Here is a 922,746-nt window from a genome sequence, read left to right as displayed (position 1 = left end):
AGCCACAACCGAAATTCTCACGCGCTAACAAAATGGTTGCACCCAGATAGCGGGGTTGGTTCAGCACAAATTCAGGGTTTGGCACTTTGCCTGCGTCGTCGAGAAAACGCCAATCGTTAAACAAGTGTTGGCCAAAGCCAGTGCGCGTCACTTTTTGTAAAAATTGTTTTGGGATAATCGCGTCGGTATCGACGTTTGCCGCATCCAACGGAGCAACCAAACCCGTGTGTTGAGTAAATTTAGCCATAATGGTGTCTCCGGTTAGTGGGTGGCGGCTTCTAAGTCGCGAACATCAGCAAAATGACCACTGACAGCGGCGGCGGCGGCCATTGCCGGGCTAACCAAATGTGTGCGGCCACCACGGCCCTGACGGCCTTCAAAGTTACGGTTGCTGGTGGAGGCACAACGCTCTCCGGGTTCCAGACGGTCGTTGTTCATCGCCAAACACATGGAACAACCAGGCAAACGCCACTCAAAACCGGCCTCGATAAAGATCTTATCCAAACCTTCCGCTTCTGCCTGCGCTTTTACCGGGCCTGAGCCGGGTACCACAATAGCTTGCACGCCAGTCGCGACTTTACGACCTTGCGCCACCGCTGCTGCGGCACGCAAATCTTCAATGCGTGAGTTAGTGCAGGAACCGATAAAGACTTTATCAATGGCTACCTCGGTCAACTTAATGCCGGGGCGCAAATCCATATATGCCAACGCTTTTTCCGCCGAGGCACGTTCAACGGGATCACTGAAGGACTCAGGCGCAGGAATCATGTCATTAACCGCAATAACCTGGCCCGGGTTGGTGCCCCAAGTGACTTGTGGCGCGATGTCGGCGGCATCCAGGGTGACGATAGTGTCAAATTTAGCATCAGCATCAGATTTCAAGCTGCGCCAATAGGCCACGCCTTGTTCCCACTGCTCGCCAGTTGGGGCGAACTGACGACCTTTCAGGTAGTCGAAAGTGGTGTCATCCGGGGCGACTAAACCGGCTTTAGCACCCATCTCGATCGCCATATTACATAATGTCATCCGGCCTTCCATGCTCAGCGCTGCAATCGCGCTGCCACAGAACTCCACAACATGGCCGGTGCCGCCCGCGCTGCCGGTTTTGCCGATAATCGCCAAGACGATGTCTTTGGCGGTAATCCCTGCACCGACAGTGCCGTTAACTTCGATTTTCATGGTTTTGGCACGGCCCTGTTTCAGGGTCTGGGTTGCCAGCACATGCTCAACTTCTGAAGTGCCGATACCGAAGGCCAATGAGCCGAATGCACCATGGGTCGCGGTATGTGAGTCACCACAGACGATAGTCATGCCCGGTAAAGTCATACCTTGTTCAGGGCCAATCACATGGACGATGCCTTGGAACGGATGATTCAGGTCATATAAAGAGACACCGAACTCAGCACAGTTCTTAATCAGCTCCTGCATCTGAATCCGCGCCATTTCGCCGCTGGCATTGATATCTTTGGTCTGGGTTGAAACGTTGTGGTCCATCGTGGCAAAGGTTTTACCCGGCTGACGCACCGGACGACCCATGGCGCGCAAACCATCAAAGGCTTGCGGCGAAGTAACTTCATGCACCAGATGGCGGTCGATGTACAACAATGGGGTTTCATTTGGCGCTTCGTAAACGATGTGCGCATCGTACAATTTTTGATATAAGGTCTTGCCCATTTTACACCCCCTCCATCACGAATTTAGCGATAATATCGCCCATTTCGTTGGTACCGATGGCTTTACCTTCGCCTGCCAAATCAGCCGTGCGATAGCCTTGTTCCAATGCCTGATTGATCGCATGCTCAATAGCATCGGCGGCATCGTCTTTACCTAAACTGAAACGCAACAGCAGAGTTAATGACAAAATCTGGGCAATTGGGTTGGCGATATTTTTGCCCGCGATATCGGGTGCGGAGCCACCTGCGGGTTCGTATAAACCGAAACCTTGTTCGTTCAGGCTGGCCGACGGCAACATCCCCATTGAACCCGTTATCATGGCGCACTCATCAGACAAAATATCGCCAAACAAGTTAGAACACAGCAATACATCAAACTGGGCAGGGTCTTTGATCAACTGCATGGTGGCGTTATCGATATACATATGGGACAACGCAACATCTGGGTAATCGGCCGCAATGGCAGTTACCACTTCACGCCACAGAATAGAGCTTTGCAACACATTGGCTTTATCAATAGAAGTAACTTTGCCACGACGTTTACGCGCAGATTCAAAGGCAATACGGGCAATACGTTCAATCTCAAAGCGATGATAAACTTCGGTATCAAAAGCACGCTCGTGCTGGCCTTGGCCTTCACGGCCTTTGGGTTGGCCGAAGTAGATACCGCCGGTTAATTCACGCACACACAGAATATCAAAACCTTTGGCAGCAATATCGCTGCGCAATGGGCAGAAGTCTTCTAACCCTTGATACAACCGCGCCGGGCGCAAGTTGCTGAATAATTTGAAGTGCTTGCGCAAAGGCAACAACGCACCACGCTCGGGTTGTTCAGCCGGTGGCAAATGTTCCCATTTCGGGCCGCCTACCGAGCCAAACAAGATAGCATCAGCCTGCTCACATCCGCTGACTGTCGCTGCCGGTAACGGGCTGCCGTGACGGTCGATGGCTGCACCACCTACATCATAAACGCTAGTTGAAATCTTGATGCCGAAACGTTGACGCACCGCATCCAATACTTTATTTGCCTGAGTCATTACTTCAGGGCCAATACCGTCTCCGGGCAAAACGGCAATATGATAAGTCTTAGTCATGTTCACACCATTTCCTGATTATTTTGTTGCAAGCGCTGCTTCTCAATCTCTACCTGATGAGCGCGGCAGATGTTATTTAATACGTGAACCAACGCTTTAGCGGATGACTCGACAATATCTGTTGCCAGACCCACGCCGTGGAAGCGGCGGCCCTTATGATCAACCACGATATCAACCTGACCCAATGCGTCTTTACCCTGACCGTTGGCAGACAGTTGATATTTCACCAGTTCAATTTCATAACCGGTAATGCGATTGATGGCCTGATACACCGCATCAACCGGGCCATTACCTGTGGCCGCTTCTGATTTAATGTCTTCGCCACAGACCAATTTCACGGATGCTGTTGCCATTACGCTGGAACCCGACTGCACGCTGAAATAGTCTAAACGGTAGTGTTCCGGCTCTTCCTGTTGTTTATTAATGAAGGCTAACGCTTCTAAATCGTAATCAAATACCTGGCCCTTTTTATCTGCCAGCTTCAGGAATGCGTCGTACAAAGAGTCCAAATTGTAATCTTTATCCTGATAACCCATCTCTTCCATACGGTGTTTGACCGCCGCGCGACCAGAACGGGAGGTCAGGTTCAACTGCACTTCTTTCAAGCCAATGGATTGTGGTGTCATGATTTCGTAGTTTTCACGATTTTTCAGCACGCCATCCTGATGAATACCGGATGAGTGAGCGAAAGCATTACTGCCGACAATGGCTTTGTTAGCGGGTATTGGCATGTTGCATAACTTACTGACCAACTGGCTGGTGCGGTAAATCTCTTGATGATTGATATTGGTATGCACGCCCAACATCTTTTCACGCACTTTGATAGCCATGATCACTTCTTCCAGTGAACAGTTACCGGCGCGTTCGCCCAAACCATTAATCGTGCCTTCTACCTGACGCGCACCGGCTTGTACTGCGGTGATGGAGTTGGCAACGGACATGCCCAAATCGTCATGGCAATGCACCGAGATAATGGCTTTATCAATATTTGGCACCCGCTCATACAAGTCGGTGATAATTCCGCCGAATTGATAAGGAGTGGTGTAACCGACAGTATCAGGGATATTGATGGTAGTCGCGCCGGCATTAATCGCAGCTTCTACGATGCGGCACAGGTTATCAATAGGGGTACGGCCAGCATCTTCACAAGAGAATTCAACATCATTGGTATAGTTGCGAGCGCGTTTCACCGAGTGCACTGCCATCGCCAACACATCATCAAATGAGCGCTTTAATTTGGATTCGATATGTAAGGTGGATGTCGCCAAGAACACATGAATACGGAAGGCTTCAGCAATACGTAAAGCTTCGGCGGCGACATCAATATCTTTGTCTACACAGCGAGCCAGAGCACACACGCGGCTGTTTTTGACTTGCTGAGCGATGGTGCGCACTGACTCAAAATCGCCAGGGGAGGAAACCGGGAAACCGACTTCCATTACATCGACACCCATTCTTTCCAGTGCAAGCGCGATTTGCAGCTTCTCTTTAACACTCAGGCTGGCTTGCAATGCTTGTTCACCGTCGCGCAATGTTGTATCGAAAATAATGACTTGTTGGCTCATGGGTTGTTCCTTGTCGTGTTTACATTTGCGCTTAGCGGGTAAAAAAAAACCCGCGCATTTGCGCGGGCTTGTTAATCTTGATGACTGAATCAGTTCTGATTTCCGTCCACCAACATACCGCGCAAGTGAGATGCGTTAAGTAGTAGGCTTAGTAGGCGGGTTGAGTAGAACATAATTTTTCAGTTTCTCATGGGTTAAAATAGTGCGTTGCCTAAATTGATACGTGAATTTTGTGGTCATGTCAACTTTTGTTTAAAATGGCCAGTTCAACTGGTTGCACGGGTTATCAATTCCTTATAACGACACAAAAAACCTAAAAATTAAAAATATAGGATTTTTAATCTAAAAATAGATGCTGATGATTTTGTTTTATTTGGCATAGTCTTAATAATATGGATTATTGTGCTTTTTTGATATTTGGATCATAAATTCTCTAGCTAGAGAGGTGAACATCAGTTTTGGGACGTTATATTTAAGTCTCCCAGAGATGGAATGAGGTAAGTAAGAGTAATCCATAATTATAAATTCACAATAAGCCTTATTATCTTCCTATTATATATTTGTTGAATATAAATATTCATCACTCTAATAAATGCTATTATTTATTGGCTTTAGATGTTATGAATATGGCGTGAATTCATACTTAAGTGTGGTTAGATCTAATCCACTATTTAATATATTCATACTAATAAATAAGAACTAATAAGTTTCAATTGATGAATTTATTATTTATTAATGGCATAGTTGTCAACTATCCCATTTTGTGATGTGATCATCTTGTTGATTTTATTACTGGTGCTTATAATTTGATGGTTTGATATTCCTGATGTAAATTACTGTATGAGCATATATAAGATACTTTATGTGAATATCTTGTTCACGCACTTATCTATGGGCGTTATTGACTGAAAGGTAGGGAGGGAATTAATACTTTTGCATTTATACAAGGATGAGACTCATTTTACCTGACAAGAGTAATGATGAGAACATTGGCATCGTTAATAGTAAGAGAATAAAGATATTTTGAGGTATGTAAAAGTATCAGCAGGATTCTTCTATTAATCATGTCATCTGCATAAAGATCAGTGGAGTTAAGCATGCTTGAACACAACTTAGTAGCCGACGACCAAGTAACTAAAAAAGAAGGTAGTGATGTTCACTTAAGAAGTGTCGATCTCAATTTATTAACGGTTTTTGATGCGGTGATGCAAATGCATAATGTAACACGTGCAGCCCAGTCACTGGGGATGTCCCAGCCTGCGGTGAGTAACGCAGTCGCTCGCTTGAAAGTGATGTTTAATGATGAGCTGTTTGTTCGTTATGGCCGTGGTATCCAGCCTACCGCCAGGGCTCGTCAGTTGTTTGGCCCGGTTAGACAAGCTCTGCAATTAGTTCAAAATGAGTTACCCGGTGCGGGCTTTGAAGCCAAAAAAAGTGGGCGAATCTTTAATCTATCTATTTGTAGCCCGTTAGATATTAGATTGACGGCACAAATAATAGAAAGTGTTAAGCAATTAGCGCCTAATGTTCAACTCATTATCAAATCCTATTTGAATGATAATATTGAGCATCAGTTACGTTATCAAGAGACCGAGTTTGTGATAGGTTATACCAAGTTTGAGCGCCCAGACTTCCATTACTTATCAATATCTAATGATGAGTCCGTTTTGGCGGTCTCAAAAAATCACCCCCGTATTGATAATTCAATTACGCAAGAACAGCTCCTTTCAGAGTCACACGCGGTAGTGTCATTGGATAAAGTAGGTTCTTTCAGTGAGCATTATTATGAATCAGAGATAAGTGCTCAAACTATTGTATATGAAAGTACCGATATGAATAGTGTGCTTAATATTGTATCCCAAACTTGCTTTGTGGCGATTGCTCCTCGCTGGCTTGTTCAAACATACAGTGAAGCACTTAATCTGAAACTTATCTCTTTACCTTGGAAGGAAACATGCCGCCCATGTTATCTCACGTGGCACGAATCTACTGATAGAGATAAAGGCCATCAGTGGATGAAAGAGTTACTCAGCCAATTGGATACTCCTGAGTAATTACTTTTGTTAACCCCTGCTGCTGGAATCATATTATTTTCAGTGGCAGGTAAAGGTAACAACTAAATTAAAACATGTTTTGTTTCCAGCCATTGGTCAGTTCAATACAACGTTATTGCCGTGTTTACCCCTCACTCTTATGGTTCTAAACGCTCTCTTTTTCATCAAAGTCAATTTCAGCTCACACTTCTACTCTGAATTTTGTTTGCCATAGCCAATAGAGCAGGTAGACTGCGCGAAAAAAAGTGAACACATGTAAGCTGAATGCCAATTAGTGGTAAGTTACAGTACACTTTAATGAATAATCAATACCCAATAGATTTCAAGGTGTAGCAAGGCGGTAAATGAAAGGCTCCCAATGAACGGACTCCGTCATGTGATTTGGATGAGCACCCGCCATCACACAGTAGCAACTTGGAAGACAGCAAGTATATAGCGAGCGGCGATGTTATGACCCACACATTAGAGCAATACCACCTTGTGCGCCGTCTGCGCCAACAAATCAGCCACCGTGCTGACCAGATAGCTTTGCGTGAATGGTCACCCGAGGGTGAAAAACAACTAAGCTGGCAGCAGGTTGACACGCATGTCACCCGGATTTCAGCAGCTTTGTTATCCCTCGGGGTTGCCATTCAGGAGCGTATTGGGATTTTTGCCAACAACAGTATGACTTGGTCGTTGGCGGATTTAGCTATTTTACAGTTGCGTGGCGTCAGCGTCCCACTGTATGCCACCAATACCAGCACTCAGGCTGCTTATGTGCTCAATGATGCCGATGTGCGTATTTTATTTGTCGGTGGACAGACACAATTTGATGTTGCTGCAACACTAAAGCCGCTGTGCCCGCAACTTGCTCAAATTATTGTATTAGACCCCGCAGTCGATTTGCGCGGTTGTGAATATGCCCAACACTTAGCTGATTTTGAGCAACAACCTGATGCGGTCCAACAGCACCTACTCACTACGCGTATAGATAGTTGCGACTTAAATGATTTATTCACACTGATTTATACCTCGGGTACCACGGGTGAACCTAAAGGTGTGATGCTGGATTACCGTAATATGGCAGCCCAGCTTTATTTGCACGATCAGCGCTTAACCCTGACAGCAGAGGATGTCTCTCTTAGTTTCCTGCCGTTATCCCATGTGTTTGAGCGGGCGTGGAGCTTCTATGTAATGCATACCGGCGCGCAAAATGTCTATATCAGCGACACTGATTGGGTGCGCTCGGCAATGCAGGCAGTAAAGCCGACAGTGATGTGTGCCGTCCCTCGTTTTTACGAGAAGGTATTCAGTGCCATCAATGACAAAGTTGCTCTGGCAAAATGGCATCGCCGGCTATTGTTTCGCTGGGCGGTAGGTCGGGGTGAGCGCAAATTCCAAAGCCTGCAACGTGGGGAAACATTATCATTGCTATCCGAACAGATGTACCAGTTGGCGGATCGTCTGGTGTTGAGGAAATTGCGAGGGGTGTTGGGGGGTAGAGTGCGCTTTTTACCGGCCGCCGGTGCTCGGTTAGATGACAATATCATCCTGTTTTTCCAGTCCATCGGTATCAACATTAAGTACGGCTATGGCATGACCGAAACCTGTGCCACCGTCTCTTGTTGGGAAGAGCACGACTTCCGGTTCGGCTCTATCGGTAAGCCATTACCGGGGATTGATGTGCGTTTGGGCGCAGAGAATGAAATTCAGGTACGTGGCCCGATTGTGATGCGTGGTTACTTTAATAAACCGCAACAGACGGCAGAGTCGTTCACCGAAGATGGTTGGCTCAAAACGGGGGATGCCGGGGCGTTGGATGCTCAGGGTAATTTGTTTATCACCGAACGGCTGAAAGATTTGATGAAAACCTCCGGCGGCAAATACATTGCGCCGCAAATGATTGAGGGCACACTCGGTCAGGATCGTTTCATTGAGCAGGTCGCGATTATTGCCGATACGCGCAAATTTGTCTCAGCGCTGATTGTGCCCTGTTTTGAATCACTTGAAGAGTATGCCCGTTCGATAAACCTGAAATACCATGACCGGTTAGAGTTGTTACGCCATAGCCATATTGTCGGTTTGTTTGAACAAAGACTGAAAGATATGCAAAAAGAGTTGGCGATGTTCGAGCAGGTTAAGCGCTTTACGTTGTTACCACAGGCATTCACCATGGAAACCGGTGAACTGACACCGACGATGAAATTGCGTCGCAAAATCATTCTCCAGCGTTATCAGAATGAAATTGATTCGATGTACCGTGATTAATCGATAGTGTTATTACGTTGCTGTCTGTTGTTAACAGGCAGCCGCTGTTTTTCTGAACGTTCAGCACTTTCGCCACCTGGCTCGGTATCGCCCCCTGTTTTTCTTCCTCCGATGCATAAAAATTATCAGCCTAATTAAGTTCTATGATTGGTCATCTTGGCGGTGTTTAAACTAAGGTCACTCCTTAACAGGCAGTGTTTTATGTTTGGAATGTAAGCAAAAACAGAGCACGACCAACAGAATTGTCTTTAGCGCAGCGAATTGCCATTTGCCTGCCAGAAAATCTGACGTTATGTTAATAAGTTGGTTACGTTAAAAATAATAAATATAGGAATCAGGGCGTAGTGCCTTTCCTACAGGATCCCGTGGAAATGACTTCCCGTTATCCAATGAGCAAACAAAGCCTGGAGGCAAAACCCATGGAGATGTTGTCAGGAGCCGAGATGGTTGTCCGGTCGTTAATCGACCAGGGCGTGAAGCATGTATTCGGTTATCCCGGCGGGGCCGTACTTGATATCTACGATGCCCTGCATACGGTCGGCGGCATCGATCACGTGCTGGTACGCCATGAACAAGGCGCGGTTCACATGGCCGATGGTTATGCTCGGGCAACCGGTGAGGTTGGCGTGGTGCTAGTCACTTCCGGCCCTGGGGCGACCAATGCCATTACCGGTATTGCTACCGCGTATATGGATTCTGTACCGATGGTGGTGCTTTCCGGTCAGGTACCTAGCTCATTGATAGGTTACGATGCTTTTCAGGAATGTGACATGGTGGGGATCTCCCGACCAGTGGTGAAACACAGTTTTCTGGTGAAGCGCACTGAAGATATTCCAATGGTACTGAAAAAAGCCTTCTATCTGGCATCGACTGGCCGCCCAGGTCCGGTCGTTATAGATTTGCCAAAAGATATCGTTGGCCCTGCGGTAAAAATGCCTTACGCCTACCCGGATCAGGTTAGCTTGCGCTCTTATAACCCCACGGTACAAGGCCATCGTGGGCAGATTAAACGCGCGCTGCAAACTATTCTGACGGCTAAAAAACCCATCATGTATGTCGGCGGTGGGGCGATTAATTCTGCCTGCCACGAAGAGCTGCTAGCTCTTGCTGAGCAACTGAATTTGCCGGTGACCAGCTCTTTGATGGGGCTGGGGAGCTTCCCGGGCACTCATCGCCAAAGCGTGGGTATGTTGGGGATGCACGGGACATTCGAAGCCAATATGGCGATGCACAATACGGATCTGATTTTTGCCGTTGGCGTGCGCTTTGATGACCGAACCACCAATAATCTGGCGAAATACTGTCCGAATGCCACTGTGGTACACATTGATATCGACCCGACTTCAATTTCGAAAACCGTAAATGCCGATATTCCGATTGTTGGTGATGCCAAACAAGTCTTGGTACAGATGCTGGAGCTGCTGTCTCAGATTGATTGCACACAAGATTGCGATAGTTTACGTGATTGGTGGCAATCCATCGAACAATGGCGTGCCCGTAATTGTCTGAGTTACAACAAAGACAGTGGAAAAATCAAGCCGCAGGCAGTGATCGAAACCCTACATCGCCTCACCAGCGGTGATGCTTATGTCACCTCTGATGTCGGTCAACACCAGATGTTCGCCGCACTTTATTATCCGTTTGATAAACCACGCCGTTGGATTAACTCAGGAGGCCTTGGGACGATGGGCTTTGGCCTGCCGGCAGCGCTTGGCGTTAAACTGGCGTTACCAGACGAAACGGTAGTTTGCGTTACCGGTGATGGTAGCATCCAGATGAATATTCAGGAGTTATCTACTGCACTGCAATATAACTTGCCAGTGCTCGTGCTGAACCTGAACAACCGCTATCTCGGCATGGTGAAACAGTGGCAGGATATGATCTACTCTGGCCGCCACTCACAGTCTTATATGGATTCGCTGCCTGACTTCGTCAAATTGGCTGAAGCCTATGGTCATATTGGTGTTTCCATCCGCACGCCGGATGAGTTGGAAAGCAAACTGGCTGATGCCCTGACACAATTATCCGAGACCAAGCGTTTGGTATTTGTAGATGTGACGGTTGATGAAACGGAGCATGTTTACCCGATGCAGATTCGTGGTGGTGGCATGGACGAAATGTGGCTTAGCAAAACGGAGAGGACATAATTATGCGCCGCCGGATTTTATCAGTTCTACTGGAAAACGAATCAGGTGCCCTCTCAAGAGTGGTGGGCCTGTTTTCTCAACGTGGTTATAACATTGAGAGTTTAACGGTTGCGCCGACCGACGATCCTACACTTTCCCGCATGACGATTCAGACTGTAGGTGATGCCAAAGTTCTGGAGCAGATAGAAAAACAGCTACATAAATTGGTGGATGTACTGCGCGTCAGTGAGCTGGTTTCTGGCTCGCATGTTGAACGTGAGATTATGCTGGTAAAGTTGCAGGCCAGTGGTTACGGGCGTGAGGAAGTGAAACGATGTGCGGAAATATTCCGTGGGCAAATTGTGGATGTTACCGCCACGCTCTACACCGTCCAACTGGCGGGCACCAGTGATAAACTGGATGCATTCCTCAATGCGGTGCGGGAAGTGGCAGAAATTGTTGAAGTTGCCCGCTCAGGCATTGTCGGTGTGTCACGTGGTGACAAGATTATGCGTTAATGAAACTTATTAACACTGACTAATCTCCAATAATCAGGCTCGGCAGGTGTGTCGGGCTTTTTTTTTCTTATTTTTTAACCGAGATAGCGTTATAGGGCGGTTAAAGCGGTTGCTCAATAGTGAGTTCTGCGGTTAGATCTACGTTGTGCTATATCCGTAGTTAAACTATGTCTATAAATCGTGTGTTTTAGCCTGTAACACTGCGGTTTATTGGCGTATTGAGAAATGCTGGGATATTTAGCTCTGGCAGACATCATGCCTTTCATCACTTTATTGGGTTTATAAGGGGTTAATGTGAAACTGGATGAAATCGCGCGTCTTGCGGGTGTTTCGCGTACAACGGCCAGTTATGTCATTAATGGCAAAGCGAAACAGTACCGAGTCAGCGATAAAACAGTAGACAAAGTTATGGCGGTTGTCAGGGAACATAACTATCACCCAAATGCTGTTGCGGCAGGATTGCGCGCGGGCAGAACCCGCTCCATCGGTTTGGTGATCCCGGATCTTGAGAATACCAGCTATACCCGCATTGCAAATTATCTGGAACGCCAGGCGCGCCAGCGCGGTTATCAACTGTTGATAGCCTGCTCGGAAGATCAACCAGATAACGAGATGCGTTGTATCGAACACCTGTTACAGCGTCAGGTTGATGCCATTATCGTTTCTACCGCATTGCCCCCTGAGCACCCTTTTTACCAGCGCTGGGCTAATGATCCATTGCCAATAATTGCATTGGATCGGGCGCTAGATCGGGAGCATTTCATTAGCGTCGTCGGCGCGGATCAAGAAGATGCACTGATGTTGGCACAAGAACTGCGTGCCTTCCCGGCGGAATCTGTATTGTATTTAGGCGCGCTGCCGGAACTATCAGTCAGTTTCTTGCGTGAGATGGGATTCCGTGAGGCGTGGAAAGATGATCCACGTAAAGTCGATTACCTGTATGCCAATAGCTACGAGCGCGAAGCTGCCGGTGTGCTGTTTGCGCAGTGGCTTAAGACCCACCCAATGCCACAGGCGTTGTTTACCACCTCATTCCAGCTACTACAGGGCGTTATGGATGTTACCTTAAAGCAAAGTGGGCGTTTACCCAGTAATCTGGCGATTGCTACTTTTGGTGATAACGAGCTGCTGGACTTCCTTGAGTGCCCAGTACTGGCGGTGGCACAGCGTCATCGCGATGTTGCCGAGCGCGTACTGGAGCTGGTATTAGCCAGTCTGGATGAGCCACATAAACCGAAACCGGGTTTAACCCGTATTCGCCGCAACTTGTTCCGCCGTGGCAGTTTGAGCCGCAAGTAACCGGGTAATAAACATTTCGGTTAGGACGCTTAATACCCAATAGATTTTATGGTGCAGGAGGCAGCAGCGGCCTCAATGAGGTGAGGCCCATGGATGGGCCGAATAGTGAGCACAGCCAACACACCTGCACCATGAAAGATGGCGGGTATTCAAATATAGCCCGCCACGCGGAACAATCGACGGCAATATTCCAGGAAATAGCCGTAAGCCACACCCATCGCCATTGAAACCAACGCGTTACTGGTAACCGCTGTAGTGATTTGCTCTAAATCAGCCCCGACCGACCACAAAATTATGGCATAAACTGGAGACTGGAAGCTGACATAGGCCAGTAAGTCTGCCAGATTCCTTGCCCAAAAATACTTGCCGGCATGATGACGCGCAAAGCGGATAAAAGCATCCCGATACACCCCATAAGGCCAGGCAATAAGGATATTGACCGGTATTGAAACCAGGCGAGAAGAAAGAGACTGCTGGAAGGTCATTCCCGAGATCACGATTTCAATTATCATGCCGATGACAAAACAATACACTACCAGTGCAAAAGTATCGGCTGCGGCACTACGCAGACGGGACCCAGTTGAAAACATTGTCATTAACTCCCTACTTGGGGGAAAAATCTGCCAAAACGCCAATTGATGAGATTATTGGCAGGGTTTATATATTGCTAATCATTTTAATGGCAGGTGATTGTATTGCTTTTTTGCTTTTAATGTAGTTTACAGTGCTATTGTTTGTAATATAACCAGCTCAAAATTTTTATTTTTAACATTTGGCTGATTTTTATACTTTGTACTGTGAGGAATTGAGCTTTTGGTGGTTTTTTAAATGGTAAGGTATCTTGTTTTACTTTAAAAACAGATAGTTGTGTTTCTCCGTTATCAGCAGAGGGGGGCCGGCAAAGGTCAGTCAAATTTAAAATAATGAGTGAGACAAAAACTAAATCATTCAATTTTGCTAATTTAAGATTTATCTGTCTGAAGGCATTCATATTTCAGTGATACTCGGAAATAGACACCAATAATTTATTTCAAAATAGATTAATCCCCGTCGGTTAATTGAAGTAAAATGTCGCGCCAGTAACACTTGTTGTTCTCAAGGTTATTATTGTGTTGCTGTGGGTTTTGCCGTCGATTACCGCTGTTTTTCCTTAGGAGACGCCAGCGGCAGCGGGTTTTGTGCTCAGGCTGTTTATTTTTAGACCGTACAATTTTCATACTAAAAATGAGACATTCCTTGCAGAAGGAAATAATGAGACAATTAATCGACAATTAATTATTTATTTAAGTAGCTGGAATTACTGGCGGAAAAATAGCCCGTTTATCATGACGTTAATTTCTATTACAACCACTAAAATAGCCCCTTCTACGAGATATATCTCAAAAACGGCCCATAAATATTGTCAAAGCGCATCGGCTCTGGCTTGACAAGGTTTTCATACCATCCGTAAACTCTTTAATGTGGGGATTTGTGGGGTAAAGTGGCGAATTGGGTCATGAAGGGGTAACTCAGTCATGTTTCGTGGTGCAACGATGGTTAACCTCGACAGTAAAGGGCGGCTTGCCGTACCTACCCGTTATCGGGATTTACTGAATGAGGAATCGCAGGGCCAGATGGTCTGTACCATAGACCTTCACCAACCATGCCTGTTGCTTTATCCACTCCCTGAATGGGAAATCATTGAACAAAAATTATCCCGTCTGTCGAGCATGAATCCGGCTGAACGTCGGGTTCAGCGTTTGCTGTTAGGGCACGCCAGTGAATGTCAGATGGATGGTGCTGGGCGCTTACTGATCGCAGGAACACTGCGACAGCATGCCGGGCTGAATAAAGAAGTGATGCTGGTTGGGCAGTTCAACAAGTTTGAACTGTGGGATGAACAGACCTGGTATCAACAAGTCAAGGATGACATCGACGCAGAACAGTCCACTCAGGAACCATTGTCTGAGCGGCTACAGGACTTATCGCTATAAGCATGGTAGATAACAACAAAATTGTAGATAACAACTACAAGCATACAAGCGTATTGCTGGATGAGGCGGTAAATGGCCTGAACATCCGCGATAACGGCATCTATATTGACGGAACTTTTGGCCGTGGTGGCCATTCGCGTCTGATTCTGTCCCAGCTTGGGCCAGAAGGGCGTCTGATTGCAATTGACCGTGACCCACAAGCTATCGAAGCGGCAAAATCTATTACAGATCCGCGTTTCTCTATCGTACACGGTCCTTTTTCCGAGTTAGCACATTATGTGCGAGAGCTGGACTTAGTGGGCCGGATTGACGGTGTATTGCTGGATCTCGGGGTTTCATCACCACAGTTGGATGACCCTGAGCGTGGTTTCTCTTTCATGCGTGACGGGCCGTTGGATATGCGCATGGACCCCTCCCGTGGATTATCAGCTGCTGAATGGTTGATGAAAGCCAGCGCTGATGATATCGCGTGGGTGCTGAAAACCTTTGGTGAAGAGCGTTTTGCCAAGCGTCTGGCCAAAGCCATTGTTGAGCGCAACCTTACTCAACCGATGACTCGTACCAAAGAGCTGGCGGATTTGATTGCCAACGCCAGCCCATTTCGCGAAAAGCACAAACATCCTGCTACCCGTAGCTTCCAGGCTATTCGTATCTATATCAATAGTGAGTTGGAAGAGATTGAGCGCGCACTTGATGGAGCACTTGAAGTCCTGGCCCCTGCGGGCCGTTTGTCAGTAATTAGCTTCCACTCTCTTGAAGATCGTATTGTTAAAAACTTTATTCGTCATCACAGCCGTGGACCACAGGTGCCGGCGGGGTTGCCATTGACGGAAGCGCAGTTGCGCAGCATGGGTGGGCGCACATTGAAATCGGTTGGCAAGATGATGCCTCCAGATGCTGAAGTGGCTGAAAACCCACGGGCACGAAGCTCGGTATTGCGTTTTGCCGAGAGGATTAAAGAGTGATAGGCAGCGAACGCCACGGTTTAGTTGGGGTCATCGGCGGTGATTTAATCCGCAATGCGAAGATCCCGTTGATTTTACTGATCGCGGTGTTGGTATCTGCTGTTTTCGTGGTAACCACCGCCCACCGTACACGCTTGTTGACCGCAGAGCGTGAGCAGTTGGTGCTGGAGCGGGACGCGCTCGATATCGAGTGGCGTAACCTGATTCTGGAAGAGAATGCGTTGGGTGACCACAGTCGTGTGGAAAGTATCGCGACTGACAAATTGAAAATGCAACATGTTGATCCATCACAAGAAAATATTGTGGTTAAACAATAAATTTCTCCAATAAATAAAGGAATGAGTCGCCACCATGACGCCTAGCAGCCAAGGTAACGGATGAAAGCAACGCGCCCCGGGAAGTTAAAGCGCCAGGAAGAACAAGCCAGCTTTATTAGCTGGCGTTTTGCGTTGCTGTGCGGCTGTATTTTATTGGCATTGGTCGGTTTGATGTTACGTACTGCATACCTGCAAGTGATTAACCCTGACAGACTGGTGCGTGAGGGTGATATGCGCTCGTTACGGGTACAGGAAGTGCCGACAGCCCGTGGCATGATCAGTGACCGTTCAGGTCGCCCGTTGGCGGTTAGCGTGCCGGTTAATGCGGTTTGGGCAGATCCGAAAGAGCTGACCGAGCGCGGGGGTATTACGTTAGATACTCGCTGGAAAGCGCTATCGGATGCACTGGAAATCCCACTGGATCAATTGGCGGCCCGGATTAATGCTAACCCGAAGGGACGTTTCGTTTATCTGGCGCGTCAGGTTAATCCCGCGATTGGCGACTATATCCATAAACTGAAACTCCCCGGTATCTATTTGCGCCAGGAATCACGCCGTTACTATCCGGCAGGCCAAGTGATGGCACACATTATCGGTGTGACCAACATCGATAGCCAAGGTATCGAAGGGGTTGAGAAAAGCTTTGACCGTTGGCTTACCGGGCAACCGGGTGAACGTACGGTACGTAAAGACCGCTATGGCCGTGTCATTGAGGATATCTCTTCTGTCGATAGTCAGGCAGCACATAATCTGGTGTTGAGTGTTGATGAGCGTTTACAGGCGCTGGTGTATCGCGAATTGAACAATGCGGTGGCATTCAACAAAGCAGAATCAGGCACTGCGGTGCTGGTAGATGTGAGTACCGGCGAAGTATTAGCCATGGCGAATAGCCCGTCTTATAACCCGAATAACCTGACCGGAACGCCGAAAGATGCTATGCGTAACCGGGCGATAACCGATATTTTTGAACCCGGCTCCACAGTGAAGCCCATGGTAGTGATGACGGCATTGCAGCATGGCGTTGTGAAAGAAAACAGTGTGCTGAACACCTTGCCGTACTTTGTTAACGGTCACCAGATTAAAGACGTGGCCCGTTATGCAGAACTATCTGTGACCGGGATCTTGCAGAAGTCGAGTAACGTCGGCGTTTCTAAGCTGGCGTTAGCGATGCCATCCTCAGCGTTAGTAGATACTTACTCACGGTTTGGGTTTGGGAAAGCGACCAATTTGGGGTTGGTCGGAGAAAGCAGTGGCTTATATCCTAAAAAACAACGGTGGTCTGACATAGAGAGGGCCACCTTCTCTTTCGGCTACGGGCTAATGGTAACACCGTTACAACTAGCGCGAGTCTATGCAACCATCGGCAGCATGGGGATTTATCGCCCGCTGTCGATCACTAAAGTTGACCCGCCAGTGGCCGGTGAACGCGTTTTCCCAGAACCGTTGGTTCGTACCGTGGTTCATATGATGGAAAGCGTGGCATTACCTGGCGGCGGGGGCACCAAAGCCGCCATTAAAGGCTACCGTATTGCCATTAAAACCGGTACCGCCAAGAAAGTTGGCCCGGACGGTAAATATATGGACCGATACCTCGCTTACACCGCCGGCGTAGCGCCCGCGAGTAACCCTCGATTTGCTCTGGTTGTGGTCATCAATGACCCGCAGGCAGGGAAATATTACGGTGGTGCGGTTTCTGCACCGGTGTTCGGTGCCATCATGGGCGGCGTCCTGCGTACCATGAACATTGAGCCAGATGCGTTACCCACCGGTGATAAAAGCGAATTAGTGATTAATACAAAAGAGGGTTCAGGTGGCAGATCGTAACTTGCGCGACTTACTCGCTCCTTGGGGGCTAGACGTCCCGGAGCGGGCGCTACGGGAAATGACATTAGACAGCCGTGTTGCCGCTGCCGGGGATTTGTTTGTCGCCATTGTCGGCCACCAGACGGACGGGCGTCGCTATATCCCGCAAGCCATTGCACAAGGTGTTGCGGCAGTGGTCGCTGAAGCCGATGGTGTAGCGCCGGATGCCAGTGTGGTAGAGATGCACGGCATTCCTGTTATTTATTTGCGTAATTTGAATCAACATTTATCCAAGCTGGCGGGGCAATTCTACCATCAGCCGGGTACAGCATTACGTTTGGTCGGTGTGACGGGGACCAACGGCAAAACCACCACCACCCAACTACTGGCACAATGGAGTCAGGCACTGGGGGAAACCAGCGCGGTAATGGGTACAGTTGGCAATGGTCTGTTAGGGCAAGTGATTCCGACGGAAAATACCACCGGTTCAGCGGTTGATATTCAACATTTACTGCGCAATTTGGTTGAGCAAGGGGCTACTTTTGCGGCGATGGAAGTTTCTTCCCACGGTTTGATTCAGAACCGCGTAGCCGCATTGCCGTTTGCAGCAGCAGTGTTTACTAACTTAAGCCGCGATCATCTGGATTATCACGGTAATATGGCGGGTTATGAGGCGGCAAAATGGTTGCTGTTCTCCACCCATCAATCCGAACATAAAATTATCAATGCTGATGACGAAGTCGGTCGCCGCTGGTTAGGGCAGTTGCCGCAAGCTGTTGCTGTCAGCATGGAAGACAAAGTTCCTACGGGCTGGAATGGCCCATGGTTATCGGCGAGTAACGTTGATTATCACGATAACGGTGCCAGCATCACTTTTGACTCAAGCTGGGGCGAAGGCCAATTAGAAAGCCGTCTGATGGGGGCGTTTAACGTCAGTAATCTGCTGGTGGCACTGTCAACCCTCCTTTCTCTGGGGTATCCGTTAGCACAATTATTAGCAACAGCACCAAGCCTGCAACCGGTGTGCGGGCGTATGGAAGTGTTTAACGCGCCCGGTAAGCCGACGGTGGTCGTGGATTATGCCCACACCCCGGATGCCTTGGAAAAGGCCCTGGCTGCGGCCCGCTTACACTGTAAAGGCCAGTTGTGGTGTGTGTTTGGTTGCGGTGGTGATCGTGACAAAGGTAAACGCCCACTTATGGGCGGTATCGCAGAACAACTGGCGGATCGGGTGGTCATCACCGACGATAACCCGCGCAGTGAAGAGCCGCAGGCTATCGTGGCGGATATTCTCAGTGGCTTGCTGGATGCCGGGCATGCATTGGCAATTCATGGCCGTGCTGAAGCGGTGACCAGTGCCATTATGCAAGCCAAAGAAGAAGATGTCGTGCTGGTGGCGGGTAAAGGACATGAAGATTACCAATTAGTGGGTAATCGCCGCTTGGATTATTCAGACAGAGTTACCGTCGCCCGTTTATTGGGGGTGATGGCATGATTAAGGTCTCACTGCATTTCCTGTCTACGCTGCTTAATGCTGAATATATTGGCAGTGAAAACGTCGACATCACCGAAGTGACCATTGATACCCGTAAGGTCACACCGGGGTGTTTGTTCGTGGCGCTGAAAGGCGAGCGTTTTGATGGGCATGATTTTGCAGAAGATGCTGTTGCCGCAGGTGCAGGCGCTTTGCTGGTAAGTAAACGCTTACTGGTGGGAGCCCCTCAGTTAGTGGTCAAAGACACTCGTCTGGCACTGGGGCAATTTGCTGCGTGGGTGCGTGAGCAAGTGCCTGCTCGGGTGGTGGCTTTAACCGGCTCATCCGGTAAAACCTCGGTAAAAGAAATGGTTGCCGCCATTTTGCGTCAATGCGGCAATGTGCTGTATACCGCCGGTAACTTCAATAACGATATTGGGGTGCCACTGACTTTACTGCGTTTGACGCCTGAACATGATTTTGCCGTGATTGAGTTGGGTGCTAATCATGTGGGCGAAATCGCCTACACCACGGATTTAAGCCGCCCTGAAAGTGCTTTGGTTAATAATTTAGCGGCCGCTCATCTGGAAGGTTTTGGTTCACTGGCAGGGGTGGCGAAGGCCAAAGGTGAAATTTTTGCCGGGTTGCCTGCTAACGGGACGGCAATTATTAATGCTGACAGCAATGACTGGCCGCATTGGCAGGAAATGCTGCACAACAAGCGCGTTTGGTATTTTTCACCTCGCGGCGCAGAAGATATCGATTTCTATGCCAGTGATGTGCGTATTACACCACAGGCGACACATTTTACCCTGCATTCGCCATTTGGCACTATAGCCATCGAATTACCACTGCCGGGGCGGCACAATATTGCTAACGCCTTGGCTGCAACGGCGTTAGCCATGTCGGTTGGCGCTGATTTAGCTGCCGTCCGCCAAGGGCTGGCACAATTACAAGCTGTACCGGGCCGTTTATTCCCGATTCAATTATCGGCAGGTAAATTGCTGCTCGATGACTCCTACAACGCCAACGTCGGTTCTATGACTGCCGCGGCCCAAGTGTTGGCAGATATGCCCGGCTACCGTGTGTTGGTGGTGGGGGATATGGCCGAATTGGGTGATACCGCTGTGGATTGTCATCGCCAGGTGGGTGAGGCGGCCAGACAGGCGGGAGTCGATAAAGTGCTGAGTGTTGGCACATTGAGTCAAACACTGAGTGATGCGAGCGGTAACGGCGAACATTTTCAGGATAAGAACACATTGGCAGCCCGTGTGAGTGAATTGCTGCTCGAACATCCGGTTATCACCGTCTTAATTAAAGGTTCACGTAGCGCCGCCATGGAAAATGTCGTGCGTGCGTTACAGGAGAATGCATCATGTTAGTTTGGTTGGCTGAATACTTAGTAAAATTTTACTCGGGCTTTAACGTCTTTTCCTATTTGACGTTCCGAGCGATTGTCAGTCTGTTGACGGCACTGTTTATTTCTTTGTGGATGGGGCCGCACCTGATTGCTTATTTGCAGAAATTGCAGATTGGCCAGGTAGTACGTAACGATGGGCCAGAGTCACACTTCAGTAAACGCGGCACGCCGACCATGGGCGGCCTGGTGATTCTGTTCTCTATCACCATTTCAGTGCTGATGTGGGCTTACCCCTCCAATCCGTATGTCTGGTGTGTACTATTCATTCTTATCGGTTATGGCATCGTCGGCTTTATCGATGATTATCGCAAAGTAGTGCGTAAAAACACTAAAGGGTTGATCGCCCGCTGGAAGTATTTCTGGCAGTCAGTGATTGCCCTAGCTGCAGCATTCGCCATGTACAGCATCGGTAAAGACACCGCGGCTACCGAGCTGGTGGTGCCATTTTTCAAAGACGTCATGCCGCAACTGGGTTTGATGTATATCTTGCTGGCTTACTTTGTGATTGTCGGTACCAGTAACGCGGTGAACCTGACTGACGGATTAGATGGTTTGGCCATTATGCCGACCGTGTTCGTCGCCGGTGGTTTTGCCTTGGTTGCCTGGGCGACAGGTAACGTGAATTTCGCCGCATACCTGCACATTCCTTATCTACGCCATGCCGGTGAACTGGTGATTGTCTGTACCGCGATTGTGGGGGCTGGGCTGGGCTTCTTATGGTTTAACACCTATCCGGCACAGGTCTTTATGGGGGATGTCGGCTCGTTGGCCTTGGGCGGTGCGTTAGGCACCATCGCGGTGTTACTGCGCCAAGAGTTCTTATTGGTGATTATGGGCGGGGTATTCGTGGTTGAAACGCTGTCGGTGATCCTACAGGTAGGTTCCTTTAAGTTGCGTGGGCAGCGTATTTTCCGCATGGCCCCGATTCATCACCATTACGAACTTAAAGGCTGGCCAGAACCACGGGTTATCGTGCGTTTCTGGATTATCTCGCTGATGCTGGTGCTGATTGGCCTAGCGACGCTGAAGGTGCGGTAATTATGGCTGATTATCAGGGTAAAAAAGTAGTCATTATCGGGCTGGGGCTAACCGGCCTTTCCTGCGTTGATTTCTTTATGGCGCGTGGTGTTACGCCGCGTGTGATGGATACCCGTATTAATCCACCAGGCCTGGATAAATTGCCTGAAAGCGTTGAGCGCCATGTCGGTGACCTTCATCAGCAGTGGTTATTAGATGCAGATTTGATTGTGGCCAGCCCAGGCATCGCGCTGGCACATCCTGCCTTGAGTGACGCTGCCGAGGCCGGTGTCGAGATTGTCGGCGATATCGAGCTGTTCTGCCGTGAGAATCAGGCGCCTGTAGTGGCGATTACCGGCTCTAACGGTAAAAGCACGGTGACCACGCTGGTGGGCGAGATGGCTAAAGCGGCGGGCTGGCAGGTAGGCGTCGGTGGCAATATCGGTGTTCCGGCACTGACGTTATTGAAACAAGAAAACCAACTGGTAGTACTAGAGCTGTCGAGCTTCCAGTTGGAAACCACTTCAAGCTTGCATGCCAGTGCGGCCACCATCTTGAACGTAACAGAAGATCATACTGACCGTTATCCGTTCGGTTTGCAGCAATATCGCGCAGCTAAACTGCGAGTTTATGAAAACGCTAAAGTCTGTGTGGTGAATGCCGATGACGCGCTTACCATGCCGGTGCGTGGCGCTGATAGCCGCTGTATTAGCTTTGGTGTGGATGTGGGTGACTACCATCTGAATAAGCAGCAGGGAGAAATCTGGCTGCGGGTTCGGGGTGAAAAAGTCTTGAATACCCGCGAAATGAAATTGACCGGTCGCCATAACTATACCAATGCGTTGGCAGCACTGGCGCTGGCTGATGCTGTGGGGATTCCCCGCTCGTCAAGTTTGAAAGCATTGACCACCTTTACCGGTTTATCACACCGCTTCCAACTGGTGTTTGAGCACAATGGCGTGCGTTGGATTAATGACTCTAAAGCCACCAATGTTGGCAGTACGGAAGCAGCGTTGGATGGCTTGCAGGTTGACGGTACCTTGCATTTATTGTTGGGCGGCGACGGTAAATCCGCTGATTTCTCTGGGTTGACGCGTTTTCTACAAGGCGACCATATCAAAATTTACTGCTTTGGCCGTGATGGTGAGCAACTGGCTGAACTGCGCCCTGAGGTCTCTCAGCTTACCGAGACGATGGAACAGGCCATGGTACTGCTGGCGCAGAGACTGGCTCCGGGGGATATGGTGTTGCTGTCTCCTGCTTGCGCCAGTTTGGACCAATTCCGCAGTTTTGAACAACGTGGTGATGAGTTTGCTCGCCTGGCAGAGGAGTTGGGCTGATGCGCATGCCGGGGCTGGGGCTGTTTAATACCGTAAAACATTTTGTGATGGGATCGCGCGAAAGCGACACCACCAGCATGGTGCTTTACGACAGAACCTTGCTGTGGCTGACATTCGGTTTGGCGATTATCGGTTTTGTGATGGTGACATCGGCATCAATGCCGATTGGTCAGCGTCTGGCTAGTGATCCCTTCTTATTTGCCAAACGTGATGCTCTCTATCTGGCACTGGCATTGGGTTTGTCGCTAGTGACATTACGTATCCCGATGGAGGTTTGGCAGCGCTATAGCAATATTATGTTGCTGATTTCGATAGTAATGTTGCTGGTAGTGTTGGTGGTGGGTAGCTCGGTAAACGGGGCATCACGCTGGATTTCATTGGGGCCGCTGCGTATTCAGCCAGCGGAATTATCCAAGCTGTCACTGTTTTGTTATCTGGCCAGCTATCTGGTGCGTAAGGTTGAAGAGGTTCGCAGTAATTTCTGGGGCTTCTGTAAACCGATGGGGGTCATGGTTATTCTGGCGGTGTTACTGCTGGCACAGCCTGATCTAGGCACGGTGGTGGTGCTGTTTATTACCACGCTGGCGATGCTGTTTCTAGCTGGCGCGAAAATGTGGCAGTTTTTGGCGATTATCGGCTCTGGTGTGTTTGCGGTTTGTCTGCTGATTGTTGCTGAACCCTACCGTATGCGCCGTGTGACATCCTTCTGGAATCCATGGGCGGATCCGTTCGGTAGTGGTTATCAGTTAACCCAGTCGCTGATGGCTTTTGGCCGTGGTGAATTCTGGGGGCAAGGCTTAGGTAACTCAGTGCAGAAACTGGAGTATTTACCGGAAGCGCATACCGACTTTATTTTCTCGATTTTAGGCGAGGAGCTGGGGTATTTCGGTGTGGTTCTGGCACTGTTAATGGTATTCTTCGTCGCTTTTCGTGCTATGTCCATCGGCCGTCGCGCGTTGGAGATAGATCAGCGATTTTCTGGCTTTTTGGCTTGCTCAATTGGCGTCTGGTTCAGTTTTCAGGCTCTGGTTAACGTTGGGGCTGCTGCCGGAATGTTGCCGACTAAAGGGTTGACCTTACCACTGATCAGTTACGGTGGTTCGAGCTTGATTATTATGTCAACGGCAATTGTGCTGTTGCTACGCATTGATTTTGAAACACGCCTGGCAAAAGCCCAGGCGTTTGTAAGGAGTGCCCGATGAGTGGCAAGACCAAGCGTTTAATGGTGATGGCTGGTGGCACCGGGGGGCATGTCTTCCCCGGATTGGCCGTGGCACATCATCTGATGGCGCAAGGCTGGCAGGTGCGTTGGCTCGGCACCGCAGACCGAATGGAAGCGTCATTGGTACCCCAAAATGGCATTGAGATTGATTTCATCCAGATTTCTGGTCTACGCGGCAAGGGGCTAATGGCGCAACTGATGGCACCAGTGCGGATTTATCGTGCGGTGCGTCAGGCCAAGAAAATCATGCGTGACTACCAGCCGGACGTGGTGCTAGGCATGGGCGGTTATGTTTCCGGTCCCGGTGGTTTGGCGGCATGGCTGTGCGGTATTCCAGTGGTGTTGCATGAGCAAAATGGCATTGCCGGTTTGACTAATCGCTGGCTAGCCAGAATTGCCAAAAAGGTGTTACAGGCCTTCCCCGGCGCATTCCCAAATGCTGATGTGGTGGGTAATCCGGTTCGTACCGATGTTCTTGCGCTGCCATTGCCGGCGCAACGTTTGGTCGGCCGTGAAGGCCCGGTTCGTGTGTTGGTTATCGGTGGTAGCCAAGGCGCGCGGGTGCTAAATCAGACAATGCCGCAGGTTGCCGCACAGTTGGGTGAGAAAGTCACGCTGTGGCATCAGGTAGGTAAAGGCGCATTGCCAGAGGTATTACAGGCATACCAGCAAGTCGGGCAGGGCGATGATAAGCATAAAATTACTGAGTTTATCGACGATATGGCAGCCGCTTATAGTTGGGCCGATGTGGTGGTGTGCCGTTCAGGTGCGCTGACGGTCAGTGAAATTGCCGCCGCAGGTTTACCGGCGATTTTTGTGCCGTTTCAGCATAAAGACCGGCAGCAATATTGGAATGCACTGCCTCTGGAAAAGGCCGGTGCGGCCAAGATTATCGAGCAGCCGCAATTTAGCGCCGAGGCGGTCAGCAGCTTATTGGAACAGTGGGATCGAGCAACCTTACTGACTATGGCTGAACAGGCAAGGTCCGTGGCTATCCCGGACGCTACTGAGCGCGTAGCTGCTGAAGTGGTCGCGGCCAGTAAGTAATAGTAAAAATAGATAATGAACAGCAGGTAGTTAGGTTAATGCGGGCTGTGAATATGCAACAGACAAAAAAGTGAAGAGAAACGTGAATACACAACAACTGGCGAAACTACGAACTATCGTGCCCGAGATGCGTCGCGTCCGGCACATTCACTTTGTTGGCATCGGTGGTGCCGGCATGGGTGGTATCGCTGAAGTGTTGGCTAACGAAGGTTATCAGATTAGCGGTTCAGATTTGGCACCTAACCCGGTCACTCAGCATTTGGCCTCTTTGGGCGCACAAATCTATTTCCATCACCGTCCTGAAAACGTTCTGGACGCCAGTGTGGTCGTGGTTTCAACTGCAATCTCTGCGGATAATCCAGAGATAGTTGCGGCTCGCGAGGCGCGTATTCCGGTGATCCGCCGCGCAGAAATGCTGGCAGAGTTGATGCGTTTCCGTCATGGCATTGCGGTTGCAGGCACTCACGGCAAAACCACCACCACGGCGATGGTTTCCAGTATCTATGCTGAAGCCGGTCTGGATCCAACCTTTGTTAACGGCGGGTTGGTGAAAGCGGCAGGGACCCATGCTCGTCTTGGGTCCAGCCGTTACCTGATAGCAGAAGCCGATGAAAGTGATGCGTCATTTTTGCATCTGCAACCGATGGTGGCGATTGTCACCAATATCGAAGCCGACCATATGGATACTTATCAGGGCGACTTTGAGAACTTAAAACAGACGTTTATTAACTTTTTGCATAACTTGCCATTCTATGGCCGTGCGGTGATGTGTATTGACGATCCCGTGGTGCGCGAGTTGCTACCGCGAGTAGGCCGCCACATTACCACCTACGGTTTCAGTGATGATGCCGATGTGCAGATCGCCAGCTACCGGCAGGAAGGCCCACAGGGGCACTTCACGCTCAAACGCTTGGATAAGCCATTGATGACGGTGACCTTGAATGCACCGGGTCGTCATAACGCGCTGAATGCAGCGGCGGCGGTGGCTGTGGCGACAGAAGAAGGTATTGAAGACGAAGATATTCTGCGCGCGTTGGCAGGGTTCCAGGGGACTGGTCGCCGCTTTGATTTCCTCGGCAACTTCCCGCTGGCACCGGTCAATGGCAAAGAAGGCAGTGCGATGCTGGTTGATGACTACGGCCATCATCCAACTGAAGTGGATGCCACTATTAAAGCTGCGCGCGCGGGTTGGCCGGATAAGCGCATCGTGATGGTTTTCCAGCCGCACCGTTATACCCGTACCCGTGACCTGTACGACGACTTCGCCAATGTGTTATCGCAGGTTGATGTGCTACTGATGTTGGATGTGTACGCTGCCGGTGAACCGCCGATCCCTGGGGCTGATAGCCGCTCGTTGTGCCGCACCATCCGTAATCGTGGCAAGTTAGACCCAATTTTGGTTTCAGACAGTGAAACCGTGCCTGAAATTTTGGCGCAAGTGCTGAACGGCGATGACCTGATTCTGATTCAGGGCGCAGGTAACATTGGTAAAATTGCCCGTAAATTGGCTGAGCTTAAATTGCAGCCACAGATAAAAGATGAGGAACATCATGGCTGAGAAAGTCGCGGTACTGCTGGGTGGTACCTCCGCTGAACGTGAAGTGTCATTGCTATCAGGTCAGGCGGTATTAGCGGGCTTGAGAGAAGCAGGTATCGATGCCCATGGGATTGATACCCGAGACTTCCCAGTGACTCAGCTTAAAGAACAGGGCTTCGATAAGGTCTTTATCGCTTTACATGGCCGTGGTGGTGAAGATGGCACCTTGCAAGGGGTACTGGAATTCCTGCAACTGCCTTATACCGGCAGTGGCGTGATGGCGTCAGCCCTGACGATGGACAAATTACGCACCAAATTGGTGTGGCAGGCTTCAGGTCTGCCGATTTCGCCTTATGTCGCGTTGAATCATCAACAGTTTGAAACACTTTCGTCAGAGGAATTAGCGGCGGGTGTCGCTAAGCTTGGCCTGCCATTAATTGTTAAGCCAAGCCACGAAGGCTCCAGTGTTGGCATGAGTAAGGTTGATCACGTCGATCAATTGCAGAGTGCCTTGGTTGAAGCTTTCCGTCACGACAGTGATGTGCTGATAGAGCAATGGTTGAGTGGCCCGGAATACACCGTCGCGATCCTCGGTGATGATGTTTTACCATCAATCCGTATTCAGGCCCCCGGCGTGTTCTATGATTATGAAGCCAAGTATCTGTCTGACGAAACACAATATTTTTGCCCAAGCGGTTTGAGCAATGAGTTGGAGCAACAATTGGCGACGCTGGCATTGCAGGCTTATCAGGCGCTGGGTTGCAGCGGTTGGGGCCGGGTAGATGTCATGCAAGACAGTGACGGCAGTTTTTACCTGCTTGAAGTGAACACTTCACCGGGTATGACTAGCCACAGTTTAGTGCCGATGGCAGCCCGCCAGTCAGGGTTGAGTTTCTCCCAACTGGTCGCTCGAATTTTGATGTTGGCTGACTGATATGTCGCAAGCTGCCCTGAATGCGCGTGAACGTGCGGCTGAAAACAGCGTGGCCCGACGCAGTAACGGAGGCCAACTAGCAGGTCTGATTTTCCTGCTAATGGTTCTGGGTACCATGCTCTGGGGTGGGTGGGTCGTAGTGGGGTGGATGAAAGATGCCAGCCGACTGCCACTGTCAAAACTGGTGGTGACCGGTGAGCGCCATTACACCACCAATGATGATATTCGCCAGGCAATTCTGGCATTAGGCGCACCGGGTACCTTTATGACGCAGGATGTGAACATCATCCAGCAGCAGATTGAAAGGTTGCCTTGGATTCAGCAGGCCAGTGTGCGTAAACAGTGGCCGGATGAGCTGAAAATCCATCTGGTGGAGTATGTGCCTTTTGCTCGCTGGAATGATTTGCATATGGTTGATGAGCAAGGGCGGTCATTTAGTGTGCCGTCCGAGCGGGTCGGCACACAGAAATTGCCATTACTGTATGGTCCGGAAGGCAGTGAACAGGATGTCCTGGAAGGCTACCGGGCAATAAATAAGGTGTTAGCGGCCAATAAATATCAGCTAAAGATGGTGGCGATGAGCGCCAGGCATTCTTGGCAGTTGGCCTTAGATAATGATGTTCGGCTGGAGCTGGGACGGGATGACCGGATGGGGCGTTTGCAACGTTTCATCGAGTTATATCCGATGTTGCAACAGCAGCCAGATAAACGAGTCAGTTATGTTGATTTGCGATATGAGACAGGGGCTGCAATAGGTTGGGCTCCGGTATTTATCGGCAGTCAGGGTGGTGAGCCACCAATAAATGGCCAGCAGAACAGTAATCCGCAACAGAATCAGGCACAGGCAAAACAACAATGATCAAGTCGACGGACAGAAAACTGGTAGTAGGTCTTGAGATCGGCACGGCAAAGGTCTCCGCATTGGTAGGGGAAGTTCTGCCCGATGGCATGGTCAATATTATTGGGGTCGGCAGTTGCCCATCCCGTGGCATGGATAAGGGTGGGGTTAATGATCTTGAATCGGTAGTGAAATGCGTGCAGCGCGCTATCGATCAGGCTGAGTTAATGGCGGATTGCCAAATTTCATCTGTTTATTTGGCGTTATCGGGTAAACATATCAGTTGCCAGAATGAAATAGGGATGGTTCCTATTTCAGAAGAAGAAGTAACTCAGGAAGATGTAGAGAACGTAGTGCATACCGCGAAGTCGGTGCGTGTGCGTGATGAGCATCGTATCCTGCACGTTATTCCACAGGAATATGCCATCGATTATCAGGAAGGCATCAAAAATCCTGTTGGTCTGTCTGGCGTGCGGATGCAGGCTAAAGTGCACCTGATTACCTGCCATAACGATATGGCGAAGAATATTGTTAAAGCGGTGGAACGTTGTGGTCTGAAAGTGGACCAACTGATTTTCGCCGGTTTGGCAGCAAGTTATGCAGTATTGACTGAAGATGAGCGTGAGCTGGGGGTCTGTGTCGTTGATATCGGCGGTGGCACCATGGATATGGCGGTTTATACCGGTGGCGCTTTACGGCACACCAAAGTTATCCCTTACGCCGGGAACGTGGTCACCAGCGACATAGCTTATGCTTTTGGTACGCCGCCTACAGATGCGGAAGCGATTAAAGTTCGGCACGGCTGTGCGCTCGGGTCGATAGTCAGCAAGGACGAAAGTGTAGAAGTGCCAAGTGTTGGCGGACGCCCTCCCCGTAGTCTGCAAAGACAGACACTCGCTGAGGTTATAGAACCACGCTACACCGAGTTGCTGAATTTAGTTAATGACGAGATTTTACAATTGCAGGAGCAGTTGCGTCAGCAAGGCGTGAAGCATCATCTGGCAGCCGGTATCGTGCTGACTGGCGGTGCTGCACAAATTGATGGGCTGGCTGAATGCGCACAACGGGTGTTCCATGCCCAGGTTCGTATCGGTCAACCGCTCAATATCACCGGGCTGACGGATTATGCACAGGAACCTTATTACTCCACTGCTGTTGGGTTATTGCATTACGGTAAAGAATCTCATCTCAGTGGTGAGTCAGAAGTAGAAAAACGTGCCTCAGTGGGCAATTGGTTTAAACGTATCAATAGCTGGCTGAGAAAAGAGTTTTAATGTTTCAACAAAGAGATCATGCTGAACATATTTTTTGATCTCGAAGCGACAGGCACAAAACGGAGAGAAACTATGTTTGAACCTATGGAACTAACCAATGACGCGGTGATTAAAGTCATCGGCGTCGGTGGTGGCGGTGGTAATGCCGTCGAACACATGGTGCGCGAGCGCATCGAAGGTGTTGAATTCTTCGCCGTTAATACAGACGCTCAGGCGCTACGTAAGACGGCTGTTGGCCAAACCATCCAAATTGGTAGCGGTATTACCAAAGGGTTGGGTGCTGGCGCGAACCCAGAAGTGGGTCGTAATTCAGCCGAAGAAGACCGTGAAGCTCTGCGTGCAGCTCTTGAAGGCGCGGACATGGTCTTTATCGCCGCAGGTATGGGTGGTGGTACCGGTACTGGTGCTGCTCCTGTTGTTGCCGAAGTGGCAAAAGAACTGGGTATTCTGACAGTCGCCGTGGTTACCAAGCCTTTCAACTTCGAAGGCAAGAAACGCATGGCATTTGCTGAGCAGGGTATTGCTGAGTTGTCCAAGCATGTGGACTCACTGATCACTATCCCGAATGACAAATTATTGAAAGTTCTGGGGCGTGGCATCTCTTTACTGGATGCATTCGGTGCAGCGAACGACGTATTAAAAGGTGCTGTTCAGGGGATCGCCGAATTGATTACCCGCCCAGGCCTGATGAACGTTGACTTTGCCGACGTGCGCACAGTTATGTCCGAAATGGGTTATGCCATGATGGGCTCCGGTGTGGCTTGTGGTGAAGATCGTGCAGAAGAAGCAGCAGAAATGGCTATCTCCAGCCCGTTGTTGGAAGATATCGACCTGTCTGGTGCTCGTGGTGTGTTGGTTAACATCACTGCTGGTTTCGATTTACGTTTGGATGAGTTCGAAACTGTGGGTAATACTATCCGTGCATTCGCGTCCGACAATGCCACCGTTGTTATCGGTACATCGTTAGACCCGGAAATGAACGACGAACTGCGCGTAACTGTTGTTGCGACCGGTATCGGCATGGATAAACGCCCAGAAATTACGCTGGTTACCAACAAGCAGACTCAGCCTGTGATGGACCATCGTTACCAGCAGCATGGCATGTCACCTTTACCTCAGGAAGTTAAACCTGCGGCTAAAGTGGTCAATGACCCGACTGCTCAAACCAATAAAGAGCCCGATTATTTGGATATCCCGGCATTTTTGCGTAAGCAAGCCGATTAATTTTCGAATATTTGGAATCTCCGCTCTTTGTGCTAAACTGTCCCACCGATCTTGTTATAAGCTTGGTCGGTAGGATGGATAACATTGCGAGATAAAACGATGATCAAACAAAGGACTTTAAAACGTATTGTTCAGGCGACTGGCGTCGGTTTGCACACCGGTAAGAAAGTCACGCTGACAATGCGACCCGCGCCGGCTAATACCGGGGTCATCTATCGTCGCACTGACTTGAATCCACCGGTTGATTTTCCGGCAGATGCAAAATCCGTGCGTGATACCATGCTCTGTACTTGCCTGGTCAATGAGCATGACGTGCGTATTTCTACTGTTGAGCATCTCAACGCTGCTTTGGCAGGGTTAGGGATTGATAACATTATTATTGAAGTTAACGCTCCCGAAGTGCCGATTATGGACGGTAGTGCCAGTCCATTCGTGTACTTGCTGCTGGATGCCGGTATCGAAGAGTTAAACTCTGCGAAGAAATTCCTGCGTCTGAAAGAGACTGTGCGGGTTGAAGACGGTGATAAATGGGCTGAATTGTCTCCATTCAATGGATTCCGTTTAGATTTTACCATTGATTTTAATCACCCGGCGATTGACTCAAGTACTCAGCGTTACCGTCTGGATTTCTCGGCCGATTCATTCGTCCGTCAAATCAGTCGTGCGCGTACTTTTGGTTTCATGCGTGATATCGAATATTTACAGTCCCGTGGTTTGTGCCTGGGCGGTAGTTTCGATTGTGCCATTGTGGTAGATGATTACCGCGTGCTTAATGAAGATGGCTTACGCTTTGAAGATGAGTTTGTTCGTCACAAAATGCTGGACGCGATTGGCGACCTGTTTATGTGTGGCCACAATATTATTGGCGCATTTACTGCGTTCAAATCGGGTCACGCCTTAAATAACAAGTTGTTGCAGGCTGTTTTAGCTAAGCAAGAAGCTTGGGAATTTGTGACGTTCCAAGACGAAGCCGAAATGCCACTGGCATTTAAAGCTCCGTCTACAGTATTAGCTTACTAAGTACTTTTGTACCCAAACTCATTGGCATTACAGCCAGCTAACATCGCTGTAAGTTCAAGTGTGAAGGGAAAAGCTACTTATCACTTTTGGTTGCGTTGGCACTCTCTCCGGCCAACGCAGCCAATCGTTCCAATATTATCCTAAGTTTTTCAGGGCTACGGCTCGCTAATCCTCTTAATTCCTTAGCACTTTCCAGACTTAAATGACGTAATGGCGGCGATTTTTCAGGATCTTGCGCCGATTTTGCCACATCTTGCGTAATGTTATGGCCCTTGGCCATTAACGACGGATTAATCCTGATGTCGATTGAAGACAATGATGGTAGAATTTGTGCTCGTAGTGCAGAGAGCAGAGCGGGTTGTTCATAACGTAAGCGCATTAACCAGCTAGCGTTCGCAGTCTCTAGCACTAAAACACTCTGTCGATAGTTAGCGACACGGCACCACGGCTGCATTTGTGAAGGGAGCAATCCTTTTACCGCACGGTTAAGTTTTAACAGTGCAGTAGCGCGTTGTTGTACGTTATGTAGCGGTCCGTTTTCTGCTGCAATGGCATCATCGAACAGAACATCTAATAATTGTGGGCGGTTTTCACGCATTGACAAGGCTCCGGCGGATTTTAAACTTGTGATCGGTATTCTAAATCGTTGGCGACAATTTGGTAGACGTTATTTCTGGCCGCATCTCTTGTTAGGGATGGTAGCGGCGAGTCTTGGCGTGCCATCAAACCTGTCTGGCGTTCCAGATCAAACTGCAATACCGAATACATCATCAAGCCAAAGCCGTCAGAATTACGGTGTGACAAACTTTAACAGTTTGGCATTGTTGCATGATATGCATCGCCGTCCTTCATTCAGCGTAGACTACTGGCAACAGCATGCACTGCGCACGGTTATTCGTCACCTCTCATTTGCGTTGGCACCTCAGGTCGCTTATGCGCGGGTGCAAGAAGTTACAGCAGTCGAGCAAGCTCAGCCATCACAAATTCAGCAGCTTGCACTGTTGGATACCCTCAATGCGCTGTTGACACATGAGTTTAAGCCACCGGCTATCATTCGTTACACCGAGCAAGTTAAGCGGCCTGTTCTTTCGTTACACAAACCTGGACTCTGGCTTGCACAAGTGCAAGGCATCCGTGCCGGGCCTCCTATCCTATACCTTAAATAATTCGAGTTGCAGGAAGGCGGCAAGCGAGAGACAAATAGGTCCGGAACCGATTTGAACAGCATTTATGCTAGCCCGTAGGGTGAACCTCATTAATCTCGATGAGCTTACATAAGTAAGTGATTCGGGTGATTGAATGTAGCCAACGCACATGCAGCTTGAAGTATGACGGGTATAAGCTAATTATTCTCTTGGTTTACCTCAATTTTATACAACCTTTGGCCGCCGGTTTGGTGGTCTTGTAAGAGATATTAAGAATCATGCTAATCAAATTATTAACCAAAGTCTTTGGCAGCCGTAACGATCGTACTCTGCGCCGTATGCGCAAAGTGGTTGATCAAATCAGCCGTATGGAACCAGAAATTGAAAAACTGACCGATGCTGAGTTGCGTGCCAAAACAGATGAATTCCGCGAGCGTCTGGCAAAAGGCGCGGTGCTGGAAACCTTGATCCCTGAAGCTTTTGCGGTTGTTCGTGAATCAAGTAAACGCGTGTTTGGTATGCGTCACTTCGACGTGCAGTTGCTCGGCGGTATGGTATTGAATGAGCGTTGCATCGCAGAAATGCGTACCGGTGAAGGTAAAACGCTGACTGCAACGCTGCCAGCTTACCTGAATGCGTTGAGTGGCCGTGGTGTTCACGTGGTTACCGTCAATGACTATTTGGCTCAACGTGACGCCGAAAATAACCGCCCATTGTTCGAGTTCCTCGGTCTAAGCGTCGGTATCAACTTGCCGAATATGACAGCACCAGCCAAGCGTGCCGCTTATGCTGCTGACATCACTTATGGTACTAACAACGAATACGGTTTTGACTATCTGCGCGATAACATGGCTTTCAGCCCGGAAGAGCGTGTGCAGCGTAAATTGCACTATGCGCTGGTGGATGAGGTTGACTCCATCTTGATCGATGAGGCCCGTACCCCGCTGATTATCTCTGGTCCGGCGGAAGACAGTTCCGAGATGTATATTCGGGTTAACAAACTTATTCCAAAACTGATTCGTCAGGAAAAAGAAGACTCGGACACCTTCCAGGGTGAAGGCCACTTCTCGGTCGATGAAAAATCACGTCAGGTTCACTTAACTGAACGTGGCCTGATTCTGATTGAACAAATGTTAGTGGAAGCGGGCATCATGGAAGAAGGCGAGTCGCTGTACTCTCCAACCAACATTATGCTGATGCATCACGTCACGGCCGCGCTGCGCGCCCATGTGCTGTTTGCCCGTGATGTTGACTACATTGTGAAAGATGGTGAAGTTATCATCGTCGACGAACACACCGGCCGTACCATGCAAGGGCGCCGTTGGTCAGATGGCTTGCATCAGGCTGTTGAAGCAAAAGAAGGTGTGGAAATCCAGAACGAAAACCAAACACTGGCTTCCATTACCTTCCAGAACTATTTCCGTCTTTATGAAAAACTGGCCGGGATGACCGGTACGGCGGATACCGAAGCGTTTGAATTTAGCTCAATCTACAAGCTCGATACCATTGTTGTACCCACTAACCGCCCAATGATTCGTAAGGATTTAGCTGATTTGGTCTATATGACTGAACAGGAAAAAATTGGTGCGATTATCGAAGATATCCGTGAGCGTACTGCGAACGGTCAGCCAGTATTGGTTGGTACTATCTCGATTGAGAAATCTGAAGTGGTATCTGCCGAATTGACCAAAGCGGGCATTGAGCACAAAGTTCTGAACGCCAAGTTCCATGCCATGGAAGCAGAGATAGTCTCTCAGGCGGGTCAACCAGGTGCGGTAACTATCGCTACCAACATGGCTGGTCGTGGTACCGATATCGTGTTGGGGGGGAGCTGGCAGAGTGAGATTGCTTTGCTGGAAGATCCGACCGAAGATCAAATTGCCGCCATTAAGGCCGCCTGGCAGATTCGCCATGATGCCGTGCTGGCATCTGGTGGTTTACACATTATTGGTACCGAGCGTCATGAGTCACGCCGTATTGATAACCAGTTACGTGGTCGTGCGGGCCGTCAGGGTGATGCCGGTTCTTCACGCTTCTACTTATCAATGGAAGATGCCTTGATGCGTATTTTTGCCTCTGACCGTGTGTCTGGCATGATGCGTAAATTGGGTATGAAACCGGGCGAAGCCATTGAACATCCATGGGTGACGAAGGCCATTGCTAACGCACAGCGTAAAGTTGAAAGTCGTAACTTCGATATTCGTAAGCAATTGCTTGAATATGATGATGTCGCCAGTGATCAGCGTCGTGCCATCTATAGCCAGCGTAATGAACTGCTGGACGTATCTGATGTTAGCGAAACCATTAACAGCATTCGTGAAGATGTATTCAAAACAGTTATCGACAGCTACATTCCTACCCAGTCACTGGAAGAAATGTGGGATGTTGAAGGCCTTGAACTGCGCCTGAAAAATGATTTCGACTTGGATATGCCAATTGCACAATGGTTGCAAGATGAGCCACAACTGCATGAAGAAACGTTACGTGAGCGTATTCTTCAACAAGCAATTGAGGTGTATCACCGCAAAGAAGAAGTTGTTGGCATCGATATGATGCGTAACTTCGAAAAAGGCGTGATGCTACAAACGCTCGACTCCTTGTGGAAAGAACACTTGGCTGCAATGGATTATCTGCGTCAGGGGATCCATCTACGTGGTTATGCGCAAAAAGATCCTAAACAGGAATATAAGCGTGAATCTTTCGCCATGTTCGCTGCCATGTTGGAATCACTAAAATATGAAGTGATCAGTGTGCTGAGCAAAGTACAAGTGCGGATGCCAGAAGAGGTAGAAGCGCTGGAAGTACAACGTCGTGAAGAAGCCGAGCGTTTGGCGAAACAGCAGCAACTAAGCCATCAGTCTGACAACAGTGCCTTGATGTCAAAGGATGAAGTCAATGTAGCCGCTAGCCTTGAGCGTAAAGTGGGTCGTAATGATCCGTGCCCATGTGGTTCAGGCAAAAAATACAAACAGTGTCACGGCAGCCTACAGTAATACTTAAGGCCATTGGTAATACTGAAAATGAGGGCGGCTTAAAAACCGCCCTTTATTTTGTCATTCTTTTTAGGACAGATACCAAGAGGCCATATAACTTACTGTTTATGCTCTGATCAGGAGAAAGAGAATTGAAACATTTACAGATAGCGGTAGGGATTATCCGCAACGCCCAGCAGGAGATTTTTATTACTCAGCGCGCTGCTGATTCTCATATGGCAGGTTTTTGGGAGTTTCCCGGTGGTAAGGTTGAGCAGGGTGAAACAGCGGAACTTGCTTTAAAACGTGAGCTGTCAGAAGAAGTAGGGATCGTGGTACAAGAGGCTGTGTTACTCAACGTCTTGGAGCATACTTTTACCGACCGTATCGTGACATTAAGTTTCTATATGGTTGAAACGTGGGATGGTGAACCCTTTGGCCGCGAAGGGCAACCCATTCGCTGGGTTAGGCAATCCGAATTGGTTGCCGAGGAGTTTCCGCCAGCGAATGCCGCAATCATTGCATTACTCACCCGATAACTCCGTGTTGCGCTTAATAAAATTTTAATTAATATAATGGGAAGGGAGCAAAATAGGATTGCTCCCCAATGATATGCGCATCAATGCGTTGGGGGTTCTTCCTCACTCCATTCATCACTGTCAGATAACTCGCCATGGCTTGAAATACGCTTTTCTTCGTCAGCCCACTCGCCTAGGTCGATCAGTTGACAGCGTTTGCAGCAGAAAGGGCGATATGGGCTTTGCTCTCCCCAGATAACGATTTTCCCACAGGTAGGGCAGTTAACTTCGATTTCTTCTAAGTCCATATTCTCTCCTTAAAAACCAACTGATTGATTGCCACATCAGCAGCAGGCTAATTCAAACGATAAACGGGCCGGAACGGTACCATTTTCACTGTCGAGCGGTAAAAAGCGAATAGCATACCGTGTTTTATGACCAGAAATTTGTGGGTATAGTTGTGGGTCTAATGGCAAGCGCAGCCGGAGTAGGTCAGCACCTTCGGCATTATCTTGAAAGAATCCATTCAAGCTGATTTGTGCCCGTAACGGACCCGACTGGCGAATTAAATCTAAAATGATGGTCAGAGACTGATTGAGTGGCGCTAAGCTTACCAGCAATTTATCAATATGTTGGTCACGCTGCTCCTGTGGTTGATGTAGCCAGGTATGTAACGTGGGTAAATCAAAGCTACAGTAGCCACCGGGAATACTAAGACGTTGGCGAACGACAGCGATTAAGCGGTCTTCTTTTAATGATTGCCCGATACGTGGCGCGGACATTAATACTGTGGCATGGCTTTTTAGTTTACTGCGCAAGGAGTCCACTCGCGACATATCCACACCGGGTATATCGGCCCATTGCTGTAACTTCTGTTGTTGGCGCTCAAGCTCTTTGAGCAAATCAGTGCGGACTTCGCCGCGATCCAAAACTTCAATCAAATCGCATGCGGCGCGAAAAAACGTTAATGCAGTGGCAATATTATCTAACGAACGTTGGCTTTCTAATTGTTGTAATAAAAATTCTATTCTCAGCCAGGTACGCATTTTTTCATTCAGCGGATGTTCAAAAAGTATTGTTGAGGTGAGGTCACTCATTGGTGTAGATCCTGTTGGGCCGCGGCTGCCAATATTAAATACTGTTGGTGTAATGAAGCAACTTGCGAGGCGATAATGGATGGATCGCCGCTATTGTCAATAATATCATCGGCACAGGCTAGCCGTTGTTGCCGCGAAACCTGTGACGCTAAAATATGTTCTGCCTGTTGGCGGGTAATACCATCTCTTGCCATCGTGCGCGTGAGTTGTATTTCAGGTGCTACATCTACCACTAACACACGATTAGCACGGTGCTGTAAACCATTTTCAAGCAACAAAGGAACAATCCAAAGTGCATATGGTTTATCAATATTCGCTAATTGGTGCTCAGTTTCTTGCTGAATAAGTGGATGCAACAGTGAATTTAACCATGCTTTTTCCTGCGGCTCACTGAAAATTTTTGCGCGTAATGCACTTCGGTTTAATGAACCATCTGCTTGCAAAATAGTTTCGCCATAGCGGGATGCGATAGCTGCCAATGCTGGCATACCCAGTTCAACAACCTGGCGAGCGATAATGTCAGCATCAACAAGGGGCACCCCAAAATCGGCGAATGCATCTGCTACGGTACTTTTGCCGCTGCCAATCCCGCCGGTGAGAGCCACAATATAGGTCATTGCCTAGCCTTGTATACTGTCAGTGAGTGGTCGAATTGTATCTGAAAGCAGGTGGGAAGAGATAGTAAGGTATGCATTCTGTTTGAGCTACGTGGAAAAATAAGTGAAGTGAACGCGCAGATAAAAGAGTAGTTGCTATTCTCCAAGTAATTTGTGGGATTATAGCGTAAATAAAGGTGGATTCGCAGTCTTGCCGTAGAATTATTCATGCGTATGATAGCTTCACTGGGATGGCGTGATTTACGCCCGATCACTTTTTGCGATCTATCGCCACTAACCAGGAAATAATAAGCCATGCGTATTGAAGAAGGTTTGAAATTAGGTTTTAAAGATGTGTTAATCCGCCCTAAACGTTCCACACTGAAAAGCCGCTCTGAAGTAGAGCTCGAGCGCCAGTTTACCTTCAAACATTCAGGTTGGAATTGGTCTGGTGTACCTATCATCGCTGCTAATATGGATACTGTTGGCACCTTCCGCATGGCTGAAGTTTTGGCATCATTTGATGTGCTTACCGCAGTTCATAAGCACTACACGGTTGAACAATGGGCTGAATTTGTAAAACGGGTTCCTGAATCTGTATTGCGTCATGTCATGGTGTCGACAGGGACTTCCTCTGCCGATTTCGACAAAATGAAGCAAATTCTGGCATTATCACCGGCACTGAAATTCATCTGTATCGATGTAGCTAATGGCTACTCTGAGCATTTTGTTTCCTTCCTGCAAAAAGCTCGCGAAGCCTGCCCGGACAAAGTGATTTGTGCTGGCAATGTGGTGACTGGTGAGATGGTAGAAGAGCTTATCCTTTCTGGTGCAGATATTGTTAAAGTGGGTATTGGTCCAGGTTCTGTTTGTACCACGCGAGTTAAGACCGGTGTTGGTTATCCACAGCTATCTGCTGTGATCGAGTGTGCCGATGCTGCTCACGGTTTGGGTGGACAGATTGTCAGTGATGGCGGCTGCTCTGCACCGGGCGATGTGGCTAAAGCTTTCGGTGGTGGTGCTGATTTCGTGATGCTGGGTGGCATGCTAGCAGGGCACGATGAGTGTGAAGGCCGCGTGGTGGAAGAAAATGGCGAGAAATTCATGCTGTTCTACGGTATGAGTTCAGAGTCTGCTATGAAACGCCACGTAGGCGGAGTCGCTGAATATCGCGCCGCAGAAGGTAAAACAGTTAAACTGCCATTACGCGGTTCCGTTGATAACACGGTGCGCGACATTATGGGTGGCTTGCGTTCTGCTTGTACCTACGTGGGTGCTTCGCATTTAAAAGAACTGACCAAGCGCACCACCTTTATCCGAGTTGCAGAGCAAGAAAACCGCGTTTTTGGCAGTAACTGATTACGGATGGAAACAGGGCGTTATTTAACGCCCTGTTTCGACCTCCCTTTCCCCACGATACTTCGCCCTTAATACCCGTATTACCCAATAACATCCCCTAGTTGAAATATCGGTAAATACATTGCGATCACTAGAACCCCGACGATGCTGCCAATAATCAACATCAACAGTGGTTCCAACATTTGTGTGAGATTATCGGCTAAATCCTGTGTTTTTTGCCGATGCCAACCTGCTAGTTTTTCTAATAACACATCCAACGCGCCAGATTCTTCCCCCACCCGAACCATTTGTTGGCATAGCGGCGGGAATAGATGATGTTGTGCAAGAGCGATATGCAGAGGCTCACCTTGGCTGATCTGTTGTTGAATATGTTTTAATGCTTGCTGATAGGTACAGTTATTGATGGAAAGGAGTGCGGCATCCAATCCGGCAGTTAGCGGTAATCCGGCATGTTGAGTGATAGCTAATGTTTGAAAAATTTGGCTAAGGCAACTTCCTCGGATTAATGTGGAGATGAGTGGGAGACGTAATAACAGTGTTTGCTCCCATTGTTGCACGTGCGCCTGACGCCGCCGCGCATAAAGGTATCCTATACATATTGATGTTAATAACACCGCAATATATGGCCCGTAAGTAGTAAGAAATACTGACATCAGCAGCAGCGTGGCAGTCAGTGTGGGTAATGGTGTATCAAATGATTGATAGATTTGTGCAAATTCAGGCAGCACCATGACCAGCATAACGAGGCTAACAACCATCGCGATAACGCAGACAAATATTGGATATTTGAGTGCCTTAATTACTTTCTTTTGTAATTTTTGTTGCCGTTCTTGGTGCTGTACCAACTGAATACAGCACTGTTCAAGGTTACCTGTCAGCTCCCCCATTGCAATCACTGGGGGGTATAATCGGGGGAACGTGTGTGGGTAACTCGCCATCGCTTCAGATAGTGATTGGCCCTGTGAAACCAGTTGGCTTATGTCCTGCAATAAGCAGCGCCACGGTAATGCATCTATCTCTTTCGCTAGCAGTTGCAGGCTATTAACCAAAGGCAGTCCGGCTTGCAGTAGTGTCGCCAATTGGCGAGTAACAGCCACCAGGTGCTCACCTTGCCAATAACTCATTGATAATCGCTTACCACCCTTAACGTTTAATGGTTGTAACCCTTGGCGGAACATTTGTTCATAAACAATATTTCGCTCTGTTGCCAATTGTGCTCCAGTCTGTAACTGTCCTGTAGTATCAATGGCTTTCCAGTAAAATAAACGTTGATGACTCACAGGATTGCCTCGAATTCTTTCAGAGTTCCCACAACACGATTAATTTCACTAAGCGTAGTAACACCGCTTTCAACTAATGCCAAACCAGCAGAAAGTAATGTTACTTGTTCTTGCTCTTGTGCAATCTGAGTGAGCTTTGCCGGGCTGACATTGTTGAGCAAAGCTTGCTGGATTGGCGGGGTGACACTTAACATTTCGTAAATACCTGTGCGACCATAGTAACCTGCGCAACAGTGTTCACAGCCCACGGCGAGATAATGTTGCAATGGACTCGCCCAAACACCTGCCGGAACCTGAAAAAGAGTGGGAGATGCCTGGCGACAGTGCAGGCAGAGCCTGCGAACCAGTCGTTGGGCGATAACTAACGTCAGGCTCGATGCAATTAAGTGACGTTCTATTCCCATTTGTGTCAGGCGTATTAGGGTTTCAGATGTTGAGTTGGTATGCAGTGTTGAAAGTACCAGATGCCCCGTTAATGCGGCCTTAACCGCTATCTCGGCAGTTTCATTGTCGCGAATCTCGCCGAGCATAATCACATCAGGATCCTGGCGTAGCATCGCGCGTAATACGCAAGAGAAATCCAATCCAATTCTATTGTTAGTCTGAGTCTGATTTATGCCATCAACCTGGATCTCTATAGGATCTTCAACACTACAGATGTTTCTTTGCGGTTGATTGAGTTGGTCTAAACTGCAATAGAGCGTCACAGTTTTTCCACTTCCGGTAGGCCCAGTCACCAGAACTAAACCTTGCGGAGCAGATAATGCGCGCGTGAGTTGTTGGTGGGCCATGGTTGTCAGACCCAGACTGGCCAGCGTTGGTTGTTGATGAATATTCAGTATACGCAGTACCACTTTTTCACCGAACTGTACGGGGAGGGTGGCTATTCTTATGGAGTAGCGGGTGCCATTTAACACTAAAGCTAGCTGGCCATCCTGCGGTAACCGTTTTTCCGCGATATTCAATTTAGCCATAACTTTTAGGCAACTGCTGATACGGCTGGTTAATTCAGTTGTTGGAGGTGGGGATTCGTGTAAAACACCATCAATTCTTAAACGAATACGATAATGATGCTGATAAGGTTCAAAATGGATATCTGAGGAACGTTTCTGAATCGCCAATCTGAGTGTTTGCGTTATAAATTGAATAACGGGAATATCACTTTCATTATCCAGCAACGTCTCATCTAAATCCTGTTGTGGCAGAGAAGCTGAGCCTCCTCCTTGTCGTTTCCTCTCTTGTCGCGATACGCCTTGGCTATTTTCGGTAGATTCTACTTCTAGGTTTAGGTGCTCTTTTGCTGATGGCTCAAGGTTTAATAACTGTTCAATCTTAGCCTCAGGCCAGTATTCTACGGTAATTTTACGACCACAGGTAAAACGCAGAGCAGTTAATAATTCGTCATTCACTGGTTTGGATGACGCTATAGCGAGGTTTTTGCCATCGAGTTTTAAGGCTATTGCCCTATAACGACGACAGAGTTTGTGTAATTCAGCGCTGATTCGCTCGGGTTGGTGTGCCATGAATTCAGTCATTGGATTAGGCCTTATCATTGAAACGGAACACGGTCTTACAGCTATCAGCAAGGTTGTTATCTACGGTGGTACATGTTCTGGTCCAGACAATATTTCCACTACTACTAAGTGTGGGGGTCATCGAGAGAGTCAGGTCAGCAAGGGTATGTTGACCCGTAAGTGTAATCACACCTTGATCAATGGTTGTTGCACTGACATAACGCGATGGTTGCCCAGCCGGTACGCCGTTATTGCCCGCATTACAGCTATCGAACTTGGCATGCTCCAGAGCACAAAGTTCTACCGCCATTTTGTAGGGCACGATGGCTTGTAACATATCGGTGAGGGCTGCTTTTTGGATATAGCGCTGATAGGAAGGAATACCAATACCGCTAAGTACAGCAATGATGGCGATGGCAACCATTAATTCAATTAAGGTAAAACCCTGTTGCTTATTCATTTGTCACTCTCCTTGTGTGTGAGAAAACAAGGGAAGGGTGCAACTTTTTAATTGATGGCAACAGGGGCATTACATTGATTTGCGAAGCAGGCTGTCGAATATTTAGGTTGTTACAGTGAAGTCACAGATAACTTCGGCGATGCTCGCAAAAACAGAATTAGAGTCTGCTAATGGCTATCATCGGCCGAAGATAATTTGGTAGGCTTATTTAAATCGCATGGACAGGTCTAAAGCTGTCACGTGTTTTGTTAGTGCACCGACTGAGATGAAATCAATACCGGTTTCGGCATAGCTTCGCAGTGTTTCTAGCGTAACGTTGCCAGAAACTTCCAGTTGAGCACTCTCTTGGGTCTTAGCCAACTCATTACGCATGTGCACAGCATCACGCATCATTGGAATGGTAAAATTATCCAACATAATGATATCGGCACCAGCGGTTAATGCTTGTTGCAATTCATCAAGGGATTCAACTTCAACTTCGACGGGAACATCGGAATGAATCCAAAATGCTTTAGCAACAGCTTCTTTGATAGAGCCAGCAGCAATAATGTGATTTTCCTTGATAAGGAAAGCATCAGATAAGCCGAGTCGATGATTATTACCGCCACCGCAGAGGACGGCATATTTTAAGGCGGTACGCAGCCCTGGCAAGGTTTTCCTGGTATCGAGTAATTGTGTATGCAACCCAGAGAGCTCCGCCACATAACGGCTGACCTCGGTAGCGACACCGGATAAGGTTTGCAAGAAATTAAGTGCGGTGCGTTCACCGGTAAGTAGGATACGGGCAGGGCCAGTCAGATGGCAAAGTGTCTGATTAGCTATCAACTTGTCTCCATCGTTGACTAACCATTCAACTGTCACTTGGGCGCCAAGTTGAATAAACACTTCATTTAGCCAGCGCTGACCACAAAAGATACCAGCTTCGCGCGTAATAATCGTGGCATTAGCCTGTTTATCTGCTGGGAGTAATTGTGCGGTGAGGTCGCGATCTGCATTGACCTCACCACCCAGGTCTTCGCTCAAAGCTTGGGCAACAGTGAAAGGGATATCACATTGAATTCGTTCCAATAGCTCGGCACGGCGGCTGTCGGCATTATAGCTGCGGGTCGGCATATAAAACTCCGAAATGGCGGATAGATAATAGTTCAAACATGCTACTCTGTTGCTGGCTGAAGTGCCATAAAAGAGCCAGTTGAAGTGTACTATTAGGGGGCTTAGATAAACAATGCAGTTAGAAAATGGCTGGATTTTAGGGGTTAAACGGGTCGTTTCTCCCCATTTTGATCAACGGCCAGAATGCGAGGTACCTTCGCTGCTGGTAATTCATAATATCAGTTTGCCCCCTGGTGAATTTGGTGGCCCATATATCGATCAGCTTTTCACTGGCACACTAAATGCCGATGAACATCCTTATTTTGCTGATATTGTTCACTTGCGAGTTTCAGCCCACTGTCTGATTCGTCGTAATGGTGAAATTATTCAATATGTTCCGTTTGATCAACGCGCTTGGCATGCTGGAGTCTCAAGCTTTGGCGGGCGTGAGCGGTGTAACGATTTTTCTATTGGGATCGAGCTGGAAGGAACGGATGTGTTACCGTTTACGCCCGCACAATATCGGAGTTTGAATGAGATAAGTGTGCTGTTATTTGCTCATTATCCGATAACTGTTGATCGGGTGACGGGCCATAGTGACATTGCGCCACAACGTAAAACCGACCCTGGCCCCGCTTTTGATTGGGCTTTGTATCAGCAGAGTTTAGTGAAGTTAACATCGCCATCGTGATGCTGGTGATTCAGTCTTCACCACAGGTTTGTTGTCGAGCAGCTCAGCTGCTTGTTGCCTGGTTTTATAGTGTGGTTTATACATGCCGGGAGGCATATGCCCTGTTTCCAGGGCTGGTTAAGTGCAAAGGGAGAATAAGAGCTAATGACACTGTTTACGCTGTTGCTGGTGCTAGCATGGGAGCGCTTGTTTAAACTCGGCGAACATTGGCAGTTAGACCACCGCCTTGAAGTCGTATTCACGCGTTTACACCGTTTTTCGTTGGCACAAACTATTTTGCTGACTGCCGTGTGGATGGCCTTGGTATGGCTGATTTTGCAGTTAGTGCAGAATATCTTGTTTGGTTTCCCCCTGTTGTTGATTTGGATTCTGATTTGCCTGCTATGCATTGGTGCCGGGGGGATTCGTAAACACTATCGAGCCTACCTTAAAGCTGCCCGCCAAAATGATGCCCATGCCACCGATAAAATGGCAGAAGAGTTAGCATTAATCCATGGTTTACCCATGGATAGCGGAGAGAAAGCTCGCTTACAATCCCTACAAAATGCCTTGTTGTGGATAAACTTCCGTTACTATTTAGCGCCTATCTTCTGGTTTGTTGTATGTGTTAACTATGGCCCCGTGGCGCTAGCAGGCTATGCGATGTTACGCGGATATCAAACCTGGTTAGCCCGACACCATACACCTTTACAGCGTTCTCAATCTGGTATTGATCGTCTGTTACATTGGCTGGACTGGATACCTGTGCGGTTGGTGGGTGTGGCATATGCCTTGTTGGGGCACGGCGAAAGAGCATTACCAGCTTGGTTTGCCTCATTAGGCGATTTCAGAACTCAGCAGTATCAGGTTCTGACCCAATTAGCGCAGTACTCTTTGGCTCGTGAGCCTCATTTAGACCCAGTACAGACGCCAAGGTCTGCGGTCTCGTTAGCACGAAAAGTGACACTAACGGTGATTGTAGTAGTGGCTTTACTGACCATTTATGGTGCACTAGTTTAGTTTTCTGATTTATGGCACTGGCCGGAGAGTTTGTGCTCGGCCAGTACGGTCTTAACGAAATATGATTAATTAGCCCGCATACCTCATCCCCATCTCATATCTGATCTTTTCCTTCACTATTAGTTCTGTATTCATGGATATTCTCTCCGTTTTGGATCAAAAACAGTCATTGAAGATGGATTATTGCTGTTCAATCGGGGAGATATCAGAAGTTAATGGTTATAGAGATGCACAAATGTACCATCGCCATCAAAGTCTGAACCAGACGGCAAAAAAGGAAACGTGACAAATTCAATACATAAGTAATATCAAACTGTTCATTATCTGGTTTGTACTGTTGGGGCGCACAGCACTATAGGATCAATGGGTTATGGAAGATGGCGAGTCAGTCGAACACGGTTTTGTTAAACAATAAAATAAACGGGTCAGCGCTGTGGCTGACCCATTAGCTATGATGTCGTCAGATTCCCGAGAGAAATCTGCTATCAGGATTTGGCGCGTTGGTTACGATTTTTCAGGATGTAGCCAATAGCCAGTAGCAATACCCAAGCTGGAATCAATAGCACAGAAATCTGGATACCCGGTGTCAGATACATAATGACCAAAATGCCGGTGAGGAACAGCAAGCACAGGTAGTTGCTGAACGGATACCAGAAGGCTTTGAACTGTGGGATCACACCTTGGCGGTTTTTAGCGGCACGGAATTTAAGGTGCGCAAGGCTAATCATCGCCCAGTTGATCACCAGCGCCGATACTACCAGTGCCATCAGTAATTCGAAGGCTCGGCCTGGGATCAGATAGTTAATCAGTACGCAGAAAGCGGTGGCAAATGCAGAGACGGCGATAGCAATAACAGGTACCCCGCGACCATCGACTTTTAGCAGCATTTTCGGGCCGTTGCCTTGTTTGGCTAAACCAAACAACATGCGGCTGTTACAGTAAACACAACTGTTATAGACCGACAATGCTGCTGTCAGTACCACGATATTCAATACAGTTGCGACCACATTGCTGTTCAGTGCATGGAAGATCAGTACAAATGGACTACCGCCTTCGACCACTTTTCCCCACGGGTAGAGTGATAATAAGATTGCCAGAGAACCAATATAGAACAGCAAGATACGGTAGATAACCTGATTGGTTGCTTTGGGGATGCTTTGGGCTGGGTTTTCGGCTTCTGCGGCGGTAATCCCGACTAACTCAAGGCCACCGAAGGAGAACATGATCACCGCCATTGCCATAACCAAGCCCATGACACCGTTAGGGAAGAAGCCGCCTTGTGCCCACAAGTTAGTCACTGTGGCTTCCGGGCCGCCTTGCCCGCTAAGTAGTAACCATCCACCGAACAGAATCATTGCAATGATAGCGACCACTTTAATGATGGCGAACCAAAACTCCATTTCACCATACACTTTGACATTTGCCAGGTTGATGGCATTGATAGCTAAGAAGAATACTGCCGCTGACACCCATGTTGGGATCTCCGGCCACCAATATTGTACATAGATACCTACGGCGGTCAGTTCGGCCATCGCCACTAACACATATAGTACCCAGTAGTTCCAACCAGAAGCGAAACCGGCAAAGTTCCCCCAATATTTGTAAGCAAAGTGGCTAAAAGAACCCGCGACTGGTTCTTCGACTACCATTTCTCCTAACTGGCGCATAATCAGAAACGCGATAAAGCCGCCGATTGCATACCCCAGTAGCACTGAAGGCCCCGCCATTTGAATGGTTTGCGCGATACCAAGGAATAATCCGGTACCAATTGCGCCACCTAAGGCAATAAGCTGTATGTGGCGGTTTTTAAGCCCCCGCTTTAGCTCTGCACCTTCCTGTTGAACACTCATTGTTGCATCCTCTGTCGTTGTCACTTTTAGCGGGCAAACCCGTCATCTTTCAAACTGCAAATATATTGGCTGTACTCGTTACTCAGCCCATCCTTGGAATAATCTCTTACCGCCTTCCCGCAACTTGAAATCTATTGGGTATAAATAGGTGCCGCTTGCTATGCGTAAGGTTTTGATTACATTATTTGTATTATTTTGTTTACGGTGTCTTTTCTGGGAATTTTCTCTTTAGGCTACCGTTTAAAAGAGAATAGTGGTAGGCGAGAATTATTGCATCTGCTTTTTATTTTAATCGGTGAAGTTTTAGCCAAAACAGCAAGAAAAATGTTGATGCGTGATCAAGCTGTTGTTTTGAGGAAAAGCAGGAATGTGCTTTTTTGGGTTGAAAAGCCACCAGTAAGCCATTTTTATAATGGTCATACCAGTTTTAAGGCGAGAGACAGAGGGATACAGACTTCTCTTGTTTTTGTTTGAATATAAATTCAAATTTACAGGATTTATATTCACAAATAAAATCACTTTAACGCTTCAGCTTGCCTAATTACCCGTTTCATAAAAGTTAAAACTCGAGGCTGCCAGGTAATGGTATTACCACTGCTACGTTATCACTTTGCATTGCTTTATCAGTGAAGTTGTTAAAATGTGCTGGGTTTCATGATTTTGGTCAAGGTCCGTATGGACAGCTAGTGAATACTTTGTTACTTTATCGTCACGTTTTTGAAATTGGTATTACCAATTGACTCCGCGCTACTCGCAGAGACGATTCACTCAATACGGCTTACAGCGCGACTTACAACAAATTATGGCCTACAACAAAATACGTCAGCCCAAATTATCAGATGTCATCGAGCAGCAGCTCGAATACCTGATCTTGGAAGGGACGCTGCGTCCGGGGGAGAAATTACTGCCTGAACGCGAGTTGGCGAAGCAATTTGATGTTTCCCGACCTTCTTTGCGAGAAGCAATTCAGCGCTTAGAAGCTAAGGGACTGCTGTTGCGTCGTCAGGGGGGCGGGACTTTCGTGCAAACCAATCTGTGGCAAAGCTTTAGCGATCCGCTGGCAGAGCTACTGGCTGACCATCCAGAATCACAATTCGATCTGTTAGAAACCCGTCATGCTCTCGAAGGTGTTGCTGCCTATTATGCAGCATTGCGCGGCACTGATGAAGATCTGCAACGTATCCGTGAATGCCATACTGTTATTCAGCAAGCGCAGGATAACGGCGATTTAGATGCTGAGGCAGATGCCGTTATGCAGTATCAAGTGGCTGTCACAGAGGCTGCGCATAATGTGGTTTTGCTGCATTTACTGCGTTGCATGGGGCCGATGCTGGAACAAAACGTAAGACAGAACTTTGAATTGCTTTACTCGCGCCGCGAAATGCTGGCAACAGTAAGCAGTCACCGCGCCGGGATTTTTGAGGCGATTGTGGCACGCGAGCCAGAGAAAGCCCGCGAAGCTTCACACCGTCACTTGGCGTTTATCGAGGAAATTCTGTTGGATCTTAGTCGGGAGCACAGTCGCCGTGAGCGATCTTTGCGTCGGCTCCAACAGCGCAAGGACTAGAAACGAATCATTCAGGTTGCGCCTCTGCAAGACCTCAATAACTCGTTTTATACCCCTCGTACTTGAAGCTACAGGGTTGTCAGCTGCGTGAACTCACCCGAATCACTGACTTGGGTCAGCTCATCGAGATTCGTTCTCTGGCAGCGCTGCCGTAACTCCAATTTCGTTGGGTAGTTATTCTCATTTGAGAATTATTAGCGGCAACTATACCCAAAATAATTCGAGTTGTAGGTAGGCGGCAAGGGAATGACAAATCGGTCGTAGGCCGATTTGAACAGCATTTATGCTAGCCCGTAGGGTGAGTCTCAAAGAGACTCATTAATCCTCAGGAGCTTACTTGGGTAAGTGACTGGAGTGAGAGAGTACAGCCAACGCCTCTACAGCTTGAAGTATGACGGGGACAAACTGATGGGCCTATCTTCCGGTGTTTTCACCAGGGCACGTGCTTTAGCCTGGGGTTAAAGCACAGGAAGATAGGCTCCAAATAAACCATTAGAAACAGATAAGGAATACCACCATGTCAGAACGTTTAAATAATGACGTGGATCCGATCGAAACCCGCGACTGGCTACAGGCGATCGAATCGGTCATCCGTGAAGAGGGTGTTGAGCGTGCTCAGTATCTGATTGATCAGGTTTTGGGCGAAGCCCGTAAAGGTGGCGTGAGCGTTGCGGCAGGTTCTGCCAACCGTGATTACATCAACACCATCGCGGTAGAAGACGAACCCGCTTACCCTGGCAACCTGGAGCTTGAGCGTCGTATTCGTAGCGCTATCCGTTGGAATGCTGTGATGACCGTGTTGCGTGCGTCGAAGAAAGATCTGGATTTGGGCGGCCACATGGCATCCTTCCAGTCTTCCGCTACCTTCTACGAGGTTTGCTTCAACCACTTCTTCCGTGCTCGTAACCAAAAAGACGGCGGCGATCTGGTTTACTTCCAGGGCCACATTTCTCCAGGTGTTTACGCGCGTGCTTTCCTTGAAGGCCGCCTGACTCAAGAGCAAATGGATAACTTCCGTCAGGAAGTCGATGGTAAGGGTCTGTCTTCTTACCCGCATCCGAAACTGATGCCTGAATTCTGGCAGTTCCCAACTGTATCGATGGGCCTTGGCCCAATCAGTGCAATCTATCAGGCCAAGTTCCTGAAATACCTCCATCACCGTGGTCTGAAAGACACTGCAGCACAGACCGTGTACGCCTTCTTGGGCGACGGCGAGATGGATGAGCCGGAATCCAAAGGTGCGATCACCATCGCGACCCGTGAAAAACTGGATAACCTGGTCTTCGTTATCAACTGTAACTTGCAGCGCCTGGATGGCCCGGTTACCGGTAACGGCAAGATTATCAATGAGCTGGATGGTATCTTCAATGGTGCTGGCTGGCAGGTTCTGAAAGTGATTTGGGGTAGTCGTTGGGATGAGCTGCTGCGTAAAGATACCAGCGGTAAACTGATCCAATTGATGAACGAAACCCTGGATGGCGACTACCAGACCTTTAAATCCAAAGACGGCGCTTATGTCCGCGAACACTTCTTTGGCCGTTTCCCTGAAACTGCTGCATTAGTGAAAGACATGAGCGACGATGAGATCTGGTCTCTGAACCGTGGCGGTCATGATCCGAAGAAAGTCTTTGCCGCACTGAAGAAAGCACAAGAAACCACCGGTAAACCAACTGTTATCCTGGCCCACACCATTAAAGGTTACGGCATGGGCGAAACAGCAGAAGGTAAAAATATTGCTCACCAGGTGAAGAAAATGAACATGGAAGGGGTTCACCACTTCCGCGATCGTTTCAATGTACCAGTTGCCGATGCTGATATCGAAAAACTGCCTTACATTACCTTCGAGAAAGATTCCGAAGAGTACAAATATCTGCATGAACGTCGTCAGGCGCTGGAAGGCTATGTGCCAACCCGCATGCCTAAGTTCACCGAGAAGCTGGAAATCCCTGCGTTGTCAGATTTCAGCTCCTTGCTGGAAGAGCAGAACAAAGAGATCTCTACCACTATCGCCTTCGTGCGTGTGCTGAACGTGATGCTGAAGAACAAATCTATCAAAGACAGAATTGTTCCAATCATTGCTGACGAAGCGCGTACTTTTGGTATGGAAGGTCTGTTCCGTCAGATTGGTATTTACAGCCCGAATGGTCAGCAGTACACCCCGCAAGACCGTGAGCAGGTTGCTTACTACAAAGAAGACGAAAAAGGCCAGATCCTGCAAGAAGGGATCAACGAACTGGGTGCTGCCTCTTCATGGCTGGCTGCTGCGACCTCATACAGCACCAATGATCTGCCAATGATCCCGTTCTACATCTACTACTCCATGTTTGGTTTCCAACGTATCGGTGACCTGTGCTGGGCTGCGGGTGACCAACAGGCGCGTGGCTTCCTGATCGGTGGTACTTCAGGTCGTACTACTCTGAATGGCGAAGGTCTGCAACATGAAGATGGTCATAGCCACATTCAGTCACTGACTATCCCGAACTGTATCTCTTACGATCCGGCCTATGCTTATGAAGTTGCTGTCATCATGCATGACGGTCTGGAGCGTATGTACGGTGAAGCGCAGGAAAACGTCTATTACTACCTGACCACGCTGAACGAAAACTACCACATGCCAGCAATGCCACAGGGCGCAGAAGAAGGTATCCGTAAAGGTATCTACAAACTGGAAACTGTTGCAGGTAGCAAAGGCAAAGTGCAGTTGATGAGTTCAGGTGCAATCCTGCGTCACGTTCGCGAAGCGGCTCAGATTCTGGCTAACGACTACGGTGTTGGTTCTGACGTGTACAGCGTAACTTCATTCACTGAACTGGCTCGTGACGGTCAGGATTGTGAGCGTTGGAACATGCTGCACCCAACAGAAACGCCACGCGTTCCTTATGTGGCTCAAGTCATGAACGACGCACCAGCAGTTGCTTCAACTGACTACATGAAGCTGTTCGCTGAACAAATTCGTAACTTCATTCCTGCCAGCGAGTTCCGCGTTCTGGGTACAGATGGTTTCGGCCGCTCTGACAGCCGTGAGAACCTGCGTCACCACTTCGAAGTTGATGCTTCTTACGTTGTGGTTGCAGCTCTGGGTGAATTGGCTAAACGCGGTGACATCGACGCCAGCGTAGTTGCACAAGCAATTACCAAGTTTGGTATCGACGCCGATAAAGTTAACCCGCGTCTGGCATAAGAGGTAAAGAACAAATGGCTATTGAAATTAACGTACCAGACATCGGTGCAGATGAAGTGGAAGTCACCGAAATTATGGTGAAAGTAGGCGATACCGTTGAAGCGGAACAGTCGCTTATCACCGTTGAAGGTGATAAAGCTTCCATGGAAGTCCCATCACCGCAGGCGGGCGTAGTTAAAGAAATCAAAATTGCAGTTGGCGATACTGTCGCGACCGGCAAACTGATGATGATCTTCGAAGCAACAGGTGCCGCTGCGGCGCCTGCAACAGCCGAAGAAAAGCCAGCAGCCCCGGCTCAGGCAGCGGCTTCTGTGGCCAGCGCGGCGAAAGACGTTGCGGTGCCGGATATCGGTTCTGACGAAGTTGAAGTCACCGAGATTATGGTCAAAGTGGGCGACACTGTTGCGGCTGAACAATCGCTGATCACTGTAGAGGGCGATAAAGCCTCTATGGAAGTGCCAGCGCCATTCGCCGGTACCGTTAAAGAGATCAAAATCAGCACTGGCGATAAAGTCAGCACCGGTTCTCTTATCATGGTATTTGAAGTAGCAGGTGCTGCGGCACCCGCTGCGGCAACTGAGTCAGCACCGGCAGCAGCACCGGCGGCGGCAACAGCCTCTGCGGTTAAAAATGTCGACGTGCCAGACATCGGCGATGATGAAGTTGAAGTGACTGAAGTGATGGTTAAAGTCGGGGATAAAGTTGCCGCTGAACAATCACTGATCACCGTTGAAGGCGATAAGGCTTCAATGGAAGTGCCAGCACCATTTGCCGGTACCGTTAAAGAAATCAAAATCAACACTGGCGACAAAGTTAAAACCGGCTCGCTGATTATGGTGTTCGAAGTGGAAGGCGCAGCCCCTGCTGCCGCGCCTGCCCAGCAAGCGGCTCCTGCTGCTGCACCGGCTAAAGCGGCCAGCGCTCCTGGCGCGAAAGCTGAGAGCAAAGGCGAGTTCGCTGAGAATGACGCTTACGTGCATGCCACGCCGGTTATCCGCCGTTTAGCGCGTGAATTTGGCGTAAACCTGGCGAAAGTGAAAGGTACCGGCCGTAAAGGTCGTATCCTGCGCGAAGACGTTCAGGCCTACGTGAAAGATGCGGTCAAACGTGCTGAAACAGCACCAACTGCTGCCACTGGCGGCGGTCTGCCGGGCATGCTGCCTTGGCCGAAAGTTGATTTCAGCAAGTTCGGTGAGATTGAAGAAGTTGAATTAGGCCGTATCCAGAAAATCTCTGGTGCGAACCTGAGCCGTAACTGGGTCATGATCCCACATGTAACTCACTTCGACAAAACCGATATCACCGATCTGGAAGCGTTCCGTAAGCTGCAGAACGACGAAGCTGCCAAGCGTAAGCTGGACGTGAAGTTCACCCCAGTGGTGTTCATCATGAAAGCTGTTGCTGCTGCTCTCGAGCAGATGCCACGTTTCAACAGCTCACTGTCCGAAGACGGTCAGAAGCTGACACTGAAAAAGTACATCAACATCGGTGTCGCGGTAGATACGCCAAATGGTCTGGTCGTTCCGGTATTCAAGGATGTGAACAAGAAAAGCATCACTGAACTGTCCCGTGAACTGATGGCTATCTCCAAGAAAGCTCGTGATGGTAAGCTGACCGCTGGCGAAATGCAGGGCGGTTGCTTCACCATCTCCAGCCTGGGCGGTATCGGGACAACTCACTTCGCGCCGATTGTTAACGCGCCGGAAGTGGCTATTCTGGGTGTATCCAAGTCTGCGATAGAGCCAGTCTGGAACGGTAAAGAGTTCCAGCCGCGTCTGATGATGCCGATGTCGCTCTCCTTCGACCACCGTGTGATTGACGGTGCTGATGGTGCGCGCTTTATCACCATCATCAACAACATGCTGGCCGACATTCGTCGTCTGGTGATGTAATCGTCAAGGCCGGCTTAGCGCCGGCCTTGTTATACCTTTCGTTCTTGAAGTCGCAGGGGTGTTAACGCGCCTACAGTTTGAAAGATGAAGGGTATTTCGCCGGACAAACAATTAAGAGGTCATGATGAGTACTGAAATTAAAACTCAGGTCGTGGTACTTGGGGCAGGTCCAGCAGGGTACTCTGCTGCTTTTCGTTGCGCGGATTTAGGTTTGGAAACCATTCTGGTTGAGCGTTACTCTACTTTGGGTGGTGTTTGCCTGAATGTGGGTTGTATCCCTTCCAAGGCATTGTTGCACGTTGCCAAAGTTATCGAAGAAGCTAAGGCGCTGGCTGAACACGGTATCGTTTTTGGTGAGCCTAAAACTGACATTGATAAAGTCCGTGTCTGGAAAGAGAAAGTTATCAATCAGTTGACCGGTGGTTTGGCAGGTATGGCTAAAGGCCGTAAAGTCAAAGTGGTTAATGGTTTTGGTAAATTTACTGGCGCGAATACCTTAGTGGTTGAAGGCGAAAATGGCCCAACTACCATTACCTTCGATAACGCGATTATCGCGGCCGGTTCTCGCCCAATCCAACTGCCATTTATTCCTCATGAAGACCCACGTGTTTGGGACTCAACTGATGCACTGGCACTGAAAACCGTACCTGAACGTCTGCTGGTTATGGGCGGTGGCATCATCGGTCTGGAAATGGGTACGGTTTACCATGCGCTGGGCTCGAAAATTGATGTGGTAGAAATGGCTGACCAGGTTATTCCGGCTGCTGATAAAGACGTGGTGAAAGTTTTCACCAAGCGCATCAGCAAGCAGTTCAACCTGATGCTGGAAACCAAAGTGACGGCGGTAGAAGCCAAAGAAGACGGTATCTATGTCACGATGGAAGGCAAAAAAGCGCCAGCAGAACCACAGCGCTATGATGCCGTTCTGGTGGCTATTGGCCGTGTACCTAACGGCAAATTGCTGGATGCCGGTCAGGCTGGTGTAGAAGTTGATGAGCGTGGCTTTATCCACGTTGATAAACAACTGCGTACCAACGTGCCGCATATCTTTGCTATCGGTGACATCGTGGGTCAGCCAATGCTGGCACATAAAGGTGTGCACGAAGGTCATGTTGCTGCTGAAGTTATCTCCGGCCTGAAACATTACTTCGATCCGAAAGTCATTCCATCTATTGCGTACACTGAACCTGAAGTCGCATGGGTGGGTCTGACTGAGAAAGAAGCGAAAGAAAAAGGCATCAGTTTTGAGACCTCCACCTTCCCGTGGGCGGCATCGGGCCGTGCTATCGCTTCAGATTGCGCAGACGGTATGACTAAACTTATCTTCGACAAAGAAACTCACCGTATCATCGGTGGTGCCATTGTTGGGACTAACGGTGGTGAACTGTTAGGTGAAATCGGTCTGGCGATCGAGATGGGTTGTGATGCGGAAGATATCGCGTTGACCATCCATGCTCACCCTACCTTGCATGAATCTGTCGGTCTGGCTGCGGAAATCTACGAAGGTAGCATTACCGACTTGCCTAATCCGAAAGCGAAAAAGAAATAATTTTCGCTAATACAGCAAGATAATGAAGCGGCTCCTTAACAGGGGCCGTTTTTTTGTTTAAAGGTTTTTATCACTCAGGTATTTTTTATCGATCAAAAATCGATCCCGCCCGTAGTTGACTGGGCGAGATATGAAAGGTCCGCCGCAGTGCGGTGGCAAAGTTGGCTGGGCTGGTATAACCAGCAATGGCGGCGGCTTGATCGATACTGACTCCTTCTTTCTGTAATGCCAGCATGGCCCGCTTTAAACGACAATGGCGCAGATATTCAAATACCGTAATGTGGTAACTTTCACGAAAACGTCGCTGCAAGGTACTCTGGCTCATATTCACCAGACCGGCTAATTCACTCATCGATAGGTGGTCAGCCTCACCACTTTCCAGCCAGTCACGTACCTGCTGGACTCGGTTCAATCCACGTAATGAGATTTTATTTTGCTGTTGAGCTTGCTGCTCCAGTGAACTGAACGCTTCAATGATCAGCCCAATACATTGTGTTTCCCATTGCAACCGCTCCAGCGGCGTTGAAAAGGGTGGGGCGCTCGCTATTTTCTGAGCAATGGCTTGCGAGTGAACTGATGGGCGCCATAAATGAATCGCCAGATGCTGTTGGGTAAAGTTATACAACGTATCCCATGCACCGGCTTGTGGCAGCAAATCGCCATACAGCCATTCACGGTCAAAAGTCAGTGTTAATGTGCGCTCGTGACTGTTGTTTTTACCGTGGCGAGTAAACAGGGTGCTTTCAGTTAATGAGACCAGCGAGGCATCGCCTTTTTCCTGCAAATGCAACTGTTGACCGCCGAATGAGATATGCGCGCTGCCACTAACCACAATAGCCAGTTTCAGTGCTGGATTAAGCCGGTTTTGTGTCTTGATATCACAGAGGTTGGTGACATTCGCGGTATGTAAAATCAGATGTGGGTTCAGACGCAATACTTGAAAGTCGCCAAACAATACCGGGTCAGTGGACAATGATTTCACGCTGCTCAGTTGATAATCACTGGCAACCAGATTCGATTGTTGCACAATTTGTTCACGATAAATCGGTTTGGATGAGGGAGAGACATTGCGTAATTTGTTTTGCTTCACCGTCGACATGACGAACTCTCTACTGACATTATGACAACATTGACGTTCTGACAAACAGATTTGCTGTTTGCACAAACCTTTTCCCTATATGCAAATGTAACAATTAACGCGATGAATTGATAATGGAAATAATTATCAATCTTGTTCGCCTTTATCGCCCAACGAATAGATTGCCAGAGATTTTACTCTGCGGATATTTGCTGTGGGCTTTTTTGCATCAGGGGAAAGTGTAATGAAAGTAAAATGGCAACGGCGTTCTCTGACGACATTGATCGGTATTTGCATATCGACTCCGCTCTGGGCACAAACTCAAGCGACAAATCAAGCTGAGTCCACAGCAGCGACACAGACGACAGCGCAAACAACCGCCACCACATCGCAGCAAGAGCCTGCTGTGGCCGGTGGGTCGGCAACCACCGGAGATACGCTGGTGGTGACCGCTCAACAGCAAGTTCGTCAGGCGCTGGGGGCATCCACTATCACCGCAGAAGATATCCGCAAACGGCCACCCGCGAATGACCTGTCCGAAATTATCCGCACCATGCCGGGTGTTAATCTTTCCGGTAACTCTGCCAGTGGTCAGCGTGGCAATAATCGCCAAATTGATATTCGTGGCATGGGACCTGAAAATACGCTGATTATGATTGATGGCATACCGGTCTCCAGCCGTAATGCGGTGCGTTATGGCTGGCGTGGTGAACGTGATACCCGTGGTGATACCAACTGGGTTCCCGCGAATATGGTTGAGAAAATAGAAGTTTTACGCGGGCCGTCAGCGGCACGCTATGGCAACGGTGCAGCCGGTGGTGTAGTGAATATCATCACCAAACAGCCGGACAAAGAACTACATGGTAGCTGGAACGCCTACATGAACCTGCCGCAGCACAGTGAGGAAGGCGCGACTCGTCGTACCGATTTCAGTCTGTTGGGGCCGCTAAGTGATACCGTCAGTTTCCGCTTGTATGGCGGATACAATAAAACCGATGCTGATGATTGGGATATTAACCAAGGCCATGAATCTGCCCGTACCGGTAACCAGGCCGGTACACTGCCTGCTGGCCGTGAAGGGGTACGAAATAAAGATATCAACGGGTTACTGCGTTGGGAATTTGCCCAAGGCCAATCTCTGGAGTTCGAGGCAGGTTATAGCCGCCAGGGAAATATTTATGCCGGTGATACACAAAACACAAACAGCAATGCCATAGTTCGCAGCTTATACGGTGCGGAAACTAACGTGATGTACCGCGATAATTTCTCGCTAACACACCGTGGCTTTTGGGATAACGGCGTCAGTACAACCTCCTATTTTCAGTATGAAGATACGCGCAACTCACGAATTAATGAGGGGCTGGCGGGCGGTACAGAAGGCATATTCTCAAATAAATATTTCAGTACTATCAAGCTGGACAACTATCTGGCCCACTCCGAGGTTAACCTGCCATTTGAATTGGGCGTTAATCAGGTGCTGACCGTGGGGGCGGAATGGAATGACCAGAAAATGAACGATCCAAGCTCTAATACCCAAACGACGAGTGAGGGTGGCAGTGTCAGCGGCTTGACGGGGACTGGGCGTAATACTCGTAGCTCGGCGCAGATAGCCTCGGTATTTGTTGAGGATAATATCGAGTTGACGGATACCACCATGCTCACCCCAGCACTGCGCTTTGATCATCACAGCACCGCGGGAAGCAACTGGAGTCCGGGCCTGAATCTGTCACAGGAACTGGGTGATTACTTCACCATGAAAATGGGTATTGCCCGTTCTTATAAAGCGCCAAATCTCTATCAAACCAACCCTAACTATCTGTTATATAGCCGTGGTCAAGGTTGCTATGGCGGTGGCGGCAGTTGCTACCTGATGGGTAATGATTCTCTGTCTGCTGAAACCAGCGTAAACAAAGAGATCGGGTTCGAGTTCCACGATGACGGCATTATTGCCGGTATCACTTACTTCCGTAATGATTATCGTAATAAGATCGAGCCGGGTTTGGTCTCCCTCGGGACTGCCAGTGGTGGTACCGGTGCTTATGCTAATTCCGATATCTTCAAGTGGAGTAACGTGCCGAAAGCGTTGGTGGAAGGGTTGGAAGGTAATCTGACCGTGCCCTTCACTGAGACAGTACAGTGGAGCAGCAATCTGACCTACATGCTGGAGTCGAAGAACAAAAGCACCGGCGATTACTTATCGATCACGCCGGAGTTTACTTTGAATAGTTCACTGAACTGGCAGGCAACTGATGATTTGTCACTGCTATCCACGGTGACCTGGTATGGGCGTCAGAAGCCGAAAAAATATGACTATCAAGGTCTGCCGGTTACGGGTACGGCACGCAATGAAGTCAGCCCATATGCCATCTTTGGTCTCAGTGCTAGCTATACAGTGACAAAAAATGTCAGTGTCACCACTGGGATTGAAAACCTGTTCGACAAACGCCAGTTCCGTGCCGGGAATGCTCAGAGCGTAGCCGGTATCGCGGGTGCAGGGGCAGCGACTTACAATGAGCCGGGCCGGACCTATTTTGTTAGCTTGAATACCCAATTCTAAATGCCCTTCATACTTGGGGCATAGAGTCTTTTATCAAAGCAGAAACAGTGGTTATCGGCTGTTTCTGCTTCATTTATCGCCACAATATCTTCCCTTCGTTATTTATCACCCTAAAAGTCATATCAATAGCACGAGATTCTCATAGAGAGATGGTATCCATTCATTTACTGTGGTTATCATACAGCGGTGTTTTTGCGGATATTGCCCTACGGTGAGAGGCTAACTGAGAGCCATTATCAATACTTCAGGTGATTACACTGCGCTCAACGATTCAGCAAAAATTTAATGTTGCTTTTATGTGAACGAATTAACACTGAGTTCAAATACTGGTATGCTGGCTGGGCAAACTGGGCATCTTACTTACACCTACTGCATCAGTGATGATGGCTGGTGGCTACTGATAGCCTGGAAATATACCCAATAGATTTCAAGGTGCAGGAAGGCGGCCAACGAGAGAGTCCCGATGAGCTTACATAAGTAAGTGATTCGGGTGAGCGAGAGCAGCCAACACATCTGCGGTTTGAAAGATGATGGGTATAAATGACAATAAAAGCGAGGAGAGAGTCGTGCTAGAAGAATACCGTAAGCACGTAGCCGAGCGTGCTGCTGAGGGTATCGTCCCCAAGCCATTAGATGCATCACAAATGGCCGCGCTGGTTGAATCATTAAAAAATCCGCCGGCGGGCGAAGAAGAATTTTTGTTAGATCTGCTGATCAACCGTGTTCCACCCGGTGTTGATGAAGCAGCCTACGTTAAAGCCGGTTTCCTGGCGGCGATTGCCAAGGGTGAAGCCAACTCCCCTCTGATTAACGCTGAAAAAGCGATTGAACTGCTTGGCACTATGCAGGGCGGTTATAACATTCATCCGCTGATTGATGCGTTAGATAACGAAAAGCTGGCACCGATTGCGGGCAAAGCGTTATCTCACACCTTGCTGATGTTTGATAACTTCTACGATGTGGAAGAAAAAGCCAAAGCGGGTAACCCACACGCCAAGAAGGTGATGCAATCCTGGGCTGATGCCGAATGGTATCTCTCCCGACCGCCTTTGGCCGAAAAAATCACGGTCACCGTATTCAAAGTAACCGGTGAAACCAATACCGATGATTTGTCCCCGGCGCAAGATGCCTGGTCGCGCCCTGATATTCCACTACATGCCTTGGCGATGCTGAAAAATGCCCGTGAAGGCATTCACCCAGATCAACCGGGTAGCGTTGGCCCGATCAAACAGATCGAAGAACTGAACAAAATCGGTTTCCCGCTGGCCTACGTCGGTGATGTAGTCGGTACCGGTTCTTCCCGTAAATCCGCCACTAACTCGGTGCTGTGGTTTATGGGCGACGACATCCCTTACGTGCCGAACAAGCGCGGCGGCGGTGTGGTGCTGGGCAGCAAAATTGCCCCGATCTTCTTTAACACGATGGAAGATGCCGGTGCTTTGCCAATCGAAGTGGATGTTGCCAATCTAAACATGGGCGACGTGATTGATATCTTCCCGTATCTCGGCGAAGTACGCCGCCATGATACTGGTGAGATACTCGCGACCTTCGAGCTGAAAACTGACGTGTTGCTGGACGAAGTCCGTGCTGGTGGGCGTATTCCACTGATTGTTGGCCGTGGCTTGACCACTAAAGCTCGTGAGTCGCTGGGTCTGCCAGTCAGCGAAGTATTCCGTGTGGCGAAGCCGGTTGCCAAAAGCAATAAAGGCTTCTCGCTGGCACAGAAAATGGTTGGCAGCGCATGTGGTGTTGAAGGTGTGCGCCCAGGCGAATACTGCGAACCTAAGATGACCTCGGTCGGTTCACAAGACACCACCGGCCCGATGACCCGTGATGAACTGAAAGACCTGGCCTGTCTGGGCTTCTCCGCTGATTTGGTGATGCAGTCATTCTGTCATACTGCCGCTTATCCTAAGCCCGTTGATGTGACCACTCACCATACTTTGCCTGATTTCATTATGAACCGTGGTGGCGTATCGCTGCGTCCTGGTGATGGCATCATCCACTCGTGGTTGAACCGCATGCTGTTGCCAGATACGGTTGGTACCGGTGGTGATTCCCATACTCGTTTCCCGATTGGGATCTCCTTCCCGGCAGGTTCTGGTTTGGTGGCCTTTGCGGCCGCAACAGGTGTAATGCCTTTGGACATGCCTGAATCGGTGCTGGTGCGTTTTAAAGGTAAAATGCAGCCGGGTATCACTCTGCGTGATCTGGTGCATGCAATTCCTTACTACGCGATTCAGGAAGGCCTGCTGACGGTTGAGAAGCAAGGCAAGAAGAACATCTTCTCTGGCCGAATTCTGGAAATTGAAGGCCTGCCAGAGCTGAAAGTCGAGCAAGCGTTCGAACTGGCTGATGCCTCTGCTGAGCGTTCTGCTGCCGGTTGTACCATTAAACTGGATAAAGCGCCGATTATCGAATACCTGCAATCCAATATCGTCTTGTTGAAGTGGATGATTGCGGAAGGCTACGGTGACCGTCGTACGTTGGAGCGCCGTGTTAATGGTATGGAAAGCTGGCTGGCGAATCCAAATCTATTGGAAGGCGACGCCGATGCGGAATATGCAGCGGTGATCGAAATCGATCTGGCTGATATCACGCAACCTATTCTGTGTGCGCCAAACGATCCAGATGATGCCCGCTTATTGTCTGATGTGGCGAATAGCAAGATCGATGAAGTGTTTATCGGTTCTTGCATGACCAACATCGGCCATTTCCGCGCGGCAGGTAAGTTGCTGGATCAACACAAAGGCCAATTGCCAACACGTTTGTGGGTTGCACCGCCGACCAAAATGGATGCCGCGCAGTTGACCGAAGAGGGCTACTACAGCGTCTTTGGTAAGAGTGGTGCCCGTATTGAGATTCCGGGCTGTTCACTGTGTATGGGTAACCAGGCTCGTGTGGCTGATGGTGCGACAGTGGTTTCTACGTCAACCCGTAACTTCCCGAATCGCTTGGGGAATGGGGCAAATGTCTATCTGGCGTCGGCTGAACTGGCGGCGATTGCATCACTGCTGGGGCGTCTGCCAACGCCTGAGGAATATCAAACTTATATGGCTCAGGTTGATAAGACCGCAGAGGATACTTATCGCTACCTGAACTTCGATCAGTTGAGCCAATATACGGACAAAGCTGACGGTGTTATCTTCCAAACCGCAGTCTAAACAGCTATACCCTTTGTCTTTGGAGTTACAGGGCTGTTAGCTTGCCGCCTATCTGTAACACCAATTACTTTGGGTATGATGTATAATACGTATCTGACGGGAGGCCTATGGCCTCCCGTTTCTATTTTAAACAAACCGTCTGGTAGTGAAATCTTAGTGGTATTTACCGGCTTTGCGAGCTTGCGCCAAGTGGGTGGGCTAAATACGGTTACAATAATTATAAGAGCATCAGGAGGGCATGCTATGGACTATGAATTCTTGCGTGATTTAACAGGGCAAGTGCTGGTCAGATTCTCCATGGGACATGAAGTGATCGGCCATTGGCTCAATGAAGAGATTAAGGGCGACCTGGCGAAACTCGATCAAATTGAAGCTGCCGCTATGGAAGTGAAAGGCAGTGAGCGCCAGTGGCAGTTGACCGGCCATGAATATACCTTGTGGCTGGATGGGGAAGAAGTGATGGTGCGTGCCAATCAACTGGATCTAGACGGCGATGAGATGGAAGAGGGCATGAATTACTATGATGAAGAAAGCCTCTGTCTGTGCGGGTTAGAGGACTTTCTGCTGGTATTGAAAGGCTATCGTAACTTCATTACTTCTAAATAAAATATTTACTCAAAGAACTTGGAGTTGCTGCCAACCTGCGGCTTCAAGTCCGAAGGGGATTGCGGCTGGCAGACCAGCACAGCAGAGAACCTACCACCACCATCGCCACTCCAGGCCAGAAAGCGGCTGAGGGCAGGGTATTGAGCCACAAGCTGGCAATCAATATCGATAGCAGTGGTGTGAAGTAGGATAGAGCAGCCACTAATGTGGCATTGCCCTTTTTCATGGCAATATCCCAACACAGATAGGCCAGCGCAGTGTTGGCTCCCATAAGTAACAGTTCAAATGTTGCCCGTGTGGTGAAATGCAACTTGCCGGGGGTCAGCATAAAGAACATGACCCACAAACACAGGGCGCAGGCGAGTAAAAACAGCGGCAACGCCCCTGGTCCACGGCTGTACAAACGGACCAGATTGGAATAAGCCGCCCAGGTAAACGCCGCGATGAGTGCCAGGCTGTAGGCCAGAGGGTTACTGCGAACATTGGTGCTCAATACGTTGATATCTAGTCCGTTTCCACCGCTGACTACCCAGATTACACCGAATAGAGCAAGTGCAACTCCCAGCCATAACCACCAACGGGCACGCAGCTTAAGTAATGGAACCGCTAACAGCAAGGTTAAACTCGGCCACAGGTAATTGATCAAGCCAATTTCCAGTGTCTGCTGACGGTCATTAGCCATACCAATAGCCAAAGCGAACGCCACCATATACACCACAAATAGTAAACCACAACCGTACAGATAAGCTGGATGCTGTCCACGTAACGTAGGTTTACCCGCCACCAACCACACCAAAACTCCACTCAGGCTGTAAATTGCCGCTCCGGCCCCAAACGGACCCAAGGTTTCAGATAGTCCGCGCGTTAAAGCGACACTCATGCTCCAAAGCAGGATTGCAATAATGCCATATAGGGTGGGGAGGCGGTTCATTCGCGGGGTCATTCCTTGAGTTGGAGGTATTAACCGGGCAAAAAGAGTTATGCCCGATTAATCGGTTTCTTGTCTGACTTATTACTGATTAATAACATATAAATACAGTGGTATTACCGGCAACGTATCACATTTCTGGCACATTGCGGCCATAGTAGATTTCCTGCATCTCTTTATATAACAGGCGAGTAATACGTTCTCTTTCTGCGGCACTCAGCTCTTCCGGCTTGGCGTTAAACAGATAATGCTTCAAATCGAAGTCTTTCAACATCATCTTGGTATGAAAGATGTTTTCTTGATAAACATTCACATCCATCATGTGATACAGCGACTTCATATCGTCAGACATGAAATTCTGAATCGAGTTGATCTTATGATCGATAAAATGCTTTATCCCATTGATATCACGGGTAAAACCTCGCACGCGATAATCCATCGTAACAATGTCGGACTCCAACTGATGGATAAGGTAATTCAGGGCTTTCAGCGGTGAAATCACTCCGCAGGTAGAGACTTCGATATCTGCGCGGAAAGTGCATAACCCCGCTTCAGGGTGGCTTTCTGGGTAGGTATGAACGCAGATATGGCTCTTGTCCAAATGGGCAACCACTGCATTTGGCAGCGGGCCGGGGTGCTCAGAGGTATCAACATCGCGCGGATCGACCGGTTCTTCGCTGACGAGAATGGTAACACTCGCCCCCTGAGGGTCGTAATCCTGACGTGCGACATTCAATATATTTGCGCCAATGATCGAGCAGGTTTCGCTCAAGATCTCGGTCAGGCGGTTGGCGTTGTACTGTTCGTCAATGTAGGCGATATAGCCATCGCGGTCGTCTGCGGTCTCGGCATAACAAATATCGTAAATACAAAAACTCAGGCTTTTGGTCAGGTTGTTGAAGCCGTGTAGTTTAAGCTTGGACAATTTAGTTCACCTCCTTATTTGGCTGTTAAGGCATCCAGCAGATACTGCGGCAAGGCAAAGCTGCCGACATGAATGGCTGGGTTATAGTAGCGGCAGTTTAGGCCTGCTTCAGCAAAACGCTGTTGTAGCGTGGCAAGATCCAACTGACGCAGCGAGGGGTTCTGAGTCGCCCACGCGAAGGTCATAATACCGCCATAATAGGTCGGAATTGCGGCCTGATAAAAACTGACATCACTGAAATAGTGGTTAAGCTTATTGTGGCTGCCGACGGCTTCATCCTGTTGTAGGAAGCATACGCCGTTTTGCGCCACAAAAATGCCGCCTTGGTTCAGGCTACGGGCACATCCCTCGTAGAAAACTGAGGTAAACAGGCTTTCTCCTGGGCCGATGGGATCGGTACAGTCGGAGATGATGACATCGAATTTTTCAGTGCTCTGGTTAACGAAATTAACACCATCATCAATAACTAATGTGAAACGAGGATCGTCATAGGCACCCGCACCGTGATTCGGCAGATATTGGCGGCAGAACTCCACGACACCGGCGTCAATTTCCACCATGGTAATCTGTTCGATATTTTTATGGCGGCTGACTTCACGCAGCATGGCACCATCACCACCACCGATGATAAGTACCTTCTTCACCTGACCGTGGGCCAGTAACGGCACATGAGTCATCATTTCGTGATAGATAAACTCATCGCGCTCGGTCGTCTGAACCACGCCATCCAGTGCCATGACACGGCCCAGCACGGGATTTTCAAAAATCACCAGATCCTGATGCTCGGTTTTCTCGTGGTACAGCACATTTTCTACTGAAAAATACTGACCGAAGTTGGCATGCAATGTTTCATACCATAGTTCTTTCTGTGACATGTTCGGGGCTTCTCCTTCGCAGTAACAGCCATGAAAAATGGGGGCAACATCATAGCCAACTCTGGATGAGGTTGCACGGTGGAATTTCAGACTGAAAGGATAAAGGCGGGATTGTTAGTTCGCGTAAGCCAATAAACTCAACGAGTCACGGGCCAGAGACTTGCATTTGGTAGGAACTGGAATAGCAATACCACGCAGGTCGCGATAACTCTCTTCGCCCAACGCTTTCATATTAAAGCTATTATAGTTACGCAGGTCCCAGCGATTTTGCTGAGCAAAATAGACGATAGCCCGTTTGATTTCGTTATTGGGTAATTCGTTATAACCACAATCATTTTTCAGATAGACAAATACCGCAGTCAGATCCGCAAGATCTTCTGCTTCGGATTCACTTAATGCAGAACTGGCAGATGAAAATCCGCACAGAGTAAGCAGCAGCATAACTAACGTTGTTCTTTTCATAGCGGAAACAGGCTTGTTCATTGTTAACAGACGTTATCACACTGTGATGGTTCAGAGTAAATTTTATTATACCCTTCGTAGTTGAAGCCGCAGGGTTGTTAGCGATGCAGGTGACTCTCCCGCACCATGCGCCTTGCCAGGCGAGGTTACTGCAAGCAGATTTATCACCAGAATCACTTACCTGATTTGGATTGATTCACCAAGTGATTGATTACGTCTTGACCTTCCTGTAAGGGGAGGGTTTAAGCTCACAGACTGCTGTTTTTGTGTCTTGCAGGCACTCACTCATTATCAAGATGGAGACGACCATGCATCGCCGTGATTTTATTAAGTTAACGGCAGCTCTTGGAGCCGCCACTTCACTGCCGTTATGGAGCCGCGCGGCCTTGGCCGCAGATTTCTCACCACTGCCTATTCCACCTCTGCTCCAGCCCGATGCCAATAGCAAAATTAATTTGAATATCCAGACTGGTACTGTGGCCTGGCTACCCTCCGCAGCAACGCAGACCTGGGGTTATAATGGCAATCTACTGGGGCCTGCCATCCGTTTGCAACGAGGCAAACCGGTCACTATTGATATCACTAATTCCCTACCAGAAGCGACCACGGTGCACTGGCACGGACTGGAAATCCCCGGCGAAGTGGACGGTGGTCCACAGGCACTGATTCAACCCGGCACAACCCGGCAGGTTGTTTTTAGTGTCGATCAACCGGCGGCTACCTGCTGGTTCCATCCCCACACTCATGGGAAGACTGGCCAGCAAGTGGCCATGGGCTTAGGCGGATTGGTCCTGATCGATGACAGTGAGAGCGAGAAACTTCCTCTGCCAAAGCTGTGGGGTGTAGATGATATTCCGGTTATTTTGCAGGATAAATTACTGGGTAAAGATGGGCAGATTGATTATCAGTTAGATGTGATAACGGCGGCTGTTGGTTGGTTTGGCGATCGGATGTTTACCAATGGAGCACACTATCCGCAGCAAATCACCCCACGCGGTTGGGTGCGGCTAAGGCTGCTCAATGGCTGTAATGCCCGCTCCCTTAATTTGGCACTCAGCGATGGCCGCCCGATGTATGTGATTGCCAGCGACGGTGGCTTACTGGCCGAACCGGTAGCCGTGCGTGAGTTGCCAATACTGATGGGTGAACGTTTTGAGGTGCTGGTGGATACCGCTGATGGTAAGCCGCTTGATCTGGTTACTTTGCCAGTGAAACAGATGGGTATGACCCTGGCCCCGTTCGATAAGCCATTACCGGTATTGCGCATTCAGCCATCACTGGCCGCCGGTAGCAAGGTGCTCCCGGATTCGCTGGTTGTGGTACCGGCATTAGCCGATGCCACTGGCCTGCAAGAGCGCTGGTTCCAACTGATGATGGATCCGAAATTGGATATGTTAGGGATGCAAGCGCTGATGAGCCGTTATGGTATGCAAGCAATGGCTGGCATGAACATGGGTAACGGTGCCATGAATGGCATGGATCACAGTAATATGGCCGGTATGGAGAGTGGCAATATGAAAGGCATGGCGAGTGGCGCGATGAAAGGTGCGGCAGCTTTTGATTTCAGCCATGCCAATATGATTAACGGCAAACCGTTCTCGATGACTGAACCGGCGTTTGACGCGAAGCTCGGGAAATTCGAGAAGTGGACCGTTTCTGGTGAAGGCGACATGATGTTACATCCTTTCCATGTCCACGGGACACAGTTCCGTATTTTGACAGAAAACGGCAAACCACCGGCAGAGCATCGCCGTGGCTGGAAAGATATTGTACGAGTGGAAGGTGCTCGCAGTGAGATATTAGTGCGTTTTAGTCACCTCGCACCAGCCAGTATGCCTTATATGGCCCACTGCCATCTGTTGGAACATGAAGATACTGGCATGATGTTGGGTTTTACCGTCAGCGCTTAGGGGGTATCAACAGGTTATGTGTGCGGCGGGTGAGTCCGTCGCAACATCGCTTAGGCTATGGTAAACTCAGCGGCTTTCTTGTGGCAAGTAACGTAAAAAAGCGACGTAAATACTTATGAAACACACTGTAGAAGTCATGATTTCCGAGCAGGAAGTCAAAGCCCGAATTGCCGAATTAGGCCGCCAAATCTCCGAACACTACCGCGACAGCGGCAGTGAAATGGTGCTGGTCGGGTTGCTCCGTGGCTCATTTATGTTTATGGCTGACTTATGCCGTGCCATTGATGTTTCCCATGAAGTCGATTTTATGACGGCCTCCAGCTACGGCAATGGCATGAGTACCACGCGAGATGTGAAAATCCTGAAAGATTTAGATGAAGATATCCGTGGTAAGGATGTGCTGATTGTTGAAGATATAATCGACTCCGGTAATACATTAAGTAAAGTGCGTGAAATTCTGCAATTGCGTGGGCCAAAATCATTGGCTATCTGCACGTTGCTGGATAAACCAGAGCGTCGCGAAGTTCAGGTGCCGGTTGAGTGGGTCGGCTTCGCCATTCCTGATGAATTTGTGGTGGGTTACGGTATCGATTATGCTCAAAGATATAGACATCTTCCTTATGTAGGAAAGGTTGTCATGTTTGACGAGTGATCAGGAACGGCTACTGTGCGTCGCCATTTTGAGATTACGCAGTACTTAGAATCCTCACGTACTACGTGTACGCTCCGGTTGTTGCGTGCTGGGCGCACTCAAACTGACTTAGCTCGCTACGCCTTATTTGCCGCTGGTCACTGCACGTCAATATTTTGAGTTCGAGTGTCTTTAGCAGCATTTAGGGATGGGAGAGGGTGTGCTTGAACACCCTCCCTGGCGACTGTTCAGTCTTTTCTATTAGGTTGCAGTAACTTTGCCATCGCTTCACGGTAAAGGACTTCAAGGCTACTGAGGCTGGTGGCCGAGACTTTCAAATCAGTCAGTTTGCCATCTTCAATACCATAGACCCAGCCGTGAATCATGGCTTTCTGCCCACGCTTCCAGGCGGACCGGACAATAGTCGAATGACCCAGGTTATAGACTTGTTCTACGACATTGATTTTACATAACATATCGCTGCGTTCTTCTTGTGGTAGCTCACCCAGCAGTGAGCTGTGCTTATACCAAAGATCACGAATATGCAGTAACCAGTTATCGATAAGGCCCATCTCTTCACCTTTGATCGCCGCTTCGACACCGCCACAACCAAGGTGACCACAGATAATGATGTGTTCGACCTGCAAAACATCGATGGCGTATTGCACCACGGACAAGCAGTTGAGATCCGTATGGATAACCAGATTGGCTACATTGCGGTGAACGAATAATTCACCCGCTTTTAGACCAGTTAGTTGCTCTGCGGGGACGCGGCTGTCTGAACAGCCAATCCACAGAAAACGGGGTTTCTGGGCTTGCGCCAGGTGTTCAAAAAAATCGGGGTCATCTTTACTGATAGAGTTTGACCACATGTCATTGTTCGCGAGGAGCTTCTCTATTTCTTTCATTAATGTAAATAGCCTGTAATGAACGGATTGCGATAAGATAATATACGGCAAGGATGACGATTTTGAAATCGGAACAGTGACCCTGTTGATCGCGCAATTTTCGTCTGCGTAACATCTTCTCGGTATCGACCCATGATCCCTTCTGCTCCCCGTAACTTGCCCTGACAGGCGAGCTAAGCAAGGCATGGGTATGCTGTTATCGCTGAGAAACTCATAGAATAAGGTTCTTTTTTACTTATGACATATGCACTGGAAATAACGCAACTAACCAAAACCTATGCAGGTGGCGTTCAGGCACTACGTGGCATTGATCTGCGCGTAGAGGCAGGTGATTTTTATGCCCTGCTTGGGCCGAATGGTGCGGGTAAATCGACCACCATTGGTATTATCAGTTCATTAGTGAACAAAACGTCCGGTAAGGTACAAGTTTTTGGTTACGATATTGATAACGATATCGTGAATGCCAAACGCCAACTTGGGTTAGTACCACAGGAGTTTAACTTCAACCCATTCGAGACGGTGTTGCAGATTGTGATTACCCAAGCGGGGTATTACGGCGTCACGCGGCGTGAGGCGTTACAACGTGCCGAGAAATACCTCACTCAGTTGGATTTGTGGAGCAAACGCAATGAGCGCGCTATCCGGCTGTCGGGCGGGATGAAGCGCCGTTTGATGATTGCGCGTGCGCTGATGCATGAGCCGAAGTTGCTAATCCTTGATGAACCTACCGCTGGGGTGGATATCGAGTTACGCCGCTCGATGTGGGGGTTCCTGAAAGAGCTGAATGCGCAGGGGACCACCATTATTCTGACTACTCACTATCTGGAAGAAGCAGAAATGCTGTGCCGTAACATTGGTATTATCCAGAATGGTGAACTGGTGGAAAATACCACCATGAAGCAGTTGCTTGGCAAACTTGAGTCAGAAACCTTTATTTTTGATTTGGGTATTAAAAGCCCGCTACCTAAGCTGGAAGGTTATGGCTATCGTCTGACGGACACCTCAACGCTGGAGGTTGATGTTAAGCGTGAGCAAGGTCTGAATGGTTTATTCAGTCAATTGAACGCTCAGGGAATTCAGGTACAAAGTATGCGCAACAAGGCTAACCGTCTGGAAGAGCTATTTGTCACCTTGGTTAATGGTAACGGGGGAGAGAAAGCATGACCCGCCTATATTGGGTAGCATTACAGAGTATTTGGATCAAAGAAATCACGCGTTTTGCTCGTATCTGGATTCAAACACTGGTACCACCGGTGATTACTATGTCGCTCTATTTCGTTATTTTCGGCAACCTGATTGGTGCCCGAATTGGTGATATGGGCGGTTTTAATTATATGCAATTTATCGTTCCCGGCTTGATTATGATGGCGGTTATCACCAACTCATATGCCAACGTCGCTGCATCGTTCTTTGGTGCTAAATTCCAGCGCAGTATTGAAGAGTTGCTGGTAGCACCGGTACCCACACATATTGTGATTATCGGTTATGTCGGTGGTGGGGTCGCCCGTGGGATCTGTGTCGGTATTCTGGTAACGATTATCTCACTGTTCTTCGTACCGTTGCATGTCCACTCTTGGTCAATGATTGCACTGACATTGATGCTGACGGCCATTCTGTTTTCCCTCGGTGGGTTACTGAATGCGGTATTTGCCAAAACGTTCGATGATATCAGCCTGGTGCCTACTTTTGTGCTGACCCCCTTGACGTATCTGGGCGGGGTCTTTTACTCGCTATCATTACTGCCCCCTTTTTGGCAGGCGGTATCGAAACTAAATCCCATTGTGTACATGATAAGCGGGTTTCGTTATGGCTTCCTTGGGATTTCTGATGTGCCATTGGTATTGACCATTGGTGTTTTGGTGGTATTCATCGCGGTGTTTTATGCGTGGGCTTGGTATTTGATAGAGCGTGGTCGTGGGCTACGCACCTAATACCCTTCGGCCTTGACGTTACAGCGGTGTTGGCTACGTTCACTTACCCGAATCACTTACTACTGTAAGCTCATCGGGATGCGCTGACTTGCCGCCTTGCTGTAACGCCAATGACTTTGGGTATTCTTTTCGGCCTTGACGTTACAGCGGTGTTGGCTACGTTCACTTACCCGAATCACTTACTGCTGTAAGCTCATCGGGATGCGCTGACTTGCCGCCTTGCTGTAACGCCAATGATTTTGGCTATTAGCAGAGATTGATCGTGAATTATTAGTTAGTTAATTGTTGTTAATACTGGAATTTAAACGTAATAAATAATGTCCCCATCTAATATCGTCTTTCTCAACTTCTGGCGTCTCGTGCTATGCTGGCGCACCAGATTTTCCCCTTTTCAATTCAGCGCCAAATGCGCATAAGTAGAACGATAATGTGGCATAAAAACAGAATAGCTATTGGGATGCTACTCGGTCTTGTCATGTCGGTAATGATACCGGCAACCCATGCAGATCTCTTACCTGATGAAGCAACACTTACGCCTAAATATATGGTTGCACAGCGTGATAGCGAAATATATTCACTGGTTGGTGAGAAGGTCATTCCTGTCGGTGAGATTAAAGAAGATCAACTTATTCAGGTTTTACCCGCCGCGGCAGAATACTATGAATTTAAATTTGGTAATGGCATCGGCTTTATTGATAAGGACGATTTAGAAGATATCAACAAAGCACGAAAAACCAACGATATCTTGGGTGATTTGAATAAACCCCTGCCCAATCAAAATATATTGATCAAGCGCGAAACTCCTGTCTATCTGGCGGCGGATGTGCGCAGTGAGCAGTTTGCTACGCTGGTAGATAACTTGCGTTATCCTATCGTGGGTAAATTGAAAGACCGGTTAGGGAATACCTGGTATCAGGTCAATATTGGTGATCGCTTAGGCTATGTCAGTAGCGTCGATGCTGAAATCGATAACGGCATCCCGATCCTGACCTATCACCATATGTTGAAGAATGAGGAGAATAAACGTTTCCTCAATACATCAACCACCACCTCTGATGCGGCATTCAGTAACCAGATGACCTATCTCAAGCAGACAGGTTACGACACGATTTCGCTCTATCAGCTTGAAGGTTATCTCAATAACAAGATTAATCTGCCCGCAAAAGTTGTAGTACTGACCTTTGACGATGGTCTTAAATCGGTCCACCGCTACGCATATCCTATATTGAAAGAAAATGGCTTCCGGGCTACGGCGTTTATTATTTCATCACGAATTAAGCGCCATCCACAAAAATGGAACCCTGATTCATTACAGTTTATGAGTATCTCTGAATTGAAAGAGATTCAGGATGTATTTGATGTTCAGTCTCATACTCATTTTTTACACCGGACTGATAATAAACGTAACCCTATCTTATTGAGCCGTTCTTATCACAATATTGTTTTTGATTTTGAACACTCACGACGAGCGTTATCTCAATTTAATCCGCACGTGATCTTTCTGTCATATCCCTTTGGTGGCTTTAACCAAACCGCTATCGATGCGGCTAAAAATGCCGGTTTCCATTTGGCGGTGACCACCATACAAGGCAAGGTTAAACCCGGTGATAATCCGTATACCCTCAAACGGCTTTATATTCTGCGTACTGATTCAATACCGACTATGGCAGAGCGTATTGCCAATGAACCTGGCCAGCCGGTTGCCCCTGCACCTGCGGTGATGGAGTCGGATTAACAACTCGATGGTATGAAGAGGATATGAAAGATGGTGCTCTGGTAAGGCACCATTTTTTATCTTGAAAGACCAAGAATACAGGTGAGCAAACGTGGCTAACCTGAGCCTTCAGTAAGAAGGATATTACCCAAAGTAATTGGAGTCGCAGGTAGGCCAGCAAGTAAACGCATCCCGAGGAGCTGACTGAAGTCAGTGATTCGGGTAAGTGAACGTAGCTAACACCCCTGCGGCTTCAAGTACAAAGGGTAATTAAGCGACTTGAACCGGTACCGCTTTAGCTTTGCGTTGCAGTTGATTCTGACCTTCAAAATACGCCACTTTAGGGTGGTGCAATCGGGCATCAGCATCAGACATCTGTACGTAGGAACAGATGATCAGCTTATCACCGACACAAGCACAACGCGCCGCGGCACCGTTCACCGAGATAATCCGTGAACCGCGTTCGGCGGCGATAGCATAAGTGGAAAAACGCTGACCATTATCAACGTTATAAATATCAATGGCTTCGTATTCCAGAATGCCAGCGGCTTCCAGAAAATCCTGATCGATAGCGCAGGAACCTTCATAGTGCAAATCAGCTTGAGTGACTTTGACCCGATGCAGTTTGCCTTGCAACATAGTGCGTATCATAACTCTTACCTTTGACCCCGGTTATTACCCAGAATAAGTCTGGCATCCTATCCCATCATCGATTGATTTAGGGAGAAGCATCCAGTTTTGCTGATTTTATACCGCTTGTCTATGGCTCAGCGATTGAGTGATAAAAACAGGAGACTAAAACGGGTCTGCGGCTAGCGGAACAGGGACTTGCTATCAAGCCCCCGATCCCATCGGTCTATCGGTTGCTTGTGCAGACTTTGGTCGCAGATATAGGCATACTGGGTCGCCACTAGGGGTGGAGATTGTGTATTTATTGGTGTTAATGTTCATTCTTATATTTAATATAAATTCGTCATTTTTATCAGTAATAGTGAAATGTTGCTCTTGGTTATTAGACCCCTTAGGCTGAGAAAATCTCTCTTCATATCCTGGTGCTGCTAACTGTTTTAATTGATTAAATGCTTTTGCTATGTTGCCGCGAATTTCCTCCGGGTTCATTGCATCGGTATTATTCAGAGGATGGTACAGTTGATAGAGACAATCCAATGCTTCAGCATGATGGGTACAACAGAAAAAGTCCTTTATTATCTCCCATAAACTCATCGATGGTGGTAGTGTTTTTTCCGCTATATTTGCGATGACTGAGTGACTAATCTCAGTGGAAAACAGATGATTTCCAACCCTAATTCCCATCTTCAACCCCCTTTTATTTATGCGATGTATTACATACAAAAGGCAGAGAAAATGCTTTCGGGTTAACACCTTGTTTGGTGAAGAATAAGAGGAGCAGGGAAGGGGGATGTGCGGTGAAAACCGGGCTCGGCCGCTATTCACCGCAGTCAGGGGTTAACTACGCAAATCAACCTGTTGGTTATCAATCAGGCGTGCTTTACCCAGCCAGGCGGCCAGCAGGATAACGGCTTGTTTACTGTCGATGGTCAATGGTTGCAAAGTGTGGGCATCGCGGATAAACAGTTCATCCGGGGTAAAACCGGCATGACGTAATTGCTCTGCGGTGTCAGCCAGCAAATCATCAATCTGCCTTTCACCCAAGATCAGTTTCTCGGCCAGAGCTTGCATTATCTTATTGAGCTGCGGGGCGATTTTTCGCTCTTCAGCCGTCAGATAGCCATTGCGGGAACTCAGTGCCAGACCATCTTTCGCCCGCACAATCGGCACCCCGACAACATTGATGTCATAGCCCATATCCGCCACCATTTTACGGATCAGTGCCAGTTGCTGATAATCTTTTTCACCAAAACAGGCAACATCTGGTTGCACCAGATTGAACAGTTTGCTGACGATAGTGGATACACCACGGAAATGACCAGGGCGACTGGCACCTTCTAAAATAGTAGACAGGGCAGGGACGTCGACATAGGTCTGGCTTTCCAGACCGGATGGATAGACATCGACTGCCGCAGGGGCGAATACCAGATCCACACCGTGACGGGTCAACTTCTCGCAATCTTCCTGCAAAGTGCGTGGGTAGCGAGCTAAATCATCCGGGCGTTCAAATTGCAGCGGATTGACAAAAATACTCACGACCACCACATCGGCACGGGTTTTGGCATCTTCCACTAATGTCATATGCCCTTCATGCAGGTTACCCATGGTTGGTACCAGTGCAACTCGCTTTCCTTCCTGACGCCAACGGCGAATTTGCTGACGCAATAGCGGCAGGGTTTCAATAATCAGCATTCTTCTCTCCGATACCGGTCATCTTTCAAATTGCAGGTGTGTTGGCTGCGGTGATTACTCGACCCATTCATGGGCCTCGCCTCTGCTTGCCGCCTTCCTGCATCTTGAAATCTATTGGGTATAAATAGGATGTAATAGCAGCGTATTATCCGCAAAATTTACTGGAATGTATGTTCTTCCGCCGGATATAGGCCACTTTCAACTTCCTGAATATACAGCTTAATGGCGGCGCGAATATCACCGGCACTTTGTGCCAGGAAATTCTTACTGAATTTAGGGGTATGACCGCCAGTAATGCCCAGCGCATCGTGCATAACCAGTATCTGCCCGTCAGTGACATTACCAGCACCAATACCAATCACCGGAATAGCCAGCTCTTCGCTAACCCGTTTTGCCAGTTCTACTGGCACGCATTCCAGTACCAATAATTGCGCCCCCGCGAGTTCAAGTGCCAGTGCATCTTTCAGTAGCTGATTTGCTGCTACTTCTTCGCGGCCTTGTACTTTGTAGCCACCGAAGATATTAACTGACTGCGGGGTTAATCCCAGATGCCCGCATACCGGAACGGCACGTTCAGCGAGCATGCGCACGGTATCACATAACCAGCTACCGCCTTCCAGTTTGACCATATTGGCGCCGGCGCGCATCAACTCTGCGGCATTAGTAAATGTTTGCTCTGGTGTGGCATAACTCATGAAGGGCATATCTGCCAATAATAGGCAATGAGGCGCACCTCGGCGCACCGCACGGGTGTGATAAGCCACATCCGCGGTGGTTACTGGCAGAGTCGAGTCGAAGCCTTGTAACGTCATACCGAGCGAATCACCCACCAGCAGTACCTCAATACCTTGCTCGACAAACAACTGGGCAAAACTGGCATCATAGGCTGTCAGTGTGGCGAACTTACGCTTTTCTTGTTTCCATTGACGCAAGTGGCTCATGGTGGTGGCTTTCATCACTCTTTTCTCCTGAGACAAGGGGTTAAGATGGTGGGGATATCAGATAGGGATGCTATATGTTGAATTTGGCAAGTATGAGTTACCAAGGCACCAGACCGTTTTTATCCACCCATTTAAGGCGTTCTGATAATGCTTCGCCATCGGGGAAAATCAGGTCAGGTGCGATATCAGCCAGCGGATAGAGCATAAACTCGCGCTCTTTCAAACCATAGTGCGGCACAGTCAGGCGATCGGTTGTTATCACCTGTGAGCCATACAGCATGATATCCAGGTCCAGCGTTCGTGGCCCCCAGCGTTGTTCTTTCCTTACCCGGCCCTGATTGCGTTCAATGGCTTGAGTGTGGTCCAGCAGTTGCTCGGGTGGTAGTGAGGTATCTAACGCTACCACGGCATTAAGAAAATCTGGCTGATCTTGTGGGCCTAACGGTTTGGTGCGATAAAATGGCGAACATGCAACTAACCGGGTGCGTGGCAGATGCTCCAACGCTTCCAGGGCGGTTTTAACCTGTTGCAGTGGCATAGCCTGATTGCTGCCTAACGCGATATAGACCCGGATCATGATGCGAATTATGCCCCTTCTTTACGTGGTGCTGGCTTACGTGGGCGGCGGGGACGAGAGCGTCGTGGTGCCGGATCAGCCCCTAACGTATTCAGCATGGTTTTCTGCTGTAGCGGTGTGGCTTCCTGGAACTCCCCCCACCATTGTGTCAAACGCTGCAACTCATGGTTATTTTCCACTTCAGCCCGCAGCGCTAACAGATCATAAGCAGCACGGAATTTCGGATGTTCCATCAACTTGTGCGCACGTTTACCCTGACGGCGAGACAGGCGCAGTTGCAGCAGCCAGATATCTCGTACCAGTGAGGTAATACGTTTTGGAACGGCCAGCGAACGGCACTCTTCATCCAGCACATCATTCATTGCCAGCGCAAAGGCATCGTAATACGCCAAACCGCTTTCCTGCGTCAGTTTTTGCGCATGTTCAATCAACGGATACCAAAGCATAGCCGCAAATAAGAACGCTGGGTTGACGCGTTGATCATTATGCAAACGATGGTCAGTATTTTTTAGTACCTGAACCAGAATGCGCTCCATCGGAGAGTCATGCTGCTCAGTGAAATTGCGTGCAATCAATGGGAATAATGGTTGGAACAACTGATATTCACACAGTTTTAAATAGGTTTTATAACCATAACCCGATTGCAACAGTTTGAGTGATTCTTCAAACAGGCGCGCTGGCGGGATCTCGTGCAGTAATGAGGCCAGACGTGGGATCGGCTCAGCGGTTTCCTGGCTGATCGTCATATCCAATTTGGCGGCAAAACGCACTGCACGCAGCATGCGCACGGGATCTTCACGGTAACGAGTTTCAGGATCACCAATCAGCCGGATAATGCCTTCTTTCAGATCACGCAAGCCACCGGTGTAATCACGCAGGGCAAAATCAGAAATACCGTAGTAGAGGCTGTTAATGGTGAAATCACGGCGCTGAGCATCATCTTCGATGGTGCCAAAAATATTGTCACGCAGCAGCATGCCATTTTGCGCTTGCTGGGAAGAGTTCTTGTCGCTATCTTCCGCCGGTTGTTGCTCATGGTGACCACGGAAAGTGGCAACTTCAATGATCTCAGGGCCAAACATGACATGGGCCAGGCGAAAACGGCGGCCAACCAGACGACAGTTACGGAATAATTTCCGCACTTGTTCTGGTGTCGCGCTGGTGGTGATATCAAAATCTTTCGGTTTTTTGCCCAGTAACAGGTCGCGGACGCCGCCGCCAACCAGATAGGCTTCATAGCCTGATTTATTCAGGCGATAGAGAACCTTCAGCGCATTATCGCTGATTTCTCTACGGGAAATATTGTGCTGATCTCGCGGAATAATCGTCATCGCACTCTGTTGTGAAGCAGGCACCGCATGATTCTTGCGGCCAGTATTTGTTCTGGCAGGCCTTTTCTCTTTGCGGGCCACGCTATCTTCACCGGGCACTTTATCTTTACGGGCACTACCATCACGGGCCGTATCATCACGGACAGCTTTGTTATCGCGTTCTGATTTATCATCGCGAATCAGTACCTTACGGCAGAAATTGGCTACTCGGGTAAAAATGGTACACCTCGATAGTGGCTAATAAATAACAGAACTACAGAAAAACAGCGGCTAATCATAGCTCACCGTGCTTACTTTGAGAATGCCGTTGTGTTTTCAGTGACTGCTATTGTCCCGTGAAGCGGAATTGCTGCCAACGTCCAATTTTCGACTGCAAAACGTAATAATAACGGTAAATCAAGATCTTGCCAGCATTCTGGCAGCGGTTGATGTAAAAACTTCAATGCATCAACCAAAATCGGGCGCGGATCGCCATCCGGTAGCGGTGTTGCATGGTTTTGCTTGGATAACTTATTACCGTCATGATTCAGTGCCAATGGCAAGTGCAAATAGCTCGGAACGGGCTGTTGTAACTGTTGGTAGAAGGCTATTTGGCGCACGGTAGGTTCAATCAAATCAGCCCCACGCACAATTTCTGTCACGCCTTGAAAAGCATCATCAACCACCACAGCTAAATTATAAGCAAACAAGCCATCTCTGCGGCGGATAATAAAATCCTCTTGTGCCAGCGCAGATTCAACATGCAACTCACCCAGTAATTTATCATAAAAGGCATAAATCGGCTGTGTCTGTCGCAAACGAATGGCGGCACTATCAGCAGGTAAATGGCGGTCACGGCAATAACCGTCGTAGAATCCCCCTAGCTGTTGAATGCGGCTGCGTGTACACGTGCAGTAATAACTCAGGCCCTGCTGTTTCAACCAGTCTAATGTGGCGCGATAGGCTTCATGACGCTGGGACTGATAGATAACCTGACTGTCCCAATGGAGGCCATAGTGATCTAATGCCGCCAGGATACGGGAAGCAGCTCCGGGAATTTCTCGAGGGGGGTCAATATCTTCAATGCGAACTAGCCAGTTCCCGCGTTGAGCACGGGCTTGCAGGTAACTTCCGAGTGCGGCAATCAGTGAACCAAAATGTAAATCACCAGACGGGGATGGGGCAAAACGGCCCACGTACTTATGTTGCCGAACATCGTGTTGCTGAACATAATGTTGCAGCACACTGGGCTGTTGAGTACTGATATCTTCGGACATAAAAAGGGAAGGGAATTCCGCGTAATAGATACGGTGCCGGAGGTGACTCTGGCACCGTGTTATACCCTTCATATTTGGAGTTGTAGGGTTGTTAGCTACGCCTCTCGCCCGAATTACTTACGTTTGTTAGCGCATCGGGATTCGTTCGCTTGCTGCCTATCTACAACGCCAATTTCATTGGGTATGCAGTTAGCCTGCCATCTGCTTTTCGCGGATTTCGGCCAGGGTTTTACAGTCAATGCACAAATCTGCAGTTGGCCGTGCTTCCAGACGACGGATACCAATTTCTACGCCACAAGACTCGCAGAAACCGAAATCGTCATCCTCGACTTTTTTCAGCGTTTTTTCGATCTTTTTAATCAGTTTACGCTCGCGGTCGCGGTTACGAAGTTCAAGACTAAACTCTTCTTCCTGCGCAGCACGGTCTACCGGATCAGGGAAATTAGCGGCTTCGTCTTGCATGTGCGATACAGTACGATCCACTTCATCCCTGAGCTGGTTGCGCCATGCTTCAAGAATCAGCTTGAAATGCGACAGCTGGGCGGCATTCATATACTCTTCGCCTGGCTTCTCTTGGTACGGTTCTACCCCAGCGATGGCGAGAATGCTCAAGGACGAGGTTTTACGTTTTTGCCCTTCTTGCATGATGCTTCTCCTACATTCATACGCACTATCGAAATCCCCAATACGGGGAAAAATCAGGCCGCTATAAATACCAGAAGGAAGGTAGGTTAGCAATTATTCCTGTCGCCTGCTTGACAATGGTGTGAAGGAAGGCGTATTTGGCGAACAACTTTCTCCAATAATCGCTTCTTTATTCAGCGCTTGTTGGTGAGAGCGTTTCAGCCAGTAATAACGGTATGCGGGCGTCCAGCGCAATACCGTCAGGCGATAGTTGAAAACCGTAGCAAATAACCTCCACTCCTGCTTGCTGAGCCTGGGCCAGCAATTCTGCATAGCGATTGTCAATGTGTCGGGCCGCAGCGACTTGCCTGATGCCCGTATGCAATACGGCAAAAAAAAGTACCGCCCGGTGACCGTCGGCAACCATGCTTTGTAACTCCCTGAGATGCTTCTGACCCCGTAGGGTGACGGCATCCGGGAAATACCCACACTGTTGCTGTAATAAGGTAACCGACTTGACTTCAATATAGCAGTTAGACCTATTTTCTGCCTGCAATAACAAGTCTATACGGCTGTTCTCGTCTCCATATTTAATCTCTCTTTTGACAGAAGTGTAACCAGATAATTCAACAATATGGTTTTTATCTATCGCAGAGCTGACTAACTCATTGGCCCGTAAGGTATTTACGCAAATCCAATCACCACTTTGGGTGTGCGTTAACTCCCAACTGTGGGGATACTTACGTTTCGGGTTATCTGAGGTCGAATACCAAACTGTATCACCGGGCGTCGCGCAACCCGTCATTGCCCCAGTATTAGCGCAATGAATGGTTAATGATTCTCCAGCGGGTGTCACAATATCAGCTAAAAAGCGTTTATACCGCAGGATAAGTGTGGCGGGCTGTAACCGTGGGTTAAAAGATAACAATTGAGGGTTAGACGTCATCAAATTTCCTTTCGCCGCCAGCCAGCGGCCAGCTTTGTATCAGGGTATAGCGGGTGCGACCGCGCACCAATACTGACTCATACAGTGAGAAGTGGTCTACGCACAAGCGTTGATTATTGGTTTTGGCCGGTATAGCTACCGGGCGGGTAGCGCCACGCAACAAGGTCACATGGGGGTGGAATGGCAGTGATGTTTGGGCGCAACCACTGCGCGCAGCCTGAGATCGCAGCAACTGCGCCAACTGCAACAGGCCCCGGGGCGGATTTTTACAGCCAAGCCATATCACGCCCGAACCAGGCCAATGGCCGACATCATCTAAGGTTACGCTGAAGCCAGTCTGGCTGATACGCCCGGCTTGCTGCTGCAATACCTGTGCTTTAGCGGCACTTATATCGCCAAGAAATGCCAGTGTCAGGTGCATATTAGCGGCTTCGATAGGGCGACCGGCCTCGGGTGGGAAGCTCGCCGCCCGCCATTGCACAATATCCTGCTGCATGGTTTCAGGCAGTGTCAGGGCAAAGAACATGCGACGGAAACTTGTTTTAGTTTTATCAATGGTATTTATCATCTGGTTGGCATAATCACTCGGCTAAATACGCTCTACGGCCATGATGTTACAATGACTGATGATGAAAGTAGAGCATGGAGACAAATGTGGTGGTGAACCAGAAAGAGCGTGATGCGACAGTGATTGCTTTACCGGTAAGTGAAGTGCTCAGCGAGATACTCTCTGCGTTGCAAACCTCATCGCAAGTCTTACTCCATGCCCCGACCGGCGCGGGAAAATCGACCTGGTTACCGCTGCAAATCCTGCAATACAGTGGGTTGCCAGGGCGGATTATCATGCTGGAACCACGGCGGCTGGCGGCGAAAAATGTGGCTTACCGCCTGGCGCAACAACTGGGGGAACAACCCGGCCAGACGGTAGGCTATCGGATGCGTGCTGAAAGCAAAAGCGGGCCAGATACGCGTTTGGAAGTAGTAACCGAAGGCATTTTGACGCGCATGCTCCAGCAGGATGCTGAGCTAACGGGCGTCTCGCTGGTGATCCTCGATGAATTCCATGAACGCAGTTTGCAAGCTGATTTAGCGCTGGCGCTATTGCTGGATGTACAGCAGGGGCTGCGCGATGACCTAAAACTGTTAATCATGTCCGCGACTCTGGACAACCAGCGTCTTTCCTCGCTACTTCCTTGCGCGCCAGCCATTGTCTCGGCTGGGCGCAGCTTTCCCGTCGATCGTTGCTATCAGCCGCTATCAAGCCATGAGCGGCTTGAAGATGGGGTTGCCAGTCGGGTTAAGCGTTTATTAAATGAGCAAACCGGTTCTTTATTACTATTTTTACCCGGTGTCGGTGAAATCCATCGCGTGATGGAGCGCTTGCACGGTGCCGTAGCCAACGACACAGATCTTTGCCCGCTGTATGGTGCGCTGCCGCTCAATGAACAGCAGAAAGCGATTCAACCGGCTCTCGCCGGACGGCGCAAAGTGGTGCTGGCGACTAATATTGCCGAAACCAGTTTGACCATTGAAGGTATTCGGCTGGTGGTGGACAGTGGCCTGGAGCGGGTAGCGTGTTTTGATGTGAAAAATGGCCTGACCCGATTAGTCACCCAGCGTATCAGTCAGGCCTCAATGATTCAGCGTGCCGGGCGTGCCGGGCGGCTGGAACCGGGTATCTGCTGGCATTTGTTTGCTAAAGAGCAAGCCGATCGAGCAGCGGAATACAGTGAGCCGGAAATCCTCAACAGCGATCTATGCAGCTTATGGTTGGAACTGCTGAATTGGGGCTGTCAGGATGTGGCACAACTGAGCTGGCTGGATCAACCGCCGCAGGCGGCACTCATTGTCGCGCGCGAATTATTGATGCGACTCGGGGCCATCGACACCCATGGCCACCTTAGTGCTACGGGGCGCAGTATGGCGAGTTTAGGTTGTGAACCGCGTTTGGCGGCCATGTTGTGCTTTGCCGCTGAACAAAGCCCCGATGCGTTGGCAACGGCGGCATTGCTGGCCGCCATTTTGGAAGAACCACCCCGTTCTGGTCAGATTGATTTACACGATTGGCTTAGTCGGCCGCAACCTCACTGGCAGCGCCGGGCACGGCAATTGACGCAAAGAGTCAACCGCCGTTCAGGCAACGTGGACAGTAATCTCGCCGGCCAATTGCTGGCACTGGCTTACCCTGATCGCATCGCGCAGCAGAGAGGGCTGGATGGTCGCTACCTGTTGGCTAACGGTATGGGGGCTGCAATGGCTCAGGATGAGGCGCTGTCACGTACCCCCTGGCTAGTGGCCGCCAACTTATTACAAAGCAACAGCGGGCCGGATGCGCGTATTTTGCTGGCATTGCCGATTGATGTTGAACAACTGGTAAAACAATTACCCCGGTTAGTCGACGAGCGGACGGTGGTGGAATGGGATGAAGAAAAGGGTACGCTGCGGGCCTGGCGACGCTGGCAAATCGGGCGTTTGACCTTACGGGCGCAACCGTTAGCCAAGCCGAGCGATGAGGCATTGCAATCGGCATTACTTAACTGGATACGCGAGCAAGGGTTGCAGGTACTCAATTGGGATGAGCATGCCGAGCAGTTACGCGTTCGATTACAATGTGCTGCCCGCTGGCTACCTGAGGAGCCTTGGCCTGCGATGGATGATGACAGTTTGCTGAGCAAACTTGAGCTGTGGTTACAGCCGTCGCTGTCCGGCGTGCGGGCTTTCCGCGGATTGCGGCAAGTGAATATTAGCGAGGCATTAACCCGCTTGTTGAGCTGGCAGTTACGTCAACGGCTGGATACTGAGCTGCCAACTCATTACACTGTGCCCACGGGGAGCCGCCTGCCAATCCGTTATTATGTCGAGCGGCCACCGGTACTGGCGGTGCGTTTGCAGGAGGTCTTTGGCGAACAACACAGCCCGATGCTGGCCTGCGGGCGGGTGGCGGTGGTGTTAGAACTGCTCTCCCCGGCACATCGGCCATTACAGATTACGGGTGATCTAGCCGCTTTCTGGCAAGGCGCATATCGGGAGGTACAAAAAGAGATGAAAGGGCGTTATCCCAAACATGTCTGGCCGGATGACCCTGCCAATACCCGGCCAACCCGCAGGACCAAGAAGTATCAGAGCCAATAATTTCAGATGTTTCCCCTTTCTATTCGATAAATTGGGGAACACATTAAGCCGCAATAATCGCCAATGCGCGTGGAGATAAATACATGTCTGGGGATGACCGCGAGCCAATAGGGCGCAAGGGCAAGAAAGCCCTACCCAAAGTCGCATCGAAACGGCCACTGCGCCGGCGGCGTGATGAAGATGAGTTCGAAGAAGAAGACTATTTAGATGACGAAGAGCACGACGATGATGACTACGATGACGAGGAAGAGCCGATGCCAAGAAAGGTAGCATCACGTCCGCCCCGTAAAAAACGCCGCTGGCTCGGCTTATTTATCAAACTGTTTTTAGTCGGTGCCGTGGTGCTGGCTATTTATGGGGTTTACCTCGATTCGCAAATTCGCAGCCGCATCGATGGCAAAGTTTGGCAACTGCCAGCCGCTGTGTATGGCCGCATGGTTAACCTTGAACCGGGGATGTCCTACAGCAAAAAAGAGATGGTCGATTTGCTGGAAGGGATGCAATACCGGCAGGTTACCCGTATGACCCGTCCAGGTGAATTCACGGTTCAGGGCGATAGTATTGATATCTTGCGCCGCCCATTTGATTTCCCTGATGCGAAAGAGGGCCAGATCCGCGCGCGTTTGGTGTTTAAAAACGATCGTCTGGCCCAGATCCAAAATCTGGATAATCAGCGTGATTTCGGTTTCCTGCGCCTTGATCCTAAGTTGATTACCATGCTGCAATCACCTAACGGTGAACAGCGTCTGTTTGTGCCGCGTGCCGGTTTCCCTGATTTGTTAGTCGATACTTTGCTGGCAACCGAAGACCGCCATTTCTATGAGCACGATGGCATCAGCCCGTACTCCATTGGCCGCGCAGTAGTCGCTAACCTGACTGCCGGTAAAGCGGTGCAGGGCGGCAGTACCCTGACGCAGCAATTGGTGAAAAACCTGTTCCTGACCAACGAGCGTTCACTGTGGCGCAAACTTAACGAAGCCTATATGGCTCTGTTGGTGGATTACCGTTACAGCAAAGATCGGATTCTGGAACTGTATCTGAACGAAGTGTATCTCGGTCAAAGTGGTAGCGATCAGATTCGTGGTTTCCCGCTGGCAAGCCTGTATTACTTTGGTCGCCCGGTAAATGAACTGAGCCTTGATCAGCAAGCGATGCTGGTGGGTATGGTGAAGGGGGCGTCGCTGTATAACCCATGGCGTAACCCAACGCTGGCACTTGAACGTCGCAATCTGGTGTTGCGCCTGTTACAGAATCAAGGTGTGATTGACGCAGAGCTTTACACCATGCTTAGTGCCCGCCCGCTGGGGGTACAGCCAAAAGGCGGTGTTATTACTCCCCAGCCAGCCTTTATGCAGATGGTGCGTCAGGAACTGCAACAGAAACTGGGTGACAAGATTAACGATCTATCTGGTGTGAAGATCTTCACCACACTGGATCCAGTTTCACAAGATGCAGCAGAAAAAGCCATTGAAGACGGCATTCCGGCGCTGAAAGCCGCTCGTCATTTGGATGATCTGGAAGCGGCGATGGTGATTGTTGACCGCTTCAGTGGCGAAGTTCGTGCCATGGTGGGCGGCGCACAGCCGCAGTATGCAGGCTTTAACCGTGCAATGCAGGCTCGTCGTTTAGTCGGTTCTCTTGCCAAGCCACCCACTTATCTGACGGCATTGAGTGAGCCAGATAAATACCGCCTTAACACTTGGTTATCTGATCAACCGTTGTCGATCAAATTACCAAACGGTTCATCATGGCAGCCAAAAAACTATGATCGCCAGTTCCGTGGTCAGGTGATGTTGGTTGATGGGCTGGCTAACTCGCTGAACGTGCCGACGGTGAATCTGGGAATGTCGGTTGGGTTGGATCAAATCAGTGCGATGTTGCAGCGATTAGGGATCCCGAAAGCCGCTATTACTCCAGTTCCGGCCATGTTACTGGGGGCGATTGACCTGACTCCGGTTGAAGTGGCACAGGAGTATCAGACTATCGCCAGTGGCGGTAACCGTGCACCGTTATCGGCGGTGCGTTCGGTTATTGCCGAAGATGGCACCGTGCTGTATCAGAGCTTCCCACAGGCGGAACGTATGGTACCTGCTCAGGCGGCCTATTTGACACTTTATGCGATGCAACAAGGGGTGGCCCGTGGTACCTCTCGTTCGCTGTCAGTGAAATTCTCCAAATACACACTGGCGGCCAAAACCGGTACTACCAACGACCTGCGTGATAGCTGGTTTGCCGGTATTGATGGTAAGGAAGTGGCGATTGCCTGGGTTGGTCGTGACAATAACGGCCCGGCAAAACTGACCGGAGCTAATGGTGCGCTAACCTTGTATCGCCGCTATCTGGAGAACCAGACTCCACTGCCGTTGGTGTTGCAACCACCGGAAGGGATTAGCGAGATGAGCATTGATTCGGCGGGTAACTTTGTCTGTGGTGAGGCTGGTGGTATGCGCACCATTCCTGTCTGGACTGAAAACCCACAGGGGTTGTGTAAGGCGGCTCAGCCCGCTTCGCCACCACAAGCCGAAGGCGACGGTGTTGCCGGCTGGATAAAAGATATGTTCGGCCAGTAACAGTTAACCCACTGGCACGGTTATCGCGACCGTGCCAGTCTATTCATGCTCCACAGCTCCACTGTTTTGCCTCCGCACCTTATCCCCTCATTTCTTACTACTCAATCGGCTGGCTTAGCGCTTGCAGTTCGTCGCAGGTTACGCATAAACTACCTGCTTTGATAATTATTTCACTTTGATAATTATTATCGTTTCGATTCACTTTCTCGCTATTTTTCGATAACGTTCGGGTCGCAATAATTGTTAAACCCGTTAACTTTTAATCGCAGGGCACCATCTTGGACCAACAGGCAAGCCAATCCAGCACCTTTATCCTCCGTGAGCTGAGTTTTTCGGTTCCCGGCCGAACCTTATTACAGCCACTGTCACTGACATTCCCACAAGGCAAAGTCTGCGGACTTATCGGCCATAATGGTTCCGGTAAATCAACACTATTAAAAATGCTGGGTCGCCATCAGCCACCATCAAGTGGCGAAGCCTTACTCAATGATGTGCCATTAGCACTGTGGGACAGCAAAGCGTTTGCCCGTGAAGTTGCTTATTTGCCACAACAGTTACCGGCGGCTGAAGGGATGACGGTACGTGAATTGGTGGCGATTGGCCGCTATCCGTGGCATGGCGCGTTAGGCCGTTTTCGTCAGGAAGACCGCCAACAAGTGGAAGAGGCAATTGCATTGGTCGATTTAAAACCCTTGGCTAGCCGGTTGGTTGACAGTTTATCCGGTGGTGAACGGCAGCGTGCCTGGTTGGCCATGCTGGTGGCACAAAATAGCCGCTGCCTATTGCTCGATGAACCGACTTCGGCACTGGATATTGCGCACCAGGTAGAGGTATTAGGGTTAATTCAACATCTCAGTCGTGAACGCGGATTGACGGTCATTGCTGTGTTGCATGATATCAATATGGCCGCCCGTTATTGCGACCACTTAGTGGCATTGCGTGGCGGGGAGATGATTGCACAAGGGCCGGCTGACAGCCTGATGCAGGGAGAGGTATTGGAGCAAATCTACGGTATCCCAATGGGGATATTACCGCATCCGGCCGGTGGTGCGCCGGTAAGCTTCGTGTACTAATGACAACACATTTATCCATGGTTGAATCTCATTGCGCGATGCCAGATCACTCTCGGCGCAGACTGCTTACCGCATTAGCACTATCGCCGTTACTGCTGTCATTGCCCAGTTGGGCGCAGAATAGCGGCAAGATTGATGCTAATCGAGTTGTCACGTTAGAGTGGTTACCCACTGAGTTACTGTTGGCATTGGGGGTTACACCTTATGGTGTGGCTGACACCCATAATTACCGACTATGGGTTGAAGATCCTGAATTGCCTGCCAGTGTTATTGATGTGGGGCAGCGTACTGAACCTAACCTGGAACTGCTACAGCAAATGGCACCGTCGCTAATCCTGATGTCGCAAGGCTTTGGCCCTTCGCCGGAAAAACTCGCTCCTATCGCTCCCTCGATGAGTTTTGCCTTTAATGAAGAGGGCAGTTCACCGCTGGCAGTTGGCCGGAACTCATTGCGCACGCTGGGCCAACGGCTAGGGCTAGAAACGGTTGCGGAGCAGCATATTGCTGACTTTACCCACTTTATGCAGGTAGCTCGTCAACGTCTTTATCACACCAGCCAGGCACCACTACTGATGTTTACTCTGTTGGACACTCGCCATGCGCTGGTTATCGGCAAAGGCAGCCTATTCCAAGATGTATTGGACCAATTGAAGATTGAAAATGCCTGGCAGGGAGAAACCAATCTCTGGGGTAGCTCGGTTGTGGGTATTGAACGTTTAGCGACCATAAAACAGGGGCGCGCCATCTGCTTCGATCATGGTAATCGTGAAATGTTACAACAGGTTGCTGGCACTCCGTTGTGGCAATCTATGTCATTTGTGCGTCAAAACCAATTACGAATATTGCCGCCGGTGTGGTTCTACGGCTCAACGTTGTCTGCCATGCGTTTTGTGCGTCTTTTGGAGCAGGCATGGGGTAATGCATCATGATGGCAACCCATCCACGCAAGAGCGGGTTACTGCCCATTGGATTACTTGGGCTGTTATTGATAATTGCCGTGGCACTGACTCTATATAATCTGCGCCAATTATTGCCCGTTTCATTATGGGCTGAAGCGTTATGGCGGCCAGACAACAATGATGTGCGCCAGATGTTATTCCATTACAGCCAGTTACCTAGGTTGGTCGTCGCACTGCTCACCGGTGCTGGGTTAGGGTTAGTCGGTGTTTTATTCCAGCAAGTGCTGCGTAATCCATTGGCCGAACCCGCCACACTCGGTGTCGCGGCGGGTGCCCAACTTGGGCTGACAGTCGCTACCCTATGGATGTTACCCGGTGGCGAATTGACCCGCCAACTGGCAGCAATGGCTGGTGGTATGGTCATCGGTGCGTTGGTATTTGGTGTCGCTTGGGGAAAACGACTCTCGCCTGTCACTCTGATTCTGGCTGGCCTGGTTCTTGGTTTGTACTGTGGTGCAGTTAATGGTCTGTTGGCACTATTTAACTATGACCAGTTGCAGGGGCTGTTCTTATGGAGCAGTGGCGCACTGAATCAGCAGGATTGGAGTACGGTGCAATTTATTCTGCCACGCTTAGTGATTACCTGCATATTGGCAGCTTTACTGATACGCCCATTAACCCTATTGGGGCTAGATGATGGCATTGCTCGTAATCTAGGACTGGGGTTATCACTGGCGCGGTTGAGTGCGCTGGGCGTGGCAATTATTTTCAGTGCGATGTTAGTTAATGCAGTCGGAGTCATTGGGTTTATCGGTCTATTTGCGCCACTGTTGGCGAAAATTTTTGGTGCGCGGCGGTTATCTCAGCGCTTGATACTGGCACCGGTAGTCGGGGCGTTACTGCTCTGGGTTACCGATCAGAGCATCATCTGGCTGACGCAAGTCTGGCGGGAGATCCCTACCGGTGCGGCGACCGCCTTGATTGGTGCACCACTACTGTTGTGGCTACTACCACGTTTACACAGTGCGACCGCACCCAATATGGATTTTGGCGATAATGTTCCTGCTGAACGACAGCATTTAGGATTATGGATAAGTGTTGGTTTGCTGTTACTGCTGGCTGGGTTGACGGTAGCGCTTATGCTCGGCCGCGACAATCAGGGCTGGAGTTGGATTACCGGTGATGAACTTCAGGCAGTGTTACATTGGCGCTGGCCACGTGTGCTCGCGGCATTATCGGCCGGTATGATGCTGGCGGTGGCGGGGACCTTAATCCAAAAACTGACGGGTAACCCAATGGCTAGCCCCGAAGTTCTGGGTATCAGCTCTGGTGCTTCTTTCGGGGTGGTGGTCATGATGTTTATCGTGCCAGGTAATGCGTTGCTATGGTTGCTACCCGCCGGGAGCTTAGGGGCTGCGGCCACGTTATTGTTGATTCTGGTGGTTGCTGGTCGTGGCGGGTTCTCTCCAGGCAGAATGCTATTAGCAGGGATTGCACTGAGCACCGCCTTTACCACGGTAATCACTATGTTACTGGCCAGTGGCGACCCACGTATGCGCGGCTTGCTGGCGTGGATTTCTGGCTCTACCTACTCGGTTAATGGAACACAGGCAGTAACAACCGGTTTAGTTGCTTTGGTGCTGATTACATTAGCGCCACTGTGCCGCAGATGGTTAATGATTTTGCCATTGGGCAGTGTCACAGCCAGAGCACTGGGTATGGCGCTTGCACCTAGCCGGTTAGCCATTTTGTTATTGGCTGCCATCTTAACTGCCGCGGCTACCCTGACAGTTGGACCTTTAAGTTTTGTCGGGCTGATGGCACCACATATGGCGCGTATGATGGGCTTTCGCCGAGCCATTCCACAACTGTTTATCGCGGCTATTTTAGGTGGACTGCTGATGGTATTTGCCGACTGGTGTGGCCGCATGCTGTTGTTCCCGAACCAAATCCCCGCAGGGTTGTTGGCAACATTTATTGGTGCTCCTTACTTTGTTTATTTATTGCGTAAACAAGGGCGGTAAGCGGTTATTATGTCAATAATCTGCTTCGTTTGAATATGGATTCTGAACTGTAGTTAGATTTTTTATCAAATATATCATCGAGCTATTAATTATGAGTCGATGATATAGAGGATATTGGGTTAATTTATAGTAATATTATTTAATGATTATTGTATTTAAAATTATTATAAATAAAAATACTACATGCATTGTTAATTATATTTAAACTCAGTTAAATTTAATAAGTAATAAAGTATTGCTCATGAGTTTTTATATGATAGTGTGAAAGAATCAGGCAGAAAATCCACCGCGTTACTTAGACGCTAATTGTGATTGTCAATTTGATAGTTACCTGTATATTATCAAACTAAATAATGCAATGTAAATTATTTTTAAGTTATTAGTTTGTCTGATTATTCTACTCATTATTTAGTGGTAATTAAATTGGAGAGAAATAAGATGACTGAATTAATTCATGAAAAAAGTAAGTTTTTTCTGCATGGAGTTAATGACAAGGTGTTGATTAATATCTTGTTAATATATGGCCTGATAGTGACAGGCTTTGGTGTGTTACTCATTTCCGATGTATTAACTTTTTCTCTGACGACGCACATTGATACTGTTCAACCAGTAACCCGTAATATAATAGATTATCACCCAGTTGAAGTTAAAATGCCTACACTTCCTATGGGGCCAAGTTGGAATGGTAGTAGTGGTGGTGATATTCCACAGTATGTAGAAATATCAGAATTACTTTATACCGTTAATCGGCATTAAATTAATTAAGCGCATTAAACCTCTGGGCTTTAATTTATAACCACCTCCAGCGTTTTGGCGGTGGTTATAGTATCTATAGATATTAAAGTTTGGCAAAGCACCGGCGGGCAGCATCGACGGTTCTCTGGATATCCTCTTTGCTATGTGCGACGGACATAAAACCGGCTTCAAACGCAGAAGGGGCCAGATAGACGCCTTCTGCCAGCATCAAATGGAAGAAACGTTTAAAGCGTTCAACATCACAATTCATGACATCCTGATAGCAGGTGACCGTTGGTGAATTGCTAAAGAAGATACCAAACATGCCACCAACGTGGTTAACCACCAGCGGGATATTCTCTGCTTGTGCTGCATCGAGCAGGCCAGTTGCCAGTAAATCGGTTAACTCGGTCAGGGTTTCATGAATACCTACCTGTGCCACTTCAGTTAAACAGGCATAACCCGCCGCCATAGCGATAGGGTTCCCGGAGAGAGTTCCCGCCTGATAAACTGGTCCAGTCGGTGCCAGTGCCTCCATGACATCACGGCGACCACCGAAAGCACCCACCGGCATACCACCACCGATAATTTTCCCCAGACAGGTTAAGTCAGGAATGACATGGTAGTAATCCTGCGCCCCGGCTAATGCCACCCGGAAACCCGTCATGACCTCATCAATAATCAGCAATGCACCAAATTCATCACATAGATCACGCAGCCCCGGCAGGAATTCTGGCTGCGGTAGTATGCAGTTCATATTGCCAGCGACAGGTTCAACAATGATACAGGCGATTTCTTGTGGGTATTGCTCAAAGGCTTCACGTACAGAGGCGAGATCGTTATAAATACAGGTCAGAGTGTGCTTAGCGAAATCAGCCGGTACCCCCGGAGAGTTTGGCTGACCGAGGGTCAATGCGCCAGAGCCTGCTTTTACTAATAGGCAGTCGGCGTGGCCGTGATAGCAGCCTTCAAACTTGATGATTTTATCGCGCGCAGTGAAACCTCGGGCTAGACGAATGGCGCTCATGGTGGCTTCGGTACCGGAGTTAACCATCCGTACCATATCCATGGTTGGCACTAATTCTGTCACCAACTCAGCCATTTTGACTTCCATCGCTGTCGGTGCGCCAAAGCTTAGGCCGCGCTCGACTGCTTCAATTACGGCCTGACGAATGGCGGGATGATTGTGACCAAGCACCATCGGACCCCAGGAGCCGACATAATCGATGTAAGCTTTACCATCGACATCAAATAGATAAGCGCCGTCAGCACGTTCAATAAACAATGGAACGCCACCGACACCGGTGAATGCACGCACCGGAGAGTTAACCCCGCCTGGGATCACCTGCTGTGCCTGGGCATACAGACTTTCGGACTTACTCATAAACTGGCTCCTGAATTGGGCTTGATGACATTGGCTGAGATGATATTATATTAAATAACAGTGAGTTATATAAAATTAATGTTGTTAACATCAGCTATGACCATAGACAATGGTGCCTATTCTAAAGAACTGGCCGCGGTTATCAAATGATTGGGCATAATTAACTGCTAGCTTGCGCGACGTGCCGCATATTCGAAACTTTCATCGCTAAACTTACATTCTAAGCCAGAGTGTTTCATCGACGTTTAAGCAGGCACATCATGATGATGTAGTCTAAACTCAGACTACTGTTCATTTGTATTACTTATTATTCAATTGATAAATAGACTAATCATGACTGATTCAACGCAACCAATGCCTGCTGAAGGCGTTACTGAACTCAAACGGGGTCGTTTTATCCGAGCATTGGTTAATCGTGATAAAACGCCGTTGGTTATTCTTATTATGGCTGGTGTGGTCGGGGTTGTTACCGGTTTGCTGGCTGTGGCTTTTGATCGCGGCGTCGATTGGATCCAACAACAAAGGTTGGCAACGCTGGCCAAAGTCGCGGATTACGCAATTTTGGTATGGCCGTTGGCTTTCGTTATGTCGGCGTTGCTGGCGATGGTAGGTTATTTTTTGGTGCGTCGTTTTGCTCCTGAGGCTGGTGGTTCAGGTATTCCTGAAATCGAAGGGGCAATGGAGGAGATGCGGCCAGTGCGCTGGTGGCGGGTTATTCCGGTTAAATTTATTGGCGGCCTTGGAACATTAGGGGCGGGCATGGTGTTAGGCCGGGAAGGGCCGATGGTACAGATGGGGGGTAATAGCGGGCGGATGATTGTCGATATCTTTCGTCTGCACAGCCCTGAAGCACGTCACTCATTGCTGGCAACAGGTGCAGCTGCCGGGTTGTCTGCGGCCTTCAATGCCCCGCTGGCGGGGATTTTGTTCGTTATTGAAGAGATGCGCTCTCAGTTCCGCTACAGTCTGGTGTCAATCAAAGCCGTATTTGTCGGGGTGATAACATCTACTATCGTCTACCGCTATTTTAACGGTGAACATGCGGTTATTGATGTCGGTAAAATGAGCGAAGTGCCACTGGACACATTATGGCTTTACCTTGTGCTGGGGATTATTTTCGGTGCCATCGGTGTGATGTTCAATGCGTTAATATTCCGCACGCAGGATATGTTCATGCGTTTCCACGGTGGTGATTGGCGCAAGTTAGTTTTGCTTGGCGGCCTGCTGGGAGGAATGTGTGGTTTATTGGCATTGTTTCATGGCGAGGCTGTGGGGGGTGGTTTTGCATTAATTCCTATTGCGACAGCCGGTAACTTCAGTATCGGCATGTTGCTATTCATTTTTATTGCTCGAGTTATTACGACACTATTGTGCTTTGGTTCTGGTGCACCTGGCGGGATATTTGCCCCAATGTTGGCTTTAGGAACTATTTTGGGTACTGCTTTTGGTTTGTCCTGCGCGTATTTTTTCCCCGAATACGGCATTGAGGCCGGGACTTTTGCTATTGCCGGGATGGGGGCGCTGTTTGCTGCATCGGTACGTGCACCACTGACTGGGATAGTTTTGGTGTTGGAGATGACCGATAATTATCAGCTTATTTTACCAATGATAGTGACCTGCTTGGGCGCCACATTAATAGCACAATTTATGGGGGGTAAGCCCTTGTATTCAGCTATTTTAGCCCGCACATTACAAAGACAAGAGCAGGCTGCATCTGCGAGTGAACAACAACAACCGGTGGTTGAAAATGATACTCAAACAGGTAGATAATATATAACATTAGCCAGCAATACTTGAATGAATTACTCAGGTATTAGATAATTGATGATTAGATCAGGCTGCCATTGTAGTAACCTGCAACTCGAACACCGGTTGGGAGTGATGAGTATGAGCGATGAAACAGTACTGCCCCTACAGTTTACTGAGGCAGCAGCTAAGAAAGTTAAACTGCTGATTTCTGATGAGGAAAATCCGAATCTGAAGCTGCGGGTTTATATTACCGGTGGCGGATGCAGCGGGTTCCAGTATGGTTTTACTTTCGATGATCAAATCAACGATGGGGATATGACCATCGAAAAGCAAGGCGTGGAATTGGTTGTTGATCCGATGAGCCTGCAATATCTGGTCGGCGGTGCGGTGGATTATACCGAAGGGTTGGAAGGCTCACGCTTTATTGTGACGAACCCGAATGCGAAAAGTACCTGTGGTTGCGGTTCTTCTTTCAGCATTTAATTTATCCTGTGTCCTTGATGCTACAACGACGTTAGCTGTATTCACTTAACCGAACCACTGAATTGCAGCTCATCGGGATTAGTGAGCCTCATTTTGAAGGCACACTCTACGGGCTAGCATCAATGCTGTTCAAATCGCTTCTGACTGATTTGTCGTTCGTTTACTGCCCTGCTGTAACACCAATGACTTTGGGTATAATTAGTCCACTCAATTTCCGATAAAAAACCGCAACTTTAATAGTTGCGGTTTTTTTCATCTGAATATTACCATTCTACAGTGATCAACTGTGTCATCTGGCTGTTACTGGTTTGGCTGAGTAATGAGCCATCTGTCGCAATAAAAGAATGGCTGATTTTAGGTTCGCTAACCAAGCCACCTCCTCGTTGGCAGTGTATTTGTGGATAATTTACTTTTGCATCGTTAGCTATGTGTTCATTTTGATTCGGTGATTGCACCTGACAAGATGGCACGATAGTTAAGCTTAATTCTATTGTGCCGCTTAGCCAGCGACGGACTGGCAATGAATGCCAGCCAAAACGTAAACAAAAAATATTTCATGATTTATGACTGCATTTTTATCTGTCGGTGTCCCATTCAGCCAGCTAAATGGGGATATCCTGCTTATTGACGCCGCAGCGTTGTTAGCTATCAGGGCCAATTATTTTGGATAGATATATCGGCTAATTATTTAAAAACTTGAAGATTTAGATCATACAAATTAGACCAATCACTCTATTAGTGCTCTATTTCAAATGTGGGTAGTTTTAAACGCCAGCGGATAGCTGCAAGCCGGATACCGAGCGTAATCACCATGCCCAGCATCATTGCTTGTTGTAAGGGCATACCAAAAGTATAGAACGCGGTAGCATGAACGATACCACCAATAATGCAGGCGGTAGCATAAATTTCAGTGCGCAGGATCATTGGGATCTCGCGGGCTAATACATCGCGGATAATCCCACCGCCGACTCCGGTTATAACACCCATACAGATAGCCACTAACGGGCTGGCACCAGCCGCAAAGGCTTTATTGACGCCGATACCGACGAATACTGCCAGACCAATAGCATCAAGCACCGGCAGGATCCATTTAGGTGTTCGACGAGGTTGACGCACCAACAAAATGGTTGCCAGACAGGTCACCATTGCAACCACTAAGTCAGTAGGATCTTTCACCCAAAAAACCGGGCCATTGGCCAAGGCCATATCGCGGATTGTTCCCCCACCGACAGCCGTCACCACCCCTAAAACCAGCACACCAAACGGGTCCATACGCAACTTCCCCGCTAGCAATACACCAGAGATAGCAAATACCGCAGTACCTAAAATATCCAGCCAATAAACCAGCATTAATGTGACTCCGCCACGGGGGATTGAAAGCTGGCCATTTGTTGGCACAACTGTTCAGCGGCCAGCAGGATACGCGGACCCGAACGATTAAACCAGTCCTCATTCAGCGTTATAACAGGAATTGCAAGCTGAGGTTGCCAGAAGGCTCTGACATTATCAGCTTGTGGCTGGTCACCGCTGACTACGATCACCTGTGGTTGGCGTGTCATGACTTGTTCCCGACTGACTTGAGGCCAAGGAACACGACTGCCAGCAAAAATATTTTCTCCACCACACAGGGAAATAACCTCACTTTGTAACGTATGCCCAGAGCTGGTAAACAGCGGCTGAGTACCAAACTGTAAAAAGGTACGCAAGGGCGTGTTACGGGCATTGTGGCGACGTAATTCAGTAACCTTCTGACGGAGTTGAGCTGCGGCTTGGTGGGCCTGTTCAGGATGCTGGCTGTATTGCGCCAATTTATCCAGATCACCAGCAATTTGATCAATATTTACCGGATCAGAATAGAAGATTGGAATACCAAAGGCGGCGAGTTGATCAAGCGGGCGTTGTGGATTACCGCCACGCCACGCGAGGATCAAGTCTGGCTTTAATGCCAAAATACGTTCGACATTCACGCCTTGCCAGGATGCAACTTGCTCAAGCTTTTTAGCCGCTTCCGGGTAATCAGAGTAAGCACTTACTGCAACCAGTTTATCGCCTAATCCCGCGGCATAAGCCAGTTCAGTGGTGCTGGGGGATAAGCTGATAATCCGCTCTACTGCCACTGCGTATGGTGCAAACAGGGCAAACGAAAACAGGCCGAGCAACAACGTTATTGCTGCTCGTGATAGGGAGAAAATACGGGAACGGACCATTAATTGCGGTTAGCCAGTGTGGTTAACATGGCTTCGATCATAAGCGTCGACTGCTGAGCGGCGACCACTAAGAACTCTTCAAAGCTCAGATGAGACTCCTGATCAGCCACATCAGAAATCGCACGAACCACAACGAAAGGTGTCTTGAACAGATGACAAACATGGCCGATAGCGGCGGCTTCCATCTCGACTGCTGCCACCGACGGGAAGGCCGCGCGGATACGGGCCAGGGGGGCTGAACCATTAATAAAGGCATCGCCGCTGCAAATCAGGCCGCGTACTGCATGTAAGTTCAATTGATTAATGCAGCTTTCTGCCAGTGCAATCAACTCAGCATCAGCAATGAAAGCGGGAGGGCAACCGGCCATTTGGCCTGCTTCATAGCCGAATGCGGTCACATCAGCATCGTGATAGCGAACTTCGTTAGAAACAACGATATCACCCACTTTCAAACTGGAGGCTAAACCACCCGCAGAGCCGGTATTGATTACCACGTCTGGCTGGCAATGCTCTAACAGCAATGTTGTTCCCATGGCCGCAGAGACTTTACCAATGCCGGATTTTAGTAATGCGACATCAACGCCATTGAGTTTACCGGTGTAAATTTCGCAACCTGCTCGTGTCAAGGTTTGGCGATTTTCAATTTTATCACGCAGCAACGTAACTTCTTGCTCCATCGCACCAATAATGCCTACTTTCATATGGATACCCGCTGATTTTAAAGAGTGGATTAGGTTGTAATTATCAACGCACAGTTTATCAGTTAAGTGAGATATCCGGGTAGCTCAGCAAAGATAATGCGTAATGTGCCGCAGTTCATGCGTAATCAATTGCATCTGTTGGCGGGAGTCGGTATCACTGTTTATATTAAATGATCAGGGGGATAACATGTCCGGGATCGACTTTAAGCAGAAAATCAGTTTTCAGCGGCCGTTTGGTAAATCCAGTTCGGCGGAAGATGAATATGAGATTACCCGAGTATTTGAAAGTGATCGGGGTCGGATTGTGAATTCTGCCGCCATTCGGCGTTTGCAGCAAAAAACACAGGTCTTCCCACTGGAACGTAATGCCGCTGTTCGTAGCCGTTTAACCCACTCGTTGGAAGTGCAACAAGTGGGGCGTTATATTGCCAAAGAGATCCTTAATCGGTTTAAGCAGGATAAAAAAATCACAGCTTATGGGCTGGATAAGCTGCTTGATCCCTTTGAAAGCATAGTGGAAATGGCTTGCCTGATGCATGACATCGGTAATCCTCCCTTTGGCCATTTTGGTGAATCAGCTATCAATAACTGGTTTACAAAACAGATGGACCCTAACGGCGGTGGTGCGGAACCTCGTGGTAAGGATCATTGTCAGGTTAATGCATTAAGGCTGCGGGAAGGGGAAACAGAACTTAATATCCTGCGCAGTAAAATCCGCCATGACCTAAGCCAGTTTGAAGGTAACGCACAAGCCATTCGGTTGGTTTACAGTTTATTAAAACTGAATCTGACTTATGCTCAGGTAGGATGCATTCTTAAATATACCAAACCGGCGTATTGGTCAGGCGATATTCCTGCTTCTCATCACTATTTGATGAAGAAACCAGGGTTTTATCTGGCTGAAGAAGACTATGTTAAAGATTTACGTCGTGAACTCAATATGGGAGAGTTCAATCGTTTCCCTCTGACATATATTATGGAAGCTGCGGATGATATTTCTTATTGTATTGCTGACTTAGAAGATGCAGTAGAAAAAAGTATTTTCAGCGTTGAACAACTTTATGATCATATGATGCAAGAGTGGGGCGAAGTTACCCATGGCGACTTGTTTGATAAAGTTGTTGGTGGCGCATTCCGGCAATTAGGTCGCGGGCAAGGCCGGCGCAGTTCGGAAGATCAATTCTTTATGTATTTACGGGTAAATACTGTCGGGAAGTTAGTTCCCCATGCAGCACAACGGTTTATTGAAAATTTACCCACGGTATTTTCTGGCTCGTTCAATCAGGCATTATTAGAAGACTCCAGCCCCGCGTGTAAATTACTGCAAATTTTTAAAAAGGTGGCAGTAAAACATGTGTTTAATCATCCTGAAGTAGAACAGCTTGAATTACAAGGATATAGAGTTATTAGTGGGCTACTTGATATTTACAGCCCATTATTATCTATGCCGCAAACGGCCTTTACACAGTTAGTGGCAGAAGACAGCCACCGCCAGTATCCTATTGAGACGCGGTTGTTCCATAAATTGTCTACTAAGCATCGCTTGGCTTATGCGGAATCGACAGAGCGGTTACGTAATTTATCGTCAGAACAACATGAGATCTATGAATATTATTATCGTGCTCGTTTAATTCAGGATTATATCAGTGGGATGACGGATCTTTATGCTTATGATGAATATCGGCGATTGATGGCTGCGGAATAGTATCCAAGCAAAGTGAGTTGTCCGTTTAATTAACTGTAGTTTTGTAAAGACGGACAATATTTTTTACTATTCCGATTATTGGTTCTATGAACTTCATCCCCCATATTTAATCTTACTATGCAAGACGGCTATATCCTTCTCTTGGCGTTGCCGCGTAGTGAGTGGCTTTCGTTACTCGACCCATCCCTATCGTTGAGCTTTAGTTCGCTCATTAGGATTCGCGCGATTGCTCACTGACTGCTACGTCAATTATTTTGGATATAAGTCAGTTATACCCTTTGTCTCTGAAGCTGCTAGGTTGTTAGCCGCAACTTCAATTTCTTTGGGTATATATACCATTTATTGACCCCTTATTAATTGTACAGCGAGAACCAGAATACATGAAAAAAACAACTTTAGTGTTAAGTGCACTGGCATTGAGCATCGGTTTAGCCATGGGGCCGGTTTCTTCTGCTATTTCGGCAGAGACGGCCTCTTCTAGCAGCCAGCAGCTCCCTAGCCTGGCGCCAATGCTAGAGAAAGTGATGCCTTCTGTTGTGAGCATCAACGTGGAGGGTAGCACCCAGGTTAGCAACTCCGGTGCTGGTGGCGTGCCACCACAGTTCCAGCAGTTCTTTGGTGATGACTCGCCGTTCTGTCAAGACGGTTCACCGTTCCAAGGCTCCCCGATGTGTCAGGGCGGGCAGGGTGGCAAAGGGGGATCACCTAGCAAGCAGGATTTCCGAGCGCTCGGTTCAGGTGTCATTATTGACGCTGCCAAAGGTTATGTCGTTACCAATAACCACGTGGTAGATAATGCGACTAAAATCAGCGTTAAACTGAGCGATGGCCGTAGCTATGAAGCAAAAGTGATCGGTAAAGATCCGCGAACTGATATCGCGTTATTGCAGTTAAAAGATTTTAAAAATCTGACTGCAATTAAAATCGCAGATTCTGATCAATTGCGTGTGGGTGATTATACCGTTGCTATCGGTAACCCATATGGTCTGGGTGAAACCGTAACATCCGGTATCGTGTCTGCTTTGGGGCGCAGTGGTCTGAACGTGGAAAACTACGAAAACTTTATCCAGACTGATGCCGCGATTAACCGTGGTAACTCCGGTGGCGCATTGATCAACCTGAACGGTGAGCTGATTGGTATCAACACTGCGATCCTGGCACCAGATGGCGGTAACATCGGTATTGGTTTCGCTATCCCAAGTAACATGGTGAAAAACCTGACATCTCAAATGGTTGAATTTGGTCAGGTGAAACGTGGTGAATTGGGCATTATGGGCACCGAACTGAACTCTGAGCTGGCCAAAGCCATGAATGTTGATGCACAGAAAGGTGCCTTTATCAGTCAGGTCTTGCCAAAATCTGCGGCGGCCAAAGCCGGGATCAAAGCTGGTGACGTGATTGTCAGCATGAATGGTAAAGCAATCAATAGCTTCGCAGGTTTCCGTGCTGAGATTGGTACTCTGCCAGTGGGCAGTAAAATGACCTTAGGTCTGCTACGTGACGGTAAACCTGTCAATGTGGAAGTGACCTTAGAGCAGAGCAGCCAAACTCAGGTTGATTCCGGTAATCTCTATACTGGAATTGAAGGTGCGGAGCTGAGCAACTCTGATGTTAATGGTAAAAAAGGTGTGAAAGTTGATAGCGTGAAAGCCGGCACTGCCGCTGCACGTATTGGCCTGAAAAAAGGCGATATCATCATGGGGATTAACCAGCAGTCAGTTCAAAATCTGGGTGAGCTGCGGAAGATTCTCGATACCAAACCATCAGTGCTGGCGCTGAATATTCAGCGTGGTGACACTTCACTCTATTTATTAATGCAGTAATCGGCATTAATAACGCCAAAAGGGCGCAGTTCATTATGACTGTGCCCTTTTTTTATGTTGAAGCGGGGGTGTGCTAAGCAGTACCTAAATAGCTTTTGGCAGCATAGCGAACATTCTCTATCTCATCTAATAATTCAAGCCATTCAGGTTGCAAGCCTTGTAAATCTGTTTGCTGGCGCAATTGCTGCTCAATTGTCATGCACAATTGCTTCAGTCGCGGCACACCGCTACATGCACAACTGCCATGGAACTTATGAATTAGGTTCAGAATATCGTTGTCATGACTACCTGCCAATATAGCCTGCACGCGACCTATCACTTGCGGCATAAATTCTAATAACATAGTTAACAGGTCTCTGGCGAGAGCCTCTTTATTGGCTGCTTGCCTGACTGCCAGTGGCCAATCTATCGCCCCGTCACATTCAGATTGAAGTACCGGCAAGTGAGCAGCCTGCACCAGAAGGGGGGCTGAACTATCATGCTGAAAGCGGGAAAGTGCCTGAATTAATCGAGCTTCATCAATCGGTTTTGCCAGATAGTCAGCCATCCCCAGTTTTAACAACTGTTCTTGCTGGCCTCTTACGGCGTGGGCGGTGACTGCAATAATGGGGGTATCCAGATGATGGGACATCTGATGAATGACTTCGCTGGCACGGATACCATCAATTTCAGGCATTTGAATATCCATTAAGATGATATCCAGCGTGTTTTCTCGGGCATAGGCAATGGCTTTTGCGCCACTGTCACACAACACGGTCTCTTCGACCTGTTCTTCAAGCAGGGTGCCAATGAGTTTTAGGTTAGCTGGATTGTCGTCAACTGCCATTACCTTAAACGGTAATTTAGCCAACTTGTCCGCTTGCTCCACTACGGGTAATTCACTGTGAGGTTCTTCAGATAACAGCAATGGAATCAATCTATTCGATGACAAAGGTTTGACCAGACATGCTTTGGCACCGAGCTGTTTAAGTTGCTCAGCCTCCACCTGTGACTGGCTTGGTAGAGCCAGAATTACGCGCTCGGAAATTTTCAGCGCCGCTACCAGTTTATCTTGATGAACCGCCATATTATTACGGAACGGAATGGGTACCCCCACCAGCAGGAAATCATAATGTTGGCGCGGTAATTGCGCTAACGTCGGGCTATGAGTGACCTGCAAGGGCGTGACACTCAGAATATCTAGCGTGGCCCTTGCTGCACAAGTATTGCGCTCAACATAGGCGAGTGTTTTCCCCTCTAAGTACGACATATCAGGATGGCGATAAGAGAGGGTTTCGTTAAGATCCAGTGTGAGATGGAACCTAAAGGTTGAGCCGCGATCTACTTGGCTGTGAAAGCTAATATCGCCCCCCATCTCTTTGACCAATCTTTCGGTAATGACCAATCCAAGGCCGGTCCCTCCGTGTCGACGCGAGATACTGGCATCCGCCTGACGAAAAGCCTGGAATAGCTGAGCCTGTTGGGATTCAGAAATACCAATGCCCGTATCGTGAATCTCTACTACCAGAGTGACTTGTTGTGCTGTCTTCGCCTGCACAGCAACCAGAATATCGATATTGCCCTGTTCGGTGAATTTAATCGCATTACCGAGCAAGTTCGTGACAATTTGCTGCAAACGCATCGCATCCCCGACTACCTGCTCGGGGACATCATTATTAACATGCAGTGTCAGCTCCAGCCCTTTCTCATGTGCGGTGTGTGCCAGTAAGATAATGACTTCATCCAGTGCACCACGTAGTGGGAAGGGAATGTGTTCAAGAATGAGTTTTTCGGCCTCCAGTTTGGAGAAGTCGAGAACATCATTAATGATGCATAACAGGTTGTTGGCTGAACGTTGGATAGTCTGCAAATAGTCAGTTTGTGTGGGGGTTAGCGAAGTTTTCAACGTTTGGCGCGTAAAACCAATGACACCATTTAGCGGAGTTCGTAGCTCGTGAGACATGTTAGCCAGAAACTCCGACTTAATGCGTGCCGCTTCCTGTGCCCGCTTTTTTGCCAGCCCCAGCTCAACATTTTGTATCTCCATCTGTTCCAGTGTTTCGCGTAAATCAGATGTCGCTTGATCGATATTTTGCTGCATCTCTTCGTGATAGGCCGCCAACGACATCGCCATCGAATTGATACCATTTTTCAGAATATTCAGCTCGCCGAGCATATGTCCTTCGACCCGGCTATCCAATTGCCCTCGACGAATACGGTCAACAGCATTCACCATGTTACGGATTGGGCCGGTAACATCGCGCATCAAACGATAAGCAAACAAAATCGCTACACACATGCAAAACAGCAACAGCAGGGTTGAAATAAAGATCTCTTTGTATTGCTGCAAACGCACCGATTGTAAATCCAAATCTATGGCGATATAGCCTAGTGGCTGATGGGTTATATCCGAATCCGAGACTCTGTCACTGGATAAGTTGGATTCCGAGACAATAGGCATTCGCATAATCAGCGAGTCGCCGCGATAAGAGAGCATCAGCGACTCAGGGATAGAATCACCTTTAGGTAACCTTAATTGTGAGGAATTGTAATTATAGTTAGATGTGACAAAAAGATTGTTATCTGCGTCGAAAACGGATATTGACCGAACAATATTCGAGTGACGGCGATGAAGCAGGTTAATCAACTGACGGACAGTATCGCGGTTACGAAAGGTCATGCCATATTCACTGGCAACCGCCAACGGTTCGATAATATTAGTGCCTGCATTAACTATTTGTTTTTGAAGCTCATTATAACGATTTACCATAAAGGAAGTACTGAGTAACAGCCCAAGAAGCAGCGTGGGGGCCAGGATTAAAATCATCATGCGCGCGCGAAGACTGTATTTGGTCATGGTATTCCAATGTGGGAGAATCGGCAGCTTACAAAACCAGTGCTTGATCAATCAATATGGCGCAATTCTACTCTCCAAACCGACGTGTGACGACCCGACAAACGATAACTGTGACAGTAAATTCTCTTGATCCCTTTGGTCAGGGGGTTGCACGCGATAAAGGCAAAGCTATTTTTATCCCCGGGGTTCTACCGGGAGAGCAAGCTGAAATTGAGCTGATCGAGCAAAAACGCCAGTATGGTCGCGGTAAACTTAAACGTTTGTTGAACCAATGTAGCGAAAGAGTGGTTCCTCCTTGCCCTCACTTTGGAATTTGTGGAGGCTGTCAGCAGCAGCACGCTTGTAGCCAATTGCAACAAGATAGCAAAGTAGATTCGCTCAGGCGACTGCTGGTGCAGGCAACGGGGGGTTGCCCTGCATTAGACTCGGTTATCTGTGGGCCAGAGTATGGTTATCGGCGGCGGGCGAGGTTGGGGTTGCTCTATCAGCCAAAACAGCAGCGATTACAAATGGGCTTCCATCAAACTGAATCTCACGACTTGGTTAGCATAAAACATTGTCCCGTCCTGCGGCCTGAATTGGAGCGCCTGCTACATCCGCTCTATCAATGTTTATCTGCCTTACAGGCTGTGCGCCGGTTAGGGCATGTGGAACTGGTACTGGCTGATAATGGGCCGTTGCTGGTTTTACGCCACCTTGATACCCTTAATGAGGTAGATCGTGCAGCGCTTATAGATTTTGCTCTGCGGGAGGGGGTTGCCGTTTATCTGGCTGCCGACAGCGAGAATCTGGAAAAACTCTTTGGTGAGGACCCCTATTACCAGATAGACGGTCTACGCTTAGCATTTCATCCACGGGATTTTATTCAGGTCAATGATACGGTCAACCAACAAATGGTGGCTCAGGCTCTGGCATGGCTTGATGTACAACCTGACGAGCGGGTACTGGATCTCTTCTGCGGTATGGGTAATTTTACATTGCCGCTAGCAAAGCGTGCGCGTGAAGTTGTCGGGGTGGAAGGAGTTGCGGAGCTGGTGGCGAATGGGCAGTATAATGCGCAGAACAATGCATTAGCCAACGTGTCATTTTTTCATGAAAATCTGGAATCCGATATCAGTCGTCAGCCGTGGGCGATACAAGGATTCGATAAAGTATTATTAGACCCCGCTCGCGCAGGTGCTGCCGGGGTGATGTCACATATAGTCAAACTGGCGCCAAAGCGGGTGGTGTATGTTTCGTGTAATCCCACTACGCTGGCACGGGATAGTCAGGTGTTGTTAGCCGCCGGTTACCGTCTTGCTCAGGTGCGAATGTTGGATATGTTTCCCCACACCGGGCATCTTGAATCTATGGCGCTGTTCATGCAGGAGCCAGGGGTCGCAAAGTAGGGAGAAGTTATGGTTGCGGTACGAAGTGCACATTTGAATCCGGCGGGTGAGTTTGCTCTCGACGACTGGATCGCCAGCTTGGGGCTTCCTAATCCGCAGTCAGGTGAGCGATTGGCCGAAACCTGGCGTTACTGTGAGCAACAGACGCAAAACCATCCTGATGCCTCGTTATTGTTGTGGCGCGGTCTTGAAATGGTTGAGATTCTTTCCACTCTGAGCATGGATAACGACAGTATGCGCGCGGCGCTACTGTTCCCGCTGGTGGATGCCAATGTGGTGGATGAAACCACCCTGACTGAGCAATTTGGCAAGGGTATCACCTATCTGGTGCATGGCGTGCGTGACATGGACGCTATCCGCCAATTAAAAGCGACTCACAACGACTCCATGAGCTCTGAGCAAGTGGATAACGTGCGCCGTATGCTGCTGGCGATGGTGGAAGATTTTCGCTGCGTGGTCATCAAACTGGCTGAGCGTATTGCTCATTTGCGTGAAGTGAAAGATGCACCGGAAGACGAACGCGTGCTGGCGGCCAAAGAGTGTTCCAATATTTATGCCCCGCTGGCTAACCGCTTGGGTATTGGTCAGATTAAGTGGGAGTTGGAAGACTTCTGCTTCCGCTATCTGCATCCCGATGAATATAAACAAATTGCTAAATTGCTTCATGAGCGTCGTATTGATCGTGAACAATTCATTGATGATTTTGTCGCTTCATTGCACAAAGCAATGGCGGATGAAGGTATCAAAGCTGATATTTATGGCCGACCAAAGCATATCTACAGTATTTGGCGCAAGATGCAGAAAAAGTCGTTGGCCTTCGATGAGTTATTCGATGTGCGCGCTGTGCGAGTGGTCGTCGAGCGTTTGCAGGACTGCTATGCCGCATTGGGGATTGTGCATACTCATTTCCGTCATTTGCCTGATGAGTTTGATGATTACGTCGCTAACCCTAAACCCAATGGCTATCAGTCAATTCATACTGTAGTCCTCGGGCCACGTGGGAAAACGCTGGAGATTCAGATTCGTACCCGCCAGATGCATGAAGATGCTGAATTGGGGGTTGCCGCCCACTGGAAGTACAAAGAAGGTGCTGTGGCGGCGGGGCGTTCTGGCTATGAAGGGCGCATTGCCTGGTTACGTAAGCTGATTGCCTGGCAGGAAGAGATGGCAGATTCTGGCGAGATGCTGGATGAAGTGCGCAGTCAGGTATTTGACGATCGGGTCTATGTGTTTACCCCGAAAGGCGATGTTATTGATTTACCTGCCGGTTCTACCCCACTCGACTTTGCTTATCATATTCACAGTGATGTGGGGCACCGCTGCATAGGTGCTAAAATCAGTGGCCGAATTGTGCCGTTTACCTATCAGTTACAGATGGGTGATCAGATTGAAATTATCACCCAGAAGCAACCCAACCCAAGCCGTGACTGGCTGAATCCTAACCTCGGTTATGTCACTACTAGTCGTGGGCGATCCAAGATCCATAACTGGTTTAGAAAACAAGATAGAGACAAGAATATTCTTGCTGGCCGGCAGATGCTGGACAACGAATTGGAACATATGGATATCAGCCTAAAAGAGGCTGAGAAGCTGCTAGTTCCGCGCTATAACATGAATTCGATGGATGAAGTGTTGGCGGCCATTGGCGGTGGTGATATTCGTCTGAATCAGATGGTCAACTTCCTGCAAGGCAAGCTGAACAAACCAACAGCGGAAGAGGCTGATTTAGAGGCATTGCGCCATCTGAATAATAAGCATCAGCCACCACCACGCAACGCCAGCAAAGACAGCGGGCGCATTGTGGTCGAAGGTGTTGGCAATCTGATGCACCATATTGCCCGTTGCTGCCAACCGATTCCCGGTGATGAGATTATTGGTTTTATTACCCAGGGGCGGGGGATATCCATTCATCGTGCTGATTGTGAACAACTGGCTGAATTGCAGTCTCATGCACCAGAGCGGATTGTTGATGCGGTTTGGGGTGAAAGCTACTCCAGTGGCTATTCATTAGTAGTGCGGGTGACCGCCAATGATCGCAGTGGCTTGTTACGTGATATCACCACCATACTGGCGAACGAAAAGGTCAATGTATTAGGGGTTGCCAGCCGCAGCGATACTAAAAAGATGCTCGCTACCATCGATATGGATATCGAGATTTACAACTTGCAGGTGCTGGGCAGGGTGTTAGCCAAGCTGAATCAGTTGCCGGATGTGATAGATGCCCGTCGGCTCCACGGCAATTAAGTTTTTGATCTGGACGGCTACTGCGCTTTGGCATATTGATATTGGGCAGTGCTCGCCCTCCTCACGTACTGCGTGTACGCTCCGGGGGCTGTGCGCTGGCCGCAATCAATCTGCCTGCGCTCGCTACGCCTCGAATTTTAAACAGCAAAAAAGTGAATAAATTGAGATGACCCAGCCAGTAACTACCCCTGATATCACCGCCTTAGCTCTGCAACGTTTGTTGGATATTATGCGTACCTTGCGTGACCCGGAGCACGGCTGTCCGTGGGATCGTAAACAGACGTTTGACACCATCGCTCCCTATACATTAGAAGAAACCTATGAGGTGCTTGACGCGATTCAGCGCAAGGATTTTGATGATTTACGTGATGAACTGGGCGATTTGCTGTTTCAGGTGGTGTTTTATGCCCAAATGGGGCAGGAACAGGGGTTGTTTGCGTTTGATGATGTTTGTCATGCCATCAGCGACAAACTGGAGCGTCGTCACCCGCATGTATTCCCTAATGCTGCGCTAAACGCCACTGACGTAGCGATTGGCAGTGAAGCGGCGCTGGCGGGTTGGGAATCGCGTAAAGCCGAGGAAAGAGCGGAGAAAGCCCTGTATTCGGCACTGGATGATATTCCCGATGCACTACCAGCATTGATGAAAGCCCATAAAATCCAAAAGCGCTGCGCAGTGGTTGGTTTTGATTGGGACACACTTGGTCCGGTTTTGGACAAAGTCTATGAAGAGATCGATGAAGTGATGTTCGAAGCTCGCCAAGCGGTGGTGGATGAAGAAAAACTGGGGGAAGAAATTGGCGATTTGCTGTTTGCTACGGTTAACTTATCTCGTCATTTAGGCCATAAAGCTGAAAATGCCTTACAGGCAGCTAACCGCAAGTTTGAACGTCGTTTTCGTCAGGTAGAACAAATAGTTATGGCATCAGGGAAGAGCATGGAGAGCGCGACGCTGGAAGAAATGGAAGCCGCCTGGCAGCAAGTTAAAAAGCAAGAAACTGAAATTTAAGGTGTTTTAATTCATTTGGCGGATGGTTGTTGGATTTTAATTACGTTAATATATTGAATTATAATGGATAGCAAGACGATGTTCCGTGCGGTTTTGGTAGCGAAAATGGCCACTGGCGCGGAGATAGTTTGTAGCGAAACCAAGGTTCGAGTATACTACTTTCCCGTCTTGGTTCTTCCATCGTCTTTAAACCTAAACTCTCAGGTTCAGCATGACAACTAATTATATTTTTGTGACCGGCGGGGTCGTATCCTCTCTGGGTAAAGGCATTGCCGCAGCCTCTCTGGCGGCTATACTTGAAGCCCGTGGCCTCAACGTTACCATCATGAAACTGGACCCGTACATCAACGTGGATCCGGGCACCATGAGCCCGACTCAACACGGGGAAGTTTTCGTCACCGAAGATGGTGCTGAAACCGATCTGGATTTAGGGCATTACGAGCGTTTCATTCGCACCAAAATGACCCGTCGTAACAACTTCACCACTGGCCGTATCTATTCTGAAGTTCTGCGTAAAGAACGCCGTGGCGACTATCTGGGTGCGACTATCCAGGTTATCCCTCATATTACCAATGCTATCAAAGAGCGCATCATCGAAGGCGGCGAAGGCCACGATGTGGTTTTGGTTGAAATTGGTGGCACCGTGGGCGATATCGAATCCTTGCCATTCCTGGAAGCTATTCGCCAGATGGCAGTTGATGTTGGCCGCGAGCACACGCTTTATATGCATCTGACGTTGGTTCCTTACCTGGCAGCTGCCGGTGAAGTGAAAACTAAGCCAACGCAACATTCGGTAAAAGAGCTACTTTCCATAGGTATTCAGCCAGATGTGCTGATATGCCGTTCTGATCGCGCAGTTCCTGCTAATGAACGGGCCAAAATTGCCTTGTTCTGTAATGTGCCAGAAAAAGCGGTTATCTCCCTAAAAGATGTTGATTCCATTTATAAAATCCCAGGGCTATTGAAATCACAGGGCCTTGACGATTATATTTGTAAACGATTCAGCTTAACTTGTCCTGAAGCAAATCTTGCTGAATGGGAACAGGTATTATACGAAGAGTCGAATCCAGGTGGCGAAGTGACCATCGGGATGATCGGTAAATACGTAGAATTGCCGGATGCTTATAAATCTGTGATTGAAGCACTCAAACACGGTGGGCTGAAAAATCGCCTGACTGTGAACATCAAGCTGATTGATTCGCAAGATGTTGAGACACGCGGCGAAGAGATGCTGAAAGGACTGGATGCTATTCTAATCCCCGGTGGCTTTGGTTACCGTGGTGTGGAAGGCAAGGTTCTGGCAGCGCGTTATGCCCGTGAACACAATATTCCTTATCTGGGTATTTGCCTGGGTATGCAAGTTGCACTGATGGAGTTTGCCCGCAACGTAGCGGGGATGGAAAACGCAAACTCCACCGAATTTGTGCCAGACTGTAAGTATCCGGTGGTTGCATTAATCACCGAATGGCGTGATGAAGACGGCAACGTTGAAGTACGCACGGAAGAGAGCGATTTGGGCGGTACCATGCGGGTGGGTGGGCAACAATGTCACCTGACCGAAGGTAGCCTGGTACGTCAGATGTATGGCGAACCTACCATCGTTGAGCGCCATCGTCATCGCTATGAAGTAAACAACATGTTGTTGAAGCAGATTGAATCCGCCGGGTTACGTGTAGCAGGGCGTTCTGCGGATAACAAACTGGTGGAAATTATTGAGTTACCAAACCACCCGTGGTTTGTAGCTTGTCAGTTCCATCCAGAATTTACTTCGACGCCACGTGATGGTCACCCGTTGTTCGCCGGCTTTGTTAAAGCGGCTGGTGATTATCAGAAGCGCCAGGTGAAATAAAATATTTGGTAGAAGGGGCGGCAGTGATGTCGCCCCCTCTGTCTGGAGTTTTAGTTTAACTTGTACTGAGGAAAATCTAATGTCCAAAATCGTTAAAGTCATCGGTCGCGAAATCATCGACTCCCGTGGTAACCCAACTGTAGAAGCTGAAGTTCATCTGGAAGGCGGTTTTGTTGGTTTGGCTGCGGCACCATCAGGTGCTTCTACCGGTTCCCGTGAAGCACTGGAACTGCGTGACGGTGACAAATCCCGTTTCCTGGGCAAAGGCGTTCTGAAAGCCGTTGCAGCAGTAAATGGCCCAATTGCTCAGGCAGTTATGGGTAAAGATGCTAAAGACCAGGCTAACATCGATAAAATCATGATCGATCTGGATGGTACTGAGAACAAATCCCAGTTTGGTGCTAACGCCATCCTGGCTGTTTCTCTGGCAGCAGCGAAAGCAGCAGCAGCGTCTAAAGGCATGCCTTTGTACGAGCACATTGCTGAACTGAACGGCACCCCAGGCAAATTCTCTATGCCACTGCCTATGATGAACATCATCAACGGCGGCGAACATGCTGATAACAACGTTGATATTCAAGAGTTTATGATTCAGCCAGTAGGCGCGAAAACTCTGAAAGAAGCGGTTCGCATCGGTTCAGAAGTGTTCCATACTTTGGCTAAAGTTCTGAAGTCTAAAGGCATGAGCACTGCGGTAGGCGACGAAGGCGGTTATGCACCAAATCTGGGTTCTAACGCCGAAGCACTGGCTGTTATCGCTGAAGCGGTAAAACAAGCAGGCTACGTGTTGGGCAAAGACGTTACTCTGGCTATGGACTGTGCGGCATCTGAGTTCTACAAAGATGGCAAATATGTTCTGGCTGGTGAAGGCAATAAAGCGTTCACTTCTGAAGAGTTCACTCACTTCCTGGAAGACCTGACCAAACAGTACCCAATCGTCTCCATCGAAGATGGCTTGGACGAATCTGACTGGGCTGGCTTCAAATACCAGACCGAAGTTCTGGGCGACAAAATTCAGCTGGTTGGTGACGACCTGTTTGTAACCAACACCAAGATCCTGAAAGAAGGTATCGAGAAAGGTGTTGCTAACTCTATCTTGATCAAATTCAACCAGATCGGTTCTCTGACCGAAACTCTGGCTGCTATCAAGATGGCGAAAGATGCAGGTTACACCGCGGTTATCTCTCACCGTTCAGGCGAAACCGAAGATGCTACCATTGCCGACCTGGCAGTAGGTACCGCAGCAGGCCAAATCAAAACTGGTTCAATGAGCCGTTCTGACCGTGTTGCTAAATACAACCAGCTTATTCGGATTGAGGAAGCGCTGGGTGACCGCGCACCATTCAACGGTCTGAAAGAAGTGAAAGGCCAGTAATTACTGCGCGTTACCTTCAGTAAAACAGTTTGTTGATAAAGCCCGCCTTAATAGGCGGGTTTTTTTATGGGATATGGCGGGGCAAGCTTCGGTAATATGCTGGCCGTGAGCTGTCATTGTTACAAATTAGCCTGTTATTACCACTTACTTACCTCTGCGGGATTAATCTGAATCTCACCCACCCCACACATCGGCTTCACATCTCTTACACCGCTGCCGTGCAGATAATTCATCACCCGTTATCATTAATGTGTACCCGAATGATTCGACAATAATGCATAAAGGAAGATAACGGATGAAACTGAAATACTTAATGTTGCCAGCGATGCTTTTTACCAGCAGTGTGCTGGCTGCAGGCGTTACTGTGACCATGAACGAAGCACTCCCTGAAGGTAATGGTAAAGCTCTGGGCACGGTGACAGTGACTGAAACACCTTATGGTTTATTGTTCACGCCCAATTTGACCGGGCTGGTGGCGGGGATTCATGGATTCCATCTGCATGAAAACCCAAGTTGTGCACCAGGGCAGAAAGACGGCAAACCCGTGCCAGCCCTTGCTGCTGGCGGCCATTTTGATCCACAAAAAACTGCCGTACACCTTGGCCCTTATAATGACAAAGGGCATCTGGGGGATTTGCCGGGACTGGTTGTGAATGCTGATGGCAGCGCGACTTATCAGGTATTGGCTCCACGGCTGAAATCACTCTCTGAACTGAAGCAGCATGCCCTGATGATCCATGCCGGTGGCGACAACTATGCCGATCATCCAATGCCGTTAGGCGGTGGTGGTGCGCGCATGGCTTGTGGCGTGATTGAGTAATACTCTGATACAGACAAACTGGCAGCATAAGCGTTGCCAGTTTGGTCACAGTCAGAGAATCTGCGATAATCGCCGATTGGCTTGAATGAATATAGAGAAACTGATGCTGTACCCGATTAATGAGATGTTCCAAACCTTGCAAGGCGAGGGTTACTTCACCGGTGTACCGGCGATCTTTGTGCGTTTGCAGGGCTGCCCGGTAGGTTGTAGCTGGTGCGATACCAAACACACTTGGGAAAAGGAAGCCGATCGGGAAGTCGATATGCAGCGCATTATGGTTAAAACCGCAGAAAGTGATGCCTGGGGGGAGGCCAGCGCACAGCAGCTATTAGATATTTTCTCTCAGCAGGGATATACCGCACGCCACGTTGTCATCACTGGTGGAGAACCCGCTATTTACGACTTGTTCCCCTTAACCTCATTGTTGGAGCAGGCCGGTTATAGCTGCCAGATTGAAACCAGCGGCACGCATGATGTGCGGTGTTCAGCGACGACCTGGGTGACGGTTTCGCCAAAAGTGAATATGCGCAGTGGCCTGAAAGTATTGCCTCAGGCATTGCAACGCGCCGATGAAATCAAACATCCGGTTGGCCGCATGCGTGATATCGAGGCATTAGAGGCACTGCTTGCCACGCTGGATGACGACAAAAAGCGGATTATTGCGCTACAACCCATCAGCCAGAAAGACGACGCCACTAAGCTCTGTATCGAAATTTGTATTGCCAAGAATTGGCGGTTGTCGATGCAGACGCATAAGTATTTAAATATCGCTTAATCCCCTTCGTCCTTGCCGCCGCAGCCGTGTTGCGGCGCTCATTACTCGGCCCGTCCATGGGCCTCGCCTCTGTGAGGCCGCTGCAAGCAGCGTTCAAATCTGCTCCCGACAGATTTGTCACCCAAATCACTTACTCATGTAAGCTCATTGGGATTATGAGCCTTATAACAGGCTCACCCTGCGGGCCAGCGCATGCTGCCTTGCTGCAACATCAATGACTTTGGGGATCGATTTATTCGCCGCGATAAACGCAGCCCGCAGAACAGGTCTCTTTCACCATTACTGCGCTCAGTTCTGGTAGCTGCGGTTTAAGCTGTTGCCAAATCCAACTGGCCAGCACTTCACTGGTCGGGTTTTCCAAACCAGGAATATCATTCAGATAGTAGTGATCCAGTCGTTCCCAAATAGGTTTAAATGCTGCTTTCAGATCAGCAAAATCCATCACCCAGCCGGAGTGATCATCGACTTCACCGGTAACCTCGATACGGACCATAAATGAATGACCGTGCAAACGGCCACACTTATGACCTTCCGCAACATGGGGCAGTCGGTGAGCGGCTTCAAATTGAAAATCTTTAAATAGGGTGGTGCTCATAGTCCTGACCTTATTGACTCAAAAAACCGCCGCATAGTACCGGAAAGCACCTCTGCTGGCTATGAAAGCGCACAACGGGGAGCGCTTCTTGGCCCCTGCCAATCCAGTCTTTTACCCGTAGCTTACTGATTTATATGTAGACGTAGTAAATTAATAGCTTGATATGGGTTAGTGAAAATTTTCTTAATAAGTTGAACACTTTAACTCATATCCATTACCTGAAAAACCGCTTAGTCGTTTTGGTTATTTATTATTTCTATCGCTTCTTTAATTGTTATTATCGGGATGGTTAACCTTACAAACATTAAGAAATATGTGCTGAAAATAGATCGACTGACACTGGCTAAAGCTTAAGGGAATGCGTACTGCAATGACGACTCAGGTTCCTCCTACTTCTTTACTTCCGCTATCGCCGGAGCAGTTAGCCCGCTTACAGGCGGCGGTTGGTGAGTTTTCCCCAACCCAAATGGCATGGTTGTCCGGTTATTTCTGGGGCATGGTTAATCAACAGCCAGGTGTGGCTGCAACCCCAGCGGCAGTGGCTCCGCCAGCGCTGACGATTACCCTTATTTCTGCCTCTCAGACAGGTAATGCACGCCGCTTGGCGGAACAGCTACGTGATGACCTTCTGGCGGCTAAACTTAATGTCAATTTGGTCAATGCGGGTGATTATAAGTTTAAGCAAATTGCACAAGAACGCCTATTAATTGTCGTTGCCTCCACTCAGGGCGAAGGTGAACCCGCGGAAGAAGCGGTTGCATTGCACAAATACTTATTCTCTAAAAAAGCGCCTAAGTTGCCGGAAACCGCCTTTGCTGTGTTTGGATTAGGGGACACCTCTTACGAGCACTTTTGCCAAGCAGGTAAAGATTTCGACAGCAAATTGGCGGAACTTGGTGCTCAGCGCTTATTGGATCGTGTCGATGCGGATGTGGAATATCAGGAATCGGCACAGCAGTGGCGTCAGCAGATCGTTGCAGTGTTACAGGCTCGGGTGCCGGCACAATCGGCAACTGCGGCGGCGGTAACGCAAAGTGGTGTCGTGGATGAAATAACGTCCAGCCCATACAGCAAAACGGCACCACTGACCGCGCAATTATCGGTACAGCAGAAAGTGACAGGCCGTAACTCCGAAAAAGATGTCCGCCACATTGAAATAGATTTAGCCGATTCAGGTCTGCGTTACCAACCCGGTGATGCACTGGGGGTCTGGTTTGATAATGACCCGGCCCTGGTAGACGAGCTACTCGCTCTGTTGTGGCTTAAAGGCGACGAACAGGTCAGTGTCGACGGGCAGAATCTGCCACTGGCACAGGCATTGCGCAGCCATTTTGAACTGACACAAAATACGACGCTGATCGTTGATAAGTATGCGGCACTTTCCCGTGATGAGAAGCTGATTGCGCTGCTGGCAGATAAACCGGCGCTGCAACAATATGCCAAAAATACCCCGATCGTTGATATGGTTAGACAGGCCCCGTCTGATCTCAATGCTGATCAGTTGATTGCGCTGTTACGGCCACTGACGCCGCGTTTGTACTCCATTGCTTCCTCACAGGCTGAGACTGAAAACGAAGTACATATCACTGTGGGTGTGGTGCGCTATGACATTGATGGGCGACCACGTACTGGAGGGGCGTCAGGGTATTTGGCTGATCGGCTGGAAGTGGAGGGTGATATTCGTGTCTTTATCGAACATAACGATAACTTCCGCCTGCCTGCTAACCCGGAAACGCCAGTTATCATGATTGGCCCCGGTACCGGTATTGCACCTTTCCGCGCCTTTATGCAACAGCGTGAGGCCGATGGTGCGAGTGGCAAGAATTGGTTGTTCTTTGGCAACCCTCATTTCACCGAGGATTTCCTCTATCAGGTTGAATGGCAGCGCTATGTTAAAGACGGCTTGCTGACCCGCATTGATCTGGCTTGGTCGCGCGATCAGGCCCATAAAATATACGTACAAGACAAACTGCGTGCACAGGGCGCAGAACTGTGGAACTGGATACAACAAGGTGCCCACATTTACGTCTGTGGCGATGCTAACCGCATGGCCAAAGACGTTGAGCAGGTTTTACTGGACGTGGTGGCTCTGCACGGTGCAATGGATACCGAGCAGGCTGATGAATATTTAAGTGAGCTGCGCCTGGCGCGCCGTTATCAGCGGGATGTGTACTGATGAATGAAAAACACCCAGGACCATTAGTCGTTACTGGAAAACTGTCTGATGGCGAACGTATGAAGTCGGAAAGCAATTTCCTGCGTGGGACCATTGCCAAAGACTTGAATGACGGTCTAACGGGTGGTTTCAATGGCGACAACTTCCTGTTAATCCGCTTTCACGGTATGTACCAGCAGGATGACCGTGATATCCGCGCCGAACGCGCCGAGCAGAAGCTGGAACCACGTCATGCCATGATGCTACGTTGCCGCTTGCCGGGGGGGATTATTACCCCACAGCAATGGTTGGGAATTGATAAGTTTGCGGCGGATAACACCTTATACGGCAGTATCCGTATCACCAATCGCCAGACATTCCAGTTCCATGGCATTCTGAAAGGTAATGTTAAACCGGCCCATCAGTTGCTTAATCAATTGGGGCTGGATGCGTTGGCGACGGCAAACGATGTAAACCGTAATGTACTGTGTACGTCGAACCCGGTGGAATCGGTGCTACATCAGGAAGCCTACGAATGGGCGAAAAAGATTTCTGAGCATTTGCTGCCGCGTACTCGCGCTTATGCCGAAATTTGGTTGGATGCGGAAAAAGTGGCGACCACCGATGAGGAGCCGATTCTCGGCGCGACCTATTTACCGCGTAAATTTAAAACCACAGTTGTTATTCCGCCGCAAAATGATGTGGATCTACACGCCAACGATCTCAACTTTGTGGCTGTCGCTGATAAAGGCAAACTGATTGGTTTTAACGTGTTAGTAGGCGGTGGGTTATCCATTGCTCATGGTGATAAGAATACCTATCCCCGTAAAGCGAGTGAATTTGGTTACATTCCGCTGCAACACACGCTGGCTATCGCTGAAGCGGTTGTTACCACGCAGCGGGATTGGGGCAATCGTACTGATCGCAAAAATGCTAAAACCAAATATACGTTGGAGCGAGTAGGGGTAGAAACGTTCAAAGCGGAAGTTGAAAAGCGCGCAGGCGTCAGTTTCGGGGCTATTAAACCTTATCAATTTACTGGTCGTGGCGATCGTATTGGCTGGGTCAAAGGGATCGATAAAAAATGGCATTTAACCCTGTTTATCGAAAATGGCCGTTTGCTAGATTATCCTGGCCGTAGCCTGAAAGCCGGTGTGGCAGAAATTGCTAAAATCCATCAGGGTGATTTCCGCTTAACTGCGAATCAGAACCTGATTGTGGCAGGGGTGCCGGAAAAAGATAAAGCCCGTATTGAGGCGCTGGCCCGTGAGCATGGCTTGATAGATGACAGTGTCAGCCCGCAGCGTGAGAACTCCATGGCGTGTGTTTCATTCCCAACCTGCCCATTGGCTATGGCAGAAGCTGAACGCTTCCTGCCAGAGTTTGTTACCCGTATTGAAGGTATTTTGCAGCAACACGGTTTGCCCAATGAACATATTGTGATGCGAGTTACTGGCTGCCCGAACGGCTGTGGCCGTGCTTTACTGGCAGAAGTAGGGCTGGTGGGTAAAGCCGTTGGTCGTTATAACCTGCATCTGGGTGGCAACCGGGAAGGCACTCGGATACCGCGGATGTATCGTGAAAACATCACCGAAGATGAAATTCTGTCAATTACCGATCAGTTGGTTGGGCGCTGGGCAAAAGAGCGCCATGCTGATGAAGGTTTCGGTGACTTTGTGATTCGCGTTGGTGTGATTGCTCCAGTGATTGATTCAGCCCGTGATTTTTATGACGTACAGGAGGCGGTGTGAGCCAATTTAACTTGAGTGAACTTAATGCCCTGCCGAAAGCAGAACAAGCGGCGGCACTGGCACTGGTTAACGGTCAACTTGAGCATTTAACCGCGCAAGAACGGGTGAGCTGGGCATTGGAAAATCTACCGGGCGAGTTTGTACTTTCTTCCAGCTTTGGTATTCAGGCCGCCGTTTGTTTGCATCTTGTTACGCGGCAACGTTCTGATATTCCAGTAATTATTACTGATACCGGTTACCTATTCCCAGAAACTTATCAGTTTATTGATGACTTGACTGAGAAGCTTCAACTTAACTTACAGGTATTTCGTGCCCCTCATAGCTCGGCTTGGCAGGAAGCCCGTTACGGTAAATTGTGGGAGCAAGGAGTCGAGGGTATTGAACGTTACAATGACCTGAACAAAGTGGAACCCATGAATCGGGCGTTGGAAACGCTGGGGGCTCAAACGTGGTTTGCTGGTCTTCGCCGTGAACAATCAGGCAGCCGGGCGCAGCTACCGGTGTTAGCCATTCAGCGCGGTGTCTTCAAGTTGCTACCGATTATCGATTGGGACAATCGGCAGATTTACCAATATCTGACTCAAAATGGCCTGAGCTATCACCCTCTTTGGGAACAGGGTTATTTATCGGTCGGGGATACTCACACCACCCGTAAATGGGAACCGGGAATGAGCGAAGAGGAAACTCGCTTCTTTGGTTTGAAACGCGAATGCGGCCTGCATGAAGGCTGAGGCTAATATCAACGCTATTGATAGCCCTGTGAGTGTTACAGCTCAGTGAGTGAAAAGTAGACCGCCCCCGATGGGCGCTCCGGCGATTGATGCGTAACGGCTACACCCAACTGCACGTTCTCCCTTTATTTGAATTTGTCTGTGGTCTGAGGGCGCTGCCTGCGCCCTCATTTTCATTATCTATTAGCTGATGATTCTCTCACGTGCCAATTCAGCCAGAAATTGGCTACGGTTCTTATAACCCCGGTGTGTGGCGATAAACTTATCAATGGCGGTCAGCAGATTTTGCGACATGGTCAGATTGAATTTGACCGCCTTACTTTCATATTTGGCCGGATCAATCTCAACAAACCCCAAAATCCCCCCTTCTTCTTTTAACCGGGGATCCCCAATGTAACGTTGTGGATCTTTCGGGGGCGTGGGTAATGGAAAACCTTCATCCATCAGTGCTTCAATATGAACAGCAAAGGCTTCTTCGGCATTTTTACTGATATCGGCAAAGGTATTGCCAGCAAAGAAACAACCGTCAAGATCGGGAAAATATCCATCGAATCCTTCAGTGGTACTGAAAATAAAAATAGGGTAGATCATGGTTAACTCCCTAAGCGTTTATACCCGCCATCATTCAAACCGTATGTGTGGAGGCGGTTCCCAGTGGGTGATTTCACACCTTCCAGCAACTTGAATGATTTAGGGTATGCGGCTTTGTTTAAATCAATTTAATTCCGGCAATCTGCTGAGCCTGCCGCAGAACACCTTTGGATGTATCCTTGCGCGGATGGGGCAGCGTAATGATCTTGCGTACACCCGGTTTGCACATCGTGACATGGCTACCGCCATTGGTTTTTTTACAACCCCTGATTTGCCAGCCCGTATCCTGCAATCGCTTTATTAATTCGCCACTCTCCATGTGACCTCCTGGTGAGTCGCTGGTGGGTATCATACCTACCAGCGAGATTGAGTCAATTAATTATGGGTGCCATACCCACCAAGAGTTATACGTGAAAAGCACGAAAAAGGGCGATCATAATGATCACCCTGACGTTGAATTTATTGGTTTTTATCGGTGTTTTGCGCGAAGTTACGCAAAGCCCATATTATTTTTTATCGGCAGCGAGCGCTTGTATCAGGGGCAACAATATTTTCACACTATCGTGTGAACGTTTACTAATACGACCCGGTAAGTACTTATCCAGATAATTTAAGTTATCTAGCTGGCTTTGATGACGGGTTATACCTTGAGGAAAGTGGCTACTGATGGCCCGTTGCTGACAACCCTCTTTGTTACCCAGGCTGTAGTTGCTTGCTTCGACAGACAACACCGGTAATCCGGCGCTATAGAAGATATTTTTATCCGCCCTACAGGGGGAGCTAATCTGGTTTTTAACTGTGGCGGCAGTAATGCCATACCGACGTGCCAACGCAAGTGCTTGATCCCTTGCAGCAATGGCTGTGGGCTGGTTACTGGCATTAAAATAGAGCCGGTCACCGGTTATCAGACTATCTAAGTTGATCACTAGCAGTGTGTTGGCTTTCTCCGTTTTACTCATTCGTTGCAGATAGTTCTCGGCACCTTGTGCACCTATCTCCTCGGCGCTGAGTGCCACAAAACGCAAATCATAGCGCAATGGTGTGTCTTTCAGATGTTCAGCCAGTTCCAGCATAACGCCGACCCCTGCCGCATTGTCATCGACCCCTTGTAGCGTCAGCCCACCCAGATTCTTATCTAAATCTTTATCACTTTGCGGTGTGTAGGTATCAAAGTGCGCCATGATAATTATCTGTTTCTGGTCATCCGCTTTGCCAGTCACCTGCTTTTTATCGAGAGTTGTCATGTTGCGAGCGGCAATCACCGAGGTGGCAGTCAGTGTGTGCCAGCTTGGTTTACCGTTTTTACTGGTATACAGATAACGGGTATTAAAACCCCGCAGGTTGCTTTGATAACCCATTTGCTGAAAACGGTGGTTGATATACTCAGCAGCCAGTAATTCTGCCGGGCTACCCGCCATACGGCCGGGAAAGTAGGTGCTGATATGGCGGATTTGTTGTTCAGCGATTCGACCAACGGCCTGAGTCGTAGCGGCATGCAACGGTAAGACGGTACTGAAACACAGGTTGAATAGTGCCCACTTTAGGCGACGGCGGGAAAACATACCGAAATATCCTTGTTATAGTCTGGGCCATGCCTCGCAGCATGGACAATACAGCTCTTTCCGGTGCTTAGTATGAAACTGTCTACACCAATAGACAATTTGTATACTTCCTAAAGTGTAGAAATTTTATGTCAGTAAGTAAGAAAATCGCCCTGAGTGCGAATTGGCTAACTTAGCTGCAAGCCATGCTGTTACGCCTATATATCATTATGGAACTTGTAATTACTTTTCGTCATTTCATAAGGCCATGCCCCCCCCCTATAGTCACCCTACGCTTTATCATGTAATTGAAGGACGTTGTGGACTATCTACCTCTATTTGCCGACTTGAAACAGCGCCCAGTATTGGTTGTTGGCGGCGGCGAAGTCGCTGCGCGAAAAATTGAATTACTCCACCGCGCGGGTGCACAGGTGAGGGTAGTGGCACAGACTCTTTCATCTGAACTGGAACAACAGCATCAGGATGGCCGCATTAACTGGCTGGCAAAGGTTTTCTTGCCGGAACAGTTGGATGATGTTTTTTTGGTGATTGCCGCCACGAACGATACCGTGCTGAATGCCGCTGTTTTTACTGCTGCGGATCAGCGACATCTTTTGGCTAACGTGGTTGATGACCAACCCCGCTGCTCGTTTATCTTCCCGTCGATTGTCGATCGCTCCCCTCTGGTGGTGGCTATCTCCTCTGCCGGTCAAGCTCCGGTGCTGGCGCGTTTACTACGTGAGAAGTTAGAGGCCCTGCTACCGGCCAGCCTGAGTGATATGGCCGCCGTTGCCGGGCGCTGGCGTGGTCGGGTTAAACAGCATATCGCCTCGATGGGAGAGCGCCGTCGCTTTTGGGAAAATGCGTTTAGTGGCCGCTTTGCGAGTCTGATTAGCCGTGGTCAGTTAGCCCAAGCCGAAGAGGAATTACAACGAGAGCTGGAGGGGCAGCGCAGCACTCAGGGTGAGGTTGCTTTGGTGGGGGCGGGGCCTGGTTGTGCAGGTTTGCTGACATTACGTGGTCTGCAAGTGATTCAGCAGGCTGATGTGGTGTTATATGACCATTTAGTCAGCCCGGAAGTGTTGGATCTGGTACGGCGTGACGCTGAACGTATCTGTGTCGGCAAACGGGCAGGAGCACACTCGGTAGCACAGGAAGAAACCAATCAATTACTTGTCTCGCTGGCGCAGCAGGGGAAACGGGTAGTGCGGCTGAAAGGCGGTGATCCGTTTATCTTTGGCCGTGGTGGTGAAGAGCTGCAAATGGTGGCGCGTGCGGGCATCGCGTTTCAGGTGGTGCCGGGAGTGACGGCGGCAAGTGGGGCGACAGCCTATGCGGGTATCCCCCTGACGCATCGTGACTATGCTCAGAGCGTGACCTTTATTACCGGGCATTGCCGCGCCGATGGCGATGATTTGGATTGGCAGGCACTGGCTCGAGGCCGCCAAACTTTGGCGATTTATATGGGAACAGTGAAAGCCGCCGAGATTAGCCGTCAGCTCATAGCCCATGGTCGGGCAAGCACCACCCCTGTAGCGGTAATTGGACGGGGAACCCGTGCTGACCAACAAGTTCTGACGGGCACACTGGCCCAACTGGAATCATTAGCACATCAGGCGCCGACCCCAGCACTGCTGGTTATCGGTGAAGTGGTGGATTTACATCACCAAATCGCCTGGTTTGGGCAACAACCACAGACTGAACAGGCTATCAGCCCGTCAGTCGTGAATTTGGCATAAAGGATCTGTTATGGACGAAAAACGACTCACTCATTTGCGGCAATTGGAGGCGGAGAGTATCCATATCATCCGTGAAGTGGCCGCTGAATTCGGTAATCCGGTGATGCTCTATTCTATCGGTAAGGATTCCTCTGTGATGCTGCATTTGGCGCGCAAGGCATTCTTCCCCGGTAATTTGCCATTCCCGTTATTGCATGTGGATACCGGTTGGAAATTTCGCGAGATGTATGAATTTCGCGACCGTACCGCTAAAGCATTTGGCTGCGAGCTACTGGTCCACCGCAACCCGGAAGGGGTAGCGATGGGCATTAACCCGTTTGTTCACGGCAGCGCCAAACACACTGATATCATGAAAACCGAAGGCTTGAAGCAAGCGCTGAACAAATACGGTTTTGATGCTGCATTTGGTGGCGCCCGGCGTGACGAAGAGAAATCCCGCGCCAAAGAGCGTATTTATTCGTTCCGTGACCGCTTCCATCGCTGGGATCCAAAAAATCAGCGCCCGGAACTGTGGCACAACTACAACGGCCAAATTAACAAAGGCGAAAGTATCCGCGTGTTCCCGCTGTCCAACTGGACTGAGCTGGATATTTGGCAATATATCTTCTTGGAAAAAATCGACATTGTTCCACTGTATCTGGCAAAGCCTCGTCCGGTGGTTGAGCGTGATGGCATGTTACTGATGGTGGATGACGACCGAATTGATTTACAACCGGGTGAAGTCATTACTCAGAAGATGGTGCGTTTTCGCACCTTGGGCTGTTGGCCATTGACTGGCGCGGTAGAGTCCGAGGCTGAAACTTTACCTGCCATCATCGAAGAGATGCTTATCTCTACTACCAGTGAACGCCAGGGTCGAATGATCGACCGTGACCAATCCGGCTCGATGGAGCTTAAAAAGCGTCAGGGATATTTCTGAGGAGCGCCCAATGAGCACGAAATTACAAGATCAGCCCGTTGTTGATGAGCTGCCAGTTTCAGAGAACAAATCGATGATTTTACAAAACACCTCTATCGCCCAGCAGATTGCCAACGAGGGGGGAGTAGAAGCTTACCTGCATGCCCAACAGCATAAAACGATGTTGCGTTTTCTGACCTGCGGCAGTGTTGATGACGGTAAGAGCACCCTGATTGGGCGTTTACTGCATGATACCCGCCAAATCTATGAAGATCAGTTATCAACGCTGCACACTGACAGTAAACGTATTGGCACTCAGGGTGAAAAATTGGATTTGGCGTTATTGGTTGATGGCTTGCAGGCCGAGCGTGAGCAGGGCATCACCATTGATGTGGCTTATCGCTATTTCTCAACCGAGAAACGCAAATTTATCATCGCAGATACGCCTGGGCATGAGCAATACACCCGCAATATGGCGACCGGGGCTTCTACCTGCGATCTGGCGATTTTGTTGATCGATGCCCGCAAAGGGGTGTTGGATCAAACTCGCCGTCACAGCTTTATCGCTACATTGCTGGGGATCCGCCATTTGGTAGTGGCGGTGAATAAGATGGATTTGGTGGAATATCAGGAAAGCGTCTTCGAACAATTTAAAGAAGATTACCTGAGTTTTGCCGAGCAATTACCCACGGATCTCGACATCAAGTTTGTCCCTCTATCTGCGCTGGATGGCGATAATGTGGCATCACCGAGCGAGAAAATGAATTGGTATTCCGGCCCGACACTACTGGAAGTGCTGGAAAGTGTTGATGTGGTCAATGCCAGCCGGCAGCAGCCGCTGCGCTTCCCGGTGCAGTATGTTAACCGGCCAAACCTGGATTTTCGTGGTTATTCTGGCACCTTGTCTGCCGGTGTGGTGCGCGTTGGGCAGAGAGTAAAAGTGCTGCCGTCCGGTGTGGAATCAAGTGTGGCGCGCATTGTTACTTTTGATGGTGACTTGGAGCAAGCCATCCCTGGCGAAGCCATAACCTTGGTGCTGACTGATGAAGTGGATATCAGCCGTGGCGATTTATTGGTTGATGCCAGTGAAACCTTAACAGCGGCGCAAAATGCGCTGGTGGATGTGGTGTGGATGGCGGAACAGCCGTTAGTGGCTGGACAAAGTTATGACATCAAAGTAGCGGGGAAAAAGACCCGTGCGCGGGTGGAAAATATTCAATATCAGGTGGAAATCAACTCATTGACCCAGCGGGTAGTTGACAGCCTGCCGCTTAATGGTATTGGTTTGGTTGAACTGGCATTTGATGAACCGCTGGTGCTCGACAGCTATCAACGCAACCGGGATACCGGTGGCATGATCTTTATTGATCGGCTGACTAATGTCACTGTTGGTGCGGGGTTAATCCGCGAAACGCTGGCGTCGGTTTATCAGGAAAATACTGAATTCAGTACGTTTGAGCTAGAACTGAATGCTTTGGTTCGCCGCCATTTCCCACACTGGGGCGCGCGTGATCTGTTAGGGGGTAAATAACTTGTACGCCGATCCGTTGAAAACGCATGATGTTAATGAATCGGGCGCTCTGCCAGCTGATGAGAATATCATCTGGCATCCCCATGCGGTGACCCGAGAGGATCGGGAGCAACAGCATGGGCACCAAGGGGTGGTGCTGTGGTTTACCGGTTTATCTGGCTCAGGGAAATCTACCCTTGCCGGTGCGCTGGAACAGGCACTGTTTGCTCGCGGTGTTAGCACTTACTTACTGGATGGCGACAATGTGCGCCATGGTTTATGCCGTGATTTGGGTTTTTCTGATACTGACCGGCGCGAGAATATTCGTCGCGTCGGGGAGGTGGCCAAACTGATGGTAGATGCCGGGTTGGTGGTGCTGACGGCGTTTATCTCACCTCATCGGGTTGAGCGGGAAATGGTGCGCGATATGTTGGCATCAGGCCAGTTTATTGAGGTATTTGTCGATACACCGTTGGCTATTTGTGAGGCCCGTGACCCTAAAGGTTTGTACAAAAAAGCCCGTGCTGGCGAGCTGAAAAATTTTACTGGCATCGACTCTATTTATGAATCACCCGAACACGCTGATATTCATTTGCCGGGTGAACAATTAGTAACAAATTTGATTGAACAATTGTTAGACGTACTGCGTGGTCGAGCTATTATCAAATCCTAAATGATACCCTTTGTACTTGAAGCTACAGGGCCGTTAGCTGCACGCATTCACCCGAATCACTTGACTGTGTAAGCGCATCGGGATGTATTAGCTTGCTGCCTACCTGTAACGCTAATTACGCTGGGTATCTATACTAATGGCTATCGGCAAAACGCCCTTAGAGCGTGCTGGTAAACTGTGCCCACAGGATTGCTATGCAGAATATCACCCAAATTATTATCGACGAACAGCGGGAAAGGGAGGAGCCGTCATACTCCTTTCTCGGTGGCGTTACAGGCTTTGTTTTCTATTGGCTGGCGTTTGCGATACCTTTCTTTGTCTATGGTCCCAATACCGTCTTCTTCCTGCTGTACACTTGGCCGTTCTTTCTGGCCCTGATGCCGGTTTCAGTGTTGGTAGGTATTGCCTTGAGTGTGTTATCGCGCGGTAATCTCTTATTTACCATTGGTGGGAGTGGTATTGCAGTATTGTGTTTATTCTGGATGCTGTTTTCATTTCTTACTGGTTGGTGAGCAAATCGGCGGGCTATTCGGTTTCACCTGATAATAACCCGCTTCAATTTGTAACATCTTCAATGGGTAACCGTTTACCCTTGCGCTGAAAGCACCTTACTGAGAAATGCCTGAGTTCGCGGATTAGTAGGGGCGGTAAAGATTTTTTCCGGTTGCCCCTCTTCCTGTATCACCCCTTGATCAATAAACAGCACCCGGTCGGCCACATCTCGGGCAAAGCCCATTTCATGAGTCACTACCACCATGGTCATCCCTTCCAGTGCTAATGCTTTCATCACCGCTAGCACTTCACCGACTAACTCCGGGTCCAGCGCTGAAGTCGGTTCGTCAAACAACATGATTTTAGGTTCCATTGCCAAGGCTCGGGCAATGGCAACGCGTTGCTGTTGACCGCCAGAAAGACTGCTGGGATAGGCATCAATCTTATCGAGTAATCCCACCTTGCGTAACAACAATTCAGCCCGTTCTATGGCTTGTGCTCGTGGCAGCTTTTTAACATCCATAGGTGCCATGGTTAGGTTTTCCAACACCGTCATATGAGGGAAGAGATTAAAACGTTGGAACACCATGCCGACACTTTCGCGCATCCGGTTGAGATCGGTTTTCGGCTTATGGATCTCAAAACCATTAACGGTTATTTCTCCCCCGGATAACGTCTCCAACGCATTAATACAGCGCAAAAAGGTGCTTTTACCCGAACCGGATGGGCCAATGATGCAAACCACTTCTTTTGGCTGAATGTCGCAAGAAATGCCACGCAACACATGGGTTTCGCCAAATTGTTTTTGTAGGTTATGTACGTGAATCACTTTTACCGAACCTCTTTTCCATATGCCGCACTAATAGCGAAAGTAAGAATGTGATAACCCAATAAACCAGTGAGATAGTCAGGTAGGGTTCCCAATAAGTCGCATAGGCACCAGAAACGGTGCGAGCAGCATAGGCTAAGTCAGCCAGGCCAATCGCAGAGGCCAGCGATGAATCTTTTACGATAGCGATGGCATTGTTACCCAGTGGCGGTAACATCCGGCGGAAAGCCTGAGGCAGAATAACCTTGCGCATCGTTTTGCCGTAGCTCATTCCCAATGAGCGCGAGGCTTCCATCTGGCCGCGATCAATTGACTGAATACCCGCGCGGAAAATCTCAGAAACATAAGCACCCGCGTTCAGCGTGATAGCCACGACACAGGATAAAAAAGCACCGTAATCTGAGCGCAGCATTCTGGCAAAATCAGAAGACATAATGCCATTGGTGACCAGAATGCCATCCCGTGGGTTAATAAACAGTGGCACCAGCGCGAAATGCACCACCATTATCTGCACAAATAAGGGGGTGCCGCGAATAGCACTAATATAGATGCGTACTGGCCATTGAACGAAATAGTACAATACTGGCTTCCAGATACCGTGAGGCGCTTGCGCCAGACGGCCCAGACCGAGGGTTAACCCCCAGGTTGTGCCCAAAATCACACAGATAATGGTGCACTTAATTGTCATCCAGGCACCGTCCATAAATAGTGGGGCGTATTCCTGAATGATTTCCCAACGAAATCCTGACATAGGGTGATCCGGTCAATCAAGCCACCGCGCATTCACGCAGCGGTGGCGTATATAAGAAAGGGTTATTTTGCTGGCTGGGTTGCGGCTGGCAGTGTTGGTACCTGTGCATCAAACCATTTTTCATAGATTTTGGCGTAAGTGCCGTCAGCAATGATTTTCTGCAAACCACTGTTGATTTTGGTGCGCAATTCTTCATTACCTTTCGCCACCGCAATACCGAAATATTGGCGCTCAAACTTGGTATCGGAAACCAGTTCAAATTCTTTTTCCGGGTGAGTTTTCAGGTAGAACTTGGCGACACCTACATCACCTACGGCGGCAGCGATGCCATCTTCGTAGAGTTCTTGCAGCATCAGTGGCGTGTTATCAAAGCGTTTGATCGCAGTGCTGTTTTTACCCAGAACATCGGATACCACGATGTCGCCGGTGCTTGAGTTCACCACGCCAACATTCAGATCTTTCAGTGCCGCAATGGAATCAACTTTAGAGCCTTTAGCCACGACGATAGTTTGTTCGGCAGGGAAATAAGGATCTGAAAAATCAACCATTTGTTTACGTTTATCGGTAATGGTGATACCCGAAATGATGATATCGCGATCACCGGAGCCTAATGTGGCAAAAATCCCTTCCCAAGGCGTATTCACCAATTTGACCTGAAAACCTTCAGCTTTACCGATAGCTTTGATGATATCTATATCAAAACCTTCCAGTTGTTTTTGGCTATTTTCATACTCAAATGGGCGGTAGGTACCACCGGAACCGACAACATAAGTCGGCTCGGCTGCAACAACGCTACCCGCAGACAATACGGCGGCCAGACAAGTTCCGACCAGCATTAAACGTTTAAACATGTGAATCTCCCGGTAAAAAGTAGCAACGAGTTAAGGTACATTTTTTATTTATGCAGTTTGAGTGCATAAAAATAAACTTTTATACATATAAACTCAACTGTAATGGGGTTTATTTGTTTTTGACGAGATTAAATATGCATTTTTAACTTGAGTGTTGGTATAAGCTAATGCCAAAAACAGTTTTTGCAGTGTTTATCTCTGCATGATTTGCAGTGGGGCAATAAGAGGTAGTGACAGCAGGACTTACCGTGCACTCAAAACCAGCAACTAATGACATTTTGTAGATTTGCATGGTATTTTTGCCGGAAATCATCCTTAATCTGAGCTTTATGACCTATTTCCTTCACAGAGTGGAGTCCGACGAAAAGTTGTGGGATGATTATACCCGTCATACTTCAAGTTGCATGTGTGTTGGCTGTCTTCGTTCACCCCAGTCACTTACTTGTGTAAGCTCCTGAGGACTCGCTCAGTTGCTGCCTTCCTGCAACTCGAATTATTTACGGTATAGGCAGTTTTTCAGGGGGCGGGAATGGGAAAACTTACACTACTATTGCTGATTTTACTTGGCTGGTTACAGTATTCACTGTGGTTGGGCAAGAATGGTGTTCATGATTTTGTTCGGGTTAAGGATGACGTGGCGCTGCAAGAGGCCAATAACGGCAAACTTAAAGCTCGGAACGATCAGCTATTTGCTGAAATTGATGATTTAAATGGTGGTCAAGAGGCTATCGAAGAACGCGCACGTAACGAACTGGGCATGATCAAGCCTGGCGAAAGTTTCTATCGTCTGGTTCCTGACCAATCCAGACGTAATGCGGGTATCCCTTCGTCGTCAAATAACGCGCAATAATAAATAATGAGTAATTTTGCAGTTTCCCTTCCTGATATCATTGCGGTATTACCGGCTGCAGGTATTGGCAGCCGTATGCAGGCTGATTGCCCTAAACAGTATTTAACTGTGGCTGGCAAGACAATCATTGAACATGCTATTTTTTCTTTGCTTCGGCATCCACGTGTCCAGCGGATTATTGTGGCAATACATCCTCAGGATACGCAGTTTTCAACGTTACCTATTGCGCAGGACCCGCGGATCACGCTTGTTCACGGTGGTGAGCAGCGGGCTGATTCGGTGATGGCTGGCTTACAATGTGCAGGGCAGACTGAGTGGGTGCTGGTTCATGATGCGGCTCGTCCTTGTTTGCATCTCGATGACCTTGAAAGGTTGTTGTCGATTATCGACCATAGCCATGTCGGGGGTATTCTGGCAGCACCAGTACGTGACACCATGAAGCGCAGTGAGGCCGTTGTCCAAATTGGCGATCATCCGGCCATTGCCCATACTGTAGGTCGTCAAGCGCTGTGGCATGCCCTGACACCTCAACTTTTCCCGCTTGAGTTATTAAAAACATGCTTGGCCCGCGCCTTGCGCGAAGGGGCGGTGGTCACTGATGAAGCTTCTGCATTAGAACATTGCGGCTATCATCCGATATTAGTGTCTGGTCGTTCGGATAATATCAAAGTGACGCGCCCTGAAGATCTGGCCTTGGCCGAGTTTTATTTAACCCAACGTCAATAGCCCAATTAATGGGTGTTGCAGCCAGTAAATTCCAGCAGGCTTGGCCCAGTCATTGTGATTCTGGTGAGTAAGAGCGGCTAATGCTGCTGCAACCTCAAGTAATAAAGGCATTATAAGGAGTGCAATTAATGCGAATTGGTCATGGTTTCGATGTTCATAAATTTGGCGGAGCTGGCCCACTTATTATCGGCGGTGTGCGTATCCCATATGAGATGGGCCTATTGGCACATTCCGACGGTGATGTCGCATTACATGCTGCTACCGATGCAATATTGGGGGCGGCTGCGTTAGGTGATATCGGCAAATTATTCCCTGATACCGATCCGGCATTTAAAGGTGCTGATAGCCGTGCTTTGCTGCGTGAAGCTTATCGCCGTATTCTGGCGAAAGGCTACCGGCTGGGTAATCTGGACATTACCATTATTGCCCAGGCACCTAAAATGGCTCCCCATATCCCGCAAATGCGCGTGCATTTGGCGGAAGACCTACAATGTCATATGGATGATATCAACGTAAAAGCTACCACCACGGAACAACTTGGTTTTACTGGCCGTGGTGAAGGTATTGCATGTGAAGCAGTGGCGCTTTTGGTTAAAGCATAACAGGGTTAAGGCATAACGATGGACATGGAAAATCTAACCTGGCTGCACGGCAAACCCAAAGCGAGTGGCATTTTAAAAGCCAATCCCGAAGATTTTGTGGTGGTTGAGGACTTAGGCTTTGAACCTGATGGCGAAGGCGAACATTTGCTGATCCGTATTCGCAAAAATGGCTGTAATACGCAATTTGTTGCTGACTATCTGGCGCGTTTTGCCAAGCTTCATCCGCGTTTAGTGAGCTATGCGGGTTTGAAAGATCGCCACGCTGTCACAGAGCAGTGGTTCTGTTTGCACCTACCGGGCAAAGAAGCACCGGATCTCGCTACGTTCGAGCTGGAAGGGTGTGAAGTGCTGGAAGCTGTGCGGCAGAAACGTAAGCTGCGTATCGGTTCACTGAAAGGCAATGCTTTTACCCTGGTGTTGCGTCATATCACTGATCGTCAGGATGTAGAACAACGGTTGCAGCAAATTGCCGCACAGGGAGTGCCCAACTATTTTGGCAGCCAACGGTTTGGCCGTGGTGGTAATAATCTGGTGCAGGCTCGTCTGTGGGCGAATAATGAGATTCGGGTCAAAGAGCGCAGTAAACGCAGCTTTTACTTGTCCGCTAGCCGTAGTGCAATGTTCAACCTGATTAGCAGTTGCCGTCTGGCGCAACAGCAAGCAACCACGGTGCTGACAGGCGATGCTTTACAGTTAACTGGTCGTGGCAGTTGGTTTGTGGCCAGTGCTGATGAATTGGTGGCGTTACAGCAGCGTGTTGATGCGGGTGAATTGAATGTGACGGCCCCACTGCCAGGCGACGGCGAACTGGGTACGCAGGATGAAGCATTGGCTTTTGAGCAGTCATGTATAGCGGATCAAAGTGAATTACTGGCGTTGATTAAGCGTGAACGTGTTGAGGGTGCTCGCCGGGCTGTACTGCTAAAGCCACAGAATATGGTGTGGAGCTGGTGGGATGACGTAACCCTTGAACTCAGCTTCTGGCTACCCGCGGGCAGTTTTGCCACCAGTGTGGTAAGGGAAATAATGAATCAGGATAATGCCGATGCTGCGGATATTGCTGAGTAACGACGACGGTATTTCTGCGCCAGGGATACAAGCGCTCGCCGCTGCATTGCGCGAGTTTGCGCAGGTACAAATCGTCGCCCCAGATCGTAATCGCAGCGGTTCTTCCAATGCACTGACTTTGGACTGTGCATTACGCATTACCACATTATCCAATGGCGATATTGCCGTGCAGCAAGGTACTCCGACAGATTGTGTCTATCTCGGAGTAAATGCGTTAATGCGCCCCCGGCCCGACATTGTGGTTTCCGGTATCAACGCAGGCCCGAACCTGGGGGATGATGTTATCTATTCCGGCACGGTGGCCGCCGCAATGGAAGGGCGGCATTTAGGCTTTCCTGCTCTGGCCGTGTCACTCAACGGTCATCAGCATTATGCTACGGCAGCAGCAGTCACTTGCCGTTTATTGCGTGCTTTACAACAAAAGCCGTTGCGTACCGGTAAGATACTTAATATTAATGTACCTGACTTACCCTTATCTGAAATTAAAGGTATTCGAGTCACACGTTGTGGTAGTCGCCATCCAGCAGAGCAGGTATTTTGTCAGCAGGACCCACGGGGGCAAGATCTCTATTGGATTGGGCCGCCGGGGGAGAAATTTGATGTAGCACCGGACACTGATTTTGCTGCGATTGAACAAGGTTATGTTTCTATAACACCACTTCAAGTTGATTTAACCGCCTATGCGGCGCAAGACGTGGTTGAAAACTGGTTAGCCAACATTACTGGTTAAAACACCTAGGGTGACGAGGAATGGTAAATAAACGCATGCAGACATTGTTGATGCTGTTACGTCAGCAAGGTATTCACGACGAGCGCTTGTTACAGGCGATCGAAGCGGTGCCGCGCGAGCGTTTTGTTGATGAGGCGTTGTCCCATAAGGCATATGAGAATACAGCTCTACCTATAGGTTCAGGGCAAACTATTTCTCAGCCGTACATGGTGGCACGGATGACCGAATTGTTGCAATTGACACCGACTTCTCGGGTATTAGAGATAGGTACCGGTTCTGGCTATCAGACCGCAATTTTGGCGCATTTAGTCGAACATGTCTGTTCAGTTGAACGAATCAAAGGGTTACAGTGGCAGGCAAAGCGTCGCCTAAAGCAACTGGATCTGCATAATGTCTCCACCCGCCATGGTGATGGCTGGTTAGGTTGGGCATCACGCGGGCCATTTGATGCGATCATTGTCACAGCAGCTCCACCAGAAATTCCAAGTGCCTTACTTGAACAATTGGATGAAGGTGGGATATTAGTTCTTCCCGTTGGGGAGCAGGCTCAAACCTTGAAATGTGTGCAACGCCGTAACAATGAATTCCAAATTGAGACGGTAGAGGCCGTGCGTTTTGTTCCTTTGGTTAAAGGTGATTTGGCCTGAATAAATGCCTTTAGACCCATCATACTTCAAGCTGCATGTGCGTTGGCTGCGCTCAATTGCCGCCTTCCTGCAACTTGAATTATTTAGGGTGTATTTCAGTCTTAATCTTTAACTAAAGTCGAAGTGCAGTTTTTTTGTGCTAAAGATTGGCCGAAAATCAGTAATATAAATTTTATGGTATGGCAGGCGCGGTATTGATAGCATGCGCGCTTCTGTATCTTGTTTCTTCAGTGCGAGTCAGCATGTGTCTTGGCCTGCACTGTGGAACCTTTTAATACTCGAAAATGAGTGGAATAGTCATATTCGGCATGGCGTTTTAACAGTCGTTAACTGACCACTTTAACTACAGTGTAAAAGGTATTTTGGATATATCGCTTATTATTGCTGTCATGGGGGAAGCATGAGCACGGGAAGCCCAATGATTACATTACGCCGGGTAGCGGCATGTACGGTTATGAGTTTATGGTTGGTAGGTTGTAGTAATGACTCCTCAACATCTGCGCCAATCAGCAGTGTTGGCGGTGATCGTTCAGGGACCATGCTAAGTGGCTCGGATACGAATAGTTCCGGTAGCCGCATCGTTTATAACCGTAGTTACAACAGTATCCCCAAGGGAAGTTACAACGGTAATACCTATACCGTTAAGCGTGGTGACACGCTGTTTTATATTGCCTGGATAACCGGGAATGACTTCCGTGATCTGGCAGCAAAAAACAATATTGCTGAGCCATATAGCCTGAATGTTGGACAATCTATCCAGTTGGGTAATGGGTCGGGTGGTGGAATGTTAGCCGCGACCGATGCCACATCAGGTGGAATGACAAAACCGCCGGCAAATATTCAGAACACAACTACAACGGTTGATTCTCAATCAACTAGCGCGTATTCTGGAAACTCGGGTAAACAGAATGTTGGTAAAATGTTACCAGCGTCAGGGGCAGTTGTCGCATCGACCGCACCTGTTACCGCGCCAAGCAGTACCATCAGTGATCCAACCAGTAATGGTGGTCCAGTCAGTAGCTGGAAATGGCCAACTGAGGGTAAAACGATCGATAGCTTCTCGGCTTCCGAAGGGGGCAATAAAGGGATAGATATCGCCGGTTCTCGTGGGCAACCCATCTTCGCTACAGCAAACGGGCGAGTTGTGTATGCTGGGAACGCACTGCGTGGTTACGGTAATCTTATTATCATCAAACATAATGATGATTACCTGAGCGCCTACGCTCATAACGATACAATGCTGGTCCGGGAACAAGAAGAAGTGAAGGCGGGTCAAAAAATAGCAACCATGGGTAGCACCGGAACCAGTTCAGTTAGATTGCATTTTGAAATTCGTTACAAGGGGAAATCCGTAAACCCGCTGCGTTACCTTCCGCAGCGATAGATTGGGCAGAATACGCTGTATTCTGCTCGCCGGATTCACGGGTAGGAGCAGCATATGAGCCAAAATACGCTGAAAGTTAACGAGTTGCATGAAGATGCTGATTTTGATGAAAACAGTACGGAAACTGAAATTTTCGACGAAAAAGCATTAGTAGAGGATGAACCTACTGAAAGCGAGTTAGCAGAAGATGAGCTGTTGGCGCAAGGTGTTACCCAGCGAGTGCTGGACGCGACGCAGCTCTATCTTGGTGAGATTGGTTATTCGCCGCTGTTAACCGCAGAAGAAGAGGTTTATTTTGCCCGGCGTGCATTGCGCGGTGATGTGCCTTCACGTCGGCGTATGATTGAAAGTAACTTGCGGTTGGTGGTGAAGATCGCCCGCCGTTACAGTAATCGCGGTTTAGCACTGCTGGATTTGATTGAAGAGGGAAACCTCGGTCTTATTCGGGCGGTGGAAAAATTTGATCCTGAACGCGGTTTCCGTTTCTCCACTTATGCCACTTGGTGGATTCGTCAAACGATTGAACGGGCGATAATGAACCAAACCCGGACCATCCGTTTACCTATCCATATCGTTAAAGAATTAAACGTTTATTTGCGTACTGCACGAGAACTTTCTCATAAATTGGATCATGAACCGAGCGCTGAAGAGATTGCTGAGCAACTCGACAAACCGGTTGATGACGTGAGCCGTATGTTACGTCTGAACGAACGTATCACTTCTGTTGATACACCGTTAGGCGGCGACTCAGAGAAAGCCTTGTTAGATATTCTGTCCGACGAAAATGAAAATGGTCCAGAAGATACAACGCAAGATGACGATATGAAGCAAAGTATCGTTAAATGGCTGTTTGAATTGAATGCTAAACAGCGCGAAGTGCTGGCCCGTCGTTTTGGTCTTTTAGGATATGAAGCAGCAACGCTGGAAGATGTTGGCCGTGAAATTGGTTTGACGCGTGAGCGTGTCCGCCAGATTCAGGTTGAAGGCTTACGTCGTTTGCGGGAAATTTTGCAAACACAAGGCTTGAGCATCGAGGCGTTGTTCCGTGAATAAATTTACCCGCCTTTCTGCAACACGAAATAGTTAGGGTATAGATAGTTATTCTTATAAAACACAAAAACGGTGAACAGATGTTCACCGTTTTTTTATGCCCGTTTACACCATATTCTTCAGGCGATAAATCCATTCCAATGCCTGACGTGGTGATAGTGAGTCTGGATCCAGTGCTTCCAATGCTTCAACCGCAGGTGGTGTCTCTTCATTTAACAATGTCAGTTGTGAGCCATCAATCTTGCTGGCTGCGGCATTATTAGACAATGACTCGAGCTCTTTCAGTTTTTGCCGTGCCCGCTTAATCACATCACGTGGTACACCGGCCAGGGCTGCGACTGCCAGACCATAACTTTTACTGGCTGCCCCATCCTGCACACTGTGCATGAAGGCGATAGTTTCGCCATGTTCCAGAGCATCAAGGTGGACGTTTACCACACCTTCCATTTTTTCCGGTAGGGTGGTTAACTCAAAGTAATGAGTGGCGAACAGCGTCATCGCTTTAATACGGCTCGCCAGATTTTCAGCACAAGCCCAGGCCAATGAAAGGCCATCATAAGTGGATGTACCGCGACCAATCTCATCCATCAGCACCAGACTTTGCTCCGTGGCGTTATGCAGGATATTGGCTGTTTCCGTCATTTCGACCATGAAGGTGGAACGGCCTGAAGCCAGATCGTCAGCGGCACCTACGCGGGTAAATATGCGATCAACCGGGCCAATGATAGCGCTTTCCGCTGGAACATAACTCCCCATGTGTGCCAACAAAACTATTAAGGCTGTTTGGCGCATATAGGTACTTTTACCCCCCATATTCGGGCCGGTAATGATCAGCATCCGCCGCTGAGGTGATAACGTCAGCGGGTTAGAAATAAAGGGCTCACTGAGAACCTGCTCGACGACCGGATGGCGGCCAGCGGTAATTTTAATCCCCGGTTTATCACTCAGGGTTGGGCAGTTGTAGTTAAGTGTTTCCGCTCTTTCAGCCAGATTCGCCAGTACATCCAGTTCCGCCAACGCATTAGCACTGATTTGCAATTCAGGCAGATGTGGCAACAGAAGATCGAAAATCTCTTCATATAACCCTTTTTCAATCGCCAGCGCTTTGCCTTTAGAGGTCAGAACCTTGTCTTCATACTCTTTCAGTTCTGGAATGATATAGCGCTCAGCATTCTTCAGGGTTTGTCTACGGACATAATGAATCGGAACCAAGTGGCTCTGACCACGACTTACCTGAATGTAATAGCCGTGGACGCCATTAAAACCGACCTTCAGTGTATCCAGGCCCAGCTTTTCACGTTCACGGATCTCCAGCCGATCCAGATAATCGGTAGCACCATCGGCCAGAGCTCGCCATTCATCGAGTTCAGAATTATAACCCGGCGCAATGACACCACCATCACGTACTAACACTGGCGGTGCTTCTACAATTGCCCGCACCAACAGATCCTGTAATTCATCAAACTGACCGACTTGTGACAACAAATTTTGCACGTGGGGAACATCCACCGATTGCAGTAGATGGTGAATCTCCGGCAATTGCTGGAAAGCATGGCGCATCCGCGCTAAATCTCTTGGGCGCGCAGTGCGCAGCGCCAAACGAGCCAGAATACGTTCTAAGTCGCCTACCTGACGCAACGGCGTTTGCAGTTCGGCGGTGATATCTTGTAAGCCGCCGATTGCTTGTTGGCGATCGCTTAATACCTTGATATCGCGAACCGGCATATGCAGCCAGCGTTTTAGCATGCGGCTGCCCATTGCGGTCACACTGCAATCGAGAATAGCAGCTAACGTATTTTCAGACCCACCAGACAGGTTCTGGGTCAGTTCAAGGTTACGACGGGTCGCGGCATCCATAACAATGCCATCTTGCTGGCGCTCCATGGTTAAACCGCGGATATGGGGTAGAGAGGTACGTTGGGTATCTTTGACATATTGCAGTAGGCAACCCGCAGCGCGCAGTGCTTGATGGGCTTGCTCTACACCAAACCCGATTAAATCACGGGTGCCGAATTGCAGATTAAGCTGCTGACGGGCGGTTTCTAGCTCAAACTCCCATAATGGACGGCGGCGCAAGCCATGCCGGTGTTCTATCAACGACATCTGCTCAAAGTTTTCTGGGTAAAGTAACTCTGCGGGATGCGTTCGCTGCAACTCGGCAGCCATGGTTTCAAGATCTGCGGGTTGTGCAACCCTAAAACGACCGGAGCTGATATCTAACGTCGCATAGCCAAAACCGCGCGCATCCTGCCAGATAGCCGCCAGCAGATTATCCTGACGTTCTTGTAGCAGAGCTTCATCACTGACAGTACCTGGTGTCACGATACGCACTACTTTACGCTCAACTGGCCCTTTACTGGTGGCGGGATCACCGATTTGCTCGCAAATTGCGGCAGACTCACCTAACTGGACCAGCTTCGCCAGATAGTTTTCTATCGAATGATAAGGTACCCCAGCCATCGGAATAGGCTCACCTGCGGAGGCTCCGCGTTTAGTGAGTGAGATATCCAGTAGCTGTGAAGCTCGCTTGGCATCACTGTAGAACAGTTCGTAAAAATCCCCCATCCGGTAGAACAATAGAATGTCAGGATGCTGGGCCTTGAGCCGAAGATACTGCTGCATCATCGGGGTGTGAGAATCGAGTTTATCGGTATTATTCATGTGGTTATGATTTATAGTCCATTGAATTTAAAGTTAATTGTGATTTTTATTATTATCGTTAGCTATCACATGATTTTACGGTTAACACGGAAATCTCGCTATCAATGCCGGCACAACAGCCGATAAAAATAAGCTATGAGCTTGAAACAGAAGGGCTGTAATTACAACCATTCATCAAGTCCTTTTTCCAGCCGATATACTAGCCCAGCAGCCCCAAAACTGACATAGGTAAAACTCGAGGCTGCCCGCAAACGGTGTAATAAGCCCCTTGATTTAGGGGCCAGGTGATTTGTGATTGCTGATAAGGTCGGCGTTATTGAAAGGCTGGGTTGGCGGGGAATAAAGCGCGAGCAGTTTGGTACAACTGATCGGCGTAAGCTGTTTCCTTCTGATACCGAGCAATCATGATCAGACTTTGATAAACATTCGGATCATTGTGTAATTGAATATACTGCTCGGCCCATACCCTAAATTGGCGCAATAACATGGGGTCAGGATGCTGGTTAAATCGCAATAATAGATTAACATTTCTTATATATTGATACCTTTCCCACTGGATATAGGGATTGGTCAGGCTATCTAAAGGCTGCATGTTAACCAAGCCACTTCTCTCGGCCAGTGTGAGTACCCGGCCAGTTTTAAAGCCTGTCACCATAAACACCAGTGTGCATAGCGCCGATAAAATCACGGCAGTGTGCAGCCAGCGTTGCCAGCAAGTTGGCTTCGATGTGGTGGGTTGCAGCATATCTTCTGTAACCATCAGGCGGCCAAGTAAAATCAGCACCAGCCAGTGGGCTGCTGATTGATAAAGAGGGAACTCCGTCATCAAATGCAACGCGATCGGCAACGTGAGAACCCACAGAGGGAAAACGGTTTTTGGTTGCATTAAGAGTGGCTTCACATAGCCGATAGCCAATAGCAACATCCCGATCAGTGCGGCAATGCCACCCTCAACCCAACCATAAAGCACTTCATTATGAGGGTGGGAAGGATAGGTTAAGTAAGTCGGTACCCGCCAGTGCTGCGCCAATTCATGGGCAAAACTTGACTCAAAGCTACCATATCCCCAACCCTGCCATGGGTGCTGCTGTATCATCTGCCAGGTATATTGCAGTATCAGCCAGCGCTCGGTGTTGCTGGCATCTTTGGATACATGCATACCGATATTCATCTGTTCCAACAGATAAACGGCGACCAGTAAACTCAGCAGGCTACTCAGCCACACCCAGGCTATCTGTCGCTGACGCCAGTAATATAGCGACAGTAATAGCAAGGTTGTTATCCCGCCAACCCAACCGATCCTTGATTGCAACAGCACCAATAAGCCTGGGAATAGCAGCAGGGTAAGTGTGCTGATGCCTCGAACGGCCCGCTTGCTTGATAACATAAACAGATAGATTGCAATGCTATAACCGGTTGCCAGGTAACTGGCCAGTACATTGGTTTGCTGGAATATGCCATAAGGCCGCTGTGCACTATCAAATTCCATCCAATTATCGGATGTAAAAACAAAAAATTGCAACAGAGTCAGCACAGCTTGCCCCCAGGCCGACAAGAGGATGATCACCAGCCATCTCTGTCGCAGGGCTACATTCAGTTTCAGGCGGAACAACCCCAGTAGCAGTATTATCCCACCCCACAGGCCTAAAATCCGCGGTAACCAGGCAACGACATGCGGTAATGAGGCAGGAAATAGCCCCGGCAGGCTTATCATCAAGGCGCCAAACAGCAGCCACAAACGGCCAGGAGAATTTACAAGCTGAGTGGCTTCAGTATGGGGTAAATAGAGTGTTATCGTCAGCAGTGCCATCATGGCCCAGATGATTATATTGGCAGGAAGATGAAGCCCAGCCCCTCCTCGGTTGATTTCATAGTGCATCATGGTGACAAAGGTAATGGACATCAGCGCCATAACAACAAGGTTGAGCACTGGTACTGAAAGAGTGGGTCTTATAGATGGGGGTAAACAAAGTTTCATTTTTCTATCAACAAGTTACATATATAGCTAACATCCTGTTGTACGGAAACAGGTTAACTAATTGTCCAATATTGGGGTTATAACAGCTCAATGGGATAGTGTCTGGCAGCAATTAAAGCTGAATCTTTATTGCTATTCAAATTTATCTCGTTGAAAAATAATGTTTTTATTCTAAGATGATGGCCATTTCATTTTTTTTCTGGCTGAGTAACAAACCAGCGTAATGAGTTCATCACTTTGGTTTCTGACATTCTGGCCCTGTCTTCCTCGACTAGCTTCATTAATACCAATCTTGCCGTATAAATATCCAAGTGCGCTTTATCGGCAAGTTCTCTGGTTTTTGGCCAATTGATAACAGGTGGTGGCGACTCAGTAAACTGCTCCATTAACGAATTACAGTGGTTCTCCAGAATACCCATCACTTCTTCTTTTCTCTGATTCTTCGGTTTCATTGTTATTTACCCTATTAAATTTATATGTTGAGAATGTATAACTTTAAATTTCCTATATTCTTTATTTCTAATCAGTGCTTCCTACATATTATGTGGATATTTCCTACGCCATCGGTAATTGTTCTTACATTAACGTGGTTGTGTTCTCATTCCTTTTTATATGTTTTTATATTCTGTATTTTGTCACCCAGTATCTTACGCTCAGAATTTAACTTTTTGTCATTTTTGCCGCATAAGGAAAATAGGGTTATTAATTTGCATGTGAAATAAATGATATTTTAAGTAATTTAATAAAAACCTTTAAAATCAATCTATTGATTTATTTTTTATGGGTTTTGTTGAGATTTAACATATAAAAAAACCAAGCTAACCTAAGAAGGAATCAAAGGGTTCTCGGGTGTTTATACCATTATTACTAAGGTTTTTCTGCTTCTTAGGCTGAAATGTTAAGGATTTAATGTCGATTATAGATTGGGTCATGAAATAAGCAATCATTAATTTTGAAAAATCGCTCTTTAGCGATCAAATGTGTCGGGATGCTTATTTTTGGAGTGTTATATGTCGAGGGTATAATGTTTATCGATCAATCTTATCGATTTTATTTAGTTACTGTAATCAATTAAGTTAAACACTCTGAATTATAGTTATTTGAATTAAATGACTATCAACTAGATGCCTATATTTGTATTATCTGCCTCGAACAAAATAAGGGCTTTAAACGTTATTTGAATTTTTTTCTTAATGTGCAGGCGTTACCAATGCCTACATATTGACTTTATGGCTCTGTGCAGTTCTCAGCTTGTCCTTTGGTATTTTAACGGCAAGAAGCAACATGCATTTGTATTTTAAAACAACTTCTACGCGGTATTTACTTTGATTTTTTCAAAGCAAATCAGTGTATTAAATTTTAATTGTGTATAAAGGAATCACGTAATGAAACTGAATAAAACAATCTTGGCTGCTGCTCTGGTATTAGGTTTTGCTTCTATGGCTAACGCTGCTGATCAAGGCCAGGGTACTGTGACTTTCAATGGTTCAATCATTGATGCACCTTGCTCAATCGCATCAGGTTCTGATTCTCAGACTGTTGAAATGGGTCAGATCTCTAACGTACTTCTGCAGAATGGCGGCAAATCAAACCCTGCCAAAAAGTTCGACATCAAACTGGAAAACTGTGACATCGCTACTCTGAAAACTGTAACCACTACTTTTAGCGGTGCAGAATCAGAAGCAGTACCTGGCCTGCTGGGCATCACTGGTCTGGCTGAAGGCGCTGGTATCGCCATCGTTGATGGTACTGGTTCTGTTGTGAAACTGGGTCAAGCAACTGCTGAACAGACTCTGATCACCGGCAACAACACTTTGGCATTCTCTGCTTACCTGCAGGGCAGCACAGCTTCTGACGCTATCAAACCAGGTAGCTTCTCAAGCGTAGCTAACTTCATGCTGGCTTACCAATAAGCCCCCCTTTTTTAATTGGACATGCGGATTTATCCGCATGTCTTTTCTCTTGAGAAAGATACGTATTGGATGAGTTAGGTGATTTATGTCCAGGTCTTTTTTTTTGATAGTGCCTCCTTCCTTACTGATGGCGTTATTGCTGAGTTTACCGGTAACGGCAGATCCCATGAAAACAGCCTGGGGCCGCGTGAGTATGGAAGGAAGTATTACTGATACTGCTTGTGCGATAGAGCCCGGAAGCTTGGAACAGACCATCGATATGGCGATTTTGCCTATTGGTAAATTGGTTCAGAACGGTGCAGGGGATGAACACCCGTTTGAGATTCGGTTGCTGCATTGCACGATAGCTCACCCTGATCCAGATAAGTCGAACCAGCAGCATTTTGTTGTGACATTTGACGGTGCCGCAGACGGTAATAATTTTGCAGTTAATGGTGAAGCCGAAGGAGTGGCAATGCAAATTATTGATGATAAAGGCAATGTTTCGACGCCAGGGGTGGCATCACCGGAGATCAATATAATTCCTGCTGATATGAAACTCAATTATGCCCTGCGGTTAGTGGGCAATGGTAAGACACTGCGTGCTGGAACTTATCATTCTAGCGTTCGTTTCAAATTGGATTATTACTGATTTCAATGAGTAAGGTGACATATCCCATGGTATCCGCTCGTTCCATCACCTCCGGTTTTGCCCGTCGTGATTTATTGCGAATTTTGATTGCAGTTGCATTAAGTGGCAATGCTTATGGAGCGCAAGCCCGTGATGATATTCAGTTTAATACCGATGTGCTGGATACCAAGGATCGCGCTAATTTTGACCTGAGTCAGTTCTCCCAACGCGGCTACATCATGCCTGGGCACTATAACTTATTGGTTAGTATGAATAAGCAGGAGCTCAGCGAACAGCCGGTTGTGTTCTACGTCTCAGAAAAAGATCCTAATAAAAGTGAGGCCTGTTTAACACCCCAGTTAATTGAGTTGCTGGCATTGAAAGAAGACAGCTTCCAAAAGCTGACCTGGTCGCGTAATGGGGAGTGTCTCGATATCAGCAGCTTACCCGGTCTGACCGTGGAAGGTGATTTGGCGAAGTCAGCACTGTACCTGAGTGTGCCGCAAGCCTGGCTGGAATACAGCGAACCCGATTGGGATCCCCCTTCTCGTTGGGAGGATGGTATTCCCGGAGTGCTGTTCGATTACAACTTGTTAGGGCAATTGAACCGCCAGGAAACGAACAATACCAATAACAATACGTTAAGCGGAAACGGGACCACCGGCGCTAACTTGGGTGCCTGGCGATTCCGTGCTGATTGGCAAACGCGGGTTGACCAATCATCGGGTTCATCGACTGAGCGTCAGTGGGATTGGAGCCGCTATTACGCCTATCGCGCTATCCCGAATTTGGGTGCCAAGTTGACGCTGGGTGAAGATTTTCTGAACTCCGCCATCTTTGATAGCTTCCGCTTTAGCGGCGCTAGTCTGGCGACCGATGACAATATGTTACCGCCTAATTTGCGTGGCTATGCCCCTGAAATTACTGGTGTTGCCCGTACCAACGCGCGAGTTGTTGTGAGTCAGCAAGGGCGTGTGTTGAGTGAAACACTGGTCGCGGCCGGTCCTTTCCGTATTCAGAACTTGAACAGTTTTGTTTCCGGCACGCTGGATGTGCGAGTCGAGGAACTTGACGGACAAGTTCAACAATTCCAAGTGAATACCGCCAGTATTCCTTATCTGACCCGCCCTGGCATGGTGCGCTATCGCATGGCTGCCGGTAAGCCTTCGGATATCGGACGTCGGTCTGAAGGGCCAGTATTTGGTACCGGGGAATTCTCCTGGGGGATCAATAGCGGCTGGTCATTGTTTGGTGGTGGGATCAGTGGTGAAAACGAATATCAAGCGGCATCCATCGGGGTTGGCCGTGATTTGATGGAATTTGGTGCCGTATCGGTTGATATGACCCAATCTTGGGCCAATTTACCCGAGCAAGGTACGTTGAGTGGCGGCTCTTACCGAGTCAACTATTCGAAAAACTTTCAGGAAACAGGCAGTCAGGTGACATTTGCTGGCTATCGCTTCTCTGAACGTAACTTTATGAGCATGACTGAATATCTCGACGCGCGTTATCGCAACAATGACGTGGGTGGCAATAAAGAGATGTACACCATCAGCTTCAACCAGCAATTTCAAGATCTGGGGCTGAGCGCGTATCTGAACTATAGCCATCAGACCTATTGGGATCGCTCGGCGAATGACCGCTATAACCTGTCGCTCTCGCGTTATTTTGATATCGGTAAAGTGAAAAACGTCAGTTTGACCTTCTCGGCTTACCGTAACCGCTATAACGAAAGCAATGACGATGGCGTGTATCTCTCCATGTCGATGCCGTTTGGTAACAGCGCAACAATCAGTTATAGCGCGACGGTGAGTGGCCGTGAACACAGTCAGCGAGTGGGTTATACCGATCGTCTGGATGCTCACAACAACTACCAGATCAATACCGGCGTAGCACGTAGCGGCGCGCTAGTCAGTGGTAACTATAACCACATAGGTAATAGTGCGGATATCAATGCCAACGCCAGCTATCAGGAAGGACAATACTCTTCTGTTGGTTTAGGTATTCAGGGCGGGGCAACTATCACCCCTGAAGGCGGGGCTTTGCATCGGGTTAATACCCTTGGCGGCACTCGCTTGTTACTCGATACCCAAGGGGTATCCGGCGTTCCGGTTCAGGGATATGGCTCATCGATACGGACCAACCAGTTTGGTAAAGCTGTGGTTGGTGATGTGAATAGCTACTACCGCAATCGGGCCAGTATAGATATCGATAACCTGGCAGACGATGTTGAAGCCAGAGGAACCATAGCCCAGGTCACATTGACTGAAGGTGCTATTGGTTATCGCCGCTTTAATGTGATTTCCGGCGAAAAAGCGATGGCCATGATACGTATGGCAGATGGCACATCACCGCCATTTGGGGCCACCGTGTTAAATGAAAATCAGCAAGAGACCGGCATTGTTAATGACGACGGTTCCACCTATCTCAGTGGGATCAAAGCCGGTGAAACCATGTCAGTACACTGGAATGGGAAGGCGCAATGCAGCATCACTCTGCCGCAGGCTCTTTCTCCAGCAATACTGGCGAATCTACTGTTGCCTTGCCAGCCAATAGCGACGGGGGATAAACCTCCGGTGTCGCAGTAGAAAGGTTTGGTAATGAACCTGCGGGTAACCGCCCGTTCAGCTAAGTGAAAACGATCGGCGCCACCAGGTTCTGACAAGATTAATTCGAAGGAAAAGGTAATGAAATTGAATAACAAACTGCGTATCACCGCGATTTTGGTGACGGCACTTATGGCTCAGCAAGCAACAGCAGCGATTGCACTGGATAGAACCCGGGCGATTCTTAATGGCGGCGATAAGTCGATCAGCTTGAACATCAGCAACCAGAATAAGGAGCTACCTTATCTGGCGCAGGGATGGATTGAAGATGAGCAGGGTAACAAAATCAATTCACCGTTGACGGTAGTTCCACCGGTTCAGCGAGTAGAGCCTGGCGCGATGAGTCAGTTAAAAATACAAAGCTTGCCTGCTGTGAGTCAGTTGGCGCAAGACCGGGAAACCTTGTTCTATTTTAACCTGCGTGAAATTCCACCGCGGTCGGACAAACCCAATACTTTGCAGATTGCACTGCAAACGCGCATCAAACTTTTCTACCGCCCAGTTAGCATCGTGCCACAAAAGGCTGATATGTCGACACCTTGGCAAGAGAAGTTACAGCTGACTCGTCAGGGTGATCGTTATCAGGTTAATAACCCAACGCCGTATTACATCACGTTGGTCGATGCCAGTGACGACAAAGCCGGGAAAACAGCAGCCGACTTCAAGCCGCTGATGATCGCACCAAAAGCGCAAAGCATGTTGGATGTCAGTGCCGCCGCATTGGGCAGCAAACCGGTACTAACTTATGTCAATGATTTTGGCGGTCGTCCCAAGCTGATATTTAGCTGTTCGGGGAGCACGTGTTCTGTGGTTGAAAGCATCAAGTAACGGTGTATTTCAGGGCGCTGCATAAGAAGAATACTGGGCGGGTGTCAGGCTGAACGATGAATAAGGAATATGGGATGACTCTTGTTTGTAAGGGAATAGTTACCCGGCGGGCCATGACGTCCATCTTTGGGATGACAGCCATCGTAGGGACAGCGGCCGCAGTGATGACTATGTTGTTAAGTAGCTCAGCATGGGCATTAAATAAGTCTGCGACAGTCAATGTCTCAGTCACTATTTTTGCCGCACCGCCTTGCGAGATTAACGGTAACAATACTATCAACGTTAATTTTGGCGATACCGTCCTGACATCAAATATTGATGGTAGCAACTACATGCAGCCGGTGAATTATACGTTGAACTGTACTTCGGCCGCCTCTAATGCACTGAAATTAAGCATTAATGGTAATGGGGCAAATTTTGATACCAGTGTCTTGAAAACGAGTAATTCAGGTCTGGGGATCAAGTTGATACGTAATGGGCAGTCATTCCCACTGAATACGGCATCCAACTTTACCTATCCGAATGTTCCTGTATTGCAGGCGGTACCGGTTAAACAAACAAATGCAACGTTGAGCACGGGCTATTTTTCCGGCTCAGCGACCCTGGTTGTGGAGTACCAGTAATGAAAATTAATTCACTGATTTCACGCTGTTCCATTGCGGTGGTACTGACTCTCGGCAGTACGTTGGCCTATGCGGACAACATGCTGTTCTCCGGCACATTAATTAATCCTCCGCCCTGCGTGATTAACAATACCGGCACTATCCTTGTCGGTTTTGGCAATGATGTTCTGACTTCGCGGGTTGATGGCACTCAGTATATGCAGCCGGTGACCTATACATTGAATTGTACTGGGGCTGTATCCAATGCGCTGAAAATGACAATTAAAGGAAATGGTGCTGGTTTTGATTCCAGTGTCTTGAGCACGAATAATTCGGCGCTGGGGATCAAATTGCTACGTAATGATCAAGCATTGTCACTGAATAGTGCTTTCACCTTTTCCTATCCGACTATCCCGGTGCTGAAGGCCGTACCGGTCAAACAACCCGGTGCAACGTTGAGCGCGGGAGATTTTTACGGTACAGCGACCATGGTTGTGGAGTATCAGTAATGAAAAACGGATCACTGATATCGCGTTGTTCCATTGCGGTGGTACTGACACTGAGTAGCACGCTGGTGTATGCGGATGACGTATTGTTCACGGGGACATTAATTAACCCCGCCCCTTGTGTGATTAATGGGGGAAATACGATAGATGTGCCTTTCGGGGAAAATCTGGGCGTGAACAAGATCGATGGTATTAATTATACCCGGGATGTGCCTTACAGCATGACCTGCGAAACAACCAGTAGCAGTTTGGAATTAGGTCTAACGATTGTCAGTGCATCGGTTACTACATTTGACTCCGCAGCGATACAAACCGATGTTCAGGATCTGGGTATTCGTTTACTGAAAAACGGTGTTCCTTTTGCACTTAATACCCGTGTTGCTTATGACAAAAATAACCCACCGGTACTTAAGGCCGTACCTGTTAAAGCTGCTGGGGCAACATTAAGTGAAGGAAGTTTTGAGGCTACCGCTACTTTATTAGTGGATTATCAATAGGATCAAATGATGACTAATTTAAATCTGCTGATGCGCCGTGGGCGAGCTATTTTAAGTATTCTAATTCTGAATTTATTTTGGATGATACCGGTATCGGCCGCTGACAATATGCGTTTTCATGGTGCCTTGGTCGCAGAGCCTTGCACTATTCGTCCCGGTGATGAAGCTATTAGTTTGAATTTTGGCACTATCGTCGATAAATATCTGTATTCGAATCAGCGTACATCAGGTAAACAGTTTCAACTACATCTGGTCGATTGCGATATCAGCTTAGGTACGACAGCCAATATTGTATTTACTGGTAATGATAGTGTTAATTTACCTGGGTTATTGGCGGTTGATGGCAGTGATGTTGGAATCGCCATTGGTCTTGAAACAATGGCGGGGACACCTCTGTATCTGAATCAGTCGAGTGACGATATTGCACTTGATACAGGAAATAACGTTATTACCTTGAAAGCTTATGTTCGGGGTGAACCCGAGGCGATATCTCAACGTACTATTAAGCGCGGTGAGTTCAATGCGGTCGCAACATTTAATCTGCAATATTATTAATGGGATCTCCCCTCTAATCTTATTTCAATACGAATATGTTAACGCTGAAAATCATTATCAACAGCTTAAATGCCGATATGCGGATAGAGACAATGGAACTTAAACGAATGACAAAGCCTAATATGCGACTAAGTCATAAATATTGCTGGCTAATTGCTTGCGTACTGTTTTTATTTCCGCTTTATAGTCAGGCCAGTGCCTGGGTTTCGACGCAAACACGAACCGGCGGTCAATATACCGGAACATTCTCCTGGCCGACGGAGGAGTTGAGCAACGTACTTTGTACCTCCTCATCTTGTTCTGTGGCGATATGTCACTACTCCACTCTTGAAGCTGAGCGGTGTGTTAACCCGAGTGGGGCATCAACGCGAGTCATTGTTTCTCAAGGAGCAACGGCGCAGACCATGCGAGATGCGTTTGTCAGTCGCAATGGCGCTTCTGGAAGTTGGAGCACCACGACCCCGGTTTTGAGTTCATCAAACACCTGTTTTGGCATTCTCTATTGGCAAGGGGTTGGTGATTTAAACTTTACCGGTAATCAGATCCCAGGCTCTTATTGTGGTGCGGTTCCTCCAACGCCAGAAACCTGTGAGGTTACCAATGATGTCTATATCAACCACGGCTCGCTTAATCAGCAAAATGTCGATGGTGCGATAAAAAGTGAACCGCTCATTATCAACTGTACAGCCAGAACATCGGTGAAATTAACGCTGGTCGGCGGGAAAAATATTAATCTTGGGCAAAATGGCAATCTGACTTCGACCTTAAAAGTGTCAGGGCAAGACTTATCCAATGGCGTGACGGTAACGGCAGCGATAGGCAACACCCCTTTCCAGATCGAATCAACACTTCATGCGCCAGCATTGCCTGACGCAGGTACATTTAGCGGGAGTGGAGTGGTTATTATGTCCTATCTCTAAATGTAGAATTATATGCATTCATTATTTGAGTGCATGATGATTATGAATATGAAATAGTGTTTTAAATTCGCTATTTTCATATTCATAAGTTGGGTGGTTTTACTGTTGTTTATATATGGCAGGGGGCTCCCATGGCATTTATTTATATATTATTTGAAATTAAATAAATGTTATCTTTAAGTTGTAATGTGTTGTACTAATATAGTATAACGCTGTTGCGTTAGATTAGTTAGGTATTAGGCTATAACCTAAATAATTCGAGTTGCAAGAAGGCAGCAAGGGAGATAATCCCGATGAGTTTACATGAGTAAGCGATTCGGGTTATTGAGCGTAGCCAACACACATGCAGCTTGAAGTATGACGGGTATACAACCTAAAAATGAAACGCATACTTCAATGGGCTATTAAATAAATAGGCTATAAATTTTTCTTTTAAGGATTTTCTCATGAAAAAAATGAACATGGCAGTTGCAAATACAATCGTTGGCGGTACTGGTCAAACTTGTAAAGATACTTTCCAGTGGCAGACTAGCGGTACAACTGCAACTTGCATGGCAGTAACTACTTGTACTGACAAACACGGTAAAGTATTAAGCACTACTTCTGCACCTAGCAACATTGCTAACTGCCGTTAATTAAGTATTTGTTAATTTTTATCGATATTTAATAGTATCCCAGGCAAGTGCGGGAGGGATTTCTGTACTTGCCTGACTTATTTATTCAAATGTGTCATCGATGCTTAAATTCAAGAATTTTCGCATTAATTGAATGTTAGAAAGATTATTTCGTGGGCATAAATGTTATTTGATTCTGTTTATGTCTTACCTGAACTCTGATTGTGAATAGAACTGAATCTATGTCTACTGAAAAAAATATGTTTAGGAGTAAGGGATTTTTTATAGGCTATACACTGTTAGTTATCCTTATTTCTTCATTGATAACAACGGCCTATTTCCACTATTTCGTTCTTAATCAGGATGAACAGGAAACCCTATTCGCTGTCAGCAACAGTGAAGTTGAAAACAGCCCAATCAAAGACGATAAAACTATTATTGAGATCTTCTCTTATGGCTGCCATTACTGCGCCATCAATGAAGAGAATGTCACCCAATTAGAAAACCGCATGCCAGAAGGGACGCGTTTTGTTCGCCTGCATATCAGCAGTGATAAAACCACCGGCTTGGGGCGTTTTGCACCTATTTTCGCCACTTTATCCGTCATGGGTATTGAACCGCAGCATCGCCAAAGTGCCTACAAAGCGGTACTGGAAGACAACATTGACCTGAGTGATAACAGCCAACTCGAAACCTGGCTAAAAGCCAATGGCATTGATGTTGCCCAATATCAGCAAGTAAGCCAGTCAGCTGAAGTTAAAGAATTGATCGCGTATATGACGGCAGTGACTGCGCATTACAAGATAGACGCCACCCCGAGCTTTATTGTCGGTAAAAAATGGATAGCGTTGCAGGACAGGGAATTCCCAGCGTTCTCAGATCATCTCTTGTCATTACTCGAGCACGATAAGGCGCTGGAGAAATAATGAGACTGTTAGCCGTATGGGGTTACTTTGCCTGGAGAAACCAGCTCGACAAGCTGGCTTTGAGTGGGCGGTTACTTGCCCGCGGGCAAGCCAGGCTGGCTTGCTGGCTGTTACGGCACGGTGATTATCGTTTCTTACTGATGCTCGGTGCTTTGCGCCGGGCTTTAGGCTTGATGCCAAAGCGACAGAAGAATCTGGCGCGAGTGGCGGCGGCGAACAGCCAGTGTTTATTGAATGGTGACAATAGTCCATCAGCACAGAATTTTATGCGTACCGCCCAGCGCCGTCAGGTATTGGAGCTGGCAGCGACTTATGGCCAAAACCGGCGGGTTTTAGCTCAGTTAGCAGCATGTACTCAGCAGTTAGATAGCCAGGTTCGTGCACTGCATGAGGCCGGCTCACCGGTTATTTTAGCGCCGCTGCATATGGTTTCTGATGTGCTCGCTGGCATGGTGGGGGCTAATGCTTATCCGGGGCAGGCGACCGTGGTGGTATCAGCCAGTGCCGAGGCGTATGAAGAGCAGGCGCGGCAGATGGGCGGGGTAAATATTTCCTATTGTTCCATCCATGCTGACAGCCGTGCAATCGCCGGTAACTTGATGGAAGCCATCATGGAAGCGGCCGAGCATAAGCGCAATATTATGATTTTCCCAGATATTACGCCGGATTACACCGTCAATAACCAGATGGCTGAAACGGCAAAAATACCCTGCCAATTGTTCAACCGCCCAGCCAATTTACACAGTGGCATTATTCGCCTTGCCAGAGCACTTTCAGCGCAGGTGGTTTTTTATTATCTGTACTACGACAAAGAAATAAAAATAAATATTTATCCTGCACTTAGCGCGCGAGAAGTGAAAAGTAAATTACCCGAATTGATTGAAACATCAATGACGCAACATCCGCAAGATTGGCTGTTATGGCACTCACATTCGTTATTTTTTATTAACGAATAATGGCACTCATAAAGAATAGTAGAAAATGGAAAAGATAATCCCGACCCAGGTTTTTCAAAGCGAAACCAATGAATGCGGTTTAGCCTGTATTGCGATGCTGGCACAGACGCAAGGCATCAACGCGCCGTTGGAAAGCTTACGGGAGCGTTATCCTGCCTCGGCGCATGGCACCTCATTGGCTACGCTTTGTACTATTTTATCTGAATTGGCGATACCCGCTTACCCGGTGGTGTTTGAACATCAGGAGCTGTCTGCCTTACCACTGCCCGCCATTCTGCATTATGGCGCGAACCACTACGTGTTACTTGCTTACCGTAAAGGCAACTATGTCTGTGTGATGAATCCGGCAATCGGTCAGCAATTGTTGCCAATGGATGCTTTGAAAGCGGAAATTAGCGGTTATGCCTTGGTGTTGGATCCAGAAACACCGGCAGACCCAGAGGCGGTGAAGAAAATTGAACACAGTACGCGATTGAGCGCACTGGACTGCATGAGCTTGAAAGAGACCGCCAGTGTTCGTGGCATCTACTGGCTGATGACGCTGGCATTTTTGATCTCGCTGACGCTGTTTATCATGCCGACCATGGTCAGTAGCGCCATTAATGACGTATTTTCTTCTGCAGGTGATAAAGACTTCCCCTATTTCTATTTCCTATTGGCTTTTGTGGTCTCAACGTCACTTGCTTTTTGCGTGCGATACATCACCGAGCGTTATATCAAACACTTTGTGGTGCTAAATAGTGTCGCCGGCTTCTCCCGTTTGCTCAGTCATTCACTTAACTTTTTTGATAAACGCGCACCGGGTGATATTTTCAGCCGCTTCTCCAACTGGCAAATGGCGGCTACGCAAAAAATAGAACTGGATAACGGCCTGCGTACCGACTGGATAATCGGTGCTATTGCGCTGGCGGTGATGTGCTATATGAGTCCGGTGCTGGCGATGGTTTCTGCCGTCGGCGTGATGCTGATGGGGCTTATCAGTATTTGGGCCATCTACCGTGACCGTTATTACACCCAACAGTTACAAGTAAAAGGTGCTGAGCAAAGTGATTTTATTCTGGAAACCATTCAGGGATTTTCCACTATTAAATCAGCCGGTTTGGCCAGTCAACGCCAAGGGGTGTTTGCCGGTCTGGCACTTTCATTATTCAGTGCGTTACAGAAGAAAAAAATTTACGATCAGGTCAAAAATAGTCTGTATCAACTGATCGGCAGCCTGGAAATGGTGTTCTTTATGCTGCTGGCGTTGCCGTTGTTGAAGCAGGGGACGCTGAGTTTGGGGGAATTCTTTGCCTATAGCTTTGTCCGTGAGATCTTTACCTCGTATATCACCAAGATCTTCTATGCGATTTTGCAGAAAAACCAACTGCATGTCATTGATATCCGTGCCCGTGATCTGTTCCCTGCTGGGGAGGCAACACCCTCAAGCAGCGATTCACCGATCCCACCGGCGATCCCGGCATTTACCCGCCAATTGGTCTATCAGAATATCCGTTTTGCCTATGACGCCAGTCAGCCGGTATTGCGCAATTTGTCGCTGTCACTGACGCGTGGGCAAAGTGTGGCGATCATCGGGGAATCTGGTGCGGGCAAAAGTACTTTGTTGAAAGTGATGGCGGGGTTGATGCCACCACAGCAAGGGCAGGTATTGGTGGATGGGGAGCCGGTAGATTTTCAGCAGGCCCATGCCTTGTTCTTCCTGCAAAGCCAGGAAGATATCCTGTTTAATGCCTCGGTATTACAAAACATCACTTTGTTTGATGGGCATGTCGATGCTGAAAAACGTCAACGTATTGAACGTTCACTCCAAGGGCTGCAATTAACCCCGGTTATCGATAAGTTGCCCGGTGGCCTCAGCGCTTTGGTACGTGAAAGCCATGCCGCACTCTCTTTAGGCCAGCGTCAGCGGTTATTGCTGGCCAGAGCGATGTACAGCGATTGCCCGGTATTGGTGTTAGATGAACCTACTGCCAATCTGGATGAAGATACCGCCCATCAGGTGATGCAGACCTTATTGGCACATTGCCAGGAATATCAGAAAACACTGATCACCGTGACACACAGTGAAAGTGTCTTACCCATGTTTGACAGTGTTTTCCGCTTAAATGACGGTCAGTTGGCGCGTTTTGCGCAATCTGCGGCATTAAGCCGCCTGACACCGGTTGCAGGTTAATTATGCGTATAAACATAGTGAACAACAGACCACGGTTACTCTTGATCCTGCTTATTACACTGCTGTTAGTTATCGGCGGTGGGGTAGTGCTGTGGTTATCTAATAGCGAGCAGGACGTACCGCAATTAAGCGAAACTATTGGTCGCGGTGATATCGAACGAAACGTCATGGCAACCGGCAGCTTAAAACCCTCATTGCAGGTGAATGTCGGCGCGCAGGTCAACGGGCAGCTAACCAAACTCTATGTTAAACAGGGCGATCGCGTCACTCGTGGCCAATTGTTAGCTGAAATAGACCCGACCTTGCAGCAAAACGAGTTACGTAAATCGGAAGCTGAATTACAGAGCGCGCAGGCACAAAAGCAGGCAAGCCAAGCATTGTTACGCCAATATCTACTTGAATTTCGCCGTCAACAGACTTTGGCAACGGAAGGTTCTGGTGTGAAAAGTGCGCTAGAAAAAGCACAGGCGCAATACGACAGCCAGTTAGCACAATTGCACGTTAACGAAGCGCAAATTGTGCAAAGCCAAATGTCACTGGAAACCGCCAAAGCCAATCTGGGTTTTACCCGCATCATGGCGCCGATTGACGGCGAAGTACTGGGGATTGTCACCAAAGAGGGGCAAACCATTGTTTCCTCGCAAACCGTGCCGACAATTTTGGTGCTGGCGAATGTCGATACCATGACGGTTCACACCCGTATTTCAGAAACCGATATTCTCAAAGTCAGCGTTGGGCAGCCACTATGGTTCTATGTGGTCGCTGACCCCGAGCGCCGCTATGAGAGCCGGATGGATGCTATTCAGGAAGCGTCGGCAGAAAGCTTGCGCGAAGAGAGTTCCGTCACATCTAACAGTCAGCAACCTTCTGCCGTCTATTACAACGGCATATTCAGCATTGCCAACCGTGAGCGACTATTGCGCACATCAATGACGGCGCAGGTATTCATTATCACCGCGCAGGCGAAAAATGTGTTGCGAGTACCGCTATCAGCGCTGGGGAGTCAACAGTCAGATAAACGCTATCAGGTTCAGGTCATCCAAGGCAAACAAACGGTGGTTCGTGAGGTATTGCTCGGTCTGCGTAATGATCAATATGCCGAAGTAAAAGAAGGCTTACAGCCAGGTGATCAGGTGGTGCTAATGGGTGCACCTTCGGGAGTCACTAATGCGCGCTAATACCATTGATTCACCATGTCCGTTGATCGAACTTAATGGCATTTATCGCCATTTTGCGTCGGGTAGCCAATCGGTCGCGGTCCTTAAAGATATCTCGCTGTCTATTGGTAGCGGCGAAATGGTGGCGATCATCGGTGCTTCCGGGTCAGGTAAATCGACGCTAATGAATATCATTGGTTGCCTTGATAAGCCAACGCAGGGGGAGATGTCGATTCATAACATCTCTACCCGGCAGGCCAGCAGTGAGCAACTGGCGCAATTAAGAAGCCAGTACATCGGTTTTATTTTTCAGCGCTACCACCTGATGCCATATCTGACGGCAACGGAGAATGTGGTCATTCCGGCACTTTACACTGCTATGCCATCTGCTGAGCGTCAGGAGCGTGCGACCTATTTATTGCGCCGCTTAGGCCTTGGTCAGCACCTGTTACACAAACCAGCACAGCTCTCGGGCGGGCAACAGCAGCGTGTCAGTATTGCCCGCGCTCTGATGAATGGTGCCGGTATTATTTTGGCCGATGAGCCGACCGGTGCGCTCGACAGAGCCAGTGGGCAAGAGTTGATGGGAATATTGCATGGCCTGCATCAGTCCGGCCACACCATTATTATCGTGACCCATGATCGTAATATCGCTAATCAGGCCCAGCGCATTATTGAGATAAGCGACGGTGAAATCATTGCTGATCGCCATAATGAGGCGTCTGAGACGGAGGCTGTTCACGCCGCGTTACCCGCCACACTGGCAACGGGTCGGCCACACTGGTGGTTGAGTGTCAGGGAAGCTATCAAAATGGCCTGGCGCTCACTGCTCGGGCATCGTATCCGTGCTTTCTTATCGATGTTGGGCATCATTATCGGCATCTCATCGGTGGTCTCTTCCATGGCGGTGGGCGAAGGTGCGCGTCAAGAAATTCTAAGTGAAATCAGTCAACTGGGTACCAGTAATCTGGATATTCGTCCCGGATTGGGCTGGGATAAACCGCGCCCTGATTTTGAGCGCGCACTCACGCAGGCAGATGTGGCATTACTTAGCCAACAACCCTATGTCGATAGCGTGTCACCGGTGGTGAGCAAGATGGTTGCCGCGGTGCGTGGCGACAAACAAGTGATGATTTCGCTCTCTGGGGTCAGTAACGGTTTCTTTCAAGTAAAAGGGCTAAGTTTTACTGTGGGCGATGGTTTTACCCAGCACCACGTCAATGCGCGTGAGCCGGTGGTTATCTTGCAACCTGAACTCAGTGACACCCTGTTTGCTGTTGGGGAAAATCCGATTGGCGAAATTGTTCAACTCGATGGTATTCCTCTGCGGGTGATCGGGATCGCCAAGCGTAATGGTTCGTCATTTGGCGGGTTATTGGCCGCTTGGATGCCTTATACCTCACTCACCGAGCGCATTTCAGGTGATATTCCACTCGAATCAATCACCGTGCGGGTACGTGAGGGTTACAACCTGAATGAGGTGCAGCGCGAGGTTGAAACGCTGCTGGATATGGCCCACGGCCAGCGGGACTTTTTCATTCTAAGCAATGACCAGATGAGCAAAGCGATTCAGAAAACCTCTGATTCGATGACATTGTTAATCACTTCCATTGCCGCGATTTCGTTGCTGGTGGGTGGGGTTGGGGTGATGAATATTATGCTGGTGTCAGTGACTGAACGGACCCATGAAATTGGTATTCGCTTGTCAGTTGGTGCTCGCCCCAGCGACATCATGATCCAGTTTCTGATTGAAGCGGTGGTTATCTGTACTCTCGGCGGCTTGATTGGGATTATCGGTTCGGCGCTGGCGGGGGTGATTTTCTCGTGGGTTACCCAAGAATTTACTATGATTTTTACCTGGCCGCCGTTAGTGCTGGCGTGCAGTTTCTCTGCGCTTATCGGGCTAGGGTTTGGTTTTTTCCCGGCGCGCAATGCCGCCCGTTTGCACCCAACCGAGGCACTGGCACGAGAATGAGCAGACTGATTAATGTAGGACTTATCATGCTGCTGTTAACCGGCTGCGGTTCATCACTGAAAAGCGATTATCAGCGCCCCATGCTGTCGGTTCCCGAGGAGTGGCGGGTTAAAGATACTGGCGGGGGTTACCTGCATCACAGTGTGCACTGGTGGGAAAATTTCGATGATCCACAACTGTCTGACAGCATCAGTCGGATGTTGGTCAGTAATAATGACTTAGCTGCTGCTGGCCTGAAGTTACAGCAGGCGCGCCTGACGGCAGGGCTGACCAATACCAATTTGACACCGGATATCACCATGACCGGTGCGGGCAGTAATACCCGTTCGCTGAATGAAAATACCCAGCCGCGAGAAAGCTATAGCACCTCGCTTGGTCTGAGTTACGAGCTGGATTTGTGGGGCAAACTGGCCCGCGCCCGTGAGCAATCCGCCTGGCTGGTCAATGCGACCGAACAAGATCGACAAGAAACTGCACTGTCACTGATTGGGACCACTGCGGATCTCTATTGGCAGATTGCTAAATTTAACCAGCAGTTGGGCTACCAACAGGCGGCGTTAGCTATTTCGCAAGATACGCTCAACATTGTGCGCTCGCGTCTGGCGGCGGGGGATGCCAGTGAAATTGAACTATTGCAGGCACAACAAGCCCTGCTGGATAGACAAAATCAGTATCAAAATCTCGAACAACTGCGGGAAGCTGCACGTAATGCCATGGCACTGCTGTTTAACCGCGCGCCTGATTATCGTCAGGCCGAACGCAAGTCATTGGATTTACAACAGCAAGTTGCGATAGCGGAAAGTTTACCGTTACAGGTGATTGCTCAACGGCCTGATGTGCAGGCTGCCGAATGGCGCTTGCGTGCAGCCTTGGCCGGATCTGATGTTGCCAAGCTGAATTTCTACCCGACCCTTTCGCTAGGAGCGAGTTTAGATGCCGGTAGCGCGGTGTTTTCACAATGGTTTAGCAACCCGAGCCGGACACTCAGTGTCAACAGCGCGCTGCCTTTCCTCCAGTGGAACACTGTGCAGCTCACCATCGAGCAGTCAAAGCTGGAAGTGAAATTGGCGGCTGTTGATTTTCGCAGCAAGGTTTATAGCGCCTTGAAAGATGTCGATGACGCGATGACGGCACGGCTGAGCTATCAGCAACAAAAACAGAATCAGTGGCAAAACCTGCAACTCAGCCAACGTCGGCTAATCCTGACTAACAGCCAATATCAAGCAGGTGCCGTCTCATTTCAGACCTTACTGGATGCGCAGGATGCCCTGCTGACCAGTGAAACCAATTTGCTCGAACTTCAATATAACTACCTAAATGCCACCATGAAACTGTGGTTGGCGCTAGGGGGGGGTGTTGATAACAGCAGGGAAAGTAAAGGAATTAAATCATGACAAATACAAATAAACAGCGCCGCGTGGTGGTAACCGGCTATGGCAGCGTGACCCCGATGGGCATGACGGCACAGCAGAGCTGGGCGGCGATTATGGACTATCAATTGGGTTATCGTTATTACGATAAATCTGAGCAGGGTATCAAGTCGCGCTTTTTTGGTTTGCTTGAGGCTGAGCCGAATCTGAAATCAGTGCCTGCGGCTATCCGCCGCCGCCTACCGCGTTATGCCCGTTTGGTACTGGCGGCAGCGAAAGAGGCGATGGGGATGGCCTTCGCCGAGCAATCTCCTGAGGCTTATTATGACTTGTTGGACTGCGGAACCATCATTGGTAGCGGTTGGGCGGGGCAGGATGAAACACATGATAACTATGAAGGTTATCTGGCAACCGGGCTGGGTACGCCTTTTGGCTGCTTCCTCTCAATGCCTAATGCGGGCACTGCGGCGTGCAGCCTGTACTGGGGGTTACGCGGCTATCAGAACTCCCCGATTGCTGCCTGCGCTACCGGGACCATTGCCATCGGTGATGCATTTGAAATTATCCGTAGTGGTCGGGCGTCAATGATGCTGGCAGGGGCGGGTGAATCATTGCGCAGCGATGCCGCAGTATGGAATATCGATATTCTGGGTGCACTGGCGCGCGAGCAAGACGATATCACCAAAGCCAGTTGCCCGTTTAGTTTGGATCGCAACGGCTTTGTGCTGTCTGAAGGTGCGGCGGTACTGTGCTTGGAAGAACGAGAAGGTGCGATTGCACGCGGTGCGACCATCCTCGGTGAGATCAAAGGTTACGGTAACTACTCTGATGCATTTGATTTCACCGCACCGGCGGAAGATCGGGTGGCGCGGGTGAAGACTATCCGTCACGCCTTGCAACAGGCCGGTTTGAGTGCTGATGAGATTGATTATGTGAACTTGCACGGCACCTCGACCCAGCTTAACGATCTCAATGAGACTCAGGCCATTAAACAGGCCTTTGGCGAAGCGGCTTATACCACGCCACTGTCCAGTACCAAATCTTATTCCGGCCATCTGATTGCGGCGGCGGGCAGTTTTGAATCCATTATCTGTCTGCAAGCGCTTGAGCATCAGATAATGCCCGCCACCTGTAATTTGAAAAATGCTGATCCACAGTGCGACCTTGATTACATCAGCGAGGGGCATCGACCTAAAGCACTGCGCAATACCCTAAACCTGAGTTTCGGTTTTGGGGGCGCCAATGCCGCCTTGGTTATCGGGCTGGATTGAGCATGATATTCAACTACACCCTCAGTGATGCACAGCGTTGGGCTGCGTTTTCCGGCGATTACAATCCGATCCATTTTGATCTGCAACATGCACAACGGTTCGGCCAACAGGCACTTACCGTACATGGTATGCGTGCGATGTTAGATATCAAATATCAGCTCAGTGCTGGGTTATTACCCTGCTTGCCTGCAACGGATTTTCTGCGTTTTAACACCCGTTTACGTCAGCCGGTTCTGTGCAATACCCCCTACTACCTGCAACTCGAGCAAGGGGCTAGCCAGGCCAGTGGCAATCTGGTGGATATTGGCAGCGGCGAAAACTGTTTTAACAGCAAATTGCGCAGCGCACCGGCGTTGGTATTGTCAGAAAGCGAGCATTGGTCGGTCCTCTCGGCGGATAACCTTCATCAGTTAAGCCAACAGTATCCAGGAGATGCCACGCAACCTGCTGAATGTTGGGGTTTTTTCGATACGTTGCTGTTTAAGTTATTAGTCGCCGCCCCACAAACACTAGCCACCGCAAAACAGGTGTTACCGGGCATTCAGGCTGACACCTTGATTGATGTCTTTAAGCATGTGCCAGTCATCCAGACTCACCATGACGTGCATTTCAGTGCTGAATTTATGGGCGTCAATAACCCAAATTTATTTGTCCGTGGCGCATTGCGCTACAGCATCGAGCCAACACTTATCGTCGGTAATGCCGATGATGGTTGGGTATTGCGCGCCGCTATTCAGGCCCGCTTAGATGCTGGGGCATTAATTACCACCGCTGTAACATTAAAAACGTGGCCATTAGCCGCGCACTAAATAAGGATAAGACCATGGAAAAGTATCAACACGTCTATGACACCGTTTGTGAAATGTTATCTGACGCCAAAGATCTGGAAATGTCGGCATTGTCGCCGGATATGCCGCTGCATCAGCTAAAACTCGACAGCCTTGATTATGTCGAGCTGATGGTGCTGGCAAAGCGCGAATTCGGGGCGACGCTGAATGCGGAAATGTTTATGGAAAATCCAGATATGACTTTAGGCGAGCTTTGCCAGAAGTTGGCAGAACAGAAGAAATAATATTATGAGTAGGCAATGGGTATTAATTACCGGTGGCAGTCGTGGTATTGGCCGTGCTTTGGTCGAAGAACTGGCCAAAGAGTGGAATGTGGTCTTTACCTGGCGCAGCGGTGAGCAACAGAGTCACGATGTGATAGAAAGCTGTGCCGGCCTGCCTGGCTGGGTAACCCACTATCGTTGTGATGGTAGCGATGAAGCGGATGTCGACCACCTCGCGCCACAACTGCTGGAGAAGTATGGTGCGCCCGGCGCGGTAATCCATAATGCGGGTATTACTGGTGATGGCCTGCATATTCAGCAAAATGGCGATAACTGGCGCAATGTGATGAACACCAATTTGAACGCTATCTTCTATTGGAATAAGCACCTATTGCCGCCGATGATCATGCAGGGCGAGGGCGCAGTTTTGCTGATGTCGTCGGTAACCGCTATCAAAGGCAATGTCGGGCAGAGCGCATATGGTGCCAGTAAAGCCGCAATGATTGGCCTTGGTCGCTCATTGGCGCTGGAGATGGGGCGTTTTGGTATTCGGGTTAATTGCCTGCTGCCGGGGATAATCGACAGCGATATGACGCGCGCGATGCCTGCCGATGCCTTAAAAGGCTTACGTAAACAGATACCACTACGGCGTTTAGGTGATGCGCAAGAAGTCGCCCGTGTCAGTGCTTTTATGATAGGCAATGACAGCCGCTATATGACCGGGCAAACACTGGTATTGGACGGCGGATTGACCGCCTAATTCAGGTAGCCTGTTCAAATACACTTGGCCTGACCCCATCTTGAATTTCGTATGGATGGCGGGCAAAATCCCACTTTTCGCGGTGTTGTTATCAACGTGTTTGTTGGGTAATCGGGGGGCCAGCCCCCCTTTATATCGTAGGTCGACACAGGATAACGGCGGTTACACCCAACCCTGGGTGCGGAACATTTTTAGCACCGAGACAAAGGCCATCATCTCTTCCGGCGTCCCTAACGTGAGGCGGTTCCAACCCACAGCGGGGGGAAATTCACGCCCGACAAACACGTGATATTGTTTCATGCGGTTTTGATAGGTTTTCACATCCCCGTTCACCTGATGAAAAACAAAGTTTGCCTGCGACGGAACATAGGATAATTTCAGTTCGTCCAGGGTCTGAGTAACAATTCGACGCGCCTGATCGGCTGACTGGCGGCTGTATTGTACAAAGGCTTTGTCTTGCAACGAGGCTAAAGCCGCCGCTGCGCCGGCGGTATTGGTGTTATCCAGCGAAACAAAGTTTTCCACCGCGGCTATCAGTTCTGGATGCGCGATACCATAACCTACCCGAAGGCCCGCTAGCGCGTAAATTTTGGAGAATGTCCGGGTGACCAACAGATTTTTGTGGCCGGCTTGAACCAGCCCGATAGCACTGCGAAATGCAGGATCGCTGACAAACTCGGCATAAGCCTCGTCGATGATAAACAAGGTTTCCGGTGAGGCATTTTTAATCCAGGCTTCAATAAGGTTTGCCGGGGTAATGGTCGCGGTAGGGTTATTCGGATTACACAGATAGACGATTGAACGCCCTTTGAAGCTGGCGACTTTCTGCTGCATTACAGGCAGGTCAAATGCCATTTCTTTGGTCAGAACGACTTTCTCAATGGGAATGTCAAAAGGCTTGGCATAGAGTTCGGCGTAGTTAAATGTAGGGTCCGGCACCACGAGCTGGATTGGTGTATTCGCAAGTTCAGCTTGGCGGATAACCGCTTGAATGACGGCCTGAATCGTCTCTGATGAGCCATTCCCCAGCGAGATATTCTCGGTTTTGAGTTGGTATTCTGTGGCGATATTAGCAATCAATTGTTCGCGGGCAGCATCGGGGTAGCGAAATGCAGTCGGCAACGCGGCGATAATAGCCTGATGCGCTTTTGGTGACATTCCTAACGAGTTTTCATTAAAATTCAACAGCAGTGGCTGCTGTTCAGTAGGGATCCGCGGTTGTGCGTTTATCTTAGAACTTTTGGCCTGAGCCGTTGAAATAAAGTTACCCAGTGTTAATCCGCCCAGTAATAGACCGGATGATTTTAACAGTGTACGACGATCCATGCTAACTTCCCCTGTATACCCCTTTACTTGTAGTTATAGGTGTATTAGCGACGTTCACTCACCCGAATGGCTTACTGACGTAAGTTGAACTGGATTAATGAGCCTTTTTGAGATTCACCCTACGGGCATGGCATACATACTGTTCAAATCAGTTCATAACCGATTCTCCCTTCACCTACCGCTCACCTGCAACTACAACTTCTTTGGGTATAACGCTCTGTTACATTTTGTTATAAGTGGGATGAGCATAGCCTGAGGCCTTATTTTTAAGCAATAACTTTTATCATAAACTCATTTTTTACCAGTAACTTACAAGATTATTCTTATCACTATCGGCGAATTCAATTTAGTTTGGGTTATTGGCTATTCATGGCGAAGATATCCGTTACAAAATGGATAATAGCCCCTCAACATACCAACGGGTATTGCGGGGGTAATACTCGTTATTGACGCGGAATATATCCCCCTATCGGCCTTTTCCGACCCGTCATCGTGATGCTGCTCACAATAATTTGTGCAGTTGCCTAAAAAAACACGCCTTTATTGCCAATTTTGCAGCCAATCTCCTAATGACTAATGCAAGGTTATCTTCAATACTGATAAGGTGAAATGACATTCCATTTAAATAGATCCGATGTTTTATTATTTTAAGTGAGCTAAATCATCATAAAAAATAGGGGTTTACTGCGTTAACTGACCAGAGACTCAATGAATTATAAAGGCAGGTAATCAGGTGAAAATAATATCAGTAGATGTAACCGTTTTTTCTTATCCGACTCGGCGTGTTTCTGATACCGCAGGGCACTCGCATCCAGGCGCAGAGTCCTTAGCCAAAATGGCCATGCTGACGCTGACCACTGACGAAGGTGATTGCGGTTATGCATTTGCACCACCGGAAGTGATTCGCCCGCACATCGTCAATAGCTTCTTTAAAAAAGTTCTGATTGGGCAAAACCCGTTTGACCGCGAACGGTTATGGAATGATCTGGTGCATTGGCAGCGCGGCAGTGCCAATCAGTTAACCGACCGGGCGCTGGCCATTGCCGAGCAAGCTATTTGGGATTTGTTGGGGCGCAAACTGGGCCAGCCAGTCTATAAATTACTGGGCGGATATCGCGACAAAGTATTGGCTTACGGTAGCACCATGTGTGGTGATGAGTTAGCTGATGGATTGTCGACCCCGGATGAGTATGCGCGCTTTGCCGAGCAACTGGTCGCCCGTGGCTATAAGGGTATTAAGCTGCATACCTGGATGCCGCCAGTCTCTTTTGCGCCAAGTCCGCAGATGGATGTTCGTGCTTGTGCGGCGGTGCGTGAAGCCGTCGGCCCGGATATTGCTTTGATGCTGGATGGCTACCATTGGTACAGCCGCAGTGACGCCCTCTATATTGGTCGCGAACTGCAAAAACTTAATTTCAGTTGGTTCGAAGAGCCGATGGAAGAGCAGAGCATGGCCTCTTACTGCTGGCTGCGGGAAAACCTACAAATTGACATTATCGGACCTGAAAGTCTGGCCGGTAAATACTTTAGCCGCGCTGATTGGGTGAAGGCCGGTGCCTGCGATATTTTACGCGCTGGCGTCCAAGGCGTGGGCGGTATCACACCTTGTCTGAAAGTGGCTTATCTGGCGGAATCGTTCGGCATGGATTGTGAAATCCACGGCAATGGTGCGCCGAATCTGGCGGTAGTCGGTGCAATCCGTAACTGCCGTTGGTATGAGCGTGGGTTGTTGCATCCATTCCTGGATTATGACGAGCCTGCCGCTTATCTCAACAGCATCATTGACCCGATGGACAGTGATGGCTATGTCTCTCTGCCAACGAGAGCAGGCTTGGGCGAAGATATTAATTTCGATTATATCGCCGCCAATACCCTTAGTGCTTGAAGCCGCGGCGGTGCGAACTGCCTACCTGCGACTCCAATCACTTTGGGGATAACTCTATTGTATCGACCTATAAAAACAAGCATTCAGATCTAGCCTTTTCTTACCGGAGATGGTCCATGAACGCGATAATAATAGTAAGAACACTCCTCTTTACCCTACTGATCACCCTGACGTCGACCGGCGTCAGTGTCGCTAAAACACCTGATGACCAACTGATTGTTGGCATGAATATGAATAACCTGCTGTCGCTCGATCCGGCAGCCATGACCGGCAATGATGCTGTCGCTATCATTGTTAACCTGTACGACTCTTTGGTGGAACTGGATCCACACACTCCCAGTAAGGTGCTGCCCGGTGCTGCCACCGAGTGGAAAATCAGTGACGACGGCAAGTTGATCACCTTTACGTTGCGTGAGGGTATGAAGTTTCACTCCGGCAATCCCGTGACGGCGGCAGATTTTGCCTGGTCGATGAACCGCTTGATGCATCTGAATCTGGCACAGGCCACCACCTGGAAATCCTACGGTTTTACCGCCGATAACGTGGAGCAATTGATCCGCGCCAAAGATCCACTGACGGTAGAAATTGAGTTACCGAAACCCACCGATCCCAAGCTGGTAATTTATTCATTAGGTACCTTAGGCAGTGGGTCGATTCTTGATCGCGCCACCGTCATGCAGCATGAGAAAAACGGTGACTGGGGTAATGGCTGGCTAACCACCAATGAAGCGGGTTCTGGCCCATTCAAACTGGATGTTTGGCAGGCAAAAGATGTGTTACGTATCAGCCGGGTAGATAATTACTGGCAAGGTGACGCCAAAATGAAGCGGGTGATATTCCGCCACATGACTGAGTCGCAGGCGCTGCGCTTAATGATTGAAAAAGGCGATATCGATATCGCCAGTGGGATGTCGGTACCGGATATCAATGCGCTGAAAAGTAACCCGCAAATCCAGGTTGATGAGGTCCAGCGTGGCACTATTTATTATGTCGCGATGAGCCTGAAAGAGCCGCATTTCGCTAACCCTAAAGTACGAGAAGCTGTGCGCTATCTTGTTGATTATGATGGTATTAATAAAACGATTATGCCAGGTTATGGCATCTTCCATCAGCGGCCAATCCAGAAGGGTATGGATGTCACGCTACCGGATCCCGGCTACAAGTTGGATGTGGCTAAAGCTAAAGCATTGTTAGCGGAAGCCGGCTATCCCGACGGTTTCACCACCACCCTGCGGGTATTGTCTGATCCGCCGTTTATTAATGTCGCCACCTCGGTTCAATCGACACTGGCACAGGCAGGGATTCAGGCCAAAATTCTGACGGGCACCGGTAATCAGGTGTATGGCGCAATGCGTGATCGTCAGTTCGATATGCTGGTGGGTCGTGGTGGTGGTGGTGTCGATCCGCACCCGCACTCCAGCCTGCGTTCCATTGCTTATAACCCCGATAACAGCGATGCCGCCAAACTGACCAACTTCCAGGGTTGGCGCACTTCATTCTATGATCAACAACTCAACTCGCTGATCGACAACGCGTTAATCGAGAAAGATCCGGCTAAACAGAAGCAGATGTACATTGAAGTTCAGCAGCGTTATGACGCGCTATTCCCAGCCATTTTGCCGATTTCCCAAATGGTTGATTCGGTCGTCGTGCGTAAAGACGTGATGGATTATGTACCACATCCGTCGACCACAACCCGCCTGTTACAGGTGTATAAGCAGCGTTAAACCGCTGCATGTTGGGGGAGATAGCATGAATGTTTCAGATTGGATGGCTCCGCACGGGATCGTGCGGCGTTTATCGAAGCGCTTTTTGCAGGTGGCCGTAACCTTATTCGGTTTATTGATTCTTACTTTTATTATTGGTCGGGTGATGCCGATTGATCCGGTACTGGCGATTGTAGGTCAGGATGCGGATCAAAGTACCTATCAGCAGGTCTACCTGCAACTGGGGCTGGATAAGCCGCTATGGTCACAGTTCTTTATCTATTTTAACTCACTGATCCACGGTGATCTGGGCAATGCCTTACTCACCGGCCGTCCGGTAGTGGATGACATTATCCGGGTCTTCCCAGCCACCATTGAGCTGGCAACCATGGCGATTCTGGTCGGGGCTGGTCTCGGTATCCCGTTGGGGGTCATGGCGGCAGCACGTCGCGGCAAGTTTGCCGACTATGTGGTGCGGTTTATTAGTCTGGCGGGTTACTCAACTCCGATTTTCTGGGTGGGCATGATGGGCCTGTTGGTGTTCTACGCCTGGCTAAACTGGGTGGGGGGGGCAGGTCGGGTAGATATGGCCTACGACGGTTTAGTTGATCGCCGCACTGGCTTATTGTTGATTGATTCGGCGCTGGCAGGGGAGTGGGAGGTGTTTCGCAGCGCGGTAAACCATCTGGTGCTGCCCGCTACCATTCTCGGTTTCCACTCGCTGGCCTATATCAGCCGTATGACCCGCAGTTTTATGCTGGCGCAGTTGTCACAGGAATACATTATTACCGCCAAAGTGAAAGGATTGTCGGAGTTTCAGGTGCTGTGGGGCCATGCATTCCGCAATATTCTGGTGCAATTGCTGACCGTGGTGGCACTGGCCTACGGCTCATTACTGGAAGGCGCAGTCTTGATCGAAACCGTCTTTTCATGGCCCGGTTTTGGCTCTTATCTGACGGGCAGTCTGTTATTGGGTGACATGAATGCGGTGATGGGCTGTGTATTACTGGTGGGGCTGATCTTTGTTTCACTGAATTTACTGTCTGACATGCTGTATCAGATCTTCGACCCGAGGACGAATCAATGATGCTTTCCTCCGAACCCGATAATGTCGTAGCGCGCCCTGAGATGAAACCTCAGGGATGGAAGCGCGGGCTACGGCGGGTAGTTAATTTCTTCCGTTTGTTAATGGGTAACCCGCTGACGGCTATTGGTGTCGCTATCATCGGTTTGCTGTTAGTGGTGGCATTCTTGGCTCCATGGCTGGCGACCCATGATCCATTGGCGCAAGATCTCAATAACTCACTACAGGCACCCGGTAGCCAACATTGGTTTGGCACCGATGAGTTTGGCCGTGATCAGTACAGCCGGTTGATTTATGGTGCCCGTACCACGCTGTATATCGTGGCGCTGGTGTCAGTGACTGTGGGACCAATCGGCCTGTTATTGGGGGTGGTAGCGGGTTACTTCGGCGGTAAAGTCGACAGTATCCTGATGCGTATTACCGATATTTTTATCTCATTCCCGAGCCTGGTGTTGGCGCTGGCTTTTGTCGCGGCATTAGGCCCCGGTCTGGAGCATGTGGTTATTGCTATTACCCTGACGGCATGGCCGCCGATTGCCCGTCTGGCAAGGGCGGAAACCCTCTCTTTGCGTAATGCGGACTTTGTTTCTGCGGTGAAATTGCAGGGCGCGTCGCCACTGCGGATCTTGCTGCGTCACATTGTGCCGCTGTGCCTGCCGTCGGTAATCATCCGTATCACCATGAATATGGCCGGTATCATTCTGACTGCTGCTGGTCTGGGCTTCCTTGGTTTGGGGGCTCAGCCACCGGACCCTGAGTGGGGAGCGATGATCTCCAGTGGCCGCCGTTACATGATGGAGTGTTGGTGGCTGGTGACAATTCCTGGTCTGGCGATTCTGCTGAACAGCCTGGCATTCAACTTCCTAGGAGATGGCCTACGTGACATTCTTGACCCCAGAACAGAATAAATCAGTGCCTTTGCTGGAAGTGGATGACCTGCGGGTTAGCTTCGTCAATGGCAAACAGGTGACCGACGCGGTGCGTGGTGTTTCGTTTTCCCTTGGTAAGGAGAAACTGGCGATTGTCGGTGAGTCCGGCTCGGGTAAATCTACGGTTGGGCGGGCGCTGCTCAAGCTGCATCCGGCCAGTGCACAGATCCACGCCAATAGGTTGCGCTTTGCCGAAGTGGATTTGCTGAAGGCCAGTGAAGCCCATATGCGTGAAGTGCGCGGTAAGCGTATGTCGATGATTATGCAGGATCCAAAATACTCGCTCAATCCGGTGGTGTGCGTGGGTGATCAGGTGGCAGAGGCCTATCTGGCGCACCATAAAGTCTCGCGACAGGAAGCGCGCGAGCGCGTATTGGCGATGTTTGATGTGGTGCGTATCCGTCAGCCACAAAGGGTGTATCACCTCTATCCACACGAGGTATCCGGCGGGCAGGGGCAGCGCATCATGATAGCGATGATGCTGATAACCGGGCCGGAAATGGTGATCGCCGATGAGCCAACCTCGGCACTGGATGTCTCGGTGCGTTTGCAGGTATTGGCGATGCTGGATGATTTGGTGCAAGAGCGTGGCTTGGGGCTGATCTTTATTAGTCATGATATCAATCTGGTGCGCAGTTTCTGCGATCGGGTGCTGGTGATGTATGCCGGTAGGGTCGTGGAGTCGATCGCGGCCTGTGACCTTGATCAGGCGCAACACCCCTATACCCGTGGTTTGCTAAATGCATTACCGGATATCGGTAACCGCCGTGATCGCTTGCCGGTTATGGTGCGTGATCCGGCCTGGATGAATGGTTAAGGAGCCTGTTATGTCTGCAAATGCGATGATTGAAATCAATAACCTTAACCTTATTTTTGGCGAAGGCAGCCAGCAGAATCAGGTGTTGTTTGATGTTAATCTGACGGTGAATAACGGTGAGATTTTTGGCTTGGTTGGGGAGTCCGGTTCGGGTAAAACCACAGTGCTGAAATGCCTGGCGGGGCTGTTTAACCATTGGAGCGGTCAGCTAACCTTGAATCAGATCCCCTTGGCACACCGGATTGAGCGTGAGCGCTGCCGCCATGTTCAGATGGTGTTTCAGGATCCCTATGGTTCGCTGCACCCGCGTCATACCATCGAATACATTTTGTCTGAGCCACTGATTATCCATGGCATTGGTGATCGCGACCAACGGATCGACACTATTTTAGATAAAGTGGGCCTCAACCGGCAGTTTCGCCAGCGCTATCCCCATCAGCTCTCGGGTGGGCAGCGCCAGCGCGTCGCCATTGCGCGGGCATTGATTCTTGAGCCGCGGGTATTGCTGCTGGATGAACCGACCTCGGCTCTGGATGTGTCGGTGCAGGCAGAGATCCTAAATCTGCTGGCTGAGTTGCAACAGCGGGAGAAACTAACCTATCTGATGGTGACTCATGATCTGGGGGTCATTGCTCACCTTTGCCATCGGGTTGCGGTGATGCAACATGGCCGGATTCTGGAAACACTGAACACTGAGGATTTGACCACTGATTGCGAAAAAACCGCTTATACCCATATGCTGGTAGATGCCAGCCGCCACTATAGCCGTGATTTGGCGCAAAAAGCTGCCGAGATGTCGTAATCGCGTCAGGCGCTTCTGCGAGGGAGCGCCTGCGCCTCAGGACTCATCAGCCATCTTCTTAAGCCACTGAATAAAGGCGTTAATCTTCGGCCATTGCCGGTCGGATAATGTTGAAATGTAATAGCGTTGTTCACATCTGACTTCCATGTCGGGGAACGGCATAATCAACTCTTGGTTTTCCAACCGTTTATTGACCAGCTTTTTACGGCCCATCGCCACCCCAACATGATTTATGGCTGCGATAATCGCCAAATCGGAGCGATCAAACCCCATGCTGCGCTGGGTGGGATCAAGATCAAAACCGATTTGCTGACTCCAGCTATTCCACTCACTGCGATCGGAATCATAGCTCCAGGCTTGCCGATCGTGCAGTAAGGTGCACTGCCGCAGATTGATCAGATTGCCGTGTAACTGATGTTTTTCCGCATATTCCGGGCTGCATACGGGGACCATCGATTCATCCATCAGGTGCTGATATGACAGTTTCTCCGGCGTTTTATCATCGAAATAAATCGCTAAATCAATGCCGCCGCCCTGAAAGTTAACATTCTCATTGCCGGTCAGAATATTCAGGCTAATGGCCGGATAGCGATGGGCAAAGTCCGCCAATTTTGGTACCAGCCAACATTGGGCGATGGATGGCCGGGAATAGACGGTTAATGTACCGGACAACTCCTGATTTTTTATCTCCAAAATTTCCTGATTCAGGTACTCCAGCGACGATTTAAGTACCCAAAAGACGCGTTCCCCCTCGCTGGTGAGTTCCACTTTACGATGAAAACGCTGGAACAGTTTGAACCCCAACTCCTCTTCCAAACTATTGATCCGGTGGCTAACGGCACTGGGGCTGATGGATAACTCATCAGCCGTCAGCGCAAATGAGCTGTGCCGCGCGGCAATTTCAAAGGTATAGAGTTTGGATAGCTGATAACCATTAAGCAGCTTATTACGGGTGATATAGCTTTTTTCCGGGTACATGGCGGCGGCTCAGATAATCATTTTTGACTCAATAGCATATCGTATTTATTGCTGGAGCAGATATTTAGGGTTATCTAATGTGATGCAAACCTGAGTAAATCATAAAACTTTGACTGATATTACCTATTTGGGTCAATCTAGCTCATCTTAAGCTGGATTTTCATCATTTGTCAGCCCCGGCTAATTCTTATTCAATAGTGATAGAACTTATTATTAGATGAGGTTGGCTATGGACTCACAAATATGGGTAGTGGGTACGTTATTATCAAGTATCATTATTATCATCTTCACCATTGTAAAACTGAAAATACATCCTTTTCTGGCGCTATTATTAGCCAGTTTTTATGTCGGGCTATTAATGGGCATGAATCCCATTGAGATGGTTAATTCCATTGAAAGTGGGATTGGCGGGACGCTGGGCTTTTTAGCCGCAGTGATCGGGCTGGGCACCATTTTAGGCAAAATGATGGAGATATCGGGTGCGGCAGAGCGTATCGGTATCACCTTACAACGTTGCCGCTGGCTATCACCTGATGTCACGATGGTGTTAGTTGGGTTGATCTGTGGCATTACGCTATTTGTTGAAGTGGGTGTGGTGTTATTGATTCCACTGGCTTTTTCCATCGCAAGAAAGACCAATACTTCGCTATTAAAACTGGCAATCCCGTTGTGTACGGCGCTAATGGCCGTTCACTGTGTGGTACCACCGCATCCGGCAGCCATGTATGTCACCAATGCCTTAGGGGCTGACATTGGCACTGTGATTGTCTACGGGCTGGTGGTTGGGCTGTCAGCATCATTAATTGGTGGGCCGTTATTCTTACGGCTAGTGGGTAATCGACTGCCCTTTAAAGCGGTACCGCAAGCGTTCTCTGAAATTAAAGTGCGCAATGAAGATGAATTACCCTCTCTGGGGGCAACTCTATTTACCGTATTACTGCCCATTATTCTGATGTTGGCGAAAACCGCCGCAGAACTGAATATGGAAAAAGGCACTCCGTTATATTCAGTATTATCGTTTATCGGTAACCCCATTACCGCCATGTTTATTGCCGCGTTTGTGGCCTACTACATGCTGGGCATTCGCCAAAATATGGGTATGAGTGCGCTGCTGGCTAAAACCGAAGATGGTTTCTCCTCGATTGCTAATATCCTGTTGATTATCGGTGCCGGTGGGGCTTTTAACGGCATATTAAAAGCCAGTGGTTTGGCAGATACGCTGGCAGTGATTTTATCCAATCTGGATATGCACCCGATTCTACTGGCCTGGTTGGTGGCCTTGATTCTGCATGCGGCGGTTGGCTCGGCTACGGTAGCAATGATGGGGGCGACGGCGATAGTGGCACCGATATTACCAATGTATCCCAATGTCAGCCCAGAAATTATCACCTTAGCGATTGGCTCCGGTGCCATTGGTTTCACCATCGTCACTGACTCGCTATTCTGGTTGGTAAAGCAATACTGCGGTGCCACCCTTAATGAGACCTTTAAATATTACACCACCGCGACGTTCATCGCCTCGGTGATCGCATTAGGTACGACCTTCCTACTTTCTTACATTATATGACCGAAAAGAGACATGCTATGAAACACACTGAAATTGATAAATTAATTACCGACTTTCCTTTGGTCAAAAAGCTTATCAATTTAGAGGAGGTCACTTGGTTTAACCCGTTATCGACCACATTGGCAGAGGGATTGCCATATGTTGGATTAACGCCGTGGGATGTGGCGGATGCCGAGGCACGGTTGCAACGCTTTGCGCCCTATCTGTGTCAGGCATTCCCTGAAACACAAAAAACCCACGGTATTATTGAATCTGATATCGTGGCGATTCCCACCATGAAAGAGACGTTGCAACAGCGATACGGCGTTGAAATTAGCGGTCGACTGCTATTAAAAAAAGATAGCCACCTGCCGATTTCTGGTTCGATTAAAGCGCGTGGCGGCATTTATGAAGTGTTAACCCATGCTGAAAAGTTGGCGCTACAGGCTGGGTTATTGGCCGAAACCGATGATTACAGCAAACTGTTCTCAGATGATTTCCGCCAATTTTTCAGCCAGTACAGTATTGCGGTGGGGTCTACCGGTAATCTGGGGATGTCGATTGGCATCATGAGTGCCAAGCTGGGGTTCAGTGTCAGCGTGCATATGTCTGCCGATGCGCGTGAATGGAAAAAACGCAAACTGCGGGAACACGGTGTAAATGTAGTTGAGTATGCACAGGACTACGGCGTGGCGGTGGCACAAGGGCGCAAAGAGGCAGAATCTGATCCGAATTGCTTCTTTATCGACGATGAGAACTCGCCAACACTCTTTTTGGGCTACTCGGTGGCAGGCAGCCGGCTGAAAAAACAGTTTGCCGAGCAGCAGATTGTGGTTGATGAAAACCATCCGCTGTTCGTTTATCTGCCTTGTGGGGTTGGTGGTGGCCCTGGCGGGGTTGCTTTCGGCCTGAAGCTAGCGTTTGGTGACCATGTGCACTGCATTTTTGCCGAACCGAGTCATTCGCCGTGCATGCTATTAGGTGTCTATACTGGCCGGCATGATGGTATCTCCGTGCAGGATATTGGTATCGACAACATCACCGCCGCAGATGGTTTGGCGGTAGGGCGGGCATCAGGATTTGTTGGCCGCGCTATGGAACATTTACTGGACGGTTTCTATACCTTAAGTGATGCTGAGATGTACGATCTGCTCGGCTTGCTAAATCGCGATGAAGGTATTCAGTTGGAGCCTTCGGCACTGGCTGGAATGCCGGGTGCGGCGCGGGTAAATCAGTGTTCTGACTATTTAAGTAATAACCACTTTAGTGCTGAGAAAATGCAGAATGCGACCCATCTGGTTTGGGCTACCGGCGGTGGGATGGTACCTGCCGAAGAGATGAAAAAGTATCTCGCAACAGCAAAGATTTGATTTCATGAGATGATAACAATATAAAAACGGGGTAAATGATTACCCCGTTTTTATATGGGGGATTATGTTATCGGCTGGGCGTCGCCAGCGATGGGAGATAGATCAACATCGTTGCCGCCTTCTTACATCATAAAAGCAATTTGATCATGATAGCTCTCAGGGATCTGTTTGGTCGGTTATTGCGTTGCGGTAATGTGTGGTGCGACATCTTTATATCTATATTATTGATAGGGGAATTTAACTAAATCATCGCGCCATGGCGGATGAAAAGGTAAAGGGATGTCGCAATGGAAAGAATGGCGTTAGCTGCCGGTGGTGTCGCTGCTCAAAAATCGCCCGGTAGAATTATGCTCGCGGGCGGCGCGCTTGGCGTGGTTTTCGGCGATATCGGTACCAGCCCTCTCTATACACTGAAAACCGTCCTGTTGCTGTCAGGAAATAACCCGACACCTGCAGTGATAATGGGTTTGTTATCACTGATTATCTGGACACTTATTCTGGTTACCTCGGTAAAGTATGCCGTTTTCGCCATGCGTATTGATAACAATGGTGAAGGGGGCATTATGGCCTTAATGTCGCTGTTGGTACGTAAGGGGAAGGGGAACAAGTGGGTTATTTTTTCTGCTTTACTCGGAGCGGCATTAATTTACGGTGATGGTGCCATTACGCCAGCGATATCTGTACTCTCAGCCCTTGAAGGTCTGAAAATTGTTCTCCCAGACGCTCAACCCTATATTTTACCTGTGACAGTTATTATTTTGGTTGCGTTATTTGCTCTTCAGCCTTTTGGTACCGCAAAAATAGGCAAAGTTTTTGGCCCCATTATGGCACTGTGGTTTTTCGCTATTGCGGGGCTGGGAATATGGGGGATAGTTCAACACCCAGCAGTGTTGCTGGCTATTAATCCATACTATGGCATCAAGTTCTTGTTTTCCCATGGCTTTGCCAGCTTTCTGGTATTAGGCGGTATTTTCCTGTGTGTCACGGGGGCGGAAGCCTTATATGCGGACATGGGGCATTTTGGTAAAAAACCTATCTGGATGGCGTGGTTCGGTTTGGTTTTTCCCAGCCTGTTACTTAATTATGCCGGTCAGTCGGCGCTGATTTTAGCCGGTGCTGATATTTCACATAATATCTTCTTCCGCTTGTGCCCGCCGATAATGCAACTTCCGTTGGTGATTCTGGCGACACTCGCGACCATTATTGCCAGTCAGGCGATTATTACCGGCGCGTTTTCCATGACTCGCCAAGCGATTCAATTAGGGTGGCTACCTCGTTTGCGGATTAAGCAGACAGCCGCTGAGAGCTACGGGCAAATTTATATTGGCACGATCAATTGGCTATTAATGATAGTGACTATATTTCTGGCTGTATTCTTTAAATCCTCTGAAAACCTGGCCGCAGCTTACGGTATTGCAGTGTCGTTAACGATGTTGATGACGTCTGGTTTGTTATTTGTCGCTATGCGCAAGATATGGCGTTGGAATTTACCAACCAGTATGTTAGTGGCGGGGGGATTTCTGATTATCGATACCAGCTTTTTAATCGCTAATCTCATCAAAGTGTTGGACGGCGGTTATATCCCGCTGCTGCTGGCGACCGTGGTCTGTACAGTGATGTTGGTATGGCACCGAGGGGTTAAAGCAACCTCACTCGCTATCAGCGAGAAAGTGGTGGGAAGCGATGAATTCTTTAGTAAAATCCGCGATAAAAATATCCCTCGAGTATCGGGTTCTGCGGTGTTTTTGACCCGCACTCAGAATGAGATTCCCCCAGTCATGCGCTGGCATGTGGCCCGTAATCGCGCCCTACAGCAGAAGGTGTTATCACTGACGATCACTATTTTGAATGTTCCACGGGCGGAGGCGGCAGAGCGGCTGGTGATGACCGAGCAAGCGCCAGATTATTGGCGCGGAACGGCACAATACGGTTTTATGGAGCGGCCGCATATACCGGCATTATTACAACGTATTGCCGATATGGATTGTCAGTTTGAGCTGGATGATGTGACCTATTATTTAGGCCATGAAACCATTGTGGGCCGTGAAGATGGCAGGGGATTACCGGCATGGCAACGAAGCAGCTTTGCTTTTATGGTCAGAAATTGCACTCATGTGACTGATTACTATCATTTACCCAGCGATCAGGTGGTAGAGATTAGCCGGCGGGTCGCTATCTAGCCAATTAAAAGCCGCCAGCGTAAAATTTTCCACTGGCGGCTGAGTATGTTACTGCGGTTTAACGTTTAGCCCTTACTGCCCCGGGCGGCAATAATCGTATCGGCGACATTACGTGGTGCTTCAGCATAGTGCTTGAACTCCATGGTATAGGTGGCACGGCCTTGCGACATGGAACGCAGCACGGTGGAGTAACCGAACATTTCGGATAACGGCACTTCTGCGCGGATAATCTTCCCGCCGCCAATCATCTCTTCCATGCCTTGTACCAAGCCACGGCGAGAAGAAAGGTCACCCATCACGTTACCGGCGTACTCTTCCGGTGTTTCTACTTCCACACTCATCACCGGTTCCAGAATCACTGGTGACGCCTGTTTGACCGCTTCTTTAAAACCAAAGATGGCGGCCATTTTAAACGCCAGTTCCGATGAATCCACTTCGTGATAGGAACCGAAAGTCAGTGTTACTTTCACATCCACTACCGGATAACCGGCCAATACACCGGTATTGGTGGCTTCGAGTACACCTTTCTCTACCGCACCGATATATTCACGCGGGACCACACCGCCTTTAGTTGCATCAACAAACGCAAAGCCGCTGCCCGCTTCCTGCGGTTCGAGGGTAAAGACCACATGGCCATATTGCCCCTTACCGCCAGACTGCCGCACAAATTTGCCTTCGACGTCAGTCACGGTTTTACGCACAGTTTCACGGTAGGTCACCTGTGGTTTACCGATATTGGCTTCCACACCGAACTCACGTTTCATCCGATCGACAATTATCTCCAGATGTAGCTCGCCCATACCGGAAATAATAGTCTGGCCTGATTCCTCGTCAGTACGGATACGGAACGACGGATCTTCTGATGCCAACCGTTGCAATGCGATCCCCATTTTCTCCTGATCGACTTTGGTCTTCGGTTCAATCGCTTGCGAAATCACTGGTTCGGGGAACTCCATCCGTACCAAGGTAATCACGGCATCCGGGTCACATAACGTCTCGCCGGTGGTGACATCTTTCAAACCGACACAGGCCGCAATATCACCGGCGCAGATTTCATCGACTTCAATGCGGTTGTTGGCATGCATCTGAACAATACGGCCAATACGCTCTTTCTTGCCGCGAATCGGGTTATAAACGCTATCACCTTTTCGCAACACACCGGAGTAAACCCGCACGAATGTTAACTGGCCGACGTAGGGGTCAGTCATCAGTTTAAATGCAAGTGCCGAGAATTTTTCATTATCATCGGCGCGGCGACTGACTTCATTGCCCTCTTCATCAGTGCCACTGACCGGTGGGATATCGACCGGTGACGGCATTAGTTCAACCACCGCATCCAGCATCCGCTGCACACCCTTGTTTTTAAAGGCACTGCCGCACATCATGGGCTGTATTTCGCCCGCAATGGTACGGATACGCAAACCTTGGGTGACCTCTTCCAGCGTCAGGTCACCGGTCTCCAGATACTCGGTCATTAGCGCCTCAGAGGCTTCAGCCGCTTCAGCGACCATCTTTTCGCGCCACTCATTGGCGGTTGCCAGCAAGTTTTCCGGGATCGGGGCGTAACTGAATGTCATACCCTGAGAGGCTTCATCCCAGATAATGGCCCGCATCAAACGAAGATCTACCACACCGATAAAGTGCTCTTCACTGCCGATCGGAATCACAATCGGCACTGGATTGGCCTTCAGGCGGTCAATCATCATCTGCCTAACGCGGAAGAAATCAGCACCTGGGCGGTCCATCTTATTGACGAAAGCCAATCGTGGCACGCGGTATTTGTTGGCCTGACGCCAGACCGTTTCTGATTGTGGCTGTACGCCACCTACCGCGTCATACACCATGACTGCACCGTCGAGTACCCGCATGGAGCGTTCCACCTCAATGGTGAAATCCACGTGCCCGGGGGTGTCGATAATATTAATACGGTGTTCCGGTAAGGTACGGTCCATACCTTTCCAGAAGCAGGTCACGGCAGCCGATGTAATGGTAATGCCACGTTCCTGCTCCTGAGCCATCCAGTCAGTTGTCGCGCCACCATCATGTACTTCACCCAGCTTATGACTGACGCCGGTGTAGAACAGAATACGCTCAGTGGTGGTTGTTTTACCGGCGTCGATGTGGGCGGAGATACCGATGTTGCGATAGCGCTCGATAGGAGTTTTACGTGCCATATTAAGTCCTTAAAAGATAATGGCAATTTCGGGGCGGGCGGTTTGCTGCTCTGCCGGGAAGTTGTTAAGTTATGATCTTGGTTGATCAATCGGTCGAGAGCAGTATAGTCCAATTGTACGAATATACACGTACAATTTGATTATTTGTTCTTAAAATATGCAATAATGGCGGCGTACAACGGCTGAGGTAGCTTTCAGCATGGCATGAGAATTAATTGTAGGGTCGAGATGGCGTATAGGCTATATTGCGGCGCGCTAAGCTGTGTAGCGGTAGCCAAATCAGGCGTGCTGGCCTGTCACTTATCTATAGGAATACTATGATTGCAAATCACCCTGAGCGTGAGCAGATCCGGCTGGAAAATGTGCTGACGGCTTTAGGTAATCCGCTGCGGTTAGCGGTAGTACGTAGGTTGGCGGCTGGTGGGGAGCATGCATGTGGCACCTTAGTGCAAGGGTTGTCTAAATCCACCCTGACCCATCATTGGCGCGTATTACGGGAAAGCGGTGTTATCTGGCAGCGGCCTTGCGGGCGCGAGAGTTTACTATCACTGCGACGCGATGATATTGATGCCCGTTTCCCCGGTTTATTGGATGTGTTGTTGAGCGCGGTGGAGAATGATGCAACCACCGATGAATCAACGGCGAAGCATCTGCCGGAGTGAGTTGAGGGCGACAGTGGCTATTTGCCGCCCTTAGTCAAAAGGTTAAATCTCTTGGGCGTGCGCCAAAACAAAATCTTCCGCTTCTTTCGACCACAAACCGTCGGTTTTACGCAAAATAGCCTGGAGTTGCTGTAATAACGGCAGCTCTTGTGATTGACTCATCAACTCACTTAATGATGTCAGCGGGATATTTTTACCGGTATAGACCAATTTCTTACCACCAATAATCTGCGGTAGATTTAAGGTGGTCTCTGCCGCGTCATTTAAACCCAGAATATGGGAGACCACTTTGCCGGCATTCACCTTCTTCGCTTCAATTAATTTTACTGCTTCGCGCATATCATCGGTATTACCGCCAGAGGTACCGACATAATGGGTAAATGAATAATGGATATCGTAGAAATTAACCGATGCCATAAAATTCTTATCCTGCGGGCCGGCAAAGAAATTAAAGCAGCCGTCCGGTGCCAATAAGCTTGAAGCCAGGGTGACTAATTCTGCGGAGGGTACGAAGACAAATATATCGTCGTAGCCTTTTCCGCCAGTCAAAGCCATTAAACGTTCAAACTGATCCTCTGTTTGTTTGGTATTGAGATAATGTACTGCTGTTGATGATTCGCTCGGATACAGGCGGGCGGCATAATCTAGTTTTTGCTGGTGACGGTCAGTTATCACCAGTAATTGTGGATTGACTGGCCCGTGCAGCGCGTAATCAATGGCCAATAATCCCATCGGACCAGTACCGCCGAGAATTAGCACATTCCCACCAGGTTTTATGCCCATCTTATGCTGGTATGTGCCGGGAATAAGATGGTAATTGGCGTTAAATGCGCCGATAACACAAGAAAGCGGTTCTACCAAGGATCCTTCGAAATAGCTTTCACCTTCATAAGGCAGCAGACAGTCTTGTTCCATCACCTCATTAGGGATAACCACATGGGTGGCTTCGCCGCCGACATAAGGGAATGAATAGCCTGGGCAGTCAGGGCGGTCGGGTAATTGCAAGTTGGCTTGAATCACATAACGGCTGCCGGGTTTAAATTTATGCTGCCATTTTTTACCCACTTGTAAAATATCGCCGCAAAATTCATGGCCGATAATAATCGGATTTTCTGCCACATTATCCGGCACCTTTTTATGCTCAGCCCCCAGATTGGCCTCTTTCCACGAAGAAAGACAAATACTGTCGGTCACTACCGTGGCCAGAATTTCATCATCATTTATTTCCGGTAAGGTGAAGCTTTCCAGTCGTAGGTCATTCTTACCATATAAACGCAATGCTTTGGTCTTCATTTGGAACCACCTCAATCATTTTTAAATATAAAAAAACAGCAGATCGAATAAAAAATCTCCCCGGCATAAATCAGGAAAGAATGCCAAGCCATGAGCCTAAAATACCAAGGCCAAACAAGGAGAAGATAAGCCAGATAGGGTTAATTTTACGTTTGAGTAATCGCATCATTAACAGGGTTAGTGCCAGTGCCAACAGGCCGGGACAGAGCTGATCCAGAATGTTTTGCACCGTCATGGTTACCGTGCTGCCGTCCTGTGCCGGTGTTTTCGAAATCACCAGTGGCACATTGATGCTGGTCCATTTGGTGACCAAAACCCCCATGATAAACAGGCCCAGAATGGACGCGCCTTCCGTCAGCTTTTGTAGCAGATTGCCGCCAAGGTCTTTGACGATATTGACCCCCTTGGTAAAGCCGTATTGCAGGCCGAACCATTTCAATGCCAGACGAACAGAGTTGAAGGATAAGAAGAACAGTATCGGGCCTAGTACATTGCCATTTAGCGCCAGCGAGGCCCCCAAGGCTGCGGTGATTGGGCGTAAGGTTCCCCAGATCAATGGGTCACCGACTCCGGCCAATGGCCCCATTAGCCCGACTTTCAGACTATTAATTGCCCCTTCATCAATGTCGGCCCCATTGGCTCGCGCTTCTTCCATCGCCGCCGTCACCCCGATAACCGGGCCACAGACGGCGGGAGTGGTGTTGAAGAACACTAAATGACGTTTTAAGGCAGCAACCTGATCTTCTTTCAGTGGGTACAAACGCTTGATTGCGGGCACCATGTCATAGCAAAAACCTAAGCCGTGGATACGTTCATAGTTAAAAGAGGCTTGTTGTAAGTTACTGCGTAAGAACATTTTAAACAGATCAGAGCGAGTTAATTGTTTGTGAGGTGTGCTCATTTCAGCGTCTCCTAATCTTCTAATTCATCAAGTTTGGCGTGGCTGGCTGACGTCGCAGGAGCCGCCGGTTTCTGATACAGAGGATTTAACTGGATATATAGCAAGGCAATAATCAGGCCGATGCCACCGAAGGCGAGCAGGCTGAAACCAAGGTAGCCACCGACAATAAAACCGAGGAAGAAGAAGGGCATAAGGTATTTCACGCCCATCATGTTGAGTACCATGGCATAACCGACCACCACAATAAATCCGCCCGCGATTTGTAACCCATGGGTGACTACGGTTGGAATCGCGCTGAGCATGTGACTGACGGTATCGGCACTGACAAAGATGGATACGATCAAAACCGGTATCGCCACGCGCAGAGCCTGAACCAGTAGGGCTGAGACATGCATTAAGTCGATCATGGCAAAGTTGGCTTTTTCTGCGGCCCTATCTGCTGCGTGCTGGAAAACCACGGTAATGGTACGGGCGAACACTGTCAGCACCTGACCGGCTGCCGCCACGGGTAGGGCGATAGCAATCCCGGTGGCAATGTTTTGATGGCCGACAATCACCAGAATGGTTGAGATAATACTGGCGAGGGCGGAATCGGGGGATTGCGCCGCACCGACGTTCATCCACCCGAGGGCGATCAATTCCAAGGTACCGCCGAGAATCACGCCGGTGGTCATATCACCGAGGATCAGGCCAGTAATGGTACAGGCGATTAATGGCCGATGAGTTTGAAATTCATCCAGCACACTGCCCATACCGGCGATGCATGAGAAAATAAAGATTAAGATTATCTGTACTAAACTTATTTCCATGGTGGACCCCTTTCGGCAATATACTCCTATTAACCCTGGCCACTATCGCCATGGATTATCATTAAATAGTTTCATTGCCCAGGTTGAGTAAGCGGATTTAAATTTTTAATAAAACCTGAGTTATTATTTGTCGGTTGTGTTAAATGTCGTTATTTAGACTCCAGTTCACGTATTTTTTTAATCACATCTACCTGAGGGTCGGAAGTGACTACCCGTAAATCCAAATGTACGCCACGTTCAGCTAATGCATAAAAGGCTTTAATATCCTCCTGGTCAACTGATACTGCTTTAGTTAATTGCCTTTTACCTTGTTTAAATGCCATGCCACCAATATTAATAACTTCAATCTTCACGCCTTGATCCACCAGGCGCAAAACATCGGTCGGATTGGTAAATAAATAAAAAACCGTATCATTACTGTAATTAGGATTGTGGTAAACCGCGACGGCTTTTTCTATATTAACCACGTTTACTTTTATTCCCGGAGGTGCTGCCTGTTTTAATAACGTTTTACGAATATCATCGTTATAGACTTCGTCGCTACAGATAATAATCCGCCCAGCTTTGGCCTCTTTCGCCCATACCGTGGTGACCTGACCGTGAATCAGCCGGTCGTCAATTCTTGCCAGATTGATTTTCATATAAAGTCGGCCTCTTCTTCTTCGACATTCTGTAAGTGATGGAATGACTGCACACACTGCGCGCCGATTTCCAGTAAGTAATCAGCCAGTTCTCTTACTGCCATCGAGTGCTGGTTATCGGCAATCTCCAGTGCCAGTGGTAGTGATAACCCACTGATAACTTGAATGTTGTGATTGTTGAATGCCAACCGTGCGGCAGCGTTGTATGGGCTGCCACCTTGCAAATCAACCGCAATCAGCCAAGAGCAACTGTCACTATGTGCCATCACATCCTGCATTTTTGTCACTAAATCTTCGGCATTTTCACCACGGTTAAATAACAGCGGGGTAATATTTTGTGTTTCGCCATACACCATATTGACGGAGTTAAGCATTGAAACCGCTAAATCACCATGAGCACAAAAAATGACACTAACCATCATACCTCCTGTTTAGCCTCGGGTTTTACCACCGGCAATGTTGTAGGTAACGCCGGTAATATAGCTGGCACGTTCGGATAATAAGTAAGTCACAAAATCAGCCACTTCTGATAGTTTTCCAGCCCGGCCAATTGGAATGGCATTCTTGGTATAACCGTCACGTAACTGCTCAACTGTTATATTACGGGTGTAGGCCAGTGCTTCTTCATAATCCAGGGTGCGCAAACCGGTTTTCTCCAAAATACCCGGCGCGACGCCCACCACACGAATACCGTATTTTCCCAGTTCTTTGGCCCAGGAGCGGGTAAAACTATATAGTGCGGCTTTAGTTGCGGCATAACAGCTTTGTCCTTCAGAGCCTTCTAATCCACTTTCCGACGTGAGATTAATAATGACACCGCGTTTGTTCTCAACCATATTGCGTGCCACGGCTTGTGACATCAGATACACCCCTTTCTGATTCACATTTACCATTTTTTCAAATTCGTTATCTTTCAGCTCATATTGGCTGTGGCTCTGTTTCGGATCGACCAGCAGACGGGGGAGATTAATCCCGGCATTATTAACTAATGCATCAATATGCCCATGTTGGGTTAGAATATTATCAATTGCAGTCTGTACACTGCTACGGTCTGAAATATCCAATTGAATAAAACTCAGCTGTGGATTATTTTTAATGTCACCGTCAAGTTTATTAACATCGGCTAATTGCACCTTGGCACCTGCCGCCAGTAACTCTTCCACAATAGCGTAGCCAATCCCTGATGCACCACCGGTTACAATGACAACTTTATCTTTTAAATTAAGCCAATCGTTCATAGAATTTCCCTGCTGTTCTGAATTTTGCTAATACTCAGCCATACACCCTAAGGCGCAATTAATTGAGTTTTTTGATATAAAGAGGAAAAGTTAATCATGACTGACAGTAAACTTTTCCTCATGGTATTTCTTTAGCTGAACTTTATGCCGTTAGTTTGAGTATCTCCTCGGCAGTTTCTTTCGTGGTCACCAGACTATTAATATACTTTCCTTTAATTGCTCCGATGATCCCGCTGATTTTTTCATGGGAATGCGCAATACCGATGGAATAACGGGCTTTTTTAATTTTCTCTAAGTCGATAGTGATCGTCTTATCGCTAATGTAGGTTTCCACCGGGTTGCCCTGCAAATCGTAAAAACGCGAACAAATATCGCCAGCAACCTGTCGGTCATTAAAGTGATCAATAACATCACTGCCATAAAAAGCGCGCCAGGTGGAATTCCCCGAGATATTGGGTGAACCAATACCGAATATAGCGATATCCAGCCGCTGCCAATAGTCAGCGATAGCCTGATAATGCTGAGATTGCACAATGCCATCACGGATAACACTTTTCTCCAGAATTGCCGGGAAATCGATCAACAATGACTCGCCTTTTAATTTCATTGCGGCGCTATAAACCAGGGTATTCACATGATAACGGCTTTCCAGTTTACCTGAGGGGCCACCCACCATCGGGATACAGGTTAACTGACGCGATACCGGTGATATATCCATTTGCTCAATCAGGGTGGCAATCGCACTGCCCCAAGAGAAGCCGAGGATATCGCCATTTTCAATAATTCGGTTTAACAATGCGGCACACTGTTTTGCCATTAATATCAACTGATGTTCTGGCGATTGATCATGTTCTGAAGAGACGACAATCGCCTCACGTAATTTAAAACGCGACTTCAACTGCTGTTCCAGTAACAGATTCTCGTTATAGTTATAATTGATTGAAATAGTAACAATGCCCTGTTCGCGTACTTTTTTTAGCATTCGGCTGATACTGGTGCGATAAATACCGAGCGCGCGTGCTATCTCCGCTTGCGTGAAGTTTTGCTCGTAATACATTTGTGCAATTTTCACCATCAGGCGCAGATCGTCGCTCTTTTCCATTTTCAACCTCTTGCACATTTGTGCAAATGTCATTAAGTTATCTATGGCTTGATATAATCACTTTCCATTTTTGAAGTCAAAAGCACAATATAACGAATAACTCTCAATATCTTCCATAAAAAACCAATTCAAGCGCTATTACCCACTTTAGTTATCGCACAGATGTGCATTCATATTTAATGAATTGATTTATATTAAATAAATTGAAATAGGGTTTTTGTGTGCCGCAACGATCTTGACGACAAAATTTGGATTGTGATCACATTTTTATTTTGTGTGATATGGTTGGTTTTGCACATATGTGCAAAATGGCGCGGTTATAGCACTAACCCCGGTAATACTTATCCGAGGTTAGTCAGGGAAAGGGACTAATTCAGTAACGGTTTGTAGTGATGGGGCTGGCGCATGGTGACCAGATCTTTACGGCGCACGACATTGGTTGGGTAGGGGCTGCCGGCGAGAGACGCGGTATTAATGGTTTGTGTTACGGCTTGCGTTTCTTGCCACAGCAGCCGCTCAAGACGTCGGAAAGTGAAGGTTTCCGGCCCGAATATTCCGCTATATCCTCCTTGCTGATTGAGGTCATCGACAGCATTGGCAAAGGCCAAATAAAGATTATTTTCCCCCGCGCGGGTTCTGAATAAGTGCCAGTGTAGCGGGTCGGCTCCCATTGGAATCGGATAATTTTGCACCACGACACTGCCCGCATGCGCAGCAGTGAACCCCGCAGGAAGTGCGGCGGAACAGGCGATAATATCGCATCCCATCAGGGCCAAAATACGCGCTGATTCGGGCAACAGTGCATCATGGCCCAGTAGCAATCCGACCCTTCCGAGCGCAGTATCAAATACGCACCAGTGCTCCCCAGCGCTAGCCCACGCTTGATGTGCTCGAGACAGATGTATTTGCCGATAGGTGCCAATGACCCCCTCCGGCCCCAACAGAATCTGGGTGTTGTAGCACTTATCTTGCTGTTTTTCGGCCATTCCTACTACCAGATATACCCGTAACTTTATAGCCAGACGAGCCAGCGCCTGCACCGCGGGACTTTCTGATGTTTGGGCCTGAACCGCACCCGCGAGATAACCGGTCAGGGATAACTCCGGGAACACGATAAGCTCACTGCCTTGCTGTAACACCGCCTCTTCTGTCAGGGCGGTAATTGCTGCCAAATTATCCTCCACCCGTTCTGTTGGGGAGAACTGCGCTACCGTGATCCGGCTCTGCTTACCGGGCGGCAACGGCCGTTGCCCGTAAAGCCCAAAGAAATCCTGTGGGTTCCACAAAAAACTGTCACTTAATAGCGCGTGATAATAGTCAGGGCGGCGCTGGTCAAACACTAACTCGCCTAACACTTGACGCTGACGGCTACGGCTGATGTCAATTTCGGCATAAGCAATCCCATCGCCGCCATCCACCACCGCAGCAATGTTGCCATCAGGCTCAATGATGCAACTGCCACCGCTAAATTGCACGCCGCGCTCTAATCCCCAGCGGTTGCTTTCCAACAGATAGCAGCCATTTTCCATGGCCCGGCTGATCCAGTAAGGGGCCGGAGTGCGCTCTGCCAGCCAGTTGCTGATATGGCAAATGACATCAACGCCATCCAGTGCCAGCAGACGGGCCGTTTCGGGAAAATGAATATCCATACACACCAGCATGCCAATACGTCCCAGCGGTGTATCAAACACTTGATGCCCGACGTCACCCGCAGCAGCCCATTTAGGCTCTGAAATATAGGGGTGGCTTTTGCGATGGCAGCCAATCACCCCCTGCGGCCCGATGAGTACTGCACTGTTGTAATACAGCGCTGTTTGCGGATCCACTTCTGGCATCCCTAAGACGATATAGCATTGATAACGCTGCGCCAGTTGCGCAAAGCGAGCGGTGCTCTCACCGGGGACGGTTTCGACCATGGGCGCAATCTCTTGTCGATCAAACCAACAGTAACCGGTGGTCGCCATTTCTGGCGTGGTAATCAGACGAGCACCTTTCTGTGCCGCCTGTTCTACCAATGCCAGTAACTGACGCAAATTCGCTTCTTTGGCAAACATTAAGGGTTCAAATTGAATTGCGGCTGCAAGAAAAGGCGTTATCGACATGATGATCCTCATAAATAATAAATTTTAGGTTCGGCATATAGCGGCAATTAAACTCAATTCTTCCGGTGATTGGCAGCCGCTGGTGTGGTCCAAGAGAAAATATCGTTGGCTTGAATCAATGCGCACGAGATCTCTTCGACGGTAATGCGCTTATCCATGGCCTGATGGCGCAGGATGTCGTAAGCCTGCTCTTCACCAATGCTGTGCATCCGCATCAGGATCGCTTTGGCCTCACTGACCTGGCGAACCCCCAGCACTTTTTTCTCCAGCCGTTCGATTCGATCACTCATCAGCCGCTGCTGTTGGGCATGGTGTAAAGCAAACACCATGGCTGACAATAAGCCTGAGGCGCGAATGGGAGTGGTTATCGAGGTGCCCGCGCCCATATTGAGTGCTTGATCAATAAATGTCGGATTTTCATAGGTAATAACTGCTATCAGGGCATGTTTGTTAGGGTTGAGCCATGACACATCTGGTTCCGGGTTATCTGACTGTAATGCATAGAAAATCAGATCCGTATCGGCGGGGAGTTGCTCAGGGATAGGCCAGAAAGCCTGAACCTTAAACCCCATTCGGCGTAAATGATTGGTGAGGGTGGCACCGTCTTCGTCGTCGGGATGTAACACCACACAACGGATCCCACGACTGAGTAATAGGGCGGTTGCACTGATTCTGCTATCGCTAGGTCGCATGTGGATACCCCACGGTCGTTAACTTCGTGACCCAATCGCCCTGAATCTGATTAGTCATATAGGGGTCGGGTTCGACGATACGGCGAGACTCCTGCACGACGGTAAATTGCCCATGCTCATTCGCCATACTAATGCGTGGATACAGTCCGGTATGTTGATTCAGCGGGTCAATACGAATGCGGCCTTGAGGGGCATCAAATTGGCTCCCACGCAGTGCGGCAGACAGCGGGAAGATATGGTCGCTGCCGCATTCTGCCATGGCTTTGGCAAACAGATGCACCTGGCTGTAAGTGGCTTCCCAATTCATGTCGGTGGTGAGTTCCGGCCCGAATTGTTGATGGAATTGTTTAAGTGCTGATTGATTTGCTTTGGTGCTAATGCTTTGGAAATAGGGAGCTGAACTGAAATGGCCCTGTGCCACTTGTGCCCCCATAATGGCAATCTCGGTTTCTGATGTATTCAAGCTGCCAATTGGCATGCGGCCAGGATCCAGCCCCGCAGCCTGATAAGCCTGATACAAAAAGGGGACTGTTTGACCTACCACGGTACTGAAGATGAAGTCGGGCTGCTTTTTGGTTATCTCCTCAATGATGGGCAGAAACGCCTCATAAGGTGCATTCAGATCTAAATAGCGCTCGCCAATAACCGCGCCATCGTGGCGTTGCAGAATTAACTCCTGCATGTTGCGATTACATTCATAAGGGTAAATATAACGGGAGCCAATCAAATAAACCCGCGCGCCAAACTGCCCGGTGAGATAGTCCGCCAGTTGTACACAGTTTTGATTAGGTGCCGCGCCGCCGTAAAAGATATTCTCCGAAAACTCAAAGCCTTCATACAGTTGTGAGTAGAACAGCAGCCGACGGTACTTTTCGACGATGGGTGACATGGCTTTACGGCTACTGGAGGTGTAGCCGCCAAAAATCACATTAACCTCATGTTCGACGATCAATTGTTCGGCCAAGGCACGGAACTGCGTATCGTCAGATTGTGGGTCAAAATGAATCGCATTCAGTGGCCTGCCGTTGATGCCGCCATTTTGGTTAATTTCGGCAATAGCCTGTGTTGCTCCCCGCCATTGCGACAGCTCTTGTGCCGCCGTCACACCGCTGAAGGAGTACAGTAAGCCAATGTTGACCGGTGTATCTGAACTCATAGGCACCTGCTTATCCAAACTCGATGAATACCCGTCATACTTCAAGCTGCAGGGGTGTTGGCTGCCCTCGTTACTGGGCCTCGCCTCTGCGAGGCCGCTGCAAACAGCGTTCAAATTGGTTCCTGACCGATTTGTCACTCACTTGCCGCCTTCCTGCAACTCGAATTATTTAGGGTCTAGAATTTTTACTGTGCTAGCTGTTTTTACTGCGCTAAAAGTTCTTTGTTAAGCATCGCGCCGACGGTGTATTTCGGGTCGACCATGTTGCCCAGCCGCACTTTGCCGCATTGGCTCAGTAACATGTAGGCATCCCACTGTTCGAAGCCAAAATCGGCCACCAGCCAGTAAATCAGGTCGCGATAAGCAATACGGGTGGCATCCTCTAACGGGCGCGCACTGCCGATACTCATGATGGTTTCGGCGTTCTCCATTCGTGGCCAGGAGAGTTGCCAGTTCTTAATCAAATCCACTTTGATGGTGGTGATTGAGGCGAACTCCACCGCGGTGCCGCAAATCTCCCCATCCCCCTGACAGGCATGAGCATCACCAATAAACAGGCGTCCTCCGGGGGCGCGCACCGGCAGATAAGTAATGCTCCCCGGCCCGATATCCGGGACATCCATATTCCCGCCGTGATTATCCGGCGTGAGTGAATTGATTGAGTCAATTTCTGGCGACACACTTAGGGTGCCAATGTGGGGTTTATAGGGCAGGGTATGGCGCTCGCTCCAGTAGACCTTTTCGCTATCGAGCTTAATCATGCGCACTTTTTCTGGTAGTGGGTCATTGAGCATGGCGGTTAGATCTGTTCCGGTCAGCCCGCCAAAATGGGGGATCATCGCACAGATGCCGTGCGGGTTAACGCCACGCGGCAACATGGATTCGATATAAACTGCGATCACATCCCCTTTCTCGGCACCATTGACCATGATCGGGCCATTTTGTGGGTTGAGAAAGGGCATTTTGAGCAGTTGGCTCGGAATATCTTGCTCTGAGCTAATGGCACCTTCAAAGGCATCGCGGGTATCGACAATCACCCGATCACCGGGTTCAATGGTCAGCACCGGTGTTGAGTAGGGGCCGATAGTATAGTGAAACTCTTTTTGCATCTCTTCGGTCAGATGATGGGTCACCGGTTTACGTCCAGCACCGACACCGCGTTTGACCATGATTGATTCTTCCAGCCATTTCATTAGCAATTCTCCACGTAATATACTCGTCATACTTCAAGCTGCATGTGCGCTGGCTGCCATCACTCACCCAATATATTGATTTATCTAAACTAATTGGGTTGGTTTCGTTGCCACTTTCCTGAAGCTCGAACTATTTAGGGTATAGCGGCATCCGGTTACAAAGCCAGATGACGGCGCATTAAAAGATCATCAGAAAGTTGTTGTTGGGTCAGGTTTTCTACTATTTGGCCTTTGTCCATCACTGCGCACCGTTGTGCGGCCCGCTGGATCATTGCGATATCCTGTTCAACCAGAATCACTGCCACATGCAGTTCGCGGGCAATGCGCACCAGAGTATCGGCAATGATATTGACGATAGAGGGCTGAACACCTTCCGAGGGTTCATCCAACAGTAATACTTTGGGTGAGCCGACCAAGGCTCTGGCGATAGCCAATTGTTGTTGCTCGCCGCCACTCATGGTGCCGGCTTTTTGTTTGAGTCTTTGGCGCAAGATGGGGAAGTAATCCAGCACCCGCTCCAGCAAGTCTTTAGCAAACTCACGGTGTTCTCGTACAAACTGCATGCCGACTTGCAGGTTCTCCGCCACCGTCAGACCAGCAAACACTTCACGTCCTTGCGGGACGTAACCAATCCCCAAGCGGGCACGGCGCTGCGGTGAGGCTAGGGTGATGTCAGTCTCGCCCAACAAAATGCTGCCTTGTTTCGTCGGTACCGCACCAATTAAAGTGCGCATCAGTGTGGTTTTCCCCACCCCATTGCGGCCAATCAAACCTAAGACTTCTGCGGCGTGCAGTTGCAGTGTTACGCCATTAAGCACTTGCCCACCGCCATAACCGCCGGTCAGCCCCTCTATTTGCAACACCACGTTATTCATACCGCTTTCCCCAAATAGATATCCGCCACATCCTCACGGGCCAGCACGTCGGCGGCATTGCCGTCAGCAAAAACCTGCCCGCCATGGAGGACCGTGACTTGTGAGGCAATCTGGCGCACGAATGTCATGTCGTGTTCCACGACCATCAGCGTCAGACCATCACTCTGCATCTGCTTAATCAGCTCACCAGTGAGATAGGTTTCATCAATAGATAAGCCTGCCACTGGCTCATCAAGCATTAGCAACGTCGGTTGCAGCGACACGGCCATCGCAATTTCCAGCCACTGTTTTTTGCCGTGAGACAAGTTACCGGCCAACTGATGGTATTCAGAGCTGAGCTTAAAGCGCTCGAGTAGCTCATCGACACTGACCGCTTGTGAGCGAACCTCTGGGCGTAAGTGGCTGAGTGATAATTGCAAATGTTGCTCAACGGTCAATTCAGGGAAAATACCGGGGATCTGAAACTTAATGCTCATGCCCATCCTGATGCGCTGGAAGGGGGCTAAAGTATTCAGCCGACGATTGAAGAAACGGATATCCCCATCACTTGGCGTATGTTCACCAGTCAGTAATTTGAAAAAGGTACTTTTACCGGCGCCATTCGGGCCAATGACACAGCGCACTTCACCGCGACGTATTTGCAAATCGACCTTATTGATAACCTGAATGCCACCGAAGCGCTTACTCAGCCCACGGGTTTCGAGGATCAGATCCTGTGATGCCTGATTCATAGCGATTCCCCTTTCTTCTGACGTGCGGCAGATAAGCGGGTGATTTTTTCTGCCAGCCAAGGTAATAGACCATTAGGGGCGGCCAGCACGACAAACAGCAGAATGGCCCCCAGCAGGATCATGGCGTATTCGCTGCCATAGATAGCCAACCATTGGGATAACCACACCAGCAGGGCTGTGATGACCACCGTGCCGAAAATGTTTTTACGCCCAGCGGTCGCTACCCAGATAACCGGCATCGCGGCGGCAGTTAGCCCCATGGAAGAGGGGGTAATGTAAGAACCCCACAGGGTATAAAGTGCGCCGGATAACCCGGAGAGCACGCCACCCAGCACGAACACCAGTAATTGGTAGCGGCGGATATCAATACCGAGCATTTCTGCCCGACGTGGGTTCTCACGAATAGAGGCCAGTGTCAGGCCAAAATCGGAGCGCAATAAGCGCCGAACAGCCCAATAAACCCCCGCGAGCAGCACGATAATCAGGTAGTAGAACGCATTGCCTTCCAGTGTCAGTAATTCGCCGCCAAACCACGGTAGGGAGAGTGGCGGCATACCTGACATACCATTAAACCCATTCAGTCGCGCGCTGCCGATAGCCCATTGCGGGCCTGCGGTCTGGGACATAAAGGTTTCCAATACCAGCGTGAAAGAGAGCGTCACAATGCCGATAAAAATACCGGTCACCCCGCCGTAAAACATCAGATAGCCCAGTGCCGCCGCCACGGTGGCAGCCACTAGCAGTGCCATGACCAGCCCCGACCAGGTGGAGAGTACCCCATCGCCAAAATTCAGCGTCATCACGCCATAGGTGTAACCGGCAAGGCCAAAGAAGGCGGTCTGCCCGAAAGATAAAATGCCGCCATGCCCCCACATTGCGGCCAATCCGATGGCACAGAAGGTCCAGAGTAGGAAGTAGGAGAAGTCGCCTATCATGGCGCTATCGACCACTAACGGCAGCGCGAGTGCGCCGGCCAGAATTAACATTGCCGCCAGCCGAGTGGTGGAGGGCGTGCGTTGCTTCACCGTCGATAAATTAACAGAGGTCATTGTCACATTAGGCTCCTAGCGGTTACGGGTAAACAGGCTGCCAATACCGTTAGGCAGTAAGCGGATAACCAAGACAGCGGTGACCAGTAAGCCAATTTGCCCCGCCAGTTGCCCATACCAGGAGTTCAGCCCGGTTTGTATCGCACCTAAGGCAATCGCTGCAGGAATGGTGCCAACAAGTACATTGGCGCCACCGACCACTACCGAAACAAAGGCTTGAACAATAAAGCTGCTGCCCATGGTGGGTACGGCGGTTAGCGTCGGGGCATAAATGGCCCCTGCGAGCCCCGCCAGCCCTGCGCCCAGCGCGAATGTCAGGGTATAAATACGATCAGTTTCTAACCCCAGGCAGGAGGCCATGCGGGCGTTTTGAATGGTAGCTCTGGCACAGACGCCGTAATTGGTGTGGAAGAACAGCCAATAGAGCACCATTAATATGGCAATGGCGAAAAAGGGCAGTAATGCGCGGTAAGTGGCAAACGAGTATTCGCCAAGGGTGAAAGAGCCGAAAGGCGTAGACAATCCCTCCAGTGATGGACCGGCGATCAGCAACATACTTTGCTGCACAATCAGGCTGATAGCCCACGTCGCCACCACCGAATCATACAAACGGCCATAGAGATGGCGCACCACAAGGCGCTCGACCACCCCGCCGAAGAACGCCGCCGCTAAGGTACCGGCGAGCATGGCAAAAGGCAGTGGCAAGCCTGCTTTGTTCATCAGGATGGTGACATAAGCACCACACATAATGAATTCGCCATGTGCCAGATTTATCACGCCCATCATGCCAAAAATAACCGCCAGCCCTAGTGCTGCCAGCACCAGATAGGCGAAGTTATCGCCAAACTGATAAATCACCGAATAGAGAAAGGATAGCGTTAACATCGTTTGGCAATCCCTGGTGTCCTGATTGACACTATTGAAAATGGATAACACAGGGAAGCCCGCTCAAGCGGCGACTTCCCTATAAAATAGCCCGTTCAAACTGCTGACAAAGTCAAATGAAGGGGAAACGTGCCGCTGGGATCGCTCTTAGTTTCAAATACAAGTGCGTAAGCCACCGGAGCGCCCCGAGGTGTGGTCCCCCCTTCACTCACCAAGCTATCAATAGCTTTGTCATTAGCGTGGTTTAGGCCTTTTTCGGCGGAGATGATGGTGTGTATTGGCTGTTATCCGGTTTCACCGGCAAGTTACAACCGGCCTCACCCAACCAATACGGTTTGATATCGGCCCACACTTTCGGGATCTCGATTGAGTGGTCATCTTTGACATGAGCCAGATAGATGGTGTGGCTCAAATGATGGCTTTTCGGATCGATACAGACTTTTCCTGAAGGGCCATCAGTACAGATATCACCACTTTCCAGTGATTTACGCACCGCGTCCATATCGGTGCTGCCCGCTTTTTCTACCGCCGCTTTGTACAGATAAACTGCGTCGTAGGCATTGGCCGCTTCCTGATTGATGTACGGTTCATTCGGGAATTTGGCGTGAAAACGCTGTTTGAAATCATTACTGGCGGGGCTATCCACCTCTTCAATGTAGTTAGCCGTGATATACATATCTTTCAGTGCCGGGGCTTTAAAGCGTTTGTGCTCATAAGCTTGGCCGACGTTAACTGAACTCCCCATCGGCAAGTTCAATTTTGCTGCGGCTTGTTGCTCGTAATAAGAAGATTGGTTCGCTCCGACCAGCAAAGTCATCACGAAATCAGGTTTGGCTTTCTGGATGTTCTGAATGGTTTGACCAAATTGCGAAACACTCAGCGGAATAAACTCCTCACCCACCATGGTGCCGCCATTCTCTTCCACAATTTTGCGTACCCATTCAGCTGAGATTTGCCCGAAGTTATAGTCGGCAGCAATGGTGTAAACTTTTTTGCCGTACTTCTCCATCATCCATGGGATCAGGGTTGAGAACTGCTGTTCAGGCACGGCGCCGGTGACGAAAACATTGGAGTCACACACGCCGCCTTCATACTGATTGTTATACCAGTAGAGCTGCTTTTCACGGTCCATTATCGGGCGGATAGCTTCGCGTGAGGCACTGGAAAACGCCCCGAATATCACATCTACTTTGTCATTTTTAATTAAGCGGCGAGCCATTTGTTGAAAGCGGGTGTTATCGGATTGCGTATCGTATTTGACCAACTCGATTGGGCGTCCGAGTATGCCGCCTTTGGCATTGATTTCTTCTACTGCCAGTTCTGTAGCATGAATTTTGGGAATAACCGGCAAAGCAAAGTTACCGGAAGCATCTTCCAATAAACCAATTTTCACCGGTTTTTCTGCCGCGATCGTCATACCTGAGTAGGTCACGGCAAATGCAGTTGCCAGCGCGATTGAGAGCGCAGCGTAATGACATTTTATTCTTGACCGTTTTATTCTGGACATAAGTACCCCTGATATTGGTTAAAAAAGTGGGTCTGAAAAAAAGCCAAAAAAAAAGCCCGGCAAAGTCAGATGACATTGCGAGGGCTCTATTGCCATAACCACAAGCCGACAACGTTGGCGTTCTTGCGGAGAAGTCAGGGTCACTATAAAAAGTAATCAGAGTTATTGTCAACGAAGAATTTCCAATAAAAATCAAATAGTAAAATTGAAATTCGTTGCACTAAATCAGGGCTTTACGTTGCACGTAAATGGTTCATTCGTTTGGGGCTGGTGGGGGGCGCTAACTGTGGATGATGAAAAGCAAAATGGCGAGATTATCCATGTAGAGCATAGTGAAGAGAATGGCGGAGGTTAATAAATTGCACCAGTGGGGTGCTTAAAAACTATTCGAAATTTTATCTGCTTTTTATCTGTAAATTTTTTATTTGTAAACTTTTTATTTGTAATAAATCCAACCCCGGCGAAACCACCGAGGTTGGATTTTAATGTTAACCGCAGCGGTTACATCTTGATGCCTGGATCTGTTGGAAGAAATCATTACCTTTATCATCTACCAAGATAAAGGCTGGGAAGTCTTCCACTTCAATTTTCCAGATGGCTTCCATACCCAGTTCAGGATATTCCACACACTCCAGACTCTTAATGCTGTTTTGTGCCAATACTGCGGCTGGGCCGCCAATGCTGCCCAAATAGAAGCCGCCGTGTTTGTGACAGGCATCGGTCACTTGCTGGCTACGGTTGCCTTTTGCCAGCATGATCATGCTGCCGCCGTGGGATTGCAGGAGGTCCACGTAGGAATCCATGCGGCCCGCGGTGGTTGGCCCGAGGGAGCCTGATGCATAACCTTCTGGCGTTTTGGCCGGCCCGGCGTAGTAGATCGGATGATCTTTAATGTATTGCGGCAAACCTTCACCGTTATCCAACCGTTCTTTTAATTTTGCATGGGCAATATCACGGCCAACAATAATCGTCCCACTCAGTGACAGGCGGGTTGATACCGGATACTGAGACAGCTCTTTTAAGATATCGGCCATTGGGCGGTTAAGGTCGATTTTAACCACTTTGCCTTCGGTGCTCTGGCGCAAATGCTCAGGAATATATTTCCCTGGGTTTTGCTCTAGCCTTTCCAGCCAAATCCCTTTGCGGTTAATCTTGCCTTTAATATTACGGTCGGCAGAGCAGGAGACCCCCATCCCGACAGGGCAGGATGCACCATGACGTGGCAAACGCACCACCCGCACATCATGAGCAAAGTATTTGCCGCCGAACTGCGCGCCTAAACCTAAGTCCTGTGCCGCTTCCAGTAGCTCTTGTTCCAGCGCGGTATCACGGAAAGCTTGCCCGTGCTCATTCCCTTCAGTCGGCAGACCATCATAATATTTGGTTGAGGCTAATTTGACGGTCTTGAGGGTACTTTCAGCCGACGTCCCACCAATCACAAAGGCGATATGGTATGGCGGGCAGGCCGCGGTACCCAAGGTGCGCATTTTCTCGACCAGATACTCTTTCAGCTTGCCCGGAGACAGCAGCGCCTTGGTTTCCTGATACAGATAGGTCTTGTTGGCTGAGCCACCACCTTTGGTGACGAACAGGAATTTGTAGTCCTCGCCTTCAGTGCTGTACAGGTCAATTTGTGCTGGCAGGTTGGTGCCGGTGTTCACTTCTTGGTACATATCCAGCGCCGCGTTTTGCGAGTAGCGCAGGTTATCTTCAATAAAGGTGTTATACACGCCGCGTGACAGGGCTTCTGCGTCATTGCCACCGGTCCAAACACGTTGGCCTTTTTTGCCGACGATAATTGCGGTGCCGGTATCCTGACAGGTCGGTAAAATCCCTTTGGCGGAAATTTCCGAATTACGCAGGAATTGCAGAGCAACATATTTGTCATTTTCGCTCGCTTCTGGGTCATCCAAAATAGCGGCAACTTGCTTTTGGTGAGCGGGGCGTAGCAGGAATGAGGCGTCGTGGAAAGCGTGTTGGGCGAGGAGGGTCAGGGCTTCTGGCTCGACTTTTAGCATGTCGTGGCCTTCAAACTGGGTAACCGAGACGTGATTATTACTGACAAGGTAATACTCAGTATCATCTTCCTTTAACGGGAAGGGATCCTGATAGTGGAACGGTTTGTTTGACATATTTTTCTCACATTCAACATCAGTTAGCGAAAGCGTTCGATAACAGAAACAATCGTTAGTAATCGATAGAAGAACCAAGCCGATATTTTTTAGTATGACTTTAACAAGAATTTTACTATAGATTGTCAGTGCGAGGCGACGGCTCCACCCTCTTTATAAAGGGTGGATCTCATTTTCCGCACTTATCGGTGGTTCTGGCAGGATGATGGTGGGACACTATTATATCCTTCATACTTGAAACTGCCGGAGTGTTAGCTACGTTCACTCACCCGAATCACTGACTTATGTCAGCTCATCGGGATTCGCTTTCTTGCTGCCTACCTGTAACTCCAATTATTTTGGCTATAACTTGATGATGTTATTGTGTTTTTCACTAAATTCTGCCTGTGATGCAACTACATGACTCTGCTTAACGCCTCGGCAATGCACTTAAACTTGTCAAAACGCGCTCTCAATATCTGGTGTTTTTCAGCATTGGGTAGCAGGCGAGTGATAGGCGGCGGGCTGGCAGTGATGGCGTCCTCAAAACCGCGATAATAGCCGCTTCCCACTGCCGCACACAGGGCCGCAGCCCGGCAACCGGATTGCTGAATATCGACAATTTCTAATGGCAAATTACTGGCATCACAAAACATTTGCATCCAGATGGCCGAGTGAGTGGGGCCGCCGCTGAAACGGATGCAGTCGGTGTTATCGCCCAGCGCCAGAATCTGGTCCTGATGCAACAGATGCGAAAAAACAATCCCCTGATAAATCGCGTAAACAATATCCTGGCGAGTATGGTGCCCGCTCAGCCCTAACAGACCGCCGCTAAGATTGGCACTGTAATTGGAGCCGTATAGCCACGGGAAAAACAGCAAATCTTCCGACTTCGCATAACCCAACTCAGCCCATTGATTGAGTGTTTGATAGCTGTCGGGCAAATCTGGTAGGAATTGCTGTACAAACCACGCCAGATTACTGGCGGAGGTTGGGCTGCCTTCGTGAACAAAGTAGGTACCGGGGATGCAATATTTCCCCCACACATAAGGGTAGTCAGATGGCTGTACGCCTTCGAATACCCGGGTAGCTATTGACCAGGTTCCTGCCACAGCACTGAGCTGGTGGCTATCATGCAAGCCGGAGGTTAACGCCGCACCGACTACATCAAACATACCACCGTATACCGCAATACCGGGTCTTAAGCCACAGGCCTGTGCCGCCTGTTGACTGACATAGCCTGCCAGATCCGCAGAGCCAATAATCGGTGCGGTTTTCTCGGCGACTTCCTCAATGGCGAATATCTTCATCAGTTGCGGATCAAAATTGCCGCTGTATTGGTTATAAAGATTACTGCCAGAGATATTAGTCTCTTCAATGGTGAACTCGCCTGTCAGGCGATAGCGGATATAGTCATGTGCCATTAACACATAACCGCTGCGGTGATAGTTTTCCGGTTCGTTCTCTTTAAGCCAACGCAGTAGGGCTGCCGGATGGGATGGCCACAGTTGTTGTAGGCTGAGTGCATAAGCTTGGTTTGCTTTGCCTTCTTTTTGCCAGCGGCTAACCAAAGTTTGCGCGCGGGAATCGGAAGAAACAATGCCATGGCGCACCGGTTGGCCCTGTTTATCTACCAAATACAATCCTTTACCGTGAGCAGAGAAGCTGATGCCGTGAATTTGCTCGGCCGCCACACCAGCCACCGCCTGCGCATTATTGAGGGTCTGGCGGATAACCTGGCAAGTCGCCGCCCATAGTGCTTCCATATTGCGCTCACAAAACCCTACCTGTGGGCTAAGCACCGGCAAAGCCTGCTCTGTAACCGCAATTTCGCACCCTTCGGCGGTATAAATCCCGGCCTTGGTTACCGTGCCGCCAAGGTCAATGCCGAGAAAATAGTGGCTCATTATGGCTCCTTAGCATGCAGCCGGTAAGGTATCGTTACCCCAACCAGCCAGCCGCATTTTGTCTTCAATCCAGTGGCGGGCATGGATGATGTCTAGCAACGGTTCGGCTGATTTCTCGGTCCACATTTCAATCAGAAAGGTGCCGCGATAGTTCAGACGCCGCAGGGTTTTAAACAGACTAACAAAGTCGACACAGCCTTCACCGAAGGGCACATCACGAAACTGACCAGGGCAATCTGTGGTGACGGCAAAAGTATCTTTCAGATGGATAGCCGCAATTCGGTCAATGCCACTTGCCAGTTCAGTATCCACTTCATTGCCCCAGGCGGTGAGGTTGCCAATGTCGGGATACACGGTAAACCACGGCGAGCCAATTTTGCGGTCCAACGCCTTCCACTTGCTGATGGAATTCATAAACTGTGTGTCCATGATCTCTACCGCACACATCACTTGTGCCGCCGCTGCCTGCTGTGCTGCCCATGCCATACCTTGTTCAAAACGGCGGATGGTTTCGCTGTCTTGTGGCTCGTAATAAACGTCATAACCCGCCAGTTGAATGGTGCGAATACCCAGATCTTGCGCCAGCCGGATGGCTTGCAACATGATAGTGTGTGCTTGCTCACGGGTGGCAGCATCACGGCTGCCAAAGGGATAGCGGCGATGTGCCGACAGGCACAGTGTTGGAATTCTCACCCCGGTTTGCTGGATAGCGCTAATAACTGCCATGCGCTCCTCGCGGCTCCAATTTAACCGGGCCAGCCGCTCGTCGCTTTCATCAACCGACATCTCGACAAAGTCGAAACCGCAGGACTTTGCTACCGCCAGCTTTTCAACCCAACTGGTGCCCACAGGCAGTGCTTTTTCATAGATTCCTAATGGGTGAATTCGCATTATTCTGTTTTCCCTATGGCCATCTTACTGAAATTTTTCAATCGGTTATTTTTCATGGCACGTTTGGCTTTCCATTTCTCTTTGAAGAACTTAAAGGCCAGCGCGAAGATAAGCGTGATCCCCCAAACCGCCAGATTGAAGTGCAGGCTGACACCCAGTAGGCTCAGGCCGGTGGCGATGACCTGCAATACCAGTAGCGCACAAAACACATGGCTAACTTTCCCTACTCCGCCGAACGGATTGGTCCCACCCAGCACGATAGCCAACACGGTCAGTAACAGATAAGAGTCGCCATATCCCATGCGTGCTGAGTTAAAACGCGACATCATAATCAGGCCGGCTAACACACATAACAGGCTGGAGATGGAGTAGATAGCAATCATCACGCGGTCAGTACGGATACCACTGAACCAGGTGGCGTTGATATTACTGCCGCACATATAGATAGTTTTACCTAGCCGTGTTTTACCTAATATCAGTGCCAACAGCAGTGAGGCGACGACAAAAATAATCATCGGGATAGGGATGCCCATCACCACCTCTGATCCCATGCTGCGCACAATGGGCGGCATACCACTGAGTGCGGCCCCTTTGGTCAGATAAACACCGATCCCGCTAATAATGGTCATGCTGCCCAATGTCACCAGAATCGGGTGCGCGCCGATGCGAGCGATCATCAGCCCGGTTAGCGTGCCGATAATGACGGCAATCAGCGCCGCCCCCAACAGGGCAATCACCAGCCACATCAATTGTGTCGCGGTGCTGGCATCCGCCGGAACATATTGAATAAGCAACCAGGCCATAAACAGGCCGGTGAGGTTAGCTGTGCCGATGATGGACAGATTTAGCCCGCCGCTGAGCATCGGCACAAACATGGCAAAGGTCAGCAGCCCTAACTCCGGCAATTGGAAAGCGATGCTCAAAAAGGTGTTCGTGGTAAAGAAGTGACCGGGCATAGCCAGACTGAAAGCCAGTGTTGCCAGACAGCAAATACTCAGTAAACCGGAGATGGTGCCGTCGATATGGAAAAACGTGTTCTTTTTCATAAAAAGCCCCTGTCAGACAAAGCCAACATCAGTTTCTTTGCGTTTCTTGTAATGGGTGACGCAAATGGCGGCGACGATCACCACGCCAATCACAATGTTGACGAAGTAACTGGAAACGCCGATCAGGTTGAGGCCATTTTTCAGAATACCAATGAGGAAGACGCCCATCAGTGTGCCAACCACCGAGCCGCGCCCACCAGACAAACTGGCACCCCCTAACACGGCTGCGGCCAGAACATCCAACTCGCCGCCCACCAGTGCACTTGGTACCACCTCACTCATTCGGTAGGTCTGCAACATGCCACCGATTGCTGCCGTTGCCCCTAAATAGCCATAGGCGAACAGATAAAGCAGTGACACGCGAATACCGATACGGCGCGCGGATTCAGGGCTACCGCCGACGGCATATAATTGACGACCAATATGAGTTTTATTCAGTAGCAGCCAGGTGAGTAGGGCAATAGCGAGCATAATGACCAGCGGCAAGCCAATTTGGTAACTCTCGCCATCAACGCTAAAGGGCAGAATGGATCGCTGGGTTATCCACCAGTCCGGCAAGTCATAAATACTGTGGCCGTTGGTTATCCACATCAGGATGCCAAACAGTACCGATTGCATACTGATGGTGATAATGATGGAAACGATATTTAGATAGTAAATCAGTATCGCATTAACGAAACCGAGCAACACGCCGATGGAGATAGCGATAACCAGGCACAATAGCGGGCTGGCAATCACGTCATTGAGTAGCAGTGATGCCACCACGTATTGCACCACCGAGGCCACGGCAGCAAAGGAAATATCGATACCGCCGGTCACCAGTACTACAAAAAGCCCGAGGGCAAAGACGCCGGTGACGGCATAGCTTTCCGTCAGATCCAGCAGGTTTTGAATGGACAGAAACTCACTGCTAAGCAGGGAGAACAGGGCCAGCATAATGACGATAACCCAGGCTAGCCACCCTTCAACGGATTGCGGTTTGAGTCTGCTGATATTAGGCATTGATGGCCTCCGCAAGCTGTTGCTCAGTCATTTGATTCGGGATCAATTCATTGACGATGCGCCCCTGTTTCATATGCAGGATGCGATCACAGTTGTAATAGGCTTCTGGCACTTCGTCGGAGATAAGCAGTACCGAAATACCGACACCTGATAGGCGGTGAATTAGCTTGTAAATACTGTCTTTCGCACCGATATCGACGCCCACGGTAGGGGAGTCAAGAATCAGTACTTTCGGTTTGGTCAGAATCCATTTGGCCAGCACCACTTTTTGCTGATTACCGCCGGATAATGTTGACAGTGGGTTATCGGGGTTGGTGACTTTAATGTCTAAATCTTTTACCCATTCCTGCACCAGCGCCGCTTTTTTCGTTTCATCAAGTAGGTAGAGCGGGGTGCGAATACGTTGCAATATTGACAGCATCATGTTGTCGGCGACCGATTGCGGTAGCACGGCGCCGAGTGTCAGGCGGTCTTCAGAGACGTAACCAATCCCCAGCTCGATGGCGCGGGTATTATCTTTGATGTGAACCGGTTTGCCATCAATAGCAATCTCGCCGCTATCAGGGTGGGTGATGCCAAATAGACTCAACGCCAGTTCTGTGCGCCCGGCCCCGAGCAAGCCACAAAGCCCTAGCACCTCACCGCGATGCAGACTAAAGGAAATATTCTCAAACTGCCCTTTGCGGCTGAGCTTATCTAACTGCAATACCACTTTGCCCAGTTCGGCATTCGGTAATTTCTGCTCATGGGTAATGGTTAAACCGGTCATCAGCTCGGTAATCCGCCCCACGGAAAGAGTGCTTGCCGGCCAGGTTCCCACTTTCTCGCCATCACGAATGACGGTAATTCGGTCCGAAATCTCTTTCACTTCATCCAACCGGTGGCTGACAAACACCACGGTGATGTTCTTGTCGCGCAGGTAATTCACCGTGCGCAGCAACTGATTCACTTCTGTTCGGGTGAGAGACGCAGTTGGCTCATCCATAATCACCAAACGGGCATCAGCAACCAATGCGCGACAAATAGCAACCTGCTGACGTTGAGCAATAGGTAAGTTTTGTACCAGCGCATCGGGGTCGATGGTAAAGGCCAATTCTTGTAAAACCTGGCAAGCTTTCTGTTTGAGTTTGGTTTTGCTAAACCAACCGAAGTAACCTTTCAGGTTGTATTCGAAAGCAATGTTTTCCGCCACCGTCAGGTTAGGGAACAGCGACAAGTCTTGATAGATAACCTGCACCCCCAAATCGCGAGCGCGATCAGGGGTTAAACGCGGGTACGATTTATCGTCGATAATAATTTCACTACCGTCATCAGGGGCATACACACCACTGATGGTTTTTATCAGCGTACTTTTGCCACAGCCATTGGCCCCAGCTAAACAGTGCACTTCACCTTTATTCAACGTCAGAGTGATATTTTTGAGTGCCTGATGTCCGCCAAAGCTTTTTGATAGCTCTTTTAGCGTGATAAGCGGCACTCCTTTATCAGCATCAGAAATATTAGTCATAGTGCTGTTCCCCGGAAAACGGCCTCAATGCTGCGGGCCGAAATAAGCACCGAGCAGTGCCCGGCGCTGTTTTTTAGTTTGGATTGTGTTTACAGACCAAGTTTGACCAGACGCTTGGTGTTTTCTACATCCAGTTTTTCCGGGTTATCACTGAGGATGGTATTCCCCTTGGTTTTGATTTCACCCATATCGCCCAGTTTGACGCCGTCTTTAATTGGCTCGCCGTTCATCATGGCGGTGGCTACCTGCACGAATACCTTACCGGCCACCATTGGATTGGAAATATAACCGCCATCAATCGCACCTTTCTCTAACAGCTTGATACCTTGACCCGGAGTAAAGGTACCGAATACGCAGGTGGTGTCGTTTTTCTTACGTTTATCAATCGCGCGGCCAGCGCCAATCGGACCTTGTGAACCGAAGGACATAATACCTTTTAGATCTTTATGTTTAGAGAGCAAGTCATTGGCGGTACGCATGGAGTCATCCACCGACTCAGCAACGCCGAAACGGTCTTCAACCAGGAGCATTTTTGGATAATGTGCTTTTTGATAAGCAATCGCGGCATCGGCCCACTCATTCACCAGTGGCACAGTCAAACTACCGACAAACATGGCATATTTGCCTTCCTCACCCATGCATTGCGCCATATCTTTCATATGGTTAGCGCCCATGCTTTGGGTGTCTAATAGCTCAAAGTCCCAGTCGGCATTGATTTGGCCTGGTGATTCGTGAGTAATGACTTTAATGCCTGCTTCCTGCGCCCGTTTCAGTACTGGCTCCAGCACTTTGGCATCATTTGGCACCACACCAATCACATCGACTTTTTTGGCAATCAAGTCTTCAATAGCACGAACTTGCTCGGCGGGGTCTGCGGTGGTTGGCCCGACTTGCCAGGCATTGACGCCGAGAGCCTGACCTTCTGCTTTAATACCCTGTTCCATCACATTGAACCAAGGAATACCCCCCACTTTAACCACTACCCCCATAGTGAATGGTTTATTGGCTTTTTGTGGCACTTTACTGTCATCCGCCCAAGCGGCATGGGAAGCAATTAATGTGGTTATTAAGCAGGGTAAGATTAACTTTTTCATTATTAAATCCTCTGAAAGAACAATTTTAGAAAGCATCAAGACGTCCTGCTTTGTATATATAAAGAGAGAAAACAAAGCAGCTTGGCTTATTCTTATTGTGTGACTGTTTCACTGGTGTTGACGCTATTATTCCGATGAATAATTTTGTTATTTATCTGATTCAATAATATTTAATTTTGGATTGTCACTGCGATAGTTTTGCGAACTTAATCTATTAGTAATAAGAATATCGACTTCATCTAACATGCATATTTTACAAAATGCATACTGGTCAAATTTACTAGAGTCGGCCAATAATATTTTTTGGCCCGAGACTTGTAACATAACTTGTTTTAACTTGGCGTTAATGTCGTTGCCATCACGCACCCCACTTTCCTGATTAATCCCTTGGCAAGAGAAGAAAAAAGTATTGATCTGGAAATTGCGGATAGCATTCTCCGCCACCGGACCATGGAAGTCATCATGGCGGGCAGAATACTCACCGCCAATACCAATGATGCGCACTTTGTCACGGCAGGCCAGTGCCTGGATAATCTTCACTGAGTTGGTGACGACGGTAATCTCAATGTCTGGGATTTGGCGTGCCAGAAACCAGCAAGAGCTACTGTTATCCAGTAAAATACAGTCGCCCGGATGGATAAATTGTAATGCTGCTTTAGCAATTTTCATTTTAGTATCAGGGTGTTCCTCCGTACGTTTACGGAAGGATTCGGCCCGATCAATAGCATTAAGGCTGTAGTGGGTCTCTTTAATATCAATGACGGAGAGATCAGGGCCATCCAGTGCCACCGCGCCACCAAAGCTACGGATCAGTTTTTGCTTTTTTTCCAGCACCGTCAGGTCACGGCGAATAGTTTCTTGCGAAACCTGGCATAATACCGATAACTCAGTTACCAGCGCCGAGCCTTGCTGCTGCACATGGCTACAGATGATTTTATAGCGTTCGGCTTGTAACATATTTACCTCAAAAATTGTCTTAGCGCTTAATGCTAAAAAGCACCCGTAGCACTCATGCTGCTATACCTGAAGTTGTTGGTATTGCAGGTAGCACGTCTGCGGCTTCAAATACGATGATGATATATTGGTATTTATCTGCTGTTTATACAGTGACTGAATTCAAGTATTGCTTTAAGGGGTGTTTTCCTCTGAGATTGTGTGGTGAGAATCACATATATTAATATGTTATTCATTTAATTATCATAAATAATGTGATTCATGCCTCATGTTAAGGGCTTCTTTGCCTTACGAATGGTCAATACTGGTAATAAAAACACACATTCGGGCATGACAATAATGCCCGTTTGTGACCGAATTCAACCGATTCTTTTTGTTTGATGATTAACTCGCCTTTCATCCTCTTTAATTTAGCGATAAATAGAGTTAGGTTAGTTTGCAGCTAGATATTATTTTTGGGGATAGATAAAGCCTGGGCTGAAGAATAGATTTTGAATGACGGATTTAAGTTGGTTATTTTTAATTAACAGTTTTCTTATTTATTAAGCTCATTACCAATGATGGCTATTTATAGCGAGTTGCTTGTTTAATCACGGCCATTAAATAATCTAACGACATCATGTGCGTTATTGGTGATTGTTAATTGCCGTACTGAATATTATTTCATGAGGTAGCATCATGTTAGAACAGTTAAAACAACAGGTTTTTGACGCTAATTTAGCATTACCAAAATATAAACTCGTGACTTTTACCTGGGGTAATGTCAGCGGTATTGATCGTGAGCTCGGGTTGGTGGTAATTAAGCCCTCTGGTGTTGAATACGAGGCCATGAGTGTGAATGACATGGTGGTGGTGGATTTGGCAAGCGGTAAGGTGGTGGAGGGAAATAAAAAACCGTCTTCCGATACCGATACCCATCTGGTGCTATACCGGGCCTTTCCCGAAATAGGTGGTATTGTCCACACCCATTCTCGCCATGCCACCATTTGGGCGCAGGCGGGTAAGTCGCTCTCAGCATTAGGCACCACTCATGCTGATTATTTCTATGGCCCCATCCCATGCACCCGCCTTATGACTGATGCCGAAATTGCTGGCGACTATGAGTATGAAACCGGCAATGTCATTGTCGAAACCTTTGCCCATCAGGCGTTAAGTGCGGGGGAAATACCGGCGGTTTTGGTCAATGGTCATGGCCCGTTTGCCTGGGGTAGCAATGCGGCCAGTGCGGTGCATAACGCGGTAGTGCTGGAAGAAATTGCTTATATGAACCTGTTTACTCATCAACTTCGGCCTGCGGTGGCTAATATGCAGCAAACATTGTTGGATAAACACTATCTGCGCAAGCATGGCGCAAAAGCCTATTACGGTCAGTAAGGTGAATGGCAGCTTAGTGGCGTAGAGCAAGTCTGCGCCATCAGTTACTCTGCATCGACATTGGAGATGACCTGTTCTACATCATCCAGCGTCCCGATTTTTACCTCTCCCGTTCGGCACATTTTACTTTTGTCGATCAGTAAGATGGATTGCGTGGCCCGTTTTAACAGCATGGTCTTGAATTCGGCATTAAACGGGTTTGAATCCCATAAGGTGCCGTCGGCATCAATACCTTCGCACGAGAAAATAAACAGATCAATTTCGATGGTTTTTAGCAGTGAAAAGAGTGCGGGATTAACGTAGCAGGCATATTTACGTTGTAAGCGACCACCGGCACTGATCAACTCAATATTTTGGTGTTTCACCAATTCCTGGCAAATCCGTACACTATTGGTAAACACCGTTATATCGATATCGGGCAGCTTTTTGGCTAAATACCAGCAGGTGGAACTGGCATCCAATGCGATCACCATGCCACTGTCAATCAGTGACAGGGCATGGTCGGCAATGCTGGCTTTGCTGGATAGGTGACTTTTTAGCCGGGTGGTGAAAGGATCGCCGCTGTCTTTGGTGGCACGCTTAATGCTTTTGGCGCGCCCGTGCTGGCGGATGATCAGCCCTTGCGCCTGTAACTCGTTCAAGTCACGGCGAATGGTCTCTTGGCTGACCTCAAGTAACTGAGCCAGATCTGCGGTTGTCAGCGTTTCATGCTGTTTGATATGTTGCAGGATTTTCTGGTGACGAGATGCTTTCATGATCCTCTCCGTCAGCAAAGCCATGTATACATTGATTGATATTAATATATTGGTTAATACCAACACATCGGTTAATACCAACAAAGAGTACATGGCTAAAGGGATGAGGTTACGTGATCACGGGTTTAAAAAACAGGCGTCACCCCCTTCTTTAATAGAATATTACCGTATTTGGCGGTCTCTCCGGTGATGACGATGGCATAGGCTTGCTGAGCGCGCTGATAAAACGCAAAACGATCAATACGTTCCACTGGCAACGCTTCCTGGCTACCAAACAGGGCATGTAAATAGCGTTTTTCAACCGCGGCATCAAGGGTGTCGCCTGCCACCGCGGCCATCATTACCAATGGTGGTGCGTAGCTGTCCAGTTCAAATAACGGAATAGTGGCCGCTAGCAATGCGCTAACAGATAAACCATCGGCATGAATCACCAACGGGCCACCGTTTTTTCCAATCGCGTGCGCTGGGAAATGGGCATCCGAAAAGATTATTTCATCACCGTGCCCCATCTCTGCCAGCGTTTTTAGCAGTTGTGGTGACAGTAATGGCGAAATGGTTTTAAGCATGAATGGCTCCTTCAGTAATGGGATATGGGCTGTCGCTCAGTGCCTGATAAAGCGGTTGTTGCTCGCCTGGCTGATAGTATTGATAGCGGTAATTGACCTGCTCCCGCGCTTGTTCAGCACTGCGGTAATAGCCAGTGCCACTCCAGACAAACAACGCCGCCCCCAGAACCGTGGTTTCAGCTTCATCAATTACTTTGATGGGCAGATTGAGCACATCGGCTTTGATCTGGTTCCACAAGGTATTACGGCTACCACCACCAACCAGCAGCAGTTCGCGGGTACGGAATTCACCAATCTCTTCGAGTAATGACAGATTGCTTTTTAACTGCCAGGTAAGGCTTTCCAACGCAGAACGGTAAAAATGCCCGCGCCGCGCCGCCAGCGAGACCCCTTGCCAGCCGCCCGATTGATGATGCTGAGCACTGCCCAGTAGGTTGCAATTCATACGTATGCCGTTTGCCCCAGGTACGATAGCCTCAGCTTCACTAATCATTTGCTGGTAGACCTCGGCACTGGCTTCGTTATGCCAATACAACTGCCGCACCCATTCCAGTACCCCTGAAGCTAGCCATTGCAAACCTGGGTTAAACAACCTTGGGCAGCTATCAAGTTCACAAGTGGAACCGGCAAATTGTGGCAATAGTGTCGTATTCACTTTTGGGGTCCGAACCATCAGGATTTCCCAGGTACCGGATGACAGTACCGGTTGATCCAAATCAGCACCCGAACCAAATAGTGCAAACTGAGTATCGTGACCGGCTGATATCACCGGCAAACCCGCGGGTAACCCTAACTCAGCGGCGATATCTGGCAGTAGCTGACCAATGATTTCACCGGCGGCCACCATCGGTGGGAATAAATCAGCGTGAATACCGATCTTTTGTAAAATCGTGCTGCTGAATTGCTCACGTTTGACATCCAACAGTTGGCTGGTGCCAGCCATGGTGCGGTCGGTGGTAAATTCCCCGGTGAGGCGATGGTTGATTAAAGATGAAATAAACAGCCAGGCATGGGCTTGTTCAACTAAATCGGGTCGATTTTCCTGTAGCCAAATCAACTTGTATAAGGTGTTAAAACTGAACTGACCGATACCGGATATTTGTTGTAACTTTTCTGCAGACATATAGCGGGAGATACTCTCCATCACCGCCACGGTACGTGGGCATTTCCAACTGATAATGGGGTACAGCATTTTGCCGTTGGCATCCACCAATGCACCGTCTACGCCGAAGGTAGTAACAGTCATGCCATGGATCTTATCCTGATGAATCTGTGGCAGTAATTGGCGGCAACACTGAGCGAAACTGTGCAAGATGCCATCGAGCGGCCACAACTGCCATTGCGGATTAGCCGGATCGGGTTGGCTGTGGTTCGGCATCACAGCTTTCGCCACCACCACACCTTGAGGATCGACTGCGATCGCCCGGATATTAGTTGCGCCGCAATCTAAAACAATGACCACATCGCGCTTCATAAATGCTCCTGTTACTGCTGTTAGGCAGAAAATGTCTTGCCACGGGGGCGGATAACGCGGAACGAAGGGAATATGGGGCGTCGAGGCGGTAACGACATGAGCCGCTAAATCCTCGGGGCACGATAAACCCTTCGTTCACCTTGCTGACAGCAAGGGTTGTTTTATGACTCAGGTAAGGAGTGCTCCACACCTGAGACCCTGCTCAAACATCACATTATCTTTTGTATAGTGGGCCGTAATTTTGGCAGGCACGGTAATCCTGCCCTTCGATATCCATACCGTGCGCGCCCCACGCAGTTGGCCGGTAAACACTCTCTTCTTCGACGTTATGCATGCATACCGGGATGCGTAACATCGAGGCGAGTGTAATCAGGTCCGCCCCGACATGGCCGATGGTCAGCACGCCATGGTTAGCTCCCCAGTTCGCCATTACCGAATAAACATCGCTGAATGGCCCTTTGCCGGTCAGGCGTGGAGCAAACCAGGTGGTTGGCCAACTTGAATCGGTTCGCTTGTCCAGGGTGTCGTGAACGGATTTCGGTAATTCGACACTCCAGCCCTCGGCAATTTGCAAGACCGGCCCGACGCCTTTAATCAGATTGATACGGCTCATGGTGAATGGCACCCCACCACGGGTCAGGAAACGCGAAGAGAAGCCACCGCCACGGAAGTATTCATGGATAGCAGGGCACCATTCGGTTGCCGCCAGACAAGCATCGGCTTCTTGCTGGCTCACTTGCCAGTGCGGTTTGATGGTCGGTTTACCTTGCGCATCGTTTTGGCGGCAAGTGCCGTCCAACGCGGCAGAGCCGGAGTTAATCAGATGGATAATGCCGTGTTCGGCAACCCCCTCCAGTTGGTGGCCGGTAACCCGCTGTACCGCTTCCGGTGACCAGTAGGTACGGACATCCGCAAAGATCTGCGCGGTGCCGGTCAGGGTATGGCCAAATAGCATCGCCACGCCGTTCAAACTGTCGTTTTCGGTGGCGACAACCATCGGTTCGCGCACGCCGTTCCAGTCGAACGAACTATTCAGCAAGGCTTCAGCGGTATCGCCATTTGGATATTGATCGGTCCAGTGGCGCTGACCCTGGAAACCGGCAGCAATAGCGTTATAGCCTAAGGCTTCTTCACCAAAACCTTTCGTTGCCAGTGTTGGATTACCTTGCATCATGTCGCGGATACATAACGCCATTTGCAGGCTTTCACGCAGTACCGCGCGGCTGCTTTCCGGTGAACGGCGGTATTGTTCTGCGTTTTTATCCGGTCCGTATTTGAAGTTTTTATCTGCCCATGACAACGCCAGTTCTAGCTCTTGCTCGTCATAGATTTTTTGATCAATGCGGCGGCGCAACTCTGTCATATCGACCGCTTGCACTTTCATTCCTAACCAGGATTCAAAGAAGTTATGGTCAACAATGGAGCCGGCAATCCCCATGGATACCCCACCGAGAGAGAGGTAACTTTTGCCCTTTAAGCTGGCAACGGCTAAACCTGCGCGAGTAAAGCGCAGCAGTTTTTCCTGCACATCGGCAGGGATGCGGGTGTCATTAGCATCCTGCACGTCATGGCCGTAAATGGAGAAGGCTGGCAATCCTTTTTGATTGTGCGCCGCCAGTGCTGCTGCCAGATAGACCGCGCCAGGGCGTTCGGTACCATTAAAGCCCCAAATAGCTTTCGGGCGGAACGGGTCCATATCAATGGTTTCGCTGCCGTAGCACCAACAAGGTGTCACCGTGATGGTTAGGCCAATATTCTGTGCGCTGAATTTATCGTCACAGGCGGCGGATTCTGCCATTCCGGCAATGCAGGTATCAGCAATGACACATTCAACGGGCGTGCCGCAAGGATGGTGTACCACCTCTTGCAGAAACTCTGCGGTGGCACGGGCCATTTTCATGGTTTGCTCTTCCAACGATTCACGCACACCCATTCTGCGTCCATCAATGACTGGGCGAATGCCAATTTTAGGTAATTGAATTGTCTTTTTCATTATTAGTCCTTGTGTTCAGTAGCAAAAATTTAATGTTAATTTGTCCGTTACCCGTATTATTAATTAACAGGAACTGTTTTGTACTTGGCGAAAATAAATATAATGGCAAAACATAAAGCAGGAATAATTTCAGCCGTAGGTATATTCCCTGCCGCATCGCTAACTAATCCCATGATCGGGGTGACGATACCACCACCGACAATGGTCATAACAATAATAGATGCGCCATATTTAGTGTCTTGATTTAGATTCTTAATGCCTAATGAGAATATGGTTGGGTATTGGATTGACATAAACATACTGCACAGGGTAAGTGCTAATAATCCAATGTGTCCGCCGAAGGCCGCAGAGATAATACATAACAACATAGAGATAAATGCATAAGCCGCTAAAACTTTCTCTGGTGCGAAACGAGTAATTAACCAGGTGCCACTGAATCGACCGATAAAGAAACATACCATAGTGGCCGTTAAATAATTAGCCGCATATCCCGGTGTGATATTCGGTAACTCTTCAATGGCATAACGAATTAAATAGCTCCAACATGCGGTTTGTGCGCCGACATAACAGAACTGTGCTAATACCGCCCAGCGCCAATGTGTTATCTTTAATAACCGTGGTAGTGATGCAAAGAAAGAACCGTTATGCGAATCATCCGATTCACTTTTTATTGCCGGGAAACGAGTGATTAAAATTAATAGCGCAACAAAAATAACGACCGCAACAATAATCAGATAGGGTAATTGAACAGCTTTTACTAAACTATGATGATAGCTATTCAAATCCTCAGCAGACAATTTATCCAGCACTTCCTGTGTTTGGTGGGGCACATTGGAGAGTATTAAACTTTGGCCGAACACTACCGCAATAATGGCCCCGAAAGAGTTAAAGGTCTGTGCCAAGTTAATACGGAAGTGACCGGTTTTTTCTGGCCCCAATACAGTGACAAAAGGATTGGCAGCCGTTTCAAGGCAACCTAAACCGGCAGCGATAATAAATAATCCGATTAAAAACAAGGTGTAATTCATCGTTTCGGCCGCAGGCCAGAACAATGCCGCCCCGAAGGCATAGAACAGTAATCCAGTAATAATCCCCGCCTTATAGCTAAACCTTTTCATCAATATCCCGGCAGGTATTGGGATTAAGAAGTAGCCAAAATAGAAGGAGGATTGAATCAGCCCTGCTTGAAAGTTGGTCAGGGTGAAAGCCTGTTGAAATTGAGGTAATAAAATATCATTTAGGTTGTTTGCTACTGCCCAAAGGAAGAACAGTGAACACAGTAATGCGAAAGGAATCAGATACCTTTTTTTATTTTCTGCCTCGTCACTTACCGAGGCGGAAATTTTAGTGCTATCTGTTTGTATTAAAATATTTCCCATGATGCCCTCGTCAGATACTTCACTAGTCCGAAAGTTTGTAATGTTCGACGGAATTATTTTTGTTTAATGAGTGATACTTTCTCTGGCGAGCCACAACTGCCTGAGTGACAAATTTAAATATCCTCATTGCGATAAGTCCCGTTCTTTATAAGGTAAAAATCGCTAAAAAGTATGAGCTGAATCACATTGGTAACTCAATGCTGATATTTTGTGATGATAGTCACTTTAAATAAAAACATTTCATGACCGTTTGAAATGAATTGTGTTTCAAACACACATAGGTAATGACCGATTTTTCTATTTCTGTCACAAACGGTCAGTTGTCGAGAAATATCCCGGCATTTAATCATTCAGCGTCACTTGACCGTTTGCCCATATTGTTTTTTCAAACGGACATTTAATGAAAATAAATAAGATCTAAATTACGATGAAGTCATGAATAGTCATGACATGGCTCACATTTTGGTGTGCTTTATTTTTCAGTTGAATTAAATGAGCGAAAGATATATCCACAGTTGTTAACGCTTATTCGCCTACATCCATTATTCAATGCATTTTTATATTTAGGTATTTGCATCTTAAGAGAGGAACAAATGAAGAGAGAAGCACTGGCGCGCGATATTATCAATACTTGCCTGGAAATGACCCGTTTAGGGTTGAATCAAGGGACTGCTGGCAATGTTAGTGTGCGTTACCAGGATGGATTTTTGATTACGCCCTCCGGTATTGCCTACGACAAACTGACGGAGTCGCATATTGTTTATATCGATGCCAGCGGCCACCATGAGCCTGGCAAAGTCCCTTCCAGTGAGTGGCGTTTTCATCAGGCGGTTTATCATACTCGGGCAGACGCCAATGCGGTGGTACACAACCACTCAGTCCATTGCACCGCAGTATCGATTCTTAACCGCCCGATCCCGGCGATTCATTACATGATTGCCGCTGCCGGTGGCGATGATATCCCCTGTGCGCCCTACGCCACTTTTGGTACCAAAGCGCTGTCTGAACATGTCGCCGTGGCGATGAGGCACCGCAAGGCCACGCTGTTGCAGCACCATGGCCTGATTGCTTGTGAGGAGAATTTGGCCAAAGCGTTGTGGCTTGCTCATGAAGTTGAGGTGTTGGCAACACTGCTGCTGGCTATCTTGCCGATTGTCGATGAGGTGCCGGTGTTATCCAAAGAAGAGATCAGCGTGGTACTGGAGAAATTCAAAACCTACGGTTTACGGGTTGAAGATTAGCGTGCGGGTTAAAATACCGAGAGGAATCAGTCATGAACAGAATGATTTTAAACGAAATGGCGTGGTTTGGGCGCGGTTCACTGGATGCGCTCACCGATGAAGTGACACTGCGGGGATATAAAAAGGCGTTAGTGGTCACCGACAAAATACTGATGGAGTGCGGTGTTGCGGCTTGCCTAATCAGCCGCTTGCAACAGGCCGGTCTGGATTTTGCTGTCTTTGATGCGGTAACGCCCAACCCGACAATCGCCATCGTACAACAAGGTGTGGCTGTTTTTCGCCAAAGCGAGGCGGATTATCTCATCGCGCTGGGCGGCGGTTCGCCACAAGATACCAGCAAGGCCATCGGCATTATTATCAATAATCCTGAGTTTGCTGATGTGCGCAGTTTGGAAGGGGTGGCTGACACCCGCAACGTTTGTGTACCTATTCTGGCCATTCCAACCACCGCCGGTACTGCGGCAGAAGTGACCATTAACTATGTAATTACTGATGAAGAGCGGCGGCGCAAATTTGTTTGCGTCGATCCTCATGCTATTCCGGCAGTGGCATTTATTGATGCTGACATGATGGACAGTATGCCAGCGGCCCTGAAAGCCGCGACCGGAGTTGATGCGTTGACCCACGCCATCGAAGGTTATCTGACTAAAGGGGCTTGGGAACTGACGGATGCTTTGCATCTTAAAGCCATTGAAGTCATCAGTCGTTCATTGCGGGCTTCCGTGCAAGGTGATGCCGCCGCCACCGAAGATATGGCTCTTGGGCAGTATATCGCTGGAATGGGGTTCTCAAACGTAGGGCTGGGGTTGGTTCATGGTATGGCACACCCTCTGGGGGCGTTTTACAACATGCCACACGGTGTCGCCAACGCCATTTTACTGCCTTATATCATGCGTTATAACGCCGCTTATACCGGTGAACGCTTGCGTCAAATCGCGATGGCGATGGGCCTCGACAATGCCCTGAGTGGGTCATTGGCACAGGTTCGTGAGCAAACCATTCAGGCAGTAATTGAATTGAACCGTGATATTGGCATTCCGTCATCCCTGAGTGCGGTGGGTTTGCTGGCTGATGATATTCCCGCGCTGGCAGCAGCAGCCTTCGCGGATGTATGTACCGGCGGGAACCCGCGTGAAGCGTCGATTGATGAAATTATGGCGCTGTATCATCAGGCTTGTTAAACCGAACGGTTATTTGTCACAGATTCATCATAAAGCAGTGAGGAGAAGGCAATCCCCACTGCTTTATTGATACCAGACAACACCCGCACTCCCCATAAGAGGTAGGCTCATAACTGCGGGGAGAACTGTTTATCATCCTAACTATAATAACTGCTGTAGCTGGGCCACTGCGCTCTCATTCATGACACAACCTCTCCCGCAGAATTACTCATTTTTTTGAATTAATCGGATTTCATCTATCACAGATGTTGTCCATTTTCTGGAATGCAACCAAGTGGGAATCTTATGAAAGAGACCAACGAATCCCGGCTATTAACGGCAGAAGTCACGCGCCGAAAACTGGTCCAAACGACGCTTATCGGCAGTCTTGCCATGGCAACCGGGGCCTTTTCGCTCCCGTTCTCCCGCGCCGCCCGTGCGGTGCAATCGGCAATAAATCCGCTCAATGATGACAAAGTGATCTGGAGTGCTTGTACTGTCAACTGCGGTAGCCGCTGCCCGCTACGTATGCATGTCGTTGATGGCGAAATCAAATATGTCGAAACCGACAACACTGGCAATGATGATTTTGATGGCTTGCATCAGGTGCGTGCCTGTTTGCGTGGCCGCTCCATGCGCCGCCGGGTATACAACCCTGACCGTCTGAAATACCCAATGAAGCGTATTGGCGCGCGTGGGGAAGGCAAATTCAAGCGCATCTCATGGGAAGAGGCATTCGACACCCTTGCGGGCAGCATGCAAAGTATCATTAAGGAATATGGTAACGAAGCTATCTATCTGAATTACGGCACCGGCACTTTAGGTGGCACCATGACCCGCTCATGGCCACCGGGATCGACGCTATTGGCGCGGCTGATGAATTGCTGTGGTGGCTACCTTAATCATTATGGTGACTACAGTACTGCGCAAATCGCTGCTGGCCTGAATTACACTTATGGTGGCTGGGCTGATGGTAACAGCCCGTCCGATATCGAAAACAGCAAGCTGGTGGTGCTGTTTGGTAACAATCCGGCTGAAACGCGCATGAGTGGTGGTGGGGTCACCTACTATCTGGAGCAAGCGCGGGAGAAATCCGATGCCAAGATGATAGTGATTGATCCACGCTATACCGATACCGCAGCAGGTCGGGAAGATGAATGGATCCCGCTGCGGCCCGGTACCGATGCGGCACTGGCATCGGCCTTGGCCTATGTGATGATTAGCGAGAATCTGGTCGATCAGCCGTTCCTCGATAAATATTGTGTCGGTTATGATGAGAAAACCTTGCCGGCAGATGCGCCAAAAAATAGCCACTACAAAGCCTATATTTTAGGGCAGGGTGCAGATGAAACCGCCAAAACACCACAATGGGCGCAAGCCATCACCGGTGTTCCAGCCGCAAGAATCATTAAACTGGGGCGTGAAATAGGGTCGGTGAAACCGGCTTATATTGCGCAAGGGTGGGGGCCGCAGCGCCATTCCAACGGCGAAAATACCAGTCGGGCCATTGCCATGTTGGCTATCCTGACGGGGAACGTTGGCATTAATGGCGGTAATTCAGGTGCCCGCGAAGGCTCTTACGGTTTGCCGTTTGTCCGCATGCCAACACTGGAAAACCCAGTTAAAACCAGTATCTCGATGTTCCTGTGGACTGACGCGATTGAGCGCGGGCCAGAAATGACCGCTACCCGTGATGGTGTGCGCGGTAAAGATAAGCTGGATGTACCGATCAAGTTTATCTGGAATTACGCCAGTAACTGTTTGATTAATCAGCATTCAGAAATCAACCGTACCCACGACATTCTGCAAGATGATAAAAAATGTGAAATGGTGGTGGTTATCGATAATCACATGACTTCGTCAGCCAAATACGCCGATATCATCCTGCCTGACTGTACCGCCTCTGAGCAGATGGACTTCTGCCTTGACGCTTCCAGCGGCAATATGGCGTATGTGATTTTTGCCGATCAAGTCATCAAACCGCGTTTTGAATGCAAAAATATCTATGAAATGACCACTGAACTGGCAAAACGCATGGGGGTGGAGCAGCAATTTACCGAAGGGCGCACGCAAGAAGAGTGGTTGCGTCATCTCTACCAACAATCGCAACAGGCCATTCCTGAACTGCCTTCTTTTGAGGCGTTCCGCGAACAGGGTATCTTTAAAAAACGCGATCCGGCGGGGCATCATGTTGCCTATAAAGCGTTCCGCGCAGACCCTATTGCCAATCCGTTAACCACACCATCGGGAAAAATTGAGATTTACTCTGCCGAACTGGCACAAATTGCCGCCACGTGGGAACTGCAACAAGACGATGTTATCGATCCGCTGCCGGTCTATGCCGCAGGTTTTGAAAGCTACGATGACCCGCTCAATCAGCAGTATCCATTACAGTTAACGGGTTTCCACTACAAAGCCAGAACCCACTCCACCTACGGCAACGTCGATGTTTTAAAAGCGTCCTGCCGTCAGGAGATGTGGATTAACCCAATGGATGCCCGCGAGCGTGAGATCAAAAATGGCGATATGGTGCGTATTTTCAATGGCCGAGGCGAAGTTCAGATTAACGCCAAAGTCACGCCGCGCATGATGCCGGGGGTTGTGGCACTGGGTGAGGGGGCATGGTATAGCCCAGATGAGAAACGCATTGATCGCGCGGGCAGTATTAACGTATTGACCACTCAGCGACCTTCTCCGTTGGCGAAAGGGAATCCATCCCATACCAACCTCGTTCAAGTTACCAAGGCATAAGGAGCTGACTGATGACAACGCAATATGGTTTTTACATCGACTCCAGCCGTTGCACTGGGTGCAAAACTTGCGAGTTGGCTTGCAAGGATTTCAAAAACTTGTCTACCGATGTCAGCTTCCGGCGTATCTACGAATATGCCGGTGGGGATTGGCAGCAAGATAACGGCGCATGGCACCAAAATGTGTTCGCTTACTATCTCTCTATCGCCTGTAATCACTGTAGTGATCCCGCCTGTACCAAAGTATGTCCGAGTGGCGCAATGCATAAGCGTGATGATGGTTTCGTTGTGGTAAACGAAGACATTTGCATCGGTTGCCGCTATTGCCATATGGCATGCCCATACGGTGCGCCGCAATATGACGAAGCAAAAGGGCATATGACCAAGTGTGACGGCTGCTATGAAAGAGTCGCTGCCGGTAAGAAACCGATTTGTGTCGATTCTTGCCCACTGCGGGCACTGGATATGGCCCCTATTGATGAATTACGCGAGAAATACGGTGATTTGGCCGAAGTCGCACCATTGCCAGCAGCCCATTTCACGCTGCCGAATATCGTAGTGAAACCTAATGCCAACAGCCGTCCGGTCAGAGATACCACCGGTCATCTGGCAAATCCGAAGGAGGTATAATATGGGCATGGGATTGCATGAATGGCCACTAATGGTCTTTACGGTACTGGGGCAGTGCGTGGTCGGCGGCTTTATAGTGCTGGGGCTGGCGCTGATATTCGGTGGTTTGAGTCACGGGCAGCAACAGCGAATTCACCGCAGCATGTTGGTACTGTGGGTGCTGATGGCACTGGCTTTTATCGCCTCGACACTGCATTTAGGCTCGCCAATGCGAGCATTCAATTCATTAAGCCGCATTGGCGAGTCGGCGCTCAGTAATGAAATAGCCGCCGGTTCACTGTTCTTTGCGGTGGCAGGTTTTTACTGGTTGTTGGCCGTATTGGGTAAAATGCCAGCGGTACTCGGCAAAGTCTGGCTAGTGGTCGCCATGGTGCTGGGCGTGGTATTTGTCTATGCCATGTGTCGAGTCTATTCCATTGATACTGTTCCTACTTGGGACAACCTCTATACTCCGCTAGGTTTTGTTCTTACCACCTTGATTGGCGGCCCGATGTTGGGTTATTTGTTGTTACAACTGGCCGGGATTAATGGGCGAATGATGCTGCAACTACCGATGATCAGTGTATTGGCACTGATTATCAGTATTGCCAGTGTCATTATGCAGGCGGCCAGTTTGTCGACGATTTACAGCTCGGTACAGCAAGCTTCAGAGCTTATTCCCCACTATGGCACACTGATGGTATGGCGTTTGGTGCTACTGGTTCTGGGGCTGGGTTGCTGGATTTGTCCGTTAATCAGAGGCCGCACACCGACGACGCTCGGCATGGTCTTCGCTATGCTGCTTATCTTTGCGGGTGAGCTAATTGGCCGTGGCGTGTTTTACGGGTTGCATATGACAGTCGGAATGGCAATCGGAGGTTAAATATAGCCTGATGGCGACTGAGCAAAGCCCATGCTGGGTTTACGTCCAACGTGGCTTTGTTCGCAATGCTTCACCCGTTTGATGGCGAATTGATCGCGCTCCTGAGGTAACAAAATGGTTGAAAACAATATGACTTATCAACAAATTGCGCTGACTGGCCACGTATTGGGTGCGCTGTTTTATTGTGAACCGGACAGTCCGGCGTGCGGTGATATTGTGGCGCAACTCAGCAGCGATGAGTGGGTAGCCCAGTGGCCTTATGGCCTGGAAACTCAACTAATGCCCATTGCCGCTTTATTGGCGCAAGACAAGTCAGATGAAACCCTGGAAGAGGCTTGGCAGCGGCTGTTTATTGGCCCATATGCACTGCCCGCTCCCCCGTGGGGATCGGTTTATCTGGATAAAGAAAATGTCCTGTTTGGCGACTCGACGCTCAAACTGCGTGATTGGATGGCGCAGCAGCAAGTGGAGGTGACACTGGAGCAGCAAGAGCCAGAGGATCATTTCGGCTTATTGCTGATGATGGCCGCCTGGCTGGCAGAACATCAACCAGCGGATTTACCGGTTTTACTGGCAGAGCACCTGTTGCCGTGGGGGTATCGTTACCTCGCCTTGCTGCAATCTGATGCCAGACACCCGTTTTATCAGGGGCTAGCTGAGTTAACGACCCTGACATTGACCCACTGGCAACACGAATTACAGGTGACGCCTGCGGTGATTGAGTTATATCGCTGAGTATTAAGAAAATATAGCCTTGTTATTAATATAGATATTATTTTCAGTATATTAACACTGGCTTTCTTTGGTCCAGTCTTCTATTAGGAGGGCTGTAGCCATTGAAAAAGCTTTGTCGTTTGTCACCAAAATGGCTCCAAGGCTGAGTGCATGGGCTGCAATTAATTGATCTAGAGCTCCCATGATATGTCCCTTTTTTTCCATTTTTGCACGTAGTTTGCCATAGCATTCTGCAGCTTCGCTATCCCACGCTTGCAGGGTTACCGAGTCCAGAAAGGCTGCTACCATCGTTTTTAGCGCTTTGTTTTGACGTTTTGCTACTCCGTAGAGCAATTCAGCTTCTGTAATACTGGAAATACAGACATCAGAAGGTTTCACGTGCTGTATGCTGAGCAAAACATTAGGATGACGTCGAAATAAATGGTTCACTGTATTGGTATCAAGCATATACATGGCGCTACTTTATCCCGTCGAATGGGTCACGGTTTGCTGTACCTTGCTGACGTTCATTGATACTCAAGAAATCAGCAGGTACGCGTGTTTTATTGATTAACTGAAGCAGTTGGCTCCAGTCATCCGGTTTAGCTGGTTGCTTCGATAAGATTATATTTCCATTTTCGTCACGGCGAATATAGACTTGATCAGTATCAAACTCGAACTCAACGGGTAACCTAACTGCCTGATTTCTACCATTTTTAAATAACTTCGCAACTCTATCCATCATTTACTCCTTGTTTCTTGGCCTATGCCTTAGCACATGCTCGTTTTTGTTCTGTGCCAAGGGCTAAATTGCTTTTCCCTAATATGTAATTTCTCACTTATCTTTTAACTCTCTTTTTGACTAATTTGTGACCGGCTTCTACTTTCCTTGCACTCACATTGGACAAGCTGCGGGGCGTTTGTATTATTACATTGAATATAAATTTAATAGTGAATATATATTCAATGCGGAGAAAAATAATGAAAAATACCCTACTGAAATCCTGTCTTACCGCAGCATTGATCTCAATGGCGGGTGTTGCTGGTGCCGCCAGTAACGGCCTGATCGCCATTATCACCCCATCCCACGATAACCCGTTCTTTAAAGCGGAGGCGGAAGGTGCTAAAGCCAAAGCGACGGAACTGGGATACACCGTACTGGTGGCTTCCCATGATGATGATGTGAACAAACAAAACCAACTGCTGGAAACTGCCATCGCTCGTAAGGCTAAAGCGATCATTCTGGATAACGCCGGATCAGATGCCACTATCGGGCCATTGAAAAAAGCCAAAGCGGCCGGTATTCCGACTTTCCTGATTGACCGTGAAATCAATGAAACCGGAATCGCAGTATCGCAAATTGTGTCGAACAATTATCAGGGTGCGCAACTCGGCGCTGAGAAATTCGTTACGTTGATGGGGGGCAAAGGCAAATATGTTGAATTGCTCGGCCGTGAGTCCGATACCAACGCTCATGTTCGTTCACAGGGTTATCACGACGTGATCGACGAACATAGCGACATGAAGATGGTTGCCCAACAGACTGCAAACTGGAGCCAGACTGAAGCATTCAACCGTATGGAGTCCATTTTGCAGGCTAACCCAGATATCACTGGGGTGATTTCCGGCAACGACACCATGGCACTCGGTGCAGAAGCGGCATTGAAAGCTGCGGGGCGTAATGATGTCATCGTCGTCGGCTTTGACGGCAGTGACTATGTTCGCGACTCCATCATCAACAAAGGCAATATCAAAGCCACTGTATTACAGCCGGGTTGGGCACAAGCTCAGATGGCGGTGGTGCAGGCTGATAAATATCTGAAAACCGGCAAAACCGGGTTGGAAGAAAAGCAACTGATGGATTGCGTATTGATTGATGAAAACAATGCCAAGAATCTGAATGTCTTTGCACTGAAACAATAATCGCGACTGAAACACCCATCTTATAATCACCGGTTATTAAAACCATGGTTTAAGAATGAGGGGCGTAATCGCCCCTCCTGACAGGAGGCAGTATGTGGTTCAGTGCCTTATCGAAAGCAGGCGGTTTGTTGGTTATCAGTACGGTGCTGGTGGCTTGTACCGTGGTTGATTTGGATGAAAACGGTAAACCGATTCTGCCAGTCGATCCTAACGCGGTGGTCAGTGACTATAACCAGCCACCGGACAAAGTCGCCTCCACCATTTGGGTGAGTAAAGTTATGCCGTTTGCCAATAGCAATGCGCTCAGTTGGCAGCAGGTAAAGCAGCAACAAAGTCAGCCAGCAGCAGGGAAAAATAGCCAAAGTCGTTTTGTTCGTTTTAACGGCAAAGTGGTGGCGGTAGACACAGAAGGGCGGGAAGGGTTGATTCGTTTGGCCATTGACGGTGATGAACAAGTGCTGCAAGTGGGGCCAATCGTCAAAGGTAATGCCATTCGTGATGCATCAACGTTTATCCGCTTCGAAGATTTTAAAAATCAGGTGCAATACGCCCAGCTCTCTAAAGCATTAAGCAAGCGTGCTTTGCAGGATGTGGCAAAACCCGATGCCAGTTGGGTCGGGCAGCAAGTCGAGGTATTGGCAGCGGTGACACTCACCCCTACCGGTCTGAGCAATGGTGTGCCGCTCAGTTTGAATAAGGAGAGCCACTAATGGATCACAGACCTGACATCGTCATGCGTGCTGAGGACATTTCAATGCGTTTTCCTGGCACATTGGCGCTAGATGCCGTCAGTTATAACGTTTATCGCGGCAAAGTGAATGTGATTATCGGCGAAAATGGCGCCGGAAAATCTACCTTAATGAAGATCTTGGCTGGGGTACAGCAACAAACATCCGGCCAAATCTACCTGAATGGTAACGCGGTGAGTATTGCCAATACTCGTGAGGCTGCGGCGCTGGGTATTGGCATGGTTCATCAGGAGCTGAACCTGTCGGAAAACCTCAATGTTGCGGAAAACATCTTTCTGGGGCGTGAGATTCAGCAAGGCTTGAAACCCATTAATCAGGCAGCGCAGGAGCTGATTGCTGAACAGTTAATGGTGCGTCTTGATCAGGTTATTTCGCCGAAAGAAATGGTATCAAACCTGAAAGTAGGCCAACAGCAATTGATTGAAATCGCCAAAGCACTGGCAGAACAGGCGGATATTCTGATTCTGGATGAGCCGACGTCGGCGTTGAGTAAAACCGAAGTTGATATCCTGTTTCGGGTTATTCGCGAACTGACGCGACAGGGTGTTTCCATCGTCTACATCTCACATCGTTTGGAAGAGTTGATGGCGATTGGTGACTACATCACTATTTTGCGTGATGGCCGTTTTCAGGCTGAAGCTGCGGTAAAAGATATTGATGTACCGTGGATTGTGCGTGAAATGCTGGGCAGTGACCCGGTTTCCAGTTTTCTTCACCCGGACCGTACATTTGGTGCGCCGATGATGGAGGTTGATAACGTCACGTTAATCAATGAATCCGGCAACACGGTAGTGAATCAGGTCTCATTGCAAGTGCGGGCGGGTGAAATTGTCGGCATCTATGGGTTGATGGGGGCCGGTCGTACCGAATTGTTTGAATGTTTGCTGGGCACGCAGCAGAGCTATCTTGGCACTATCCGGCTCAATGGCACGTCGATTAATGCCAAGACCTCAACCGCAGAGCGCATTCGTCTGGGAATGAGCCTGGTACCGGAAGACCGTAAAAAAACCGGTATTTTCCCTGTGTCATCGGTGGCCAATAACCTGACCATTTCCAGCTTATGGCGTCGGTTAAAACACAGCTTCACTATCTGGCAAGAGAGTGAGTCACAAGTGGTGGCATCGGTTATCGGGGATTTGTCGATCAAAGTCTCTTCACCGGAAGTAGAGATTCAGGCTCTCAGTGGCGGTAATCAGCAAAAGGTGGTGATAGGGCGCTCATTACTGACCAGTCCAAACATTTTGCTGTTGGATGAGCCAACGCGAGGCATTGATGTCGGTGCGAAAGCTGATGTGTTTGAAATGATGGTGAAACTCTCTGAGCAGGGGATTGGTATTTTGTTCTCAACCTCTGATCTGAAAGAGATCATGGCGGTATCTGACCGCATACTGGTGATGTCGAATGGCAAGCTGACCGCGAACTTATCCCGTCAGTCGGCCAGTGAATCGGCATTGGTTACGGCAAGTGCACAAGGGTTCGAATGATGAAAGCAACAACTGGCACTGCGTTGGCGAGTCACCGGCCCGGTGGCGCGTCGTGGTCACGGGAAAATATGCTGCTGCTTCTGCTCAAGATGCGCACCTTTATTGCCCTGTTTTTGATTCTTGGTTTCTTCTCCGTGATGGTACCGGGCTTTCTGGCGACAGGCAGCTTGATCATTATGGTGAAGCATATCGCTATCAATGCCTTCCTCGCACTGGGCATCACGTTTGTCATTATCACCGCAGGGATTGACCTCTCTATCGGGGCAACCTTGGGGTTGTGCGGCATGATTGCGGGCTGGATGATCACCCAAGGTATTGTATTACCGATGTTTGGTATTGCCATTTTCCCCAGTGTTTGGGTGGTGGTCCCGGTGGTATTGGTCATCGGAGCACTGATTGGCGCGGTCAATGGTTGGATCATAACCCGCTATAACGTCGCGCCGTTTATCTGCACCCTCGGCACCATGTATGTGGTTCGTGGTGCGGCGATGCTGATTTCTGGCGGTGAAACCTTCCCAGGCTTACAGGGCAATCCACAACTTGGAAACACCGGTTTTGATCTGCTCGGGTCCGGCACGTTACTGGGTTTGCCGATCGCTATCTGGATCATGTTCATTTTGGCTCTGGTGATTGCCTATGTAGCGCGTCGCCTACCTTTTGGTCGCCATGTCTACGCTATCGGTGATAACGAGAGAGCAGCCGAACTGTCTGGTGTCAAAGTCCGGCAGGTCAAAGTTTGGGTTTACACCATTTCCGGTTTCTGTGCGGCAATTGCCGGGATCATTGTTTCCGCTCAATTGGTGGCCAGCCACCCTGCGAACGGCAGCGGCTTTGAGATGAATGCGATAGCGGCCGTGGTATTGGGGGGAACTTCTCTGGCCGGTGGCCGTGGCACCATCCTCGGCACACTGATCGGCGCATTTGTTATCGGTATTTTGGCTGACGGGCTGGTGATGATGGGGGTCAGTGAATTCTGGCAAATGGTTATTAAAGGTATCGTAATTATTGTGGCTGTGATTATCGACCAGATGCAAAACCGTATGCAGCATAAAGCAGCAATTGTGTCGCAAAAAGCCAACGTAGTTGCGCAAGTGGGCAAAAGCGAGCAGGCATAAAGAACCCATAACGGCTAATGGGCTGATGGGGTAACACCGTGCCCTAAGCCGCAGAACACTGAAGAGGTAACGCCGGAGGAGGCTTTCCGGTCAGGCTTGATGAAAGCTATTTTTTAGCACCATCAAGAATAAATATTCGCCAATGAGTAAAAATTCAATGGCGAAGGAAAATATAAGAGAGGTAATGTCATGAATCCGTATTCACTGTCAATCGATGAGCTGGTGAGAAAGGCGCGGGCTATCCGCCGCCGGATCGTCCTGCTTAATGCGAACAGCCCCGCAGGGGGGCATACCGGTGCTGATCTTTCGCAGGTAGAGATTCTGACCGCACTCTATTTCCGCATCCTTAATTGCGCACCTGACCGGTTAACTGATCCTGAGCGCGATATCTATGTGCAATCTAAGGGCCATGCCGTTGGCGGCTATTACTGTTGTCTGGCGGAAGCGGGTTATTTCCCAGAGGAATGGTTGGCAACTTATCAACACGCTAACTCTCATCTGCCGGGCCATCCGGTAAAACACAAAACGCCGGGGATCGAATTAAATACCGGCGCGCTAGGACATGGTTTGCCGGTCGCAGTCGGGATCGCATTAGCGGCAAAACGCGCCAACAGCAAACGCCGAGTGTTTGTTCTGACCGGCGACGGTGAATTAGCCGAAGGCAGTAACTGGGAAGCGGCATTAGTGGCTGCTCACTATCAGTTAGACAATCTGATAATCATTAACGATAAAAACAAACTCCAACTGGCGGGCACCACCAAGTCAATTATGAATACCGACCCGTTGGCGGATAAATGGCGTGCATTTGGTTTAGAAGTAACGGAATGCCAGGGTAATAACATGCAATCGGTGGTGGAAACACTGGAGGCATTACAACCCAAGGGTAAACCCAATGTGGTGATTGCCAACACCGAAAAAGGTGCCGGTATCTCCTTTATTCAAGGGCGCGTGGAGTGGCACCACCGGGTGCCGAAAGGTGCTGAAATTGATCTGGCACTGGAGGAATTGAGCGATGAGTAATGCAGAACATTTGGCCTCAGTGATGGTTGAGCAGTTTATCAAAGCCGTGGATAACGGTGTTGATCTGGTTCCGGTGGTGGCTGATTCCACTTCGACGGCGAAAATCGGGCCGTTTACTGCTCGCTTCCCTGATCGTGTGGTTAACGTAGGTATTGCCGAACAAGCGATGGTCGGCACCGCCGTGGGCTTATCCATGGGCGGGAAAGTTGCAGTAACCTGTAATGCCGCGCCATTCCTGATTTCACGCTCCAATGAGCAGCTAAAAATCGATGTTTGCTACAACAATAGCAATGTTAAGTTGTTCGGTCTCAATTCTGGCGCCAGTTACGGGCCGCTGGCCAGTACTCATCACTGTATCGATGATATTTCTATCTTACGTGGTTTTGGCAATATCGAAATTTATGCTCCCTCTGACCCACAAGAGTGCCGTCAAATAATTGATTATGCTATCGCCCATCAGGGACCGGTCTATATTCGTCTGGACGGCAAATCCTTGCCACAACTCCATGATGAGCACTACCACTTTGTTCCGGGGCAGATTGATGTCTTGCAGGATGGTCAGGATATTGCTCTGGTAGCGATGGGTTCTACAGTGCATGAGGCTGTAAGCGCTGCCGCGATACTGGCGGATAACAACGTTTCTGCTGCGGTGGTCAACGTTTCTTCTATTCGTCCGTGTGATACTCAGCAACTGTTAGCCATTCTCCAGAAGAGTCAGCGGGTGATTACCATCGAAGAGCACAACATTAATGGTGGTGTGGGCAGTTTGGTGGCTGAAGTGTTGGCCGAAGCGGGCAGTGGGATCCCATTGGTGAGATTAGGTATTCCTGATGGCGGCTATGCGATTGCTGCCGACAGGGCAGATATGCGTGCCTATCATGGTTTTGATGCGGCAGGCATTGTAGCGCATGCTCTGCGGTTTTGCCGAGGAGAGTAATCATGTCAACGCCGATTATTCTGGCTATTGATGAAGGCACCACCAATGCCAAAGCCATTGCAGTGGACACTGCCGGGCAGATTCTGGCGAAGGCTTCAGTGCCTCTTCTGTTGAATCACCCAAGGCCTGGTTGGGCAGAGCAGGACCCGCTGGCTATCTGGCAGGCGGTCTCTTTGGCAATCGAAGGCTGTCTGAACCAGTTGGCAGGTGCGCGGGTGGCCGGTGTTGCCATCAGTAACCAGCGTGAGTCGGTGCTGATTTGGGAGCGGGAGACCGGCACACCACTGACGCCAGTGGTGAGTTGGCAATGTCGGCGCTCAGAGCTTTTCTGTCAAACGCTGAGCCAGTTACCGGAGGCGGCAATGATTGCCGAACGCACTGGATTGCCGATTGATCCGCTGTTTCCGGCCGCCAAGGTTCACGGCATGCTGGCAGAAATCCCACGTGGTGTGGAACGTGCGGCTCACGGTGAACTGTGCGTCGGAACCATCGACTGTTGGTTAACCTGGCAGCTCAGTGGCGGCCAAAGTTTCTCGACCGATTTCTCCAATGCAGCCCGTACCCAACTGTTTAATATTCATTCCGGCCAATGGGATCCTGACCTGCTGGCGCTATTTGGTATTCCCAGTCTTTGTCTGCCTGCGGTATTACCCTCGGCGGCTATCCACGGACATACCGGTAATCCCGGTATTATTGGCTTGCCACAGGGGATACCGATTGTGGCACAAATCGGCGACTCCCACGCTGCACTCTATGGGCAGGGCGGTGACCGTGCGGGCGAAATCAAAGCGACCTATGGTACCGGCTCTTCCCTGATGACTACCGTGAAGCAGGCGGTAACACAGAGCAATGGCCTGAGTACCACCATTGCCTGGCATGACGGTGAACTACGTTACGCCCTCGAAGGCAATATCACGCATACCGGTTCGGGGGTGGCGTGGGTTTCACGCATGCTAGGTATCACGGATTTAGCGCACTTGACCGAGATGGCGCAAAGTCAGTCAGGTAATCAGGGCGTCTATTTTGTTCCAGCCCTCTCGGGATTAGGGGCGCCTTATTGGGATAGCCAGGCTCGTGGTCTGTTCTGCGGCTTGACCGATGCTACCACCCCTGCGGTATTAGCCCGCGCCGGGTTAGAGTCGGTCGCCTACCAAATAGCCGACGTCTTTTTTGCTATGGAGCGGGCTGGCAACCATCGTCTTGAACGGCTGCGGGTAGATGGTGGAGCGACCAGCAACCGCTGGTTGATGCAATTTCAAGCCGACCTGTTGCAGCGCACGTTGATACGCAACCATACCGCCGAAGTATCGGCACTGGGGGCGGCATATTTAGGCGGGAAAACCCTTGGCTGGTGGCAGGATAACCAGCAATTAGCCGCACTTCCCCGTGAAGTGGAATACATCGAACCGCGCGCTCAAAGTGCGGAGATGCAAGATAACTATAGCCTCTGGCAAACGGCCATCGCGCGTGCGCGTTTTCAGCCGAAATAACCCACACTAGGAGTAAGCATATGTCAGCAATACCTCGTAAGTTAACTTTCGCGGTGATTATCGGCAACCGGGGGTTTTTCCCAAGCTATCTGGTGGCTGACGCGCGCCGTGATGCTCAGGCGCTGTTTGATAGACTGGGCATCAACATCATTATGCTCAATGAAGAGCAAACCCCCTTGGGGGGGGTTGAAAACTGGCGTGATGCCAACGTGTGTGCCGAGTTATTCCGTAAGCACAGCGAAGAGATCCATGGTGTAGTGGTGATTCTGCCCAACTTTGGTGATGAAAAAAGTGTCTCAGATGCTATTCGCCTTTCGGGCCTTAAAGTACCGGTATTAGTACAGGCTGAAGAAGATGCGCTGGATAAAATGGGGCTAGCGACGCGTCGCGACAGCTTCTGCGGCAAAATCTCGTTATGTAACAATCTGCGCCAATATGGCATTCCATTCACATTGACCAAGCAGCATGTTTGTAGTCTAAACAGCGAAATATTTAGCCACGACGTCGAACAATTTGTACAACTGTGCCGTGTGGTGCATGCCATGAAACGGGTGCGTGTCGGGGCTATTGGTGCTCGTCCAACTAACTTTAATACTGTGCGCTACAGCGAGAAGTTATTGGAGAATTTGGGCATTACTGTTGAAACGCTCGATTTATCCGAAGTGTTCTTCCGCGTCGCTAATCTCAGTGATAACGATATTCGTGTTGGTGAAAAACTGGCGCTGTTAAAAGCCAACGGTGACACCAGTGCCATCCCACAAGATAAGTTACACAAAATGGCGAAACTGTTTGTGGTTATCAGTGAATGGATCATCGCCAACGATATCGATACCACCGCCATGCAGTGCTGGACCTCGCTGCAACAGAATTTGGGTATCAACGTCTGTTCCATTATGAGCGTGATGTCCGGGCAACTGATGCCAAGTGCCTGTGAAGTGGATGTAATGGGGGCACTATCGATGTATGCACTGGCGAGTTGCTCACTGGCGCCGGCCTCAATTGCTGACTGGAATAATAACTTTGGCGCAGAACGTGATAAATGTGTGTTATTTCACTGTGGCAACTTTGCCAGTGAAAGTCTGGAAAGCTCAACCATGGGCACCGCTGATATTATCGGAACAACTGTAGGTTGCGAGAATACCTGTGGTGCTGTCCATGGCCGCATGAAATCCGGGCCATTGACCTATTTCCGCCTCTCTTCTGATGATTTTACCGGTCGGGTTCGGGCTTATGTCGGTGAAGGCCGTTCTGTCAGTGACGAGTTAGATACCGTGGGTTGCCGTGCGGTAGTGGAAGTGCCACAGCTGGAAAGCTTACTTACGCATATCTGTAATAATGGTTTCGAACACCATGTGGCAATGAACCATTCAGCGACGGCTCAGGTATTGCAAGAAGCATTCAGTAAGTATCTGGGAGTTGATTGTTACTGGCATGGGAAGTCGCCGCTTTAGTTTCAATGACATTATCAAATGCCGCACCAGGGAGGGCGCGGTGAATCATTATGGTGATTATTAACCGAGCACAGTCGCTTTAAAGTAAGGTTTCGGCGGTTAACCTGTCGGTAATCAATACATCAACATAGTTACCCGTCAGTGCACCACGAATGGCAGCACTTTTCCCTACCCCTCCTGCCAGCGCTACCACTCGGGGGCAGGCACGCAGTTGTGGTAGCGACATACCAATCACTGGATCTTCTTCATCGCTAAGTACCGCATCGCCAGCAGCATCAAAATAATGCAGACATAAATCACCCACGGCCCCACGCTCTGCCAGTAACTTGAGCATCTCTTCGTGATAATAGTTACCGGAGTTTCTCAATAGCTGTGATGGCTCCAGATCACCAATTCCCACCAATGCCAGATCAACTTCGGCAAATTTATTCACTACATCGGCAACTTCACCACTGGATATCAAGCGTGCGCGGTCTTCTGTCGAACGTTCAATACTTTGAGCGGGCAGCAAGTAAGCCGGACAATTTAAAATATTGGCTAATGCTTGAGTTAACAAGGTGGCTTGCACATTACCATTGGGGCCAACCCCTCCCAGTAATTGGATAACCCCGCTGGTTTTGATGTTAAGCGGATGAAGATTATCAACCATCGCCCGGATAGTGCTACTCCACGAAGAGATCCCCACCATATCGTTTGGGCGAATACTGGTTTGCATGTAATGGGCAGCAGCAGAACCAATAGCTTGCTTTATTTGGACTGGGTTGGCGTCATCAGCAATATCCACCACAATGGCCTGATCGATTCCATAGTGTTTTTGAATCCGTGATTCGATACCAATAAACATATTGGCAGGCTGAATCACGCTGATTTTCACCACTCCTTCTTTAACGCAGCGGGTGATCGCTCGGGAGACAAAAGATTGAGATAAATGCAGGCTGTCAGCAATTTCAGATTGCTTCATACCTTCGCTGTAATACAGCGTGGCTATTTTCACCAGCAACCGTTGCTCATCTTGTCTCGACATGGTTCCGTCCCGCTAATTATCTGATGCTGGTATTTTTATTCAAAGCTGAATAAATAACAAGCTGTACCGAATTTTAACGTCAGAGAGGCTGTACAAACAAACTGATACCCCTATGACCCCGAGTTACGGGGCGTTAGGTGTGTCTGTTGCAGACGATTCCTCTGTTTTTTCTACTTCTTCTTGTTGGTCAGGAGGCGGCATAACATCGTGGATCATTTGCTCGTCAAAGCTAGGGTTCAGCGCTGGTGACAGTGGGGAACTGACCAGGCTGTCCGGTATTGCCATGTGTGGAACCGGGGCATCGTTAACGAATTCGTCCTGATCTTGTTTCACCGTTCTGCTCAGTGTTATCAGGCTCACACCACACAGTACGAAGAATGCATATAGAATATTGCCACCCAATGGCTGAATCAGGGCACCTACAGCGAGCGGCCCAATACTGGCGCCAACGCCAAATGACATCAGTAAGCATGCCGCCAGTGACACTCGCCGCTCTGGTGCAATCAGGTCATTAGCCAGAGCGACCACCAGTGGGTAGAGGGTGAACTGCAACATGCTGACGACAAACCCCAGACCCAGTAAAAAATGGAACGAGATATGGGGCACCAGGGCCAGCGGCAGTGCAGTTAATGCCAGTAATAATGCGTTAATACGGATCAGTAGCGTGCGGTTATAGCGATCGGACAACCAACTGAGAGGAAGTTGGGCCACTAAACCGGCAAAGATAGATAATGCCATAAACAGGCCGGTCTCCTGCGTTGATAGCGATTGCAGGCTGGCATAGACCGGTGCCAGACCATAGAAGGAGCCGACAATCATGCCAATTACCAAAGTTGATGCCAGTATTTTGGGAATTGAACTGATAAAGAATTTCAGCTCCATAGGGGCTGGGGACATTTGTTGGGCATTACTGCGCGTTGTTAGGGCTACAGGCACCAGGCAAAGGGCAAAAAATAGCGCAATAATCATCAGGGTGCTCAGACCCAACTCAGGTTGGAGCATTAATACCACCTGACCTAACGCCATACCGGCATAGGTTGCAGCCATATAAACACCAAACACGATACCGCGTTGATTAGAGGCTGCCTGATCATTGAGCCAACTTTCCAGCACCATAAACTGACACATCATACAGAGGCCAATAATCAAGCGCAGAACTACCCATGCGGGGATGTATTCAGTAAGTCCATGGCTTAACACGGCTGCCGTGATAATACCGGCACAGGCGACATAAGCGCGAATATGGCCTACGCGGGCAATCAGAAAATGGCCAACCTTGCCACCGATCACCAGACCAATATAATTTGCGGCAATAATTGCCCCAATTAATGCACCTGAGACATGGATGGCGGTCAACCTTAGCGAAATATAGGTCGTCAATAAGCCTGAACCCAGCAACATCAAAACGGTTGCACTATAAAGTGGGAAAAAGGCGTTAAGCGTTTTTTTCACTATCTCGTCCTTAGTTCATCATCCCGGATAACTATCCAGTACCCCTGATGCAACTTGCCGCATCCTACGTTGCCGATAAATTCAAACAGCCCTTTTGATACTAACAGCTAAGCCTGTGAGGTAAAGCTTTGTACGGGAAAGCGCTTTTTTTCATTCCTCCTTGCGAGAGGTTTCGCATAACTGACAGTGGTTGTCGTTACGGGCTAAAGAAGTGCTACTATCGGCGGCGGGAGATTTTATTAGAGTAGGGGGCAACAATGAGCGAGAAACAATTACGCCAGCTCAGTATTGCAATCGGGAATAAGCTAAAGGCCCGTGGTGCCTGGGTGACCTGTGCTGAGTCCTGTACAGGGGGTTGGGTGGCCAAAGCATTAACTGATATTGCGGGGAGTTCAGCGTACTTTGACCGTGGTTTCGTGACATACAGTAATGCAGCCAAACACGATTTGCTCGGTGTGGACGAAATCACGTTAGCAAATTATGGTGCTGTGAGTGAAGCCGTAGTACGAGAGATGGCGCTCGGAGCATTGAGAGAAGCGAATGCTGACTTCGCGGTATCTATTAGTGGCATTGCCGGGCCTGATGGTGGCAGTGCGGATAAACCGGTTGGTACGGTATGGTTTGCTTTCGCGGCACGTGAAGGGCAGATTTTGGCATGCAAACAGATTTTCCCCGGTGATCGCGATGCAGTAAGGCTGCAAGCGGCTGTTTTCGCGCTACAAACACTATTCGATGATTTTCTGTAAAAATAGGCTTGATACTGTATGATTGTACAGTATAATTAGCGGTAATTTCCTGCATAAAACAACATTCAGTGGTAATGGTAGGGGTAACCCCTGCATACCAGAGAGGGAGTAAAAATGGCTATTGATGAGAATAAACAAAAGGCGTTAGCAGCAGCACTGGGCCAAATTGAAAAACAATTCGGTAAAGGCTCTATTATGCGCCTTGGCGAAGACCGCTCAATGGATGTTGAAACCATCTCTACCGGTTCCCTTTCTCTTGATATCGCATTGGGAGCCGGTGGCTTGCCAATGGGGCGTATTGTTGAGATTTATGGTCCTGAGTCATCAGGTAAAACAACGCTAACGTTACAGGTTATTGCTTCCGCACAGCGTGAAGGCAAGACTTGTGCATTTATCGATGCTGAGCATGCTCTTGACCCAATTTATGCCAAAAAATTAGGTGTAGATATTGATAACCTGCTTTGTTCTCAGCCAGATACTGGTGAGCAAGCATTGGAAATCTGTGATGCATTGACTCGTTCTGGTGCTGTTGACGTTATCATCGTTGACTCGGTTGCTGCATTGACGCCTAAAGCCGAGATTGAAGGCGAAATCGGTGACTCTCACATGGGCCTTGCGGCACGTATGATGAGCCAGGCTATGCGTAAGCTGGCGGGTAACTTGAAGAATGCGAATACCTTACTGATCTTCATTAACCAGATTCGTATGAAGATCGGCGTTATGTTTGGTAACCCTGAAACTACCACCGGTGGTAACGCACTTAAATTTTACGCGTCTGTGCGTTTGGATATTCGCCGTATTGGCGCAGTAAAAGAAGGCGATGTAGTTGTTGGTAGCGAAACTCGCGTTAAAGTTGTGAAAAACAAAATTGCAGCGCCATTTAAACAAGCTGAATTCCAGATTCTGTACGGTGAAGGCATCAATATTAACGGCGAACTCGTTGATTTGGGTGTTAAACACAAACTGATTGAGAAAGCAGGTGCATGGTATAGCTACAACGGCGACAAAATTGGTCAAGGTAAAGCGAATGCCAGCAACTATTTAAAAGAAAACCCAGCGGTTGCGGCAGAGTTGGATAAAAAACTGCGTGAAATGCTACTTAACGGTGGGAACGGCGAACAACCTGTAGCAACAGCAGCATTTGCCGATGAGACTGATGAAACTAGCGAAGAGTTTTAATTAATAAGGTTAAAACAGCGCGTTAGTATCAGCAGATTAAGTAGTTAACAAGCGGCCCATTAATTGGGCCGCTTGAGTAAGTAAATAGCAATTCGTATTCAGCTCTCCACTCCTGCTCATATCCAAAATAATCAGAGCCCGTACCTACCTGCAACGCCGAGAGAGAAGGCTGTTACCCAAAATAATTTGATTACAGCAAGGTAGCCAACGAATGAGTTCCGATGAACTGACCCTTGTCAGTAATTCGGGCGAGTGAGAGCCGCTAACACAGCAGTAACCTCAAGTAAGAAGGGTATATGAATGACCTGTTAAGCCGTGCCATGAGATTACTCTCTCAGCGTGATCATAGTGAATCGGAGTTGCGCCGTAAGCTTGCAGCCCAGCCTTTTTCGGCAAAAGGGAATTGGGGTAGGCGCACCAGCGGTGAAAATAGCAAACCTGTCGAAGATATTGATCCTCAAGCTATCGAACAAGTTATTGCTTATTGCTATCAACACGATTGGTTAGACGATTCCCGCTTTGCCACCAGTTATATTAATAGCCGTAGTCGGAAAGGATATGGGGCACAGCGCATCCGTTCGGAATTGATGCAAAAAGGGGTCGATAAAGAACTAATTCAAGCTGCTTTTGAAATCAGTGAAATCGACTGGTGTCTGCTCGCAAAAGAAGTCGCACAGCGTAAATTTAGTGAAACTTTACCTCTTGAGTGGAAAGAAAAGGCGAAAGTTCAGCGTTATCTCCTCTATCGTGGCTTCTTCCAAGAAGAAATTCAGTCGATTTACAATGATTTTGTCGAATGAATGCACGCGGGATTTTACTTCCCCTCGAAGAAAATTTATCTTATTCCCACTTTTTGTTCGTGAGCTTACCCACTGCGTTATCAATAATTGATGCGCAATATGCTTGCGGGCCATTCTTTTAGCTTGTTTCCGGGGCAATTATGAGCAAGAGCACCGCTGAGATTCGTCAAGCGTTTCTCGATTTCTTCCATAGCAAGGGACACCAGGTTGTATCAAGCAGCTCTTTGGTTCCCAATAATGACCCGACGCTGTTGTTTACCAATGCGGGGATGAACCAGTTCAAGGACGTTTTCTTAGGTTTGGATAAACGGGCCTATTCTCGTGCAACGACCTCTCAACGTTGTGTGCGTGCAGGTGGTAAGCATAACGATCTGGAAAACGTAGGTTATACCGCGCGTCATCACACATTTTTCGAAATGTTGGGTAACTTCAGCTTTGGTGATTATTTCAAACATGATGCTATCAGTTTCGCTTGGGAATTATTGACCAGCGAACAGTGGTTTAACTTACCAAAAGAAAAACTTTGGGTAACCGTCTACGAAACCGATGATGAAGCCTATGAAATCTGGGCTAACGACGTTGGTGTTCCTCGTGAACGTATCATTCGTATCGGTGATAACAAAGGTGGTGCTTTTGCGTCAGATAACTTCTGGCAAATGGGTGATACCGGTCCATGTGGTCCATGCACAGAGATTTTCTTTGATCATGGTGACCATATCTGGGGCGGACCTCCTGGGTCGGCAGAAGAAGATGGCGATCGCTATATTGAGATCTGGAATCTCGTCTTCATGCAGTTTAACCGCCAGTCAGATGGCACTATGCTGCCATTGCCTAAGCCCTCGGTTGATACCGGTATGGGGCTTGAGCGTATTGCTGCGGTATTACAACACGTTAATTCTAACTATGAGATTGACCTGTTCCGCGATTTGATTAAAGCGGTGGCGCAAGCCACTGGTGCAACCGATCTTTCCAGCAAGTCGCTGCGTGTCATCGCTGACCATATTCGATCTTGTGCCTTCCTGATTTCTGATGGGGTTATCCCGTCAAATGAAAACCGTGGTTATGTTTTGCGTCGTATTATTCGCCGCGCTATTCGCCATGGCAACATGTTGGGGGCTAAAGAGACTTTCTTCTACAAATTAGTTGCTCCGTTGATTGCCGTGATGGGATCTGCTGCTGCTGAATTGAAACAACAGCAGGCGATGGTTGAACAAGTTCTGAAAACTGAAGAAGAGCAGTTTGCGCGCACCTTAGAGCGTGGCTTAGCCCTGCTGGATGAAGAGCTCAGTAAATTGACCGGTGACACCCTCGACGGTGAGACGGCTTTCCGCTTATATGATACTTACGGCTTCCCGGTTGATTTAACTGCTGATGTTTGTCGTGAGCGTAATCTGAAAGTGGATGAAGCTGGTTTTGAACAAGCGATGGAAGCTCAGCGTCGTCGTGCCCGCGAATCCAGTGGTTTTGGTGCAGATTATAATAGTATGATCCGTGTTGATAGCGCGAGCCAGTTCTCGGGTTATGACCATGTTCATCAACAAGCTACCGTTACCGCATTGTTCCGCAACGGGGTAGCCGTTGATGAAATTAATGCCGGTGAAGAGGCAGTTGTTGTCTTGAATCAAACACCATTTTATGGTGAGTCTGGTGGTCAGGTTGGTGACAAAGGCGAACTTAAAAATGCTACCTCCACCTTCGTGGTTGCGGACACTCAGAAATACGGTCAGGCTATCGGTCACTTGGGGCAATTGACTCAAGGCACTCTGCGAGTTAACCACAGTATTGATGCTCAGGTTGACGTCGCACGTCGTAATCGCATTCGGTTGAACCACTCCGCAACCCATTTACTGCATGCGGCATTGCGTAAAACGCTGGGTGAGCACGTAGCTCAGAAAGGCTCGTTAGTTAACGACAAGTATTTGCGTTTTGACTTCTCTCATTTTGAAGCGATGAAGCCAGAACAAATTCGTCAGGTAGAAGATCTGGTCAACGAGCAGATTCGCCGTAACTTGCCAGTCCAGACAGAAGTGATGGAACTGGATGCGGCCAAAGAAAAAGGGGCGATGGCCCTGTTTGGTGAGAAGTATGACGACCAGGTACGAGTATTAACCATGGGCGATTTCTCAACTGAGCTGTGTGGCGGTATTCACGCCAGCCGCACTGGTGATATTGGCTTGTTCCGCATCCTGTCTGAATCAGGTACGGCGGCAGGTATCCGCCGTATCGAGGCAGTCACTGGAGAGGGGGCTATTGCACTGCTACACCAGCAAACTGACCTGCTGGCGGATGTTGCTCATCTGGTGAAGGGTGATACCCATAATTTGGCAGATAAAGTCCGTGCCGTGTTAGATCGCAGTAAACTGCTGGAACGTGAACTCCAGCAACTGAAAGATCAACAAGCCGCTCAAGAAAGTGCGTCATTGTCATCAAGTGCGAAATTGGTTAACGGTGTGAAGTTACTCGTTAGTCAGTTAGACAATGTTGAACCAAAAATGCTGCGTACCATGGTTGATGATCTTAAAAATCAACTGGGGTCGGCCATTATTGTGCTGGCAACAACAGCGGATGATAAGGTCAGCCTGATTGTTGGTGTAACCAAAGATCTTACCGGAAAAGTAAAAGCAGGTGAGTTAATCGCAGATATTGCCCTGCAAGTGGGCGGTAAAGGCGGTGGACGGCCTGATATGGCACAAGCGGGTGGTACTGATGTTCTGGCATTGCCAGCGGCATTGGCAAGCGTAGACGCTTGGGTAGCTTCCCGGTTATAAGCAAGTAATGACCTATTAAATCAATACGCCATATCTCTATGCTGGGTATGGCGTTTTTCAATTTTCATGTCATAGTTCGAAAACAAAGTTAAACGCAAAGTTGTTTGCTTCAGCTAAACTTGTATTAGTTAGATACTCGACCAAGCTACTTACATTTTATGTGAATGTGATGGCTTACGTTTTCACGGTGTATGATGGATAATGGCGGGGAAACTGAGAGACCCGACTCTTTTAATTTTTCAAGGAGCAAAGAATGCTTATTCTGACTCGTCGAGTTGGTGAAACACTCATGATTGGCGATGAGGTTACGGTTACTGTATTAGGGGTTAAAGGCAACCAAGTTCGAATTGGTGTAAATGCTCCGAAAGAGGTTTCTGTTCACCGTGAAGAGATCTACCAGCGCATCCAAGCAGAAAAGTCTCAACCGACGACTTACTGATTTTGAAGCAGCGTCTCGTGTTATACGAGACGCTACTGCTGTCTATTCTCCTCAGTTCTGCTGTTTTATCTCCTTTTAACCTTCTTCTCCCTGTAATAATTTTCTATTTTCAATCTCTTTAATTGGCCGCTGGTGAGAGTTTTATTTTTTCCTCTATCGAATTACGCCGCAATAAACACTATCTTGCCTGTTGATAAAACACTCTTTTTGACGTCAAACTGGTCATGTTGTGTGTGAATTGTGCAAATGAACGTGAGTTGGGAAAAATTGTTTGACTTATAAGTGCGGGAAAGTAATATGTGCGCCACGCAGTGCCGATGAGCTTCTTCAAAAGCAAGTCAGGCACAATTCGAAAGAAGCGTATGGTGAGGTGGCCGAGAGGCTGAAGGCGCTCCCCTGCTAAGGGAGTATACGGTCAAAAGCTGTATCGAGGGTTCGAATCCCTCCCTCACCGCCATTTACTATGCACCCATAGCTCAGCTGGATAGAGTACTCGGCTACGAACCGAGCGGTCGGAAGTTCGAATCTTCCTGGGTGCACCATATTTTGCAGTATGGTGAAATAGTCAAATGAACATCAGGTAGTGTCAAAGAATTAATTGCACCCATAGCTCAGCTGGATAGAGTACTCGGCTACGAACCGAGCGGTCGGAAGTTCGAATCTTCCTGGGTGCACCATCTTCTAGGTCATACATCTTGTTGTTAAGTTTCACTTGCTGAAACGCCTCCGTAAAATTAGAAATGAAAATCGCACCCATAGCTCAGCTGGATAGAGTACTCGGCTACGAACCGAGCGGTCGGAAGTTCGAATCTTCCTGGGTGCACCATATTAAGAAACCTCGCTACGGCGGGGTTTTCTGCTTTTTAGCAGCAGATAATTCGTAGAACCGAGCGGTTGGAAGTTCGAGCCGAGCGCAGCGAGACAACGTTGCTTTAGCAACGGCCCGTAGGGCGAGGCGTAAGCCGAGTCATCTTCCTGGGTGCACCATATTAAGAAACCTCGCTACGGCGGGGTTTTCTGCTTTTTAGTTTTTGCTTCATGTTCCCTATAGCCCAGCAAAACGAAATACCTGAATTCTCTTATCTCGTAATCAACGCTTCAACTCATTGGTTTCTTCTATATCAAATAGCAACTTTATTAAGCTGAATTTATTATTTATCAAGTAAATTCATGCAATTATACAGTAAGCGACAATTTAGTTAGTTTGCGATAAAGTAGCTTTTCATTTATTCCTAGGCGCGGGGCCACGATGTACGATCGCTACGAAGGCCTGATTTTTGATATGGATGGCACCATTCTGGACACTGAGTCCACACATCGTCAGGCCTGGCGTCAGGTGCTAACGCCTTATGGTATGCATTTCGATGATCAAGCGATGGTGGCTTTGAATGGCGCACCGACTTGGCGAATTGCCCAGGCAATCATCGCTAATCATCAATCTGATTTGGATCCTCATTTATTGGCCACTGAGAAAACAGCATTAGTGAAGACGATGCTGTTGGATAATGTGAAGCCTCTACCGCTCATAGACGTGGTTAAAGCCTATCATGGGCGTATACCTATGGCTGTAGGGACAGGAAGCGAGCATGCTATGGCAGAGATGCTCTTGTGTCATCTGGGTCTGCGCGGTTATTTCGCGGCCGTTGTCGGTGCTGATGATGTCACCAAACATAAACCAGAGCCTGAGACATTTTTACGCTGTGCGCAGTTACTCGGCGTGCAGCCAGATAAATGTGTCGTCTTCGAAGATGCTGACTTTGGTGTTGAAGCGGCTAAAAGGGCCAATATGGCAATAGTTGATGTGCGCCTGTTGTGAGTAGTACGCTAGCTATTGCTTCTTTATTCGGGAGTAGCTTCCTCAGTGCGACGCTCTTACCCGGAAATTCTGAAATTCTGTTAGTCACTCTATTAACGGCAGGTAGTGCGCCGGCAATGATGCTGGTGTTATCTGCCACTGTCGGAAATACCCTTGGGGGGCTAACAAATGTTGTTATAGGACGTTTATTACCGGAGCTAAAGCCACAGCGGGGGATGAGTACAGCATTAGGCTGGCTCCAACGTTTTGGCCCAGCGGCTTTGTTATTGAGCTGGCTACCGATAGTGGGCGATTTGATGTGTGTGTTGGCAGGCTGGTTGCGAATGCCCTGGGGTCTTGTGGCTTTTTTTCTGTGTTTGGGAAAAGCATTACGTTATATCGTATTAACGGTAATTACGTTGCAAGGAATCGCCTGGTGGCAGTAAAGAATGTGACAAACTTACATAGTCACCTCGATGCAGTTTCAGTATGCTGGCGAGTTATGGTTTTCAAGAGCGGGAGGTCGATTTGATCCCGGATGTATCACACGCGCTAACTTGGCTGGAAGCGCACCCTAAAGCCCTGAAAGGGATCCGTCGCGGTATCGAGCGGGAAACATTGAGAGTGACTGCCGATGGCCAATTAGCCTCGACGGGTCATCCAGAGTCATTGGGTGCAGCCCTGACACATCAATGGATTACCACTGATTTTGCTGAGGCATTGTTGGAATTCATTACTCCAGTCGATGGTGATATTGACCATTTGCTGACTTTTTTACGTGATATCCACCGTTATACGGCACGTAAACTGGGTGATGAACGTATGTGGCCGCTCAGTATGCCTTGCTTTATTGAGGCTGAGCAGGATATTGAATTGGCTAAGTATGGTTCTTCTAATATTGGCCGTTTCAAAACACTTTACCGTGAAGGTTTAAAAAACCGTTACGGTGCGTTGATGCAAACTATCTCTGGAGTGCACTATAACTTCTCTTTGCCGCTGGAGTTTTGGCAGGCATGGGCAGGTGTCACCGATGAAAAAAGCGGTAAGGAAGAGATCTCAGCGGGCTATTTCCGACTGATTCGCAACTACTACCGTTTTGGTTGGGTTATTCCATATCTGTTTGGTGCTTCACCGGCGATTTGCTCATCGTTCCTGCAAGGGCGCGAGACGGCATTACCCTTCGAGCGTAATGATAAGGGGATGTGTTATTTGCCCTATGCCACCTCTTTACGTCTGAGTGATTTGGGTTATACCAATAAATCACAAAGCAATTTGGGTATCACGTTTAATGACCTGCACACCTATGTTGCTGGGCTGAAACGTGCGATCCAAACGCCATCAGAAGAGTACGCAGCACTGGGGCTAAAAGACGGTGACCGTCATCTGCAATTGAATACCAATGTATTGCAGATTGAAAATGAATTGTATGCCCCTATTCGGCCAAAACGGGTTACCCGGGCTGGCGAATCACCGTCAGATGCTTTGCTACGTGGCGGCATTGAATATATCGAAGTGCGCTCTCTGGACATTAACCCATTCTCACCGATTGGCGTTGATGCAGTACAGGCACGGTTCCTCGATCTATTCCTGATTTGGTGTGTATTGGCCGATGCGCCTGAAATGAGCAGTGATGAACTACTGTGTACCCGTAAGAACTGGAATCGGGTTATTTTAGAAGGGCGTAAGCCGGGGCAGACGATTGGCAGGGGATGCAACGATACCCGTGAACCGCTGGAAAAGGTCGGAAAAGATCTGTTTGCAGACCTGCGCCGTGTTGCAGAAGTGCTGGATGGCAAAGACAGTACTGAATATCAACAAGTTTGTGATGAGCTTGTGGCGTATTTTGATGATCCAAGCCTGACATTCTCCGCGCGTATTTTGCAAGCGATGAAAGAAGGTGGTATTGGTGGTATTGGCCTTGAACTCGCGGAGCGATACAAGGAGATGCTGCAAAATGAACCATTGGAATTACTGACAGAAGAGCAATTAAGCGCAGAGCGAGATGCTTCATGGCAGCGCCAGCGTGATCTGGAACTCAAAGATCAACTAAGCTTTGAAGAATATTTGCTGCTTCATGGCGGCCAATAAAAAGAAAAGGCCACATTGCTGTGGCCAAATTAACATCTCTGATAACAGGGATGATGATAACAAATGCGCGTCTTTCACATATTAAGACGCACAGGATTCGAAAAAGTTTCACGGATTGCGAAAAAAGATCAGATAAAAAATTATTTTTTTATGAGGAGGTGACTAAATGCCATTATTGGATAGCTTTACCGTAGACCATACCATTATGAAAGCACCGGCTGTGCGTGTTGCTAAGACGATGAAAACCCCTCATGGCGACGAGATAACTGTATTTGATTTGCGCTTCTGTGTGCCAAATAAAGAAGTGATGCCGGAACGCGGGATTCATACACTGGAGCATCTATTTGCCGGTTTTATGCGTAACCACCTCAATGGCAACGGTGTTGAGATTATCGATATCTCGCCAATGGGATGCCGTACCGGTTTCTATATGAGCCTGATTGGTACGCCGGATGAGCAACGTGTTGCTAATGCCTGGAAAGCGGCAATGGCGGATGTGTTGAAGGTAACCGACCAACGGAAAATTCCTGAACTGAATGAGTATCAGTGCGGTACTTATCATATGCACTCACTGGAGGAGGCTCAGGCGATTGCCAAAGGTATCCTTGATCGTGATGTACGTATCAATCACAACGAAGAACTGGCGCTGCCGAAAGAAAAACTATCTGAATTACATATTTAGTTTTCGATAGGCTAATGCAAAAAAGACGCTGATAAGGCGTCTTTTTTATGTTCGCTAGCCGCATTGGTTACGCAGTTATGCGGAGCTGCCTTGAGACACTATGGGGGCGACTCGCACCTGTTTAATCATGTTCTCTTGTACATCCAGAACATCAATTAGGTAATTGCCGATACGGACCTGAGCACCTACCTGTGGGATCTCTTGTAGCTCTTCCAGCAGCATGCCATTGATGGTACGGGCATCGATCGGAAGTGACCAGTTGAATGCTTTGTTCAGTTCGCGAACGCTGGCGCTACCATCAATGAGTACTGAACCATCGCTTTGCGGATTGACCTCTTCTGCCAGTGTTGGGGACATTGACGTGGTAAAGTCGCCAACGATCTCTTCCAAAATATCTTCAACTGTCACCAACCCTTGAATATCACCATATTCATCGACAATCATGCCGACTTTCTCTTTATTTCTCTGGAATTTCACCAGTTGCACATTCAGTGGTGTGCCTTCTGGAATAAAGTAAATTTCATCAGCTGCGCGCAGCAAATTCTCTTTATTGAACTCTTTTTTCTCCGTCATCAATCGATAGGCTTCCCGCACACGTAACATGCCGATGGCATCGTCCAATGACTGGCGATACAACACGATGCGCCCATGTGGTGAGTGGGTTAACTGGCGCATGATTGACTTCCAGTCATCATTGATGTCAATACCGACCACTTCATTGCGTGGCACCATGATGTCGCTAACGGTAACTTTTTCCAAGTCCAGTACCGATATCAACATATCTTGATTACGGCGGGATATTTGTGAGTGGGATTCATTCACAATACTGCGCAATTCATCTTTGCTGACGGCATCGCTTCTGTGAACATTCCCTCTAATGCCACACAGACGCATCAGCGCGCGCGTAATGGTATTTAACAACCATACCAGTGGCAGCATAATTTTCTGTAGGGGAACCAGTAAGAAACTGCTGGGGAAGGCGACACGTTCAGGATAAAGTGCCGCGATAGTTTTCGGCATCACCTCAGCAAAAATCAACACCACAAAAGTCAGCACTCCGGTTGCTATTGCGACTCCGGCATTCCCGTATAAGCGGATACCAACAATAGTTGCCAAGGCGGATGCCAAAATATTAACCAGGTTGTTGCCGATTAACACCAGACTTATCAGGCGGTCGGGACGTCTTAGTAGTTTCTCAACTCGCCGTGCGGCGCGATTACCCTGTTTGGATAAATGGCGCAAACGATAGCGGTTAAGGGTCATCATACCGGTTTCGGAGGCAGAAAAATAAGCCGAGACCACGACCATAATGACCAGAATAATGATCAGCGTGCTAGTTGATACGTGATCCAACACTGTATTCCTTAATGGCGATGGTGGCTCTGTCAGTTCAACTGATCCATACGCTGATGATGGAGAGGATGATTAAGGAACTATAATTTCCTGCACCAAGCGGCTGCCAAAATAGGCCAGCGTAAGTAGAAATGCACCAGCGAAGCTGAACCAAATCACTCTACGCCCACGCCAGCCTTCATGGTAATGGCCCCATAATAGAACAATATAGACAAACCAGGCCATGATCGATAACACCGCTTTATGGACGTTTTCTTTACTAAATATGTTGTCCATATAAAGTAAACCAGTACACAGCGTCAGTGTCAGTAATACCACCCCAATTTGGGTGATATGGAACATTTTACGCTCAATACTCATTAATGGTGGCATGTCTGCATTAAATGTCAGTTTTTTATTCTTTAACTGATAATCGAGCCAAGCCAGTTGTAATGCATATAACGCTGCGATAATAAGTGTCGCGTAAGCAAAAAGCGCCAACCCAATGTGAACGAATATGGTGGGGCTGGTTTCCAGATGAGTAATAAACTCGCCCGGTAGCAAACTGGCAAGGGCCAGGTTGATCATGGCGAAGCTATAGACAATCGGCAGCAAGAACCAACCGCGCCCCCGTGAGGCGACGATAGTCATGATAGTGCAGATCATCAACCCCACGATGGAGCCAATATTCAATAAAGTGAGGTTTTGGCCCCCACCGACATCAAAAATCTGATGCTTCAGAGCAATAGCATGGCACACTAGAGCCACGACGGCTGAAACCAGCGCTAACCGCCGGTAAGCACTATTTTTCTGCACCAAGCTTGGGACAATCAGGCCCAGGCTGAGCAAATAAGCGATCAAAGCCAAAATGGAGAACACGGGCATAGCGGTATATGAGCATCGGCTAAGTGAATTAGATAGCCAGTATAGCGTTGAGCGCGTTCCTCTCCAACCGTTCTCCGACGTGAGAGCAGAGATCGTTTAAGCTTCGTGTTATAATCCCCCCATTGTGTCGCCAGAGCGGCCTGTTTCCACGTTGAGTATGAGACAATGTTTGAGAACTTAACTGATCGATTGTCGCGCACACTGCGCAATATCAGCGGCCGTGGCCGGCTGACAGAAGAAAATATTAAAGAAACGCTGCGTGAAGTGCGCATGGCGTTACTGGAAGCTGACGTAGCCCTGCCGGTGGTTCGTGACTTTATCAACCGGGTAAAAGAGCGTGCTGTCGGGCATGAGGTGAATAAAAGCCTCACACCAGGCCAAGAATTCGTCAAAATAGTTAAAAATGAACTTATCACCGCCATGGGTGAGGTCAATAACGAACTGAATCTGGCAGCTCAACCGCCAGCAGTGGTGTTAATGGCCGGTCTGCAAGGGGCGGGTAAAACCACCAGTGTGGCCAAACTGGGTAAGTTCCTTAAAGAGAAACAGAAGAAAAAAGTGCTGGTTGTGTCTGCCGACGTGTATCGCCCTGCGGCGATCAAACAGTTGGAGACGCTGGCCCAGGGTGTTGATATTGATTTCTTCCCGTCTGATGTACAAGAAAAGCCGATTGATATTGTTAATCGTGCCCTGCAACAGGCAAAACTTAAGTTTTATGATGTTCTGATTGTCGATACCGCCGGTCGCTTGCACGTCGATGAAGCGATGATGGACGAGATCAAACAGATTCATGCCGCGATTAATCCGGTTGAAACCTTGTTTGTCGTCGATGCAATGACCGGTCAGGATGCTGCAAACACGGCGAAAGCATTCAACGAAGCGTTGCCGCTCACGGGTGTGGTGCTGACCAAAGTTGATGGTGATGCTCGTGGTGGTGCGGCTCTGTCTATCCGCCATATTACCGGCAAGCCGATTAAATTCTTGGGCGTGGGTGAAAAGTCCGACGCACTGGAACCATTCCACCCGGATCGCGTGGCTTCACGCATTCTGGGGATGGGCGACGTGCTGTCGCTGATTGAAGATATCGAAAGCAAAGTTGACCGTGCACAGGCGGAGAAACTAGCCACCAAGCTGAAAAAAGGTGATGGTTTCGATCTCAACGACTTCCTTGATCAGTTGAAGCAAATGCGCAATATGGGCGGTATGGCCAGCATGTTGAGTAAAATGCCGGGTGCCGGTCAGTTGCCAGAAAACGTGAAATCGCAGATGGACGATAAGGTGACGGTACGTATGGAGGCCATCATCAATTCGATGACGCTGAAAGAACGTGCTAAACCAGAGATCATCAAAGGCTCGCGTAAGCGCCGTATTGCTACTGGTTCTGGCGTGCAGGTACAGGATGTTAACCGCTTACTTAAGCAGTTTGATGAAATGCAGCGCATGATGAAGAAAATGAAGAATGGTGGCTTGGCTAAAATGATGCGTGGCATGAAGGGTATGATGCCACCGGGTTTCCCAGGCCGCTAAACGTCATACCCAAAGTGATTGGGGTTTCAGGTAGGCGGCCAGTAAACTAATCACGATGAACTTACTCAAGTAAATGATTCGGGTTAGTGCGCGCAGCCAACAACCCTGTGGTTTCAAGTACGAAGGGTATATTTCACGCAGTGGTGTTAACCGTGTGAGATGAGTAATGATTTCCCGCTGAAAACGGCGGTAAACGAAGAAAACTGTACTCATTCCAAAACTAGCGCACAGGAATCTACGCTTTAGATTGCTTTTTGCGCCAAAATGAGTAAAATTTTCGGGCTTTTTATATTGCAACTGGACCCCGTTCCCCGATGGGGTCCAGTTGTTTTATTAACTAAAGAGGATGTTATGGTAACAATTCGTTTGGCTCGTGGCGGCGCTAAAAAGCGTCCGTTCTATCAAGTAGTAGTGACCGACAGCCGTAATGCTCGTGACGGTCGTTTTATCGAACGTGTAGGCTTCTTTAACCCGATCGCAGCTGGTCAGGCTGAAGCTCTGCGTTTGGACCTGGACCGTATCGAACATTGGGTTGGCCTGGGTGCAACAGTTTCTGATCGCGTATCTGCGCTGATCAAAGACGCTAAGAAAGCAGCTTAATCTGTCGCGGTGGTGGTTATTATGAGCAAGCAACTCAATCCAGTGGTTCCCGATCAGCCGATTGTACTCGGTAAAATGGGTTCAACTTACGGCATTCGCGGTTGGCTCAGAGTATTTTCATCCACCGAAAACGCCGAAAGCATTTTTGATTACCAGCCGTGGTTTATCCAGCAGGCCGGTAAGTGGCAGCATGTCGAGTTGGAAGACTGGAAGCGCCACAGTCAAGATCTGATCATCAAAGTTAAAGGTGTTGACGATCGGGATGCCGCGAATTTACTGACTAATTGCGAAATTATCGTAGATTCCAAGCAACTACCCGCACTAGAAGAGGATGATTACTACTGGAAAGACCTTATGGGCTGTCAGGTAGTAACAACCACGGGTTACGAACTGGGTAAAATCATCGATATGATGGAAACCGGTTCTAACGATGTGATGGTAGTGAAGGCAAACCTGAAAGATGCATTCGGTATGAAGGAGCGGTTGGTCCCGTTTCTTCATGGGCAGGTTATCAAGAAAGTCGATCTCACTGCTCAACGTGTTGAGGTAGATTGGGATCCTGGTTTTTGACCTCCGAATTAAACGGCAAAAGTGAGTGGAACAAAACGATGTGGATCGGTGTTATTAGCCTGTTTCCCGAGATGTTCCGCGCAATAACCGATTACGGGGTAACTGGCCGGGCAGTAAAAAATGGCCTGCTGAGCGTGCAGTGTTGGAGTCCTCGTGACTTTACCTACGATCGGCATCGTACCGTGGATGACCGCCCATACGGCGGTGGCCCGGGAATGCTGATGATGGTGCAACCGCTAAGGGAAGCCATTCATGCAGCAAAAGCAGCGGCAGGCGAGGGAGCAAAGGTGATTTATCTGTCACCTCAAGGGCGCAAACTGGACCAACAGGGTGTTTGCGAATTGGCTACCAATCAGAAGATGATTCTGGTATGTGGTCGGTACGAAGGTGTTGATGAGCGCGTACTGAAAACCGAAATTGATGAAGAATGGTCAATTGGTGATTACGTTCTCAGCGGTGGAGAGCTGCCGGCAATGGCTCTGATAGATTCAGTATCCCGCTTTATCCCGGGAGTGCTAGGTCATCAGGCTTCAGCAGAGGAAGATTCCTTTGTTGATGGATTGCTGGATTGCCCACACTACACTCGTCCTGAGGTGTTAGAAGGGATGGAAGTTCCGCCAGTATTACTGTCGGGCAACCATGCCGAGATTCGTCGCTGGCGCTTAAAGCAGTCGCTGGGCCGTACCTGGCTTAGAAGACCTGAACTTCTAGAAAGCCTAGCTCTGACTGACGAGCAAATGGTGTTGCTGGCTGAGTTCCAACGGGAACACAAGCCCTGAAGCAACAGAACTATGAAAGGAGTGTTGTGCCGCGTGCCAACTTCCTGATATATCAGTTTACCTAGGGTAAGAGACTTATTATGAGCAATATTATCAAGCAAATCGAACAAGAGCAGATGAAGCAGGACGTACCTGCATTCCGTCCGGGTGATTCCGTGGAAGTGAAGGTATGGGTTGTTGAAGGTTCTAAAAAGCGTCTGCAGGCATTCGAGGGCGTGGTTATCGCTATTCGTAACCGCGGTCTGCATTCTGCGTTCACCGTTCGTAAAATTTCCAACGGCGAAGGTGTTGAGCGTGTATTCCAAACTCACTCCCCAGTAATCGACAGCATTACTGTGAAACGTCGTGGTGCCGTTCGTCAAGCGAAACTGTACTATCTGCGTGAGCGTACTGGTAAGTCTGCTCGTATTAAAGAGCGTCTTAACTAAGATACAGCTAGCGCTGCATCCAAAAGTTAATAGTTATGAAGGGGTTAGCCATCGGCTGACCCCTTTTTTTATTTCAATGATGACAAAAAAACGACAGAGATTTCAGCGCGATAAGTGGGGGAAGGCGAACTGAGATAATTAGCGTGGCATCACACCACGCTAAAGAGACTAATAGATGATTACAGGCCGTAAACCAGAGTTATTGATGTTGTGGTATCAGTATTTTTAGGCGCGCTGGCAGGTGGCTTAGTGTTATAAGTCACAACATAAGCCAGGCGCAGTGCGAAACTTTTATTGATGGCAACATTTAACGCAGTTTCAGAGTTCAGTGTAGTTTCTTCGTTCGCTAATGCGGAAACCCCTTCGCTAAACACCGTATTATCAGTTAGTTGATAGGTATAGTTCGCACCGCCATAAGCCAATGCTTTAGTGGCTCGACCACCACCATAAAATTCATCGTGGCGAACACCGGGACCAAATTCCACCCGTAGGTTGTGCAACGGTGTGGTCATAATCTGGCGGCCATAACCGGTAGTTAATACCGACCGGGAATCAAAACCGTTGTAGCGATCATTCAGCCAACTGGCTTGCCCGAACAGGTAGTTACTGTCAGTCAGATTATAGCGGGTACGCCCGCCTAGCTGGTAACGTTCGGAAGAGCGTTGATTGTTAGCGCTGGTATTACGTGCGGCTCCCCACAAACTATAGGCGGTGTTAGGTTGGAACCAGGTTAACGTTGAGTTAGCGGTCAACGTTGAGTTAGTGGTATTACCTGATTGTGCGGTATAGCCAGCCTCGACAGTACCATCAAAGCTCTTCTTGGCTGTAGCTGGATCATCTAAGGCAGTAAAAACAGTCCCATCAGCAAGAACTGAAGTGCTGATGAGGGATAAAGCGATTGCGCTGAGATAAAACGGCAACGCCCTGGTATGACGCAAAGAAAACATAATAGGCCCATGGTGAAAAAAATGATTTTTGTGCTGCGGCCCGCATTGTAGCAGTTGTGATCCAACTAAATCAGAAGATATTTCGGATTGAATAATTAATTATAATAAGAAGGTTTTTCCGATGAGTTAATTCTTAAAATGTAATAAAAAGAGTGTATCAACTTTTTACTGTGAGTAATAAAATAATAAAAACAGATATTTTGTTCACAGCATGAAATTCTTATGCCACAAAATTAAAGAGGCCAGTTCACAATGGACTGGCCTCTTTGCATATCATCTGTATACCGAGTAATTACATAAAGGTCGTTACCAGTAGGTAACCGGTGATACACGAGCTAATAACACCGATAAGACCTGGGATGATAAAACTATGGTTAATGATAAATTTACCAATCTTGGTGGTACCTGAACGGTCAAAACCGATGCAAGCAAGGTCGCTTGGATAAGTTGGCAGAACAAAGTAGCCATAAGCTGCAGGGAAGAAGGCAATCAACATTTTAGGATCAACACCAAGTTGCAGGCCCATTGGTGCGATGGCGGCTAATGCTGCCGCTTGGCTGTTTACCAGTTTGGAAACCAAGAACAGAACAATGGCATAAGTCCAAGGCTTACTTTTCACGACATCTTCCAATACCAGTTTCAAATCACCCATATGGGCTTGGAAGAAGGTATCACTCATCCAGGCAACACCGAATACCGAGAAGATAGCAACCATGCCAGCTTTAAATACGGCACCGTTAGAGATATCACTGGGTTTAACTTTACAGCCCATCAATATAACCGCACCAGCTATCAGCATCATCATCTGAATAACCAGGTTCATTGACAGTGACTGCAATTTGCCCTTAACTTCAAAGGCTGGTCGCAGATCAGCAAAAGCGCCCAGTAATACCACTATTGCGATAGCTGCGAAGAATATCCAGGTAGACCAGTAGGCTTGTTTCGGGAAAACCTGATTCAATAATGTATCTGTTGAACCATAGATAAAGGAGCGTTGCTCTGGATCTTTAATTCTCTCTTGAAAATCAGGGTCTTTATCCAGGTCTTTACCACGACGCAGACTCCACAAGGCTGCCATTAGTACCCCAACTAAAGAGGCTGGGACTGATACGGCCAGAATCTCCAGAATGCTGTAAGCATGGCCGATACCGTGGTTGGCACCAATAATTGATACTAATGATACGACAGCTACCGATACGGGTGAGGCGGTAATAGCCATTTGTGAAGCAACGGATGCAACAGCCATTGGTCGTTCCGGGCGAATACCTTTCTTAATGGCAATATCAGAAATAATCGGGAACATGGTATAAACAACGTGCCCGGTGCCACATAAAAAGGTTAATGACCAGGTTGTAAATGGAGCTAGTAGCGTAATATGCTGAGGGTGCCGACGTAATAAGCGCTCGGCAAATTGCATCATTACATTTAATCCACCGGCAGTTTGTAATACAGATGCACAACCAATAACAGCTAATATGGTGAGCATGACATCTACTGGTGGTTTCCCTGGTTCAAGCCCAAAGATAAAGGTTAGAATAAATAAGCCGATACCACTTATTAACCCCAGCCCCATACCTCCGTAGCGTGTCCCCAGTAGTAGACATATAATTATAATTATAAATTGTAGTGTTATCATAACGTTCCCTTGCTTCCAACATGAATGAAATTCGGTTAGGTATTTGCTGGTTTTAAGCAATGAGCATGGCTCTTACTCGACTTTCTCTATCAGAGCACAGATTGTATTGATTAAAACTTGGCTAATATCAAGGGAGTATTGTTTAGTTATGTAATTAATTAAATCTGAGATCTGCCTCTATTTTTATATCAGCCCAGACTTTTCTAATTAATTAAAGTGGCGTGAGGAGGGAATTATGGGATATATGGTCTGATTGTGAAAATAATGTATAAATATTGTATTCAATTAATGTGTTAATTTTCTAATAACACTTATTATTTCCCGTTTTAACACATTAATATTATCAATTGGATCATAACTTGAGGGCGGTTTTCCTTTTGCGTTGGCACCGCCATGCTGTTAATGATTGGCATGCATTGATAAAGCGTACAATCGGTCGGGGAATTTTCTGTGATTTTTAACTGCCACATCTCTCAACTAATACCTAATTTCTCCTTCAGTGATTTTAAGTAGCGGCGACTCACCGGGATATGCCTACCGCTACGGGTAATCACTTCGGCTGAGCCGTTATCCATCAGTTGAATTTCTCCCAGTTGTTCAGTATTCACCATATATTGACGGTGGCAGCGGATAAATGGTGTTTTTTCTTCGAGTGTTTTGAGTGACAACTGGGTATAGCCTGATTGCACTGTCCCGACGACATGCACCCCGCTAAGCTCAGAGCTTAGATATTCTACTTCTTCAATTTTCAGCAAAAAAATACGGTTATGACCGGAACAGGGGATATGCCGCAGCATGGGTTCAGTGATTTTATGTAAATTATTATTTACGGTAAGGCCGCGTCTTAAGCGTATTAGCGTTTTTGCCAGCCGTTGATAATCGAGTGGTTTTAACAGATAGTCAAAGGCGTGCTCTTCAAATGCACGGATAGCATATTCATCGTAAGCGGTAACAAACACGATGTGTGGCATGTTTTCTGGATTCAACATTGATGCCAATTCCAGGCCATTAATTCTTGGCATTTGGATGTCGAGAAACACCACGTCGGGCTGTAAGCGCTGGATTGCAGGGATTGCTTCCAGTGCATTACTGCATTCGGCGACGATCTCAATATCGTGTTCTTCACTTAGTCTTTCGCGTAAATCTTCACGCGCAGGTTGCTCATCGTCGACGATGATGACTCTTAACATACAGCCTCCACAAATTTTCCGCATTCTATCATGGCCTCCGAGGGAGGTTGGGACCATCTGCGGAAACTGCGACTTACCGCAAAAGTCGGACAGAAATAGGGCGGTAAAAGTGTGGTAATTATTTATTTACACATATGGATTGAAAACTTTACACGCCATGGTATTGTGTACCCCATCAAACGATAAATACGCTAAACGACATCCGCTAAACAGAGATAGGGTAAAGAATATGATCATGCAAAAAGATGCGCTCAATAATGTCCATATCAGTGCTGAACAAATACTGATAACCCCGGAAGAACTGAAAAACCAGTTTCCTTTGAGCGACAATGATCAGTATGCGATTGAATCCGCTCGCAAAACCATTGCTGACATTGTTCAAGGACGAGATCCACGTTTATTAGTCGTTTGTGGCCCATGTTCGATCCACGATGTGGATGCTGCTCTGGATTATGCGCGTCGTTTGAAAACACTCTCTGCGGAGTTGAGTGATAGCTTATATATCGTTATGCGTGTCTATTTTGAAAAACCAAGAACTACTGTCGGTTGGAAAGGCCTTATCAACGACCCGGCAATGGATGGCTCTTTCGATGTGGAAGCTGGCTTACATATTGCCCGTCGATTACTGCTGGATTTAGTGGGTATGGGGTTGCCGTTGGCAACTGAGGCACTGGATCCGAATAGCCCGCAATACCTGGGTGATTTGTTCAGTTGGTCAGCAATTGGTGCGCGTACCACTGAATCACAAACTCACCGTGAAATGGCATCTGGTTTATCCATGCCAGTTGGATTCAAGAATGGTACTGATGGCAGTTTGGGCACCGCAATCAATGCAATGCGTGCTGCGGCTATGCCACATCGCTTTATGGGAATTAACCAATCCGGTCAGGTTTGTTTGTTGCAAACCCAGGGCAATCCACACGGTCATGTGATTTTACGTGGTGGCAAAACCCCTAACTACAGTGCACAAGATGTCGCTCAGTGTGAAAAACAGATGCAGGATGCGGGACTCACTCCATCCTTAATGATAGATTGCAGTCATGGTAATTCGAATAAAGACTACCGTCGCCAGACTGCCGTCGCTGAATCTGTGGTTGAACAGATCAAGGCGGGTAATCGTTCTATCACCGGTGTGATGTTGGAAAGCCACATCCACGAAGGGAATCAGTCATCTGAACAACCCCGTACTGCTATGCACTACGGGGTTTCAGTGACCGATGCCTGTATTAACTGGGAAAGCACCGAAACCTTGTTACGTGGCATGCATCAAGAATTGCGTTCAGTGCTGGCGGCACGGACTGTAGAGGAAGAGTAAGTATGGTGGCTGAACTGACCGCTTTACGCGATCAAATTGATGAAGTCGATAAAGCCCTGTTGGACTTGCTGGCTAAACGCCTGCATTTAGTGGCAGAAGTAGGTGAAGTTAAAAGCCGTTATGGTTTACCTATTTATGTTCCAGATCGTGAGGCTTTGATGTTGGCCTCACGCCGACAGGAAGCTGAGGCTTTAGGTGTACCGCCGGATTTGATTGAAGACGTATTGCGTCGGATAATGCGAGAGTCTTATACCAGCGAGAATGACAAAGGTTTTAAAACCTTGTGCCCACAATTGCGGCCCGTAGTCATTATCGGTGGGCAAGGGCAGATGGGGCGTTTATTTAGCCGCATGCTGGGCTTGTCTGGTTACCAGGTGAAAACACTGGAGCAAGAGGACTGGCCACAGGCTGAGTCCATTCTGGCGGATGCTGGTATGGTGATTGTTAGTGTACCCATCCATATCACTGAAGAAGTGATTGGGCGATTGCCAAAATTACCGCCAGATTGCATTTTATTGGATCTCGCTTCGGTGAAAAACAAGCCGCTGCAAGCCATGCTGGCTGCTCATGAAGGGCCGGTTGTGGGTCTGCATCCGATGTTTGGCCCTGATGTGGGCAGTCTGGCGAAGCAAGTGGTGGTGTATTGTGATGGTCGCGACCCGCAAGCATACCAGTGGCTGTTGGAGCAGTTACAGGTATGGGGGGCAAGATTACACCGCATCAGCGCTGTCGAACATGATCAGAATATGGCATTTATTCAGGCATTACGGCATTTTGCGACCTTTGCCTATGGGCTACATCTGGCTGAGGAAAACGTGCAGCTAGAGCAATTGTTGGCACTGTCTTCACCGATTTATCGTCTGGAACTGGCGATGGTTGGGCGGTTGTTTGCGCAAGACCCACAGCTTTATGCCGATATTATTATGTCTTCGGAAGATAATCTGGCGCTAATTAAACGTTATTACAAACGCTTTGGTGAAGCGATTACTTTGCTCGAGCAGAGTGATAAACAAGCCTTTGTCCAAAGTTTTCAGAAAGTTGAGCACTGGTTTGGCGATTATGCAGAGCGTTTTCTGGTGGAGAGCCGTTCATTGCTGCGTCAGGCGAACGATAGCCGGCTATAATCATACCCGTCATTGGTTGCACTTGTTACTCGGCCCATCCTTGGGCCTTGTAAATCCTAAGCGTTGTGAATCTCTAAAGCTGCGTTAACTTGGATTGACCGGAATCACGTTCTCGCTTGGGTAGCAACCCAATATTTTCAATGAACGGGTAATAGGTGCTAAGTCTGCCAGCGCTTTTTGCATCGAATCGGACCGTAAATTAGCCTGCACATCAATATAAAACATCTCTTCCCACGGATTGCCATTAATCGGGCGGGATTCCAGTTTCGTCATGATGATACCGTGGTCTCGCAGCACTAATAGTGCTTCAACCAGTGCCCCTGATTGCTGACCCGTCGCCATAATTAAGGTGGTTTTGGCCGGTATCTGCTCTGAAACTTCAATGGACTTACGGGCAAGAACAATGAAGCGAGTGATATTTTGTTGCTGATTCGCCAGATTATGTTCCAGCACCTGCAAATTATACAGTGCACCACCGGCTTCACTACCCAGAGCGGCGGCTGTTGGCGAGTTCATTTGTGCCACTTTTTCCATCGCCGCAGCAGTGCTTTCGCAATACTCAATTTTCCAATGAGGGAAACGATTAATGAACTGGCTGCACTGCTGGAAAGGTTGTGGGTGACTGTATACGGTTTCGATTTTGCTCAGGTCAGTTTCAGTTGCAACCAGAACACAGTGGTCAATAGGGTTGGTTATTTCCCCTACGATGAACAAACTGGTGTGTTGCAGCAAATCATAAACGTCGTTAATAGAGCCGGAACTGGTGTTCTCTATCGGTAAGACGGCGTAATCCGCTTGCCCGGTTTCTACCTGAGTGAAAATATCTTGGAATTTCTGACAACCACATTCAATCAGTTGCTCAAAATGACGAGCGGCATATTGACGTGCAGCCAGATGTGAATAAGAGCCTTTTGGGCCCAGGAAAGCGATACGGGCAGAATGCAGGGCGGTTTGATTAAGCTGATGTTGTAACAGTGCCTGCTGAGTTAAGACCGAGTCTTCGATAATAAGTTGGAACAGACGAGTGACATAGAATCCGTCGAGGTCATAGGGCTTAGCGGCAGTTATCAAGGCATCCAGTAAGTCACGTTCACGCTCTTTATCGCGAATAGGACGATGATGGAGCTGCTTAGCTTTAGCGACATCCACTGCTAATTCACGCCGCTCTGCCAGCAAGGCGAGCAGTTTTAAGTCTAGTGCGCTGATGCGTTCACGTAGCACCAGTAATGGATTATCGGTCATAGGGATTTGCCTTATTTTTCTGAATGATTATACCCTAAATAATTCGAGCAGCAGGAAGGTAGCCAATGCACATGCAGCTTGAAGTATGACGAGGATATACACATAAAAAAAGCCTCCCGCTTGGGAGGCTTTGTTGTTCGTCTTCGCATTCTTTATCACACGACGAAACGCCTCCCAATCAGGGGAAGGTAAAAAAGAATGCGAAGAAAAACACTTTATTGATCATCGTTACTGGTTACCTGTTTTACTCGTAAGTGTGTTGCCACGAAAAAAATAGTAAAGAAAGTCAGTTCTTAAAACTGATCAGACTCTAAATTAACCGCCAGCCTGAATTGCTGTCAATAAAAAACGCGCCCAAAGGCGCGTTAGATCCGAAATGAGATGGATGGCTCCGGCTATTGTTCTTGCTCGGACTCTTCTTCCTCTACATCTACTGATTCCAGATTAGCTTCTTTAACACTACTTGCTGCGCGGCGAGCTTCACCTTTGTGCTGCACTTTATTTAATTGGCGTTCTAGTTTGGTGATAAGCTCATTAATTGCAGCATACATATCATCATGTTTGGCACTGGCAACCAATGGCCCCATTGGTGTACTGATAGTTGCATCGGCAACAAATCCTTGTGGACCTTTAGACAGTACGATGTGCGGGTTTATTAACTGGGCCTGCCATTTATCCAGTTTGGTGAGACGGTCTTCAACATGCTTGCGAATTGCTGGGGTAATATCCATTTGCTTACTGGTAATGTTGACTGTCATATGACTTACCTCTCTGTCTGCTCCGTCTTGGATAACTTCAGCATACCTCTCTTTCTCACAAAATGTATGATCAAGGTCACTTTTTTTTGTCACTTTTTGCAAAGGTCATGGGAACTGTGATTCAACGTCAGGAATAGCGGCTGGGGGCTTGAATCATTGATTATAATGCCGCATTATTGATAAGTTATATTGCCTGCATTCAGTTAAAAACGGCGTTATTTTTCTGTTTTAGATAGCATATTAGCGCGATAGTCTGATGCAGTGAGTTTTCTCGGCCTACACCAGTAAAGTGAACATCTGCCGTAAGGCAAGAATTGAAAACGGCAGCCTAGGCTGCCGTTTGTTATTTTATCGAGCCAGACAATATCAGGCTGGGTTCGCTGCAATTATCTTGGCAACTTTGTCTGCCTCGGCATTGAGTTGCAGTTGTTTATAAGCATTTTCCATCAATGGCAACGCATCACGGGTTGCTTGAGTATCAGGATAATCTCTCAACATTTGTTCTACACGGTTAACTACCGCGACGTAAGCGCCTCGTTTAGTGTAATATTGCGCCACGGCCAGTTCATGCTTGGCCAGACGATTTTTCAAGAACGTCAGGCGTTTTTGCGCATCAGTTGCGTACTGGCTGTTCGGATAGTTTTGAATCAACTGGTTAAAATCGCGGAATGCGGCCTTGGCATGTTGCGGGTCGCGGTCTGAACGATCAATCCCGAAGAAACCTTGCAATGCGCTGTCATCCAGAGCCATGTCAGTCAAACCACGCATATATAATACGTAATCGATGTTAGGATGTGTTGGATTGAGGCGCATAAAGCGATCGATTGAGGCTTGCGCCAACGGCAGATCAGCAGATTTATAATACGCATAAATCAAATCAAGCTGAACTTGTTGGGAGTAAGGCCCGAAAGGATAGCGGTTATCTAACGCTTCTAGTTGCGTAATAGCTCCCTTAAAGTTACCGTCCTGCAGTTTTTGCTGAGCGGTAGCATAGAGCTCAGAAGGCGGGTTATCGGGAACCACGTCCTTGTTACTGGAGCAACCGGTCAGCACCAGGCTCAACGTGGCGGCAGCCACCAGATATTTCATACGCGTCATGACGTTTTGATTATCCTCGAAGTGTTATTCCGGGAGACTGTCCGTTAAGCTCCCGACAAAGATCTAGATACAATAGCACATTATATTAAACGGCATCGCCGTCAAAACCCAACGTTAACGAACAAGAAGCTGCATATGGCACAACAAGTACAACTCAGCGCAACGGTGGCCGAATCTCAACTCGGTCAACGGTTAGATCAGGCTTTGGCCGAATTGTTCCCTGATTATTCAAGATCTCGCATAAAAGAGTGGATTTTGGAAGACAGGGTTACAGTCGACGGTAAAACAATTAATAAGCCTAAAGAAAAAGTGTTGGGTGGTGAGCTCGTCGCCATTGACGCGCAAATTGAGGAAGATGCCCGCTGGGCGCCTCAAGACATCCCACTGGATATCGTCTATGAAGATAACGATATTTTGGTCATTAATAAACCCCGTGGTTTAGTTGTGCATCCCGGAGCCGGCAACCCAGATGGTACGGTTCTGAATGCGCTGCTCTATTATTATCCTGAAATCATGGATGTCCCGCGCGCGGGTATCGTTCATCGCCTGGATAAAGATACTACTGGTTTGATGGTAGTAGCAAAAACGGTTCCGGCACAAACGCGTTTGGTTGAAGCACTGCAAGCGCGTGAAATTACCCGTGAATATGAAGCCGTAGCCATTGGCAATATGACTGCGGGCGGTCGGGTCGATGAGCCAATTTCTCGTCATTCCACCAAGCGTACTCACATGGCTGTGCACCCAATGGGTAAACCAGCAACTACCCATTACCGGATTATGGAGCATTTCCGCGCCCATACCCGCCTGCGTTTGCGTTTAGAAACGGGCCGTACCCATCAGATCCGCGTGCATATGTCTCATATTAACCATCCACTGGTGGGTGATCAGTTTTATGGTGGCCGTCCGCGCCCACCTAGAGGCGCCTCTGATTCCTTTATTTCCATTCTGCGTGGTTTTGATCGTCAGGCATTGCATGCAACCATGCTGCGTTTGTATCACCCTATCAGTGGTATCCAAATGGAATGGCATGCAGCATTACCAGAAGATATGGTTGAGCTGATAAATGCGCTGAAGGCTGATACTGAAGAATTCAAAGACCAGATGGATTGGTAATGAGTCCCCAACTGATACTTCCAGACTGGCCGATGCCTGCCGGTGTTAAGGCATGTAGCACCACCCGTCACGGTGGTATCAGCGAATCGCCTTATGATTCATTAAACCTTGGTACCCATGTTGGTGATGTTGCAGCCAGTGTGACAGCTAATCGCCAGCGATTAGTTGAACTGGCTGGCTTGCCGCAAATGCCTGTTTGGTTGGAGCAGGTGCATGGTACTCGTGTCCTGCATCTGGATGGTAAGGCGGTAGCTGATGTACAGGCTGACGCGGCTTATAGCCGGGTTGCCGGGCAAGTTTGTACCGTAATGACCGCAGATTGCCTACCGGTCCTGTTTTGTTCATTAGCAGGCGATGAAGTTGCGGCCGCACATGCTGGTTGGCGCGGTTTATGTGCTGGCGTCCTTGAACAGACGCTGGCGCAGTTCAACGCGGCCCCTGCTTCTATTATTGCCTGGTTAGGCCCAGCCATTGGCCCACAGCAGTTCGAAGTGGGTGAAGAGGTGAAACAGGCCTTTATCAATATCGACCCAGCATCCGCCTCTGCTTTTGTTCCCTCAGGCACTAAATATCTCGCTGACATCTATCTATTGGCTCATTTGCGGCTACAGGCTGCAGGCATTCACGCTATTTATGGCGGTAATCGCTGTACTGTGAGTGAAAAACAGCAATTTTTCTCTTATCGGCGCGATGGAATCACTGGACGTATGGCAAGTTTAGTCTGGCTGATATAACCTACTGAATTAGGACGATCCGCTGACGCATAACGAATTACTTTAAATATAGTGTCGAAATAACCTTGAAAATTTGAGGGATGACCTCATCTAATCTCCAGTAGCAATTTTGACCAATATCGGAGGTGTTATGCGTCTGGATCGTCTTACTAGCAAATTCCAGCTTGCCCTCGCCGATGCCCAGTCTTTAGCGCTTGGGCGCGACAACCAGTTTATTGAACCGTTACATTTGATGAGCGCACTGCTCAATCAGGATGGGGGGACGGTTCGCCCATTGTTGACCTCGGCGGGTATTAATGTTGCCAGTTTGCGCAGCGACATTGAGCAGGCTTTAGGTCGTCTTCCACAAGTTGAAGGTACCGGCGGTGATGTTCAACCATCAAACGAGCTGGTACGTGTATTGAATCTTTGTGACAAGTTAGCGCAAAAGCGTGCAGATAAGTTTATCTCTTCAGAACTGTTCGTGTTGGCAGTGCTTGAAGACCGCGGCACCTTAACTGACATGTTAAAGGCTGCCGGTGCAACAACTGATAAAATAGATAAGGCAATTGAAAATATGCGTGGTGGTGACAAAGTCGATGATCCAGGCGCCGAAGATCAGCGTCAGGCGTTGAAAAAATTCACTATCGACCTGACTGAGCGTGCAGAGCAGGGGAAACTTGATCCGGTGATTGGCCGTGATGAAGAGATTCGCCGTACTATTCAGGTGTTACAACGTCGTACCAAAAACAACCCGGTATTAATTGGTGAACCCGGTGTCGGTAAAACCGCCATCGTGGAAGGGTTGGCACAACGTATCGTCAATGGCGAAGTGCCTGAAGGCCTGAAACATAAACGTGTGCTGTCATTAGATATGGGCTCACTGATTGCCGGTGCTAAGTATCGTGGTGAATTTGAAGAGCGTCTAAAAGGCGTGTTGAACGATTTATCAAAACAAGAAGGTAGTGTGATCTTGTTTATTGATGAATTGCATACCATGGTTGGCGCTGGGAAAGGCGATGGGGCGATGGATGCTGGTAACATGCTGAAACCTGCGTTAGCGCGCGGTGAACTGCATTGCGTCGGTGCGACCACCCTGGACGAATATCGCCAGTATATAGAGAAGGATGCGGCGCTGGAGCGGCGTTTCCAGAAAGTCTATGTTGCGGAACCGACAGTCGAAGACACCATTGCTATTTTGCGCGGGCTTAAAGAGCGATATGAACTGCATCACCATGTGCAGATCACCGACCCGGCAATTGTTGCCGCGGCAACACTGTCGCACCGTTATATTTCGGATCGCCAGTTACCGGATAAAGCCATTGACCTGATCGATGAAGCCGGTTCCAGTATCCGTATGCAAATGGATTCAAAACCAGAATCATTGGATCGGCTGGAGCGCCGAATTATCCAATTGAAACTGGAACAGCAAGCGCTGAACAAAGAATCCGATGACGCCAGTAAAAAACGGCTGGAAATGCTCAATACCGAATTAGAGCAGAAAGAGCGTGAGTATTCTGAGCTGGAAGAAGAGTGGAAAGCTGAAAAAGCCTCACTGACTGGGACTCAGAATATTAAGACTGAGTTGGAACAGGCCAAAATTACCTTAGAACAGGCTCGACGTGTGGGTGACTTGGCTCGGATGTCAGAACTTCAGTACGGTAAAATCCCTGAGTTGGAAAAACAGCTAGCGGCAGCCAATGCGCTGGAAGGGAAAACCATGAAGTTGCTGCGCAATCGTGTCACTGAGGTTGAGATTGCTGATGTCCTGGCGCGCTGGACGGGTATTCCGGTATCACGCATGCTGGAAAGTGAACGCGATAAACTGCTGCGCATGGAACAAGACCTGCATAAACGTGTCATTGGTCAGGATGAAGCAGTCGAAGCAGTATCCAATGCTATCCGCCGTAGTCGTGCTGGGTTATCAGATCCGAACCGGCCAATTGGTTCCTTCTTATTCTTAGGCCCGACGGGGGTAGGTAAAACTGAATTATGTAAAGCATTGGCCACGTTCTTGTTCGACAGCGACGATGCCATGGTGCGTATTGATATGTCAGAGTTTATGGAGAAACACTCCGTATCTCGGCTGGTTGGTGCACCTCCGGGCTACGTTGGCTATGAGGAAGGTGGTTATCTGACGGAAGCGGTGCGCCGTCGTCCTTATTCTGTAATCTTGTTAGATGAAGTGGAAAAAGCACATCCTGATGTGTTCAACATCTTGTTGCAGGTATTGGATGATGGTCGCTTGACTGACGGGCAGGGGAGAACGGTTGATTTCCGTAACACGGTTGTCATCATGACCTCTAACCTCGGTTCAGATTTGATTCAGGAACGTTTCGGTGAAAGAAGTTATACCGAAATGAAGAATATGGTGATGGAGGTTGTTAGCCATCACTTCCGTCCTGAATTTATTAACCGTATAGATGAGGTGGTTGTCTTCCATCCGCTTGGTCGAGCACATCTGGCCTCAATTGCCAGTATTCAACTGGAGCGGCTGTATAAACGTCTGGAAGAGCGTGGCTATCAGGTTACCATTACTCAACCTGCGTTGGAGTTCCTGGGGGAAACCGGCTTTGACCCTGTTTATGGTGCACGGCCATTGAAACGCGCGATTCAGCAGGAAATCGAGAACCCGCTGGCGCAGCAGATACTTTCCGGCAAATTAATCCCGGGAGTACCTGTTACTTTAGATGTGGAAAACGGGCATATCATTGCCAGACAGTAATCGTTAATCCTCAAGGGGGCGAGAAATCGCCCCCTTTTTGTTTTCTTTTTCGCCATATTTGCGATTTTTGCCGTATTAATGAGCGGTTGAAAAGTTTTTTCAAATTAGGGGTTGCAGGCTGGCAGGAACTCCCTATAATGCGCCTCCACTGACCGGGAACAACGAAACATACTTCGCCGGGTCAGGAAGCGAAAAGAATGATTTTGACTTCGAAAGAAACCAAAGAAACTCTTGACTCTTCAGCGGGAAAGCGTATTATCTGCCTCCCGCGTTACCGTAAGATTCGCCGAAAGGCAAACGGGTAACGAACGCTCTTTAACAATTTATCAGACAATCTGTGTGGGCACTCGCAAGACGATATCGAAGCCTGTTTCGGCAGGCAGAAGAAATATCAAAGTCTTGAAGAGTGACCAAAGCAGTACACATTTGAACTTCGGTTCGAATGCATATTTGCAGAAAGTAATCTTTGAGCATCGCTGCTTTTATTAGCAGCAAATCAAACAAATCTTAAATTGAAGAGTTTGATCATGGCTCAGATTGAACGCTGGCGGCAGGCCTAACACATGCAAGTCGAGCGGCAGCGGGAAGTAGTTTACTACTTTGCCGGCGAGCGGCGGACGGGTGAGTAATGTCTGGGAAACTGCCTGATGGAGGGGGATAACTACTGGAAACGGTAGCTAATACCGCATGACCTCGCAAGAGCAAAGTGGGGGACCTTCGGGCCTCACGCCATCGGATGTGCCCAGATGGGATTAGCTAGTAGGTGGGGTAATGGCTCACCTAGGCGACGATCCCTAGCTGGTCTGAGAGGATGACCAGCCACACTGGAACTGAGACACGGTCCAGACTCCTACGGGAGGCAGCAGTGGGGAATATTGCACAATGGGCGCAAGCCTGATGCAGCCATGCCGCGTGTGTGAAGAAGGCCTTCGGGTTGTAAAGCACTTTCAGCGAGGAGGAAGGCAATCGTGTTAATAGCACGGTTGATTGACGTTACTCGCAGAAGAAGCACCGGCTAACTCCGTGCCAGCAGCCGCGGTAATACGGAGGGTGCAAGCGTTAATCGGAATTACTGGGCGTAAAGCGCACGCAGGCGGTTTGTTAAGTCAGATGTGAAATCCCCGCGCTTAACGTGGGAACTGCATTTGAAACTGGCAAGCTAGAGTCTTGTAGAGGGGGGTAGAATTCCAGGTGTAGCGGTGAAATGCGTAGAGATCTGGAGGAATACCGGTGGCGAAGGCGGCCCCCTGGACAAAGACTGACGCTCAGGTGCGAAAGCGTGGGGAGCAAACAGGATTAGATACCCTGGTAGTCCACGCTGTAAACGATGTCGACTTGGAGGTTGTGCCCTTGAGGCGTGGCTTCCGGAGCTAACGCGTTAAGTCGACCGCCTGGGGAGTACGGCCGCAAGGTTAAAACTCAAATGAATTGACGGGGGCCCGCACAAGCGGTGGAGCATGTGGTTTAATTCGATGCAACGCGAAGAACCTTACCTACTCTTGACATCCACAGAACTTAGCAGAGATGCTTCGGTGCCTTCGGGAACTGTGAGACAGGTGCTGCATGGCTGTCGTCAGCTCGTGTTGTGAAATGTTGGGTTAAGTCCCGCAACGAGCGCAACCCTTATCCTTTGTTGCCAGCACGTAATGGTGGGAACTCAAGGGAGACTGCCGGTGATAAACCGGAGGAAGGTGGGGATGACGTCAAGTCATCATGGCCCTTACGAGTAGGGCTACACACGTGCTACAATGGCAGATACAAAGTGAAGCGAACTCGCGAGAGCAAGCGGACCACATAAAGTCTGTCGTAGTCCGGATTGGAGTCTGCAACTCGACTCCATGAAGTCGGAATCGCTAGTAATCGTAGATCAGAATGCTACGGTGAATACGTTCCCGGGCCTTGTACACACCGCCCGTCACACCATGGGAGTGGGTTGCAAAAGAAGTAGGTAGCTTAACCTTCGGGAGGGCGCTTACCACTTTGTGATTCATGACTGGGGTGAAGTCGTAACAAGGTAACCGTAGGGGAACCTGCGGTTGGATCACCTCCTTACCTAACGATACGCATTGCGTAGTGTCCACACAGATTGTCTGATGAATGTAAATGAGCAAGAGCACCTGTTGATGAGGGTGATGATTGTGTAATAAGACCTCGGTATCGAGTTTTTACTGCATCAGTCGTTCGAATGTGTCACCACATTTTCACCTTTACACAAAAATACTGAATCAGTGATTCAGTAGAAATTTTTGTGTCCCCATCGTCTAGAGGCCTAGGACACTGCCCTTTCACGGCTGTAACAGGGGTTCGAATCCCCTTGGGGACGCCACTCCGATAATGTGTGAAAGACATTATCAACTGAATATCTTAAAGATGACTTTAACGAGTCGTGTTTAAGATATTGCTCTTTAACAATCTGGAACAAGCTGAAAATTGAAACATTACAGCCGAAATTTATCTCTCCGTAGATGTACTGAGATAAAGAGTAACCTGTAATAGAGTCTCTCAAATAATCGCAATGCCAATGGGTAATCATTGTTGCAGTGTGAGCGAGAAGACACTCAGCAAGGCGTACAGCGCACAGCAACCGGAGTGAACTTAACGTTCATGAGGATTGCGCGCACTGCACAAAATAGCAGAGTGTGTTCACAGCCACACCAATAACGAAAAACACCTTTGGGTTGTGAGGTTAAGCGACTAAGCGTACACGGTGGATGCCTAGGCAGTCAGAGGCGATGAAGGGCGTGCTAATCTGCGAAAAGCGTCGGTAAGCTGATATGAAGCGTTATAACCGACGATACCCGAATGGGGAAACCCAGTGCAATTCGTTGCACTATTGCATGGTGAATACATAGCCATGCAAGGCGAACCGGGGGAACTGAAACATCTAAGTACCCCGAGGAAAAGAAATCAACCGAGATTCCCCCAGTAGTGGCGAGCGAACGGGGAAGAGCCCAGAGTCTGAATCAGTTTGTGTGTTAGTGGAAGCGTCTGGAAAGTCGCACGGTACAGGGTGATAGTCCCGTACACCAAAACACACTTGCTGTGAACTCGATGAGTAGGGCGGGACACGTGACATCCTGTCTGAATATGGGGGGACCATCCTCCAAGGCTAAATACTCCTGACTGACCGATAGTGAACCAGTACCGTGAGGGAAAGGCGAAAAGAACCCCGGCGAGGGGAGTGAAATAGAACCTGAAACCGTGTACGTACAAGCAGTGGGAGCCTACTTTGTTGGGTGACTGCGTACCTTTTGTATAATGGGTCAGCGACTTATATTTTGTAGCAAGGTTAACCGAATAGGGGAGCCGTAGGGAAACCGAGTCTTAACTGGGCGTCTAGTTGCAAGGTATAGACCCGAAACCCGGTGATCTAGCCATGGGCAGGTTGAAGGTTGGGTAACACTAACTGGAGGACCGAACCGACTAATGTTGAAAAATTAGCGGATGACTTGTGGCTGGGGGTGAAAGGCCAATCAAACCGGGAGATAGCTGGTTCTCCCCGAAAGCTATTTAGGTAGCGCCTCGTGAACTCATCTTCGGGGGTAGAGCACTGTTTCGGCTAGGGGGTCATCCCGACTTACCAAACCGATGCAAACTCCGAATACCGAAGAATGTTATCACGGGAGACACACGGCGGGTGCTAACGTCCGTCGTGAAGAGGGAAACAACCCAGACCGCCAGCTAAGGTCCCAAAGTCATGGTTAAGTGGGAAACGATGTGGGAAGGCATAGACAGCCAGGATGTTGGCTTAGAAGCAGCCATCATTTAAAGAAAGCGTAATAGCTCACTGGTCGAGTCGGCCTGCGCGGAAGATGTAACGGGGCTAAACCATGCACCGAAGCTGCGGCAGCGACGCTTAGGCGTTGTTGGGTAGGGGAGCGTTCTGTAAGCCGTTGAAGGTGACCTGTGAGGGTTGCTGGAGGTATCAGAAGTGCGAATGCTGACATAAGTAACGATAATGCGGGTGAAAAACCCGCACGCCGGAAGACCAAGGGTTCCTGTCCAACGTTAATCGGGGCAGGGTGAGTCGACCCCTAAGGCGAGGCTGAAAAGCGTAGTCGATGGGAAACAGGTTAATATTCCTGTACTTGGTGTTACTGCGAAGGGGGGACGGAGAAGGCTAGGCTAGCCGGGCGACGGTTGTCCCGGTTTAAGCATGTAGGCGGAGTGACTTGGTAAATCCGGTTGCTTATCAACGCTGAGGTGTGATGACGAGCCACTACGGTGGTGAAGTAGTTGATGCCAAGCTTCCAGGAAAAGCCTCTAAGCATCAGGTAACATTAAATCGTACCCCAAACCGACACAGGTGGTCAGGTAGAGAATACTCAGGCGCTTGAGAGAACTCGGGTGAAGGAACTAGGCAAAATGGTGCCGTAACTTCGGGAGAAGGCACGCTGGCATTAGGTAATGGGACTTGCTCCCGGCGCCGAAGCCAGTCGCAGATACCAGCTGGCTGCAACTGTTTAATAAAAACACAGCACTGTGCAAACACGAAAGTGGACGTATACGGTGTGACGCCTGCCCGGTGCTGGAAGGTTAATTGATGGGGTCAGCCGCAAGGCGAAGCTCTTGATCGAAGCCCCAGTAAACGGCGGCCGTAACTATAACGGTCCTAAGGTAGCGAAATTCCTTGTCGGGTAAGTTCCGACCTGCACGAATGGCGTAATGATGGCCAGGCTGTCTCCACCCGAGACTCAGTGAAATTGAACTCGCTGTGAAGATGCAGTGTACCCGCGGCAAGACGGAAAGACCCCGTGAACCTTTACTATAGCTTGACACTGAACATTGAGCCTTGATGTGTAGGATAGGTGGGAGGCATCGAAGTGTGGACGCCAGTCTGCATGGAGCCAACCTTGAAATACCACCCTTTAATGTTTGATGTTCTAACTCGGCCCCGTGATCCGGGGTGAGGACAGTGTCTGGTGGGTAGTTTGACTGGGGCGGTCTCCTCCCAAAGAGTAACGGAGGAGCACGAAGGTTAGCTAATCACGGTCGGACATCGTGAGGTTAGTGCAAAGGCATAAGCTAGCTTGACTGCGAGAGTGACGGCTCGAGCAGGTACGAAAGTAGGTCTTAGTGATCCGGTGGTTCTGAATGGAAGGGCCATCGCTCAACGGATAAAAGGTACTCCGGGGATAACAGGCTGATACCGCCCAAGAGTTCATATCGACGGCGGTGTTTGGCACCTCGATGTCGGCTCATCACATCCTGGGGCTGAAGTAGGTCCCAAGGGTATGGCTGTTCGCCATTTAAAGTGGTACGCGAGCTGGGTTTAGAACGTCGTGAGACAGTTCGGTCCCTATCTGCCGTGGGCGTTGGAAGATTGAGAGGGGCTGCTCCTAGTACGAGAGGACCGGAGTGGACGAATCACTGGTGTTCGGGTTGTCATGCCAATGGCATTGCCCGGTAGCTAAATTCGGAAGAGATAACCGCTGAAAGCATCTAAGCGGGAAACTTGCCTCGAGATGAGTCTTCCCTGGGGCTTTAAGCCCCCTGAAGGAACGTTAAAGACTATGACGTTGATAGGCTGGGTGTGTAAGTGCAGCGATGCATTGAGCTAACCAGTACTAATGATCCGTGAGGCTTAACCTTACAACACCAAAGGTGTTTTAGATTTGAGAGATAGAAATTTTCAGCGAAGTTCCGAGATTGGGCTGGCTGGCTGTGTGGAGACATATAGCGGGTTTAGTTTAGACAGAATTTGCCTGGCGGCCATAGCGCGGTGGTCCCACCTGATCCCATGCCGAACTCAGAAGTGAAACGCCGTAGCGCCGATGGTAGTGTGGGGTCTCCCCATGCGAGAGTAGGACACTGCCAGGCATCAAATAAGCAAAAGAGGCTACCCTAACGGGTGGCCTTTTTTGTTTGTCTGTTGTGCAGGTTCGACTTGAGCATGATATGCGACAAACTGCGAATGCAGTTTGAACAGCGCTTGCGCTGGCCCCGGAGGGGGGAGACTCATCCTCAAGATGAGACGAATATTGTAGGAAAAAAGCGTCAGGAGCGATTTTAACGTTGCTGCAACGGCCCGAAGGGCGAATGGTAGGAATGCCATTCGTATACTGCCAGGCATCAAATAAAGCCGAGACCCCATGCCAAAAGCGTGGGGTTTTTGCTATGGGCAGAATAGTGAAATAGGTATAAATAGTGACCTTAGAGTGGTTGCGTCGCAGGGCTCATAGTCAGACGAGTCAAATATTGCAGGGGCAGGTGAGTCAAATCCGGCCGTCACAGCGATGAATAAAACAAAAGGCTACCTTGATAGGTGGCTTTTTTTGTTTATGGATTTAGCTGTGAGGATTTGAACCAGGTAAGTAAGGTTTTATCGTAGGAATAGCGTGTTTATTGCTGTAGTGGGGTCAGTTTGCCGCTTGATAAAGGCTGTAACCTGTCATTGCACCGGCGACGTCCCAGGCAAAATCCTTCCAGCTCCAGCCAGTCCCACCTTGACGACTATCATATAACTCCTTACCCGCCCCGATCCCGATAGAAAACAGCAGGCCAAAATTACGGCTCTTGGCATCGGACCAATTTTGATGTTCACCATAGGCAGTGCCAGCGGCGGCTAAAACGGCGGAGGCAAAGAAATGTTGTGCCTTATCTTTCCCAGTCCAATTATCATTAGCCATATGCGTGCATGCAGAACTGAGAAAAAACAGTGGGGCGATAAGTAATGGGCGAAGATAAGGTGGGCACCACATGCCGTCTCTCCTCTGGCTAGATACAAAAAACCCGGCATGTAACCGGGCTTTCATATTTATAGAATGCGGCTAATCAGCCGATCGATACGGATCCTGCGCAAACGACGGATCAATTTGCGAACCTTGACTGGATATTGCTGAATATTCTCAAGCTCAAGGTAATGTGAAACAACTTTAGTATGAGTACGGATACACTCCAGCTCTTTAGCGCGCTGCTCGTGCATCTCATGCTTAGGATCGTGGATCAAAATGGCATTTTCCAGATCCAAACGCCATGCGCGTGGATTCAGGTTATTACCGGTAATCAACTGCCAATTATTATCAACCCACATTCCTTTCAGATGATAAGTATTGTCGCCATCTTTCCACAGGCGCACGATTAATTGCCCGCTATCGACAAAACGCTGTAAGCGACTCAGGAAGCGACGCAGGTTGATTTCGTATAAGTAAGGTAACGCGCCAATAATCTTAAACGGTTGATCTTCTGGAATATAAAAGTCATTTGCTGTTTTGTCACCAACAATAATCTCGACCTGTTTGCCTTCACGCAGTAGATAAATGATATTGCGGACTAACAGTGCTGGCAGATTAAAGTAAGGTGTACAAATAGTGAGTCGTTCGTCAGCGGAGGCCATTAAATGATGAATCGTTTTATTCAGTTGACTCTTTTTGCCTAAGCCAACCAATGGGGTGACGGCTAGTTCATCATTACTCGCTTGTGCCGGAAATTGATAGCCGATGTCGCGCAGTGACGAGCGAAACTGTCGGGTCTCATTTTTAATCTCAGGATTGGTCGGCCGATCAGCACGATCCAAGCGTTGCACCGCTCCTGCACTTAGCATCCGTTGTTTCACGTAATCGACCATAATTTCGGCCAATGATGGGTTCGTGATTAATTGGTATCGGTCATAACGATACTTATCGTTTTGATAGAGGTAGACATCATTGATACTGGCACCACTGTAAATCACAGTATCATCAATGATAAAACCTTTCAGATGCAACACGCCAAGTGCTTCGCGAGTATTGACTGGAACACCGTAAATCGGAACGCAAACATTCGGATGATTGGCCGCCATTTCACAGTACCAATCAGCATTGGTATTGACCGCTGCGGCTCCAATACGCCCACGTTGTGCGCGGTGCCAGTCTACCAGCACGCAAATCTCCAGTTCTGGGCGCTGAAGCTTAGCCTGATAGAGGGCATTCATTACGTCCCGGCCTGCATCATCCTGCTCCAGGTAGAGCGCCACCAGATAAATACGTTTGGTCGCCAGGCCTATTAAATCCAGCAGAGTGGAGCGGAAAACCTTGGGGCAATAAAGTGTTTGGACATCATCAACTGACTGAGGGAGTTTGGGCAGTTGTGCAAGGTGTTGTTGATGTTTACTACGTTTGAATTTTGACAACATCACAGTGCGCTTCTTCTCTTGTTATTTGATGGCAGAACCGCCATATCCTAAAAAACACTAATCCATTGAGTTGGGCGATAATACCACTACTTTCGCGGATTGTGCGCAAGTTTTGCCTGCCAAAGACCGAATCGTTTGGGGTTGTGGTATATATCACGGTGATTCATGTAACTGAAATCAAAGTGTCAGCTCCAGATTAACGATCCCATCTTCCATCTGTACATCAATACTAAAACCGAGTTTTTTAGCTAAACCGATCATGCCACGGTTGTTGGGCATGGTGACTGCGGTTAACCGTGTTAACCCATGGCTGCGAGTATACTGAATCATCTTTTCTAATAGTTCCCGCCCCAGACCCAGCCCTTTAAGGTCTGAGCGCACCAACACGGCAAACTCGGCGTCAATATTGTCAGGGTCAGACAATGCGCGCGTGACGCCAATAATTTCAGGGCCATTATTTTTTTGGCGCACAGCGACAAATGCCATTTCTCGATCATAGTCAATCTGCGTCATATTCGCCAAATCATCATGGCTGAATTCATTTATTTCACTGAAGTAGCGATAGTAGAGATCTTCTTTAGTGACTTGATCAATAAACAATTTTAGTAGTGGTTCATCTTCTGGCAAAATTGGGCGGAACAGACAGTGAGAACCATCTTTAAGTTCGACCTTTTGTTCCAACTCGTGTGGATAGGGACGGATCGCCAACCGTGCCTGCGGATCGCCGCTGACAGGTGCCAGTTGCATCGAAACATCCAACAGCGTGAATTCGCTGCCTGACGCAAGTACCGGGTGAATATCTAACCGGCTGATTTCGGGGCAATCGAGAATTAGATTAGAGACTTGTACCAGTAAACGGCTCAAGCCAGGGATGTCCAAGGGTTGTAATGATCCACGGCTGCGAATTTTGCCGCCTTTGACCGCTTGTATAATCAGGTAGCGGGCCAGTGCCATATTGAGTGGCGGCAGCGCGACGGCGGCCTGAGTTTCATGATGCCATTCGATGCCACCTTCACCTAACATGATCAACGGGCCGAAAATCGCATCTTGCTCTACTGCAATTCGCAATTCCTGAGCGCCTGCGCGGTTCGCCATACTTTGCACCAGCAACCCGTGGATACGGGCTTGCGGATAAGTGCGCCTTACCCGGTCAAGAATATCGTCAGCAGCCCGCTGTACTTCAATTGCGGTACGAAGATACAGCATTACGCCCTGGACTTCTGACTTGTGCGGGATATCCGGCGAGCGTAGTTTGATGGCAACCGGATAGCCCAATCGTTCGGCGATATGCACCGCTTCTACGCTATCACTGGCAATCCAGGTTGGCAGTGTGCTGAGGCCATAAGCTTCAAGTATCGGTTGTACTTCATGGGTATCAAGCTGGGTGGCACCTTCTGCCAGCGCCTGGCGAATCAACTGATGCACGTGGGCGGTGTTGGCGGTGAGGCCGACAGGCAGCGCAGGTGTCTCTTTCAATTGCTTCTGGTTACGGCGATATTCCACCATATGCATAAAGGCAGTAATCGCCCCTTCCGGTGTGCGATAGGTGGGGATCCCGGCTTCGGTGAACAGTCGGCGTGCATCTTGCGATGAATATTCACCACACCAGTTAGTGAGCAGAGTAAGGCGCTTGCCGCGTGGGTGCTGACGGATAGCGGAAATCAGTAATTCTGCTGTTTTGCTCCCTGGCGCAGCAGCGCTCGGGGAATGAATCAGCAATAGCGCATCGTAGTCGGTACTGTCGAGTAGCGGTTTAAGCGCTGCCAGATAGCGCTCAGCGCTGGCATCATCGCGCAAGTCTATGGGGTTACGTAAGGAAACAAAAGAGGGTAGCACGGCACTCAGCGCCGATTGAGTGGTATCAGACAGTGTTGCCAACTTGCCATTACGGCTGATCAGCTCATCCAGCGCCATGGCCGCCGGGGCGGAACCATTGCTGACGATCAATAACCGTTCACCCCGTAGTGGGTGCATGTGGCTGAGTGTTTCGACGGCGGAGAATAGCTCGTGAGTATCCTGCACCCGCAGCAGGCCTGCCCGCTGAATCGCCGCATCATAAGCCGCGTCCAGCCCTTGCTGACCATTTAGCAACTGCTGAGCACGCTGTGTGCGGCCACTTTTGACCACCAGAATCGGTTTATTGCGCGAAGCGCTGCGCGAGGCGGATAAAAACCGGCGCGCATCACTGATATGTTCGATATACAGCATAATGGCACTGGTTTTGCCATCTCTGGCCAGGAAATCGAGTAAGTCATCGACATCAATATCCAGGCTGTCACCCAGCGCAATAAAATACGAGAAGCCAACTTCCCGCTGCTGCGCCCAGTCGAGAATGGTGTTGGCTACCGCGGCTGATTGAGAGATAAATGCCAGCCGCCCTTTCTTGATGGGAACGGGTGAGAAACTGGCATTTAACCCTTGCCACGGAGCCAGCAAACCCAGGCTGTTGGGGCCAAGTAAGCGCATATGATGGCGTTGCGCGCAGGCTTTCAGCTCTGGGAACTGTTCGGTTGCGGCAGACAGAATGATGACTGCTTTACAGCCACGGATGCCGAGATCTTCCAACAGGGCCAAATTGCGGCTGTCATGAGTACACAAAATCGCCAGATCGGGCGTAATCGGCAGGCTAGCGATATCTGCGTAAGCCAATACACCACATACTGCTTTATGGGTTGGGGTCACCGGTAGAATAGGGCCATTGAAGCCGCCATCCAGCAAATTACGCATCATCAGGAAACCGGCGCGATCCGGTTTTTCAGAAGCGCCGATAACCGCAATAGACTTCGGGCGTAGTAGTGCTTCTAATCCACGTTGGCTCATCGTTTATCCCCGTTATCTTTCAAGTTGCAGGTGTGTTGGCTGCGCTCACTCAGCCTGCGGGCTCGCATCAATACTGTTCAAACTGGTTCCAGAACGATTCGCCGCCTTTCTGCGCCCTGAAATCTATTGGGTATAAGTTAAAGACAGCTTATCTGATTTTATGTGCTTTCTTCGACAGTTGCTGTGACTCGCCCCACTGGATGGTGAGGTTTTCCCGCTAAATATTGCTGGCGGAAATAGAGGAAATGGGCCGTTAATTGGTCTGCGGCCTGAATATCACCCGCTTGTTGTAGCAGAGCAGCGGCGACTTCGACCGTGCAGTGTTGCTCTGGGCGTGGGGCTTCGCGTAACAGATAATCCGAGCTATTAGTGACATTGAGTGACAGCATCGGCAGGTCAGCCAGATAGGGACTTTTGCGGAACATCTTTTTGGCTTCGTTCCAGGTGCCGTCCAGCAGTATAAATAGCGGAGGCTTATCGCTAATGGGCAAGTGATTAAGTATCTGCCGTGGCGGTTCAGCGTATTTTTCTGGGAATACGACATATGGCTGACGCGCAGGGTCGCCAATGGCCGCCAGCAATGCAGGGTCAACTTCAGTGCGCGCCCAGAGAAAGGCTTGGGTGTCGGGTAGAATATCTGCGATCAAGCGGCCGGTATTGCTGGGTTTTAGGGGTTCGGTATCAAACATAATCAGGCAAAAGCGGCTGGCGGCTGGCTGCGGTTTTATGGTATCGCACAAACAAAAACGCTCTGCCAACAGGCAGCCCTGACAACGTATTGCGCGACAGCCACGGGCACGATAGGCGCGCGTGGATGCGGCTAAACGCTGCCGGCGTAAACGCAGTACGGCATTTTCCGTCGTGAGGATCGTATCTAATAAAGCATGGTCAGTGATCAATATTTCAGTCACGACGGACTCCTGATGAAATAGCGCTATTCTAATCAACCCATACGCTTAGTCATACCATAAAACAAAAAAACAATGCCCCGACAACAAACTGTCAGGGCATCAATCTCACCGGGCGACTACGTTGCGCCGAGACGCGATAAATGAGTTAAACTAGCTTATCGGGCGGCTGGCTCTACTGATAATTGCTCATCTAGCCAATGATCAAAAGGCGCTTTTGGCAATGCGCCACTGAGCATGTCGACCATTTTACCGTTGCGGTACAGCATAATAGTAGGAATGCTGCGGATACGGAAACGGGTACTAAGCTCGGGTTCGGCTTCGGTGTTAACTTTGACGAAACGGACTTTTCCGGCGCGTTCTGCGGCAACATCTTCAAAGATAGGCGCGAAGCTGCGGCAAGGCCCGCACCACGGAGCCCAGAAGTCGATGACCACCGGCAGGTCATCTTGCAGCAATTTATCCAGCGTTTCAGTGGTGGCGTTAATCACCTCGCCATCAAATAAAGAGTGGCCGCAGCGCCCACATTTAGCGCCGTCATCAATACGTTCTTCCGGTAGGCGGTTAGTCGCCATACAAGCTGTACATACCGTATTCATAAATTAGCCTTTATTTAGTGTCTCAATAGATAGAAGAGAAAACATCGCTGACTTGTTTCCTTGTTGTTATCTATTATGGAGATAAATGGGATAAGTGCCAAAAAGGTTTATTCGATGAATACGATAGTTGCTAGCTTTTAGCGCTTGCTTATGGCTAACCGGGCGGACATCAGGTAATCTTCGCGCCCTGCGCGTTGGTGGAGAAGACAATGAACGATTCATTTAGTGGCAAAAACGGCAAAGTTAAAGTGATGTACGTCCGCAGTGACGAAAGCAGCAGTGACGACCGTAACAACAATAACCGTAGTAAAAACCAGCGTCCGGCAAGCAAAGGTCGTCCAGGTGACAATGCGAGTCGGGGCAGTTCATCGCGTAATAATGATTCACGTCGTAATGATTCCGGCCGTAATGAACGCGTGAGTCCTAGCCGCCCGGCACGTTCTGAAGGCAATGGCCCTTACGATTCACCGTGGAAAACGGTATCCCGTGCGCCATCAGAAGAGCCAGAGTTTGATCATGGTGGCATCAGCGGTAAAAGTCATGTAGATCCGGCGCAATTGCGCCGTCAGCGGGCTGAAGAAACACGTGTTTATGGTGAGAATGCTTGTAAGGCATTGTTTGAAAGCCGCCCAGACGCTATCGTCCGCGCCTGGTTTGTGCAGTCAGTTACCCCTCGTTTTCGCGAAGCGTTGAAATGGATGGCGGCTAACCGCAAGGCTTATCATGTGGTTGAAGAAGAGGAGCTGGCGAAGGCTTCTGGCACTGAACACCATGGTGGTGTGTGCTTCCTTATCAAGAAACGTCAGGGTCTGGATGCAGAAACCTATCTGCAACAGCAGACTCAGGCTAAAGATTGTGTACTGGCGCTGGAAGATGTGGGTAACCCACATAACCTCGGCGGCATTATGCGGACCTGTGCGCATTTCGGTATTAACGGCGTGTTGTTGCAAGATCCGGCGATGCTGGAATCGGGTGCTGCAGTGCGTACGGCTGAAGGTGGTGCGGAGCATATCAAGGCTATCAATGCAGACGATTTCCTCTCGGTATTGGATACCTTCCGTAAAGCCGGTTACACCATCGTGACCACATCGAGTCATAAAGGTGTCAGTCTGTCAAAAGCTGAACTGCCTGCCAAAATGGTGCTGGTATTAGGTCAAGAGAGTGATGGCCTGACCGACAGTGCCTGGCAGCAGGGCGATATGAGTGTGTCTATCGGCGGTACTGGCCGGGTAGAAAGCCTGAATGTGTCAGTGGCAACCGGTATTTTGCTGTCGGAGTGGTGGCGTCAGAATAGCGCCCAATAATACCCTGGTCCTTGCAGCAGCAGGGTTGTTAGCGGCATTGCTTGCTGCCTACCTGCAACTCCAATGACTTTGGGTATATCATTGAGCTAGAAAAATAAAAAAGGGCGCTGATGATAAGTCAGTGCCCTTTTTGTTGCTCAGCGTTAGCCGCTAGTGCGCACCGCCGCCGCCACCGGAGGTAAAGGGTGGCTTGGCAAACCACACCAGCGCCAGCAGCAGCAGGAATACCCCCGCCGAGAGCCAGAAGATCTCATTTGCTGAGATAATCAGCCCCTGATTGGTAATTTCCCGTGCCAGATAAGCCGAGGCTTGTTGCTGATTCATCCCCAGTTTTTCCAACTCCTGATACATCAATGTCGCATTCGGGTTGAACGGGTTAACAAACTCGGTCAGTTGCGAATGGTGCATCGATTCTCTTTGCGTCCAGAGCGTCGTGGTGATGGAGGTACCAATCGATCCCGCCAAGGTTCGCAGGAAGTTAGACAAACTGGATGCTGCGGCCATGCGCTCTGGCGGCAAGCCAGATAACGTAATGGCGGTCAGTGGCATAAAGAAGCAGGCAATAGCAAAGCCTTGCACAAATTGTGGCCACGCCGATGCACCAAAATCCATTCCCGGTTCGAATGTGTAAGCCCGCCAGTAGAAACATACCGCATACATAATGAAGCTGAAGGTGACTAACTGTCGCATATCAATTCGATGAGAGAAGCGGCCAATGATCGGTGATAACAGCACCGGCAATATGCCTACCGGCGCAGATGCCAAGCCAGCCCAGGTGGCGGTGTAGCCATATACCTCCTGTAGTAGTTGTGGCAGCAAGACAATAGCGCCAAAGTACAACATATAGGCCAGGCTGATACACAAGCAACCAATGGTAAAGTTTCTCGATTTGAATAACGAGAGATCAATCACTGGGTGGTCGTCGGTTAGTTCCCAGACTATCAAGAAGGTAATGGCAATCACGGCAATGACCGTCAGGACGATAATCTCGGTCGAGTTAAACCAATCCAGCTCCTTACCTTGGTCAAGCATGATTTGTAACGCGCCGATCCCAACCACCAATAGCACCAGCCCCACCGTATCAATGGGTTTGATTTCAGTTTTGGTCTCACGCCCTTTTAAGGTACTGCCTGCGACCAGAATAACCACCAGCCCGATAGGGATGTTGATAAAGAAGATCCAGCCCCAGTGATAGTTATCGCTGATATAACCGCCGAGGATCGGCCCAAATATCGGGGCCACGACAATTGTCATCGACCACAATGCCAAGGCCATACTTCGCTTCGCTGGCGGATAATTATTCAGTAACAGGCTTTGCGATAGCGGAATCAATGGCCCTGCGACCAATCCCTGAATCACCCGGAAGAAGATAAGCATCCCCAGGCTGTTGGAAATACCACACAACCATGAAGCCAGAGCAAATAGTCCGGTTGCCCACAGGAACAGGCGCACTTCACCAATGCGCTTGGCCAGCCAGCCGGTGATGGGGATCGAAATAGCATTTGCCACCCCGAACGAAGTAATAACCCAAGTGCCTTGCGAATTGGATGAGCCTAAATCACCGGCAATAGTAGGAATAGCCACGTTTGCAATGGTGGAGTCCAACACCTGCATGAAGGTTGCTAATGATAGCGCGACCGTCATCCAGGCGAGTTGGGCACCCTCAAGCGGTTTTTGTGCCACAGAGGCCTCCGGCGCGCTTAACTTGCATTTGCATCAACATTAACCCGCATTCGCATGAACAATGTCGCTAATCATTTGATTAACCGGTGCTAAATCCAGTGACAGCGCGTTAGTTACAAATGCAGGTTCTTTACGCACATTTTGTGCCAGCACTTGGCCGTCGGTATTGGCGGTATCCACTCTAACCGTGGTAGACAGGCCAATACGCAGCGGATGTTCAGCCAGTTGTTTGTTATCCAGTTCGATACGGACTGGCAGGCGCTGAACCACTTTAATCCAGTTACCGGTGGCATTTTGCGCCGGTAACAGTGAGAAGGCGCTGCCGGTCCCCATGTCCAGACCAACCACTTTCCCCTGATAAACCACGTCATCACCATAGAAATCAGTTATGACTGTGGCGCTTTGGCCAATGCGCATATTCGCTAACTGTGTCTCTTTAAAGTTAGCGTCAACCCACATCTGGTTTGCCGGGATAACTGCCATTAATGGCGCGCCATTGGCAATTTCAGCACCCACTTGCACACTGCGGCGTGAAACAAAACCGTCTACCGGGCTGACAACTTTGGTCCGTTGCAAGGAGAGCCAGGCATCACGTAACTTGGCCGCAGCCTGCTCGACAGCCGGTTGTTTTTCTAATGGGGTATTTAAAACCAATGCCTGATTGGCATTGTATTGTGCAATCGCAACATCCAGCGAAGCCTGTGCGGCATCGACGGCATCACGGGCGTGTTGCAGCTCTTCACGGCCAATGACATTAGCCGAACCGAGCACCACACGGCGTTGTAGGTCATTTTGTGATTTACTCAGTTCAGTTTTTTTCAGGGCAATATTCGCCTGATACTGCTTACTGTTAATCATGAGCTGGTGGGTTTGACGCACACTGTTAGCCAGTGCGGTTTTTGCCTGCTCAAACGCCTGTTCGGCATCAGTTGGGTCAAGAGCCAGCAGTACATCGCCACTTTTAACAAAATCTGTATTTTCGAAATTGACACTGACTACGCTGCCGGGAACCTGCGACATGATCTGTATCTGGTTGCCTGAAATATAAGCATTATCAGTCTCTTGATGATGACGTAACACCAAGAACCAATAAATAAAATAGGCCACGCCAAGGATGATAAAAATAACCGTCAGGAGAAGAAGTATGCGTTTACGTTGCTTCTTCTTGTTCTGCGGTTGTTGCGGGATTTGAGCTTCCGCGCTTGTACTCATGGTCTTCCCCACATTTTATATTGTTTTATTTTGTGAACCCTCATTGACCGGGGCCTGATGACCACCACCCAATGAACGGATCAAACTAATCTTGGCCTGCAATAAATGGTTGCTGGCGCTAAGTTCCGATTGTTGCTGTTGTAGATATTGTGATTCGGTTACCAACAGCTCATCACTGCCGATAATCCCAGTTTTATAACGGACGTTGGGCTGCAATATCCGGGTATTAGCCGAGTAAATCAATCGTCAGTTCAGCCCTTAAAAAATGGCGAACAAAGGCGTGAGTCTCCAGCTATGTGGGGATCGCATAGTTGTTTACTTGGATCAAGTAATGCGCCTGGATAGATATATTGGAATTACTGCTCCGGTACTTCCATTTGATCTAAACGAGACAGTAACTTGCGCGTCAGCGTTTCAAGCTGTTGCTGTTCGTCAGCGTCTAGGGTTGACCAAAGAAAATGCAGACATTTATGTTGTGGGGGCAGCAGCTGATTCAAAAACTCAACGCCCGCCTCGGTCAGATGCAAATGCAAACAACGGCGGTCATTGTGGCTTTCGCGGCGCTCAATCCAACCTTTCTTTTCCAGTTCGTCAGCAATGCGGGTCGCATTGGTGCGCGAAGAACCCAGTGCCGCACTCAGTTCAGACGGTTGGATACTGCGACTTTCCTGCGCATCCAGCGTAATTAATGCCATAAATAAGGTTTCGTTAATTCCTTGTGCTTTCAGCATCTTGTTGCGATTTTCTAGCAACTTACTGTGCATATGCATACACAAGCGTGTCAGTAGAATTTCCTGATAAGGGAAATCTTTCTGGCGTTTGGCACGAAAATTAAGCATCTGTTCTATAGGACTAAACGAACTTTCCATTATAATGAGCCTCATTAATTTCAAATGGTACAGTAACGATAGTGACTAATAATGTAAACGGTATAATTCGAGAAAAATTTAGCAATTCGTGTTATTCAGTCACTGTTTGTAGTAATTAGTATCACTAATTGTAAGGTTATTGTGTTTTAGCTCACAATTCAGGCAATCTCTTATCCCAAAATCATGAGCAATTTGAATGTCAGTCCATAGCTGATCGCGCCAAATAACGTGGCGAAGATAATACTGTTGGTTTTATAAAAGCAGCCACAGATAACCAGAAAGCCAATCAGTGTCGGCATGAGTTTCTGCGGGTTATGCATAATTTCTGGTGTACTGGAAACCACCAATAACGCACAGATAGAAGCAATCCCAATGCTGTCCAACAGCAGTGAAACTCTGCCTCGTTGCAGACCCGCTTGTTTACGTGCTGGTCCCAGGCGCAGTGGCAAATAACGAAACAGGTAATTTACTGTCCCCACCACTAACCCAATAATCAGGACATCTGAATTCATGGTGTCGGCTCCTGCTCGTTATTTTCACTGTGTTCGGTCACCACTTCTGGTGTGGGTTGCAGCAGGGCGGCCAGGCACCCTGCGCCAATTCCGGCCAAAATCGCCACCGGAATAGAGAACAACACGGCGCCGAGCAATGCGCCACTCAGCGAGGCGATAACGGTTAGGCTGTATTGGCGTTTAAATGAGGCCAGCAGAAAGCTCAAGAACAACGCCGGTAACATAAAGGAGAGGGAGGCCTCAATAGCGGGATAATTCTCCAACGGGCCATTGCCAAACATGGCACCGATTGCGGTACCTGCCACCCAAGATAGCCAAGAGGTAAACGCGATACCGAGCATCCAGTTTTCGCTCCAGCGTCGCTCTTCTTTCATTAACTTGGTGGTGGCAGCAGCAAACACTTCATCGGTCAAACCAAATACCCACAGCGCGGTTTTTTTACCGGATAATTTGGTCAGAATACGGTGTTTGAGTGCCGGTCCATACAAGATATGACGGATATCCATTGCCATCACGGTTAAGGCGGAAACCCATAATGACATCCCGGCGCTGAGCAGGGCGGTAATAACGAATTGGCTGGCACCGGCATAAATGATGCAAGAGAAGAAAATACCTTCCAGCGGGGTAAAACCCAGTTTTACCGAACTCAGACCAAAGGCGAAGGCGACGGGTAAATAGCCGATAACGATAGGCAGGCTATCGGTAATGCCCTCCGTAAAGGTGGCGGTTGACCGGGTAGCTGGCGGAGAGTCGGTGATTTGGCTTGGCATAAGATCTTTGGGTTACAGGGCAAAATAACAAGTTAGGTAACATTACCAGAGTGGTAATTTTCTTAATACCCTATAACCCAAATTTATATCTGCATTGATTATTAGTTAGCTAACTAATTAAGGTCACTCAACGGGTTGATTAGCGGGAGGATCAAAGCGTTTACCGGCCAGCCACGTCGTAATATTTAGTATGCACAGCACCAAACCGGCCATTGCCACACCATACCAGCCGGCATGTTGGTATGCTGCTGCTGAAATCAGCGAACCTAACGCCCCGCCGATAAAGTAAGTGGTCATATAACCGGCGGTTAAGCGATTTCTGGCTTCCGGCATCATGCGATATATCACGCTCTGATTGGTGACATGCACCCCCTGAACCGCCAGATCCAACACCACAATGCCGATAATCAGCGCGATGATGGAATGCTGCCCCAGGGCGATAGGTATCCAAGACAACAGCAGTAATCCCAAACCAACACTGGTGGTGATGCGGGCTTTACCTTTATCCGCCAATTGGCCCGCTTTGGTCGCCATCAACGCGCCAGCAGCACCGACCAGGCCAAATAGCCCGATAGTAGCTTCTGAATAGCCGAAGGGGGGAGAAGCCAGTAAGAAGGCCATCGACGTCCACAACACACTAAAGTTGGCAAACGAGAGCGCGCCGAGCAAGGCACGGGTGCGCAGCACGGGTGTGCGAATAAACAGCGAGAATATTGAACCAAGCAGCTGGCCGTAATTTAAACCGGTATGTTGTTTATAGCGCGGCAGGTAGCGCCACAATACCAATGCCATGACGAACATCAGCGCGCTGGCGACCCAATAAATGGTGCGCCAACCGCCAATGGAGGCCAGTGCTCCTGCCACGGTTCGTGCCAGCAAAATCCCCAGCAGCAGACCACTCATAATAATACCGACCACCTTACCGCGTTTTTCCGGCGCAGCCAGAGTGGCCGCCAGCGGCACCAGTAATTGTGCCACCACTGAGAACAAACCAGTGAGCGCGGTGCCAACAATCATCATAGTGAGGTTTTGTGACATTGCGGTAATCAGCATGCCGCCAGCAGCCAGCAAGGTCATGCCCACAATCAGCCCACGGCGTTCAAACATATCCCCTAGCGGCACCAGGAACATTAATCCCACAGCATAGCCCAACTGGGCCGCAGTAACGATAAATCCAGCTTGATTGACCGAGAGATTAAAGGCTTGTGCGATGGTTTCCAGCAGTGGCTGGGCATAGTAGTTGCTGGCAACAGCCAGTCCGGTTGCGACCGACATCAACACGATCAATGCCGGACTTAACCCGGAGTTTTCAGCTTTTTGTGTCATAAGGAATTATTCTGAATTGATAAGAGCGACAGTATTAGATAATTAGGAATGATAAACCAAGGGATAAATTTTATCTCAGTTCAGATCGGGTTTTAGTTGATACTCGATCGGTGATCACTTTGCTTCAACCAAGCAGGCTAATCGAACCGTGGCCGACTCGCTGGCGAATGACAGATAGCACTCAGCATGAAAATTATCTTATTACTGCGGTGGGCTTGTGTGCTATTTTCCGCAAAAATGCTTATGCTGAAACGATAGTTTCATTGGCCGGAGAAGGGTATGAAACAGATTGATGAACGTTTGCGGGCGCATTATGCACAGTTGACCCCGCAGGAGCAGCGCGTTACTGATTTTATTTTTGATCATTTTGACGACCTGATTAGCTATAACAGTGCTGAATTGGCGCGCTTGAGTGGGGTGTCTAAGGCCACGGTTAGCCGGCTGTTTAAGCGCTTGGGGTACGCCAGTTATCGGGAAATGCGTGAAGAAGTACGCACCTTGCGTCAAAGCGGTATGCCATTGACCGATAGTCGTGATGCGGTACAAGGGAACACCTTGCTGGCGCGCCACTATAAGCAAGAAATGGCGAATTTAACGCATTGGGTGAGTCAGTTGGATAGCCGTCAGTTAGCCGAGGTTATCGATGCGATGATACGTGCGCCGCGTATCTTATTATTGGGGCTACGAAACAGTTACCCGGTTGCTCTGCATTTACGTCAACAGTTGTTGCAGGTGCGCCAGCACGTGCAGTTGGTGCCACAAGCGGGGCAGACGCTGGCAGAGGAGTTGGTGGATGTCACGCCGCGTGATTTAGTTATTGTGGTGGCATTTCGCCGCCGGCCAAAAGTTATCCGCGAGATCCTGCTACAAATGCAGGTACAAGGCGTGCCGACGCTGCTGATTTGTGAGCCGCAAGCTCAGTCAATATTGCCGTTAGCACGTTGGCGGTTGACTACGCCGCTCGACAGCGTATCGGCTTTTGATAGCTACTCTTCGGCCATGAGTCTGGCAAATTTACTGAGTAATGCTTTATTGCATGAAATGCTCGCACAGGGCCGTCAGCGAATTCATCAAATCGCTGATTTATATGATGATTTAGGAGAGTTAGAGCAACGGTAGTTTGTTCGCCATATAAGTCAAAAGGCTATCGTTTAGTTCAGTGTCCGAAGGGGTAACACTCTTCTGGCTGTTGCGACAGCTTATGTCACTTTCACCTCCCGGCGGCGCGCTAACGCCTTCTTTTTATCAATTAATGCACTTTTGTGGTGCATTTTGATTGTTGATTTGCACCTTGATTGTGAGTCTCTCTCTTCGATTTATTCCTTGTGATTCGTGTAGTGAGCCTAAATATGGGCCTCTCGTCATAGGTTATCATTGGCATAGTAGTTGCAACGATGGTTTCAGTGTTTGCTTTTAAAGAACCCATCGTTTCATTACTGAGTTATCGGAGATATGCTATGAACATGAAAAAGCGGATGTTGGCCTTGCTGGGTGCTGCACTGATATGGGTTCAGGCTCCTTCGGTGTTAGCCGATCAGTTAGAGCAAATTCAGCAGCGTGGTGTGTTGCGGGTCGCCGTTCCACAGGATTTCCCGCCATTTGGCTCGGTTGGTACGGATCTTCAGCCGCAGGGTTATGACATCGACATGGCACATTATTTGGCCGATAAGATGAAACTAAAGTTGCAACTGGTGCCGGTGACCAGTGCCAACCGAGTGCCTTATCTGCAAACGGATAAAGTGGATTTAGTGATTTCCAGCTTGGGTAAAAATCCTGAACGGGAAAAAGCTATCGCATTTAGCCGTGCCTATGCACCGTTTTTCTTGGGTGTATTTGGTGCTAAAGACGATGCACTGAAGCAACCAGAACAATTGGCAGGTAAAACGGTGGGGGTAACCCGTGGTGCAGTGGAAGATATGGTGCTGAGTGAGTTAGCCCCTAAAGATGCTCAGATTAAACGGTATGAAGATAACAACACTACGCTGTCAGCCTACCTGTCTGGTCAGGTGAATTATTTGGCGACGGGCAATTTGGTGGTCAGTGCACTGGTTCGCCAGAATCCAACCCAGGCACCGGTGGCGAAGTTTATGCTGAAAGATTCACCGTGTTATATCGGTTTGCGTCAGGGAGAAACGGCTCTGAAAGCCAAAGTGGATGCACTGATTGGGGAAGCATTGCAGGATAACACGCTAAATGGTTTGTCCGAGAAATGGTTGAAGGCGCCGTTACCGGCTGATTTGGGTGCATAACAGGAGTTGGCTATGACCTATCAGCTTAATTTCTCTGCTTTGTGGCCTTATCTGCCTGAACTATTGTCGGGCCTGTTGACCACCATTGAGCTGACGGCTATGGCCACCCTCGGCGGTATTGCGCTGGGGATAGCGGGAGCCGCAATTCGCTGTGGTGATAGGGTTATATTGCGCCGGATATGGGGTGGTTATGTAGAAATTGTGCGTAATACCCCATTCGTGGTGCAACTGTTTTTTATTGTGTTTGGTTTACCGGCACTTGGCTTGAAACTTAGTGCCGGTCAGGCAGCCTTATTGGCGATGACTATCAATCTGGGCGCTTATAGCACGGAGATTATTCGTGCCGGGATTCAAGCCAGCGCTAAAGGCCAGTGGGAGGCGGGGCGGGTATTAGGGTTACGCCGTAGTCAGACTTTTTTCCGCGTGATCCTACCGCCGTCGTTACAGCGCATTTATCCGGCGCTGGTAAGCCAGTGCATTATTGTGATGCTCGGTTCTGCGGTGGTATCACAGGTGTCATTTGAAGAACTGACATTTGCCGCCAACCTGATTCAGTCGCGCACCTTCCTCAGTTTTGAAGTCTATCTGGTGACCACCTTGCTCTATTTGTTGTTAGCCATCGCAATGCGCCAATTACTGCTGGCGGTTGGCCGTCGATTCTTTGGGAGCCATAACTCATGATGTTTACTGACTGGGATATCATCCGTAACTTGTTATTGGCCACCCGCTGGACGCTGTTACTGTCACTAACGGCCTTTTTTGGCGGCACATTAGTGACATTACCATTGATGTTGATGCGCTTGAGTCGTTGGTGTTGGGCAGCTCGTTTTGTCCGTCTATATACCGAATTGTTTCAGGGTACGCCGTTGCTGATGCAACTGTTTCTGGCCTTCTTCGGCTTAGCGCTGTTGGGTATTGATGTTAGCCCGTGGGCGGCTGCGGCGATGGCTTTGACACTGTTTACCAGTGCCTTTCTGGTGGATATCTGGTGTGGCAGTATTGCAGCGTTGCCGAAAGGCCAGTGGGAGGCCTCCCGCTGTCTGGGTCTGAGTTTCAGCCAGACGTTATTGCGGGTGATTGTGCCGCAGGCGATGCGTATCGCAATTGCACCGACCGTGGGTTTCTCGGTGCAGGTTATCAAGGGCACAGCACTGGCATCGATCATTGGTTTTGTCGAATTAACCAAAGCGGGCACCATGCTCAATAATGTCACTTATCAGCCGTTTAAAGTTTTTGGCTTAGTGGCGCTGGGCTATTTCCTGATGTGTTATCCGTTGTCGCGTTACAGCCATTATCTGGAGAGGAAATTTCATGCCGCTGATCACCATTAATCAGGTTCAAAAATACTATGGCCAGAATCATGTACTTAAAGGCGTAGATCTGGATATCGAGATGGGCGAAGTGATCTCGATAATTGGCCGCAGTGGTTCAGGTAAAAGTACCTTATTGCGTTGTATCAACGGGCTGGAGGGATATCAGGACGGCAGTATCAAGTTGGGCGGTATGACGGTAACGGATCGTGATTCGCAGGCGCGGGAGATTAGCCGCTCGGTAGGCATGGTGTTCCAGAGTTTTAATCTGTTCCCACATATGACAGCGTTGGAGAATGTGATGCTGGCACCGCGTCGGGTACTGAAAAAGAGCACGACCGCGTGCCGTGAACTGGCGGCGTTGATGCTGGAAAAAGTTGGGCTGGCCGACCGGCTCGATTATTACCCGGCTAATCTTTCCGGTGGGCAGCAGCAGCGTGTGGCGATTGCCCGTGCGCTGGCGATGCAGCCGAAGGTATTGCTGTGCGATGAGATCACCTCGGCTTTGGATCCTGAGTTAGTGGGGGAAGTGTTGAAAGTCCTCGAACAGTTGGCGGCAGAAGGTATGACACTGATTCTGGTGACCCATGAGATGAATTTTGCCCGTGAAGTGGGTGACCGGGTGGTGTTTATGCATCAAGGGCGGGTGTGGGAGCAGGGCGAAAGTCGCGCCTTATTTGCTAATCCACAAACTACTGAATTAAAACAGTTTATATCATCGGTCCGTGGTTTGTAGGCCACATTTCACTGAATTATTTAAGGATGGAGATTTTCTATGTCGGCAATAAACCCTAATCCGCTGTTTTGTCAGATTAACCCACCGGCACGGTTGCTGATGGGGCCGGGGCCGATCAATGCCGATCCCCGGGTATTGCGGGCGATGGCCAGTCAGTTGATCGGGCAATACGATCCGGCGATGACAGAGTATATGAATCAGGTGATGGCGCTATATCGTGGGGTTTTCCGCACTGAGAATCAGTGGACGATGTTGATCGATGGCACCTCTCGTGCGGGTATTGAGGCGGTTCTGCTGTCGGCCATCCGCCCTGGCGATAAAGTTCTGGTGCCGGTTTTTGGCCGTTTTGGTCACTTATTGTGTGAAATTGCCCGCCGTTGCCGGGCCGAAGTCCACACTATCGAGGTGGCGTGGGGCGAGGTATTCAGCCCAGAGATGATTGAAGATGCTATCAAGAAAGTACACCCACGGCTGCTATTGACGGTGCAGGGCGATACTTCAACCACCATGTTGCAGCCGCTGGCTGAGTTGGGCGAGATCTGTCGCCGCCATCAAGTGTTGTTTTATACCGATGCGACTGCATCGCTGGGGGGGAACCTATTGGAAACTGACGCCTGGGGGTTGGACGCAGTATCTGCCGGGTTGCAAAAGTGCCTTGGCGGGCCATCAGGCAGTGCTCCGGTGACCCTCAGCCCACAATTCGCTGAGCAAATTCGGCGGCGCAAATGTATTGAGCAGGGGATCCGTACTCAGGATCATGCTGATGGCGACGAAGAGATGATCTATTCCAATTACTTTGATTTGGGCATGATCATGGATTATTGGGGGCCGGAGCGCCTGAATCATCATACCGAAGCCACCAGTATGCTGTTTGCGGCACGGGAATGCGCACGAGTAATACTGGAAGAGGGATTGGATAACGGTATTGCCCGTCATGCTTTGCATGGTGCAGCGTTGTTGGCGGGCATTCAGGGAATGGGGCTGGCGGTGTTCGGTGATATGAAGCACCGCATGAACAATGTGTTGGGGGTGGTTATTCCGACCGGTGTTCCTGGTGAGCAAGTGCGGCAACTGATGCTAAATGATTTTGGTATCGAGATTGGTACCTCATTCGGGCCGCTAAATGGCAAAATTTGGCGCATCGGCACTATGGGATATAACGCGCGTAAAGATTGTGTGATGCAAACGCTGGTGGCATTGGAGGCGGTATTAAACCGTTTAGGTTTTGCCACGGTTCAGGGCAACGGATTGCAAAGCGCGTGGAATGTCTATCAAGCTGAGAGTGATAAACCGGCTATTGATCCACTAAACGGAGCGAACTGATGGCTGTTACCCTGCCGGATGCCGAGGCAGAGCAGGCTGCATTACGGGTCTTGGCCCGTTGTGATGTGCTGGCGGCAATCAGTGAATCAGCGGATGCGCTGACGCGGGTGTACCTGTCTCCTGAACATTTGCGGGCAAATCAGCAAGTGGGTGAATGGATGCAGGCGGTCGGGATGCGCGTGTGGCAGGATGCAGTTGGTAATATTTGCGGCCGTTATGAAGGGCTGCAACCTGATGCGCCGGCCCTATTGTTAGGCTCTCATCTTGATACGGTGCGCAACGCCGGCCGTTACGATGGCATGCTAGGTGTATTAAGTGCGCTAGAAGTGGTGGGGTATTTGTATCGTCAGCAGCAGCGGCTGCCGGTGGCCATTGAGGTGATTGGTTTTGCCGATGAAGAGGGTACGCGCTTTGGTATCACCCTGCTGGGTAGTAAAGGTATCACTGGGCGCTGGCCGGCCGATTGGTTGAGTAAAACCGATGCTGAGGGTGTCAGTGTGGCGCAGGCCATGGAGAATCTTGATTTTGACCCGGCGGCTATTGTCAGTGCGCGACGTGAGGTGAGTGATTTTTGTGCTTATCTGGAGCTGCATATTGAACAGGGGCCGTGTTTAGAAAAGGCCGATTTGGCATTGGGTGTGGTGACGGCAATCAATGGCGCGCGCCGTCTGAATTGCCGATTTATTGGCTTAGCGGGCCACGCTGGTACGGTGCCGATGGGGCAGCGGCAAGATGCATTGGCCGGTGCGGCGCAATGGATTGGTGCCGTTGAACAGTTGACTGCTTGCTATGGTGAACATTTAGTGGCGACAGTTGGAACACTCAGTTGTTCGCCAGGTGCTGTGAATGTGATTGCCGCAGAGGTGGTTCTGACGCTGGATATTCGTGGCCCGCAAGACTGTCACGTGGACCAGTTACTGGCCAGCTTGTTGGCGCAGGCGCAAGTGATAGCAGCACAGCGCGGCCTGACTTTTTCATCAGAAGAGTTTTACCGTATCAGTGCTACCGAATGTGATATGGCTTTGCGCCAGCGAATCAACGCCAGTATTGATCGGGTACAGGGGCGCTCATTATTGCTGCCCAGCGGTGCGGGGCATGATGCCATTGCTGTTGCTGAGTGCTGGCCAGTAGGGATGTTGTTTGTGCGCTGCAAAGGAGGGGTAAGCCATCATCCTGATGAATCCGTCATGCATAGTGATATTGCGCTAGCCATTCAGGCTTATCTGGAAACGGTGCTATCCTGGCAGCGGGTTTAATACACTTGGGGAGCACTTTTGCGGCACGGCTCCCCCTGGTTTTACCTTTACAACAATAAAAAATCATCAACATCGCGCCATGCCGGAAAGGCTTCGCGATAGCTCTGCAATGTTTCTAAAGACAACTCAGCATCCAGTTGCGCAGCCAGTCCCGGTTCTGCTTGCGCCAACACCTCACCTTGAGCATCCAGAATCACACTGTCGCCCTGGTAGTGATGGCCGTTATCATCATCGCCGACCCGATTACATCCGGCGACGTAAGCCTGATTTTCTATCGCGCGCGCTGTCAGTAAACTTTGCCAGTGTTTGGCGCGAGGAGCTGGCCAGTTAGCGACATAGAGTGCTAAATCATAATCTTGCAAATTGCGTGACCACACCGGAAAACGCAGGTCATAGCAAACTTGCATCAAAATTCGCCAGCCGCGCCATTCCACCACCTTGCGCTCTTTGCCCGCTTGATAGTGGTGGTGCTCACCGGCCATGCGGAATAAGTGGCGTTTGTCATAATGATGAACGCGCCCATTCGGTTCAACCAGCAGGAAGCGGTTCACCGCACCCTCGGTGGTTTTCAGCGCCACACTGCCGCCAATCAGGGCATCAGTAACCGTGGCCCAATGGCGTAACCAGTTGATGACCTCACCTTCTGATAATGCATTTTCAGCCGCATTCATGGCAAAACCGGTGGTAAACATCTCTGGCAACACAATCACATCACGCTGCCGGAGTGGCTCCAACAGCATGTCAAAATGGCGCAGATTTGCCTGTGCATCCAACCATACCAATGGCTGTTGCAGCAGGGTCAGTTTTAAAGTTGACACAATCGCTCCGCCGCAGCATCCAGCGTGGCATCCTGTTTGGCGAAGCACAGCCGGATTAGTTTATGGGGAAACGGGCCTTCACAAAATACCGATAACGGTATCGCGGCCACGCCGACATGTTCGGTTAACCATTGGCAGAATTCAACATCATCAAGATCAGAAACCGCGCTGTAATCGGCCAACAGGAAATAGGTGCCTTCACTCGGCAGAATTTTCAGGCGGCTGGTGGACAGCGCATTAACGAAGCGATCACGACGGGCGCGATAAAAATCGGGCAGTTGCTGCCAGTGCTCTGGTTGGGCATTGAGCATATCCGCCAATGCGAGCTGAACCGGCGTGCAAACCGAAAAGGTCAGATATTGATGAATTTTACGTACTTCGGCACTGATAGCGACGGGGGCGATGCAATACCCCACTTTCCAACCGGTCATATGGAAGGTTTTGCCGAAAGAGGACACTGCAATGGCGCGTTGGCGCAGGTGCGGATGAGCCAGCACACTGGCATGGCCTGTGGCGCTAAAGCAGATGTGTTCGTACACCTCATCGCTCAGCACATAGATATTACGTTCAGCAATCACTTGCCACAGTTGTTCAAAGTCTTCCGCCCGCCAAACAGTCGCTGAAGGGTTATGCGGCGTATTGACGATAACCAGACGAGTACGTTCAGAAACCAGATCAGCAAATTCAGACCAGTCGGTGGCGAATGTCGGGGGTTTCAGTGCTATGCGCTTGAGTATGCCGCCCGCCAGTTTAACTACCGGTGCATAGCTGTCGTAACTGGGGTCAAAGCAGATAACTTCGTCGCCTGGGCGCACCAGGGCGGTAATGGCGGCAAACAGGGCTTCGCTGGCACCGGTAGTGATGGTGATTTCGCTGTCGGCATCGGGCTGCCAGCCGTAGATTTTAGCCGTTTTCTCCGCAATTGCATTGCGCAGCGGCGCCACGCCGGTCATTGGGGCATATTGGTTTGCACCTTGACTGACATGATAGGCCAATTGCTGTTTCAAATAGTCTGGGCCATCAAAATCGGGGAACCCTTGCGATAAGTTAATCGCTTGGTGTTTTTGCGCCAATGCACTCATTTGCGTAAAGATTGTAGTGCCTTGTGCCGGCAATTTACTGTCTGGAATAAAGGATAAAGTGCTCATGGCAGATGAATACTCCTGGCGCTGTATGTTGCCGTCAATATAACACGATGTTAAGATTTGGCAATCAAGACGCTTAGATGTTTAAACGGCTAAATGCCGTAATTCGCTAAGCATAGATAAAAATGTACTAAAGCTGATCGTCGGGCAAATTGCGGTTGCTAAATGTGATGACCCACCTACACCACAACAGGGATATGCAATGACAGAAAATGTACAACTTGGCGCGCTGTTAGCCGCCTGCCACTGGATCGGGGAGAAGGGCTGGTGCCCAGCGACTGGTGGTAATATGTCCCTGCGGCTGGACTCGACTCATTGTCTGGTTACCGAATCGGGTAAAGATAAAGGCAGCCTCACCGCTGACGATTTTCTACTGGTAGAAACCGCCAACAACCATGTTCCCAGTGGGCGCACACCCTCGGCAGAGACCGGGCTACATACCTTGCTTTATCGTCGGTATCCAGAGATCAATGCGGTGTTACATACTCACTCGGTGAATGCCACTGTGCTATCTCGGGTTGAGCGTAGCCATGAATTAGTATTGCAAGGCTATGAAATGCAGAAATCACTATCGGGTCAGCGTAGTCATTTGGATGCGGTTGCCATCCCTATTTTTGATAATGATCAGGATATTCCGGCGCTGGCCCAACGGGTTGCCGCACTGGCAGATAATAACCCGCTACACTACGGATTCTTGGTGCGCGGTCATGGCCTGTATTGCTGGGGAAATAGCGTGGTGGAAGCCCGTCGTCATCTGGAAGGGCTGGAATTCTTGTTCCAGTGTGAACTGCAACGCCGCTTGTTTGATCTCAATCCTAACGTGGGGGCTAAATGATCCAGGCTATTGTTACCGATATTGAAGGCACCACCAGTGACATCCGCTTTGTCCATCAGGTGCTGTTCCCCTATGCCCGCGAGCGACTGACGCCCTATTTGCGTGCACATCAGCAGGATGAAGAGATTGCCGTAGCGCTAACCAGTTTGCGCCATGAACTTGCACAGCCGGATGCTGATATTGAAACATTGATTACCGCGTTACATGGTTTTATGGATGAAGACCGTAAATCCACGGCGTTGAAAGCGATTCAAGGCATTATCTGGCGCACCGGTTATCTGCAAGGGGACTTTCGTGGTCATCTTTACCCAGAAGTGGCCCGGCAATTGGCCGACTGGCAGCAACAGGGTTTGGGGTTATATGTCTACTCTTCCGGCTCGGTTGCTGCGCAGAAACTGTTGTTTGGTTACAGCGATGCAGGGGATTTACGCCCGCTATTCAGTGGCTATTTTGATACCCATGTTGGGGGGAAACGTGAGGTGAGCTCTTATCAGAATATTGCTAGTCAATTAGCTATCGCCCCACAAGCACTGCTGTTTTTATCTGATATCCGTCAGGAGTTGGATGCTGCGCAACTGGCGGGTTGGCAAACTTGCCAACTGATTCGCGACTTTCCTGATAACGAAAGCCGCCACCCACAGGTGAGCCGTTTTGATCAAATCGTTTTGGAGGATTTTACAGCATGAGCGGATTAACGATTTTTAGTGATGAGCAGCCGGAGCAACCGCTGTGGCAAAGCCGTGATGCTGAAGAGATCCAGCAGCAACTGACTGCTATTGGTGTGCGCTTTGAGCGCTGGCAGGCAGATCGTGAACTGGGTGAAAATCCACAGCCGGAGGCGGTGATTGCAGCTTATCAACATGAGATTGACCGGCTGGTGGCGGAGAAGGGTTATCAGAGTTGGGATGTGATTAGCATGCGGCCTGATAACGCTCAGCGGGAAGTGTTGCGTGAGAAGTTTTTATCAGAACATACCCACGGTGAAGATGAAGTGCGCTTTTTCGTTGCAGGTGCAGGGTTGTTCTGTTTGCATCTGAACGGTAAAATTTATCAAATACTTTGTGAAAAGAATGACTTACTTTCTGTCCCTGCCGATACTCGCCACTGGTTTGATATGGGGTCTGCACCGAATTTCACGGCTATTCGGGTATTTGATAATCCTGAGGGGTGGGTGGCACATTTTACTGGCGATAAGATAGCCGATGCTTATCCACGTTTGGATTGATCACCTTCTTACTTGAAGCCGCAGCTAACACCGCTGCGGCTTCAATTGCTTTGGGGATAAAATTACAAACATTGCTAATTCTTAGCTTGGAAGAAGCCTGCCGCCACTTGTTCTGGGCTAATGACGCCGCTGTCTAATACCCAACCACTGATCAATGCTGCCGGTGTGACATCAAATGCCGGGTTATACACAGCGGCATCTTCTGGTGCCCAATGGCAACAGCCAAAGCTGCCTGAGACACCGGTCACTTCACTGGCGGCACGCTGCTCGATTGGGATCGCTGCACCATTCGGGCAGTTTGGATCGTGAGTAGTGTGCGGGGCGGCAACATAGAACGGAATATTGTGATAGTGGGCCAACACCGCCAAACTGTAAGTGCCTATTTTATTTGCCACATCGCCGTTGGCGGCAATGCGATCCGCACCAACCCAGATAGCATCCACTTTGCCCTGAGCCATCAGGCTGGCAGCCATCGAATCACAAATCAATTGATATGGAATACCTAACTCACCTAACTCCCAGGCGGTTAAGCGGCCGCCTTGTAGTAAAGGACGGGTTTCATCGACCCACACCTGCTGAATATTACCTTGCTGATGGGCTTTCAATAATACGCCGATAGCGGTACCAATGCCTGCCGTAGCGAGGCCACCGGTATTGCAGTGGGTTAGCAAGTTACTGCCCGGTTTAACCAGTGCCGCCCCATGCCGGGCAATGCGCTCGCACAATTCTCGGTCTTCATCCACCAAATGTAGCGCTTCGCGGACCAAAGTATCGACCCAGTTGGCTTGTAGCAAAGCCTGCTGCATCCGTGCCAGATTATTCATCAAGTTGACTGCCGTCGGGCGGGATTCACGCAGCGCGATGACTGCCTGCTCAAGTTGAGCTTGCGGCAAACCACGTTCTGCCAGTAAAGCCAATAATAAACTTGCTGACAGTCCAATGAGCGGTGCACCACGGACTCGCAATGTTTGGATATGACCAATCAGTAACTCTACCGTATCAGCTAATAGCCACTCCTGACGCTGTGGTAATGCCTGCTGATCGAGTATCCAGAGCTGGTTATCGATAATTCTTAAGCTGGTGGTTTGTAAATCGAGCCTGTTAAGCGTCTGCATTGTCAGTTAAATCCATGTTGCGTTATTGCATCTGGTTTCTTATTCTGCCAACATATCTTACGGATGTGTAGACGTCTATATGGTTTTACGCCTAAATACGGATTTTTTAGCTCTAACAGAGAATAATTTCACAGCTAAGCAAGTGGTTGGCGGTGAGTGAACCAGAATCGGGTAAAGAATAAAGAGGTCGAAGATGTCGCGCTACCATACATTTACTGCTGCGGATGCTGTTGAATATGCTCGCCAATTTGGTCAGGTTGCTAATCCACTGACCTTAGTGATGGCCGATGAAATTGGGGATGGCAATCTCAATCTGGTGTTTAAAATCCGTGATGCGGCCGGCGTCAGTCGGGTGATTGTCAAGCAGGCACTGCCTTATGTGCGCTGCGTTGGGGAGTCTTGGCCGTTGACCTTGGATCGCGCTAGAATTGAAGCGCAAACCCTGCTGACACACAGCCAATTTTGCCCGCAACACACGGTCAATGTGCTGCATCACGATGCTGAATTGGCGGTTATGGTGCAAGAGGACTTATCTGATCACCATATCTGGCGCAGTGAACTGCTGGCAGGTAAACACTATCCGCAAGCGGCGGGACAACTGGCTGAATATTTGGCGCAAACCTTATTCCATACCTCAGATTTTTATCAGTCGGCACAAGCCAAAAAAGCGGCAGTGAGCTGCTATACCAATCCAGAGTTGTGCCAGATTACTGAGGATCTATTCTTTACTGACCCTTATATTGATCATGAACGTAATAATTTTGATCCGGCATTACTCCCTTATGTACTGGCTCTGCGCCAGGATAATGCTCTCAAGGTGGCGGTGGCCTCACTTAAACATCGCTTCTTGAGTAAGGCCGAAGCATTGCTGCACGGGGATATTCATAGTGGTTCTATCTTCGTTGCTGAGGGGCGTTTGAAAACTATTGATGCCGAATTTGGTTTCTATGGCCCAATCGGCTTTGATGTGGGTACCGCACTAGGGAATTTACTGCTCAATTACTGTGGACTACCCGGCTTGGCCGGCCCCCGTGATGCCGCAGCTAGCCGCGAGCAACGGCTGAAAGATGTGCATATTATCTGGCAAACATTTTCTAGCCGTTTCGTGGCGTTAAGTCAGGAAAAAACGCAGGATTTAGCCTTAGCGACCGAAGGATATGTACAACAGTTCCTGCAACAGGTTTGGCAAGACGCGATAGGGTTTTGTGGTACTGAATTAATTCGGCGTACCATTGGCCTGGCACATGTTGCTGATCTGGATAGTATCGCTGATGAAGAGATGCGCCGGGAATGTCAGCGTCATGCGTTGAGTTTGGGGCGTAGTTTGATATTGGCCGCATCACACATTGATAACATTGATAATTTGATTGCTCGCATCAGGCAGAATGGATAGCAAAAATTATTCATGGTACTCGGTGATGGTCTGAACCAGAATATAGTGACCCCGTTAAGTAATGCGGGGCTTTTTATTATTTAAATTACTATATCTAATTATAATTATAAAAAGCATTGTTCATATTTAAGTGATTAGCGGGTATTTAGGCTGTTTTAAAATACGATTAATGTTTTTTATTGTTATTATTAGTATTCCATGTGGCTTATTATTTCTTTTACTGTAATTGTAGTTGGTGTTATTTGGCTGGCTGGCTATTATTTTAATGTGTGTTTTCATTTTGTTAAGTTATTACTTCACTCCCTATTTAAATTCTAATTACTTTGATTATTTATTTGTATGTGAATCTATTATTGTTTCATGTCGATAATGAAATATCTACCATAAATAACTATTTGTTATACGTGTGAGATGAATATTAGTCTGAACCAACAGAGGTTACTCTTTGGGATGTTGGTATTTATTAATTTGTCATGCCATTTTACATTCTATTTTATGTTTATTTAATCACTTTATTAACTTGCTAACTAAAATCAACTATGTGGGCCAGTATTAAATGACGGAGGTTCTTATTATTTAAACTGGCGTGATCATCATGCTAAGCAGGCGTATTTTATGCGACATTTTTATTATCCAGAAAAATTACGGTATCAGACTAAACTGAGTTCCACAGTAATCATGTTTGCCCTTTTTTTTTGCTCACAGGTAGTCGCCGCTCCTCAGGTCATAAATGTACCGAATGCGGGTGTGATTAGTAACGAAATACGGCAAACAACGCCGGTGCCATTGCGTGCGCCACAGGAAGCTGAAATCAAACTTCCACCTTTGCTCCCTCCTACATCGTTTGGCGGTTCTACCTCGGCGGGAAGAATCATGTTACGTGAGGTTAGATTCGAGGGTGATACCCAGTTATTACGGCACAGTAACGGAAATAATAAAGCACTACGCGCCGTAATTACGCCTTGGTTGGGGCAACAATTAACCTTTAATGATTTACAAGCCATGACGTTAGCGGTAACTCGCTTTTATCGACAACAAGGATTTGTTGCCACTCAGGCAATATTGCCACCACAAACTATCCGTGAAGGTGTTGTCATAGTTCGTATTATTGCTGGCAGATTAGATAAACCGGAGATTAATAATCAGAGCCGGTTGAATACTGATTTTGCTACTGCGGTGATTGAAAGTAATAGTTGTAGCAAAGAAGTGGGTTTTGTTGGCAATAAAGATTGTGCCGCTTCTCCGGCTGAGTTATCCCGCCTTGAACGCACCACCCTTATTCTTAATGGAATTCCGGGGGTTGATGCTGCTTTGGCATTAAAACCGGGAACTCAATCGGGAATGACGAGAGTTTATGCTGATATATCCCCAGGACAGACTGCGATGGGATATCTCGGTGTGGATAACCAGGGTAATGATTATTCTGGTCATAATCGGTTATTAGTCGGTGGGGTACTCAATAATATGACCGGCTGGGGTGATCAACTACGTACTGATTTGATTTTATCCAGCTCGGTAGATGTATTCAATGGCATGTTGGATTACAACTTCCCCATTAATACTTATGGCACCCGTGCAGCGCTTAATTATAGTTATCTGGATTATACCCTAAAGGGGCCTTTCGAAATATTGGATGCTCATGGCCATTCTAACACTTGGGGCATTAATTTACGCCATCCGTGGATCCGTAATTCGGCAGCTAGAATTGATGTGAATACCGGTTATTATCAGAGCAGAATGCGTGATTCACTGATTATGCTGCCAGAACAAAAGCGCAATCTGGATGCCGGTGAGTTTGGTCTTGGTGGTACGTTTACCGCAGTACCTAGAGGACTCAGTAATTTTACTTTACTGGGTACGGCAGGCCATCTGTCATTGGATGACGAATTCAGTCAAAGCATGAATTCCTTAACTGGTATTGGTGGCACTTTTGCCCGTTTTAATTATCGTGCCGGTCATGATCAGGGTTTTGGCCCTTATTTCACCTTTTTCAACCAATTTACCGGTCAAATAGCCAGTAAGAATCTTGATAGCTCACAAAAACTGTTATTAGGTGGGCCGCTGGCGGTGCGCGCCTATGGCATTGGTGAAGGGGCGGTGGATAAAGGCACTCTTTTCACTACCGAATTACGCACCCATTGGCAACTCTTACTTCCCACATGGGCAGGAACTGGGAATCAAATCACCTTCGCGGCATTTTTTGACCAAGGGTGGGGCTCTTACTATCGCCAGCCTATCGCGGGCCTGACGGGGAATAATATTAACCTGTCTGGCTTTGGTGCCTATATCACACTCTTTCGTCCGGCAGATTACACCTTGAATCTGACTTGGGCACATCGAACCGGCCAGGCTGCAATTGCACAACCGGATAACGACCAACTTTGGCTTAGCGCTTACAAGATGTTTTAGCGCTTATTGGCATATTTGTCAGATTTAATGGACGTGAATAATGAACAGTAAATTATACAAACTTATTTTCTGCCGTCGGTTGGGATGTTTAATTGCTGTCGGAGAGTTTACCCGAGCTTACGGACGGTCCTTTTCGTCTGGCGGCAAAAAAGTCATTAATGACAATAATACAAAAGCTGGAATATTAAGCCACCTGGTCATCATGACGGGATTAGCTCTTGGCATATTACCGCTACGGGTATTCGCCCATCCCTCACTGCCGGTTAACGGCAATATTATTATCGGTCAAGGTGTGTTGAATGTTCACAACACCACCCTTACCGTGACTCAGCAAAGCGATAAGTTGGCAATCAATTGGGGCAGCTTTGATATCGCGCAGGGGAACAGCGTTATTTATAACCAGCCAGGGCAGCAGAGTATTGCGCTGAACCGGGTGCTTGGTCGCGATGCATCGCAGATATATGGCAGCCTAAAAGCGAATGGACAGGTCTTTTTACTTAATCCGAATGGCATTCTGTTTGGAAAAGGTGCGCAAGTTGATGTTGGTGGTTTGGTTGCCAGTACTAAATCCATGTCAAATCAGGATTTTATTTCTGGGCGCTATACGTTGACCAGCCGAAAACATGAAGGCAAGTTGGTTAATCAGGCTAATTTGCACACCACCACTGGTGGCTATATCGCGCTGATTGGCCAGCAGGTTGATAATCAGGCTTCCGGTGTTATCGCGTCGCCGCAAGGAAAAGTAGCATTAGCGAGCGGGAGTCGTGTCACCCTTAATCTGGATCACGGCAGCTTGCTGAGTGTGCAAGTCCAGGGTGAACAGGTCAGTACTTTGTTGCAAAACGGCGGGCTGATTCAGGCTGATGGCGGGGTTATCCAACTGACAGCGCGCGGCAAAGAGATGTTAATGAATACTGTGATTGATAATACCGGTATTTTGCAGGCGCATAGTTTATCTGAAAAAAATGGCGTTATTTACCTCGATGGCGGCAGTGAAGGGGTGGTGAGCCAGCAAGGTGTTATTGATGTCAGTAGTGCGCAGGGCCGTGGCGGGAATGTTATCTTGCAAGGTGAAAAGATACATTTGGTCGAAACGAGCAAAATTGATGCTCGCGGGGCTGAGGGCGGTGGCAAAGTCCTGGTCGGGGGCGATTGGCAGGGTAAAAATAATGCGATAAAAAATGCCCGAGCAGTCGTCATGGATAAAGGTGCGGATATTGATGTTTCTGCTTCAAACCACGGGTCGGGTGGTACCGCCGTGCTCTGGTCAGAAGATTACACTGGCTTCTATGGCAATATTTATGCTCGTGGTGGGCTACAGTCAGGTAATGGTGGGCAGGTAGAGACATCCAGTAACCGTAATTTACAGGCTTTTGGTCAGGTTGATACTGCGGCTATTCATGGTAGTCAGGGGAGTTGGTTACTTGATCCCGCAGAGGTAAGTATTGTTGGTAGTGGTGCTGAAAGCGGGGTAATGGTTCAGATTGGGGACATTCCTGCTGGATATGTGAAAAATACCCAGGTTTTCGCTCCGACGGTCAAGGTAGCGCAAATATTGAATAGCAGTATCAATACTCAACTCGATCGCGGCACCAATGTGACGGTGACTACCACTAATCACACTTTAACCAATTGCCGCTGGTGCAATATTACGCTAGAGGCTGATATCAATAAAACAGCGGGTGGCGATGCTACGCTGACGTTACATGCTGACGGCAATGTTGTTATTAACAATAATATTACCGCTAATCTTGGCAAGCTGAATCTTAATTTATTAGCGGGTAATTCTACTGCCGACTCTGTTATTACATTAAATAATAGTGATGTGTTGTTAAATAAAGGGGATTTATTGGCAAAACATGCCAATGATAACAGTGCGACTCGTATTATTATGGGTGGGAAATATGATGTCGGCAACCTCACTCTTGAAGGAAATGCTGGGGTGGCATCGCAAATTGGGGTGAGTATCAGTCATGCTGCTAATATTTCTGTAGCAGGTGAAACGCGTATAGCGGGTGAAAGTAGTAATGCTAATGGGCAAGGGTGGCGGGGTATTGATATATCTGAGGATTCAGTCTTGACTGGTTCGGGTAATATTTTATTTGCTCTTAAGTCCAATTCTAAAAGTTCGTGGGTAGGCACATTTACGAATGCAACCATTACCGGTGATAAAGATATCACATTCCTGGTAAATACCAATGGTAGTGCATATGGTGGAATGGATTTTATTAATGGCAGTATTTATTCTAAGTCTGGCAATGTTTTATTTGATATCAATGGTGATATCTTTACCCAGACTAATCTTGGGTTACGGATAAAGGAATCACAAGTTAATGGAAATAGTGTTAAATTAAATATCAATATCACTGGAGTTGATGGTTTATTACTTAGAGATAGTAACCTTACGGCGACTGCCGGTAATATTGATGTTGATGCCACTACTACCAATAAAGGGCTGTGGATCTCAGGTAACACTAATATAAATGCCAGTGGCGATATTAATCTGAAAGGTGTAACCACGAACTCTACAGTTGCGGGTGCTGATGCCATCAGGATAAGTGGTAACTCCAGTAGTGTTCAGGTCAATATGACTGCCGGTGGTAATATATCGCTGGTGGCGGTTAATGAAGGAACGGAAATCGGTACCACAGTTGTTGCGGATTTTGCCAATATAAAAGCACAGGAAGGAGATTTTAATTTAAATATCAGTGGGGTCAAAGGCAGTCCTTTCAATAATGTCACTATCAGTGCCGATAATATTTTGATGAATGGTAATATCATCGGTAATGAAGTTGTATTGATGAAGAATACAGTTCTTACTGCTAAAAATGATATTAGAACCAATTTAACCTCCGCCGCACATAAAGCCTTCGGGTTCAGCGGTAATGGTGCGATGACGGCAGGCCAATATATACTATTAGTTGCCAATACCTCAGCACTCGCTGTGGAGGCGGTGACAATAAATGGGACCTCATCTAACAAAGTAAATATCACTGCGGGGAAAGATATATCAATAGAAGCCAATAATCATGGCAATACTTCAGGGGCGGGTATTGGTATTGATGGGGCTAATATTGAAACTAAAAACGGAAACTTCACAGTAAATAACAATGGTTCAAAAGGCATAACCTGGGCCAATTTAGATCTCACAGCAAATGAGGTTAACGTTGTCTCTAACTCGACTAGCTCTGCCGGATTGGCAATACGTGAATCTAATATTACTGCTACAACAGGTGATATTAATGCCAATGTAACCTCCGAAAAAGAAGGTATTTTGATTAAGCCAAATACCATTTTTAATGCTAAGAAAGATATTAATCTGACGGGAGTTGCCACCGGTGATGGCGGAGGGATTTTTATTCAAGGGGATTCAAATACGTCACATAATAATCTTAATGCACAAGGAAATATCACCTTAAATGGTAAGGCTGATATGGGGGCTGCTACGCGAGCATCTGTCTATCTATTAAATACGACGCTGACATCAACTGAGCACAATATTGATATCAATGGTCTGTCTCAGGGGTCGAGACATGTTTATTTTACTGATGTAGAACTTAATGCTACTGCGGGGAATGTTACTGTTTATTCTGAAACACTGGCCGCTTTACCGACTTCATTAAGCACTGCATTAAGTTTGGGGGGGAATATCAGTATAAAAGCCAAAAATGGTTCGATGATCGGTAAAGCATTTAATACGACGCAGGGCTCAGGCGTTGGTTTTAGAGCCAATAGTACCTTGTCGGTTGAAGGGAATATTGCGTTTCAAGGCGAGACAGAAGGCAATGGTGCTACCCGCAAAGGGATTGATTTTAATGGGGTGAATACACTCAATATTGCTAAAGGTAGCCAATTATCTCTCCTCGGTGAAAATAAAGGGGCACCAGCGACTGCTGGCGGAGGGGGTATTACCCATACAGATGCAGCTCAGTTAACGATAAACAATAATGGTTCTTTCAAAATGGAAGGGCGCTCAACCAGCGGTGTCGGCATTAACTTTCCTGCCAGTAATAATAGCGTGATATTAAGTGGCGAGGGTGACACTCTCATTAGCGGCAGTAGTGTCGAAGGTATTGGGGTTGCTATTTCCGGTGTGGTTAATAACGGTACCGGCCCGGTCACGATTGAAGGAACCAGTATTGATAGCGCCGGTGTTCACCTCTTCAGTGCCGAGCATCAAATTAATCATATTAATGTCACCGGGAGTTCAACCCATGCCGAAGGTCTGCGCATTAGCGGCAATGCCACTATTACTGATACCACTCTGACCGGAGAATCAATTAATGGCAATGGTGTGAAAATTGATCCACTGCCGGGTTCTAATATTGTCACTCATGCCGTGTTAGATAATGCCACGCTCAATGGCAGTAGTACTAATGGCATCGGCGTAGAGATTGCCAATGATATAAAGGGTGTCCATCAGAGTGTTATTAATGGCAGCACCGATGGTGTTGGTTATGGCATGGATATAGCAGAAAATTTATATGTCATCGGCACCAGTGAAACCGATTTGCTGACACTAAATGGGGTGGCAACAACAGATACCGGTACTGGGATAAAACTCAATGGCAATAATGATTTAAGTAATACCAGCTTAAATGGCTCGGCTGTGGATGGTATTGCATTGCATATCATCGGCCCACTGACCAATCAAGGCAATACGGTATTGAACGGCACTGCTTCCGGCAGCGGTATTGGTGTGTGGGTTAATGGCCAACTGAGCGACAGTGTGGTGAATGGGACTGCGGCCAGTGGCATTGGTGTTCAAGTTATGAATGGTGTGCTTGATGACAGCCGCATCAATGGCATCTCCGATTCTGGTTCTGGGGTTGGCGTCAATGGCGACACGGTGCTGAATGATACCGTGCTGGTGGGAAATAGTTCGGATGGTAAAGGGGTGGAGATCGTGGGCCGCCTGTCAGGTAGCCACGGCAGCGCAGTACAGGGTGAAGTGGTTAACGGCACGGGAGTGTATATCGATAGAGATGCCACTCTCACTGGTGGTGGTACGGACGATCTGTTTGCTGTCAACGGTAATGCGATGGGCGATAAAGGCACCGGTGTGCAACTGGAAGGTAATAATACCCTTGATAATACCACGCTAAACGGTAGCGCCACTCAGGGTACCGGTGTTGATATTGCCGGTCCGCTGGTGAATAACGGCAATACTCGCGTGGTGGGTATTGCCACTGGCGGCAACGGGGTGGCGCTGAACGGGGCGATCGCTGGCGGCACGGTTAATGGCAACTCGGACAGGGGGACGGGTGTCAAAGTTGATGGTGATATCCAACTTAATAACACCATCATTAACGGTAACAGCTCTGACGGCAAAGGGGTGGAGATCGCCGGTAACCTCACTGGCCGCAATGGCAGTGCGGTACAGGGCGATACCACTAACGGCACCGGGGTGGACATTGGTAAACAAATCCTCCTGGAGGGCGGTGGCCTGGGTGACCTGCTCAATGTTACCGGCAACGCCACCGGCGAGAATGGCACCGGCGTGCAGTTTGACGGTATCAATCTCCTTGATAACACCACCCTAACGGGGAATGCCACTAACGGCACCGGGGTGGATATTAATGGCTTACTACAAAATGAAGGTAACACCACGATTGGGGGTCAATCGGAGAATGGCAACGGTGTCCAGCTTGGAGGGGCAGTCAGTGGCGGCACAATTAATGGTACATCAGCTAATGGCAGCGGCATCAAGGTGGCAAATGACAGTAATCTGGACCACGCCATCCTCAACGGCAACAGCCCGGACGGTAAGGGGGTGGAGATCGCCGGTAACCTCACTGGCCGCAATGGCAGTGCGGTACAGGGCGATACCACTAACGGCACCGGGGTGGACATTGGTAAACAAATCCTCCTGGAGGGCGGTGGCCTGGGTGATCTGCTCAATGTTACCGGCAACGCCACCGGCGAGAATGGCACCGGCGTGCAGCTTGACGGTATCAATCTCCTTGATAACACCACCCTGACGGGGAATGCCACTAACGGCACCGGGGTGGATATTAATGGCTTACTACAAAATGAAGGTAATACCACGATTGGGGGGCAATCGGAGAATGGCAACGGTGTCCAGCTTGGAGGGGCAGTCAGTGGCGGCACAATTAATGGTACATCAGCTAATGGCAGCGGCATCAAGGTGGCAAATGACAGTAATCTGGACCACGCCATCCTCAACGGTAACAGCCCGGACGGTAAGGGGGTAGAGTTCGCCGCTAATCTGACAGGTGGCAACGGCAGCGTGGTGCAAGGCGATACCACTAATGGCACCGGTGTTGATATTGGTGAAAACGCCTCGCTCAGTGGCCCTGCAGCGGATGATCTGCTGACGGTGATCGGCAATGCTAGCGGTGAGAAAGGCACCGGTGTTCAGTTCGGCGGCAACAATACGCTGAATGACACCACCTTAGGCGGTAATGCCAGCGATGGTCATGGCGTGGAGATCACGGGGCTAGTATTCAACAGCGGCAATACGACGATTAATGGTGATGCCGCAGGTGATGGTCATGGTGTGCATATTGGTGGCCCAATTAGTGGGGGGAGGGTGAACGGCCGTTCCGGTAATACTCATGGTATTTTCCTCAATGATTATGCAGCGATAACTGACATTACGCTTGGCGGGAATACCGGCTCATATAAGCCATCGGTGTTTTTCACCTTGCCGGAGAATATTGGTGACAATGTGATTATCAATGGCAAACCTGTTAATAAAAATAATTTTGGCGGTAAAGTCAGGTCGGCCCCTAACCCCGGTGAGAAATCGACTGGAGATAGTACGCAGGTAGCTCAGTCTCAGGAGGGGGGGGAATCAGCCTCGTTACTCATAAGACGAAATCAAATTCTCGGCGCCCTCGAAACACAAACTTTACCGCCCTCTATCCTGACTGAATATGAGCATGATAGTACAGACCATATCAGCCTCACGGTTTGTATTCCTAAGGGTATAACCTCCGAACAGGTTACCAATGAGCACGAGCTATGCGGGACCCATGTTCTCGGTAAGTGGAACCCCTGACTAAAATATCGGGTCAGGAGTAATGGATTTTTAACTCTCTAAATTTGCTAGAGAAATCGTGATGTCGATGTGACAAGGTGAGCTGACAATGGTGGAAAAAACGGCTGAATTAGCATCAACGGTAGAGCAGTCGACCGCATTTTCATTACCCTATTTCGAGTTTTTAGTGTGTGTGCGGCGCTATGAGGAGGCGGGGCGATTACTGGTCTTGATGTTGGAGCAACTGGACCGCCAATATGGCCGCTGGGATGTTTTTTCGCTTAAGCATCAATCGGTACAGCAACAGGAGCATTACTGTAATCGCCTGGCTGCGGCTATTGGCAACCTACTTTCTGATCCTGGTTTTGTGGTATCCGATAAAGGTTTTTTACAACTGATTAATTTCCATCGCTGGATAGCGTTGATATTTGCCGCATCACCTTTTGGCCATGCGGATCATGTGATTACCAACCTTAATCAAGCGGGGGAGGGATGCGCCCATCCTTTGCGCTTTGAGCACCATAATTTTCTGAAATTTTGCCTGATGTATTTACCTGAATCGGGTATTCCGCTTCAGCCGGATATATTGTGGCAATTTAATCCCCCTGTGGCCGCGGCACTGTTTCTGGCGTTACTGTCGCCACGTATTTTACCCAGCGCTGCTGGGCATGCGAAACGTGAGCGGCTATTAGAGTGGTTACCTGAAAAACTACTAACGCTAGAGAATCTTGAGGGCTTACCTGAACGCATCCTGCACGATGTTTATATGCATTGCAGTTATGCAGATAGAGCAGCAAAACACGCCATAAAACGCAGTATTAATTTTCACTTACGTAACACGCTGCTGCGCAATGGGCTATCTGATAACCACTCCCTCCCACCTGCGCGGGATAAACCATTGATGCTGGTTATCCTGGAGTGGTTTAACAGCGGCCATTCTATTTACCGTACTCACTCCAGTACGTTGCGCGCCGCGCGTGAGCAGTTTTCCACCCATGGCGTCACCATTGTGGGGGCCACTGATGCCATCACCCGTGACGTTTTTGATGATTTTACCGAGGTCCAGCGGGCGGGGGCGGTTGAGGCTATTGTGGCATTGGCGCAACAATTGCGACCGGATGTTATCTACTTCCCCAGTGTCGGGATGTTTCCACTCACCATTGCACTGACTAATTTACGCTTAGCGCCCTTACAGATAATGGCACTAGGCCATCCGGCAACGACCCATTCCAGCTATATTGATGCGGTATTAGTGGAAGAGGATTATCTGGGGGATCCTCAGTGTTTCTCCGAAAAAGTGGTTGCGTTACCCAAGGACTGTCTGCCCTATGTGCCGCCTGCCAATATTTGCCAGCCGGAACCGATACAACATTTCGATGAGCGCCCAGCGGTACATATCGCGGTTTGTGCCTCGGCGATGAAAATTAACCCTCGCTTTATCGATACCTGTGCTGAGATTGCCCGGCAAACATCAACGCCGGTGATATTTCATTTTTTGGTGGGTTTTTGCTGGGGAATTACCCATCGAGTGATGGAAAAAGCCGTTAATGCTGTTATCCCTCAAGCTAAAATCTATGAGCATTTGGCCTATCAGGACTATTTATTGGTCATTAATCAGTGTGACCTGTTTATTAATCCTTTTCCTTTCGGCAATACCAATGGCATCGTCGATACTGTGCGTCAGGGGTTACCCGGTGTTTGCCTGAGTGGGGCTGAAGTACACGAACATATCGATGAGGGATTGTTCCGTCGGCTGGGATTATCTGAGGAGTTGATTGCACATGATTTGGCTGAGTATATTGCGGTTACCGTGCGGCTGATCACCGATATTGAGTGGCGTAATAGCCTACGTCGCCAGTTGTTAACAATTCAGCCTGATAATGTGCTGTTTAGCGGGAAACCTGAGCAATTCGGGCTAATTATTAGAGGCCTGCTTGATGATTGTGGTGCTGAAAGAGGATAAAAAAAGCCTCCTGAATCGGAGGCTTGAGTAGACACTAACATCAATAAGACTTATTTATTACGCTGCTTCAGTTTGCCGTTGTTTGGTTGGCTGCTTTAGTGCGGGCTTGGCTGCCAAGGCATCGGCTGCAAACTCATCGACATTAATTGAGCGCAGGCGACTCTCTTCTGCTTTAGTCAAAATAGCGGCCTCTTCAACATTGATTTTCCCTTCAGCCAGCGCATTTTTTGCCAGCACATCCAGGCGAGTAAATGGCAGGCTTTTACCCGCTTCTTTACTCAGGCGCTTATGAATTGGCTCTGCTGCAATCACATCTTGCAAAGCGGCTTCCAGCAAACCTACTGGATTAAACTCGCTCGGTGTCAGATACTGACCACGACCAATACGGCTGCGGGTTGCTGACGGTACTTGCAGTAACTGCGCCAGTTGATGGTCCAACTGGTCTGACGGTGCCTGATGTACGCGACCAAACGGGAAGACCACCAACCGCATTAACCCGGCAATAACGCCATTTGGGAAGTTACGCAGTAAATCATCCAGAGCCTGCTCTGCCTGATGCAGGGCATCCTGCACACCCCAATGAACCAGCGGCAGATCTTCTTTTTGGCGGCCTTCGTCTTCATAGCGTTTCAACGTTGCTGATGCCAGATACATTTGGCTGAGAATATCCCCCAGACGGGCAGAGATACGTTCACGACGTTTCAGGCTGCCACCCAACACCCCCATTGAGACATCAGACAGTAAAGCTAAATTGGCGCTCAGGCGGTTCAGATGCTGGTAATAACGGCGAGTGCTGTCTTTGGTTGGTGTGGCACTGGTGCGGCCATTGGTCAGCCCCAACCAGAAACTACGGATTTTGCTGCTACCCACATGGCCCAAATGACCGAACAGCGCTTTATCGAAGGCGGCAACATCATTAGATTGTGCTGCTGCCATTTCATCCAGAACAAACGGATGGCAACGGATTGCCCCCTGGCCGAAGATAATCATGCTACGGGTCAGAATGTTAGCGCCTTCAACGGTGATACCGATAGGGGCACCTTGGTAGCCACGGGCTACGAAGTTGGCCGGACCAAGGCAGATCCCTTTACCGCCGGCAATATCCATGGCATCCATCACAGCGCGTTGACCACGGTGGGTACAGTGATATTTAACGATAGCGGATAACACCGCCGGTTTCTCACCTAGCATAATACCGCTGGTAATTAAGGTTGCCGCCGCGTCCATCACATAAGCATTACCGGCGATTCGCGCCAACGGCTCTTCAATCCCTTCCATTTTACCGATTGAGATTTTGAACTGACGACGAATATAGGCGTAAGCACCGATCCCCATCGCCACACTTTTTAAGCTACCAGTGGCATTGGACGGCAAGGTAATCCCGCGGCCAACAGACAGGCATTCCACCAGCATGCGCCAGCCCTGCCCAGCCATTTTTGGCCCGCCGATGATGTAATCAATCGGCACAAAGATATCGTTGCCACGGGTCGGGCCATTTTGGAATGGCACATTCAGTGGGAAGTGACGACGACCAATTTCCACCCCAGGGGTGTTGGTTGGGATCAGCGCACAGGTGATGCCTAAATCAACGGTATCGCCCAACAGATGTTCAGGGTCAGACAGTTTGAACGCCAGCCCGAGCACTGTGGCGATCGGGGCGAGGGTGATATAGCGTTTATTCCAGGTCAGGCGCATGCCCAGTACCTGCTTACCTTGCCATTCGCCCATACAGACGGTGCCGGTATCTGGGATTGCGCCGGCATCAGAACCCGCTTCTGGGCTGGTTAGGGCGAAACAAGGGATCTCGTCGCCACGAGCCAAACCAGGCAAATAATGATTTTTTTGCTCTTCAGTGCCGTAGTGTTGCAGCAATTCGCCGGGGCCGAGAGAGTTAGGTACACCAACAGTGATGGCCAAAATGCCAGACACGCCAGACAGTTTTTGCAGTACACGTGCCTGAGCATAAGCTGAGAAATCAAGGCCGCCGTACTCTTTCTTAATGATCATCGCAAAGAAGCGGTGTTCTTTCAGATACGCCCACAGTTCTGGCGGCAAGTCAGCCAGTTCGTGGGTAATTTGGAAGTCATTAGCCATACGACAGGCTTCTTCTACCGGCCCATCAATAAAAGCTTGTTCTTCGGCAGTTAACTGCGGTTTTGGGTAGTTATGCAGTTTCTTCCAGTCAGGCTGGCCCTGGAATAAATCACCTTCCCACCAAGTGGTACCTGCATCAATCGCTTCTTTTTCGGTGCGTGACATCGCAGGCATGACTTTACGGAACATGCGCAATGCTGGTGCAGAAAACAGTGACTGGCGCAGTGGGGTCAGCGTCAGGGGTAGCAAAACAATCACCAGAGGCAATAATGCCCAGAATGACCATAACTGCAACGCTCCCATCGCGGCGGTGTAAACGACAAGAATCAAACTACTGAGATAGAGGTTCACCTGGTGATAGAACAGCACACCAATAAGAACCAGTAAGGCAACAATGCTAAGAACCATCATAGTGAAGCTCCTGAGATGTAGGAGGTCTGACCTGTTGAGAGATACATTTGTTGTAGTCCATCTCATTATTTTTATCAATACCATTACATGTTATTTACAACTCATCTCACAAACTGCCCGCATTAATAGTTAAAACTCTTATGTCTTATTCATTACAGTGCTTCTCGCTGTTTATGCTATCCGGTACACTGACGGCTGATGAATATCGATGCCATAGAACTATAAAGAGGCTCCCATGTACCAGGATTTAATCCGCAGTGAATTGAATGAAGCAGCAGACACACTGGCAAACTTTTTGAAAGATGATAGCAATATCAATGCTATTGCGAGCGCAGCCGTATTATTGGCTGATTCTTTTAAGGCTGGCGGTAAAGTCTTGTCATGCGGTAATGGCGGTTCCCATTGTGATGCCATGCATTTTGCCGAAGAGTTGACCGGCCGCTACCGCGAGAATCGTCCAGGTTATCCGGCGATTGCTATTTCAGATGTTAGCCATATCTCTTGTGTTAGTAATGATTTTGGTTATGACTATATCTTCTCTCGTTATGTTGAAGCCGTCGGCCGCGCAGGGGATGTATTACTCGGTATTTCCACTTCCGGTAATTCAGCTAATGTCATTAAGGCGATTGATGCTGCTCGTGCCAAAGGGATGAAGGTGATCACCCTGACGGGTAAAGACGGTGGCAAAATGGCGGGTACGGCAGATATCGAAATTCGGGTTCCCCATTTTGGTTATGCCGATCGCATTCAGGAAATTCATATCAAAGTGATTCATATCTTGATTCAATTGATTGAAAAAGAGATGGTTAAAGCCTGATATGTCGTGGTGATCAACGGTATTATCAATCTCGTTGATCACCTAGACGGTGAGCGAGAGCAGCTACAACGCTGCAACACCAAGAGCTAAGATATACGCGGGAGGTTGGTTATGTGCGAATTGCTCGGGATGAGCGCAAATGTTCCCACGGATATTTGCTTTAGCTTTACCGGCCTAGTGCAAAGGGGCGGGGGGACTGGCCCACATAAAGATGGCTGGGGTATTACCTTTTATGAAGGTAATGGTTGCCGCACGTTTAAAGATCCCCAACCCAGTTTTAATTCACCCATAGCCCGTTTGGTACAAGACTACCCGATAAAATCCTGTGCGGTGGTTTCTCATATCCGTCAGGCAAATCGCGGTGAAGTGGCGTTAGAGAATACCCACCCTTTTACCCGCGAAATGTGGGGACGAAACTGGACGTATGCCCATAACGGCCAACTTAAAGGTTATCGTCAATTAGAGACCGGTACTTTCCGGCCTATCGGTCAGACTGACAGCGAATATGCTTTCTGCTGGCTACTTAATCAATTGGCAAAGCGCTACCCTCGTACTCCCAGTAACTGGCCAGCGGTATTCCGCTATATCGCTACCCTATGTGAGCAGTTGCGGGCCAAAGGGGTCTTTAATATGTTGCTCTCGGATGGGCGTTTTGTGATGGCGTTCTGTTCGACCAATCTGTATTGGATTACGCGCCGGGCACCTTTTGGTAAAGCGACCTTACTGGATCAAGATGTTGAGATAGATTTTCAACGCCAGACCACACCCAAAGATGTGGTCACGGTGATTGCGACTCAACCCCTGACAGGTAATGAAACCTGGCACAAAATTGCACCAGGTGAATTTGCATTATTCTGTTTTGGTGAGCGAATTTGATTTGGTGAGCGCATATTGCGATACCGGTGCATTGGAGACTGGCGGGCGGCTGAGTACATACTGCCCGTTGATCACTGCAACGGATGGGGGCATCCGGTTTTTGGTAAAATAGGCATATCCCGGCTGTAATTGCCGCCAGAAGCTGTAATCCGACGAGTTACGGTGGCGTTGCATATTTTGTTCAGTCATACGGAATGGATAGATACTGATATCCACTTTTTCCTGACCAAAGATAAATGCCGTTTGCACGTAGTTAAATATCTCGTCCATATAGGCATCGGTCATTGCATAACAGCCGATTGATTTGCAAGCGCCGTGGATCATCAGATATTTCCCTGAATAACCCTGCGACTTATCATAATCATTTGGGAAGCCAATATTGATTGCCCGATAAAACTTACTGTCAGGTTTTAAATGGCGCATATCAATACTGTAAAAACCTTCCGGGCTTTTAAAATCCCCTTCACGGCGTTTTGGGCCAAGGCCACCTGAAAATTCACAGATGCGATAGCTTTGCACTAAACGATATTCACCTTGTAGCCTGGCGTATAATTCCAGGGTACGTTCTTCTTTGAAAATCTGAATATAGACCGATGACCCGAGTAATTGTTGTTTTAGCTCTTTGGATACTGCCACAGGCTCACTGGCTGAGCTGGTGAAGGATACCGCAGGCAAACCAATTATCACCACAAACGTAAGCATCGCAAACAACCGTGCGATTTTGCCCATTTATTATTCCTACTTATATTATGTAAATTATGCCACTGCATTTTTCGATTTATAGGCGCAGATTATCAGTCGGAAAAATTTTAGCAATATATGTTTTGTATAAAATAACCACAAAGTCGGTAAACATGAATTAACGATACGGTTTTACCGAGTGGATAGATAAATTAGCCGTAAAATATTCGTGTTTGCTTGACCCAGGTCACTGCATTTGTCAGACAGTGCGGAATGAAAATGCTAAAATCGTCCACTGCTGATGGCTTGCACATGTAATCGTTATAACAGCCATTTTACCCTGAAATCATTCAATGTGGGTATCAGTACTCATTACCGCGATGCTTTCAATTAGCGTTTATGTTGATCTAATTGACTGGGTATTAAACCGTCGTTTAACTGAACCATGAAAGTATCTTATCTTTATGTGGCTGTACGCTCTGGGCTAAGTACAGCATTTGATATAACTAATAAAGTCGCTCAAACCTATGATTAAAATAAAGAAAGGACTCGACCTACCCATCGCCGGAGCACCTGTGCAGGTGATAGAGGATGGTCCTGCTATTCGTCATGTGGCTCTGCTCGGTGAAGAGTATGTGGGCATGCGCCCCTCAATGTTGGTGCAAGAAGGTGATTGGGTTAAGAAAGGCCAGGCGCTCTTTGAAGATAAAAAAAATCCAGGGGTGACCTTTACTGCGTTCGCCAGTGGCAGAATTAGCGCTATTAATCGTGGTGAACGCCGGGTGCTACAATCTGTTGTGATAGAGATTGAAGGGGATGAGCAAGTACCTTTCCCACACTATGATGCAGCGGACCTTAATCATCTGAGCAATGAACAGGTGCAAAGCCTATTACTGGCGTCTGGTTTATGGACCGCATTCAGAACCCGCCCGTTTAGTAAAACCCCTGTTCCTAGTAGTCGCCCACGCGCTATTTTTGTCAGTGCAATGGATACCCAACCGCTGGCAGCCAATCCGCAGGTCATTATTGCCACTGAGTCAGACGCCTTTAAGCACGGTTTAACTGTTCTTACGCGTCTAACTGAAGGCAAGGTGCATGTGGGCCATGCCCCGGGGCAGGTGGTTGCCAACCATTCTAATGCCCAGATAACTTATAATGAATTCTCCGGCCCCCATCCTGCGGGTCTGGTTGGTACCCACATCCATTTTCTTGAACCGGTGAGCTTGCGTAAAATGGTGTGGCATGTGGGTTATCAGGATGTGATTGCTATCGGTAAATTATTTACCCGTGGTGAACTCTGTACTGACCGCATCGTTGCGCTGGCGGGTCCACAGGTAAATCAACCGGTATTAGTGCGTACCCGTTTGGGTGCCAGCCTGGCTGAATTAACCGCGGCTAAGTTAAAAGAGGGGGAGAACCGTATTATCTCTGGTTCAGTCCTCAGCGGCACGGCTTTCTCCGCAACTCATGGTTATTTGGGCCGTTTCCACCAGCAAGTATCGGTTATCCGCGAAGGGCGAGAAAAAGAACTATTTGGTTGGGTAATGCCAGGTCGCGATAAATATTCGATCACCCGCACCACGCTGGGCCATTTCTTCAAACGCAAACTGTTTGCTTTCTCAACCGACATGCACGGCGGGGAGCGCGCTATGGTGCCTATTGGCAACTATGAGCGGGTGATGCCACTGGATATCCTGGCAACCCATTTGTTGCGTGATCTGTTATCCGGTGATACCGACAGCGCGCAAGCGCTAGGGTGCCTGGAGTTAGATGAAGAAGATTTGGCTTTATGTACATTTGTCTGCCCCGGTAAGTACGAATACGGTCCGGCACTGCGCGACATATTGACCCAGATTGAGCAGGAAGGATAACTGATGGGCCTGAAAAATTTTCTTGAGAAAATAGAGCACCACTTTGAAGCGGGTGGCAAATTAGAGAAGTACTATCCGCTATATGAAGCCGCAGCCACTATTTTCTATACGCAGGGCAAAGTAACACCGGGTGCTTCCCATGTACGAGATGCAATCGACCTGAAAAGGATGATGATTCTGGTATGGCTGGCGGTATTCCCAGCCATGTTCTGGGGCATGTATAACGTAGGGCTACAGGCCATCCCGGCGCTAAACCAACTCTACAGTGGCGCGGAACTGCAACAGGTTATAGCCAGTGACTGGCATTACTGGTTGGCACAAATGCTAGGGGCGTCATTGGCTCCAGATGCTGGCTGGGCAAGCAAAATGGTGCTGGGGGCGGTTTATTTTCTGCCTATCTATGCCGTTGTGTTTGTGGTCGGTGGTTTTTGGGAAGTGGTATTCTCTATTGTCCGCAAGCATGAAATCAACGAAGGTTTCTTTGTCACCTCGATTCTGTTTGCCCTGATAGTCCCTCCCACATTGCCATTATGGCAAGCAGCACTTGGGATCTCTTTCGGTGTGGTTATTGGTAAAGAGATTTTTGGTGGCACTGGGCGTAACTTCCTCAACCCGGCACTGGCTGGGCGTGCTTTCCTATTCTTTGCTTATCCGGCACAGATATCCGGTGATTTGGTGTGGACTGCCGCTGATGGTTTTTCTGGTGCAACTCCATTGTCACAATGGAGTGTCAACGGTAGCCACAGTTTGGTTAATACCATTACTAATCAGCCTATTACGTGGATGGATGCTTTCCTCGGTAATATTCCCGGATCTATTGGCGAGGTCTCTACGCTGATGATCCTGATTGGCGGTGCCATTATTCTTTTCGGCCGCATCGCCTCGTGGCGGATTGTGGCTGGGGTCATGATTGGCATGATTGCTACGGCCTACCTATTTAACTGGGTTGGTTCCACTACCAATCCGTTATTTGCCATGCCGTGGTATTGGCATCTGGTACTCGGTGGTTTCGCTTTCGGGATGATCTTTATGGCGACCGACCCAGTGTCGGCTTCCTTTACCAATAAAGGGAAATGGTGGTATGGCGGCTTGATTGGTGCGATGTGTGTGTTAATCCGCGTCGCTAATCCAGCTTATCCCGAAGGAATGATGCTGGCGATCCTGTTCGCCAACCTGTTTGCACCGCTGTTTGACTATGTGGTTGTTCAGGCCAACATCAAGCGGAGGAAAGCGCGTGGCGAGTGATAAACCAAGAAATAATGACAGCATCAGCAAAACGTTGCTGGTGGTAATTGTGCTCTGTCTGGTGTGTTCTGTGGTGGTTTCTGGTGCGGCTGTTGGTTTGAAAGCCAAGCAGCAGGAGCAACGGCTATTAGACAAACAGCGCAATATTCTAGCGGTGGCGGGTTTGTTGCAACCAAGAATGCCGGCAGAAGACGTTCAGCGGGAATTTGCGCTGCGCATTGAACCACGGCTGCTGGATTTGCAAAGCGGTGCGTTTATTCAACAAGATCCGGCAACCTTTGATCGTGCTCAGGCACTGCGTAGTGACCAAATGAGCATTGCCCTGACGCCCGCACAGGATATTGCTGGCATCCGCCGGCGCGCGAATGTCGTTGAAATTTATCTGGTACGTGGTGAAAGCGGGCAAATCAACAAGATAGTTCTCCCTGTTTATGGCTCCGGTCTGTGGTCAATGATGTATGCCTTTGTTGCCATCGACACTGACGGCAAAACGGTGCGTGGTATCACCTACTACGATCAGGGTGAGACCCCAGGGCTGGGAGGCGAGGTTGAGAACCCAATTTGGCGTAATCAATGGATTGGTAAGCGGCTATTTGACGAGCAAGGCCAACCGGCTATTCGGATTGTTAAAGGGCGCGCACCGGCTAATGATCCTCATGCGATCGATGGTCTGTCAGGTGCAACCTTGACCTCTAATGGGGTGCAAAACAGCTTTGATTTTTGGCTCGGTGAAAACGGCTTTGGCCCGTTCCTGAAAAAAGTGCGCGAAGGAGCGTTAAAAAATGGCTGATAGCAAAGAGATTAAACGGGTTTTATTTGGGCCGTTATTTGATAACAACCCGATAGCCTTACAGATCCTTGGCGTTTGTTCCGCGCTGGCGGTGACCACCAAGCTGGAAACCGCATTAGTGATGACGCTGGCCGTTACCTTGGTAACGGCGTTCTCCAGTTTCTTTATCTCACTGATTCGCAATCATATTCCAAACAGCGTGCGCATCATTGTTCAGATGGTGATTATTGCCTCGCTGGTGATTGTGGTCGATCAGATCTTACGGGCTTATGCCTATGAGATATCCAAACAGCTATCCGTATTTGTCGGCCTGATTATTACTAACTGTATTGTGATGGGGCGTGCTGAAGCTTATGCGATGAAATCGCCGCCGATTGAAAGCTTTATGGATGGTATTGGTAATGGTTTGGGTTACGGCGTAGTGCTGGTGTTGGTGGGTTTTGTTCGCGAACTGATTGGCTCCGGCAAATTATTTGGAGTAACAGTATTTGAAACCGTCCAGAACGGCGGGTGGTATCAGCCGAACGGATTGTTCCTGTTGGCACCAAGCGCATTCTTTATCATTGGTTTGCTGATTTGGGGTCTACGTACCCTGAAACCTGCGCAGATTGAGAAGGAGTAATTGACGATGGAACATTACATCAGTCTGTTTGTCCGCGCGGTGTTTGTGGAGAATATGGCGTTAGCATTCTTTTTGGGGATGTGTACTTTCCTCGCTGTTTCCAAGAAAGTGTCGACTGCCTTTGGCCTTGGTATCGCGGTAACGGTGGTATTGGGTATCTCAGTACCTGCGAATAATCTGGTTTATAACCTGGTGCTGCGTGATGGCGCATTGGTTGAAGGGGTTGATCTTAGTTTCCTCAACTTCATCACCTTTATTGGTGTTATTGCTGCCATAGTGCAGGTGTTGGAGATGATTCTCGATCGCTATTTCCCGGCACTTTATAACGCATTGGGTATTTTCCTGCCACTGATCACCGTCAACTGCGCCATCTTCGGCGGCGTCTCCTTTATGGCGCAACGAGATTACAACTTCCCTGAGTCCATCGTTTATGGCTTTGGTTCGGGTATCGGTTGGATGCTGGCGATTGTGGCCCTCGCAGGTATTCGCGAAAAAATGAAATATGCCAATGTGCCTGCGGGCTTACAGGGGTTAGGGATCACCTTTATCACAACCGGATTGATGGCCTTAGGGTTTATGTCTTTCTCCGGTGTGAATTTATAAAGGCAGGAATAATTCATGGAAATAATTCTGGGCGTAGTGATGTTCACCCTCATCGTACTGGCATTGACGGTGATGATTCTATTTGCCAAATCAAAATTGGTGAATACCGGTGATATTACCGTTGATGTTAATGATGATGCGGACAAAAGTTTTACCGCTCCGGCAGGGGATAAGCTGCTCAACATGCTTTCCAGCCAAGGTATTTTCGTTTCTTCAGCTTGTGGTGGTGGCGGTTCCTGCGGGCAGTGCCGCGTGACAATTAAAGAAGGTGGCGGGGATATCCTGCCGACGGAACTTTCACATATCTCAAAGCGTGAAGCGAAAGAAGGCTGCCGGTTAGCTTGCCAGGTTAGCGTTAAGCAAAATCTGAAAATTGAATTGCCAGAAGAAATCTTTGGGGTGAAAAAGTGGGAGTGTGAAGTTATCTCTAATGATAATAAAGCCACATTTATCAAAGAACTGAAACTGAAGATTCCAGATGGTGAAGTGGTGCCATTCCGTGCCGGTGGTTTTATCCAAATAGAGGCCGAACCGCATACTGTTAAATACGCGGACTTCGATGTGCCTGATGAATATCGCGGTGATTGGGATAAATTCAATCTGTTCCGGTTCGAGTCAGTGGTCGTTGAACCAACGGTGCGTGCCTACTCGATGGCAAACTACCCGGAAGAGCGTGGCATTATCATGCTTAACGTGCGTATTGCCACGCCACCACCGTCAGTTCCTGATGCACCGCCAGGTATTATGTCCTCTTATATCTGGTCACTAAAACCCGGTGATAAGGTGACTATCTCTGGTCCATTTGGTGAGTTTTTTGCCAAAGATACCGATGCCGAGATGGTCTTTATTGGCGGAGGGGCGGGTATGGCACCGATGCGCTCGCATATTTTTGATCAGCTTAAGCGGCTACATTCGAAGCGTAAAATCAGTTTTTGGTATGGTGCGCGTTCACGGCGTGAAATGTTCTATGAAGAAGATTTTGACCAGTTACAGGCTGAGAATGATAATTTCCGTTGGCACGTTGCATTATCAGACCCACAGCCGGAAGATAATTGGACGGGATATACCGGCTTCATTCATAACGTGTTGTTAGAAAATTACCTTAAAAATCATCCGGCACCGGAAGATTGTGAATTCTATATGTGTGGCCCTCCGATGATGAATGCGGCAGTTATCAAGATGCTGAAGGATCTCGGTGTGGAAGACGACAATATTATGCTTGATGATTTTGGTGGCTGATTTGCCATTACACGGCTTTTTACTGCAATTGGGGATATTGTGCAGAAACAGATAACACATTGGTTCATGGCAGTGGTGGGGATTTTGCTGCTCACAGGATGTGGTCCTGAGCAAGTTAATCTCGAAGGTAAAACCATGGGAACTTCATATTCAATTAAGTATATGAGTGACTCATCCACACCCAGCCCAGAGAAGTTACAGCAGGAAATAGACCGCGAGTTGGAACAGGTTAATGACCAGATGTCGACATATCGGCCCGACTCTGAATTGAGTCGCTTCAATCAAAGTCGTGCCGTGAATACACCTTTCGCGGTTTCAGCGGCGACGGCTAAAGTCGTGCGTGAGGCTATTCGCATTAATCGCCTGACCGATGGGGCGCTGGATGTCACCGTCGGACCTTTGGTTAACTTATGGGGCTTTGGTCCTGAAGGGCGGCCAGATGTTGTTCCTACTGAGGCTGAAATTGCCAAACGTCGGGCATGGGTCGGTATTAATAATCTGGCCGTAGAAAATGGTGCCTTGCTCAAACGGATCCCTGAGTTGTATGTTGATCTATCCTCTATTGCCAAGGGATATGGGGTCGATGTTGTAGCCGAATATCTGGAAACGCAAAATATCACCAACTATATGGTTGATATCGGAGGGGAAGTACGGACTCGTGGCAATAATGGGGAAAATAAACCTTGGCGCATTGCGATAGAAAAACCTGTCGCAGGTTCTGCGCAAAGTGCTCAAGAGGTTATCGAACCTGGACGTATGGCAATAGCAACCTCAGGGGATTATCGTAATTACTTTGAACAGAATGGTGTGCGTTACTCACATACGATTGACCCGGATACTGGCCGACCAATTAACCACCGATTAGTCTCAATTACTGTTTTGGACCCAAGCTGTATGACCGCAGATGGACTGTCGACTGGGTTAGATGTCCTTGGGCCAGAAAGAGGGATGGCACTCGCTAATTTACTGGGTATTCCAGTGTTTATGATAGTAAAAACCGATGAAGGTTTTGAGGAACGCTATTCTGATGCGTTCAAACCTTATCTGCAAAAACGGCCTTGATAGGAGAGGATATGTTGACTGTTTTTATCGCATCCTTTGTCTTTTTTCTATTGGCCATCGGCGGGATGTCGTTAGGTTATATCGTAAAACGTAAAACCTTACAGGGCAGTTGCGGAGGAATAACGGGTTTGGGGATGGAGAAAGTATGTGATTGCCCTGAGCCTTGTGATTCTCGTAAGAAGCGCTTGGCTAAGGAAGCCGCTCGCCAGAAAAAATTGGATCAATACCGTATCCTATAAGATGTGTTATAGATTACGATGCTTTAATGCCGAGCATTCTGTATAAAACGTGGTTATATGCACGACAAGCAAATTTAGACATAACCCCCCAGCCAACTCAGTGTTGACCAGGGGGGTATTTACGCTTTAGTGCTATTCGTGGCTGATTAGTCTACGTCGATAATGCTGTTTTTCATTTTCTGATTTACGTCTATACCATTGTGGTTGTTCTTTACTTATTTATTCTTACTTACTCACTATACTTTTAAAAAGTGCAGGAGAATCAACCATAACTCCATTTGCCTGTAATTCCCTCGCTTTTTTATAATCTTCGGGAGTATTGATGCCGAAGAAAATAATATGTGCGTTGGTATTCCTTCTAAAACAATCCATCGCCTCTTTATCCCAACTTAATACTGCATCAGAACGCCCTTCGCCCAACGTGTATTTTTCTACCACTTGTACTTTTCGATGTAACTCTAAACCATACCAACGTTCTTTATTATCTGCTGGCAATTCACATTTATGATCCATCGTAATATTAGCTAATTGAGTCCGAGTAAAGTTGCGGCTTTCAAATCGATTGATTTTATGTGAGATATCACTGGTTTCATTCACTTTATCCAGTGCTTCCAGATAGTTATCATCCGTAGAGTAAACTCGGGTACGTACGAAGCGATCTTTTTCTCCTTTGCTGGTTGCGGTAAGCGTCTCTTTTAGGGCTTTGGCAAAGGTTATTGGGTCGGCATCGGGCGATTTAATGTCCAGATAGAATGTCGTGTCAGGATACTTCTTCAGCACTTCATCAAGTGTGGGAATACCTGTGTGTGTGTGCCAGCCTTCGGTTGAATATGATGTTTCTTATCATAGGCAACGCTCGCATCCACTTTAGCCAGTTGTTGTGCAGTATAACCTGAGATGGTACCGGACTTATCTGTCAACTCTTTGAGGTCTATAGGGCGATACAATACCGGAATATTATCTTTCGATAGTTGTAATGTAATCCATATGGCGTCAGCACCATTAGACAGTGCTTTATCGATAGCCGGTAAGGTATTTTCTGGCGCATCAGCCGTTCCTGCACGGTGGGCAATAATTTGTGGCGCTGCAAGGGTAACAGATTGGGCGTTAACAACAAAGGTAGCGGAAAGGAGTAGGGTAGCCATTATATAATTTCGCATAATATATAGTTTCCATTCATTATCTAATAATGAATTTTATGAGGTGAAGGTTAATCATATAACTAACATTTTTCGACCTTGTCGAATTTAATGGTTTTTTATTAAAAATAAATGACAAAATGCAAAAAAAAACCAATAACAGTATTCAATTCTGTTATATACGTAATTAGTTGGTGTTTTGATTAGGATAATTATGACTCATCGCGGTGGTTATCTTGATATGAATAAATAGGGTGGTATTCATCAACGATAGAATTACATACTGATATTGATGATGTTTATTCCCTGTCGCGGAGTGAGAAAATTCTGTATAAATCTTAAAAACCATTAGTTAAGCAGACAAAGATTGTATTAGTGTGAGGTGAGATTTCACTGGGTTGTTGCACCTTTAAGTGCCAGATTTTAAGAAGGAATACTGTGTGTCGAAATTGCGGGTTGGTGTGATTTTTGGTGGTAAATCGGCTGAGCATGAAGTGTCGTTGCAGTCGGCTAAAAACATCGTAGAGGCGATTGATAAGGAAAAGTTTGATGTCACGCTACTGGGTATTGATAAACAGGGGAAATGGCATGTTAACGATGCATCCAGCTATTTGTTAAATGCAGAGAATCCAGCGCTGATCTCCCTGAATCACTCAAACAGAAATGTAGCGTTGATTCCCGGTCAAGAGCGCCAGCAACTGATTGCGGCGGATAATGCCACAGCATTGGCGCAACTGGATGTTATTTTCCCGATAGTACACGGTACATTAGGCGAGGATGGTTCTTTGCAAGGCTTGCTGCGCATGGCCAATATCCCCTTCGTTGGGTCCAGCGTGCTGGGATCTGCGGTCAGCATGGATAAAGATCTCACCAAGCGGTTACTGCGTGATGCCGGGTTGAATATTGCCCCTTTTATTACGCTGACACGGACAAATAAAGATAATTACAGTTTTGAGCAGATAACGGCAAAACTTGGCTTACCTTTATTTATCAAACCGGCAAATCAAGGCTCCTCGGTTGGGGTGAGTAAAGTACGCAATGCGGCTGAATACCAGCAGGCTGTTACGCTTGCGTTTGATTTTGACCATAAGGTATTAGTTGAATCAGCTATTGTTGGGCGCGAGATTGAATGTGCGGTACTGGGTAATGATAACCCTCGAGCTAGCCTGTGTGGTGAAGTGGTCGTCAGTGATGAATTTTACTCCTACGATACCAAGTATATTAATGAAACCGGTGCTCAGGTGGTTATCCCTGCAGTGATAGACAATGCAGCCAGCGACAATATTCGCGCAGTAGCATTAGCCGCGTTTCGTACGCTTGAATGCCGTGGTCTGGCACGGGTAGATGTCTTTTTAACGCCAGAAAATACCGTTATTATAAATGAAATCAATACACTACCTGGTTTCACTAATATCAGTATGTACCCCAAACTCTGGCGCGCCACGGGAGTCGGTTCTACAGAGTTGATCACAACACTGATTGAACTGGCGTTAGAACGGCATCAGCAAGATAAGTCATTGAAGAGTTCTATTTTTAGCGACCACTAAATGAAGATTGTGGTTGAACCCAGCGGTTGCCTGTAGGCAGCCGTTGCGTTTGGTGATCAGTTCGATCTGCGCGGCAAACGGGCTGGTGTGATTCTTTCGAGAGGTAATGTGGATTTAGGCCGTCTAGCCAGCTTTATCGGCGGGACTTGCTGATATTGGAGAGGACTGAGTAAACAGATAGCAGGCTAGCCTCCGATAAGCAATCTGAGGCGGGTTGAGGATTAGGATAATCTTGAATTTTTCCGATTTAACTGTATCCTTATACAGTGGTTTGGTTGGGGAAAGATAACATGCGTAAGATTATTCATGTCGATATGGATTGCTTCTTCGCGGCAGTGGAAATGCGCGACGATCCCAGTTTGCGTGATATTCCCATCGCGATTGGCGGCAGCCGCGATCGGCGTGGAGTGATCAGTACGGCCAATTACCCTGCCAGACGTTATGGTGTTCGTAGTGCTATGCCAACGGCGATGGCACTTAAACTCTGCCCACAGCTTAAAGTTATTCCTGGCAGAATGGCGGCTTATAAAGAGGCGTCGCTGCATATCCGTGAAATTTTCGCTCGCTATACCCCGCTGATTGAGCCGCTCTCGCTGGATGAAGCCTATCTGGATGTTTCTGATTGCTCTGCATGCAGTGGTTCTGCCACTTTAATTGCTCAGGAAATCCGTCAAGCGATTTCTGATGAACTGAGTCTGACCGCCTCCGCCGGTATTGCCCCGATAAAATTTCTGGCCAAAATTACGTCAGATCTGAATAAACCGAATGGTCAATATGTCATCACCCCTAATCAGATTCAGCCTTTCCTGCATGATTTGCCGTTGAGTAAGATTCCTGGCGTGGGGAAAGTGACCGCTAAACGTTTACAAGAACTCGGGTTGGTTACTTGCGGCGAGGTACAAAACTATCCGCAGGCTGAACTATTAAAGCGTTTTGGCAAATTCGGTCATGTGTTGTGGGAGCGTAGCCACGGTATTGATGAGCGGGAAATATCCCCGGACAGATTGCGTAAATCGGTCGGTGTTGAAAGAACGCTGGCGGAAGATATTCATGACTGGGAAAGTTGTGAGGCATTGATTGAACAGCTTTATATTGAACTGGAAACTCGATTACGTAAAGTGAGGCCGGATCTGCATATTGCGCGTCAGGGTATTAAATTGAAATTTCATGATTTTCAACAAACTACGCAGGAGCATGTCTGGCCGGAACTGAATAAGACTGATCTGCTACAAGTGGCGCGCACTGCATGGAATGAACGGCGAGCCGGGCGGGGAGTTCGCTTGGTAGGGCTACATGTCACTTTACTGGATCCACAACTTGAGCGGCAATTATTGCTTAGTTGGGAATAGTATATGCAATAAAAAACGGCGGGTCGAAGCACCGCCGTTATCACATAAAGATCAATCAGATTTGTTTATGCCCGTTCTGGAATGGCTTTTAGCAGGGCGGTCAGTAACTGCCAATATTGACCCACGCTTTCGATATGAACTTGTTCATCCGGTGAATGTGGGCCGGTCATGGTTGGCCCAATCGACACCATATCCATATCCGGGTAAGGTTTTTTGAATAAACCACACTCCAGACCCGCGTGGATAACCATGATGTTCGGTGTTTTGTTGAACAGTTTTTGGTATGTTTCCCGCACCAATGCCATGACAGGAGAGGTTGGGTCCGGCTGCCAGCCAGGGTAACCGCCTTTCGGTAGCGTTTGTGCACCAGCCAACTGACCAATTGCCGTCAGCATGCTCACCACGTAATCTTTGCCGCTGTCGATCAGGGAACGAATCAGACAGATGATTTCTGCTTCGTTCTCATTCATGGTAACCACACCGACATTCAGTGAGGTCTCAACCACGCCTTTAACGGCATCACTCATGCGAATTACACCGTTTGGCGTGGCATTCAGCAGTGCCACTAAACGCTGCTGTGTGTCTTTAGTCAGCGCTTTTGTCTCAGTGGATACCGGTTCGAGCAGGAGTGCCAGATTTTTTTCCACCGCCGCCAGCTCGTTTTTCAACGTTGCCAGATACGCCTGACTAAGGCTTTTCAATTGATCGACTTTATCTGCACTAACTGCCAGGATCACCGAACCCTCACGCGGGATAGCGTTACGCAATGTACCGCCATTGAGATCCAATACGCGCAGATCCAGATCTTTTGCGTGTTCAAACAGGAAGCGGGCCAGCAGCTTGTTGGCATTGCCTAAACCTAAATGGATATCCGCACCGGAGTGACCACCTTTAAGGCCTTTTAAGGTCAGTTTCAGGGTTTGGAACCCAGAAGGAACGGCTTCGCGCTTCAGGGCCAGAGTGGTGATAAAATCAATACCACCAGCGCAACCCATATAGATTTCACCTTCCTGTTCAGAATCGGTATTAATCAGAATATCGGCTTTCAACCAATTAGGTTGCAGGCCGAAGGCACCATCCATACCGGCTTCTTCGGTCATGGTCAGTAACACTTCCAGTGGGCCATGTTCAACGCTGTCATCAGACAATACGGCCAGCGCAGAAGCCATACCAATGCCGTTATCCGCACCCAATGTGGTGCCACGGGCTTTAACCCATTCACCGTCGATATATGGTTGGATAGGATCTTTGGTAAAGTCATGTACCGTATCATTATTCTTCTGCGGAACCATATCCAGATGAGCTTGCAGCGCAACTGGCTTACGGTTCTCCATCCCTTTGGTAGCAGGCTTACGCAGCAAGATATTACCGACCTTGTCACGCTCAGCGTGCAGACCTTTTTCTTTGGCCCACGTCATAATGTGCTGCGCCAGCGCTTCTTCATGGTAAGACGGATGGGGGATTGAGCAGATTTTTGCGAAAATATCCCACAACGGCTGAGGCGAAAGTTGAGACAGTTCAGACACTGTAAGTCTCCTGTAACAGCATGCTCATATCGGCAACCTCAGGATGAAGATGTCAGAGATGCTATCGGGTTGATGACTAAAGATTTTAAGGGTAGTGACAAACCGCCATCGGAATGGCGAGATGGTTTGAGAATATCACTTTCATCGGCATTACGCGCGTTTCGCCGCACAATTACCGCATTAGACCCGATTAATTAACCCGATAATTGCTGGTTTTTATCCGGCTGGCTCACTATAATCTCGCGCAACCTTTTTTCCCCTTCTGATACATGGCAAGCCACTCCTTTACTGGCTGGGATTACACTTTATGAGCGAAAAATACGTCGTTACCTGGGATATGTTGCAAATTCACGCCCGCAAACTGGCACAGCGTTTACTGCCAGCCGATCAATGGAAAGGGATTATTGCGGTAAGCCGTGGTGGTTTGGTGCCTGCGGGTATTCTGGCGCGTGAGCTGGGTATTCGTTATGTCGACACCGTTTGCATCGCCAGTTATAACCATGATAACCAAGGCGAGCTTAAAGTCCTGAAACGTGCTGAAGGTGACGGCGAAGGCTTTATTGTGATTGATGATTTGGTTGATACTGGCGGCACTGCGAAAGCTATCCGTGAGATGTATCCGAAGGCACACTTTGTTACTATTTTCGCCAAACCTGCTGGTCGCCCATTAGTTGATGATTATGTGGTTGATATTCCTCAGGGCACCTGGATTGAGCAGCCGTGGGATATGGCTGTAACCTTTGTTGCTCCTTTAAGCGGTAAGTAATTTAGTTGGCTTTAAACGCCTGGTCAGCTCCGGGCGTTTCATTTTCTCCGCAGTATGAGTACACTTGACCCCATCTGACCAGCCCTTATCGGGCCTGAATCACGGCTTATGGAGGCTATCGTTACCATGGCACAAGCCAACCTCTCTGAAATTCTGTTTAAACCAAAGTTCAAGCATCCTGAAACTTCAACTCTCGTGCGGCATGCTCACTGCAACCATCCTATGACGGTACATTCTGCCTTGGACGGTGATACCACCAGCCATTGGTATCGGATGATCAACCGTTTGATATGGACCTGGCGCGGTGTTGATCCCCTTGAAATAGAAGAAGTGTTGTCACGCATTGCCTGTTCAAAGGCAGAACACAGCGATAACGAACTGCTAGATACCGTGGTGGGCTATCGCAATGGTAACTGGATTTATGAGTGGGCCCATCAGGGGATGCTGTGGCAGCAAAAAGCCATGGAAGAGACTGACCCATTGAATGCTGGTCAATACTGGTTAAATGCGGCCAATTTATACAGCATTGCGGGTTACCCACATCTGAAAGGTGATGAGCTGGCCGAGCAAGTCGAGGTGTTATCAAACCGCGCCTATGAAGCCGCCGCTGAACACCTGCCGTATAACCTGAAAGAGCTTAATTTCGCGATTTCAGATGGCGGTACGCTGGCGGGGTTCCTGCATATGCCGACTGTTGGCAGTGCGCCATTCCCAACGGTATTGATGTGTGGTGGGTTGGATACATTGCAAAGTGACTATCATCGCCTGTTCCGTGACTATCTGGCCCCGAAAGGGATAGCCATGTTGACGGTGGACATGCCATCGGTGGGGGCTTCGTCGCGTTGGAAGTTAACGCAGGACACCAGTTATCTGCATCAGCAAGTATTGCAGGCATTGCCGGATATCCCTTGGGTTGATCATCAGCGAGTCAGTGTTTTCGGTTTCCGTTTCGGTGCCAACGTAGCGGTGCGCCTGGGGTATTTAGAGCCGCAGCGGGTGCGTGCTGTGGCATGCCTTGGGCCGATTGTGCATTATCTTCTGTGTAACGCTGACAGCCAGCGCCAGGTGCCAGATATGTATATGGATGTTATGGCCAGCCGATTGGGAATGGCTGATGCGGCAGATGAAACGCTTAGAACAGAAATGAACCGCTATTCGCTGAAAACACAGGGGTTGCTGGGGCGGCGTTGCCAAACACCTATGTTGGCGGGCTACTGGGAAAATGATCCATTCAGCCCGAAAGAAGAGGCGAAGTTAATCTGTTCTTCCTCGGCGGATGGCAAGCTATTACCTATATCATCAACGCCGCTGTACGACAATTTCCACCGTGCATTATTGCAAGCCAGTGAGTGGTTAGAAGATAAAATGCGTTAATGAGTTGCTAATTTTTAACAGTTTGCTAAAAAGGATCGTCTATATAAGGAGATTTAAGAATGACGTCGACCAGTGCTCATCCTAAAAGTAAGCTTATGAAACGTTTTGCCGCTTTAGGACCATATCTGCGTGAAGGGCAGTGCCAGAGTGACCATTTTTTCTTTGACTGTTTAGCTGTTTGCGTCAATGTGAAGCTTGCCCCCGAGAAACGTGAGTTTTGGGGCTGGTGGATAGAGTTGGAACCGGCAGAAGACCATTTTACCTACGTTTACCAGTTCGGCCTGTTTAATAAAGAAGGCAGTTGGAAAGCGGAAAAGATTAAAGATCCTGAAATACAAGAGAAACTGGAGACCACGCTGCGTGGTTTCCATAAACGCCTTGCTGAGATGTTGACTTCAATTGAAATGAGATTGGAGCCAGCGCAGCATTTTAGCGATCAGCCGCTGAAGTTGTCCGCTTAGAAGTCTGTTTGTTAATGCCTAATTAAATAGAATATTCCCCCTTTAGCACAATAAAAGGGGGAATTTCTCATTCTGACTGTTGGCATTATGCCTCCCGCCTGCTACAAAGACCCATCCCCTTCGTACATAGAGCCGCAGGGTTGTTAGCTACGTTCATTCACCCGAGTCACATTTGTTCTTACATGAATAAGCTCATCGGGATGAGTTCGCTGGCAGCCATACTGCAACTCCAATTACTTTGGGTATATATTGTTTCTTTAATTCATCCCAATGGCAGAAAAATTATGAGTGGCAGCCAGACATTGGTTGTGAAATTGGGGACGAGTGTTCTGACCGGCGGTTCCCGTCGTCTTAACCGTGCCCATATTGTTGAACTGGTGCGCCAATGTGCCCAGCAACACGCAAAAGGTCATCGTATTGTTATTGTCACCTCCGGGGCGATTGCCGCCGGGCGTGAACACTTGGGTTATCCAGAATTGCCTGCCACTATTGCCTCAAAGCAACTGTTAGCCGCAGTCGGGCAAAGCCGGCTAATCCAGCTCTGGGAACAACTGTTTTCCATCTACGGCATCCATATCGGTCAGATGTTACTGACCCGTGCTGATTTGGAAGACAGAGAGCGTTTTCTCAATGCCCGTGACACCATGAATGCCTTGCTGGATAACCGCATCGTGCCGGTAATCAATGAGAATGATGCTGTCGCCACCGCTGAAATCAAAGTAGGCGATAACGATAATCTCTCGGCACTGGCAGCCATTCTTGCCGGTGCCGATAAGCTACTGTTACTGACCGATCAGGCGGGGTTATACACGGCTGATCCGCGTAACAATCCTGAAGCTGAGCTTATTCGCGAAGTGCATGGTATCGATGATGCTTTGCGCGGAGTTGCTGGCGATAGTGTCTCAGGCCTTGGCACTGGTGGTATGGCCACTAAACTGCAAGCAGCAGATGTTGCCTGCCGCGCTGGTATTGATGTGATTATTGCCGCGGGCAGTCAGTCCGGTGTTATTGCGAATGTGATTGATGGCACGCCGGTTGGTACTCGCTTCCATGCACTGGAAACCCCGTTGGAAAACCGTAAACGCTGGATTTTTGGTGCACCGCCAGCGGGTGAAATTACGGTCGATGATGGGGCTGTAGCCGCTATTATGGAGCGCGGCAGTTCGCTGCTGCCCAAAGGTATTCGCAGTGTTCAAGGGGATTTCTCCCGTGGTGAAGTGATCCGTATCCGCAATCTTGGCGGGCGGGATTTGGCCCACGGTGTATCACGCTATAACAGCGATGCGCTGCGCATGTTAGCGGGGCATCACTCGCAACAAATCAGTGAAATCCTCGGGTACGAATATGGCCCGGTGGCGGTTCATCGTGACGATATGATTGTTAGCTAAGGAGCGAGCATGAGCATGCTGGAACAGATGGGGAAAGCCGCCAAACAGGCTTCCTGGCAGTTGGCAATGTTGAGCACGGCAAAGAAAAATCAGGCGCTGGCAGTAATAGCTAACCTGTTGGAATCTGAAAGTCAGGCTATTTTGCATGCCAACGAGCAAGATATGCAGGCTGCACGTGATACGGGCATGAGTGAGGCGCTGCTCGATCGGCTGTTATTGACCCCGGCACGCTTAGCGGCTATTGCTAATGATGTGCGTCAGGTATGCCGCCTGAATGACCCTGTGGGCCGCGTTATTGATGGCAGCCTACTTGACAGTGGCTTAAAGCTGGAACGCCGCCGTGTGCCTCTGGGGGTGATTGGTGTCATTTATGAAGCGCGTCCTAACGTTACGATTGATGTCGCCAGCCTCTGCTTGAAAACCGGCAATGCCGTGATTTTGCGGGGTGGCAAAGAGACTCATCACACTAATCAGGCAACCGTGAAGGTTATCCAGCAGGCACTGGAACAGTGCGGCTTACCCGCGGCGGCAGTGCAGGCGATTGAAAGCCCTGATCGGGAATTGGTAAATCAGTTACTGCGTATGGATCGCTATGTCGATATGTTGATTCCACGGGGTGGGGCTGGTTTACATAAACTGTGCCGTGAGCAATCAACCATTCCGGTGATTACCGGTGGTATTGGGGTTTGTCATACCTTTGTGGATGAAAGTGCTGATTTTGAGAAAGCGTTATTAGTGATTGAAAACGCCAAAGTTCAGCGGCCAAGTGCGTGTAACTCATTGGAAACCTTGCTGGTTCATCAAGCTATTGCAGAGCGCTTCCTGCCTGTACTCAGTACCCGAATGCATGCCTTTGGCGTGACACTGCATGCCAGCCCGCAGGCGCTGCCGTATCTGACCGAAGGTAAGGCCAAGGTAGTGGCTGTTGAAGCTGCTGATTATGACGATGAATGGTTATCTCTGGATTTGAATGTGGAGATTGTGGCTAATATCAATGCTGCTATTGACCATATTCGCGAGCATGGCACCAGCCATTCTGATGCTATTCTGACCCGCTCACTCAGTAGCGCGGAACATTTTGTCCGGGCGGTGGATTCATCGGCAGTTTATGTCAATGCCAGCACCCGTTTCACCGATGGCGGCCAGTTTGGTTTAGGCGCTGAAGTGGCAGTAAGTACGCAAAAACTTCATGCCCGTGGCCCGATGGGGTTGGATGCATTGACAACCTATAAGTGGATTGGCTATGGCGACGATTTAGTGCGTAGCTAATTACCAGATAGAACATATACAGTAAAACGACATCTGGCTGCTGCTGTCGTTTTATTTTTTTCTCTGGTTAATCTCCCTGTGAAGTATCAGCCTTTAAGTGTGAAATAGATCATTATTCGATGTAACGCGTTTATGGCTATTCATCAATTTACCTACCCAAAAATAGACAACCAAACACTTGTTGGGTTGCTTCTGCGTGTATTGTTATCCTCTTGATTATCTATCTTTATTTTTAGTGGAATATCCTTCCTGTCAGAATATTACTATTTAAAACTTATTTTCCTATCGGAAGAACTTGAGTTACCTCACAGAAAATGTGCTGTAACTGCTTGAAAACACGCTTACGATCGTTCTCTCAACTTTGAAATAGAGTAATAAAATACGCTTTACTCTATTTAGTCAAAATAATAAAACAAGCACATGTTTAAAAACAAACAAGTGTTCATTATGACCAGCCGAGAAAAACAAATATTGCAGCTTCTGAGACGATATCCATTGATCCCCCAGCAAGAAATTGCCGATATTCTAGGCATTAGTCGCTCGGGGGTGGCGGGTCACATTATGAATCTAATGCAAAAAGGTTATATCAAAGGAAAGGGATATATATTATCTGAGCACAGTTATGTGGTGGTGGTTGGCTCGGTAAATATGGATGTTTGTGGTTATGCAGCCAGTAAGCTCATTTATGAAGATTCCAACCCAGGGAAAATAAAATGCACCCCAGGCGGTGTTGGGCGAAATATTGCTGAAAATATTGCGCTATTAGGCAAAGAGTGCCATCTCATCTCGGTGGTGGGAGATGATTTTTATGGTGCGACCCTGATTGATGAGGCTAAACGCGCCGGTGTCAATGTCAGTAATTGCCACAGTTTGCACGGTGAAAATACCTCTACTTATGTTTCGTTACTCGATGATGGTGGCGAAATGTTGGTGGCGATTAATGATATGCGCATATTAGAAAAACTAACGCCGTCATTATTAGCAACCACCAAAGAGATAATTCAACACGCGGGAATATTAGTCGTCGACTGTAATTTAACCGAAGAAGCCCTCTCATGGATATTTACCAATGCCGGTAATGTTCCTGTATTCGTCGATACGGTTTCAGCATTCAAAGCACCCAGAATTAAAAACTGGTTATCCCATATTCACACGCTGAAACCTAATCGTCTGGAAGCAGAGATACTCAGTGGCATGAAAATTAACAGCCACGATGATATTCCGGTGGTGGCGCACTGGTTTCACCAACAAGGCGTCCAGCGCCTGGCATTAAGTATGGGAAAAGAGGGGGTTTATTTCAGTGAAATTGATGGACAGGTTGGCTGGTCATTGCCACTGAATATCAACATTGTGAATGTTACCGGGGCCGGAGACGCGATGATGTCTGGTTTAGCAAGTTGCTGGCTGGATGACATGGAATTTGCTGAGAGTATCCGTTTTGCTCAAGGGTGCTCAGCATTAACGCTCTCTTCGGAACTGACTAATAACCCCAATCTGTCAAATGGCAGTGTTAAAAAACTATTGGAATTACAACCATGACAAATAACGCAATGGCACAATCTTATTTAGATATATCACCAGAGGTTGCACAGGCTTTGGCGCAAAATAAAGCCGTCGTCGCATTAGAATCTACCATTATTTCTCATGGGATGCCTTACCCACAAAATGTAGAAACAGCGTTACTGGTAGAGCAGAAAATTCGTGAGAATGGCGCTGTGCCTGCCACTATTGCCGTTATAAACGGCCGGATGAAAGCGGGCCTATCCCGTGACGAAATAGAATTGCTGGGCAAGGAAGGCCATAGCATTATGAAAGTCAGCCGTCGTGATTTGCCTTTTGTGATAGCAAATGGACAACATGGTGCTACAACAGTGGCTTCCACCATGATTATTGCACAAATGGCGAAGATTAAGGTTTTTGCGACCGGCGGTATTGGTGGTGTACACCGTGGTGCGGCCACCACATTTGATATTTCCGCCGATTTACAGGAGTTGGCGAAAACTAATGTGACGGTGGTTTGCGCCGGCGCTAAATCTATTTTGGACTTAGGTCTAACCATGGAATATCTGGAAACTAATGGGGTGCCGGTTATTGGTTATCAGACTCGGTCACTGCCCGCTTTTTTCTGTCGGACCAGCCCGTTTGAGGTCAGTATTACCTTAGACAGTGCTGAGCAAATTGCGGCAGCAATGAATGCCAAATGGAGTATCGGCCTGCGTGGAGGAATGGTTGTTGCCAACCCCATCCCACCACAATATGCTTTACCCGAAGAGATGATCAATGCTGCCATTGATCAGGCAGTAAAAGAATCAGAAGAGCAGGGGGTTATTGGTAAAGAAAGTACGCCATTCCTGTTGGCCAGAGTAGCTGAATTAACCGGTGGTGACAGTTTAAACGCTAACATACAGTTGGTATTTAATAATGCGCAGTTAGCTGCCAAAATTGCCTGCTCCTATCAGAGCATTATTTAATAAAGAACGGTAACACGCTTTAAATATTGTCCTTATTACAAAATACTTGCTCATATCTTTGAGGTGCCCTGACACATTTGTTGTCCGAGGGGCACCTTTTCGAGCATGAGCTATCTATATAGGAACTTCGAGGTACTTCGGGGGGGTTATGGATTTATTGCGTAGTTTGGCGGGGATATGCATTTTATTGTTTATCGCCTATGTTTTTTCAGTAAATAAAAGAAAGATAAGATTACGGACCGTCGGGGCTGCATTATTATTGCAAATAACATTGGGTGCAGTCATGCTCTATGTTCCTGCTGGAAAGTGGTTTATCTCTTCGATTGCTAATACAGTGAATAGAGTTATTTCATATAGTGACGCAGGTAGCGCATTTATTTTTGGTGGTTTAGTTAGCCCAAAAATGAATGAGTTATTTGATGGCGCCGGTTTTGTTTTTGCTTTTCATGTCCTGCCGGCCATTATTTTCATCACTTCATTAATTTCTATTCTTTACTATCTCGGCATTATGGGATGGCTAATTAATATTCTCGGTTCTATATTTCAAAAGTTACTCGGTATCAGTAAAGTAGAGTCATTTGCCGCTGTCACCACTATCTTCCTTGGTCAGAATGAGATCCCAGCGGTAGTTAAACCCTTTATTAATAAGATGAACAGCAATGAACTGTTTACCGTCATCTGTAGCGGTATGGCGTCCATTGCAGGTTCTATGTTGGTGGGCTATGCCGGGCTTGGGGTCCCGATTGAATATTTATTGGCTGCTTCGTTAATGGCTATCCCTGGCGGGATATTATTTGCGCGTATTATCAGCCCGGCGACAGAAGAGTCAAAAGTTGAATTCAACGAGATGACATTCAGTGACAAACGCCCTGCCAGTATTATTGAAGCGGCAGCCAGTGGCGCGATGCTGGGATTGAAAATTGCGGTCGGGGTTGCCACCGTCGTGATGGCATTTGTTGCATTGATTGCGTTAATTAACGGCATTATTGGCGGAATTGGCGGCATCTTTGGTTTCGAACAGCTCAGTCTGGAAAGTATCCTTGGCTATGTGTTCTCGCCTCTGGCTTATATTATGGGCGTATCTTGGGAACATGCTTCACTGGCGGGTGGTTTTATCGGCCAGAAATTAGCCATTAATGAGTTCGTAGCCTATTTGAGTTTCTCTCCTTATCTGAAAGAAACCATAGCGACATTAGATGTAAAAACGATTGCAGTTATCTCTTTTGCGTTGTGTGGTTTTGCCAACTTTGGCTCAATTGCTGTCGTGGTGGGCGCTTTCAGTGCTGTTGCACCCGAAAGATCATCTGAAATTGCGCGCTTAGGATTCCGTGCACTACTGGCGGCAACATTATCTAATCTGATGAGTGCCACAATCGCCGGGCTATTTATTGGTTTGGGGAGTTTATTACCGGGCTAGGCTTATTGATATTTCTTCTGGTGCATTAATCTACTGATAAAAAGGATTAATGCACTAATCAACCCTTTAATCTAGCGGATGGCGCTTGAGATAGTAACTGACTTTATAATCAACCGGATTAAAGGTTATCACCGAAAAATCTACCACGACTCCGTCAGTTCCATTGGATACGGCGAGTAATTGCAGCAGCAGGGTACGTGGATCGCAATGGAGTTGCAGGGCAAACTCCTGACTGGCGACAATAGGTAAAAATGTCTGCCGGCAACCTTCAATCTGATAATTAGCATGTTTTTCAATAAAGTCATATTTAGATGATTCAAGATGATGGTAAGTTAAATCCGGCATCAGAGAGACTGGCAGATAACTCTCTTCTATCTGAATAATCTGTTTGTCAGCATAACGTAATCGTTTGATATAATATATTTTATCGTCTTGATTGATGTTTAACTGACTGGCAATGTCTTGCGATGCCCTAATAATTTTGAACTCAGAAACTTCAGTATGTGGTGTCTTGCCGAGCATTTTCATCTGTTCGGTGAAACTGTTCAGATGATTATTATCATGTTTAAGATCTTTCCCGATAATAAATGTCCCTCGCCCTTGTTGCCGTTCCAGTAAACCATCTTGAATTAAGACATCCAGTGCTTTTCTGACTGTCATTCGTGATGCACCAAAACGCTCTGCTAACTGAATTTCTGATGGTAAGCAATCACCCAGCGAAATATCCTGATGATTTATTAATTTTCGAATATTTGTTACCAGATTTTTATATACCATTTTTATACCTATTCAGAGGGCGGCTTGTATCATGAATATTTTTGTAATTCATTGATAATTAATTATTAAAATTTCATTGGTATAAAAAATGACTCAAATGTCTAATTTGAGCGTTAATAATGTACAAGTCAGACTGATGATTTAATGCTGCCTGGATCACAAATTTTTATCAATTGCCACGTTCTCTCTCTAGTGCTCTCCGTTTAAGATTAGTTGTAAAGGATATTGGTCTGGTTCAGTCCAACAGCGTATTCAAAGCCTATGCGGGTTTCTTATATCTTGAAATCCTGGGGTGGAAATTAAACTTTCGGTTTTTTTATAAAAATAATTAAAGTAATTCAAGCATCTGCCGATAACCATACTGATACTTATATGCTCATTAAAATAATCTGGGTAGCCAGAGCAATAAATTAAAGATGGGGAATGGCAGGTGAGCGAAACGTCTAAAGAAAATTTTGTCAAAACGAATAAATTAGCGATCTGTGCAATTCTTCGAGATTTAAAGAAGAACGATACCGCAGTGATGGTTATGCATGCGCGCGGACAATTTATCAGCCGTATTCTGGATGTGGTACCTGAGACGAATCAGTTTATTTTTGATTTTGGTAGTGTAGAACACGAGAACCGTCTGGCCCTTGCTGCTAATCAATTGACTATTATTGCAGAACCTACGGGCGCAAAAATTGAATTTACTTGTAATTCACTGAAAGAAATAAAATATTTATCACTACCTGCCTTTAGCTCGGCTATTCCTGAGCAGCTTTATTTTATCCAACGGCGGGAATATTTTCGTGTAAACATTCCTCAATGGCCCCCTTATTATTGTTCTGGGAAATTTACTGATGGCAGTAATTTCTCGTACACATTAGGGGATATTTCCCTGGGGGGCATGGGTCTGTATGCAGTGAAAGGCAGTGAGTTCCCCCTTCAGGAATGCGGTATATTACGAGATGCCTCAGTGGATTTATGTGGTTTTGGTGTTTTTAAGCTGGACCTGCAGTTTATCCGGGCCATTGATAAACAGGTAGTGAATAACAAAGGTGAAACCCTCACAGTACAACGCTTGAGTTTTAAATTTCCTCGTCTGAGTCCAATCCAAGAAAAAGGGCTGCAACGCGCCATTTTTGAGTTAGAGAAACAGCAAACTGCCAAGGCACGAAAATTTCAAGACAGCATCTAGTTTCTGAAAGTATGGGGTGATTACCAACAGTCTGTGTAATAGTGGCAAGGCGGCAGGTATTTAAATTACAGTACCTGCTGTTAATGTAACCTTTTGATTTATTTCTCTCATTTTATGCCCTGATCCTTAATTTCTCCTTTGGGCTATAGTTAATACTATTCAGCTTTTTTGCTGTCGTACGTTTATTGCGTATCGTCAGCCTTTACTCGCCCCTTTTTTATGACTGGATACTTTGGTGTATCCGTCTTTTGCTTTCCACCTTCACTCGGCATTTTTGACAGCATTCTGCCTGTAAGGCGTTTTCTGCTCAATATCACGCGGCTCGCACGGCTCAGGAAGCTCACCTGAGCAATCCGTTTGGATACGCCTTTTAACGGCTATTCCCGACTTTTCATTATGCAGATTGCCATCAGACTGTATGAGCACCCGACCAGAAAGGTACCTATGAAATTATTTCTAAAGGCTATTCTTGGATCACCCACCGCAGCGACTCCCCCTTGGCATGATACTGCACCTGTAAGGGATGAGCTATTCAGTGTGGAGCGATTGGAACAGCATGCTGAGAGCCTTGCCAAAGCGCAGTCGATAACTACCCACCCACCACGGGTATCTACTCTGCATGCCCGCCTGAATGATAATGCCAATACGCTGCTGGCAGCATATCGGGCCAGTGCCGCAGAACTGGAAAAGGGCCGCGCAGTAGTCCCTGCGGCTGAGTGGCTGTTGGATAATTATCATCTGGTTGAAGAGCAGATCCGCGAGATCCGTGATGATTTGCCGCCGGGTTATTACCGTCAATTGCCGAAGCTGGCCGACGGCCCCTTCGCTGGCTATCCACGGGTATTTGGCATTACCTGGGCTTTTGTGGCGCACACTGACAGCCATCTGGACCCGGATGTATTATGCCGTTTTATTATGGCGTATCAGCGTGTTCAACCGCTGACTATTGGTGAACTCTGGGCGGTGGCGATTACGCTGCGTATTGTGCTGATAGAGAATTTACGCCGTCTGGCTGATCAGATAACTCAAGGTCGTAAAGATCGGGCAGATGCTGAGGCGCTGGCGAATCGCTTATTGGACGCCGGCGATAGCCGATTGGCTCTGGAGTCTGATATTACGGTGCGATCCAGTGAGCCTTTATCTGAGCAATTTGCATCTCAATTGGCAAAGCGGTTACGTGATCAAGACCCACGCACCACGCCAGCATTGGGCTGGCTGGAAGATCGCCTTCAATTACAAGGGCTATCGATTAGTGAAGTTGTACAACGAGCTCAACTACGGCAGGGGTCATCTAACGTTTCGGTCCGAAATGTTATTACCAGTATGCGGTTGATCTCGGATATTGACTGGGCTGATCTGTTTGAGAGTGTAAGCCTGGTCGATGAATGCTTACGCCAGGGCAGCACCTTCGCCAGTATGGATTTTCAAACCCGCAATTTGTACCGCAGTGCCATCGAACAATTATGCCGAGGTTCCACCTTCACTGAACTGGAAATTGCCGCTCTTGCCCTGCAAGTCGCACAGACTTCAGCCGAGGCCGCAGAACCAGAGAATGTCGAACGCTGCCGTGACCCAGGCTATCACTTGATTGGGGCGGGAAGGCGTGAATTAGAGAATCAACTCAGATTCAGTCCTTCAATACGTTTGTGGTTTAGCCGCTTGAGCGTCAGCTTTGGTGTTGGCGGTTTTATGGCGGCCATTTTCCTGGTCACTGCCGGATTAATGGCATTGGTGCTGTGGGCGCTCTCTTTCCCCGGACTGGCGACGGGCTGGCTGGTATTATTTACCTTAATCGCATTTATCCCTGCGACAGATGTGGCAACTGCCCTGGTAAACCGCGTTATCACCTGGAGCTTTGGTGCCACGATTTTACCGGGATTGGAGCTAACCAGTGGCGTACCGGATGGATTGCGTACCTTGGTGGTGGTGCCCACGTTGCTCACCAGTAAAAGCGATTTATTGGAGCAAATCGAGCAGCTAGAAGTCCATCATTTATCGGGGGCTACAGGTTCTCTTACCTTTGCTCTGTTGTTGGATGGGGTTGATGCAGACCAGCAAGTCATACCGAGTGATGGTCCACTACTGCTATTAGCCGATGAGGCTATTGCACGGCTTAATCAACGATATGGCCCCGGTCCTGCCGGGCCGCGCTTTCTGCTGTTGTACCGTCAGCGAAGGTTTAATGAAAGTGAAAACCGTTGGATGGGCTGGGAGCGTAAACGGGGCAAGTTGCATGAACTTAACCGCCTGTTACGGGGGGCGACGGACACCTCATTTATTGCCACCGCCGCCGGTGAACCACAGGTGCCAACCGATGTGCGTTATGTCATTACGCTGGATGCCGATACCCGACTGCCGCGCGATGCTGCCCTGCGCTTGATTGGCAAAATGGCGCATCCGCTGAACCAACCACGCTTTAGTGCAGACCAGCAGCGGGTCATCGATGGTTATGGCATCCTTCAGCCGCGTGTGACGCTGGCATTGCCGATGGGCAAAGGTGGATCGTTATACCAACGGGTATTTTCTGGTCCTGGGGGGATGGACCCTTACGCTGCCGCAGTTTCAGATGTTTATCAGGATATGTTTGGCGAAGGCTCTTATACCGGCAAAGGTATTTATGATGTTGATGCGTTTGAAGCCTCGCTGGCCGGCAGGGTGCCAGAAAATGCCTTACTCAGCCATGATCTGTTTGAGGGGATTTTTGCCCGTGCCGGATTGGCTTCGGATATTGAAGTGGTGGAAGAGTCACCCGCCCGCTATGACGTAATTACCAAGCGTCAGCATCGCTGGACGCGGGGTGACTGGCAATTATTGCGTTGGGTGGTCAGGAACGACAAAGACAGCAAAAATGTTCCATTGCTGGGCCGTTGGAAAATGGTGGATAACTTGCGCCGCTCACTGGTTGCTCCCTTTGCGCTAATGTTGCTGGGTTGCAGTTGGATGCTACCCATGCCTGCTGCGTGGGTTGGGGTGCTGGTAGTCATCTTGCTGATCGCGTTCCCCTCTTTTCTACCCATTTTGTTCTCATTATGGCCGGCTCAGAATACTCGGCTGAGTAACCATTTACGTTCTTTACTCGATGATACTAAACGAGCAGGCAGTCAGACGTTGTTGTCATTGATTTTCCTGGCTGACCACGCCTGGCAGATGGTTGATGCTATTGGCCGCACGCTAATTCGCCTATTTATTACCCATCGTAATTTACTGGAGTGGACCACCGCCGCACAATCTGCCGGTAAACCCCACCCCGGTGTCGCCGGTTTTTATCGCCATATGGCGGGTGGAACGCTATTAGGTTTGCTGATGGCCGCCATTGCATTGATGGTTTCGCCCTTGGCCTGGCCACTGATTTTACCCTTTGCCATTATATGGTTTTTCGCTCCGGCCATCGCGTTGTGGGTCAGTCGTTCCCATCAGGTAGCACAACATAAACCGATAACGGCGGAAGATATCCCCGAGTTGCGTCTGACCGCCCGGCGCACTTGGCGCTTCTTTGAAACCTTTGTTACGCCTGATGAAAACATGCTGCCGCCTGATAACTTTCAGGAAGATCCAAAACCTGTGGTGGCACACCGCACTTCACCGACCAATATGGGATTGTATTTACTCTCGACTGTGGCTGCTCGCGATTTTGGTTGGGCGGGTACCTATCGCACCTTGATGCGGCTGGAAGCAACCTTTGAAACCTTTCATAAACTGGCGCGTTTCCGCGGGCATTTCTTTAACTGGTATGGCACGCAGGATCTACGGGCGCTGGAACCGGCTTATGTTTCTTCGGTCGACAGTGGCAACCTAGCCGGGCATTTGATTGTGCTGGCCAATACCTGTGAAGAGTGGGCGGCAGAACCGCTGGCGACTAACGGCGCTAAGGGGTTGATGGATAACCTGTTGTTGGCCGAGATATCCTTTAACGCGTTACCCGCGGGTGATGCTGATTTTAAACGTAAGCTGTGGGCAGTTTTAGAACAAATCCGTATGGATTTAAAGGGAGTCGGTGACACTGAAATGTTACCGCTGTCGTTAAAACCGTTATTGGTCAAAGCCTCAGCGATGGTGCATGGTGTCGCACGCTCTATTGATGATAATGCATTTATTGATTTGAGTTATTGGATTGAAGTACTGATTTTGGCGGCCGCTGAACATGAATATGACCAGCAACTCACGCAGGAGATGCAGGAGCAAGTTAATGATCGGTTGTTGAAATTGGCTGCTGAATCCCGCCATATGGCGCTGGCGATGGATTTTGCTTTCCTGCTTGATCCCGAGCGTAAATTATTATCCATCGGTTATTCGTTGGTGGATAACAGCCTTGATCCGAGTTGCTACGACTTACTGGCCTCAGAGGCTCGCCTTGCCAGTCTATTTGCTATCGCCAAAGGCGATGTACCGACCCGTCATTGGTTCCGTCTGGGGCGAGCGGCGACCCCGATTGGTAAAGGGGCTGCGCTGATTTCATGGTCTGGCTCGATGTTCGAATACCTGATGCCCTCACTGGTGATGCGCGCGCCGGCGGGCAGCTTGCTGGAACAAACGAATCAACTGGTGGTTGAACGGCAACAGGCTTATGGCCGCAGCTTGAATATCCCGTGGGGCATTTCTGAGTCGGCGTACAGTGCACGTGATATCGAGTTTACTTATCAATATTCTAACTTTGGTGTCCCTGGGTTGGGGTTAAAACGTGGTTTATCAGAAAATACCGTAATCGCGCCTTATGCTACCGGGCTGGCAGCTATGATTGATCCACACGGTGCGCTGCAAAACTATGAAAAACTGGCGGAGATGGGTGCGTTAGGCCGCTATGGTTACTATGAAGCACTGGATTTCACCCGCTCGCGCTTGCCGGAACATCAGCAGGTGGTAATTGTACGCAACTATATGGCGCACCATCAGGGAATGACCATTGTTGCTATTGCCAATACCTTACAGCAAGGACGGATGCGCAACCGTTTTCACCATGAGCCAATGATTCAGGCTTGCGAATTACTGTTGCAGGAGCGGATGCCTCGCAATGTGGCGATTGCTTATCCTCGGACCGAGGAGGTGTTGCTTTCAGCGGTGGCAGACAGTGCATTACCAACCATTCGCCGCTTGTCCTCACCGGTTATTGGAGCACCCGTGACTCACCTGTTATCCAATGGCCGTTATGCTGTGATGCTGACCAGCGCGGGGGCTGGCTACAGCCGATGGCTGGATGTCGCGGTCACTCGCTGGCGGGAAGATACTACTTGTGATGATTACGGCTCCTTTATTTTCCTGCGTGATTTGCGCAGTGGCCGCAGTTGGTCTGCCGGGGCGCAACTGGCCGCCAGTGATAATTCCCATCGTGAGGTGATTTTCAGTGAGGATCATGCCGAATTTATCTGCCGCGACGGTACGCTGACCAGCACCATGGATGTGCTTATCTCCAGTGAAGATGATGGTGAAGTACGGCGGATCTCGTTACTTAACACGGGTCGCCGTGCGCGGGAGATTGAACTGACCTCTTATGCTGAAGTGGTACTCACTGCGGCCGCAGCAGACAGTGCGCATCCGGCATTCGCCAAAATGTTTGTGGTTACTGAATATCTGGCGGAATTGGGTGCATTAATTGCGACGCGGCGGCCCAGAACAGCACAAGAACCGCAAGTCTGGGCGGCGCATTTCTTGGTTGCTGATGGCCTGCCGATGAGTGAGCTGCAATATGAATCGGATCGGGCCAAGTTTATTGGTCGCGGTAACCGGGTTATTAGCTCGGCTGCCATGCAAGTGGGAGTGGCACTGTCAAATACCGTGGGTACAGTGCTGGATCCGATATTCTCACTGCGCCAGAGCTTGCTGGTACCGGCGGGCAAGACGGTTACGGTTTCCTTCTGGACACTGATTGCTTCATCGAAAGAAGCTTTGCTGGATATGGTGGATAAACACCGGGACCGCAGTGCGTATGATCGTGCTAAAACATTGGCTTGGACCCAGGCTCAGGTGCAGTTACGCCATTTGGAGATTAAAGCTGAGGAGGCGGCAGATTTTCAGCAACTGGCCGCGCCTATTTTGTATGCCGATGCCCGCTTCCGTTCGCCATCGACAACTATCATACGTGGTGCAGGGGCCCAATCAGCATTATGGACTCAATCCATATCGGGTGATTTGCCGATAGTTCTGCTGCGTATTGATGATATCGAAGACATTGATCAGGTGCGGCAATTACTGCGCGCACATGAATACTGGCGCATGAAACGTTTGGCGGTTGATCTGGTTATCATCAATGAACGGGCGTCTTCTTATGTACAAGATTTGCAAATCGCTATAGAAACTGCAGTGCGCAGTAGCCAGTCACGGCCACACTTGGGTGATCAGCTACGACAAGGTTCGGCCTATGCCTTGCGTGCTGATCTGATGAGTGCAGAGACTCGATCGCTACTCCGTTCGGTTGCTCGGGTGGTGTTATCAGCCCGTTATGGCACATTGGGTAATCAACTCAACCATCTGTTATTCACTCTGGACAAGAAAATTGTTCCTTCAGATAAAAAGCTGTTCGCATCGGATAAAAAGTTATTCACATCAGATAAGCGCCTGTTAGCACAGGATAAAAAGTTATTAACAGCAGATAAGAAAGTCAGTTTCTCACTGGTCAAACCGGTTAACTTGCCGACGGCAACCTTATTACCCTTACCTGAAAATCTGGAGTTCTTTAATGGTCTGGGAGGGTTTGGCTTGCAAGGGCAGGAATATATAACTTGCCTGAATGATGGGGAAAATACCCCCGCGCCCTGGGTGAATGTGATTTCCAATCAGACCTTCGGTTTTCAGGTTTCGGCTACCGGTAGTGGCTATACCTGGGCTGAAAATAGCCGAGAAAACCAGATAACGCCGTGGCTCAATGATCCCGTTATCGATTCGTCTGGCGAATGCCTGTATCTGCGCGATGAAGACTCTGGGCTGCTCTGGAGTCCTACGGCACAGCCGATCCGCGATGGTGGCACCTATATCGCTCGCCACGGTCATGGCTATAGTCGGTTTGAGCATCAGGCTAATGGTATTGGCATGACGCTGCTGCAATTTGTGCCGCTGGCGGATCCTATCAAGATATCCCGTCTGACATTGCGCAATATGTCGGATAAACCACGGCGTATCTCGGTGACCGCCTATGCCGAATGGGTACTGGCGACTTCTCGCGGGGCGACCGGGCCATTTATTATTACCGAAATGGATGAACCAACCGGTGCCATGTTGGCGCGAAATCCCTGGAGCACCGCCTTCCCCGGCAGAGTTTCCTTCGCTGACTTAAATGGACAGCAAACTAGCTGGACCGCCGATCGTAGCGAGTTCCTCGGACATTATCGAGACAGCTCTGCACCGTTAGCCCTATCGGCAATAATACCGCTTTCCGGTACGACCGGTGCCGGGTTTGATCCCTGTAGTGCGCTGCAACAAACGATTGAACTGGCGGTGGGTGAACAGGTCGAGGTGGTGTGGTTTATCGGCCAGTGTGCTTCAGTGAGTGAGGCACAAGCTTTAATTACCCGTTACCGTACGGCAAATCTGGATGCGGTGTTGAGTGACGTCACCGATTACTGGCGTACCTTGCTGAAGGCTATCCAAGTGAAAACGCCGGATCGGCAGATGGATATCATGCTCAACGGCTGGCTGCTTTATCAAACGCTGGCATGCCGTGTTTGGGCAAGGTCGGCATTTTATCAGGCCAGTGGCGCTTATGGTTTCCGCGATCAATTACAAGACGGCATGGCGCTAACCTTTGTTCAACCGGATACGACGCGACATCACCTATTGCGCGCCGCCGGGCGACAATTTATCGAAGGTGATGTACAGCACTGGTGGTTGCCTCACTCCGGGCAGGGGGTGCGAACTCGCATCTCTGATGACCGGGTTTGGCTCTCTTTTGCCACCGCCACGTATATTCTTGCAAGCGGTGATAGCGGTGTGCTGGATGAAACAGTACCGTACCTCGAAGGGCCGATATTGCACCCAGGCGAACACGATGCTTTCTTCCAGCCACTGGTGGCACAGGAAAGCGCCTCACTGTTTGAACATTGTGCCAAAGGGTTGGATCAATGCATTGAATTGACCGGAGAGCTTGGTTTACCGCTGATGGGGACCGGTGACTGGAATGATGGCATGAATCGAGTCGGTGAAGGGGGAAAAGGGGAGAGTGTTTGGTTGGGTTGGTTGCTGGTGGCAACGCTGAAAATGCTCATTCCGTTAGCGAGCGAGCGTGACCCTCGACGGGCCAGGCAGTGGCAGGAACATCTCAGTGGTTTAATCGAGGCATTAGAGCGGGAAGCATGGGATGGCGACTGGTATCGCCGTGCAACCTTTGATAATGGCAGTTGGCTGGGATCTAAAGCGTGCAACGAGTGCCGTATTGACTCTATTGCCCAGTCGTGGGCGGTGCTATCGGGGGCCGCCGACCCACTACGAGCCGTACAAGCAATGGCTTCACTGGAACAACATCTTATTCGTCCCGATGATGGGATGGCACTGCTATTCACTCCGCCTTTTGACAAAACGCCAGATGATCCTGGTTATATCAAAGGCTATCCGCCTGGTTTACGGGAAAACGGGGGGCAATATAGCCATGCTGCCATGTGGGTGATTTTAGCCTTTGCTGAATTAGGTGAGGGGGATAAGGCCCGCAACCTGTTTGCATTGCTCAATCCGATAAATCATGGCAATACCCCTGCGGGGATTGCGCGTTACAAAGTCGAACCCTATGTGGTCGCAGCCGATGTCTATTCAGTCGCACCTCATGTTGGGCGCGGTGGCTGGACGTGGTATACCGGTTCTGCGGGCTGGATGCAGCGCGCGGGTATGGAAGGTATTCTGGGGATCCGGCGTGAAGGCGGGGAACTGGTGATTAATCCTTGCATACCCGCCAGTTGGCCGGGATTTGAGGCGACGGTTAATCTGGCTAACACGCGCTATGTTATTCGTGTTGAAAGTCCGGCCCAGCGCTGTCAGGGGATTAGTTCGGCGACATTGAATGGTTTGGCACTCGCCTATCAATCCGACGGGGTACGAGTTGCTCTGGATGGTGGCGAATACGAACTGATTATTATTTTATAACCAATATCGATTCAGTCGGGGTAGTCAATTAGCACTATCTTGACTGAACAAAATAAAAACTGAAAAATATGTTGAATTATCATGCAACTGCCCCAATATTATACACTTGTCACTAAGGAGGTTGCGCATGGGAATTAGCGAAGAAGAGAGTATCCGCCGTCTGACTGATGAGAAAAGCTCTATTGGTCATTCGGCTAAATGGGTGGCAATCATTTCTGCCATCTATTTCATTATAATGCTGTTTTATCAGCATGAGTTAGGTGTGTTAACACTGGCGGGCGGGATTTTTGTTGTATCGTTTTCCATTTGGATGAAGAAACGCCAAAAAGTGAAATCTTACAAAAACCAACTGCAACAGATGGGCGACGATAAAGCAGTTTAACGCAGGCCACCATCTGATGAACCGTTAGTCCGATGTTCCGGCTTTTATTTTTCGTTTGCAGTGATGCAAGCGCTATCTGCTTATTGTCTTTCGCCTTGTAGTCGCCTGTTTATCCCTATGGTTTTCTTGCCAGTGATTTGGACATATTAAATCCTGTTACTACAAATGCCATTTGCTCATACAATCTTTTCGCTTGTGGATTATCCGCAGCGACCCGCAGTTTTATCTCAAATATGCCCTGAGCGACCAGTATATTTTCTAATTCCTGTAAACACGCAGAACCATAGCCTTTACGCTGATGTTGCGGCAGAACATAGAAATCTTTAATAAAAGCTGCGCTATCATTGTTAGCCTGGCCGTACCATAAATAGCCCACCAGTGCATTATTATCGCTCTCGCCATCCTTATTTTCGATGCAATACAGACGGTCACCGGGAGTATTAACACCCTCTGGTAAGTAACCATCAAAAATTTGCGTTGCATGATCCAATGCTTGCTCGATGCTATAACCACTATTGGATGATAAATCTTGCGCATACTCACTAATAAAGAGATTCCGATAGTCGTTTAGCTCTTCGGTATGCATTGCTCTGAGTGTGACCATAATATTCCCTTGGTATTTGAAGTGCTAAGGGGGTTAGCGGCGCTCTCACCCCTGAATAAGCTTATGGAGATGCGTTTACTTGCGGTCTGCCTACAACTCCAATAGCTTTGTGTATATAGTAGATTTAGTTTGAGATAAACATAGTAACGTTTTGTAGGAAATAGGATACATAAATTAAATCAGAAGGTTAAACCATAAAAGGGGATGTAATGACCATGCAGAATAGCCATAAAGATGCCGTTGAGCGGCAATTTGGCGATCAAGCCAATGCTTATCTGACCAGTGCGGTTCACGCTCAAGGTAAAGATTTACAGCATCTGGCTACACTATTGCAATCTGATGGCGATGCCCGTTTACTTGACCTTGGATGTGGTGCCGGACATGCCAGTTTTACCGCTGCGGCAGTGGTGAAATCTGTAGTTTCTTATGATCTTTCAGCGCAAATGTTGCAAGTGGTCAGTCAGGCGGCAACAGATAAAGAACTGACTAATATTGAAGTACAGCAAGGATTAGCAGAGTCATTGCCGTTTAATGATCAGAGTTTTGATATTGTTATCAGCCGTTATTCTGCCCATCATTGGCATGATGTCGGCCAAGCGTTACGAGAAGTTAAACGTGTATTACGCCCCGGCGGAAAGATAATCTTTATGGATGTAGTTTCCCCCGGTCATCCGGTGCTGGATATTTATTTACAGACCGTGGAGGTGTTACGTGATACCTCACATGTGCGAAATTACTCTCCCGGCGAATGGCTGGCACTAGTGACCGATGCCGGGTTAGTGATAAATGAAGTCACCTCCGATAGACTCTATTTGGAGTTCAGTAGTTGGATTGCCAGAATGCGTACTCCACAGCATTTTGCTATCGCGATCCGTGAGTTACAAAAATCAGCATCTGATGGTGTAATCAAGCATTATGAGATCCAAACTGATGGTTCATTTACCAGTGATATTATGATGATTGTAGCAAAGCGTGACTGATACCCGTCACCTTTCAAGCCGCCTGCATCTTGCAATATATAGGGTCTACCAGCAGGCGGCGGTGTTAATGCATCGACGATTTCCCATAAATATTTGTGATTTATTTTTCTAATGACACAAATTAATTTATTTTCTCCTTATTACTCTCACAATGATTGAGCTTCTTTACATTGCATTACGTCACCTTGCGTTGGTCCGCCCATAATTAACCTCAGCAAGACGTTACATATAACCCGTCAGTTGGAGCATATTATGAAACTATTACCTGTTATCATCGCTGCACTTATTACTACCACCTCATTCGCCACTCTGGCCGCGCAAGAAATTAGCTCAGAACAAGCCACTAAATTGCAAAGTATGGGGGTGATTTCTCTTTCTAATGTTAGCGGTTCACCCATGGATGTGGAATCAGCATTGAATACCAAAGCGAGCGCTGATGGTGCCAGCCACTATCGGGTCATTGGTATCAGTAACCCTGGTGATTCCAGCCATTACAACGCCAGTGCCGAGATTTATCGTTAATGTTCTAAGCCTAAGTTAGTGTGAGTGAAATATTTAGATACTATATTGATATGGCAATATTTTTTTAATCAGACTCTAAAAATAGGTTAACAATAATGGGTCATTGTTAACCTAAGACTGTACATTTCATTATTACCCATCGGTACTATCAATTTATCTGCTAAAAATAATTAACTCTTAGAGCAATCTTAATGCGCTCTTAATAAATATAAGGTGTTATTGTGGTCCATTCGGGTTTCCGAGGAGAGGCTATGCTAAACACTGTCCGGCGTAATTTTAAAAGTCAGTTTTCCTATTTACAGCGCTTTATTGCCTCACCACGTACCGTTGGTACGTTAGCTCCTTCTTCGCCTTGGTTATGTCAGGCGATGTTGAATCAGGTAGATTGGACCCAAAACCTTAATATTGCTGAATTAGGGGCTGCTGATGGTGTGCTGACAAAGCGTATTTTGTCACATATGTCAGCAAAGTCTCACTTACAGGCCTACGAGATTCAGCCACACTTTGTTCATGCATTACACCAGATTAAAGATTTACGTTTGCAGGTAGCTGATCGTTCAGCCGAACAGTTGGATCAGAATTACGATGTGGTATTTTGTTGTTTGCCATTACTCTCGATCCCAACCAAAATCAGTATTAGAATATTGCAGCAAACTCAGCAGCGCTTACGCGCTAACAGCGGAGTGTTAGTCTTATTTCAATACAGCCACCTTTCCGAGCCACTGTTATCTCGTTATTTCACGTGGAAAAAGATACGCGTGGTACGTAATTTCCCTCCTGCATTGGTGTATATTTGTCAGCCCCGTTAATGGTCTAACCTTGATAGTCACCTCATATTACCTGTGCAAAAGCCTCTGGTTTGCCAGAGGATTATCAGGTAAAAAGCCCAATCGTATTGATCAAATACACGCTTGAGTGTGACTTTCAGCGACTTTTCGCTCTCATCCAAATGCCTTCCCAATTCAATTGAGCTGATAGATAAGTAGGTTGTACTGGCAGGTTTACGTTTCGATCAGTTTGATGCTTTCGCCGGTAAAGGGCGGCCTTTCGTCATCAATCCCGATAGCTCTGATAGTCAATTGGTCCCTCGTACCGGTGTGGTCTATAAGCTGACACCGAAAGTTTCTCTTTATGACGCTTACAGTGGATCCTTCAAACCTAATTTGTCTATTGCCAACCAGATTGATTGCCACCGCAGCAGGGGTAATCTTGGGCGGTTGGCAGTAAAGTAGAATGGCTAATGGTGTATCGTTAATTTTACGATGCTGTAAAGTTTGCACTACCTTTAATTATCGGTATGATTCGCATCTACAGTGTAGAGCTGAGTGTTAATACTATTTAGCTGGTCGACAATAGTGGCCAGTTTTTTGATGCCGAGAATTTATCCTCAGAAGTTGATGCGAAAGGACTTTCAAGTAATGACACAGACTATCTTCATGGTAGGCGCGCGCGGTGCGGGTAAGACAACGGTAGGGAAGGCGTTGGCACAGGCGTTGGGATATCGTTTTATAGATACTGATCTGTTTATGCGGCAAACCTCACAGTTGAGTGTTGCTGAAGTGGTTGCTCGCGAAGGCTGGGAGGGTTTCCGCCAGCGGGAAAGTATGGCTCTACAGGCTGTCACTGCGCCTAAAACTGTTGTTGCAACCGGTGGCGGTGCGGTGCTCGCTCTTGAGAATCGTACTTTTATGCGTAAGCATGGGCAGGTTATCTATTTACGCGCATCAGCGAATGTGTTGGCTGAACGATTAGCCGAAGCCCCGGAAGATGCCCAGCGACCAAGTCTTACAGGTAAACCGATCGTAGAGGAAATGCAGGATGTGCTGGCTAGCCGGGAAGCTCTGTATCAAGAGGTTGCCCACTATGTGCTGGATGCGACTCAAGCGCCGCAAGATGTTGTTGAACAAATTTTGCAGCTTCTGACTGATGAAACCGTAAAGTAGCTGGGAAAGTAAGCGTAATTTATCCGATGAATAATTAGCCCACCTGATTGCCTGATAATTATACGAAGCGTACAATTATCACCTACGTAATCATTTCAGCGTAAATCGTTTGCGTTGATAAATGCCCCTTAAGGCAAGGCCGATCAAGGCGGGCCGATGAAAACCTTCAAATCCTTTATTCACCAACACACCAATTTTATGCCAGCGTTCTGGTCAATATTGATTGTGATTTTTGAAACCTCGCTGGCGCTGTACATCTTACGCAACCTCTAATACCACTCTTATTTCGATAAATGAACCTTCACGACAACTGTGAAGGTGTTTGCTATGGCTAATTTTCAACCATATGGCAGCTATTTACCGGCCCCAATAGGGCTATTTGCCGCTAAATTGTACGCTTTATCCACAACTTCGGGAGTGAATCCGGCGATGATCCCATTTCGCCATAATAATCAGTGACAGAGCGTTTATAGAAACCCTAATATGAAAGCTCAATCTTGATTAAGACGCGGGTACAAAACTATGCTGAAATTTAATGAGTATTTTACCGGGAAAGTGAAATCTATTGGTTTTGACAGTGACAGCATTGGGCAAGCTAGCGTTGGGGTGATGGAAAAGGGAGAGTACACCTTCAGTACGGCTAAAGCGGAAGAAATGACGGTGATCACCGGCTGCTTAAAAGTACTGATTCCTGGTTCGGCTGGCTGGGAAGTGTTTAAGCCAGGTGAAACCTTCTACATTCCAGGGGAAAGTGAGTTTAACCTGCAAGTTGCTGAAGCATCTTCGTATCTGTGTAAATATTTGAGCTAAAGAATTCAGATACTCGCCCTCTCATCGCGAAAGGGCGATATCAGCTTAAGCTGTGTTATGCACCTAAGTTAGTGCTGAGCCTCGCCACCCAAGGCTTCAATCAGATTTTTAATTAAGGCGGCCAGTTCACTGGTCATCAGAATAAAATCGGCATCGAAGCGCTGCGCAAAATCATCCCGATCAATATCATCATTCTGTTCACGCAGCGTGTCAGCGAATTTCAGACGCTTAAGTGAGCCATCATCGGACAGAACCAATTGAACGCGTTCCTGCCAATCCAGTGCCAGTTTAGTGACCAGCTTGCCCGCTTCAATATGTACTGCGATTTCATCACTGAATAGATCCTGCTTCTTGCAACGGATCACGCCGCCGTCTTCCAGAATGGCTTTCAACTCAGCTTCATCCATCAGCGCAAATCCGGCGGGCAATTCTTTACTACGCACCCACTCGGTTAACGTCAGCTCGATAGGGTTTTCTAAGGTCAGTGGTACCACCGGCAAGGAACCCAGACTTTTACGCAACAATGCCAAGGTGTCTTCAGCCCGTTTAGCGCTGGCAGCATCAACCATAATCAGATCGTTGACGGTATCAATCCACAAAAAGGTTTGGTTAAAGCGACTGAATGCGCGTGGCAATAAACTGTGCAAAACTTCATCTTTTAATGCGTCTTTTTCAGTTTTTTTCAGTTTACGATGCTGTTCACCTTCCAGGCGCTCAATTTTGGCTTGCAACTCTTGCTTAATCACTGGTGATGGCAAGATTTTCTCTTCTTTGCGGGCACAAATGACAATCTGGCCATTAACCGTATGGGTTAATGCATCGCTATGCGACCCCATCGGTGATACCCAGCCCGTTTTTGCCATATCCTGACTGCCACACGGCGTGAAACTGAGGGCGCTTAACTGTTTCTCCATTTCATCCGCAGATAGTGAAACTTCCCGGCTCAAACGGTAAACCATTAAATTCTTAAACCACAACATAGTGTTATCCCTGGCTCGGGCGCGCCTGGAGCGCGCGAGTTAATCAAACGCAGGGCGGCATGATAACGAATTGACGCCTCGGCCCCTAGTAAAAAGAATAAGAAAAAAACAGAGCCAACCGCTCATCGGCTGAGCGCTATTTTAATCCACAGGGATCCAAACACGACATAATGCAAAATAGCGGGCGACAAAGATTGTGTCACTGGGGTGTATTGTCCAAACTGAAAGAAGAAGATTTTTATTGTCGTCACGTTTTTGGCAAGCAGGGCCTTATTTTTTGATAAAATCGGTTATCACCAACAATGAATTTTCCTGTCAATGAGGTAAAGCGCTATGCGCATTGGTATAGATCTGGGTGGCACCAAAATAGAGGTCATCGCATTGGCCAACGACGGGCAGGAGTTATTTCGTAAACGGGTTGATACACCCCGCCACGATTATCAAAATACCTTGCAGGCGATTGCAACGTTAGTTGCAGATGCGGAGCAGGCGACGGGCCAGCAGGGGAGTGTGGGGGTGGGTATCCCAGGGACTCTCTCTCCGTTTACAGGCAAAGTAAAAAATGCCAATTCAGTGTGGCTGAATGGTCAGATGGTAGATAAGGATTTATCAGAACTACTCTCCCGCCCAGTGCGATTGGCAAATGATGCTAACTGTTTGGCGGTATCAGAGGCTACCGATGGTGCGGGGGCGGGGAAACATCTGGTATTTGCGGCCATTATTGGTACCGGCTGTGGCTCTGGTATTGCTATTGATGGCCGGGTACATGCCGGCGGCAATGGTATTGCGGGTGAATGGGGCCATAACCCTTTACCGTGGCAAAATGATGAAGAGCGGCAATATCAACAGGAAGTAGCCTGCTATTGCGGTAAAAAAGGGTGTATTGAGACTTTTGTCTCCGGCACCGGCTTTGCGACAGATTATTTTCGTATGAGTGGCAAGCAGCTTAAAGGCCACGAAATTATCGCCTTAGTAGCACAAGGGGATGCCATCGCAGAGCAAGCAATGAGTCATTATGAACAACGCTTTGCCAAGTCGTTAGCCCATGTCATTAACCTGTTTGACCCAGATGTGGTGGTATTAGGAGGTGGCATGAGCAATGTTGAGCGGCTATATGCAACCTTGCCCGCGCTAATCAGCCCATGGGTATTTGGTGGTGAGTGCCAGACCCCGGTGCGTAAAGCACTTCATGGCGATTCTAGTGGTGTGCGTGGGGCCGCTTGGTTGTGGCCTGCTATTACCCAGCATCCTTGACACTACAGCGTTGTTAGCGGCTCTCGCGCACCCGAATCACTTACTTGTGTAAGCTCATCGGGACTTACTCGTTTGCTGCCTAGCTGTAATGCCAATGCTTTTGGGTAATACTCTTTGTCCTTGACACGACAGCATTGTTAGCAGCTCTCGCGCACCCGAATCACTTACTTGTGTAAGCTCATCGGGACTTACTCGTTTGCTGTTAATGACGTTTTAATATGCGGTTTTACTTTAGCTGCGTGACACTATTTTATCTGAAAGATACTGTCTAAGCGGCTAACGCCCAGTCCGTTGACTTTCTTCACTTTAATCTGCACTGGAATCCGGTCTTTCATTGCTTCAACATGGCTGATGACTCCAATGGTTTTGCCCGACGCATTCAGGCTATCCAGAGCATCCAGTGCAGTATCCAGTGTTTCAGCATCGAGCGTACCAAAGCCTTCATCAAGAAACAGAGAGTCAATGCTGGTTTTATGGCTGACCAGATCCGACAGCGCCAGAGCAAGCGCCAAACTGACTAAAAAGCTTTCGCCCCCAGACAAGGTGCGGGTATCTCGTATTGCATCCGCCTGCCAGGTATCCACAACTTGCAGCTCTAATGCATCGCTGGTTTTGCGTTGTAACAAATAGCGGCCATGTAAGCGGCTGAGCTGGTTGTTTGCCAGATAGACCAGATGATCGAGTGTCAGACCCTGAGCAAATTTGCGGAATTTATCACCCTCTTTGGAACCAATTAAATAATTGAGATAGCTCCAATCTTCATATTGCTGCTGACTGTGCTCAATTTGCTCAAACAGTGCATGCTGGTTACTACGGCGCGCTGTGTCGCTTTCTAACTGATTGCGTAACTCGCCTTGCCGTAATGTATTGGCCTTTAGTTGCATCAACAATTGCTCTGATTGCTGTTGCAATACTACCAATTCAGATGCTTTATCGACACCCGCCGGACACTGCTGTAATAGTTGCTCCAGCGCTTCACTGGCATGTTGCTGGCGGATGTTGACTTGTTGTTGTCGTTCGCTCAATTGCTGTTTTAATTGCTGCAAACGTTGCCTTTCCTCTTCATCCAGCAGTGCGGCGTTTAAGGCGGCTTCGTCCTCGAACTCGCTGATCGCCAGTGCTTGCTGTAATTGAGCTTGAGCGGTGGCAGCGCGCTGCTGATTATGCTGATATTGTTGCTCTAAGCCCGCCAGCTCCCCCGTTAATCGGTTTAGCTGGGACTGAGTCTGTTGCAGGATTTCTGCCGCATTCTGTTGTATCAACTCAGCTTGCTGTTGTTGTTGGCGCAACACCTGACGAGCCTCAGTAGTACTGATATCACCAAACAGTGCCTGACGTTGCTGACTCTGTTGTTGTAATAGGGTTTCAGCCTGTTGGTGTTGTTGGGTGAGCGCCGATAACTGGTCAATGCACTCTTGTAAATGGCGACGCTCTTCTTCAATCCGCGTTTCCAGTGTTTTTTGCCCCAGAACCAACTGTTGTTGTTCTTGCTGATTCTGCTGCCAACGCTGGTGTTCCTCTTCCCGCAGAGTCAGCCAACTCTGCTGCTGGTCTGCTGCTGGTACTGATAATGATAAATCAGCCAAACTATTATTGAAGTCTTGGCGCATCTGAGTTAAATCATCTTGCTGGCGTTGATGCTGTAACTGCAGTTTCTGTTGGGCTTGCTGAGTATCTTGCTGGCGCTGAGTGATTAATGCCAGTTGTTGCAAGTGTTTTTGCTGCTGTTGTTCTGCTTGAGCCAGAGCATCTTTAGCTTGTTGGTATTGCTGGTTTATTCGCTCATATTCAGCCAATTTCCGCTGGCAGTGTTGCTCTGATTGTTCCTGCTGTTCCAGCCAATCCATTAATGCTGCATGTTCATGTAATGCAAATGTCAACGCCAGAGGTTGCGCCAGCAGCTGCCAGCGCTGTTGATAATCGGCCAATTGCTGGCGGCTGTGCTGTAACTCTTGCTCTAGATGCTGCTGCTGTTGCTGCATACTGTTTTTTTGTGCGCTTAATTCTGAGCCTTCAGTGGCGAGTTGTTCAACCTGACGGCGCAGTTTCTCGAGGCGTTCGGCTGTTTCCGACGGTTTTACCGCCTGATACTCAGTGATAGCGGGGTGATCCAATGCGCCACATAGTGGGCAGGCATCTCCCGGTTGGAGTTTGGCTCTTTCCGCTTCCAGTCTGACTATCTGATTTTCGCGTTCCCACAAGGCTTCCAGATCAGCATGATGTTGTTTTTGATGTTTGTAGCGCTGACGTTTTTCTTCTAACTGCTGTTCAAGCTGTTTTAATTGCTGCTGTTGGCTGGTGAATTGTTGCTGTTGTTTATCGTGCTGTGCCTGAACTTGTTGTGCTAAAGGCGATAATGTGGCGAGTTGTTGCCGGGCCGGTCGCTGTTGCTGCAACTCGTCAAGTTGTTGGCGCAATTGTGTTGTGGGCTGTTGCTGCTCGAATGCTGCTAATTGCTGCTGGATGCTACCTGCTTGCGAGGCCGCGTGTACTAATACGGCCTGTTGCTGTTTATCCTGCTCATTTAATGTGGTCGCTTGCTGTTGCAAGCTGCTCAGTAATAAGGCTTGCTGCTGTAATTGCTGCTCGTTAGCCACTGACTGCTGGTGCTGTATGTGCAATTGGCGGAACTGTTCGCGCCATAACGGTAGGTACTTAACCCAGTGTTGATGGTGGGGATATTGCTGTGCATATTCAGCTAATTGTTGCAGGCGCTGATGCGTCTTTAGCAACTGCTGCTCATTTAACTCAAGTTGCTGTCTACCTTGTTGTTCTTTGCCGCGCAATTGCTGCAATTGAGTGGCAAATTGCGCTAATGAGTGCTGTTGTTGCGCGATAAGGTTATCCAGCGGTACCACTTTTTGCTCAATCAGTGTTTCTTGTTCATGCTGCTTGGCCGCCTGTTGTTGGCGTGCGGTATTGGCTTGTTCCAGAGCTTGAGCCAGGGGGGTTAGTTGGCTCTGAAGCTGTTGCTGCTGTTGGGTCAGCGCGGTGATACGCAGTTGTGTCTGTTGTGCATCCTGTTGGCTGAGTGAGCAGTCACGCAGTAAAGGGCGCAACTTCTCAGCCGGTTCACTACGGGCCAGCCGGTGTAATTCAGGTTGTGCCTGCTGATATTCTTGTTCAATAATTGTTTGCTGCTGCTGATATTCTTGTAGATTCTGTTGCTGTCTTTGCCAGCCGGTTAACCAGTTTATTTGGTTTTGACTCGCTGATTGTGCTGAAACAAGCTGCTTTTCTTGTTGGTGGAGATCATCGATTTGTTGCGTTAATGCCAAGCGCTGTTCTTCATTGAGCAGTTCAATACCACTGGCACGTTGATGTAAAGCATCCAGATTGGCCTTGGCCTGTTTATGTTGCTCAAAGACATATTCAGATAGCCGCCCGTAGATATCAGTCCCCGTTAGCTCTTCCAATAATTCGGCACGGTCATTGGCATCGGCATTGAGAAAAGCAGCAAACTGCCCTTGCGATAACATCATTGATTTAGTGAAACGGCCAAAATCCAGGCCGGTGATCGCTGCAACCATCTCCAACTTATCACGCACTTTATCGGCCAGGATTTTACCGCTGTCGCATAGCGCCAACTCAACTTTAGGGGCTTGCAGATTGCCTTCCGGGCTGTTTTTTGCCCGCCGCTGGCTCCAGAATGCACGATAGCAGATGCCTTTTACTTCAAACTCAACTTCGGCTAGTGACTCCGCTGTGTGGCGTGTCATTAGCTCATTTTGGCTGGGCGTGACAGTCAAACGTGGTGTTTGGTGGTATAGCGCAAGGCATATGGCATCCAGCAGTGTGGTTTTGCCTGCGCCTGTCGGGCCAGTGATAGCGAATAAACCGTTGCTGGCAAAAGGTTCGGCGGTGAAATCTATCTTCCACTCCCCTTGCAGAGAATTAATGTTTTTTAGACGTAAGCTTAAAATCCTCATGCAGGCTGCTCCTGTGCGGCATCTTTATCTTGCGTGATGTCATCAACCACCTGATTGAACATTTGACGCATCCGCTGTTGGCGCGGCTCGGCTAAGTCTGGCTCCAGCGCCAGCCTGCGTTCAAACACATCGGTAACACTCAGCTCATTGAGTGTCTCTTTTTCCTGCCGCTCGATACTGTTGTTACGTTGTTCTTTACTGCGACGTAACAATACAATTTCAACCGGTAGCTCTGTGGTCAGAGCCTGAATACGGCGTTGGATATCAGTAAGATAGTCTTGGGTGGCAACTTCTATATCTAGCCATACGGGTAAGCCTTGATGCTCAGAGAATTGAGCCAGTTGCTGCTCTATTTGCGCTAAATCCCCTTTAATTAATTGCATTGGCTGAAATTGTGGGATGAAGAGAGGGGTAACTGATGCCAGTGCCTGTTGGTGGAATTCCACCAGATAGACGCTTTTCTCCTTGCTCAATTCATCAAAACTGAGAGCAATGGGGGAGCCGCTATAACGGATATGTTCAGTTTTAGCCACTTGCTGGGCGCGATGAATATGGCCTAAAGCAATGTAATCTGCTGGTGGAAATGCCTGCGCGGGGAAAGCATCCAATGTACCAATATAGATATCGCGAACCGAGTCTGTCGTGGTGACGCCAACGGTAGTCAGGTGCCCGGTGGCAATAATGGGCAGTAGCAAACCCAGTTCGGTACGCAATTCAACCGCCCGCTGATACAGTGCCTGGTAGTGGCCCGCGATCGCTTCTTGTAAAGCCAGTTGTTTTTGCCCTCCAGATTCACCCGCCTGACTGGTGACTAAGTCCCTTGGCCGTAAAAACGGGATCGCACACAGCAGAGCCGCAGGTTGATGTTGGCGGTCTTTTAGAATAATGATTTGTTGATCGAGATTGCTGTTGGCGCACGAAATAACGGTGGTATTGAGATAAGAGAGCAAACCCCGTGATTCATTCAGTGTTGACACAGAATCGTGATTACCCCCCAATACCACTAACTGACAGCCAGTGGGTTGGAGCTCAACCACGAAACGGTTATATAGCTCACGGGCGTAACTGGGCGGGGAGCCAGTATCAAAGATATCACCTGCTACAATTAGCGCATCTACCTGATTTTCTTCGATCTGATTAATGAGCCAGTGCAGAAATGCCTGATGCTCAGCAGCGCGGCTTTTAGTGAAGAAATGCTGGCCTAAATGCCAATCAGAGGTATGAATAATGCGCATAAATCTCCCGCACGGCAGGTTATCAGTCAAAGATAATGGCGCTGATTATAAACGCTGCCCGCCGGATGTCGCGGCTAAAAAAAGGCTAGGAGGAAAATCTCCGAGACGTCTCGCAAACTTGACTGCTGTGTTTTGCAATTATCATGAAATTTATCACTATGCTTATTGCTAGTAGAAGCGTGATGTTTTTCATAAAAATGTCACAAAACTGACGCATAATGGCTCCCGAAATCAAATAGTGACCACTAACATACTGGCAGGGTTGATGATGGCAAGACGCATACTTGTGGTGGAAGATGAAGCGCCAATCCGTGAGATGGTGTGCTTTGTGTTGGAACAGAATGGTTACCAACCATTAGAAGCCGAAGATTATGACAGCGCAGTAACTCGTCTGTCGGAGCCTTTCCCTGATTTAGTGTTGTTGGACTGGATGTTACCTGGCGGCTCGGGTATTCAGTTCATTAAACATATGAAACGTGAAGCGTTGACCAGAGATATTCCGGTGATGATGCTGACGGCCCGTGGCGAAGAAGAGGATAGGGTGCGCGGTTTGGAAGTGGGCGCAGATGACTATATTACCAAGCCGTTTTCGCCGAAGGAGCTGGTTGCGCGTATTAAAGCAGTGATGCGCCGAATATCGCCGATGGCTGTTGAGGAAGTTATTGAAATGCAAGGGCTAAGCCTTGATCCTTCCTCACATCGGGTTATGGCCAATGAGCAAGCGCTGGATATGGGGCCGACCGAGTTTAAGTTATTGCACTTCTTTATGACCCACCCGGAGCGCGTTTACAGCCGTGAACAGTTGCTTAATTATGTTTGGGGCACTAACGTTTATGTAGAAGATCGTACGGTTGACGTGCATATTCGTCGGCTACGCAAGGCGCTTGAAATTGATGGTCATGACAGAATGGTACAAACTGTCCGGGGAACTGGATACCGTTTCTCAACGCGCTACTGAGTTTTCAGTGCCGGAGAATTCGTTGTGTTAGAACGCTTATCATGGAAAACGCTGGCTCTCGAGCTGGCTCTTTTTTGTCTGCCTGCATTACTCCTGGGTGCCTTCATCGGCTATCTTCCGTGGCTATTGCTGATTTCAGCTGTCGCGGCGCTGGTTTGGAATTTCTATAATCAACTTAAGTTATCTCACTGGTTGTGGTTAGACCGTAGCATGACACCACCTGCTGGTCGCTGGAGCTGGGAGCCTTTATTTTACGGCTTGTACCAAATGCAGTTGCGAAATCGTCGGCGTCGGCGCGAACTGGCTTTGCTTATCAAACGTTTCCGCAGTGGTGCCGAATCATTGCCTGACGCGGTAGTTATTACCACAATTGATGGCAATATCTTCTGGTGTAACGGTTTAGCTCAGCAGTTGTTAGGGTTTCGTTGGCCGGAGGATAACGGCCAACATATCCTTAATTTATTGCGCTACCCGGAATTCAGCCAATATCTGCAACAACAAGAGTTCTCCCGCCCGTTGACTCTGCAACTGAACAATGGTTATTACGTCGAATTTCGTGTGATGCCTTATTCAGAAGGGCAATTATTGATGGTTGCCCGTGATGTTACTCAGATGCGGCAGTTGGAAGGTGCAAGGCGTAATTTCTTTGCCAACGTCAGTCATGAATTGCGTACGCCACTGACGGTGTTGCAAGGTTATCTGGAAATGATGAATGACCAAGAGCTGGTTGGGCCATTACGGGATAAAGCACTGGGGACCATGCAAGAGCAGACTAAGCGAATGGATGGATTGGTAAAACAGCTCTTGACGCTATCACGAATTGAAGCGGCACCTAATGTGGATATGAATGAGCGGGTGGATATTCCGTTGATGCTGAAAGTGTTACAGCATGAAGTTCAGGCTCTCAGTAACGGACGACATGAGATTACCTTCCGGGTTAACGACCAATTAAAAGTGTTTGGTAACGAAGACCAACTGCGCAGTGCGGTATCAAATCTGGTTTATAACGCCGTCAATCACACGCCTGTTGGTACCCAAATTGAGGTGTGTTGGCAGCAAACGCCACAAGGTGCACAATTTCAGGTCAGCGATAATGGGCCGGGAATCGGTCCTGAACATGTTCCACGGCTAACGGAGCGGTTCTATCGGGTGGATAAAGCCCGATCACGGCAAACGGGGGGCAGTGGATTAGGGCTGGCAATTGTGAAACATGCATTGAGTCATCACGATGCACGTTTAGAGGTCATGAGCGAAGTCGGTCTGGGGACTCGATTTATCTTTACCTTGCCGAATCGATTGATTGTTCCCGCAGTTTTAGCCGAGAATGCAGTCAAATCCTAAAAACTGCATGGATACCAAGCTGATGAAATGGGCAAAACTGACGTTGTTGCATGTCATGCTATGGTTTAGCCATGCCGTTTTAGCGCAATCTGAAGCGGTATTTTCCCCTCCGGTTGCTGTTTTGCCGATGGCTTCCGTGCCTGCCACCAATACCTTATCAGGCAACCTCTCCAGTGTGGGTTCTGACACCTTAGCCAATCTGATGTCCTTGTGGGCAGATGATTTTAATCATCACTATCCTGGTGTTAATTTGCAAATTCAGGCGGCAGGTTCCTCTACTGCCCCTGCGGCGTTAGCTGTCGGTGCCGCCCAGCTTGGTCCGATGAGCCGCCCAATGAAAGCGGGTGAGATCAACGCATTTATTCAACGTTATGGCTATCCGCCACTGGCAGTTCCTGTGGCAGTTGATGCATTGGTGGTGTTTGTTCATCAGGATAACCCACTGAACAAACTGACTTTACCTCAGCTTGATGCTATTTTTTCGCAAAATCGCCGATGTGGAGAGCCACACCAGATTCAGCGCTTTGGTGAGTTGGGATTGGAAGGGGCGTGGGCGGCGCGTTCCTTACAACGTTATAGCCGGAACTCAGCTTCGGGGACCTATGGATACTTCAAACATAAGGTACTGTGCGATGGTGATTTTATAAATAATGTCAATGAGTTGCCAGGGTCCGCCTCTGTGGTACAGGCGGTGGCTGGCTCATTGAATGGCATTGGCTATGCCAGTATTGGTTTTCGTAACAGTGGTGTTAAACCGTTGTCACTGGCGGCGGTGGGGCAAGATTTTGTGATGCCAACTCCTGAGAATGTTAAAGATGGCCGCTACCCTTTATCACGTTATCTGTATATTTATATCAATAAAGCTCCGGGCCAGCCACTGGAGCCATTGACTGCGGCGTTCCTTGAGCGGGTTCTATCACCTGAGGGGCAAAAGAGGGTCACCCATGACGGTTATCTCCCCCTGCCTCCCGAGATACTGATTCACACCCGAAAAGCGTTAGGTTTTACTGATTAAGGTGTTTCAGTCGTCGTTTTTTGCCTATGCAATCTTGCATCATTTCTGTGCGTAAAATGATCAACCTCTCCTGAGTATTCGTCACCAGATTGGCGGTAAATTGTTAACGACTGGCTACAAATAATACAAATCATATGGCGTGTATTTCTTAAAACATGGCATGATTAACTGGTTTGATAACATTATCTGGATGATGGCTCTGCTTTTATGATCCCGACTTGCCTTTCTCCGCTATAAACGGTCTACTTAGCGCCGTTGTTGGCCTATTCCACCTGCAAATAACTTCAAAAACACTGCATACTGACGAAATAGATTGCTTATTAACCGCCGGAGTTTGCGTTTATCAGAGCTTTGTATCGTTTCGATCACGTAGGAAAGACCACAACTTAGAACTTTTCCTTTTGGTCATTTAACTAGGCAACGCACATCACTATGAGTCATCGTTTATCGTCTAAAGATATTATGGCATTAGGTTTTATGACCTTCGCCTTATTCGTTGGAGCTGGCAACATCATCTTCCCGCCGATGGTTGGTTTACAATCGGGTGAACATGTATGGTGGGCAGCTCTTGGCTTCCTGATAACCGCGGTTGGCTTACCGGTTATTACCATTATCGCACTGGCCCGGGTGGGCGGGGGGATTGATGCCCTGAGTAGCCCAATTGGCCGTAGTGCTGGTTTGGTACTGGCTACCGTCTGTTATTTGGCTGTCGGCCCACTGTTTGCCACGCCACGAACCGCAACAGTTTCCTTCGAAGTGGGCATCGCCCCTTTGACTGGTGATGGCCCGTTGCCGCTGTTTATTTATAGTGTGGTTTATTTCGCGCTGGTGATTGGCATTTCGCTCTATCCGGGGCGTTTGCTGGACACCGTCGGTCATATTCTGGCCCCACTGAAAATTCTGGCGCTTGCTATCTTGGGTATCGCGGCGTTGATTTGGCCTGCCGGTCCGTTGATTTCAGCCACTGATGCCTATCAGAACGTGCCTTTCTCCTCCGGTTTCGTTAATGGTTATCTGACCATGGATACCTTAGGTGCCTTGGTCTTTGGTATCGTTATCGTCAATGCGGCCCGTTCGCGTGGAGTGGTTTCCGCAGGGCTGCTGACGCGCTATACCATTTGGGCAGGATTGATTGCCGGTATCGGTTTGACGCTCGTTTACTTGAGCTTGTTTAAACTTGGCAGTGGCAGTGGCAGCCTGACGCCTGACGCACAGAATGGCGCAGTCGTGTTGCATGCTTATGTTCAGCACACCTTTGGTGGTTTGGGCAGTGTGTTCCTGGCCGCATTGATTTTCATTGCCTGTATGGTGACCGCTGTGGGCCTAACGTGTGCCTGTGCTGAATTCTTTGCTCAGTACTTGCCGCTGTCTTATCGGGCGCTGGTATTCATTCTCGGTATCTTCTCAATGATGGTATCGAATTTGGGCTTGAGTCACCTAATTCAGATTTCCATTCCGGTACTGACAGCTATATATCCACCATGCATCGTGCTGGTTTTGATGAGCTTTACTTTGCGCTGGTGGCATCATGCCTCACGTATCGTGGCTCCGGTTATGCTGGTTAGTTTGCTGTTCGGTATTCTTGATGCGGTGAAGGCTTCTACGTTCGCGCACTTCCTGCCTGAATGGACTCAGCATCTGCCATTGGCTGAACAAGGTCTGGCGTGGTTATCGCCTTCCCTGCTGGTATTCGTCGTCGTAGGGTTGTACGATCGCCTCTGCTGTCGCCAGGAAGTTGCTGCTAAGCAATAACGGCACAGTTATAGGATTTTTTTAGCCACGGCTCATCCCCGTGGCTTTTTGCTGAAAAAAGACGGGGCAATGTACATGGAATTACCAGTCAAAAATAAGCTGAAACGGGGCCTGACGACCCGTCATATCCGCTTTATGGCATTAGGGTCAGCAATAGGTACCGGCTTATTCTATGGTTCGGCTGATGCGATAAGAATGGCAGGGCCTAGTGTGTTATTGGCATACCTGATCGGTGGCGTGGTGGCATTTATCATTATGCGTGCGTTGGGTGAGATGTCAGTGAATAACCCACAGGCCAGTTCTTTCTCGCGCTATGCACAAGATTACCTTGGGCCAATGGCGGGCTATATCACCGGCTGGACGTATTGCTTTGAGATTTTGATTGTTGCTATTGCTGATGTGACCGCCTTCGGTATCTATATGGGGGTCTGGTTCCCGGACGTGCCTCATTGGGTATGGGTGCTGAGTGTGGTGCTGATTATTGGCGCAGTTAATATGATGAGTGTCAAAGTCTTCGGTGAGCTGGAGTTCTGGTTCTCATTCTTTAAAGTTGCCACCATCATCATCATGATTCTGGCCGGGTTTGGTATCATTATTTGGGGTATTGGTAACGGTGGACAGCCGACCGGTATTCATAATTTATGGACTAACGGCGGCTTCTTCAGTAACGGTTTCGTCGGCATGATCCTATCATTGCAACTGGTGATGTTTGCTTATGGTGGTATTGAGATTATTGGTATTACCGCCGGAGAAGCGGAAAATCCAAAAAGCTCCATTCCGAAAGCAATTAACTCAGTGCCGTGGCGTATCCTGGTGTTCTACGTCGGGACCCTGTTTGTCATCATGTCTATCTACCCTTGGAATCAGGTGGGCACGAACGGTAGCCCATTTGTACTGACCTTCCAGCATATGGGGATTACCGTTGCGGCAGGTATTCTCAATTTTGTGGTGATCACCGCTTCATTATCTGCCATTAACAGTGATGTCTTTGGTGTCGGGCGTATGTTGAACGGAATGGCGGAACAGGGCCACGCACCAAAAGCCTTTGCGGCAATATCCAAGCGTGGTGTGCCTTGGGTGACGGTGTTGGTGATGATGTTTGCCATGCTGATTGCGGTTTATCTGAACTACATCATGCCGGAAAATGTATTCCTGGTTATCGCATCGCTGGCGACTTTTGCCACTGTATGGGTATGGATCATGATTTTGTTTTCCCAGATTGGTTTCCGGCGTTCATTAAGCAAAGAACAGATTAAGGCGCTGGATTTCCCACTGCGTGGCGGCACCTTTACTTCGGTGCTGGCAATCATTTTCCTGGTGTTTATCATCGCTCTGATTGGCTGGTTCCCGACAACCCGCATTTCACTGTATGTAGGGTTAGTGTGGATTGCATTGCTGTTGGTGGGGTATTACTTGAAAGTGCGCCATCAAAAGAAACAGCTAGAGCTTGCCAAAGAAACTGAGTAATACTGAGTCAATACCTACTATCAAGCCGGGAGATTTCTCGGCTTTTTTTGCTCTATACAATCTGGGGCATTCTGCTATTTACCTACATACTTCTCCTCCCCCAATCTCATCCCTGATATTTATAGTGACAGATGAGGGGGAAGCAGCCACTACATGACATTATTTATATCGGCGAGCTGTATATTCAGATAAATCGCCTATCTCAGGTGAATGTGTCGCGGCGTTAATGTCTGCACCAGATAGCCTTAACAGGAATGGTTTTGGTTAACGCAGGAGAATTTTATGCTTAGTGGTTGGCATCTTCCGGTCCCGCCTTTTGTTCGTCAGCGAGGCGACGCATTACAGATTACTTTATGGTTGCATGGCGAATGGTTGCATGGCGACACATTACCAGCACAGGTTTTCTTACGCTGCGAACCGGATAATGAAGAATGGCTACTGACGATGAAAGGCCAACAGCGTGATGGCTTTTGGTGTTATCGCGCGACGCTGCCTTTACATGAAGGGCAACCTACACGGCGCTACTGTTTTAAACTGTTATGGGATGACGACCAACAATGGTTCGGCCCGCTGGGATTCTCGCGGGTTCCTCCGGCGCAACTGGCTCAGTTTGCCATTGATATGCCCGACAGTGGCCCTGACTGGGTGGCCGACCAAGTCTTTTATCAGATATTCCCCGATCGGTTTGCCAGTAGTCAGGGTGGGCACGGCGTGCAAAATGCGAGTTATCATCATCACGCTGCGGGTCATTCGGTGGCTCGTCGTGCATGGCAACAACCATTGGATGACACTAATGCCGCTTCAACATTCTATGGCGGTGACCTGGCGGGTATCAGCCAAAAAATCCCTTATTTGCAACAGCTTGGCGTTACTGCGTTGTATCTAAATCCAATTTTTACCGCACCCAGCGTACATAAATATGATACGCAAGATTATTATCAGATAGATCCCTATCTGGGCGGCGAGGCGGCTTTTCTGCAATTACGTCTGGCTACCCGTGAGGCCGGCATAAAATTGGTACTTGATGGGGTGTTTAATCATACCGGTGATTCCCATCATTGGTTTGATAGGCACCAGCAAGGGGATAATGGGGCTTGTCATCATCAGGACTCACCTTATCGGGGCTGGTTTAATTTCTTCCCCGATGGGCGAGCGTTGGATTGGAAAGGTAATGCCAGCTTGCCAAAACTCAACTTCGCGAGTGAGGACGTGGTAAATCAAATCTATCGGGGCGACGATAGTGTGGTGCGTTATTGGTTACGCCCCCCTTACAGCATTGATGGTTGGCGGTTAGATGTGGTGCATATGTTGGGGGAGGAGGGCGGAGCAAAAGGGAATTTGCGCCATTTAGCCGGTATTTATCAGGCAGCAAAAGAAGAAAATCCGCAGGCCTATATTCTGGGGGAACACTTTGGTGATGCACGTAATTGGTTACATGCCGGTGTAGAAGATTCGGCAATGAATTACATGGGTTTTGCATTACCGGTGCGTGGCTTTTTAGCGGGCCAGGATGTGGCTTATCATCCAATAAAACTCAACGCTGAGGATTGTGCCTACTGGATGGATGAGTACCGAGCCGGATTGCCGCACGGCCATCAGTTGCGTTTATTTAATCAACTGGACAGCCATGATACTGCTCGTTTTATCACGCTACTAAATAATGATAAAGCCCGGATGCAGATGGCGTTGGTGTGGTTATTTAGCTGGATTGGTGTGCCTTGCTTATTTTATGGCGATGAAATTGGTGTTGATGGTGGCAATGATCCGTTCTGCCGCAAACCCTTCCCGTGGGATCAGGCTCAGTGGGATAATGACCTATTGAAGTTATGCCAACGACTGGCGGCTCTACGGCACAAAAGCATGGCGCTGCGGCGTGGTGGTTGTCAGGTGGTTTATGCCAATGGTGACACTTTGGTGTTTATTCGTAGCTACCAACGTGAACGAGTGATGGTCGCGATACAACGTATTAGTGATATCAATGTTTCGTTGCCAGCATCCCCTTTACTCAATGTCGCTAAGTGGCTGCGTCTGGAAGGCTCATCTGAGCTGGATGGCACTGAGTCAGGCGTCAATCTGCACTTGGCTGGCGAGAGTGTCACTTTGTGGCGTGGTGTTGGTGAGCGCTAACTTAATCGTTAGCCAGCAGTGATAGCGATTAAAAGCGGCCAAGCGCCGCTTTTCCTTTTGTTGAGATATTATATATATGATAGGTGATCGTATGGCTAACCAAACAGTGGGCAGGTAATATTCAGCAAAGGGAAAATGATATGAGCACAATTAAACGAAAGGCATTGATCATTGGCGCCTCAAGAGGTTTGGGACTGGGGCTGGTTGACGAACTTAATCGCCGTGGTTGGTCAGTGACTGCGACGACACGCGGTGCTGCGAAAGATACCGCAGCCCATGCCGCCCATTGGCTAACATTGGATATTAATAAACCTGAAAGTATTAAGCAGTTTTTGCCACAGGTACAGGGGCAGATATTCGACCTCATATTTGTTAATGCGGGTATCTCTGGGCCGCAGCATCAATCAGCTCTTGAGGCGCAACCGGAAGATATTCTGGAATTATTCCAAACTAATGCCGTTTCACCTATCCGTATCGCTCAGCATCTGCTGACACAACGTAATCCAACTCAAAGTGTATTGGCCTTTATGTCTTCTCAGTTGGGGAGTATTGGTCACAATGCCTCCGGCCATAAACCTCTCTATTCAGCCAGTAAAGCCGCACTGAATATGATGACCCGTAGTTTGGTTGCTGAAGTGGCCGATCCGGCTCTGACGGTGCTATCGATTCATCCCGGTTGGGTAAAAACGGATATGGGCGGGGATGCGGCACCCCTGACTATTGCGACCAGTGTGAAGGGTGTGGTCGACCAAATTGAGCACGCTTCGGGTAAAGGGGGGCATGGATTTATCGATTATCAGGGGCAGTCATTACCCTGGTGATATATACCCGTCATACTTCAAGCTGCATGTGCGTTGGCTGCTTTCGTTCACCCGAATCACTTACCTGAGTAAGCTCATCGGGATTTACTCGATTGCCGCCTTCCTGTAACTCGAATTATTTAGGGTATATAATGAAGTGGTAAATTCCTCCATCGATATATTGATGGAGGATGAGTTACATTAGTAAGCCATTACTATCAGTAACCGATGGCGGCACCGGCAGGGCGACGGACATCGTTAGCGCCGTACAGGTAACCTTCACGAACTTTGCCGGAAACTGCCGAGTCATTCCCCGAGTTGGCCGGGCTGACACCCTCCACTCCGGCCAAACCCACCAGAATCAGTTCGGCTGCACCCCATGGGTTCTGTTCGACCATCTTATATCCCATGTTTTTCAGCAGATTAAGGCTATCTGCGGATACGCCACGTTGTTCGTAATATACCTCATCAGGTAGCCATTGGTGATGGATGCGTGGTGCATCTACCGCCTCTTGTGGTGCCATGCCATGATCAATGACATTGAGGGCTGTTTGCAGGGTGATGGTGATAATTCGGGAGCCACCCGGAGAGCCTAACACCATAAATGTCTTACCGTCTTTGGTCACTAATGTTGGGCTCATAGACGATAGTGGGCGCTTACCGGGGGCGATGGAGTTGGTTGCCCCCTGTACTAAACCATACAGGTTTTGCTCGCCCACTTTGACGGTGAAATCATCCATTTCATCATTCAGGAAGAAGCCAGTACCTGGGGCAATCACCACGGCACCAAAGCGGCCGTTAACCGTGTAGGTGGTGGAGACCGCATTACCTTCATTATCGACGATAGAGTAGTGGGTAGTTTCTGGTTTTTCATGAGGTTGCATCCCCGGTTGTACTTCTACCGAAGGTGTTGCTTTGTTGGCAACGATTTGCTTGCGGATATCGGCGGCGTAGCTTTTGCTCAACAGGCGATCAATCGGATTCTTAACAAACTCGGGGTCACCGAGGAAAGTATTGCGGTCCATATAGGCATGGCGCATGGCTTCTGTCAGGGTATGAATGTAAGCAGCCGAATTAAAACCCATGCTTTTTAAGTCATAGCCTTCAAGCACATTCAAGGTTTCACATAATGTCACTCCACCGGAACTGGGTGGTGGTGAGGAAACAAATTTATAACCGCGATAACTACAAGTAATAGGGGCAGTTTCAGTGATTTTATAGTTGGCGAAATCAGCGGCAGTGAGGATACCTCCGCCTTTTTTGGCCGCGGCTTCTACCGCTTGAGGTATTTTACCTTGATAGAAAGCATCCGGCCCTTGCTCCGAGATTGCGCTCAGGGTTTCAGCCAGATCAGCCTGAACTAAACGATCTCCCGGTTGCAGTGCTTCACCATCTTTGCGCAAGAAAATACGCGCGGATTCAGGGTCTTGACGGAAACGTTTGACGGTAGTGTCCAGAATGTCAGTATCGGCACGCGTCAGTACAAAGCCCTCACGGGCCAGTTTGATTGCTGGAGCCATCACTTGCTGGCGCGTCAATTTACCGTATTTCTTCTGCGCGCTATCCATTCCCAATACCGTGCCAGGGACGCCGGCTGCCAGATAACCATACAAGCTGGCATCTTTAGTGACTTTTCCCTCTTTATCTAAATACATATCGGCGTTGGCAGCCGCTGGTGTAGTTTCACGGAAGTTTATAAATGTGTCAGTTCCATCGGCAAGGTGAATGGTCATAAAACCACCCCCACCGATATTGCCACAGCATGGGTTTACGACAGCCTGTGCATATCCCACCGCCACTGCGGCATCAACGGCATTGCCACCCATTTTTAAAATATCAGTCCCCACTTGTGAAGCGAGATATTGCGAGGTCACCACCATGCCATGTTTTGCTTCCACCGCCGGTGTAGAGGCCGCATGCAGTGTACCACTGACCAGTAAAGCCAATACAGCCAAGGGTTTGTTCCATTTTTTTAACAACATTCTGACTCCTGTTAGTTCCTGCCCGCCAGGGATGACCTGATCATTTTTGTCTGGCAGCTTAAAAGCGCTGCTTATGGTGTGTGCAAAAAACACACCAGTAATAATTAATAGCAGAATTAATGTTTATGGCTGCTAATTAATTGGCGGCGAAAGGAGAATTTGTCAGTTGTTGCCTGGCAGATAGGTTGATTTATGCTTGAAAGGAGCCAAGATAAATAAAAATAACTTATTGAAAATAAATAAGTATTTACGGGTTTGATACGCTGGGAATGGAAAAGATTATTATATAGACTCTGCGGCGGGTGCTTGAAGCTGTCTGCTTTGGGCATCGTTTGAACCAGTGCTGTAAGTGCCTTGGTAAAAACAGTTGTTGTCATAAAGCAGATAGGAAAAAGCCCCGTACTGAGGTTAATCAATACGAGGCTCCCTAATGCCTAGCAACATTACGGTAGCTTCTTACCTGCTGAAAGGCAAGGCAAGGAGGCTGAATATGCCACAAAAATATCCCCTTCTTACTTGAAGTTACAGCGTTGTTAGCTGCTCTCGTTTACCCGAATCACTTACTTATGTAAGCTCATCGGGATTTACTCGTTTGCCGCCTAGCTGCAACTCCAATTACTTTGGGGATATATCAGTATTGTTGGTATGTCGTCGTTTGGTTTTATATCAGTATAAAAAAAGCCAGTCAGGGTGAACTGACTGGCTTGATACCCCCGAGTAAATCAGGGGCGGCATAAACTGTTATTACAGTTTAGAGGCGTTTTCAGACAGGTATTTAGCTACGCCATCTGGTGATGCGCCCATACCTGCTTTACCTTTCTCCCACTGAGCAGGGCAAACTTCGCCGTGTTCTTCGTGGAATTGCAGTGCATCAACAGTACGGATCATTTCGTCGATGTTACGGCCGATTGGCAGGTCGTTAACGATTTGGCTGCGAACGATACCATTTTTGTCGATCAGGAATGAACCGCGCAGTGCAACGCCAGCTTCTGGGTGTTCAATGCCGTAGGCTTTCTGAATTTCACGTTTGATATCAGCAACCATTGGGTATTTAACTTCACCAATGCCGCCTTTATCAACTGGGGTTTTACGCCATGCGTTGTGCACAAACTCAGAGTCAAAAGAAACACCAACAACTTCAACGCCACGTTTCTGGAATTCTTCGTAACGGTGGTCGAAAGCGATCAACTCTGAAGGACAAACGAAAGTGAAGTCCATTGGCCAGAAGAACAGGACGGCAGGGCGGCCGTTCAGGTGTTTTTTCAGGTTGAAGTTTTCAACGATTTCGCCGCTACCAAGAACAGCAGCTGCTGTAAAATCAGGGGCTTGACGAGTTACCAGAACCATAAATTACTCCTGTTAATAGGGATGGATTAACCAGTTGTCTTAAAAGTATCGGCACAGCATAGGTATTTAAGCGCAATGAATAAAGGGATAAATACCAATCGCTGTGATAGATTTTACCTATCGTTACGACGTTTTTAGTTTCGTAGTCTTGCTAAGATACCCATTCTGGCAGAAAGCGCAAGTGACTTAGTAGCAATAACCATACAAATAAAGATGTTTTAAGCTAGATTTGTTGGCGTTGTGCCTGCAACATCATGGCAGGATAAAACGCCCAAAACAGTTGTTCTAACGGCTGATAGTGTTGTTCTATATCCTGAAAAGAGCCAGCAAGTGCTGCCAGTTTGGGCCGCCGATTAGCCATACCTTGTAACACATCAGCTATAAAGGGTAGTTCAGCATAGCGTTCCAGCCAACGCTCCTGCCACAGATAGGCATTAAGGTGCTGAAAGCGCGCGGGTGTCTGTGGTAAATGGGGCACAATCTGGTTTTGCGCATGCTGGATAAACCCGGGCAGCGTGTAGTCCGGCACCAGTTTATCCCAATTACGTGCCAGAAAATGATCCCACAGCACATCCAGAGTGATAGGGGCAACTCGGCGGTAATCAGCACTAAAATAGCGACGGGCTTCTTTGACCAGCGGCTGTGCGTCGGTCATGACATCAACGCGGCGATGCATCATAATCCCAGCCACAATCTCAGGGGCATATTCATCTTGTGGATTACCACGGACGAAATCTGCCAGCAGATTGCCCAGTAGGGAACTGTCAGCCAGTGTGGCTAAATGGAGGTGAGCGAGAAAATTCATCTGCAAAGTATATCCCTTCTTACTTGAAGTTGCAGCGGTGTTAGCTGCCGTCATTACGCGGTCAATTTCCTGGCCCACCTCTGCGAAGCTACTGTAAGCCGTGCTCAAATCCGCATCTGGCAGATTTGCCAACTGAATCACTGGTGGGAGTCAGCTTATCGAGATGCGTTCATTTACTGCCTGGCTGCGACGACAATTATTTTGGCTATAGCAAATGACCACCAATTGTCCTTATTTCTTGCAGCCAGCCCTTGAGGGCTCTAGACTAGCGGCCTGTTTTTGTGAACCGGCTCCAATCATACTCGTGAGCTGGGTCTGTTCTGATATCAAGTGGAAAGCTATGCGTGTTGCCGATTTTTCTTTTGAGCTGCCGGAATCTCTGATTGCCCATTACCCCCAGCCCCAGCGTAGCGGTTGCCGCTTACTGTCACTGGATGGCCCGACGGGAACGTTAACGCACGGCATTTTCACCGATTTGCTGGATAAACTGACGCCCGGCGATCTGCTGGTATTTAACAATACCCGCGTTATTCCAGCGCGCTTGTTTGGCCGTAAAGCCAGTGGCGGTAAGCTTGAAGTGTTAGTAGAACGTGTTTTGGACGATCATCGTGTACTGGCCCATGTAAAAGCCTCCAAAGCACCTAAACCGGGCGCTGAACTGCTGTTGGGCGATGACGAAAGTATTCGAGCCACGATGTTGGCACGCCATGACACCTTGTTCGAGTTGCGTTTTGACGATGAGCGGGATGTTTTTACTATCCTAAATGCCGTCGGCCATATGCCTTTGCCTCCTTATATTGACCGCCCTGATGAAGATGCTGACCGTGAATTGTACCAAACAGTCTACAGTGAGCGCCCTGGGGCAGTCGCCGCACCAACGGCCGGTTTACATTTTGATGAGCCAATGCTGGCCGCACTGCGCGAGAAAGGCATTGAGATGGCTTTCGTTACGCTACATGTCGGCGCGGGGACGTTCCAACCCGTGCGTGTAGACACCATTGAAGAGCACATCATGCATTCCGAGTATGCAGAGGTACCTCAAGATGTGGTAGATGCTGTTTTGGCTTGTAAGGCGCGTGGCAATCGTGTCGTGGCGGTTGGGACCACCTCGGTACGCTCATTGGAAAGTGCCGCTAAGGCGGCAGAGAACAGCCTGATTGCTCCGTTCTTTGGTGACACCCGTATCTTTATCTACCCGGGTTATCACTACCAGGTTGTGGATGCTTTAGTGACCAACTTCCATTTACCTGAATCAACATTAATAATGTTGGTGTCTGCTTTCGCTGGGTATAAAAATACCATGAATGCATACCAGCAAGCGGTGGCGGAACAATACCGCTTTTTCAGTTACGGCGATGCGATGTTTATCAGCCGTAATCCACGGGCACCGCAAGAGACGGTTAACCTGTAAATTTTAGGTCACACATATTGTGTGATCCGGCAATAACAACATTAGACTGTTTCTCTAATGCTGGAGGTTATGTGAAGTACGAATTACAAACAACTGATGGGCGCGCCCGTCGTGGTCGTCTAATCTTTGAACGTGGCGTGGTAGAAACCCCGGCATTTATGCCTGTTGGCACCTATGGCACAGTTAAAGGGATGACACCGGAAGAAGTAAAAGAGACCGGTGCGCAGATTTTGCTGGGTAACACTTTTCACCTGTGGTTGCGTCCAGGTCAGGAAATCATGAAGTTGCATGGTGACTTACATGATTTCATGCAGTGGCATGGCCCGATTCTGACTGACTCCGGCGGCTTCCAGGTATTCAGCTTGGGTGCGATGCGCAAAATCAAAGAAGAAGGGGTGACGTTCCAAAACCCGATCAACGGCGATAAAGTGTTCCTTAGCCCAGAAAAATCAATGGAAATTCAGTACGATCTCGGCTCCGATATCGTGATGATTTTTGATGAATGCACCCCCTATCCCGCGGACTGGGATTATGCCAAGCGTTCGATGGAGATGTCATTGCGCTGGGCTGCCCGTAGTCGCCAACGCTTTGATGAACTGAACAATAAAAATGCATTGTTTGGTATTATTCAGGGTGGCGTTTACGAAGATTTACGTGATGTGTCAGTAAAAGGGCTGGTAGATATCGGTTTTGATGGTTACGCTGTGGGCGGTTTGGCGGTGGGTGAGCCAAAAGAAGATATGCATCGTATTTTGGAGCATGTTTGCCCGCAGATTCCGGCGGATAAACCACGTTATCTGATGGGCGTGGGGAAACCAGAGGATCTGGTAGAAGGTGTGCGCCGTGGTATCGACATGTTTGACTGTGTGATGCCTACGCGTAATGCCCGTAACGGCCATTTGTTCGTGACGGACGGTGTGGTAAAAATCCGTAATGCCAAGCATAAGAATGATGTTGCAACGTTGGATGAACATTGTGATTGCTACACTTGTCGCAATTATAGTCGTGCCTACTTGCATCATCTTGACCGTTGCAACGAAATACTGGGTGCGCGACTGAATACTATTCATAACCTGCGTTACTACCAACGCTTAATGGCGGGTTTACGTCAGGCTATTGAAGAGGGTAAATTAGAGGTCTTCGTTGAAGATTTCTATGGTCGGATTGGGAAACCTGTTCCGCCATTAAATGCCTGATTTTAAAATTATTGCCTTTGTATTTGTAGATCTAACAGTTACGATTTACCGTTTCTGTTTTATCGCACTGATTTCACATTACTGATATTGATAACAATGAGGGAATTTTAATGAGTCTTTTCATTTCCGATGCTGTCGCATCCGCTGGGGCTCCGGCTCAAAGCAGCCCGTACTCCCTGGTGATTATGCTGGTGGTATTTGGTCTTATTTTCTACTTCATGATCCTGCGTCCACAGCAAAAACGTGCCAAAGAACACAAAAAACTGATGGATTCTATTGGTAAAGGTGATGAAGTGCTAACCACGGGTGGTTTACTTGGTCGTGTAACTAAAGTTGCGGAAACGGGTTATATCGTAATCGCACTGAACGACACCACTGAAGTGATGATCAAACGTGACTTCGTTGCTGCCGTTTTACCGAAAGGTACAATGAAGGCTCTGTAATTTTCGATTTTCCCGAAGGGAATTGCCGTGTTAAACCGTTATCCTTTGTGGAAGTATCTGATGCTGATCGTTGTGATCTTCATCGGTCTGCTATACGCACTTCCCAACCTTTATGGTGAGGATCCGGCTGTTCAAATCACTGGTGCGCGAGGAATCGCCGCCAGTGAAACAACGCTGGTCCAAGTCCGTGACGTTTTAGAAAAAGACAACATAGCGAGCAAGTCTATTGCGCTGGAGAACGGTGCAATCCTGGCTCGCTTTAGAGATCCTGACGTCCAGTTGCGTGCCCGTGAGGCACTGATGGCTGCGATGGGTGACAAATACGTTATCGCGCTGAATCTGGCTCCGGCAACACCCTCTTGGCTTGCCAAGTTAGGTGCAGAGCCGATGAAGCTGGGTCTTGACCTGCGCGGCGGTGTGCACTTCCTGATGGAAGTGGATATGGATACTGCGCTGGGCAAACTGCAAGAGCAAACGATGGATACCTTGCGCACAGATCTGCGTGAGAAAAATATCCCGTATGCCACGGTGCGTAAGCTTGATAACTATGGTGTTGAAGTGCGTTTTCGCGACGATAAAACCCGCGATGATGCCGTCAGCTACCTCTCTTCTCGCCACCGTGATCTGGTCATTGGCTCCAATGGTAGCAATACCTTAAAGGCAGTGATGACTGATGACCGTCTGCGGGAAGCGCGTGAATATGCAGTTCAACAAAACATTACTATCCTGCGTAACCGGGTTAACCAGTTAGGTGTAGCCGAGCCGTTGGTTCAGCGCCAGGGATCGGATCGTATTGTGGTTGAATTACCGGGTATTCAGGATACCGCGCGTGCCAAAGAGATTCTTGGTGCGACGGCAACACTTGAATTCCGTCTGGTAAATAGCAATGTTGATGCCTCTGTTGCTGCCTCCGGTCGGGTACCGGGTGATTCAGAAGTCAAAAATACCCGTGAAGGTCGCCCGGTTGTCTTGTACAAGCGCGTTATCCTGACCGGTGACCATATTACTGACTCAACCTCCAGCACCGACGAATATAACCAAGCTCAGGTTAATATCTCGCTCGATAGCGCCGGTGGTTCTCTGATGTCTAATTTTACCAAAGACAACATCGGCAAGCCGATGGCGACTTTGTTCGTAGAATATAAAGACAGCGGCAAAAAAGATGCTAATGGCCGAGCGATTCTGGTTAAGCAGGAAGAAGTTATCAACGTAGCGACTATTCAGTCACGCTTGGGTAACAGCTTCCGTATTACTGGCATTGATAACCCGGCTGAAGCTCGTCAGCTTTCCCTGTTGCTGCGTGCTGGTGCTCTGATTGCACCTATCCAGATTGTGGAAGAGCGTACTATCGGGCCAACTTTGGGGTCACAGAACATCACCCAAGGTCTGGAAGCTTGCTTGTGGGGCCTGGCGGTATCTATCCTGTTTATGGTGATTTACTACCGTAAATTTGGTGTGATTGCCAGTACGGCGCTATTGGCTAACCTGGTGTTGATCGTGGGTGTGATGTCCTTGTTACCGGGGGCGACATTAACCATGCCGGGTATTGCCGGGATCGTATTGACATTGGCGGTAGCAGTTGATGCTAACGTACTAATTAATGAGCGAATAAAAGAAGAGTTCAGGAACGGGCGGACGATCCAGCAAGCGATTCATGAAGGGTACAAAGGTGCCTTCTCAAGTATCGTCGATGCGAACGTAACGACGCTTATCACGGCAATTATTCTTTATGCTGTGGGTACCGGTTCGATTAAAGGCTTTGCCATTACAACGGCAATCGGTGTTATAACGTCAATGTTCACCGCTATAGTCGGTACTCGTGCCATCGTCAACCTGCTTTACGGCGGCAAGCGCATTAACAAGCTGTCTATTTGAGGAGTACGTTGTGGCACAGGATTATACTGTTGAACAACTGAACTATGGCCGTAAAGTCTATGACTTTATGCGCTGGGATTACGTCGCTTTCGGCGTCTCGTTGTTGCTGTTGGTGGCATCGATTGTGGTGATGTCCACTAAAGGGTTCAACTGGGGTCTGGATTTCACCGGTGGTACGGTGATTGAAATTAACCTGGAAAAACCTGCGGATCTGGATCAACTGCGTGACACGTTGGAAAAAGCGGGCTTTGAATCGCCAATTCTGCAAAACTTTGGTAGCACCCGTGATGTGATGGTACGTATGCCACCCGCCACCGGAACTGCCGGGCAGGAATTGGGCAACAAAGTCATCTCTGTTATTAATGAGTCAGTTGATAAGAATGCTTCGGTAAAACGTATCGAATTCGTCGGGCCAAGTGTGGGCAGCGATTTAGCCCAGGCAGGCGGCATGGCGTTGATAGTCGCGTTACTGTGTATTCTAGTTTATGTTGGTTTCCGTTTTGAATGGCGTCTGGCGCTGGGGGCGGTTATCGCTTTGGCCCATGACGTGGTCATTACCATGGGGATCTTGTCGTTATTCCAGATTGAGATCGATCTGACCATCATTGCTTCATTGATGTCGGTTATTGGTTACTCACTAAACGACAGTATCGTGGTATCGGATCGTATTCGTGAGAACTTCCGCAAAATCCGTCGCGGTACGCCTTATGAAATCATGAACGTGTCTCTGACCCAGACCTTAAGTCGTACTATTATGACCTCTGCAACTACGCTGATGGTGGTATTGATGCTGTTCATCTTCGGTGGTGCGATGCTGCAAGGCTTCTCACTGACGATGTTGATCGGTGTTTCCATCGGTACCGTTTCATCCATCTACGTTGCGTCCGCGCTGGCGTTGAAACTGGGTATGAAACGTGAACACATGTTGCAGCAGAAAGTTGAGAAAGAAGGCGCAGACCAACCTTCAATCCTGCCTTAAGTTGTAAGTGGTAGTACGAAAAGAAAGCCCTGATACAATTAGTATCAGGGCTTTTTTATTCGTGTATTAACCTAATGCTTCCGCCCCATTTATTTGCAGTGTAAATATTATCGCGTTATCTTTATTTTATTGAGTAATTTGTTTTCTCTATGAATATTTATTTAATTTTTATCCATGGTTTAATTGAGTAAGAGTAAAAAATCATTAATTTTATTTTTATAAAAACTATATAAGTAATTCGATAGTTAATTATTTTAATATTATTTATTATTCTAACTTGATTTATATGCTTAATGTAGTTGGATGATGTGAGTAAATTATCGGAGAATATATGAGTGATGTGAATTTTAACGGAGTTTACATAGCTAATGATATGATATATAAGTGTTTTGATGATATTCTACAAGGAAGCGATGATTGTGATTTTGTGTGTGGTGTTAAACGTGAGCTTAATGATATTTTTGAATCATTTAAGATTAAATATGATTTTAATCAAAAGTCAAAGTTTAATGAATTTGAGATCAATTTGGGTAAAAGTGATAATGAAATTGATCTTGTAACACTCATTAATAATTATATGGGGAGTGAGAATAAGCTTACGAGTAGAGTAAATGGTATTCATTATAATTTTATTAAAAGTATTAACTTGAATTTTAATCAATCAACACTTAGTAAAAAATATGAACTTACTTTAAATCATAACGGTCGTTATGATTTAATAAAAAGAGAGTCGCCAACCTCCGTGGTTAAAAGTGCCGGTTATAATGATTTTATTTCTTACCTAAATATATCAGTTGGAACTCCAAGTGAGCAGGTAATAAACGTAAAGTCTTTAAAAAATGAAAATGTGGGGTTTGAATATTGTCAGGGTGATGAAATAGTAGATATATGCAGTGCAAATTTCCCTAAGTGGAAGGATGTTATAATTACTCATGGAAGAGGTGGGTTGAGTAATAGTGAATGGAATGAAAATTATAATTCAATCAAATCGGAAAACTCTGGAAAAGGATGTAAATTTTGGAATGAATATTATACGTTAACAATAACTAATACTACATTACCGCAAGCTTTAGAGAATGATTTAATTTATCTTAAAAATAGAATAATCCCAAGTATATCCGATATGATTAAAGTGGTAATGGATAAAGCATACCCCCCTTCAAAGGGATTATGGGGGCGATTAATTGATTTTATTGTTGCTCATTTATTTCCTTCACTATCTAAGGAAGTAAATGAGAAAATGATTAAGTCTAAAAGTGAACTTGAAGATTTTTATTTGTTACTATTGGGTGCAAAAAAAGAAGTGCAAGATGCAGAGCAAAATATAGACAAAGCCCCCTGTATTTATCACTTGGCCCTTCAGTTATTAAAACAATGCATACCTGCGCAATACCCTTTCGACCCTCTCAATATATTATCCCCAGATCGTAAAGTTTGGTTAGCACTGCAAAAGGAATGGCTAGAGCCGCTAAAGCCACCAAACCAGAACCCGCTCAATAGTTGAATAAAGATAAACTGCCGTTTCCGCACTTTGTTGTCGTGGCAGTTCGCGGTAAACTGGGGCTAAGTTTTGGCTCACTCATCAGGAAGCACTATGCATTGCCCGTTTTGTGCCGCTGTGGATACTAAAGTCATTGACTCCCGTCTGGTGAGCGATGGTTCGCAAGTGCGCCGTCGCCGCCAGTGTTTAGATTGTAATGAACGTTTTACCACTTTTGAAGTGGCAGAACTGGTGCTACCGCGCGTGGTTAAAAGTGATGATGTGCGCGAACCCTTCAACGAAGATAAATTACGGCGTGGCATGCTGAAAGCATTAGAAAAGCGTCCGGTTAGCTCTGATGATGTCGAAACAGCAATAAGTCATATCAAATCCCAATTGCGCGCCACGGGCGAGCGGGAAGTTCCGACGAAAATGGTGGGTAACCTGGTGATGGAAGCCCTCAAACGGCTCGATAAAGTGGCCTATATTCGCTTCGCCTCGGTCTATCGTAGCTTTGAAGATATTCGTGAATTCGGTGAAGAAATTGCCCGTTTGCAGGATTAATTCGCGCCAAATGGTTATTTAGCGAGGGTCGCGCAGCCATAAAGCGGCGCAATAAACGTAAGGAAAGCCATGCAGACTGATGAGTTCTATATGGCCCGCGCTTTTGAACTCGCGCGGTTAGGGCGGTTTACTACCTCGCCAAACCCAAATGTTGGGTGTGTGTTGGTGCGTGATGGTGAAATTGTCGGCGAAGGGTATCATCTGCGTGCCGGAGAGCCACACGCCGAAGTACATGCATTACACATGGCGGGTGAAAAAGCGCGCGGTGCAACGGCTTATGTCACCCTTGAGCCTTGTAGTCACCACGGGCGCACGCCGCCTTGTGCGGATGCACTGGTGGCCGCTGGTGTAACCCGAGTCGTGGCGGCAATGCAGGACCCCAATCCGCAAGTTGCCGGGCGCGGGTTATATAAATTGAAACAGGCCGGGGTTGCAGTCGACCACGGTTTGATGTTGGCGGAAGCTGAAGCCGTGAATCTTGGTTTCCTAAAGCGGATGCGTACCGGTTTTCCTTATTTGCAATTGAAAATGGCGGCATCATTAGATGGACGTACCGCGATGGCCTCGGGTGAAAGCCAGTGGATTACGTCGCCACAGGCACGCCAGGATGTGCAGCGTTTTCGAGCTGAGAGTTCGGCGATTCTCAGTACCAGTGCCACCGTAATAGCGGATGACCCTTCGCTCACGGTGCGCTGGTCGGAGTTAGATGCCCAAACGCAAGCCTTGTATCCCCAAGATTCGCTGCGCCCACCGGTTCGGATTATATTGGATAGCCATAACCGTGTAACGCCTGAACACCAAGTGACACAACAAAATGGCCCATGCTGGCTGGCGCGCGTTGAGGCGGATCAGCAGCCATGGCCAGATAATGTCGAGCAGTTATTGTTACCTCGCCATGGTAATGGTGTGGATTTGGTATTATTGATGATGCAACTTGGCAAGCGGCAAATTAACTCAGTGTGGGTTGAAGCCGGGCCACAACTGGCAGGCGCACTATTACAGGCCGGTGTGGTTGATGAGTTAATTCTGTATATCGCGCCAAAACTGTTGGGTAGCGATGCCCGCGGATTGTGCCAGTTGGCTGGATTAACGCATTTAGCACAAGCCCCTGAATTTGTCTTCAGTGATGTACGTCAGGTGGGGCCAGACTTACGTTTGCGTTTGAAACCGAAGTATTAATTGAATTTTCCGGCAGAGTTTCCCGAAGCTCAATCATCGTCTTGCCAAGCGTTTTGTAAATGCGCAGGGGCGGGGCGTGAAAGAATATGATAGAATCCGCCCCCCTGCGGGGTATGAACCCATATTGAGGAAAGCTATGAACGTTATCGAAGGTGTTGTTGCTACTCCTAATGCCCGCGTGGCGATTGCAATTGCGCGTTTTAACAACTTTATCAACGACAGTCTGCTGGAAGGTGCAATTGATGCCCTGAAGCGCATTGGTCAGGTAGCTGATGACAACATTACTGTTGTTTGGGTACCGGGTGCCTATGAGTTGCCGCTGGTTGCCAATGTATTAGCAAAAACAAATCGTTACGATGCGGTAATTGCGCTGGGTACGGTTATCCGTGGGGGAACTGCGCACTTTGAATATGTTGCTGGTGAAGCGAGTTCTGGCTTGGCAAGTGTCGCCATGAATAGCGATATTCCAGTCGCTTTCGGTGTGCTGACCACAGAAAGTATTGAGCAGGCAATTGAGCGTGCTGGTACTAAAGCGGGTAATAAAGGTGCAGAAGCTGCCCTGACCGCACTTGAAATGATTAATGTAATCAAAGCTATTAAAGGCTGAATTTAGTTAAGGGGAATTCCGTGAAACCTGCTGCTCGTCGCCGCGCTCGTGAGTGCGCTGTTCAAGCGCTTTACTCTTGGCAGTTGTCTAAAAACGACATCGCTGATGTTGAATTACAGTTCCTGTCGGAGCAGGATGTCAAAGATGTAGACATCTCCTATTTTCGCGAATTGCTGTCAGGGGTCGCAGTTAATGCCACATCTTTGGATGCGTTAATGACACCTTTTCTTTCCCGCCAGCTCGAGGAATTAGGTCAGGTTGAAAGAGCTATTCTGCGTATTGCACTGTTTGAACTGAGCAAACGTAATGATGTCCCTTATAAAGTGGCAATCAATGAAGCTATCGAACTGGCCAAAACTTTCGGTGCGGAAGATAGTCACAAGTTCGTAAATGGCGTGCTGGATAAAGTAGCTCCGACAGTACGTAAAAAGAAATAATATACCCAAAGTCATTGGCAGCGCTAACACCGCGTCAAGTGAAGAGGGATATGATTAAGGCCGGGAACCGGCCTTAATCATATATCGGTAAACACTCCTGGAATTGTATTATGGCATGTGGCGAATTTGACCTCATTGCCCGCTACTTTGACCGGTTTAGAAGTAATCGCCGGGATGTAGAGCTGGGTATTGGAGACGACTGCGCACTTCTCACAGTGGCAGAAAAACAGCTGTTGGCCATCAGTACGGATACACTGGTGTCGGGCGTTCATTTCCTACCGGATATCGATCCGGCCGATCTTGGTTACAAATCTTTAGCGGTAAACCTTAGCGATTTAGCTGCAATGGGTGCCGATCCTGCCTGGTTATCTCTTGCTCTAACCCTACCCAATGTAAATGAAGACTGGTTGCAGGCATTCAGTGATAGCTTATTTGATCAGCTTAACTATTACGGTATGCAACTGATTGGTGGTGATACGACTCGTGGGCCATTGAGTCTAACGCTGACCATTCAAGGGTTGGTACCGGAAGGGCGGGCATTGACCCGAGCTGGTGCGCGAATTGGTGACTGGATTTATGTTACCGGTACGTTGGGTGACAGTGCCGCAGGACTGGCGATTTTGCAAAATGCGTTGCGAGTTGATAACGAAGCCGATAGGTCTGCATTAATTCACCGTCATTTGCGGCCACAGCCACGCGTGCTGCAAGGGCAGGCATTGCGCGACCTTGCCAGCTCTGCCATTGATATCTCCGATGGGTTGATTTCTGATCTGCAACATATCCTGAAAGCGAGCAATTGTGGGGCGCGTATTGAGTTGGATGCATTGCCTTACTCTGATGCGCTAACACGTCAGGTTGACGCTGAACAGGCTCTACGCTGGGCGTTGAGTGGTGGTGAAGATTATGAGTTGTGCTTTACCGTACCTGAGATAAACCGTGGTGCACTGGATGTCGCGCTCAGTAATACCGGCGCAGGCTATACTTGTATTGGGCAGGTAGGCCCGCAATCGGAAGGTGTTAAATTCTTCCGTGAAGGTAAGGCAGTACAACTGGATTTTCGTGGTTTTGATCACTTCTCAACAGGTAAATCCCATGGATGAAGCCAAACGCCGTTTGCGGTTAACCAATCCTTGGCATTTGCTGGCCACCGGCTTTGGTAGTGGTTTATCACCATGGGCACCCGGTACCATGGGGTCAATTGCGGCAATCCCATTCTGGCTGCTATTGATCCAGCTCCCATGGCAGCTTTATTCTTTGGCTGTGATGTTCAGCATCTGCATTGGTGTCTACATTTGTCATCGTACCGCCAAAGATATGCAGGTTCATGACCATGGCAGTATCGTTTGGGATGAATTTGTCGGCATGTGGATAACCCTGATGGCATTGCCCGTCAATCATTGGCAATGGGTCGCTGCGGGTTTTGTCGCGTTCCGAGTTTTTGATATCTGGAAGCCTTGGCCGATTCGCTGGTTTGATCGCAATGTCCATGGTGGCATGGGGATCATGATCGATGACATTATTGCCGGGGTGATTGCGGCTGCTATTATTTTTGTCGTGGGGCATTACTGGCCAGCAGATCTGTTCTACTGATACCCGTCATCTTTCAAGTTGCAGGTGTGTTGGCTGCATTCGCTTACCCGAATCACTGACTCATGTCAGCTCATCGGGATGCACTTACTTGCCGCCTTCCTGCACCTTGAAATCTATAGGGTATATGTGTGGTCATCTTTCAAGTTGCAGGTGAAATTCGAACCAAGGGAAACACTCCGTTCGGGTCGTAGTTGCGCGAGCCACCGGAGCGGCTGTAGGAGTGGTCGGCCTTGGCTCAATCTGCGTAAATTAAGTTGTTATCACGCCAGCCACGTTTCAATCTGGCGTTGTATACCCGCAGCATCTAACCCAAACTCAGCGCGCATTTCCTCTTGTTCACCTTGTGGCACAAAGCTGTCCGATAAACCGAGATTCAGTACCGACACTAATTGCCGTTTCGCCATCAGCAATTCATTCACACCACTACCCGCACCACCCATGATGGCGTTCTCTTCCACGGTGACTAATACCTCATGGCTGGCAGCCATTTCCAGTACCAACGCCTCATCCAATGGCTTTACAAAACGCATATCCACCAAGGTGGCATTGAGGTTATCGGCCACGAGCTGTGTCTGAGCCAGTAAAGTACCAAAGCACAATATGGCAATCTTTTCACCTTCACGACGCACAATACCTTTACCTATCGGCATGATCTCTAACGGTTTCAGGTCGGTACCGGTGCCGTTGCCGCGTGGGTAACGTACCGCCGCAGGGCCGTTGTGGTGATAACCGGTGTGAAGCATCTGACGGCACTCGTTTTCATCGCTTGGGGTCATGATGATCATATTTGGAATGCAGCGCATGAATGAGAGGTCAAACGCACCCTGATGGGTTTGGCCATCCGCGCCCACCAGGCCACCACGGTCAATAGCAAATAGAACGGGCAGGTTTTGGATGGCAACATCGTGAATCAGTTGGTCATATGCTCGTTGCAGGAAGGTGGAGTAGATAGCCACAATCGGTTTGTAGCCCCCAATGGCTAACCCTGCGGCAAAGGTCACTGCATGTTGCTCAGCGATAGCCACATCGAAATATTGCTGGGGGTATTCACGAGAGAAACGCACCATCCCAGAGCCTTCGCGCATAGCAGGGGTGACGGCCATTAACTGGCTGTCTTTGGCGGCGGTTTCACATAACCACTCACCAAAAATCTTGGAGTAAGTCGGCAGGCTACCCTGGCTTTTCGGCAAAGTACCGGAGGCGGGATCAAACTTCGGCACAGCATGCCAGCCAATCGGATCTTTCTCAGCCGGTGCGTAGCCTTTGCCCTTTTTAGTCATGATGTGCAGCAGCTGCGGGCCTTTCAGGTCACGCATGTTTTTCAACGTTTGTGCCAATGCTTGTACATCGTGCCCATCAACCGGGCCAATATAATTAAAGCCTAACTCTTCGAATAAGGTACTTGGCACCACCATCCCTTTTAGGTGCTCTTCAGTCCGTTTCAACAGGTCTTTAATCGGTGGTAAGCCAGAAAATGCCTTTTTGCCACCTTCACGCAGGCTGGCATAGAGCTTACCCGATAATAACTGAGCCAGATGATTGTTCAAACCACCGACATTTTCTGAGATAGACATCTCGTTATCGTTGAGGATAACCAGCATGTCTGAGTGAATATCACCGGCATGATTCATTGCTTCGAAAGCCATACCCGCCGTAATAGCACCGTCACCGATAACACAAACAGTCCGCCGCCCTTTACCTTCCCGTTCAGCTGCGACAGCCATCCCCAGGCCTGCACTGATTGAGGTTGAGGAATGGCCAACCGAGAGCACATCATATTCACTTTCACCACGCCAAGGGAAAGGATGTAAACCATCTTTCTGGCGAATAGTACCGATCTGTTCGCGACGACCGGTTAATATTTTGTGAGGATAAGCTTGATGGCCTACGTCCCACACCAGATGGTCGAAAGGTGTGTTGTAGACGTAATGCAACGCGACAGTTAGCTCGACTACGCCCAGCCCGGAAGCAAAGTGCCCACTGGAGCGACTGACGGACGCGAGCAAATACTGGCGTAGTTCATCACATAACTTCGGCAGGCTTTCTTTGGGCAACATGCGCAGTTCTTCAGGATTTTCTGCAAGTGCCAATGTCGGGTATTTGGCTATATCAAGGCTCATTCGATGCTCATATCAAAAGTGGGTGCATACCCTTAGAATCTGTTGCAGCAGGAGGGTTCGCTTTACCTGACTGCAACGCTAAGTTCTTGGGGTATAACAGCGTTTATTAACGGTCAGTATATTTCTAATTATCACGCTCAATAATAAAACAGGCTAACGCCTGCAACGGCGCTATGTTATAGGATTGTTCTGACAAGGTATTCAGGGCGCTGAGCGCTTCCTGATACAGATCCATCGCTTTAGCTTTAGCGCAATCTAACCCCAGCAGTGCTGGATAAGTGCTTTTGCCGAGTTGTTGATCTGAACCCTGACGTTTACCAATTGTAGCTGTATCGCCAATAACGTCTAAGATATCGTCCTGAACCTGGAAGGCCAGACCAATGGCCTCACTGTACCTGTCAAGTAACGGTAACGCTTCGCGCCCTGGTGTGCCCGCAGCCAATGCACCGAGGCGAACCGCGGCACGGATCAATGCGCCGGTTTTGTGGCGGTGGATGCGTTCAAGCTCTTCCAGTGAAATCTGGCGCGCTTCGGCTTCCAGATCCAATGCCTGACCCCCACACATCCCCGCGACACCGCTGGCCTTAGCTAATTCGGCAATCATTGATAAGCGATCTTTATCTGCCACATCGGGCATCTGCGCTTCAGCCAGAATAGAGAACGCGAGCGTTTGCAGTGCGTCCCCCGCCAGAATGGCATTGGCCTCACCAAATTTCACATGGCAAGTCGGCTGCCCACGACGTAAATCATCGTCATCCATCGCCGGTAAATCATCATGAATCAATGAATAGGCATGGATACATTCAATTGCCGCCGCAGGAGCATCTAAATTAGTCAGCGACAGACCAAACATTTGGCCGGTGGCGTAAACCAGATAAGGGCGCAGCCGCTTACCGCCGAGCACGGCACCATAACGCATAGCGGCGACTAAGTCGCTGTCGCCAAAGGGTAGCGGAGCAATAAAATCAAGCAGCGCCTGATTGACCCGTTGCTGATGAGCTGCAAGTTGATGATGAAAATCAGCAGATGAGTGGGCGATAGACATAAGGCTATTCAGTATCCGGGGTGAAAGGTGCCAAGGGTGCATCTACATCATCACTGAGAAGAACTTGCACTCGCTGTTCCGCTTGTAACAAGGTTTGCTGCCCCTGGCGGGCCAGTTGCACACCCCGTTCGAATTCGTTTAACGCTTCTTCCAGCGCTAATTCACCGGACTCCAGGCGGGTCACAATCTGTTCCAGTTCACTGAGAGATGTCTCAAAACTGGTCACTTTGGTTTCTGGTGTTGCGGGTTTTTTCGCCATAGCTCTATTCGACTCGATATTTTTATGAAACGTAACATTAATGGTGCGTAACGCATTCCTGCTAATGAGGTTTTTTCTGAGAGTAACTCACCATACCAATTACATTCGGGCCAAAAAATTATTACCGGCTATTCTAGCGGATAATGAAGGGGAAATCGTGACGTTTAAGTCGGGTTTTTAGTACGCAGTGGCACGTCTAATAGTGATATACTCCTCGGCTTGCATGTTTTCGCTAAAGCCTTTGACTGTTGCTATCAATAGCAGCGCCATCACTCCATAACCAGACAACTAAAGACTGCCATGAAGTTTATCATTAAATTGTTCCCAGAAATCACCATCAAGAGTCAATCTGTGCGATTGCGCTTCATTAAGATCCTCACTACGAATATCCGCAATGTACTGAAAAACCTTGAGGACGATACCCTCGCGGTAGTCCGTCATTGGGATCATATTGAAATTCGTACCAAAGATGACAATCTTGGCCCGGTTATCTGTGATGCGTTGACCCGCGTGCCGGGGATTCACCATATTCTCGAAGTAGAAGATCGCAGCTACACCGATATGCACAATATTTTTGAGCAGACGCTGGAAGCCTATCGCGAGACACTGATCGGGAAAACTTTCTGTGTGCGGGTGAAGCGCCGCGGTAAGCATGAATTTTCGTCAGGTGATGTTGAACGCTATGTTGGCGGCGGTCTGAATCAGCATATTGAAAGTGCAAAAGTTAAACTGACCCATCCTCAGGTTACGGTTCATTTAGAAATTGATCAGGACAAACTGACACTGATCAAGGCGCGTCATGAAGGGTTGAGTGGCTTCCCGATCGGCACACAAGAAGATGTGTTATCGCTGATTTCAGGCGGTTTTGACTCGGGTGTGTCCAGCTATATGCTGATGCGTCGTGGTTGCCGCGTGCATTATTGCTTCTTCAATCTCGGCGGCTCGGCCCATGAAATTGGTGTCAAGCAAGTAGCTCATTATCTGTGGAACCGTTTTGGCAGCTCCCATCGGGTGCGTTTTGTTGCCATTGATTTTGAACCGGTTGTCGGCGAAATCCTCGAAAAAGTCGAAGATGGTCAGATGGGCGTGGTACTCAAGCGCATGATGGTGCGTGCGGCATCGCAGGTTGCAGAACGTTATGGTGTGCAGGCACTGGTTACCGGTGAAGCTCTGGGGCAAGTTTCCAGCCAAACATTAACCAATCTGCGGTTAATTGATAATGCTTCAGACACCCTGATTTTGCGCCCACTGATTTCCCATGATAAAGAGCACATCATTAATCTGGCGCGGCAAATAGGCACTGAAGATTTCGCAAAAACCATGCCGGAATATTGCGGCGTGATTTCGAAAAGCCCGACGGTGAAAGCGGTTAAAGCCAAGATTGAAGAAGAGGAGTCCCACTTTGATTTCTCTATTCTGGACCGGGTCGTCAGCGAAGCCAAAAACGTTGATATTCGTGAAATTGCCGAGCAAAGCCGTGAGCAGGTTGTTGAGGTTGAAACTGTTGCTGAACTGGCCGATACCGATGTGTTGCTGGATATTCGCGCACCGGATGAGCAGGACGAAAAGCCGCTTAACGTGGGCAGTGTAGAAGTTCACGCATTACCGTTCTATAAACTGAGTTCGCAATTCGCCAGTCTGGATCAGAGCAAGACTTATCTGCTGTATTGCGATCGCGGGGTGATGAGTCGTTTGCAGGCGCTTTACTTGCGTGAGCAGGGGTATACAAACGTAAAAGTATACCGCCCTTAAATTATTATATTTAACGGCTACTGCGCTTTGCCATTCTGGACTTGCGCAGTGCTCGCCGCCGTCACGTACTACGTGTACGCTCCGTTGGCTGTGCGCTGGGCGCATCCAGACTGACTTTGCTCGCTACGCCTCGTTGGGGATAGTTAACGGCTACTGCGTGTGTGGATTTTGAGCTTGCGCAGTGGTTGCTATGTTCATATTCACTATATACCCAAAGTAATTGGAGTTGCAGGTAGGCAGCCAGCAAACTCATCCCGATGAGCGCACGACGGTAAGTGATTCGGAGTAGTGCGCGTAGCTAACAACCCTGCGGCTTCAAGTCCGAAGGGTATAGTTATAAATACCTGGCGGTAGTACCAACTGCCAGGCGATTTCTTCGGCCTTTTCCCTGCCGAGCAGCAAAAATACGATCTTCAGTGCGAAATCGAGGGAAGTACCCGGCCCTTGGCTGGTGACCAAATTCACCCGCCGATCATAAACTACCCGCTGATCCATCCATTTAGTGGCATCGATTTTATCTTTCAGTGCTGGGAAGCCGGTCATATTGCCAACAGGGAACAAATTGTGATGCTCAAGTACCAAGGCGGGAGCAGCGCAAATGGCGGCCACCAGTCGTCCTTCATTATGGGTTTGACGCACAGTAGCAACCAGCAGTGGGCTATCGCGAAAACATTCCGCACCTTTTATGCCACCAGGCAGGACCACCACATCAAATTTCTGATCCGCCACATCCACTAAACGGGTATCTGCCAGCAAGCGGACACCGCGTGAACAGACAATTTCCAATGCTCCATCACTGGCGACACTGGCGGTTGTTACCTCGATACCGGCGCGCACCAGAACATCAATAGTGGTGACCGCCTCGGTCTCTTCGCTACCAGGAGCCAGGCAAACCAGCGCCGATACGCTCATACTCATTTTCCTTACGTTTTATTAAATCATATAAGTGGGCATTTTCCGGCAACGTCATACCGTGGTTGCGCGCACGCCGCAGTAAATAACCAGTAATGTAATCTATCTCGGTATGCCGCTGGCAGCGTAAATCCTGCAATAACGACGAGGTATTATCTGCGGTACTCTGGATAACATCGTTAACATAACTTAACAGGCTGCTGGTTGAGGTGTGGTAGCCCTCCATCTCCATCACACTGGCTACCTCGGCACATAAACTGCTAATCAGCTCCGGGTAGCGCTGCAAGTCACCATTGCGGCAGTTATACAGCCCTGTGAGCGGGTTAATTACACAGTTTACCGCCAGTTTTTGCCAACAAGCTGCTGATATATCGTTATGCCAGGCGACATCCGGCAGTGCCTGATGTAGTACATCGGCCAGATGGCTGATATCTATTGCCGTTGGCGAGGTTGGGCCAATATGTGTAATCCCACTGGCAACATGGACTATCGTGTTGCCGTCATGCCGGGCTGCATGAGTGGTTACACCATGCAGGAAGGTATACTCATGGCGCGGCAGTTCGTCCTCTGTGCCCATACCATTATGCAGCAGTAAAATTTTACACTCAGGGTTAAGCTTGGGTAATAGGGCGATGACAGCGCTGGATACTTGCCACGCCTTTAAGCACACCAGTAATAATTCACTTTTCGACAAGTGCTCTGGATCATTAGTAGGCAGGTTCTGGTTGAACGCCTCATTGCTTAACGTAATAACATTGACTGAACAAAAGGGCTGTGGCACACGGAGCCAGCCTTGTACATCATGGCCTTGCTGATACAGCGCTGATAGCCATAACTGCCCGAGAGCTCCGCAACCAAGCACAGTAATTTTCATTGAAACCCCCTTGGTGTAAGCGGAAAGCACACTGCATCGTTCTAAATGTTATGCTTTGATTATACCCTAAATAATTCGAGTTGCAGGAAGGCGGTAAGCGAGTGAACCCCCAAGAGCTTACATAAGTAAGTGACTGGGGTGATTGAGCGCGGCCAACGTACATGCAGCTTGAAGTATGACGGGGATATAGACTTTTTAGTCATTAAACGCAGGGCTAGCAACAAATCGGGTCCGCTAATAATGGCGGCTTCGTTGAGTAATTGTCTGCGGCATGGCTTTGTCTGCGTAGATAAAGCGGTTATTATGCTTGCCAGTCATCTTATCAGGAGGAGGGAATATGCCATCTTTCGACATCGTATCTGAAATTGATATGCAGGAAGTGCGTAACGCAGTTGAAAACGCCACCCGTGATCTGGCGAACCGTTGGGATTTTCGTAATGTTCCGGCGAGTTTTGAGCTAAATGAAAAGAACGAAAGTATCAAAGTCGTCAGTGAATCTGATTTTCAGGTTGAGCAGTTGTTGGATATCTTACGTGCTCAATTGAGCAAGCGTGGTATTGAAGGTGCTGCATTAGAAATCCCGGAAGAGATGGAGCGCAGTGGGAAAACCTACAGTGTGGACGCCAAGCTGAAACAAGGGATCGAAAGTGTCCAGGCTAAGAAGCTGGTTAAGCTGATTAAAGACAGCAAGCTGAAAGTTCAGGCACAAATTCAGGGCGAACAAGTCCGGGTAACAGGTAAGGCACGTGATGATTTACAGAGTGTCATGGCCTTGATTCGTGGTGCTGATCTGGGGCAGCCGTTCCAGTTCAATAACTTCCGCGACTGATATTGAGTTAACGAGCCAGGTACAAAGGTGTTGATAGCCTTTGTACCTTAGCGCTCTCTTATACCGCGTTAACTAACTGCTCTAACTGGTTGCGATTAGTCTGTTTGGTATCAACTTTGATATATGCACTGCGTTCGGCCATCACTACAACCGCTTCTGTCACCCCTGGTTGAGCCTTGAGCCGCTGTTCCAATGCTGAGTCTTTCACCGCCAATTCAGATAAGGTAATGCGCAGGCTACTGACATAGGGGGGGTCTTGCATAGTTGCACTGACTGCAAACCACACTAGCGCAATCACCGCACCGCCAGCAAACACCATACTTGCCCCTTCCATGCCAAATAGCCATCCCCCCAAGCTGCCGCCAATAGCCACGCCAATAAATTGACTGGTGGAATAGATCCCCATTGCCGTGCCTTTATACCCGGCTGGTGACTCTTTACTGATCAACGAGGGTAAAATAGCCTCCATCACATTGAACGCAATGAAGAATAATTGCACTCCAGCAATAATCACCCAGAGGTTGTGACCGGCAGACCACAGCACTACTTCGGCGGCAAACAGCACCGCAACGCAGCCCATAAAGACCTGTTTCATGCGGCGTTTGACTTCAGCATAAATAATGAACGGCACCACCGCTGCGAATGAAATCAGCATTGTCACCAGATACACTTTCCAGTGTTGAGCCGGGACTAAACCTGCGCTGGCCATAATCTGCGGTAATGCAACAAAGCTCGACATCAGCAAAATATGCAGGCACATAATGCCAAAATTGAGCTTAAGCAACCGGCTGTTACTTAACACCTTACTGACGCTACCTTTAACAATACTGGACTCGCGGTTAAGTACATGGTTATCAGCATCCGGCACCACAGCTAATGTAATGACAATACCTAATAGCGCCAGTATGGCGATAGCCCAGAACAGGGCATGCAGGCCAAAGGCATGGGTGACGATAGGCCCGAGCACCATGGCAATCGCAAAGGTAATACCAAAACTGACACCGATAAATGCCATGGCTTTGGTACGATTTTGTTCACGGGTCAAATCAGATAGCAGCGCCATGACGGCAGCGGCAATGGCACCGGAGCCTTGTAGCGCGCGGCCCAGAATAATGCCCCAAATAGAGTCACTCATGGCAGCAATCACACTACCAAGGGCAAAAATTAACAGGCCGCCCACGATCAGCGGTTTGCGGCCAATACGATCGGAAACTAATCCAAAGGGGATCTGAAAAATAGCTTGAGCCAGTCCGTAGATGCCAATGGCTATGCCGATTAGAGCTTCGCTGGCGCCAGACAGTGCCATACCATAGGTGGTGAGAACCGGCAAAACCATAAACATGCCCAGCATGCGCAGTGAGAAAACGCTGCCCAGCCCCCAGGTTGCCCGAAGCTCAAGCGGAGTCATTTTATTGTCGTTCATTACACCTCAAAAAACATTCTGCACGATATCGTCATCTTTCAAGGTGCCGGTGTGTTGGCCGCACTTTGAAATCTATAGGGTGTATTGTAATGATGTTAATAGGGGCCGGTAAATCTATTGATGTTTAGAATGTATTACAGGCGAGATTTTAGGTGAAAGCAGGGTAGGGCAGAAAGAGAAAGTGGCTGGCAGGAACAGGCCCATCAGCCACTCTATTTGTGTCTATCAATGTGGTAGGTGTTACCCGACGTAAGTCAGTAATCCAACCGAGGAAGGGACATTGAAATCGACTGACATCATGACGCTCAATGACGTAATAGCAATGATTGAGAAGACAAAAAGTTTTCTCGCCCATACGCTGTCATTGGTCGCTTTGTAGCCACGTAATGCCATTCCCAGCCACCAGACACTGACCGCCGCTGCGACAACCAGATACTTATAACCGGCATAACCACTTAATGTCAGCATCAGGGTCGCAACCATAAACGCCAGAATATACAGGGTAATATGGTTTTTGGTGACCGATATGCCTTTTATTACCGGCAGAACCGGAATGTTGGCAGCCTGATAATCCTTAAAGCGGAAAATTGCTATGGCATAGGAGTGCGGCATCTGCCACAGACTGAAAATCAGCAGCAAAATCAATGCACCCATATCGAACTGGCCGGTGACCGCACAGTAACCAATTACTGGTGGTGCGGCTCCTGACAAGCTGCCGATCAATGTTCCGTAGACTGACTTGCGTTTCATGTAGAGGCTATAAACCCCGACATAGATAACGAAACCGATAATCGCCAGCATCATTGCTAATAGATTGGCGGCCACGTAGAGCAACAGCATGCCAACAATACCCAGTACGGACGCATAAATCAGGCTCACTTTCGGATCGATAAGCCCTTTGACCAGGACACGATTCTTCGTTCTCTCCATGATGCTATCGATATCACGGTCGATATAGTTGTTAAATACGCACCCGGAGGCAACAACTAACGAGACACCGATCAGGGTGGCGAGAAAAAGGGGGTAATCAATCACGCCTTTGGAAGCGAGGAGAAATCCCCCAACGACAGAAATTAAATTGCCGAAAATAATTCCTGGTTTAGTTACTTGCAGGTATTGCTTAATCATCACATGCAGCTCTTCAGTCAACCATCATATTGATGTTGAGGTTGTACATAATCCAGAGTGAGCCCACTACAACGATTGCGATAATCATAGCGGTGAACAGGAACGCCACCAGATTCCAACGTTCTTCAGACGATCCATTCATATGCAGGAAGTACACCAGATGCACAATAATCTGCACCACAGCTAAACCGACCACTGTGGCCAGAATAGTTGTATGAGAGGCGGTACCGCTCATCACCATAGCGAATGGAATAACTGTCAGAATCACCGATAGAATGAAGCCAATAAGATATGACTTCAAGCTACCGTGGCTGGCTCCACCGTGAGTCGTTGTTGGGTGACTAGATGTTGGATGACTCATTACATGACTCCTAACAGATAGACAACGGTGAATACGCAGATCCACACCACGTCCAGGAAGTGCCAGAACAAGCTCAGACACATCAGACGGGTGCGGTTGGTTTCATTCAATCCGCGTTTTGCTACTTGAATCATCATAATGATGATCCAGACCAGACCTGCGGTAACGTGAATACCGTGGGTGGCAACCAGTGCGAAGAAGCTAGACAGGAACGCACTGCGATCCGGGCCATAGCCTTCAGCAATCAGGTGATGGAATTCATAGATTTCCATTGCCACAAAGCCCAGACCGAACAAGAAGGTCAGACCCAACCAGGTGTTGACCTGGTTTTTATGGCCTTTGTTCATGCCCAGCATCGCAATGCCGTAAGTAATACTACTGAACAACAACAGGAAGGTTTCGACCAGAACAAAGTTCAAATCGAAGATATCCCGCCCTGAAGGACCGCCAGCGGTCCCGTTTACCAGCACTGCATAGGTTGCGAACAATGTCGCAAACAAAATACAGTCGCTCATCAGGTAGATCCAGAAGCCGAAGACTTTCGTCGCTCCCGCATCGTGATGCCCATGCTCTGCATGGGCGACGTTGTGGTTAGTCAGAGTTTCAGTTGACATGATTCACGCCTGCTTTGCTGATTTGTTCATGATGAAGATCCTCAATGCGCTCAACTTCTGCAACTGGCACATAGTAATCAACATCCTCGTCGAAGCTCTTCACAATCCAGGTAACAATCATGCCGACGAAGCCAATAATGGCCAGCCACCAGATGTACCAGATCATGGCAAAGCCGAAGATCAAGCTGAAGCCAGCAATAATCACACCTGCACCGGTATTCTTCGGCATGTGGATTTCTTCGTATTTCGCCGGACGTTTGTACGCTTCGCCTTTCTCTTTCATATCCCAGAACTCGTCACGGTCGACGACGTTAGGCACTACGGCGAAGTTATAGAACGGCGGTGGGGAAGAGGTAGACCACTCCAGCGTACGGCCACCCCATGGGTCACCGGTCAAGTCACGATTTTGTTCGCGGTCACGGATACTGACGAAGACCTGAATAACCTGACACAAAATACCGCAGGCAATCAGTACTGCACCACCAGCAGCCACCATCAACATCGCGTGGAATTCTGGATTGATATCTTGGCTCAGACGACGGGTCATACCCATAAAGCCCAGAACATACAGCGGCATAAAGGCTACGAAGAAACCGATTATCCAGAACCAGAAGGCACGGATACCCCATTTCTCATTAAGCGTAAAGCCAAAGGACTTAGGCCACCAGTAAGTCAGGCCAGCAAAGCAACCGAACACCACACCACCGATAATTACGTTATGGAAGTGGGCAATCAGGAACAGGCTGTTGTGCAGTACGAAGTTCGCACCTGGAACCGCCAGCAGAACCCCGGTCATCCCACCGATAGAGAAGGTGATGATGAAGCCAATGGTCCACAGCATTGCAGAGTGAAACTGAATACGGCCCTGATACATGGTGAACAACCAGTTGAAGATTTTCACCCCAGTTGGGATGGAAATGATCATCGTAGCTATACCGAAGAAGGCGTTAACGTTGGCACCGGATCCCATAGTAAAGAAGTGGTGTAGCCAAACGATAAATGACAATACGGTGATAGCGATGGTTGCCCAAACTAAAGAGGTGTAACCAAACAGACGTTTTTTAGAGAAGGTCGCAGTAACCTCGGAGAACACCCCGAACACCGGCAGGACCAAAATGTACACTTCTGGATGGCCCCAGGCCCAAATCAAGTTGATGTACATCATCATGTTGCCACCCATATCATTGGTAAAGAAATGGGTGCCAAGGTAACGGTCCAGAGTCAGTAACGCGACAGTTACGGTCAGGATCGGGAAGGAAACGATAATCAAAATGTTGGTGCAAAGTGCCGCCCATGTGAAGACAGGCATCTTCATCATCGACATGCCAGGTGCACGCATTTTCAAAATAGTGGCGAAGAAGTTAACACCGGTCAACAAAGTCCCCAGACCGGAGATTTGTAGACTCCATATCCAGTAATCTACCCCGACACCTGGGTTGTACTCTTTACCTGATAGTGGCGGATAGGCCAACCAACCGGTTCCCGCGAATTCACCGACCCCCAGAGAGATGTTAATTAACACCACCCCGACCACAAAGAACCAGAAGCTCAATGAGTTCAGGAACGGGAAGGCAACGTCACGAGCACCGATTTGTAGCGGTACGACCACGTTCATCAAACCCACAACAAAAGGCATCGCCATGAAGAAAATCATGATAACGCCGTGAGCGGTGAAGATCTGATCATAGTGATGAGGTGGCAGGAAGCCGGCCTCACCAGCGGAAGCAAGTGCTTGCTGGCTACGCATCATGATAGCGTCGGCAAAACCACGCAACAGCATGACCATGGCGACCAGGATATACATGATACCGATTTTTTTATGGTCAACCGAAGTCAGCCATTCGCTCCATAACCATTTCCATTTGCCGAAATAGGTCAGAGCAGCAACAAGAGCCAGCCCACCTAGGACAATTGCAGCAACGGTAACCATAATGATTGGTTCGTGTAGCGGAACCGCATCAAGTGTTAATTTTCCCAACATCGTTTTATTCCTCGGCTCCGGCGTGAGCGGCGTGTTCGCCCATATCCATGCCCTGGCTCATATCCATACCTGAATGGGTATCATCGCCTTTCTGGTGCATGTTCATATCGCCCATAAACTTGCCAATAATTCCTTTAAACAGCTCCGGTTTAACACTGGAGAAATACTCAACCGGGTTATTTTCGCTCGGTTCAGCCAGTTTATTGAAATCGTCAGTGGTATTCAGGGTGTTCGGCGATTTTTTCACCTGTGCGACCCACTGGTTGAACTCTTCCTGCGTCGGTGTTGCGATTGCAGTGAATTTCATACCAGAGAAGCCTTTGCCACTGAAGCTACTGGAAATACCATTATATTTACCAGGTTCGTTAGCAATCAGATGCAGTTTGGTTTGCATCCCGGCCATCGCATAAATCTGCCCGCCTAACTGAGGGATAAAGAACGAGTTCATTACTGAGTTAGAAGTGATTTTGAAATTCACCGGAACGTCAGTAGGGAAGGCCAGTTCATTAACTGTAGCAATACCTTGTTCTGGATAGATAAACAGCCATTTCCAGTCAAGGGAAACCACTTCAATAGTGATCGGTTCTTTACCAGCCACTACGATAGGTTTGAACGGGTCAAGTTCGTGGGAGGTTTTCCAGGTTATCGTCGCCAAAATAGCGATGATAATGATTGGAACAGCCCAGACAACAAGCTCAATTTTGTTGGAATGGGACCAGTTTGGGGTGTAGGTCGCACTTTTGTTGGACGCGCGGAACTTCCATGCAAAAGCAAACGCCATAAAAATAACCGGAACCACGACGATCAACATTAAACCGATAGCAGTAAGTATCAGTGTTTTTTGTTCGACTCCGATTGCGCCTTTGGGGTTCATCAATGCCATATCGCAACCACTGAGCATTACAGTGGCTGCAAATAAAGACAACATACCCATATTTTTAATGTATTTCTTAAGTCTCATCTAACGACCTCAATTACAAAAGGGCTCTATTGTCGTTTCATGTGTGCGGGCATTTTACGGGAAGGTTGCAAGACTGTAAACATGCTTAAGATTGTGTCAGCGGCTTGTTGACACTTTATGTTAAGGGGGTCACAGATGTTGCCTTGCGCGGTAATTTACTAATAGCAACAATATGTTGGCGGTAGGACATAGCTGCCAGACTGCGGATGTTAAGGAAAAACAACAGTAATTAGCCTTTTACTCATGGGAAATACTGATTTTAAATTCGTAGATAGACTTATTTTATGTAAATAATATGTGGTGTAAAAGTAAATTAAAATATATTCCGAGGTGATCTAAATAGCCACCTCGGAATCATTTAGCTAGAAATTATATTTAATAGAGTAAATGATGGCATCTTGTAAAAAGTCTTCCCCCAACTTGTTATAAGCATAGCGGTACTGAATACCGGTGGTAAATTGCTTAATCGGTGTCCACCACAGTGAAATGGCACCATTCACACCGTTACGGCCGCCATTGCCTGCTGCATAGCGTTCTGCACGGTTGAATTCAAGCTCGTTCCAGTTGGTAATACTGAATTTTTCATCAAACGCGGTGAAGTCATAACCTGCAACCCAACCCACCACATAACCGTTATTACCTGAATAATAGGTTTGATCAACATAATGTAATGCCACGAAAGGCTTCATCCACACGCCCGCTAGCGTTGCGTTATAGCCAATACCGTACAGGGTGTTCACTTCGTGGAAGTTACTGTAATCATTACCTTCAGCACTCGGTAGCGAGTAAGTACCATAGACGTGACCGTACAGATTGAAACCGGTATCACCTAAATAGTAGCGGCCAGTAGTTTTAAAGGTGTAGCGCTGATTATCGCCGGGTTGTGCTGTTTTTGAATTAAATGGGTTTTCTAGATCAAAGAAACCATAGACCTCCCCCCAGCTATAACCTGCACCCCCTTCTAACTCGATATAAGCGAAGTCATCTTTATGTGATGAACCCCCTGATTTATGCGTAGTGCTTCGGGTCCAGTCAAGATAGTTCATGCTGATATTACCAAAACCCCACTGGTATTCAGCTTGTGCAACTGGAGCCAAAGTGACTGTTGTCAGCGCGAGCGCACCGATAAGAATTTTACGCATAAATGCCTCTGTGTAGTTGAAAGATGTCAGGGGAAACAAAAGGACACAGTCCTTAACAAAAAGTGCGCTCATCATAGTCCCACAGCACGAAAGGATAAATAGTTGAAAGTGATGCGGATCTCACTTTGTGAATAGCAATGTGCAACTGTTACTTAAATATGTGACTCATATCAATAAGTGAGCAAGGAAGGATTCAGGTGGCTTATTTTACTGGCATAAAAAAGGCCGGTATAAGTACCGGCCTTTGTCATCTAATGCAGTTTATTAGGCTAATTTTTCGCGCCTGAGTGCCAGATAATCTAATATTCCACCCAGAAGCATCCCGACTACGCTGAGCTGAATACCGCGTAACAACAACATATCAGCTACGTGTGGAGCGGCGGTCCAATCCAATGCGTTACTTATCAGTAAAATTAGCCATATAGCTAACAATATGCAGCCAACCGTCAACAAGCGTAGCGCCCAGCGATAAGCGGTTTTAAAAGCAGTTCGAGGCATAAATTCATCAGTTTTCTGGGTGTGTTCCAGCGTTTGGCGACAAATATACAGTAGGAATAGGCCTGGAATGGCTGCCGCAATAGAGAATAGATAGAACAATGGCCAGCCATGTGTTTCAACAAACCATCCAGCAATCGGGCCAACATAAACGCGCCCAACGGCGGACAGCGCCGATAACAGGGCAAATTGTGTCGCGGAGAATGACTTGTTACACAATGTCATCAGCAATGCGACAAAGGCCGCAGTTCCCATGCCACCACACAGATTCTCCAGGAAGATGGCACTGCCCATGGAGAAGATATTCTTGTCAGTGATGGATAACAGCCAATAACCCACATTCGAGATAGCTTGTAAAATACCGAATATCATCAACGCGCGGAACAAGCTCAGGCGTTGCATTAACAGGCCGCCATACAGTGCGCCAATAATTGTGGCAATCAGTCCTAATGATTTATTCACCAACCCGACTTCACCGGCATCAAACCCAACGCCACGGATCAGAAAAGTGGTACTCAAACTCGCGGCAAAGGCATCGCCCATTTTGTACAACACAATTAACAGCAGAATCAGCCATGCATTGTTGCGGCCAAAGAAATCACGCAATGGGGCGACGATCGCCTGTTCCAACGTTTTTGGTGGCGCGATACGGATATCAGGTTCAGGAGCTAATAAGGTAGCAAACACCCCAATTAACATTAACCCGGCCATTAACCAGTAAGTGGATTGCCAGCCAAGATAGCGATCCGCTATCCATAGCGCCAGCCCGCCAGACACCAGCATTGCGAGACGATAACCCAGTACAGAAACTGCGGCACCAGTACCGCGCTCTTCTGCGGTGAGCAAGTCGGTTTTATAGGCATCAAAAACAATATCTTGCGATGCCGAACAGAAGGCGACCAACACGGCAATTGCCGCCAACCACCATAAATGCTTCGCCGGCTCCATAAAGCCCATGGCAATAATCGCGGCGATTAATAACAGTTGGCTTATCACCAACCAACCGCGCCGACGGCCAAGAAACGAGGGAGTGTAGCGGTCCATCAAGGGGGACCAGAGGAACTTGAAGACGTAGGCCTGACCAACCAGAGAGAAGATACCAATGGTTTTCAGATCGACGTTCTCAACCGTCATCCATGCTTGCAGCGTACCACCGGTAAGGGCCAAGGGAAGGCCGGAAGCAAACCCCAACAACAGAAGAATAAGGGAGTTACGTTGGGTAAAAAGGTTTGAATAGCGATTGGGCATGTGAGACCTACATGCTCTGCCCCAAGGTCGGGGCAAAGCATTCTGTTAAGCAGTAATAATGATATTAAGCAAACAACCGATTAGCGGGCATTTTGTTTGATAAAGCCGCTGACGCTAGTATCTTGCGCCATATCTGCAATAACATCGCTCAACACCGTATTAACGGCATTGGTGATTTTTTCGTTAGTTGCAGTAAATGCGCCCTGAACGTTGTAGCTGGCACGGTAGTTTTTAACCTGTTTATTACCATTTTTTGCGGTCGCAGTAATGGAAATATCCGCTTTAGTGGTGATGTTGTAGCGCAGGTTACCTTCCTGTACATCGGCAAACAGTTGGTTTACTACAATCTGCAAATCAACTGGAGCATCGGTACCAATCATATAGCCACGAGCAGTCATCTGTTTTTCCAACACTTCCTGTAACAGGAAGCGCAGGTCACGGGATGGGGTTAATACCACCAGTTGGCCTTCACGATTTACTTTAGCCAGTGCAGCATCTTGACGCTGGTCTGCACCATTAATGCTGATAGTAATCCCCATCAGAGTTGGATCTTGTGGTGGTAATACCACCTTCGGGGTGACATTCAGAGTGTTGTTACTGGCAGCACAACCCGCCAGTATAAAAACAGCCAACAGCGGGAAAAGAATTTTCTTTAGCATGTTCACTTTCTCAATAGTTATGGAATTCTTTAATAATCAGAGCGGGATAGCTGCCATGTTATTTTGCGAATGTGCAGTCGCGCCATCATAGCACTGAGATTGGCTGGTGGAAGATCCTGATGTAGAGAAATTCAGCAAAAAAAGTGATTTTTCGCCCTGTGACCTTTCATTTCGCTTAAAGACCTTACAAGTAACCTTTTCCCCTGACTATCAGATTAGCCTTATACCTTAAATGAGCAGAAGGGAGATATTCGGGATATTTTGTATCTGAAATGTTATAAAACAGCGAAAATCAACTAATATTGCAGTAGGTAGTGGGTTTGCAATAGATAGGTATTGGGTTTGGAATAGATAGGTAGTAGGCAGCTTTCTGCCTCAGCGGTAAGGAGATCATGATGATTTTGATTCGGGAACAAATTGAAGAAAAACTAAAAGTGGCATTTGAACCGGATCATTTGGAGGTGATTAATGAAAGTTATCGCCACAATGTTCCAGCCGGTTCTGAAAGTCATTTTAAAATTGTGATCGTCAGCGATAAATTTCAAGATCAGCGCTTTCTCAGTCGCCATCGTGCGATTTATAGTGTGTTGGCTGATGAGCTGGCCGGCACTGTTCATGCATTGGCTTTACATACCTACACGCTGAAAGAGTGGGCGGGGTTACAAGACACGGTACCAACTTCTCCATCTTGTCGTGGCGCAGGTACATTGGCTTAAGTGACAGTATTAATCCAAAACAGGCTGGATAACAGTAGTAATTCCGGCCTGATTTAGGGTATTAGTAGGTGAGAATTTAGCAAGCGGCCTCAGGGCCGTTTGTGTTTCTGTATAGGCGACACATTTATTTCCTTAGTGCGCCACAGTAGTTTTAGCTGAGGGAACGATTCACGCGTGAATTTTACCGCGACAACATTCGCTTGCTTTCCTCGACTCATAACCTGTGCGCCGCTATAATGTCGCGTCTTATTTTTCCGGAATGGTTTCGGGACGCTTCTGACATCTGGGATACTCGGTTCTGTATAATGCGGCCGTCCCGGTTCTTAGAGGGTGTTTTCAGAGTTAGCATCATTTAATGGTGTTGCTTTGTTTGCAGCTTCTGGAGTTGACCGAGCACTGTGATTTTTTTGAGGTAACAAGATGCAAGTTTCTGTTGAAACCACTCAAGGCCTTGGCCGCCGTGTAACAATTACTGTTGCTGCTGACAGCATTGAGAAAGCAGTAAAAAGCGAATTAGTGAAAGCCGCTAAAAGTGTTCGTATCGACGGTTTCCGTAAAGGCCATGTGCCGATGAACATCGTTGAACAGCGTTACGGCGCATCTGTTCGCCAGGATGTTCTGGGTGACCTGATGCAACGTAATTTCGTTGATGCGATCATTAAAGAAAAAATCAACCCAGCTGGTGCACCAAACTATGTGCCTGGTGAATTCAAGCAGGGCGAAGATTTTACTTATTCCGTTGAGTTTGAAGTGTACCCAGAAGTTGAGTTGAAAGATCTGGAAAGCATTGAAGTAGAAAAGCCAGTTGTTGAAGTAAACGACGCTGACGTTGATACCATGCTGGAAACTCTGCGTAAGCAACAAGCTACCTGGAAAGAAACTGACGCTGCTGCGACTGCAGAAGATCGCGCAACTCTGGATTTCACCGGCTCTATCGACGGTGAAGAGTTTGAAGGTGGTAAAGCGTCTGATTTCGTACTGGCAATGGGCCAGGGTCGTATGATCCCAGGTTTCGAAGAAGGTGTTATCGGCCATAAAGCCGGTGAAGAATTCACCATCGACGTAAACTTCCCAGAAGATTACCACGCAGAAAACCTGAAAGGTAAATCAGCTAAATTTGACATCGTGTTGAAGAAAGTTGAAGTGCGTGAGCTGCCAGAACTGACTGAAGAATTCATCAAGCGTTTCGGCGTTGCTGATGGTTCAGTAGCAGGTCTGCGTGCTGAAGTGCGCAAAAACATGGAGCGTGAGCTGAAAGGCGCAGTGCGCAACCGTGTTAAAACTCAGGCAATTGACGGTCTGGTCAGCGCTAACGAAATTGACGTTCCAGCGGCACTGGTTGAAGGTGAAATCGACGTTCTGCGCCGTCAGGCTGCACAGCGTTTTGGTGGTAACGAGAAACAAGCTGCTGAACTGCCACGTGAATTGTTCGAAGAACAAGCTAAACGTCGCGTAGTTGTTGGTTTGTTGCTGGGCGAAGTTATCAGCCAGCACGAGCTGAAAGCGGATGAAGATCGCGTTAAAGCACTGATCGAAGAAATGGCATCTGCTTACGAAGATCCACAAGAAGTGATTGAGTTCTACAGCAAAAATAAAGAGCTGATGAACAATATGCGTAACGTTGCTCTGGAAGAACAAGCAGTAGAAACTCTGCTGGCTAAAGCCAAAGTAACTGAAAAACCAACTACCTTCAGTGAACTGATGAATCAGACCACTGCTGCGTAATGTTTTTTAGCGCATCAAGCTGGATGTAATATATCGCCAAAAAATTGGCGTTGCAGGTAGGTTGCAATTGAACAAATACCGATGAGCTAAAGCAGTAAAGTGATTCGGGTGAGTGTCGGTAGCTGGCACTCTGCAACTCCTGATACGAAGGGTATATCCGGTTTTTTGATTGATTAAGCCCGTAGCCTTTGGCTACGGGCTTTTCTTTTTGTAACAATAATCACTCAATAGTATGATTAATCTGGCATGTTTCGCCCTAATCTGCGCTATATTTGAAAAGTGAAATGCAATACTTAACAGATGAACAATCAATAGAGCGTCAGGATTACAGCAAAGATAATGAGCGTCCGCTTGGTTAAAAAAAAGTGCTCAGGGGCTTGAAAAAGACGATTAATCCCCCAATTAACCTAACAGACGTTCATATAAGATGTTGATGAAACACTGGCTGATTACCACCGTCGAATGTGTCTGGGTAACCAGACGGCTTGCACGCGACCTTGATGCATGAACATAGTCATCATTACTTATCTCAAGTAGAATCGGTTATGAATGGCGCCAAAGTAAATTCTATTAGGAGACGGTAATGTCATACAGTGGCGAACGAGATCAATTTGCACCTAACATGGCTCTGGTGCCAATGGTAGTTGAGCAGACTTCACGTGGGGAGCGTTCTTACGATATCTTCTCCCGTCTGTTAAAAGAGCGCATTATTTTCCTGACCGGTCAGGTTGAAGACCATATGGCCAACCTGATTACGGCACAGATGCTGTTTCTGGAAGCAGAAAATCCAGAAAAAGACATCTTTTTGTATATCAACTCACCAGGCGGGGTGATCACTGCTGGGATGTCAATTTATGACACCATGCAATTCATTAAACCTGATGTCAGCACTATCTGTATGGGCCAGGCATGTTCAATGGGTGCGTTCCTGTTGACTGCGGGTGCTAAGGGTAAACGTTTCTGCTTGCCGAATTCACGGGTAATGATTCACCAACCGTTGGGCGGTTTCCAGGGGCAGGCGACAGATATTGAAATTCATGCCAGAGAGATTTTAAAAGTGAAATCGCGCATGAATGAACTGATGGCACTTCACACGGGAAAATCTCTTGAAGAAATAGAGAGAGACACTGAACGTGACCGTTTCTTGTCGGCTGAAGAGGCTGTAGGATACGGATTAGTTGATTCCGTGTTCACCCGTCGTGACTAACGACTTATTTCTGTGAGCCGATATACTATAGTGTATGTAAATAGAACAAATCGTGTAATCGAACAGTTGTATTGCACATTGTTCACTAACTACCCGATATATCGGCTGTCCGCTGAAGGTTAGCGTGGCGTCCAGCAATAGCGAGAATAGTCTCCCTGCCACCATAGTTTCGGGTGTGGCAGATACTGAAGAAGAGGTTTACTGATGACAGATAAGCGCAAAGACGGTTCTGGAAAGCTGCTGTATTGCTCTTTCTGCGGCAAAAGCCAGCATGAAGTGCGTAAGCTAATTGCCGGGCCGTCAGTGTATATCTGCGATGAATGTGTCGATTTGTGTAACGACATTATTCGCGAAGAGATCAAAGAAGTTGCCCCGCATCGGGAGCGCAGTTCGCTGCCTACGCCGCACGAAATCCGCCATCACCTGGATGATTATGTCATCGGTCAGGAACCGGCGAAAAAAGTGTTGGCAGTTGCGGTATACAACCACTATAAGCGTTTGCGCAATGGTGATACCAGTAATGGCATCGAACTGGGCAAAAGTAATATTCTACTGATTGGCCCAACCGGTAGTGGTAAAACACTGTTGGCAGAGACATTGGCTCGTTTCCTGGATGTGCCGTTTACCATGGCAGATGCGACCACGCTAACTGAAGCAGGTTACGTGGGCGAAGATGTTGAAAACATCATTCAGAAGTTATTGCAGAAATGTGATTACGACGTGCAGAAAGCGCAACGTGGTATCGTCTATATCGATGAAATTGATAAAATTTCACGTAAGTCTGATAACCCGTCTATCACGCGTGACGTCTCGGGTGAAGGTGTGCAGCAGGCCCTGTTGAAATTGATTGAAGGGACGATTGCTGCCGTACCACCACAAGGTGGCCGTAAGCATCCGCAGCAGGAGTTTTTGCAGGTTGATACCTCTAAAATTCTGTTTATCTGTGGTGGTGCTTTCGCCGGCCTGGACAAAGTTATCGGGCAGCGCATTAACACCGGAACGGGTATCGGTTTCGGGGCTACGGTAAAAGGCAAGTCAGAAAAAGCAACCGAAGGCGAGTTGTTGAGTCAGGCTGAGCCAGAAGATTTAATTAAATTCGGCTTGATCCCTGAATTTATTGGCCGTTTACCGGTAGTTGCAACACTGAGTGAATTGAGTGAAGACGCGCTGATTCAGATCCTGAAAGAACCGAAAAACGCACTGACCAAACAGTATCAGGCGTTGTTCAATCTCGAAGGTGTGGAGCTTGAGTTCCGCGATGAGGCGTTGACTGCAATCGCCAAGAAAGCGATGGCGCGTAAAACAGGTGCTCGTGGCCTGCGTTCTATCGTAGAGGGCGCATTGCTAGATACCATGTACGATTTACCGTCAATGGACAGTGTGGAGAAAGTGGTGGTAGATGAGTCAGTTATTGCTGGCCAATCTGCGCCGATGCTGATTTATGGCCAACCGGAAGCCCAAGCTTCTGGCGAATAATTAGCCAAATAATCCAGATGGTTAGTATGACAATGGGGGATTTTATCCCCCATTTCTTTTTCCTCGCATTGTAATCGTTGAATGTAAGACATTCGTCCCCATATACTCAATTACCTATTTAGTGAAACTCGTGATGACTCGTGTTTCACGAGATTCCCAGTAATCTGGCGGAAGCTAAACTAAGAGAGAGCTCTATGAACCCTGAGCGTTCCGAACGCATAGAAATCCCCGTATTGCCTCTGCGCGATGTGGTGGTTTATCCGCATATGGTGATCCCACTGTTTGTTGGCCGGGAAAAGTCGATTCGGTGCCTGGAAGCGGCAATGGACCATGATAAAAAAATCATGCTGGTTGCGCAGAAAGAAGCTTCGACTGATGAGCCTGGTATCAACGATCTGTTTTCAGTAGGCACTGTAGCCTCGATTTTACAAATGCTGAAGTTACCTGATGGCACGGTCAAAGTGCTGGTTGAAGGGCTACAGCGTGCGCGTATTACCACGCTTTCCGACAGCGGTGAGCATTTTGCTGCTCAGGCAGAATATCTTGAATCGCCAGTGATGGACGATCGTGAACAAGAAGTATTGGTTCGCACGGCGATTAATCAGTTTGAAGGCTATATCAAACTGAATAAAAAGATCCCACCAGAAGTGCTGGCTTCACTGCACAGCATTGATGATGCAGCACGTCTTGCGGATACTATCGCGGCACATATGCCGTTGAAGTTAAATGATAAACAGGCTGTTCTGGAGATGTTCGATGTCACCGAACGTCTGGAGTACCTGATGGCGATGATGGAATCAGAAATCGATCTGTTACAGGTTGAAAAACGGATTCGTAATCGCGTCAAAAAACAGATGGAAAAGAGCCAGCGCGAGTACTATCTGAACGAGCAAATGAAGGCCATTCAGAAAGAACTGGGCGAGATGGACGATACGCCTGATGAGCACGAAGCGCTGAAGCGTAAAATCGAAGCGGCCAAAATGCCGAAAGATGCACGTGAAAAAACCGAAGCTGAGCTGCAAAAACTGAAAATGATGTCACCGATGTCTGCGGAAGCAACCGTAGTACGTGGTTATATTGATTGGATGTTGCAGGTGCCTTGGAACAGCCGCAGTAAAGTTAAAAAAGACTTGGTAAAAGCGCAGGAAGTTCTGGATACCGATCACTACGGTTTGGAACGAGTTAAAGATCGTATTTTAGAATACCTCGCAGTACAGAGCCGTGTTAGCAAGATTAAAGGGCCAATCCTGTGCCTGGTAGGGCCTCCTGGGGTGGGGAAAACCTCTCTGGGGCAATCTATTGCTCGTGCTACTGGCCGCCAGTATGTCCGTATGGCGCTGGGAGGGGTGCGTGATGAAGCGGAAATCCGTGGTCATCGCCGCACCTATATCGGCTCTATGCCGGGTAAATTGATCCAGAAGATGGCGAAAGTTGGGGTGAAGAACCCACTCTTCCTGTTGGATGAGATTGATAAGATGGCGTCCGATATGCGCGGTGATCCTGCGTCAGCACTGCTGGAGGTTTTGGACCCAGAACAAAACGTTGCATTCAACGATCACTATCTGGAAGTGGATTATGATCTGTCGGATGTCATGTTCGTTGCCACCTCCAACTCCATGAATATTCCAGCGCCGTTGCTGGATCGTATGGAAGTTATTCGCCTGTCCGGTTATACCGAAGATGAGAAACTCAATATTGCCAAGCAGCATCTGTTGCCGAAACAGTTTGAGCGCAACGCCATTAAGAAAGGCGAACTGACCATCGATGACAGTGCCATTATGAGCATTATCCGTTATTACACCCGTGAAGCTGGGGTGCGTAGTCTGGAGCGTGAAATCTCCAAACTGTGCCGTAAAGCAGTAAAAAATCTGCTGATGGATAAAACGGTTAAGCACATTGAAATCAACGGTGACAACCTGAAAGACTTCTTAGGTGTGCAGAAGGTCGATTATGGCCGAGCTGATACTGAGAATCGCGTAGGCCAAGTGACTGGGCTGGCATGGACGGAAGTGGGTGGTGACTTACTGACTATTGAGACTGCATGCGTTCCGGGCAAAGGCAAGCTGACTTACACCGGCTCGCTGGGTGAAGTGATGCAAGAATCAATTCAGGCGGCACTGACAGTGGTACGTGCGCGCGCAGATAAATTAGGTATTAACCCTGATTTCTACGAAAAACGCGATATCCATGTGCATGTGCCTGAAGGTGCGACGCCGAAAGATGGCCCGAGTGCAGGTATTGCTATGTGTACCGCGCTGGTTTCTTGTCTGACCGGTAACCCAGTGCGCGCGGATGTGGCGATGACCGGTGAAATCACCTTGCGTGGTTTAGTATTGCCAATCGGCGGTTTGAAAGAGAAATTGCTGGCAGCTCACCGTGGCGGGATCAAAATTGTGCTGATTCCCGAGGATAACAAACGTGATTTGGAAGAGATCCCAGACAATGTTATCGCTGATCTGGAGATTCATCCGGTTAAACTAATTGATGATGTTTTAGCCATCGCGTTGCAAAATCCAGCCTTCGGGGCACAGCCGGTAGCGTCAAAATAGTGACGGATCGCAAGAAGTATTGATAAAACTGATGCTGGTAAGTGAAATGCTACTTGCCAGCTATTTTTTGTGCCGCTAAGTTAGTTCGTCTGTCCGACAAAAGTTTATGCCTTTGGGCTGCTTGCCAAGGTTGGATAGGATTGATATAACAGCTGCGCTGTCGTGTTGTCCGTAGGGATTTTCGGCGCGACGATAGAATTCTAAAGGGGATGAAAGAGTGAATAAGTCACAACTGATCGACAAAATTGCCGCAGGTGCAGATATTTCCAAAGCGGCCGCTGGGCGCGCGTTAGATGCAATTATTGCTTCTGTTACTGAATCTTTGAAAGAAGGGGATGATGTAGCTCTGGTTGGTTTTGGTACTTTTGCAGTACGTGAGCGTTCTGCACGTACTGGCCGCAACCCTCAGACAGGCAAAGAAATCAGTATTCCTGCTGCTAAAGTACCAGGCTTCCGTGCCGGTAAAGGCTTGAAAGACGCAGTAAACTGATTGCCGCGTCAATTCTCATCTGCGCGTATACCCAAAGGAAATGAAGTAGCAGCCAGGTTGTAAGCGAACGAATACCGATGAGTCTGCTCAGGTCAGCGATTCGGGTTAGTGAAAGTAGCGGGCACCTGTGCAACTTCAAGTACCAAGGGTATATATTGTTTGTGTTAAACAATAACCTGACGCAGTTGAGCTGGTAAGGTAAGATACAAGGCGCATCGTTAATGATGCGCTTTTTTTTCGCTTAGGCAGTTGAACTGGCTGAGCGTTAAACGGGTGTAAAATGTTAGTCTGACGAGAGAATATCAGCGACCCGTTTAGAGCAAAAATAGGCAGTAACAAATAGAGTAAGCAGTTTAACGCGCAGCAGCACGAAGGGCTGTCGCAAGGAATGCTGGGTTTATTTAGACCTGCGCAACAGTTTTAATCCATATTACAGCGGAGTATTGTCACATTATGATGGACAATTTACGCGCGGCTGCTAATAACGTCGTGCTCAAAATCATTCTGGCCTTGATCATGTTGTCCTTTATCCTGACCGGGGTTGGCAGCTATCTGATTGGCGGTTCCAACGACTTCGCAGCCAAAGTTAATGGCCAAGAGATTAGTCGTGCTCAGTTAGAACAAGCTGTACAGAGTGAGCGTGGCCGCTTGCAGCAGCAATTAGGTGAACAATTCTCCGCACTGGCCGCCAATGAAGGCTACATGCTGCAATTACGCCAGCAGGTATTGGGGCAGTTGGTCAACAACATGTTGCTTGACCAGTACGCCAAAAAACTGGGCCTGACTGCTAGCGACGAACAAGTTAAAGATGCCATCCGCCAGGCACCTTATTTCCAGACCGATAATAAGTTCGATAACAACAAATATCTCGAACTGGTTAATCGGATGGGCTACACCCCTGATCAATTCGCGCAATTACAGCGTCAGCAGCTCATTAATCAACAATTGCTGCAAGCGTTTGGTGATACTGGCTTTGTTCTGCCTATCGAAGCACAGGCGATGTCAGAGCTGATTTTGCAGCAACGTGAAGTTCGTCTGGCGACAGTTGATCTCAAAGCCCTTCAGGCACAGCAGAAAGTCACTGATGAAGAGCTGCAAGCCTACTACGACCAGAACAAGAATAGCTTCATTGCACCGGAACAGATGAAAGTCAGTTTCATTACGATGGATGCTGCCGCGATGCAGGACAAAATCACGCTCACCGAGGAAGATATCGCGGCGTATTATGAACTGCATAAAAGCAGCTATACCCAGCCGGAACAACGCAACTACAGTGTGATTCAGTTTAAAACTGAAGCTGAAGCCAAAGCGGCGTTAGAGGAGCTGAAAAAAGGTGCTGATTTTGCTGCGATGGCAAAAGAGAAATCTACCGATATCATTTCCCGCAAAAATGGGGGTGAACTGGGGTGGTTGGAACCAGAAACTACGGCTGATGAACTGAAACAAGCGAATTTGACCGAGAAGGGCCAACTGTCTGATGTGGTTAAATCTTCGGTGGGTTATCTGGTTGTTCGCTTAAATGACATCAAACCTGCCCTGGTTAAACCTTTGTCAGAAGTGCATGATGCACTGGCAAAACAAGTTAAGCAGGAAAAAGCTGTTGACGCTTACTACGCGTTACAGCAAAAGGTCAGTGAAGCCGCTACCAGTGATAACGAATCTCTAGCCTCAGCGGAAGAAGCAGCAGGTGCTAAAGCTAAGCAAACTGGCTGGTTTACTCGCGACGCAGTACCTGCTGAGGTTAACTTCAAACCGGTTGTACAGGCAATCTTTGACGGTGGCCTGGTCGGTGAAAATGGTGCGCCAGGTAGTAATTCAGATGTAATCACTGTTGACGGCGACCGTGCTTTTGTTATCCGCATTGATGCTCATAAACCTGAAGGTATTCAACCATTTGATCAAGTACGCGATCAGGTTGCTGAGTTGGTGAAACGTCAGAAAGCAGAACAATTGGCACGTGTTGATGGTGAGAAACTCCTGACTGCACTGAAACAAGGTAAAGGCGAAGAGGCGATGAAAGCTGCTGGTATCAGCTTTGGCGAGAAGAAAACCTTGTCACGTGCACCAGACGATGATCAATTAGTGCAGACTATTTTTGCCTTGCCTCATCCGCAAAAAGATCAGTCGGTTTATGGCTTATCCCAGGATCGTCAAGACAACATCGTACTGATCGAACTGCTATCAGTAACGCCGGGTAAATTGCCGGAAGGCGAGATGAAGACCTTTAGCGCTAAAATGCTAGAAGGGTCAAGCGGTGTGACTTTTGATGCATTGATGGCAAATCTGCACAAACAGGCAACCATTAAGATGGGGCCAGCGGAGCAACAGCAGCCGCAATAAAACCATAATTGCCATGAGTCTCGCATACATCTGCAACTCGATGTAATAAAGAAAGGTCGCTTTGGCGACCTTTCGCATATCTGAAATCTACCCTTTGTGATGAATCGGAGGTTGCGGCAAGGTAGTCATGCTGTCAAACACAAGGAGGATACAGCATGAAATTCATAGGAAAATTATTTGTTATAACCGCATTGTTCGCAGGTCTGAATATCCAGCAGGTAGTTTTTGCCGCTCCCGTCAGCCCTACGAGTACGACTCAGAATAAAGACCTCAATTCGCAAAGCCATACTCCAATAAATAGCCAGCTAAAAGCAGGCTCTTCGCCTGCCAAAGTGGCGGATAAGACCAATGCAACGGCAACAACCACAGCTGGCAGCTCAACGGATAGTGCATATAGCCAAATCAATATTAATAGTGCTAATGCGGAACAGTTGGCCCAGTTCCTGAGCGGAATTGGCAGGAAGAAGGCAGAGGCTATCGTTAATTATCGCGAGCAGTTCGGCCCTTTTACTGATGTTGAGCAGTTACTCGAAGTTCCAGGTATCGGCCCCTCGTTTTTAGAGAGAAACAATACCAAGCTTAAAATGTAACTTTAGTTGGTGATGGGGATGTGCTGTGGTCAGACAGATATCAGTGACTATTTTCACCACAAATAATCCCCATCTTTTCATAATGTAAGTCGCAGTAGCAGAGGGAAACTGTGATTTCGCTCTAGATTATATCGTAAGCATGCGATGAAGTGATTTCCCTCTGCTAATCTTGCTGTGAGGTCGTACCAGTTGTGCGGGTGTTCTCTTGCCAACTCTATTTTACTGCCGAAGGTACGTAATTTTTATTCACTGTCTGGAGAAGCTCGCTGTCATGCATATTCATATTAAAGTCCGGGGTTTTCATATTGATGTTTTCCAACATGTTAATAATGCCCGCTACTTAGAGTTTCTCGAAGAAGCGCGTTGGGAATGGCTTGATGGGGAGCCAGCAGCGCAATGGATGGCTGAAAACCAAATCGCTTTTATCGTGGTTAATATCAATATCAACTACCGTCGGCCTGCAGTATTGGGGGATCTGCTACGAATCGATAGCCAGTTATTAAAGCTAAACGGTAAAAGTGGTGTGATGAAACAGACTGTCACGCTAGAGCCTGAATCTATTCCGGTGGCAGATGCAGAACTAACGTTTGTCTGTATCGATCTGCGTAGTCAGAGAGCATTGCCCATTGAGGGAGAACTAAGGGAAAAACTGGACGAGTTTGTCAATCGAGGTATTACAGGATAACTCGGCTTTGTTGCCGGGGAGGGATATTTTCCCTGAATATCTGGTTAAATGTGCAATGGCCGCGATATACCTCGCTCTGATGAGCGAGGTCACGATTAGAACAAGGCAATGGGTCGATTACAGTGGCTATCTGAGTGAACAATAATCAAGCTAGCCCGGTTTTTTGTTTCAAGCTCAATAATACTTTTGGCTTATTAGCAAGATAGAACGCCAGCCCTTTGGCTCGTAAATGGCAGGCAGCACATTGGCCGCAACCATCGCCTTGAATCCCATTGTAGCAAGTAAGTGTCTCGTGGCGGACCAGCTCGAGTTGCTGATAATAATCAGCTAGTGCCCAGGTTTCTGCTTTATCCAGCCACATTAAAGGGGTAATGAAAGCGATATCTCGGCCAATACCCAAATCGATTGCATGGTTGAGTGCCTTCACGAACTCATCCCGGCAATCAGGGTAGCCGGAGAAGTCAGTCTCACAAACCCCGGTGATAACCGTCGGAGCTTGCACTTGATAAGCATAAATTGCGGCTAAGGTCAGGAATAGAATATTGCGACCAGGGACAAACGTACTGGGAACCGTATCGGCATCCTCTTCATCAAAAGAGGGGATAGGGATACTGTCTCGGGTCAGACTGCTCACCGCTAACTCATTGAGCATGCCAACATCTAGCACTTTGTGTGCTTTAGCACCAAGCTGCGTGGCAAGCGCGCGAGCAACATCAATTTCTGCGCGGTGGCGCTGTCCGTAATCGAATGTAATGCAGTGGACTTCATCATATTGCTGTAATGCTTGAATTAAACAGGTAGTGGAATCTTGCCCACCACTAAATACAACGACAGCGCGTTTCATACTGTGACCTCGTACGGCTGTGAGCCTCGAAAGAGCCAACCCACAGCAAAATAAAGAATTGGCGGTATGTTACTCAGTTCACGGACGAAAGGGTAGCAACCTGCATTTGGCAATCAGGTAGTCGCCGGTGGGAGCCATGCCTGATTGAAATCAAACCAACCATATGCGGTTAGGGTAACACCGTTAATCCGTGGCGGAGCATTGACCTGATACTGATAATTGAATAGTGGGAGAATCAGCCCTGCCAGCATCAGACCATTATAATATTCACGCAATTGGCGGAAACGCTCAGCCGCAAGTTCAGTTTGCTGAATCTGTATCAGTGTTTGTTGCTGTAGTTCTAATTGAGCAGGGGAGAGTATACCGCGCCACAGCGGATCAAGTTGGAGCCAGCTTTCCATCGCCGCTTCAGGAGATTCACCAACTAAGTGGTCCGCTAATAATAAGTCTGCCTCTTCAATTTGATGAGTATCTTTCCACTGCTTATCACGACTGGCGCGGATTTCTAATGTGCAACCATGGGTTGCCAATACCGCTTTTAGTTGTTCGGCAACACTCTCAAGTTCCATTGGAGGTTGATAGGTCAGTATCAGATGGGCAGGCAATGGCGGGTTTTCATCGGCGCTAAACCGGGGGATAGGCCAGCCGGGTAGCATTTCATGACTAGGCGTTATCACACCACGCCGAATGGATAACTCTTCTAAGATGCCGGAAGTTTGCACTAGCATCAGCAATTTGGCTATTTGCTGGGGAGTAATATTATTGAGGTGCCGATTGATGGCCAGATAGCAAAATCCAAGGCTCATACTGCGCTGAACAGGGCGGGCTAAAGGGAAATCCTCCTCCTGTCCAATGGTTATACGTACCGGGTGTTGGCAACTCCCATCCGCTGACTGTACGACAAGGCTTGGAGTTATCCAGTATTCAATGAATTCCAGATAAGGATGTTGCAAATGGTAAAATTCGTGCTGCTCCAACCGGACCAGATGTGGGTTAAAGGTCGCTAACTTAAATGGGCCAGCCCCCAGAAGTGAGGCGTCGGGATGAAACAGTTTACACGGTAAATCTGCCAGCCGATGTGCCAGCCAGTAATCAGGATGCAGCAGCGTAAATTTCAGGCATAAAGCATGGGGCAGGGTAATCGTTGCAATATTGGCAAAACTCGGTTGGCTGCGTGGATTTGCCCGCAGCAGTGCCAGCGTTTGCAACAACTGCTCGCTGCGGATATGTTCCCCATTATGCCAACGTAATTGACTGCGTAAGAAGAATTGCCAGGTTAAACCATCATCGCTGACTTGCCAGTGATGGGCCAGATCCGGTTTTGGCAGTGGGTCTCCGGTGTTAAATCGGGTCAGGCCAGCATGTAAAGTATAAATCAGATGCTGCTCTGCCCGGCCACTGACGGTCATTGGATTTAACGGTTCAAGCTCCCGATAATAAGGGATTCGCAGTATTGGGCTATCGGCTTGCCATTGTCCCCCCATGTGAGGGTTTAGTAACGCTTGAAGGCGTTCAGGTTCCAGTTGGGCGAGTGCGAGAGCAGCTTGATGGTCACCTTGCTCAAGGAACAATTGCAGGTAGGTTGCGCGCAGCGCATCTGGTTTTTTCAGGCATTGTAGTTGCGCGCGTTTGCCGCGGCCAACTTGTGAATGCCAACTGAGCCAGTCATTCGCTTGTAGTTGTTGAATCAGAGTGCGGGCATGTCGCTCACTGCAAAATAGTAGGCCTGCCAGTTCACTGACGGTGGTAGCCGCCGGTTGATCGCCGAACTTTTGGTACAAGCGCTGATATTGGGTTAGTCGGTGAATAATGCGCATAATTAAGATGTTATCCCATTAAGGCTATTTTAGCTCTTGGACGAACTCATCAAATGCCTTTATTTTTAAATGACTTAGGGATCTGCACGGTTCATTCTCATGTGGCGATGAGTTACAACGTGATCTGGCACTCTCAGTGCTGTGCGTGTTCAAACTGATAGTATCCATTACGCCTATTCGGGCTGCTTATAAATCAGGAATAGTTTAATTTAATTGTTCACTATTAGTTCCGTAAATAGTACGTCATAATTTTATTCATACCACCAGTTTTGCTGTTATCGAGGTTTTAAATGTACCGTTTAGCCGCTTTTGATATGGATGGAACCTTACTGATGCGCGACCATAAAATTGGCGGCGCTACATTGAATGCGTTACACCAGTTGGTGGACAACGGGATGATCCTAACCTTTGCTACCGGTCGACATTATATTGATATGAAAGGGATTTTATCTCACTCAGGCATAAATGGTTATTTGATCACTGGCAATGGGACCCGAGTCTGTGATGTAGAGGGTGAAGCATTATACGGTATGGATTTGCCCGCAGAACTGGTGGAGTTTGTGTTACGAACTCCGTGGCAGACCCGTGCCAGCATCCATATTTTCCGTGATGATGGTTGGTTTACTGATTGTAATGACCCTGCGCTGCTGACTGCACATAAAACCAGTGGCTTCCAGTTTCAGCTCACGGCACTGAGCGCATTGCCTCTAACTGGTAATCATAAGATTTGCTTTATTGCCTCACATCAGGAATTGACCGAGCTTAAAACCCAGCTTGAGCAGCAGATGGGCGGCGAAGCCGATTTTTGTTTTTCAGCGGTTGATTGCCTTGAAGTGTTGCCTCGTGGATGCAACAAAGGGGCGGCTTTAGAGCGATTAAGCCATAATCTCAATTTAACACTGGCCGATTGTATGGCCTTTGGTGATGCGATGAATGATAAAGAGATGCTATCGCGGGTAGGTCTTGGCTTAGTGATGGGAAACGCATTACCGCAATTGAAGCAAGAGTTACCTCAGTTACAGGTTATTGGGCGCTGTGAACAACAAGGCGTCGCTAACTATTTGCAACATTGGCTAAGTTCACCACACCTCACCTATTCCCCCGAATTCTGAGGTTTATCTCCTTGGTACTTAGAGTTGTAGCAGTGTTAACGGGCTTACTCACCCGAATCACTGATGGTGTCAGCTCAGCGGATCACTCGCTTGCTGCCTAACTGCACCTTTTGATGACTTGAGGATAGCTATTAGCCAGCCGGATAATCATCCGGTTTTTTTCTGCCAAAATTCGGTTTTCCTCGGTCATCCAAGAGGGGAAAACCGAATTTTATCGGTTAATTACAGGTTATTTAATTCATTACTAAATGGGGTCAGATCACCAATGTTATTACTGACCCATTCGGTATTGTAATAGGTATCCAGATAGCGTTCGCCACTGTCGCAGAGCAACGTCACAATAGCGCCGGTTTTGCCTCGCTCACGCATCTGTTTGGCTAATTGTAATGCGCCCCAGACGTTAGTGCCGGTGGATGCCCCCACTTTGCGTCCCAAAATACCTTCCAACCAATGAATGGTTGCAACACTGGCAGCATCGGGTACGCGCAACATACTGTCGATCACTTCTGGAATAAACGAAGGCTCAGCCCGTGGGCGGCCGATCCCTTCAATACGGCTGCCGCAACTACCGGTAACCGTGCGGTCGCGGTTACAGAAACAGTCATAAAATACTGAATTCTCTGGGTCGACTACCATCAATTGGGTGTCATGCCCTTGGTAGCGGATATAGCGGCCTAGGGTCGCCGATGTGCCGCCAGTGCCAGCACTCATGACGATATAGTCAGGTACCGGGAAAGGTTCACGCGCCATTTGGCGGAAGATGCTATCGGCAATGTTGTTATTGCCACGCCAGTCGGTAGCGCGCTCTGCATAAGTGAACTGATCCATATAGTGACCATTCAGGTCACGAGCCAGTTGTTCAGATGCTGCATAAATTTGCCCAGCGCTTTCAACAAAATGACAGCGACCACCATAGAAGGTGATCTGCTCGACTTTGCGCCGCGCAGTGCAACTTGGCATAACTGCAATAAAGGGCAGGCCAATCAGCCGGGCAAAGTAGGCTTCAGACACTGCCGTGCTTCCTGAGGAAGCCTCGATTATCGTTGTTCCTTCTGTAATCCAGCCATTACATAAGCCATAAAGAAACAGTGAACGAGCTAAACGGTGCTTTAGGCTACCGGTTGGATGGGTGCTCTCATCTTTTAAATAGAGATAAATACCGGGAAAAGCCGGCAGGTTTAGGCGGATCAGGTGAGTATCAGCGGAGCGTTGGAAGTCAGCTTCTATTTCACTGATAGCATTTTTTACCCAAGTGTTGGTCATTTCATGGCCTGCGATGTAGGTAGTAAACTAATGATGACTAGATTAACGGTTATTAAAGAAAAAAACGTTGCCATTTTTCCTTCTTTATCGCCAAATGGTAGAAATTTATTCTATGGTTACTCGTTATGTTAGATAAAACTGACCGTAAACTCCTCTGTATGTTGCAAGAAGATTGCACTCAATCACTGCAAGTACTGGCCGAAGCCGTCAATCTTACCTCCACACCCTGCTGGAAACGGTTAAAACGCCTTGAGGATGAAGGATTTATCCGTGGGCGCGTGGCACTGCTGGACAGCGAAAAATTGGGGTTGGGGCTTACGGCATTTGTGCTGATTAAAACTCAGCAGCATAATAGTGGCTGGTATCAGGAATTTGTTGAATTTACTAAGCAAATGCCAGAGGTGTTGGCGTTCTATCGTATGGCCGGAGAATATGACTATCTGATGCAGGTCGAAGTTGCCGATATGAAAAGTTACGACAATTTTTACAAACGCATGGTTAATGGTGTTCCGGGGCTGATTGATGTGACATCAAGTTTTGCGATGGAAAAAATCAAATATACAACTATGTTGCCTGTTCCTGAGTGAATATTTGGATTAAAAGCCCTTTTACCGATGCTATGCTACCCCCTTCATCGCGCGTAGCGAGAAAATACCGATGTATTCGGTGTCAGACCAGGAATAAAACTGAGTGAGATTGTTTGCACAACTAGGCTGGTATTTTCGCCGTGAATGGCGCCGCTATGTAGGCGCGGTGTTGTTGTTAATTATTATCGCTATCCTACAACTGTTGCCGCCTAAACTGGTCGGAGTAATTGTGGATGGTATCAGCACAAAACAGATGTCTACCAATATGTTACTGGTATGGATTGGTGTGATGCTGATAACCGCTATTGTGGTCTACCTACTGCGTTATGTCTGGCGTGTTTTATTATTTGGTGCCTCTTATCAATTGGCTGTGGAGTTGCGGTCAAACTTTTATCGCCAACTTAGCCGCCAGGCCCCTGGTTTCTATTTACGTCACCGTACCGGCGATTTAATGGCTCGTGCGACGAATGATGTTGATCGCGTGGTCTTTGCTGCCGGTGAGGGGGTGCTGACGCTGGTGGATTCGTTGGTGATGGGATGCGCGGTGCTGATTGTAATGAGCACCCAAATTAGCTGGCAATTAACACTGTTATCATTGTTACCTATGCCGGTAATGGCGGTGGTGATCAAATATTACGGTGACCAACTGCATCAACGTTTCAAATCGGCCCAAGGGGCATTTTCTACGCTGAATAACCAGGCGCAAGAAAGCCTGACCAGTATTCGCATGATTAAAGCTTTTGGCCTGGAAGATCATCAATCACAGCAGTTTGCTCAGGTCGCGGCAGAAGCCGGTGCCAAGAATATGTATGTCGCACGTATCGATGCCCGTTTTGATCCAACTATCTATATCGCCATCGGGATCGCGAATTTATTGGCGATTGGCGGCGGCAGTTGGATGGTGGTTAATCACAGTATTACTTTGGGTCAACTTACCAGTTTCATCATGTATCTGGGGCTGATGATCTGGCCCATGCTTGCCTTGGCGTGGATGTTCAATATCGTTGAACGAGGCAGTGCCGCCTATAGCCGTATTCGCAGTTTGCTGGAAGAAGCGCCGGTGGTTAAAGATGGTGATATTGAGCTGAGCGATGGGCGTGGCACACTCGCGGTGAATATTCGCCATTTCTATTACCCAGGTAGTGAACAGCCTGCGTTACATGATGTGGCGCTGAAATTAGCACCGGGGCAGATGTTGGGGCTATGCGGGCCTACAGGGTCGGGTAAGAGTACCTTACTGGCATTGATTCAGCGGCAGTTTGATGTGGATGATGGTGCTATTTGTTATCAAGGGCATGCGCTGTCTGATATTAGGTTGCATGACTGGCGTGGCCGTTTATCTGTGGTCAGCCAAACGCCATTCCTCTTTTCTGATACGGTTGCTGGCAACATTGCATTGGGTAAACCTGATGCCACGCAGGCTCAAATTGAGCGGGCCGCTCGTTTAGCCAGTGTGCATGAAGATATTTTACGCCTTCCTCAGGGTTATGACACTGAAGTGGGTGAGCGCGGTGTGATGCTATCTGGCGGGCAGAAACAGCGGATTTCCATCGCCCGCGCACTGTTGCTGGATACTGAGATCCTGATTCTCGATGATGCGCTATCCGCAGTTGATGGTCAGACCGAATATGAAATCCTAAAAAATCTGCGTGAATGGGGTGAGCATCGTACCGTGATTATCAGTGCGCACCGTCTTTCAGCGTTGACCGAAGCCAGCGAAATTTTAGTGATGCAACATGGTGGCGTGATGCAGCGCGGGACACATAACGTATTAGTCAGTCAATCCGGCTGGTATCGGGAGATGTACCGTTATCAACAACTGGAGGCAGCATTAGATGATGGTGAGTCGGAGGCCAAAACCGATGAGTAAAGTTCAGCAACTTTGGCCGACACTTAAGCGCCTGCTCTCCTATGGCTCCCCTTATCGTAAACCGTTAGGGTTGGCGGTATTGATGTTATGGATTGCGGCTGCCGCCGAGGTCAGCGGCCCGCTTTTGATAAGTTATTTTATTGACCATGTGGTCGCAAAAGGCACTTTGCCCCTCGGTTTAGTCAGTGGGTTGGCATTGGCTTATCTGTTGCTGCAACTGTTGGCAGCAGCATTGCATTATTTTCAGGCATTGCTTTTTAACCGTGCTGCCGTAGGTGTGGTTCAGCGCCTACGTATTGAAGTGATGGATGCCGCTTTGCGTCAACCTCTCAGTGCGTTTGATACCCAGCCGGTCGGGCAATTGATTTCCCGTGTCACAAATGACACCGAAGTCATTAAAGATTTATATGTGATGGTGGTCTCCACCGTATTAAAAAGCGCGGCATTAATTGGCGCGATGCTGGTGGCGATGTTCAGTCTGGATTGGCGTATGGCGCTAATTTCTATCTGTATCTTTCCAGCAGTGCTGGTAGTGATGGCCATTTATCAACATTACAGCACACCCGTAGTGCGGCGAGTCCGGGCTTATTTGGCTGATATTAACGACGGTTTTAATGAAATTATTAACGGCATGGGCGTGATTCAGCAGTTTCGCCAGCAAGCTCGTTTTGGCGAACGTATGGAGTCTGCCAGCCGTGCGCACTATATGGCACGCATGCAAACTTTACGCTTGGAAGGGTTTTTATTGCGCCCGCTGCTGAGCCTGTTTTCTGCCTTGGTACTGTGTGGTTTGTTACTGTTGTTCGGTTTCAGTCCTGATGGCTCAGTGGGGGTGGGTGTGCTGTATGCTTTCATTAACTATCTGGGCCGCTTAAATGAACCCTTAATTGAACTCACATCACAGCAGTCAGTCATGCAGCAAGCTGTGGTGGCTGGGGAACGTATTTTTGATCTGATGGACCGCGCCCAGCAAGGATACGGTACTGATGATCGCCCACTGACCAGTGGCCGTATCCAGGTGGATAATGTCAGCTTTGCTTATCGTAGCGATAAAATGGTACTGCAAAATATCTCCCTTGATGTACCTTCGCACGGGTTTGTTGCTCTGGTCGGGCATACCGGCAGCGGAAAAAGTACGTTGGCTAACCTGTTGATGGGCTACTACCCGGTGCAACATGGTGAGATTCTGCTAGATGCTCGTCCTTTATCCGCGTTATCCCATCAGACCTTGCGCCAAGGGGTGGCCATGGTGCAACAGGATCCAGTGGTGTTGGCTGATTCCTTTTTTGCCAATGTGACTTTAGGCCGTGATATCTCTGAACAGCAAGTGTGGGAAGCTCTGGAAACGGTGCAACTGGCCCCTTTAGTCCATGCGCTACCCGATGGATTGCACAGTCTGCTTGGTGAGCAGGGGAATACCTTGTCAGTTGGGCAAAAACAGTTGCTGGCGATGGCGCGAGTATTGGTACAGGCTCCGCAAATCCTGATTTTAGATGAGGCGACTGCCAATATTGACTCTGGTACTGAGCAGGCCATTCAGCGGGCATTGCAGCTAATCCGAAAAAATACCACGCTGGTAGTGATTGCTCACCGCCTTTCAACCATTGTTGATGCTGATACCATCTTGGTGTTGCACCGTGGTGTGGCAGTGGAGCAGGGTAAGCATCAAGAGCTGCTGGCCGCCCATGGGCGTTATTATCAAATGTATCAATTGCAATTGGTTAGCGAAGATTTAGCCGCCATTGATCAGGTAGAAACGGCGGTAAGTTAATTAATAAGTTGTGGGGCTAAGCGGCCCCGCACTATTTTCTGTGTTTTCCTAAGTCAAATCGTTAATGCATATCCCCGTTAATGCCCATTTTGCAGCTTTCGTGCACCATAATCTTGCAATGCAATAGGTCGTCGATGCTGTCGTGCACTTCTGTGACGCGCTTCGCACTATTTTGGTGCGCGAAAATTATTCAACACGATGAATTCAGCCGCTACACGGCTGACTCATGTATCTCAACCGCCCTAGCTTCGCCATTTCCGCATTAAATTATATCTATCATTACTTATGGCATAGCCTTTGCTTTACTTCATTTGTGGCAGACATGAATTCGACTTAATTCGAGAAGGGGCAAATATGAAGCTGGTTACCGTGGTTATCAAACCATTTAAGCTGGAGGATGTGCGTGAAGCCTTATCCTCTGTGGGTATTCAGGGGCTGACCGTAACCGAAGTAAAAGGATTTGGTCGCCAGAAGGGACACGCAGAGCTCTATCGGGGAGCTGAATACAGTGTCAATTTCTTACCTAAAGTGAAAATTGATATCGCAATTGCTGATGATCAATTGGATGAAGTGATTGACGTGATCAGTAAGGCGGCCTATACCGGCAAAATTGGTGATGGCAAAATTTTCGTTGCTGAATTGCAACGTGTTATTCGCATCCGTACCGGCGAAACCGACGAAGCAGCACTGTAATTTGCAGGCTCAAATTTAGTGAATAGGGATGGGTTGATGATGAAAAAACTTTTATCCATGTTGGGCCTGAGTTCGGTAGCGATGCTGCCTTCTTTGGCAATGGCCGCAGCACCGGCTGTAGCTGACAAAGCTGATAATGCTTTTATGATGATTTGCACCGCGCTGGTGCTGTTTATGACTGTGCCCGGTATTGCCCTGTTCTACGGCGGTCTGCTGCGTTCCAAGAACGTATTATCGATGATGACTCAGGTCATGGTGAGCTTTGCTCTGATCTGTGTGCTGTGGGTGCTCTATGGCTATAGTCTGGCTTTCGGCACCGGCAATGCATTCTTTGGTAGTTTCGATATGGCGATGCTAAAAGGTATTGGTTTGACCAGCCTGAGTGGCACTTTCTATCAATATATCCATGTGGTGTTCCAGGCTTCATTTGCCTGTATCACGGTCGCACTGGTGGTGGGATCATTCGCCGAACGTATTCGTTTCTCTGCGGTATTAATTTTTGCAGCACTGTGGTTCACCTTCTCATATTTGCCGATGGCACATATGGTATGGGGTGGTGGTTTCCTGGCAATGGATGGCGCATTGGACTTTGCCGGTGGTACTGTTGTGCATATCAACGCCGCGATTGCTGGTTTGGTGGGCGCTTACTTACTGGGTAAACGTGCTGGTTTTGGTAAAGAAGCGTTCAAACCTCATAACTTACCTATGGTGTTTACTGGTACTGCGATTCTGTATATCGGCTGGTTTGGCTTCAATGCCGGTTCAGCCAGTGCCGCGAATGAAATTGCTGCACTTGCCTTCTTGAATACGGTAGTTGCAACAGCGGGTGCTATCTTGTCTTGGGTCTTTGCTGAGTGGATTTTACGCGGCAAACCGTCGCTGCTGGGGGCATGTTCCGGTTGTATCGCAGGTTTGGTTGCGATTACGCCAGCGGCAGGTACAGTCGGGGTTGGCGGTGCATTGATTATCGGTCTGGTCGGGGGTGTTGCCGGTCTGTGGGGTGTGGTTCTGCTGAAAAAATGGCTGCGGGTAGATGATACCTGCGACGTATTCGGTGTCCACGGCGTGTGTGGGATTGTCGGTTGTATCCTGACCGGTGTCTTCACCTCGGCTTCACTGGGCGGTACAGGTTACGCCGCTGGCGTCACTATGGGCCATCAGGTAGGTGTGCAACTGTTCAGCGTCGGTGTGTGTTTGGTCTGGTCTGGTGTTGTTGCCTTCGTTGCCTTTAAAATTGCTGACCTGTTGGTTGGCCTGCGGGTACCAGAAGAACAAGAACGCGAAGGTCTGGATGTTAACAGCCACGGCGAAAATGCATACAACCAATAAGCTAGAAGTAGCAGTAAAATAAATAATAATGATGATAGCAGCAGGGGCGATATGATATCGCCCCTGTTCTATTTTTGGCAAAGGCTATCGAGGTATCATCGATGCAAACGAATGACACCTTCCTGCACGGTAGAAGCCACTAATATCCCTTCCCGGCTGTAAATCTGGCCACGGACAAAGCCCCGCGCGCCGGAAGCAGAAGTGCTTTCTACTGCATACAGCAGCCAATCGTCCAGGCGAAATGGCCGATGGAACCACATAGAATGATCTATCGTGGCAATCTGCACTCCTGGCTCCAGGAAACCAATCCCATGTGGCTGCAAGGCCGTTGGCAGGAAATTAAAATCAGAGGCATAACCCAGTAAATACTGATGAACCCTCAGGTCATCTGGCATGGCACCGTTGGCGCGGAACCAGACATAGCGATTCGGTTCTTCTACCGAGCCTTGCAATGGGTTGTGGAATTTCACCGGGCGCATTTCAATTGGCTGATGGCCGATAAACTTTTCCCGTACTTTTTCGGGGATCATATGTGCGAACTGGCGGGCAATGTCTGTTTCTGACATCAACCCTTCCGGTGGGGGAACGTCCGGCATGGTATTTTGGTGTTCGAACCCCTCTTCTTGACTCTGGAACGATGCCGTCATATAGAAGATGGGTTTACCATTCTGAATCGCACTGACCCGGCGGGCGCTGAAGCTGTTGCCATCACGTAGTGTTTCGACGTCATAGATAATGGGCTTGCTGCTGTCCCCTGGGCGCAGAAAATAGCTGTGGAAAGAATGTACTGCCCGCTCTGCCGGTACGGTTTGTTTTGCTGCATAGATAGCCTGACCCACTACCTGACCACCAAATACCTGGCGCAAGCCCAGATCTTCACTTTGGCCACGAAAGATACCTTCTTCAATTTTCTCAAGGAAGAGCAGATCGAGTAGTTTTTCTAATGCTTGACTCATGTTGTGGCCCCTGATGGTTGAGTTTATACACAGTGTGCTGAATCCGTTGGGCGCTCGTCAATATATTGCTGTGAAAGGCCTGTTCAACTGAGGAATATCGGATAAGGAATAGTCTGATAAATGCCTCAATGGGGTAAGCGTCGGCGGGAAGTAGAATATTGTGCTATAATTGGCTTGCTAGGTGGTTGAAGCCACTTATTAAACGCCGGCTGTTGTGTAGATAGCTTGCATCTTAATAATAAGAAGGAGTGCGACCTATGAAACCTTGGCAATCAATGAAATTCTGGCAGATAGCGGGTGGGGCAGCATTAGTGGTAAGTTTGGCTGGGTGTGCTCATCGAGGGGCTGATGTTCCGGTTCCCGCGCCGGCAGGTGTAACCACTGCTGCCGCACCTATTGTACAGCCTGCTGTACAGGGGACAGTGAACATCCGCGAGCGCATTGCATTACCACCTGATGCCGTAGTTACGGTTACGCTGTCGGATGCCTCATTGGCTGATGCACCATCACGGGTTATCGCCCAGAAAGCAATTCGTACTGAGGGCAAACAGGCTCCGTTTAGTTTTGCTTTGCCGTTTAACCCAGCCGACATCCAGCCAAATGCACGTATTATTGTAAGTGCAGCGATCACTCGCAATGGTCAGTTATTGTTTATCACCGATACCATTCAAGAAGTGATCAACCGTGGCGCGGGTACCCAGGCTAATCTGTTATTGGTCCCTGCAACCTCTGTTGCTATAGAAACAACCCCAGGGGGACCGGCAACAATACAGGGCGCGCCTACCATAACAGGCAGTGCGACCATCCAGTAATGTTTAACCCGCCATGAACCGGTTTTTCAGAAGCGCCAATTAATTTGGCAATAGCGCCACAGGATAGCCACTATTCTGTGGCGTTTTTATTAGCGGTATTGCCAGCGATAGCGGCGTAAATCAATTCGACCCGAAGTATCGATATCAATGCCTTCAGCCAGTAATGCCTTTTTTTGTCTAAGATAATCATCACCAATTAATGATATTTCGCCATGACGATTAATCACCCGATACCAGGGTAAGGCAGAGCCTTCCGGCAAGCGTTTGAGAACTCCACCGACTTGGCGTGCAGCTCTGGGGGAGCCAATCAGCCGCGCGATATCGCCATAAGTAGTCACCTGTCCATAGGGGATAGCGGCCACCACTTGGAAGACCCGCTGGCGGAAACTGTCGACAAACGGTAGGTCACCCGATTCTGTGGGCAAATCTGATATTGCAGATTCCCACTGATTTTGGCTCTCTGTTTTTGATGATGTCACAGCATTCTCTTTTTTATCTGCATGGGCGGATAGTGCGACGTTATAGAAATAAATAGAGCGATATAAATAGAACGAGATAAATAAATAACATCATCAATGCTTTTGGTGCCAGCAGAAAAGAGATTTAACCCAAACCTGAGGGGAAGTGGGCAAGAAACCACCGGTTAGTGCGGGTTGTCTTGCTATTTGGTGGGTCATGGTCGATAATGCCCACCGCTCCAGAGTACAAGGAGCCGTTAACGTCAATGGAGGTCCTGTTGGTTCTCCCGCAACACTAACTTGTGAACTCGGTCAGATCCGGAAGGAAGCAGCCGTAGCAGGCGAGGTGTGTGCCGGGATGTAGCTGGCAGGGCCTCCACCATTTCTGATAAGTGCATGATATCCATCATATTAAACACTTGTTTCGTGCATTGAAACGGCAGTGATACAACTTTTGTGTATCACCTAGGGCGCTAATCAATGTCACATCTTATACTTTCCCGTCATGGAATCTGGTACTACCATAGAGTCTACCTGACACCTAGAAAACGTCGTGAAATTCGAATCAGCTTTATCACAATGATATTATGCCGGTGCATAGTGTTTTTGGTGCTTCCGTATCGATAATCTGAATCCTATTCAACCCTTTTTACTTTGAAACTAGCTTGTTTTTTATTATCTGTCCGTCTTTCATGATGATAGTCAGGTTTTTTTCAGGATCTGCCAGCAGTCCGATATCAGCGAGTGGATCGCCGTTAACCAGCAATAAATCAGCTAAGGCTCCGACTTCGACAACACCAAGTTTTCCTGGATATGGATTGCGTCGATCTGATAGTGCTAACAATTTTGCATTATCAGATGTTGCCATTCTGAGCACTTCGGCGGGCGTATACCACCGTGTCATTGTAGAAAGCTGTGAGCCTTGTCGGGCTGCCAAATTTCCATCAAATAAAACATCTGTTCCGAACGCAACTTTCACCCCGTATTTTTTAGCTAAGCGATAAGCGTTATCAGTCCCGGCAAAAATCTGCGCTGCTCTGGCTTGTCCCGCGGGATCGGGCAGTTGATTTGCATTCTCGTCCGCCAAAAAAGGCTGCAGACTCCACCATGTACCTGTATCTGCCATTAATTTTGCAGTTGCATCATCTGCCAATTGACCATGCTCAATTACTTTTGCTCCAGCTTTGATAGCATTGCTAATGGCTTCAGGGGTATAAGCATGGACTGTCACATAAGTACCCCAATTAGCCGCGGCCTCGACTGCGGCGTGAATTTCATCGACGCTAAGTTGAACTGTATCTAATGGGCCATAGGGAGAAGATACGCCACCGCCTCCTGTCAACTTGATTTGGCTAGCTCCTTGCAACAATTGCTCTCTGGTGCGCTTTCGAATTTCATCGGCTGAATCAGCTATCGCAGACATGCCAATTCGTTCTGGGTAACTTAATTGATCAGGGGTAGCCGGTATTTCTGAAAGCATCCGAAAATCACCATGACCACCCGTTTGTGAAATCATTGCTCCTGATGGCCAGATGCGTGGCCCTTTGATTACGCCATTATCAATTGCGAGTTTTAAGCCAAACGCGGGTCCACCCAAATCTCGAACGCTGGTAAAACCGCGTAGAAGTGTTGACTCTGCTTCAGCACCGGCCAGCAATGTGATAAAACTTAACGGAGCGGTTGAAGCTAATGCCATGGAAGGACGAGCCATAAAAGTATGCCAGTGGGCATCGATAAGGCCCGGCATCAATGTTTGACCATTGCCAGCGATATGCACGGCATCAGTTGCTGGATTAATCGGTTGAGCAGAAATTTGAGTGATTTTATTGCCTTCAACAACCACATTCATTTTGGACGTTAAGGTTGTGCCGTCAAAGACCCGGACATCTTCGAAGATAGTCATTGGTAATTTATTTGGCGATTGAGCATAAGATAGTGAGGGTAGGAGGCTGACCATACAGGCAGCCACAAATGTTGTTTTGATTGTCTTTGACATCAGTATTTTCCTCTCGTATCTGAGAACAAGATAGCGTTGAATATTATATATATCTTATCATCTCTTTTATTTTGGCACTGTTGCAAATAGCTGCTTAGGGCAAACTGTTGATGATAGGAGGTTGGATCCATTTTTTGCCCGACTGCTGCCGTGATTATATCTGGCATGATCTCGCGGCGGTGCTTTATTTCCTTAGCGATGGATACCTATTTCTTCGTCAGCCAGGGAGACGTTGTGCTCCAAAAAATAATATCTGCGCCAAGATAATCGTCGGCAAATTGTACAAACTCATCCTTGCTAAATGGCTTACCCGTGTTGGGGTTCTTGTAGGTCAAGGTAGGCTCCTGCACTGCCATGGCAATGAGTGCTAGCCTCCACCATTTCTGATGTTATCTTCCTAGTGTGCTTACCTAAAGTGTCAACCCTTCTTGTTGAACCTCTTCTTTACGTTTTCTTATGCTATTGGTCAGATATTTTCAGCTAGACGTATTAATGAAGGGGGAAATAAGATTTTTCTCATTTATTTATTGGTTTAGGTGTCTATTTACATTTAAGATTTAGCAAAGGATTAATAATATTTTGAAATTATTAGCGCTAAGAGTGAATTTTAATAAATGAAGCGGACAAAGCACTTTGACTTAAATGCCCTTCCACTCTGCTGATAACTCACTGGATTTACCTAAATCTGATATGCAATAACGCGGGATTCAAGTTAACCTTCAATACCGTGGGCCTATCAAGACATTTATCTCAAATTAAAACACGAACGAATTGCCTGGTTCATTGAAGCCGATAACGACTATCGGCTCAACGTTGTGTGTCTTAACCAGCGTTAAGCAGACTATTTCACATGTTGCCAAACCGTAGGTGGGATTTTATCATAAAGCTTATTCATTGTGAGTTCAGCCAGGCGATGGTCTGCCGCTGAGTAAAATAATTCCAACTCATCATCGGAAAGCTCATACTTATTCTTTTCAATTACACGTTCCAATGTATCAATAGTCGTACATTTTCTTAAACGCATCAGGTAGTCAGTTTTTGTCATGGTGGTTTTTCTTCTCGATATACAAATTAATATAGGGAAACTATCCCTTAAGTTTTCATCAGGGTACAGATGTATTCTCCTGAGAAAAGTCTGAATAAACGCTCTTTGGTTTTTTGCCAGCGCCGCAATTCAGGATCATTGATTCCGTAACTACTAAACAAAGTATATGTATCGTCTAAATATTCTTCCACTAACTCTGAAAGGTCGCCGTCATCCGGGTATTTTATTTTAAAACTCATCACAAATGAAGCTATATGCTCGATCAAATCATTGAGTTGCAGATTTACGGCAGATGTTGGGTCATTTACCCACCCATGATGGCTGTCGCCAAGGGTAGCAATGCCTTCATCATACAAGTTTTCACATAGAAACTTCAACTGGGCAATGTCATGCCGTTTAGGCGAGTACTCATCCATATCATCCCCTCCGTAAAGTCTTAATTCGGTGTTGATAACACAATGTGAGTAGATAGATAATCATATAAATGTAGAAGCTTATCGTTAACGTAAATAAACTTGTCTTGATATGAATATAAATCATTTCTTCGCTCACCGCGCAACTTTATTACTTAATCTTACAATTCGTCAGCGGTTGAGGGCCTGTCATTGTTAATTATATCAAAAGTGATTCTTTCTGGATGTACAATAAATGTTACAGCACCGGTTAAGGTTTCTTCAGTATTGATATCCAAACAGGGGTTAAAGATATGCCATTGATAACAGTAAGTCATTGAATAGCAGTTATCTTCTACGTGAGAAATATCAAGAATTTCTAATGAACCCGCCGTGTACCTGGCATTTTCCGAATAATACATTAAGCCGGAAACCAAACTTCCTTCAATTTCACGGATATTATTGCTGATAACACTCTTGAGTAATGAAATCGCGTAACACCCTGAGGTGAAGTCCCCGGCTATTTCATTGTTCATTAATTGTACGCTCATGGTGGCAAGATTAATTCATTCCTGTATCGCTATTGTAACAAAAAATGCTTTGGCATTTGTTTTTCAGCAACTACGAGCATGATTTGAATCAAAAAAATCAAATTTAATGAGATTTTTTCAACTAATACTATCAGCTACATGTTGTGATGTTATTTGATGCACTTGCTTTCAATAACACGCTCTTCCTATAAAATAACGCAGTCTAAATAGGGTTCTTCATATTTAGGGTTATTACTCACGATTAATTTAACTACTCTCTATTAACCTAGAATGCTCAGCGGGTTTGGTCAAGAGCAGGGGGGGATATTACCTGTTTTCTATTGTGTAATTTATCGTTTTGCGAGCATTACCGAACAATGTTGAGGTTAGAATACCAAAACCCTGCCTGACCTCACCAGTGGAGTAACAGTAAAAATTGTTTAATTTACTGTTACTAAGCATGTTTGCGCTGTCTAGTTTGCCATTAGCGGCAAGTTTGCTTCCGTTTACTGAGGGCGGTGGGGCTAGCGTGCTAAAACTTGTTACTTTTAAAACTCGTCAATCATGATGTTTTCTTGAATTTAATAATTTTATGTGATGTTATAATGTATCACATGAAAACACATGCTCTGTTCTACTATGAATAAACACGCTTTCCTTACCTGGTTAAACCAGCCTTCCTACTGGACATTGTTCTCACTTTCGTCATTACAGCGCATCTCTGGCGTCGCCTTACTTTGCTTGCTGCTGTGGGGAGCTATTTATTGGGCGAATATATTGCCATGATAAAGTTGAGAAATATTGAGATTGGATATGATCGGCATGCACTTACCCCGCCAATTAATGGTGGTTTTGCTGCCGGGTCTCTCACGGCCATTATTGGGGCAAATGGAGCGGGTAAATCAACCCTACTTAAAACATTGGCAGATTTACAACCCGCAGTGATGGGGGAAATAACTTTTACCGGAGAAGATCGCCCTCAAATAGCCTATCTCCCACAGCAAGCTGAGTTAGATAAACAGTTCCCCATTGTCGTTCAGGATGTCGTGGCGATGGGATGCTGGCCCCAAAGTGGGCTACTAGGGGGCATTAATCATCAATCACGGCAACGAATCAAAAAGGCATTAGACACGGTCGGTATGCCGGAAATGGCGCGCCAACCCGTCGCTGAGCTTTCCGGCGGGCAGTTACAGCGGGTGCTGTTTGCCCGTCTTTTAGTGCAACAAGCACAACTGATATTACTGGATGAGCCTTTTACCGGTATTGATAGCCAGACCGTGCGGCTGTTACTCGATGTTATTCATCGGTTACACGATGAGGGGCGGACGATTATTGCTGTCTTACACGATATGTCGATGGTCGCTGAACATTTCCCCCGCGCCTTGTGGTTGACACCTCTTGGTAACTGTTGGGACTCATCTGAGCAGGTTCTGGCGCAATGGCATCACTGCCACAGCTCATCTTGCGCACTCTCTTCTCTGGCTCCTCAACCCGAACAGCAAAGGGTTATCAACTGATGACATTGTTCCATTTATTTGCTGATCCTTTTGTAGATTTTGGCTTTATGCGGCGGGCATTAGTCGCCTGTCTGGCTTTGTCACTCAGTTCAGCTCCTTTAGGGGTTTTCTTGTTATTACGGCGAATGAGCCTGGTGGGGGATGCTCTATCTCACGCGGTATTGCCGGGAGCGGCTATCGGTTACCTCATTTCAGGAATGTCACTGGTGGCAATGGGCGTGGGTGGGTTTATTGCCGGATTAGCGGTTGCTATGTTGTCCGGTTGGGTCAGCCGACGAACACTATTAAGAGAAGATGCCAGCTTTGCCGGTTTCTATCTGGGCTCGCTGGCATTGGGGGTCACGCTGGTCTCTCTACGTGGCTCGAGCATGGATCTGCTCCATGTGTTATTTGGTTCTATTTTGGCTGTTGATGTCAGTGCCATGACCATGGTCGGCGTTATCACGACGGTCTCGATGTTGGCTTTAGCGGCGATTTATCGCGCACTGGTGATTGAGTCATTCGACCCTGTCTTTCTACGGGTCAGTATGGGGCGCTGGCTGATGGTGGTCCACGCTCTGTTTTTATCGCTGGTGGTTATCAATCTGGTCGCCGGGTTTCAGATTCTTGGCACCCTGATGTCGGTAGGATTAATGATGTTGCCTGCTGCCAGTGCCCGTTTTTGGGCCAAAAATCTTCCTCATACATTAGGTATTGCCATGGCCATCGGCATGGTTGCCAGTTTTGTCGGCTTGTTGTGGTCTTATTACGCCTCGTTACCTGCCGGGCCGGCAATAGTCCTTAGCGCCAGCCTGATTTTCTTTGTATCTATTTTATTTGGAACGCGTGGTGGTGTTTTAGCAACCGCGCGCCGTTAAGAAGTACCGGTCGTTAAAGGAGAGTTAAATGAAGCGTTTACCTATTAGTTTGGCGGTAGCTGCCCTACTGTCTAGCCCATTGGCGATGGCAAAAACTGTTGAAGCTGTAGCCAGTTTTTCTATTTTAGGCGATATCGTCCAGCAGGTGGGGGGCGAGCATGTCAATGTGGTGACATTGGTCGGCCCGGATGGGGATCCCCATAGTTTTGAACCGATGCCGAAAAATAGTAAACAGTTATCTAACGCTGATGTAGTGTTTATCAGCGGGCTAGGGCTTGAAGGGTGGTTGGAGCGTTTGATCAGTGCTTCTGGCTATAAAGGGCAGGTCGTTGTCGCCTCAACCGGGATCGATACGCGTAAAATGGATGAAGAGGGAAAGAGGGTGACGGACCCCCACGCATGGAACAGCATGGCGAATGGTATCAAGTATGCCAACAACGTAATGAATGCATTGATTGTCGCCGATCCTGAGGATGCTGATTATTTCCGTAAACGTGGTGGAGAATACATTCAGCAATTGGAAAAACTGGATGCTTATGCGAAAGCTCAGTTTGCCACGATCCCGATAGATAAGCGTAAGGTCCTGACCAGCCATGATGCTTTCGGCTATTTTAGCCAAGAGTATGGGGTTAACTTCTTATCGCCCGTCGGATTCTCCACTGAGGCTGAAGCCAGTGCCAGCGATGTAGCCGCGCTAATTAAACAGATCAAACAAGAGAAAATAAAAACGTATTTTATTGAAAATCAGACTGATCCACGTTTAGTAAAACAGATTGCCGCAGCCAGTGGTGCTAAAGCTGGTGGTGAGCTTTACCCTGAAGCCTTATCCGCAACCGGTGGCCCGGCAGCAACCTATGCTGAAGCTTTTAAACACAATGTAGATACCATTGTGAACAGTATGAAGTAACTATAAACCAATAAACAAAGTGGCTAGTGCTCAGTCTTTGATTTTGGTCAGAGGCTGAGTACTTGACCTTGGTTGATAACTCTCTTCTTTAACATGAAAAAGCCCCGTTGGGCAGTAACGGGGCTTATCAATACCATCAACTGATGGGCTAAAAACCAAATCAAAATCAACGCTTCTTATGAGTCCCTCCCTGAACTGCTTTAAAACGTGGATTACTTTTACAAATAACGTATACCCGACCACGGCGACGAACGATTTTACAATCGGGATGACGGTTTTTAGCTGAACGTAATGAACTCAATACTTGCATGATTAACTCTCAGGATTAGCTGGTTTTTTTAGTCAAGAAGCGACCAAAACGTTGATTGAAGCGCGCAGTACTGCCTTCTTTGGAGAACTCTTTTTGTTTACCGGTGTAGTACGGATGTGAGGCTGAGGAGATATCCAGCGTGACATAAGGATAGGTCTGCCCATCGCGCTCAATGGTGCGTGCTGTGGCAATGGTGGAACCCACGGTGAAATAGGTATCTGCGCTGGTGTCGTGAAAAACCACTGTCCGGTAGTTAGGGTGGATGCCGGGTTTCATAAAAACTCCAATTGTTATGTTATACTATAACAATAATTATGCGCTATTCACTTTTGAGTTTCAAGTACAGAAAATAAAAAACCCGCAAACCTAAGTCTGCGGGTTTTCTTAATGATGTATTTCATCAATTGTGGTGACGTAAGGTTTACTTGGCCTTATGGTCAACCGCATGCGAGTGTTCTACATCTTCGTTTTTTCGACTAAAGCGACGGCGAACCACCACGAAGAAGACCGGAACAAAGAAGATAGCCAGTACAGTTGCGGTTACCATCCCGCCCATAACACCTGTACCTACCGCATTCTGTGCACCAGAACCTGCGCCACTACTGATAACCAGTGGCAGAACCCCTAGGATAAAGGCTAATGACGTCATCAGAATTGGTCGCAGACGCATACGTACTGCTTCCAAGGTTGATTCCACCAAACCTTTCCCTTCTTTGTCCATTAAGTCTTTAGCAAACTCAACAATCAAGATGGCGTTCTTGGCCGATAGTCCGATAGTGGTCAATAAGCCTACCTGGAAGTAAACGTCGTTATTGAGCCCACGCAGAGAGGCCGCCAGTAACGCGCCCACAACACCCAGCGGTACCACCAACATAACTGAGAATGGAATCGACCAGCTTTCATACAGCGCAGCCAGACATAAGAACACCACAATCAGTGAGATGGCATACAACGCGGGAGCCTGGTTACCTGACAGACGTTCTTGATAAGACATGCCGGTCCAGTCATAACCGATGCCGCTTGGCAATTTAGACGCCAGATCCTGCATCAGGTCCATTGCCTCACCGGTACTTTTACCCGGCGCTGCCTGACCCAGAATTTCCATGGATGGCAGACCGTTATAACGTTCAAGTCGAGGTGAGCCGTATTCCCATTTCGCGGTGGAGAAAGTATTAAACGATACCATCTGACCGGTGTTGTTACGGACATACCACTTATCGATATCACCCGGTAACATACGGAAAGGCGCATCAGCTTGTACATAAACTTTCTTCACACGACCACGGTCGATAAAGTCGTTTACGTAACTGCCGCCCATCGCTGAACCGAGCGTGGTATTGATATCGGAAATCGAAACACCAAGAGCCTGTGCTTTTTCCTGATCAACTTCCACTTTGAACTGAGGTGTATCTTCCAGTCCGTTCGGCCGCATACCGACCAGCATATCTGAGTGTTGCGCCGCCATACCGAGCAGTTGGTTACGCGCTTCAGTTAATTTCTGATGGCCGACGTTACCCTGATCAATTAACTGGAAGTCAAAGCCGGTAGCAGTACCCAACTCCACAATCGCTGGCAAGTTAAAGGCGAAGACCAAACCGTCTTTGATTTGCGAGAAGGCAGCAGATGCGCGGCCGACAATTGCTGGAACTTTGTTCTGTTCTCCCGGACGCTCATCCCAGTTTTTCAGACTGACGAATGCCAGACCCGTGTTCTGACCCTGACCACTGAAACCGAAGCCGTTAACGGTAAATACAGAGTTAACCACGTCTTTTTCTTTGTCGAGATAATAGTCAGTAACCTGATTTAGCACTTTCTGAGTACGTTCTTGCGTCGCACCCGCAGGCATTTGCACCATGGTCAGGAATACACCCTGATCTTCTTCTGGTAAGAATGATGTCGGCAAGCGTAGGAACAACACGCCCATACCAATCACTATCAGCAGATAGATCAGCAGATAACGGCCAGTGCTGCGCAAAATGTTGGCAACGCTGTCAGTGTAGTGATGGGTGCTTTTCTCGAACATGCGGTTAAACCAACCGAAGAAGCCGGTACTCGGCCCATGTTCACCTTTGGTTATAGGTTTCAGCATTGTCGCGCACAGTGCGGGTGTCAGAATCAATGCCACCAGAACCGAGAGCACCATGGCTGAAACAATGGTGATAGAGAACTGACGATAAATCGCCCCGGTTGCGCCGCCAAAGAAGGCCATCGGGATAAATACTGCCGACAGTACCATCGCGATCCCCACCAATGCGCCCTGGATTTGCTCCATAGACTTTTTGGTGGCTTCTTTCGGCGGTAGCCCTTCTTCCTGCATCACACGTTCGACGTTCTCTACCACCACGATGGCGTCATCTACCAATAGACCTATCGCCAACACCATCCCGAACATCGTTAGGGTGTTTATCGAATAGCCAAAGGCGGAGAGAATAGCGAAAGTACCCAGCAATACGACCGGTACTGCAATCGTTGGAATCAATGTTGCCCGGAAGTTCTGCAAGAACAGATACATTACCAGGAACACCAAAATGATAGCTTCAACCAGTGTTTTAACCACTTCGTTAATAGAGATTTTAACGAATGGGGTGGTGTCGTACGGATAAACCACTTTCAACCCATTCGGGAAGAAGGGTTGTAATTTTGCCAGTTCAGCTTTTACTGCAGCAGAGGTGTCCAGGGCGTTAGCACCGGTTGCCAGTTTAATACCGATACCTGCCGCAGGTTTACCATTATAACGGGCGATGATGTTATAGCTTTCAGCACCCAGTTGAACGATAGCCACATCTTTCAGGCGAACCTGCGAACCGTCAGTATTCACTTTCAGCAAGATCTGGCTGAATTCTTCTGCGTTGGTTAAACGGGTCTGCGCAATGATTGATGAGTTCAGCTCTTGACCAGGTACGGGTGGAGTCCCCCCTAACTGGCCTGCTGCGACCTGATTGTTCTGTACTTTAATGGCATTAATAACATCAACCGGTGTCAGTTTGAAATTATTCAGTTTATGCGGATCCATCCAGATACGCATTGCGTATTGGGAACCAAATAACTGAACGTCACCCACACCGGCGGTACGGCTAATTGGATCTTTAACGTTAGAACCCACATAGTCCGCGATATCTTCTTGTTTCATGGTGCCGTCTTCAGAAATAAAGCCGGCAACCATGAGGAAGCTACTACTGGACTTTTCAACGCTCACGCCCTGCTGCTGCACTTCTTGCGGCAGTAATGGCATCGCTAATTGCAGTTTGTTCTGGACCTGAACCTGAGCGATATCTGGGTCAGTGCCTGAGTTAAAGGTCAACGTCAACTGAACGTTACCGGAGGAATCACTGCTGGAAGACATATACAGCAGGTTATCGATACCGTTCATGTTCTGTTCGATAACCTGCGTAACTGTATTCTGAACAGTAGTCGCATCGGCGCCAGGATAGTTGGCGGAGATTGTAATTGCCGGTGGCGCAATGGTTGGATATTGCGCAACGGGTAATTTCATTATCGCAAGTGCACCAGCCAACATCAGAATGATGGCGAGAACCCAAGCGAAAATAGGGCGATCTATAAAGAACTTAGCCATGAATTACCGGCTCCTTTTAAGACTTCTTCGCTGTATCAGCCGGAGCTGCTTTTTGCGCCGGGTCAGTAACTTCCTGCACTTTTACCTGCACGCCCGGTCTGATTTTCTGCAAGCCGGAAACAATAAGACGATCACCTGCTTTCAATCCTTCAGTAACCAACCATTTATTACCAATGGCCTGATTAGCAACCAGCGTGCGCATTTCAACTTTGTCATCTGCGCCGACAACCATAGCAGTAGCTTCGCCACGTGGGTTACGCGTCACACCTTGTTGAGGCACCAACAGTGCATCAGGTCTGACACCTTCATCCAAACGGGCACGAACAAACATGCCAGGCAGCAGCGCCTCGTTCGGGTTAGGGAAGATGGCACGGATAGTAATTGAACCGGTCGTTTCATCGACGGTGACACCAGAGAATTCCAGAGTACCGGTTTCTGCGTATTCAGAGCCGTTTTCCAGTAACAAGCGAACCTTGGCCTTACCGTTTTCTTGCTTGAGCGTGCCATCAGCCAGCTCTTTTTTCAGGCGCAAGAATTCATCGCTTGATTGAGTCACATCGACATACATCGGATCAAGTTGCTGAACTGTGGTCATTGCCGTTGCCTGACCACTGGTCACCAATGCACCTTCAGTAACTGAAGATTTACCGGTACGCCCACTGATTGGCGACGTAACCTGAGTATATGCCAGGTTAATACGCGCTGTTTCTACCGCCGCTTTTGCTGCCAGAACACTCGCATTAGCTTGCATTGAGTCAGACATAGCCTGGTCATACTCTTGCTTACTGATGTAATTGGTACCCAGTAATGGTTTGTAGCGATTCACTGTCAGGCGGGCAATTTCAGCGGCAGCTTGTGCTTTCGCTAAATCACCTTTGGCGCTGTCATAAGCGGCCTGATATGTGGCTGGATCAATTTGATAAAGTGATGTTCCTGCGGTGACATCACTGCCTTCAACATAGTTACGTTTAAGAATGATCCCGCTAACTTGTGGGCGAACTTCTGCAACACGGAATGCGGACGTGCGGCCCGGTAGTTCGGTTGTGATATTCAGTGGTGCTGCTTTCAATGTCACAATACCAACTTCAGGTGCCTGTTGAGCATGGGCTTGCGCCGCATCTTTATCATTACATCCTATAAGTACTAAGCTGCCTGAAAGTACCAGAATTGCAGCCAGAGGCATTACCCCTCTGTTTTTGCTCATAGATAAACCTCAAGTGTCCGATTTTTAATTTAATTCAATGGATCACAAGCTTTAAAACCCATTGCTGCGTAAATTATATGTGCGTGCTATGGTACATACATTCGTGAATGTATGTAAATCGCACCCCCTCGAAAAAACAACGCTATGGCACGAAAAACCAAACAGCAAGCCGAAGAGACCCGGCAACAAATTCTTGATGCCGCAGTGCGGGAGTTTTCTGCGCATGGCGTTTCCGGCACTTCACTTACTGATATTGCCGCCGCCGCAGGCGTAACCCGAGGCGCAATTTATTGGCTTCAAGAATAAGGTAGACCTGTTTAACGAAGTTTGGGAGTTATCAGAGTCTAAAATTGATCAGCTCGAATTAGAGTATCAGGCAAAATATCCCGATAATCCACTCCGCATCCTGCGTGAAATACTCATCTATGTTCTTGTTTCTACGCGTGAGGATTGCCGACGCCGTGCACTAATGGAGATTGTATTCCATAAATGTGAGTTTATCGGTGAGATGACCTCAGTCCATGACGCGCGTAAAGTTCTTGATTTAGCTAGTTATGAGCGAATTGAATCGGTTTTGCAAGACTGTATTGATGCAAATCAATTGCCCGTCAACCTTGATACTCGTCGAGCTGCGATTATCATGAAAGCTTATATTACAGGTTTGATGGAAAACTGGCTCTTTATGCCAGAAAGTTTTGATATAAAACAAGAGGCACCGGTATTAATTGATGCCTATCTGGAGATGCTAGGCCATAGTCTTTCGTTGCGAAAAGGGCTAAATAGCAAAGCATCGGATTAACTGGAGGTTTATATGAGTAGTTCACTGGTTGTGATTGCGAATGGGGCTGCCTATGGCCATGAGTCATTATTTAATGCTCTGCGTTTATCTATTGCGTTAAAAGAACAACAAGCCGATCTCGATTTACGCCTTTTTTTAATGTCTGATGCCGTCATTGCTGGCCTTAACGGGCAACAACCACGTGAAGGTTACAATTTACAGCAGATGCTAGAGATTCTTACAGCACAGAATGTTCCGGTTAAATTATGCAAAACTTGCGCCGATGCCCGTGGTGTGACTGGGTTAACGCTGGTTGATGGTGCAGAAATCGGTACTTTGGTTGAGTTGGCTCAATGGACGTTAGCCGCTGATAAAGTTCTCACATTCTAAGTAATAATGGGATTACTGCTCTTCCCCGAATCAACCGATATTGCTGGTTGTTACATCCTATTCAACAACAACTGCGTAACAGCCCGCATTATTACAGCTATTCACGTTCTGAAAGATTTTTCTTATTATTACTCGAGACTGAACGTGATAGGATTTCAGCCTCTCTGTTGAAATGAAGTTCAAATATGAGCAGCAGATCCCATAATCAATATTCTTTACCCTTATCCATGCCAGTCATGACGTCAGTGGGGGCATTTTTATTACGCCTTCAGACAATGCTTACCCTGCTTATAATTGCCTTTATATCTTTGCCATCGACTTTTGCATCTGGAATCAATATTGATGTGCCGACCCGCACTGAGGTATTAAGCCAACTGGATACACTATCAAAACAAAAAATATTGTCGCCAGCGGAAAAGCTATCACAGCAGGATCTAACTAAAACGTTGGAATACCTTGATACCATTGAGCGTACCAAGCAAGAGGCCAGTCAACTTAAACAACAACTGGCACAAGCTCCCGCAAAATTACGGCAGGCGACAGAGGGGCTGGATGCGCTTAAGAATAGTACCGCTGACACGCTGACTCGGGAGTCATTGGCGAATTATTCGCTGCGCCAATTGGAATCACGTCTAAATGAAACGCTGGATGATTTACAATCAGCTCAGGAAGACCTCTCCGCTTATAATAGCCAGTTAATTGCCCTGCAAACTCAGCCCGAACGGGTGCAGAGTGCGATGTATAACGCATCAATGCGTTTAATGCAGATTCGCAATCAACTCAATGGATTAGCGCCAAATCAAGAGGTTCTGCGTCCAACCCAGCAGCAAGAGTTATTGACTGAGCAGGTGATGTTAAATGCGCAGCTGGATTTGCAACGTAAAAATCTGGAAGCTAACACCACCTTACAGGATTTACTGCAAAAACAACGGGATTACACTACTGCTCACATAAACCAACTGGAGCGCTACGTACAGCTACTGCAAGAGGTGGTCAGCGGCAAACGATTAATCCTATCAGAAAAAACAGCCAAAGAAGCGCAAGCACCTAATGATGCAACTGATATTCAAAATGATCCGTTAGTTAGCCGAGAACTGACGATTAACAAAGAATTAAGTCAGCGCCTGATTAATGCCACGAAAGAAGGCAACACCCTGGTACAACAGAATATTAGAGTTAAAAACTGGCTGGACCGCGCGCTGCAATCGGAACGTAACTTAAAAGAACAAATTACCGTATTACGCGGTAGCTTGTTGCTTTCGCGTATCTTGTATCAACAGCAGCTCAATTTACCGGCTGCTGGTTTGATAACCAATATGGGTCCACGTATTGCTGACTTGCGCTTGGAGCAATTTGAAATAAATCAGCAACGTGACCAGCTATTCCAGGGGGATGACTATATCCAAACCCTGATGAATGACAGTAAAGAGAAGATCAGTCCTGATGTAGAAGACGCGCTGGGGCAAATTGTTGATATCCGCCGTGAGCTACTGGATCAGTTGAATAAACAGTTGGGTAACCAACTGACATTGGCTATCAATCTGCAAATTAACCAACAGCAGTTGCTCAGCGTCAATGAATCACTGCAACATACTCTGACACAGCAGATTTTTTGGGTCAGTAGCAATAAACCGATGGACTGGTCTTGGCTAAAAGCCTTACCGGGCGCACTTAAATCTGAACTGAGCAATTTTCACTTTACCCTGTCACCGGGTGATGTGTTAGCGGGGTTGATCAAATCAGTGGTGTTCTTGCTACCCATGTTGATTGTGGTGGGGGTGATCCGATCACGCTATAACATCATTAATAAACATTTGGATAGACTGGCGGCTGACGTCGGGCAACTCAAGCACGACAGCCAAATGCATACGCCAAATGCCATTATGCTCACTTTACTGAAAGTCTTGCCTGGGGCCTTAATTATCCTAGGTTTTGGTTATTGGTGTCTGCGTTCAGACTTTAATCTTAGTGACTTCCTCTGGAGCTTATTCCAACGTTTGGCGCTGTTCTGGCTAATATTTGATCTGACCTATCGTATGCTCTCGCCAGGGGGAATTACCGAGCGACACTTTATGATTGCGGCTGACCGATGCGCGCATTATCGCCGCCAAATGGTGCGATTAGGGGGGGCATTGTTGCCGGTGATATTCTGGTCGGAATTGGGAGAGAAAAGTCCACTTCGATTGGTCGATGATGTCATCGGGCAAATTGTTATTGTTATTGCATTGGCACTGCTGGCCCTGTTTGTCTATCCATTCTGCCGCGATAGTTGGCGTGAAAAAGATTCCCATGCGGTGCGGTTGGTGATTGTGACTGCGGTTGCTGTAACCCCCATCATATTGATTGGCTTAATGATGGCAGGATATTTTTATACGACACTACAACTGGCTGGTCGCTGGATTGATAGCCTGTACTTATTGTTCCTGTGGAATATCGTTTACCTGACGGCAATTCGAGGTTTAGGGGTTGCCGCGCGGCGTTTGGCCTATCGTAGGGCAATTGCCCGGCGGCAAAGTTTGGTGAAAGAGGGGGCTGAAGGTGGTGAGCCGGTTGAAGAGCCGCCATTAGCCTTGGACCAAATTAACCAACAGTCATTACGCCTGACAACGATGGCGCTCTTCCTGATTTTTGCCACTTGTTTCTATTGGATTTGGGCGGACCTGATAACGGTTATTTCCTATCTGGATAGTATCTCTTTGTGGCATTACACCTCAACAGTCGCTGGTGCTAGCGTCGCGCAGGCTGTGACCTTGGGGAATATGCTGGTGGCTTTGATGGCATTGGTGGTGGCCTATGTTCTGACTCGTAACTTGCCGGGCTTACTTGAGGTTGTGGTATTGTCGCGCCTGCAACTGCGCCAAGGCACTTCTTATGCCATCACCACCATTCTGACTTATCTCATCACGGCGGTCGGTGGGATAACCGCGTTAAGTTCGCTCGGTGTTTCGTGGGATAAATTGCAATGGTTAGTGGCGGCACTGTCTGTTGGTTTGGGGTTTGGCTTGCAGGAAATCTTTGCCAACTTTGTATCCGGTTTGATTATTCTGTTTGAGCGGCCCGTTCGTATCGGCGATACCATTACCATTGGTACTTTTTCGGGGAATGTCAGCAAGATACGCATCCGTGCGACGACAATTACCGATTTTGACCGTAAAGAAGTCATTATTCCGAACAAAGCATTTGTTACCGAGCGCCTGATCAACTGGTCACTATCAGATACCATTACGCGCATCATCATTAAAGTGGGTGTCGCCTATGGTTCTGATCTGGCGAAAGTAAAAGATGTACTGTTACAAGCCGCCCATGAGAATCCACGAGTTATGGTTGATCCTGAACCACAAGTCTTCTTCCTAAACTTCGGTTCCAGCACTCTTGATCATGAGTTACGCCTGTATGTTCGTGAATTGAGAGATCGCAGCTATACGGTGGATGAATTGAACAGGGCTATTGATAAGTTATGTCGTGATAATGACATTAATATCGCCTTTAACCAGTTGGAAGTGTATCTGCACAAACCAGATGGTACCGAGGTTCAGGAAGTCAGTCGCCCGCTTGATAAACAAGGCTTACCGGCTGAGCAATCGGAATTGGGAGATACTAAGCCTGACTTACCGGATATCAATAAGCCGCTTGCTTAAGGCATTAGGCTGTATAGGCAGTAGCGCGCCATTACTGATGGAGTCTCTACAGGTCGGGTCATATACCTGCATCACTAAGGCGACACGTTAGTGTATCGCCTTGGCTAAATAGCAGAAGTGATATCTTCAATCTGAGTTTTGACGGCGGAGCTTACGCTGATAATCAAGTTGCACGATCGCTAACGCCGCCAGTGCTGTCTCGGGCGCTATCTCATTGCATTCCAGCAGATAGATAAGATCTACTGCCAGTTGCAGTTCTGGTGGAGCTTTTTCAACTGACATAATCTGACCAACATTTGATTTGCAGTTAATCGGGAAGTCGGGTGTGAATATCGTACCAGGGTTCCACCTGACCTGATTCAACCTATATACCCACTAGATTTCAACATGCTGGAAAGCGGTAAGCGAGGTAATCCCGATTAACTGACACCAGTCAGTAATTCGGGTGAACGCAAGCCGTCAACATCTGCATTTGAAAGAGGGCGGGCATAAACATTATAGAGAACTATTTGCTGTCGGAATCTCAATGATTCAAAAAATGTGACAAATATTCAAAAACCGTTCTCTTTTTTCTCAATACTGCGTTCTATTCTTATCAACGCCTGCCGGCAGCGCATTAGGCGCCCCTCGAGTGCCGCTAGCTCTTTCTGTATTTTCTGCTGCTCAGATAACAAACTTTGCTTACCAAGTTGGCTCTCTCTATCCTGAATCATGGCCAATATTCGCCGTTCATAATCTTGATGTTCAGCCAGCTTATGGTAAGGGTCCAATTTATTATCCCGAGGTTCAGGATTGGATTTTCTTAATTTTTGTGTAGCCAATTCTCTTTGCAATGCAGAAATCTGGGCAACCAGTTTTTCAGCGAGAAAAGCAACCTGTTGTGTGCGATTATCAGCAACCACCTGCTTTAGTTGGACCATATTTTTACGTATTTCCTGAAGATAATCGCGGAAACGGTTGCCATGATTACCAAACAGGTTTAGATCAAAACGGGCTTGCTGAGAGGGGGTGTTTGCCTGAGGGCCAACTTGCGCTGACAGCGCTTCAATTTGGCTTTCAAGCACCTGCAATAATTTTTCCGTACTCATGGCGCTTCTCCTTGGCATTTCCCGCCAGCTTGCCTTCGAATGGCGGCAGATACAAGCTTGGGGGAGGGTAAATAAAATAGATACCGATGTTTTGTGCAAATAATGGCAAGAATATCTATTGATGATGTTCAACGCATGGGTTAATGATAACGCTTCATTAAAGTGATGATAAAGGGAGCTTATGTCTCGTTGGTTTTTGATAACCTTGGGTTGGCTGGCGGTGATATTGGCAACGTTAGGTGTCGTGCTTCCTCTGTTACCCACCACACCGTTTTTGCTGTTGGCCGCTTGGTGTTTTGCACGATCCTCCCCGCGATTTCATCACTGGTTGCTCTACCGTTCATGGTTTGGTAGCTATATACGTACCTGGCAACAACATCGAGCATTGCCTGTGGGCACTAAATGGAAGGCAATACTGGTTACCATACTTACATTTGCTGTTTCACTTTGGTTGGTGAAAATCTGGTGGGTGAGAGGCATATTACTTATTATGTTAATCCTACTGTTGACCTTTATGTGGCGAATGCCAGTTATTGACCTATCGCAACAAAAACGGCGCTGAGCAATTCACACTAGTTGCATTTTAGTGCCAGTTTGCATAGATTTGAGCGTTTTCGTGCGCGGGGTAATCCCTCGTTGCATCCTTAATGTTAAGGATGCAGTGACTTTAACTATCGGAGTATTATCGATAGTGAGACTAAGTTACTCAGCCGATGCCATTTAACATCGACTGGCCGCGCTTAAGTATGTACAGCAGTTTTATCAGGCACAAATTATGACCGCTACTGCACCTAATACAGCACAACAGCTTCAATATATTAAAGACAGTATCAAAACCATCCCCGATTATCCAAAAGCGGGAATACTGTTTCGTGATGTGACCAGCTTGCTAGAAGATCCATTAGCCTATGCCGCTAGCATCGAATTGCTGGTAGAGCGCTATCTGGGTAAAGGCGTGACTAAAGTAGTGGGTACTGAAGCTCGCGGCTTTCTGTTTGGTGCTCCGGTCGCCCTGTCGCTGGGTGTCGGTTTTGTTCCGGTGCGTAAACCCGGTAAATTGCCGCGGGAAACTATCAGCGAAAGCTATGAGTTGGAGTATGGCACGGACAAACTTGAGATCCACACCGATAGCATTAAACCGGGCGATAATGTCTTAGTGATTGACGATTTGCTGGCTACCGGCGGCACAATCGAGGCAACGGTTAAGCTCATCCGTCGGCTGGGTGGCGTCGTGACTGACGCTGCATTTGTGATTGATTTGCCTGAATTGGGTGGCGAAGCGCGCCTGACTCAGCAAGGGATCACTTGCTATAGTTTGGTCTCGTTCAGCGGGCATTGATTTTATCCCCAAAGAATGTGGAGTTGCAGGTAGGCTGCAAGTGAATACATCCCGATAAACTTACCCAGGTAGCTTATTTGGGTGAATGAAAGCTGCCAACAGCACTCTGGACTGAAAGATGGTAGGCATAATAATCTGGTGGTCATCAACGGTGACCGTCAGATTATTCGATGAATGTCGGGAAAATATTATCAATGCAAACTGCCATTCACTTATTAGAGTGGCAGCGAATAAATACGTGAAGACCCGCCCCATGGGTGATAACCCAATCCAGTAAAAGTAAAACCATACTTTTCGTAGAACCCGATATGGTCAGTACATAAATGTAGTGTATCAAAACCTAATTGTTTGGTTTCTTTAGCAATATGCTTGATCAGTAATTCACCATAAGCATACCCTCGGTGTTGCTCTTCAATATAAAGCGCACATAACCAAGGGTACAGATCCATACGGCTAATAAAATCATTGGTGATTAATCCAGCGCAACCAATAATTTCATTATTCATTTCCATCAAATACCATTGAGGTAAAGGATTTTTAGCTGCAATACAAAGACTGATGCAATCCTGATAAAGCATTTTAGTCTCTTCCGTGGCCCACTTATTCTGAAAATAGCGGATAGATTGATCTTTATACTCAGGGTGACTTCTCACCGAGATGATTCTTATCATTATTATTTTCCTAACGCACTAATTATACTCACTATTTTTGGTAAAGATCCCAGCGATTACCGTAAATATCTTCGAATACAACCACCATGCCATATTTCTCTTTGCGAGGTTCTTCGCAGAATGTCACTCCTTTTGATTTCATCAACTCATAATCACGCCAGAAGTTATCTGTCTCAAGAAAAAGGAATACTCGACCACCACATTGATTACCAATAAACGCAGTTTGATGGTCATTGGATGCCCGAGCTAGCAATAAACGACACTCACTGTCTTCTGTCGGCGAAACCGACACCCAACGTTTCCCTGGTTGTGCCTCATCTTCTCGCAGAAAAAAACCTAACTTTTCGGTATAAAATTCAATCGCTTTATCGTAATCATCAACGACGATAGCAATATAGCCCATCCCTCTTTTTTTACTTGTCATAAATCCGTCCATTGTTAATTGACCCAAACTGGGTGCCGCTGATTATTAACTATAACTTCTTGATAGCCTAGGCATCGGCACCGATTGAATAGCATGCAAAATCCAGCAGTCAGGGAAGCACCTTACACTCTGCTAATCTCCGTTACCTGTCAGAGCAAATTTCCGATCGTACTAAGGCCGGTATTTCGGAATAGATTGCCAGCATAACATCCAGATTGTGGAATAAAAATGAACAGGCCACCGTTGTAAAATTCATTGCTGGCAATATCGATTCTTTCAACATGGGGGAGAGTCCGAAAGGAAATAAGAACGGGTTTATTACGGCATCGCAGGGTACAAAGAATCGACAACTCTACTTCCACAAAGTAAATTTGTGGGAATGACGATGGGCGTACTGGTACACTAAGATTCAACCTGTAGCTATTCGGGTTAATGTGTTCAAAAACAAACCACTTAATATATGTAGGTTAAATAGTGGTTTTTTTACTGGTGATTAAATTATTCTTTATAAATCAATGATGAAGTATTAATGAGCTATCAGGTCCTTGCCCGTAAGTGGCGCCCCCAAACGTTCGCAGACGTCGTTGGTCAGGAGCATGTCCTGACGGCGCTGGCTAATGGCCTTTCATTAGGGCGAATTCATCACGCCTATCTATTCTCCGGCACCCGTGGCGTTGGCAAGACGTCGATTGCACGGCTATTAGCCAAAGGTCTTAACTGCGAAACCGGCATTACAGCGACGCCTTGCGGTACCTGTGCTAACTGCCTGGAGATCGAGCAAGGCCGTTTTGTTGACCTGATCGAGATAGATGCCGCCTCGCGCACGAAGGTAGAAGATACCCGAGAACTGCTGGATAACGTTCAATATGCTCCAGCCCGTGGCCGCTTCAAAGTGTACTTAATTGATGAAGTGCATATGCTGTCGCGCCACAGTTTCAATGCGCTACTAAAAACACTTGAAGAGCCGCCAGCCCATGTGAAATTCTTGCTGGCGACTACGGACCCTCAGAAACTGCCGGTGACCATCCTTTCCCGCTGTTTGCAATTCCATCTCAAAGTGATTGATGTTGAGGTTATCCGTGGGCAGCTTGAAAAAATATTATTGGCAGAGCAAATCAGTAGTGATGCGCGCGCATTGCAATTATTGGCACGGGCGGCCGATGGCAGTATGCGAGATGCGCTTAGTCTGACAGATCAGGCCGTTGCGATGGGCGATGGGCATGTGACGACAGCTACAGTCAGTCAAATGCTGGGAACGCTGGATGACGAGCAACCCTTGGCGATTATCGAGGCGCTGGTCAGTGCCGATGGTGCGCGGGTGATGGCTCAGGTAGAACAAGCGGCATCACGTGGTGTCGATTGGGAAAACTTATTGGTCGAAACCCTAAGTTTGCTGCACCGCATTGCGATGGTGCAACTGCTGCCATCAATGTTGGATAATCACTATGCGACGGTTGAGCCTCGGTTACGCGAACTGGCCCGCACATTGCCACCTGCTGATATTCAGTTATATTATCAAATTCTGTTAGTGGGCCGCAAAGAGCTGGCTTATGCGCCGGATCGCCGCATGGGGGTTGAAATGACCTTATTGCGAGCGTTAGCTTTTCATCCTAAAGCGATAATTGCCGAACCGCAGAGTGTATCTGTCAGTGCGCCAGCAGCGATTGGGGGTAACAATGCACCGCAGCACTCCCCAAATACGCAACAGCCCGCATCTACTCACTCAGGGCCACCGCAAGATGCACCACCGCTAGGGCTTGCCGCTGAAGTGAGTACTCAGCTCCCAGATTCTACTGCGCAGCTCCTTCAGGCACGGACCCAGTTGTTGCGACAATCCGGGACAACCACACCAAAAAAGAATGAGCCGGCAGCGCCAGGAAAAGCGCGGCCGGCAACCTCGGCACTGGAGCGTCTAGCTTCGGTGACTGAGCGCAGCCAGCAGCGTCTGGCCGCTAAATCAACCGAAGAAAAGAAACCGGCGAAGAAAGAAGCTTATCGCTGGACCGCGCAAAATCAGTCTGAGGTCGTAGCTGAGCCAGTTACCACGCCTAAGGCGTTGCGCTCTGCGTTAGAGCATGAAAAAACACCGGAGCTTTCTGCCAAATTGGCTGAAGACGCCATGGTGCGGGATCCTTGGGCGGCAGAGATAGATAAGCTACATGTTCCGAAATTGGTACAGCAGCTTGCGTTGAATGCATTTAAAGAAGAAATAGAACCGGGTAATATTTGTCTTCACCTGCGTTCTAGCCAGCGGCATTTAAATTCGCCCACGGCACAAAAGGCGCTGGCTGATGCATTGAGTGAATTACACGGTAATGCTGTCACACTTAGCGTTATCGAAGATGACAACCCGGCGGAGCGTACTCCGCTGGAATGGCGGCAGGCCATTTATGAAGAAAAGCTGGCACAAGCACGCCAGTCGATTATTGCGGATAATAATATTCAGACACTGCGTCGTTTCTTCGAGGCAGAATTGGATGAAGAGAGTATCCGGCCGGTTTAACCGCTGCGGTAAGTGCATGGTGTACTGACGCGGCCCCTTGCTATGAGAGATGACTATGTTTGGTAAAGGCGGTATTGGCAATTTAATGAAACAAGCCCAGCAGATGCAGGAAAAAATGCAGCAGATGCAGGAAGAAGTCGCCAAATTGGAAGTTACCGGTGAATCTGGCGCGGGCTTGGTAAAAGTAACCATCAATGGGGCGCATAACTGCCGCCGGGTTGAAATTGACCCAAGCCTATTGGTTGAAGAAGATAAAGAAATGCTGGAAGATTTGATTGCTGCGGCATTGAACGATGCAGCGCGTCGTATCGATGAAACGCAAAAAGAGAAAATGGCTTCGGTCTCCAGTGGTATGCAATTACCACCAGGCTTTAAGATGCCGTTCTGATGCAAACCAGTCCACTCCTTGAGTCATTAATGGAGGCGTTGCGCTGCCTGCCGGGCGTTGGCCCGAAATCAGCGCAACGTATGGCATTCCAACTGCTACAGCGTGATCGTAGTGGTGGAATGCGGCTGGCGCAGTCATTGACCCGTGCGATGTCCGAAATCGGTCACTGTGCTGATTGCCGGACATTTACCGAGCAAGACCGTTGCACTATCTGCTCCAACCCACGCCGGCAGCAGAATGGCCAACTCTGTGTGGTCGAAAGCCCGGCAGATATCCATGCTATTGAACAAACCGGCCAGTTTGGTGGGCGTTACTTTGTGTTGATGGGGCATTTATCTCCCATGGATGGCATTGGCCCTGGCGATATTGGTTTGGATTTGCTGGAAAAACGGCTTGAAACTGAAACTATCACTGAAGTCATTTTGGCAACTAATCCGACCGTAGAAGGGGATGCCACTGCCAACTATATCGGCCAGATGTGTGGTCAGTATGGCGTATTAGCCAGCCGTATCGCTCATGGCGTACCAGTAGGCGGCGAACTGGAAATGGTTGATGGTACGACATTATCGCACTCACTGGCTGGGCGTAATCCTATTAAGTATTGATCCCATTATTTATTGTGGGCGACAGTCTTGTTATTGATTATCTTACGAATAAATTCGTTAGGGATAATAAGTCAATCGCCCTCGATTCTCTATTTTTTTCTATCCTCATACTTGAAACTTTCACCTATTGGCCCCATCTGATACTCATTGTTCGATTTTATGTACCTGTCGGTAATTTGGATTGAGGTAATTAATGAGTATGAAAGGTCAAGAAACCCGTGGATTCCAGTCTGAAGTAAAACAACTCCTCCATTTGATGATTCACTCGCTTTATTCCAATAAAGAAATTTTCTTGCGCGAGTTGATCTCTAATGCCTCTGATGCGGCAGACAAACTGCGTTTCCGCGCGCTGTCTAATCCTGAATTATTTGAGGGCGACGGTGAGCTGAGAGTGCGTTTATCTTTTGATAAAGAAAAGCGTACTTTGACTCTAAGTGATAACGGCATCGGTATGAGCCGTGACGAAGTTATTGATAATCTTGGTACCATCGCGAAGTCAGGGACCAAAGCATTCCTTGAGTCTATTGGTTCAGATCAAGCCAAAGATAGCCAATTAATCGGCCAGTTTGGTGTCGGTTTCTACTCCGCATTTATTGTGGCAGATAAAGTCACCGTCCGTACCCGTGCAGCCGGTGCGCCTGCTGATGCTGGCGTATTCTGGGAATCGGCAGGCGAGGGTGACTACACCATCGCGGATATCACCAAAGAAGAGCGTGGTACAGAGATAACCCTGCATCTGCGTGAAGGTGAAGACGAGTATTTGGATGATTGGCGCTTGCGCTCAGTCATCAGTAAATATTCAGACCATATTGCTTTGCCAGTTGAAATTCAAAGCAAAAATGAAGAAGACGGCACGGTCACCTGGGAGAAAATCAATAAAGCTCAGGCATTATGGACGCGCGGCAAAGCAGAGATTACTGACGACGAATATAAAGCATTCTATAAACATATCGCGCATGATTTCACCGACCCGATGAGTTGGAGCCATAACCGCGTCGAAGGTAAGCAGGAGTATACCAGCTTGCTGTATATCCCAGCTCAGGCCCCGTGGGATATGTGGAATCGCGACCATAAGCATGGTTTGAAACTTTACGTGCAGCGCGTGTTCATTATGGATGATGCTGAGCAGTTCATGCCGAATTACCTGCGTTTTGTTCGTGGTTTAATAGATTCTAATGATCTACCGCTGAACGTCTCGCGTGAGATTCTGCAAGACAGCCGCATTACTCAGAATCTACGTAGTGCGCTGACTAAACGTGTGCTGCAAATGCTGGAAAAACTGGCTAAAGATGATGCTGAGAAATATCAGCAGTTCTGGCAGCAGTTCGGTATGGCGCTTAAGGAAGGCCCAGCGGAAGACGGTAGCAATAAAGAAACTATTGCCAAGTTACTACGCTTTGCTTCAACCCATACCGACAGCTCAGCGCAGACAGTGTCTTTGGAAGATTATGTCAGCCGTATGACTGAAGGGCAGGAGAAGATTTATTACATCACTGCTGACAGCTATGCTGCGGCGAAGAACAGCCCTCATCTGGAACTGTTCCGCAAAAAAGGCATTGAAGTATTGCTGTTATCTGATCGCATCGATGAATGGATGATGAGCTACCTGACCGAGTTTGACGGTAAAGTTTTCCAGTCAGTCAGCAAAGCAGATGACTCACTGAATAAGCTGGCAGATGAAGAGCGTCCAGATCAGCAAGAGGCCGATAAAGCGCTGGAGCCATTCGTTGAGCGGGTTAAAACCCTGCTGGGCGAACGCGTTAAAGATGTCCGCCTGACGCATCGTTTGACGGATACGCCAGCGATAGTGACGACTGATGCCGATGAAATGAGTACGCAGATGGCGAAATTGTTTGCTGCTGCGGGCCAACAGGCACCAGAAGTGAAGTATATCTTTGAATTAAATCCTGAACATAGCTTGGTTAAACGCGCTGCTGATGTGACTGACGATGCTCAGTTTGCTGAATGGGTAGAGTTATTACTGGATCAATCGCTGTTAGCTGAACGGGGAACATTAGATGATCCTAACCAGTTTATCCGCAGAATGAATCAGTTATTAACGGCTTAATTGAGTAATAGAACGCCTCAGATAGATGTGTTATCTGAGGCGTTTTTTTATTTATTTTCAATGGGTTGTTTTTTTATTTCTCCTGGATGTCATTGATTCTCTCCTGCTAACCGGCCTCGCGCGCCTTGAGCCAACCCCCCTGAAAATGGTATGGTTGCTTGTTTTCCGCAATTTCGATTTTTTTAAGAGCTTATCCCCGTTGGCGTCATTGTTGCAGCCAGTTTTAACATGGACAGCGCGGAAGAGCCGGAGCGTACACATCGTACGTGAGGATCCTGAGCACTGCCTTGGTTCAAAATGGCAAATAAAATAGCCCTAATGGGATAGGCTCTAAGTAAAAACACATAGAAAAACTACATAGCAAGGGGATTTACGCAATGCGTATCATTCTGCTGGGCGCTCCGGGCGCTGGTAAGGGTACTCAGGCTCAATTCATCATGGAGAAATACGGTATTCCGCAAATCTCTACTGGTGATATGTTGCGCGCCGCTGTAAAAGCAGGTTCTGAGTTAGGTCTGAAAGCGAAAGAAATAATGGATGCCGGCAAACTGGTTACTGATGAGCTGGTTATCGCATTGGTTAAAGAGCGTATCACCCAGGACGATTGCCGTGATGGTTTCCTGTTAGACGGGTTCCCACGTACTATTCCTCAGGCTGATGCCATGAAAGAAGCCGGTATCAAGGTTGATTATGTGCTGGAGTTTGCTGTACCAGACGAGTTGATTGTTGAACGCATCGTCGGGCGTCGAGTACATGCTGCTTCAGGCCGTGTTTACCACATTAAATTCAACCCACCTAAAGTTGAAGATAAAGATGATGTGACAGGTGATGAACTTACTATTCGTAAAGACGATCAGGAAGCCACTGTTCGCAAACGTCTGATCGAATATCATCAACAAACCGCACCACTCGTTTCTTACTATCGTAAAGAAGCTGATGCAGGCAATACGCAATATTTTAAGCTGGACGGAACCCGTAAAGTAGCAGAAGTCAGTGCAGAACTGGCGACTATTCTCGGTTAATTCTGGATGGTAAGATAGCTAAGGCGGCCTAAGGTCGCCTTTCTCGTTTTACGGATCTCGTTGAAGACTTATTCGTAAGCTCGAATAATAAGCGTAATATCCCCCACAAGGATTTTGCATCATGCAAAGTAAGCTCGGCGTATTAATGGTCAACTTGGGGACACCGGACGCCCCAACACCGCAAGCAGTAAAACGCTATCTGACTGAGTTCCTGAGTGACCGCCGGGTGGTTGATACTTCCCCGTGGCTGTGGTGGCCTCTGTTACGCGGTGTCATTTTGCCTATTCGATCTCCTCGCGTGGCTAAATTATACCAATCAGTCTGGATGGACGAAGGGTCACCGTTATTGGTCTATAGTCGGCGGCAACGGAAAGCATTGGCGGCACGTATGCCAGAGATCCCGGTTGAGTTAGGTATGAGTTATGGCTCACCAAATCTGCCAGATGCTATCGATAAGTTATTAGCCCAAGGTGTGACTAAGCTGGTGGTTTTGCCGCTTTATCCGCAATATTCCTGTTCGACCAGTGCCGCTGTGTGGGACGCTGTTGCCCGTATTCTGAAAGGATATCGTCGGTTACCATCGGTTTCTTTTATCCGTGATTATGCCGAACATCCCACCTATATTTCGGCATTACAGCAAAGTGTTGAACGTGCTTTTGCGCAGCATGGCAAACCTGACAGACTAATACTTTCCTTCCATGGTATTCCTAAGCGCTATGCTCAACTGGGGGATGATTATCCACAACGTTGTGAAGATACTAGCCGCGCGTTACGTGGCAAATTGGTGTTGCCAGCCGAAAATATCATGATGACATATCAGTCTCGCTTTGGTCGTGAACCTTGGTTGACGCCTTATACCGACGAGACATTAAAAAGTCTCCCCGCCCAAGGTATTAAGCATATTCAGCTGATCTGCCCTGGTTTCTCTGCTGATTGTCTTGAAACACTGGAGGAGATCAAGGAGCAGAACCGGGAGATTTTCATGCACGCCGGTGGCGAGAAATTTGAATATATTCCTGCGTTGAACGACGATGAGGGGCATATAGACCTTTTAGAACAGTTGATAAAACAAGAAATTGCTCAACTATCTCTTAATTCGTAATTTTTATGTATCGATTGGTATATTAATGATATGTGATTACATATTTACCTACTCCTTTCTCTTGTAATGCCTGTTTAGATGTATGAGAATTAGGCTTTTATAAACAACAGGTATGTAAGTATGTGACTTAACTGTTTGTTTTTATTTGATTTTTAAGTTGAGCAAAAGACTGAAGTTTTAGAGTAGTGCATTGGTAGCTGTTAAGCCAAGGGCGGTAGCGTGATTTTATTTTTCACGATTTGAATTTATATATTTTTGAGAGATATACTCTGTATTATGAGAGATAAAAATAATTGAGTATCTTTAGCAATCATGAACAATATAGTCTAATCCAATAACTGGAAATGAAAATGTCAGTTTTACGAAGAAATATATTTTCTTTACTTCTATTACAAGGCAGTAACTATATTATTCCACTCCTTACATTGCCATATTTAACTCGAGTTTTGGGCGTGGAAGGTTTCGGTATCTATAGCCTTACTCTTTCTTTAGCACAGTATTTTGTTATTTTAATAGATTTTGGATTTAATTTATCGGCCTCGAAGAAAATTGCTGAACATCAAGATAATCCAGAATATATATCTAAAGTTTTTTTTGAAACACTTTATTCCAAATCAATATTATGCGTCATTTCAATTCTTATAATTATTTTACTTACGATTACAAGTACGCATGCTGTTATCCAAAGTGAGTTGATTTATACTGTATTAATGTTAATTGGTACCACGTTAATGCCTGCGTGGTTTTTCCAAGGCATAGAAAAACTATCTGTTGTGACAAATTTAATGATAGTAGCAAAGCTATCAATGCTACCTTTATTTTTTATTTTTGTTCACAGTGATGCGGATATAAAATATGCAGTAATAATTCAATCGTCAATGAATTTATTGGCTGGTATCATAGCAATAATATATATATATCGGAAAAAACTTGTAAGAGTAGTTAACTTCTCTAGTCTAAAGATAGCGCATACATTAAAAGATTCTTTCCCGATATTTTTTGCAACATTATCTATTAGTCTTTATACCATGAGTACGACAATTATAATTGGTATATTCAGTAATGTTTATGAAGTCAGTATATTTACGGCAGCTGATAGAGTTAAAGGGGCTATTTTAGGTGTATTTTTAGTTCTAGGAAATGCATTTTACCCCAGAATAAATTCGTTATTGGTTAATAAAAAAGAAGAGGCCTACTCTTTAATCAGAAAGATTTTCTATTGGCAGGGTGGCTTGTGCATTGCTATAACAATTTGTGTCATAGTTTTCTCTAAATTGATTACTAAAATAATGTTTGGCTCTGAATATTCGGAGGTATCAACACTTTTAATTTTATTTTCTCCTGTTTATATTCTGGTTATACAATCGACTGTACTAGCTAACTACATTTTATTACCTCATGGGTATAAGAAATCTTATACGATTTTACCAATGATTTCGGCAGTAATTCATATCCCTCTTTGTGCATATCTTGCCTCTAAATATGGAGCTTGGGGCGGTATTATTTCAATTATTACTATTGAGGCTTTATCATTTATATGTTTGATTATTATTCTTAAGAGAAAAAATCTCTTATTTGAAATACTTTCGAGAAACAAACATGGATAATAAAAAAATACTTTCGTTGATTATACCTGTCTATAATGCTGGTAAGTATCTTGAGTCATGCCTAATTTCTGTATTTTCACAATGGGATAACATGCTTGAAGTTATCATTATCAATGATGGTTCAACTGATAACTCTGCTGATATAATCAGTAAATATAGTAAAATATATGACTTTAAATATTTGTCACAAGATAATTCAGGTGTATCCGTAGTGCGAAATAAAGGTGTAGAGATCGCCACAGGAGATTATATAGTCTTTGTCGATGCTGATGATATCTGGTGCGATAAAATATATTCTAGTATCAAAAAAATAATTATAAAAAATGCACCTGATTGTATATTATTTAACTACATTGAATTAACTGAAGGTAAAGAAAATAAATTCGATTTAATAAATAAGAATGAATTCACTAAAAGTAATCTAGAATCAGTTAAGATTGGTATAGCCAATAGTGAAATGTTTTATCTCTGGCGGTGTGTTTTTAATAAAAATATCTTTGACAATATAATTTTTGATGTTGGACGTAGATTTGAAGATCAATTGATTTTTCCTATTTTAATTAGTAAATGTGAATCCATCTATGAAAGTAAGGATTACATTGTTAAATATAGACAAAATCCAAATAGTATTACTAAAAACCTGAATGTTTCAGATCTTGATGATAGCGAGGTCGGGCTGTTAAGATTTAAAGATCAGTATATAAAATATCATAGTAGATATTGGACTGCGATTATCGCAAGTGTATTTGTATCTCATATATCTAAATGTGCCAGAATATACCATATTGATAAAAAAACAGCACTGAGGAGTTATAGGAAATCTTTCGAAATAATATCATTAAGGCCAATTATTTCTTCAGGTAACATAAAGTCTATTTTATATTATATATTTAGCGATATAATGTTTTATCGATTGGTTTCGGCTGTTAAAAATGAGGTGAAAAAATAGTATGGTTACTGTTACTATATTTACTCCTACTTTTAATAGAGCTAAAGTGCTAAAGCGCTGCTATCTTTCCATATTAGAGCAAAATAGAAATGATATTGAGTGGTTAATAATTGATGATGGTTCGATAGATAACACAATTGATGTTGTAAATAATTTTCAAAATGAAAATAGAATAAAAATAAGGTATATCTATCAAGATAATAGTGGGAAGCAAGCTGCTTGGAATAAGGCGGTAGAGAATGCGAGTGGTGAGTATTTTATCGGGTTGGATTCCGATGATGCTCTTATTAGTGGTTCAATAAGCAAATTACTTTCAATAACAAAAGTACTGGATGATAAAGACATTATTGGTATAAGAGCTTTGTCTGTTAGCTCAGAAACAATGAAACCTAATAATTATTACTTATCCAATGAAGATAAGAAAAGCTCATGGTTAGATGAGTTTCGTTCAGGTATCCGTGGTGAGAGAATTGATTTGTTTAAAACAGAGTACTTACAAAAATATTATTATCCAGTTAAGCCAGGAATTAATTTTATTCCTGAAATTTGGTTTTATAGTACGATATCTAAAGAGTATTCATTTTTTTATAGTTCAATTCCAGTTCGCATCTTTTTTGATGATGAGAAAACGAACCGGCTCAGTCAGTCCTCAATAAAAAAGCATGCAATAGGCCATTATATCTCGCGTAAGGCATTACTGGGTAATACTCCAAAGGTTGTATGGTTATATAGGCCATTGGATTTTATAAAAACTATCATACGTATTAATCAGGCTATCGCTATGATGGATGAGAAGTATGTAATTGAAGAAAAAAATTCACTCTTACTTAAAATTGTTACACTGCCTGGTGTAATAATTCGTAAAATTAAGTCACAACAAGGGATTTCATGAAAGTAATTGCTTTCTTTGGTGGCGATATTAGTCTCACCGGTGGTACTGAGAGAGTCAGTTTAGCTCTTGCTAACTATCTGGTTAAAGATGGCTATCGGGTTATTATTATCAGTTTAAGTGGTAATGCTTCGCCTTTTTTTCATGCAGATGAAAGAATAAAAATCGTATCACTTTTTGATAAAAAAAAACGCTTCTCACTTGCTTATTTGTCTGTCGTTTTTAGATTACGCCGTATCTTAATAGATGAATCAATCGATGTTTTGATTGATGTTGATACAATGTTAGCATTATTTAGTACTACAGCTTTATTAGGAACCAAAACAAAACATATCTCGTGGGAACATTTTAATTATAAAAATGATCTAAATATAAAGTCACGAAAACTAGCCAGGAAAGTAGCAGCCAAATATGCTGACGCAGTAGTCACGCTAACAGAAAAAGATCGCCAGTATTGGCTAGAAGAAAATAAATATCCAGAAAGAATAATATCGATACCTAATCCATTGCCCTTTGATGTAAAAGATAAACTAATTAAAAAAAAATCAAAAAATGTTTTGGCTCTAGGACGATTTACTTACCTGAAGGGTTTTGATCTCTTAATCGATATTTGGGCTAAAGTACAAGAGGAAAATCGTGACTGGAAACTTATAATCGCAGGTGATGGTGAGGATAAGCAATTTTTATTAGATAAAATAAAGAGATTAAATCTTAAGAATATAGAGTTACTACCCACTACTCCTTATGTGAGAGAGTTATATAATCAGTCTAATATCTATGTAATGACTTCTCGGTTCGAAGGATTCCCTATGGTTTTGCTTGAAGCTAAAGCAAGTGGACTACCGATAATAGCTTATGATTGCGATACTGGCCCTTCAGAACTCATCACTGACCATGAGGATGGATTTATTATACCCTTTGATGATAGTGATAAATTCGTAAAAAAACTTCTCATACTGATTAATAATGAAGAATTAAGAGAAACCATGTCAATTAAATCATTAGAGAATGCAGAACAGTATAGAATAGAGTCTACGATCGGAAATAAATGGAAAAACTTGATCGAAATGTTAATGAGTGAAAATAGAGTTTAGAATTTAACTCCAATTGGATAAGAAGATACCAGTGAATTTATTATACATTATTACAGGGTTAGGTATGGGGGGGGCTGAAAAACAGACGGTCTTGCTCGCGAATAAGATGCTTTCGGCTGGCCATAATGTCATGATCATATCGCTGACAGGTGAGACGGTGGTAAGGCCTGAACAGGGTATCCACCTGAGAGAGTTAAATTTAGATAAGAGCATTTTTAATCTATGTAATGGATTCTTCAAAGCTAGACAAATAATAAAGAAATTTAAACCTGATGTCATTCATAGTCATATGTTTCATGCCAACATATTCTCCCGGATACTTCGACTATTCACCAAAATTCCAGTTTTAATATGTACTGCGCATAATACTAATGAAGGTAGTATGCTGAGAATGTTAGCGTATAGATATACTGACCGTCTCGCTTCGCTATCCACTAATGTTAGCCAGGATGCTGTTGATTCTTTTGTTAGCAAACGGGCTTCTACTGCCAATAGAATGATTGTGGTAACAAATGGAATTGATACCTCTCAATTTGATTTTTCGGTAAGTGATAGACAGACGAAAAGAGCTGAGTTAGCTATATCAGATGAGACACCAATGCTATTGAGTGTTGGAAGGTTAATGGAAGCAAAAGATTATCCAAACTTACTGAATGCATACTCTTTACTTCTCAAAAATTATAGCTATAAAATTATTCCACGACTATTCATTGTGGGAACGGGTCATCTTGATAGTTATCTTAAAAACATGGCCAGTGAACTTGCTATTGAGCAGTACGTTACCTTTCTTGGACGCAGGGATGACATCCAGCAACTAATGTGTGCTACCGATATTTTCGTGTTGTCTTCCGAATGGGAAGGGTTTCCGCTGGTTATTACTGAAGCGATGGCATGTAAAAAGTTAATTGTTGCTACAGACTCTGGTGGTATTAAGGAGGCTTTAGGTGAATGTGGCGCTGTTGTCCCAGTTAAAGATCCTGACGCTTTGTCTAATGCTATATATAAAATGATAAATTTATCTGATGACGATAAAGTATCGTTAGGCGAAAAAGTTAGAGCGCGTATCGTAAAAACAAATTCTATTGATAAAATAGTTGACCACTGGATATCTATATATACTTCTTGCAGAAAATAAGAGTTTAATTTATTTTTTTGTAAGGAAACTAAAAAATATCAGTGTTTATTGTTTTAATTATCACGTCTATGCGGTTTTTCTGGGGGGGGTATATGCCAACTGTAATGTTATTACTACTTTTTTTTCTGATTGTGTCATTTGTACTAACGTATTTATTACGAATTTACGCCTTTAAAAATAATATTATTGATACTCCTAACTCACGTAGTTCACATGTAATTCCAACGCCAAGAGGTGGTGGTGTTGCTATTGTTATAAGTTTTTTAATCGGCTTAGCGATTTTTTATTTTCAAGGTTATTTAACGACTCTTACGACAGTCGGGTTAATTGTCTCTGGTGGGGTAATTGCTATAGTCGGATTTTGGGATGACCACGGGCATATTGCTGCTCGTTGGCGTCTCATGGCACATTTTTCTTCAGCAGCATTTTTATTGTTTTGTCTAGGCGGTTTCCCGCCATTAACTATTTTTGGGACAATAATCTATTTGGGTATTGTCGGTAACATTTTGGGCCTGCTATTTTTGGTATGGATGCTTAATCTCTATAATTTCATGGATGGTATTGATGGTTTGGCGAGTGCTCAAGCCGTAATGGTCAGTCTCGGTGCGATCGTGATCTATATAATTAGTGGTGATAAAGTTGGCTTAGATAACTATCTGGTTCTTTGGTTGCTGGCGGTGACTGTCTTAGGGTTTTTATTATGGAATTTCCCTCCTGCAAAAATATTTATGGGAGACGCAGGTAGTGGTTTTCTGGGATTAATCATAGGCTCTCTAGCGATAAGTGCCGGTTGGATAGAATCAAAATTTTTCTTCTGTTGGTTGATCCTGTTGGGTCTATTTATTGTCGATGCAACATGGACTCTCATTCGTAGAATTTTGGGTGGTTTTAAAGTTTATGAAGCTCATCGAAGTCATGGTTACCAGATTGCATCCAGAAGATTTAAAAGACATTTACCAGTTACATTATCTGCTATCGTTATAAATATTGTTTGGTTATTCCCTATTGCATTGCTCGTCGGACTAAATACCATTAATCCAATGGTTGCTTTGATTATTGCCTATGCTCCAATTATATATTTGGATTATAAGCTTGATGCGGGTGTGAAAAACAATTAAGTCAGTTGCGTTTTATTTTAATTCTGACTAAATTTTCTTAAATAGTCATTAGTTTGAATTGCGTTTTCTGGCTTGGGATTAGGTATTATATGTTTCTCGTATTTCTATTATCTTTACCAAGAACTGTTAAAAGAATTATTATGTTGTTATTAGATGCTACTCTCATCGGGTTAGCATATTGGGGCGCTTTTTGGGTTCGCCTGGATGTTGATAGTCCATTTAGCAGCACTGAACAATGGGCTGCATTGGCCGTAATTATACCGCCAACGCTTTTAGTCTTTATCCGACTCGGGTTGTACCGTACTGTACTTCGCTATGTCAGTGCGAAAATTGTCACTACCGTGTTCGTCGGTGTAATACTTTCTACGGGTTTACTTGTTTTTGGTTCCTACTTCTTAGGTGTCTACTTGCCAAGAACAGTATCAGTCATGTTCTTTGTATTCTCGTTAGTCCTTATTTGTGGTTCTCGGTTGTTCTTCCGCATGTTACTGAACTATGGTGTTAGAGGACAAATTCCTGTTGTTATTTATGGCGCAGGTGCTTCTGGTCGGCAATTGTTGCCTGCTTTAATGCAAGCTAGCGAATATTTTCCTATTGCGTTTGTTGATGATAATCCTAAGTTACACAAAGCAGTTATTCATGGATTTACTGTTTATCCTTCAGAGAAACTTGAGTATTTGATAGGTCGTTACGGTATTAAAAAAGTCTTACTTGCAATGCCAAGTGTTAGCCAAAGCCAGCGTAAAGCTGTGGTTGGTAAGCTAGAAAATCTTTCTTGTGAAGTCTTATCTATCCCTGGTATGTCGGACTTAGTTGAAGGCCGAGCACAAATCAGCAGTTTAAAGAAAGTCTCAATTGAGGAATTATTGGGGCGTGATCCAGTTGTACCTGATGAAAAGTTATTAGCCAAAAATATCACTGGCAAGGTCGTTATGGTAACCGGTGCTGGCGGTTCAATTGGCTCTGAATTATGTCGCCAAATAATTATTGAAAAACCACAATTATTGGTTCTTTTTGATGTCTCTGAATTCTCTCTTTATTCTATTGAAAATGATATAGCGGCAATATGCAGGAGCCATAAAATTGATTCGGAATTTGTCGCATTACTCGGTTCAGTTCAAAATGAAAGTAGACTAGTGCAAGTAATGACTAACTTTCAAGTGAATACTGTCTACCATGCTGCCGCTTATAAGCATGTTCCACTGGTTGAGAATAATGTTATTGAAGGTGTGAGAAATAACATATTTGGCACTCTATTTTGTGCAAAGGCAGCCATTAAGTCGGGAGTCGAAAAGTTTGTTTTGATATCGACTGATAAAGCGGTGCGGCCAACCAATACCATGGGGGCCACCAAGAGAATGGCTGAACTTGTATTGCAGGCATTATCTAATGAGCAATGTCATACAAAATTCTGCATGGTACGTTTTGGCAATGTTCTAGGTTCCTCAGGTTCTGTTGTTCCGCTATTTAAGAAACAAATCGCTGAAGGGGGGCCAATCACGCTCACCCATAAAGATATTATCCGCTACTTTATGACTATCCCCGAAGCGGCACAACTGGTTATTCAAGCTGGGGCAATGGGGCAAGGAGGCGATGTGTTTGTATTAGATATGGGAGATCCTGTTAAGATTATCGACTTGGCTAAGCGCATGGTCAACCTTTCTGGGCTTTCAGTTAAGAGTGATGAAAACCCTGATGGTGATATTGCGATAGAAATTTCAGGTTTGCGCCCAGGTGAAAAATTATACGAAGAGCTATTGATTGGAGAGTCGGTACAAAATACCTATCATCCCCGAATTATGACTGCTACTGAGGTGATGCTTGAATGGGATAAACTAAATGTATTGCTCAGTACAATTGAAAGTGCTTGTAATGACTTTGATTATGAATATATTCGCTCTTTATTATTAGAGGCTCCTGTTGGTTTTCAACCAACAGATGGTATTTGTGATTTGGCTTGGCAAAATAGCTATCACAAAAAAAACATGTCTATTAATGTTAATTAATGGGGTTAGGGGCATTTATAAATAGGTTGGTGTTTTTATCGCTTATGGAAAAAATATGAAAAACATTGCATTCGTAATCACTAAATCAATAATTGGTGGTGCGCAAGGTTGGGTTTTAGAACAAGTTAAATTACTTAAGGATGATTGTAATATAATATTGATAACCTCTGAACCAGGCTGGTTAACAGAAGCTATAGTTTGCGATAAAATTATTATCATCCCTGAGATTAGAAAAATGGCCAGTATTAAAGCTATTTATTGTTTATATAAGGTGCTCAAGGATAATAAAATTGATGTAGTGGTTTCAAGTTCAGCTAATGCAGGTCTTTACAGTCGTCTGGCTCGTTTATTTTTACGTTTTCGCGGCGTGTATGTTTCACATGGCTGGTCATGTATATACAATGGCAATGTGTTAAAGTTTATATTTTGTTATATTGAAAAACTGCTTTCAAATATTACTGATGTGATTTGGTGTGTGTCTCAAAGTGATGCTGATAAGGCGGTTAATATTATTGGTATTAAACCTGAAAAGATTGCGGTCCAGCTTAATGCTATAACACCATTGATTGAACGTTCTGATCGGCCGTGTAAAAATAAAATAATTTATGTATGTCGACTTGCTTATCCTAAACGACCTGATTTGATGTTGAAAGTTGCTGCCGTTAATCCTCATTTTAATCTCGATATGGTTGGAGATGGTGAGTATTATAAAGAACTTGAGAAAGAATATAGCAGTTATAAAAACATTCATTTCTATGGGGAAATTAAAGGATTTAACAGGTTTAATGACTATGATGTGTTTGTGCTAACATCTGAAAGTGAAGGTTTGCCAATGGCTGCGATTGAGGCGGTCAGTGCTAGTCTACCTATCATCATAAGTAATGTGGGGGGTTGTGCTGAAATAGTCGACCAAAATGGTATTCTGATAAATAACACGACAGAAAACCTAGAAAGTGCTCTCAATACCATATTTTCAAATTATGACTTCTTTTACAAATCTGCACAGATGCAAAAGAGTAAATTCGATATAAAGAATGTTAAAGATAAGTGCAGAGAGATAATATTTGGGCCGTAATATGAAACTCTAAATCATTACATTTTAAAGGTAGATTATGACTGTTTTAGTTACTGGTGGTGCAGGTTATATTGGCTCGCATACGGTATTAGTATTATTGGAGCAAGGGGAAGATATTGTTGTATTAGACAATTTATCTAACGCTTCTGCTGAGTCATTATTACGTGTTTCCGAAATTGCTGGCTGCTCGGCTACATTTTACCAAGGTGATGTATTAGACAAAAGTTGCCTAAGAAAAATATTCTTAGAGCACAGTATTGATTCTGTTATTCACTTTGCTGGCCTAAAGTCGGTAGGTGAGTCAGTGATTAAACCTATAGAATATTATCAAAATAACGTTACAGGTTCTATCACCCTACTTGAAGAAATGTTAATTGCAGGTGTAACGAAGCTGATATTCAGCTCATCAGCCACAGTATACGGTGATCCTGAGTTTATCCCACTGACCGAGGATGCGCGTATTGGAGGCACGACCAATCCATATGGTTCATCGAAAGTCATGGTTGAACAGATATTGAAGGATTTCTCTTTTGCTCACCCCGAGTTTGCGATAAGAGCATTGCGTTATTTTAATCCTGTTGGCGCCCATCCTTCAGGTTTGATTGGCGAGGATCCAAATGGAAAGCCAAACAATCTGTTGCCGTTTATTACTCAAGTTGCGGTTGGTAAACTGCCAAAATTAGCCGTATATGGTAATGACTATCCGACTAACGATGGGTCAGGCGTACGTGATTATATTCATGTTATGGATCTTGCTGATGGGCATGTTTGTGCACTTAATCGGCTGACTGCTGGGTACAAAGTTTATAATCTGGGGTCAGGTGTAGGATATTCAGTACTTCAGATGGTGAGTGAATTTGAACGCATTTCGGGCAAAAAAATCCCCTATGAAATAACGGCGCGTCGGGCTGGTGATATCGCGGAGTGCTGGGCAAGTACTGAACTCGCGCTCAAAGAATTAGATTGGAAAGCTAAGAGGAACCTAACGGAAATGATAAAGGATGCATGGAACTGGCAACAATCAAATCCTAATGGTTATGCCCGCTAAATTCATGCTTACATATGCTAAAATCCCTTATCTTCCCATTTCAATTTGTAACTCAAAACAATGAAATTTCCTGGTAAACGCAAATCTAAGCACTACTTTCCGGTGAATGCCCGTGACCCTTTATTGCAACCGGCGCAGACTGAAAATGAAGTGAGTACCTCTTATATCGTTGGCATTGACCAGACGTTGGTTGATATTGAAGCCAAGGTTGATGAGAGCTTTATTGCCCGTTATGGTCTGAGCCAAGGGCACTCTTTAGTGATTGAAGATGATATCGCTGAAAACCTTTATCAGGAACTAACTGCTAATGGGTTGATTACTCATGAGTTTGCTGGCGGTACCATTGGTAATACCTTACACAACTATTCTGTCCTTGCTGATGATCGTTCCATCCTGTTGGGCACCATGTGTAGCAATATTAAGATCGGAAGTTATGCCTATCGCTATCTGTGTAATACCTCAAGTCGCACTGACCTGAATTATTTGCAGGCAGTTGATGGTGCTATTGGCCGCTGCTTTACTTTGATTAGTGATAATGGTGAGCGGACTTTTGCTATCAGTCCCGGGCAAATGAATCAGCTACGTCCTGAAAGTATTCCTGAAGATGTGATTGCAGGAGCTTCTGCTCTGGTGCTGACTGCTTATCTGGTGCGTTGTAAGCCGGATGAGCCGATGCCTGCTGCCACAATGCAAGCCATCAGCTATGCGAAGAAGCATGATGTTCCGGTCGTGATGACCCTGGGGACGAAATATGTTATTGCAGATAATCCGCAGTGGTGGCGTGATTTTCTCAACGAGCATGTTTCTATATTAGCGATGAATGAAGATGAGGCTTATGAACTGACGGGCCTGAATGATCCGTTGATGGCTTCTAACATGGCATTGAATTGGGTGGATTTAGTGCTTTGTACTGCCGGCCCGAATGGGCTTTATATGGCAGGATATACCGAAGAGGCGAATAAGCGCCAAACACAGCATCCATTATTACCTGGCGCTATCGCAGAATTTAACTTGTATGAATTTAGCCGGGCAATGCGCCAAGCGCATTGTGATCATCCATTACGTATCTATTCTCACATTGCCCCTTATATGGGCGGGCCTGAGAAAATAATGAATACCAACGGGGCAGGGGATGGTGCATTATCCGCTGTGCTGCATGATATTGCGGCGAATGGCTATCATCGTAATAATGTTCCGAACTCTAGCAAACATGTGCGTAGTTACCTTAGCTACTCCTCCCTGGCACAAGTGTGTAAATACGCCAATCGGGTCAGTTATCAGGTATTAAACCAGCATTCGCCGCGTTTAACACGTGGCTTGCCTGAACGGGAAGATAGTTTAGAAGAGTCTTACTGGGAGCGGTAAGATACCCGTCATACTTTAAGTTGCAGGTGTGTTGGCTGCTCTCATTACTCAGCCCATCCTTGGGCCTCGCAAGGCGAGGCCGCTGCAAGCAGCGTTCAAATCTGCTCCCGGCAGATTTGTCACCCCAGTCACTTACTCGTGTAAGCTTCTGGGGATTTGCTTAGTTGCTGCCTTCCCGCAACTCGAATTATTTAGGGTATAGAACTTCAATTATAAACACAGATATAATTTTAAATTGGGCAAACTGGCATTTTATCTTCTTCAGTCAGCGTTTCTATTTTCAGCATATTAAGCATGCTGTTGGCGATTTCGCGCTCCCCCATAACAACCTGGTTAGCGCCACGGTCTGAGATATAAACCACTTCATCGTCATAATGGGCGCGGGCGATTATCTCAAGGTCTGGCCGCTTAATTCTGGCTGATGCGACTATTTCACCGGCTTCGTAGCCATTTGGTATGGTCAGCAATAACCAACGGGCGCAATCCAGACGCGCCAGTGACATAATATCTGCGCTTGCAGCATTACCTAATACCGCATTAATACCTTGTTCACGGAGTGCTTCCACTCGCGGGCGCGAATTTTCTACGACGACCAGCGGGATGCCTTCCGCATGAAGTTTTGCCCCTAATAAGCTGCCAACCCGGCCATATCCCACCAATAATGCATGATTGCATAAATCTACAGGTATCTGTTTTTCCTCTTCTACCGCCTCTTCCAGAATAAGATCTTCCATCGTCTCATTTTTGGCTAAATAGCGATCTAGCAAGGTGAAAAGTAACGGGTTGAGCATAATAGACAGAATCGCTCCCGCCAGTACCAGATTACGGCCATGTTCAGACATTAAACCAAGAGAAATACCCAGCCCCGCCAGAATAAAGGCGAACTCCCCAATTTGGGCCAGGCTAACGGAAATAGTGAGTGCTGTGCGTTTTGAGTGGCCAAACAGCCGCACCAGAATGAAAGCTGCCACCGATTTACCGAAGATAATGATGGTCAATGACGCTAACACTGCTAAGGGTTCTCGTAGCAAAATCATCGGATCGAATAACATGCCGACTGAAACAAAGAACAGCACGGCAAAGGCATCACGCAGCGGCAAGGTATCTTGTGCGGCACGGTGGCTCAGCTCAGATTCGTTTAATACCATTCCTGCGAAGAATGCGCCGAGAGCAAATGATACGTCAAACAACCCTACAGCGCCGTAGGCTATCCCAAGCGCCAAGACTAAGACTGCTAGAGTAAAGAGTTCTCGCGAGCCAGTACTGGCTGTTTTAGCCAGTATCCAGGGCACCAGCCGACGACCGACGACAATCATTAAGGTTATGAAAGCGATCACTTTACCAATAGTAATCGCTAGCTCTGTAAACAGTTGGCTCAGGCTCGTGGTTTCGTTGCCCATGACTCCGGCAAATGCGGGTAATAACACTAATGTCAGTACCATTGCCAAATCTTCAACAATCAACCAGCCGATAGCAATCTGCCCTCGCTGACTATCAATCAGTTGCCGTTCTTCCAGTGCGCGCAGTAATACCACGGTACTGGCGGTTGACAGACATAACCCAAAGACCAAGCCGGTGACTAAATCCCAGCCTAATAAATGAGACAAGCCCATACCTAGCAGAGTAGCAACGGCTATTTGTGTCACGGCTCCGGGGATGGCGATTGCTTTTACTGCGAGGAGGTCTTTAAGCGAGAAGTGAAGTCCGACACCAAACATCAACAAAATAACACCGATTTCAGCCAGTTCGGGAGCTAATGAAGTATCAGCAACAAAACCCGGCGTGAATGGCCCGGCAAGCACCCCTGCGGCAAGGTATCCCACCAGTGGTGAGATGCGTAGGCGGTGGGCCAGGGAACCCAAGAGGAAGGCGAGAACAAGGCCTCCGACGATCGTGGTGATTAAGGGTGTTGAGTGGTGCATCCAGACTCCTTCTCGTTATACCCGCCATCTTTCAAATTGCAGGTGTGTTGGCTACGTTTATTACTTGGCCCATCTCTGCGAGGCCGCTGCAAGGAGCGTTTAAATCCACTCCCAACAGATTTATCACGCGCTTGCCGCCTTTTGGATGAGTATTGGGATATGTGGAGCAGCAAGCATTTCACAGCAATAACATCAGTTTATTGTATTTATGCGATCAATGCGCGATAAAAATTCATTTTTTATCGATAAAAGTCTGGTTTGGCATGGAAATTGTTTGAAGTGGTTATTTGTGGGGGACTTGCTGTTTTTGTCACGATTACACAGGGGACTCTCCCGACTGAAGTGCTAGTCTCAGTCGGGATTATAAGGTTATTACTATTACTTATCTTCTATATTGGGCAATAAGGCAGTAAATATCCCCAGTAATGGCAGGAATGCACATATTTGGTAAACCAGCTCAATACTGGTTAAATCAGCAACATACCCTAGTACAGCCGCACCTAACCCACCCATACCGAAAGCAAAACCGAAGAATAGACCGGATACCATCCCCACTTTCCCTGGGATCAACTCTTGGGCATACACCAGTATTGCAGAGAAGGCTGATGCGAGGATGACGCCAATGATTACGGTTAAAACCCCCATCCAATACAACGAAGCATACGGTAAAATAAGGGTAAATGGCGCTACACCCAGTATTGACCCCCAAATAACATATTTTCGCCCTATCCGATCACCAAGAGGACCGCCAATTATGGTGCCAGCGGCGACTGCGAATAAGAACACAAATAAATGTATTTGGGCGTTTTGTACTGAAACACCGAACTTATGCATCAAATAAAAGGTGTAATAGCTGCTAATGCTGGTCAAGTAGAAGTATTTAGAGAATATCAGCACCATTAAAATAACTAACGTCTTAATAACCGTCTTTTTAGGCAGTAATTTTGCCGATGAGGTTTTTATCACTTTGCCATGTGTTGCTCTTTGCTGTTGCTGATACCACTTACTGACTTGCAATAGCACCACAATGGCCAGTAAGGCTGCGAGAGAGAACCAGCCGACATTGCCTTTACCATAAGGAGCGATAAGAATTGCAGCTAATAGTGGGCCGAGAGCGCTACCGAAGTTGCCCCCGACTTGAAAAACTGACTGAGCCAGGCCATGGCGACCACCGGATGCCATGCGCGCGACCCGTGATGACTCAGGATGGAATACCGATGAGCCGGTGCCAACCAGCGCTGCTGCCAATAAAACCACAGGGAAAGTGGTTGCCACCGCCAGCAGCAATATGCCTGATAAGGTAAAACCCATACCAATAGGCAAAGAGTAAGGTTGGGGGTGCTTATCGGTATACAGCCCTATCAGGGGTTGCAGTAGTGATGCAGTAAGCTGGTAAGTGAGCGTGATTAGCCCTATCTGAGTAAAACTCAGTGAAAACTCGGCTTGTAATAAAGGATAAATCGCTAGAATCAACGATTGGATCATATCGTTGAGTAGATGAGATACGCTGATAGCCCCCAGAATAGAGAAGGATGTGCGTTTTACAGCGGCATTAACGGAGGGCTGGAATCCAGTCTCAGAACGATCGGTCATAGTGAGTATTCGCCTAATAATTTCACTGTTAATAATATGTTGGTAACGAATACATATTATGCAGATCGAATGATTTTTACTACATCTGACATAATTTGATATATATTCCAAAGTTATGAAATTCATGCATACATCATCACATTACAATGCCTACGGCGTCACGGTATGGTGTTGATTTATCGTGCTATTGATATGCATTACACTCTTTTCACTCATTAAACCGGGATTTATCAGGCCGGTTTTTAACGACTACATGGAGATTTGCCATGCGTTTTTCATTACCGACCACAGCATGTGCCTTGGCTGTGTCGCTGGCGTTTGCACCGGGATGGGCTGCTGCCTGGGAAAAAGATAAAACTTACGATATCACTATATTGCACACTAATGATCACCATGGGCATTTCTGGCAAAACGATCACGGCGAATATGGTTTAGCGGCACAGAAAACTGTCGTTGATAGTATTCGCAAACAAGTTGCAGCCGAGGGCGGAAGTCTACTACTGCTGTCAGGTGGGGACATCAACACCGGCGTGCCTGAGTCTGATTTGCAAGATGCGGAGCCTGATTTTCGTGGTATGAACCTAGTCGGTTACGACGCGATGGCCATCGGCAATCACGAATTTGATAATCCATTGAGTGTGCTGCGACAACAAGAGAAGTGGGCAACTTTCCCGTTGTTATCGGCCAATATCTACCAGAAAAGTACGCAACAACGCTTATTTAAGCCTTATGCCTTGTTTGATAAGCAAGGGGTGAAAATTGCGGTAATTGGTTTAACGACTGATGATACTGCCAAGATCGGGAATCCCGAGTATTTCACCGATATTGAATTCCATGTCCCGGCCGTTGAAGCAAAACAAGTCGTCGATCAACTGCGAAAGACCGATAAGCCTGACATTATCATCGCCGCTACCCATATGGGGCATTACGATGATGGCAAGCATGGTTCGAATGCTCCAGGTGATGTAGAGATGGCTCGCAGCCTCCCCGCAGGCTATTTAGATATGATAGTGGGTGGTCACTCGCAAGATCCGGTTTGTATGGCCAGTGAGAACCATAAGCAGGCTGATTATGTTCCCGGTACACCTTGTGCGCCTGATCGTCAGAACGGAACCTGGATTGTTCAAGCTCATGAGTGGGGTAAATATGTTGGTCGTGCTGATTTTAAATTCCGCAATGGTGAGTTGAAACTGGTGAGTTATCAGTTAATTCCAATCAATTTAAAGAAAAAAGTTGAGAAGGCTGATGGTACCAGTGAGCGGGTCTTTTATACCCAGGAGATTGCGCAAGATCCATCGATGCTGAAGCTACTTACGCCTTTTGAAGAGCAAGGTAAGGCGCAGTTGGATATTAAAGTTGGCAGTGTCAATGGCAAGCTAGAAGGTGATCGTAGCAAGGTTCGTTTCGAACAAACCAACCTGGCGCGGATGTTATTGGCTGCGCAAATGGAACGAGCGGGTGCAGACTTCGCGGTGATGAGTGGTGGTGGGGTGCGTGATTCTATCGATGCCGGTGATATCACGTATAAAGATGTGCTTAAGGTCCAGCCATTTGGTAATACATTGGTTTACGCCGATATGAAAGGCAGCGAGGTCGAGAAGTATCTGGCTGTGGTGGCGAATAAAAAAGTCGATTCAGGTGCTTATGCACAATTTGCCAATGTCAGCTTGGTCGCTGATGGTAATGGCGTCAGTAACGTAAAAATACAGGGTAAGCCATTAGACCCGAATAAAATGTATCGTCTGGCTACCCTGAATTTTAATGCATTAGGCGGCGATGGCTACCCGAAAATCGATACCTTACCGGGCTATGTGAACACCGGTTTTATCGATGCTGAAGTGTTAAAACAGTATATTGAAAAGCACTCTCCGCTGGATGCCAGTCAGTATCAGCCGAAAGGCGAGATTGTTTATAAGTAAGGCGTGAAGCCAGAAGCCTCCATTTGGCAGTGGAGGCTTCTGGTGAATTGCATGAGATATAGGCAGCGCGGTGCGGGTTTGTAATGCAATAAATTAATTAATCGCGCTTAGCAATATCGGCAAAGCTGCCTTGTAGCAACTGGCATAAATCTGTTGCAGCCAATTCAATATCTAACCCCCGCTTTCCGCCAGAAACGAATATAGTGGCATACGCCTGTGCCAAGCTATCGATAACCGTCGGTAAGCGCTTTTTCTGCCCTAATGGACTGATACCACCGACTAAATAACCGGTGGTGCGCTGCGCCAATTGTGGGTCAGCCATCTCCGCCTTTTTGGCACCCAAAGCACGCGCAACTTTTTTCAGATCAAGCTGGGTGGCGACAGGGGTAACGGCAACCGCCAAATTTTTGGCATCACCATTCAAGGCGACCAGCAAGGTTTTATAAACCTGATCAGCATTAAGCCCCAACTTTTTAACGGCTTCATCGCCAAAGTTGGTTTCTGCTGCGTCATGGTGATAAGGATGTAATGTGAACGGAACTTTTTGTTTTTCCAGCAAAACGACTGCAGGTGTCATAATAAACGTCCAATTAAAAATGAAAATTTATTCCAGTGGATTATCCTACACCCAATCATTGCGATAGAGTTAAAAATTAACCTAATAAAATCAATGGCATCATGATGGATTGCCGGAGTTATGATGAATGTAAGTTGCTAATCTAATCGTCAGGTTGCTACCCTGTACCTGCAGCTCATATTATCCGCAAGGAGTGTGGGCGCTTAATAACTAAAATAATGAAAATTCCTCTTTGACTGGCCGATAGCGATATCGGCCATTTTTTTACTTTTATTGGTGATTACTGCTCGCTGAGTTGCAACAAATCAGGAAGATTACCCTCGCCATACAGATGCAGTGCACCGACCGCGACCACATAACGCCCGGCTGGCAGATGTTCTAGTTGCTGCTGCCAGCATTTATTCCGTTGAATCATCAGCACATCGTATAGATTTTGGCTAAAAGTTGGCGCCAGTGTGGTTAGGTCATTGGTGGGGGGATGTTCCAGCCACCAGCCAATCATGGTTTGCAGCAGGCGTGCGTTGGTGTGCCAATGGGTCAGAGTATCAAGCAGTAAAGACATGCCGTTATCAGGTAATGTCTCCAGTAAATCGAGTTGCATTTGTGTTCCTTCCAACTCTATAACACTTTTTTCTTGTGCTGCTGCCGCTTTCAATAATTGATAATCGATGCCGTATTCCCCACGCAATCCCAGACGTTGAGCCTGGCGAGCCTGAAGCATTAAGGCGACCTGCCATGCCGGTAGAAAGGCCATCGAGTGCGGATCAGTGCTCAGCTCTTCGCAGCGCTGTAACAGTTGCTGATATTGCTCCTCAGGTAATCTATCGATTAATGCTTCGCTGAGGGTATCGGTACCAAAAGGTGAGGAGGTGTCGGTGATATCAGCTTCGACAATAAGTGCATCAGCCTGATTCAATTTATTCAGTAATTCGTGGGGGAGGGGGAACATGTTCTCGGTTCCCATATGAATACTGCCAACCATATGGAAGTGGCGTTCACCGGGTAAGGTGATATCCAACGCCGGATAGGGGTAGGTCGCCGGTGTTAGGATACCGAGAAATCGTGCGATGTGGCGTAATAATTGGCCCATATCCATGTGGTTCCCTTTTTAGCATTTCTTAACATGCTAAACGCTAAATGGCGCACATGAAAGTGTTGTGCGCCATTAGGCTATACCCTTTGTACTTGAAGCCGCAGGGGGTTAGCTGCTCTTGTTACTCGGCCCATCGCTGAGCCTACCTGCAACGCCAATGACTTTGGGGATATCAGGAGCGCTTACTGCTTAGGTTTAAAACGCAGTAAACGGTTAGCGTTGCTGACTACGGTAATGGATGACAGCGCCATGGCCGCCCCTGCCACCACCGGGCTAAGTAATGTTCCGGTGAACGGGAACAGAATTCCCGCAGCAATCGGAATACCCAGTGCGTTGTAGAAAAACGCACCCAATAGGTTTTGCTTCATATTGCGCAATGTTGCTTTGGCAAGCTCCACGGCATCCGCAACCCCATGCAGACTGTGGCGCATTAGCGTGATAGCCGCAGTTTCAATCGCGATATCACTACCACCACCCATGGCAATCCCAACATCCGCTTGTGCCAGTGCAGGGGCATCATTGATACCATCACCAATCATCGCCACTTTATGTCCGGCGGCTTGCAGTTGCTTGATAGCCTCAGCTTTACCCTCCGGCAATACACCCGCGATCACCTGATCAATACCGGCTTCTTTGGCAATGGCATTGGCGGTAATTGGGTTATCACCGGTTAACATCACCAGACTGTATCCCAGTTGATGCAACCGTTGCAGAGCGCTGACACTGTCGCTGCGCAGTGGGTCGCGGATCGACAGCAGTGCCGCGGGTTTACCCATCGCGCTGAGGATAACCGGGGTAGCACCACTTTCAGCTTGCTGCTGCATGAGTGATTGCAACTCACGGGTATCAATGCTCTGTTCCTCCAGCAGGCGGTTGTTCCCTAGCAACAAAGGAATGCCGTCAACTTCACCACTGACACCCAAGCCACGTAAGGTGCGGAACTGACTGACGGTAGCCAGCGTCAGCCCTTCGGCACGTTGCAAAATAGCGCGAGCCAATGGGTGATTAGAGCCGGTTTCTAGTGCTGCGGCCCATTCCAGCGCTTGTTGTTCGCTGACACCGTTAAAGGTATGAATTGCCACCACTTGCGGGTGACCTTCCGTTAGTGTGCCGGTTTTGTCGAACACCAACGTATCGAGATTACTGGCTTGCTGCAATGCATCGGCATCACGTACCAAAACACCAAACTCGGCCGCCCGCCCGACGCCAGAGATGATAGACATCGGCGTCGCCAGTCCAAGCGCGCAGGGACAAGCGATAATGAGCACTGTGGTAGCAACCACCAGGGTGTACACCAACTGAGGCTGTGGACCGAGGAAATACCAAATCAGCCCGGCGATAACAGCAATTGCCACCACGGTTGGCACAAATACCGCCGAGATTCGGTCCGCCAATTTGCCGATTTCTGGTTTACTGCTTTGCGCCTGACGAACCAGTTTGATGATGCGAGCCAGTGTAGTTTGGCTACCAATGGCATTGGCGCGGAACAGTACCGACCCATCCTCTACTTGGGTACCTGCATGTACCACATCACCTGCTGATTTTTGTTGTGGGATAGGTTCGCCGGTCAGCATGGCTTCGTCCATCCACACTTCGCCCTGCACAATTTCACCATCAACCGGTACTCGGTCACCGGTAGTCAGACGCAAGGTCATGCCCAATTGGACCTCAGCCAGAGGGATCACTTGCTCGCCGTCGTCAGATACCCGCCGTGCTGTCGGTGGTGCCAGGTCCAGCAGTCGCTCCAACGCATTAGATGAGCGCTGTCTGGCGCGTTGTTCCATCGCATGACCAAGGTTAATCAAACCGATTATCATGGCGCTGGCTTCATAATAGAGGTGGCGCGCCTCCATCGGGAAAACATCCGGCCAGATATTCACCGTAATGGAATAGAGCCACGCCGCTCCGGTACCTAGTGCCACTAAGGTATCCATGGTGGCACTGCCATTTTTCAGGCTGATCCAGGCGTTGCGATAGAAATGGCCACCCGCAAATATCATCACCAGCAGAGTAATCACCCCGACAATAAGCCACGGCGTCTGGGTTTCTGGCGTTAGCGTCATACTGCCGCCGAATAACCCCCATCCCATCAGTGGGATACCCAACAGCAGGCCCAGCGCTGCTTGCCATTGGAAGCGCTTCATACTGGCTTGGGACATCTGTTGCTGACGTGCGCGGCGCTCGCCTTCGTCTTCAATAATTTCTGCACCATAACCGGCATTTTTGACGGCTGCGATTAAGGCTTCATTGCTTGGGTTACCGGTGACTAACGCGCTACGTTCCGCCAAATTGACGCGCGCAACCTCAACCCCATCAACCCCTTCCAGAGCATGTTGTACTTTGGATACGCAACTGGCACAGCTCATTCCGGTTAGTAATAACTGGACGCTATCGATATCTACCGCTGTGGTTGGGTTAGCGGTCTCTGTTTTATTAATCTCAGGTGTTACTGCCGGAATAGTTGAAGAGGCCGCTGCCTGATATTCCGGCTGAGATGGGGCTGAGTGAGTCAGCGGCTCAGTTTTTGGGGATAGGGCACCTGGCAGTGCGGCGTGATAACCCGCCTGTTCCACGGCATTAATCAGCACCTGCGGATCAGCTTTGCCATACACTTTCGCGCTATCCACACTTACCACGGCCGCAATCACACCGGGAACGGCTTCCAGCGCTTTGCGTGTAGCTTCAGTACAATGACCGCAACTTAAGCCTGAGAGCTGTAATTGTGTATCGGGTGTTTGGGCTGCTTCTGCCTGATAACCGGCTTGTTTGACAGTATCAATCAGCGTGTTGATATCGGCTTCACCGGTCACTTTGGCATAGTTAACGTCGACTTCAGCATGATGAATATCTTCACGACTTTCTAAGGCGGTCTTCACTCGCTTGGCACAATTCATACAGGAAAGACCATGCAAGGCCAGCACTGTGGTTTGCAACATAATTAACTCCTTATCGAGTAACCACTTATCCGTTCATTTCGTCGGGATAAGTTTAGTCGGTAATCCCAGTCACATCGCTTATTGTCGCTGATAATGGATTTATCCATAACCTTAAGCTGTACAGGTTTTATTCCGCTTGACTGACATCGTTATTTTCACTAATTATGGAGGTTAAACCTTCCAGCAAGGGGAAGGTCAAGGGGGAAGTATGAACATAAGCGATGTGGCAAAAAAAACCGGTTTAACTAGCAAAGCCATACGTTTCTACGAAGAAAAAAAACTGCTGACACCGCCTATCCGCACTGATAACGGCTATCGCAGCTACAGTGCCAAACACATTGAAGAGTTAACACTGCTACGTCAGGCACGGCAGGTTGGCTTTACACTGGATGAATGTCGCGAGTTACTGGCATTATTTCATAACCCGGCCCGCCACAGCGCGGATGTGAAAGCGGCGACGCTACTAAAGGTTGCGGAAATCGAGCAACATATTGATGATCTTAACCAGATGCGCTTGCGCTTGTTAGCGTTGGCAGATGAGTGCCCAGGGGATGATGGCGCAGATTGCCCGATTATCAATAATTTGTCGGGATGTTGTCATTCGGCAGCTAAGCAGGCTGGCGATGATAAGGAGAAAGTTGTTAACAAACAGATGGTTGTGGGGGGTGAAACAGTTGTTAGTTAACTGACAGGCCGCTCAACTGACGGCCTGCCGGTCAATATGCTACTGACGATAATATAGGTATTACTGAGGGATGGCGCGGACATGCAAGGTATTGCCTTCCACGAATATCACTTCAACTTCGGTACCAACACCCAGTTCGGTCGCGCAATAAATACGCCAGCTACTGTCACCAACCCGCATGCGACCAAAACCATCAATAGTCGGTTCGGTCAATGTGGCTCGCGTACCCAATAGCTGATGGGTACGTTGATTCAGCATGGCAGGTTGTGGTTTGATGCGTTTACTCAGCCAATACCACCACAGGAATGCAGCAACCACCGTCAGGACGGAAAATAGCACGCCTTGCATCTCCCAGCTAAAGGGAAATAGCCAGACTAACGCGCCCACGACTACGGCGGCAACGCCGCTCCACAGCATATAACCACTGGCACCTAGCATCTCGGCGGCCAGAAGCAGCCCGCCGAGGGATAGCCAAAACCAACTTGGATTCGCGGCAATTTCCTCCAGCATGGTTATTTACCTCGGCTGTTTTTACTCTCGCCAATCAGTTCTGCAATTCCACCGATAGCACCCATCAGGCTGCTGGCTTCTAGCGGCATCATAATGACTTTGCTGTTATTGGCGGAGCCGATGTGTTGCAGTGCGTCGGTATATTTCTGTGCCACAAAGTAGTTAATGGCTTGAATGTCACCGGCAGCAATAGCCTCAGAAACCATTCTGGTAGCTTGAGCTTCAGCTTCAGCACCACGCTCACGGGCTTCTGCTTGCAAGAATGCGGATTGACGTTCACCTTCAGCTTTCAGAATCTGTGATTGCTTCTCACCTTCAGCACGCAAAATTGCGGCCTGACGAACCCCTTCGGCTTCCAGAATATCAGCACGTTTAGTACGTTCCGCTTTCATCTGAGCATTCATCGCAGAAATCAATTCAGCCGGTGGGCGCACATCACGGACTTCAATACGAGTCACTTTAATGCCCCACGGGTTGGTGGCTTCATCAACAATATGCAACAGGCGGCCGTTGATGTTGTCACGTTGGGACAACATTTCATCCAGCTCCATAGAACCTAAAACAGTACGGAAGTTGGTCATGGTCAAATTGATGATGGCCGATTCCAAATTGCTGACTTCATAAGCTGCTTTTACTGGGTCAATAACCTGGATAAAGCAGACTGCATCAATTGCTACGTTGGCGTTATCGCGGGAAATGATCTCCTGGGATGGGATATCCAAGACTTGTTCCATCATATTGATTTTGCGACCAACACGATCCATAAATGGCACAACGATGTTCAAGCCTGGCATCAGGGTTTTGGTATAACGACCAAAACGCTCGACAGTCCACTGAAAACCTTGTGGAACAATTTTGATTGAGGAAAACACCACAATCAGGGCTACAACGATAAGAACAGGGATGACCGTAAACATATTTAACTTCCTGTCAGCAATGATATTTGTTTCTTAATATTACGTGACCGGTGGTTAAATGCCTAACTAAAGGCAGGTAAAAGCGTGTAAATGAGAAAAAACTTGGCTGGGGCAGAATAAAACCGCGCGGGATGCCCCCGCGCAGTAGCAAATAAGGGATCGCCAAAAAGGTTATGGCGATTAACTTTCGCTGTCAGTACAGTAATGAGTAAAGTTGACGACGATATTTGGCGGCCAGTGCATCGCCGGTGCCTAGTGCAGCTAAAATATCCATTAATGTCTTACGTGCAGTACCGTTCGCGGCAGCCAGATCTTTCTTCAAATGGCTCAGCAACAGCTCTAAAGCCTCTTCATTGCGGCCAACCTGATGCAGTTGTAGCGCCAATTGCACCGCGAGTTCGACGTTATCAGGCTGCTCAGTCAATTGCTGTTGTAACTGTTGGATCTCTGGCGTGTCGGCAGCTTGTTTGAGCAACTCAATCTGAGCAATCAGCCCTTGATAACGGGTATCACGGTCTTGCAGTGGAATGGTTGCCAGCACCGTTTCAGCATCTTCACTGCGGTTCAACTGAATTTGCACTTCAGCCAGTTGCAGGCCAATTTCACTGTTTTGCCCACTCAGCGCCCAGGCATCTTTCAGCAGTGGCAGTGCTTCTTGCACTTTGCCTTCGCTTAACAATTGTGCGGCTTCGGCAACTTTCAATTCTTCAGGTTTCGGCAATACCCGTTGTAATAGCTCGCGGATAACCTCTTCCGGCTGTGGTCCTTGGAAGCCATCCACCGGTTGACCGTCTTTAAACAGATAAACCGCCGGAATTGAGCGTAAACCAAACTGTGACGCCACCATCTGCTCTGCATCGCAGTCGACACGAGCCAGAATGAATTGACCGGCATACTCTGCGGCCAGTTTATCCAGCACTGGCGTCAGTTGCAGACAATGCTGGCTGCGTTCGGACCAAAAGTAGAACAGTACCGGCACGGCCATGGATTGTTCTAAGGCCTGGTGTAGGTTTGCTTCAGTAATATCAATCGTAGTAGGTGCTAGCATGAATTATTTCTCTCATCCGTTTTAACACTAGATGGGGGCAGATTATGTTGCTTCAACCCCAACTATTTTTGGATAGTCAGTTAGGCATTGCCGCGCAGGACTTTATCTAACATTCGCCCCGGTAGGATGCGGCGCAGAATGGTCAAAGCATGGGCCACTAATGTGACAGGATAGCGCAATTGTGGGCGCGGGCTTTCCAGCGCATGGCGTAATTTCGGTAATATAGCCTGCGGGGGCAGGGTAAAGCGCTTTGCGATACCGGGATTATTGACTGGTTTATCGGCCTCGGCCTGATTGACGTTTTGTGTAAAATGGGTACTGATCGGGCCGGGTTCAATCAGACAAACATGTACACCACTGTCGTGCAGTTCCATACGTAGTGCATCAGACCACGCTTCCAACGCATATTTGCTGGCCGCATAAGCGCCGCGACCCGCGGTAGAAACCAACCCCATCACCGAACTGGTTTGAATTATACGCCCTTCGCCGTGAGGCAACATTGCTGGCAACAGCAATTGCGTGAGCTGGTGGGTGCCGAATAGATTGGTGGAAAACTGCTTTTCCAACTGCTGGCGTGAAATGGTGTGCAATGGGCCATACAGGCCGAAACCACCATTGTTAAACAGGCCGTATAGGCGCCCGCCAGTCAGTTCGATAACCTGCGCAGCAGCACGTTCCACACTGGCACTGTCATCCAAATCCAGTTCAATACCTTCCAGACCCAATTGCGTCATCTTTGCCACATCATCAGGTTTACGGCAGGCGGCCAGTACGCGATAGCCCCTGTTTTTCAAATCCTGTGCCGCAACCAGCCCGATACCGCTGGAACAACCGGTAATTAATACAGTTTTTTGCATAACTTTACCTGGTGAGTGATTCTATTTGTTTGAACAAGTGTTATTACTGCTTATTGGTCACTAATGGTTTAAGTTGTTGCGCCATCCAATCCGCGATGAAGGGTTGGGCCGCGGCGTTAGGGTGTAAGCCATCATCCTGCATCCACTGCGGTTTCACAGCAACAGCTTCCATAAAGAAAGGGACCAATGGAATGTTAAATTGCTGTGCCAGTTGTGGATACATCGCGGTGAAAGCATCAGTATAACGGCGACCATAGTTAGGCGGAATGCGGATTTGCATCAATAAAGGTTGTGCTTTTGCTTCCAATATCTGATTGATAATTTGTGTCAGATCCCGTTGAGTATCTTGTGTTGGAAAACCACGCAGACCGTCATTTGCTCCCAGTTCTATCAGCACCCAGCGCGGCTGGTGTTGTTTGAGTAGGGACGGTAGGCGGGCCAAACCTTGAGCGGCGGTGTCACCACTGATACTGGCATTGACTACCTTCGGCAGTGACGGTGTTCCCTGCCATGTTTTATCCAGCCGTGAAGGCCATGCTTCGGCAATCGGCAGGCGGTAACCGGCGCTTAAGCTATCGCCAAGAATTAACAGTGTATCGGTTGCGGCGGCACGCAAACTGAATAATCCCAACAGTAAAAGGAAGGGAAGATGCCAGCGGAAAACGTTCTTGAAGTTCATCATCTTAATAAATACGTCGGCCAGGGTGAGCAACAGCTCTCCATCCTTACCGGAGTTGAGCTGGTTGTCAAACCCGCCCAGACAATTGCGCTGATTGGTGAGTCGGGTTCCGGTAAGTCAACTTTGCTGGGGATACTGGCAGGGCTTGATGATGGCAGCAGTGGTGAGGTGAGTTTACTCGGCCAGTCTTTGACCGCCATGGATGAAGAAGGGCGCGCGCAATTACGTGCAAAAAACGTCGGCTTCGTGTTTCAGTCATTTATGTTGGTACCCACACTCAATACGTTAGAGAACGTTCAGCTTCCTGCATTGTTGCGTGGAGAGAGCGAACGCAATAGTAAGGCCCATGCGGTGGAGTTATTAGAGCAACTCGGATTGGGCAAACGGCTACATCATCTGCCCGCTCAGCTTTCTGGCGGTGAGCAGCAGCGGGTAGCACTGGCCCGAGCCTTCAGTGGGCGGCCTAAAGTGTTATTTGCCGATGAACCGACCGGTAATCTTGACCGCCATACCGGTGACAGAATTGCTGATCTGCTGTTTTCATTGAATCGGGATTATGACACCACACTGATTCTGGTTACCCATGATGTACAACTGGCGGGGCGTTGTCAGCGCCGCTTGCGGCTGCGGGACGGCAAATTGTGGGAGGAAGCATGATTTGGCGCTGGTTTTGGCGTGAGTGGCGCTCACCCTCACTGTTAATTGTCTGGCTGGCATTAACACTGGCGGTGGCTTGTGTGCTGGCGCTGGGTACCATCAGTGACCGGATGGAAAAAGGGCTGAGTCAGCAAAGCCGCGATTTTTTAGCCGGCGATCGGGTGCTGAGCGCGGCGCATCCGGTTCCTGAAGCGTGGTTGCTGGAAGCTAAACGGCAAGGGTTGACCGTCAGTCGCCAGTTATCGTTTATGACCATGACTTTCGCGGGCGATCGCCCACAACTGGCTGATGTAAAAGCCACAGATTTAGCCTATCCGTTGTATGGCAAATTAGATACGTTGCCTGTTGGCGCGGTGCTGGAACCGGGTACGGTGTTGGTGGCACCAAGGCTGTTGTCGCTGCTTGGGGTTAAGGTCGGCGATATGCTGGATGTCGGTGATACTTCACTGAAAATTGTCGGTGAAGTGATTCAGGAGCCTGATTCTGGCTTTAATCCATTCCAAACCGCGCCGCGTATTTTGATCAATCTGGCTGACGTGGAAAAGACCGGCGCGATTCAGCCGGGTAGCCGTCTGACCTATCGTTATATGTTCGCCGGCCAGCCTGATGGCGTCACCCAATTTAGTGACTGGCTTACGCCACAATTGAAACCAGAGCAGCGGTTGTATGGTTTACAAGAATCAGGTGGCGCGCTGGGGAAATCGCTGCAACGGGCGCAGCAGTTCTTGCTGTTATCGGCGCTATTGACGTTACTACTTTCGATTGCTGCCGTTGCGGTGGCGATGGGCCACTATTGCCGTAGCCGCTATGATTTAGTTGCGGTACTGAAAACATTAGGTGCAGGACACCGTGCACTGCGGCGGTTGATTATCGGTCAGTGGCTGTCGGTGCTGGTGTTGGCAGGCCTGTGTGGCAGCGTGATTGGCCTCTTATTCGAGAAGGTTTTAGTTCGTTTATTGTCACCGGTATTACCGGCCGCATTGCCAGCAGCCGGTTTATGGCCATGGGTATGGTCAATGGGTTCGCTGGTATTGATTTCGCTGCTGGTGGGTGTTCGCCCCTATCGGCAACTGCTCGCGACCCAGCCGCTACGGGTTTTGCGCCGTGATGTTTCCGCGAATGTTTGGCCGCTGCGTTACTTTATTCCTGCAATGCTGGTTATCGTGATTGGCCTATTGGCATTGCTGATGGGGGGGAACGCGTTATTGTGGGCCATTATGGCTGGCATGGTGGTATTGGCGTTATTACTGGGCGTGATTGGCTGGGGCAGTCTGGTACTGTTGCGCCGCCTGACTGTTACCCGTCTATCATTGCGTCTGGCAATCAACCGTTTGCTACGTCAACCGTGGATGACGTTAACGCAACTGGCGGCATTCTCCTTATCCTTTATGCTGTTAGCATTGTTATTGGTACTGCGTGGGGACCTATTGGATCGTTGGCAGCAACAATTGCCGCCGGACAGCCCGAATTACTTCTTGCTGAATATGACACCGCAACAGGTGCCACAGGTAACTGAGTTTCTGACGCAACATCAGATAACGCCATCAACGTTCTATCCTATCGTGCGGGTACGGCTGTCTGAAATTAACCAGCAACTGGCCACCGAGCGGGTGCGCGAAGATGAACCCGGTGGCGAGGCGGTTAACCGTGAATTGAATCTGACCTGGCAGCAAGATTTACCGGCGCACAATATTTTGACCGCCGGTCAATGGCCACCTAAAGCCGATGAAGTGTCGATGGAACAAGGAATTGCTGACAGACTGGGGATTAAAATTGGCGATAAACTGACATTTAGCGGCGATACGCAGTCATTCGAAGCCAAAGTTAGCAGTATTCGTCAGGTGGATTGGGAAAGCCTGCGGCCAAACTTCTACTTTATCTTCCCGCCGGGTGCATTGGACAAACAGCCACAAACCTGGCTGACCAGTTTCCGCTATCAAGGAGACGGGGAGGTGCTGACACAACTGAATCGGCAATTCCCAACACTCAGTTTGCTGGATATTGGCGCGATGCTTAAACAGGTCGGGCAGGTGTTGCAGCAGGTGAGCCGTGCACTGGAAGTGATGGTGATACTGGTTATCATCTGCGGCACTTTATTGCTGCTGGCGCAGGTTCAAGTCGGGATGCGTCAGCGCCGTCAGGAGCTGGTGGTTTACCGGACACTTGGCGCAAGTAAACGCTTACTGCGAGGTACCTTGTGGTGGGAGTTTGCCTTACTGGGGTTGGTTGCCGGGCTGGCTGCTGCCATCGGAGCTGAGGCGGCACTGTGGGCATTACAGCGCTTAGTGTTTGATTTCCCGTGGCAGCCTAATTGGGTGATGTGGTGGCTGTTGCCGTTGGCTGGCGCGCTATTGTTGTCATTGTGTGGCGGTTGGTTAGGTGCGCGTTTGTTACAGGGAAGGGCGCTGTTCCGCAATTATGACAGTTAGCCTATTTGGGTAACCTGGCGTTGCAGTGTGGCTGCAACGCCAATGATTTGTGGGGCAGGCCAGATGAGTTACAGCTTATCCTGCGCCCAGATCAGCGCGTTCTGGTATTCCGCTGGTAACAACGGCGCGAGTGCGGCCAGAGCTGCACGTAATTGTGCGCCATCGGGATGGTTCAAATTCATATGACCTACTTTACGGCCTGCGCGCACTTCTTTTTCATACCAGTGCAGATGCACCAACGGCAGAGATAGCCATTCGATGTTCACTGGCGTGCCAATCAGGTTGACCATCGCTGACGGGGTGTTAACCACCGGCGTCGGTAAGGGCAGGTCCAAAATGGCGCGCAGGTGCAGTTCAAACTGGCTTATTGACGCACCATTTTGCGTCCAGTGACCGCTATTATGCACCCGTGGTGCCAGCTCATTGATCAACAGATTGTCGCCAACGATAAAGCACTCCATGGCCATTACGCCAACATAATTCAGCTTATCCATAATGGCTGACAGCATTTTTTCAGCTTGTTGCTGTAATCTGCTATCGGGCTGTGGCAAAGCCACGCTCATACGCAGGATGCCATCTTCATGCAGATTGTGGGTTAACGGGTAAAACACCGATTTGCCTTGGCTGCTGCGTGCGCCGACCAGCGAAACTTCACCGCTGAATTTAATCCCTTGCTCAACGATGCATTCACCGTAAGCATCAGTTGGCAAGGTATCTTGATCACCTGCCCGTAACCGCCACTGACCACGTCCGTCATAGCCTCCGACCCGACGTTTGACAATGGCTAGCTCACCTAATGTTGCAAAGACCTGCGGCCATTCGCTGCTACTTGCTAATAGCTGCCAGGGTGCGGTTGGCAGATTCAGGCTATCGAGCAATTGCTTTTGTGTCAGGCGATCTGCCAGACGCGGGAAGATATCGCGGTTAACAAAAGCCGTTTGTGTGGCGAGTTCGCGGGTTAACGCTGTTTCTGGCCAGCGCTCAATCTCGGCGGTAATCACACTGTGCTGATAAGGCACGGCTTCAGGTTCTGCATCCAAGCCCACCGGATAAACTGCAATACCCAGGGGTTCGCCAGCCTGACGCAGCATGCGTCCTAGCTGACCATTACCTAATACGCAAACTGGTTTCATGCCTTCACCTGTAAGTCTGGCACCCGAGGATCTGGATTATCCAGCACTTCGTCAGTTTGGCTTTTGCGCCAATCAGCCAGACGAGCGGCTAATTCAGCATCGTGCAATGCCAATATTTGTGCGGCCAGCAAGGCGGCATTGGCAGCACCGGCTTTACCGATAGCCAAGGTTCCCACCGGGATACCGCGCGGCATTTGTACAATCGAATACAGGCTGTCGACGCCACTCAGCGCAGCACTTTGTACCGGAACACCTAAAACAGGTACCAGCGTTTTTGCCGCAATCATACCCGGCAGATGTGCAGCACCACCGGCACCGGCAACTATCACCTGTAGGCCATTGGCTTGGGCTGACTCGGCAAAACTGAACAGCTTATCGGGGGTGCGGTGTGCGGAGACAACTTCCACATGAAATGGAACATTGAGCGTGGTGAGCACGTCAGCGGCGAACTGCATGGTGGCCCAGTCACTCTTGGACCCCATTACGATAGCGATTTTAACCCCGGCTGCATAAGCCGAATCGAGGTTAGCTCCCATGAGTGTAAAGCTCCTGTGATTGCGCAAGCGTCGGCCAGAATGATTTTACTTAAATCGTGACTGGCGAAGAGGGCGTAGAGCATATCATGAGCCAAAGGCGAGGAAAACGGTTGCGTCGCGGCTTTTAGTGGGATTTATCGGTTTTTTATACCCACTCGCCAGATAAACCTGAAGGTCAAAATGGGAATTTAATCAACTCAACACTGTCTGCCGTGACTTTGACCATCGAACCCTCAACATGCCAGGCACCGAGAACCACACGATGGGCGGTTGTGGCGGGGAGTGCTACGGGGTGAACCGCTGGGCGATGCGTATGCCCGTGGATCATCCAACTGACGCCATTACGTTGGAAGCTATCAATCACTGCTTGTTGATTTACATCCATGATAAGTTCAGATTTGCCGCTATTGTTCTGCTGACTTTGGTTACGCATATAAGCCGCAATGCGTAAACGAAAACGCAGAGGTAGCCACAGGAACAGTTTTTGAATCAGTGGATTATGTACTCTACGACGAAAATGCTGATATTCGGTGTCATCGGTGCACAGTGTATCACCATGTAAAATAACAATTTTACGGTCATACAGTTCGACGACTATCTCTTCCGGCAGCAGGGTCATACCACTTTCTTGAGCAAAGCGTTTACCGAGCAAAAAGTCACGATTACCGTGGATAAAGTAGCAAGGTATACCCCGTTGTTGGAGTGATTTCAGCGCAGCGGCAACTTGCCGGTACAGTGGTTCGGGGTCATCATCGCCAATCCAGGACTCGAACAGATCACCCAGGATATATAACGCATCAGCATGAATGGCTTCACGCTGTATAAAATGCAGGAAACCGGCAGTGATTGCCGGTTCCTGAACGCTAAGATGCAAATCTGCAATAAAAAGCGTGCTCATTAAGCTGTCATTATTCGCTGATAGTGACGCTTTTGATGATCACATCTTCTTTTGGTACATCCTGATGCATACCGCTACGGCCAGTAGCAACGTTTTTGATTTTATCAACAACGTCCAAACCTTCAGTAACTTCAGCAAATACGCAGTAACCCCAACCATCTGGGCGCTCTGAACGGAAGTTCAGGAAGTCGTTGTCGGCAACGTTAATGAAGAACTGTGCAGTGGCAGAGTGCGGATCGTTGGTACGCGCCATTGCCAGGGTGCCACGGGTGTTTTTCAGGCCGTTGTTAGCTTCGTTTTTGATAGTTGCATCCGTGGTTTTCTGGTTCATGCCCGGCTCAAAACCACCGCCTTGAATCATGAAACCGTCGATAACACGGTGGAAGATAGTGTTATCATAGAAGCCTTTACGGCAGTAGTTCAGGAAGTTTTCAACGGTAATCGGCGCTTTATCCGCGAAGGTATTGACGACGATATCGCCGTGATTAGTATGAAACGTGACCATAATAATGTTCCTGCTAGTGTAATAGTGTATTCACAAATGAGTCGTAACTCTTTAGACGGCTCTTATATCATAACTCTGAGATTGAGTCAGCACTCGAAACGCCAGCAAGAAGTGTGAAAAAGTGCTGAATCAGTGGCTGATTTACCGCATAATCTGGTGATATCCTTTTATCTCCCTCGCCCTTGACGTTGTTTGCGCTCTACCGGCAACGCCAATGAGTTTGGGTATAAACCATGCTTACCGCAAAACAAAAACCACGGAATGTCCCGATGCTAAAGATTTTTAATACACTGAGTCGCCAAAAAGAGGAATTCAAGCCTATTCATGCCGGTAAAATTGGTATGTACGTATGCGGGATCACCATTTATGACCTGTGTCACATTGGGCATGGGCGTACTTTTGTCGCTTTCGACGTCGTGGCGCGTTATTTGCGTTATTTAGGTTACTCTCTGACGTATGTGCGTAATGTTACCGATGTTGACGATAAAATTATCAAGCGCGCATTGGAAAACAATGAAAGCTGTGAGCAACTGACGACACGTATGCTGGCAGAAATGCATAAAGATTTCGATGCACTGAATCTTGAACGCCCTGATTTAGAGCCGCGTGCGACTCACCATATTCCTGAAATTATTGCGCTGACTGAGCGTTTGATTGCCCGTGATCACGCTTATGTCGCGTCAAATGGCGATGTGATGTTTGCCGTGGACAGTGACCCTGATTACGGTTTGCTGTCCCGTCAGGATTTGGATCAATTACAGGCCGGTGCCCGGGTTGAAGTGGCTGATGTTAAACGCAATCCGATGGATTTTGTCTTGTGGAAAATGTCTAAACCGGGTGAACCAAGTTGGGCATCACCTTGGGGCCCGGGCCGCCCTGGCTGGCATATCGAGTGCTCGGCGATGAATGGCAAACAGTTGGGTGCACATTTTGATATTCACGGCGGCGGTTCTGATTTGATGTTCCCGCACCACGAAAATGAAATTGCGCAATCTACCTGTGCCCATGATGGTCCCTATGTGAACTACTGGATGCACTCCGGTATGGTGATGATTGACAAAGAAAAAATGTCTAAATCACTGAATAACTTCTTTACTATTCGTGATGTGCTGGCCTATTACGATGCTGAAACCGTACGTTACTTCCTGATGTCCGGCCACTATCGCAGTCAGCTTAACTACAGCGAAGAGAACCTGAAACAGGCACGTGCCTCACTAGAACGCCTGTATACCGCTCTGCGTGGTACTGATGCGAGTGCGATGCCTGCGGGTGGTGCAGAGTTTGAAGCGCGTTTCCGTGCCGCAATGGATGATGATTTCAATACTCCAGAAGCCTATTCGGTACTGTTTGATATTGCCCGTGAAGTAAACCGCCTAAAAACTGAAGATATTATGGCGGCGAATGGCTTAGCGGCAGAATTGCGTAAACTGGCCCATGTGCTGGGATTATTAGAGCAGGATCCAGAGCTGTTTTTACAAAGTGGCGCGCAGACTAATGACGACGAAGTAGCAAAAATAGAAGCGTTAATTAAGCAACGTAACGATGCCCGTAGCAGTAAAGATTGGGCGCTGGCCGATTCGGCCCGTGATCAGTTGAATGAGCTGGGTATTGTGCTGGAAGATGGCCCACAAGGGACGATATGGCGCCGTAAATAGCATGGTATTGGGTGGATAGGTGCAATTTAGCTATCTGCATCTAAAAAAATTGCGGTTCTGGTGCTGACCAGTAACCGCATTTTTTTGCCCTTATCTCGCCATGGCAGTCTTTCGCAATAACCAGCTAGAACTCGCCTTTGCTGAGGTGATTAGGCTTTAACCTGCACTTTCATGCCTTGAAACTCAACAATCTGGTCAGCCAGGATTTTGCAGCGCTTACGTGTTTCTACATTCCCGTCGACTTTCACCTGTCCATCTGCGATGGCGGCTTTCGCTGAGGCACCGCTGTCGTTCCAGCCCTGTAACTTTAATAAGTCACACAGCTCAACGTGTGGGTGTTTTTCCAAATGAAAAATGTCCATTCCTGTCCTTACAATCAATTTTCGTTGATGTCGTGATATTCCTCGCAGGCTTGCAAGGTATTTTGTATCAGTGTTGCAACGGTCATCGGCCCGACGCCACCGGGAACCGGTGTAATCCAACCCGCACGCTCAACGGCGACATCAAATTCTACATCGCCGACTACTTTACCACTTTCCAGACGGTTAATGCCTACATCAATCACGATAGCACCAGGTTTAATCCATTCACCGGGAATAAAACCGGGTTTACCCACGGCAACCACCAGCAAGTCAGCATTTTCCACATGTTGGCGCAGATTTTTGGTAAAACGATGCGTGACGGTGGTAGTGCAACCTGCTAGCAGCAGTTCAAGGCTCATCGGGCGGCCTACAATATTGGATGCACCGACCACAACTGCATTGAGGCCGTATGTCGAGATATTATAACGCTCCAGCAAAGTAACGATGCCGCGTGGGGTGCAAGGGCGCAATTTCGGTGCGCGTTGACACAGGCGGCCCACGTTATACGGGTGGAAGCCATCTACGTCTTTATCTGGGTGGATACGTTCCAGCACTTTGACATTATCAATGCCTGCAGGCAGTGGCAGTTGCACCAGAATCCCATCAATTTCACCATCGTCATTCAGTGAATCAATCAATGCCAGCAACTCTGCTTCAGTGGTGGTCACTGGCAGATCATAAGAACGCGAAACAAAACCGACCTCTTCGCACGCCTTACGCTTACTGGCGACATAAATTTGTGAGGCTGGGTTGACACCAACTAATACTACAGCAAGGCCGGGAGCACGCTTACCGGCAGCCAAACGTTTCTGTACCAACGCAGCAACTTCATTTCTTACCTGCTGCGCAATCGTTTTACCATCAATAATTTTTGCTGACATCAGTGGAGGGATCCATCAATTAAAAAAAGCGGGAATGTGCCTATTTTGTCAGAAGCGGGGCGTGCTGTCAGGCGTATAATAACGATTAATTAACGATTAAATAGCCAGATGATAAACCGTAAGGCGAAAACCCATTGACTCGAAAGAGACTGCCCGTATAATCCAACCCGCAACTGACTACCGGCAGTGTTCTGTGCTGCGGTAAATATCAAATGCGCCCTTAGCTCAGTTGGATAGAGCAACGGCCTTCTAAGCCGTAGGTCACAGGTTCGAATCCTGTAGGGCGTACCATCTATACCTCTTCTAACGTCTATCTAAGTCTACTAATCCCTTATATAATCAGCCTCTCTGACAATTCCTAGCATCCCAACGTCTACCTACATCCACTGCAATCAACAACAAAGTGGGGGTACTATTGGGGGTATGTCTAGGTTCAATGAAGTGAGATACCCCCACATGAAACTGAACGCCCGACAGGTCGATACTGCAAAGCCAAAAGAGAAGCCCTATAAGCTATCTGATGGAGGTGGATTATTTTTGTTAGTAAAAACTACTGGTTCACGTTGTTGGCGGCTGAAGTATCGGATCGCCGGTAAAGAAAAATTGCTAGCATTTGGGGTCTATCCTGATATCACTCTTGCTGAAGCCAGAGCAAAAAGAGATGAGGCAAAGCGTATACTTGCAGTGGGCGGCGACCCAGGTGAAGAAAAAAAAGTAGAAAAACAAACCAGAAAAGTCAGCATTGATAACACGTTCGAAGCTCTAGCCAGAGAATGGCATGCCTACAAAAGGCCCAATTGGTCTAAAGGTTATGCTGATGATTTAATGGAGTCGTTCGAAAAAGACATATTCCCTTACGTTGGTAAACGTCCAATTGCCGAAATCAAGCCTCTAGAAATTCTCGAAACCCTACGTAAGTTAGAAAAGCGTGGCGTCCTCGATAAAATGCGTAAGATCCGTCAGGCATGCAGCCAAACTTTCCGTTATGCAATCGTAACTGGCAGAGCAGAGAACAATCCAGCAAGTGAACTAGCTGGCGCTCTGGCGGTTCAGAAGCACACGCATTACCCCCACCTCTTAGCGAACGAACTTCCCACATACCTTAATGCTCTCAATGCCTATAGCGGCAGTACAGTCACTCGAATAGCAACACGGCTACTTATGCTTACTGGTGTTCGTACAACTGAACTACGGGCTGCTGAGTGGCTAGAATTTGACTTGGACAAAGCCGTCTGGGAAGTTCCCACCGCCAGAATGAAAATGCGTCGTCCTCACTTGGTTCCCTTGTCAGAGCAAGTTTTGGCATTACTACGTCAATTACATGAGATTACTGGGCGATTTAAACTGGTATTCCCCGGTCGTAATGACAGCTTAAAGCCAATGAGCGAAGCCAGTATTAATCAGGTCATAAAACGTATTGGTTATCATGGTAAAGCCACTGGTCACGGTTTTAGGCACACTATGAGTACCATTTTGCATGAACAGGGGTTTAATACTGCGTGGATAGAAACACAGTTGGCACACGTGGATAAAAACAGCATTCGTGGTACTTACAATCATGCCCAGTATCTGGATGGCCGCAGGGAAATGCTTCAGTGGTATGCCGACTATATGGATAGCCTGGAACGTCAGTCAAAAGCTTAGTGATTAGGTAAAATTCTTCCGTGAGGAATAAAAAAGGGTCGGTTCAGTAGGTTCAGTCGGTTCAATATTTTAGTTTGTTGATTTATAAGTTAATTAATTCATTTTTTGAACCGACCCTGAACCGACTTTAGGCCGTTTGAACCGACCCTAATCGCGTTATCTCCCGAAAATCTGGCTTTTCCTCAGCTAAATCATCCTAAATCTGCCATCGTTCAGCCGAAATTGTTCACTACAGTTTGATGTGAAAATGTGAAGTGATGCTGCGCATGGGGAGGGTGGATGCTGGACGAGTATACAGTGGTGATTTATAGTAGACCTCAAGAGAATAAGGCTATGCCTAGTCCAGAAAACAAGTACATACCTGCTGACTGGCAAAATCTCTAACATCTAGAGGAGCAGTAGATATATGCTAAAAAGTAAATTATTAAAAGTAAAAAAATGGTTATCTTTAGACGAAGCAGCATTAAGATTATCTTCAGTTCTGGAAGAGAAGGTGACCATTTTAGATTTACTGGAATTTGGGCTTGAAGGTCATTTGGTTCTTACTGTCAGATTACCTTATAGCGCAAAGCATGTCGGAATAAAAAAAGAAGACAAATTAATTAAATACTCTGAGGAGCTTAAAAAGCAATATACATTTTTTAAATTATCAGGGTTTGATTCAAATAATGAATATATAGAAAAGTTAAAATTAGTTCCAAAGGAAATAAAAGAATTATCCGATGTGGATCAATATATATATATCAAGTATCTTGATTATATTAAGGATTATGCCGATAGATTTTCTTCGGAGGAAGAGTCTACTTTTGAGTTTTTCTCTGAAAAAATAATGTTCTCATCTAGAAAAAGCATAGGAGATTTATACTATCTTGATGATGTTTTGTATGATCTACCCATGATAGGAGCAGAAAGACTTGATATCGAATTTTTGTATGAGATAAATAGAGGTAAAGAAGCTCCTGAGATGGTTAATTTAGATGGTGTTTTTTTAAAGGATGAGAATGGAGATCTTATTAATCTCTTGGAACGTTTTGATGAAGAAATAGTTAAAAAAAATAGAAATCGTAGAAAGGATAAGACATTAAGACTTCATGGTGGAGACTATTTTCCAGCGGGTGGACTCCCTGAAGGATATGAAATAGGTGTAAGACCAAAAAATTTATCGGAATTTGAGCAATCTTTAAGTGATGATTCTGAAGAATTTACTGATATTCAGTATTTGCTTTTAGTTGCCAACATGCTGGATTTGGTTACTTCAAAAGCAAAAAAATGGACTCAAGGTGATTTAGCTGCTTCTATCAGCGATAAAAAAATTAAGGGGATAGGAGAACGCACAATTAATGGGATTTTTGCAAAGGCAAATTCATTAAATAAATCAATTGGTTAGTTTTGCATTTTGTTTTTACATTTTTGCTTGCAATGCTATCTGCACATTAAAAGTTTTTAATCCCCCTTGTTATTTTAACGTAAACAGGGGGCTACATGCCGCAAGTACCACAATCACTTATCCGCTTATCAGAAGTCCAACGCCGAACTGGTTACAGTAAAGCTTGGCTTTACCGTCTTATCAGCCAGAATCGCTTCCCTTCCTCCATTAAAATCGGTACCCGTTCTATTGCCTTCGTTGAAAGCGAGATTGACGAGTGGATCAACCAACGTATTGCTGAATCCCGCAAGGAGGTCGCCTAATTATTTATATAGGGTGTGCATTACTTGCGTGTACTTGCATTCGGTTTAATCCAACATTTGATTTTCGTCGCTACAGGTACCAAACGATTTAACGAAGGATAATTCAACATGAAAAAATTAAATGCCTTAATTGGCAGCGGCCAAACTCAGCCTAAAATCGTACTCAGCGGTATTAACGTTAATGGCTTGCCTATCGAGTTTGTAGATCAATGGACAGAGTATTGGACTAAGCAAAGTTTCGCTATTTCAGTACCTGCCAATATTCGTCGCCAGTATTACCCCGATGATTCAGCGTTCAGTGTAGCCATGCGCAAAGCTGGCTATGTGCCAGTTCGTACTCGAAAGCTGACAGGGAAAGACGGGCGATTCTGGTTGTATCGAGTAACCGGCAAAGATAAGGGGGTTGTCGCACCAGTTCCCGCTAATAGCAAGGCTTACAACCCATTTGTGCAGGTGTCACATAAGCCTCGATATGGTTATAACGAGGTCGCTTTAGATGGGGAATTACTTCATGTATACGGTGACCACATCCGTTTACTAACTAAAAAGCGGGTTCGTGTGAATGGTAAGCAGGTTCAGGGCTACACAGCTAAAGGTCTGCGTGTGGAGGTGATGGGATGATGCTAACAACTCAAGCAGTCACCCTGAACCGACTATCTTTGAGCGAGTCGCATACTAACCTGGTAATTTCGGGCCAGTTGCAAAAAACTTTGCGGGTGACTTTCGGTTACTTACAAACATCACTCAACTCATTGATTCTTTCGAAGAGCGCCATTAGCGTAAGTCGGGAAACCAAACACGAACAGTATTCGGGTTCAGGCAAAGAAAAGGGTAGCACTGTGAATGCTACCCTTCTGGGTTACTCAGATGGTTCGGCTTTGGACTTCTTACGCTGGCGGCGTTTGATCTCACCTAGCATTGACGTTGTTATGAACTGCCCAGTACTTTCACCTTTTTCTTTTACTAACTCCATACCTTCAATTATTTCATGTGGTATGCGAGCTGTTAAGGATTGTGACTTTGCATTTTTTGAACCCGTCGCCATATGCTGCTCCCATGTATTTTGGTGTAAGACAGTATACACGGTAAATATTCTATTTAAAGACTTGACGTGTAAGACACCTTGTAACTATATTGTGTCTTACACCTTGCCTTTGTCATGGTGTGAAAATAGCAACGCCCCAGAGTGCGGGAACACTGCTGAGGCGTCTAACCACAATGTAAATGAGGCTTACACTATGGCATTACAACATAGTACCCAAACTCGCCCTAAATTTCAGTATCTCTTTCTCGCCATGTGCCGTTCTGACTTGAACGCTAAACCGCACCGTGAATCAGTAACTGCCCATTCTGAACAAGATGCCCGCCGCTCTCTGGCTGGTCAGTTCGTACTTTCCTTTGCTGGTCGTATTCCTGCACAGGGGGTATGCAATGCTTAAAAAATACCGTGTTGAATTTAGCGCATTAGACGCTGCTGGTGGTGATCTCAAACTGTCATGGTGTGGTGAAGCTGAAAGCCTTGATAAAGCATCAGCCTCTGTTCTCTTGGGGGCTACAGAGCGTCGGTTAAGCAACATTCAGATCACCAGCATCATGCAGCTCCTTGATGAGGATGATATCTACCCACCTTCATACAAAGAGACTCAGGCCCTGATTACTGAACTGATGGGCAGCCGTGGTAAGCCAATCCCTGATACCAGCGAGAATGTATCCCGCACTCGGTTACTTCGCGTTAAAGAAGGTCTGCTTCATTTGTTGACGGTTGTTATTCCTCTGATTGAGAACGAGCAGCAACGATTGCAGGTGTATTGGTGGGCTGAGGCGGTACATAACATCGTACGGTTTGAAGAGCATGACGCGAAAAATGAGCAGGGGGTGTGCAATGTCTAAAAAAACTGAACTGGTACTCGTTGAGGCCCAAAATCTACAGATTATCGAATATCGAGGTCAGCGTGTTTTGACCACCGAGCAAATGGCAGCCGGATACGGTGCCCCGTTGATCGCATCCGTCAGAACTTTAATCGCAATAAGTCTCGGTTTGTTGAGGGTAAACACTACTTCCAGATTGAAGGTAAAGAACTTGATGATTTGCGCGTATCTTTTAGCGACGCACAAATTTCTTCGAAAACTCGCAGCCTTACTTTATGGACAGAACGCGGTGCGGCGAACCATTCAAAAATGCTGGAAACCGATCAGGCGTGGTACTACTACAACGACCTCACTGAGTTTTACTTCTCCCGACGTGATGCATTGCCAGCACCTGCAACCATTCCCGACCTAAGTCGTCTGGAAATTCTTCAGTTAGCTATCGACTCCGAGCAAGGCCGTTTAGCTGAAAAGCAACGCGCCGACAAAGCTATTCGTACCAAAGGCCAGATTAGCCGTAAACGTGAAGCCAGCGCCCTCGGCAAACTAAGTGCAGCCACTCGCAAATGTCGTGTACTGGAAGAACGGCTGGGGGAAAGTACAAAGCATGCCACGGTGAAAGCTGTAGAAAATGTGACTCATCAGAAGTTTGCGTGGCATCCGTTGCGGAAATGGTATCTTGAGAATGGCTTTAAACCAGAGATTGTGCCTGACCCACAGTATGGCTCTGTAAAATCATGGCCTCGCGAAGCATGGCTGGCAGTACATAGTATCAATCTGTCTGATGTTATGGGGGTGACTTATGGATAAGTTAGCGCCCTGCGAAGTTTCCGATCTTCTCAGTGAAATTGCTTCAATTTTAAAAGTCAGTTCAATGCTGATTGCTAGTGAGGATGGTAACGACACGGGTTATGAACTTCTTTGGATCGCTCAGGAACGCGCTGAAAAAGCGGCGAAAAATATTAAGGGGGTGAATTATGGGCCAGCCACAGCCAAATGATCGTTACAAAGACAGTCATGGCTCATTGGTCACTGTCGATTCCGTTGCCTTTAATCGCGTTACCTTTAGCCGTGACGGATATTCATCGCCCTGCATTATGCCACTGGCACGGTTCGTTACTGAATTTACCTTTATCGGGAGAGCATAACCATGAAAGCCAATGAATCAGTACCCCTGGATATTGCCACGCATAAGGCTGGTCAATTAAATGCTCTCTTGCTGTTGATGTTTGAATCCAATATTGAATTAGATACTACTGACGAAAAGGAATTATTAAGCCTTGCATTGGATCTCGCTGGACCAGTAGCGGTTCATTTGCTTGAGCGGGAGGCCGGACAAAATGGAACGCCTTGATAAAGCCAGTAGCTAAATGCCCTGTATTTAATTAGTTAGCATTCCAACATCTCAAAAATAACAGCCATCAGGCTGGGGACTCGCTCGGCCTGATGAAAGGAAAGGATATATTTATGACGAACCTGAATCATTCAATTGAATTAAATCGTAAACATATTGCAGTGGCATTTATCGCTTATTGTCAGAAACGAAATAGAGGCGAATCCATTGCCAATGTCATTATTAATTCTAGAAAGGTTGTTGTTCTGGAAAACTTAACTGAGGCAGCAATTTGTAATTGCCTTATTCATTCTTTGGAAGTGCTTTGTTTTCAGGAATTCGGGCGTGATGACGGCTCGCGGATTCTTGTGGAAACCTACACCCAGATGCTGAGTAAAGATAACAGTAAATTGACACCACACGGCGTCGAGACAATGACGGAAGTCATGAAGGCTACAGTCGTAGATACTTTGGCTAATCCTCACGATAACCGGCATGGACTGGTATTCAGTCAGGACGGTGCAGCATGAAGCCATCCATCGACATGATCCGTGAAGTTACGGCTCAGGCCACCAATCGTTGGCGCGATATTCTTGGTTATCTCGGTATTGATGTACCGGAACGGCCTCGCGACCATTCTGCTTGTCCGGCATGTGGTGGCAAAGACAGATTCCGATTTGATGATCAGGATGGACGTGGGACCCATTTCTGTAATCAGTGTGGTGCCGGTGATGGGCTTGAGCTGGTACAGAAAGTTAAGCAATGCACCTCCACTGAGGCTGCGGTCATGGTAGCAGATGCACTGGGAATGGATCCCGACTCGCGAGTGTCTGCGACGGTACCTGCTAAATCTGTAAAACAGCTGGTACAACCCGGTATCCCGATAGCGGATAAGGTTGCGGAGTTGGTGGCGAAAACGGTACCTGGTGAATCTCAGTACCTACTTAATAAGGGGCTTCCAAGCCCCCCTCAAGCCCTATTGAGTGACGGTTCTTTACTGCTGGTACTGCAAACAATGGAGGGTGTAGTAACTGGTGCGCAGGTGATTAAGCCTGATGGCACCAAACGTCTGATATCTGGAACCATCAAGAAAGGTTCGTTCATTCCTGTGAGGCTTCCAACTGCTCTGGATGATGATCCGATTGTCACGGTGTTAATTGCAGAGGGTAACGCAACCGGCGTTACAGTTTCGTTACTGAGTGATGGGGTTGTGCTGGCCGCTATTGATGAAGGGAACCTGATCCATATAGCGAAAGCCAGCCGGGAACGTTGGCCTGATGCGAAAATTATCATTGCTGCTGATAACGATCTTAAACCCGGTGAAAAGAATGTCGGGAAAGAATCTGCTGAGAAAGCGGCTACCGCGGTGAATGGCTGGGTTGCCTTACCACCGACAGACCATAAAGCCGACTGGGATGATTATCGTCAGCAGTATGGACTGGATGCGAGTATTACCGCGTTTGCTGATTCTCTATATCAACCACATATTTTGGCAGAAGAGGAGCCTCCGGTAGCGGAGCCTCAGGATGTCAGGCGTCCATATGTTGATGAGCGTAAAGGGGGCATGTATTGGGTTGAACCCAAACTGGATAAAAGTAACGGCAATATTACGGAAAGAGAAAGCTGGCTGAGTGACCCGATATCAGTTGCGGGGATAGGTGAAGACGATAACGAGCGGTATCTGATCCTCTCCTGGACGCCGGAGGGTAACAGTACCGAACGTTCAGAAGCTTTACCCATGCGTGACATTGGCGAGCGGGAAGGCTGGTCGCGGCTGCGGGCTGGTGGTTTATCTATCACAGCCAAGAGTGGATTACGGGCAATACTGGCTGACTACCTGCAACGCAGTGGAGAGCGGCAGCTTTGGACAGTTGCCAATGCTACTGGTTGGCAGTGTGGGGCATACATCATGCCGGATGGTTCGGTGATTGGCGCACCTGCAACCCCGGTACTCTTTAATGGTCGCTCATCGGCGGCAAAAGGCTACACCACCAAGGGGACCCCCGAGAGCTGGCGCAATAATGTAGCCAAACTTGCTCGAGGTAATCCCTCCATGATGTTGGGTATTGCCTGTGCCTTTGCTGCTCCGCTGATTGGTCTGGCTGGTGCGGATGGTTTTGGTGTTCATTTATTCGGTGGCTCCTCCGCGGGTAAAACCACGACGGGTAATGCGGCTACCACTGTTTATGGCGAACCCGAAGCGCTGAAGCTGACGTGGTACTCAACAGCGTTGGGATTGGTAAATGAAGCTGCGGCGCACAATGACGGTTTTATGCCACTGGATGAGATAGGGCAAGGCAGTAATAAACGCGCAGTTGCTGATGCTGCTTACGCTTTGTTTAACGGCGTCGGCAAAATTCAGGGGGCCAAGGAGGGCGGTAATCGGGATGTGAAACGCTGGCGCGCAATGGCATTCAGTACCGGTGAAATCGATCTCGAAAGTTATATCCGAGCTGATGGTGGCAAAGTAAACGCGGGCCAACTGGTTCGGCTCTTAAATGTGCCTATCACCAAAGCAACTAAATACCATGGTTTCAAGGACGGTAAAGCGCATGCAGATTCTATGCGAGATGCCTGTAAAGACCACTACGGTGCGGTAGGGCGGGAATGGATTAAGTGCTTAGCCAGCCAGAAAGAAGTAGCAGCGCAAGCTGTCAGGGATGCGGAACGTCGGTGGATAGCATTATTACCCGATGAAGCCAGTGAGCAGGTACGCCGTGTTGCATCGAGGTTCGCCATACTGGAAGCCGCTTTGCTGCTTTCCAAACACCTTACCAGTTGGAGTGAGCAAGAGTGCCGTGACGCTTTACAACATGGCTTTAATGCATGGGTTAATGATTTTGGTATGGGTAATCGTGAATCAAAAGCATGGGCGGAACAGGCTGAATCTTTCTTGCAACGCTTCGGTTATAGCCGTTATTTGCCACACCCTGAAACGGATCCGCGAGATTTACCAATAAAGGATTTGGCGGGATATCGAGAGAAAAAGCCGGGACTCGATACATTGGTATTTCATACTTTTCCCTCAGTCTTTCGAAACGAGATTGCCGTAGGTGCCAATGCGGTGGCTTTTGCTCAGGCTCTCGTGGATGCCGGTATGTTGGATAAACCGAGCAAGGGGATCACTAAGAAAACGCTCAGAATTGACGGTAAGCAGCCTCACTTCGTGGTGCTCATGATGCCAGATGATTTGGAGGAATAAGCAGATCGCCTCCATTTGAACCGACCTGAATCGGATAAATCATTCTCTCTGGCGGGGTATTACACCAATGCTCTGACAGAGAGTAAAAGAATACAGGGTATGCATATCATGAGAATGACAAAAGAATTACGTGCTGAGGTATTTCGGCTTAAACAATCAGGCATCGGTTATAAACGGATAGCCGATATGACTAATTTGAATTTGAGCACGGTAAAAAGCGCCTGTAAGCGGTCTGGGTTATTTGCTGATAATCCAGAGCATGCAGCGATGTTTGAGATACCAGAGAAGCAATACAGTACCGCACTTATCGTGCCCAAGCCCTTACCAGTGCAGAGGCGCATTACGGGAGATAGGCAGACCGACGCTTATTTGTGGGTGTTGGAAGTTATCAATACCGGCGAACCGGGACATATTGCCGCGGCAGAGGAAGCCTTGCACAAACTGACTATCTCCCCCAAAGATGCTCGTGATAATTACACTCGTTATTTGGAAGCGAATGGTGCTGGGTGGACTGCTGGCTTTTCCACACTAATGATGGGGGACCCACAGCATTATATAGACCGAGCCAGAACACAATATTCCCGTGCAGCAGAGGTCAGGGGAACATTCGGCAGTTATGAGGCAGCTCTGGAGCCTACTCGAGCCGAACAACTAATGGAGGTGGCCTATGGCGATATCTATGATGATGATTTTGGCTGGACACCTGAGGAAAAAAAGAAGGGATGTGTTGAGGGTAAGCGAGTTACTGATGTATGGGACCTGCGAGCGGAAGCGTCAAAGGGTTTCGCTGGGGTTTTACCAGAGCCTCATACGCTTTCTGATGTCGTAAGGGAGTTTCAATATTGGCAATGGTTATACCAGACACGAAATGCTGCCTGCAAGGAAATGGATCCTGGTGGATATGGTTATGATTGTGACGGCCCTATTTCTGACCGTGAAACCTACCTTGATAAGAAGCTTGAAATCATCCGCCCTCGCCATCAACGAGAGGCACTGGATGTATTGAAATGGTATTTGCAAAGTGAGCGACATCAGGATTTTATTGGCTCAAATAGTGATGCGGTATATCTAAATTTGATAGGAGTGCATGAGTGCGTATAGGGGATGCAAAAGCAGAAGCATTGGAATAGACGGGGATCTGGTGATGAATGCACCTGTAATAAACGACTTTGTTAAATAAATCAATTAACGTCGCCTAACGTGCTGTCATTGTAGCAGATATTACCGTTATTTACTCATTTGTCGTTACGATTTATGGTAATATATCTACATAGCTAATCAATATAAATAGTGAGTCGTATATTAAATACGGCTCGCTTTTTTATTGGGTAACGTCCAGGGATTCAGAGGGGTATCCATAATATGCGTGATATTCAATTGGTATTAGAACGTTGGGGCGGTTGGGCAGCAAATGAAGATAGTGGCGTAGGTTATTCCCCCATTGCAGCAGGATTTAAAGGTCTGTTAACTAGCACTACAAAGTCGCGGTTATCGTGCTGTGATAATGATGGTCTGCTGGTAGATGCGGCAGTAGGCCGACTGAAGAAAGCTGGGCGAGATGAAGATTATAACCTGATAGAGCAGCACTATAAGAAAGGGATATCAAAATCAGCAATAGCCAGGAAACAGAAGTGCTCGGAGGGAAAAATCAGACTCAAGCTCATGATGGCCGAAACCTTTGTTGATGCTTGCCTGATTATGGCTGGGGCTAAATTAGAAATGGATGAGTGGACACATAAATCTGACAGTGCAAAAACTGTATCTGACCTATTCTGTAGCAAGGAGTTGATAAATATGAGCGTCGGCTAAGTGCGTGAAGCGGACGCTAACTGAGCTATTCATTGGGAAGCAGATCAACTTAGCGTCGCCCTAGTCAAATAAAAGCCCCCTTTATTTGGAGTCTCTACAGACGGTTATTTCTGCATACGTTTTCGTACCATTGGCTCTCCTCGACTAAATCTGGAAGATTGGCAACGCATCAAACAATTTTGAATATTTATAACTTTAAAAAGTGGGCTGTTTTAAAATCCCATGAAGGATTTATCAACTTATGAGTAACTTTTGAAAATACCGTGCGAATACTCAGTTGAGACTGACTGTCCGCAAGAATAGCTTTACCCTCATCAGTTAATGGGGAAGCACTTGGAACTGCGGGTTTATCAGCGGTATTGTCAGGTACATCCAACTTAACGAAAAAACTAATCATGTTTTTCAACGTATGCGGGTTTAGATGTGAAACCGTACTATCACCCTTATGCGTCCGCCTTGCAGCATTTTTGAAGAGTTCATCAAACTTTTGTTTCTGTACAGCTGAATTAGCCTTCCGAGCCCCTTCCAGGATTGAAGAGGAAGCTCTTGAGCTATTAATTCCAATCTTATTATTAGTCATTTAAGTCACCTGAGTTCCATGGGTTCAGATCATAAAATTATCAACGCGATTTTAACTCATAAATAAGAGTATGTAACTTATCCAGTCATTGTTGTCATGAAGTAGTCTACCTACTGGATAAACCACCAGTGACCTGCTCCCGCTTGATTAACACAATTAACTGTTTGTAACGTCTGCTTTCTGGCACGAAACTGCCCACTGCAGCACCAAAGGTACCGCTATGAACGAGATGCAGACTTTATGTCAGCAAACTATCATTCAACAACTCCATTTCTTATCAAGCGATATGAACAGATGGATGATGGACTCGAAAAATGTGGGATATTACGGTTTATCCAATGAACGAATAAGTGCACAAATGTCCCGCATTAGATTCCGTGCTGTCGGGCTTATACCCCCAAGCTGAAAGAAACCGTGAATGACGCCGAAATAGCGTTGTGCTGTGCAATTTACCCCTTGCTGAGTAAGGCGGACAAATAGCGCTTCACCTTCATCGCGCAACGGGTCGTATTCCGCTGTAACGATATGCACTGGTGGCAACGAAGATAAATCACCATGCAGTAACGGACTGACTTCAGGATGAGTAAATTCAGTATGAGGAAAATAGGCTTCGAAACCGCTAAGTAGCGTGTCGCTTGTTAGCACATAATCGTTACCATTTAGCTTGTGGCTTTCAAATGATGCAGTTGCATCCAGCATGGGGTAAATAAGTACCAACTGCTGGGGCAGCCATTGTTTGGTGTTTCTCAATCGAAGTGCTGTTATCAGGGCAAGATGGCCTCCCGCGCTATCCCCCATTAATGTTATATGGCTTCGATCAATGCCTAACGCTTGTGCGTGTTGCCAAACAATGTTCGCAGCATGTTCCGCATCATCATGTGCAGCTGGATAAGTATGTTCTGGAGCTAAACGATATTGTACCGCAACGACTCTACAACCACTCAGGAAGGCAAGTTGGCGCAGCTGATTATCATGTGTTAAAAAACCGCCACTCACAAAACAACCACCATGATAATAGACAATCGCAGGCAAAAATTCCCCCTCATTTAAGGGCGATACGATACGCAACGAAACCTCTTGAATAACCATATCTTCAACATTTACGCGCTGCTCAATATCACCGGACAGAGCTGTGCTTGCAACATACGTGGCACGACGTTCTTCAAATGTCTGATTACGAGATGACGGGCGACCTGCTGCGATAAAGTCGTCAACAAGCCTAGCGATTGCCGGCTCCAGAGTCATGAGGTTGTCTCCCAGATTGAGAATATTTTGAAAAGCTAATTCAGGAGTGTAATTTGCCAGGAAGAATATGAAAAGTCAGGAAACCAATATTCATAATACCAAATCTTAAATCAGTGCAACTTCCTGTAGTTAATCACACGATTTATCTGGGGCGTTATCTTCTGACAAGTAAGTGTTGCCTCGCTGTATTAGTATGTTTTAGTGCGTTGAATGTTCGGTATTGGCACCGAGCTGGCTGTCAGATCTGATTGGTCCAGAGTACAATGGGTGTAACAGTAAGTATGAACTAATAAAAAAACGTATAAAAAGCTATTCGTTACGAATTTTACCTATTACTCTGCTAAGAGTGGTTACTTTGTCACGTAGCTTACACAATTTAAAAGACCTCGCCTCGGCGGGGTTTTGTCGTTTTGTGATGTATGACAATTATAAGCATAGTTATGTTTACTCTTTGTTAATATTAATAATGTAAATTGTATGATGCTGTGATAGTTGCTTTGTAACGATTGTTGGCTCAGTCGTCCTACCCGTGGAGTTAGCACAGCACCTAATTCAAAGCCTCAGTTAATCGCTGGGGCTTTTTTACATACGGGATTATCCCTTATGTAGAATCAGCCAAAAAGAGTGAACCAACATTCACATGGGTACTGGATTGGTTAATCCAATCGTTGTGAAACAGTATCCAGCCGAATGTTGATTATTGGGTGCAAAAAAACTCACCACCGCTTATCTTGGTAAGGGGTGCTAATAGGCGAATACCAGGGAAGTTTTTACTGCCAGATATCATATGATTGTTTTATTTAATTAATGTGACTTAAGTTAAATTGAATGGGTAAGTTAATAAAATTCATGAAAATATACTTAATAATACGCATTCGTAATAGTGATTATTATTAACTATCCAATCACGTTAATGGTTTTATAAGCTAGAGTTAATGTATAACCAACTGGCCAGTACCACGGGCAGGCCCCCGTAACGATACCCCTTCGCTTCAGCCCCGCCTAACCGCTAGGGCTTTTTTTTCATTTCTACATTCGCCTGAGAATCATTGAGTAACGGGTTCATATCCCAATCTATTTAGATCATTGTTCCACCAATGACTTGGCGCTCAGCCGAATGTGGTGAATGCGCATGCTAAAGCGCCGCAATACTGGAGATGAAGTGACCGTGCAGGCTGGCAAAACTCCAGCAGACGGCCTGCAAGGGAGAGTGTAAACCCACTCCCTAATAAACGGAGTAGCGCAGTGAGAATCTGACATAGCCGAGATCAGCGCCGGCCACCACAGAAGTAGATTGAAAGGTATGCGGTCAGCACATTGGTAGATGTTGACGCCGGAACCGCAACCGGCTTCAAATTATAGTTAACGGCATGAAAACGTTAAAGTACGTTAACGCTCACTTTGGTGGGCCTTTTGTATTTTGAGGGTATACTGCCAGCAGATTGCTTTGTATTGATCCTGAAATGTAACCATAACTGTAATAATTTGAGCAACCTAAGCACATTCAGTGGTTTATTGGTAAGAAAGATAATCTGTACAAGAAATAACCTACACTGAATGGGGAATTTTAACTTTGAGGTTTTTATGATCCCTAAGGGATATAGCTTAAATGCTACATGCGATTACGTAAGTAGGTTAATCGGCGAAGCTGTTATTAAATTTCGCGTAAGTGGAGAAAATATCGACTTGAATAATTTAGTACAACATTTCAAGTCTGAATTTTTACAAGAGCAAAATGAAGAACGTAAATTTTATTTGAGTTTAGCTATTGGAATGCTTTCTGTAGATTAGTTATCAATAGAAATCAGATTTTTCGGTAAGCATCTTTGGTTTTTTCATGTCAAATATCCTGTTAATTTAAAGTTAATTAGAGTTATCTTCATTGAATTGCACTATTTTCATAATATTGTCCGAGATTCTCATTGCTTCCTACTCATTTAGGCGTAGGGTTGAACTCACAACGATTTACCCCTGTTGTATGTGACTTTTGAGGATTTAGCCCGCTTCGTAGGGGCATTTTTTTGTTTATATATTAAAACATTACGCCATTAGCTCATCAGGATAGAGCGCCAGTTTTCTAAGCTGACGGTGCGTGGTTCAAGTCCGCGATGGCGTACCAAATTTTAGCCCTAGCTTAACCGCTGGGGCTTTTTCGTTTTAGCCCATCAGTCACCCAATCAACTCCACACACACTATTAACAGATGAGTGGCTGCACTGATGGGCTAAATTCCTTAACTACACGCCCAGCCCGTCCGGGAGGGGGAGATATGAAAATGCATAACAACCCTGACCTTATGGACATCATTACCCGATGGATAGCCGCACATCGTCCCGAGTTGGGCTATGGCGGGATCGCTGGGATTATCGCCTGGTTACGTGGCCGGTATAACGAGAAGCCATGGCGTAGATGTTTTTTGGATGCACTGATGTGTGCTGCGATAGCTTTTGCGGTGCGTGACCTACTTAATTTCTTCGGGTTATCGACCGACCTCGCATACCTTTCAAGCGTAATTATTGGTTATCTCGGCACGGATTATTTATCCAGCTTGTTCAAGTGGAAGGTAACGGGCAGACCAATGGGAGAAGGAAAAGAGAATGACAAGTAATTTTAGATTCAGCCAGCGGAGTGAGGGGAACCTCAAAGGCGTTAATGCTGACTTGGTGAAAGTGGTTCGCCGCGCTCTGGAGCTATCGACCATTGATTTTATTGTTATCGAAGGGGGGCGCACTTTAGCGCGGCAAGAGCAACTATACGCTCAGGGAAGAACAGCGCCCGGCAAAATTGTCACTTGGACAATGAGATCTAAGCATATCACTGGCAATGCTGTTGATTTATTGCCGGTAACGGGCTGGGACAACTTATCTTCTTTTAAAGCCGTGTCCAAAGCGATGTTTCAAGCTGCCAGTGAACTGGGTGTGAAAATTACTTGGGGTGCCGATTGGAACGGAAACGGCATTCAAGAGAAGGGAGAAACGGATAGTCCTCACTTCGAGATATCTGCATGAAAGAAACCCTATTGAGATTGATAGCCGTCGCACTGACGATTTCAGTTTTAGTCGGTGGCGGGTATTGGTGGGGCAGTGATAGTAAAGATTCGGAATGGTCACTCAAATGGGCTGAGCGTGATAAGTCAGACAGAGACGCAGAAATAGCCGCCAGAAAGAGTGCCACCGAAAAAGAGGCCCAACTTCAGGCAGCCCAGTTAGTTGGATTAAAGGCATATCAACAAGGGGTAGTAGATGCTGAGAAAAAAGCAAAAGGCACTATTGCTGCTTACCGTGCTGGCAATATCAAGCTGCAAAAGCGTTTCGAGTGTCTCGCCACTTCAGTTGGGGATATGCCCGTTACTCCCGCCAGTGGACAGCTCACTGATGCAGCCAGAGACTGCGGATTTTCAGACGCAGATGTCGGGTTTCTTATTTCAATCGCTGAGCGAGCCGATAAGTTAGTCGAGAAGGTCACCGCGCTGCAAAAGGTTGTCACTGACGACCGCCGAATAATCAATGGTAGTAAATTCGAGTAGGTGGCATTGATGCACAAATTTCTAGCAGTGCACACAGCTTAACAGTATCTAAACGGCGTTGATGATTTATAAATAAAGTCTTGATAAGGTCACTATTTAACTGTATAAAAAAACAGGTCACCCACTAATAATTAATAATAATTCATTAATAATTAGTGGGTTAATTAAATCATAAGGATTGAAATATGAACGTTCGTTTAGCCGTATTACTTATTGCCGTTGCATCATCATTTTCTGCTGTAGCCGCTTCAGAGAGTGACATTCAGGATGCAAAAGTTATCACTGTCACTACTGATGTCGTGTCGGGTCACCTTAATATTGCTAATGGTCGTAACTGCTTGTCTGAGAATGCACAGGGAAAGCCAGCACTATTAGCCTGTGAGAGCGCAGAGAAAGTCAGCCCTGAAAAAAGTACTGTTCGTTACATCGTACTGAAAAGCGGTCAATGCCTGTCTGATGCAGGTGGCAAAACACCGGTCATGGCCGTCTGTGATTTTCAGGATAAGAAGCAACAGTGGACAGCCCTTCAAGGTATTGGTACGGATGTCCGTAATATGGCATCAAATAAGTGCCTGACGACCGCAGGGCTGGACAAGCCGGTGACGATGGCTACATGTGCTGGCCTGCCAGCTCAGAATTGGACATTACCTCAGTAAAGTAGCATTACAGGTGGCATTCATTGAGTGCCATCGATAATGCACAACCTAAGCCACTAGCCTTATAAGCTGGTGGTTTTTTATTTCCCGCGCCGGTTATCGCTGCCTGCCTGTACTAGCACTGACGTAGCTCCTTGTCCATTGAGCGTACAGGCGGAATCAATAATAACCAACCCCCCTCCGTGATAGTCAGGGCATTGGCGGCAACATCAGCCGTGGTGGAAGAAGCGATGTGACAGCCGGAGATACGGCCTGTATTGCAGTAGCCATTCAATGAGTGGTTGCGACAATACACATAAGCAATGCTACCACCTGTTGCCCACCGATCACCCTGAGCATTAACAGGTTGGTGGCATTTTACTTAGTTAAAAAATAGAAACATCGTTACGCTATAGCGCTAATAAATTTTGTTGGTTAATTTGTTATATATGAGTTTATCGACTGAGAAAGGCCCGCCACCTTGGGTAATTAAAAGGATAAGGAACAAAATATAAGAACTTTCAGGCAAATACAGTAGCCAACTATACCAAGTTATAAGATTTATACCTGTAGGTATCTGGGACAAACCGACAGTAATCAATGCCACCATACTGATTACTAATAATAATAAGCCAGATAGCCGAGAAAGAAGGCCTAGAGCAAGAAAAAGACCAACAATTAATTCAGTTGATGCAACAAATGTAGCCATTATTTCAGGGTAAGGTAATCCAGCATGAATCATTGTCTCTATCATTAACTGTCTATTTTCTAAGACTGTGATTTTGTTGAAACCAGAAGAAAAGAAGAATAGACCAAGAGTGATTCTTATTAGCGCGGTGGGATACAAAAGCAATGACTTTGAAGAATGACAGAGGCATTTTAATAAAGTAGACAAACTCATAAAAACTCCGTGTATAGGTAAAGATAAGCTGGGCTTTTGGTTACATACAATTTTAATATATCAATTGTTTAGTAAACCAATTGATAACAAAACGTTGGTGATTTGATTGATATAATGCACAACCTAAGCCACTGGCCTTATAAGTCGGTGGTTTTTCTATTTAGGGATAGACCATGGCAACTCTTAAGGATTTATCTAATCAGCTCCAGCAGATTAAAAAACAGCTCCCTTTTGCTGCTGCTCAGGCGCTAACAAGTGTTGCTCGCCAGATTGCAGCCGCTCAGAAGGTGGGTATGCAGCGCAATCTGGATAATCCGACCCCTTTCACCGTTAATTCTGTAGGCTCGTTTGGTGCCCGCAAAGACCGATTACAGGCCAAAGTATTTGTGCGTGATATTGCTGCCAGTTATCTCGAACCGTTCGAGTTCGGCGGCCAGCACAAACTCAATGGTCAGGCGCTGCTTAACCCTAAAAACATAAAGCTTAATAAGTTCGGAAACTTAGCCCGTAATAAAACGCAGCAGCTCAAAGCTAAAGAAAATGTGTTTGTAGGTGAGGTGAATGGCGTTAGTGGTTTCTTCCAGCGTAAGAAAGGGAAGAAAAGCAAAAAGGTTAAGAAGCGTCAGAAGCGCTCTCCTAACGGGGTGCATCGCGCCAGAGAGAAACAAAAAGCACCTAAGCTGCTGATTCAGTTTGGTGACGCATTGGCAGTTAAACCAACGCTTGGATACTTCGACCGAGCGAATGCAATGGCACAGGCTTTAATGCCTGGTGCGTTAAGCCTGGCAATCGAGCAGGCATTGAAGACGGCTAAATAGATGAGGTATCACAGTGAATAACGGCACAATTAAGAATGCACAAATAACATGCGAAACAGGTGGCACGGTGCTTCAGGCTGCATACTTAAACGCTGCTCAGGAAACGCTACAGCAGCTATTGGCCAGTGAGTTAACAGGAAAACAACCCTATCCCATTCTGTATAAGCAAGGCGATGTAGAACAGCGCGCCATTGAATTAGCTCAAGCTGTAGGGAGTGCTTTTACTGCGCTTGATTGCTTACCGGGTCGATTGTCTGATTTACATTCTCGGGCAATTCGCACTGAAGAATTATCATTGAAGCTAGCTCAGACTGTTGCCACATTGCTTGATCGTATTACTGGCACTTCATTAGGTGGGGATTTTGCTGACACCCGTCCTGTCTCGTCAAATCAAATTGGCCGCACTCACACCGCAGTCAGGCGAACAGAGGATTATCTCAATGAAGCGCTGCATGTGTTAGGTGAGATAGATAAGGCGCTTAATTAACACGTTATTAGCCGAGGCGCTGATAAGCAGGTAGCAACTGACTATCCTTTCAGCTCAAAACCGGAATCATTATGAGCCTGTATGACAATCATTATCATCTATAAAAAATGGGTCCCTCCTGAGACCTTTGTAATGTACGGGCATTGCGCGCCGTGCAGTTTTACCAGCTATAAATTTTTCATTTTGTGTCCCATGTCCCACGTGCATAGTTATGCAAATGCAACCGTCAGCCCTTACACTGTGCGGCTTTAACTATTTTGGTGCGTGGGACATTTTGAATGGGACACAAAAAAATGTCCCACGGCAATGTCCCACAGCAATGTCCCATGTCCCACAGAGGCAATTTTCATCATGAGCACAATGACGCAGATTGATTATGCCAAGCATGCAGGTGTGGATCGGAAGACAGTGAGCCGCTGGATAAAGGCGGGAAAATATATTGTTCTTGATGGTGATCTGGTCAACGTTGAAGAAAGTGATAAGGCTGTGGCCACTTTGCGCGACAGTAAAGATCCCCGGACTAAAAACGCCAGCAAAAAGAAACCAGTCAAAGTTAAAGCCGCTGATATTGATGACAGTACCGATGCGACTATCAAAGAGATCATGCTCGCTAATGGGGTTGAATGGTCGCGGGAAGAGGCCGCAAGGGTAAAAGAGAATTATCTCGCGTTACTGACCAAGTTGGAGTTTGAGAAAGAAGACGGGCAGCTGGTGGAGCTAACGGTCGCAGAGGGTATTTTGTTTGATGCTTTTCGTGCTCAGCGAGACGCTTGGATGAACTGGCCGTCAAGGGTGGCTCCTTTGATGGCGGCTGACTTGGATGTTCCTGCCGACAGAATGACCGAGGTGTTATTAGAATATGTCCATAAACACATCTCTGGCCTCGGCGAACCTGAGTTTAACGCAGAGCAAACATGACCGTCTCCTCCGCAGCGTTCGTAAGGGCTGGACACCGCCACCCCGTATTAGCGTGCCCGACTGGGCCGACGAATTCCGAAAACTGGCAAAAGAGGCTGGCAGCACATCAGGTGACTGGGACACCTCAACGGTAGAGATTGCTCGTGGCCCCATGTTGGCGGCGACGGAATCCGGGGTGCATATCATCACCGTGATGTGCTGTACCCAGTTGATGAAAACGGCATTGCTTGAAAACCTGTTTGGTTACTTCGCCCATCTTGATCCTTGCCCGATGCTGTTATTGCAACCTAAAGAGGATGCGGCGGAACAGTTCTCTAAAGAACGTATTACCCCCTTGATCAGGGTCACACCCGCTCTTCGCCAGTTGGTGGGTGGCAACAAGCAGAAAAATTCGAAAGAGACATTACTGTACAAATCCTTTACGGGGGGCTTTTTGGCACTGGCGGGGGCCGGTAGTCCAGACAACCTTGCTCGTCGTCCGATCCGTGTGCTGCTGGCGGATGAGGTGGATAAATATCCCATAACCCGTGAAGGTGACCCGATCACGCTGGCGGAAGAGCGCACCGCAACCTTTGGCCTCAACTGGTTATCGGTTCGCGCCTGCTCTCCGACCGTTGAAGATGAGAGCCGCATTGCGGCCAGCTATGAAGAGTCCGATCAGCGCCGGGCATCGATGGCCTGTCCCCACTGTGGCCACCGCCAATTTCCTGATTTCTTCAAGCATGTTCACTGGCCATCCGAAGGGGACAAGCACCAGACAAAACTCGCCATGATCCACTGCGAAAGCTGCGGTTCTGGTTGGTCCGAGGGTGACCGGCTAAGAGCGCTACGCACCATTCAATGGCATCAGACAAAGCCGTTTGAATGCTGTGGACAGCGTCATGTCCCGCTGAATCATTATGAGCAAGCATGGCACGTTGATGATCAGACTGCCGTCGGTGTTGTGTGGCGATGGTCTGAGTCTGAGCGTCACGCGGTGCATCGGGCTATTTGCCCTGACTGTGGGGCGCTGGGGGTCGAGAATATCCACGCGGGTTTTCAGGCATCCAAATTATTCAGCCCGTGGCAAAAAGATAAACCGTCTGATATCGCTGCTAAATACCTTAAAGCCAAGGGTGACCCAGATAAAGAGTTGGCTTGGTGGAATACCCAAATGGGCCTACCTCACCGACCCAACTACGGTAAGCGCCTACCTGTCGATGAACTGCTATCGCGAAGAGAAGTGTTTGATGCTGAAGTCCCTGATGGCGTTGCCGTCCTGACGGCGGGAATTGACACGCAGGCCGACCGATTGGAAATAGAAGTGGTTGGCTGGGGAATGGATGAGGAGAGCTGGTCTGTGGCGTTTGACGTTATTGAGGGTGACCTCGAAACAGCAGAGCCTTGGCTTCGGCTTGATGCTTACCTTAAACAAATCTGGCGCCGGGCAGATGGTCGTGGTTTTACCATCATGGCCGCCTGTCATGACTCCGGCGGCAACCATACACAAAAGGTCTATGAGTTTGCCAAGGAGCGTCTGGGGCGTCGGATATGGGCCATCAAAGGGGAATCCGCCACTGGCGGTAAACGCTCCCCTATCTGGCCTAACAAGCGGCCCACCTCAAAGAATCGGTCGCAGTTCCGCCCGGTCATTATTGGGGTTAACTCAGCAAAAGATGCTATTCGCGCCCGTCTTCATATTGATAAACCCGGCCCCGGTTATATGCATTTTTCAACCGATCGGGATATGGGGTATTTCAGCCAGTTAACCGCTGAGCGCTTGATCATGAAAGAGGCCGCAGGCCAGCGCTACAGTGTTTGGGAGCTGCCTCATGGCAAGGCTAACGAAGCGCTGGACTGTCGAGTTTATGCTTCTGCTGCCCTTGCGGGTCTGTTTCATATGGGGCTGAAGCTAAATACCCGCGCAATGCTGATCGAATCCGAACCCGACAAAGTTCTGCATCCTGCCCGTGTCGAGCCGGAGGACAAAACCAGCCTGCGGCTGCCGGGTGCCATTATTACTGAACCTGAAGAACTTCAACGTAAACCTCTACATAAACGGCTGGCTCGTTAAAAAGGAATCCCATGTTCGATCCCAACTCCAGTTTATTGGCTGGTGATCTGACGCGTGAGCAATTACGGTCCGCGTTAACACTGGCACAGCAAGCCTATCTTGAATTATCAACCGGTGCGAAAGGTGTCTCTTTCTCCTACGCACAAGGGGATGGCACCCGATCAGTGAGTTATCAGCCAACCGACATTGGTCAACTTACCTCCCTTATCCAGCTGCTTCAGGCCCAACTGGGCGTCGTTAGTCGTCCGCGCAGGACGTTAAGGTTTCGGTACTGATGAAAAATGAAGTCAGGATACTTGGCCCAAACGGTCAACCCTTACTCCCTTCGAGCGGTCGCGCATCAATGCTGAGTGGCTCCAGAGGCGTTCCCTATGATGCTGCCGACCAATTCAGTGACACGATGGCAAATTGGCAACCGTCATTGTGGTCGCCAGATAACGAAATCAATACCTCACGCGATCAGGTGGTTGCCCGTGTTCGCGACATGGTTCGTAACGATGGTTGGGCCTCGGGCAGTGTTACCCGCATTTTGGATAATGCCGTGGGGGCGTCTTTCCGTCCGCTGGCCAAGGTTGATTATCGGACGTTGGCACTGATGACCGGGAATCCTAAATTTGATGCGAAATGGGCTGATGAATATGGGCGGGCCATTGAAGCAGGCTGGCGAATTTGGGCGAATGATCCGGGGCGCTATTGTGATGTGGAAAGAAAAAAAACCGTTTCTCAACTGCTGCGACTTGGTTTTCGCCACAAGCTGATAGACGGTGATGCGCTCTGCGTTATGCAATATCGCCCTGACCGCCTTGGCTATGGTCGTGCGCAGTACGCCACGACCATGCAGGTCATTGACCCGGATAGATTAAGCAACCCTCAGCAAAATTTCGACATGCTGAATATTCGCGGGGGGGTAGAGATTGATGAGGATGGGGTGCCTATTGCTTATCACATTCGCAAAGCGCACATAGGCGACTGGTGGAGCGGTAAAGAAACCATGGCGTGGGAGCGTATCCCGCGTGAAACTGACTGGGGCCGCCCCATTGTCATTCATGACTTTGACAGTGACCGGGCCTCCCAGCATCGGGGTATCAGTATTTTTACACCCGTGGTTCAGCGCCTGAAGATGCTGATCAAATACGATGGAGTGGAACTCGAAGCTTCCATTCTTAATGCCGTATTTGGTGCATATATTACTTCACCTTATGACCCTCGCTTGTTCGAAGACGGATTACGTACTGATGATGTGCTCGAGTATCAGGACATGCGAGCTAATTTTCACAAAGATACTCGTCTGTCGTTACAAAGTGGTGCGCGGCTCCCCATTTTACCACCGGGTGAGACTATCACTACGGTGAATGCCGCACGGCCAAGTAGCAACTTTGCGGCATTCGAAAGTGCGGCACTGAGGAATATCGCCGCATCATTGGGGATTTCTACCCAACAACTGACCCAAGACTGGTCTGATGTTAACTACAGCTCAGCCCGTTCCGCCATGTTGGAAGCGTGGAAAACGCTGACCCGCCGCCGCGATGATTTTGCGGCAGGGTTTGCTCAGCCCATCTTGTCATGTTTTATCGAAGAACTGCATGACTTAGGCGAAGTTCCCTTACCGAATGGCGCACCTGATTTTCTCACAGCGAAAGCGGCATATTGCCGTGCTCAGTGGATGGGGCCCGGTCGTGGTTGGGTTGATCCCGTGGCTGAGAAGAAAGGGGCCATTCTCGGGATGGAGGCGGGATTGTCTACTCTCGAAATGGAAGCTGCTGAGAACGTGGGCGAAGACTGGGAAGAACTGCTGGATCAGCGCCAGCGAGAACGTGAGGCATACATTGAGCGTGGGTTGCCTATCCCTACATGGCTGCAAGCTGACACCTTTGCACCTGATCAACAACAAAAACCGGAGGCACAGTGAATCTTCCACACTTAGCCCAGCGGCTCTTTAACACCCCGCTGGCACTTCATCCGCACAAGGCTGAAGTCGTTATGGCGGCATTGACTGACCGGTTCGGTCTGACGCGCATTCAGTCTAATGCCGATTGGGCCGACGAAGAGGATGATTTCTTTTCACGCAAGGGTCGTGATTGTGGCTATGACGTTATCGAGGGTGTGGCGGTCATTCCGATTCAGGGCACGTTGGTGCAAAAGTTAGGCACCCTGCGACCTTATAGCGGCATGACAGGCTATGACGGTATTCGGGCCAGCTTTCTGACAGCAATGAATGATGATGCGGTGAAGGGCATTTGTTTTGATATCGATTCACCGGGCGGTGAAGTCGCCGGTTGTTTTGATTTGGTCGATGAAATTTATGCTGCCCGAGGCGCTAAACCCATTTGGTCAATCCTGTCCGAAAATGCTTATTCGGCTGCTTATGCACTGGCCAGTGCAGCGGATCGGATTATTGTTCCTCGTACCGGCGGCGTCGGTTCTATCGGCATCATCGTGATGCATGTTGACTGGTCACAGCGCATAAAAAGCGATGGGGTACAGGTCACGATAATCACTTTTGGCAGCAGAAAAGCCGAATCAAATCCCTACGAAGCATTAAGCGAAGAGGCAAAGAAGTCCATTCAGTCTGATGTTGACGAGATGGGTCGCTTGTTCGTGAATACCGTTTCCCGCAATCGCGGGATAGCAGAGAGAACCATCAGAGACACCGAGGCGGCATGTTTCTTAGCGGCAGATGGTGTGCAGTTGGGGCTGGCTGATCAAGTTGCCCCGCCTGATGTCGCATTCCGCGATTTATTAACATTGGTTGGAGAAAAGTAATGGCGAAAATTAAAGGTTTTACACACCTGTTTGGCTTGGGTGCCAAAGCAACAGAAGAGACCGAAGACGATAAGAACAAGGCCAAAAAAGCCAAGGGTCGTCAGGCTGAAGAGGATGAAAACGACCCTGATGCCGAAGAGAATGACGACGACAATAGCCCTGATGATCAGGATGAAAAAGACCCTAACGCAGAAGACGACAGCGATGATGCTGACGCGGATGAAGGGAGTGACGATGACGGTGATGATGATAACGAAGACCGTAACGTCAAAAAAGGCCGCAGTGCTGAACGCCAGCGCTGTGCTCGTATCTTTGGCAGCAAGCATGCTACCGGGCGCGGAGATTTAGCAGTTTCTCTGGCGCTTAATTCGGGGATGAGTTCCGCCGCCGTGATCCGGGTGCTTGCCTCCACGGCCGCTACTACACCGGCATCTGCCACAGTGCCCCGTAAACGCTCTTTGGATGAACGGATGCAGGCCCTCGGCAATACACAGCCTGGACAGGATGCTGCAGTCGCATCAAAAGGCGCGTCACTGGTCAATAAGATGACCAGCCTCTATGACTCAGTAAAGGGTAAAAAATAATGGATAACTTTGGACAAAATGCTTTCCAGCCGGGTATGCGCTCATCTTTGTATGTGCCCGACCAGTTAATTGCCGGGACACTGCAACTGGTCACGGATACCGCTGTTATTGCTCAGGCAGCTGCAATCCATTTGCGTGGCACCGTGATGGGTAAAATTACAGCGTCAGGCGAATACATCAAGTCAGTAAAAGATGCGGATGACGGCAGCGAAGTGCCGGTTGCTATCCTCGTCGATAATGTGGATACAACCACTACCGCCCAGCGAGGGGGCGTTTATCTGATGGGACAGTTTAATCAGAACGTGATCATTCACGATGCTTCATGGACATTGGCTGAACTAAAAACGGCACTGCGTTCGTATTCAATCTTCCTCGAAGACAGTATCCAGGCACCCGTTTAAAACCTCATTTTCTTAATTTGCACCCAATGCCATTCATCTGGCAGGGGTTTGCTCGTCTTCAATCTTTGTCTGGCGGCTCTGGCTGCCAGCAAATTAAAAGAGATACTTCATGAATAATATTTACGATACCAATGTGCTGGTGGGTCTGGTTCCCAACCTGAAAACCAGCCAAAACTGGTTACTTGATCGCTTCTTTCCCAATGTCGTTACTTACGAAACTGAAGAGGTTTCCATCGATGTTGATATTGGTAAACGTCGTATGTCTCCTTTCGTTTCCCCGTTAGTTGAAGGGAAGCTGGTGGAGAGTCGCAAGTATCAAACCAATACGTTCAAACCGGCTTATATCAAAGACAAGCGCGCGCCTGATTTGCGTAAACCTATCCGCCGCCAGATGGGGGAGCGCATTGGTGGGGAATACACCGCCGCAGAGCGCGAAATGTTAAACATCCAGTTTGAAATGGAAGACCAGATCGACATGCTTAACCGTCGTATGGAATGGATGGCCGCTGGTGCGCTGACTAAATCTCAAATTACGGTGGTGGGTGAAGGGTTCCCGACAACTGTTATTGATTTTGGCCGATCAAGTAATCTGACCATTACATTGAGTGGGTCAGATAAATGGCCTTTATCTGTGGCCGCAGGCGCAACAAATACTCAGCCCTCCGATGATATTGAAGACTGGCAAACGCTGATGTTGAAAGAGTCAGGGTCGGTAGCCACTGACCTGGTATTTACTACCTCATCATGGAAAGCGTTCCGTCTGGATACCACTATTAAAGACAATGCCATCGTATTCCCGGCATTAAGTCCCTTTGGTAATCAGGTTGATGCGGGGCCGCGCGTCAATAAAGGCGCGGTTTATAAAGGTCGCTGGGGTAACTTTGATCTGTGGCTGTATAACGACTGGTTTATTGACCCGCTGGACGGCATTGAAAAGCCAATGATCCCAGATGGTGCAGTATTAATGTCAGGTGCTGACCTGATGGGGACTCGCGCCTTTGGCCTCATTTTAGATCCTGCGTTTAATTATGGTCCGATGGCTTTCGCACCAAAGTCATGGATTATGCCCGACCCGGCACAGCGTTACCTGTTGATGCAATCTGCTCCACTGGTAATTCCAAGCCGAGTAAATGCCTCACTCTGTGCAACGGTGGTGTGATATGGCAAAAACACCGAGCAAGCAGCAAGCCAGCATTAACGAACTGGGCGGCTTGCCGCCCGAGTTCGACGCTGACACCCCGCAGGAAAAGACTGTTGTGACGGATAATAACGAAACACAGCCTGATCCTGAGGTACAAAAAGAGACATCAACGAGTGAGGAACCGCCTAAAACACCTGAAATACCAGACAGCCAGAGCAATAGTTCTGCTGAACCTGATGTTCAGGACCGTACCTCAGAGAACGAGACGGAGAGTGATTATCCTTCCGACGACTCTGACGAGTTGGAGGTTGTTGTCGTAAAAGGCCAGACTCTGCGCCATAGCGGGAAAACTTATGCGGAGAATAGCCGTTTATTCCTGCTGCATGATGATGCTGAACGACTGATTAGCCTGGGCGTGGTTGCTGATGTGAAAGCCTTACGGCAGCAGGCAGCTAGCACTATTGGCCCCTCAATCACTGTCGATGATGGTGTGAAGATAAATCGAGGTGGCTGATGGGTATCAACTGGGATCAGCATCTTCTTGCACCCCTACAAGCGGTATTTGGTGACCCGGTTGATTACCGGCCTGCTGGTGGTAAGCCAACTTATACCATCAGCGGTATCTTTGATCGGGCTTATACCACCATTGACCCGCTGGATGATGGCAGCACCATTAATACCACCAATCCCGTTTTAGGGGTTAGGGACAGTGAGTTTCGTTCTCCACCTAAACAGGGTGATCGGGTATTTATTGGCATCGTTGCAAATAAACCGGTCAATACCTTGTTTGCTGTAGCAGATGTTCAGCCAGACAGTCACGGCGGCAGTAAACTCATTCTTAATCGGGTGAAACCATGAATACAGCGCAAGTCAGGAAATTGGTTGTTGATGCCATCATCGGAAATACTGACGCGGGAAACCGCGTCTACTCCCCGCGTGACTGGCCAACCACTGAGGAGTTGTATCCGGTTATCCTGGTGCAAACCCTTATCGAGGAAAAACAGTCATTAGGCCGCAACGCCCCGCAGTTCAACACCATTACCACCGTGCGTATCACTGGCCGGTTGCAGGAGCTTGACGGCGAAAATGAGAATGATGGGGCGAATAAGGCAGAACTGGCGCTCGAACGGTTGCGAGAACAAATTGAGCGGGCGGTGATAAACAGTTATGACCTCACTCGCCAGATACAGCAATTTGCCAAAGTGCGTTCAACCATTGATCTGGACTCGGGGGGTGAAGGCCATCTGGCTCAATTACTCATGGAACTGGATATCGAGTATTACCAGGGGCCGGAAGACTTCTATCCCATTAATGCCGACAGATTAGACGGTATGGATGTCACGATCGCCATGCCAGATGGCACTACCGAACCCGTAGTTTCAATCAACTTCCCGGAGTAAACCCATGATTGTTAAACCCGTAGCCGGTCGCACTGTACGTGACCCGGTTAAGGGCACCTTTTTGCCTGAAACTGGCGCTGAGGTTCCCGATAATTCATTTTGGCGTCGTCGCTTAAACGACGGTGATGTGGTGCGCGAACAGCCTAAAGAGGCTAAACCTGCGCCAGAAGCAACCAAAGCGGAGAAAACTAAATAATGACTATTCCCTTTACTAATATTCCGAGCAATCTTCGTACACCGCTTTTCTTCGCTGAATTTGATAACTCTCAGGCGAACACGGCAACAACGACCCAGCGCACGCTAATCATCGGTCAGATGCTGGATTCCAGTACGCTGCCTGCTGATGTACCAGTGCTGGTCTCCTCAGTGGCCACCGTGGCGGGGCAGTGTGGTGCAGGCTCCATGCTGCATGGTCAGATGGCAGCATATCTGGCGAATGATACCGCCGGAGAGATCTACATTTTGCCGTTGAGTGATGCCACCGCAATGGTTGCTGCAACAGGTAAAATCACAGTTACCACTCAGGCATCCTCGACCGGAGTTATCTCTTTGTATATCGCCGGTATTCGCGTACAGGTTGCAGTCGTGGCAACGGATGAAGTTGCTGCGGTTGCCACTGCTTTAACGGCCGCAATCAATACGACTGCATCTCTACCGGTCACGGCAGCGGCTGTAGATGCGGTGATCACACTCACAGCCAAAAACAAAGGTGCACACGGTAACACCATTGATTTACGGCTGAACTATTTGGGTAGCGCCGGTGGCGAAACAACACCAGATAGCCTGGTACTGACATTTACGCCAATGGCTGGCGGCGCGGGTGCGCCTGAACTGGATGATGCCCTGGCTAATTTGCAGGATCGGACCTTTGATTTCATTATCAATCCGTACACGGATACGGCCTCGTTAAATAAAATCAAAGAGTTTCTGTCAGACAGTACCGGTCGCTGGAGCTATGCAGAGCAATTATACGGCCATAGCTTCGCTGCTCAAGCCGGTACTTATGGTCAACTGACAGCCGCAGGCGAATTGCGTAATGATCAGCATGCTTCTCTGTTGGGGGTGAATGGCTCGCCAACACCAAGCTATATCTGGTCAGCGGCTTATGTTGGCGCTATTGCGCAAAGTCTGCGTAACGACCCCGGGCGCCCGTTACAAACCTTGGCAATCAGTGGCGTACTGGCTCCCCCGCTGGCCAGCCGCTTTACCCTGACTGAACGTAATAACCTGCTGCACAGTGGGATTTCTACCGTGACAGTTACCGACGATGGCACAGTACAGGTAGAAAACATCATCACCACCTACCAAAAAAACAAATATGGCGCGGAAGATGACAGCTATTTGCAGATTGAGACCTTATTCCTGCTGATGTTTGTCACTCGATTCCTGCGTACCCAGGTAACGTCGAAATTCGCCCGTATGAAGCTGGCGGCCGATGGCACTCGTTTTGCCCCCGGCTCGGCGATTATCACACCGAACGTGATCCGCGCTGAATTGATTGCCCAGTACCAGACGTTGGAATTTAACGGCTATGTGCAGGATGCCAAAGGGTTTGCCAAGGGATTGATTGTCGAAAAAAACGCCAGTAACCCGAATCGAGTTGATGTGTTGTGGACCGGTGTCCTGATTAATCAGTTACGCATCTTTGCTGTTCTTAACCAATTCCGCCTTCAGGCATCCGCATAAGGATTCATTATCATGGGTGATACATCCAATCGCCTCGCGGGGACAGCTTATGTCACCGTTGATGGCCTGACCATCATGGTTGCGGGGCAATTTAAATACAGCCCCTCAAAATTCAAGCGTGAAACCCTGACGGGAATGGATGGGGTGCATGGTTATAAAGAAACCTTTAATGCCCCGTTTATTTCCTGCCAAATCCGTGACAGTGGCGGCACGTCGATCAGCGATTTTAACGATCAGACCAATGTCAATATTGTCTGTGAACTGGCCAATGGCAAAACGGTTATCGGCAGTGGTATGTGGTCGGTAAATACTCAAGAAGTGGATAGTACCGAGGCAACTGCTGATATTCGCTGGGAAGGTGGTTCGGTATCGGTGACGGAGAACTAAGATGTCTGAATTAGAACGCACTAAAACAATCCCCCTCGTTAAGCCTATTTCTCATGAAGCCACTAAAACCACCTATGAGGCTATCGAACTCAGTGAGCCGATATTGATTCAGGTTCAGCAGTTTTATGACGAACAGGCTAAATCTGGTGCACTCAGTGCGATGGGACTACTTATTTCGCTGGTGTCGAATGTGCCGCGTGAAGCCATCAAAAAAATGGCTTTCACCGACTATAAAGCCTGTGAGGTCTACATGATGAGTTTTTTAGCCTACTCCCCCCAGGCGGAGAATGGGGTAACGAACTAGCGGATGTGACTTATTACTATGGGTGGGGGCCAGCAGATGCCTGGTCCCTGACCTATAGCCGATTACAGTGGTGGTATCAGCAGGCGGTCAGAATTAACAAGGTGAAGGCGGGGAAAAATGGGTAATGCATTTGATTTTGAACTGACCGCGACAGATCAGGCGTCGGCCTCCATTCAGCGTATCGAAGAGGTCGTTAAAAATCTCATTCCTGATCTGGATAAAACCCGTGATGGACTTAAATTAGGGGGGCAGGGATCAGTTGAAGGTATTGACGACCTCAATGCTCGTCTAAAGGGAATGGGGCAGTTTGCGCGTGAAGGTGTGCAGTTTGTTGGTGATATGGTGCCCCCGCTAAAAATGGTTGGTGAGATTGGCAGCAAGGTACTCAGATTTGGTGCGCTTGGCGCTGTTGGCTATATTGGCGTCAAAGCCGCTCAGGGATTAAGTGCTGCCGCTGATTCAGCCTATTCGCTTGATGTGGCAGCCAAAAATGCCGGTATGTCAGTTGATAATTTTAGCCGTGTAAGCGGTGCTATGCAGATATTAGGGGTCGATAGCGACTCCGCCCGTCAATCTGTTGAGGGTTTGTACAAGACGTTTAATGACCCTTTATGGGCACGCAATGACACGACACAAGCGTTGCTTGCTCAAAATGGGATTGTCATTGAACGCCTTAAAGATGGCACGGCAGATGTCTATAAGACGCTGGACAATGTTGCCAAGATATTTCCTAAACTTTCCCCACAAACACAAAAGACTTTGGCAGATGCTTTAGGATTGAACGCCCCCCTTTTAGCATTAATGCGTGAAGGTGTCAGGTACAAAGAATTGCTGGCTAAATCGGATAGTTTTGGCTTAACGGTTGACCCCAAAATTAATGCGCAACTGGTTGAATTGAATGCTCAGTTAAAGGAGGCCAGTGCCGCGCTTGATGGGTTGATGACTAAAGGGAAAATATGGGCAGCCCAAAAACTTTTACCTGATGAAAATATGGTCAAGGGAAGTGCTGCAACTCAGCTTCATGATATGAAGATGCGCGAGAATGATGATGAAAACTCGTTTGCACATGGTGATAAACAGAAAGATATTCTTCATCGGGCGCGAGTAGACGATAAATTCAAAGAGACATTATCGTTTAAAGAGAAAGCCTATTTAACGTTTGGATATCCAGATAAGGATTTTACTCAAAAATTAAATGATCAGTACGGTGCGGATTGGGAAGCGCAGGAAAAGAAACGGCTGGAGGCAGAAAAGGCAGCAGTGCCTACAAATAAACCTTATTTGTTAACGCCATCCACGACCACAACATCAAAATCAGGGCAGGATGCTTTAGGAGTAAGAAATAATAACCCCGGCAACTTACGAGTAGCGCCTAATGCGACAGGTAAAAATGGAGGTTTCTCCACATTTGCTAGTCCTCAGGAAGGGATCGCCGCTCTTTCCCGGCAGTTGCAACTCTATGGTGATAGAGGAAACAATACGCTTTCCGGTATTTTGCATACTTACGCGCCAAGCACAGAAAATAATACGCAGGGTTATATTAATGCGGTTTCTGGTGCAACAGGGGCAAACCCGTATGAGCGGTTAGATCTTCATTCACCTGAAGTATTAAAAAAATTGGTTACGGCCATCATTGGCCATGAAAATGGCTATCAGCCTTATACCTCAGAAGAGATTGATAGTGGTATTAACACCTCGATCAGTGATGACCGCTGGAAAGGGTTGCGTAACCCTAATATTTTATTATCGCAGCGGCAGTTTTTGCCCTCCAACAGTGGAAATCAGAAAGGGAACATAACCGCAGAGGGTATAAACAATCAGTCTTCCATTTTAACTACGCCCAATAATAGCAGTCAGGATATTAACGACATCACTCAAGGTATTGGACGGGAGAAGACTGAAGTTGAGGTTACGCTGATTAATGATAAGACTGGCGAACGTAAAACTATTACTGCAGCAGAGCGAGGGAAGGTGGCGACATCAATGACATATTGATTTATATTTTCGGGTTATACACGTTAAAACTAGGGTTTTATATGAAAATACTATCAATAGTAATTGTTGCTTTGTTTTCTGCTCTGTCACCATCGGTGATGGCGGCTAGCGGTGATCTGGCTAAATGGCAGTTTCTAGGTGGTTCAATGCCAACCTTAGCTCCAGCCGAGGGGGCGGATTTGGGCATTTATCTGACGATGGTTAATCAAAAAACAAAAATATTAGCATTGATGGATTTAAGCGGTAAAGGTGTTAGAGCTTGTAAGGAAAATGAAACTTCTGATGTTGAAGATATAGCCCCAATCTCAATCGATGGCGAGTATGTTAAGGTTATAAAAGCCTGTATCAATGGACTAAAGCTAATTCAACCAAAGTCTGATGAAGGTAAAAATATACTAAATAACAAAGTACTATCCGGTACTCCTGTCGTTTTTGACTTAAATGATGGCGTTATCTTGCATTTTCCAGCATCAGACATTGAAGCACTTAACTCTCAGATAAATGCCATGCAAGCAGCTAAATAATACCGGCGCTTATTGAAGTCCCGACACAAAGTAACCACAAACACTCTAGCCCGCCACTGTGCGGGTTTTTTCATTTTAGGGAGGGAATAAAATGTCACTGATCAGTAATGCTCTTTCTGATTTGTTAGGTACGGGCGGCGATAGTTGGCAATGGTCTGAACACCTTCACCCCGCATCCTTCCGTGGGGTTCCCTTTGCTGTTATGACTGCGGAAGGTGTATTCGGCCGTCGTCAGGCCATTCATGAATACCCTTATCGCGATACAGCATGGATTGAGGATTTGGGCCGCGCGACTCGCCGCCTGACTATCCGTGGTTTTCTTATTCAGAGTAGTGGACTTTATAACGCGCCTGACGTCATGACTCAGCGTGATTCACTGATTGCTGCCTGTGAAATGCCGGATGCGGGAACATTAGTACACCCAACGCTGGGTGAAATGACGGTCAGTATTCCTGAAAGTGGTCTTCGTCTGAATGAAGGGGCTGAGTCAGGGCGGGTTTTTGAATTTACGTTGACCATCATTGAGTCAGGTTTACGGGTGTTCTCTGTTACCAGTTCAGCAGATGCCGTTTCGTCTATTCAGTCGTCATGGTTTGGTTTGGCGTCCAAATCCGTTGCGACATTTATCGCCACGGTAAAAGGCGAGATCCGCTCTGTCACTCAAACCATCAGAACGCTGAAAAGTACGGCTGCATTCTGGGTCAATATGGTGAATTCAACGACCAGCGAGGCAACAAACCTTGGGAATATGCTCCGCTCTACATTAGGCCGGGATCGTTATGGCCGCTACAACCACGGCACGGTTGGCGGCAGCGTGTCTGGTGCGACTGCATCCATTAGTACACAAAATGACACGGCCAATCTATCCGCGCTGGTGGCACAAAGAATGGCGGTATCAGTTGAGGGTCGGGAGTCAGTCAACAAGGCCACGGAGGCATTACGAACAGCCGCTACAGTTGAAGGGCATGCGAATGCTGTTCTTGCTGTTGTGAATGCCATCTTGGCCAGCGGAGCCAGTACCCTTGATTTAATCCGTATGATGCAAGAATTAACGGAAGTTGATGACAATACTTTTCGACCTAATCCCAGTGACAGCAATACCGCAGCCGCCAGCTACCAACTCATTATTGTATTGTGCGCCGGTGCGATGGTGTTTGCTGCTTCGCAATATCAACCTGAAAGCTACGACGATGCGGTCGATATATTGACGCGGGTCTGTGATGTTGTAGACCGCGCGGCGCTTTCTGCGGCTGACAGGGGTAATGACGAGGTATACCAGGCACTAAACGACTTGTGCGGTTCAATCGTCACGCTGTTACAGCAGACCGGCGCGAACCTGTCTCGTGTTGAGACAGTCAATTTTAACCGATCACTACCCGCGCTTAATCTTGCCAATCGGCTATATCAGGATGCACGACGGGGTGACGCGTTGGTGAAAATGGCTAACCCCGTTCACCCGGCATTTATGCCCGTCCGATTTAAGGCACTGAACTCATGAGTGATGATCTGACACTACGCATTGGCAATAAGCTGATTTCCGGTTGGGATAATATACGGGTCACGCGCAGCATAGAGCGGTTACCCAGCGATTTCAGCCTGTCATTGATGGACCTTTATCCGGGGAGTGACAATCAGCAGTGGGTTAACCCGGGAGACGCCTGTGTCGTTAATTTGGGGGATGATGTTGTTCTCACAGGCTACATAGACCGCTGGGCACCGATGATCAGCCGTAACCGCCGCGAAGTGAGGGCTACAGGGCGGAGCAAGTGCCAGGACTTGGTTGATTGCTCCGCAGAGTGGCCAAACAATGTGATCAGCCAATCGACAGCGCTACAGATAGCTCAACGGTTAGCGATGCCCTACGGCATTACGGTGTCCAGTGATGTTACCGACCTCGATATTGTTTCCCAATTTACATTGAACTGGGGGGAGTCCTCTCAGGAAATTATTGACCGTATCACGCGCTGGGCGGCATTACTGTATTACGACCTACCCGATGGCAGTTTATATCTAACTCGGGTGGGTACGCGAAAAGCAGCCAGCGGGGTAGCGCAGGGCATCAATATTGAAGACGCTGCTTATAACTCGGGAATGGACCAACGATTTTCTGACTATATCGGTGTTTCGATGTCTGTTAGTCAACTTCAGGAGCAGGTTCAGGATGCGGGATACGGTTCAGTTACGTTAGCGCGAAGCCGCGATCCTGAAGCAGCCCAAATGCGCTATCGAAACCGCATTATCATTGTTGAAAGTACCATGAAAGCCCTAAAACTGGCTCAACAATGTATTGATTGGGAAATGAACCGCCGTTATGGACGCTCTAAAGAGCTGTTGGTGACGGTCGATAGCTGGCGGGATAAAGACGGAAAACTGTGGGAACCTAACACGCTGATCCCCATTGATTTACCTGTTTTTGGTTTAAAGGATGAACTCTGGCTGCTATCGGAGGTGACCTACCTCAAAGACGACCACGGTACCGCCGCGCAAATGGTCCTGATGCCCCCCGAAGCCTTTACCGTCCAACCTTATCAGTTTTATTCAAATCTTATGGAGTTAAACCAGTAATGAGCGACTCAGGGCAACTCTCCAAGTTATACCGGCAAATAAAAATGATGATCGGGGTGGGGCGGGTGACGGGCAGCAATGATGGTGGCACCATTCAGACCGTCCAATATCAAACCCCTTTAGAAGTTCGTAGTGATACCCCGAGGCTGGCTGAGTTCGGTTTTTCATCAGGACTTCCCGCCAATACTGATGTGGTTATTGGTTTTTTAGGTGGTGACAGGTCAAGTGCAGTCATTATTGGCTCAAATCATCAGTCTTTTCGCCACACCGGACTCAATACGGGTGAAACGGTGATTTATTCGCAATGGGGGCAATACGTCAAGTTAACGGAAGCTGGCATTATTATTGAAGCCAATGGCCAACCGGTCACGGTCAATAATGCGACTGAGGTGACGATTAATGCCTCGGGGAAAGTACGGCTAAATACGCCGCTATTAGAGGTTAGCGGTGATATTGTCGATAACGCAGACAGCAATAGCACCACACTGAAAACCCTGCGCGAAGCCTATAACACCCACAATCACCAACTTAAAAATGTTCAGGGTGGTAGCTCGACATTAACCAGTGAAGTGACGGGCAAGGTGGTTGAATGACAACAGATATCAAAACAGTCTGGGAACCGGACAAATTGCTGGGCGACTGGCAAACCGGCGGCGGTGGGTTGCTGGAGGGTGATGATTTAGAGACTGCCATTTTAATTAGCCTGTTCACGGACCGGTTGGCCCGTTCTGATGACGCTATCGACGGCGACGATCGGCGCGGGTGGTGGGGTGATACCGGCTCAGAGTATTCGATAGGCTCTCGTTTGTGGTTGCTTCGCCGCGAAAAACTCACGACTAAAGTCGCGTTAAAGGCTGAGGACTACGCCAATGAAGCCGTAGCTTGGTTACTTGATGACGGTGTAGTGACCGCAATAAGCGCCAATGCTCAGATAATGTATCCCAACCGACTGAATCTGATCATCAGCTATCAACAACCGGCTAAAGCACAGGCTTCAGTTAAATTCTCATGGGTATGGGAGACCTAATACATGCCATTTAATCGCCCCACATTAAGCGAACTGCGCCAGCGCAACCTGTCTTATATTCAATCAGAACTCAAGACGGGCGGTAATTTATTGCGCTTCTCCAATATCGGTGTGATCAGTGATGCTGATGCCGGAATGGCGCATTTACATTATGGTTATCTGGATTATATCGCGCTGCAATCCACGCCTTATAATGCCACTGACGAATATCTTGCCGCGTGGGCCGCGTTGAAAGATGTTTTCCGCAAACCCGCCAACCCCGCCACCTGCCCTACAGTCGAGTTTAGTGGCACCGCAGGCCGTGCCATTACCGCCGGTAGTCTTTTAAATCGGGCCGATGGTTATCAATATCGCCTCGATCATGAGGTAACTTTGGGGGCTAGTGGTACCGCCACCGGTTCAATCACTGCCGTACTCCCCAGTGTACTGGATGACACTACGGGCGGCGGTGTGGCGGGAAATGCAGATGCCGGAACGTCGCTGACATTAGATATAGCGATTGATGGTGTTCTGTCAGTGGCCACCGCAACAGTTAAGATATCTGGCGGCGCTGATATTGAGTCAGAAGATGCTTTTCGTTCCCGTATGTTGCTGGCCTATCAAAACACCCCTCAAGGCGGTAACGATACTGATTATCGTGGCTGGGCATTGTCAGTACCAGGTATTACTCGATGCTGGGTTAAACGCCGCTTACAGGGGGTTGGTACGGTTGGTATTTATATCATGTGCGATGGCAATGATTCTGGCGGCTTTCCTGTTGGGACTGACGGCGTATCTCAGCTTGAAGAATGGGGGGCGGTGAAAGCGACCGGCGATCAGGGGCGAGTTGCAGATCATATCTATCCCTTACAGCCCATTATCGCCATCATCTATGTTTGTGCGCCGGTTGCCGCGCCCGTGAATTTTGTTATCAGTGGTATTCCTGCGGCATCCAGTGAAACGACCGCGGCAATAAATACGGCTATTGATGAGGTGTTTTTTACTGAGGGTGAGCCGGGTGGGAAAATCTTACTGTCGTCACTGCTGCTGGCCATCGGCGATGTGACAGGGACCAGTGGTTTTATTCTCGACTCTCCGACGAATAATATTCAGCTTGAAACCGGTAAATTACCTGTCCGGGGAACGGTGACCTACCTATGAGCCGTTATTCTGTGAATGAATATACCGCAGCGCTTCAGGCACTGATGCCGGGCGGGTTGGTTTGGCCCCGGCAACTTAACGGTGTTCAAGCCAGTACGTTACGCGCACTAGCTCGATCCTTCCAACGCAGTGATGAGGATGCCCGTGATCTGCTCGATGCGGCTTTTCCCTCTACAGCAACGGCAATGCTGCCTGAATGGGAAGCGACGCTTGGTTTACCTGATTTATGTGCGATAGGTGAGATTGACAGCATTATCCAACGTCAGCGGGCCGTAGTATCTAAACTGTTTGGCATTGGTGGTCAGTCTGTTGCTTATTTTATTCGTGTTGCGGAGGCATTGGGTTACTCCATTGCTATCACCCAATACCGGCAAGCCTGTGCCGGGATGTCCGTTTGTGGGGATGCTTTAAACGGTGATGAGTGGCCTTTCACCTGGCTGATTACCGCACCAGAAACCACCATCAATTATGCTCAGTGTGGTTTAACGTATTGTGGTGATCCGCTGCGTTCGTGGGGAAATAAGCAGCTTGAATGTCGGTTAACAGTGTTAAACCCTTCTCATACCATCCTTAAATTTGGCTACGTTAATTAAATAATTACCCTTCATTCATTTTTAACGCCTTAACTGGCGAGGATTTTCTATGCAAAAAATTGGCGATATACCGAATACCCGCGCTGACATTAATGGCGAGTTTACGGATGGCAATGTTGCAGGTGGGGTGCCACCAACGATATTGCCGGCAGAGTGGTTTAATACCATTCAGCGTGAATTAATTAGCGTACTGAGTGCTGCCGGTATCACACCAGACAGCAATAAATTTGATCAGGTAGCCACTGCTGTATCTAAATTGGCAACTCTTGGTCTGACGGGGATAGGCATTGGATTGCCGACTCAGCCAGCCATCGTAAACTTTGACTTCCAGAACTTTACATTTACATCGGGTGCAAATTACCTTGCTTCGACTGTGAATTGGCTAAATGCGCCTTCTGGCGTTACTTACCCAAGCGGCTTAACCGTCAGCATTACTGTTAATTACATTGCGAATTCAAGTAATTATATTTGTTTTACATTGAAACCACATACAGTCACGAACTCAAACTACAGAGTTTATGAAGTTATTTCAGTCGGCGCTGCTGGATCTCGGGTATTCACTGTGCGCGAGGCATGGAACTCAGCAAACCCAGTCCCAATTTCTGGCGGCGGGACCGGCGCAACTGCTGCCGCTGGTGCTCTTGCAAACCTTGGCGGCATTGGTTTATCGCAATTAACAGGGGTTGTTGGTACATCGCGCAATGCAAAAATGAGTGTTACAGCCGCATCTGCGACGGCAACATTCACCGCGGATGAATTAATCGTGCAAACTGCTTTAGGTGGATTGCAGTACAAACTGAGTAGTTTTAGCCAGACAGTAAACCTTGCAACAACTGGTGCAGGCGGGATGGATACCGGTACGGTTCCGGCTGCGGGCTTTGTGGCTCTGTATGCGATTTATAACCCAACCACTCAAGTTTCTGCATTGCTTGCAGTTAATGCTACGTCAGTGCTGGCCCCTGAAGTATATGGCGGGGCTAACATGCCATCGGGTTATACGGCGTCCGCGTTGGTCAGTGTGTGGCGAACTGCGAGCAGCCAGTTTACAGTTGGTTATCAGTTAGACCGTTCTATTTCATTCCCTAGAATAACCGTACTGACTACAACAACAGGAACGACACCGCTACTGCCAATAAATATGCCCAATTACTTACCTATAAATGCTAAGTATTGCAGCGTAGATGGCGCATTGGGGACATCTACTAATGGCGTTGTTGGCATGGGGTTTTCATCGTCCCTTTCTGGTATCGCTTGGCGGGCAAGCGCAATGACAACTACGGCAGGTTATGGGTCTACATATACAGCTATGAACATCCCGGTAATCACTGCACAAACCATTTATTACTCTGCTAATGCGACGTTGGGTACATTAACTAATTTTGCATCTAGCTTGGTTGATTATGCTTTTTAATGGGAGCTAAGAATGGAGACTTTATATGTACAATTTTCTAATGAAACAGAAACAGTAATTGTTAGCTGGTTCTGCTGCCAGCAATCACCGGAATATTATTCTTTTTTAGGTGAGGTTTATGCTAACGATCCAAGATATATAGCATTTTACGATTCACTGCCGAGTTTCATTCGTGATGGGTTGCCTGAGCCAATTGTAACGGTAGAGTAAAACAAAAAAAACCGGGCTTAATTGCCCGGAGTATCAAAGGGAAGGCTAGCTGTTCAATTTACTTTCAAATCGGCGTATAAATCGGAATAAACTGAGAAGTGGGCCTGCGAATATAAATGTTGTAAGCGCGCCAATGAGCATAATTGGCCACAAAAATGCACCCAAAACAAGAACTACAGTTTCACCATTGGATATTCTATCCCCCGAAGGAGAATAAATATATGTTAGCGTATTAAAGAAACCTAAACTTATCAATATGTAAATACAAGTTATTAACATGGTGATTCTCTACTGAGGTTGAACTAATGACATATTTTTATAATTAAATAATATAGTTTTTCTTATTCTTTTTCCATGTACTTCGAATCGCATAAAGACATATTCTTCTAATAACCCCGATCACCACTGTTTTTCTCACGTTTGCAAATTGGTTAGACAGATCAATGTATTGATATTGATCGGTTAAAACGATCATTGTGATTTGTCAGGCTTATAAAATACAAAACCGGGCTTAATGGCCCGGTCTGATGGTATGAGTTCTTTCGCGAAATTCTCGCTCAGTCATGTTAGGTTGGTTAACACTTACATGGAGGCGATATGGATCAGGACACGATCGGTTATAGCGATGTATGCGTAGTGATAGGTAGAGCGACGGTTAATTTGATTAAACATGGTGACGAGCCAAGTAAAGATCAAATTATTTCAATGCTGGTATCGTACTGTGACATTGACAGAGATCCAATGAGAACAGCGGTTTACCATAAGGCTATAAGGGTGATTAGAGGGTAGGGTGGCGAGATTGTCAGATTGCAGACATAAAAAAGCCCCACAATATGAGGGGCAACTGGAAAAACTCGGGAGCAATTTTTTTATTACCAATCTAGTATGGTAACAACTTTGTAACTTATCAAGCTATGAGCACAAAAAAGCCGACAGCGACGTCGGCAATAGAACAGATACTTATCTTATAGTTTTGTTTGGTAAACCCGGCAGCGGGGCCGGGTTAGTGGGGTTAATGAGTTGGCATGCTTCTGCCGGCAGCTTCCATCATATGTTCAAAATAAATAGACATATCACTTTTGCTCAGCAAGTTGAACATTTTATCAGCATAGCCATTAACTAAGTTAATCTGCTGCGCATATGTTCTTTCTTGAGATGCTTCAGCGGCATAGACCAAGAATGTGTTCACTTCATCATGCCAAACTGATTTAGCCGCATTCATGGTGATCGCTTTAACAGCCGTATCTCCCAGTTTTTGTTTTAAGTTTGAACTTCTAAAGTCTAGAGTTTCTGTTAAATGGTACACGCCATTTTTAAGTAGAAGTTCAGCATAAAGACCTTCTTCTTCAGAAAGTGGATAGCCTTGAACTACCTTATGGTTATGTATCTCATTAACGTTTTTACCCATTATTCCAAATCGCTCAAACTCATCTTTTAGCTCAGTGATTATTCTCTTTTGTGTTACTGGCGATCTTTTATTTGCTCTTATTGGTGAGATATACAATTTATTAATATTATCAACATTGCTATCGTACTCAAGGCTATTATTTGCCGAAAATGTACCAATAGGGGAAAGGGTAATGCTGCCTTGGAAAAAGGCTGATGCCTGCTCAATTGTTAAGCAGTCTGTGAGCATTTTCTCTAGCTGAACTTTTAATTCGTCTAGCTTTTCCATTGAATAATCATTGGTAACAGCCTTGATTTTACTAAAAGAATCTAGAACGCGAACATCTGCTACGCCATTTGGGGATGTTACGACAAACCCAACGTTGATTGATTCAGCACGAACGGGGTTTGGCGTTATCCTGATTATGCTGTATTTGTACATTGTCATTTTAACACCTCAGCCTTTACCGCGCTTACTCTATCAGTTTTTCCAGGGCTACCCCACCACGATGTCAGCGCATCTCTATGTAGGGGATTTATCCAGTCTCCCGGCATCTCCAGGAATATTCTCTCTATATCATCAACGTTAATCTTGCCGATATTATCAAGGATTTGCAGTGCAGAATCTCTACACGTTTTATCATTGTATGGGCGTTGTTGAATAAATCGAACTTTTGGCCGTAGTTAGGATCAGATCACCACACTCCTGATCCTGCAGCGATATCACGTGGCAAAACAAAAGTTCAAAATCACCAACTGGGCCACCTACAACAAGGCGCTTGTCAATCGGGGCTCACTGACATTCTGGCTTGATGAGTCGGCCATTCAGGCATGGTATGACGAGCCCAACACGTCTTTACGCGGTCGTCCGCAACGTTATTCTGAGCTGGCCATTTCAACCGTTCTGATGCTCAAACGCGTTTTTCGCCTCACACTTCGCGCTGCGCAGGGATTCATTGACTCCATCTTTACCCTAATGAAGCTCCCGCTCCGTTGCCCGGATTATTCCTGCGTCAGCAGGCGGGCTAAATCCGTCAGCATCCCTTTCAAAAACCCAACACGCGGTGAAATTGCCCATCTGGTTATCGATTCCACCGGCTTAAAAGTCTTCGGTGAGGGTGAGTGGAAGGTGAAAAAACACGGCCAGGAAAAGCGCCGCGTCTGGCGGAAACTGCACCTGGCGGTGGATGCTGATACGCATGAGATTATCTGCGCTGACCTGTCCCTAAACAACGTGACTGATGCAGAGGCATTCCCGGGGCTTATCCGTCAGACGCACAGGAAAATCAGGGCTGCCTGTGCCGACGGGGCTTATGACACAAAGCGGTGCCACGACGAGTTGCGGCGCAAGAAAATTAAGGCGCTTATCCCGCCGCGAACGCGCGCCGGCTACTGGCCGGTGGAGTATGCCGACAGAAATCAGGCGGTGGCGAGGCAACGGCTTACTGGGAGCAATGCGTACTGGAAATGGCACACGGCTTATAACCGGCGTTCAGTGGCCGAAACGGCGATGTACCGCGTAAAACAGCTGTTTGGTGGGCATCTTACGTTGAGGGATTACGATGCGCAGGTTGGAGAAACTATGGCCATGATCCGTGCCTTAAACAAAATGACGCGTGCAGGGATGCCAGAAAGTGTGCGGATTGCCTGAGGAAGTCAGTGACGAGAGGCGCTTTTATCTAAATCCGAATTATTCAACAAAGCCCATTGTATGTCAAACTCTTCACTGAGTTCCAATAATTCGTTGTATGGTAGCCTGGAGGGATCAGCACATCGCCAACTTTGTTGGGCCACCCCATAACCATCGCAGCTAAACTAAAGTCAAAAGCTTGGACGGTCACATAACCATCACGATTTTTTGTATAAAGATAATTTTTTAGATGTCGGTCAATGTTATAAACAAACTGATCAAAGGCATATATTGACCACACTTGTTTTCTAAGTATTGGTGACGGAGACATTAGTGATGAAGCAAAATCAACTTCATCCTCTGGGCGCGAAGAGGCAGCTAAATCGTATCTCGATCCGAAAAAATACTCATTATTTTGGCCGTCATAAATTACTCTGCAAGGTGGAGTTGGTAATCCACACATTTCCCCAAGTCTGGTACACAACCACTCAGAAGCGGGGATCTGTCTGGGATTTGGCAGGCCCTTAAGTTCCGAAGTTTCGCCATCCTTTACGCTTTTAACCGCATATTCCAAACCATCAGAGGCTATCACTGTATTTTTTAAGTGAGCGGTTCCTCCCAGCGCCGGACGCATGCTAACAACTTCCAGGCTCAAAAGTGGCTCTTGAATAGTCATATCACTGACTTCGCTTTCTTCGCTCATCAACGTTTCCTGTGCACCCTGGAAATCTTAACGCGCTCCGGTCTTTGCCAGATTCGCTGTATTTGTTTACCCACCCCTCTATGGGCTAGCCAAAGAAACAACCATTAGCATCTTCTTCCATAATCTTGAGGGCATCAGCTAAAGTTTTCACTGATTCATACAGATGCCACTTCATATCAGCTCGCATCCAGTATAGGTTCCATGCTTTCTGTGACCGGGCATAGGTTATTTTTGCCACACTATGCTCAACTTTCTCTCCCGGCTCTCTACGCCATACTGAACGCAGCTCAGCTATTTCAATGCTTTGGTCGGTGATGTGGAAAATAATATCAAGCTCATCACGAACATTGGCGGGAGGCCTAATGCTATCTATAAACTGGGATACTTCTTTTTTGACTGCGTGAAATTCCAAATCGTTAAATGCCATTATTCCTCCTTGAGCTATCTATGGGCTAGCAGTGGGTTACCTAGCAAGCATCTCAGACACTATGTACCCAGCCACAAAAGCAGCAAGTACGATGGCGATAACAACCACGATACTATTTATTTTCATAATGCCCCTCTATGGACTAGCAGTGGTAATGGTAAATACGAATTTCATTAATACATATCCCACCAATGCTCAACCCATTATCCAATAGGTCGAATAGGTACATTGCGGTAAATGAGAGGCTCGCTACGCTTACCGCGGCTAGAATTGTAGGGATTACATATTCTTTCATTACTCTTCCTTGAGATATGGACTAGCTGGATGCCTTTGGGTGCCATAAAGTTTAGATTTTCCTTAAGCATCATAGATCGAATAGTTTGTAACACAAATACTGGGGATTTATCAGGGAAGGAGTGGCTAGTAGATCACCGACCTGATGCAGAGAGATTAAGCCTTAAACGGTCGCCCGATTTACCCATATTTTAACTATTTCACACGTTCAATGCTGGTTGTGCGCCAATTCTATACTCAGCAACTTACCTATCTAAGTGGGCTTTCTCTCACGACGTATTGCTTTTGGCATTTTCTGTATCCATTCATCAACCAATTCACGGTTGTAGAAGCAAGCCGCTGTTTCGTGAGGGATGCCATTCCCTGAAACGTGTTTGTACTCGCGCCCCTCCATCCACGAAGTATCTCTAGCATATTTAATGGTATTTTTCTTTAAGCCAGTTATAGCCATCAATACTGATTCCGAAACCCAACGTGACGGTACTAACTGAATAATGTTATCCATAACTATGTTGCCTCTTAATTTTCTCTGACAAACGATTTTTGTGAACATCTTTTATAGTTTACACATAGAGGATATTAATAAAGTTGGTATTGGTTTTTTTTTAGTCAATCAGATGAGTGATAAACAGTAACATATTGAAGATTAATAGTTATTTTTGGTTATCGTCAGCTTGAAGGAAGTTCAACAAGCTATTGAACCGACTTTATAGAGAGATGAACCTACCGTGGGTCGGTTCAATTTAAAATTAATTTGTCTTATATATCAAATAAGTGCGTCTGTGAACCGACTGAACCTACCGAACCGACCACTTTCTGGTTATATATAGAGAAATTTTATTTGTGATTATGAATCCATAATCAACTGTTAAATTGGCGGTCAAATAACAACCATTAAAGTGAAGTGCGATGATATGAAATCATTCTGATAGCAAATACCGTCTTTCACGATTATTGGTAGTTTATTTGTGCAGGTTTGGGGAAGGAAAATTATTTGGGGGTATCATTGGGGGTATCTTGAAAATTGAAGCTAGTAAATATATTTATTTAACAGTGTGTTGAGAGTTTAATTTGGCTCCTGTAGGGCCCTTATAGCATCTCTGGAACTTCCTCGTATCCCTACGCTTATCCGCATCGACTGAATTTTATAGATAGTTGGGGGTATAAATAGGGGGAAGCCGAGGTTCAATGGGATGAGATACCCCCACATGAAATGGCTCTGTCGCATTAAGGCGTTGTTAGGTAGCATGCTGTTTTTTGTGATGTTACCTGCCCATGTCTCTGACCCGAAACGCCTTTTGTTGCCTGCATTATCCCGTCGATATTATTGCTCAGTGTGTCCGCTGGTATCTGGCTTATTCACAGAGTTTACGCAACCTGGAAGAGATGATGGCAGAGCGTGGTATTGTCGTTGACCATTCCACGCTGCATCGTTGGGTGCCGCTGTTAGATAAGGTTTTTCGCCGACACAAACGCACAGTAGGTCGGCGGTGGCGAATGGATGAAACTTACATCAAAATCAAAGGCCTGTGGCGATATCTGTACTGCTTGGTCGATACTGTAGGTCAAACCATCGACCTTTTGCTGGCCGCTAAACGGGACTCTGCGGTTGCATTGCGCTTCTTTCGTAAAGCTATTCGTCAAGGGTTTGAATAGCCATGTGTATAATCATAATTTATATACAACTCCTCCTTTATAATAATATAAAGAGGCGTATGTCACTCCACAGTGAACATACGCCATTTCTATATAACGGTTACTTATATTGCTAACGATCATTTACAGTAAAAATTTAATTTCATCACCCAGAATATCACTGATATCTTCATGCATTTTTGTCGTTGTATGCATGTTATCCCAGAAGATAAATGCTCCATTACTATTTTTACATTCCTCTTTAGGTGATGCACCTGCAATATAATCAAGACTGGAATCTCTCAGATTCAGACAAGTATCTTTAGCGTTTACATAATTAAAGCTTGCGGGATTTTTGATTATTTTATCAAAAGCTGCATTTAAATCTGGCATAATCCATTTGACATCAGGATAGGTTAATTTTAAAGAATTAATTAACGAGCTTAGTTTCGTATTAAACTCAATGGATTTGTTTTTTAACTTATCTCTGTCGGACTGACTCCAGTTCTTAACCGCAGGGATAGTTGAGAAATCAGGGAGAGTAAATATCGCAACCTGCTTAGCTCCCAGACTTTTCAATCGAACTAAAGAGGTTTTATAGTTATTAACAATATCATCAGGTGATTTATTTCCCGTGATAAAATCATTGCCGCCAAACATAGCAAGAAAAAGAGTTTGACCAATATCATATCCATTAGATTTTTTCATATAAGACTCAAATGAGTCTAATTGCTGACTAAACCCTGAGAATATCAGATTACTGCCACTCTCTGCATTGCCCGTTGCCCATGTGTAGCCTGGCACCTTGATATGCTTTTTACTCAGGTATTCATGCCAAACAAGTCCGTTTGAAAAATGCCCTAAAAACCATGTATTACTATTTGGCACTGTTCCATAAGAACCGTTATAAACATTAATCGTATCAGATAAACTATCACCGAAAACAACCATTCTATCCAGTTTCGCTTTGCCAACTTCTACTAAGGGAATATTACTTCCTTCATTCCAGAATGAGTAATAATAGGATAGAGTGTAATCAGATGCGTAAGGTATTAAGTCACTATAGTTAATGTCTTTTTTATTTAGTGTATTAATGCAAACATTTTTTATTTCTTGGTGGCTAGATTTTGTATAAAACATATTAGCTAGAATGGCGTTAGAATACCAATGACCATTAACTGTAGCATAATTGTTGGCTGCGTTATCCGCCCGTCCCCATTCCCAAGATGAAGTTGCATCAAAATTTTTATCTTTATTTTTCCTATAGACACACTTTATATAGGTGTAGGTTTCACTATTCCTCGCAGAATGTTGCATACTCCTTTCAGGTGGAATACTTGTTTCTGAAATTGAACTCGTTTCTTTCACTGCATAAGCTGAAATGCAAAAAACATATAAAAACAAAGCCAGAGGTATTTTATTCACTTTTACTTTCCTTTTGTAATTAACTTAAGATAAAGCTGCAAAAATGCAGCTTTATATAGATTAAATTATTTATTTCACTGTTTTTGGTGATAAGAAACACAAATATTTGCAGCTTGACCGGCTAGTTCACTTCGATCGCTGGCAATAAAAATACCAGAAATATATTTCCCCTCGAGCGCAAACTTTCTGTAGTTTGTTGAATAGCGCTGACCAACAGTTAAGATACGTCCGTCGCTTAGGGTAAATTTGGCTTCGTCAATAGCACCATTACCCCAGGTTTCTATTGTCTCAATGACACCCCCATTGAGGTCAATTGAACTAGATTCGCCGGTAACAGTTCCTTGTTGATACTTATTACCATTTTCAAAGGTCACTTCTAATCCACCTACCCGTAAAGCGCCTCCGATACGTTGAATAAAACCTTTAACTGACTTGATTTGGTTTATACGGCCATTTATTAATTTTGGCTTAAATGGCTCCGGCATATTAATTTCGTCTTTTAATGCAAGAATTCGTGCCTGACTGGTTGGCCAGCCAAAGAAGGTCGAATAACTCAGTGTTTTTAAATACAGTCCCTTCGTATTGCTTCCATTTTTCTGGATATTTTGAATGATCTCGGTGTACTCCAAGCCATGCACCCGACAGTAGCCATGTACATACATAACATTGTTAGCCACAGTATTAGGCGCAGAGTCGTTGTATTGGATCTCTAATTCTGTATCGTAAATCCCTTGGATATAGCCTTCGACATGTTTAACCAATAGATCAATATTTCGTTGAAGTTGCCCAACTTCATTACTGTTCAGTCCAATATCGTCTTTACGCTCAATGCCCATAGTCCAGTACATTATTTGCATTAACGCGGTTGCTGAATACATCGGCAAAATATGATAGTTAGTTTTGTGATCAAAAGTAGTAAACTTGCGTTGTACACTGTCCAAATGTACCGATACGCTCATAAATAGACTTTTGGCTTCAGGTGTACCAGGATGATCCTGCAAAGCTGCAACTACGGAGGCAATCTTCCCCTTAAGTTCGGCAATATCACCCAATAGAATACCTTTAATAGCCTTAAGTACATTCTCTTCAATAAGTTGTTGTACCCGACCCAAAATTTCCTGCCAGATATCCCTCTCTTGGTCTTTCCAAAAGAAATCAATAATAGAGGATAAGTAATCACCGACATAAGGAATGAATGATATCCCTTTAAGCACTGCTTGCTTAAGAATTGCTGAGGAGTCCCAGTCAAATTCAAAGGCTGAAGTAGCATATACATTGTAAGGAACAAATTCCGCTGTATTGCTATATTCTGTAATGTTATTCATTTAATATACCTATAGTTAAAGTTTAAAATAAAAAATCATGTCGCACTTTTTAAGACATTACTTTATTAAAGACAATTAATGGCCTCACTTCTGCATAAGCAGAAGTCAAAATTTAATAGTAAATATTTGGCCTTAACTATTGCGAAGGTGAGACCAGTTAATGTTTTATTTTCCTTTTTATAAAAATAAATTACCTTATATTAAGGCGGTGTTTATTTTTCCTCAGCGGTGACATATGCCTTACGGCTTGTATTGTTAATTAGAACAACCTTACTGTAATATAATGAATTAGATGGTGAAACTAATAACTTAGAATCACCGACATTTACGTCAATAGAGGTATACAAGAACCATTGACTCGTAAAGCTGTGCGACCAATAATATTGAGCTGTAATTATATTTGCAGCACCATCATTAGTGATCATTACATTTCGACGACTTTCAGGAATAATCGGTGTGCTGCGATAAAGGACCTCGGTACTTGAGTTAGGAGCAACCTCAGTTGGCACCCTAGCTCTGGCTTGTGCTGCGGTCAAAGTTAAATTCTCGGTATCAGCCTCAGTTAAGTTTTTAACGTCTACTTCATTTGTATCGGTATTGATAGTGATAGTTACCTTGCTCATATTTTACATCCTCTTTTTATGCCAACCATAGTGTTGGTGCCAGAAGAATACTCAACATGTCACTCATTAAAAAATCAATATTAGGTTAAAAGTAATGTTATTAGTATTTGTATGTTTTTATTTTAATTATTTATTATGTATTTTACCTTACTGCTATATTACTTTGACTTATAGATTCGGCATAATGCGGTAATTTAATTTTTATTACAATTAGTCGCAAGTTAACCAGTTACTGACAATGTAGATTTGATTAGTTGATAGAACACCTTGCTATAATTCAATGTGTTTTTTTACTCTGATTGGCACAGATAAAACCCCCATAAATAACCAATGGGATTCAACTCTGAGATTATATTACTGGATTTTTTCTGAAAGAATGCAATGAGAAATATAATGTTGATTGAAAATTGGAACATTGTTGGCTCATGATTATTACGGCCACAACTCTAGCAAGAGTTCATTTTTCATTACCATAATACATATGAATCTCGCCATCATAGAGGGGCAAGATATGACTCTTGACTTTTCGTAGGGGACTTTAGGTGTTTCATGTCAGAAAAAATTAGCTCTGCGGTAGTGGCTTTATCCAGATTACACTTTTCCAACGCTAGATATAGACGGGAAAAATAATCTGGATAATTGCCCCAGCGCTCAACATCGAATGGTGGTGCGTCGCTTCTTTCAAAAATAGAGCGAGGAATAAGCTCGAAAGGATAGCTATTTTGGTTCGATAAGTTCGCGCTGTAATCGAATAACATCAACTGGGACAGGCTGATTAGCTAAAGAGTTTTTCGCCAAAGCGGTACGAGTCTTTTGACGGAATAAATCATTTTTTGTCTCCAATTCAGTTTGATTTTGAGCTTGTCTAGTTATGACAAAAGCTAAATTTTCAGCCTGACTTTTTAGTTGTAAAAGCCGGTTATTTAATAAGCCATTTTGCATTTTAAATTGTTTATTATCTTGCTGAATTTGGTTATAAGCTCGTTGCTGATAGCGTATCCATAATACACAAACAAGTAGTATGGCTAGAAATAGTCCGATACTATACATTTTTGAAATAGGTAATATCATGGGTAGCTCTTTCGTGAGAGTTCAAAATGTGGGCCATCCTTTAACGTCTTCCAATCGCCCCCCCATACTATGAGAATATTTAATTTTTCTGCGGAAATTTTCATTGCGTTTGCAACTACTTTAAATGCACTCCAGTTATCCCATGGAATAGATTGATTTATCCATGGGGCAAGATCTACAGCATGTCCAGTTAAATGACGACTATTTAACGTTTGGCTTTTACCGGTTAGTACCATTTGGCGTTGACGTGAAATATCACGGACGCCTTCAATGACACAAAAATCTATATCTGCAATCTCAAGTGCCAAATACACAATGTTAATAAGATGGGGATGAACGCCCCGTAAATTACTCTTACTGATGTGGCTAAGAATAAAGTTACTCATTTTACCTCCCTGAAGGATTGAAGAAACGACGCCATATATAGCTCAGAGCTGTGCTGCCCATTGCACCAAACAATCCAGAAAATATGAATGTCATGTAATAGCTAGCACCGCTTTCAAAGCTCAATAATCCACCTAATAAACCGGTGAAACTCGATATTATTACTTGGCTAATTACAGCCATCCAACTCCATTTGCAGCGGGTTCCTTGTTTATCTATTAGATATCTCACCACCCCTCCCCAGGCAGATAAGACACCGATGATTACCCACGTAATAACTTGTGTTTCTGCTGGGGGCTTTAGTGACATGATGTATCTCCATTTATTAGCCATATTCAATGGCTGATTTCGAATGTCTGCTCATTATATTTCACCATAAAAATTAGTATAAATAATTATCTTAACCTGTAACTGGAGTAGTTTATTTTACTTCAGCACATGGGCCAAATAATAGTCAGACCCATGTCTATATATAAAAATATATTTTAGCTTTATTCTTGGTCCATAGCGAATGGATGAATATACTTCTTTTATCATAGTCGATTTATGTTAATTTTTCGTACTTGTTGGATTTCAAATAATATCTTGCAGTCTCTATACTATCCAAGTCATTTGCAATTATTTATGTTTATCCTATTTGTTACTTGTGATCATCTTTAATTATAATTTAGCTGTCGTTATTGTCAGTGTCTTAAGATTGCTTACCGGCTAACTAACCAAGATTAAATGGCGTCGTTTTTGTTAACATTCAGTAGAGATTTGAGCAATAAGCAGAGAATTCCATTATTTGTTGTGATAATGGTTATCGTATCTCGATGAACTTTACAATGTCCACCACTATTCATAGAAATAGATATCTGGATAGCATCCCCTATGGCGGATAATTTACTTCTTAGCCGATAGGCTAACTGTGAGACATTGCCTTTAACTATAGTATTCTCTCTTCCGCTCCAGACATGAGTTATAATTTCATCTATAGGTATCTTATTGTTTTTTCTCTTACTTATTAGTAATTCTAGCATTAAAAATTCCTTTTCTGTTAACATAATTTTCTTATTGTTATAATGCAATGATTTTTGTGCCCCATCGATAAACAAGATTTTCATTATCATTCTCCATATGAGTGAATTATCTATTAACTAAAGATGATAATTCATGGAGTGATTAATTAACATGCTAAATTATATTTGAATTTTATTTTTTGAACAAAGTAACAGAACATGTGATTGGTAATTCTTTCTATTTTTTTGTTATTGTAATCTTGGATGTTATATTTTTAATTTTTCGAGTTTGGATTGCATCATTAACGTGATTTTTCTGTCGCGATGATACTCCTTATCAGGTAAGAAATGCCGTTGATTTTAATTGGAATTATCTCACTAAAAATATTACTACCCTGATTATTCATACGAAATATGTAAATCCCCCATTCGTTTAGCTCTGGTTTAAGTTTGCCGTGAAAATTAAACTACTCCATATTTGTAGGTTTGTTGCATTAACAGAGCGAGGTCGGCAAAATAGCACTGCCTATTTTTCAGGCCGCCAACAGATAAAATTGTTCTGCCGGTGACAATTGGTCATCAGTAGGATGATGAAGTTGTCCTTTGCGGATTATCTGTAACAGCTCAATACCAGCGGATACACTGAGCAATAATATCGACGGGATAATGCAGGCGATAGAAGGCGTCTCGGATCAGAGACATGGGCAGGTAACATCACAAAAAAAACAGCATGTTACCTAACAACGTCTTAATGCGACAGAGCCTGCTATATCCCATTCGCTCTCATCGGGCTAAATTTGTACTAAATTGATTGGGACTTTGATAGATAAAGTCTGTGATGAAGATAAGTACTCACTATTTACTGACTTACCACTATTAATGCAACACAGTCGTATAACCATCAATTCGTATTTATTTGAATAATTAATAAAAGCATCTATTTTTATTAAAACAATTCAACTTTATATGAATTATAATCCTTTGTTTTAATTCAATATTAAAAATTAAATTTGAATAAATAAAAATAAACTCGATCTCCCTTGCATTTTATATTTACCAGCTATAATTAATTTTGCATGACTACTTAGCGAATTATTCATCATGCATGTTCATTTGTTGGTTAATTCTTCTGAAATATTACGAAGGTGGATGCCCGTGTTTTTAATTTAATATTAAATTAATTTATCGGCTGTGTTCCGTTCAATGATGATTAAGTCCAATTACGTGGAAATTTATCTATGAAAGCAAGTAGTAATAAAGTTGTCGATCAGCTTGATGCCGCGATATCACGGAGTGGTTATAATGCAGTAAGCGAGTTTTTTCAGTATCATGCGCGTGGTGAAGACTTAGTGATTAACGGTAAGCCTTCTTACTCCAATGAAGATGCTGGATTACAAATTACTCGCACTGATCAAACGTGGAATGGTAAATATGTTTTTGATCAGCCGGTAAAGCTGACTTATTCATTTTTAGATAGTGTTACTCGAATTCCGGGGGGCGATAAGGGTTTTGTTAAATTTAACCCCGCACAAATTGCCACTGCTAAATTATCATTACAGTCATGGTCAGATGCTGCCAATATTACATTCACAGAAATCACTCCCAACCAAAAAGCTAATGTTACATTTGGCAATTTTACACTTTCTCACGACGGGTCACTGGCTGATTCACAGGCCTATGCACTTTTGCCCGGCAGTGGAAGTTCATCTGGTTCTACCTGGTACAATTATAACGTCGATAATATACGCCACCCGGATACCATGGAATATGGACGGCAAACACTAACCCATGAAATAGGGCATGCTCTAGGCCTTAGCCATCCCGGTAATTATAATGCAGGGGAGGGAACACCGACTTATAAAGATGTGACTTATGCGGAAGATACCCGTCAGTTCAGTATTATGAGTTATTGGAACGAAAAAAATACCGGAGGCGATAACAAAGGGCATTATGCTGCTGCACCGATGTTGGATGATATTGCGGCTATTCAGCATTTATACGGAGCGAATATGACGACCCGCACCGGTGATACCATATACGGTTTTCATTCCAATACCAATCGTGATTATTACACTGCAGCGGACAGCAGTAAGGCATTAATCTTTTCGGTCTGGGATGCCGATGGTAACGATACCTTTGATTTTTCCGGTTATAGCAATGATCAACGTATTAACTTGCATGAGAAATCCTTCACTGATGTCGGTGGTCTGAAAGGCAACGTTTCCATTGCGGCCGGTGTGACTATCGAAAATGCGATTGGTGGCTCAGGTAACGATATCATCGTGGGTAACGACGCTCGTAATACCTTAATGGGAGGTGATGGTAATGATATCTTGTTCGGCGATGGCGGTGCTGATGTGTTGTGGGGGGGGACAGGTAAAGATATTTTTGTATTTGGCAAAGTTAGTGACTCCACCCCACAAGCTGCTGATTGGATAATGGATTTTGAACGTGGCATTGACAAGATTGATCTTTCAGCTTTCAATTTTTCCAACAGTGGCGGCTTCCATTTTGTTAATAGTTTCAGCGGTAAAGCAGGCGAAGCTATGCTGACTTATGATGCTGGAAGCAATGTTAGTGAGCTAGCATTAAATAATGTGACAGGCGACCATTTATTCTCCGATTTTTTAGTGAAAATAATTGGGCAGCCAGCACAAGAAACAGATTTTATTGTTTGATAACCTATATTTATGAAACAAAAATAACGTCTAATGAATTTTATTAGACGTTATTAGTAAGTTAAACCAGGAATGATGAGGTTATATAGTGATATCGTCTGTGCTTTATGCAAGTAATTAGATATTTTGGTTTTGTTGATTTTAATTGCCATTCCTTGATTTTAATAATTCAAAGCATATAATTAGAATGCATCGTGATGATTTGATAATTATTTTTTACCTATTAATTAGTCGGCAAATTATATTATGTCATAGTATAGCTTTATGTGATGCCACTACAAAGGATATGACATGGATTCACTTTCTTACATGGGAAAATATTTATCCATTAATTAATGTGGGCTGTCGACGTGGTGGTAAATTTAATTAATTACAAGGAACTTGACGTTGAAATCAATCAATAAAATAGCTAATGATCAGATCGATAACACTATTAACCAAAGTGGCTATAGTGCTGTTATTGATTTATTTCGTGACTCAGTTCGAGGCGATGGTTTTACTACGTCAAGTGGAAAGGTTAGTTTTGATTTAGGTAAGTCGGCTCTGCAGTTAAACCGTAGCGAACTAAATTGGAATGGAAAAACGACCTTAGGGCACGATGTTGATCTAACTTATTCATTCCTCGATTTGCAGTCTCAAAAATCGGATGATGTTCACGGGTTTATTAAATTCAATCCTGAGCAAGTGGCACAAACTAAATTTTCACTGCAATCCTGGTCTGATGTCGCTAATATCCACTTCACCGAGGTGGGGCCAACCGAAAAAGCCAATATTACATTGGGCAACTATTCATTAACGGCTGATGGGCAGTTGGCGGGAGGGCAGGCATATACCAGTTCCAGTTACACTTCTGGTCCTAACGAAAGAATAGCTGATACCAGCACTTGGTATAATTACAATATGGATAATATCCGAGAGCCAGAGAAAATGGAGTATGGTCGCTTGACTCTGGCGCACGAATTGGGACATGCACTTGGTCTGAGTCACCCTGCGAATTATAACGCCGGACAGGATAATACTTTTGCCAAGGATGCGGTTTATGGTGAAGATACTCGTCAGTTCAGTATCATGAGTTATTGGGATGCTTGGCAATCCGGGGCTGACCATCAGGGGCACTACGCGTCAACGCCACTGGTAGATGATATTTTTGCAATTCAGCGTCTTTACGGTGCGAATATGGATACCCGCACGGAAGATAATATCTATGGTTTCAACTCCAACACTCAGCGCGACTCTTTTACCCTGACAGATAGCAGTGATCAGAAAGTATTCTCTGTTTGGGATGCGGGCGGCATTGATACCTTTGATTTCTCAGGCTATAGCGTTGATCAACGTATCAATCTGGAAGAAGCTGCTTTTTCTGATGTCGGGGGATTAAAAGCTAACGTTTCAATCGCCGCCAACGTGACGATTGAGAATGCCATTGGTGGTTCTGGTAATGATGTTCTGGTGGGTAATGGAGCAGATAACGAACTACGTGGTGGCGCAGGTAATGATGTTCTGTTCGGCGGCGGCGGCGCAGATAAACTTTGGGGGGGCAGCGGTAGCGATATTTTCGTTTTCGGCCGGACCACGGATTCTTCACCAAGTGCGCCAGACTGGATCATGGATTTTGAGGGCGGTATAGATAAAATCGATTTATCCGTTTTTAATACTGGCAGCGGTGGTATTCACTTTGTCGATCATTTTAGCGGTTCTGCCAGTGAAGCATTATTAACTTATGATCCGCAGACTAATATCAGCGATTTGGCATTAAATGTTGATGGCGGGCAATTATTACCTGATTTTCTTGTGAAAATTGTGGGGCAGCCAACTCAGGCAACTGATTTTATTGTTTGATGTGATTGCTATCCAACGTCTGGTTGATTTAATCAGACGTTTTTATCACGTATTACAGAAGTAGTAATTAAAAAACTCTCAACCGTGTTAGAGATGAAAATAGCATATAAATCAAGAATAATGAGTTTTATAGTTGCATGTAGAGTGGGTTAATTATTGCTGAATGCCTCTTTATATTATGAATTATGGAACAGTCTGATCTAAAGATAGCGTTTATCTTATAGGGCTGTGCTGATAAGAGTAAACCAGCGTCCGGGTGATAAGCCGAGCACTGTTTATAATGGAGTATTTATGGTGAAGAGGTCATTACGTCAACCTTATCGGTCACTGTTTAGTGCCATATTGGCGATATCAACTTTAATGAGTTCAGGAGCGATGATGGCGAGCAGTCTGGTGCTACCGAATGCCAGTGATTTAAGTGGTCAATGGCAATTACAGTTAAATAGCTCTGTTGTGAAATTCTGCGGCATTGAGCTGAAATCCACGGCAATTAAACCCAACTTGACCTGGCATGCCAGCGGAGAATCCTCCTGCCTTAAACAGTTACTGGGTAGTGCTCCGCAGGGCTGGCGTCCAACGCCGGACGGCATCACTTTAACTGATGGGACTGGTAATGCATTGGCATTTTTTGAACGAGCACAAGAAGGTTATGAAATGACTTTGCCGGATAATACCGGAGTGGTCACATTGCGCCGTATACCGAATTAACACCAATCTACTTCATCTAATGACTTTATTTTTTTCCTTGAGAGGTAAAGCCATAAACATAATATTTCGCTTGTCAGAAAACCATTAAAGGAAAGATATGGTTTCTCATTCAATTCCTAATTATGACCGATTACGAGAAGCGCTAGGTGCATGTCGTCAGAGTTTCTACGGTGTGGGTGTATTCAGTGCCATTATTAATATACTGATGTTGGCACCTTCCTTGTATATGTTGCAGGTGTATGACCGGGTTTTGGCTTCGGGTAATGAGATGACATTGCTGATGCTAACATTACTCATGGTTGGTTTATGTTTTTTTATGGGAGCGCTAGAGTGGGTGCGTAGTCTGGTGGTTATCCGTCTTGGTACCCGACTGGATTTGCGTCTCAATCAACAGGTTTTCAATGCGGCTTTTGAGCGTAACTTGCGTGATGGTGATGCCAAAGCAGGACAGGCGTTAACGGATTTAACTCAATTACGCCAGTTTGTCACCGGTAATGCTCTGTTTGCCTTCTTCGATGCTCCTTGGTTTCCGTTATTTCTCGCTGTGGTTTTCCTGTTACATCCGTGGCTGGGTCTGCTGGCGTTGGGTGGTGCTATTTTTCTGATCATCCTCACCTGGTTAAACCAACGTATTACCCACCACCCATTGGCGCAAGCCAATAAGCTGTCAATGCAAGCAACTCATCAGGCCAATACGCATTTACGCAATGCGGAAGTGATTGAAGCGATGGGAATGTTAGGCAATATGCGTAAGCGCTGGTTAGCGCAGCACTATGGTTTTATCCGCCAGCAGAATCTGGCGAGTGAACGCTCTGCTGCTGTGACTGCTTTATCGAAAAGCTCGCGCATTGTTTTACAATCTTTGATGCTAGGTTTGGGGGCATTACTGGCGGTAAACGGTGAGATTACCGCAGGTATGATGATCGCCGGATCGATTTTGGTCGGGCGAGTGCTTAGTCCTATCGACCAGTTAATTGGGGTCTGGAAGCAATGGGTTGCAGCACGTCAAGCCTGGAACCGCTTGCATTTACTGTTACACAATCATCCCCATCGTGAAGACAGCATGACCTTGCCAGCACCGACAGGTGAGCTGAGTGTTGAACACATCACTTTCCGTCCCAATACCAATCAACCTCCGCGTTTGCATAATATTCATTTTTCTCTTAATGCGGGGGAAACGCTGGGGATTCTGGGTGCTTCTGGCTCGGGAAAATCCACTTTGGCACGCTTGTTAGTTGCAGTACAAGCGCCGAGTCAAGGGGCTGTACGGCTGGATTCAGCCGACATGAATCAGTTAGATAAAGAGGTATCGGGTGCATATATCGGCTACCTTCCACAAGATATTCAATTATTCAGCGGCACTCTGGCAGAGAACATTGCCCGATTCGGTACCACTGACAGTGAGCAAGTGGTTGCCGCTGCAAAGTTGGCCGGGGTTCATGAGCTGATCCTCTCGCTGCCTCAAGGTTATGACACGGAGCTTGGTGAGAGTGGTGCGGGTCTGTCGGGCGGTCAACGCCAACGGATAGCGCTGGCAAGAGCAGTATATGGTGATCCTTGTTTTCTGGTGCTGGATGAGCCGAATGCCAGTCTGGATACAGCCGGGGATCGTGCCCTGTTGACGGCACTGGATGTGCTACAAAAACGCGGTTGTACCTTGGTGCTGATCACTCATCGTCCTGCGTTGACTGCTCGTGCCCATAAGTTATTGATCCTGAACCAGGGGCAACAACAGCGATTTGGTCCGGCAGGCGAAGTGATGGCCGAGCTACAGCAGCTAAATGCGTCCAATCAGCCTGAACTAAAGCGCGCGGCGCAAACAACAGGCATTCCGGGTTGAGTGGCAATAAGAAGAGAAGCAAGTCATATGTCCGAACACAATAAAAAAACGGAACAGGCATTTTTGCAGGAAATACAACGCAGTGAGAATCGGGCATTGTATTGGGGATGGGGGTTGGTATTGGCCGGTTTTGGCGGTTTTATCCTTTGGGCTCTACTGGCCCCGTTGGATAAAGGGGTTCCGATTACGGGCACTGTGGTGGTTTCTGGCAACCGAAAAGCCATTCAGCACCCCGAAGGCGGTATTGTTGACCACATTATGGTTCATGATGGCGACAGGGTCGTTGCCGGTGAAGTGCTACTGACTTTAAATGATGTCAGGGCACGCTCCGCCAGTGATGGACTAACATCGCAGTACTATCAGTTGCTGGCGAACGAAGCTCGTTTATTGGCCGAGCAAAAGGGGGATAAACAGTTGGTGGAGACGCCTCGTTTACAACAGGTGCAGCGGCAGACTGGTATGGATGAAATGCTGGCCTTACAACAACTACTACTTGATAGCCGCCAGCAGGCATTACAGTTGGAAAGTGATGGATTACGCGCCAATATTGCCGGTTTACAGGCCGCAATGGGGGCGCAGAAGCAAGTTCTTGGTAGTAAGAATAGCCAAAAGCAAGCATTGTCCCAACAGTTGGATGGATTGACATCGTTAGCGGATGAGAACTATGTCCCGCGCAATAAAATGCTAGAAAGTAAGCAGCTTTATGCGCAACTTAACGGCGAAATAGCGCAGATTGTCGGCGAAATCAAGCGGGGCGAGCGGGAAATACAGGAACAAAATTTCCGTATCCAACTGCGTCAACAAGAATATCGGAAAGAGGTCAACACCCAGATGGCGGAAGTGCAGTCCACGATAACTGAAGTGTTCAGCCAGTTGGAAAAAGCGAATTTCGATCTGGCAAATATACAAATGCGGTCGCCGGTAGCCGGTACCGTGGTGGAGATGAAAGTCTTTACCGAAGGTGGTGTTATCGCTGCAGGCCAGTCCTTGATGGAAATTTTGCCTGATGACCAACCGCTCTTTGTGGATGCGCGAGTACCGGTAGAAATGGTGGATAAAATCCACTCTGGCTTAGCGGTGGAATTGCAGTTCACAGCGTTTAATCAGAGCACTACGCCGAAAGTAGAAGGGACGGTAAAATTGTTGTCTGCTGACCGGATATTAGATGAACGAACGCAAGAGCCTTATTACAGTTTACGGGTAGAAGTCAGTGAGGCGGCGCGGCAGACGTTGGATCACTTAGAAATCAAGCCTGGTATGCCGGTTCAAGGATTTGTCCGTACCGGTGAACGCTCAATGATTAATTATCTATTTAAGCCATTGATGGATCGCCTGCACATAGCATTAACGGAAGAGTAGGGAGCATTGGATGCCATTAACTTTACGAATCATTTTTTTCATCCTGTTAGTGTTACCTGAGCAGGGAAACGCACTGGGATTACTCGATGCATGGGAATTGGCAGTACATAATGATCCACAATTTCGGGCTGCGGGTTATGAGCGGGATGCAGGGCAAGAGGAGGTCGCTTTGGGTTTATCTGGCTTATTACCCTCCTTGCAATACAGCTATGGGGCGAACACCAATTACTCCACAGTGAGTCAGGCTGATAACCGTAGTAACAGTAAGGTGAAACGGGATTACGATAGCTATGTATCCATGCTGTCTTTGCGGCAACCATTAATTGATTACGGCGCCTATGCCCGCTATCGCCAAGGCATTGCGCGTAAGTTATTCGCAGATCAACGCTATCGTGATAAAAGTCAGGAATTGATCGTCCGGCTGTATCGGGCTTATAGCAGCGCCTTATTAGCTCAGGAAAAAACATCCCTATTAAATGCCCAATTACGTGCTTATGAGGAACAGATCCAACTGAATCGTCGGTTATTGGTTGCCGGGGAGGGCACACAAACAGATATTGATGAAACGGCTGCACGCCTGACGTTGACTCAGGTACAACTTATTGAGCAACAAGATGCGTTGGATAGCCAGTTAACCGAACTGGAAAATATGATGGGTCGATCGGTTAATTTGGCAGAGTTACGGCCATTAACGTTGGACACTCTGCCACAGAATATCAGCGATGACCGCACACTGGCGCAGTGGCGCTGTCTGGCTATTCGCTATAATGCCCGTCTTGCCGGCCAGCGGGAGAATCTGGATGCCAAACATTATGAAATAGAAAACAGTCGTAGCGGTCATCTGCCGACCTTGCAACTGGTGGCCTCCTCCCGTAATTCTCGCTCTGAAGCGGAATATAATTATAACCAGAAATATGATACGCAAAACATTGGTCTACAGTTGAATGTGCCTATTTATGCAGGTGGGAGTGTTTCCAGTGCGACTCGGCAGGCAACGGCACATTATCAACAGTCGCAGGCGGAACTCGATCAAGAAACCAGACAGGTATTGGCGGAACTCAAACGCCAGTTCAATCTCACGAGTAGTGGTGCCGCCAAAATACGTGCGTGGCAAATGACGGTAGATTCAGCGCAAAAGGTACTGCTGGCTACCCGGCGCAGCGTATTGGGCGGTGAACGAATCAATCTGGATGTCTTATTGGCTGAGCAGCAACTGTATAACTCGCGGCGGGATTTGGCAGAAGCGAAATACAGTTGGCTCCAATCATGGCTAGAGCTACGCTACAACGCAGGGACTTTGCAAGAAAATGATATTCTGCAATTAGCTGCGTGGTTTGAGCCAGAGAAACGCTAAAACTGGTTGTCACTCCCAACCTCAGAGCAGACACTTCAAGCCTGAATGTTCCGAGATAACGTTTTTGCATCAATAAGCGCCTCTTCTATAGCGGCTTAGACATCAAGTTTACGGCCAGTCAGCCATTCCACCATTGCCGGGTCGCGATGCGAGAAGAACGCGCTGGTTGCGGTATCAAGAGCTGCTATCTGTAGCATGTCTTCAGAACTGAGTTCAAAATCGAGAATGTTGATATTCTCTTCCATACGCTCTTTTCGTACTGATTTTGCCAGCGAAACGATGCCGCGTTGGACGATCCAGCGCAGGATAACCTGACCCAGGTTTTTGCCGTACTTCTCACCAATCGCAGTTAATACGAGATGCTGGAATAGCCCGTTTTTCCCTTCAGCAAAAGGTGCCCAGGCTTCAGGTTGAATCCCATGGTTTTGCATCCACGGTAGTGTTACGTGCTCCGAAGGCAGCTGCCAATAGCCGTTCCCCGCGTATTTCAGCCAGTAGCGGCATGCGACTCATCAGGACGGATAAGAAAGAGTATGTCAGCGGCCTGCTGGACTCTGACCTGTGGGAAATCACCCGCGATGAGTGGAATGCCCTTCAGATCAGCTGATAGTAGTCATGGATTGTCCGCTCACAGCGGACCTGATGACCTTGCTATCTGTTCACATATCATTCAGAGCCCACACCAATTGTCTTAACGTTCGTAAAGGCGGAGACCAAATGCTGATGGATAAAGGGAACTAAACTATTTGGCATCAGTGGTTATCTCGCTGGATGCACGATTTATGCTTACGACCGGCTTTGTTGAATAATTCGGATTTAGATAAAAGCGCCTCTCGTCACTGACTTCCTCAGGCAATCCGCACACTTTCTGGCATCCCTGCACGCGTCATTTTGTTTAAGGCACGGATCATGGCCATAGTTTCTCCAACCTGCGCATCGTAATCCCTCAACGTAAGATGCCCACCAAACAGCTGTTTTACGCGGTACATCGCCGTTTCGGCCACTGAACGCCGGTTATAAGCCGTGTGCCATTTCCAGTACGCATTGCTCCCAGTAAGCCGTTGCCTCGCCACCGCCTGATTTCTGTCGGCATACTCCACCGGCCAGTAGCCGGCGCGCGTTCGCGGCGGGATAAGCGCCTTAATTTTCTTGCGCCGCAACTCGTCGTGGCACCGCTTTGTGTCATAAGCCCCGTCGGCACAGGCGGCCCTGATTTTCCTGTGCGTCTGACGGATAAGCCCCGGGAATGCCTCTGCATCAGTCACGTTGTTTAGGGACAGGTCAGCGCAGATAATCTCATGCGTATCAGCATCCACCGCCAGGTGCAGTTTCCGCCAGACGCGGCGCTTTTCCTGGCCGTGTTTTTTCACCTTCCACTCACCCTCACCGAAGACTTTTAAGCCGGTGGAATCGATAACCAGATGGGCAATTTCACCGCGTGTTGGGTTTTTGAAAGGGATGCTGACGGATTTAGCCCGCCTGCTGACGCAGGAATAATCCGGGCAACGGAGCGGGAGCTTCATTAGGGTAAAGATGGAGTCAATGAATCCCTGCGCAGCGCGAAGTGTGAGGCGAAAAACGCGTTTGAGCATCAGAACGGTTGAAATGGCCAGCTCAGAATAACGTTGCGGACGACCGCGTAAAGACGTGTTGGGCTCGTCATACCATGCCTGAATGGCCGACTCATCAAGCCAGAATGTCAGTGAGCCCCGATTGACAAGCGCCTTGTTGTAGGTGGCCCAGTTGGTGATTTTGAACTTTTGTTTTGCCACGTGATATCGCTGCAGGATCAGGAGTGTGGTGATCTGATCCTAACTACGGCCAAAAGTTCGATTTATTCAACAACGCCGCCTCCGAGCTGACAGAGCAGGCCCAGTTATCAATGGGAATTCGTTTTTTGATTAAGCTGTTCTATCGCCCCGATGGGTTGAATATGACCCCGGAAGACGCTTACTGCAAATTACAATTTACCCAAGTCGCTGAGGGTATCCGTGTAGAAAATCCTACACCCTATTTTTTAACGCTGGGGCAATTGAATATTAATCATCGCGCCGTTAGTTTCGAGCAGTACCCGGCAATGATTGCCCCTCACAGTAATCAAATTTATCCAGCTATTTCACCGTTGGCAATGGCTGACTGGCGAGTGATTACCGATTACGGGATCCTCTCGCCGAAATGCGAATATTCACCGCCATAATTTCTGGAGAGTAAATGAAAAGTTTCTGGACTCGCCTGTCATTAATAATGATTGGGAGCTTACTGATGCTGAACAGTTTATCGGTGAGCGCAAATCAGGCTGAACTTAAAGGTATTTCCTTTTATGTGATGCGGGTTATTTACCCGGAAAAAGCCAGTCAGGGTGTTGCATTAACCGTCTATAACAAAAGTGATCAGCCTTTTTTAATGCAATCTTGGATTCGGAGTATGGATCCTCAAACTGGCGGCGTTGCACCGCAGGGCAAAGTCGTTACTCCGATGCCCTTTATTGTCACTCCGCCGCTGCAACGACTGGAGCCTAATAGTGATTTGACCTTGCGTATTCGGCGTACCGGAGGGGAGTTAGCACAGGATCGGGAGTCAGTATTTTATATTGCTACCAAGGCTATCCCATCTACACCTGCGAATATGGCGCAAAACGGCGGTCAATTAACGTTAGCTGTTGTCAGTAATCTTAAACTATTTTACCGCCCGTCCAGCCTGCCGGACAGTGGGGTGGCAGGTGCTGCCTCACAATTACGCTTCCATCTGGAAGGTAATACGCTGGTTGCTGAAAACCCAACGCCGTTTTGGTTGACATTTTCTCGGTTAAAAGTTGGTAACTATTTGTTTGATAATGCGGCTATGCGCCTGATGGTTCCACCAAAAGGGCAGCAACGCTATAACTTGCCTGCGGGTACAAAGGGGCCAGTTGAGTGGCAATTGCTTGATGAGACAGCGTGGAATACGCCATTAGAACAACAAAAATCACTTACTGGCTCATCTCGATATTGATATCCAGTTTACCGACAAACTTATTTTAACTGCTGGTTAATCATATGTTTTTAATTCCAATTTTGTGTATTGGCAAAACAGATAAACCAGGTTGAGCTAAATATCATGAAACGACACGTTAATGGGATAAAAATATCACCTATATTTACGGGTGCGATATTACTTACGTCTGTTCTGCCCGCTTGGGGCCGGGATTATTTTGATGCCGGGCTACTAATGCTTGATCAAGAGCAGTCTGAAAAAGTGGATTTGACTCAGTTTGAGACTACCGATCAGGTGCCTGAAGGGGCCTATCTGGTGACGGTATTTGTTAATCAGATTGAGCGCGGCGAGCAAACAATCACTTTCCAAAAAGGCTCGCGGAATAAGGTTGAGCCACTCCTCACGCCAGCGTTACTGAATGAGTTAGGCGTGAATACTAGTGCACTGCCGACATTCTCAAATTTACCACTGGATAAGCCAGTGGAGGATTTGCCTGCCCTGATTCCTCATGCACAGGTGCAATTTTCGTTGGCCAAGTTGCGGCTGGATATCAGTATCCCCCAAGTCGCAATGCAGCCAAATAGCAGCAGTCAGGTTGATCCCTCATTGTGGAATCAAGGTATTCCGGCATTTTTGCTGAATTATAACTTGAACGGCAGCCGCAGCCGACGTTCTTCCCAATCAGACTTGGGAACATCAGAGCAAACAAGCCTCTTTGCCAACTTACGGGCGGGGTTGAACTTTGATGCCTGGCGTTTACGCAGCCTGATTACCCATAGCCGGAATACGACGAATGGTGATAATCGCGCGGGTGAAAGTACGCAGGACACCCAGTTTATCAATAGCTACCTGCAGCGGGATATCCAGCCTTGGCATTCTGAAATATTGGCAGGTGAAAGCAGCAGTGGCGGGGATGTTTTTGACAGCATTCCGTTCCGTGGCGTCAAACTTAACTCAACCGAAGAGATGTTGCCCAACAATCTGCGTGGCTTTGCTCCGGTTATCTCTGGTGTTGCGCAAAGCAATGCGAGGGTAACCGTGAGGCAGAATGGCAACATTGTGTATCAAACCTATGTTGCACCAGGCCCGTTTACGCTAAATGACTTGGGGCAGAGTGGTTCTTCAGGTGATTTGACGGTAACGATAACTGAAGCTGATGGTTCCGTTCGCACCCAGACTGTCGCCTATTCAACACTGCCGGTAATGTTACGTCCTGGTGCATTTAAGTATGAACTGACCAGTGGGAAATATAATGGCAGCACCACTGTTGGTTCTCAGGAGTCAACCTTTGGACTCGGCACTTTGGTTTATGGCTTGCCCTATAATCTCACGCTGTATGGTGGTGGACTGGTCGCGGATGATTACTTCTCAAGCGTGGTGGGGAGCGGGCTGTCTTTAGGGAACTTTGGCGCATTGTCTGCGGATGTCACTCAGTCGAACGCTAAGCTGAAGGACGTGGATGACCGGCAAAAAGGGGAGTCATATCGGTTGCGCTATGCCAAAAATATTGCCAGTACCGGCACATCAATTGATGTCGCGACTATGCGCTACTCGACCCGAAATTATTACAGTTTTTCCGATGTTAACAACAATGGCTACCAATTACGCGACGATCAGTTGCCCTGGTCACAAGACCGTAAGCGCAATAGTTACCAGTTACGTTTGTCTCAGAATATGGGGGATTTAGGATCGCTATATATCTCTGGGATGCGGGATAACTATTGGGACAACAGTAAGGTCAATAACAACCTTACTGCGGGCTATAGCAACAGCTACCACGGGGTGACTTACGGCATGAATTACAGTATTGACCGCATTAAAGGGGACAATAGCTGGCCGGAGAACAGACAGTTATCCATGAACGTTCAAGTACCATTAAGTTTGTTGAGCGGTTCATCACTTGCTAACCGTAGCTTCGCCAGTTATCAGATGACAAATAACAACCAAGGTAGTGTTCAGAATCAGGCGGGTATTAACGGAACATCAATGGATGACCGTCTTTCTTACAATGTGACACAAGGCTGGTCTAACGACGGCAGCAGTGACATGGGGTCGGTGAATACTGGTTACCGTGGCAGCAAGGGCATGGCGAGTATGGGATATAGCTATGGTAGTGGCTACCGCGCGGTGAATATGAATGCCAGCGGCGGGGTGGTGGCACATGCCGACGGAGTCACATTGAGTCAACCTTTGGGCGATACCGTTGCATTAGTCAGTGCACCAGGCGCCAGAGGAAGTAAGGTGATGAGCGGCAATAATCAGGTGGACAGTCGTGGTTATGCGGTGGTGCCTTATCTCTCAAACTACCAGCGCAATAATATTAGCCTGGATCCGGCAACCCTACCTGAAGGGGTTGACATAACGCAGTCAAGCCAAAATCTCTACCCAACTAAAGGTGCAGTGGTTAAGGCTAACTTTGCAACACGCGTCGGTTATCAAGTATTGGTTACTTTGAGTAAAAGTGGCGGATTAATACCTTTCGGTGCCGTGGTTGCCGTTGAAGGGAGTGCGGGTGAAGAGCCGAATACCAGCATTGTTGGAGATGCAGGGCAGGTCTATCTCAGCGGGCTACCAGAAAGTGGTCGTCTAAAAGTGAAGTGGGGGGAGGATACTAGCCAGCAATGCAATGTAGCGTTCAATTTGGCGAACACTCCAGCCCCGTCAGCGGCTAATCCGATACGTCATTTGCCATTACGTTGTGAGGTTTAACATGTTGAGCACCGAGAATTCACCCAATAGAGGGGTAAACACCGTGACAAATAAAATAAGCACCACTGGTTTTACGCGGTTACGAATAGGGCTTTGTCTGCTGTCGTTGGGCGTTATTATGCCATTACAGGCAGCTATCATTGAGATTGGTAGTGGTAGCCAACAATGGGCAGGCCCAGCCATTAATCAAAATATTTCCACCAGTTTTGGTGACTACGATATGTATATGACGCTCAATCCAAATTATGGTCTTGTTGCCATCACGGGGGCGGGAATTCCTGAAACCTTGGGTTGCGTTAATAACACCGCCCTAAGTGATGTTGATGGAATTCAAGGGTATAAGATTGCTCAAGGTATTTTTTTGGTACCGCAGGCATCTTTCACTATGATTTATCAGTTAAATGCTGGCTCATCAGAAACCATGAGCGGAACTTTTAGCAATTCGGGAGTCCAGGGGACAGTCTCTGGATCTGGAAATGCTGCTGCAACGCCTGCAAATTCTGCCTGGTGTTTATCACCCCGGGCAATCTCGACACCCTCTTTTTTCGAGGAATCTAGCGTCCGCAGTGGATCAATAACGGGCAATTGGGTCATTATCACCGATGGGACCCAGCAAGATGGAGTATTCCCCATTCCTGAGATGTATTTTAGCAGCAGTGCATTATCGAGTGCTACGAAGGCAAGTATTCTTACTGGCTATCAGGTTAAAGTTTCCACACGGCAATGCTCGATCAATATTAACAAATCGATCAACTTTGGCGAAGTAGAACATAATTCGACTTTGGGGGCTGAATTAGAACTAGTGAAGGATAGTCTGGTGGTGGGATGTACCCAAAATGGCGCTAATCCTGCCGCTAATATTAATATAAAATTTCAGGCTAATTCAGGGCTTTATAATGGTGAGACGACTCGATTATCCCTCAATGAGGGAGGCGGCTATATCACAGGTGAAATAACGGGAGTTACAGGAGCTGGAACATGTAATCTCACGCAAGGTCTGAAGTTTAATGGTGAACCAATGAAATTAGGTTCAATTAATGCGGGTGAATCTAGCGAAGTTTTCTCAAATGAACTCACCTGGCGACTATGTTCCGGTGGCGACACATTACCTGTTGGTAACGTTACCGCCTCGGCAACTGTCGATGTTATTTTCAACTGATAGTCGAATAAGTCTAGTGAACATATATTATTATATTTAATCTACAGTATATAAAAATATTCTAATTTATAGATAAATAAACAAGTAACTGGAGTGGTGGCATGTTGGGATCAGCATGCCGTGTCGTATTCTTGTATGAAAATCCTTCATTGAGGCTAAGAAGTTATTCTCATCGAGACAGTCAGTGACATACTCATTAGAAATTTGAGTATGGAATACCTTAGGTTTAGACGACCTGTATCATTGAATCGGCCTAAAAAACCATTTAGGCCACTCAATTATTATAGAGATAATAGGCGAAATGAAGAGATTCTGAGCTTTAAAATAACAGTAATACAGTCGGATTTTACACTTGAGGAAACTTGATTTAATCAATTAAAACAAAAGGTTAACTCTTAATTTAATTTGATTAAGACTGTGTTTCTTTCTTTTGAAAACAATAAGTATTAAATTTATATCACGTTTTAGATATCGGGAAACTGAGGGACTAACAATGAGCGAAATTATTATGGATAGGAAAGTGAGACGACGTTTTTTATGTAAAGATGTTAACGCTGGCACCAGAGGTAAACTGGCTTTAGGTATTGTACTTGTTTTTATTGGTGCAATGGGGATGCTATTTGCAATTACTCAATAGTTTAGTCAAAAGCCCTGAGTTGGCAAAATTTCATCAATATTATTTATTTCATATTTTAAGATGGATGTAAGAGTGGCATGTTATGACATCCATCTTTATTACTCCATCGATACACATTGTTTTCCTAAAAATGATATGCATACCATGTTAATTAAAATGGTCAAATTTCCACTATCACTAAGCCATTCTATCCTGCTGTGAACCTATCTCTGCAAATAACCTTCTTCAGTCTCTAAAATTATTATCCAGAATCATAATGTTTTACTTAACCCCCTATGAAATGGATAAATGAGTTTTTAGTTTAGATTGTGGGATTTTAGTATTAAATGTAAATATTTGTTTTTATTTTTAACCTCGTCTATCACATATTAAAAAAAATTAAAATAGGATATATCGTCTTTATAGTGCGACATAATGCCTCACTTTATGATGAATATTTAAACATAATATCATCATTATTTTAAAACAAAATGACTTATCATTAAAAATTGAAAATATTTTCAATATCATTAAATTCTTGTTTTATTTTTTTAATATGTGCTCTATGTTTTAATCGTGGATTGGCCGAGAGGTTTATCCATGCTGAAATCTTAAATTATATTATCTAAATTCTATTAAAGGATATTCCTATGAAAAAGATTAACGTAATTATGTTAGCTGCAACCTCAGTATTATCAGCATGTTCCTTTTATGTATCAGCCGCTACGGTTGATGTATCGAAATTGATGAAGGATACAAGTTACACACAAAATACGTCCATGACCTCCGACTTGATGTTGATTAAGCACGGCGGCCATGGTGGTGGTCATGGAGGGAATGGAAACGGAGGCAACGGTAACGGCGGTAACGGCAACGGTGGTAATGGTAACGGTGGCAATGGTGGTAATGGCGGTAATGGTAACGGTGGTAATGGCAACGGCGGCAATGGAGGTAATGGGGGGAACGGGGGCAATGGTGGTAGTGGTAATGGTGGTAACGGCAATGGGGGGAATGGTAGCGGTGGGAATGGTAACGCGGGCAACGGAAGTATGTAATAACGAATCCCCCCTTATTGGGGGGATATCAATTACGCCTGGGAATTAATAGCCATAGATGAAATATAAATACATTGTTAAACAGGGGTTAAACAAAAGTTAATTTAATTTATATTTTATGTTGATCTAAGCAATTTTGTAATCTATGTTTCATTTTATATATATACGTGACTGATTAAAATGAAAATATTACAGGCACTACCTCAGCATAAGAAGCTAGCTATCATTACTTGGGCTAGGATTTTTGCAATATGTAGTCAGCTTCTATTAAGTGTTATTTTATTTAAAGGGAAATCAAACTACATCTATTCATTTGTATTCCCCATTGCTATTATTTTATTTTTATTGTTACTCAGTATCGTTGTGACATTATACAGGATGAGGCTTCCTTCACCACTAGAAGAAAGAGAACTTGTTGCTCAGATTTGTATTGACTTACTTTTATTTACTCTCTGGGAGGAGTTGAATTTCCATGGAGAAATATTAAGTGTTTCATTTTACCTTCCAAGTGTAGTAATGGCCTTTGCTATTCTATCTAATAAAAACATTGCATTCATAGTGATTTACTCGGCTATTTTATTTTATATTTCATCTAAGTTAACATTATCAAATCATCTCGAAATTACGCATAGACCTAAAAGTATAGAATACTATGCTCCGTGGGTGAGTTTTTTAATGTCCACATTTATTATCATTTTCTTTATAAAAAAGATGAATGACGTGTCAATTGAATACAATAATGATTTAATTCGCTCAAAAGAATATCAAAAACAGTCGGATATAATATTTTCTTTTGGTCTGCAAGCTGCGTCTTCTGCCCACGACATATCAAAACCTATATCAACAGCGGTTCTGGCCTTAGAGGAGATTAAGTTATTTAAACCAGGGGAGCGATCGGGTAAAGAGTTTGATGAGTATTTAAATTTAGCCTTGGAACAAGCAAAAGAGTGTACGAAAAAATTAGCTAATATGTCATTTTCATTAGGATTTAATGAGTTTGAAAATGAAGAAGCTATCAACTTATGTTTATGGCTTGACGGCGTATTTGGTTCATTTAAACTTAAGTGTAATAAAAATATAATTTATAAATTACCCAACACCTGCGTATATATCAAAAATGCTGGCATTCTCCATACTATTATTGTTAATTTACTTGAGAATGCTAATTCGGCTATTCCCAGTGACAATGGTTTCATTCAATGTGGTTGTAAGATAGAAAATGGTAATGTAATTATAAGCATAACTGATAATGGATGTGGTATACCAAATGATTTAATCAACCTCCTAGGAAAACAACCGGTAAAAAGCACAACCTCTGGATATGGTATTGGCTTGATGTTAGCCTTTTCTAATGCAGTCAGAATTGGTGCTAAAATAAAACTATACTCAGATTATACCGGAACAACAGCCACTATTAGGGTGAGATTGTTATGATGGAAAAGATCTTAATTTTGGATGATGATGATGTATTTACTAATACGCTATCAACGATTCTGCTTAGAAAAGGATTCTTTGTTAATATAGCAACCACTGGAGTGCAGGCCGTCAGAATGGCCGAATCTACTCAGCATATGTATATTGTGATAGATCTGCAGTTGAAAGATGACTCTGGGCTAGCATGGGTTTCTGCATTAAGACATCTTAACCCATTATCTAGAATTTTAATTCTGACAAATTACTCTAGCATCACTTCAGCCATCATTGCGTTAAAGAAAGGGGCTGATAATCTTCTCCAAAAGCCAGTGAGTGTGGATAACATTCTATTAAGTCTTCGTAATGAAATACCAACATTAAAAAATGATAAGGGTAGCCCATTTACCTACCCCTCACTAGAACAAATGGAATGGGAGTATATAAATAAAGTTGTGGATGATCATCTTGGTAATATTTCTGCTTCGGCAAGAGCGTTGAATATGCATCGACGAACATTACAACGCAAACTTTTGAAAAAGAATATTCCTAAACCTTCATAGAAATGATTTATGCTGGAGAGGTATATTTCAATGTTTAGTTTACTGGCCGAAACTTACCGTTTTTCTCAATAACTATTTCTGGTTCTGTCGCATTAAGGTGCCGTTCGGTAACATGCTGTTTTTTGAGATGTTACCTGCTCATGTCTCTGATCCGAAACGCTTTCAGCCGCCTGCATTATCCCGTCGATATTATTGCTCAGTGTGTCCGCTGGTATTTGGCTTACTCACTGAGTTTACGCAACCTGGAAGAGATAATGGCAGAGCGTGGTATTGTCGTTGACCATTCAACGCTGCATCGTTGGGTTAAAAGTGGTGCCAACACGGCAGCGCTGACTATACTCAACGCCGACAAACCAGAAGAAGAAATCATTACTGTCAGGCAGAACAAGTATCTGAATAATCTGGTTGAACAAGATCACCTGAATATTAAACGCCGCATACGCCCGATGCTGGGATTCAAATCGTTTCGACGGGCACAGACGATCCTGGCTGGCATCGAACTGATACATATGATACGCAAAGGACAATATCAACCTCCGAAAAATGAGGGATTGTCACCAGCAGAACAATTTTATCTGTTGGCTGCCTAAAAAAACGGCAGCCCAACCTTTGCTGACTGGCCTACGCTAATGCGACAGAACCATAAAAATGCTGCCTATCAATTCCTTAAACGGGTGTTAAAATCCTATCCTGTTGAAAGACAGCAGAAAATACTCAATACCGATAAACATTCGTCATACGGTTACGCTATTACTCGTTTGATGAAAGAAGGAAAGCTACGGGATGATGAGAAGCAGCGGCAAGTCAAATACCTGAATAATCGTATCAAGTCTGACCATGTCCCCATCAAAAAATTGGTAAAAGCGGCCGAGGGGTTCAAACGGCCAAATCGAACCTGGTCAACGCTTCAGGGATTTGAAACATTGCGACGACTGAATAAAGGTCAATTTGATATTTGGCTACGCGGTGACGAACCTGAATGTCGAGTGCGGGAAAGATCCGCCTTTATGAATCGGCTCTTTAACATTGAGACGGTTTTAGCCTAATGATTCCACCCATCAATGAGTAAAATCACCGACTCTCATTATTTGCAACAAGCCCATTTAGATGGGGTAACCATACTGGTTAAAGGAAATGTGAGCAATCAACACTACTCGGCTGTAAGAGTTTATATGGGTTATGGGTACCGACGAAAAACCCAAAAATATCAGCTATCGCGTTGATGTTGATAGTAAAATAACTGAACCAATGATATGTAAAAAATTAAATAAAATTGTAAGTTATCTCTTTTCAAGAGTATCAAATTATGCGATCTTAATAATTCAGTTCCAACTTTTTTTTAACTTATTTTTACCATATCAATATACAAATACAATGAAGGTTAGTCACTATGCAAATTCCAATGGTAGCTCTCATTCTCGGGGTTATAACCCTATCCGGGTGTGCTACGCCTAAACAATGGGAAGCAACTGGAGGTGGAAAGTCTGATGGGATCGTTCAGATTTCTTATGAACAAGGCCAGTTTGAAAACGGACAAAGTTCAGACTCCCAAGGTTTAACAGTAGCCACAGAGCGTTGCAAATTTTGGGGATATAAGAGTGCATTGAAGTCGGGTACTGAGAAATCTATTTGCAAGACTATGGGGAAGTACAATTGTTTGCAAACGACAGTAACTCAGGATTATATCTGCGAGAAATGACTTTAGAATTCACTTAATCTTTTGTGAGCTCCTGCTAAAGGGGCTCAACTGTTTGTCAGCCTCCATTAAGGCTCTGTCGCATTAGCGTAAGAAGTTAGCAAAAGTGGCACTGCGAGTTGTTTAGGCCGCCAACAGATAAAATTGTTCTGCAGGTGGCAATCCCTCACTTTGCGGATGTTGATATTGCCCTTTACGTATCATGTGGATTAATTCGATGCCCGCCGGAACGATGTGAATCCCAGCATCATGCGTATCCGACGTTTGATATTTCGGTTATCCTCGGCGATGGTTAGCAGTTGTCCCAATTGGCCCGGGCAATCCCAACCTTGGCCTTTGCAGTACAAAAAATCATCTTAACGTACAATATTTTCCGTTTCCCAAACGGAGTCCATAATGAGGAGCAAAGGCTGGGATATAAAATGTGGGAGAAGACTTGAATAACAATAAACATATAAAAACCACTACTTACATATGGAAATACTTTTCATCCAAGCGCTCTAAATAAACCATTGAATATGATTCAGCGATGTGAGTATTTACTGCTAATTAAAAATTAATAATTGTCTGAAGTTTATATATTCATTAACGAGTTACAGTAAAAGTCAGACTTTCGCACCACAAATTAGCTCATTAAATGCACTATTAGTGCTTCTTTTATGAGCTTTAATGTGTAGAATGCCGCTCTCCAGAAGGATTTTAGTCAATGTGTTAACCAAGGAAAGCCATTCACCTCATATTTCAGATACCCTTATGTTTAAGACTATAACCCCCGTTATGATTGCGATTGTCTCTTTATTTACATTTCCCACGCTTGCCGAACCCTCAGGGAAATTGGTGAGCTCATCATCCTTACAAAATGCGTCAATCCAGTCTGCGTCTGGGCGTCATGAGACACAAAAACTCAAAAAAATCCTGACCCATTATGATGAGTGGGAAGGTGTCAGTTACAAGCTTGGCGGGAATACACGTAAAGGTATCGATTGTTCTGCTTATATGCAGCGCATTTTTGAAGATGAGTTTTCCCTGAGTTTGCCAAGAAGTGCCCAGGAACAAATGAAACAAGGCTCTCGGATCACCAAGGAAGCTTTAGATACAGGCGATCTGGTTTTTTTCAAAACCTCACGACAAACACGACATGTGGGTGTTTACATCGGGGAGGGCAAATTTATCCATGCCTCGAGCAGCGTGGGTGTGACCATCTCAAAGCTTGATAATAAATACTGGGGAGCGCGGTATGAGCAAGCACGGCGTATTAATCATACGGAAGCATAAACTCACTATACCACTACAATCATAGCTCTTACCCATTGCCGCCAGTTCCTGGCGCATTCCCGAGCACTGTGCGGACGACAGATTTTGACATGTTGCATCAATTGCAGCATCAAAAGCTTTATCCTTCGCATCAAGGTCACTTACCAGATTCTCAGTCTGAGTTTTCTTCTCACCTTCCAGATACGGCAGTGACCATTTCGCATCCTGACGTTGTTTCTCGTTAGTCGCATTCAGCGCATTATTTTCCACTAAAAATATATTTTGAATCAACGAGCTAGATCTTTAGATAGTAAAAGAACCAGTAGGCACATCCAACACCAACCCCCACTAAACTAGTCTTCAATACTTTATGAAAGTTATCATTCAAATATCCTAGCATCTGATCACCATCACCATCACCATCACCATCACCATCACCATCACCAATCCAATACCCAAGCACTTGAAAAATAAAACTTACAAAAAAAAGCATTAAAGAGAAAGCAACGCATAAATACAACAGTACCAGTAGTGATTTTTTACTTATTAACATTGCTATTCTCCTTATTTTTTATTGAGTTTTGTAATGCATCTATCGCCGGTGCTTTTCTTAATCACTTCAGCCAGATACGGGGCTGAGGCGCCTGCTAGCGTTTTCGTCATATCGCCACCTGCCAGGCCCTGTATGGCCGCTGTTGCCGCCTGAAGACCTTGTTGCAGTGCACTGCCGGTGCCGTATTTTTGCATTTCGGCTTTGTATTCTTTTGTCTCACGCAAGGCTTCCGCATCGCCTTTCAACTCAGGATGGCGTTTCAAAGCTTCCTCAAGCCCGAGGATATCTCCCTGCGTCCGCGCAATATCCATTGCCTGACCGCCAATTTCGCCAATCAGTTGCGCTTCTTTCAGGCGATTCTGCTCTTTCTCTTTATCAAAGATCGGATTGATGCTGCCATTGGCATTGTCGGTGTCGCGGCTCAGGTCATCGACATTCTGCTGTTGTTTATCGGTGTCACGAATAGTGATGGTAATGTTCTCTTTCGCCCGCAGATTAATGTCGTTATCGGCCACCACATGACTGCCGATGACCGCGATATTGTTGCCGCTGACATCAATGCTGCCTGCCGATAGCATGGAGCCGACCGTCAGTGTCTGACTCAAGCTATCTTCGGTGCGCGTGGTGGTGCTGGAGGCCAAGGTGATCTCCTGCGGGTAGTCAACAGCGGCAAGATTTAGGCGCGGATTGGGTACGGCAGAGCGGCGAACTGGTGATTGGTGGCGACTGGCTTACCGAGTCCGGGATCACCGATGTTGAGCAACGGGAGATTACCGCTGCGCCCGGTGTTATTCGGTTGCAGCGGCGGGGAGTTGGAGTGTTTAGGTCTTAAAGGCAGTAACCCCGGCTTTGGCCGGTGTAATAGGTCTAAGATTATTGCCCAAAATATTTCCATGCTAGTGCATGCTTTTTTGATTCAACATGCAGATAACTTTCAATTTCTTGCCAAACTGACTCATTTTCATCAGATGCTGTAATTAACGATTCAACAAGCCCAGTTGCAACAGCAGTAGCTAGCTCATCATTATCAGACCGCATACCTGTTTCGATGTGCTGGAACAAGGTTGATTTCTCCAACTGGCTTAATGAACCTAGCTGGTTTACCAGTGCTTTACCCACTAGTGAAAACAGCAAGATCGTAGGCGGAGGTTCTGGCAACCAATATTCGATACATCTGTTTACTTCATTTTTTATATACTCTGATGTTTGAGCAAAAACACTCAGATAATCATCAATACATTTATCCATTATTACTTACCCTTAAGAGCATTTTGCATGTCTTTCAGAACGTTTTCTGCCGCAGCTTTATCACTTGAAGAAGCTTGAGGATTCTTATTTAGCCAATCTTGCAATGCCTTGGAATATGTTTGAGCCTTTTCAACGTGCCCTCTACCACCAACTTTTTCTCCAGTAGCTAATTCGTAGCGAACAGCATCCGCTGTACTTCCACTGCCAACTTTGGCATTCGGTCGGTATAAGTCATCAATTAAGTTTTTAAGATTTTCATCTTTAACATTTGGTTTTTCCATCGATGCACGTAATGAGTCCACATATTCTTCATGCTGCCCCCTACTTTTAGGGTCTGATGAAGAGTTACTATTTCGTCCTGCTTCCTCATCCTCTGGCCCCCACCCTCCCGGTGTTCCTGAACCCGCCCCACCAATCTCTTTCTTCTGTTCATCCGTCAGATCCTTGCCGATATTCGGATTCTGGCTACCGTTAGAGTCTGATTGGTTCTGCGCTGCAACCACCGCCAACAGCACACAGCTTGCATTTTTCAGACAGGCCGCGTCTAACCCTTCCTTCACTTTCTTGGTCAGCGCCAGCGCGGCTTGCTCGTTAGCTCCGCCTTTGCCTGCTTCGGCCATCGCGGCGGCGTTCAGCGTTTCTTGCGCCATCATCTGCGATATGAGGCCAAGACTGGTCATATTGTTGCTGAGTTCGTTCTTACCTGCCTGCGCACCGGATACCGCGCCAGCAGTATCACCACCGGCCAAGCCACCAGCCAGACCCGCCGCCAAGCTACCCAGTGCAACCAGCGTTTGCTTCTGCTCTTCGCTCAGTTGGCTGACCGGGATATCACCGTACAGTGATTTCTTGATGTTTTCACCGATCAGCGCCGAGGTTGCCGCACCCGCAGCTCCCGCCAGACCGCTGTTACCACTGGCCTGCGCCACCACTGCGCCCAGAACCGCATGAGCCATGACTCGACTGGCTTCATCCGGCGCGTACTGTTTTATGATTTCCGCCAGATACGGCGCTGCAGCACCACTCAGCGCCTGCGCCATATTCCCACCCGCCAAGCCTTGCACCGCCGCCGTAGCAGCTTGGATGCCTTGCTGCAATGCGCTGCCAGTGCCGTATTGGGCTTGTGTGGTTTTATAGGCGGAAGTGCTGGTTAGCAGCTTGTCATACATCGCTCGCTCTTCCGGTGTCGCGTCCTGGCCTGGTGCCTTGATGCCTTTCGCTTCCAGCTCCGCTTTACCGGCGTTTGTCGCCAGGATCTTACCTTGTGTTGCCGCAATGTCTATCGCCTGACTACCAATATCACCAATCAACTGCGCTTCCCGCAGCCGGTTTTGCTCTTTCTCTTTATCAAAGATAGGCGAAAGCGCATTGTTAGCGTGTTCAACATCATGGCTCAGATTATCAACATTTTGCTGTTGCTTATCCTTGTCACGCACCGTGATAGTGCCATCGGAGACTGCGGCATGGGTGGTGCTGTCGGCGTGGCCTTCATTGTTAGCCCCGACCAGCAAGCCGTTGGCCATATTCCCGGCAAACTGACCGCCGATGCTACCGCCGGTACTGATGCCGACACTTTGATGCTCTACCTTGAAGTCCGCTTTATTACCGATATCACTGAACCCCAGCGTGCCGGTATCCAGACTGTTTTTGCTCTTGTCCGCGGTGCTGGCAATCACTGCGCCATCGAGCTGAGTGTGTTCACCCACGGTGATATCAAAGCCGCCAGAGCCTGCAAAAATACCGGTCTGCTCCTGTACCGAGTCATAATTGCTGTGCAGCTTATCTTTACTGATGCTCAGGTTGGCAGAGCCACCGCCGCCGACCACCGCCATGCTGACACCGCCGCTGGTACTGGTCTGCTTCGCATCATAGTTATCGCTGTCTTGCTGGCTTTGCAGTAACAGGTCACGGCCGACATCCACTTTGACAGTTTCACCGCTGGCTTGCGCGCCTATCAGCGAAGTGTCACGCCCGCTGCTGAGCGACAGTGTGCCGCCTGTGTCAATCTGCGTTTCAGTCCAGAAGGTGCCGTCGCCGCGCTCATTGCCCTGACCCTTGTTGGCATTGGCAAAGATACTCAGGCCACCGCCAGCGCTACCGAACCCCAGACTGACCCCCACACTGCCACCGCTGCTGCTGTTGCTGCCGTCGGTTTTCTGCGTGTTGGCGGCACCGAGCAACAGCACATCACGCGCCGCATCCAGGGTGGTGTCGCCGCCGGCTTTGAGCTGGCTGCCTTGCACCACAATATCGCCGCTGTTCGCCGGGTTCCCCTCACCGGTGGCCGTCACGCTCAGGTTGTTGCCCGCCGTCAGGGTCGAGCCTGTCACACTGGTCTGTTCCTGATGTTGCTGCGAGGCCGATTTTTGTGAGCCTAATGAGGCGCTGACGCCGAACATGCTGGCAGTATCGCCTCCTTGCGCCTGTACCAACTGACCGGCTTGCACCGCCTGCGCACCACTGAGTGCCGCTTTAACCCCTTGCAGCGCAGACAGTCGGCCATTGCTCTCTTCGCGGGCATCTTTGGCGGTGGTGACCGCGGTATTGAGGGCGCTGCCAACCGCGCCAGACAGTGCCAGTGTCAGGCCGCTACTTTTTTGCTCAACGGTATGGGTCTGGCTGCTTTGATTCTCCGCCGCCAAAATAGCGACGTTTTTGCCGGTCAGATTGATGTCTTTCCCGGCCAACACATCAGAGCCTTGCACCGTCAGGTCTTCACCGGCAGTCATGCTGACATTGCCCAGTACGCTGCCCACCGTGCTGCCGACAGTAGAAATCGATTGACCGGTATCGATCATTTTGGTGCTGTTGCTGCCCACGGTGACACCAATCCCGCCAGTACTCATCAGGCCGGATTTTTTCTGCTCGAACAGGTGAGATTCGCTCTTGCTTTTCCGCGTAGTACCGCATGAACATCACCTTTACCCCCGAACCGATCCCTGAACTGACACTGGCAGTCGGCACGTTGGCCGCATTGGGATTTACCACTGGTACCCCGTTGCAACTGACACGCCAGCATCACACGCTCTGGATCACTGTCGTCACTGTCGTCACTGCCGAAGCCACCTAGGAAGTGCTGTGCGAAGCCAGCCAAGACCGGCAGGATTTAGGGGCGGATTGGGTGTTGGATAACGGCGAGCTGATTATCGGCGGCGACTGGCTCACCGGGTCCGGCATTGCCAGCTCTAAACAACTGGATGTGACCGCTGCACCCGGTGTTATTCGGTTGCAACGGCAGGAAGAAGGAGTTTTTAGGGCTTAAAAGTAAAGTTCCCGGCCAGTATGGTATGACTGGGAACTTTTCAATTTTTTATTGTGAAAGAGATATAGATGTTGTCGCCCTTTAATTTGTTTAAATGCTCTTTAGCATAATTGCAGCTATCAGAAGAATCGACCAAATTGCAGTACCAGTCCGCATAAAAATTCTTCATCTTATTATCTTCATGCTGATAAACGTCTCCCCCAAGTACAATCCACTTAGCTTCAACAAATAGCTCCAAAGCCTGATTTGTTACAGACATCGGCAGGACTGCATCATTAAGTCCGTTATCTAGGAGGCTTTTTCCACAACGTGCGTACAACTCTAATATTTTATTTATCATTTTCCAAACCACTTCCATTTATTATTTAGGTACAAAGAGGCGATGATTTATGGCTCCACTTGGCTCACGGATATATTCGAATACACCTTCTTTTCCACGATAACTACCAGATATCTCTAGCTTTAGACGCTCCACACCATCACCCCCTGTAATTACTGATATTTTCCCCTGACCAGCATGACCATCTACTGATTCTGGGAACGAATGGAAGTCCCCAGAAGAAGCTTGTTGTTTGACTTTATCTGTGTACGCCGTCCCTTTGAAGAAATCACCTGCACTAATAGGGCTATTTTTATCGGATGACTCAGAGATATAACCAGTATTTGTATTATCTATCGGTTTAGGATTGATGAATATTCCATCATTTTTCCCTGGCTGGGTTTCAGGAGATATAGTGATAAGATAGCTATTCTTGTCGGCCTGATTCGGCGTAACTAACGTAGTTCCCTTATTCACATCCTGTACAGGATTTTCCAGCTTACCTGAGCTTTCCGTACCCGCTTGTTGGTCACCACCGGTATGAGCAGGAGCATATTTATCCTGAAGCGAACTAAGATATTTACTGGTGATCTCATCGTTACCCATCATCTGCAGGGTGATTAAGTGATCTAGTTCGTCAGAAGTCATCTTATCGGCAACTTCTTTGGCTGCCGCACCGGCTAACCCTGCGATACCTGCTTTTGCCCCTATCTCCAGCAACTGCTCTGCGACCTTGCTACGACATGGAGCAGCGATGGCACAACCTTCTGCAACAACTTTGAGGAAGTTATTCTCCACCGCATTTTTCCCAGCTTGCGCACCCGCAACCGTATCAGCGGTGCTGTCACCCGTCAATCCACCAGCCAATCCTGCGGCCAGAGTCGCCAATGCACTGACCGTTTGCTTCTGGTCTTCGGAGAGATTGTCCTTGTCCCAGCCCATTGCGGCGATAATCGTCGGAGCCATCAACTCGGCAGTGGCCGCGCCCGCAGCACCCGCCAGCGCACTGTTGCCACTGGCATAAGCGGTGACAGCACCCAGCACGGCGTGTGCCATCACATTAGCCGCCTGATTATCTCCGGTGCTTTTCTTAATCACTTCAGCCAGATACGGCGCAGAAGCCCCCACCAGTGCCTGCGCCATATTTCCTCCGGCCAAGCCCTGTATGGCTGCTGTCGCGGCCTGAAGACCTTGTTGCAGTGCACTGCCGGTGCCGTATTTCTGCATTTCAGCTTTATATTCTGCGGTCTCACGCAAGGCTTCCGCATCGCCTTTCAACTCAGGATGGCGTTTCAAAGCTTCCTCAAGCCCGAGGATATCTCCCTGCGTCCGCGCAATATCCATTGCCTGACCGCCAATCTCGCCAATCAGCTGTGCTTCTTTCAGGCGATTCTGCTCTTTCTCTTTATCAAAGATAGGAGCAATGCTGCCATTGGCATTGTCGGTGTCGCGGCTCAGGTCATCGACATTCTGCTGTTGTTTATCGGTGTCACGAATAGTGATGCTGCCCTCACTGACCGCTGCCTGCGTGGTACCTTCGGCATGACCGTCATTACCCAGACCCGACAGCACCACACTGCCCAGATTGCTCAGCAGGTCAGACCCCACCGGGCCACCGGTGCTCAGGCTACCGCCCTGATGTTCAGCCTTGAAATCGGCTTTATTTTCAATGTCACTGAAGCCGAGCGTGCCGGTATCCAGACTGTTTTTGCTCTTGTCCGCGGTGCTGGCAATCACTGCGCCATCGAGCTGAGTGTGTTCACCCACGGTGATATCAAAGCCGCCAGAGCCTGCAAAAATACCGGTCTGCTCCTGTACCGAGTCATAATTGCTGTGCAGCTTATCTTTACTGATGCTCAGGTTGGCAGAGCCACCGCCGCCGACCGCCGCCATGCTGACACCGCCGCTGGTACTGGTCTGCTTCGCATCATAGTTATCGCTGTCTTGCTGGCTTTGCAGTAACAGGTCACGGCCGACATCCACTTTGACAGTTTCACCGCTGGCTTGCGCGCCTATCAGCGAAGTGTCACGCCCGCTGCTGAGCGACAGTGTGCCGCCTGTGTCAATCTGGGTTTCAGTCCAGAAGGTGCCGTCGCCGCGCTCATTGCCCTGACCCTTGTTGGCATTGGCAAAGATGCTCAGGCCACCGCCAGCGCTACCGAACCCCAGACTGACCCCCACACTGCCACCGCTGCTGCTGTTGCTGCCGTCGGTTTTCTGCGTGTTGGCGGCACCGAGCAACAGCACATCACGCGCCGCATCCAGGGTGGTGTCGCCACCGGCTTTGAGCTGGCTGCCTTGCACCACAATATCGCCGCTGTTCGCCGGGTTCCCCTCACCGGTGGCCGTCACGCTCAGGTTGTTGCCCGCCGTCAGGGTCGAGCCTGTCACACTGGTCTGTTCCTGATGTTGCTGCGAGGCCGATTTTTGTGAGCCTAATGAGACACTGACGCCGAACATGCTGGCAGTATCGCCCCCTTGCGCCTGTACCAACTGACCGGCTTGCACCGCCTGCGCACCACTGAGTGCCGCTTTAACCCCTTGCAACGCAGACAGTCGGCCATTGCTCTCTTCGCGGGCATCTTTGGCGGTGGTGACCGCGGTATTGAGGGCGCTGCCAACCGCGCCAGACAGTGCCAGTGTCAGGCCGCTACTTTTTTGCTCAACGCTGTGGGTCTGGCTGCTTTGATTCTCCGCCGCCAAAATAGCGACGTTTTTACCGGTCAGACTGATGTCTTTACCGGCTAACACCTCGGAGCCTTGCACCGTCAGATCTTCACCGGCGGTCATGCTGACATTGCCCAGCACACTGCCGACCGTGCTGCCCACGTTGGAGATAGATTTGCCAGTGTCGGTGGTTTTTTGGCTGTTGCTGCCCACCGTGACACCAATGCCGCCGGTGCTCATCAGGCCGGATTTTTTCTGCTCGAACAGGTGAGATTCGCTCTCGCTCTGTTGCGCCGTGCCGACGGTGATGTTCTCTTTTGCGCGCAGATTAATGTCGTTATCGGCCACCACATGACTGCCGATGACCGCGATATTTTTGCCGCTGACATCAATGCTGCCTGCCGATAGCATGGAGCCGACCGCCAGCGTCTGGCTAATACTGTCTTCGGTGCGCGTGGTGGTGCTGGAGGCCAGTCCTTTTTTAGTGCCAGTATGATTACGCTGTTCGTCATGCTGTTCACTCTGGGTGGTGAGAGTGACATCGCCGCCTGCCGCCAGATTCAGTGCGCCATGGGTTTGTACCGCACTGGCACTGATATTGATGTCTTTTGCCGTCTGCAAATTGATATCGCCGGTGGCGTTCAACTGGCTGCCGCGCAGCGTTTCATCATAGAGATCCACTGAACTGGTATGGCGCTTGCTCGACGATTCGCCAGTGACGTGCAGGCTGTCGGTCGCTGCACTCAGGTTAATGTTCTGCGCCTGCACATCCACCGTGCCGGCGTTAATGTTAGCCCCCACCGCAGTCAGGTTGTCGACGTTGGCCGTCAGCGCACCACCGACATTCACCTCGCTGCCCAGTTGGCGGATATGCTCACTGGTGGCGCTGCCACTGCCATAATTCGTGCTGATCTGGTCGCTGCTTTGTACCGTATTCAGCAGCCAGTCGCCGCCCGTATTGACTTGAAGATCCTGACCAACATTGAGGCCCGCGCCTTGTTGGATAAAGTCACGCTCGGTATTGATAGTCGCGTTGTTGCTGACATTGATGCTCGCCAATGGCCCCAGAATCGTTTGATTCCGCAGCACCGCACCATTATCACTGCTGAGTTGCTCACTGCCGGTGCGCAGGATCACATCGCGACCGCTATCGAGTTGCAGGTTGGTGGCATTTAACCGCGCGCTGGTCAGGTCAATATCACTGTTTAGTGTGCTGAGTTGCAGGTTATTACCCGCCTGAAGCAAGCCACCCCGATTATTCAGGGTGATCTCTTGCGCCATGCTGATGCTCAGATCGTGGGTGGCTTTAATCGCCCCCTGATTGGTGAAACCCTTCACCTCGGTTAATTCGATATTCTCGGCAGCAATCAAGGCCCCGTTGGCCTGTAGGTCACCCGGTTTGACGCCAGCAAGATAGACCACCGGTACCAGTACAGTTTGCCCGGCAACGTCACGGCTTTCCATCAGCACGATATTACGGGTCAATGCCGCCATCTGTTCCGCACTGAGGTGGGTGCCAAGGGCAAGATTGAATGTCTTGCTGTACTCGAGCCCCGCCGCAAAGAGCTGTTCGAACTGCTCCTGAGCGCTGCGGTAATCACTGGCGACTGCCTGACCGGTCAGCGCCAGCACCTGATCCCGCACCAGACGCTGTTCATAGGCGTTATCCCCCAACCGTTTGAATATCACATCCGGGTTACTATTCAACTGTTGGAGTACGTAGTCTGATCCACGCCAGTTATTCAGATTGGCAAACGCCGGGTTAGTTTCAATCAGATAACCGCCGCTGACGGTGTAGTCGGTATTGAACTTATACAGTCCACCGTTGGGCTGTGTCAGCGAGATACCGTTAAACTCGATGGCCAGATCTTTTCCGCTATTGTCGCTACTCTGGGGAGGCGCAATGGCACCGGGGTTGGCACCATTGTTGATCGTGGTGCCGCTGCCGCTAAGGGTTTGTGCGGTAATACTGGAGGCATATTGGTTAGTCGCGCGCTCACTAACCTCAGGGCCCCAAGAGGTGCCCCATAAATCGCCTTTGTAGGTCCGATAACGCCACTCACCCGTGGATGTTGTTTGTTCAATCAGGCGTTGTGCATTCCCCCAACCATCCTGGTTCAGGGTGACACCCGAAAGATCAATCTCTCCCTGCGCACTGATTTTACTCCAGAAGTTCTCCAGCGTATCCACTTGTGGGGTCAGGTTCCCACCGGCCAGCAGTTGCGCCTCTGGGCTAATGTTATCGATGCTGTTATAGGCGATAGTCGATGTATAATCGGTGCCAATATAATCGCTATTCATCGAGCCGCCATGAGGCGGTTCAGCATAGCGTCCCCCCGGAATATCGGGGTTTTCTTCTGTCCAGACCGCCGACCCATTCACGGTGTCGGCCACAACAAAGTTACTATTGGCGGTGAGAATATGACGGCGATTGGTCAGTGTCGTGGCGTAAATCAACATATCTTTGCCGGATTCAATCAAACCCGAAATATTGAGCACCTGAGCCGCCGCCAGATAATTGCCGCTATTGTCCAACGCACCGGCAAAGATAACCTTGCCCATGCCTAAAAGGGTGGTGGTTGGGGCGGAATCAGTGTTGGTGACGGTATCACTGTTTTCAATTACCGGTGCCAACAAGGCTAAGGTACCGTTTTCATCGGTGGCACCGATCAGGGCACCAGGGCCGGAGTTGGTAATACGCTCCCGTGCTTTAAGCGTGGCTTCGGCACTGATCAGGGTGCCGGTGTTGAACAGGGTATTGGAGTCGGTATCGAGTCGCCCGCGGGTTAATATCTCACCACGGTTAATCAATGCGCCCGCTGCGCTGAGGCTGGCTTGCGTCGCAATAATATGGCCACTATTGAGCAAGCTGCTTGAGCCGGTGCTGAGTTTGCCGCCCGCTAATAACTGCCCGTCATTGGTTAACGCGCCGCGGGTGGTTAAGGTTAAATCATGTCCGGCCTGCAGTGTCGAGTCGGCCAGATTGCTGAAATCACGCTGTAAATCAAGGGTCAGATCCTGACTGGCAACTATCTTGCCTGCGTTATTGTCAAGCTGGCCCAGATTCAACGCGATGTTATTCGCCGCCAGTGTGCCACTCTGGTTATTGAGGGTTTGCTCGGCACTTGCCCCCGCATTAATGGTCAGCGTTCCAAGGGCGAGAATATTGGCGCGCTGCGTACTGATATCGCCACTGTTGGCGGTGATGTCTATCTCTCGGGCTTGGGTATGGCTGTCGGTCAAATCAACCCGGCTACCGGTTAGCGTCATTGCACCGGCGGCGAGGGTCTGCCCTTGCGCGATCAGCTCCTGACGGGTGGTTACCCTCAAGTCACCGCTATCCATCAGGCGGCCATCACTGTGTACGCCCGCCGCTAACAGGCTGCCCCCGTTGCTATCCAGGCGCTGTGCATTGACCGCCACATTGCCTTTAGAGAGCAGGGTGCCACCCCGGTTATCCAGATAACCCGGCAGATTCAGGTTGAAGTCCGTGGTACCGGTTTGCGCTATCACGCCGCCAACATTGGAGAGCGATTGGGCGTTCAGCGTCACTTGATCCGCAATCAGTCTGGCGCTGTCGGTACGTAACAGCGCGGCGGTCGACGCAGACAGGTTGCCACTGGCTAACAGTTCAGCGCCGGTGAGATCGATAGCGCCACCTTGTGCGGTGAGTGTCAGGTCACGGCTCTGTGTTTGGCTGCCACTCAGATCGATACTGTGCGCGTTAAGCACTTGCGCCGTCCCGCTAATATTTTTGCCTTGGGCGGTTAACATCCCGCTGGCATCAACGCGCAAGGTGCCACTGGTGATCGCGCTGTTGTCGGACTTGACACCGGCACCCAGTAACGAGTTGCGGCTACTATTGACTTCTGCCGCGCGCAGCGAGGTATCACCCGCCGCCGCGACAGTGCCGGTGTTATTCAACTTGCCTGCGGTGGTGAGCTGGGTATTGCCCTGCGCATAGAGCACACCTGCGTTCTCTATACCGGCGGCGGTATTCACCGCCAAATGTTGAGCACTGTTGATCTGACCGCTGTTGACCAGCATGCCATCCGCCGTGATAGTGATATCACCGGCTGACGCCCCTATCTCACCGGCATTGCGCACCCCGACACCGGTTTCAGTCCCGATCAGGCGAATTTTACCGGCGTACATGCCACCCAAATTGGCGACATCCACCGCCACGGTAGGGCGGGCGCTGCCATCGTCGGCTTTGGTGGTAATATTTTGGTGCGCGGCGTCAACCTGATTGCGTCCGGCGGTGACTTTTAGATCATTGGCCCAGATACCGGCATTGACTTTAACCGAACGGGCAATCAGGTCGGTATGGTCCTGACGGCTGCTGTCCAGACCTTTGCCCTGAATAACAATCTCACCGCGATCCACATTGTAGCCAGTGAGTTGGCCGTTATTGAGCTGTGCCTGACCGGTGGTTAAGGTCGCACGGTTGGCGTTGATAAAGCCGCAGCCATCACAGGTAATGCCTGATGGGTTGGCGATAACCACCTGCGCTTTGCGGCCAGCGACCTCGATATAACCGTTAAGTTTACTCGGGTCGCGACTGTTGACTTCGTTGAGGATAATACTGGCTTCACCGCGCGCCAGCGACGGGTTACCGTTGACAAAACCGCCGAGTTGGGTCTGGTTGACACCGTGGCCGTTATTGAGGATCACCCCGCGATTATCAACATCGAACTGGCTGTAAACGTTACGCGAAACCCCACCGCTACTGGGTGTCTGGATATTGACCTGTGGCGTACCGTTGGCACTGCTGATAATGGTCGGCTGTTGGTTACCCGGCGCACTGGCATCGGCGACAATATTGGCTTGCGCGGATAACGAGACGCAGCCCAAGGCCAGTAACAGACTAAAACTCAGCGACGATAAGGCACTGATACGGCGGCGTTGAGTATGCCCAAGACCTGACGAGGGCGACGAGGCGGCCCGACCGGAGGCGGCGATATCGGCTACCACCATTAATAAGCCACGCGCCTTGTTAAATACGATACGGTACAGGTTCTTATTCATGGTGACTCTCAACAGCTAAAGGGTTAATAAGGTGCATCAGTATTGCCAGTTCAGGTTAAAGCCCACCGTCACTGAGTCGGCTTTGAAGCCATCAGGTTTTGACAGCGGCTTGCCAGCAAACAGGTCATAACGGGTATTGAGCACAGTGCCGCGCACACCGACGACACTGCCCGCCAGATGGTGGCCCAGCAGATAAGGGTCGCTGCGACCGCTGACCTCGCCGTAATCCACGCCGACATACAGTTCATGGCCTGGTAGCGGGGTATACCAGCCGAGATCATTGCGCACCGTCCAGCCGCGATCGGCATTCAGCGTGCGTTCGCCATCAAATCCGCGCACCGACCAGCGGCCGCCGATGGAGAATTGATCCTGTGGCGTCAGGGGTGTGTTGGTGCTTTGCCGCTGATATTGCAGGTTGTAATGGACGTTTTGCGCCGCAACCACAAAAGGAATATCCAGTTGCGCATTCAAACGCAGAATTTTGCTCAGGGCAGTGGCTTCGCCGAAATACTCTTCTTGTGCCGGTACTGCACCCAACCAGCGGGTGCCGCGCTGGTAACTGATACCTGCGTCCAGTGTGGCCTGCGAGATAAAGTGGCGATGTTCCAGCCCGGCACGCCAGGCCGAGGTACGGCGGCGCTGCACTTCAATTTCGGTATCATTGATATAGTTTTTCGACGAGCGGGTCAGCACATCGTAGGTCAGGGTAGTTTTTTGGCTGGCATTGCGGTGCAGCAGGCGGCTGAGTTGCAGCGTGACGTTCTCCGTCTCCCCCCGGTAATGGATATCGCCATTGAGGCCTGCCACCGTTTGGTGGTAGTCATAGCTGCTGGCGGTGATGCCCGCGGTCCAGTAACCGAACGGCAGCGAGTAATGGCCGGTGAGGTTATTGGTGCCTTTGTCGCCGCGATTTTTTATTGAGCCACCCGCAGAGACATAAAACAGGTCACTCAGTGAAAGCGGGTTATCCAGAAACAGGGTTGCGCCCCCTTGATAACGGCCGGTACTGCGGGTGCCGGAGTCATCCAGTGAAGCCGCCAGCCGCCACATTTTGCTCTGCTGCCAGCTCAGGGCGATATCGGTCTCGCCGGGGGCATCACCCGGGACCAATTCCATGCTGGCTTGCACGGTGGGGACGCGCTGTAGGTTCTCCAGTCCTTGCTCGATATCACGCAAATCCAACAGGTTACCAGGGCGGGCAGGGAAGGCACTGAACAACGTGACATGGCGGTCACTGCCGGGCGTCAGCTCAACATGGCGTATTTTGCCGGGCACCACGTGTAACGCCAGCGTGCCGCGGTTTAAGTCCTGCTGCGGGGCCAGTACCCGGGTGGTGACATAGCCATGGTCGATCAGGCGGTTTTGCATCTGGCTCATCAGCAGGTTAATGCCCTGGCCGCCCAAACACTGGCCTTGCGCCTGATTGGCGATACGTTGCAGTGGCAACCAGCGAGGTAATGGCTCTGCGCCACTGATTTTTATACGATCAATGGCAAAGCAGGGGTGCTCAACCGGGAAGATAATACGGCCCAAAGAGGCCGCTGGCGCTGATAAGCGCACATCCGGTGTTGCGGGGGCCAAACGCTCTTCCAGTGCCCGTTGCCGGGCCTGTTGATGAATACTTTGCTCAACGGGGGGGAATTCCGCGCCATAACTGACAGGCGAAATAGCCAGTAACGGGAATAACACACTCGCGATAAAGGAGAAATAACAGGCGCGCAGCACAGGGCATATCCTCTTTGCCCGGCTGGGGCAGAATAAAAGGGCTGAATAAAATTTCGCCGCATTATGCCTAGGTAAAAGTTATTTTCAATCTATTTTCAGAATATAAGAAAATATGAGAAATAACTCGTGTGATTCATGGGAAATATCCTACAAAAAGGCGTTTTTTGTGGGAAATATCTTGTTGATTGTCTTTTTTTGAATAAAAAATAAAAGAGAGGGAGTAATAAATATCGCCGTAAATAAGATGCCCCTCAGAGGAGGGGCAGAAAAATTAGAACCGTAGGCGGAATCCGATATTAGCTGTTACCGGTGTTTCAATTTTTGAACCATTGAGATAATTCACTTCAGCAAAAATAGAAGTGTTACTGGCAACGGTGGCATCAATACCCACACCATATTTGCCGACATTACCGGAGAAATTGTTATCGAAGCCAATACCGTTAATGGCGACGGTATTCGTTTTGATAAATTCACGGGCAATAGCCAGTTTAACGTAAGGCTTGACTGCCATTTGATTGACGGTATAAGAAGCCGACAATATCGTGCCTAACTCACCTTGCACACTGTCTGCTTTCGCCACGTCCGCAGCCATTCCGTTACTGAGGGTATAATCTGCACTACCTATACGTGAATAACTCACTTTGCCATAGGGTTCCAGTACCAGGTTGTTATAAACAGGTAACTGATAGCCACTTTCTACCGAGGCGGTAAACGCATTCTGGCTGTATTCCGCCCGCGCGCTTTGCGTACTCAGTTCATTATTAAAACGGTTAGCTTTCAACACCGTATCAATATAAAGTCCGCTTTTATCCAGGTAGGTTAGGTAGAGGCCACCACTGTAACTGCGAATATCACCATTGGCCCCCGCACTGTGAGTGGCTTTGACATCTGATGAACTGTAGCCGGTAAATGCCCCAATTAGCACATTACCCCGGTTCAATCCCAATTGTTTATCTGCCCCGATCTCCATACCGTTCAAGGTATTCTTGAAAGCGACGTTTTTATTGTCGGACAAGCGGCTATCATCGGTGAGATAACGCGCCCAAACGCCGACGGTGCCATCAGCATCGGTTTTCAACTCGCCCTGGCGCTGGCGCAAGGTACTCAATTCCGCATTCAGGATATGCCGTGGTGCTGCCGCCATATTCAACACACCTTGTGCCGCAGAGCTGAGCACGGGAACCGCCGTGTTTGGCCTGTTCGGCGTTATGCCGGGGAGGTCGGCTGCCTTGGTAGCTAAATACCAGTCAGTACTGCCATTGCTTTCCTGACTGTATAGCCCGTATTGGTAAACGCCTAAATCCACCACGCCGCCCGCATTAAGCAAACGGAACTGAGCATCGCCACGATTAATATGCACCAAGGCCAGGCTGTTGGCAGATTGCGGTTCTTTACCGCTGTCCTGAACGGTAATACCAAATTGGCCGGTCGCCTGCTGCGAGACCGTAATAAAATCACCGGCATTGCTGGCAAGCTGGGTAGTCATCGCAAAATTACCCTGACCAGACAGATTCTCTATCTCCAGCCGGTTAAATTGCCCGCCGGCAGAATAGGGCAGCAGGTTGATATCCCCCCCTTGCATCGTCACATTATTGATGCGGGTAACCAGCACCGGTCCCAAGACTTCAGGAGGAGAAACCGGCACCACACTTGCTCCTATCCAGGAAGGGCCAATGTCGACTAAGCCAGCCACATTGAGGTTCTCAATGGTAACATTGGCAGGCAGGGCGGGATTGTTGGTGGTCACATCGCTGGTATAGGTATCGTTATTGGTAATAAACAGTTCCGCACCCGCCGCGATATTAAGATAACCTTTCGACTGGCTATTGAGTCCTAGATTCATATAGCCGCCATTATTTATCTGGCTATCTGTCACGATCCCTGCGGTTTTAACCTCAAGCAACCCGCCCTGATTAACAACAGTACCGGTTGCAAAAGCATCGGTAACCTGTAACCAACCGCCATCACCCACGGTGGTATTATTGGCTGTACCGGCACTGCTCCCGTTGGTGATAGCAATTGCGACTCTCGTCATTATTCCATTATTGGTGGAGCCATAAACCCAGCCATTATTAATGACGCCACCGTTACGTACAATTTGTTCGCCACTATCGACGACTTCATTGTTGACGGTTATTCCCTCTACAATCGGTGTAAAAGCCAATACCTGAGCAGGTAATGTAATCAAAGACAGACTAATTGCTCCGGCCAAAAATGTTTTGTCCATAAAACCTCAAAAAGATTAAACGTAATGTAATGATGTTATGTAACCCGTTGCAAAAAGAGAGGCTCTGTCCTTGGAACAGATTAAATATAATGTTTATCCGTGGTGATATGCCTTGGGAGGAAATACGCTGAGTCTCAAGAGTTATTTACTCCAGATAAAAGAATATTACCTTATATTTTTGCGCGATGAAGGTATCACATTTTCTCTTGGAACTATAATAGGATTAAAGCTGTTTTTTGATAGATGCGGCAAAGAATGAAGTGAGTTCCTATTGTGTGAGACTTTTCTTGATTACGATCAAGAAAAGTCTCAAATAACATCAAAACTATTCTTGTAAATAACACCAGATTTATTGCTGGTAAGGATGGCGGGTATTTAGGCTATTTCTGGATTCACCCATGAAGAACCTGATAACACGCCACCATCAATGGTAATCGCTTGCCCGGTCAAATAGGCCGAGGCAGACGAGCTTAAAAAGAGTACCGCGCCAATCAAATCATCTGGGTTACCTAAACGCCCTTGCGGAATAAAGTTCTGGAACCATTTTGAACGATATTCGTCATCCCACAAGGGGCGCGTAAATTCGGTTTTAATAAAACCAGGTTCAATCGCATTAACTTGAATATTGTCACCCACCCATTCGCGGGCCATCGCCTTGGTTAATTGGCTGACGGCTGCTTTTGATGCGGCATAAACAGAGATCGTATTGAATGCATGTTTCGCGCTAAGTGAGCTGATATTAACGATTTTACCGCCACCCTGTTTCGCCATATAGGGTTGGACGGCTTGTGCCAAAAAGTAGACGCTACGTAAATTAATATCAATGATGGCATCAAAGTCTTCAGCAGTGACATCTTTAATAGGTTTTCTGCGATTGACACCAGCACTGGTGAGCAAAACATCAATCTGCCCCAGTTTGTCATACACGGTATCGACCAACTGTCGGCAAGCCGCGACATCACTCAAATCAGCGGTAATCGATAAGGCGTTGCCTCCTTCAGCTTCAATCGCTTCTTGCACCGGTTTGATACGTGCGATGTCAATATCGTGTAATGCCACGGTCGCACCAGCATTTGCCAGCGCCTTACTTAGCACACTGCCAATCGCTCCGCCAGCCCCAGAAACCAGCACCACTTTGCCCTGTAAAGAAAACAACTTATCAATAATATTACTCATAGATACCTTCAGATAGTGACCTGCTGACGCGACAGCCAGCATTGAGATAAAATGTTAAACGCCGTATCTCCACGAAAAGCTACAATTCAACGGCACGGGTGGGATCAATAATCCATTCACTCCAAGAACCTACATAATGTTTGGCATCCCCCAGACCGGCATGCGCTACAGCCAACAGATTCTGTGCCGCAGTGACCCCAGATCCACAGTAAAATACTGTGCGATCAATCGGCACATCCCCCAATAAGCGGGTGTAATGCTGGCGTAACTCTTGTGGTGAGCGAAATTGCCCATTGCTATCGAGCGTGTTCGCACGGTCAGCCAACCTGGCGCCAAGAATGTGGCCACGAACGGGATCATGATAGACCCCCCCGCCATGGAAACCTTCTTCCGAGCGGGAATCAAACACCGCCCACTCAGGGTTCTGGCGAACGTTATCGACCAGCGTTACGTTCGCGATATAATCAGGGCGCTCTTGCGCAACGAAGGTGGCAAAAGCCGGTGGCGGAATCTCGATGGTGGTTGGGTAACCGGACTTAAGCCATAAAGGCCAGCCGCCATCCAATACCGCCACCGCATCATGTCCCAACCAGCGCAACATCCACCATGTTCGTGATGCAGCCATCAATCCCCCGCTTGCGTCATACACAATAACTTGGGTGTTGGGGCCAATTCCCCACTGAGACAGCGTTTTTGCAAACACATCAATTTGTGGCAGTGGTCGCCGGCCGGTATGCCCTGGAATGACGGTGCCAGATAAATCAGTGGCCAAATTTGCATAGTGAGCGCCGGGGATGTGCCCCACCAAGTACTGACTTTGCCCCCAACTTTCATCATCCAGTGTGAAGCGTGCATCCAAAATGACCCAATCGGTATCATGTAGATGTTCAGCTAATTCTTTGGCAGAAATTATTGTTTTGTATGTCATAAAACCCCCTGGTAAAAATAACGGGTCTGCGTTTATACCGGCAGGCCGGGTAGTGGAATATGTTCCGCAATCAACCCCTGCGTTCTTAAGGTATGCCAAAATGCTGTTGGAATAGGGTGCTGAAAACTCAATGAATTTTGCGTAACTTCAGCGAATCTGGAGGGGCCGTACAGCACACTAGTGACGGCACTGAATCCTAACGGAAATTGCAAGGCGGCCGCCGCGAGTGGCACCGCAAAGTCAGCCGCGACGGCTTGCAGTTTTTTGACTCTATCAGCAACAGAAACCGGTAATTTGCCATAGTCATAACGTGCGCCATCATGGATGCCGGTCGCCAATACACCGGAGTTAAATACGCCGCCAATGACAATGCCGGCCCCTTGTTGTTGCGCCCGCAATAGCTCGTCAGCGTAGATCTCTTGCTCCAGTAAGGTGTAGCGAGACGCTACCAGAAACACATCTAAGGGATAGCGATCCAGAAAGCGGTTAATCATACCCGGCTCATTAATTCCAGCCCCGAACGCGGCAATCTCACCGGCTGCTTTCAACTCTTCCAATGCCCTGAAACCGCCAGACTCCAACTCTTTTAACTTGCCAAGTAACGCTTGCTCATGGGGGAAATAGCCAGTATCTAAGTCATGGATATATAAAATATCGACTTTATTGATCCCCAATCGCTGTAGGCTGTCTTCATACGAGCGCAAGATGCCGTCATAGGTGTAATCATGGACATGGTCAAAGGCCAGGCCACCTTGCCAGGGTGCTGTTTGGAAGGTGTCACGCGAGCGGGGCGCTAACAAGCGTCGGCCTACTTTGGTTGACAGCACATAATCGTCACGATGCTTTCTATACAGAAATCGCCCGGTTCTATGCTCTCCTTGGCCGCGCCCATACCAAGGTGCGGTGTCATATAAGCGGATACCACTATTCCATGCGGTTTCTAGTGTTGCTTGCGCATCCTGTTCAGTAATTTCTTCGAACAATTCGCCGAGTGGGCATGTTCCTACCCCAATGGTCGGTATTTGCAACCCTGATCTTCCCAGCGGCCGTGTATTTTCTAATCCCATCATTTCACCTCGTGATACTTAATCTCTCTCGGGCAGAACTTGCTGCGCAGTGGCCGCTGACAAATAGGCCGCCTCAAGCAAACCATAGGTTAATAAACTGTCCCGCCCCGACGTCTCCGGTTCGCGATTCTGGCGCAAACACTCAATAAAATGGCGTTGCGTATGCACCACGCTGTCCTGAATCTGTTTCCATGGCTCACTCGTCCATGAACGCGCGTCATGTTCGATCTTTTCTTGCCGGGACTCACCCTGGGTATGGAGGGTTAGCACCTGATCGGCGCCAATTAACAAGGTGCCTGCGGTACCTTCAATCTCGACCAATGTTTGTGGGAAGGGGTCTGGATAGCGTTGTGAGGCATAGCTGAAATCGAGCACTGTCGTTGCGCCATTCTCATGTGAGAGCAAGAGGGTGGCAGCATCTTCACCGGCAATACCCACCTTGATTTGCTGCGTGCGGCAAAACACCCCCTGAACCTCGCCAAATAGGAATCTCGCCAGATCCAATAAGTGGATCCCGACGTCCATGATCATGAAACGTTTAACTTTTATCAGATAAGGTTGGTTCGAATAGACATCAATGGCGGTTCGCCAGGAGAGCCGGCCAAAGGTTAATTGGCCCAATTCACCACGGTCGATAATTTTTTTGGCGGCCCTGAATACATTCTGAAAGCGAAAGTCTTCATGGACCATCAGCGGCACATTCGCGGCTTGTGCCATGGCAACCATCCGTCGGCATCCCGCAAGGTCGGGCGCAAACGGTTTTTGCACAATCACCGCGATATGGTGTGACACCGCAGTGCGAACCAAGGCTTCATGGGTTTCCATCGTGGTGGGAAGATCGACAAAATCTAATGTTTGTGCCGCCAACAGCGCATTAGCATCGTCGGTATAATGCGCGATGCCGAATTTCTCTGCCGCTGCTTTGGCTTTCTCAATATCCAGATCACATACCGCGACAATGTCGACATCTTCAATATCTTTCCAACCGGCCAGATGATTTTGGGCAAAAAAGCCACAGCCAATAACGGCCCCTTTCAGTTTTGAAGTCATTTATTTAATGGTCTCTGATAACTGATTCTTGCGACCGCATAAGCATCCAGACTGATGCCCTGACCAATATCCCGTGCCTCACTTGCTTGGCGGAATAGCTGTGGTGATAGTGCGGCCTGCTCACTGTGAGCAACATCCAGGATACGAACCTTTACAAGATCCACATCTGCCACCGTGACATTCACCGGTTCACTGGCAAGATTGGCAATCAACAAGATGTTTTCACGGTTTTCCTGCCAGCCAATAACGGCCAGTTTTTCATTGCTTGATGTCACCTCAAGGCGCGGTTTACCACTGGCGGAAGCCAAATCAGCCACCACATGAAATAACGGATACACGCTACCTTGACTCTGTTCATCCCACCACTGGCGGGCATAGCGCTGTTTAGTTGAAATCACGCCAAACGGCCCGGTCGGTGCCGCCAGAACCAAGCTATCAATGCCATATTTTGCGATTACGGCGGCGTAGCCAACATGCCACGCCGCAGCAAATAGGCCGCGCTGGCGAGGATCATTCGCGGCCAGCCCCACGCGGGCAGAATTCGGATTAACGACCGGACCCTCGCCATATGGGTTTAACCGCGCGCCAATCCCAATAGGGCCAATGCGATATGGCACATTGCCAGCGATGTGCCGAGCGGAGCGAATGATGTGTGGTAATGACTGCAAGGTTTCTATTACTGAGGCATCATCCGCCGCATGAACGGTGGGTGTTGTCGCATGTGTAATAAAATCAAATGCACCAAGAGAAGGGCGCTTGCGGTTGAATTCAGTAAAGAATGCAGGGCTTCCGCCCCCTACCGGAATACCAGGGAAGGCGTTTTTAGCTTCAGCATAGATAGTGGTATCAGTGGGGGATGGTGGGCGAACCTCACCGGGCTGGAATGAGCGTTCATCCGTTTTGGCGAAAATAGCCACTGATACCGGCGAGATGCCAACATCTTGCAACAGTTTTGCTGCCTGTGCTATCTCCGGTGCCGGGTCATGGCTGGCGGTTAACAGTAATTCAACCGCTACCGGAAACGTTGTGCGGGAAGCCCGTTGGCTTGCGGCGGCGAGATGTTCAATATTGTGTGACGAGGAGGGGTCATAGCGCAGCAAAAAATGTACCGGGCCAATATTGGCCAGTTGTGATGTATAAGCGATAGCCTGTGCACTCTCATCAGCAGACAGCCCCAAGCCAATGGCTGGCATGGATTGTTGGGTTAGCGCGCCAACATCCACGCGGGCAATGGGTGCCGCATCAATGACCGGTTTATCTGGTGATCGGTTGGTGTTGTCGCTGATATGAATGATGACTGATTGATGCAACACCTGCTCTGGTAGCAAGCGATAGGGATAAGGCAAACCAATCGGGCGGTTGTATATCTTAAAAGAGGCATCCGACCAATTGCGATGGTCTTCGGCTTCAAAAATATCACCATCAAATCGAGTGACAACGGAGATATTCTCAATCGGCCGATGGGTAATTGCCCGAATATTGAATATAGGTTGCCCAGGGCTGATGGCATCAGGGATGGTTAAATCGGTACTTTCTCCCGTCGCATGTTCGACATGAACGGTGGTACCGGCAAACCCGACCAAGGGATACAGTACAACAAAACCGGTACGATTGGTTTCAAAAGAGGTGTCGGCAGCAATACGGGCGCTTGCTGACAATGTTCCATCGCTACGGCCTGCAAAGTGGATATTGACCCTGAGTTGTTCGCTGCCATTAACGTAATGTGCCTGATAGTTCACTTTAAAGGCATCATCACTCTGATGAATATCCAACCCACTAATCTGCGGTTCTGGCGTTCCCCATCCCGGAGTGCGAACCAAGAAGGTCACCGCCCGTAAAATTTCTACGCCATGCCAGCGAATCCAACGTAAAGATCCATTGTCAAATTCAGCGGATAAAGAGGTTGCGGACAGAGTTTGTTTGGCCGCCTCGATGACAGAGGTGCCGGTAAGGAAGATAGCTCTGCTCATCTTTTTTGCCTCTTGATGAAAATATCAAATGTCACGGCGGCAACAATAATGATGCCGATCAGCAACTGCTGTATGTATGGGGATATATTTAGAATGACCAGTCCGTTTAACAACACACCAATCAGCAGTGTGCCAATTACCGTTCCCCAAATACTGCCGGTTCCGCCATACAAACTGGTGCCACCAATAACTACCGCCGCTATCACATACAATTCATACTGGTTACCCGCCACGGCTTCTGCCGAATTCAGGCGTGCGGTGAGTAAAAAGCCGCCTAGCCCGGCGAATAATCCGGTTAGCGCATAAACACTGGTCACCACGCCTTTCACATTCAGGCCACATAAACGTGCCGCTTCAGGATTCGATCCAATGGCATAAATGGATCGGCCATAGCGGGTAAAGTGCAACGTGAGTGAGGCAATAATCGCGACCAGCGCAAAGACGATGACTGGCACCGGAACCGGGCCAACCATGCCACGCCCCCACCAACCAAAGGCTTCATCAACCCCACTGACCGGGCTGCCATTACTTATCATCAGCGTTAGCCCGCGAAATACGGTCAGCCCGCCCAAGGTCACGACAAAGGCGGGTACAGTCAGGCGGGCAATAATCAATCCTTGTAATGCGCCCGCTAGTCCGCCGGTGATAATTGCGGCCAATGCTGCCCATTGCCAGGCAATTTCCCGCCCATCAGAGAACAGCATAAACTGGCCTTCAATACCGCCTTTGGCGACTACCGCGGCGACCATTCCCGATAAAGCGGCAATCGCCCCGACGGATAAATCAATGCCACGGGTCAGAATAATAAATGTCATTCCCACCGCGATAATGCCGTAGATAGAAACTTGCCTGACAATATTAAAAAGATTGATTGATGAGAGAAAACGCGGAGCCAATAACGTAAATAGCGCCATCAGCAACACAAGAAAAATAAGTGGGGCATAACGCGCCAGAAGAGCTTTTTTCTTATTGCTGTTTTGATTTTTAATCAGGATTGTCGAGCTCATAGTCATATCTCTAATCCAATAAATTAATTCACACTTGCGCAATAGGGCGCGTCATTAATTGCATAACGTTTTCTTCATTCGCTTCCTGTGCCGACAACTCCCCGGTCAATTGACCGGCGCGCAGAGTGAGAATACGGTCACTGACGGCAAGGACTTCAGGTAAATCCGAGGAAATCAGAATGATAGCGACACCCTTTGCCGCCATATCACGTAGCAACCGGTGGACATCCGCTTTTGCGGCAATATCGACGCCGCGCGTCGGCTCATCGACAATCAGCAACGCTGGGTGCTGAGCCATCCAACGTGCCAGTACTACCTTTTGCTGATTGCCCCCTGATAAGGTGGCAATATTGGCCCCTAAACTGACGGCGCGCAGGTTTAGCTGTTTTTTAAAATCAAGAAAGGAAATCCGTTCACGTTGACGATCAATGACGTGGCGGTTCGTGCGTAAAGGGGAGTAGATAATCGCGAAATTCTCTTCCACCGTGAGCGACATAAACAAGGCTTGCTGCTTACGGTCTTCCGGCACCAGACCAATACCGGCAGCAATTGCATCACGGGGGGAGGCCGGGTGGTAGGCTTTGCCCTTAATACGTAATGTCCCGCTTCCTATTGGGTCTGCGCCAAATAACAGCCGGGCAATCTCAGTTCTTCCGGCCCCTACCAGCCCGGCAAAACCGACAATTTCACCCGCCCTGGCCGTAAAGCTGACATTACGTACGGTGACACGTTCAGCTCCCGTCGCTGCACTCGACAGGTTTTCGACTTCCAGAATATTGCTACCTGTAATATGGCTCGCATTGCGGTCGAACTGTGCTAAATCGCGCCCTACCATCAAACGGACCAGACTCTCAATAGAGATATCTTTGACGTCTCCTTCTCCGACCAGTAGACCATCTCTTAACACGCTGTAGGTTTGGCATAAGGTTTTAATTTCTTCAAGGCGGTGACTGACGTAAATAACAGCCACTCCGCTTTTAGCAATGGTACGTACCACCTGTTGTAATTTATCCACTTCCGTTGGACTTAATGCAGCGGTTGGCTCATCCATAATAATTAATCGGGGTTTGGAGGTTAGCGCCCGTGCAATTTCAACTAACTGCTGTTCAGCAATGCTTAATTCAGCAATCTTGCGTAAGGGATTGATAGTCACGCCAAGTAATGCCAATACGTGGTGCGCATCTTTCACTATGGTGTTCCAACGGACAAAACCAAATCGATTCACCGGTAAATGTCCGGTGAAAATAGTTTCGGCAACCGTTAAATCAGGGAACAGGCTAAATTCCTGATGAATAGTTGTAATACCCGCCTTCCAGGCATCAAGTGGTTTATTAAATGAGGCCGTATGACCTTGCAAAATAATAGTGCCGCCATCAGGTTGGTGCACGCCACTTAATATATTAATTAGTGTTGATTTACCGGCCCCATTTTCGCCTAATAACGCTCTTATTTCCCCCACCTGCAAAGAAAAAGAGACGTTATCAAGCACCGTCTGACCAAAAAATAATTTGGTCAGATTCCTGACACTAATATATTCATCTATTTCCCGATTGATTTCCGGAGAATCGGGTGGCGATAAGAGTGATAACATAGTGGACGACATTATTTTACGAGCCCGATTCGTTCTGCATCATTAAGATTTTTGCTGGTAATTGCGACAGGGCTAACCAAGACATCTGCTGTTGCCGGGCGAGCACCTGTACGGATGTAATCGGTCAGAATTTTTACTGCCTCTCGGCCTTGTTTCCCTGGGTACTGATCGATTGTCGCGGTGAGTACACCGTCTCGTACCGCTTTCAATGCATCAGTTGAACCATCGTAACCAAAGATAGCAATCTTGCCTTTTAAGCCTCGCGCTTCAACCGCTTGGGCGGCCCCTAATGCGCTGTCATCATTAGCTGCAACAATAACTGTTGGGGTCTCAGCCAGGCCAGTTAACAGATTTTCTGTAACAGATAAGCCCTGGTCACGGTTAAAGCGTGCGGTTTGCTCGGCAACAAATTTGTAAAGTTCAGGCTGCTTATCCAACGTGTCATGCACACCCTTATTACGATCGTTTGCTGTTTTGTCGCCCGGAATGCCCTGTAAGTTAATAATAGTGGCTCCTTGAGGGAATAATTTTGCTACGGCTTCCCCTTGGCGCTGTGCACCAATCAAATTATCTGCGGCTACATTGGCAATAACTTCGGGTACCCCATTTACCGGGCGGTCAATAGTGACCACGGAAATACCTTCTTTAATCGCATTACGTAATACGGGAGCCAGAGCGGTTGCATCGGCTGGGGCAATAATAATGCCATCAACCCCTTGAACAATTGCTGCTTCAATATCGGCAATTTGTTTAGGTGCGCTTAATTGGCCATCAGAGCGAATGATTTTTATATTACCTAATTTTTTAGCTTCATCTTCAAGTTGCTCTTGTAGAAAAACAAAATGAGGAAAACTGTATGTTAATGCTGAAACTAAAATCGTCACCGGAGCGTCTTTGCCTTTCGGCGCAGCATTAGCTGACAATGCAAAGGTGCTCAGTGTGATAGCTAATGCTGTTATTAAATAAGTTATTTTGCGCATAAGATAGTACTTCCCCGTTATATAAAATTATCTAATATATAGTTTTTGTAAAAACAACATGAAAAGAGTGGTTAATTACACTTATTGTGAATCTTATTGGTGAAATAATAGGATTTGACTATATCATGAGGATGATTATTTGAAATGGCAGTTCTACAGAATAATTTCGTCTTTAAATATGCGAAAAATAGAATATCAATTTCAGCAAATAATTAGCTAAAGAATATATTGATAATATGACTGTCGAAGAGCGACTACCTTGCACAGGCAGCTAAGATATTAAAATAAGTCAGACCAGCATGTTAAAATTATACCGGTCGGCAACGGAGAATATTGTTTAAAACCGGTATGGGCGGTGGGCAGCCCTGAGTCAGGGAGGGTAACACTGGCGACTTGAAATCCGGTCTGCTGCGGGGCAGATAATCAGCATGCGACTCAATATGCCGATATCTGGTGCAGAGGACATCGTTTAAGAACACGTGGGTTCAGTCAAATAAACCACTGTTTACTGGCTATTGTCGCAGCGCCGCTGGCACCGTTAAATGCTGACGATGAAGCTTGCACGAAGCGCACTACGTCATGGGAAAGCGGGCGGCGCAAATAAGTTCGTATTTGCCGGATCAATGCTTCTAGTGGGAAACCCGGCATATCCATCACCCCGCCGCCGAGCACTATCGCATGGGGATCAAACAGATTAATGCTGGTGGCAATGGCTTTCGCCGTTCGTTGCATAAACTGCACAATAAACGGCTGCCCGGTGGCATAGAGAAACAGTTCACTTAGCTCAAACTCGCGCGGCGTGCTGTCATACCATCGGCGTAATGCTAAGCCGGAGCAGGTGGTTTCCAAACAGCCGTAATTGCCGCATCCACACTGCTTTTCATCATCTCCCATGGGGATATGCCCCAATTCACCTGCTACGCCGTGTGCTCCAGTCCAGGGGGCGCCATTCATCCAGATAGCAAACCCCATGCCGGTACCAAGATAAGCACCGAGCACCAATTGCCGCTCAAGTTGATGTTCATGTACGTCATAGGAGAGTTGCATATTAACATCACGCTCGAATTGAACCGGGCAGTGTAGCGCCGCACTCAGCTTATCGGCCAGCCCCGCCAGGTCAGTCGAGGTTAACGGTAAATTTGGCGTGGAAATAATGCTCTTTTTGTCGTTCTCTACCAGTGCCGGGAACCCCATGACCAGCCCTTGGCAGCATGCATTATAACGTTCAAGATATTGATGCAGTCGGGCGCTTAATCCAGCAACTAACCCCGAGGCAATGACATCAGCGGTACGTAACTTCTCACAATGAAGCATCACACCATCGCGCTTGAGTAAACAAAAGCGGATATGGGTCGCCCCCATATCGACCCCGATCACCACGTCATATTTAGGCATGCTGTAACACCTCACTCTTGGCATGAATGATTTGTTGCGACATCAGCGCCCAGGCTTTATCGATATCAGAGGCATGATTGAACAGCCCAGAAGAGCCAACAATTAGCACATCGGCCCCAGCCTCAATCAGACGTTGGTAAGTTGCCTGATTACAAGAACCATCAATTTCAATTTCATAATTAAGCTGGTTTTTTTCACGCCAGGCTTTCAGTTCAACAATTTTATCTAACATTTCAGGGATAAATGGCTGTCCGGCAAAGCCAGGGTCCACCGTCATGACGGTTATTTTATCTGCTTTATGAATGTAATATTTCATGCTATCGACCGGTGTTTCTGGATTGAGGATCAGGCCGACTTTCATCCCTAAACTGCGGATCTCCTCGATCAAGCGAAATGCTTGCCCGTTGAGGGTTTCTGGGTGCAGCGTGATAAAGTCTGCGCCCGCTTTTGCCAAAGGAGCAATGTAATCCTGTGGGCGCGTCACCATTAAGTGGCAGTCCAGTGGTTTGTTGGCGATACGTTTCACTTGGCTGACGAAAAAGGGGGACAGTGTCAGGTTAGGCACAAAATGGCCATCCATAATGTCGATGTGAAAATAGTCCGCATTTTGGTCAATAAATTCAATTTGCTCTTTAAATTTCAGCAAATCCATACACATCAGGGAGGGAGATATCTTCATTATCGAGTCCTTACTTACTGATAAGTCGGTCGAGGGCGACAGCGGCAATAATCAGGCCGCCCATCACCACCAGTTGGTAATAGGTTTGTACTTGGAGAATATTTAGACCGTTATTGATGGTGCCTATAATCAGGCCACCAATAACCACAGAAAAGATGCGCCCCTTGCCCCCAAAGAAGCTGGTACCACCAATAATGGCACTGGCGATGGCATAGGTTTCAAACCCCATCCCGGCCAGCGGTTCAGCCGCGCCAAGGCGGGCTGTCGAAACCACGCCAGCAAGACCGGCACAAATACCCGAGATGATAAACACGACTAGCATGTGAAATTTCACATCGATGCCGGAATAGAAAGCTGAGTTTTTATTGCCGCCCAAGGCGTAGATATTGCGCCCAAGGCGTGTACGGGTGGTCAGAAACCAAAGCACTATGGCGATAAACAGGGCGAATAACACCGGTACCGGAATGCCTAACACACTGGCAGCAAAGAAATTTACAAACTCAAACGAGAAGCCATACACCGAGTTGGCATCAGAAATCACCAAGGTGATACCGCGAAAAATGGCATTGGTGCCAAGAGTGATGATGAAAGGGTGCAGGCCGGTCCAGTTGACCAGACAGCCATTGATGGCCCCCAGCGCGCCACCTACCAGCACACCACCAATCAGTGCTGCGAATATTGGATCGACCCCAGCCAGCATCAATTTTGCGGTAACCATGCCAGACAGCGCCAGAATCGCACCAACAGACAAGTCTATCCCCGCCACTAAAATGGCAAAGAACTCCCCCATCCCAATTAATACGGTGACCGAGCTTTGGACGAATATTTGCGTGATGTTATTGGTAGTAAGGAAATACTCCGACGAAATAGAGCCAAAGATAGCCACAATGATCGCCAGAATGAAAAAAGTGCCGTATTTATCCCAAAAAGCGGCGAAGTTAAACGGCTTTTTCCCAGCCGTATCCGATTTCACTCTTGTGGTAATGCCCATGCCATAATCTCCTTTTCGCTGATGTCATCGCGGTTGGTCAGGATTTGCGTCAATCGTCCTTCACAAAACACCGCAATACGGTCGCAAACGGTAATAATTTCGGGAAGCTCAGAGGAGACCATCAGAATGACTTTCCCCTCATCCGCAAGGGTGCGCATCACTTTATAGATCTCGGCTTTAGCACCCACATCAATGCCTCGGGTGGGTTCATCAAAAATAATCACGTCGGGATGACAGAATAACCATTTAGAAATCAATACTTTTTGCTGATTCCCGCCAGACAGTTCTGTGATGTTTTGCGACACCGAATGGCACTTTAGTGCCAGTAGGCTTCGTTGTTCTTCGGCAATTTCCTGCTCAAGCTGTGGCTTAACCAACCCCATTGCACCTTTGTAACCCCCTTCTTTTAAGCTATGGCTGATAGCCATGTTTTCAGCGATAGAGAAATTGCCGAAAAAACCGTTTTCACGCCGGCTTTCAGTGATATAGCCCATGCCTTTTTTCAGTGCATCCAGCGGGGAGCGGGGGGTGATATTTTTGCCATTCAGCCAGACTTCGCCATGGCTGGTTTTGTCGACACCAAACAGGCAATTCATTAATTCGGTGCGGCCAGAACCCACCAAACCGGCAAACCCGAAGATCTCGCCCCGGTTGACAGCAAATGAAATATCGCGGACTTTTTTCTTATCGCGACTGGTCAGGTTTTTCACCTCAAACACCGTGTCGCGTACTACGTTGCCGGTATTTTCTTTGAAGGCAATAAAGCGGTTTTGTAATTCGCGCCCGACCATCAAGCGCACAATATCGTCGTTAGTGACATCCTGAATCATGCCGCTACACACACTGCTACCATCTTTCATTACTGTATAGCGATCGCAAATACGGCGGATCTCATTCAGTTTATGAGAGATATAAACAATGGCTGTGCCCTCCTTGCGCAACTGATTCATAATTAAGAAGAGATAATCCACCTCTTTATTAGTTAGTGATGAGGTTGGCTCATCCATAATAATAACTTTAGCATCGAGCATTAATGTTTTAGCAATTTCCAACATCTGTTTATGACTGATAGATAAATTAGCCACTTTTTCATCAAGGCTGACTTTTAAACCCACGCGCAATAACATTATTGCTGCCTGGATACGCATTTTTCTCCAGTCTACAATGTTTATACCGCAGACTTTTTTCGTCAGGTGACGGCCAATATAAAGATTTTCTAATACTGTCAATTCATCAATAACACTAAGTTCCTGATAAATGATTCCGATACCTAATTGCGCTGCCTGTTTATGGTCCAGTTTGTCGTAATTAATATCATTAATAGTTATTGAGCCACTCGTTGGAGAGTGAATACCTGACAATACTTTCATTAACGTTGATTTACCTGCGCCATTCTCACCTAATAACGCATGAATTTCATGTGTGAAAACAGTTAAATCAACGGACTTTAAGGCATGAACCGGCCCAAAGGATTTGCCGATCCCCGCCATAGAGATATAAGGCGTGACCATATAATCACCTTAGTTTTTTATTCCTACCGAAATCTACCCTTACCCGACCTAACCCGTAAGAGGAAAACCGAGTGAGTGGCTCTGCTCTTTAATCGGATATTAGCCGGGTGGGTACGGCTATAATGCTATTTGGTGACCAGTACAGAATCCACTAGCGTAAACTGCGGCTGTTTATCCAATGGGATCACTTTCCCCCGTTGAACCGCTTCCACCAGCAGCTTCAACCCGGTAGCACCGATATTCGCTGGGTTTTGTGCAACCGTGGCGGTCATTTGCCCGGCATCTACCATCTTACGTGCTTCGGGTATTCCGTCGGTGCCGACAACCAGAATCTTGCCAACTTTACCTGCATTGGCGACTGCCTGTGCTGCCCCCATCGCCATGGTGTCATTGGCACAATAGATAGCTTTCAGATTGGGATTGCGCTGCAAAACATTGGTGGCGACATCTAGCGCTTTAATACGATCCCAATCAGCAGGCTGGCTGGCAACTAATTTGATTTGGCTGGCTTGCTTAAATGCTTCCGTTGCTCCCGCACGGCGTGCTTCACCAGAAGCGTTACCCGCTTTACCTTCGATAATAGCGACTTCACCACCGGTAGTGCCTAATTTATCAATAATAAAAGCCGCTCCTTTGGCACCTACCGCATTATTGTCGGTCGTGACAAAGGCCTCGACATTGCCTTTAGCTTTTTTCAGATTATCCATATCAATTTTCTCGTCGAGATTGACCAGATAAATTCCTTTTTGCCAGGCACGAGCCACAGGCATAACCAGGTTAACTGAAGACAGTGGCGCAAAGGCTATACCTTTGTAATTCTTATTACTCAGATCTTCGAATAATTGCAGTTGAGACTGAAAGTCACCTTCAGAGGGGGACGCAAATATATCTACACTGACACCTAATACTTTTGCCTCCTCTTCAATTCCTTTTTTCATATCCACCCAAAAAGGATTAGAGAGCGTTTTTAAAATAACCGCATACTCTGCGGCAGCGAACGCACTGGTGGATAACATCATACCTATGGCTGCACCACTAAAGAGTTTTAGAAGTTTATTCATGGCTCATTTCTCATTGTAGGGAGAGAGTTCCGGCATGTCTTAAAATAGAGACATGCCGGTTTTTTATTACTATTATTTATCTCGCCGGAAAAAGTCGACAATAGCGCCGGTTTTTTCCAGATTAATCGTGGCTCGTTCAATATCTTGTTGTGCTACAGAAACAAAAAATGCATCTAATAATGTGAGTTGTAATATACGCGCTGAGGCGTTTCGCCCTAATAAAGGGGTCTCTGGTGCTGGCGAACAAATAATAAAATCAGCCAGTTTGGCAATAGGGGAGTGATAGCTATGAGTAATACATATAATCTTCGCTCCATTCTTCTTTGCCAATTCTACAGCGGCTTTTAAATCACTGGTGCGCCCGGAATGGGACACTACCAGCACCACATCACCTTCTTTCAGTAATGCAGCGGACATCATCATAATGTGTGCGTCTTGGTAAGCCTGGCAACGCACGCCTATACGCAGTAGTTTATGCGCGATATCGGCACAAATCGAATTCGAGCCACCCACGCCGTATAAATCACGCTGTCTGGCACCATAGAAAAAGCGTGCAGCACGGTGGATTTCATCGACGTTAACGATCGATTGCCCTTCCATAATCGTGCGCAGGGTGATGTTAAATACCTTATTAACCACATCCTCTGGCGCTTCATCAAACGATAACTCAGCCGGTAACACCTGTTCAGACTGCGAGAAGTAATCAATCAACGTACTGCGCAGATTGCGAAAGCCACTAAAACCCAGCAGTTTTGAAACTTTAACAATCATTGCTTCCGACACCATGAGGGTCTCGGCAACATCCTTAATCGCCGGTGCGGCACTCAAGTTCCCAGGTGTAAGAAACCATTCAACAATACGGCTTTCATTTTCCGTCATCCCCTCCTGCTTCATTCGTAGGTAGGGGGCGATACCGATCCCGTTAGGAATACCTTGATCAAACTCTGACTGACTCATCTCGGTCCCATGTCCAAAAATTGAAGACGTCACTATATCACCACAATGTGTTGACGAAATATGCAATCAACTTCACAGAATTTGATAATTTATAAAGTAACTATGGTTTGTGTAGTTTCTCATTGGCGGGTTTAAATATTATAAATCAATTTATTATAATTAAAATCAATTGGTTGTGTGTATTGCGTAGAGGTTATTTAACGGGATGTTCTTTATGGTTACTACACAAGTTATTTAAATTCGATGATTATTGTGCGTAAAATGGACACATTGCTGCGGCCATTGTCGGGGTTTTTAACTAAAAGTATCGTTTTAGCTCACATAAAAATGAAATTTGTGAAGTTTGGCTTACTGACGAATGAGAGGTTATTCAATGAAAAGTATTGCTCTGGGTTGCGATCATGTTGGATTTATTCTGAAAGCGGATATTGTTGCTCACTTACAAACGCGTGGCATCAAGGTGATTGACAAAGGTTGGTGGTCTACAGAACGTACGGATTATCCACGTTATGCCAATGAAGTTGCTGAGGCGGTGACGGCTGGGGAAGTTGATGGTGGCGTCTTGATTTGTGGTACGGGCGTAGGCATCTCGATTACGGCAAATAAACATCCCGGTATCCGCGCGGTAGTGTGCAGCGAACCTTATTCGGCACAGCTTTCCCGACAACATAATAATACTAATGTACTGGCTTTTGGCTCTAGGGTCGTAGGGTTGGAACTGGCTAAGATGATTGTGGATGCCTGGCTTGATGCAGAATTTGAAGGGGGGCGACATCAAACACGGGTAGACGCCATAACCGAGGTGGAAACACGATTTAACGCATTGTAATAAGACCGACCACTATTCCTGTCGATATGTAGAAAGGGTTCGTTATCCCCCCATCTTGCGAGGGGGGATAGACTTATTTGCTGATGCGCTCGACATAGCCTTGACCAATGACAAGGCGGCCTATGGGGCAGCCACTTTATAATCAGGGCCGTTTGTCTTCTCACTGGTGTTAAAGCATGGCTTATCAACTTAATCTTAATTGGCCCGAATTTTTAGAGAAATACTGGCAAAAACAACCTGTTATATTAAAAAATGCCTTCCCTAACTTCATTGATCCTATTACGCCAGACGAACTGGCGGGTTTGGCGATGGAAGCGGAGGTAGATAGCCGCCTAGTCAGCCATAGTAATGGTCAGTGGCAGGCCAGTAATGGGCCGTTTGAGCATTTTGATAATCTGGGTGAGACCGGATGGTCGTTGTTGGCTCAGGCAGTTAACCACTGGCATGCTCCGTCTGCCGAACTGGTGCGCCCATTTCGCGTGCTGCCGGACTGGCGTTTAGACGATCTGATGATCTCTTTTTCCGTACCGGGTGGGGGTGTTGGACCGCATATCGACCAATACGACGTCTTTATCATTCAGGGGATGGGCAGCCGCCGCTGGCGCGTGGGTGACAAATTACCATTGAAGCAGTTTTGCCCACATCCGGCGCTGCTCCACGTTGAGCCTTTCACACCAATCATTGATGAAGACCTCGAACCGGGTGACATTTTATATATCCCGCCGGGCTTTCCGCACGACGGTTTCACCCATGAGACGGCGCTCAATTACTCTGTCGGATTTCGCGGGCCGAATGGCAGGGATCTGATCAGTAGTTTTGCTGACTATGCGCTGGAGAAAGATCTCGGCGGTGAGCACTACAGTGATCCTGATTTAACCTGCCGGGAACATCCGGGGCGGGTTGAGGAACACGAGCTTGATCGCTTGCGCCAGATGATGGTTGATATGATTAATCAGCCGGAAGATTTTAAGCAGTGGTTCGGCCGCTTTGCTACCACGCCGCGCCATGAGTTGGATATCTCTGCCGCGCAACCACCCTACGAGCAGGATGAAATTGTGGGTGCTTTGATGGATGGTCAGATCTTGACGCGCCTGAGTGGCTTACGTGTTCTGCAAGTTGGCGACAGTTTCTTTATCAACAGTGAACGGCTGGAAACGACCGATGCTAAAGCTGCTGACGCACTGTGTCGTTACACCATGATTGGCAAGAAAGAGCTAGGTGAGGCACTAAATAACCCAGCTTTCATGGCTGAGTTAACCGAATTGATTAATCAGGGTTACTGGTTCTTCGACGAATAAAAATGCAATCAAGAGTGGCTTCCGAATGCGAATATCATGATGAGATTCGGAGGCCGCAGTGATTTTCCCACCTTGTATACAAACCAAACGATTAATCAAGCCGGGGCATTTTTATGGCTATAACCGATCTTTTATTGGCGATTTTTTATAAAGTTAATTTGATTTGAAGGGGAATAAGATAAGAAATAATTTAACGATAATAAAATAAATTATGGATGGCTGAGGGGATGTTTAATACTACAGGGACTAAATGTAAAGGCATTAATAAATAGCCCCACTTAATCTAAGTGGGACTTTATGCTATTATTTTGTCTTAGTTTTTGGCTGTCTGATCAGTGGTGGTAGTATTCTGGCCCTGGCTGATAGAGTAGGTCCCTTTATAGCTATCACTGTCGCCGATATTTGCCATTGAAACAGTTGGTGCCAGGATTGCTGCGATAAGTGCGATTGCTGCGATGGTAGTTTTCATAATAAATTCTCTTCTATTTGTGTATGTGAAAGCGGGTTGCTTTCGATAGGAATAATGTTACTCCGATCACAGAATTTGAATACTAAAGAGAATTGTTCATCTTGTTCAAAAAAAATGAATGAATAAGGGCGATGGACCCTTTGTTATAATGAGCATAATTTATCACTGCACAGAAACAAGAGGCGCGCGGTTGTACAACTCGCTAACTATTGATGAGTTTCATCTGCTTTACCGTTGCTCAACAGGGTACTTACGCAGGCATATCAATGAATGAGGAAAGTGGTCTTCTAAAATCTTCAGGATGTGGGGATAACGCCACTGTTCGTAAATGGCGATTACAGATAAACCATATCTCATCGCGGTCATTAGACAATATATAGTAAGCATCTGAGGTTTCTGATGGATTGAATAGACCTAATGCTCGATAGGCAGATGTTTCATTAAAGCCGCTCTGAAGTGGTAGTGGCCTTGGCCCATTGTCCATTTCACTGACTCTTAGATACAGCCCTTGTTCCAGCCACACCATCAGATAACCTCAAATTAAGTAAATTTGCATTAATTATAGTGCACAAATATTTATGATTTATAAGACTCGTCTGTTAATCAAAAAAAGAGGGGCAAGTGAAGTGAGTTTCCCCATTGATTCCCTATCATCCTAGGGGCAGGACAACTCAGCATAGGTCGCTAAATTTTACGGCGACAAGATATTGATAGCCTCATTAGGCCATTCCAATTATACGTGGCAGAATATAAAAAAATAAATACAACTATTTCACCTGAGATGACAAATAGATAAATATGGATCGTTCACGCTTACTAAAGTTCCTGCTGCCTTATCTGTGGCCTAAAAATAACCCTAAGCTTCGCTATTATTTGGTCGCTGCGGTGATATTTATGGTGGTTTCCAAGGTCAGTACCACTCTGGTCCCACTGGCCTATAAGGCAATGGTTGATACATTAAGCAGTGAGAACGCCAAGATGCTGGCTATTCCAATTGGTTTCATTATTGCATACGGCATCGCCAGAATTAGCGCCTCCTTATTTGAGGAACTGCGGAACGTGATGTTTGTACATGTTAGCCAGAATGCGACTCGGTTACTCGGCTTACGTGTATTTAAACAATTGCATGAGCTAAGTTTGCGCTTTCATCTGGACCGACAAACCGGTGGTTTATCACTGTCAATTGAGCGAGGAACTCAAGCCGTTGCTACTGTACTTTCGCGCTTGCTGTTCTCTATCTTCCCAATTTTGTTTGAAATAACACTGGTTTCGTTGATCATGTGGCATCTATTAGATGGCTGGTTTGCTATCGCGATTTTGGTGACGGTTGGGTGCTATATCTTGTTTACGGTTATGGCCGTCAGTTGGCGAACCCGCTTCAGGCGTGAGCTAAATAAAGCCAATGCCGATGCTAACACTAAGTCTATCGACAGCTTGCTCAATTATGAAACAGTGAAATATTTTGGTAATGAAGCGTTTGAAGCGCAGCGTTTCAACACCTCACTGCAACTCTATGAACATGCGGCAATCAAAAATCAATTCAGTTTTACTGCATTGAGCCTTGGGCAGACTGCAATAATCTCAATTGGATTGGTCGTCATGATGGCGATGGCGGCGCAAGGTATCACGCAGGGCAACATGACTATCGGTGATTTCGTATTAGTTAATGCCTATCTGCTTCAGTTATATCAACCACTTAATTTCTTTGGGTTTATCTATTCTGAGATCAGACAAGCACTGATTGATATGGAAAATATGCTCGATCTGCTGATGGTTAAGAAAGAAGTGACTGATAGACCAGATGCATTACCTTTGAAACTGACACAAGGTGAAGTCCGTTTTGAGTCGGTCAGCTTTGGTTATGACCCTCGCAGACCTATTCTGGATAACGTGAGTTTCAGCATCCCTGCAGGTAAAACAGTCGCTGTAGTGGGGGCCTCCGGTGCGGGGAAATCAACGCTTTCACGTTTATTGTTCCGTTTTTATGATGTGACGGGCGGCGCGATTTATATTGATAATCAGGATATTCGGGCGGTTACCCAGTCAAGTTTGCGCGAAGCGATTGGCATTGTACCGCAGGATACCGTGCTGTTTAATGACACATTGCGTTATAACATCGCTTATGGCAGAACGTCTGCAACTTTTGCAGAGATAGAACGCGCGGCAAAACTGGCACATATCCATAAATTTATTACTAGCCTGCCAGATGGGTATGATACGCGGGTAGGGGAACGGGGGTTGAAGCTTTCCGGTGGCGAAAAACAGCGGGTAGCCATTGCGCGCACTATTCTCAAAAACCCCGCAATATTGGTATTCGATGAAGCGACCAGTGCGTTAGATACGCAAACTGAGCGCGAAATTCAGGCTCATCTGCGAGAAGTTAGTCGCGACCATACTACGTTGGTGATTGCCCATCGCCTATCAACAATCATTGATGCGGATGAAATTATTGTATTGGATGCCGGCGCAATTGTAGAGCGAGGCCGCCACGACGCACTATTACTGACCAATGGGCGTTACGCCGCTATGTGGCAAAATCAATATCATGAGGAGGAGCAACTCGTAGTGTAACTCGCCGCCCGTAAGGGTTATTCAAAAGAGTGCATTAAGATGAAGGTGCCCTCGCTTCTTTGGTATCGGTTGATTTGTGGAACCAATTCTCTGAAATGCGCAGTGGCACAATGTATGTCTAAAGCGGCTTGATCTGGCCATTCCTCAACAAAAATAAAATGGCCAGGGTCTTTATGGTTGATACATAAGTCATAGGATATACAAAGTGGTTCACGCTTTGTACTGGCCACTAATTGTTTATACAGCGGCATAACATCGATAATGTGTTCCGGTTTTATAAAATCTTGGGCAATAACTTTTAGCATTTTTTACTTATGTAACCTCGATTCAATAGAGATAAATAACGCGCGGTGCCAGAAAATGTTATGTAGAGACCGCTCTCTGGCAATTGTTTCATTGTTGGATGATGGCTACGCCCCGGTAAAGTAGGTATAAGCGAATACCGCCAGTGCAATGGCTATCATAATCATGGTTGTCTTTCTCATTCCTGCTCCGATTCTGTGGTCTGTTTTTGTTTTGAGGTTAATCCAACAAGATAACGGAAAATAGCTTAAAAGACACTGATGTGCAGTTCAATATGAGAAATGATCCCTGCGAAAAATTGATCTGTGGATGGCATCGCTGTCACCCCAGCGATGCTATTTAAGTATGGTATTACCTGTGCCGCCAAAATAGTGATAGATAGTTTCAATTGAAGTAAACATGCGCATGTCATTTTTAGTGATCTTGCTCACGGTATTGGCGTGATGATTTGTGTTAATTATATTTGTGTGGTAGCGAAGTAGGGGGTGTGAAATGTCAGCACTAGAGAAACTGGTTTCTGAATATTGCCATACCAGCCTGGACTTTGTGGCATCCACGGTTGCTTTTATGGAAAGCCAAAAGAAGAACATTGATGTTGATGAAGTTGAGGCCAGCCTTTCGTTGGACGAACGAGACTATTTCCACGAAAGATTAGCGCATTACAGGGGCATATACCGGCCTTTGTAACAGTGCCTCAATGCTAAATAAGCCGCCTAAGGGCGGCTTATTCGATCATGATATGCCATTCTCACCAAGCAAATCGGTGATTACGCTTGGTGGCGAGGATCACACTTGATGCTTTAAAAAGAGCAGTTACCTCACTTCTTACAACCAACGCCATTTCCTCAAGACTTTCATTGGTAATCACTGAAATAAGTGCCAGCCTGTTGGCGGTAACGGCTTGAACCACAGAAAATAGAGATATTTACTGCTCAAAAAACATTCAAGTAAGCTAAGGTTAATACAGGCCATACACTGACTGTGGAGCCTGGTATGTACCATAAAATAGACGGCAGCGAATACCAACGTATCTTCGTGGTTGGAGATATTCATGGCTGCTATAAAAAACTGATGGATGCCTTGGAACGTGTTCAGTTTGAGCGTTCGACTGATTTACTGGTCTCTGTCGGAGACTTGGCTGATCGGGGTTTGCAGAATATTGAATGTTACGAACTGCTTAATAGCCGCTGGTTTCATGCGGTGCGTGGTAATCATGAACAGATGGCAATTGATGTGTTAGCGGGTGGAGAGGTTGACACTTGGATAGCAAATGGTGGGCGATGGTTTTTTTTACTAGATGTAAGTAATAAACATCTGGTAGAACAACTCATTAGGCGGGCAGAACAATTACCTTTAATTATTGAGGTTAACACTGACCAGGCGAAATATGTTGTTGCTCATGCTGATTATCCTTCAGATGAATATGTCTACGGCAAAGCTGTTAGTGAGCAATTAGTGCTCTGGAACCGTAAGCGTCTTAACGCATCGATGAAAGGGGAAAACCACGAAATTGTAGGGGCAGATAAATTTATCTTCGGTCATACACCGCTGGTGAAACCCTCACTATTTAAAAATCAGCTTTATATCGATACCGGTGCGGTATTTGGCAATACGCTAACCGTGATTCAAATCCAGTAGCCGGTCAACCCCACTGCTGCCTTCTTAACGACCTCAATACGAGATACAACCAGGCATAATCAAAAGCTCTGGCTGGCCTATTATCGCGTTTGGTCGGCCAGCCGATAGCAATTAAAATGAGATAAAGCGGGATGTGTACTTATTGAGTAATAGGATACGCGACAATAATACAGAAGCAGCAAACACTGACAGTAGTAACGTAAATCTCAGCGTGACGTCGGATAAGTTATATGCACTGGCAATGAAATAGAAAATTCCATCATGCAGTATATACACCCCGATCATTGAGGGGCTGATATAGGCCAATGTTTTCTTTATCCATTGGTGTTTAGTGTCAAAGTTATCAAATATGACAAATAAACATAAACTTAGTATTAAAACGTGTAAGTTATCAAGGAAATAACCTGCATTCACTGTTTTATATACATGTATCGACATAAAACTTTCGTAAAAATACATTGAGATTGCTGTTGGCAGCAGCAGCACTTTAGCGATGAGACGCACTCTCGGTAACTTGGTTATTTTCTGGCACATCTTTGAGCAGAGGAACCTACCGGTTATATAATAGAAAACCCAAGTCCATAATCTAAAATATTGTGGGAAATCAATTAAATATGGCCTTTCAGTGAAGGCGCTGATCAGATCGATCGTAATCGAGAAAATAACCAGACACGAAAGGGTTATGATGGCCGTTCTGTTGCTTTTCAAAACCTTCGAGATTATCGGGTTAAGCAGATAAATAATGGCAATGCTGAACAAAAGCCAACTTTGTAGGAAATACCCTCGTTTGAAGCCATCCTCATTGATAAAATAGAAAAGGACGTTCCAAAAGATAATAATCGTTATTATAGATTTTAATTTACTGAGGATATCCTTTTGATCTATCTCATCATTAGAGTCGATATAACCGATGATCATGAAAAATAATGGGGTAGCAATAATCGATAAAAAGTATAGAACACTCATTACTTCGCCGCCTAAAAAACACTGGTCAGTACAGGTTTTACTTGCAGAGTAGAAAGTAACGGCAGAAAAGCAGCTTAACGTTTTTAGGGCATGTAAACCGACGTTTCTCATAAAGTAGTTTGACTTAAAATAAGGTTAAATGAGAGATGCAGCTTCATAGGGTGTATGGTTTGCATCAGAACCTTCCTATTCAGACTACTAATATTTTTACATTTTTGCATACAATCTGAATGCTGTCACGTTTGGCAAACTGAAACAAAAATAAAAAATAAGGAAATATTCCACAGAGAAACAGACGTTTCCTACACCCTCCGGTGTTGACATCCTATATCGCTCTCCTTTCCCCTATGTTCTACTAACAAGTAGGAAAGTATATTGTGTTATCTATTTGATTTATAATGATATTTATTTCATTGCAAACAGATATGAGTTAACCATTCATGGGGTGCTGAAGCGCTAACGGGTGTGGCCAATATGATAAGCTGTATGATAGTCGATAACGATAAATATCAAACACTGGGTATGGTAACTGTCGTAAAAAAAATATTTGCATCGTTAGGTTTTAAAAAAGAGATTAAATTCTATCGAAAAGCATTTTATTCAGCAGATGTGATTTTTATTGGTGTTGATGAATTCAGCTTTTTCGAAGCGCTGAAACGTTTGGATAAGGCTCCTTCTGAAGCCGATGTTTTTTTGATTTGTGATGCCAGACTGAATAGCTTTTTACAAGGTATTCCTAGGTTCAGCAATGTAACCATGATCTTCAGAGAAGATTCGGTTGATACAGTAATCAACAAGATTACCTCTGTATTTAAACGAAAACTGCGCGGACTTAAAGAGAATCTGGTCGAACGTAAAGTTACCAAGGTGTTGGGGCTGGCATCATCAGAGCGGCAATATTTGACGCCAAATGAAAATATTGTGTTGAAACTATTTAATGAAGGTTTTTCAGGCGGCGATATCGCCAGAATTTTGAAGAAAAGTGAGAAGACAGTTAGCGGACAAAAACGTTCTGCTATGAAGAAGCTAGGTGCCCGTACTGACGTTGAGTTGATTAAAATGTTTATGTTCAAGTAGTTAATGAAAATAATCTGATTTTTATTATTTCTAGCGTCAACACCAGAGGATATCAAAGGGATGTTCTTGCGTTAGCGGGCAGGGATGCCAGCATCTAACTTTCCGGGTAGACCGGACAGCCCCAAAGGCATTTGGGGCTGCTTGAGGGTGCTGATATCCCCTAGTTTCAAGAGAAATAGAATCAGTATTAAATACTCTTCAATTTAGCAACCGTACTCTCGATATCAACCTCATGTTCAGAAAACGTATAAGTTACATTCTGGAATGTCGTAATTGATAACATTTTCAATGGCACGGTTTTTTCTGAAATATCTTCTTCCTGCGGCCGGATTTTGTTCATCAGTAAATTTACTGAAAGTATAGTATTAGCCTTGTCTACCTCGGCCTGTGCAGGGACTTCTTTAGTAAAAGTATTGAATGACTTGATGCTGGTGAGTTTGATTCTCTCGTTAGCAATGAATATGTATTTACTCTCGATTGCTACTTTTACCGCAAATGCCGACAACCCTTTGGTATTGGTTGTTGGCTCAAAGGTAACCTCGGCCCCTTTTTTGATCATCTCGGGATTAGCAACTTTAATAACGTGAAAATAACGGTTATCTCCGTTCTCATCGGTGATAAAACCAAAGCCTTTATCTTCAAAAAAAGTTGTTATTCTACCGTTCATCATGCATCTCATATTAGCGTATCCAATGGCTAAGTATAATACAGGTGAATAGCGTTCAGATACAGCCTGTCAGTTCGCTGAGGCGTTTATCAGCGCCATAATGGTGAACTACAAAAGCAAAAAAATGTGGTTTTCTGTGCTAGAAACAGAGCCAAAAAACGGCGTTTTTCACTTTTTCTCTTCTTTTTGTGATCTCGGCTGTGGACAAAAAACGGTTCTATTGCTGTACTGTAGTTGACACACTATTTGTGTCCAACATTCACGTAAAGGTAAGTTTGATGTCTAAGATTAAAGGTAGCGTTAAGTGGTTCAATGAGTCCAAAGGTTTCGGCTTCATTACCCCAGAAGATGGCAGCAAGGACGTTTTCGTTCATTTCTCAGCCATCGCTAGCAATGGTTTCAAAACTCTTGCTGAAGGCCAGCGTGTAGAATTTGAAATCACGAACGGTGCCAAAGGCCCATCTGCTGCTAATGTTATCGCTATCTAAGTAGCCCATATTTGTTAAAACCCGCCTCTATAGGCGGGTTTTTTATGGGTATTACCAATAAGGTAAAAAGAGGGCTTTTGTTGAACGACACGACACAACTCGTTGTTTTACAATCAACAAAAGTAGAATTGAGAGAAGTAACACATCAAGGTTAGAACAGATAGGCTTTGAGAAATATCACGGTGATGACCAGGCAAAAAATAACTGTTAGCCACTCAGCCCGTTTTTTTGGTAATCCAAACATAGTGTTATCCAGCACATCAGTCACCACCATCGGCTAACTGTTCTCTGGCAAATGATTATCCGGTTCGTAGATTAAGAAAACATTAAGACGATACCACCCGACCCGTGACTTTCTTTATCTTGCACGTTTCCGGGCAATATAATGGACTACCCGGAAAGTTAAACTATTTATAGTTACTCGCTATTATTGCCCCGCGAAGTGATTGACCAATATAAAGGCCAGCATCGTCATCGCAAGTGACCCGGCCAGATTAAGTAAAACAGTCCCCGCCGCCCATGCCAGCTTACCTTCCTGAATGAGATAAACCACTTCCACAGAGAAGGTGGAAAATGTCGTTAGACCACCACAAAAACCTGTCGTAATCAGAAGCTTCCATACGGGATCAATATGTGCAATGCGGGTAAACAGCGCCAATGTCAGACCAATGATAAAAGCACCTATCAGGTTTACCAGCAGTGTTCCCACGGGGACATGGGGTGATAAGCTGTTTAGCTTCATACTGACCAGCCAGCGAGCAACGCTGCCCACGCCACCACCAATAAATACTGCGAGTAATGTATTAAACATAAATACCTTTCATTATGGATACCCATCGTGCGGGGTAGTTGGTCATTATTAATGGGCTTTTCAGAAAGGCTTAGGCGCAATACTACGCACCTTAATGAAAAGGTTACGTAGACATCATCAGCCTTGAAGGGCGGTTATGGAGGAATGTCATCTCCAGAGCTTACGAATCAATAATACACTGACTTTTTACATCATGAAATCTATTGGGAATAGTTTTTAACTGGCCAGCTCAATACGATTACGACCATTATCTTTTGCCTGGTACAGTGCGGAGTCAGCCGCTTTCAACCATTGCTGATAATTAATCATGTCGTGCCTGTAATCAGCAATGCCGGCACTTACTCTAAGTTGCAGCGTGGGGGCTTGCGTAAAGGCTAATTCAGCTAGTTTTTCTTGAATTCGCGTTAATACTTCGCGGGTTTGTTCGGCGGTGGTATTGGGCAAAATAGCACCGAACTCGTCGCCACCATAGCGACCGACAATATCAATGGCCCGCAGCCCTAATAATAACTCCTCAGCAAGAACCGTAATGGCTTCATCGCCGACGGCATGGCCAAAGGTGTCATTTATGGCTTTGAAGTTATCAATATCAAGTAAAATGAGTGTTGCGCCGTGCTGATAGCGCCGGCAACTGTCAAATTGATTATGTAACTGGTGTTCCCAATGTCTGCGGTTATACAAACCAGTTAACCCATCTCTTACACTAATACGTAATAGCTCTTCTTTGTTTTCGGCCAAACGCTTTGCAGTTCGATAGGTTACTAATCCGAGTAGGGAAGGGTAGATAATTATCATCGGCAAACAAGCATAAACCTGAATGGGGGAAGTTTCAGGTTCAAAGGGCAAGTTAAATATCCATGCAGTCAATAAGCTACAGGAGATTTGCAAGGCTAAACCTTTGCAAAAAATGTTCTTACCCCCGGAAGCAATATTATTCATACTCATCATGGATAGAATAACAATGGATGGCAAAGCATTGAACGACATTATTGCCACCCAGACGCCACCCAACGCAGAGTCTATTTTCATGTTGATTATTTCTTGCTCAAACGGTTGTTCAGACCGCAACGCCAGCAAGAATGCAATATGTGGCCATATCAACCCATTAATAGCTAGCATCAGCCATAGCCATAATGGGGAATGCTGTGTGTAGAGCACTGAGCCTACACAAAACATACCTACACCTAAGCCAAATGCTCGAGGTAAATAAGTTCTTTTAGCAAAACTTAACCCTGACCGACGGGTGTTTATTCTACTTGAATAAGGCAATTGGCGGCTCCCTCTTTCTTTTTGCTTTGGGGGGATGTTAACGGCAATGTCTCATCCGGAATGAGTCAAAATAAGTGATAATAGACTCTGAGTAATCATAGTTCACTAACGAAATCTGTTACATATTACTGTTGTTTTAATCGGTAATTTATTCGTAAATAGGCCATTATTTAACAATATCCAACGTCATTGGCGTTGTCGCTCGCGAGTGAATCCCACCATTCTGACTCATGTGAGTGATTCAGGGCGTGAGATGTGCTCACATTGGCGCAATATCCAGTAAGAAGGATATATTCATTGTTTAATGAACAGAGCTAATCAAGAAGGTGAGTATGGAAGGTATCAGTATTACCAAATTGTTGGTAGTCGGCATATTGATTGTGTTGTTGTTTGGAACCAGCAAATTGCGCACGTTGGGCGCGGATCTGGGGGCTGCCCTGAAAGGCTTTAAAAAGGCTATGGGTAATGATGATGCACCTGCGGCGACGCCTGTTGCTGAAGCTAAAACGGCCGTTGAAACCAAAACAACACCGCCAATTGAGCATAAGGACTGATTGCCCTCGCTCGATATAACCGGTATTCCGGTGAAAGCGGCAGGATGAAAATTCTTTAACTTAGCTATTATCAGCAAACTTATTATGTCTGATAACAGAAAACGGATCTCCAGTGGAAATCCGTTTTTGCTTGTCTGGCATTTAAGGTGTAACTAAATATTTCATAAAATTGGCCTGAAAGTCTCATCAGGCCAATTTATTTATTTTACTTCCAACCCTTTTGCTTGCAGATCGGCATGATAAGAAGAGCGAACAAACGGGCCACAAGCAGCGTGGGTAAAGCCCATTGCCATAGCTTCTGCTTTCATTTCGTCAAACTCAGCCGGGCTGACGTAGCGCTGCACGGGTAAATGGTGGCGGCTTGGTTGCAAATATTGCCCTAGAGTCAGCATGGTTACTCCATGGCGGCGCAGATCATGCATAACCTCAACGATTTCAGCATTGGTTTCCCCCAAGCCAACCATCAAACCTGATTTAGTCGGAATATCAGGATGAGCCTCTTTAAAGCGCTCAAGTAATTTAAGCGACCACTCATAGTTAGCCCCAGGTCGCACTTGGCGATACACCCGTGGTACGTTTTCCAGATTATGGTTAAACACATCCGGTGGGGTGACAGTCAAAATATCTAACGCGCGATCCATACGGCCACGGAAGTCAGGCACCAATGTTTCAATTTTTATGGTCGGATTTTTGGCTCGAATGGCTGCGATACAATCTGCAAAATGTTGAGCGCCACCATCGCGTAAGTCATCACGGTCAACCGAGGTGATAACCACATAGCGCAATCCCATATCTTTGATTGTTTGAGCCAGCTTTTCTGGCTCATTGGCATCAGGTGTAACCGGACGACCATGGGCAACGTCACAGAATGGGCAGCGGCGGGTACAAATTGCGCCGAGGATCATAAAGGTCGCCGTTCCGTGGTTGAAGCACTCTGACAAGTTAGGGCAGGATGCCTCTTCGCAAACCGAGTGCAGACCGTTTTTACGCATTGCTGCCTTGATACCCTGAATGCGGCTGGAGTCAGCGGGTAGCTTGATTTTCATCCATTCGGGTTTACGTAACAGTTCCTGACGTTCGGTAACCACGGTTTTAATCGGGATTAACGCCATTTTATCTGCGTCGCGGTATTTTACGCCACGTTCCATCTGAATCGGTTTACTCATAATCGTGCAGGTTCCAGTTCTGAATCTCTCAATTTGATATTTTTCATTAAATTCAACGTGATATGGCTTGCGTTAAAAATTTTTTGAAAATTGTTTAAAAATTATATCATCATTACCCTATCCTATTCAGCCCCCAATTACGTGGGCTATCTTAAAAGAGTCAGGGCATTCACGATTTCAATTGGCTAACTTAGGATACGTCAGATGATAAATAGTCTGCCAGTGACCATGGCTGCTGTTCCGCTTGCGGATAGCCCAATTGGCGGGTAAATTCGCGCACCAAGATTGGCTGGATATCAGCAACAGTTGTCCCTGTTTTTAAGGCACTGACTTGGGTCATTTGCATGCCAGCATAACCGCATGGGTTTATGCGTTGGAACGGCTCCAGGTCCATATCGATATTCAAGGCCAGCCCGTGAAACGAGCAACCTCTACGGATGCGTAATCCCAACGAGCATATTTTCTGCTGGCCGACATAGACACCGGGGGCATCTGGGCGGGCTTGTGAGTCAATAGCAAAATGAGCCAATGTCTGAATCACGGTATTCTCAATCGCGGTAACCAATTGCCGCACGCCAATTTTGGCACGCTTGAGGTCAATCATGACATACATGACTTGCTGGCCGGGGCCATGATAGGTGACCTGACCGCCTCTATCACTTTGGATAACCGGAATATCACCGGGCATCAGCACATGTTCGGCTTTTCCCGCCTGACCTTGAGTGAAAACGTGCTGATGCTCAACCAGCCAGATTTCATCTGGAGTGGCGTCAGTACGGAACTCAGTGAAATTATGCATAGCTTGAGATACGGGGGCATAGGGTTGTAGCCCTAGCTGACGTAAAATGATCTTGTGTTGTTGCAAGCGAGGCATCATCTGGTTACAGAAATGGTGGCGTCAGTATACCAGCCCAGCGATGTGGGGCTACTATTTTGACATTTAAAAAAGCAGGTTTGCGGTTCAACCATGGGGTTAAAAGGCAAAATAAGGCCCAGAGCGTGAATAACCGCTCCGGGCCATAATAAGGCGGGCTTGGTACAAATTAGGTATCTTGCTCGTAGGCAATATGGACTTAACTCGATGGTCCTAACTATATGGTCTTAACTACAGTACCATTCGCACCAGTTCAAGGTCGGCCAGCTCTTTATACAGGATTTCCACTTGATCAATATGGGTGGCTGTAATGGTGATGGAGACGGAGTGAAAGTTGCCTTTGCTGCTCGGTTTTACCTGCGGGGTATAATCACCCGGAGCATGGCGCTGTACCACTTCTACCACCTGGTTTACCAACTGTGGTTCTGCAATGCCCATTACCTTGTAGGTAAAAGAACAAGGGAACTCAAGCAGTTCGTTCAGTTTAGTTTTCATGTGCGCTCCTGGGGTGTTGACGGACAGATTACTGCCGGATAGGTGCTAGGATAAAGAAAGAATTATCCGACCTTAAAATTATAACTCCCGCCGGGGCGGGAGTTTCAGATTATTTATAATATGGGGATAGTCTGCTGATTTTCAAGCCCGCCAACTAACCGAACCAGCGGTGGAACATCAGTTTGATGTAGTCCACCATGCGACTAAAGAATCCGCCTTCTTTAACTTCATTCATCACCACTAATGGGCGCTGATCGATAGTTTTGCCATCTAACTGGAAGTTAATCATGCCAACAACCTGATTCTTCGCCAGTGGCGCATGAATCTCTGGGGTATTCAGTACATAGCTGGCTTTCAGGTCTTTCATACGGCCACGTGGAATAGTCAGGTAGACGTCTTTATCAACACCCAACTGCACTCGGTCACTGTCGCCGAACCAGACTGGCTCTGACGCAAACTCTTTACCCACTTTCAATGGTGCGACAGTTTCAAAGAAACGGAAGCCCCAGGTCAGTAATTTTTTACTCTCGGTTTCACGGCCTTTATAGGTGTGACCGCCCAGCACGGCTGAGATCAAACGCATTTGACCATCGGTAGCGGAGGCCACCAGATTGTAGCCAGCAGCATCGGTATGACCGGTTTTAATACCATCAACATTCAAACTGGTATCCCACAGTAAACCGTTACGGTTCATCTGACGGATATTGTTGAAGGTGAATTCTTTCTCTTTGTAAATGGCATACTCATCCGGTACATCGCGAATCAGTGCTTGACCAATCAGCGCCATATCGCGCGCAGAGCTGTACTGGCCTTCAGCATCTAAACCGTGAACTGTTTTGAACTGGGTATTTTGCAGGCCCAGTGCTTTAACGTAGTTGTTCATCAGGTTGACGAATGAGTCCTGGCTGCCAGCAACATAATCAGCCATCGCGACACAGGCGTCATTACCGGATTGCAGATTGATACCCCGAGTCAGTTTAGAAACCGGTACACGGTCACCGGGTTTCAAAAACATCAACGAAGAGCCTTTGAATTCTGGATTGCCGGTTGCCCAGGCATCTTTCCCCACGGTAACCATATCTTCTGGCCCGATTTTGCCTGCTTTGATTGCTTGGCCGATAACATAACTGGTCATCATTTTGGTCAAGCTGGCCGGATTACGACGCGCATCAGCATTCATTTCTGCCAATACTTTGCCGGAGTTGTAATCAATCAGCACATACGCTTCTGAGTCGATCTGTGGCACGCCGGGGATCATGGTTTTCAGATTGACGTCATCAGCGTTTGCAGCAGACGCTGTGCTCATAACAATAACAGTGCTGAGCGCCAGGCTCTTGATAATGCGAGAAGTAGTTACATATTTCATGATCAGGACAACAACATCCGTGGGAGTAAGTTAAGAAAGTGCCACACTATACCATACCCTCACTTACTTAACGTTGTAGCGGCGTTAGCGGCACTCACTCATCCGAATCACATGTTCATCGGGATGCATTCATTTGCGGCCTTGCTGCAACGCCAATAAATTTGGCTATACACCTGTGTGGCGTTTATTGGTTTCACCGTAACATCCTGTTTGCACAAGGGGTTACGGTTATTTTTATCTGACAGACCTTAAATTGCTACAAGGTATGTATGTTTTAAGGCGCCGCGACCACAAATGATTGCTGCTGAGCTTCGCTCGATAGGCGCTGTTGCAGTTCTACGGCTTGTTGGCGGCTACTGAATGGCCCAAGTTGGACACGATGCACGCTACCATTGGTGTCTACTTTACCCGGGACCCCAAAACGTTGGCTCAGGCTTTGCTGCCAAGTTTGCGCCCGTTGAGCATCACTCAACGCACCGACCTGAACCACATAACCACCAGAGGTCGCAGCACCTGTTGTTGCTACTGATGAGGTCACGGGACCGGGGTTGGCAACAACCGGTGGTGTCACCGGCCCTGCACCCAGAGTGGATACAGAATCCACGGCAGGTTCTGAGCTTTCCAACACGCCAGCCGGTACCGGAGTCGATGCCCTCAGGAAGCCGCTACTTTGTGGCGCGACCGGTTGAGTGGCATCCGCACCAGACAAATTACTGTTAGCGATAGGGCGCACTGGCGCACTTACTGCGGGCGCATCCTGTTGCACTGGCGTCCCCATCCCGCTGGAGGTCAAGTCCGGGCGGCTTGGTAAGGCATAACTTTGCTTGGCAATGGTGGTACCGACCATACCTGGGCCTGACAGCGAGCCATCAGGTGCGACATTGATAAAATCAATTTTCACTTTGGTATTATTCGAAATATTCAGGCGATCAGCGGCCGCTTTGGATAAATCAATTACTCGCCCAGGGGTATACGGGCCACGGTCATTCACGCGCACCACAATCTGGCGGCCATTACTGACATTGGTGACGCGCACATAACTTGGAATGGGCAAAGTAGGGTGGGCGGCGGTCAATGCATTAGGATCGAACGTTTCGCCAGTGGCGGTTGTATTGCCGTTAGCTTCTTCGCCATACCAAGCGGCAAGACCCACCTGAGTGAAGTTTTGTGGATCTTTAATAATGCTGTAAGACTGGCCATTGGCTTTATAATCCTGATTAAAATTAGGATTAAAGGGTTCATAGCGCGGTTCTGCCCCGCCAATCTCTTCAACCGGGCCGTTGTACGTCTGTTGCACCTGTTGCTGGGGTGCCGGAGGCTGACTGGTACATGCTGATAACAGCACGCCTGCGATGCCTATCCAAAGCCATTCCTTACGCATTGCTCACCTCTATAAATTCTTCGATAACATTTTGCGATGAGTATGTATCGACATCACGATACCAAACCCGGCCATCAGAACTATCAGTGCCGAGCCTCCATAGCTGACCAAAGGCAAAGGTACGCCAACCACAGGTAAAATTCCACTGACCATACCTATGTTAACAAACACATATACAAATAGTATCAGCATTAATCCTCCTACCATCACTCGGCCGAAGGTGGTTTGTGCGTGGGCGGCAATCACCAAACCACGCATAATGAGACAGAGATAAAGCGCTAATAGTACCAGCACGCCAATTAAACCTAGCTCCTCTGCCAGTACGGCAAAGATAAAATCAGTATGGCGTTCCGGTAAAAACTCCAGTTGTGACTGAGTTCCGTGTAGCCAGCCTTTCCCTGATAAGCCACCTGAGCCGATGGCGATTTTTGATTGGATAATATGATAACCGGCGCCGAGCGGATCACTTTCCGGGTCCAGCAGCATCATCACGCGGTCGCGCTGATAGCCGTGCATCAGGAAGAACCACAATATCGGGATAAATGCAGCGACCAATACGGCGGCAATAGCGATTAAACGCCAACTCATACCGGAGAGAAACAGTACGAACAGGCCAGAGGCCGCAATCAGGATAGAGGTACCCAAATCGGGCTGAGCGGCTACTAATAAGGTGGGCATAAAGATTAAAATTAGCGCAATACCGGTGTTTTTCAATGAGGGCGGACAGACGTCACGGTTCATAAAGCGAGCCACCATCAGCGGAACCGCAATTTTAGCAATTTCAGAAGGTTGAAAGCGGATAAAACCCAAGTCCAGCCAGCGCTGTGCACCTTTACTTATTTGGCCAAAGGCATCAACCAATACCAACAAAATTACGCACACGAAATAGAGGTAGGGTGCCCAGTTTTCATAGACGCGCGGCGGTATCTGCGCCATAACCAGCATGACAATCAGGCCCATCGCGATTTGGCCAACTTTGCGTTCCATCATGCCGATATCTTGCCCGCTGGCGCTCCACATCACAAAGGCGCTATAAGCCAACAGCGCCAGGATGCAAATCAAAAACGGCAGATCGATGTGCATTTTGTACCACAAAGAGCCTTTTTGTTGATTATCAGTCATGAGTTACCTTAGTCCACTTCAATTAATCTGCTTCAACACCTGGAGGCAGAGGGGCCGCATCCGGTAATTCAGTATTGTTATCACCCAACAAAATGTGGTCGAGAATTTGGCGAGTAATGGTCCCCACCGCAGGCCCGGCACCCCCATTTTCTAAAATCATGGCGACAGATACCGTTGGATTTTCGTAGGGCGCAAACGCAACCATCAATTTATGGTCGCGTAAGTGTTCTGCCACTTTATGGGCATTATAGGTTTCATAGCTATACACTTGGGCGGTACCGGATTTTGCCGCTGCTTTATAAGGTGTACCTTCAAAAAACTTACGCCCCGTTCCGTTCGGACGGTTGGCTACACCATACATGCCATCTTTAGCAATTTCCCAATAACCGGAATGTATATCACCAATTTGCGTGCGATCTTCTTGTTGATAGGGGACTAACTCTCCATTAATCCGGGTGCTTTGTAGCAGATGTGGCGTTTTAACCGCGCCATCATTAATCAGCGTCATTAACGCTTTTGCCATCTGGATTGGGGTGGCGGTCCAATACCCTTGGCCGATACCCACCGGAATGGTATCCCCTTGGTACCACGGTTTTTTGTGGCGTTTTTGTTTCCACTCACGGGTCGGCATCAGGCCCGCGCGCTCTTCGGATAGATCGATACCAGTATATTCACCGTAGCCGAATTTACTCATCCATGAGGACAAACGATCAATCCCCATGTCATAGGAAACCTGATAGAAGAAGGTATCCGCCGACTCTTCCAGCGCCTTGGTGACATTCAACCGACCATGACCCCATTTTTTCCAGTCGCGAAAGCGTTTTTCTGAGCCAGGCAGTTGCCACCAGCCAGGGTCAAACAAGCTGGTATTTTTGGTGATAACCCCGGCACTCAGGGCGGAAACGGCAATATAGGGTTTTACTGTAGACGCAGGGGGGTAGACACCCTGGGTGGCACGGTTAATCAGCGGGCGGTCAGGATCGTTCAACAACCCCTGATAATCTTTGCTGGAGATCCCATCGACAAATAGGTTCGGGTCATAACTTGGGTTCGATACCAAGGCTAAGATAGCGCCGGTGCGTGGGTCCGTGACCACCACTGCGGCGCGGCTGCCACTCAGCAGTTTTTCAATATAGGTTTGCAGATGTAAATCAAGCGTCAGGTAAATATCTTTACCGGCCTGCGGCGGCTGCTCATGTAGCTGGCGGATCACCCGGCCACGGTTATTGACTTCAACTTCTTCATAACCGGTTTTGCCGTGTAATACGGATTCATAATAGCGCTCAATACCCAGTTTGCCGATATCGTGGGTTGCGGCATAGTTAGCCAGAATGCCTTCTTTATCCAACCGTTCGACATCTTTATCGTTAATTTTCGATACATAACCGATAACGTGAGTCAGGGCCGAACCATAGGGATAGAAACGGCGTTGATAGCCTTTGACTTCAATACCGGGGAAGCGGAATTGGTTAACGGCGAAACGGGCGACCTGCACCTCGGTAAGGGGGGTCTTAACGGCAATGGAGGTAAAGCGGCGTGAGCGCTTACGCTCTTTTTCAAAATTAGCGATATCCTCATCCGTCAGATCCACTATCGGGCGTAGTGCATTGAGTGTCGCGGGGAGGTCTTCGATTTTTTCCGGCATCAATTCTAATTGATAAATGGTCCGGTTCATCGCCAACGGGGTGCCGTTGCGATCAAATATCATACCGCGGCTAGGAGCGATAGGGACCAGCTTAATGCGGTTTTCATTGGAACGGGTGCGATAGTCTTCGAAACGCACTATCTGCAAATTGTACAAGTTTACAGTCAATATTCCGCTTAGCAGCAGGATACCGAGGAAAGCCACAAGGGCGCGGCGGACAAACAAGGCTGATTCAGCTGAATAGTCGCGAAAAGGGTTAGGTTCTTTTTTCATCCCGCAGCTACTTCATCTTGTCCAAAACCAACACGTTACTCAAAGCCATCACTTTACTCAGGTTCATCGCCGCTTATTCCCGATGATAAGGGTGATTGGTCGTAATACTCCAGGCGCGATAGAGGCTTTCAGCCACTAAAACACGCACTAAAGGATGGGGTAGCGTAAGCACAGAGAGCGACCAGCTCTGCTCTGCGGCAGCTTTACAGGCTGGGGCTAATCCCTCCGGCCCGCCAATCAGCAGACTGACATCACGGCCGTCCTGCTTCCAGCGTTCTAATTGCTGAGCCAATTGTGGAGTTTCCCAGGGAGTGCCTGGGATATCCAGCGTGACAATGCGGTTATTCTTGCCAACCGCCGCCAGCATCAGTTCGCCTTCTTTTTCCAAAATGCGTTTAATATCCGCATTTTTGCCCCGCTTACCGGCCGGTATTTCTACCAGCTCGAAGGGCATATCTTTGGGAAAGCGGCGCAGGTAATCCATGAAACCTGTCTGCACCCAGTCTGGCATTTTGGTGCCGACAGCCACCAGTTGCAGTTTCACCGCTTAGCTCCAGAGTTTTTCCAGTTCATACAGACGGCGGCTTTCTTCTTGCATGACATGCACAATGATTTCGCCTAAATCCACAACAACCCAGTCAGACACACCCTGGCCTTCTACGCCCAGCGGTATCATGCCTGCCACACGGGATTCCTGCACCAGATTGTCTGCCAGCGCCATAACATGGCGGGTAGAAGTCCCGGTACAGATGATCATGTAATCAGTGATGCTGGACTTACCCTGAACATCCAAAGTGATAATGTCCTGGCCTTTCAAGTCATCGAGCTTGTCGATAACAAATTCTTGGAGCGCTTTACCTTGCAAAGGTTCCCCCTCGGGTGATTTCTGTCCATACCCTTCGTCCTTGAAGTTGCTGGGGTGTTAGCTGCACTTTCTCACCCGAATCACTTACTCATGTAAGCTTATCGGGATTCGTGCGCTGGCTGGCTACCTGCAACGTCAAGTTCTTTGGGTATTAACGTTCTTCCGTATTGTTTGCAGGAGTTCCCACGAACAGTTACCGGTATGAACAGTTAGAATGTAACGGTTTTTCAGCGAATACCTGAAATTTAGCGGCGGAGTATAACATGGGTGAATGCGTCGCGATATAAACCCTCAGTTCCTCAACCGCGATATAAACCTTGTAACTCAATATATCGCTGGACAGCACGCGGCAGCAGGTCATCGCAGCTCTCACCATTATGACGCCGATGACGAATATCGGTAGCTGAAATATTCAATAAAGGTGTATCAGCCAGATAGATTAACCCTTGTGGTTGCAGGTTTAATGCTTGCGGATCCAAGACCCGTCGCTCATCAAGCCATTGTTGTAACTCAGGTGTTTCCAGCGTTTGTGAGTAACCAGGGCGGGCGCAAACCAGCAAATGGCACACATCCAATATCGATTGCCAGCGATGCCATTTATGCAGCGATAATAATGAATCCTGCCCAATGATAAACGCTAACGGCAGTTCAGCACCACGTTCTTTACGCAGTGATTCCAGGGTATCAATGGTGAATGAGGGGGTATCGCGTAATAACTCCCGCGAGTCGACGCTGAACAGCGGGTTACCGGCTACCGCCAGTTCCACCATTTTCAGCCGTTGCTGTGCATTGGCCTCGGGTTGTGGGCGGTGAGGTGGGACATTATTGGGTAATAAAATAATATGTTGCAGACCCACTTGTTGAGCCAATGCTTCAACCGGCGTCAAGTGGCCGTAATGAATGGGGTCAAAGGTACCGCCGAACAGGGCATGTAGGGCGCGAGTCGGGGATTTATTGGGCATCAAAAAAGCTCTCAGGTAATATTTTGCCACACATCAGCATAGATAGCGTTTCTAATTCAGGCCAGATTGACTGACCATAATCCTGTTTCAAGCGAACTTCTATCTGTGCCAGCAAATGAACGGCTTGTTGCAATTGTGGCAGCGAAAGGCGTTGCAGAGCCTGCGTCATCATGGGCCGGCGATTTTGCCACACTTTTAACTGATCAAATAGCGTACGCAGTGGCACCTGATCCATGCAGCGCTTCAACGTTAGCAGCAAGAGCAGTTCTCGCTGTAAGGTGCGCAGCAAAATAACCGGTTCACTCTCTTCCTGCTGCAATTGTTGCAGGATATGCCAGGCGCGTTTGCTCTTCCCAGCTATTAGGGCATCGAGCCAGTGGTAAGGGGTGAAATGCGCAGCATCGTTGACCGCTTGCTCAACTTTAGGCAGCGTCAGTTTACCGTCAGGGTAGAGCAACGATAACCGTTCCAAAGCTTGTGATAGCGCCAGCAGATTGCCTTCGTAGCAGTAACAAAGCAGTTGAATGGCGGGGTCATCGACCTCCAGATTCAGGCTTTTAGCCCGTGTACTGACCCAACGTGGCAGTTGTGCCTGCTCCGGCGTTTGGCAACTGACAAATACGCTATTGCTACCGAGTGCTTTAAACCAGGCACTGTTTTCTTGTGCTTTGGTTAGTTTATTTGCGCGCAAAATCAATAAAATATCTGAATGTAACAGGCCCGATAACTTAACCAATTGTTCGTTCATTGGTGCCGTTAAACCACTGTCAGGGAAGCTCAGCGTCAATGTCTGGCGGCTGGCAAATAGACTGAGTGCCTGACAAAGACTAAAGATATTGTCCCACTCGGTATGAGTATCCAGCGCAAAACTGAAATGTTCGGTGAAATCATGCTCTATTGCTACCCGACGAATGTGGTCCTGACTTTCTTGTAACAGCAATGGCTCATTGCCGCATAACAGATAGCAAGCGCGCAGCCCCTCATGGAGCTGCGCGACAAGTTGTTCAGGATAGACTCGGATCATTGGGCCGGGGTACTGACTGCGGGTTTGCCAATATTGATTTCTTTAGTTTCTGCCATCTTGGCGGCGCCTGTTGCTGTATTATTGCCAACCGGCTTGTCACCATTTTCTTGCGCATTTTTGACTTCTGCAGCATGTACGGTCAGAAGCTGACGTACTAACTGCTGAGCGGCTTGTTCACGCATTTCCTGACGGAGAACCTGAGCTTCAGCATCTTTGGCGAGCGCTGTTAACGGGTTATCGAAGAATGTGCGGAAGATATTAACCCGTAATGGGTAAATATCATGGCCCGGTATCAATACCTGCGCCTGCACATGCAACACTAACTGATACTCCGCCGTTACCCCATTGCGGAAGATTGACACGGTATCCTGATTTTCTGATGAACCAAGGATCCGCAAGGCGGGTAAGTCTTTACGCATCGGGTCATCAACAATGGTGACATTGCTTAAACGCAACTGTTGACGTACAGCTCGGGTTAACGGGCCATAAGGGTCACTACTTTTCAGCAACAGTTTTTGCAGTTCAGGTGGCACCTGAGTGGTGCCTCGCAGATTAAAGCCACAGCCAGCGGTGACCAGCACCGCTAACCCCAGCAACAATGTCAGAATACGATGTCGCACAACTCCTCCTTGTCTTAACCTACAACCAGGTTAAGCAGTTTGCCAGGGACGTAGATTACTTTACGCACAGTAACCCCATCCAGGTATTTAGCCACCAGGTGCTCTTGACCAGCGCGTTCGCGAACTTGCTGTTCAGTGGCATCGGCAGGCACAGTAATTCTGCCACGCACTTTACCATTAACCTGTACGACTACTAATTTAGAGTCTTCGACCATCGCCTGTTCATCAGCAATTGGCCATGGTGCGGTATCGATATCACCTTCACCACCCAGAGCTTGCCACAAACTGAAGCAAACGTGCGGGGTGAATGGATAAAGCATACGTACCACTGCCAGTAATGCTTCTTGCAGCAGAGCACGATCTTGCTCAGTTTCCTGAGGTGCACGGCCCAGCTTGTTCATCAACTCCATCACCGCAGCGATGGCGGTGTTGAAGGTTTGACGGCGGCCCACGTCATCAGTGACTTTGGCAATCGTTTTGTGCAGATCACGACGCAGTGATTTTTGCTCTTCCGTCAGGCTGGCAATATCCAGCGGCGCAGTTGCACCTTTGGCAGTGCTTTCAAACACCAGACGCCAGACACGTTTTAAGAAGCGGTTAGCCCCTTCAACGCCAGACTCCTGCCATTCCAACGTCATTTCTGCCGGCGATGCAAACATCATAAACAGGCGCACAGTATCGGCACCGTATTTTTCTACCATAACTTGCGGGTCGATACCGTTGTTTTTCGATTTCGACATTTTGCTCATACCGGCATACACCAGTTCATGGCCTTGCGCGTCGGTCGCTTTAACAATCCGCCCTTTCTCATCACGCTCGACAATAGCATCAGCCGGTGAAACCCAGATACGTTCACCGCTGGTACCGGTGTAGTAGAAGGCGTCAGCCAATACCATGCCTTGGCACAACAGACGTTTGGCTGGTTCGTCGGAGTTCACCAGACCGGCATCACGCAGTAGTTTGTGGAAGAAACGGAAATACATCAGGTGCATGATGGCGTGTTCAATACCGCCTACATACTGATCAACCGGCAGCCAGTAGTTGGCGGCGGCAGGGTCCAGCATGCCCTCGTCAAATTGTGGGCAGGTGTAGCGTGCGTAATACCAAGATGATTCCATAAAGGTATCGAAAGTATCAGTTTCACGCAGGCCCGGCATCCCGTTAACGGTAGTTTTCGCCCACTCAGGATTAGCCTTGATCGGGCTGGTAATACCGTCCATTACAACATCTTCTGGCAGGATAACCGGCAGTTGGTCTTCTGGTGTTGGCACGACGGTGCCATCTTCCAATGTCACCATTGGGATAGGCGCACCCCAATAACGCTGACGTGATACACCCCAATCGCGCAGGCGATAATTCACTTTACGCTGGCCAACACCGAGAGCCACCAGTTTGTCAGCAATGGCATTAAAGCCCGCTTCATAATCCAGACCATCGAACTCGCCGGAGTTGAACAGGGTGCCTTTTTCGGTCATGGCTTCCTGACTCAAATCAGGCTCGCTACCGTCAGCGGCTAAAATAACTGGCTTGATTGGCAGGTGGTATTTGGTGGCAAATTCCCAGTCACGGGCATCGTGGCCTGGAACCGCCATTACCGCGCCGGTACCGTAATCCATCAAGACAAAGTTAGCGGCCCAGATAGCCAGCTTCTCACCTGTCAGTGGATGGATGGCGTATAGGCCGGTCGCCATGCCTTTTTTCTCCATCGTTGCCATTTCAGCTTCGGCAACTTTGGTATTGCGACATTCAGCCACAAAATCAGCTAGCGCCGGGTTGGTGGCAGCTGCTTGCAGTGACAATGGGTGACCGGCAGCAACCGCCACATAGGTCACACCCATAAAGGTGTCTGGGCGGGTGGTATAAACTGACAGTTTTTCTTCGCTATCTTGCACGTCGAAAACGATATCAACCCCTTCGGAGCGGCCAATCCAGTTGCGTTGCATGGTTTTCACCTGCTCTGGCCAGCTTTCCAGCGTGTCGAGATCATTAAGCAACTGATCAGCGTAATCGGTGATTTTAATAAACCACTGCGGGATCTCTTTGCGTTCAACTTTGGTATCACAACGCCAACAGCAGCCGTCGATTACCTGTTCGTTGGCTAACACGGTCATATCTTGTGGACACCAGTTAACCGCAGAGGTCTTTTTGTAGACCATACCTTTTTCATACAACTTGGTGAAGAACCACTGTTCCCAACGGTAATAGTCAGGTTTACAGGTGGCAATCTCGCGATCCCAGTCGTAACCGAAGCCCAGTAGTTTCAACTGGTTCTTCATATATTCGATGTTGTCGTAAGTCCATGGGGCCGGTGCGGTGTTATTTTTAACTGCTGCACCTTCTGCCGGCAGGCCAAACGCATCCCAGCCAATCGGCTGTAGGACGTTCTTGCCCAGCATACGTTGGTAGCGTGAGATAACATCACCAATGGTGTAGTTACGAACGTGCCCCATATGTAGGCGTCCTGAAGGGTATGGCAGCATAGATAGGCAGTAATATTTTTCTTTGCTGGTATCTTCAGTGACTTTAAATGTTTGCTTCTCTTGCCAGTGAAGCTGTACTTGCGTTTCGATATCTTCTGGGCGGTATTGCTCTTGCATGGCGGCCAGTGGTCCTATAGTGAAAAACAGCTACGCCTGTAGCATCATCTGTTTCATATCATAAAGAGAGATCCGCATAGCATAGCTGATAAGCGGCAGGCGCAACAACACTCAGCATCCCGCAGAACGGTTTTTCTGCGCGGTGAATGGCAGAAATCATCAAAGTGGGGGAGTAACAACCTTATGATGACGTGACTTCAGTCATTTACGGCTAAAATAATAAACGTTAGCTTTAATATCAGAGTAAGTACCAGCAGACAACAGCAGCGGGGCAACCATAAGCAGGCGAGAGATTGGCTCTATCACTATTTTCTTTGTAACAACCTTTGCTGTACCACAATCGCGGATCGAGGAGACAGTATGAACAAGGTAGCTCAATATTATCGTGAGTTGGTGGCATCACTGACAGAACGCTTGAAAAATGGTGAACGTGATATCGATAAGCTGGTGGAAAGCGCCGAGCAGCGGTTAGACGCAGTAGAAGAGTTGAGCCGGAGTGAGGTTGAGCAAATCATTCAGGCGGTGCGCCGCGATCTGGAGGAGTTTGCCCGTAGTTATGAAGAGAGTAAGGACGAATTCACTGATAGTGTATTTATGCGGGTGATTAAAGAGAGCCTGTGGCAGGAGCTGGCGGATATCACTGATAAAACACAGCTAGAGTGGCGTGAAGTGTTTAAAGATGTCAGCCACCATGGGGTGTATCACAGTGGTGAGGTGGTTGGATTAGGGAATCTGGTGTGTGAAAAGTGCCACCATCGCCTGGCTTTCTATACCCCTGAAGTGTTGCCGCTCTGCCCTAAGTGTGGGCATGACCAATTTAACCGCCGGCCATTCCAGCCCTAACATTAATTTGGGCTAAAAAGAGACACTCCGCAGTGGCGGAGTGTCATTCGATTATTCGCTGTAGCGGGCAACCCGTTCAACCAGCAAATCAATAAATCCTTTCCTGTCGATACCCATCAACACTTCTGCATTAGGCACATTATCTGTGAGCTGGTAATAATCGACCACCGTCATGCCTTGGGTGTATTCACCACGCGTTTCGATGCCGACCCAGCGTTCAATGCTAGTGAATAACTCGGGGGCCAATAACCAGGCAATGGTGCAAGGGTCATGTAGCGGGGCACCTTGAAAACCCCAGCGTTCCTGGCGGTGATACAGCATGAAGAAGTCCAGTAAGCCTGCTACCACGTCGGCGACCGGATTATTCAACTGACGAATGCGATCGATATCTTCATCCATTACTTGCGCCTGATGGGTCACATCCAACCCGGCCATAGTAAGCGGAATACCTGATTTAAATACCTGATCAGCGGCCTCAGGGTCGACAAAAATATTAAATTCAGCAGCGGCGGTCCAGTTTCCTAGCATCACGGCCCCCCCCATGATGACTATACGCTCTATTTTGGCCGTCAGAGCGCCATGACCGGCCAGCAGCAAGGCAATGTTAGTCAATGGGCCTGTAGCCACAAGGGTCACCGGATGAGGGCTGGCACGCAATATTCTCGCCATTAGCTCCACCGCATTGTCAGTTTGCGGGGCAAAATCTGGATCCGGTAATGAGGGGCCATCTAACCCGCTTTCACCGTGAACATTGTCGGCAATAATCAATTCGCGCAGTAATGGTTTGAGTGCGCCGCCTGCCACCGGGATATCCTGACGCTTGAGCAGTGTCAGAATGCGCAGGGCATTACGCAAAGTTTTGTCGGGAGTTTGGTTACCGGCACAAGTGGTAACCGCTGCTACGTTGAGTTCGGGGGAGGCCAACGCCAGAATCAATGCAATAGCATCGTCATGGCCGGGGTCGCAATCAATGATAATAGAGCGGGGCATCACTTTTCCTCTTGTTAGTCACAGTGTTAACCAGAGGATGCGCACAAAAAAACGGATAAGCAATCACGCAGGGCGTAAAAAGAGAACAGGCGCAAATTCCTCCCCTACAGATGCAGGGGAGGCAATATGATTAATGCAGGATTTTTGCCAGGAAATCTTTGGCGCGATCTGATTTAGGATTATTAAAGAAATCATCTTTGTTGCTGTCTTCGACGATTTTCCCTTCATCCATAAAAATAACGCGGTTAGCCACTTTGCGGGCGAAGCCCATTTCGTGGGTAACTACCATCATGGTCATCCCTTCCAATGCCAGTTTGACCATCACATCCAACACTTCGTTGATCATTTCCGGGTCAAGTGCGGAGGTGGGTTCATCAAACAGCATGGCAATGGGGTCCATGCAGAGTGCGCGGGCAATTGCCACGCGCTGCTGCTGGCCACCCGATAACTGAGAAGGAAATTTATCTGCATGGGTAGAAAGGCCCACGCGATCTAACAGTTTCAACCCCTTTTCACGTGCTTCTGCTTTATCACGTTTGAGTACTTTGATTTGCGCCAGCGTCAGATTTTCAATGATAGACAGGTGTGGGAACAGCTCGAAATGTTGGAACACCATGCCCACTTTGGAACGCAGTTGGGCCAGATTAGTGCCTTTATCATTCACACCAATACCATTAACTGTAATGCTGCCTTTTTGAATAGGTTCCAGCCCATTAACAGTTTTGATTAAGGTTGATTTGCCTGAGCCTGAAGGACCACAGACCACCACAACCTCACCTTTTTTAACTTCGGTGGTGCAGTCAGCCAGCACCTGAAAGTGGCCGTACCACTTAGAAACATTTTTCAGGGAAATCATCAAACAGTCCTTTTCTTCAAATAGTTAACCAGCATCGACGCGGCAATACTGATAACGAAATAAACCAAACCGGCAAACAGCACCATTTCGACCTGAGTACCGTCCCGTTCGCCAATGGTGGTGGCGGTGCGGAAGAAATCGGCCAGGCTAAGGACATACACCAGTGAAGTATCCTGAAATAACACTATCCCCTGAGTTAACAGCAGCGGCACCATTGCGCGGAAAGCCTGGGGCAGGATAACCAGCCGCATTGACTGCCCATGGGTCATGCCCAATGCCAGCGCAGCAGAGGATTGCCCACGGGAAATACTCATGATCCCGGCGCGGATAATTTCTGAGTAATAGGCCGCTTCAAACAGCGAAAAGGCTACCATGGCTGAGATTAACCGAATATCAGTTTTTGGTGATAAGCCCAGCACATTTTGTAATAAGCTCGGGACAACCAAATAAAACCACAGCAGCACCATCACCAACGGAATAGAGCGGAACACGTTGACATAGGCAGTTGCAAACCAACTGATGGCTTTAATCGGCGACAAGCGCATGACTGCCAGAACCGTCCCCCAGATAATGCCAAATACGATAGCGGTAATGGTTATCTTGGCGGTGACCACTAACCCTTGCAGCAGATAGGGCATGCTGGGGGCGATAGAACTCCAATCAAATTCGTACATTATTTACTCCCCAGATTGCCGGGTAACTGCACTTTCTTTTCAACTAATCGCATCAACAGCATGATCACGGCGTTGATCAGTACATAACCAAGAGTGATGGCGGTGAAGGACTCATAGGCGTGAGCTGAATAATCCAGCAATTTACCGGCTTGAGCGGCCATATCGACCAATCCGATTGTTGAAGCAATGGCGGAGTTTTTTACCAGGTTGAGCATTTCTGAGGTCATCGGGGGAATGATCACCCGATAAGCATTGGGCAGTAACACATAGCGATAGGTTTGTGGCAGGGTCAACCCCATAGCCAAACCCGCTGCTTTCTGGCCTCGAGGCAGTGACTGAATCCCGGCACGGACTTGTTCACAAACACGTGCTGCGGTAAATAAGCCAAGGCAAAGCATCGATGAAAGAAAGAACTGTATGTTCGGGTCAAGTTCACTTTTAAACCACATGCCAATATCAACTGGCAACAGTTCAGGTACCACCAGATACCAGGTAAAGAATTGCACAATCAAGGGTACGTTACGAAACAGCTCAACGTAGCAGGTCCCAATCCCTGACAGGATTCGATTGGGCACGGTTCTTAAAATACCAAACAGTGAACCGACAAAGAACGCGATCACCCAGGCGCACAGTGACAAAGCGACGGTGACTTGAAAGCCGGACCAGATCCAGCCGAGGTAGGTGGTATTGCCGAAGGGGGCAGGTTGCAAGAAGATGCCCCAGTTCCAGTCTATTGACATAACAAACTCCCTTAAAAGGATGGATAAGCCACCCTGATGACTGATGATTTAATGCGTAGCGACCTTGAGGACTCACAAAAAAATGCGGAGTGGGGAACGGCCACCCCGCATCCTGTCTTTACCCTGCATCTTTCAAATTGCAGATGTGTTGGCTGCCCTCGTTCACCTGAATCACTTATTTGTATAAGCTCATCAGGATTATGAACCTCATCAGAGGCTCACCCTACGGGCCAGCGCAAGCGCTGTTCAAAATGGTTTACAACCAATTTGTCTCTTGCTTGCCGTCTTCCTGCACTCTGAAATCTATTGGGTATCTCCTATCGGCCCATCATCAATCGAATCGGGCAGGTAACCACCCGCCCTGATTTATTATTGTTAGTTCAATGCTTTATCGTTAGGTGCTTTGAACAGCGCCTTCATTTCATCAGACAGTGAGAAATTCAGGTTAAGATTTTTAGGTGGAATTGGGTTTTTGAACCAGCGATCGAATGATTTTTCAGCTACACCAGAAGTTTGTGCACTGGCAATGGTTTCATCCAATAAGGCTTTAAAGGCCGGATCATTTTTGCGCAACATACAGCCGTAAGCTTCCTGAGACTGCGGAGTACCGACGATATCCCATTGGTCTGGTTTCTTGGCTTTGGCTCGCTCACCGGCTAGCAGAGCATCATCCATCATAAAGGCCACTGCGCGGCCACTTTCCAAGGTGCGGAAAGAGTCACCGTGGTCTTTGGCGCTGATGATGCGCATATCCATTTTGTCTTTTTCATTTAGCTTATTCAGCAGGACTTCAGATGTCGTACCTGAAGTTACAACCACTGCTTTACCGGCCAAATCTTTGAAATCTTTAACTTCAGACCCTTTTTTGGTCAGTAAACGGGTACCGACGACAAAAATGGTATTACTGAACGCCGCTTGTTGCTGACGCTCCAGATTATTGGTGGTGGAACCACACTCAAAGTCAAAGGTGCCGTTTTGCAGTAGTGGAATACGATTCTGTGAGGTGATTGGGATCAGTTTGACCTGTAAGTCTGGAGCATTAAGTTTTTTCTTAACTGCATCAATGATCAGATTAGAATAATCTTGTGCGTAACCAACAACTTTCTGCTGATTATCGTAATAAGAGAAGGGAACGGAAGATTCACGGTGACCCACTACGATAACGCCGCTGTCTTTAATCTTTTTCAGAGTATCAGCCTGGGCTTCAGCTTTCGCTGCGGGTTGTGCTGCCGCTTCTTCTGCTTGGGCTACGCCACTTGCCATCCCAGCTAACAGTAGCGCTAACGCCAATTTACGCATATGCATGGTCCAACTCCTTTGCTGTTGTTTTATTACTTGATGTTGTGATGCTAAAAATACGTTGTTGCTAAATCTCGTCAGGCGAGAAATCGTTTTGTTTCGTTTCAGCGGTACAACCACCGATGTTTTGTTGGCCAGTACGTGGTTTTCGCTGTTACTTGTATCAGATTATCTTTAAAAAATAGCCAAATGTTATGCGAATGATGAATAAATGTTTGTTTTTTGGGACGCAAATCGCACCAAATAGAGGCAATAAAACAGCAATGCACTTCTATGGTGCGGGCTATGCCCTATAAACGAGCGTGTAAATAATCCTGATCCCGCATTTGAAACGCTGTGTTCCCTACTTGTTGCGGTAATCCCCGACAACGGCTAAAAGATTGGCGGGCATTGGCAGAGAGTTAACACATAATGGTTAGAAACAATGCAAGGTCTGTGCCAGTCGCGGCGAAGAGATGAGGATAATAGTTCTACAATTGAGAGCTATAGAATACCCACGGGGAGTTGTGGGTATTAATCAGCCGCCAAACAGCGGCTTTACTGCCAGTTAGCCTAATTGCTGGTTGTTGATAGCCACATGGGCCTTAAACACATCCAATGCTGTCGGAATGGTCTCTTTTGCGGCGTGTTTTTCTGGGCTCCACAGCTTGGCAAAGGTAATCGCGCGGCCACAATGAATAAACACTTCATCTACCTCGATCACTAACACACTGCGGGCGGGGTGGCCATTTTGGCTAAAGCGCTCACACAGTTCAGGATCGACCGAAATCTTAGCCCGGCCATTCACCCGAAAACCTTCGTCCCAGTTGGGGATCAGGAACAAGATACCGATAGCGGGGTTATGCAGCAGGTTGCGGATACCATCCAGGCGGTTGTTCCCCGGGCGGTCTGGTAGCATCAGGGTTTTACTGTCCTGTACATGGATAAAACCCGGTTCCCCACCTTTGGGTGAGCAGTCGATACCATTGGCGCCGAGGGTACCCAGTACGGCGAAGGGGGCTGCCGCGATGAGTTTTTTAGCATAATCATCAATGTGATCTATCTGTTTCTTCAACACGGTTTCAAAGGGGGCGGCGTAGTGCTCGCTGAGTTGTGCTTCGCTGGTGAGGATAAATTCATGCTTCAGTGACATAAGGCTCTCAAGATTAACGGGCATGCAGATAACATGCCCACATATTATGTTATTTGTTATCAGAACGACTACGGATCGCGCGGTACAGCGTGAGGGCACCAAGCACCAGCGTGATAATCCACATCGGCCATGAACCCAAACGGGCATAGGGGGTGACGCCCGTTGTTGGTGTAACTTTGGCCTCTAACACCTGTTGGGTAAATTGCGGGATCTGGGCGAGCACTTCACCGCTCGGGCCAACCACCGCAGTGATACCGTTATTGGTACTGCGCAGCAGAGGGCGACCCAATTCAAGCGCGCGCATCCGTGCCATCTGGAAATGTTGCCATGGTCCAATTGAGTGGCCGAACCAGGCATCATTCGAGACGGTCAGCAGGAAATTGGTATCAGGATTGAAATTATCCCGTACCTGCTGGCCTAACACGATTTCATAACAAATAGCCGCAGTCAGGTTATATCCTGCCACCTTGAGCGATGGTTGCACATAACTGCCACGGCTGAACGTTGACATCGGTAGGTCAAACAGCGGTGCCAGCGGACGCAGTAAGGATTCTAGCGGCACAAATTCACCAAATGGGACCAGATGGTGTTTGCTGTAACGGTTTCGGCTCGGATATTGATACGGTTCTTTATCGCCTAAGACGATGACGCTATTAAAGAAATGATACCCCTGACCTTCAGGCCGACGCTGGGCATCGACAATCCCCGTGATCAAGCTGCTATGATTGGCTCGCATCAGATCATCAACCATTGTCAGGAAGCCGGTTTGATCGGTTTCAATATCAGGAATGGCAGATTCCGGCCAGATGATGATCGGCGCTTTGCCCATAAACGGGCGAGTTTCATCCAGATAGACTTGCAGGGTCGAAAGCAGGACTTTAGGGTCCCACTTCATGGACTGAGCAATGTTACCTTGCACCATGGCGATATTGACAGCGCGTTCCGGCTCTGGCGTGAACCAATGCACTTGGCGCAGTGGCCATGGTAACAATAACAGTGCCATCGCCACTATTGCCGCAGTCACCCGGCGCTGATAGCAGGCGTAGACCAGTAATCCACTGATTGCCATCAGTACAAAGGTGATGCCATCAACCCCGAGTATTGGGGCAATCCCACGCAGCGGGCCATTAATCTGGCTGTAGCCAAATTGCAGCCACGGGAAGCCGGTCAACACCCAGCCGCGCAAGAATTCCGTCAGTTGCCATACAACCGGGGCGGCAATCGCTAGCCGCCACCATGTCGCTTTTGGGCTGAGACGCGCTAACACACCGGCAAATAGCAGGGTGTAGAGCGATAGGTAGGCCGCCAGTAGTACCACCAGGAAAATATTGATTGCCGTTGGCATTCCGCCGAACTCGGAAATACTGACATAGACCCAGTTAATACCGCTACCGAATAGCCCCATTCCCCAACAAAAGCCAATAAAGGCGGACTGCCGGGTATTACGGTTCAGGGTTAGGCTGAGTAAGCCAAACAGTGAAACAATGGCTGCGGGCCAGTAATCAAACGGTGAATAGGCCAGCGTACCGCAGGCACCAAAAAATAGCGCCAGTAGGGCGCGAACCCACTGGCGTTGAAGATATGAAGCAATAGGCATCAAGGATTTATTCTTCCAGTTTGGGTTGCGGAGCATCATCCGGGATTTTTACATGAACCTGAATGATACGTCGGCTATCCGCCATGGCAACTTTAAATAAGTAACCTTCAATTTCAATGGTTTCACCCCGGGCAGGTAAATGGCCAAATGCCTGCATTACCAAGCCACCAATGGTGTCAACCTCATCGTCGCTGAAATGGGTATTGAACACTTCATTGAAATCTTCAATTTGCGTCAGCGCACGAATGGTATAGGTATGCTTGCTGAGTTGACGCACATCTCTGTCTTCTTCATCGTCATACTCATCTTCTATTTCGCCAACGATCAGCTCAAGAATATCTTCAATGGTCACCAGCCCTGACACGCCACCAAACTCATCAATGACAATAGCCATATGGTAGCGCTGGGAACGGAACTCCTTCAGCATCCGATCGACACGCTTACTTTCTGGCACTACAACCGCCGTCCGTAACACTTTATCAATACTGAATGGCTCGGAGTCGGTGCGCATAAACGGCAACAAATCCTTGGCCATCAGGATACCTTCGATGTGATCTTTATCTTCGCTAATCACCGGAAAGCGGGAGTGAGCAGATTCAATAATCACATCCAAACACTCATCCAGCGTTTGGTTACGCTTTAATGTGACCATTTGAGAACGGGGGATCATGATGTCCCGCACGCGCTGCTCGGCAATATCCATCACGCCTTCCAGCATGTCACGGGTATCGGGATCGATCAGATCGTTTTGTTCAGAATCACGGATAAGCTCTACCAAATCACCACGGTTTTTAGGTTCACCGTGAAATAACTGGTTAAGGATAAGAGTAAAGAACCCTTTCTTGGGACTGGGGCTATCGTTGTTTTGTGAGTGGTCGTCGCTCATGGCGTTTTAGTTAAGTTTACTCATGTTATACCCTTGTATCTGATGCCGTAGGGGCTAGCGAGGTTTGCTTGCCGCCTACCTGCAATTCCAATGACGTTGGGTAAAGATTATATTTTATCGGTAGCAGTAGACTCACACCGCCGACAGTTTTCCCCGACTAACAGGGCATTATAACACCCGATATGATGGGTTTATTCGGGGTCTTTCTCCGAAATATACGGATCTGGATAACCCAGACTTTGCATAATTTCAGTTTCGATTGACTCCATTTCTTCTGCTTCATCGTCCACGATGTGGTCATACCCTAGCAGATGGAGACTGCCGTGAACAACCATATGCGCCCAATGAGCTAATAGTGCTTTTTCTTGCTCGATAGCTTCTTGTTCAACCACCTGACGGCAAATGATTAAATCACCCAATAGTGGCAGTTCAATTTCAGGTGGGGCCTCAAAAGGAAAAGACAAGACATTGGTCGGTTTATCTTTACCGCGATAGGTTAGATTCAGCTCATGGCTTTCAGCTTCATCAACCAACCGAATGGTCACTTCTGCTACGTCTTGAAACTGCGGTAATACCGCCTCCAACCAACGCTGAAAGTCAGCTTCGGCAGGTAAACCCTGGCTATCGGCGCAGGCAATTTGTAAATCGAGTATAACTTGGCTCACGGAGCCTCCTGCTCAGACGGGGTATGGTTTTCCCGCTTACGTTGTTCGGCAATAGTCTCTTTGCGTTTTTGTTCCGCCGCTTCCCAGGCCTCATAGGCAATAACCACACGGGCCACCACGGGGTGACGCACCACATCTTCGCTATGGAAGAAGTTAAAGCTCAGCTCTTCTACCTCAGACAGCACTTCAATGGCATGACTTAAGCCAGATTTTTGGTGGCGCGGTAAGTCGGTTTGCGTCACATCACCGGTAATAACTGCCTTGGAGTTAAAGCCCATACGGGTGAGAAACATCTTCATCTGTTCGATGGTGGTGTTCTGGCTCTCATCCAGAATGATAAAGGCATCATTGAGTGTCCGGCCCCGCATATATGCCAGCGGAGCCACTTCAATCACGTTACGTTCGATCAATTTTTCAACGCGCTCAAAGCCAAGCATTTCAAACAGTGCATCATAAAGTGGGCGCAGGTATGGATCGACTTTCTGACTCAGGTCCCCGGGCAGGAAACCCAATTTTTCGCCTGCTTCAACGGCCGGGCGGGTCAGTAAGATACGGCGCACATTCTGGCGCTCCAGAGCATCAACTGCCGCGGCTACCGCCAGATAGGTTTTACCGGTCCCGGCAGGACCAATCCCAAAGGTAATATCGTGATCAAGAATATTGGCGATGTATTGCGCCTGATTGGGGGTACGCGGTTTAACCATGCCGCGCTTGGTACGGATATTCACGGCTTTTCCGTAATCGGGTACGCTCTGTGCCGTTTGCTCCAATACATGACTCTCTTTCACCGCAAGGTGGATATCTTCTGGGGATATCTCTGGGGTAACACCCCGAATGGGGGCGGTGTCAACATACAGATGGCGCAGGATATCTGCCGCTGCAACAACGCAGATATTCTTACCGACTAACTTGAAACGGTTGTCTCGGCGATTAATTTCAATACCTAACCGGCGCTCCAACTGCTTGATGTTGTCATCAAAAGGGCCGCACAGACTCAACAAACGCTGATTGTCGGTGGGCTCTAGCAAGATTTCTTGTGTCACTACGTGCAAACTATTTCTCTGAGTCACTGTGTTCCTCTGGATATATCATTCACGGATATTATTTGTCTGATACCCGATTATACCTTTCGTATTGGAAATGGCCTTGGGCATATAACGTCAATCATACATGTCATTTAAGAATTATTCATGGTGCATGGTGCTGACGCAAGTTTACTTATCAATCCGTGCTTTCACGCTCTATTCAAGTAGCGACCCTCTGGAGGTGCAACTTAAACAGTCCGAATCTGCGCAGCAGCCCACTAGAATAAAACAGGCACTGACAATGCAGCGCCTGCTAATGCGAGTCAACTCGAACAACTATGGTCAGGGTTGATACTGCCCCACGCCAATTTCATTTTCTTTTCGGGTCCGCGCAATGACCGATTGTGGCGATTCATGAACCCGTAGCGCCACCTGGTCTTCGGTGCGCTGCAAAATACCGCGCAGTGAACTGGCATAAACGTCTACAATTTCGACATCAACGAATTTGCCAATCATCTCTGGTGTACCTTCAAAATTCACCACCCGGTTATTTTCGGTACGCCCGGCCAGCTCCATCGCACTTTTGCGGGAGGGGCCTTCTACCAGAATACGTTGCACACTACCAACCATCTCGCGGCTGATTTCCATGGCCTGCTGAGTGATACGCTGTTGCAAAATATGCAGTCGCTGTTTTTTCTCCTCTTCACTGACATCGTCTGGTAGCTCTGCCGCGGGTGTGCCAGGGCGTGGAGAGTAAATAAAGCTGTAACTGGTATCGAAATGAATCTCCGCGACCAGCTTGATGGTTTGTGCAAAATCCTGCTGAGTTTCACCAGGGAAACCGATAATAAAATCGGAACTTATCTGGATATCTGGCCGCGCCTGCCGCAGTTTGCGGATGATAGCTTTGTACTCCAGTGCGGTGTGGGCGCGTTTCATCATGGTTAAAATTCGGTCGGAACCACTTTGCACTGGCAGATGCAGAAAACTCACCAGTTCTGGCGTATCGCGATAAACATCGATGATATCGTCGGTAAACTCAATCGGATGGCTGGTGGTAAAGCGAATGCGATCGATACCGTCAATGGCGGCAACCAGCCGCAATAACTCGGCAAAACTACAGATATCGCCGTCATAGGTGGCACCGCGATAAGCATTGACATTCTGGCCGAGCAGATTCACTTCCCGCACCCCTTGGGACGCTAACTGTGCAATTTCAAACAGAATATCGTCACTTGGGCGGCTGATCTCTTCGCCACGAGTGTAAGGCACCACGCAGAAGGTACAATATTTATTGCATCCTTCCATGATAGAAACGAACGCGGTCGGGCCTTCAGCACGCGGCTCTGGCAGCCGATCAAACTTTTCAATCTCAGGGAAGCTGATATCTACCACCGGACTGTGGGTGCCTTGGACGTGGTTAATCATTTCTGGCAGGCGATGCAGGGTTTGCGGCCCGAAAATGACATCAACACAGGGCGCGCGTTGGCGCAGATGTTCGCCTTCCTGTGATGCTACACATCCACCGACACCAATAATCAGATTGGGATTCTTTTCTTTCAGGAGCTTCCAATGGCCCAGCAGGCTGAATACTTTTTCTTGTGCTTTTTCGCGAATTGAACAGGTATTCAGTAGCAGTAAATCGGCTTCTTCCGGGATCTCAGTCAACTGGTAGCCATGGGTGCTGGCCAGCAAATCTGCCATTTTAGATGAATCATATTCATTCATCTGGCAGCCCCAGGTTTTAATATGCAGTTTTTTCGTCATGGCTTATCTACCATCAAAAATTCATCATAAATGTCACATCGCGCGGTGCGGTGATCCATGTGTTCGCCAGGCGCAAAGGCTCATTAGTTGCGGGGTATTGTAGTCATTTGCAGTTGCGATGACCACCGCAGTTCGGCTTAGTTATTCTGTGGGGTGATGAAAAATCCGGTACACTGAGGGCAGATAAAGTATGGATGTTATTTTAACTTTTAAAAAATGGCCAAAATGAATAAATCGCAACCAAATTATGATGTTGTGGTGGTGGGGGGCGGTATGGTCGGTGCTGCTGCCGCGCTTGGACTGGCACAAACAGGCTGGTCAGTCGCGTTACTTGAGCATGAAGCCCCAGCCCCATTTGAGGCTGACAGCGTGCCCGATTTACGAGTTTCCGCTATCGGCTGCACTTCGGTGTCGTTGCTGAAACAGCTCGGTGTCTGGCCGCAGGTACAGCAGATGCGTTATGCACCTTATCGTCGGTTGGAGACCTGGGAGCAGCCCGGTTCACAGGTGGTGTTTGATGCCGCCTCGCTCTCTTTGCCTGAGCTGGGGTTTATGGTTGAGAACCGGATTTTGCAGTTGGCATTATGGCAACAGATAGCGGAATGCCCCAATTTAACGTTGCTGTGCCCGTCACGGCTGCAAACTATGGTTAGAGTAGATGAGTGCTGGCAAATCACGTTAGACGCTCAGCAACAGATACAGGGCCGTTTAGTGATAGGTGCTGATGGTGCCAACTCTCTGGTACGACGGTTAGCTGGTATCGGCACCAATGGCTGGCAGTATCGCCAGTCTTGCATGTTAATTACGGTAGAGACGGATACAGCTCAGCAAGACACCACCTGGCAGCAGTTTTTCCCAACGGGGCCGCGTGCTTTCTTACCGCTATTTGGCCAGTGGGCATCATTGGTCTGGTACGACAGCCCGCAGCGTATTCGTCAGCTTCAGGCGCTGCCGATGGCACAGTTGAATCAGGAAATTGCCAAGGCTTTCCCATCACGTTTGGGGGCTGTTAAAGCGATTGCTGCTGGCTCTTTCCCGCTAGTGCGGCGCCATGCACAACGTTATGTACAGCCGGGATTGGTCTTACTCGGGGATGCAGCCCATACCATTAATCCACTGGCCGGGCAGGGGGTGAATCTGGGATATCGCGATGTTGATGCGCTGTTGGAGGTGCTAAATCAAGCGCGTGAACGGGCAGAACCGTGGCACAGCGAGCGGGTATTACTGCGTTATCAACGCCGCCGCCGCACTGATAATCTGATTATGCAAAGTGGTATGGATGTGTTTTACACCACATTCAGCAATGATCTGCCACCGGTGAAATTCGTACGGAATCTGGCGTTGATAGCCGCTCAGCGCGCGGGCAAATTGAAAGAACATGCGTTGAGGTATGCATTGGGGTTGTAGGGGATGTCTGTTTTTTTGAGTTCAATACTTAATATTTGGGACAGTTCGGAGCTGGTTTCGGTTGATATTCGATCTGTTCTTTTGGCGGGCGTTGTCGCCTCAAGCAACCATCAATCGAAACCTAATCCAACCTGGACTTGAGACATCGGACTCAAGTAAGAGGGAATATAGTGAAATCCCAGAATGCAAAAAGCCCGCCGAAGCGAGCTTTTCTAAATTTGGCTGGGGTACGAGGATTCGAACCTCGGAATGCTGGAATCAGAATCCAGTGCCTTACCGCTTGGCGATACCCCAAAAGATGGTGGCTACGACGGGAATCGAACCTGTGACCCCAGCATTATGAGTGCTGTGCTCTAACCAGCTGAGCTACGTAGCCATCTTTAAATCTTTAATCTTGAGAAGTTGTATGGCTGGGATACCAGGATTCGAACCTGGGAATGCCAGGATCAAAACCTGGTGCCTTACCGCTTGGCGATATCCCAACTGAAATACAATTCTTTTTTATATGACAACTCTCTTGCCTTACAGCTATCCATCCAAAAAAAAGATGGCTGGGATACCAGGATTCGAACCTGGGAATGCCAGGATCAAAACCTGGTGCCTTACCGCTTGGCGATATCCCATCCGCTGTGACAAACCGATGAACGAATAATGGTGCGGGAGGCGAGACTTGAACTCGCACACCTTGCGGCGCTAGAACCTAAATCTAGTGCGTCTACCAATTTCGCCACTCCCGCAAAAAGATGGTGGCTACGACGGGAATCGAACCTGTGACCCCAGCATTATGAGTGCTGTGCTCTAACCAGCTGAGCTACGTAGCCATCTTTTTCCGCATTACCTTCATCGGCGTTGCGGGGCGCATTATGCGTATATGGCCGAATTGCGTCAACTAATTTTTTCCCAAAAAAGCGCTGAAAGGGTTCGTTTGTGTGGCTTGTGAACAGTCTGGTGATTAAAGCAGCACTTATGGTGATTAATTGTTGAATTTGCCAGCAAAAAACAAGGCTACCCTAGGGCAGCCTTGAGATTGGACAGTCAATATAGGCAGACCATCACATTCAATTATTTATAAGCGTCCTGATGCACGCCAACCGCACGGCCGGAAGGGTCATCCATACTTTTGAATGATTCATCCCACTCGATGGCTTTTGCTGATGAACAGGCGACTGATGGGCCACCAGGGACACATTCAGCGGCACTTGGCAGCGGGAACAGCTCTTCAAAAATTTCGCGATACAAGTAGCCTTCTTTTGACGATGGCGTGTTGTATGGGAAACGGAAGTGGGCAGTTTCCATCTGTTGATCAGTGACTTGCTCTGCGGCTTTCTCTTTTAGTGTGTCAATCCAGCTATAGCCGACACCATCAGAGAATTGTTCTTTCTGACGCCAGGCGACGCTGTGTGGTAAGTAAGATTCAAAACATTCACGCAGGACATGTTTTTCCATTTTGCCATTACCACACATTTTGTCCTGCGGATTGATACGCATCGCAACATCGAGGAAGTTCTTATCTAGGAAGGGGACGCGGGCCTCAACACCCCAGGCAGACATCGCTTTGTTGGCACGCGCACAGTCATACATGTGCAGGGCTAGCAATTTACGCACAGTCTCTTCATGCAATTCTTTCGCATTTGGTGCTTTGTGGAAGTAGAGGTAGCCGCCGAACACTTCATCAGACCCTTCGCCAGACAGCACCATCTTGATCCCCATCGCTTTGATTTTACGCGACATCAGATACATTGGTGTTGAGGCACGGATGGTGGTGACATCATAGGTTTCAATGTGATAAATCACATCACGGATAGCATCCAAACCTTCTTGCACGGTGAAATGAATTTCATGGTGCACGGTACCTAAATGGTTGGCGACTTCTTTCGCAGCACGTAAATCCGGTGAGCCAATCAGACCCACTGCAAAGGAGTGCAGTTGTGGCCACCAGGCTTCACTGCGCTCATCGTCTTCGACACGACGGGCGGCAAATTTTTTGGTGATAGCAGAGATAACGGAAGAGTCCAGACCACCGGACAGCAATACACCGTAAGGCACGTCAGACATCAAGTGGCTTTTTACCGCGTCTTCTAACGCGTTAGCCAACTGAACTTTGTCAGTTACATTGTCTTTGACGTTGTCGAAATCAAACCAATCGCGATGATAGTATTCGCGAATCTCACCCTCTTTACTCCACAGATAGCTGCCCGCTGGGAACTCTTTAATGGTGCGGCACACCGGTACCAATGCTTTCATCTCTGAAGCAACAAACATGTTGCCGTTTTCATCATGGCCCATATATAGCGGGATAATCCCCAAATGGTCACGGCCAATCAGATAGGCATCTTTTTCTGTATCGTACAGGACGAAAGCGAACATACCTTGCAGGTCATCAAGGAAGTCTGGGCCTTTTTCCTGATACAACGCCAGAATCACTTCACAATCTGAGCCGGTTTGAAACGCGTAACGGTCACCATATTGCTGACGTAATGCCTGATGATTATAGATTTCACCGTTAACGGCCAAAATATGCGTGTGGGCCGCATTAAACAGGGGCTGGGCACCGGTATTGACGTCAACGATAGACAAACGTTCGTGGGCGAGAATGGCTTTATCATTTGCCCACACACCAGACCAATCCGGGCCACGATGGCGCATTAAACGTGACATTTCCAGCGCTTTTTTACGTAACTCAATGGGGTCGGTTTTAAGGTCGAGGACCCCGAAAATAGAACACATAATAATCTCCCTAACTTCTCTGCTTTGGCGGTGATGATGTTGAATTTGAGTCGTTCATCGCTGGATCTGTTTTTTCACACTTGCTTATGAGTGATGCAAGTTATGCCCCATGACGATGCAGTCATCCAAATTATTTCTAAACTAGATGTGAGAAATACATGCAATTTATACGCCAATTCACAGCGCTATTATTTTGGTGCAATGGTTGGTACGGCAATGGGTACCTATACCCAAAGCACTTGACGTTGCAGGCAGGCAGCCAGCGAGTCAGTCCCGATGAGCTTAACTCAGTCAAGTGATTCGGGTGAGTGAACCCAGCTAACACCCCAGCAGCTTCAAGGACGAAGGCTATAAAAGAAAATGCGCCAAAATAGGGCGTAATGGCAAGAAACTTTGGTGCACTGCACTAAAAAAAGGCATAGCGCTAAAGGGGGTGGGGGCAAAAAAGAGAGTGGCGGCCATGACATGACCGCCAACAGAGATTAGATAATATTGATATCAACCACGGAAGAGAAAACGTAGTTCGGGCGAAATGGCATGGCTTCAATATCTGTTAGCGTTGAAACACCGGACAGGACCAAAATCGTTTTCAACCCAGCCTGGAAACCGGCCAGAATATCGGTACGTAGGTTATCACCGACAATTACCGTGCTTTCTGAATGGGCATGCATTTTATTCAGCGCCGCGCGAATGATCCACGGGCTGGGCTTACCCACATAAAACGGCTTGCGACCGGAGATTTTCTCAATAGGTGCGCACAATGCGCCACACGCCGGAGCAAACCCGTGCCCGTGGCTATCGGGGTTGGTGGCAATAAAACGCGCACCATTGGCGACAAAATAGGCGGCTTTATGCATCATGTCCCAGTTATAGGAACGGGTTTCACCGACAATCACAAAGTCAGGATTGATATCGGTGATAGTAAAGCCAGCTTTATAGAGTTCATGTACTAATGCACCTTCACCCACAACATAGGCCTTTTTACCTTCCTGATTGCGCAGGAAGTCGGCAGTGGCCATCGCCGAGGTATAAAAGGCGCTTTCGGGTACGTCCAACCCAGCAGAACTGAAGCGGTTAGCCAGATCCTGCGCGGTTTGTGACGGATAGTTGGTCAGAATAACCAGCGGCATTCCAGCATTTTGAATCCGGGCCAGAAAGTCGTTAGCGCCCGGTATCGCTTTATTATCATGTAACAACACACCATCGATATCACAAATAACGCTTTTAATTGTCATGGTTAAACCCAAATTAATTGGAGTTACAGTTAGGCAGCAAATGAGTGCATCCCGATGTGCTGACGCTGGTCAGTATTCGGGTCAGTGAGAGCAGCAGCCTCAAGTCAGAAGGGTATTATATTACTCATTTTTGCACGGCAATGGTCCACTATAACATGACCGATAAGGCGTTTACCCCTGCCGTTGCCTTATTTGCATCTACGCGTTAGCTTTCCAGCAGGCGTTGCAATAATACACCGTTCAACATGGCGCGCTTAGCCAGAGCAAAAGCACCAATTGCAGACTGATGATCAAGCTGCGACGTCACGATAGGCAGATTCAGGCGGAAGTTTTTCAATACTTGTGTATTGATGCAACTCTGAATGGCTGGCAGTAGGATTTTATCGGCTTCAATGATTTCACCCGCAATAACGACTTTTTGCGGATTAAATAAGTTGATGGCGATAGAAATGGCTTTGCCCAGATAGCGGCCCACGTGCTCAATCACTTCGCTTGCCAGCAAGTCACCCCGGTTAGCCGCTTTGCAGATAGCGCCGATATGACAATCATCCAACGTTAATTTGCTTGGGTAGCCCTGAGCGAGCAGGTGGCGCACTCGATTTTCAATGGCTGCATTGGAGGCAACCGTTTCCAGGCAGCCAAAATTGCCGCAATAACAGCGCTCACCCAATGGATCAATCTGGATATGACCGATTTCACCCACGTTACCGTTACTGCCCAAGAATATCTGGCTGTTAACGATAATACCCGCACCGGTACCACGATGCAGACGAACCAAGATGGAGTCTTCACAGTCACGAGTTGCACCAAAGTAGTGCTCCGCCAGTGCCAAACTACGAATATCGTGGCCAACAAAACTGGTGACATTAAAACGATTTTGCAGATTTTCGACTAATGGCCAGTTGCTGACACTGATATGGGGCATATAGCGCACGATACCTTTGTGCGGTTCAACCAGGCCTGGGAGGATAACCGCAATGGCAATCAGCTCACGCAATTTGCGCTGATAGGCTTCGATAAACTGACTGATAATAGTAAACAGCGCGTGTTCCAGCGTTTCTTGCGTGCGTTCAGGTAGCGAATAATGTTCTTCACCCAGTGATTTACCGCTCATATCAAACAGGGTAATAGTCGCATCATGGCGGCCCAGGCGCACCGCAATGGTATGGAACTGGCGGTTTTCTGTCACTATAGATATAGCACGGCGACCGCCGGTAGAGGCTTGCTGATCAACTTCCTTGATAAGCCCCCGTTCCAGCAGCTGACGCGTAATTTTGGTGACACTGGCGGGGGCGAGTTGGCTGAGATCGGCAATCTGAATGCGCGAGATCGGGCCTTGCTGATCAATAAGCCGGTAAACAACGGCACCATTGAGTTGTTTCACAAGATCCACATTACCAATTTGTGACTGTCCGCCGGTGCTCATCAATAAAATTACTCGCTTATTTTAAAACCTCGTTACCGTTAACGATGGTTTTAGTGATTTTATAATCGCGGGTAAAGGCAGTCAGGTTGGCCACTTTGCCGACTTCAATACTCCCTAACTGCTTATCCACGCCAATAGCGCGGGCCGCATACAGTGTCGCCATACGCAATGTTTCGTCCAGTGCGATGCCAACGTGTTCCACACTATTTTGTACCGCTTCGATCATCGTCAGTGCTGAACCGCTTAATGTGCCATTCTCATCCACACATAAACCATCGCGATAGTATATTGTTTTGCCAGCAAAAATAAATTGATCAATTTCAGCACCCGCCGGAGCGGTAGCATCAGTTACCAGTACCAGCTTGTCACCTTTCAGACGTTTTGCGTTGCGAATATTGGCCCAGTCGACATGCAGGCCATCTGCTATCACCCCGGTGTAGATTTCCGGCGTATCAAAAATCGCTCCGATCAGGCCGGGTTCACGTCCGGTGATGTATGGCATGGCATTATACAGATGTGTCGCAAAGCGGATACCGGCCGCAAAGCCTTGGCGGGCTTGCTGATAAGTGGCATTCGAGTGACCGGCTGAAACCAAAATACCGGCTTCAGTCAACTGGCGAATGTATTTGTCATCAACCATCTCTGGTGCCAGAGTGAATTGGGTAATCACATCCGCATTTGCACACAGATAATCAATCATCTCTGCGGTTGGTTTGCGAATAAACGCTGGGTTATGTGTGCCTTTCTTGAGTGGGCTAAGATATGGCCCCTCCAGATGCAGACCCAACGCTTTATGTTGGTTTTTTTGCAGGTATGAACGCATGACATTAATGCCGTGCTTCATAAACTCATCACTACATGTGATGAGTGTTGGCAGGAAGCTGGTGCAACCAGACTTTTCATTCGCGCGCTGCATGATATCCAATGTCTCTTCGGAGATAGCTTCGAGAGAATCATTGAATTGCACGCCGCCGCAGCCATTTAACTGCACATCAATAAAACCGGGGGCCAGAATGGCGCCACCCAAATCGCGCACCTCAATATCAGCCGGAAGTTCAGCGGCAGGACAGATACGTTCGATCAATCCATCAGCCACGACAACAGCATGATTATCCAGTACTTCGTGGCTGGTATAAATACGGCCGTGAGTTAAAGCGTACATCTTAGCCCCCTGATGACTGTTACAGACCTTTGATATTTTCAGCTTCCAATTCGTGGAAGTATTTTACAGTTTTAACCTTCAATTCCATAGTGGAAGGTTCATCACACACCATGATGGCTTTGGCATGCAGTTGTAGGCAACTGATGGTCCACATGTGGTTGATGCTACCTTCGACCGCAGCTTGCAAGGCTTGTGCTTTACCGTGGCCAGTGACCAGAATCATCACTTCTTCCGCATCCAGCAAGGTACCTACACCTACTGTAAGCGCATATTTCGGCACGAGGTTTGCATCACCACCAAAGAAGCGGGAGTTAGCGATGCGGGTTTCTTGCGTTAGCGTTTTGATACGAGTACGGGATGCCAAAGACGATGCCGGTTCATTAAATGCGATGTGACCGTCAACGCCCACGCCACCCATAAACAGGTTAATTTTACCGTAAGACTTAATTTTTTCTTCGTAACGACGACATTCTTCATCGATATCTGGCGCGTTGCCATTTAACAGGTTGATGTTCTCGGCTGGGATATCAACATGATCGAAGAAATTGGAGTGCATGAAGGTGTAGTAACTTTCGGGGTGTTCTTGTGGCAAACCGACATATTCGTCCATATTGAATGTAACAACGTTTTTAAAACTGACGTCACCGGCTTTGTGCATCGCAACCAAATGTTTGTATGCTTCCATCGGTGTGCCACCGGTTGGCAGACCCAATACAAATGGGCGCTCAGCGGTTGGTTTAAATGCGTTGATACGGCTAACGATATGACGTGCTGCCCATTTACCAACTTCTGTGGTGTTTTTCAGTGGGATAAGTCTCATCTTGCACCTCTTGGATTGCTAATAGTGGCTATACTCTACGCGATTTGAATCATCAGCTAAGCGTAACCCAGATTTTGACTCATGCGTTGGTACAATGCTTTGTTCATTTTTCGAATGATAAAATAAGTTTTGTATCGTGGCTAGTGCATTGGTGCTTTTTCACTAGTTTTTGGTGACATTTATCACAGAATAGGGGGTTTTAATTTGCGTTACGAAATAATTTTTTTACACTCCGCAATGAGTAATACGTGCCGTGAATAAATAAAAAGTGTGCCATGCGTTTTTCTAAAAGGTAGTGAGTCAATTAAATAAACTACTTAAAGGGTCCGATAGCGGACGAATAGGGGGAAAGGTGAATATTCTTAGTTACTTACAAAAAGTGGGCCGGGCCTTGATGGTCCCAGTGGCCACACTACCAGCCGCCGCGATACTGATGGGCGTAGGCTATTGGATCGATCCGGTAAGCTGGGGTGGTGATAATGCACTGGCGGCATTATTTATCAAATCCGGTGCGGCGATTATCGACAACATGTCCGTGCTGTTCGCAATTGGTGTTGCTTACGGTATGTCAAAAGACAAAGACGGTGCGGCTGCACTGACCGGCTTTGTAGGTTTCCTGGTATTAACCACGCTGTGCTCGCCTGCTGCGGTGTCGATGATTCAAAAGATCCCGGTTGATCAGGTGCCGGCAGCTTTTGGTAAAATCAACAACCAGTTCGTGGGTATTCTGGTGGGTATTATCTCTGCTGAGTTGTACAACCGCTTTAGCAGCGTTGAATTGCCAAAAGCACTCTCCTTCTTCAGCGGCCGCCGTCTGGTTCCAATTCTGACGTCCTTCCTGATGATCGTGGTTGCCTTCATTCTGATGTACGTTTGGCCACTGATTTATAACGCGCTGGTGACCTTCGGCGAATACATCAAAGATATGGGTTCAGTGGGGGCGGGTATCTATGCCTTCTTCAACCGCTTGCTTATCCCAGTCGGCCTGCACCATGCCCTGAACTCAGTGTTCTGGTTTGACGTTGCTGGTATTAACGATATTCCTAACTTCCTCGGTGGCCAACAATCTATCGATTCTGGTAAAGCTGTTGTGGGTATCACTGGCCGTTATCAGGCTGGCTTCTTCCCAATCATGATGTTTGGTTTACCGGGTGCGGCGTTGGCGATTTATCACTGCGCGCGTCCTGAAAATAGAGCGAAAGTGGCTGGTATCATGTTGGCGGGTGCATTTGCAGCTTTCTTCACTGGTATCACCGAACCACTTGAATTCTCCTTCATGTTTGTCGCACCGGTACTGTACTTCTTGCACGCCGTGCTGACCGGTATTTCGGTGTTCATTGCTGCCAGCATGCATTGGATTGCCGGCTTTGGTTTCAGCGCCGGTTTAGTGGATATGGTGCTCTCTTCTCGCAACCCGCTAGCCACACAGTGGTATATGCTGATCCCACAAGGTTTGGTGTTCTTCGCCATTTACTACGTGGTGTTCCGTTTCACCATCCAGAAATTCAACTTGCTGACACCTGGGCGTGAATTGGCAGTTGAAGGCAGTGAAGAAGATGGTTATGACGTCAATGTTGATAACACCCCAGCAGTAAACGAAAGTGAAATCAACGGTTTGGCGCGTCGCTATATTGGTGCTATCGGTGGTTCAGATAACCTGACTGCCATTGATGCCTGCATCACCCGCCTACGTCTGAACGTAAAAGATTCTGCCCAGGTTAATGACAGTGTTGCCAAGCGCTTAGGTGCGTCAGGTGTCATTCGTCTGAATAAACAAAGTGTGCAAATCATTGTGGGTACCCGCGCAGAATTGATTGCTTCGGCCATGCGTACTGTGTTGGCAGGTGGTTCGGTTCCTGCCGCCACCAGCAGTTCTGTGCCACCCGCAGACGTTAAGCCTCAGGCAGTTATTAACACCACTAAAACAGCCTCTCTGGTACTGGTTTCGCCTATTACCGGTGATGTTGTCGCACTGGATCAGGTTCCTGATGAAGCTTTTGCCAGCAAAGCAGTCGGTGAGGGTGTTGCCATCCGTCCTACTGATAAAATGGTGGTTTCTCCGGCGAACGGGACTATCGTAAAAATCTTCAATACTGACCATGCATTCTGTCTGGAAACTGAAACCGGCGCAGAAATTGTGGTTCATATCGGGATTGATACGGTAAAACTGAACGGTCAGGGCTTTGCTCGTCTGGTTGACGAGGGAGCCACTGTCGTTGCCGGTCAACCGATATTGGAACTGGACCTGGCTTATCTGAACGCCAATGCGCGCTCAATGATTAGCCCGGTTGTGGTAAGCAATATTGATGATTATGCCGGTATCTCGGTATTGGCAGGCAGCTCTGTTGTTGCCGGTCAAAGCCCGTTGTTTGAGATTCAGAGCAAATAATTGGCTTATACTCGTCATACTTCAAGCTGCATGTACGTTGGCTGCGTTCAATCACCCGAATCACTTACTACAGTAAGCTCATCGGGATTCATTCGCTTGCCGCCTTCCTGCAACTCGTATTATTTAGAGTATAGAATTCGCGGTAGTAGAGTACTTATGTATTGAATGACCGGACTGAGTTTTAATCAAATCAGCGGGAAGAGAGCAATCTCTTCCCGTTTTTTTGTTTTATTTCCTGTAACAAACGGTTGTTTCCAAGTCGGGCTTGTTGGATTATATGCGGTTATATTTGTTGCGTTTGCATTGAGGAATAGAACAATGAGTGAGGCAGAAGCCCGCCCGAGTAATTTTATCCGTCAGATAATTGACGAAGATTTAGCCAGCGGTAAACACACGTCGGTTCATACCCGCTTTCCGCCAGAGCCAAATGGCTACCTGCATATTGGTCATGCCAAATCTATCTGCCTGAACTTTGGCATCGCACAAGATTATCAGGGTCAGTGTAATTTGCGTTTCGACGACACCAACCCGGTGAAAGAAGACGTCGAGTTCGTCGAGTCGATTAAACACGATGTAGAGTGGCTAGGCTTCACCTGGAGCGGTGATGTGCGTTACTCCTCAGACTATTTCGACCAACTGTACCAGTACGCTGTAGAGCTGATTAATAAGGGCCTGGCGTATGTCGATGAGTTAACCGCTGAGCAGATGCGCGAATATCGCGGCACACTGACTGCGCCGGGGAAAAATAGCCCGTACCGTGATCGCAGTGTGGAAGAGAATCTGGCGCTGTTTGAAAAGATGCGTGCTGGTGGTTTTGCTGAGGGAACTGCGTGTCTGCGTGCCAAAATCGATATGGCGTCACCGTTTATCGTGATGCGTGACCCGGTGCTGTATCGTATTAAGTTTGCCGAACACCATCAGTCTGGTAACAAGTGGTGCATCTACCCGATGTATGACTTTACCCATTGTATTTCTGATGCGATTGAAGGGATCACCCATTCACTCTGTACGCTGGAATTCCAGGATAACCGCCGCTTATATGATTGGGTGCTGGATAATATCTCTATCGAATGTCATCCGCGTCAGTATGAATTCTCTCGCCTGAATCTAGAATACGCCATTATGTCTAAGCGTAAGCTGAATCAATTGGTGACCGAGAAAGTCGTGGAAGGCTGGGATGATCCACGTATGCCAACGATTTCTGGTTTGCGTCGCCGTGGCTACACCGCGGCTTCCATCCGGGAGTTCTGCCGCCGTATTGGGGTGACCAAGCAGGATAACAACGTTGAAATGATGTCACTGGAGTCTTGTATCCGTGATGATCTCAACGAAAATGCCCCACGGGCCATGGCGGTTCTTGACCCAATCAAGGTGATTATTGAAAATCGTGTGGCCGGGGAAGAGTGGCTGACTATGCCAAATCACCCGAATAACCCGGAGATGGGCACGCGTCAGGTTCCTTTCGATAGCGAGCTTTATATCGATCGCGCCGACTTCCGTGAAGAAGCCAATAAACAGTACAAGCGTTTGGTGCTAGGCAAAGAAGTGCGCTTACGTAATGCCTATGTTATCAAAGCTGAACGTGTCGAAAAGGACGCAGAAGGCAATGTGACTACGCTTTATTGCAGTTATGACGCAGAAACCTTAAACAAAGATCCAGCCGATGGCCGCAAAGTTAAAGGCGTTATTCATTGGGTTTCTGTTAAGCATGCATTGCCGGCAGAAATTCGCCTGTATGACCGTCTGTTTAGCGTACCAAACCCTGCGGCGGCGGAAGACTTCTTGTCTACCATCAATCCTGAGTCGTTGATTATCCGTCAGGGTTTTGTTGAACCAGGTTTGGTTGATGCGGTTCCAGAGCTAACCTATCAATTTGAACGTGAAGGTTATTTCTGTGCCGATAGCCGCTATTCACGCCCTGATGCCTTGGTATTTAACCGTACTGTCGGTTTGCGTGATACTTGGGCGGCAAAAGCGACCAGTTAAGTTTTAGTTCTCACTCAGAACAGTAGAATTGGCGTGGCTTAGTCCACGCTTTTTTTATGCCCTGATTTCCTGCAAATTTGATGTTAACAACGGGTATTCACCCAAATCACATGACTGCGTAAGTTCATCCAGATAGCTGTGCATTGTCTGGTTGCACACTCGGTTTATTAGAAATAAAACTGAAATTGTTTATTGTACTAAACACTAATAACTCCCTTTCTCTTTTCCACTTCTGCGTTTTATCCCCTGGTCAATGTCGACATATTGCTCCTTTTTTTAGCAACAAAGCGGCTGTCTGTAAGTCTTTCTTAAATATTCGCTTTACGAATTAACTGAGGAGAAATCCCTATTTCATGGAGAGAAAACGCAGGCTTTATTGCATCGGCTGAAACCATTCAATATGTCAATGAGAGAAGATTTACAATTAAGAATATGACGTTATGCATTGTTTTTAAAGCTTTTGTGAACTCTGTAATATTTTTTCACAGTTATGTGCTCGTTGTCATACTTTGAATAATTAGCGTTATTTTTAATTGATAATTCGCGTCGCGAAAAATAGTCTGTGTGGCAGCAGCAATCTACAGAGCGGTTGTTTTTCGCAACAGAAGTTTTTTAGCAGTAATGGCTGGTGGTTATTTCTCCCCAGCAAAAATTTTACCCACTAGGGTTTTTTTGAGGCTAAACCTGTGAGCTGTGGTGGACACAGGCAACGCACTTTAAATGTGATGTCAAAGAGGAATTTTTTCATATGGTTACGCACGGTGCTAAACGTAAAACGCTGGCGCTCGCAGTCGCGGGTGCATTGTTAGGAACGGGGTTCATGGTAGCCCCAGAGGCCAAGGCTAAAGGCTTTATTGATGATTCGTCACTGACCGGTGGGATTTATTATTGGCAGCGTCAGCGTGACCGTAAAGATTTAACGCCAGGGAGTGCGGAGTACGGCAAATATGTCGCCAACTTGCACCATTCTACCTTTAACGCCAATCTGGATTTCTCTTCCGGTTATGCGGCTGACATGTTTGGTATTGACTTGGCTGCTTTCGGCGCAGTTGAAATGACCAACAGTGGCCCGGCAGCGCCAAACGAAATTGGTTTCAGTGACGCTAAAACCCGTTGGGATGAGAAATGGACCGGTGATAAGAGTGGCGTCAGTGTTTATAAAGCCGCGGCCAAATTTAAGCTAGGTGATTTCTGGGCGCGGGGTGGTTATATCCAGCCAACGGGTCAGACACTGCTCGCACCACACTGGAGCTTTATGCCAGGGACCTACCGTGGGGCTGAAGGTGGCGCCAAATTTGATTTTGATACTGCCGGTGCCTTGTCCATGTCTTACATGTGGACTGATGAATATAAAGCGCCTTGGTATCAGAATATGTACAACTTCCGCCAGGCTGATGGCAAGACCGGCGTAAGTTACCTGCACTCAATCGGTGCTAAATACGATTTCAAAAACAAACTGGTGATGGAAGCGGCATTTGGCCAGGCAAAAGATTACATGGACCAGTATTTCGCCAAGGCTTCTTACGCCTTCCCGGTGGCTGGCAATGATCTTCGTACCTCTTATCAGTTCTACGGCGCAAAAGATAAAGTTGATGGCGGTGCCAGCAATGTAAACGACGTCTATGACGGATTAGCCTGGCTACAAGCGCTGACATTGGGCTACACCACCGGGCCATTTGACTTGCGTCTTGAAGGTACCTGGGCCAAAGCTGACGGTAACCAAGGTTACTTCCTGCAACGTATGACGCCAGGCTATGCGACCTCTAATGGCCGTTTGGATGTTTGGTGGGATTCCCGCTCTGATTTCAACGCCAACGGCGAAAAAGCGCTGTTTGGTGGCGTGATGTATGACCTGAAAAACTGGAATCTTGCGGGTTGGTCAGTGGGAACCTCCTATGCGTATGGCTGGGATGCAAAACCAAGTACTAACCCAATTTATGACCAGAATACGCGTCTGAAAGAATCTGCTTGGAACTTTGATGTTCTCTACACTCTGCAAGAAGGCCGGGCGAAAGGCACGCTCTTCAAACTGCATTACACCATGTATGACAACCACACCAATATTCCAAGCTTTGGCGGCGGTTTTGGCAACGTATTCCAGGATGAAAAAGACGTTAAATTCATCGTGATTGCACCCTTTACCATCTTCTGATGTTGACCACTTTTTGATTGCCATCCCCGGTAACCAACCCGGGGACATAATGGAGCACCCGCCATGAAGAAAATGCTTTTTATTATTACCACAGTATTGGGATTAAGTGCCTGCGCACCACAAACCCCAGTTCAACCGGAAGATAGCAAACTCAAACAAGCCTACAGCGCGTGCATCAATGCCAGCGAAGGTTCGCCAGAAAGATTGATCCCCTGCAAGGCGGTGCTAGATGTGCTGAAACAAGAGAAAGCGCATCAGGCTTTTACTGAGAAAGAGACCGTTCGAGTATTGGATTACCAGCGTTGCATTGATGCTGCACATACCGGTAATGGTCAGGCCTATGACGCGCAATGCGGGAAGCTGTGGCAAGAAATACGCAGTAATAATAACCCAGATAAATAATAGTCCTGATAAAAGTGACCAGGATAACGGCAATTGAGCTAACAATAACGCTGCCAGCAGCAATACTGTCAATAGCCGTTTTGGCAGCAGTTATTAATTACGGATGAGGTTAGTGATGAATAAATTCAAATTAAATGCTTTAGCGGCGATAACCGCAACCTTTGGCTTGATGGGATATGCCAATGCTGATACCCGTAATCAACAACTTGTTGATCAACTCAGCACATTGAAAGTTAATTATAAATTGTTGGATAACCGTGCTGCTGAAAATGGCGTTGATTGCGCCAAACTGGGTGCCGACTGGGCATCATGTAATAAAGTCATGATTACTCTGACCAACACCGGGGATGAGATAGTCGGCCAAGACTGGGCTATTTATTTCCATAGTATCCGCCAGATTCTGACCGTCGATAATAGCCAGTTTAAAATTACGCATCTGACGGGCGATTTGCATAAAATTGAACCTACCGCCAAATTCACCGGATTCCCCGCCAATCAAGCGGTTGAAATCCCTATTACTGGCGAATACTGGCAGTTGTTTGCCACTGACTTTATGCCGCGCTGGTATGCCACTGCTGGCGATGCTAAACCCAAAGTACTAAAAAATACCGATACCGAAGATATCAATGAGTATCTGACACAGTTTACTGGCGATCAGTGGAAACGCACCAAAGATGACAATAATGTGCTGATGACGCCGGAATCACGCTTTGTTAAAAACGAAGCGGTAAAAACGTTGTCTGTGGCTAACTTGCGTGGGCAAATAATCCCTACGCCTATGGAGATTAAGCTCTATAAACAGGATGTGGATCTGAGTCACGGGGTTGCGCTGGATCTGAGTGTATTGCCTAAAGCTGCCGCAGAGGCAGCTCAGCAGCGCTTCGAATTACTGGGTCTGAAGGCCAATTCAGCCGGTTTCCCGATAAAAACTGTGATTCAACCTGCCGCGTTTAAAGGTGACTTAGCGGTTTCCGGTGCTTACGAGCTGAAAATTGGCGAGAAAGGGGCACAGGTTATTGGTTTTGATCCGAGCGGCGTGTTCTATGGCCTGCAATCCATTCTATCGTTGGTTCCGACTGACGGCACTAAGACTATTGCCACTCTTGAGGCGAAAGATGCGCCACGTTTTGAATACCGGGGTGTGTTCCTCGATGTTGGCCGTAATTTTAAAACCAAAGATGCAGTGCTGCGCTTACTTGATCAGATGTCAGCTTATAAGCTGAACAAATTCCACTTCCATCTAAGTGATGATGAAGGCTGGCGTATTGAAATCCCAGGCTTGCCCGAATTGACCGATGTTGGTAGCAAACGTTGTCACGATTTGACGGAGAATACCTGCTTGCTGCCGCAATTGGGTTCTGGCCCAGACAGCAATAATATGGGTAGCGGCCATTTCACTCGTGATGATTATATTGAGATTCTGAAATATGCCAAAGCACGCCAGATTGATGTGATCCCTGAAATCGATGTGCCAGCACACGCCCGTGCAGCCGTAGTGTCGATGGAAGCCCGTTATAACAATCTAATGAAACAGGGCAAAGAAAAAGAAGCTAACGAATTCCGTCTGCTTGACCCGACTGATGATTCCAATACCACGTCAGTTCAGTTCTATGAGCGTAAAAGCTATCTCAACCCATGCCTCGACTCTTCTAAGCGGTTTGTCGATAAAGTGATTGGCGAAATGGCGCAGATGCATAAAGAAGCCGGTATGCCACTGACTACCTGGCACTTTGGTGGCGATGAAGCGAAAAATATCCGTTTGGGTGCGGGTTATCAGGACAAAAACGGGCCGATTGAAGCGGGTAAAGGCATTATTGATAAGAGTGTTGAAGATAAACCTTGGGCCAAATCACAAGTTTGTCAGGATATGGTCAAACAAGGCAAGGTGCAGGATGTTGAACATCTTTCCAGCTATTTTGCCATTGAAGTCAGTAAGTTGGTTAATGCTCACGGCATCGAGAAGATGCAGGCTTGGCAGGATGGGTTGAAAGACGCCAAAGACGCCAAAGCGTTTGCCACTAAACGCGTTGGTGTCAACTTCTGGGATACCCTCTATTGGGGTGGTGCTGACTCAATCAATGATTGGGCCAATAAAGGTTATGAAGTGGTCGCGTCAAATCCAGATTATGTCTACTTCGATATGCCATATGAAGTTAATCCGAATGAACGCGGTTACTACTGGGCAACCCGCTTTAATGACGAAGCGAAAGTATTCAGCTTCGCACCAGATAACATGCCGCAGAATGCCGAGACCTCAGTGGACCGCGATGGTAATCACTTTAGCGCGAAAAGCGATAAACCTTGGCCGGGTGTACATGGCATCTCGGGTCAGTCATGGAATGAAACCGTCCGCACTGATGAGCAGATGGAATACATGATCTTCCCGCGGATGTTGCCATTGGCCGAGCGTGCCTGGCATCGCGCTTCGTGGGAGCAAGATTACAAAGCGGGCTGCGAATATCAAGGTGGCCAGACGCATAGCGTCGATACCAAGGCGTTGGACATCGATTGGCAACGTTTTGCCAACATCATGGGCCAACGTGAACTGGCAAAACTGGATAAAGCCGGTGTGTCATATCGCCTGCCTGTCCCCGGTGCTCGGGTTGTGGCGGGGCAGTTGGAAGCCAATATCTCACTGCCGGGCCTGATTATCGAGTATTCAACTGATGGCGGTAAGCAGTGGCAGAAGTATGATGCGAAGGCAAAACCTACCGTGAGTGGCGAGGTGATGATCCGCTCCACCAGCCCAGACGGTAAGCGTAGTAGCCGTGCTGAGTCGGTTAAAGTCTGAAAATTGGTAATATCGAGCTGTGTCTAATGTTATCTCCTGTTTGCTTTATTTTTTGGCCAAACAAATTTAAGTGAAGTTGAGTTGATGGTTTTTCCCCCGGCAGGTCCGGGGTTTTTTTTGCTGTAAAATTGATGCAGCTCGCTAAAGGGGGGAGAGTCAATAAATGGGGGCGATAAACAGTGAATTTGTCACTCAGGAAAGAACAATAACGGGATAGATACCCAATGTTATTGGTGTTGCAGATAGCTAGCAGGCGAACGAACCCAGAACATCGCTAATACTCTAGTGGCTTTCAGTACCAAGGGGATAAATATCAAGGACATAAATAAGAACGACCACCTGACTCCCAACCGAGAGATACTCAGGTATAGAACGGGAAAGGTGGCCATCTTGCTGATAGCTTATGTTAACCAAACAGTAGAACCTATCAATCTGGATTAAACATAAGCCGTAGTGTATTCAGTGCTTAAAATCTTTATAAGATAATGCTTTCAAAGCACATTATCTTTTATCGTGTGCCGACTCGTTTTCACGGCAATCACCGGTCTCACAATGGCCGTACAGATACAGACTGTGATTGGTCAGCTTGATACCATGCTGTTTAGAAATTTCACGTTGAAGCGATTCAATGGATTCATTGCTAAACTCAATCACTTTGCCGCAATCCAGGCAAATCAAGTGATCATGATGATGCTGCTGCGTCAGCTCAAAGACTGATTTACCGCCTTCGAAATTGTGGCGGGTAACAATACCGGCATCATCAAACTGGTTCAGTACGCGGTAAACCGTGGCTAAACCAATCTCTTCACCAATATCGATCAGCTTTTTATAAAGATCTTCCGCGCTGACGTGGTGGCACGCCGGATCTTGCAACACTTCCAGAATTTTAAGCCGGGGCAGTGTTACTTTAAGGCCTGCGTTTTTTAAGGCTTTGTTGTTGTCAGTCATGCGGATTCAGTCCTGTTACTATCGTTTCAAATTAAGGCTGTTCAGCCTATGACATCCGTGGCGCAATAATTACAATTGCGTCTCATTATAGAACTGCTAGCCCCAAATGAAAACCGTGGTTGTTAACAAAGATATAATTGCACACTTTGTAAGATTAATCATGCAGTGTATTGATGAATGGGGATAACACATCATTTAAGTGTACAGTGACGAGGGATAAAGTTACAAATTTGTAGCAGTTTATTTTCATTTTGCGCGCAGGAAGATGTGGATCTGTGTGCCGCTTAACAAAGCACAATCGGATAGCCGGACGCGCTGTTCACCATGGATGGGAGCTAAAGAGAGAGAAAACAACGTTATGACAAAAAGCACAGCTCAAAAGGATAAAAGGCAACGGAAACGCCCGGCAGTGTTGAACACGACCATAGCGTTTCCGACAGGCTTGATTAACCCACTATCTCAGACAGGCTCAGTTCTTCAGTAATCTGTTTTACCCATGCCTCAACCCGCTCATTGGTAAGTTCTGGCTGACGGTCTTCATCAATTGCCAGACCAATAAAGTGGTCGTCATCCGCCAGACCTTTGGACGCTTCAAAATGGTAGCCCGCGGTTGGCCAATGGCCCACGATTGCGGCACCACGTGGCTCAATGATGTCGCGCACGGTACCCATCGCATCACAGAAATATTCTGCGTAGTCTTCCTGGTCACCACAACCAAACAGCGCCACCAACTTGCCATTGAAATCGATCTCTTCCAGTGTTGGGAAGAAATCATCCCAATCACACTGCGCTTCGCCGTAATACCAGGTTGGGATCCCAATCAGCAAAATATCGAAGCCTTCTAAATCTTCTTTACTGCTTTTGGCAATGTCGTGAACCTCAGCAACATCTTTGCCCAGTTGCTTTTGGATCATCTTGGCAATGTTTTCAGTATTGCCAGTATCGCTGCCAAAGAAAATGCCTACAGTTGCCATATAGCTAAATACCTTTTAAATTCAAATAGTTATGCAAATTACTGAGCGTTCTGCCCAATATTATAACACATGTATAGGGCGACATAATGCCAGAGAACCCCATCAGGCTTTTATCAAGTTTATGCGATATTAAATTTTTGTGAGTCGCTCAACCTTATAACGCCATTGCCGATAACCGTTGTGTAACTGAATAGTTGCAATTTGCGGTGCCAGGGGGAAACCCGTCAGATGAAGGTCTGCCGGCAAAGGAGTTGTCGTTAGCTGTATGAACGTCCTTTATTGCTTTTCGGTCATCAAATAACACCAGAGTCTCTAACGATAACTATCCGATATATAAGGGGAACGAACATGCAGTTTTTAAAAAATATTACTATCAGGGCGGCATTGCTTTGGGTACTTGGCGCATTTTGTCTGCTCTGGGGCGGTGTATCGGCCTATACCTTGTTATCACTCAACCAACTGACACAATCCTCCAACGCGAATACTGTGTTGGTTGAAAATATGAATTTGGTTAATCAGGGGACGGATCAATATTTCCGTATGGTGACACGTCTGTCTCGTTCAGTAGATTACCGCCAGAGCGGTAATATCGTGGATGCTGACAAAGAATTGAAATCATCCCATGTTGCATTGGAAAACCTGAAACAAAAGTTGGCAGAATTTAAAACTATTGACCATGCACAGTTAGACTCCGCTTTGGTTAGCGGCGTGATTGATGGATGGAGTGGGTTAATTGAACAAGGGGTTACGCCGCTGTATCAAGCTGCAATGGACAATAACAGCGCCGCTTATCAGGATTTAGCGAAAAAAACGGTACCTGCATTGAGTCGCCAGTATGGTTCAGTGGCTGAAAAGTTTAATCAGGCGGCATCAAAAGCTATCGGGGTGGCTAAAGATCAATTCTCTCATTTGACCAAAGTGAGCAGCATTACCCTTATCTCAGCGCTGATCGCCGGTCTGGTGATTTTACTGGCAACAGATCGCTATCTGGTTGCCAACCTGGTGCGCCCACTGGACGATATTCGCGAGCATTTTCGCGTGATTGCTTCTGGTCAGCTTGGTCTGCCTATTGCTGATTTTGGTCGCAACTGTGTTGGGCGGTTATTCCCGCTGCTGCGTGATGTACAAACCAGTTTGGTGAATACTGTTCAGGCAATTCGTAGTAGCACCGATGGGATCTATCATGGTGCAGCCGAGATTTCAGCCGGTAACACCGATTTGTCATCCCGCACTGAGCAGCAAGCTGCGGCGCTTGAAGAAACAGCGGCTAGCATGGAGCAGTTAACCGCAACCGTAAAACACAATGCTGATAATGCACACCATGCCAGTCAACTGGCGGCGAATGCCTCCGCCACCGCGAAAAAGGGCGGAATATTGGTAGCAGATGTGGTTAACACCATGAATGAGATTTCAGCCAGTTCGCGGAAAATAGCCGATATCACGACGGTAATTAACAGCATTGCTTTTCAGACTAACATTTTGGCACTGAATGCAGCCGTTGAAGCTGCCCGTGCCGGTGAACAAGGTCGTGGCTTTGCTGTGGTTGCCAGCGAGGTGCGTAATCTTGCACAACGCAGTGCACAGGCCGCGAAGGAGATTGATGGCTTGATTAATGAGTCGGTTAGCCGTGTCAGTAGTGGTTCGGCCTTGGTGGAAAGTGCTGGTATTACTATGGATGAAATTGTTCGTTCCATCACCAATGTGACCGATTTAATGGGTGAGATAGCTTCTGCATCTGATGAACAGAGCAAAGGTATTAGCCAGGTCGGACAAGCGGTGGCAGAAATGGACAGTGTGACACAGCAAAATGCCGCGTTAGTACAGCAAGCTTCCCGTGCTGCGGCCTCGCTAGAAGAGCAGGCCACTCAGTTAAACCGGGCGGTGGCCGTGTTTAAACTAAAGGCAGATGACGAACGAGTAAAACCGGCAGTGAAAACACGGGCAAATCCATTAACCGCAGCACCTGCCAGCGCGAGAGTGGATAACAACGCAAACTGGGAAACATTCTAAAAACCGCTAACAGCCCGGTGACTTCAGTATGAGCGGGGTAAAGTAAAAACGGCGTAGCGTAAGTGATTACGCCACGCCGTCGTGGTAACCGATAGGGTTAAAACCCTTCTTGTGAATGGGCTAATTGAGCCAGCAACATTTGTTCAATCAGCTCACTACGGCTGATGTTACGCTGCTCTGCAAGGCTGTTGAGAGCATCGACGGCATCGGCATTAATCTTCAGTTCCACGCGTCGTAAGCCACGCACTTTATCGCGCCGTAGTTGATTTCGCTTATTAATTCTAAGCTGCTCATCACGGGATAATGGATTTGTTTTCGGACGCCCCGGACGGCGTTCATCTGCGAACAGATCCAGCGTCGTGCGATCCGTTTGTTCTTTTGCCATAGGTAGCAGTACTACAAGGGATTTACATCAGAAAGCGTAACGAAGCCTTGTCTGACGATTCGGTTTACATGTTTCAGGTTGAGAACATAGCTTGAGCGCATTGAATAACCTATATACCAGCAGCCTGAATTTGCATTTGCACCGGTTACGATCTGTGAACAGCGACCGAAGTCCGCAGCAAAATTAGAGCGCGCCATAATACCCCAGCCAACTGAGCAACGACAATGCTTTACTGTGATTAGATTGTGCTAATTCGTTCTTTTTTGCACAATTTTTCCACAGGAAATACATTTTTTTTCCCCAGGGGATGATTTTTAATCAATCCCCATCGTGCGCTGTACTTTTTTTATTCAGCCTCTTTTTCATCGATGCTGTTTTCATCAATAAAGCGGTGGATAGCCCGCAAGACAGAATCCGGCTTTTCCGCATGTACCCAGTGGCCAGTCCCTGCGACCACATAGGCACGGGCTTGCGGAAATTGGCGGGCAATATCATCACGATGGCTATCTTGAATATATGGCGACAGCTCACCGCGAATAAAGAGGATTGGGTGCGGCCACGGTGGAATAGGCTGCCAGCCGACAATATTTTCGTATTGATCCCAGAGTGTGGGCACATTAAACCGCCATTCGCCGTTGTGGAATGATTTCAATAAGAACTGAATGACCCCTTCTTCTTTTATCGACTCACGCATCAATTGAGCGGCTTCTTGTCGCTGGGTTATACCCGCAGTACTCACAGCATTGAGGGCAGTAAAGATAGTGTCGTGGCGGCGTACTTGATAGTTAACCGGGGCGACATCAATCGCGACCAGCTTTGCAATACGATGAGGAGCAATTGCTGTCAGTGCCATTGCCACTTTACCTCCCATCGAATGGCCGATGATAATGGCTTTCTCTATTGCGAGGTGGTCGAGCAGCTCCAGCACATCCTGCGCCATTGCAGGGTAATCCACTTGCGGTGAGCGGGGTGATAAACCATGGTCACGCATATCAACCTGAACCACGGTATGATCTCTTTGCAAGTCACGGGCCAAAACACCCAGGTTATCCAGATTACCAAATAGCCCATGAATCAGCATGATTGGCAGGGAAGGTGTGGCAGAAAGCGCGTTTTGTAAGCGGAAGTTTAATTTCATAGCGACGTTCATACTGAGAGATAATGTAGTTAGGATATCATGGCTGAACAAAGGTGTGCTGTTACACAATTATTTGCCTTATCATCAGTCATATGTAGATTATTGAGTTGCTGTGGGTGGGGTGGGCCATTTATCCCGATAAAGCCATTATAAAGGTACTCGTCAGCGCACTTTGACTTTATAATCCTAAGATATGTATAAGAAAGTAGAAACCCGTACTGGATAAAGATGAAAACTATTGAACTCGACGAAGAACTTTATCGCTATATTGCCAGCCATACGCAGCACATTGGCGAGAGCGCGTCTGATATTTTACGACGTATGCTGAAGTTTACGGCCGGTCAGCCGGTACCCAGTATCCCTGCCAGCACTGATGCGGTGAAAGCGGCTACAGCTCCAGCACCACGAGATCGGGTTCGTGCAGTGCGTGAATTGCTGTTGTCCGATGAGTATGCAGAGCAAAATAGGGCGGTTAACCGCTTTATGTTGGTGTTATCCACACTTTACACGCTGGATGCACAGGCGTTTACCGAGGCGACTGAATCATTACATGGTCGCACCCGGGTTTATTTTGCCGGTGACCAACAGACATTGTTGCAAAACGGGACGCACACCAAACCCAAACATGTCCCAGGTACGCCATACTGGGTTATTACCAATACCAATACCGAGCGTAAACGCAGTATGGTGCAACATCTCATGCTGGCAATGCAGTTCCCGCCGGATTTGACCGAAAAAGTGTGCGGGACTATTTAATTTCGTTGAACCGATACCCAAAGAAATTGGAGTTGCAGGTAGGCAGCAAGCGAACGACAAATGGGTTGTAAACCATGTTGAACAGCACTTGCACTGGCCCGCAGGGTGAGCCTCATCAGAGGCTCATAATCCCGATGAACTTACGCAAATATGCGATTCGGGTGAGTGAACGCAGCTTGCGGCTCCAAGTGCGAAGGGGATATATAGGGAGTAGTGACTGTGGCCAATCACCCTCGTGCCGGGCAACCCGCTCAGCAAAGCGATTTGATAAATGTTGCGCAGTTAACGTCGCAATATTATGTATTGCAGCCAGATGCTGAAAATTCGGCCCATGCGGTCAAATTTGGCACCTCCGGCCATCGTGGCAGTTCATTACGCCACAGTTTTAATGAAGCACACATCTTAGCAATCGCTCAGGCGATCGCCGAAGTTCGTCATCAACATGGCATTAGTGGCCCGTGTTATGTGGGTAAAGATACCCATGCACTCTCTGAACCGGCATTTATCTCGGTATTAGAAGTGCTGGCGGCGAATGGTGTGGATGTCGTGGTACAGCAAGATAATGGTTTTACACCAACCCCGGCGATTTCACATGCTATTCTCTGCCATAATGTGCAGGGGAAAGCCTTGGCTGACGGCATTGTTATCACACCGTCACACAATCCGCCTGAAGATGGTGGCATCAAGTACAACCCACCGAATGGCGGCCCGGCCGATACCAATCTGACCTCGGTAATTGAAAAAAGAGCTAATCAGTTACTCAGCCTGAAATTAGAGGGCATCAAACGCCAAACGCTGGATAAAGCCTGGCGTGGTAATCATCTGCGTGAGCAAGATTTGATTCAGCCGTATGTTGCAGGCTTGGTGGATGTGGTCGATATTCCGGCTATTCAACGTGCTGGTTTGAAATTAGGTGTTGATCCTCTCGGTGGCTCCGGTATTGCTTATTGGCAACGTATTGGTGAGCACTATAAGCTGGATCTAACACTGGTTAATGATTCTATCGATCAGACCTTCCGCTTTATGCATCTGGACCATGATGGCGTGATCCGGATGGATTGCTCGTCAGAGTCCGCCATGGCTGGCTTATTGGCGTTACGCGATAAATTTGATTTAGCTTTTGCTAACGATCCCGATTATGACCGCCATGGTATTGTGACTCCGGCAGGGTTGATGAATCCGAATCATTATCTTGCAGTATCGATCAATTACCTGTTCCAGCACCGTCCACAATGGGGAGCTGAGGTGGCCGTGGGTAAAACCCTGGTCTCCAGTGCGATGATTGATCGCGTGGTGGCTGATTTAGGCCGTAAGTTGGTAGAAGTTCCGGTCGGCTTTAAATGGTTTGTTGACGGTTTGCACGACGGTAGCTTTGGTTTTGGCGGTGAAGAGAGTGCTGGGGCTTCCTTCCTGCGCTTCGATGGCACGCCGTGGTCTACTGATAAAGACGGTATTATCATGTGTTTGCTGGCAGCAGAAATCACAGCAGTTACCGGTAAAAATCCACAGCATCACTATGATGATTTAGCTAAACGCTTTGGCGCACCGAGCTATAACCGTATTCAGGCTCCGGCGACTCAGGCGCAGAAAAACGCGTTGTCTAAACTGTCACCTGAGATGGTGACAGCCAACATGTTGGCGGGTGATCCTATTACTGCCCGTTTAACCACAGCACCTGGCAATGGTGCATCCATTGGCGGCCTGAAAGTGATGACGGATAACGGCTGGTTTGCGGCCCGTCCATCCGGTACTGAAGACGCTTACAAAATTTACTGTGAAAGTTTTATCAGCCCAGAGCATCGTGAAAAGATAGAGCAGGAAGCCGTAGATATTGTCAGTGAAGTGCTAGCGGGTAAATAGTCATAACCGGTAAGAAATAGCGCCTATTGGTGCTATTTCTTCGCCAGAAGTTAGATCAGCCGATAAGCTGACACCTAATATTATATTTCTTCTTTTAGCCCTGTTTTCCATTGCCAGGAGCCGATTACCCCAATGCTACTAGCAATGCTCCGGCGGTAATTAGTGCGACGCCCAAGCTGGCCAGCAGAGAGATTTTTTCACCAAATAGGATAACCGCCAGAATTACCGCAAAAACCACACTGAGTTTATCAATCGGGGCCACTTGAGAGACATTGCCATGCTTGATAGCCATAAAGTAAAACAGCCAGGATAACGCACCCGCAACGCCACTGAGAATAATGAATAACAGGGCTTTTTTATCGGCCAATACACCACTGATCAGATTGAATTTCCCTTGAGCTAACACCACACCGACCAGGAACAGCGCCATCACGACAGCACGAACGGCAGTCGCAGTATTGGCATCCAACTGCTGCAAGCCGATTTTACCGAAGATAGCGACCAGAGAGGCGGTGAAGGCAGATAGCAGGGCGTAAATCAACCATGTACTCATGAATAATAAGACCTATTAGCATTTAAAAGTTTGATGCTACGCCGCTGACAGCTATTTTCCTAGTATCAATGTAAATTTTTATATCACACAAGGTGTTACGGGATAAAGCGATAGCCGACGCCGGTTTCAGTTAGCAGATGCTTAGGGCGGGTCGGGTCTGTTTCTAATTTCTGCCGTAAATGGCCCATATAAATACGCAGATAGTGGCTGTGTTCGACATAATTTGGCCCCCAGACTTGGCTTAATAACTGGCGCTGGGTAATGACTTTACCGGCATTCGCCAATAATGCAGAGAGCAGGCGAAACTCAATCGGTGTCAGGTGCAGATTTTCGCCGGCACGGGTAACCTGACGATTAATCAGATCAACGCTGATATCCGCAAAGCCCACCAGCGGGCTTTCCTGACTACCACCGCTATGGCGGCGCAAAGCAACCCGCACTCTAGCCAATAACTCACTGATTCCAAATGGTTTGCTTAGGTAGTCATCGGCTCCGGCATCCAACGCGGCCACTTTATCTTCTTCATTGTTACGAGCCGATAAGACGATAATAGGAATGGCACTCCACTGGCGCAGGTCTTGAATATAAGTCAGCCCATCGCCGTCTGGTAACCCCAAATCCAAAATAATCAGGTCCGGTTTGCGGGTACCGGCTTCAATTAGCCCCCGTTGCAAGGTATCACTCTCGAATACTCGCCAGCCCTCACTCTCCAGCGCAATACGAACAAAGCGCCGGATCTCTTTTTCATCTTCTACGATTAGAATGTTAGTCGGGGATATAGTCACTTCTCCTTCATTAGGCTATTTTATTTGCCATTTTGAACCTGGGCAGTGCTCAGAATCCTCACGTACTCGGTGTACGCTCCGGTTCTTCCGCTCTGTCCGTGTTCAAACTGCCTGCAACAATGACGCCTACTGAGATAGGTTCTATACCCGTCATACTTCAAGCTGCTTGTGTGTTGGCTGCTTTCGTTACTCGGCCCGTCCATGGGCCTCGCCTCTGTGAGGCCGCTGCAAGCAGCGTTCAAATCTGCTCCTGGCAGGTTTGTCACCCCGGTCACTTACTTAAGTAAGTGACCGGGGACTTACTCAGTTGCCGCCTTCCTGCAACTCGAATTATTTAGGGTATATCATTTTTCAGCATCAAGGTGTTCACTATCAATGTTTTCACCATCAATATCTGGCGCTCTCTCGAGTGGTAGCGTGAAGCGGAAGCTAGCACCGCCATCTTTATTGTTCTCAACCCAGATACGCCCGCCGTGTACATCAATAATGGCACGACAAATGGCTAAACCCAAGCCGACACCGGGAATGGCTGACTCTTTGTTACCTCGGGAGAATTTATCAAAGATTAGCTGTTCTTGCCCAAGTGTCACTCCTGGGCCATTATCCCATACTTCTACATTTAGCCACTCACCTTGTACCGCGGCCCGAATCCCCAGCAATGCCCCCTGACCGGCATATTTATGTGCATTTTCCAACAAATTGATAAACACCCGTTCCAGTAAGCTGCCGTCACAGTTGATCAACACCATTTCATCCGGTAACTCGACGTTGATGTGATGATGATTGAGGGCGGTTTCTAGCATATGCAGGGCGCTACCCACGATCTCTTCCAGTGATTGCCACTCTTTACGTAGATTAAACCCACCCGATTGAATACGCGCCATATCCAATAAGTTATTCACCAGTCGGGTGGTACTCAGCACTTGTTGGCGGATTTGATTGGCTTGCGGCGCATGGCGTGAACCTTCCGCTGCCAGATCCAGCGTCAAAATTTCGGCCTGACCGAATAGCACCGTCAATGGGGTACGTAAATCATGAGATAGTGCCGCCAGCAGTGAGTTACGCAGTTGCTCGCGTTCGGCATCCAGTTTTGCCAATTCGGCACTGCGTGCCAGATGTAGCCTTTCCAGAGCATTGGCGATCAGACTGGTAAAGGTTTGCAGCAAGCGCTGCTGCTCCGGCACCATTAATTGGCGCAGGTTGGCAGGTTCGATTGCCAGCACGCCAAAAGTTTGCTTGGAGGCGGTCAACGGTAATAACTGATAGGGGACACCGGGCAGGGTGTCGGTACCGGCACCTGCCGGTGCGCCTTTGTCAAAACTCCAGCGGGCAATAGCCACATCAACAGAAAGTGCGCCGCCTTCGTCAGTGGCGACTTGCTGCAAGCGTCCATCTTCCTGTGGCAGTAACAGGTCAGTTTTCGCTTGAAAACTGCTGGAGAGAAAATGACGACTGGTTTTGACAATATCCGCAGGCGTTAGGGCACGGCTTAATCCGCGCGACATCTCATACAAATGCCTAGCGCGTTGCTCGCGATAACGGGCAATTCTGGCTTGATAGCGCACCCCAGCGGTAAGATTACCCACCACGATACCGACAATCAGCATCACGCCAAACGTCACCAGATACTGCACATCAGTGACCGCCAGTGACCCATGCGGTTGAACAAAAAACAGATCGAAACTGGCGACATTAATCACTGCCGCCAAGACTGACGGCCAGCGGCCATAGAACAGTGCAATAATCACCACACCCAGTAAGTAGACCATCACCAGGTTGGCTTGATCGAAACCGGGGATGAGCCACTGCGATAACACCGTAATCAGGGCACACAAGCCGATGGCTGCCGCACAGCCACGCAGTTGCATCCGCCACTTTTCAGTAAAGGTACGAGAATCACTCTCTTTCACCACATTGGGGGGGGTATCGCCCTTCAGTGCAATAATCACCAAATCCAGATCTGGCCCCAGCTTGCCCAGGCGATCTGCAAAGCTACCACGCAGTTTCCACTGTTTTTCCGTGCGGCGACCAATGATGATTTTCCCCAGATTATGTTCTCGGGCGTAACGCAGGATGGCCTGTTCTTCACGGGGTTCTGACAGCGTAGCGGTTTCTGCTCCTAACTCTTGCGCCAATTTTAGTGTGCGTAAAATGGCCCGGCGCTTCGCTTCCGGCAGGCCATGCAGACGGGGTGTTTCCACATAGACTGCATGCCAGATACACCCCAGTCGGGCTGCCAGCCGGGCAGCAGTTCGGACCAGTTTTTCGTTACCGCTGTTATGGCCAATACACAATAAAATGGCATCACGGGTATGCCAGACACGTTCGCGCCCCTGAGTGTCACGGAAAGCACGCATCTGATCATCAACCCGATCCGCGGTACGGCGCAGTGCCAGTTCGCGCAGGGCGATTAAATTGCCCTTACGGAAGAAGTGCTCAATGGCTCGCTCCGCCTGACCCGAAATATAGACCTTGCCTTCATTCAGCCGCTGGCGCAGGTCATCGGGGGGGAGGTCGACCAAAACCACTTCAGTGGCTTCATCAAACATATGGTCGGGCACGGTTTCCCGCACCCGGATACCGGTCACGCCGCCGACCACATCATTCAGGCTTTCTAGATGCTGTACATTGACGGTGGTCAGCACATCAATGCCAGCATCCAGCAGTTCTTCAACATCCTGCCAGCGTTTCGGATGGCGCGAGCCATAGGCATTACTGTGCGCCAGCTCATCCATCAGGATCAGTGCCGGGTGGCGTGCCAGGGCCGCATCCAAATCAAATTCACGTACCTGACGATTGCGGTGATGAATTCGCTTTTGCGGTAGGATGGTCAGCCCTTCGAGCAGCGCTGCGGTTTCGCTACGCCCGTGTGTTTCCACCACACCAACCAATACATCCAGCCCTTGAGTCCGCAGGCGCTGAGCCTCTTGCAGCATGGCGTAAGTTTTGCCTACCCCCGCACAGGCCCCGAAAAACACTTTTAGCCGGCCACGGGTTTTCTCATTGGCTGCTGCGAGCAGGCTGTCGGGGTCGGGGCGGGTTGGTTCTGCATCCACCATGTTATGTCCTTAAGATTTTGCCGGGTTGATCGGTACTTTTACCGGGCTTTGGGCATCCAACGCCATATTCAGATTCAGCACATTCACCACAGATTCACCGAAGAAGTTCGGTGTCGCTTTTTGCACACTACTATCAATCAACTGCTTCACTTCAGACAATGGCATCTGGCGCACGCTGGCGATGCGGGGAGCCTGATAATAGGCCGCTTCCAGTGAAATACTGGGATCCAGACCACTGCCTGATGCTGTCACCAAATCAACCGGGACTGGGCCAGTTTGTGTCGGGTTAGCCTGACGCAGTAATGTTACTCGCTCACTGATAACCTGATCCAGTGCGGGATTGCTGATGGACAGATTACTCCCACCAGAGGCCATTGGATTATAAGGCATATCTGCTGTTACCGATGGGCGGCCAGCAAAATAGCCTGGCTGAGTAAAGTTTTGGCCTAGCAAGGTAGAGCCGACAACTTCATCACCCAGCATCGCCAGTGAACCACGCGCTTGCTCGGCAAACATCAATTTTGCCAATCCGGTAGTCAGCAGAGGATAAGCTATCCCGGTGATAAGTGTCAGTAATATCAGTAGAACCAATGAAGGTCGCAGGTATGACATGGATATTGCCTCTCTATTCGGTCTTAATAGCGGCCACGAGCAAAACACGCCGTGGCCATTGCAAACATTAATTACTGAGTTTTCAGCTCATCATTAGGGCGGTCAGTACCAGATCGATCAGCTTGATACCGACAAACGGCACCAATAGGCCACCCAGCCCATAAATCCACAAGTTACGGCGCAGCAGCGCCGCTGCACTCATCGCCTTGTAACTCACCCCTTTCAGTGCCAGCGGGATCAGGAACATAATCACCAGTGCGTTAAAAATAACCGCCGACAGTATGGCCGACGCCGGGGAGTGCAACTGCATGACGTTCAGGGCATTAAGCTGCGGATAGGTAGCTGCAAATGCAGCCGGGATAATGGCGAAATATTTAGCAACGTCGTTGGCGATACTGAAGGTGGTCAGCGAGCCACGGGTCATCAGCATCTGTTTACCGATATGCACCACTTCAATCAACTTGGTCGGGTTAGAATCCAAATCCACCATGTTGCCAGCTTCTTTCGCCGCTTGTGTCCCCGAGTTCATCGCCACGGCGACGTCAGCCTGCGCCAGTGCCGGGGCGTCGTTGGTACCGTCACCGGTCATTGCCACCAATCGACCTTCGGCCTGATACTGGCGAATCAATGCCAGTTTGGCCTCTGGCGTGGCTTCCGCCAGAAAATCATCCACACCCGCTTCGGCGGCAATGGCGGCTGCTGTCAGGCGGTTATCACCGGTGATCATCACTGTTTTGATGCCCATTTTGCGCAACTCGGCAAAACGTTCTTTGATGCCACCTTTGACGATATCTTTCAGCGCCACTACACCCAGCACCCGTGGCCCATCGGCCACCACCAGTGGCGTACCACCGGTGCGGGCGACGCTTTCCACCGCGTCTTCCACTGCCCGCGGGAAATGGCCCTGATTGGACTCGACATGGCGGCGAATAGCATCCACAGCACCTTTACGGATCATTCTGTCCTGCACGTTCACACCACTCATCCGTGTTTGTGCCGAGAAAGGCACAAAGGTGGCATTTAGACTGTGCAAGTCACGTTCGCGCAGGTTAAAGCGCTGTTTCGCTAACACCACGATACTGCGGCCTTCTGGCGTTTCATCCGCCAAAGAAGAGAGTTGCGCGGCATCGGCCAGTTGTTGCTCGGTGACACCCGGTGCAGGTAAAAACTCAGACGCCTGGCGGTTACCCAGTGTGATAGTGCCGGTTTTATCCAACAACAGCACATCAACGTCACCGGCCGCTTCCACCGCGCGCCCGCTGGTGGCAATCACGTTAGCGCCCAGCATCCGGCTCATCCCGGCAACCCCGATGGCTGATAGCAGGCCACCGATAGTGGTTGGGATCAGACAAACCAGCAGCGCCACCAGTACCGTAATTGTCACCGGTGAACCGGCATGGTTGGCCTCAACACTGAACACCGAGAACGGATAGAGTGTCGCCGTCGCCAGTAAGAAGACAATAGTCAGAGCCACCAGCAAAATGGTCAACGCCACTTCGTTAGGGGTTTTACGCCGTTTCGCGCCTTCAACCATGGCGATCATCCGGTCGAGGAAGGTTTCGCCGGGGTTAACGCTGCACTCAACTACCAACCAGTCGGACAGCACGCGGGTACCGCCGGTCACGGAAGAGAAGTCACCACCGGATTCACGGATAACCGGAGCAGATTCGCCGGTAATGGCGCTTTCATCAACGGATGCACCACCTTCCAGCACTTCGCCGTCACAGGGCACGGTATCGCCAGCTTCAATCAACACCACATCGCCTTTGCGCAAGCTATCGGCGGAGACTTTCTCCTGTGGCGCATCAAAGCGGGCTTCTGACAATTTTTTGGCCCAACTGGTTTTTTTCACCCCACGCAGACTTTCTGCTTGCGCTTTACTGCGCCCCTCGGCCAAAGCTTCGGCGAAGTTGGCAAACAGCACGGTAAACCACAGCCACAGAGCCACATTGCCGGTAAACATGGCACTACCGGTGGTTTGGCCGCTTAATATCGCCAGCCAAATCAGAGTGGTCAACCAACTCCCCAGATAGACCACGAACATCACTGGGTTACGCCATTGGACGCGTGGGTCCAGTTTCTTCACGGCATCAATAAGCGCAGTACGAACCAGTGCTGGCTCAAAAATCGCGCGTTGTTTGCGTGTCATAGTAGTTCTCTCATCAATGTGCTAACCAAACTTGCAGATGCTCAGCAACCGGACCTAAGGCCAGCGCTGGGATAAAGGTCAATGCGCCGACCAACAGCACCGTACCTACCAGCAAACCGATAAATAGTGGTCCAGCGGTTGGCAGCGTGCCATTACCCGCGGGTTGCCGCTTCTTCGCCACCAATGAGTTGGCAATGGCCAATACCGGCAGAATCACGCCAAAGCGGCCGAAGAACATGGCGGCAGCCAGCAGCAGGTTATAAAACGGCGTATTGACACTCAGACCAGCAAAGGCGCTGCCGTTATTGTTGGCCGCAGAGGAGAGGGCGTAGAGAACTTCGCTAAAACCATGCGCACCGGGGTTAAGAATCCCCGCCCGCCCGGCATCAGTACAGAGTGCCAGTGCGGTACCCAGCAGCACGATAGCCGGGGTGACCAGAATGGCCAGCGCGGTCATTTTCATATCAAATACGTCAATTTTCTTGCCAAGATATTCAGGGGTACGACCAATCATCAACCCGGCAATAAAGACGGTCAGCAGCACGAATAGCAGCATGCCGTATAACCCAGAACCGACCCCACCAAACACCACCTCGCCAATCTGCATTAACCACATCGGTACCATGCCACCTAAGGCGGTAAAGGAGTCATGCATGGCGTTAACGGCCCCACAAGAGGCTGCGGTAGTGACCACGGCATACATACTGGTTGCCAGAATGCCGAAGCGGGATTCTTTACCTTCCATATTGATATTGCTGTCGGCACCTAACTGAGTTAAGTGCGGGTTACCGGCCAGTTCTGCATACATCACCACGACTACGGCCACCACAAAAATCAGTGACATAGCCCAGATCAGCGCATGGCCCTGACGGCTATCACCCACCACCTGACCGAAGGCAAAACAGAGTGCACAGGGTATGAGGAAAATCGCCAGCATCTGCACAAAGTTACTAAAAGCAGTTGGGTTTTCAAATGGATGTGCGGAGTTAGCGCCAAAAAAACCGCCGCCGTTGGTCCCCAACATTTTTATGGCTTCCTGCGAGGCTACCGGTCCCATTGGTAGGGTCTGTTTTACCCCTTCAAGGGTGGTGATATGCAGGTAGCCATCCAGGTTTTGTAATACCCCCTGACTGACGAAAATTAGCGCGATAATCAGCGCAATCGGCAGCAACACATATAAGGTGATGCGCACCAGATCGACCCAGGCATTTCCCAGTGTGTGGGCAGAATGGCGGGCAAAGGCACGGATCAGAGCAAAAGCGACGGCAATGCCGGTTGCAGCAGAGAGGAAGTTTTGTACCGTCAGACCGGCCATTTGACTCAGATAACTGAGGGTGTTTTCGCCGCTATAGGCTTGCCAGTTGGTGTTAGTGACAAAGCTGACCGCGGTATTTAAGGCCAGATGCCATGACATACCCGGCATGTGTTCAGGATTTAGCGGTAACGAACCTTGCGCCATCAACAGCGTGAACAGCAAGGCAATACCCAGTAAGTTAAAGCAGAGAATGGCGAGCGCATATTGCCAGCCGTTCATCTCTTCATTTTTTACACCGCTACAACGCCATAAACCGGCCTCGACTTGGCGCAATGGCGCAAAGGGTTCGCCTTCGATTATGCGAGCCAAAAAGCTCCCCAACGGGCGGGACAGCACCAACAACACCAGCATGAAGCTGGCGATAAGCAGAAATCCTGACGCTGCCATTTAAAAATCCTCCGCATTAAACAAGGCATAAACCAGATAGCCAAGAAGCAGTAGGACCAACAGCGCACCACTAATGATGCTGAAACTCACGATACACCTCCACAACGCTTATTTTTGATAACAACAGCTTATGAAGTCGAGCGAAAAGTTCCTGATAAAAAATGGCCGAGAGGTGTAAAAAAAGTATAAAAACGGTCAAAAAATAGACACGAAATGGGTGTAAATTAACCAGTGGCGGCGCAGTGTCGCCAATTCTGGCCCTTGAAGGGTTAGGCACTGAGTCAATACATATAATGTGCCAATTACTAAAGAGTACATAACTGCAATGTAACTAATGATTGGTTTTAAATTAACCTTGTTGTAACAAAATTACAGAATTGACAATTTATTTCGGATTTTGACGTGATTGAGTGGTCGGATGAGTGGTAAAATTTCAACCGATACGGTAAAATTTTGTCCAGTTTCCAATTTTGTTTATTTTATTTTTAACGCCAAGTTGTAAATCGACTCTCTGTTTAACCGAGTTGGCTGTTACACCAAGGCGTTTTAAAGGAGGATCGTTATGACCATGTACAACGCATACCCATTGCATCAGGTTCTCTTGCGCCGGAGCGCAGTGATTCTGGTCGGTTTACTGGCACTGCCGGTGATGCTTTTCCGCAAAGATCGCGCCCGTTTTTACAGCTATCTGCACCGGGTTTGGGCTAAAACCAGTGATAAGCCGGTGTGGTTGGCACAGTCTGAATCGGCAATACAGGATTTTTACTGAGATAAATCAGTAAGCTGCTCGTAGATAAAAACGGCGTAAAATTAATGGCCCGTGGGTTAACACTCGCGGGCTTTTTACTGCCTTTATATCTGCCCCAGATATAAAGGTATCAAGCAAGAGCGTGGTTCTCGGGCAACAACTGTTATGCTGTGATGAGAAAAGCTGCCAAGGCCAAGGGAGAATAGAATGCTGGAGAGTAATCAGGTAACCCACAGTATCGAGTACTGCCATGCGCGAGACGAGCTTGATGCGTTATATGCAGCAGGCATAACACGTGGCCAATTGATGGATTTTCATAGCCGCTATAAGTTAGTGCTGTTGGCGCATTCGCAGCCTGAATACCGCGAAATCGGTCCTTTTATTGCCTCAATGGATAGATGGTCATCATTAATTGAGTTTACTGATGAGTATCGTCAGCGTTTACTGCATTTGTTGTCTCATCAGCCAACGTCCGCCAATCACACCAACGTATTAATGCATGTACAGGGTTATTTTCGGCCTTACCTTACGTCAACACAACGTCAGGCATTGGCACAGCTTATCGAGCAGTATCGGGTAGGTGAGTTGCCTTTGAGTGTCCCCATCGGCCAAATAAATGCTTACTTGGTTGAATTCCCGAATGAGTATCTGGCCGGACAACGCTATTTTACATTTTACTCGGCACAAGGATAAGGCATGGCGACGCATCTGGTCTGGTTTCGTAATGATTTACGCGTAACGGATAATCTGGCGCTGCATGCCGCTTGTCAGGACCCACAAGCCACTGTGATTGCGCTATTTATCGCGACCCCTGCACAATGGGCCGCACATGATATGGCCCCTCGGCAGGCCACCTTCCTGCTGCAAAACCTACAACAGTTACAGCACGCACTGGCTATCCGGGCGATACCGCTACACTATCATCAGTGTGATGATTTTCAGGACTCCATTATCTGGCTGGATGATTTTTGTCAGCAGCAGCAAGTTGATGCGCTATTTTTTAACCAACAGTATGAGTTAAATGAACAACTGCGAGATGGGGCGCTAGTGACGCGGCTCAATCATCGGCAAGAAGCCGGTCATACCATTACCTGCCACCGTTTCGATGACAGTGTGTTATTGCCGCCGGGCAGTGTCCTGACCGGTAATAATGAGATGTACAAAGTATTTACCCCGTTTCGTCGTGCTTTTATTCAGCGTTTAATGATGAGTGAATGCCGTTGTGTCCCTGCGCCAAAAACGCGCGATAACGTGGTAGCTGCCATGCCATTACCACTGCTCCCGTTTGACTATCCGCAACAACCGGTAGATAGCCAATTATTTCCGGCAGGCGAAGAGGCGGCATTACATCGCCTGCGCAGTTTTTGTCGCGAGCAGGTTCAGGACTACCAGCAACAACGTGATCTGCCTGCTGTGGCAGGAACCAGTTGTTTGTCACCTTATCTGGCGTTGGGGATACTTTCGCCCCGTCAATGCTTTAACCGCTTGTTGGCAGAATGTCCCGCGTTGCTGGAAAACTCCGACGGTGGTGCTTTTACTTGGCTCAATGAGTTGGTCTGGCGTGAATTTTATCGTCATTTGTTAGTGGCTTATCCGCGTTTATGCCAGCATCGTCCCTTTATTGACTGGACTGATGGCGTAATATGGCATCACTCAGAACAGCAACTACTTGCCTGGCAGCAGGGACAAACAGGTTACCCTATTGTTGATGCAGCTATGCGGCAGTTGAATGAAACCGGCTGGATGCATAACCGCCTGCGAATGATCAGCGCCAGTTTTCTGGTTAAAGACCTGTTGATCGATTGGCGACACGGCGAACGCTATTTTATGTCCCAACTATTGGATGGGGATTTGGCCGCCAATAATGGAGGCTGGCAGTGGGCTGCCTCCACGGGTACTGATGCTGCACCCTATTTTCGTATTTTTAATCCCACCACCCAGGGCGAGCGTTTTGACCCGAGCGGCGTTTTTATCCGCCGTTGGTTACCTGAGCTGGCTAGGGTGCCAGACAGTGATATCCATCAGCCATGGCGCTGGGCGCAGCGGCAACAGCAACATCTGGATTACCCACTACCGCTGGTGGATCATAAGCTGGCCAGATTGGCTACACTCGCGGCATTTGAAGCCGCTAAGCGGGATGGCCGCAAGGATCCCTAATCACCAGGAGCTTGCATGTTTTTGACATATATTTCGACTAAATTCTGTGTTTCAACTAAAACCCATGTTTTAACGAAACCCACGTTATGTACCAATAAGATAACCCACATGGTGCTTAACGCCGGGCTGATTTTATCGTTTAGCCTATATAGCTCGCTGGCAGCGGCCGGTTTTGAGGTGGTGGCACTGGGGGTGGATGGTGGTGTCAGCGATGGCAATCTGACATCTTATCTGATTCGTGATGATAGTCAGCCGGTCTATTTAGCTCTGGATGCCGGTTCGGTGCTACCGGGTATTGCCAAAGCTCTGGAGAAGGGCGCTTTCCCCGATATTACCGATGAAACCGCCGCCCCGCTGACACGTCAGGGTTATATCTTTCGCCAGCGCATCAACAGCTATTTTCTTAGTCATGCCCATCTTGACCATGTTTCCGGCCTGATTATCGGTTCGCCGCAAGACAGCAACAAGCCCCTTTATGCCTCGGCAGACACGATTGATGTATTGCGAAACTACTATTTTAACTGGCGTGTCTGGCCTAACTTTACTGACAGCGGCAGCGGTACCCGGCTGGGAACCTATCGCATGCAAATGGTGCGGCCAAACCAGCCTCTAAGCCTGGGCTTAACCCGTTTGACGGGGGAATTGTATCCACTGAGCCATGATAAGTCCCCCTCTGCTATGTTATTGATCAGTAGTAATAATCAGTCATTTGCCTATTTTGGTGATACTGGCCCGGATGAGATGGAAAAGTCGAAAAGTCTGGATACGGTGTGGCGTAACCTGGCCGAAAAGGTTAAACAGCAGCAATTGAAAGGGATGATAATCGAAGTTTCTTTCCCCAATGACGTTGCTGATAACAAGTTGTACGGCCATATGACGCCTAAGTGGTTGCTGAAGGAATTGAAAAATCTGGAGAAATACAGCGGTGAAGGCCAACCATTAAAGGGGCTGCCGGTGGTTATCAGTCATATAAAACCTTCATTTAAACAGGGACAAGATGTGCGTAAAACCATTGCCACTGAGTTGCAACAAGGTAATGATATGGGGGTTAATTTTATCCTGATGGAGCAAGGCGATAGCCAGCGTTTTTAACTACCCATTTATATTTTTTGAGGCTGATGAAATGCGCAATACCGAACTGGAAACTCTACTCAATAGCCAACTGAATATCTCGGTTTTTCAAGACTATGCACCCAATGGTTTGCAAGTTGAGGGGCGCGAAGAGATCAAGCGCATTGTCACCGGCGTGACCGCCAGCCAGGCACTATTGGATGCTGCGGTTGGGCAACAGGCCGATGCTATTTTGGTTCATCACGGTTATTTTTGGAAAAATGAACCGGTCGTGGTGCGTGGAATGAAACGTAACCGGCTGAAAACATTGCTTACCAACGATATCAATTTGTATGGCTACCATTTGCCACTGGATGCTCATCCTGAATTAGGCAATAACGCGCAATTGGCTAAATTACTGGGTATTCGGGTGTCGGGTGAAATTGAATCTTTCTTACCTTATGGTGAGTTTGATGCACCGTTAAATGCGGTAATTTTACGTGAACGGCTGGAAAAATTGTTGGGCCGTGAGGTATTACATTGTGGTGATCGAGCGCCAGTAGATGTGCGTCGTCTTGCCTGGTGTACCGGCGGCGGGCAGGGTTTTATCCAACAAGCGGCTGATTTTGGTGTTGATGCATTTATCACTGGTGAAGTTTCAGAGCAAACAATTCATATTGCCCGGGAGATGGGCGTGAATTTTTATGCTGCGGGGCATCACGCCACTGAGCGCTACGGTATCAAGGCGTTAGGCGAATGGTTGGCTAGCAAGCATCAATTTGAAGTTATCTTTATCGATATCCCCAATCCCGCCTGACCATTATGCAACATTATGCACTGGTAATAAGTATCGGTGCATAATCTACTGTAGGTATCTCCTTGTTTATGTGCAATTAAACCATGTTTTAAACAAGGTTTTATCCTCTCTCTGGCTATTTAAAATCATCATCTGGCCATAGTTGGATGATAAAGCGACAGTTTTTAAGAATATTTGCTCTCTATAGCCTGATTCTAAATAAGAAAAGAATCGATTATTTACCACTTTCCTTCGTAAAAAACTTCAAAATACGCTGTTTTCAGCGGTTAATTTCAGTATTTACATTGAATCTAGTGATTGCTGATATCTATTGGTTGATTCAGTTCTATTGACAGCAGTTAGGTGCTAACGCATAAATATGTCCTTATAAAAGCTATTTATCTAATGAAAATAAAAACTATACATGTCTTAGGGGGACGGGAGTGCAAAGAGCACGATGCTATTTATTGGGAGAGAGTGCGGTGGTTCTGGAATTGGAACCGCCGGTAACATTAGCAAGCCAGCAACGGATCTGGGGCTTAGCTGATCGTCTGATTCATCATCCTGATGTCCTTGAAGCGATTCCGGGTATGAATAATCTGACTCTATTATTGTCAGATCCACAAAATACGGCGCTGGACGCCATTGAACGCCTCCAACGCTGGTGGGAGGAGAGCGAATCATTAGTGCCTGAATCACGTGATATCACCATTCCAGTGATTTATGGCGGTGAGGCAGGCCCAGACCTGGCTGAAGTGGCTCGTCACACTGGCATGACAGAGCGTCAGGTGGTGGAGTGCCACGCTGGCGCGAGCTATATCGTCTATTTTTTGGGGTTCCAGCCGGGCTTCTCATATCTGGGGGGGATGCCGGAAAAACTCGCCACGCCACGGCGTGCTGAACCACGTTTAGTGGTCGCGCCCGGTTCTGTCGGTATTGGCGGTAGCCAAACCGGTATCTATCCACTGGCAACGCCCGGCGGCTGGCAACTTATTGGCCGCACATCATTGGCACTGTTTAACCCGCTGGAGATGCCGCCAACCTTGTTACGGCCCGGCGATAATGTGCGCTTCCTGCCCTTAAAGGAGGGCGTATGCTGAATATTATTCGTTCAGGTATTTATACCACAGTACAAGACAGTGGCCGTGGCGGTTTTCGCCGTTTGGGAATCAGCCAGGGTGGGGCACTCGATTTACCAGCGCTCAGCATGGCAAATATGCTGGTAGGTAATGAGCCTGATGCTGCCGGGCTGGAAATTACCCTTGGTCAGTTTACGGCACAATTTACGCAACCAGGCTGGATAGCGGTGACAGGAGCTGGTTGCGATGCCCGGCTTGATAACCAATTGCTGTGGACCGGCTGGCGTTATCCGGTCAAGCCGGGGCAGCAGCTAAAACTCAGTGTGCCACATCGGGGAATGCGCAGCTATTTAGCCATCTCTGGAGGGATTGCAGTACCGGAGATGTTGGGTTCACGCAGCACCGACCTGAAAGCCGGTTTTGGCGGTTATCAGGGGCGACTGATCAAAGATGGCGACACCCTGCCATTAGGCCAAACCACACGTTTACCACGTGAATCAGTCGGTATCAAACAACTGTTATTTGGTAACCGTGTCCGGGCTGTTCCTGGCCCGGAATATCATGAGTTCGACGATATCGCACAGGGTGCTTTTTGGCGTGAAGCCTGGCAACTCAGCCCACAGAGCAACCGTATGGGATATCGCCTGACCGGGCGCGAATTAGCGCGCACCACGGACCGCGAGATGCTATCCCACGGATTATTACCTGGCGTGGTGCAAGTGCCGCACAACGGCCAGCCGATTGTGCTGATGGCTGATGCGCAGACAACCGGCGGTTATCCGCGCATTGCCTGCGTTATCGAAGCAGATCTTTATCATTTAGCTCAGCTTAGGCTCGGCGAACCAGTGCATTTTGTGCCATGCACAGTTGAGGAGGCGCTGCGGGCCAAAGCGGAGCAACAGCATTTCTTAAAACAGATCGAATGGGGTTTACAGCAAGGATTCGATGCGACGGAGGCCAAATGAAGATTGATTTAAACGCCGATTTAGGTGAAGGCTGCGCTAATGATCAAGCACTGCTGCAATTGGTCAGTTCAGCCAATATTGCCTGTGGCTTTCATGCCGGTGATGCGCAGACCATGCGCCAGTCGGTGCGCTGGGCTATGGAATATGGCGTTGCTATCGGTGCGCATCCGAGTTTCCCTGATCGCGAGAATTTTGGTCGAACCGCGATGCAGTTACCCCCTGAGACGGTGTATGCCCAAGTGGTTTATCAATTAGGTGCCTTGGCAGCTATCGTGAAGGCGGAGGGCGGCGTGATGCAACATGTGAAGCCTCATGGCATGTTGTATAACCAGGCGGCGGTTGATCCTCTGCTGGCGGATGCCATAGCGAAAGCGGTGAAAGCCGTGGACACGTCGTTACGGCTGGTTGGATTGGCGGGAAGCGAATTGATCCGTGCCGGTGAACGCGCAGGTTTGGTGACCCGACAAGAGGTATTCGCTGATCGTCGCTATCAGCCTGATGGCACTCTCGTGCCGCGCAGCCAGCCAGATGCCTTAATTGAAAGTGACGAGTTGGCGTTGTCACAAACGTTGGCAATGGTGCAGCGTCAGCAGGTTCAGGCTCGTGATAGCAGTTGGGTAGCGGTACAGGCGGATACAGTATGCGTCCACGGTGATGGAGCCCATGCCTTGGATTTTGCCCGCCGTTTACGCCACAGTTTTCAGCAGCAAAATATCACGGTAACCGCGCAGTAAGATGGACGTTGGGCAGTAAAAATTATAACCGCCTGGCCCGGGTGGAATTGCTTCATCAATTAGCTACATATCACACTTTATAACAACACTTTAGGACAGGAGAGTCACCTTGGAACAAACGGTAAACCTTTGGCCGCTAATTGGTATTGCGGCGATCGTAATCGGATTTTTACTGCGTATCAACGCAGTACTGGTGGTGATTACCGCCGGTATCATCACTGGTCTGGCGGCGCTAATGCCAATGGCCACTATTTTGGAAAAACTGGGTGAAGGTTTTCTCAATACCCGCAACCTGCCTCTGATTCTGTTACTGCCACTGGCTGTTATCGGCTTGCTGGAGCGCCACGGCTTGAAAGAGCGAGCGCAGGTGTGGATTTCACAAATTAAAAGTGCCACCTCTGGCCGTTTATTGATTGTGTATCTGTTTGTGCGTGAAGCGACAGCCGCGCTGGGTTTAACCAGTCTGGGTGGTCATCCGCAAATGGTACGGCCATTACTGGCACCGATGGCAGAAGGGGCGGCTGAAACCCGTTATGGTGAGTTACCGGAGAAAGTGCGTTATCGCCTGCGTGCAATGTCTGCCGCGACCGATAACGTTGGGTTGTTCTTCGGTGAAGATATTTTTGTCGCTTTCGGTGCGATTATTTTTATGCACAACTTTATGCTGGAATCCGGTGGCATTCAGACCGAGCCGTTACACATTGCGTTGTGGGGTATCCCGACGGCGATTTGTGCTTTCCTGATCCACGCCTACCGTTTGCAACGTTTGGATAAACACCTCGCCGCTGAGTTAACCGCGCTGAGTCAGTCTGCTTTGGCTACCAAGGGAGACGCAAAATGATTTTCCAACAACAATATCTTTATTGGCTGGCTGGCGTAGTGCTGTTGATTGTCGCGTTAATGTCATTTCGTGATAAGGCCAACCCGCGCCGTATCACCACCGGTTTATTTTGGGGATTATACGGGCTGATTTTCCTGGTGGGTGATTGGACCTATCGTCTGGCCAATACTTTGGCGGGCGAGGGACCGGATGAGAAGCGCATTCTGAATATTACTGTCGGTGTGGTGGTGGTGATTATGGCGCTGATTGCCGGTTTTGGTGGGGTAAAACTGGGTAGCTATCATCAACGCACTCCAGAACAGCGCGAAGTGAGTGCCAAGCGTTTGGGGAACCGGCTGTTCATCCCGGCATTGGCTATCCCAGTGGTGACGGTTATTGGCGTGCTGCTGTTTAACAATATCCCCGCGCTGGATCAATGGCTGTTTGGCACCGGCAACCACGCCACCTTAGTCACCTTATTCTCGATGACTGTTGGTTGTGTTCTCGGTTTGATTATTGCGGTCGTCATGACCCACGAAACCGCGGCACAACCGGTGCAGGAAGCTCGGCGTTTGCTCGATTCCATCGGCTGGGCATTTATCTTGCCACAGATATTGGCCACCCTTGGCCTGCTGTTTACCACCGCCGGGGTCGGAACTGCTATTGCCCATCTGACACAGGAATATCTGGCAGTCGATCATCGCTTTGTCGCCGTGGCGGTCTATGCTATTGGCATGGCACTGTTAACCATGATCATGGGTAATGCCTTTGCTGCTTTCCCCATCGTCACTGCCGGTATCGGTATTCCAATTTTAGTATTGCAACACGGCGGTAATCCCGCAGTGATGGCAGCTATTGGTATGTTCTCAGGGTACTGCGGTACCTTAATGACGCCGATGGCAGCCAACTTTAATATCGTTCCTGCTGCGTTACTGGAGTTGCCGGATAAGAATGCGGTGATTAAAGCGCAGATTCCAACCGGGGTGACTCTATTGATTGTTAACGTATTCTTGCTGTATTTCCTGATGTTCCTCTAGGAGTGGTGATGAGAAGTGTATTAATTACCGGGTTTGAGCCATTTGGTGGGGAGCGAGTAAATCCTTCTTGGGAAGTGGTCAAACAATTGAATGATTTAATGCTGGGTGGGGTCAGAGTGGTGGCTCGCCAGTTGCCTTGCGCCTTTGGTGAAGCATTAATTGCGTTGAATGCCGCGATAGATGAAATTCAGCCAGTATTGGTGTTGGCTGTCGGTCAGGCCGGGGGACGCGCCGATATTACTATCGAACGGGTAGCTATTAACGTTGATGATGCCCGTATTCCTGACAATTTGGGGAATCAACCGGTAGATCAGCCGATAGTTGAGGATGGCCCGGCGGCATACTTTACCCGTTTGCCCATCAAGGCGATGGTGCAGGGTATCCGTGAGGCGGGCATTCCGGCCTCGGTCTCCCAGACGGCCGGAACCTATGTCTGTAACCATGTGATGTACGGGTTATTGCATCGGTTAAACCAGCTCAATAGTGAGGTGAAGGGTGGTTTCATTCATATCCCTTATCTGCCGGAACAGGCGGTAGCTCACCCCGGATCACCCAGTATGTCAACACATTCAGTGCTGGTAGCCTTAGAACTGGCTATCTCTATTGCCATGCAAATTGAACACGATCTGCATATATCAGGCGGCGCGATCCACTGATTTCTCTATAAAAAAACGCCACCTTCACCGGTGGCGCTCTCATGATAAACAGTCTAATTACTCTGCTTATTTCTTCAGTTGACTATTGAAGTCACGTTCGGCATAACCGGTATAAAGCTGACGCGGACGGGCAATTTTAAGGCCCTCATCGTGCATTTCATTCCAGTGAGCAATCCAGCCAATGGTACGGGCTATCGCGAACATCACGGTAAACATTGAAGACGGGATCCCCATGGCTTTCAGGATGATACCTGAATAGAAGTCCACGTTTGGATATAGCTTTTTCTCAACGAAGTAGGGGTCTTCCAGTGCGATACGTTCCAGCTCTTTCGCGACAGCAAATAGGCTGTCATTTTCCAGTTTGAGTTCTTTCAATACCTCATCACAGGTTTCTTTCATCACCGTAGCGCGCGGATCGTAATTCTTATACACGCGGTGACCGAAGCCCATCAGGCGGAATGAGTCGTTTTTATCCTTCGCGCGTTTGATAAATTCTGGAATATGCTCGACAGATTTAATCTCTTCCAGCATTTTCAGGCAGGCTTCGTTCGCGCCGCCGTGAGCTGGCCCCCACAGGGATGCTATCCCCGCGGCGATACAGGCAAACGGGTTAGCGCCCGAAGAACCTGCGGTGCGCACAGTAGAGGTAGAGGCGTTCTGTTCGTGGTCGGCATGTAGGATAAAAATACGATCCATCGCGCGTTCCAGCACCGGGTTGACTTCATACTCTTCGCACGGTGTGGAGAACATCATACGCAGGAAGTTACCGGCATAGGACAGGTCGTTACGTGGATAAACAAACGGCTGGCCGATGGAATATTTATAACACATGGCAGCCACTGTTGGCATTTTAGACAGCAGACGGAAGGCGGTAATTTCACGATGGCGCTCGTTGTTTACATCCAGTGCGTCATGGTAGAACGCGGCCAGTGCACCGGTCACTCCGCATAATACAGCCATCGGATGTGAGTCGCGACGGAACCCACGGAACAAGCTGGTGATTTGCTCGTGGATCATGGTGTGGCGGGTTACTGTCGCTTTGAAGGTTTCATACTCTTCTGCTGTGGGGGTTTCGCCGTACAGCAAAATGTAGCAAACTTCCAGATAAGTAGAGTTTTTTGCCAATTGATCAATAGGGTATCCACGATGCAGTAGGATCCCTTTATCACCATCGATAAACGTGATTTTTGATTCGCAGGACGCGGTAGAGGTAAACCCAGGGTCATAGGTAAAATACCCTTTAGAACCTAAAGTGCTGACGTCGATCACGTCAGTGCCGAGGGTTGGGGATAGAACCTTCAGTTCAATCGCAGCTTCGCCTGCCAGATTCAGCGTCGCTTTTTTATCAGCCATTTACAGTCTCCTTCGCGCTTATTTTAAAAACCGCTAACAACTGGAATGTCTTAGATGCCTGTAGGGCATTATCTTATCGGCACTGCTCTGTTTGATTCACGATTAAACGTTTTATTCACGATTAAAACATGATTTAGGGTACAGAGTGTCTTACCAATGCGGCCAGCGATCCGAGAGGCTGGATCGATAGCGACGTTACAAAGTTGTTAACGATTTGTCGGATGCTTATCGTTTATAGTTCATTGCCTACGATATCTATGGGGATATTCACTTAATACACTGTTGCATAACTTAGGCTTATGGGGAAGTGTATCCGCAGACCTTTAGTGCATCATAGGGCTTATTTCTACCCTAGTTGTAATGGAAATGTTTATTCTTTGTCAAATCAGATAATTAATTTTATATAAATTGTGTAAATCGTGATCCTAATCACTGTTCAGGGGAAATGTTACCAATCGGTTTGTGTGGGAATTGTAATAAGAATGTGAACCCCCTATACTGCCGCCAGGTCTCCGGATTACCCTGAAGTAGGAGCACCCAGCGTTATATAGAACACGTCATTTAGGCATGCAGGATGTTATGTTTAAATGTGCGATGTGAAGGGTTTCGGCTCTTAACGCTGTCTGATCCCAACAAGGCCCGGAGGAAGGAAAATAATAAGAGCTGTGTGGGCAAAACCGTGAAAAAACAAAGACCTGTCAACTTGGATCTGCAAACGATTCGATTTCCCGTTACTGCGATAGCGTCCATTTTACACCGAGTCTCTGGCGTAATTACTTTCGTTGCCGTTGGTATCCTCCTTTGGCTGTTAGGTTTGTCTGTTTCCTCGCAAGAGGGATTCATGCAAGCAGCGGCTGTCATGAATAGTTTTATTGTTAAATTCATCTTCTGGGGAATACTTACTGCGCTGGCCTATCACGTTTGCGGTGGCATCCGTCACTTGCTTATGGATTTTGGCTACATCGAAGAGAGCTTGGCTGCGGGGACCCGCTCCGCACAAGTAACAATGGTGTTAACCTTGGTGCTGTCAGTTTTAGCTGGAGTCCTCGTATGGTAAGCAATGCTTCTGCGTTAGGGCGTAATGGAGTACACGACTGGCTGTTACTGCGTGCTTCTGCAATCGTCATCACTCTTTATATTCTTTATATCCTGGGCTTCGTCGTTATTGTCCCGGACATCACCTATGAAATCTGGCGCGGCTTTTTTGCCTCGCACATCACAAAAGTATTTACCCTGCTGACCTTGCTGTCGATTCTGGCTCACGCTTGGATTGGTCTGTGGCAGGTATTAACGGACTATATAAAGCCGCTAGCGGTACGACTGGTGTTACAACTGGCCGTTGTGGTTACGCTGCTGGTCTATCTATTGTATGGAACAATTGTGGTGTGGGGTGCTTAAATGAAACTGCCGGTCAGAGAGTTTGACGCTGTCGTCGTCGGTGCAGGTGGTGCAGGTATGCGCGCCGCACTGCAAATTTCACAAATGGGGCTGTCTTGTGCCCTGATATCTAAAGTTTTCCCTACCCGTTCCCATACGGTATCTGCGCAGGGCGGTATTACCGTGGCGCTGGGTAATACCCATGAAGATAACTGGGAATGGCATATGTATGACACGGTAAAAGGTTCCGATTATATCGGTGACCAGGATGCCATTGAATATATGTGTAAAACCGGTCCAGAAGCGGTACTCGAACTGGAACATATGGGGTTACCTTTCTCCCGTTTAGAAGATGGCAGCATTTATCAGCGGCCATTTGGTGGGCAATCGCGCAACTTTGGTGGTGAGCAGGCGGCGCGAACTGCGGCAGCCGCAGACCGTACCGGCCATGCGCTATTACACACCCTTTATCAGCAAAACCTGAAAAACCACACCACTATCTTCTCTGAGTGGTATGCACTGGATCTGGTGAAAAATCAGGATGGCGCCTTCGTTGGCTGTACTGCTATCTGTATTGAAACCGGTGAAGTGGTCTATTTCAAAGCGCGGGCCACCGTGCTGGCCACCGGTGGTGCGGGTCGTATCTATCAATCAACCACCAATGCGCACATTAATACCGGTGACGGCGTGGGGATGGCACTGCGTGCCGGTGTACCGGTGCAGGATATGGAAATGTGGCAGTTCCACCCGACGGGTATCGCTGGGGCAGGGGTGCTGGTTACCGAGGGTTGCCGTGGTGAAGGTGGCTATCTGCTGAATAAGCACGGTGAACGCTTTATGGAACGTTATGCCCCGAACGCCAAAGATTTGGCGGGTCGTGACGTGGTTGCACGTTCCATTATGATTGAAATCCGTGAAGGTCGTGGCTGTGATGGTCCTTGGGGCCCACATGCCAAACTGAAATTAGATCACTTGGGTAAAGATGTGCTGGAATCCCGCCTGCCGGGCATCCTTGAGTTATCTCGCACCTTTGCTCATGTTGACCCAATCAAAGAGCCTATTCCGGTTATTCCAACCTGTCATTACATGATGGGCGGTATTCCGACCAAAGTGACCGGCCAGGCAATTACAGTAAATGAAAAGGGTGAAGATGTTGTCATCCCTGGTTTGTTTGCGGTCGGTGAAATCGCCTGTGTTTCCGTCCACGGTGCCAACCGCCTGGGGGGCAACTCATTGCTGGACCTGGTGGTGTTTGGTCGTGCTGCCGGTATGCATCTGCAAGAGTCATTACTGGAGCAGGGTGCTAGCCGCGATGCCAGCGAATCAGATATTGAAGCCTCACTGGAACGAATGAACCGTTGGAACAACACCCGTTCAGGTGAAGATCCCGTTGAGATCCGCAAAGCACTGCAATCTTGCATGCAGCATAACTTCTCTGTATTCCGCGAAGGTGATGCGATGGCGAAAGGATTGGAAGAGTTAAGAACTATCCGCGAACGTCTGCAAAATGCCCGTCTGGATGACACTTCCAGCGAGTTCAATACCCAGCGTATTGAATGTCTGGAATTGGATAACCTGATGGAAACTGCGTTTTCCACCGCTGTATCAGCAAACTTCCGTACCGAAAGTCGTGGTGCTCATAGCCGCTTCGACTTCCCGGACCGTGATGATGCTAACTGGCTGTGCCATTCGCTCTATTTGCCAGACACTGAGAGCATGACCCGCCGTGAGGTAAACATGCAGCCTAAGCTACGCGCGGCATTCCCGCCGAAAGTGCGTTCTTATTAATGCATGTGTTGTGTTGATAGGGTTAAACCTAACCCGTTGCGGAGGAAAAGGTCATGAAACTTGAGTTCTCAATTTATCGTTATAACCCGGACATCGATAACGCGCCGCACATGCAGGATTATGAGCTGGAAGCGGAAGAAGGCCGGGATATGATGTTGCTGGATGCGCTCATCCAGTTGAAAGAAAAAGATCCTACCCTGTCGTTTCGCCGTTCATGCCGTGAAGGTGTGTGTGGTTCAGACGGTTTGAATATGAATGGCAAAAACGGTCTGGCTTGTATTACGCCAGTCTCGGTATTGCAAAAGGGTAATAAAAAGATTGTGATTCGCCCATTGCCGGGGTTACCGGTGGTGCGGGATTTAGTGGTCGATATGGGGCAGTTTTATACTCAGTACGAGAAAATTAAACCTTACCTGTTGAATGATGGCAAAAATCCGCCGGCACGTGAGCATTTGCAATCCCCGGAACAGCGCGAAAAACTGGATGGTTTGTATGAATGCATCCTGTGCGCCTGTTGCTCGACATCTTGTCCGTCATTCTGGTGGAATCCAGATAAGTTTGTCGGCCCGGCAGGGTTACTGGCTGCTTATCGCTTCCTGATTGACAGCCGTGATACCGAAACAGCAGCACGGTTGGATGACCTGGACGACGCTTTTAGTGTTTTCCGCTGCCATAGCATCATGAATTGTGTCAGTGTTTGTCCTAAAGGCCTTAACCCGACCAAAGCAATTGGTCACATTAAGTCTATGTTGTTACAGCGTAGCGCATGATAGTTACAGCGTAGCGCATGTATAGCTACAGGGTAGCGAATGATAGTTGCAACGTAGTGCATGATGTGAGTTTATTAACCCGGGGAATGTATTTCCCGGGTTGCTTCAAGGTAGGGAATCTCTAAAAGCCGGCATGCAGTCAGTTTTTAGAGGTTCCTTGAACGGGACCGTTAAGGTCCATAACAGAACGTGCATTGAGCACGTCGAGTGAACCGTTTTTACGGCAAACCGTTGATACTACGGTGTATATGTTAACCACGGCGAAAACTGAAGCTTCAAAGCTTAAGGGATCATGATGCAGAACGGCGCAATGAAGGCCTGGCTGGATTCCTCCTATCTGGCGGGCGCGAACCAGTCCTACATAGAGCAGCTCTATGAAGACTTTTTAACCGATCCTGGTTCCGTTGATGATAGTTGGCGTTCAATTTTTCAACAGCTACCAACAACGGGTGTAAAACCTGATCAGTTCCACTCTCAAACACGTGAGTATTTCCGTCGCTTGGCGAAGGATTCCTCTCGTTATAACTCATCCATCAGCGATCCTGAAAATGATGCCAAGCAAGTTAAGGTGTTGCAGTTAATCAACGCCTTCCGCTTCCGTGGTCATCAACATGCCAACCTTGATCCACTCGGTTTGTGGAAGCAGGAGTCTGTTCCAGACCTTGAACCTTCCTACCACCACCTGACCGAAGCCGATTTCCAAAACACCTTCAATGTGGGTTCTTTTGCTATTGGCAAAGAAACCATGAAGTTGTCTGACCTGTATGCAGCACTGAAACAGACCTATTGCGGCTCTATCGGCGCTGAATACATGCACATTACCAACACCGAAGAAAAACGCTGGCTTCAGCAGCGTATTGAGTCGGTGGTTGGGAAACCGACATTCAGTGATGAAGAAAAACGTCGCTTCCTGAGCGAATTGACTGCCGCTGAAGGTCTGGAACGTTATTTAGGGGCTAAATTCCCGGGCGCGAAGCGTTTCTCGCTGGAGGGCGGCGATTCGCTGGTCACCATGCTGAAAGAGATGATTCGCCATGCGGGGAAAAATGGTACCCGTGAAGTGGTTCTGGGGATGGCTCACCGTGGCCGCCTCAACGTATTGATCAACGTTTTGGGTAAGAAGCCGGAAGATTTGTTTGACGAATTTGCCGGTAAGCATAAAGAGCATCTGGGGACCGGTGACGTTAAATATCACCAAGGCTTCTCATCCGATGTGGAAACTGAAGGTGGCCTGGTTCACCTGGCACTGGCCTTTAACCCATCCCATCTGGAAATTGTCAGCCCGGTGGTTATCGGTTCGGTACGTGCACGCCGTGATCGTCTGGATGAAGCACGCAGCAATATGGTTCTGCCAATCACTATTCATGGTGATGCGGCGATTACCGGCCAGGGCGTGGTGCAAGAAACACTGAATATGTCACAGGCACGTGGCTATGAAGTGGGCGGGACGGTGCGCATTGTTATCAACAACCAGATTGGTTTCACTACCTCGAACCCACTGGATGCGCGTTCTACCCAGTACTGTACCGATATCGCCAAAATGGTACAGGCTCCGATTTTCCACGTGAATGCTGATGATCCTGAAGCTGTGGCGTTTGTTACCCGTCTGGCGTTGGATTTCCGTAACACCTTTAAACGTGACGTGATGATCGATCTGGTTTGCTATCGCCGCCATGGGCATAACGAAGCCGATGAGCCAAGTGCAACGCAGCCCGTGATGTATCAGAAGATCAAAAAACACCCGACGCCGCGCAAGATTTATGCTGACAAGCTGACCGAGCAAAATATCGCCAGCCTGGAAGATGCCACGGAAATGGTCAACCTGTATCGTGATGCGCTGGATGGTGGTGACTGTGTGGTGGAAGAGTGGCGTCCGATGAATCTGCAATCCTTCACCTGGTCGCCGTATCTGAACCATGAGTGGGACGAAGAATATCCAAGCAAAGTTGAGATGAAACGCCTGCAAGATCTGGCGCGTCGCATCAGCCATGCGCCGGAAGCCATTGAAATGCAATCCCGTGTTGCCAAGATTTATGGCGATCGTGCTTTGATGGCAAGTGGTGAGAAGCCGTTTGACTGGGGTGGGGCTGAAACACTGGCTTACGCAACGCTGGTAGATGAAGGGATTCCGATTCGTTTGTCCGGTGAAGACGCGGGTCGCGGTACCTTCTTCCATCGTCATGCGGTGATCCATAACCAGAAAAATGGCTCGGTTTATGTGCCGCTGGCGAACGTACACAGTGGGCAGGGTGACTTCCAGGTTTGGGACTCCGTGCTGTCAGAAGAAGCGGTGTTAGCATTTGAATATGGCTATGCCACCGCAGAACCACGCACCCTGACTATCTGGGAAGCGCAGTTTGGTGACTTTGCCAACGGTGCGCAAGTGGTTATCGACCAGTTCATCAGCTCCGGTGAGCAGAAATGGGGCCGGATGTGTGGCCTGGTGATGTTGCTGCCACATGGTTATGAAGGGCAGGGTCCAGAGCACTCATCCGCACGACTGGAGCGTTATCTGCAACTTTGTGCCGAACAAAATATGCAGGTGTGTATCCCCTCTACGCCGGCGCAGGTTTACCACATGATCCGTCGTCAGGCATTACGTGGTATGCGTCGCCCGCTGGTGGTAATGTCACCTAAGTCATTGTTGCGTCATCCGTTGGCCATATCATCGCTTGATGAATTGGCAAATGGCAGCTTCTTACCAGCGATTGGTGAAGTTGACGAGCTGGATGCGAAAGGCGTCAAACGTGTCGTTATGTGTTCAGGCAAAGTGTATTACGACCTGCTGGAACAACGCCGTAAGAATGGGCAAACCGATGTTGCTATCGTGCGTATTGAGCAGCTTTATCCGTTCCCGCATCATGCTGTACAAGCGGTGTTGGAACAGTTCGCTCATGTGCATGATTTCGTCTGGTGCCAGGAAGAGCCGCTGAACCAGGGTGCCTGGTATTGTAGCCAGCACAACTTCCGCGAAGTGATTCCATTTGGTGCTTCCTTGCGTTATGCCGGTCGCCCTGCATCAGCTTCACCGGCAGTTGGATACATTTCCGTACACCAGAAACAACAACAAGCTCTGGTTAATGACGCGCTTACCGTCGAGTAGCGAGCCGGTTAACATATAAAGGATAGAGAATGAGTAGCGTAGATATTAATGTTCCTGACCTCCCTGAGTCTGTCGCTGATGGCTCTGTAGCAACTTGGCACAAGAAACCGGGCGACAGCGTTAAACGCGATGAAGTGCTGGTTGAGATTGAAACGGACAAAGTGATTCTGGAAGTTCCGGCCAGTCAGGACGGTATTTTAGACGCCATTTTGGAAGACGAAGGCGCGACTGTGACCTCACGTCAGGTACTGGGCCGTATTCGTCCAAGTGACAGTTCAGGTAAGCCGACGGAAGAAAAAAGTCAAAGCACTGAGTCCACTCCGGCGCAGCGCCAGACCGCTAGCCTGGAAGAAGAGAGTAACGATACTCTCAGCCCGGCAATTCGCCGTCTGATTGCAGAACATGACCTTGATGCTACTGCCATTAAAGGCAGCGGCGTGGGTGGCCGTATTACCCGTGAAGATGTCGATAGTCATTTGGCAAACCGTAAAACGGCACCGGCAGTGGCTGAGACCAAAGTAGCCGCCGCCGCACCTGCGGCACTGGCTAGCCGTAGCGAAAAACGCGTACCTATGACCCGCTTGCGTAAACGTGTTGCTGAGCGTTTGTTGGAAGCGAAAAACAGTACAGCAATGCTGACCACGTTTAACGAAATCAATATGAAGCCGATCATGGACCTGCGTAAGCAGTACGGTGAAGCTTTCGAGAAGCGCCACGGTGTTCGTCTTGGCTTTATGTCCTTCTATATCAAAGCGGTAGTTGAAGCTTTGAAACGTTATCCTGAAGTGAATGCTTCTATTGATGGCGAAGATGTGGTCTATCACAACTACTTTGATGTCAGTATTGCGGTTTCTACCCCGCGCGGTCTGGTGACGCCAGTGTTGCGTGATGTAGATACCCTGGGTATGGCTGATATCGAGAAGAAAATCAAAGAACTGGCTGTAAAAGGCCGTGACGGCAAACTGAAAGTAGAAGAGCTGACTGGCGGTAATTTCACTATTACCAATGGCGGCGTATTCGGCTCCCTGATGTCGACTCCGATCATTAACCCACCACAAAGCGCGATCCTTGGTATGCATGCTATCAAAGACCGGCCAATGGCGGTAAATGGTCAGGTAGTGATTCTGCCAATGATGTATTTGGCACTGTCCTACGATCACCGTTTGATTGATGGCCGCGAGTCCGTGGGTTATCTGGTGACGGTGAAAGAGATGCTGGAAGATCCAGCTCGCTTACTGCTCGACGTATAAAAAAGATAAATGACAAGGTCAGTCTGATTGCAAGGTGTTGATTAACCTGCCTCCGTGCAATCAGGCTACCTAGTAGGCTTCGGCCCATCTCAGACCTTATATGGATAGAACATCATGAATTTACACGAATATCAGGCAAAACAACTGTTTGCTCGGTATGGCATGCCAGCGCCAACTGGCTACGCTTGTACTACACCGCGTGAAGCAGAAGAAGCCGCATCTAAAATCGGTGCTGGCCCGTGGGTGGTTAAATGTCAGGTGCATGCGGGTGGTCGCGGTAAAGCGGGCGGCGTGAAACTGGTTAACAGCAAAGAAGATATTCGTGCTTTCGCTGAACAGTGGTTGGGTAAAAACTTGGTGACCTACCAGACAGATGCCCACGGTCAGCCGGTTCACCAAATTCTGGTTGAAGCTGCGACTGATATCGATAAAGAGCTGTATCTGGGCGCGGTTATTGACCGTAGCTCCCGTCGCGTGGTGTTTATGGCATCCACTGAAGGCGGTGTTGAAATTGAGAAAGTTGCCGAAGAAACGCCTGAACTGATCCACAAAATCGCATTGGATCCGTTGACGGGGCCGCAGCCTTATCAGGGCCGCGAGTTAGCCTTTAAACTGGGCCTGACCGGTAAGCAAGTCACTCAGTTCACCAAGATCTTTATGGGCCTGGCAACATTGTTCTTGGAACGTGACTTGGCGATGGTTGAGATCAACCCGCTGGTGATTACCAAACAGGGCGATCTGATCTGTCTGGATGGCAAGCTGGGTGCTGATGGTAACGCCTTGTTCCGTCAACCAGAACTGCGTGAAATGCGTGATAAGTCGCAGGAAGATAAACGTGAAGCTGATGCGGCGCAGTGGGAACTGAACTACGTGGCGTTGGATGGCAACATTGGTTGCATGGTTAACGGTGCCGGTTTGGCAATGGGAACCATGGACATCGTGAAACTTCACGGTGGTGAACCGGCTAACTTCCTCGATGTTGGCGGTGGTGCAACCAAAGAGCGTGTGACTGAAGCATTCAAAATCATTCTGTCTGATGACAAAGTGAAAGCGGTTCTGGTTAACATTTTCGGCGGCATTGTGCGCTGTGACCTGATCGCTGACGGCATCATTGGTGCGGTTGAAGAAGTGGGCGTAAACGTGCCAGTGGTGGTTCGTCTGGAAGGAAATAACGCTGAACTGGGTGCCAAAAAATTGGCAGACAGCGGTTTGAATATCATTGCTGCGACCAGCCTGACAGATGCGGCTCAGCAAGTTGTAGCGGCAGTGGGGGCTAAATAATGTCTATTTTAATTGATAAAAACACCAAAGTTATTTGCCAGGGTTTTACCGGTAGCCAAGGGACTTTCCACTCCGAACAAGCTATTGCCTATGGTACAAAAATGGTTGGCGGCGTAACGCCAGGTAAAGGCGGCACCCAGCATCTGGGCCTGCCAGTATTCAATACCGTACGTGAAGCAGTAGAAACTACCGGTGCTACGGCATCTGTTATCTACGTGCCAGCGCCGTTCTGTAAAGACTCCATTCTGGAAGCTATTGATGCCGGTATCAAACTGATCATCTGTATTACTGAAGGCATCCCAACACTGGATATGCTGGTAGTAAAAGTCAGATTAGAACAGTCTGATGCACGGATGATCGGTCCGAACTGCCCAGGTGTTATCACCCCAGGTGAATGTAAGATTGGCATCATGCCGGGCCACATTCATTTACCGGGCAAAGTGGGTATTGTTTCTCGTTCCGGTACTTTGACCTATGAAGCGGTAAAACAAACCACGGATATCGGTTTCGGTCAGTCCACTTGTGTTGGCATCGGTGGCGACCCGATCCCAGGTTCTAACTTCATTGATATTCTGAAGTTGTTCCAGGAAGACCCGCAGACTGAAGTTATTGTGATGATCGGTGAAATTGGTGGTAACGCTGAAGAAGAAGCCGCTGCTTATATTAAAGATCACGTGACCAAACCTGTTGTGGGTTACATCGCCGGTGTAACTGCACCAAAAGGTAAGCGTATGGGCCACGCAGGCGCCATCATTGCGGGTGGTAAAGGAACTGCGGATGATAAGTTCGCGGCGCTGGAAGCTGCCGGTGTGAAAACAGTCCGTAGTCTGGCTGAAATCGGCAATGCCGTTAAAGCCGTGTTACCGCAGTAAGCCATTAGATACGATGTTAGTTTGATAACTAACTCAAGATAGAGGCCACCTTGCGGTGGCCTTTTTTGTGGCTAATCAGAACGTATTCAGGGCGGTGATTAAGATAATATCTGTTTGCGCTTGTTGCTTAGCCTGCTCAGTGCTGGCACTGGTAGTTTGTTGCTGCAACGTAGCCAATGCAGCATCATAACTGGCTCTATCCTTAAACAACTTATCTTTGACGTTAATTGACGCAATATTGGTGTAGCGACCATCTGCTGTTGCTGGTACTGCAATTTTGCCACTATTAATCAACTGTTTGACAATCTTCTGCTGTTTGTCAAAACCTTCCAACCCGATTAAATGCCAGCGCTGCTGAACTTTACCCTCATACTTCCCGGCCTTAATATCAGTCAAATAGCGAATGGTCAGATTACGTATTGTGCCGTCTTCCTCACCGTATTGTGCTTTACTGTCTGATAACACTTGGAATTTCTGTCCTTCCAATGCGCCACCTTTTTGCGTCAAATGCCCCATCCGGTAACTGTTCATTCCCAGATGAATAGGAGTGCTATCGGTAACAGGCGTGCCGTCATTGAGGCGTAGGTCGGTGATGCGCGAACCTGCTGGTTTACGCAAATCGATGGTGTAGGTCACACCATCGAAGAAGTCATTGGTCGAATATTTTGAAGCGCGACGTTGTGGATTAAAACTGTAGGTGACATCACCCGCTTTAACCTGATTAAAGTAATCAGCCGACCACTCCATGTACTGTTTTAACGCTTTACCGGTCAGAGCATAAACGGTGATTTCACCGCCGGCATATTGATAGTTAAATGCAATGTCTTTAGCGGTGATATCACCGACATCCAGTTTAGGATGGTCGTTATCAATCTGTAAGGCAATAACCTGCGCCTGAGGAGCATAATAATGTGCCGCCTCCTGATACAACGCGCTGATACCGGTATCCTGAATATGAACCTGAGGAATACCTTTAATCTCATCGGCCGGTACCAGATTACTGCCGCTCAAGGTTGCAATCACCCGATTAGCATTGGCGCGCAAAATATCATGATAAGGCTGGTAAATCGCTTCCAGCTTTTTATCAGACTCGACTCCCTTGATCGGGTAGGTATAGCTGTCTTTATCCACCAGATGATATTTACCCTCACGCTGCTCAAATTTCAGATCAATGCGGGAGAGCGCGCGGCCATACTTATCTGGTTCAGTGATAATGACACCGTTAACCACTGCTTTATCAATCTTCACATGCATATGACCTGCGACAATGGCTGCCAGCTCTGGATTGGCCTTGGCGATATCGCCAACCCCGGTGCCAGGGCGCTGATTCTCATTATCGACTCCCATATGGGCAACCAGCACGATGGCATCTACTTGTGGCTGGATTTGCTGAATAACCTTTTTCACTTCTTGTACTGGATCGGTGAAATGAATGCCATTGATACGGTCGGTGCCTTGTGCAAACTCCGCAGTCATTGGGGTATCCATGCCAATAATGCCGATTTTCACCCCCTGACGTTCGATGATTTTATAAGAGGGGAGGTAAGGTTTACCTGAATCCCAGAAGATATTCCCCGCCAGTGCCGTGCCATCAAATTGTTTTAGTGAAGTGGAAAGGGCTTTCAGGCCAAAATCAAATTCGTGGTTGCCCATCACCCAGGCATCATATTTTAAGGCATTGAAGCCGAGAATCATCGGGCTGATCGGCTCATTTTTAAAGGTTTCAACAAAGTTGCCCTGAAGGGTATCACCGGCATCGACCAGAATCACATTCGGCTGTTCAGCCCGTATTTTTTGCACTTTCGTGGCTATCTGGCTCAGGCTACCGGCTAAGTTTTCACTGTCACTGGCATAGTCCCACGGCACAAAAGTACCATGTAAATCAGAGGTGCCTAAAATAGTGATATCAACTTGTTGCGCGGCGATGGAAGTGGTACTGACACAGAGTAATGTGGTGAGCGCTATTTTTTTCATTGTAGAGGATTCAATATTTTATCAAGAAATAGCATTTCATCATGCAACAAAATGGCAACACTTGCGAACGCTTCCCTCAAGTTAGACTAATATATTTATATAAAACTCGGAATTGTGATTTAACTCTCTCTGAGTGTAATAAATTTAAACGTTAATCTGGATCGCATAATAACGCAGTAATAAAGCATTAGAGAAACCATAAAATTACATTTCATTAACAGATTGGGGTTATATAAAAACAATCAAACTTTTAATTAACATGAAAAAGAATTAATTGTTCTAAATCAAGTTTTGAATATAGCAATAATGTTCATATGAGCTTAAATTGTTCTAGATCAAACTACGGCGGGATGGGCAAATGGCCTGTTTGTTGACCTGTATCCAGAACTCAACGCTGGGTCACGTAAAATCCTATTTATTGTGTGGGATTAGAAGCGTACTATTACCGCGGTGTAATACTGGGTAGTTGATATTGTTATTTTTGTTGTGTTTTTTTGGGCATTCACTGCGGGGTAATTTCAGGGCTTCCAATTTAGTTAGCGGAGGCTCGGTTGCCGCAAGTCGGAGTCTTCCTGCGAGGAGCAAGGAGTCAAGATGTTTGATATTGTCGAACTGTCACGGTTACAGTTTGCCTTAACGGCAATGTACCATTTCTTATTTGTCCCACTAACGCTGGGTATGGCGTTTATGTTGGCAATTATGGAATCGGTTTATGTGCTGTCTGGTAAACAAATCTATAAAGATATGACCAAATTCTGGGGCAAGTTATTTGCTATTAACTTTGCTCTGGGGGTTGCTACTGGTTTGACTATGGAGTTCCAGTTCGGGACTAACTGGTCATATTTCTCACATTACGTCGGTGATATCTTCGGTGCCCCTCTGGCAATTGAAGGTTTGATGGCGTTCTTCCTGGAGTCTACTTTCGTCGGTCTGTTCTTCTTCGGATGGGATCGCCTGAGTAAACATCAGCATTTGGCTGTAACCTGGCTGGTTGCATTAGGCTCTAACTTCTCTGCGTTGTGGATCTTGGTTGCCAACGGTTGGATGCAAAACCCGATTGCATCTGATTTCAACTTTGAAACTATGCGTATGGAAATGCTGAGCTTCTCTGAACTGGTTCTCAACCCGGTTGCACAGGTGAAATTCGTTCACACTGTAGCGGCAGGGTATGTGACTGGCGCGATGTTTGTGCTGGGTATCAGTTCTTACTATCTGTTGAAAGGCCGTGATATTCCGTTTGCCAAGCGTTCCTTTGCCATTGCGGCGAGCTTTGGCTTGGCTGCCGTATTGTCGGTTATCGTGCTGGGTGATGAATCTGGTTACGAAATGGGCGATGTGCAGAAAACCAAATTGGCTGCAATTGAAGCTGAATGGGAAACCCAACCGCCTCCGGCAGCCTTTACGCTGTTTGCTATCCCGAATCAAGAAACCATGGAGAACCGATTTGCGGTTCAGATTCCATTTGCCTTGGGGATAATAGCGACCCGTTCATTGGATACACCGGTTATCGGCTTGCGTGATTTGATGTCTCAGCATGAAGTCCGTATCCGTAATGGTATTCATGCTTACAGTCTGCTAGAAAAATTACGTTCGGGTAACACTGACCCTGAGGTGCGTGAAGCCTTTAGTAAGGCGAAACAAGATCTGGGCTACGGTCTGTTACTGAAGCGTTATACCCAAAACGTTACCGATGCGACTGAAGAACAAATTCAGTTGGCGGCTAAAGACTCAATCCCACGTGTTCTGCCACTGTATTTCGCTTTCCGCATCATGGTTGCCTGTGGCTTCCTGATGTTGCTGATTATCGGTCTGTCCTTCTATAACGTAGTTCGTGGCCGGATTGGTGAGAAAAAATGGTTACTGCGCGCAGCATTGTTTGGTATTCCGTTGCCGTGGATTGCAGTAGAAGCAGGTTGGTTTGTGGCGGAATATGGTCGTCAGCCATGGGCTATCGGTGAAGTGCTGCCGACAGCAATTGCAAACTCGTCAGTCACCGCTGGGGATATTCTATTCTCCATGGGGTTGATCTGTGGTCTGTACACGCTGTTCCTGGTGGCAGAAATGTACCTGATGTTCAAATTCGCGCGCCTTGGGCCAAGTAGCCTGAAAACGGGCCGCTATCATTTTGAACAGCCGACTGCCCCAGTGCAGGAAGCACGGTAAACAGGAGTCCACTTATGTTTGATTATGAAGTATTACGATTTATCTGGTGGCTGCTGATCGGTGTGCTGCTGATTGGGTTCGCAGTAACCGATGGTTTCGATATGGGTGTCGGTATCCTGCTGCGTATCATCGGTAAGAATGATACAGAACGTCGTATTATGATTAACTCGATTGCCCCTCACTGGGATGGTAATCAGGTTTGGTTGATCACTGCGGGTGGGGCGCTGTTTGCTGCCTGGCCAATGGTGTATGCAGCCGCATTCTCCGGCTTCTATATTGCGATGATTCTGGTATTGGCTGCGTTATTCTTCCGTCCGGTCGGTTTTGATTACCGTTCTAAGGTGGAAGATAACCGTTGGCGCAATATGTGGGACTGGGGCATTTTTGCTGGTAGCTTCGTGCCAGCGGTAGTCTTCGGTGTGGCATTCGGTAACTTGCTGCAAGGGGTACCGTTCCACATGGATAGCTACATGCGCCTGTTCTACACCGGTAACTTCTTCCAGTTGCTGAATCCGTTTGGGTTACTGGCGGGTGTTGTCAGCTTGACCATGCTGGTAACGCAAGGTGCTACTTACCTGCAAATGCGTACCCGTGGTGAGTTGCATCTGCGCTCCCGTACTGCGGCTCAGATCTCTGCGTTGGTGATGAGTGTGGCCTTCCTGTTGGCCGGTATCTGGTTAGTTAAAGGTATTGATGGCTTCGTTATAACCTCAGCTTTGGATACGGCGGCTGAATCTAACCCGATGCGCAAAGAAGTTGCACATCAGGCGGGTGCATGGTTGATTAACTTCAATAAGTACCCAAGCCTGTGGGCGCTGCCTGCTCTTGGGGTTATTCTGCCACTGTTCACCATTTTGCTGTCGCGCTTTGAAAAAGGGGCTTGGGCCTTCCTGTTCTCATCACTGACTATTGCCTGTGTGATTCTGACTGCCGGGGTAACTATGTTCCCGTTCGTTATGCCATCAAGCACGGTACCAAATGTCAGTCTGACAATGTGGGATGCCACCTCTAGCCTGTTGACGCTGAAAGTGATGACCGTTGTTGCGATAATCTTTGTTCCTATCATCCTGCTGTACACCAGTTGGTGTTACTACAAGATGTTCGGGCGCATTGATAAAGACTTTATCGAAAACAATAAGCACTCACTGTACTAAGGAGCATAAAGCATGTGGTATTTTGCCTGGATTCTAGGGACACTTCTGGCCTGCTCCTTTGGTATCATTACTGCTCTGGCGCTGGAGCAGAGTGAAGCCAATGCAGCAGCGAAAGCCGCTAATAATGGCAATGATGATGTTGTCTGATAAGTTATACGATTTACTGGATAAGGGCCCGTTCAGGGCCCTTTCACTGGTGCTCGCGTTTGCTGTGGCATTCTGTGTGTTTTGGGACCCTTCGCGTTTTGCGGCGGCAACCAGTTCACTTGAGGTCTGGCAAGAGGTGTTTATCGTGTGGGCGGTTTGTACCGGTGTGATTCATGGGGTAGGTTTTCGCCCTAAGCGGATATGGTTGCGTGCTTTTTTCTCACCACTTCCCGCAATTGTGATCTTGTGCGCGGGATTATTCTACTTTTTTGTCTAATCTGTACACGTTTCGTCTAATCTGAACACAATCTATCCTTATGGGCCATTCGGCCCATAATTATTTTCGTTCTATTCCCTCAAGTGATTCCAAAGCTTAGCGCTCTTCAGTATAGTGTGTCCGTTAACTGCATTACTGGGAAGTAGAGTGAGTAATACGTTGTTTCGATGGCCGGTACGTGTCTATTTTGAAGACACCGATGCTGGCGGCGTGGTATACCACGCACGCTACGTTGCCTTTTATGAAAGGGCGCGCACTGAAATGTTGCGCCAACGCAATTTTCACCAGCAGCAATTGCTCAGTGAGCATGTCGCTTTCGCTGTCCGCCGCATGACGGTAGAATACCTGGCACCGGCACGTCTTGATGATATGCTGGAAGTACAGAGTGAAATTACCGCAATGCGTGGGGCTTCTCTCACGTTTGCTCAACGAATTCTCGACACACATGGCAATCTTCTGAGTAGTGCAGAAGTATTGATCGCATGTATCGATCCACACCAAATGAAGCCAAGAGCGCTTCCTAAGTCTATTGTCGCGGAGTTTAAGTAGTGGCTGACATGAACATTCTGGATTTATTCCTGCAGGCAAGCCTATTCGTTAAGCTTATCATGCTGGTATTAATGGGCTTTTCTATTGCTTCATGGGCGATCATCATTCAACGAACGCGTATTCTGAATGCTGCCACCCGCGATGCAGAAGCCTTTGAAGATAAGTTTTGGTCCGGTATTGAGCTGTCTCGCTTGTATCAGGAAAGCCAGGCTCGTCGCGAGACTCTCGGGGGCTCCGAGCAGATCTTCCATTCTGGATTTAAAGAGTTTGCCCGTTTACATCGCGCAAACAGCCATGCACCAGAGGCGGTGATTGACGGTGCCTCCCGTGCGATGCGCATCTCAATGAACCGTGAATTAGAAGCTCTGGAAACTCATATTCCATTCCTCGGTACTGTTGGTTCCATCAGCCCGTATATTGGCCTGTTTGGTACAGTATGGGGGATTATGCATGCCTTTATTTCTCTGGGTGCAGTAAAGCAGGCGACGTTACAAATGGTCGCACCAGGTATTGCCGAAGCACTGATTGCTACCGCGATCGGTCTGTTCGCTGCGATCCCTGCTGTTATGGCCTATAACCGCCTGAACCAGCGCGTGAATAAACTTGAACAAAACTATGACAACTTCATGGAAGAGTTCATTGCTATTCTGCATCGTCAGGCTTTTGCCAGCGCCGAGAGCAAATAAGTAGGGGGTTGTATGGCGCGAGTACGTGGTCGTAAACGTCGCGAGCTTAAGTCTGAAATTAACATTGTTCCCTTACTGGACGTGTTGCTGGTGCTATTGCTGATCTTTATGGCGACCGCGCCGATCATTACGCAAAGCGTTGAGGTGGACTTGCCCGACGCGACGGACTCAAAAACCGTCTCAAGTGATGATAATCCACCAGTGATTGTGGAAGTGTCAGGGGTGGGGCAATACTCGTTGGTGGTAGATCACCAGCGGATGGAGCAACTGCCTTCAGAACAAGTTGTGGCAGAGGCTCAGGCCAGATTGAAATCGAATCCGAAAACTGTGTTCCTGATAGGTGGTGCTAAAGAGGTGCCTTATGATGAAATTATCAAGGCTCTGAATATGCTGCATCAGGCGGGTGTGACGTCGGTGGGCTTAATGACTCAACCGATATAAATTTGCGTTGATATTGGTTGGATTGAGAGTCACTCCAGCCAGTAGATACCTTGTTTTTAGCAGTTCCGTTTTTTAGCAATAGATGCGGACATCGAGTGTGGAAATCGAGCGTGGGTAAGGCAACCGAGCAAAATGATAAGCTGAATCGCGCCGTTATCGTGTCGGTGGTTCTGCACATCATATTGATTGCCCTGTTGATTTGGGGCTCTCTGACGCAGAAGACTGAAATGGGCGGCGGCGGTGCTGGCGGCGAAGTTATTGACGCCGTCATGGTCGATCCGGGCGCAGTAACAGAACAGTATAACCGTCAGCAGCAACAGCAGACTGACGCTAAACGCGCAGAACAACAGCGCCAGAAAAAAGCCGATCAGCAAGCAGAAGAATTGCAGCAAAAGCAGGCTGCTGAGCAACAACGGCTGAAAGAATTGGAAAAAGAGCGTCTGCAAGCGCAAGAAGATGCCAAGCAGGCGGCTGAAGAACAGAAAAAACAAGCCGCTGAGCAGCAAAAAGAGGCCGCTGAGCAACAGAAAGTTGCTGCTGCCGCTGCTGCAAAAGCGAAAGAAGAGCAGAAACAGGCAGAGGCCGCAGCCGCACAAGCAAAAGCAGAAGCTGATAAAATCGTGAAAGCACAAGCTGACGCGCAGAAAAAAGCAGAAGCCGAAGCCAAAAAAGAGGCGGCTGTAGCAGCAGCAGCGAAGAAACAAGCTGATGCTGAGGCGAAGAAAGCGGCTGATGCTGCCGAGAAAGCAGCAACTGCCGCCGCTGAGAAGAAAGCTGCGGCTGATGCTGAGAAAAAAGCGGCCGCAGAGGCTAAAAAAACCGCTGCTGCTGATGCCAAGAAAAAAGCGGCTGCAGAAGCGGCGGCAACAACCGATGTTGATGATTTATTTGGTGGTTTAGCTAACTCCAAAAATGCACCGAAAAGTGGGGCCGGCGCGGGCGCTGCTGCTGCGGGTAAAGGTGGTGGCAAGAAGAGCGGGGCATCAGCGGGTGATGTTAGTGGCTATTTGGGCCAGATAACCGCCGCGATCCAGAGTAAATTTTATGATGCAGATCTTTACAAAGGCCGTACCTGTGATCTGCGAATTAAATTAGCACCAGATGGTCTATTAATTGATGTTAAAGCAGAAGGGGGTGACCCGGCACTGTGCCAGGCTGCTATCGCTGCTGCAAAACAAGCGAAGATTCCTAAGCCTCCAAGCTCGGACGTTTATGAAGTGTTTAAGAATGCTCCGCTTGTATTTAAACCTCAATAAAGGTTGATTAACAGGGGTATAACTTTGTTGATCAACCGTGGATTATGTAGTTTTGTTTGCGTTGGTTTGTTAAAATTCTGCTAATTATCGCGGGCATCCCGCTCGGATAAGGGAGATAAGATGAAGCAGGCATTTCGAGTTGCGCTAGGCTTTTTAGTTTTGTGGGCTTCTGTGTTACATGCAGAAGTTCGAATTGAGATTACCCAAGGGGTAGACTCTGCTCGTCCAATTGGTGTTGTTCCGTTTAAATGGATGGGGCCGGGTACACCACCTGAAGAGATCGGTGCTATTGTTGGCGCAGATTTACGTAACAGCGGCAAATTTAACCCAATTGATGCGGCTCGCATGCCACAACAGCCTTCAACTGCGGCAGAAGTAACGCCAGCAGCCTGGACTGCGTTGGGTATTGATGCTGTTGTTGTTGGTCAGGTTCAACCGAGTGCTGATGGTAGCTATGTGGTTTCTTACCAGTTAGTCGATACTTCTGGTGCAGCCGGTAGCGTTTTAGCGCAAAATCAGTATAAAGTAACTAAACAATGGTTACGTTATTCAGCGCATACTGCCAGTGATGAAGTATTTGAGAAGCTGACTGGGATTAAAGGTGCTTTCCGTACCCGTATTGCTTATGTTGTGCAAACCAACGGCGGCAAATTCCCACACGAATTGCGGGTTTCTGATTACGACGGCTACAACCAGTTTGTCGTTCACCGTTCGCCAGAACCTTTGATGTCACCAGCCTGGTCTTCAGATGGTAGCAAAATTGCTTATGTCACTTTCGAGAGTGGTAAGTCAGCACTGGTTATTCAGACGCTGGCTAATGGTGCAATCAGACAAGTGGCTTCATTCCCTCGTCATAACGGTGCGCCTTCTTTCTCACCGGACGGGACTAAACTGGCTTTCGCGTTATCTAAAAGCGGTAGTTTGAACTTGTATGTTATGGACTTAGGGTCTGGTCAAATCAGCCAGGTTACTGATGGTCGTAGCAATAACACTGAACCAAGCTGGTTCCCGGATAGCCAGAATCTGGCCTATACCTCGGATCAGGGCGGTCGTCCACAAGTGTATAAAGTGAATATTAATGGTGGTGCACCACAGCGAATCACGTGGGAAGGTTCTCAGAACCAGAACGCAGATGTGAGTCCTGATGGTAAGTTCCTGGCATTGGTTAGTTCTAATGGTGGGGCACAACACATCGCCAAACAGGATCTAGAAACGGGAGCCGTTCAAGTATTAACGGACACGTTCCTGGATGAAACGCCTAGTATCGCGCCTAACGGCACCATGGTTATCTATAGCTCGACACAAGGGCTGGGAGCTGTGTTACAGCTGGTCTCGACTGATGGGCGTTTCAAAGCGCGTCTTCCGGCAACTGATGGACAGGTCAAATTTCCTGCCTGGTCGCCGTATCTGTGATGCATGTGTAAATACGTATGTATGGCAAACTATAAAAGGATCAAAGAGATGCAACTGAACAAAGTGCTAAAAGGGCTAATGTTGGCTTTGCCAGTTCTGGCAATCGCTGCGTGTAGTTCTAACAAAAGCGCAAATAATGACCAATCTGGCATGGGCGCTGGCACTGGTACAGAAAATGGCAGCAACTTGTCTTCAGAAGAGCAAGCTCGTCTTCAGATGCAAGAACTGCAAAAGAACAATATCGTTTACTTCGGTTTCGATAAATACGATATCGGTTCTGACTTCGCTCAAATGCTGGATGCACATGCTGCATTCCTGCGTAGCAACCCATCTTACAAAGTTGTTGTTGAAGGCCACGCGGATGAACGCGGTACGCCAGAATACAACATCGCGTTGGGCGAGCGTCGTGCAAATGCTGTGAAAATGTATCTGCAAGGTAAAGGCGTTTCGGCTGACCAGATCTCTATCGTTTCTTACGGTAAAGAGAAACCAGCAGTACTGGGCCATGACGAAGCAGCGTTTGCTAAAAACCGTCGTGCAGTTCTGGTTTACTAAGAGAATCGCATGAACAGTAACTTCAGACGTCACTTAGTGGGTCTGTCGTTACTGGTTGGCGTAGCGGTCCCATGGGCCGCTACTGCCCAAGCGCCAATCAGTAATGTCGGCTCCGGCTCGGTAGAAGATCGGGTCACTCAACTTGAGCGTATTTCCAACGCTCACAGCCAACTATTAACTCAACTTCAGCAACAGCTATCCGATTCGCAACGCGATGTAGATAGTTTACGCGGTCAGATCCAAGAAAATCAGTACCAGCTCAATCAAATTGTTGAGCGGCAAAAACAGATCTACCAGCAGATGGAGAGTCTGAGCGGTGGTCAGGGGGCGCAGGGTTCAGCTTCTGCGGCTACTGGTGCTGCGACAGATAATTCTGCGGCTGGAAGTTCCGCTACTGCTGCCGCAGGCGCAGCGGCTGCTACAGCGGCACCTGCAGCAAGTACTGGTGATGAAAACAGCGATTATAATGCAGCCGTTTCTTTGGCTCTTGAGAAAAAGCAATTCGATCAAGCGATCACTGCTTTCCAAGGTTTTGTGAAACAGTATCCAAAGTCGACTTACCAGCCTAATGCCAACTATTGGTTAGGGCAGTTGTATTACAACAAAGGTAAGAAAGACGACGCTGCATATTATTATGCTGTTGTAGTAAAAAATTATCCAAAGTCTCCAAAAAGTTCAGAAGCGATGTTTAAAGTTGGGGTGATCATGCAGGATAAAGGCCAAAGCGATAAAGCGAAGGCGGTTTATCAACAAGTGATCAAGCAATATCCTAATACTGATGCTGCTAAACAGGCACAGAAACGTTTATCTGCTCTTTAGCCATTTTCGAGTCCAGGAATTGGTCATATTGACTAATTTCTGGACTTTGGCGAGCGAAGAACAAGCAGTTAAACGCTTCAACAGAAATTTAAGTTGCACTGTGAAGAGAAATTAGTAATATATGCCGCCGTTGCCAAGACAACTTGTAAAACGTTAAAGCAGCAGGAAATTATAGTAAGCAATGCACATAATGGGTCGTTAGCTCAGTTGGTAGAGCAGTTGACTTTTAATCAATTGGTCGCAGGTTCGAATCCCGCACGACCCACCATTATGCCGAGTTATTAGGGTATCAAATCGTAGGGATGAGAGCCGTAAAGGTTCGAGCCGAGCGAAGCGAGACAGCAACGCGTAGCGTTGACCCGAAGGGCGAGTCCGCAGGACGAGTAATCCCGCACGACCACCACTATGTTAAGCAGTACCGCATTACAGCGGGTCGTTAGCTCAGTTGGTAGAGCAGTTGACTTTTAATCAATTGGTCGCAGGTTCGAATCCCGCACGACCCACCATTCTCCCCGCACGCCGGTTTGAATGTAAGAAGTTGAAATCAGCGCAAAGATTTTTCTTCCTGTTTTGTACTAAAAAGTACCCGAAGTGCGAGTAATCCCGCACGACAGGCACTAAATTGTCATTAGTAGCATACATAATGGGTCGTTAGCTCAGTTGGTAGAGCAGTTGACTTTTAATCAATTGGTCGCAGGTTCGAATCCCGCACGACCCACCATTATGTCAAGTAATCCCGCACGACAGGCACTGAATTGTCATTAGTAGTACACATAATGGGTCGTTAGCTCAGTTGGTAGAGCAGTTGACTTTTAATCAATTGGTCGCAGGTTCGAATCCCGCACGACCCACCATTATGCAGAGTTATTAGGGTATCAAATCGTAGGGATGAGAGCCGTAAAGGTTCGAGCCGAGCGAAGCGAGACAGCAACGCGTAGCGTTGACCCGAAGGGCGAGTCCGCAGGACGAGTAATCCCGCACGACCCACCATTATGTCAAGTAATCCCGCACAACCTACCATTATACCCCCCAGTGATACCTTTTCCCTGCAATGTTACATATACTGCTAATCTCAGTGTCCCAAAGTTCCCCCTATAATTCTCTGACATTCCATCTGTATCTCACTTTTCCATCTCATTTTTAACTCCATTAAACATTTTCACCATTATCAGACAATTTTGGGCGACTTTTAGCTGGATATTGGGTATTTTGTTTAGGATAAAAAACAAATGAAGTCTTACTGGCAGCCAGCAACGTTTGCTGACTCTGGAATAACTGGCAACAGAGATGTGAGCGATGAGTGAAACTTTTGATGTAAATGCGGCTATTTATCCATTTCCTCCACGGCCTGTCCTTTTGGATGAAGAGGAAAAAGCCTTTTACCGTGAGAAGATCAAAACACTGCTGAAGCAGCGCGATGCAGTGTTAGTCGCTCACTATTATACTGATCCCGAAATCCAAGCTTTAGCCGAAGAAACCGGCGGTTGCGTCGCCGATTCCCTTGAAATGGCACGATTTGGTAATAACCATCCGGCATCGACATTACTGGTCGCCGGCGTGCGTTTCATGGGAGAGACGGCCAAAATCTTGAACCCTGAGAAGCAAGTGTTGATGCCAACCCTGAATGCAGAGTGTTCACTGGATTTAGGCTGCCCGGCGGATGAATTTGCCGCATTTTGTGATAGTCATCCAGACCGCACCGTAGTGGTGTATGCCAATACCTCTGCGGCGGTTAAGGCCCGAGCTGATTGGGTAGTGACCTCCAGTATTGCGGTTGAGCTTATTGAGCATCTCGATAGCTTGGGTGAGAAAATTATCTGGGCGCCGGATCGCCACTTGGGCAATTATGTGCAGAAGAAGAGCGGGGCCGATGTATTGTGCTGGCAGGGGGCCTGTATCGTCCATGACGAGTTTAAAACTCAGGCACTGGCTCGCATGAAAGTACTGCATCCTGATGCTGCGGTGTTAGTTCACCCGGAATCACCCCAGGCCGTGGTTGATATGGCTGATGCTGTCGGCTCGACTAGCCAACTGATTCAGGCTGCAAAAACGTTGCCACAGCAAAAACTTATTGTGGCGACTGACCGTGGCATTTTTTACAAAATGCAGCAGGCGTGCCCAGATAAAGAATTATTCGAAGCCCCGACGGCGGGTGAAGGTGCGACGTGCAGAACATGCGCTCACTGTCCGTGGATGGCAATGAATGGTCTCAGAGCGATTGCTGAGGGGCTGGAGCAGGGAGGTGTAATGCATGAGATACATGTCGATGAAGAATTGCGTCAGCAGGCGCTGATACCGCTGAATCGGATGTTGGATTTTGCCAACCAGTTGAAGTTACAGGTCAAAGGCAATGCCTAAGTCGTAAATGACACCGATTGACCTCAATACTTATTATTTCTCCCCAATAAAAGGATTGCCAGATGGATTTCCTCAGTACAAGCAATATATTGGTGCATATTCCGCTGGGTGCGGGGGGGTATGACCTTTCATGGATAGAGGCGATTGGTACCCTGTTTGGATTACTCTGTATTTGGTTTGCCAGCAAAGAGAAGATAATTAACTATTTGTTTGGCCTGATTAACGTGACGTTATTTGCGGTAATCTTTTTCCAGATTCAGCTCTATGCCAGCCTGCTATTACAGTTGTTCTTCTTCGTCGCTAATATCTATGGCTGGTATGCCTGGAGTAAGCAAACGTCTGATAATCAAGCTGAATTGAAAATTCGCTGGTTATCATTGCCGAAAGCATTGATTTGGGGCGCAGTGTGCGTGGCTGGTATCGCTTTAATGACCTTGCATATTGATACTGTTTTTGCCGGGTTGACCCGTGCCGCAGTGGTGGTGATGCAGTGTTTGGGCGCTAATGTGCAAATGCCTGAACTGCAACCTGATGCATTCCCATTCTGGGATTCCACCATGATGGTGTTATCAATTGTGGCGATGATCCTGATGACACGCAAATATGTTGAGAACTGGCTGATTTGGGTGGTGATTGATGTCATCAGTGTAGCGATTTTCGCCTATCAGGGGGTTTATGCGATGGCTCTGGAATACGTGATACTGACACTGATTGCCCTGAATGGCTCTTGGTTGTGGATGAAGAGCGCGGCAAGAAATCATTCACGTCCGTTATCAACTCAGAGTCACTAGCGGCTAAGTCAGGCCACTGTTTTATCGGGCTTATCTCCGTTGAAACAGTGGCCTGTTTGCCCTCAGTGAGGGTGGTAATGGTGCGCGTCGTTACTGGCGGTCTGATTAATGCCACAATCGGGTGCGGCACAATGCTGATATTCCATTTGAATGGTGGCATGCCCAATATTGTAGTGATGCAGTAAATGGTGCTGGATACGATGCAATAATTCATCGTTATCCCTCGGAGGGATCACTTGCACATGCAGCGTCATTAGCCGTTTTTCGCCAACTTGCCATAAGTGAACATGATGAACGTCCCTCACTTCATATATGCTGGCACATAAGTCTTTGCGCAATTTGGTGATATCAATCTCTTGCGGCGCGCCCTCTAACAGTTCGTGAAAACTCTCTTTCAGCAGCCGCCAGGCGCTGCGGAGCACCAACACTGAGACCAATACCGACAATATCGGATCAATAGGTGTCCAGCCGGTAGTCAGAATGACCACTGCAGCCACTATCGCCCCAACGGAACCTAATAGATCTCCCAGCACATGTAAGGCTGCGGCGCGCACATTGATATTCTTTTCTTCCTCGCCACGATGCAGTATCCAGAAGCAGAAAATATTCGCACATAATCCGGCGATGGCGATGAATAACATCGGCATCCCCATCACTTCATGGGGAGAAAAGAAACGCCGTACCGCTTCCCAGACTATCAATACCACAATCAACAATAATGCCGCCGCGTTGACGAACGCCGCCAGTGTGGTCAGGCGCAAATAACCAAAGGTATGGCGAGAGTCAGGTTTTCGCTGCGAGAAATGAACTGCCATCAATGCGATGAATAATGCGGCCGAGTCTGTCAGCATATGTCCGGCATCCGCCAATAATGCCAGCGAACCCGATAGCCAGCCACCAATGGCTTCCACCACCATAAACAGAGTGGTAACCACAAAAGCTATCAGTAGGCGTTTGCTGTTGCTGTCTTGGGGGAAAAATGAAGATACAGCCATAGTTATCCTTGGACCATAAGATGTGTGCACCGAACTGTCGGTTTATGTTAGCTCTGACAGGGTTTGATTCAAACCTTTAATCAACTGTGCTAATAGATTCTGCAGTTGAGTATAGGCCGCAGGAGCGATTTTTCCTTGCTGGCATTGGCTAATTAACTGCTGACATAATGCGGCACCTGCGGCATTTTGCAATATCAGAAAACTGCCCTTAATGCGGTGTAATACCTGTGCACGGGCCGCTAGCGGCTGTGGTACCAGTGCAAGTTGTTGGCGGTCATGCACCATGGAATCAAGCAGCGTCACCACTAATTTGCGCACCATAATTGGGTCTTGATTACCCAATCGTAATAGTATTTCCCGCAGGTTATCGTAAACCGGTTGCTCTGTGGTCATAACGGTTTGTATGCGTAATACCCGCTCAATATCACTGAGTGTCACCGGTTTGGTCAGCCAATGGTCGATAACGATATTCCCAGGCCGGATACGGGTAAATTCTTGTACATCGGCCGAGCAAAGGATGATTTTTACCGCCTTAGACTGAGATGGGCGCTCTTGTCGGCGAATGATTCGCGCCAGGGTAAAACCATCCAGAGTGGGCATATTGTAATCGACAAACAGCACATCGAACGGTTGCTGAAAATGAGCGTGTAATAGCTGGCGGCCATTATCAAACAGCTCGGATTCAATACCAAAATGCCTGAGCTGTTGTTGCATCAATAGGAGGTTACTCGGGTGGTCATCAACCATCGCGACACGAAGAGGAGACCGGCATAACGTGTCTGTAATTTCTGTTGCGGGCCTCAGGATTGGCGGCGATACCGTCTCCATGGCAAGCAATAATTTGATGGTGACCACGGTGCCTTTATTCAGCTCTGAGGCCAGGCTGATAGTGCCATTCATTCGGTCAATAAGCTCTTTGCAGATCGATAAACCCAAACCACTGCCTGGGATCATCAGATTGTTGCTGCTCTCAACCCGATAAAAGGGCTGGAACAGGTGGGGTATTTCCGCAGCGGCTATTCCGCAACCACTGTCCTCCACCTGCAATATCAACTCTCCTTGCCCTTCGTGCTGCGGTTGCCACGCCATCCGAACATTAATTTCGCCTTGGCGGGTAAACTTAATGGCATTGTTAATTAGATTGTTCATGACCTGAAGTAAGCGACCGCCATCAAGCAGAACTGTTTCAGGTAAGTTATCACTGTAACTGACATTTAAGGTTATCGGCCGCATACCCAACAGCGGTTGATAAACCGCGCGAATATGATTAATCCAAGGAATCAACGCAGTAGGTTGTGGTAAAAGCTGTAACGAGCCAATTTCCAACTTGGCATAATCTTGTAGGTCATTGAGTAGACTTAATAACGATGATGCTGAGCTGTAAATAACGGGCAAATTACCCTGCGCGATAGTGTTTTTTTTAAGCTCCAGTTCCAACAAACCAAGGATGGCATTCATTGGTGTTCGTAGCTCATGGCTGATAGTTGCCAGAAATTTACTTTTCATCTGATTAGCGGTTTCGGCTTGCAGGCGCGCCTGTTCCAAGACTTCTCGCTCACGTCGCTCTTTGCGCCGCTGAATAAAACGGCGGACCATCACCACCAAGAGCAGTATCAATAGCCCGCCAAGGGCGCTAAACAACCAGGTGGCAGGGGGCATCATGCGATTTTCATTTACCGCATCAATAATATTGCGAGGATCGGATACCCATTCATCACGCAGTGATTGTAGGGTGGCGGGGGGGATTTGTAGCAAGTTTTTATTGAGAATCGACAGCAGTAACGGTGAATGTTGGGCGACGCCAAAGGCCAGTGGATAAGCAATGTTATCTGCCGCAAATGCCAGTTTGATGACCCCGGAATAGCGGGAAAGAACCATAAAATTGGCGGAGATGACATTATCAATCAACCCGTCCAACTGCCCATTAGCCAGTGCATCATACATTGCCTTACGGTTAGCAAAGACAGTGGCCAAGGTCTGGGGGGGGATCAGTTGCTGACCTAAATCCCCTTCCACCACACCGAGACGCTTGCCAGATAGATCTCCCCACGTTGAGACGTTATGGGTGAACGCGTTGGTATACACCCCCCACAAGGCACGGTGAATGGGCATCGAGCTGTCATATTGCGCTTTGAAACCACCGGCTAGCGGCAGTAAAGCCCGCATCATGGCCCTATTTTGTTGCACCAGTTGATCGGCCAACCGTGGGTTACTGCTCCAGACCGGCGAAAATTGCAGGCCAGTATTTTGCGCAATGGTATTGAGAATATCGACAATATAGCCGCGTGGTTGTTTATCGCTGCCACGATAAGTAAAGGGATAGTCATCATCGATGGCGGCGTAATACACCACGGGATGGGCCTTAACCCATTCTTGCTCCATGCGGGTAAGATCAGCATTACCGGTATCGAGATAGCTGGGAATTTTTTTACTCCAGCGGCCCTGAATGGTATTAAGAACGTCCATAGGGACGTTGCTGATAACGTGATCAAGCGTCTCTATCAATGCCGGATTGGTTGCCGCAAACACCAAAGAGATACTGCCGGGCTTTATATCATTCTCAACCTGATAAATTTGCCCCAGTTGCAGTTGATCAATAATAAAGCTGGCACTGGTTTCATCGGCAATAAAGTAGTCATTAAGGCCGTTTAATAAGGAGTAAATGGCTTGCAGATTATTATCAAACAGCTGGTTATGCGGGGTTTTATTCTGAATTTCATCGACCAACTGCATACCGGCCATTTTACTAATAGCAATGCGCGCATCAGCCGAGTTTAACATTACCTGACGGCTATTTTGGCGGCTACGTAACACCAGTAACTTACTGACATAGTAAGGTTTTGATATATATAAGTTGGGATTTAATGCGCTGCGAGGTAAACCAAACAGTAGGTCGATATCACCTTGTTTTAATGCCTGATTCAGGGTTGTGGCGTCGGAGAAGCCTATCACCTCCACATTGGCCCCGGTTGCTTGCTTAATATAGTTAAGGTAATCGGCATTCAGACCGTACAGGTCACCATCGACAATAATATTATACGGGCTCACATTGTCGTTGAGGATGCCAACCCGCAAAGTGGCATTACGCCATGGATTATTAGGTGTGATAAACGGTGTGCTGGCCGGTATGTTCAAGCTGCTAACTAAATTGTAGTGCAAAGTAGAGGTCGCTTGTGCGGGTAGCAGCAGGCAGAATTGGACAATGAATAGCAATACTAACCCGCATTTTCTCATGGTTGTAGCTCGTTAAATACGGCAATTAATGCCAGTAAATTTGCTGCACCGGTTTTATTGAGAATATTTTTCTTATGTGTGCTGACAGTTTTATTGCTGATATTCAGTAACTCAGCAATATGTAAATTAGAATGGCCTTTACTGAGTAATCCCAATATTTGCAGCTCTTTCTGGGTTAAATGGTATTTTTCATCGTTAGGTGTGGAGCTGCTATCCAGCGTACTGGCGGGGAATACTCGTTGGCCGGCAATAACGGCATCAATGGCTTGCAATAGGTTATCCATCGGCTGCCCTTTATGCATAAAACCCTGTGCCCCAGCGGAATAAGCCATTTTGGCATAAACCTCTTCTTCCTGGGCGGTGTAAATCATGATGGACTGCTGTGGATAGTGGCGGCGGATTTTGCGTAAAAACTGCAAACCGTCAAGCTGTGGCAAACTGATATCCAAAATTAACAGATCAAAGTGATATTCCGCCAATAAGGCCAATGCCTGCTGGTCATCAGCAGCGCAATGCAGATGATAACGTGGTGTCGCGCGCATCAGTGCGGCTTCAAGGGCAACATGCACCACGGGGTGATCATCAACTAACAGTAACCTAGGCATAAACCGTATTAACCTTTAGGGATAAGAGGGGGGTGATAACCGAGTATGACTCTTATTAATGATTTTATAACAAATAACAATCCAGATAAAAATTGATGGCTTCATTCAATAAGTTGATACCTAATCGAGTAAACCGCATTATTGCTGTTTATCTGCACAGAACACCAAATGTAATAAAGTAGATTTACAGCGTTCAATTCACCAGCTAGATTGGTTCAACTAGATTGGTACCGATAGACGTTGTGCGATGACCGTCACAAGACTTAATGGAAGAACTATGAATTACCTGAATGATGACCTACGGATTAATGAAATTAAGGAACTCCTGCCCCCTGTTGCTTTGTTAGAGAAGTTTCCAGCCAGTGAGAACGCAGCAGAGACGGTATCCAAGACCCGCACAGCTATTCATAACATCCTGCGTGCCCAAGACGACCGTTTGTTGGTTGTCATCGGTCCATGCTCTATTCATGATACCCAAGCGGCCAAAGAGTATGCGGCCCGTTTGCTAACCCTGCGTGAAGAACTGCAAGGCGAGCTTGAAGTGGTGATGCGGGTTTATTTTGAAAAACCGCGTACCACGGTGGGTTGGAAAGGTCTGATTAACGATCCGCATATGGATGCTAGCTATGACATCAATGACGGTCTGCGTATCGCGCGTAAGTTATTGTTAGATATCAACGAGAGCGGGCTGCCAGCAGCGGGTGAGTTTTTGGATATGATAACCCCGCAGTATTTGGCTGACCTGATGAGCTGGGGTGCCATCGGCGCCCGTACCACTGAATCTCAGGTTCACCGTGAGCTGGCTTCAGGTCTGTCTTGCCCGGTTGGGTTTAAAAATGGCACCGATGGCACTATCAAGGTCGCTATCGATGCCATTAATGCGGCTAGTGCACCGCACTGCTTCCTGTCAGTGACCAAATGGGGTCATTCAGCGATTGTAAATACCGCCGGTAACGACGATTGTCATATTATTCTGCGTGGTGGCAAAGAGCCAAACTACAGCAGTGCTCATGTTGCTGCGGTTAAAGAAGGGCTGAGTAAAGCGGGCCTGGAACCACAGATCATGATCGATTTCAGCCATGCTAATAGTAGCAAGCAATTTAAAAAGCAGATGGACGTCAGTAAAGATGTCTGCAACCAGATTGCTCATGGTGAAAAATCGATTATGGGCGTGATGATTGAAAGTCATTTGGTGGAAGGCAATCAGAATCTGGAAAGTGGCGAACCACTGACTTACGGCAAAAGTGTCACCGATGCGTGTATCGGCTGGGAAGACACCGAAACGGTATTACGTGAGTTAGCAGATGCCGTCAAAGCGCGCCGCCAATAATAGCGAGCAGGCAAATAAAAACCCCCGGCATTGATCATGTTCGGGGGTTTTTTAATGGTGCTAATCAGGGATGATTACTTCGCTTTGCCTTGGTTAGCAACAGCGGCGGCTTTAGCCGCGATTTCATCAGCGTTACCCAGATAGTAGCGTTTGATTGGTTTGAAGTTTTCATCAAACTCATACACCAAAGGTACGGCAGTTGGGATGTTCAGCTCAAGAATTTCATCTTCGCTCAGGTCATCCAGATATTTTACCAATGCTCGCAGAGAGTTACCGTGGGCGGCGATAATGACTCGCTCACCACTGACAATGCGGGGTTTGATCACTTCATTCCAGTAAGGAATAACGCGTTCGATGGTCAGCGCCAGGCTTTCTGTGGTTGGCAGTTCTGCATCGGTAAGTTTTGCGTAACGTGGGTCATTACCAGGGAAGCGCTCATCGCTTTTTTCCAGCGCAGGTGGGGTGATAGCAAAACCACGACGCCACAATTTAACTTGCTCGTCGCCATACTTGGCCGCAGTTTCTGATTTATCCAGACCTTGCAGTGCGCCGTAATGACGCTCATTCAGTTTCCAGGTTTTTTCCGTTGGCAGCCAGGCCTGATCCAGTTCATCCAGCACACTCCACAAGGTGTGGATAGCACGTTTCAGTACTGAGGTATAAGCAAAATCAAACGCGAAACCTTCGTCTTTTAACAGCTTGCCCGCCGCTTGTGCTTCTCCACGGCCTTTCTCAGATAAATCAACATCATACCAACCGGTGAAGCGGTTTTCATTGTTCCACTGACTTTCGCCGTGTCGTACCAGAACCAGCTTAGTTACTGCCATAGCGTTAACTCCTTTAATGTGAAACTCAATCTCTATACCCCTCGGACTTGAAGACGCTGTCTAACCACGCAATTACCTGAGGGTATAGATTAATATTCAATGATAACTATTATCATTATATTGCGGGATTGCCGCCAACAGCAATGGTTTGTGTTTAACCATAGCCAATTTTTTAGCGGAAGTTAAGCTCATTGGGGTTCCCTCGCTTACCGCCTTCCTGGATCTTGATATTTATTAGGTATCGGTTTATATCCAATTAAAAGAGGGGTACTAAATACCCCTCCGGCTGCGGGGATTAGGCGGCTTTCTTCAGGCAGGTACTCATAAAGGTTTTACGCTCATCACCTTTTAACGCTTTGGTCACTGCGTCGGCATTGCAGCTTTTCATTTTCTGCTGTTGTGGCGTCAGGGCTTTTTCATCGGGATGAATCTGCGCTTTCAGGCACTGACTCATAAACTTCTTCCGATCATCGCCTTTCAGTGATTGGGTCGTTGCCTGCTGATTACAGTCAGTCATCTTCTTCTGTTGTGCGGCCTGAGCGGGTGACGGTGTTTTCGCCGTATCTGCTGCCATCACATTGACACTAAGCAGTAATCCCGCACAGAGTAACCATAGGGTAGTTAGGCGCATAAACATTCCTTAAATAATATTGAGGGTCGGAAAGGGCGGGAAACAGGTCAGTATCACCGCAGATAGATGCTGTTAAGCGTAGTCGGCAGTGCTCAATATGGGTAGTTATCCCCGTCATCTTTCAAACAGCGTTCAAATCGGTTCCCGACCGATTTGTCACCCGAATCACTGACCTATGTCAGCTCATCGGGATCTCGTCTTCCTGCATCTTGAAATCTGTTGGGTATATAGCTTTATAGCGCGATAAAGTGATAAACCGTGGTGGCGCGGTAGGTTTTCCCCGGTTTTAGCCAGCAATCAGGTTGTGGCCATTCGGGGTGGTTAGGGCTATCAGGTAGGAATTCACTTTCCAGCGCTACGCCGGTGTAGCTGGCGTAAGTGCCCCCTTTGCGGGCCGGTGTTCCGCCAAGGAAGTTGCCACTATACAACTGCAACGCAGGTGCGGTGGTATAAACACTCATTTGTACCCGGTTATCAGATGACCACAGATGAGCCGCCGGGCTTTCCGTTGCACCGCAAGTACGATGGAGCAGGTAAGCATGATCATAGCCTTTAACCCGCTGCTGACAACGGTCTTGCAGGAAGTCGCGTGCCAATGTTTTTGGTTGTCGGAAATCCATACCGGTTTTCTCAACATTAGCCAATCCGCCGCTTGGGATCCCCTCACTATCAACCGGTAAGTAACGATCCGCAAATAGCTGCAACCGATGCGCCCGTACGTCCAGCCCTTCACCATCAAGATTAAAGTAAGCATGATTGGTCAGATTCACCGGACAGGTTTTATCGACCTGAGCCTGATAGTGGATCTCCAATCGGTTATCTTCCGTCAACAGATATTGCACTTCGGCGGTCAGATTACCGGGGAAGCCCTGATCACCATCAGGTGAGTGCAGTTGATAAGTCACCTGCCTCTCATCCTGCTTAACCTTTTGCCAGCGGCGAGCATGGAAACCTTCAGGACCACCATGCAGTTGGTTAGGTCCCTGATTAGGTAACAGATTGAGGGTTTGACCCTCCACCGTGATTTGGCTGTTAGCAATACGGTTGGCATAGCGGCCAACGGTGGCACCAAGATAAGCGGCTTGACGTAGGTAGTCTGCGGGAGTCTGGCAGCCCAGCAATAGCTCGCGCTTTTCGCCATCGGTCAGCGGCAGGACCGCAGATAGCCAGGTTGCGCCCCAGTCCATCAGCGTTACACTCATACCGGCTTTATTATGCAATTCGGTCAATTCAAAGGGGTGACCATCTGGTGCTAACTGGTCAACACTGCTTGATGATGCAGCGTCGTTTTTCAGCATAAACCCGCTCCTTGTGAAGCCTGACATACGTAGAAGGTCTCTTTCCTACCGCCGCTATGAGCCGGATACTCCTGGGCTACGGCTGCACGAACCTGCTCAACCAGCGACGTTGGCATCAGTGCGACAATGCAGCCACCGAACCCCCCGCCAGTCATACGAACACCACCTTGCTCCCCAATAACGGATTTCACAATATCCACCAAGCTATCGATCGGCGGAACTGTGATCTCGAAGTCATCACGCATCGAAATATGAGACTCCTGCATCAATTGCCCCATCAATTTCAAATCACCGGAGGCCAGGGCATCAGCTGCCGCTAGCGTGCGTTCGTTTTCGGTAATTACATGGCGTGCACGCTTAGCGACGACGGGATCCAACTCATCCTGAATAGAGAAGAACAGGGTTGGATCCACATCACGCAAGGCTTTAACACCAAAGAAACGGGCGGCAGTTTCACATTGCTGGCGGCGGGTGTTGTATTCGCTATCAACCAGACCCCGTTTCACATTGGAGTTAATGATGACGACCGCAACGTTTTCCGGCATTGCCACGGCACGGGTTTCAAGGGTACGGCAATCGATCAGTAGTGCATGATCTTGTTTACCCAGCGCTGAAATGAGCTGATCCATAATGCCGCAGTTACAGCCAACAAACTGGTTCTCTGCCTCTTGCCCATTTAGCGCCAGATCGACACCGCTAAGGGGCAATTGATAAAGAGACTGCAACGCTTGCCCGACCGCGACCTCAAGTGATGCTGAAGAGCTGAGACCGGCACCTTGTGGCACATTGCCACTGATCACCAGATCTGCACCACCAAAATCGGCATGGCGCAGTTGCAAGTGTTTCACGACGCCGCGCACGTAATCCGCCCAGCGGTATTCGGCATGTGGGACGATTGGCGCATCCAGTGAGAATATATCCTGCTGATTTTCATAATCAGCAGCAATAACACGAATCTGGCGGTCATCACGTTTGCCACAACTGATGACGGTTTCATAATCAATAGCACAGGGCAGCACGAAACCGTCGTTATAATCGGTGTGTTCGCCAATAAGATTGACGCGACCCGGCGCTTTGATAGTGATGTCAGGTTCTTGATTAAACTGTTGGCGAAAAATAGCCTGGGTATGCTGTTTTAAACTCATTATTTGACTCCGGCTTCTCGATAATGAACATCACTTACTGCCCGCAGGTGTTCAGCCGCCTGTTCTGCTGTAAGGTCGCGCTGGGTTTCAGCCAACATCTCATAACCCACCATAAATTTACGTACCGACGCCGAACGCAGCAACGGCGGATAAAAATGAGCATGCAATTGCCAGTGTGTGTTGTCGCTTGCGTTATACGGTGCGCCATGCCACCCCATCGAATAGGGAAAAGAGCACGAGAATAAGTTGTCGTAGCGGCTGGTCAGCTTTTTCAGGGCAATGGCGAGACAACTGCGTTGTTCCACAGAAAGGTCTTCTAACCGCAGCACATGGGCTTTGGGCAGTAATAATATTTCAAACGGCCATGCTGCCCAATAGGGCACTACCGCCAGCCAGTGCTCGGTTTCAACTACCGTCCTGCTGCCGTCACGACGCTCACGTTCAGCATAATCGACCAGCATGGGGGACTGATTTTGCTGAAAATAGTGCTGTTGCAGGCTGTCTTCCCGTGCCGCTTCATTTGGCAAAAAACTATTGGCCCAAATTTGGCCATGGGGATGCGGATTTGAGCACCCCATCGCCGCGCCTTTATTTTCAAATACCTGCACCCATGGGTAGGTTTGGCCTAATTCGGCACTCTGTTGCTGCCAGGTCTGAATAACATCTTCCAACGCAGGCAAAGAGAGTTGCGGCAGCGTCTTACTGTGGTCAGGTGAGAAGCAAATAACCCTGCTGGTGCCGCGCGCACTTTGGCTCCGCATCAAGGGATCATCACTTTGCGGCGCATCAGGTGTATCTGGCATCAGCGCGGCAAAGTCATTGGTAAACACATAGGTTGATGGATAGTCAGGATTGACATCGCCGGTCACCCGAGTATTACCAGGGCACAAGAAGCAATCAGGGTCGTGCGCCGGTAAATTCTCCGTCGCCGGGGCCTCTTGCTGGCCTTGCCATGGGCGCTTGGCCCGATGAGGTGAGACCAGCACCCATTGATCACTTAATGGATTGTATCTACGGTGTGGATGATCCACAGGGTTAAAATCAGTCATAACAACACCTTAATCGGGATAGCCCTGAGGATTATTGGATTGCCAACGCCAGGTATCTGCCGCCATTTCATCAAGCGAGCGGTGTACCCGCCAACCCAATTGTGCGGCAGCTTTGCTCGGATCTGCCCAGTAAGCCGGTAAGTCACCTTCGCGGCGCGGGGCAAAATGGTAGGCCAGCGGCTTGCCACACGCCTTGCTGAATGCCTCGACCACTTGTAAAACACTGCTACCCACGCCGGCACCCAGATTGAAAATATGCACGCCAGGCTGATTGTGTAGTTTTTTCATCGCCGCCACATGGCCATCTGCTAAATCGACCACGTGAATATAATCGCGTACCCCGGTGCCATCAGGTGTCGGGTAGTCATTACCGAATATGGCCAGCGATTCACGACGACCAACGGCAACTTGTGCAATAAATGGCATCAGGTTATTCGGGATACCTTGTGGGTCTTCACCCATGGAGCCTGACGGATGTGCGCCAACGGGATTGAAATAGCGCAGAATGGTCATATTCCATTGTGGGTCAGCCAGTTGCACATCTTGCAAAATTTGCTCAACCATCAACTTGCTACGGCCATACGGGCTGGATGGCAAGCCGGTCGGGAAGCTTTCGACATACGGAATTTGTGGCTGATCACCGTAGACCGTGGCAGAGGAACTGAAGATAAAGTTTTTGATCTGTGCAGCACGCATGGCCTCCAGCAATACTAAGGTGCCGAAGACATTATTATTGTAATATTCCAGTGGCTTACTGACCGACTCACCCACGGCTTTCAGGCCAGCAAAGTGAATGACTGCATGGATAGACTGCTCAGCAAATATTCGGTCGAGTAAAGCGCGGTCACGGATGTCACCTTGATAAAGCTTCGGTGTATAGCCGCTAAGGGCATGTATCCGGGCTAATACGCTGGATTTGCTGTTGCAAAGGTTATCGAGGATGACCGGTTGGTAGCCAGCTTCAATCAATTGCACACAGGTATGGCTACCGATGTAACCGCTACCACCTGTTACCAGAACGTACATAAAAGACTCCTCGAATGACTTTAGTCTAAGAAAGATAGCACGCCATTATGTGAGAAAAGGTGATCTGCGCTCAATAATGGAATCGTTTACATTTAAATTTCTCTCAGTTTAATCCCAGTAAAAGCATAAAGACAGGGGAATAAGCAAGGATAGGCAAAAACAAGAGATAAATAACAGTCACCACATAGATAACTGGATTGGTAGCGTTCTCATCCATTAATTCAGCAGAAATGTCCTGCCTGTTATGCACCGCCCGATTCCAGTTAAGAATGCTAGCCTCGGGTCGGTAGATAACAGGGTAGATAAAGATTAGTGCGATGAATAAAGAGGATAAGTGAAGAACAATAAATGCATCAAATTCAGGGCGAAGTGAAAGGCAACCGCCACCAATAAACGACCACTCCACAGCCATGCCAGGCCGTAAATTAACCCTGCCAATGCGGCGAATACCATCAATAGCGGGCCGCCTGCAATATGTGCTGCGCCAAATAATAGGGCGGTGAGCAGTAGGGCCGGATAGTTACCCAACCACTGACTTAACCTTTGTTGCAAATAGCCACGAAACAGTGCTTCTTCTGCCAGACAAACAAAAAACACATTAGCGACCACAAAGGAACCTATCCATGCTGGGGTGTGCATCTCAATTTTCAGGCCGCCTAAGGCAACAGCCAGCAACAGCAATGCAGGGATACTGACAATCAATACCAGCCAGCTTGCACGGCTCACTGATGGATGCTTTTTCGCGACAAATAAGGTTGGCAGGCAAACCAGTAAAATAAAAGGTATTAATGCTTTATCAAGATTGTAATACAGGCTGAAGGGTGCGCTGAGTGGCCCTGTCTTCACGTCTTTCAATACATTTAGATTATTAAAACCGGGTACCAGATGCAGAAACAGTGCGATTGCTGCCATCACCAGCAGCAATTCCAGTGCGACGGCCGGCCATTTCCGGTGACGATATTTTTTCAGTAGTAGTGCCACAATCAATGTTAGAAGCAAGAATGCGGCCGATGGTAGAGTCAAAACACCGTGATACAAGGCAATTGACAGTGACGACAGCAAGAGAAACAGGGAAAGTACCCGGTTAATTGATAAGAAAAGTAACGAAGCAGCAAGTATGCCCCACATAAATATCCCTTTAATGTTATGCCCGTCATCTTTCAAATCGCAGGTGCGGTGGCCGCTTGATTCGCTCGGCTTATAGGGCTATACCCCTTTTGAGACTTAGCCTGCGGACTCACGTACATGCAGTTCAAATCGGCTTATGAGCGCTTTGTTTCTTGCGGCTGGCCTGCACCTGAAATTTATAGGGTATAAATCCTGATGGTGGCTGAATATGTTAAGTTTATCGCCGGCTCTGATAGGGGCTGGCAGTAAGAATGATAGCATAAGCCCCCGCCAATAAACGCCGCTTCCGTTGAGGATAGCTCTCATTATCCTCAACGAAATGCCTGAAGAGTTTTAACCTGCTAACTTTTCCTGTTGGTAGTGATAAATATCGCCATCAGGAACAAAGGTCAGACGGTGGGTAATGCACTGTGGTGCATCTTCAGCATGGTGAGAAACGAATAACAGTTGCGTGTCACCCTCACTGATCATTACATCAATAAAACGCCGTACCAATAGGCGATTAAGCGGGTCCAAACCCTGCAAGGGTTCATCAAGAATCAACAGTGCAGGATGCTTAACCAGTGCTCGGGCGATCAGTGCCAACCGCTGTTGTCCCCAAGAGAGACTGTGGAAGGGCTGATTAGCGGTCACGGCGGAAAAACCGAGTAAGTCTAACCATTGATTGGCTAATTGTTGTTGGCGATCAGACACTGCCTGATAAATACCGATTGAATCGAAAAAACCGGAGAGAATCACGGTACGTAGATTGGTGCTGACGCGGTAATCCAGATGCAAACTACTGCTGACATAACCAATATGGCGTTTAATATCCCAGATAGTTTCCCCACTGCCACGGCGGCGGCCAAACAGTGTCAAATCATTACTGTATCCTTGCGGATGGTCGCCAGTAATCAGGCTGAGTAAGGTTGACTTCCCAGCACCGTTTTGGCCAATAATTTGCCAGTGTTCACCGGGATTAACCTGCCAACTCAGGTTATGAAGAATAGGGCGGTCATTGTATTCAACCACGCCATTACGCAAGATAATTAGTGGCTTATCTGGTGCGAAAGGGGCCTGCTGTTGCGGGTGTTCTGTTTCTGGCAACAACATACCATCAAGGTTTTCACTGTGCGCCAGTTGGGCAATCAATGCCTCGGAAAGAATCTGCTGGCGGGGGCCAGTATGGGTTAATTGGCAATCTGCCAGCACACCGACGTATTGCACAAAATCAGGGATATCATCAAAACGATTTAGTACCAGCACCAGCGTGACACCTTGTGCTGAAAGGGTGGATAGCATACCAGCCAACTGCGTGCGGGCTGTCACATCCAGACCATCAAAGGGTTCATCCAGAATCAACAGATCCGGTTGTGGCATCAGCGCTCGGCACAGCAATGTTTTGCGGGTCTCACCAGTAGAAAGATATTTAAAGCGACGCGAGAGTAACTGGCTGATACCAAACTGCTCTGCCAACTGCTGACAACGTTGCGGATCAACGTATTCTTCCTGAATGATCTCTGCGGTAGTACGCCCGGTATCGTCTTCATCTGCGCTGAGTAAATCAGTGTTATTGCGCTGCCACTCTTCGCTGACTAACTGCTGAAGTTGCTCGAACGACAAATGCACGCTGTGGCGAAAATGGTTGTGGCGGCTGCCGCTCAACAGGATTAATTCCCCTGCTAATGCCTTTGCCAACGCGGATTTCCCGCTACCATTGGCACCGACAAATGCCCAGCTATCACCCGATTGAACATGCAATGCTGGCAGGATGAGTGTCCGGGTGTCACTCAGGCGAAAACAACCTTGCGATATTTGCAACTCCGACATCATTCTTTCCATATTTTGCAACACAATAAGGGTGTTAGGGATAATCGGAAAGGGGCAAAATGTCAACAGTAAATACTAAGGTTATTTTGCATAACTAAGCTGAATTATTTAGCAAAGTGTAGCGATAATGACCCGATCTGCATTGAATTGGGCAATGACGTGACTACCAACATGCAAATTCAGCTTATGTAATTCGCTATTGTTTTGTGTCGAACACAAGCTGGCTCCCCCAGTTAAGGTCACGATAACTTCACTGTGATCGCTGCCGGGTTCAATACTGGCCACGGTGCCGGGCAGAGAGTTATCAGCAGCCCCCGCCAGTGCCTGATCAGTAACCAGTTTTACCCAAGGGGCTTTGATCAGTGCCAATACTTCTTTGCCCGCCGAAAGTTGCAAGCGATCAGCACTCTGTTGAGTGAGTGCCGCAGATAACCGGGTTTTGCCGTCTGATAATAGGATATTGACGTGTTGTTGAACCTGCTGATGATCCCGCTCAATCAGGGTGCCGAAAAATTGATTACGGGCGCTGGTTTGTAAAGAGAAGCGCGAAATAGCTGCCAATAAACTATCGAGTGGCAGCGAATCATCTTTCAGCGTGTCAAATGCCTTTTGCTGGATCTTGGCGAGCAAATCATAAAGTTGAATTAAACGCTCGCCGTAACGAGTCAGGTGCGCGCCGCCACCGCCTTTACCACCTGTTGCCCGCTCAACCAATATTTCCTCGGCTAAGGTATTCATTTCGTTAATCGCGTCCCAGGCACTTTTATAGCTAATCCCAGCCAGTTTTGCGCCCTGGCTGATGGAACCGGTATGCTGTATTTGTTTCAGTAATGCGATACGCCGGGGATCAGCAAACAGCCGTTGCTGAAGTTTTAGGGTAAGAAGAATTTCAGCCTGCATGATTTTTTACTCCGGCGGGAAAGGATTATTGCTATCTAAGTGCTTGTATACACCTGAATCGCACGTTTGGCAGGTTACATTCTTTTGCTGTTAGTTAAAATAACAGGGTTCATTCATCGCTGATATAATTTACAGTAAATGATAGATCCTAGTTATTGTGATAACGTAAGTTATCGCTCAATGAGCAGTAATGAGAGGCTGATATGTTGGATTTATTGAAAAGTCTGGTCTTTGCCGTGGTCATGGTACCGGTGGTTATGGCCGTGATTCTGGGGCTTATCTATGGACTGGGCGAGGTGTTCAACGTCATCTCTAAGACAGGTCACACCAAAGAACGCTCTTAATCTGATTTCTGAATGCCCGGCACATAGACGCTGGGCATTTTCGTTTTTCTCCCTCATTTCCTCCACTCCCCCACTTGTTACCACAGCTCAAGATACCTCGCATCTTGCCGATAAACTGCATGACCTGCTTATAATGTTGCGTTATATTCCCATGTATATAGCGATTTCATTAATGCGGAGAACAACATGAAGAATCAATACGGTAACGCCAAGGTTTGGGTAGCGAGTGCAACACTGCTGGCAGCATTTTCCGGCACCACGTTAGCGGCGGACAACATTACAGTGTTTGCTGCGGCTTCATTGACCAATGCATTACAAGATATTGCCGTACAGTATAAAAAAGAGAAGCAGGTTGATGTTGTTGCGTCGTATGCTTCATCTTCAACGTTGGCACGCCAGATTGAGCAGGGCGCACCGGCTGATATGTTTATTTCTGCCGATCAGCAATGGATGGATTATGCTATTGATAAACAGCAAATTGTTGCCAATACTCGCTACACCTTATTAGGTAATGAACTGGTATTAATTGCTCCGCAAGACAGTAAAATAGATAAAGTCGTAATCGATAAAAAAACCGACTGGAAGAAATTATTGGATGGTGGCCGTTTGGCGGTGGGCGATCCTGATCATGTTCCTGCTGGGATTTATGCCAAAGAGTCACTGGAGAATTTAGGTGCCTGGTCAACTTTAGCCCCTGAAATGGCGCGGGCCAATAACGTGCGCAGTGCAATGGCACTGGTCGAACGGGCAGAAGCGCCGCTGGGTATTGTCTATGGTTCAGATGCGATAGCCAGTAACAAAGTTAAGGTTGTGGGGATATTCCCGGAAGCAAGTCATAAGCCGGTTGAATACCCGATGGCAATTGTTAAAGGTCATGAAAACCCGACCGTGAGTGCTTTTTATGATTACCTGAAAAGCCCAGCAGCGGCGGTTATTTTCAAAAATTATGGATTTACCCCACGCTAATGATATTGAGTGAGTATGAGTGGCAGGCAATTATTCTTAGTCTGAAGGTTTCAGCGGTTGCGGTGGCGTGCAGTTTGCCGTTAGGCATTTTAATGGCGTGGATTTTAGTGCGCTGCCGTTTTCCCGGTAAATCGTTGTTAGACAGTATTATTCACTTACCACTGGTGCTGCCACCCGTGGTGATTGGCTATTTATTGTTGATAAGCATGGGGCGGCGCGGTTTTATTGGCGAGTGGCTCTATAGCTGGTTTGGCATTAATTTCAGTTTTAGTTGGCGTGGTGCGGCGTTAGCCTCGGCGGTGGTGGCCTTTCCGCTGATGGTGAGGGCTATCCGGCTGGCGTTGGAAGCAGTTGATACGCGTCTGGAACTGGCGGCCCGCACGCTAGGAGCCAATCCGTGGCGGGTGTTTTTCACCATTACGTTACCGCTCTCTTTACCGGGGGTGATTGCTGGCACCGTGCTTTCTTTTGCCCGTTCACTGGGGGAGTTTGGGGCGACCATCACTTTCGTCTCCAATATTCCCGGTGAAACCCGCACTATTCCACTGGCAATGTACACACTGATTGAAACCCCTGGGGCGGAAGCTGCTGCTGCGCGTTTGTGTGTCATTGCCATTATTCTGTCGTTGGTGGCGTTGCTATTATCCGAATGGCTGGCCCGCTGGGGTAAAAAACGCATGGGGGCACCATGTTAGAGCTGGATTTCAGTCAGCAACTGGGCGATTTGGATTTACGCGTTTCCACCAATCTGCCCGCCCAAGGTATCACCGCTATTTTCGGGTTGTCGGGGGCCGGTAAAACCTCATTAATTAATGTTATTGGTGGCCTGACCCGTCCGCAGCAAGGCAAAGTGGTGTTAAATGGCCGGGTGCTGGTGGATGCCGAGCAGCAAATCTATCTGCCACCGGAAAAACGCAAAGTCGGTTACGTATTTCAGGATGCGCGCTTATTTCCCCATTATCGGGTGCGGGGCAATTTACAATACGGCATGGCCCCGTCAATGCGTGGGCAATTTGACACAATTGTCGGTTTGCTGGGTATCGAGCCACTATTAAGTCGTTTCCCACTGACCCTCTCTGGCGGCGAGAAACAGCGTGTTGCTATTGGGCGCGCATTATTGACCGCCCCCGAACTGTTGTTGATGGATGAGCCACTGGCCTCTCTGGATTTGCCCCGCAAACGTGAGCTGCTGCCTTATCTGGAGCGGTTGGCGCAAGATGTTAACACCCCTATTTTGTATGTTAGCCACAGCATGGATGAGATCCTGCGGCTGGCAGATCAAGTGGTGGTTATGGATGGTGGCAAAGTGCGCGCGGTCGGCGGGCTGGAGGAAGTGTGGGCCAGTAGTGCATTGCGCCCGTGGCTGCAACGGGAAGAACCGAGCAGCATACTGCGGGTCAGTGTCATTGGTCACCACGACCGCTATGCCATGACCGCGCTGGCGTTAGGTGATCAGCGATTGTGGGTGGGTAAGCTTGATGCGCAAGAGGGTAGCTCAATGCGTATTCGGATTAATGCAGCCGATGTTTCGTTGGTATTACAGCCACCGCAAAGCAGCAGTATCCGTAATATCTTGCCGGTAAAAATTGCCGAATGCCTTGAGGTGGATGGGCAGGTCGATGTCAAACTCGCGGTTGGTGATCAATGGTTGTGGGCGCGGATCACGCCGTGGGCACGGGATGAATTGGCGCTTAAACCCGGTCAGTGGGTGTATGCACAGATAAAAAGTGTCTCGTTTAACCGCAAGAATTGAGGGCGATAACCCCTGGGTTCACCCGACGATAAAACGCCCGTCAGCCGGGCGTTTTTTACTATCAAGCCAGGACATGCTGGCGGATGACGCCAGCAATACCGGGTTGTTCGTTATCGGCAATCACCAGGTCAGCCCGCTGTTTGATAGCATCGGCGCTATTCCCCATCGCCACTCCCAAACCAGCGCTTTCCAGCATGCTCAGGTCATTAAAGTTATCACCAAAGGCAACCACATCTTTCATGCTCAAACCCTGAGATTCAACCCATTGCTGTAGCCGCTTACCTTTGCTGTTACCCGCCTGTGCGATATCAACTTGATCATGCCATGACCATTCGCAAGCCAACCCCATGTCATTCTCAATCTGGGTTGCGAGCGCTCTCAGTTGCTCAATATCCGAGTGTGAAGTGGCGAATTTCCAGATAGAACTGGCAGTGTGAGCAGCATCAAGCAAGCTATCAACGTGGAGTAGCGTTGGGCGCTGAGCGGGTGGTAATGACTCAGCCCAACTGAGTGAGCGAATCACATGCCCGCTGGTTTGCTGATAGAGCATGGCATCGTCCACATACATTAGCCCGTGGATACCGGTTTGCTCCAGCAACTGCAACACCTGAACCGCTTGTTGAGGCTGCAAGGGGTTTGAATCTAATACCTTTTTGGCATGGTAATCATAAATATAGGTACCGTTACAGCAAATTGCAGGTGTATCAAGTTCTAGTGCCTGATAAAACGGGTGAATAGCAACATGATGGCGGCCGGTCACCACTACCACTTTGATGCCTTCAGCACGGGCTTGCGCCAGTGCGGACAAGGATTCTGGCAGAATACGTTTTTTGTGATCCAGTAGCGTTCCGTCTAGATCCAGTGCAATTATGCGATAGGTCATGGCAGCAATAGTCTCGTTAATAAGGGCATTAATAGTATGGTTACATAGTATTACCCGATGGTACACCGGATGGCGGGTTGATTAAACCAAGCCTGGGAGTGGGTAGCATAATCAGCTAAAAATAAGCAGGATAAGTTTTAAACAGCGCGACAGCAGACTGTTGTTATGTCCGCCGAGTCAGGTAAGCTAGGCTAAAGAGTGTTGCCTAATAGGTTCGACTAAGGAGTAGAGATGAAGCAAGTGGTTTACGTGGCAAGCCCAGACAGTCAGCAGATCCATGTTTGGCAATTAGATTCCGCCGGTGCATTAACCTTATTGCAAACGGTGGAGGTGCCGGGGCAAGTGCAGCCGATGACAATCAATCCAAACCAGCGCCAGTTATATGTTGGGGTGCGCCCCGATTTTGCCATTATCAGCTACAACATCAGCGACGATGGCACATTGACCGCCGCTGGCATGGCACCACTGCCAGGCAGCCCAACGCACATTGGCACTGATTTACAAGGCCGCTTCCTGTTCTCTGCTTCATATAGCTTTAACTGTGTCAGCATTAGCCCTATTGATGAGCAGGGTGTGGTACAGGCACCTATTCAGCAATTGGATGATTTGCCTGCTCCACATTCGGCGAATATTGATCCGACCAATCAAATATTACTGGTACCTTGCCTGAAAGAAGATAAGGTGCGGTTATTTGATCTGAGCCTTGAGGGTAAACTGACCCCACACGTTCAGGCGGCGATACCGGTTGCTGCCGGTGCGGGCCCACGTCATATGGCCTTCCACCCCAATAAACACGTCGCCTATTGTGTTAACGAGCTGAATAGCTCGGTAGATGTGTATCAAATCAACAAAAACGGCCAAGAATACCAGCTAATACAGACGCTGGATGCGATGCCAACAGACTTTACCGGCACTCGTTGGGCGGCTGATATCCATATTACGCCAAATGGCCGTCATCTCTATATCAGTGACCGTACTGCCAGTCTGCTGGGTATTTTCAGTGTTTCTGACGATGGGCGTGAGATTACGTTGGTCGGGCACCAACAGACTGAAGCACAGCCACGCGGTTTTAATATCGATAACAGTGGTAACTTCCTGATCTCTTCCGGCCAGAAGTCGGATCATATTGCCGTGTATCGTATTGATCAACACAGCGGTGAGCTAACCCCCCTTAAGCGCTATGCAGTAGGGAAAGGGCCAATGTGGGTCACTATTTTGGCACCAAGAGCTTAAAAAATAATATTGCAGGGCGGGGAAATGTGTCGAAGGGGTCGTAACGGCGTAAGCCGTCGCAGCGCCCATCGGTGCAGTTGCCCCGCCAATTTGCGAACGATATTGTCCACCACTGCTTTAGTGGATATTTACTATCGCAGCTTTCACCGCATCCGTTAACCGCGTCAGTGATTGCGGCGAGATAATATAAGGCGGCATCAGGTAAATCAGTTTACCAAACGGGCGGATCCACACGCCGTGCTCGACAAATTGCCGTTGCAGGCGCGCGACGTTAACCGGCTCTTTCATTTCCACTACCCCAATTGCCCCTAATACCCGCACATCGGCTACTGCTTCATGTTCTGCAAGTAGCATTAACGCGTGTTTCAATTGGTTTTCTATGGCGGCAACCTGCTGTTGCCAGTGATTCTCAGCCAACAGACTCAAGTTTGCCGAGGCGACAGCGCAAGCCAATGGATTAGCCATAAATGTCGGGCCGTGCATAAAGCAACCCGCATCACCGTTACTGATGGTTTCTGCCACCTTACGGGTAGTTAAGGTAGCCGATAAAGTCAGGTAGCCGCCGGTCAACGCCTTACCCAAACACAGAATGTCCGGCACGATTTGCGCATGTTCGCAGGCGAAAAATTTGCCGGTGCGGCCAAAACCGGTAGCAATTTCATCGGCAATCAACAAAATCTGGTGCTGATCGCACAATGCTCTGACCTCACGCAAATAGGCGGGGTGATAGATACGCATTCCACCGGCACCTTGCACTATCGGTTCCAGAATGACTGCGGCTATCTCGCTGGAATGTGTGGCTATCATTGCAGCAAAATCAGTGATGTCTTCCGGGTTCCACGGCTCGTCGAAGCGGCATTGTGGCGCGCGGGCAAACAGATTTTCAGCTAAATACCCCTGATACAAACTGTGCATTGAATTCTGGGGATCACAAACTGACATCGCACCAAAAGTATCACCATGGTAGCCGTGGCGCAGGGTTAAAATCCGTTGCCGCCGTTCACCTTTGGCCTGCCAGTATTGCAATGCCATTTTCAATGCCACTTCAACGGCCACCGAACCCGAATCAGCGAGAAAAACACACTCTAGTGCCGAAGGGGTTAGAGCAACCAACTGTTGGCAGAGTTCCACGGCGGGCGGGTGGGTGATACCTCCAAACATCACATGGGACATTTTATCCAACTGCTGATGTGCCGCGTGGTTCAGTACCGGATGATTATAGCCGTGAATGGCCGCCCACCATGATGACATGCCATCGATCAGACGTCGGCCATCAGCCAGTTGCAGCTCAACGCCATCGGCTGCGACCACCGGATAGCAGGGAAGCGGGTCAGTCATTGAGGTGTAGGGGTGCCAGATATGACGTTGATCAAAAGCCAGGTCAGAAGGTGTCATGAGGATTGTTGTAAACCAATTCATTGCAAGAATGGTTGACAGTATATCGAGTTTATTTACACTGGCGAAACTTTTTTCTCTTCCTTGGAGAAGCCGTAATGGCAAATTATATTCGCTGGACAGTCGGGCAAGCCCAGGCCTTGTTTGAAAAACCACTGCTGGATTTATTGTTTGAAGCGCAGCAGATTCATCGTCAGCATTTTGACTCGCGTCAGGTGCAAGTCAGTACTTTGCTGTCGATTAAGACCGGTGCTTGCCCGGAAGATTGCAAATATTGCCCGCAAAGCTCGCGTTACAAAACTGGCTTGGAAAGTGAGCGCTTAATGCAGGTTGAACAAGTGCTGGCGTCAGCGAAAAAGGCCAAAGCCGCTGGCTCAACCCGTTTCTGTATGGGCGCGGCCTGGAAGAATCCCCATGAGCGTGATATGCCTTATTTGGAGAAAATGGTTGAAGGTGTCAAGGCCATGGGGATGGAAACCTGTATGACGCTTGGCTCGCTGGATAAACAGCAAGCTCACCGGTTGGCAGAGGCTGGGCTGGATTATTACAACCACAATCTTGATACCTCGCCGGAATTCTACGGCAGCATCATTACCACCCGCAGTTATCAGGAACGGCTCGATACCCTCAGTGAAGTTCGTGACGCCGGTATCAAAGTCTGTTCGGGAGGCATTGTCGGGTTAGGCGAAACTGTTCGTGACCGCGCAGGGCTACTGGTACAACTGGCGAATTTGCCCAAACCGCCTGAAAGTGTGCCGATCAATATGCTGGTAAAAGTGAAAGGCACGCCGATGGAAAATAACGACGACGTCGATGCTTTCGAGTTTATCCGCACCATCGCTATCGCACGTATCATGATGCCAACCTCTTACGTGCGTTTATCTGCCGGTCGCGAACAAATGAACGAGCAAACGCAGGCGATGTGCTTTATGGCAGGGGCTAACTCTATTTTCTACGGCTGTAAATTGCTTACCACGGCGAATCCTGAAGAAGATAAAGATCTGCAACTGTTTCGTAAATTGGGGCTGAATCCACAGCAAACCGCCACCGAGCAAGGGGATCGCGAACAGCAGCAAGTATTGACTGAGCAACTCTTGCAGCGTGACTCATTGCCCGGTGAGAGCACACAATTTTATAACGCGGCAATCTGATGAACTGGCAAAGCAAGATAGAGCAGGGGCTGCAACAGCGACGCGACGCCGCGGCCTACCGTAGCCGTCAGGTTAATGAGGGGGCGAGTGGGCGCTGGTTGCAATCAGCAGAACGGCGTTATCTCAACTTCTCCAGCAATGATTATCTGGGGTTAAGTCAGGATCCCGACGTGATTGCGGCGTGGCAGCAGGGGGCGCAACGCTATGGTGTTGGCAGTGGTGGCTCTGGCCATGTTACCGGCTATAGCCGGCCTCATGCCCAACTGGAACACCAATTGGCGGACTGGCTGGGTTATCCGCGTGCATTGTTGTTTATCTCAGGCTACGCGGCAAATCAGGCGGTATTGGCGGCGTTAACTGCCGCCGACGACAGGATACTGGCCGATAAACTCAGCCACGCCTCTTTGCTGGAGGCTGCTGCACACTCTCCGGCTCAATTGCGGCGCTTTGTGCATAATCAGCCCGATGCGCTACAAAACCTACTCGATAAACCCTGTGCGGGCCAAACATTGGTGGTCACCGAAGGCGTTTTTAGTATGGACGGTGATAGCGCTCCACTGGCTGCTTTGCAGCAAAAAACTGTGGCGGCGGGTGGCTGGTTACTGGTGGATGATGCGCACGGAATTGGGGTGTGTGGCGAAGGTGGCCGTGGTAGTTGCTGGCAGCAAGGGGTAAAACCTGAACTGTTAGTGGTCACTTTTGGCAAGGCATTCGGCCTAAGTGGGGCGGCAGTGTTGTGTCAGGAACCGGTTGCCGAGTATCTGCTGCAATATGCCCGCCACCTGATATACAGCACCGCAATGCCGCCAGCACAGGCTTGTGCGTTGCAAGTGGCACTATTACGTATTCAGCAAGGTGACGACTTGCGACAGCAGCTTCAGCAACGTATTGCGCAATTTCGGCGTGGAGCGGCAGACTTACCGTTGCAATTAGGGGCATCTGAAACCGCTATTCAGCCACTGCTGGTGGGTGACAATCAGCAAACACTGACACTGGCGGAGCAACTACGCGCCGAGGGGTTATGGGTAACGGCGATTCGCCCTCCAACAGTCCCGCCGGGGGGCGCCAGATTGCGTATTACCCTGAGTGCTGCGCATCAATATGATGATATCGACAGATTGCTGGAGGTGCTGTATGGCGTTTGTCGCTGATAATCCACGATTACCCTTGGTTGATAAACCGGCGATTGCGGCTGCATTTAGCCGGGCTGCTGGCAGCTACGACTCAGCGGCAAGTTTGCAACGAGAAACGGGGAATACCTTATTGGCGCTGGGTTATCAGCACCCTGGTGCGTCGGTGCTGGATGCCGGGTGCGGTACTGGCTATTTCAGCCGCCGTTGGCGTGAACGAGACAGATATGTTACTGCGCTAGATTTGGCCGCCGGAATGTTGGATCACGCCCGGCGACAGCAGGCTGCGGACAGCTATTTATTGGCTGATATTGAGAATATACCGCTGCCAGATCAAAGCGTTGATATTTGTTTTAGTAATCTGGCGCTACAGTGGTGTGCTGATTTACCGCAGGCGCTAGCTGAGTTATATCGCGTCACGCGAGTTGGCGGCATCATTCTGTTTTCTACCTTGGCAAAGGGGTCTCTTGACGAGCTGGGGCAGGCGTGGCAACAGGTAGATGGCCAGCGCCATGTGAATGATTTTCTCCCCTTTCAGCATATCAGTGACGCTTGTCAGGGGTATCGCCATCACCTAACAACCGAGTTATATCAGCAACAGTTTCCTGATGTAATTGCGCTTATGCGCTCTCTGCAAGGCATTGGTGCTACGCATTTACATCAGGGGCGTCAGTCTGGGTTAAGTGGTCGCCAGCGGCTGGTGGCCCTGCAACGCGCTTATAGCACCCAATCTGGCACCTACCCGCTGAGTTACCATTTAGTTTATGGGGTTATATATCGTGATTAAACGTTGGTTTATCACTGGCACGGATACCGATGTCGGTAAGACAGTTGCCAGTTGTGCCTTACTGCAAGCCGCAGCCCAGCAGGGCTATCGCACCGCCGGTTATAAACCGGTGGCATCCGGCAGCCAGATGACGCCTGACGGATTGCGCAACAGTGATGCTTTGGCGCTACAAGCAAACAGCAGTGCGGCACTTAGTTATTCACAGGTGAATCCGCTCACATTTCTGGAGGCAACCTCGCCCCATATTGCCAGTGCCAGCGAAGGGCGTGAGATTGATTTGTCAGTTTTATCGCAAGGACTACAGCAGCTTGAGCACTCAGCAGAATGGATATTGGTCGAAGGGGCTGGCGGCTGGTTTACCCCACTGTCGCCACAGGCAACTTTTGCCGATTGGGTTTTACGAGAGCAACTGCCAGTAATTATGGTTGTTGGCATCAAATTGGGATGTATCAATCATGCTTTGTTGACCGCTTTGGCTATCCGACAAGCTGGGCTGAAACTGGTAGGGTGGATCGCTAATGAGGTGATACCTGCGGGGGGGCGACAAGTTGAGTATATGGCAACATTGACACAGATGATCAGTGCCCCGCGATTAGGTGTCGTCCCCTATCTGACGGACCTTGACGTGTATCCCATCACCCAGCGGCGTGATCTTGGTGGCTATTTGGATTTAGGACTTTTGGCTGAGGTGCCACTGAGCTGAATTTTTGACGGCGATATGACCCTAAAGGGCTAATAGACATTATTAGCCCTGAGTTTTTTGCGGAGTATGGCCGCTATCATCGGCTTTAGTTTGCATGAGGGAGAAACCACTCTGCGCCATATTAACTGGCCAAATGCGTAATAATCATCTCTTCATCCAATTGAGCCAATGTTCCTTGTGCCACATTTCGGCCATCGGCCATCAAACAGAATCGATCTGCCACATGCTGAATAAAGGGTAAACGGTGTTCAACCAAAAGTACCGTCAAACCCAGGCTACGACTGAGCTGATGTAGGATATTGCCAATATCCTCAGTCAACGGCGGTAAAATACCACTCCCCGGTTCATCAAGAATCAACAGTTCTGGCTCTGTCACCAGTGCTCTGGCAATGGCCAACTGCTGTTGTTGATTACGGGTTAGCTCCCCACCACGTTGGGTGCGTTTGTCATACAGTTGCGGGAATATATCAAAAATCCAGCCCGGAATTTGGCGAGACTTATGGCGGCCCGCCAGCACGGCTATCAGCATATTCTCCTCTACACTCAGTTGAGAGAAGATCTGCTGCCCTTGTGGTACATAGCCAATACCCAGAGCAGTACGCCCCTCAACCGGCTGCTGTAGCAAATTCTGCGGCGGTTCATGATTAGGTTGCCAGGTCATGGTGCCACTCTTAATTGGCAGATGCCCCATGATGCAATTAATTAACGTCGTTTTTCCTACGCCATTACGGCCAATCAGGCAGGTACACTGCCCACGGGGGATCTCGAGATTAATATCCCAAAGGATATGATTCTGTCCATAGTATTGATTCACAGCGGTTAAACTCAGCATCAGTGCTTCTCCTCAGTCGATCTCAGTAGTTCACAGGTGGCCCGGTGTTCTGTAACGGCTAGTGAAGGATTAACCAGCAAATCTGCATACTTGGTAGCGGCAGTACAGCATAAAACACCACACTTCTAACGGGTGGTTGTCGGTGTAAATTGAGGTGAAATGGGCGAATTGCGGCATTAAATGGCATCAACAGGCTATTTTTATCCTTAATCACCCTGCGATAGGATGATTTTTAGTCTATTAATGCGTTGCACCGCTTTAGACCATTTCCCCTTTAATCTCTCCGTTTCACAGAGATATAAAGCAACTCTTGGGCCAAGTTGCTATACAGAGAGTAAAATCTGTTTGTTAACAGGCTGTAAATGGTTTTAACGCGCAGCGTGGGGTAAAAATAGCTCAGCCTGGCGGGGGGCGAGCGTAGAGTGATGGCTAGCTTGCACTTAAGCGGTGCTTTGGTGGAGAAAATGGTGCAGTAGAAAAAGAGAGAGGTCAGAGGTCATTAGATACAGGTGTTAACTAGTGAAAATTATAGAATTAGCAAGCTACATAGTTAGCACTAATTGAAATATGCGGTGAAATAAAAATGTAAAAAAAACACTAAAAAAGCCAGTTAGTCCCCATTTATCCCCCAAGCTTTGCTTTTCGCCAACTCCCAGCCGCTGTGGGGTTGAATGAGTTATCCACCATTCCTGTGGATAACCTTGTGCATTAGCCATAGAAAACTGATGGCAAGCGAGAGCGGGCGCGGCTTGCGCTCCTGTTGTCCGCATTCTCTACTTTTTAATAATTTATTTTACTTTCAATGGGTTATTTAAAATCAAGCGCTGAAAAATCATAACTGGCGATGATGAGTGATCTTTAATCGATTAGTTATCACTAATGTGTTTATGTTAACAGTTGGGGATAAAAACGCTTTTACAGTGCAGCTGTCGTTTAGATGTCACTGTAACGAGGCAAACAATCTCCTGGTGAAAGACATTCCTACATTTTGGTGCTTGAAGCTGGTTTTATATCCAGTATCATAGAGGTGGCAAAATTCTATGGGGCTTTCATAATTAGCCTCCTGATAGTGTGTGTTTCTCCAGTGGGTAGCAAATTCATGAGTAAATTATTCAAACTACATTCTGAGTTTAAGCCAGCAGGCGACCAGCCTGAGGCCATCCGTAAACTGGAAGAAGGGCTAGAGAATGGTCTGGCTCATCAGACACTGTTGGGGGTAACGGGATCGGGTAAAACCTTTACGATAGCCAATGTTATTGCTGATTTGAATCGCCCAACCATGGTGCTGGCACCCAATAAGACATTGGCAGCACAGCTTTATGGTGAGATGAAAGAGTTCTTTCCCGATAACGCGGTAGAGTATTTCGTCTCCTACTATGACTACTACCAGCCTGAAGCCTATGTCCCAAGCTCTGATACGTTTATTGAAAAAGATGCCTCGGTAAATGAGCATATCGAGCAAATGCGGCTATCTGCGACCAAAGCACTGCTGGAAAGGCGTGATGTTATCGTGGTGGCGTCGGTTTCTGCGATTTATGGTCTGGGTGATCCTGATTTATACCTGAAAATGATGCTGCATCTGACTAAGGGTATGATCATCGATCAGCGCTCTATTTTGCGTCGCTTATCCGAATTGCAGTACAGCCGTAATGATCAGGTATTCCAGCGCGGTACCTTCCGGGTGCGTGGTGAAGTTATCGACATCTTCCCCGCAGAATCTGATGAATGGGCGTTGCGGGTAGAGTTGTTCGATGAAGAGGTCGAACGGTTGTCCATCTTTGATCCATTGACAGGCCAGTTACAGCATGAAGTACCGCGCTTTACGGTCTATCCTAAAACGCACTACGTTACCCCGCGCGAGCGTATTTTGCAGGCCATGGAAGAGATCAAAGTCGAATTGGCCGACCGCCGTCAGGTGCTATTAGCCAATAACAAGTTGTTGGAAGAGCAACGTATTAGCCAGCGGACCCAGTTTGACCTTGAAATGATGAATGAGCTGGGCTATTGCTCCGGTATTGAAAACTATTCCCGCTACCTTTCGGGCCGTGGTCCAGGCGAAGCACCACCGACGCTATTTGACTATCTACCGGCTGACGGTCTGTTGGTGGTTGATGAATCCCACGTCACTATTCCGCAAATCGGCGGGATGTACAAAGGTGACCGCTCACGCAAAGAAACATTGGTGGAATATGGTTTCCGGCTGCCATCGGCACTGGATAACCGGCCAATGCGGTTTGAAGAGTTTGAAGCACTGGCACCACAAACTATTTATGTTTCAGCAACTCCAGGTAAATATGAGCTGGAGAAATCCGGTGGCGATATCATCGATCAGGTCGTGCGGCCGACGGGCCTGCTCGACCCATTAATTGAAGTACGGCCGGTAGCCACACAGGTTGATGACTTGCTGTCAGAGATCCGTATTCGTGCAGCGATTAATGAGCGGGTGCTGGTGACCACGCTGACCAAACGTATGGCTGAAGACCTGACCGAGTATCTTGGAGAGCATGGCGCCCGTGTTCGTTACCTGCATTCGGATATTGATACCGTTGAACGGGTAGAGATCATTCGTGATCTGCGTTTGGGTGAGTTTGATGTATTGGTGGGAATCAACTTACTGCGCGAAGGTTTGGATATGCCAGAGGTTTCTCTGGTCGCAATTCTTGATGCTGATAAAGAAGGTTTCCTGCGTTCTGAACGCTCTTTAATCCAGACCATTGGCCGTGCGGCGCGTAACCTTAATGGTAAAGCAATACTGTATGGCGACAGAATTACCGCCTCAATGGAAAAGGCTATTGGTGAAACGGAACGGCGCCGTGTCAAACAGCAAGCTTACAACGAAGAACGTGGCATCATTCCGCAAGGGTTGAACAAGAAGATTGGCGATATTCTGCAATTGGGCCAACCCTCTTCCCGTGGTAAAGGGAAAGGGCGGGGCGGCAAAGTGGCCGATCCCAATAATTATCACGCCTTGCCACCAAAAGCGCTTGATCAGAAAATCCGTGAGTTGGAGTCTAAAATGTACACCCACGCGCAAAATCTGGAGTTTGAGCAGGCAGCAGAACTGCGTGATCAAGTCCATCAGTTGCGCCAGCAATTTATCGCGATATCTTGATGCTCATCAGCCCTGCATTATGTGGGCGGTAAGCAATGGTGCGACAAATCGGGAATTTATGCTTGTCGCATCAACCTATCCTGATTAAGGTGTGCGACTAATAAAATCATCACCTAGATAGACTCAAATAACCTGGCGTTGCAGGTTGGTGGCAAACCCACAATTCAGCAGCCCCAAGTCGGAGAGTAAAAGTGCGAGATAAATAATGAGTGATCACTTGTCGAAAGATCCATTACACGGTATTACCCTTGAACAACTGCTGACCAAACTGGTTGAGCATTATGGCTGGGAGGAGTTGGCATACCGTATCAATATCAACTGTTTCATCAGCGATCCCAGCATTAAATCCAGCCTGAAGTTTTTACGCCGTACACCATGGGCTAGAACTAAAGTGGAGGCGCTGTATATCCATATGAATGACAGCGCAAGGTTGCAAGCTCAAACTCAAGCTAAGCCTCTTAGCTAGTTTGCCCCACCGAGCTGTTGCAGGGTGTTTTCCAGTGCCTGGCGCAGTAGCTCACGGTCATGGCGGTAAGGGATATCTTTTGCTTCCAGTGGCTGCTGGATAATAATCCTGTCTGTTACACCACTGATATCAATTTGTGGACTGACAATTGCCGCATCAATAATTTTGCGGCCAATCTTGCTTTCCATTATCGCCAGTTTTTCTTGCAACGATAGCGCGGCCGCCGCCACACTGAGTTCACGCCCCAGATTACCGATATAAATCATACTGGCAGAGCTGCGTCGTAAGGCCTGAGTTAAGTCATCTAGCAGTAACAAGGGCATCAGACTGGTTAAGAAACTACCTGGCCCAATCAAAATAACATCGGCCTGGCTAATTGCTTCCACGGCTTCCCGCGTGGCGTGAACGTGCGGTGACAACAACATCTCTTGTGGCATTTTTGCCAGTTGGTCGATATTCACCTCACCATAAACGGGGTGCCCTTCATGATCGATGGCCAGCAGATCGACCGGCTGCTCAGACATTGGGATGAGCCATGCCTCAACCTTCAGCAAGCTACGTACCAGATTGATTGCCTCGATAGGTCTGATGCTGAGATGGTCTAACGCTTTGAGCATTAAATTGCCCAGATTATGGCCCGAGAGTTCGCCATTACCGCTAAAACGGTATTCAAACATTGCCGAAGCCACACTCGGCTCAGTGATCAACTGATTAAGGCAATTGCGGGTATCACCCCAGGCAATCCCTCCTTCTGAACGGCGAATGCGGCCAGTCGAGCCGCCATTATCGGTGGTGGTAACAATACCTGTCAGGCGTGAACCCAGTGGCGAAAGGGCTGACATCACGCGCCCCAGGCCATGGCCTCCCCCTAAAGCAACCACTCGATCGAGATCCGCTAATGTGCGATTTCGCATATTTTTCCTGTCTAAATATTGTTGCCTGGCTCTAATAGCGTAGCTAAGGGTGAAATTGCTGCATAAGTTAACGGATTTGCCGCGAAAACGCGATAAAAGCCATTGTTTTAGTGATTTTAAACAAAGTATTAGCAACGGATTACAATAGACTGAATAACAGTGAGTTTTGTTAGATAAGTCGTTGTATATAAAAATATATAACGAAAAACAGCCATTGGCTATCCTGCCGTTTTAGCGTTAGAATCTCTAGGAAAAGTAGGGTTTTTAGCGACTCATCTGCCACTAAGCGCTTTACTTTTTAAACCATGGTTCGGTGGGCAGTAGGTAAACTGTCACTGAACATAAACTCCTAGCCTTGGCGTCTACGTTGTCTCGTTCGCGAACAATATGATGCTCTGGCCGTGGCTTTAAGCCACCAGGGTGCGAGGTAGAAATGCCTGCATCTCCCGTATTTGGAAAGGTGTTATGGTACAACTCACTGACGCATTTGCGCGCAAGTTCTATTATTTGCGCCTATCAATCACCGATGTGTGCAATTTCCGTTGCACCTATTGCTTGCCGGATGGCTATCGCCCCGACGGATTAAAAAGCTTTCTGAGTCTGGACGAGATAAGCCGCGTCAGCCGCGCCTTTGCTCTGTTGGGAACAGAAAAAATTCGTCTGACGGGCGGCGAACCTTCTATGCGGCGCGACTTCACCGATATCATCGCGACTATCAAACAAAATCCGGCGATCCGCACACTGGCAGTCACCACCAATGGCTACCGTTTAGCCCGTGACGCCGCCCAATGGCGGGAGGCTGGATTGACAGCCATTAACGTCAGTGTCGATAGCCTTGACCCGCGACAATTTCATGCCATAACCGGGCAGGATAAATTTCATCAGGTCATGCAAGGCATTGATGCTGCCTTCGATGCTGGTTTTGAGAAAGTCAAAATCAATGCCGTACTGATGCGTGATGTCAATGATCGCAATCTGAATGCCTTCCTCAGTTGGATAAAATCGCGACCGATTCAACTGCGGTTTATCGAATTAATGGAAACCGGCGAGGGGGGGAAGCTGTTTCGTCAGCATCATGTCTCCGGTGGTGTCATCCGCCAGCAATTACTCCAACAAGGTTGGCAACAGCAAGCGCGGGCGCGCAGTGATGGCCCGGCGCAGGTGTTTTATCATCCGGATTATCTGGGAGAGGTCGGGCTGATTATGCCGTATGAGAAAGACTTCTGCGCCAGTTGTAACCGCTTGCGTGTTTCAGCGCTGGGAAATCTGCATTTATGCTTATTTGGCGAGCAAGGTATTACGCTACGTGACTTACTGGGCAGCGATGACCAGCAAGATGAGTTAATGGCACGCATCCAGAGTGCATTGCAAACCAAGAAACAGACCCATTTTCTGCATCAGGGCAACAGCGGTATTACCCAGAATTTATCGTTTATTGGCGGTTGATAGCGGGCAACGTTAAGAACAGAAGAGAATATATGACCCAACTAACTCACATTAACGCCGCAGGCGAAGCCCATATGGTGGATGTTTCCACTAAAGCAGAAACTGTGCGCGAAGCACGGGCAGAGGCTTTTGTTGAAATGCAGGCCGCGACGTTGGCGATGATTATCGAGGGCAGCCACCACAAAGGTGATGTCTTTGCCACTGCGCGTATTGCCGGGATTCAGGCGGCTAAAAAAACCTGGGAATTGATCCCACTGTGCCACCCACTGTTGCTGACCAAAGTTGAAGTTCAACTGGAAGCACAACCAGAACACAACCGTGTGCGTATCGAAACTTGCTGCCGCCTGACCGGTAAAACCGGCGTGGAAATGGAAGCGCTGACGGCAGCTTCCGTTGCCGCCCTGACAATTTACGATATGTGCAAAGCGGTACAAAAAGACATGATAATTGGCCCGGTGCGCCTGTTAGCAAAAAGTGGCGGGAAATCCGGTGATTTTAAGGTGACCCCATGATTCAGATTCTCTTTTTTGCTCAGGTGCGTGAACTGGTCGGAACCGACAGCCTGCAATTGGCGGCGGAATTTCCCACTGTCGAGGCACTGCGCCAATCCCTGTGCCAACGGGGCGAACGCTGGCAATTAGCCCTTGAAGAAGGCAAATTACTGACTGCAGTGAATCAATCACTGGTCAATGTTCACCATCCGCTGGTGGCGGGTGATGAAGTGGCGTTCTTCCCGCCGGTGACCGGAGGTTGATAATGGAGCATACCCGTATTCGTGTGGGCACTGAGACCTTCAGTGTGGGTGATGAGTATCACTGGTTGTCACAGTGTGATGAAGATGGCGCGGTGGTGACCTTTACCGGCAAAGTCCGTAATCACAACCTGGGTGATAGCGTCAGTGCACTGACGCTGGAACATTACCCAGGCATGACAGAAAAGGCGTTAGCTGAGATTATTGATGACGCCCGCAGCCGTTGGCCTTTACAGCGTGTTAGCGTTATTCATCGGGTAGGGCCACTGTTCCCCGGCGATGAAATCGTCTTTGTCGGGGTGACCAGTACCCATCGCAGTATGGCGTTTGATGCGGCTGAATTTATAATGGATTACCTGAAAATAAAGGCACCATTTTGGAAACGGGAAGCCACAACGGATGGCGAACGTTGGGTTGAATCACGCGACAGTGATCATCAGGCGGCCAGGCGTTGGTAAATTGAGCGTAAACCAGTGTAAAGATCACTGCTAAATGTCTATTTTTACTCCCTTGTTGACTGTACTTCTGTGGTACCCTTAAAAAGTCGGTGGGCTGTCAATTTAGATGGCCTGTATCATTATTTATATGCATAAGGTAACTACCATGGATCGCTATCCACGCTCTAATGGTTCGATTGTCGAACGTGCCAACACAGGCATTCAGGCATACATGGCGCAGGTATACGGCTGGATGACCTGTGGTCTGTTATTAACGGCGGTTGTCGCTTGGTACGCAGCGAATACCCCTGCGATACTCAACTTTATATTTTCCAGTCAGATCACTTTTTTCGGGCTGATTATTGTTCAGTTAGGTCTGGTATTTGTTATTTCTGGCATGGTTAACCGCCTGAGTGGCTCGATGGCTACCTCGCTGTTTATGCTCTATTCCGCATTAACCGGCTTGACGATATCCAGCATTTTCATCATGTACACCAGCTCTTCTATCGCCAGCACATTCTTGATTGCTGCCGGTATGTTTGGTGCCATGAGTTTCTACGGCTATACCACCAAGCGTGATTTGAGTGGTATGGGCAGCATGCTGTTTATGGGCCTGATCGGTATCGTGTTGGCATCGATTGTTAACATCTGGCTGAAAAGCACGGCGCTAATGTGGGCAGTGACCTACATCGGGGTGTTAGTGTTTGTTGGTTTGACTGCTTATGATACCCAGAAGTTGAAAAACATGGGCTCACAGTTGGATGCCAATGATAAAGATAACTTCCGCAAGTATTCCATCGTGGGTGCTTTGACGCTGTATCTTGATTTCATTAACTTGTTCTTGATGTTACTGCGGATTTTCGGCAACCGCCGTTAAGCTGGCTGATTCAGGGCTGCGACGCGGCAAACTTGCTCGCCGTACGCTGCTCGAAATGCTCATTGACCGATGTCAACTGCGCTTTCTGCGCTGCGGGCGTCGGTCAATTTTTTGGTCTCGCCACTGAATCAAACTCAGCTTAAGCTGGCTGATTCAAAGTTGCGATGTGGCAAACTTGCTCGTTGTATAAGTTGATCAAAATTTTAAAGGACACCCCTGTGGTGTCCTTTTTGCTTTTTGGTGAATGCAGGTAAGTCTTGCTACCGTTTAATGTCGCTATGCGATTTTCCGCCTAAACATCCCATAGGCGGCACTCCCCGTGGTGGCGGTTATCACGAGTAACGGCCACAAACTGTGCCAGATAATATCGAAACTGGCATCCTTGAGGTAAATCTGTTTGGTGATATCTGTAAAGTGGCGGATAGGGTTGATCCACGTAATATTTTGCAGCCAGATAGGCATATTCTCGACCGGCGAGACATAACCGGACAGCAAGATAGCGGGCATCATAAAAACAAACACGCCAATAAAAGCTTGCTGCTGAGTGGAACATAACGAGGAAATCAGCAAACCGAAGCCAACGAGCGACAAGCCGTAGAGCAGCATGGTGCCATAAAACAGTGCCAACGAACCAGCAAACGGAATTTGGTAAAAAAAGATACCGATAAACAAGACGATACTTGCCTGGAAAGTCGCGACAATCAGTGCCGGGACAGCTTTACCAATAAAAATCTGCCAGGTGGTTAGCGGTGAAACTAACAACTGCTCGAGTGTCCCTTGCTCCCGCTCACGAGCCACCGACAGTGATGTCACAATAAGCACCCCGATAGTCGTAATCATCGCAATCAATGATGGCACTACGAACCATTTGTAGTTCAGATTCGGGTTATACCAATTGCGGATGACCAACTCGCTGTTGTTGGGCTTTATCTGGCCTTGGGTTAATTCTAATTGATAATTTTGTACGATTTGCTGAATGTAATTGGCGGCAATTTGCGCGCTGTTGGAGTTACGCCCATCCAGCAATAATTGCAACTGAGTGGTTTTGCCATTAGCCAGGTCAGCACTGAATTGCTCTGGGAAACGAATCAAAAGCAGTGCTCGCTGGTTATCAATCACTGGCTGAATTTCTTGCGGGCTGTGGAGCAGTAAGACATGAGAAAAAGCCTCTGCTTTGGCAAAGCGTTGGGTCAGCTCTACAGATGCTTTCCCGCTGTCTTCGCTATAAATAGCAATGGTGGCATTGGTCACTTCCAATGTAGCGGCGAATGGGAACAAAATGACTTGTAATATGACCGGCATAATTAATATTGCACGTGTCTGTGGTTCCCGCAGCAGTGACTGCAACTCTTTGATAATCAATGTGTAGAGGCGGTGAAACATATCTTGCTTCCTTCCTTTAATCTAATCGGCGCCTAATCTAATCGACGATTAGTTTTCCATGCCGTCAGGCCGATAAATACGGCTGCTGAGGCGACCAGGAACAACAGGTTAATCACCAGCACGGTGCCGATATTCCCCGCCAGAAACAGGGTTTGCAGACTGCTGACAAAATAACGGGCCGGAATGATATAGGTTACGGCGCGCACGATAGCGGGCATGCTGTCAATTTCGAAAATGAAGCCAGACAGCATCACAGCCGGCAGGAATGCGGCATTCAAGGCCACCATTGCGGCGTTAAATTGATTGCGGGTAATGGTCGAAATTAGCAATCCCATACCCAGAGTGCTGGCCAAAAATAGGCTGGTCATAACAAATAGTATCCACAATGAGCCACGGAAAGGCACATCAAGGATAAATACCGACACCGCCATGCAGAGTGTCATGGCTATCATGCCCAGGACGTAATAGGGGATCAGTTTCGACAACAGCAACTCGCTGCGCGTGACCTGGGTCGACAGCAGCGCTTCCATGGTTCCGCGCTCCCATTCACGGGCGATCACCAGCGAGGTTAGAATCGCGCCGATAACCGTCATAATAATGGTAATGGCTCCGGGAATAATAAAATGTCGGCTGATGGCGGCAGGGTTAAACCAATAACGGACCTGAATCTCAATCAGAGGATCGTTTTTTTGCCCTAGGTTTTGTGCCTGTTGTTGTTGCCAGATTTGCCACACCCCTTGTGCGTAGCCTTGCACAAAGTTGGCGGTATTGGGTTCACTGCCATCAGTAATCACCTGAATGGGGGCTTTACTTTCGGGGCGCGCAAGCTGCTGCGCAAAATCATTGGGGATCACAATTAGCCCACGAATTTTTCCGGCTTGCATCGCCTGAATTAGCGCCTGGCGATTATCACTGATTTGCGGTGAAATATAAGGTGAACTGGCGAAGGCGTTAGCCAGATCCTGAGCCGGTTTGCTCTGTTGCTCCATTAAAATGCCGACGTGCAGTTTGCTGGAGTCCAGATTGATGCCATAGCCAAAGATAAACAGCAGCAACAGCGGGATGACGAATGCGATCAATCCACTGCTCGGGTCACGCAGTATTTGCCGGGTCTCTTTACGGCATAAAGCCCGTAGGCGACGCCAGGAAAACCCCGTGTCCTGATAAGTTTCGCTCTCATTTACCGACGATTTATCCACTGGCAATAGATGTGGCTCGGTCATGACTGTTGCTCCTTATCATTTTGCTGATCATAGCGCTGCACCAGCCCAATAAAGGCCTCTTCCATGGAGGGATTAAGATTATTATCACTGGCAACCTGTTGTTTTAACTCATCCGGTGTGCCGGCTGCGATAATTTTGCCACGGTAAACCAGCCCGATACGATCACAGTATTCCGCTTCATCCATAAAGTGGGTGGTAACCATGACGGTGACACCTTTATCTACCATCCCATTGATATGCAACCAAAACTCACGGCGGGTGAGGGGGTCGACACCGGACGTTGGTTCATCCAGGAACAGAATGTCTGGTTCATGCATTAACGCGCAGGCCAATGCTAAACGCTGTTTAAACCCCAGAGGCAGTGAGTCCGGGGTTTGTTTGAGGATTGGGGTAAAGTTAAAGGCTGAGGTCATGTCAGCTATTTTATCGCGTTGTGTTTTGCCTTGCAGACCATAAACGCCGGAGAAAAACTTCAGGTTTTGTTCAACGGTCAGATTGCCATACAACGAGAATTTCTGCGCCATATAGCCCAAATGTTGTCGTGCTTTACCTGAACTGGTTTTCAGATCCATTCCCAGTACCAATGCTTTGCCTGAGCTGGGGACTAACAAACCGCACATCATTTTAAAGGTAGTGGATTTACCCGCCCCATTCGGACCGAGTAGACCAAATATCTCACCGCGTTTGACCTGAAAATTTACATGATCGGTAGCAGCAAAATCGCCAAATTTTTTGGTTAACTCTTGGGCTTCAATCACGGTCTCCTGATGGCTACCTGCGACTTTGGGCATGATCTTCGCCAACGCGGACTCACTGGCGGGGCCGCCCCCCAACAGGTCGATAAAGGCATCCTCAAAGCGCGGTTCTGCTTCAGTTATCTCGGCATTCGGTTGATTGAGTAGTGGCAATAGTTGGCTGTGATCCACGTCGGGTTTGAGGATTAACCGCACATACTTCCCCTGGATAACCCCATCACTCACTTGGGGCAATGCCAGCGCATGTTGTAACAGTTTACGGTTGGTCCCGGTTTGCGCTGCCAGCAAAATTGTGCGCCCACTCATCCGTTGTGTCAGGCTTTGAGGTGCACCGCTGTACAGCAACTTCCCTTCATTTAGCAACAACACTTCGCGGCATTGCTCTGCTTCATCCAGATATGATGTGCTCCACAGGATAAGCATGCCATCGCTCGCTAACTCATGCACCATGCGCCATAGCTCGCGGCGTGAAATCGGGTCAACGCCGACACCCGGCTCATCGAGCAACAGTACTTTGGGCTGACCGACCAGAGTACAGGCCAAGCCCAGTTTTTGCTTCATCCCGCCGGACAGTTTTCCCGCCAGCCGGTCAGTAAAGCGGGTTAAATCGGTAAACGTCAGCAGGCGCTCAAATGTTTGGCGGCGAAGCTCACCGGTAACCCCGCGTAGATCGGCATACAGCGTCAGGTTCTCCATCACCGTGAGATCTTCATATAAACCAAACTTTTGTGGCATATATCCGAGAATAGAATGTAACTGGCGATCGTTTTCTAACGGGTCCAGCCCGACCACCGTCATCTTGCCTTGACTGGGTTTGAGTAATCCGGCGAGCATACGGAGTAGGGTGGTTTTACCGGCCCCGTCCGGCCCAACCAAACCAGTGACTGCACCACTGCGGATCTCTGTCGTCAGGCTGGCGACGGCGGGGTTATCCAGTCCGGGGAAGCGTTTTTCAACACCCTCCAAAGTAATAAGATGCTGGATTCCATTCATAGCTCATGCCGCCTTAAGGTTGTGCGAAACGAACGGTGACGGGCATACCTTGTCGTAACGATTCATCGGGATCAGTGATAATGATACGTAAGCGATAAACCAGATCGGTACGCAGCTCAGGCGTTTCGACACTTTTAGGGGTAAATTCCGCCGTGGGTGATACGAAACCTATTTTGCCGTGATATGGCTTGTCCGGGCGGCCATCGGTAAATACGTCGACTTCGGTACCGGGAATGGCCTGATTCAAGTGGGGCTCACTGACGTAGGCCCGTACCCATACCGGATCGGTCAGTGACAGGGTAAATACGGTGTTACTGGCGGATAAAATGGTCCCCGGCTCAACCGCGCGAGTGAGTACGGTACCCGCTGATGGCGCGAGCAGGGTAGTGTCTTGCAGGTTGAGTTGAGCTTGAGCCAGTTCAGCTTCACTTTGGGCCAGATTTGCTTCGGCTTGCGCAATTTCCTGTGGCCGGTTACCACTCAAATATTGTGCGAGCTTATCTTTGGAGGCTTGCAGATTAGCCTGTGCTTGATTACGAGCAGTTCGAGCATTCTCTAGCTCGTTGGCCGAGGTGGCTTTACTTGCCCACAACCCTTGTTGACGTTTTAGGAAGCTATCGGCATAGCCAAATGCCGCTTCTCGCTGAGCAACTTCAGATTTTACCTGTGCTATCTCCTCGTCACGGTATCCTGCCTTCAATAAAGCCAACTGTGCTTGCGCGCTTTGAACATTGGCTTGCGCTTGTTTGAGTGCATTGAGATAAGGGCCGTCATCCAGTTTCCCCAGAACTTCCCCTGGCTGGATTTTATCCCCTTCATCGACAGCCAGAGACGCCAGCCGACCACCGACTCGAAAGCCTAAATTCACTGTGCGAATATCCACATTGCCGTACAGCGTCAATGATGCGTCGTGTTGTTGACGGTAGTAGTTCCAGCCATAACCTATCGCCGCCAGTAGGGCAACAATAACGACGGCCACTATAATCTTCTTGCGATTCATAATGCTCCCTATCGACCATGTCTATAGCTACAATTTTATAACGACCCCTTCAATACGCTCACCGTACTGATTTGTCCCGCAATCCGTAAAGCAGCAGGTCAATGTGTTCGATAAGTACCTGATTGATCATTTCACTTTCAGCCTCACCAATATCCAACCAACCGGCCTGGCGGCGGATAGTCTCGCGCCCCATGCGAAAGGCCAACACTTCACCAATCAAGGCATGGGTATGAAGAATCGTTTTGGTTGCACTGGCATCAGCACCAATAAATGCGGCCAGCAGCAGATTGAGTTTTTGGTGTAATGGCGCAATAGCCTGCACATGAATCAGTGGGTAAGCATCGCTAGGGGAGAGTTGCTCACGCGCCATGATTTTGCTCATATTCAACGTTTCTGGCTGGGTCATTAGATGGCTGAATTCCAGTAACCCACGGCGAATAAAATGCAACTGTTGCTCGGCGATTTGTGCGTGAATCGGTTGTTGGAGAAACTGGTCAATCTCTTGTGCCAGCGGTGAGAAGGTCTGCTGAATGAAATCCGCTATTTGTTGCGCGACCGCCAGATACAACCCTTCTTTAGAGTTGAAATAGTAGGTGATGGCCGCAATGTTCTGTCCTGCCCGTTGGGCGATATCCCGAGTTGTTGCCCCTTTCAGGCCTAACTCACCAAATAATTCGGTAGCCGCCTGAATCAATTGTTGGCGGGCTTGCTCACCACGACTGGTAACGGGCGTGGATAATATTAAGGAATGAGGTGTGGAATGAGACATCGTCACCATACTTAATAAATTGAAATTAGTTAAATGCTAAGAGGTAGTCGAACAATTAATCAATCATATGATTAACTTTAGGTCGTCCCAAAGAATATGTAAAGTTAGCGCGGATAAAAGCCTGGTTTTTGCGATCGGGGATGGATAAATGACAAGTAATAAATCAATTCTCTTGATGTTTGCGCTAATAAAAATCTTAAGAAATGTGTAAATATCCCTTTTCTTGCTAAAGATCTGCTACAATCAGCCGCAATGGTGCACTGCAGTTTGTGCCAATCCTCGTGGTAATGCCTCAATTCATGCCTCGTCTGATAATCTTCCCTTGAAACTGCACCTGACGATATCGTTGGGATTGGGAAGATCTGGAGCTTCTTGTAATATGTCATTTGATTCTCTCGGCCTAAACGCCGACATCCTGCGTGCTGTTGAAGAGCAGGGCTACCTTGTGCCGACACCGATTCAACGTCAGGCAATCCCTGTGGTACTGGAAGGCCGTGATTTAATGGCCAGTGCGCAAACGGGTACCGGTAAAACCGCTGGTTTCACCTTGCCATTGCTGCAACTGCTTAGTCAGGATCAACAGCCAATTAAAGGCCGTCGCCCGGTACGTGCGTTGATCTTAACGCCTACCCGTGAGCTGGCTGCGCAGATTGACGAAAACGTACAGAGTTACAGTAAATATCTGAAGCTACGTTCGCTGGTGGTATTTGGCGGCGTTAGCATTAACCCCCAGATGATGAAACTGCGTGGTGGTGTTGATATTTTAGTCGCGACGCCTGGCCGTTTACTGGATCTGGAACATCAGAACGCAGTAGATTTGTCCAAGATCGAAATTTTGGTATTGGACGAAGCTGACCGCATGCTGGATATGGGCTTTATTCACGATATCCGTCGCGTATTAGCCAAACTGCCCTCTAAGCGCCAGAACTTGCTGTTCTCCGCCACCTTCTCAGATGAAATTAAAGGTCTGGCGAGCAAGCTGTTGAACAACCCGGCTTCCGTTGAAGTAGCGCGCCGCAATACAGCTTCTGAACAAATTGCGCAAAGTGTTCATTTTGTGGATAAAAACCGTAAACGTGAATTATTGTCTCAGATGATTGGTGAGGGCAACTGGCAGCAAGTGTTGGTGTTTAACCGCACTAAGCATGGTGCTAACCATTTGGCTGAACAACTGAATAAAGACGGCATTACCTCCGCGGCAATTCACGGTAATAAGAGCCAGGGCGCGCGTACTCGTGCATTGGCTGATTTTAAAGACGGTAAAATCCGGGTTCTGGTAGCCACTGATATTGCTGCCCGTGGTCTGGACATTGATCAGTTACCCCATGTGGTTAACTATGAATTACCTAACGTACCAGAAGATTACGTGCACCGTATTGGTCGTACGGGCCGCGCGGAACGCACAGGTGAAGCGATTTCACTGGTTTGCGTTGATGAGCATAAACTGTTGCGTGATATTGAGCGTTTACTGAAGCGTGAAATTCCGCGCATCGCGCTGGATGGCTATGAGCCGGACCCAAGCATCAAAGCTGATCCGATTCAAAATGGTCGCCAGGGCCGTGGCGCACAACGTCCAGGAATGGGGCGTGGTAGCAGCGCAGGCCGTCCACAGAATGGTGGTGGTGCAGCCGGTCGCGGCGATAGCCGTAACAGTCGCCCACGTAGCCAGGCTGATGGTCAACGTCGCCCGGCTGGCCCTTCTTCACGTGGCCGTAGCAGTAAACCAGGCGAATAAGCGGTAATCCCTTTCGCTGATCAAACCGCTTCTTTGAGGCGGTTTTTTTTCATCTGAATTGACGTTCCTGCTGGGTTATTCCTTGTTTTACACCTCAATTCCCCCGTATCATTGCCGGTCTTTTTTACGTTTATACTGGGCGAGTGCGGATAATGGATCAGGGTAATTAGCATGCGGGTATTATTGGCGCCGATGGAAGGGGTATTAGATTCACTGGTGCGCGAACTCCTCAGCGAAGTGAACGATTATGACCTTTGTATCACTGAGTTTTTACGGGTGGTCGATCAACTTTTGCCAGCAAAATCCTTCTATCGTCTCTGCCCTGAATTACATCATCAAAGCCGTACTCCCTCCGGCACCTTAGTTCGTATTCAATTATTGGGTCAATATCCCGAGTGGCTGGCGGAAAACGCGGCTCGCGCGGTAGAACTTGGCTCATACGGTGTCGATCTCAATTGTGGGTGTCCTTCAAAGTTGGTGAATGGCAGTGGCGGTGGTGCCACATTGCTGAAAGATCCTGAATTGATTTATCAGGGAGCCAAAGCGATGCGTGAAGCCGTGCCTGCGCATTTGCCAGTCACAGTCAAAATTCGTTTGGGCTGGGATTCTGGCGCTCGTCAGTTTGAAATCGCAGACGCAGTGCAACAAGCGGGCGCGACTGAACTGGCAGTACATGGCCGCACCAAAGAAGATGGTTATCAAGCCGAACGAATTAATTGGCAAGCGATTGGCGAAATACGCCAGCGGCTGACTATCCCCGTGATTGCCAATGGTGAGATCTGGGATTACCAGAGCGCGCAGGAGTGCATGAAGGTGACGGGCTGTGATGCCGTGATGCTAGGGCGCGGGGCATTAAATGTACCGAATCTGAGCCGGGTGGTGAAGTATAACGAACCGCATATGGCTTGGTCTGAAGTGGTAAAACTGCTGCAAAAATATGTGCAGTTGGAAAAGCAGGGCGATACCGGCCTGTATCATGTTGCCCGCATCAAACAGTGGTTGGGTTATTTACGTAAAGAATATGCTGAAGCAACAGATTTATTCAGTGAAATCCGTGCGTTAAAAAACTCAAAAGATATTGCGTTGGCTATTCTGCGGGTATGAATTTTCTATTACTTATATATTAGCCATATAAATCCTAACCCTAAATATAGCTTAAACAAGAATAGTTATTCTTTTGATTTGTTTTAAGTATCGCGTTTATAGTGTGCCTGCATTTTAAATGCAGTATCTCGTTAGGCGAGGCTCCTATACAAACACAGGTTACTGATCTGACGACGTCCAGAGACGCCCAAGGTTAGGACAGGTTATATCGGATTAAGGTATAACCCAAAGTAACTTCTGAGAAATCAGATACGTTGTATAGTGCTAAAACTTAGACACGGAGATAGCCATTGAGCACTCTCTAATCTGGTTACGCCCCTATGTGAGGACTGTTTAGTTAATTTATAACAGTAATAGGGTCATTTATGAGTTCACATTTCGATTTAGCAATACCAAAGCAATCCAATCAAGGCGAGGATAAAGAGTCCACCTTAGGTGCCTATATGAGCGATACTTATATTACGGTATCGGCTGATATGTCAGTCACTGAGGCTAAAGCCTATTTCTTGCAGAATATCTCAGATAGTGAAATACCAACGCAATTGTTGGTAACAAATGGCAATCGGCATTTGGTCGGCTTACTCTCGGTTAAAAATCTACTGACGGAAGAACAGCCTGATATAAAAGTATTTCAAATTATCAATCAGAGTTATTTCTCGGTATCTCCAGAGCAGGATCGTCATGAGGCGGCAAGTTTACTGGCAAAAAGCGGCCTGGATATTGTTCCGGTATTAAGCCACGGAAAATTAGTGGGGGTATTACGGGCGAAAGATATTGCCGAATTGATCGAAGATGAAAATACTGAGGATGCCCAACGGCAAGGAGCCAGTTTGCCTCTCGACGAGCCTTACTTGCAAACTAGTCCGATAACATTATGGCGTAAACGCGTTATATGGTTATTACTGTTATTTGTGGCAGAAGCTTATACCGGAACAGTATTGAAAGCGTTTGAAGAGCAATTGGAAGCCGCTATCGCGCTGGCTTTCTTTATTCCATTACTGATTGGAACCGGTGGTAACAGTGGTACGCAAATTACCTCGACTCTGGTACGGGCCATGGCTTTGGGGGAGGTGAGTCTGCGCAATGTGGGGGCGGTATTGCGTAAAGAGGTCTCTACTTCTCTGATGGTGGCAACGACGATTGGGCTGGCGGCCTGGATCCGCGCTTGGTTCCTGGGCGTAGGGATGGAAGTCACCATTGTGGTGAGCTTAACTGTTGTTGCTATCACCGTGTGGAGTGCCATTGTCTCTTCTATTATTCCGATGGTATTAAAACGGATGTCAATTGATCCTGCGGTGGTCTCCGCACCTTTTATTGCTACCTTTATTGATGGTACCGGCCTGATTATTTACTTTGAAATCGCACAATTAGTGATGAGTGATTTGGTATAACAGGCTGACAATGAAAAGGCCGTGCGCGGCCTTTTCTGATAAATATCACTGCTATTTCTTCTTACGCCCGATAAACTTTGCAATACCCAATAGGAATACTGCACCAACAAGAATCAGCAATGCGTCAACCCAGAAGGTTAGTGATGCTAGATTTTCATCATGAATATCCGCTAAACCTGCCGCTATTAGAAATACACCAAAGAGAATACCAAAGATTGTTGTTCCCATATAAATACCTATGAATCAGTTTTATATCCGTCATACTTCAAGCTGCATTGGCTACGTTCAATCACCCGAATCACTTACTCATGTAAGCTCATCGGGGTTAATGAGCCTCACCCTGCGGGCAGCATAAATGCTGTTCAAATCGGTTTCCGACCGATTTGTCTCTCGCTTGCCGACTTCCTGCAACTCGAATTATTTAGGGTATATCTAAAAATTATGTTGGCAATTATAGGGTAATAATTAGTCTAGCAAGCGTTTTTTTTGTCATTATTGATAATCTGTTTAGATTTATAGCGCTAATCTTTCCGCCAATTAACGTCACATCCCGCGTAATTTAGCAAAATTGAATTATCCTGACCTAAATTGAGCCACGATGGCTGCTTGCTTATTTTATAAACAATCACTATCTTTCAAAATAATGCTCACAATAAGTCTTTGTTCCTTTCTTTGAAAAGTGTTTACCGGTGAGTAGCAATTAGGCAGCTTTAATCTTTGTAACAATCATTTGAAGAATGTGTGGTGCGCCGTGCATTACTGTAATTTATAATGCGCCAAACCAACCACAATCACTCCCGACAACCTATCTAAGCTGACGAACATGCATGTGAAAATCCGTTTTGCACTATTAAGTTTTTTGCTTTTATCTACCGGTATCAGTGTTGTTCCTTTAGCCTCTGCCAGTGGTGGGACGGCTGAAATTAAAGGGAAAACGCCCTTGGAACTGGCATCCGGCAGCGCGATGGTGGTTGATTTACAAACAAATAAAGTGATTTACGCTAACAATGCTGATGAAGTGGTACCCATTGCGTCAATCACCAAACTGATGACCGCAATGGTGGTGTTGGATGCCAAATTGCCACTGGATGAGATTATCTCAGTAGATATTCATCAAACTAAAGAAATGAAAGGGGTATTTTCTCGGGTTAGGGTAAACAGTGAAATCAGTCGCAAAGATATGCTGCTATTAGCATTAATGTCATCGGAAAACCGCGCTGCGGCGAGTCTGGCGCATCACTATCCCGGAGGCTATAACGCATTTATTAACGCAATGAATGCGAAAGCGAAATCTTTGGGAATGACCAAAACACGTTATGTTGAGCCAACAGGTCTGTCGATTGATAATGTCTCGACCGCGCATGATTTGACCAAGTTGCTGGTGGCGACCAAACAATACCCGCTGATTGGGCAACTAAGCACTACCACTGAGAAAATGGCAACTTTCCGTGACCCTGATTATACGCTGCCATTTCGTAACACTAACCATTTAGTTTATAACGATAAATGGAATATTCAGCTCACTAAAACCGGCTTTACGAATCAAGCTGGGCACTGTTTGGCAATGCGGACCGTCATTGGCAATCGTCCTGTAGCTCTTGTGGTGTTAGATGCCTTTGGTAAATATACGCATTTTGCCGATGCAAACCGCCTACGCAGTTGGATGGAAACCGGTAAAGCCGCGCCGATCCCTGGGGCTGCCAAAAGCTATCGTCAGCAAAAAGATGGGCAAGGGCGTTTAGCTCAGGTGTCGGAATAGGTAGAGAACACAGTCAGTAGATAGCAGAATTTGCAGACGGGCTGCAAATTCTGCTTAAAGCAATTGGCGGATATTTACATCTCTCTGATAATCATTAGAAAATCAATTTAAACACACCAGTAATCGTCAACAACCCGACAATAAAAATAATGGCGATAATCCACAGTATTATTTTCATTCTGTCTCCCAGACTTAGCATTAATACCGACTAACATTTGTTAGCCGCACCAACCTCGTTGGCTCTAGACTATGACTATAGTTTGTTTGGCAGAATTCAGGAGATAGAGGACTTGAATTCAGATAATGCCTAATTCGACTTGATATGGAGCCCAGTATCGGGGTGATATTATTCTTTCTGCCAGGATTTACGTTTTGAGGTTTTACCAATCCCAGGATTAAAGCTGTTGGTTGGGTCTATCTGTTGGTAAAAATCCTTTAAGGCAGGTTTGGCTATATAGAGATGCCCCACATTGTGCTCAGCCGGATATTCCGCCCCTTTGTCATTCAGCAGCGCCAGCATTTTTTGTTTTAATGCCTGAGTATCAACACCTTTTTTCACAATATAGTCCTGATGGAAGACATGGCACAAGAAATGGCCGTAATAGAGTTTGGCGACCAGGCATTGGTCTATTTCTGCCGGGAGGGTCTCAAACCATTGTTCTTCATTGCGCGGTAGCGCAATATCCAGAGCCAGAATATCCTCCACTTTATCAGCGTGAACAGCGTGATAGCGCACAGCAGCACCTGCTGCGGCAAAGCGGTGTAAAAAGGCTTTCTTGCCTTCATCAGCGGTACAGGTAATGAAGTTACCTTCCGCCGTCGCAAAAAAGTCCTTCAAAAACTGCTGTGCTTCAGGAATACCTGCACCTGACATTTTAAGCATCAAATGATGCTCATATTTACTCCGATATGTTTTGAGGCGTTTAGGTAAATGGTTGGGCAGTACCTGGCTGAAGCCTTGCATTATTCGATCAGTTAAATGGTCGATTAAAAAAGGAACTTTGCTAAGCCGTGCATCAATTTTGCCCTTTAGGGTAAAGAAACGAGGCATATTATTGGTACCCATGCTATTTATCATGACAAAGGTATCTTTGCCGTACACTTCAGCAATATCAAAAATATCGCGATGCATATATTCACCAGCGACGGGCAAATGTTTAAAGTCACGTAAAATTGCACGGCGTAATTCAGTCAATACCTGAGTCTGATTGGTGCCGATATAAAAGACTTGCTGTTGTTTTTCACTGGGAAAAGTGTCAAGCCGTACTGCAAATACGGCCAATTTACCGGCACATCCCGAGGCTTCAAATAATCGTCTTGGATCGGCATTGAAACGTGAAGGGGTTGGCGCATCAATATCTCTTACTCGCGTAGCATATTCGTGGTCGGAGGCTTGTTGTGTACCTTGTGCAATATCGCTGGCACGATATTTACCCCGTTCCAGCCGTTGCAAAATCTCTTCTGGCGTATTGCCTAAATTAATCCCTAAATGATTGATTAACTGTAACTCACCCTGAGCATCAATCTGTGCGTACAGTGCCATTTCGGTGTAGGCAGGGCCTCTTTGAACCAATGACCCACCTGAGTTATTACAAATGCCCCCCACCACCGAGGCACCGATGCAAGAGGACCCAATGACCGAATGGGGTTCACGATCATAAGGTTTCAGACGTATTTCCAATTGATTCAGCGTACTGCCAGGAAAACCAATAACCTGCTTTCCATCATTTAATAGCTGGATTTGATTGAGGCGCAAAGTATTTAATATAACAATGGGTCGATCATAATCATTACCACTGGGGGTTGAGCCTTCTGTCAGCCCGGTGTTCGCTGCCTGCATGATAACAATGGTATCGGCGGCCACACAGGCTTGTAGCAACTGCCATTGCTGTAATAACGTTGAAGGAAACACTACCGCAAGAGCAGATCCTGTTCCTGAGCGGAAACCCGTACGATAACGCTCTGTCTGCCGTTCGCCGGTTAGCAAGTAGCGCGCACCCACAATCTGCTGCAACTGGTTCAGCAAGGTTTGCCTTTTTTCATCATTGGATTGATTCATTGGTGCCGCTCCCTGTAATGGCATTGACTTTTGTTAGCATTCATCCACGTATCGGCTGATAGCAAACCGCTCTTCGGATGCCATGAAGTAAACATGAGGGAGGAAAGGGTTTCCTGATGAATCGTTTGCTTTGTGAGCTAGCTCTCGTTATTAGTGCTTAAATTGTCTTCAACCTTCATCATTCCCGCCGTTTAAACATTACTAACATTAATGATTTATAAGAAAACTATTCAGCGTATCAAGGCTAGGTTGAGTCATTGGGATATTGATAAGTATTTTGATCATTACGTGATGAGGTATAGGATCGAGTTTAATGATTACACTGATTAGTAAGGCATTTATGAGTGAGCATTTTATTGGTAAATATGAAGTTGAGTTAAAGTTCCATGTATCGAACATCAGCCAATTACATGAACAACTAGCATTACATCAAGCATTGCCATTTACCCTCAATAATCATGAAAAAGATATCTATCTGGAAGCCAACGGCGGTGATTTAGCGGCTAAACAGGTCAGTATGGTTTTACGTGAGATGAACCCGTCAGGTATTCGTTTATGGATAGTAAAAGGGCCGGGAACTGAACGCTGTGAGGCCAGCAATATTGAGGATATAACCAAGGTTCAAAGCATGCTGGCGACGTTAGGCTATCAGCCAGCATTTATGCTGGAAAAAATACGGAGTATCTACTTTATTGGGAAGTTTCATGTCACGGTTGATAGCTTGGCGGGTCTTGGCGATTTTGCCGAAATAGCCATCATGACTGATGATGCTACGGCCCTGGATAGCCTTAAAGTCGAATGCCAACAGTTAGCCGATAAATTAGGGCTATTGCCACAACAACAAGAAACTCAATCTTACCGGCAGCTATTAGGTTTTTAGTCCGATGGTGATGTCATGTCGGCCGTGTTGCATACCACGGCCAGACAGCGTTATTTCTTCATCAAAGACTTTAGGTTGGCGAATGGATTATGGGTAGCAACACCCTGATCATTCTGGGCATCATCCCCGGCAATCACAGTCGACCCATATTGGTCTGCTTCGGTGTATTTAGAGTGTTCATGATCATGACAAAAAAGGCATAACATCTCCCAATTGCTGCCATCTTCTGGGTTATTGCTATGATCATGGTCAATATGGTGAACCGTCAGCTCTCGCAGATTGGAATAAACAAACTCTCGTGAACATTTACCGCAAACCCACGGAAAAATTTTCAGTGCTTTCTCCCGATAGCCACTTTCCAGCCGGGTGTAATTCTTCGGTATATATGCCATGTGAACCCTCAATTCTGCGAGAAATAATGGTTTTATTTTAGCGTGAATTCAGGCTGTAGACTATCAACTATTGGTTATAGGTATTGAGGTGACAGTCTATAATTACGATCGGTCACTATAGGATCATATTGAATCGATTATAAAAAATAAGATTCAAATAATAATCGCATTCGGCGTATTTTTGAGACTTTTGCTGATGATTTAAAGGGATAAGACGTTTTACACTATGCCATGCTTTACACTATCAGTATTAAAGTTATTAGCATGAGATTATCTGTGTTCCGCTAATAGGCTTATTTTACAGCAGGCAATACAGTATGTTTCGCCTGAAACCCTTTGCCGATACAGTTGAGGCGATATGAAAGAATCTGAGGTACTGGCCGAAGTCAGTAATGAAAACCAGACATTGGTTGCTGTGGTGCAACAGGATAATCGGGTAGTTTACTTCTATATTTATCCGCAGGAGGCATTTGAAGAGCGTTTTCCCGTGCGTGCCTGCTGGGTGAGAAATCTGGTTGCTGCGCCACCATCGGCTGATAATACCGCCCTTGAACAAGGGTTGGCCCCACGATTAGCCGCAGAGTTCTGCCGTAATGTGGCGGGCGAGGCGGAGCTGGATGCGCAGTATATTACGATAGTCTGGTCTGAAAGTGACGACGGTGCGGCATTGTGGTATCAGGGACAACTGTTGGCAATTATTCCTGGCTGGAGCCTCTATATTGATCACTCAATTTGCTATTCCGCCAGTTGTATTAAAGATAATCCACTGACATTACCTCTGGGGTCAGCTTCAACCAATACACAATATGCCAATGCGCAACATACTCGTCAATTTTGGCGGGCCTGGCAACAGGAAGAGGGAAATCCGTGGCCTGCATTACAAGCTGAATATATTCAATATTATGAGCAGCACTTCGGTCCATCGGTAAAATATTATGCCATCGATCAGGGGACGTGGCCGCCAATGGCCATCTCCCAACATGAGAAAGAGGGAATATATTACTTTCTGACCGTGGGGGTCAGTATTCGTCCTCAGCCATGGGTTGAAATATTATTTAATGATGATGCAGCTAAATACCGGCGCTTGGAGATGGCGATTGCAATTGATAGCCAATATGTCAACGAAGACAACGCTATTCACATGGCCAGTGCGCTGGCAGGATTTGCCCACGTTCCCTGGAGTAAAATAACCTGGCTTGGCGAAGGGCATACACTGGAGTCGGCTGTCGCCCCTAAGGGTTATGAAGGCTATATTTTATCATCAGCGTTATATGCTGATGCAGACAATCTTACTCTACCTCTTCAACAAGGTGATCCGGTTAATATGTATTGGGTCAGCCCTGTGTTTACAAGCGAACGAGAGTTTGCGCATAGTGTGCCAAATGGTGGATATGATTTATTGAAAAAGCTACAACAGCAGGGAATTAATCATGTTTTCACCCCGCGACAGCCGGTTATTTGATTTGTATTTAACTTGGCTGGTCTGATTTGCAGATTTTGTTAATCGGGTCTTAACTTAATGATGTTAGCTGTTTTAAGACTGTCAGGTTAAGCCCGTTATGTTTACCTGAGACCTATGTTTAAGATTGAACGCAAAGCTGAAAGGCGGATCAACAACAGTGGGTAGTCAAATCAGTTATCAGCAAATATTAATTTTATGGAGGTGTTTATGGGCATACTATCTTGGATTATTTTTGGTCTTATCGCCGGTGTTTTGGCTAAATGGATTATGCCCGGAGAGGATGGCGGTGGCTTTATTATGACCGTAATCCTTGGCGTGGTCGGTGCCCTGGTGGGGGGCTATATTAGTGTCTTCTTTGGTATGGGCAAAGTTGATGGGTTTAATTTTGGCAGCTTTGTCGTGGCGGTTATCGGTTCACTGGTTGTGCTGTTTGTCTACCGTAAATTAAGAAGTTAGATACTCATCAATATCCTGTAATTGAGTAAAGTATAAGAAAGGTGGCTATTTTTTGTCACCTTTCTCTCATAAAACTTTCATCAAGATGCAATAGAATTATCCGTTAATAGCTCATGACGACAGGCAATCTGAGAGACATGTTATGGGCCAGGCATTACGTAAATTCACTGTGGCTGACTATCCGGCTGCGGTGCAAGAACCGCGTAAGAAGGTACTTGCCGTTAAGGGATTAGTTAAAGCGTACCAATCACAACACCGTGTGCTGGATGATATTAATTTTGAACTCCATGCAGGTGAGTTTGTTGCAATTATTGGCCGCTCTGGTGCCGGAAAATCAACATTGTTACATGTTTTAAATGGCACTATTCCCAGCAGTGCGGGCGAAATTATTAATTACCATGACAATGGCGATACGCAAAATATTGCAGCACTAACAACCAAGCAGATGCGTAAATGGCGCGCAAAATGCGGCATGATCTTCCAAGATTTCTGTTTGGTCCCCCGTCTTGATGTTATTACTAATGTTTTGTTAGGCCGCCTGAGTTACACCTCCACGTTTAAATCATTTTTCAAAATATTTGCTGATGAAGATCGGGCTAGAGCAATTGAGTTATTACAATGGCTTAATATGTTACCCCATGCGTTGCAGCGTGCAGAGAATCTCTCTGGCGGCCAAATGCAACGGGTGGCCATTTGCCGCGCCATGATGCAAAACCCCAAAATATTATTGGCTGATGAACCTGTCGCTTCTTTAGATCCAAAAAACACAACCCGCATTATGAATACATTACAGAAAATAAGTGAAAACGATATTGCTGTAATTGTGAACTTACACTCTGTTGATTTGGTGAAAGACTATTGCACCCGAGTGATTGGTATTGCCCACGGGCGGATTGTCTTTGATGGGCATCCTTCACTGTTAAATGATTCTATTATTCAAGATATTTACAGCGATGAATCCACTGAACTTTTGCATTAATCCCCACTTATCCCTTTATCAGAATAGGTTATTTTAATGAAAAAAGTACTTTGTCTTACCTCATTATTGGCAAGTTTTATGGTATTTAATGCTACAGCAGCGGATGCACCAAAAGAAATTAATCTGGGTATTCTTGGTGGGCAGAATGCGACACAACAAATTGGCGATAATATGTGTGTCAAAGAGTTTTTAGATAAAGAGTTAAATGTAAAAACAAACTTGCATAATGCATCAGACTATTCTGGCGTAATACAAGGCCTATTAGGTGGGAAGATTGACTTGGTATTAAGTATGTCTCCTTCCTCTTTTGCCTCTGTTTATATTAAAGATCCTAAAGCCGTTGATATTGTAGGTATTGCTATCGATGATACTGACAAATCACGCGGTTATCACTCTGTGGTTGTGGTGAAAGCGGATAGCCCTTATCAGAAAATTGAAGATTTGAAAGGTAAAGCGTTCGGTTTTGCTGACCCAGATTCAACCTCTGGTTTTTTAATCCCTAATCAAAGTTTTAAACAGAAATTTGGTGGAACACCGGATAATAAATATAACGACTTCTTCTCTAGCGTGACATTCTCTGGTGGTCATGAACAAGATATTCTGGGTGTCATTAACGGGCAATTCGCCGGTGCTGTCACCTGGGCTTCCATGATCGGTGACTATAACACCGGTTATACCAGTGGTGCATTTACGCGCATGATTCGTATGGATCACCCGGATTTAATGAAACAGATCCGTATCATCTGGCAGTCGCCACTGATCCCCAACGGCCCGATTCTTGTCCGCAGTGCATTACCGTCTGAATTTAAAGCGCAATTAGTCGCTGCGGTTAAAAAACTGGATAAAGAGGATCACGGTTGTTTCATTAAAGCGATGGGTGGCAAACAGCATATTGGTGAAACATCCCTCAGCGAGTATCAAACTATCATTGATATGAAGCGTGAATTAACCAAAGGTGATCGTTAATTCGGTCCGGCGGATAAAACGAAATAGCTCTGGCTTGCCGGAGCTATTGCTTTTAGGTGGTAGCTTATTTTGAATACTGATTTTAACCACTACTACCAGCAGATTCGCGGTAAACAAAAACGTGAAACGTTGATTTGGTCATTAACGCTGGCAATTATTTATCTGGGTGCTGGAAGTATTGCTGAGTTTAATTTACATACTGTTCTTATTTCCATCCCACATTTTTTTGATTATCTAGCCGAAACGATACCGGTACTCTATTGGCACAATTTATTTGCCGATGGTCACACGGAGGGGTCTCTGGCTTATTGGGGTTATCGGTTACCTATACAGTTACCGCTGATTTGGGAAACGCTGCAATTGGCGGTGGCAGCCACTATTTTATCCGTGGTGGTTGCGGTTATCCTGGCCTTCCTGGCTGCGAATAATACTCAAAGCCCGCCTTGGTTACGGTTATCTATTCGAACTTTTGTGGCATTTTTACGCACCATGCCGGAATTGGCATGGGCAGTGATGTTTGTTATGGCTTTTGGTATCGGGGCAATTCCCGGTTTTCTGGCACTGGCATTACATACGATTGGCAGTTTGACTAAGTTGTTTTATGAATCGCTTGAAACGGTATCTGATAAACCGGTGCGTGGGCTGGCGGCCTGTGGTGCGGGTAAATTACAACGAATGCGTTTTGCGCTGTGGCCACAGGTAAAACCGATATTTCTCTCTTATAGCTTTATGCGTCTGGAGATTAATTTCCGCCAATCGACCATTCTAGGACTGGTTGGTGCTGGTGGGATTGGGCAGGAACTGATGACGTCAATAAAATTGGACCGTTATGATCAGGTGAGCATGACATTGCTGCTGATTATTATTGTGGTATCGCTGTTGGATTATACCTCGGGTAAATTACGTCAGCACGTTGTGGAAGGAGCTTCATAATGTTGGCTCATCATTTAACACCGTCACAGATATTGACTTTAAAACAGCAATATCCGCAATTTTTCTTACAGCAAAAACGGTATATCAGGTTAGTTACCGCCATTACTGTCGGTATTTTTTTATATTATCTATTTTTCTTTAAAGTCTTTGGTATCCCTTGGCAGACATTTGCTAATGGAAGCCAGCAAATAAGCCGCTATTTTTTGCGTATGTTTGTTTGGCATGATTTCATTAATTGGCCATTTAAATACTATTTCAGTCAGATATTTATTACCTTGGCAATTGTATTCGCAGGGACTTTAACCGCGACGGTGCTGGCTTTGCCGCTATCATTTTTAGCCGCACGCAACGTAATGTCGACACCGGGATTACGTATTATTTCCTTTATAATTCGGCGCTTTTTGGATGTTTTTCGTGGCATTGATATGGCAATTTGGGGACTGATTTTTGTTCGTGCCGTTGGTATGGGGCCGCTTGCCGGGGTGTTAGCTATTATTATGCAAGATATAGGGTTATTGGGTAAACTCTATGCTGAAGGGCATGAAGCTGTTGATAAATCGCCTAATCGCGGCTTGACCGCCATGGGGGCTAATGCTTTGCAAAAACACCGTTTTGGTATTTTTACTCAGTCCTTCCCAACACTGTTAGCGCTAAGCCTTTATCAAATTGAGTCAAATACGCGTTCTGCCGCAGTATTAGGTTTTGTGGGGGCGGGAGGTATTGGCTTGGTTTATGCCGAGAATATGCGTCTATGGAACTGGGATGTTGTGATGTTTATTACCTTAATAATGGTTGTGGTAGTTATGATTATGGATAAAATATCTGCCACATTACGTAGAAAATACATTTCCGGTGAGGATATCGCCCTTTATCAATCCAGCTATAACAGTAAGATGAATAGCTGATCTTTAATAAAGTAGAAAGATGAAAGGAATATTAATTTATCTTAGCCCTTCAAATTTCATTATTATTGAGTTTTATGTATTCTACCGGAATGCATACTTTTCTCATTAATCAGATTTGCATTGAGAAAATCAACGTAAATCTATACAATACTGCCCGCTAGACGTGAAAGAAGCCTTTTGTTTTTCTTGCGATATTCGCCCACGTCTACTCTAAATAATAGGAATAGGGCAGTAATATGATGAACAACGATGTGCTCCGTAGTGTTCGCTACATGCTTAACGTAAACGATATCAAGATAGCAGAAATCATTAAGCTGGCTGATTTTGAAGTGAACAATGCGGATGTCGTTAATTTTCTTAAAAAAGAAGATGAGGCCGGTTATCAAGATTGCCCTGATCTGGTAATGGCACATTTCCTTAATGGTTTGATCTTCTTTAGACGTGGTAAAGATGACAAGTTCCCGGCCCCGGCGGTAGAGCCAGTCATTACCAACAATATTGTATTGAAAAAACTACGTGTGGCATTTGAGTTGAAAGATACCGATATGCACGATGTTTTTAATGCGGTTGAATTCCCAGTATCTAAACCTGAGCTAAATGCACTGTTCCGCAAAGAGGGCAGCAAAAACTTCCGCCCATGTGGTGATCAGGCTTTGCGTTATTTTCTGAAAGGTTTGACGCTACGTATACGTGGCCCTAAAAAGTAAGATTGATCATATCGATATAACTATCTGATATAGATTATTAATAACAAAACAGGAGTGGCAATTTGGCACTCCTGTTTTTCGTTAAAATTAAGCTACACTCTTCTCACCAATCTCTGAATTAACACCATTCTGTTTTTTAATTACCTGCCCACATACTTCCTCTCATTGTTGCACTATCTGTGCCCGTGCGTTGTGCATTATTGGTGCAGACAATTAGGCCGTTTATCCGGTTATTTGGTAACGTTATCTATAATCTTCAATTAAATTATTAAGATATAAAACTGGCATGGCGATTGCGCAGAGTAATCCGATCTTGTGTGTTTTACTCAACGACCAGAGGTTAACGCTATGCAACATCGTAACTTGATTAAGGTTTTTGCTCTTTCAGCTTCAGTTATCAGTATGGGTGTGGCTTTTGGCACGCTGGCTGCCGACACCATCAAAGTGGGTATCTTGCACTCGTTGTCCGGCACGATGGCTATCTCTGAAACACCATTGAAAGATATGGCTTTGATGAGTATTGATGATATCAATGCTCATGGTGGTGTATTGGGTAAACAACTGGAGCCGGTTATTGTCGATCCGGCCTCTAACTGGCCACTCTTTGCCGAGAAAGCGCGGCAATTATTAACACAAGATAAAGTCGCCGTCGTATTTGGTGCCTGGACGTCGGTTTCACGTAAGTCTGTCTTACCGGTATTTGAAGAGTTAAATGGTCTACTGTTCTATCCGGTACAGTATGAGGGGGAAGAGATGTCGCCCAACGTCTTCTATACCGGTGCGGCACCAAACCAACAGGCTATCCCTGCTGTGGAATACTTATTAAGTGAAGATGGGGGTGGTGCAAAACGCTTTATTTTGTTAGGGACGGATTATGTCTACCCGCGCACTACCAACAAAATCCTACGTGCCTTCCTGCATACCAAAGGTATTCAGGATAAAGATATCGAAGAGATTTATACCCCGTTTGGTTACAGCGATTACCAAACTATTGTGGGTAATATTAAGAAATTCTCTGCCGATGGCAAAACCGCCGTTATTTCCACCATCAACGGCGATTCAAATGTTCCCTTCTACAAAGAATTGGCCAACCAAGGTATCAAAGCGACTGATGTGCCTGTCATTGCGTTCTCTGTGGGGGAAGAGGAACTACGTGGCATTGATACCAAACCACTGGTGGGGAATCTGGCGGCCTGGAACTACTTCCAATCGGTGGATAATCCGACGAACAAGACGTTTGTTGAACAATGGAAAGCCTATGCCAAAGCGCATAAGTTGCCGAATGCAGATACTGCTGTCACCAATGATCCGATGGAAGCTACTTGGGTAGGTATGCACATGTGGGCCCAGGCAGTAGAAAAAGCCAAATCAACCGATGTGGATAAGGTTCGTGCTGCGATGGCCGGACAAACCTATCCAGCACCATCAGGATTTACGCTGACAATGGATAAAACTAATCACCATCTGCACAAACCGGTGATGATTGGCGAAATTGAGGCTAACGGACAATTCAACGTGGTATGGCAAACCGATGCGCCAATTCGTGCTCAGCCATGGAGCCCGTTCATCGCCGGAAATGACAAGAAACCGGATCATCCAGTGAAAAGCACTCAGTAGCGATGACTCTCCAGGGCCAGATTTTGCGGGCTCTGGATCTTTTTTGCCATATATCAGTGATGAGCGGGCCTATGAAATTGTTAATTCCTGTTTGGAGTAGAGCAGTCAATCTTTTGCTCAGGCCGCTGATAGGCCTGTTACTGAGCTTTTCAGCCTTGGCAACAGCAGGGCCAGCCCATGATTTTGCTGTGGCTAATCGTTCACAGCAAGCCGCTATGTTGCAGCAATGGGCGACCGAACCGGATGCTAGCCGATTACCCTTATTGCAGGCACTGAAACAAGAAACGTTGGTGGTCGATAGCACAGGGCAGGCATTCATCCAGCATAATCAGAGTTTCACCCCGCTGGAAGGGCAGTTACAACCTGTCGGTACACCAAAGAAAATCTGGCTCAATAACCGCTTACGTATTCTGATTGCTAATGCACTGACGGCTCAACGGCTGGCAAGTGAAGACGAATCAGTGCGCTTGCAAGCGGCACTAGAGTTACAGCAGCAAGCGCAAAGTGATCAATTACCGTTACTTAATCAGCGTCTTAAATTGGAAACAGACAGTAAAGTCAAAGAAGCGCTAAGTATTGCTTTGGCTAATTTACAACTGACCGATAGTAACCCTTTGGTGCGCCTGAATGCTGTGCAATTGCTCGGACAATCAGGTTCGCCACAAACCCAATCTCGTTTGCAAAGCTTAACCGATGCTAAAACCGAGCCTGATGCACAAGTGCGTGCCGCGGCAGCCAGTAGTTTGAAACAGGTACAAAATCGGTTGATGGTCGGGGATATTATTGGGCAAGTATTCAGCGGGTTATCACTAGGCTCTATCTTGTTGCTAGCAGCTCTTGGGTTAGCCATCACTTACGGCCTATTGGGTGTTATCAATATGGCCCATGGTGAAATGCTGATGTTGGGAGCCTATTCAGCTTACTTGGTGCAATCACTGTTTCAGCAATTAGCTCTGCATTGGCTAGCCCTCTATCCGTTGGTCGCCTTGCCGGTCGCGTTCTTTATTACGGCTGGAATCGGCATGGCTTTGGAACGAACGGTAATTCGGCATCTTTATGGCCGCCCGCTGGAAACGCTGTTGGCAACCTGGGGAATTAGTCTAATGCTGATTCAGAGCGTGCGTATGATTTTTGGCGCGCAAAACTTGGAAGTCGCTAACCCTGCGTGGCTGTCTGGCGGGGTACAGATTTTGCCAAATCTGGTTTTGCCATGGAATCGTATCGCCGTTATCGCCTTTGTGATCATTGTTCTGTTACTCACTTGGCTGTTGCTAAATAAAACCCGCCTCGGTCTACAGGTACGGGCAGTGACGCAAAATCGCGCCATGGCTGCTTGCTGTGGGGTGGCAACCGGCAGGGTTGATATGCTGGCTTTTGGCCTGGGTTCGGGTATTGCCGGATTAGGAGGGGTTGCCCTGTCACAACTGGGAAATGTTGGTCCGGAATTAGGGCAGGGCTACATCATCGATTCCTTCCTGGTTGTTGTGCTTGGTGGTGTCGGACAACTGGCTGGCAGTGTTGTTGCAGCACTGGGGTTAGGCATGCTGAATAAAATTTTGGAACCGCAGATTGGCGCAGTATTAGGTAAGATTTTGATTTTAGTGCTAATCATATTATTTATTCAAAAACGGCCGCAGGGTCTGTTTGCCCTCAAGGGCAGGGTGAGTGATTAATGAATCAACCTTTAGCTATAACCTTGACGCAAAAAGCACCTGTTATCAGCTTATCATTGGGGGCTGTAGTTGTTACTGCACTGATTATTTTGCCTTTTTTAGCACTGCTGCCGGCTGATAATCCCCTCGCAATATCAACCTATACCTTAACGCTTATCGGTAAGATTCTATGCTATGCAGTAGTGGCTATCGCACTTGATCTGGTATGGGGATATGCCGGTTTACTGTCTCTTGGCCATGGCCTATTTTTCGCACTTGGTGGTTATGCCATGGGCATGTATCTGATGCGTCAGGCGGCTGGTGATGGCCTGCCTGCATTCATGTCTTTTCTATCCTGGTCTGAGTTGCCGTGGTTTTGGAGTGGTAGCCAATATTTTATTTGGGCATTGTGCCTGATCGTCTTGGTTCCCGGTTTACTGGCTTTTATTTTTGGATATTTCGCCTTTCGTTCCAAAATAAAGGGCGTCTATTTCTCTATCATGACGCAGGCGCTGACTTACGCGGGGATGTTACTGTTTTTCCGTAACGAAACGGGCTTTGGCGGTAACAACGGTTTCACCGGATTTACCACTATGCTGGGCTTCCCGGTATCGGCAACCTCTACCCGTATTGCCCTGTTTCTGGCCTCACTCGCTTTGTTAATCGCCAGTTTGGTATTGGGCTTTGCATTGGCCCGCACCAAGTTTGGGCGAGTGTTGACCGCCGTGCGTGATGCTGAAAATCGCCTGACATTTTGTGGCTATGATCCGAAAGGTTTCAAGCTGTTTGTCTGGACATTATCAGCCGTACTCTGTGCTCTGGCGGGAGCGTTGTATGTACCTCAGGTTGGTATCATCAATCCAAGTGAAATGTCGCCAACCAACTCTATTGAAGCTGCTATCTGGGTAGCACTTGGGGGGCGCGGGACATTAATTGGCCCGGTATTAGGGGCTGGCATTGTCAATGGCGCAAAAAGCTGGTTCACCATGGCAATGCCAGAATATTGGCAGTTCTTCCTCGGATTGATATTTATTTTGGTTACGTTGTTCTTACCTAAGGGTGTTATCGGGTTACTGCGGCGGGGGAAAGACAAATGAGCCGGTTTCAAATTACGGAACAACTGATTTATCCCGAGATAATTGCTCAGGAACCCGGTGCGTTAGAGCATGCGGCCGACAAGCATCGCCAGCAACGGGATCCGGTGTTAACCCTCGAAAATATTAATGTTAGTTTTGATGGCTTTCATGCTTTGCGTGATCTCTCATTGCAAATAGGTGTTGGCGAGCTGCGTTGCATTATTGGCCCGAATGGTGCGGGTAAAACCACGCTGATGGATGTGATAACCGGTAAAACACGTCCCCAGGCCGGTAAGATGACCTATGACCAACACCGTGATCTCTCAATGATGAATACGATAGAGATTGCTCAAGCAGGGATTGGCCGGAAATTCCAAAAACCGACGGTATTTGAAGCGCTAAGTGTGTTTGAAAATCTTGAATTGGCACAAAAAAGCACCAAAACGGTCTGGGCCAGTCTGCGCGCCAAGTTGAACAGTGAGCAGCGGGATCAAATTGATGAAACCCTTACTATGTTGCGCCTTAGTGAGATGCGACAGCGGCAGGCAGGCTTGTTATCTCATGGTCAAAAGCAGTTTCTTGAAATTGGGATGTTATTGGTGCAAGACCCGCATTTGCTACTGTTGGATGAGCCAGCCGCTGGGATGACCGATGCCGAGACCGCCTATACCGCCGAGTTGTTTAATCAATTAGCCGGGAAGCATTCACTGATGGTCGTGGAGCACGATATGGGGTTCGTCGAGTCTATTGCTGATCATGTCACGGTGTTGCATCAGGGCCAGGTGTTGGCCGAGGGGTCATTGGCAGAGGTGCAGGCCAACGAGCAAGTGATCGAGGTATATTTGGGGCGCTGAGCCGTTCTGACTCGGTGTTGCTTCCCCCCTCATTTGGGTTGACCAAACTTCGGGGGATTGCGCCTTGATTCATAGCGGCTGCGCCACTGTGACTCGGTATTGCTTCCCCCCTCATTTGGGTTGACCAAACTTCGGGGGATTGCGCCTTGATTCATAGCGGCTGCGCCACTGTGACTCGGTATTGCTTCCCCCCTCATTTGGGTTGACCAAACTTCGGGGGATTGCGCCTTGATTCATAGCGGCTGCGCCACTGTGACTCGGTATTGCTTCCCCCCTCATTTGGGTTGACCAAACTTCGGGGATTGCGCCTTGATTCATAGCGGCTGATCGGCGTTGTTTCTCCTGCCATATCATGTGATCGGGTTTTGGTGACTAACAGTTAACTGGATATTTAAGGTCAATATATGCTGCAAGTGAATGAACTTGATCAATATTACGGTGGCAGCCATATCTTGCGTGGTTTGTCATTCGAGGCTGCGATAGGTGAGGTTACTTGCTTATTGGGCCGTAATGGCGTTGGTAAAACGACATTACTCAAATGCTTGATGGGACTGGTGCCGGTCAAAAACGGTAGCATTACATGGGAAGGTAAAAATATTAGCCATCAGTCACCACACCAACGGGTGAAAGGAGGCATTGCTTATGTGCCACAAGGTAGAGAAATTTTCCCCAGATTAACGGTTGAGGAGAACATTCTATTGGGGCTTTCTCGTTTTCCCGGCGCCCAGAGCAAGTTAGTACCTGAAAGTATTTATCAGTTATTCCCAGTGTTACAAGAAATGAAACATCGCCGTGGTGGGGATCTATCTGGTGGGCAGCAGCAGCAGTTGGCGATTGGGCGCGCATTGGCTTGCCAGCCTCGTTTGCTCATTTTGGATGAGCCAACTGAGGGAATTCAACCTTCGGTTATCAAAGAGATAGGTATAGTTATCAAAAAACTGGCTGTTCAAGGGGATATGGCTATCTTGTTGGTTGAGCAGTTTTATGATTTTGCCGCAGAGCTGGCGGATAACTATTTAGTGATGTCCCGTGGCAAAATTATCCAGCGTGGCCACGGCACTGATATGGAGTTAGACGGTGTCCGTGGCCTGGTTGCTATCTGACAGGCTCTTATGGGAGGCGGGTATCCTCGATGGGCAGTGAATCGAATGCCCCCCATTGCGCCCAAGAACCATCATAGAGTGATACTGATGGTGCGTTTAATGCCGCCAGCCCCAAAGCTACCACTGCGGCTGTTACGCCAGAACCACAGCTGGTAATAATGGGCTTGGTTAAATCCACGCCTTGAGCGGCAAAAATACGTGCCAGTGCTTGTGGCGATTTCAAATTACCATTTTCTACCATGCTCCCCCACGGGACATTAATACTGCCGGGGATACGGCCAAGGCGCAGACCAAGCCGAGGCTCAGGCTCTTGGGCTTTAAATCTGTTGGCTGGCCGAGCATCTATAATTTGTACTTCACTATTTCCCAGTACGGCGACAACCTCATCAACGTTTTTGACCGCAGCACTATTGAAAGCCACATTGAACACTTGCGGGGTTGATTTTGCCTGGCCGCTTTCTAATGCATAACCCGCTTGCCGCCATCCGTTGATACCACCGGCCAATATACGCACATTTTTGGCACCAAAAGTACGGAACGTCCACCAAACGCGTGGTGCGGAAAACAGGTTACCGTCGTCATAAATCACTAAAGTATGTTGCTCACTTACCCCTAATTGACCAACCCTCTCACTGAATTCCTGTGGCGATGGCAGCATATGTGGCAATTCAGTACTGTGGTCTGCAATTTCATCAATATCAAAGTAAACGGCTCCCGGGATATGCCCTTGCTCGAACTCAGCCTGAATGTCTCTTTTAGGTATCAATCCCGGCGGTGACATTCTGGCATCCAGAATAACGATATCGGCATCATTAGCATGTTCTGCCAGCCATTGTGCTGTAACCAGAAAAGGTGAGTTCATAGCAAGTTACCTGTCAACATTATAAAGGAGCGATGGGATTTATCGCTTCATCTTGATGCCCACTATATAACGAAATTACGCTATTGAAACCCCGACTTGCTCATGATGCGTGACGCTTCGCATTTATTGAAATTTATTATTCAATAAATTACATAATGAAAATATATAATTAATTAATTGAATTTGGAATTCAATCTGTGAACTACATTCTGATAGAAGTATCCTGCTTGTGTAAGCTTTCATTAGCTTGACCCTTTTCTTCGTAGCGCCTCGCAAAAATAACTTTTAATTTCATATTGACTTGATAGTGAAATTTTAATTTCGTATAACCAGTGGCAAGTAAAGCTACCTTATCGGGGCTTTAATTTATAAACAGGTAAGGGGAATAAAATGAAAAAAGTTCGAATTGGCCTTATTGGTACTGGTTATATCGGCCGTTGCCACGCCATTGCTTACGCGCAGGTTGCGACTGTTTTTCCACTCAAGGGTCAGCCAGTATTAGAGATGTTGGCAGAAGTGACTCCTGAATTGGCTCAAAAACGTGCTGCAGAATTTGGTTTTTCCCGATCTACCTCCCATTGGCGCGAACTGGTTGCCGATCCTGATATTGATGTGGTGGATATTTGTGCACCAAATTTCTTGCATAAGGAGATGGCTCTAGCAGCAATTAGCCACGGCAAACATGTTTATTCAGAAAAGCCACTGGCGCTGAGTGCTGCCGATGCTAAAGAAATGGTCGATGCTGCACGTGCAAAAGGGGTAAAAACGTTGGTGGGTTTCAATTATATGAAAAATCCAACGAGTCAGTTAGCGCGAGAAATTATTGCAAACGGTGAGATTGGTGAGGTCGTGCATTTTTATGGTACTCATAATGAAGATTATCTGGCTGATCCACTCACACCTTTGGACTGGCATTGTACCAAGGCGCAGGCAGGTCTGGGGGCCTTGGGGGATTTAGCCGCACACATTGTTAATATGGCTCATTATCTGGTCGGCGATATCACCCGTGTCTGTGGCGATATGCAAACTATCATCAGACGGCGCCCTGACCCGAAAGATCCCTCATCGCTTCTTGCGGTGGAGAATGAAGATCAAGCCAGTGCATTGGTGCATTTTAGCAATGGTGCTATGGGGACCATAGAAACTTCACGGATTGCTTGTGGCCGTAAAATGGGGCTGACATATGTAATCACCGGCACTAAAGGTGCGATCAGTTATTCTCAAGAACGCATGGCGGAATTACAGCTCTATCGCCATGATGATCCACAGGCCAGACAAGGGTTTAAAACATTACTTATAGGGCCACAGCATCCAGACTATGCGGCTTTTTGTGTCAGTGCAGGACATGGTATTGGATTTAACGATCAAAAAACGGTTGAGATCCGCGATTTGATTAACGGCATTGCTGCCGATGACCGTATGTGGCCGGATTTTGAAGAAGGTTGGAAAGTATCGAAAGTATTGGATGCTATTGCCGTTTCTGCCGAGGAACGATGCTGGGTAAATGTCTTAACAGATTGACCATTCTGCTACAGCTAACATTTTTAATTTCTACAATGTCAATGCGAAGAGAGGTTATCTAATTCTCAGATTTACATAGCACCTTAAGTTAGTTAGTGGTGAGCATCATTTAGCTGATACTGGCCCGAATTAGGCCATGTATGAGTTTTAAATATGCCCACTGCTGACACTAAACGTAATAATCACGCGACAACTACTGCTCATTATCTTAGTGAGCAGCAACGGGCAAAGGTAAAGCAGTTGTCCCGTTCTTGGCTATGGCGTCTGGAGATCCCTACTTGGATATTGATCGGTGTCATTTACACTGGGTGGTTTGTTGGTGTTATTCATTGGCAGCAATTAGGGCCAGTGATGGGAAGTGTTCTGCTGATCTTGTTGAGTGCGTGGTATATGTCTTTGCAACATGAGTTGATTCACGGCCATCCAACCCGTTGGCGGAGGGTAAATCAGCTATTTGGAACTTTGCCACTGGCGGTATGGTACCCCTATGGCCTTTATCGTGATTCTCATATTCAACATCACCGCGATGAGGATTTGACTCACCCAGAAAAAGATCCAGAGTGCTATTACTACACGGCAACACAATGGCAATACTTCCACATATTACTCAAAGGTATTATACGTGCGAGTAACACCTTTGTGGGGCGGCTAGCCCTCGGGCCATCACTAGACATCATTAATACTCTTCGCAGCGCAGCCCGGGCTTTTATTTCCGGCGATCGCTCGGCCATATTCATGTGGCTGATTCATTTAGGGCTACTTTACGGGTTACTTCACTGGATGGCAGGCTATGGTATTTCTGCCGTTTTCTACCTACTGGCGATTAGCTATCCGGCACTTAGTCTGACTAAAGTAAGATCTTTTTTTGAACATCGTGCAGCGCCAGAGAGTTCGGCGCGCTCAGCCTTGAATGAAGCTGCATGGCCATGGCGTCTGTTATTTCTAAACCTCAATTACCACTTGGTGCATCATGATTTGCCAGCCTTACCTTGGTACGGGTTACGCCAGATTTATCTGGAAAACCGCGTTCAATATCAGCAGCGCAGCGGGCAATTTGTCGTGAACGGCTATACTCAATGGTTTGACGCATTTGCTTTTACTGCGTTGGAAATAGAAGTACACCCATTTTACGATTGCGAGAATAAAACTGTTGCGGCAGAAGAGCGGTATGGTGTGATTAAAAGTAGTAGCCAGCATTCTGAATCAACCTAAATCAGCCCGCTGAGGTTAAAACGGCTATGGATTCAGGTGAATAAATTCTTAGCGATCTCTTCTGTTATTTGAAAATTGCTGTTGTTATATACAGTATTTGATGTAATCTTAACTGAAAATTTTGCTGTTACAACACAGCTTAAATACTTAGCTATCAAACTGTTACGTATTATAGATACAAACCTACAAGCCTAATGTAACGCTAATAATATATTTAATATCAATTGGTTATTTGGTTTGTTTTGGACTAAATCTAATATGGTTACTCATCTGTTAAAGATGTCTTGGCCGCACACCCTGTAAACATTCAGCTACTACAAGTATGCAAGAATGAACGTTAACTCACCCTTGAGCACATGAGAGGTAAGCATGGCAATGACCCTAACCCGTGGCCGGATTTTTGCATTGGCGGCAATGGTGCTAACGGCATCAACCGGTATATCACAGGCCGCAGATACTGTCCGAGTTGGCTCAAAAATTGATACTGAAGGTTCATTGCTGGGCAATATTATTGTGCAGGTACTGGATGCTAACGGGATAAAAACCACCAATAAATCACAATTGGGCACCACCAAAGTAGTGCGTGGTGCTATCACTGCGGGTGAGATTGATATTTACCCTGAATATACCGGTAATGGGGCTTTTTTCTTCTCGGATGAAAAAGATCCCGCTTGGAAAAATGCGAAAGCAGGCTATGAAAAAGTCAAAGCGTTAGATTACGAGAAGAACAAACTGGTGTGGCTCTCACCTGCTCCAGCGAACAATACATGGACCATTGCAGTACGCCAGGATTTAGCCCAAGCGAATAACTTGAAAACGCTGGAGGATTTGGGGAAATGGATTAATGCTGGTGGTAAATTCAAATTAGCGGCCTCCGCCGAGTTTATTGAACGGCCAGATGCCTTGCCTGCTTTCCAGCAAGCTTACGGCTTTAAATTGAATCAAGACCAATTGTTATCATTAGCCGGTGGTGACACTGCGGTGACGATTAAAGCTGCGGCAGAACAGACCTCTGGTGTTAATGCTGCCATGGCGTATGGCACTGATGGCCCGGTTGCTGCTTTAGGCTTACAAACACTCGAAGACACTAAGGGTGTGCAACCTATTTATGCGCCGACGCCGATCATTCGTGAGGCCACACTGAAAGCGCATCCAACGATACCTGCTTTACTCAATCCTGTATTTGCTACCCTTGATGGGCCGACGCTACAAAAACTGAATGCCCGCATTGCGGTTGAAGGTCAGGATGCGAAAAAAGTGGCAGCTAATTATCTGAAAGAGAAAGGGTTTGTTAAAGGATAGTGGTGGGTGTCAGAGATGGCGCTGTAGGCATCTGATTTATAGCGCTATCAAAGAAACAGGTCACTCGTTATTACAACAAAGGTTACCTGTCATGGAGATGGATTTTTATGGCTGTCAAAAACCGGGTCCTGCTAGTACTGGCTATTTTATTGGTTTTATCAGGTGCTGGGCTGTCTTTTGTGAGCCATGCACCTAACCGATTGATTTCCGGGCAAGGGATCTCGTTGTTATCGCTGATAAGTGGATCAAATGGGGCAGTGCTAATTCCTATTCTGATCCTGCTTATTTTTGCGTTCTTAAAACAAAATATCGTGCTGTATTGGCTAACAGTATTATTTGCCGAGTTGCTGCTTTTGGGTTTGTTGTTATTGGCTGGCACGACCGCCATACAGCTTGCCGGAGGTGGCGAGAGTCTGGCACGTACCTCATTAGGTGGAGGGTTCTGGCTGATGAGTGGGATGAGTCTATTGATTGCCGTCGATAGCTTATCTCGTGCCATTGTTAACCCTGTGTGGCGCAGTGTGGCTAATGTCTTACTGCTTCTGCCGGTAGTGATATTGCTCATGATGGGGCAGTTGGATCAACTATCGTTAATGAAAGAGTACGTTAACCGGCAAGACGTATTTAATGATGCGCTATGGCAACATCTTCAGATTTTACTCGCAACATTGATACCCGCCACCCTTTTGGGGGTCCCACTCGGCTTACTCTGTTTTCGTTCTCGTCATTTTCAAAGCACCATTTTTTCGACATTGAATATTATTCAAACCATTCCATCTATTGCCTTATTTGGCCTGCTAATTGCACCTTTAGCGGGGCTGGCTGCGGCTCTTCCCTGGTTGGCAGAGCATGGTGTCAGCGGTATCGGCCTGGCCCCGGCTATTGTCGCGTTAGTGCTTTATGCATTGTTGCCATTAGTGCGTAATGTGGTCGCAGGGCTAGAGTCGGTGCCTGACAGTGTTGTCGAGTCGGCCCGAGGTATGGGGATGACTCGCAGCCAGTTGTTCTTTCAGGTGCAAATACCTATTGCGATGCCACTTATTTTATCCGGTATCCGCATTGTCGCGGTACAAACAGTAGGGCTGGCTGTCGTGGCTGCATTGATTGGTGCGGGTGGGTTAGGAGCGATTGTGTTCCAAGGTTTGCTTAGCAGCGCATTGGATCTCGTGCTGCTTGGCGTTATCCCCGTGATTGTGATGGCGGTTGTGGTTGATTCGCTGTTTAAATTTATGGTTATTTTTATGGATACTTCACGTCGATGATTCATTTCCATCAGGTAAGTAAATATTTTGCCGGTAAACGAGCGGTCGATAATCTGACGTTGCAGATAGCCAAGGGTGAGTTTACTGTACTCATCGGTACCTCTGGCTCCGGTAAATCGACCACACTAAAAATGATTAACCGCCTTATTGAACATGATGAGGGGGAGATTCATTTTGCTGGTGAAGAAATTCGTAACTATAAACCTGAAGATATTCGGCGGCGGATGGGATATGCCATCCAATCGATAGGTTTATTTCCACACTGGACGGTGGAGCGCAATATTGCCACTGTGCCACAGTTGTTGAAATGGCCCCAGGACCGTATTCGCCAACGCGTCATTGAATTACTTGAGCTACTGCATCTGGAACCAGAACAATTTCTCCACCGCTATCCTCATCAATTGTCTGGTGGGCAGCAACAGCGTGTCGGTGTCGCTCGTGCCTTGGCAGCAGATCCTGAAGTCTTATTGATGGATGAGCCCTTTGGCGCGTTAGACCCGGTGACGCGCTCGGCACTCCAGTTTGAAATTACCCGTATTCATCAATTATCGGGTCGGACTATCGTGCTGGTGACTCATGATATTGATGAGGCGTTGAGTCTGGCTGATCGCATAGTTCTGATGGATGAAGGCCGAGTCATTCAGCAGGGAACGCCTCTTGAAATGCTAACTCAACCCGCCAATGATTTTGTTCGTGATTTCTTTGGTCGCAGTGATCTCGGAATTAAGCTGTTATCACTGGGGTGGGCTGAACAACGGGTCAGGCGCGGTGAAACGTTGATAGGGCCGCCGATTCTCGGTACTACCAGCCTGCGCGAGGCGCTTTCCCTGTTTGTGTCTCGTCAGACCGATAAACTGCCGGTGGCTGATGAATATGGGCAATCACTAGGTGTGCTTTATTTTGCTGATTTGGTGGCAGATAAGGGGAGCGTGTGAAACCTGATACCGCTCATACCCGTGATACGGCCCATACTTATAAGCCAACAAAGAAAGCGTTTAAATGGGTAGTGTCCGATGTACTGCGCTGGCTAAAAGACCCTCTGTGCTGGGCGCTGCTGCTGTTGACCGGTTTGGTTTTTGGTATGACCTCTCTACACGGTTTCTTTGCCGCGTTATTTCCTGATCTCGATCGGCCTGTCTACCTGCAAGATACATTCTGGTCACTGGTGGTTGCTCATGTCTTATTGGTGCTGGTTTCCAGTGTTATCGCTGTTTTGATAGGAGTGATTGCGGGTATTGCTGTGACACGTCCCATGGGGAAAGAGTTTCGCTCAGTGGTGGAAACCGTTGTTGCTATGGGGCAGACTTTTCCACCGGTGGCGGTGCTGGCTATTGCCGTACCGGTGATGGGATTTAGTGAAAAACCCGCCATTATCGCTTTGGTGCTTTATGGTTTATTGCCGATTTTACAAGGAACCATCACCGGTATCGAGTCTGTCTCCCGCGGCATTCATGAGGTGGCAGAAGGGGTGGGAATGAGTGCCAGGCAGATTTTGTGGCAGGTTGAATTGCCACTGGCAGCACCTATTATCGTTGCAGGTATCCGAACCTCGGTCATTATCAATATAGGTACTGCCGCAATAGCATCAACTGTTGGGACGAAAACCTTGGGTTCTCCGATCATTATCGGACTTAGCGGTTTTAATACGGCTTACGTTATCCAGGGGGCGGTTGTGGTCGCACTATTGGCTATTATTACGGATATGATTTTTGCTCGTTGGGCCAGGCGGCTGTCACGTTGGCGGGAATTACAATCTCTTCCGATAGACCGGCACGATTAATGTTTTGGCTGTTTTGCGCTCTGATTAGTAACAGGTGCCTATGCTAATTTCACTTCCTATGTATGGTGTCGAGCCGCAGGATGTTTTGCCTTTTTGGCGGTTATTATCGCAACAACTGCACCGTCATGGGGTTATAGGGGTAGATGGTGCTCCAGGGATAAGTGATCAACTCATCTGGCCTACTGATTTACTGCAACATTGGCGTGATCCTAATTTGCTGTTGAGCCAAACCTGCGGTTTTCCTCTAGTGACGTTATTGCAACAGCAGGTGCAATTGATTGGGGTATTTAGCTATCAATCACCTTACTGTTCGGGGGAATATTACCGTAGTTTGGTTGTGGTCCGTGCTGATGAAAAAGGCCAACAACTGGCAGATTTTCGCCATAGAATAGTTGCCTATAACAGTATGGATTCTCAGTCTGGATACAATGCACTACGTGCTTTAATTGCACCATTGGCGATCAATGGGCATTTTTTTTCTCACAGTTTGGCCTCTGGCGGGCATTATCATTCGATCTCGATGATCCAACAGCGACAGGCCGATATTGCCGCAATAGATTGTGTCAGTTTTGCACTATTACAGCGGGCCAATCCCTCAGCCGTTGCCGGATTAAAAATAATAGCGCAAACCGACGCGGCTCCTGGTCTGCCACTTATCACTTCATTGTCAACTTCAGCACAACAGCTTACCCAGATCCGCCAGGCTATTACGGCTACCGTTAATTCTCCTGAAGCCACGTCTGCCAAAGATAGGTTATTAATAAAATCATTTAGTGTTTTACCAATTTCGGCTTATGACGTAATTAGAAGGATGCAAGAAAAAGCGTTCTCTGCAGGAGTAATAACACTTTGATAAGACGTGTTATTAGTGTGAGTAAACAAGCCAAGCTCCTGCTGAAGCAATCGCTGAGATAAGCACTTTACTGTTCAGTACACGAGGCAGTCATTGCCCCGTGTATGGCTCAATAGAAAAACTAAGTGATATCAATTACAACAAGCCGCCACCTTCAACATCAATCACGCTACCGGTCATAAAACTGTTTTCCAGCAATAACACAAAGGCACCCGCAATATCAACCGGTTGGCCGACTCGACCGACAGGTAGTGAGGCTGCCATTTTTGTAAACATAGCCTGTCGCTGCTCATTACTCATACTATTATAAGCTTCAGTGGCGGTTACGCCTGGGCTGACTACATTGACCCGTCGTGGGGCCAGTTCTTTGGCTAACTGCTTACCGACTGCTTCCAATGCAGCATTAATAGCTGTTTTGATGAACTGGCCGCTGACAAACTTACGTGACAACAAACCTGACGTCAGGGTTATCGAACCCTGTTGGTGCAGATAAGGTAAAGCTGATTGTATCGCCCGCAGTGCTCCCCACAGTTTTACATCAAAATTTTCCTGAGCTTCGCTTAAAGAGGTGTCCGCCAAAGCGTGTGCTTGCACCGCAGGCCCGGCGGTAATAACCAAGTGATCAAAGGCTCCGATCTGTGCAAACAGACGCTTGAGTGATTCTGCATCAGTCATATCAGCAGATAAGCGGCACATAGCACTATCGTGATCGATAGATTGTGAGCCTGCCGAACGGCGCGAAACCAAGACGACTTTGGCACCTCGACTGATGGCGGCATAAGCCACGGCTGCGCCAATACCCCTGTTGCCCCCAAGAATAACCAGTTTTTGTTGATTGAGTGGAGAACTGAATTGATGCTGAGATAACGTTGTGATGTCCATAATGAGTCCTGTATTTAAATAAGGGTTTCACTCTTCATCTATAGTCATCTATTGAAAGTTGTCTAACAATCGACTAAAAAGACAATCACCTGTAAAGGAAATTTACTAATGATCTCATTTAGTGATCTGGATGTTTTTGTTCGAACGGTTGACTGCGGTAGTTTGTCTGAAGCTGCTCGTTGGCTCGATATCACACCCGCAGCAGCCAGTATTGCGGTAAAACGCCTGGAGTCTCAACTGGGTGTGCGTTTGTTGGTCCGCTCAACTCGCAGTTTGCGCCTAACAGAAGCAGGGGCCAGCTATCTTGATAGTGCACGTATTGCGTTAGGGGCATTAGTTGAGGGAGAACAGGCAATTCAGAAAAAAATGACGGGCTTATCTGGAGTATTACAACTTTCAGCCCCTTCAGACTTTGGCCGTAATTTATTAGTCGATTGGTTGAATGATTTCAAACAACAACATCCGCATATTCAATTGCATTTGTTACTCAACGACCGCCACGCTGATCTTTTCCGCGAACCGGTAGATATTGCTTTGCGTTTCGGGGTGCCTACCGATTCCAGCTTGGTGGCATTGCCCGTTCTAACTCAACATCGGCGTATGTTATGTGCCAGCCCTGCCTATCTTGCCCGTTACGGCGTGCCGCAGACACCAGCTCAATTGGCCGACCATCATTCGGCGTTATATCAGCGCAATGGTCGACTTTATAACCAATGGCGGTTAATGCGACAGGGGGAAGAACAAGAGGTAACGATGTCCGGTGAATACGTCAGTGATGATGGTGAGATAGCGCGACGTTGGGCACTGGCGGGGTTGGGTATTGCCAATAAGGCTGCTATTGATGTAGTCGATGATATCCGGTCAGGGCGTTTGGTTCAGGTATTGCCAAGCTGGCAGGGCGAAGTCTTACCCTTAAATCTATTGTGCCCCCACCGCTCGCAGGTGTCAGAGCGGGTCAGGGGTTTACAGACTTTTTTGCAACAACGATGCCGCGATTGGATGGGCGCTTACGGTGATTCCTGACCATTGTTGGATAAGCCCGCAGGGCCAATATCAGACAGTGGGGAGGATTCGGTCGTTTCAGTTTCATGTGGGGTGGTTGAACGAGTATAGATGTTCAACCCGGCGAGAAAAACGCCACCTAATGAACTCAGTGCCATTATCGCAATCAGGATAATGAGTGCTTTTCTTAGCATAATTTTTTCACTTTTTATCGAAACAGAGGGAATTATAATCTGTTCACTGAATGAAACAACCATGTTACATGGTTGATGCATCTATATTCTGGATAAAATAAACACGTCGGCCGTTGCAGCTTAACGAGGCTTAAACAGAAATTTCCCCAATGTGACCAATATTACCGCAGAAACAATCACCGCTAATGCACACCATTCAGTAGTTGATAAACTTTCACCGGCAAAGCCAATACCGAGCAACACCGCAACAACCGGGTTCACATAGGCATAACTGGTGGCGACCGCCGGGCGCACATTTTTTAGCAAGAACATATAAGCGCTAATGGCGAGCATTGAGCCGAAAACAATCAGGTAAAGTAACGAGAGAATGCCACCCATGGTCGGCATTTGTTCCAGTTGTTCACCACTTAGCGTACTGGCAAGTAACAACACCACACCTGCAACCAGCATCTGTGCGGCACCGGACATGGCACCACTGGGGAGCGCCAGCCGTGAAGCCCAGACCGAGCCAAATGCCCAACTGGCTGAGGCCAATAATATCAACATTGCCCCCACCGGATTACCTAATAAGTTGCTACCAGTATTGAGCAAGATGATACCTACCAACCCGAGAGCAATCCCAGACCATTCCAGTTTTGTGTTACGCATCCCCCATAACATACTGAAACACAAAGTGAATAGTGGAACAGTCGCCACCATGACGGCGGCAATCCCTGAGGGAACATGTTGATGTTCGGCGATGGTAACCAGCCCATTACCGATAGCCAATAATAAGATACCTATCGCACTGGCGCCCAGCCATTGGCGGAATGTGGGCAGGGCGTGACCACGAATGGCTAAAAAGCTGAACAGCAATACACCCGCAATCAGGTAACGTAAGCCAGCCATCATCAATGGGGGCCAGCTCTCTACCCCGATACGTATGACCAGGTAAGTCGAACCCCAAACGAAGTATAAAGTGAAAAGTGAACCAACCAGCAACCACAGATTACGGCTATTTTGCTTAAGCATAATTATTCAATAAAAAAGGGAGCGGTGAAACATCGAGGTATCAGTAAACATGAGAATAGCTGCCATTAGCAAAGGTTTTTATCATTTTTTTACGTTTTAATTTTTCGTCTGAAATTTACGCAAAAACAGTGAGTTATTCTTGAATATAATAACTGATGAGTTAATAAACAACTGATAGTTTCAGTGCTTCCCATGCAAGCTAAGGTTGCTTCAGGCATGATGCATAAAATCCGATACTTATATTGTTAATTATTAGATAAGGTGAATTACTTATGACATCAACAGCTTTGCCAATCACTCGCCGGTTTGATTTTCGAACACTAAATCCGGTGCGGAGATACGCCGGGTTGATGGTGCTATTTATTTTGCTCGCAATCCCGTTTGCCGATGCAGCGCAGAGTAATTCGCTAAACAGTGACTATGCTTTTTTGTCTGCCAGTGAATTGCAGCATAACCAGCAGAGTATTGCGCAAAATCAGGCGCCAAAGGAGACCATACGGGCTTACCAGCAGTTATTACAGCAGGCGGATAAAGCGCTGCAACGGCCCGATCAAAGTGTCACAGACAAGAGTATTGTGCCGCCCAGTGGTTCGAAACATGATTATCTCAGTCTTAGTGCCTACTGGTGGCCTGATAGCCAAAAAAGTGATGGGTTACCTTGGATGCGCAAAGATGGGCAGATAAATCCGGCCAGTAAAAATGCGGATAGCGACGGGGTGCGTCTGGCTGATTTTACCGCTCAGGTACAGGCGTTGACGCTGGCCTGGTATTTTTCTGGCCAGCAGAAATATGCTGATAAAGCGATTAGCATGATTCGAACCTGGTTTATCAACCCGCAAACGCGCATGAACCCGAACCTCGATTATGCTCAGGGCGTGCCGGGTATTGCTGCGGGACGTAGCACTGGTATTTTGGATGGACGCTACTTTGCCACTCGTATTGTCGATTCACTGATTATGTTGCGGCAGAATAAACGTTGGACGGCGCAAGATGAAAAGCAGATGCAACAGTGGATGACGGAATACTTACACTGGCTACAGCACAGCCCGGCAGGTAAAAAAGAGGCGGCGGCGCAGAATAATCACGGTAACTGGTACACAGTCCAGGTGGCTGGAATTGCCTGGTATTTGCAACAACCACAACGGGTTACCGAGATGGCTGAATTATTGAAAACCAAACTGGATACTCAACTCGCTGCGGAAGGCTCGCAACCCCTGGAATTGGCGCGGACCCGTTCTTTTCATTACAGTTATTTCAGTTTGCAGGCGGCGACGCTGATGGCGCAGTTGGCGGATAAAGTGCAAATCGACTTGTGGCGTTATCAAACACCGAATGGCAGTAGTTTGATTAAAGCGCTTGATTTTATGGCTCCCTATTCTGATGAACAGACAAAGTGGCCCTATCGCAGTCTTGATCACATGGGAGTGCGGTTGGTACCACTGATGGTTCAGGCAGATAAAGCGCTAGGCGAGAATCGCTATCAGCGGTGGATCAAACAAGCCGACTTTACTGTTATGCCGAGCAAGGAAGGGGCGAAGCGCAAAGGGGCGGTAACTGAAGCGCGGCGAGATATCTGGTTATTGGCCGTGACTACTCAGCAAAGTGAATAGTTAATTAGAGTATAAATAACAAAAAAAGCCGGGAGTTATCCCGGCGTAATAACAGGTAATAAATTCACAATGAAGCATTCAAACAGTAAATTAATGAGGGTCATACTAAGGCGAAAAATTTAGAACTGATAAACCAAACCAACCGCAACAACGTTGTCAGTATTAAGTTTCAGTTTATTATCATCACTCAACTGGTTAATTTTATAATCAACATAGGTGGACATGTTTTTATTGAAGTAATAAGACGCACCGATATCAACATATTTAACCAGATCAGTATCACCGATCCCTTCGATATCTTTCCCTTTAGATTGAACATACGCCAGCGATGGTTTCAAACCGAAATCAAATAAATATTGTGCCACTAATTCTACGTTTTGAGTTTTATTAGCAAAACCACTTACACCAGTTGACACATTATTAATGGTTGCCGTACCTGAGATAGGGGTCATATTACGGGTTTCAGCATAGGTTGCGGCCAAATAAACACCGTTGTCATCATATTTCAGACCCGTTGTCCAAGCATCAGCTTTATCGCCTTTACCAAAGTTGCCGTTCTTCTGCGCCGTAGTTCGGTTAGAAGAAGCATATGCAGCAGCCACGCTCACGCCAGCACCAATTTCATAACTGGAAGACAAACCGAAACCGTCGCCATTTTGTTTGGTGGCATCTGCGCGGCCGTTATTGCTATCGGCTTCGCTGCCATTTTTGCCTTGGTATTGTAGCGAGAATTTCAGCCCATCAACCAGACCGAAGAAATCAGTGTTGCGATAAGTAGCCACACCGGTAGTACGACCGGTCATGAAGTTATCGGTTCTGGTGTAGCTGTCGTTACCGAACTCAGGCAACATATCGGTCCAGGCTGCCACGTCATATAACACACCGTAGTTACGGCCATAATCGATTGAACCTAATTTGCCGTAACGTAAACCAGCAAAAGCTAAACGTGTCTTATTGTCTTTTGTTTCCTGGCTTTCTGCGTAGTTAGCGGCAATGTTATATTCCCACTGGCCATAACCGGACAGTTGGTCAGTAATTTGGGTGGCACCTTTAAAACCAAAACGCACGTAAGATTTATCGCCGTCACTTTTATTATTATCAGAAAAGTAATGCAGTGCTTTGACTTTTCCATATAAATCAAGTTTATTACCGTCTTTGTTATAAATTTCTGCTGCATGTGACGTAGTGGCAACTAATAAAGCCGGTACCAGGATTGCCAGAAGATTACGTTTCATATTTTTGCCCTGTTTCTCTTATTTAAAAAGACGCGAGTAGAAGATTTTTTTGCTGTATTCAATATCTATCTGAATTCGGCCAGCGCAGAATTTTTACCGCATCTGTGTGATATATTTATGACAAATCATAAATAACTGCGACATTGCGTAAATTTCATCACGCGGTGATTTGCCAGGTCAGAGGATTTCAGCTACTACGGCGGTGCTTTCGGGCTGACGCCAGCGTTGTGGTGTGGGACAATAGGGCAACACTCAGTTTAGATAAGATATGCATGGCGTTGTCCCCGGCAGTAAAAGAACAAATCAGTCAGTGGTATAAGGCTCTCCAGCAGCAGATCCCGGATTTTATCTCCCGGGCACCGCAGCGCCAGATGATCGCCGAAGTGGCGAAAACGCTGGCCGGTGATGCTGGCCGTCATTTGGCTATTGAGGCGCCGACCGGTGTTGGCAAAACGCTGTCTTATCTGATCCCTGGCATTGCAGTCAGCCGAGCAGAAAGCAAACCATTGGTGGTGAGCACCGCTAATGTGGCGTTACAGGATCAGATTTACAGTAAAGACTTGCCGCTATTGAAGAAAATTATTCCCGACCTTAAATTTACCGGTGCTTTCGGGCGTGGGCGATATGTGTGTCCACGTAATCTGGCGGCTATGTGTACGGATGTTTCTGGCCAAGGGGATTTATCGCTGTTTCTCGGCGATGAATTGGCCCCCGCCAATGGTGAGGAACAAGCAACTTGTCTGACGCTGTCTAAGCTACTGAGCAGCCATGTCTGGGACGGGCTGCGTGACCATCATCAGTTGGCGCTTAGTGATAGCCTGTGGACTAAATTGAGTACCGATAAGGCGAATTGCCTTGGGCGTAACTGCCATTATTATCGTGAGTGTCCGTTCTTTATTGCGCGCAAAGAAATCGAAAGTGCCGATGTTGTGGTTGCCAACCATGCATTAGTGATGGCTGCATTGGAAACTGAATCGGTGCTACCCAATCCGAAAGAATTACTGTTGGTATTGGATGAAGGCCACCATTTGCCTGATGTAGCGCGCGATGCGCTAGAAATTGAAGGTGAGATCACCGCGTTCTTTGCCAATATGCAGTTGGATATGATTGTGCGGCTGGTGGATCAATGCATGGTGCAATACCGGCCTAAAAATCCGCCTGGTTTAGCGAATCCAGAGCGCTTGAAAGACCATTGCGAGCAGTTGCGCGAGCTGATGTTGAGTGTGGAACAACAAGTCAGTCAACTGCTTCCTGCCGATGCCAATCCGGCGGTGTACCGTTTTGAAATGGGTGAGTTACCGGGGAGTTTGACAGAAGATTGCGCCAAATTATTCAAACTGACCGATGCTTTGCGCGGTTTGGTCGAATTTGTACTGAACGATTTGAGTGAGCAAACCGGTAAGCACGATATTGTGCGTCTGCATCGCGCCATCCTGCAAATGAGCCGTACACTGGGTTATCTGGAGGCCATGAGCAAACTTTGGCGGCTTGCGGCAATGGAAAAAGCCTCGAATGCGCCGATATCCAAATGGGTAACCCGTGATTATCGCGAGAATCAAACGCACCTCTATTTCCACTGTGTTGGCATCCGTGTCAGTGACCAGCTAGATAAAATGTTATGGCGCAAAGTCCCCCATGTGATTGTGACTTCAGCGACATTACGTTCACTCAACAGCTTTGCCCGCTTGCAGGAGCTCAGTGGCCTGAGTGAGAAGGCCGGCGACCGGTTTGAAACACTGTCATCCCCGTTTAACCATATTGAACAGGGGAAGTTGATTATTCCCAAAATGCGCTTCGAGCCAACTATGGCCCATGAAGCTGAACATCTGGCTGAAATGGCGCAATTTTTCCGTGCGCAGCAGGCCAGTGGGCGGCATAAAGGAATGTTGATTTTGTTCAGTAGTCATCGGGCGATGCAAACCTTTCTCAGCCATGTGACCGATCTGCGTTTGATGCTGTTGGTGCAGGGGGACCAACCCCGTTACCGACTGGTGGAAGAGCACCGTAAGCGGGTCAATAACGGTACTGCCAGTGTATTGATTGGTCTGCAATCATTTGCTGAAGGGTTGGATTTGAAAGGTGAATTGTTGACCCAGGTTCATATTCACAAAATTTCGTTCCCACCGATTGATAGCCCGGTGATTCTCACTGAAGGGGAGTGGCTGAAGTCGTTAAAACGTTATCCGTTTGAAGTGCAAAGTTTGCCAAGTGCCTCGTTTAATCTGATCCAACAGGTTGGTCGTTTGATTCGTAGTAATCAATGCCACGGTGAGATCGTTATTTACGATCGGCGTTTATTGACTAAGGGTTATGGTTCACGATTGTTGGCGGCACTACCGGTCTTCCCAATTGAACAACCGGAGATGCCGGCGGAGGTGATTATGCCGGCTGCGGTAATAAAAGCCCCGGCGAAGGCGGCGGTAAAAAGAGGGCGGCGGAAACGGACTGTTTTATAAGTATGTTTTCTTTATTCATTAAAACGATATGTTTTCGCGAAGACCAAAACACTCGGTATTCTGTTGAGATAAAAGGCCGGCATCACCGGCCTTAACCTTTAGTTAAACAGTCGGAGTACGTGATCTAGAATTAACGAAGACAATGTAAAGTCTGGATCGGCGAAAGTAACCCCCTGAGCGCCCAAATGAGAGAACAAAGGCAATGTTAGTGCTGGTAGCACGCATAAAAGCAGCCCGTTAATACCACTGGCGATAAGTGCTCCACGGAACCCCCCCGTCGCATTGCCAAAAATAGCGGCTGCACCGCCGGTAATAAAACTGGCCATAATGCCTGGTACGATAATGGGCAATCCAATAAATGGGAAGATAAGGATACAAACCAGCTCGACGGAAAAACTCATCAAAAATCCGATTAGTGTCGCATTAGGTGCTTTGGTAAATAGCACCATAACATCAACGGCAGGTACAGAGCCTGGTGCAAATACTCGCGCGAAGCCTTTAAAGGCAGGGACGATTTCAGCGGTAAATAAATTAACTCCAGCCTTAGCTAAATAGAGTCCGCATGTAAAAATAGCCGACTGCTCCAAGATGAAGATAATCACATTTTTATCAGCAGCACCGGCCCCATAAACCAATTTCATTGCATCTGTAATCTGCGGTTGTGTCGCAAAAATACAAGATATCAATAACAAAATTAACATGGTTAATAGTGTGGCAATATTGGGTTCGCGCAGGAAATCAAACTTATTACTGATTTTAATGTTTTCAGTATCAGAGTTTTTATTACCGAACCATTTCCCCATGTAAGATCCTATTACGTAAGAGGAAATTGCGGCATGGGAAATAGCATACTCATTTGAACCAATGATTTCACGACTGAATCGGCTAAGAATATAGGGTGATACGGCCATATAAAAACCAATAATAATTGTGGCGATAATAACTATTGGATAATGGCTGTAGCCCAGTTGCATAAGCACGGCAGTCAATGCAAAAGCCATAAATAAAACAAGGTGTAATGATAAATAGATAAATTTGAACCGGGTAAATCTTGCCAACAGAATGTTGAGTATCATAGAAAATAGCAGAATAAGTGCTGCTGTTGCACCAATTTTATCAATTGTTGCCGCCATGATAGCTTCATTACTGGGTACGACACCGACAATATTAAATGCACTGGAAAATAGTGTGCTGAATGCCGTAAGTACCTTCATTAAAATACTGCCACCGACTTTTATCATCGTAAACCCGATAAAAGAGAGGAAAGTACCGGTAATTAAACGAGAAACAGATGCTTTTTGAAAGAGTAAACCTAAAAATGCCACAATGGCAATTATTACTGCTGGCGTTTTTACTAAACTAAGCAATATATCCAACTTACCACCTCACCCCGAAGATATGCATATCGTAAAATATGTTTTTATTAACATTTTTATGACAAATGATGTTGTCACAAATAAAGTATCCCTTTAATGCTAAAAGTTATTCGAGCTGCGCATCACATATTTAAAACATAATTCCATTTTATATGGAGTGCTATTTTAATTTTGTTTTTATTGTGTTCTGAATTTGTTGTGAAAATGCATATAAATACAGTGAAAACTGTTTTCATCTGAAATCTTTTTCTATGCGTATAAATCCAATGACTAAGATTATATAAGCCGCTGGTGAGCTGACTCTAACAAGTCATGCCTGGCAGTACCTCCGGTGTAAATTGCTGGTTATTGGTTAGCGGCAACGTTAACTGTTATCGACATGTTTAGCAGGCAGGGGTAAAGCAGAATGAAACAGCTAATGGCAGAGTTTATTGGCACTTTCTGGCTGGTGTTAGGCGGGTGTGGTAGCGCAGTATTGGCTGCAATGTTCCCGGTGGCGGGTATTGGATTTTTGGGGGTGGCATTGGCGTTCGGGCTGACTGTCGTCACGATGGCGTATGCACTGGGGCATGTCTCAGGTGCGCATTTTAACCCGGCAGTGTCACTCGGTTTATGGGTGGGTGGGCGTTTCTCTGGCGCACAATTAGTGCCTTATATTGTAGCGCAAGTGCTGGGGGGGCTGGCCGGGGCCGCCATTTTGTATTTAATCGCCAGTGGCAAAGCCGGGTTTGATGTTAGTGCCGGGTTCGCCAGTAATGGTTTTGGTGTTCGCTCGCCGGGGGGATATAACTTACAAGCGGTACTGGTGGCTGAAGTGGTTCTTACCATGGGGTTTGTGATGGTTATCATGGGGGCGACCGATAAACCTTCTCATGCAATTGCAGCGCCGTTGGCTATTGGGCTATGTCTTACACTGATCCATTTAATCAGTATTCCAGTGGATAATACTTCGGTAAATCCTGCACGTAGTACCGCTGTGGCTATTTTTGCCGGTGGAATAGCATTGCAGCAGTTATGGGTATTCTGGCTGGCCCCGTTGGTAGGAGGAGCCTTAGGTGGCGCTATTTATCGGGTATTGTTTAGCCCACCGGAAGAGTTAAACAAACCACTGTAGTTTGCCTGTCACTGCCGCAAGTTGTTCTGGCAGTGGCGGGTTTCACCCGCTAGCCTACCATCAGTACGACTCATCTCTATTAGCCGCACAGTTCTAATTATTTTGGGTATCGATATCACTATTAGTGATAAAGTTTCAGCAATAAGTTACCTGATTTATGTTTAACCGCGACGGACAGGGGAAATGCCGCACCATGGATTACAGTAAAATTATTAAAGAGATTGGGCGCGGTAAGAATCATGCGCGTGATCTGGAAAAGTTTACCGCTTATGAACTGTATAAAGTCATGTTGGCAGGGCAGGTCCCCGAGTTGGAGCTAGGGGGGATCCTGATAGCCTTTCGTATTAAAGGTGAATCCGAACAGGAGATTCTGGGCTTTTATCAGGCGATGCAAGAACAGGTGATGCCACTACGCGCGCCAATGGATTATCCACTCCCCGTGGTGATCCCAAGTTATAATGGTGCACGCAAACAGGCTAATCTGACCCCGTTATTGGCATTATTACTTTCACGCCTAGGGTTACCGGTGGTGGTACACGGCGTGACTGAGGACAGCAGCCGGGTAACCAGTGCCGAGATTTTCCAGCAACTGAATATTCCGTGGTCACTTGATGCCGCTGAAGCCCAACAACGGCTTGATAGCGGGTTGCCGGTATTTATCCCTGTATCAGCATTATCGACTCAATTAGACCAACAATTACAGTTACGCTGGCGGATGGGGGTTAGAAATAGCAGTCACACATTGGCGAAACTGGCAACACCGTTTATTCACGATAATGCATTGCGTCTTGCCAGTGTTTCGCACCCAGAATATATGCAAAAAGTCGGCGGCTTCTTTCAGGCGATCGGCGCACCGGCACTGCTACAGCAAGGGACCGAAGGGGAGGTTTATGCTAACCCATCGCGTTGCCCACCAATTCATTACATCAATGGGGGGGAACAGCAAATTTTACTGGATCGCCAGTTAGAGCAGGGCGAACTGGTGTTACCCTCGTCGAAAGATGCCGCCATAACGGCCCGCTGGATTGAAGGTTGTTTGGCTGGTGAATGGCCTATTCCTGATGCTATCCAAAAACAGTTAGCATGTTGTCTGGTGGCAGTCGGGCGGGCTGATACCCTCGAGCATGCGCTGCAACAGATTGAGACTATGTGAGTTTTTGCGCGAGCAACGGGGTAAAGTGGTATCAGAGAGTGGCACTGAACTAAGCCCATTTATTCTGAGTAAATCGTGGTGATGACATCAAATGAAGTCGCCTACCGATAGGATTCGCTTTTATTTTGATGGCAATACCCACCACCCGTTCTGCGGCAATTTATGCTATCTTACGCGCCAGAAAATGCCGATCAGAGAGCCAGACGATGGAAAACAAAAAAATATTCCCCAAAGAAAAAAGCGGATTGCATCCCCGAAATCGTCATCGCTCACGCTATGATTTTGATGCTCTTTCAGTAAGTTGCCCGGAGTTAGTTCCTTTTCTGGCAGCTACCGCCTATGGTGATATTTCTATCGATTTTGCCGATCCTCTGGCGGTCAAAATGCTCAACCGGGCATTGCTGAAGCATTTCTACGGTATTGAATATTGGGATATTCCAGCTGACTTTTTATGCCCACCGATCCCAGGTCGTGCTGACTATGTGCACCATCTGGCCGATTTATTGGCCAGTTGTAATGACGGGGTTATCCCGCAGGGTAGAAATATTGCGCTGCTGGATATTGGCGTCGGTGCCAACTGTATTTATCCGATTATTGGTCAGCGGGAATACGGCTGGCGTTTTACCGGGACTGACATTGATCCGCAAGCACTCAGTGCGGCAAAAATGGTGGTGTCAATGAACCCGACGCTGAAAAACACCTTGCGACTTAAACAGCAAAAAGACTCACAAGCTATTTTCGACGGTATTCTGGCGGTGAATGAACGTTACGATGCCACACTATGTAATCCGCCGTTCCATGCCTCCGCAGAAGAGGCCGCAGCAACCACGCGTCGCAAGTTGCACAAACTGGGTAAAAGTGAAGTTGCCGCTAAACCAGTACAAAACTTTGGCGGGAAAAATAGCGAATTGTGGTGTGAAGGTGGAGAAGAAGGGTTCGTTAGTCGCATGGTGGCAGAGAGCGCAACTAAGGCGCAAAACTGTTTTTGGTTCACTTCATTGATCTCGAAGAAGACCACCTTACCGGCAATCTATCATGCCCTGCGCTATGCCAACGCCGTTGAGGTCCGCACCATTGATATGGCACAAGGGCAAAAAGTCAGCCGGTTTGTGGCATGGACGTTCCTGACGCCGGAGCAGCAGGCGGCGTGGAAAGTTGAACGTTGGTAATACCCTTCGTCCTTGACGCCGCAGGGGTGTTGGCTGCGCGCACTTACCCGAATCACTGACTTGAGTCAGCTCATCGGGGTGCGTTTACTGGCCGCCTACCTGCAACGTCAATGACTTTGGGTATGTCCTTCTTCGTCCTTGACGCCGCAGGGGTGTTGGCTGCGCGCACTTACCCCAATCACTGACTTGAGTCTGTAATATCTATGGGCAATATTCTATTATAGGGATATTGCTCTATTTCCCACGGTTTTATTTCCCTCTCATTGCACTAACAGCAAACCCCCATATTTTCGTCTATGCTAATTAAGATAAATCTTAGTCAGGCGCTATAGCTGACAAATCTTGCTTATATTGTGATGATTTTTTCTTTTTGATTTTATTAACTCAGCTACCTCATCGTCCAGGGTGAAGAATAAAACTTACACCTGCCCTCTTTCACGGGGCAGGGGTTTTATTGTGCAAATAGGTTGATAGCCACATGACTTATTTGCTGCTTAATCATTCGCCATAAGGACTCAATTTATGTTGTTCAATTTCAGCTCATCTCAGGCATCCCCTCGTGCCGAACTGACATCGATTGATAGTGCTGTCCCGATGATTATTTTCAAGCCAGATGGTACGGTAAAACACGCTAATACATTATTTTTACAAGTAATGGGATACCAACAGGATGAGGTGGTCGGCAAACATCATAAACTGTTCTGTGACCCACAATATGTACTCACTGATGCCTACCGCCGCCACTGGCAACTGCTCAATGAAGGGCGACCGATTACCGATAATATTAAGCGTATCCGCAAGGATGGCAGCATTGTTTGGTTGCAGGGAACCTATACACCGGTACTCGATAGTAGTGGAAATGTGATTGAAATTATTAAGCTCGCCAGTGATGTGACCGAGCGTATTTTGCAATCTCAGGAACACCAGAGTTTGCTAAAAGCACTTAACCGTTCAATGGGGATGATCACTTTCACACCACAAGGCATTATTTTGGATGCCAACGAGAATCTGCTGAAGGTTATTGGTTATTCACTGGCAGATATTCAACATAAATCTCATCAGATACTCTGCACACCAGAATTTGCACATAGCGATGAATACTACCAGCACTGGCAGCGGTTAGCCCATGGTGAGTTTATTATTGGCCGTTTTGAGCGTCTTAATAGACATGGCAAACGGGTATGGCTGGAGGCCAGTTATAACCCGATTATGGATAACGAGGGACAAGTGATTAAAGTGGTGAAGATTGCTCAGGATATTACACAATTGATGTTGCAGCAGGAGCATGAGGAGAACCTGATCCGCGATGTGCACTATTTATCATTAACCACCGACCGTTCAGCGTCACAAGGGGCTGAGATTGTTCAACAGGCTGTTCGTGGTATGCAAGAGGTTGAGTCTATTGCACGCGAAACCTCTGATGTGGTCAGTGATTTGGGCCGCTGCTCACAAGAGATTGGTACCATGGTGGAAGCGATTCGTAAAATATCGTCTCAAACCAATCTATTAGCGATCAATGCCTCGATTGAAGCGGCTCATGCCGGTGAGCATGGCAAGGGTTTCTCGGTGGTGGCAAGTGAGGTCCGTTTATTGGCGGACCAGTCACGCAAGGCAGCGACTGAAATCGAGCAGATGACAAAGAGCATACAAAATGGGGTGATGGCGGCTATCAAGGGTATGGGGACTTGTGTCGAACAAGCGGGGGGCGGGGTGACGCTGACCCAAGATGCCGGTGAGGTTATTAATCAGGTCAATATTGGGATGCAGGATGTGGTGAAACTCATGACCGCATTTGCTCAGGTCAAGAATCAACAAGCGCCGGTATGATTGGCCTATCAGCATAAAAAAATCTGGCGGGGATCATCAAGATGCCCGCCAGAGGTATTTTAGGGTAATGTCAGCCTGCGCCTCAGGAAACGTGTTGGAGGAATTCCCGTAAACGCTCACTTGGCGGATTTGAGATAAGGCTATCCGGGTTGCCATCCTCAGCGACCCGACCTTTATCAATGAAGATAAGACGCGATGCCACTTTCTGGGCAAAACCCACTTCATGGGTGACGATGACCATGGTCATGCCTTCTTCGGCCAAGTCCTTCATTACCGTCAATACTTCGTGACGTAATTCTGGATCCAGTGCCGAGGTCGGCTCATCAAACAACATCAACTTGGGTTTTACCGCCAGCGCACGAGCGATAGCGACACGCTGCTGTTGGCCACCCGATAGCTCTGCGGGAAAATGATGTGCGCGTTCTGCCAATCCAACTTTGGTTAACAACTCCATAGCGAGTTTGTTGGCTGCTTCTTTAGAAGCACCACGAACGCGAATCGGACCAAAGGCGACGTTTTCCAAGGCCGTCAGGTGGGGGAACAGATAAAACTGTTGGAACACCATGCCAGCTTCCTGACGGATCAGGCGCTCATCGACTTTGGGGTCATTGACATTCAGACCATCGACAATCAACTCACCACTGGTGATAACTTCCAGCTTATTGATACAACGCAGCAGGGTGGACTTACCCGAGCCGGAAGGGCCAATAATAACCACCACTTCACCCTTGGTGATATTCAAATTGATGTCGTGAAGCACTTGGGTTTTACCAAAGTGTTTAGAGACGTTTTTGAATTCAATCATATTATTTTCAGCTTTCTTTCTAACCGGCGCAGAACGAAGCTCAGAGCCAAGGTGATAATCAGGTAGATCACCGCCACCGCACTCCATATCTCCATGGCGCGGAAGTTGCCGGCAATAATTTCCTGACCCTGACGAGTCAGTTCTGCTACGCCAATCACGATAAACAGTGAGGTGTCTTTAATACTGACGATCCACTGGTTACCGAGTGGTGGCAGCATACGGCGCAGAGCCAAAGGGGCTATTACGTAACGCAAGGTATCGCGTTTGGATAAGCCGAGAGCCAGACCGGCCTCGCGAAATCCATTGTGGATTGACAGCACCGCACCACGGGTAATTTCTGCGATGTAAGCCCCTGAGTTAATAATAATGGTCACAACGGCTGCTGAGAAAGGATCGATGCGCACCGGCATCATCATCGGCAACGCAAAGTAGATAAACATCACCTGCACCACAATCGGCGTGCCACGGATCAGTTCAATAAAGACTAATGCGATATTTCTGCTCAGCCAACCGCCATAAGCGCGGGCAAACCCTGCTATAACCCCAATAATCAGGCCGCCAAGCAACCCCAGGACCGAGATCCATAGGGTTAACTTGGCGCCTTCAAGCAGGATTGGGATGGCGGGCCAAATAGCGCTCCATTCAAACTGCATGGATATTCTCCTGGTCTAAAAACGGCAAAAATGAATTACTTAGGTTCTACGCCGAACCATTTTTTATAGATTGCAGCGTAAGTGCCGTCTTCTTTCAGAGATTTCAGAGCAACGTTAACTTTGTCACGCAGGTCACTGCCTTGTGGGAATGCAACACCATATTGCTGAGCTTTGATAGATTCACCCACCGCTTTGAACTGGCCATTGCCGGCAGTTTTGATGAAGTAAAGGATGTTTGGCGTGTCATGCAAAACGGCATCAGCGCGGCCAGTACCTAACTCCAAATAGGCGTTATCGATATTCGGGAATTGGCGCAGGTCTTTGGTTTTGATGTTGGCTTTAGCATAATCGACAGAACCGGTGCCGCTTTTTACTGCCAACACTTTACCTTTCAGATCAGCTTCGCCTTTGATGTCATTGTTGTCAGCTTTTACCATCACCAGCAGGCCGCTGTTGTAGTAGCCATCAGAGAAATCAACGACTTTTTTACGTTCGTCGGTAATAGTGATACCGGCTAGTGCCAGATCCACGTTCTTGGTTTGCAGTGCTGGAATGATACCGCTGAAATCCATTGGTTTCAGGGTGTATTTCAAATCCAGTTTCTTCGCGATGGCATCCCACAAGTCGATATCAAAACCGACATATTTATCCCCTTGTTTGAATTCAAAAGGGACGAACGCGGTGTCGGTAGCAACGATCAATTCTTTTTCTGCGGCGTGAGAACTAACAGCAAAGGCCAGCGTAAGTGCGACCAATGAAACTTTGACAAGTGACTTCATAAGTGGGAGTTCCTTTGTACTTTTGTGGATGGAGATCCGTTTTTTATATTTCAGATAGCAATATGAAAAGATCGTGCCAGAAATGCAAGTTATTTAAAAATAACGAAATTATTCTAAGTGATTAGCATGTAATTACTTAGCTGACATTGTTTGCACCATCATGACTCACCAAAATAGTGCGTTAATATCATTTTGGTGCAACTAATCCATTATTTACTTATTATTAACTAGTTCGTTAATAATGTACAATCGATAATCAACACCAATGTAACAATATTGTTAACTATCTCCGATTTTTGTTCGATAATGGTGCAATAAGGGGGATGAAGGGGAGGGATTGCTATCTGAGTTGGCTATCTTTACTGCCACGGCGGTTATATCCGGCATGGCTGGCCTGATGCTTGTCTAATTGATTCTGGCAGTTCAGGCAATATTTTACCCCCGCTAGAACTTTACGCCGTGCTTCTGGAATGGCTTGACCACATTCAAGGCAATATAGCTCACTTTCACCACTGCCAAGCGCCTGTCTTGCGCGTTGCACCGCATCTTCAACGGTGGAGTCAATTTGATCTTGTACTGCGCCGTCGCCGGCCCATCCACTTGCCATATGACCTCCGTGCGTAGGGCCGGATAACCGGCCCTGTACCCATCTTCGTTAAAATTGCAGGTGTATTGGCTATTCTCATTACCCGGTCTATCTTCCTGCCATTTTACGATCTATTGGGTATCATACTGAGGATTACTCAATATTTGACTCGATAAACCACAGGAATTTATCCAGATCACGTGATGCGGCAGTAAACATATCAGCACTGTCTTCATCTTCTACTTCTGAAATTGCCTTACGAATATCATTAGCAACCACGGCGTAGCGATCTGCCAGCGCTTTAAGATGTTCTTGCACACTATGGATATTGGTTGGGTAACTTTTCAGCGGTGTTTTATCATTAATGACTTGTGTGGTTCCGAGCGCGACACCACCGAGTTGTACGGCTCGTTCTGCGAAGGTATCTAGGTGATCAGTGAGGGCTGTGCGGAAGCCATCCAGCATTTCATGCACCGCGATAAAGTTGGCACCGCGCATATTCCAGTGAGCCTGTTTGGTCATCAGCGACAGATCAATAAACTGAATAACCATACGGTTTAATACTTTCACTGTGTCAACTTTGACATGTTCTTCAACATCGTTGCGAGTGTAGAGCAGTTCGGAAGATTTTGTTTTTACCAGTTTTGCTGTACTCATAATAGGTATCCCTTTATTGAGTTGATTACCAATTTCTTCACCGCAATAAGTATAACAAAGATATTTAAGTTTGTAGGGTAGATTCGGCCTATCAATTAAATAGTTGATAGTGGTGTTTATTTGTAAATGTAATTTATTGTTTCTTTTTAATAATATTATCATCGCGGTGTTTATGGCTAATTGAAAATAACTATTGCTGTGATTTGTATGGTTTTTATGAGGCCAATATCCATTTGGATGCTTTCAATAATATTTAATGCCACGGATGAGGCGAAGGTATTATTAATTAATAGCTTGGCGAACATGAGTAATATATATAATGCGATGAATAGTTCCATACCGGAACGAATCAGCAGGTATGCCAGTCAATAAATTCAACCAGCATACCCGGTATGACTACTGAGCGTGGGCAACAATAAACAAGCGGGGGAATGCCAACAAACGGCGACCATCGGCCTGTTGCGGATAGGCCACATCAATGATTGCCAGATAGTCTTGCAAAAAATCCAATCGCATTGCTTCAGAGAGCGGTTCAAGAAAAGGCCGTAAACCTGTGGCTCGCAGCCAATCGACGATGGCTTGCGCTGAAGGCATCGGGTGGTAATAGGTAGTGCGCCAAATATCTATCCGCTCTGCATTGGGGGCCAGTAAGCCATAATACTGATTGGCTGACAGAACCTTCGCCCGTATTGCCCCCGCCTCTTGTAGTGTTTGCTGCCATGGACCGTTTTCTGCAACTTCACGCATAGCTCGATGGCTGGGCTCCTCCAGATTATCTGGCATCTGGACCGCAAGTATGCCGTGGGTAGCCAACTTGGAGAACAAATAGGGAAAGAGTTGCTGATGATCGGTTAGCCATTGTAACGATGCGTTAGCATAAATAAGATCTTGTGGCTCAGCGGGTTGCCACTGGCGAATATCCGCTTCAAGAAATGCACATGCCGGCAGGCGCTGTTGCGCACTGGCCAACATCGCCACCGAGTTATCAATCCCAACCAGCTGCGCCTGCGGAAAACGCTGGTGCAGCAATTGGGTAGAGTTGCCTGGCCCACAACCTAAATCGCTGATGCGCTATGGCTGGGTAGTGCTGATATGTGCGAGCAAATCACCGGCAGGGCGGGTACGTTCTGCTTCAAATTGGCGGTATAAATCAGGATCCCAGTCTTGCATGCATAACCTCCGGTAGAAAAAGATCAGTAATGCGGATAAGTGATAGCCGCTGACGCGTGCATATTTATCTATTATAGATTCTGCAATGGCCCGCTAAACAGCACCGCACCGGTTGGCTGGCCAGTGGGCGAGCCGCCGTGAGGCTCCAGACTGATTGCTAATAACGAATTCGCCATTAACTGGTTTTCAGTCAGAGTCAGTTGTGTTGGCCCATGGGTATTGAGTAACCCCAGTGAGTGTGGTTTTTCACCCGCCGGAATACTCCATAATTCAAGGCTATTACGCTCACTGACTACCACGGGGTTAAGGGGAGTTAATGTCAGGCTACGAGTCGATTTCTCCAGACTGACCACCCATTGACCACTTTGCTGACTATTGGAGAGCACGGCCACCGGGACGGATGTTGGTGGCTCTACCAATAAACGTGGGATCACCAGGACTGCGGCCAGTGCGGCGGCGACAGCCCACCCCAAATAAGACCAACGATTACGTTTGATATGGCGCAGGTTGATTGGTGGTAACTCTAACTCCAGCCGCTTCCATACGCGTTCAGGAGGCTCCAGCGGGGCCAATTGATTATCCAGTTGGGTAAACAGACGCTGCCAACTGGCAACATCTGCCGCCAACTGTGGGTCACGACGGAATCGGCGTTCAAAATGCAGCCGGGCAAGTCCGCGCAGGGTTCCCAGCGCATATTCAGCGGCCAATGCTGAGTCATATTCGCGTCTGTTTTTCATAAGCCTACGCAGCCCTTCAAGTGATCGAGTGCACGACGTATCCAGCTTTTTATCGTACCAAGTGGTTGTTGTAGATGAGTAGAGATCTCCCCATGAGAAAGCCCCTGATAATAAGCCAACATAATACTTTGTCGTTGCTCAACCGGCAGATGTGCCAAACAGTCTGCCAATTGTTTAGCTTCACTGTCTTGCTGCAATTGAGCCAGAGGCGTCAGTGTGTCATCGGTCAAATAATCGGTTTGGTCATCGTTCAACGTTTGCAGACGATTATCACTGCCGCGCATCAAATCGATGGCCCGATTACGCACAATATGGGTCAACCAGGTTAATGGGGCACTGAGTTGCGCATTGTAATTATCGGCCCGATGCCAGACGGTGAGGAAACAGTCGTGCAAAACCTCCTCTGCCCGAGCAGGGTTGCGCAGCATTCTTAAGGCGACCGCGAATAGTCTGGGGGAAGTGAGCCGGTATAGTTTTTCAAACGCGGACTGATCACCTTGAGCAATGGCATCGATCAGCCCGATTTGTTGTTCCAGTGAGTATTCATTCATGCGCCAATCCCTAAAAAAGCCGTCAGGTGCAGTGAGACACTGCACCCAGTATAGACGGGTTTTATTTAGGCATCAGAACAGTATCAATCACATCGATCACGCCATTTTTCTGTTGTACATCATAGGTGCTGATATTGGCGATGTTCCCTTTTCCATCTTTAAGCTGAATGTTATGTGGCCCGTTGTTCATAATCCATAGTGATTGGCCATTGACAGTTTTCAGCTCGGCAGTACCCCCTCCGGCTTTAATTTTACTTTCTAACTGTTTCATATCGTAGTTCCCGGCCACCACGTGATAGGTCAAGATTTGGGTGAGCATGGCTTTATTTTCTGGTTTGACCAGACTTTCAACTGTACCGGCGGGCAATTTTGCAAACGCGGCATTGGTGGGCGCGAACAGGGTAAATGGCCCAGGGCCTTGCAGGGTATCAACCAACCCCGCAGCTTTAACCGCAGCGACTAAGGTCGTGTGATCTTTTGAGTTAACCGCATTCTCGATAATATTTTTACTCGGCAACATCGAAGCACCACCTACCATAACAGTTTCGGACATCATGGCGGCCATAGAGACAGTACTGAACAGTAAGGAAGCACAGATAGCAGAACGAAGAAGCGTTTTCATAATGTATTCCTTTTAGGACGGTTGAGGTGAAGTCTTGCCTCACATCTACCTATACGAATCAGCCTGGTGTTTTGGATGCAAAAAAAAGGAAAATAATTAATAAAAAACGCCAACCCGTGCAGTGCTGGGCTGGCGTTTGATAAATAACAATAGGATAGAAGGTGAGAGGGCTGAACTAGCCCTGATGCGCGCAGCACCCTTCAGGCAATTTGATCCAGTTGTGGCTTGGGTTTGATAGTCAGTGTGGCCCCGATAGAGGCACTGATAATTGATGCCAGAGCCAACCATTGAACCCATGTCAGATGTTCATTTAAGAATACCAACCCTGAAATGGCCGCCAGTGCTGGCTCCAGACTCATTAACGTGCCAAATGTGCGCGTAGGGAGCCGGGTCAGTGCGACCATTTCTAGTGAGTAGGGTAATGCCGTCGACAAAATAGCGACAGCCAGAGCAACGGGGAGAATGGCGGGATCGAACAGGGCAAGGCCGTTATATGCTACGCCAATTGGGCAAAATACCAGTGCTGCGATCAGAGAACCTACCGCGACAGTCCCAGGACCGTGATCACCGCCGGCTTTCTGCCCTGAAATAATATACAGCGCCCAACAGGCTCCAGCACCCAAGGCACAAGCCGCGCCAAATAAATCAATGGTACCAATGTTATGTCCCAGCGGTAATAAGAACCATAGCCCCAGAACGGCCAACCCTACCCAGATAAAGTCCACCGGGCGGCGAGAAGAGAACATGGCAACCGCCAACGGGCCGGTGAACTCCAATGCGACGGCAATACCCAATGGCACCGTTTTTAGTGACAGGTAAAACAAAAAGTTCATTCCACCTAATGTCACACCATAAATAAGCAGGGGTAAGCGGCTGCCTGAGGTGAATCGCATTCGCCAAGGTTTAAAGATGACAAACAAAATAAGTGTGCCGATACCGAGCCGCAGCGAGGTTATTCCTTGCGCGCCAACCAGTGGGAACAAACTTTTCGCCAACGATGCACCACTCTGGATGGAGATCATGGCAATCACCAGTAACAGAATAGGGACTAAGGGAAGTGAATGTTTGGATGAAGGAGACAAAGACATCCTGTTAAGCCTCAAAGAAAATTATTAGGTAGCTATTTTTGCCAGTGTAAATGAAATGTCAGCCAAGTGTTTGAAAATCACCAAAGGAGCGAAAAAAGAAACGGAAAGCAGTGAAAGAAATAATAAATTTTCAGCATTGCGGTTTTTTAACGCTATTTCTGCTGGTTATTTAAGCGCTAAAACTAAGAATAGTCTGGAATGGCTTTTGGTGATGGGAGTCACAAAAAGGTGTAGAATGGCGGAAATTCGTAAGCGTATTAGTAAGATGGAAGATTCTTGAAACCCTTTGTTACACCAAATAAATGATTAGACAATCATATGTAGGCAGAGTTTCCTACTATTTATTGTTATAATTTCATGGTGTTTTTGTTTCATCTAAAAATTTGCGTCTTTCGAGGTGGTTATGAATAAAATTGCATGTCTTTCAGCAGTAGCAGCTTGTGTATTAGCAGTGACCGCAGGTTCAGCCTTTGCCGGTCAAAGCACCGTTTCTGGTGGTTATGCCCAGAGCGATTATCAAGGTGTTGCTAACAAATCTTCAGGTTTCAACCTGAAATACCGTTACGAGTGGAGTGATTCTCAACTGGGTTACATCACCTCTTTCACTCACACTGAAAAAAGCAGCTTCGGTGACAGCTCGTCGGTATACAACAAAGCACAATACAATGCTATCACCGGTGGTCCAGCTTACCGTATCAACGATTGGGCTAGCGTTTATGGCCTGGTAGGTGTGGGTTACGGTCGTTTCAGCCAGAACTACCCAACTTCTGCTAGCGATAAAAGCAGCACCAGCGATTACGGCTTTACTTACGGCGCAGGTATGCAGTTCAACCCAATGCAAAATGTTGCCCTGGACGTTTCTTACGAACAGAGCCGCATCCGCAACGTTGATGTCGGTACTTGGGTTGCTGGCGTAGGTTACACTTTCTAAGCGACTGCTTAGAATAGTTAGCACTCATCTTTCACGGTGTTATGCTGTGTCTGATAAAAATCCGCTTTCGGGCGGATTTTTTTCGCCTGTCATATGATGCAGATGTGAGGCTGGCGTGTGATAACTATTTAACCGCATTTACGGCATCGACAATCAGCGCGATTATCTGCTGTGGATGAGAGAGTATCGAGGCGTGGCTGGAGGGTAACTCAATCACCTTTTGGGCCTGAATTCGAGCAGCAAAACCGCGTTGTGTTTCGACCGGCAGCATTCTGTCTTCCGTTGAAACCTGATACCAGCAAGGTTTGACCCGCCAGGCAGGCTGAGCAGACTTATCAGTAAAAGCGCGAGTTGCTAAGGGTTTTTGCACCATAGACATCACCAGTGCTTCATTCTCATCAATGTCCTGACACATATTTTCGTGGAACTGGTCAGTGTCAATCCATAGAAATCCATTATCATCCGGGCGAATATAAGCGGCGCCAACAGGCGGTTCACGCAGTGCAAAAGTACTGGATAAGCTCTCTCCCGCATCGGGGGCAAAAGCGGCGAGATAGACCATACCGACCACATTTTGCAGATGCCCGACTTGTGTAATGACCATGCCACCATAAGAGTGGCCCACTAATAGGGTAGGGCCATATAAGGCGGTAGTTAGCTTAATGGTCCGCTCCACGTCATCTGCTAATGATGTCAGCGGATTTTGTATTGCAATGACCCGGTGCCCCATGGTGTGCAGGGCTGGGATAATATAGCGCCACTGTGAGCCATCAGCCCATGCGCCATGGACCAATACAATATTAAGTTTTGTCGCCATATTTCCTCCTGAACGGGTATTAGTCCAAGCGGTGCATAATATCGTTATGCAGAAATAGCATTCTTGACGAATAACAACTTCTACTCATTTACCTGCATTAATGAAAAATCTTGTTTATAGCCAGATGTTATTAAAATTAAACAAATCTGTTATTAGGTTTAAAGTATAAAGCGCTGAGCGCTGATGGCTTTAGGATAAGGATGAAAATGAAGTACCGAATAATCCATTTGGATATCAATTGGCGATATAAAATTCCTGCGAATAGGATTCGCTATATTTTAAATTAATAAAAACAAGAGATTAACAAGGTTCTCTGTTTGGGTGTTACTGCGTAATTTACTGGTAAAAATGAGATAATATGACACACTACTATTAGTGCGGATTAACCTTCAGGCTCTTATCGTGATTCACGCATTAAGCTAAATAAAAAAATTGATGGTCATAAAACAGTTGGTTGTAATAAACGATAGGTTGTAATAAAACAATAGGTTGTAATAAAAAATGGGTTTAAATCATGACGACACTCAGTGAACAGGCTCCACCTCTGTTACATGACACCAAGCTTGAACAGCAGATTTTAAGACGTTCAATTTTTTGCACTTTGTTTATCGCCATTATGGGGATTGTTTTTGGTATCGTATGCGGTTCGATGTCGATTATTTTCGATGGTATGTTCTCTGCTTTAGATGCTGGAATGTGCAGTTTATCGCTATTGGTTTCCCGATTACTTGGTCAGCCGCACAGTCGGCGTTTTCAATACGGTTTCTGGCATGTTGAACCACTGGTTCTGGCTTTCAATGGCAGCTTGCTGGCCTTTCTTTGTCTTTACGCATTCGTCAATGCCATTAAGGGGATTTTCGACGGCGGCAGGGAATTGGAGTTGGGGTGGGCGATTGTTTATGCATTAGTGGTCAGTATTTTCTGTTTCACCCTCTTTTTAAAACAACGTCGTTTAAATAAACGAGTCAAATCCGAGCTAATTGCATTGGATACCAAAAGCTGGTTAATGTCGGCCTGCATCAGTTCTGCGTTATTAGTAGCCTTCTTGCTTTCATGGTGTATGGAAGGTACCCGCTATGCGCATTTGATTGTTTATACCGACCCCGCTGTATTGGCCTTGTTAACCTTGGTCTTAATACCTGTGCCAATAAAAACAGTCATTTCGGCAGTTCGTGAAGTATTACAAATGACGCCAGACAATCTGGATAATGCCATTGAGAGCTTAATGGATAAGTTAATGGCAAAATATAAATTTATTGATTACTCCCACTATGCCACCCGCATGGGGCGGGGGTTGTTTATCGAGATTCATGTGGTTATTCCACCAGAGATGGAGACGAATGGTGTCAGTTATTTTGACAAATTACGCGATGAAATAGCCAAAGAAATTGGCGAGTCCGGCCCTCATCGGTGGCTAACGATCTCCTTTACCCGCGATGCAAAGTGGTTATAGCATCAACATCAATAGCGGGTATGGCGGCGTGTAAATAAATTAACCAAGGTAATGATTCTTATGAACAAGATGATTATTAAGCGTCAGATAAAACTTAACGCTATTGATACGCCGCCAAGGTTTGATGCTGTTACTAAGGTAGCCATTAATGATGAAACCATCGAATATCGCAAAGCTAAAGTTATTAGTAATATGCGCCGTGCCGCTATCGATTATTTATTGGTGTATGCGGACAAAGAGCATGGCGGGAACTTTGAATATCTGGCGGGGTTTATTCCCCGTTTTGAAGAAGCGGCTCTGGTGTTACATGTCTCGGGCGAGGTCTATTTATTATTAGGTAACGAGAATTTAAAGTTATCTGACTATGCCAGAGTCAGAAATACCGTGATTCATGTCCCCTATTTTTCATTGCCAAATCAACCAATGGACAACAGTAAAACGCTTACTGAATTATTGGCAGCAACCGGGATTCAGCAGGCTAAAAAGATTGGGGTTGCAGGATGGAAACTGTTTACCAGTAAGCTGGACGATAACAGTCAGCTATTTGATATTCCCCATTTTATTTTGGATGCGATTAAAAAGTCTGCTTCACCGGTAGCAACGATTATTAACGCTACCAGTCTATTTATTGGCAGTGATATTGCAGCTAGAGTGACCAATAATGCTAATGAATTGGCGCACTATGAATATGGCGCTAATTTGGCGTCGAATTGTATTCTTAATGCATTGGCTGCGGTTGATATCGGCATAACAGAAAAGCAACTGGGCAGTTATCTGGCAGATGAAGGCCAACCGAACACTGTTGTGATAATTGCTGCGACTGGCGTCAGATTTGAACAGGCAAATTTATATCCCAGTGATAAAGCGGTACAACTCGGCGATAAAATATCATTGACCACTGGGTTTAAAGGCGGTTTGAGCAGTAGAACCGGCTATGCGGTTCATCAGGCAGATGAACTACCGCGCGCGGAAAGAGATTATCTTGATAAGGTTGCGCTACCTTATTACACAACAGTCGTCGCTTGGCTGGAAAATATTCGTATTGGTATGCCAGGAAAAGAGATGTACGCATTAGTGGAAACGGTTTTCCCTAAATCACAATACCATTGGTCGCTAAATCCCGGCCATTTAGTTGCTGATGAAGAGTGGTTGTGCTCTCCCATTTATAGCGATTCTGAAGAGATAATTCGCAGTGGGATGATATTCCAAATCGATATCATTCCTTCGGTAAAAGGTTATGCCGGAGTGAGTGCTGAGGAGTGTATTGCACTGGCTGATCAGCATTTACGTAATGCGCTCGCTACACAGTACCCTGATGTTTGGCAAAGAATACAAAAACGGCGTAGTTATCTCAGCGATATCCTGAATATCCATCTCAGCGAAGAGGTGCTACCGATGTCTAACACAGTTGGCTATCTGCGGCCATTCCTGCTGGATAAATACAGCGCATTGCAATGTATTGATGAGTAACAGCACGAATAACCTAGGGTTTAGGGTATTTATTTAAGGGGCTAATAGCCCCTTTTAGTGGCATCAAGCTTTTATTGCCGCAGCCACTTACCGTCAGATTTAAGCGCTTGCTGAGATTTCGTGCAAAACTGGAGGCGATACTCTTGCCATCTTGTGGCATAATGCGCGCCGAATCACATTTTCTATAATTCTTGAATATCCCTATTCAGTAATCCAATCGAGAGCGAGCTCTGTGCTAAGTACTAACAATATCACCATGCAATTCGGCAGCAAGCCGCTGTTTGAAAACATTTCAGTAAAATTCGGTGGCGGTAATCGCTATGGTCTGATCGGCGCTAATGGCTGTGGTAAATCCACCTTCATGAAAATCCTTGGCGGTGATTTAGTTCCTAGCGGCGGTAACGTATTCCTTGACCCGAATGAGCGTCTGGGTAAGTTACGTCAGGACCAATTCGCCTTTGAAAACAACACAGTGCTGGATACCGTTATTATGGGTCACGGCGAGCTGTGGGAAGTAAAAGAAGAGCGCGACCGCATCTACGCTATGGCTGAAATGAGCGAAGCAGACGGCTATAAAGTGGCTGATCTGGAAGTTGCCTACGGTGAAATGGATGGTTACAGCGCAGAAGCACGTGCCGGTGAATTACTGCTTGGTGTAGGTATTCCGGTTGAACAACATTATGGCTTGATGAGCGAAATCGCTCCTGGCTTTAAATTGCGTGTATTGCTGGCGCAAGCCCTGTTCTCAGACCCGGAAATCTTGTTACTCGACGAACCGACCAACAACCTGGATATTGATACTATCCGCTGGTTGGAACAAGTGCTGAACGAACGTAGCAGCACCATGATTATTATTTCCCATGACCGTCACTTCCTGAACATGGTGTGTACCCACATGGCGGATCTGGATTATGGCGAACTGCGTGTTTATCCGGGTAACTATGACGAATACATGACGGCGGCGACGCAAGCTCGTGATCGTCTGTTGTCAGATAACGCCAAGAAAAAGGCCCAGATCTCTGAGCTGCAATCTTTCGTTAGCCGCTTTAGTGCCAACGCCTCTAAATCCAAACAGGCGACGTCTCGCGCCCGTCAGATTGATAAAATTCAGCTTGATGAAGTGAAAGCATCTAGCCGCCAGAACCCGTTTATCCGCTTTGATCAGGATAAAAAACTGTTCCGTAATGCGCTGGAAGTTGAACTGTTGACCAAAGGTTTTGATGACGGCCCGCTGTTTAAAAAACTGGATTTGCGCCTGGAAGTGGGTGAAAAAGTGGCTATCCTCGGGCCAAACGGTATCGGTAAATCGACTTTGCTGAAAACCTTGGTAGGGGATTATGAGCCGGATTCTGGCACCGTAAAATGGTCTGAAAACAGTAAGATTGGTTACTATGCACAGGATCATGCCAGCGATTTTGAAATCGATCTGACGGTATTTGACTGGATGAGTCAGTGGAAACAGGAAAAAGACGACGAGCAGGCTGTGCGCAGTGTGCTGGGCCGTTTACTGTTTAGCCAGGACGATATTAAGAAGAAAGTACAGGTCTTGTCTGGTGGTGAGAAAGGGCGGATGTTGTTTGGTAAGCTGATGATGCAGCGCCCTAACATCATGGTAATGGATGAGCCAACCAACCATTTGGATATGGAATCGATTGAAGCGCTGAACATGGCATTAGAAATGTACGAAGGCACGCTAATCTTCGTTTCCCATGACCGTGAGTTCGTTAGTTCTTTGGCGACCCGAGTGATTGAAATGACACCAGGCAAGCTGATCGACTTTACCGGTAACTACGAAGACTATCTGCGTAGCCAGGGTATTCAGTCCTGATTAGTTGATGGTGTGTTGATAAGAGAGCTGATGCATTGCATCAGCTTTTTTTTGCGCTAAATAGGCGGCTAATCTTTGCCACAGACTTCACAGTGGGCATCTTTGGCTAGCTTCATGGTCCGAAACTCTGCCGTTGCAGCGTCATACATCAATATGCGCCCAGATATCACCTGACCATAATCAGCTAACAGCTTTATGGTTTCCATCGCTTGTAAATTACCAATAATCCCCACCAAGGGCGACATTACCCCGGCTTCAACACAGGTCAGTGCATTGTCACCGAATAACCGACTGAGGCAGCGATAGCAGGGTTGGTTTGGCTGATAAGTGAAAACACTAATTTGCCCCTCCATGCGAATTGCTGCACCTGAAACCAGTGGTTTACGTTGTGCATGACACAGTCGATTGAGTTGCTCGCGGCTGGTGACATTATCGGTACAATCCAACACCAACTGATGTTCAGCAATGGTTGCCGCGAGTTGTTGGTCATCTAACTGACCATCAATGGATTTCAGTGCCAAATGAGGGTTCATTTCAGACAGCGTCAGTGCCGCAGAGGCCACTTTTGACATTCCGATACGATTATCGCGATGCAAAACCTGCCGCTGCAGGTTGGAAAGCGAAACCGTATCAAAATCCAGCAGGGTAAGGTGGCCCACGCCTGCTGCTGCCAGATATTGTGCGGCTGCGCATCCTAGCCCCCCTAATCCAACGATTAACACCTTGGCAGCATTCAGTTTTTCCTGACCGTCAAAATCAAAACCGCGCAGCACGATTTGCCGGTTATAACGCAGGGCTTGGGCATCGGTCAGTTCTGGCAGCATGTCAGCCTCTCCACCATGTACAATTTATTGCCCCAATAGCCCGTTAAACAGTTCGATTTCAACTGTTTCACCGACCGAGACAGAACCGCGTTCTCGTTCCAGCACAATAAAGCAGTTACCTTGGCTGAATGAACTGAATACGTGAGACCCCTGATGACCTGTGGTGCGTACTTCCAATTCACCGTTAGCATTGGTGGAGAAAATACCGCGTTGAAAATCTAAACGGCCGGGGGATTTCTTCAATTTTGTCGCCGCGACCGCGTTGAGGCGCAGTGGTGGACGCCACCCCGCATGGCCGGAGAGTTTAGCAATAAGGGGTTGTACCAACTGATAGAATGTTAGCGCCGCCGAGACCGGATTACCCGGTAAGCCGCAGAACCAGGCGTTATCCAATTTGCCGAAAGCAAACGGTTTGCCGGGTTTTATCGCCAACTTCCAGAAACCGATATCGCCTAACTCTTCCAGCATCTGTTTGGTGTAATCCGCTTCACCCACCGAGACACCACCACTGCTGATAACAAGGTCAGCGGCGGCATCGGCTTGTTCAAATGCTTTGCGCAATGCGAGTTGATCGTCACGGATCACGCCAAGGTCAACTATTTGGCAGCCTAACTGTTGCAGCATCAACCGTACCGCGAAGCGGTTAGTATCGTAAATCTGTCCTTCGCCTAAGGGCTGCCCGACTGGTTGCAATTCATCGCCGGTAGAGAAAATAGCCACTTTCAGTGTGCGAAACACGGCAATCTCTGCAATGCCTAATGAGGCGAGTAGCGGTAATTGCGCCGCGCCTAATTTTACCCCCGCGGGGAAAACGGCAGCACCCTGTTGGATATCTTCACCCGGCAAGCGGATATTTTGCCCAACCTGCACCTGGCTATTGAATATGACACCTTGTTCGCCAGCCACGGCCTGTTCTTGCATGATGACGGCATCGGCTCCCTCAGGAATAGGGGCACCGGTCATGATTCGCACGCAAGTATTGGCTGGCCACTCACCTTTAAACGGTGCACCGGCAAAAGCCTTGCCGGCCACCGGCAGCGGTAATGTGCTGCTAAGCTCATTACAACGCACGGCATATCCGTCCATGGCTGAATTGGCGAAGGGGGGCACAGCAATCGGTGATGTAATTGCACTGGCGGTGATACGTCCCGCCGCTTCGGTCAATGCGATGATTTCTGTTGCCTGCAATGGCGTAACCTGCGACAGCATTTTAGTCAGAGCTTGTTCGAGAGAGAGTAAATCCGAGGTATTACTGTGATCCATGCTGGACTCCGTGGTCAGTGTGCACCGTTAGCTAGAGGTAATTATGGGTGCTGAGCTACCATCAAATAATGAAACCATTATGGCAGAGATTGTCAGGTGGGTGAATGGATGGCGGCGCAAAGAGACGATAGATTGATACTGCCTTGATCAGTGCTATTATTTTCATGGGTATAAACCTTCGGCAGGCAACACAGGGGTGTGACATGGAGTATCAATCGATTCTGGACTTTTGGTTTAACGAGATGGACCCGGCGTTGTGGTTCAAAAAGGATGAGGATTTTGATGCTCTGCTACGCAAGCGGTTTGGCCCGGTTTGGCAAGCGGCATCAAAGGGGGAATTGGCCCACTGGCGGTTTAAAATTGAAGGGCGTTTGGCGGAAATATTGATACTGGATCAATTCAGCAGAAACCTGTTCCGTGATTTACCTGCATCATTTTCTTGTGACGGGATGGCGCTGGTGCTAGCGCAGGAAGCAATCAGCAGTGGTCAGACGAAACAATTATCTGATATTCAACGCGGCTTTCTTTATCTTCCTTTTATGCATTCCGAATCGGCGCTTATTCATAAACAGGCATTAGAACTCTTTACCGAATTGGGTAATGACAATCAGCTTGATTATGAGTTATGCCATAAAGCGATTATTGATCGCTTTGGCCGTTACCCACACCGCAATCATATCCTTGGGCGAGTCTCAAGTGCAGAGGAACAGGCTTTTCTTCTCCAGCCTGATTCTGCTTTCTAGACAGAAAAGGGCAGACGAATACAGGGTCAGCAAAATCGCTGTGCTGGCCACTTATCGTCACTTTGACTACGTACTGTTCCCGTTTTTTTCTGTCGTGCCGCTCACAAAAAAACCTTCACCAAACAGTCGACTTAACATATTTATGTAATTGACATCACAAAGGAAATTGAGGTTTTTCCTAAACTACTCTCTGCGCTATAACTCTCATTGAAACGATAATGTTACCAATATATAACAATCTAACAATATAAAAATGAGAGTTCAGTGTCTGTGATTTCTCGGTTCTGAGCTTATATGGCATGGACGTTTAACAATGTGGCAGACGCATCATTATGGTTGAAACAACTTCATTAGACACTACTGTGGTAGAAGGTCAGGGAACATCAGCACGTCTGACAGATAAAGCAGATACCCGGCAACGGATACGAGCCATTGTTGGGGCCTCTTCTGGGAATTTGGTTGAATGGTTTGATTTCTATATTTACTCTTTTTGCGCGCTCTATTTTGCCCCGCTTTTTTTCCCCAGTGATAATCCAACCACCCAATTAGTGCAGACTGCCGGTGTTTTTGCTGCTGGTTTTTTGATGCGGCCGATTGGCGGCTGGTTATTTGGTTATATTGCTGACAAACATGGCCGCAAGTTATCCATGTTGATTTCGGTCTATATGATGTGCGCCGGTTCGTTGATGATTGCTTGCCTGCCAACCTATGCGTCAATTGGTAGCCTGGCGCCGGTCTTACTGTTAGTCGCCCGTTTATTCCAGGGGTTATCTGTTGGGGGCGAATATGGCACCAGTGCCACCTATATGAGTGAAGTCGCAGTGAAAGGGCACAAAGGGTTTTATGCTTCGTTCCAATATGTCACATTAATTGGCGGCCAATTGCTGGCATTATTAGTGCTGGTTCTATTACAGCAAACACTTTCATCAGAGGTATTGCACAGTTGGGGCTGGCGTATTCCTTTTGTTCTGGGCGCACTGTTGGCAGTGGTTGCTCTTTACTTACGCCGTTCACTGAATGAAACCTCGGATGAGAAGAACCGTAATAAGAAAGATGCGGGGAGTTTGAAAGGGCTATGGAAGAACCGTCGCGCATTTATTATGGTACTAGGCTTCACCGCGGGTGGCTCTCTTTCTTTTTATACCTACACCACCTATATGCAAAAGTATTTAGTCAATACCGCCGGGATGGATGTGAAAACCGCCAGCCTGGTCATGACGGCGGCATTATTTATTTTTATGTTGGTACAACCTTTATTTGGTGCATTATCCGATCGCATTAGCCGCCGTACATCTATGCTAACGTTTGGCCTATTATCAATGCTATTAACGGTACCTATTCTGCACGCCCTAAAAGGGGTAACCAGTCCATATATTGCGTTTATGCTGATTATTACCGCCCTGATTATTCTCAGTTTTTATACTTCTATTGGTGGGTTACTAAAAGCAGAGATGTTCCCGCCAGAAGTCAGAGCCTTAGGTGTTGGCCTGTCTTATGCAGTTGCAAATGCCATGTTTGGTGGTAGTGCTGAATATGTGGCGCTGTCTCTTAAGTCTTTTGATATGGAAAACAGCTTCTTTTGGTACGTTTCGGCAATGTGCTTCGTTACCTTCTTGGTTTCATTGCGCCTGCACCGCAAAGGGCAAGAGGTTGAGTTATAGTGCGAAACCTACATTAATTGCTTTTACCTCCATATGATGAGTTAACTCTTTATTAAATAGAGTTAACTCATCACCATCCAATAACTGGCTAGCAGGGATCTTCCCGATGAGATAGGCCGATAATGCTTTATATTCATGCGAGGTTAATTCCTCCAGTTTTCTAATATTTATGTCTATAATATTAACGCTATCTCTGTTTACGATGGATATTATATTACGCATGTTGCGCTCCTATTTTTAAGTTAATTTTCCATCTCTCATGGTTATGATTCTATTACCATATGTGGCGGCTTCATCTGAGTGTGTAACCATTATTATGGTTGTTCCTGTCTGATTTATTCTGCTTAATTGTTCAAGTACATTTCGGGTGTTTTTACTGTCCAAATTACCGGTTGGCTCATCAGCTAACAATAATGCTGGATTGGATACCATGGCACGGGCAATGGCGACTCGTTGTTGCTGACCACCCGATAATTGCATTGGTTTATGATCTCTACGATTCTCGATAGCAAAAAGGTTTAAAATCCGATTAACGCGTTCAATACGTTCTTTTTTTGCAACATGGCGATACTTCAGTGGTAACTCAATATTATCGAATATTGATAAATGTGGAATAAGATTAAATGATTGAACAATATAGCCTATCAACTCACGCCTTAATATAATTTGTTGTGAGTAACTTAGGGATACGACATCCTTTCCTGCTAAGGTAAGTGAGCCACTATCAAGTGAGTCAAACATGCCTATAATGTTGAGCAGAGTCGATTTCCCCGATCCTGATGGACCCATAATTGATACGAATTCACCTTGTTCCACAGCGAGGTTCAGGTGATGAAATACCCGGGTTTTAATCGTTTTTGTTATGAAACACTTTTCTGCATTTTGTATGTTTAGCATATTATTTAAACTCAATTATATTATATTGGTTACTGTTTGAATATGAAGGGATGATAATACGTTGACCTGAATTTAGTCCTGCTGTTATTTCTGTTATTTCTGTTTTTTCTGCGTTGCGGCGCTTAATTTCTACTTTAGTTTTAATCGCATGATCATGTTTTTGTTGGTAGATATAGAGGTAGTTACCCCCATGTTTATCTGAAGTAATACTTTCATTGGGTACTAATAATATCTTCTCTTTCTCATCTTGCAATGAGATTTCTATTTCAATAGATTGGCCTCTTTTTAGCGGGACTTTGTTTAATTGAGTCGGTGTCAGCTTTGCCTTAAACTTGCCATTATCAATAACTGTGGAGACCGATTCAATAAGCAGTACAATATCCTGGCCATTTATTTTTGCAATAACACGAGTTTGTGGTTTTATCTTATCCAAGTAATATTCACTCAAAAAGACATTGAAATAATATGAATTGAAATTATCTACGACTGCTATTTTTTCACCAGGTTTTATTTGCTGGCCTAACTCAATGTCCAAAACAGATAAAGAGCCGTCAATAGGTGCAGTTATTACTAATTGATCGATGCCCGTTTCAATCATTCCCATCATTCGTTCAAGTAATAAAATAGAGTCATTAATATTATTTAATTGCTTAGGAAGTGATTTTTGGTTTTTGTTATTATGCTCTAGTAATATCTCACTCTTAGTTTTCCAATTTTTCAGTATATCTTTTTGGTTTTCTAACTCTGATTTTGCAATCATCGATTTTGTATCGAGGACTTGATGCCTGACAAGATTTTTGCTAACAACCCCGATCTGGTGTCGAGCTTCTTGTAGGCTGAGTTTGGTATCTCGATTATCTTGTTCCAATTGCATTTTCATATTACGCAGATTATTTATTTGTTCGGTGGTATCTGCCATTCTGGAGGTTGTTTCTAACATGAAATCATAATTGGATAAACGAACGATAACATCACCTTTGTTAACCGCTTCAAAAGCTTTTTTGGCAATTTCAATGACTTTCCCCCCACGTTCACTTGATATAATCGTGCTTTCCTTCGGTACCGTAATGGCACGTGTAATTAATACGTCCTGAAATTCCTCAGGCTTAACCGTAATGAAAATAGTGTTTTCCCGCGCAACTAATAACGTATTTTGGCTTGTGAATAAAGAGTAAATGTAAAAAAAACAGGCAATCAGTATAAGTGATACACCTATAATAATTAACGTTATGCGTAAGTTTGTATGTGCATTTTTTTCAATTTTTATATCCATGTATTTATTGTTTCTTTTTGGTATTTATGTTGTCATTATTAAAGATCAGCGTAATAGTCATAATGACAACTATGCTAATTATGAAAATAAAAAGTGTAGCAGTGGCATTGACGTATGAAAGATTATCCACAGCATGGTATTGAACCAACCATCGATGCAATAAAAAGAAACCCATCGAGAATGCTATTATAGCAGCAAAAATAATGGGGGCGATATTTTGCTGTATAAAGAAAACGATATGGGTATAAATAGAACCACCAATAGACTCCATTATTCTTAATGTCTTACCGATTCGTTTGGTTTCGGATATACTGATGATTACCGTGCTTATTAATATTAATAAAATTGAAAGTATGGCAACAAAATTAGCTGTTTTTTGCATAAGTCTATTCGTATTGAAATATGCTTGATGTAAATGTTCCACTGTTTGTATTTGCGTGGGGTTAACCCGATATCGCTCAAGTGTTTTTTTAACTTCCCCAAGATCCTGTATATATTGCAATTTTAATGCGCCATATCGTTGGGACTTGTTTTCAATAAATATCAATAGTGGTGTGGTGTTTTTATTGACATCTGCAAGATAAAAATCATTTATTATTCTAAGGATTCTTATTTTATGTTCAGAGTCATTATCATTAATGTAAAATATGCTATTCAATGTTTCATCATAGGAATGTTGCCCCATTAAAGTCATAAAGGATTGAGTTGCTACCGCATGGACAATATTATTATCATCACTCGGCATTAGCACATTATCATACCCTGCTAATACCTTAACTCCCCAGGTATCAAGGAAGTGTTTATTAGCATTAAGTGTATTTACTGTTACTAACTTATCTTTCTCTTGCTGATTAAGATGAAATATTGACGTGTTTGTCCTCGACATGTCAAAGGGTTGCCAGCTACTAAGTGCGATAGACTCTATATTTACAGTATTCTTCAATTCATTTTGTAAACTATTTATTGCTGCTTGATCAATTAACTCATCACTTAAAGTAAATGTCACTATATTGTCTTTTTCATAACCAAAATTATGATGCTGCATAAAATCATTCTGTGTCAATATTCCTGCCCATAAGTAAACTATTATGCCTGCGATTGTTATTTGTATGCACAGTGCTCCTTGATGGACGTAGCGTGATATTGGCTGTTGATTATAAATATTATAATGGCCAGATTGATTGGGAAAAACGGTAACATATAGATATGTTATATGAGAAATGAGAATTGCTGTATAAATTGAAATCAATGTAAAAAAGAAGGAGGCTAGTAATGTTTTAGTTTCTTGAATGAGAATTAACTCTTTAACGCCTGTAGATAGCTGTATTAAAACAATCAGAAAGAGGATTGCTAACAGGAGTACAAAAAAGGCTTGAAGCAGTGCGATGGAAAGTGCTTCAGTCAATAGTTGATAACGAGAGGCTCCGAGCGATTTCTTTATCTGGAAACTGTTTTTTTTATTGGTATTTATTACATTGTTAACATTAAAAAAGTTCATGGTGGTTGTTAGAAATATAAAAATACCGGCTGCATATAAGCTGTATAAATAGGATTTTGCAATAACTGTGCTGATCTCATCAGGTAACCCATTATCGTAATGGATATCGGTAATATTACGTGCAGATAATTGAATGAACTCTTCGGGGCTGAATGGTGCTCCAGGGAGTTGGGGGGCGTAACGGGTAACGAGTGTACCCAATTGTTCAGAATCGGGTTTTTCTCCTGCGTCCATTGTAATAAAGGCATAAGCGTGCATATCGTACCAATCATGCCTTTTATCATGATAGCCATCTATGAGTTCGGGAGAAAATGCAATCACGGCGTTGGTTTTAAAACGGTTATCCTTATGCAAACTAATCATATCTTTAATGACGAATTGGCCTTTGTTCCCTAAGGTGATAACGTGCCCGACCGGATTATCCAGATGAAGATATTGACGATTAAATTCTGGCGTAATAATAATTTCATTCTGGGTCAGATGAGGGCGGTATTGAGAAATATTTGGTTCATATAGATTAGGTTGATCATTACTCAGTTTATAGGGATTAATGACATTGAAGAAATTCGGACTAACGGTATAAATCTCTACTTTGCTGTGAGTTTGGTCATTCACTTGTAAGTCTGTAAATAGACGTAGTGCATAGATAACCTCTTTAATGTTCTTTGCATTCTGCAATGCTGGAATCAATGGAAAAGGTACTTGTGCTGATTTTACATCGTCACCGTTTGGCAAGTTAAACTGAGTTTCTATGCGATATATTTGTGCGTGGTCATTGTGGTAATTTTCAATACTTCTATCCGTTAAATAAAGCAGTAATACTAAAAATGATGAGAGCATACCTAAAGCCGTTATTATTATCGCTAATATACTTGCCATCGGGCTAAGCTTTACATCATTAATGAATTCACTTGTAAACATACAAGAATATCTCAATTTATTTATCCCCATGATTTCAAGACGTAAATGTGTTGGATGCGTTTATTTCTGCCTTCCTTCCTACATATTGAAACCTATAAGGTGTATTGAATTGCTTTCATTGTTACTGCTATGTGGAGCAAGGTTAGGCCATTAATGATTTATGGCCTAACCAATAATTTCTGAATGGTTCATGTTTTTCTATTCTTCAGCAAAGCTTCTTGACCAGTTCCATGCTGTTATTTTGCTTCGCAGGGTATTATTTTTTATTTTTTCTATTTCATTGTCATTTATATAAAATGCATTACTCTTAAATGATTCTTCTAATGATTGCAACTTACCTTTTAGTGCTATTAAGTGGCTGTATTTTATTTCTTTATCATCTGATTGCTTTGAAATATTCATATAATACTCCATTTAAATAATTATCTTTGAATGTAATTAAGTACCAAAAAGATTCTTACTGTTTATTTGTAATTCTATTTTTGGAATTTATCAATATTTTTATTTATAGATATGTTTGTATGGAATGTGATTAGCTATCATGTTTTTTTAATTTTTCGATTGTTAATTAGCTATAACTGTAACGGGAATAACTATGCATTTCTACGTTAAAATAAAAAAGCCCCGTAGGGCTTAAAATAGTTATGATTGATAATCACGTTAATTACATCGATTACGGATGTAAGAATTCCGCATGGAAGCGTAAGTGATCTTCAATAAATGTGGCTATGGTGAAATAGCTATGGTCATAACCCGGTTGAATACGAAGTGTCAGTGGCCAATCGCGCTGTCGCGCCAATTCAGCTAATTTTGCCGGTTGTAACTGGTCAGCCAGAAACTGATCACCATCACCTTGATCTACCAGCATCGGCAGTTGGGTGTGCGCATGTGTAAGTAAGTGGCAACTATCATATTGCAACCACTGACTCTCATCGGTACCCAAATACGCAGTCAAGGCTTTGCGCCCCCAAGGCACCTGACACGGATTGACTATCGGCGCAAAGGCCGAAGCTGATTGGTATTGCTGCGGGTTACGCAGTGCTAGCATCAATGCCCCGTGCCCCCCCATTGAATGGCCACAGATAGACTGACGGTCACTCACTCTGAAATGTTGGGCGATCAAAGCCGGTAACTCTTGGCTGATATAATCATACATCTGAAAATGTTTAGACCAAGGGGCTTGTGTTGCGTTGAGGTAGAACCCCGCGCCTTGTCCTAAATCATAACCTTCGTCATTCGGCACATCATCGCCACGTGGGCTGGTATCCGGCATAACCAGTACCAGACCCAACTCAGCGGCCACCCGCTGAGCACCGGCTTTCAATGTAAAGTTTTCATCATTACAGGTCAGACCCGACAGCCAGTAAAGCACTGGTGGCGGGTTGTCATCCCGTAAGGGGGGCAGATAGATGCTGAAGGTCATATTGCAATTCAGGCTGCTGGCGGTGTGGCGATAGCGTTGCTGCCACCCGCCAAACATCCGGTGCTCTTCGAGAAGTTCAAGTGACGTATTCATGCGTTGCCTGCCTCCTTGGCTTATTTGTTTTGTGAAGAATGATTAAAATGGATCACGGTACGGATAGATTTACCTTCATGCATCAAATCGAAGGCTTCGTTGATTTGATCTAACCCCATGGTATGGGTAATAAAATCATTCAGAGCGAATTTACCGTCCAGATATTGCTGCACGATGCCCGGTAACTCGGAGCGTCCTTTAACGCCACCAAATGCTGAGCCACGCCATACGCGGCCTGTGACCAATTGGAATGGACGAGTCGAAATCTCTTCACCGGCACCAGCAACACCAATGATGACTGATTCGCCCCAGCCTTTATGACAGCACTCAAGCGCTGAGCGCATAACATTGACGTTACCAATACATTCAAAGGAGAAATCTACGCCGCCATCGGTCAGCTCGACGATCACATCCTGAATAGGTTTATCATAATCTTTCGGGTTAATCAGGTCTGTTGCGCCCAGTTTGCGGGCCAGCTCGAATTTACTGGTATTGAGATCAATACCAATGATGCGGCTAGCGCCAGCCATTTTCGCCCCAATCACTGCCGATAAACCAATGCCACCCAAGCCGAAGATGGCGACAGTGTCGCCCGGTTTGACTTTTGCTGTGTTCATCACAGCCCCCATGCCGGTGGTGACGCCACAACCGAGCAGACAAACTTCTTCTAATGGCGCTTCTTTATTGATTTTTGCCAGTGATATTTCCGGTACCACTGTCAGTTCAGAGAAGGTTGAAGTCCCCATGTAATGGAAGATCGGTTGGCCATTTTTAGAGAAACGAGTGGTGCCATCAGGCATCAAACCCTTGCCCTGAGTGCTGCGGATCGCCTGACACAAATTGGTTTTACCGGAGCGGCAGAATTTACATTCACCGCATTCTGGAGTGTACAGCGGAATGACGTGATCACCCACTGCAACGCTGGTAACACCTTCGCCGATTGCTTCTACAATCCCACCACCTTCATGGCCGAGGATCACTGGGAATATCCCTTCGGGATCTTTGCCTGACAAGGTGTAGGCATCGGTGTGGCATACGCCACTGGCGACAATCCGTACCAGCACTTCGCCTTTCTGCGGTGGCATCAAATCAACTTCTTCAACCGATAGCGGCTGGTTTGGCCCCCATGCGACTGCGGCGCGAGTTTTAATCATCTGCATGGTGTTGCTCCTATAGCTTCTGTGTGGTGACTGTTATATAAATTAATTGTTTATGTGTCTAATATGTTGCATCTGGCTGTCTGGACGTAAGTCAACATGGTTTGTATAAATTATGGCCGATAAGCGGCAAGCCGTCAGATAAGTCACTGAATTTCAATCTGCTCGATAATCAGTTCTTTTAAGGTGCGGACATTGGGGCTAAAGGCATCTTTACGCCAGATAAGCCAAGTTGCGGTATCGGCAATATCAGCCGGTAAGGCATGAACTTGTACCCGTTCATGGCCCGGCAGTAGCGCCAATACGGAATGGGGTATCAATGCCAGCCCGGCACCACTGGCAACACAGGCCAGCATGGCATGGTAAGACTGGATTTCCATAATATGGCCCGGTAAGACACCGGCCTGACGGAACCAACTCTCCAGGCGCAAGCGGTAAGAGCAGCTGGGGCGAAAGGCAAACAGTGTCTCATCCACCGCATCGCGGGCTTGCATAATCGGAGGGTGGTCCAAACAAGAAATGATCACCAGTTGTTCGTCGAAAGAGCGACAACCGTGCAGTTCATCATGTTGAACTGGCCCATCAACGAGCGCTGCCGCCAGTGTCCCAGCCCGTACCTGCTCGATGATTTCACCAGACGTCCCGGTGATAAGCGATAAGGACACCTGTGGGTAGCGCTGATGATAGGCCGCCAGCAAATTAGGCAGACGGGTGGCAGCAGTGCTTTCCATCGAGCCTAACGGGAAATTACCCGCCGGTTCGCCAGTATGCGTAATGCGCATTGCCTCTTCGCTTAGCGCCAGGATCCTGTTGGCATAACAGAGGAAGTTATGGCCCATAGGGGAGAGCCGCAGGCGCTGTTTTTCACGGATAAACAGGTCGGCACCCAGCTCAACTTCAAGTTGGCGCAGGCGGGTCGTCAAATTTGACGGGACGCGGTGCATCTGCTCCGCTGCCCGGGCAACGGAACCGGTTTCTGCTACACAGCAAAACATGCGTAGCTGGGTCAGGTCCATAGGTGTTCTCTTTTTGTGATGAACTTAGTTAGTATTATTCATTTTTTGTGATTCTAATGCTCAGGCATGATATTGGCAACTTTCTTTTAACCGTCTGGCAGGAATTATCTGTCAGCAAACAATGGGCAGGGCAGATGGCATTAAGAATTGCATTAAGTGGTTTTCTCGCGTTAGTGGTGGCGATGGGAATTGGCCGTTTTGCTTTTACGCCGCAAGTACCGCTAATGATCGCAGAGCATCAGTTCACCCTAACCGGTGCCGGGCTGGTGGCAGCCTTTAATTATCTGGGATACCTGTTTGGCGCTTTTGATGCTATGCGTGCCAGCCGCCATGTGGAGCGCCGTTTATGGCTCGGATTGTGGGGCGCGGTAACGCTTACGCTGCTATCCGCAGTAGTTGATGGGCCGTGGTGGCATGGCGTGGTACGTTTTGCCATTGGCTGGGCCAGTGGTTGGTCGATGGTACTTATCGCCGCCTGGACCAATGAACGTCTGGCCCACTTTGGCCGTCCGGCACTCAGTGCCGCAGTATTTGCCGGACCAGGCGCGGGCATATTCATCAGCGGTATGTTGGTAGTGGTTATTCATAGCTATGGCTTATCGGCCGCAGAAGCCTGGCTGGTCTATGGTGTATTGGCGTTAGTTATTATTGCCATGATCAGTATTAATCTGCCGCGAAGTGGGGAACTACATCGCCCGCATATCGCTGCGATTCCACTGACCTTAACGCCAGCACTCAAGCGCCTGGTGTGGAGCTACAGTCTGGCGGGATTCGGTTATATTCTGCCCGCAACATTTTTATCGCAAATGGCAGCAGCGCGCTTCCCAGATAGCCTGTTTGCCCAGTTTGTCTGGCCGGTGTTTGGTGGCGCGGCGGTGATAGGGATCACTATCGGTATTTTGACCCGCCATTGCCTGAGTTCGCAAACCCGCTTGGCATTAACACTCTGGGTACAGGCATTGGGGGTATTGTGCGCGGAGCTAGTGCCGGGAGTTAGTGGGTTGGCATTAGGGGCATTACTGACCGGTGGCGGTTTCCTGAGTGTGGTGCAACTTTCATTGCAGCATGGCCGGGAGCTGGCACCGCAACACACCCGCTATATGGCTGGTTTACTGACCACCGGTTATGCTATCGGACAACTGGTTGGCCCAATATTATCCGCTATCTCAACAACCTTGACTCACCGGTTAGAGCCTGCGCTGTACGTGGCAGTGGTGGCACTGTTCATTGCTGGAGGGTTGGTTATCAAAACGCCACGTCGCGCTCAGGAAACAGTTACCGGTTGATTTACGCTACAGTGGATGCACCAAATGCAACTATTTCATCATGATGTAAATAACGATTCGATATGAATAACAATCACTGGATAATCATTTTGCTCTCAACTAAAGTGGGGAGCAAAATCCGAACGTGATCTACATCATGTTTATACTGTTCGGATGTGTACGCCTGCTGGAGAAAAGAATGTCATCGCTAAGTAAAGAAGCTGAGTTGGTTCATGAGGCATTGCTGGCCCGTGGTCTTGAAACCCCGCTGCGCAAACAAGAGTTAGATGCCCAAACGCGTAAAACCAAGATTCAAGCGCATATGACTGAAGTCATGCAATTGCTGAATCTTGATTTGTCTGACGATAGTCTGGCGGATACGCCAAGACGTATTGCCAAAATGTATGTTGATGAGATTTTCTCTGGACTGGATTACGAAAATTTCCCCAAAATCACCCTGATTCAGAATAAAATGAAGGTCGATGAAATGGTCACGGTACGAGATATCACCCTGACCAGTACCTGCGAACATCATTTTGTCACTATTGATGGTAAAGCCACTGTCGCTTATATTCCCAAAGACAGTGTGATTGGTTTATCTAAAATCAACCGTATCGTGCAGTTTTTTGCTCAGCGCCCGCAAGTGCAAGAGCGGCTGACACAGCAAATCCTGTTGGCACTACAGACACTGTTAGGCACTAATAATGTCGCAGTTTCTATCGATGCGGTGCATTATTGCGTTAAAGCGCGCGGTATTCGTGATGCTACCAGTGCGACCACCACGACATCATTAGGCGGGTTATTCAAATCTAGCCAGAATACGCGCCAGGAATTCCTGCGTGCTGTTCGTCATAATAGCTAACGTCACAACGGCTAATTAGCCTTTTCCAGAGAGGGTACCAGTGGGTGCCCGTACACAGGATGTCGGGTATGCGTCAACGCATCGCAACGTTAGACAGTGCGCGAGGGCTGGCCATCCTTGGCATTCTGCTGCTTAATATCAGCGCCTTCGGTCTGTCAAAGGCTGCTTATCTTAATCCGGCCTATCTGGGCCTTCCTTCGCTATCCGATGCCTGGACTTGGGCCATTCTCGATATTGTGGCACAGGCCAAGTTCTTATCTATTTTCGCCATTCTGTTTGGTGCGGGCCTTGAGCTATTACTTAAACGCGGCAAGAGCTGGATTCGGGCGCGACTTTCCTTATTGCTATTACTGGGATTAATTCACGGTATCTTTTTCTGGGATGGAGACATTCTATTTGCTTATGGTTTGATCGGTCTGGTGTGTTGGCGAATGATTCGTGATGCCAAAGATGCCGCCAGTTTGTTGCGTACCGGTGCGGTGCTTTATTTAGTGGGTGTCGCGGTATTGCTGTTACTGGGGTTTATCACTAATGGCGAACCGGGGCGATTTTGGCAGCCGGGGCCTGCGGATCTGCAATATGAGCAATTTTGGAAGTTGCAGGGGGGCATGGAAGCCTGGAAGAATCGGTTAGATCTGTTGTCATCCAATTTGATTGCTATCGGCGCCCAATATGGCTGGGAGCTGGCTGGCTCGATGTTATTTGGTGCTGGGTTAATGCGTTCTGGCTGGCTACGCGGTGATTTTAGCTTGCGCCACTACCGTTTGCTTGCGGCATGTTTGATACCGCTTTCATTAGTTATCCAAATACCGGGGGTGGCACTGCAATGGGCAGTGGGCTGGGATTACCGTTGGAGCGGTTTTTTGTTGCAAGTTCCCCGTGAGTTAGGGGCTCCATTACAGGCTGTGGGCTATCTGGCTCTGCTGTATGGCTTCGGTCCCACAATATCCGGTTGGCGTGTCAATCATTGGTTGGCACAGGTAGGGCGCATGGCTCTGAGTAATTATTTACTGCAAACATTGATATGTACGTTGATTTTCTATCACTTCGGCTTATATCAACAGCTTGACCGCCTACAACTCCTCGCGATTGTTCCACTGGTCTGGCTGTGTAATATCCTATTCTCCCTGCTATGGCTGCATTACTTTGCCCAAGGGCCACTCGAGTGGTTATGGCGAAAATTGACCGCCTATGCTTGCGGTCAATCGTTACAACCACGCAACACTAAGCCCTGAATGCGTCTGTAAAGTAAAAATGATCGAGCGGGTTGCAAATTTGTATGTAAACGTTTTCTTTCTTGTGACGCATTTCACGTGGCAAATTCAACAAACTGGGTAGGATAAGCCACCTGCCATGCCCAGTTCACATCAACACGCGCATGGTTACTTATTCACAGGATAAGGTCATGGCTGCTCTGCATTCATCTGGAAATAGTATCACCATTCGTGATGTGGCCTCGCGGGCTGGCGTTTCGCTGGCTACGGTATCCCGTGTCCTCAATAACAGCGCTGCTATTCGGCCAGAAACGCGCGCCGCAGTGCTGAAAGCGGTGTCAGAACTGGGCTACCGCCCAAATGCTAATGCACAAAAACTGGCAACACAAAGTAGCGATACTGTCGGTGTGGTGGTGATGGATGTCTCTGATCCCTTTTTTGGTGCCTTGGTGAAAGCGGTAGACACCGTAGCCCAACGACATCAAAAATATCTGTTGATTGGTAATAGCTACCACCAGGCCGATAAAGAGCGTCATGCCATTGAAGTGCTGCTGCGTCAACGCTGTAATTCATTGGTTGTTCACGCTAAGGCATTGAGTGACGGTGAGTTAATCGCTTTTTTAGACCAGGTTCCAGGTATGGTTCTGATTAATAGGATTATTCCTGGGTTTGAGCACCGTTGTGTAGGATTAGACAATGTTAGCGGTGCGCAAATGGCATGCCGTTTACTGCTTAAACAAGGGCACCAACGTATCGGTTTTCTCGGTTCCAACCACCCCATTGATGATGTTATCCAGCGTCAAACGGGTTACCTAAATGCGCTTGAGACCGCCGGTATCACTGCTCCTGACAGTTGGCGAGCATTTGGTACTCCTGATCTGGCTGGGGGGGAGCGTGCCATGATTGACTTGCTGGGGCGCAATTTACAGCTCAGTGCGGTGTTTGCCTATAACGACTCAATGGCTGCTGGTGCGCTGGCGGTGTTGAAAGAAAACGGTATCAGTGTCCCTGAGCAGTTTTCGCTGGTGGGCTTTGATGATATCCCTATTGCCCGCTATACCAGCCCCAAATTGACCACAGTGCGTTATCCTATTGTTTCTATGGCAACTTTAGCCACCGAGCTGGCACTTGAAGGGGCCAGTCATCCGCCAGACCCGCACGCGGCTTATTGTTTTAAACCCACATTGGTACCGCGTCATTCTGTCGCAATTTGTGGGGTCGCTCACTAGTTACGTATTTATTCTTGTGTAACCGTTTTCAATCTGTGAGAAAATTCACAGATTCTTAACAACGGCCCGTCTATGCTCTAGTTGTTTTCTACCTGAATGTATCAATATGTCATCGGTTACCGGATAAAAAACACACGGTAGCGGGTTTTAGAATAGTAATTTACAAACACGCGTTCCGCAGATGTTGAGTTTGTAAGTGGCATGGTTTTTGACGACTCAGGCGGCTTTCTCGGAGTGGAGTGCGCTCAAGGACGATAGATATTCAGTGTCAGCAGCTTTGAACGATGGGTCTTTCTCACGTTAAGGCGACGGTGTTATCACCCTGTACTACCCTACATAAACCCGGAGATACAAATGAATAAGAAGGTTTTCACATTAGCGACCCTGGTTGCCAGCATGATGTTTGGCGCGGCTGCTCAAGCTGATACCCGTATTGGTGTCACTATTTATAAATATGATGACAACTTTATGTCCGTGGTCCGTAAAGCTATCGAGAAAGATGCTAAAGCATCTCCTGACGTTACCTTACTGATGAATGACTCCCAAAATGACCAGTCCAAGCAAAACGATCAGATTGACGTATTGCTGGCTAAAGGTGTGAAAGGGCTAGCCATTAACCTGGTCGACCCAGCAGCAGCACCGGTTGTTATTGATAAAGCACGCGGCAACGATGTGCCGATCGTGTTCTATAACAAAGAACCTTCACGTAAGGCATTGGATAGTTACGATAAAGCTTACTATGTAGGGACTGACTCTAAAGAGTCTGGTGTTATTCAGGGTGAGCTGATTGCGAAACACTGGAAAGCCAACCCAGCATGGGATCTGAATAAAGATGGCAAAATCCAATTTGTGCTGTTGAAAGGCGAGCCGGGTCACCCAGACGCTGAAGCACGTACAACTTATGTCATTAAAACGTTGAATGAAAAAGGTCTGCCGACTCAACAATTGCAGTTAGATACTGCAATGTGGGATACCGCGCAAGCTAAAGATAAAATGGATGCCTGGTTATCTGGCCCTAACGCCAACAAGATCGAAGTGGTTATTGCTAACAACGATGCGATGGCGATGGGTGCAGTAGAAGCCTTGAAAGCCCATAACAAAACCAGTATTCCAGTATTTGGTGTTGATGCCTTGCCAGAAGCGTTAGCGCTGGTGAAATCAGGCCAAATGGCCGGTACCGTATTGAACGATGCCAACAATCAAGCTAAAGCAACTTTCGATTTAGTTAAAAATCTGGCTGCCGGTAAACCTGCTGCTGAAGGGACTAACTGGAAAATCGAAAACAAAATCGTACGTATTCCGTATGTAGGTGTTGATAAAGATAACCTGGCTGAATTTACTAAATAACAGCCTGTCGTGATAGGTGGTGCCCAAAGCCGTGTCAGTGCTAAGGGTAAAGCAGTAATTATTAACCTTCTGGCCCCGATATTGGGTAACCAGCACCGGGGCCGAAGGTTTTTTTGCATTGATCCTTATTTTGAATATGCACTTATCGGCGAATAAGGTATTTATTTCGCAGGTGAGTGGCAATTCTTAGCCAGGTATAACTATGGCCGATATTAATACAGCACAACCCCGTGAGTGGTTGCTGGAAATGAGTAATATCAATAAATCATTTCCGGGTGTAAAGGCGTTAGATAACGTAAATCTTAAAGTGCGGCCAAGTTCGATCCATGCATTAATGGGAGAAAATGGTGCAGGTAAGTCAACGCTATTAAAATGTCTGTTTGGTATCTATAAAAAAGACTCCGGGAGTATTCTCTTTCAGGGGCAAGAAATAGAATTTAAAAGCTCTAAAGAAGCATTAGAGCACGGTGTCTCTATGGTTCATCAGGAATTAAACCTGGTGTTACAACGTACAGTGATGGACAACATGTGGCTGGGTCGTTACCCAACCAAAGGTTTTTTTGTCGATCAAGATAAAATGTACAAAGATACCAAAGCTATCTTTGATGAATTGGATATTGATATTGATCCCCGCGATAAAGTCGCAACATTATCAGTATCTCAAATGCAAATGATCGAGATTGCCAAAGCATTCTCTTATAACGCCAAAATCGTCATTATGGATGAACCGACCTCTTCATTAACTGAGAAAGAGGTTAATCATCTATTTACGATTATTCGTAAATTGAAAGAGCGTGGCTGCGGCATTGTTTATATCTCTCACAAGATGGAAGAAATATTCCAACTGTGTGATGAAATCACTATTTTGCGTGATGGTCAGTGGATTACTACCCAGCCGCTGGAAGGGCTGACCATGGATCAGATAATCTCAATGATGGTGGGGCGCTCACTGAGTCAGCGTTTCCCTGATCGCCTGAACACGCCGGGTGAAGTCATTCTGGAAGTGAAAAATCTGACCTCGCTGCGCCAACCCTCGATCCGTGATGTCTCCTTTGATTTGCATAAAGGCGAGATTTTGGGGATTGCTGGCTTGGTTGGGGCCAAGCGCACCGATATTGTTGAAACCTTATTTGGTATCCGCGAAAAAGTGGCCGGGACCATTAAGTTACATGGCAAAAGTATTAATAACCATAGTGCCAATGAAGCCATTAATCATGGGTTTGCACTGGTAACTGAAGAGCGCCGCTCAACCGGGATTTACGCTTATCTCGATGTGGGTTTTAATTCCCTGATCTCTAATATCCGTAACTATAAAAATAAATTTGGGCTGCTGGATAATACGCGCATGAAGAGCGATACCCAATGGGTTATCGATGCGATGCGTGTAAAAACGCCCGGTCACCGTACCAGTATTGGCTCTTTATCCGGTGGTAACCAGCAGAAAGTAATTATTGGCCGTTGGCTACTGACTCAACCAGAAATATTAATGTTGGATGAGCCGACTCGAGGTATTGATGTCGGTGCTAAGTTTGAAATCTATCAGTTAATGACTGAATTAGCGAAGAAAGACAAAGGGATTATTATTATCTCCTCTGAAATGCCTGAGCTACTAGGGATCACTGACAGAATTTTAGTAATGAGTAATGGTCAGGTTGCGGGAATTGTTGATACTAAGCAAACCACGCAAAATGAAATATTACGTCTTGCATCCTTGCATCTCTAATCTAGTCGAAGGTTCTTATTATGAATGCGTTAAATAAGAAAAGTATGCTCACTTACCTTAAAGAGAGCGGGATTTATGTGGTGTTGTTCGTATTACTGGCAATTATTATTGTTAAGGATCCGACGTTTTTAAGTCTGATGAACTTAAGTAACATTCTAACCCAATCATCGGTGCGTATTATTATCGCACTGGGTGTGGCAGGGCTGATTGTTACCCAAGGGACCGACCTGTCAGCCGGGCGTCAGGTAGGTTTGGCGGCGGTAGTTGCGGCGACCATGTTGCAAGCAATGGATAACGTTAATAAAGTTTTCCCTGATTTACACACAGTGCCGATTCCGATTGTTATTTTAACCGTCTGTCTGATTGGTGCGATTATTGGTTTGGTCAACGGTATTATCATTGCTTACCTGAATGTGACTCCATTTATTACCACATTAGGTACGATGATTATCGTCTACGGGATTAACTCCCTGTATTACGATTTCGTTGGCGCATCACCGATTGCAGGTTTTGATCCGGCATTCTCAACCTTTGCTCAAGGGTTCTTACGATTTGGTGATTTCAAACTGTCTTATATTACCTTCTATGCTTTGATTGCTATCGGCTTTGTCTGGGTGCTGTGGAATAAAACTCGCTTTGGTAAGAATATTTTTGCCATCGGCGGTAACCCGGAAGCGGCAAAAGTTTCTGGTGTGAATGTGCCACTAAACTTGATCATGATCTATGCCTTGTCCGGTGTGTTCTATGCTTTCGGCGGTATGTTGGAAGCAGGCCGTATCGGTAGTGCGACTAACAACCTTGGCTTTATGTACGAGTTGGATGCGATTGCCGCCTGTGTGGTGGGCGGTGTGTCCTTTAGTGGTGGTGTTGGTACCGTTATCGGCGTAGTGACAGGGGTAATTATCTTTACCGTTATTAACTACGGATTAACTTATATCGGTGTGAACCCTTATTGGCAATATATTATTAAAGGTGCGATCATTATCTTTGCCGTCGCATTAGACTCACTGAAATACGCTAAGAAGAAATAATCGGTTATTGTGAATTAACGTAACAGCCAGTCAGGGGTAAACCCGACTGGCTGTTACGTTATGGGTGTCACTTTTATTCACGTCATTTCGTCAAATTTGTCGATATCAATGGCGCTATTGACTCAATGAGCTGGATTGCGCAGATAAATAATCCAATAGGTCAGGCCAACCAATAACCCACCACCAATAATATTGCCGATAGTCACCGGGATTAGATTATCGATAATAAAGTTATTTAGGGTCAGCGCAGAAAATTGATCCGGGGTAGCATTAATTGATAGCCAGAACCCCGGTGATGCATAATCGCGGATGACAATAGCTAATGGGATCAAAAACATATTGGCAATGCTGTGTTCAAAACCGCTGGCGACAAACATGCCGATAGGCAGTAACATCACCACAATTTTATCCGTCAAAGTATGGCCGGAATAGCTCATCCATACTGCCAGACAGACCATTAGATTAGCCAGAATCCCCAAACACACCGCTTCTACAAACGTATGATGCAATTTGTGTTCGGCAGTTTGCAACACATTCAAGCCCCATAAACCATTTGCCGCCGTATGCTGACCGGCAAACCAAATCAATGCCACAAAGAACAGTGCACCAATAAGATTACCGAAATAGACATTCACCCAATTACAGATTAATTGCCGCCAACTGATTTTGCCACTGGCTTTAGCCACCACAATGAGTACTGTGGATGTGAATAAATCAGCCCCACAGATAATCACTAAAATCAGACCAAGAGAGAAACACAGGCCGCCTACCAACTTTGCCAACCCAAATGCCACCACGCCAGCAGTGCCGGTTGTTGCTGTAATGTAGAAGACAAAAGCGATAGAGATGAATACACCGGCAGTCATGGCTAAATAAAAGGTGGTGGCCGGATTCTTAGTGGCCTTATATATACCGACTTGCTCTGCCAGTTTTGCCATATCAATCGGAAGCCGCAGATCAAAGGGATTTTCAATGCTCATTGATAACTCCTTACTTATTATTTTATCGGTGTAGGGGAATGAAAACTAAATATTAATAAATTATTTTCCTGACCTAAATGTAATGCATTTTTCATACCAGGCATTCATTGAGCGGTTTTTACTGTTGCATTTTGTATTTTTCCTAAAATTGCTTTTTTTCGAATCAGATATTAATACGTATCTTTTATTTCGATATGTATTTATTTATATAGCGCCAGTTGTGATTTGATACTCCATATGTGGTGAGTATCACATGTAACCTAATGTTTTTATTTATCTTACGATGAAAATGAGACGTAATTTCAACTAATTGGTAAGATGGATAAATTGCGGAGAAATAGTTTGTTAACCCAGATCAAGCTTATCGGCTGTTGATATATATTTGTTCAGTTTAATACCTTAAAGTAGTGATCATTTTTCCGGGCTTAATAACGACGTTTATGGATAGAGCAAAAAAACTACCCCGTCCCACACTGGCTCAAGTTTGGCAAGATACACTGTTCACGGTATCAAAAAAGTTATTATTGCTACGGGATATAACCGATTTAGTGAATGAACTCAGAAAGCTCTCTTTTTCTGTGGTGCGTTTTCAGCGGGTCAATTTATTATTGCTTAACCCTCTTTATAACCAAAATACCCTTTATACCCATGACGATGCGACCAACAGGGTGCAGGGATCGCAAAATATCTTGTTTGCCGAAGGCCCCGGTGGCTTAGCCTGGCAGCAGCAGACGCCTTTGCAGACTGACCATCGCCGTATGCAAAGGGAGTTTTCTGCTGTTTGTGATTTGATTCCCTATCAGGAATTGCACTCTGGCTGCCATTTTCCCTTGGGCCATGACAATCATTGGTCAGGCTGTATTGAATTTATTAAAACTGATGACAGTGAGTTTGATGAACAAGCAGTTACTTTTCTGGGATTACTGGCAGATGTAGTGGCAATCGCCGTTGATAATATTGCTGAAATCAATCGGGCATTTTCCGAGCGTGAAAAACTGCGCTTTGAGCGCGACCACTATCGGATTTTAGTGGATGTGACCAATACGGTTATTTCTAAGCTGGAGTTGGATGTATTAGCGGCAGAAGTATCAAAAGAGATACATCGATTTTTTAATATTGATTACATTAGCTTAGCGCTGTGCGGTACCCATAAGGATAAAAATAAGTTAAATGTATTCTCTACCCGCTACCAGAGTGGTAAGGCCGTACAGTATCAGCAGGCATGGGTGGATATTACCGGCACTTTGGCTGGGCAGGTTTTACAGAGCAAAGCGTTATTGTTGGTTAATTTGGCTGATATCTCTCTTTTAGCACCGGATGATAAGCAACTGGCAAATATGCTGGATGAAGGGTTACAAGTTGTTTGCCTGTTGCCGCTTTTTTTCGGTCACAAAATGTTAGGTGTTTTGAAACTGGCACAATGTCAGAGTGATATTTTCACTGATAGCAATGTAAAACTGTTGCGCCAAATTGCAGCTCGTATTGCCATTGCGGTTGATAACGCGCTGGCCTACAACGAAATTACCCGCCTAAAAGATTCGTTGGTAAATGAAAATCTCTATCTAACGGACCAGATTATTCATAATGAAGAGTTTGGCGAGATAATCGGTAATAGTGCAGGGATTAAAGCAGTACTGGAACAAGTTGAGATGGTGGCTTCCAGTGATTGTACCGTATTGATCCTGGGGGAAACCGGCACCGGCAAAGAGCTGATTGCCCGGGCTATTCATAATTTGAGTACCCGCAAGAATAAACGCATGGTGAAAATGAACTGTGCAGCCATTCCATCGGGATTGATGGAAAGTGATCTGTTCGGTCATGAGAAGGGGGCTTATACCGGTGCATCATCACAGCGTATTGGCCGGTTTGAAATGGCTGACGGCGGCACACTATTTCTTGATGAAGTGGGCGATATTCCTCTGGAACTACAGCCTAAATTATTACGTGTATTGCAAGAGCGGGAAATAGAACGCCTTGGCGGCAGTAAAATTATTCCGGTGGATGTTCGCCTAATTGCTGCGACCAATCGTGATTTAAAATTGATGATGGTGAATCGCGAATACCGCAGCGACCTTTATTATCGTCTTAATGTTTTTCCGATTGTGATCCCTCCGCTGCGTGAGCGGCCGGAAGATATACCGTTGCTGGTGAAATTCTTTACTCAGAAAATAGCCAAACGGATGAATCGCACTATCGACACAATTCCTGGTGAAACATTACGTTTGCTCAGCCGTTTACCGTGGCCAGGCAATATTCGTGAATTGGAAAATGTTATTGAGCGGGCGGTCATCCTTAGCCGTGGTACTACGCTGAATTTGCAGTTACAAGAGCTGGAATATCATCTGTCACCGCTAGAGGTTACTAAACCTGTGGCAGAAAGGGTTGTGCATAAAACCTTATTACCTGAAAGTGAAGAGCCTGAATCTTCAGAGTCTGAGCGCGCGCAAATTGTTCGGGTATTACGTGAAACCAACGGCGTGGTTGCTGGGCCAAAAGGGGCTGCCATTAAGTTAGGGCTAAAACGCACCACCTTGTTATCACGGATGCAGCGGTTAGGAATATCAGTAAAAAGTATCGAAGATGACGATGGGATGGATTAACTCATTTATTTGCTTCGAATAAAACTAATATCTATTTACCGAATACCGTGTTGAACCAAGCAGTGCCAAACCCTTCTACCTGAACGCGGCGTCGCGAGCAAAGCCAGTCTGGGCGCGCTCAGCGCACAGCCACCGGAGTGTACATATAAGTACATGACGGTGGCGAGCACTGCGTAAACCCAGAATGGCAAAGCGCAGTAGCCGTTAACCGATCACCCCACTTCGGCTTCTCTACGTAACCGCGCCTTCAACTGACTGTATTCCTGTTGCACATAGTTTTCTGCCCACGTCTGATCTGGGATGGCTTCCAGCTTCACCGCGCAATATTTATATTCCGGTGTTTTGGAAATCGGATCCAGATGGTCCAGCGTCAGCTCATTACAGGCACCAATCCACCACTGGTAGGTCATATATACCGCGCCGACATTAATACGTTCACTGACTGAGACCCGCGTGATAACTTTACCGCGACGGGATTCTACCCATACCAGTTGTTGATCCTGCAAGCGCATTTTATCTGCATCCTGCGGGCTGATTTGTACATAACCCGGTTCATCGGCCAGCGTTTGTAGTGCGGAACAGTTGCCAGTCATCGAACGGCAGGAGTAGTGGCCGACTTCACGCACGGTACACAACACCAGCGGATATTGCTCATCCACAAGTTCCATTGGCGCACGCCATTCACTGGCAAATAACAACCCTTTGCCGCCAGGACGGTCAAACTTATTACCGGCATACAACCAGGGTGTACCGGGGCTGTCTTCAGTGGTACATGGCCATGGGATATAGCCCAAACCTGCCATTTTCTCGTAGGTTGCGCCATAGTACAGCGGGCACAACTCACGCAGTTCATCCCAAATCTCTTTGGTATTGTTATATTTCATCGGATAGCCGAGTGCGGTCGCCATCAGACTAATAATTTCCCAATCTGGTTTTACATCACCTTGTGGCTCAACCGCTTTTTCAAACCGCTGGAAACCACGGTCTGCTGCAGAATAGACCCCTTCATGTTCGCCCCACGAGGTGGCGGGGAAGATAACATCCGCCTCGGCTGCGGTTTTAGTCATAAAGATATCTTGCACAATCAGCAGTTCTAATTCGCTGAAGGCTTCACGCATCATGGACAAATCCGGTTCGGTCTGGAGTGGATCTTCGCCCATCACGTAGTTGGCTTTAATTTTCCCCTCTTTCACTTTATGTGGAACATCGGTCAGCGAGTAACCGACTTTATCGGACAGGGATGGTACCCCCCAGGCTTTGGCAAATTTTTCCAGTGTGGCGGGATCGGTCACAGATTGATAACCCGGATACATATTTGGCAATGCGCCCATATCGCAGGCACCCTGCACGTTGTTTTGCCCGCGTACCGGACCAACACCGACATTCGGGCGCCCCAGATTACCGGTTAACAGTGCCAGTCCTGACAACCCTTTCACGACATCTACGCCCTGGCCCCACTGAGTGACACCCATCCCCCACAAGATGGTGGCTGAAGGGGCGGCGGCATAGATACGCATGGCTTCACGAATTGATTTCGCCGGCAGGCCAGTAATGCTTTCGACATATTCCGGGGTGTATTTGGCGACGATTTCACGGTACTCGTCGAAGCCCTCGGTATAGCGGGAGACATAATCTTTATCGTACAGCTCTTCAGTGATCAACACATTGGCAAAGGCATTTACCAGTGCCATATTGGAGCCGTTTTTCAGGGGTAACCAGAGATCTGCAATACGCGCCGTTTCGATATGGCGTGGATCGCAGACAATCACTTTCGCGCCTTTTTCTTTGGCTTTCAGAATACGGCGGGCCACGATCGGATGGGAGTCAGCGGCGTTGTAGCCAAACACTAAAATACATTTGGTATCTTCAATCTCACAGATTGAATTACTCATCGCGCCATTACCCAATGTCACTTGCAGCCCGGCGACCGACGGGCCGTGGCAAACACGGGCGCAGCAGTCAATATTGTTGCTGCCGGTAACCGCACGGGCAAATTTCTGCATCACATAGTTGGTTTCATTGCCTGGGCCACGGGATGAACCGGTATGCATAATGGCTTCCGGGCCATATTTTTCTTTGATTGCTCGCAGTTTACTGCTAGCAAACTCAATCGCTTCATCCCAGGATACCGCCTCCAGCTTGCCGCCTTTTTGGCGACGGATCATCGGCTGTTTAAGGCGCGGAGTTAGCAATTTGGTGTCATTGAGAAAGTCCCAACCATAGTAGCCTTTCAGACACAACTCACCCTGATTGGTGACGCCATTTGCGCCTTCAGCGCCAACCACTTTGCCATTCTCAACCAGCAAATTGATTTTGCAGCCGGAGCCACAGTACGGGCAGACCGTTAATGCTTTTTTCATAATAATTACCCTTCGTTCTTGGAGCCGCAGCCTTATTGACTAAAAGCTCATTTCGTTGGCTTCATCCAAAGCAGCGCGCATCTGTTTTTTGCGCAGCATGGCCTGCATGGTGTCGCGGCCAATCATGTGCAGCGCCTGCGTTGGGCAAACGGAGATACACGCCGGGCCGGCGGCTTGCCCTTCGCACAAGTCACATTTCTGTGCTTCGGCTTTCAGGCAGAATCCTTGTGAGAGGCCGTTAAACATCACTTCGACCTGTTTGGTCACGACGCTCATCGCACCATACGGGCAGGCAACGACACAGGTTTTGCAGCCAATGCATTTTTCCTGCAACACTTGAATACTGTCCGCTGCCCGAACAATTGCGCCGTTCGGGCAAACATTGGCACAAGGGGCATCTTCACAGTGCCGACACATAATGGCGGTACTGACATTTAGCCCTTTAACCACCTTCAGCCGAGGCGCGAAATTGGCTTTAGTTAGCGTGTCCAGCTTGCCACCGTTGTGTGCCAGCACGCAGGCCACCTCACAGGTGCGGCAGCCAATACACTTTTTGGGGTCTGCGATTATGAACCGGTTCATTGTGTTCTCTCCTTCCCCTTCATCTTTCAAGTTGCAGATGTGTTGGCTGCACTTGCTTACCCGAATCACTTACTTGAGTAAGCTCATCGGGACTCACTCGCTTGCCGCCTTCCTGCACCTTGAAATCTATTGGGGATAAATATCTTCATCTTTCAAGTTGCAGGTGTGTTGGCTGCACTTGCTTACCCGAATCACTTACTTGAGTAAGCTCATCGGGACTCACTCGCTTGCCGCCTTCCTGCACCTTGAAATCTATTGGGGATAAATATCTTCATCTTTCAAGTTGCAGATGTGTTGGCTGCACTTGCTTACCCGAATCACTTACTTGAGTAAGCTCATCGGGACTCACTCGCTTGCCGCCTTCCTGCACCTTGAAATCTATTGGGTATAAATTGATAGATCTGGCAGATTCACGTTTAGAACAGCTAATCTGGCTCATTACCTTACATACTGCATGGTTTATGCCAACTTGAAGTGGTCAGGTAAAAGTGAATAAATGTGATTGTTTTATAAAGGATTAGTGGATGCTGATGTGGGCGGGGAGGTTAACAGGAAACTGTCGGCTGGCATGACGTCGGCAAATTTGACGACGCCATGCCGTCATTTCGCTATAAATGCGCGAAACCACCGTCACCTTGCCAGTGTGGCAGTTGTTGATACACCGTTTCTACCGCCTGTTTTACTGGCTCGGTCATTGGGAAGTAAAACGCTACTAAGGTGGGTTGAATCCCTACAAAAATGACTTCGCTAATATCTTCCTTTAACTGATCAATTAGAAAGTTGAGCGGTAAATTATGGGTGCTCATGATAAACATTTCGGCAATTCGCTCAGGGTCAATGATGCGAATCTCACCCGGCGGCAGCTCCATATCGGCAGCATCGACAATAACTAATCGCGTCGGTTGCAATGCGCGAATACGATGCACCACATTTTCCGGTGCCGAACCACCGTCAATCACCTGCCAGTCAATCAGTGGTTGTTGTGTCATGCGTTCAGCCAGTAGTGGGCCTGCGCCGTCATCGCCCATCATGCTGTTGCCAACGGTTAACACCAGATTGAGGGCGGTGGTGTGAGTGGCGGGGGGATGTGGCATGTTCATGGGCGGCGTTTCACCATTAAATAGATGGCAGGTTCCTGCTCGATATCGTACAGGGTTTGCAGCAGTTGTTGGCTCCATGGCTGGTGGAGTGAGGCGGAGTTTTCAGCCAGTGGTGCGAAGGCTTTTGCCAATAACTGGGTATGGGTACTGTCGATGGTGATTTCACCAAACTTCAGTAAACCGGCCATCTTGCGGTGAGCCTCGCCGGCGGGCAACTGACCAAACCATTGTTCATATTCTGCCAGCGGGCATTCCATGATGGCTTTTAAGCAATCAATCACCCCGACATGGTGGCCGATAGCCAGTGAGTAATACATCACTTGTTGTGCTTGCTCGGGCATATCGTCATCACTGTCGAGGAACTTCTGATTCAGTGCATAGAAAATAACCTTAGCGGACATCAGCTTTGCCTCCCGCCAATTGTATCAGGGCAATGTGTTGCAGGTTGGCGAATATCTCGCTCAGACGCGGATCATCTTGTTGGCGCAGGTAGTTCTGGCAGCGCTGTTCAAATTCCGGTAATGGCTGATTGACCAGCAGCGACAAGAAACTGTCGGTGATTTCCCGCCCCTGGCGATAGCCGGCCATACGGCGCGCTTCACGCTCCAACAGCACTCGCAGATTGAGCGGTGCATCGGGGTGAATCAGCGCGACGCGTTCATCGGCACTCTCCTGATGCTCTTCGCCTTTCAGTTTTTGCTCCAGCAGACCCAATGCCACGGCAAAACCATAGATGGTTGCGGCTGGGGTCGGCGGGCAACCGGGAATGTACACATCAATCGGTACGATGGTATCGCTGCCACCCCAGACACAGTACAGGTCATGGAAGATGCCACCACCACAACCACACGCGCCGTAAGAGACGCAGATTTTTGGGTCCGGTGCCGATTCATAAGCGCGCAGTGCCGGTGTGCGCATGGCGCGAGTAACCGCACCGGTAAACAGCAAAATATCCGCGTGGCGGGGGGAGGCGACTACTTTGATACCAAAGCGCTCGGTGTCGAACAGTGGGGTGATTGAGGAGAAAATCTCAATCTCACAGCCGTTGCAGCCACCACAATCCACCCGATAGACATAGGCGGAGCGCTTGATATCTTTCAATAATTTACTTTTTAACTGGGCAACCGAGGGATCAAGTGCGATCGGCTGGCTAACATGGTGCCCCCAGCCCGGTTTTAATGAATGTGGTTGGCTCATAGCTTGCCCCTCCCTTCGCTATGCTGATCCAGCATGACGTTGTTATTAATAACGATATTCTGTTTGCGCTTACACTCAGGGCAAGTTTCAAAATGTGGCCGCTGCTGCTCGACATCCTCGGCCGCCATCCCGGAATGAATCAGCAGTGCCATGACATAATCCACTTCTTTTTTCGGTGCAAAGGGTTGCTGGCATTGCTGGCAATGGGCAAGGGTAAAACTGGCGCGCTGATACAAATCCGCTTTGTTGAAGACGGCCAGTTCAAACTCTTGTGATAACACAATGGCGCGGGTCGGGCAGACCTCCTCACAGCGGCCACAAAAAATGCAACGCCCGAGAAATAACTGCCACTGACGAGTGCCGCTAGCAAGATCGGTTTCCATGGTTAGCGCATTGGCAGGGCAGGCCATGGTACAAGCACCACAGGCGATGCATTGCTCGGCATCATATTGCGGTTTGCCGCGAAAACCGTGGCTGACCTCAAGCGGCTTAAACGGGTATTTCACCGTGGTGTCGCCCACTTTCAGGATGGTTTTAAACAGTTTTAACATTCTTCATCCCTCTATTTGAGCGGCGAATGGGTGCGCTCAATGCCATAACGCTCGATCTCTTTGTACGGCACAGTGACGGATTTTTGCTTGCGCACATCCACCAGCGTGACCCGGTCAGTACAGGAGTAGCAGGGATCGAGGCTGCCGATAATCAGTGGCGCATCAGAGACGGTATTGCCGCGCAACATATAACGCAGCACCGGCCAATTGGCGTAAGTTGCCGCACGGCAGCGCCAGCGGAATAGCTTCTGGTTGTCGCCGGTCATGCTCCAATGCACATCTTCGCCACGTGGTGCTTCCGAGAACCCGAGGGCGAACTTGTAAGGTTGGTAATTGACTTTTTCTTCCAGCAGCGGCCCGCCGGGCATATGGTTCAGGCCATATTCAATCATCACCAGCGAGTCAAAGAACTCGCGCACCCGCACCAGCAGGCGGGAGTGGACATCGCAGCCATCAAGGGTAAACAACTCTTTGGGCACATTGGCATAGTTGGCGTAGCTGTGGTCATGGCGCATATCACGCGCATAGCCACTGGCGCGGATCATTGGGCCGACCGGACTGAAATCGCGGGCGATTTTGCGATCCAGCAGGCCCACCCCCACGGTACGTTGTTCGATATTGGCGGTGCTCATCAACATATCCACTAACTGGCCGATATCGGCACGCATCTCCGAGACCAATTGCAGCGTTTTGATGCGATCCGCTTTCAGGATATCGCGGCGGACGCCACCAATCAGATTCAGACCATAGGTTTTACGTGCGCCAGTGAGCATCTCAGCAATCGTCATCGCTTTTTCACGCACGCGGAAGAACTGCATAAAACCGGTATCGAAACCAACAAAGTGACAAGACAAACCGATATTGAGCAGATGGCTGTGCAGCCGCTCTACTTCAAGCAAAATGGTGCGGATCATCTGTGCCCGTGGCGGCACGATAATGCCCAAAGCATTTTCAATGGAAGAGGTGTAGGCCACGCTGTGGGTGAAGCCACAGATGCCGCAGATGCGATCTGACAGGAAGGTGACGTCGTTGTAACCCATGCGAGTTTCGGCCAGTTTCTCCATGCCACGATGGACATAAAATAGGCGGTAATCGGCATCAATAATATCTTCGCCGTCGACAAACAGCCGGAAGTGACCCGGTTCGTCAGAGGTAATATGCATTGGGCCAATAGGCACCACCCGGCTACTGCTGCCTGCTTCGTTTTCAAACTGATAGGTTTCTGTATCGCTGGTGGGCGTGGGGCGCTGGCGATAGTCCATGGTGTCTTTACGCAGCGGATAGAGGTCATCCGGCCAATCATCGGGCAGCACTAAACGGCGCTCATCAGGCAGACCAACCGGTTGCAGACCATACATATCGCGTACTTCTCGCTCGCCCCAGACGGCGGCAGGTACCCGAGGTGTGACTGACGGGAACTCCGGTCGTTCGGGGCTGATAAGTGCTTTGACAATCACCCAGCACTTATCGCCATACTGCTTACCGGTCTCTTCGCCATATTGTTCACGGCCTTCCATCGACAGCACATAGTAAATGGCAAAATAGCCATTCAGGCTGCGTTCATCATTACCAAACAGCACCGACAACCAGCCACCTTGTTGATAATAAAGGTGCTCTACCACATCGGGCAGGCTATTTAGTTTGATGGTAATGGTCAGTTGATCAGGGGTTTGCCACTCTTCATCTAAAATCGCCGCAGGAAATTGTTCACGCAGGCGGGCTACATAGGCTGCACCCAGCTTTTCACCGCTGTGTGGATGGCTTGACACCGGCTGACCTGAACCCGGAATAGCTGAAATAGGGGTTTCGCGAGTCACGTTACATCTCCTGACGATTCGGGGTTAGTTGCACCGCACTATGGCTCTGTGCAACGGATGGAATGGGCTGAGTTACGGGTTGCGGTGGAGAGAGGTGCTGCCACGGCAGCATAAATTGTTGCTGGGTTGGCTCACTGCCATCGTTATTGAGAACAATCTGGGCCGCATCGGTCAATAAACGGGTCACTGGAGCCGGAATATGCACGCCAAGCAACAGCATCAACAACAACAGTATCGCCATCGGCGCGGTGGTCAGAATACCCAGTTCGCCTTTGCTGACCGCTGCCGGTGGTGTTCCCAATACGGTGTTGGCTATCATGCGTACCAATCCGGCCAGTACCAGTGTTAGTAGCAAGAGCAGGGCGATAACCAGCCAAATATGGCCGGCGTCAATCGCGGCAGCCACCACCATAAACTCACTGATAAATACGTTAAACGGCGGCATCCCGGCCAGCGCTAATGCGCCACCAGCCAGTAACACCGCAGTCAGCGGTGCGACGCGGATAATGCCTTTAATCGCGCCCATATCCCGCGTGCCGTATTTCAATAACACATTGCCGGAACCACAGAACAGCAAGGTCTTAGCCAGGCTGTGATTCAAGGTGTGGAACAGTGCTGCCAGCACACCTAGCGGGCCGCCAATGCCCAGCGCAACCGCAATTAACCCCATATTCTCGACGCTGGAATAGGCCAGTAAACGCTTCATATCGCGCTGAGCCAGAATAAAGAAGGCGGATACCGCAACCGACATCATGCCGAACACCAACAGCAGCATTTGTGGGAAATGTGGCCCGATGGCGGCGCTGATAATGATGTAGTAACGGATGATAACCAGCAGGGCGCAGTTAAGCAGTACGGCGGATAACAGGGCGCTGGTGGGGCTAGGAGCTTCACTGTGGGCATCCGGTAGCCACGAATGCATTGGGAACAGCCCGGTTTTGGTACCGAAGCCAATCAGGATAAAGACAAACGCCAGATGCATCAGGCTGGGGTCCAACTCTTTAGCGTGTTCAGAAACCACGGTCCAGAAGATAGCACTGCCCGGATCTGCCAGCACATTCGCGGCATTGGCATATACCAGCACTGTGCCGTACAACCCGAATGCCACACCGACGGTACAGATAATAATGTACTTCCACGCCGCCTCCAGTGAGGAGCGCTGCCCGTATAATCCCACCAAAAAGGCTGAGCTGAGGGTAGTGGCTTCAATACCAACCCACATCAGGATCAGGTTATTACTGGTGACCACCAACAGCATGGTGAACAGGAACAGATGGAAGAAACCGTAGTAGTTGCACAGCGTGCCAACTGTGATTTCGCCATTATTCACTTCATGGCGCATATAGCCAATGGAATAGAGACCGGTGATAAAGCCGATAATGCCCAGAATAGCGAGGAACAGCGCGCTGAGACTATCGATATGCAGCCAATTATGCGCCGCCAGAATCTCCCCGCCCAGCGCAACCCGACACACTACCGTCAGCGCCACCACTAGCAACACAGTGATGCCGGTAAAATGCACCCAAGTGGTTGCCATCCGTGCGGCACTGCCTAACGCCCGGCAAGCGAACGCGAGCAATGAGGCTATTAGAGGTATCGCCAGCAGCAACAACAGCAGGTCAGTATTACTCATTTCATTACCCCTTTAGCGCCGTCAGTTGTTTAACATCCAGCGTGTGCAGCGTGCGGTAAATCTTGCGCGCCATGAGCGTCATCACAATCACCGCGAAGATGGCATCGGTGGCAACGCCAATCTCGACCAATTCCGGTGCGCGGAAGGCCAGCAGCGCCAGCATCAGATGAGCCCCGTTCTCCATCAGGCAATAGCCAAAGATATTTTTCAGAATATTGCGTTGGGTGACGATACACAGCAGGCCAATCAGAAAATGCCCCAATGAGACGGCCAGCGCCGGTTTCAGTGCGCTGACCATGGGCAGTTGCACCGGTTCAACCACGAAGTAGCTCAACAAGATAATGATGGCGGCGATAAAAATCAGGCTGGCGGTACCAATGATGCCGCCATTGGCTTTGGGATCGTCCATTTGGCGAAAAGCGCGATACATAATCCACGGCACCAGCACCACTTTGGTGACAAAGGCACTCAGCGACCACAGGTACAGCTCGTGGGCACCCAAGGTTTCAGCCAGTACCAGAAAAATCAGCACCAGTACCAGTGACTGCAAGGCATAAAGCAGCGCCGAAGTGGCGGGTTTCTTGGCGATGATTACCAGTAGTGAGGTAATGATCAGCAGCCCTGCGAGGTTATTTACGACCAAATTATTGACAAGAAGTGTTCCGGTCATTTTCTACTCCCTTATCCGAGCCAGGTGACAGCAATAAAGCTTGAGCACACCGACATAATCACCAGAATCACCAATACCCCCTGCATCGCCAGTGGCAGCGGTTTGGCGCAGGCGACCTCTGGTGATGGTTTACCGGGTACGGTTTGCCCGAACCAGTAGAGGAACCAGCCAAAGCTCGCTACCGATTCAAGTAGTGCCAGCACCAGCAGAGGTATCAGTAGCCAATGTTCGTGAGAGAGCGAGAAGCCAGCGGCAAAAATAGGGAATTTGCTGAAGAAGCCATTAAAAGGTGGCACCCCAGTGATTGCCAGTGCAGCGACACAGAACCCCACGCCCAGTAGTGGCATTTTGCCCATGATGCCTTTGAGTTTGGGTAACATACGAGTACCGCAGCTATAGCTCAGCGCACCTGCCACTAAGAAGAACAGACTCTTGGCAAACGCATGGTTAAAGATGTAGGCAATGCCGCCATCAAAGGCCATTTTTGAGCCATAGATAGCCAACGACAGAGCGAAGAAGATGTAAGACAACTGGGTGATGGTGGAGTAGGCCAGCAGCCGCTTCATATCTTTTTGTGGCAGATACATAAAGAAGCCATAGATCAGCGTAATCACTGCCATCACCATGCCCACGGTGCCAATTATTTGGGGTACATCGCCAGCGGAATAAATAGCGCGGGCAAAGATATAAACCCCCACTTTGACCATCGAGGCGGCGTGCAGGTATGAACTGACCGGCGTCGGGGCTTCCATCGCATCCGGTAACCAGATATGCAGTGGCAACTGGGCGGATTTCCCCCAAGCGGCAAACAGGATGCCGCCGAACACTATGATTTTGGTGCTGTTGTCTAATTGCGCCAGTGCCGTTAGGGCAAAGGTGCCGGTATTAACCAGTAACACCGCGGCCGCCAGATACAGGCCGATAGCCGCAACATGGGTTACCAGCAGCGCTTTGAGTGCCGAGCGCAGTGACTTCTGACTCTGGTAGTAACCAATTAATCCCCACGAACAACCGCCGGTGATTTCAAAGAAGAACAACTGACCCAGCAGAGTGGATGACAATACCAACCCGGCCATTGCACCGATAAATACCAGCAACAGGGCGTAGTAGCGGTTAGTGCCTTCGTGCGGATGCTCGCGATTACCCAGGGTCAGATAACCGGTAGAATAGATACTGACCAGCAGCCCAAGAAAGACGACGGCGAAAGCAATCAAGGTACTGATGCGGTCGATAGTCAGGCCAAACAGCGCCATATCGCCGTAGTGAATTAGATCAACCGTGACATCAATCTTCCCGCCACTTAAGTAGATATAGGCCAGCAACAGGGTTCCGAGAGTTGCCAGTAGTGAAAAGAAAGTACAGGACCATTTTGCCCATTGCTGTGGCAAGCAGGCCGTGAGGATGGCACCGGCAAATGGGACCAGAATGGTCGCAAGGGCGATGTTCATTAGGGCGATATTCATAAGAGCCATGTTCTCCATGATGGGTTTATTAGCTCCTTAAAGACCTGTGAGATAGAAAACCAGGGACAAGGCAGCAACACCAAACCCCAGCCAGGTAACACGGGAGGTCAACAGGAAGCGCCCACGGGCGATACTGTTTTCCACGATGGAGGCCAGTACAAACACCACCACCAGCTTGATAATGCAGGCCAGTAGCGCCCACAACAGGCCAAATCCAGTGAGTACTGCCAGCTTGCCGAACGGGATAAACACGGCGAGGAACAGTTGTGCCACCACCACTTGTTTCAGGCTGATGCCCCATTTGACCAGACCCAGCGCGGCACCTGAGTATTCGGTTAGCGGCCCTTCTTGTAACTCTTGCTCAGCTTCGGCGACATCAAACGGGATTTTGCCCATCTCGATAAACACGGCGAAACCACAGGCCAGTAACGCCAGCGCGGTTGCGGTCGGCGATTGCCAGTGGCCGGTCGAGAGTGCAGTACTGATGGTGCCGATATTGGTCGAACCGGCGATTAACCCCACTACCAGTAGCGACAGAATCAGTGTCGGTTCCACCAGCACACCAAGGGTTAACTCACGGCTGGCACCGATACCGGCAAAGATGCTGCCGCTATCCAGACCGGCCAGTGAGAAGAAGAAGCGGAACAGCGCGAACAGATAAAGCAGGGCTATCAGGTCTCCTGCCACGCCAAATGGCGATGCTAGCGTGAAAATGGGCAGCGCCATCGCAATCAGCAACATGCTGCCTAATAACACATAAGGCATCAGACGGAAGATGATGCCTGCATTCGCCGGTGCTACATCCTGACGTTTTAACAGTTTGGCTAAATCACGATAGTCTTGTAGCACGCCCGGCCCGCGGCGTGAGTGCATGCGGGCTTTTACCATGCGCGAAATACCCGACATCAATGGTGCCAGCGCCAGCATGAAAAGCGCCTGCCCAATGGCGAAGGCAATCATAGAGACCGCAGGCATATCAGTAGTTGGCATTGCTCGTCTCCTTAAATAGCCGCGATTATCAGCAGGGTAACCAGTGCGGCGACCACATACAGACAGTAGAGGCGGAAATCACCCTGTTGTAGCCATTGAATACGCTGGCTGAGCCATTGGATCAGGCGAATAAGCGGGGCCACAATTTTGTCGTCCCATAGCGGCTCTACCCGCCCGGCACCACTGATCGAGTGCTCAAGAGCACGTTGCATCATCGGTGCCGGGGAGAGGGTTTTACGCATTCGATAGAGTGGGGCAAACATCATCCGCAAGGGTTGAGTAAAACCACCGGCGGAGACGGTCATTGCTTGTTCGTAGGCATAACCACAGGCCCATGGGTCACCGCCATGGCGAAATGCCAGACGGCTGCCTTTGTAGAGACTGGCTATCAGTAAAATCACCAGTGGCAGGATTAATAAGCCGAAGAAGATGTAGAGGGTAGACAGCATCGCTTGAGAACTGTGTTGTGGGAACAACAGCGGCCCTTGTGCAACCTGTAAAGTCTGTGCCGCAGGGACCGCTATCAGGCTACTGGCAATGCGGGCAATCACCGGTGCTACCTCGGTGGCACCAATCCCCAATGCCAGGCACAGCAGGGCCAGCAACAGCATGGCTGCCGTCATTGGCCACGGCACTTCCCGCGCCTGTGCGGCTTTTTCCGTGCGTGGTAGGCCGCAGAAGCTAATGCCGTAGACTTTAACGAAGCACATGGCCGCCAGCGCGCCGGTAATTGCCAGCATGACGATGGCAATCGGTCCGGCCAGACGAATAATAAATCCACCATCTTTGGTCATAGTAAATAACGATTGATAGGTGAACCATTCACTGACAAAACCATTGAAGGGCGGCAGCGCTGAAATTGCCATACATCCCACCAGAAACGCCAGTGCGGTATACGGCATCATCCTTGCCAGCCCACCCATCTTTTCCATATCTTTGGTGTGCACCCGGTAGATAACGGCGCCAGCGCCAAGGAACAATAACCCTTTGAATACTGCATGGTTAAGCAGATGGTAGAGTGCACCTAGTAGGCCAAGGGCGGCCAATATAGGCTGGTGGCCCGCGATACCTATCATGCCAACCCCAACGCCCATCAGAATAATGCCGATGTTTTCAACTGTGTGATAAGCCAGCAGCCGTTTGATATCGTGCTCGGCTAATGCATACAGCACTCCCAGTACCGACGACACAGCACCAAAGGCCAGCACCACCACTCCCCACCATATTTGGCTGGCACCGAGTAAATCGATACCAACCTTGATGATGCCGAAGATACCAATTTTTACCATCACGCCGGACATCAAGGCCGAGGCATGAGATGGGGCTGCGGGATGGGCGCGTGGGAGCCAGCCATGTAATGGCAGCATCCCAGCTTTGGCACCAAAACCGAAGAAAGCCAGCAGGAAGATAACGGAAGCCATCACCGGCTCTGGATGCACCTGCCGGAAGGCGGAAAATTCCAGGCTGCCGCTCTGGCGGTACAATAAGAAGAAGGCAATCATGATTAACACGGAACCGGCGTGGGCAATCAGAAAGTAGAGTAGGCCGGCGCTGATAGCATCGTCGTCTTGATCGGAAATTACCAAGAAGTAGGAAGCCAATGACATCATTTCAAAGAAAATAATAAAGTAGAAGGCGTTATCCACCACCACCAGTGCCACCATCGAGGCGATGAACAGGTTCATAAATACCCCCATTCCCCATGCCCCACGCCCTTTGTATTCCTGCACATAAGCCAGTGAATACAGCGAAGTGACCACCACTAGCAGTGAGATGACCATCAGCATAAAGGCCGCCAATGGATCAAGGCGCAGACTGAAGGCCGCGAAGGGGAAGGGTCCGGCGGTGATAAAGGTAATGATATCGCCCCCCAGTAAGGTTGGCGCGGCGGCAAACAAGCCAGCAACCCCACCCAGCAATGAAGCCAGCCCAGCGGCATAAATCGCCAGCGTTTCCCGGCGAGCCAAAAGTAGCGAAAGTAGCGCACCAGCCAGATAGAGCAGTAAGGAGAGCCACAGTAGCTCCAGAGAGTTCATCATCTTTTCTGCTCCTCGTGAGAGAGGGTGGGCGAGCTGTCCCCGGTGATAAAGGGCAGGTCGTTGGCAAACCCACGGGCCGCAGCGAGCCGTTTAGCCTGATTGGCTTGCTCGATGCTGTGTTCATCCACCAACATCAGTGCGTTAGTGGGGCAGACCCGTACACATTCCGGTCCCTGTGGTTGGAAGCTGCATAGGTCACATTTCACAGCAATGGCACGAACACCGGCCGTCCATGCCAGGAACGGGTTCATGTTGGCCGGGCTGAATGGCACATCAGACAGCTCGGTCATCGGAATATATTCAGGAAAGCTCTCCGGCACGGCTAATGGCTTACTGCCAGCGGGCGTAATTGCGCCAAACGGGCAGGCGATACCACAGAGCTTGCAGCCGATGCAGGTGGTTTCATCCAACTCAACGGCGTTATTGGTCAACGTGATGGCATTGACCGGACAAACTCGCGCGCACCATGCATCCTCGCAGTGGCGACAGAGAATCGGTGCTGTGACCGTGGCATTTCGCATCACGGTCAATCTGGGGTGCTCTTGTAAACCCTTGGCTTTATGCACCTGGCTGCAAGCAGCCATGCAGGTATTGCATCCAATACAAAGCCTCGACTCCGCAATGACAAAGCGGTTCATAGCCATACCCTCCGGGACAAAAATCTGGTGACAGTCAGGCTGATAGCAATCATTTCTAAGCTGCAAAGCATATTCTGTGCCAGCACGCCTGCTGCTGCTGTAAAAGAGCGGTGAAGGCACGCCTGCTGTGCATTGGGGCGGGGGGAGTAAATAGCGGAGATTTAAACGGCAGTGAAAATGGCGTAATTACGGTGGTTAAGTGTCGACATTAGTGACGAAACCGCCGCTCATCAATGACACTTCGACAGTGATTGCTCACCTTAATCATCTGGTTGCGGCCACATCTAAATAATAGTGTTATTTATTAGTTGTTTAGATGATTTTTCGAACAAGTGAAAATCAGCGCGTGGCTGGCATCTTCTTTGCATCGCTATTGTCAGGGATACGCCACAGGAGCAGCACGGTCATGCATGAAATAACCTTGTGCCAACATGCTATTGCCATGATGGAACAGCAGGCTCGCTTACATGGCGCGCAGCGAATTACGGGGGTGTGGTTAGAAACCGGCGCATTTTCCTGCGTCGAACCGCAGGCGTTAGAGTTCTGTTTTGAGTTGGTATGCCGAGGCACGCTGGCGGAAGGTTGTGTGCTGCATCTTAGCCAGCAGCCGTCACAGGTGTGGTGCTTTGATTGCCAGCAGCAGGTTAATTTGCTGAGTAGCAAAGTGATACGTTGCCCATTGTGTGCCGGGAGCCATTTACGCATCGGCGCATCTGATGATGGCGTCATACTTAAGCGACTGGAGGTGGAATGAGTTTACTTTTTTTAACTGAAATTGGGCGATTGAATAACGCAGAGGCTAGGCTATGTGTATAGGCATCCCCGGTCAAATTGTCGCACTGGATGAAACTCAGCCCGGTACTGCCTGGGTGGATGTGTGCGGTGTGCGGCGTTCGGTGAATATTATGCTGGTGGCTGCCGACTCGCAGGCCAGTCTGGCATTAATCGGCCATTGGGTGTTGGTGCATGTCGGGTTTGCCATGAGCAGGCTGGATGAAGAGGAAGCACTGGAAACCTTGCAGTTGTTACAGCAGATGGGGGAGGTTGAGAGTGATGTAGGGGCATTCTTGGGGCAAAGGGGTTAACCGGACGGGTGTATTATTAAAAACAGGATCGGATTAGATTTCGGTTGTTAGTGCCTCATAGCTCACTTGACCTTTGATAAACCCAATCCAATAGCAAAAGCTAATTCAAAATCATGGTGCTGGTGCAGGATTTTTCTGCTTTTCTTCTGCCAGCCGGTGTTCCAGTTCAACCAATTGTTCCGGTGAGACGGCCGGATAACCTTGTGCGTCATCGGGGATCACATGTATCGCAGGGATAGGGATTAATGGCCCAAGAAAACGTGGTTCGCGTTTCAGAATATAGAGATCCGACAATGCGCCGAGACGGGCAAAAATCTCACGCACTCGCACATTGAGCATATCTTTGGGGGACGGGACGGCAAAACACTGCGCCTGAATCCCCATATGGAGGGCGATAAACAGTGCCCGTTCGCAGTGGAAGCGCTGGGTAATGATAATAAAATCGTTGGTGTCGAATACCTTACGGGTGCGCACGATGGAGTCCAATGTACGGAAGCCCGCGTAATCCAGCACGATATCAGCGGGGGCGACACCGGCGGCGATCAGGTCGCGGCGCATGGTCATCGGCTCATTATAACTTTGCAGCGCATTATCGCCGCTAAGCAGTAAATAACTGACTTTGCCACTGTTATAGGCGTTTATCGCCCCTTGGATCCGATATTGATAAAACTGATTAATACCACCAGTGCGATAATATTTAGCTGTACCCAAGACCACACCGACCTGCCGGTGGGGCAAGTCTTGTAGCTCATCATAGATAAAGGGGGCTGTTTTCCAGCTAATCCAGCGATCGAGCGCAATAGCAGTCACCATCAGCAACCCTACGATGGTAATCAAGCTAATAATCAGGCGTTTCCACATTCTCAGGCCTTTGATGCATCCAATCTACTGGTCATATTTGCAAGGCTACTTTACCTGCGCATGCGGCGCAAGCCTTATACCCTTCGTCCTTGAAGCTACAGCGTTGTTGGCTTGTCGGCTGGCTGTAACTCCAATGCCTTTGGGTATTATCTTCGTCCTTGAAGCTACAGGGGGATTCGTTATTCGGCCCATACCGAAGTACAGGCCGAATAATAACTAGAACGATGTGCGCTTATAAGTGCGGTACTGCGGCTGCCAATAGTTATGCTCAATGGCTTTTGCCAGCGCTTCTTCTGAGGTAACAATGGCGACACCTTGCAACTGCGCCGCTTTGCCCACCTGCATTGCAATGCTCTTTGACACAGCCTGAATATCGTCGATACGCGGCAGCAATGCCCCTTCACCGTTCGATGCTAGTGGTGAACAGTCAGCCAATGCACGACTGGCTGCCATCAACATACCGTCGGTCACCCGCCGGGCGCCCGATGCCAGCACACCCAAACCAATCCCTGGGAAGATATAAGAGTTATTGCATTGTGCAATCGGATACAGCTTCTCCTTATAACTAACCGGTGAGAATGGGCTGCCCGTGGCAACCAGTGCGGCACCATCGGTCCAGTTAATAATGTCCTCTGGCCGTGCTTCAACCCGTGATGTCGGGTTAGACAATGGCATTACAATCGGCCGTGGACAGTGCTGGTGCATCTCGCGGATCAGCTCTTCAGTAAACAACCCCGGCTGGCCTGAGACACCAATCAGCACGGTCGGTTTAGCATTGCGCACCACATCCAGCAGTGAAATTGAGTCACTGGCCAGATTCCAGCTTTGTAGCGAATCACTCTTTTGTACCAGTTTACTTTGGAAATCCAATAAGTTAGGTAGTTTGTCAGTCAACAGACCAAAACGGTCAACCATAAAGACTCTCGCCCGAGCTTGATCTTCACTCAAACCTTCTGAAATCATCTGTGCAATGATCTGTTCAGCAATACCGCAACCTGCTGATCCGGCGCCGAGGAAGGTGACGGTTTGGTCGCGTAACTGGCTGCCTGCGGCATGGCTGGCAGCAATCAGGCTACCCAGCGTGACCGCCGCGGTGCCCTGAATATCATCATTGAAACAACATAGCTCGTCACGGTAGCGGTTCAGCAGCGGGGTGGCATTGTTCTGCGCAAAATCTTCAAACTGCAACAACACATTTGGCCAGCGGCGTTTGACCGCCTGAATGAATTCGTCAACAAAAGCATAATATTCATCACCGGAAATACGCGGATGACGCCATCCCATATACAGCGGGTCATTCAGGCGTTGCGGGTTGTTGGTCCCGACATCTAACACTACCGGCAATGTATAGGCTGGACTGATACCACCGCACGCGGTATACAGCGACAATTTACCAATGGGGATCCCCATGCCGCCAATACCCTGATCGCCAAGGCCGAGAATTCGCTCACCGTCGGTTACCACGATAACTTTCACGTTCTGTTTAGTGGCGTTTTGTAACATATCGTCAATGTGTTCACGGTTTGGGTAAGAGATAAATAACCCACGCGCACGACGATAGATATCAGAGAAGTGTTCACAAGCCTCGCCAACGGTAGGCGTGTAGATAATTGGCATCATCTCGCTGAGATGGGCGTCCAGCAGGCGGTAAAACAGAGTCTCATTGGTGTCTTGAATGTTGCGCAGATAGATATGCTTGTCGTCGTCATTTTTAAAATCTTGATACTGGCGGTAAGCGCGCTCAGCTTGTTCTTCAATAGTTTCAACCGCTTCAGGCAACAATCCGTGTAAGTTAAAGTGGTTGCGCTCATCATTAGTAAAGGCGCTGCCTTTGTTAAGGAGAGGGAATTCTAACAGGATCGGACCAGCGTAGGGGATATAGAGGGTGCGCTTACTTTCGTATTCAAGTTCCATGAGTTTTACTCTTATATGACTATGGGTATTGATAGCAATTGTTGCCCTGATCCTAAAAGATAAGAAGAATATGTACAGCTTTTGTTAGTTAAATATGTCTGTAATCGGTAAAAGTGCGAGTTAACTTGCAGATTTAGCTGAGCAGTTTATTGGAACCAGGCGTCATTCGTTGCGAGGTCTCGGTGCTATGATCGGCATCGCTCAGGCCAGCTTATGGCTTGGAATACCAGATGACTTATCAGGTCGTACACGCGGGAATGAGTTTCACTGCTATTTAGGGGAATCGGTAGGATTAGCGTGATAACTGGGGGTTAGCCATGTAACCCCCAATTAGTTGGGTGTTATTTAGGCAAAAATGTCACGTGTTTTACATCATCGCAACCTAAGGCTGCCAGTGTTGCCAGTGTGGCATCCCACTGAGTCAGTGTCGGATTACTGCCCTCAATCAGCACCGCACGGCGAATGGCCGCGCAATCCCCACCGGTAATGTTGGTCAGGATCAATGCAGCTTGCAGCGGTGGTAGGCTGGGGTTGAAGGCGGCATTTTCTGCATAACGGCCCACATAGATAGCACCATCAGCCGCTTCCAATGCAACACCGCTATGAGCATTGCTATAAGGAGCATGACTGTGGTTCGCACCTTCGAGGGCTGCCTGAGTCAGTGCATCGGTTTCAGCTACGGTGTAGCCATGAAACACCGGATCCATCAGCAGCGTGGTGATATCCAAATCTTTCGGGCCGAAAGAGTCAGGCAAATAGTGACCCAGGGTTGCGGCAGGGCGGCCCGGCAAATGGATATGCAGGTCGGTTCCGCTATTCAGCTCATTCATAAACTGGCGGCAATGACCACAGGGAGTGTAATTAACAGTAATTGCGACCAGGCTGGCTTCGCCGCGTAACCAGGCATGAGTAACCGCACACTGCTCGGCATGAATGGTTTGTTGTAGCGGTACACCGCTAAACTCCATATTGGCGCCAAAATAGAGGTTGCCGCTGCTCCCCTGAGCGATAGCACCAACCATAAAATGAGAGATTGGCGCCAGCGCACACGCGGCAGCCAGCGGCAACAACGCGAATGCCAGCGCATTGTCATCCAACCCACTGATGCTTTTTACCGTTTCCACTTGCTTCGCTGTCAACATGGCAGGGAAATCGTTTGCGCTCAGAATAGGTTCAAGTGCTGATTGCAGTGAAGCGGGTAGCTTAGCCCAAGGGGCATGAAAACGTGCTTGCATAGGGAGTCTCTCCAAGAGTAACGGGAAACTATTTTAGGCAGCTTAGGGGCTTCTTGATGTGATTAAGATCTCATTACCAATGAAATCGATGCAAGTAAAATCTCAAATGAGAGATGTATCTCAAATTTAAACCTGAAAACAGGCGCTATTTCCCCTTGTTACTGTAGACCCTGATGTGCGTTTGCGCGTCAGGGTCTCACGCCATTAGCCGAACAAATGGAGTAACACCGGGAATAGGAAAGGAGCCAACAGTGAAGTGATAATCCCGCAGATTACCAGTGCCAGTGAGCTAAATGCACCTTCCTGAAAGTCCATTTCAGCACAACGGGCGGTGCCCAGTGCATGGGAGGCGGTACCCATGGCTAAACCTCGCGAGGCCTTAGTGGTTATCTTTAATAAATTTAGCAAGCTATGGCCAAATACCGCACCCAAAATACCGACAAAAATGACGCATACTGCGCTGATGGCGGGTAAGCCATGGATAGACTCAGCGACGGCCATGGCAATAGGTGTGGTGACAGATTTAGGCAATACCGAAGCCGCAATCTCCGGGGTTGCTCCCATCCACAGGGCGACCGCCGTACCACTAACCATGGCGGTAATACTGCCAATAAAACAGATACTGATAATGGATTTCCAGCGGGCGCGAATTTGATGCAATTGTTCATATAGCGGGAAAGCTAGCGCCACCACGGCGGGTTGCAGTAAATCATTCAATACTTTGCTGCCAGCAAAATAGTTGGCATAGGGCATATGCGTGACCAGCAGCAATGGAATGATAACAACCATCGATATCAATAATGGGTTAAGCAGTGGCATTTTCAGCCAGCGGGCTAAGCGACGCGCACCAAAGAATACGATTAAGGTGAGTGGCAGTGACCACCATAAATTGCTGATCATTTGTCGTCCTCGGTATGGGTAGGAGAACCAATGACTTTGCGTTCGCGGTGAACATAATGAGAACTGTAAGCCACCACCAACATGACAATTAGGGTGCTGACAAAGCAGGAAACTACGATGGGACCAAACTGTTTAGTCAGTTGGTCGTAGTACTGCATCACACCGACACCAATCGGCACAAACAACAGCGCCATATAACGGATCAGTAGGTGGCAACCGGGTTTCACCCAGATTGAAGGCAATATCTGGGATGCCAGCAGAGCAAATAGAATCAGCATCCCAATGATACTGCCAGGGATGGTGATAGGCAGCAGCAAAGCCAGTGCTTTACCCGCCCATAAGCACAGATAAATAATGGCGAAAGCCCGCAGGTACTGCCAGCAAAGTGAAGTCACATTGCGCATAGAAAAGGTCCTGAGTTACGGAGTGCATTCATCATACAATTAAGTTTGATTATGTGCTAGCTGTCACACTATGAATAATAGACTCATCATGTATCAAACTGTGAGCGTGTTGATTTGCTACTACACATAACTTATTCGCAGCCCGCCTTGCTGCATCTGGGCGCCTATTGGGTATGTTCTGATACCTGATGGGGTTGAGCCGACTGCGTCTTAGCCAATCGATAGCCACGATAGAAAAATGCCAGCCCCAAAATAGCCGCGATAATCAGCATATAGAACATCATCTGCGGTGCGGCCCAGGCTAGCAAGAAGCCACAAAGTACCGGATTAATCGCTCCGCCTAACTGACCGAGATTTTGTACCCCATAGTAACTGCCTTTGAGATTCACTGGAGCAATAAAATCGATAAACAAGTATTCGACTGGGATAACAATAATTTCGCCCAATGAGAAAATCGCCATTGCCAGCATCCATAGTGGAATTGAATCTTGAGCCGCCATAAATCCGAGTAGGCCAATGATAAAGAACAGGGTGCCAAACATCAGCCAGCGCATTAAGTTCTGCTGATTCATACGGCGACTTAATAAGTATTGCAGGGTAATCACAATAGTTGCATTAACGGTCATTACTGCACCGATCACCTGATAGGCAAATTTAGCATCTGACACCGTAATCAGATATTGAGATAAATAACCCGAGAATTGGCCAAAGACAATGGCACTGAGCATACTGCCCAGGGTGAAGTAAATCAGCCGTTTATCACAACGTAAGATAGTAAATGTTTGGCGGAAATCCGGTACCGATTCGCTGGCTGAATGTTCTGTTGCTAACATATCGGTACTGCTTATTCTGAATTTCAACGCCACCGCGACCAGCAACGCCAATACACCCGAAATGATAAAAGGCAATTGTGAGCCAAAACCAACCACCAAAACCCCCATCGCCGGCCCCACCGCCCAGCCGACATTGACCAGTGTGTAGTTAGCTGAAAAGGCTTTAATACGTTCATTTACTGGCAGCCAATCAGCAAAACAGGCTTTGAGCGCGATACTGTAAACCGAGTAGGCCGAATGCAGCAGCGCCAAAATCAGAATGATCCAGGCCGGATGCTCAATCCATGGCAAAGTAAAAAATGTGGCAGAAAACAGACTTATTGCGAGCAAAATCAATAGCTTTTTATTGAATTTGTCCACCAGATAGCCACCATATAGGCTAGTGAAAATACCTAACGTCAAACTTGCCCCTAACACCAGCCCGACTTTATCGGGAGCCAACTGAAAATGCTCAGCCAAATAGATAGTTATAAAGGGCAGGGTGATAGCTCGCCCAATAGTCAGGACCAGCGAAGCAATCAATAAATTGGTGACACGTGATGGAAATCCTTTCATGGCATTTTCTTTTTTAATTATTTGGATAATAAGATATATCTATGCGGATTATTTCTAATAAAAAGAATGACTCGCACAGCGCTACGACAGTGGCTCAACCAACTACATTAGACTATTGCGGCGATAAAGAGAGGGGGGAGGGAGGAAAAATTTTTGTAAGCAGCAGATCGGCCTGAATCGATCTGCCAGTAATTGATATCGCCAAGGTCATGGGCGTTACCGCTAACATAGCAGTAACGTCAAGGACGAAGAGGATAATTAACCTAAATATTCGATGATTGACAGCCCAGCGTTATAATCGGTGCTGTAGATAATCCCTTGTGCATCAACAAACACATCACATGACTGAATAACTTGTGGCCGACCAGGGCGTTTATCCACCATTTTTTCCGGGGCTGCAGGCACTAATGCACCGGTTTCCTTCGGTTGGTATGGGTTACTGATGTCGTAAGCGCGCACTCCGGCATTTTGATAGGTAGCAAAAATCAGTGACGAACTGATAAAGCTGCCTGGGCGGTTCTCATGCAGGTTGTGCGGGCCGAAATGCGCCCCTTTTGTGACGTAATCCCGCTCATCAGGTACCGGAAAAGTTGAGATACTCACCGGATTGCTTGGCTCACGAATATCGAACAGCCAAATATGCTTTTCACCATCTTCCTGATTATCCAGCACCGCCTCATCCAGCACCACTAATAGGTCGCGGTCTGGCAATGGAAGTGCAGTATGGGTGCCGCCACCAAAGGGGGGGCTCCAGTTGCGATGGCTGATCAGTTTCGGCTCATGCCGGTCAGAGACATCCAGCAGGGTCAGTCCACCATCGCGCCAACTGCTATAGGCTGTATCACCGCTGATAATGGCATGATGCAATGCGTAACGTTTGCCTTCTGGCCAGCTTGGTTGCTCACCCGCCGCAGTGTGCATGCCGGGTAAAGCATAACGCCCCGCCACCTGTGGTTTTTGCGGGTCAGCCAGATCAATGGTCAGGAAAATATAATCACTGTAGCCATCCAGCAATGCAGAAACATAAGCCCAGCGGCCGCCAACATACCAGATGCGATGAATACCAATACCATCAAGCGGCAGGAAGCTAATTTCACGCGGTCTATCCGGTATCGAAATATCAAAAATACGTAAACCGGCACTCCAACTGCGACCTTCCTGCCGGGTACTGACGGTTTGTGCCACGGAGCGGGTGTAATAGACTTTCTCTTGCGCAAAACTGGCGTCGGCAAACAGGTCGCGTGCGTTAATCACCAGCAGCAGGTCATCATGGACTTGTAAGTGTACGTTCCAAGTATTGGGGGGAGCGGCGATAAAACCTGCCGGGCGCGGATTTTTCGCATCCCGCACATCAATAATTGATACCCCTTGCGATACCATATGGCCGACATAGGCATAGCCACGGTGCACCATTACCTGTACACCGTCGGGTTTTCCGCCCTGATTGCTATGGCCAATCAGCCGCATATTGCGGCTGTATTCGGGTTGTGGCAAGGAAGCTTGCGTTGCCATCTATTTCACTCCCAGTCGGTTAGATTTACTGGCCGTTTTTGGCGGCAAGGGTGGCGAACCAGGGTGAGTTGAAATCATCGGATTGGCCCCAGCCCGGAATGATTTTACTCAAGCCTGCCACGTTAACCGCGCCGGGTTGACTGGCCAGCAAGGCTTGTGGAATGGATGCAGCACGGAACTCATAACTGGCAGGCGTCTCTTCCCCAGCAATCTTCTTGGCGACCAAACGTAAGTTAACGGCTCCAATCAGTTTAGGATCGACGGCAACACTGACTTTCCATGGGCTATTGGCTTCACGCATCAGTTGTAAATCCTGATTCGATATATCAATGCTGTAGAGTTTGATCTCGGTACGGCCATTTTCCTGTAAGGCTTTATAAGCGCCTTGAGTAAAGGCATCCCAAGTTCCCCAGATTGCGTCGATTTTGCCTTTCGGATATTTTGCCAATACGGCACCGACTTTATTGGCGGTATCACCCTGCACATCAGAAGACACGGCTCCGATAGACTCCAGTTCATGAATACCCGGATTCTGTTTTAGCAGTGCCTGATAAGCGGCCTGGCGACGTTCCATCGGTGGGAAACCGGCAACCCAAAGCTTGATGATATTGGCTTTACCGTTGAAGTCTTTGACCAATTGGCCAAAGGATTCATTGGTCAGGGATGCATCATCCTGCTGAGTGACGGTCAGGCCGGGAATCTCGCCCTGAATAGCGGTATCGAACACCGATACCGCAATGCCGCTGGCTGCAATCCGTTTAACCAGTTCGGTTGAGTACGGGTCACGCCCCTGAGAGAGAATGATGCCGTCATATTTTTGGCTGATGGCCTGATTCACAAAGTCTTGAAAACGGGCGTCGTCACCGTTGCTCAAGAAGGTATCGACTTTGAAACCGAGCTTTTTACCTTCTTTTAATACACCGGACAAAAATTGAGTGGTGTTGTCATCAGATCCCAGGTTACGGATCACGGCAATTTTAATCTGCCCTGGATGTTTGGCGATAGCATCTGGGATCGGGGCTACCGTGGCGGTGTCCGCTGCGAATACCGGCAGTGCTGTCAGTAGGCTCAGGGCCAGTAAAGGGGAAGCAATTTTTTTCATCCAAAACTCCGTCATGGTGTCGATAAGTTATGCAAAGTGAGTGGTGTTGTCGTTGTTATGGCTATCTTTGTGTCTAGACGTCTATTCGCCGCTGTACAGCATCATAACCATAACTATTTTGATTAGGAATTAACTTTGTTATGAATTTTTGGATTGGGTTATATCTTTTAGTTTGGATGGCTTAAATAAGCAGCAAAATAGGGCTAGTGGATTATTATGCTGCGAGGAAATAGGCTTAATAACCTTTCTATTGCAATGGTTTATTCTTGCGTTGAGTATTCCCTTATTTTTATTAGGATTAATTTTTTATTTCGTTGTTTGCTCAGTACTGATACCCTAATGAAAATGTGTAGTAATCAATAATAGAGGTTCAATTCCATAATATAGATAGGTTTTGCAATTTTAAAGTTAATGATATTTAAAGGATTAAAGTCACTATGGAAAAAGTTAGCAGTCTATATAAATTCAGGCAGGAGAGTGCTGATAGAACACAACTGAGTTTGTGCTGTTTTACCTATAAGAATATCTATTTTTATCTGTCACGCAGTGAGTTTTTATTTCTATTTATTCGCATTGACGGTACTCATTTTTTTAATAATAATACTATTTCCTGATTTAGCAGATGAAGTCTTGTCTTTATCGATTCAGGTTTTCCCCGCAGTCTACTCATTAGTCTTATTGCTGCCTTGCTTCAATCGGTTAACCTACCAAAATCTGACGCCTTATTGGTTGGTTTTTCATCTTTTCCCCATTATTGAAATGGTTATACATAATACAGTTACCTCATTCTTATCAGATTTATTTTTACTGTATCTGATATTTATCAATATTTATGATGTGAAGTTGCCAGATTGTGAGCGAAAAAAACAATTTGCTGCTGTTATAACGGAAGAGTATCCGTTTGGTCTCACTATTGCTTGCTTTAGTGCATTATATATAAGTTTCTTTCTATTATTTGAACTGGATGATGCCATTATTTCCCTGATGTTACTGTCGTGGATTTTCTTTTTACTGGCAAGGTGGCATTGGCCGGTTGTGATGTTAAATTTATTAGGCGCCATCGGCGTATTTTGGTTTTTCGCATCAGGTTTTGTCGAGATGAAACATCATAAGAATATTATTATTAATGCGCTAATTAAGGTTTCTTTGCTGGACAGTATTCTGTTTCTTATTTTCTCATTAAGCTTATTTATTAATATGCTGTTTTGGTTGGAGGCATGGCAACGGGAGCGGTTGTCCACCATTACCAACATTGTGCGATAAAAAATGCCGGTTAGGTTTCCCCTGACCGGCATTTTTGCTATTTCCTGACAATTTAGTTATTCCCTGACAACCACTTTCGTCAGAGAACACTGTCATACATCAAATCATTTCACTTGCATGCCGGGTTGGGCACCACTGTCTGGGCTAAGCAGGAAGATATCTTTACCGCCAGGGCCTGCCGCCATCACCATACCTTCTGAAAGACCGAAGCGCATTTTGCGTGGTGCCAGGTTAGCCACCATCATGGTCAATCGGCCCTCCAATACTTTCGGGTCAGGATATGCAGAACGGATGCCAGAGAAGACCTGGCGAGTTTGGCCGCCGATATCCAAAGTCAGTTTCAATAACTTATCAGAGCCTTCAACAAATTCTGCCTGCTGAATCAGCGCAATACGCATATCCACTTTAGCAAAATCATCAAAACTGATGGTTTCCTGAATCGGAGAGTCAGCTAATGGCCCGGTGGCTACCACTGTTGGTGCCATATCCGCTTTAGACGAAGTAACCATTTCGTTAACTTTATCTAACTCGATACGATTGAACAGGGCTTTAAAGGTATTGATCTGATGGCCTAACAGCGGTTGTTGAATGCTATCCCACGTTAGTTCGGTATTGAGGAAAGCCTCAGTACGTTCAGTCAGCGATGGCAATACCGGTTTCAGGTAAGTCATCAGTACGCGGAACAGATTGATACCCAAGGAGCAAACCGCTTGTAGGTCGGCATCGCGACCTTCCTCTTTCGCTATCACCCACGGGGCTTGTTCATCAACATAACGATTGGCAATATCAGCCAGTGCCATAATTTCACGGATAGCTTTGCCTGATTCGCGGCTGTTATAGGCATCTGCAATGCTGATAGCCGCATCAGTGAAGGTTTTATACAGCACCGGATCTGCCAACTGGTCGGCTAATTTACCGCCAAAGCGTTTATTGATAAAACCTGCATTACGAGAAGCCAGATTCACAACTTTATTGACGATATCGGTATTAACACGCTGGACAAAATCTTCCAGATTTAAATCAATATCATCAATGCGCGAAGAGAGTTTCGCGGCGTAGTAATAACGCAAGCAATCGGCATCAAAGTGTTGCAGGTAGGTGCTGGCTTTAATGAATGTGCCGCGTGATTTCGACATTTTCGCGCCGTTTACCGTGACATAACCATGAACAAAGATATTGGTCGGTTTGCGGAAATTGCTGCCTTCCAACATGGCAGGCCAAAACAGGCTATGGAAGTAAACAATGTCTTTACCAATAAAGTGATAAAGATCGGTTTCAGAACCTTCACGCCAGAACTCATCAAAGTCCAGATCGCCGCGCTTGTCGCACAGATTCTTAAACGACCCCATATAGCCGATTGGGGCATCCAGCCAGACATAGAAATATTTACCTGGCGCATCCGGTACTTCAAAACCGAAGTAGGGCGCATCACGGGTGATATCCCACTGTTGTAGGCCAGACTCAAACCATTCCTGCATTTTGTTCGCAACTTGCTCTTGCAGCGCGCCAGAACGCGTCCAGGCTTGCAACATATCGCTGAAGGCCGGCAGGTCGAAGAAGAAATGTTCAGATTCGCGCATCACCGGAGTCGCACCAGAAACTGCCGACTTTGGATCGATAAGTTCAGTCGGGCTGTAGGTTGCGCCACACACTTCACAGTTATCGCCATATTGATCTGGCGCTTTACACTTCGGACAGGTGCCTTTGACAAAACGATCGGGCAGGAACATGCCTTTCTCAGGGTCATAGAGCTGAGAAATGGTGCGATTCTTGATATAACCGTTTGCTTTCAGACGGCTGTATATCAGGCTCGACAGTTCACGGTTTTCATCACTGTGAGTGGAGTGATAGTTATCATAACTGATAGCGAAACCGGCGAAATCCTGTTGGTGTTCCTGGCTCATTTCGGCAATCATCTGCTCTGGTTCGATACCCAGTTGCTGAGCTTTCAGCATGATCGGGGTGCCGTGGGCATCATCTGCACAGATAAAATGAACCTGGTTGCCGCGCATTCGCTGGAAACGGACCCAGATATCTGCCTGGATGTGCTCGAGCATGTGGCCGAGATGTATAGAACCGTTAGCGTATGGTAGCGCGGACGTCACCAATATTTTTTTCGCGACTTGAGCCATAGTGGGAAATTGCTTTCTTTATGTCGATTAAAGGGTCTTTGATGTTAACCGATATGCTGGCTTGCCGCTAGGGTAAGGCAACCTGCACTTTGCCTTAAGTCATAATCGGTTTACTTTGGTGACACAGGGGCAACTGAGTTCTGGTACACTATCATTGGTTAATAACGATAAATTCAAGGAGCCGGGATGAGCCCAAAATCCCCCGAGCAGACCACCCCTGACCTGCTGCAATCACAAATTTCAAAGGTTCTTACGGCCTTTACTCACCCAACCTTGCAAAAGGATCTCCATACCCTGCGTGCTATTCACCATTGCGCCTTATTGGACAATGTGTTGCATATCGAGCTGGTGATGCCGTTTGCCTGGCAATATGGTTTTGATGCATTGAAAGAGTCGGTCAGCGGGGAATTGCTGGCAGTGACTGGTGCTAAAGCTATTGATTGGAAACTGTCACATAATATCACCACGCTCAAACGTGCCAATGATCAGCCGGGTATCAAAGGCGTGCGTAATATTGTGGCTGTCAGCTCGGGTAAAGGTGGTGTGGGGAAATCCAGTACCGCCGTTAATCTGGCACTGGCATTGGCGGAAGAGGGGGCCAAAGTCGGCATTCTGGATGCCGATATTTATGGCCCTTCCATTCCCAATATGCTTGGAACCATGAATCAGCGGCCAACGTCCCCTGACGGCAAGCATATGGCACCGATCATGGCTCACGGTCTGGCGACTAACTCGATTGGTTATCTGGTCACTGATGAGAACGCTATGGTGTGGCGCGGCCCAATGGCCAGTAAGGCATTGATGCAGATGCTGCAAGACACCTTATGGCCGGATTTGGATTATTTGGTGATTGATATGCCACCGGGTACCGGTGATATCCAGTTGACGCTGTCGCAAAATATTCCGGTGACGGGAGCATTGGTGGTGACAACGCCACAAGACATTGCCTTAATCGATGCCATGAAAGGCATTGTGATGTTTGAGAAAGTGCATGTGCCAGTGTTGGGTATTATTGAAAATATGAGCATGCATATTTGCAGCAATTGCGGCCATTTGGAGCCTATTTTCGGCACCGGCGGGGCGGAGAAACTGGCGCAGAAGTACCATTGCAAACTGTTGGGCCAAATTCCATTGCATATTTCTTTGCGCGAAGATCTTGATCGCGGCGAACCAACGGTTATTAGCCACCCTGACAGTGAATTTGCTGATATCTATCGCCAACTGGCATCAAATGTGGCGGCAGAGATGTACTGGCAAGGGGAAGCTATCCCAACGGAAATCTCATTCCGCGCGGTGTAACAGCCGCTAACCCCCCTGCGGCGTCAAAGACGCAAAATTATGCCCAAAGTCATTGGCGTTGCAGGTAGGCAGCAAACGAATAAATCCCGATGAGCTGACATAAGTCAGTGATTCGGGTGCGTGAGAGCCGCTAACACCCCTGCGGCGTCAAAGACGCAGGGTATAGTGCTGGCATCAAACCCGCTAACTCCTTATAATTGCCGCGCTCGAAGCACCTAGCGTGCTTTGTCTCCCCTCACACTTCGTAATCAGGTCTTTAATTTTATGACTGACAAAGCACACCAGTGCGTCATTATCGGGATAGCGGGTGCCTCAGCCTCCGGAAAAAGTCTTATCGCCAGCACGCTGTATCGCGAATTACGCGAGCAGGTAGGTGACCAACATATCGGCGTTATCCCTGAGGATGGTTATTACAAAGACCAGAGTCATCTGTCAATGGAAGAGCGGGTCAAAACCAACTATGACCATCCCAGTGCCATGGATCACAACTTATTGCTGGAGCATTTGCAATCGTTGAAAGCAGGCCGGTCGATTGAACTGCCGCTTTACAGTTACACTGAGCACACCCGCAAAAAAGAGACCGTCCATTTAGAACCCAAAAAAGTGATTATTTTGGAAGGGATCTTGTTGTTGACCGATATCCGTCTGCGTCAGGAGATGAATTTCTCGATCTTTGTTGATACCCCGCTGGATATCTGCCTGATGCGCCGTATGAAGCGTGATGTTAATGAGCGTGGTCGTTCGATGGATTCTGTGATGGCGCAATATCAGAAGACTGTGCGTCCAATGTTTCTGCAATTTATAGAACCGTCCAAACAATATGCTGACATTATCGTTCCTCGCGGTGGTAAGAACCGAATTGCGATCGATATTCTAAAAGCGAAAATCAGTCAGTTCTTTGAGTAATGTTCGTCTGGACCTTTGCTTCTTAATATGGCAGCTTGCGTAGTAGATAAGCTGTAACATGCGAATTTTGATGGAGATTTTAGCAATGAGACTGTGCGATCGTGACATAGAAGCCTGGCTGGACAGCGGTAAATTAGGTATTGATCCTCGCCCACCGGTAGAACGTATCAATGGTGCCACAGTCGATGTTCGCTTAGGCAACCAATTCCGTGTATTCAATGGTCACACGGCGGCATTTATTGACTTAAGCGGCCCGAAGGATGAAGTCAGCGAAGCGCTGGAACGCGTCATGAGCGATGAAATCAATCTGCCGGAAGGGGAGGCATTCTTCCTGCATCCAGGGGAGTTGGCGCTGGCAGTGACACTGGAGTCGGTGACAATCCCTGATGACTTGGTCGGCTGGCTTGATGGTCGTTCCTCATTAGCTCGCCTTGGATTAATGGTGCATGTTACCGCACACCGTATAGATCCGGGTTGGCAAGGCAGGATTGTGCTGGAGTTCTATAATTCAGGTAAGCTGCCATTAGCGCTACGCCCAGGGATGTTAATTGGCGCGCTGAGTTTTGAACCACTCTCCGGCCCGGCAGCGCGCCCTTATAATAGCCGTCAGGACGCAAAATATCGCGGTCAACAAGGCGCTGTAGCCAGTCGTATCGATAAAGATTAGCCATTTCTTGCGGAAAGTTTAGCCTGTTTGGACTTTTTAGCCTGATTAGACAAGAGGATGTCATGAGACGATTACTGACGACGTTAATTATCCTGCTGGTTGTGTTAGTTGCAGGGATGAGCGCATTAGTATTGCTGGTTAATCCTAATGACTTTCGCGCCTACATGGTCAAACAGGTAGAGAGAAAAAGTGGTTATCAGTTGCAACTGGAAGGGGATTTGCGCTGGCATGTCTGGCCCCAGCTTAGCATTATTGCTGGCCGGACCGCGCTGACTGCCCCCGGTGCGGCGGCACCGGTTGTCAGTGCTGAAAATATGCGCCTGGATGTCAAACTTTGGCCTCTATTATCACATCAACTTGAAGTAAAACAGGTGATGTTGAAAGGGGCGGTTATCCGCTTGACGCCCGACAGTGAAGCCCAACAACAGCCTGACGCTCCTGTTGCACCATCCGGTAATGTGCCTGTTAATGAGCACCGTGCCTGGAAGCTCGACATTAATAAAGTACAAATCGCTGATAGCCTGTTGATTTGGCAGCGGGCAGACAATGATCAAGTCAATGTACGTGATATCAATCTTGAACTTCAACAAGATGCCCAACGCCAAGTACATATCTCTCTCTCCAGCCGTGTTAACCGTAACCAACGTGATGTGACTTTCTCAATGGTCGCGGATGCAGACATGCGCCATTATCCACAGCAGTACAGCGCCAATATCAGCCAATTCAGTTATAAATTGGAAGGTGCGGATATTCCTGTTGGCGGCGTGAGCGGCGAAGGGACACTACAAGCCAGTTATCAACACGATATTCAACAATTATTGCTGAACCAACTGAGCTTCTCAGCTAATAACAACCAGTTGACGGGGACCGCCAAGGCCACCTTGGGGAAGGTACCTGATTATGTTATCAATTTGGCTGCCGACAATCTTAATCTGGACTCTATTTTTGGTTGGGAGTCTAAAAGTACGGTTGTCAGCAAAGAAACGGCCAAACAGCTTGCCGTGACAGCGCCGGTGATTGCGATTCAGGCTGAGGATGATGTCGGGCAGGACTTGCAAGCATTACGCGACTTTACCGCCCAAATATCGCTAACGGCGAATAACCTGGTCTATCGGGCGATTAAAATCAGTCAACTCAATCTTCAAGCCTCTAATCAGCGCGGGAATGTAGAGATTAGCCGCTTAACCGGTAGTGCGGTTGAGGGCGATTTTTCGTTGCCAGGCTCACTGGATGTGACGGGCAAGAGGGTTCTGGCTACCGTTAACCCAGTGATAAACCATATGGAATTGGGGCCGGTTCTATTGGCCGCCGGTTTGCCGCCGATGATGACGGGCAAATTTTCCATGAAAGCTCAGTTGTCTGGTGATGGTCTTAATGTTGAGGCATTCAACCACCGTTGGCAGGGGGATGCGCAGTTCGGCATGACTAATGCGCGGCTGGAAGGGCTGAATATTCAACAGCTTATTCAACAGGCGGTGACCCGCAGTTCCAGTGATGTCAAAGGTCAGGATCGTTATGAGCGTTATACTGAGGTTACACAGCTACAAGCGAGCCTGGCTTTGCACCGAGGATCAATGAAAGTCAGTAATCTTAGTGCCGATTCGGCGTTGATTTCCATTAAAGGTAACGGGTCACTTAATTTACCCGAACAGCAATGTGATATGAATCTGGCGGTACGGGTTATGCAAGGCTGGAGCGGGCAAGATAGCCTGGTAAAAATGTTGCAAGGTACTGATATCCCTCTGCGCATTTATGGTCCGTGGACTCAGCTTAGCTATCAATTGAATGTCGAACAGTTGTTGCGTAATGAATTACAGCAACGAGCTAAAAAAGCACTCAATGATTGGGCTGAGCGTAATCAACAAAACCGTGCTAGCAAAGATCTTAAAAAGCTTATCGATAAGCTTTAATTACCCATTATCTCCGATAGGCATGGCTGTTTATCGGAGATAATGACGGCATACTGTTATCCATTTGTTGTGTAATTGTTCGCCAATCTCGCCATTCAAAACATAAAATCCTCTCTCTTGCTCACAAACTACTATTTGTTTCTAAAATCTCTGCGAATCATTGATAGATGTCATAAACTCGCCGATGGACTTTGGGCAGAGTGCAGAGCCATTTAAGTATTTTAACGATAATAATGCTGAAGCAATATTTAGCAACACACAGCAACAGGCAAGATTCAGAGAGGGTATATGTTAGATCTTTTGATTGGGATAGTCGTGGCCGTAGGTGTAGGCCGTTATATTATTAAAGGCTATTCAGCAACAGGTGTGCTGATGGTCGGTGGTTTACTGCTATTAATTATCAGTGCCTTAATGGGCAAGAATGTATTACCTGCCAGTGCGACCTCAACCGGCTGGCGGGCGACGGACATTGTTGAATATGTCAAAATCTTGCTGATGAGCCGTGGTGGCGATCTTGGCATGATGATCATGATGCTATGTGGCTTTGCGGCTTATATGACCCATATCGGTGCCAATGATGTCGTGGTTAAGATTGCCTCTAAACCACTGCAAATGATCAATTCCCCATACTTACTGATGGTTGCGGCTTATCTTGTGGCCTGCTTGATGTCGTTGGCGGTATCATCGGCAACCGGGTTGGGCGTGTTACTGATGGCGACACTGTTCCCAGTGATGGTTAACGTCGGTATCAGTCGGGGTGCCGCAGCTGCAATCTGTGCATCACCGGCGGCAATTATTCTCGCGCCAACCTCAGGCGATGTGGTACTGGCAGCGAAAGCCTCTGAGATGCCATTAGTCGATTTTGCTTTTAAAACCACCTTACCTATCTCTATTGCCGCGATTGTCTGCATGGCTATCGCTCACTTCTTCTGGCAGCGCTATCTGGATAATAAAAGTCAGGAAAAGCATGAGATGATGGATGTTAATGACATCACCACCAATGCGCCGGGTTTCTACGCCATTTTACCCTTTACCCCGATTATCGGCGTGTTGATATTTGACGGTAAATGGGGGCCGGAACTGCATATTATTACGGTGTTGGTGATTTGCATGCTGATTGCCGCCGTCATTGAATTCTTACGCAGCTTCAGTGCTAAAACGGTATTTACCGGCCTTGAGGTGGCTTATCGTGGCATGGCCGATGCGTTTGCTACTGTAGTAATGCTTTTGGTTGCCGCCGGGGTATTTGCACAAGGGTTGAGTACCGTTGGTTTTATCAGTGGTCTGATTGGGCTAGCTCAATCTTTTGGTACCGGTGGCATTATTATGATGCTGGTACTGGTGGTGATTACGATGCTGGCGGCCATGACCACCGGGTCAGGCAATGCGCCGTTCTATGCGTTTGTTGAATTGATTCCAAAACTGGCAGCTCAGATGGGGATAAATCCAGCCTATCTGGTTATTCCGATGCTACAGGCTTCAAATTTGGGGCGTACTTTATCCCCGGTTTCAGGCGTGGTGGTTGCTGTTGCTGGTATGGCAAAAATTTCACCATTTGAAGTGGTGAAACGCACCTCGGTACCGGTTTTAGTCGGGTTGGTGGTGGTGATTGTTGCCACTGAGATTCTGGTGCCTGTGCACTTGTAATCACAATCTATCACGATAAAAAAGCCGGGCGAGTTTACCCGGCTTTTACGCCAAATCACGATGGTTTATTACACTTCATAATCTGGGTCAGGCACTTTCAGCGGTGTTATTTTTACCTTCAAGATACGATGGCTGCTGACTTCCAAGGGCTCAAATAGGTAGTCACCAATTTTCATCTGTTCACCGACCTGTGGGATGCGCTGGGTATACTCCATGATTAACCCGGCCAAGGTGTGATATTCACGTTTATCATCGATAGGTAGCGGCAGATAGAGCACCAAATCTTCCAGCGGCATATAGCCATTCGCAATCCAGCAACCATCCTCGGTTTGCTGAATATCATGACGGGCATCCAACTCTTCACCGGCCACGGGCAGATTACCAGCAATGGTTTCCATCACATCGGTCAGGGTAACCACCCCTTCGATGGAACCGAATTCATCCACGACAAAGGCAAAATGCGTCTGTGCCTGACGGAACTGCTCTAATGCCATCAACAGCGAAACCTGCTCGGGGAAAATCAACGGTTGGCGAATCAATGCGCGTAAGTCGAGCTTTTCATCTGCTAACTGTTGCCTTAATAAATCAATGACGTGAATAACGCCCAAGGGTTCATCTGTCGAACTATCTTCAGTAACCACAATTCGGGTATGCAAATTTTTTGTCAGCAACTGAGTCAGTTTCTCTGGCGGATCGTTAAGATCCAGATACTCAACATCATGCCGTGATGTCATGATGCTGCTCACGGTACGTTGCGCCAGCCCCAACACCCGTTCAATCATGCGGCGTTCCTGCTCATTGAACACCTCTTGGCCGACACTGGTATTATCAGCGATCAGGTTAGCAGTATGGTTATCCAGCTCGGCCTCTTCGTGTTTGCCACTTAGCATACGTAACACTGCTTCTGCGGTTCTTTCACGTAACGGTCTAACCGTTGACAAAAAGCGACGGCGATTGAATTGTGCGAATTGATTGAGCGATTCAATAATGACGGAGAAACCAATCGCAGCGTACAGATATCCTTTTGGAATATGGTAACCAAAGCCTTCAGCCACTAAGCTGAAACCGATCATCAGTAAGAAGCTCAGACAGAGTATGACAATGGTTGGATGCGCGTTGACAAAACGGGTTAATGGCTTACTGGCCAACAGCATCAAACCTATGGCAATACAGACCGCAGCCATCATGACCGCGAGGTGGTCTACCATACCGACGGCAGTAATAACCGAATCGAGCGAGAATATGGCATCCAGCACCACAATTTGTGCGACGACCGGCCAAAATCGTGCACCTTTGCGCTGCTGACCTTGATGCTGGTCCTTGCCTTCAAGCCGCTCGTTTAACTCCATGGTGGCTTTAAAGAGCAGGAATACCCCACCGACCAGCATGATTAAGTCACGGGCGCTGAACGGGTGGCCAGATAAGGTGACCAAGGGAGCCGTTAATGTGGCCAGCCATGAAATACTGGCTAACAGCACCAAACGCATCAACAGTGCGCACAGTAAACCGGTAACTCTGGCTTTATCTCGTTGATGACGTGGAAGCTTTTCTGCCAAAATGGCGATAAATATCAGGTTGTCAATGCCTAATACAATTTCGAGCACTACCAGCGTTGCCAGTCCTGCCCAAATAGTAGGATCTGCGATCCATTCCATATATCCAATTTCACCTTTGATTTCTACGGCTTATGCCGCCAAAGTGAATAATGGGCTTATACTTGGGAATTTTCAAATCTAAATATAAAAATTGGATGAGATTGAAAATAAAAAGTATGCTAGAGAACTGCCGTAAACTTACATCTAAATGGTTGAAGTGGATATATTATTATGGTATGCGCATTCTGGTGAACATATAAAAATCACAGATGTTTCCTAGTTAAAGTCAAAGTTAATGCTATATAATAGCCATAAAATAAAATGATTAATTGGGTGTGTTTTCCTTGCTAAAATCATGCATTCTGCAATGCAAGATATGCGTAAACTATGCTGTAAATGTGACCCAATAGCTATTGGTAGCTGAAAAGCCAAGGGCGGTAGCATTGTAAAAACTAATTATTTAATAGCATATTATTTAAAGTGAAATGGTTTTCATTCTCACTTGTTGTGGCGGTACCTCTTTAGTTCAAACTTTATGGTGATTAAGGATATATGATGTTACTTCCCGTGATTATGGCTGGCGGTACGGGCAGCCGCCTGTGGCCGATGTCAAGAGAACTCTATCCAAAGCAATTTTTACGCTTGCACGGGGTGAATTCGATGTTGCAGGAAACTGTAAATCGTTTAGAAGGGATTTCTGTCAGAGAACCGGTTGTCATTTGTAACGAAGAACACCGTTTCCTGGTCGCAGAGCAGTTGCGACAAATTAATAAACTTTCACATAATATAATATTAGAACCCGTTGGCCGCAACACTGCCCCTGCAATTGCTTTAGCCGCATTAAATGCTATCTCTCAAGGCGACGACCCGATAATGTTGGTGTTGGCTGCTGACCATATCATCAATAACTGTAATGCATACCACCAGGCTATTATCGGTGCGATTCCTTTTGCTAAAAAGGATTGCCTGGTAACATTCGGGATTGTTCCGACCGGCCCAGAAACGGGTTATGGTTATATTCAGCGTGGAGAATCGACAGTCAAAGAGGCTTTGGAAGCTTTTAGCGTCAAGCGGTTTGTTGAGAAACCTAATTTAGAAACTGCTGAACAATATATCAATTCTGGTGAATATTATTGGAATAGTGGCATGTTTATGTTTCGGGCCAAACGTTATATTCAAGAGTTAGAGAAATTTAGACCAGACATTCTTGATGCTTGTAAAGCTGCGATGAAGGATTCTGATTCAGACAAAGATTTCATCACTATAGATAAAGATCAGTTCAGTGCCTGCCCTGATGAGTCAATCGATTATGCGGTAATGGAGAAAACAAATAACGCCGTAGTGGTGCCGCTGGATGCGGGGTGGAGTGACGTTGGTTCTTGGTCCGCACTTTGGGATGTGAGTAACAAAGATAAATCAGGTAATGCCACTACAGGTGATACATTCCTGCATGATACACAGAATTGCTATATCAATACTGATGAGAAATTAGTTGCTGCAGTTGGTGTGGATAATTTAGTCATTGTCAGCACTAAAGATGCGGTGCTAGTGGTAGATAAATCTAAAGTACAAGACGTTAAAAAGATCGTTGAATATCTCAAGCAGACGAAACGTAGCGAGTATCGCCGTCACCGAGAAACTTATCGTCCTTGGGGGCGCTGCGATATTGTGGTTAATGAACAGCGTTTTAATGTTAACCGGATTACAGTTAAACCTGGTGGCGCGTTTTCCATGCAGATGCATCATCATCGGGCAGAGCACTGGATTGTGTTATCAGGAACAGCAAAAGTGACGATTGGCGACAAAACATTTTTAATTACTGAAAATCAATCGACATTCATCCCTATTGGTTCACTTCATATGTTGGAAAACCCCGGTAAGATCCCACTTGAGCTTATTGAAGTACAGTCAGGTTCTTATCTAGGCGATGACGATATTATTCGAGTTAAAGACCATTATGGCCGTTGCTGATTTAGAGGAAACAATGAATACCTTAACTTGTTTTAAAGCTTATGATATCCGTGGTCAATTAGGTCCAGAGTTGAATGAAGATATTGCTTACCGTATTGGTCGAGCTTTTGGTGAATATCTAAAACCAAAAACTATCGTTGTCGGTGGCGATGTTCGTTTAACTAGTGAATCATTGAAAATGGCATTGGCAGAAGGTTTGATGGATGCTGGTAGCGATGTATTAGATATTGGTTTAAGTGGAACAGAAGAAATCTATTTCGCCACATTTTATTTAGGTGTTGATGGTGGAGTCGAAGTAACAGCTAGCCATAATCCGATGAATTATAACGGTATGAAGTTAGTTAGAGAAAATGCTAAACCCATTAGCGGTGATACAGGGTTATGCGATATCCAAAAACTTGCTGAAGAAAATAACTTTACTGTACCAGTTCAAAGTAAAAGAGGGAGTTATAAGAAGGTATCGGTCCTTAATGAATATATTGATCATTTGATGGGCTATATTGACTTTAAAAACTTTACCAAGCCTTTGAAGTTAGTAGTAAATTCCGGTAATGGTGCGGCCGGACATGTTATTGATGAAATTGAAAAACGTTTTACTGCAGCTCATCTCCCTATAGAATTTGTAACAGTTCACCATCAGCCTGATGGTAATTTCCCCAATGGAATCCCTAATCCGCTGTTACCTGAATGTCGAGCGGACACTGCAAGAGCTGTTACCGAATCTGGTGCAGATATGGGCATAGCATTTGATGGCGATTTCGACCGCTGTTTCTTCTTCGATGAGAGTGGGCAATTTATTGAAGGTTATTATATTGTTGGTTTATTAGCTGAAGCTTTTTTGAAAAAAGAACCTGGTGCCAAGATTATTCATGATCCGCGTTTGACTTGGAATACTATAGATATAGTAGAAAAAGCTGGTGGCATTCCAATTATGTCAAAAACGGGACATGCCTTTATCAAAGAAAGAATGCGTAAAGAAGATGCAATATATGGTGGAGAAATGAGTGCCCACCACTATTTCCGAAATTTTGCATACTGTGATAGTGGTATGATTCCATGGTTGTTAGTTTCTGAATTGCTTTGCGTCAAAAATATGTCTTTGAGCCAATTTGTGGGTGAGCGAATGAAAGCATTCCCGGCCTCTGGTGAGATTAACCGTAAACTCACTGATGCTCACAAACGTATTGCTCAAATTAGAGCTATTTACGAACCTGATGCGACCAATATTGATTTAACCGATGGTGTCAATATTGAATACAGCGACTGGCGCTTTAATTTAAGAACGTCGAATACAGAGCCGGTTGTGCGCTTGAATGTTGAGTCTTTAGCTAATATTGAACTAATGAATGATAAGACTCAGGAAATTTTAGAATTACTAGGTAGGGAATAACAGTGAAAGAGATGTTATTGGCAATATATCGCTATCGAGGGTTTATTTTTGGCAGCGTAAAGCGTGATTTTCAATCGCGCTATCAGATGAGTATGCTGGGTATTTCTTGGTTAGTATTACAACCGTTATCCATGATTATCGTCTACACTGTCATTTTTTCTCAATTAATGCAAGCTAGGTTACCACAAACATCTGGATCCTTTTCATACAGTATATATTTGTGTTCAGGCATCTTAACCTGGGGGCTTTTTGCGGAGATTATATCTAGAAGTCAAAATGTATTTACCGATAATGCAAATTTATTAAAAAAATTAAACTTCCCTAGAATATGCTTACCAATTATTATTAGCATTTCATCACTACTTAATTTCATTATAATATTCACTATCTTTATTATATTTTTAATACTAAGTGGGAATTTTCCTGGAGTCGTTATTCTAGCAATGGTCCCTCTTCTTATACTACAGATAGTCTTTTCCATAGGTCTAGGAATGACCGTAGGTGTGATCAATGTTTTCTTCCGAGATGTTGGGCAATTTATTAGTATCTTACTCCAATTTTGGTTTTGGTTTACTCCAATAGTATATATGGTTGGAACACTACCCGAATGGGCGCAAAAATTAATTAGATGGAATCCAATGGCTGGACTGATTAATTCTTATCAGAACATTTTTGTTCATGGTCAATGGCCACAAGTGGGACCACTAAAATTAGTCATTGTATTATCTATTGTCTTTTGTTATCTAGGATTTAAGCTATTTAAAAAACACTCGGCAGACATGGTGGATGAACTATAATGAGTAGTATCATAGTAAATAATGTCGGAAAAGCTTATAAGCAATATCCGAATAAATTTAGTAGGTTTATCGAGTGGATCTCTATTCCGGCTAAAAAAAGACATACTGAAAAATGGATATTAAGAGATATAACCTTTACTATTAATCCTGGGGATTCTATAGGTATTATTGGCGTAAATGGTGCAGGGAAAAGTACGTTACTAAAGATGATCACTGGGACGACGACACCTACAACTGGCTCAATACACACTGAGGGAAGAGTTGCTGCGTTGCTCGAGCTAGGTATGGGCTTTCATCCCGATTTCACAGGACGGCAGAATGCGTATATGGCAGGGCAACTTTTAGGCTTCAGTCAAGAAGAGATCAGTGGCATTATGCCGGAGATTGAAAGCTTTGCCGCCGTGGGAGATTATTTTGATAAGCCAGTAAGAACTTATTCAAGTGGGATGCAGGCAAGAGTAGCATTCTCTGTTGCTACAGCCGTAAAACCTGATATTTTAATTGTCGATGAGGCATTAAGTGTCGGGGATTTGGCATTTCAAGCTAAATGTATGCAGCGAATGAATTCTTTATTAGCGGATAAAGTGACTATTCTTTTCGTAAGTCATTCATTAGCGCAAGTCAGACAATTTTGTAATAGAGCAATCTATATTGCTGATGGAAAGATTAAATCTATTGGTGATGCTGCGACTGTTTGTGATTTTTACCAAAATGATCTTGTTGAAAACAAATCTAGCAATAAAAATTCTAAAAATGTTGAGGTTAATTATACTGAGGTTGCAGCGAACGAGATTAAAGTCGATCCTAATCTACGGGCTAATTCATTACTTATAGACACAGGAACCAAGAGCCTAGAATTTATTAGTTTTGATATTCTAAACTCAGATGAGATTGAAAGTAATACTTTCTATGCCCAGGATGAGGTAGTATTTAAAGCTGTCATTCGTTGCAATGACGCTACCCCAGAAGGAGCCGTTATCGGATTATTAATCGGAGATAAGGCAGGTTTCCCTTTACTCAGCATGAATTCCAATTACTATAATAAGAGACTTCCATTAATGAATAAGGGTATGGTGTCTATTATAACTTGGCGATTTAAAATACCATTTTTTATGGGAGATTACAGAGTAGATATAGGTATAAAAGAGGACCCGTATTCCCCTAACTTTTATGATAGAGTTTTTTGTGCAAAGGTATTTACCGTGAATACCCCTAGTAATCTTTTAAAAAATAATTTTGGAGGGATACTTTATGTTCCAGCAGATGTTGAAATTTTTCAAAAATAATAAAGATACTACTAACGTAGATTATTCTCAGAATACTAGTGAAGTTAGCAATGTATCTGTTGAAGAATACTTAGATGAAACTAAAGATTATTCCCTTTATAGCGGTGAACGGCAGACCTCTAATACAATTGATGGTATTCGGCGTGATCATACGTCAAGATATGAGTTGGCTATAGAGATCATAAGACAGAAAAAACACATCATCATAAATGCGGCAGATATTTTTTGCGGGAATGGATATGGTATTTTTATGTTATCTTCTGAATTCGAACAGGCCAATTTTATTGGCCTTGATGGTTCTTCTGAAGCGATCTTAGAAGCTAATAAAAATTACGTTAAAGAAAATAATATTTTCGCGAATAAACTTTTTCCATTCACATTGCCCGTCAATGTATTTGATGTAATAACCTGCTTTGAGTCACTTGAGCACGTAGATAAAGATGAACAACTTTTTGACGAAATCAAAAAATCATGTAAAAAAGATGGATTGATTATAGTTTCTGTACCCAATCAGGAGAAACACAGTTTAGATCTGAATCCACATAAATTTCATTTTAGACATTACACTCATTTAGATTTTTTATCTAAATTCAGCGATGGTTTAGAATTGCTAACATGGTATGGCCAAGATGTTTATCAATTTGATGAGCATGGAATCAATACACATCAATTGTTGAATGAAAATGCAATGTTGCCTGTTGAAAAGGTTCAAGGCCAGGTAAATATATATGTATTCCAAAAAAGATAATAAATATATATTCTTTTGGTTACCTTATGATGTGAAATATACGCATAAAACTTTTTTAACTAGCTTATATTTAGCACTAGATAGGTTTCCAATCAAAAATGCTATTCATATAGGCCAAAAAAAAATTTTCGAACCTCCATCTGCTGATATACCTGATAATTGGTTAGCATCTTATGATGCTAACATCCCCACAGAAGATTTATTAACATCGATTGATAAAGTTTTAATCAATCCTGAAATATTTGATGAATTGGAGAAAAAATACAAATCAAAAAATATTGTTTGGGGAAAGTTATTAACTGAGCGGTATTTACCTCTTGAGATTTTACTAAATGACATTTTTAATGATTTAGTATCAAAGTATGAAATTTCTGCCATTGTGCTGTGGTGTAATATTCCTAGTGTTGCTTATATTGCTGAGCAGATGAAAATAAAAGTTATACACAATGAGATGGGGCCTCTGCGAGCACCTAATTATGTAGGAACTTGCTATTTTGATTTCAGCGGCGTGAATGGCAATACAGAAGCTAGTAAAAGGTTTACTTCTTTTAGCAAAGAAAAAGATTTTATTGAGATTACTCAGTTTGATAGAAATTACTTATTAAATTTACTTAAAATAGAAGGGCAAGAAAAAGAAAGATTGATTGAAGAAGTATATGATATTGGTGTTCCATTACAAGTAGAAGATGATTCAAATATTATTGCATTTTCAAATGGATTCTCTAATTTTGAGTTGATAAATTATTGTCGCTCTTTATCAAATGATATTTTGATTCGTAAACATCCTTCTGGATATATAAATTACTCTGAGATAACTGCAAATAGTGAGGTGTTAACTCCCCAAGATTTTATAGATAAATGTCGGAATATAGTGACTATAAATTCTAGTGTTGGTCTCGAAGCTATTTTATATGGAAAAAAGACAATAATCTTAGGTGATTCCCCATTCAAGTTATTAAGTGAATGTACGGATAGAGAATATGCTGGTAAATTTCTTGATTTTACTGTTCTAAATTATTTAATTCCATTAGAGTTTCTATATGATAAAAATTATTATGACTGGAGACTCTCAAATCCTAGTGAAAAGGAAATCCGCAATTTTCATCTTAACTATTATTTAGAAAAACTTATGGAGAGGAAAATGCTTTTTAATGAACTTAGAAAGGAAATTAGTGAGTTCACTAGTAAGCTTAATGAACTTAACCAAGAAGTTTGTGAGCTAAATAATAAAGTCAATGAAATTAAGGATGAATTAGATTGCTATAAAAGGGATAGCTCGCGAGAGGAAATTAATATAATAAAATTTTGTAAGAATATGATATCACTGATAGTCAAGCCTATAAAATATTTTATTAATTCAGTCAGAAGTAAAAAAACAAAGGAATGAAGTCATATATCTATAACAAAATGGTTCTTTTTTTTTGAAATGAGTATCCTCATTAAAATAAGTTATTATTTGAAGGTAAATATGAAAAGTAAGGTGCTTTTGTTAAGTACATATCCGTTAGTCAAACCACGGCATGGGGGGCAAATAAGATTAGCTAATATTAAAAAGGTATATGAAAGTAATGGTTTTGACATAATAAATTTTGCTTTATACGAGCCTGAAAACTATCCTAAAAGTGATGTTGATTCTCATGATCTACCTTTTGATTTTAATTCACCTTATAGGAAATTTGATGGAAAATTAGTTCCACTTATTACTGACCTTCAATGTGGCGAATATGTATCTAAAGATAGGGATTTTTTTGATAAACTGATAAAAATAATACCTAAAGATATTGATGTTATACATGTTGAGCAGCCTTGGTTATGGCCTTTGACTGAGCGATTAATTAGTGAATTTTTTGTTAGAAGGCCTATATTAATATATGGTTCACAAAATATTGAATGGATACTTAAAAAAGATATTTTAGAAAGTTATTCAATCATCGAAGCTGAATCTATTATCCAAAAAATAAAAGAATTAGAAATTAGTGCAGCTCAACAAGCTGATATTGTATGTGCTGTAACAGAAAGTGATTCAGATGTATTATCTACTTATGGTGCACAGAATGTAATTCTTGCCAGAAATGGAATTTCAAAATGGACAGCGGCAAAGGATCGACTAGATTATTGGCGAAGTCAATTACCAATGGTCCCTTGGATTTTGTATGTGGCTAGCGGACACCCCCCTAACTTTACGGGTTTTAAAGCCTGTATCGGTGATTCTTTAGCTTGTATACCTCCAGACTCCAAACTTGTCGTTGTTGGCAGTGTGTGCGAAAGTCTTTACGGTCAATTAGTTGATACTGATTACAATAGTATAAATAAAAGTAGGCTTCAGTTACTTTATATGCTCTCAGATGAAGATTTGGCTGCAGTAAAGGAACTTGCAACGGCTTTTCTTTTGCCAATTCCACATGGTGGTGGATCTAATATCAAAACTGCAGAAGCAATTTTTTCGAAAAAATATGTTATTGCCACTGAAACAGCATTAAGAGGCTATGAACGTTATAAAGATCTTGATAAAATAAAAATTTGTCATAATAGTCAGGATTTTACTTCATCTATCAGGTCTATCTTAAACGATAAATCGCAATGCACTACAACTGAAGAGCCGAATAACCTAGATGATTTACTTTGGGAACATTGCCTTCAGATTATTCCACAAACTGTAAAAAAAGTAATTGAGGGAAAATAAATGTCATCTATCTGGATGGACGTTACTACTATTAGTAAATGGAATCGTCCTGCTGTTGGAATAATTAGAGTCGAAGCTGAATGTGCAAAATATGCTATTGGACAAACTGATGATGATATAAAATTCTGTGTATATGATCCTCTCGTCGGGTATTATGAAGTTAGTCGGGATACTGTAAACTCCTATTTTGCTAATTTTTCTAAATATCAAAAAAAATCAATATTAATTGACGATGCATCTAAAATAGGATTTGAACAGAGGCTAAAGACTTTGTTTTTGAAGTATAACTCCAAACTACCTCGTTCTATTTCATCTTCTTTACATTCGTTTCTTGTCAGAAAAAAAAGTGCTTTTGGATATTTTCTTGGTAGTGCAAGGCACCTGAAGGCTGGTCTAAAAGAACTCTTCGCTAAACATGAAAAAAATTCTTCTCATGTAAAAGCTAAAGCCAATAAATTAGAAAGGGATTCTCCTTTTGCAGCGAATGATATTTATTTATCCTTAGGACTGGATTGGGATCAGAAAGACTTAACCTATTTATATTCTCTTAAAAAAGAGTTTTCTTTAAACGTTATATTATTTTGCTATGACGTAATTCCAGTGAAACTGCCTCACCTTTGTGTCGGTAATGTTTCAGCTGCCTTTAGGCATTATTTTTCAAATGTGGCGTGGTGTGCTGATAAAATATTATGTATCTCAGACTGTTCCAGAAAAGATCTCCGTGAACTTTTAGTTGAAATGGGTACACCAATTCCTGAATTAAATGTTATACAATTGGGATGTGATTTCCCTAATTTGAAAAATAATGAAGTAGTGGAATTACCAGCTGATCTTAAACATAGTGAATATATTCTTTTTGTGTCAACAGTTGAAAGAAGAAAAAATCATGAAGTTTTATATAAGGCATATATCAATCTAATAGAGGAAAAGTGTGAGAATTTACCTATACTCGTATTTGTAGGTATGCCCGGTTGGGGAGTTCATGATTTTCTTCAAGATATTGCTCTTGACCCTAGAGTAAAAGATAAAATTAAAATTTTCAATAATATTGAAGATAGCATGCTCTCACTTTTGTATAGAAACAGCCTCTTCAGTGTATATCCGTCGTTGTATGAAGGCTGGGGACTACCTGTATCTGAAAGTCTAGCATATGGAAAATTTTGCTTAGCTTCAAATGCAGCCTCTATACCAGAAGCTGGAGGAGACTTTATTGAGTATATATCTCCTTGGGATGTTGTTGGTTGGACTGAAGCGCTTAAGAAGTATATTTATAACAAAGAATTACTTGTGGATAAAGAGTACAGTATAAGGAATTATTATAAAGTTAACTCTTGGAGTTTATCTGCCGAGACTATTTTTGAACAAGTAAAAGCTATTAATAAATAAAACAGAGGTTAGAATGAAAACTGCAGTAATTACCGGTATTACAGGTCAAGATGGTGCATATCTGGCTGAATTGTTACTTGAAAAAGGCTATAAAGTTTATGGCACTTATCGCCGTACCAGTTCTGTAAACTTCTGGCGTATTGAAGAATTAGGTATCGACAAACATCCTAATCTCCATTTAGTCGAATATGACCTCACTGATCTTTCTGCTAGCATCCGTTTGTTGCAATCAACACAAGCAACGGAAGTTTATAACCTTGCTGCTCAAAGTTTTGTTGGTGTTTCTTTCGATCAACCTGTAACAACGGCGGAAATTACAGGTATTGGTCCACTGAACTTATTAGAAGCCATTCGTATTGTTAATACTAAAATTCGTTTTTATCAGGCATCTACTTCTGAAATGTTCGGAAAAGTTCAAGCTATACCACAAATCGAAGAGACTCCATTCTATCCACGTAGTCCTTATGGTGTAGCTAAGTTATACGCGCACTGGATGACAATCAACTATCGCGAGAGTTACGGTATTTTTGGTTGTAGTGGTATTCTCTTTAATCATGAGTCTCCTCTGCGTGGACGTGAGTTTGTTACCCGTAAAATTACAGATTCAGTCGCAAAAATTAAATTAGGTAAACTGGATATTCTTGAATTAGGGAATATGGATGCCAAACGTGACTGGGGTTTTGCAAAAGAATATGTAGAAGGCATGTGGCGTATGCTGCAAGCAGATGTTCCTGATACTTTTGTTCTGGCGACCAACCGTACCGAGACTGTACGTGATTTCGTATCTATGGCATTTAAAGCTGCAGGTTTCAATTTGCGATTTGAGGGTAAAGATGACAATGAAGTTGGGATCGACATTGAAACAGGAAATACTTTAGTTAAAGTTAATCCGAAGTTCTACCGCCCTGCTGAAGTTGAATTGTTAATTGGTAACCCTCAAAAAGCCAAGGATATACTTGGTTGGGAGCCTAAAACTACATTAGAAGAACTTTGCCAGATGATGGTGGAAGAAGATCTCCGTCGTAATCAACAAGGTTTCTCATTCTGATGGTAATGAATGGCAAACGTGCCCTGATCACCGGTATTCAGGGATTTACGGGCCATTATATGGCAGCGGAGTTATCCGCTGCCGGCTACCGGGTATTTGGTTTAGGTTCACAGCCTTCAAATGAGCCTGATTATTTTCAAGTGGATTTACTTGATGCTAACGGGCTTACTTCTATTATTGAGCAGGTGAGACCGGATCTTGTTATTCACCTTGCTGCAATTGCATTTGTCGGGCACGGAGATCCTGGCGCTTTTTATGATGTCAATGTTGTTGGTACCAGGAATTTATTGGCCGCATTGAGTAGTGTTGCCGATACTATAGACGCAGTTTTGCTTGCCAGCAGTGCTAATGTTTATGGTAACACCCAAGCTGGTATGTTGAGTGAAACAGCTGTGGTGAATCCTGCTAATGATTATGCCGTCAGCAAGTTAGCCATGGAATATATGGCTAAATTATGGTCTGAAAAATTACCGATTATCATTGTTCGTCCCTTTAACTATACCGGTGTTGGGCAATCAAATAATTTCTTATTGCCTAAAATAGTTTCTCACTTCAAACGTAAAGCCGACGAAATAGAGTTAGGCAATTTAGACGTATGGCGTGACTTTACGGATGTTAGAGCATTAGTAAAAGCATATTTAGGCCTACTAACAGCCAAACCTATTGGCGAGATTGTTAACGTCTGCTCTGGTAGAACCTATTCATTACGTGAAGTAATTAGCATATGCGAAGAAATAACCTCACACAGTCTATCAATTCGCGTTAATCCAGCTTTTATTCGTGCTAATGAAGTAAAAACGTTATGCGGTGATGCGAGCAAATTACAAAGTATTGTTGATGGATGGAATACGCCGCCATTAGAGCAAACACTACGTTGGATGCTGGAAAGAAAATAATGAGAGTGGTTTTTTCTATTGACTCTATTAAATACCCACTGACGGGTATTGGCCGCTACACATATGAGTTAGCCCGAGAGCTGCAAAACAATGACGATATCTCAGATCTGTTGTTTTTACAGGGTAGAAAAATATCTCGGGATTTGCCTGCTGTTAAGGCTGAGTCGAGTGCTACTTCAGGGTTAAAAACTGCGGTAAAAAATAGTGCAATTGCGAGTGAGTTGTATCGGCTTTCTGCTCCGTGGCTAAAAAGTTTGGCATTAAAACCTTACCAGGGTTTTATTTACCATAGCACCAATTTTTATTTACCCCCGCGAGTTGATAATGCTGTCTCAACTTTCCATGATCTTTCGATTTTTAAATGGCCACAGTGCCATCCAGAAAATCGTGTACGATATATGCAAAAAGAATTATTACTCACGATAAAAAGGGCGAAAGTCTTAATTACTGACTCTGAATTTACTCGTAAAGAGTTAGCCGAGTATTTTGATTACCCTATTGAAAAAATAGTTTCAGCGCCGTTAGCCAGTAGTGGTGAATTTTATCCACGAGAGTATGTGTCTCTGCAAAATTTAATGACCCGATTGAACTTGGTTGCAGGACAATACACATTATTTACCGGTACTATCGAACCAAGAAAAAATATTGCAACCTTACTTGATGTTTATGAACGCATGCCTTTGGATCTTCGCTCTCGGTATCCCTTGGTAATATGTGGCTTCTCTGGATGGAACAGTGAGTCATTACATCGCCGTTTTGAATTAGCCACACAACAAGGCTGGTTACTATACCTTGGTTATTTAAGTTCGGATGATCTTCCTTTGCTTTTTTCTGGTGCAAGGACATTTCTATTTCCTTCATTATATGAGGGGTTTGGCTTACCCGTTCTTGAGGCTATGGCATCAGGTATCCCTGTCGTTTGTTCAAATGCGGCATCATTGCCTGAGGTCATAGGTGAGTCGGGTCTAATGTGCGATGCCTTGGATGTTGAGGGGCTGACTACCGCTATCGTTAAAAGTCTGCAGGATGAAGGATGGCGAAATAAGGCGATAGCAGCAGGGCTCGCCAGAGCTAGTACATTCTCCTGGAAACGGTGCACTCAGGAAACAATTAAAGCCTATAAGCAGGTATAATAATATAATGCTAAAAGTACTGCATTTTTATAAAACATATTACCCAGATTCTTTCGGCGGTATTGAACAGGTTATTTTTCAATTATGTGAAGGTGGAGCGAGTAAAGGTATTGATTCTACAGTGCTTTCTTTAAGTAAACGAGGTGGTATTATAAATAAAAAAATAGGAACACATACCGTATATTGTTCACCTGTAAATTTTGAAGCGGCCTCAACTCCTTTTTCTTTTCAAGCGATTAAAGATTTCAAAAAATTGGCGCAGCAGGCTGACATTATTCATTATCATTTTCCGTTTCCTTTTATGGATATGGTTCACTTTATATCTGGTATTAATAAACCAACGGTTGTTAGTTATCATTCTGATATTGTTAAGCAAAAAAATATTTTAAAGATATATACACCATTGATGAATCTATTTCTTGGTAGTGTTTCCCGGATTGTTGCTGCATCGCCAAATTATGTTGCCACAAGTGTAACTTTAAAGAAATTCTCTCGAAAAGTAAGTGTGATACCTTACGGTTTAGATGAGGATTCATATCCAACGCCACTCTCTGAACGCATTGATTTCTGGAAAAATAAATTCGGAACACGTTTTTTTCTGTTTATTGGTGCCTTTCGTTATTATAAAGGTCTTCACATTCTAATCGAAGCAGCTAAAAATTCATCTTATCCGATTGTGATTGTCGGAGCTGGCCCAATTGAATCAGAGTTAAAAAAACAGGCGGAAAAATTAGATATACATAATATCTATTTTCTTGGTGCCGTATCTGACGAAGATAAAGCTTCATTACTATCACTTTGTTATGCCGTAGTCTTTCCATCACATTTGCGTTCTGAGGCTTTTGGTATCACCTTATTAGAGGGCGCGATGTATGGTAAGCCTCTAATTTCGAGTGAGATTGGTACAGGTACGACATTTATAAATATTGATCAACAGACTGGATTAGTTGTTCCCCCATCGGATCCTGTCGCGTTGAGAACTGCGATGGATCAGTTATGGGATGATATTGAGTTATCAGAAAAGTTTGGCCGAAATGCCCGAAATCGCTATTTAGAAAATTTTACCTCCGAGAAAATGGTTTCGAGTTATATAGACTTATATAATGAAATTATCGATAAGTAAGCATTATTGCTAGAAAGTCTAAGACATTATTACTATTTTGATTTGGCTAAGATATTAATCTATAACTTGTTGAAATTATTATTGCTACATTTAAGAATGTAATCAAAGACGTTCTGATGTAAGCTTGTACAAAGTTAAAGGAATAATGAGTAATCATAGATTATTTGACTAATTATTATAGAGTTAATCCTGTAAGTTTTGCTGTCCAAAGTTGAAGAGGTCATAGTAATGAAGTGTTTAAAAGCGGTCATTCCTGTTGCCGGGCTTGGTACCCGAATGCTGCCAGCGACTAAAGCGATCCCAAAGGAAATGCTGCCGGTGGTGGATAAGCCTCTGATCCAATATATCGTTAATGAATGTGTGGCCGCCGGAGTAAAAGAGATAGTGCTGGTCAGCCATTCCTCTAAAAATGCGATAGAAAACCATTTTGATACATCATTTGAGCTGGAAGCTGCACTGGAATCACGTGTTAAGCGGCAGCTATTGCAAGAGATTAAAAATATCTGCCCGCCGGATGTCACTATCATGCAAGTGCGCCAAGGCCATGCCAAGGGCTTGGGGCATGCGGTATTGTGTGCCCAACCGATGGTGGGTGATAACCCATTTATTGTGCTGCTACCAGACGTTTTACTTGATGATTCAACAGCAGATTTATCTAAAGAAAATCTTGCTAGTATGATTAAGCGCTTTGAAGAGACCGGGCGTAGCCAGATCATGGTGGAGCCGGTGCCTAAAGCTGATGTTTCCAAGTACGGTATTGCTGATTGTGATCATGTAGCTTTGTCTCCGGGTGAAAGTACCCTAATGACGGCAGTGGTAGAGAAGCCCTCACTTGCTGATGCGCCTTCTAATCTTGCCGTGGTTGGGCGTTATGTATTGTCAAAAGACATTTGGCCGCTGTTGAAGAAAACGCCACGCGGGGCGGGTGATGAAATTCAGCTTACTGATGCCATTGCGATGTTAATGGAGCAAGAGGATGTAGAGGCTTTTCATATGACCGGTAAATCGCACGACTGCGGGGACAAATTGGGTTATATGAAAGCCTTCGTCACTTATGGCGTGCGCCATAACACCGAGGGCGAGAGCTTTACCGCCTGGCTGAAACAGCAAATTGACTAACTTCAGCTTAGCGGCTGAGTAGGAATAGATTTTAAATTCGCTTCAAGAAATCAGTAGGTTAATTATGACCAAATTGAAAGCAGTGATCCCAGTTGCCGGTTTAGGTATGCGAATGCTTCCCGCGACTAAAGCCATTCCAAAAGAAATGCTGCCTATTGTCGATAAACCATTGATCCAATATGTGGTGAACGAATGTGTTGCTGCTGGTATTAAAGAAATCATTCTGATAACCCATTCTTCGAAAAATGCGGTAGAAAACCATTTCGATACGTCTTATGAGCTGGAAGCCATGCTGGAAGCGCGTGTGAAACGTCAGCTATTGGATGAGGTACAATCTATCTGTCCACCGGGTGTGACTATCATGCATATCCGTCAAGGGCATCCTGAAGGTTTGGGGCATGCGGTGTTATGTGCCAAACCGCTAGTGGGTGACTCACCCTTTGCAGTATTGTTGCCGGATGTCTTGATTGATGACGCCAAGTCGGATTTAACCCGTGATAATTTGGCTCAGTTAGTTAAACGATTTGAAGAATCTGGTACCAGCCAGGTATTGGTGCATGCCGTAGAACCTGAAGCATTATCCAACTACTCGGTTATCTCCTGTGAAGTGTCAGATTTAGCACCTGGTGAAAGTAGCCGGATTAACGCGATGGTTGAGAAACCGCAAAGCCCGGCTGACCTCAAATCCAATCTGTCGGCTGTAGGGCGTTATGTTTTGTCTGCTGATATTTGGCCAATGCTGGAAAAAACCAAGCCTGGTGCTTGGGGTCGTATCCAACTGACTGATGCTATTGATGCATTAGCCGCTGAGAAACAGGTAGATGCCGTCGCTTTAACCGGTCAATCCTATAACTGTGGTGAGAAGCTCGGATATATGCAGGCTTATGTCGCCTACGGTCTGCGCCATCCAAAGCAAGGTGCAGAATTTAAAGCCTGGTTGAAAGAGTTTATGGGTAGCTAGGTTCGGTATCATTGAATGATAATCGAGTAGTCATTGGAAACTGTCTAGTTTAAACATCTTTGAGTATGCTACCTTCTGCAGTCAAAATATTTTTTATCGACACTAATCAATATTTATATTTGGTTGGTGTTTATGACATTATTTATAGCCTTTGAGTTACTTTGAGAAGTTGAAAATATAGAAATAAATCAGTTAAAATATCTATTTAGTTATATTCTGCAAAAGAAGTATTTTGGCTATTGAAGTCGTATTGTTAAATTTATCTAAGTAGTGATGGATGATTAAAATTTTTATTTATGGCAATATTTTAATTAAAATATTAAATTTACACATAAGAAAATTACGATATGATTTTTACCAAGCAATTTTTTATCTATATATCAATTGGTGTCATTTCGGCCTTGGTTGATATAGTAATGCTAAAAATTTCTATGTATTATTACAGCGGTATAATGGAATCAACGCTGATTGGTTATATATCAGGCTTGATAGTTAACTATATACTGCATAGCATTTTTACTTTTAAGACATCAATGGCTATTTCAAAGATTTTGAAATACCTTGTAGTTGTTTTCGTTAACTATTGGATAACAGTGTTTATTATATTTATTTCAGTTTTTTATTTTAGTGATGTTATATATGGAAAAATAATCTCCTTACCTATAATCGCTTTCATTGGTTATATCACAAGTAAGAGATGGATATATGTGTAGTGATCCGAAATTGCATCTGAATTTGAAAGGAAAGGTTGATTTATGATACATGGAAAAAATAAAAACTCAATTATTTTTTTTATTAGTTGTTGTGTGGCAACTATGTTGGTTATTTATCGGGGGCAGATACTTAATGGTTTTACATTTATTTCTGGAGATTCATATGATTATGTGATTTCTTCATCTATACTTGAACATTGGTATAATGTATTTAAAGGGCTATCTCATTGGGCAGAGACTAATTACTATTATCCTTATAAAAATACTATAGCGCAAACTGATGCTTATTTTATCGTGGCCATCTTTTATTCAGTATTTAGGTTCATTGGGATAGAGCCATTCCTTGCTTCAGAGTTATCGAGTGTTACTTTGAAGTTTGTTGGTTTTATATCAATATTTTTCTTTCTTAGAAAAATATTTCATATTCCTGTTGGCTGGGCTTTGCTTGGATCCATTTTATTTACTATAAATAATGCTATGGTAAGTCATAATTCACGGCTTCAATTAGCTACTGTAGCTTTAGCTCCACTGCTCTCGTACCTTATTTATAAAACAATAAATAACTTATTGATAAATAATAATAAGTTATTTAGATGGTATGGTATCTCTTTTGGGATTATGTATGGAGCATGGTGTTTAACCTGTTTTTATATGGCTTGGTTTTGGACATATTTTGTTTTGGTTTTTTCATCTCTCTTTGTAATTTTTAATTACAAAGATGTAATTTATGGTTTATCAAAAATAAAAATTGATAGGAATAAACTCATATCAATTTTTGTTGTTTTTGTTACGTTTATTTTATCAATTATACCTTTTTTATATGTTTTTTATCCTAAATCTCAAGAAGTAAAATTACGAACATATGATATGGTTCTAAACAATACTATACCAGTTTATGATGCTCTGCAGCTTGGGATAAATAATTATTTGTTTGGGAGTGTTTATAATAAAATATTGTTGTTTATTAATCCACAATATACTATATCTAGTGAGTATTATAATACTGGTGTTAGCCCGATACTATTCCTATTATTTTTATTTTCGTCAGCCTATATATTTAAAAATAGAAAAACATCTGTTGTTGGAAAAGTAATTTTTATTCTTTTTTTAACAACAAGTATTACATGGTTATCCGTAATGAATTTTTTCGGTCACAGTCTTTGGTTCTTTGTATATACCATAGTCCCTGGGGCTAAAGCTTTTAATGCTGTATCAACTTATCAGATTTTTTTAGCTTTCCCAATAGTAGTAATTGCCGTGAATTTCTTATCGGTTTTAAAAATTAAAAACATTTATTTATTTTTAATTGCAATGCTAGCTATAGCCTCAGAATTAAGTGCTCAGCATCTTGTATTTAATCGTCAAGAGGAAATTGAAAAAGTTACTGTTGCAACAGCACCTCCTTCTGACTGCCAAGCTTTTTATATCCTTGGCTGGAGTCCTGATAAGATCAGCAAGACATTTCCTGACTGGGTAAATAACATGTATTCACATAATGTTACTGCAATGATGATTGCTGAATTAGTTAATTTGCCTACTGTAAATGGTATCGCATCATTTAATATGCCTGATTGGAATTTTGCTAGTCCTGAGTTTTCTAACTATCCTGAAAGGATTCATGAATATGCTAAGAATCATAACGTAAAAAATCTATGCTCATATAATCCTAATACAAAACAGTGGAAATTAGATTAAATTTAATTAGGTAATTTTATTTTTCTATTTATTCAAATTGGAGTGAACATGATATACACTTCTAAAGTGGCGGTGGTACTTCCTTGTTATAAAGTAAAACAGCATATCCTTTCTGTACTTGATAAAATTGATAATTTAGTTGATAAAATCTATGTTATTGATGATTGTTGCCCAGAAAAATCTGGACAATATGTTGAAGAAAATTCACAAGATATTCGGGTGTCAGTTATTTATAATTCTGCGAATATGGGAGTTGGAGGGGCTGTACTTTCTGGTTATGCTGCCGCGATAAAAGACGGCATAGATATTGTTGTAAAGGTAGATGGTGATGGTCAAATGGACCCGCATCTTATTAAATACTTTATAGCTCCAATATCTAGAGGAGACGCAGATTACACAAAAGGAAATCGTTTTTATGATATTGATACTTTGAAGTCAATGCCGAAAGTTAGAGTTTTTGGGAACGCAGTTCTTTCATTTCTTACTAAATTCTCATCCGGATATTATAATTTATTTGATCCCACTAATGGATATACAGCTATTTCGATAACTGCACTAAAACGTTTGCCATTAGATAAAATTAGTAAGAGATATTTTTTCGAGTCAGATATTCTTTTCAGACTAAATGTAATAAGAGCAAAGGTTGTTGACATACCTATGGATGCAGTTTATGGGAATGAAGTGTCTAATTTAAATATAAAAAAAATAATGTTTCCTTTCCTTAAAGGTAACATAAATAACTTTCTTAAAAGAATTTTCTATAATTATTTTTTAAGAGGTTTTTCTATTGCATCATTAGAGCTGTTTTTTGGTGTGATGTTTTTTTCTTTTGGTGCAATTAATGGTCTTGTTTCTTGGTATAGTTCTTTGGCTACAGGTCAACCAGCCACTAGTGGTACAGTAATGTTAGCAGCATTACCAGTAATGTTAGGTGTTCAATTATTACTGTCTTTTATCCAAGCCGATGTTGAAAATCAACCCCAAATAGCACTGACACGTTTATTAAAAGATGAGCATCTACACTAAATATTCCTTATTACATACATAAAATATAGTATGTATTCTCACTTTACTCTCAGACTAAATATATTCTCTATTTAGTCTGAATTAATAAAAGCTCTCATGTTTTAAATAGAGTCCTAATGTATTTGAGGTTAAAGTAAAACTAATTTTAGATGTTCTAATAGGTGTAGATCTAGAAAAATTGATAACTCGATGGGCGTTGTTGAATAAATCGAACTTTTGGCCGTAGTTAGGATCAGATCACCACACTCCTGATCCTGCAGCGATATCACGTGGCAAAACAAAAGTTCAAAATCACCAACTGGGCCACCTACAACAAGGCGCTTGTCAATCGGGGCTCACTGACATTCTGGCTTGATGAGTCGGCCATTCAGGCATGGTATGACGAGCCCAACACGTCTTTACGCGGTCGTCCGCAACGTTATTCTGAGCTGGCCATTTCAACCGTTCTGATGCTCAAACGCGTTTTTCGCCTCACACTTCGCGCTGCGCAGGGATTCATTGACTCCATCTTTACCCTAATGAAGCTCCCGCTCCGTTGCCCGGATTATTCCTGCGTCAGCAGGCGGGCTAAATCCGTCAGCATCCCTTTCAAAAACCCAACACGCGGTGAAATTGCCCATCTGGTTATCGATTCCACCGGCTTAAAAGTCTTCGGTGAGGGTGAGTGGAAGGTGAAAAAACACGGCCAGGAAAAGCGCCGCGTCTGGCGGAAACTGCACCTGGCGGTGGATGCTGATACGCATGAGATTATCTGCGCTGACCTGTCCCTAAACAACGTGACTGATGCAGAGGCATTCCCGGGGCTTATCCGTCAGACGCACAGGAAAATCAGGGCTGCCTGTGCCGACGGGGCTTATGACACAAAGCGGTGCCACGACGAGTTGCGGCGCAAGAAAATTAAGGCGCTTATCCCGCCGCGAACGCGCGCCGGCTACTGGCCGGTGGAGTATGCCGACAGAAATCAGGCGGTGGCGAGGCAACGGCTTACTGGGAGCAATGCGTACTGGAAATGGCACACGGCTTATAACCGGCGTTCAGTGGCCGAAACGGCGATGTACCGCGTAAAACAGCTGTTTGGTGGGCATCTTACGTTGAGGGATTACGATGCGCAGGTTGGAGAAACTATGGCCATGATCCGTGCCTTAAACAAAATGACGCGTGCAGGGATGCCAGAAAGTGTGCGGATTGCCTGAGGAAGTCAGTGACGAGAGGCGCTTTTATCTAAATCCGAATTATTCAACAAAGCCAACTCGATGTACAATCCTAGAACGGTTTTATTCCAGTTTTTCCTGCTGCGGTAACTAATTTTGAATACACCTATCCATTCTGATTATCTGATAGTTTCACCTGATTAACCATTGCGAACAGCAACTGGTCAGTTGTGCTATCTATCGCACCAATCACTACCCAGCTGACATAATCCTGAGTTAACATGTTTCCCACATCAAAAACCTGTTGGCCTCAAGGCCGGTAACAGGTGTCATCCTTCAGACAGGAGTTTTTTAATGTCCAAACAACAGATTGGCGTTGTCGGTATGGCGGTGATGGGCCGTAACCTGGCGCTCAACATCGAAAGTCGTGGCTATTCCGTTTCTATCTTTAACCGTTCATCAGACAAAACCGACGAAGTGGTTGCCGAGAACCCAGGTAAAAATCTGGTGCCGAGTTATACCGTGGAAGAGTTTGTTGATTCATTGGAAAAACCGCGTCGCATCCTGCTGATGGTGAAAGCGGGTGAAGCCACTGATAAGACTATCGCTTCACTGACTCCACATCTGGATAAAGGTGACATTCTGATTGATGGTGGTAATACTTATTACAAAGACACCATCCGCCGTAACCGCGAACTTTCTGCACAAGGCTTCAACTTTATCGGTACTGGTGTTTCCGGTGGCGAAGAGGGCGCATTGAAAGGCCCATCTATCATGCCAGGTGGCCAGAAAGAAGCCTACGAACTGGTTGCGCCTATCCTTGAGAAGATTGCTGCCCGTGCTGATGACGGTGATGCTTGTGTGGCGTATATCGGTGCCGATGGTGCCGGCCATTACGTTAAAATGGTTCACAACGGCATTGAATACGGTGACATGCAATTGATCGCAGAAGCTTATTCCCTGTTGAAACAGTCTTTAGGTTTAAGCAATGAAGAGCTGGCTAGCACCTTTGCTGAGTGGAACAAGGGAGAGCTGAACAGCTACCTGATTGATATCACCAAAGATATCTTCACCAAAAAAGACGAAGCCGGTAAATATCTGGTCGATGTGATTCTGGATGAAGCGGCGAACAAAGGCACCGGTAAATGGACCAGCCAAAGTTCTCTGGATTTGGGTGAGCCATTAACACTGATCACTGAGTCTGTGTTTGCCCGCTATTTGTCTTCTCTGAAAGATCAGCGCGTAGCTGCCTCTAAAGTACTGACTGGCCCTAAAGTGCAGCCTTTTGCCGGTGATAAAGCTGAATTTATCGAGAAAATCCGTCGTGCGTTGTATCTGGGTAAAATCGTCTCTTATGCTCAGGGCTTCTCTCAACTGAAAGCCGCTTCTGACGAAAATAACTGGGATTTGCATTACGGTGAGATCGCCAAGATTTTCCGTGCGGGTTGTATTATCCGTGCACAGTTCCTGCAAAAAATCACTGATGCATATGCAGAAAATGCAGATATTGCTAATTTGCTGTTGGCACCTTACTTCAAGCAGATCGCTGATGATTACCAGCAAGCACTGCGTGATGTAGTGTCTTATGCAGTTCAAAACGGTATCCCAACACCAACATTCTCTGCGGCGATTAATTATTACGATAGCTACCGTTCAGCCGTACTGCCAGCCAACTTGATTCAGGCGCAGCGCGACTATTTCGGTGCGCATACCTATAAGCGTATTGATAAAGAAGGTGTGTTCCACACTGAGTGGCTTTAAGTTAACGGCTACTGCGCGTTCGTATTTTGATATTGGGCAGTGCTCGTCATCCTCACGTACTGAGTGTACGCTCCGGTGACTGTGCGCTGTCTGCAATCAAACTCCTTTCGCTCGCGACGCCTCAGGTGGATAAGTTATTAAATTAAGTGTGTCGCCGAGGTGACTTTAGGTAGGGTAGGTTGGAGTAACCCGCTCGCTGATTTAAAAAGTTTGTCCTAATAAAAACGCCCTCGATGCTAAGTCGAGGGCGTTTTTATGCCAATAAGAAAGCTAACTCGAAAATTACTTCTCGTGGCGTTCGCGCAGGCGTCCAATCACTTTACTCAGATTCAAATCTTGGTCTTGCAGCAACACCAGTAGGTGATAGATCAAATCCGATGCTTCGTTGGTCAACTCTTCACGGTCATTCACTGTTGCGGCGAGGGCGGTTTCTACCCCTTCTTCCCCCACTTTTTGTGCGATACGCTTAGTGCCGCTGGCATATAGCTTGGCGGTGTAAGAACTCGCTGGATCGGCTGATTTACGTGAGGCCAATAACTGTTCTAACTGGTACAAGAAGCCCCAATCGCTGGCCGCCGGGGAGAAGCAACTGTTATTGCCTAAATGACAGGTTGGGCCAATAGGATTAGCCAGAATGAGCAGGGTATCATTGTCGCAGTCGGGATAGATATTAACTACATTCAGCACGTTACCGGAGCTTTCGCCCTTGGTCCACAAACGTTGTTTGGTGCGAGAGAAAAAGGTTACCTTGCCGGTTTGCTGTGTCACCGTCAGTGCTGCCTGATTCATATACCCCATCATCAGAACTTCACCGGAAATGGTATGCTGAACGATGGCTGGCATCAGATTGTCGACTTTATCCCAATCCAGTTGGGCAATTTGTTGTTCGCTTAACACACTCTTATCTCCACGCCTTGTTCAGACAAATACTTTTTCAATTCGCCGATATTAATGATTTGTTTATGGAACACCGAGGCTGCCAGCGCACCATCGACATCTGTGTCACGGAAAGCCTCAAGGAAGTGTTCTGGGGTACCTGCACCGCCAGAGGCTATCAACGGAACATGGCAGATGGCCCGCATCTGTTTCAACTGACGTAAATCGTAGCCGTTGCGCACACCATCTTGGTTCATCATATTCAGCACAATCTCACCGGCTCCACGTAACTGGACCTCTTTGATCCAATCCTCGGTCTGCCAGGTGGTGGCTTTGGTCCGTTTTTCATCGCCAGTAAATTGATAAACCTGATAACTGTCACTTTCCGCGTCATACCAAGTATCAATACCGACGACAATGCATTGTACGCCATAGCGGTCGGCCAAACGGGTAATTAAGGTCGGATCTGCCAGCGCCGGTGAGTTGATAGAGATTTTATCGGCACCGAAGGTCAGGATCTGACCTGCATCTTCAACGCTTTTAATCCCACCCGCCACGCAGAAAGGAATATCAATCACTTCTGCGACCCGCGATACCCAGCTTTTATCGACCACACGGCCGTCAGATGACGCAGTAATATCGTAAAACACCAGCTCGTCGGCACCTTCTTGTGCATAACGCTGCGCCAGTGGCACGATGTCGCCGATGATTTCGTGATTACGGAACTGGACGCCTTTGACCACTTGGCCGTCTTTCACATCCAGACAAGGGATTATACGTTTTGCCAGCATGCGATCGCCTCCTTCACGTTAAACTTGCCGTCCAATAGCGCGCGGCCCACAATCACACCTTGCACACCACTGCCACGCAGGCGGGCAATATCATCCAGACAACCGATACCACCGGAAGCCTGGAATGCCACTTGTGGGTAGCGCTGGCACACTTCCTGATACAGTTCTACATTGGAACCACTCAGGGTGCCATCGCGGGAAATATCAGTACACAACACATGTTTTAGGCCAAACGGCAGGTATTGTTCGACGATTTGTTCCAGCGTAGCATCTGAGTTTTCCTGCCAACCGCTGATAGCCACCTGTTTGCGGCCCGCCTCATTAATTCGGACATCCAGCGCTAATACGATGGCTTCAGCGCCATAGCGCTCAAACCACTGTTGCACCATTTCTGGCTGCTTAACGGCTGTTGAACCCACGACAACCCGTGTTGCACCGGCTTCCAGCAGTGCGACCACATCTTGTTCGTTACGGATGCCGCCGCCCACCTGCACCGGGACATCTACACCGGCCAGTAACTCGCGCAGCAAGGGGATCTGACGGGCTGCCGGATCTTTGGCCCCGGTAAGATCGACCAGATGTAACACCTGAGCGCCTTGCTGCTGATAATCCTGTAAGCGGGGCAGTGGGTGATTACCGTAATCACGCTGCTGGCCGTAATCGCCTTGATGCAAACGCACTACCTTGCCTTCGATCAAATCCAAAGCGGGAATAATCATGGTGCTCACATCTCCAGAAAATTTTTCAGCAATTGGGCCCCAGCCGCACCGGAACGCTCCGGATGAAACTGCACGCCAAAGAAGTTGTCTTTTTCTACTGCGGCGGTAAATGGCTCGCCGTAATTGGCCTGGGCGATGGTATCTGGGCATATTGGCATTGCATATCCGTGCACAAAGTAGAAATAGGTCCCATCCGGGATCCCACGAAACAGATGATTACCCGCCTGTGGGGTAATCTGATTCCAGCCCATGTGTGGCAGCGGTAAACCAAAATCCATCATCTGTTTTACCGGCGTATCAATAATACCGAGAGTTTCAATACCGCCACTCTCCTCGCTGCTGGTCGCCAGCAACTGCATTCCCAGGCAGATACCCAATACCGGTTGAGTACAGCTCTTAATCAGTTCGATAAGTTCGCGTTCTTTTAACTGATCCATTGCCGCATGGGCAGTACCGACACCTGGCAGGAAAAGCTTATCTGCACGCAGTACAATCTCAGGGTCACGGCTGATAACTGGCGCGTACCCCAAACGCTGCACCGCATAGGTGACAGAGGAGAGGTTGGCGCACCCCGTATCCAGAATCACCACATTCATTACAGCACTCCTTTGGAACTTGGCAGGGTATTGCCCTCAACACGGATCGCCTGACGTAAAGTACGACCAAACACTTTAAACAGGCTCTCGACCCGGTGGTGATCGTTACGGCCTTTGGTTTTCAAGTGCAGGGTACAGGCCATGGCATAAGAGAGGGAGCGGAAGAAGTGCTCAACCATCTCAGTGCTCAGGTCACCCACGCGCTGGTAGTTAAATTCCGCTTTGTATTCCAGATGCGGGCGGCCAGAAATATCCAGCGCGCAGCGCGCCAGGCACTCGTCCATTGGTAAGACAAAACCAAAACGGCCAATACCGCGTTTGTCACCGAGCGCGTTGTTAATCGCTTCGCCCAGTGCCAGTGCCGTATCTTCTACGGTGTGGTGGTCATCAATGTAGAGATCACCGCTGACCTGAATATCCATACGGAAACCGCCGTGAGTGGCGATTTGATCCAGCATATGGTCGAAGAAGCCCACGCCGGTTTTGATCTTGCTGCCCCCTTCGCGATCGAGCCACACATTTACGTCAATGGCCGTCTCTTTGGTGACACGGTTAACATAGGCATGACGGTCTCGCTGGCTTAGCTGCTTGGCAATCTGCGACCAGTTCAAACCATCACGCTGATAACGCAAGCCGCTGATGCCCATATTGTGAGCCAATTGCAGGTCAGTTTCGCGATCGCCGATAACATAGCTATTGGCACTGTTCATCACGCCTTCAGCCAGATAACTTTCTACCAACGCGGTTTTCGGCTTACGGCAAGTACAATTATCCGCAGGCAGATGCGGGCAAATTAGCACTTGCTCGAAATTGACGCCCTGCGAGCTAAATATTTGCATCATCAGGTTATGGGGAGGATCAAACGTTTCCTGTGGGAAACTGTGAGTACCTAAGCCATCTTGATTGGTGATCATCACCAAACGATAATCCGCTTTTTGCAGTGCCAGCAAGGCCGGGATCACTTCTGGCTCCAGCGCCAGTTTGTCCAGCCGGTCAACCTGAAAGTCTTCCGGTGGCTCGGCAATCAAGGTGCCGTCTCTGTCAATAAAAAGAAATTTCTGGCTCATATCGTTTCCTTACGGAGGCTGGAGGTATTAGTGCTATTGGGGCTATCAATACCGGGCAGGGGAGCAAGGGCGGCAATCACTCGCTCACATTCCTGACGGGTGCCTACCGTAATGCGCAGGCAGTTGGATAACCCCGGTTGCTTATTTTGGTCACGCAGAATGATGCCTTGATCCCACAGTGTTTTGAACACGCTGCTGGAGGCGGTAAACCGGGCCAGTAAATAGTTACTTTCACTGGTAAATACCTGCTCAACACAGGCACAGTCTTGCAGCGCGCTTTGTAACCATGCACGGTTAGTTCGTACTTTGTTTACCCGCTGGCGCATTTGCTCAAGACCTTGTGGGCTGAGCGCTTGTGCAGCAATATCGGCCACCGGTGTAGATAACGGATAGGGCGCGATCACTTTAAGCAACAATTGGATAATATCGCTGTTGGCCAAGGTAAAGCCACAACGTAAACCGGCCAATGCAAAAGCTTTCGATAAGGTGCGCAAAATGACTAAATTCGGATAATCTTTTAGCCAACCGCTGACCGAGGCCTGTGGGCAGAACTCGATATAGGCTTCATCGATAGCCACGATAGCGCGACCTTGCGCCAGTTCCAGCACTTCACGCAGAGAGGCTGGGTTGATTAAATTGCCAGTTGGGTTATTTGGGCTGCAAACATAGATCAATTTCACTCGATCCAGGTTTTCTTTAATTGCTGGTAGATCTAACTGCCAGTCCGTGGTGGTTTGCACGGTACGCAGTTCCACACCAAAGGTTTCGGCGCTAACGGCGTACATACCATAGGTTGGCGGGCAGAAGAGTATCGCATCCTTACCTGGTTCACAGAATGCACGGATCAGCAGCTCAATACCTTCATCGGCACCACGGCTGACTAACACTTGATCAGTTTCTAAACCGGCATAGGCGGCATAACGCTCAATCACCTGTTTCGGCTGACATTCTGGATAGCGATTGAAGTTTTGTGTCGTAAGTTGGTATTCGGTTGCTAGCGGGTATTCGTTGGCATTAAGCCATACATCGCCATTACCGCCCAAACGGCGGGCAGACATATAAGGGGTCAGGGCACGGACGTTGGCACGGGCCAAATCGGTGACGTTGGTAGATTGGCTCATGCTTGCTCCTCTTGGGCGGCTGTCAAGGCCGCAACACGTAGGGTAACGGCGTTTTTGTGGGCGGTGAGTTGTTCGGCTTGCGCTAAAATTTCGATAGTCGAAGCCAGACCCAGCAAGCCCTGCGGTGTTAATTGCTGTACTGTCATTCGCTTAACAAAATCGGCCAGACCCAAACTGGAATAAGTTGAGGTATAACCATAAGTCGGTAACACGTGGTTGGTACCGGAGGCATAATCACCCGCAGATTCCGGCGACCAGTCACCCATAAAGACTGAACCGGCATTATCAATCTGATCGATAATGTCTTCCGGCTGACGGATTTGCAAAATTAAGTGTTCTGGGCCGTATTGGTTACTGATATCAATACATTGTTGCAAATCTTTGGTGACGATCAAGCGGCTGCTTTCCAGGGCCTGACGAGCGATATCAGCGCGCGATAACAATTTAAGTTGCTGCTCTACCTCAACAGCGACTGCTTGGGCAATGGCGGCATCCGGGGTCAGTAATACCACTTGTGAATCCGGCCCGTGCTCCGCTTGAGACAGCAAATCAGAGGCAATAAACGCCGGTGTAGCACCACTGTCGGCAATAACCAACACTTCTGACGGGCCAGCCGGCATGTCAATTGCAGCACCATCCAAACGTTGGCTTACCTGACGCTTCGCTTCAGTGACATACGCGTTACCGGGGCCAAAAATCTTGTTCACTTTCGGTATTGATTCGCTACCGAATGCCATGGCCGCAATCGCTTGTGCTCCACCAATCTGGAACACTTCTTTAATCCCACACAGTTGCGCGGCATACAGTATTTCATCGGCAATCGGCGGCGGGGAACATAAAATGACCCGATGGCAACCGGCAATGCGTGCTGGGGTACCGAGCATGAGTACGGTAGACAGCAGCGGAGCGGAACCACCGGGAATATACAAGCCGACGGAGGCAATCGGGCGGGTGATTTGCTGGCAGCGCACGCCCGGCTGAGTTTCAACATCTACCACTGGCATTTTCTGCGCGTTGTGGAAGGTTTCAATATTACGTACCGCTTGCGCCATGGCTTGTTTAATGTCGTCATTCAAGCGCCCGGCAGCGGCAGCTATCTCATCGCTACTGATGCGGATATCGGCAACCTGCGCCGTATCAAAGCGTTGGCTGAAATCACGCAAGGCACTATCACCCTCGGCTTTCACCCGATCAAGGATTTCGCTGACGGTTGCGGTGATTCTGTCAGAGGCATTAATTGCCGGGCGGCTAAGCAGTGCCTTTTGCTGCTCTTCACTGCATTGCTGCCAGTCGATTAGGGTATTGAAATTCGTCGGCTGCATCAGTTACTCCATCATTTTTTCAATCGGTAATACCAGAATGGAGCTGGCACCTAACGCTTTCAGCTTTTCCATTGTTTCCCAGAACAGCGTCTCGCTACTGACCATGTGCATGGCGACACGGCTCTTATCACCGGCCAATGGCAGAATAGTAGGGCGCTCGGCACCGGGTAGCAGCGTAATGATTTCGTCCAAACGTTCACTAGGTGCATGCATCATGATGTATTTGGATTCACGTGCTTGAATCACACCTTGAATACGGGTCATCAGGCGATCAATCAGTTGTTGCTTATCGGCTGGCATTTCGCCATCACGCTGAATCAGGCACGCTTTGGAGCGGTAAATGACTTCAACTTCGCGCAGGCCGTTGGCTTCCAGCGTGGCACCGGTTGACACCAAATCACAGATAACATCCGCCAAACCGGCACGTGGTGCTACTTCAACGGAACCGTTCAATAAACAGGATTTAAAGGTAACCCCTTGTTTGTCTAAGTATTGCTTTAAGATGTGCGGGTAAGAGGTGGCGATGCGCTTATTTTGCAGACATTGCGGGCCGGTATACTCGGTATCCAGTGATGCTGCCAGTGAGAGGCGACAGCCACCGAAATCCAGGCGGCGTAATGTGAAGTAACGGGGGTCTTCGCCTTGAGCACGGCGGCTCAGTAACTCTTCTTCCAGCACGTTTTCGCCAATAATCCCTAGATCAACCACCCCATCCATCACCAGTCCTGGGATATCGTCATCACGTACTCGCAGGATATCGATTGGCATATTTTCTGCAAAAGCGATCAGGCGCTGTTGTTGCAAATTGATTTTAATCCCGCAGCGCGATAACAATTCATGGCAATCATCACTCAGGCGGCCTGATTTCTGCATCGCAATGCGTAAACGTGTTTTATCCAGCATGGTAAATCCTCAATCTATTAATTAATCATATAAAATGATGAGCAACAAAAAAGCCCTCGGAAGATAATCTTCCGAGGGCTTTCTCTATTGCGTTCTACCGCCACCTGGAAGATTCGTTAACCGTCTTCCAGCACACATCGGCCTGCAAGACTAGTCAGGATGATGGTGATGATGGTGATTAAATTGAACGCAGTTCATAATAATTTCTCTGTTTGGGCGGTTTTGAGCAAATCAAAATAGCCTTGATGTATACATATAGCCATACGTGGCATAACTTCTGTCAATCAACCTAAACCATCTGCTCGGTAGCGCGCAACCTTTTTTTCGCCTGATGCATTTATTTCACCCTGGAAGGGTGCGGCTTATCAACCAGTAATGGTTTTCTACTTAGTCATTATCACTTTGTTTTATGTCAGTATAAGCATGAAATATTTACCCAGCGTCATTACACCGATTTATAGAAAGAGGCCCATAATAGAGAGTAATTGTTAGGTAACAGTAGTTGGCGTAACTTATGCGTATTACGTGTGTTATCGGTATACACCCGTCATACTTCAAGCTGCATGTGTATTAGCCGCCTTCCTGCAACTCGAATTATTTAGGGTATAGGTTATCGGTATGAATCCGTGGAGAGCAATTGAAATGAAGAAAGTAGCCATTATTGGGTTGGGCTGGCTGGGGATGCCATTGGCGCAATCATTAATCCGTCGTGGAATACAAGTGGTTGGCAGTAAGACTACGTCAGATGGTGTCGATGCCGCCAGAATGAGCGGAGTTGATTGTTTTCAATTGCAACTGACACCAGAACTGATTTGCTCTCCAGACGATCTGGAGCAACTGATGACCGCTGATGCTTTGGTCATTACCTTACCTGCCAGCCGCACCGCCGAACGTGGGGAACAATATCTTCAGGCGGTACAGATGGTGGTCGATAGCGCATTGGCTTTCGGTATGCCGCGCATTATTTTTACCAGTTCTACCTCGGTGTATGGCGAAACCCGTGGCCGAATCAAAGAGAGTTCACCGCTACAACCGGTGACCACTGCCGGTAAAACGCTGATGGAGCTAGAGCTTTGGTTGCATAAGTTACCCAATACCTCGGTGGATATCTTGCGCCTTGCCGGGCTAGTGGGCACCGATCGCCATCCTGGCCGTTTTCTGGCAGGGAAATGCGGTGTGAAAGGCGGCTCATTGGGGGTTAATCTGGTGCATCAGGAAGATGTTATTTCAGCCATCGAGTTGTTGCTTAAGCTGCCAAGGGGCGGCCATATTTATAATTTGTGTGCACCACACCATCCCGCCAAGCGTGATTTCTATCCTGAGTGCGCGCGAGCATTACAATTGACGCCACCGGAGTTTGCTGCCGAGGATATTGAGGAAGCACCACGTGAGATTGATGGCAGCAAAATTTGTAGCGAGCTGGGGTTTGAGTATCAATATCCAGACCCAAATCGAATGCCTTTGAATTAATTATCTTATCGGCTACTGCGCGTTGTCATACTGAGATTGTGCAGTGCTCGTACTCCCCACATACTGCGTGTATGCTCCGGGTACTGCGCGCTGTACGCACTCAGTCTGACTTAGTTCGCTACGCCTTGAATGTATGAGTCGATAAAACATTCGAAATAAACATCAAATATAAGAGGGCCCCTAGGCGCGGCTCACCCTTTCACTCGCCCTATCACCGCTTTTGATGGATATAGGTCAGCGCCAGCGCCATTGCCAATACCAGCCCTTTGATGATATCCATGGCATAATAAGGTACTGACAGCATCACCAGGCCGTTTTGTAATACACCCAGGATCACCGCGCCAATTAAGGTGCCAAAAGCATTAGGCTTGCCAGAACCGGCCAAAGAGAAACCGATATACGCTGCTGCCACGGCATCCATTAGGTAGCCCCCCCCGGCGTTCACCTGCGACGAGCCGATACGTGATGCCAGCAGAATGCCACCCAGTGCCGCTAACAGGGAAGAGAGCACATAGGCCAGCACCCGATAACGCACGGTACGGATACCCGCTAATCGAGCCGCTTCTGGATTGCCCCCAATTGCATACATGCGCCGGCCATGCTTGGTTAGCGACAGATACAACTGCACTACAATTGTCACCGCCAGCATAATCAGCACAATTACCGGCACTTGGCCCAGCGCTGAAAACATCTCAGGAATGACGCCTTCCGCCATATCGCCGCTGGGTAGCAACATATTTTGCGTGATAGACCCGCCATAACTGTAAGTCATCGCCACGCCCTGAATCACAAATAGACTGGCAAGGGTGGCCAGCATGTCAGGGATCTTCAGTACCACGATCAGAAACGCGTTAAACAGGCCGACTAAGGTACAAATCAGTAGCGTTAAAATAATGGCGCCAGTGGTACCAAAACCGTACCAGACAAATAGCGATACCACGATGGCATTGGCCAACGAAGCGGTGGAACCCACCGACAGATCAAAACCACCAATCGACAGCGAAATCGACACTCCAATGGCAATCACCGTCACGATGGCGATAGAGCGCAAAATATTGATAATATTGTTTGGATCGAGGAAGTTATCCGATGCCAAGCCAAATAACGCGATTAGCGCCACAACGGTGAGTAACATCCCCCATTTGTAGAGAAAATCAAAGAGCTGATGACGCCATGGTTGTGCGTCGGCTAGGGGGATTTCTTTGTTCACTGAGGGGTTCCTCCAGTAGAGAGTAGTAATAATGTCTCTTCATCAACATCGGCGGCGTTCAGTTCGGCGACAATACGCCCATCCCACAACACACAGATGCGAGAGCATAAACCGACCAATTCTGAGAATTCACCGGATGCATAAATAATGCCTTTCCCACTCTGTGCTAAAGCGTCAATCAGAGTGAACAGGTCTTGCTTGGCTTTGATGTCGACACCTTTAGTCGGTTCATCAAAAATCAGTACCTGCGCATCACCGCGCAACCACTTGCCGATCGCCACTTTCTGCTGATTGCCTCCCGATAGGCGCGCGAGTTTCTGTTGTGGTGAAGAGGTACGTATCCCAAGACGCTGAATTAACTCTTTGGCCCAATTTAGCTCCTGACGGCGGCTAAAAATACTCCAGCGGGAAAAACTGTCATCGGCCGCCACACTGAGATTCATCGCAATCCCTTCGTGGATAAAAATACCTTCTTTGCGCCGCTCTTCCGGTACCAATGCCAATCCTTGTGCGACAGATTGGTCGGGCGAGCGTGGTTTCCAGTCTTTCCCTTGTAATTCGCCACTGTCGACACGGCTGGGTGTTGCGCCAAACAACGCTTTGCACAGTTCGGTTTTCCCCGCACCGGCTAACCCAGCAATACCCAGAATTTCGCCTTCATGCAGTGTCAGGGAAATATCGCGCAATTTGTGTTGATCATGTAAACCACGTACTGCCAGCAGTGTTTTACGGCTGACCGCCGCTCGTCGAGGGGGGAAGATATCATCCAGCGTATGGCCAAGCATTTTTTCCACAATCTGCTCGCCGCTTAGCTCACCCATGGCATCATGGCTGACACGCCGCCCATCACGTAACACCGTTAATTGATCGCAAATTTCGCGTAATTCATGGATGCGATGTGAAATGAAAACGATTGCCATGCCTTCCGATTGCAAACGGCGGACTACGCGGAACAAGCGCGCGCTCTCTTCTTGATCCAGTGGTGCGGTAGGTTCATCTAAAATCAGGAAACGGCATTGGTGGGAAAGGGCGCGGGCTAATAACACCTGTTGTTTCTCTGCCAGCGTGCAGGATTCCAGACGTTGGCGCACATTTAATTTAACATCAAGTTGCCCGAGTAGCGCTTCTGCCTGACGGTAAAGCTGCGGCCAGTTAAACAGATGTCCCTGCTCCGCCAGCGTATCCAGCATAATATTTTCCGCCACAGACAGGGTGGGGATCAGCGCGACATCAACCTCTTGCTGAACCACATGGATACCCTGTTGCTTAGCTTGTCGGGGGGAATGAATATCTACCTGTTGGCCATCAATATAGATCTCACCACGATAGTGACTGTGAGCGCCGGAAAGAATAGCCATCAAGGTTGATTTTCCTGCACCATTAGCACCGACCAGTGCATGGGTGGAACCACCTTCTAGTGTAAAATCAACTTGTTGTAGTGCATGGAATCCAGAAAACGAAATAGAGATATTGCGCATCTCAAGGCGGGAGGAACTGATGCTGGACATAAATTTCTGTGACTGCCCTATAAAGTATTTTGGCGACCTACCCCTTTTTGCTATTTAGAAATAGGCTTACGATTTTTCTCAGGTCAATCAACCGGAGAAACAGGCAGTCAATAATGCTGCTGATAGCTTTCTTTTTTAACACAGTTTCTATTATTCGCAACAAACTAAAGTAGTTAAGGTATATCAAAAAATTATTAAACATTGCTAGCTTACCCCTTAAGATGAGAAAAACAGCGATAAGAACGTAATTTAAAAGGAACGCGCGATGAGCACGAATGCAATCCGGGTACAGGTAGGTCCGGCCAACTATTTTTCTTTTCCGGGTGCTATCGACAAACTGAGTGAGTTCTACCCTCCGGCGGCCCTGGATAAGGCACTGTGGATCTTTGGTGAGCGTGCTTTGGCGGCAGCCAGTGATTACTTACCCGCCGCGTTCCACGGGCCGCAAGCGGTGCGTGCTGCGTTTTCAACCCATTGCAGTGAGTCTACTGTTGCGGATTTGGTGAAAACAGCGGGCAGTGATCGCCAGGTGGTGATCGGTATCGGCGGTGGGGCAGTATTGGATACCGCGAAAGTGGTGGCACGTAAGCTGGGGTTGCCACTGGTCGCTATCCCGACTATCGCCGCAACCTGCGCCGCCTGGACGCCACTCTCCGTCTGGTATAGCGACGCCGGGCAGGCACTGAATTTTGAAATTTTCAAAGATGCTAATTACTTAGTCTTAGTTGAACCGCGCATCATTTTGCAAGCACCGGTGGAATATCTGCTGGCAGGTATTGGCGATACCTTGGCAAAATGGTACGAAGCCGTGGTACTTAGCCCACAGCCGGAAACTTTATCTCTCACTGTTCGCCTCGGATTACAGGCTGCGTTGGATATTCGTAATGTGCTGCTAAAGCAAAGTGAAGCCGCGTTACGGGCGGTTAAGCAAGTTGAACTGACACAGGACTTTCTGGATGTGGTGGATGCGATTATTGCCGGGGGCGGCATGGTCGGTGGGTTGGGGGAGCGTTATACCCGGGTGGCGGCGGCACATGCAGTGCACAATGGCCTGACTCTGTTGCCCCAAACCGAACATTTTCTGCATGGCACCAAAGTGGCCTATGGGATTTTGGTCCAGACAGCCCTGCTGGAGCAGGATGAGGCATTACAGTCATTGATTGTGGCGTTTAAAAAGTTGGGTTTGCCAACCCATTTAGCGGCGCTGGATGTTGATATTAATGATCGCGATGCTATTGAGCGGGTGATTGGTCGAATTCTGAAGCCGAGTGAATCAATTCATTATCTGCCTATTGCATTGAATTCAGACAAACTGTGGGCGGCAATTGAGCGAGTAGAAATGGCCGCTCAGCGCTGATAGCACGCGGGAATAGCCGTTTAGATCAAACTGTCATAAGAATATTGTTTCAAGTGCTTTAACATCTTGTTTTTTGCTCTCAACTTAGGGCAGAATACGCGCCATGCAATAACCGACGTTTAAACGCGTCGGTTATTTTTTTGCATTCATGTTTTCACAAATCAAGAGGCCGGACAACGATCCGGATAGATAAACAGGTCCGCGAGCGATTATTCACATACTGAAATCGCCGTTATGAGGAAAGAAAGATGGGGCAATTATTCACACTGGCACCGGTGCCCACCGGTATGCGCTGCACATGCAGCGATTATGGCGCAGCAGGTATGGCAAATACCCGTTACTCCGCTCTTATTTCCCCACTTACGTATCCCAGGCAGATACGAAGTTTCCCCGTCACCTCTAACCTGTGCGCTACACTTGCGAATCGGGTTAAAGGTATGGGGAGGCTGAATCATGACGCATAACGCTACTGTTGCAGTCGGTACTAACCAAACGGGTACCAACAACCGCGTCCAACTCAGAAAAACACTGACACTGGTCCAAGTGGTGATGATGGGTCTGGCTTATTTACAGCCGATGACCATTTTCGATACTTTTGGCATTGTTTCCGGTTTGACCGATGGTCATGTCGCGACCTCTTACGCCATTGCGTTGATTGCGGTGCTGTTCACGGCAATCAGCTATGGCAAACTGGTTAAACGCTTCCCGTCTGCGGGGTCGGCGTATACTTACGCCCAGAAATCCATTAGTCCGAATGTTGGCTTTATGGTGGGTTGGTCATCACTGCTGGACTATCTGTTCATGCCGATGATTAATATTCTGTTGGCAAAAATTTACCTCGAAGCGATTTTCCCTGGTGTGCCATCGTGGATTTTTGTTGGCGCGCTGGTCAGCCTGATGACGCTGTTTAACCTGCGTGGCATCAACGTGGTGGCAAACTTGAACTCGGTTATTGTTGTGGTTCAGGTAGCTATCATGGTGGTCTTTATGGGGCTATTGATTCATGGTGTTTATCAGGGTGAAGGTGCGGGCACATTGGTAAGCCCACGCCCGTTCTATTCTGAAAATGCCCATTTGGTGCCGATGATAACTGGGGCCACGATACTGTGCTTCTCATTCCTGGGTTTCGACGGCATCAGTTCATTGTCTGAAGAAACTCCCAATGCCGGTAAAGTGATCCCGAAAGCGATTTTCTTGACGGCATTGATTGGCGGCGTGATCTTTATTGTGGTGTCTTATTTCTTACAGCTCTATTTCCCGGATATTTCGCGCTTCACTGATCCTGATGCGTCACAGCCGGAAATTATGCTGTTTGTTGCTGGCAAATTCTTCCAGTCAGTTATCTTGTGCTTCTCCTGTGTCACGGTATTGGCATCAGGGATGGCGGCACATGCTGGCGTTTCGCGTCTGCTGTATGTGATGGGCCGCGATGGGGTATTCCCAGAAAAAATATTTGGTTACGTACACCCGAAATGGCGGACTCCGGCAATCAACGTACTGTTGGTTGGTGGCGTGGCATTGTCTGCTATTTCCTTTGATCTGGTGACGGCGACCGCATTGATTAACTTCGGTGCGCTGGTGGCCTTTACCTTCGTGAACCTGTCAGTGATTTCACAGTTCTATATCCGTGAACGCCGTAACAAAACGTTTAAGGATCATTTCAGCTACCTGATTCTGCCAATGATTGGTGCAGGAACGGTGGGGGTGCTGTGGATGAATCTGGAAAGCAGTTCAATGACACTGGGACTGGTGTGGGGCGCGATTGGCCTGGCTTATATGGTCTGGAAAACCCGTGCTTTCCGTCAGGCTCTGCCTCAGTTTAATGGCGAACTGGCACAGTAATCGCATTTAATATTGCGCAATTGCTGACTAAAACGGAGCCTGATGGCTCCGTTTTTTATTGGATAATTTGCTGCCACAGCCCTAGCTCACTAAGCCTCTGGCATACTCAAACAGTGCTTTCAGCAGTGCCAGCTTCTCTTTATCATCTTCATACTGGTTATAGAATTGTTCCAGTTGCAGCACGTAGTCCTGCACTCTTTCAGGATTGAGGGCTTCGCGGCGATGTTCCAGCCAACGCTGTTGCTCACTGTCAGTCAGCGTATTGGGGTAATTACGGGCGCGAAAGCGGAAAAATAGCGCTTCCAGCCGTGGATCTTGAAAGGTCAAATCCAGTGCGGGCAGGTTTTGCGGTTCAGTTTGTAAAATGATCTTCATGGTGGCGCGGTCGGCATCGCTGAAGAAGCCATTATACAGTTGTGCATCGACATCATCGGATACCGCAAAAGGTTCGGCTTCGGCGAACAGTGCCACCACTTTTTCACGTACTTGCGGATTTTGCCGCAATAATTGCAAATTTTGCAGGCAACGTTGGCGATCAATGCCCAAACGATCAGCATTTTCCGGTAATAAAGTTTTAGCGGGAGCCAGTACCGGGCATTTATTGATGTGCACCAGTTTCAGTGGCACCGCTGCATCTTGTGCATTGAGTTTGTCGCGGCGGGTATATAGACGCTCGCGCAGTGTATCGCTATCCAACGCCAGCAATGGCGACATATCACCGGCCAGGTCACACATAATCACCGCATTTTTATTCTCAGGATGCCATGCCAGCGGCGCAACCCAACTGGTATTGCCTCGTGCCGCGCCAAACATGCCGGAGACATGAACCAACGGCGTCATCTCCGCGATATCAATCAGTGCGTTTATTTTATGCTTACTGCGGTGTTGATATAAATAGTCGAATAGGCGGGGTTGCGCCTGTTTGACCAATTTCGCCATCGCAATGGTGGCATGCACATCTGACATCGCATCATGGGCATGCAAATGCTCAACACCATTGGTTTTGGTCAGATGCTCAAGCTTGAAACTCGGCAGGCCATCTTCATTTTCCGGCCAGACAATACCTTCTGGGCGCAGGGCGTAACACGCCCGCATCACATCTAACAGATCCCAGCGGGAATTCCCTCCTTGCCAGCTATAGGCATAGGGATCGTAAAAATTGCGGTAGAAAATATTGCGACTAACTTCATCATCAAAACGAATATTGTTGTAACCGAGGATACAAGTGCCCGGCACATTGAAAGCCTGATGGATTTGGCGGGCAAATTCTGCCTCATTCACGCCATTGGCTAAGGCATGCTGTGGCGTGATACCGGTTATCATCACAGCCTCTGGCTGTGGCAGATAGTCATCGGCGGGAGCACAGTAAATGACCAATGGCTCTTCGATAATGTTGAAATCCAAATCGGTGCGCACCCCGGCAAACTGGGCCGGCCGGTCCAATGCCGGACGCTGACCAAAAGTCTCGTAATCGTGAATGTAAAACGTCTTTTGTATTGGCTTGTCTTTCACTGTATTTATATGCTCTTTGTTTGCCAAGTTTGTACATTAATTTCAATGGTTTAATGTGATTTATGTATTTGTTCGTAATTCAATGTATGTGTTTGTATATTGATGTTTAAGATAGTCCATGTGATATTGAGTACCAAGTTAGTACAAAATCACTATTAATGTTGAGTACAAAAAATAAAATGGCTATCAGTGATACAAAATTACGCGCTCTGTATGGTAAACCATATTCAGGAGCACCAGAAGTAACGGATTTGGATGGGCTTGGGATAAGGGTATCACCAAAGGGCGTAATAACTTTTCAGTATCGCTTTCGATGGGAAGGTAAGCAACACCGTATTGGTTTAGGGCGATACCCGGCTGTAACGTTAAAAGATGCGAGAAACAAAGTTGCTGACTTCCGTGAGAATTTAGCTCGAGGATTAGATCCACGATTGCTCACCAGTCAAAACAAAAACGCCAAAAGCCCAACAGTTAAGGACTGTCTTGCTTACTGGGAAGAAACATACGTTAGTGTCTCCTTGAGGGATAAGACACAGCAGCTTTATAGATGTACCGTCATAAAGAACATGTCTAACGCTTTCCCTGGTGTGCCTATTGATGAAATAACAGTTCGTAACTGGATGGATTTATTTACTGAAGAAGAGAAAATAAACCAGCGCCGCGCTCGCCATCTTTTAGTGCAACTTCGATCAGCGATTAATTGGTGTATCAGGCGTCAATTTATTGATGGTTGTAGCCTTATGAAAATCAGCCCTCGAGATATAGGTGAGAAACCAGCGGTAGGGGACAAGGTTCTTACTTACAATGAATTGGCCCGCATATGGCTGGCTATCGAGCGTAGTAGGGCGTCAACATCTAATAAGCTGCTTCATCAGATGCTCATGTTGTGGGGTGCAAGGAATGGAGAATTAAGGCTATCAGAACTTAGTGACTTTAACGAAGAAGACAAACTTTGGATTGTTCCGGCCGAAAAATCCAAAACGAATAAAATAATTCGTCGGCCAATCTTCAGCCAGGTACTCCCTCTCTTTGAAAAGGCAAAGCTGACTTACGGAAACGTACTATTCCCAGGGCAAAAGCTTAATGCTCCAATGACAATAGCTGCCGCTAATCGTTATATTGGCAGGATTAGGAACGTTGTTAATGCAGGGGTATGGACAGCGCATGATTTCCGCCGAACCCTCGCAACTAGATTGTCTGAAGAAGGGGTGGCCCCGCATGTAATTGAAAAAATGCTGGGCCACGAACTAGGCGGCATCATGGCTGTTTACAACAAGCATGACTGGATTGAAGAACAGCGCGAAGCTTATGAACTGTATGCCGAGAAGATATTTTGGCATATTAAGAAGCTCGCTGGTTAACCCCGCCGTTGAGTATCCATTGCTCGACCTCTGCCAGTAAGTATTGCTTTGGGTGCGTCCTCACTGGTAGAGGAAAATTATAAATCTTTGTGTACTTCCAGATTGTCATGCGAGAAGAGATCCTGAGCTTAGCCATCACTTCTTTCTCTTCAATCATATCGGTGCTAGACATTATCTCCCCCTTTCTTATCTGTAGGGTAAAACATTGGTGAACACTCTGACGGATAGCCCGCCTGCCGGATCGCTATAGAGCACATAGCAATGGCGGCGTTGAAATGGTTCGCGGCGTTCAGATCCTCACCCTCAAGCCCTTCGATATCAATCATGGGCGGGAGCATTACCGGCGTTTTGATTGCTGCTTGCTTACCCATTGGTGGACTCCTTGCGATATCCGGCGTCATATAGCATTTCAAGGTACTGTCGAACGCTGGTGGTATCAGGAGCATTGACATACATGACGTGCATTTTATCGACCGCTATATCTCTTTCGGTAGCTTCCTGTGCTGCAATGCTTTCATTCAGACGGTAACTGGCTGCCAATACTGCTTTAGCGATTTTGCCCGGAAGTGGGTTTACCGAATAGAATTCGTCAACCAACACACCAAGTTCAAATTTAAGCACTCCATCCAACGTTTCCGGCCAGACATCTGGAGGTAGAAAATCCATGCAGTGGTTACCGATAATGTTCATCGTCAAATCAGTAATTTCATCCGCACCGCGTTCTGGTTTACGGTAGTGAGCTACCCAAATAGCGGTTGTGATATCACCTGGATCACTGCCGGCTGATTTGATGATGTTCGCCAGTTGGAAAATGCTATCGCTCATTGCGCACCTCCGGCCACCGTAGAACCCATGTCGGAACCCATGTTTTCCCATATCTCACGGCCGCATTGCGTTAGGTTGTTGCCATCCATGCATTTAGTCAGTAATTCGATTGCGACTTTTTCCCATCGTGAGTAATTCAGCTTTAAGGCCTCTAGAAAGTAGGCATCAACCAGACCGCGAACCCCTGACACCCCACCTGCAATTTCAATCCGAAGGGGAAACTCACCAGCATCCACCATGAAGAAATTACCGCCGTTCTGTTGCTTCACATGGTCATAAATTGCTGCTGAATACTGGTTAGCCAGCGCATTCAATCGGAAGTTTTTAGTGATAATCTTCATCGCGCCACCTCCCGAACAACAACCTTGTAAGCCCTGAGCACCTCCACAGAGCGACCGGAAAGCACGGTTTTCATAAAGAATGCGCCCGTTCTGTGTGGGCTGACATCTGCCAGAAGCAGCGTCGTATCAACCACACGGTTATGCTTGCGGAACTCAAACACCGTACTGGTGATCGTGATGCTGGCCACTACGCCCTTGTCTTCATATTTAAATTTCATCAAGTACCCCCTGACAAAGTTCAAAGGCGTTATCACGCAGGGGCATAATTACCAAGAATGGATTCCCATACAGGTGATTGGTGACCGGATCGAGCAGCAACTGACACGGTGCTCCTTTTCCGTAAGGTTTGAACTTTACGGGGCCAAAGCCGCTACCAAACATCAGGTGAGGCAAGGCCAGCAGTTGAGAGGTAAACATGGGAAATTCTTCACACGGCCCTGGATCTGGTGGCAGCACCTTGCTGAAATCAGGGTATTGGCAATCGAGTAACTCCAGCATGTTTGAACAAATTGGCTTCTCGTTTTCATCGTAATGGACTGCATACCAGTTACTGCCGTCAGCGATAATCGCAGTCATTTCGGCCTCGACGGCTTCGTCAGGAATGTCACCATCAAAGACAAACACGCCATCAATATCATTACCGACTTCACAGCCATGCTCCATCATCACCAGCGCACGACCATCAGTAGCCTTGATATGGGTTGGGGTGATGTACACCCCTTTCAGGTATTCGCGAGTTTCTTCCTCTCCAGCGACACAGAGCAGGGCAGCGCGAAGGATATCAGTTGGAATAAACATTATTCGTCCCCCTCGCTGCGTTGGTTCCAGTTGTGGATTGCCCCATCTTTGAAGTCTGGAAGTTGCGAGGCGTTACAGCATCCGCAGTTCACGAAATGCATGTTCTCACCTCCGAAGTAGGGGATTGTTTCAACTAGACTGACGTGAGGATTGCCGCAAAACGGGCAGGGCTTAAGTGCGCTGTCACTGTTCAGGTCTTCAGTGGCTGCTGGACATGATTCAGGTACGACAGAGACTAGAATTAAATTGGTCGCTTCAATGCGATCATCTTCAATAGCGTTATGTGCAGCAGAAATTGCAGACTCAACGTCTAAAGCTGCCGTTTTAACGATAAGTGGATGATTGCCGCCGCAAGGGTAATCACCAGTGAAAGTCACGATATAGTTAATATTTTGCATTATTTCTTCTCCCCGAAAAGTAAAGTAAGGTCGATCTCATAAACTGCCAACCATGCACCCGCAGGCCATGACTTCACGCTGCCATAACGTTCATCAGCGACACTTCTGGCCTCAGTGCCGTTATCCCGACACCATTTGCGAAGCGCTGCGTATTTGAATGTTTTCTTAAGACCTGTCGCGTTCTCAACTTTAGTGATCGTGGCATCCTTGGTGCTTTCACCCAGACGTTCCTCCAGCTCACGGCAGCGGCGTGTTGCTGCGCTGAGTTTTCCCATGGCTGAGGCTTCACGTTTCCGGCTAATCTGTCCTTTGGCACGAATGGCCGTATCAGCACGTTGCTTTTCAGCAATGCGGCCTTGCTCGGAATCGAGAGCCATCTGCAAGATATCCAAGCGACTGAGGTCGGGAATTGCGGCTACTGCCTGAGTGTTACCGGTTTCAAGAGTAAACCAGCGGTCGATAACGGCGGCGCGGCGTTTCACGTCATAGCCGGTAATCAGGATTTCGGTGTGTCGGCGATCGAGAAGGAACTCAGAGACGAATCCGCGACTATCGATGCAGGCAATAACGCCAGAAACTAACGTAACCTGTTGATTTTTATTATTCCTCAAATCTGAGGAATCTTTAGAAATACCGTACAGGCTATCGAGCATTTCCCATACGTCACGAATCGCATTGTCGTGGCGCTTGCCTGCCAGTTTTGCAATTTCTTTGGTACCCATCATTGGCGCACCATTTATTACCAGTTCAATTTTTTTAGCCATTTCACTTCACCTCTTTGACGTTGATGCCAATGTGTTTTGCGTACCGGCGCATGCTTCGGTTTAATGGCATTTCAACCATGCCGTCTTCACTCCGGTACTTCGCTACTGATTCCTGCACGTTGATGTATTCTCTTGCTGGATCTCGGTCTAATCGGAGCCCTTGCGCCAACGTCACTCCACAAAGGCCCTGACGGGTTTTGCTATTACGTTTCTTTCCCATGCTTATTCGCCCTCGTTGGTGGCTTGTTTCTCAGATGCCGTAACGAACTCATCAATTAACCGGTCAATAAGGGCGTGTCCGCTCTGAGTGAGGCTGCCCAGTTTTTTGATGCTGTCTTGATAGGTTCCTATTATCGATTCACCGGCTTTGGCTTTTCCGAGCGCTTCAATAATCACCAGCTCAAACATTTCTAATGCGCGAGTTAATACCTCGGGCGTTAATTCAATTGTTTGCACCATCCCTTTAGGTGACCTTTTAATTACGCAAGTGCTGCCTGTTGCCCGCTGCAATGAATCCAACTTTGCGGCTACCAGGCGGTTGCGATATCTGCCAATTAATTCAAGATTGCTCATATTCGAATTACCCTATTTTTCAGCCTTTAGGTGTGGGGAGTCCTAACCCGAAGGCCATAGTTAATATTTTGTTTTAGCGATTACTTAATTAATAAGGTTTGGTTTTCATCAGCTCAATATGCTGGCTTGACCATTTCTCATATTTCTTCTGCCATTTAAGCATTTCGCGTTGCTTGGCTAACAGGCGACGAATGCGGCGCATACAGCGATTATGGGAGGCTATATATCTTGGTGATGGTTCACCTCTTTCCCAGTGAATACAGCCATCCACTTCTTTATAAGTTTCACCAACGCGAGACTTAACACCCGCCCGTTTAAATACTTTTTCAGTCATGAAGTGAGCGAGGCGATTAATCGCAGTTTCACGGCTAAAGCATTTCTTATGGCGACCATGACGCATAACGAAATAAACAGGTTCCGGTCTTAATTGGAATGCAACCTCGATACCACCATCATCAATTAAATCGAATTCCCACTCTTCGAATCTGGATGGGTCAACTTTATCAATTTTCATATGTTCATACCTACTGTATTTAATTTCTTTAGCGTTGCTTCAAGCTGGTTAATACTGATGTGTAATATGCCAACTTCATGAGCGACGTTATCTTTATGGTTCAGTATTTCATATGCAGCACTTAAAGCCGAAATAACAGAATCAATCTCACCGTTTGCTTCCAGTATCATTCCTGAGGAGTCCAATTGTTTCATTGCCCCCCCCTAACGATTGCTCAACTTGCTTAGCTGTTCTTTTTGCATAATCTGCGCAGTAATTAACAATAACGTCTGAAACTTCAACCCCACCTTTCGGATCACAGGCGAGAGTCATTGCAGTGTTTAGGTAAGTAGAAATATTATTTAGAATATCCGCCAGATCTACGTCGCTTAATTTATCCACGCGTCACCTCATTAGGTTTATCCATTTCAATAGCTACAGCATCAGACAACCCATCAAGAATAGTTAGCACGGCGTCAACCATGCTGGGGCCGTCATCTGTGGTTAAAGTTCCAAGCCAGAGAGTAAGGACCGTTTCCGCTTGCTGGATCCGGCACATAACATCATCCAGAGTAATTTGTTTTTTGCTCATGCCATTCTCTCCTGACTTGGAATGCGACCAGCAAAAGAAATAACGTAATCGCTTATCAATTGTTGCCGTGCTTCTTTGTAACTATGGGCGGTTACACGCATCATTACCGG

Annotated in this window: 804 protein-coding genes, 17 tRNA genes, 3 rRNA genes, 4 other RNA genes, 17 pseudogenes, 3 riboswitches and 3 other annotated features (2 of these 851 cut by a window edge); of the genes and pseudogenes, 479 read left to right on the top strand and 366 right to left on the bottom strand. The window is 47.6% G+C overall.

The annotated features are described in order from the left end of the window. The 4 genes in view from leuD to leuA are tightly spaced (at most 14 nt apart) and all read right to left on the bottom strand, a layout consistent with a single transcriptional unit that may run on beyond the window. Positions 1 to 247, bottom strand: partial view of a 3-isopropylmalate dehydratase small subunit gene (gene leuD / locus V2A84_RS15480; RefSeq protein ID WP_083160554.1) — the start only. Its footprint begins 356 nt before the window's first position; the window shows 247 of its 603 coding nt (coding positions 1-247); its start codon is at positions 245 to 247; its stop codon lies off the left edge, out of view. 14 nt (positions 248 to 261) lie between these two features. Then, entirely contained in the window at positions 262 to 1,674 is a 1,413-nt protein-coding gene (gene leuC / locus V2A84_RS15475) for a 3-isopropylmalate dehydratase large subunit (RefSeq protein ID WP_083160551.1), read from the bottom strand. 1 nt (position 1,675) lies between these two features. Further along, positions 1,676 to 2,767, bottom strand: coding sequence for a 3-isopropylmalate dehydrogenase (leuB, locus tag V2A84_RS15470; RefSeq protein ID WP_102970474.1), 1,092 nt, complete (start codon positions 2,765 to 2,767; stop codon positions 1,676 to 1,678). 2 nt (positions 2,768 to 2,769) lie between these two features. Continuing rightward, positions 2,770 to 4,332, bottom strand: a complete 1,563-nt coding sequence (gene leuA, locus V2A84_RS15465; RefSeq protein WP_083160547.1) for a 2-isopropylmalate synthase — start codon at positions 4,330 to 4,332, stop codon at positions 2,770 to 2,772. A 1,097-nt stretch (positions 4,333 to 5,429) separates the two neighbouring features. Here leuA and leuO point away from each other — a divergent pair. The 5 genes from leuO (at position 5,430) to cra (ending at position 12,579) form a co-directional block, all read left to right on the top strand. Beyond that, positions 5,430 to 6,386, top strand: coding sequence for a transcriptional regulator LeuO (gene leuO / locus V2A84_RS15460; RefSeq protein ID WP_083160545.1), 957 nt, complete (start codon positions 5,430 to 5,432; stop codon positions 6,384 to 6,386). A 450-nt stretch (positions 6,387 to 6,836) separates the two neighbouring features. Next, complete coding sequence (locus V2A84_RS15455; RefSeq protein ID WP_083160543.1) at positions 6,837 to 8,636, top strand: AMP-dependent synthetase/ligase; 1,800 nt, start codon at positions 6,837 to 6,839, stop codon at positions 8,634 to 8,636. Between the two features lie 419 nt (positions 8,637 to 9,055). Beyond that, positions 9,056 to 10,783 carry an acetolactate synthase 3 large subunit gene (ilvI, locus tag V2A84_RS15450; RefSeq protein WP_083163874.1) on the top strand — a complete coding sequence of 576 codons (1,728 nt, stop codon included), beginning with the start codon at positions 9,056 to 9,058 and terminating at the stop codon, positions 10,781 to 10,783. A gap of 2 nt (positions 10,784 to 10,785) precedes the next feature. Beyond that, complete coding sequence (ilvN, locus tag V2A84_RS15445; RefSeq protein WP_004388986.1) at positions 10,786 to 11,280, top strand: acetolactate synthase small subunit; 495 nt, start codon at positions 10,786 to 10,788, stop codon at positions 11,278 to 11,280. 294 nt (positions 11,281 to 11,574) lie between these two features. Further along, complete coding sequence (gene cra / locus V2A84_RS15440) at positions 11,575 to 12,579, top strand: catabolite repressor/activator (RefSeq protein WP_005181395.1); 1,005 nt, start codon at positions 11,575 to 11,577, stop codon at positions 12,577 to 12,579. Positions 12,580 to 12,728: 149 nt separating this feature from the next. On the opposite strand, the gene V2A84_RS15435 is transcribed toward cra, so the two are convergent. Further along, entirely contained in the window at positions 12,729 to 13,169 is a 441-nt protein-coding gene (locus tag V2A84_RS15435) for an L-alanine exporter AlaE (protein ID WP_193784727.1), read from the bottom strand. A gap of 137 nt (positions 13,170 to 13,306) precedes the next feature. Beyond that, positions 13,307 to 13,570 (bottom strand): hypothetical protein, encoded by a 264-nt coding sequence (locus V2A84_RS15430; RefSeq protein WP_083160539.1) that lies wholly within the window; start codon positions 13,568 to 13,570, stop codon positions 13,307 to 13,309. Between the two features lie 523 nt (positions 13,571 to 14,093). Between V2A84_RS15430 and mraZ the strand changes: the two genes are divergently transcribed. From mraZ to lpxC, 16 genes are all read left to right on the top strand, one after another. Then, a complete protein-coding gene (gene mraZ, locus V2A84_RS15425) occupies positions 14,094 to 14,552 on the top strand; it encodes a division/cell wall cluster transcriptional repressor MraZ (protein ID WP_004875568.1) in 459 nt (152 codons plus the stop codon). Between the two features lie 2 nt (positions 14,553 to 14,554). Next, complete coding sequence (rsmH, locus tag V2A84_RS15420; RefSeq protein ID WP_083160537.1) at positions 14,555 to 15,517, top strand: 16S rRNA (cytosine(1402)-N(4))-methyltransferase RsmH; 963 nt, start codon at positions 14,555 to 14,557, stop codon at positions 15,515 to 15,517. Then, positions 15,514 to 15,834, top strand: coding sequence for a cell division protein FtsL (gene ftsL, locus V2A84_RS15415; RefSeq protein ID WP_083160535.1), 321 nt, complete (start codon positions 15,514 to 15,516; stop codon positions 15,832 to 15,834). The genes rsmH and ftsL overlap by 4 nt, the downstream gene beginning before the upstream one ends. 60 nt (positions 15,835 to 15,894) lie before the next feature. Then, the gene (locus tag V2A84_RS15410) at positions 15,895 to 17,658 is read left to right on the top strand and encodes a peptidoglycan glycosyltransferase FtsI (RefSeq protein ID WP_083160533.1); all 1,764 of its coding nucleotides are present in this window, start codon (positions 15,895 to 15,897) and stop codon (positions 17,656 to 17,658) included. After that, positions 17,645 to 19,132 (top strand): UDP-N-acetylmuramoyl-L-alanyl-D-glutamate--2,6-diaminopimelate ligase, encoded by a 1,488-nt coding sequence (murE, locus tag V2A84_RS15405; RefSeq protein WP_193784726.1) that lies wholly within the window; start codon positions 17,645 to 17,647, stop codon positions 19,130 to 19,132. Before V2A84_RS15410 ends, murE begins: the two co-directional genes overlap by 14 nt. Beyond that, entirely contained in the window at positions 19,129 to 20,493 is a 1,365-nt protein-coding gene (gene murF, locus V2A84_RS15400; RefSeq protein ID WP_083160531.1) for a UDP-N-acetylmuramoyl-tripeptide--D-alanyl-D-alanine ligase, read from the top strand. Before murE ends, murF begins: the two co-directional genes overlap by 4 nt. Then, on the top strand, positions 20,487 to 21,569 hold the full coding sequence (mraY, locus tag V2A84_RS15395; protein ID WP_442848943.1) for a phospho-N-acetylmuramoyl-pentapeptide-transferase: 1,083 nt from the start codon (positions 20,487 to 20,489) through the stop codon (positions 21,567 to 21,569). The genes murF and mraY overlap by 7 nt, the downstream gene beginning before the upstream one ends. A gap of 2 nt (positions 21,570 to 21,571) precedes the next feature. Beyond that, the gene (gene murD / locus V2A84_RS15390) at positions 21,572 to 22,888 is read left to right on the top strand and encodes a UDP-N-acetylmuramoyl-L-alanine--D-glutamate ligase (RefSeq protein WP_083160527.1); all 1,317 of its coding nucleotides are present in this window, start codon (positions 21,572 to 21,574) and stop codon (positions 22,886 to 22,888) included. Beyond that, a complete protein-coding gene (gene ftsW, locus V2A84_RS15385; RefSeq protein WP_083160525.1) occupies positions 22,888 to 24,090 on the top strand; it encodes a cell division protein FtsW in 1,203 nt (400 codons plus the stop codon). The genes murD and ftsW overlap by 1 nt, the downstream gene beginning before the upstream one ends. Further along, positions 24,087 to 25,157, top strand: coding sequence for an undecaprenyldiphospho-muramoylpentapeptide beta-N-acetylglucosaminyltransferase (murG, locus tag V2A84_RS15380; protein ID WP_083160523.1), 1,071 nt, complete (start codon positions 24,087 to 24,089; stop codon positions 25,155 to 25,157). Before ftsW ends, murG begins: the two co-directional genes overlap by 4 nt. Before the next feature lie 82 nt (positions 25,158 to 25,239). Further along, on the top strand, positions 25,240 to 26,715 hold the full coding sequence (gene murC / locus V2A84_RS15375; RefSeq protein ID WP_083160521.1) for a UDP-N-acetylmuramate--L-alanine ligase: 1,476 nt from the start codon (positions 25,240 to 25,242) through the stop codon (positions 26,713 to 26,715). Further along, a complete protein-coding gene (locus V2A84_RS15370; RefSeq protein WP_083160519.1) occupies positions 26,708 to 27,628 on the top strand; it encodes a D-alanine--D-alanine ligase in 921 nt (306 codons plus the stop codon). Before murC ends, V2A84_RS15370 begins: the two co-directional genes overlap by 8 nt. Before the next feature lies 1 nt (position 27,629). Then, entirely contained in the window at positions 27,630 to 28,487 is an 858-nt protein-coding gene (ftsQ, locus tag V2A84_RS15365) for a cell division protein FtsQ (RefSeq protein WP_083160517.1), read from the top strand. Beyond that, positions 28,484 to 29,740, top strand: a complete 1,257-nt coding sequence (gene ftsA, locus V2A84_RS15360; RefSeq protein WP_002210431.1) for a cell division protein FtsA — start codon at positions 28,484 to 28,486, stop codon at positions 29,738 to 29,740. Before ftsQ ends, ftsA begins: the two co-directional genes overlap by 4 nt. Before the next feature lie 72 nt (positions 29,741 to 29,812). After that, positions 29,813 to 30,964, top strand: coding sequence for a cell division protein FtsZ (gene ftsZ, locus V2A84_RS15355; RefSeq protein WP_004389003.1), 1,152 nt, complete (start codon positions 29,813 to 29,815; stop codon positions 30,962 to 30,964). A gap of 99 nt (positions 30,965 to 31,063) precedes the next feature. Continuing rightward, positions 31,064 to 31,984, top strand: a complete 921-nt coding sequence (lpxC, locus tag V2A84_RS15350) for a UDP-3-O-acyl-N-acetylglucosamine deacetylase (RefSeq protein WP_005181431.1) — start codon at positions 31,064 to 31,066, stop codon at positions 31,982 to 31,984. A gap of 73 nt (positions 31,985 to 32,057) precedes the next feature. Here lpxC and V2A84_RS15345 read toward each other — a convergent pair whose 3' ends face one another. After that, positions 32,058 to 32,582, bottom strand: coding sequence for a DUF721 domain-containing protein (locus V2A84_RS15345; RefSeq protein WP_193784725.1), 525 nt, complete (start codon positions 32,580 to 32,582; stop codon positions 32,058 to 32,060). A 28-nt stretch (positions 32,583 to 32,610) separates the two neighbouring features. On the opposite strand from V2A84_RS15345, the gene secM reads away from it, so the two are divergent. From secM to mutT, 3 genes are all read left to right on the top strand, one after another. Then, positions 32,611 to 33,150 carry a secA translation cis-regulator SecM gene (gene secM, locus V2A84_RS15340; protein WP_083160513.1) on the top strand — a complete coding sequence of 180 codons (540 nt, stop codon included), beginning with the start codon at positions 32,611 to 32,613 and terminating at the stop codon, positions 33,148 to 33,150. Between the two features lie 257 nt (positions 33,151 to 33,407). Continuing rightward, on the top strand, positions 33,408 to 36,122 hold the full coding sequence (gene secA, locus V2A84_RS15335; protein ID WP_083160511.1) for a preprotein translocase subunit SecA: 2,715 nt from the start codon (positions 33,408 to 33,410) through the stop codon (positions 36,120 to 36,122). 131 nt (positions 36,123 to 36,253) lie between these two features. Further along, the gene (mutT, locus tag V2A84_RS15330) at positions 36,254 to 36,640 is read left to right on the top strand and encodes an 8-oxo-dGTP diphosphatase MutT (RefSeq protein ID WP_083160508.1); all 387 of its coding nucleotides are present in this window, start codon (positions 36,254 to 36,256) and stop codon (positions 36,638 to 36,640) included. An 80-nt stretch (positions 36,641 to 36,720) separates the two neighbouring features. Here the strand turns inward: mutT and yacG are convergent, their stop codons facing one another. From yacG to coaE, 3 genes are read right to left on the bottom strand one after another with little or no spacing between them, the layout of a single operon-like run. Beyond that, the gene (gene yacG / locus V2A84_RS15325; protein WP_050086102.1) at positions 36,721 to 36,927 is read right to left on the bottom strand and encodes a DNA gyrase inhibitor YacG; all 207 of its coding nucleotides are present in this window, start codon (positions 36,925 to 36,927) and stop codon (positions 36,721 to 36,723) included. Between the two features lie 36 nt (positions 36,928 to 36,963). Beyond that, positions 36,964 to 37,716 (bottom strand): cell division protein ZapD, encoded by a 753-nt coding sequence (zapD, locus tag V2A84_RS15320; protein WP_083160506.1) that lies wholly within the window; start codon positions 37,714 to 37,716, stop codon positions 36,964 to 36,966. Then, positions 37,713 to 38,333 (bottom strand): dephospho-CoA kinase, encoded by a 621-nt coding sequence (gene coaE / locus V2A84_RS15315; RefSeq protein ID WP_083160504.1) that lies wholly within the window; start codon positions 38,331 to 38,333, stop codon positions 37,713 to 37,715. The genes zapD and coaE overlap by 4 nt, the downstream gene beginning before the upstream one ends. Positions 38,334 to 38,627: 294 nt before the next feature. Here coaE and V2A84_RS15310 point away from each other — a divergent pair, with 294 nt between their 5' ends. Beyond that, positions 38,628 to 39,671 (top strand): GMP reductase, encoded by a 1,044-nt coding sequence (locus tag V2A84_RS15310; RefSeq protein WP_083160502.1) that lies wholly within the window; start codon positions 38,628 to 38,630, stop codon positions 39,669 to 39,671. Positions 39,672 to 39,751: 80 nt separating this feature from the next. Here the strand turns inward: V2A84_RS15310 and hofC are convergent, their stop codons facing one another. From hofC to nadC, 4 genes are all read right to left on the bottom strand, one after another. Beyond that, positions 39,752 to 40,951 (bottom strand): protein transport protein HofC, encoded by a 1,200-nt coding sequence (gene hofC / locus V2A84_RS15305; protein WP_083160500.1) that lies wholly within the window; start codon positions 40,949 to 40,951, stop codon positions 39,752 to 39,754. Further along, positions 40,948 to 42,486, bottom strand: a complete 1,539-nt coding sequence (gene gspE / locus V2A84_RS15300) for a type II secretion system protein GspE (RefSeq protein WP_193784724.1) — start codon at positions 42,484 to 42,486, stop codon at positions 40,948 to 40,950. The genes hofC and gspE overlap by 4 nt, the downstream gene beginning before the upstream one ends. Before the next feature lie 4 nt (positions 42,487 to 42,490). Continuing rightward, the gene (ppdD, locus tag V2A84_RS15295) at positions 42,491 to 42,925 is read right to left on the bottom strand and encodes a prepilin peptidase-dependent pilin (protein ID WP_083160498.1); all 435 of its coding nucleotides are present in this window, start codon (positions 42,923 to 42,925) and stop codon (positions 42,491 to 42,493) included. 204 nt (positions 42,926 to 43,129) lie between these two features. Beyond that, positions 43,130 to 44,038, bottom strand: a complete 909-nt coding sequence (gene nadC / locus V2A84_RS15290) for a carboxylating nicotinate-nucleotide diphosphorylase (RefSeq protein WP_083160496.1) — start codon at positions 44,036 to 44,038, stop codon at positions 43,130 to 43,132. 112 nt (positions 44,039 to 44,150) lie between these two features. On the opposite strand from nadC, the gene ampD reads away from it, so the two are divergent. Together ampD and ampE are read left to right on the top strand one after the other, a co-directional pair. Next, positions 44,151 to 44,708, top strand: coding sequence for a 1,6-anhydro-N-acetylmuramyl-L-alanine amidase AmpD (gene ampD, locus V2A84_RS15285; protein WP_083160494.1), 558 nt, complete (start codon positions 44,151 to 44,153; stop codon positions 44,706 to 44,708). Between the two features lie 144 nt (positions 44,709 to 44,852). Then, a complete protein-coding gene (gene ampE / locus V2A84_RS15280) occupies positions 44,853 to 45,707 on the top strand; it encodes a beta-lactamase regulator AmpE (protein ID WP_083160492.1) in 855 nt (284 codons plus the stop codon). Positions 45,708 to 46,192: 485 nt separating this feature from the next. On the opposite strand, the gene V2A84_RS15275 is transcribed toward ampE, so the two are convergent. After that, complete coding sequence (locus tag V2A84_RS15275) at positions 46,193 to 47,557, bottom strand: amino acid permease (protein ID WP_083160490.1); 1,365 nt, start codon at positions 47,555 to 47,557, stop codon at positions 46,193 to 46,195. A gap of 802 nt (positions 47,558 to 48,359) precedes the next feature. Between V2A84_RS15275 and pdhR the strand changes: the two genes are divergently transcribed. From pdhR to lpdA, 4 genes are all read left to right on the top strand, one after another. Continuing rightward, complete coding sequence (gene pdhR / locus V2A84_RS15270) at positions 48,360 to 49,124, top strand: pyruvate dehydrogenase complex transcriptional repressor PdhR (RefSeq protein WP_049613280.1); 765 nt, start codon at positions 48,360 to 48,362, stop codon at positions 49,122 to 49,124. Between the two features lie 517 nt (positions 49,125 to 49,641). Further along, positions 49,642 to 52,305: a pyruvate dehydrogenase (acetyl-transferring), homodimeric type gene (gene aceE / locus V2A84_RS15265; RefSeq protein ID WP_083160488.1), complete on the top strand. Its 2,664-nt coding sequence runs from the start codon at positions 49,642 to 49,644 to the stop codon at positions 52,303 to 52,305. Between the two features lie 14 nt (positions 52,306 to 52,319). Next, complete coding sequence (gene aceF, locus V2A84_RS15260; RefSeq protein ID WP_372568682.1) at positions 52,320 to 54,197, top strand: pyruvate dehydrogenase complex dihydrolipoyllysine-residue acetyltransferase; 1,878 nt, start codon at positions 52,320 to 52,322, stop codon at positions 54,195 to 54,197. 124 nt (positions 54,198 to 54,321) lie between these two features. Next, positions 54,322 to 55,746 carry a dihydrolipoyl dehydrogenase gene (lpdA, locus tag V2A84_RS15255; RefSeq protein WP_050086092.1) on the top strand — a complete coding sequence of 475 codons (1,425 nt, stop codon included), beginning with the start codon at positions 54,322 to 54,324 and terminating at the stop codon, positions 55,744 to 55,746. An 85-nt stretch (positions 55,747 to 55,831) separates the two neighbouring features. On the opposite strand, the gene V2A84_RS15250 is transcribed toward lpdA, so the two are convergent. Further along, positions 55,832 to 56,845 (bottom strand): helix-turn-helix domain-containing protein, encoded by a 1,014-nt coding sequence (locus V2A84_RS15250; protein WP_083160484.1) that lies wholly within the window; start codon positions 56,843 to 56,845, stop codon positions 55,832 to 55,834. Positions 56,846 to 57,068: 223 nt separating this feature from the next. Between V2A84_RS15250 and V2A84_RS15245 the strand changes: the two genes are divergently transcribed. The 3 genes from V2A84_RS15245 to yacL all read left to right on the top strand — a co-directional run bounded on the left by V2A84_RS15245 (position 57,069) and on the right by yacL (position 63,151). Then, positions 57,069 to 59,381: a TonB-dependent siderophore receptor gene (locus V2A84_RS15245; protein WP_153046286.1), complete on the top strand. Its 2,313-nt coding sequence runs from the start codon at positions 57,069 to 57,071 to the stop codon at positions 59,379 to 59,381. 566 nt (positions 59,382 to 59,947) lie between these two features. Next, positions 59,948 to 62,545, top strand: a complete 2,598-nt coding sequence (gene acnB / locus V2A84_RS15240) for a bifunctional aconitate hydratase 2/2-methylisocitrate dehydratase (RefSeq protein ID WP_442848942.1) — start codon at positions 59,948 to 59,950, stop codon at positions 62,543 to 62,545. 243 nt (positions 62,546 to 62,788) lie between these two features. Further along, complete coding sequence (gene yacL / locus V2A84_RS15235; RefSeq protein WP_083160480.1) at positions 62,789 to 63,151, top strand: protein YacL; 363 nt, start codon at positions 62,789 to 62,791, stop codon at positions 63,149 to 63,151. Positions 63,152 to 63,194: 43 nt separating this feature from the next. Here the strand turns inward: yacL and yddG are convergent, their stop codons facing one another. The 4 genes from yddG to V2A84_RS15215 form a co-directional block, all read right to left on the bottom strand. After that, positions 63,195 to 64,082, bottom strand: a complete 888-nt coding sequence (gene yddG, locus V2A84_RS15230) for an aromatic amino acid DMT transporter YddG (RefSeq protein WP_083160478.1) — start codon at positions 64,080 to 64,082, stop codon at positions 63,195 to 63,197. A gap of 127 nt (positions 64,083 to 64,209) precedes the next feature. Further along, positions 64,210 to 65,004 carry an adenosylmethionine decarboxylase gene (gene speD / locus V2A84_RS15225; protein WP_083160476.1) on the bottom strand — a complete coding sequence of 265 codons (795 nt, stop codon included), beginning with the start codon at positions 65,002 to 65,004 and terminating at the stop codon, positions 64,210 to 64,212. A gap of 14 nt (positions 65,005 to 65,018) precedes the next feature. Then, positions 65,019 to 65,879 carry a polyamine aminopropyltransferase gene (gene speE / locus V2A84_RS15220; RefSeq protein WP_442848941.1) on the bottom strand — a complete coding sequence of 287 codons (861 nt, stop codon included), beginning with the start codon at positions 65,877 to 65,879 and terminating at the stop codon, positions 65,019 to 65,021. A 114-nt stretch (positions 65,880 to 65,993) separates the two neighbouring features. Continuing rightward, positions 65,994 to 66,341 (bottom strand): YacC family pilotin-like protein, encoded by a 348-nt coding sequence (locus V2A84_RS15215; RefSeq protein WP_016266377.1) that lies wholly within the window; start codon positions 66,339 to 66,341, stop codon positions 65,994 to 65,996. 308 nt (positions 66,342 to 66,649) lie between these two features. Between V2A84_RS15215 and cueO the strand changes: the two genes are divergently transcribed. Both cueO and hpt read left to right on the top strand, forming a co-directional pair. Next, positions 66,650 to 68,251: a multicopper oxidase CueO gene (gene cueO, locus V2A84_RS15210; RefSeq protein WP_083160472.1), complete on the top strand. Its 1,602-nt coding sequence runs from the start codon at positions 66,650 to 66,652 to the stop codon at positions 68,249 to 68,251. Between the two features lie 115 nt (positions 68,252 to 68,366). Continuing rightward, positions 68,367 to 68,903 (top strand): hypoxanthine phosphoribosyltransferase, encoded by a 537-nt coding sequence (hpt, locus tag V2A84_RS15205; RefSeq protein ID WP_083160470.1) that lies wholly within the window; start codon positions 68,367 to 68,369, stop codon positions 68,901 to 68,903. A gap of 227 nt (positions 68,904 to 69,130) precedes the next feature. On the opposite strand, the gene can is transcribed toward hpt, so the two are convergent. Further along, positions 69,131 to 69,790 carry a carbonate dehydratase gene (gene can, locus V2A84_RS15200; RefSeq protein WP_050086084.1) on the bottom strand — a complete coding sequence of 220 codons (660 nt, stop codon included), beginning with the start codon at positions 69,788 to 69,790 and terminating at the stop codon, positions 69,131 to 69,133. Positions 69,791 to 70,027: 237 nt separating this feature from the next. Between can and V2A84_RS15195 the strand changes: the two genes are divergently transcribed. The 3 genes from V2A84_RS15195 (at position 70,028) to V2A84_RS15185 (ending at position 73,456) form a co-directional block, all read left to right on the top strand. Continuing rightward, on the top strand, positions 70,028 to 70,954 hold the full coding sequence (locus V2A84_RS15195; RefSeq protein ID WP_083160468.1) for an ABC transporter ATP-binding protein: 927 nt from the start codon (positions 70,028 to 70,030) through the stop codon (positions 70,952 to 70,954). Continuing rightward, a complete protein-coding gene (locus V2A84_RS15190; RefSeq protein ID WP_083160466.1) occupies positions 70,951 to 71,721 on the top strand; it encodes an ABC transporter permease in 771 nt (256 codons plus the stop codon). Before V2A84_RS15195 ends, V2A84_RS15190 begins: the two co-directional genes overlap by 4 nt. A gap of 427 nt (positions 71,722 to 72,148) precedes the next feature. Further along, a complete protein-coding gene (locus tag V2A84_RS15185; protein ID WP_102970472.1) occupies positions 72,149 to 73,456 on the top strand; it encodes a polysaccharide deacetylase family protein in 1,308 nt (435 codons plus the stop codon). Between the two features lie 249 nt (positions 73,457 to 73,705). On the opposite strand, the gene panD is transcribed toward V2A84_RS15185, so the two are convergent. The 10 genes from panD to thpR all read right to left on the bottom strand — a co-directional run bounded on the left by panD (position 73,706) and on the right by thpR (position 82,000). Beyond that, on the bottom strand, positions 73,706 to 74,086 hold the full coding sequence (gene panD / locus V2A84_RS15180; protein WP_032905470.1) for an aspartate 1-decarboxylase: 381 nt from the start codon (positions 74,084 to 74,086) through the stop codon (positions 73,706 to 73,708). A gap of 183 nt (positions 74,087 to 74,269) precedes the next feature. Further along, the gene (locus V2A84_RS15175) at positions 74,270 to 74,749 is read right to left on the bottom strand and encodes a hypothetical protein (protein ID WP_083160464.1); all 480 of its coding nucleotides are present in this window, start codon (positions 74,747 to 74,749) and stop codon (positions 74,270 to 74,272) included. 153 nt (positions 74,750 to 74,902) lie between these two features. Next, positions 74,903 to 75,757 carry a pantoate--beta-alanine ligase gene (gene panC, locus V2A84_RS15170; protein WP_083160462.1) on the bottom strand — a complete coding sequence of 285 codons (855 nt, stop codon included), beginning with the start codon at positions 75,755 to 75,757 and terminating at the stop codon, positions 74,903 to 74,905. A 158-nt stretch (positions 75,758 to 75,915) separates the two neighbouring features. Next, the gene (panB, locus tag V2A84_RS15165; RefSeq protein ID WP_083160460.1) at positions 75,916 to 76,713 is read right to left on the bottom strand and encodes a 3-methyl-2-oxobutanoate hydroxymethyltransferase; all 798 of its coding nucleotides are present in this window, start codon (positions 76,711 to 76,713) and stop codon (positions 75,916 to 75,918) included. An 82-nt stretch (positions 76,714 to 76,795) separates the two neighbouring features. Then, positions 76,796 to 77,275 (bottom strand): 2-amino-4-hydroxy-6-hydroxymethyldihydropteridine diphosphokinase, encoded by a 480-nt coding sequence (folK, locus tag V2A84_RS15160; RefSeq protein WP_083160458.1) that lies wholly within the window; start codon positions 77,273 to 77,275, stop codon positions 76,796 to 76,798. Between the two features lie 8 nt (positions 77,276 to 77,283). After that, positions 77,284 to 78,606 (bottom strand): polynucleotide adenylyltransferase PcnB, encoded by a 1,323-nt coding sequence (gene pcnB, locus V2A84_RS15155; RefSeq protein WP_265331657.1) that lies wholly within the window; start codon positions 78,604 to 78,606, stop codon positions 77,284 to 77,286. A 290-nt stretch (positions 78,607 to 78,896) separates the two neighbouring features. Further along, positions 78,897 to 79,862 (bottom strand): tRNA glutamyl-Q(34) synthetase GluQRS, encoded by a 966-nt coding sequence (gene gluQRS, locus V2A84_RS15150; protein WP_227746562.1) that lies wholly within the window; start codon positions 79,860 to 79,862, stop codon positions 78,897 to 78,899. A gap of 189 nt (positions 79,863 to 80,051) precedes the next feature. Beyond that, on the bottom strand, positions 80,052 to 80,507 hold the full coding sequence (gene dksA / locus V2A84_RS15145; RefSeq protein WP_002209354.1) for an RNA polymerase-binding protein DksA: 456 nt from the start codon (positions 80,505 to 80,507) through the stop codon (positions 80,052 to 80,054). 169 nt (positions 80,508 to 80,676) lie between these two features. Continuing rightward, positions 80,677 to 81,432 carry a DNA/RNA nuclease SfsA gene (sfsA, locus tag V2A84_RS15140; RefSeq protein WP_193784723.1) on the bottom strand — a complete coding sequence of 252 codons (756 nt, stop codon included), beginning with the start codon at positions 81,430 to 81,432 and terminating at the stop codon, positions 80,677 to 80,679. After that, the gene (gene thpR / locus V2A84_RS15135) at positions 81,422 to 82,000 is read right to left on the bottom strand and encodes an RNA 2',3'-cyclic phosphodiesterase (protein ID WP_083160454.1); all 579 of its coding nucleotides are present in this window, start codon (positions 81,998 to 82,000) and stop codon (positions 81,422 to 81,424) included. Before thpR ends, sfsA begins: the two co-directional genes overlap by 11 nt. Before the next feature lie 74 nt (positions 82,001 to 82,074). Here thpR and hrpB point away from each other — a divergent pair, with 74 nt between their 5' ends. The 6 genes from hrpB (at position 82,075) to V2A84_RS15105 (ending at position 91,886) form a co-directional block, all read left to right on the top strand. Further along, entirely contained in the window at positions 82,075 to 84,564 is a 2,490-nt protein-coding gene (hrpB, locus tag V2A84_RS15130) for an ATP-dependent helicase HrpB (RefSeq protein WP_442848940.1), read from the top strand. Positions 84,565 to 84,647: 83 nt separating this feature from the next. After that, positions 84,648 to 87,134 carry a bifunctional glycosyl transferase/transpeptidase gene (mrcB, locus tag V2A84_RS15125; RefSeq protein WP_083160450.1) on the top strand — a complete coding sequence of 829 codons (2,487 nt, stop codon included), beginning with the start codon at positions 84,648 to 84,650 and terminating at the stop codon, positions 87,132 to 87,134. A 278-nt stretch (positions 87,135 to 87,412) separates the two neighbouring features. Next, positions 87,413 to 88,207 (top strand): Fe3+-hydroxamate ABC transporter ATP-binding protein FhuC, encoded by a 795-nt coding sequence (fhuC, locus tag V2A84_RS15120; protein WP_083160448.1) that lies wholly within the window; start codon positions 87,413 to 87,415, stop codon positions 88,205 to 88,207. After that, positions 88,207 to 89,136 carry a Fe(3+)-hydroxamate ABC transporter substrate-binding protein FhuD gene (gene fhuD, locus V2A84_RS15115; RefSeq protein ID WP_083160446.1) on the top strand — a complete coding sequence of 310 codons (930 nt, stop codon included), beginning with the start codon at positions 88,207 to 88,209 and terminating at the stop codon, positions 89,134 to 89,136. The genes fhuC and fhuD overlap by 1 nt, the downstream gene beginning before the upstream one ends. Continuing rightward, the gene (gene fhuB, locus V2A84_RS15110) at positions 89,133 to 91,130 is read left to right on the top strand and encodes a Fe(3+)-hydroxamate ABC transporter permease FhuB (RefSeq protein ID WP_083160444.1); all 1,998 of its coding nucleotides are present in this window, start codon (positions 89,133 to 89,135) and stop codon (positions 91,128 to 91,130) included. The genes fhuD and fhuB overlap by 4 nt, the downstream gene beginning before the upstream one ends. Positions 91,131 to 91,568: 438 nt before the next feature. After that, the gene (locus V2A84_RS15105; RefSeq protein ID WP_083160442.1) at positions 91,569 to 91,886 is read left to right on the top strand and encodes an E492 group microcin; all 318 of its coding nucleotides are present in this window, start codon (positions 91,569 to 91,571) and stop codon (positions 91,884 to 91,886) included. 82 nt (positions 91,887 to 91,968) lie between these two features. On the opposite strand, the gene hemL is transcribed toward V2A84_RS15105, so the two are convergent. Continuing rightward, entirely contained in the window at positions 91,969 to 93,249 is a 1,281-nt protein-coding gene (gene hemL, locus V2A84_RS15100; RefSeq protein WP_083160440.1) for a glutamate-1-semialdehyde 2,1-aminomutase, read from the bottom strand. Positions 93,250 to 93,582: 333 nt separating this feature from the next. Between hemL and clcA the strand changes: the two genes are divergently transcribed. Further along, positions 93,583 to 95,019 (top strand): H(+)/Cl(-) exchange transporter ClcA, encoded by a 1,437-nt coding sequence (clcA, locus tag V2A84_RS15095; protein ID WP_083160438.1) that lies wholly within the window; start codon positions 93,583 to 93,585, stop codon positions 95,017 to 95,019. A gap of 117 nt (positions 95,020 to 95,136) precedes the next feature. After that, entirely contained in the window at positions 95,137 to 95,481 is a 345-nt protein-coding gene (gene erpA, locus V2A84_RS15090) for an iron-sulfur cluster insertion protein ErpA (RefSeq protein ID WP_004706254.1), read from the top strand. Between the two features lie 735 nt (positions 95,482 to 96,216). Here erpA and V2A84_RS15085 read toward each other — a convergent pair. The 3 genes from V2A84_RS15085 to mtnN are packed head-to-tail and all read right to left on the bottom strand — an operon-like array spanning position 96,217 to position 98,389. Continuing rightward, complete coding sequence (locus V2A84_RS15085; RefSeq protein WP_019211026.1) at positions 96,217 to 96,831, bottom strand: TRIC cation channel family protein; 615 nt, start codon at positions 96,829 to 96,831, stop codon at positions 96,217 to 96,219. Beyond that, positions 96,831 to 97,688: a vitamin B12 ABC transporter substrate-binding protein BtuF gene (gene btuF, locus V2A84_RS15080; protein ID WP_102970470.1), complete on the bottom strand. Its 858-nt coding sequence runs from the start codon at positions 97,686 to 97,688 to the stop codon at positions 96,831 to 96,833. Before btuF ends, V2A84_RS15085 begins: the two co-directional genes overlap by 1 nt. Next, positions 97,688 to 98,389 (bottom strand): 5'-methylthioadenosine/S-adenosylhomocysteine nucleosidase, encoded by a 702-nt coding sequence (gene mtnN / locus V2A84_RS15075; RefSeq protein WP_083160436.1) that lies wholly within the window; start codon positions 98,387 to 98,389, stop codon positions 97,688 to 97,690. Before mtnN ends, btuF begins: the two co-directional genes overlap by 1 nt. A gap of 187 nt (positions 98,390 to 98,576) precedes the next feature. Between mtnN and dgt the strand changes: the two genes are divergently transcribed. Continuing rightward, positions 98,577 to 100,094, top strand: coding sequence for a dGTPase (gene dgt / locus V2A84_RS15070; RefSeq protein ID WP_083160434.1), 1,518 nt, complete (start codon positions 98,577 to 98,579; stop codon positions 100,092 to 100,094). Positions 100,095 to 100,474: 380 nt separating this feature from the next. Further along, positions 100,475 to 101,917 (top strand): serine endoprotease DegP, encoded by a 1,443-nt coding sequence (degP, locus tag V2A84_RS15065; protein WP_083160432.1) that lies wholly within the window; start codon positions 100,475 to 100,477, stop codon positions 101,915 to 101,917. A 73-nt stretch (positions 101,918 to 101,990) separates the two neighbouring features. Here the strand turns inward: degP and barA are convergent, their stop codons facing one another. Then, positions 101,991 to 104,753, bottom strand: coding sequence for a two-component sensor histidine kinase BarA (gene barA / locus V2A84_RS15060; RefSeq protein ID WP_083160430.1), 2,763 nt, complete (start codon positions 104,751 to 104,753; stop codon positions 101,991 to 101,993). A gap of 56 nt (positions 104,754 to 104,809) precedes the next feature. Between barA and rlmD the strand changes: the two genes are divergently transcribed. The 7 genes from rlmD to queE all read left to right on the top strand — a co-directional run bounded on the left by rlmD (position 104,810) and on the right by queE (position 114,213). After that, a complete protein-coding gene (rlmD, locus tag V2A84_RS15055; protein WP_083160427.1) occupies positions 104,810 to 106,141 on the top strand; it encodes a 23S rRNA (uracil(1939)-C(5))-methyltransferase RlmD in 1,332 nt (443 codons plus the stop codon). A 9-nt stretch (positions 106,142 to 106,150) separates the two neighbouring features. After that, positions 106,151 to 108,385, top strand: a complete 2,235-nt coding sequence (relA, locus tag V2A84_RS15050; protein WP_083160425.1) for a GTP diphosphokinase — start codon at positions 106,151 to 106,153, stop codon at positions 108,383 to 108,385. Between the two features lie 166 nt (positions 108,386 to 108,551). Continuing rightward, positions 108,552 to 109,394 carry a nucleoside triphosphate pyrophosphohydrolase gene (gene mazG, locus V2A84_RS15045; protein ID WP_083160423.1) on the top strand — a complete coding sequence of 281 codons (843 nt, stop codon included), beginning with the start codon at positions 108,552 to 108,554 and terminating at the stop codon, positions 109,392 to 109,394. Between the two features lie 211 nt (positions 109,395 to 109,605). Then, a complete protein-coding gene (pyrG, locus tag V2A84_RS15040; RefSeq protein WP_083160421.1) occupies positions 109,606 to 111,243 on the top strand; it encodes a glutamine hydrolyzing CTP synthase in 1,638 nt (545 codons plus the stop codon). 79 nt (positions 111,244 to 111,322) lie between these two features. Further along, the gene (gene eno, locus V2A84_RS15035) at positions 111,323 to 112,618 is read left to right on the top strand and encodes a phosphopyruvate hydratase (protein ID WP_050086475.1); all 1,296 of its coding nucleotides are present in this window, start codon (positions 111,323 to 111,325) and stop codon (positions 112,616 to 112,618) included. 295 nt (positions 112,619 to 112,913) lie between these two features. Next, positions 112,914 to 113,438 (top strand): superoxide dismutase family protein, encoded by a 525-nt coding sequence (sodC, locus tag V2A84_RS15030; protein ID WP_083160419.1) that lies wholly within the window; start codon positions 112,914 to 112,916, stop codon positions 113,436 to 113,438. Positions 113,439 to 113,541: 103 nt separating this feature from the next. Next, entirely contained in the window at positions 113,542 to 114,213 is a 672-nt protein-coding gene (gene queE, locus V2A84_RS15025) for a 7-carboxy-7-deazaguanine synthase QueE (protein WP_083160417.1), read from the top strand. A gap of 232 nt (positions 114,214 to 114,445) precedes the next feature. Here queE and queD read toward each other — a convergent pair whose 3' ends face one another. Continuing rightward, positions 114,446 to 114,808, bottom strand: a complete 363-nt coding sequence (gene queD / locus V2A84_RS15020) for a 6-carboxytetrahydropterin synthase QueD (RefSeq protein WP_083160413.1) — start codon at positions 114,806 to 114,808, stop codon at positions 114,446 to 114,448. Positions 114,809 to 115,178: 370 nt separating this feature from the next. Between queD and cysJ the strand changes: the two genes are divergently transcribed. From cysJ to V2A84_RS15005, 3 genes are read left to right on the top strand one after another with little or no spacing between them, the layout of a single operon-like run. Further along, a complete protein-coding gene (cysJ, locus tag V2A84_RS15015; protein ID WP_083160411.1) occupies positions 115,179 to 116,984 on the top strand; it encodes an NADPH-dependent assimilatory sulfite reductase flavoprotein subunit in 1,806 nt (601 codons plus the stop codon). Next, positions 116,984 to 118,714 (top strand): assimilatory sulfite reductase (NADPH) hemoprotein subunit, encoded by a 1,731-nt coding sequence (cysI, locus tag V2A84_RS15010; RefSeq protein ID WP_442848939.1) that lies wholly within the window; start codon positions 116,984 to 116,986, stop codon positions 118,712 to 118,714. Before cysJ ends, cysI begins: the two co-directional genes overlap by 1 nt. Beyond that, a complete protein-coding gene (locus tag V2A84_RS15005) occupies positions 118,711 to 119,445 on the top strand; it encodes a phosphoadenylyl-sulfate reductase (protein ID WP_083160409.1) in 735 nt (244 codons plus the stop codon). The genes cysI and V2A84_RS15005 overlap by 4 nt, the downstream gene beginning before the upstream one ends. A 183-nt stretch (positions 119,446 to 119,628) precedes the next feature. Here the strand turns inward: V2A84_RS15005 and V2A84_RS15000 are convergent, their stop codons facing one another. The 3 genes from V2A84_RS15000 to V2A84_RS14990 form a co-directional block, all read right to left on the bottom strand. Then, positions 119,629 to 120,036, bottom strand: a complete 408-nt coding sequence (locus tag V2A84_RS15000) for a type II toxin-antitoxin system HicB family antitoxin (protein WP_005181621.1) — start codon at positions 120,034 to 120,036, stop codon at positions 119,629 to 119,631. A 118-nt stretch (positions 120,037 to 120,154) separates the two neighbouring features. Continuing rightward, the gene (locus V2A84_RS14995; RefSeq protein ID WP_005181624.1) at positions 120,155 to 120,355 is read right to left on the bottom strand and encodes a type II toxin-antitoxin system HicA family toxin; all 201 of its coding nucleotides are present in this window, start codon (positions 120,353 to 120,355) and stop codon (positions 120,155 to 120,157) included. Positions 120,356 to 120,542: 187 nt separating this feature from the next. Beyond that, positions 120,543 to 121,598 carry an aminopeptidase gene (locus V2A84_RS14990; protein WP_083160407.1) on the bottom strand — a complete coding sequence of 352 codons (1,056 nt, stop codon included), beginning with the start codon at positions 121,596 to 121,598 and terminating at the stop codon, positions 120,543 to 120,545. Positions 121,599 to 121,897: 299 nt separating this feature from the next. Between V2A84_RS14990 and cysG the strand changes: the two genes are divergently transcribed. The 5 genes from cysG to V2A84_RS14965 all read left to right on the top strand — a co-directional run bounded on the left by cysG (position 121,898) and on the right by V2A84_RS14965 (position 126,909). After that, a complete protein-coding gene (cysG, locus tag V2A84_RS14985) occupies positions 121,898 to 123,316 on the top strand; it encodes a siroheme synthase CysG (protein ID WP_372568704.1) in 1,419 nt (472 codons plus the stop codon). Between the two features lie 10 nt (positions 123,317 to 123,326). Further along, complete coding sequence (gene cysD / locus V2A84_RS14980) at positions 123,327 to 124,235, top strand: sulfate adenylyltransferase subunit CysD (protein ID WP_004706274.1); 909 nt, start codon at positions 123,327 to 123,329, stop codon at positions 124,233 to 124,235. A 10-nt stretch (positions 124,236 to 124,245) separates the two neighbouring features. Continuing rightward, positions 124,246 to 125,745, top strand: coding sequence for a sulfate adenylyltransferase subunit CysN (gene cysN / locus V2A84_RS14975; RefSeq protein WP_193784722.1), 1,500 nt, complete (start codon positions 124,246 to 124,248; stop codon positions 125,743 to 125,745). Position 125,746: 1 nt separating this feature from the next. After that, on the top strand, positions 125,747 to 126,397 hold the full coding sequence (gene cysC, locus V2A84_RS14970) for an adenylyl-sulfate kinase (protein WP_193784721.1): 651 nt from the start codon (positions 125,747 to 125,749) through the stop codon (positions 126,395 to 126,397). A 194-nt stretch (positions 126,398 to 126,591) separates the two neighbouring features. After that, entirely contained in the window at positions 126,592 to 126,909 is a 318-nt protein-coding gene (locus tag V2A84_RS14965) for a DUF3561 family protein (protein ID WP_083160403.1), read from the top strand. Positions 126,910 to 126,983: 74 nt separating this feature from the next. Here the strand turns inward: V2A84_RS14965 and V2A84_RS14960 are convergent, their stop codons facing one another. The 3 genes from V2A84_RS14960 to V2A84_RS14950 form a co-directional block, all read right to left on the bottom strand. After that, on the bottom strand, positions 126,984 to 127,718 hold the full coding sequence (locus V2A84_RS14960) for an amino acid ABC transporter ATP-binding protein (RefSeq protein ID WP_083160401.1): 735 nt from the start codon (positions 127,716 to 127,718) through the stop codon (positions 126,984 to 126,986). After that, entirely contained in the window at positions 127,702 to 128,469 is a 768-nt protein-coding gene (locus tag V2A84_RS14955; RefSeq protein ID WP_005181636.1) for an amino acid ABC transporter permease, read from the bottom strand. Before V2A84_RS14955 ends, V2A84_RS14960 begins: the two co-directional genes overlap by 17 nt. A gap of 62 nt (positions 128,470 to 128,531) precedes the next feature. Then, positions 128,532 to 129,320, bottom strand: a complete 789-nt coding sequence (locus V2A84_RS14950) for a basic amino acid ABC transporter substrate-binding protein (RefSeq protein WP_083160399.1) — start codon at positions 129,318 to 129,320, stop codon at positions 128,532 to 128,534. 529 nt (positions 129,321 to 129,849) lie between these two features. On the opposite strand from V2A84_RS14950, the gene ftsB reads away from it, so the two are divergent. The 8 genes from ftsB (at position 129,850) to rpoS (ending at position 136,380) form a co-directional block, all read left to right on the top strand. Next, entirely contained in the window at positions 129,850 to 130,170 is a 321-nt protein-coding gene (gene ftsB, locus V2A84_RS14945) for a cell division protein FtsB (RefSeq protein ID WP_083160397.1), read from the top strand. Between the two features lie 6 nt (positions 130,171 to 130,176). Beyond that, the gene (gene ispD / locus V2A84_RS14940) at positions 130,177 to 130,896 is read left to right on the top strand and encodes a 2-C-methyl-D-erythritol 4-phosphate cytidylyltransferase (RefSeq protein WP_102970468.1); all 720 of its coding nucleotides are present in this window, start codon (positions 130,177 to 130,179) and stop codon (positions 130,894 to 130,896) included. Positions 130,897 to 131,024: 128 nt separating this feature from the next. After that, entirely contained in the window at positions 131,025 to 131,498 is a 474-nt protein-coding gene (gene ispF, locus V2A84_RS14935; RefSeq protein WP_083160395.1) for a 2-C-methyl-D-erythritol 2,4-cyclodiphosphate synthase, read from the top strand. An 18-nt stretch (positions 131,499 to 131,516) separates the two neighbouring features. Further along, positions 131,517 to 132,566 carry a tRNA pseudouridine(13) synthase TruD gene (gene truD, locus V2A84_RS14930; RefSeq protein WP_083160393.1) on the top strand — a complete coding sequence of 350 codons (1,050 nt, stop codon included), beginning with the start codon at positions 131,517 to 131,519 and terminating at the stop codon, positions 132,564 to 132,566. Then, entirely contained in the window at positions 132,544 to 133,296 is a 753-nt protein-coding gene (gene surE / locus V2A84_RS14925) for a 5'/3'-nucleotidase SurE (protein WP_083160391.1), read from the top strand. Before truD ends, surE begins: the two co-directional genes overlap by 23 nt. A 20-nt stretch (positions 133,297 to 133,316) precedes the next feature. Further along, entirely contained in the window at positions 133,317 to 133,943 is a 627-nt protein-coding gene (locus tag V2A84_RS14920; RefSeq protein WP_442848938.1) for a protein-L-isoaspartate(D-aspartate) O-methyltransferase, read from the top strand. Between the two features lie 418 nt (positions 133,944 to 134,361). Continuing rightward, entirely contained in the window at positions 134,362 to 135,327 is a 966-nt protein-coding gene (nlpD, locus tag V2A84_RS14915) for a murein hydrolase activator NlpD (protein WP_193784841.1), read from the top strand. Positions 135,328 to 135,381: 54 nt separating this feature from the next. Next, on the top strand, positions 135,382 to 136,380 hold the full coding sequence (rpoS, locus tag V2A84_RS14910; RefSeq protein WP_019210991.1) for an RNA polymerase sigma factor RpoS: 999 nt from the start codon (positions 135,382 to 135,384) through the stop codon (positions 136,378 to 136,380). A 102-nt stretch (positions 136,381 to 136,482) separates the two neighbouring features. Here the strand turns inward: rpoS and mutS are convergent, their stop codons facing one another. From mutS to V2A84_RS14895, 3 genes are all read right to left on the bottom strand, one after another. Beyond that, positions 136,483 to 139,038, bottom strand: a complete 2,556-nt coding sequence (gene mutS, locus V2A84_RS14905) for a DNA mismatch repair protein MutS (protein ID WP_442848114.1) — start codon at positions 139,036 to 139,038, stop codon at positions 136,483 to 136,485. A 313-nt stretch (positions 139,039 to 139,351) separates the two neighbouring features. Continuing rightward, positions 139,352 to 140,941, bottom strand: coding sequence for a Wzy polymerase domain-containing protein (locus V2A84_RS14900; protein ID WP_442848113.1), 1,590 nt, complete (start codon positions 140,939 to 140,941; stop codon positions 139,352 to 139,354). Positions 140,942 to 141,204: 263 nt separating this feature from the next. Beyond that, a complete protein-coding gene (locus tag V2A84_RS14895; RefSeq protein WP_442821245.1) occupies positions 141,205 to 141,468 on the bottom strand; it encodes a faeA-like family protein in 264 nt (87 codons plus the stop codon). 933 nt (positions 141,469 to 142,401) lie between these two features. Between V2A84_RS14895 and V2A84_RS14890 the strand changes: the two genes are divergently transcribed. From V2A84_RS14890 to V2A84_RS14795, 20 genes are all read left to right on the top strand, one after another. Further along, positions 142,402 to 142,929 (top strand): fimbrial protein, encoded by a 528-nt coding sequence (locus tag V2A84_RS14890; RefSeq protein ID WP_083160381.1) that lies wholly within the window; start codon positions 142,402 to 142,404, stop codon positions 142,927 to 142,929. Positions 142,930 to 143,056: 127 nt separating this feature from the next. Beyond that, positions 143,057 to 143,560 (top strand): fimbrial protein, encoded by a 504-nt coding sequence (locus tag V2A84_RS14885; RefSeq protein WP_193784840.1) that lies wholly within the window; start codon positions 143,057 to 143,059, stop codon positions 143,558 to 143,560. Between the two features lie 26 nt (positions 143,561 to 143,586). Beyond that, entirely contained in the window at positions 143,587 to 146,127 is a 2,541-nt protein-coding gene (locus tag V2A84_RS14880) for an outer membrane usher protein (protein ID WP_193784720.1), read from the top strand. 99 nt (positions 146,128 to 146,226) lie between these two features. Continuing rightward, positions 146,227 to 146,973 carry a fimbria/pilus periplasmic chaperone gene (locus tag V2A84_RS14875; RefSeq protein WP_193784719.1) on the top strand — a complete coding sequence of 249 codons (747 nt, stop codon included), beginning with the start codon at positions 146,227 to 146,229 and terminating at the stop codon, positions 146,971 to 146,973. A 74-nt stretch (positions 146,974 to 147,047) separates the two neighbouring features. Further along, positions 147,048 to 147,596, top strand: a complete 549-nt coding sequence (locus V2A84_RS14870) for a fimbrial protein (protein WP_442848937.1) — start codon at positions 147,048 to 147,050, stop codon at positions 147,594 to 147,596. Continuing rightward, complete coding sequence (locus V2A84_RS14865) at positions 147,596 to 148,084, top strand: fimbrial protein (protein WP_083160371.1); 489 nt, start codon at positions 147,596 to 147,598, stop codon at positions 148,082 to 148,084. Before V2A84_RS14870 ends, V2A84_RS14865 begins: the two co-directional genes overlap by 1 nt. Next, positions 148,084 to 148,578, top strand: a complete 495-nt coding sequence (locus V2A84_RS14860; RefSeq protein WP_083160369.1) for a fimbrial protein — start codon at positions 148,084 to 148,086, stop codon at positions 148,576 to 148,578. The genes V2A84_RS14865 and V2A84_RS14860 overlap by 1 nt, the downstream gene beginning before the upstream one ends. A 9-nt stretch (positions 148,579 to 148,587) precedes the next feature. After that, the gene (locus V2A84_RS14855; RefSeq protein WP_083160367.1) at positions 148,588 to 149,133 is read left to right on the top strand and encodes a fimbrial protein; all 546 of its coding nucleotides are present in this window, start codon (positions 148,588 to 148,590) and stop codon (positions 149,131 to 149,133) included. 92 nt (positions 149,134 to 149,225) lie between these two features. Beyond that, complete coding sequence (locus tag V2A84_RS14850) at positions 149,226 to 150,053, top strand: MrpH family fimbial adhesin (RefSeq protein ID WP_083163847.1); 828 nt, start codon at positions 149,226 to 149,228, stop codon at positions 150,051 to 150,053. Positions 150,054 to 150,499: 446 nt separating this feature from the next. Next, the gene (locus V2A84_RS14845) at positions 150,500 to 150,688 is read left to right on the top strand and encodes a DUF4762 family protein (RefSeq protein WP_005167317.1); all 189 of its coding nucleotides are present in this window, start codon (positions 150,500 to 150,502) and stop codon (positions 150,686 to 150,688) included. Between the two features lie 221 nt (positions 150,689 to 150,909). After that, positions 150,910 to 151,593: a DsbA family protein gene (locus V2A84_RS14840; protein ID WP_227746561.1), complete on the top strand. Its 684-nt coding sequence runs from the start codon at positions 150,910 to 150,912 to the stop codon at positions 151,591 to 151,593. After that, complete coding sequence (locus tag V2A84_RS14835; protein WP_083160365.1) at positions 151,593 to 152,549, top strand: ABC transporter; 957 nt, start codon at positions 151,593 to 151,595, stop codon at positions 152,547 to 152,549. Before V2A84_RS14840 ends, V2A84_RS14835 begins: the two co-directional genes overlap by 1 nt. Positions 152,550 to 152,574: 25 nt before the next feature. Beyond that, positions 152,575 to 154,722: a peptidase domain-containing ABC transporter gene (locus V2A84_RS14830; RefSeq protein WP_442848936.1), complete on the top strand. Its 2,148-nt coding sequence runs from the start codon at positions 152,575 to 152,577 to the stop codon at positions 154,720 to 154,722. A gap of 2 nt (positions 154,723 to 154,724) precedes the next feature. After that, positions 154,725 to 155,900 carry an efflux RND transporter periplasmic adaptor subunit gene (locus V2A84_RS14825; protein WP_083160361.1) on the top strand — a complete coding sequence of 392 codons (1,176 nt, stop codon included), beginning with the start codon at positions 154,725 to 154,727 and terminating at the stop codon, positions 155,898 to 155,900. Continuing rightward, on the top strand, positions 155,890 to 157,854 hold the full coding sequence (locus V2A84_RS14820) for an ABC transporter permease (protein WP_083160359.1): 1,965 nt from the start codon (positions 155,890 to 155,892) through the stop codon (positions 157,852 to 157,854). The genes V2A84_RS14825 and V2A84_RS14820 overlap by 11 nt, the downstream gene beginning before the upstream one ends. After that, on the top strand, positions 157,851 to 159,248 hold the full coding sequence (locus tag V2A84_RS14815; protein ID WP_102970466.1) for an efflux transporter outer membrane subunit: 1,398 nt from the start codon (positions 157,851 to 157,853) through the stop codon (positions 159,246 to 159,248). The genes V2A84_RS14820 and V2A84_RS14815 overlap by 4 nt, the downstream gene beginning before the upstream one ends. Then, positions 159,245 to 160,495 carry a beta-ketoacyl-[acyl-carrier-protein] synthase family protein gene (locus tag V2A84_RS14810; protein ID WP_442848935.1) on the top strand — a complete coding sequence of 417 codons (1,251 nt, stop codon included), beginning with the start codon at positions 159,245 to 159,247 and terminating at the stop codon, positions 160,493 to 160,495. The genes V2A84_RS14815 and V2A84_RS14810 overlap by 4 nt, the downstream gene beginning before the upstream one ends. A 2-nt stretch (positions 160,496 to 160,497) precedes the next feature. Further along, on the top strand, positions 160,498 to 161,304 hold the full coding sequence (locus tag V2A84_RS14805; protein ID WP_442848934.1) for a hypothetical protein: 807 nt from the start codon (positions 160,498 to 160,500) through the stop codon (positions 161,302 to 161,304). Positions 161,305 to 161,318: 14 nt separating this feature from the next. Then, complete coding sequence (locus V2A84_RS14800) at positions 161,319 to 161,567, top strand: acyl carrier protein (RefSeq protein WP_042568505.1); 249 nt, start codon at positions 161,319 to 161,321, stop codon at positions 161,565 to 161,567. Between the two features lie 4 nt (positions 161,568 to 161,571). Beyond that, positions 161,572 to 162,306 (top strand): SDR family NAD(P)-dependent oxidoreductase, encoded by a 735-nt coding sequence (locus V2A84_RS14795; RefSeq protein ID WP_083160353.1) that lies wholly within the window; start codon positions 161,572 to 161,574, stop codon positions 162,304 to 162,306. A 162-nt stretch (positions 162,307 to 162,468) separates the two neighbouring features. Here the strand turns inward: V2A84_RS14795 and V2A84_RS14790 are convergent, their stop codons facing one another. Beyond that, a complete protein-coding gene (locus V2A84_RS14790; protein ID WP_083160351.1) occupies positions 162,469 to 163,632 on the bottom strand; it encodes a pyridoxal phosphate-dependent aminotransferase in 1,164 nt (387 codons plus the stop codon). A gap of 733 nt (positions 163,633 to 164,365) precedes the next feature. Between V2A84_RS14790 and V2A84_RS14785 the strand changes: the two genes are divergently transcribed. The 6 genes from V2A84_RS14785 (at position 164,366) to V2A84_RS14760 (ending at position 170,855) form a co-directional block, all read left to right on the top strand. Then, a complete protein-coding gene (locus tag V2A84_RS14785; protein ID WP_083160349.1) occupies positions 164,366 to 165,517 on the top strand; it encodes a mandelate racemase family protein in 1,152 nt (383 codons plus the stop codon). A gap of 116 nt (positions 165,518 to 165,633) precedes the next feature. Further along, the gene (locus V2A84_RS14780) at positions 165,634 to 167,244 is read left to right on the top strand and encodes an ABC transporter substrate-binding protein (RefSeq protein ID WP_083160347.1); all 1,611 of its coding nucleotides are present in this window, start codon (positions 165,634 to 165,636) and stop codon (positions 167,242 to 167,244) included. Positions 167,245 to 167,269: 25 nt separating this feature from the next. Beyond that, positions 167,270 to 168,310, top strand: a complete 1,041-nt coding sequence (locus V2A84_RS14775; RefSeq protein ID WP_050132832.1) for an ABC transporter permease — start codon at positions 167,270 to 167,272, stop codon at positions 168,308 to 168,310. Between the two features lie 41 nt (positions 168,311 to 168,351). Continuing rightward, positions 168,352 to 169,215: an ABC transporter permease gene (locus V2A84_RS14770; RefSeq protein WP_072088690.1), complete on the top strand. Its 864-nt coding sequence runs from the start codon at positions 168,352 to 168,354 to the stop codon at positions 169,213 to 169,215. Beyond that, positions 169,178 to 170,053, top strand: a complete 876-nt coding sequence (locus tag V2A84_RS14765) for an ABC transporter ATP-binding protein (RefSeq protein ID WP_080608135.1) — start codon at positions 169,178 to 169,180, stop codon at positions 170,051 to 170,053. The genes V2A84_RS14770 and V2A84_RS14765 overlap by 38 nt, the downstream gene beginning before the upstream one ends. A 25-nt stretch (positions 170,054 to 170,078) precedes the next feature. Continuing rightward, positions 170,079 to 170,855 (top strand): ABC transporter ATP-binding protein, encoded by a 777-nt coding sequence (locus V2A84_RS14760; protein ID WP_083163844.1) that lies wholly within the window; start codon positions 170,079 to 170,081, stop codon positions 170,853 to 170,855. A gap of 36 nt (positions 170,856 to 170,891) precedes the next feature. Here V2A84_RS14760 and dsdC read toward each other — a convergent pair whose 3' ends face one another. Next, the gene (gene dsdC / locus V2A84_RS14755) at positions 170,892 to 171,833 is read right to left on the bottom strand and encodes a DNA-binding transcriptional regulator DsdC (RefSeq protein ID WP_442848933.1); all 942 of its coding nucleotides are present in this window, start codon (positions 171,831 to 171,833) and stop codon (positions 170,892 to 170,894) included. Between the two features lie 229 nt (positions 171,834 to 172,062). Between dsdC and dsdX the strand changes: the two genes are divergently transcribed. The 3 genes from dsdX (at position 172,063) to V2A84_RS14740 (ending at position 176,929) form a co-directional block, all read left to right on the top strand. Continuing rightward, a complete protein-coding gene (gene dsdX, locus V2A84_RS14750; protein WP_005181856.1) occupies positions 172,063 to 173,400 on the top strand; it encodes a D-serine transporter DsdX in 1,338 nt (445 codons plus the stop codon). 17 nt (positions 173,401 to 173,417) lie between these two features. Then, entirely contained in the window at positions 173,418 to 174,749 is a 1,332-nt protein-coding gene (locus V2A84_RS14745) for a D-serine ammonia-lyase (RefSeq protein ID WP_083160345.1), read from the top strand. A gap of 296 nt (positions 174,750 to 175,045) precedes the next feature. Continuing rightward, positions 175,046 to 176,929: a potassium transporter Kup gene (locus V2A84_RS14740; RefSeq protein WP_083163842.1), complete on the top strand. Its 1,884-nt coding sequence runs from the start codon at positions 175,046 to 175,048 to the stop codon at positions 176,927 to 176,929. Positions 176,930 to 176,994: 65 nt separating this feature from the next. On the opposite strand, the gene fusA is transcribed toward V2A84_RS14740, so the two are convergent. Continuing rightward, positions 176,995 to 179,103 (bottom strand): elongation factor G, encoded by a 2,109-nt coding sequence (gene fusA / locus V2A84_RS14735; RefSeq protein ID WP_083160343.1) that lies wholly within the window; start codon positions 179,101 to 179,103, stop codon positions 176,995 to 176,997. 317 nt (positions 179,104 to 179,420) lie between these two features. Between fusA and V2A84_RS14730 the strand changes: the two genes are divergently transcribed. Next, positions 179,421 to 179,765, top strand: a complete 345-nt coding sequence (locus tag V2A84_RS14730; protein WP_005181869.1) for an ArsR/SmtB family transcription factor — start codon at positions 179,421 to 179,423, stop codon at positions 179,763 to 179,765. Between the two features lie 42 nt (positions 179,766 to 179,807). Here V2A84_RS14730 and V2A84_RS14725 read toward each other — a convergent pair whose 3' ends face one another. From V2A84_RS14725 to V2A84_RS14610, 24 genes are all read right to left on the bottom strand, one after another. Beyond that, positions 179,808 to 181,058, bottom strand: a complete 1,251-nt coding sequence (locus V2A84_RS14725; RefSeq protein ID WP_083160341.1) for a zinc-binding dehydrogenase — start codon at positions 181,056 to 181,058, stop codon at positions 179,808 to 179,810. Positions 181,059 to 181,128: 70 nt separating this feature from the next. After that, positions 181,129 to 181,959, bottom strand: coding sequence for a PTS system mannose/fructose/sorbose family transporter subunit IID (locus tag V2A84_RS14720; RefSeq protein WP_083160339.1), 831 nt, complete (start codon positions 181,957 to 181,959; stop codon positions 181,129 to 181,131). A gap of 11 nt (positions 181,960 to 181,970) precedes the next feature. Further along, positions 181,971 to 182,768 (bottom strand): PTS mannose/fructose/sorbose transporter subunit IIC, encoded by a 798-nt coding sequence (locus tag V2A84_RS14715; protein ID WP_193784718.1) that lies wholly within the window; start codon positions 182,766 to 182,768, stop codon positions 181,971 to 181,973. Positions 182,769 to 182,917: 149 nt separating this feature from the next. After that, the gene (locus tag V2A84_RS14710) at positions 182,918 to 183,409 is read right to left on the bottom strand and encodes a mannose/fructose/sorbose PTS transporter subunit IIB (protein ID WP_372558090.1); all 492 of its coding nucleotides are present in this window, start codon (positions 183,407 to 183,409) and stop codon (positions 182,918 to 182,920) included. Further along, positions 183,406 to 183,828 carry a PTS sugar transporter subunit IIA gene (locus tag V2A84_RS14705; protein ID WP_083160333.1) on the bottom strand — a complete coding sequence of 141 codons (423 nt, stop codon included), beginning with the start codon at positions 183,826 to 183,828 and terminating at the stop codon, positions 183,406 to 183,408. Before V2A84_RS14705 ends, V2A84_RS14710 begins: the two co-directional genes overlap by 4 nt. Before the next feature lie 12 nt (positions 183,829 to 183,840). Then, entirely contained in the window at positions 183,841 to 184,647 is an 807-nt protein-coding gene (locus V2A84_RS14700; protein ID WP_083160331.1) for an SDR family oxidoreductase, read from the bottom strand. 142 nt (positions 184,648 to 184,789) lie between these two features. Continuing rightward, entirely contained in the window at positions 184,790 to 185,749 is a 960-nt protein-coding gene (locus tag V2A84_RS14695) for a sugar-binding transcriptional regulator (protein ID WP_083160323.1), read from the bottom strand. 368 nt (positions 185,750 to 186,117) lie between these two features. Beyond that, positions 186,118 to 187,851: a nitrilase-related carbon-nitrogen hydrolase gene (locus V2A84_RS14690; RefSeq protein ID WP_442848932.1), complete on the bottom strand. Its 1,734-nt coding sequence runs from the start codon at positions 187,849 to 187,851 to the stop codon at positions 186,118 to 186,120. A 53-nt stretch (positions 187,852 to 187,904) separates the two neighbouring features. Next, positions 187,905 to 188,543, bottom strand: coding sequence for an ANTAR domain-containing response regulator (locus tag V2A84_RS14685; protein WP_083160319.1), 639 nt, complete (start codon positions 188,541 to 188,543; stop codon positions 187,905 to 187,907). Beyond that, positions 188,533 to 189,699 carry a transporter substrate-binding domain-containing protein gene (locus tag V2A84_RS14680; protein ID WP_442848931.1) on the bottom strand — a complete coding sequence of 389 codons (1,167 nt, stop codon included), beginning with the start codon at positions 189,697 to 189,699 and terminating at the stop codon, positions 188,533 to 188,535. The genes V2A84_RS14685 and V2A84_RS14680 overlap by 11 nt, the downstream gene beginning before the upstream one ends. A gap of 203 nt (positions 189,700 to 189,902) precedes the next feature. Beyond that, positions 189,903 to 190,892 carry an acetamidase/formamidase family protein gene (locus V2A84_RS14675; RefSeq protein WP_004389165.1) on the bottom strand — a complete coding sequence of 330 codons (990 nt, stop codon included), beginning with the start codon at positions 190,890 to 190,892 and terminating at the stop codon, positions 189,903 to 189,905. A gap of 155 nt (positions 190,893 to 191,047) precedes the next feature. Continuing rightward, positions 191,048 to 191,767, bottom strand: coding sequence for an ABC transporter ATP-binding protein (locus tag V2A84_RS14670; protein WP_083160315.1), 720 nt, complete (start codon positions 191,765 to 191,767; stop codon positions 191,048 to 191,050). Further along, entirely contained in the window at positions 191,764 to 192,498 is a 735-nt protein-coding gene (locus tag V2A84_RS14665; RefSeq protein WP_083160313.1) for an ABC transporter ATP-binding protein, read from the bottom strand. The genes V2A84_RS14670 and V2A84_RS14665 overlap by 4 nt, the downstream gene beginning before the upstream one ends. Then, positions 192,495 to 193,553 carry an ABC transporter permease subunit gene (locus V2A84_RS14660; protein WP_083160311.1) on the bottom strand — a complete coding sequence of 353 codons (1,059 nt, stop codon included), beginning with the start codon at positions 193,551 to 193,553 and terminating at the stop codon, positions 192,495 to 192,497. The genes V2A84_RS14665 and V2A84_RS14660 overlap by 4 nt, the downstream gene beginning before the upstream one ends. A 9-nt stretch (positions 193,554 to 193,562) precedes the next feature. After that, a complete protein-coding gene (locus tag V2A84_RS14655) occupies positions 193,563 to 194,432 on the bottom strand; it encodes an ABC transporter permease subunit (protein WP_005181910.1) in 870 nt (289 codons plus the stop codon). Positions 194,433 to 194,676: 244 nt separating this feature from the next. Beyond that, positions 194,677 to 195,843, bottom strand: a complete 1,167-nt coding sequence (locus V2A84_RS14650) for an urea ABC transporter substrate-binding protein (protein ID WP_019080392.1) — start codon at positions 195,841 to 195,843, stop codon at positions 194,677 to 194,679. 584 nt (positions 195,844 to 196,427) lie between these two features. Beyond that, entirely contained in the window at positions 196,428 to 198,071 is a 1,644-nt protein-coding gene (gene fumA, locus V2A84_RS14645; protein ID WP_083160309.1) for a class I fumarate hydratase FumA, read from the bottom strand. Positions 198,072 to 198,466: 395 nt separating this feature from the next. Further along, complete coding sequence (locus tag V2A84_RS14640) at positions 198,467 to 199,957, bottom strand: FGGY-family carbohydrate kinase (RefSeq protein ID WP_372568721.1); 1,491 nt, start codon at positions 199,955 to 199,957, stop codon at positions 198,467 to 198,469. Between the two features lie 9 nt (positions 199,958 to 199,966). After that, positions 199,967 to 200,848: an L-ribulose-5-phosphate 3-epimerase gene (locus V2A84_RS14635; RefSeq protein WP_083160305.1), complete on the bottom strand. Its 882-nt coding sequence runs from the start codon at positions 200,846 to 200,848 to the stop codon at positions 199,967 to 199,969. Beyond that, positions 200,848 to 201,894, bottom strand: a complete 1,047-nt coding sequence (locus tag V2A84_RS14630; protein ID WP_083160303.1) for an ABC transporter permease — start codon at positions 201,892 to 201,894, stop codon at positions 200,848 to 200,850. Before V2A84_RS14630 ends, V2A84_RS14635 begins: the two co-directional genes overlap by 1 nt. Positions 201,895 to 201,906: 12 nt before the next feature. Beyond that, entirely contained in the window at positions 201,907 to 202,896 is a 990-nt protein-coding gene (locus V2A84_RS14625) for an ABC transporter permease (protein ID WP_083160301.1), read from the bottom strand. Continuing rightward, positions 202,889 to 204,403 (bottom strand): sugar ABC transporter ATP-binding protein, encoded by a 1,515-nt coding sequence (locus V2A84_RS14620; RefSeq protein WP_083160299.1) that lies wholly within the window; start codon positions 204,401 to 204,403, stop codon positions 202,889 to 202,891. Before V2A84_RS14620 ends, V2A84_RS14625 begins: the two co-directional genes overlap by 8 nt. 89 nt (positions 204,404 to 204,492) lie before the next feature. Next, positions 204,493 to 205,497 (bottom strand): substrate-binding domain-containing protein, encoded by a 1,005-nt coding sequence (locus tag V2A84_RS14615; protein ID WP_083160297.1) that lies wholly within the window; start codon positions 205,495 to 205,497, stop codon positions 204,493 to 204,495. A gap of 147 nt (positions 205,498 to 205,644) precedes the next feature. Beyond that, positions 205,645 to 206,454 carry a DeoR/GlpR family DNA-binding transcription regulator gene (locus V2A84_RS14610; RefSeq protein ID WP_005181936.1) on the bottom strand — a complete coding sequence of 270 codons (810 nt, stop codon included), beginning with the start codon at positions 206,452 to 206,454 and terminating at the stop codon, positions 205,645 to 205,647. A 675-nt stretch (positions 206,455 to 207,129) separates the two neighbouring features. Here V2A84_RS14610 and V2A84_RS14605 point away from each other — a divergent pair. Then, positions 207,130 to 207,825 (top strand): L-ribulose-5-phosphate 4-epimerase, encoded by a 696-nt coding sequence (locus tag V2A84_RS14605; RefSeq protein WP_083160295.1) that lies wholly within the window; start codon positions 207,130 to 207,132, stop codon positions 207,823 to 207,825. Positions 207,826 to 207,869: 44 nt separating this feature from the next. On the opposite strand, the gene fucR is transcribed toward V2A84_RS14605, so the two are convergent. The 5 genes from fucR to fucP all read right to left on the bottom strand — a co-directional run bounded on the left by fucR (position 207,870) and on the right by fucP (position 213,992). Beyond that, positions 207,870 to 208,604, bottom strand: a complete 735-nt coding sequence (fucR, locus tag V2A84_RS14600) for an L-fucose operon activator (RefSeq protein ID WP_372558101.1) — start codon at positions 208,602 to 208,604, stop codon at positions 207,870 to 207,872. A 101-nt stretch (positions 208,605 to 208,705) separates the two neighbouring features. Further along, entirely contained in the window at positions 208,706 to 209,146 is a 441-nt protein-coding gene (gene fucU, locus V2A84_RS14595) for an L-fucose mutarotase (protein ID WP_083160291.1), read from the bottom strand. Beyond that, positions 209,139 to 210,620: an L-fuculokinase gene (gene fucK / locus V2A84_RS14590; protein ID WP_083160289.1), complete on the bottom strand. Its 1,482-nt coding sequence runs from the start codon at positions 210,618 to 210,620 to the stop codon at positions 209,139 to 209,141. The genes fucU and fucK overlap by 8 nt, the downstream gene beginning before the upstream one ends. Before the next feature lie 214 nt (positions 210,621 to 210,834). Next, positions 210,835 to 212,613: an L-fucose isomerase gene (gene fucI / locus V2A84_RS14585; protein ID WP_083160287.1), complete on the bottom strand. Its 1,779-nt coding sequence runs from the start codon at positions 212,611 to 212,613 to the stop codon at positions 210,835 to 210,837. Between the two features lie 59 nt (positions 212,614 to 212,672). Then, positions 212,673 to 213,992 carry an L-fucose:H+ symporter permease gene (gene fucP, locus V2A84_RS14580; protein ID WP_083160284.1) on the bottom strand — a complete coding sequence of 440 codons (1,320 nt, stop codon included), beginning with the start codon at positions 213,990 to 213,992 and terminating at the stop codon, positions 212,673 to 212,675. 593 nt (positions 213,993 to 214,585) lie between these two features. Here fucP and V2A84_RS14575 point away from each other — a divergent pair. The 6 genes from V2A84_RS14575 (at position 214,586) to dmsD (ending at position 221,370) form a co-directional block, all read left to right on the top strand. Beyond that, positions 214,586 to 215,233, top strand: coding sequence for an L-fuculose-phosphate aldolase (locus V2A84_RS14575; protein WP_442848930.1), 648 nt, complete (start codon positions 214,586 to 214,588; stop codon positions 215,231 to 215,233). Positions 215,234 to 215,265: 32 nt separating this feature from the next. After that, a complete protein-coding gene (gene fucO, locus V2A84_RS14570; protein WP_083160280.1) occupies positions 215,266 to 216,414 on the top strand; it encodes a lactaldehyde reductase in 1,149 nt (382 codons plus the stop codon). A 285-nt stretch (positions 216,415 to 216,699) separates the two neighbouring features. Further along, positions 216,700 to 219,144, top strand: coding sequence for a dimethylsulfoxide reductase subunit A (gene dmsA, locus V2A84_RS14565; RefSeq protein ID WP_083160278.1), 2,445 nt, complete (start codon positions 216,700 to 216,702; stop codon positions 219,142 to 219,144). Between the two features lie 11 nt (positions 219,145 to 219,155). Then, positions 219,156 to 219,773, top strand: coding sequence for a DMSO/selenate family reductase complex B subunit (locus V2A84_RS14560; RefSeq protein WP_005181957.1), 618 nt, complete (start codon positions 219,156 to 219,158; stop codon positions 219,771 to 219,773). A gap of 1 nt (position 219,774) precedes the next feature. Beyond that, positions 219,775 to 220,635 (top strand): dimethyl sulfoxide reductase anchor subunit family protein, encoded by an 861-nt coding sequence (locus tag V2A84_RS14555; RefSeq protein WP_083160276.1) that lies wholly within the window; start codon positions 219,775 to 219,777, stop codon positions 220,633 to 220,635. Positions 220,636 to 220,764: 129 nt separating this feature from the next. Then, positions 220,765 to 221,370, top strand: a complete 606-nt coding sequence (gene dmsD, locus V2A84_RS14550) for a Tat proofreading chaperone DmsD (protein ID WP_083163841.1) — start codon at positions 220,765 to 220,767, stop codon at positions 221,368 to 221,370. A gap of 51 nt (positions 221,371 to 221,421) precedes the next feature. Here dmsD and V2A84_RS14545 read toward each other — a convergent pair whose 3' ends face one another. Continuing rightward, positions 221,422 to 221,823, bottom strand: a complete 402-nt coding sequence (locus V2A84_RS14545) for a type II toxin-antitoxin system VapC family toxin (protein WP_442848929.1) — start codon at positions 221,821 to 221,823, stop codon at positions 221,422 to 221,424. A gap of 4 nt (positions 221,824 to 221,827) precedes the next feature. Beyond that, positions 221,828 to 222,091, bottom strand: coding sequence for an antitoxin (locus V2A84_RS14540; RefSeq protein ID WP_083160272.1), 264 nt, complete (start codon positions 222,089 to 222,091; stop codon positions 221,828 to 221,830). A gap of 239 nt (positions 222,092 to 222,330) precedes the next feature. Between V2A84_RS14540 and V2A84_RS14535 the strand changes: the two genes are divergently transcribed. The 8 genes from V2A84_RS14535 to V2A84_RS14500 all read left to right on the top strand — a co-directional run bounded on the left by V2A84_RS14535 (position 222,331) and on the right by V2A84_RS14500 (position 231,518). After that, on the top strand, positions 222,331 to 223,272 hold the full coding sequence (locus V2A84_RS14535) for a D-ribose ABC transporter substrate-binding protein (protein WP_050086418.1): 942 nt from the start codon (positions 222,331 to 222,333) through the stop codon (positions 223,270 to 223,272). A gap of 92 nt (positions 223,273 to 223,364) precedes the next feature. Further along, positions 223,365 to 223,982 carry a DUF2291 family protein gene (locus V2A84_RS14530; RefSeq protein WP_083160269.1) on the top strand — a complete coding sequence of 206 codons (618 nt, stop codon included), beginning with the start codon at positions 223,365 to 223,367 and terminating at the stop codon, positions 223,980 to 223,982. Then, positions 223,982 to 225,505 carry a sugar ABC transporter ATP-binding protein gene (locus tag V2A84_RS14525; RefSeq protein WP_083160267.1) on the top strand — a complete coding sequence of 508 codons (1,524 nt, stop codon included), beginning with the start codon at positions 223,982 to 223,984 and terminating at the stop codon, positions 225,503 to 225,505. The genes V2A84_RS14530 and V2A84_RS14525 overlap by 1 nt, the downstream gene beginning before the upstream one ends. Continuing rightward, the gene (locus V2A84_RS14520) at positions 225,505 to 226,620 is read left to right on the top strand and encodes an ABC transporter permease (RefSeq protein ID WP_372559834.1); all 1,116 of its coding nucleotides are present in this window, start codon (positions 225,505 to 225,507) and stop codon (positions 226,618 to 226,620) included. Before V2A84_RS14525 ends, V2A84_RS14520 begins: the two co-directional genes overlap by 1 nt. A 189-nt stretch (positions 226,621 to 226,809) precedes the next feature. Continuing rightward, the gene (locus V2A84_RS14515; protein ID WP_005181977.1) at positions 226,810 to 227,640 is read left to right on the top strand and encodes a transketolase; all 831 of its coding nucleotides are present in this window, start codon (positions 226,810 to 226,812) and stop codon (positions 227,638 to 227,640) included. After that, on the top strand, positions 227,633 to 228,577 hold the full coding sequence (locus V2A84_RS14510) for a transketolase family protein (protein ID WP_083160263.1): 945 nt from the start codon (positions 227,633 to 227,635) through the stop codon (positions 228,575 to 228,577). Before V2A84_RS14515 ends, V2A84_RS14510 begins: the two co-directional genes overlap by 8 nt. A 2-nt stretch (positions 228,578 to 228,579) precedes the next feature. Beyond that, positions 228,580 to 230,067 (top strand): FGGY family carbohydrate kinase, encoded by a 1,488-nt coding sequence (locus V2A84_RS14505; RefSeq protein WP_442848928.1) that lies wholly within the window; start codon positions 228,580 to 228,582, stop codon positions 230,065 to 230,067. Between the two features lie 20 nt (positions 230,068 to 230,087). After that, positions 230,088 to 231,518 carry an L-fucose/L-arabinose isomerase family protein gene (locus V2A84_RS14500; RefSeq protein WP_083160258.1) on the top strand — a complete coding sequence of 477 codons (1,431 nt, stop codon included), beginning with the start codon at positions 230,088 to 230,090 and terminating at the stop codon, positions 231,516 to 231,518. Between the two features lie 79 nt (positions 231,519 to 231,597). On the opposite strand, the gene V2A84_RS14495 is transcribed toward V2A84_RS14500, so the two are convergent. Then, complete coding sequence (locus V2A84_RS14495) at positions 231,598 to 232,542, bottom strand: sugar-binding transcriptional regulator (protein ID WP_083160256.1); 945 nt, start codon at positions 232,540 to 232,542, stop codon at positions 231,598 to 231,600. A 123-nt stretch (positions 232,543 to 232,665) separates the two neighbouring features. Then, a complete protein-coding gene (locus V2A84_RS14490) occupies positions 232,666 to 233,994 on the bottom strand; it encodes an MFS transporter (protein ID WP_083160254.1) in 1,329 nt (442 codons plus the stop codon). A 257-nt stretch (positions 233,995 to 234,251) separates the two neighbouring features. Between V2A84_RS14490 and pncC the strand changes: the two genes are divergently transcribed. From pncC to luxS, 14 genes are all read left to right on the top strand, one after another. Continuing rightward, complete coding sequence (gene pncC / locus V2A84_RS14485) at positions 234,252 to 234,740, top strand: nicotinamide-nucleotide amidase (protein ID WP_083160252.1); 489 nt, start codon at positions 234,252 to 234,254, stop codon at positions 234,738 to 234,740. 114 nt (positions 234,741 to 234,854) lie between these two features. After that, complete coding sequence (gene recA, locus V2A84_RS14480; protein WP_083160250.1) at positions 234,855 to 235,919, top strand: recombinase RecA; 1,065 nt, start codon at positions 234,855 to 234,857, stop codon at positions 235,917 to 235,919. Between the two features lie 296 nt (positions 235,920 to 236,215). Continuing rightward, on the top strand, positions 236,216 to 236,719 hold the full coding sequence (gene recX / locus V2A84_RS14475) for a recombination regulator RecX (RefSeq protein WP_083160248.1): 504 nt from the start codon (positions 236,216 to 236,218) through the stop codon (positions 236,717 to 236,719). A 140-nt stretch (positions 236,720 to 236,859) separates the two neighbouring features. Further along, positions 236,860 to 239,487: an alanine--tRNA ligase gene (gene alaS / locus V2A84_RS14470; protein ID WP_083160246.1), complete on the top strand. Its 2,628-nt coding sequence runs from the start codon at positions 236,860 to 236,862 to the stop codon at positions 239,485 to 239,487. 253 nt (positions 239,488 to 239,740) lie between these two features. Then, positions 239,741 to 239,926: a carbon storage regulator CsrA gene (gene csrA / locus V2A84_RS14465; RefSeq protein ID WP_002209449.1), complete on the top strand. Its 186-nt coding sequence runs from the start codon at positions 239,741 to 239,743 to the stop codon at positions 239,924 to 239,926. Positions 239,927 to 240,290: 364 nt separating this feature from the next. After that, positions 240,291 to 240,383, top strand: a tRNA-Ser gene (locus V2A84_RS14460). Between the two features lie 8 nt (positions 240,384 to 240,391). Beyond that, positions 240,392 to 240,468 (top strand) — tRNA-Arg (locus tag V2A84_RS14455). A 58-nt stretch (positions 240,469 to 240,526) separates the two neighbouring features. Further along, positions 240,527 to 240,603: transfer RNA gene (locus V2A84_RS14450), tRNA-Arg, on the top strand. A 72-nt stretch (positions 240,604 to 240,675) separates the two neighbouring features. Continuing rightward, positions 240,676 to 240,752 (top strand) — tRNA-Arg (locus V2A84_RS14445). Between the two features lie 27 nt (positions 240,753 to 240,779). Further along, positions 240,780 to 240,913, top strand: a non-coding RNA gene (locus V2A84_RS14440) — RtT sRNA. A gap of 262 nt (positions 240,914 to 241,175) precedes the next feature. Next, entirely contained in the window at positions 241,176 to 241,742 is a 567-nt protein-coding gene (gene yqaB / locus V2A84_RS14435; RefSeq protein WP_083160244.1) for a fructose-1-phosphate/6-phosphogluconate phosphatase, read from the top strand. Further along, positions 241,739 to 242,167 (top strand): YqaA family protein, encoded by a 429-nt coding sequence (locus V2A84_RS14430; protein WP_083160242.1) that lies wholly within the window; start codon positions 241,739 to 241,741, stop codon positions 242,165 to 242,167. The genes yqaB and V2A84_RS14430 overlap by 4 nt, the downstream gene beginning before the upstream one ends. A 43-nt stretch (positions 242,168 to 242,210) precedes the next feature. Further along, positions 242,211 to 243,809, top strand: coding sequence for a glutamate--cysteine ligase (gshA, locus tag V2A84_RS14425; RefSeq protein WP_193784717.1), 1,599 nt, complete (start codon positions 242,211 to 242,213; stop codon positions 243,807 to 243,809). Positions 243,810 to 243,975: 166 nt separating this feature from the next. Next, on the top strand, positions 243,976 to 244,491 hold the full coding sequence (luxS, locus tag V2A84_RS14420; protein ID WP_083160240.1) for an S-ribosylhomocysteine lyase: 516 nt from the start codon (positions 243,976 to 243,978) through the stop codon (positions 244,489 to 244,491). Between the two features lie 75 nt (positions 244,492 to 244,566). Here luxS and V2A84_RS14415 read toward each other — a convergent pair whose 3' ends face one another. Further along, positions 244,567 to 245,844, bottom strand: coding sequence for an HlyC/CorC family transporter (locus V2A84_RS14415; protein WP_193784716.1), 1,278 nt, complete (start codon positions 245,842 to 245,844; stop codon positions 244,567 to 244,569). A gap of 72 nt (positions 245,845 to 245,916) precedes the next feature. After that, complete coding sequence (locus V2A84_RS14410; RefSeq protein WP_083160235.1) at positions 245,917 to 246,708, bottom strand: cytochrome C assembly family protein; 792 nt, start codon at positions 246,706 to 246,708, stop codon at positions 245,917 to 245,919. A 165-nt stretch (positions 246,709 to 246,873) separates the two neighbouring features. Here V2A84_RS14410 and ffh point away from each other — a divergent pair, with 165 nt between their 5' ends. From ffh to rplS, 5 genes are all read left to right on the top strand, one after another. Beyond that, positions 246,874 to 248,235: a signal recognition particle protein gene (gene ffh / locus V2A84_RS14405; RefSeq protein WP_083160233.1), complete on the top strand. Its 1,362-nt coding sequence runs from the start codon at positions 246,874 to 246,876 to the stop codon at positions 248,233 to 248,235. Between the two features lie 351 nt (positions 248,236 to 248,586). Further along, positions 248,587 to 248,835, top strand: coding sequence for a 30S ribosomal protein S16 (gene rpsP / locus V2A84_RS14400; RefSeq protein ID WP_005182026.1), 249 nt, complete (start codon positions 248,587 to 248,589; stop codon positions 248,833 to 248,835). 21 nt (positions 248,836 to 248,856) lie between these two features. Further along, a complete protein-coding gene (rimM, locus tag V2A84_RS14395; protein WP_032905542.1) occupies positions 248,857 to 249,405 on the top strand; it encodes a ribosome maturation factor RimM in 549 nt (182 codons plus the stop codon). Positions 249,406 to 249,443: 38 nt separating this feature from the next. Then, positions 249,444 to 250,184 (top strand): tRNA (guanosine(37)-N1)-methyltransferase TrmD, encoded by a 741-nt coding sequence (trmD, locus tag V2A84_RS14390; protein WP_005182033.1) that lies wholly within the window; start codon positions 249,444 to 249,446, stop codon positions 250,182 to 250,184. An 80-nt stretch (positions 250,185 to 250,264) separates the two neighbouring features. Then, positions 250,265 to 250,612, top strand: a complete 348-nt coding sequence (rplS, locus tag V2A84_RS14385) for a 50S ribosomal protein L19 (protein ID WP_005182038.1) — start codon at positions 250,265 to 250,267, stop codon at positions 250,610 to 250,612. Between the two features lie 179 nt (positions 250,613 to 250,791). Here the strand turns inward: rplS and V2A84_RS14380 are convergent, their stop codons facing one another. From V2A84_RS14380 to btsR, 3 genes are all read right to left on the bottom strand, one after another. Beyond that, positions 250,792 to 251,559, bottom strand: a complete 768-nt coding sequence (locus V2A84_RS14380; RefSeq protein WP_083160229.1) for a DUF481 domain-containing protein — start codon at positions 251,557 to 251,559, stop codon at positions 250,792 to 250,794. A gap of 292 nt (positions 251,560 to 251,851) precedes the next feature. After that, on the bottom strand, positions 251,852 to 253,195 hold the full coding sequence (locus V2A84_RS14375) for an anaerobic C4-dicarboxylate transporter (protein WP_372558120.1): 1,344 nt from the start codon (positions 253,193 to 253,195) through the stop codon (positions 251,852 to 251,854). Positions 253,196 to 253,668: 473 nt separating this feature from the next. Next, positions 253,669 to 254,385, bottom strand: coding sequence for a two-component system response regulator BtsR (gene btsR / locus V2A84_RS14370; protein WP_083160225.1), 717 nt, complete (start codon positions 254,383 to 254,385; stop codon positions 253,669 to 253,671). 235 nt (positions 254,386 to 254,620) lie between these two features. On the opposite strand from btsR, the gene V2A84_RS14365 reads away from it, so the two are divergent. Together V2A84_RS14365 and tyrA are read left to right on the top strand one after the other, a co-directional pair. Further along, positions 254,621 to 255,700: a 3-deoxy-7-phosphoheptulonate synthase gene (locus V2A84_RS14365; protein ID WP_083160223.1), complete on the top strand. Its 1,080-nt coding sequence runs from the start codon at positions 254,621 to 254,623 to the stop codon at positions 255,698 to 255,700. Between the two features lie 2 nt (positions 255,701 to 255,702). Beyond that, positions 255,703 to 256,824, top strand: a complete 1,122-nt coding sequence (gene tyrA, locus V2A84_RS14360) for a bifunctional chorismate mutase/prephenate dehydrogenase (protein WP_083160221.1) — start codon at positions 255,703 to 255,705, stop codon at positions 256,822 to 256,824. Positions 256,825 to 256,908: 84 nt separating this feature from the next. Here the strand turns inward: tyrA and pheA are convergent, their stop codons facing one another. From pheA to bamD, 3 genes are all read right to left on the bottom strand, one after another. Continuing rightward, complete coding sequence (pheA, locus tag V2A84_RS14355) at positions 256,909 to 258,066, bottom strand: bifunctional chorismate mutase/prephenate dehydratase (protein WP_083160219.1); 1,158 nt, start codon at positions 258,064 to 258,066, stop codon at positions 256,909 to 256,911. 102 nt (positions 258,067 to 258,168) lie between these two features. Next, positions 258,169 to 258,293, bottom strand: a sequence feature (Phe leader region). Positions 258,294 to 258,461: 168 nt separating this feature from the next. Then, positions 258,462 to 258,824 (bottom strand): ribosome-associated translation inhibitor RaiA, encoded by a 363-nt coding sequence (gene raiA / locus V2A84_RS14350; protein ID WP_083160217.1) that lies wholly within the window; start codon positions 258,822 to 258,824, stop codon positions 258,462 to 258,464. Positions 258,825 to 259,190: 366 nt separating this feature from the next. After that, complete coding sequence (bamD, locus tag V2A84_RS14345) at positions 259,191 to 259,922, bottom strand: outer membrane protein assembly factor BamD (RefSeq protein ID WP_032905545.1); 732 nt, start codon at positions 259,920 to 259,922, stop codon at positions 259,191 to 259,193. Between the two features lie 135 nt (positions 259,923 to 260,057). On the opposite strand from bamD, the gene rluD reads away from it, so the two are divergent. The 7 genes from rluD to rrf all read left to right on the top strand — a co-directional run bounded on the left by rluD (position 260,058) and on the right by rrf (position 270,293). Next, a complete protein-coding gene (gene rluD / locus V2A84_RS14340) occupies positions 260,058 to 261,035 on the top strand; it encodes a 23S rRNA pseudouridine(1911/1915/1917) synthase RluD (protein WP_083160215.1) in 978 nt (325 codons plus the stop codon). After that, complete coding sequence (gene yfiH / locus V2A84_RS14335; RefSeq protein ID WP_083160213.1) at positions 261,035 to 261,769, top strand: purine nucleoside phosphorylase YfiH; 735 nt, start codon at positions 261,035 to 261,037, stop codon at positions 261,767 to 261,769. The genes rluD and yfiH overlap by 1 nt, the downstream gene beginning before the upstream one ends. 130 nt (positions 261,770 to 261,899) lie before the next feature. Further along, positions 261,900 to 264,473: an ATP-dependent chaperone ClpB gene (gene clpB, locus V2A84_RS14330; RefSeq protein ID WP_372558124.1), complete on the top strand. Its 2,574-nt coding sequence runs from the start codon at positions 261,900 to 261,902 to the stop codon at positions 264,471 to 264,473. 509 nt (positions 264,474 to 264,982) lie between these two features. Continuing rightward, positions 264,983 to 266,525: ribosomal RNA gene (locus V2A84_RS14325) — 16S ribosomal RNA — on the top strand. Between the two features lie 198 nt (positions 266,526 to 266,723). Beyond that, a tRNA-Glu gene (locus V2A84_RS14320) sits at positions 266,724 to 266,799 on the top strand. A gap of 358 nt (positions 266,800 to 267,157) precedes the next feature. Further along, positions 267,158 to 270,065: ribosomal RNA gene (locus V2A84_RS14315) — 23S ribosomal RNA — on the top strand. Between the two features lie 112 nt (positions 270,066 to 270,177). Continuing rightward, positions 270,178 to 270,293: ribosomal RNA gene (gene rrf / locus V2A84_RS14310) — 5S ribosomal RNA — on the top strand. Together the 16S, 23S and 5S rRNA genes with 1 tRNA gene alongside form the textbook arrangement of a ribosomal RNA operon. A 539-nt stretch (positions 270,294 to 270,832) precedes the next feature. Here rrf and V2A84_RS14305 read toward each other — a convergent pair. The 5 genes from V2A84_RS14305 to trxC all read right to left on the bottom strand — a co-directional run bounded on the left by V2A84_RS14305 (position 270,833) and on the right by trxC (position 276,913). Further along, complete coding sequence (locus V2A84_RS14305) at positions 270,833 to 271,174, bottom strand: YfiM family lipoprotein (protein ID WP_083160207.1); 342 nt, start codon at positions 271,172 to 271,174, stop codon at positions 270,833 to 270,835. 56 nt (positions 271,175 to 271,230) lie between these two features. Further along, positions 271,231 to 272,583 carry a CDP-diacylglycerol--serine O-phosphatidyltransferase gene (gene pssA, locus V2A84_RS14300; RefSeq protein ID WP_372559835.1) on the bottom strand — a complete coding sequence of 451 codons (1,353 nt, stop codon included), beginning with the start codon at positions 272,581 to 272,583 and terminating at the stop codon, positions 271,231 to 271,233. Positions 272,584 to 272,763: 180 nt separating this feature from the next. Then, entirely contained in the window at positions 272,764 to 275,406 is a 2,643-nt protein-coding gene (locus V2A84_RS14295) for a bifunctional acetate--CoA ligase family protein/GNAT family N-acetyltransferase (RefSeq protein ID WP_083160203.1), read from the bottom strand. A gap of 158 nt (positions 275,407 to 275,564) precedes the next feature. Then, positions 275,565 to 276,317, bottom strand: coding sequence for a tRNA-uridine aminocarboxypropyltransferase (locus tag V2A84_RS14290; RefSeq protein WP_083160201.1), 753 nt, complete (start codon positions 276,315 to 276,317; stop codon positions 275,565 to 275,567). Positions 276,318 to 276,472: 155 nt separating this feature from the next. Continuing rightward, positions 276,473 to 276,913, bottom strand: a complete 441-nt coding sequence (gene trxC / locus V2A84_RS14285; protein WP_372568735.1) for a thioredoxin TrxC — start codon at positions 276,911 to 276,913, stop codon at positions 276,473 to 276,475. A 209-nt stretch (positions 276,914 to 277,122) separates the two neighbouring features. On the opposite strand from trxC, the gene V2A84_RS14280 reads away from it, so the two are divergent. Further along, complete coding sequence (locus V2A84_RS14280) at positions 277,123 to 278,217, top strand: tRNA/rRNA methyltransferase (RefSeq protein ID WP_083160197.1); 1,095 nt, start codon at positions 277,123 to 277,125, stop codon at positions 278,215 to 278,217. A 150-nt stretch (positions 278,218 to 278,367) separates the two neighbouring features. On the opposite strand, the gene emrB is transcribed toward V2A84_RS14280, so the two are convergent. The 7 genes and pseudogenes from emrB to V2A84_RS14245 all read right to left on the bottom strand — a co-directional run bounded on the left by emrB (position 278,368) and on the right by V2A84_RS14245 (position 284,589). Next, complete coding sequence (emrB, locus tag V2A84_RS14275; RefSeq protein WP_083160195.1) at positions 278,368 to 279,900, bottom strand: multidrug efflux MFS transporter permease subunit EmrB; 1,533 nt, start codon at positions 279,898 to 279,900, stop codon at positions 278,368 to 278,370. Positions 279,901 to 279,939: 39 nt separating this feature from the next. Next, complete coding sequence (gene emrA / locus V2A84_RS14270) at positions 279,940 to 281,112, bottom strand: multidrug efflux MFS transporter periplasmic adaptor subunit EmrA (protein WP_083160193.1); 1,173 nt, start codon at positions 281,110 to 281,112, stop codon at positions 279,940 to 279,942. Between the two features lie 15 nt (positions 281,113 to 281,127). Beyond that, a pseudogene (locus V2A84_RS14265) lies at positions 281,128 to 281,319 on the bottom strand (efflux transporter outer membrane subunit); the annotation flags it as partial. A 149-nt stretch (positions 281,320 to 281,468) separates the two neighbouring features. Further along, on the bottom strand, positions 281,469 to 281,981 hold the full coding sequence (mprA, locus tag V2A84_RS14260) for a transcriptional repressor MprA (RefSeq protein WP_083160191.1): 513 nt from the start codon (positions 281,979 to 281,981) through the stop codon (positions 281,469 to 281,471). Between the two features lie 170 nt (positions 281,982 to 282,151). Then, the gene (ygaH, locus tag V2A84_RS14255) at positions 282,152 to 282,493 is read right to left on the bottom strand and encodes an L-valine transporter subunit YgaH (protein ID WP_083160189.1); all 342 of its coding nucleotides are present in this window, start codon (positions 282,491 to 282,493) and stop codon (positions 282,152 to 282,154) included. After that, a complete protein-coding gene (locus tag V2A84_RS14250) occupies positions 282,490 to 283,263 on the bottom strand; it encodes an AzlC family ABC transporter permease (RefSeq protein WP_442848927.1) in 774 nt (257 codons plus the stop codon). The genes ygaH and V2A84_RS14250 overlap by 4 nt, the downstream gene beginning before the upstream one ends. 123 nt (positions 283,264 to 283,386) lie before the next feature. Continuing rightward, the gene (locus tag V2A84_RS14245) at positions 283,387 to 284,589 is read right to left on the bottom strand and encodes an MFS transporter (RefSeq protein ID WP_102970463.1); all 1,203 of its coding nucleotides are present in this window, start codon (positions 284,587 to 284,589) and stop codon (positions 283,387 to 283,389) included. 279 nt (positions 284,590 to 284,868) lie between these two features. Here V2A84_RS14245 and V2A84_RS14240 point away from each other — a divergent pair, with 279 nt between their 5' ends. The 7 genes from V2A84_RS14240 (at position 284,869) to hpxK (ending at position 291,463) form a co-directional block, all read left to right on the top strand. Next, on the top strand, positions 284,869 to 285,708 hold the full coding sequence (locus V2A84_RS14240; protein WP_083160185.1) for a MurR/RpiR family transcriptional regulator: 840 nt from the start codon (positions 284,869 to 284,871) through the stop codon (positions 285,706 to 285,708). 338 nt (positions 285,709 to 286,046) lie between these two features. Then, positions 286,047 to 286,838 carry a transporter substrate-binding domain-containing protein gene (locus V2A84_RS14235; protein ID WP_083160183.1) on the top strand — a complete coding sequence of 264 codons (792 nt, stop codon included), beginning with the start codon at positions 286,047 to 286,049 and terminating at the stop codon, positions 286,836 to 286,838. Between the two features lie 12 nt (positions 286,839 to 286,850). Continuing rightward, positions 286,851 to 287,519, top strand: a complete 669-nt coding sequence (locus tag V2A84_RS14230; RefSeq protein ID WP_083160181.1) for an amino acid ABC transporter permease — start codon at positions 286,851 to 286,853, stop codon at positions 287,517 to 287,519. Next, positions 287,516 to 288,169, top strand: a complete 654-nt coding sequence (locus V2A84_RS14225) for an amino acid ABC transporter permease (protein ID WP_083160179.1) — start codon at positions 287,516 to 287,518, stop codon at positions 288,167 to 288,169. The genes V2A84_RS14230 and V2A84_RS14225 overlap by 4 nt, the downstream gene beginning before the upstream one ends. After that, the gene (locus tag V2A84_RS14220) at positions 288,150 to 288,884 is read left to right on the top strand and encodes an amino acid ABC transporter ATP-binding protein (protein WP_083160177.1); all 735 of its coding nucleotides are present in this window, start codon (positions 288,150 to 288,152) and stop codon (positions 288,882 to 288,884) included. Before V2A84_RS14225 ends, V2A84_RS14220 begins: the two co-directional genes overlap by 20 nt. Before the next feature lie 39 nt (positions 288,885 to 288,923). Next, complete coding sequence (locus V2A84_RS14215; protein ID WP_102970462.1) at positions 288,924 to 290,207, top strand: pyridoxal-phosphate-dependent aminotransferase family protein; 1,284 nt, start codon at positions 288,924 to 288,926, stop codon at positions 290,205 to 290,207. Next, positions 290,207 to 291,463, top strand: coding sequence for an allantoate amidohydrolase (gene hpxK / locus V2A84_RS14210; RefSeq protein WP_420073159.1), 1,257 nt, complete (start codon positions 290,207 to 290,209; stop codon positions 291,461 to 291,463). The genes V2A84_RS14215 and hpxK overlap by 1 nt, the downstream gene beginning before the upstream one ends. Positions 291,464 to 291,510: 47 nt before the next feature. On the opposite strand, the gene V2A84_RS14205 is transcribed toward hpxK, so the two are convergent. Both V2A84_RS14205 and V2A84_RS14200 read right to left on the bottom strand, forming a co-directional pair. After that, positions 291,511 to 292,281 carry an amidohydrolase gene (locus tag V2A84_RS14205; protein ID WP_083160173.1) on the bottom strand — a complete coding sequence of 257 codons (771 nt, stop codon included), beginning with the start codon at positions 292,279 to 292,281 and terminating at the stop codon, positions 291,511 to 291,513. Then, the gene (locus V2A84_RS14200) at positions 292,269 to 293,429 is read right to left on the bottom strand and encodes a pyridoxal phosphate-dependent aminotransferase (protein ID WP_083160171.1); all 1,161 of its coding nucleotides are present in this window, start codon (positions 293,427 to 293,429) and stop codon (positions 292,269 to 292,271) included. The genes V2A84_RS14205 and V2A84_RS14200 overlap by 13 nt, the downstream gene beginning before the upstream one ends. Positions 293,430 to 293,628: 199 nt before the next feature. Here V2A84_RS14200 and V2A84_RS14195 point away from each other — a divergent pair, with 199 nt between their 5' ends. Genes V2A84_RS14195 through V2A84_RS14185 form a run of 3 tightly spaced genes read left to right on the top strand, consistent with a single transcriptional unit; the run spans position 293,629 to position 295,486 of the window. After that, the gene (locus tag V2A84_RS14195; RefSeq protein ID WP_083160169.1) at positions 293,629 to 294,261 is read left to right on the top strand and encodes a methylthioribulose 1-phosphate dehydratase; all 633 of its coding nucleotides are present in this window, start codon (positions 293,629 to 293,631) and stop codon (positions 294,259 to 294,261) included. Beyond that, a complete protein-coding gene (mtnC, locus tag V2A84_RS14190) occupies positions 294,258 to 294,947 on the top strand; it encodes an acireductone synthase (RefSeq protein WP_083160167.1) in 690 nt (229 codons plus the stop codon). Before V2A84_RS14195 ends, mtnC begins: the two co-directional genes overlap by 4 nt. Continuing rightward, entirely contained in the window at positions 294,944 to 295,486 is a 543-nt protein-coding gene (locus tag V2A84_RS14185; RefSeq protein ID WP_083160165.1) for a 1,2-dihydroxy-3-keto-5-methylthiopentene dioxygenase, read from the top strand. The genes mtnC and V2A84_RS14185 overlap by 4 nt, the downstream gene beginning before the upstream one ends. A 74-nt stretch (positions 295,487 to 295,560) precedes the next feature. On the opposite strand, the gene mtnA is transcribed toward V2A84_RS14185, so the two are convergent. After that, positions 295,561 to 296,601 (bottom strand): S-methyl-5-thioribose-1-phosphate isomerase, encoded by a 1,041-nt coding sequence (gene mtnA, locus V2A84_RS14180; RefSeq protein ID WP_083160163.1) that lies wholly within the window; start codon positions 296,599 to 296,601, stop codon positions 295,561 to 295,563. Positions 296,602 to 296,794: 193 nt separating this feature from the next. On the opposite strand from mtnA, the gene mtnK reads away from it, so the two are divergent. From mtnK to V2A84_RS14160, 4 genes are all read left to right on the top strand, one after another. Beyond that, positions 296,795 to 297,994 carry an S-methyl-5-thioribose kinase gene (gene mtnK, locus V2A84_RS14175; RefSeq protein WP_442848926.1) on the top strand — a complete coding sequence of 400 codons (1,200 nt, stop codon included), beginning with the start codon at positions 296,795 to 296,797 and terminating at the stop codon, positions 297,992 to 297,994. 615 nt (positions 297,995 to 298,609) lie between these two features. After that, positions 298,610 to 300,403 (top strand): ShlB/FhaC/HecB family hemolysin secretion/activation protein, encoded by a 1,794-nt coding sequence (locus tag V2A84_RS14170; RefSeq protein ID WP_442848925.1) that lies wholly within the window; start codon positions 298,610 to 298,612, stop codon positions 300,401 to 300,403. A 40-nt stretch (positions 300,404 to 300,443) separates the two neighbouring features. Then, complete coding sequence (locus tag V2A84_RS14165) at positions 300,444 to 307,427, top strand: two-partner secretion domain-containing protein (RefSeq protein ID WP_442848924.1); 6,984 nt, start codon at positions 300,444 to 300,446, stop codon at positions 307,425 to 307,427. Positions 307,428 to 307,515: 88 nt separating this feature from the next. Next, positions 307,516 to 309,369 (top strand): glycosyltransferase, encoded by a 1,854-nt coding sequence (locus tag V2A84_RS14160; RefSeq protein ID WP_083160155.1) that lies wholly within the window; start codon positions 307,516 to 307,518, stop codon positions 309,367 to 309,369. A gap of 57 nt (positions 309,370 to 309,426) precedes the next feature. Here V2A84_RS14160 and fadE read toward each other — a convergent pair whose 3' ends face one another. Continuing rightward, positions 309,427 to 311,874, bottom strand: a complete 2,448-nt coding sequence (gene fadE / locus V2A84_RS14155) for an acyl-CoA dehydrogenase FadE (RefSeq protein WP_083160153.1) — start codon at positions 311,872 to 311,874, stop codon at positions 309,427 to 309,429. 235 nt (positions 311,875 to 312,109) lie between these two features. Between fadE and lpcA the strand changes: the two genes are divergently transcribed. Both lpcA and V2A84_RS14145 read left to right on the top strand, forming a co-directional pair. Continuing rightward, positions 312,110 to 312,691 (top strand): D-sedoheptulose 7-phosphate isomerase, encoded by a 582-nt coding sequence (gene lpcA / locus V2A84_RS14150; protein ID WP_083160151.1) that lies wholly within the window; start codon positions 312,110 to 312,112, stop codon positions 312,689 to 312,691. A gap of 111 nt (positions 312,692 to 312,802) precedes the next feature. Beyond that, a complete protein-coding gene (locus V2A84_RS14145) occupies positions 312,803 to 313,567 on the top strand; it encodes a class II glutamine amidotransferase (RefSeq protein WP_102970460.1) in 765 nt (254 codons plus the stop codon). On the opposite strand, the gene dpaA is transcribed toward V2A84_RS14145, so the two are convergent. After that, positions 313,541 to 314,296 (bottom strand): peptidoglycan meso-diaminopimelic acid protein amidase, encoded by a 756-nt coding sequence (gene dpaA, locus V2A84_RS14140; protein ID WP_083160149.1) that lies wholly within the window; start codon positions 314,294 to 314,296, stop codon positions 313,541 to 313,543. The two genes, V2A84_RS14145 and dpaA, sit on opposite strands and share 27 nt — an antisense overlap. Positions 314,297 to 314,775: 479 nt before the next feature. Between dpaA and V2A84_RS14135 the strand changes: the two genes are divergently transcribed. The 8 genes from V2A84_RS14135 to nqrM are packed head-to-tail and all read left to right on the top strand — an operon-like array spanning position 314,776 to position 321,919. Continuing rightward, on the top strand, positions 314,776 to 316,119 hold the full coding sequence (locus V2A84_RS14135) for a Na(+)-translocating NADH-quinone reductase subunit A (protein WP_083160146.1): 1,344 nt from the start codon (positions 314,776 to 314,778) through the stop codon (positions 316,117 to 316,119). Positions 316,120 to 316,122: 3 nt separating this feature from the next. Next, on the top strand, positions 316,123 to 317,364 hold the full coding sequence (locus V2A84_RS14130; RefSeq protein ID WP_083160144.1) for an NADH:ubiquinone reductase (Na(+)-transporting) subunit B: 1,242 nt from the start codon (positions 316,123 to 316,125) through the stop codon (positions 317,362 to 317,364). Beyond that, positions 317,354 to 318,154, top strand: a complete 801-nt coding sequence (locus tag V2A84_RS14125) for a Na(+)-translocating NADH-quinone reductase subunit C (RefSeq protein WP_083160142.1) — start codon at positions 317,354 to 317,356, stop codon at positions 318,152 to 318,154. Before V2A84_RS14130 ends, V2A84_RS14125 begins: the two co-directional genes overlap by 11 nt. Then, positions 318,147 to 318,776 (top strand): NADH:ubiquinone reductase (Na(+)-transporting) subunit D, encoded by a 630-nt coding sequence (locus V2A84_RS14120; protein WP_083160140.1) that lies wholly within the window; start codon positions 318,147 to 318,149, stop codon positions 318,774 to 318,776. Before V2A84_RS14125 ends, V2A84_RS14120 begins: the two co-directional genes overlap by 8 nt. A 6-nt stretch (positions 318,777 to 318,782) precedes the next feature. Next, entirely contained in the window at positions 318,783 to 319,379 is a 597-nt protein-coding gene (gene nqrE / locus V2A84_RS14115; RefSeq protein WP_004392325.1) for an NADH:ubiquinone reductase (Na(+)-transporting) subunit E, read from the top strand. Between the two features lie 15 nt (positions 319,380 to 319,394). Continuing rightward, on the top strand, positions 319,395 to 320,618 hold the full coding sequence (nqrF, locus tag V2A84_RS14110) for an NADH:ubiquinone reductase (Na(+)-transporting) subunit F (RefSeq protein ID WP_083160138.1): 1,224 nt from the start codon (positions 319,395 to 319,397) through the stop codon (positions 320,616 to 320,618). Between the two features lie 39 nt (positions 320,619 to 320,657). Continuing rightward, on the top strand, positions 320,658 to 321,680 hold the full coding sequence (locus V2A84_RS14105; RefSeq protein ID WP_083160136.1) for an FAD:protein FMN transferase: 1,023 nt from the start codon (positions 320,658 to 320,660) through the stop codon (positions 321,678 to 321,680). A gap of 11 nt (positions 321,681 to 321,691) precedes the next feature. Then, entirely contained in the window at positions 321,692 to 321,919 is a 228-nt protein-coding gene (nqrM, locus tag V2A84_RS14100; protein ID WP_083160133.1) for a (Na+)-NQR maturation NqrM, read from the top strand. 225 nt (positions 321,920 to 322,144) lie between these two features. Here nqrM and V2A84_RS14095 read toward each other — a convergent pair. Next, positions 322,145 to 323,079, bottom strand: a pseudogene (locus V2A84_RS14095) (glycerophosphodiester phosphodiesterase family protein). Between the two features lie 419 nt (positions 323,080 to 323,498). Here V2A84_RS14095 and ddlA point away from each other — a divergent pair. Both ddlA and dinB read left to right on the top strand, forming a co-directional pair. Further along, positions 323,499 to 324,605 (top strand): D-alanine--D-alanine ligase, encoded by a 1,107-nt coding sequence (gene ddlA, locus V2A84_RS14090; protein ID WP_083160129.1) that lies wholly within the window; start codon positions 323,499 to 323,501, stop codon positions 324,603 to 324,605. Positions 324,606 to 324,895: 290 nt separating this feature from the next. Beyond that, complete coding sequence (gene dinB / locus V2A84_RS14085; protein WP_442848923.1) at positions 324,896 to 325,954, top strand: DNA polymerase IV; 1,059 nt, start codon at positions 324,896 to 324,898, stop codon at positions 325,952 to 325,954. A 65-nt stretch (positions 325,955 to 326,019) separates the two neighbouring features. On the opposite strand, the gene pepD is transcribed toward dinB, so the two are convergent. Continuing rightward, positions 326,020 to 327,480: a beta-Ala-His dipeptidase gene (gene pepD, locus V2A84_RS14080; protein ID WP_420073548.1), complete on the bottom strand. Its 1,461-nt coding sequence runs from the start codon at positions 327,478 to 327,480 to the stop codon at positions 326,020 to 326,022. Between the two features lie 307 nt (positions 327,481 to 327,787). On the opposite strand from pepD, the gene gpt reads away from it, so the two are divergent. From gpt to V2A84_RS14040, 8 genes are all read left to right on the top strand, one after another. Next, positions 327,788 to 328,246, top strand: coding sequence for a xanthine phosphoribosyltransferase (gpt, locus tag V2A84_RS14075; RefSeq protein WP_083160123.1), 459 nt, complete (start codon positions 327,788 to 327,790; stop codon positions 328,244 to 328,246). A gap of 126 nt (positions 328,247 to 328,372) precedes the next feature. Next, positions 328,373 to 329,620, top strand: coding sequence for an esterase FrsA (frsA, locus tag V2A84_RS14070; protein WP_372568750.1), 1,248 nt, complete (start codon positions 328,373 to 328,375; stop codon positions 329,618 to 329,620). A 59-nt stretch (positions 329,621 to 329,679) separates the two neighbouring features. Then, complete coding sequence (gene crl / locus V2A84_RS14065) at positions 329,680 to 330,081, top strand: sigma factor-binding protein Crl (RefSeq protein WP_083160119.1); 402 nt, start codon at positions 329,680 to 329,682, stop codon at positions 330,079 to 330,081. 284 nt (positions 330,082 to 330,365) lie between these two features. Next, complete coding sequence (proB, locus tag V2A84_RS14060; protein ID WP_083163836.1) at positions 330,366 to 331,469, top strand: glutamate 5-kinase; 1,104 nt, start codon at positions 330,366 to 330,368, stop codon at positions 331,467 to 331,469. Between the two features lie 15 nt (positions 331,470 to 331,484). Further along, positions 331,485 to 332,738, top strand: a complete 1,254-nt coding sequence (gene proA, locus V2A84_RS14055; RefSeq protein ID WP_193784836.1) for a glutamate-5-semialdehyde dehydrogenase — start codon at positions 331,485 to 331,487, stop codon at positions 332,736 to 332,738. A gap of 420 nt (positions 332,739 to 333,158) precedes the next feature. Then, complete coding sequence (locus V2A84_RS14050) at positions 333,159 to 334,277, top strand: PfkB family carbohydrate kinase (protein WP_442848922.1); 1,119 nt, start codon at positions 333,159 to 333,161, stop codon at positions 334,275 to 334,277. Further along, positions 334,274 to 335,209 carry a pseudouridine-5'-phosphate glycosidase gene (locus tag V2A84_RS14045; RefSeq protein WP_083160113.1) on the top strand — a complete coding sequence of 312 codons (936 nt, stop codon included), beginning with the start codon at positions 334,274 to 334,276 and terminating at the stop codon, positions 335,207 to 335,209. The genes V2A84_RS14050 and V2A84_RS14045 overlap by 4 nt, the downstream gene beginning before the upstream one ends. Before the next feature lie 148 nt (positions 335,210 to 335,357). Beyond that, entirely contained in the window at positions 335,358 to 336,626 is a 1,269-nt protein-coding gene (locus V2A84_RS14040; RefSeq protein WP_083160111.1) for a NupC/NupG family nucleoside CNT transporter, read from the top strand. 66 nt (positions 336,627 to 336,692) lie between these two features. On the opposite strand, the gene V2A84_RS14035 is transcribed toward V2A84_RS14040, so the two are convergent. Continuing rightward, positions 336,693 to 337,403, bottom strand: coding sequence for a GntR family transcriptional regulator (locus V2A84_RS14035; protein ID WP_083160109.1), 711 nt, complete (start codon positions 337,401 to 337,403; stop codon positions 336,693 to 336,695). A gap of 430 nt (positions 337,404 to 337,833) precedes the next feature. Here V2A84_RS14035 and V2A84_RS14030 point away from each other — a divergent pair, with 430 nt between their 5' ends. From V2A84_RS14030 to V2A84_RS14020, 3 genes are all read left to right on the top strand, one after another. Next, the gene (locus V2A84_RS14030; protein ID WP_083160107.1) at positions 337,834 to 338,583 is read left to right on the top strand and encodes a flagellar brake protein; all 750 of its coding nucleotides are present in this window, start codon (positions 337,834 to 337,836) and stop codon (positions 338,581 to 338,583) included. Between the two features lie 444 nt (positions 338,584 to 339,027). Continuing rightward, the gene (locus V2A84_RS14025) at positions 339,028 to 347,643 is read left to right on the top strand and encodes a GH36-type glycosyl hydrolase domain-containing protein (RefSeq protein WP_442848921.1); all 8,616 of its coding nucleotides are present in this window, start codon (positions 339,028 to 339,030) and stop codon (positions 347,641 to 347,643) included. 127 nt (positions 347,644 to 347,770) lie between these two features. After that, a complete protein-coding gene (locus V2A84_RS14020; RefSeq protein ID WP_083160103.1) occupies positions 347,771 to 348,025 on the top strand; it encodes a hypothetical protein in 255 nt (84 codons plus the stop codon). A gap of 115 nt (positions 348,026 to 348,140) precedes the next feature. On the opposite strand, the gene V2A84_RS14015 is transcribed toward V2A84_RS14020, so the two are convergent. Continuing rightward, the gene (locus V2A84_RS14015) at positions 348,141 to 348,629 is read right to left on the bottom strand and encodes a GNAT family N-acetyltransferase (RefSeq protein ID WP_083160102.1); all 489 of its coding nucleotides are present in this window, start codon (positions 348,627 to 348,629) and stop codon (positions 348,141 to 348,143) included. 209 nt (positions 348,630 to 348,838) lie between these two features. Between V2A84_RS14015 and V2A84_RS14010 the strand changes: the two genes are divergently transcribed. The 7 genes and pseudogenes from V2A84_RS14010 (at position 348,839) to ppnP (ending at position 352,884) form a co-directional block, all read left to right on the top strand. Beyond that, positions 348,839 to 349,609 (top strand): class I SAM-dependent methyltransferase, encoded by a 771-nt coding sequence (locus tag V2A84_RS14010; protein ID WP_083160101.1) that lies wholly within the window; start codon positions 348,839 to 348,841, stop codon positions 349,607 to 349,609. A 252-nt stretch (positions 349,610 to 349,861) separates the two neighbouring features. Next, on the top strand, positions 349,862 to 350,131 hold the full coding sequence (locus V2A84_RS14005) for a YdgH/BhsA/McbA-like domain containing protein (protein WP_083160099.1): 270 nt from the start codon (positions 349,862 to 349,864) through the stop codon (positions 350,129 to 350,131). A gap of 251 nt (positions 350,132 to 350,382) precedes the next feature. Then, positions 350,383 to 350,940 carry a class I SAM-dependent methyltransferase gene (locus V2A84_RS14000; RefSeq protein WP_083160097.1) on the top strand — a complete coding sequence of 186 codons (558 nt, stop codon included), beginning with the start codon at positions 350,383 to 350,385 and terminating at the stop codon, positions 350,938 to 350,940. 177 nt (positions 350,941 to 351,117) lie between these two features. Continuing rightward, a pseudogene (locus V2A84_RS13995) lies at positions 351,118 to 351,318 on the top strand (TonB-dependent receptor domain-containing protein); the annotation flags it as partial. A 231-nt stretch (positions 351,319 to 351,549) separates the two neighbouring features. Further along, positions 351,550 to 352,074 carry a shikimate kinase AroL gene (aroL, locus tag V2A84_RS13990; RefSeq protein WP_083160095.1) on the top strand — a complete coding sequence of 175 codons (525 nt, stop codon included), beginning with the start codon at positions 351,550 to 351,552 and terminating at the stop codon, positions 352,072 to 352,074. A gap of 327 nt (positions 352,075 to 352,401) precedes the next feature. Continuing rightward, on the top strand, positions 352,402 to 352,533 hold the full coding sequence (locus V2A84_RS13985) for a hypothetical protein (protein WP_265331634.1): 132 nt from the start codon (positions 352,402 to 352,404) through the stop codon (positions 352,531 to 352,533). A gap of 63 nt (positions 352,534 to 352,596) precedes the next feature. Next, positions 352,597 to 352,884 (top strand): pyrimidine/purine nucleoside phosphorylase, encoded by a 288-nt coding sequence (ppnP, locus tag V2A84_RS13980; protein WP_005189270.1) that lies wholly within the window; start codon positions 352,597 to 352,599, stop codon positions 352,882 to 352,884. A 68-nt stretch (positions 352,885 to 352,952) separates the two neighbouring features. Here ppnP and rdgC read toward each other — a convergent pair whose 3' ends face one another. After that, positions 352,953 to 353,864, bottom strand: coding sequence for a recombination-associated protein RdgC (gene rdgC / locus V2A84_RS13975; RefSeq protein ID WP_083160093.1), 912 nt, complete (start codon positions 353,862 to 353,864; stop codon positions 352,953 to 352,955). 333 nt (positions 353,865 to 354,197) lie between these two features. Here rdgC and mak point away from each other — a divergent pair, with 333 nt between their 5' ends. Continuing rightward, complete coding sequence (gene mak, locus V2A84_RS13970) at positions 354,198 to 355,118, top strand: fructokinase (protein ID WP_083160091.1); 921 nt, start codon at positions 354,198 to 354,200, stop codon at positions 355,116 to 355,118. Positions 355,119 to 355,363: 245 nt separating this feature from the next. Here the strand turns inward: mak and V2A84_RS13965 are convergent, their stop codons facing one another. Both V2A84_RS13965 and sbcD read right to left on the bottom strand, forming a co-directional pair. Beyond that, a complete protein-coding gene (locus tag V2A84_RS13965; protein WP_083160089.1) occupies positions 355,364 to 359,047 on the bottom strand; it encodes an AAA family ATPase in 3,684 nt (1,227 codons plus the stop codon). Next, the gene (sbcD, locus tag V2A84_RS13960; RefSeq protein WP_083160087.1) at positions 359,044 to 360,282 is read right to left on the bottom strand and encodes an exonuclease subunit SbcD; all 1,239 of its coding nucleotides are present in this window, start codon (positions 360,280 to 360,282) and stop codon (positions 359,044 to 359,046) included. Before sbcD ends, V2A84_RS13965 begins: the two co-directional genes overlap by 4 nt. A gap of 268 nt (positions 360,283 to 360,550) precedes the next feature. On the opposite strand from sbcD, the gene phoB reads away from it, so the two are divergent. The 7 genes from phoB to V2A84_RS13925 all read left to right on the top strand — a co-directional run bounded on the left by phoB (position 360,551) and on the right by V2A84_RS13925 (position 369,763). Next, positions 360,551 to 361,240, top strand: coding sequence for a phosphate response regulator transcription factor PhoB (phoB, locus tag V2A84_RS13955; protein ID WP_025377384.1), 690 nt, complete (start codon positions 360,551 to 360,553; stop codon positions 361,238 to 361,240). A 24-nt stretch (positions 361,241 to 361,264) separates the two neighbouring features. Then, positions 361,265 to 362,581, top strand: a complete 1,317-nt coding sequence (gene phoR, locus V2A84_RS13950) for a phosphate regulon sensor histidine kinase PhoR (protein ID WP_083160085.1) — start codon at positions 361,265 to 361,267, stop codon at positions 362,579 to 362,581. Between the two features lie 22 nt (positions 362,582 to 362,603). Further along, positions 362,604 to 363,596: a PstS family phosphate ABC transporter substrate-binding protein gene (locus V2A84_RS13945; protein ID WP_372568758.1), complete on the top strand. Its 993-nt coding sequence runs from the start codon at positions 362,604 to 362,606 to the stop codon at positions 363,594 to 363,596. Positions 363,597 to 364,028: 432 nt separating this feature from the next. After that, entirely contained in the window at positions 364,029 to 365,348 is a 1,320-nt protein-coding gene (gene brnQ, locus V2A84_RS13940) for a branched-chain amino acid transport system II carrier protein (protein WP_083160081.1), read from the top strand. A 75-nt stretch (positions 365,349 to 365,423) separates the two neighbouring features. After that, a complete protein-coding gene (proY, locus tag V2A84_RS13935) occupies positions 365,424 to 366,815 on the top strand; it encodes a proline-specific permease ProY (RefSeq protein WP_083160079.1) in 1,392 nt (463 codons plus the stop codon). Positions 366,816 to 367,097: 282 nt separating this feature from the next. Beyond that, on the top strand, positions 367,098 to 368,942 hold the full coding sequence (malZ, locus tag V2A84_RS13930; RefSeq protein WP_083160077.1) for a maltodextrin glucosidase: 1,845 nt from the start codon (positions 367,098 to 367,100) through the stop codon (positions 368,940 to 368,942). A gap of 140 nt (positions 368,943 to 369,082) precedes the next feature. Further along, complete coding sequence (locus V2A84_RS13925; RefSeq protein ID WP_083160075.1) at positions 369,083 to 369,763, top strand: SDR family oxidoreductase; 681 nt, start codon at positions 369,083 to 369,085, stop codon at positions 369,761 to 369,763. A 197-nt stretch (positions 369,764 to 369,960) separates the two neighbouring features. On the opposite strand, the gene ggt is transcribed toward V2A84_RS13925, so the two are convergent. The 3 genes from ggt to V2A84_RS13910 form a co-directional block, all read right to left on the bottom strand. Then, positions 369,961 to 371,724: a gamma-glutamyltransferase gene (gene ggt / locus V2A84_RS13920; RefSeq protein ID WP_442848920.1), complete on the bottom strand. Its 1,764-nt coding sequence runs from the start codon at positions 371,722 to 371,724 to the stop codon at positions 369,961 to 369,963. A gap of 744 nt (positions 371,725 to 372,468) precedes the next feature. Then, positions 372,469 to 373,071 carry a peroxiredoxin C gene (locus tag V2A84_RS13915; RefSeq protein ID WP_004393160.1) on the bottom strand — a complete coding sequence of 201 codons (603 nt, stop codon included), beginning with the start codon at positions 373,069 to 373,071 and terminating at the stop codon, positions 372,469 to 372,471. A gap of 223 nt (positions 373,072 to 373,294) precedes the next feature. After that, positions 373,295 to 373,876 carry an acyl carrier protein phosphodiesterase gene (locus tag V2A84_RS13910; RefSeq protein ID WP_083163835.1) on the bottom strand — a complete coding sequence of 194 codons (582 nt, stop codon included), beginning with the start codon at positions 373,874 to 373,876 and terminating at the stop codon, positions 373,295 to 373,297. A 340-nt stretch (positions 373,877 to 374,216) separates the two neighbouring features. Between V2A84_RS13910 and queA the strand changes: the two genes are divergently transcribed. The 12 genes from queA (at position 374,217) to pgpA (ending at position 385,637) form a co-directional block, all read left to right on the top strand. Further along, a complete protein-coding gene (gene queA / locus V2A84_RS13905; RefSeq protein WP_083160071.1) occupies positions 374,217 to 375,287 on the top strand; it encodes a tRNA preQ1(34) S-adenosylmethionine ribosyltransferase-isomerase QueA in 1,071 nt (356 codons plus the stop codon). A gap of 71 nt (positions 375,288 to 375,358) precedes the next feature. Then, the gene (gene tgt / locus V2A84_RS13900) at positions 375,359 to 376,483 is read left to right on the top strand and encodes a tRNA guanosine(34) transglycosylase Tgt (RefSeq protein WP_083160069.1); all 1,125 of its coding nucleotides are present in this window, start codon (positions 375,359 to 375,361) and stop codon (positions 376,481 to 376,483) included. A 110-nt stretch (positions 376,484 to 376,593) separates the two neighbouring features. Further along, entirely contained in the window at positions 376,594 to 376,926 is a 333-nt protein-coding gene (gene yajC, locus V2A84_RS13895) for a preprotein translocase subunit YajC (protein WP_005166605.1), read from the top strand. A gap of 27 nt (positions 376,927 to 376,953) precedes the next feature. Further along, positions 376,954 to 378,801, top strand: coding sequence for a protein translocase subunit SecD (secD, locus tag V2A84_RS13890; protein ID WP_083160067.1), 1,848 nt, complete (start codon positions 376,954 to 376,956; stop codon positions 378,799 to 378,801). A gap of 10 nt (positions 378,802 to 378,811) precedes the next feature. Continuing rightward, positions 378,812 to 379,780 carry a protein translocase subunit SecF gene (gene secF / locus V2A84_RS13885; protein ID WP_083160065.1) on the top strand — a complete coding sequence of 323 codons (969 nt, stop codon included), beginning with the start codon at positions 378,812 to 378,814 and terminating at the stop codon, positions 379,778 to 379,780. A gap of 331 nt (positions 379,781 to 380,111) precedes the next feature. After that, complete coding sequence (locus tag V2A84_RS13880) at positions 380,112 to 381,284, top strand: hypothetical protein (RefSeq protein WP_083160063.1); 1,173 nt, start codon at positions 380,112 to 380,114, stop codon at positions 381,282 to 381,284. 90 nt (positions 381,285 to 381,374) lie between these two features. Next, complete coding sequence (gene nrdR, locus V2A84_RS13875; RefSeq protein WP_005182112.1) at positions 381,375 to 381,824, top strand: transcriptional regulator NrdR; 450 nt, start codon at positions 381,375 to 381,377, stop codon at positions 381,822 to 381,824. Between the two features lie 69 nt (positions 381,825 to 381,893). Continuing rightward, a complete protein-coding gene (ribD, locus tag V2A84_RS13870; protein ID WP_083160061.1) occupies positions 381,894 to 383,003 on the top strand; it encodes a bifunctional diaminohydroxyphosphoribosylaminopyrimidine deaminase/5-amino-6-(5-phosphoribosylamino)uracil reductase RibD in 1,110 nt (369 codons plus the stop codon). 136 nt (positions 383,004 to 383,139) lie between these two features. Beyond that, complete coding sequence (gene ribH / locus V2A84_RS13865) at positions 383,140 to 383,610, top strand: 6,7-dimethyl-8-ribityllumazine synthase (protein WP_005182120.1); 471 nt, start codon at positions 383,140 to 383,142, stop codon at positions 383,608 to 383,610. 20 nt (positions 383,611 to 383,630) lie between these two features. Further along, entirely contained in the window at positions 383,631 to 384,047 is a 417-nt protein-coding gene (gene nusB, locus V2A84_RS13860; protein ID WP_083160059.1) for a transcription antitermination factor NusB, read from the top strand. A 110-nt stretch (positions 384,048 to 384,157) separates the two neighbouring features. Continuing rightward, complete coding sequence (gene thiL, locus V2A84_RS13855; RefSeq protein ID WP_083160057.1) at positions 384,158 to 385,147, top strand: thiamine-phosphate kinase; 990 nt, start codon at positions 384,158 to 384,160, stop codon at positions 385,145 to 385,147. Next, positions 385,140 to 385,637, top strand: a complete 498-nt coding sequence (pgpA, locus tag V2A84_RS13850) for a phosphatidylglycerophosphatase A (protein ID WP_032905591.1) — start codon at positions 385,140 to 385,142, stop codon at positions 385,635 to 385,637. The genes thiL and pgpA overlap by 8 nt, the downstream gene beginning before the upstream one ends. 260 nt (positions 385,638 to 385,897) lie before the next feature. On the opposite strand, the gene dxs is transcribed toward pgpA, so the two are convergent. From dxs to xseB, 3 genes are all read right to left on the bottom strand, one after another. Further along, a complete protein-coding gene (gene dxs, locus V2A84_RS13845) occupies positions 385,898 to 387,757 on the bottom strand; it encodes a 1-deoxy-D-xylulose-5-phosphate synthase (protein WP_083160055.1) in 1,860 nt (619 codons plus the stop codon). 124 nt (positions 387,758 to 387,881) lie between these two features. Beyond that, positions 387,882 to 388,802 carry a (2E,6E)-farnesyl diphosphate synthase gene (gene ispA / locus V2A84_RS13840; protein ID WP_083160053.1) on the bottom strand — a complete coding sequence of 307 codons (921 nt, stop codon included), beginning with the start codon at positions 388,800 to 388,802 and terminating at the stop codon, positions 387,882 to 387,884. 4 nt (positions 388,803 to 388,806) lie between these two features. Further along, positions 388,807 to 389,061, bottom strand: coding sequence for an exodeoxyribonuclease VII small subunit (gene xseB / locus V2A84_RS13835; protein WP_083160051.1), 255 nt, complete (start codon positions 389,059 to 389,061; stop codon positions 388,807 to 388,809). Between the two features lie 300 nt (positions 389,062 to 389,361). On the opposite strand from xseB, the gene thiI reads away from it, so the two are divergent. After that, positions 389,362 to 390,813: a tRNA uracil 4-sulfurtransferase ThiI gene (gene thiI, locus V2A84_RS13830; protein WP_083160049.1), complete on the top strand. Its 1,452-nt coding sequence runs from the start codon at positions 389,362 to 389,364 to the stop codon at positions 390,811 to 390,813. 315 nt (positions 390,814 to 391,128) lie between these two features. Here thiI and yajL read toward each other — a convergent pair whose 3' ends face one another. Together yajL and panE are read right to left on the bottom strand one after the other, a co-directional pair. Next, a complete protein-coding gene (gene yajL, locus V2A84_RS13825) occupies positions 391,129 to 391,725 on the bottom strand; it encodes a protein deglycase YajL (protein WP_083160047.1) in 597 nt (198 codons plus the stop codon). Then, positions 391,688 to 392,599, bottom strand: coding sequence for a 2-dehydropantoate 2-reductase (panE, locus tag V2A84_RS13820; protein ID WP_083160045.1), 912 nt, complete (start codon positions 392,597 to 392,599; stop codon positions 391,688 to 391,690). The genes yajL and panE overlap by 38 nt, the downstream gene beginning before the upstream one ends. Before the next feature lie 337 nt (positions 392,600 to 392,936). On the opposite strand from panE, the gene V2A84_RS13815 reads away from it, so the two are divergent. Continuing rightward, a complete protein-coding gene (locus V2A84_RS13815) occupies positions 392,937 to 393,428 on the top strand; it encodes a YajQ family cyclic di-GMP-binding protein (RefSeq protein ID WP_083160041.1) in 492 nt (163 codons plus the stop codon). A gap of 58 nt (positions 393,429 to 393,486) precedes the next feature. Here V2A84_RS13815 and V2A84_RS13810 read toward each other — a convergent pair whose 3' ends face one another. The 9 genes from V2A84_RS13810 to V2A84_RS13770 form a co-directional block, all read right to left on the bottom strand. Further along, on the bottom strand, positions 393,487 to 394,851 hold the full coding sequence (locus V2A84_RS13810; protein ID WP_442848919.1) for an MFS transporter: 1,365 nt from the start codon (positions 394,849 to 394,851) through the stop codon (positions 393,487 to 393,489). Positions 394,852 to 395,091: 240 nt separating this feature from the next. Next, positions 395,092 to 395,979, bottom strand: coding sequence for a heme o synthase (gene cyoE / locus V2A84_RS13805; protein ID WP_083160039.1), 888 nt, complete (start codon positions 395,977 to 395,979; stop codon positions 395,092 to 395,094). Between the two features lie 13 nt (positions 395,980 to 395,992). Beyond that, positions 395,993 to 396,340 (bottom strand): cytochrome o ubiquinol oxidase subunit IV, encoded by a 348-nt coding sequence (locus V2A84_RS13800; protein WP_032812973.1) that lies wholly within the window; start codon positions 396,338 to 396,340, stop codon positions 395,993 to 395,995. Then, the gene (locus V2A84_RS13795) at positions 396,340 to 396,954 is read right to left on the bottom strand and encodes a cytochrome o ubiquinol oxidase subunit III (RefSeq protein WP_083160037.1); all 615 of its coding nucleotides are present in this window, start codon (positions 396,952 to 396,954) and stop codon (positions 396,340 to 396,342) included. Before V2A84_RS13795 ends, V2A84_RS13800 begins: the two co-directional genes overlap by 1 nt. Next, positions 396,944 to 398,935, bottom strand: coding sequence for a cytochrome o ubiquinol oxidase subunit I (gene cyoB / locus V2A84_RS13790; RefSeq protein WP_083160035.1), 1,992 nt, complete (start codon positions 398,933 to 398,935; stop codon positions 396,944 to 396,946). Before cyoB ends, V2A84_RS13795 begins: the two co-directional genes overlap by 11 nt. A gap of 4 nt (positions 398,936 to 398,939) precedes the next feature. Continuing rightward, the gene (gene cyoA / locus V2A84_RS13785; protein ID WP_083160033.1) at positions 398,940 to 399,896 is read right to left on the bottom strand and encodes a cytochrome o ubiquinol oxidase subunit II; all 957 of its coding nucleotides are present in this window, start codon (positions 399,894 to 399,896) and stop codon (positions 398,940 to 398,942) included. 362 nt (positions 399,897 to 400,258) lie between these two features. Next, on the bottom strand, positions 400,259 to 401,038 hold the full coding sequence (locus V2A84_RS13780; RefSeq protein WP_083160031.1) for a nucleoside-specific channel-forming Tsx family protein: 780 nt from the start codon (positions 401,036 to 401,038) through the stop codon (positions 400,259 to 400,261). Positions 401,039 to 401,302: 264 nt separating this feature from the next. Next, on the bottom strand, positions 401,303 to 402,781 hold the full coding sequence (gene ampG / locus V2A84_RS13775; RefSeq protein WP_083160029.1) for a muropeptide MFS transporter AmpG: 1,479 nt from the start codon (positions 402,779 to 402,781) through the stop codon (positions 401,303 to 401,305). An 80-nt stretch (positions 402,782 to 402,861) separates the two neighbouring features. Beyond that, positions 402,862 to 403,440 (bottom strand): lipoprotein, encoded by a 579-nt coding sequence (locus V2A84_RS13770; RefSeq protein ID WP_083160027.1) that lies wholly within the window; start codon positions 403,438 to 403,440, stop codon positions 402,862 to 402,864. 395 nt (positions 403,441 to 403,835) lie between these two features. On the opposite strand from V2A84_RS13770, the gene bolA reads away from it, so the two are divergent. The 9 genes from bolA to V2A84_RS13725 all read left to right on the top strand — a co-directional run bounded on the left by bolA (position 403,836) and on the right by V2A84_RS13725 (position 415,218). Next, complete coding sequence (bolA, locus tag V2A84_RS13765; RefSeq protein WP_083160025.1) at positions 403,836 to 404,156, top strand: transcriptional regulator BolA; 321 nt, start codon at positions 403,836 to 403,838, stop codon at positions 404,154 to 404,156. Between the two features lie 420 nt (positions 404,157 to 404,576). After that, positions 404,577 to 405,881, top strand: coding sequence for a trigger factor (gene tig / locus V2A84_RS13760; protein ID WP_083160023.1), 1,305 nt, complete (start codon positions 404,577 to 404,579; stop codon positions 405,879 to 405,881). A gap of 583 nt (positions 405,882 to 406,464) precedes the next feature. Then, positions 406,465 to 407,088 (top strand): ATP-dependent Clp endopeptidase proteolytic subunit ClpP, encoded by a 624-nt coding sequence (gene clpP / locus V2A84_RS13755; RefSeq protein ID WP_005272733.1) that lies wholly within the window; start codon positions 406,465 to 406,467, stop codon positions 407,086 to 407,088. Positions 407,089 to 407,292: 204 nt separating this feature from the next. Next, positions 407,293 to 408,564 (top strand): ATP-dependent protease ATP-binding subunit ClpX, encoded by a 1,272-nt coding sequence (gene clpX / locus V2A84_RS13750; RefSeq protein ID WP_004703362.1) that lies wholly within the window; start codon positions 407,293 to 407,295, stop codon positions 408,562 to 408,564. A gap of 194 nt (positions 408,565 to 408,758) precedes the next feature. Next, entirely contained in the window at positions 408,759 to 411,113 is a 2,355-nt protein-coding gene (gene lon, locus V2A84_RS13745; RefSeq protein ID WP_005182204.1) for an endopeptidase La, read from the top strand. 217 nt (positions 411,114 to 411,330) lie between these two features. Further along, entirely contained in the window at positions 411,331 to 411,603 is a 273-nt protein-coding gene (gene hupB, locus V2A84_RS13740; protein WP_004392663.1) for a nucleoid-associated protein HU-beta, read from the top strand. Between the two features lie 453 nt (positions 411,604 to 412,056). Further along, positions 412,057 to 413,943, top strand: coding sequence for a peptidylprolyl isomerase (ppiD, locus tag V2A84_RS13735; protein WP_083160021.1), 1,887 nt, complete (start codon positions 412,057 to 412,059; stop codon positions 413,941 to 413,943). A 155-nt stretch (positions 413,944 to 414,098) separates the two neighbouring features. After that, the gene (locus V2A84_RS13730; RefSeq protein ID WP_372568766.1) at positions 414,099 to 414,533 is read left to right on the top strand and encodes a ComEA family DNA-binding protein; all 435 of its coding nucleotides are present in this window, start codon (positions 414,099 to 414,101) and stop codon (positions 414,531 to 414,533) included. A 271-nt stretch (positions 414,534 to 414,804) separates the two neighbouring features. Then, positions 414,805 to 415,218: an acyl-CoA thioesterase gene (locus V2A84_RS13725; RefSeq protein WP_083160017.1), complete on the top strand. Its 414-nt coding sequence runs from the start codon at positions 414,805 to 414,807 to the stop codon at positions 415,216 to 415,218. A gap of 145 nt (positions 415,219 to 415,363) precedes the next feature. Here the strand turns inward: V2A84_RS13725 and queC are convergent, their stop codons facing one another. Together queC and V2A84_RS13715 are read right to left on the bottom strand one after the other, a co-directional pair. Further along, positions 415,364 to 416,062 (bottom strand): 7-cyano-7-deazaguanine synthase QueC, encoded by a 699-nt coding sequence (gene queC, locus V2A84_RS13720; RefSeq protein WP_083160015.1) that lies wholly within the window; start codon positions 416,060 to 416,062, stop codon positions 415,364 to 415,366. A 113-nt stretch (positions 416,063 to 416,175) separates the two neighbouring features. Next, positions 416,176 to 417,879 carry an SgrR family transcriptional regulator gene (locus V2A84_RS13715; protein WP_083160013.1) on the bottom strand — a complete coding sequence of 568 codons (1,704 nt, stop codon included), beginning with the start codon at positions 417,877 to 417,879 and terminating at the stop codon, positions 416,176 to 416,178. Between the two features lie 290 nt (positions 417,880 to 418,169). On the opposite strand from V2A84_RS13715, the gene cof reads away from it, so the two are divergent. Further along, positions 418,170 to 418,991 carry an HMP-PP phosphatase gene (gene cof, locus V2A84_RS13710; RefSeq protein ID WP_442848918.1) on the top strand — a complete coding sequence of 274 codons (822 nt, stop codon included), beginning with the start codon at positions 418,170 to 418,172 and terminating at the stop codon, positions 418,989 to 418,991. A 222-nt stretch (positions 418,992 to 419,213) separates the two neighbouring features. On the opposite strand, the gene V2A84_RS13705 is transcribed toward cof, so the two are convergent. After that, positions 419,214 to 420,254 carry a PLP-dependent cysteine synthase family protein gene (locus V2A84_RS13705; protein WP_083160009.1) on the bottom strand — a complete coding sequence of 347 codons (1,041 nt, stop codon included), beginning with the start codon at positions 420,252 to 420,254 and terminating at the stop codon, positions 419,214 to 419,216. A 125-nt stretch (positions 420,255 to 420,379) separates the two neighbouring features. Here V2A84_RS13705 and V2A84_RS13700 point away from each other — a divergent pair, with 125 nt between their 5' ends. The 5 genes from V2A84_RS13700 to amtB all read left to right on the top strand — a co-directional run bounded on the left by V2A84_RS13700 (position 420,380) and on the right by amtB (position 426,504). After that, positions 420,380 to 420,841 carry an Lrp/AsnC family transcriptional regulator gene (locus tag V2A84_RS13700; RefSeq protein WP_083160007.1) on the top strand — a complete coding sequence of 154 codons (462 nt, stop codon included), beginning with the start codon at positions 420,380 to 420,382 and terminating at the stop codon, positions 420,839 to 420,841. A 103-nt stretch (positions 420,842 to 420,944) separates the two neighbouring features. Continuing rightward, a complete protein-coding gene (locus tag V2A84_RS13695; RefSeq protein WP_083160005.1) occupies positions 420,945 to 422,711 on the top strand; it encodes a SmdA family multidrug ABC transporter permease/ATP-binding protein in 1,767 nt (588 codons plus the stop codon). Beyond that, the gene (locus tag V2A84_RS13690) at positions 422,704 to 424,482 is read left to right on the top strand and encodes a SmdB family multidrug efflux ABC transporter permease/ATP-binding protein (protein ID WP_083160003.1); all 1,779 of its coding nucleotides are present in this window, start codon (positions 422,704 to 422,706) and stop codon (positions 424,480 to 424,482) included. Before V2A84_RS13695 ends, V2A84_RS13690 begins: the two co-directional genes overlap by 8 nt. Positions 424,483 to 424,836: 354 nt before the next feature. Then, on the top strand, positions 424,837 to 425,175 hold the full coding sequence (glnK, locus tag V2A84_RS13685; RefSeq protein WP_002208627.1) for a P-II family nitrogen regulator: 339 nt from the start codon (positions 424,837 to 424,839) through the stop codon (positions 425,173 to 425,175). 39 nt (positions 425,176 to 425,214) lie between these two features. Beyond that, positions 425,215 to 426,504, top strand: coding sequence for an ammonium transporter AmtB (gene amtB, locus V2A84_RS13680; protein ID WP_083163833.1), 1,290 nt, complete (start codon positions 425,215 to 425,217; stop codon positions 426,502 to 426,504). Positions 426,505 to 426,599: 95 nt separating this feature from the next. On the opposite strand, the gene tesB is transcribed toward amtB, so the two are convergent. After that, positions 426,600 to 427,460, bottom strand: coding sequence for an acyl-CoA thioesterase II (gene tesB / locus V2A84_RS13675; RefSeq protein ID WP_083160001.1), 861 nt, complete (start codon positions 427,458 to 427,460; stop codon positions 426,600 to 426,602). Positions 427,461 to 427,717: 257 nt separating this feature from the next. Between tesB and V2A84_RS13670 the strand changes: the two genes are divergently transcribed. Continuing rightward, the gene (locus V2A84_RS13670; RefSeq protein WP_083159999.1) at positions 427,718 to 428,272 is read left to right on the top strand and encodes a YbaY family lipoprotein; all 555 of its coding nucleotides are present in this window, start codon (positions 427,718 to 427,720) and stop codon (positions 428,270 to 428,272) included. An 89-nt stretch (positions 428,273 to 428,361) separates the two neighbouring features. Here the strand turns inward: V2A84_RS13670 and V2A84_RS13665 are convergent, their stop codons facing one another. After that, on the bottom strand, positions 428,362 to 428,706 hold the full coding sequence (locus V2A84_RS13665) for an MGMT family protein (protein ID WP_227746600.1): 345 nt from the start codon (positions 428,704 to 428,706) through the stop codon (positions 428,362 to 428,364). A gap of 300 nt (positions 428,707 to 429,006) precedes the next feature. On the opposite strand from V2A84_RS13665, the gene ffs reads away from it, so the two are divergent. Next, positions 429,007 to 429,103, top strand: an RNA gene (gene ffs, locus V2A84_RS13660) — signal recognition particle sRNA small type. A gap of 276 nt (positions 429,104 to 429,379) precedes the next feature. On the opposite strand, the gene V2A84_RS13655 is transcribed toward ffs, so the two are convergent. From V2A84_RS13655 to V2A84_RS13640, 4 genes are all read right to left on the bottom strand, one after another. Further along, entirely contained in the window at positions 429,380 to 430,726 is a 1,347-nt protein-coding gene (locus tag V2A84_RS13655) for a metal-dependent hydrolase family protein (protein WP_083159995.1), read from the bottom strand. 841 nt (positions 430,727 to 431,567) lie between these two features. After that, a complete protein-coding gene (gene ymoA, locus V2A84_RS13650; RefSeq protein WP_002208622.1) occupies positions 431,568 to 431,771 on the bottom strand; it encodes an expression modulating protein YmoA in 204 nt (67 codons plus the stop codon). A gap of 47 nt (positions 431,772 to 431,818) precedes the next feature. Further along, positions 431,819 to 432,187 (bottom strand): Hha toxicity modulator TomB, encoded by a 369-nt coding sequence (gene tomB / locus V2A84_RS13645; RefSeq protein ID WP_083159993.1) that lies wholly within the window; start codon positions 432,185 to 432,187, stop codon positions 431,819 to 431,821. A 158-nt stretch (positions 432,188 to 432,345) separates the two neighbouring features. Then, on the bottom strand, positions 432,346 to 432,699 hold the full coding sequence (locus tag V2A84_RS13640) for a hypothetical protein (RefSeq protein WP_083159991.1): 354 nt from the start codon (positions 432,697 to 432,699) through the stop codon (positions 432,346 to 432,348). A 776-nt stretch (positions 432,700 to 433,475) separates the two neighbouring features. Here V2A84_RS13640 and V2A84_RS13635 point away from each other — a divergent pair. The 3 genes from V2A84_RS13635 to V2A84_RS13625 are packed head-to-tail and all read left to right on the top strand — an operon-like array spanning position 433,476 to position 435,974. Continuing rightward, positions 433,476 to 434,210: a metal ABC transporter ATP-binding protein gene (locus tag V2A84_RS13635; RefSeq protein WP_083159989.1), complete on the top strand. Its 735-nt coding sequence runs from the start codon at positions 433,476 to 433,478 to the stop codon at positions 434,208 to 434,210. After that, positions 434,210 to 435,067: a metal ABC transporter permease gene (locus V2A84_RS13630; RefSeq protein ID WP_083159987.1), complete on the top strand. Its 858-nt coding sequence runs from the start codon at positions 434,210 to 434,212 to the stop codon at positions 435,065 to 435,067. The genes V2A84_RS13635 and V2A84_RS13630 overlap by 1 nt, the downstream gene beginning before the upstream one ends. A gap of 28 nt (positions 435,068 to 435,095) precedes the next feature. Then, complete coding sequence (locus V2A84_RS13625; protein WP_083159985.1) at positions 435,096 to 435,974, top strand: metal ABC transporter substrate-binding protein; 879 nt, start codon at positions 435,096 to 435,098, stop codon at positions 435,972 to 435,974. A gap of 166 nt (positions 435,975 to 436,140) precedes the next feature. On the opposite strand, the gene ykgO is transcribed toward V2A84_RS13625, so the two are convergent. The 4 genes from ykgO to acrA all read right to left on the bottom strand — a co-directional run bounded on the left by ykgO (position 436,141) and on the right by acrA (position 441,062). Next, complete coding sequence (gene ykgO / locus V2A84_RS13620) at positions 436,141 to 436,284, bottom strand: type B 50S ribosomal protein L36 (RefSeq protein WP_002208618.1); 144 nt, start codon at positions 436,282 to 436,284, stop codon at positions 436,141 to 436,143. 15 nt (positions 436,285 to 436,299) lie between these two features. Then, a complete protein-coding gene (locus V2A84_RS13615) occupies positions 436,300 to 436,560 on the bottom strand; it encodes a type B 50S ribosomal protein L31 (protein ID WP_083159983.1) in 261 nt (86 codons plus the stop codon). A 145-nt stretch (positions 436,561 to 436,705) separates the two neighbouring features. Continuing rightward, positions 436,706 to 439,858, bottom strand: a complete 3,153-nt coding sequence (acrB, locus tag V2A84_RS13610; RefSeq protein ID WP_102970455.1) for an efflux RND transporter permease AcrB — start codon at positions 439,856 to 439,858, stop codon at positions 436,706 to 436,708. A gap of 16 nt (positions 439,859 to 439,874) precedes the next feature. Continuing rightward, entirely contained in the window at positions 439,875 to 441,062 is a 1,188-nt protein-coding gene (gene acrA, locus V2A84_RS13605; protein WP_083159981.1) for an efflux RND transporter adaptor subunit AcrA, read from the bottom strand. Positions 441,063 to 441,206: 144 nt separating this feature from the next. Here acrA and acrR point away from each other — a divergent pair. From acrR to mscK, 3 genes and pseudogenes are all read left to right on the top strand, one after another. Next, a pseudogene (acrR, locus tag V2A84_RS13600) lies at positions 441,207 to 441,861 on the top strand (multidrug efflux transporter transcriptional repressor AcrR). A 12-nt stretch (positions 441,862 to 441,873) separates the two neighbouring features. Then, complete coding sequence (locus tag V2A84_RS13595) at positions 441,874 to 442,230, top strand: DsrE/DsrF/TusD sulfur relay family protein (protein WP_083159977.1); 357 nt, start codon at positions 441,874 to 441,876, stop codon at positions 442,228 to 442,230. Positions 442,231 to 442,415: 185 nt separating this feature from the next. After that, complete coding sequence (gene mscK, locus V2A84_RS13590; protein WP_193784714.1) at positions 442,416 to 445,868, top strand: mechanosensitive channel MscK; 3,453 nt, start codon at positions 442,416 to 442,418, stop codon at positions 445,866 to 445,868. Between the two features lie 126 nt (positions 445,869 to 445,994). Here mscK and rsmS read toward each other — a convergent pair whose 3' ends face one another. Beyond that, positions 445,995 to 446,150 (bottom strand): pleiotropic regulatory protein RsmS, encoded by a 156-nt coding sequence (gene rsmS, locus V2A84_RS13585; protein WP_050086075.1) that lies wholly within the window; start codon positions 446,148 to 446,150, stop codon positions 445,995 to 445,997. A gap of 269 nt (positions 446,151 to 446,419) precedes the next feature. Further along, positions 446,420 to 446,956 carry a primosomal replication protein PriC gene (priC, locus tag V2A84_RS13580; RefSeq protein WP_083159973.1) on the bottom strand — a complete coding sequence of 179 codons (537 nt, stop codon included), beginning with the start codon at positions 446,954 to 446,956 and terminating at the stop codon, positions 446,420 to 446,422. Positions 446,957 to 447,137: 181 nt separating this feature from the next. On the opposite strand from priC, the gene V2A84_RS13575 reads away from it, so the two are divergent. Beyond that, positions 447,138 to 447,518, top strand: a complete 381-nt coding sequence (locus V2A84_RS13575; RefSeq protein ID WP_083159971.1) for a DUF454 family protein — start codon at positions 447,138 to 447,140, stop codon at positions 447,516 to 447,518. A 213-nt stretch (positions 447,519 to 447,731) separates the two neighbouring features. Then, positions 447,732 to 448,295 carry an adenine phosphoribosyltransferase gene (gene apt / locus V2A84_RS13570; protein WP_083159969.1) on the top strand — a complete coding sequence of 188 codons (564 nt, stop codon included), beginning with the start codon at positions 447,732 to 447,734 and terminating at the stop codon, positions 448,293 to 448,295. A 215-nt stretch (positions 448,296 to 448,510) separates the two neighbouring features. Here apt and V2A84_RS13565 read toward each other — a convergent pair whose 3' ends face one another. After that, on the bottom strand, positions 448,511 to 448,966 hold the full coding sequence (locus V2A84_RS13565; RefSeq protein WP_083159967.1) for a GNAT family N-acetyltransferase: 456 nt from the start codon (positions 448,964 to 448,966) through the stop codon (positions 448,511 to 448,513). A gap of 31 nt (positions 448,967 to 448,997) precedes the next feature. Beyond that, complete coding sequence (locus V2A84_RS13560) at positions 448,998 to 449,390, bottom strand: VOC family protein (protein ID WP_193784713.1); 393 nt, start codon at positions 449,388 to 449,390, stop codon at positions 448,998 to 449,000. Positions 449,391 to 449,919: 529 nt separating this feature from the next. Between V2A84_RS13560 and dnaX the strand changes: the two genes are divergently transcribed. The 16 genes from dnaX (at position 449,920) to V2A84_RS13480 (ending at position 469,364) form a co-directional block, all read left to right on the top strand. Further along, positions 449,920 to 451,893: a DNA polymerase III subunit gamma/tau gene (dnaX, locus tag V2A84_RS13555; RefSeq protein WP_442848917.1), complete on the top strand. Its 1,974-nt coding sequence runs from the start codon at positions 449,920 to 449,922 to the stop codon at positions 451,891 to 451,893. Next, positions 451,224 to 451,287, top strand: a sequence feature (DnaX frameshifting element). (Overlaps the previous gene by 64 nt.) A gap of 55 nt (positions 451,894 to 451,948) precedes the next feature. Then, positions 451,949 to 452,281 carry a YbaB/EbfC family nucleoid-associated protein gene (locus tag V2A84_RS13550; RefSeq protein WP_019081276.1) on the top strand — a complete coding sequence of 111 codons (333 nt, stop codon included), beginning with the start codon at positions 451,949 to 451,951 and terminating at the stop codon, positions 452,279 to 452,281. After that, entirely contained in the window at positions 452,281 to 452,886 is a 606-nt protein-coding gene (gene recR / locus V2A84_RS13545) for a recombination mediator RecR (RefSeq protein ID WP_083159961.1), read from the top strand. The genes V2A84_RS13550 and recR overlap by 1 nt, the downstream gene beginning before the upstream one ends. Positions 452,887 to 453,085: 199 nt before the next feature. Continuing rightward, on the top strand, positions 453,086 to 454,954 hold the full coding sequence (gene htpG / locus V2A84_RS13540) for a molecular chaperone HtpG (protein WP_372559842.1): 1,869 nt from the start codon (positions 453,086 to 453,088) through the stop codon (positions 454,952 to 454,954). A 377-nt stretch (positions 454,955 to 455,331) separates the two neighbouring features. Continuing rightward, positions 455,332 to 455,976: an adenylate kinase gene (gene adk / locus V2A84_RS13535; protein WP_083159957.1), complete on the top strand. Its 645-nt coding sequence runs from the start codon at positions 455,332 to 455,334 to the stop codon at positions 455,974 to 455,976. Between the two features lie 118 nt (positions 455,977 to 456,094). Continuing rightward, complete coding sequence (hemH, locus tag V2A84_RS13530; RefSeq protein WP_083159955.1) at positions 456,095 to 457,078, top strand: ferrochelatase; 984 nt, start codon at positions 456,095 to 456,097, stop codon at positions 457,076 to 457,078. A 350-nt stretch (positions 457,079 to 457,428) separates the two neighbouring features. Next, the gene (locus V2A84_RS13525) at positions 457,429 to 458,685 is read left to right on the top strand and encodes a flippase (RefSeq protein WP_083159953.1); all 1,257 of its coding nucleotides are present in this window, start codon (positions 457,429 to 457,431) and stop codon (positions 458,683 to 458,685) included. Continuing rightward, complete coding sequence (locus tag V2A84_RS13520; protein WP_083159951.1) at positions 458,678 to 459,634, top strand: glycosyltransferase; 957 nt, start codon at positions 458,678 to 458,680, stop codon at positions 459,632 to 459,634. Before V2A84_RS13525 ends, V2A84_RS13520 begins: the two co-directional genes overlap by 8 nt. Before the next feature lies 1 nt (position 459,635). After that, entirely contained in the window at positions 459,636 to 460,526 is an 891-nt protein-coding gene (locus V2A84_RS13515; protein WP_083159949.1) for a glycosyltransferase family A protein, read from the top strand. Beyond that, positions 460,523 to 461,617 (top strand): glycosyltransferase family 4 protein, encoded by a 1,095-nt coding sequence (locus tag V2A84_RS13510; protein WP_083159947.1) that lies wholly within the window; start codon positions 460,523 to 460,525, stop codon positions 461,615 to 461,617. The genes V2A84_RS13515 and V2A84_RS13510 overlap by 4 nt, the downstream gene beginning before the upstream one ends. 31 nt (positions 461,618 to 461,648) lie before the next feature. After that, positions 461,649 to 462,752, top strand: coding sequence for a glycosyltransferase (locus V2A84_RS13505; RefSeq protein ID WP_083159945.1), 1,104 nt, complete (start codon positions 461,649 to 461,651; stop codon positions 462,750 to 462,752). 92 nt (positions 462,753 to 462,844) lie between these two features. Further along, positions 462,845 to 463,870: an MraY family glycosyltransferase gene (locus V2A84_RS13500; protein ID WP_442821163.1), complete on the top strand. Its 1,026-nt coding sequence runs from the start codon at positions 462,845 to 462,847 to the stop codon at positions 463,868 to 463,870. Between the two features lie 140 nt (positions 463,871 to 464,010). Beyond that, positions 464,011 to 465,876: a polysaccharide biosynthesis protein gene (locus V2A84_RS13495; protein WP_442821162.1), complete on the top strand. Its 1,866-nt coding sequence runs from the start codon at positions 464,011 to 464,013 to the stop codon at positions 465,874 to 465,876. 55 nt (positions 465,877 to 465,931) lie between these two features. After that, a complete protein-coding gene (locus V2A84_RS13490; RefSeq protein ID WP_083159939.1) occupies positions 465,932 to 466,951 on the top strand; it encodes a glycosyltransferase in 1,020 nt (339 codons plus the stop codon). Between the two features lie 37 nt (positions 466,952 to 466,988). Beyond that, positions 466,989 to 467,999 carry a UDP-glucose 4-epimerase GalE gene (gene galE / locus V2A84_RS13485; protein ID WP_083159937.1) on the top strand — a complete coding sequence of 337 codons (1,011 nt, stop codon included), beginning with the start codon at positions 466,989 to 466,991 and terminating at the stop codon, positions 467,997 to 467,999. Positions 468,000 to 468,059: 60 nt separating this feature from the next. Beyond that, the gene (locus V2A84_RS13480) at positions 468,060 to 469,364 is read left to right on the top strand and encodes an inosine/guanosine kinase (RefSeq protein WP_083159935.1); all 1,305 of its coding nucleotides are present in this window, start codon (positions 468,060 to 468,062) and stop codon (positions 469,362 to 469,364) included. A 230-nt stretch (positions 469,365 to 469,594) separates the two neighbouring features. On the opposite strand, the gene ybaL is transcribed toward V2A84_RS13480, so the two are convergent. Then, positions 469,595 to 471,286, bottom strand: coding sequence for a YbaL family putative K(+) efflux transporter (gene ybaL / locus V2A84_RS13475; protein ID WP_083159933.1), 1,692 nt, complete (start codon positions 471,284 to 471,286; stop codon positions 469,595 to 469,597). Positions 471,287 to 471,664: 378 nt separating this feature from the next. Beyond that, the gene (locus V2A84_RS13470) at positions 471,665 to 472,879 is read right to left on the bottom strand and encodes an MFS transporter (protein ID WP_083159931.1); all 1,215 of its coding nucleotides are present in this window, start codon (positions 472,877 to 472,879) and stop codon (positions 471,665 to 471,667) included. A 266-nt stretch (positions 472,880 to 473,145) separates the two neighbouring features. Between V2A84_RS13470 and ushA the strand changes: the two genes are divergently transcribed. Further along, the gene (gene ushA, locus V2A84_RS13465; protein ID WP_083159929.1) at positions 473,146 to 474,798 is read left to right on the top strand and encodes a bifunctional UDP-sugar hydrolase/5'-nucleotidase UshA; all 1,653 of its coding nucleotides are present in this window, start codon (positions 473,146 to 473,148) and stop codon (positions 474,796 to 474,798) included. Positions 474,799 to 474,895: 97 nt separating this feature from the next. Here ushA and ybaK read toward each other — a convergent pair whose 3' ends face one another. The 3 genes from ybaK to copA form a co-directional block, all read right to left on the bottom strand. Next, on the bottom strand, positions 474,896 to 475,375 hold the full coding sequence (gene ybaK / locus V2A84_RS13460) for a Cys-tRNA(Pro)/Cys-tRNA(Cys) deacylase YbaK (RefSeq protein ID WP_083159927.1): 480 nt from the start codon (positions 475,373 to 475,375) through the stop codon (positions 474,896 to 474,898). Positions 475,376 to 475,655: 280 nt separating this feature from the next. Continuing rightward, positions 475,656 to 476,465, bottom strand: coding sequence for a TraB/GumN family protein (locus V2A84_RS13455; RefSeq protein WP_442849136.1), 810 nt, complete (start codon positions 476,463 to 476,465; stop codon positions 475,656 to 475,658). A 185-nt stretch (positions 476,466 to 476,650) separates the two neighbouring features. Continuing rightward, on the bottom strand, positions 476,651 to 479,404 hold the full coding sequence (gene copA / locus V2A84_RS13450) for a copper-exporting P-type ATPase CopA (protein ID WP_442848916.1): 2,754 nt from the start codon (positions 479,402 to 479,404) through the stop codon (positions 476,651 to 476,653). 208 nt (positions 479,405 to 479,612) lie between these two features. On the opposite strand from copA, the gene cueR reads away from it, so the two are divergent. Further along, positions 479,613 to 480,089, top strand: a complete 477-nt coding sequence (gene cueR, locus V2A84_RS13445) for a Cu(I)-responsive transcriptional regulator (protein ID WP_083159923.1) — start codon at positions 479,613 to 479,615, stop codon at positions 480,087 to 480,089. Between the two features lie 60 nt (positions 480,090 to 480,149). On the opposite strand, the gene V2A84_RS13440 is transcribed toward cueR, so the two are convergent. The 5 genes from V2A84_RS13440 to tesA all read right to left on the bottom strand — a co-directional run bounded on the left by V2A84_RS13440 (position 480,150) and on the right by tesA (position 484,100). Further along, positions 480,150 to 480,599, bottom strand: coding sequence for an NfeD family protein (locus V2A84_RS13440; RefSeq protein ID WP_083159921.1), 450 nt, complete (start codon positions 480,597 to 480,599; stop codon positions 480,150 to 480,152). Between the two features lie 2 nt (positions 480,600 to 480,601). Further along, a complete protein-coding gene (locus V2A84_RS13435; RefSeq protein ID WP_004704953.1) occupies positions 480,602 to 481,516 on the bottom strand; it encodes an SPFH domain-containing protein in 915 nt (304 codons plus the stop codon). Between the two features lie 193 nt (positions 481,517 to 481,709). Further along, entirely contained in the window at positions 481,710 to 482,564 is an 855-nt protein-coding gene (locus tag V2A84_RS13430) for a co-chaperone YbbN (protein WP_083159919.1), read from the bottom strand. An 80-nt stretch (positions 482,565 to 482,644) separates the two neighbouring features. Beyond that, positions 482,645 to 483,421 (bottom strand): SDR family oxidoreductase, encoded by a 777-nt coding sequence (locus V2A84_RS13425; protein WP_083159917.1) that lies wholly within the window; start codon positions 483,419 to 483,421, stop codon positions 482,645 to 482,647. A 43-nt stretch (positions 483,422 to 483,464) separates the two neighbouring features. Further along, positions 483,465 to 484,100, bottom strand: a complete 636-nt coding sequence (gene tesA, locus V2A84_RS13420; RefSeq protein ID WP_193784833.1) for a multifunctional acyl-CoA thioesterase I/protease I/lysophospholipase L1 — start codon at positions 484,098 to 484,100, stop codon at positions 483,465 to 483,467. Here tesA and ybbA point away from each other — a divergent pair. Then, positions 484,071 to 484,757, top strand: coding sequence for a putative ABC transporter ATP-binding protein YbbA (gene ybbA / locus V2A84_RS13415; protein WP_372558232.1), 687 nt, complete (start codon positions 484,071 to 484,073; stop codon positions 484,755 to 484,757). The genes tesA and ybbA overlap by 30 nt on opposite strands. Further along, positions 484,754 to 487,186, top strand: coding sequence for a putative ABC transporter permease subunit YbbP (gene ybbP, locus V2A84_RS13410; protein WP_083159913.1), 2,433 nt, complete (start codon positions 484,754 to 484,756; stop codon positions 487,184 to 487,186). The genes ybbA and ybbP overlap by 4 nt, the downstream gene beginning before the upstream one ends. Positions 487,187 to 487,254: 68 nt before the next feature. Here the strand turns inward: ybbP and purK are convergent, their stop codons facing one another. The 4 genes from purK to ppiB form a co-directional block, all read right to left on the bottom strand. After that, positions 487,255 to 488,319 carry a 5-(carboxyamino)imidazole ribonucleotide synthase gene (gene purK / locus V2A84_RS13405; protein WP_083159911.1) on the bottom strand — a complete coding sequence of 355 codons (1,065 nt, stop codon included), beginning with the start codon at positions 488,317 to 488,319 and terminating at the stop codon, positions 487,255 to 487,257. After that, the gene (gene purE, locus V2A84_RS13400) at positions 488,316 to 488,855 is read right to left on the bottom strand and encodes a 5-(carboxyamino)imidazole ribonucleotide mutase (RefSeq protein ID WP_083159909.1); all 540 of its coding nucleotides are present in this window, start codon (positions 488,853 to 488,855) and stop codon (positions 488,316 to 488,318) included. Before purE ends, purK begins: the two co-directional genes overlap by 4 nt. A 175-nt stretch (positions 488,856 to 489,030) precedes the next feature. Beyond that, positions 489,031 to 489,753 (bottom strand): UDP-2,3-diacylglucosamine diphosphatase, encoded by a 723-nt coding sequence (locus tag V2A84_RS13395; protein WP_083159907.1) that lies wholly within the window; start codon positions 489,751 to 489,753, stop codon positions 489,031 to 489,033. 10 nt (positions 489,754 to 489,763) lie between these two features. Beyond that, positions 489,764 to 490,258, bottom strand: a complete 495-nt coding sequence (gene ppiB, locus V2A84_RS13390; RefSeq protein WP_442848915.1) for a peptidylprolyl isomerase B — start codon at positions 490,256 to 490,258, stop codon at positions 489,764 to 489,766. A gap of 269 nt (positions 490,259 to 490,527) precedes the next feature. On the opposite strand from ppiB, the gene cysS reads away from it, so the two are divergent. Continuing rightward, positions 490,528 to 491,913, top strand: a complete 1,386-nt coding sequence (gene cysS / locus V2A84_RS13385; protein ID WP_083159905.1) for a cysteine--tRNA ligase — start codon at positions 490,528 to 490,530, stop codon at positions 491,911 to 491,913. 149 nt (positions 491,914 to 492,062) lie between these two features. Here the strand turns inward: cysS and ybcJ are convergent, their stop codons facing one another. Together ybcJ and folD are read right to left on the bottom strand one after the other, a co-directional pair. Beyond that, positions 492,063 to 492,275 carry a ribosome-associated protein YbcJ gene (gene ybcJ, locus V2A84_RS13380; RefSeq protein WP_004390634.1) on the bottom strand — a complete coding sequence of 71 codons (213 nt, stop codon included), beginning with the start codon at positions 492,273 to 492,275 and terminating at the stop codon, positions 492,063 to 492,065. A gap of 14 nt (positions 492,276 to 492,289) precedes the next feature. Continuing rightward, positions 492,290 to 493,156, bottom strand: coding sequence for a bifunctional methylenetetrahydrofolate dehydrogenase/methenyltetrahydrofolate cyclohydrolase FolD (folD, locus tag V2A84_RS13375; RefSeq protein ID WP_083159903.1), 867 nt, complete (start codon positions 493,154 to 493,156; stop codon positions 492,290 to 492,292). Positions 493,157 to 493,370: 214 nt separating this feature from the next. On the opposite strand from folD, the gene V2A84_RS13370 reads away from it, so the two are divergent. From V2A84_RS13370 to V2A84_RS13350, 5 genes are all read left to right on the top strand, one after another. Then, a tRNA-Arg gene (locus V2A84_RS13370) sits at positions 493,371 to 493,447 on the top strand. A gap of 165 nt (positions 493,448 to 493,612) precedes the next feature. After that, positions 493,613 to 494,800 carry a tyrosine-type recombinase/integrase gene (locus V2A84_RS13365; RefSeq protein ID WP_442848914.1) on the top strand — a complete coding sequence of 396 codons (1,188 nt, stop codon included), beginning with the start codon at positions 493,613 to 493,615 and terminating at the stop codon, positions 494,798 to 494,800. Positions 494,801 to 495,206: 406 nt separating this feature from the next. After that, the gene (locus V2A84_RS13360; RefSeq protein ID WP_442848913.1) at positions 495,207 to 496,187 is read left to right on the top strand and encodes a hypothetical protein; all 981 of its coding nucleotides are present in this window, start codon (positions 495,207 to 495,209) and stop codon (positions 496,185 to 496,187) included. A 95-nt stretch (positions 496,188 to 496,282) separates the two neighbouring features. Next, positions 496,283 to 496,489, top strand: coding sequence for a helix-turn-helix transcriptional regulator (locus V2A84_RS13355; RefSeq protein WP_145559377.1), 207 nt, complete (start codon positions 496,283 to 496,285; stop codon positions 496,487 to 496,489). Between the two features lie 108 nt (positions 496,490 to 496,597). Continuing rightward, positions 496,598 to 497,110 carry a hypothetical protein gene (locus V2A84_RS13350; RefSeq protein WP_226719089.1) on the top strand — a complete coding sequence of 171 codons (513 nt, stop codon included), beginning with the start codon at positions 496,598 to 496,600 and terminating at the stop codon, positions 497,108 to 497,110. 238 nt (positions 497,111 to 497,348) lie between these two features. On the opposite strand, the gene V2A84_RS13345 is transcribed toward V2A84_RS13350, so the two are convergent. Next, a complete protein-coding gene (locus V2A84_RS13345) occupies positions 497,349 to 497,534 on the bottom strand; it encodes a YlcI/YnfO family protein (RefSeq protein WP_420072036.1) in 186 nt (61 codons plus the stop codon). A 193-nt stretch (positions 497,535 to 497,727) separates the two neighbouring features. Between V2A84_RS13345 and V2A84_RS13340 the strand changes: the two genes are divergently transcribed. The 10 genes and pseudogenes from V2A84_RS13340 (at position 497,728) to V2A84_RS13295 (ending at position 504,699) form a co-directional block, all read left to right on the top strand. Beyond that, positions 497,728 to 497,928, top strand: a complete 201-nt coding sequence (locus V2A84_RS13340) for a host cell division inhibitor Icd-like protein (RefSeq protein ID WP_420072037.1) — start codon at positions 497,728 to 497,730, stop codon at positions 497,926 to 497,928. Further along, positions 497,921 to 498,379, top strand: coding sequence for a hypothetical protein (locus V2A84_RS13335; RefSeq protein WP_420072038.1), 459 nt, complete (start codon positions 497,921 to 497,923; stop codon positions 498,377 to 498,379). Before V2A84_RS13340 ends, V2A84_RS13335 begins: the two co-directional genes overlap by 8 nt. Next, a pseudogene (locus V2A84_RS13330) lies at positions 498,372 to 499,165 on the top strand (ORF6N domain-containing protein). The gene V2A84_RS13335 and the pseudogene V2A84_RS13330 overlap by 8 nt, the downstream one beginning before the upstream one ends. Next, on the top strand, positions 499,158 to 499,355 hold the full coding sequence (locus V2A84_RS13325; protein WP_032905635.1) for a hypothetical protein: 198 nt from the start codon (positions 499,158 to 499,160) through the stop codon (positions 499,353 to 499,355). Before V2A84_RS13330 ends, V2A84_RS13325 begins: the two are co-directional and overlap by 8 nt. After that, a complete protein-coding gene (locus V2A84_RS13320; RefSeq protein ID WP_032898472.1) occupies positions 499,333 to 499,503 on the top strand; it encodes a DUF4222 domain-containing protein in 171 nt (56 codons plus the stop codon). Before V2A84_RS13325 ends, V2A84_RS13320 begins: the two co-directional genes overlap by 23 nt. A gap of 2 nt (positions 499,504 to 499,505) precedes the next feature. After that, complete coding sequence (locus V2A84_RS13315; protein WP_050288465.1) at positions 499,506 to 499,709, top strand: hypothetical protein; 204 nt, start codon at positions 499,506 to 499,508, stop codon at positions 499,707 to 499,709. Positions 499,710 to 499,822: 113 nt separating this feature from the next. Then, positions 499,823 to 500,218 carry a hypothetical protein gene (locus tag V2A84_RS13310; RefSeq protein WP_420072040.1) on the top strand — a complete coding sequence of 132 codons (396 nt, stop codon included), beginning with the start codon at positions 499,823 to 499,825 and terminating at the stop codon, positions 500,216 to 500,218. Then, positions 500,215 to 502,890 (top strand): DUF927 domain-containing protein, encoded by a 2,676-nt coding sequence (locus V2A84_RS13305; RefSeq protein ID WP_420072041.1) that lies wholly within the window; start codon positions 500,215 to 500,217, stop codon positions 502,888 to 502,890. Before V2A84_RS13310 ends, V2A84_RS13305 begins: the two co-directional genes overlap by 4 nt. A 99-nt stretch (positions 502,891 to 502,989) precedes the next feature. Then, the gene (locus V2A84_RS13300) at positions 502,990 to 503,991 is read left to right on the top strand and encodes a hypothetical protein (RefSeq protein WP_420072042.1); all 1,002 of its coding nucleotides are present in this window, start codon (positions 502,990 to 502,992) and stop codon (positions 503,989 to 503,991) included. A 261-nt stretch (positions 503,992 to 504,252) separates the two neighbouring features. Then, positions 504,253 to 504,699 (top strand): antiterminator Q family protein, encoded by a 447-nt coding sequence (locus V2A84_RS13295; protein WP_420072043.1) that lies wholly within the window; start codon positions 504,253 to 504,255, stop codon positions 504,697 to 504,699. Positions 504,700 to 504,886: 187 nt separating this feature from the next. On the opposite strand, the gene V2A84_RS13290 is transcribed toward V2A84_RS13295, so the two are convergent. Together V2A84_RS13290 and V2A84_RS13285 are read right to left on the bottom strand one after the other, a co-directional pair. Then, complete coding sequence (locus V2A84_RS13290; RefSeq protein WP_420072044.1) at positions 504,887 to 505,279, bottom strand: hypothetical protein; 393 nt, start codon at positions 505,277 to 505,279, stop codon at positions 504,887 to 504,889. Positions 505,280 to 505,603: 324 nt separating this feature from the next. Continuing rightward, complete coding sequence (locus V2A84_RS13285; protein ID WP_442848912.1) at positions 505,604 to 506,524, bottom strand: alpha/beta hydrolase; 921 nt, start codon at positions 506,522 to 506,524, stop codon at positions 505,604 to 505,606. Between the two features lie 2,042 nt (positions 506,525 to 508,566). Between V2A84_RS13285 and V2A84_RS13280 the strand changes: the two genes are divergently transcribed. The 5 genes from V2A84_RS13280 (at position 508,567) to V2A84_RS13260 (ending at position 510,705) form a co-directional block, all read left to right on the top strand. Further along, positions 508,567 to 508,643: transfer RNA gene (locus tag V2A84_RS13280), tRNA-Arg, on the top strand. 149 nt (positions 508,644 to 508,792) lie between these two features. Then, a complete protein-coding gene (locus V2A84_RS13275) occupies positions 508,793 to 509,131 on the top strand; it encodes a phage holin, lambda family (RefSeq protein ID WP_420072124.1) in 339 nt (112 codons plus the stop codon). Continuing rightward, entirely contained in the window at positions 509,121 to 509,531 is a 411-nt protein-coding gene (locus tag V2A84_RS13270) for a M15 family metallopeptidase (RefSeq protein ID WP_442848911.1), read from the top strand. Before V2A84_RS13275 ends, V2A84_RS13270 begins: the two co-directional genes overlap by 11 nt. After that, entirely contained in the window at positions 509,528 to 510,049 is a 522-nt protein-coding gene (locus V2A84_RS13265) for a DUF2514 family protein (RefSeq protein ID WP_442820668.1), read from the top strand. The genes V2A84_RS13270 and V2A84_RS13265 overlap by 4 nt, the downstream gene beginning before the upstream one ends. A 185-nt stretch (positions 510,050 to 510,234) precedes the next feature. Then, a complete protein-coding gene (locus tag V2A84_RS13260; protein WP_442821183.1) occupies positions 510,235 to 510,705 on the top strand; it encodes a ricin-type beta-trefoil lectin domain protein in 471 nt (156 codons plus the stop codon). A gap of 397 nt (positions 510,706 to 511,102) precedes the next feature. Here V2A84_RS13260 and V2A84_RS13255 read toward each other — a convergent pair whose 3' ends face one another. Then, the gene (locus V2A84_RS13255; protein WP_420072079.1) at positions 511,103 to 511,585 is read right to left on the bottom strand and encodes a DoxX family protein; all 483 of its coding nucleotides are present in this window, start codon (positions 511,583 to 511,585) and stop codon (positions 511,103 to 511,105) included. A 173-nt stretch (positions 511,586 to 511,758) separates the two neighbouring features. Here V2A84_RS13255 and V2A84_RS13250 point away from each other — a divergent pair, with 173 nt between their 5' ends. The 27 genes and pseudogenes from V2A84_RS13250 (at position 511,759) to V2A84_RS13120 (ending at position 533,992) form a co-directional block, all read left to right on the top strand. Further along, positions 511,759 to 512,403 (top strand): hypothetical protein, encoded by a 645-nt coding sequence (locus V2A84_RS13250; protein ID WP_420072078.1) that lies wholly within the window; start codon positions 511,759 to 511,761, stop codon positions 512,401 to 512,403. 13 nt (positions 512,404 to 512,416) lie between these two features. Beyond that, positions 512,417 to 512,890: a hypothetical protein gene (locus V2A84_RS13245; protein WP_420072077.1), complete on the top strand. Its 474-nt coding sequence runs from the start codon at positions 512,417 to 512,419 to the stop codon at positions 512,888 to 512,890. Between the two features lie 351 nt (positions 512,891 to 513,241). Next, a complete protein-coding gene (locus V2A84_RS13240; RefSeq protein ID WP_442848910.1) occupies positions 513,242 to 513,808 on the top strand; it encodes a hypothetical protein in 567 nt (188 codons plus the stop codon). After that, positions 513,750 to 515,861, top strand: a complete 2,112-nt coding sequence (locus tag V2A84_RS13235) for a phage terminase large subunit family protein (RefSeq protein WP_442848909.1) — start codon at positions 513,750 to 513,752, stop codon at positions 515,859 to 515,861. The genes V2A84_RS13240 and V2A84_RS13235 overlap by 59 nt, the downstream gene beginning before the upstream one ends. A gap of 11 nt (positions 515,862 to 515,872) precedes the next feature. Then, on the top strand, positions 515,873 to 516,136 hold the full coding sequence (gene gpW, locus V2A84_RS13230) for a gpW family protein (protein ID WP_242365446.1): 264 nt from the start codon (positions 515,873 to 515,875) through the stop codon (positions 516,134 to 516,136). After that, the gene (locus V2A84_RS13225; RefSeq protein ID WP_442848908.1) at positions 516,136 to 517,770 is read left to right on the top strand and encodes a phage portal protein; all 1,635 of its coding nucleotides are present in this window, start codon (positions 516,136 to 516,138) and stop codon (positions 517,768 to 517,770) included. Before gpW ends, V2A84_RS13225 begins: the two co-directional genes overlap by 1 nt. Continuing rightward, on the top strand, positions 517,767 to 518,624 hold the full coding sequence (locus tag V2A84_RS13220; protein ID WP_442848907.1) for a S49 family peptidase: 858 nt from the start codon (positions 517,767 to 517,769) through the stop codon (positions 518,622 to 518,624). Before V2A84_RS13225 ends, V2A84_RS13220 begins: the two co-directional genes overlap by 4 nt. Beyond that, positions 518,624 to 519,208, top strand: a complete 585-nt coding sequence (locus tag V2A84_RS13215) for a DNA primase (protein WP_442848906.1) — start codon at positions 518,624 to 518,626, stop codon at positions 519,206 to 519,208. Before V2A84_RS13220 ends, V2A84_RS13215 begins: the two co-directional genes overlap by 1 nt. Further along, complete coding sequence (locus tag V2A84_RS13210; RefSeq protein WP_083159858.1) at positions 519,208 to 519,609, top strand: head decoration protein; 402 nt, start codon at positions 519,208 to 519,210, stop codon at positions 519,607 to 519,609. The genes V2A84_RS13215 and V2A84_RS13210 overlap by 1 nt, the downstream gene beginning before the upstream one ends. 109 nt (positions 519,610 to 519,718) lie before the next feature. Continuing rightward, positions 519,719 to 520,768 (top strand): major capsid protein, encoded by a 1,050-nt coding sequence (locus V2A84_RS13205; RefSeq protein ID WP_083159856.1) that lies wholly within the window; start codon positions 519,719 to 519,721, stop codon positions 520,766 to 520,768. A 1-nt stretch (position 520,769) separates the two neighbouring features. After that, entirely contained in the window at positions 520,770 to 521,264 is a 495-nt protein-coding gene (locus V2A84_RS13200) for a hypothetical protein (RefSeq protein WP_442848905.1), read from the top strand. Further along, positions 521,264 to 521,608, top strand: a complete 345-nt coding sequence (locus tag V2A84_RS13195) for a head-tail joining protein (protein ID WP_442848904.1) — start codon at positions 521,264 to 521,266, stop codon at positions 521,606 to 521,608. The genes V2A84_RS13200 and V2A84_RS13195 overlap by 1 nt, the downstream gene beginning before the upstream one ends. Further along, positions 521,605 to 522,150: an ATP-binding protein gene (locus V2A84_RS13190; protein WP_442848903.1), complete on the top strand. Its 546-nt coding sequence runs from the start codon at positions 521,605 to 521,607 to the stop codon at positions 522,148 to 522,150. Before V2A84_RS13195 ends, V2A84_RS13190 begins: the two co-directional genes overlap by 4 nt. A gap of 4 nt (positions 522,151 to 522,154) precedes the next feature. Further along, positions 522,155 to 522,346 carry a DUF2635 domain-containing protein gene (locus tag V2A84_RS13185; RefSeq protein ID WP_263699100.1) on the top strand — a complete coding sequence of 64 codons (192 nt, stop codon included), beginning with the start codon at positions 522,155 to 522,157 and terminating at the stop codon, positions 522,344 to 522,346. Continuing rightward, positions 522,346 to 523,836 carry a phage tail sheath subtilisin-like domain-containing protein gene (locus tag V2A84_RS13180; protein WP_442848902.1) on the top strand — a complete coding sequence of 497 codons (1,491 nt, stop codon included), beginning with the start codon at positions 522,346 to 522,348 and terminating at the stop codon, positions 523,834 to 523,836. Before V2A84_RS13185 ends, V2A84_RS13180 begins: the two co-directional genes overlap by 1 nt. Before the next feature lie 12 nt (positions 523,837 to 523,848). After that, a complete protein-coding gene (locus V2A84_RS13175; protein WP_408576667.1) occupies positions 523,849 to 524,223 on the top strand; it encodes a phage tail tube protein in 375 nt (124 codons plus the stop codon). Between the two features lies 1 nt (position 524,224). Continuing rightward, positions 524,225 to 524,527 (top strand): phage tail assembly protein, encoded by a 303-nt coding sequence (locus tag V2A84_RS13170; protein ID WP_049602790.1) that lies wholly within the window; start codon positions 524,225 to 524,227, stop codon positions 524,525 to 524,527. Between the two features lie 117 nt (positions 524,528 to 524,644). Beyond that, positions 524,645 to 526,522 carry a hypothetical protein gene (locus tag V2A84_RS13165; protein WP_442848901.1) on the top strand — a complete coding sequence of 626 codons (1,878 nt, stop codon included), beginning with the start codon at positions 524,645 to 524,647 and terminating at the stop codon, positions 526,520 to 526,522. 41 nt (positions 526,523 to 526,563) lie between these two features. After that, the gene (locus V2A84_RS13160; RefSeq protein WP_372558262.1) at positions 526,564 to 527,046 is read left to right on the top strand and encodes a hypothetical protein; all 483 of its coding nucleotides are present in this window, start codon (positions 526,564 to 526,566) and stop codon (positions 527,044 to 527,046) included. A 91-nt stretch (positions 527,047 to 527,137) separates the two neighbouring features. Next, the gene (locus V2A84_RS13155; RefSeq protein WP_442848900.1) at positions 527,138 to 528,544 is read left to right on the top strand and encodes a DNA circularization protein; all 1,407 of its coding nucleotides are present in this window, start codon (positions 527,138 to 527,140) and stop codon (positions 528,542 to 528,544) included. Beyond that, positions 528,541 to 529,611 (top strand): phage baseplate assembly protein, encoded by a 1,071-nt coding sequence (locus tag V2A84_RS13150; protein ID WP_442848601.1) that lies wholly within the window; start codon positions 528,541 to 528,543, stop codon positions 529,609 to 529,611. Before V2A84_RS13155 ends, V2A84_RS13150 begins: the two co-directional genes overlap by 4 nt. Continuing rightward, on the top strand, positions 529,611 to 530,204 hold the full coding sequence (locus V2A84_RS13145) for a phage baseplate assembly protein domain-containing protein (protein WP_442848602.1): 594 nt from the start codon (positions 529,611 to 529,613) through the stop codon (positions 530,202 to 530,204). Before V2A84_RS13150 ends, V2A84_RS13145 begins: the two co-directional genes overlap by 1 nt. Next, positions 530,201 to 530,638, top strand: a complete 438-nt coding sequence (locus V2A84_RS13140) for a phage GP46 family protein (RefSeq protein ID WP_442848899.1) — start codon at positions 530,201 to 530,203, stop codon at positions 530,636 to 530,638. The genes V2A84_RS13145 and V2A84_RS13140 overlap by 4 nt, the downstream gene beginning before the upstream one ends. A 3-nt stretch (positions 530,639 to 530,641) precedes the next feature. After that, positions 530,642 to 531,778, top strand: a complete 1,137-nt coding sequence (locus V2A84_RS13135; RefSeq protein WP_442848603.1) for a baseplate J/gp47 family protein — start codon at positions 530,642 to 530,644, stop codon at positions 531,776 to 531,778. After that, positions 531,775 to 532,371, top strand: a complete 597-nt coding sequence (locus V2A84_RS13130; protein WP_442848604.1) for a YmfQ family protein — start codon at positions 531,775 to 531,777, stop codon at positions 532,369 to 532,371. Before V2A84_RS13135 ends, V2A84_RS13130 begins: the two co-directional genes overlap by 4 nt. A gap of 49 nt (positions 532,372 to 532,420) precedes the next feature. Continuing rightward, positions 532,421 to 532,630, top strand: a pseudogene (locus V2A84_RS13125) (hypothetical protein); the annotation flags it as partial. A 1,164-nt stretch (positions 532,631 to 533,794) separates the two neighbouring features. Then, positions 533,795 to 533,992, top strand: a complete 198-nt coding sequence (locus V2A84_RS13120) for a hypothetical protein (RefSeq protein ID WP_442848898.1) — start codon at positions 533,795 to 533,797, stop codon at positions 533,990 to 533,992. A gap of 1,012 nt (positions 533,993 to 535,004) precedes the next feature. On the opposite strand, the gene V2A84_RS13115 is transcribed toward V2A84_RS13120, so the two are convergent. Further along, entirely contained in the window at positions 535,005 to 535,826 is an 822-nt protein-coding gene (locus V2A84_RS13115; RefSeq protein ID WP_145484174.1) for a DUF3037 domain-containing protein, read from the bottom strand. Positions 535,827 to 536,105: 279 nt separating this feature from the next. Here V2A84_RS13115 and V2A84_RS13110 point away from each other — a divergent pair, with 279 nt between their 5' ends. Continuing rightward, a complete protein-coding gene (locus V2A84_RS13110; protein WP_226717630.1) occupies positions 536,106 to 537,029 on the top strand; it encodes an IS5 family transposase in 924 nt (307 codons plus the stop codon). 43 nt (positions 537,030 to 537,072) lie between these two features. Here V2A84_RS13110 and V2A84_RS13105 read toward each other — a convergent pair whose 3' ends face one another. The 3 genes from V2A84_RS13105 to xisR all read right to left on the bottom strand — a co-directional run bounded on the left by V2A84_RS13105 (position 537,073) and on the right by xisR (position 538,937). Next, positions 537,073 to 537,711: a HipA family kinase gene (locus V2A84_RS13105; RefSeq protein ID WP_442848897.1), complete on the bottom strand. Its 639-nt coding sequence runs from the start codon at positions 537,709 to 537,711 to the stop codon at positions 537,073 to 537,075. Between the two features lie 85 nt (positions 537,712 to 537,796). Next, on the bottom strand, positions 537,797 to 538,138 hold the full coding sequence (locus V2A84_RS13100; RefSeq protein WP_442848896.1) for a DUF3024 domain-containing protein: 342 nt from the start codon (positions 538,136 to 538,138) through the stop codon (positions 537,797 to 537,799). 547 nt (positions 538,139 to 538,685) lie between these two features. Then, complete coding sequence (gene xisR / locus V2A84_RS13095) at positions 538,686 to 538,937, bottom strand: excisionase family protein (protein ID WP_167312756.1); 252 nt, start codon at positions 538,935 to 538,937, stop codon at positions 538,686 to 538,688. A 770-nt stretch (positions 538,938 to 539,707) separates the two neighbouring features. Here xisR and V2A84_RS13090 point away from each other — a divergent pair. After that, positions 539,708 to 540,073, top strand: a pseudogene (locus V2A84_RS13090) (IS6 family transposase); the annotation flags it as partial. A gap of 138 nt (positions 540,074 to 540,211) precedes the next feature. On the opposite strand, the gene V2A84_RS13085 reads toward V2A84_RS13090, so the two are convergent. The 9 genes and pseudogenes from V2A84_RS13085 to V2A84_RS13045 form a co-directional block, all read right to left on the bottom strand. Next, positions 540,212 to 541,492, bottom strand: a complete 1,281-nt coding sequence (locus V2A84_RS13085; protein WP_083159817.1) for an SGNH/GDSL hydrolase family protein — start codon at positions 541,490 to 541,492, stop codon at positions 540,212 to 540,214. A 74-nt stretch (positions 541,493 to 541,566) separates the two neighbouring features. Next, positions 541,567 to 542,817 carry an insecticidal delta-endotoxin Cry8Ea1 family protein gene (locus tag V2A84_RS13080; RefSeq protein WP_442848895.1) on the bottom strand — a complete coding sequence of 417 codons (1,251 nt, stop codon included), beginning with the start codon at positions 542,815 to 542,817 and terminating at the stop codon, positions 541,567 to 541,569. A gap of 212 nt (positions 542,818 to 543,029) precedes the next feature. Next, positions 543,030 to 543,440 (bottom strand): hypothetical protein, encoded by a 411-nt coding sequence (locus V2A84_RS13075; protein ID WP_083159813.1) that lies wholly within the window; start codon positions 543,438 to 543,440, stop codon positions 543,030 to 543,032. Between the two features lie 717 nt (positions 543,441 to 544,157). Continuing rightward, complete coding sequence (locus tag V2A84_RS13070) at positions 544,158 to 544,511, bottom strand: DUF2570 domain-containing protein (protein WP_083159811.1); 354 nt, start codon at positions 544,509 to 544,511, stop codon at positions 544,158 to 544,160. Next, positions 544,508 to 544,897: a M15 family metallopeptidase gene (locus tag V2A84_RS13065; protein ID WP_083159808.1), complete on the bottom strand. Its 390-nt coding sequence runs from the start codon at positions 544,895 to 544,897 to the stop codon at positions 544,508 to 544,510. The genes V2A84_RS13070 and V2A84_RS13065 overlap by 4 nt, the downstream gene beginning before the upstream one ends. 1 nt (position 544,898) lies before the next feature. Then, positions 544,899 to 545,204, bottom strand: coding sequence for a phage holin family protein (locus V2A84_RS13060; protein ID WP_083159806.1), 306 nt, complete (start codon positions 545,202 to 545,204; stop codon positions 544,899 to 544,901). Between the two features lie 413 nt (positions 545,205 to 545,617). Next, positions 545,618 to 546,001, bottom strand: coding sequence for a winged helix-turn-helix domain-containing protein (locus V2A84_RS13055; protein WP_193784707.1), 384 nt, complete (start codon positions 545,999 to 546,001; stop codon positions 545,618 to 545,620). Between the two features lie 428 nt (positions 546,002 to 546,429). Beyond that, a pseudogene (locus tag V2A84_RS13050) lies at positions 546,430 to 546,531 on the bottom strand (IS6 family transposase); the annotation flags it as partial. Further along, a pseudogene (locus V2A84_RS13045) lies at positions 546,524 to 546,598 on the bottom strand (IS6 family transposase); the annotation flags it as partial. The pseudogenes V2A84_RS13045 and V2A84_RS13050, both read right to left, overlap by 8 nt. Before the next feature lie 536 nt (positions 546,599 to 547,134). On the opposite strand from V2A84_RS13045, the gene V2A84_RS13040 reads away from it, so the two are divergent. The 6 genes from V2A84_RS13040 to V2A84_RS13015 all read left to right on the top strand — a co-directional run bounded on the left by V2A84_RS13040 (position 547,135) and on the right by V2A84_RS13015 (position 555,674). Then, positions 547,135 to 548,574 (top strand): serralysin family metalloprotease, encoded by a 1,440-nt coding sequence (locus V2A84_RS13040; protein ID WP_083159802.1) that lies wholly within the window; start codon positions 547,135 to 547,137, stop codon positions 548,572 to 548,574. 387 nt (positions 548,575 to 548,961) lie between these two features. Beyond that, on the top strand, positions 548,962 to 550,413 hold the full coding sequence (locus tag V2A84_RS13035) for a serralysin family metalloprotease (protein ID WP_227746556.1): 1,452 nt from the start codon (positions 548,962 to 548,964) through the stop codon (positions 550,411 to 550,413). 291 nt (positions 550,414 to 550,704) lie between these two features. Continuing rightward, on the top strand, positions 550,705 to 551,121 hold the full coding sequence (locus tag V2A84_RS13030; RefSeq protein ID WP_420073701.1) for a protease inhibitor Inh/omp19 family protein: 417 nt from the start codon (positions 550,705 to 550,707) through the stop codon (positions 551,119 to 551,121). 97 nt (positions 551,122 to 551,218) lie between these two features. Then, on the top strand, positions 551,219 to 552,961 hold the full coding sequence (locus tag V2A84_RS13025; protein ID WP_083159796.1) for a type I secretion system permease/ATPase: 1,743 nt from the start codon (positions 551,219 to 551,221) through the stop codon (positions 552,959 to 552,961). Positions 552,962 to 552,988: 27 nt separating this feature from the next. Further along, complete coding sequence (locus tag V2A84_RS13020) at positions 552,989 to 554,320, top strand: HlyD family type I secretion periplasmic adaptor subunit (RefSeq protein WP_083159794.1); 1,332 nt, start codon at positions 552,989 to 552,991, stop codon at positions 554,318 to 554,320. Between the two features lie 10 nt (positions 554,321 to 554,330). After that, a complete protein-coding gene (locus tag V2A84_RS13015) occupies positions 554,331 to 555,674 on the top strand; it encodes a TolC family outer membrane protein (protein WP_442848894.1) in 1,344 nt (447 codons plus the stop codon). 95 nt (positions 555,675 to 555,769) lie between these two features. Here the strand turns inward: V2A84_RS13015 and V2A84_RS13010 are convergent. Next, positions 555,770 to 556,114 (bottom strand): annotated as a pseudogene (locus tag V2A84_RS13010) (aldo/keto reductase); the annotation flags it as partial. Here V2A84_RS13010 and V2A84_RS13005 point away from each other — a divergent pair. Next, positions 556,114 to 556,281: pseudogene (locus V2A84_RS13005) on the top strand (GNAT family N-acetyltransferase); the annotation flags it as partial. The pseudogenes V2A84_RS13010 and V2A84_RS13005 overlap by 1 nt on opposite strands. 241 nt (positions 556,282 to 556,522) lie before the next feature. On the opposite strand, the gene V2A84_RS13000 reads toward V2A84_RS13005, so the two are convergent. Further along, positions 556,523 to 557,446 (bottom strand): IS5 family transposase, encoded by a 924-nt coding sequence (locus V2A84_RS13000; protein ID WP_226717630.1) that lies wholly within the window; start codon positions 557,444 to 557,446, stop codon positions 556,523 to 556,525. Positions 557,447 to 557,556: 110 nt separating this feature from the next. Here V2A84_RS13000 and V2A84_RS12995 point away from each other — a divergent pair, with 110 nt between their 5' ends. The 11 genes and pseudogenes from V2A84_RS12995 to yecR all read left to right on the top strand — a co-directional run bounded on the left by V2A84_RS12995 (position 557,557) and on the right by yecR (position 567,858). Continuing rightward, positions 557,557 to 557,871: a fimbrial biogenesis chaperone gene (locus V2A84_RS12995; RefSeq protein WP_442848893.1), complete on the top strand. Its 315-nt coding sequence runs from the start codon at positions 557,557 to 557,559 to the stop codon at positions 557,869 to 557,871. 14 nt (positions 557,872 to 557,885) lie between these two features. Beyond that, positions 557,886 to 558,665 (top strand): fimbrial biogenesis chaperone, encoded by a 780-nt coding sequence (locus V2A84_RS12990; protein WP_083159763.1) that lies wholly within the window; start codon positions 557,886 to 557,888, stop codon positions 558,663 to 558,665. A gap of 105 nt (positions 558,666 to 558,770) precedes the next feature. Continuing rightward, positions 558,771 to 561,356, top strand: a complete 2,586-nt coding sequence (locus V2A84_RS12985) for a fimbria/pilus outer membrane usher protein (RefSeq protein WP_442848892.1) — start codon at positions 558,771 to 558,773, stop codon at positions 561,354 to 561,356. Positions 561,357 to 561,399: 43 nt separating this feature from the next. Next, positions 561,400 to 562,515, top strand: coding sequence for an adhesin (locus V2A84_RS12980; protein WP_127891207.1), 1,116 nt, complete (start codon positions 561,400 to 561,402; stop codon positions 562,513 to 562,515). Positions 562,516 to 563,008: 493 nt separating this feature from the next. Next, positions 563,009 to 563,152 carry a hypothetical protein gene (locus V2A84_RS12975; protein ID WP_193784703.1) on the top strand — a complete coding sequence of 48 codons (144 nt, stop codon included), beginning with the start codon at positions 563,009 to 563,011 and terminating at the stop codon, positions 563,150 to 563,152. Between the two features lie 725 nt (positions 563,153 to 563,877). Next, the gene (locus V2A84_RS12970) at positions 563,878 to 564,186 is read left to right on the top strand and encodes a hypothetical protein (protein WP_193784702.1); all 309 of its coding nucleotides are present in this window, start codon (positions 563,878 to 563,880) and stop codon (positions 564,184 to 564,186) included. Between the two features lie 180 nt (positions 564,187 to 564,366). Beyond that, complete coding sequence (locus tag V2A84_RS12965) at positions 564,367 to 565,620, top strand: sensor histidine kinase (protein WP_083159757.1); 1,254 nt, start codon at positions 564,367 to 564,369, stop codon at positions 565,618 to 565,620. Further along, positions 565,617 to 566,159, top strand: a complete 543-nt coding sequence (locus V2A84_RS12960) for a response regulator transcription factor (RefSeq protein ID WP_083159755.1) — start codon at positions 565,617 to 565,619, stop codon at positions 566,157 to 566,159. The genes V2A84_RS12965 and V2A84_RS12960 overlap by 4 nt, the downstream gene beginning before the upstream one ends. A gap of 140 nt (positions 566,160 to 566,299) precedes the next feature. Next, positions 566,300 to 566,749, top strand: coding sequence for a DDE-type integrase/transposase/recombinase (locus tag V2A84_RS12955; protein WP_083159753.1), 450 nt, complete (start codon positions 566,300 to 566,302; stop codon positions 566,747 to 566,749). A 45-nt stretch (positions 566,750 to 566,794) separates the two neighbouring features. Further along, positions 566,795 to 567,205 (top strand): annotated as a pseudogene (locus V2A84_RS12950) (DDE-type integrase/transposase/recombinase); the annotation flags it as partial. Positions 567,206 to 567,549: 344 nt separating this feature from the next. After that, positions 567,550 to 567,858, top strand: a complete 309-nt coding sequence (yecR, locus tag V2A84_RS12945) for a YecR family lipoprotein (RefSeq protein WP_083159751.1) — start codon at positions 567,550 to 567,552, stop codon at positions 567,856 to 567,858. 120 nt (positions 567,859 to 567,978) lie between these two features. Here yecR and V2A84_RS12940 read toward each other — a convergent pair. Beyond that, positions 567,979 to 568,145, bottom strand: a pseudogene (locus V2A84_RS12940) (IS6 family transposase); the annotation flags it as partial. Between the two features lie 418 nt (positions 568,146 to 568,563). On the opposite strand from V2A84_RS12940, the gene V2A84_RS12935 reads away from it, so the two are divergent. Then, positions 568,564 to 569,130: an NlpC/P60 family protein gene (locus V2A84_RS12935; protein ID WP_227746553.1), complete on the top strand. Its 567-nt coding sequence runs from the start codon at positions 568,564 to 568,566 to the stop codon at positions 569,128 to 569,130. Here the strand turns inward: V2A84_RS12935 and V2A84_RS12930 are convergent. The 6 genes and pseudogenes from V2A84_RS12930 to V2A84_RS12905 form a co-directional block, all read right to left on the bottom strand. Continuing rightward, positions 569,059 to 569,379 (bottom strand): DUF6862 domain-containing protein, encoded by a 321-nt coding sequence (locus tag V2A84_RS12930; RefSeq protein ID WP_372569861.1) that lies wholly within the window; start codon positions 569,377 to 569,379, stop codon positions 569,059 to 569,061. The two genes, V2A84_RS12935 and V2A84_RS12930, sit on opposite strands and share 72 nt — an antisense overlap. Before the next feature lie 25 nt (positions 569,380 to 569,404). After that, entirely contained in the window at positions 569,405 to 569,662 is a 258-nt protein-coding gene (locus tag V2A84_RS12925) for a hypothetical protein (RefSeq protein ID WP_442848891.1), read from the bottom strand. A gap of 44 nt (positions 569,663 to 569,706) precedes the next feature. Further along, a pseudogene (locus V2A84_RS12920) lies at positions 569,707 to 570,135 on the bottom strand (hemagglutinin repeat-containing protein); the annotation flags it as partial. 203 nt (positions 570,136 to 570,338) lie between these two features. Next, positions 570,339 to 570,557: a hypothetical protein gene (locus V2A84_RS12915; protein ID WP_127891206.1), complete on the bottom strand. Its 219-nt coding sequence runs from the start codon at positions 570,555 to 570,557 to the stop codon at positions 570,339 to 570,341. Beyond that, the gene (locus tag V2A84_RS12910) at positions 570,536 to 570,910 is read right to left on the bottom strand and encodes a DUF7674 family protein (protein WP_083159741.1); all 375 of its coding nucleotides are present in this window, start codon (positions 570,908 to 570,910) and stop codon (positions 570,536 to 570,538) included. The genes V2A84_RS12915 and V2A84_RS12910 overlap by 22 nt, the downstream gene beginning before the upstream one ends. 2 nt (positions 570,911 to 570,912) lie before the next feature. Next, positions 570,913 to 573,708 (bottom strand): hemagglutinin repeat-containing protein, encoded by a 2,796-nt coding sequence (locus tag V2A84_RS12905; RefSeq protein WP_442849135.1) that lies wholly within the window; start codon positions 573,706 to 573,708, stop codon positions 570,913 to 570,915. 110 nt (positions 573,709 to 573,818) lie between these two features. On the opposite strand from V2A84_RS12905, the gene V2A84_RS12900 reads away from it, so the two are divergent. Then, positions 573,819 to 573,980 carry a hypothetical protein gene (locus V2A84_RS12900; RefSeq protein WP_442848890.1) on the top strand — a complete coding sequence of 54 codons (162 nt, stop codon included), beginning with the start codon at positions 573,819 to 573,821 and terminating at the stop codon, positions 573,978 to 573,980. Positions 573,981 to 573,983: 3 nt separating this feature from the next. Continuing rightward, a complete protein-coding gene (locus tag V2A84_RS12895) occupies positions 573,984 to 574,172 on the top strand; it encodes a hypothetical protein (RefSeq protein WP_372568844.1) in 189 nt (62 codons plus the stop codon). A gap of 40 nt (positions 574,173 to 574,212) precedes the next feature. On the opposite strand, the gene imm40 is transcribed toward V2A84_RS12895, so the two are convergent. The 18 genes from imm40 to V2A84_RS12805 all read right to left on the bottom strand — a co-directional run bounded on the left by imm40 (position 574,213) and on the right by V2A84_RS12805 (position 602,501). Next, entirely contained in the window at positions 574,213 to 574,512 is a 300-nt protein-coding gene (gene imm40, locus V2A84_RS12890) for an Imm40 family immunity protein (RefSeq protein WP_083159735.1), read from the bottom strand. A gap of 21 nt (positions 574,513 to 574,533) precedes the next feature. Next, positions 574,534 to 582,186 (bottom strand): hemagglutinin repeat-containing protein, encoded by a 7,653-nt coding sequence (locus tag V2A84_RS12885; RefSeq protein WP_442848889.1) that lies wholly within the window; start codon positions 582,184 to 582,186, stop codon positions 574,534 to 574,536. Positions 582,187 to 582,222: 36 nt separating this feature from the next. Beyond that, a complete protein-coding gene (locus tag V2A84_RS12880) occupies positions 582,223 to 583,908 on the bottom strand; it encodes a ShlB/FhaC/HecB family hemolysin secretion/activation protein (protein ID WP_442849134.1) in 1,686 nt (561 codons plus the stop codon). Between the two features lie 274 nt (positions 583,909 to 584,182). Then, on the bottom strand, positions 584,183 to 586,138 hold the full coding sequence (locus tag V2A84_RS12875; RefSeq protein ID WP_372568846.1) for an autotransporter outer membrane beta-barrel domain-containing protein: 1,956 nt from the start codon (positions 586,136 to 586,138) through the stop codon (positions 584,183 to 584,185). A gap of 375 nt (positions 586,139 to 586,513) precedes the next feature. Then, positions 586,514 to 587,314 (bottom strand): SDR family NAD(P)-dependent oxidoreductase, encoded by an 801-nt coding sequence (locus V2A84_RS12870; RefSeq protein WP_227746551.1) that lies wholly within the window; start codon positions 587,312 to 587,314, stop codon positions 586,514 to 586,516. Positions 587,315 to 587,393: 79 nt separating this feature from the next. Beyond that, positions 587,394 to 588,242 carry a sulfurtransferase gene (locus V2A84_RS12865; RefSeq protein WP_083159729.1) on the bottom strand — a complete coding sequence of 283 codons (849 nt, stop codon included), beginning with the start codon at positions 588,240 to 588,242 and terminating at the stop codon, positions 587,394 to 587,396. 32 nt (positions 588,243 to 588,274) lie between these two features. Then, positions 588,275 to 589,312, bottom strand: coding sequence for an aldo/keto reductase (locus tag V2A84_RS12860; RefSeq protein ID WP_227746550.1), 1,038 nt, complete (start codon positions 589,310 to 589,312; stop codon positions 588,275 to 588,277). Between the two features lie 15 nt (positions 589,313 to 589,327). After that, a complete protein-coding gene (locus tag V2A84_RS12855) occupies positions 589,328 to 590,359 on the bottom strand; it encodes a Gfo/Idh/MocA family protein (protein WP_083159725.1) in 1,032 nt (343 codons plus the stop codon). Further along, positions 590,356 to 592,329, bottom strand: coding sequence for a hypothetical protein (locus V2A84_RS12850; RefSeq protein ID WP_442848888.1), 1,974 nt, complete (start codon positions 592,327 to 592,329; stop codon positions 590,356 to 590,358). The genes V2A84_RS12855 and V2A84_RS12850 overlap by 4 nt, the downstream gene beginning before the upstream one ends. Then, positions 592,326 to 593,336: an ABC transporter permease gene (locus tag V2A84_RS12845; protein ID WP_083163817.1), complete on the bottom strand. Its 1,011-nt coding sequence runs from the start codon at positions 593,334 to 593,336 to the stop codon at positions 592,326 to 592,328. The genes V2A84_RS12850 and V2A84_RS12845 overlap by 4 nt, the downstream gene beginning before the upstream one ends. 28 nt (positions 593,337 to 593,364) lie before the next feature. Beyond that, positions 593,365 to 594,939, bottom strand: a complete 1,575-nt coding sequence (locus tag V2A84_RS12840; RefSeq protein ID WP_442848887.1) for a sugar ABC transporter ATP-binding protein — start codon at positions 594,937 to 594,939, stop codon at positions 593,365 to 593,367. Then, positions 594,939 to 595,907, bottom strand: coding sequence for a substrate-binding domain-containing protein (locus tag V2A84_RS12835; protein ID WP_442848886.1), 969 nt, complete (start codon positions 595,905 to 595,907; stop codon positions 594,939 to 594,941). The genes V2A84_RS12840 and V2A84_RS12835 overlap by 1 nt, the downstream gene beginning before the upstream one ends. 489 nt (positions 595,908 to 596,396) lie before the next feature. After that, positions 596,397 to 597,302 (bottom strand): allose kinase, encoded by a 906-nt coding sequence (alsK, locus tag V2A84_RS12830; protein WP_083159719.1) that lies wholly within the window; start codon positions 597,300 to 597,302, stop codon positions 596,397 to 596,399. Next, a complete protein-coding gene (gene alsE / locus V2A84_RS12825) occupies positions 597,295 to 597,981 on the bottom strand; it encodes a D-allulose 6-phosphate 3-epimerase (protein ID WP_083159717.1) in 687 nt (228 codons plus the stop codon). The genes alsK and alsE overlap by 8 nt, the downstream gene beginning before the upstream one ends. Before the next feature lie 10 nt (positions 597,982 to 597,991). Continuing rightward, positions 597,992 to 598,972, bottom strand: a complete 981-nt coding sequence (gene alsC, locus V2A84_RS12820; protein ID WP_049605299.1) for a D-allose ABC transporter permease — start codon at positions 598,970 to 598,972, stop codon at positions 597,992 to 597,994. Next, positions 598,951 to 600,483 carry a D-allose ABC transporter ATP-binding protein AlsA gene (gene alsA / locus V2A84_RS12815; RefSeq protein ID WP_442848885.1) on the bottom strand — a complete coding sequence of 511 codons (1,533 nt, stop codon included), beginning with the start codon at positions 600,481 to 600,483 and terminating at the stop codon, positions 598,951 to 598,953. The genes alsC and alsA overlap by 22 nt, the downstream gene beginning before the upstream one ends. Positions 600,484 to 600,608: 125 nt before the next feature. Further along, complete coding sequence (gene alsB, locus V2A84_RS12810) at positions 600,609 to 601,544, bottom strand: D-allose transporter substrate-binding protein (RefSeq protein WP_050081748.1); 936 nt, start codon at positions 601,542 to 601,544, stop codon at positions 600,609 to 600,611. A 72-nt stretch (positions 601,545 to 601,616) separates the two neighbouring features. Then, positions 601,617 to 602,501: a MurR/RpiR family transcriptional regulator gene (locus V2A84_RS12805; protein WP_083159713.1), complete on the bottom strand. Its 885-nt coding sequence runs from the start codon at positions 602,499 to 602,501 to the stop codon at positions 601,617 to 601,619. Positions 602,502 to 602,874: 373 nt separating this feature from the next. Between V2A84_RS12805 and rpiB the strand changes: the two genes are divergently transcribed. Both rpiB and V2A84_RS12795 read left to right on the top strand, forming a co-directional pair. Then, the gene (rpiB, locus tag V2A84_RS12800; protein WP_050286045.1) at positions 602,875 to 603,330 is read left to right on the top strand and encodes a bifunctional allose-6-phosphate isomerase/ribose-5-phosphate isomerase RpiB; all 456 of its coding nucleotides are present in this window, start codon (positions 602,875 to 602,877) and stop codon (positions 603,328 to 603,330) included. Positions 603,331 to 603,506: 176 nt separating this feature from the next. After that, a complete protein-coding gene (locus V2A84_RS12795; protein WP_083159711.1) occupies positions 603,507 to 604,628 on the top strand; it encodes a ribosomal protein uL16 3-hydroxylase in 1,122 nt (373 codons plus the stop codon). 313 nt (positions 604,629 to 604,941) lie between these two features. Here V2A84_RS12795 and V2A84_RS12790 read toward each other — a convergent pair whose 3' ends face one another. Together V2A84_RS12790 and V2A84_RS12785 are read right to left on the bottom strand one after the other, a co-directional pair. After that, positions 604,942 to 605,097: a hypothetical protein gene (locus V2A84_RS12790; protein ID WP_193784700.1), complete on the bottom strand. Its 156-nt coding sequence runs from the start codon at positions 605,095 to 605,097 to the stop codon at positions 604,942 to 604,944. A gap of 250 nt (positions 605,098 to 605,347) precedes the next feature. After that, a complete protein-coding gene (locus V2A84_RS12785; RefSeq protein ID WP_083159708.1) occupies positions 605,348 to 605,623 on the bottom strand; it encodes a hypothetical protein in 276 nt (91 codons plus the stop codon). 272 nt (positions 605,624 to 605,895) lie between these two features. Here V2A84_RS12785 and V2A84_RS12780 point away from each other — a divergent pair, with 272 nt between their 5' ends. After that, complete coding sequence (locus V2A84_RS12780; RefSeq protein ID WP_442848884.1) at positions 605,896 to 607,668, top strand: ABCB family ABC transporter ATP-binding protein/permease; 1,773 nt, start codon at positions 605,896 to 605,898, stop codon at positions 607,666 to 607,668. A gap of 17 nt (positions 607,669 to 607,685) precedes the next feature. Here V2A84_RS12780 and V2A84_RS12775 read toward each other — a convergent pair whose 3' ends face one another. Next, on the bottom strand, positions 607,686 to 607,973 hold the full coding sequence (locus V2A84_RS12775) for a putative quinol monooxygenase (RefSeq protein ID WP_083159704.1): 288 nt from the start codon (positions 607,971 to 607,973) through the stop codon (positions 607,686 to 607,688). Positions 607,974 to 608,463: 490 nt separating this feature from the next. Here V2A84_RS12775 and V2A84_RS12770 point away from each other — a divergent pair, with 490 nt between their 5' ends. Further along, the gene (locus V2A84_RS12770; protein WP_083159702.1) at positions 608,464 to 608,658 is read left to right on the top strand and encodes a glycogen synthase; all 195 of its coding nucleotides are present in this window, start codon (positions 608,464 to 608,466) and stop codon (positions 608,656 to 608,658) included. A gap of 61 nt (positions 608,659 to 608,719) precedes the next feature. Here V2A84_RS12770 and V2A84_RS12765 read toward each other — a convergent pair. Then, positions 608,720 to 608,884, bottom strand: a pseudogene (locus tag V2A84_RS12765) (TOBE domain-containing protein); the annotation flags it as partial. An 80-nt stretch (positions 608,885 to 608,964) separates the two neighbouring features. On the opposite strand from V2A84_RS12765, the gene V2A84_RS12760 reads away from it, so the two are divergent. Then, complete coding sequence (locus V2A84_RS12760; RefSeq protein ID WP_083159700.1) at positions 608,965 to 609,609, top strand: metallophosphoesterase; 645 nt, start codon at positions 608,965 to 608,967, stop codon at positions 609,607 to 609,609. Positions 609,610 to 609,720: 111 nt separating this feature from the next. On the opposite strand, the gene V2A84_RS12755 is transcribed toward V2A84_RS12760, so the two are convergent. Continuing rightward, positions 609,721 to 610,686, bottom strand: a complete 966-nt coding sequence (locus V2A84_RS12755; protein ID WP_083159698.1) for an acyltransferase — start codon at positions 610,684 to 610,686, stop codon at positions 609,721 to 609,723. Between the two features lie 375 nt (positions 610,687 to 611,061). On the opposite strand from V2A84_RS12755, the gene V2A84_RS12750 reads away from it, so the two are divergent. Next, complete coding sequence (locus tag V2A84_RS12750; RefSeq protein ID WP_102970450.1) at positions 611,062 to 611,652, top strand: helix-turn-helix transcriptional regulator; 591 nt, start codon at positions 611,062 to 611,064, stop codon at positions 611,650 to 611,652. 187 nt (positions 611,653 to 611,839) lie between these two features. On the opposite strand, the gene V2A84_RS12745 is transcribed toward V2A84_RS12750, so the two are convergent. Next, entirely contained in the window at positions 611,840 to 612,319 is a 480-nt protein-coding gene (locus tag V2A84_RS12745) for a cold-shock protein (protein ID WP_083159694.1), read from the bottom strand. 278 nt (positions 612,320 to 612,597) lie between these two features. Here V2A84_RS12745 and cspE point away from each other — a divergent pair, with 278 nt between their 5' ends. Further along, positions 612,598 to 612,807, top strand: coding sequence for a transcription antiterminator/RNA stability regulator CspE (cspE, locus tag V2A84_RS12740; protein ID WP_002210315.1), 210 nt, complete (start codon positions 612,598 to 612,600; stop codon positions 612,805 to 612,807). Between the two features lie 427 nt (positions 612,808 to 613,234). Here the strand turns inward: cspE and crcB are convergent, their stop codons facing one another. Both crcB and V2A84_RS12730 read right to left on the bottom strand, forming a co-directional pair. Next, a complete protein-coding gene (gene crcB, locus V2A84_RS12735; RefSeq protein ID WP_083159692.1) occupies positions 613,235 to 613,618 on the bottom strand; it encodes a fluoride efflux transporter CrcB in 384 nt (127 codons plus the stop codon). A 101-nt stretch (positions 613,619 to 613,719) separates the two neighbouring features. Beyond that, positions 613,720 to 613,782, bottom strand: a riboswitch (Fluoride riboswitch). Between the two features lie 52 nt (positions 613,783 to 613,834). Beyond that, positions 613,835 to 614,887, bottom strand: a complete 1,053-nt coding sequence (locus tag V2A84_RS12730) for a diguanylate cyclase (RefSeq protein WP_083159690.1) — start codon at positions 614,885 to 614,887, stop codon at positions 613,835 to 613,837. A gap of 332 nt (positions 614,888 to 615,219) precedes the next feature. Here V2A84_RS12730 and tatA point away from each other — a divergent pair, with 332 nt between their 5' ends. After that, the gene (gene tatA / locus V2A84_RS12725; RefSeq protein WP_372568854.1) at positions 615,220 to 615,441 is read left to right on the top strand and encodes a Sec-independent protein translocase subunit TatA; all 222 of its coding nucleotides are present in this window, start codon (positions 615,220 to 615,222) and stop codon (positions 615,439 to 615,441) included. Positions 615,442 to 615,641: 200 nt separating this feature from the next. Here the strand turns inward: tatA and lipA are convergent, their stop codons facing one another. The 13 genes from lipA to leuS form a co-directional block, all read right to left on the bottom strand. Further along, positions 615,642 to 616,607: a lipoyl synthase gene (gene lipA / locus V2A84_RS12720; protein ID WP_083159686.1), complete on the bottom strand. Its 966-nt coding sequence runs from the start codon at positions 616,605 to 616,607 to the stop codon at positions 615,642 to 615,644. A gap of 190 nt (positions 616,608 to 616,797) precedes the next feature. Further along, positions 616,798 to 617,484 (bottom strand): lipoyl(octanoyl) transferase LipB, encoded by a 687-nt coding sequence (gene lipB, locus V2A84_RS12715; protein ID WP_083159684.1) that lies wholly within the window; start codon positions 617,482 to 617,484, stop codon positions 616,798 to 616,800. 228 nt (positions 617,485 to 617,712) lie between these two features. Then, positions 617,713 to 617,976, bottom strand: coding sequence for a DUF493 family protein YbeD (ybeD, locus tag V2A84_RS12710; protein WP_032905731.1), 264 nt, complete (start codon positions 617,974 to 617,976; stop codon positions 617,713 to 617,715). Positions 617,977 to 618,130: 154 nt separating this feature from the next. Continuing rightward, complete coding sequence (gene dacA, locus V2A84_RS12705; RefSeq protein ID WP_083159682.1) at positions 618,131 to 619,342, bottom strand: D-alanyl-D-alanine carboxypeptidase DacA; 1,212 nt, start codon at positions 619,340 to 619,342, stop codon at positions 618,131 to 618,133. Between the two features lie 274 nt (positions 619,343 to 619,616). After that, positions 619,617 to 620,723 (bottom strand): endolytic peptidoglycan transglycosylase RlpA, encoded by a 1,107-nt coding sequence (gene rlpA, locus V2A84_RS12700; protein WP_083159680.1) that lies wholly within the window; start codon positions 620,721 to 620,723, stop codon positions 619,617 to 619,619. 9 nt (positions 620,724 to 620,732) lie between these two features. Beyond that, positions 620,733 to 621,845, bottom strand: coding sequence for a peptidoglycan glycosyltransferase MrdB (gene mrdB, locus V2A84_RS12695; RefSeq protein WP_005182719.1), 1,113 nt, complete (start codon positions 621,843 to 621,845; stop codon positions 620,733 to 620,735). Positions 621,846 to 621,867: 22 nt separating this feature from the next. Continuing rightward, positions 621,868 to 623,763, bottom strand: coding sequence for a peptidoglycan DD-transpeptidase MrdA (gene mrdA, locus V2A84_RS12690; RefSeq protein WP_083159678.1), 1,896 nt, complete (start codon positions 623,761 to 623,763; stop codon positions 621,868 to 621,870). Between the two features lie 73 nt (positions 623,764 to 623,836). Further along, a complete protein-coding gene (gene rlmH / locus V2A84_RS12685; protein ID WP_083159676.1) occupies positions 623,837 to 624,307 on the bottom strand; it encodes a 23S rRNA (pseudouridine(1915)-N(3))-methyltransferase RlmH in 471 nt (156 codons plus the stop codon). 3 nt (positions 624,308 to 624,310) lie between these two features. After that, positions 624,311 to 624,628, bottom strand: a complete 318-nt coding sequence (gene rsfS, locus V2A84_RS12680) for a ribosome silencing factor (RefSeq protein ID WP_083159674.1) — start codon at positions 624,626 to 624,628, stop codon at positions 624,311 to 624,313. A gap of 299 nt (positions 624,629 to 624,927) precedes the next feature. Beyond that, positions 624,928 to 625,590: a nicotinate-nucleotide adenylyltransferase gene (gene nadD, locus V2A84_RS12675; RefSeq protein ID WP_083159671.1), complete on the bottom strand. Its 663-nt coding sequence runs from the start codon at positions 625,588 to 625,590 to the stop codon at positions 624,928 to 624,930. Further along, complete coding sequence (gene holA, locus V2A84_RS12670) at positions 625,580 to 626,614, bottom strand: DNA polymerase III subunit delta (RefSeq protein WP_083159669.1); 1,035 nt, start codon at positions 626,612 to 626,614, stop codon at positions 625,580 to 625,582. The genes nadD and holA overlap by 11 nt, the downstream gene beginning before the upstream one ends. Continuing rightward, complete coding sequence (lptE, locus tag V2A84_RS12665; RefSeq protein ID WP_442848883.1) at positions 626,611 to 627,234, bottom strand: LPS assembly lipoprotein LptE; 624 nt, start codon at positions 627,232 to 627,234, stop codon at positions 626,611 to 626,613. The genes holA and lptE overlap by 4 nt, the downstream gene beginning before the upstream one ends. A gap of 14 nt (positions 627,235 to 627,248) precedes the next feature. Next, on the bottom strand, positions 627,249 to 629,831 hold the full coding sequence (leuS, locus tag V2A84_RS12660; RefSeq protein WP_083159665.1) for a leucine--tRNA ligase: 2,583 nt from the start codon (positions 629,829 to 629,831) through the stop codon (positions 627,249 to 627,251). A gap of 360 nt (positions 629,832 to 630,191) precedes the next feature. Between leuS and V2A84_RS12655 the strand changes: the two genes are divergently transcribed. Next, a complete protein-coding gene (locus V2A84_RS12655) occupies positions 630,192 to 630,674 on the top strand; it encodes a zinc ribbon-containing protein (protein ID WP_083159663.1) in 483 nt (160 codons plus the stop codon). A gap of 51 nt (positions 630,675 to 630,725) precedes the next feature. On the opposite strand, the gene rihA is transcribed toward V2A84_RS12655, so the two are convergent. The 11 genes from rihA to miaB all read right to left on the bottom strand — a co-directional run bounded on the left by rihA (position 630,726) and on the right by miaB (position 642,305). Continuing rightward, positions 630,726 to 631,664: a pyrimidine-specific ribonucleoside hydrolase RihA gene (gene rihA, locus V2A84_RS12650; protein ID WP_442848882.1), complete on the bottom strand. Its 939-nt coding sequence runs from the start codon at positions 631,662 to 631,664 to the stop codon at positions 630,726 to 630,728. Between the two features lie 130 nt (positions 631,665 to 631,794). After that, complete coding sequence (locus tag V2A84_RS12645; protein WP_025377565.1) at positions 631,795 to 632,520, bottom strand: amino acid ABC transporter ATP-binding protein; 726 nt, start codon at positions 632,518 to 632,520, stop codon at positions 631,795 to 631,797. Beyond that, positions 632,520 to 633,194 (bottom strand): glutamate/aspartate ABC transporter permease GltK, encoded by a 675-nt coding sequence (gene gltK / locus V2A84_RS12640; protein ID WP_032905734.1) that lies wholly within the window; start codon positions 633,192 to 633,194, stop codon positions 632,520 to 632,522. Before gltK ends, V2A84_RS12645 begins: the two co-directional genes overlap by 1 nt. Then, positions 633,194 to 633,934, bottom strand: a complete 741-nt coding sequence (locus V2A84_RS12635) for an amino acid ABC transporter permease (RefSeq protein WP_005182751.1) — start codon at positions 633,932 to 633,934, stop codon at positions 633,194 to 633,196. Before V2A84_RS12635 ends, gltK begins: the two co-directional genes overlap by 1 nt. A 375-nt stretch (positions 633,935 to 634,309) precedes the next feature. After that, entirely contained in the window at positions 634,310 to 635,239 is a 930-nt protein-coding gene (locus tag V2A84_RS12630; protein ID WP_083159659.1) for an amino acid ABC transporter substrate-binding protein, read from the bottom strand. 541 nt (positions 635,240 to 635,780) lie between these two features. Continuing rightward, a complete protein-coding gene (locus V2A84_RS12625) occupies positions 635,781 to 636,365 on the bottom strand; it encodes an MSMEG_1061 family FMN-dependent PPOX-type flavoprotein (RefSeq protein ID WP_083159657.1) in 585 nt (194 codons plus the stop codon). 49 nt (positions 636,366 to 636,414) lie between these two features. Next, on the bottom strand, positions 636,415 to 637,962 hold the full coding sequence (lnt, locus tag V2A84_RS12620; RefSeq protein WP_083159655.1) for an apolipoprotein N-acyltransferase: 1,548 nt from the start codon (positions 637,960 to 637,962) through the stop codon (positions 636,415 to 636,417). Between the two features lie 7 nt (positions 637,963 to 637,969). After that, positions 637,970 to 638,848, bottom strand: a complete 879-nt coding sequence (gene corC / locus V2A84_RS12615) for a CNNM family magnesium/cobalt transport protein CorC (protein WP_083159653.1) — start codon at positions 638,846 to 638,848, stop codon at positions 637,970 to 637,972. Between the two features lie 191 nt (positions 638,849 to 639,039). Further along, positions 639,040 to 639,513: an rRNA maturation RNase YbeY gene (gene ybeY / locus V2A84_RS12610; RefSeq protein WP_083159651.1), complete on the bottom strand. Its 474-nt coding sequence runs from the start codon at positions 639,511 to 639,513 to the stop codon at positions 639,040 to 639,042. Continuing rightward, positions 639,510 to 640,583, bottom strand: coding sequence for a PhoH family protein (locus V2A84_RS12605; protein WP_193784699.1), 1,074 nt, complete (start codon positions 640,581 to 640,583; stop codon positions 639,510 to 639,512). The genes ybeY and V2A84_RS12605 overlap by 4 nt, the downstream gene beginning before the upstream one ends. 297 nt (positions 640,584 to 640,880) lie before the next feature. Further along, positions 640,881 to 642,305 (bottom strand): tRNA (N6-isopentenyl adenosine(37)-C2)-methylthiotransferase MiaB, encoded by a 1,425-nt coding sequence (gene miaB, locus V2A84_RS12600; RefSeq protein WP_442848881.1) that lies wholly within the window; start codon positions 642,303 to 642,305, stop codon positions 640,881 to 640,883. A gap of 225 nt (positions 642,306 to 642,530) precedes the next feature. Between miaB and ubiF the strand changes: the two genes are divergently transcribed. Further along, a complete protein-coding gene (gene ubiF, locus V2A84_RS12595; RefSeq protein WP_083163811.1) occupies positions 642,531 to 643,712 on the top strand; it encodes a 3-demethoxyubiquinol 3-hydroxylase in 1,182 nt (393 codons plus the stop codon). Between the two features lie 219 nt (positions 643,713 to 643,931). Here the strand turns inward: ubiF and V2A84_RS12590 are convergent. From V2A84_RS12590 to nagB, 11 genes are all read right to left on the bottom strand, one after another. After that, a tRNA-Gln gene (locus tag V2A84_RS12590) sits at positions 643,932 to 644,006 on the bottom strand. Positions 644,007 to 644,011: 5 nt separating this feature from the next. Then, positions 644,012 to 644,088, bottom strand: a tRNA-Met gene (locus tag V2A84_RS12585). A 31-nt stretch (positions 644,089 to 644,119) separates the two neighbouring features. Next, positions 644,120 to 644,194 (bottom strand) — tRNA-Gln (locus tag V2A84_RS12580). Positions 644,195 to 644,260: 66 nt separating this feature from the next. Continuing rightward, a tRNA-Gln gene (locus tag V2A84_RS12575) sits at positions 644,261 to 644,335 on the bottom strand. A 29-nt stretch (positions 644,336 to 644,364) separates the two neighbouring features. Further along, positions 644,365 to 644,449 (bottom strand) — tRNA-Leu (locus V2A84_RS12570). A gap of 7 nt (positions 644,450 to 644,456) precedes the next feature. Further along, a tRNA-Met gene (locus V2A84_RS12565) sits at positions 644,457 to 644,533 on the bottom strand. A gap of 241 nt (positions 644,534 to 644,774) precedes the next feature. Further along, entirely contained in the window at positions 644,775 to 646,439 is a 1,665-nt protein-coding gene (gene asnB, locus V2A84_RS12560; protein WP_442848005.1) for an asparagine synthase B, read from the bottom strand. A gap of 482 nt (positions 646,440 to 646,921) precedes the next feature. Beyond that, entirely contained in the window at positions 646,922 to 647,674 is a 753-nt protein-coding gene (locus V2A84_RS12555) for an HAD-IIA family hydrolase (RefSeq protein WP_032908027.1), read from the bottom strand. 205 nt (positions 647,675 to 647,879) lie between these two features. After that, positions 647,880 to 649,100, bottom strand: a complete 1,221-nt coding sequence (gene nagC, locus V2A84_RS12550) for a DNA-binding transcriptional regulator NagC (RefSeq protein WP_193784698.1) — start codon at positions 649,098 to 649,100, stop codon at positions 647,880 to 647,882. Between the two features lie 16 nt (positions 649,101 to 649,116). Then, a complete protein-coding gene (gene nagA / locus V2A84_RS12545; RefSeq protein WP_083159641.1) occupies positions 649,117 to 650,262 on the bottom strand; it encodes an N-acetylglucosamine-6-phosphate deacetylase in 1,146 nt (381 codons plus the stop codon). A gap of 19 nt (positions 650,263 to 650,281) precedes the next feature. Beyond that, entirely contained in the window at positions 650,282 to 651,082 is an 801-nt protein-coding gene (gene nagB, locus V2A84_RS12540; RefSeq protein ID WP_083159640.1) for a glucosamine-6-phosphate deaminase, read from the bottom strand. Between the two features lie 352 nt (positions 651,083 to 651,434). Between nagB and nagE the strand changes: the two genes are divergently transcribed. The 5 genes from nagE to V2A84_RS12515 all read left to right on the top strand — a co-directional run bounded on the left by nagE (position 651,435) and on the right by V2A84_RS12515 (position 660,802). After that, positions 651,435 to 653,471, top strand: coding sequence for an N-acetylglucosamine-specific PTS transporter subunit IIBC (gene nagE, locus V2A84_RS12535; protein WP_442848880.1), 2,037 nt, complete (start codon positions 651,435 to 651,437; stop codon positions 653,469 to 653,471). Positions 653,472 to 653,789: 318 nt separating this feature from the next. Beyond that, positions 653,790 to 655,457, top strand: coding sequence for a glutamine--tRNA ligase (gene glnS / locus V2A84_RS12530; protein ID WP_083159638.1), 1,668 nt, complete (start codon positions 653,790 to 653,792; stop codon positions 655,455 to 655,457). A 748-nt stretch (positions 655,458 to 656,205) separates the two neighbouring features. Then, positions 656,206 to 657,609 carry a chitoporin ChiP gene (gene chiP, locus V2A84_RS12525; protein WP_083159637.1) on the top strand — a complete coding sequence of 468 codons (1,404 nt, stop codon included), beginning with the start codon at positions 656,206 to 656,208 and terminating at the stop codon, positions 657,607 to 657,609. Positions 657,610 to 657,672: 63 nt separating this feature from the next. Beyond that, positions 657,673 to 658,011: a ChiQ/YbfN family lipoprotein gene (gene chiQ / locus V2A84_RS12520; RefSeq protein WP_083159636.1), complete on the top strand. Its 339-nt coding sequence runs from the start codon at positions 657,673 to 657,675 to the stop codon at positions 658,009 to 658,011. 115 nt (positions 658,012 to 658,126) lie between these two features. After that, entirely contained in the window at positions 658,127 to 660,802 is a 2,676-nt protein-coding gene (locus tag V2A84_RS12515) for a beta-N-acetylhexosaminidase (protein WP_442848879.1), read from the top strand. Positions 660,803 to 661,303: 501 nt separating this feature from the next. Here V2A84_RS12515 and fur read toward each other — a convergent pair. Both fur and fldA read right to left on the bottom strand, forming a co-directional pair. Next, positions 661,304 to 661,750, bottom strand: coding sequence for a ferric iron uptake transcriptional regulator (gene fur, locus V2A84_RS12510; RefSeq protein WP_083159634.1), 447 nt, complete (start codon positions 661,748 to 661,750; stop codon positions 661,304 to 661,306). A 446-nt stretch (positions 661,751 to 662,196) separates the two neighbouring features. Further along, complete coding sequence (fldA, locus tag V2A84_RS12505; RefSeq protein WP_083159633.1) at positions 662,197 to 662,724, bottom strand: flavodoxin FldA; 528 nt, start codon at positions 662,722 to 662,724, stop codon at positions 662,197 to 662,199. A 348-nt stretch (positions 662,725 to 663,072) separates the two neighbouring features. Between fldA and V2A84_RS12500 the strand changes: the two genes are divergently transcribed. Then, positions 663,073 to 664,734 carry a methyl-accepting chemotaxis protein gene (locus V2A84_RS12500; protein ID WP_083159632.1) on the top strand — a complete coding sequence of 554 codons (1,662 nt, stop codon included), beginning with the start codon at positions 663,073 to 663,075 and terminating at the stop codon, positions 664,732 to 664,734. A 97-nt stretch (positions 664,735 to 664,831) separates the two neighbouring features. Here V2A84_RS12500 and ybfE read toward each other — a convergent pair whose 3' ends face one another. Both ybfE and ybfF read right to left on the bottom strand, forming a co-directional pair. Next, entirely contained in the window at positions 664,832 to 665,119 is a 288-nt protein-coding gene (ybfE, locus tag V2A84_RS12495; RefSeq protein WP_005163374.1) for a LexA regulated protein, read from the bottom strand. A 346-nt stretch (positions 665,120 to 665,465) separates the two neighbouring features. Further along, positions 665,466 to 666,257, bottom strand: coding sequence for an esterase (gene ybfF / locus V2A84_RS12490; RefSeq protein ID WP_083159630.1), 792 nt, complete (start codon positions 666,255 to 666,257; stop codon positions 665,466 to 665,468). A gap of 228 nt (positions 666,258 to 666,485) precedes the next feature. On the opposite strand from ybfF, the gene seqA reads away from it, so the two are divergent. Both seqA and pgm read left to right on the top strand, forming a co-directional pair. Further along, positions 666,486 to 667,013 carry a replication initiation negative regulator SeqA gene (seqA, locus tag V2A84_RS12485; RefSeq protein WP_083159628.1) on the top strand — a complete coding sequence of 176 codons (528 nt, stop codon included), beginning with the start codon at positions 666,486 to 666,488 and terminating at the stop codon, positions 667,011 to 667,013. A 219-nt stretch (positions 667,014 to 667,232) separates the two neighbouring features. Next, the gene (gene pgm / locus V2A84_RS12480) at positions 667,233 to 668,873 is read left to right on the top strand and encodes a phosphoglucomutase (alpha-D-glucose-1,6-bisphosphate-dependent) (RefSeq protein WP_442848878.1); all 1,641 of its coding nucleotides are present in this window, start codon (positions 667,233 to 667,235) and stop codon (positions 668,871 to 668,873) included. 124 nt (positions 668,874 to 668,997) lie between these two features. On the opposite strand, the gene V2A84_RS12475 is transcribed toward pgm, so the two are convergent. The 7 genes from V2A84_RS12475 to V2A84_RS12445 form a co-directional block, all read right to left on the bottom strand. Then, a complete protein-coding gene (locus V2A84_RS12475; RefSeq protein ID WP_083159626.1) occupies positions 668,998 to 669,426 on the bottom strand; it encodes an EamA family transporter in 429 nt (142 codons plus the stop codon). Positions 669,427 to 669,521: 95 nt separating this feature from the next. Further along, positions 669,522 to 670,211, bottom strand: coding sequence for a two-component system response regulator KdpE (gene kdpE, locus V2A84_RS12470; protein ID WP_083159624.1), 690 nt, complete (start codon positions 670,209 to 670,211; stop codon positions 669,522 to 669,524). Between the two features lie 344 nt (positions 670,212 to 670,555). After that, positions 670,556 to 673,270, bottom strand: coding sequence for a two-component system sensor histidine kinase KdpD (gene kdpD / locus V2A84_RS12465; RefSeq protein WP_442848877.1), 2,715 nt, complete (start codon positions 673,268 to 673,270; stop codon positions 670,556 to 670,558). A gap of 9 nt (positions 673,271 to 673,279) precedes the next feature. Next, entirely contained in the window at positions 673,280 to 673,882 is a 603-nt protein-coding gene (kdpC, locus tag V2A84_RS12460; RefSeq protein ID WP_083159620.1) for a potassium-transporting ATPase subunit KdpC, read from the bottom strand. 82 nt (positions 673,883 to 673,964) lie between these two features. Further along, positions 673,965 to 676,031 carry a potassium-transporting ATPase subunit KdpB gene (gene kdpB, locus V2A84_RS12455; protein ID WP_083159618.1) on the bottom strand — a complete coding sequence of 689 codons (2,067 nt, stop codon included), beginning with the start codon at positions 676,029 to 676,031 and terminating at the stop codon, positions 673,965 to 673,967. Positions 676,032 to 676,044: 13 nt separating this feature from the next. Continuing rightward, positions 676,045 to 677,733, bottom strand: a complete 1,689-nt coding sequence (gene kdpA, locus V2A84_RS12450; protein ID WP_083159617.1) for a potassium-transporting ATPase subunit KdpA — start codon at positions 677,731 to 677,733, stop codon at positions 676,045 to 676,047. Further along, positions 677,734 to 677,823, bottom strand: coding sequence for a K(+)-transporting ATPase subunit F (locus tag V2A84_RS12445; RefSeq protein ID WP_032907040.1), 90 nt, complete (start codon positions 677,821 to 677,823; stop codon positions 677,734 to 677,736). Positions 677,824 to 678,295: 472 nt separating this feature from the next. On the opposite strand from V2A84_RS12445, the gene V2A84_RS12440 reads away from it, so the two are divergent. From V2A84_RS12440 to pcp, 11 genes are all read left to right on the top strand, one after another. Continuing rightward, a complete protein-coding gene (locus V2A84_RS12440) occupies positions 678,296 to 678,502 on the top strand; it encodes a YbfA family protein (RefSeq protein ID WP_083159616.1) in 207 nt (68 codons plus the stop codon). Positions 678,503 to 678,688: 186 nt separating this feature from the next. Beyond that, complete coding sequence (locus V2A84_RS12435) at positions 678,689 to 679,174, top strand: YbgA family protein (RefSeq protein WP_083159615.1); 486 nt, start codon at positions 678,689 to 678,691, stop codon at positions 679,172 to 679,174. A gap of 3 nt (positions 679,175 to 679,177) precedes the next feature. Beyond that, complete coding sequence (gene phrB / locus V2A84_RS12430; protein WP_083159614.1) at positions 679,178 to 680,638, top strand: deoxyribodipyrimidine photo-lyase; 1,461 nt, start codon at positions 679,178 to 679,180, stop codon at positions 680,636 to 680,638. A gap of 108 nt (positions 680,639 to 680,746) precedes the next feature. Continuing rightward, positions 680,747 to 681,730, top strand: a complete 984-nt coding sequence (locus tag V2A84_RS12425; RefSeq protein WP_442849133.1) for an MBL fold metallo-hydrolase — start codon at positions 680,747 to 680,749, stop codon at positions 681,728 to 681,730. A gap of 31 nt (positions 681,731 to 681,761) precedes the next feature. Next, a complete protein-coding gene (locus V2A84_RS12420; RefSeq protein ID WP_442821112.1) occupies positions 681,762 to 682,505 on the top strand; it encodes a type 2 GTP cyclohydrolase I in 744 nt (247 codons plus the stop codon). A 422-nt stretch (positions 682,506 to 682,927) separates the two neighbouring features. Continuing rightward, positions 682,928 to 683,584 carry a 5-oxoprolinase subunit PxpB gene (gene pxpB, locus V2A84_RS12415; RefSeq protein ID WP_050086195.1) on the top strand — a complete coding sequence of 219 codons (657 nt, stop codon included), beginning with the start codon at positions 682,928 to 682,930 and terminating at the stop codon, positions 683,582 to 683,584. Further along, a complete protein-coding gene (pxpC, locus tag V2A84_RS12410; RefSeq protein ID WP_083159611.1) occupies positions 683,578 to 684,528 on the top strand; it encodes a 5-oxoprolinase subunit PxpC in 951 nt (316 codons plus the stop codon). Before pxpB ends, pxpC begins: the two co-directional genes overlap by 7 nt. Further along, positions 684,525 to 685,262 carry a 5-oxoprolinase subunit PxpA gene (gene pxpA / locus V2A84_RS12405; RefSeq protein WP_083159610.1) on the top strand — a complete coding sequence of 246 codons (738 nt, stop codon included), beginning with the start codon at positions 684,525 to 684,527 and terminating at the stop codon, positions 685,260 to 685,262. Before pxpC ends, pxpA begins: the two co-directional genes overlap by 4 nt. A 109-nt stretch (positions 685,263 to 685,371) precedes the next feature. Next, entirely contained in the window at positions 685,372 to 686,103 is a 732-nt protein-coding gene (locus tag V2A84_RS12400) for a DUF969 domain-containing protein (RefSeq protein WP_083159609.1), read from the top strand. Beyond that, positions 686,100 to 687,119 (top strand): DUF979 domain-containing protein, encoded by a 1,020-nt coding sequence (locus V2A84_RS12395; protein WP_372558357.1) that lies wholly within the window; start codon positions 686,100 to 686,102, stop codon positions 687,117 to 687,119. The genes V2A84_RS12400 and V2A84_RS12395 overlap by 4 nt, the downstream gene beginning before the upstream one ends. Positions 687,120 to 687,127: 8 nt before the next feature. Continuing rightward, a complete protein-coding gene (gene pcp, locus V2A84_RS12390; RefSeq protein ID WP_083159607.1) occupies positions 687,128 to 687,775 on the top strand; it encodes a pyroglutamyl-peptidase I in 648 nt (215 codons plus the stop codon). A gap of 66 nt (positions 687,776 to 687,841) precedes the next feature. Here pcp and V2A84_RS12385 read toward each other — a convergent pair whose 3' ends face one another. Further along, complete coding sequence (locus V2A84_RS12385) at positions 687,842 to 689,128, bottom strand: citrate synthase (protein WP_083159605.1); 1,287 nt, start codon at positions 689,126 to 689,128, stop codon at positions 687,842 to 687,844. 667 nt (positions 689,129 to 689,795) lie between these two features. On the opposite strand from V2A84_RS12385, the gene sdhC reads away from it, so the two are divergent. The 8 genes from sdhC (at position 689,796) to sucD (ending at position 699,569) form a co-directional block, all read left to right on the top strand. Continuing rightward, complete coding sequence (gene sdhC, locus V2A84_RS12380) at positions 689,796 to 690,185, top strand: succinate dehydrogenase cytochrome b556 subunit (protein ID WP_083163805.1); 390 nt, start codon at positions 689,796 to 689,798, stop codon at positions 690,183 to 690,185. Beyond that, entirely contained in the window at positions 690,179 to 690,526 is a 348-nt protein-coding gene (sdhD, locus tag V2A84_RS12375; RefSeq protein ID WP_050098880.1) for a succinate dehydrogenase membrane anchor subunit, read from the top strand. Before sdhC ends, sdhD begins: the two co-directional genes overlap by 7 nt. Then, a complete protein-coding gene (gene sdhA, locus V2A84_RS12370) occupies positions 690,527 to 692,293 on the top strand; it encodes a succinate dehydrogenase flavoprotein subunit (RefSeq protein ID WP_083159603.1) in 1,767 nt (588 codons plus the stop codon). A gap of 53 nt (positions 692,294 to 692,346) precedes the next feature. Continuing rightward, positions 692,347 to 693,063 (top strand): succinate dehydrogenase iron-sulfur subunit, encoded by a 717-nt coding sequence (locus V2A84_RS12365; RefSeq protein ID WP_442821110.1) that lies wholly within the window; start codon positions 692,347 to 692,349, stop codon positions 693,061 to 693,063. A 295-nt stretch (positions 693,064 to 693,358) separates the two neighbouring features. Then, positions 693,359 to 696,166: a 2-oxoglutarate dehydrogenase E1 component gene (sucA, locus tag V2A84_RS12360; RefSeq protein WP_083159599.1), complete on the top strand. Its 2,808-nt coding sequence runs from the start codon at positions 693,359 to 693,361 to the stop codon at positions 696,164 to 696,166. 29 nt (positions 696,167 to 696,195) lie between these two features. Further along, positions 696,196 to 697,416 (top strand): 2-oxoglutarate dehydrogenase complex dihydrolipoyllysine-residue succinyltransferase, encoded by a 1,221-nt coding sequence (odhB, locus tag V2A84_RS12355; RefSeq protein ID WP_083159597.1) that lies wholly within the window; start codon positions 696,196 to 696,198, stop codon positions 697,414 to 697,416. A gap of 114 nt (positions 697,417 to 697,530) precedes the next feature. Next, positions 697,531 to 698,697: an ADP-forming succinate--CoA ligase subunit beta gene (sucC, locus tag V2A84_RS12350; RefSeq protein WP_005188956.1), complete on the top strand. Its 1,167-nt coding sequence runs from the start codon at positions 697,531 to 697,533 to the stop codon at positions 698,695 to 698,697. Beyond that, entirely contained in the window at positions 698,697 to 699,569 is an 873-nt protein-coding gene (gene sucD / locus V2A84_RS12345) for a succinate--CoA ligase subunit alpha (protein WP_083159595.1), read from the top strand. The genes sucC and sucD overlap by 1 nt, the downstream gene beginning before the upstream one ends. A gap of 75 nt (positions 699,570 to 699,644) precedes the next feature. On the opposite strand, the gene V2A84_RS12340 is transcribed toward sucD, so the two are convergent. After that, positions 699,645 to 701,543, bottom strand: coding sequence for a bifunctional metallophosphatase/5'-nucleotidase (locus V2A84_RS12340; RefSeq protein ID WP_083159593.1), 1,899 nt, complete (start codon positions 701,541 to 701,543; stop codon positions 699,645 to 699,647). 594 nt (positions 701,544 to 702,137) lie between these two features. Between V2A84_RS12340 and cydA the strand changes: the two genes are divergently transcribed. The 19 genes from cydA (at position 702,138) to pnuC (ending at position 714,152) form a co-directional block, all read left to right on the top strand. After that, positions 702,138 to 703,706: a cytochrome ubiquinol oxidase subunit I gene (gene cydA, locus V2A84_RS12335; protein ID WP_083159591.1), complete on the top strand. Its 1,569-nt coding sequence runs from the start codon at positions 702,138 to 702,140 to the stop codon at positions 703,704 to 703,706. Positions 703,707 to 703,720: 14 nt separating this feature from the next. Next, entirely contained in the window at positions 703,721 to 704,860 is a 1,140-nt protein-coding gene (gene cydB / locus V2A84_RS12330; protein WP_083159589.1) for a cytochrome d ubiquinol oxidase subunit II, read from the top strand. 12 nt (positions 704,861 to 704,872) lie between these two features. Next, positions 704,873 to 705,007 (top strand): cytochrome bd-I oxidase subunit CydX, encoded by a 135-nt coding sequence (gene cydX / locus V2A84_RS12325; RefSeq protein ID WP_025383069.1) that lies wholly within the window; start codon positions 704,873 to 704,875, stop codon positions 705,005 to 705,007. After that, positions 704,997 to 705,284, top strand: coding sequence for a cyd operon protein YbgE (gene ybgE / locus V2A84_RS12320; protein ID WP_193784831.1), 288 nt, complete (start codon positions 704,997 to 704,999; stop codon positions 705,282 to 705,284). The genes cydX and ybgE overlap by 11 nt, the downstream gene beginning before the upstream one ends. Positions 705,285 to 705,431: 147 nt before the next feature. Next, complete coding sequence (gene ybgC / locus V2A84_RS12315; RefSeq protein ID WP_032907060.1) at positions 705,432 to 705,833, top strand: tol-pal system-associated acyl-CoA thioesterase; 402 nt, start codon at positions 705,432 to 705,434, stop codon at positions 705,831 to 705,833. Further along, positions 705,833 to 706,519 carry a Tol-Pal system protein TolQ gene (tolQ, locus tag V2A84_RS12310; RefSeq protein ID WP_005188971.1) on the top strand — a complete coding sequence of 229 codons (687 nt, stop codon included), beginning with the start codon at positions 705,833 to 705,835 and terminating at the stop codon, positions 706,517 to 706,519. The genes ybgC and tolQ overlap by 1 nt, the downstream gene beginning before the upstream one ends. A 12-nt stretch (positions 706,520 to 706,531) precedes the next feature. Beyond that, complete coding sequence (gene tolR, locus V2A84_RS12305; RefSeq protein ID WP_083159585.1) at positions 706,532 to 706,960, top strand: colicin uptake protein TolR; 429 nt, start codon at positions 706,532 to 706,534, stop codon at positions 706,958 to 706,960. A gap of 110 nt (positions 706,961 to 707,070) precedes the next feature. Further along, complete coding sequence (gene tolA / locus V2A84_RS12300; protein WP_193784696.1) at positions 707,071 to 708,216, top strand: cell envelope integrity protein TolA; 1,146 nt, start codon at positions 707,071 to 707,073, stop codon at positions 708,214 to 708,216. A gap of 120 nt (positions 708,217 to 708,336) precedes the next feature. After that, on the top strand, positions 708,337 to 709,629 hold the full coding sequence (gene tolB, locus V2A84_RS12295; RefSeq protein WP_083159580.1) for a Tol-Pal system beta propeller repeat protein TolB: 1,293 nt from the start codon (positions 708,337 to 708,339) through the stop codon (positions 709,627 to 709,629). 48 nt (positions 709,630 to 709,677) lie between these two features. Next, on the top strand, positions 709,678 to 710,184 hold the full coding sequence (gene pal / locus V2A84_RS12290) for a peptidoglycan-associated lipoprotein Pal (protein WP_004393299.1): 507 nt from the start codon (positions 709,678 to 709,680) through the stop codon (positions 710,182 to 710,184). A gap of 9 nt (positions 710,185 to 710,193) precedes the next feature. Then, positions 710,194 to 711,003 (top strand): cell division protein CpoB, encoded by an 810-nt coding sequence (gene cpoB, locus V2A84_RS12285; RefSeq protein WP_083159578.1) that lies wholly within the window; start codon positions 710,194 to 710,196, stop codon positions 711,001 to 711,003. Between the two features lie 192 nt (positions 711,004 to 711,195). After that, a tRNA-Lys gene (locus V2A84_RS12280) sits at positions 711,196 to 711,271 on the top strand. A gap of 12 nt (positions 711,272 to 711,283) precedes the next feature. After that, positions 711,284 to 711,409, top strand: a non-coding RNA gene (locus V2A84_RS12275) — RtT sRNA. A gap of 24 nt (positions 711,410 to 711,433) precedes the next feature. Next, a tRNA-Lys gene (locus V2A84_RS12270) sits at positions 711,434 to 711,509 on the top strand. 139 nt (positions 711,510 to 711,648) lie between these two features. After that, positions 711,649 to 711,724: transfer RNA gene (locus tag V2A84_RS12265), tRNA-Lys, on the top strand. A gap of 57 nt (positions 711,725 to 711,781) precedes the next feature. After that, positions 711,782 to 711,857, top strand: a tRNA-Lys gene (locus V2A84_RS12260). Positions 711,858 to 711,871: 14 nt separating this feature from the next. Next, positions 711,872 to 711,993, top strand: a non-coding RNA gene (locus V2A84_RS12255) — RtT sRNA. A gap of 306 nt (positions 711,994 to 712,299) precedes the next feature. Next, a complete protein-coding gene (gene nadA, locus V2A84_RS12250; protein WP_083159576.1) occupies positions 712,300 to 713,361 on the top strand; it encodes a quinolinate synthase NadA in 1,062 nt (353 codons plus the stop codon). Between the two features lie 62 nt (positions 713,362 to 713,423). Beyond that, positions 713,424 to 714,152 carry a nicotinamide riboside transporter PnuC gene (pnuC, locus tag V2A84_RS12245; protein WP_442848876.1) on the top strand — a complete coding sequence of 243 codons (729 nt, stop codon included), beginning with the start codon at positions 713,424 to 713,426 and terminating at the stop codon, positions 714,150 to 714,152. A 62-nt stretch (positions 714,153 to 714,214) separates the two neighbouring features. Here pnuC and zitB read toward each other — a convergent pair whose 3' ends face one another. From zitB to V2A84_RS12230, 3 genes are read right to left on the bottom strand one after another with little or no spacing between them, the layout of a single operon-like run. Further along, a complete protein-coding gene (gene zitB / locus V2A84_RS12240) occupies positions 714,215 to 715,147 on the bottom strand; it encodes a CDF family zinc transporter ZitB (protein ID WP_083159572.1) in 933 nt (310 codons plus the stop codon). A gap of 42 nt (positions 715,148 to 715,189) precedes the next feature. Further along, positions 715,190 to 718,381 (bottom strand): ATP-binding protein, encoded by a 3,192-nt coding sequence (locus tag V2A84_RS12235; protein ID WP_102970447.1) that lies wholly within the window; start codon positions 718,379 to 718,381, stop codon positions 715,190 to 715,192. Continuing rightward, the gene (locus V2A84_RS12230; protein ID WP_083159570.1) at positions 718,378 to 718,986 is read right to left on the bottom strand and encodes a response regulator; all 609 of its coding nucleotides are present in this window, start codon (positions 718,984 to 718,986) and stop codon (positions 718,378 to 718,380) included. Before V2A84_RS12230 ends, V2A84_RS12235 begins: the two co-directional genes overlap by 4 nt. A gap of 277 nt (positions 718,987 to 719,263) precedes the next feature. Here V2A84_RS12230 and aroG point away from each other — a divergent pair, with 277 nt between their 5' ends. After that, entirely contained in the window at positions 719,264 to 720,316 is a 1,053-nt protein-coding gene (aroG, locus tag V2A84_RS12225; RefSeq protein WP_083159568.1) for a 3-deoxy-7-phosphoheptulonate synthase AroG, read from the top strand. A gap of 74 nt (positions 720,317 to 720,390) precedes the next feature. On the opposite strand, the gene gpmA is transcribed toward aroG, so the two are convergent. From gpmA to modE, 9 genes are all read right to left on the bottom strand, one after another. Continuing rightward, positions 720,391 to 721,143 carry a 2,3-diphosphoglycerate-dependent phosphoglycerate mutase gene (gene gpmA / locus V2A84_RS12220; protein WP_083159566.1) on the bottom strand — a complete coding sequence of 251 codons (753 nt, stop codon included), beginning with the start codon at positions 721,141 to 721,143 and terminating at the stop codon, positions 720,391 to 720,393. Between the two features lie 295 nt (positions 721,144 to 721,438). Beyond that, positions 721,439 to 721,774 carry a PsiF family protein gene (locus V2A84_RS12215; RefSeq protein WP_083159564.1) on the bottom strand — a complete coding sequence of 112 codons (336 nt, stop codon included), beginning with the start codon at positions 721,772 to 721,774 and terminating at the stop codon, positions 721,439 to 721,441. Positions 721,775 to 722,007: 233 nt separating this feature from the next. Continuing rightward, positions 722,008 to 723,072, bottom strand: coding sequence for a galactose-1-epimerase (galM, locus tag V2A84_RS12210; protein ID WP_083159562.1), 1,065 nt, complete (start codon positions 723,070 to 723,072; stop codon positions 722,008 to 722,010). After that, positions 723,066 to 724,217, bottom strand: a complete 1,152-nt coding sequence (gene galK, locus V2A84_RS12205; protein WP_083159560.1) for a galactokinase — start codon at positions 724,215 to 724,217, stop codon at positions 723,066 to 723,068. The genes galM and galK overlap by 7 nt, the downstream gene beginning before the upstream one ends. Continuing rightward, positions 724,217 to 725,266 (bottom strand): galactose-1-phosphate uridylyltransferase, encoded by a 1,050-nt coding sequence (gene galT / locus V2A84_RS12200; protein ID WP_083159558.1) that lies wholly within the window; start codon positions 725,264 to 725,266, stop codon positions 724,217 to 724,219. Before galT ends, galK begins: the two co-directional genes overlap by 1 nt. Before the next feature lie 9 nt (positions 725,267 to 725,275). Continuing rightward, positions 725,276 to 726,292, bottom strand: a complete 1,017-nt coding sequence (galE, locus tag V2A84_RS12195; RefSeq protein WP_372568873.1) for a UDP-glucose 4-epimerase GalE — start codon at positions 726,290 to 726,292, stop codon at positions 725,276 to 725,278. A 309-nt stretch (positions 726,293 to 726,601) separates the two neighbouring features. Continuing rightward, positions 726,602 to 727,420: a CPBP family intramembrane glutamic endopeptidase gene (locus tag V2A84_RS12190; protein WP_083159554.1), complete on the bottom strand. Its 819-nt coding sequence runs from the start codon at positions 727,418 to 727,420 to the stop codon at positions 726,602 to 726,604. Between the two features lie 333 nt (positions 727,421 to 727,753). Continuing rightward, positions 727,754 to 729,229, bottom strand: a complete 1,476-nt coding sequence (gene modF / locus V2A84_RS12185; RefSeq protein ID WP_083159552.1) for a molybdate ABC transporter ATP-binding protein ModF — start codon at positions 729,227 to 729,229, stop codon at positions 727,754 to 727,756. Between the two features lie 108 nt (positions 729,230 to 729,337). Continuing rightward, a complete protein-coding gene (gene modE / locus V2A84_RS12180) occupies positions 729,338 to 730,129 on the bottom strand; it encodes a molybdenum-dependent transcriptional regulator (protein WP_083159550.1) in 792 nt (263 codons plus the stop codon). Positions 730,130 to 730,332: 203 nt separating this feature from the next. Between modE and V2A84_RS12175 the strand changes: the two genes are divergently transcribed. The 4 genes from V2A84_RS12175 to modC all read left to right on the top strand — a co-directional run bounded on the left by V2A84_RS12175 (position 730,333) and on the right by modC (position 733,192). Beyond that, positions 730,333 to 730,473 carry an AcrZ family multidrug efflux pump-associated protein gene (locus tag V2A84_RS12175; protein WP_083159548.1) on the top strand — a complete coding sequence of 47 codons (141 nt, stop codon included), beginning with the start codon at positions 730,333 to 730,335 and terminating at the stop codon, positions 730,471 to 730,473. 186 nt (positions 730,474 to 730,659) lie between these two features. Further along, positions 730,660 to 731,439, top strand: coding sequence for a molybdate ABC transporter substrate-binding protein (gene modA / locus V2A84_RS12170; RefSeq protein ID WP_083159546.1), 780 nt, complete (start codon positions 730,660 to 730,662; stop codon positions 731,437 to 731,439). Further along, positions 731,439 to 732,134 (top strand): molybdate ABC transporter permease subunit, encoded by a 696-nt coding sequence (gene modB, locus V2A84_RS12165; protein WP_032907071.1) that lies wholly within the window; start codon positions 731,439 to 731,441, stop codon positions 732,132 to 732,134. Before modA ends, modB begins: the two co-directional genes overlap by 1 nt. Further along, positions 732,128 to 733,192, top strand: a complete 1,065-nt coding sequence (gene modC / locus V2A84_RS12160) for a molybdenum ABC transporter ATP-binding protein ModC (protein WP_083159544.1) — start codon at positions 732,128 to 732,130, stop codon at positions 733,190 to 733,192. Before modB ends, modC begins: the two co-directional genes overlap by 7 nt. 61 nt (positions 733,193 to 733,253) lie before the next feature. On the opposite strand, the gene V2A84_RS12155 is transcribed toward modC, so the two are convergent. Further along, on the bottom strand, positions 733,254 to 734,075 hold the full coding sequence (locus V2A84_RS12155) for a pyridoxal phosphatase (protein ID WP_083159542.1): 822 nt from the start codon (positions 734,073 to 734,075) through the stop codon (positions 733,254 to 733,256). Between the two features lie 231 nt (positions 734,076 to 734,306). On the opposite strand from V2A84_RS12155, the gene pgl reads away from it, so the two are divergent. Beyond that, a complete protein-coding gene (gene pgl / locus V2A84_RS12150) occupies positions 734,307 to 735,308 on the top strand; it encodes a 6-phosphogluconolactonase (protein ID WP_372568875.1) in 1,002 nt (333 codons plus the stop codon). A 117-nt stretch (positions 735,309 to 735,425) separates the two neighbouring features. Here the strand turns inward: pgl and bioA are convergent, their stop codons facing one another. Then, positions 735,426 to 736,703: an adenosylmethionine--8-amino-7-oxononanoate transaminase gene (gene bioA / locus V2A84_RS12145; RefSeq protein ID WP_442848875.1), complete on the bottom strand. Its 1,278-nt coding sequence runs from the start codon at positions 736,701 to 736,703 to the stop codon at positions 735,426 to 735,428. A gap of 98 nt (positions 736,704 to 736,801) precedes the next feature. Here bioA and bioB point away from each other — a divergent pair, with 98 nt between their 5' ends. Genes bioB through bioD form a run of 4 tightly spaced genes read left to right on the top strand, consistent with a single transcriptional unit; the run spans position 736,802 to position 740,474 of the window. Next, positions 736,802 to 737,854 (top strand): biotin synthase BioB, encoded by a 1,053-nt coding sequence (gene bioB / locus V2A84_RS12140; protein ID WP_083159536.1) that lies wholly within the window; start codon positions 736,802 to 736,804, stop codon positions 737,852 to 737,854. After that, on the top strand, positions 737,854 to 739,005 hold the full coding sequence (gene bioF / locus V2A84_RS12135) for an 8-amino-7-oxononanoate synthase (RefSeq protein WP_372568876.1): 1,152 nt from the start codon (positions 737,854 to 737,856) through the stop codon (positions 739,003 to 739,005). The genes bioB and bioF overlap by 1 nt, the downstream gene beginning before the upstream one ends. After that, positions 738,989 to 739,771, top strand: coding sequence for a malonyl-ACP O-methyltransferase BioC (gene bioC / locus V2A84_RS12130; RefSeq protein ID WP_083159532.1), 783 nt, complete (start codon positions 738,989 to 738,991; stop codon positions 739,769 to 739,771). Before bioF ends, bioC begins: the two co-directional genes overlap by 17 nt. Continuing rightward, entirely contained in the window at positions 739,764 to 740,474 is a 711-nt protein-coding gene (bioD, locus tag V2A84_RS12125; protein WP_442848874.1) for a dethiobiotin synthase, read from the top strand. The genes bioC and bioD overlap by 8 nt, the downstream gene beginning before the upstream one ends. Before the next feature lie 121 nt (positions 740,475 to 740,595). Here the strand turns inward: bioD and V2A84_RS12120 are convergent, their stop codons facing one another. Beyond that, a complete protein-coding gene (locus V2A84_RS12120) occupies positions 740,596 to 741,306 on the bottom strand; it encodes an ABC transporter ATP-binding protein (RefSeq protein ID WP_083159528.1) in 711 nt (236 codons plus the stop codon). 1,099 nt (positions 741,307 to 742,405) lie between these two features. On the opposite strand from V2A84_RS12120, the gene uvrB reads away from it, so the two are divergent. Then, positions 742,406 to 744,418, top strand: coding sequence for an excinuclease ABC subunit UvrB (gene uvrB, locus V2A84_RS12115; protein WP_050087533.1), 2,013 nt, complete (start codon positions 742,406 to 742,408; stop codon positions 744,416 to 744,418). Positions 744,419 to 744,623: 205 nt separating this feature from the next. Further along, positions 744,624 to 744,884: a VF530 family DNA-binding protein gene (locus tag V2A84_RS12110; RefSeq protein WP_083159526.1), complete on the top strand. Its 261-nt coding sequence runs from the start codon at positions 744,624 to 744,626 to the stop codon at positions 744,882 to 744,884. Here V2A84_RS12110 and V2A84_RS12105 read toward each other — a convergent pair. Then, positions 744,881 to 745,798, bottom strand: coding sequence for a gluconeogenesis factor YvcK family protein (locus V2A84_RS12105; RefSeq protein ID WP_083159524.1), 918 nt, complete (start codon positions 745,796 to 745,798; stop codon positions 744,881 to 744,883). The genes V2A84_RS12110 and V2A84_RS12105 overlap by 4 nt on opposite strands. A 334-nt stretch (positions 745,799 to 746,132) precedes the next feature. Beyond that, a riboswitch (molybdenum cofactor riboswitch) is annotated at positions 746,133 to 746,277 on the top strand. On the opposite strand from V2A84_RS12105, the gene moaA reads away from it, so the two are divergent. The 5 genes from moaA (at position 746,264) to V2A84_RS12080 (ending at position 749,309) form a co-directional block, all read left to right on the top strand. Next, complete coding sequence (moaA, locus tag V2A84_RS12100) at positions 746,264 to 747,244, top strand: GTP 3',8-cyclase MoaA (RefSeq protein WP_102970445.1); 981 nt, start codon at positions 746,264 to 746,266, stop codon at positions 747,242 to 747,244. (Overlaps the previous riboswitch by 14 nt.) Before the next feature lie 32 nt (positions 747,245 to 747,276). After that, positions 747,277 to 747,756 carry a cyclic pyranopterin monophosphate synthase MoaC gene (gene moaC / locus V2A84_RS12095; protein ID WP_083159522.1) on the top strand — a complete coding sequence of 160 codons (480 nt, stop codon included), beginning with the start codon at positions 747,277 to 747,279 and terminating at the stop codon, positions 747,754 to 747,756. Further along, positions 747,753 to 747,998: a molybdopterin synthase sulfur carrier subunit gene (moaD, locus tag V2A84_RS12090; protein ID WP_032907188.1), complete on the top strand. Its 246-nt coding sequence runs from the start codon at positions 747,753 to 747,755 to the stop codon at positions 747,996 to 747,998. Before moaC ends, moaD begins: the two co-directional genes overlap by 4 nt. 2 nt (positions 747,999 to 748,000) lie before the next feature. Beyond that, positions 748,001 to 748,453 carry a molybdopterin synthase catalytic subunit MoaE gene (moaE, locus tag V2A84_RS12085; protein WP_442848873.1) on the top strand — a complete coding sequence of 151 codons (453 nt, stop codon included), beginning with the start codon at positions 748,001 to 748,003 and terminating at the stop codon, positions 748,451 to 748,453. A gap of 145 nt (positions 748,454 to 748,598) precedes the next feature. After that, the gene (locus tag V2A84_RS12080; RefSeq protein ID WP_083159520.1) at positions 748,599 to 749,309 is read left to right on the top strand and encodes a Bax inhibitor-1/YccA family protein; all 711 of its coding nucleotides are present in this window, start codon (positions 748,599 to 748,601) and stop codon (positions 749,307 to 749,309) included. A gap of 276 nt (positions 749,310 to 749,585) precedes the next feature. Here the strand turns inward: V2A84_RS12080 and V2A84_RS12075 are convergent, their stop codons facing one another. Genes V2A84_RS12075 through cecR form a run of 5 tightly spaced genes read right to left on the bottom strand, consistent with a single transcriptional unit; the run spans position 749,586 to position 755,432 of the window. Then, entirely contained in the window at positions 749,586 to 750,692 is a 1,107-nt protein-coding gene (locus V2A84_RS12075) for an ABC transporter permease (protein WP_083159518.1), read from the bottom strand. A 32-nt stretch (positions 750,693 to 750,724) separates the two neighbouring features. Further along, positions 750,725 to 751,915 carry an ABC transporter permease gene (locus V2A84_RS12070; protein WP_083159516.1) on the bottom strand — a complete coding sequence of 397 codons (1,191 nt, stop codon included), beginning with the start codon at positions 751,913 to 751,915 and terminating at the stop codon, positions 750,725 to 750,727. Continuing rightward, positions 751,912 to 753,663: an ATP-binding cassette domain-containing protein gene (locus V2A84_RS12065; protein ID WP_083159514.1), complete on the bottom strand. Its 1,752-nt coding sequence runs from the start codon at positions 753,661 to 753,663 to the stop codon at positions 751,912 to 751,914. Before V2A84_RS12065 ends, V2A84_RS12070 begins: the two co-directional genes overlap by 4 nt. Before the next feature lie 13 nt (positions 753,664 to 753,676). Next, complete coding sequence (gene hlyD, locus V2A84_RS12060; RefSeq protein WP_083159512.1) at positions 753,677 to 754,663, bottom strand: secretion protein HlyD; 987 nt, start codon at positions 754,661 to 754,663, stop codon at positions 753,677 to 753,679. Positions 754,664 to 754,721: 58 nt separating this feature from the next. Beyond that, positions 754,722 to 755,432 (bottom strand): transcriptional regulator CecR, encoded by a 711-nt coding sequence (cecR, locus tag V2A84_RS12055; protein WP_083159510.1) that lies wholly within the window; start codon positions 755,430 to 755,432, stop codon positions 754,722 to 754,724. A gap of 379 nt (positions 755,433 to 755,811) precedes the next feature. On the opposite strand from cecR, the gene rhlE reads away from it, so the two are divergent. The 3 genes from rhlE (at position 755,812) to mgtE (ending at position 759,662) form a co-directional block, all read left to right on the top strand. Further along, a complete protein-coding gene (rhlE, locus tag V2A84_RS12050; RefSeq protein WP_083159508.1) occupies positions 755,812 to 757,167 on the top strand; it encodes an ATP-dependent RNA helicase RhlE in 1,356 nt (451 codons plus the stop codon). Between the two features lie 171 nt (positions 757,168 to 757,338). After that, positions 757,339 to 758,271 carry a tRNA dihydrouridine(16) synthase DusC gene (gene dusC, locus V2A84_RS12045; RefSeq protein ID WP_083159506.1) on the top strand — a complete coding sequence of 311 codons (933 nt, stop codon included), beginning with the start codon at positions 757,339 to 757,341 and terminating at the stop codon, positions 758,269 to 758,271. Positions 758,272 to 758,391: 120 nt separating this feature from the next. After that, positions 758,392 to 758,561, top strand: a riboswitch (M-box (ykoK) riboswitch). A gap of 75 nt (positions 758,562 to 758,636) precedes the next feature. Continuing rightward, positions 758,637 to 759,662 (top strand): magnesium transporter, encoded by a 1,026-nt coding sequence (gene mgtE / locus V2A84_RS12040; RefSeq protein ID WP_083159504.1) that lies wholly within the window; start codon positions 758,637 to 758,639, stop codon positions 759,660 to 759,662. Between the two features lie 51 nt (positions 759,663 to 759,713). Here the strand turns inward: mgtE and V2A84_RS12035 are convergent, their stop codons facing one another. After that, entirely contained in the window at positions 759,714 to 759,890 is a 177-nt protein-coding gene (locus tag V2A84_RS12035; RefSeq protein ID WP_005189574.1) for a hypothetical protein, read from the bottom strand. A 595-nt stretch (positions 759,891 to 760,485) separates the two neighbouring features. Between V2A84_RS12035 and pbpG the strand changes: the two genes are divergently transcribed. Further along, positions 760,486 to 761,421, top strand: coding sequence for a D-alanyl-D-alanine endopeptidase (gene pbpG / locus V2A84_RS12030; RefSeq protein ID WP_083159502.1), 936 nt, complete (start codon positions 760,486 to 760,488; stop codon positions 761,419 to 761,421). Between the two features lie 94 nt (positions 761,422 to 761,515). On the opposite strand, the gene V2A84_RS12025 is transcribed toward pbpG, so the two are convergent. Then, positions 761,516 to 761,599, bottom strand: a complete 84-nt coding sequence (locus tag V2A84_RS12025; RefSeq protein ID WP_017346848.1) for a membrane protein — start codon at positions 761,597 to 761,599, stop codon at positions 761,516 to 761,518. Between the two features lie 168 nt (positions 761,600 to 761,767). Next, the gene (gene dld / locus V2A84_RS12020; RefSeq protein WP_083159500.1) at positions 761,768 to 763,480 is read right to left on the bottom strand and encodes a D-lactate dehydrogenase; all 1,713 of its coding nucleotides are present in this window, start codon (positions 763,478 to 763,480) and stop codon (positions 761,768 to 761,770) included. A 340-nt stretch (positions 763,481 to 763,820) separates the two neighbouring features. Between dld and V2A84_RS12015 the strand changes: the two genes are divergently transcribed. Then, a complete protein-coding gene (locus tag V2A84_RS12015; RefSeq protein WP_083163801.1) occupies positions 763,821 to 764,360 on the top strand; it encodes a class IV adenylate cyclase in 540 nt (179 codons plus the stop codon). A 50-nt stretch (positions 764,361 to 764,410) separates the two neighbouring features. On the opposite strand, the gene yajD is transcribed toward V2A84_RS12015, so the two are convergent. Next, positions 764,411 to 764,752 carry an HNH nuclease YajD gene (gene yajD / locus V2A84_RS12010; RefSeq protein ID WP_005189583.1) on the bottom strand — a complete coding sequence of 114 codons (342 nt, stop codon included), beginning with the start codon at positions 764,750 to 764,752 and terminating at the stop codon, positions 764,411 to 764,413. Positions 764,753 to 765,110: 358 nt separating this feature from the next. Here yajD and V2A84_RS12005 point away from each other — a divergent pair, with 358 nt between their 5' ends. From V2A84_RS12005 to urtE, 12 genes are all read left to right on the top strand, one after another. Continuing rightward, positions 765,111 to 766,214 (top strand): suppressor of fused domain protein, encoded by a 1,104-nt coding sequence (locus tag V2A84_RS12005; protein WP_083159498.1) that lies wholly within the window; start codon positions 765,111 to 765,113, stop codon positions 766,212 to 766,214. 207 nt (positions 766,215 to 766,421) lie between these two features. After that, positions 766,422 to 766,670, top strand: a complete 249-nt coding sequence (locus V2A84_RS12000) for a GlsB/YeaQ/YmgE family stress response membrane protein (protein WP_083159496.1) — start codon at positions 766,422 to 766,424, stop codon at positions 766,668 to 766,670. A gap of 142 nt (positions 766,671 to 766,812) precedes the next feature. Continuing rightward, positions 766,813 to 767,649 carry a phosphonate ABC transporter ATP-binding protein gene (phnC, locus tag V2A84_RS11995; RefSeq protein ID WP_083159494.1) on the top strand — a complete coding sequence of 279 codons (837 nt, stop codon included), beginning with the start codon at positions 766,813 to 766,815 and terminating at the stop codon, positions 767,647 to 767,649. Between the two features lie 36 nt (positions 767,650 to 767,685). Next, positions 767,686 to 768,615: a phosphonate ABC transporter substrate-binding protein gene (phnD, locus tag V2A84_RS11990; protein WP_083159492.1), complete on the top strand. Its 930-nt coding sequence runs from the start codon at positions 767,686 to 767,688 to the stop codon at positions 768,613 to 768,615. A gap of 69 nt (positions 768,616 to 768,684) precedes the next feature. Continuing rightward, positions 768,685 to 769,548 carry a phosphonate ABC transporter, permease protein PhnE gene (gene phnE / locus V2A84_RS11985; protein ID WP_193784694.1) on the top strand — a complete coding sequence of 288 codons (864 nt, stop codon included), beginning with the start codon at positions 768,685 to 768,687 and terminating at the stop codon, positions 769,546 to 769,548. Continuing rightward, on the top strand, positions 769,548 to 770,453 hold the full coding sequence (gene phnE / locus V2A84_RS11980) for a phosphonate ABC transporter, permease protein PhnE (protein ID WP_083159490.1): 906 nt from the start codon (positions 769,548 to 769,550) through the stop codon (positions 770,451 to 770,453). The genes phnE (V2A84_RS11985) and phnE (V2A84_RS11980) overlap by 1 nt, the downstream gene beginning before the upstream one ends. Before the next feature lie 236 nt (positions 770,454 to 770,689). Further along, on the top strand, positions 770,690 to 771,160 hold the full coding sequence (locus V2A84_RS11975; RefSeq protein WP_083159488.1) for a DUF1456 family protein: 471 nt from the start codon (positions 770,690 to 770,692) through the stop codon (positions 771,158 to 771,160). 348 nt (positions 771,161 to 771,508) lie between these two features. Then, complete coding sequence (urtA, locus tag V2A84_RS11970) at positions 771,509 to 772,777, top strand: urea ABC transporter substrate-binding protein (protein ID WP_083159486.1); 1,269 nt, start codon at positions 771,509 to 771,511, stop codon at positions 772,775 to 772,777. 71 nt (positions 772,778 to 772,848) lie between these two features. Beyond that, positions 772,849 to 774,450 carry an urea ABC transporter permease subunit UrtB gene (gene urtB / locus V2A84_RS11965; RefSeq protein ID WP_442848872.1) on the top strand — a complete coding sequence of 534 codons (1,602 nt, stop codon included), beginning with the start codon at positions 772,849 to 772,851 and terminating at the stop codon, positions 774,448 to 774,450. Then, positions 774,450 to 775,526 (top strand): urea ABC transporter permease subunit UrtC, encoded by a 1,077-nt coding sequence (gene urtC / locus V2A84_RS11960; protein ID WP_083159484.1) that lies wholly within the window; start codon positions 774,450 to 774,452, stop codon positions 775,524 to 775,526. The genes urtB and urtC overlap by 1 nt, the downstream gene beginning before the upstream one ends. Next, positions 775,523 to 776,359: an urea ABC transporter ATP-binding protein UrtD gene (urtD, locus tag V2A84_RS11955; RefSeq protein WP_083159482.1), complete on the top strand. Its 837-nt coding sequence runs from the start codon at positions 775,523 to 775,525 to the stop codon at positions 776,357 to 776,359. Before urtC ends, urtD begins: the two co-directional genes overlap by 4 nt. 404 nt (positions 776,360 to 776,763) lie before the next feature. Further along, positions 776,764 to 777,462 (top strand): urea ABC transporter ATP-binding subunit UrtE, encoded by a 699-nt coding sequence (urtE, locus tag V2A84_RS11950; RefSeq protein ID WP_083159478.1) that lies wholly within the window; start codon positions 776,764 to 776,766, stop codon positions 777,460 to 777,462. Positions 777,463 to 777,469: 7 nt separating this feature from the next. Here urtE and sseA read toward each other — a convergent pair whose 3' ends face one another. Then, positions 777,470 to 778,324, bottom strand: a complete 855-nt coding sequence (sseA, locus tag V2A84_RS11945) for a 3-mercaptopyruvate sulfurtransferase (protein ID WP_083159476.1) — start codon at positions 778,322 to 778,324, stop codon at positions 777,470 to 777,472. A gap of 390 nt (positions 778,325 to 778,714) precedes the next feature. Here sseA and V2A84_RS11940 point away from each other — a divergent pair, with 390 nt between their 5' ends. The 7 genes from V2A84_RS11940 (at position 778,715) to V2A84_RS11910 (ending at position 786,254) form a co-directional block, all read left to right on the top strand. Then, the gene (locus V2A84_RS11940; protein ID WP_083159474.1) at positions 778,715 to 779,845 is read left to right on the top strand and encodes a Gfo/Idh/MocA family protein; all 1,131 of its coding nucleotides are present in this window, start codon (positions 778,715 to 778,717) and stop codon (positions 779,843 to 779,845) included. A 153-nt stretch (positions 779,846 to 779,998) separates the two neighbouring features. Continuing rightward, the gene (locus V2A84_RS11935) at positions 779,999 to 781,057 is read left to right on the top strand and encodes a fatty acid desaturase (RefSeq protein ID WP_083159472.1); all 1,059 of its coding nucleotides are present in this window, start codon (positions 779,999 to 780,001) and stop codon (positions 781,055 to 781,057) included. A gap of 369 nt (positions 781,058 to 781,426) precedes the next feature. Next, on the top strand, positions 781,427 to 782,359 hold the full coding sequence (gene osmF / locus V2A84_RS11930) for a glycine betaine ABC transporter substrate-binding protein OsmF (protein ID WP_083159470.1): 933 nt from the start codon (positions 781,427 to 781,429) through the stop codon (positions 782,357 to 782,359). A 107-nt stretch (positions 782,360 to 782,466) separates the two neighbouring features. Beyond that, positions 782,467 to 783,621 carry an ABC transporter permease gene (locus tag V2A84_RS11925; protein ID WP_083159468.1) on the top strand — a complete coding sequence of 385 codons (1,155 nt, stop codon included), beginning with the start codon at positions 782,467 to 782,469 and terminating at the stop codon, positions 783,619 to 783,621. After that, on the top strand, positions 783,618 to 784,556 hold the full coding sequence (locus V2A84_RS11920) for an ABC transporter ATP-binding protein (protein WP_372568885.1): 939 nt from the start codon (positions 783,618 to 783,620) through the stop codon (positions 784,554 to 784,556). Before V2A84_RS11925 ends, V2A84_RS11920 begins: the two co-directional genes overlap by 4 nt. Before the next feature lie 146 nt (positions 784,557 to 784,702). Next, positions 784,703 to 785,401, top strand: a complete 699-nt coding sequence (locus V2A84_RS11915; RefSeq protein ID WP_372569866.1) for an ABC transporter permease — start codon at positions 784,703 to 784,705, stop codon at positions 785,399 to 785,401. 58 nt (positions 785,402 to 785,459) lie between these two features. After that, positions 785,460 to 786,254, top strand: coding sequence for a phosphate/phosphite/phosphonate ABC transporter substrate-binding protein (locus V2A84_RS11910; RefSeq protein WP_193784829.1), 795 nt, complete (start codon positions 785,460 to 785,462; stop codon positions 786,252 to 786,254). Positions 786,255 to 786,389: 135 nt separating this feature from the next. Here V2A84_RS11910 and V2A84_RS11905 read toward each other — a convergent pair whose 3' ends face one another. Further along, positions 786,390 to 787,136 carry an SDR family oxidoreductase gene (locus tag V2A84_RS11905; protein WP_083159462.1) on the bottom strand — a complete coding sequence of 249 codons (747 nt, stop codon included), beginning with the start codon at positions 787,134 to 787,136 and terminating at the stop codon, positions 786,390 to 786,392. 108 nt (positions 787,137 to 787,244) lie between these two features. Here V2A84_RS11905 and V2A84_RS11900 point away from each other — a divergent pair, with 108 nt between their 5' ends. Further along, entirely contained in the window at positions 787,245 to 788,159 is a 915-nt protein-coding gene (locus V2A84_RS11900; RefSeq protein ID WP_083159460.1) for a LysR family transcriptional regulator, read from the top strand. Here V2A84_RS11900 and V2A84_RS11895 read toward each other — a convergent pair. After that, complete coding sequence (locus V2A84_RS11895; protein WP_032815427.1) at positions 788,144 to 788,332, bottom strand: hypothetical protein; 189 nt, start codon at positions 788,330 to 788,332, stop codon at positions 788,144 to 788,146. The genes V2A84_RS11900 and V2A84_RS11895 overlap by 16 nt on opposite strands. Before the next feature lie 120 nt (positions 788,333 to 788,452). Next, positions 788,453 to 789,343, bottom strand: a complete 891-nt coding sequence (gene yedA / locus V2A84_RS11890) for a drug/metabolite exporter YedA (RefSeq protein WP_083159458.1) — start codon at positions 789,341 to 789,343, stop codon at positions 788,453 to 788,455. A 272-nt stretch (positions 789,344 to 789,615) separates the two neighbouring features. On the opposite strand from yedA, the gene V2A84_RS11885 reads away from it, so the two are divergent. After that, on the top strand, positions 789,616 to 790,953 hold the full coding sequence (locus V2A84_RS11885; protein ID WP_442821095.1) for an alginate lyase family protein: 1,338 nt from the start codon (positions 789,616 to 789,618) through the stop codon (positions 790,951 to 790,953). A 119-nt stretch (positions 790,954 to 791,072) separates the two neighbouring features. Here V2A84_RS11885 and ompF2 read toward each other — a convergent pair whose 3' ends face one another. Continuing rightward, positions 791,073 to 792,188 (bottom strand): porin OmpF2, encoded by a 1,116-nt coding sequence (gene ompF2, locus V2A84_RS11880; RefSeq protein ID WP_372558412.1) that lies wholly within the window; start codon positions 792,186 to 792,188, stop codon positions 791,073 to 791,075. Positions 792,189 to 792,460: 272 nt separating this feature from the next. On the opposite strand from ompF2, the gene dinG reads away from it, so the two are divergent. Then, complete coding sequence (gene dinG, locus V2A84_RS11875) at positions 792,461 to 794,644, top strand: ATP-dependent DNA helicase DinG (RefSeq protein WP_083159452.1); 2,184 nt, start codon at positions 792,461 to 792,463, stop codon at positions 794,642 to 794,644. A gap of 98 nt (positions 794,645 to 794,742) precedes the next feature. Here dinG and V2A84_RS11870 read toward each other — a convergent pair whose 3' ends face one another. Further along, positions 794,743 to 796,020 carry a PTS ascorbate transporter subunit IIC gene (locus V2A84_RS11870; protein WP_083159450.1) on the bottom strand — a complete coding sequence of 426 codons (1,278 nt, stop codon included), beginning with the start codon at positions 796,018 to 796,020 and terminating at the stop codon, positions 794,743 to 794,745. 406 nt (positions 796,021 to 796,426) lie between these two features. Here V2A84_RS11870 and aqpZ point away from each other — a divergent pair, with 406 nt between their 5' ends. The 4 genes from aqpZ to V2A84_RS11850 all read left to right on the top strand — a co-directional run bounded on the left by aqpZ (position 796,427) and on the right by V2A84_RS11850 (position 801,283). Beyond that, positions 796,427 to 797,134, top strand: coding sequence for an aquaporin Z (aqpZ, locus tag V2A84_RS11865; RefSeq protein WP_083159448.1), 708 nt, complete (start codon positions 796,427 to 796,429; stop codon positions 797,132 to 797,134). A gap of 193 nt (positions 797,135 to 797,327) precedes the next feature. Next, positions 797,328 to 798,287, top strand: a complete 960-nt coding sequence (gene ybiB / locus V2A84_RS11860; protein ID WP_442848871.1) for a DNA-binding protein YbiB — start codon at positions 797,328 to 797,330, stop codon at positions 798,285 to 798,287. 206 nt (positions 798,288 to 798,493) lie between these two features. Beyond that, the gene (gene rlmF, locus V2A84_RS11855; RefSeq protein WP_083163791.1) at positions 798,494 to 799,456 is read left to right on the top strand and encodes a 23S rRNA (adenine(1618)-N(6))-methyltransferase RlmF; all 963 of its coding nucleotides are present in this window, start codon (positions 798,494 to 798,496) and stop codon (positions 799,454 to 799,456) included. A 522-nt stretch (positions 799,457 to 799,978) separates the two neighbouring features. Then, positions 799,979 to 801,283 (top strand): methyl-accepting chemotaxis protein, encoded by a 1,305-nt coding sequence (locus V2A84_RS11850; protein WP_372568889.1) that lies wholly within the window; start codon positions 799,979 to 799,981, stop codon positions 801,281 to 801,283. Positions 801,284 to 801,365: 82 nt separating this feature from the next. On the opposite strand, the gene glnQ is transcribed toward V2A84_RS11850, so the two are convergent. From glnQ to rhtA, 10 genes and pseudogenes are all read right to left on the bottom strand, one after another. Then, a complete protein-coding gene (gene glnQ, locus V2A84_RS11845; RefSeq protein ID WP_083159444.1) occupies positions 801,366 to 802,088 on the bottom strand; it encodes a glutamine ABC transporter ATP-binding protein GlnQ in 723 nt (240 codons plus the stop codon). Further along, on the bottom strand, positions 802,085 to 802,741 hold the full coding sequence (glnP, locus tag V2A84_RS11840; protein ID WP_004709093.1) for a glutamine ABC transporter permease GlnP: 657 nt from the start codon (positions 802,739 to 802,741) through the stop codon (positions 802,085 to 802,087). The genes glnQ and glnP overlap by 4 nt, the downstream gene beginning before the upstream one ends. A 35-nt stretch (positions 802,742 to 802,776) precedes the next feature. Further along, complete coding sequence (gene glnH / locus V2A84_RS11835) at positions 802,777 to 803,520, bottom strand: glutamine ABC transporter substrate-binding protein GlnH (RefSeq protein ID WP_442848870.1); 744 nt, start codon at positions 803,518 to 803,520, stop codon at positions 802,777 to 802,779. A 340-nt stretch (positions 803,521 to 803,860) separates the two neighbouring features. Next, the gene (locus tag V2A84_RS11830; RefSeq protein WP_083159440.1) at positions 803,861 to 804,127 is read right to left on the bottom strand and encodes a DksA/TraR family C4-type zinc finger protein; all 267 of its coding nucleotides are present in this window, start codon (positions 804,125 to 804,127) and stop codon (positions 803,861 to 803,863) included. Positions 804,128 to 804,259: 132 nt separating this feature from the next. Continuing rightward, on the bottom strand, positions 804,260 to 804,763 hold the full coding sequence (gene dps / locus V2A84_RS11825; protein WP_083159438.1) for a DNA starvation/stationary phase protection protein Dps: 504 nt from the start codon (positions 804,761 to 804,763) through the stop codon (positions 804,260 to 804,262). A gap of 396 nt (positions 804,764 to 805,159) precedes the next feature. Further along, positions 805,160 to 805,933: pseudogene (tam, locus tag V2A84_RS11820) on the bottom strand (trans-aconitate 2-methyltransferase). 71 nt (positions 805,934 to 806,004) lie between these two features. Beyond that, complete coding sequence (locus V2A84_RS11815; protein WP_083159434.1) at positions 806,005 to 806,670, bottom strand: anti-sigma factor; 666 nt, start codon at positions 806,668 to 806,670, stop codon at positions 806,005 to 806,007. Continuing rightward, a complete protein-coding gene (locus tag V2A84_RS11810; protein WP_083159432.1) occupies positions 806,667 to 807,221 on the bottom strand; it encodes a sigma-70 family RNA polymerase sigma factor in 555 nt (184 codons plus the stop codon). Before V2A84_RS11810 ends, V2A84_RS11815 begins: the two co-directional genes overlap by 4 nt. A gap of 61 nt (positions 807,222 to 807,282) precedes the next feature. Then, positions 807,283 to 807,843, bottom strand: a complete 561-nt coding sequence (locus V2A84_RS11805; protein WP_083159430.1) for a fasciclin domain-containing protein — start codon at positions 807,841 to 807,843, stop codon at positions 807,283 to 807,285. Between the two features lie 200 nt (positions 807,844 to 808,043). Beyond that, positions 808,044 to 808,931 (bottom strand): threonine/homoserine exporter RhtA, encoded by an 888-nt coding sequence (gene rhtA, locus V2A84_RS11800; RefSeq protein ID WP_083159428.1) that lies wholly within the window; start codon positions 808,929 to 808,931, stop codon positions 808,044 to 808,046. A 70-nt stretch (positions 808,932 to 809,001) separates the two neighbouring features. Here rhtA and V2A84_RS11795 point away from each other — a divergent pair, with 70 nt between their 5' ends. Together V2A84_RS11795 and ompX are read left to right on the top strand one after the other, a co-directional pair. Next, positions 809,002 to 809,211 carry a hypothetical protein gene (locus tag V2A84_RS11795; RefSeq protein WP_227746547.1) on the top strand — a complete coding sequence of 70 codons (210 nt, stop codon included), beginning with the start codon at positions 809,002 to 809,004 and terminating at the stop codon, positions 809,209 to 809,211. A gap of 123 nt (positions 809,212 to 809,334) precedes the next feature. Further along, positions 809,335 to 809,862, top strand: a complete 528-nt coding sequence (ompX, locus tag V2A84_RS11790; protein ID WP_083159423.1) for an outer membrane protein OmpX — start codon at positions 809,335 to 809,337, stop codon at positions 809,860 to 809,862. Positions 809,863 to 809,986: 124 nt separating this feature from the next. On the opposite strand, the gene V2A84_RS11785 is transcribed toward ompX, so the two are convergent. Next, positions 809,987 to 810,679, bottom strand: a complete 693-nt coding sequence (locus V2A84_RS11785; protein ID WP_372568891.1) for an alpha/beta fold hydrolase — start codon at positions 810,677 to 810,679, stop codon at positions 809,987 to 809,989. Positions 810,680 to 811,193: 514 nt separating this feature from the next. Here V2A84_RS11785 and V2A84_RS11780 point away from each other — a divergent pair. The 3 genes from V2A84_RS11780 (at position 811,194) to V2A84_RS11770 (ending at position 815,430) form a co-directional block, all read left to right on the top strand. Continuing rightward, positions 811,194 to 812,132 carry a cation diffusion facilitator family transporter gene (locus tag V2A84_RS11780; RefSeq protein ID WP_372568892.1) on the top strand — a complete coding sequence of 313 codons (939 nt, stop codon included), beginning with the start codon at positions 811,194 to 811,196 and terminating at the stop codon, positions 812,130 to 812,132. 60 nt (positions 812,133 to 812,192) lie between these two features. Continuing rightward, positions 812,193 to 813,602 carry a Xaa-Pro aminopeptidase gene (locus tag V2A84_RS11775; RefSeq protein ID WP_442848869.1) on the top strand — a complete coding sequence of 470 codons (1,410 nt, stop codon included), beginning with the start codon at positions 812,193 to 812,195 and terminating at the stop codon, positions 813,600 to 813,602. Between the two features lie 232 nt (positions 813,603 to 813,834). Next, a complete protein-coding gene (locus V2A84_RS11770; protein ID WP_071843536.1) occupies positions 813,835 to 815,430 on the top strand; it encodes an ABC-F family ATPase in 1,596 nt (531 codons plus the stop codon). Between the two features lie 68 nt (positions 815,431 to 815,498). Here the strand turns inward: V2A84_RS11770 and moeB are convergent, their stop codons facing one another. Both moeB and moeA read right to left on the bottom strand, forming a co-directional pair. Further along, the gene (gene moeB, locus V2A84_RS11765) at positions 815,499 to 816,254 is read right to left on the bottom strand and encodes a molybdopterin-synthase adenylyltransferase MoeB (RefSeq protein WP_193784691.1); all 756 of its coding nucleotides are present in this window, start codon (positions 816,252 to 816,254) and stop codon (positions 815,499 to 815,501) included. A 24-nt stretch (positions 816,255 to 816,278) separates the two neighbouring features. Continuing rightward, the gene (gene moeA / locus V2A84_RS11760) at positions 816,279 to 817,517 is read right to left on the bottom strand and encodes a molybdopterin molybdotransferase MoeA (RefSeq protein WP_083159415.1); all 1,239 of its coding nucleotides are present in this window, start codon (positions 817,515 to 817,517) and stop codon (positions 816,279 to 816,281) included. 203 nt (positions 817,518 to 817,720) lie between these two features. Between moeA and V2A84_RS11755 the strand changes: the two genes are divergently transcribed. After that, positions 817,721 to 818,260, top strand: a complete 540-nt coding sequence (locus V2A84_RS11755) for a DUF924 family protein (protein ID WP_442848868.1) — start codon at positions 817,721 to 817,723, stop codon at positions 818,258 to 818,260. A 332-nt stretch (positions 818,261 to 818,592) separates the two neighbouring features. Then, positions 818,593 to 819,921, top strand: coding sequence for an MFS family transporter (locus V2A84_RS11750; RefSeq protein ID WP_083159411.1), 1,329 nt, complete (start codon positions 818,593 to 818,595; stop codon positions 819,919 to 819,921). Here the strand turns inward: V2A84_RS11750 and V2A84_RS11745 are convergent. The 8 genes from V2A84_RS11745 to ptrR all read right to left on the bottom strand — a co-directional run bounded on the left by V2A84_RS11745 (position 819,916) and on the right by ptrR (position 828,199). After that, a complete protein-coding gene (locus V2A84_RS11745) occupies positions 819,916 to 820,143 on the bottom strand; it encodes a hypothetical protein (protein WP_442848867.1) in 228 nt (75 codons plus the stop codon). The two genes, V2A84_RS11750 and V2A84_RS11745, sit on opposite strands and share 6 nt — an antisense overlap. Before the next feature lie 15 nt (positions 820,144 to 820,158). Beyond that, positions 820,159 to 820,818, bottom strand: a complete 660-nt coding sequence (darD, locus tag V2A84_RS11740) for a darobactin export ABC transporter ATP-binding protein (protein ID WP_442848866.1) — start codon at positions 820,816 to 820,818, stop codon at positions 820,159 to 820,161. 1 nt (position 820,819) lies between these two features. Then, a complete protein-coding gene (gene darC / locus V2A84_RS11735; protein ID WP_442848865.1) occupies positions 820,820 to 822,091 on the bottom strand; it encodes a darobactin export ABC transporter periplasmic adaptor subunit in 1,272 nt (423 codons plus the stop codon). Between the two features lie 4 nt (positions 822,092 to 822,095). Then, positions 822,096 to 824,510: a darobactin export ABC transporter permease subunit gene (gene darB, locus V2A84_RS11730; RefSeq protein WP_442848864.1), complete on the bottom strand. Its 2,415-nt coding sequence runs from the start codon at positions 824,508 to 824,510 to the stop codon at positions 822,096 to 822,098. A 198-nt stretch (positions 824,511 to 824,708) separates the two neighbouring features. Then, complete coding sequence (darA, locus tag V2A84_RS11725) at positions 824,709 to 824,912, bottom strand: darobactin family peptide antibiotic (RefSeq protein ID WP_083159407.1); 204 nt, start codon at positions 824,910 to 824,912, stop codon at positions 824,709 to 824,711. A gap of 271 nt (positions 824,913 to 825,183) precedes the next feature. Beyond that, a complete protein-coding gene (gene fghA / locus V2A84_RS11720; RefSeq protein WP_083159405.1) occupies positions 825,184 to 826,026 on the bottom strand; it encodes an S-formylglutathione hydrolase in 843 nt (280 codons plus the stop codon). Positions 826,027 to 826,046: 20 nt separating this feature from the next. Next, entirely contained in the window at positions 826,047 to 827,186 is a 1,140-nt protein-coding gene (locus tag V2A84_RS11715; protein ID WP_050311956.1) for an S-(hydroxymethyl)glutathione dehydrogenase/class III alcohol dehydrogenase, read from the bottom strand. A 143-nt stretch (positions 827,187 to 827,329) separates the two neighbouring features. Further along, a complete protein-coding gene (gene ptrR / locus V2A84_RS11710; protein ID WP_442848863.1) occupies positions 827,330 to 828,199 on the bottom strand; it encodes a putrescine utilization regulator PtrR in 870 nt (289 codons plus the stop codon). Between the two features lie 134 nt (positions 828,200 to 828,333). Here ptrR and V2A84_RS11705 point away from each other — a divergent pair, with 134 nt between their 5' ends. From V2A84_RS11705 to mglC, 7 genes are all read left to right on the top strand, one after another. After that, on the top strand, positions 828,334 to 829,485 hold the full coding sequence (locus V2A84_RS11705; RefSeq protein WP_442848862.1) for a YbfB/YjiJ family MFS transporter: 1,152 nt from the start codon (positions 828,334 to 828,336) through the stop codon (positions 829,483 to 829,485). A gap of 178 nt (positions 829,486 to 829,663) precedes the next feature. Next, positions 829,664 to 830,326, top strand: a complete 663-nt coding sequence (gene folE / locus V2A84_RS11700) for a GTP cyclohydrolase I FolE (protein WP_042569448.1) — start codon at positions 829,664 to 829,666, stop codon at positions 830,324 to 830,326. Positions 830,327 to 830,394: 68 nt separating this feature from the next. Then, positions 830,395 to 831,561, top strand: coding sequence for a DUF418 domain-containing protein YeiB (gene yeiB / locus V2A84_RS11695; protein WP_083159389.1), 1,167 nt, complete (start codon positions 830,395 to 830,397; stop codon positions 831,559 to 831,561). 170 nt (positions 831,562 to 831,731) lie between these two features. Then, complete coding sequence (gene galS / locus V2A84_RS11690; protein WP_420071964.1) at positions 831,732 to 832,769, top strand: HTH-type transcriptional regulator GalS; 1,038 nt, start codon at positions 831,732 to 831,734, stop codon at positions 832,767 to 832,769. Between the two features lie 354 nt (positions 832,770 to 833,123). Next, positions 833,124 to 834,116 carry a galactose/glucose ABC transporter substrate-binding protein MglB gene (gene mglB, locus V2A84_RS11685; RefSeq protein ID WP_372558441.1) on the top strand — a complete coding sequence of 331 codons (993 nt, stop codon included), beginning with the start codon at positions 833,124 to 833,126 and terminating at the stop codon, positions 834,114 to 834,116. A gap of 202 nt (positions 834,117 to 834,318) precedes the next feature. Continuing rightward, positions 834,319 to 835,839, top strand: a complete 1,521-nt coding sequence (gene mglA / locus V2A84_RS11680) for a galactose/methyl galactoside ABC transporter ATP-binding protein MglA (protein WP_372568901.1) — start codon at positions 834,319 to 834,321, stop codon at positions 835,837 to 835,839. 20 nt (positions 835,840 to 835,859) lie between these two features. Beyond that, on the top strand, positions 835,860 to 836,870 hold the full coding sequence (mglC, locus tag V2A84_RS11675) for a galactose/methyl galactoside ABC transporter permease MglC (protein ID WP_005187595.1): 1,011 nt from the start codon (positions 835,860 to 835,862) through the stop codon (positions 836,868 to 836,870). Between the two features lie 122 nt (positions 836,871 to 836,992). Here mglC and focA read toward each other — a convergent pair whose 3' ends face one another. Continuing rightward, complete coding sequence (gene focA, locus V2A84_RS11670; protein WP_083159385.1) at positions 836,993 to 837,850, bottom strand: formate transporter FocA; 858 nt, start codon at positions 837,848 to 837,850, stop codon at positions 836,993 to 836,995. A gap of 440 nt (positions 837,851 to 838,290) precedes the next feature. Between focA and flhA the strand changes: the two genes are divergently transcribed. Further along, complete coding sequence (gene flhA, locus V2A84_RS11665; protein WP_442848861.1) at positions 838,291 to 840,450, top strand: formate hydrogenlyase transcriptional activator FlhA; 2,160 nt, start codon at positions 838,291 to 838,293, stop codon at positions 840,448 to 840,450. Positions 840,451 to 840,662: 212 nt separating this feature from the next. On the opposite strand, the gene fdhF is transcribed toward flhA, so the two are convergent. The 13 genes from fdhF to V2A84_RS11600 form a co-directional block, all read right to left on the bottom strand. Then, the gene (fdhF, locus tag V2A84_RS11660; RefSeq protein WP_442821085.1) at positions 840,663 to 842,810 is read right to left on the bottom strand and encodes a formate dehydrogenase subunit alpha; all 2,148 of its coding nucleotides are present in this window, start codon (positions 842,808 to 842,810) and stop codon (positions 840,663 to 840,665) included. Positions 842,811 to 842,849: 39 nt separating this feature from the next. Beyond that, positions 842,850 to 843,392, bottom strand: coding sequence for a 4Fe-4S binding protein (locus tag V2A84_RS11655; protein WP_032906839.1), 543 nt, complete (start codon positions 843,390 to 843,392; stop codon positions 842,850 to 842,852). 608 nt (positions 843,393 to 844,000) lie between these two features. Next, positions 844,001 to 844,486, bottom strand: coding sequence for a hydrogenase maturation peptidase HycI (gene hycI, locus V2A84_RS11650; protein WP_083163776.1), 486 nt, complete (start codon positions 844,484 to 844,486; stop codon positions 844,001 to 844,003). Positions 844,487 to 844,488: 2 nt separating this feature from the next. Then, entirely contained in the window at positions 844,489 to 844,893 is a 405-nt protein-coding gene (locus tag V2A84_RS11645) for a formate hydrogenlyase maturation HycH family protein (RefSeq protein ID WP_083159378.1), read from the bottom strand. After that, positions 844,883 to 845,689, bottom strand: coding sequence for an NADH-quinone oxidoreductase subunit B family protein (locus V2A84_RS11640; RefSeq protein WP_372568905.1), 807 nt, complete (start codon positions 845,687 to 845,689; stop codon positions 844,883 to 844,885). Before V2A84_RS11640 ends, V2A84_RS11645 begins: the two co-directional genes overlap by 11 nt. Next, the gene (gene hyfH, locus V2A84_RS11635; RefSeq protein ID WP_083159374.1) at positions 845,686 to 846,240 is read right to left on the bottom strand and encodes a hydrogenase 4 subunit H; all 555 of its coding nucleotides are present in this window, start codon (positions 846,238 to 846,240) and stop codon (positions 845,686 to 845,688) included. Before hyfH ends, V2A84_RS11640 begins: the two co-directional genes overlap by 4 nt. An 11-nt stretch (positions 846,241 to 846,251) precedes the next feature. Then, positions 846,252 to 848,057 carry a hydrogenase large subunit gene (locus tag V2A84_RS11630; RefSeq protein WP_083159372.1) on the bottom strand — a complete coding sequence of 602 codons (1,806 nt, stop codon included), beginning with the start codon at positions 848,055 to 848,057 and terminating at the stop codon, positions 846,252 to 846,254. A 1-nt stretch (position 848,058) separates the two neighbouring features. Continuing rightward, complete coding sequence (locus V2A84_RS11625) at positions 848,059 to 849,690, bottom strand: hydrogenase 4 subunit F (RefSeq protein ID WP_442848860.1); 1,632 nt, start codon at positions 849,688 to 849,690, stop codon at positions 848,059 to 848,061. Between the two features lie 4 nt (positions 849,691 to 849,694). Further along, complete coding sequence (gene hyfE, locus V2A84_RS11620) at positions 849,695 to 850,360, bottom strand: hydrogenase 4 membrane subunit (RefSeq protein ID WP_083159369.1); 666 nt, start codon at positions 850,358 to 850,360, stop codon at positions 849,695 to 849,697. 11 nt (positions 850,361 to 850,371) lie between these two features. Next, positions 850,372 to 851,823 (bottom strand): hydrogenase 4 subunit D, encoded by a 1,452-nt coding sequence (locus V2A84_RS11615; protein WP_442849132.1) that lies wholly within the window; start codon positions 851,821 to 851,823, stop codon positions 850,372 to 850,374. A 36-nt stretch (positions 851,824 to 851,859) separates the two neighbouring features. Then, positions 851,860 to 852,813, bottom strand: coding sequence for a respiratory chain complex I subunit 1 family protein (locus tag V2A84_RS11610; protein WP_083159367.1), 954 nt, complete (start codon positions 852,811 to 852,813; stop codon positions 851,860 to 851,862). A gap of 11 nt (positions 852,814 to 852,824) precedes the next feature. Continuing rightward, positions 852,825 to 854,852, bottom strand: coding sequence for a hydrogenase 4 subunit B (hyfB, locus tag V2A84_RS11605; protein WP_442848859.1), 2,028 nt, complete (start codon positions 854,850 to 854,852; stop codon positions 852,825 to 852,827). Then, positions 854,849 to 855,490: a 4Fe-4S dicluster domain-containing protein gene (locus tag V2A84_RS11600; protein WP_032906844.1), complete on the bottom strand. Its 642-nt coding sequence runs from the start codon at positions 855,488 to 855,490 to the stop codon at positions 854,849 to 854,851. Before V2A84_RS11600 ends, hyfB begins: the two co-directional genes overlap by 4 nt. Before the next feature lie 406 nt (positions 855,491 to 855,896). Here V2A84_RS11600 and hypA point away from each other — a divergent pair, with 406 nt between their 5' ends. After that, positions 855,897 to 856,244 carry a hydrogenase maturation nickel metallochaperone HypA gene (hypA, locus tag V2A84_RS11595; RefSeq protein ID WP_083159365.1) on the top strand — a complete coding sequence of 116 codons (348 nt, stop codon included), beginning with the start codon at positions 855,897 to 855,899 and terminating at the stop codon, positions 856,242 to 856,244. A 52-nt stretch (positions 856,245 to 856,296) separates the two neighbouring features. Beyond that, positions 856,297 to 856,575 carry a HypC/HybG/HupF family hydrogenase formation chaperone gene (locus tag V2A84_RS11590; RefSeq protein WP_083159364.1) on the top strand — a complete coding sequence of 93 codons (279 nt, stop codon included), beginning with the start codon at positions 856,297 to 856,299 and terminating at the stop codon, positions 856,573 to 856,575. Positions 856,576 to 856,686: 111 nt separating this feature from the next. Here V2A84_RS11590 and sanA read toward each other — a convergent pair whose 3' ends face one another. From sanA to V2A84_RS11550, 8 genes are all read right to left on the bottom strand, one after another. Next, entirely contained in the window at positions 856,687 to 857,436 is a 750-nt protein-coding gene (gene sanA / locus V2A84_RS11585) for an outer membrane permeability protein SanA (RefSeq protein ID WP_083159363.1), read from the bottom strand. A 216-nt stretch (positions 857,437 to 857,652) separates the two neighbouring features. Continuing rightward, on the bottom strand, positions 857,653 to 859,350 hold the full coding sequence (locus V2A84_RS11580) for an NAD-dependent malic enzyme (RefSeq protein ID WP_083159362.1): 1,698 nt from the start codon (positions 859,348 to 859,350) through the stop codon (positions 857,653 to 857,655). A 341-nt stretch (positions 859,351 to 859,691) separates the two neighbouring features. Further along, positions 859,692 to 860,585, bottom strand: coding sequence for a cytidine deaminase (cdd, locus tag V2A84_RS11575; protein ID WP_372558455.1), 894 nt, complete (start codon positions 860,583 to 860,585; stop codon positions 859,692 to 859,694). A 204-nt stretch (positions 860,586 to 860,789) separates the two neighbouring features. After that, positions 860,790 to 861,485, bottom strand: coding sequence for a CidB/LrgB family autolysis modulator (locus V2A84_RS11570; RefSeq protein WP_032906846.1), 696 nt, complete (start codon positions 861,483 to 861,485; stop codon positions 860,790 to 860,792). After that, positions 861,482 to 861,889, bottom strand: coding sequence for a CidA/LrgA family protein (locus V2A84_RS11565; RefSeq protein WP_083159360.1), 408 nt, complete (start codon positions 861,887 to 861,889; stop codon positions 861,482 to 861,484). Before V2A84_RS11565 ends, V2A84_RS11570 begins: the two co-directional genes overlap by 4 nt. A 164-nt stretch (positions 861,890 to 862,053) precedes the next feature. Next, on the bottom strand, positions 862,054 to 863,277 hold the full coding sequence (locus V2A84_RS11560) for an MFS transporter (RefSeq protein WP_442847971.1): 1,224 nt from the start codon (positions 863,275 to 863,277) through the stop codon (positions 862,054 to 862,056). 258 nt (positions 863,278 to 863,535) lie between these two features. After that, the gene (locus V2A84_RS11555; RefSeq protein ID WP_442848858.1) at positions 863,536 to 864,789 is read right to left on the bottom strand and encodes an LVIVD repeat-containing protein; all 1,254 of its coding nucleotides are present in this window, start codon (positions 864,787 to 864,789) and stop codon (positions 863,536 to 863,538) included. A 25-nt stretch (positions 864,790 to 864,814) separates the two neighbouring features. Next, on the bottom strand, positions 864,815 to 865,891 hold the full coding sequence (locus tag V2A84_RS11550) for a sugar ABC transporter substrate-binding protein (RefSeq protein WP_193784687.1): 1,077 nt from the start codon (positions 865,889 to 865,891) through the stop codon (positions 864,815 to 864,817). A 437-nt stretch (positions 865,892 to 866,328) separates the two neighbouring features. Between V2A84_RS11550 and V2A84_RS11545 the strand changes: the two are divergent. After that, positions 866,329 to 867,154 (top strand): annotated as a pseudogene (locus V2A84_RS11545) (hypothetical protein). 104 nt (positions 867,155 to 867,258) lie between these two features. On the opposite strand, the gene metG reads toward V2A84_RS11545, so the two are convergent. Further along, positions 867,259 to 869,286 (bottom strand): methionine--tRNA ligase, encoded by a 2,028-nt coding sequence (metG, locus tag V2A84_RS11540; RefSeq protein ID WP_083159355.1) that lies wholly within the window; start codon positions 869,284 to 869,286, stop codon positions 867,259 to 867,261. Between the two features lie 186 nt (positions 869,287 to 869,472). Here metG and apbC point away from each other — a divergent pair, with 186 nt between their 5' ends. The 5 genes from apbC (at position 869,473) to dcuC (ending at position 875,715) form a co-directional block, all read left to right on the top strand. Then, the gene (gene apbC / locus V2A84_RS11535) at positions 869,473 to 870,585 is read left to right on the top strand and encodes an iron-sulfur cluster carrier protein ApbC (protein WP_083159354.1); all 1,113 of its coding nucleotides are present in this window, start codon (positions 869,473 to 869,475) and stop codon (positions 870,583 to 870,585) included. 264 nt (positions 870,586 to 870,849) lie between these two features. Then, positions 870,850 to 871,491 (top strand): uridine kinase, encoded by a 642-nt coding sequence (udk, locus tag V2A84_RS11530; protein ID WP_083159353.1) that lies wholly within the window; start codon positions 870,850 to 870,852, stop codon positions 871,489 to 871,491. A gap of 85 nt (positions 871,492 to 871,576) precedes the next feature. Beyond that, positions 871,577 to 872,158: a dCTP deaminase gene (gene dcd / locus V2A84_RS11525; protein WP_032906849.1), complete on the top strand. Its 582-nt coding sequence runs from the start codon at positions 871,577 to 871,579 to the stop codon at positions 872,156 to 872,158. A 62-nt stretch (positions 872,159 to 872,220) separates the two neighbouring features. Next, positions 872,221 to 874,068 (top strand): outer membrane assembly protein AsmA, encoded by a 1,848-nt coding sequence (asmA, locus tag V2A84_RS11520; protein ID WP_083159352.1) that lies wholly within the window; start codon positions 872,221 to 872,223, stop codon positions 874,066 to 874,068. A 288-nt stretch (positions 874,069 to 874,356) separates the two neighbouring features. Next, positions 874,357 to 875,715: an anaerobic C4-dicarboxylate transporter DcuC gene (gene dcuC / locus V2A84_RS11515; RefSeq protein ID WP_005187706.1), complete on the top strand. Its 1,359-nt coding sequence runs from the start codon at positions 874,357 to 874,359 to the stop codon at positions 875,713 to 875,715. A gap of 68 nt (positions 875,716 to 875,783) precedes the next feature. On the opposite strand, the gene V2A84_RS11510 is transcribed toward dcuC, so the two are convergent. After that, the gene (locus V2A84_RS11510) at positions 875,784 to 877,370 is read right to left on the bottom strand and encodes a TerC family protein (RefSeq protein ID WP_083159351.1); all 1,587 of its coding nucleotides are present in this window, start codon (positions 877,368 to 877,370) and stop codon (positions 875,784 to 875,786) included. A gap of 495 nt (positions 877,371 to 877,865) precedes the next feature. Here V2A84_RS11510 and V2A84_RS11505 point away from each other — a divergent pair, with 495 nt between their 5' ends. The 19 genes from V2A84_RS11505 (at position 877,866) to gndA (ending at position 900,197) form a co-directional block, all read left to right on the top strand. Then, positions 877,866 to 879,281, top strand: coding sequence for a mannose-1-phosphate guanylyltransferase/mannose-6-phosphate isomerase (locus V2A84_RS11505; protein WP_083159350.1), 1,416 nt, complete (start codon positions 877,866 to 877,868; stop codon positions 879,279 to 879,281). Positions 879,282 to 879,294: 13 nt separating this feature from the next. Then, positions 879,295 to 880,671, top strand: coding sequence for a phosphomannomutase CpsG (gene cpsG, locus V2A84_RS11500; RefSeq protein WP_083163773.1), 1,377 nt, complete (start codon positions 879,295 to 879,297; stop codon positions 880,669 to 880,671). A gap of 11 nt (positions 880,672 to 880,682) precedes the next feature. Continuing rightward, positions 880,683 to 881,468 carry an ABC transporter permease gene (locus V2A84_RS11495; protein ID WP_083163770.1) on the top strand — a complete coding sequence of 262 codons (786 nt, stop codon included), beginning with the start codon at positions 880,683 to 880,685 and terminating at the stop codon, positions 881,466 to 881,468. After that, positions 881,468 to 882,754 (top strand): ABC transporter ATP-binding protein, encoded by a 1,287-nt coding sequence (locus tag V2A84_RS11490; RefSeq protein ID WP_442847967.1) that lies wholly within the window; start codon positions 881,468 to 881,470, stop codon positions 882,752 to 882,754. The genes V2A84_RS11495 and V2A84_RS11490 overlap by 1 nt, the downstream gene beginning before the upstream one ends. Then, on the top strand, positions 882,720 to 883,502 hold the full coding sequence (locus tag V2A84_RS11485; RefSeq protein ID WP_083159348.1) for a class I SAM-dependent methyltransferase: 783 nt from the start codon (positions 882,720 to 882,722) through the stop codon (positions 883,500 to 883,502). The genes V2A84_RS11490 and V2A84_RS11485 overlap by 35 nt, the downstream gene beginning before the upstream one ends. Next, positions 883,483 to 884,889: a GT99 family glycosyltransferase N-terminal domain-containing protein gene (locus V2A84_RS11480; protein ID WP_083159347.1), complete on the top strand. Its 1,407-nt coding sequence runs from the start codon at positions 883,483 to 883,485 to the stop codon at positions 884,887 to 884,889. Before V2A84_RS11485 ends, V2A84_RS11480 begins: the two co-directional genes overlap by 20 nt. An 81-nt stretch (positions 884,890 to 884,970) precedes the next feature. Further along, positions 884,971 to 886,185: a glycosyltransferase family 1 protein gene (locus tag V2A84_RS11475; protein ID WP_083159346.1), complete on the top strand. Its 1,215-nt coding sequence runs from the start codon at positions 884,971 to 884,973 to the stop codon at positions 886,183 to 886,185. Further along, on the top strand, positions 886,186 to 887,571 hold the full coding sequence (locus V2A84_RS11470; protein ID WP_083159345.1) for a glycosyltransferase family 4 protein: 1,386 nt from the start codon (positions 886,186 to 886,188) through the stop codon (positions 887,569 to 887,571). A 13-nt stretch (positions 887,572 to 887,584) separates the two neighbouring features. Further along, positions 887,585 to 888,619 (top strand): GDP-mannose 4,6-dehydratase, encoded by a 1,035-nt coding sequence (gene gmd / locus V2A84_RS11465; RefSeq protein WP_083159344.1) that lies wholly within the window; start codon positions 887,585 to 887,587, stop codon positions 888,617 to 888,619. Positions 888,620 to 888,624: 5 nt separating this feature from the next. Further along, complete coding sequence (locus tag V2A84_RS11460) at positions 888,625 to 889,515, top strand: GDP-mannose 4,6-dehydratase (RefSeq protein ID WP_442848348.1); 891 nt, start codon at positions 888,625 to 888,627, stop codon at positions 889,513 to 889,515. Then, complete coding sequence (locus V2A84_RS11455; RefSeq protein ID WP_083159342.1) at positions 889,515 to 890,648, top strand: glycosyltransferase family 4 protein; 1,134 nt, start codon at positions 889,515 to 889,517, stop codon at positions 890,646 to 890,648. The genes V2A84_RS11460 and V2A84_RS11455 overlap by 1 nt, the downstream gene beginning before the upstream one ends. A 7-nt stretch (positions 890,649 to 890,655) precedes the next feature. Further along, entirely contained in the window at positions 890,656 to 891,771 is a 1,116-nt protein-coding gene (locus V2A84_RS11450; protein ID WP_083159341.1) for a glycosyltransferase family 4 protein, read from the top strand. Positions 891,772 to 891,999: 228 nt separating this feature from the next. Further along, positions 892,000 to 892,890 (top strand): UTP--glucose-1-phosphate uridylyltransferase GalU, encoded by an 891-nt coding sequence (galU, locus tag V2A84_RS11445; RefSeq protein WP_083159340.1) that lies wholly within the window; start codon positions 892,000 to 892,002, stop codon positions 892,888 to 892,890. A 64-nt stretch (positions 892,891 to 892,954) separates the two neighbouring features. Continuing rightward, on the top strand, positions 892,955 to 893,851 hold the full coding sequence (gene galU, locus V2A84_RS11440) for a UTP--glucose-1-phosphate uridylyltransferase GalU (protein ID WP_083159339.1): 897 nt from the start codon (positions 892,955 to 892,957) through the stop codon (positions 893,849 to 893,851). Between the two features lie 347 nt (positions 893,852 to 894,198). Next, complete coding sequence (locus V2A84_RS11435) at positions 894,199 to 894,564, top strand: GtrA family protein (RefSeq protein ID WP_083159338.1); 366 nt, start codon at positions 894,199 to 894,201, stop codon at positions 894,562 to 894,564. A 42-nt stretch (positions 894,565 to 894,606) separates the two neighbouring features. Next, positions 894,607 to 896,259, top strand: coding sequence for a hypothetical protein (locus tag V2A84_RS11430; protein WP_442848857.1), 1,653 nt, complete (start codon positions 894,607 to 894,609; stop codon positions 896,257 to 896,259). A 48-nt stretch (positions 896,260 to 896,307) separates the two neighbouring features. Further along, complete coding sequence (locus V2A84_RS11425) at positions 896,308 to 897,285, top strand: glycosyltransferase family 2 protein (protein WP_083159336.1); 978 nt, start codon at positions 896,308 to 896,310, stop codon at positions 897,283 to 897,285. 269 nt (positions 897,286 to 897,554) lie between these two features. Next, complete coding sequence (locus V2A84_RS11420) at positions 897,555 to 898,478, top strand: IS5 family transposase (protein ID WP_226717630.1); 924 nt, start codon at positions 897,555 to 897,557, stop codon at positions 898,476 to 898,478. Positions 898,479 to 898,790: 312 nt separating this feature from the next. Continuing rightward, on the top strand, positions 898,791 to 900,197 hold the full coding sequence (gene gndA, locus V2A84_RS11415; RefSeq protein WP_083159335.1) for an NADP-dependent phosphogluconate dehydrogenase: 1,407 nt from the start codon (positions 898,791 to 898,793) through the stop codon (positions 900,195 to 900,197). Between the two features lie 282 nt (positions 900,198 to 900,479). On the opposite strand, the gene hisIE is transcribed toward gndA, so the two are convergent. The 9 genes from hisIE to hisL all read right to left on the bottom strand — a co-directional run bounded on the left by hisIE (position 900,480) and on the right by hisL (position 907,790). Beyond that, a complete protein-coding gene (gene hisIE, locus V2A84_RS11410; RefSeq protein WP_083159334.1) occupies positions 900,480 to 901,094 on the bottom strand; it encodes a bifunctional phosphoribosyl-AMP cyclohydrolase/phosphoribosyl-ATP diphosphatase HisIE in 615 nt (204 codons plus the stop codon). Then, complete coding sequence (hisF, locus tag V2A84_RS11405) at positions 901,088 to 901,864, bottom strand: imidazole glycerol phosphate synthase subunit HisF (protein ID WP_083159333.1); 777 nt, start codon at positions 901,862 to 901,864, stop codon at positions 901,088 to 901,090. The genes hisIE and hisF overlap by 7 nt, the downstream gene beginning before the upstream one ends. Then, positions 901,846 to 902,583, bottom strand: coding sequence for a 1-(5-phosphoribosyl)-5-[(5-phosphoribosylamino)methylideneamino]imidazole-4-carboxamide isomerase (gene hisA, locus V2A84_RS11400; RefSeq protein ID WP_005187731.1), 738 nt, complete (start codon positions 902,581 to 902,583; stop codon positions 901,846 to 901,848). The genes hisF and hisA overlap by 19 nt, the downstream gene beginning before the upstream one ends. Positions 902,584 to 902,588: 5 nt before the next feature. Beyond that, on the bottom strand, positions 902,589 to 903,179 hold the full coding sequence (gene hisH / locus V2A84_RS11395) for an imidazole glycerol phosphate synthase subunit HisH (RefSeq protein WP_032906852.1): 591 nt from the start codon (positions 903,177 to 903,179) through the stop codon (positions 902,589 to 902,591). Then, positions 903,179 to 904,246, bottom strand: a complete 1,068-nt coding sequence (gene hisB, locus V2A84_RS11390; protein ID WP_083159332.1) for a bifunctional histidinol-phosphatase/imidazoleglycerol-phosphate dehydratase HisB — start codon at positions 904,244 to 904,246, stop codon at positions 903,179 to 903,181. The genes hisH and hisB overlap by 1 nt, the downstream gene beginning before the upstream one ends. Next, entirely contained in the window at positions 904,243 to 905,367 is a 1,125-nt protein-coding gene (gene hisC, locus V2A84_RS11385) for a histidinol-phosphate transaminase (RefSeq protein WP_083159331.1), read from the bottom strand. Before hisC ends, hisB begins: the two co-directional genes overlap by 4 nt. Continuing rightward, positions 905,364 to 906,689, bottom strand: coding sequence for a histidinol dehydrogenase (gene hisD / locus V2A84_RS11380; RefSeq protein ID WP_083159330.1), 1,326 nt, complete (start codon positions 906,687 to 906,689; stop codon positions 905,364 to 905,366). Before hisD ends, hisC begins: the two co-directional genes overlap by 4 nt. A gap of 3 nt (positions 906,690 to 906,692) precedes the next feature. Next, complete coding sequence (gene hisG, locus V2A84_RS11375; protein WP_004388789.1) at positions 906,693 to 907,592, bottom strand: ATP phosphoribosyltransferase; 900 nt, start codon at positions 907,590 to 907,592, stop codon at positions 906,693 to 906,695. Positions 907,593 to 907,636: 44 nt separating this feature from the next. After that, positions 907,637 to 907,767, bottom strand: a sequence feature (His leader region). Next, complete coding sequence (hisL, locus tag V2A84_RS11370) at positions 907,743 to 907,790, bottom strand: his operon leader peptide (protein WP_105877057.1); 48 nt, start codon at positions 907,788 to 907,790, stop codon at positions 907,743 to 907,745. (Overlaps the previous feature by 25 nt.) A 444-nt stretch (positions 907,791 to 908,234) precedes the next feature. Between hisL and V2A84_RS11365 the strand changes: the two genes are divergently transcribed. Beyond that, positions 908,235 to 909,062, top strand: coding sequence for an SDR family oxidoreductase (locus V2A84_RS11365; RefSeq protein ID WP_083159329.1), 828 nt, complete (start codon positions 908,235 to 908,237; stop codon positions 909,060 to 909,062). Between the two features lie 211 nt (positions 909,063 to 909,273). Here the strand turns inward: V2A84_RS11365 and V2A84_RS11360 are convergent, their stop codons facing one another. Continuing rightward, positions 909,274 to 910,272: an ABC transporter permease gene (locus V2A84_RS11360; RefSeq protein WP_050072904.1), complete on the bottom strand. Its 999-nt coding sequence runs from the start codon at positions 910,270 to 910,272 to the stop codon at positions 909,274 to 909,276. Next, on the bottom strand, positions 910,269 to 911,780 hold the full coding sequence (locus V2A84_RS11355) for a sugar ABC transporter ATP-binding protein (RefSeq protein WP_083159328.1): 1,512 nt from the start codon (positions 911,778 to 911,780) through the stop codon (positions 910,269 to 910,271). The genes V2A84_RS11360 and V2A84_RS11355 overlap by 4 nt, the downstream gene beginning before the upstream one ends. A gap of 265 nt (positions 911,781 to 912,045) precedes the next feature. Here V2A84_RS11355 and V2A84_RS11350 point away from each other — a divergent pair, with 265 nt between their 5' ends. The 3 genes from V2A84_RS11350 (at position 912,046) to V2A84_RS11340 (ending at position 914,979) form a co-directional block, all read left to right on the top strand. After that, positions 912,046 to 913,137, top strand: a complete 1,092-nt coding sequence (locus V2A84_RS11350; RefSeq protein WP_420072875.1) for an oxidoreductase — start codon at positions 912,046 to 912,048, stop codon at positions 913,135 to 913,137. A gap of 248 nt (positions 913,138 to 913,385) precedes the next feature. Continuing rightward, entirely contained in the window at positions 913,386 to 913,601 is a 216-nt protein-coding gene (locus V2A84_RS11345; RefSeq protein WP_032906857.1) for a hypothetical protein, read from the top strand. Beyond that, positions 913,591 to 914,979, top strand: coding sequence for an APC family permease (locus tag V2A84_RS11340; protein WP_083159326.1), 1,389 nt, complete (start codon positions 913,591 to 913,593; stop codon positions 914,977 to 914,979). The genes V2A84_RS11345 and V2A84_RS11340 overlap by 11 nt, the downstream gene beginning before the upstream one ends. 81 nt (positions 914,980 to 915,060) lie before the next feature. Here V2A84_RS11340 and sbcB read toward each other — a convergent pair whose 3' ends face one another. Next, positions 915,061 to 916,491: an exodeoxyribonuclease I gene (gene sbcB, locus V2A84_RS11335; protein ID WP_442848856.1), complete on the bottom strand. Its 1,431-nt coding sequence runs from the start codon at positions 916,489 to 916,491 to the stop codon at positions 915,061 to 915,063. Positions 916,492 to 916,670: 179 nt separating this feature from the next. Between sbcB and V2A84_RS11330 the strand changes: the two genes are divergently transcribed. Further along, positions 916,671 to 917,852 carry a tyrosine-type recombinase/integrase gene (locus V2A84_RS11330; protein ID WP_427212929.1) on the top strand — a complete coding sequence of 394 codons (1,182 nt, stop codon included), beginning with the start codon at positions 916,671 to 916,673 and terminating at the stop codon, positions 917,850 to 917,852. Here V2A84_RS11330 and V2A84_RS11325 read toward each other — a convergent pair. The 14 genes from V2A84_RS11325 to V2A84_RS11260 form a co-directional block, all read right to left on the bottom strand. After that, positions 917,833 to 918,024: a helix-turn-helix transcriptional regulator gene (locus V2A84_RS11325; protein WP_083159324.1), complete on the bottom strand. Its 192-nt coding sequence runs from the start codon at positions 918,022 to 918,024 to the stop codon at positions 917,833 to 917,835. The genes V2A84_RS11330 and V2A84_RS11325 overlap by 20 nt on opposite strands. Then, positions 918,017 to 918,223 (bottom strand): hypothetical protein, encoded by a 207-nt coding sequence (locus V2A84_RS11320; protein ID WP_442848855.1) that lies wholly within the window; start codon positions 918,221 to 918,223, stop codon positions 918,017 to 918,019. Before V2A84_RS11320 ends, V2A84_RS11325 begins: the two co-directional genes overlap by 8 nt. Continuing rightward, entirely contained in the window at positions 918,216 to 918,677 is a 462-nt protein-coding gene (locus V2A84_RS11315; RefSeq protein WP_442848854.1) for a hypothetical protein, read from the bottom strand. The genes V2A84_RS11320 and V2A84_RS11315 overlap by 8 nt, the downstream gene beginning before the upstream one ends. Next, positions 918,674 to 919,012: a hypothetical protein gene (locus tag V2A84_RS11310; protein ID WP_442849131.1), complete on the bottom strand. Its 339-nt coding sequence runs from the start codon at positions 919,010 to 919,012 to the stop codon at positions 918,674 to 918,676. The genes V2A84_RS11315 and V2A84_RS11310 overlap by 4 nt, the downstream gene beginning before the upstream one ends. A 2-nt stretch (positions 919,013 to 919,014) precedes the next feature. Then, positions 919,015 to 919,236 (bottom strand): hypothetical protein, encoded by a 222-nt coding sequence (locus V2A84_RS11305; RefSeq protein WP_442848853.1) that lies wholly within the window; start codon positions 919,234 to 919,236, stop codon positions 919,015 to 919,017. After that, the gene (locus V2A84_RS11300) at positions 919,226 to 919,816 is read right to left on the bottom strand and encodes a hypothetical protein (RefSeq protein WP_442848852.1); all 591 of its coding nucleotides are present in this window, start codon (positions 919,814 to 919,816) and stop codon (positions 919,226 to 919,228) included. Before V2A84_RS11300 ends, V2A84_RS11305 begins: the two co-directional genes overlap by 11 nt. Next, positions 919,816 to 920,214: a Lar family restriction alleviation protein gene (locus tag V2A84_RS11295; protein WP_442848851.1), complete on the bottom strand. Its 399-nt coding sequence runs from the start codon at positions 920,212 to 920,214 to the stop codon at positions 919,816 to 919,818. Before V2A84_RS11295 ends, V2A84_RS11300 begins: the two co-directional genes overlap by 1 nt. Continuing rightward, entirely contained in the window at positions 920,214 to 920,978 is a 765-nt protein-coding gene (locus V2A84_RS11290) for a Rha family transcriptional regulator (protein ID WP_442848850.1), read from the bottom strand. The genes V2A84_RS11295 and V2A84_RS11290 overlap by 1 nt, the downstream gene beginning before the upstream one ends. A gap of 1 nt (position 920,979) precedes the next feature. Further along, positions 920,980 to 921,198 carry a hypothetical protein gene (locus tag V2A84_RS11285; RefSeq protein ID WP_442848586.1) on the bottom strand — a complete coding sequence of 73 codons (219 nt, stop codon included), beginning with the start codon at positions 921,196 to 921,198 and terminating at the stop codon, positions 920,980 to 920,982. Between the two features lie 2 nt (positions 921,199 to 921,200). After that, positions 921,201 to 921,551, bottom strand: coding sequence for a hypothetical protein (locus V2A84_RS11280; protein ID WP_442848587.1), 351 nt, complete (start codon positions 921,549 to 921,551; stop codon positions 921,201 to 921,203). Between the two features lie 88 nt (positions 921,552 to 921,639). Then, the gene (locus V2A84_RS11275) at positions 921,640 to 922,065 is read right to left on the bottom strand and encodes a hypothetical protein (RefSeq protein ID WP_442848849.1); all 426 of its coding nucleotides are present in this window, start codon (positions 922,063 to 922,065) and stop codon (positions 921,640 to 921,642) included. Then, positions 922,062 to 922,259 carry a hypothetical protein gene (locus V2A84_RS11270; protein WP_427212935.1) on the bottom strand — a complete coding sequence of 66 codons (198 nt, stop codon included), beginning with the start codon at positions 922,257 to 922,259 and terminating at the stop codon, positions 922,062 to 922,064. The genes V2A84_RS11275 and V2A84_RS11270 overlap by 4 nt, the downstream gene beginning before the upstream one ends. 179 nt (positions 922,260 to 922,438) lie before the next feature. Continuing rightward, entirely contained in the window at positions 922,439 to 922,636 is a 198-nt protein-coding gene (locus V2A84_RS11265) for a hypothetical protein (protein WP_442848848.1), read from the bottom strand. Then, positions 922,633 to 922,746, bottom strand: partial view of a host cell division inhibitor Icd-like protein gene (locus tag V2A84_RS11260; RefSeq protein WP_442848847.1) — the 3' end only. 165 nt of this gene lie beyond the right edge of the window; the window shows 114 of its 279 coding nt (coding positions 166-279); its start codon lies beyond the right edge, outside the window — the gene reads right to left on this strand; it ends in the stop codon at positions 922,633 to 922,635. Before V2A84_RS11260 ends, V2A84_RS11265 begins: the two co-directional genes overlap by 4 nt.

It is taken from the genome of Yersinia sp. 2553 StPb PI (assembly GCF_052217105.1).
Classification (GTDB): Bacteria; Pseudomonadota; Gammaproteobacteria; order Enterobacterales; family Enterobacteriaceae; genus Yersinia; species Yersinia enterocolitica_E.
This window is presented reverse-complemented; position numbering and strand designations above follow the sequence as displayed.

Excerpts from the sequence above, each read along its gene's own strand:
- leuC (WP_083160551.1), bottom strand. The coding sequence starts at position 1,674 with ATGGGCAAGACCTTATATCAAAAATTGTACGATGCGCACATCGTTTAC.
- leuB (WP_102970474.1), bottom strand. The coding sequence starts at position 2,767 with ATGACTAAGACTTATCATATTGCCGTTTTGCCCGGAGACGGTATTGGC.
- leuA (WP_083160547.1), bottom strand. The coding sequence starts at position 4,332 with ATGAGCCAACAAGTCATTATTTTCGATACAACATTGCGCGACGGTGAA.
- leuO (WP_083160545.1), top strand. The coding sequence starts at position 5,430 with ATGCTTGAACACAACTTAGTAGCCGACGACCAAGTAACTAAAAAAGAA.
- V2A84_RS15455 (WP_083160543.1), top strand. The coding sequence starts at position 6,837 with ATGACCCACACATTAGAGCAATACCACCTTGTGCGCCGTCTGCGCCAA.
- ilvI (WP_083163874.1), top strand. The coding sequence starts at position 9,056 with ATGGAGATGTTGTCAGGAGCCGAGATGGTTGTCCGGTCGTTAATCGAC.
- ilvN (WP_004388986.1), top strand. The coding sequence starts at position 10,786 with ATGCGCCGCCGGATTTTATCAGTTCTACTGGAAAACGAATCAGGTGCC.
- V2A84_RS15435 (WP_193784727.1), bottom strand. The coding sequence starts at position 13,169 with ATGTTTTCAACTGGGTCCCGTCTGCGTAGTGCCGCAGCCGATACTTTT.
- V2A84_RS15430 (WP_083160539.1), bottom strand. The coding sequence starts at position 13,570 with ATGAATGCCTTCAGACAGATAAATCTTAAATTAGCAAAATTGAATGAT.
- mraZ (WP_004875568.1), top strand. The coding sequence starts at position 14,094 with ATGTTTCGTGGTGCAACGATGGTTAACCTCGACAGTAAAGGGCGGCTT.
- rsmH (WP_083160537.1), top strand. The coding sequence starts at position 14,555 with ATGGTAGATAACAACAAAATTGTAGATAACAACTACAAGCATACAAGC.
- V2A84_RS15410 (WP_083160533.1), top strand. The coding sequence starts at position 15,895 with ATGAAAGCAACGCGCCCCGGGAAGTTAAAGCGCCAGGAAGAACAAGCC.
- murF (WP_083160531.1), top strand. The coding sequence starts at position 19,129 with ATGATTAAGGTCTCACTGCATTTCCTGTCTACGCTGCTTAATGCTGAA.
- mraY (WP_442848943.1), top strand. The coding sequence starts at position 20,487 with ATGTTAGTTTGGTTGGCTGAATACTTAGTAAAATTTTACTCGGGCTTT.
- murD (WP_083160527.1), top strand. The coding sequence starts at position 21,572 with ATGGCTGATTATCAGGGTAAAAAAGTAGTCATTATCGGGCTGGGGCTA.
- ftsW (WP_083160525.1), top strand. The coding sequence starts at position 22,888 with ATGCGCATGCCGGGGCTGGGGCTGTTTAATACCGTAAAACATTTTGTG.
- murG (WP_083160523.1), top strand. The coding sequence starts at position 24,087 with ATGAGTGGCAAGACCAAGCGTTTAATGGTGATGGCTGGTGGCACCGGG.
- V2A84_RS15370 (WP_083160519.1), top strand. The coding sequence starts at position 26,708 with ATGGCTGAGAAAGTCGCGGTACTGCTGGGTGGTACCTCCGCTGAACGT.
- ftsQ (WP_083160517.1), top strand. The coding sequence starts at position 27,630 with ATGTCGCAAGCTGCCCTGAATGCGCGTGAACGTGCGGCTGAAAACAGC.
- ftsA (WP_002210431.1), top strand. The coding sequence starts at position 28,484 with ATGATCAAGTCGACGGACAGAAAACTGGTAGTAGGTCTTGAGATCGGC.
- ftsZ (WP_004389003.1), top strand. The coding sequence starts at position 29,813 with ATGTTTGAACCTATGGAACTAACCAATGACGCGGTGATTAAAGTCATC.
- lpxC (WP_005181431.1), top strand. The coding sequence starts at position 31,064 with ATGATCAAACAAAGGACTTTAAAACGTATTGTTCAGGCGACTGGCGTC.
- V2A84_RS15345 (WP_193784725.1), bottom strand. The coding sequence starts at position 32,582 with ATGCGTGAAAACCGCCCACAATTATTAGATGTTCTGTTCGATGATGCC.
- secA (WP_083160511.1), top strand. The coding sequence starts at position 33,408 with ATGCTAATCAAATTATTAACCAAAGTCTTTGGCAGCCGTAACGATCGT.
- yacG (WP_050086102.1), bottom strand. The coding sequence starts at position 36,927 with ATGGACTTAGAAGAAATCGAAGTTAACTGCCCTACCTGTGGGAAAATC.
- zapD (WP_083160506.1), bottom strand. The coding sequence starts at position 37,716 with ATGAGTGACCTCACCTCAACAATACTTTTTGAACATCCGCTGAATGAA.
- coaE (WP_083160504.1), bottom strand. The coding sequence starts at position 38,333 with ATGACCTATATTGTGGCTCTCACCGGCGGGATTGGCAGCGGCAAAAGT.
- V2A84_RS15310 (WP_083160502.1), top strand. The coding sequence starts at position 38,628 with ATGCGTATTGAAGAAGGTTTGAAATTAGGTTTTAAAGATGTGTTAATC.
- gspE (WP_193784724.1), bottom strand. The coding sequence starts at position 42,486 with ATGACTGAATTCATGGCACACCAACCCGAGCGAATCAGCGCTGAATTA.
- ppdD (WP_083160498.1), bottom strand. The coding sequence starts at position 42,925 with ATGAATAAGCAACAGGGTTTTACCTTAATTGAATTAATGGTTGCCATC.
- nadC (WP_083160496.1), bottom strand. The coding sequence starts at position 44,038 with ATGCCGACCCGCAGCTATAATGCCGACAGCCGCCGTGCCGAGCTATTG.
- ampD (WP_083160494.1), top strand. The coding sequence starts at position 44,151 with ATGCAGTTAGAAAATGGCTGGATTTTAGGGGTTAAACGGGTCGTTTCT.
- ampE (WP_083160492.1), top strand. The coding sequence starts at position 44,853 with ATGACACTGTTTACGCTGTTGCTGGTGCTAGCATGGGAGCGCTTGTTT.
- V2A84_RS15275 (WP_083160490.1), bottom strand. The coding sequence starts at position 47,557 with ATGAGTGTTCAACAGGAAGGTGCAGAGCTAAAGCGGGGGCTTAAAAAC.
- pdhR (WP_049613280.1), top strand. The coding sequence starts at position 48,360 with ATGGCCTACAACAAAATACGTCAGCCCAAATTATCAGATGTCATCGAG.
- aceE (WP_083160488.1), top strand. The coding sequence starts at position 49,642 with ATGTCAGAACGTTTAAATAATGACGTGGATCCGATCGAAACCCGCGAC.
- aceF (WP_372568682.1), top strand. The coding sequence starts at position 52,320 with ATGGCTATTGAAATTAACGTACCAGACATCGGTGCAGATGAAGTGGAA.
- lpdA (WP_050086092.1), top strand. The coding sequence starts at position 54,322 with ATGAGTACTGAAATTAAAACTCAGGTCGTGGTACTTGGGGCAGGTCCA.
- V2A84_RS15250 (WP_083160484.1), bottom strand. The coding sequence starts at position 56,845 with ATGTCGACGGTGAAGCAAAACAAATTACGCAATGTCTCTCCCTCATCC.
- V2A84_RS15245 (WP_153046286.1), top strand. The coding sequence starts at position 57,069 with ATGAAAGTAAAATGGCAACGGCGTTCTCTGACGACATTGATCGGTATT.
- yacL (WP_083160480.1), top strand. The coding sequence starts at position 62,789 with ATGGACTATGAATTCTTGCGTGATTTAACAGGGCAAGTGCTGGTCAGA.
- yddG (WP_083160478.1), bottom strand. The coding sequence starts at position 64,082 with ATGAACCGCCTCCCCACCCTATATGGCATTATTGCAATCCTGCTTTGG.
- speE (WP_442848941.1), bottom strand. The coding sequence starts at position 65,879 with ATGTCACAGAAAGAACTATGGTATGAAACATTGCATGCCAACTTCGGT.
- V2A84_RS15215 (WP_016266377.1), bottom strand. The coding sequence starts at position 66,341 with ATGAAAAGAACAACGTTAGTTATGCTGCTGCTTACTCTGTGCGGATTT.
- cueO (WP_083160472.1), top strand. The coding sequence starts at position 66,650 with ATGCATCGCCGTGATTTTATTAAGTTAACGGCAGCTCTTGGAGCCGCC.
- hpt (WP_083160470.1), top strand. The coding sequence starts at position 68,367 with ATGAAACACACTGTAGAAGTCATGATTTCCGAGCAGGAAGTCAAAGCC.
- can (WP_050086084.1), bottom strand. The coding sequence starts at position 69,790 with ATGAAAGAAATAGAGAAGCTCCTCGCGAACAATGACATGTGGTCAAAC.
- V2A84_RS15195 (WP_083160468.1), top strand. The coding sequence starts at position 70,028 with ATGACATATGCACTGGAAATAACGCAACTAACCAAAACCTATGCAGGT.
- V2A84_RS15190 (WP_083160466.1), top strand. The coding sequence starts at position 70,951 with ATGACCCGCCTATATTGGGTAGCATTACAGAGTATTTGGATCAAAGAA.
- V2A84_RS15185 (WP_102970472.1), top strand. The coding sequence starts at position 72,149 with ATGTGGCATAAAAACAGAATAGCTATTGGGATGCTACTCGGTCTTGTC.
- panD (WP_032905470.1), bottom strand. The coding sequence starts at position 74,086 with ATGATACGCACTATGTTGCAAGGCAAACTGCATCGGGTCAAAGTCACT.
- V2A84_RS15175 (WP_083160464.1), bottom strand. The coding sequence starts at position 74,749 with ATGGGAATTAGGGTTGGAAATCATCTGTTTTCCACTGAGATTAGTCAC.
- panC (WP_083160462.1), bottom strand. The coding sequence starts at position 75,757 with ATGCTGATTATTGAAACCCTGCCGCTATTGCGTCAGCAAATTCGCCGT.
- panB (WP_083160460.1), bottom strand. The coding sequence starts at position 76,713 with ATGAAAGCCACCACCATGAGCCACTTGCGTCAATGGAAACAAGAAAAG.
- folK (WP_083160458.1), bottom strand. The coding sequence starts at position 77,275 with ATGATCCGGGTCTATATCGCGTTAGGCAGCAATCAGGCTATGCCACTG.
- pcnB (WP_265331657.1), bottom strand. The coding sequence starts at position 78,606 with ATGACGATTATTCCGCGAGATCAGCACAATATTTCCCGTAGAGAAATC.
- gluQRS (WP_227746562.1), bottom strand. The coding sequence starts at position 79,862 with ATGTCCGAAGATATCAGTACTCAACAGCCCAGTGTGCTGCAACATTAT.
- dksA (WP_002209354.1), bottom strand. The coding sequence starts at position 80,507 with ATGCAAGAAGGGCAAAAACGTAAAACCTCGTCCTTGAGCATTCTCGCC.
- sfsA (WP_193784723.1), bottom strand. The coding sequence starts at position 81,432 with ATGACGTCTAACCCTCAATTGTTATCTTTTAACCCACGGTTACAGCCC.
- thpR (WP_083160454.1), bottom strand. The coding sequence starts at position 82,000 with ATGATAAATACCATTGATAAAACTAAAACAAGTTTCCGTCGCATGTTC.
- hrpB (WP_442848940.1), top strand. The coding sequence starts at position 82,075 with ATGGAGACAAATGTGGTGGTGAACCAGAAAGAGCGTGATGCGACAGTG.
- mrcB (WP_083160450.1), top strand. The coding sequence starts at position 84,648 with ATGTCTGGGGATGACCGCGAGCCAATAGGGCGCAAGGGCAAGAAAGCC.
- fhuD (WP_083160446.1), top strand. The coding sequence starts at position 88,207 with ATGACAACACATTTATCCATGGTTGAATCTCATTGCGCGATGCCAGAT.
- fhuB (WP_083160444.1), top strand. The coding sequence starts at position 89,133 with ATGATGGCAACCCATCCACGCAAGAGCGGGTTACTGCCCATTGGATTA.
- V2A84_RS15105 (WP_083160442.1), top strand. The coding sequence starts at position 91,569 with ATGACTGAATTAATTCATGAAAAAAGTAAGTTTTTTCTGCATGGAGTT.
- hemL (WP_083160440.1), bottom strand. The coding sequence starts at position 93,249 with ATGAGTAAGTCCGAAAGTCTGTATGCCCAGGCACAGCAGGTGATCCCA.
- clcA (WP_083160438.1), top strand. The coding sequence starts at position 93,583 with ATGACTGATTCAACGCAACCAATGCCTGCTGAAGGCGTTACTGAACTC.
- erpA (WP_004706254.1), top strand. The coding sequence starts at position 95,137 with ATGAGCGATGAAACAGTACTGCCCCTACAGTTTACTGAGGCAGCAGCT.
- V2A84_RS15085 (WP_019211026.1), bottom strand. The coding sequence starts at position 96,831 with ATGCTGGTTTATTGGCTGGATATTTTAGGTACTGCGGTATTTGCTATC.
- btuF (WP_102970470.1), bottom strand. The coding sequence starts at position 97,688 with ATGGTCCGTTCCCGTATTTTCTCCCTATCACGAGCAGCAATAACGTTG.
- mtnN (WP_083160436.1), bottom strand. The coding sequence starts at position 98,389 with ATGAAAGTAGGCATTATTGGTGCGATGGAGCAAGAAGTTACGTTGCTG.
- dgt (WP_083160434.1), top strand. The coding sequence starts at position 98,577 with ATGTCCGGGATCGACTTTAAGCAGAAAATCAGTTTTCAGCGGCCGTTT.
- degP (WP_083160432.1), top strand. The coding sequence starts at position 100,475 with ATGAAAAAAACAACTTTAGTGTTAAGTGCACTGGCATTGAGCATCGGT.
- barA (WP_083160430.1), bottom strand. The coding sequence starts at position 104,753 with ATGACCAAATACAGTCTTCGCGCGCGCATGATGATTTTAATCCTGGCC.
- rlmD (WP_083160427.1), top strand. The coding sequence starts at position 104,810 with ATGGCGCAATTCTACTCTCCAAACCGACGTGTGACGACCCGACAAACG.
- relA (WP_083160425.1), top strand. The coding sequence starts at position 106,151 with ATGGTTGCGGTACGAAGTGCACATTTGAATCCGGCGGGTGAGTTTGCT.
- mazG (WP_083160423.1), top strand. The coding sequence starts at position 108,552 with ATGACCCAGCCAGTAACTACCCCTGATATCACCGCCTTAGCTCTGCAA.
- pyrG (WP_083160421.1), top strand. The coding sequence starts at position 109,606 with ATGACAACTAATTATATTTTTGTGACCGGCGGGGTCGTATCCTCTCTG.
- eno (WP_050086475.1), top strand. The coding sequence starts at position 111,323 with ATGTCCAAAATCGTTAAAGTCATCGGTCGCGAAATCATCGACTCCCGT.
- sodC (WP_083160419.1), top strand. The coding sequence starts at position 112,914 with ATGAAACTGAAATACTTAATGTTGCCAGCGATGCTTTTTACCAGCAGT.
- queE (WP_083160417.1), top strand. The coding sequence starts at position 113,542 with ATGCTGTACCCGATTAATGAGATGTTCCAAACCTTGCAAGGCGAGGGT.
- queD (WP_083160413.1), bottom strand. The coding sequence starts at position 114,808 with ATGAGCACCACCCTATTTAAAGATTTTCAATTTGAAGCCGCTCACCGA.
- cysJ (WP_083160411.1), top strand. The coding sequence starts at position 115,179 with ATGACGACTCAGGTTCCTCCTACTTCTTTACTTCCGCTATCGCCGGAG.
- cysI (WP_442848939.1), top strand. The coding sequence starts at position 116,984 with ATGAATGAAAAACACCCAGGACCATTAGTCGTTACTGGAAAACTGTCT.
- V2A84_RS15000 (WP_005181621.1), bottom strand. The coding sequence starts at position 120,036 with ATGATCTACCCTATTTTTATTTTCAGTACCACTGAAGGATTCGATGGA.
- V2A84_RS14995 (WP_005181624.1), bottom strand. The coding sequence starts at position 120,355 with ATGGAGAGTGGCGAATTAATAAAGCGATTGCAGGATACGGGCTGGCAA.
- V2A84_RS14990 (WP_083160407.1), bottom strand. The coding sequence starts at position 121,598 with ATGTTTTCCCGCCGTCGCCTAAAGTGGGCACTATTCAACCTGTGTTTC.
- cysD (WP_004706274.1), top strand. The coding sequence starts at position 123,327 with ATGGACGAAAAACGACTCACTCATTTGCGGCAATTGGAGGCGGAGAGT.
- cysN (WP_193784722.1), top strand. The coding sequence starts at position 124,246 with ATGAGCACGAAATTACAAGATCAGCCCGTTGTTGATGAGCTGCCAGTT.
- V2A84_RS14965 (WP_083160403.1), top strand. The coding sequence starts at position 126,592 with ATGCAGAATATCACCCAAATTATTATCGACGAACAGCGGGAAAGGGAG.
- V2A84_RS14955 (WP_005181636.1), bottom strand. The coding sequence starts at position 128,469 with ATGTCAGGATTTCGTTGGGAAATCATTCAGGAATACGCCCCACTATTT.
- V2A84_RS14950 (WP_083160399.1), bottom strand. The coding sequence starts at position 129,320 with ATGTTTAAACGTTTAATGCTGGTCGGAACTTGTCTGGCCGCCGTATTG.
- ftsB (WP_083160397.1), top strand. The coding sequence starts at position 129,850 with ATGGGAAAACTTACACTACTATTGCTGATTTTACTTGGCTGGTTACAG.
- ispD (WP_102970468.1), top strand. The coding sequence starts at position 130,177 with ATGAGTAATTTTGCAGTTTCCCTTCCTGATATCATTGCGGTATTACCG.
- ispF (WP_083160395.1), top strand. The coding sequence starts at position 131,025 with ATGCGAATTGGTCATGGTTTCGATGTTCATAAATTTGGCGGAGCTGGC.
- truD (WP_083160393.1), top strand. The coding sequence starts at position 131,517 with ATGGACATGGAAAATCTAACCTGGCTGCACGGCAAACCCAAAGCGAGT.
- surE (WP_083160391.1), top strand. The coding sequence starts at position 132,544 with ATGCTGCGGATATTGCTGAGTAACGACGACGGTATTTCTGCGCCAGGG.
- V2A84_RS14920 (WP_442848938.1), top strand. The coding sequence starts at position 133,317 with ATGGTAAATAAACGCATGCAGACATTGTTGATGCTGTTACGTCAGCAA.
- nlpD (WP_193784841.1), top strand. The coding sequence starts at position 134,362 with ATGATTACATTACGCCGGGTAGCGGCATGTACGGTTATGAGTTTATGG.
- rpoS (WP_019210991.1), top strand. The coding sequence starts at position 135,382 with ATGAGCCAAAATACGCTGAAAGTTAACGAGTTGCATGAAGATGCTGAT.
- mutS (WP_442848114.1), bottom strand. The coding sequence starts at position 139,038 with ATGAATAATACCGATAAACTCGATTCTCACACCCCGATGATGCAGCAG.
- V2A84_RS14900 (WP_442848113.1), bottom strand. The coding sequence starts at position 140,941 with ATGTCCATTACCTTTGTCACCATGATGCACTATGAAATCAACCGAGGA.
- V2A84_RS14895 (WP_442821245.1), bottom strand. The coding sequence starts at position 141,468 with ATGAAACCGAAGAATCAGAGAAAAGAAGAAGTGATGGGTATTCTGGAG.
- V2A84_RS14890 (WP_083160381.1), top strand. The coding sequence starts at position 142,402 with ATGAAACTGAATAAAACAATCTTGGCTGCTGCTCTGGTATTAGGTTTT.
- V2A84_RS14885 (WP_193784840.1), top strand. The coding sequence starts at position 143,057 with ATGGCGTTATTGCTGAGTTTACCGGTAACGGCAGATCCCATGAAAACA.
- V2A84_RS14880 (WP_193784720.1), top strand. The coding sequence starts at position 143,587 with ATGGTATCCGCTCGTTCCATCACCTCCGGTTTTGCCCGTCGTGATTTA.
- V2A84_RS14875 (WP_193784719.1), top strand. The coding sequence starts at position 146,227 with ATGAAATTGAATAACAAACTGCGTATCACCGCGATTTTGGTGACGGCA.
- V2A84_RS14870 (WP_442848937.1), top strand. The coding sequence starts at position 147,048 with ATGACTCTTGTTTGTAAGGGAATAGTTACCCGGCGGGCCATGACGTCC.
- V2A84_RS14865 (WP_083160371.1), top strand. The coding sequence starts at position 147,596 with ATGAAAATTAATTCACTGATTTCACGCTGTTCCATTGCGGTGGTACTG.
- V2A84_RS14860 (WP_083160369.1), top strand. The coding sequence starts at position 148,084 with ATGAAAAACGGATCACTGATATCGCGTTGTTCCATTGCGGTGGTACTG.
- V2A84_RS14855 (WP_083160367.1), top strand. The coding sequence starts at position 148,588 with ATGACTAATTTAAATCTGCTGATGCGCCGTGGGCGAGCTATTTTAAGT.
- V2A84_RS14850 (WP_083163847.1), top strand. The coding sequence starts at position 149,226 with ATGGAACTTAAACGAATGACAAAGCCTAATATGCGACTAAGTCATAAA.
- V2A84_RS14845 (WP_005167317.1), top strand. The coding sequence starts at position 150,500 with ATGAAAAAAATGAACATGGCAGTTGCAAATACAATCGTTGGCGGTACT.
- V2A84_RS14840 (WP_227746561.1), top strand. The coding sequence starts at position 150,910 with ATGTCTACTGAAAAAAATATGTTTAGGAGTAAGGGATTTTTTATAGGC.
- V2A84_RS14835 (WP_083160365.1), top strand. The coding sequence starts at position 151,593 with ATGAGACTGTTAGCCGTATGGGGTTACTTTGCCTGGAGAAACCAGCTC.
- V2A84_RS14830 (WP_442848936.1), top strand. The coding sequence starts at position 152,575 with ATGGAAAAGATAATCCCGACCCAGGTTTTTCAAAGCGAAACCAATGAA.
- V2A84_RS14825 (WP_083160361.1), top strand. The coding sequence starts at position 154,725 with ATGCGTATAAACATAGTGAACAACAGACCACGGTTACTCTTGATCCTG.
- V2A84_RS14820 (WP_083160359.1), top strand. The coding sequence starts at position 155,890 with ATGCGCGCTAATACCATTGATTCACCATGTCCGTTGATCGAACTTAAT.
- V2A84_RS14815 (WP_102970466.1), top strand. The coding sequence starts at position 157,851 with ATGAGCAGACTGATTAATGTAGGACTTATCATGCTGCTGTTAACCGGC.
- V2A84_RS14810 (WP_442848935.1), top strand. The coding sequence starts at position 159,245 with ATGACAAATACAAATAAACAGCGCCGCGTGGTGGTAACCGGCTATGGC.
- V2A84_RS14805 (WP_442848934.1), top strand. The coding sequence starts at position 160,498 with ATGATATTCAACTACACCCTCAGTGATGCACAGCGTTGGGCTGCGTTT.
- V2A84_RS14800 (WP_042568505.1), top strand. The coding sequence starts at position 161,319 with ATGGAAAAGTATCAACACGTCTATGACACCGTTTGTGAAATGTTATCT.
- V2A84_RS14795 (WP_083160353.1), top strand. The coding sequence starts at position 161,572 with ATGAGTAGGCAATGGGTATTAATTACCGGTGGCAGTCGTGGTATTGGC.
- V2A84_RS14790 (WP_083160351.1), bottom strand. The coding sequence starts at position 163,632 with ATGGATCGTCGTACACTGTTAAAATCATCCGGTCTATTACTGGGCGGA.
- V2A84_RS14780 (WP_083160347.1), top strand. The coding sequence starts at position 165,634 with ATGAACGCGATAATAATAGTAAGAACACTCCTCTTTACCCTACTGATC.
- V2A84_RS14775 (WP_050132832.1), top strand. The coding sequence starts at position 167,270 with ATGAATGTTTCAGATTGGATGGCTCCGCACGGGATCGTGCGGCGTTTA.
- V2A84_RS14770 (WP_072088690.1), top strand. The coding sequence starts at position 168,352 with ATGAAACCTCAGGGATGGAAGCGCGGGCTACGGCGGGTAGTTAATTTC.
- V2A84_RS14765 (WP_080608135.1), top strand. The coding sequence starts at position 169,178 with ATGGCCTACGTGACATTCTTGACCCCAGAACAGAATAAATCAGTGCCT.
- V2A84_RS14760 (WP_083163844.1), top strand. The coding sequence starts at position 170,079 with ATGATTGAAATCAATAACCTTAACCTTATTTTTGGCGAAGGCAGCCAG.
- dsdC (WP_442848933.1), bottom strand. The coding sequence starts at position 171,833 with ATGTACCCGGAAAAAAGCTATATCACCCGTAATAAGCTGCTTAATGGT.
- dsdX (WP_005181856.1), top strand. The coding sequence starts at position 172,063 with ATGGACTCACAAATATGGGTAGTGGGTACGTTATTATCAAGTATCATT.
- V2A84_RS14745 (WP_083160345.1), top strand. The coding sequence starts at position 173,418 with ATGAAACACACTGAAATTGATAAATTAATTACCGACTTTCCTTTGGTC.
- V2A84_RS14740 (WP_083163842.1), top strand. The coding sequence starts at position 175,046 with ATGGCGTTAGCTGCCGGTGGTGTCGCTGCTCAAAAATCGCCCGGTAGA.
- fusA (WP_083160343.1), bottom strand. The coding sequence starts at position 179,103 with ATGGCACGTAAAACTCCTATCGAGCGCTATCGCAACATCGGTATCTCC.
- V2A84_RS14730 (WP_005181869.1), top strand. The coding sequence starts at position 179,421 with ATGATTGCAAATCACCCTGAGCGTGAGCAGATCCGGCTGGAAAATGTG.
- V2A84_RS14725 (WP_083160341.1), bottom strand. The coding sequence starts at position 181,058 with ATGAAGACCAAAGCATTGCGTTTATATGGTAAGAATGACCTACGACTG.
- V2A84_RS14720 (WP_083160339.1), bottom strand. The coding sequence starts at position 181,959 with ATGAGCACACCTCACAAACAATTAACTCGCTCTGATCTGTTTAAAATG.
- V2A84_RS14715 (WP_193784718.1), bottom strand. The coding sequence starts at position 182,768 with ATGGAAATAAGTTTAGTACAGATAATCTTAATCTTTATTTTCTCATGC.
- V2A84_RS14710 (WP_372558090.1), bottom strand. The coding sequence starts at position 183,409 with ATGAAAATCAATCTGGCAAGAATTGACGACCGGCTGATTCACGGTCAG.
- V2A84_RS14705 (WP_083160333.1), bottom strand. The coding sequence starts at position 183,828 with ATGGTTAGTGTCATTTTTTGTGCTCATGGTGATTTAGCGGTTTCAATG.
- V2A84_RS14700 (WP_083160331.1), bottom strand. The coding sequence starts at position 184,647 with ATGAACGATTGGCTTAATTTAAAAGATAAAGTTGTCATTGTAACCGGT.
- V2A84_RS14695 (WP_083160323.1), bottom strand. The coding sequence starts at position 185,749 with ATGGAAAAGAGCGACGATCTGCGCCTGATGGTGAAAATTGCACAAATG.
- V2A84_RS14690 (WP_442848932.1), bottom strand. The coding sequence starts at position 187,851 with ATGTCGATAACGCCTTTTCTTGCAGCCGCAATTCAATTTGAACCCTTA.
- V2A84_RS14685 (WP_083160319.1), bottom strand. The coding sequence starts at position 188,543 with ATGCGACCTAGCGATAGCAGAATCAGTGCAACCGCCCTATTACTCAGT.
- V2A84_RS14680 (WP_442848931.1), bottom strand. The coding sequence starts at position 189,699 with ATGAGTTCAGATACACCGGTCAACATTGGCTTACTGTACTCCTTCAGC.
- V2A84_RS14675 (WP_004389165.1), bottom strand. The coding sequence starts at position 190,892 with ATGAAATGGCTGGAAGAATCAATCATGGTCAAACGCGGTGTCGGTGCT.
- V2A84_RS14670 (WP_083160315.1), bottom strand. The coding sequence starts at position 191,767 with ATGAATAACGTGGTGTTGCAAATAGAGGGGCTGACCGGCGGTTATGGC.
- V2A84_RS14665 (WP_083160313.1), bottom strand. The coding sequence starts at position 192,498 with ATGAATCAGGCATCACAGGATCTGATCCTCGAAACCCGTGGGCTGAGT.
- V2A84_RS14655 (WP_005181910.1), bottom strand. The coding sequence starts at position 194,432 with ATGTTAACGCTATCCTTTCTCTATTCGGTGATTTATCAGTTTGGCGAT.
- fumA (WP_083160309.1), bottom strand. The coding sequence starts at position 198,071 with ATGTCAAACAAACCGTTCCACTATCAGGATCCCTTCCCGTTAAAGGAA.
- V2A84_RS14640 (WP_372568721.1), bottom strand. The coding sequence starts at position 199,957 with ATGAGCCACTATTTTCTCGGCATTGACCTTGGCGGCACGGTAACCAAG.
- V2A84_RS14635 (WP_083160305.1), bottom strand. The coding sequence starts at position 200,848 with ATGCGAATTCACCCATTAGGAATCTATGAAAAAGCACTGCCTGTGGGC.
- V2A84_RS14630 (WP_083160303.1), bottom strand. The coding sequence starts at position 201,894 with ATGAAAAAGAACACGTTTTTCCATATCGACGGCACCATCTCCGGTTTA.
- V2A84_RS14625 (WP_083160301.1), bottom strand. The coding sequence starts at position 202,896 with ATGCCTAATATCAGCAGACTCAAACCGCAATCCGTTGAAGGGTGGCTA.
- V2A84_RS14620 (WP_083160299.1), bottom strand. The coding sequence starts at position 204,403 with ATGACTAATATTTCTGATGCTGATAAAGGAGTGCCGCTTATCACGCTA.
- V2A84_RS14615 (WP_083160297.1), bottom strand. The coding sequence starts at position 205,497 with ATGAAAAAGTTAATCTTACCCTGCTTAATAACCACATTAATTGCTTCC.
- V2A84_RS14610 (WP_005181936.1), bottom strand. The coding sequence starts at position 206,454 with ATGTTACAAGCCGAACGCTATAAAATCATCTGTAGCCATGTGCAGCAG.
- V2A84_RS14605 (WP_083160295.1), top strand. The coding sequence starts at position 207,130 with ATGTTAGAACAGTTAAAACAACAGGTTTTTGACGCTAATTTAGCATTA.
- fucR (WP_372558101.1), bottom strand. The coding sequence starts at position 208,604 with ATGGCTTTGCTGACGGAGAGGATCATGAAAGCATCTCGTCACCAGAAA.
- fucU (WP_083160291.1), bottom strand. The coding sequence starts at position 209,146 with ATGCTTAAAACCATTTCGCCATTACTGTCACCACAACTGCTAAAAACG.
- fucK (WP_083160289.1), bottom strand. The coding sequence starts at position 210,620 with ATGAAGCGCGATGTGGTCATTGTTTTAGATTGCGGCGCAACTAATATC.
- fucI (WP_083160287.1), bottom strand. The coding sequence starts at position 212,613 with ATGAAAAAGACAATTCAATTACCTAAAATTGGCATTCGCCCAGTCATT.
- fucP (WP_083160284.1), bottom strand. The coding sequence starts at position 213,992 with ATGGGAAATATTTTAATACAAACAGATAGCACTAAAATTTCCGCCTCG.
- V2A84_RS14575 (WP_442848930.1), top strand. The coding sequence starts at position 214,586 with ATGAAGAGAGAAGCACTGGCGCGCGATATTATCAATACTTGCCTGGAA.
- fucO (WP_083160280.1), top strand. The coding sequence starts at position 215,266 with ATGAACAGAATGATTTTAAACGAAATGGCGTGGTTTGGGCGCGGTTCA.
- dmsA (WP_083160278.1), top strand. The coding sequence starts at position 216,700 with ATGAAAGAGACCAACGAATCCCGGCTATTAACGGCAGAAGTCACGCGC.
- V2A84_RS14560 (WP_005181957.1), top strand. The coding sequence starts at position 219,156 with ATGACAACGCAATATGGTTTTTACATCGACTCCAGCCGTTGCACTGGG.
- V2A84_RS14555 (WP_083160276.1), top strand. The coding sequence starts at position 219,775 with ATGGGCATGGGATTGCATGAATGGCCACTAATGGTCTTTACGGTACTG.
- dmsD (WP_083163841.1), top strand. The coding sequence starts at position 220,765 with ATGACTTATCAACAAATTGCGCTGACTGGCCACGTATTGGGTGCGCTG.
- V2A84_RS14545 (WP_442848929.1), bottom strand. The coding sequence starts at position 221,823 with ATGTATATGCTTGATACCAATACAGTGAACCATTTATTTCGACGTCAT.
- V2A84_RS14540 (WP_083160272.1), bottom strand. The coding sequence starts at position 222,091 with ATGGATAGAGTTGCGAAGTTATTTAAAAATGGTAGAAATCAGGCAGTT.
- V2A84_RS14535 (WP_050086418.1), top strand. The coding sequence starts at position 222,331 with ATGAAAAATACCCTACTGAAATCCTGTCTTACCGCAGCATTGATCTCA.
- V2A84_RS14530 (WP_083160269.1), top strand. The coding sequence starts at position 223,365 with ATGTGGTTCAGTGCCTTATCGAAAGCAGGCGGTTTGTTGGTTATCAGT.
- V2A84_RS14525 (WP_083160267.1), top strand. The coding sequence starts at position 223,982 with ATGGATCACAGACCTGACATCGTCATGCGTGCTGAGGACATTTCAATG.
- V2A84_RS14520 (WP_372559834.1), top strand. The coding sequence starts at position 225,505 with ATGAAAGCAACAACTGGCACTGCGTTGGCGAGTCACCGGCCCGGTGGC.
- V2A84_RS14515 (WP_005181977.1), top strand. The coding sequence starts at position 226,810 with ATGAATCCGTATTCACTGTCAATCGATGAGCTGGTGAGAAAGGCGCGG.
- V2A84_RS14510 (WP_083160263.1), top strand. The coding sequence starts at position 227,633 with ATGAGTAATGCAGAACATTTGGCCTCAGTGATGGTTGAGCAGTTTATC.
- V2A84_RS14505 (WP_442848928.1), top strand. The coding sequence starts at position 228,580 with ATGTCAACGCCGATTATTCTGGCTATTGATGAAGGCACCACCAATGCC.
- V2A84_RS14500 (WP_083160258.1), top strand. The coding sequence starts at position 230,088 with ATGTCAGCAATACCTCGTAAGTTAACTTTCGCGGTGATTATCGGCAAC.
- V2A84_RS14495 (WP_083160256.1), bottom strand. The coding sequence starts at position 232,542 with ATGTCGAGACAAGATGAGCAACGGTTGCTGGTGAAAATAGCCACGCTG.
- pncC (WP_083160252.1), top strand. The coding sequence starts at position 234,252 with ATGAGCGAGAAACAATTACGCCAGCTCAGTATTGCAATCGGGAATAAG.
- recA (WP_083160250.1), top strand. The coding sequence starts at position 234,855 with ATGGCTATTGATGAGAATAAACAAAAGGCGTTAGCAGCAGCACTGGGC.
- recX (WP_083160248.1), top strand. The coding sequence starts at position 236,216 with ATGAATGACCTGTTAAGCCGTGCCATGAGATTACTCTCTCAGCGTGAT.
- alaS (WP_083160246.1), top strand. The coding sequence starts at position 236,860 with ATGAGCAAGAGCACCGCTGAGATTCGTCAAGCGTTTCTCGATTTCTTC.
- csrA (WP_002209449.1), top strand. The coding sequence starts at position 239,741 with ATGCTTATTCTGACTCGTCGAGTTGGTGAAACACTCATGATTGGCGAT.
- yqaB (WP_083160244.1), top strand. The coding sequence starts at position 241,176 with ATGTACGATCGCTACGAAGGCCTGATTTTTGATATGGATGGCACCATT.
- gshA (WP_193784717.1), top strand. The coding sequence starts at position 242,211 with ATGCTGGCGAGTTATGGTTTTCAAGAGCGGGAGGTCGATTTGATCCCG.
- luxS (WP_083160240.1), top strand. The coding sequence starts at position 243,976 with ATGCCATTATTGGATAGCTTTACCGTAGACCATACCATTATGAAAGCA.
- V2A84_RS14410 (WP_083160235.1), bottom strand. The coding sequence starts at position 246,708 with ATGCCCGTGTTCTCCATTTTGGCTTTGATCGCTTATTTGCTCAGCCTG.
- ffh (WP_083160233.1), top strand. The coding sequence starts at position 246,874 with ATGTTTGAGAACTTAACTGATCGATTGTCGCGCACACTGCGCAATATC.
- rpsP (WP_005182026.1), top strand. The coding sequence starts at position 248,587 with ATGGTAACAATTCGTTTGGCTCGTGGCGGCGCTAAAAAGCGTCCGTTC.
- rimM (WP_032905542.1), top strand. The coding sequence starts at position 248,857 with ATGAGCAAGCAACTCAATCCAGTGGTTCCCGATCAGCCGATTGTACTC.
- trmD (WP_005182033.1), top strand. The coding sequence starts at position 249,444 with ATGTGGATCGGTGTTATTAGCCTGTTTCCCGAGATGTTCCGCGCAATA.
- rplS (WP_005182038.1), top strand. The coding sequence starts at position 250,265 with ATGAGCAATATTATCAAGCAAATCGAACAAGAGCAGATGAAGCAGGAC.
- V2A84_RS14380 (WP_083160229.1), bottom strand. The coding sequence starts at position 251,559 with ATGTTTTCTTTGCGTCATACCAGGGCGTTGCCGTTTTATCTCAGCGCA.
- V2A84_RS14375 (WP_372558120.1), bottom strand. The coding sequence starts at position 253,195 with ATGATAACACTACAATTTATAATTATAATTATATGTCTACTACTGGGG.
- btsR (WP_083160225.1), bottom strand. The coding sequence starts at position 254,385 with ATGTTAAGAGTCATCATCGTCGACGATGAGCAACCTGCGCGTGAAGAT.
- V2A84_RS14365 (WP_083160223.1), top strand. The coding sequence starts at position 254,621 with ATGCAAAAAGATGCGCTCAATAATGTCCATATCAGTGCTGAACAAATA.
- tyrA (WP_083160221.1), top strand. The coding sequence starts at position 255,703 with ATGGTGGCTGAACTGACCGCTTTACGCGATCAAATTGATGAAGTCGAT.
- pheA (WP_083160219.1), bottom strand. The coding sequence starts at position 258,066 with ATGACCGATAATCCATTACTGGTGCTACGTGAACGCATCAGCGCACTA.
- raiA (WP_083160217.1), bottom strand. The coding sequence starts at position 258,824 with ATGACAGTCAACATTACCAGTAAGCAAATGGATATTACCCCAGCAATT.
- bamD (WP_032905545.1), bottom strand. The coding sequence starts at position 259,922 with ATGACGCGTATGAAATATCTGGTGGCTGCCGCCACGTTGAGCCTGGTG.
- rluD (WP_083160215.1), top strand. The coding sequence starts at position 260,058 with ATGGCACAACAAGTACAACTCAGCGCAACGGTGGCCGAATCTCAACTC.
- yfiH (WP_083160213.1), top strand. The coding sequence starts at position 261,035 with ATGAGTCCCCAACTGATACTTCCAGACTGGCCGATGCCTGCCGGTGTT.
- clpB (WP_372558124.1), top strand. The coding sequence starts at position 261,900 with ATGCGTCTGGATCGTCTTACTAGCAAATTCCAGCTTGCCCTCGCCGAT.
- V2A84_RS14305 (WP_083160207.1), bottom strand. The coding sequence starts at position 271,174 with ATGTGGTGCCCACCTTATCTTCGCCCATTACTTATCGCCCCACTGTTT.
- V2A84_RS14295 (WP_083160203.1), bottom strand. The coding sequence starts at position 275,406 with ATGAGCCAACGTGGATTAGAAGCACTACTACGCCCGAAGTCTATTGCG.
- trxC (WP_372568735.1), bottom strand. The coding sequence starts at position 276,913 with ATGAATACGGTATGTACAGCTTGTATGGCGACTAACCGCCTACCGGAA.
- V2A84_RS14280 (WP_083160197.1), top strand. The coding sequence starts at position 277,123 with ATGAACGATTCATTTAGTGGCAAAAACGGCAAAGTTAAAGTGATGTAC.
- emrA (WP_083160193.1), bottom strand. The coding sequence starts at position 281,112 with ATGAGTACAAGCGCGGAAGCTCAAATCCCGCAACAACCGCAGAACAAG.
- mprA (WP_083160191.1), bottom strand. The coding sequence starts at position 281,981 with ATGGAAAGTTCGTTTAGTCCTATAGAACAGATGCTTAATTTTCGTGCC.
- ygaH (WP_083160189.1), bottom strand. The coding sequence starts at position 282,493 with ATGAATTCAGATGTCCTGATTATTGGGTTAGTGGTGGGGACAGTAAAT.
- V2A84_RS14250 (WP_442848927.1), bottom strand. The coding sequence starts at position 283,263 with ATGCCAAGCCAAATCACCGACTCTCCGCCAGCTACCCGGTCAACCGCC.
- V2A84_RS14245 (WP_102970463.1), bottom strand. The coding sequence starts at position 284,589 with ATGACACAAAAAGCTGAAAACTCCGGGTTAAGTCCGGCATTGATCGTG.
- V2A84_RS14240 (WP_083160185.1), top strand. The coding sequence starts at position 284,869 with ATGAAACAGATTGATGAACGTTTGCGGGCGCATTATGCACAGTTGACC.
- V2A84_RS14235 (WP_083160183.1), top strand. The coding sequence starts at position 286,047 with ATGAACATGAAAAAGCGGATGTTGGCCTTGCTGGGTGCTGCACTGATA.
- V2A84_RS14230 (WP_083160181.1), top strand. The coding sequence starts at position 286,851 with ATGACCTATCAGCTTAATTTCTCTGCTTTGTGGCCTTATCTGCCTGAA.
- V2A84_RS14225 (WP_083160179.1), top strand. The coding sequence starts at position 287,516 with ATGATGTTTACTGACTGGGATATCATCCGTAACTTGTTATTGGCCACC.
- V2A84_RS14220 (WP_083160177.1), top strand. The coding sequence starts at position 288,150 with ATGCCGCTGATCACCATTAATCAGGTTCAAAAATACTATGGCCAGAAT.
- V2A84_RS14215 (WP_102970462.1), top strand. The coding sequence starts at position 288,924 with ATGTCGGCAATAAACCCTAATCCGCTGTTTTGTCAGATTAACCCACCG.
- hpxK (WP_420073159.1), top strand. The coding sequence starts at position 290,207 with ATGGCTGTTACCCTGCCGGATGCCGAGGCAGAGCAGGCTGCATTACGG.
- V2A84_RS14200 (WP_083160171.1), bottom strand. The coding sequence starts at position 293,429 with ATGAGCACTTTATCCTTTATTCCAGACAGTAAATTGCCGGCACAAGGC.
- V2A84_RS14195 (WP_083160169.1), top strand. The coding sequence starts at position 293,629 with ATGACAGAAAATGTACAACTTGGCGCGCTGTTAGCCGCCTGCCACTGG.
- mtnC (WP_083160167.1), top strand. The coding sequence starts at position 294,258 with ATGATCCAGGCTATTGTTACCGATATTGAAGGCACCACCAGTGACATC.
- V2A84_RS14185 (WP_083160165.1), top strand. The coding sequence starts at position 294,944 with ATGAGCGGATTAACGATTTTTAGTGATGAGCAGCCGGAGCAACCGCTG.
- mtnA (WP_083160163.1), bottom strand. The coding sequence starts at position 296,601 with ATGCAGACGCTTAACAGGCTCGATTTACAAACCACCAGCTTAAGAATT.
- mtnK (WP_442848926.1), top strand. The coding sequence starts at position 296,795 with ATGTCGCGCTACCATACATTTACTGCTGCGGATGCTGTTGAATATGCT.
- V2A84_RS14170 (WP_442848925.1), top strand. The coding sequence starts at position 298,610 with ATGCGACATTTTTATTATCCAGAAAAATTACGGTATCAGACTAAACTG.
- V2A84_RS14165 (WP_442848924.1), top strand. The coding sequence starts at position 300,444 with ATGAACAGTAAATTATACAAACTTATTTTCTGCCGTCGGTTGGGATGT.
- V2A84_RS14160 (WP_083160155.1), top strand. The coding sequence starts at position 307,516 with ATGGTGGAAAAAACGGCTGAATTAGCATCAACGGTAGAGCAGTCGACC.
- fadE (WP_083160153.1), bottom strand. The coding sequence starts at position 311,874 with ATGATGGTTCTTAGCATTGTTGCCTTACTGGTTCTTATTGGTGTGCTG.
- lpcA (WP_083160151.1), top strand. The coding sequence starts at position 312,110 with ATGTACCAGGATTTAATCCGCAGTGAATTGAATGAAGCAGCAGACACA.
- V2A84_RS14145 (WP_102970460.1), top strand. The coding sequence starts at position 312,803 with ATGTGCGAATTGCTCGGGATGAGCGCAAATGTTCCCACGGATATTTGC.
- dpaA (WP_083160149.1), bottom strand. The coding sequence starts at position 314,296 with ATGGGCAAAATCGCACGGTTGTTTGCGATGCTTACGTTTGTGGTGATA.
- V2A84_RS14135 (WP_083160146.1), top strand. The coding sequence starts at position 314,776 with ATGATTAAAATAAAGAAAGGACTCGACCTACCCATCGCCGGAGCACCT.
- V2A84_RS14130 (WP_083160144.1), top strand. The coding sequence starts at position 316,123 with ATGGGCCTGAAAAATTTTCTTGAGAAAATAGAGCACCACTTTGAAGCG.
- V2A84_RS14120 (WP_083160140.1), top strand. The coding sequence starts at position 318,147 with ATGGCTGATAGCAAAGAGATTAAACGGGTTTTATTTGGGCCGTTATTT.
- nqrE (WP_004392325.1), top strand. The coding sequence starts at position 318,783 with ATGGAACATTACATCAGTCTGTTTGTCCGCGCGGTGTTTGTGGAGAAT.
- nqrF (WP_083160138.1), top strand. The coding sequence starts at position 319,395 with ATGGAAATAATTCTGGGCGTAGTGATGTTCACCCTCATCGTACTGGCA.
- nqrM (WP_083160133.1), top strand. The coding sequence starts at position 321,692 with ATGTTGACTGTTTTTATCGCATCCTTTGTCTTTTTTCTATTGGCCATC.
- dinB (WP_442848923.1), top strand. The coding sequence starts at position 324,896 with ATGCGTAAGATTATTCATGTCGATATGGATTGCTTCTTCGCGGCAGTG.
- gpt (WP_083160123.1), top strand. The coding sequence starts at position 327,788 with ATGAGCGAAAAATACGTCGTTACCTGGGATATGTTGCAAATTCACGCC.
- frsA (WP_372568750.1), top strand. The coding sequence starts at position 328,373 with ATGGCACAAGCCAACCTCTCTGAAATTCTGTTTAAACCAAAGTTCAAG.
- crl (WP_083160119.1), top strand. The coding sequence starts at position 329,680 with ATGACGTCGACCAGTGCTCATCCTAAAAGTAAGCTTATGAAACGTTTT.
- proB (WP_083163836.1), top strand. The coding sequence starts at position 330,366 with ATGAGTGGCAGCCAGACATTGGTTGTGAAATTGGGGACGAGTGTTCTG.
- proA (WP_193784836.1), top strand. The coding sequence starts at position 331,485 with ATGCTGGAACAGATGGGGAAAGCCGCCAAACAGGCTTCCTGGCAGTTG.
- V2A84_RS14050 (WP_442848922.1), top strand. The coding sequence starts at position 333,159 with ATGTTTAAAAACAAACAAGTGTTCATTATGACCAGCCGAGAAAAACAA.
- V2A84_RS14045 (WP_083160113.1), top strand. The coding sequence starts at position 334,274 with ATGACAAATAACGCAATGGCACAATCTTATTTAGATATATCACCAGAG.
- V2A84_RS14040 (WP_083160111.1), top strand. The coding sequence starts at position 335,358 with ATGGATTTATTGCGTAGTTTGGCGGGGATATGCATTTTATTGTTTATC.
- V2A84_RS14035 (WP_083160109.1), bottom strand. The coding sequence starts at position 337,403 with ATGGTATATAAAAATCTGGTAACAAATATTCGAAAATTAATAAATCAT.
- V2A84_RS14025 (WP_442848921.1), top strand. The coding sequence starts at position 339,028 with ATGAAATTATTTCTAAAGGCTATTCTTGGATCACCCACCGCAGCGACT.
- V2A84_RS14020 (WP_083160103.1), top strand. The coding sequence starts at position 347,771 with ATGGGAATTAGCGAAGAAGAGAGTATCCGCCGTCTGACTGATGAGAAA.
- V2A84_RS14015 (WP_083160102.1), bottom strand. The coding sequence starts at position 348,629 with ATGGTCACACTCAGAGCAATGCATACCGAAGAGCTAAACGACTATCGG.
- V2A84_RS14010 (WP_083160101.1), top strand. The coding sequence starts at position 348,839 with ATGACCATGCAGAATAGCCATAAAGATGCCGTTGAGCGGCAATTTGGC.
- V2A84_RS14005 (WP_083160099.1), top strand. The coding sequence starts at position 349,862 with ATGAAACTATTACCTGTTATCATCGCTGCACTTATTACTACCACCTCA.
- V2A84_RS14000 (WP_083160097.1), top strand. The coding sequence starts at position 350,383 with ATGCTAAACACTGTCCGGCGTAATTTTAAAAGTCAGTTTTCCTATTTA.
- aroL (WP_083160095.1), top strand. The coding sequence starts at position 351,550 with ATGACACAGACTATCTTCATGGTAGGCGCGCGCGGTGCGGGTAAGACA.
- V2A84_RS13985 (WP_265331634.1), top strand. The coding sequence starts at position 352,402 with ATGGCTAATTTTCAACCATATGGCAGCTATTTACCGGCCCCAATAGGG.
- ppnP (WP_005189270.1), top strand. The coding sequence starts at position 352,597 with ATGCTGAAATTTAATGAGTATTTTACCGGGAAAGTGAAATCTATTGGT.
- rdgC (WP_083160093.1), bottom strand. The coding sequence starts at position 353,864 with ATGTTGTGGTTTAAGAATTTAATGGTTTACCGTTTGAGCCGGGAAGTT.
- mak (WP_083160091.1), top strand. The coding sequence starts at position 354,198 with ATGCGCATTGGTATAGATCTGGGTGGCACCAAAATAGAGGTCATCGCA.
- V2A84_RS13965 (WP_083160089.1), bottom strand. The coding sequence starts at position 359,047 with ATGAGGATTTTAAGCTTACGTCTAAAAAACATTAATTCTCTGCAAGGG.
- sbcD (WP_083160087.1), bottom strand. The coding sequence starts at position 360,282 with ATGCGCATTATTCATACCTCTGATTGGCATTTAGGCCAGCATTTCTTC.
- phoB (WP_025377384.1), top strand. The coding sequence starts at position 360,551 with ATGGCAAGACGCATACTTGTGGTGGAAGATGAAGCGCCAATCCGTGAG.
- V2A84_RS13945 (WP_372568758.1), top strand. The coding sequence starts at position 362,604 with ATGAAATGGGCAAAACTGACGTTGTTGCATGTCATGCTATGGTTTAGC.
- brnQ (WP_083160081.1), top strand. The coding sequence starts at position 364,029 with ATGAGTCATCGTTTATCGTCTAAAGATATTATGGCATTAGGTTTTATG.
- proY (WP_083160079.1), top strand. The coding sequence starts at position 365,424 with ATGGAATTACCAGTCAAAAATAAGCTGAAACGGGGCCTGACGACCCGT.
- malZ (WP_083160077.1), top strand. The coding sequence starts at position 367,098 with ATGCTTAGTGGTTGGCATCTTCCGGTCCCGCCTTTTGTTCGTCAGCGA.
- V2A84_RS13925 (WP_083160075.1), top strand. The coding sequence starts at position 369,083 with ATGAGCACAATTAAACGAAAGGCATTGATCATTGGCGCCTCAAGAGGT.
- ggt (WP_442848920.1), bottom strand. The coding sequence starts at position 371,724 with ATGTTGTTAAAAAAATGGAACAAACCCTTGGCTGTATTGGCTTTACTG.
- V2A84_RS13915 (WP_004393160.1), bottom strand. The coding sequence starts at position 373,071 with ATGGTTCTGGTAACTCGTCAAGCCCCTGATTTTACAGCAGCTGCTGTT.
- V2A84_RS13910 (WP_083163835.1), bottom strand. The coding sequence starts at position 373,876 with ATGAATTTTCTCGCTCACCTCCATTTAGCCACACTGGCTGACAGTTCC.
- queA (WP_083160071.1), top strand. The coding sequence starts at position 374,217 with ATGCGTGTTGCCGATTTTTCTTTTGAGCTGCCGGAATCTCTGATTGCC.
- yajC (WP_005166605.1), top strand. The coding sequence starts at position 376,594 with ATGAGTCTTTTCATTTCCGATGCTGTCGCATCCGCTGGGGCTCCGGCT.
- V2A84_RS13880 (WP_083160063.1), top strand. The coding sequence starts at position 380,112 with ATGAGTGATGTGAATTTTAACGGAGTTTACATAGCTAATGATATGATA.
- nrdR (WP_005182112.1), top strand. The coding sequence starts at position 381,375 with ATGCATTGCCCGTTTTGTGCCGCTGTGGATACTAAAGTCATTGACTCC.
- ribD (WP_083160061.1), top strand. The coding sequence starts at position 381,894 with ATGCAGACTGATGAGTTCTATATGGCCCGCGCTTTTGAACTCGCGCGG.
- ribH (WP_005182120.1), top strand. The coding sequence starts at position 383,140 with ATGAACGTTATCGAAGGTGTTGTTGCTACTCCTAATGCCCGCGTGGCG.
- thiL (WP_083160057.1), top strand. The coding sequence starts at position 384,158 with ATGGCATGTGGCGAATTTGACCTCATTGCCCGCTACTTTGACCGGTTT.
- pgpA (WP_032905591.1), top strand. The coding sequence starts at position 385,140 with ATGGATGAAGCCAAACGCCGTTTGCGGTTAACCAATCCTTGGCATTTG.
- dxs (WP_083160055.1), bottom strand. The coding sequence starts at position 387,757 with ATGAGCCTTGATATAGCCAAATACCCGACATTGGCACTTGCAGAAAAT.
- ispA (WP_083160053.1), bottom strand. The coding sequence starts at position 388,802 with ATGTCTATCGCCCACTCATCTGCTGATTTTCATCATCAACTTGCAGCT.
- xseB (WP_083160051.1), bottom strand. The coding sequence starts at position 389,061 with ATGGCGAAAAAACCCGCAACACCAGAAACCAAAGTGACCAGTTTTGAG.
- thiI (WP_083160049.1), top strand. The coding sequence starts at position 389,362 with ATGAAGTTTATCATTAAATTGTTCCCAGAAATCACCATCAAGAGTCAA.
- yajL (WP_083160047.1), bottom strand. The coding sequence starts at position 391,725 with ATGAGCGTATCGGCGCTGGTTTGCCTGGCTCCTGGTAGCGAAGAGACC.
- panE (WP_083160045.1), bottom strand. The coding sequence starts at position 392,599 with ATGAAAATTACTGTGCTTGGTTGCGGAGCTCTCGGGCAGTTATGGCTA.
- V2A84_RS13815 (WP_083160041.1), top strand. The coding sequence starts at position 392,937 with ATGCCATCTTTCGACATCGTATCTGAAATTGATATGCAGGAAGTGCGT.
- V2A84_RS13810 (WP_442848919.1), bottom strand. The coding sequence starts at position 394,851 with ATGAACGACAATAAAATGACTCCGCTTGAGCTTCGGGCAACCTGGGGG.
- cyoE (WP_083160039.1), bottom strand. The coding sequence starts at position 395,979 with ATGATTAAGCAATACCTGCAAGTAACTAAACCAGGAATTATTTTCGGC.
- V2A84_RS13800 (WP_032812973.1), bottom strand. The coding sequence starts at position 396,340 with ATGAGTCATCCAACATCTAGTCACCCAACAACGACTCACGGTGGAGCC.
- V2A84_RS13795 (WP_083160037.1), bottom strand. The coding sequence starts at position 396,954 with ATGTCAACTGAAACTCTGACTAACCACAACGTCGCCCATGCAGAGCAT.
- cyoB (WP_083160035.1), bottom strand. The coding sequence starts at position 398,935 with ATGTTGGGAAAATTAACACTTGATGCGGTTCCGCTACACGAACCAATC.
- cyoA (WP_083160033.1), bottom strand. The coding sequence starts at position 399,896 with ATGAGACTTAAGAAATACATTAAAAATATGGGTATGTTGTCTTTATTT.
- V2A84_RS13780 (WP_083160031.1), bottom strand. The coding sequence starts at position 401,038 with ATGCGTAAAATTCTTATCGGTGCGCTCGCGCTGACAACAGTCACTTTG.
- ampG (WP_083160029.1), bottom strand. The coding sequence starts at position 402,781 with ATGCCCAATCGCTATTCAAACCTTTTTACCCAACGTAACTCCCTTATT.
- V2A84_RS13770 (WP_083160027.1), bottom strand. The coding sequence starts at position 403,440 with ATGCTAAAGAAAATTCTTTTCCCGCTGTTGGCTGTTTTTATACTGGCG.
- bolA (WP_083160025.1), top strand. The coding sequence starts at position 403,836 with ATGATTTTGATTCGGGAACAAATTGAAGAAAAACTAAAAGTGGCATTT.
- tig (WP_083160023.1), top strand. The coding sequence starts at position 404,577 with ATGCAAGTTTCTGTTGAAACCACTCAAGGCCTTGGCCGCCGTGTAACA.
- clpP (WP_005272733.1), top strand. The coding sequence starts at position 406,465 with ATGTCATACAGTGGCGAACGAGATCAATTTGCACCTAACATGGCTCTG.
- clpX (WP_004703362.1), top strand. The coding sequence starts at position 407,293 with ATGACAGATAAGCGCAAAGACGGTTCTGGAAAGCTGCTGTATTGCTCT.
- lon (WP_005182204.1), top strand. The coding sequence starts at position 408,759 with ATGAACCCTGAGCGTTCCGAACGCATAGAAATCCCCGTATTGCCTCTG.
- ppiD (WP_083160021.1), top strand. The coding sequence starts at position 412,057 with ATGATGGACAATTTACGCGCGGCTGCTAATAACGTCGTGCTCAAAATC.
- V2A84_RS13730 (WP_372568766.1), top strand. The coding sequence starts at position 414,099 with ATGAAATTCATAGGAAAATTATTTGTTATAACCGCATTGTTCGCAGGT.
- V2A84_RS13725 (WP_083160017.1), top strand. The coding sequence starts at position 414,805 with ATGCATATTCATATTAAAGTCCGGGGTTTTCATATTGATGTTTTCCAA.
- queC (WP_083160015.1), bottom strand. The coding sequence starts at position 416,062 with ATGAAACGCGCTGTCGTTGTATTTAGTGGTGGGCAAGATTCCACTACC.
- V2A84_RS13715 (WP_083160013.1), bottom strand. The coding sequence starts at position 417,879 with ATGCGCATTATTCACCGACTAACCCAATATCAGCGCTTGTACCAAAAG.
- cof (WP_442848918.1), top strand. The coding sequence starts at position 418,170 with ATGTACCGTTTAGCCGCTTTTGATATGGATGGAACCTTACTGATGCGC.
- V2A84_RS13705 (WP_083160009.1), bottom strand. The coding sequence starts at position 420,254 with ATGACCAACACTTGGGTAAAAAATGCTATCAGTGAAATAGAAGCTGAC.
- V2A84_RS13700 (WP_083160007.1), top strand. The coding sequence starts at position 420,380 with ATGTTAGATAAAACTGACCGTAAACTCCTCTGTATGTTGCAAGAAGAT.
- V2A84_RS13690 (WP_083160003.1), top strand. The coding sequence starts at position 422,704 with ATGAGTAAAGTTCAGCAACTTTGGCCGACACTTAAGCGCCTGCTCTCC.
- glnK (WP_002208627.1), top strand. The coding sequence starts at position 424,837 with ATGAAGCTGGTTACCGTGGTTATCAAACCATTTAAGCTGGAGGATGTG.
- amtB (WP_083163833.1), top strand. The coding sequence starts at position 425,215 with ATGAAAAAACTTTTATCCATGTTGGGCCTGAGTTCGGTAGCGATGCTG.
- tesB (WP_083160001.1), bottom strand. The coding sequence starts at position 427,460 with ATGAGTCAAGCATTAGAAAAACTACTCGATCTGCTCTTCCTTGAGAAA.
- V2A84_RS13670 (WP_083159999.1), top strand. The coding sequence starts at position 427,718 with ATGAAACCTTGGCAATCAATGAAATTCTGGCAGATAGCGGGTGGGGCA.
- V2A84_RS13655 (WP_083159995.1), bottom strand. The coding sequence starts at position 430,726 with ATGTCAAAGACAATCAAAACAACATTTGTGGCTGCCTGTATGGTCAGC.
- ymoA (WP_002208622.1), bottom strand. The coding sequence starts at position 431,771 with ATGACAAAAACTGACTACCTGATGCGTTTAAGAAAATGTACGACTATT.
- tomB (WP_083159993.1), bottom strand. The coding sequence starts at position 432,187 with ATGGATGAGTACTCGCCTAAACGGCATGACATTGCCCAGTTGAAGTTT.
- V2A84_RS13640 (WP_083159991.1), bottom strand. The coding sequence starts at position 432,699 with ATGAACAATGAAATAGCCGGGGACTTCACCTCAGGGTGTTACGCGATT.
- V2A84_RS13635 (WP_083159989.1), top strand. The coding sequence starts at position 433,476 with ATGATAAAGTTGAGAAATATTGAGATTGGATATGATCGGCATGCACTT.
- V2A84_RS13630 (WP_083159987.1), top strand. The coding sequence starts at position 434,210 with ATGACATTGTTCCATTTATTTGCTGATCCTTTTGTAGATTTTGGCTTT.
- V2A84_RS13625 (WP_083159985.1), top strand. The coding sequence starts at position 435,096 with ATGAAGCGTTTACCTATTAGTTTGGCGGTAGCTGCCCTACTGTCTAGC.
- ykgO (WP_002208618.1), bottom strand. The coding sequence starts at position 436,284 with ATGCAAGTATTGAGTTCATTACGTTCAGCTAAAAACCGTCATCCCGAT.
- V2A84_RS13615 (WP_083159983.1), bottom strand. The coding sequence starts at position 436,560 with ATGAAACCCGGCATCCACCCTAACTACCGGACAGTGGTTTTTCACGAC.
- acrB (WP_102970455.1), bottom strand. The coding sequence starts at position 439,858 with ATGGCTAAGTTCTTTATAGATCGCCCTATTTTCGCTTGGGTTCTCGCC.
- acrA (WP_083159981.1), bottom strand. The coding sequence starts at position 441,062 with ATGAGCAAAAACAGAGGGGTAATGCCTCTGGCTGCAATTCTGGTACTT.
- V2A84_RS13595 (WP_083159977.1), top strand. The coding sequence starts at position 441,874 with ATGAGTAGTTCACTGGTTGTGATTGCGAATGGGGCTGCCTATGGCCAT.
- mscK (WP_193784714.1), top strand. The coding sequence starts at position 442,416 with ATGAGCAGCAGATCCCATAATCAATATTCTTTACCCTTATCCATGCCA.
- rsmS (WP_050086075.1), bottom strand. The coding sequence starts at position 446,150 with ATGTCAGTTGAAAAAGCTCCACCAGAACTGCAACTGGCAGTAGATCTT.
- priC (WP_083159973.1), bottom strand. The coding sequence starts at position 446,956 with ATGAGTACGGAAAAATTATTGCAGGTGCTTGAAAGCCAAATTGAAGCG.
- V2A84_RS13575 (WP_083159971.1), top strand. The coding sequence starts at position 447,138 with ATGTCTCGTTGGTTTTTGATAACCTTGGGTTGGCTGGCGGTGATATTG.
- apt (WP_083159969.1), top strand. The coding sequence starts at position 447,732 with ATGACCGCTACTGCACCTAATACAGCACAACAGCTTCAATATATTAAA.
- V2A84_RS13565 (WP_083159967.1), bottom strand. The coding sequence starts at position 448,966 with ATGATAAGAATCATCTCGGTGAGAAGTCACCCTGAGTATAAAGATCAA.
- V2A84_RS13560 (WP_193784713.1), bottom strand. The coding sequence starts at position 449,390 with ATGACAAGTAAAAAAAGAGGGATGGGCTATATTGCTATCGTCGTTGAT.
- dnaX (WP_442848917.1), top strand. The coding sequence starts at position 449,920 with ATGAGCTATCAGGTCCTTGCCCGTAAGTGGCGCCCCCAAACGTTCGCA.
- V2A84_RS13550 (WP_019081276.1), top strand. The coding sequence starts at position 451,949 with ATGTTTGGTAAAGGCGGTATTGGCAATTTAATGAAACAAGCCCAGCAG.
- recR (WP_083159961.1), top strand. The coding sequence starts at position 452,281 with ATGCAAACCAGTCCACTCCTTGAGTCATTAATGGAGGCGTTGCGCTGC.
- htpG (WP_372559842.1), top strand. The coding sequence starts at position 453,086 with ATGAAAGGTCAAGAAACCCGTGGATTCCAGTCTGAAGTAAAACAACTC.
- adk (WP_083159957.1), top strand. The coding sequence starts at position 455,332 with ATGCGTATCATTCTGCTGGGCGCTCCGGGCGCTGGTAAGGGTACTCAG.
- V2A84_RS13525 (WP_083159953.1), top strand. The coding sequence starts at position 457,429 with ATGTCAGTTTTACGAAGAAATATATTTTCTTTACTTCTATTACAAGGC.
- V2A84_RS13520 (WP_083159951.1), top strand. The coding sequence starts at position 458,678 with ATGGATAATAAAAAAATACTTTCGTTGATTATACCTGTCTATAATGCT.
- V2A84_RS13515 (WP_083159949.1), top strand. The coding sequence starts at position 459,636 with ATGGTTACTGTTACTATATTTACTCCTACTTTTAATAGAGCTAAAGTG.
- V2A84_RS13510 (WP_083159947.1), top strand. The coding sequence starts at position 460,523 with ATGAAAGTAATTGCTTTCTTTGGTGGCGATATTAGTCTCACCGGTGGT.
- V2A84_RS13500 (WP_442821163.1), top strand. The coding sequence starts at position 462,845 with ATGCCAACTGTAATGTTATTACTACTTTTTTTTCTGATTGTGTCATTT.
- V2A84_RS13495 (WP_442821162.1), top strand. The coding sequence starts at position 464,011 with ATGTTGTTATTAGATGCTACTCTCATCGGGTTAGCATATTGGGGCGCT.
- V2A84_RS13490 (WP_083159939.1), top strand. The coding sequence starts at position 465,932 with ATGAAAAACATTGCATTCGTAATCACTAAATCAATAATTGGTGGTGCG.
- galE (WP_083159937.1), top strand. The coding sequence starts at position 466,989 with ATGACTGTTTTAGTTACTGGTGGTGCAGGTTATATTGGCTCGCATACG.
- V2A84_RS13480 (WP_083159935.1), top strand. The coding sequence starts at position 468,060 with ATGAAATTTCCTGGTAAACGCAAATCTAAGCACTACTTTCCGGTGAAT.
- ybaL (WP_083159933.1), bottom strand. The coding sequence starts at position 471,286 with ATGCACCACTCAACACCCTTAATCACCACGATCGTCGGAGGCCTTGTT.
- V2A84_RS13470 (WP_083159931.1), bottom strand. The coding sequence starts at position 472,879 with ATGACCGATCGTTCTGAGACTGGATTCCAGCCCTCCGTTAATGCCGCT.
- ushA (WP_083159929.1), top strand. The coding sequence starts at position 473,146 with ATGCGTTTTTCATTACCGACCACAGCATGTGCCTTGGCTGTGTCGCTG.
- ybaK (WP_083159927.1), bottom strand. The coding sequence starts at position 475,375 with ATGACACCTGCAGTCGTTTTGCTGGAAAAACAAAAAGTTCCGTTCACA.
- V2A84_RS13455 (WP_442849136.1), bottom strand. The coding sequence starts at position 476,465 with ATGGGCCAATTATTACGCCACATCGCACGATTTCTCGGTATCCTAACA.
- copA (WP_442848916.1), bottom strand. The coding sequence starts at position 479,404 with ATGTTGCAAACCACAGTGCTGGCCTTGCATGGTCTTTCCTGTATGAAT.
- cueR (WP_083159923.1), top strand. The coding sequence starts at position 479,613 with ATGAACATAAGCGATGTGGCAAAAAAAACCGGTTTAACTAGCAAAGCC.
- V2A84_RS13440 (WP_083159921.1), bottom strand. The coding sequence starts at position 480,599 with ATGCTGGAGGAAATTGCCGCGAATCCAAGTTGGTTTTGGCTATCCCTC.
- V2A84_RS13435 (WP_004704953.1), bottom strand. The coding sequence starts at position 481,516 with ATGTTTACGGTCATCCCTGTTCTTATCGTTGTAGCCCTGATTGTGGTG.
- V2A84_RS13430 (WP_083159919.1), bottom strand. The coding sequence starts at position 482,564 with ATGCTAGCACCTACTACGATTGATATTACTGAAGCAAACCTACACCAG.
- V2A84_RS13425 (WP_083159917.1), bottom strand. The coding sequence starts at position 483,421 with ATGCAAAAAACTGTATTAATTACCGGTTGTTCCAGCGGTATCGGGCTG.
- ybbA (WP_372558232.1), top strand. The coding sequence starts at position 484,071 with ATGCCAGCGGAAAACGTTCTTGAAGTTCATCATCTTAATAAATACGTC.
- tesA (WP_193784833.1), bottom strand. The coding sequence starts at position 484,100 with ATGAACTTCAAGAACGTTTTCCGCTGGCATCTTCCCTTCCTTTTACTG.
- ybbP (WP_083159913.1), top strand. The coding sequence starts at position 484,754 with ATGATTTGGCGCTGGTTTTGGCGTGAGTGGCGCTCACCCTCACTGTTA.
- purK (WP_083159911.1), bottom strand. The coding sequence starts at position 488,319 with ATGAAACCAGTTTGCGTATTAGGTAATGGTCAGCTAGGACGCATGCTG.
- purE (WP_083159909.1), bottom strand. The coding sequence starts at position 488,855 with ATGGGAGCTAACCTCGATTCGGCTTATGCAGCCGGGGTTAAAATCGCT.
- V2A84_RS13395 (WP_083159907.1), bottom strand. The coding sequence starts at position 489,753 with ATGAGCACGCTTTTTATTGCAGATTTGCATCTTAGCGTTCAGGAACCG.
- ppiB (WP_442848915.1), bottom strand. The coding sequence starts at position 490,258 with ATGGTCACGTTTCATACTAATCACGGCGATATCGTCGTCAATACCTTC.
- cysS (WP_083159905.1), top strand. The coding sequence starts at position 490,528 with ATGCTAAAGATTTTTAATACACTGAGTCGCCAAAAAGAGGAATTCAAG.
- ybcJ (WP_004390634.1), bottom strand. The coding sequence starts at position 492,275 with ATGGACATTTTTCATTTGGAAAAACACCCACACGTTGAGCTGTGTGAC.
- folD (WP_083159903.1), bottom strand. The coding sequence starts at position 493,156 with ATGTCAGCAAAAATTATTGATGGTAAAACGATTGCGCAGCAGGTAAGA.
- V2A84_RS13365 (WP_442848914.1), top strand. The coding sequence starts at position 493,613 with ATGAAACTGAACGCCCGACAGGTCGATACTGCAAAGCCAAAAGAGAAG.
- V2A84_RS13360 (WP_442848913.1), top strand. The coding sequence starts at position 495,207 with ATGCTAAAAAGTAAATTATTAAAAGTAAAAAAATGGTTATCTTTAGAC.
- V2A84_RS13355 (WP_145559377.1), top strand. The coding sequence starts at position 496,283 with ATGCCGCAAGTACCACAATCACTTATCCGCTTATCAGAAGTCCAACGC.
- V2A84_RS13350 (WP_226719089.1), top strand. The coding sequence starts at position 496,598 with ATGAAAAAATTAAATGCCTTAATTGGCAGCGGCCAAACTCAGCCTAAA.
- V2A84_RS13345 (WP_420072036.1), bottom strand. The coding sequence starts at position 497,534 with ATGGCGACGGGTTCAAAAAATGCAAAGTCACAATCCTTAACAGCTCGC.
- V2A84_RS13340 (WP_420072037.1), top strand. The coding sequence starts at position 497,728 with ATGGCATTACAACATAGTACCCAAACTCGCCCTAAATTTCAGTATCTC.
- V2A84_RS13335 (WP_420072038.1), top strand. The coding sequence starts at position 497,921 with ATGCTTAAAAAATACCGTGTTGAATTTAGCGCATTAGACGCTGCTGGT.
- V2A84_RS13325 (WP_032905635.1), top strand. The coding sequence starts at position 499,158 with ATGGATAAGTTAGCGCCCTGCGAAGTTTCCGATCTTCTCAGTGAAATT.
- V2A84_RS13320 (WP_032898472.1), top strand. The coding sequence starts at position 499,333 with ATGGGCCAGCCACAGCCAAATGATCGTTACAAAGACAGTCATGGCTCA.
- V2A84_RS13315 (WP_050288465.1), top strand. The coding sequence starts at position 499,506 with ATGAAAGCCAATGAATCAGTACCCCTGGATATTGCCACGCATAAGGCT.
- V2A84_RS13310 (WP_420072040.1), top strand. The coding sequence starts at position 499,823 with ATGACGAACCTGAATCATTCAATTGAATTAAATCGTAAACATATTGCA.
- V2A84_RS13305 (WP_420072041.1), top strand. The coding sequence starts at position 500,215 with ATGAAGCCATCCATCGACATGATCCGTGAAGTTACGGCTCAGGCCACC.
- V2A84_RS13300 (WP_420072042.1), top strand. The coding sequence starts at position 502,990 with ATGCATATCATGAGAATGACAAAAGAATTACGTGCTGAGGTATTTCGG.
- V2A84_RS13295 (WP_420072043.1), top strand. The coding sequence starts at position 504,253 with ATGCGTGATATTCAATTGGTATTAGAACGTTGGGGCGGTTGGGCAGCA.
- V2A84_RS13290 (WP_420072044.1), bottom strand. The coding sequence starts at position 505,279 with ATGACTAATAATAAGATTGGAATTAATAGCTCAAGAGCTTCCTCTTCA.
- V2A84_RS13285 (WP_442848912.1), bottom strand. The coding sequence starts at position 506,524 with ATGACTCTGGAGCCGGCAATCGCTAGGCTTGTTGACGACTTTATCGCA.
- V2A84_RS13275 (WP_420072124.1), top strand. The coding sequence starts at position 508,793 with ATGAAAATGCATAACAACCCTGACCTTATGGACATCATTACCCGATGG.
- V2A84_RS13270 (WP_442848911.1), top strand. The coding sequence starts at position 509,121 with ATGACAAGTAATTTTAGATTCAGCCAGCGGAGTGAGGGGAACCTCAAA.
- V2A84_RS13265 (WP_442820668.1), top strand. The coding sequence starts at position 509,528 with ATGAAAGAAACCCTATTGAGATTGATAGCCGTCGCACTGACGATTTCA.
- V2A84_RS13260 (WP_442821183.1), top strand. The coding sequence starts at position 510,235 with ATGAACGTTCGTTTAGCCGTATTACTTATTGCCGTTGCATCATCATTT.
- V2A84_RS13255 (WP_420072079.1), bottom strand. The coding sequence starts at position 511,585 with ATGAGTTTGTCTACTTTATTAAAATGCCTCTGTCATTCTTCAAAGTCA.
- V2A84_RS13250 (WP_420072078.1), top strand. The coding sequence starts at position 511,759 with ATGGCAACTCTTAAGGATTTATCTAATCAGCTCCAGCAGATTAAAAAA.
- V2A84_RS13240 (WP_442848910.1), top strand. The coding sequence starts at position 513,242 with ATGAGCACAATGACGCAGATTGATTATGCCAAGCATGCAGGTGTGGAT.
- V2A84_RS13235 (WP_442848909.1), top strand. The coding sequence starts at position 513,750 with ATGTCCATAAACACATCTCTGGCCTCGGCGAACCTGAGTTTAACGCAG.
- gpW (WP_242365446.1), top strand. The coding sequence starts at position 515,873 with ATGTTCGATCCCAACTCCAGTTTATTGGCTGGTGATCTGACGCGTGAG.
- V2A84_RS13225 (WP_442848908.1), top strand. The coding sequence starts at position 516,136 with ATGAAAAATGAAGTCAGGATACTTGGCCCAAACGGTCAACCCTTACTC.
- V2A84_RS13215 (WP_442848906.1), top strand. The coding sequence starts at position 518,624 with ATGGCGAAAATTAAAGGTTTTACACACCTGTTTGGCTTGGGTGCCAAA.
- V2A84_RS13210 (WP_083159858.1), top strand. The coding sequence starts at position 519,208 with ATGGATAACTTTGGACAAAATGCTTTCCAGCCGGGTATGCGCTCATCT.
- V2A84_RS13205 (WP_083159856.1), top strand. The coding sequence starts at position 519,719 with ATGAATAATATTTACGATACCAATGTGCTGGTGGGTCTGGTTCCCAAC.
- V2A84_RS13200 (WP_442848905.1), top strand. The coding sequence starts at position 520,770 with ATGGCAAAAACACCGAGCAAGCAGCAAGCCAGCATTAACGAACTGGGC.
- V2A84_RS13195 (WP_442848904.1), top strand. The coding sequence starts at position 521,264 with ATGGGTATCAACTGGGATCAGCATCTTCTTGCACCCCTACAAGCGGTA.
- V2A84_RS13190 (WP_442848903.1), top strand. The coding sequence starts at position 521,605 with ATGAATACAGCGCAAGTCAGGAAATTGGTTGTTGATGCCATCATCGGA.
- V2A84_RS13185 (WP_263699100.1), top strand. The coding sequence starts at position 522,155 with ATGATTGTTAAACCCGTAGCCGGTCGCACTGTACGTGACCCGGTTAAG.
- V2A84_RS13180 (WP_442848902.1), top strand. The coding sequence starts at position 522,346 with ATGACTATTCCCTTTACTAATATTCCGAGCAATCTTCGTACACCGCTT.
- V2A84_RS13175 (WP_408576667.1), top strand. The coding sequence starts at position 523,849 with ATGGGTGATACATCCAATCGCCTCGCGGGGACAGCTTATGTCACCGTT.
- V2A84_RS13170 (WP_049602790.1), top strand. The coding sequence starts at position 524,225 with ATGTCTGAATTAGAACGCACTAAAACAATCCCCCTCGTTAAGCCTATT.
- V2A84_RS13165 (WP_442848901.1), top strand. The coding sequence starts at position 524,645 with ATGGGTAATGCATTTGATTTTGAACTGACCGCGACAGATCAGGCGTCG.
- V2A84_RS13160 (WP_372558262.1), top strand. The coding sequence starts at position 526,564 with ATGAAAATACTATCAATAGTAATTGTTGCTTTGTTTTCTGCTCTGTCA.
- V2A84_RS13155 (WP_442848900.1), top strand. The coding sequence starts at position 527,138 with ATGTCACTGATCAGTAATGCTCTTTCTGATTTGTTAGGTACGGGCGGC.
- V2A84_RS13150 (WP_442848601.1), top strand. The coding sequence starts at position 528,541 with ATGAGTGATGATCTGACACTACGCATTGGCAATAAGCTGATTTCCGGT.
- V2A84_RS13145 (WP_442848602.1), top strand. The coding sequence starts at position 529,611 with ATGAGCGACTCAGGGCAACTCTCCAAGTTATACCGGCAAATAAAAATG.
- V2A84_RS13140 (WP_442848899.1), top strand. The coding sequence starts at position 530,201 with ATGACAACAGATATCAAAACAGTCTGGGAACCGGACAAATTGCTGGGC.
- V2A84_RS13135 (WP_442848603.1), top strand. The coding sequence starts at position 530,642 with ATGCCATTTAATCGCCCCACATTAAGCGAACTGCGCCAGCGCAACCTG.
- V2A84_RS13130 (WP_442848604.1), top strand. The coding sequence starts at position 531,775 with ATGAGCCGTTATTCTGTGAATGAATATACCGCAGCGCTTCAGGCACTG.
- V2A84_RS13120 (WP_442848898.1), top strand. The coding sequence starts at position 533,795 with ATGGAGACTTTATATGTACAATTTTCTAATGAAACAGAAACAGTAATT.
- V2A84_RS13115 (WP_145484174.1), bottom strand. The coding sequence starts at position 535,826 with ATGACAATGTACAAATACAGCATAATCAGGATAACGCCAAACCCCGTT.
- V2A84_RS13105 (WP_442848897.1), bottom strand. The coding sequence starts at position 537,711 with ATGAGCGAAGAAAGCGAAGTCAGTGATATGACTATTCAAGAGCCACTT.
- V2A84_RS13100 (WP_442848896.1), bottom strand. The coding sequence starts at position 538,138 with ATGGCATTTAACGATTTGGAATTTCACGCAGTCAAAAAAGAAGTATCC.
- xisR (WP_167312756.1), bottom strand. The coding sequence starts at position 538,937 with ATGGATAACATTATTCAGTTAGTACCGTCACGTTGGGTTTCGGAATCA.
- V2A84_RS13080 (WP_442848895.1), bottom strand. The coding sequence starts at position 542,817 with ATGAATAACATTACAGAATATAGCAATACAGCGGAATTTGTTCCTTAC.
- V2A84_RS13075 (WP_083159813.1), bottom strand. The coding sequence starts at position 543,440 with ATGAGCAAGGTAACTATCACTATCAATACCGATACAAATGAAGTAGAC.
- V2A84_RS13070 (WP_083159811.1), bottom strand. The coding sequence starts at position 544,511 with ATGATATTACCTATTTCAAAAATGTATAGTATCGGACTATTTCTAGCC.
- V2A84_RS13065 (WP_083159808.1), bottom strand. The coding sequence starts at position 544,897 with ATGAGTAACTTTATTCTTAGCCACATCAGTAAGAGTAATTTACGGGGC.
- V2A84_RS13060 (WP_083159806.1), bottom strand. The coding sequence starts at position 545,204 with ATGTCACTAAAGCCCCCAGCAGAAACACAAGTTATTACGTGGGTAATC.
- V2A84_RS13055 (WP_193784707.1), bottom strand. The coding sequence starts at position 546,001 with ATGAAAATCTTGTTTATCGATGGGGCACAAAAATCATTGCATTATAAC.
- V2A84_RS13040 (WP_083159802.1), top strand. The coding sequence starts at position 547,135 with ATGAAAGCAAGTAGTAATAAAGTTGTCGATCAGCTTGATGCCGCGATA.
- V2A84_RS13030 (WP_420073701.1), top strand. The coding sequence starts at position 550,705 with ATGGTGAAGAGGTCATTACGTCAACCTTATCGGTCACTGTTTAGTGCC.
- V2A84_RS13025 (WP_083159796.1), top strand. The coding sequence starts at position 551,219 with ATGGTTTCTCATTCAATTCCTAATTATGACCGATTACGAGAAGCGCTA.
- V2A84_RS13020 (WP_083159794.1), top strand. The coding sequence starts at position 552,989 with ATGTCCGAACACAATAAAAAAACGGAACAGGCATTTTTGCAGGAAATA.
- V2A84_RS13015 (WP_442848894.1), top strand. The coding sequence starts at position 554,331 with ATGCCATTAACTTTACGAATCATTTTTTTCATCCTGTTAGTGTTACCT.
- V2A84_RS12995 (WP_442848893.1), top strand. The coding sequence starts at position 557,557 with ATGGGAATTCGTTTTTTGATTAAGCTGTTCTATCGCCCCGATGGGTTG.
- V2A84_RS12990 (WP_083159763.1), top strand. The coding sequence starts at position 557,886 with ATGAAAAGTTTCTGGACTCGCCTGTCATTAATAATGATTGGGAGCTTA.
- V2A84_RS12985 (WP_442848892.1), top strand. The coding sequence starts at position 558,771 with ATGAAACGACACGTTAATGGGATAAAAATATCACCTATATTTACGGGT.
- V2A84_RS12975 (WP_193784703.1), top strand. The coding sequence starts at position 563,009 with ATGAGCGAAATTATTATGGATAGGAAAGTGAGACGACGTTTTTTATGT.
- V2A84_RS12970 (WP_193784702.1), top strand. The coding sequence starts at position 563,878 with ATGAAGGATACAAGTTACACACAAAATACGTCCATGACCTCCGACTTG.
- V2A84_RS12965 (WP_083159757.1), top strand. The coding sequence starts at position 564,367 with ATGAAAATATTACAGGCACTACCTCAGCATAAGAAGCTAGCTATCATT.
- V2A84_RS12960 (WP_083159755.1), top strand. The coding sequence starts at position 565,617 with ATGATGGAAAAGATCTTAATTTTGGATGATGATGATGTATTTACTAAT.
- V2A84_RS12955 (WP_083159753.1), top strand. The coding sequence starts at position 566,300 with ATGTCTCTGATCCGAAACGCTTTCAGCCGCCTGCATTATCCCGTCGAT.
- yecR (WP_083159751.1), top strand. The coding sequence starts at position 567,550 with ATGCAAATTCCAATGGTAGCTCTCATTCTCGGGGTTATAACCCTATCC.
- V2A84_RS12925 (WP_442848891.1), bottom strand. The coding sequence starts at position 569,662 with ATGTTAATAAGTAAAAAATCACTACTGGTACTGTTGTATTTATGCGTT.
- V2A84_RS12915 (WP_127891206.1), bottom strand. The coding sequence starts at position 570,557 with ATGGAAATATTTTGGGCAATAATCTTAGACCTATTACACCGGCCAAAG.
- V2A84_RS12910 (WP_083159741.1), bottom strand. The coding sequence starts at position 570,910 with ATGGATAAATGTATTGATGATTATCTGAGTGTTTTTGCTCAAACATCA.
- V2A84_RS12905 (WP_442849135.1), bottom strand. The coding sequence starts at position 573,708 with ATGATCGATACCGGTCAATCGATTTCTACTGTCGGCAGCACGGTGGGC.
- V2A84_RS12900 (WP_442848890.1), top strand. The coding sequence starts at position 573,819 with ATGAACATCACCTTTACCCCCGAACCGATCCCTGAACTGACACTGGCA.
- imm40 (WP_083159735.1), bottom strand. The coding sequence starts at position 574,512 with ATGATAAATAAAATATTAGAGTTGTACGCACGTTGTGGAAAAAGCCTC.
- V2A84_RS12885 (WP_442848889.1), bottom strand. The coding sequence starts at position 582,186 with ATGAATAAGAACCTGTACCGTATCGTATTTAACAAGGCGCGTGGCTTA.
- V2A84_RS12875 (WP_372568846.1), bottom strand. The coding sequence starts at position 586,138 with ATGGACAAAACATTTTTGGCCGGAGCAATTAGTCTGTCTTTGATTACA.
- V2A84_RS12870 (WP_227746551.1), bottom strand. The coding sequence starts at position 587,314 with ATGAGTAATATTATTGATAAGTTGTTTTCTTTACAGGGCAAAGTGGTG.
- V2A84_RS12865 (WP_083159729.1), bottom strand. The coding sequence starts at position 588,242 with ATGACATACAAAACAATAATTTCTGCCAAAGAATTAGCTGAACATCTA.
- V2A84_RS12860 (WP_227746550.1), bottom strand. The coding sequence starts at position 589,312 with ATGATGGGATTAGAAAATACACGGCCGCTGGGAAGATCAGGGTTGCAA.
- V2A84_RS12855 (WP_083159725.1), bottom strand. The coding sequence starts at position 590,359 with ATGACTTCAAAACTGAAAGGGGCCGTTATTGGCTGTGGCTTTTTTGCC.
- V2A84_RS12850 (WP_442848888.1), bottom strand. The coding sequence starts at position 592,329 with ATGAGCAGAGCTATCTTCCTTACCGGCACCTCTGTCATCGAGGCGGCC.
- V2A84_RS12845 (WP_083163817.1), bottom strand. The coding sequence starts at position 593,336 with ATGAGCTCGACAATCCTGATTAAAAATCAAAACAGCAATAAGAAAAAA.
- V2A84_RS12840 (WP_442848887.1), bottom strand. The coding sequence starts at position 594,939 with ATGTCGTCCACTATGTTATCACTCTTATCGCCACCCGATTCTCCGGAA.
- V2A84_RS12835 (WP_442848886.1), bottom strand. The coding sequence starts at position 595,907 with ATGCGCAAAATAACTTATTTAATAACAGCATTAGCTATCACACTGAGC.
- alsK (WP_083159719.1), bottom strand. The coding sequence starts at position 597,302 with ATGCCTAAATATGACGTGGTGATCGGGGTCGATATGGGGGCGACCCAT.
- alsE (WP_083159717.1), bottom strand. The coding sequence starts at position 597,981 with ATGAAGATATCTCCCTCCCTGATGTGTATGGATTTGCTGAAATTTAAA.
- alsC (WP_049605299.1), bottom strand. The coding sequence starts at position 598,972 with ATGGGCATTACCACAAGAGTGAAATCGGATACGGCTGGGAAAAAGCCG.
- alsA (WP_442848885.1), bottom strand. The coding sequence starts at position 600,483 with ATGGTCACGCCTTATATCTCTATGGCGGGGATCGGCAAATCCTTTGGG.
- alsB (WP_050081748.1), bottom strand. The coding sequence starts at position 601,544 with ATGAATAAACTTCTAAAACTCTTTAGTGGTGCAGCCATAGGTATGATG.
- V2A84_RS12805 (WP_083159713.1), bottom strand. The coding sequence starts at position 602,501 with ATGAGTCAGTCAGAGTTTGATCAAGGTATTCCTAACGGGATCGGTATC.
- rpiB (WP_050286045.1), top strand. The coding sequence starts at position 602,875 with ATGAAAAGTATTGCTCTGGGTTGCGATCATGTTGGATTTATTCTGAAA.
- V2A84_RS12795 (WP_083159711.1), top strand. The coding sequence starts at position 603,507 with ATGGCTTATCAACTTAATCTTAATTGGCCCGAATTTTTAGAGAAATAC.
- V2A84_RS12790 (WP_193784700.1), bottom strand. The coding sequence starts at position 605,097 with ATGAAAACTACCATCGCAGCAATCGCACTTATCGCAGCAATCCTGGCA.
- V2A84_RS12785 (WP_083159708.1), bottom strand. The coding sequence starts at position 605,623 with ATGGTGTGGCTGGAACAAGGGCTGTATCTAAGAGTCAGTGAAATGGAC.
- V2A84_RS12780 (WP_442848884.1), top strand. The coding sequence starts at position 605,896 with ATGGATCGTTCACGCTTACTAAAGTTCCTGCTGCCTTATCTGTGGCCT.
- V2A84_RS12775 (WP_083159704.1), bottom strand. The coding sequence starts at position 607,973 with ATGCTAAAAGTTATTGCCCAAGATTTTATAAAACCGGAACACATTATC.
- V2A84_RS12770 (WP_083159702.1), top strand. The coding sequence starts at position 608,464 with ATGTCAGCACTAGAGAAACTGGTTTCTGAATATTGCCATACCAGCCTG.
- V2A84_RS12760 (WP_083159700.1), top strand. The coding sequence starts at position 608,965 with ATGTACCATAAAATAGACGGCAGCGAATACCAACGTATCTTCGTGGTT.
- V2A84_RS12755 (WP_083159698.1), bottom strand. The coding sequence starts at position 610,686 with ATGAGAAACGTCGGTTTACATGCCCTAAAAACGTTAAGCTGCTTTTCT.
- V2A84_RS12750 (WP_102970450.1), top strand. The coding sequence starts at position 611,062 with ATGATAGTCGATAACGATAAATATCAAACACTGGGTATGGTAACTGTC.
- V2A84_RS12745 (WP_083159694.1), bottom strand. The coding sequence starts at position 612,319 with ATGAACGGTAGAATAACAACTTTTTTTGAAGATAAAGGCTTTGGTTTT.
- cspE (WP_002210315.1), top strand. The coding sequence starts at position 612,598 with ATGTCTAAGATTAAAGGTAGCGTTAAGTGGTTCAATGAGTCCAAAGGT.
- crcB (WP_083159692.1), bottom strand. The coding sequence starts at position 613,618 with ATGTTTAATACATTACTCGCAGTATTTATTGGTGGTGGCGTGGGCAGC.
- tatA (WP_372568854.1), top strand. The coding sequence starts at position 615,220 with ATGGAAGGTATCAGTATTACCAAATTGTTGGTAGTCGGCATATTGATT.
- lipA (WP_083159686.1), bottom strand. The coding sequence starts at position 616,607 with ATGAGTAAACCGATTCAGATGGAACGTGGCGTAAAATACCGCGACGCA.
- lipB (WP_083159684.1), bottom strand. The coding sequence starts at position 617,484 with ATGATGCCTCGCTTGCAACAACACAAGATCATTTTACGTCAGCTAGGG.
- ybeD (WP_032905731.1), bottom strand. The coding sequence starts at position 617,976 with ATGAAAACTAAACTGAACGAACTGCTTGAGTTCCCTTGTTCTTTTACC.
- dacA (WP_083159682.1), bottom strand. The coding sequence starts at position 619,342 with ATGAAATATGTAACTACTTCTCGCATTATCAAGAGCCTGGCGCTCAGC.
- rlpA (WP_083159680.1), bottom strand. The coding sequence starts at position 620,723 with ATGCGTAAGGAATGGCTTTGGATAGGCATCGCAGGCGTGCTGTTATCA.
- mrdB (WP_005182719.1), bottom strand. The coding sequence starts at position 621,845 with ATGACTGATAATCAACAAAAAGGCTCTTTGTGGTACAAAATGCACATC.
- mrdA (WP_083159678.1), bottom strand. The coding sequence starts at position 623,763 with ATGAAAAAAGAACCTAACCCTTTTCGCGACTATTCAGCTGAATCAGCC.
- nadD (WP_083159671.1), bottom strand. The coding sequence starts at position 625,590 with ATGCCCAATAAATCCCCGACTCGCGCCCTACATGCCCTGTTCGGCGGT.
- holA (WP_083159669.1), bottom strand. The coding sequence starts at position 626,614 with ATGATCCGAGTCTATCCTGAACAACTTGTCGCGCAGCTCCATGAGGGG.
- leuS (WP_083159665.1), bottom strand. The coding sequence starts at position 629,831 with ATGCAAGAGCAATACCGCCCAGAAGATATCGAAACGCAAGTACAGCTT.
- V2A84_RS12655 (WP_083159663.1), top strand. The coding sequence starts at position 630,192 with ATGAACAAGGTAGCTCAATATTATCGTGAGTTGGTGGCATCACTGACA.
- rihA (WP_442848882.1), bottom strand. The coding sequence starts at position 631,664 with ATGCCCCGCTCTATTATCATTGATTGCGACCCCGGCCATGACGATGCT.
- V2A84_RS12645 (WP_025377565.1), bottom strand. The coding sequence starts at position 632,520 with ATGATTTCCCTGAAAAATGTTTCTAAGTGGTACGGCCACTTTCAGGTG.
- gltK (WP_032905734.1), bottom strand. The coding sequence starts at position 633,194 with ATGTACGAATTTGATTGGAGTTCTATCGCCCCCAGCATGCCCTATCTG.
- V2A84_RS12635 (WP_005182751.1), bottom strand. The coding sequence starts at position 633,934 with ATGTCAATAGACTGGAACTGGGGCATCTTCTTGCAACCTGCCCCCTTC.
- V2A84_RS12630 (WP_083159659.1), bottom strand. The coding sequence starts at position 635,239 with ATGCATATGCGTAAATTGGCGTTAGCGCTACTGTTAGCTGGGATGGCA.
- V2A84_RS12625 (WP_083159657.1), bottom strand. The coding sequence starts at position 636,365 with ATGTCACTGAAGCATGAATTTATCCTCACCAGCGAAGCACAACTCAGC.
- lnt (WP_083159655.1), bottom strand. The coding sequence starts at position 637,962 with ATGCCTATTGCTTCATATCTTCAACGCCAGTGGGTTCGCGCCCTACTG.
- corC (WP_083159653.1), bottom strand. The coding sequence starts at position 638,848 with ATGAGCGACGACCACTCACAAAACAACGATAGCCCCAGTCCCAAGAAA.
- miaB (WP_442848881.1), bottom strand. The coding sequence starts at position 642,305 with ATGACGAAAAAACTGCATATTAAAACCTGGGGCTGCCAGATGAATGAA.
- ubiF (WP_083163811.1), top strand. The coding sequence starts at position 642,531 with ATGAATAAATCGCAACCAAATTATGATGTTGTGGTGGTGGGGGGCGGT.
- asnB (WP_442848005.1), bottom strand. The coding sequence starts at position 646,439 with ATGTGTTCTATTTTCGGGGTCCTCGACCTTAAAACCGACCCCATTGAG.
- V2A84_RS12555 (WP_032908027.1), bottom strand. The coding sequence starts at position 647,674 with ATGACAATTAAAAGCGTTATTTGTGATATCGATGGTGTGTTGTTACAT.
- nagC (WP_193784698.1), bottom strand. The coding sequence starts at position 649,100 with ATGAGCACCGGCGGACAGTCACAAATTGGTAATGTGGATCTTGTGAAA.
- nagA (WP_083159641.1), bottom strand. The coding sequence starts at position 650,262 with ATGTACGCTTTAACTCACGGCCGTATTTATACCAGCCACGAAGTACTG.
- nagB (WP_083159640.1), bottom strand. The coding sequence starts at position 651,082 with ATGAGACTTATCCCACTGAAAAACACCACAGAAGTTGGTAAATGGGCA.
- glnS (WP_083159638.1), top strand. The coding sequence starts at position 653,790 with ATGAGTGAGGCAGAAGCCCGCCCGAGTAATTTTATCCGTCAGATAATT.
- chiP (WP_083159637.1), top strand. The coding sequence starts at position 656,206 with ATGGTTACGCACGGTGCTAAACGTAAAACGCTGGCGCTCGCAGTCGCG.
- chiQ (WP_083159636.1), top strand. The coding sequence starts at position 657,673 with ATGAAGAAAATGCTTTTTATTATTACCACAGTATTGGGATTAAGTGCC.
- V2A84_RS12515 (WP_442848879.1), top strand. The coding sequence starts at position 658,127 with ATGAATAAATTCAAATTAAATGCTTTAGCGGCGATAACCGCAACCTTT.
- fur (WP_083159634.1), bottom strand. The coding sequence starts at position 661,750 with ATGACTGACAACAACAAAGCCTTAAAAAACGCAGGCCTTAAAGTAACA.
- fldA (WP_083159633.1), bottom strand. The coding sequence starts at position 662,724 with ATGGCAACTGTAGGCATTTTCTTTGGCAGCGATACTGGCAATACTGAA.
- V2A84_RS12500 (WP_083159632.1), top strand. The coding sequence starts at position 663,073 with ATGCAGTTTTTAAAAAATATTACTATCAGGGCGGCATTGCTTTGGGTA.
- ybfE (WP_005163374.1), bottom strand. The coding sequence starts at position 665,119 with ATGGCAAAAGAACAAACGGATCGCACGACGCTGGATCTGTTCGCAGAT.
- ybfF (WP_083159630.1), bottom strand. The coding sequence starts at position 666,257 with ATGAAATTAAACTTCCGCTTACAAAACGCGCTTTCTGCCACACCTTCC.
- seqA (WP_083159628.1), top strand. The coding sequence starts at position 666,486 with ATGAAAACTATTGAACTCGACGAAGAACTTTATCGCTATATTGCCAGC.
- V2A84_RS12475 (WP_083159626.1), bottom strand. The coding sequence starts at position 669,426 with ATGAGTACATGGTTGATTTACGCCCTGCTATCTGCCTTCACCGCCTCT.
- kdpD (WP_442848877.1), bottom strand. The coding sequence starts at position 673,270 with ATGGTGGATGCAGAACCAACCCGCCCCGACCCCGACAGCCTGCTCGCA.
- kdpC (WP_083159620.1), bottom strand. The coding sequence starts at position 673,882 with ATGTCATACCTGCGACCTTCATTGGTTCTACTGATATTACTGACACTT.
- kdpB (WP_083159618.1), bottom strand. The coding sequence starts at position 676,031 with ATGACACGCAAACAACGCGCGATTTTTGAGCCAGCACTGGTTCGTACT.
- kdpA (WP_083159617.1), bottom strand. The coding sequence starts at position 677,733 with ATGGCAGCGTCAGGATTTCTGCTTATCGCCAGCTTCATGCTGGTGTTG.
- V2A84_RS12440 (WP_083159616.1), top strand. The coding sequence starts at position 678,296 with ATGACCATGTACAACGCATACCCATTGCATCAGGTTCTCTTGCGCCGG.
- V2A84_RS12435 (WP_083159615.1), top strand. The coding sequence starts at position 678,689 with ATGCTGGAGAGTAATCAGGTAACCCACAGTATCGAGTACTGCCATGCG.
- phrB (WP_083159614.1), top strand. The coding sequence starts at position 679,178 with ATGGCGACGCATCTGGTCTGGTTTCGTAATGATTTACGCGTAACGGAT.
- V2A84_RS12425 (WP_442849133.1), top strand. The coding sequence starts at position 680,747 with ATGGTGCTTAACGCCGGGCTGATTTTATCGTTTAGCCTATATAGCTCG.
- V2A84_RS12420 (WP_442821112.1), top strand. The coding sequence starts at position 681,762 with ATGCGCAATACCGAACTGGAAACTCTACTCAATAGCCAACTGAATATC.
- pxpC (WP_083159611.1), top strand. The coding sequence starts at position 683,578 with ATGCTGAATATTATTCGTTCAGGTATTTATACCACAGTACAAGACAGT.
- pxpA (WP_083159610.1), top strand. The coding sequence starts at position 684,525 with ATGAAGATTGATTTAAACGCCGATTTAGGTGAAGGCTGCGCTAATGAT.
- V2A84_RS12395 (WP_372558357.1), top strand. The coding sequence starts at position 686,100 with ATGATTTTCCAACAACAATATCTTTATTGGCTGGCTGGCGTAGTGCTG.
- pcp (WP_083159607.1), top strand. The coding sequence starts at position 687,128 with ATGAGAAGTGTATTAATTACCGGGTTTGAGCCATTTGGTGGGGAGCGA.
- V2A84_RS12385 (WP_083159605.1), bottom strand. The coding sequence starts at position 689,128 with ATGGCTGATAAAAAAGCGACGCTGAATCTGGCAGGCGAAGCTGCGATT.
- sdhD (WP_050098880.1), top strand. The coding sequence starts at position 690,179 with ATGGTAAGCAATGCTTCTGCGTTAGGGCGTAATGGAGTACACGACTGG.
- sdhA (WP_083159603.1), top strand. The coding sequence starts at position 690,527 with ATGAAACTGCCGGTCAGAGAGTTTGACGCTGTCGTCGTCGGTGCAGGT.
- V2A84_RS12365 (WP_442821110.1), top strand. The coding sequence starts at position 692,347 with ATGAAACTTGAGTTCTCAATTTATCGTTATAACCCGGACATCGATAAC.
- sucA (WP_083159599.1), top strand. The coding sequence starts at position 693,359 with ATGCAGAACGGCGCAATGAAGGCCTGGCTGGATTCCTCCTATCTGGCG.
- odhB (WP_083159597.1), top strand. The coding sequence starts at position 696,196 with ATGAGTAGCGTAGATATTAATGTTCCTGACCTCCCTGAGTCTGTCGCT.
- sucC (WP_005188956.1), top strand. The coding sequence starts at position 697,531 with ATGAATTTACACGAATATCAGGCAAAACAACTGTTTGCTCGGTATGGC.
- sucD (WP_083159595.1), top strand. The coding sequence starts at position 698,697 with ATGTCTATTTTAATTGATAAAAACACCAAAGTTATTTGCCAGGGTTTT.
- V2A84_RS12340 (WP_083159593.1), bottom strand. The coding sequence starts at position 701,543 with ATGAAAAAAATAGCGCTCACCACATTACTCTGTGTCAGTACCACTTCC.
- cydA (WP_083159591.1), top strand. The coding sequence starts at position 702,138 with ATGTTTGATATTGTCGAACTGTCACGGTTACAGTTTGCCTTAACGGCA.
- cydB (WP_083159589.1), top strand. The coding sequence starts at position 703,721 with ATGTTTGATTATGAAGTATTACGATTTATCTGGTGGCTGCTGATCGGT.
- cydX (WP_025383069.1), top strand. The coding sequence starts at position 704,873 with ATGTGGTATTTTGCCTGGATTCTAGGGACACTTCTGGCCTGCTCCTTT.
- ybgE (WP_193784831.1), top strand. The coding sequence starts at position 704,997 with ATGTTGTCTGATAAGTTATACGATTTACTGGATAAGGGCCCGTTCAGG.
- tolR (WP_083159585.1), top strand. The coding sequence starts at position 706,532 with ATGGCGCGAGTACGTGGTCGTAAACGTCGCGAGCTTAAGTCTGAAATT.
- tolB (WP_083159580.1), top strand. The coding sequence starts at position 708,337 with ATGAAGCAGGCATTTCGAGTTGCGCTAGGCTTTTTAGTTTTGTGGGCT.
- pal (WP_004393299.1), top strand. The coding sequence starts at position 709,678 with ATGCAACTGAACAAAGTGCTAAAAGGGCTAATGTTGGCTTTGCCAGTT.
- cpoB (WP_083159578.1), top strand. The coding sequence starts at position 710,194 with ATGAACAGTAACTTCAGACGTCACTTAGTGGGTCTGTCGTTACTGGTT.
- nadA (WP_083159576.1), top strand. The coding sequence starts at position 712,300 with ATGAGTGAAACTTTTGATGTAAATGCGGCTATTTATCCATTTCCTCCA.
- pnuC (WP_442848876.1), top strand. The coding sequence starts at position 713,424 with ATGGATTTCCTCAGTACAAGCAATATATTGGTGCATATTCCGCTGGGT.
- zitB (WP_083159572.1), bottom strand. The coding sequence starts at position 715,147 with ATGGCTGTATCTTCATTTTTCCCCCAAGACAGCAACAGCAAACGCCTA.
- V2A84_RS12235 (WP_102970447.1), bottom strand. The coding sequence starts at position 718,381 with ATGAGAAAATGCGGGTTAGTATTGCTATTCATTGTCCAATTCTGCCTG.
- V2A84_RS12230 (WP_083159570.1), bottom strand. The coding sequence starts at position 718,986 with ATGCCTAGGTTACTGTTAGTTGATGATCACCCCGTGGTGCATGTTGCC.
- aroG (WP_083159568.1), top strand. The coding sequence starts at position 719,264 with ATGAATTACCTGAATGATGACCTACGGATTAATGAAATTAAGGAACTC.
- gpmA (WP_083159566.1), bottom strand. The coding sequence starts at position 721,143 with ATGGCAGTAACTAAGCTGGTTCTGGTACGACACGGCGAAAGTCAGTGG.
- V2A84_RS12215 (WP_083159564.1), bottom strand. The coding sequence starts at position 721,774 with ATGCGCCTAACTACCCTATGGTTACTCTGTGCGGGATTACTGCTTAGT.
- galM (WP_083159562.1), bottom strand. The coding sequence starts at position 723,072 with ATGCTGAAAAACGACGCTGCATCATCAAGCAGTGTTGACCAGTTAGCA.
- galK (WP_083159560.1), bottom strand. The coding sequence starts at position 724,217 with ATGAGTTTAAAACAGCATACCCAGGCTATTTTTCGCCAACAGTTTAAT.
- galT (WP_083159558.1), bottom strand. The coding sequence starts at position 725,266 with ATGACTGATTTTAACCCTGTGGATCATCCACACCGTAGATACAATCCA.
- galE (WP_372568873.1), bottom strand. The coding sequence starts at position 726,292 with ATGTACGTTCTGGTAACAGGTGGTAGCGGTTACATCGGTAGCCATACC.
- V2A84_RS12190 (WP_083159554.1), bottom strand. The coding sequence starts at position 727,420 with ATGTGGGGCATACTTGCTGCTTCGTTACTTTTCTTATCAATTAACCGG.
- modF (WP_083159552.1), bottom strand. The coding sequence starts at position 729,229 with ATGTCGGAGTTGCAAATATCGCAAGGTTGTTTTCGCCTGAGTGACACC.
- modE (WP_083159550.1), bottom strand. The coding sequence starts at position 730,129 with ATGCAGGCTGAAATTCTTCTTACCCTAAAACTTCAGCAACGGCTGTTT.
- V2A84_RS12175 (WP_083159548.1), top strand. The coding sequence starts at position 730,333 with ATGTTGGATTTATTGAAAAGTCTGGTCTTTGCCGTGGTCATGGTACCG.
- modA (WP_083159546.1), top strand. The coding sequence starts at position 730,660 with ATGAAGAATCAATACGGTAACGCCAAGGTTTGGGTAGCGAGTGCAACA.
- modB (WP_032907071.1), top strand. The coding sequence starts at position 731,439 with ATGATATTGAGTGAGTATGAGTGGCAGGCAATTATTCTTAGTCTGAAG.
- modC (WP_083159544.1), top strand. The coding sequence starts at position 732,128 with ATGTTAGAGCTGGATTTCAGTCAGCAACTGGGCGATTTGGATTTACGC.
- V2A84_RS12155 (WP_083159542.1), bottom strand. The coding sequence starts at position 734,075 with ATGACCTATCGCATAATTGCACTGGATCTAGACGGAACGCTACTGGAT.
- pgl (WP_372568875.1), top strand. The coding sequence starts at position 734,307 with ATGAAGCAAGTGGTTTACGTGGCAAGCCCAGACAGTCAGCAGATCCAT.
- bioA (WP_442848875.1), bottom strand. The coding sequence starts at position 736,703 with ATGACACCTTCTGACCTGGCTTTTGATCAACGTCATATCTGGCACCCC.
- bioB (WP_083159536.1), top strand. The coding sequence starts at position 736,802 with ATGGCAAATTATATTCGCTGGACAGTCGGGCAAGCCCAGGCCTTGTTT.
- bioF (WP_372568876.1), top strand. The coding sequence starts at position 737,854 with ATGAACTGGCAAAGCAAGATAGAGCAGGGGCTGCAACAGCGACGCGAC.
- bioC (WP_083159532.1), top strand. The coding sequence starts at position 738,989 with ATGGCGTTTGTCGCTGATAATCCACGATTACCCTTGGTTGATAAACCG.
- V2A84_RS12120 (WP_083159528.1), bottom strand. The coding sequence starts at position 741,306 with ATGCTGAGTTTAACCGCTGTGAATCAATACTATGGACAGAATCATATC.
- uvrB (WP_050087533.1), top strand. The coding sequence starts at position 742,406 with ATGAGTAAATTATTCAAACTACATTCTGAGTTTAAGCCAGCAGGCGAC.
- V2A84_RS12110 (WP_083159526.1), top strand. The coding sequence starts at position 744,624 with ATGAGTGATCACTTGTCGAAAGATCCATTACACGGTATTACCCTTGAA.
- V2A84_RS12105 (WP_083159524.1), bottom strand. The coding sequence starts at position 745,798 with ATGCGAAATCGCACATTAGCGGATCTCGATCGAGTGGTTGCTTTAGGG.
- moaA (WP_102970445.1), top strand. The coding sequence starts at position 746,264 with ATGGTACAACTCACTGACGCATTTGCGCGCAAGTTCTATTATTTGCGC.
- moaC (WP_083159522.1), top strand. The coding sequence starts at position 747,277 with ATGACCCAACTAACTCACATTAACGCCGCAGGCGAAGCCCATATGGTG.
- moaD (WP_032907188.1), top strand. The coding sequence starts at position 747,753 with ATGATTCAGATTCTCTTTTTTGCTCAGGTGCGTGAACTGGTCGGAACC.
- moaE (WP_442848873.1), top strand. The coding sequence starts at position 748,001 with ATGGAGCATACCCGTATTCGTGTGGGCACTGAGACCTTCAGTGTGGGT.
- V2A84_RS12080 (WP_083159520.1), top strand. The coding sequence starts at position 748,599 with ATGGATCGCTATCCACGCTCTAATGGTTCGATTGTCGAACGTGCCAAC.
- V2A84_RS12075 (WP_083159518.1), bottom strand. The coding sequence starts at position 750,692 with ATGTTTCACCGCCTCTACACATTGATTATCAAAGAGTTGCAGTCACTG.
- V2A84_RS12070 (WP_083159516.1), bottom strand. The coding sequence starts at position 751,915 with ATGACCGAGCCACATCTATTGCCAGTGGATAAATCGTCGGTAAATGAG.
- V2A84_RS12065 (WP_083159514.1), bottom strand. The coding sequence starts at position 753,663 with ATGAATGGAATCCAGCATCTTATTACTTTGGAGGGTGTTGAAAAACGC.
- hlyD (WP_083159512.1), bottom strand. The coding sequence starts at position 754,663 with ATGAATCGCAAGAAGATTATAGTGGCCGTCGTTATTGTTGCCCTACTG.
- cecR (WP_083159510.1), bottom strand. The coding sequence starts at position 755,432 with ATGTCTCATTCCACACCTCATTCCTTAATATTATCCACGCCCGTTACC.
- rhlE (WP_083159508.1), top strand. The coding sequence starts at position 755,812 with ATGTCATTTGATTCTCTCGGCCTAAACGCCGACATCCTGCGTGCTGTT.
- dusC (WP_083159506.1), top strand. The coding sequence starts at position 757,339 with ATGCGGGTATTATTGGCGCCGATGGAAGGGGTATTAGATTCACTGGTG.
- mgtE (WP_083159504.1), top strand. The coding sequence starts at position 758,637 with ATGAGTTCACATTTCGATTTAGCAATACCAAAGCAATCCAATCAAGGC.
- V2A84_RS12035 (WP_005189574.1), bottom strand. The coding sequence starts at position 759,890 with ATGGGAACAACAATCTTTGGTATTCTCTTTGGTGTATTTCTAATAGCG.
- pbpG (WP_083159502.1), top strand. The coding sequence starts at position 760,486 with ATGCATGTGAAAATCCGTTTTGCACTATTAAGTTTTTTGCTTTTATCT.
- V2A84_RS12025 (WP_017346848.1), bottom strand. The coding sequence starts at position 761,599 with ATGAAAATAATACTGTGGATTATCGCCATTATTTTTATTGTCGGGTTG.
- dld (WP_083159500.1), bottom strand. The coding sequence starts at position 763,480 with ATGAATCAATCCAATGATGAAAAAAGGCAAACCTTGCTGAACCAGTTG.
- V2A84_RS12015 (WP_083163801.1), top strand. The coding sequence starts at position 763,821 with ATGAGTGAGCATTTTATTGGTAAATATGAAGTTGAGTTAAAGTTCCAT.
- yajD (WP_005189583.1), bottom strand. The coding sequence starts at position 764,752 with ATGGCATATATACCGAAGAATTACACCCGGCTGGAAAGTGGCTATCGG.
- V2A84_RS12005 (WP_083159498.1), top strand. The coding sequence starts at position 765,111 with ATGAAAGAATCTGAGGTACTGGCCGAAGTCAGTAATGAAAACCAGACA.
- V2A84_RS12000 (WP_083159496.1), top strand. The coding sequence starts at position 766,422 with ATGGGCATACTATCTTGGATTATTTTTGGTCTTATCGCCGGTGTTTTG.
- phnC (WP_083159494.1), top strand. The coding sequence starts at position 766,813 with ATGGGCCAGGCATTACGTAAATTCACTGTGGCTGACTATCCGGCTGCG.
- phnD (WP_083159492.1), top strand. The coding sequence starts at position 767,686 with ATGAAAAAAGTACTTTGTCTTACCTCATTATTGGCAAGTTTTATGGTA.
- phnE (WP_083159490.1), top strand. The coding sequence starts at position 769,548 with ATGTTGGCTCATCATTTAACACCGTCACAGATATTGACTTTAAAACAG.
- V2A84_RS11975 (WP_083159488.1), top strand. The coding sequence starts at position 770,690 with ATGATGAACAACGATGTGCTCCGTAGTGTTCGCTACATGCTTAACGTA.
- urtA (WP_083159486.1), top strand. The coding sequence starts at position 771,509 with ATGCAACATCGTAACTTGATTAAGGTTTTTGCTCTTTCAGCTTCAGTT.
- urtB (WP_442848872.1), top strand. The coding sequence starts at position 772,849 with ATGAAATTGTTAATTCCTGTTTGGAGTAGAGCAGTCAATCTTTTGCTC.
- urtC (WP_083159484.1), top strand. The coding sequence starts at position 774,450 with ATGAATCAACCTTTAGCTATAACCTTGACGCAAAAAGCACCTGTTATC.
- urtD (WP_083159482.1), top strand. The coding sequence starts at position 775,523 with ATGAGCCGGTTTCAAATTACGGAACAACTGATTTATCCCGAGATAATT.
- urtE (WP_083159478.1), top strand. The coding sequence starts at position 776,764 with ATGCTGCAAGTGAATGAACTTGATCAATATTACGGTGGCAGCCATATC.
- sseA (WP_083159476.1), bottom strand. The coding sequence starts at position 778,324 with ATGAACTCACCTTTTCTGGTTACAGCACAATGGCTGGCAGAACATGCT.
- V2A84_RS11940 (WP_083159474.1), top strand. The coding sequence starts at position 778,715 with ATGAAAAAAGTTCGAATTGGCCTTATTGGTACTGGTTATATCGGCCGT.
- V2A84_RS11935 (WP_083159472.1), top strand. The coding sequence starts at position 779,999 with ATGCCCACTGCTGACACTAAACGTAATAATCACGCGACAACTACTGCT.
- osmF (WP_083159470.1), top strand. The coding sequence starts at position 781,427 with ATGGCAATGACCCTAACCCGTGGCCGGATTTTTGCATTGGCGGCAATG.
- V2A84_RS11925 (WP_083159468.1), top strand. The coding sequence starts at position 782,467 with ATGGCTGTCAAAAACCGGGTCCTGCTAGTACTGGCTATTTTATTGGTT.
- V2A84_RS11920 (WP_372568885.1), top strand. The coding sequence starts at position 783,618 with ATGATTCATTTCCATCAGGTAAGTAAATATTTTGCCGGTAAACGAGCG.
- V2A84_RS11915 (WP_372569866.1), top strand. The coding sequence starts at position 784,703 with ATGACCTCTCTACACGGTTTCTTTGCCGCGTTATTTCCTGATCTCGAT.
- V2A84_RS11910 (WP_193784829.1), top strand. The coding sequence starts at position 785,460 with ATGTATGGTGTCGAGCCGCAGGATGTTTTGCCTTTTTGGCGGTTATTA.
- V2A84_RS11905 (WP_083159462.1), bottom strand. The coding sequence starts at position 787,136 with ATGGACATCACAACGTTATCTCAGCATCAATTCAGTTCTCCACTCAAT.
- V2A84_RS11900 (WP_083159460.1), top strand. The coding sequence starts at position 787,245 with ATGATCTCATTTAGTGATCTGGATGTTTTTGTTCGAACGGTTGACTGC.
- V2A84_RS11895 (WP_032815427.1), bottom strand. The coding sequence starts at position 788,332 with ATGCTAAGAAAAGCACTCATTATCCTGATTGCGATAATGGCACTGAGT.
- yedA (WP_083159458.1), bottom strand. The coding sequence starts at position 789,343 with ATGCTTAAGCAAAATAGCCGTAATCTGTGGTTGCTGGTTGGTTCACTT.
- V2A84_RS11885 (WP_442821095.1), top strand. The coding sequence starts at position 789,616 with ATGACATCAACAGCTTTGCCAATCACTCGCCGGTTTGATTTTCGAACA.
- ompF2 (WP_372558412.1), bottom strand. The coding sequence starts at position 792,188 with ATGAAACGTAATCTTCTGGCAATCCTGGTACCGGCTTTATTAGTTGCC.
- dinG (WP_083159452.1), top strand. The coding sequence starts at position 792,461 with ATGGCGTTGTCCCCGGCAGTAAAAGAACAAATCAGTCAGTGGTATAAG.
- aqpZ (WP_083159448.1), top strand. The coding sequence starts at position 796,427 with ATGAAACAGCTAATGGCAGAGTTTATTGGCACTTTCTGGCTGGTGTTA.
- ybiB (WP_442848871.1), top strand. The coding sequence starts at position 797,328 with ATGGATTACAGTAAAATTATTAAAGAGATTGGGCGCGGTAAGAATCAT.
- rlmF (WP_083163791.1), top strand. The coding sequence starts at position 798,494 with ATGGAAAACAAAAAAATATTCCCCAAAGAAAAAAGCGGATTGCATCCC.
- V2A84_RS11850 (WP_372568889.1), top strand. The coding sequence starts at position 799,979 with ATGTTGTTCAATTTCAGCTCATCTCAGGCATCCCCTCGTGCCGAACTG.
- glnQ (WP_083159444.1), bottom strand. The coding sequence starts at position 802,088 with ATGATTGAATTCAAAAACGTCTCTAAACACTTTGGTAAAACCCAAGTG.
- glnP (WP_004709093.1), bottom strand. The coding sequence starts at position 802,741 with ATGCAGTTTGAATGGAGCGCTATTTGGCCCGCCATCCCAATCCTGCTT.
- glnH (WP_442848870.1), bottom strand. The coding sequence starts at position 803,520 with ATGAAGTCACTTGTCAAAGTTTCATTGGTCGCACTTACGCTGGCCTTT.
- V2A84_RS11830 (WP_083159440.1), bottom strand. The coding sequence starts at position 804,127 with ATGGCAAGTGGATGGGCCGGCGACGGCGCAGTACAAGATCAAATTGAC.
- dps (WP_083159438.1), bottom strand. The coding sequence starts at position 804,763 with ATGAGTACAGCAAAACTGGTAAAAACAAAATCTTCCGAACTGCTCTAC.
- V2A84_RS11815 (WP_083159434.1), bottom strand. The coding sequence starts at position 806,670 with ATGAAAAACAGACGCGAATATGACTCAGCATTGGCCGCTGAATATGCG.
- V2A84_RS11810 (WP_083159432.1), bottom strand. The coding sequence starts at position 807,221 with ATGAATGAATACTCACTGGAACAACAAATCGGGCTGATCGATGCCATT.
- V2A84_RS11805 (WP_083159430.1), bottom strand. The coding sequence starts at position 807,843 with ATGAAAACGCTTCTTCGTTCTGCTATCTGTGCTTCCTTACTGTTCAGT.
- rhtA (WP_083159428.1), bottom strand. The coding sequence starts at position 808,931 with ATGTCTTTGTCTCCTTCATCCAAACATTCACTTCCCTTAGTCCCTATT.
- ompX (WP_083159423.1), top strand. The coding sequence starts at position 809,335 with ATGAATAAAATTGCATGTCTTTCAGCAGTAGCAGCTTGTGTATTAGCA.
- V2A84_RS11785 (WP_372568891.1), bottom strand. The coding sequence starts at position 810,679 with ATGGCGACAAAACTTAATATTGTATTGGTCCATGGCGCATGGGCTGAT.
- V2A84_RS11780 (WP_372568892.1), top strand. The coding sequence starts at position 811,194 with ATGACGACACTCAGTGAACAGGCTCCACCTCTGTTACATGACACCAAG.
- V2A84_RS11775 (WP_442848869.1), top strand. The coding sequence starts at position 812,193 with ATGAACAAGATGATTATTAAGCGTCAGATAAAACTTAACGCTATTGAT.
- moeB (WP_193784691.1), bottom strand. The coding sequence starts at position 816,254 with ATGCTGCCAGAACTGACCGATGCCCAAGCCCTGCGTTATAACCGGCAA.
- moeA (WP_083159415.1), bottom strand. The coding sequence starts at position 817,517 with ATGGATCACAGTAATACCTCGGATTTACTCTCTCTCGAACAAGCTCTG.
- V2A84_RS11755 (WP_442848868.1), top strand. The coding sequence starts at position 817,721 with ATGGAGTATCAATCGATTCTGGACTTTTGGTTTAACGAGATGGACCCG.
- V2A84_RS11750 (WP_083159411.1), top strand. The coding sequence starts at position 818,593 with ATGGTTGAAACAACTTCATTAGACACTACTGTGGTAGAAGGTCAGGGA.
- V2A84_RS11745 (WP_442848867.1), bottom strand. The coding sequence starts at position 820,143 with ATGCGTAATATAATATCCATCGTAAACAGAGATAGCGTTAATATTATA.
- darD (WP_442848866.1), bottom strand. The coding sequence starts at position 820,818 with ATGCTAAACATACAAAATGCAGAAAAGTGTTTCATAACAAAAACGATT.
- darC (WP_442848865.1), bottom strand. The coding sequence starts at position 822,091 with ATGGATATAAAAATTGAAAAAAATGCACATACAAACTTACGCATAACG.
- darB (WP_442848864.1), bottom strand. The coding sequence starts at position 824,510 with ATGTTTACAAGTGAATTCATTAATGATGTAAAGCTTAGCCCGATGGCA.
- darA (WP_083159407.1), bottom strand. The coding sequence starts at position 824,912 with ATGAATATTTCAAAGCAATCAGATGATAAAGAAATAAAATACAGCCAC.
- fghA (WP_083159405.1), bottom strand. The coding sequence starts at position 826,026 with ATGAATACGTCACTTGAACTTCTCGAAGAGCACCGGATGTTTGGCGGG.
- V2A84_RS11715 (WP_050311956.1), bottom strand. The coding sequence starts at position 827,186 with ATGCAGATGATTAAAACTCGCGCCGCAGTCGCATGGGGGCCAAACCAG.
- ptrR (WP_442848863.1), bottom strand. The coding sequence starts at position 828,199 with ATGGACCTGACCCAGCTACGCATGTTTTGCTGTGTAGCAGAAACCGGT.
- V2A84_RS11705 (WP_442848862.1), top strand. The coding sequence starts at position 828,334 with ATGGCATTAAGAATTGCATTAAGTGGTTTTCTCGCGTTAGTGGTGGCG.
- folE (WP_042569448.1), top strand. The coding sequence starts at position 829,664 with ATGTCATCGCTAAGTAAAGAAGCTGAGTTGGTTCATGAGGCATTGCTG.
- yeiB (WP_083159389.1), top strand. The coding sequence starts at position 830,395 with ATGCGTCAACGCATCGCAACGTTAGACAGTGCGCGAGGGCTGGCCATC.
- galS (WP_420071964.1), top strand. The coding sequence starts at position 831,732 with ATGGCTGCTCTGCATTCATCTGGAAATAGTATCACCATTCGTGATGTG.
- mglB (WP_372558441.1), top strand. The coding sequence starts at position 833,124 with ATGAATAAGAAGGTTTTCACATTAGCGACCCTGGTTGCCAGCATGATG.
- mglA (WP_372568901.1), top strand. The coding sequence starts at position 834,319 with ATGGCCGATATTAATACAGCACAACCCCGTGAGTGGTTGCTGGAAATG.
- mglC (WP_005187595.1), top strand. The coding sequence starts at position 835,860 with ATGAATGCGTTAAATAAGAAAAGTATGCTCACTTACCTTAAAGAGAGC.
- focA (WP_083159385.1), bottom strand. The coding sequence starts at position 837,850 with ATGAGCATTGAAAATCCCTTTGATCTGCGGCTTCCGATTGATATGGCA.
- flhA (WP_442848861.1), top strand. The coding sequence starts at position 838,291 with ATGGATAGAGCAAAAAAACTACCCCGTCCCACACTGGCTCAAGTTTGG.
- fdhF (WP_442821085.1), bottom strand. The coding sequence starts at position 842,810 with ATGAAAAAAGCATTAACGGTCTGCCCGTACTGTGGCTCCGGCTGCAAA.
- V2A84_RS11655 (WP_032906839.1), bottom strand. The coding sequence starts at position 843,392 with ATGAACCGGTTCATAATCGCAGACCCCAAAAAGTGTATTGGCTGCCGC.
- hycI (WP_083163776.1), bottom strand. The coding sequence starts at position 844,486 with ATGCCACATCCCCCCGCCACTCACACCACCGCCCTCAATCTGGTGTTA.
- V2A84_RS11645 (WP_083159378.1), bottom strand. The coding sequence starts at position 844,893 with ATGTCCGCTAAGGTTATTTTCTATGCACTGAATCAGAAGTTCCTCGAC.
- V2A84_RS11640 (WP_372568905.1), bottom strand. The coding sequence starts at position 845,689 with ATGAGCCAACCACATTCATTAAAACCGGGCTGGGGGCACCATGTTAGC.
- hyfH (WP_083159374.1), bottom strand. The coding sequence starts at position 846,240 with ATGTTAAAACTGTTTAAAACCATCCTGAAAGTGGGCGACACCACGGTG.
- V2A84_RS11625 (WP_442848860.1), bottom strand. The coding sequence starts at position 849,690 with ATGAGTAATACTGACCTGCTGTTGTTGCTGCTGGCGATACCTCTAATA.
- hyfE (WP_083159369.1), bottom strand. The coding sequence starts at position 850,360 with ATGACCGGAACACTTCTTGTCAATAATTTGGTCGTAAATAACCTCGCA.
- V2A84_RS11615 (WP_442849132.1), bottom strand. The coding sequence starts at position 851,823 with ATGAATATCGCCCTAATGAACATCGCCCTTGCGACCATTCTGGTCCCA.
- V2A84_RS11610 (WP_083159367.1), bottom strand. The coding sequence starts at position 852,813 with ATGCCAACTACTGATATGCCTGCGGTCTCTATGATTGCCTTCGCCATT.
- hyfB (WP_442848859.1), bottom strand. The coding sequence starts at position 854,852 with ATGATGAACTCTCTGGAGCTACTGTGGCTCTCCTTACTGCTCTATCTG.
- V2A84_RS11600 (WP_032906844.1), bottom strand. The coding sequence starts at position 855,490 with ATGAACCGCTTTGTCATTGCGGAGTCGAGGCTTTGTATTGGATGCAAT.
- hypA (WP_083159365.1), top strand. The coding sequence starts at position 855,897 with ATGCATGAAATAACCTTGTGCCAACATGCTATTGCCATGATGGAACAG.
- V2A84_RS11590 (WP_083159364.1), top strand. The coding sequence starts at position 856,297 with ATGTGTATAGGCATCCCCGGTCAAATTGTCGCACTGGATGAAACTCAG.
- sanA (WP_083159363.1), bottom strand. The coding sequence starts at position 857,436 with ATGTGGAAACGCCTGATTATTAGCTTGATTACCATCGTAGGGTTGCTG.
- V2A84_RS11580 (WP_083159362.1), bottom strand. The coding sequence starts at position 859,350 with ATGGAACTTGAATACGAAAGTAAGCGCACCCTCTATATCCCCTACGCT.
- cdd (WP_372558455.1), bottom strand. The coding sequence starts at position 860,585 with ATGCAAGCACGTTTTCATGCCCCTTGGGCTAAGCTACCCGCTTCACTG.
- V2A84_RS11570 (WP_032906846.1), bottom strand. The coding sequence starts at position 861,485 with ATGATCAGCAATTTATGGTGGTCACTGCCACTCACCTTAATCGTATTC.
- V2A84_RS11565 (WP_083159360.1), bottom strand. The coding sequence starts at position 861,889 with ATGCGCAATGTGACTTCACTTTGCTGGCAGTACCTGCGGGCTTTCGCC.
- V2A84_RS11560 (WP_442847971.1), bottom strand. The coding sequence starts at position 863,277 with ATGAAAGGATTTCCATCACGTGTCACCAATTTATTGATTGCTTCGCTG.
- V2A84_RS11555 (WP_442848858.1), bottom strand. The coding sequence starts at position 864,789 with ATGGCAACGCAAGCTTCCTTGCCACAACCCGAATACAGCCGCAATATG.
- V2A84_RS11550 (WP_193784687.1), bottom strand. The coding sequence starts at position 865,891 with ATGAAAAAAATTGCTTCCCCTTTACTGGCCCTGAGCCTACTGACAGCA.
- metG (WP_083159355.1), bottom strand. The coding sequence starts at position 869,286 with ATGGCTCAAGTCGCGAAAAAAATATTGGTGACGTCCGCGCTACCATAC.
- apbC (WP_083159354.1), top strand. The coding sequence starts at position 869,473 with ATGAGCCCAAAATCCCCCGAGCAGACCACCCCTGACCTGCTGCAATCA.
- udk (WP_083159353.1), top strand. The coding sequence starts at position 870,850 with ATGACTGACAAAGCACACCAGTGCGTCATTATCGGGATAGCGGGTGCC.
- dcd (WP_032906849.1), top strand. The coding sequence starts at position 871,577 with ATGAGACTGTGCGATCGTGACATAGAAGCCTGGCTGGACAGCGGTAAA.
- asmA (WP_083159352.1), top strand. The coding sequence starts at position 872,221 with ATGAGACGATTACTGACGACGTTAATTATCCTGCTGGTTGTGTTAGTT.
- dcuC (WP_005187706.1), top strand. The coding sequence starts at position 874,357 with ATGTTAGATCTTTTGATTGGGATAGTCGTGGCCGTAGGTGTAGGCCGT.
- V2A84_RS11510 (WP_083159351.1), bottom strand. The coding sequence starts at position 877,370 with ATGGAATGGATCGCAGATCCTACTATTTGGGCAGGACTGGCAACGCTG.
- V2A84_RS11505 (WP_083159350.1), top strand. The coding sequence starts at position 877,866 with ATGTTACTTCCCGTGATTATGGCTGGCGGTACGGGCAGCCGCCTGTGG.
- cpsG (WP_083163773.1), top strand. The coding sequence starts at position 879,295 with ATGAATACCTTAACTTGTTTTAAAGCTTATGATATCCGTGGTCAATTA.
- V2A84_RS11495 (WP_083163770.1), top strand. The coding sequence starts at position 880,683 with ATGTTATTGGCAATATATCGCTATCGAGGGTTTATTTTTGGCAGCGTA.
- V2A84_RS11490 (WP_442847967.1), top strand. The coding sequence starts at position 881,468 with ATGAGTAGTATCATAGTAAATAATGTCGGAAAAGCTTATAAGCAATAT.
- V2A84_RS11485 (WP_083159348.1), top strand. The coding sequence starts at position 882,720 with ATGTTCCAGCAGATGTTGAAATTTTTCAAAAATAATAAAGATACTACT.
- V2A84_RS11480 (WP_083159347.1), top strand. The coding sequence starts at position 883,483 with ATGTATTCCAAAAAAGATAATAAATATATATTCTTTTGGTTACCTTAT.
- V2A84_RS11475 (WP_083159346.1), top strand. The coding sequence starts at position 884,971 with ATGAAAAGTAAGGTGCTTTTGTTAAGTACATATCCGTTAGTCAAACCA.
- V2A84_RS11470 (WP_083159345.1), top strand. The coding sequence starts at position 886,186 with ATGTCATCTATCTGGATGGACGTTACTACTATTAGTAAATGGAATCGT.
- gmd (WP_083159344.1), top strand. The coding sequence starts at position 887,585 with ATGAAAACTGCAGTAATTACCGGTATTACAGGTCAAGATGGTGCATAT.
- V2A84_RS11460 (WP_442848348.1), top strand. The coding sequence starts at position 888,625 with ATGAATGGCAAACGTGCCCTGATCACCGGTATTCAGGGATTTACGGGC.
- V2A84_RS11455 (WP_083159342.1), top strand. The coding sequence starts at position 889,515 with ATGAGAGTGGTTTTTTCTATTGACTCTATTAAATACCCACTGACGGGT.
- V2A84_RS11450 (WP_083159341.1), top strand. The coding sequence starts at position 890,656 with ATGCTAAAAGTACTGCATTTTTATAAAACATATTACCCAGATTCTTTC.
- galU (WP_083159340.1), top strand. The coding sequence starts at position 892,000 with ATGAAGTGTTTAAAAGCGGTCATTCCTGTTGCCGGGCTTGGTACCCGA.
- galU (WP_083159339.1), top strand. The coding sequence starts at position 892,955 with ATGACCAAATTGAAAGCAGTGATCCCAGTTGCCGGTTTAGGTATGCGA.
- V2A84_RS11435 (WP_083159338.1), top strand. The coding sequence starts at position 894,199 with ATGATTTTTACCAAGCAATTTTTTATCTATATATCAATTGGTGTCATT.
- V2A84_RS11430 (WP_442848857.1), top strand. The coding sequence starts at position 894,607 with ATGATACATGGAAAAAATAAAAACTCAATTATTTTTTTTATTAGTTGT.
- V2A84_RS11425 (WP_083159336.1), top strand. The coding sequence starts at position 896,308 with ATGATATACACTTCTAAAGTGGCGGTGGTACTTCCTTGTTATAAAGTA.
- gndA (WP_083159335.1), top strand. The coding sequence starts at position 898,791 with ATGTCCAAACAACAGATTGGCGTTGTCGGTATGGCGGTGATGGGCCGT.
- hisF (WP_083159333.1), bottom strand. The coding sequence starts at position 901,864 with ATGCTGGCAAAACGTATAATCCCTTGTCTGGATGTGAAAGACGGCCAA.
- hisA (WP_005187731.1), bottom strand. The coding sequence starts at position 902,583 with ATGATTATTCCCGCTTTGGATTTGATCGAAGGCAAGGTAGTGCGTTTG.
- hisH (WP_032906852.1), bottom strand. The coding sequence starts at position 903,179 with ATGAATGTGGTGATTCTGGATACGGGGTGCGCCAACCTCTCCTCTGTC.
- hisB (WP_083159332.1), bottom strand. The coding sequence starts at position 904,246 with ATGAGCCAGAAATTTCTTTTTATTGACAGAGACGGCACCTTGATTGCC.
- hisC (WP_083159331.1), bottom strand. The coding sequence starts at position 905,367 with ATGAGCCAATCTACCAACGTCACCGATTTGGCCCGTGCCAACGTCCGT.
- hisD (WP_083159330.1), bottom strand. The coding sequence starts at position 906,689 with ATGCAGCCGACGAATTTCAATACCCTAATCGACTGGCAGCAATGCAGT.
- hisG (WP_004388789.1), bottom strand. The coding sequence starts at position 907,592 with ATGCTGGATAAAACACGTTTACGCATTGCGATGCAGAAATCAGGCCGC.
- V2A84_RS11365 (WP_083159329.1), top strand. The coding sequence starts at position 908,235 with ATGAAGAAAGTAGCCATTATTGGGTTGGGCTGGCTGGGGATGCCATTG.
- V2A84_RS11355 (WP_083159328.1), bottom strand. The coding sequence starts at position 911,780 with ATGTCCAGCATCAGTTCCTCCCGCCTTGAGATGCGCAATATCTCTATT.
- V2A84_RS11350 (WP_420072875.1), top strand. The coding sequence starts at position 912,046 with ATGAGCACGAATGCAATCCGGGTACAGGTAGGTCCGGCCAACTATTTT.
- V2A84_RS11345 (WP_032906857.1), top strand. The coding sequence starts at position 913,386 with ATGGGGCAATTATTCACACTGGCACCGGTGCCCACCGGTATGCGCTGC.
- V2A84_RS11340 (WP_083159326.1), top strand. The coding sequence starts at position 913,591 with ATGACGCATAACGCTACTGTTGCAGTCGGTACTAACCAAACGGGTACC.
- V2A84_RS11330 (WP_427212929.1), top strand. The coding sequence starts at position 916,671 with ATGGCTATCAGTGATACAAAATTACGCGCTCTGTATGGTAAACCATAT.
- V2A84_RS11325 (WP_083159324.1), bottom strand. The coding sequence starts at position 918,024 with ATGTCTAGCACCGATATGATTGAAGAGAAAGAAGTGATGGCTAAGCTC.
- V2A84_RS11320 (WP_442848855.1), bottom strand. The coding sequence starts at position 918,223 with ATGGGTAAGCAAGCAGCAATCAAAACGCCGGTAATGCTCCCGCCCATG.
- V2A84_RS11315 (WP_442848854.1), bottom strand. The coding sequence starts at position 918,677 with ATGAGCGATAGCATTTTCCAACTGGCGAACATCATCAAATCAGCCGGC.
- V2A84_RS11305 (WP_442848853.1), bottom strand. The coding sequence starts at position 919,236 with ATGAAATTTAAATATGAAGACAAGGGCGTAGTGGCCAGCATCACGATC.
- V2A84_RS11300 (WP_442848852.1), bottom strand. The coding sequence starts at position 919,816 with ATGTTTATTCCAACTGATATCCTTCGCGCTGCCCTGCTCTGTGTCGCT.
- V2A84_RS11295 (WP_442848851.1), bottom strand. The coding sequence starts at position 920,214 with ATGCAAAATATTAACTATATCGTGACTTTCACTGGTGATTACCCTTGC.
- V2A84_RS11290 (WP_442848850.1), bottom strand. The coding sequence starts at position 920,978 with ATGGCTAAAAAAATTGAACTGGTAATAAATGGTGCGCCAATGATGGGT.
- V2A84_RS11285 (WP_442848586.1), bottom strand. The coding sequence starts at position 921,198 with ATGGGAAAGAAACGTAATAGCAAAACCCGTCAGGGCCTTTGTGGAGTG.
- V2A84_RS11280 (WP_442848587.1), bottom strand. The coding sequence starts at position 921,551 with ATGAGCAATCTTGAATTAATTGGCAGATATCGCAACCGCCTGGTAGCC.
- V2A84_RS11275 (WP_442848849.1), bottom strand. The coding sequence starts at position 922,065 with ATGAAAATTGATAAAGTTGACCCATCCAGATTCGAAGAGTGGGAATTC.
- V2A84_RS11270 (WP_427212935.1), bottom strand. The coding sequence starts at position 922,259 with ATGAAACAATTGGACTCCTCAGGAATGATACTGGAAGCAAACGGTGAG.
- V2A84_RS11265 (WP_442848848.1), bottom strand. The coding sequence starts at position 922,636 with ATGAGCAAAAAACAAATTACTCTGGATGATGTTATGTGCCGGATCCAG.